The organism is Bradyrhizobium sp. 186, from assembly GCF_023101685.1.
Taxonomy (GTDB): Bacteria; Pseudomonadota; Alphaproteobacteria; order Rhizobiales; family Xanthobacteraceae; genus Bradyrhizobium.
The window spans coordinates 1,316,661-2,227,359 of record NZ_CP082164.1 but is presented as its reverse complement, the minus strand read 5'-3'; the positions used below and the strand labels follow the sequence as shown (position 1 = coordinate 2,227,359).

Annotated in this window: 824 protein-coding genes, 3 tRNA genes, 1 other RNA gene, 46 pseudogenes and 1 riboswitch (1 of these 875 running past the window's edge); of the genes and pseudogenes, 358 read left to right on the top strand and 516 right to left on the bottom strand. The window is 62.9% G+C overall.

The annotated features are described in order from the left end of the window. Window positions 1-671, bottom strand: the 5' portion of a protein-coding gene (locus tag IVB18_RS10395; RefSeq protein WP_247989076.1) for a cytochrome P450. 562 nt of this gene lie to the left of the window's left edge; only the first 671 of its 1,233 coding nucleotides appear in the window; it begins with the start codon at window positions 669-671; the stop codon falls past the left edge of the window. A 131-nt stretch (window positions 672-802) separates the two neighbouring features. Here IVB18_RS10395 and IVB18_RS10390 point away from each other — a divergent pair, with 131 nt between their 5' ends. After that, window positions 803-1,414, top strand: coding sequence for a TetR/AcrR family transcriptional regulator (locus tag IVB18_RS10390; protein WP_247989075.1), 612 nt, complete (start codon window positions 803-805; stop codon window positions 1,412-1,414). Window positions 1,415-1,452: 38 nt separating this feature from the next. On the opposite strand, the gene IVB18_RS10385 is transcribed toward IVB18_RS10390, so the two are convergent. Continuing rightward, a complete protein-coding gene (locus tag IVB18_RS10385; protein WP_247989074.1) occupies window positions 1,453-2,139 on the bottom strand; it encodes a MarR family winged helix-turn-helix transcriptional regulator in 687 nt (228 codons plus the stop codon). On the opposite strand from IVB18_RS10385, the gene IVB18_RS10380 reads away from it, so the two are divergent. Continuing rightward, window positions 2,129-2,962, top strand: a complete 834-nt coding sequence (locus tag IVB18_RS10380) for an alpha/beta hydrolase (RefSeq protein WP_247991598.1) — start codon at window positions 2,129-2,131, stop codon at window positions 2,960-2,962. The two genes, IVB18_RS10385 and IVB18_RS10380, sit on opposite strands and share 11 nt — an antisense overlap. Window positions 2,963-3,017: 55 nt before the next feature. After that, window positions 3,018-3,821 (top strand): isocitrate lyase/phosphoenolpyruvate mutase family protein, encoded by an 804-nt coding sequence (locus IVB18_RS10375; protein ID WP_247991597.1) that lies wholly within the window; start codon window positions 3,018-3,020, stop codon window positions 3,819-3,821. A gap of 28 nt (window positions 3,822-3,849) precedes the next feature. Here the strand turns inward: IVB18_RS10375 and IVB18_RS10370 are convergent, their stop codons facing one another. The 3 genes from IVB18_RS10370 to IVB18_RS10360 all read right to left on the bottom strand — a co-directional run bounded on the left by IVB18_RS10370 (window position 3,850) and on the right by IVB18_RS10360 (window position 10,372). Further along, entirely contained in the window at window positions 3,850-6,432 is a 2,583-nt protein-coding gene (locus tag IVB18_RS10370; protein WP_247989073.1) for an EAL domain-containing protein, read from the bottom strand. Window positions 6,433-6,590: 158 nt separating this feature from the next. Next, window positions 6,591-7,892, bottom strand: a complete 1,302-nt coding sequence (locus IVB18_RS10365; protein ID WP_247989072.1) for an MFS transporter — start codon at window positions 7,890-7,892, stop codon at window positions 6,591-6,593. Window positions 7,893-7,981: 89 nt separating this feature from the next. Beyond that, on the bottom strand, window positions 7,982-10,372 hold the full coding sequence (locus tag IVB18_RS10360; RefSeq protein ID WP_247989071.1) for an EAL domain-containing protein: 2,391 nt from the start codon (window positions 10,370-10,372) through the stop codon (window positions 7,982-7,984). Window positions 10,373-10,688: 316 nt separating this feature from the next. Between IVB18_RS10360 and IVB18_RS10355 the strand changes: the two genes are divergently transcribed. After that, complete coding sequence (locus tag IVB18_RS10355) at window positions 10,689-11,855, top strand: ABC transporter substrate-binding protein (protein WP_247989070.1); 1,167 nt, start codon at window positions 10,689-10,691, stop codon at window positions 11,853-11,855. 183 nt (window positions 11,856-12,038) lie between these two features. Here the strand turns inward: IVB18_RS10355 and IVB18_RS10350 are convergent, their stop codons facing one another. The 4 genes from IVB18_RS10350 to IVB18_RS10335 form a co-directional block, all read right to left on the bottom strand. Then, a complete protein-coding gene (locus tag IVB18_RS10350; RefSeq protein ID WP_346732620.1) occupies window positions 12,039-13,016 on the bottom strand; it encodes a hydroxyacid dehydrogenase in 978 nt (325 codons plus the stop codon). A 12-nt stretch (window positions 13,017-13,028) separates the two neighbouring features. Further along, window positions 13,029-14,882 carry a TRAP transporter large permease subunit gene (locus IVB18_RS10345; RefSeq protein ID WP_247989069.1) on the bottom strand — a complete coding sequence of 618 codons (1,854 nt, stop codon included), beginning with the start codon at window positions 14,880-14,882 and terminating at the stop codon, window positions 13,029-13,031. A gap of 37 nt (window positions 14,883-14,919) precedes the next feature. After that, complete coding sequence (locus IVB18_RS10340; RefSeq protein ID WP_247989068.1) at window positions 14,920-15,951, bottom strand: TRAP transporter substrate-binding protein; 1,032 nt, start codon at window positions 15,949-15,951, stop codon at window positions 14,920-14,922. A gap of 365 nt (window positions 15,952-16,316) precedes the next feature. Further along, a complete protein-coding gene (locus IVB18_RS10335; RefSeq protein ID WP_247989067.1) occupies window positions 16,317-16,760 on the bottom strand; it encodes a DoxX family protein in 444 nt (147 codons plus the stop codon). Window positions 16,761-16,857: 97 nt separating this feature from the next. Here IVB18_RS10335 and IVB18_RS10330 point away from each other — a divergent pair, with 97 nt between their 5' ends. From IVB18_RS10330 to IVB18_RS10320, 3 genes are all read left to right on the top strand, one after another. Next, window positions 16,858-17,778 (top strand): LysR family transcriptional regulator, encoded by a 921-nt coding sequence (locus IVB18_RS10330; protein WP_247989066.1) that lies wholly within the window; start codon window positions 16,858-16,860, stop codon window positions 17,776-17,778. Between the two features lie 147 nt (window positions 17,779-17,925). Continuing rightward, window positions 17,926-19,422, top strand: coding sequence for a caspase family protein (locus IVB18_RS10325; RefSeq protein ID WP_247989065.1), 1,497 nt, complete (start codon window positions 17,926-17,928; stop codon window positions 19,420-19,422). Window positions 19,423-19,570: 148 nt separating this feature from the next. Continuing rightward, a complete protein-coding gene (locus IVB18_RS10320) occupies window positions 19,571-21,244 on the top strand; it encodes a SulP family inorganic anion transporter (RefSeq protein ID WP_247989064.1) in 1,674 nt (557 codons plus the stop codon). 183 nt (window positions 21,245-21,427) lie between these two features. Here IVB18_RS10320 and IVB18_RS10315 read toward each other — a convergent pair whose 3' ends face one another. The 3 genes from IVB18_RS10315 to IVB18_RS10305 form a co-directional block, all read right to left on the bottom strand. Further along, window positions 21,428-21,790 carry a hypothetical protein gene (locus IVB18_RS10315; protein WP_247989063.1) on the bottom strand — a complete coding sequence of 121 codons (363 nt, stop codon included), beginning with the start codon at window positions 21,788-21,790 and terminating at the stop codon, window positions 21,428-21,430. A gap of 124 nt (window positions 21,791-21,914) precedes the next feature. After that, a complete protein-coding gene (locus IVB18_RS10310) occupies window positions 21,915-23,243 on the bottom strand; it encodes a Spy/CpxP family protein refolding chaperone (RefSeq protein WP_247989062.1) in 1,329 nt (442 codons plus the stop codon). Between the two features lie 103 nt (window positions 23,244-23,346). Next, window positions 23,347-24,771: an FAD-linked oxidase C-terminal domain-containing protein gene (locus tag IVB18_RS10305; protein WP_247989061.1), complete on the bottom strand. Its 1,425-nt coding sequence runs from the start codon at window positions 24,769-24,771 to the stop codon at window positions 23,347-23,349. Window positions 24,772-24,857: 86 nt separating this feature from the next. On the opposite strand from IVB18_RS10305, the gene IVB18_RS10300 reads away from it, so the two are divergent. Next, window positions 24,858-25,349 carry a thioesterase family protein gene (locus tag IVB18_RS10300; protein ID WP_247989060.1) on the top strand — a complete coding sequence of 164 codons (492 nt, stop codon included), beginning with the start codon at window positions 24,858-24,860 and terminating at the stop codon, window positions 25,347-25,349. A 3-nt stretch (window positions 25,350-25,352) separates the two neighbouring features. On the opposite strand, the gene IVB18_RS10295 is transcribed toward IVB18_RS10300, so the two are convergent. Beyond that, the gene (locus IVB18_RS10295) at window positions 25,353-25,526 is read right to left on the bottom strand and encodes a DUF1328 domain-containing protein (protein WP_247989059.1); all 174 of its coding nucleotides are present in this window, start codon (window positions 25,524-25,526) and stop codon (window positions 25,353-25,355) included. A gap of 244 nt (window positions 25,527-25,770) precedes the next feature. Here IVB18_RS10295 and IVB18_RS10290 point away from each other — a divergent pair, with 244 nt between their 5' ends. From IVB18_RS10290 to IVB18_RS10245, 10 genes are all read left to right on the top strand, one after another. Then, window positions 25,771-28,395, top strand: coding sequence for a UvrD-helicase domain-containing protein (locus tag IVB18_RS10290; protein ID WP_247989058.1), 2,625 nt, complete (start codon window positions 25,771-25,773; stop codon window positions 28,393-28,395). A 131-nt stretch (window positions 28,396-28,526) separates the two neighbouring features. After that, window positions 28,527-28,637, top strand: coding sequence for a type II toxin-antitoxin system HicA family toxin (locus tag IVB18_RS10285; protein WP_346732619.1), 111 nt, complete (start codon window positions 28,527-28,529; stop codon window positions 28,635-28,637). A gap of 33 nt (window positions 28,638-28,670) precedes the next feature. Beyond that, window positions 28,671-28,961 carry a type II toxin-antitoxin system HicB family antitoxin gene (locus tag IVB18_RS10280; protein ID WP_247989057.1) on the top strand — a complete coding sequence of 97 codons (291 nt, stop codon included), beginning with the start codon at window positions 28,671-28,673 and terminating at the stop codon, window positions 28,959-28,961. A gap of 88 nt (window positions 28,962-29,049) precedes the next feature. Continuing rightward, complete coding sequence (locus tag IVB18_RS10275; protein WP_247989056.1) at window positions 29,050-29,466, top strand: hypothetical protein; 417 nt, start codon at window positions 29,050-29,052, stop codon at window positions 29,464-29,466. After that, on the top strand, window positions 29,466-30,137 hold the full coding sequence (locus IVB18_RS10270; protein WP_247989055.1) for an OmpA family protein: 672 nt from the start codon (window positions 29,466-29,468) through the stop codon (window positions 30,135-30,137). The genes IVB18_RS10275 and IVB18_RS10270 overlap by 1 nt, the downstream gene beginning before the upstream one ends. Window positions 30,138-30,309: 172 nt before the next feature. Further along, window positions 30,310-30,828 (top strand): Mpo1-like protein, encoded by a 519-nt coding sequence (locus IVB18_RS10265; RefSeq protein WP_247989054.1) that lies wholly within the window; start codon window positions 30,310-30,312, stop codon window positions 30,826-30,828. Between the two features lie 29 nt (window positions 30,829-30,857). Beyond that, window positions 30,858-31,889 carry an NAD-dependent epimerase/dehydratase family protein gene (locus tag IVB18_RS10260; protein WP_247989053.1) on the top strand — a complete coding sequence of 344 codons (1,032 nt, stop codon included), beginning with the start codon at window positions 30,858-30,860 and terminating at the stop codon, window positions 31,887-31,889. 30 nt (window positions 31,890-31,919) lie between these two features. Continuing rightward, entirely contained in the window at window positions 31,920-32,546 is a 627-nt protein-coding gene (locus IVB18_RS10255; protein WP_247989052.1) for an isoprenylcysteine carboxylmethyltransferase family protein, read from the top strand. 247 nt (window positions 32,547-32,793) lie between these two features. Next, entirely contained in the window at window positions 32,794-33,003 is a 210-nt protein-coding gene (locus tag IVB18_RS10250; RefSeq protein WP_247989051.1) for a hypothetical protein, read from the top strand. A gap of 261 nt (window positions 33,004-33,264) precedes the next feature. Then, window positions 33,265-34,566: a sorbosone dehydrogenase family protein gene (locus IVB18_RS10245; protein ID WP_247989050.1), complete on the top strand. Its 1,302-nt coding sequence runs from the start codon at window positions 33,265-33,267 to the stop codon at window positions 34,564-34,566. A 4-nt stretch (window positions 34,567-34,570) separates the two neighbouring features. On the opposite strand, the pseudogene IVB18_RS10240 reads toward IVB18_RS10245, so the two are convergent. Beyond that, a pseudogene (locus IVB18_RS10240) lies at window positions 34,571-35,399 on the bottom strand (aspartate dehydrogenase). Between the two features lie 38 nt (window positions 35,400-35,437). After that, window positions 35,438-36,355, bottom strand: a complete 918-nt coding sequence (locus IVB18_RS10235; RefSeq protein WP_247989049.1) for a LysR family transcriptional regulator — start codon at window positions 36,353-36,355, stop codon at window positions 35,438-35,440. A 79-nt stretch (window positions 36,356-36,434) separates the two neighbouring features. Between IVB18_RS10235 and IVB18_RS10230 the strand changes: the two are divergent. Then, a pseudogene (locus IVB18_RS10230) lies at window positions 36,435-36,569 on the top strand (tartrate dehydrogenase); the annotation flags it as partial. Window positions 36,570-36,734: 165 nt separating this feature from the next. Here the strand turns inward: IVB18_RS10230 and IVB18_RS10225 are convergent. The 3 genes from IVB18_RS10225 to IVB18_RS10215 all read right to left on the bottom strand — a co-directional run bounded on the left by IVB18_RS10225 (window position 36,735) and on the right by IVB18_RS10215 (window position 39,078). Next, window positions 36,735-37,658, bottom strand: a complete 924-nt coding sequence (locus tag IVB18_RS10225) for a LysM peptidoglycan-binding domain-containing protein (protein WP_247989048.1) — start codon at window positions 37,656-37,658, stop codon at window positions 36,735-36,737. 143 nt (window positions 37,659-37,801) lie between these two features. Then, the gene (locus tag IVB18_RS10220) at window positions 37,802-38,152 is read right to left on the bottom strand and encodes a hypothetical protein (protein ID WP_247989047.1); all 351 of its coding nucleotides are present in this window, start codon (window positions 38,150-38,152) and stop codon (window positions 37,802-37,804) included. Between the two features lie 74 nt (window positions 38,153-38,226). Continuing rightward, window positions 38,227-39,078 carry a DUF3313 domain-containing protein gene (locus IVB18_RS10215; protein WP_247991594.1) on the bottom strand — a complete coding sequence of 284 codons (852 nt, stop codon included), beginning with the start codon at window positions 39,076-39,078 and terminating at the stop codon, window positions 38,227-38,229. Window positions 39,079-39,266: 188 nt separating this feature from the next. Here IVB18_RS10215 and IVB18_RS10210 point away from each other — a divergent pair, with 188 nt between their 5' ends. Next, window positions 39,267-39,929, top strand: coding sequence for a TetR/AcrR family transcriptional regulator (locus tag IVB18_RS10210; RefSeq protein WP_247989046.1), 663 nt, complete (start codon window positions 39,267-39,269; stop codon window positions 39,927-39,929). Here the strand turns inward: IVB18_RS10210 and IVB18_RS10205 are convergent. Beyond that, window positions 39,916-40,548, bottom strand: a complete 633-nt coding sequence (locus IVB18_RS10205; RefSeq protein ID WP_247989045.1) for an ABATE domain-containing protein — start codon at window positions 40,546-40,548, stop codon at window positions 39,916-39,918. The two genes, IVB18_RS10210 and IVB18_RS10205, sit on opposite strands and share 14 nt — an antisense overlap. Before the next feature lie 131 nt (window positions 40,549-40,679). Between IVB18_RS10205 and IVB18_RS10200 the strand changes: the two genes are divergently transcribed. The 4 genes and pseudogenes from IVB18_RS10200 to IVB18_RS10185 all read left to right on the top strand — a co-directional run bounded on the left by IVB18_RS10200 (window position 40,680) and on the right by IVB18_RS10185 (window position 43,373). Next, on the top strand, window positions 40,680-41,375 hold the full coding sequence (locus IVB18_RS10200) for an alpha/beta hydrolase (RefSeq protein ID WP_247989044.1): 696 nt from the start codon (window positions 40,680-40,682) through the stop codon (window positions 41,373-41,375). A 91-nt stretch (window positions 41,376-41,466) separates the two neighbouring features. After that, entirely contained in the window at window positions 41,467-42,318 is an 852-nt protein-coding gene (locus IVB18_RS10195; protein WP_247989043.1) for an alpha/beta hydrolase, read from the top strand. Window positions 42,319-42,352: 34 nt separating this feature from the next. Next, window positions 42,353-42,508: pseudogene (locus IVB18_RS10190) on the top strand (SDR family NAD(P)-dependent oxidoreductase); the annotation flags it as partial. Between the two features lie 136 nt (window positions 42,509-42,644). Continuing rightward, the gene (locus tag IVB18_RS10185) at window positions 42,645-43,373 is read left to right on the top strand and encodes a TMEM175 family protein (protein ID WP_247989041.1); all 729 of its coding nucleotides are present in this window, start codon (window positions 42,645-42,647) and stop codon (window positions 43,371-43,373) included. Between the two features lie 88 nt (window positions 43,374-43,461). On the opposite strand, the gene IVB18_RS10180 is transcribed toward IVB18_RS10185, so the two are convergent. Continuing rightward, complete coding sequence (locus IVB18_RS10180; protein ID WP_247989040.1) at window positions 43,462-44,178, bottom strand: hypothetical protein; 717 nt, start codon at window positions 44,176-44,178, stop codon at window positions 43,462-43,464. Window positions 44,179-44,453: 275 nt separating this feature from the next. Between IVB18_RS10180 and IVB18_RS10175 the strand changes: the two genes are divergently transcribed. Next, window positions 44,454-45,377: an ABC transporter ATP-binding protein gene (locus IVB18_RS10175; RefSeq protein WP_247989039.1), complete on the top strand. Its 924-nt coding sequence runs from the start codon at window positions 44,454-44,456 to the stop codon at window positions 45,375-45,377. Further along, window positions 45,374-46,135, top strand: a complete 762-nt coding sequence (locus IVB18_RS10170; RefSeq protein ID WP_247989038.1) for an ABC transporter permease — start codon at window positions 45,374-45,376, stop codon at window positions 46,133-46,135. Before IVB18_RS10175 ends, IVB18_RS10170 begins: the two co-directional genes overlap by 4 nt. Window positions 46,136-46,186: 51 nt before the next feature. Here the strand turns inward: IVB18_RS10170 and IVB18_RS10165 are convergent, their stop codons facing one another. Next, complete coding sequence (locus tag IVB18_RS10165) at window positions 46,187-46,510, bottom strand: hypothetical protein (RefSeq protein WP_247989037.1); 324 nt, start codon at window positions 46,508-46,510, stop codon at window positions 46,187-46,189. Between the two features lie 330 nt (window positions 46,511-46,840). On the opposite strand from IVB18_RS10165, the gene IVB18_RS10160 reads away from it, so the two are divergent. The 3 genes from IVB18_RS10160 to IVB18_RS10150 all read left to right on the top strand — a co-directional run bounded on the left by IVB18_RS10160 (window position 46,841) and on the right by IVB18_RS10150 (window position 49,889). After that, window positions 46,841-47,614 carry a L,D-transpeptidase gene (locus tag IVB18_RS10160; protein ID WP_247989036.1) on the top strand — a complete coding sequence of 258 codons (774 nt, stop codon included), beginning with the start codon at window positions 46,841-46,843 and terminating at the stop codon, window positions 47,612-47,614. A gap of 293 nt (window positions 47,615-47,907) precedes the next feature. Beyond that, entirely contained in the window at window positions 47,908-48,162 is a 255-nt protein-coding gene (locus IVB18_RS10155; RefSeq protein ID WP_247989035.1) for an acyl carrier protein, read from the top strand. Window positions 48,163-48,188: 26 nt separating this feature from the next. Continuing rightward, window positions 48,189-49,889 carry a fatty acyl-AMP ligase gene (locus IVB18_RS10150; RefSeq protein WP_247989034.1) on the top strand — a complete coding sequence of 567 codons (1,701 nt, stop codon included), beginning with the start codon at window positions 48,189-48,191 and terminating at the stop codon, window positions 49,887-49,889. Between the two features lie 26 nt (window positions 49,890-49,915). Here IVB18_RS10150 and IVB18_RS10145 read toward each other — a convergent pair whose 3' ends face one another. Genes IVB18_RS10145 through IVB18_RS10135 form a run of 3 tightly spaced genes read right to left on the bottom strand, consistent with a single transcriptional unit; the run spans window position 49,916 to window position 53,292 of the window. After that, the gene (locus IVB18_RS10145) at window positions 49,916-50,872 is read right to left on the bottom strand and encodes a hypothetical protein (RefSeq protein ID WP_247989033.1); all 957 of its coding nucleotides are present in this window, start codon (window positions 50,870-50,872) and stop codon (window positions 49,916-49,918) included. Between the two features lie 31 nt (window positions 50,873-50,903). Next, on the bottom strand, window positions 50,904-52,286 hold the full coding sequence (locus IVB18_RS10140; protein ID WP_247989032.1) for an MBOAT family O-acyltransferase: 1,383 nt from the start codon (window positions 52,284-52,286) through the stop codon (window positions 50,904-50,906). A gap of 46 nt (window positions 52,287-52,332) precedes the next feature. Continuing rightward, a complete protein-coding gene (locus IVB18_RS10135; protein ID WP_247989031.1) occupies window positions 52,333-53,292 on the bottom strand; it encodes a fatty acid desaturase in 960 nt (319 codons plus the stop codon). Between the two features lie 161 nt (window positions 53,293-53,453). Here IVB18_RS10135 and IVB18_RS10130 point away from each other — a divergent pair. After that, a pseudogene (locus IVB18_RS10130) lies at window positions 53,454-54,448 on the top strand (glycerophosphodiester phosphodiesterase). A gap of 138 nt (window positions 54,449-54,586) precedes the next feature. On the opposite strand, the gene IVB18_RS10125 reads toward IVB18_RS10130, so the two are convergent. Next, window positions 54,587-56,866, bottom strand: a complete 2,280-nt coding sequence (locus IVB18_RS10125) for a fused MFS/spermidine synthase (protein ID WP_247989030.1) — start codon at window positions 56,864-56,866, stop codon at window positions 54,587-54,589. A gap of 217 nt (window positions 56,867-57,083) precedes the next feature. Here IVB18_RS10125 and IVB18_RS10120 point away from each other — a divergent pair, with 217 nt between their 5' ends. Continuing rightward, complete coding sequence (locus IVB18_RS10120) at window positions 57,084-58,694, top strand: NAD(P)/FAD-dependent oxidoreductase (protein WP_247989029.1); 1,611 nt, start codon at window positions 57,084-57,086, stop codon at window positions 58,692-58,694. A 295-nt stretch (window positions 58,695-58,989) separates the two neighbouring features. Here the strand turns inward: IVB18_RS10120 and IVB18_RS10115 are convergent, their stop codons facing one another. After that, window positions 58,990-59,154 carry a Flp family type IVb pilin gene (locus tag IVB18_RS10115; protein ID WP_177195765.1) on the bottom strand — a complete coding sequence of 55 codons (165 nt, stop codon included), beginning with the start codon at window positions 59,152-59,154 and terminating at the stop codon, window positions 58,990-58,992. 154 nt (window positions 59,155-59,308) lie between these two features. On the opposite strand from IVB18_RS10115, the gene IVB18_RS10110 reads away from it, so the two are divergent. Beyond that, window positions 59,309-60,196: a 50S ribosomal protein L11 methyltransferase gene (locus IVB18_RS10110; RefSeq protein WP_247989028.1), complete on the top strand. Its 888-nt coding sequence runs from the start codon at window positions 59,309-59,311 to the stop codon at window positions 60,194-60,196. Between the two features lie 61 nt (window positions 60,197-60,257). On the opposite strand, the gene IVB18_RS10105 is transcribed toward IVB18_RS10110, so the two are convergent. Beyond that, complete coding sequence (locus IVB18_RS10105; protein WP_247989027.1) at window positions 60,258-60,431, bottom strand: hypothetical protein; 174 nt, start codon at window positions 60,429-60,431, stop codon at window positions 60,258-60,260. A 187-nt stretch (window positions 60,432-60,618) separates the two neighbouring features. Here IVB18_RS10105 and IVB18_RS10100 point away from each other — a divergent pair, with 187 nt between their 5' ends. Both IVB18_RS10100 and IVB18_RS10095 read left to right on the top strand, forming a co-directional pair. Then, a complete protein-coding gene (locus tag IVB18_RS10100; RefSeq protein ID WP_247989026.1) occupies window positions 60,619-62,445 on the top strand; it encodes an aminopeptidase P family protein in 1,827 nt (608 codons plus the stop codon). 231 nt (window positions 62,446-62,676) lie between these two features. Beyond that, window positions 62,677-63,957 (top strand): multidrug effflux MFS transporter, encoded by a 1,281-nt coding sequence (locus tag IVB18_RS10095; RefSeq protein ID WP_247989025.1) that lies wholly within the window; start codon window positions 62,677-62,679, stop codon window positions 63,955-63,957. Window positions 63,958-64,051: 94 nt separating this feature from the next. On the opposite strand, the gene ligA is transcribed toward IVB18_RS10095, so the two are convergent. The 11 genes from ligA to murG form a co-directional block, all read right to left on the bottom strand. Then, window positions 64,052-66,205 (bottom strand): NAD-dependent DNA ligase LigA, encoded by a 2,154-nt coding sequence (gene ligA / locus IVB18_RS10090; RefSeq protein WP_247989024.1) that lies wholly within the window; start codon window positions 66,203-66,205, stop codon window positions 64,052-64,054. A gap of 178 nt (window positions 66,206-66,383) precedes the next feature. Then, window positions 66,384-68,072 carry a DNA repair protein RecN gene (gene recN, locus IVB18_RS10085; RefSeq protein ID WP_247989023.1) on the bottom strand — a complete coding sequence of 563 codons (1,689 nt, stop codon included), beginning with the start codon at window positions 68,070-68,072 and terminating at the stop codon, window positions 66,384-66,386. Between the two features lie 13 nt (window positions 68,073-68,085). Beyond that, entirely contained in the window at window positions 68,086-68,988 is a 903-nt protein-coding gene (locus tag IVB18_RS10080) for an outer membrane protein assembly factor BamD (RefSeq protein WP_247989022.1), read from the bottom strand. A 240-nt stretch (window positions 68,989-69,228) separates the two neighbouring features. Next, the gene (lpxC, locus tag IVB18_RS10075) at window positions 69,229-70,191 is read right to left on the bottom strand and encodes a UDP-3-O-acyl-N-acetylglucosamine deacetylase (protein ID WP_247989021.1); all 963 of its coding nucleotides are present in this window, start codon (window positions 70,189-70,191) and stop codon (window positions 69,229-69,231) included. A gap of 361 nt (window positions 70,192-70,552) precedes the next feature. Next, complete coding sequence (ftsZ, locus tag IVB18_RS10070) at window positions 70,553-72,349, bottom strand: cell division protein FtsZ (RefSeq protein WP_247989020.1); 1,797 nt, start codon at window positions 72,347-72,349, stop codon at window positions 70,553-70,555. Window positions 72,350-72,436: 87 nt separating this feature from the next. Next, the gene (gene ftsA / locus IVB18_RS10065; protein WP_247989019.1) at window positions 72,437-73,759 is read right to left on the bottom strand and encodes a cell division protein FtsA; all 1,323 of its coding nucleotides are present in this window, start codon (window positions 73,757-73,759) and stop codon (window positions 72,437-72,439) included. Next, entirely contained in the window at window positions 73,756-74,814 is a 1,059-nt protein-coding gene (locus IVB18_RS10060; RefSeq protein WP_247989018.1) for a cell division protein FtsQ/DivIB, read from the bottom strand. Before IVB18_RS10060 ends, ftsA begins: the two co-directional genes overlap by 4 nt. Before the next feature lie 349 nt (window positions 74,815-75,163). Beyond that, window positions 75,164-76,150, bottom strand: a complete 987-nt coding sequence (locus IVB18_RS10055; RefSeq protein WP_247989017.1) for a D-alanine--D-alanine ligase — start codon at window positions 76,148-76,150, stop codon at window positions 75,164-75,166. A 68-nt stretch (window positions 76,151-76,218) separates the two neighbouring features. Next, the gene (gene murB / locus IVB18_RS10050) at window positions 76,219-77,139 is read right to left on the bottom strand and encodes a UDP-N-acetylmuramate dehydrogenase (protein ID WP_247989016.1); all 921 of its coding nucleotides are present in this window, start codon (window positions 77,137-77,139) and stop codon (window positions 76,219-76,221) included. Window positions 77,140-77,386: 247 nt separating this feature from the next. Beyond that, the gene (gene murC / locus IVB18_RS10045; protein ID WP_247989015.1) at window positions 77,387-78,790 is read right to left on the bottom strand and encodes a UDP-N-acetylmuramate--L-alanine ligase; all 1,404 of its coding nucleotides are present in this window, start codon (window positions 78,788-78,790) and stop codon (window positions 77,387-77,389) included. Between the two features lie 123 nt (window positions 78,791-78,913). After that, the gene (gene murG / locus IVB18_RS10040; protein ID WP_247989014.1) at window positions 78,914-80,014 is read right to left on the bottom strand and encodes an undecaprenyldiphospho-muramoylpentapeptide beta-N-acetylglucosaminyltransferase; all 1,101 of its coding nucleotides are present in this window, start codon (window positions 80,012-80,014) and stop codon (window positions 78,914-78,916) included. Window positions 80,015-80,137: 123 nt separating this feature from the next. Between murG and IVB18_RS10035 the strand changes: the two genes are divergently transcribed. Beyond that, entirely contained in the window at window positions 80,138-81,319 is a 1,182-nt protein-coding gene (locus tag IVB18_RS10035; protein WP_247983422.1) for an IS110 family transposase, read from the top strand. A gap of 579 nt (window positions 81,320-81,898) precedes the next feature. Here IVB18_RS10035 and ftsW read toward each other — a convergent pair. The 8 genes from ftsW to rsmH form a co-directional block, all read right to left on the bottom strand. Continuing rightward, window positions 81,899-83,050 carry a putative lipid II flippase FtsW gene (ftsW, locus tag IVB18_RS10030; RefSeq protein WP_247989013.1) on the bottom strand — a complete coding sequence of 384 codons (1,152 nt, stop codon included), beginning with the start codon at window positions 83,048-83,050 and terminating at the stop codon, window positions 81,899-81,901. A 243-nt stretch (window positions 83,051-83,293) separates the two neighbouring features. Next, the gene (gene murD / locus IVB18_RS10025) at window positions 83,294-84,694 is read right to left on the bottom strand and encodes a UDP-N-acetylmuramoyl-L-alanine--D-glutamate ligase (RefSeq protein WP_247989012.1); all 1,401 of its coding nucleotides are present in this window, start codon (window positions 84,692-84,694) and stop codon (window positions 83,294-83,296) included. A 112-nt stretch (window positions 84,695-84,806) separates the two neighbouring features. Further along, entirely contained in the window at window positions 84,807-85,910 is a 1,104-nt protein-coding gene (mraY, locus tag IVB18_RS10020; RefSeq protein ID WP_247989011.1) for a phospho-N-acetylmuramoyl-pentapeptide-transferase, read from the bottom strand. Window positions 85,911-86,075: 165 nt separating this feature from the next. After that, window positions 86,076-87,455 carry a UDP-N-acetylmuramoyl-tripeptide--D-alanyl-D-alanine ligase gene (murF, locus tag IVB18_RS10015; RefSeq protein WP_247989010.1) on the bottom strand — a complete coding sequence of 460 codons (1,380 nt, stop codon included), beginning with the start codon at window positions 87,453-87,455 and terminating at the stop codon, window positions 86,076-86,078. Then, on the bottom strand, window positions 87,452-88,909 hold the full coding sequence (locus IVB18_RS10010) for a UDP-N-acetylmuramoyl-L-alanyl-D-glutamate--2,6-diaminopimelate ligase (protein WP_247989009.1): 1,458 nt from the start codon (window positions 88,907-88,909) through the stop codon (window positions 87,452-87,454). The genes murF and IVB18_RS10010 overlap by 4 nt, the downstream gene beginning before the upstream one ends. 49 nt (window positions 88,910-88,958) lie before the next feature. Further along, window positions 88,959-90,701, bottom strand: a complete 1,743-nt coding sequence (locus tag IVB18_RS10005) for a penicillin-binding protein 2 (RefSeq protein WP_247989008.1) — start codon at window positions 90,699-90,701, stop codon at window positions 88,959-88,961. Then, the gene (locus tag IVB18_RS10000) at window positions 90,698-91,090 is read right to left on the bottom strand and encodes a hypothetical protein (protein WP_247989007.1); all 393 of its coding nucleotides are present in this window, start codon (window positions 91,088-91,090) and stop codon (window positions 90,698-90,700) included. The genes IVB18_RS10005 and IVB18_RS10000 overlap by 4 nt, the downstream gene beginning before the upstream one ends. 3 nt (window positions 91,091-91,093) lie before the next feature. Further along, window positions 91,094-92,083, bottom strand: a complete 990-nt coding sequence (rsmH, locus tag IVB18_RS09995; RefSeq protein ID WP_247989006.1) for a 16S rRNA (cytosine(1402)-N(4))-methyltransferase RsmH — start codon at window positions 92,081-92,083, stop codon at window positions 91,094-91,096. Window positions 92,084-92,533: 450 nt separating this feature from the next. On the opposite strand from rsmH, the gene IVB18_RS09990 reads away from it, so the two are divergent. Then, entirely contained in the window at window positions 92,534-93,397 is an 864-nt protein-coding gene (locus IVB18_RS09990) for an N-acetylmuramoyl-L-alanine amidase (protein WP_247989005.1), read from the top strand. A gap of 376 nt (window positions 93,398-93,773) precedes the next feature. Here the strand turns inward: IVB18_RS09990 and IVB18_RS09985 are convergent, their stop codons facing one another. Further along, window positions 93,774-95,006 carry an RNA polymerase sigma factor gene (locus IVB18_RS09985; protein ID WP_247991593.1) on the bottom strand — a complete coding sequence of 411 codons (1,233 nt, stop codon included), beginning with the start codon at window positions 95,004-95,006 and terminating at the stop codon, window positions 93,774-93,776. Continuing rightward, complete coding sequence (locus tag IVB18_RS09980; RefSeq protein ID WP_247430051.1) at window positions 95,006-95,356, bottom strand: YciI family protein; 351 nt, start codon at window positions 95,354-95,356, stop codon at window positions 95,006-95,008. The genes IVB18_RS09985 and IVB18_RS09980 overlap by 1 nt, the downstream gene beginning before the upstream one ends. Window positions 95,357-95,504: 148 nt before the next feature. Between IVB18_RS09980 and rnpB the strand changes: the two genes are divergently transcribed. Continuing rightward, an RNA gene (gene rnpB, locus IVB18_RS09975) (RNase P RNA component class A) lies at window positions 95,505-95,937 on the top strand. 105 nt (window positions 95,938-96,042) lie between these two features. On the opposite strand, the gene IVB18_RS09970 is transcribed toward rnpB, so the two are convergent. Continuing rightward, window positions 96,043-96,756: an alpha/beta hydrolase gene (locus IVB18_RS09970; RefSeq protein ID WP_247989004.1), complete on the bottom strand. Its 714-nt coding sequence runs from the start codon at window positions 96,754-96,756 to the stop codon at window positions 96,043-96,045. A 72-nt stretch (window positions 96,757-96,828) separates the two neighbouring features. Further along, on the bottom strand, window positions 96,829-97,293 hold the full coding sequence (locus IVB18_RS09965; RefSeq protein WP_256476718.1) for a DUF983 domain-containing protein: 465 nt from the start codon (window positions 97,291-97,293) through the stop codon (window positions 96,829-96,831). A 49-nt stretch (window positions 97,294-97,342) separates the two neighbouring features. Between IVB18_RS09965 and IVB18_RS09960 the strand changes: the two genes are divergently transcribed. Further along, window positions 97,343-98,713 (top strand): PLP-dependent aminotransferase family protein, encoded by a 1,371-nt coding sequence (locus IVB18_RS09960; protein ID WP_247989002.1) that lies wholly within the window; start codon window positions 97,343-97,345, stop codon window positions 98,711-98,713. Between the two features lie 8 nt (window positions 98,714-98,721). Here the strand turns inward: IVB18_RS09960 and IVB18_RS09955 are convergent, their stop codons facing one another. Beyond that, window positions 98,722-98,988: a hypothetical protein gene (locus IVB18_RS09955; RefSeq protein ID WP_247989001.1), complete on the bottom strand. Its 267-nt coding sequence runs from the start codon at window positions 98,986-98,988 to the stop codon at window positions 98,722-98,724. 231 nt (window positions 98,989-99,219) lie between these two features. Between IVB18_RS09955 and IVB18_RS09950 the strand changes: the two genes are divergently transcribed. Beyond that, on the top strand, window positions 99,220-99,963 hold the full coding sequence (locus IVB18_RS09950) for a sulfite exporter TauE/SafE family protein (protein ID WP_247989000.1): 744 nt from the start codon (window positions 99,220-99,222) through the stop codon (window positions 99,961-99,963). On the opposite strand, the pseudogene IVB18_RS09945 reads toward IVB18_RS09950, so the two are convergent. The 5 genes and pseudogenes from IVB18_RS09945 to IVB18_RS09925 all read right to left on the bottom strand — a co-directional run bounded on the left by IVB18_RS09945 (window position 99,960) and on the right by IVB18_RS09925 (window position 107,849). Next, window positions 99,960-101,226, bottom strand: a pseudogene (locus IVB18_RS09945) (O-antigen ligase family protein). The gene IVB18_RS09950 and the pseudogene IVB18_RS09945 sit on opposite strands and share 4 nt — an antisense overlap. A gap of 72 nt (window positions 101,227-101,298) precedes the next feature. Continuing rightward, window positions 101,299-102,705 carry an MATE family efflux transporter gene (locus IVB18_RS09940; RefSeq protein WP_247988999.1) on the bottom strand — a complete coding sequence of 469 codons (1,407 nt, stop codon included), beginning with the start codon at window positions 102,703-102,705 and terminating at the stop codon, window positions 101,299-101,301. Between the two features lie 73 nt (window positions 102,706-102,778). Then, window positions 102,779-104,578 (bottom strand): annotated as a pseudogene (locus tag IVB18_RS09935) (ABC transporter ATP-binding protein). Window positions 104,579-104,904: 326 nt separating this feature from the next. Further along, on the bottom strand, window positions 104,905-106,488 hold the full coding sequence (locus IVB18_RS09930) for a DHA2 family efflux MFS transporter permease subunit (protein WP_247988998.1): 1,584 nt from the start codon (window positions 106,486-106,488) through the stop codon (window positions 104,905-104,907). A gap of 29 nt (window positions 106,489-106,517) precedes the next feature. Then, complete coding sequence (locus IVB18_RS09925; RefSeq protein WP_247988997.1) at window positions 106,518-107,849, bottom strand: HlyD family secretion protein; 1,332 nt, start codon at window positions 107,847-107,849, stop codon at window positions 106,518-106,520. 193 nt (window positions 107,850-108,042) lie between these two features. On the opposite strand from IVB18_RS09925, the gene IVB18_RS09920 reads away from it, so the two are divergent. Both IVB18_RS09920 and IVB18_RS09915 read left to right on the top strand, forming a co-directional pair. Further along, window positions 108,043-108,678 (top strand): TetR/AcrR family transcriptional regulator, encoded by a 636-nt coding sequence (locus IVB18_RS09920; RefSeq protein ID WP_247988996.1) that lies wholly within the window; start codon window positions 108,043-108,045, stop codon window positions 108,676-108,678. Between the two features lie 53 nt (window positions 108,679-108,731). Continuing rightward, window positions 108,732-109,073: a DUF6665 family protein gene (locus tag IVB18_RS09915; RefSeq protein WP_247988995.1), complete on the top strand. Its 342-nt coding sequence runs from the start codon at window positions 108,732-108,734 to the stop codon at window positions 109,071-109,073. Between the two features lie 18 nt (window positions 109,074-109,091). Here IVB18_RS09915 and IVB18_RS09910 read toward each other — a convergent pair whose 3' ends face one another. Together IVB18_RS09910 and IVB18_RS09905 are read right to left on the bottom strand one after the other, a co-directional pair. Then, complete coding sequence (locus IVB18_RS09910; protein ID WP_247988994.1) at window positions 109,092-109,679, bottom strand: histidine phosphatase family protein; 588 nt, start codon at window positions 109,677-109,679, stop codon at window positions 109,092-109,094. A gap of 111 nt (window positions 109,680-109,790) precedes the next feature. Continuing rightward, window positions 109,791-110,969 carry an extensin family protein gene (locus IVB18_RS09905; RefSeq protein ID WP_247988993.1) on the bottom strand — a complete coding sequence of 393 codons (1,179 nt, stop codon included), beginning with the start codon at window positions 110,967-110,969 and terminating at the stop codon, window positions 109,791-109,793. A gap of 483 nt (window positions 110,970-111,452) precedes the next feature. Here IVB18_RS09905 and IVB18_RS09900 point away from each other — a divergent pair, with 483 nt between their 5' ends. Together IVB18_RS09900 and IVB18_RS09895 are read left to right on the top strand one after the other, a co-directional pair. Further along, window positions 111,453-112,217: a DUF2147 domain-containing protein gene (locus tag IVB18_RS09900; protein ID WP_247988992.1), complete on the top strand. Its 765-nt coding sequence runs from the start codon at window positions 111,453-111,455 to the stop codon at window positions 112,215-112,217. A 194-nt stretch (window positions 112,218-112,411) separates the two neighbouring features. After that, the gene (locus IVB18_RS09895) at window positions 112,412-113,776 is read left to right on the top strand and encodes a FecR domain-containing protein (RefSeq protein WP_247991592.1); all 1,365 of its coding nucleotides are present in this window, start codon (window positions 112,412-112,414) and stop codon (window positions 113,774-113,776) included. Between the two features lie 196 nt (window positions 113,777-113,972). Here the strand turns inward: IVB18_RS09895 and IVB18_RS09890 are convergent, their stop codons facing one another. Then, complete coding sequence (locus IVB18_RS09890; protein WP_247988991.1) at window positions 113,973-114,539, bottom strand: NUDIX hydrolase; 567 nt, start codon at window positions 114,537-114,539, stop codon at window positions 113,973-113,975. Window positions 114,540-114,606: 67 nt separating this feature from the next. Beyond that, entirely contained in the window at window positions 114,607-115,470 is an 864-nt protein-coding gene (gene asd / locus IVB18_RS09885; protein WP_247988990.1) for an archaetidylserine decarboxylase, read from the bottom strand. 35 nt (window positions 115,471-115,505) lie between these two features. On the opposite strand from asd, the gene IVB18_RS09880 reads away from it, so the two are divergent. Continuing rightward, on the top strand, window positions 115,506-117,170 hold the full coding sequence (locus tag IVB18_RS09880) for an aminotransferase class III-fold pyridoxal phosphate-dependent enzyme (protein WP_247988989.1): 1,665 nt from the start codon (window positions 115,506-115,508) through the stop codon (window positions 117,168-117,170). A gap of 278 nt (window positions 117,171-117,448) precedes the next feature. Here the strand turns inward: IVB18_RS09880 and IVB18_RS09875 are convergent, their stop codons facing one another. The 3 genes from IVB18_RS09875 to IVB18_RS09865 all read right to left on the bottom strand — a co-directional run bounded on the left by IVB18_RS09875 (window position 117,449) and on the right by IVB18_RS09865 (window position 120,011). Continuing rightward, the gene (locus IVB18_RS09875; protein ID WP_247988988.1) at window positions 117,449-118,108 is read right to left on the bottom strand and encodes a hypothetical protein; all 660 of its coding nucleotides are present in this window, start codon (window positions 118,106-118,108) and stop codon (window positions 117,449-117,451) included. A 125-nt stretch (window positions 118,109-118,233) separates the two neighbouring features. Then, the gene (locus tag IVB18_RS09870) at window positions 118,234-118,923 is read right to left on the bottom strand and encodes a methyltransferase domain-containing protein (protein WP_247988987.1); all 690 of its coding nucleotides are present in this window, start codon (window positions 118,921-118,923) and stop codon (window positions 118,234-118,236) included. Between the two features lie 35 nt (window positions 118,924-118,958). After that, the gene (locus tag IVB18_RS09865) at window positions 118,959-120,011 is read right to left on the bottom strand and encodes a glycosyltransferase family 1 protein (RefSeq protein ID WP_247988986.1); all 1,053 of its coding nucleotides are present in this window, start codon (window positions 120,009-120,011) and stop codon (window positions 118,959-118,961) included. Between the two features lie 275 nt (window positions 120,012-120,286). Here IVB18_RS09865 and IVB18_RS09860 point away from each other — a divergent pair, with 275 nt between their 5' ends. After that, window positions 120,287-120,994: a L,D-transpeptidase gene (locus IVB18_RS09860; protein ID WP_247988985.1), complete on the top strand. Its 708-nt coding sequence runs from the start codon at window positions 120,287-120,289 to the stop codon at window positions 120,992-120,994. A gap of 107 nt (window positions 120,995-121,101) precedes the next feature. Beyond that, a complete protein-coding gene (locus tag IVB18_RS09855; RefSeq protein ID WP_247988984.1) occupies window positions 121,102-121,527 on the top strand; it encodes a c-type cytochrome in 426 nt (141 codons plus the stop codon). Between the two features lie 53 nt (window positions 121,528-121,580). On the opposite strand, the gene IVB18_RS09850 is transcribed toward IVB18_RS09855, so the two are convergent. Both IVB18_RS09850 and IVB18_RS09845 read right to left on the bottom strand, forming a co-directional pair. Then, entirely contained in the window at window positions 121,581-121,871 is a 291-nt protein-coding gene (locus tag IVB18_RS09850; protein ID WP_247988983.1) for a hypothetical protein, read from the bottom strand. Beyond that, on the bottom strand, window positions 121,868-122,662 hold the full coding sequence (locus IVB18_RS09845) for a DUF899 domain-containing protein (RefSeq protein ID WP_247988982.1): 795 nt from the start codon (window positions 122,660-122,662) through the stop codon (window positions 121,868-121,870). Before IVB18_RS09845 ends, IVB18_RS09850 begins: the two co-directional genes overlap by 4 nt. Before the next feature lie 144 nt (window positions 122,663-122,806). Between IVB18_RS09845 and IVB18_RS09840 the strand changes: the two genes are divergently transcribed. The 8 genes from IVB18_RS09840 (at window position 122,807) to IVB18_RS09805 (ending at window position 132,509) form a co-directional block, all read left to right on the top strand. Further along, complete coding sequence (locus IVB18_RS09840; RefSeq protein WP_247988981.1) at window positions 122,807-124,027, top strand: helix-turn-helix domain-containing protein; 1,221 nt, start codon at window positions 122,807-122,809, stop codon at window positions 124,025-124,027. A gap of 29 nt (window positions 124,028-124,056) precedes the next feature. After that, complete coding sequence (locus IVB18_RS09835) at window positions 124,057-124,704, top strand: glutamine cyclotransferase (protein ID WP_247988980.1); 648 nt, start codon at window positions 124,057-124,059, stop codon at window positions 124,702-124,704. 131 nt (window positions 124,705-124,835) lie between these two features. Further along, window positions 124,836-126,404 (top strand): DUF4403 family protein, encoded by a 1,569-nt coding sequence (locus IVB18_RS09830; protein ID WP_247988979.1) that lies wholly within the window; start codon window positions 124,836-124,838, stop codon window positions 126,402-126,404. 135 nt (window positions 126,405-126,539) lie between these two features. Beyond that, complete coding sequence (locus IVB18_RS09825) at window positions 126,540-127,679, top strand: ABC transporter ATP-binding protein (protein WP_247988978.1); 1,140 nt, start codon at window positions 126,540-126,542, stop codon at window positions 127,677-127,679. 84 nt (window positions 127,680-127,763) lie between these two features. After that, window positions 127,764-128,822 (top strand): ABC transporter substrate-binding protein, encoded by a 1,059-nt coding sequence (locus tag IVB18_RS09820; protein WP_247988977.1) that lies wholly within the window; start codon window positions 127,764-127,766, stop codon window positions 128,820-128,822. A gap of 109 nt (window positions 128,823-128,931) precedes the next feature. Beyond that, the gene (locus IVB18_RS09815; protein WP_247988976.1) at window positions 128,932-130,194 is read left to right on the top strand and encodes an ABC transporter permease; all 1,263 of its coding nucleotides are present in this window, start codon (window positions 128,932-128,934) and stop codon (window positions 130,192-130,194) included. Beyond that, window positions 130,191-131,021 (top strand): ABC transporter permease, encoded by an 831-nt coding sequence (locus IVB18_RS09810; RefSeq protein WP_247988975.1) that lies wholly within the window; start codon window positions 130,191-130,193, stop codon window positions 131,019-131,021. The genes IVB18_RS09815 and IVB18_RS09810 overlap by 4 nt, the downstream gene beginning before the upstream one ends. A gap of 276 nt (window positions 131,022-131,297) precedes the next feature. Continuing rightward, window positions 131,298-132,509: an ABC transporter substrate-binding protein gene (locus tag IVB18_RS09805; RefSeq protein WP_247988974.1), complete on the top strand. Its 1,212-nt coding sequence runs from the start codon at window positions 131,298-131,300 to the stop codon at window positions 132,507-132,509. A gap of 210 nt (window positions 132,510-132,719) precedes the next feature. Here the strand turns inward: IVB18_RS09805 and IVB18_RS09800 are convergent, their stop codons facing one another. Next, window positions 132,720-133,244 carry a PRC-barrel domain-containing protein gene (locus IVB18_RS09800; RefSeq protein ID WP_247988973.1) on the bottom strand — a complete coding sequence of 175 codons (525 nt, stop codon included), beginning with the start codon at window positions 133,242-133,244 and terminating at the stop codon, window positions 132,720-132,722. Between the two features lie 225 nt (window positions 133,245-133,469). Further along, the gene (locus IVB18_RS09795; RefSeq protein WP_247988972.1) at window positions 133,470-134,042 is read right to left on the bottom strand and encodes a hypothetical protein; all 573 of its coding nucleotides are present in this window, start codon (window positions 134,040-134,042) and stop codon (window positions 133,470-133,472) included. A 180-nt stretch (window positions 134,043-134,222) separates the two neighbouring features. Here IVB18_RS09795 and IVB18_RS09790 point away from each other — a divergent pair, with 180 nt between their 5' ends. Then, window positions 134,223-134,978: a response regulator gene (locus IVB18_RS09790; protein ID WP_247988971.1), complete on the top strand. Its 756-nt coding sequence runs from the start codon at window positions 134,223-134,225 to the stop codon at window positions 134,976-134,978. 1 nt (window position 134,979) lies between these two features. Further along, a complete protein-coding gene (locus IVB18_RS09785) occupies window positions 134,980-136,305 on the top strand; it encodes an ATP-binding protein (protein WP_247988970.1) in 1,326 nt (441 codons plus the stop codon). 61 nt (window positions 136,306-136,366) lie between these two features. On the opposite strand, the gene IVB18_RS09780 is transcribed toward IVB18_RS09785, so the two are convergent. Then, window positions 136,367-136,582 carry a hypothetical protein gene (locus tag IVB18_RS09780; RefSeq protein WP_247988969.1) on the bottom strand — a complete coding sequence of 72 codons (216 nt, stop codon included), beginning with the start codon at window positions 136,580-136,582 and terminating at the stop codon, window positions 136,367-136,369. Between the two features lie 237 nt (window positions 136,583-136,819). On the opposite strand from IVB18_RS09780, the gene IVB18_RS09775 reads away from it, so the two are divergent. The 6 genes from IVB18_RS09775 (at window position 136,820) to thiC (ending at window position 142,400) form a co-directional block, all read left to right on the top strand. Further along, window positions 136,820-137,365 (top strand): transglycosylase SLT domain-containing protein, encoded by a 546-nt coding sequence (locus IVB18_RS09775; RefSeq protein WP_247988968.1) that lies wholly within the window; start codon window positions 136,820-136,822, stop codon window positions 137,363-137,365. 131 nt (window positions 137,366-137,496) lie between these two features. Further along, a riboswitch (TPP riboswitch) is annotated at window positions 137,497-137,625 on the top strand. Then, entirely contained in the window at window positions 137,613-138,623 is a 1,011-nt protein-coding gene (locus tag IVB18_RS09770; protein ID WP_247988967.1) for an FAD-dependent oxidoreductase, read from the top strand. It overlaps the preceding riboswitch by 13 nt. After that, window positions 138,614-138,811 carry a sulfur carrier protein ThiS gene (gene thiS / locus IVB18_RS09765; RefSeq protein WP_247988966.1) on the top strand — a complete coding sequence of 66 codons (198 nt, stop codon included), beginning with the start codon at window positions 138,614-138,616 and terminating at the stop codon, window positions 138,809-138,811. The genes IVB18_RS09770 and thiS overlap by 10 nt, the downstream gene beginning before the upstream one ends. 171 nt (window positions 138,812-138,982) lie before the next feature. Next, complete coding sequence (locus tag IVB18_RS09760; RefSeq protein ID WP_247988965.1) at window positions 138,983-139,765, top strand: thiazole synthase; 783 nt, start codon at window positions 138,983-138,985, stop codon at window positions 139,763-139,765. Then, window positions 139,752-140,360, top strand: a complete 609-nt coding sequence (locus IVB18_RS09755; RefSeq protein WP_247988964.1) for a thiamine phosphate synthase — start codon at window positions 139,752-139,754, stop codon at window positions 140,358-140,360. The genes IVB18_RS09760 and IVB18_RS09755 overlap by 14 nt, the downstream gene beginning before the upstream one ends. Before the next feature lie 141 nt (window positions 140,361-140,501). Continuing rightward, window positions 140,502-142,400, top strand: a complete 1,899-nt coding sequence (gene thiC, locus IVB18_RS09750) for a phosphomethylpyrimidine synthase ThiC (protein WP_247988963.1) — start codon at window positions 140,502-140,504, stop codon at window positions 142,398-142,400. A gap of 54 nt (window positions 142,401-142,454) precedes the next feature. Here the strand turns inward: thiC and IVB18_RS09745 are convergent, their stop codons facing one another. Next, on the bottom strand, window positions 142,455-142,679 hold the full coding sequence (locus IVB18_RS09745; protein WP_247988962.1) for a DUF6429 family protein: 225 nt from the start codon (window positions 142,677-142,679) through the stop codon (window positions 142,455-142,457). A 185-nt stretch (window positions 142,680-142,864) separates the two neighbouring features. Here IVB18_RS09745 and IVB18_RS09740 point away from each other — a divergent pair, with 185 nt between their 5' ends. Continuing rightward, window positions 142,865-143,407 (top strand): mismatch-specific DNA-glycosylase, encoded by a 543-nt coding sequence (locus tag IVB18_RS09740; RefSeq protein ID WP_247988961.1) that lies wholly within the window; start codon window positions 142,865-142,867, stop codon window positions 143,405-143,407. A gap of 150 nt (window positions 143,408-143,557) precedes the next feature. Here the strand turns inward: IVB18_RS09740 and IVB18_RS09735 are convergent, their stop codons facing one another. The 3 genes from IVB18_RS09735 to IVB18_RS09725 all read right to left on the bottom strand — a co-directional run bounded on the left by IVB18_RS09735 (window position 143,558) and on the right by IVB18_RS09725 (window position 146,647). Next, window positions 143,558-144,286: an SDR family oxidoreductase gene (locus IVB18_RS09735; RefSeq protein ID WP_247988960.1), complete on the bottom strand. Its 729-nt coding sequence runs from the start codon at window positions 144,284-144,286 to the stop codon at window positions 143,558-143,560. Between the two features lie 96 nt (window positions 144,287-144,382). After that, a complete protein-coding gene (locus IVB18_RS09730; RefSeq protein ID WP_247988959.1) occupies window positions 144,383-144,820 on the bottom strand; it encodes a VOC family protein in 438 nt (145 codons plus the stop codon). A gap of 246 nt (window positions 144,821-145,066) precedes the next feature. Further along, on the bottom strand, window positions 145,067-146,647 hold the full coding sequence (locus IVB18_RS09725; RefSeq protein WP_247988958.1) for an outer membrane beta-barrel protein: 1,581 nt from the start codon (window positions 146,645-146,647) through the stop codon (window positions 145,067-145,069). A gap of 186 nt (window positions 146,648-146,833) precedes the next feature. Between IVB18_RS09725 and IVB18_RS09720 the strand changes: the two genes are divergently transcribed. Continuing rightward, on the top strand, window positions 146,834-147,226 hold the full coding sequence (locus IVB18_RS09720) for a hypothetical protein (RefSeq protein WP_247988957.1): 393 nt from the start codon (window positions 146,834-146,836) through the stop codon (window positions 147,224-147,226). An 11-nt stretch (window positions 147,227-147,237) separates the two neighbouring features. Continuing rightward, entirely contained in the window at window positions 147,238-147,933 is a 696-nt protein-coding gene (locus IVB18_RS09715; RefSeq protein ID WP_247988956.1) for a glutathione S-transferase family protein, read from the top strand. Between the two features lie 102 nt (window positions 147,934-148,035). On the opposite strand, the gene IVB18_RS09710 is transcribed toward IVB18_RS09715, so the two are convergent. Continuing rightward, entirely contained in the window at window positions 148,036-148,470 is a 435-nt protein-coding gene (locus IVB18_RS09710) for a hypothetical protein (protein WP_247988955.1), read from the bottom strand. A gap of 438 nt (window positions 148,471-148,908) precedes the next feature. Here IVB18_RS09710 and IVB18_RS09705 point away from each other — a divergent pair, with 438 nt between their 5' ends. The 3 genes from IVB18_RS09705 to IVB18_RS09695 all read left to right on the top strand — a co-directional run bounded on the left by IVB18_RS09705 (window position 148,909) and on the right by IVB18_RS09695 (window position 150,534). Continuing rightward, a complete protein-coding gene (locus IVB18_RS09705; RefSeq protein ID WP_247988954.1) occupies window positions 148,909-149,295 on the top strand; it encodes a RidA family protein in 387 nt (128 codons plus the stop codon). Window positions 149,296-149,409: 114 nt separating this feature from the next. Further along, window positions 149,410-149,670 carry a hypothetical protein gene (locus IVB18_RS09700; RefSeq protein WP_247988953.1) on the top strand — a complete coding sequence of 87 codons (261 nt, stop codon included), beginning with the start codon at window positions 149,410-149,412 and terminating at the stop codon, window positions 149,668-149,670. Between the two features lie 225 nt (window positions 149,671-149,895). Further along, complete coding sequence (locus IVB18_RS09695; RefSeq protein ID WP_247988952.1) at window positions 149,896-150,534, top strand: hypothetical protein; 639 nt, start codon at window positions 149,896-149,898, stop codon at window positions 150,532-150,534. A 65-nt stretch (window positions 150,535-150,599) separates the two neighbouring features. Here the strand turns inward: IVB18_RS09695 and IVB18_RS09690 are convergent, their stop codons facing one another. Next, window positions 150,600-151,142, bottom strand: a complete 543-nt coding sequence (locus IVB18_RS09690; RefSeq protein WP_247988951.1) for a transposase — start codon at window positions 151,140-151,142, stop codon at window positions 150,600-150,602. A 61-nt stretch (window positions 151,143-151,203) separates the two neighbouring features. Next, window positions 151,204-151,689 carry a J domain-containing protein gene (locus IVB18_RS09685; RefSeq protein ID WP_247988950.1) on the bottom strand — a complete coding sequence of 162 codons (486 nt, stop codon included), beginning with the start codon at window positions 151,687-151,689 and terminating at the stop codon, window positions 151,204-151,206. A gap of 111 nt (window positions 151,690-151,800) precedes the next feature. Here IVB18_RS09685 and IVB18_RS09680 point away from each other — a divergent pair, with 111 nt between their 5' ends. Beyond that, window positions 151,801-152,568, top strand: coding sequence for an SDR family oxidoreductase (locus IVB18_RS09680; RefSeq protein ID WP_247988949.1), 768 nt, complete (start codon window positions 151,801-151,803; stop codon window positions 152,566-152,568). 247 nt (window positions 152,569-152,815) lie between these two features. Further along, the gene (locus IVB18_RS09675; protein ID WP_247988948.1) at window positions 152,816-153,064 is read left to right on the top strand and encodes a helix-turn-helix domain-containing protein; all 249 of its coding nucleotides are present in this window, start codon (window positions 152,816-152,818) and stop codon (window positions 153,062-153,064) included. A gap of 85 nt (window positions 153,065-153,149) precedes the next feature. On the opposite strand, the gene IVB18_RS09670 is transcribed toward IVB18_RS09675, so the two are convergent. Both IVB18_RS09670 and IVB18_RS09665 read right to left on the bottom strand, forming a co-directional pair. Continuing rightward, entirely contained in the window at window positions 153,150-153,371 is a 222-nt protein-coding gene (locus tag IVB18_RS09670; RefSeq protein WP_247988947.1) for a hypothetical protein, read from the bottom strand. 97 nt (window positions 153,372-153,468) lie between these two features. Beyond that, window positions 153,469-153,735, bottom strand: a complete 267-nt coding sequence (locus IVB18_RS09665; protein ID WP_247988946.1) for a DUF2277 domain-containing protein — start codon at window positions 153,733-153,735, stop codon at window positions 153,469-153,471. A gap of 124 nt (window positions 153,736-153,859) precedes the next feature. On the opposite strand from IVB18_RS09665, the gene IVB18_RS09660 reads away from it, so the two are divergent. The 3 genes and pseudogenes from IVB18_RS09660 (at window position 153,860) to IVB18_RS09650 (ending at window position 156,146) form a co-directional block, all read left to right on the top strand. Further along, window positions 153,860-154,936 (top strand): alpha/beta fold hydrolase, encoded by a 1,077-nt coding sequence (locus IVB18_RS09660; RefSeq protein WP_247988945.1) that lies wholly within the window; start codon window positions 153,860-153,862, stop codon window positions 154,934-154,936. A 172-nt stretch (window positions 154,937-155,108) separates the two neighbouring features. Then, the gene (locus tag IVB18_RS09655) at window positions 155,109-155,462 is read left to right on the top strand and encodes a hypothetical protein (RefSeq protein WP_247988944.1); all 354 of its coding nucleotides are present in this window, start codon (window positions 155,109-155,111) and stop codon (window positions 155,460-155,462) included. An 82-nt stretch (window positions 155,463-155,544) separates the two neighbouring features. Continuing rightward, window positions 155,545-156,146: pseudogene (locus IVB18_RS09650) on the top strand (pyridoxamine 5'-phosphate oxidase family protein). A 130-nt stretch (window positions 156,147-156,276) separates the two neighbouring features. Here IVB18_RS09650 and bfr read toward each other — a convergent pair. From bfr to IVB18_RS09635, 3 genes are all read right to left on the bottom strand, one after another. Beyond that, window positions 156,277-156,765, bottom strand: coding sequence for a bacterioferritin (gene bfr, locus IVB18_RS09645; RefSeq protein WP_247988943.1), 489 nt, complete (start codon window positions 156,763-156,765; stop codon window positions 156,277-156,279). Between the two features lie 134 nt (window positions 156,766-156,899). Then, window positions 156,900-157,169: a (2Fe-2S)-binding protein gene (locus IVB18_RS09640; RefSeq protein ID WP_247988942.1), complete on the bottom strand. Its 270-nt coding sequence runs from the start codon at window positions 157,167-157,169 to the stop codon at window positions 156,900-156,902. A gap of 168 nt (window positions 157,170-157,337) precedes the next feature. Beyond that, window positions 157,338-157,625: a hypothetical protein gene (locus IVB18_RS09635; protein WP_247988941.1), complete on the bottom strand. Its 288-nt coding sequence runs from the start codon at window positions 157,623-157,625 to the stop codon at window positions 157,338-157,340. Between the two features lie 145 nt (window positions 157,626-157,770). On the opposite strand from IVB18_RS09635, the gene IVB18_RS09630 reads away from it, so the two are divergent. Together IVB18_RS09630 and IVB18_RS09625 are read left to right on the top strand one after the other, a co-directional pair. Continuing rightward, entirely contained in the window at window positions 157,771-158,127 is a 357-nt protein-coding gene (locus tag IVB18_RS09630) for a hypothetical protein (protein WP_247988940.1), read from the top strand. Between the two features lie 211 nt (window positions 158,128-158,338). After that, window positions 158,339-158,623, top strand: coding sequence for a hypothetical protein (locus IVB18_RS09625; protein WP_247988939.1), 285 nt, complete (start codon window positions 158,339-158,341; stop codon window positions 158,621-158,623). Between the two features lie 78 nt (window positions 158,624-158,701). Here IVB18_RS09625 and IVB18_RS09620 read toward each other — a convergent pair whose 3' ends face one another. Next, window positions 158,702-159,886 carry a lytic murein transglycosylase gene (locus IVB18_RS09620; RefSeq protein ID WP_247991591.1) on the bottom strand — a complete coding sequence of 395 codons (1,185 nt, stop codon included), beginning with the start codon at window positions 159,884-159,886 and terminating at the stop codon, window positions 158,702-158,704. Window positions 159,887-159,990: 104 nt separating this feature from the next. On the opposite strand from IVB18_RS09620, the gene IVB18_RS09615 reads away from it, so the two are divergent. Continuing rightward, a complete protein-coding gene (locus IVB18_RS09615) occupies window positions 159,991-160,290 on the top strand; it encodes a BrnT family toxin (protein ID WP_247988938.1) in 300 nt (99 codons plus the stop codon). After that, window positions 160,277-160,534, top strand: a complete 258-nt coding sequence (locus IVB18_RS09610) for a BrnA antitoxin family protein (protein WP_247988937.1) — start codon at window positions 160,277-160,279, stop codon at window positions 160,532-160,534. The genes IVB18_RS09615 and IVB18_RS09610 overlap by 14 nt, the downstream gene beginning before the upstream one ends. Before the next feature lie 270 nt (window positions 160,535-160,804). Here IVB18_RS09610 and ettA read toward each other — a convergent pair whose 3' ends face one another. Then, window positions 160,805-162,454 carry an energy-dependent translational throttle protein EttA gene (gene ettA, locus IVB18_RS09605; protein ID WP_247988936.1) on the bottom strand — a complete coding sequence of 550 codons (1,650 nt, stop codon included), beginning with the start codon at window positions 162,452-162,454 and terminating at the stop codon, window positions 160,805-160,807. 234 nt (window positions 162,455-162,688) lie between these two features. Here ettA and IVB18_RS09600 point away from each other — a divergent pair, with 234 nt between their 5' ends. Together IVB18_RS09600 and IVB18_RS09595 are read left to right on the top strand one after the other, a co-directional pair. Continuing rightward, entirely contained in the window at window positions 162,689-162,904 is a 216-nt protein-coding gene (locus tag IVB18_RS09600; RefSeq protein WP_247988935.1) for a hypothetical protein, read from the top strand. Between the two features lie 129 nt (window positions 162,905-163,033). Then, entirely contained in the window at window positions 163,034-163,996 is a 963-nt protein-coding gene (locus IVB18_RS09595) for a D-2-hydroxyacid dehydrogenase family protein (RefSeq protein ID WP_247988934.1), read from the top strand. Window positions 163,997-164,000: 4 nt separating this feature from the next. Here the strand turns inward: IVB18_RS09595 and IVB18_RS09590 are convergent, their stop codons facing one another. Together IVB18_RS09590 and IVB18_RS09585 are read right to left on the bottom strand one after the other, a co-directional pair. Next, the gene (locus tag IVB18_RS09590; protein ID WP_247988933.1) at window positions 164,001-164,969 is read right to left on the bottom strand and encodes an NAD-dependent epimerase/dehydratase family protein; all 969 of its coding nucleotides are present in this window, start codon (window positions 164,967-164,969) and stop codon (window positions 164,001-164,003) included. A 161-nt stretch (window positions 164,970-165,130) separates the two neighbouring features. After that, entirely contained in the window at window positions 165,131-166,342 is a 1,212-nt protein-coding gene (locus IVB18_RS09585) for a L,D-transpeptidase (RefSeq protein WP_247988932.1), read from the bottom strand. 367 nt (window positions 166,343-166,709) lie between these two features. Here IVB18_RS09585 and IVB18_RS09580 point away from each other — a divergent pair, with 367 nt between their 5' ends. Further along, a complete protein-coding gene (locus tag IVB18_RS09580; RefSeq protein ID WP_247991590.1) occupies window positions 166,710-167,453 on the top strand; it encodes a hypothetical protein in 744 nt (247 codons plus the stop codon). Between the two features lies 1 nt (window position 167,454). Here the strand turns inward: IVB18_RS09580 and sseA are convergent, their stop codons facing one another. From sseA to IVB18_RS09565, 3 genes are all read right to left on the bottom strand, one after another. Further along, complete coding sequence (gene sseA / locus IVB18_RS09575) at window positions 167,455-168,315, bottom strand: 3-mercaptopyruvate sulfurtransferase (RefSeq protein ID WP_247988931.1); 861 nt, start codon at window positions 168,313-168,315, stop codon at window positions 167,455-167,457. Window positions 168,316-168,459: 144 nt separating this feature from the next. Continuing rightward, the gene (locus IVB18_RS09570) at window positions 168,460-168,870 is read right to left on the bottom strand and encodes a rhodanese-like domain-containing protein (protein WP_247988930.1); all 411 of its coding nucleotides are present in this window, start codon (window positions 168,868-168,870) and stop codon (window positions 168,460-168,462) included. A gap of 63 nt (window positions 168,871-168,933) precedes the next feature. Further along, complete coding sequence (locus IVB18_RS09565) at window positions 168,934-170,109, bottom strand: VWA domain-containing protein (RefSeq protein ID WP_247988929.1); 1,176 nt, start codon at window positions 170,107-170,109, stop codon at window positions 168,934-168,936. A 123-nt stretch (window positions 170,110-170,232) separates the two neighbouring features. Here IVB18_RS09565 and IVB18_RS09560 point away from each other — a divergent pair, with 123 nt between their 5' ends. From IVB18_RS09560 to IVB18_RS09545, 4 genes are all read left to right on the top strand, one after another. Beyond that, window positions 170,233-170,478 (top strand): GlsB/YeaQ/YmgE family stress response membrane protein, encoded by a 246-nt coding sequence (locus IVB18_RS09560; protein WP_148743518.1) that lies wholly within the window; start codon window positions 170,233-170,235, stop codon window positions 170,476-170,478. 95 nt (window positions 170,479-170,573) lie between these two features. Continuing rightward, a complete protein-coding gene (locus IVB18_RS09555; RefSeq protein WP_247988928.1) occupies window positions 170,574-171,416 on the top strand; it encodes a MoxR family ATPase in 843 nt (280 codons plus the stop codon). Between the two features lie 197 nt (window positions 171,417-171,613). Beyond that, entirely contained in the window at window positions 171,614-171,901 is a 288-nt protein-coding gene (locus IVB18_RS09550; protein WP_247988927.1) for a hypothetical protein, read from the top strand. 113 nt (window positions 171,902-172,014) lie between these two features. After that, window positions 172,015-173,196 (top strand): IS110 family transposase, encoded by a 1,182-nt coding sequence (locus IVB18_RS09545; RefSeq protein ID WP_247983422.1) that lies wholly within the window; start codon window positions 172,015-172,017, stop codon window positions 173,194-173,196. Between the two features lie 607 nt (window positions 173,197-173,803). Here the strand turns inward: IVB18_RS09545 and IVB18_RS09540 are convergent. Next, window positions 173,804-174,976: an MFS transporter gene (locus IVB18_RS09540; protein WP_247988926.1), complete on the bottom strand. Its 1,173-nt coding sequence runs from the start codon at window positions 174,974-174,976 to the stop codon at window positions 173,804-173,806. 59 nt (window positions 174,977-175,035) lie between these two features. On the opposite strand from IVB18_RS09540, the gene IVB18_RS09535 reads away from it, so the two are divergent. After that, window positions 175,036-175,833, top strand: a complete 798-nt coding sequence (locus IVB18_RS09535; protein ID WP_247988925.1) for a helix-turn-helix transcriptional regulator — start codon at window positions 175,036-175,038, stop codon at window positions 175,831-175,833. A 330-nt stretch (window positions 175,834-176,163) separates the two neighbouring features. Then, window positions 176,164-177,516 carry a malonyl-CoA decarboxylase gene (locus IVB18_RS09530; RefSeq protein WP_247988924.1) on the top strand — a complete coding sequence of 451 codons (1,353 nt, stop codon included), beginning with the start codon at window positions 176,164-176,166 and terminating at the stop codon, window positions 177,514-177,516. Between the two features lie 597 nt (window positions 177,517-178,113). Here IVB18_RS09530 and IVB18_RS09525 read toward each other — a convergent pair. From IVB18_RS09525 to IVB18_RS09500, 6 genes are all read right to left on the bottom strand, one after another. Further along, window positions 178,114-179,295: an IS110 family transposase gene (locus IVB18_RS09525; RefSeq protein WP_247983422.1), complete on the bottom strand. Its 1,182-nt coding sequence runs from the start codon at window positions 179,293-179,295 to the stop codon at window positions 178,114-178,116. Between the two features lie 118 nt (window positions 179,296-179,413). Beyond that, the gene (gene tarD / locus IVB18_RS09520) at window positions 179,414-180,583 is read right to left on the bottom strand and encodes a mandelate racemase/muconate lactonizing enzyme family protein (RefSeq protein WP_247988923.1); all 1,170 of its coding nucleotides are present in this window, start codon (window positions 180,581-180,583) and stop codon (window positions 179,414-179,416) included. A gap of 139 nt (window positions 180,584-180,722) precedes the next feature. After that, a complete protein-coding gene (locus tag IVB18_RS09515; protein ID WP_247988922.1) occupies window positions 180,723-180,986 on the bottom strand; it encodes a DUF3297 family protein in 264 nt (87 codons plus the stop codon). After that, window positions 180,983-181,459: a glutathione peroxidase gene (locus IVB18_RS09510; RefSeq protein ID WP_247988921.1), complete on the bottom strand. Its 477-nt coding sequence runs from the start codon at window positions 181,457-181,459 to the stop codon at window positions 180,983-180,985. The genes IVB18_RS09515 and IVB18_RS09510 overlap by 4 nt, the downstream gene beginning before the upstream one ends. Window positions 181,460-181,461: 2 nt before the next feature. Continuing rightward, window positions 181,462-182,862, bottom strand: coding sequence for an amidase family protein (locus IVB18_RS09505; protein WP_247988920.1), 1,401 nt, complete (start codon window positions 182,860-182,862; stop codon window positions 181,462-181,464). Between the two features lie 202 nt (window positions 182,863-183,064). Continuing rightward, window positions 183,065-183,322, bottom strand: coding sequence for a hypothetical protein (locus IVB18_RS09500; protein ID WP_247988919.1), 258 nt, complete (start codon window positions 183,320-183,322; stop codon window positions 183,065-183,067). Window positions 183,323-183,571: 249 nt separating this feature from the next. Between IVB18_RS09500 and pqqA the strand changes: the two genes are divergently transcribed. The 10 genes from pqqA to IVB18_RS09450 all read left to right on the top strand — a co-directional run bounded on the left by pqqA (window position 183,572) and on the right by IVB18_RS09450 (window position 193,596). Then, on the top strand, window positions 183,572-183,652 hold the full coding sequence (gene pqqA, locus IVB18_RS09495) for a pyrroloquinoline quinone precursor peptide PqqA (protein ID WP_007595659.1): 81 nt from the start codon (window positions 183,572-183,574) through the stop codon (window positions 183,650-183,652). 146 nt (window positions 183,653-183,798) lie between these two features. Next, the gene (gene pqqB, locus IVB18_RS09490; RefSeq protein ID WP_247988918.1) at window positions 183,799-184,728 is read left to right on the top strand and encodes a pyrroloquinoline quinone biosynthesis protein PqqB; all 930 of its coding nucleotides are present in this window, start codon (window positions 183,799-183,801) and stop codon (window positions 184,726-184,728) included. Next, window positions 184,725-185,504: a pyrroloquinoline-quinone synthase PqqC gene (gene pqqC, locus IVB18_RS09485; protein ID WP_247988917.1), complete on the top strand. Its 780-nt coding sequence runs from the start codon at window positions 184,725-184,727 to the stop codon at window positions 185,502-185,504. The genes pqqB and pqqC overlap by 4 nt, the downstream gene beginning before the upstream one ends. Before the next feature lie 10 nt (window positions 185,505-185,514). After that, complete coding sequence (pqqD, locus tag IVB18_RS09480) at window positions 185,515-185,826, top strand: pyrroloquinoline quinone biosynthesis peptide chaperone PqqD (RefSeq protein WP_247988916.1); 312 nt, start codon at window positions 185,515-185,517, stop codon at window positions 185,824-185,826. Further along, window positions 185,823-187,022: a pyrroloquinoline quinone biosynthesis protein PqqE gene (gene pqqE / locus IVB18_RS09475; protein ID WP_247988915.1), complete on the top strand. Its 1,200-nt coding sequence runs from the start codon at window positions 185,823-185,825 to the stop codon at window positions 187,020-187,022. Before pqqD ends, pqqE begins: the two co-directional genes overlap by 4 nt. Continuing rightward, window positions 187,012-187,998 carry a prolyl aminopeptidase gene (pip, locus tag IVB18_RS09470; protein ID WP_247988914.1) on the top strand — a complete coding sequence of 329 codons (987 nt, stop codon included), beginning with the start codon at window positions 187,012-187,014 and terminating at the stop codon, window positions 187,996-187,998. Before pqqE ends, pip begins: the two co-directional genes overlap by 11 nt. A gap of 13 nt (window positions 187,999-188,011) precedes the next feature. Further along, a complete protein-coding gene (locus IVB18_RS09465) occupies window positions 188,012-188,689 on the top strand; it encodes a DUF4286 family protein (RefSeq protein ID WP_247988913.1) in 678 nt (225 codons plus the stop codon). Between the two features lie 238 nt (window positions 188,690-188,927). Further along, window positions 188,928-190,727, top strand: a complete 1,800-nt coding sequence (locus IVB18_RS09460; RefSeq protein WP_247988912.1) for an FAD-dependent oxidoreductase — start codon at window positions 188,928-188,930, stop codon at window positions 190,725-190,727. Beyond that, on the top strand, window positions 190,697-192,544 hold the full coding sequence (locus tag IVB18_RS09455) for a 2-oxoacid:acceptor oxidoreductase subunit alpha (protein ID WP_247988911.1): 1,848 nt from the start codon (window positions 190,697-190,699) through the stop codon (window positions 192,542-192,544). Before IVB18_RS09460 ends, IVB18_RS09455 begins: the two co-directional genes overlap by 31 nt. Further along, window positions 192,541-193,596 carry a 2-oxoacid:ferredoxin oxidoreductase subunit beta gene (locus IVB18_RS09450; protein WP_247988910.1) on the top strand — a complete coding sequence of 352 codons (1,056 nt, stop codon included), beginning with the start codon at window positions 192,541-192,543 and terminating at the stop codon, window positions 193,594-193,596. The genes IVB18_RS09455 and IVB18_RS09450 overlap by 4 nt, the downstream gene beginning before the upstream one ends. On the opposite strand, the gene IVB18_RS09445 is transcribed toward IVB18_RS09450, so the two are convergent. Further along, window positions 193,597-194,046 carry a DUF4399 domain-containing protein gene (locus tag IVB18_RS09445; RefSeq protein ID WP_247988909.1) on the bottom strand — a complete coding sequence of 150 codons (450 nt, stop codon included), beginning with the start codon at window positions 194,044-194,046 and terminating at the stop codon, window positions 193,597-193,599. It abuts the gene before it with no gap. Window positions 194,047-194,063: 17 nt separating this feature from the next. After that, entirely contained in the window at window positions 194,064-195,593 is a 1,530-nt protein-coding gene (locus tag IVB18_RS09440) for an SUMF1/EgtB/PvdO family nonheme iron enzyme (RefSeq protein ID WP_247988908.1), read from the bottom strand. Window positions 195,594-195,898: 305 nt separating this feature from the next. Here IVB18_RS09440 and IVB18_RS09435 point away from each other — a divergent pair, with 305 nt between their 5' ends. From IVB18_RS09435 to IVB18_RS09410, 6 genes and pseudogenes are all read left to right on the top strand, one after another. Next, on the top strand, window positions 195,899-196,519 hold the full coding sequence (locus IVB18_RS09435; protein ID WP_247988907.1) for a hypothetical protein: 621 nt from the start codon (window positions 195,899-195,901) through the stop codon (window positions 196,517-196,519). 40 nt (window positions 196,520-196,559) lie between these two features. Beyond that, window positions 196,560-197,034 (top strand): annotated as a pseudogene (locus IVB18_RS09430) (DsrE family protein). Between the two features lie 71 nt (window positions 197,035-197,105). Continuing rightward, window positions 197,106-197,429, top strand: coding sequence for a metalloregulator ArsR/SmtB family transcription factor (locus tag IVB18_RS09425; RefSeq protein WP_247988906.1), 324 nt, complete (start codon window positions 197,106-197,108; stop codon window positions 197,427-197,429). Further along, window positions 197,426-197,857 (top strand): SRPBCC domain-containing protein, encoded by a 432-nt coding sequence (locus IVB18_RS09420; protein WP_247988905.1) that lies wholly within the window; start codon window positions 197,426-197,428, stop codon window positions 197,855-197,857. Before IVB18_RS09425 ends, IVB18_RS09420 begins: the two co-directional genes overlap by 4 nt. A gap of 40 nt (window positions 197,858-197,897) precedes the next feature. Then, the gene (locus tag IVB18_RS09415) at window positions 197,898-198,122 is read left to right on the top strand and encodes a hypothetical protein (protein ID WP_247988904.1); all 225 of its coding nucleotides are present in this window, start codon (window positions 197,898-197,900) and stop codon (window positions 198,120-198,122) included. Further along, the gene (locus IVB18_RS09410; RefSeq protein WP_247988903.1) at window positions 198,119-198,556 is read left to right on the top strand and encodes a DUF1801 domain-containing protein; all 438 of its coding nucleotides are present in this window, start codon (window positions 198,119-198,121) and stop codon (window positions 198,554-198,556) included. The genes IVB18_RS09415 and IVB18_RS09410 overlap by 4 nt, the downstream gene beginning before the upstream one ends. 9 nt (window positions 198,557-198,565) lie before the next feature. On the opposite strand, the gene IVB18_RS09405 is transcribed toward IVB18_RS09410, so the two are convergent. The 4 genes from IVB18_RS09405 to IVB18_RS09390 form a co-directional block, all read right to left on the bottom strand. Further along, on the bottom strand, window positions 198,566-200,101 hold the full coding sequence (locus tag IVB18_RS09405; protein WP_247988902.1) for a SpoVR family protein: 1,536 nt from the start codon (window positions 200,099-200,101) through the stop codon (window positions 198,566-198,568). Beyond that, on the bottom strand, window positions 200,098-201,372 hold the full coding sequence (locus IVB18_RS09400) for a YeaH/YhbH family protein (protein ID WP_247991589.1): 1,275 nt from the start codon (window positions 201,370-201,372) through the stop codon (window positions 200,098-200,100). Before IVB18_RS09400 ends, IVB18_RS09405 begins: the two co-directional genes overlap by 4 nt. A gap of 19 nt (window positions 201,373-201,391) precedes the next feature. Continuing rightward, on the bottom strand, window positions 201,392-203,335 hold the full coding sequence (locus IVB18_RS09395) for a PrkA family serine protein kinase (protein ID WP_247988901.1): 1,944 nt from the start codon (window positions 203,333-203,335) through the stop codon (window positions 201,392-201,394). Window positions 203,336-203,640: 305 nt separating this feature from the next. Beyond that, window positions 203,641-204,270: an STM3941 family protein gene (locus IVB18_RS09390; protein ID WP_247988900.1), complete on the bottom strand. Its 630-nt coding sequence runs from the start codon at window positions 204,268-204,270 to the stop codon at window positions 203,641-203,643. A 315-nt stretch (window positions 204,271-204,585) separates the two neighbouring features. Here IVB18_RS09390 and IVB18_RS09385 point away from each other — a divergent pair, with 315 nt between their 5' ends. From IVB18_RS09385 to IVB18_RS09360, 6 genes are read left to right on the top strand one after another with little or no spacing between them, the layout of a single operon-like run. Beyond that, window positions 204,586-207,435, top strand: a complete 2,850-nt coding sequence (locus IVB18_RS09385) for a bifunctional transaldolase/phosoglucose isomerase (RefSeq protein ID WP_247988899.1) — start codon at window positions 204,586-204,588, stop codon at window positions 207,433-207,435. A 13-nt stretch (window positions 207,436-207,448) separates the two neighbouring features. Next, entirely contained in the window at window positions 207,449-208,447 is a 999-nt protein-coding gene (gene gnd, locus IVB18_RS09380; RefSeq protein ID WP_247988898.1) for a phosphogluconate dehydrogenase (NAD(+)-dependent, decarboxylating), read from the top strand. Between the two features lie 41 nt (window positions 208,448-208,488). Beyond that, entirely contained in the window at window positions 208,489-210,000 is a 1,512-nt protein-coding gene (gene zwf, locus IVB18_RS09375; protein WP_247988897.1) for a glucose-6-phosphate dehydrogenase, read from the top strand. Further along, the gene (gene pgl, locus IVB18_RS09370) at window positions 210,000-210,749 is read left to right on the top strand and encodes a 6-phosphogluconolactonase (RefSeq protein WP_247991588.1); all 750 of its coding nucleotides are present in this window, start codon (window positions 210,000-210,002) and stop codon (window positions 210,747-210,749) included. Before zwf ends, pgl begins: the two co-directional genes overlap by 1 nt. Beyond that, window positions 210,736-211,308: a gluconokinase gene (locus tag IVB18_RS09365; RefSeq protein ID WP_247988896.1), complete on the top strand. Its 573-nt coding sequence runs from the start codon at window positions 210,736-210,738 to the stop codon at window positions 211,306-211,308. Before pgl ends, IVB18_RS09365 begins: the two co-directional genes overlap by 14 nt. Further along, window positions 211,305-212,120, top strand: a complete 816-nt coding sequence (locus IVB18_RS09360) for an HAD family hydrolase (RefSeq protein ID WP_247988895.1) — start codon at window positions 211,305-211,307, stop codon at window positions 212,118-212,120. The genes IVB18_RS09365 and IVB18_RS09360 overlap by 4 nt, the downstream gene beginning before the upstream one ends. 114 nt (window positions 212,121-212,234) lie before the next feature. Here IVB18_RS09360 and IVB18_RS09355 read toward each other — a convergent pair whose 3' ends face one another. Both IVB18_RS09355 and malQ read right to left on the bottom strand, forming a co-directional pair. Continuing rightward, window positions 212,235-214,037, bottom strand: coding sequence for a glycoside hydrolase family 15 protein (locus IVB18_RS09355; RefSeq protein WP_247988894.1), 1,803 nt, complete (start codon window positions 214,035-214,037; stop codon window positions 212,235-212,237). 30 nt (window positions 214,038-214,067) lie between these two features. After that, complete coding sequence (gene malQ / locus IVB18_RS09350) at window positions 214,068-216,029, bottom strand: 4-alpha-glucanotransferase (protein ID WP_247988893.1); 1,962 nt, start codon at window positions 216,027-216,029, stop codon at window positions 214,068-214,070. Between the two features lie 205 nt (window positions 216,030-216,234). On the opposite strand from malQ, the gene IVB18_RS09345 reads away from it, so the two are divergent. From IVB18_RS09345 to treY, 6 genes are read left to right on the top strand one after another with little or no spacing between them, the layout of a single operon-like run. Next, window positions 216,235-218,181, top strand: coding sequence for a maltotransferase domain-containing protein (locus IVB18_RS09345; protein ID WP_247988892.1), 1,947 nt, complete (start codon window positions 216,235-216,237; stop codon window positions 218,179-218,181). A gap of 11 nt (window positions 218,182-218,192) precedes the next feature. After that, window positions 218,193-221,483: a maltose alpha-D-glucosyltransferase gene (treS, locus tag IVB18_RS09340; protein WP_247988891.1), complete on the top strand. Its 3,291-nt coding sequence runs from the start codon at window positions 218,193-218,195 to the stop codon at window positions 221,481-221,483. After that, window positions 221,476-223,614 (top strand): 1,4-alpha-glucan branching protein GlgB, encoded by a 2,139-nt coding sequence (gene glgB, locus IVB18_RS09335; RefSeq protein WP_247988890.1) that lies wholly within the window; start codon window positions 221,476-221,478, stop codon window positions 223,612-223,614. The genes treS and glgB overlap by 8 nt, the downstream gene beginning before the upstream one ends. Window positions 223,615-223,617: 3 nt before the next feature. Then, a complete protein-coding gene (gene glgX, locus IVB18_RS09330) occupies window positions 223,618-225,696 on the top strand; it encodes a glycogen debranching protein GlgX (RefSeq protein WP_247988889.1) in 2,079 nt (692 codons plus the stop codon). Beyond that, window positions 225,693-227,447: a malto-oligosyltrehalose trehalohydrolase gene (gene treZ / locus IVB18_RS09325; protein WP_247988888.1), complete on the top strand. Its 1,755-nt coding sequence runs from the start codon at window positions 225,693-225,695 to the stop codon at window positions 227,445-227,447. Before glgX ends, treZ begins: the two co-directional genes overlap by 4 nt. A 1-nt stretch (window position 227,448) precedes the next feature. Further along, window positions 227,449-230,232, top strand: coding sequence for a malto-oligosyltrehalose synthase (treY, locus tag IVB18_RS09320; protein ID WP_247988887.1), 2,784 nt, complete (start codon window positions 227,449-227,451; stop codon window positions 230,230-230,232). 3 nt (window positions 230,233-230,235) lie between these two features. Here the strand turns inward: treY and IVB18_RS09315 are convergent, their stop codons facing one another. Beyond that, the gene (locus IVB18_RS09315; RefSeq protein ID WP_247988886.1) at window positions 230,236-230,553 is read right to left on the bottom strand and encodes a polyhydroxyalkanoic acid system family protein; all 318 of its coding nucleotides are present in this window, start codon (window positions 230,551-230,553) and stop codon (window positions 230,236-230,238) included. A 181-nt stretch (window positions 230,554-230,734) separates the two neighbouring features. On the opposite strand from IVB18_RS09315, the gene IVB18_RS09310 reads away from it, so the two are divergent. Next, window positions 230,735-230,899 (top strand): DUF3309 family protein, encoded by a 165-nt coding sequence (locus IVB18_RS09310; RefSeq protein ID WP_082905547.1) that lies wholly within the window; start codon window positions 230,735-230,737, stop codon window positions 230,897-230,899. 191 nt (window positions 230,900-231,090) lie between these two features. Here the strand turns inward: IVB18_RS09310 and IVB18_RS09305 are convergent, their stop codons facing one another. Then, a complete protein-coding gene (locus tag IVB18_RS09305; protein ID WP_247983724.1) occupies window positions 231,091-232,815 on the bottom strand; it encodes an IS1634 family transposase in 1,725 nt (574 codons plus the stop codon). 185 nt (window positions 232,816-233,000) lie between these two features. Next, window positions 233,001-235,673 (bottom strand): DNA ligase D, encoded by a 2,673-nt coding sequence (gene ligD / locus IVB18_RS09300; protein ID WP_247988885.1) that lies wholly within the window; start codon window positions 235,671-235,673, stop codon window positions 233,001-233,003. Between the two features lie 119 nt (window positions 235,674-235,792). Here ligD (IVB18_RS09300) and IVB18_RS09295 point away from each other — a divergent pair, with 119 nt between their 5' ends. Further along, window positions 235,793-236,677 (top strand): Ku protein, encoded by an 885-nt coding sequence (locus tag IVB18_RS09295; RefSeq protein WP_247988884.1) that lies wholly within the window; start codon window positions 235,793-235,795, stop codon window positions 236,675-236,677. A 182-nt stretch (window positions 236,678-236,859) separates the two neighbouring features. Here the strand turns inward: IVB18_RS09295 and IVB18_RS09290 are convergent, their stop codons facing one another. From IVB18_RS09290 to IVB18_RS09265, 6 genes are all read right to left on the bottom strand, one after another. Beyond that, the gene (locus IVB18_RS09290; protein ID WP_247988883.1) at window positions 236,860-237,549 is read right to left on the bottom strand and encodes a response regulator transcription factor; all 690 of its coding nucleotides are present in this window, start codon (window positions 237,547-237,549) and stop codon (window positions 236,860-236,862) included. Beyond that, window positions 237,546-240,269, bottom strand: coding sequence for a sensor histidine kinase KdpD (locus tag IVB18_RS09285; protein ID WP_247991587.1), 2,724 nt, complete (start codon window positions 240,267-240,269; stop codon window positions 237,546-237,548). The genes IVB18_RS09290 and IVB18_RS09285 overlap by 4 nt, the downstream gene beginning before the upstream one ends. Before the next feature lie 40 nt (window positions 240,270-240,309). Next, window positions 240,310-240,915 carry a K(+)-transporting ATPase subunit C gene (locus IVB18_RS09280; protein WP_247988882.1) on the bottom strand — a complete coding sequence of 202 codons (606 nt, stop codon included), beginning with the start codon at window positions 240,913-240,915 and terminating at the stop codon, window positions 240,310-240,312. Window positions 240,916-241,026: 111 nt separating this feature from the next. Beyond that, complete coding sequence (gene kdpB, locus IVB18_RS09275; protein WP_247988881.1) at window positions 241,027-243,141, bottom strand: potassium-transporting ATPase subunit KdpB; 2,115 nt, start codon at window positions 243,139-243,141, stop codon at window positions 241,027-241,029. Between the two features lie 19 nt (window positions 243,142-243,160). Continuing rightward, window positions 243,161-244,864 (bottom strand): potassium-transporting ATPase subunit KdpA, encoded by a 1,704-nt coding sequence (gene kdpA / locus IVB18_RS09270; protein WP_247988880.1) that lies wholly within the window; start codon window positions 244,862-244,864, stop codon window positions 243,161-243,163. 112 nt (window positions 244,865-244,976) lie between these two features. Further along, entirely contained in the window at window positions 244,977-245,066 is a 90-nt protein-coding gene (locus tag IVB18_RS09265) for a K(+)-transporting ATPase subunit F (protein ID WP_247988879.1), read from the bottom strand. Window positions 245,067-245,689: 623 nt separating this feature from the next. On the opposite strand from IVB18_RS09265, the gene IVB18_RS09260 reads away from it, so the two are divergent. The 5 genes from IVB18_RS09260 to IVB18_RS09240 all read left to right on the top strand — a co-directional run bounded on the left by IVB18_RS09260 (window position 245,690) and on the right by IVB18_RS09240 (window position 249,368). Continuing rightward, window positions 245,690-246,157 carry a hypothetical protein gene (locus tag IVB18_RS09260; RefSeq protein ID WP_247988878.1) on the top strand — a complete coding sequence of 156 codons (468 nt, stop codon included), beginning with the start codon at window positions 245,690-245,692 and terminating at the stop codon, window positions 246,155-246,157. A 242-nt stretch (window positions 246,158-246,399) separates the two neighbouring features. Further along, complete coding sequence (locus IVB18_RS09255) at window positions 246,400-246,591, top strand: hypothetical protein (RefSeq protein ID WP_247988877.1); 192 nt, start codon at window positions 246,400-246,402, stop codon at window positions 246,589-246,591. Between the two features lie 18 nt (window positions 246,592-246,609). Next, window positions 246,610-246,984: a hypothetical protein gene (locus tag IVB18_RS09250; protein WP_247988876.1), complete on the top strand. Its 375-nt coding sequence runs from the start codon at window positions 246,610-246,612 to the stop codon at window positions 246,982-246,984. A gap of 128 nt (window positions 246,985-247,112) precedes the next feature. Then, complete coding sequence (upp, locus tag IVB18_RS09245; RefSeq protein ID WP_247988875.1) at window positions 247,113-247,748, top strand: uracil phosphoribosyltransferase; 636 nt, start codon at window positions 247,113-247,115, stop codon at window positions 247,746-247,748. A gap of 33 nt (window positions 247,749-247,781) precedes the next feature. Beyond that, the gene (locus tag IVB18_RS09240; protein ID WP_247988874.1) at window positions 247,782-249,368 is read left to right on the top strand and encodes an AMP-binding protein; all 1,587 of its coding nucleotides are present in this window, start codon (window positions 247,782-247,784) and stop codon (window positions 249,366-249,368) included. 6 nt (window positions 249,369-249,374) lie between these two features. Here the strand turns inward: IVB18_RS09240 and IVB18_RS09235 are convergent, their stop codons facing one another. The 9 genes from IVB18_RS09235 to fliD all read right to left on the bottom strand — a co-directional run bounded on the left by IVB18_RS09235 (window position 249,375) and on the right by fliD (window position 257,589). After that, window positions 249,375-250,286, bottom strand: a complete 912-nt coding sequence (locus IVB18_RS09235; RefSeq protein ID WP_247988873.1) for a flagellin — start codon at window positions 250,284-250,286, stop codon at window positions 249,375-249,377. A gap of 15 nt (window positions 250,287-250,301) precedes the next feature. After that, window positions 250,302-252,077: a flagellar hook-associated protein FlgK gene (flgK, locus tag IVB18_RS09230; RefSeq protein ID WP_247988872.1), complete on the bottom strand. Its 1,776-nt coding sequence runs from the start codon at window positions 252,075-252,077 to the stop codon at window positions 250,302-250,304. 18 nt (window positions 252,078-252,095) lie between these two features. Next, window positions 252,096-252,557, bottom strand: a complete 462-nt coding sequence (locus tag IVB18_RS09225; protein ID WP_247988871.1) for a flagellar protein FlgN — start codon at window positions 252,555-252,557, stop codon at window positions 252,096-252,098. A 9-nt stretch (window positions 252,558-252,566) separates the two neighbouring features. After that, complete coding sequence (locus IVB18_RS09220) at window positions 252,567-252,827, bottom strand: hypothetical protein (RefSeq protein WP_247988870.1); 261 nt, start codon at window positions 252,825-252,827, stop codon at window positions 252,567-252,569. Between the two features lie 3 nt (window positions 252,828-252,830). Further along, window positions 252,831-254,096, bottom strand: coding sequence for a flagellar hook protein FlgE (gene flgE, locus IVB18_RS09215; RefSeq protein ID WP_247988869.1), 1,266 nt, complete (start codon window positions 254,094-254,096; stop codon window positions 252,831-252,833). Between the two features lie 31 nt (window positions 254,097-254,127). Next, window positions 254,128-254,793, bottom strand: coding sequence for a FlgD immunoglobulin-like domain containing protein (locus IVB18_RS09210; protein ID WP_247988868.1), 666 nt, complete (start codon window positions 254,791-254,793; stop codon window positions 254,128-254,130). 291 nt (window positions 254,794-255,084) lie between these two features. Beyond that, entirely contained in the window at window positions 255,085-255,357 is a 273-nt protein-coding gene (locus tag IVB18_RS09205; RefSeq protein ID WP_247988867.1) for a hypothetical protein, read from the bottom strand. Between the two features lie 169 nt (window positions 255,358-255,526). Continuing rightward, window positions 255,527-255,955 (bottom strand): flagellar export chaperone FliS, encoded by a 429-nt coding sequence (locus tag IVB18_RS09200; protein ID WP_247988866.1) that lies wholly within the window; start codon window positions 255,953-255,955, stop codon window positions 255,527-255,529. Then, complete coding sequence (gene fliD / locus IVB18_RS09195) at window positions 255,955-257,589, bottom strand: flagellar filament capping protein FliD (RefSeq protein ID WP_247988865.1); 1,635 nt, start codon at window positions 257,587-257,589, stop codon at window positions 255,955-255,957. The genes IVB18_RS09200 and fliD overlap by 1 nt, the downstream gene beginning before the upstream one ends. Between fliD and IVB18_RS51565 the strand changes: the two genes are divergently transcribed. Further along, window positions 257,582-257,716 (top strand): hypothetical protein, encoded by a 135-nt coding sequence (locus IVB18_RS51565; protein WP_256476716.1) that lies wholly within the window; start codon window positions 257,582-257,584, stop codon window positions 257,714-257,716. The genes fliD and IVB18_RS51565 overlap by 8 nt on opposite strands. A 32-nt stretch (window positions 257,717-257,748) precedes the next feature. Here IVB18_RS51565 and IVB18_RS09190 read toward each other — a convergent pair whose 3' ends face one another. The 3 genes from IVB18_RS09190 to IVB18_RS09180 all read right to left on the bottom strand — a co-directional run bounded on the left by IVB18_RS09190 (window position 257,749) and on the right by IVB18_RS09180 (window position 259,862). Beyond that, window positions 257,749-258,573 carry a flagellin gene (locus tag IVB18_RS09190; RefSeq protein WP_247988864.1) on the bottom strand — a complete coding sequence of 275 codons (825 nt, stop codon included), beginning with the start codon at window positions 258,571-258,573 and terminating at the stop codon, window positions 257,749-257,751. A 137-nt stretch (window positions 258,574-258,710) separates the two neighbouring features. Then, window positions 258,711-259,409 carry an RNA polymerase sigma factor gene (locus tag IVB18_RS09185; RefSeq protein WP_247988863.1) on the bottom strand — a complete coding sequence of 233 codons (699 nt, stop codon included), beginning with the start codon at window positions 259,407-259,409 and terminating at the stop codon, window positions 258,711-258,713. Between the two features lie 111 nt (window positions 259,410-259,520). After that, window positions 259,521-259,862, bottom strand: a complete 342-nt coding sequence (locus tag IVB18_RS09180) for a hypothetical protein (RefSeq protein WP_247988862.1) — start codon at window positions 259,860-259,862, stop codon at window positions 259,521-259,523. Window positions 259,863-260,088: 226 nt separating this feature from the next. Here IVB18_RS09180 and IVB18_RS09175 point away from each other — a divergent pair, with 226 nt between their 5' ends. The 3 genes from IVB18_RS09175 to IVB18_RS09165 all read left to right on the top strand — a co-directional run bounded on the left by IVB18_RS09175 (window position 260,089) and on the right by IVB18_RS09165 (window position 264,268). Beyond that, entirely contained in the window at window positions 260,089-262,338 is a 2,250-nt protein-coding gene (locus IVB18_RS09175) for a hypothetical protein (RefSeq protein WP_247988861.1), read from the top strand. Between the two features lie 61 nt (window positions 262,339-262,399). After that, the gene (locus IVB18_RS09170) at window positions 262,400-263,719 is read left to right on the top strand and encodes a hypothetical protein (protein ID WP_247988860.1); all 1,320 of its coding nucleotides are present in this window, start codon (window positions 262,400-262,402) and stop codon (window positions 263,717-263,719) included. 12 nt (window positions 263,720-263,731) lie between these two features. Beyond that, window positions 263,732-264,268, top strand: coding sequence for a hypothetical protein (locus IVB18_RS09165; protein WP_247988859.1), 537 nt, complete (start codon window positions 263,732-263,734; stop codon window positions 264,266-264,268). Window positions 264,269-264,274: 6 nt separating this feature from the next. Here the strand turns inward: IVB18_RS09165 and IVB18_RS09160 are convergent. The 6 genes and pseudogenes from IVB18_RS09160 to dctP form a co-directional block, all read right to left on the bottom strand. Further along, a pseudogene (locus IVB18_RS09160) lies at window positions 264,275-265,523 on the bottom strand (acetyl-CoA hydrolase/transferase C-terminal domain-containing protein). Between the two features lie 7 nt (window positions 265,524-265,530). After that, window positions 265,531-267,084, bottom strand: a complete 1,554-nt coding sequence (locus IVB18_RS09155) for an AMP-binding protein (protein ID WP_247988858.1) — start codon at window positions 267,082-267,084, stop codon at window positions 265,531-265,533. A gap of 31 nt (window positions 267,085-267,115) precedes the next feature. Next, the gene (locus IVB18_RS09150) at window positions 267,116-268,282 is read right to left on the bottom strand and encodes an acyl-CoA dehydrogenase family protein (RefSeq protein WP_247988857.1); all 1,167 of its coding nucleotides are present in this window, start codon (window positions 268,280-268,282) and stop codon (window positions 267,116-267,118) included. Window positions 268,283-268,322: 40 nt separating this feature from the next. Beyond that, window positions 268,323-269,612, bottom strand: a complete 1,290-nt coding sequence (locus IVB18_RS09145) for a TRAP transporter large permease (RefSeq protein ID WP_247988856.1) — start codon at window positions 269,610-269,612, stop codon at window positions 268,323-268,325. 12 nt (window positions 269,613-269,624) lie between these two features. After that, the gene (locus IVB18_RS09140; RefSeq protein WP_247988855.1) at window positions 269,625-270,179 is read right to left on the bottom strand and encodes a TRAP transporter small permease; all 555 of its coding nucleotides are present in this window, start codon (window positions 270,177-270,179) and stop codon (window positions 269,625-269,627) included. 29 nt (window positions 270,180-270,208) lie between these two features. After that, window positions 270,209-271,237 (bottom strand): TRAP transporter substrate-binding protein DctP, encoded by a 1,029-nt coding sequence (dctP, locus tag IVB18_RS09135; protein WP_247988854.1) that lies wholly within the window; start codon window positions 271,235-271,237, stop codon window positions 270,209-270,211. A gap of 230 nt (window positions 271,238-271,467) precedes the next feature. Between dctP and IVB18_RS09130 the strand changes: the two genes are divergently transcribed. The 4 genes and pseudogenes from IVB18_RS09130 (at window position 271,468) to IVB18_RS09115 (ending at window position 274,796) form a co-directional block, all read left to right on the top strand. Continuing rightward, complete coding sequence (locus tag IVB18_RS09130) at window positions 271,468-272,670, top strand: CoA transferase (RefSeq protein WP_247988853.1); 1,203 nt, start codon at window positions 271,468-271,470, stop codon at window positions 272,668-272,670. 29 nt (window positions 272,671-272,699) lie between these two features. Beyond that, window positions 272,700-273,167 (top strand): annotated as a pseudogene (locus tag IVB18_RS09125) (MaoC family dehydratase); the annotation flags it as partial. Further along, the gene (locus tag IVB18_RS09120; RefSeq protein WP_247988851.1) at window positions 273,167-274,018 is read left to right on the top strand and encodes a CoA ester lyase; all 852 of its coding nucleotides are present in this window, start codon (window positions 273,167-273,169) and stop codon (window positions 274,016-274,018) included. The pseudogene IVB18_RS09125 and the gene IVB18_RS09120, both read left to right, overlap by 1 nt. 34 nt (window positions 274,019-274,052) lie before the next feature. Continuing rightward, the gene (locus IVB18_RS09115; RefSeq protein WP_247988850.1) at window positions 274,053-274,796 is read left to right on the top strand and encodes an IclR family transcriptional regulator; all 744 of its coding nucleotides are present in this window, start codon (window positions 274,053-274,055) and stop codon (window positions 274,794-274,796) included. Window positions 274,797-274,806: 10 nt separating this feature from the next. Here the strand turns inward: IVB18_RS09115 and IVB18_RS09110 are convergent, their stop codons facing one another. From IVB18_RS09110 to IVB18_RS09060, 11 genes are all read right to left on the bottom strand, one after another. Beyond that, window positions 274,807-275,229, bottom strand: a complete 423-nt coding sequence (locus IVB18_RS09110; protein ID WP_247988849.1) for a hypothetical protein — start codon at window positions 275,227-275,229, stop codon at window positions 274,807-274,809. A gap of 154 nt (window positions 275,230-275,383) precedes the next feature. Continuing rightward, window positions 275,384-276,202 carry a transporter substrate-binding domain-containing protein gene (locus tag IVB18_RS09105; RefSeq protein ID WP_247988848.1) on the bottom strand — a complete coding sequence of 273 codons (819 nt, stop codon included), beginning with the start codon at window positions 276,200-276,202 and terminating at the stop codon, window positions 275,384-275,386. Between the two features lie 174 nt (window positions 276,203-276,376). Beyond that, window positions 276,377-277,168: a fumarylacetoacetate hydrolase family protein gene (locus IVB18_RS09100; RefSeq protein WP_247988847.1), complete on the bottom strand. Its 792-nt coding sequence runs from the start codon at window positions 277,166-277,168 to the stop codon at window positions 276,377-276,379. A gap of 59 nt (window positions 277,169-277,227) precedes the next feature. Continuing rightward, a complete protein-coding gene (locus IVB18_RS09095; protein WP_247988846.1) occupies window positions 277,228-279,387 on the bottom strand; it encodes a carboxypeptidase-like regulatory domain-containing protein in 2,160 nt (719 codons plus the stop codon). A 64-nt stretch (window positions 279,388-279,451) separates the two neighbouring features. Further along, the gene (locus IVB18_RS09090) at window positions 279,452-280,270 is read right to left on the bottom strand and encodes an alpha/beta hydrolase (RefSeq protein WP_247988845.1); all 819 of its coding nucleotides are present in this window, start codon (window positions 280,268-280,270) and stop codon (window positions 279,452-279,454) included. Continuing rightward, window positions 280,270-281,058: an SDR family NAD(P)-dependent oxidoreductase gene (locus IVB18_RS09085; RefSeq protein WP_247988844.1), complete on the bottom strand. Its 789-nt coding sequence runs from the start codon at window positions 281,056-281,058 to the stop codon at window positions 280,270-280,272. Before IVB18_RS09085 ends, IVB18_RS09090 begins: the two co-directional genes overlap by 1 nt. Window positions 281,059-281,074: 16 nt before the next feature. Beyond that, complete coding sequence (locus tag IVB18_RS09080) at window positions 281,075-282,046, bottom strand: tripartite tricarboxylate transporter substrate binding protein (protein WP_247988843.1); 972 nt, start codon at window positions 282,044-282,046, stop codon at window positions 281,075-281,077. Window positions 282,047-282,086: 40 nt separating this feature from the next. Beyond that, window positions 282,087-283,523 (bottom strand): MmgE/PrpD family protein, encoded by a 1,437-nt coding sequence (locus tag IVB18_RS09075; protein ID WP_247988842.1) that lies wholly within the window; start codon window positions 283,521-283,523, stop codon window positions 282,087-282,089. A 17-nt stretch (window positions 283,524-283,540) separates the two neighbouring features. Then, window positions 283,541-284,995, bottom strand: coding sequence for an MmgE/PrpD family protein (locus tag IVB18_RS09070; protein WP_247988841.1), 1,455 nt, complete (start codon window positions 284,993-284,995; stop codon window positions 283,541-283,543). After that, window positions 284,985-286,019, bottom strand: a complete 1,035-nt coding sequence (locus IVB18_RS09065) for a 4-hydroxythreonine-4-phosphate dehydrogenase PdxA (RefSeq protein WP_247991586.1) — start codon at window positions 286,017-286,019, stop codon at window positions 284,985-284,987. Before IVB18_RS09065 ends, IVB18_RS09070 begins: the two co-directional genes overlap by 11 nt. 18 nt (window positions 286,020-286,037) lie before the next feature. Next, window positions 286,038-287,372, bottom strand: a complete 1,335-nt coding sequence (locus IVB18_RS09060; RefSeq protein ID WP_247988840.1) for a cation:dicarboxylase symporter family transporter — start codon at window positions 287,370-287,372, stop codon at window positions 286,038-286,040. 114 nt (window positions 287,373-287,486) lie between these two features. On the opposite strand from IVB18_RS09060, the gene IVB18_RS09055 reads away from it, so the two are divergent. Together IVB18_RS09055 and IVB18_RS09050 are read left to right on the top strand one after the other, a co-directional pair. Next, the gene (locus IVB18_RS09055) at window positions 287,487-288,452 is read left to right on the top strand and encodes a LysR family transcriptional regulator (protein ID WP_247988839.1); all 966 of its coding nucleotides are present in this window, start codon (window positions 287,487-287,489) and stop codon (window positions 288,450-288,452) included. Between the two features lie 67 nt (window positions 288,453-288,519). Beyond that, complete coding sequence (locus tag IVB18_RS09050) at window positions 288,520-289,419, top strand: LysR substrate-binding domain-containing protein (RefSeq protein ID WP_247988838.1); 900 nt, start codon at window positions 288,520-288,522, stop codon at window positions 289,417-289,419. Window positions 289,420-289,630: 211 nt separating this feature from the next. Here the strand turns inward: IVB18_RS09050 and IVB18_RS09045 are convergent, their stop codons facing one another. Further along, entirely contained in the window at window positions 289,631-289,978 is a 348-nt protein-coding gene (locus IVB18_RS09045) for a hypothetical protein (RefSeq protein WP_247988837.1), read from the bottom strand. A gap of 110 nt (window positions 289,979-290,088) precedes the next feature. Between IVB18_RS09045 and IVB18_RS09040 the strand changes: the two genes are divergently transcribed. Together IVB18_RS09040 and IVB18_RS09035 are read left to right on the top strand one after the other, a co-directional pair. Next, window positions 290,089-290,715: a hypothetical protein gene (locus IVB18_RS09040; protein ID WP_247988836.1), complete on the top strand. Its 627-nt coding sequence runs from the start codon at window positions 290,089-290,091 to the stop codon at window positions 290,713-290,715. A 289-nt stretch (window positions 290,716-291,004) separates the two neighbouring features. Next, window positions 291,005-291,553 carry a phage exclusion protein Lit family protein gene (locus IVB18_RS09035; protein ID WP_247988835.1) on the top strand — a complete coding sequence of 183 codons (549 nt, stop codon included), beginning with the start codon at window positions 291,005-291,007 and terminating at the stop codon, window positions 291,551-291,553. A gap of 95 nt (window positions 291,554-291,648) precedes the next feature. On the opposite strand, the gene IVB18_RS09030 is transcribed toward IVB18_RS09035, so the two are convergent. The 8 genes from IVB18_RS09030 to IVB18_RS08995 all read right to left on the bottom strand — a co-directional run bounded on the left by IVB18_RS09030 (window position 291,649) and on the right by IVB18_RS08995 (window position 301,195). Then, on the bottom strand, window positions 291,649-293,139 hold the full coding sequence (locus IVB18_RS09030; RefSeq protein WP_247988834.1) for an amidase: 1,491 nt from the start codon (window positions 293,137-293,139) through the stop codon (window positions 291,649-291,651). A gap of 16 nt (window positions 293,140-293,155) precedes the next feature. Then, a complete protein-coding gene (locus IVB18_RS09025; protein WP_247988833.1) occupies window positions 293,156-293,953 on the bottom strand; it encodes a xanthine dehydrogenase family protein subunit M in 798 nt (265 codons plus the stop codon). A 12-nt stretch (window positions 293,954-293,965) separates the two neighbouring features. Beyond that, the gene (locus IVB18_RS09020) at window positions 293,966-296,353 is read right to left on the bottom strand and encodes a xanthine dehydrogenase family protein molybdopterin-binding subunit (RefSeq protein ID WP_247988832.1); all 2,388 of its coding nucleotides are present in this window, start codon (window positions 296,351-296,353) and stop codon (window positions 293,966-293,968) included. A gap of 2 nt (window positions 296,354-296,355) precedes the next feature. Further along, window positions 296,356-296,847: a (2Fe-2S)-binding protein gene (locus IVB18_RS09015; protein WP_247988831.1), complete on the bottom strand. Its 492-nt coding sequence runs from the start codon at window positions 296,845-296,847 to the stop codon at window positions 296,356-296,358. A 21-nt stretch (window positions 296,848-296,868) separates the two neighbouring features. After that, window positions 296,869-297,975 carry an ABC transporter ATP-binding protein gene (locus IVB18_RS09010; RefSeq protein WP_247988830.1) on the bottom strand — a complete coding sequence of 369 codons (1,107 nt, stop codon included), beginning with the start codon at window positions 297,973-297,975 and terminating at the stop codon, window positions 296,869-296,871. A 13-nt stretch (window positions 297,976-297,988) separates the two neighbouring features. Then, a complete protein-coding gene (locus IVB18_RS09005; RefSeq protein ID WP_247988829.1) occupies window positions 297,989-298,858 on the bottom strand; it encodes an ABC transporter permease in 870 nt (289 codons plus the stop codon). Window positions 298,859-298,873: 15 nt separating this feature from the next. After that, entirely contained in the window at window positions 298,874-299,764 is an 891-nt protein-coding gene (locus IVB18_RS09000) for an ABC transporter permease (protein ID WP_247991585.1), read from the bottom strand. An 81-nt stretch (window positions 299,765-299,845) separates the two neighbouring features. Next, entirely contained in the window at window positions 299,846-301,195 is a 1,350-nt protein-coding gene (locus IVB18_RS08995) for an extracellular solute-binding protein (protein ID WP_247988828.1), read from the bottom strand. 246 nt (window positions 301,196-301,441) lie between these two features. Between IVB18_RS08995 and IVB18_RS08990 the strand changes: the two genes are divergently transcribed. Beyond that, entirely contained in the window at window positions 301,442-302,932 is a 1,491-nt protein-coding gene (locus IVB18_RS08990) for a hypothetical protein (RefSeq protein ID WP_247988827.1), read from the top strand. Between the two features lie 4 nt (window positions 302,933-302,936). Here IVB18_RS08990 and IVB18_RS08985 read toward each other — a convergent pair whose 3' ends face one another. After that, complete coding sequence (locus tag IVB18_RS08985; protein ID WP_247988826.1) at window positions 302,937-304,238, bottom strand: MFS transporter; 1,302 nt, start codon at window positions 304,236-304,238, stop codon at window positions 302,937-302,939. Window positions 304,239-304,632: 394 nt separating this feature from the next. Between IVB18_RS08985 and IVB18_RS08980 the strand changes: the two genes are divergently transcribed. The 3 genes from IVB18_RS08980 to IVB18_RS08970 are packed head-to-tail and all read left to right on the top strand — an operon-like array spanning window position 304,633 to window position 308,406. Further along, the gene (locus IVB18_RS08980) at window positions 304,633-305,847 is read left to right on the top strand and encodes an ABC transporter substrate-binding protein (protein ID WP_247988825.1); all 1,215 of its coding nucleotides are present in this window, start codon (window positions 304,633-304,635) and stop codon (window positions 305,845-305,847) included. 7 nt (window positions 305,848-305,854) lie between these two features. Beyond that, window positions 305,855-307,588, top strand: coding sequence for an FAD-dependent oxidoreductase (locus tag IVB18_RS08975; RefSeq protein ID WP_247988824.1), 1,734 nt, complete (start codon window positions 305,855-305,857; stop codon window positions 307,586-307,588). 23 nt (window positions 307,589-307,611) lie between these two features. Next, the gene (locus IVB18_RS08970) at window positions 307,612-308,406 is read left to right on the top strand and encodes an IclR family transcriptional regulator (protein WP_247988823.1); all 795 of its coding nucleotides are present in this window, start codon (window positions 307,612-307,614) and stop codon (window positions 308,404-308,406) included. Window positions 308,407-308,612: 206 nt separating this feature from the next. On the opposite strand, the pseudogene IVB18_RS08965 reads toward IVB18_RS08970, so the two are convergent. The 10 genes and pseudogenes from IVB18_RS08965 to IVB18_RS08920 form a co-directional block, all read right to left on the bottom strand. Next, window positions 308,613-309,391 (bottom strand): annotated as a pseudogene (locus IVB18_RS08965) (SDR family oxidoreductase). Window positions 309,392-309,447: 56 nt separating this feature from the next. After that, window positions 309,448-310,038 carry a thiamine pyrophosphate-dependent enzyme gene (locus IVB18_RS08960; protein ID WP_247988822.1) on the bottom strand — a complete coding sequence of 197 codons (591 nt, stop codon included), beginning with the start codon at window positions 310,036-310,038 and terminating at the stop codon, window positions 309,448-309,450. A gap of 5 nt (window positions 310,039-310,043) precedes the next feature. Continuing rightward, window positions 310,044-310,586, bottom strand: coding sequence for a thiamine pyrophosphate-binding protein (locus IVB18_RS08955; RefSeq protein ID WP_247988821.1), 543 nt, complete (start codon window positions 310,584-310,586; stop codon window positions 310,044-310,046). A gap of 305 nt (window positions 310,587-310,891) precedes the next feature. Then, a complete protein-coding gene (locus IVB18_RS08950) occupies window positions 310,892-311,584 on the bottom strand; it encodes a GntR family transcriptional regulator (RefSeq protein ID WP_247988820.1) in 693 nt (230 codons plus the stop codon). Window positions 311,585-311,703: 119 nt separating this feature from the next. Beyond that, window positions 311,704-312,447 carry an aspartate/glutamate racemase family protein gene (locus IVB18_RS08945; RefSeq protein ID WP_247988819.1) on the bottom strand — a complete coding sequence of 248 codons (744 nt, stop codon included), beginning with the start codon at window positions 312,445-312,447 and terminating at the stop codon, window positions 311,704-311,706. 9 nt (window positions 312,448-312,456) lie between these two features. Beyond that, window positions 312,457-313,722, bottom strand: a complete 1,266-nt coding sequence (locus IVB18_RS08940; RefSeq protein WP_247988818.1) for an FAD-binding oxidoreductase — start codon at window positions 313,720-313,722, stop codon at window positions 312,457-312,459. A gap of 3 nt (window positions 313,723-313,725) precedes the next feature. Beyond that, window positions 313,726-315,387, bottom strand: a complete 1,662-nt coding sequence (locus tag IVB18_RS08935; protein ID WP_247988817.1) for a thiamine pyrophosphate-binding protein — start codon at window positions 315,385-315,387, stop codon at window positions 313,726-313,728. Further along, window positions 315,384-316,610: a pyridoxal phosphate-dependent aminotransferase gene (locus tag IVB18_RS08930; protein WP_247988816.1), complete on the bottom strand. Its 1,227-nt coding sequence runs from the start codon at window positions 316,608-316,610 to the stop codon at window positions 315,384-315,386. Before IVB18_RS08930 ends, IVB18_RS08935 begins: the two co-directional genes overlap by 4 nt. A gap of 10 nt (window positions 316,611-316,620) precedes the next feature. Further along, window positions 316,621-316,974, bottom strand: coding sequence for a RidA family protein (locus tag IVB18_RS08925; protein ID WP_247988815.1), 354 nt, complete (start codon window positions 316,972-316,974; stop codon window positions 316,621-316,623). 31 nt (window positions 316,975-317,005) lie between these two features. After that, window positions 317,006-317,923 (bottom strand): NAD(P)-dependent oxidoreductase, encoded by a 918-nt coding sequence (locus IVB18_RS08920; RefSeq protein WP_247988814.1) that lies wholly within the window; start codon window positions 317,921-317,923, stop codon window positions 317,006-317,008. A 237-nt stretch (window positions 317,924-318,160) separates the two neighbouring features. On the opposite strand from IVB18_RS08920, the gene IVB18_RS08915 reads away from it, so the two are divergent. From IVB18_RS08915 to IVB18_RS08905, 3 genes are read left to right on the top strand one after another with little or no spacing between them, the layout of a single operon-like run. Then, window positions 318,161-319,000, top strand: coding sequence for a transporter substrate-binding domain-containing protein (locus tag IVB18_RS08915; RefSeq protein WP_247988813.1), 840 nt, complete (start codon window positions 318,161-318,163; stop codon window positions 318,998-319,000). Window positions 319,001-319,010: 10 nt separating this feature from the next. Then, complete coding sequence (locus IVB18_RS08910; RefSeq protein ID WP_247988812.1) at window positions 319,011-319,673, top strand: amino acid ABC transporter permease; 663 nt, start codon at window positions 319,011-319,013, stop codon at window positions 319,671-319,673. Then, window positions 319,670-320,440, top strand: a complete 771-nt coding sequence (locus IVB18_RS08905; protein WP_247988811.1) for an amino acid ABC transporter ATP-binding protein — start codon at window positions 319,670-319,672, stop codon at window positions 320,438-320,440. The genes IVB18_RS08910 and IVB18_RS08905 overlap by 4 nt, the downstream gene beginning before the upstream one ends. A gap of 141 nt (window positions 320,441-320,581) precedes the next feature. Here IVB18_RS08905 and IVB18_RS08900 read toward each other — a convergent pair whose 3' ends face one another. The 3 genes from IVB18_RS08900 to IVB18_RS08890 are packed head-to-tail and all read right to left on the bottom strand — an operon-like array spanning window position 320,582 to window position 325,121. Further along, window positions 320,582-322,261: a carboxylesterase family protein gene (locus IVB18_RS08900; RefSeq protein WP_247988810.1), complete on the bottom strand. Its 1,680-nt coding sequence runs from the start codon at window positions 322,259-322,261 to the stop codon at window positions 320,582-320,584. Next, the gene (locus tag IVB18_RS08895) at window positions 322,258-323,757 is read right to left on the bottom strand and encodes a carboxylesterase family protein (protein ID WP_247988809.1); all 1,500 of its coding nucleotides are present in this window, start codon (window positions 323,755-323,757) and stop codon (window positions 322,258-322,260) included. Before IVB18_RS08895 ends, IVB18_RS08900 begins: the two co-directional genes overlap by 4 nt. Window positions 323,758-323,780: 23 nt before the next feature. Further along, window positions 323,781-325,121: an MFS transporter gene (locus tag IVB18_RS08890; protein ID WP_247988808.1), complete on the bottom strand. Its 1,341-nt coding sequence runs from the start codon at window positions 325,119-325,121 to the stop codon at window positions 323,781-323,783. A 217-nt stretch (window positions 325,122-325,338) separates the two neighbouring features. Here IVB18_RS08890 and IVB18_RS08885 point away from each other — a divergent pair, with 217 nt between their 5' ends. Beyond that, entirely contained in the window at window positions 325,339-325,986 is a 648-nt protein-coding gene (locus tag IVB18_RS08885; protein ID WP_247988807.1) for a TetR family transcriptional regulator, read from the top strand. Between the two features lie 643 nt (window positions 325,987-326,629). Here IVB18_RS08885 and IVB18_RS08880 read toward each other — a convergent pair. Next, a complete protein-coding gene (locus tag IVB18_RS08880) occupies window positions 326,630-327,694 on the bottom strand; it encodes an IS110 family transposase (RefSeq protein WP_247988806.1) in 1,065 nt (354 codons plus the stop codon). 670 nt (window positions 327,695-328,364) lie between these two features. On the opposite strand from IVB18_RS08880, the gene IVB18_RS08875 reads away from it, so the two are divergent. Then, window positions 328,365-329,060 (top strand): hypothetical protein, encoded by a 696-nt coding sequence (locus IVB18_RS08875; protein ID WP_247988805.1) that lies wholly within the window; start codon window positions 328,365-328,367, stop codon window positions 329,058-329,060. A 421-nt stretch (window positions 329,061-329,481) separates the two neighbouring features. Here IVB18_RS08875 and IVB18_RS08870 read toward each other — a convergent pair whose 3' ends face one another. From IVB18_RS08870 to IVB18_RS08845, 6 genes are read right to left on the bottom strand one after another with little or no spacing between them, the layout of a single operon-like run. Then, a complete protein-coding gene (locus tag IVB18_RS08870; protein ID WP_247988804.1) occupies window positions 329,482-330,267 on the bottom strand; it encodes an ABC transporter permease in 786 nt (261 codons plus the stop codon). Continuing rightward, window positions 330,264-331,121, bottom strand: a complete 858-nt coding sequence (locus tag IVB18_RS08865; RefSeq protein ID WP_247988803.1) for an ABC transporter permease — start codon at window positions 331,119-331,121, stop codon at window positions 330,264-330,266. The genes IVB18_RS08870 and IVB18_RS08865 overlap by 4 nt, the downstream gene beginning before the upstream one ends. A 28-nt stretch (window positions 331,122-331,149) precedes the next feature. After that, window positions 331,150-332,208 carry an ABC transporter substrate-binding protein gene (locus IVB18_RS08860; RefSeq protein WP_247988802.1) on the bottom strand — a complete coding sequence of 353 codons (1,059 nt, stop codon included), beginning with the start codon at window positions 332,206-332,208 and terminating at the stop codon, window positions 331,150-331,152. 29 nt (window positions 332,209-332,237) lie between these two features. Continuing rightward, window positions 332,238-333,545: an FAD-binding oxidoreductase gene (locus IVB18_RS08855; RefSeq protein WP_247988801.1), complete on the bottom strand. Its 1,308-nt coding sequence runs from the start codon at window positions 333,543-333,545 to the stop codon at window positions 332,238-332,240. A 15-nt stretch (window positions 333,546-333,560) separates the two neighbouring features. Further along, window positions 333,561-334,277: an HAD family hydrolase gene (locus IVB18_RS08850; protein ID WP_247988800.1), complete on the bottom strand. Its 717-nt coding sequence runs from the start codon at window positions 334,275-334,277 to the stop codon at window positions 333,561-333,563. Window positions 334,278-334,314: 37 nt separating this feature from the next. Continuing rightward, entirely contained in the window at window positions 334,315-335,397 is a 1,083-nt protein-coding gene (locus tag IVB18_RS08845; protein WP_247988799.1) for an ABC transporter ATP-binding protein, read from the bottom strand. 210 nt (window positions 335,398-335,607) lie between these two features. Between IVB18_RS08845 and IVB18_RS08840 the strand changes: the two genes are divergently transcribed. Next, window positions 335,608-336,546 carry a LysR family transcriptional regulator gene (locus IVB18_RS08840; protein ID WP_247988798.1) on the top strand — a complete coding sequence of 313 codons (939 nt, stop codon included), beginning with the start codon at window positions 335,608-335,610 and terminating at the stop codon, window positions 336,544-336,546. A 20-nt stretch (window positions 336,547-336,566) separates the two neighbouring features. Here the strand turns inward: IVB18_RS08840 and IVB18_RS08835 are convergent, their stop codons facing one another. From IVB18_RS08835 to IVB18_RS08805, 7 genes are all read right to left on the bottom strand, one after another. Then, window positions 336,567-337,718, bottom strand: coding sequence for an alpha-hydroxy acid oxidase (locus IVB18_RS08835; RefSeq protein WP_247988797.1), 1,152 nt, complete (start codon window positions 337,716-337,718; stop codon window positions 336,567-336,569). 115 nt (window positions 337,719-337,833) lie between these two features. Next, window positions 337,834-339,024 carry a mannonate dehydratase gene (uxuA, locus tag IVB18_RS08830; RefSeq protein WP_247988796.1) on the bottom strand — a complete coding sequence of 397 codons (1,191 nt, stop codon included), beginning with the start codon at window positions 339,022-339,024 and terminating at the stop codon, window positions 337,834-337,836. A 16-nt stretch (window positions 339,025-339,040) separates the two neighbouring features. Continuing rightward, the gene (locus IVB18_RS08825) at window positions 339,041-340,090 is read right to left on the bottom strand and encodes an L-idonate 5-dehydrogenase (RefSeq protein ID WP_247988795.1); all 1,050 of its coding nucleotides are present in this window, start codon (window positions 340,088-340,090) and stop codon (window positions 339,041-339,043) included. Next, on the bottom strand, window positions 340,087-341,493 hold the full coding sequence (locus IVB18_RS08820; RefSeq protein ID WP_247988794.1) for a TRAP transporter large permease: 1,407 nt from the start codon (window positions 341,491-341,493) through the stop codon (window positions 340,087-340,089). The genes IVB18_RS08825 and IVB18_RS08820 overlap by 4 nt, the downstream gene beginning before the upstream one ends. A gap of 4 nt (window positions 341,494-341,497) precedes the next feature. Continuing rightward, window positions 341,498-342,076: a TRAP transporter small permease gene (locus IVB18_RS08815; protein WP_247988793.1), complete on the bottom strand. Its 579-nt coding sequence runs from the start codon at window positions 342,074-342,076 to the stop codon at window positions 341,498-341,500. A 118-nt stretch (window positions 342,077-342,194) separates the two neighbouring features. After that, on the bottom strand, window positions 342,195-343,172 hold the full coding sequence (locus IVB18_RS08810; protein ID WP_247988792.1) for a sialic acid TRAP transporter substrate-binding protein SiaP: 978 nt from the start codon (window positions 343,170-343,172) through the stop codon (window positions 342,195-342,197). 73 nt (window positions 343,173-343,245) lie between these two features. Next, a complete protein-coding gene (locus tag IVB18_RS08805) occupies window positions 343,246-344,061 on the bottom strand; it encodes a FadR/GntR family transcriptional regulator (protein WP_247988791.1) in 816 nt (271 codons plus the stop codon). Between the two features lie 141 nt (window positions 344,062-344,202). Between IVB18_RS08805 and IVB18_RS08800 the strand changes: the two genes are divergently transcribed. Both IVB18_RS08800 and IVB18_RS08795 read left to right on the top strand, forming a co-directional pair. Then, a complete protein-coding gene (locus tag IVB18_RS08800) occupies window positions 344,203-345,672 on the top strand; it encodes a mannitol dehydrogenase family protein (RefSeq protein WP_247988790.1) in 1,470 nt (489 codons plus the stop codon). Window positions 345,673-345,761: 89 nt separating this feature from the next. Continuing rightward, complete coding sequence (locus tag IVB18_RS08795; protein ID WP_247988789.1) at window positions 345,762-346,169, top strand: nuclear transport factor 2 family protein; 408 nt, start codon at window positions 345,762-345,764, stop codon at window positions 346,167-346,169. A gap of 65 nt (window positions 346,170-346,234) precedes the next feature. On the opposite strand, the gene IVB18_RS08790 is transcribed toward IVB18_RS08795, so the two are convergent. Next, window positions 346,235-346,960: an HAD family hydrolase gene (locus tag IVB18_RS08790; RefSeq protein ID WP_247988788.1), complete on the bottom strand. Its 726-nt coding sequence runs from the start codon at window positions 346,958-346,960 to the stop codon at window positions 346,235-346,237. Window positions 346,961-347,117: 157 nt separating this feature from the next. On the opposite strand from IVB18_RS08790, the gene IVB18_RS08785 reads away from it, so the two are divergent. Both IVB18_RS08785 and IVB18_RS08780 read left to right on the top strand, forming a co-directional pair. Beyond that, entirely contained in the window at window positions 347,118-347,966 is an 849-nt protein-coding gene (locus IVB18_RS08785) for an SDR family oxidoreductase (protein ID WP_247988787.1), read from the top strand. Window positions 347,967-348,102: 136 nt separating this feature from the next. Continuing rightward, window positions 348,103-349,368 (top strand): serine hydrolase domain-containing protein, encoded by a 1,266-nt coding sequence (locus IVB18_RS08780; RefSeq protein ID WP_247988786.1) that lies wholly within the window; start codon window positions 348,103-348,105, stop codon window positions 349,366-349,368. 60 nt (window positions 349,369-349,428) lie between these two features. On the opposite strand, the pseudogene IVB18_RS08775 reads toward IVB18_RS08780, so the two are convergent. After that, window positions 349,429-349,947: pseudogene (locus IVB18_RS08775) on the bottom strand (dienelactone hydrolase family protein); the annotation flags it as partial. A gap of 76 nt (window positions 349,948-350,023) precedes the next feature. Then, window positions 350,024-351,250 (bottom strand): annotated as a pseudogene (locus IVB18_RS08770) (MFS transporter). Between the two features lie 546 nt (window positions 351,251-351,796). On the opposite strand from IVB18_RS08770, the gene IVB18_RS08765 reads away from it, so the two are divergent. Then, a complete protein-coding gene (locus IVB18_RS08765) occupies window positions 351,797-352,372 on the top strand; it encodes a MarR family transcriptional regulator (protein ID WP_247988785.1) in 576 nt (191 codons plus the stop codon). Window positions 352,373-352,388: 16 nt separating this feature from the next. Here the strand turns inward: IVB18_RS08765 and IVB18_RS08760 are convergent, their stop codons facing one another. Continuing rightward, entirely contained in the window at window positions 352,389-353,333 is a 945-nt protein-coding gene (locus IVB18_RS08760; protein ID WP_247988784.1) for a hypothetical protein, read from the bottom strand. 818 nt (window positions 353,334-354,151) lie between these two features. On the opposite strand from IVB18_RS08760, the gene IVB18_RS08755 reads away from it, so the two are divergent. Further along, window positions 354,152-354,922 carry a response regulator transcription factor gene (locus IVB18_RS08755; RefSeq protein ID WP_346732618.1) on the top strand — a complete coding sequence of 257 codons (771 nt, stop codon included), beginning with the start codon at window positions 354,152-354,154 and terminating at the stop codon, window positions 354,920-354,922. A gap of 119 nt (window positions 354,923-355,041) precedes the next feature. On the opposite strand, the gene IVB18_RS08750 is transcribed toward IVB18_RS08755, so the two are convergent. The 38 genes and pseudogenes from IVB18_RS08750 to motA form a co-directional block, all read right to left on the bottom strand. Continuing rightward, window positions 355,042-355,500 carry a hypothetical protein gene (locus tag IVB18_RS08750; protein WP_247988782.1) on the bottom strand — a complete coding sequence of 153 codons (459 nt, stop codon included), beginning with the start codon at window positions 355,498-355,500 and terminating at the stop codon, window positions 355,042-355,044. Then, complete coding sequence (locus IVB18_RS08745) at window positions 355,497-356,006, bottom strand: flagellar biosynthesis protein FlgN (RefSeq protein ID WP_247988781.1); 510 nt, start codon at window positions 356,004-356,006, stop codon at window positions 355,497-355,499. The genes IVB18_RS08750 and IVB18_RS08745 overlap by 4 nt, the downstream gene beginning before the upstream one ends. A 43-nt stretch (window positions 356,007-356,049) precedes the next feature. After that, window positions 356,050-356,532 (bottom strand): rod-binding protein, encoded by a 483-nt coding sequence (locus IVB18_RS08740; protein ID WP_247988780.1) that lies wholly within the window; start codon window positions 356,530-356,532, stop codon window positions 356,050-356,052. Continuing rightward, window positions 356,529-356,948: a hypothetical protein gene (locus IVB18_RS08735; protein WP_247988779.1), complete on the bottom strand. Its 420-nt coding sequence runs from the start codon at window positions 356,946-356,948 to the stop codon at window positions 356,529-356,531. The genes IVB18_RS08740 and IVB18_RS08735 overlap by 4 nt, the downstream gene beginning before the upstream one ends. A gap of 6 nt (window positions 356,949-356,954) precedes the next feature. Then, window positions 356,955-357,707 carry a flagellar biosynthesis protein FliR gene (gene fliR, locus IVB18_RS08730; RefSeq protein ID WP_247988778.1) on the bottom strand — a complete coding sequence of 251 codons (753 nt, stop codon included), beginning with the start codon at window positions 357,705-357,707 and terminating at the stop codon, window positions 356,955-356,957. After that, on the bottom strand, window positions 357,704-359,785 hold the full coding sequence (gene flhA / locus IVB18_RS08725; RefSeq protein WP_247988777.1) for a flagellar biosynthesis protein FlhA: 2,082 nt from the start codon (window positions 359,783-359,785) through the stop codon (window positions 357,704-357,706). Before flhA ends, fliR begins: the two co-directional genes overlap by 4 nt. Window positions 359,786-359,863: 78 nt before the next feature. Further along, entirely contained in the window at window positions 359,864-360,130 is a 267-nt protein-coding gene (fliQ, locus tag IVB18_RS08720) for a flagellar biosynthesis protein FliQ (protein ID WP_247988776.1), read from the bottom strand. A 2-nt stretch (window positions 360,131-360,132) separates the two neighbouring features. Beyond that, on the bottom strand, window positions 360,133-360,546 hold the full coding sequence (gene flgD / locus IVB18_RS08715; protein WP_247988775.1) for a flagellar hook assembly protein FlgD: 414 nt from the start codon (window positions 360,544-360,546) through the stop codon (window positions 360,133-360,135). Between the two features lie 14 nt (window positions 360,547-360,560). Continuing rightward, the gene (gene flbT / locus IVB18_RS08710) at window positions 360,561-360,971 is read right to left on the bottom strand and encodes a flagellar biosynthesis repressor FlbT (RefSeq protein WP_247988774.1); all 411 of its coding nucleotides are present in this window, start codon (window positions 360,969-360,971) and stop codon (window positions 360,561-360,563) included. Then, complete coding sequence (gene flaF / locus IVB18_RS08705) at window positions 360,971-361,315, bottom strand: flagellar biosynthesis regulator FlaF (RefSeq protein ID WP_247988773.1); 345 nt, start codon at window positions 361,313-361,315, stop codon at window positions 360,971-360,973. Before flaF ends, flbT begins: the two co-directional genes overlap by 1 nt. A gap of 55 nt (window positions 361,316-361,370) precedes the next feature. Next, window positions 361,371-362,414: a flagellar hook-associated family protein gene (locus IVB18_RS08700; RefSeq protein ID WP_247988772.1), complete on the bottom strand. Its 1,044-nt coding sequence runs from the start codon at window positions 362,412-362,414 to the stop codon at window positions 361,371-361,373. Between the two features lie 3 nt (window positions 362,415-362,417). Next, entirely contained in the window at window positions 362,418-363,893 is a 1,476-nt protein-coding gene (flgK, locus tag IVB18_RS08695; RefSeq protein WP_247988771.1) for a flagellar hook-associated protein FlgK, read from the bottom strand. 34 nt (window positions 363,894-363,927) lie between these two features. Continuing rightward, window positions 363,928-365,175: a flagellar hook protein FlgE gene (locus tag IVB18_RS08690; protein ID WP_247988770.1), complete on the bottom strand. Its 1,248-nt coding sequence runs from the start codon at window positions 365,173-365,175 to the stop codon at window positions 363,928-363,930. 108 nt (window positions 365,176-365,283) lie between these two features. Next, entirely contained in the window at window positions 365,284-365,865 is a 582-nt protein-coding gene (locus IVB18_RS08685) for a transglycosylase SLT domain-containing protein (RefSeq protein WP_247988769.1), read from the bottom strand. Next, the gene (locus IVB18_RS08680; protein ID WP_247988768.1) at window positions 365,816-367,150 is read right to left on the bottom strand and encodes a flagellar hook-length control protein FliK; all 1,335 of its coding nucleotides are present in this window, start codon (window positions 367,148-367,150) and stop codon (window positions 365,816-365,818) included. The genes IVB18_RS08685 and IVB18_RS08680 overlap by 50 nt, the downstream gene beginning before the upstream one ends. After that, window positions 367,147-368,343 carry a chemotaxis protein gene (locus tag IVB18_RS08675; protein ID WP_247988767.1) on the bottom strand — a complete coding sequence of 399 codons (1,197 nt, stop codon included), beginning with the start codon at window positions 368,341-368,343 and terminating at the stop codon, window positions 367,147-367,149. The genes IVB18_RS08680 and IVB18_RS08675 overlap by 4 nt, the downstream gene beginning before the upstream one ends. Then, window positions 368,340-369,668: a MotB family protein gene (locus IVB18_RS08670; RefSeq protein ID WP_247988766.1), complete on the bottom strand. Its 1,329-nt coding sequence runs from the start codon at window positions 369,666-369,668 to the stop codon at window positions 368,340-368,342. The genes IVB18_RS08675 and IVB18_RS08670 overlap by 4 nt, the downstream gene beginning before the upstream one ends. Window positions 369,669-369,674: 6 nt before the next feature. Next, a complete protein-coding gene (locus IVB18_RS08665) occupies window positions 369,675-370,355 on the bottom strand; it encodes a hypothetical protein (protein WP_247988765.1) in 681 nt (226 codons plus the stop codon). Continuing rightward, complete coding sequence (fliF, locus tag IVB18_RS08660; RefSeq protein ID WP_247988764.1) at window positions 370,352-371,977, bottom strand: flagellar basal-body MS-ring/collar protein FliF; 1,626 nt, start codon at window positions 371,975-371,977, stop codon at window positions 370,352-370,354. Before fliF (IVB18_RS08660) ends, IVB18_RS08665 begins: the two co-directional genes overlap by 4 nt. Before the next feature lie 292 nt (window positions 371,978-372,269). Then, window positions 372,270-373,178, bottom strand: a complete 909-nt coding sequence (locus tag IVB18_RS08655) for a flagellin (protein ID WP_247988763.1) — start codon at window positions 373,176-373,178, stop codon at window positions 372,270-372,272. A 297-nt stretch (window positions 373,179-373,475) separates the two neighbouring features. Then, window positions 373,476-374,384: a flagellin gene (locus IVB18_RS08650; RefSeq protein ID WP_247988762.1), complete on the bottom strand. Its 909-nt coding sequence runs from the start codon at window positions 374,382-374,384 to the stop codon at window positions 373,476-373,478. 275 nt (window positions 374,385-374,659) lie between these two features. After that, window positions 374,660-375,565, bottom strand: coding sequence for a flagellin (locus tag IVB18_RS08645; RefSeq protein WP_247988761.1), 906 nt, complete (start codon window positions 375,563-375,565; stop codon window positions 374,660-374,662). Window positions 375,566-375,808: 243 nt separating this feature from the next. After that, window positions 375,809-376,549, bottom strand: a complete 741-nt coding sequence (gene fliP / locus IVB18_RS08640; protein ID WP_247988760.1) for a flagellar type III secretion system pore protein FliP — start codon at window positions 376,547-376,549, stop codon at window positions 375,809-375,811. Next, window positions 376,546-376,989, bottom strand: a complete 444-nt coding sequence (locus tag IVB18_RS08635) for a flagellar basal body-associated FliL family protein (RefSeq protein WP_247988759.1) — start codon at window positions 376,987-376,989, stop codon at window positions 376,546-376,548. The genes fliP and IVB18_RS08635 overlap by 4 nt, the downstream gene beginning before the upstream one ends. A 39-nt stretch (window positions 376,990-377,028) precedes the next feature. After that, a complete protein-coding gene (gene flgH, locus IVB18_RS08630) occupies window positions 377,029-377,724 on the bottom strand; it encodes a flagellar basal body L-ring protein FlgH (RefSeq protein WP_247988758.1) in 696 nt (231 codons plus the stop codon). Continuing rightward, window positions 377,725-378,504 (bottom strand): MotE family protein, encoded by a 780-nt coding sequence (locus tag IVB18_RS08625; protein ID WP_247988757.1) that lies wholly within the window; start codon window positions 378,502-378,504, stop codon window positions 377,725-377,727. It lies immediately after the preceding gene. Window positions 378,505-378,571: 67 nt separating this feature from the next. Then, window positions 378,572-379,702: a flagellar basal body P-ring protein FlgI gene (gene flgI, locus IVB18_RS08620; RefSeq protein WP_247988756.1), complete on the bottom strand. Its 1,131-nt coding sequence runs from the start codon at window positions 379,700-379,702 to the stop codon at window positions 378,572-378,574. Beyond that, the gene (gene flgA / locus IVB18_RS08615) at window positions 379,699-380,175 is read right to left on the bottom strand and encodes a flagellar basal body P-ring formation chaperone FlgA (protein WP_247988755.1); all 477 of its coding nucleotides are present in this window, start codon (window positions 380,173-380,175) and stop codon (window positions 379,699-379,701) included. The genes flgI and flgA overlap by 4 nt, the downstream gene beginning before the upstream one ends. Before the next feature lie 13 nt (window positions 380,176-380,188). Then, window positions 380,189-380,977 carry a flagellar basal-body rod protein FlgG gene (gene flgG, locus IVB18_RS08610; protein ID WP_247988754.1) on the bottom strand — a complete coding sequence of 263 codons (789 nt, stop codon included), beginning with the start codon at window positions 380,975-380,977 and terminating at the stop codon, window positions 380,189-380,191. Between the two features lie 17 nt (window positions 380,978-380,994). Then, window positions 380,995-381,324, bottom strand: a complete 330-nt coding sequence (locus IVB18_RS08605) for a flagellar hook-basal body complex protein FliE (protein ID WP_247988753.1) — start codon at window positions 381,322-381,324, stop codon at window positions 380,995-380,997. A gap of 2 nt (window positions 381,325-381,326) precedes the next feature. Then, on the bottom strand, window positions 381,327-381,743 hold the full coding sequence (gene flgC / locus IVB18_RS08600; RefSeq protein WP_247988752.1) for a flagellar basal body rod protein FlgC: 417 nt from the start codon (window positions 381,741-381,743) through the stop codon (window positions 381,327-381,329). 11 nt (window positions 381,744-381,754) lie between these two features. Further along, window positions 381,755-382,156 carry a flagellar basal body rod protein FlgB gene (gene flgB / locus IVB18_RS08595; protein WP_247988751.1) on the bottom strand — a complete coding sequence of 134 codons (402 nt, stop codon included), beginning with the start codon at window positions 382,154-382,156 and terminating at the stop codon, window positions 381,755-381,757. A 64-nt stretch (window positions 382,157-382,220) separates the two neighbouring features. Further along, window positions 382,221-383,306 (bottom strand): flagellar biosynthesis protein FlhB, encoded by a 1,086-nt coding sequence (gene flhB, locus IVB18_RS08590; RefSeq protein WP_247988750.1) that lies wholly within the window; start codon window positions 383,304-383,306, stop codon window positions 382,221-382,223. A 13-nt stretch (window positions 383,307-383,319) separates the two neighbouring features. Then, window positions 383,320-384,359 (bottom strand): annotated as a pseudogene (locus IVB18_RS08585) (flagellar motor switch protein FliG). Between the two features lie 2 nt (window positions 384,360-384,361). Then, window positions 384,362-384,736 (bottom strand): flagellar motor switch protein FliN, encoded by a 375-nt coding sequence (fliN, locus tag IVB18_RS08580; RefSeq protein ID WP_247988749.1) that lies wholly within the window; start codon window positions 384,734-384,736, stop codon window positions 384,362-384,364. A 114-nt stretch (window positions 384,737-384,850) separates the two neighbouring features. Then, entirely contained in the window at window positions 384,851-385,165 is a 315-nt protein-coding gene (locus tag IVB18_RS08575; protein ID WP_247988748.1) for a hypothetical protein, read from the bottom strand. Beyond that, window positions 385,146-386,087, bottom strand: a complete 942-nt coding sequence (locus IVB18_RS08570; RefSeq protein ID WP_247988747.1) for a FliM/FliN family flagellar motor switch protein — start codon at window positions 386,085-386,087, stop codon at window positions 385,146-385,148. The genes IVB18_RS08575 and IVB18_RS08570 overlap by 20 nt, the downstream gene beginning before the upstream one ends. Next, window positions 386,084-386,980, bottom strand: coding sequence for a flagellar motor stator protein MotA (gene motA, locus IVB18_RS08565; protein ID WP_247988746.1), 897 nt, complete (start codon window positions 386,978-386,980; stop codon window positions 386,084-386,086). The genes IVB18_RS08570 and motA overlap by 4 nt, the downstream gene beginning before the upstream one ends. A gap of 142 nt (window positions 386,981-387,122) precedes the next feature. Between motA and IVB18_RS08560 the strand changes: the two genes are divergently transcribed. The 7 genes from IVB18_RS08560 (at window position 387,123) to IVB18_RS08530 (ending at window position 395,749) form a co-directional block, all read left to right on the top strand. Beyond that, window positions 387,123-387,911: a DUF1217 domain-containing protein gene (locus IVB18_RS08560; RefSeq protein ID WP_247988745.1), complete on the top strand. Its 789-nt coding sequence runs from the start codon at window positions 387,123-387,125 to the stop codon at window positions 387,909-387,911. Window positions 387,912-387,914: 3 nt separating this feature from the next. Next, window positions 387,915-388,643 carry a flagellar basal-body rod protein FlgF gene (flgF, locus tag IVB18_RS08555; protein ID WP_247988744.1) on the top strand — a complete coding sequence of 243 codons (729 nt, stop codon included), beginning with the start codon at window positions 387,915-387,917 and terminating at the stop codon, window positions 388,641-388,643. A 36-nt stretch (window positions 388,644-388,679) separates the two neighbouring features. Beyond that, window positions 388,680-390,005 (top strand): flagellar protein export ATPase FliI, encoded by a 1,326-nt coding sequence (gene fliI, locus IVB18_RS08550; protein ID WP_247988743.1) that lies wholly within the window; start codon window positions 388,680-388,682, stop codon window positions 390,003-390,005. 821 nt (window positions 390,006-390,826) lie between these two features. After that, window positions 390,827-391,462, top strand: a complete 636-nt coding sequence (locus tag IVB18_RS08545) for a MarR family transcriptional regulator (RefSeq protein WP_247988742.1) — start codon at window positions 390,827-390,829, stop codon at window positions 391,460-391,462. A 226-nt stretch (window positions 391,463-391,688) separates the two neighbouring features. Beyond that, window positions 391,689-392,753, top strand: a complete 1,065-nt coding sequence (locus IVB18_RS08540; protein ID WP_247988741.1) for a 2-dehydropantoate 2-reductase — start codon at window positions 391,689-391,691, stop codon at window positions 392,751-392,753. Between the two features lie 562 nt (window positions 392,754-393,315). Then, window positions 393,316-394,134, top strand: coding sequence for a YkgJ family cysteine cluster protein (locus IVB18_RS08535; protein ID WP_247988740.1), 819 nt, complete (start codon window positions 393,316-393,318; stop codon window positions 394,132-394,134). Between the two features lie 103 nt (window positions 394,135-394,237). Continuing rightward, window positions 394,238-395,749, top strand: a complete 1,512-nt coding sequence (locus tag IVB18_RS08530; RefSeq protein WP_247988739.1) for an ATP-binding protein — start codon at window positions 394,238-394,240, stop codon at window positions 395,747-395,749. A 7-nt stretch (window positions 395,750-395,756) separates the two neighbouring features. Here the strand turns inward: IVB18_RS08530 and IVB18_RS08525 are convergent, their stop codons facing one another. The 11 genes from IVB18_RS08525 to IVB18_RS08475 form a co-directional block, all read right to left on the bottom strand. Continuing rightward, window positions 395,757-398,069, bottom strand: a complete 2,313-nt coding sequence (locus IVB18_RS08525) for a TonB-dependent receptor (RefSeq protein WP_247988738.1) — start codon at window positions 398,067-398,069, stop codon at window positions 395,757-395,759. Beyond that, the gene (locus IVB18_RS08520; RefSeq protein ID WP_247988737.1) at window positions 398,050-399,117 is read right to left on the bottom strand and encodes a HoxN/HupN/NixA family nickel/cobalt transporter; all 1,068 of its coding nucleotides are present in this window, start codon (window positions 399,115-399,117) and stop codon (window positions 398,050-398,052) included. The genes IVB18_RS08525 and IVB18_RS08520 overlap by 20 nt, the downstream gene beginning before the upstream one ends. A gap of 105 nt (window positions 399,118-399,222) precedes the next feature. Beyond that, complete coding sequence (locus tag IVB18_RS08515; RefSeq protein WP_247991584.1) at window positions 399,223-399,963, bottom strand: ABC transporter ATP-binding protein; 741 nt, start codon at window positions 399,961-399,963, stop codon at window positions 399,223-399,225. A gap of 5 nt (window positions 399,964-399,968) precedes the next feature. Next, the gene (locus IVB18_RS08510; RefSeq protein ID WP_247988736.1) at window positions 399,969-400,823 is read right to left on the bottom strand and encodes an ABC transporter ATP-binding protein; all 855 of its coding nucleotides are present in this window, start codon (window positions 400,821-400,823) and stop codon (window positions 399,969-399,971) included. Further along, window positions 400,823-402,646, bottom strand: coding sequence for an ABC transporter permease (locus IVB18_RS08505; protein WP_247988735.1), 1,824 nt, complete (start codon window positions 402,644-402,646; stop codon window positions 400,823-400,825). Before IVB18_RS08505 ends, IVB18_RS08510 begins: the two co-directional genes overlap by 1 nt. Before the next feature lie 55 nt (window positions 402,647-402,701). Continuing rightward, window positions 402,702-403,859 (bottom strand): ABC transporter substrate-binding protein, encoded by a 1,158-nt coding sequence (locus tag IVB18_RS08500; RefSeq protein WP_247988734.1) that lies wholly within the window; start codon window positions 403,857-403,859, stop codon window positions 402,702-402,704. Window positions 403,860-403,920: 61 nt separating this feature from the next. Then, complete coding sequence (locus IVB18_RS08495) at window positions 403,921-404,505, bottom strand: alkylhydroperoxidase domain protein (protein WP_247988733.1); 585 nt, start codon at window positions 404,503-404,505, stop codon at window positions 403,921-403,923. Window positions 404,506-404,519: 14 nt separating this feature from the next. Beyond that, a complete protein-coding gene (locus IVB18_RS08490; protein WP_247988732.1) occupies window positions 404,520-405,146 on the bottom strand; it encodes a CMD domain protein in 627 nt (208 codons plus the stop codon). 37 nt (window positions 405,147-405,183) lie between these two features. Further along, window positions 405,184-406,221 carry a putative FMN-dependent luciferase-like monooxygenase gene (locus IVB18_RS08485; RefSeq protein WP_247988731.1) on the bottom strand — a complete coding sequence of 346 codons (1,038 nt, stop codon included), beginning with the start codon at window positions 406,219-406,221 and terminating at the stop codon, window positions 405,184-405,186. Between the two features lie 135 nt (window positions 406,222-406,356). Further along, the gene (locus IVB18_RS08480; RefSeq protein WP_247988730.1) at window positions 406,357-407,139 is read right to left on the bottom strand and encodes a MetQ/NlpA family ABC transporter substrate-binding protein; all 783 of its coding nucleotides are present in this window, start codon (window positions 407,137-407,139) and stop codon (window positions 406,357-406,359) included. Between the two features lie 204 nt (window positions 407,140-407,343). Continuing rightward, window positions 407,344-408,789 (bottom strand): MATE family efflux transporter, encoded by a 1,446-nt coding sequence (locus tag IVB18_RS08475; RefSeq protein ID WP_247988729.1) that lies wholly within the window; start codon window positions 408,787-408,789, stop codon window positions 407,344-407,346. Window positions 408,790-408,935: 146 nt separating this feature from the next. Between IVB18_RS08475 and IVB18_RS08470 the strand changes: the two genes are divergently transcribed. Beyond that, a complete protein-coding gene (locus tag IVB18_RS08470; protein ID WP_247988728.1) occupies window positions 408,936-409,514 on the top strand; it encodes a TetR/AcrR family transcriptional regulator in 579 nt (192 codons plus the stop codon). A 21-nt stretch (window positions 409,515-409,535) separates the two neighbouring features. Here the strand turns inward: IVB18_RS08470 and IVB18_RS08465 are convergent, their stop codons facing one another. Both IVB18_RS08465 and IVB18_RS08460 read right to left on the bottom strand, forming a co-directional pair. Next, window positions 409,536-409,733, bottom strand: a complete 198-nt coding sequence (locus IVB18_RS08465) for a hypothetical protein (RefSeq protein ID WP_247988727.1) — start codon at window positions 409,731-409,733, stop codon at window positions 409,536-409,538. 161 nt (window positions 409,734-409,894) lie between these two features. Continuing rightward, window positions 409,895-410,089 carry a hypothetical protein gene (locus tag IVB18_RS08460; protein WP_247988726.1) on the bottom strand — a complete coding sequence of 65 codons (195 nt, stop codon included), beginning with the start codon at window positions 410,087-410,089 and terminating at the stop codon, window positions 409,895-409,897. Window positions 410,090-411,104: 1,015 nt separating this feature from the next. On the opposite strand from IVB18_RS08460, the gene IVB18_RS08455 reads away from it, so the two are divergent. Beyond that, window positions 411,105-412,892: a peptide ABC transporter substrate-binding protein gene (locus IVB18_RS08455; RefSeq protein ID WP_247988725.1), complete on the top strand. Its 1,788-nt coding sequence runs from the start codon at window positions 411,105-411,107 to the stop codon at window positions 412,890-412,892. A gap of 688 nt (window positions 412,893-413,580) precedes the next feature. Here the strand turns inward: IVB18_RS08455 and IVB18_RS08450 are convergent. Next, complete coding sequence (locus IVB18_RS08450) at window positions 413,581-414,168, bottom strand: hypothetical protein (RefSeq protein ID WP_247988724.1); 588 nt, start codon at window positions 414,166-414,168, stop codon at window positions 413,581-413,583. Between the two features lie 310 nt (window positions 414,169-414,478). Continuing rightward, window positions 414,479-415,450: an abortive infection family protein gene (locus IVB18_RS08445; protein ID WP_247988723.1), complete on the bottom strand. Its 972-nt coding sequence runs from the start codon at window positions 415,448-415,450 to the stop codon at window positions 414,479-414,481. Here IVB18_RS08445 and IVB18_RS08440 point away from each other — a divergent pair, their 5' ends adjacent. Further along, window positions 415,451-415,594, top strand: coding sequence for a hypothetical protein (locus tag IVB18_RS08440; protein WP_247988722.1), 144 nt, complete (start codon window positions 415,451-415,453; stop codon window positions 415,592-415,594). Window positions 415,595-416,267: 673 nt separating this feature from the next. Here the strand turns inward: IVB18_RS08440 and IVB18_RS08435 are convergent. The 4 genes from IVB18_RS08435 to IVB18_RS08420 form a co-directional block, all read right to left on the bottom strand. Next, window positions 416,268-416,429 (bottom strand): DUF2934 domain-containing protein, encoded by a 162-nt coding sequence (locus IVB18_RS08435; RefSeq protein ID WP_247988721.1) that lies wholly within the window; start codon window positions 416,427-416,429, stop codon window positions 416,268-416,270. Window positions 416,430-416,659: 230 nt separating this feature from the next. Further along, complete coding sequence (locus IVB18_RS08430; protein WP_247988720.1) at window positions 416,660-417,139, bottom strand: acyl-CoA dehydrogenase family protein; 480 nt, start codon at window positions 417,137-417,139, stop codon at window positions 416,660-416,662. A 15-nt stretch (window positions 417,140-417,154) separates the two neighbouring features. Beyond that, window positions 417,155-417,892, bottom strand: coding sequence for an SDR family oxidoreductase (locus IVB18_RS08425; protein ID WP_247988719.1), 738 nt, complete (start codon window positions 417,890-417,892; stop codon window positions 417,155-417,157). A gap of 19 nt (window positions 417,893-417,911) precedes the next feature. Next, window positions 417,912-419,519 carry an AMP-binding protein gene (locus IVB18_RS08420; RefSeq protein ID WP_247988718.1) on the bottom strand — a complete coding sequence of 536 codons (1,608 nt, stop codon included), beginning with the start codon at window positions 419,517-419,519 and terminating at the stop codon, window positions 417,912-417,914. Between the two features lie 237 nt (window positions 419,520-419,756). Here IVB18_RS08420 and IVB18_RS08415 point away from each other — a divergent pair. Together IVB18_RS08415 and IVB18_RS08410 are read left to right on the top strand one after the other, a co-directional pair. Then, window positions 419,757-420,501: pseudogene (locus tag IVB18_RS08415) on the top strand (SDR family NAD(P)-dependent oxidoreductase). A 1-nt stretch (window position 420,502) separates the two neighbouring features. Beyond that, on the top strand, window positions 420,503-421,180 hold the full coding sequence (locus tag IVB18_RS08410) for a glutathione S-transferase family protein (RefSeq protein ID WP_247988717.1): 678 nt from the start codon (window positions 420,503-420,505) through the stop codon (window positions 421,178-421,180). Between the two features lie 36 nt (window positions 421,181-421,216). On the opposite strand, the gene IVB18_RS08405 is transcribed toward IVB18_RS08410, so the two are convergent. Both IVB18_RS08405 and IVB18_RS08400 read right to left on the bottom strand, forming a co-directional pair. Further along, the gene (locus tag IVB18_RS08405) at window positions 421,217-422,416 is read right to left on the bottom strand and encodes a CoA transferase (RefSeq protein WP_247988716.1); all 1,200 of its coding nucleotides are present in this window, start codon (window positions 422,414-422,416) and stop codon (window positions 421,217-421,219) included. Between the two features lie 94 nt (window positions 422,417-422,510). Continuing rightward, window positions 422,511-423,143, bottom strand: a complete 633-nt coding sequence (locus IVB18_RS08400; protein ID WP_247988715.1) for a 2-hydroxychromene-2-carboxylate isomerase — start codon at window positions 423,141-423,143, stop codon at window positions 422,511-422,513. Window positions 423,144-423,382: 239 nt separating this feature from the next. Between IVB18_RS08400 and IVB18_RS08395 the strand changes: the two genes are divergently transcribed. Continuing rightward, window positions 423,383-423,898 (top strand): helix-turn-helix domain-containing protein, encoded by a 516-nt coding sequence (locus tag IVB18_RS08395; protein WP_247988714.1) that lies wholly within the window; start codon window positions 423,383-423,385, stop codon window positions 423,896-423,898. 120 nt (window positions 423,899-424,018) lie between these two features. Here IVB18_RS08395 and IVB18_RS08390 read toward each other — a convergent pair whose 3' ends face one another. Beyond that, on the bottom strand, window positions 424,019-424,180 hold the full coding sequence (locus tag IVB18_RS08390; protein WP_247991976.1) for a hypothetical protein: 162 nt from the start codon (window positions 424,178-424,180) through the stop codon (window positions 424,019-424,021). Between IVB18_RS08390 and IVB18_RS51895 the strand changes: the two genes are divergently transcribed. Both IVB18_RS51895 and IVB18_RS08380 read left to right on the top strand, forming a co-directional pair. Continuing rightward, window positions 424,155-424,613: a LysR family transcriptional regulator substrate-binding protein gene (locus tag IVB18_RS51895; protein WP_346732617.1), complete on the top strand. Its 459-nt coding sequence runs from the start codon at window positions 424,155-424,157 to the stop codon at window positions 424,611-424,613. The two genes, IVB18_RS08390 and IVB18_RS51895, sit on opposite strands and share 26 nt — an antisense overlap. 170 nt (window positions 424,614-424,783) lie before the next feature. After that, window positions 424,784-425,625, top strand: a protein-coding gene (locus IVB18_RS08380; RefSeq protein ID WP_247801096.1) for an IS5 family transposase whose coding sequence is annotated in 2 segments (ribosomal slippage) — window positions 424,784-425,156 and window positions 425,156-425,625 — 843 coding nt in all. Because the reading frame shifts where the segments join, the coding sequence is not laid out codon by codon here. 500 nt (window positions 425,626-426,125) lie between these two features. Here IVB18_RS08380 and IVB18_RS08375 read toward each other — a convergent pair. Next, on the bottom strand, window positions 426,126-427,052 hold the full coding sequence (locus IVB18_RS08375) for an IclR family transcriptional regulator (RefSeq protein WP_247988713.1): 927 nt from the start codon (window positions 427,050-427,052) through the stop codon (window positions 426,126-426,128). 60 nt (window positions 427,053-427,112) lie between these two features. On the opposite strand from IVB18_RS08375, the gene IVB18_RS08370 reads away from it, so the two are divergent. The 5 genes from IVB18_RS08370 to IVB18_RS08350 are packed head-to-tail and all read left to right on the top strand — an operon-like array spanning window position 427,113 to window position 435,074. Then, the gene (locus IVB18_RS08370) at window positions 427,113-428,459 is read left to right on the top strand and encodes an MFS transporter (RefSeq protein ID WP_247988712.1); all 1,347 of its coding nucleotides are present in this window, start codon (window positions 427,113-427,115) and stop codon (window positions 428,457-428,459) included. An 18-nt stretch (window positions 428,460-428,477) separates the two neighbouring features. Then, window positions 428,478-429,809 carry an FAD-binding oxidoreductase gene (locus tag IVB18_RS08365; protein ID WP_247988711.1) on the top strand — a complete coding sequence of 444 codons (1,332 nt, stop codon included), beginning with the start codon at window positions 428,478-428,480 and terminating at the stop codon, window positions 429,807-429,809. A 55-nt stretch (window positions 429,810-429,864) separates the two neighbouring features. Beyond that, window positions 429,865-431,916, top strand: coding sequence for a hydantoinase/oxoprolinase family protein (locus IVB18_RS08360; protein WP_247988710.1), 2,052 nt, complete (start codon window positions 429,865-429,867; stop codon window positions 431,914-431,916). 11 nt (window positions 431,917-431,927) lie between these two features. Then, a complete protein-coding gene (locus tag IVB18_RS08355) occupies window positions 431,928-433,943 on the top strand; it encodes a hydantoinase B/oxoprolinase family protein (protein ID WP_247988709.1) in 2,016 nt (671 codons plus the stop codon). Between the two features lie 42 nt (window positions 433,944-433,985). Further along, the gene (locus tag IVB18_RS08350; protein ID WP_247988708.1) at window positions 433,986-435,074 is read left to right on the top strand and encodes a zinc-binding dehydrogenase; all 1,089 of its coding nucleotides are present in this window, start codon (window positions 433,986-433,988) and stop codon (window positions 435,072-435,074) included. Between the two features lie 79 nt (window positions 435,075-435,153). On the opposite strand, the gene IVB18_RS08345 is transcribed toward IVB18_RS08350, so the two are convergent. After that, window positions 435,154-436,056: a GNAT family N-acetyltransferase gene (locus tag IVB18_RS08345; protein WP_247988707.1), complete on the bottom strand. Its 903-nt coding sequence runs from the start codon at window positions 436,054-436,056 to the stop codon at window positions 435,154-435,156. Window positions 436,057-436,290: 234 nt separating this feature from the next. Here IVB18_RS08345 and IVB18_RS08340 point away from each other — a divergent pair, with 234 nt between their 5' ends. From IVB18_RS08340 to IVB18_RS08330, 3 genes are all read left to right on the top strand, one after another. After that, window positions 436,291-437,214 carry a glyoxylate/hydroxypyruvate reductase A gene (locus IVB18_RS08340; protein WP_247988706.1) on the top strand — a complete coding sequence of 308 codons (924 nt, stop codon included), beginning with the start codon at window positions 436,291-436,293 and terminating at the stop codon, window positions 437,212-437,214. A gap of 12 nt (window positions 437,215-437,226) precedes the next feature. Next, a complete protein-coding gene (locus IVB18_RS08335; RefSeq protein WP_247988705.1) occupies window positions 437,227-437,577 on the top strand; it encodes a cupin domain-containing protein in 351 nt (116 codons plus the stop codon). Between the two features lie 83 nt (window positions 437,578-437,660). Next, window positions 437,661-439,118, top strand: a complete 1,458-nt coding sequence (locus IVB18_RS08330; protein WP_247988704.1) for an NAD-dependent succinate-semialdehyde dehydrogenase — start codon at window positions 437,661-437,663, stop codon at window positions 439,116-439,118. Window positions 439,119-439,235: 117 nt separating this feature from the next. Here IVB18_RS08330 and IVB18_RS08325 read toward each other — a convergent pair whose 3' ends face one another. Next, the gene (locus IVB18_RS08325; protein WP_247988703.1) at window positions 439,236-440,510 is read right to left on the bottom strand and encodes an FAD-binding oxidoreductase; all 1,275 of its coding nucleotides are present in this window, start codon (window positions 440,508-440,510) and stop codon (window positions 439,236-439,238) included. A 16-nt stretch (window positions 440,511-440,526) separates the two neighbouring features. Continuing rightward, on the bottom strand, window positions 440,527-441,195 hold the full coding sequence (locus tag IVB18_RS08320; protein ID WP_247988702.1) for a haloacid dehalogenase type II: 669 nt from the start codon (window positions 441,193-441,195) through the stop codon (window positions 440,527-440,529). A gap of 175 nt (window positions 441,196-441,370) precedes the next feature. Here IVB18_RS08320 and IVB18_RS08315 point away from each other — a divergent pair, with 175 nt between their 5' ends. The 6 genes and pseudogenes from IVB18_RS08315 (at window position 441,371) to IVB18_RS08285 (ending at window position 449,019) form a co-directional block, all read left to right on the top strand. Then, on the top strand, window positions 441,371-442,213 hold the full coding sequence (locus IVB18_RS08315; RefSeq protein ID WP_247988701.1) for a GNAT family N-acetyltransferase: 843 nt from the start codon (window positions 441,371-441,373) through the stop codon (window positions 442,211-442,213). A gap of 12 nt (window positions 442,214-442,225) precedes the next feature. Continuing rightward, window positions 442,226-443,598 (top strand): annotated as a pseudogene (locus IVB18_RS51460) (aminotransferase class III-fold pyridoxal phosphate-dependent enzyme). A 271-nt stretch (window positions 443,599-443,869) separates the two neighbouring features. Then, a complete protein-coding gene (locus IVB18_RS08300; protein ID WP_247988699.1) occupies window positions 443,870-445,477 on the top strand; it encodes an ABC transporter substrate-binding protein in 1,608 nt (535 codons plus the stop codon). A gap of 85 nt (window positions 445,478-445,562) precedes the next feature. Next, complete coding sequence (locus IVB18_RS08295; protein ID WP_247988698.1) at window positions 445,563-446,513, top strand: ABC transporter permease; 951 nt, start codon at window positions 445,563-445,565, stop codon at window positions 446,511-446,513. Further along, complete coding sequence (locus IVB18_RS08290) at window positions 446,510-447,364, top strand: ABC transporter permease (protein ID WP_247988697.1); 855 nt, start codon at window positions 446,510-446,512, stop codon at window positions 447,362-447,364. The genes IVB18_RS08295 and IVB18_RS08290 overlap by 4 nt, the downstream gene beginning before the upstream one ends. After that, window positions 447,361-449,019 carry an ABC transporter ATP-binding protein gene (locus IVB18_RS08285; RefSeq protein WP_247988696.1) on the top strand — a complete coding sequence of 553 codons (1,659 nt, stop codon included), beginning with the start codon at window positions 447,361-447,363 and terminating at the stop codon, window positions 449,017-449,019. Before IVB18_RS08290 ends, IVB18_RS08285 begins: the two co-directional genes overlap by 4 nt. A gap of 22 nt (window positions 449,020-449,041) precedes the next feature. Here IVB18_RS08285 and IVB18_RS08280 read toward each other — a convergent pair whose 3' ends face one another. After that, window positions 449,042-449,518 (bottom strand): Lrp/AsnC family transcriptional regulator, encoded by a 477-nt coding sequence (locus IVB18_RS08280; protein WP_247988695.1) that lies wholly within the window; start codon window positions 449,516-449,518, stop codon window positions 449,042-449,044. A 235-nt stretch (window positions 449,519-449,753) separates the two neighbouring features. Here IVB18_RS08280 and IVB18_RS08275 point away from each other — a divergent pair, with 235 nt between their 5' ends. Beyond that, window positions 449,754-451,079 carry an FAD-binding oxidoreductase gene (locus IVB18_RS08275; protein WP_247988694.1) on the top strand — a complete coding sequence of 442 codons (1,326 nt, stop codon included), beginning with the start codon at window positions 449,754-449,756 and terminating at the stop codon, window positions 451,077-451,079. Window positions 451,080-451,201: 122 nt separating this feature from the next. Here IVB18_RS08275 and IVB18_RS08270 read toward each other — a convergent pair. After that, window positions 451,202-451,372: pseudogene (locus IVB18_RS08270) on the bottom strand (oligopeptide/dipeptide ABC transporter ATP-binding protein); the annotation flags it as partial. Between IVB18_RS08270 and IVB18_RS08265 the strand changes: the two are divergent. The 4 genes and pseudogenes from IVB18_RS08265 to IVB18_RS08250 all read left to right on the top strand — a co-directional run. Then, window positions 451,373-451,747: pseudogene (locus tag IVB18_RS08265) on the top strand (efflux RND transporter permease subunit); the annotation flags it as partial. Next, complete coding sequence (locus tag IVB18_RS08260; RefSeq protein WP_247988693.1) at window positions 451,744-453,015, top strand: efflux RND transporter periplasmic adaptor subunit; 1,272 nt, start codon at window positions 451,744-451,746, stop codon at window positions 453,013-453,015. The pseudogene IVB18_RS08265 and the gene IVB18_RS08260, both read left to right, overlap by 4 nt. Before the next feature lie 169 nt (window positions 453,016-453,184). Continuing rightward, window positions 453,185-453,625 carry a hypothetical protein gene (locus IVB18_RS08255; RefSeq protein ID WP_247988692.1) on the top strand — a complete coding sequence of 147 codons (441 nt, stop codon included), beginning with the start codon at window positions 453,185-453,187 and terminating at the stop codon, window positions 453,623-453,625. Between the two features lie 204 nt (window positions 453,626-453,829). Then, window positions 453,830-454,150: pseudogene (locus tag IVB18_RS08250) on the top strand (transcription elongation factor GreA); the annotation flags it as partial. Between the two features lie 297 nt (window positions 454,151-454,447). Here the strand turns inward: IVB18_RS08250 and prs are convergent. From prs to IVB18_RS08205, 9 genes and pseudogenes are all read right to left on the bottom strand, one after another. Further along, window positions 454,448-455,401 carry a ribose-phosphate diphosphokinase gene (gene prs, locus IVB18_RS08245; RefSeq protein ID WP_247988691.1) on the bottom strand — a complete coding sequence of 318 codons (954 nt, stop codon included), beginning with the start codon at window positions 455,399-455,401 and terminating at the stop codon, window positions 454,448-454,450. Window positions 455,402-455,518: 117 nt separating this feature from the next. After that, window positions 455,519-455,995, bottom strand: coding sequence for a PDZ domain-containing protein (locus IVB18_RS08240; protein WP_256477097.1), 477 nt, complete (start codon window positions 455,993-455,995; stop codon window positions 455,519-455,521). Between the two features lie 15 nt (window positions 455,996-456,010). Then, window positions 456,011-456,499: pseudogene (locus tag IVB18_RS08235) on the bottom strand (trypsin-like peptidase domain-containing protein); the annotation flags it as partial. 367 nt (window positions 456,500-456,866) lie between these two features. Then, on the bottom strand, window positions 456,867-457,457 hold the full coding sequence (locus tag IVB18_RS08230) for an NADH-quinone oxidoreductase subunit B (protein ID WP_247988690.1): 591 nt from the start codon (window positions 457,455-457,457) through the stop codon (window positions 456,867-456,869). 43 nt (window positions 457,458-457,500) lie between these two features. Continuing rightward, on the bottom strand, window positions 457,501-457,665 hold the full coding sequence (locus IVB18_RS08225; RefSeq protein ID WP_247988689.1) for a peptide ABC transporter permease: 165 nt from the start codon (window positions 457,663-457,665) through the stop codon (window positions 457,501-457,503). Window positions 457,666-457,836: 171 nt separating this feature from the next. After that, window positions 457,837-458,457 carry a hypothetical protein gene (locus IVB18_RS08220; RefSeq protein WP_247988688.1) on the bottom strand — a complete coding sequence of 207 codons (621 nt, stop codon included), beginning with the start codon at window positions 458,455-458,457 and terminating at the stop codon, window positions 457,837-457,839. Continuing rightward, on the bottom strand, window positions 458,424-458,723 hold the full coding sequence (locus tag IVB18_RS08215; RefSeq protein ID WP_247988687.1) for a hypothetical protein: 300 nt from the start codon (window positions 458,721-458,723) through the stop codon (window positions 458,424-458,426). Before IVB18_RS08215 ends, IVB18_RS08220 begins: the two co-directional genes overlap by 34 nt. A gap of 4 nt (window positions 458,724-458,727) precedes the next feature. Next, the gene (locus IVB18_RS08210; protein WP_247991582.1) at window positions 458,728-460,719 is read right to left on the bottom strand and encodes a protein-L-isoaspartate(D-aspartate) O-methyltransferase; all 1,992 of its coding nucleotides are present in this window, start codon (window positions 460,717-460,719) and stop codon (window positions 458,728-458,730) included. Between the two features lie 98 nt (window positions 460,720-460,817). Beyond that, window positions 460,818-460,889: pseudogene (locus IVB18_RS08205) on the bottom strand (DUF2267 domain-containing protein); the annotation flags it as partial. A gap of 819 nt (window positions 460,890-461,708) precedes the next feature. On the opposite strand from IVB18_RS08205, the gene IVB18_RS08200 reads away from it, so the two are divergent. Continuing rightward, a complete protein-coding gene (locus IVB18_RS08200; protein ID WP_247988686.1) occupies window positions 461,709-462,215 on the top strand; it encodes an Hsp20/alpha crystallin family protein in 507 nt (168 codons plus the stop codon). A 117-nt stretch (window positions 462,216-462,332) separates the two neighbouring features. On the opposite strand, the gene IVB18_RS51890 is transcribed toward IVB18_RS08200, so the two are convergent. Next, window positions 462,333-462,500 (bottom strand): hypothetical protein, encoded by a 168-nt coding sequence (locus tag IVB18_RS51890; protein WP_346732616.1) that lies wholly within the window; start codon window positions 462,498-462,500, stop codon window positions 462,333-462,335. A gap of 644 nt (window positions 462,501-463,144) precedes the next feature. On the opposite strand from IVB18_RS51890, the gene IVB18_RS08190 reads away from it, so the two are divergent. After that, window positions 463,145-464,842, top strand: coding sequence for a site-specific integrase (locus IVB18_RS08190; protein ID WP_247988685.1), 1,698 nt, complete (start codon window positions 463,145-463,147; stop codon window positions 464,840-464,842). Between the two features lie 812 nt (window positions 464,843-465,654). Here IVB18_RS08190 and IVB18_RS08185 read toward each other — a convergent pair. The 7 genes from IVB18_RS08185 to IVB18_RS08155 all read right to left on the bottom strand — a co-directional run bounded on the left by IVB18_RS08185 (window position 465,655) and on the right by IVB18_RS08155 (window position 474,057). Beyond that, window positions 465,655-466,695 (bottom strand): alpha/beta hydrolase, encoded by a 1,041-nt coding sequence (locus tag IVB18_RS08185; RefSeq protein ID WP_247988684.1) that lies wholly within the window; start codon window positions 466,693-466,695, stop codon window positions 465,655-465,657. Between the two features lie 107 nt (window positions 466,696-466,802). Further along, window positions 466,803-468,434, bottom strand: coding sequence for an ABC transporter ATP-binding protein (locus tag IVB18_RS08180; protein ID WP_247988683.1), 1,632 nt, complete (start codon window positions 468,432-468,434; stop codon window positions 466,803-466,805). Between the two features lie 37 nt (window positions 468,435-468,471). Then, window positions 468,472-469,410, bottom strand: a complete 939-nt coding sequence (locus IVB18_RS08175) for an ABC transporter permease (protein ID WP_247988682.1) — start codon at window positions 469,408-469,410, stop codon at window positions 468,472-468,474. Window positions 469,411-469,420: 10 nt separating this feature from the next. Next, a complete protein-coding gene (locus tag IVB18_RS08170; RefSeq protein ID WP_247988681.1) occupies window positions 469,421-470,362 on the bottom strand; it encodes an ABC transporter permease in 942 nt (313 codons plus the stop codon). Between the two features lie 6 nt (window positions 470,363-470,368). Next, a complete protein-coding gene (locus IVB18_RS08165; protein ID WP_247988680.1) occupies window positions 470,369-471,952 on the bottom strand; it encodes an ABC transporter substrate-binding protein in 1,584 nt (527 codons plus the stop codon). A 48-nt stretch (window positions 471,953-472,000) separates the two neighbouring features. Further along, window positions 472,001-472,471, bottom strand: a complete 471-nt coding sequence (locus tag IVB18_RS08160; protein ID WP_247988679.1) for a RidA family protein — start codon at window positions 472,469-472,471, stop codon at window positions 472,001-472,003. A gap of 65 nt (window positions 472,472-472,536) precedes the next feature. Beyond that, the gene (locus IVB18_RS08155; RefSeq protein ID WP_247988678.1) at window positions 472,537-474,057 is read right to left on the bottom strand and encodes a M81 family metallopeptidase; all 1,521 of its coding nucleotides are present in this window, start codon (window positions 474,055-474,057) and stop codon (window positions 472,537-472,539) included. A 238-nt stretch (window positions 474,058-474,295) separates the two neighbouring features. Between IVB18_RS08155 and IVB18_RS08150 the strand changes: the two genes are divergently transcribed. Next, window positions 474,296-475,222: a LysR family transcriptional regulator gene (locus tag IVB18_RS08150; protein ID WP_247988677.1), complete on the top strand. Its 927-nt coding sequence runs from the start codon at window positions 474,296-474,298 to the stop codon at window positions 475,220-475,222. Between the two features lie 58 nt (window positions 475,223-475,280). Here IVB18_RS08150 and IVB18_RS08145 read toward each other — a convergent pair whose 3' ends face one another. The 3 genes from IVB18_RS08145 to megL form a co-directional block, all read right to left on the bottom strand. Further along, window positions 475,281-475,658, bottom strand: a complete 378-nt coding sequence (locus tag IVB18_RS08145) for a hypothetical protein (protein WP_247988676.1) — start codon at window positions 475,656-475,658, stop codon at window positions 475,281-475,283. Window positions 475,659-475,963: 305 nt separating this feature from the next. Continuing rightward, entirely contained in the window at window positions 475,964-476,197 is a 234-nt protein-coding gene (locus tag IVB18_RS08140) for a hypothetical protein (protein ID WP_247988675.1), read from the bottom strand. Between the two features lie 836 nt (window positions 476,198-477,033). Next, a complete protein-coding gene (gene megL, locus IVB18_RS08135; RefSeq protein ID WP_247988674.1) occupies window positions 477,034-478,233 on the bottom strand; it encodes a methionine gamma-lyase in 1,200 nt (399 codons plus the stop codon). Window positions 478,234-478,350: 117 nt separating this feature from the next. Here megL and IVB18_RS08130 point away from each other — a divergent pair, with 117 nt between their 5' ends. Then, complete coding sequence (locus IVB18_RS08130; protein ID WP_247988673.1) at window positions 478,351-478,845, top strand: Lrp/AsnC family transcriptional regulator; 495 nt, start codon at window positions 478,351-478,353, stop codon at window positions 478,843-478,845. Window positions 478,846-478,995: 150 nt separating this feature from the next. On the opposite strand, the gene IVB18_RS08125 is transcribed toward IVB18_RS08130, so the two are convergent. The 11 genes from IVB18_RS08125 to IVB18_RS08075 all read right to left on the bottom strand — a co-directional run bounded on the left by IVB18_RS08125 (window position 478,996) and on the right by IVB18_RS08075 (window position 491,923). Continuing rightward, complete coding sequence (locus IVB18_RS08125; protein WP_247988672.1) at window positions 478,996-479,982, bottom strand: MDR family oxidoreductase; 987 nt, start codon at window positions 479,980-479,982, stop codon at window positions 478,996-478,998. A 219-nt stretch (window positions 479,983-480,201) separates the two neighbouring features. Continuing rightward, window positions 480,202-480,468: a hypothetical protein gene (locus tag IVB18_RS08120; RefSeq protein WP_247988671.1), complete on the bottom strand. Its 267-nt coding sequence runs from the start codon at window positions 480,466-480,468 to the stop codon at window positions 480,202-480,204. Between the two features lie 259 nt (window positions 480,469-480,727). Beyond that, window positions 480,728-481,522 (bottom strand): xanthine dehydrogenase family protein subunit M, encoded by a 795-nt coding sequence (locus IVB18_RS08115; protein WP_247988670.1) that lies wholly within the window; start codon window positions 481,520-481,522, stop codon window positions 480,728-480,730. Between the two features lie 11 nt (window positions 481,523-481,533). Next, window positions 481,534-483,882, bottom strand: a complete 2,349-nt coding sequence (locus IVB18_RS08110) for a xanthine dehydrogenase family protein molybdopterin-binding subunit (RefSeq protein WP_247988669.1) — start codon at window positions 483,880-483,882, stop codon at window positions 481,534-481,536. An 86-nt stretch (window positions 483,883-483,968) separates the two neighbouring features. Further along, a complete protein-coding gene (locus IVB18_RS08105) occupies window positions 483,969-484,454 on the bottom strand; it encodes a (2Fe-2S)-binding protein (RefSeq protein ID WP_247988668.1) in 486 nt (161 codons plus the stop codon). Between the two features lie 414 nt (window positions 484,455-484,868). Further along, on the bottom strand, window positions 484,869-485,711 hold the full coding sequence (locus tag IVB18_RS08100; RefSeq protein ID WP_247988667.1) for an oxidoreductase: 843 nt from the start codon (window positions 485,709-485,711) through the stop codon (window positions 484,869-484,871). A 277-nt stretch (window positions 485,712-485,988) separates the two neighbouring features. Then, window positions 485,989-486,411, bottom strand: a complete 423-nt coding sequence (locus IVB18_RS08095) for a VOC family protein (protein ID WP_247988666.1) — start codon at window positions 486,409-486,411, stop codon at window positions 485,989-485,991. Window positions 486,412-486,517: 106 nt separating this feature from the next. Further along, window positions 486,518-487,729, bottom strand: a complete 1,212-nt coding sequence (locus IVB18_RS08090) for a transporter substrate-binding domain-containing protein (protein ID WP_247988665.1) — start codon at window positions 487,727-487,729, stop codon at window positions 486,518-486,520. Window positions 487,730-487,858: 129 nt separating this feature from the next. Next, window positions 487,859-489,559 carry a PQQ-dependent dehydrogenase, methanol/ethanol family gene (locus tag IVB18_RS08085; RefSeq protein ID WP_247988664.1) on the bottom strand — a complete coding sequence of 567 codons (1,701 nt, stop codon included), beginning with the start codon at window positions 489,557-489,559 and terminating at the stop codon, window positions 487,859-487,861. A gap of 340 nt (window positions 489,560-489,899) precedes the next feature. Next, entirely contained in the window at window positions 489,900-490,799 is a 900-nt protein-coding gene (locus IVB18_RS08080) for an N-acyl homoserine lactonase family protein (RefSeq protein WP_247988663.1), read from the bottom strand. A gap of 29 nt (window positions 490,800-490,828) precedes the next feature. After that, window positions 490,829-491,923 carry a mandelate racemase/muconate lactonizing enzyme family protein gene (locus tag IVB18_RS08075; RefSeq protein WP_247988662.1) on the bottom strand — a complete coding sequence of 365 codons (1,095 nt, stop codon included), beginning with the start codon at window positions 491,921-491,923 and terminating at the stop codon, window positions 490,829-490,831. Window positions 491,924-492,423: 500 nt separating this feature from the next. On the opposite strand from IVB18_RS08075, the gene yghU reads away from it, so the two are divergent. Next, on the top strand, window positions 492,424-493,299 hold the full coding sequence (yghU, locus tag IVB18_RS08070) for a glutathione-dependent disulfide-bond oxidoreductase (RefSeq protein WP_247988661.1): 876 nt from the start codon (window positions 492,424-492,426) through the stop codon (window positions 493,297-493,299). Between the two features lie 425 nt (window positions 493,300-493,724). Here yghU and IVB18_RS08065 read toward each other — a convergent pair whose 3' ends face one another. Next, window positions 493,725-494,399, bottom strand: a complete 675-nt coding sequence (locus IVB18_RS08065) for a glutathione S-transferase family protein (protein ID WP_247988660.1) — start codon at window positions 494,397-494,399, stop codon at window positions 493,725-493,727. 450 nt (window positions 494,400-494,849) lie between these two features. On the opposite strand from IVB18_RS08065, the gene IVB18_RS08060 reads away from it, so the two are divergent. Beyond that, window positions 494,850-496,175, top strand: a complete 1,326-nt coding sequence (locus IVB18_RS08060) for an adenylate/guanylate cyclase domain-containing protein (RefSeq protein WP_247988659.1) — start codon at window positions 494,850-494,852, stop codon at window positions 496,173-496,175. Between the two features lie 19 nt (window positions 496,176-496,194). On the opposite strand, the gene IVB18_RS08055 is transcribed toward IVB18_RS08060, so the two are convergent. Then, the gene (locus IVB18_RS08055) at window positions 496,195-497,271 is read right to left on the bottom strand and encodes a mandelate racemase/muconate lactonizing enzyme family protein (RefSeq protein ID WP_247988658.1); all 1,077 of its coding nucleotides are present in this window, start codon (window positions 497,269-497,271) and stop codon (window positions 496,195-496,197) included. Window positions 497,272-498,065: 794 nt separating this feature from the next. On the opposite strand from IVB18_RS08055, the gene IVB18_RS08050 reads away from it, so the two are divergent. After that, window positions 498,066-498,716 carry a DsbA family oxidoreductase gene (locus IVB18_RS08050; RefSeq protein ID WP_247988657.1) on the top strand — a complete coding sequence of 217 codons (651 nt, stop codon included), beginning with the start codon at window positions 498,066-498,068 and terminating at the stop codon, window positions 498,714-498,716. A gap of 65 nt (window positions 498,717-498,781) precedes the next feature. Here IVB18_RS08050 and IVB18_RS08045 read toward each other — a convergent pair whose 3' ends face one another. The 4 genes from IVB18_RS08045 to IVB18_RS08030 all read right to left on the bottom strand — a co-directional run bounded on the left by IVB18_RS08045 (window position 498,782) and on the right by IVB18_RS08030 (window position 503,565). After that, on the bottom strand, window positions 498,782-499,237 hold the full coding sequence (locus tag IVB18_RS08045; protein WP_247988656.1) for a carbon monoxide dehydrogenase subunit G: 456 nt from the start codon (window positions 499,235-499,237) through the stop codon (window positions 498,782-498,784). A 344-nt stretch (window positions 499,238-499,581) separates the two neighbouring features. Next, window positions 499,582-500,526, bottom strand: coding sequence for a 2-dehydropantoate 2-reductase (locus IVB18_RS08040; RefSeq protein WP_247988655.1), 945 nt, complete (start codon window positions 500,524-500,526; stop codon window positions 499,582-499,584). 104 nt (window positions 500,527-500,630) lie between these two features. Further along, complete coding sequence (locus tag IVB18_RS08035; RefSeq protein WP_247988654.1) at window positions 500,631-501,053, bottom strand: VOC family protein; 423 nt, start codon at window positions 501,051-501,053, stop codon at window positions 500,631-500,633. 310 nt (window positions 501,054-501,363) lie between these two features. Next, complete coding sequence (locus IVB18_RS08030) at window positions 501,364-503,565, bottom strand: molybdopterin-dependent oxidoreductase (RefSeq protein ID WP_247988653.1); 2,202 nt, start codon at window positions 503,563-503,565, stop codon at window positions 501,364-501,366. Between the two features lie 270 nt (window positions 503,566-503,835). Between IVB18_RS08030 and moaA the strand changes: the two genes are divergently transcribed. The 5 genes from moaA (at window position 503,836) to IVB18_RS08005 (ending at window position 508,855) form a co-directional block, all read left to right on the top strand. After that, a complete protein-coding gene (moaA, locus tag IVB18_RS08025) occupies window positions 503,836-504,825 on the top strand; it encodes a GTP 3',8-cyclase MoaA (protein WP_247988652.1) in 990 nt (329 codons plus the stop codon). 129 nt (window positions 504,826-504,954) lie between these two features. Then, window positions 504,955-505,173, top strand: coding sequence for a 4Fe-4S binding protein (locus IVB18_RS08020; protein ID WP_247988651.1), 219 nt, complete (start codon window positions 504,955-504,957; stop codon window positions 505,171-505,173). A 19-nt stretch (window positions 505,174-505,192) separates the two neighbouring features. After that, complete coding sequence (locus tag IVB18_RS08015) at window positions 505,193-506,572, top strand: FAD-dependent oxidoreductase (RefSeq protein ID WP_247988650.1); 1,380 nt, start codon at window positions 505,193-505,195, stop codon at window positions 506,570-506,572. A gap of 146 nt (window positions 506,573-506,718) precedes the next feature. Continuing rightward, window positions 506,719-508,185, top strand: coding sequence for a PLP-dependent aminotransferase family protein (locus tag IVB18_RS08010; RefSeq protein ID WP_247988649.1), 1,467 nt, complete (start codon window positions 506,719-506,721; stop codon window positions 508,183-508,185). Between the two features lie 241 nt (window positions 508,186-508,426). Beyond that, window positions 508,427-508,855: a nuclear transport factor 2 family protein gene (locus IVB18_RS08005; RefSeq protein ID WP_247988648.1), complete on the top strand. Its 429-nt coding sequence runs from the start codon at window positions 508,427-508,429 to the stop codon at window positions 508,853-508,855. A 166-nt stretch (window positions 508,856-509,021) separates the two neighbouring features. Here IVB18_RS08005 and IVB18_RS08000 read toward each other — a convergent pair whose 3' ends face one another. From IVB18_RS08000 to IVB18_RS07960, 9 genes are all read right to left on the bottom strand, one after another. Beyond that, window positions 509,022-510,656 carry a GMC family oxidoreductase N-terminal domain-containing protein gene (locus IVB18_RS08000; protein ID WP_247988647.1) on the bottom strand — a complete coding sequence of 545 codons (1,635 nt, stop codon included), beginning with the start codon at window positions 510,654-510,656 and terminating at the stop codon, window positions 509,022-509,024. A gap of 77 nt (window positions 510,657-510,733) precedes the next feature. Then, entirely contained in the window at window positions 510,734-511,618 is an 885-nt protein-coding gene (locus tag IVB18_RS07995; RefSeq protein ID WP_247988646.1) for an enoyl-CoA hydratase, read from the bottom strand. After that, window positions 511,615-512,880, bottom strand: a complete 1,266-nt coding sequence (locus tag IVB18_RS07990) for a CoA transferase (protein WP_247988645.1) — start codon at window positions 512,878-512,880, stop codon at window positions 511,615-511,617. Before IVB18_RS07990 ends, IVB18_RS07995 begins: the two co-directional genes overlap by 4 nt. A 293-nt stretch (window positions 512,881-513,173) precedes the next feature. After that, window positions 513,174-513,884: an SDR family oxidoreductase gene (locus IVB18_RS07985; RefSeq protein WP_247988644.1), complete on the bottom strand. Its 711-nt coding sequence runs from the start codon at window positions 513,882-513,884 to the stop codon at window positions 513,174-513,176. Window positions 513,885-514,142: 258 nt separating this feature from the next. Then, a complete protein-coding gene (locus tag IVB18_RS07980; RefSeq protein WP_247988643.1) occupies window positions 514,143-514,685 on the bottom strand; it encodes a hypothetical protein in 543 nt (180 codons plus the stop codon). 8 nt (window positions 514,686-514,693) lie between these two features. After that, window positions 514,694-516,145 (bottom strand): thioredoxin family protein, encoded by a 1,452-nt coding sequence (locus tag IVB18_RS07975; protein WP_247988642.1) that lies wholly within the window; start codon window positions 516,143-516,145, stop codon window positions 514,694-514,696. A gap of 89 nt (window positions 516,146-516,234) precedes the next feature. Further along, window positions 516,235-517,593 carry a C4-dicarboxylate transporter DctA gene (gene dctA, locus IVB18_RS07970; protein WP_247988641.1) on the bottom strand — a complete coding sequence of 453 codons (1,359 nt, stop codon included), beginning with the start codon at window positions 517,591-517,593 and terminating at the stop codon, window positions 516,235-516,237. 65 nt (window positions 517,594-517,658) lie between these two features. Beyond that, window positions 517,659-518,651 (bottom strand): thioredoxin-disulfide reductase, encoded by a 993-nt coding sequence (gene trxB / locus IVB18_RS07965; RefSeq protein ID WP_247988640.1) that lies wholly within the window; start codon window positions 518,649-518,651, stop codon window positions 517,659-517,661. Window positions 518,652-518,761: 110 nt separating this feature from the next. After that, a complete protein-coding gene (locus IVB18_RS07960; RefSeq protein ID WP_247988639.1) occupies window positions 518,762-519,571 on the bottom strand; it encodes a GntR family transcriptional regulator in 810 nt (269 codons plus the stop codon). Between IVB18_RS07960 and IVB18_RS07955 the strand changes: the two genes are divergently transcribed. Beyond that, a protein-coding gene (locus tag IVB18_RS07955; protein WP_247986008.1) for an IS3 family transposase occupies window positions 519,570-520,702 on the top strand; the annotation gives its coding sequence in 2 pieces (ribosomal slippage) (window positions 519,570-519,825 and window positions 519,825-520,702; 1,134 coding nt in all). The two genes, IVB18_RS07960 and IVB18_RS07955, sit on opposite strands and share 2 nt — an antisense overlap. Window positions 520,703-520,807: 105 nt before the next feature. Here the strand turns inward: IVB18_RS07955 and IVB18_RS07950 are convergent. The 6 genes from IVB18_RS07950 to IVB18_RS07925 form a co-directional block, all read right to left on the bottom strand. Further along, window positions 520,808-521,545, bottom strand: coding sequence for an SDR family oxidoreductase (locus IVB18_RS07950; protein WP_247988638.1), 738 nt, complete (start codon window positions 521,543-521,545; stop codon window positions 520,808-520,810). A gap of 255 nt (window positions 521,546-521,800) precedes the next feature. Then, on the bottom strand, window positions 521,801-523,324 hold the full coding sequence (locus IVB18_RS07945; protein WP_247988637.1) for an altronate dehydratase family protein: 1,524 nt from the start codon (window positions 523,322-523,324) through the stop codon (window positions 521,801-521,803). 44 nt (window positions 523,325-523,368) lie between these two features. Beyond that, on the bottom strand, window positions 523,369-524,391 hold the full coding sequence (locus IVB18_RS07940; protein WP_247988636.1) for an ABC transporter permease: 1,023 nt from the start codon (window positions 524,389-524,391) through the stop codon (window positions 523,369-523,371). Continuing rightward, the gene (locus IVB18_RS07935; RefSeq protein WP_247988635.1) at window positions 524,388-525,884 is read right to left on the bottom strand and encodes a sugar ABC transporter ATP-binding protein; all 1,497 of its coding nucleotides are present in this window, start codon (window positions 525,882-525,884) and stop codon (window positions 524,388-524,390) included. Before IVB18_RS07935 ends, IVB18_RS07940 begins: the two co-directional genes overlap by 4 nt. A 78-nt stretch (window positions 525,885-525,962) precedes the next feature. Then, entirely contained in the window at window positions 525,963-527,033 is a 1,071-nt protein-coding gene (locus IVB18_RS07930; RefSeq protein ID WP_247988634.1) for an ABC transporter substrate-binding protein, read from the bottom strand. A gap of 318 nt (window positions 527,034-527,351) precedes the next feature. Beyond that, window positions 527,352-528,482, bottom strand: a complete 1,131-nt coding sequence (locus IVB18_RS07925; protein ID WP_247984173.1) for an IS630 family transposase — start codon at window positions 528,480-528,482, stop codon at window positions 527,352-527,354. A gap of 38 nt (window positions 528,483-528,520) precedes the next feature. Between IVB18_RS07925 and IVB18_RS07920 the strand changes: the two genes are divergently transcribed. Both IVB18_RS07920 and IVB18_RS07915 read left to right on the top strand, forming a co-directional pair. Beyond that, on the top strand, window positions 528,521-528,802 hold the full coding sequence (locus tag IVB18_RS07920) for a helix-turn-helix domain-containing protein (protein ID WP_247983521.1): 282 nt from the start codon (window positions 528,521-528,523) through the stop codon (window positions 528,800-528,802). Window positions 528,803-528,917: 115 nt separating this feature from the next. Then, window positions 528,918-530,225, top strand: a complete 1,308-nt coding sequence (locus IVB18_RS07915; protein ID WP_247988633.1) for a sorbosone dehydrogenase family protein — start codon at window positions 528,918-528,920, stop codon at window positions 530,223-530,225. 74 nt (window positions 530,226-530,299) lie between these two features. Here IVB18_RS07915 and IVB18_RS07910 read toward each other — a convergent pair whose 3' ends face one another. The 8 genes from IVB18_RS07910 to IVB18_RS07875 form a co-directional block, all read right to left on the bottom strand. Continuing rightward, the gene (locus tag IVB18_RS07910) at window positions 530,300-531,280 is read right to left on the bottom strand and encodes a GAF domain-containing protein (RefSeq protein WP_247988632.1); all 981 of its coding nucleotides are present in this window, start codon (window positions 531,278-531,280) and stop codon (window positions 530,300-530,302) included. An 85-nt stretch (window positions 531,281-531,365) separates the two neighbouring features. After that, on the bottom strand, window positions 531,366-532,919 hold the full coding sequence (locus tag IVB18_RS07905; protein ID WP_247988631.1) for an AMP-binding protein: 1,554 nt from the start codon (window positions 532,917-532,919) through the stop codon (window positions 531,366-531,368). 57 nt (window positions 532,920-532,976) lie between these two features. Further along, a complete protein-coding gene (locus IVB18_RS07900; RefSeq protein ID WP_247988630.1) occupies window positions 532,977-534,104 on the bottom strand; it encodes an acyl-CoA dehydrogenase family protein in 1,128 nt (375 codons plus the stop codon). Between the two features lie 353 nt (window positions 534,105-534,457). After that, window positions 534,458-535,342, bottom strand: coding sequence for a LysR family transcriptional regulator (locus tag IVB18_RS07895; protein WP_247988629.1), 885 nt, complete (start codon window positions 535,340-535,342; stop codon window positions 534,458-534,460). A gap of 224 nt (window positions 535,343-535,566) precedes the next feature. Further along, window positions 535,567-536,355, bottom strand: coding sequence for a molybdopterin-binding protein (locus tag IVB18_RS07890; protein ID WP_247988628.1), 789 nt, complete (start codon window positions 536,353-536,355; stop codon window positions 535,567-535,569). Continuing rightward, window positions 536,345-537,190, bottom strand: coding sequence for a cytochrome b/b6 domain-containing protein (locus tag IVB18_RS07885; protein ID WP_247988627.1), 846 nt, complete (start codon window positions 537,188-537,190; stop codon window positions 536,345-536,347). The genes IVB18_RS07890 and IVB18_RS07885 overlap by 11 nt, the downstream gene beginning before the upstream one ends. Window positions 537,191-537,315: 125 nt before the next feature. Continuing rightward, a complete protein-coding gene (locus IVB18_RS07880; RefSeq protein WP_085403813.1) occupies window positions 537,316-538,083 on the bottom strand; it encodes an alpha/beta hydrolase in 768 nt (255 codons plus the stop codon). Window positions 538,084-538,203: 120 nt separating this feature from the next. Next, window positions 538,204-538,512 carry an antibiotic biosynthesis monooxygenase gene (locus tag IVB18_RS07875; RefSeq protein WP_247988626.1) on the bottom strand — a complete coding sequence of 103 codons (309 nt, stop codon included), beginning with the start codon at window positions 538,510-538,512 and terminating at the stop codon, window positions 538,204-538,206. Window positions 538,513-538,732: 220 nt separating this feature from the next. Here IVB18_RS07875 and IVB18_RS07870 point away from each other — a divergent pair, with 220 nt between their 5' ends. Then, window positions 538,733-539,695, top strand: a complete 963-nt coding sequence (locus tag IVB18_RS07870) for a helix-turn-helix domain-containing protein (RefSeq protein ID WP_247988625.1) — start codon at window positions 538,733-538,735, stop codon at window positions 539,693-539,695. A 105-nt stretch (window positions 539,696-539,800) separates the two neighbouring features. Here IVB18_RS07870 and IVB18_RS07865 read toward each other — a convergent pair whose 3' ends face one another. The 3 genes from IVB18_RS07865 to IVB18_RS07855 form a co-directional block, all read right to left on the bottom strand. Next, on the bottom strand, window positions 539,801-540,586 hold the full coding sequence (locus tag IVB18_RS07865; protein ID WP_247988624.1) for a HAMP domain-containing sensor histidine kinase: 786 nt from the start codon (window positions 540,584-540,586) through the stop codon (window positions 539,801-539,803). A 214-nt stretch (window positions 540,587-540,800) separates the two neighbouring features. Then, the gene (locus IVB18_RS07860) at window positions 540,801-541,184 is read right to left on the bottom strand and encodes a nuclear transport factor 2 family protein (protein ID WP_247988623.1); all 384 of its coding nucleotides are present in this window, start codon (window positions 541,182-541,184) and stop codon (window positions 540,801-540,803) included. Between the two features lie 231 nt (window positions 541,185-541,415). Further along, window positions 541,416-544,253 (bottom strand): winged helix-turn-helix domain-containing protein, encoded by a 2,838-nt coding sequence (locus tag IVB18_RS07855; protein WP_247988622.1) that lies wholly within the window; start codon window positions 544,251-544,253, stop codon window positions 541,416-541,418. Between the two features lie 528 nt (window positions 544,254-544,781). Here IVB18_RS07855 and IVB18_RS07850 point away from each other — a divergent pair. Both IVB18_RS07850 and IVB18_RS07845 read left to right on the top strand, forming a co-directional pair. Continuing rightward, window positions 544,782-546,281 (top strand): CoA-acylating methylmalonate-semialdehyde dehydrogenase, encoded by a 1,500-nt coding sequence (locus IVB18_RS07850; RefSeq protein WP_247988608.1) that lies wholly within the window; start codon window positions 544,782-544,784, stop codon window positions 546,279-546,281. A gap of 146 nt (window positions 546,282-546,427) precedes the next feature. Next, a complete protein-coding gene (locus tag IVB18_RS07845) occupies window positions 546,428-546,817 on the top strand; it encodes a tautomerase family protein (protein WP_247988621.1) in 390 nt (129 codons plus the stop codon). 290 nt (window positions 546,818-547,107) lie between these two features. Here the strand turns inward: IVB18_RS07845 and IVB18_RS07840 are convergent, their stop codons facing one another. Both IVB18_RS07840 and IVB18_RS07835 read right to left on the bottom strand, forming a co-directional pair. After that, window positions 547,108-547,536 carry an ester cyclase gene (locus tag IVB18_RS07840; protein WP_247988620.1) on the bottom strand — a complete coding sequence of 143 codons (429 nt, stop codon included), beginning with the start codon at window positions 547,534-547,536 and terminating at the stop codon, window positions 547,108-547,110. A 274-nt stretch (window positions 547,537-547,810) separates the two neighbouring features. Beyond that, the gene (locus tag IVB18_RS07835; protein WP_247988619.1) at window positions 547,811-548,941 is read right to left on the bottom strand and encodes an IS630 family transposase; all 1,131 of its coding nucleotides are present in this window, start codon (window positions 548,939-548,941) and stop codon (window positions 547,811-547,813) included. Between the two features lie 38 nt (window positions 548,942-548,979). On the opposite strand from IVB18_RS07835, the gene IVB18_RS07830 reads away from it, so the two are divergent. Continuing rightward, window positions 548,980-549,261, top strand: a complete 282-nt coding sequence (locus IVB18_RS07830; protein ID WP_247988618.1) for a helix-turn-helix domain-containing protein — start codon at window positions 548,980-548,982, stop codon at window positions 549,259-549,261. 91 nt (window positions 549,262-549,352) lie between these two features. Here IVB18_RS07830 and IVB18_RS07825 read toward each other — a convergent pair whose 3' ends face one another. The 7 genes from IVB18_RS07825 to IVB18_RS07795 all read right to left on the bottom strand — a co-directional run bounded on the left by IVB18_RS07825 (window position 549,353) and on the right by IVB18_RS07795 (window position 556,400). Then, window positions 549,353-550,462, bottom strand: a complete 1,110-nt coding sequence (locus IVB18_RS07825) for an enolase C-terminal domain-like protein (protein WP_247988617.1) — start codon at window positions 550,460-550,462, stop codon at window positions 549,353-549,355. Between the two features lie 152 nt (window positions 550,463-550,614). Next, on the bottom strand, window positions 550,615-550,800 hold the full coding sequence (locus IVB18_RS07820) for a tautomerase family protein (RefSeq protein WP_092117106.1): 186 nt from the start codon (window positions 550,798-550,800) through the stop codon (window positions 550,615-550,617). Between the two features lie 15 nt (window positions 550,801-550,815). After that, entirely contained in the window at window positions 550,816-551,046 is a 231-nt protein-coding gene (locus IVB18_RS07815; protein ID WP_044999827.1) for a tautomerase family protein, read from the bottom strand. Between the two features lie 28 nt (window positions 551,047-551,074). Further along, window positions 551,075-552,499, bottom strand: coding sequence for an MmgE/PrpD family protein (locus IVB18_RS07810; protein ID WP_247988616.1), 1,425 nt, complete (start codon window positions 552,497-552,499; stop codon window positions 551,075-551,077). 518 nt (window positions 552,500-553,017) lie between these two features. After that, a complete protein-coding gene (locus IVB18_RS07805) occupies window positions 553,018-553,908 on the bottom strand; it encodes a LysR family transcriptional regulator (RefSeq protein ID WP_247988615.1) in 891 nt (296 codons plus the stop codon). A gap of 359 nt (window positions 553,909-554,267) precedes the next feature. Next, window positions 554,268-555,245, bottom strand: a complete 978-nt coding sequence (locus IVB18_RS07800) for a nitronate monooxygenase (protein WP_247988614.1) — start codon at window positions 555,243-555,245, stop codon at window positions 554,268-554,270. Between the two features lie 183 nt (window positions 555,246-555,428). After that, on the bottom strand, window positions 555,429-556,400 hold the full coding sequence (locus IVB18_RS07795; protein ID WP_247988613.1) for a LysR family transcriptional regulator: 972 nt from the start codon (window positions 556,398-556,400) through the stop codon (window positions 555,429-555,431). Window positions 556,401-556,940: 540 nt separating this feature from the next. Between IVB18_RS07795 and IVB18_RS07790 the strand changes: the two genes are divergently transcribed. From IVB18_RS07790 to IVB18_RS07780, 3 genes and pseudogenes are all read left to right on the top strand, one after another. Further along, window positions 556,941-558,119 carry an acetyl-CoA C-acetyltransferase gene (locus tag IVB18_RS07790; RefSeq protein WP_247988612.1) on the top strand — a complete coding sequence of 393 codons (1,179 nt, stop codon included), beginning with the start codon at window positions 556,941-556,943 and terminating at the stop codon, window positions 558,117-558,119. An 84-nt stretch (window positions 558,120-558,203) separates the two neighbouring features. Then, window positions 558,204-558,542, top strand: a pseudogene (locus IVB18_RS07785) (SDR family oxidoreductase); the annotation flags it as partial. 84 nt (window positions 558,543-558,626) lie between these two features. Beyond that, a pseudogene (locus tag IVB18_RS07780) lies at window positions 558,627-559,349 on the top strand (NAD(P)(+) transhydrogenase (Re/Si-specific) subunit alpha); the annotation flags it as partial. 36 nt (window positions 559,350-559,385) lie between these two features. On the opposite strand, the gene IVB18_RS07775 reads toward IVB18_RS07780, so the two are convergent. After that, on the bottom strand, window positions 559,386-560,669 hold the full coding sequence (locus tag IVB18_RS07775; RefSeq protein WP_247988611.1) for an IS256 family transposase: 1,284 nt from the start codon (window positions 560,667-560,669) through the stop codon (window positions 559,386-559,388). A 98-nt stretch (window positions 560,670-560,767) separates the two neighbouring features. On the opposite strand from IVB18_RS07775, the pseudogene IVB18_RS07770 reads away from it, so the two are divergent. The 4 genes and pseudogenes from IVB18_RS07770 to IVB18_RS07755 form a co-directional block, all read left to right on the top strand. Continuing rightward, a pseudogene (locus IVB18_RS07770) lies at window positions 560,768-561,181 on the top strand (NAD(P)(+) transhydrogenase (Re/Si-specific) subunit alpha); the annotation flags it as partial. Window positions 561,182-561,191: 10 nt separating this feature from the next. Continuing rightward, window positions 561,192-561,509, top strand: coding sequence for a proton-translocating transhydrogenase family protein (locus IVB18_RS07765; protein WP_007596278.1), 318 nt, complete (start codon window positions 561,192-561,194; stop codon window positions 561,507-561,509). 42 nt (window positions 561,510-561,551) lie between these two features. Continuing rightward, window positions 561,552-562,949, top strand: coding sequence for an NAD(P)(+) transhydrogenase (Re/Si-specific) subunit beta (locus tag IVB18_RS07760; RefSeq protein ID WP_247988610.1), 1,398 nt, complete (start codon window positions 561,552-561,554; stop codon window positions 562,947-562,949). A 170-nt stretch (window positions 562,950-563,119) separates the two neighbouring features. After that, window positions 563,120-563,773, top strand: a complete 654-nt coding sequence (locus IVB18_RS07755; RefSeq protein WP_247988609.1) for a response regulator transcription factor — start codon at window positions 563,120-563,122, stop codon at window positions 563,771-563,773. 502 nt (window positions 563,774-564,275) lie between these two features. Here the strand turns inward: IVB18_RS07755 and IVB18_RS07750 are convergent. The 3 genes from IVB18_RS07750 to IVB18_RS07740 form a co-directional block, all read right to left on the bottom strand. After that, window positions 564,276-565,775 carry a CoA-acylating methylmalonate-semialdehyde dehydrogenase gene (locus tag IVB18_RS07750; protein ID WP_247988608.1) on the bottom strand — a complete coding sequence of 500 codons (1,500 nt, stop codon included), beginning with the start codon at window positions 565,773-565,775 and terminating at the stop codon, window positions 564,276-564,278. A 303-nt stretch (window positions 565,776-566,078) separates the two neighbouring features. Then, the gene (gene actP, locus IVB18_RS07745; RefSeq protein ID WP_247988607.1) at window positions 566,079-567,710 is read right to left on the bottom strand and encodes a cation acetate symporter; all 1,632 of its coding nucleotides are present in this window, start codon (window positions 567,708-567,710) and stop codon (window positions 566,079-566,081) included. 3 nt (window positions 567,711-567,713) lie between these two features. After that, window positions 567,714-567,968, bottom strand: coding sequence for a hypothetical protein (locus tag IVB18_RS07740; RefSeq protein WP_247988606.1), 255 nt, complete (start codon window positions 567,966-567,968; stop codon window positions 567,714-567,716). 499 nt (window positions 567,969-568,467) lie between these two features. On the opposite strand from IVB18_RS07740, the gene IVB18_RS07735 reads away from it, so the two are divergent. Continuing rightward, a complete protein-coding gene (locus tag IVB18_RS07735) occupies window positions 568,468-569,067 on the top strand; it encodes a glutathione S-transferase family protein (protein ID WP_247988605.1) in 600 nt (199 codons plus the stop codon). A 591-nt stretch (window positions 569,068-569,658) separates the two neighbouring features. Here the strand turns inward: IVB18_RS07735 and IVB18_RS07730 are convergent. The 3 genes from IVB18_RS07730 to IVB18_RS07720 form a co-directional block, all read right to left on the bottom strand. After that, window positions 569,659-570,123 (bottom strand): RidA family protein, encoded by a 465-nt coding sequence (locus IVB18_RS07730; protein ID WP_247988604.1) that lies wholly within the window; start codon window positions 570,121-570,123, stop codon window positions 569,659-569,661. Then, complete coding sequence (locus IVB18_RS07725; RefSeq protein ID WP_148776631.1) at window positions 570,117-570,836, bottom strand: SDR family oxidoreductase; 720 nt, start codon at window positions 570,834-570,836, stop codon at window positions 570,117-570,119. Before IVB18_RS07725 ends, IVB18_RS07730 begins: the two co-directional genes overlap by 7 nt. A gap of 65 nt (window positions 570,837-570,901) precedes the next feature. Further along, complete coding sequence (locus IVB18_RS07720) at window positions 570,902-571,336, bottom strand: organic hydroperoxide resistance protein (RefSeq protein WP_247988603.1); 435 nt, start codon at window positions 571,334-571,336, stop codon at window positions 570,902-570,904. A gap of 119 nt (window positions 571,337-571,455) precedes the next feature. Between IVB18_RS07720 and IVB18_RS07715 the strand changes: the two genes are divergently transcribed. Then, on the top strand, window positions 571,456-572,355 hold the full coding sequence (locus IVB18_RS07715; RefSeq protein ID WP_148776633.1) for a LysR family transcriptional regulator: 900 nt from the start codon (window positions 571,456-571,458) through the stop codon (window positions 572,353-572,355). Window positions 572,356-572,577: 222 nt separating this feature from the next. Here the strand turns inward: IVB18_RS07715 and IVB18_RS07710 are convergent, their stop codons facing one another. Together IVB18_RS07710 and IVB18_RS07705 are read right to left on the bottom strand one after the other, a co-directional pair. Beyond that, window positions 572,578-573,594 carry a D-cysteine desulfhydrase family protein gene (locus IVB18_RS07710; RefSeq protein ID WP_247991581.1) on the bottom strand — a complete coding sequence of 339 codons (1,017 nt, stop codon included), beginning with the start codon at window positions 573,592-573,594 and terminating at the stop codon, window positions 572,578-572,580. 111 nt (window positions 573,595-573,705) lie between these two features. Further along, on the bottom strand, window positions 573,706-574,269 hold the full coding sequence (locus IVB18_RS07705; protein ID WP_187437328.1) for a TetR/AcrR family transcriptional regulator: 564 nt from the start codon (window positions 574,267-574,269) through the stop codon (window positions 573,706-573,708). A gap of 129 nt (window positions 574,270-574,398) precedes the next feature. Here IVB18_RS07705 and IVB18_RS07700 point away from each other — a divergent pair, with 129 nt between their 5' ends. Beyond that, the gene (locus IVB18_RS07700; RefSeq protein WP_247988602.1) at window positions 574,399-575,343 is read left to right on the top strand and encodes a pyridoxamine 5'-phosphate oxidase family protein; all 945 of its coding nucleotides are present in this window, start codon (window positions 574,399-574,401) and stop codon (window positions 575,341-575,343) included. A 138-nt stretch (window positions 575,344-575,481) separates the two neighbouring features. Then, the gene (locus tag IVB18_RS07695) at window positions 575,482-576,426 is read left to right on the top strand and encodes an MBL fold metallo-hydrolase (protein ID WP_247988601.1); all 945 of its coding nucleotides are present in this window, start codon (window positions 575,482-575,484) and stop codon (window positions 576,424-576,426) included. A gap of 257 nt (window positions 576,427-576,683) precedes the next feature. Here the strand turns inward: IVB18_RS07695 and IVB18_RS07690 are convergent, their stop codons facing one another. The 5 genes and pseudogenes from IVB18_RS07690 to IVB18_RS07670 form a co-directional block, all read right to left on the bottom strand. Further along, window positions 576,684-577,157: a nuclear transport factor 2 family protein gene (locus IVB18_RS07690; protein WP_247988600.1), complete on the bottom strand. Its 474-nt coding sequence runs from the start codon at window positions 577,155-577,157 to the stop codon at window positions 576,684-576,686. A gap of 218 nt (window positions 577,158-577,375) precedes the next feature. Continuing rightward, window positions 577,376-578,155: an MOSC domain-containing protein gene (locus tag IVB18_RS07685; RefSeq protein ID WP_247988599.1), complete on the bottom strand. Its 780-nt coding sequence runs from the start codon at window positions 578,153-578,155 to the stop codon at window positions 577,376-577,378. 25 nt (window positions 578,156-578,180) lie between these two features. Then, a complete protein-coding gene (locus tag IVB18_RS07680; protein ID WP_247988598.1) occupies window positions 578,181-578,975 on the bottom strand; it encodes a haloacid dehalogenase type II in 795 nt (264 codons plus the stop codon). A gap of 388 nt (window positions 578,976-579,363) precedes the next feature. Continuing rightward, a pseudogene (locus IVB18_RS07675) lies at window positions 579,364-580,564 on the bottom strand (adenylate/guanylate cyclase domain-containing protein). A gap of 132 nt (window positions 580,565-580,696) precedes the next feature. Next, window positions 580,697-581,692 carry an alpha/beta hydrolase gene (locus IVB18_RS07670; protein WP_247988597.1) on the bottom strand — a complete coding sequence of 332 codons (996 nt, stop codon included), beginning with the start codon at window positions 581,690-581,692 and terminating at the stop codon, window positions 580,697-580,699. A 217-nt stretch (window positions 581,693-581,909) separates the two neighbouring features. Between IVB18_RS07670 and IVB18_RS07665 the strand changes: the two genes are divergently transcribed. From IVB18_RS07665 to IVB18_RS07650, 4 genes are all read left to right on the top strand, one after another. Then, window positions 581,910-582,497 (top strand): TetR/AcrR family transcriptional regulator, encoded by a 588-nt coding sequence (locus IVB18_RS07665; protein ID WP_256476714.1) that lies wholly within the window; start codon window positions 581,910-581,912, stop codon window positions 582,495-582,497. A 540-nt stretch (window positions 582,498-583,037) separates the two neighbouring features. Continuing rightward, entirely contained in the window at window positions 583,038-583,691 is a 654-nt protein-coding gene (locus tag IVB18_RS07660; protein ID WP_247988595.1) for a ParA family protein, read from the top strand. Next, window positions 583,681-584,028 (top strand): hypothetical protein, encoded by a 348-nt coding sequence (locus IVB18_RS07655; RefSeq protein ID WP_247988594.1) that lies wholly within the window; start codon window positions 583,681-583,683, stop codon window positions 584,026-584,028. Before IVB18_RS07660 ends, IVB18_RS07655 begins: the two co-directional genes overlap by 11 nt. A 142-nt stretch (window positions 584,029-584,170) precedes the next feature. Continuing rightward, window positions 584,171-585,169, top strand: a complete 999-nt coding sequence (locus IVB18_RS07650) for a hypothetical protein (protein ID WP_247988593.1) — start codon at window positions 584,171-584,173, stop codon at window positions 585,167-585,169. A gap of 54 nt (window positions 585,170-585,223) precedes the next feature. Here IVB18_RS07650 and IVB18_RS07645 read toward each other — a convergent pair whose 3' ends face one another. Beyond that, the gene (locus IVB18_RS07645) at window positions 585,224-587,275 is read right to left on the bottom strand and encodes an AAA family ATPase (protein WP_247988592.1); all 2,052 of its coding nucleotides are present in this window, start codon (window positions 587,273-587,275) and stop codon (window positions 585,224-585,226) included. Here IVB18_RS07645 and IVB18_RS07640 point away from each other — a divergent pair. Next, the gene (locus tag IVB18_RS07640) at window positions 587,247-587,921 is read left to right on the top strand and encodes a glutathione S-transferase family protein (RefSeq protein WP_247988591.1); all 675 of its coding nucleotides are present in this window, start codon (window positions 587,247-587,249) and stop codon (window positions 587,919-587,921) included. The two genes, IVB18_RS07645 and IVB18_RS07640, sit on opposite strands and share 29 nt — an antisense overlap. 216 nt (window positions 587,922-588,137) lie before the next feature. Here the strand turns inward: IVB18_RS07640 and IVB18_RS07635 are convergent, their stop codons facing one another. Then, window positions 588,138-589,391: an efflux RND transporter periplasmic adaptor subunit gene (locus tag IVB18_RS07635; RefSeq protein ID WP_247988590.1), complete on the bottom strand. Its 1,254-nt coding sequence runs from the start codon at window positions 589,389-589,391 to the stop codon at window positions 588,138-588,140. A 37-nt stretch (window positions 589,392-589,428) separates the two neighbouring features. Continuing rightward, window positions 589,429-592,596 carry an efflux RND transporter permease subunit gene (locus IVB18_RS07630; protein ID WP_247988589.1) on the bottom strand — a complete coding sequence of 1,056 codons (3,168 nt, stop codon included), beginning with the start codon at window positions 592,594-592,596 and terminating at the stop codon, window positions 589,429-589,431. Here IVB18_RS07630 and IVB18_RS07625 point away from each other — a divergent pair. Beyond that, complete coding sequence (locus tag IVB18_RS07625; protein ID WP_247988588.1) at window positions 592,589-592,810, top strand: hypothetical protein; 222 nt, start codon at window positions 592,589-592,591, stop codon at window positions 592,808-592,810. The genes IVB18_RS07630 and IVB18_RS07625 overlap by 8 nt on opposite strands. Before the next feature lie 379 nt (window positions 592,811-593,189). Here IVB18_RS07625 and IVB18_RS07620 read toward each other — a convergent pair whose 3' ends face one another. Continuing rightward, window positions 593,190-593,771, bottom strand: a complete 582-nt coding sequence (locus tag IVB18_RS07620; protein ID WP_247991580.1) for a c-type cytochrome — start codon at window positions 593,769-593,771, stop codon at window positions 593,190-593,192. A gap of 393 nt (window positions 593,772-594,164) precedes the next feature. Here IVB18_RS07620 and IVB18_RS07615 point away from each other — a divergent pair, with 393 nt between their 5' ends. The 16 genes and pseudogenes from IVB18_RS07615 to IVB18_RS07540 all read left to right on the top strand — a co-directional run. Continuing rightward, window positions 594,165-594,971 (top strand): sulfurtransferase/chromate resistance protein, encoded by an 807-nt coding sequence (locus tag IVB18_RS07615; RefSeq protein ID WP_247991579.1) that lies wholly within the window; start codon window positions 594,165-594,167, stop codon window positions 594,969-594,971. 297 nt (window positions 594,972-595,268) lie between these two features. Then, window positions 595,269-595,824: pseudogene (locus IVB18_RS07610) on the top strand (Fe-Mn family superoxide dismutase). A 77-nt stretch (window positions 595,825-595,901) separates the two neighbouring features. After that, entirely contained in the window at window positions 595,902-596,282 is a 381-nt protein-coding gene (locus IVB18_RS07605; protein WP_247988587.1) for a hypothetical protein, read from the top strand. 52 nt (window positions 596,283-596,334) lie between these two features. Further along, a complete protein-coding gene (locus IVB18_RS07600; protein ID WP_247988586.1) occupies window positions 596,335-597,279 on the top strand; it encodes a DUF1259 domain-containing protein in 945 nt (314 codons plus the stop codon). Between the two features lie 247 nt (window positions 597,280-597,526). After that, entirely contained in the window at window positions 597,527-597,898 is a 372-nt protein-coding gene (locus IVB18_RS07595; protein ID WP_247988585.1) for a hypothetical protein, read from the top strand. A gap of 13 nt (window positions 597,899-597,911) precedes the next feature. Beyond that, complete coding sequence (locus IVB18_RS07590) at window positions 597,912-599,195, top strand: cytochrome b N-terminal domain-containing protein (protein WP_247988584.1); 1,284 nt, start codon at window positions 597,912-597,914, stop codon at window positions 599,193-599,195. Next, complete coding sequence (gene chrA / locus IVB18_RS07585; RefSeq protein ID WP_346732615.1) at window positions 599,182-600,372, top strand: chromate efflux transporter; 1,191 nt, start codon at window positions 599,182-599,184, stop codon at window positions 600,370-600,372. The genes IVB18_RS07590 and chrA overlap by 14 nt, the downstream gene beginning before the upstream one ends. Before the next feature lie 52 nt (window positions 600,373-600,424). Continuing rightward, the gene (locus tag IVB18_RS07580; protein WP_247988582.1) at window positions 600,425-600,964 is read left to right on the top strand and encodes a PepSY domain-containing protein; all 540 of its coding nucleotides are present in this window, start codon (window positions 600,425-600,427) and stop codon (window positions 600,962-600,964) included. Window positions 600,965-601,022: 58 nt separating this feature from the next. After that, on the top strand, window positions 601,023-602,045 hold the full coding sequence (locus IVB18_RS07575; RefSeq protein WP_247988581.1) for a hypothetical protein: 1,023 nt from the start codon (window positions 601,023-601,025) through the stop codon (window positions 602,043-602,045). A gap of 312 nt (window positions 602,046-602,357) precedes the next feature. Further along, window positions 602,358-603,773: an IS4 family transposase gene (locus tag IVB18_RS07570; protein ID WP_247983252.1), complete on the top strand. Its 1,416-nt coding sequence runs from the start codon at window positions 602,358-602,360 to the stop codon at window positions 603,771-603,773. Then, the gene (locus IVB18_RS07565) at window positions 603,751-604,404 is read left to right on the top strand and encodes a hypothetical protein (RefSeq protein WP_247988580.1); all 654 of its coding nucleotides are present in this window, start codon (window positions 603,751-603,753) and stop codon (window positions 604,402-604,404) included. The genes IVB18_RS07570 and IVB18_RS07565 overlap by 23 nt, the downstream gene beginning before the upstream one ends. A gap of 267 nt (window positions 604,405-604,671) precedes the next feature. Further along, complete coding sequence (locus tag IVB18_RS07560) at window positions 604,672-604,962, top strand: hypothetical protein (RefSeq protein WP_247988579.1); 291 nt, start codon at window positions 604,672-604,674, stop codon at window positions 604,960-604,962. Window positions 604,963-605,258: 296 nt separating this feature from the next. Further along, entirely contained in the window at window positions 605,259-606,299 is a 1,041-nt protein-coding gene (locus tag IVB18_RS07555) for a Cj0069 family protein (RefSeq protein WP_247988578.1), read from the top strand. Window positions 606,300-606,303: 4 nt separating this feature from the next. Beyond that, entirely contained in the window at window positions 606,304-606,900 is a 597-nt protein-coding gene (locus IVB18_RS07550) for an ABC transporter ATP-binding protein (protein WP_247988577.1), read from the top strand. Continuing rightward, a complete protein-coding gene (fetB, locus tag IVB18_RS07545; protein ID WP_247988576.1) occupies window positions 606,897-607,703 on the top strand; it encodes an iron export ABC transporter permease subunit FetB in 807 nt (268 codons plus the stop codon). Before IVB18_RS07550 ends, fetB begins: the two co-directional genes overlap by 4 nt. After that, window positions 607,703-607,836 (top strand): annotated as a pseudogene (locus IVB18_RS07540) (nickel/cobalt efflux protein RcnA); the annotation flags it as partial. The gene fetB and the pseudogene IVB18_RS07540, both read left to right, overlap by 1 nt. Before the next feature lie 378 nt (window positions 607,837-608,214). Here IVB18_RS07540 and IVB18_RS07535 read toward each other — a convergent pair. Together IVB18_RS07535 and IVB18_RS07530 are read right to left on the bottom strand one after the other, a co-directional pair. Further along, window positions 608,215-608,463 (bottom strand): hypothetical protein, encoded by a 249-nt coding sequence (locus IVB18_RS07535; RefSeq protein ID WP_247988575.1) that lies wholly within the window; start codon window positions 608,461-608,463, stop codon window positions 608,215-608,217. A 934-nt stretch (window positions 608,464-609,397) separates the two neighbouring features. Next, complete coding sequence (locus IVB18_RS07530) at window positions 609,398-609,781, bottom strand: hypothetical protein (protein WP_247988574.1); 384 nt, start codon at window positions 609,779-609,781, stop codon at window positions 609,398-609,400. Here IVB18_RS07530 and IVB18_RS07525 point away from each other — a divergent pair. The 7 genes from IVB18_RS07525 (at window position 609,781) to IVB18_RS07495 (ending at window position 615,753) form a co-directional block, all read left to right on the top strand. Next, window positions 609,781-610,230 carry a hypothetical protein gene (locus IVB18_RS07525; protein ID WP_247988573.1) on the top strand — a complete coding sequence of 150 codons (450 nt, stop codon included), beginning with the start codon at window positions 609,781-609,783 and terminating at the stop codon, window positions 610,228-610,230. The genes IVB18_RS07530 and IVB18_RS07525 overlap by 1 nt on opposite strands. Then, entirely contained in the window at window positions 610,230-610,811 is a 582-nt protein-coding gene (locus IVB18_RS07520; RefSeq protein WP_247988572.1) for a hypothetical protein, read from the top strand. Before IVB18_RS07525 ends, IVB18_RS07520 begins: the two co-directional genes overlap by 1 nt. A gap of 141 nt (window positions 610,812-610,952) precedes the next feature. Beyond that, window positions 610,953-611,393: a hypothetical protein gene (locus IVB18_RS07515; protein ID WP_247988571.1), complete on the top strand. Its 441-nt coding sequence runs from the start codon at window positions 610,953-610,955 to the stop codon at window positions 611,391-611,393. 5 nt (window positions 611,394-611,398) lie between these two features. Then, a complete protein-coding gene (locus IVB18_RS07510; protein WP_247988570.1) occupies window positions 611,399-611,971 on the top strand; it encodes a hypothetical protein in 573 nt (190 codons plus the stop codon). Then, window positions 611,968-612,759, top strand: a complete 792-nt coding sequence (locus tag IVB18_RS07505; protein WP_247988569.1) for a metallophosphoesterase — start codon at window positions 611,968-611,970, stop codon at window positions 612,757-612,759. The genes IVB18_RS07510 and IVB18_RS07505 overlap by 4 nt, the downstream gene beginning before the upstream one ends. Next, a complete protein-coding gene (locus IVB18_RS07500) occupies window positions 612,756-614,318 on the top strand; it encodes an ATPase (protein ID WP_247988568.1) in 1,563 nt (520 codons plus the stop codon). The genes IVB18_RS07505 and IVB18_RS07500 overlap by 4 nt, the downstream gene beginning before the upstream one ends. A gap of 160 nt (window positions 614,319-614,478) precedes the next feature. Beyond that, window positions 614,479-615,753 carry a DUF2130 domain-containing protein gene (locus IVB18_RS07495; protein WP_247988567.1) on the top strand — a complete coding sequence of 425 codons (1,275 nt, stop codon included), beginning with the start codon at window positions 614,479-614,481 and terminating at the stop codon, window positions 615,751-615,753. A 129-nt stretch (window positions 615,754-615,882) separates the two neighbouring features. Here the strand turns inward: IVB18_RS07495 and IVB18_RS07490 are convergent, their stop codons facing one another. Then, window positions 615,883-619,212, bottom strand: a complete 3,330-nt coding sequence (locus IVB18_RS07490) for a TM0106 family RecB-like putative nuclease (RefSeq protein WP_247988566.1) — start codon at window positions 619,210-619,212, stop codon at window positions 615,883-615,885. A 53-nt stretch (window positions 619,213-619,265) separates the two neighbouring features. Next, window positions 619,266-620,288 (bottom strand): WYL domain-containing protein, encoded by a 1,023-nt coding sequence (locus tag IVB18_RS07485; protein ID WP_247988565.1) that lies wholly within the window; start codon window positions 620,286-620,288, stop codon window positions 619,266-619,268. Between the two features lie 101 nt (window positions 620,289-620,389). Here IVB18_RS07485 and IVB18_RS07480 point away from each other — a divergent pair, with 101 nt between their 5' ends. The 3 genes from IVB18_RS07480 to IVB18_RS07470 are packed head-to-tail and all read left to right on the top strand — an operon-like array spanning window position 620,390 to window position 622,868. Beyond that, window positions 620,390-621,148 carry an E2/UBC family protein gene (locus IVB18_RS07480; RefSeq protein ID WP_247988564.1) on the top strand — a complete coding sequence of 253 codons (759 nt, stop codon included), beginning with the start codon at window positions 620,390-620,392 and terminating at the stop codon, window positions 621,146-621,148. Continuing rightward, window positions 621,145-622,536, top strand: coding sequence for a ThiF family adenylyltransferase (locus tag IVB18_RS07475; RefSeq protein ID WP_247988563.1), 1,392 nt, complete (start codon window positions 621,145-621,147; stop codon window positions 622,534-622,536). The genes IVB18_RS07480 and IVB18_RS07475 overlap by 4 nt, the downstream gene beginning before the upstream one ends. Continuing rightward, a complete protein-coding gene (locus tag IVB18_RS07470; protein ID WP_247988562.1) occupies window positions 622,533-622,868 on the top strand; it encodes a DUF6527 family protein in 336 nt (111 codons plus the stop codon). Before IVB18_RS07475 ends, IVB18_RS07470 begins: the two co-directional genes overlap by 4 nt. 29 nt (window positions 622,869-622,897) lie before the next feature. On the opposite strand, the gene IVB18_RS07465 is transcribed toward IVB18_RS07470, so the two are convergent. The 6 genes and pseudogenes from IVB18_RS07465 to mnmA form a co-directional block, all read right to left on the bottom strand. After that, window positions 622,898-629,110 (bottom strand): DUF3320 domain-containing protein, encoded by a 6,213-nt coding sequence (locus IVB18_RS07465; RefSeq protein WP_247988561.1) that lies wholly within the window; start codon window positions 629,108-629,110, stop codon window positions 622,898-622,900. Window positions 629,111-629,906: 796 nt separating this feature from the next. Then, window positions 629,907-631,526: a hypothetical protein gene (locus tag IVB18_RS07460; protein ID WP_247988560.1), complete on the bottom strand. Its 1,620-nt coding sequence runs from the start codon at window positions 631,524-631,526 to the stop codon at window positions 629,907-629,909. Window positions 631,527-632,102: 576 nt separating this feature from the next. Then, a tRNA-Met gene (locus tag IVB18_RS07455) sits at window positions 632,103-632,179 on the bottom strand. A 289-nt stretch (window positions 632,180-632,468) separates the two neighbouring features. Next, a pseudogene (locus IVB18_RS07450) lies at window positions 632,469-632,821 on the bottom strand (hypothetical protein). A 44-nt stretch (window positions 632,822-632,865) separates the two neighbouring features. After that, window positions 632,866-633,504: a class I SAM-dependent methyltransferase gene (locus tag IVB18_RS07445; protein WP_247988559.1), complete on the bottom strand. Its 639-nt coding sequence runs from the start codon at window positions 633,502-633,504 to the stop codon at window positions 632,866-632,868. Between the two features lie 248 nt (window positions 633,505-633,752). Beyond that, window positions 633,753-634,934, bottom strand: coding sequence for a tRNA 2-thiouridine(34) synthase MnmA (gene mnmA, locus IVB18_RS07440; RefSeq protein ID WP_247988558.1), 1,182 nt, complete (start codon window positions 634,932-634,934; stop codon window positions 633,753-633,755). Between the two features lie 340 nt (window positions 634,935-635,274). On the opposite strand from mnmA, the gene IVB18_RS07435 reads away from it, so the two are divergent. The 9 genes from IVB18_RS07435 to IVB18_RS07395 all read left to right on the top strand — a co-directional run bounded on the left by IVB18_RS07435 (window position 635,275) and on the right by IVB18_RS07395 (window position 644,904). Beyond that, on the top strand, window positions 635,275-636,888 hold the full coding sequence (locus IVB18_RS07435) for a flagellar hook-length control protein FliK (RefSeq protein ID WP_247988557.1): 1,614 nt from the start codon (window positions 635,275-635,277) through the stop codon (window positions 636,886-636,888). Window positions 636,889-636,900: 12 nt separating this feature from the next. Beyond that, window positions 636,901-637,611, top strand: coding sequence for a flagellar hook capping FlgD N-terminal domain-containing protein (locus tag IVB18_RS07430; RefSeq protein ID WP_247988556.1), 711 nt, complete (start codon window positions 636,901-636,903; stop codon window positions 637,609-637,611). Between the two features lie 228 nt (window positions 637,612-637,839). Next, window positions 637,840-638,115 carry a DUF1153 domain-containing protein gene (locus tag IVB18_RS07425; RefSeq protein ID WP_002714638.1) on the top strand — a complete coding sequence of 92 codons (276 nt, stop codon included), beginning with the start codon at window positions 637,840-637,842 and terminating at the stop codon, window positions 638,113-638,115. Between the two features lie 182 nt (window positions 638,116-638,297). Further along, window positions 638,298-639,911: a flagellar basal-body MS-ring/collar protein FliF gene (gene fliF / locus IVB18_RS07420; protein WP_247988555.1), complete on the top strand. Its 1,614-nt coding sequence runs from the start codon at window positions 638,298-638,300 to the stop codon at window positions 639,909-639,911. A gap of 18 nt (window positions 639,912-639,929) precedes the next feature. Further along, on the top strand, window positions 639,930-641,021 hold the full coding sequence (fliG, locus tag IVB18_RS07415) for a flagellar motor switch protein FliG (RefSeq protein WP_247988554.1): 1,092 nt from the start codon (window positions 639,930-639,932) through the stop codon (window positions 641,019-641,021). After that, window positions 641,021-641,641 carry a FliH/SctL family protein gene (locus tag IVB18_RS07410; protein WP_247988553.1) on the top strand — a complete coding sequence of 207 codons (621 nt, stop codon included), beginning with the start codon at window positions 641,021-641,023 and terminating at the stop codon, window positions 641,639-641,641. Before fliG ends, IVB18_RS07410 begins: the two co-directional genes overlap by 1 nt. Window positions 641,642-641,644: 3 nt before the next feature. Beyond that, a complete protein-coding gene (gene fliN / locus IVB18_RS07405) occupies window positions 641,645-641,995 on the top strand; it encodes a flagellar motor switch protein FliN (RefSeq protein ID WP_247988552.1) in 351 nt (116 codons plus the stop codon). Window positions 641,996-642,043: 48 nt separating this feature from the next. Then, window positions 642,044-643,429, top strand: coding sequence for a sigma-54 dependent transcriptional regulator (locus IVB18_RS07400; protein ID WP_247988551.1), 1,386 nt, complete (start codon window positions 642,044-642,046; stop codon window positions 643,427-643,429). A 326-nt stretch (window positions 643,430-643,755) separates the two neighbouring features. Beyond that, window positions 643,756-644,904 carry a M20 family metallopeptidase gene (locus IVB18_RS07395; protein ID WP_247988550.1) on the top strand — a complete coding sequence of 383 codons (1,149 nt, stop codon included), beginning with the start codon at window positions 643,756-643,758 and terminating at the stop codon, window positions 644,902-644,904. 13 nt (window positions 644,905-644,917) lie between these two features. On the opposite strand, the gene IVB18_RS07390 is transcribed toward IVB18_RS07395, so the two are convergent. From IVB18_RS07390 to IVB18_RS07345, 10 genes are all read right to left on the bottom strand, one after another. Then, entirely contained in the window at window positions 644,918-645,073 is a 156-nt protein-coding gene (locus tag IVB18_RS07390; protein ID WP_247988549.1) for a hypothetical protein, read from the bottom strand. Window positions 645,074-645,175: 102 nt separating this feature from the next. Next, window positions 645,176-645,757 carry a flavin reductase family protein gene (locus IVB18_RS07385; RefSeq protein ID WP_247988548.1) on the bottom strand — a complete coding sequence of 194 codons (582 nt, stop codon included), beginning with the start codon at window positions 645,755-645,757 and terminating at the stop codon, window positions 645,176-645,178. Window positions 645,758-645,790: 33 nt separating this feature from the next. Next, window positions 645,791-646,627, bottom strand: coding sequence for an ATP-binding cassette domain-containing protein (locus IVB18_RS07380; RefSeq protein WP_247988547.1), 837 nt, complete (start codon window positions 646,625-646,627; stop codon window positions 645,791-645,793). 7 nt (window positions 646,628-646,634) lie between these two features. Further along, window positions 646,635-647,441: an aliphatic sulfonate ABC transporter permease SsuC gene (gene ssuC, locus IVB18_RS07375; RefSeq protein WP_247988546.1), complete on the bottom strand. Its 807-nt coding sequence runs from the start codon at window positions 647,439-647,441 to the stop codon at window positions 646,635-646,637. Then, window positions 647,438-648,604, bottom strand: a complete 1,167-nt coding sequence (gene ssuD / locus IVB18_RS07370) for an FMNH2-dependent alkanesulfonate monooxygenase (RefSeq protein ID WP_247988545.1) — start codon at window positions 648,602-648,604, stop codon at window positions 647,438-647,440. The genes ssuC and ssuD overlap by 4 nt, the downstream gene beginning before the upstream one ends. An 8-nt stretch (window positions 648,605-648,612) precedes the next feature. After that, the gene (locus IVB18_RS07365) at window positions 648,613-649,566 is read right to left on the bottom strand and encodes a sulfonate ABC transporter substrate-binding protein (RefSeq protein WP_247988544.1); all 954 of its coding nucleotides are present in this window, start codon (window positions 649,564-649,566) and stop codon (window positions 648,613-648,615) included. A gap of 38 nt (window positions 649,567-649,604) precedes the next feature. After that, window positions 649,605-650,555: a sulfonate ABC transporter substrate-binding protein gene (locus IVB18_RS07360; protein ID WP_247988543.1), complete on the bottom strand. Its 951-nt coding sequence runs from the start codon at window positions 650,553-650,555 to the stop codon at window positions 649,605-649,607. A 370-nt stretch (window positions 650,556-650,925) separates the two neighbouring features. Beyond that, window positions 650,926-652,092, bottom strand: a complete 1,167-nt coding sequence (locus IVB18_RS07355) for a cytochrome P450 (protein WP_247988542.1) — start codon at window positions 652,090-652,092, stop codon at window positions 650,926-650,928. A gap of 85 nt (window positions 652,093-652,177) precedes the next feature. Continuing rightward, the gene (locus IVB18_RS07350) at window positions 652,178-652,966 is read right to left on the bottom strand and encodes a helix-turn-helix transcriptional regulator (RefSeq protein ID WP_247988541.1); all 789 of its coding nucleotides are present in this window, start codon (window positions 652,964-652,966) and stop codon (window positions 652,178-652,180) included. Window positions 652,967-653,083: 117 nt separating this feature from the next. Continuing rightward, complete coding sequence (locus IVB18_RS07345) at window positions 653,084-653,443, bottom strand: DUF2200 domain-containing protein (protein ID WP_247988540.1); 360 nt, start codon at window positions 653,441-653,443, stop codon at window positions 653,084-653,086. A 384-nt stretch (window positions 653,444-653,827) separates the two neighbouring features. On the opposite strand from IVB18_RS07345, the pseudogene IVB18_RS07340 reads away from it, so the two are divergent. Then, window positions 653,828-655,618, top strand: a pseudogene (locus IVB18_RS07340) (adenylate/guanylate cyclase domain-containing protein). 297 nt (window positions 655,619-655,915) lie between these two features. Here IVB18_RS07340 and IVB18_RS07335 read toward each other — a convergent pair. Then, window positions 655,916-657,121 carry an LLM class flavin-dependent oxidoreductase gene (locus IVB18_RS07335; protein ID WP_247988539.1) on the bottom strand — a complete coding sequence of 402 codons (1,206 nt, stop codon included), beginning with the start codon at window positions 657,119-657,121 and terminating at the stop codon, window positions 655,916-655,918. A gap of 244 nt (window positions 657,122-657,365) precedes the next feature. Between IVB18_RS07335 and napE the strand changes: the two genes are divergently transcribed. The 6 genes from napE to IVB18_RS07305 all read left to right on the top strand — a co-directional run bounded on the left by napE (window position 657,366) and on the right by IVB18_RS07305 (window position 662,751). Further along, window positions 657,366-657,548 (top strand): periplasmic nitrate reductase, NapE protein, encoded by a 183-nt coding sequence (napE, locus tag IVB18_RS07330; RefSeq protein ID WP_247988538.1) that lies wholly within the window; start codon window positions 657,366-657,368, stop codon window positions 657,546-657,548. A gap of 26 nt (window positions 657,549-657,574) precedes the next feature. Continuing rightward, on the top strand, window positions 657,575-657,889 hold the full coding sequence (locus tag IVB18_RS07325; RefSeq protein WP_247988537.1) for a chaperone NapD: 315 nt from the start codon (window positions 657,575-657,577) through the stop codon (window positions 657,887-657,889). A gap of 17 nt (window positions 657,890-657,906) precedes the next feature. Further along, window positions 657,907-660,420, top strand: a complete 2,514-nt coding sequence (napA, locus tag IVB18_RS07320) for a nitrate reductase catalytic subunit NapA (RefSeq protein ID WP_247988536.1) — start codon at window positions 657,907-657,909, stop codon at window positions 660,418-660,420. Further along, complete coding sequence (locus IVB18_RS07315) at window positions 660,417-660,887, top strand: nitrate reductase cytochrome c-type subunit (protein WP_247988535.1); 471 nt, start codon at window positions 660,417-660,419, stop codon at window positions 660,885-660,887. Before napA ends, IVB18_RS07315 begins: the two co-directional genes overlap by 4 nt. Continuing rightward, entirely contained in the window at window positions 660,884-661,537 is a 654-nt protein-coding gene (locus tag IVB18_RS07310; protein WP_247988534.1) for a NapC/NirT family cytochrome c, read from the top strand. Before IVB18_RS07315 ends, IVB18_RS07310 begins: the two co-directional genes overlap by 4 nt. Window positions 661,538-661,635: 98 nt before the next feature. Beyond that, complete coding sequence (locus IVB18_RS07305) at window positions 661,636-662,751, top strand: ATP-dependent RecD-like DNA helicase (RefSeq protein WP_247988533.1); 1,116 nt, start codon at window positions 661,636-661,638, stop codon at window positions 662,749-662,751. Between the two features lie 116 nt (window positions 662,752-662,867). On the opposite strand, the gene IVB18_RS07300 is transcribed toward IVB18_RS07305, so the two are convergent. Continuing rightward, window positions 662,868-664,553 (bottom strand): caspase family protein, encoded by a 1,686-nt coding sequence (locus IVB18_RS07300; RefSeq protein ID WP_247988532.1) that lies wholly within the window; start codon window positions 664,551-664,553, stop codon window positions 662,868-662,870. Between the two features lie 250 nt (window positions 664,554-664,803). Between IVB18_RS07300 and msrA the strand changes: the two genes are divergently transcribed. The 4 genes from msrA (at window position 664,804) to IVB18_RS07280 (ending at window position 666,742) form a co-directional block, all read left to right on the top strand. Then, on the top strand, window positions 664,804-665,508 hold the full coding sequence (gene msrA, locus IVB18_RS07295) for a peptide-methionine (S)-S-oxide reductase MsrA (RefSeq protein ID WP_247988531.1): 705 nt from the start codon (window positions 664,804-664,806) through the stop codon (window positions 665,506-665,508). Between the two features lie 34 nt (window positions 665,509-665,542). After that, entirely contained in the window at window positions 665,543-665,962 is a 420-nt protein-coding gene (gene msrB / locus IVB18_RS07290; RefSeq protein WP_247988530.1) for a peptide-methionine (R)-S-oxide reductase MsrB, read from the top strand. A gap of 109 nt (window positions 665,963-666,071) precedes the next feature. Next, window positions 666,072-666,236, top strand: a complete 165-nt coding sequence (locus tag IVB18_RS07285) for a DUF3309 family protein (protein ID WP_081747975.1) — start codon at window positions 666,072-666,074, stop codon at window positions 666,234-666,236. A gap of 212 nt (window positions 666,237-666,448) precedes the next feature. Further along, entirely contained in the window at window positions 666,449-666,742 is a 294-nt protein-coding gene (locus IVB18_RS07280) for a hypothetical protein (protein ID WP_247424171.1), read from the top strand. A gap of 84 nt (window positions 666,743-666,826) precedes the next feature. Here IVB18_RS07280 and IVB18_RS07275 read toward each other — a convergent pair whose 3' ends face one another. Both IVB18_RS07275 and IVB18_RS07270 read right to left on the bottom strand, forming a co-directional pair. After that, window positions 666,827-667,369: a DUF4112 domain-containing protein gene (locus tag IVB18_RS07275; RefSeq protein WP_247991578.1), complete on the bottom strand. Its 543-nt coding sequence runs from the start codon at window positions 667,367-667,369 to the stop codon at window positions 666,827-666,829. Between the two features lie 61 nt (window positions 667,370-667,430). Further along, on the bottom strand, window positions 667,431-667,856 hold the full coding sequence (locus IVB18_RS07270; protein ID WP_247988529.1) for a DUF5413 family protein: 426 nt from the start codon (window positions 667,854-667,856) through the stop codon (window positions 667,431-667,433). A 145-nt stretch (window positions 667,857-668,001) separates the two neighbouring features. Between IVB18_RS07270 and IVB18_RS07265 the strand changes: the two genes are divergently transcribed. From IVB18_RS07265 to IVB18_RS07255, 3 genes are all read left to right on the top strand, one after another. After that, on the top strand, window positions 668,002-668,244 hold the full coding sequence (locus IVB18_RS07265) for a hypothetical protein (RefSeq protein ID WP_247988528.1): 243 nt from the start codon (window positions 668,002-668,004) through the stop codon (window positions 668,242-668,244). A 34-nt stretch (window positions 668,245-668,278) separates the two neighbouring features. Next, on the top strand, window positions 668,279-668,500 hold the full coding sequence (locus tag IVB18_RS07260) for a hypothetical protein (RefSeq protein ID WP_247988527.1): 222 nt from the start codon (window positions 668,279-668,281) through the stop codon (window positions 668,498-668,500). A gap of 256 nt (window positions 668,501-668,756) precedes the next feature. After that, entirely contained in the window at window positions 668,757-669,032 is a 276-nt protein-coding gene (locus IVB18_RS07255; protein ID WP_346732614.1) for a hypothetical protein, read from the top strand. 37 nt (window positions 669,033-669,069) lie between these two features. On the opposite strand, the gene IVB18_RS07250 is transcribed toward IVB18_RS07255, so the two are convergent. Then, a complete protein-coding gene (locus IVB18_RS07250; protein ID WP_247988525.1) occupies window positions 669,070-670,692 on the bottom strand; it encodes a hypothetical protein in 1,623 nt (540 codons plus the stop codon). 37 nt (window positions 670,693-670,729) lie between these two features. Then, window positions 670,730-672,022, bottom strand: a complete 1,293-nt coding sequence (locus tag IVB18_RS07245; RefSeq protein ID WP_247988524.1) for an adenylosuccinate synthase — start codon at window positions 672,020-672,022, stop codon at window positions 670,730-670,732. Between the two features lie 368 nt (window positions 672,023-672,390). On the opposite strand from IVB18_RS07245, the gene IVB18_RS07240 reads away from it, so the two are divergent. Beyond that, window positions 672,391-673,323, top strand: coding sequence for a DMT family transporter (locus IVB18_RS07240; RefSeq protein ID WP_247988523.1), 933 nt, complete (start codon window positions 672,391-672,393; stop codon window positions 673,321-673,323). Window positions 673,324-673,327: 4 nt separating this feature from the next. Here IVB18_RS07240 and IVB18_RS07235 read toward each other — a convergent pair whose 3' ends face one another. Beyond that, window positions 673,328-673,732, bottom strand: a complete 405-nt coding sequence (locus IVB18_RS07235) for a hypothetical protein (RefSeq protein WP_247988522.1) — start codon at window positions 673,730-673,732, stop codon at window positions 673,328-673,330. Window positions 673,733-673,798: 66 nt separating this feature from the next. Between IVB18_RS07235 and IVB18_RS07230 the strand changes: the two genes are divergently transcribed. Then, on the top strand, window positions 673,799-674,437 hold the full coding sequence (locus IVB18_RS07230) for a TetR/AcrR family transcriptional regulator (RefSeq protein ID WP_247988521.1): 639 nt from the start codon (window positions 673,799-673,801) through the stop codon (window positions 674,435-674,437). Window positions 674,438-674,624: 187 nt separating this feature from the next. Here IVB18_RS07230 and IVB18_RS07225 read toward each other — a convergent pair whose 3' ends face one another. Beyond that, entirely contained in the window at window positions 674,625-675,026 is a 402-nt protein-coding gene (locus IVB18_RS07225) for a DUF1330 domain-containing protein (protein ID WP_247988520.1), read from the bottom strand. A gap of 90 nt (window positions 675,027-675,116) precedes the next feature. On the opposite strand from IVB18_RS07225, the gene IVB18_RS07220 reads away from it, so the two are divergent. Both IVB18_RS07220 and IVB18_RS07215 read left to right on the top strand, forming a co-directional pair. Then, the gene (locus IVB18_RS07220; protein WP_247988519.1) at window positions 675,117-676,052 is read left to right on the top strand and encodes a DMT family transporter; all 936 of its coding nucleotides are present in this window, start codon (window positions 675,117-675,119) and stop codon (window positions 676,050-676,052) included. A 96-nt stretch (window positions 676,053-676,148) separates the two neighbouring features. Continuing rightward, the gene (locus tag IVB18_RS07215; protein WP_247988518.1) at window positions 676,149-677,126 is read left to right on the top strand and encodes a tripartite tricarboxylate transporter substrate binding protein; all 978 of its coding nucleotides are present in this window, start codon (window positions 676,149-676,151) and stop codon (window positions 677,124-677,126) included. 184 nt (window positions 677,127-677,310) lie between these two features. Here IVB18_RS07215 and IVB18_RS07210 read toward each other — a convergent pair whose 3' ends face one another. After that, entirely contained in the window at window positions 677,311-678,996 is a 1,686-nt protein-coding gene (locus IVB18_RS07210; protein WP_247988517.1) for a methyl-accepting chemotaxis protein, read from the bottom strand. Between the two features lie 259 nt (window positions 678,997-679,255). Here IVB18_RS07210 and IVB18_RS07205 point away from each other — a divergent pair, with 259 nt between their 5' ends. The 5 genes from IVB18_RS07205 to IVB18_RS07185 all read left to right on the top strand — a co-directional run bounded on the left by IVB18_RS07205 (window position 679,256) and on the right by IVB18_RS07185 (window position 685,087). Continuing rightward, entirely contained in the window at window positions 679,256-680,299 is a 1,044-nt protein-coding gene (locus tag IVB18_RS07205; RefSeq protein ID WP_247988516.1) for a C-terminal binding protein, read from the top strand. An 81-nt stretch (window positions 680,300-680,380) separates the two neighbouring features. Next, entirely contained in the window at window positions 680,381-681,718 is a 1,338-nt protein-coding gene (locus IVB18_RS07200) for an extracellular solute-binding protein (protein WP_247988515.1), read from the top strand. An 84-nt stretch (window positions 681,719-681,802) separates the two neighbouring features. Beyond that, window positions 681,803-682,759 (top strand): sugar ABC transporter permease, encoded by a 957-nt coding sequence (locus IVB18_RS07195; protein WP_247988514.1) that lies wholly within the window; start codon window positions 681,803-681,805, stop codon window positions 682,757-682,759. After that, a complete protein-coding gene (locus tag IVB18_RS07190; protein WP_247988513.1) occupies window positions 682,752-683,648 on the top strand; it encodes a carbohydrate ABC transporter permease in 897 nt (298 codons plus the stop codon). Before IVB18_RS07195 ends, IVB18_RS07190 begins: the two co-directional genes overlap by 8 nt. Before the next feature lie 83 nt (window positions 683,649-683,731). Further along, entirely contained in the window at window positions 683,732-685,087 is a 1,356-nt protein-coding gene (locus tag IVB18_RS07185; RefSeq protein WP_247988512.1) for an esterase-like activity of phytase family protein, read from the top strand. Between the two features lie 193 nt (window positions 685,088-685,280). Here IVB18_RS07185 and IVB18_RS07180 read toward each other — a convergent pair whose 3' ends face one another. The 6 genes from IVB18_RS07180 to IVB18_RS07155 form a co-directional block, all read right to left on the bottom strand. Then, complete coding sequence (locus tag IVB18_RS07180) at window positions 685,281-686,111, bottom strand: energy transducer TonB (protein ID WP_247988511.1); 831 nt, start codon at window positions 686,109-686,111, stop codon at window positions 685,281-685,283. Continuing rightward, on the bottom strand, window positions 686,111-686,560 hold the full coding sequence (gene exbD, locus IVB18_RS07175; protein WP_247988510.1) for a TonB system transport protein ExbD: 450 nt from the start codon (window positions 686,558-686,560) through the stop codon (window positions 686,111-686,113). The genes IVB18_RS07180 and exbD overlap by 1 nt, the downstream gene beginning before the upstream one ends. Window positions 686,561-686,563: 3 nt before the next feature. Further along, window positions 686,564-687,343 (bottom strand): tonB-system energizer ExbB, encoded by a 780-nt coding sequence (exbB, locus tag IVB18_RS07170; protein ID WP_247988509.1) that lies wholly within the window; start codon window positions 687,341-687,343, stop codon window positions 686,564-686,566. Window positions 687,344-687,370: 27 nt separating this feature from the next. Further along, window positions 687,371-687,886: a heme utilization cystosolic carrier protein HutX gene (hutX, locus tag IVB18_RS07165; RefSeq protein ID WP_247988508.1), complete on the bottom strand. Its 516-nt coding sequence runs from the start codon at window positions 687,884-687,886 to the stop codon at window positions 687,371-687,373. 30 nt (window positions 687,887-687,916) lie between these two features. Then, complete coding sequence (locus IVB18_RS07160) at window positions 687,917-688,249, bottom strand: antibiotic biosynthesis monooxygenase (protein WP_247988507.1); 333 nt, start codon at window positions 688,247-688,249, stop codon at window positions 687,917-687,919. 98 nt (window positions 688,250-688,347) lie between these two features. Continuing rightward, window positions 688,348-690,696 (bottom strand): TonB-dependent hemoglobin/transferrin/lactoferrin family receptor, encoded by a 2,349-nt coding sequence (locus IVB18_RS07155; RefSeq protein WP_247988506.1) that lies wholly within the window; start codon window positions 690,694-690,696, stop codon window positions 688,348-688,350. A gap of 252 nt (window positions 690,697-690,948) precedes the next feature. On the opposite strand from IVB18_RS07155, the gene IVB18_RS07150 reads away from it, so the two are divergent. Genes IVB18_RS07150 through IVB18_RS07135 form a run of 4 tightly spaced genes read left to right on the top strand, consistent with a single transcriptional unit; the run spans window position 690,949 to window position 694,015 of the window. Further along, window positions 690,949-691,155 carry a hemin uptake protein HemP gene (locus IVB18_RS07150; RefSeq protein WP_247988505.1) on the top strand — a complete coding sequence of 69 codons (207 nt, stop codon included), beginning with the start codon at window positions 690,949-690,951 and terminating at the stop codon, window positions 691,153-691,155. A gap of 6 nt (window positions 691,156-691,161) precedes the next feature. Beyond that, window positions 691,162-692,115 (top strand): hemin ABC transporter substrate-binding protein, encoded by a 954-nt coding sequence (locus IVB18_RS07145; RefSeq protein ID WP_247988504.1) that lies wholly within the window; start codon window positions 691,162-691,164, stop codon window positions 692,113-692,115. Then, window positions 692,112-693,209: an iron chelate uptake ABC transporter family permease subunit gene (locus IVB18_RS07140; RefSeq protein ID WP_247988503.1), complete on the top strand. Its 1,098-nt coding sequence runs from the start codon at window positions 692,112-692,114 to the stop codon at window positions 693,207-693,209. Before IVB18_RS07145 ends, IVB18_RS07140 begins: the two co-directional genes overlap by 4 nt. Next, window positions 693,206-694,015, top strand: coding sequence for a heme ABC transporter ATP-binding protein (locus IVB18_RS07135; protein WP_247988502.1), 810 nt, complete (start codon window positions 693,206-693,208; stop codon window positions 694,013-694,015). Before IVB18_RS07140 ends, IVB18_RS07135 begins: the two co-directional genes overlap by 4 nt. Window positions 694,016-694,089: 74 nt before the next feature. Here the strand turns inward: IVB18_RS07135 and IVB18_RS07130 are convergent, their stop codons facing one another. Then, window positions 694,090-695,766 carry a mucoidy inhibitor MuiA family protein gene (locus tag IVB18_RS07130; RefSeq protein WP_247988501.1) on the bottom strand — a complete coding sequence of 559 codons (1,677 nt, stop codon included), beginning with the start codon at window positions 695,764-695,766 and terminating at the stop codon, window positions 694,090-694,092. Between the two features lie 175 nt (window positions 695,767-695,941). Further along, on the bottom strand, window positions 695,942-696,562 hold the full coding sequence (locus tag IVB18_RS07125) for a response regulator (RefSeq protein ID WP_247988500.1): 621 nt from the start codon (window positions 696,560-696,562) through the stop codon (window positions 695,942-695,944). Between the two features lie 204 nt (window positions 696,563-696,766). Here IVB18_RS07125 and IVB18_RS07120 point away from each other — a divergent pair, with 204 nt between their 5' ends. Further along, window positions 696,767-697,804, top strand: a complete 1,038-nt coding sequence (locus tag IVB18_RS07120) for an AraC family transcriptional regulator (protein ID WP_247991577.1) — start codon at window positions 696,767-696,769, stop codon at window positions 697,802-697,804. A gap of 18 nt (window positions 697,805-697,822) precedes the next feature. Here IVB18_RS07120 and IVB18_RS07115 read toward each other — a convergent pair. Beyond that, window positions 697,823-699,012: pseudogene (locus IVB18_RS07115) on the bottom strand (NnrS family protein); the annotation flags it as partial. 131 nt (window positions 699,013-699,143) lie between these two features. Between IVB18_RS07115 and IVB18_RS07110 the strand changes: the two are divergent. Continuing rightward, a complete protein-coding gene (locus tag IVB18_RS07110; RefSeq protein ID WP_247988499.1) occupies window positions 699,144-699,854 on the top strand; it encodes a Crp/Fnr family transcriptional regulator in 711 nt (236 codons plus the stop codon). Between the two features lie 41 nt (window positions 699,855-699,895). On the opposite strand, the gene IVB18_RS51560 is transcribed toward IVB18_RS07110, so the two are convergent. Both IVB18_RS51560 and hemN read right to left on the bottom strand, forming a co-directional pair. Further along, a complete protein-coding gene (locus tag IVB18_RS51560) occupies window positions 699,896-700,168 on the bottom strand; it encodes a DUF1858 domain-containing protein (protein ID WP_256476713.1) in 273 nt (90 codons plus the stop codon). Window positions 700,169-700,183: 15 nt separating this feature from the next. Beyond that, window positions 700,184-701,536, bottom strand: a complete 1,353-nt coding sequence (gene hemN / locus IVB18_RS07100; RefSeq protein WP_247988497.1) for an oxygen-independent coproporphyrinogen III oxidase — start codon at window positions 701,534-701,536, stop codon at window positions 700,184-700,186. Window positions 701,537-701,671: 135 nt separating this feature from the next. On the opposite strand from hemN, the pseudogene IVB18_RS07095 reads away from it, so the two are divergent. After that, window positions 701,672-701,863: pseudogene (locus tag IVB18_RS07095) on the top strand (formylglycine-generating enzyme family protein); the annotation flags it as partial. Window positions 701,864-702,168: 305 nt separating this feature from the next. Here IVB18_RS07095 and IVB18_RS07090 read toward each other — a convergent pair. Both IVB18_RS07090 and IVB18_RS07085 read right to left on the bottom strand, forming a co-directional pair. After that, window positions 702,169-702,819 (bottom strand): CoA transferase subunit B, encoded by a 651-nt coding sequence (locus tag IVB18_RS07090; RefSeq protein ID WP_247988496.1) that lies wholly within the window; start codon window positions 702,817-702,819, stop codon window positions 702,169-702,171. A gap of 17 nt (window positions 702,820-702,836) precedes the next feature. Beyond that, entirely contained in the window at window positions 702,837-703,544 is a 708-nt protein-coding gene (locus IVB18_RS07085) for a CoA transferase subunit A (protein WP_247988495.1), read from the bottom strand. Window positions 703,545-703,825: 281 nt separating this feature from the next. Between IVB18_RS07085 and IVB18_RS07080 the strand changes: the two genes are divergently transcribed. The 4 genes from IVB18_RS07080 to IVB18_RS07065 all read left to right on the top strand — a co-directional run bounded on the left by IVB18_RS07080 (window position 703,826) and on the right by IVB18_RS07065 (window position 709,163). Then, window positions 703,826-705,754 carry an AsmA family protein gene (locus tag IVB18_RS07080; RefSeq protein WP_247991576.1) on the top strand — a complete coding sequence of 643 codons (1,929 nt, stop codon included), beginning with the start codon at window positions 703,826-703,828 and terminating at the stop codon, window positions 705,752-705,754. Between the two features lie 204 nt (window positions 705,755-705,958). Then, window positions 705,959-707,344, top strand: coding sequence for an ABC transporter substrate-binding protein (locus IVB18_RS07075; RefSeq protein WP_247988494.1), 1,386 nt, complete (start codon window positions 705,959-705,961; stop codon window positions 707,342-707,344). A gap of 98 nt (window positions 707,345-707,442) precedes the next feature. Continuing rightward, complete coding sequence (locus tag IVB18_RS07070; protein WP_247988493.1) at window positions 707,443-708,315, top strand: sugar ABC transporter permease; 873 nt, start codon at window positions 707,443-707,445, stop codon at window positions 708,313-708,315. Continuing rightward, on the top strand, window positions 708,312-709,163 hold the full coding sequence (locus tag IVB18_RS07065) for a carbohydrate ABC transporter permease (RefSeq protein WP_247988492.1): 852 nt from the start codon (window positions 708,312-708,314) through the stop codon (window positions 709,161-709,163). Before IVB18_RS07070 ends, IVB18_RS07065 begins: the two co-directional genes overlap by 4 nt. Window positions 709,164-709,210: 47 nt before the next feature. Here the strand turns inward: IVB18_RS07065 and IVB18_RS07060 are convergent, their stop codons facing one another. The 6 genes and pseudogenes from IVB18_RS07060 to IVB18_RS07035 all read right to left on the bottom strand — a co-directional run bounded on the left by IVB18_RS07060 (window position 709,211) and on the right by IVB18_RS07035 (window position 716,627). After that, window positions 709,211-709,453 (bottom strand): hypothetical protein, encoded by a 243-nt coding sequence (locus IVB18_RS07060; RefSeq protein ID WP_247988491.1) that lies wholly within the window; start codon window positions 709,451-709,453, stop codon window positions 709,211-709,213. 17 nt (window positions 709,454-709,470) lie between these two features. Beyond that, window positions 709,471-710,283 carry an ABC transporter permease subunit gene (locus IVB18_RS07055; RefSeq protein WP_247988490.1) on the bottom strand — a complete coding sequence of 271 codons (813 nt, stop codon included), beginning with the start codon at window positions 710,281-710,283 and terminating at the stop codon, window positions 709,471-709,473. A gap of 4 nt (window positions 710,284-710,287) precedes the next feature. Then, window positions 710,288-711,202 carry an ABC transporter permease gene (locus IVB18_RS07050; protein ID WP_247988489.1) on the bottom strand — a complete coding sequence of 305 codons (915 nt, stop codon included), beginning with the start codon at window positions 711,200-711,202 and terminating at the stop codon, window positions 710,288-710,290. Then, on the bottom strand, window positions 711,199-712,371 hold the full coding sequence (locus tag IVB18_RS07045) for an ABC transporter ATP-binding protein (protein ID WP_247988488.1): 1,173 nt from the start codon (window positions 712,369-712,371) through the stop codon (window positions 711,199-711,201). The genes IVB18_RS07050 and IVB18_RS07045 overlap by 4 nt, the downstream gene beginning before the upstream one ends. A gap of 52 nt (window positions 712,372-712,423) precedes the next feature. Further along, window positions 712,424-713,903, bottom strand: a pseudogene (locus IVB18_RS07040) (glycerol-3-phosphate dehydrogenase). A 39-nt stretch (window positions 713,904-713,942) separates the two neighbouring features. Next, on the bottom strand, window positions 713,943-716,627 hold the full coding sequence (locus IVB18_RS07035) for an EAL domain-containing protein (RefSeq protein ID WP_247988487.1): 2,685 nt from the start codon (window positions 716,625-716,627) through the stop codon (window positions 713,943-713,945). A 202-nt stretch (window positions 716,628-716,829) separates the two neighbouring features. On the opposite strand from IVB18_RS07035, the gene IVB18_RS07030 reads away from it, so the two are divergent. After that, window positions 716,830-717,933: an NAD(P)/FAD-dependent oxidoreductase gene (locus tag IVB18_RS07030; RefSeq protein ID WP_247988486.1), complete on the top strand. Its 1,104-nt coding sequence runs from the start codon at window positions 716,830-716,832 to the stop codon at window positions 717,931-717,933. Between the two features lie 107 nt (window positions 717,934-718,040). On the opposite strand, the gene IVB18_RS07025 is transcribed toward IVB18_RS07030, so the two are convergent. Together IVB18_RS07025 and IVB18_RS07020 are read right to left on the bottom strand one after the other, a co-directional pair. After that, window positions 718,041-718,226 carry a DUF465 domain-containing protein gene (locus tag IVB18_RS07025; RefSeq protein ID WP_247988485.1) on the bottom strand — a complete coding sequence of 62 codons (186 nt, stop codon included), beginning with the start codon at window positions 718,224-718,226 and terminating at the stop codon, window positions 718,041-718,043. Window positions 718,227-718,389: 163 nt separating this feature from the next. After that, a complete protein-coding gene (locus tag IVB18_RS07020) occupies window positions 718,390-718,647 on the bottom strand; it encodes a hypothetical protein (protein ID WP_247988484.1) in 258 nt (85 codons plus the stop codon). On the opposite strand from IVB18_RS07020, the gene IVB18_RS07015 reads away from it, so the two are divergent. The 3 genes from IVB18_RS07015 (at window position 718,555) to IVB18_RS07005 (ending at window position 719,404) form a co-directional block, all read left to right on the top strand. Beyond that, window positions 718,555-718,761, top strand: a complete 207-nt coding sequence (locus tag IVB18_RS07015; RefSeq protein ID WP_247507154.1) for a DUF465 domain-containing protein — start codon at window positions 718,555-718,557, stop codon at window positions 718,759-718,761. The genes IVB18_RS07020 and IVB18_RS07015 overlap by 93 nt on opposite strands. 150 nt (window positions 718,762-718,911) lie before the next feature. After that, on the top strand, window positions 718,912-719,130 hold the full coding sequence (locus IVB18_RS07010; protein ID WP_247988483.1) for a hypothetical protein: 219 nt from the start codon (window positions 718,912-718,914) through the stop codon (window positions 719,128-719,130). A gap of 22 nt (window positions 719,131-719,152) precedes the next feature. Then, window positions 719,153-719,404: a hypothetical protein gene (locus IVB18_RS07005; protein ID WP_247988482.1), complete on the top strand. Its 252-nt coding sequence runs from the start codon at window positions 719,153-719,155 to the stop codon at window positions 719,402-719,404. A 2-nt stretch (window positions 719,405-719,406) separates the two neighbouring features. Here the strand turns inward: IVB18_RS07005 and IVB18_RS07000 are convergent, their stop codons facing one another. Then, the gene (locus tag IVB18_RS07000; RefSeq protein ID WP_247988481.1) at window positions 719,407-720,108 is read right to left on the bottom strand and encodes a GGDEF domain-containing protein; all 702 of its coding nucleotides are present in this window, start codon (window positions 720,106-720,108) and stop codon (window positions 719,407-719,409) included. Window positions 720,109-720,250: 142 nt separating this feature from the next. Between IVB18_RS07000 and purE the strand changes: the two genes are divergently transcribed. After that, on the top strand, window positions 720,251-720,739 hold the full coding sequence (purE, locus tag IVB18_RS06995; RefSeq protein ID WP_247988480.1) for a 5-(carboxyamino)imidazole ribonucleotide mutase: 489 nt from the start codon (window positions 720,251-720,253) through the stop codon (window positions 720,737-720,739). Beyond that, a complete protein-coding gene (locus tag IVB18_RS06990) occupies window positions 720,736-721,842 on the top strand; it encodes a 5-(carboxyamino)imidazole ribonucleotide synthase (RefSeq protein WP_247988479.1) in 1,107 nt (368 codons plus the stop codon). The genes purE and IVB18_RS06990 overlap by 4 nt, the downstream gene beginning before the upstream one ends. A 36-nt stretch (window positions 721,843-721,878) precedes the next feature. Here the strand turns inward: IVB18_RS06990 and aqpZ are convergent, their stop codons facing one another. Continuing rightward, window positions 721,879-722,601: an aquaporin Z gene (aqpZ, locus tag IVB18_RS06985; protein WP_247988478.1), complete on the bottom strand. Its 723-nt coding sequence runs from the start codon at window positions 722,599-722,601 to the stop codon at window positions 721,879-721,881. Between the two features lie 261 nt (window positions 722,602-722,862). Between aqpZ and rpsU the strand changes: the two genes are divergently transcribed. Both rpsU and IVB18_RS06975 read left to right on the top strand, forming a co-directional pair. Beyond that, window positions 722,863-723,165 (top strand): 30S ribosomal protein S21, encoded by a 303-nt coding sequence (rpsU, locus tag IVB18_RS06980; RefSeq protein WP_247988477.1) that lies wholly within the window; start codon window positions 722,863-722,865, stop codon window positions 723,163-723,165. 123 nt (window positions 723,166-723,288) lie between these two features. Beyond that, a complete protein-coding gene (locus tag IVB18_RS06975; protein WP_247988476.1) occupies window positions 723,289-723,939 on the top strand; it encodes a tetratricopeptide repeat protein in 651 nt (216 codons plus the stop codon). A gap of 26 nt (window positions 723,940-723,965) precedes the next feature. On the opposite strand, the gene IVB18_RS06970 is transcribed toward IVB18_RS06975, so the two are convergent. The 11 genes and pseudogenes from IVB18_RS06970 to IVB18_RS06920 form a co-directional block, all read right to left on the bottom strand. Then, window positions 723,966-724,943, bottom strand: a complete 978-nt coding sequence (locus tag IVB18_RS06970) for a hypothetical protein (protein WP_247988475.1) — start codon at window positions 724,941-724,943, stop codon at window positions 723,966-723,968. Window positions 724,944-725,059: 116 nt separating this feature from the next. Next, entirely contained in the window at window positions 725,060-725,344 is a 285-nt protein-coding gene (locus tag IVB18_RS06965; protein WP_247988474.1) for a cupin domain-containing protein, read from the bottom strand. A gap of 8 nt (window positions 725,345-725,352) precedes the next feature. After that, window positions 725,353-726,450 (bottom strand): ionic transporter y4hA, encoded by a 1,098-nt coding sequence (locus tag IVB18_RS06960; protein ID WP_247988473.1) that lies wholly within the window; start codon window positions 726,448-726,450, stop codon window positions 725,353-725,355. A 49-nt stretch (window positions 726,451-726,499) separates the two neighbouring features. Then, window positions 726,500-727,978, bottom strand: coding sequence for a sodium:proton antiporter (locus IVB18_RS06955; RefSeq protein WP_247991575.1), 1,479 nt, complete (start codon window positions 727,976-727,978; stop codon window positions 726,500-726,502). Next, window positions 727,932-728,730, bottom strand: a pseudogene (locus tag IVB18_RS06950) (alpha/beta hydrolase). Before IVB18_RS06950 ends, IVB18_RS06955 begins: the two are co-directional and overlap by 47 nt. A 169-nt stretch (window positions 728,731-728,899) precedes the next feature. Continuing rightward, the gene (locus IVB18_RS06945) at window positions 728,900-730,297 is read right to left on the bottom strand and encodes an NAD(P)(+) transhydrogenase (Re/Si-specific) subunit beta (RefSeq protein ID WP_247988472.1); all 1,398 of its coding nucleotides are present in this window, start codon (window positions 730,295-730,297) and stop codon (window positions 728,900-728,902) included. Window positions 730,298-730,339: 42 nt separating this feature from the next. Next, window positions 730,340-730,657, bottom strand: coding sequence for a proton-translocating transhydrogenase family protein (locus IVB18_RS06940; RefSeq protein ID WP_007596278.1), 318 nt, complete (start codon window positions 730,655-730,657; stop codon window positions 730,340-730,342). Between the two features lie 10 nt (window positions 730,658-730,667). Next, entirely contained in the window at window positions 730,668-731,795 is a 1,128-nt protein-coding gene (locus IVB18_RS06935; RefSeq protein ID WP_247988471.1) for a Re/Si-specific NAD(P)(+) transhydrogenase subunit alpha, read from the bottom strand. 134 nt (window positions 731,796-731,929) lie between these two features. After that, window positions 731,930-732,082 carry an aa3-type cytochrome c oxidase subunit IV gene (locus IVB18_RS06930; RefSeq protein WP_008546229.1) on the bottom strand — a complete coding sequence of 51 codons (153 nt, stop codon included), beginning with the start codon at window positions 732,080-732,082 and terminating at the stop codon, window positions 731,930-731,932. 139 nt (window positions 732,083-732,221) lie between these two features. After that, window positions 732,222-735,212, bottom strand: coding sequence for a cell division protein (locus IVB18_RS06925; RefSeq protein WP_247988470.1), 2,991 nt, complete (start codon window positions 735,210-735,212; stop codon window positions 732,222-732,224). Window positions 735,213-735,528: 316 nt separating this feature from the next. Continuing rightward, window positions 735,529-737,391: a M3 family oligoendopeptidase gene (locus tag IVB18_RS06920; protein ID WP_247988469.1), complete on the bottom strand. Its 1,863-nt coding sequence runs from the start codon at window positions 737,389-737,391 to the stop codon at window positions 735,529-735,531. Between the two features lie 124 nt (window positions 737,392-737,515). Here IVB18_RS06920 and IVB18_RS06915 point away from each other — a divergent pair, with 124 nt between their 5' ends. The 3 genes from IVB18_RS06915 to IVB18_RS06905 all read left to right on the top strand — a co-directional run bounded on the left by IVB18_RS06915 (window position 737,516) and on the right by IVB18_RS06905 (window position 743,436). Continuing rightward, complete coding sequence (locus IVB18_RS06915; protein WP_247988468.1) at window positions 737,516-739,015, top strand: sigma-54 dependent transcriptional regulator; 1,500 nt, start codon at window positions 737,516-737,518, stop codon at window positions 739,013-739,015. Between the two features lie 346 nt (window positions 739,016-739,361). After that, a complete protein-coding gene (locus tag IVB18_RS06910; RefSeq protein ID WP_247988467.1) occupies window positions 739,362-741,551 on the top strand; it encodes a L,D-transpeptidase family protein in 2,190 nt (729 codons plus the stop codon). Window positions 741,552-741,837: 286 nt separating this feature from the next. After that, the gene (locus tag IVB18_RS06905) at window positions 741,838-743,436 is read left to right on the top strand and encodes a DUF882 domain-containing protein (RefSeq protein ID WP_247988466.1); all 1,599 of its coding nucleotides are present in this window, start codon (window positions 741,838-741,840) and stop codon (window positions 743,434-743,436) included. A 100-nt stretch (window positions 743,437-743,536) separates the two neighbouring features. Here IVB18_RS06905 and IVB18_RS06900 read toward each other — a convergent pair whose 3' ends face one another. Next, window positions 743,537-743,809: a DUF2312 domain-containing protein gene (locus IVB18_RS06900; RefSeq protein WP_247988465.1), complete on the bottom strand. Its 273-nt coding sequence runs from the start codon at window positions 743,807-743,809 to the stop codon at window positions 743,537-743,539. 210 nt (window positions 743,810-744,019) lie between these two features. Then, on the bottom strand, window positions 744,020-744,322 hold the full coding sequence (locus tag IVB18_RS06895; protein WP_247988464.1) for a DUF1244 domain-containing protein: 303 nt from the start codon (window positions 744,320-744,322) through the stop codon (window positions 744,020-744,022). 152 nt (window positions 744,323-744,474) lie between these two features. Here IVB18_RS06895 and IVB18_RS06890 point away from each other — a divergent pair, with 152 nt between their 5' ends. Both IVB18_RS06890 and pyk read left to right on the top strand, forming a co-directional pair. Next, on the top strand, window positions 744,475-745,068 hold the full coding sequence (locus IVB18_RS06890) for a DUF1036 domain-containing protein (protein WP_247988463.1): 594 nt from the start codon (window positions 744,475-744,477) through the stop codon (window positions 745,066-745,068). Beyond that, window positions 745,065-746,501 carry a pyruvate kinase gene (gene pyk / locus IVB18_RS06885; RefSeq protein WP_247988462.1) on the top strand — a complete coding sequence of 479 codons (1,437 nt, stop codon included), beginning with the start codon at window positions 745,065-745,067 and terminating at the stop codon, window positions 746,499-746,501. The genes IVB18_RS06890 and pyk overlap by 4 nt, the downstream gene beginning before the upstream one ends. A 143-nt stretch (window positions 746,502-746,644) precedes the next feature. On the opposite strand, the gene IVB18_RS06880 is transcribed toward pyk, so the two are convergent. Beyond that, window positions 746,645-747,325 (bottom strand): TetR family transcriptional regulator, encoded by a 681-nt coding sequence (locus IVB18_RS06880; protein ID WP_247988461.1) that lies wholly within the window; start codon window positions 747,323-747,325, stop codon window positions 746,645-746,647. A gap of 258 nt (window positions 747,326-747,583) precedes the next feature. Here IVB18_RS06880 and IVB18_RS06875 point away from each other — a divergent pair, with 258 nt between their 5' ends. Further along, complete coding sequence (locus tag IVB18_RS06875; RefSeq protein ID WP_247988460.1) at window positions 747,584-748,567, top strand: phosphatase PAP2 family protein; 984 nt, start codon at window positions 747,584-747,586, stop codon at window positions 748,565-748,567. 117 nt (window positions 748,568-748,684) lie between these two features. Here the strand turns inward: IVB18_RS06875 and IVB18_RS06870 are convergent, their stop codons facing one another. Further along, entirely contained in the window at window positions 748,685-748,849 is a 165-nt protein-coding gene (locus tag IVB18_RS06870) for a Flp family type IVb pilin (protein WP_128949876.1), read from the bottom strand. Window positions 748,850-749,149: 300 nt separating this feature from the next. Between IVB18_RS06870 and IVB18_RS06865 the strand changes: the two genes are divergently transcribed. Next, the gene (locus IVB18_RS06865; protein ID WP_247988459.1) at window positions 749,150-750,640 is read left to right on the top strand and encodes a hypothetical protein; all 1,491 of its coding nucleotides are present in this window, start codon (window positions 749,150-749,152) and stop codon (window positions 750,638-750,640) included. A 302-nt stretch (window positions 750,641-750,942) separates the two neighbouring features. Here the strand turns inward: IVB18_RS06865 and IVB18_RS06860 are convergent, their stop codons facing one another. The 13 genes from IVB18_RS06860 to tolQ form a co-directional block, all read right to left on the bottom strand. Continuing rightward, entirely contained in the window at window positions 750,943-751,416 is a 474-nt protein-coding gene (locus IVB18_RS06860; protein WP_247988458.1) for an SgcJ/EcaC family oxidoreductase, read from the bottom strand. 751 nt (window positions 751,417-752,167) lie between these two features. Then, window positions 752,168-753,367 carry an ABC transporter substrate-binding protein gene (locus tag IVB18_RS06855; RefSeq protein ID WP_247988457.1) on the bottom strand — a complete coding sequence of 400 codons (1,200 nt, stop codon included), beginning with the start codon at window positions 753,365-753,367 and terminating at the stop codon, window positions 752,168-752,170. A gap of 191 nt (window positions 753,368-753,558) precedes the next feature. Further along, window positions 753,559-753,975: a DUF3052 domain-containing protein gene (locus IVB18_RS06850; protein WP_247988456.1), complete on the bottom strand. Its 417-nt coding sequence runs from the start codon at window positions 753,973-753,975 to the stop codon at window positions 753,559-753,561. Window positions 753,976-753,987: 12 nt separating this feature from the next. Continuing rightward, on the bottom strand, window positions 753,988-755,910 hold the full coding sequence (ftsH, locus tag IVB18_RS06845) for an ATP-dependent zinc metalloprotease FtsH (RefSeq protein WP_247988455.1): 1,923 nt from the start codon (window positions 755,908-755,910) through the stop codon (window positions 753,988-753,990). A gap of 278 nt (window positions 755,911-756,188) precedes the next feature. Further along, window positions 756,189-757,262, bottom strand: coding sequence for a tRNA lysidine(34) synthetase TilS (gene tilS / locus IVB18_RS06840; protein ID WP_247988454.1), 1,074 nt, complete (start codon window positions 757,260-757,262; stop codon window positions 756,189-756,191). An 82-nt stretch (window positions 757,263-757,344) separates the two neighbouring features. Then, the gene (gene ybgF, locus IVB18_RS06835; RefSeq protein ID WP_247988453.1) at window positions 757,345-758,370 is read right to left on the bottom strand and encodes a tol-pal system protein YbgF; all 1,026 of its coding nucleotides are present in this window, start codon (window positions 758,368-758,370) and stop codon (window positions 757,345-757,347) included. 177 nt (window positions 758,371-758,547) lie between these two features. After that, complete coding sequence (gene pal, locus IVB18_RS06830) at window positions 758,548-759,036, bottom strand: peptidoglycan-associated lipoprotein Pal (protein ID WP_247988452.1); 489 nt, start codon at window positions 759,034-759,036, stop codon at window positions 758,548-758,550. A gap of 292 nt (window positions 759,037-759,328) precedes the next feature. Then, the gene (locus IVB18_RS06825) at window positions 759,329-760,054 is read right to left on the bottom strand and encodes a hypothetical protein (protein ID WP_247988451.1); all 726 of its coding nucleotides are present in this window, start codon (window positions 760,052-760,054) and stop codon (window positions 759,329-759,331) included. A 190-nt stretch (window positions 760,055-760,244) separates the two neighbouring features. Continuing rightward, entirely contained in the window at window positions 760,245-762,575 is a 2,331-nt protein-coding gene (locus IVB18_RS06820) for an EAL domain-containing protein (protein WP_247988450.1), read from the bottom strand. A 268-nt stretch (window positions 762,576-762,843) separates the two neighbouring features. Continuing rightward, the gene (gene tolB / locus IVB18_RS06815; RefSeq protein ID WP_247988449.1) at window positions 762,844-764,205 is read right to left on the bottom strand and encodes a Tol-Pal system beta propeller repeat protein TolB; all 1,362 of its coding nucleotides are present in this window, start codon (window positions 764,203-764,205) and stop codon (window positions 762,844-762,846) included. Window positions 764,206-764,235: 30 nt separating this feature from the next. Continuing rightward, window positions 764,236-765,195: a protein TolA gene (locus tag IVB18_RS06810; protein WP_247988448.1), complete on the bottom strand. Its 960-nt coding sequence runs from the start codon at window positions 765,193-765,195 to the stop codon at window positions 764,236-764,238. 4 nt (window positions 765,196-765,199) lie between these two features. Continuing rightward, window positions 765,200-765,652, bottom strand: coding sequence for a protein TolR (gene tolR / locus IVB18_RS06805; RefSeq protein ID WP_247988447.1), 453 nt, complete (start codon window positions 765,650-765,652; stop codon window positions 765,200-765,202). Between the two features lie 55 nt (window positions 765,653-765,707). Further along, the gene (gene tolQ, locus IVB18_RS06800; RefSeq protein ID WP_247988446.1) at window positions 765,708-766,424 is read right to left on the bottom strand and encodes a protein TolQ; all 717 of its coding nucleotides are present in this window, start codon (window positions 766,422-766,424) and stop codon (window positions 765,708-765,710) included. Window positions 766,425-766,817: 393 nt separating this feature from the next. On the opposite strand from tolQ, the gene IVB18_RS06795 reads away from it, so the two are divergent. Continuing rightward, window positions 766,818-767,336, top strand: coding sequence for a DUF2231 domain-containing protein (locus IVB18_RS06795; protein WP_247988445.1), 519 nt, complete (start codon window positions 766,818-766,820; stop codon window positions 767,334-767,336). 46 nt (window positions 767,337-767,382) lie between these two features. On the opposite strand, the gene IVB18_RS06790 is transcribed toward IVB18_RS06795, so the two are convergent. Then, window positions 767,383-768,093 (bottom strand): SDR family NAD(P)-dependent oxidoreductase, encoded by a 711-nt coding sequence (locus tag IVB18_RS06790; RefSeq protein ID WP_247988444.1) that lies wholly within the window; start codon window positions 768,091-768,093, stop codon window positions 767,383-767,385. A 43-nt stretch (window positions 768,094-768,136) separates the two neighbouring features. Beyond that, complete coding sequence (locus tag IVB18_RS06785; RefSeq protein ID WP_247988443.1) at window positions 768,137-768,898, bottom strand: DapH/DapD/GlmU-related protein; 762 nt, start codon at window positions 768,896-768,898, stop codon at window positions 768,137-768,139. A gap of 409 nt (window positions 768,899-769,307) precedes the next feature. Between IVB18_RS06785 and IVB18_RS06780 the strand changes: the two genes are divergently transcribed. Continuing rightward, window positions 769,308-770,471, top strand: coding sequence for an acyl-CoA desaturase (locus tag IVB18_RS06780; protein WP_247988442.1), 1,164 nt, complete (start codon window positions 769,308-769,310; stop codon window positions 770,469-770,471). Between the two features lie 175 nt (window positions 770,472-770,646). Here IVB18_RS06780 and IVB18_RS06775 read toward each other — a convergent pair whose 3' ends face one another. From IVB18_RS06775 to IVB18_RS06755, 5 genes are all read right to left on the bottom strand, one after another. Further along, window positions 770,647-771,132, bottom strand: coding sequence for a DUF2852 domain-containing protein (locus IVB18_RS06775; protein ID WP_247988441.1), 486 nt, complete (start codon window positions 771,130-771,132; stop codon window positions 770,647-770,649). A 120-nt stretch (window positions 771,133-771,252) separates the two neighbouring features. Continuing rightward, window positions 771,253-771,993, bottom strand: coding sequence for a TetR/AcrR family transcriptional regulator (locus tag IVB18_RS06770; protein WP_247988440.1), 741 nt, complete (start codon window positions 771,991-771,993; stop codon window positions 771,253-771,255). Window positions 771,994-772,121: 128 nt separating this feature from the next. Then, complete coding sequence (locus IVB18_RS06765; protein ID WP_247988439.1) at window positions 772,122-772,487, bottom strand: hypothetical protein; 366 nt, start codon at window positions 772,485-772,487, stop codon at window positions 772,122-772,124. Window positions 772,488-772,546: 59 nt separating this feature from the next. Further along, entirely contained in the window at window positions 772,547-772,954 is a 408-nt protein-coding gene (locus IVB18_RS06760; protein WP_247988438.1) for a YciI family protein, read from the bottom strand. 222 nt (window positions 772,955-773,176) lie between these two features. Further along, the gene (locus IVB18_RS06755) at window positions 773,177-773,542 is read right to left on the bottom strand and encodes a nuclear transport factor 2 family protein (RefSeq protein ID WP_247988437.1); all 366 of its coding nucleotides are present in this window, start codon (window positions 773,540-773,542) and stop codon (window positions 773,177-773,179) included. Window positions 773,543-773,778: 236 nt separating this feature from the next. Between IVB18_RS06755 and IVB18_RS06750 the strand changes: the two genes are divergently transcribed. From IVB18_RS06750 to IVB18_RS06730, 5 genes are all read left to right on the top strand, one after another. Beyond that, window positions 773,779-774,567, top strand: coding sequence for an SDR family oxidoreductase (locus IVB18_RS06750; protein ID WP_247988436.1), 789 nt, complete (start codon window positions 773,779-773,781; stop codon window positions 774,565-774,567). Window positions 774,568-774,596: 29 nt separating this feature from the next. After that, entirely contained in the window at window positions 774,597-775,034 is a 438-nt protein-coding gene (locus tag IVB18_RS06745; RefSeq protein WP_247988435.1) for a hypothetical protein, read from the top strand. A gap of 277 nt (window positions 775,035-775,311) precedes the next feature. Then, a complete protein-coding gene (locus tag IVB18_RS06740; RefSeq protein WP_247988434.1) occupies window positions 775,312-775,653 on the top strand; it encodes a hypothetical protein in 342 nt (113 codons plus the stop codon). A 113-nt stretch (window positions 775,654-775,766) separates the two neighbouring features. Then, window positions 775,767-775,946, top strand: coding sequence for a hypothetical protein (locus IVB18_RS06735; RefSeq protein ID WP_247988433.1), 180 nt, complete (start codon window positions 775,767-775,769; stop codon window positions 775,944-775,946). A gap of 365 nt (window positions 775,947-776,311) precedes the next feature. Beyond that, window positions 776,312-776,680: a hypothetical protein gene (locus tag IVB18_RS06730; protein WP_247988432.1), complete on the top strand. Its 369-nt coding sequence runs from the start codon at window positions 776,312-776,314 to the stop codon at window positions 776,678-776,680. A 114-nt stretch (window positions 776,681-776,794) separates the two neighbouring features. Here the strand turns inward: IVB18_RS06730 and IVB18_RS06725 are convergent, their stop codons facing one another. The 4 genes from IVB18_RS06725 to IVB18_RS06710 form a co-directional block, all read right to left on the bottom strand. After that, window positions 776,795-777,208: a VOC family protein gene (locus IVB18_RS06725; RefSeq protein WP_247988431.1), complete on the bottom strand. Its 414-nt coding sequence runs from the start codon at window positions 777,206-777,208 to the stop codon at window positions 776,795-776,797. A 38-nt stretch (window positions 777,209-777,246) separates the two neighbouring features. Next, window positions 777,247-777,783, bottom strand: coding sequence for an SRPBCC family protein (locus IVB18_RS06720; protein WP_247988430.1), 537 nt, complete (start codon window positions 777,781-777,783; stop codon window positions 777,247-777,249). Window positions 777,784-777,950: 167 nt separating this feature from the next. Then, the gene (locus IVB18_RS06715) at window positions 777,951-779,252 is read right to left on the bottom strand and encodes an RNA polymerase sigma factor (protein ID WP_247988429.1); all 1,302 of its coding nucleotides are present in this window, start codon (window positions 779,250-779,252) and stop codon (window positions 777,951-777,953) included. Beyond that, a complete protein-coding gene (locus IVB18_RS06710; protein ID WP_247988428.1) occupies window positions 779,249-779,617 on the bottom strand; it encodes a YciI family protein in 369 nt (122 codons plus the stop codon). Before IVB18_RS06710 ends, IVB18_RS06715 begins: the two co-directional genes overlap by 4 nt. Window positions 779,618-779,757: 140 nt before the next feature. Here IVB18_RS06710 and IVB18_RS06705 point away from each other — a divergent pair, with 140 nt between their 5' ends. Further along, window positions 779,758-780,723: a glyoxylate/hydroxypyruvate reductase A gene (locus tag IVB18_RS06705; protein WP_247988427.1), complete on the top strand. Its 966-nt coding sequence runs from the start codon at window positions 779,758-779,760 to the stop codon at window positions 780,721-780,723. A gap of 266 nt (window positions 780,724-780,989) precedes the next feature. Continuing rightward, window positions 780,990-782,956, top strand: a pseudogene (locus IVB18_RS06700) (methyl-accepting chemotaxis protein). Between the two features lie 183 nt (window positions 782,957-783,139). Here IVB18_RS06700 and IVB18_RS06695 read toward each other — a convergent pair. After that, the gene (locus tag IVB18_RS06695; protein WP_247988426.1) at window positions 783,140-783,793 is read right to left on the bottom strand and encodes a TetR/AcrR family transcriptional regulator; all 654 of its coding nucleotides are present in this window, start codon (window positions 783,791-783,793) and stop codon (window positions 783,140-783,142) included. Between the two features lie 115 nt (window positions 783,794-783,908). Between IVB18_RS06695 and IVB18_RS06690 the strand changes: the two genes are divergently transcribed. Beyond that, the gene (locus IVB18_RS06690) at window positions 783,909-784,553 is read left to right on the top strand and encodes a glutathione binding-like protein (protein ID WP_247988425.1); all 645 of its coding nucleotides are present in this window, start codon (window positions 783,909-783,911) and stop codon (window positions 784,551-784,553) included. 52 nt (window positions 784,554-784,605) lie between these two features. On the opposite strand, the gene IVB18_RS06685 is transcribed toward IVB18_RS06690, so the two are convergent. The 8 genes and pseudogenes from IVB18_RS06685 to IVB18_RS06650 all read right to left on the bottom strand — a co-directional run bounded on the left by IVB18_RS06685 (window position 784,606) and on the right by IVB18_RS06650 (window position 794,592). Beyond that, window positions 784,606-785,910, bottom strand: a complete 1,305-nt coding sequence (locus tag IVB18_RS06685) for a TRAP transporter large permease subunit (RefSeq protein WP_247988424.1) — start codon at window positions 785,908-785,910, stop codon at window positions 784,606-784,608. A 34-nt stretch (window positions 785,911-785,944) separates the two neighbouring features. Beyond that, window positions 785,945-786,538 (bottom strand): TRAP transporter small permease, encoded by a 594-nt coding sequence (locus tag IVB18_RS06680; protein ID WP_247988423.1) that lies wholly within the window; start codon window positions 786,536-786,538, stop codon window positions 785,945-785,947. Between the two features lie 10 nt (window positions 786,539-786,548). Continuing rightward, complete coding sequence (locus IVB18_RS06675) at window positions 786,549-787,547, bottom strand: TRAP transporter substrate-binding protein (protein ID WP_247988422.1); 999 nt, start codon at window positions 787,545-787,547, stop codon at window positions 786,549-786,551. 44 nt (window positions 787,548-787,591) lie between these two features. Beyond that, on the bottom strand, window positions 787,592-789,250 hold the full coding sequence (locus IVB18_RS06670; RefSeq protein ID WP_247988421.1) for a hydantoinase B/oxoprolinase family protein: 1,659 nt from the start codon (window positions 789,248-789,250) through the stop codon (window positions 787,592-787,594). A gap of 2 nt (window positions 789,251-789,252) precedes the next feature. After that, on the bottom strand, window positions 789,253-791,337 hold the full coding sequence (locus IVB18_RS06665) for a hydantoinase/oxoprolinase family protein (RefSeq protein WP_247988420.1): 2,085 nt from the start codon (window positions 791,335-791,337) through the stop codon (window positions 789,253-789,255). A 156-nt stretch (window positions 791,338-791,493) separates the two neighbouring features. Beyond that, entirely contained in the window at window positions 791,494-792,300 is an 807-nt protein-coding gene (locus IVB18_RS06660; protein ID WP_247988419.1) for an NAD-dependent protein deacetylase, read from the bottom strand. 52 nt (window positions 792,301-792,352) lie between these two features. Beyond that, window positions 792,353-793,189, bottom strand: coding sequence for an SDR family oxidoreductase (locus tag IVB18_RS06655; protein ID WP_247988418.1), 837 nt, complete (start codon window positions 793,187-793,189; stop codon window positions 792,353-792,355). A gap of 72 nt (window positions 793,190-793,261) precedes the next feature. Beyond that, window positions 793,262-794,592, bottom strand: a pseudogene (locus IVB18_RS06650) (solute carrier family 23 protein). 129 nt (window positions 794,593-794,721) lie between these two features. Between IVB18_RS06650 and IVB18_RS06645 the strand changes: the two are divergent. Then, window positions 794,722-796,056 carry a dicarboxylate/amino acid:cation symporter gene (locus tag IVB18_RS06645; RefSeq protein WP_247988417.1) on the top strand — a complete coding sequence of 445 codons (1,335 nt, stop codon included), beginning with the start codon at window positions 794,722-794,724 and terminating at the stop codon, window positions 796,054-796,056. Between the two features lie 38 nt (window positions 796,057-796,094). Here IVB18_RS06645 and IVB18_RS06640 read toward each other — a convergent pair whose 3' ends face one another. The 5 genes from IVB18_RS06640 to IVB18_RS06620 all read right to left on the bottom strand — a co-directional run bounded on the left by IVB18_RS06640 (window position 796,095) and on the right by IVB18_RS06620 (window position 801,792). Next, complete coding sequence (locus IVB18_RS06640) at window positions 796,095-796,835, bottom strand: SDR family oxidoreductase (protein WP_247988416.1); 741 nt, start codon at window positions 796,833-796,835, stop codon at window positions 796,095-796,097. 99 nt (window positions 796,836-796,934) lie between these two features. Beyond that, a complete protein-coding gene (locus IVB18_RS06635; RefSeq protein WP_247988415.1) occupies window positions 796,935-798,539 on the bottom strand; it encodes an ABC-F family ATP-binding cassette domain-containing protein in 1,605 nt (534 codons plus the stop codon). A 135-nt stretch (window positions 798,540-798,674) separates the two neighbouring features. After that, window positions 798,675-799,922 carry an amidohydrolase family protein gene (locus tag IVB18_RS06630; RefSeq protein WP_247988414.1) on the bottom strand — a complete coding sequence of 416 codons (1,248 nt, stop codon included), beginning with the start codon at window positions 799,920-799,922 and terminating at the stop codon, window positions 798,675-798,677. A gap of 17 nt (window positions 799,923-799,939) precedes the next feature. Beyond that, complete coding sequence (locus IVB18_RS06625) at window positions 799,940-800,437, bottom strand: GAF domain-containing protein (RefSeq protein WP_247988413.1); 498 nt, start codon at window positions 800,435-800,437, stop codon at window positions 799,940-799,942. Further along, window positions 800,434-801,792 (bottom strand): MFS transporter, encoded by a 1,359-nt coding sequence (locus tag IVB18_RS06620; RefSeq protein WP_247988412.1) that lies wholly within the window; start codon window positions 801,790-801,792, stop codon window positions 800,434-800,436. The genes IVB18_RS06625 and IVB18_RS06620 overlap by 4 nt, the downstream gene beginning before the upstream one ends. A gap of 108 nt (window positions 801,793-801,900) precedes the next feature. Here IVB18_RS06620 and IVB18_RS06615 point away from each other — a divergent pair, with 108 nt between their 5' ends. Continuing rightward, the gene (locus IVB18_RS06615; RefSeq protein WP_247988411.1) at window positions 801,901-802,827 is read left to right on the top strand and encodes a LysR family transcriptional regulator; all 927 of its coding nucleotides are present in this window, start codon (window positions 801,901-801,903) and stop codon (window positions 802,825-802,827) included. Between the two features lie 5 nt (window positions 802,828-802,832). Here IVB18_RS06615 and IVB18_RS06610 read toward each other — a convergent pair whose 3' ends face one another. From IVB18_RS06610 to IVB18_RS06570, 9 genes are read right to left on the bottom strand one after another with little or no spacing between them, the layout of a single operon-like run. Beyond that, window positions 802,833-803,180 (bottom strand): RidA family protein, encoded by a 348-nt coding sequence (locus tag IVB18_RS06610; protein ID WP_247988410.1) that lies wholly within the window; start codon window positions 803,178-803,180, stop codon window positions 802,833-802,835. Between the two features lie 15 nt (window positions 803,181-803,195). Beyond that, a complete protein-coding gene (locus tag IVB18_RS06605; RefSeq protein ID WP_247988409.1) occupies window positions 803,196-804,317 on the bottom strand; it encodes an FAD-dependent oxidoreductase in 1,122 nt (373 codons plus the stop codon). Next, entirely contained in the window at window positions 804,314-805,732 is a 1,419-nt protein-coding gene (locus tag IVB18_RS06600; RefSeq protein WP_247988408.1) for an NAD(P)/FAD-dependent oxidoreductase, read from the bottom strand. Before IVB18_RS06600 ends, IVB18_RS06605 begins: the two co-directional genes overlap by 4 nt. After that, window positions 805,729-806,025 (bottom strand): (2Fe-2S)-binding protein, encoded by a 297-nt coding sequence (locus IVB18_RS06595; RefSeq protein WP_247988407.1) that lies wholly within the window; start codon window positions 806,023-806,025, stop codon window positions 805,729-805,731. Before IVB18_RS06595 ends, IVB18_RS06600 begins: the two co-directional genes overlap by 4 nt. Window positions 806,026-806,056: 31 nt before the next feature. Next, entirely contained in the window at window positions 806,057-807,193 is a 1,137-nt protein-coding gene (locus IVB18_RS06590) for an FAD-dependent oxidoreductase (RefSeq protein ID WP_247988406.1), read from the bottom strand. Window positions 807,194-807,201: 8 nt separating this feature from the next. Continuing rightward, on the bottom strand, window positions 807,202-808,008 hold the full coding sequence (locus IVB18_RS06585; protein WP_247988405.1) for an ABC transporter permease: 807 nt from the start codon (window positions 808,006-808,008) through the stop codon (window positions 807,202-807,204). Further along, window positions 808,005-808,880: an ABC transporter permease gene (locus IVB18_RS06580; protein ID WP_247988404.1), complete on the bottom strand. Its 876-nt coding sequence runs from the start codon at window positions 808,878-808,880 to the stop codon at window positions 808,005-808,007. Before IVB18_RS06580 ends, IVB18_RS06585 begins: the two co-directional genes overlap by 4 nt. After that, window positions 808,877-809,917 (bottom strand): ABC transporter ATP-binding protein, encoded by a 1,041-nt coding sequence (locus tag IVB18_RS06575; protein WP_247988403.1) that lies wholly within the window; start codon window positions 809,915-809,917, stop codon window positions 808,877-808,879. Before IVB18_RS06575 ends, IVB18_RS06580 begins: the two co-directional genes overlap by 4 nt. Before the next feature lie 23 nt (window positions 809,918-809,940). Beyond that, window positions 809,941-810,975: an ABC transporter substrate-binding protein gene (locus IVB18_RS06570; RefSeq protein WP_247988402.1), complete on the bottom strand. Its 1,035-nt coding sequence runs from the start codon at window positions 810,973-810,975 to the stop codon at window positions 809,941-809,943. Between the two features lie 274 nt (window positions 810,976-811,249). Here IVB18_RS06570 and IVB18_RS06565 point away from each other — a divergent pair, with 274 nt between their 5' ends. Next, window positions 811,250-812,170, top strand: coding sequence for a LysR substrate-binding domain-containing protein (locus tag IVB18_RS06565; RefSeq protein WP_247988401.1), 921 nt, complete (start codon window positions 811,250-811,252; stop codon window positions 812,168-812,170). Window positions 812,171-812,294: 124 nt separating this feature from the next. Here the strand turns inward: IVB18_RS06565 and IVB18_RS06560 are convergent, their stop codons facing one another. The 9 genes from IVB18_RS06560 to IVB18_RS06520 form a co-directional block, all read right to left on the bottom strand. Continuing rightward, window positions 812,295-813,668, bottom strand: coding sequence for an amidohydrolase family protein (locus tag IVB18_RS06560; RefSeq protein ID WP_247988400.1), 1,374 nt, complete (start codon window positions 813,666-813,668; stop codon window positions 812,295-812,297). Beyond that, window positions 813,665-815,248: an ABC transporter substrate-binding protein gene (locus IVB18_RS06555; RefSeq protein WP_247988399.1), complete on the bottom strand. Its 1,584-nt coding sequence runs from the start codon at window positions 815,246-815,248 to the stop codon at window positions 813,665-813,667. The genes IVB18_RS06560 and IVB18_RS06555 overlap by 4 nt, the downstream gene beginning before the upstream one ends. Window positions 815,249-815,468: 220 nt before the next feature. After that, complete coding sequence (locus tag IVB18_RS06550) at window positions 815,469-816,125, bottom strand: aspartate/glutamate racemase family protein (protein WP_247988398.1); 657 nt, start codon at window positions 816,123-816,125, stop codon at window positions 815,469-815,471. Between the two features lie 8 nt (window positions 816,126-816,133). After that, a complete protein-coding gene (locus tag IVB18_RS06545) occupies window positions 816,134-817,018 on the bottom strand; it encodes a polysaccharide deacetylase (protein ID WP_247988397.1) in 885 nt (294 codons plus the stop codon). Continuing rightward, window positions 817,005-817,820, bottom strand: coding sequence for an ABC transporter substrate-binding protein (locus IVB18_RS06540; RefSeq protein WP_247988396.1), 816 nt, complete (start codon window positions 817,818-817,820; stop codon window positions 817,005-817,007). Before IVB18_RS06540 ends, IVB18_RS06545 begins: the two co-directional genes overlap by 14 nt. Before the next feature lie 27 nt (window positions 817,821-817,847). Further along, entirely contained in the window at window positions 817,848-818,612 is a 765-nt protein-coding gene (locus tag IVB18_RS06535) for an amino acid ABC transporter ATP-binding protein (protein ID WP_247988395.1), read from the bottom strand. Further along, window positions 818,609-819,466, bottom strand: coding sequence for an amino acid ABC transporter permease (locus IVB18_RS06530; RefSeq protein WP_247988394.1), 858 nt, complete (start codon window positions 819,464-819,466; stop codon window positions 818,609-818,611). The genes IVB18_RS06535 and IVB18_RS06530 overlap by 4 nt, the downstream gene beginning before the upstream one ends. Next, window positions 819,463-820,290: an ABC transporter substrate-binding protein gene (locus IVB18_RS06525; protein ID WP_247988393.1), complete on the bottom strand. Its 828-nt coding sequence runs from the start codon at window positions 820,288-820,290 to the stop codon at window positions 819,463-819,465. Before IVB18_RS06525 ends, IVB18_RS06530 begins: the two co-directional genes overlap by 4 nt. Before the next feature lie 43 nt (window positions 820,291-820,333). After that, window positions 820,334-821,290, bottom strand: coding sequence for an N-carbamoyl-D-amino-acid hydrolase (locus IVB18_RS06520; protein WP_256476711.1), 957 nt, complete (start codon window positions 821,288-821,290; stop codon window positions 820,334-820,336). A 151-nt stretch (window positions 821,291-821,441) separates the two neighbouring features. Between IVB18_RS06520 and IVB18_RS06515 the strand changes: the two genes are divergently transcribed. Both IVB18_RS06515 and IVB18_RS06510 read left to right on the top strand, forming a co-directional pair. Beyond that, window positions 821,442-822,359: a LysR family transcriptional regulator gene (locus IVB18_RS06515; RefSeq protein WP_247988392.1), complete on the top strand. Its 918-nt coding sequence runs from the start codon at window positions 821,442-821,444 to the stop codon at window positions 822,357-822,359. 38 nt (window positions 822,360-822,397) lie between these two features. Next, a complete protein-coding gene (locus IVB18_RS06510) occupies window positions 822,398-823,111 on the top strand; it encodes a gamma-glutamyl-gamma-aminobutyrate hydrolase family protein (protein WP_247988391.1) in 714 nt (237 codons plus the stop codon). 208 nt (window positions 823,112-823,319) lie between these two features. On the opposite strand, the gene IVB18_RS06505 is transcribed toward IVB18_RS06510, so the two are convergent. The 3 genes and pseudogenes from IVB18_RS06505 to IVB18_RS06495 form a co-directional block, all read right to left on the bottom strand. Beyond that, a complete protein-coding gene (locus IVB18_RS06505) occupies window positions 823,320-823,787 on the bottom strand; it encodes a nuclear transport factor 2 family protein (protein ID WP_247988390.1) in 468 nt (155 codons plus the stop codon). Between the two features lie 79 nt (window positions 823,788-823,866). Next, the gene (locus IVB18_RS06500) at window positions 823,867-824,346 is read right to left on the bottom strand and encodes a YbgC/FadM family acyl-CoA thioesterase (RefSeq protein WP_247988389.1); all 480 of its coding nucleotides are present in this window, start codon (window positions 824,344-824,346) and stop codon (window positions 823,867-823,869) included. 455 nt (window positions 824,347-824,801) lie between these two features. After that, window positions 824,802-825,664, bottom strand: a pseudogene (locus IVB18_RS06495) (zinc ABC transporter substrate-binding protein). Window positions 825,665-826,055: 391 nt separating this feature from the next. Between IVB18_RS06495 and IVB18_RS06490 the strand changes: the two are divergent. The 5 genes from IVB18_RS06490 (at window position 826,056) to IVB18_RS06470 (ending at window position 829,861) form a co-directional block, all read left to right on the top strand. After that, complete coding sequence (locus IVB18_RS06490) at window positions 826,056-826,466, top strand: DUF2946 family protein (protein WP_247988388.1); 411 nt, start codon at window positions 826,056-826,058, stop codon at window positions 826,464-826,466. Window positions 826,467-826,724: 258 nt separating this feature from the next. Then, window positions 826,725-827,366, top strand: a complete 642-nt coding sequence (locus IVB18_RS06485; RefSeq protein WP_247988387.1) for a DUF1007 family protein — start codon at window positions 826,725-826,727, stop codon at window positions 827,364-827,366. Further along, window positions 827,363-828,472, top strand: coding sequence for a nickel/cobalt transporter (locus IVB18_RS06480; protein WP_247988386.1), 1,110 nt, complete (start codon window positions 827,363-827,365; stop codon window positions 828,470-828,472). Before IVB18_RS06485 ends, IVB18_RS06480 begins: the two co-directional genes overlap by 4 nt. A gap of 571 nt (window positions 828,473-829,043) precedes the next feature. Then, window positions 829,044-829,421 (top strand): hypothetical protein, encoded by a 378-nt coding sequence (locus IVB18_RS06475; RefSeq protein ID WP_247988385.1) that lies wholly within the window; start codon window positions 829,044-829,046, stop codon window positions 829,419-829,421. Between the two features lie 104 nt (window positions 829,422-829,525). Further along, a complete protein-coding gene (locus IVB18_RS06470; RefSeq protein WP_247988384.1) occupies window positions 829,526-829,861 on the top strand; it encodes a hypothetical protein in 336 nt (111 codons plus the stop codon). Between the two features lie 357 nt (window positions 829,862-830,218). On the opposite strand, the gene IVB18_RS06465 is transcribed toward IVB18_RS06470, so the two are convergent. From IVB18_RS06465 to IVB18_RS06445, 5 genes are all read right to left on the bottom strand, one after another. Further along, window positions 830,219-831,166 (bottom strand): murein L,D-transpeptidase catalytic domain family protein, encoded by a 948-nt coding sequence (locus IVB18_RS06465; RefSeq protein WP_247988383.1) that lies wholly within the window; start codon window positions 831,164-831,166, stop codon window positions 830,219-830,221. Between the two features lie 192 nt (window positions 831,167-831,358). Continuing rightward, a complete protein-coding gene (locus tag IVB18_RS06460; RefSeq protein WP_247988382.1) occupies window positions 831,359-831,640 on the bottom strand; it encodes a nitrate reductase in 282 nt (93 codons plus the stop codon). A 120-nt stretch (window positions 831,641-831,760) separates the two neighbouring features. After that, window positions 831,761-832,732 carry a GTP-binding protein gene (locus IVB18_RS06455; protein ID WP_247988381.1) on the bottom strand — a complete coding sequence of 324 codons (972 nt, stop codon included), beginning with the start codon at window positions 832,730-832,732 and terminating at the stop codon, window positions 831,761-831,763. After that, window positions 832,729-833,985: a GTP-binding protein gene (locus tag IVB18_RS06450; RefSeq protein WP_247988380.1), complete on the bottom strand. Its 1,257-nt coding sequence runs from the start codon at window positions 833,983-833,985 to the stop codon at window positions 832,729-832,731. The genes IVB18_RS06455 and IVB18_RS06450 overlap by 4 nt, the downstream gene beginning before the upstream one ends. 27 nt (window positions 833,986-834,012) lie before the next feature. Beyond that, window positions 834,013-834,387 (bottom strand): Fur family transcriptional regulator, encoded by a 375-nt coding sequence (locus IVB18_RS06445; protein WP_247988379.1) that lies wholly within the window; start codon window positions 834,385-834,387, stop codon window positions 834,013-834,015. Between the two features lie 89 nt (window positions 834,388-834,476). Between IVB18_RS06445 and IVB18_RS06440 the strand changes: the two genes are divergently transcribed. The 3 genes from IVB18_RS06440 to IVB18_RS06430 all read left to right on the top strand — a co-directional run bounded on the left by IVB18_RS06440 (window position 834,477) and on the right by IVB18_RS06430 (window position 836,263). Continuing rightward, window positions 834,477-835,685: a GTP-binding protein gene (locus IVB18_RS06440; protein ID WP_247988378.1), complete on the top strand. Its 1,209-nt coding sequence runs from the start codon at window positions 834,477-834,479 to the stop codon at window positions 835,683-835,685. Next, window positions 835,682-835,966 carry a hypothetical protein gene (locus IVB18_RS06435; protein WP_247988377.1) on the top strand — a complete coding sequence of 95 codons (285 nt, stop codon included), beginning with the start codon at window positions 835,682-835,684 and terminating at the stop codon, window positions 835,964-835,966. The genes IVB18_RS06440 and IVB18_RS06435 overlap by 4 nt, the downstream gene beginning before the upstream one ends. Window positions 835,967-836,050: 84 nt before the next feature. Next, window positions 836,051-836,263 carry a hypothetical protein gene (locus tag IVB18_RS06430; RefSeq protein ID WP_247988376.1) on the top strand — a complete coding sequence of 71 codons (213 nt, stop codon included), beginning with the start codon at window positions 836,051-836,053 and terminating at the stop codon, window positions 836,261-836,263. A gap of 208 nt (window positions 836,264-836,471) precedes the next feature. On the opposite strand, the gene IVB18_RS06425 is transcribed toward IVB18_RS06430, so the two are convergent. The 8 genes from IVB18_RS06425 to IVB18_RS06390 all read right to left on the bottom strand — a co-directional run bounded on the left by IVB18_RS06425 (window position 836,472) and on the right by IVB18_RS06390 (window position 842,781). After that, entirely contained in the window at window positions 836,472-836,834 is a 363-nt protein-coding gene (locus tag IVB18_RS06425) for a hypothetical protein (RefSeq protein WP_247988375.1), read from the bottom strand. Window positions 836,835-836,867: 33 nt separating this feature from the next. Next, the gene (locus tag IVB18_RS06420) at window positions 836,868-837,089 is read right to left on the bottom strand and encodes a glutathione S-transferase N-terminal domain-containing protein (RefSeq protein ID WP_247988374.1); all 222 of its coding nucleotides are present in this window, start codon (window positions 837,087-837,089) and stop codon (window positions 836,868-836,870) included. A 101-nt stretch (window positions 837,090-837,190) separates the two neighbouring features. After that, complete coding sequence (locus tag IVB18_RS06415; protein ID WP_256476710.1) at window positions 837,191-838,885, bottom strand: MFS transporter; 1,695 nt, start codon at window positions 838,883-838,885, stop codon at window positions 837,191-837,193. 33 nt (window positions 838,886-838,918) lie between these two features. Further along, window positions 838,919-839,665 carry an SDR family oxidoreductase gene (locus tag IVB18_RS06410; protein ID WP_247988372.1) on the bottom strand — a complete coding sequence of 249 codons (747 nt, stop codon included), beginning with the start codon at window positions 839,663-839,665 and terminating at the stop codon, window positions 838,919-838,921. Window positions 839,666-839,712: 47 nt separating this feature from the next. After that, a complete protein-coding gene (locus IVB18_RS06405) occupies window positions 839,713-840,576 on the bottom strand; it encodes an alpha/beta hydrolase (protein WP_247988371.1) in 864 nt (287 codons plus the stop codon). A 14-nt stretch (window positions 840,577-840,590) separates the two neighbouring features. Next, window positions 840,591-841,028: a heme-binding protein gene (locus IVB18_RS06400; RefSeq protein WP_247988370.1), complete on the bottom strand. Its 438-nt coding sequence runs from the start codon at window positions 841,026-841,028 to the stop codon at window positions 840,591-840,593. A gap of 168 nt (window positions 841,029-841,196) precedes the next feature. Beyond that, entirely contained in the window at window positions 841,197-841,943 is a 747-nt protein-coding gene (locus tag IVB18_RS06395; RefSeq protein ID WP_247988369.1) for a glucose 1-dehydrogenase, read from the bottom strand. Between the two features lie 91 nt (window positions 841,944-842,034). Continuing rightward, window positions 842,035-842,781 (bottom strand): glucose 1-dehydrogenase, encoded by a 747-nt coding sequence (locus tag IVB18_RS06390; RefSeq protein ID WP_247988368.1) that lies wholly within the window; start codon window positions 842,779-842,781, stop codon window positions 842,035-842,037. 180 nt (window positions 842,782-842,961) lie between these two features. On the opposite strand from IVB18_RS06390, the gene IVB18_RS06385 reads away from it, so the two are divergent. Continuing rightward, complete coding sequence (locus IVB18_RS06385) at window positions 842,962-843,900, top strand: LysR family transcriptional regulator (protein WP_247988367.1); 939 nt, start codon at window positions 842,962-842,964, stop codon at window positions 843,898-843,900. A gap of 562 nt (window positions 843,901-844,462) precedes the next feature. Here IVB18_RS06385 and IVB18_RS06380 read toward each other — a convergent pair. The 11 genes from IVB18_RS06380 to IVB18_RS06330 all read right to left on the bottom strand — a co-directional run bounded on the left by IVB18_RS06380 (window position 844,463) and on the right by IVB18_RS06330 (window position 854,336). Continuing rightward, window positions 844,463-844,636 carry a hypothetical protein gene (locus IVB18_RS06380; RefSeq protein WP_247988366.1) on the bottom strand — a complete coding sequence of 58 codons (174 nt, stop codon included), beginning with the start codon at window positions 844,634-844,636 and terminating at the stop codon, window positions 844,463-844,465. A 143-nt stretch (window positions 844,637-844,779) separates the two neighbouring features. Continuing rightward, complete coding sequence (locus IVB18_RS06375) at window positions 844,780-845,442, bottom strand: DUF6338 family protein (RefSeq protein WP_247988365.1); 663 nt, start codon at window positions 845,440-845,442, stop codon at window positions 844,780-844,782. 327 nt (window positions 845,443-845,769) lie between these two features. Next, on the bottom strand, window positions 845,770-846,480 hold the full coding sequence (locus tag IVB18_RS06370) for a YkgJ family cysteine cluster protein (RefSeq protein WP_247988364.1): 711 nt from the start codon (window positions 846,478-846,480) through the stop codon (window positions 845,770-845,772). Window positions 846,481-846,532: 52 nt separating this feature from the next. Next, entirely contained in the window at window positions 846,533-846,937 is a 405-nt protein-coding gene (locus IVB18_RS06365; protein WP_247988363.1) for a hypothetical protein, read from the bottom strand. 66 nt (window positions 846,938-847,003) lie between these two features. Beyond that, on the bottom strand, window positions 847,004-848,260 hold the full coding sequence (locus tag IVB18_RS06360) for an arsenic transporter (RefSeq protein WP_247988362.1): 1,257 nt from the start codon (window positions 848,258-848,260) through the stop codon (window positions 847,004-847,006). Next, window positions 848,260-849,534: an MFS transporter gene (locus IVB18_RS06355; protein ID WP_346732613.1), complete on the bottom strand. Its 1,275-nt coding sequence runs from the start codon at window positions 849,532-849,534 to the stop codon at window positions 848,260-848,262. The genes IVB18_RS06360 and IVB18_RS06355 overlap by 1 nt, the downstream gene beginning before the upstream one ends. 55 nt (window positions 849,535-849,589) lie before the next feature. Further along, window positions 849,590-850,045, bottom strand: coding sequence for a DMT family transporter (locus tag IVB18_RS06350; protein ID WP_247988361.1), 456 nt, complete (start codon window positions 850,043-850,045; stop codon window positions 849,590-849,592). A gap of 48 nt (window positions 850,046-850,093) precedes the next feature. Further along, window positions 850,094-851,206: a metallophosphoesterase gene (locus tag IVB18_RS06345; protein WP_247988360.1), complete on the bottom strand. Its 1,113-nt coding sequence runs from the start codon at window positions 851,204-851,206 to the stop codon at window positions 850,094-850,096. A 66-nt stretch (window positions 851,207-851,272) separates the two neighbouring features. Then, on the bottom strand, window positions 851,273-851,908 hold the full coding sequence (locus IVB18_RS06340) for a hypothetical protein (RefSeq protein ID WP_247988359.1): 636 nt from the start codon (window positions 851,906-851,908) through the stop codon (window positions 851,273-851,275). 170 nt (window positions 851,909-852,078) lie between these two features. After that, window positions 852,079-853,434: a sigma-54 dependent transcriptional regulator gene (locus IVB18_RS06335; RefSeq protein ID WP_247988358.1), complete on the bottom strand. Its 1,356-nt coding sequence runs from the start codon at window positions 853,432-853,434 to the stop codon at window positions 852,079-852,081. Further along, entirely contained in the window at window positions 853,431-854,336 is a 906-nt protein-coding gene (locus IVB18_RS06330; RefSeq protein WP_247988357.1) for an ATP-binding protein, read from the bottom strand. The genes IVB18_RS06335 and IVB18_RS06330 overlap by 4 nt, the downstream gene beginning before the upstream one ends. Window positions 854,337-855,018: 682 nt before the next feature. On the opposite strand from IVB18_RS06330, the gene IVB18_RS06325 reads away from it, so the two are divergent. Then, entirely contained in the window at window positions 855,019-855,807 is a 789-nt protein-coding gene (locus tag IVB18_RS06325) for a toll/interleukin-1 receptor domain-containing protein (protein WP_247387358.1), read from the top strand. Window positions 855,808-855,875: 68 nt separating this feature from the next. Here the strand turns inward: IVB18_RS06325 and IVB18_RS06320 are convergent, their stop codons facing one another. The 4 genes from IVB18_RS06320 to IVB18_RS06305 form a co-directional block, all read right to left on the bottom strand. Next, window positions 855,876-857,822 carry a DUF3732 domain-containing protein gene (locus tag IVB18_RS06320; protein ID WP_247988356.1) on the bottom strand — a complete coding sequence of 649 codons (1,947 nt, stop codon included), beginning with the start codon at window positions 857,820-857,822 and terminating at the stop codon, window positions 855,876-855,878. Next, a complete protein-coding gene (locus IVB18_RS06315) occupies window positions 857,819-858,307 on the bottom strand; it encodes a three component ABC system middle component (protein WP_247988355.1) in 489 nt (162 codons plus the stop codon). The genes IVB18_RS06320 and IVB18_RS06315 overlap by 4 nt, the downstream gene beginning before the upstream one ends. Beyond that, the gene (locus tag IVB18_RS06310) at window positions 858,304-859,500 is read right to left on the bottom strand and encodes an ABC-three component system protein (RefSeq protein ID WP_247988354.1); all 1,197 of its coding nucleotides are present in this window, start codon (window positions 859,498-859,500) and stop codon (window positions 858,304-858,306) included. The genes IVB18_RS06315 and IVB18_RS06310 overlap by 4 nt, the downstream gene beginning before the upstream one ends. Before the next feature lie 516 nt (window positions 859,501-860,016). Further along, window positions 860,017-861,741, bottom strand: a complete 1,725-nt coding sequence (locus IVB18_RS06305; RefSeq protein ID WP_247983724.1) for an IS1634 family transposase — start codon at window positions 861,739-861,741, stop codon at window positions 860,017-860,019. A 204-nt stretch (window positions 861,742-861,945) separates the two neighbouring features. On the opposite strand from IVB18_RS06305, the pseudogene IVB18_RS51885 reads away from it, so the two are divergent. From IVB18_RS51885 to IVB18_RS06270, 7 genes and pseudogenes are all read left to right on the top strand, one after another. Continuing rightward, window positions 861,946-862,098, top strand: a pseudogene (locus tag IVB18_RS51885) (AAA family ATPase); the annotation flags it as partial. 175 nt (window positions 862,099-862,273) lie between these two features. Beyond that, window positions 862,274-863,125: a type IV toxin-antitoxin system AbiEi family antitoxin gene (locus IVB18_RS06295; RefSeq protein ID WP_247988352.1), complete on the top strand. Its 852-nt coding sequence runs from the start codon at window positions 862,274-862,276 to the stop codon at window positions 863,123-863,125. Next, window positions 863,112-864,026 carry a nucleotidyl transferase AbiEii/AbiGii toxin family protein gene (locus tag IVB18_RS06290; RefSeq protein ID WP_247988351.1) on the top strand — a complete coding sequence of 305 codons (915 nt, stop codon included), beginning with the start codon at window positions 863,112-863,114 and terminating at the stop codon, window positions 864,024-864,026. Before IVB18_RS06295 ends, IVB18_RS06290 begins: the two co-directional genes overlap by 14 nt. A gap of 346 nt (window positions 864,027-864,372) precedes the next feature. Next, window positions 864,373-864,555 carry a hypothetical protein gene (locus tag IVB18_RS06285; protein WP_247988350.1) on the top strand — a complete coding sequence of 61 codons (183 nt, stop codon included), beginning with the start codon at window positions 864,373-864,375 and terminating at the stop codon, window positions 864,553-864,555. Between the two features lie 426 nt (window positions 864,556-864,981). Next, entirely contained in the window at window positions 864,982-865,416 is a 435-nt protein-coding gene (locus IVB18_RS06280) for a hypothetical protein (protein WP_247991571.1), read from the top strand. A 1,187-nt stretch (window positions 865,417-866,603) separates the two neighbouring features. Continuing rightward, on the top strand, window positions 866,604-866,936 hold the full coding sequence (locus IVB18_RS06275; RefSeq protein WP_247988349.1) for a helix-turn-helix transcriptional regulator: 333 nt from the start codon (window positions 866,604-866,606) through the stop codon (window positions 866,934-866,936). Then, window positions 866,933-868,219, top strand: a complete 1,287-nt coding sequence (locus tag IVB18_RS06270) for a type II toxin-antitoxin system HipA family toxin (RefSeq protein ID WP_247988348.1) — start codon at window positions 866,933-866,935, stop codon at window positions 868,217-868,219. Before IVB18_RS06275 ends, IVB18_RS06270 begins: the two co-directional genes overlap by 4 nt. Window positions 868,220-868,619: 400 nt before the next feature. Here the strand turns inward: IVB18_RS06270 and IVB18_RS06265 are convergent, their stop codons facing one another. From IVB18_RS06265 to ybgC, 4 genes are all read right to left on the bottom strand, one after another. Beyond that, the gene (locus IVB18_RS06265; RefSeq protein ID WP_247988347.1) at window positions 868,620-869,114 is read right to left on the bottom strand and encodes a hypothetical protein; all 495 of its coding nucleotides are present in this window, start codon (window positions 869,112-869,114) and stop codon (window positions 868,620-868,622) included. A 57-nt stretch (window positions 869,115-869,171) separates the two neighbouring features. Next, complete coding sequence (locus IVB18_RS06260; protein ID WP_247988346.1) at window positions 869,172-869,417, bottom strand: hypothetical protein; 246 nt, start codon at window positions 869,415-869,417, stop codon at window positions 869,172-869,174. Window positions 869,418-869,592: 175 nt separating this feature from the next. Beyond that, the gene (locus tag IVB18_RS06255) at window positions 869,593-869,919 is read right to left on the bottom strand and encodes a thioesterase family protein (protein ID WP_346732661.1); all 327 of its coding nucleotides are present in this window, start codon (window positions 869,917-869,919) and stop codon (window positions 869,593-869,595) included. A 126-nt stretch (window positions 869,920-870,045) separates the two neighbouring features. Further along, window positions 870,046-870,489, bottom strand: coding sequence for a tol-pal system-associated acyl-CoA thioesterase (ybgC, locus tag IVB18_RS06250; RefSeq protein WP_247988345.1), 444 nt, complete (start codon window positions 870,487-870,489; stop codon window positions 870,046-870,048). Window positions 870,490-870,904: 415 nt separating this feature from the next. On the opposite strand from ybgC, the gene IVB18_RS06245 reads away from it, so the two are divergent. The 4 genes from IVB18_RS06245 (at window position 870,905) to IVB18_RS06230 (ending at window position 875,397) form a co-directional block, all read left to right on the top strand. Continuing rightward, the gene (locus IVB18_RS06245) at window positions 870,905-871,273 is read left to right on the top strand and encodes a hypothetical protein (protein ID WP_247988344.1); all 369 of its coding nucleotides are present in this window, start codon (window positions 870,905-870,907) and stop codon (window positions 871,271-871,273) included. Between the two features lie 861 nt (window positions 871,274-872,134). After that, complete coding sequence (locus IVB18_RS06240) at window positions 872,135-873,610, top strand: coproporphyrinogen-III oxidase family protein (RefSeq protein ID WP_247988343.1); 1,476 nt, start codon at window positions 872,135-872,137, stop codon at window positions 873,608-873,610. Further along, window positions 873,607-874,821 (top strand): hypothetical protein, encoded by a 1,215-nt coding sequence (locus tag IVB18_RS06235; protein ID WP_247988342.1) that lies wholly within the window; start codon window positions 873,607-873,609, stop codon window positions 874,819-874,821. Before IVB18_RS06240 ends, IVB18_RS06235 begins: the two co-directional genes overlap by 4 nt. 84 nt (window positions 874,822-874,905) lie before the next feature. Next, window positions 874,906-875,397: a GNAT family N-acetyltransferase gene (locus IVB18_RS06230; protein WP_247988341.1), complete on the top strand. Its 492-nt coding sequence runs from the start codon at window positions 874,906-874,908 to the stop codon at window positions 875,395-875,397. A 985-nt stretch (window positions 875,398-876,382) separates the two neighbouring features. Here the strand turns inward: IVB18_RS06230 and IVB18_RS06225 are convergent. The 3 genes from IVB18_RS06225 to IVB18_RS06215 all read right to left on the bottom strand — a co-directional run bounded on the left by IVB18_RS06225 (window position 876,383) and on the right by IVB18_RS06215 (window position 877,792). Then, window positions 876,383-876,628 (bottom strand): hypothetical protein, encoded by a 246-nt coding sequence (locus IVB18_RS06225; RefSeq protein ID WP_247988340.1) that lies wholly within the window; start codon window positions 876,626-876,628, stop codon window positions 876,383-876,385. Window positions 876,629-876,698: 70 nt separating this feature from the next. After that, the gene (locus IVB18_RS06220) at window positions 876,699-876,932 is read right to left on the bottom strand and encodes a hypothetical protein (protein WP_247988339.1); all 234 of its coding nucleotides are present in this window, start codon (window positions 876,930-876,932) and stop codon (window positions 876,699-876,701) included. 572 nt (window positions 876,933-877,504) lie between these two features. Then, complete coding sequence (locus tag IVB18_RS06215; RefSeq protein WP_247988338.1) at window positions 877,505-877,792, bottom strand: hypothetical protein; 288 nt, start codon at window positions 877,790-877,792, stop codon at window positions 877,505-877,507. Between the two features lie 773 nt (window positions 877,793-878,565). On the opposite strand from IVB18_RS06215, the gene IVB18_RS06210 reads away from it, so the two are divergent. Continuing rightward, window positions 878,566-879,407 (top strand): IS5 family transposase gene (locus tag IVB18_RS06210; protein ID WP_247801096.1). Its coding sequence is split into 2 segments (ribosomal slippage): window positions 878,566-878,938 and window positions 878,938-879,407, totalling 843 coding nucleotides; the frame shifts between segments, so codons are not numbered across the junction. A 171-nt stretch (window positions 879,408-879,578) separates the two neighbouring features. Here IVB18_RS06210 and IVB18_RS06205 read toward each other — a convergent pair. Continuing rightward, window positions 879,579-880,814 carry an IS701 family transposase gene (locus IVB18_RS06205; RefSeq protein ID WP_247983811.1) on the bottom strand — a complete coding sequence of 412 codons (1,236 nt, stop codon included), beginning with the start codon at window positions 880,812-880,814 and terminating at the stop codon, window positions 879,579-879,581. 277 nt (window positions 880,815-881,091) lie between these two features. On the opposite strand from IVB18_RS06205, the gene IVB18_RS06200 reads away from it, so the two are divergent. The 4 genes and pseudogenes from IVB18_RS06200 (at window position 881,092) to IVB18_RS06185 (ending at window position 885,928) form a co-directional block, all read left to right on the top strand. Further along, on the top strand, window positions 881,092-882,396 hold the full coding sequence (locus tag IVB18_RS06200) for an IS701 family transposase (protein WP_247984493.1): 1,305 nt from the start codon (window positions 881,092-881,094) through the stop codon (window positions 882,394-882,396). A gap of 485 nt (window positions 882,397-882,881) precedes the next feature. Continuing rightward, a complete protein-coding gene (locus IVB18_RS06195; RefSeq protein ID WP_247988337.1) occupies window positions 882,882-883,274 on the top strand; it encodes an avidin/streptavidin family protein in 393 nt (130 codons plus the stop codon). 187 nt (window positions 883,275-883,461) lie between these two features. Beyond that, window positions 883,462-883,652: pseudogene (locus tag IVB18_RS06190) on the top strand (transposase); the annotation flags it as partial. 1,784 nt (window positions 883,653-885,436) lie between these two features. Then, window positions 885,437-885,928, top strand: coding sequence for a hypothetical protein (locus IVB18_RS06185; RefSeq protein WP_247988336.1), 492 nt, complete (start codon window positions 885,437-885,439; stop codon window positions 885,926-885,928). A 753-nt stretch (window positions 885,929-886,681) separates the two neighbouring features. On the opposite strand, the gene IVB18_RS06180 is transcribed toward IVB18_RS06185, so the two are convergent. Both IVB18_RS06180 and IVB18_RS06175 read right to left on the bottom strand, forming a co-directional pair. Then, window positions 886,682-886,945: a DUF3551 domain-containing protein gene (locus tag IVB18_RS06180; RefSeq protein ID WP_247991569.1), complete on the bottom strand. Its 264-nt coding sequence runs from the start codon at window positions 886,943-886,945 to the stop codon at window positions 886,682-886,684. Between the two features lie 364 nt (window positions 886,946-887,309). Beyond that, a pseudogene (locus IVB18_RS06175) lies at window positions 887,310-887,506 on the bottom strand (hypothetical protein). Window positions 887,507-888,120: 614 nt separating this feature from the next. On the opposite strand from IVB18_RS06175, the gene IVB18_RS06170 reads away from it, so the two are divergent. Next, window positions 888,121-888,196 (top strand) — tRNA-Ile (locus IVB18_RS06170). A 143-nt stretch (window positions 888,197-888,339) separates the two neighbouring features. On the opposite strand, the pseudogene IVB18_RS06165 reads toward IVB18_RS06170, so the two are convergent. Both IVB18_RS06165 and IVB18_RS06160 read right to left on the bottom strand, forming a co-directional pair. Continuing rightward, window positions 888,340-888,765, bottom strand: a pseudogene (locus tag IVB18_RS06165) (tyrosine-type recombinase/integrase); the annotation flags it as partial. A 494-nt stretch (window positions 888,766-889,259) separates the two neighbouring features. Then, complete coding sequence (locus tag IVB18_RS06160) at window positions 889,260-889,685, bottom strand: excisionase (RefSeq protein ID WP_247988335.1); 426 nt, start codon at window positions 889,683-889,685, stop codon at window positions 889,260-889,262. A gap of 15 nt (window positions 889,686-889,700) precedes the next feature. Between IVB18_RS06160 and IVB18_RS06155 the strand changes: the two genes are divergently transcribed. Continuing rightward, window positions 889,701-890,054: a helix-turn-helix domain-containing protein gene (locus IVB18_RS06155; protein ID WP_247988334.1), complete on the top strand. Its 354-nt coding sequence runs from the start codon at window positions 889,701-889,703 to the stop codon at window positions 890,052-890,054. A 114-nt stretch (window positions 890,055-890,168) separates the two neighbouring features. Continuing rightward, window positions 890,169-890,465, top strand: coding sequence for a phasin family protein (locus IVB18_RS06150; protein ID WP_247988333.1), 297 nt, complete (start codon window positions 890,169-890,171; stop codon window positions 890,463-890,465). Here IVB18_RS06150 and IVB18_RS06145 read toward each other — a convergent pair. The 4 genes and pseudogenes from IVB18_RS06145 to ligD (IVB18_RS06130) form a co-directional block, all read right to left on the bottom strand. Then, the gene (locus IVB18_RS06145; RefSeq protein WP_247988332.1) at window positions 890,462-890,938 is read right to left on the bottom strand and encodes a DUF3833 family protein; all 477 of its coding nucleotides are present in this window, start codon (window positions 890,936-890,938) and stop codon (window positions 890,462-890,464) included. The two genes, IVB18_RS06150 and IVB18_RS06145, sit on opposite strands and share 4 nt — an antisense overlap. Before the next feature lie 71 nt (window positions 890,939-891,009). Next, window positions 891,010-891,375 (bottom strand): hypothetical protein, encoded by a 366-nt coding sequence (locus tag IVB18_RS06140; RefSeq protein WP_247988331.1) that lies wholly within the window; start codon window positions 891,373-891,375, stop codon window positions 891,010-891,012. A gap of 2 nt (window positions 891,376-891,377) precedes the next feature. Further along, window positions 891,378-891,689, bottom strand: a complete 312-nt coding sequence (locus IVB18_RS06135; RefSeq protein ID WP_247988330.1) for a hypothetical protein — start codon at window positions 891,687-891,689, stop codon at window positions 891,378-891,380. Continuing rightward, window positions 891,689-892,586: pseudogene (ligD, locus tag IVB18_RS06130) on the bottom strand (non-homologous end-joining DNA ligase). Before ligD (IVB18_RS06130) ends, IVB18_RS06135 begins: the two are co-directional and overlap by 1 nt. A 546-nt stretch (window positions 892,587-893,132) precedes the next feature. Between ligD (IVB18_RS06130) and IVB18_RS06125 the strand changes: the two are divergent. Both IVB18_RS06125 and IVB18_RS06120 read left to right on the top strand, forming a co-directional pair. Next, complete coding sequence (locus IVB18_RS06125) at window positions 893,133-893,357, top strand: helix-turn-helix transcriptional regulator (RefSeq protein ID WP_247988329.1); 225 nt, start codon at window positions 893,133-893,135, stop codon at window positions 893,355-893,357. 1 nt (window position 893,358) lies between these two features. Continuing rightward, window positions 893,359-893,766: a hypothetical protein gene (locus tag IVB18_RS06120; protein WP_247988328.1), complete on the top strand. Its 408-nt coding sequence runs from the start codon at window positions 893,359-893,361 to the stop codon at window positions 893,764-893,766. Here IVB18_RS06120 and IVB18_RS06115 read toward each other — a convergent pair. The 5 genes and pseudogenes from IVB18_RS06115 to IVB18_RS06095 form a co-directional block, all read right to left on the bottom strand. After that, the gene (locus IVB18_RS06115) at window positions 893,763-894,284 is read right to left on the bottom strand and encodes a thermonuclease family protein (protein ID WP_346732612.1); all 522 of its coding nucleotides are present in this window, start codon (window positions 894,282-894,284) and stop codon (window positions 893,763-893,765) included. The genes IVB18_RS06120 and IVB18_RS06115 overlap by 4 nt on opposite strands. Continuing rightward, complete coding sequence (locus tag IVB18_RS06110; protein ID WP_247988327.1) at window positions 894,281-894,967, bottom strand: hypothetical protein; 687 nt, start codon at window positions 894,965-894,967, stop codon at window positions 894,281-894,283. The genes IVB18_RS06115 and IVB18_RS06110 overlap by 4 nt, the downstream gene beginning before the upstream one ends. Further along, window positions 894,967-895,626 (bottom strand): annotated as a pseudogene (locus tag IVB18_RS06105) (SOS response-associated peptidase family protein). Before IVB18_RS06105 ends, IVB18_RS06110 begins: the two are co-directional and overlap by 1 nt. A gap of 9 nt (window positions 895,627-895,635) precedes the next feature. Then, window positions 895,636-896,391, bottom strand: a complete 756-nt coding sequence (locus tag IVB18_RS06100) for a hypothetical protein (RefSeq protein ID WP_247988326.1) — start codon at window positions 896,389-896,391, stop codon at window positions 895,636-895,638. Between the two features lie 221 nt (window positions 896,392-896,612). Continuing rightward, window positions 896,613-899,033: a DNA topoisomerase gene (locus IVB18_RS06095; RefSeq protein WP_247988325.1), complete on the bottom strand. Its 2,421-nt coding sequence runs from the start codon at window positions 899,031-899,033 to the stop codon at window positions 896,613-896,615. Between the two features lie 583 nt (window positions 899,034-899,616). On the opposite strand from IVB18_RS06095, the gene IVB18_RS06090 reads away from it, so the two are divergent. From IVB18_RS06090 to IVB18_RS06075, 4 genes are all read left to right on the top strand, one after another. Continuing rightward, the gene (locus tag IVB18_RS06090) at window positions 899,617-899,865 is read left to right on the top strand and encodes a hypothetical protein (RefSeq protein WP_247988324.1); all 249 of its coding nucleotides are present in this window, start codon (window positions 899,617-899,619) and stop codon (window positions 899,863-899,865) included. Continuing rightward, window positions 899,838-899,903: transfer RNA gene (locus tag IVB18_RS06085), tRNA-OTHER, on the top strand. Before IVB18_RS06090 ends, IVB18_RS06085 begins: the two co-directional genes overlap by 28 nt. A gap of 182 nt (window positions 899,904-900,085) precedes the next feature. Beyond that, window positions 900,086-900,286: a hypothetical protein gene (locus tag IVB18_RS06080; RefSeq protein ID WP_247988323.1), complete on the top strand. Its 201-nt coding sequence runs from the start codon at window positions 900,086-900,088 to the stop codon at window positions 900,284-900,286. Then, window positions 900,250-900,564, top strand: coding sequence for a hypothetical protein (locus IVB18_RS06075; RefSeq protein WP_247988322.1), 315 nt, complete (start codon window positions 900,250-900,252; stop codon window positions 900,562-900,564). The genes IVB18_RS06080 and IVB18_RS06075 overlap by 37 nt, the downstream gene beginning before the upstream one ends. A 15-nt stretch (window positions 900,565-900,579) precedes the next feature. On the opposite strand, the gene IVB18_RS06070 is transcribed toward IVB18_RS06075, so the two are convergent. Further along, entirely contained in the window at window positions 900,580-900,825 is a 246-nt protein-coding gene (locus tag IVB18_RS06070; protein WP_247988321.1) for a hypothetical protein, read from the bottom strand. Window positions 900,826-901,492: 667 nt separating this feature from the next. On the opposite strand from IVB18_RS06070, the gene IVB18_RS06065 reads away from it, so the two are divergent. Then, window positions 901,493-903,016, top strand: a complete 1,524-nt coding sequence (locus IVB18_RS06065; protein ID WP_247991567.1) for a glycosyl hydrolase family 17 protein — start codon at window positions 901,493-901,495, stop codon at window positions 903,014-903,016. A gap of 213 nt (window positions 903,017-903,229) precedes the next feature. Here IVB18_RS06065 and IVB18_RS06060 read toward each other — a convergent pair. The 3 genes and pseudogenes from IVB18_RS06060 to IVB18_RS06050 form a co-directional block, all read right to left on the bottom strand. Next, window positions 903,230-904,652 (bottom strand): annotated as a pseudogene (locus IVB18_RS06060) (IS1182 family transposase). Window positions 904,653-904,818: 166 nt separating this feature from the next. Next, window positions 904,819-905,668, bottom strand: a pseudogene (locus IVB18_RS06055) (IS5 family transposase). A 234-nt stretch (window positions 905,669-905,902) separates the two neighbouring features. Further along, window positions 905,903-907,138 (bottom strand): IS701 family transposase, encoded by a 1,236-nt coding sequence (locus IVB18_RS06050; RefSeq protein ID WP_247983558.1) that lies wholly within the window; start codon window positions 907,136-907,138, stop codon window positions 905,903-905,905. A gap of 288 nt (window positions 907,139-907,426) precedes the next feature. Here IVB18_RS06050 and IVB18_RS06045 point away from each other — a divergent pair, with 288 nt between their 5' ends. The 4 genes and pseudogenes from IVB18_RS06045 (at window position 907,427) to IVB18_RS06030 (ending at window position 910,618) form a co-directional block, all read left to right on the top strand. Continuing rightward, a complete protein-coding gene (locus tag IVB18_RS06045; RefSeq protein WP_247988320.1) occupies window positions 907,427-907,798 on the top strand; it encodes a PilZ domain-containing protein in 372 nt (123 codons plus the stop codon). 253 nt (window positions 907,799-908,051) lie between these two features. Continuing rightward, window positions 908,052-909,487: pseudogene (locus IVB18_RS06040) on the top strand (IS1182 family transposase). A 280-nt stretch (window positions 909,488-909,767) separates the two neighbouring features. Further along, window positions 909,768-909,932 (top strand): annotated as a pseudogene (locus IVB18_RS06035) (transposase); the annotation flags it as partial. Between the two features lie 419 nt (window positions 909,933-910,351). Then, window positions 910,352-910,618 (top strand): hypothetical protein, encoded by a 267-nt coding sequence (locus IVB18_RS06030; RefSeq protein WP_247988319.1) that lies wholly within the window; start codon window positions 910,352-910,354, stop codon window positions 910,616-910,618. Window positions 910,619-910,699: the final 81 nt, after the last annotated feature.

Below are 910,699 nucleotides of genomic sequence, written 5' to 3'. Positions count from 1 at the left end.
ACGAGCTGTGTGATGAGATCGTCAGCGGGATTGCGGCGGCGCAATTCGAACAATTGCTGGAAATACATCTGCGCCATCATGTTGCCGGCGTTGCCCTTCGCGATCTCCTCCGGCGAGAGCGGCACGGGGTCGAGCAGGCGCCCGCCATCGCGCGAGCTGTTGTAGAAGACTTCGCGATGGTCCTCGGGGATGCCGAGCATGTCGCAGATGATGGTCACCGGCAGGCGGAAGGCGAAATCCTCGATCAGGTCCATATGGCCGCGATCGATCACGGCGTCGATGGTCTGGTCGACGATCTCCTGGATGCGCGGCCGCATGTCCTCGACCCGGCGGGCGGTGAAGGCTTTCACGACCAGGCCGCGCAGGCGGGTGTGATCGGGCGGATCGGCCTGCAGCATCCAATGGCTCATGCTGCGAAAGACCGGCTCGTCCATGATCGCAGGGCTATAGCGGCGCTTGGAGCGCTCGACAAAATCCTTGCCGAAGCGCCTGTCGCGCAGCACGAGGCTGACATCGGCGTGGCGGCTGGCGACGAACTGGCCGAACGGCGTCACATGAATCGGATCGATCGTGCGCAGCCGCGCGTAATGCGGATAGGGATCGCGGATGAAGTCCGGCGACAGCGGGTTGAACAACGGATCGCCGTTTGCGCCTGGCACCTGCTCGTTCATGGTGACCTCAATCGGTTGCCGCATGACACGAATACGCCGGATCGCCCCTGATCCGCGTCGCGTAACCATCCCTGCAATTATCAACTCGATACATTGTTGTATCGAGTTGCATTCTGCCCTAACCTGCGCCGATGTCAAGGGTGAGAACCAGGCCGACCAGGGACAACACGCGCGACAGGCTGTTCGATGCGGCCGCCCGAATGTTCGAGGAGGACGGCATCGGCGGCGCCAGCATCGAGGCGATCGCGGCGGCGGCCGGCTTCACCCGCGGGGCGTTCTATTCCAATTTCAAGAGCAAGGACGAACTGATCATCGCCATGCTCGAGGACCACGTCGAGCAGTCGATCCGTCGCAACCTCGACATCCTCGCGCAGCACAAAAATCTCGACGATTTCATCGCGGCGCTGAAGGCGATGGATCGCACAAGGCAGGATCCACTCGGCCGCTCGCCGCTGCTGCACATGGAAATGATCCTCTTTGTCGCGCGCGCCGAGAAGCGCCGCCCGGAGCTTGCAAAACGCCTGCGCGCGCGGCGCAAGCTGGTCGCCGACATCGTCGAGGCCACGCTGAAGAGCAACGGGCAGAACGACGCGCTGAATCCGCCATGGATGGCCTCCATCGTGCTGGCGCTCGAGGACGGTTTTCGCCTGCACCGACTGATTGATCCGGAGACGACACCAGCCGACAGTTTTTTGCGCGCGATCACGGATTTGAGGCGAAGGACGGGATTGGCGTCGGGTTGAGGGGGGAGACTGCGCGCCCGCAAAGCGACCCGTTGGTGCTAGCGATCGCGTTCGCTCTTGGTTGTGGGCAACGGACAATTCGTACAGACGCTATCATCGCACATCCGACAGATCGTGAAGCGATCCATCTCGGAGGTGTCCTGCCTTGCCAGCAGCTCATGGAGCAGCGTTTCAAGCCGCTTCGTTTCAGCCGGCGACAGCACATCCAGAAGCGACGCGACGGCTGAAATCCGGGACGTCATCAGATCGTTCCGGGTTGCGACGCCCTTGGCCGTCAGGTGCAGAGCAACCTCACGGCCGTCCTGTCCCTGCCGTCGTTCGACAAGCCGATCCGAAACCAGACGGTCCACCAGCCGGACAGTTCCGGAATGCGACAGGCCAAGGATCCGCCGGAGCTTGTCGTTGGTCATGCCCTGGCCATAGCCAATGACGACGAGTGCGGCTGGCGTCTCGCCACCACGGCCAATGACCTCGCGCGCGCCCTGCTCGATACGGTCCATGACGGCGAGCGAGAGCGCCCCCAGCAAATTCGCGATTCCAGTTTCCATCCGCTGAATAATATGTGCGTAGCGCACAAAAAACAACTTGACCAAATATGTGCGCTGCGCACATATTTGAAAAAGAACGACGATGAGATGGAGAATGAAGATGAATGCCCGGAGCAACGCAGTGCCAACGCCGCATTCCAGCGGCAGCGAACCCGCCTTGAAATACGTGCAGGCCAATGGCGTGCGGTTCGCCTATCTCGAGCAGGGCAGCGGGCCGCTTGTCATGTTCATGCATGGCTTTCCCGATAACGCCTGGTCGTATCGAAAGCAGCTGCAAGTCTTCGCGGATGCGGGGTACCGTGCGGTCTCGCCGTTCTTGCGCGGCTATGCGCCGACCGAGATCCCGGCAGACGGCATTTTCGATCCCATCGCACTCGGCGAGGATCTCGAAGCGCTCATCGCCGCACTGAGCGACGACGGACAGGCACGCGTCGTCGGCATGGATTGGGGCGGCACGTCGACGTTCCAGGTGCTGTCCACGGCGCCCTCTGCGATCAAGGCCGCCGTGGTCATGAACACCGCCCACCCGATCACAATCGCGAGCCTCAGGAGCGATCCCGATTCCGTTCGATCCGTCTTCCATGTCTATTTCTTTACGATTCCTGGCGCTCACTCGGCGGTCAACATCGAGGGGCTTCCCTTCGTCGACTATCTTTGGAAGTTGTGGTCGCCGACCTTTGAGAACGACGAGCATCTCCGCTCGGTCAAGGAGACGCTCAGGTCTCCCGGCACCATGAAGGCGGCGCTGAAATACTACAATGGCTTGGTCGATGCTGGAGTTGCGGGCCGGCTGCCGATCAACGACATGCATACGCCGACGCTGACGATCTATGGCAGCAACGATCCGACAGCGAGGTATTCCGTGAAGGAGGAGCCGCTCTTCAAGGGGCCGCATAAGCGGATTGTCCTGCCCGATGTTGGGCACTTCCCGCACCTCGAGCGTGAGGCTGAAGTCACCGGCTTGATCATGGACTGGTTCAAGACGCACGCGCCTAACTGAACGCATATAGCGTGGCCACAACATCCTTTGAGTTCTCTGACCAGGAGTGCGCGCGATGGACGCCACAACACAGCAGCAATACGCCGAGACGTTTCACGGTCTTCATAGGACAGGAGATCCCCTCGTCCTGTTCAACGCCTGGGACGCCGCCACCGCCAAAGCCATTGCGAAGACGTCTCCGGCCATCGCAACCAGCAGCGGGGCGGTAGCGTCCGCACTTGGGTACGCGGACGGAGAGCATGTCCCGTTCGACATGGTGACGGGTCTGGTGTCACGGATAACGGCGGCCGTGTCGGTTCCTGTATCAGTCGATCTGGAGGCAGGATATGGCGACACTCCGCACGATGCCGCGAAGTCTGCGACCAGGATTCTGCAAGCCGGCGCCGTAGGAATCAATATCGAAGACGGATTATCCGGGGGAACGCGGCAACTCGTCAGTCCCGAACAGCATGCAGCGAAGATCAAGGCTGTGCGCGACGCTGCGCAAGAACTCGGAATTCATCTGTTCATCAATGCGAGAACCGATCCGTTTCTGCTGAAATTCGGATCGCCGGATGAATGCCTGAATGAAGCGGCAAGGCGTGCGAAGATCTATTCCGACGCCGGCGCTGATGGAATTTTCGTACCCGGCCTCACCGACCTCGCCCTCATCGAGAGGTTCGTTCAACGCACGCCTTTGCCGGTCAACATCATGGTGACGCAAGGTGTTCCCGAAATCCCGGATCTCGCCCGCGTCGGCGTTCGGCGGGTGAGCCTTGGTCCGTGGCCCATGATGGCGGCGATGCGCGTCATTGGACAGGCCGCCGCCGCAGTCGCCGCGAGCAAGCAATACGGCACGTTCCTGCAACCGAATGTCTGAACCTGGGAAGCGCCAGCCCAAAGTAGCGCTAAGCCGATCGCTTCGCCGTAACCGGACCGCCCGGCGCAACGTCGAGCCGACCCAGCATCGCCCTCGCCTGCTCGGCGCAGTGCTCGATCAGCCAGCGCTCGAACGCCATCGGCGGGAGCGCGGGCGCATAGAGGAAGCCCTGCACGACGTCGCAGCCGAGCTCGGCCAGCAGCTTGCGCTGCGCCTCGGTCTCGACGCCTTCGGCGACGACGGTCATGCCGAGACCCTGCCCCACGCGCACCACGGCGGTCGCGATCGCCAGCGCGCCGGCGTCTTTCTCGATGTCGCGCATAAAACTGCGGTCGATCTTCAACTCGCGGATCGGCAGATGGGCGAGGCGGCTGAGGCTCGAATAGCCGGTGCCGAAATCGTCCACGGAGAGCCCGACGCCGAGTGCGCGGATTGCGTTCATCGTTTCGATCGCGGCGACGCTGTCCTGCATGAACGCGCCTTCGGTGATCTCGAGCATCAGCGCATCCGGCGGCAGCTCGTGCTCGGTGAGGACGTCGGCCAGCCGCGCAGCAAGGGCGGCATTGCGGAAATTAAGCGGTGACAGATTCACCGACACACAGGGAATGTCGAGCCCGGCGCGGCGCCAGCTCGCCATCTGTCGGCAGGCCTCGCGCACCGACCACAGGCCGATCTGCTCGATCAGTCCGCATTCTTCCGCCAGCGGGATGAACTTTGCCGGCGAGACCTCGCCGAGCGCGGCATCGTGCCAGCGCGCCAGCGCCTCGACGCCGTGGATGGCGCCGTCACAGCTGCGGATCTGCGGCTGGTAGCTGAGAGTCAGAGCGCCCTCCGCGATGGCGCGGCGGAGCGCCGCGACCAGCGCCAGCCGCTGCTCGGCAAGCTCGTTCATCTCTGCGCTGAAGATTCGATGGGTCGAACGTCCCGCCTGCTTGGCCATGTACATGGCAGCGTCGGCCTGCTGCATCAGCGCGTCGATGTCGGTGGCATGATCGGGATAAAGGCTGATGCCGATGCTCGCCGACATCTGCATCTGCCTCGATCCAAGCCGCAAAGGTGCAGCCAGCGCCTCGGTGATGCCGGTCGCGACGCGCCCGGCACCCTCGGCGTTGCGATGGGGCAGCAGCACGACGAATTCGTCGCCGCCCAGTCGTCCCAGCATGTCTTCGGGCCCGATCTGCTCGCGCAGGCGGTGCGCGAGCTGGATCAGGAGCTCATCGCCGGCGGCGTGACCGAGCGTGTCGTTGACGTCCTTGAAATGGTCGACGTCGAGGAAGGCCAGCGCGACGTGGCTGCCGGTCGGACAGGCGTCGATCGCGGTCGTGATCAGGTGCCGCAGCTGCGCGCGGTTCGGCAGGCCGGTGAGGATGTCGTGATAAGCGAGCCGCGCGATCTCGGCGCGTGCCTCCTTGCGCTCGATCGCGAACGCGCCGAGATTGACGCAGGCATCGACGATCCGCCGGTGCCAGTTGCTCGGCGCGCGCGATTCCCGATAGTAGAAGGCGAAGGTGGCGATGACCCGGCCGTCCTTGGCCTTGACCGGTGTCGACCAGCACGCACGCAGGCCAATCCCGAGCGGCATCGCCTTGTAGGGCTGCCAGCGCGGATCGGTGTCGAGATCGACGGCCAGAACCGGCTCGCCGTAGAAGGCGGCCGTGCCGCACGAGCCTACGTTGGGGCCGATCGCAACGCCGTCCAATGCGCGGGAATAGTCGTCGGGCAGGCTCGGACCGCCGAGCGGGTGGATCAGGCCTGCGGCATCGACGTGAAGCAGCGAACAGACCACTTCGGGCGCGATCTCCTCGACGCGGCGGCACAGCCGGTCGGCGATCTCGGCGATCGGAACCTCGTCGGCCAGCGCGCTCATGATGAGCTGCTGGAGCGAGCGCAACTGCTTGGTCTCGGTGATATCCTCGAGCAACGCGAAGATGTGCTTGACCCGGCCCTTCTTGTCGCGGAAGGCATCGATCCGGGCGCAGACCCAGATCTCCTCGCCGTCCTTGTCGTAGGCGAGCACCTCGACTTCGCCGCGGCGGCCGCCATGCATCAGGCGCTTGATCAGCTTTGCAAGGGCCGCGCGATCGGTATGGCAACCGGCGATGAGATCGGCCGCACTGCGTCCCTCGGCTTCGTCGCTGGTGTAGCCGAACAGCGTCGTGAACGCTGAGTTGACGTAGCGGATGTTCTGCTCGGTGTCGGTGATGATCACCGCGCGGTTGGTCTGGTCGGAAACGGCGTCGAGAAGCTTGATCCGCGCACGGCGCTCGGCCTCGGCGGTGACGTCGCGGGCGAACACGATGCGATGGACCGCGCCATCGATGGTCGCGGAGGACAGCGTGACAGTCGCCCTGATGCGACTGCCGTCGCGCCGCGCGAGGCTGATCTCGTCGCGGAACTCCGCAACCGGGTCCTTCAGACATTTGAGGGTGAGAACCTTGGCATCGCGACCGAGCACGTCAGTGCGCGCGAGCTTCCAGATCCGCTCCGCGCCGGCGTTGAAATGCGTGATGCGGTGCGAGCTATCGACGATGACGATGCCATCGTCGGCGCATTCGAGCGCAGCCAGCAGAACGTCCGGAATTTCTGTCACAAGGCAATCGGTGGCGAACATCGTCTGACCCGGGAACATCGGGGAAAATGCGGCAACGAGCCCGACGCTAACGCTCCGAAGGTGATCGAGACGTTTTTGCAACCGGGTTGCGTCCGGCCAAGATGCGACATGCTTAACATTCCGCCAAAGAGGCGAAGGCAATTCAGTGCGTACGGAACCTATTCGGCGCTGGTTCCATGCTTGACCGTGTGCAGCCGCCCGGCCACGGCCCGCACCTTGCGCGGGGCGGCCTGCCAGATCGACAGCGCCGACAGACCGCTCATGACCATGGCGATGGCGAAGGCCAGCGTATAGTCGCCAGCGCGATCATAGAGAAATCCGGTCAGCCATGGTCCGGCCGCGCCGCCGGCCAATGCCGCCAGCATGATCGTTCCGAAGATGCTGCCCTGGTGCCGGCCCTGGAAAATCTCGAACACCACTGCGCCCATGATCGAGGTGAGGCCGTAACCGAGCGCGCCTTGCGTGAACACCATCACGTAGATAAGCCAGAGCGAGGGCTGGTACTTCAACGCCATCAAAGCCGCGAAGCAGATCGCAAAGCCTGCGCAGCTAATCGCCCAGACCCATTCCCGTCCGATCCGGTCGGAGACATGGCCAAGGAAAATCTGGCCGGGAATGCCGAGCAGGCTCACGATGCCGAGCGCCCACACCGCGACGCTCGGACTGAAACCGATATCGAGCAGGAACTTGGTCTGGTGCACCTGCACCGCATACCAGATGTACAGGCCGCAGAAATAGCCGAGTGCGATCCACCAGAACCGCGCGGTCGCAACCGCTCGCCTCAGCGTCCATTCGGTGCCGACCCAGACGGGATCGACGATGTTGGAGACCGGCTTTGCGGCGCCTGCGGACGGCGCCGCGTCGCCGTCCGGCTGGAGGCCGATGTCTTCGGGCCGCTTGTGCAGGAACAGGTTGATCGGTGCCAGCACGATCAGGATCATCAGGCCCATCGCGGTGCAGGCGGTGCGCCAGCCGGTTTGCTCGATCATGTGCTGCACCCAGGGCAGCAGGGTCACCGAGCCGATGCCGACGCCGGCAAAGGCGATGCCGATGGCAAAGCCGCGCTTGCGGATGAACCAGTTCGGCAGGAACAGCGACTGGCCGGAATAGCCGAGGCAGACGCTGCCGGCGCCGACCATGACGCCGATGGTGACATAGAGGTGCCACGGCGTGCTGGTCAGCGGCGCCAGCAGCAGCCCGCCTCCCATCAGCACGACACCGAGCTCCATCACCGCGCGAGGCCCGGCGCGATCCATCAGCCGGCCGATCAGCGGGCTGACCACGCCCGACACCACAAAGCCGAAGGAGAATGCGCCGGCGGTGACGCCGCGCTCCCAGCCGAATTCGGAGATGATCGGCGGAAAGAACAGTGAGAAGGCGGTGCGCGCGTTGACGCCAATGGCCATGGTGACGAAGGTCACCGCGACCACGACCCAGCCGTAGAAGAACGGAAGTCGCATTTTGTGTATTTCATCCCTGGACGATCCTTCGGACCATCTCGGGATACCCGGGTCAAGCGCTTTCCGCGCATGCCCATCGGGCGGCGAGGTCAAGCGGCGTCGAGCTGCGAAGGCTGGACAGGCGCATCGAACTCGATCCGGTCGACCGGCTGCGGGCGGCCGAACAGATAGCCCTGTGCGAAGTTGACACCGAGCGCCCTCAACCGCTCGAACTCCTCGCAGGTCTCGACACCCTCGGCTGTAACAGACATGTCGAGGCCGCGCGCCAGCGTCACGATCGAGGAGATGATCGCCGAGCTGCGCGGCTGATGGGTGAGGTTGCGGATGAACGACTTGTCGATCTTGATCTTGTCGAACGGGAACGCAATCAGATAGCTCAGCGACGAATAGCCGGTGCCGAAATCGTCGAGCGCGAGCTCGATGCCGATGCCCTTGAGCTGCTCGATGAAAGCGTGGTTCTCGGCGCCACGCTCCAGCAGGACCGATTCGGTGACCTCGATCTCGAGCCGTTGCGGCGGCAGCCCGGAATCCCCCAGCGCGGCCCGGATCACCTCGAACAGATCGGCTTCCTTGAACTGGATCGGCGACAGGTTCACGGCAACCATCAGATCGGAAGGCCAGGCCGCGGCATCCGCGCAGGCGCGCCGCAGCACGAATTCGCCGAGCGGCACGATCAGCCCGGTCTCCTCCGCAAGCGGTATGAACTGGTCCGGCGGGATCAGTCCGCGCGTCGGATGCCGCCAGCGCACCAACGCCTCGAAACCGCGCCGCTCGCCGCAGATTGCATCGACGAACGGCTGGTAGTGCACTTCGAGCTGGCAGCGCGCGATGGCGTCGCGCAGATCGCCTTCCAGCGTGTTGCGGGCCTCGAGCTCGGCCGACATCGCCTCATCGTAGATCGTGAAGCAGTTGCGGCCCGCCGATTTTGAGCGATAGAGCGCGAGGTCCGCCTTCTTCAGCAACTGCTCCTGGTCGCTGCCGTGATCCGGAGCGATCGCAATGCCGATGCTGGTGCCGATCTCCACGCGATGTCCGGGCAGAAGGAAAGGTTCGGCTACGAGCTTTGCGATCCGTCCCGCCAGCTCTGTCGAGCCGGCGCGCTGATCCTCGCAGTCTTCCTGGATGATGGCGAATTCGTCGCCGCCGAGCCGCGCCAGCACGTCGCTCGCCCGCAACGCCGATTTCAGCCGCTGCGCCACCTGGCGCAGCAGCACATCGCCGGCACCGTGACCAAGGGAGTCATTGACGTTCTTGAAGCGGTCGAGATCGAGCATCAGGATCGAGAACGTCGGACCGCGGTCCTTCAACCGGCCATTGAGCTCGTCGAGCCGGGCGAGGAAGAAGGCGCGGTTCGGCAAGCCGGTGAGGATGTCGGTCTGGGCGAGCTCGAGTACCCGGCGGTTCGCTAGCGACAGCCGCCGCGAATTGCGGCTTGCAAGCATGAGATAGGTCGCAAGTGACTGCGTAAGCAGCATGCCGACGATGAGCACCGCGACCGCGCGGTCGTAAGTCATCTCCAGCGGACCGCCGGGCGTCGGCATCGCGCGCACCTGCCAGTCGGTGTCCCCGATCTTGAGCTGGCCCGACCAGTGCAGGCCTTGCGCGACATCGCGCATCGACTGCGGGGCGGTGGCCGCCGAGGAATAATCCGGCAGCGCGTGCTCCATGCTGACGATCCGCCCGGTGAACGGCGGATAGACGTTCACGCTGACCGCCGGGCTTGCTCCAGTCGTCACACGAATGGATTGCATCAGCAGTGGCAGGTCGAAGATGCCGACGACGAAGCCCGCCAGATTGCGGCGCCGGTCGGCGACCGTGTCGCGCGAGGTGCCCTTGGCATAGACCGGCACCACAGCCATGACGTTCGGCAACTGGCCGTTCTCGCGGGGACCATAGAGCTCCGTCCGCAACGATGCGATCCCGTCGTTGTCCCGCGCTCGCCCGAGGACAGCACGGCGATCCGGAACGGTTGCGTAGTCCATGCCGTAGACGAGTGAGGTCTTCGGCTGCGTCGAATAGAAGATCGGAAAATACTCGTCGCTCTGCGGCGCGGTTGCAAAGCCTTCGCCCTGGAGCGACTTGATGCGATAGCTGGAGACGCCGTCCGCGATCGCGGCTGCCTCGTATTGGGCGCGCTCCTTGCGGTTGACCCGCGGCAGCCAGGCAACGCGCAGCATGCCCGGATGGCGCTCGAACAGGCGGGCGCTGAAGGTCTCGAATTCGCTGCGGGTGATTTCCTCGTTGGCCGATTCGAACAGGGTGCGCAGCGCAACGAGCCGACTGATATACTCGTTCATGCCGTTCTGCATGATGAGGGATTGGGTTTCGGCCGCGTTCTCGAACTCGATCCTGTTGACGCGGTCCTCCCATCGCGCCACCGCGGCGGCGCCGACCAGCGAGAACAGCAGACCGACGCCGGCTGCAACCAGTGCAGGACGATACAGCCCGAACAGCGGCGCAAGACGCCGCCGTCCGGTCATGCGTCTCCGATCCTGATCATTTTGATCGCGATCGCCCATCCTGAAACCGCAGTCCCCTCTCTGCGACAAACCGAACCTGTGGTTGAGCTGCCGGAGCTACTATCGGAACAGGACCGCGGTTAAGAACTGCACAACTTCGATACCCTGCCGCTTCGCATTGCGCGGCTTAGTTAATGAAGTGCAGGAATGACGCGAACTTTATGGAAGTAAGTTGCCGGTTTTCCCCGGAGTAGTACGGAGCCGCCGATACATCGCCGATTCATGCTGCCGAGATATCTTTAGCGGAGCTGCTCCCTGCACCCGGCAAGACTTCCTGATGTATCGATTTCGATCAGCGACATGCATCGGCCTGACCATCGCGCTCCTAGCCGCGACCATGCTCACGGCCAGAGGCGAGGAAATCGGCGTCAGCGACGATGCGATCCTGTTCGGCCAGGCCGCCGCGCTCGAGGGCCCCTCCTCCGCGCTCGGACAGCGCATGCGGCAAGGCATCGTCGCGGCGTTCACCGAGATCAACGCGAAGGGTGGCGTCCACGGCCGCAAGCTGCAACTCGTCAGCCGCGACGACGGCTACGATCCCGACCGTTCGGTGGTGCAGACGCTGCGGCTGATCGAGGACGACAAGGTGTTCGCGCTGATCGGCGCGGTCGGCACGCCGACCGCGATGGCGACCATTCCGATCACCAGTGCCAGGAACGTGCCCTTCATCGGTCCGTTCAGCGGCGCCGAATTTTTGCGCGACCTCGAACTCTCGAACGTGGTCAACATTCGCGCGAGCTATAGCGCGGAGGCCGAAGCGTGGATCAAGCACCTCACGGAGGATCGCCGGTTCACCCGCATCGGCATCTTCTACCAGGACGATTCCTTCGGCCGCGACGGTCTCGCCGGCGTGAAGCGCGCGCTTGCCAAGCGCGGCCTCGAGCTCGCCGCCGAAGGCACCTTCGAGCGCAACACCCGCGCGGTCGGCTCGGCCTGGCGGATGCTCAAGCGCACCGAGCCCGAGGCCATCGTCATGGTCGGGACCTATGGTCCCTGCGCCGAATTCATTAAGCTCGCGCATCGCAGCGGCTTCAATCCGACCTTCGTCAACGTCTCCTTCGTGGGCGCCAATGCGCTCGCCCGCGAGCTCGGTCCCGACGGCGAAGGCGTCATCGTCTCGCAGGTCGTGCCGTTTCCCTGGGATCGCTCATTGAAGCTCGTCGCCGACTACCAGGCGGCGCAGCAGGCGTACGATCCGACGCTTGCCCCCGACTTCGTGTCGCTCGAAGGCTATCTGTCCGGCCGCCTCGCGGCCGCGGCCCTGGAAAAGGCCGGACCGAATCCGACGCGGGCCGGCCTGCTCCGCGCCATCAACGATTTCGGCCGCTTCGACATCAGCGGCAGCATCGTCACCGTCGGCACGCGCGCAATCGAGACCCCACCGAAGGTGTTTTTGACGGTGATCCAGAAGGACGGGACGTTCAGGGCGGTCGACGGGCTGTAGCGCCCGTTCGGCCCGGCAACGGAATAAGCGAATGCAGGAGGCCGTCATGCCCGGGCTTGTCCCGGGCATCCACGTTCTTCGTCCCGCTGGGTAAGACGTGGATGGCCGGGACAAGCCCGGCCACGACGGCGTTGAAGCTTCAGCGCACAAAGCGTCCACGTCATCTGCGATAGCCTTGCCCTTTCAGGGCCGCCGCATCCAGCGGTCGGCATTGACCGCGCCCGGCGGGATCTCGCCTTTGACGATCGCTTCCACCTGCCGCACGGTTTCCAGCGACTGGTATTCGATCGCCTGCGGCGTCAGGCCGCCGACATGCGGCGTCGCGATGACGTTTGGCAGCTTCGCTAGTTCCGGGGTCGGCATCTGGTCGGCTGCGCGGCCGACATCCATCGCCGCACCGGCGATGCGGCCCTCCAGCAGCGCCCGCGCGAGCGCGGCCTCGTCGACGAGATTGCCGCGCGAGAGATTGATGAAGACGGCGTGCCTTTGCATGCGCGCCAGCGCCGCCTCCCCGATCAGCTTCTCGGTCTGCTCGTTGGCAACGGCGAGGCATACGACGTAGTCCGACGCCGCCATGAGTTCGTCCAGCGCGACCTGCCTGATGGCGCTGTCGCTGACGGTCGCGAAGGGATCGGACACCAGCACCTCCATGCACAGCACCTTCGCGACCTCGGCGAGATAGCGCCCGATGCTGCCGTAGCCGATGATGCCGACGCGGCTGCCGGCGAGCTGGCGGCCCATTCGTGCTTCAGGCCTGCGGCCGGCCTGGTAGTCGGCCGTCGCCCGCGACACGCCGCGTGACAGATCGACCATGAAGCCGAGCGCGAGCTCGGCCACCGCCTGCACGAAGCCGGGACCGGCGCGGGTCACGAGCACGCCGGCCGTTGATGCGGCCTCGACGTCGATATTACGGATATCGACGGCGCAGCGGACGAAGGCGCGCAAGCGCGGCAGTTGCGGAAAGATCTCGCCGCGGCCTTCCGTCATGCGATCGGCGACGATGATGTCGGCATCCTTCGCCGCGTTGACGAGGCTAGCTGCATCGAGCGGCTGATCGCCCTCGTGCAGGATCACCTCGGCGATCGCGCGCAGGCCGTTGAGGCTGCGATCGCCGTAGTAATTCCGGCGCATCTCCGGCGTGTGAGCCAACAGGACCATCACGGCAAGACTCCTTCAGTAGCCGAACGCGTGCGGCAGCGCGGTGCTGAGCGACGGCACGAACGCGATCACCAGCAGACAGAGCAGCAACAGGCCTAGATAGCCCATGATCGGCTTCACCGTCTGCTCGATCGGGACGTTGCCGATCAGGCAGGCGCCGTAGAGTCCGAGCCCGAGCGGCGGCGCGAACAGACCTATGCCCATCGCGATGACAAGCACGACGCCGAAATGCAGGGGATCGACGCCGAGCTGCACGGCGACCGGCAACAGCAGCGGCCCGAAGATGATGAGGGCAGCCGCGCCTTCCAGCACCGAGCCCATCACGATCAGAACGGCGATCGCGAGCAGGATGAACAGCCAGACGCCGCTGGTCTTGGACAATCCAAGCATGAAATCGCCGACCGCATGCGGCACCTGTTGCAAGGTCAGCGTGAAAGCGAGCGACTGCGCGGCGGCGACGATGAACAGCACGAGGCCCGCACGCGTCGCCGCCTGGACAAAGCTGTGCGCGGCCGATTTGAAGCTGAGCTCGCGGAACACCACGCTGCCGACGACGAGCGCATAGGCGACGGCGAAGGCCGAGATTTCGGTGGCCGTGGCAAAGCCGCTCTTGAAGCCGAAGAAGATCATGAAGATCAGGCCGAACGAGGCGATCGCGCCGCTCCACAGGCCCGACACCGGAATCTGCGGCTCCACCTCCTCGGCCGCGGCCGGGCGCTTGCCGAAGATGATGGAGACAACGATCAGGACCAGCGCCATCAGCGCCGACGGCAACAGCCCCGCGATGAAAAGGCCGCCGATCGACAAATTGGCGACGAAACCGAGGATGATGAGGTTGATGCAGGGCGGAATGGTTTCCGCCATCACCGCGGATGCCGCGAGCAGCGCCACTGCGCTGCCCGGATTCTGCTTCGAGCGGCGCGCCGCCGGGATCAGCACCGAGCCGACGGCGGCGACGTCGGCCATCTTCGAGCCCGAGATGCCCGAGAACAGCACCATCGAAGCCACCATCACGACATTCAGCCCACCGCGCATGCGGCCGACGGCGCGCTGCAACAGCTCGATCAGGCGCACCGACATGCCGTTGGCTTCCATGAGATAGCCGACGAGGATGAAGAACGGGATCGCGAGCAGCACGAAATTGTCGATGCCGCGCGCCATCTGCTGCGCGAAGATGACGCCGGGCAGCGCGCCCTCGACCCAGATGAAGATCAGCGCGGCCAGCGCCAGCGCAAATCCGATCGGCAAGCCGCCGAACAGCGTTGCGAAGAAGCCGATCAGCATCAGGATGCCCGCCGACGGCACCGATGACGGCGACAGATAATCCCAGGCGAGGTAGAGGCCGGTCACCACGGCGATCGCAACGAGGCCCCTGACGATGTCGGGAAGCGGCCGGGCGCAGAGCTGATCGATCGCGAACACCGTCATGAACAGCGCGCCGACGCCCATCGGATAGAAAGTCAGCTCCAGCGGCAGCCCTGATCCGGTGGTCTGCCCCGCCGTCAGCGAGCCCAGCTTGATCGCGTGACAGGCGACGTAGCCCGAGATCAGCACCACCAGCAGCGCACTGGCCGCGTCGACCAGCGCCTGCAGCCGCACCGGAGCCAGATCGCGGAAGAAGGACACGCCGACATTCTCGCCGCGCGCGAGCGCGCTCGCCGCGCCGAAGAAGGCCGACCCGACCATCAGCCCGCGCGCGACGTCGTCCGACCATTCGACCGGTGCGTTGAACAGGAAGCGCAGCAGCACGGAGGCGCACACCACCAGGAGGTCGGCGGCCAGCAGGACGGCCGCGCTCGCGTCGCTCAAGCGAAGCAGGAGGGTGATGCTTCCGTGACGGCCGCCCGAGAGGGATACGGCGCCTGTCATCGCCATCTCAGACTTGGCCATCTCAGGCTTGGCCATCTCAGGCTTGCGTCGCGCGGATGATGTCGATGATGGGCTTGGATTCCGGCCGCGCCTTCATGAAGTTTTCGGCCTGCGGCGCCACGCGCTTCTTGAACGCCTCGCGGTCGCATTCGGCCACCGTCACGCCCTTCTCGGTCAAAGCCGACAGCGCCTCCTTCTCGACCGCAAGCCCATGCGCACGCGTGTCGGCCGCGGCCTTCTTGGCGGCATCGAGAAAGCCGTCGCGGAGCTTCGGATCCATGCGGTTGTAGGTCATGTCGCTGAAGTAGATCGCGAGCGGCGAGAAATTGTGCTGCGTCAGAGCATAGAATTTTGCCGTTTCGAAGAACTTGCTGGCCAGGATCGTCGGCGGATCGTGCTCCAGCCCGTCCAGCACGCCGGCTTGCAACGCTGTGTAGATTTCGCCGAACGCCAGCGGCGTCGCGGCGGCCCCCATCAGCCGCAGGCATTCCGTGATGACGGGATTTGGCAGCGTCCGGATCTTGAGACCGGCGAGATCCTCCGGCGTCTTCACCGGCTTCTTCGCAAACACACTGCGTGAGCCGAAATTATAGGCCCAGGCGATGATCCGGATGTTGCCGCCCTTGAGCAGGGCGTCCTCAACCGGCTTGGCGGCGCCGGCGTCGAACGCCTTGGTCTGCTGCGGGAAGCTCGAGAAGAGAAAGCCGAGGTCGTAAGTGCCGACCAGCGGCACCAGATTGGCCGAGATCGACGAGCCCGACACCATGAGGTCGATGACGCCGAGCTTGACCGAATTGATGACGTCGATTTCCTGACCGAGCTGGTTGTCCGGAAAGAAGGCGACCTCGACCTGCTCGCCGAGCCCGTTCGCCTTCAGGTTCTTGACCAGATTATCGTAGTAGACGCGGCCGTTGGCATATTTGGGATCATTCGGCAGCGAGGAGGAGCATTTCAGCTTCATCGTCGCAGCTTCGGCGCGGCCGATGATGGCGGGAGACAACATCAGGCCGGCGGTCACCGCCGTCGACGACTTGATGAACGTGCGACGGCTGACGGGCACGATGGTCATGGTGCTGTCTCTCCCCAAAGTATTCTTTTTTCGCAACCGCGATCGTTGTCGCGGCGTGTCGGCTCGACTGTATGGCCAAAGCGACGGCGCAGGCAAGGATTGCGGCCGGCGCTGCAGCGAGCGGCGCGGGGTGCCGACGCGCCGGCAGAGATCGCCCCGGAATGCCTGTGTTTGCCGATGTTTTCGTGAAATGCGGTGCGATGGCCCCGCAGCCGAAAGACCCGCGGCGCGAGATGACGCGGATCGATCCAATTCAGGTATGGATCAATGCCGAACGCATATTGATTGGTTTGGTACGCAACAGAAAAGCAAGAGCCGCGGGATCACGCCCGCGGCTCCGGATTTGGACGACAATGCCGGTGGCGTCAGCGCGAATGCGCGGTGCTCAACTGCCCGCTGGCCGCCTCGACATCACGCGACGGACGCAGCGCGTAGGCGCCGTCGCCGAGCAGCGCCTGTGCCGCCAGCGCAATCGCCCAGAAGGCGGGGAATTCCCAACCGCCCTTCGGATTGGTGAAGAAGAAGCCGGCGGCGCCGTGCACCGTGAAGATGGCTCCGAGCAGGATCGGAATGCCGGCGAGCGCGGCATAGCGGGTCCAGACGCCGAGGATCAGGGCAATGCCGCTCAGCACTTCAACCGTCATGATGAGATAGGCGAGCTCGGGCGGGAAGCCGAGGCTGCCGAAGAATTTTGCCGTGCCGGCCGGGGTGAAAACGAATAGTTTCAGGCTGGCATGGGCGAGAAACAGCGCGCCCAGCGTCACGCGCAGCATCAGCGCGGCGTAGGGAGCGGTACGGGAATCGATCATAGCAGTCTCCTTGTTCAGACCGAGCTATGATCTATTCTCAATTAGATGATAATCCGCTATTCTGGAAATATACCTCATACCAATAGAGTGAGATGACTTGCTCGACCGCCTGACCAGCCTGGAAGTCTTCGCCAAGGTGGCGGCGATCGGCAGCCTGTCCGGCGCGGCCCGGGCCATGGGCCTGTCGCAGACCATGGTCACCAAGCACGTTGCGGCGCTGGAGGGGCGGCTCGGGATCAAGCTGTTCCACCGCACCACAAGGCGGCTATCCATCACCGAGGCCGGTCGCCTCTATCTTGAATCCTCCGAGCGCATCCTCGCCGACATGGAGACCGCCGACGCCGCGGTCGCGCGCGAGCGCGTCGAGCCCCGCGGGCTGCTGCGGGTCAACGTGCCCGTCGTGTTCGGCACGAGGCAGATCGCGCCGCTCATCGCGGAGTTCTCGGAACGCCATCCCGAGGTCACGATCGAGCTCGGCCTCAACGATCGCCTTGTCGACCTCGCCGACGAAGGCTGGGACCTCGCGATCCGCATCGGCAAGCTGCGCGATTCCAGCATGATGGCGCGGCGGCTCGCGCCGAACCGCATGGTCGTCTGCGCCGCGCCCTCTTACCTGGCGAAGCACGGCACGCCGCGCAGCGTGTCCGACCTCGCTGCGCATAATTGCTTCGGCTACACGCTTTCGCAGCAGGCCAGCGCGGCGGAATGGCTGTTCGGCGCGGACGGCGAGATCCGCGTCCAGGTCAGCGGCAATCTGCGCGCCAATAATGACGATGCGCTACGCGCGGCGACGCTGGCCGGCCTTGGCCTCGCGCGACAGCCGACCTTCATCATCGCCGATGACTTGCGCGCCGGCACGCTCGTCGCGCTTCCGCTGGACCAGCCGGAGATCCAGACCTCCGCGGTGCACGCGGTCTACCTGCCCGACCGTCGTCCGCCCGCCAAGGTGCGCGCCTTCATCGACTTTTTCGCCGCGCGCTTTTCGCCCGAACCGCCCTGGGACCGCGGCCTGCCGTGACGGAGCACGGCCTGGCGCGTCGGCTCCGGCAGACCCCTGCCCCATTTTGTCGCAAGCCCACGAGCGTGATCCAGTGCACAGACAGGGTCATGGCGGGCGACTAGAAAAGGTGACATCATCGCGCGCATTGCCGATGGAGGTGACACCATGCGCCGTCCAGTCTTTCGCAATTTGTTTCTTGCATCCGGCCTTCTTGCCCTCACGCAACTGATGACGCCGTCGGATGCCGCGGCCGAAGCGCGGCTTGCACTGGTGATCGGCCAATCGGCCTATCGCACGGTGCCGGAGCTGCCCAACGCCGCCAACGATGCCAAGGGCATGACGGAGCTGCTCGGCAATGCCGGCTTCAGCGTCACCACGGCATCCAATCTGGCGCAGAACGACATGCGCGCGGCGATCTCGGATTTCGCCGGCAAGGTCAGCGCCAGCGGCGCCGACACCGTCGCGCTGGTGTTCTACGCCGGTCACGGCCTCCAGATCGACGGCGAGAACTATCTGGTGCCGGTCGATCTCGATCCGAAGCGCGAGGCCGACATTCCCTTGCAGGGCGTGCGGCTGAACGACCTGCTCAACACGCTAGGCGCGCTGCCGACACGGGCGCGCATCTTCATGCTCGATGCCTGCCGCAACAATCCCTTCCCGGCGCTCAGCGGCGCCGGCCACGGGCTTGCGATCGTCGACACCAAGGCCGGCGCGCCCGGCTCCTTCATTTCCTATTCGACCTCGCCAGGCTCCGAGGCCGAGGACGGCTCCGGCGCCGACAGCCCCTACACCACCGCGGCGCTCTCGGTCACGAAGCAACCGAACATCCCGATCGAGGAAGTGTTCAAGCGCATTCGCGTCGCCGTGGCGCAATCGACCGACGGGCGGCAGATCCCATGGGAAAGCTCCTCGCTGACGACCGATTTCAAGTTCTTCGGCGACAGCACCGGTCAGCAACCTTCTGTTCCGGGCGCAGGCTCGATGGCACTTGCGAGCGCCACGCGCAGCGTCGAGGACTGGCGCAAGGACTTGCAGGGCAAGGACGCCAAGGTCGCCTACGAGCTCGTGATCACCGACGACACCGTTCCCGCGTATCAGGCCTATGTCGAGCTGTACGCGCAGGCCTCTTTCACGCCGCGCCTGCGCACGATCCTGGAGCGCCGGCGCCAGATGCTGGCCTGGGAGCGCGCCACCGCGATCAACACCCGCGCTTCCTTCGAGGCCTATCTCGCGAACTGGGACAACAGCGACCTCGCCGCGACCGCGCGCAGGCTGCTGCTCCGCGTGCAGAACCGTAACTACGCCTTGCCCGCCACGGTGGCGGCGGCCCCTGCTCCGATCGCCGTCGCGATGGCTCCGACCTGCCCGTGCTCGACGCCTTCGACCCCGGCGACGCCGATCAATCCGACGATCGCGCCGGTCATCAAGAAGCGCGTCGACGACACGCCGCCCAAGCGCAAGGTGGTCGATACGCCGCCCAGGCGCCGGCCCGCTCCTCCGTCTGACGAAGTGGTCTACGAGCGCGCGCCGCCTCCGGATCGCGGGCCGCCGCCCGGCGCCATAATGCAAGGCATCGGCATCGGTGTCGGAATTGGCTTGGGCATGGGTATGGGCGGCCGCGGCGGAGAAGGACACGGCGACTACAATCGCGGCAGATACTAAGACCGTTGCCCCGTTACGAATGTATGTCCGCAGGTTTTTCGCCTGCGGACATTTTTGTTGATGGCGCAGCGCCTGCGCCATCTGCGGTCTTTCGATCCGGAAATGCTGTAGTCTGACCGCCTGACGCAGCTCCGGGGACTCCACATCGATGCCGCACGACGTTCCCACCAAGAGCTCATGGCTGCTGTTCCGGTCACTCGCGTCCTATTCGCTGCCCGGCGATCTCTTGGCGGGGCTGACGCTGGCGGCGATTGCGATCCCCGAACAGATGGCCACCGCGCGGCTCGGCGGATTTGCGCCGCAGATCGGCTTCTTCGCCTTCATGGCGGGATCGCTCGGCTTTGCGATGCTCGGCGGCAACCGCTTCCTGTCCTGCGGCGCCGATTCCACGATCACGCCGATCTTCGCCGGCGGTCTTGCGGCGCTCGCCGTCGCCGGCTCCCCCGAATATCAGGGCCTTGCGATCGCGCTGGCGCTGATGGTCGGCGCGATGATGCTCGCCGGCGGCGCCTTTCGCCTCGGCGCCATCGCCAACCTGTTGTCGGTGCCTGTCATAGTCGGCTTCCTCGCCGGCATCTCCGTCCACATCGTCGTGTCGCAATTGCCGGGTGTGCTGGGACTGGAGTCGCCGAGCGGGCCGACGCTCGATCGCATCGGCGTGCTCGCCGGCGAGCTCGGGCGCACCAATCCCTATACGCTGTGCATCGGGTTCGGCGTGCTGGCCGTCGTCTTCATCTCCGAGAAGGTGAGTGCAAAAATTCCCGGCGCGCTGATCGGGCTCGTCGCCGCGACGCTGGCCGTGATCGGGCTCGGCCTCGAGAGCAAGGGCGTCAACGTCGTCGGCGCGGTGCCGGGCACGTTGCCGCGGCCGACCTTGCCCGACCTCGCGCCGGAGCAATGGGTGCGTCTGGTCCCGCTCGCCTTCGTGATCACCGTGGTCGTGATGGTCCAGACCGCCGCGACGACGCGATCGTTTCCGTCCGACCCCGACAAGCCCGCCGATGTCGACCGCGACTTTCTCGGCGCCGGTGCCGGCAGCGTGCTGTCCGGCCTGTTCGGTGCGTTTCCGGTCAATGCCAGTCCGCCGCGGACCGGGATCGTCGCCGAGACCGGCGGACAGTCGCAGCTCGCGGGGCTTGCGGCGGCGCTGATCGTGCTGGCCCTGCTCGCATTCGGGACGGGATTGTTGTGGCACGTTCCGGACGCCGCGCTCGGCGGCATTTTGCTGTTCGTGGCGCTGCGGATCATCCGCGTGAAGCAGATCGTCACGATCTACCGCCAATCCTTCAGCGAATTCCTGCTGATCGTCGCGACCGCCGCGCTGATCATCGTGCTGCCGATCCAGCAGGGCGCGTTCCTCGGCATCGTGCTGTCGCTGCTGCACGGCATCTGGAGCACGACGCGCGCCAAGCTCGTCGAGTTCGAGCGCGTGCCAGGCACCACGATCTGGTGGCCGGCGCATCCGCAGATCACCGGCGAGCGCATCGCCGGCGTCGCCGTGATCGGGCTCCAGGCCCCGCTGTCGTTCCTCAACGCGCCGGGCTTCCGCAGCGACGTCACCAAGGTCCTCACTACGTCCGCGCCGCAATTGCTGGTGCTGGAGGCGAGCGGCATGGTTGAGATCGACTTCACCGCCGCGCAGATCCTGCTCGAAATCTTCAAGGCGTGCAGCGAGCAGGACGTCACGGTCGCGCTGGCGCGGCTGGAATCGGTGCGCGCGCAGGACGCCTTCGAACGTTTCAGATTGTTCGATGCGCTGCCAAGGGAGCACGTCTTCCACAGCGTGGACGAAGCCGTGCGCAAGCTGGCGAAAGCGGAATAAGTCAGGTTGGCCGCGGGCTCGGTTCACCTCTCCCGCTTGCGGGAGAGGTCGACACGCTCGCAAGAGCGTGGCGGGTGAGGGCTTTATCCACTCGCGATATATCGCTGGTGGAGACACCCTCTCCCCAACCCTCCCCCGCAAGCGGGGGAGGGAGCGCACCTTCCTCGTGGCAACAATCAGCCTTTACTGCGACAGCGCCGGATGATCCCGCTGCACCGTCTCGCGGATCCAGCTGGCGTGGATTGCGCGAAACAGGATCTGCGCGGTCTTGATGTCGTTGGCCTTCATGCAGAGATCGACGATGCGACGGACCGCGTCGTCGCGCATCAGGTCGTCCGAGATCTTCATCGCGATTTCCATCGCAGAACGCGCGGCGCGTTCATAGCGTTCGCTTTCGCGCTTGTTGTTGCGCCCCGAGCCTGCCGCGCTCGCAGCTGCGGCCTCACAGATCGCGCGGATACGATCGGCTGCCTCGATGTCGCCGAGCGGCCACTCGATCGCTTCATCCCGGATGTCCGCCGGCTGCTTCCTTGCGAACCACTTCATTACCCCGCCACCTGTGGTCTTCCGGCCACCGCATTGTCGTGCTTCAAACCGCGCCCAGCATAGAGAACCGTAGTGAGATCGGCGAGGCGGTTTTTTCCGCCACAGTCCGTGGCTCGCGACACGTTCAGGACGTCCGACGTGGTCCGATCGCCTCGAACTGCGCCTTCTGCTCGTCGTTCAACGTGGCATAGAAATCCTCGAGCGCAGCGCGCACCGATTTGACGCCATCCAGCATCACGTCGAGCCGCTTGCGGATCGCGGCCATTCGCGCCGGCGGCGTCATCACGTCGTTGGGCTGGCAGGCCGCCTTGAGCGATGCGCTGACCTTGGCGCTGGTATCCTGGAGCACCTGCAGCGCAGCGCGCTGGGTGCCGTCGGGATGAAGCCTCGCCTCGATGTCGGCGCCGGGCCAATCGAGTGCAGCAGACGCTCCGCAATTCTGGACCAGCGATCCACTGGCATTGTTGGAAGCCGTCGCGCGACGCTGATCCTCGGCCAGCGCATTGAAGCGCGCCTTCTGCTCGTCGGTAAGCAAGCCATAGAATTTATCCAGTGCGGGCTGAACGAGGTCGACGGCTTTCTCCATCGCCTCGATGCGCTGCTGCATCGCCGCCAGACGACCGGGCGCCGTCGCCGCGACCTGCGCCGGACAGGACGCGCGGATCATCTCCGCCGCCTGGATCGAGGCATTGCCGAGGTCGTCGAGGCTTGCGCCTTGCGCGTCCGTCGGCAGCACCGCGGCTGCGATCTGGTCGATCGGCACACCGACGATTTCGCGGCGATCGCTGCCGCAAAGCTGATCGAGCGCAACGCCTCGCGCTTGCCGTCGTCCCTGCGGACGTTGCGGCAGATAGGCCGAGAGACGGTCATAGCCATAGGGCCCGAAGATGCCGGCATAGATGTCCGGATAGCCGTAGCCCCAGAAGCCGAGACCGTCGCCCCAGATCGTGTAGTCGTAGAGGTCGTTATAGGCGAACGGCCAGAACAGCGGTCCGACCCAGCCATAGCCGCCCCCTGCATGTTGCCACCATCCGCTGCTTGCGCCATGCCAGCCGACAAGTGCGGCCGCGGCTGCGATCTGGGCCCGCGCCGCCGGATTGCTGATCAGCCGGCCGTTGCGGAACGCGCCGGAGTGCTCGTTGAGGGCGTTGCGGAAATTCGCGGGACGGATGGCTGCATTGCGGATGTGACCGAAGTTCGGGCCACCATGTCGGGCTCCGGTTGCGAACCGCACACCGCCATGATGCCCGCCGCCACCATGCGCGTGCCCGAAACCGTGACCGCCGAAATGGCCGCCACCATGATGGCCACCGCCATGGCCCCCTCCGTGACCGCCTCCGTGACCGCCTCCATGCCCACCGCCATGTCCCCCACCTCCGCCCTTCCCCAGAGCCGTGCCAGCCAGCATGCAGGCAAGCGCCATCACGGCAATTCCAATGACCGGTCGCAACATCGCATCCTCCCGCAGAGCCGCGCCATTGAGGCATCGGAAACTGACGGGTATTGGAACCGGCCTCGCCGCCGAAAGTTCCGCGACCGCGACGCGGCAGGCCGCGCTACGCCTGCGGGACGATCTTGCCGGGGTTGAAGATATTCTGCGGATCGAGCGCCTTCTTCAGTGCGCGCATCGCGTCCAGCGCCTCGGGGCCGAGTTCCGCCTCGAGGTATTTCTGCTTGCCCTGGCCGATGCCGTGCTCGCCGGTGCAGGTGCCGTCCATCGCCTGCGCGCGTTCGACCAGGCGATGCATGAACTCCTCGCCGCGCGCCATCTCGTCGGCGTCGTTGGTATCGCAGACCAGCGAGCAGTGGAAATTGCCGTCGCCGACATGGCCGACGATCGGCGACAGCAGGTTGAGCCGCTTCAGATCCTCCTCGGTCTCGCCGACGCATTCGGCCAGGCGCGAGATCGGCACGCAGACGTCGGTCGCGACCACGCCGATGCTGTCGCCGGGCCGCAGCGCCTTCACCGACCAATAGGCGTCGTGCCGCGCCTGCCACAGTTTGGTGCGATCCTCCGGCTTGGTGGTCCAGGAGAAATCGCCGCCGCCGCACTCCTTCGCGATCTCGCCGAACGCCTTGGACTGCTCGGCGACCTCGATCTCGCTGCCGTGGAATTCCATCAGCAGCAGCGGCGTCTCCGGCAGTGTCAGCTTCGAATAGGCGTTGCAGGCCTTCACCTGCGCGGCATTGAGCAGCTCGATGCGCGCCACGGGAATGCCGGTCTGGATCGCCAGGATCACCGCCTGACACGCCCCGTGCACCGTCTCGAACGACACCGCGCCGGCCGCGATCGTCTCGGGAATGCCGCGCAGACGGATGGTTAGTTCGGAGATGATGCCGAGCGTACCTTCGGCACCGACGAAGAGATGCGTCAGGTCGTAGCCGGCGGAAGACTTCTTGGCGCGCGTGCCGGTCGTGATGATCTCGCCGTCGCCGCGCACGACCTTCAGCGCCAGCACGCTGTCGCGCATGGTGCCGTAGCGCACCGCATTGGTGCCGGAGGCGCGCGTCGAAGCCATGCCGCCGAGCGAAGCGTCCGCGCCGGGGTCGATCGGGAAGAACAGGCCCTGGTCGCGCAGATGCTCGTTCAGCGCCTTGCGGGTGACGCCGGGCTGGATCACGCAGTCGAGGTCCTCGGCATGCACCGCCAGCACCTTGTTCATGTCGCGCAGGTCGATCGAGATGCCCCCCGCGGGCGCGTTGACCTGGCCCTCCAGCGAGGTGCCGGTGCCGAAGGCGATGACGGGCACGCCGTTTTTCGCGCAGATCCGCACCACGTCCTGGATGTCGGCGGTCTCCTGCGCCATCACCACGCCGTCCGGTGGCTGGTTGGCGATCCATGTCGTGGTATGGCCGTGCTGCTGGCGGACGGCCTGCGAGGTGATGAGGCGGTTGCCGAACCGTGCGGCAAGCTGTTCCAGCGCGCTCGCGAGGGCTTTCGGCTGCGGCCGCGGCGGATTATTGGTGATGGTCGTACCCACGGACATTCCTCCCGACAGAAGGACCGTGGCAAAGGACATCTGACCGGTCAAGTCAAGCGACCGGACGCATCGCTAGGGAAGGAAACATGCCGGAGACCGCCGCTGAGCCGTTCCGCTCATCAATCATGCAGATCGAGCCGCAATGGATCGACTACAATGGCCACCTCAACATGGCCTATTACAACGTGATGTTCGATCGCGCGATCGACCAGCTTTGGCTCGAGCTTGGCGTCGGACCGACTTATATGAAAGAGCGCCACGGCTCGACCTTCACCGCCGAATGCCATGTGCGTTACTTGCGCGAGATCCATCTCGGCGATCCCGTGCAGATTTCGGTGTGGCTGCTGGAAGCCGACGACAAGCGGCTGCACACGTTCGAGGAGCTGCGTCACGCGACCGAAGGCTGGCTGTCGGCCACCTCCGAGAACATGTCCCTTCACATGGACATGAATTTGCGCAAGGTCGCACCGTTTCCGCCCGACATCCAGGATCGTATCGCTGCGGTCGTTAGAGCCCACAGCACCGTGCCGCGGCCCGAGGGCATCGGCCGAAACATCGCGATGCCCTCGAAGCGATAGGCGCTAGACCCTGGTGCGGCCACGGACCAATCCGAACACGGCCGAGACCAGGAACAGCACGACGGCGATAAAGAAGATGATCTTGGCGATTTCGACCGAAGCGCCGGCGATGCCGCCGAAGCCCAAAATACCGGCGATCAGTGCGATAACCAGAAACGTCACAACCCAGCCTAGCATGATCCGAACCTCCGTCTCGATATCTGTCCGCGATCGGCGCGGCTGACCACCGCGCCACGGTTGCAGAGACAATCTCGACCGGGAAACGATGGTTCCGACCTGAAGTGGGGCGAAATTCGCGCACCCCGCAGGAACAAATCAGCGTTCGGCGTACGTGGAAAACCCCTCGCCGCCACCCCATATAGGCGGTAATCCCTGTTATGAAGGCTCCCTTCCGTCACCCCGCGGTGCCATCGTGGGGCCAATGATTCGCATGACCGAGCCAAGCAAAATCGTCTCTCAGAATGTCCCCGACCACCAGCCTGCCGCGGGCGGCATCGCCGCGCGTGCTCGCGCCTCGGTCGGGCCGAAATATTTGTCCGGGCTCAATCCCGAGCAGCGCGAGGCGGTGGAGACGCTGGACGGTCCGGTCCTGGTGCTGGCCGGCGCCGGCACCGGCAAGACGCGCGTGCTGACCACCCGCATCGCCCACATCCTGAGCCAGGGCCGCGCCCGCCCAAGCGAGATCCTGTCGGTGACCTTCACCAACAAGGCCGCCCGCGAGATGAAGCATCGGCTCGGCCAGATGCTCGGCCACGCCGTCGAAGGCATGCCGTGGCTCGGCACCTTCCACTCCATCGGCGGCCGCATCCTGCGCAGCCATGCCGAGCTGGCGCAGCTCAAGTCCAATTTCACCGTGCTCGACGTCGACGACCAGGTCCGGCTGTTGAAGCAGCTTCTTCAGGCCGAGAACATCGACGACAAGCGCTGGCCGGCGCGCATGCTGGCCGGCCTGATCGACGGCTGGAAGAATCGCGGCCTGACGCCGTCGCAGGTGCCCTCCGGCGAAGCCGCTGTCTTCGCCAACGGCAAGGGCGGCAAGCTCTATACGAGCTACCAGGAGCGGCTGAAGATCCTGAACGCCGCCGATTTCGGCGATCTGCTGCTCGAAGACATCCGCATCTTCCGCGAGCACCCGGATATTCTCCGGCAGTACCAGCAGCGCTTCAAATACATCCTGGTCGACGAGTACCAAGACACCAACGTTGCGCAGTATCTGTGGCTGCGGCTGTTGTCGCAGGCGCCCTCTTCTATTGCCTCTCCCCGCCTGCGGGGAGAGGCCGACGTGCGCAGCACGGCGGGTGAGGGGGACTCTCCAAGCACCGCGCTCGTGGAGACAGCCCCTCACCCCGACCCTCTCAGCGCGAGCGAAGCTCGTCGCGACCCCGTGAAGGACGGGGAGAGGGAGAAGACCCACGTCAAAAACATCTGCTGCGTCGGCGACGACGACCAGTCGATCTATGGCTGGCGCGGCGCCGAGGTCGACAACATCCTGCGCTTCGACCACGATTTTCCCGGCGCCAAGGTCATTCGCCTCGAGCGCAACTACCGCTCGACCGGTCACATCCTGGCCGCTGCCTCGCATCTGATCGCGCACAATGAAGGCCGGCTCGGCAAGACGCTGCGCACCGAGGACCAGGACGGCGAGAAGGTCACGGTGACCGGCTCGTGGGATTCGGAAGAGGAAGCCCGCGGCATCGGCGAGGAGATCGAGCAGATCCAGCGCCAGGGCGACAAGCTCAACGAGATCGCGATCCTGGTGCGCGCCTCCTACCAGATGCGCGAGTTCGAAGATCGTTTCGTCACGCTCGGCCTGCCCTATCGCGTGATCGGCGGCCCGCGCTTCTATGAGCGCGCCGAAATCCGCGACGCCCTGGCCTATTTGCGCGTCATCAATTCGCCCGCCGACGACCTCGCCTTTGAGCGCATCGTCAACACCCCCAAACGCGGGCTTGGCGATGCCACCGTGCAGATGCTGCACGATCACGCCCGCAAGCGCCGCATTCCGCTGTTCGAGTCCGCACGCGCCGTGGTGGAGACCGACGAGCTGAAGCCGAAGGCGCGTGGGTCCTTACGCGCCCTCGTCGCCCAGTTCGACCGCTGGCGCGCCCAGCGCGAGGTCACCGCGCACACTGATCTGGCCCAGATCGTGCTCGACGAGAGCGGCTACACCGAGATGTGGCAGAAGGATCGTTCGGCGGATGCCGCGGGACGGCTGGAGAACCTGAAGGAGCTGGTGCGCTCGATGGAGGAGTTCGAGAATCTGCAAGGGTTCCTCGAGCACATCTCGCTGGTGATGGATCGCGACAGCGGCGCCGAGGACGATGCGGTGTCGCTGATGACGCTGCATTCGGCCAAGGGGCTCGAATTCGACAACGTTTTCCTGCCCGGCTGGGAGGAAGGCCTGTTCCCGAGCCAGCGCACGCTGGACGAACAGGGCCGTGCCGGGCTCGAGGAAGAGCGCCGGCTCGGCCACGTCGGCCTGACCCGCGCCCGCCGCCGCGCAAAAATCTATTTTGCGACCAACCGGCGCATCCATGGCACCTGGTCGACCACGATCCCGTCGCGCTTCCTCGACGAATTGCCGGCGGCCAATGTCGAGATCACGGAATCCAAGGGCGGTTCGGCCTGGGGTGGCACCGGCGGCTACGGCGCCTCGCGCTTCGACGACATGGAGGCGTTCGGGTCGAGCTATACGACGCCGGGCTGGCAGCGCGCCCAAGCCAATCGTTCACAAGCCAACCGCAACCGGGGCGGCGGCCGCAATGGCGGCGGCGGCTTGGAGGAAGAGGCCTCGTCGTTTTCGTCCTCGTCGTCCTCGCCCGATTTTGGCAGCTTCTCCTCACGGCGTCGCGGGCCGATGACGATCGAGGGCGAGCTGGTCGCCAAATCCACCGGCACGACCTCGGAATTCTCCCTCTCCGACCGCGTCTTCCACCAGAAATTCGGCTACGGCCGCGTAACCAGGATCGACGGCAACAAGCTCACGATTGCCTTCGACAAGGCGGGTGAGAAGAAGGTCGTCGACAGTTTTGTTCAGCGGGCGTGAGCACTCGCGTCTCGCTCGCTTAACGCCGCTTGTCATAATCTAGTTTTCTGGTCAGATGAATCCTGGGGGACGTCATGCTGACCGCAAGCCGTGACATCATTCGGCGCCTGGAGCGAGAGGGATAGAAGCTCGTGCGCGTGACCGGCTCACACCACGTGTTCAAAAGTCCCGTCTCGGGCGATACGCTTGTCATTCCGCACCCCAAGAAGGACGTGGGAAAGGGGCGTCCGTGCCATTTATAAAGGGCGCGGGCTGGAGGCCCGACTGAGGTCGACATGGCGCACTACATTGCCATTATCGAAGACGCTGGCCCGGACCATGCCGTTGGCGTGTGGTTTCCCGACCTGCCCGGCTGCATTTCCGGCGGCGACGACATCGACGAGGCCTTGCACAATGCGCCCGAGGCTCTCGAGCTCTATGCGGAAGATCTGACCGAGGATGGCCGCGAGCTTCCCCGGCCCAGAACGCTGACCGAACTCAAGGCCGATCCGGACGTGGCCGACGACCTCAGGAACTACATGGTCGCCCTGATCGAATTGCCGGTCCGCGCGGACGCCGCGGAGTGAGGACTGTTCGCCGCACCGGTCGGGCTGTCGACAGTTCTGGTCCGAACAGCCCTTGACCATCGCGAACTTCCCCGTATCAGATGCACCCATGGTCCGGGGCTCCATTACATTGATCGTGCTGGCATCGGTTATGCCGTCGCTTGCGGCGGCGGAGACCATGAGCTTTGGCGATTCGATCGGGATGCTGGCCAAAAGTTGCGGTGCGGAAATCGTCGCGAATTGCCGCGGCGTCAATCCGGACTCGACCCGCCTCAAGGAGTGCCTGTCCCGCAACCGCGACGTGCTCTCCCCACAGTGCCAGAGCGACTATCTCGGCGCCTTCGATGCGATCCAGAAGCGCGTCGCTGCCCGCGTCACGGTGGCGAACGCCTGCCAGCGCGAGATCGTCAAGGTCTGCAATGGCTCGACCAAAGAGACCAGCAAGGCGGTCCCCTGCCTGATCTCGACGCCCAAGGGCATCAGCAACAACTGCCTGAAGGCCGTCGACGACGCGGGATATCGATGATGCGCGCAACCGGGCTTAGCACCGCCGGACTTGGCATCGCGCTCGGCCTGGCCCTGCTCGCGGGGGCAGCCAGCGCGCAGACGGCGCCGCCGACCCGCGACGACATCGTCGGCAAGCTCAACCATTTCGAACAGGCCGCCGAGATCGACATCCCCGCGCTGAAGCAGCAGGTGATGGAGCGGGCCAAGGCCAGGATCAAGAACGATCCGGGGCCGGTGAACCGGCCGCTGATCGTGTCCGACCTCGCCAATTTGCCCACCTTCACCGCGCAGATCCAGTTCGACGCCGATACGCCGATCATCCAGCCGGCCTCCTATCAGGCCGTCGGCCGCATCGCGGATGCGCTGGTTCATGCCTCGCTGCTGCCCTACACGTTCCTGATCGTCGGCCGCGTCGAATCCAATTCGAAGACGCGGGAAGCCAATGCGATCCTGAGCCAGCGCCGTGCGGACGCGATCCGCGACGTGCTGGTGAACACGTTCAAGATATCGACCAAGCGGCTCCATCCGATCGGCCTCGGCGAGGAGCAATTTCTCGACCGCGCGCGGCCGACCTCGGCCGTCAACGGCCAGTTGCAGATCCTGACCTTTGCCAAGCTTCCGGAGGAGGAGCCTGCGCGTCCGGCTGCGGCACCTGCGCCTGCGACGAAAAAGCCCGCCAAGAAACGCTGAGCGGGCGCATCCCGGTCTCTACCGGAACCCTTTGAAGTCCTGATCGTTTTGCTACCTGTCCCGGGCGCGAGGCTAGGGCCTTGCGCGACAAAAGCGCAGGTTTGTGCACTGCCCAGTCCGGTGCTATAGCCTCTATTCGTCCTTCCCCGATCCCCTGCTGCACGAGACCAAGATGGCTGGCTCTTTTCAACGCCAACTGGCCGACTACGTCGAATATCATCGCGATCCCTGGAATTGCGCGATGCACGTGGTCGGAATCCTCCTGCTCTTCACCGGGGCGGTGCTGCCGTTGACGCTGGTGCATTTCAATGTGTTCGGGATCGAGGTGAGCCTGGCGGTGATTCTAGCCCTGCCGGTGCTGGTCTATTGGCTGATGCTGGACGCCGGGATTGGCCTCGGCATCCTCGTGGCGATGATTGTGCTGCTTTCGGTCGCAACCGCGATCGGCAATCAGGTCTCGATCGCCATGATGTGGTCGATTTTTGCCGTGCTGATTGGGTTCGGCGTCGCCGCGCAGATCATCGGCCATCGGGTATTCGAGGAGCGGCAACCTTCGATGGTCGACCATCCCACCCATTTCCTGCTTGGACCGGTGTTTGTCATGGCGAAATTATTCATTGCACTGGGCTTCCGTCGCGACCTTGCCGCGATTTTGGCGCCTCTTCCGACCAATTCCCTTTCAACCCGATAGCTTCCAGAGCGGAACAGCAAACCTTCTTCATGGCTCTCGTACTGGTTACCGGTGGCAGCGGCTTCATCGGACATCATCTCGTCGAAGCGCTCCGCGCCCGTGGGCAGCGGGTGCGTATTCTCGATGTCCGTCCACCGGCCCCGGCGAACGCGGACGTTGAATATGCCCATGGCTCGGTGCTGGACGGTGCCGCGGTCGATGCCGCGCTTGCCGGTGTCGATCAGGTCTATCACCTCGCCGGCCTGCCCGGGATGTGGGTCGCCAACAAGCAAGACTTTTACCACGTCAATTGCCGCGGCACCGAGGTCGTGCTCGCGGCCGCGATGAAGCGCGGCGTGTCGCGCTTTCTGCACTGCTCGACGGAATCGATCCTGTTCCCCTATTCGAAGCTCAACGGCGTTGCCGCCGAGGAGGCGCTCCAGCCGGCCGAGGCGATGCCCGGCGCCTATACGCGATCGAAGTCGCTCGCCGAGCATCATGCGGCGAAGGCCGCTTCTGCGGGCTTCCCGCTCGTCATCGGCACGCCGACCATGCCGATCGGTGCTGCCGACCACAATCTGACGCCGCCGACCGCGATGCTGTGGTACTTCCTTCAGAAGAAGGTGCAGCCGCACCTCAACTTCCTGGTCAATCTCGTCGACGTGCGCGACGTCGCCATGGGCCTGGTGCTGACCATGGAACGCGGCCGCATCGGCCAGCGCTACATCCTCGGCGGCGATTGCGTCAGGCTCGGCCAGATCCTGCGGATGATGTCCGCGATGAGCGGCCGCCGGCAGTTTCCAGTCGTCGTTCCCGGCAAGATCGCCGAGCTCTCCGGCATCATGCTCGAATATTTCTCCGATCGCATCACGCGCCGGCCGCCCAATGGCACCGCCGAGGGCGTGCGCATCGCGCTCGCCGCGAGCGACCTCTCGATTGGCAAGGCGCGTACCGAGCTCGGCTATTCGCCGCGTCCGATCGAGCCCGTGCTGCGCGAAACCATCACCCATCTGCTCGCCCGCGGCGGCGCGTCAGCGTCCGGCAATATCGAGCGTCACGCGCTCTCCTCGCGCGCCAGCTGAGCTGCCGCCCAACCCAAAGAACCTTTCCGCATGTCCTTTGATTTCAGCAAGCTTCTCTCTGTCGCCTGGGGTGGCTGGACCACGACCTGGCCGACGCAACTGCTCGCACTGATCTGGCTCGCCTGGCTCGCAAGCTGGGTCGGCGCCTCGTTCTGGCAGGGCCGCACCCAGAAGCAGGTGATGACGCTGGAATCCGGCCGCTATCGTATCCCGATCCTGGTGGGCGGCATCCTGTTCACGCCGTGGACGGCGGAAGTGCTCGGCGAGAAGCCGCTCTGGGTGTTCGGCAATACCGGCGTCTATATCGTTGCCCTGATCGTGCTTGCCGGCATCTCCTTCACCTGGTGGGGACGGCTGCATCTCGGAAAGTTCTGGTCCAACACCATCACCCACAAGGAAGACCACCGCGTCGTCGACACCGGCCCGTACGGCATCGTGCGTCATCCGATCTACACCGGCCTGATCGCCGGCATGCTCGCCACCGGCATCGCGGTCGGCACCGTGACGGCGATCCTCGGCGCGATCCTGATCTCGCTCGGCATGTGGCAGAAGGGGCGGATGGAAGAGGTGTTTCTGTCCAAGGAGCTCGGCGAAGACGCCTACAGCGCCTATTGCCGCCGCGTCCCGATGATCATCCCGTTCCTGTCGCCGCGCTGAGGGAAGAGCGAGCGCGGGAGTTTCCTTCACACCGCCAGCAACGGCATTGCTGCTGACTCCGTCATCCCCGCGCAATGGCGAAGCCATTGTCGCTGGAGGTGCGAGGTTTTGCGATGCGAATGCATCGCTGGCCGAGCCTCGAAGGATGACGGTGAGGGATCAGCAGGTTGGAACATTCAGCCAGGAACCGCCTTTCTGCTTACCCGTTACTCCCTCGACGCACGCACCAGCCGCAGAGCATCGAGCCATGTCGGACTCCTACGATTATTTTCGCGAGCACGCGATCGCCGCGGTGCGCAAGGCGCGGGGGCTGCCGCCCGGGCGGACGAAGCAGAAGCAGCGCACGGTCGCTCGCGTCTATCATCTGCTGTCCAAGGAAGCGGCGCTCGCGCCGAACATCCATCACCTCGATGAGTTTCGCGCGGCGCGGGGGCTGGAGCGGCAGATCGGCCGCTGATCGCCTCACACAAAAGCGGACCTCTTGCATCCGTGCCATGCAAATTCGACGTGCTGCCATCTGCGCCCCAGGCGGCCGGAAGCAGGCCGGCACCGGTTGACCTTTTTGCCGCCACCAAGTTGGATGCGCACGCAAAAAGGCACGACGACATCCCATCGTTGATCTGGAGAGGTCAACATCAGGCGAAGATTAGGTCTGAGCCCGCGCGGGGCTTGGACGATCCGGCGTTGGACAGTGCCACACGTTCAACAGGGGATTTTCATGACCTTTTCCAGCATCTTTGCGCAGTTCGTCGCATTCGTCGGCGGCATCGCGCTGCAATGGCGGAAGCTGTCGGGCACTGGGCCCGCGCCGGCCTGGGGCCAAGCGCCGGCGATCCCGGAGGCGAAGCCGCAAGGGGCGCTGCCGACCTTGAAGATGCCGACGGCCAGGGGCTGGAGCGAGGGACAGAAGCCGACAGTCGCGCCCGGGCTCAAGGTCAATGCGTTCGCGACCGGGCTCGACCATCCGCGTTGGATCGAGGTGCTGCCCAACGGCGACGTGCTGATTGCGGAAGCGACGCAGATCGCGGGAGCGCCGAGGTCCGTGTTTCACTACGCGATGCAGGCGACGATGCGGCGCGCCGCGGCGCTCGGCGTCAGCGCCAACCGCATCACGCTGTTGCGCGACAAGGACGGTGACGGCGTTGCCGAACAGCGCAGTGCCTTCATGGAAAACCTGAGCCAGCCCTTCGGCATGGCGCTGGTCGGCGACACCTTCTATGTCGGCAACACCGACGGCGTGAAGGCGTTTCCCTACGTCGCGAACGCCGATCGCATCACCGCACCGGGCAAAAGGCTCACCACCTTCAAGCCGAGCGGACACTGGACGCGGAGCCTGCTCGCAAGCCCAGACGGCAAGAAGCTCTATGCCGGCGTCGGCTCGCTCACCAATATCGCCGAGATGGGCATGGAGGTCGAGGAAGGCCGCGCCGCCGTCTACGAGCTCGATCTCGTCGCCGGCACGCACCGCATCTTCGGTGCCGGCCTGCGCAATCCCGTCGGCCTCGCCTGGGAGCCGAACACGAACGTGCTCTGGACCGTCGTCAACGAGCGCGACGGCCTCGGCGACGAGACGCCGCCCGACTATCTCACCTCGGTGCGCGACGGCGGCTTCTACGGCTGGCCCTATTGCTACTGGGGCAAGACGGTGGACGATCGCGTGCCGCAGGATCCGGCGCTCGTCGCCAAGGCGATCACACCCGACTACGCGCTCGGCGGCCACACCGCCTCGCTCGGCCTGTGCTGGATGCCATCAGGCACGCTGCCGGGTTTTCCGGACGGCATGGTGATCGGCCAGCACGGCTCGTGGAATCGGAGCACGCTCTCCGGCTACAAGGTCGTGTTCATCCCGTTCGAGAACGGCCGCCCCTCTGGTCCTGCGCGCGACATCCTGTCGGGCTTCCTGGCGCCGGACGAGAAGGAATCTTACGGCCGTCCGGTCGGCGTGGCGATCGGTCCCGACAGATCGCTGCTGATGGCCGACGACGTCGGCAACGTGATCTGGCGTGTGACAGGCGCTTAAAAGTTTACGTCCCGACGCAGAGCGTAGCGCGCTGCTTGCGCAGCAGCGCGATCACGGACAGCGCCGTGATCATCCCGGTCTTGGGATTTTCGGAGGGGATGTTCTCGATCGACATCGAAGCGCGCGGAATCAGCCTCGACCTCGATGCGGTGAACGTTGCGCGTCACGGTCGGGTCGGCCCAGATCTGCACGGAGGTGCGGTCGGGCCCGACGCCCGCGAGCGACAGCGCCACCGCGACGTTGAGATTGGCCGGAAATCCTTTTGCCGCCTCGCGCGCGGTGCCCTCGAACAGCTTGAGCGGCTCGCGCAGATTGTCGATATCGATATTGTTGTCGACTATGAACGGGGCGCCCTTCAGCCCGTCGATCGGCTTGCGCGTGACCATTTTCACCGAATGGATGGTGCCGACCGCCGCAGCGTTCACGGCATCGAGCCCGATCAGTGCGCCCGTCGGCACGATGATGCGGCCACCATTGGCGCGGGCGAGATCGATGAGATCGGAATTGTCGAGCAGCGCGCCGACGCTGACGACGATCGCGGCCTTGCCGCGCTTCACCGCGGGCTCCACGATGGAGCGCAGATGCCGGCTCGGCGCGCACTCGACCACGATGTCGGCGGCGTCGCCGAGCTGGTCGATCGGCAGCACCGACGGCGGGCGGCGCAGGCTACCGAGCAATGCCTGATGCTTTGCGGGATCACGCACCGCCACGGCGGACAGCGTCAGTCCCTCGATGCCCTGATCGATGGCGGTCGCGATCTTGGTGCCGATCGAGCCCAGTCCTGCGATGGCAACCCGCAAGTCGCTCGGCTTCGAAGCTCTCTCATCCGTCATCGCGTCACACCTTCTGTCCAGGCTGGTGTCATAGCCTCTCAGGCGTCCCGCGCATAGCTGCGCAGGCGCGCCTCGAGCACAGACAGCATCGCATCGCGGGCCGGGTCGCGTGAGCCGCGCAGCCATGCCGCAGCAAGAGGCAGCCGGCCGACGGGACCGCTCTGCTTCGGCCGGAGCGACACGAAGCGCACGCCGGTGACCGCCATCCGCGTCGTCCAGCGCGGCACGATCGCGACCCCGAGCTTCGTTGCCACCAGATTGATGATGGTCTGCTTCTCATCGGCGACCTGCACGATGCGCGGCGTCAAGCCGGCCTGCTCGAACAGCTTTATGGTGAGGTCATGGCTGTGCGGCCTGGAGCGGCGGTCCGGCACCAGCATCGCCTCCTCGGCGATCTCCGCCAGCGTGATCGAGTTGCGCGCGGCCAGCGCGTGCCGCTGCGGGAACGCCACGATCGCCGTCTCCAGCAGGAGGTGGCGGAATTCGAGCCGCTTGTCCGCGCTGTCGGGCGGACGGACGATGGCGAGATCGAGCGCGCCGGTCAGGATCTTTGGCAGCAGCCGGACGGTCTTGTCTTCAAGAAGCTGCACCGCGACTTCCGGATGCTTGGCGCGGAAATCGCGCAAGAGCGACGGCAACAGCCCGGCCGCCGCGCTGTCGATCGCACCGACCCGGAGTTTTCGAGCAGCCCCTGCGCGCGAGCGGTTGCGCAAATTGCTCTCGACCGCCTCGACACGGGCGAGGATGGCACGCGCGTCGCGAAGCAGCGTCGCGCCGTCCTCGGTGAGCGACACCGCGCGCGTCGTCCGCGCGAACAGCCGCGTTCCCAAATCCTCCTCCAGCAGCCTGATCTGACGTCCGAGCGCAGAGGGCAGCATCTGAAGATGCTGCGCTGCCCGGCCGAAATGCAACTGCTCGGCCGCCGCCACGAAGCATCGGAGCTGATACAATTCCATTCGCCGGTCCTCTCGCCTGTGAGAGGATTATATCATTTTCTTGTATAAACCAGCGCCAATTGCGTCTCTCTCACCGCCTAGGCTCGCTGCCGCCATGGCGGCCGTCGAGCGCGTCTGCGCGGCCGGCGTGCTGACGCCGGATGTCGGCGGCAAGGCGACGACGAAAGAGGTGACCGACGCCGCGATCGACGCGATCAACGGGTCGAACGTTTGAGGGTCGATAAATCTCGCGCTCTTCGTCATGGCCGGGCCTGTCCCGGCCATCCACGTTCTTTCCACGTAGAAACAAAGACGTGGATGCCCGGGACAAGCCCGGGCATGACGAGTTTGTGGAACGTCCGCCCGTTCAAGAAACGCCGCTTCCGCAGCGATAAGGTGCCTACCTCCGGCCCGGTGGCGTCGCCATGGCGGCGGCCGGCTCGGGCGGCGTCAGATGGCGCGGGACGATGATGGACTGACCCGGCGTGAGCGGTGCGTTCTCCGGCAGCGAATTGCTCTGCACGAGTGTCCACAACGGCACGCGATTGGCCGCGGCGATGCTCTCCATGGTGTCGCCCCGGCGGACCGGGAGCCGCACGCCGCTATCCCACAATTCGACCAGCGTGTCCCCCGGCACGAGGTAGCGCAGCGGCACGGCATCGGCCTGTGCCTGAATCCGCGGCAACTGCCGCACCATGTCGATGATCTGGCGATGGATATCGTCGGACTTCTCGATGTTGATGTGGCTGACCCGCGAGTTCTCTTTCAGGTCGAAGCTCGCATAATGGCCGCGATAGCCGGGCTTGGTCACGACGTCGCCGCCGCCGAGCACGCTATCGGAGAGGAAGATGTTGATGAAGCGCTCGACATTGAGCGGCACGTCGCCGGTCGCATGCGCGGGATCGATGGTGATGACGAGGCTGACCGGAATGTTCTCCTTGGCCGCCATCTCGGAGATGACGACCGAGCACAACCCGCCCATGGAATGGCCGATCAGCACGATCGGCGCCGGGGTTTCCTTGTAGCTGGAGATGGCACGATCGCCGATCCATCGGCAGATGGTGAATTCGTTGACGTCGGCGGAGAAGCCGGCCTGCGTCAATTTCTCGCTGAGCCGGTCCATGCCGGTGGAGAAGATCGGCCCCATCGCGCCGCGGAACAGGTAGATCTTCGGCGGCGGCAGAGGCTCGACCGGCGGGGGCGACGGAGCGGCGGGCGCGACCGCGGCGGCCTTCGTCTTGGCGGGCGACGCCGCGGCCATGCCGGGGCTCAAAGCGAGCAGCGCGACCGCTGCCAGCACGACTAACCGCCTTAAATCAATCATCAGTCCAGCAGTCCCACCTCGGAAGGCAGAGGCCTCCCCAAGGCGCTTAGTGACCATCGATTGGGTGGAATTTGGGGCACGGAACCCGGGCCGTGACGCCCGTCGACAGGGGCGCTCACTCTGACTGCCCCGGTATCGTGGCATTAATTGAAGGGAACCCATGGCTCGGCTTCGCAGGCCTCGGAAATCACCGAACTCTGGATTCCCTTGTAATTGTCGTCGTCGAAAAAGACCGAATAGGCGGGGCGTCGACTTGCCGACGGGCCGCTCTGCCTCAGGCAGACGAAGTACGATCCCGGCCCGTGGTTGGTGTCACGGACAGCAGATGTCTCGAGTCCTCCGGTCAGCTTGGCTTCTGCCGCTCCCTTCTTGACGCCCTCCTTCACTGCCTGGGCGCTGGGCGGTTGCGGCGGATGATAGGCTGGCGGGAGATCCGTGGTCGACGCGCACGCCGCCAGCGACAGCGTCAAGACAGCAGCCAAGGCAGCGGCCATGGCAGCCAGGGATCTGCGGCGGCCGAAGCCGGACCTTCGGTCGTCGCACCGCGGCAACCCATATCGTGAGTTCGTCATTGCGTGAGTGTCTGTTCTGAATTCACCTCAGGCGCCGGTGCCGGGACCGGATTGTCCTTGGCGCCGGAATCCGTCCAGGCAGGCGGCAGCCCGAGCCCCTGCCCCGCGAAGCCGGTCACGCCTGGAAACCGTCCGAATGCCTCGCACGCGACATATTTGGGCGCGCCGCCGAGCCGCACGGGAATGCTGTCCATGGGCGGCAGCGCAGGGACGCCGCCGAACGGAGATTCTCCGGTCGCAACCAGCTTGGCGAAGTCGGCGCCGAAATCGCTCGCGAGATCGTATGCATCGCCCTCGTTGGCGACCCGCGGAGAATTCGTGATGGAGTTGGCGCCGCGCGCCCAGACCATCGCCGCCTTCCGAAATCCGGCGAAGTCGCGCGCTTCCGCCTCGACCGACAGACTGCCGAGCCCGACCGGAAGCCTCGGCACCGGCACAGGCACGGCGGGAAGCGCAACGGTCTTGGCAATCGACAGTGCTTTCGACGCGCCGGAGGCGGTCGGGTTGGTCGGCGCCGCATGAGTGACCGTCGCCTGCACCGTGAGGTCCGCGTCGGCATCGGATGAAACGATGCGGAAGCGCTCGCTCAAGCGGAGACAAAGCTCGCGGCTGATGGCGTTGGCGACCAGACGCCGCTCCTTTTCGTTCAGCGCAACGTCGGTGCGCGCGGGAAAGACTGTCGATGCGATCCGGATTGTTTTCGCCGCCAGCACGTCCTTCCTGTTCACGCGGATCTGCGATCGCGTCACCAGCCCGTTCGCGTCCGACATCCGGTCGTAGCTCCTGAGCGAGCCGGCTCGTTCGAGCGGCGCGGTCGCGCACCCACCGCCAGCAAGCGTGACACACATCAGGGCCGCCCATTGAAAGCGCATGGTCCCGCTCGCGCTCGGACAATTTATTAGAGAGATTACTCTAGTAATCATTCTCACACCCCTTGCCGCCCGTCAACATAAATAGATGGAACTCTCTAATTTTGATTTTCTCGTGGCGGACCGTCGTGCTAATTGGGACGTCCAAGGGATAGGAGACGCGCGCATTGAGGAAAGTCGACCCCGTCAAGCATAAGCAGAAGCGCGGGGAGATCCTCGGCGCGGCGATCCGCTGCTTCACCAGGGACGGCTTCCGTGGCGCCAGCACGACGGACATCTGCGCTGAGGCCGGGATCAGTCCGGGGCACCTCTATCACTACTTTCCGAGCAAGGAGGCGATCATCGAGGCGATGATCGACCTTGGTCTCGCGCGTTCGGCGGAGCGATTCGAAAAAATTCTGGTTGCCCCGGACGTGATCGAGGCGCTGCTCGCCGATATCGAGGAAACCAGCCTGCGGTTTCGTCCCGCCCAGATCCTCAACCTGGATGGGCTCGCGGAGGCCGCCCGCAATCCGGAATTCGCCAAGATCATCGCACGCCACACCGAGGCGGTGCGGCGCATGTGGGGTGACTTCCTGCGCCAGGCGCAAAGCCAGGGGCGGATGGATCCAGGACTGGACCCGGACGCAACCGCGGACATCCTGATTGCCATCATCGACGGATCCCGCGCGATGCCGATCCGCAATCCCAAGCTGGATATCAAACAGAGCGCGGCGCATCTGAAGACGATGCTCGTCCGCTTCCTGAGCCCACCCGAAGCGCAGAGCGCTGCGATCAAGCACCGCAATCAGAGAACCACTCGTTCTCTCAAGCTGGTCAAGAAGCGATAGGACGGGTCTTGAGCCGGCTGCGATGCGCGGCCTGCTTGGCACGGTTGCCGCAGATTGCCATGCTGCACCATCGTCGCGCGCGCCTGCGGGTGTGGTCGGCGAACATCATCGTGCAGGCATGCCCCTCGCACGCCTTCACATTCGCGAAATCCTCCTCGCACACGAACCTCGCCAGCGCCTCGCCGATCGGCAGCAACAGGGACTCGGGCGACCGCCAGCGCCGCATCCTCCGCAACTCGAGGGCGCCAGCGCTGCCGTCATCACGTGGCGCGATCTGGCTGAATGCCTCGTCACTCTCCAGAAGGCTATTCAGCGGACCGAGCTCATGCAGCGCCTGCGGTCCGAGCGGCCGGCCCGCATGCTTGCGAACGAAGCCTCTGAACCACTCGCGCAAGGCGCGGGCCTGATCCGCAACCTTGTCGAGTTCGCCCGGCAATGCGCGCGCCTTCAACACGTTCAGTGTATCAGGCGGAACAAGCCTGGCCTGAGTGAGCCAGTCGATCAGGCCATCGCCATCGTCGAGCCACTCGACGGGCGTATCGACCGGGGTCGCGACGGAGTTTAGGAAATCGAGGCCGAGCGCGTCGGCAATGAACATGGCAGGCGGTCTGTGTTGCATGCGCGGCTCCCCAGCCAGACGAAACATTCCAATTCACATAACCTGTAACACGTCACTTGACAAGTTACGTCACTCATCAATAACCTGATTGAAGTCTTCAAGAGGGTTATGAAAGATCTAGGGAGACGAAGATGGCGAGCAAGGATGTGACGGTGGTGCTGGCCCATGGCGCGTGGGCGGACGGATCAAGCTGGGCGCGTGTCATCACGGCGCTCGAGGCCGCTGCCATCAGGGTGCGCGCAGCGCCGCTTCCGCTGACCTCGCTCGCCGACGATGTCGCAGCCCTCAACCGCAGCCTGGACCGCACCGAAGGTCCGGTCGTGCTGGTCGGACACGCTTACGCCGGCGCCGTGATCGCGCTGGCGCGTCCCGAACGGGTGAAGGCGCTGGTCTACGTCGCCGCGCTCGCGCCCGACGAGGGCGAGAAGGTGGCAGACGTGTTCTATCGTCTCCCGCCGCATCCGCAGGCGCCAAAGCTTGCCCCTGACGACAATGGCCTGATCTGGCTGCCCGAGGCGGCCGTCGCGACGGCTTTCGCGCAAAACGCATCTGCGGAGGATCGCGCCGTGCTCGCGGCCGTGCAGCGACCGATCTCGCTCAACTGCATCACGGCCCCCGTCGGGCGCCCGCTCTGGAAGGACATTCCGAGCTGGTTCCTGATCGCCGGACAGGATCGCATGATCGTGCCGGAGACGCAGCGCTACATGGCGGAGCGCATGAAGGCGACGGTGCGATCGCATGCCGTCGATCACACACCCATCGTCACCGCGCCCGCGGCCGTCGTCGACATCATCCGCGAGGCGATCGGCTCCATCGCCGGCAACTAAGCCCCCTGCACAGCACGCTGCGAGGTCGCCGGACCTCTCCTCGCTAGCCCTCTCAAGGCCACCCGATCAATCATCAGCAACGGAGGATGTCATGATCCCGACCAGATATCGCACGGCCGACGTTGACGGCTTCAAGGTCTTCTATCGCGAGGCCGGGCCCGCGAACGCGCCAAGACTTCTGCTGCTGCACGGCTTCCCGAGCGCAGGCCACATGTTCCGCGACCTGATCCCGCTGCTCGCCGACAAATTCCACATCGTTGCGCCTGATCTTCCCGGCTTCGGCCAGTCCGACATGCCGCCACGCGAGACGTTCAGCTACACGTTCGACAACATCGCGCGCATGATCGAGCGCTTCACCGAGGTAATCGGCTTCGACCGGTTTGCGGTCTACGTGTTCGACTATGGCGCCCCGACCGGCTTCCGGCTCGCGCTCCGCCACCCTGAGCGGATCACAGCCATCATCTCCCAGAACGGCAACGCCTATGAAGACGGCCTGAGCGAGGGCTGGGGCCCGATCAAGGCCTATTGGCAGGATCCGTCGCCGGCGAACCGGGATGCGCTACGCGCGTTCCTCACGCCCGAGACGACGCGCTGGCAATATACCCACGGCGTCCCCGATCCGACGATGGTGTCGCCGGACGGCCAGAACCTCGACAATTGCTATCTGGCGCGCCCCGGTGCCGATGAAATCCAGCTCGATCTGTTCGGCGACTACAAGAGCAATGTGGCGCTGTATCCGGCGTTCCAAAACTATTTCCGCACGCACCAGCCGCCGTTCCTCGCGGCGTGGGGCAAGAACGACCCGTTCTTCATTCCTCCCGGCGCCGAAGCGTTCAAGCGGGACAATCCCAAGGCCGTGGTTCGCTTCTTCGACACCGGACATTTCGCGCTCGAAACGCATGCAAGCGAGATCGCGCAGAGCATCCGCGACCTCCTGACCTGACGCCGTTCACCCCAAGAAGCCGAAGGAGACGACCATGGCGGCATCCGTCGCGATCGTGACCGGCGCAAGCTCGGGTATCGGCAAGGCCACCGCCTTGCGGCTTGCCCGCGACTTCGGCGCCGTCGTGCTCGCTGCGCGCAGCGGCGAGCAACTGGCCGAGGTCGGCCGCCAGGTGGAGGCGGCCGGCGCCGAGCCGCCCGCGCGCTGGATGACCGGCACGGTGCTGCGCATGGACGGCGGCGAGATCAAATCGGTCTAACGGGAGCTGGAATCGCCCGCCGGCGTTCGGCAGGGTGCGAGTCGGCGTCGATGGAGGTGGGGCGGCCATGGCACATGCGAGACGGAGCCCGGAGCGGCTGAGCGCGTTCTCGGACGGCGTGTTTGCCGTCCTGATCACCGTGCTGGTCCTGGAGCTGCGACCGCCGGAAACGCCCACCTTCGCGGGCCTCTTGGCGCTCTGGCCGACCTGGCTCAGCTACGCCGTGAGCTACGTCTTCATCGCGATCGTCTGGGCCAACCACCACCATCTGTTGCGCTACGCCGCCGAGGCAACTCCGCGCCTGATGTGGTTCAACTTCGCGCACCTGTTTTCGGTGTCGCTGCTGCCGCTGTCCACGGCCTGGATGGCCGTGAGCGAATTGGCGCCGCAGCCCGTTGCCTTCTATGCCGCGGTCTTCTTCCTCGTGAACGCCACCTACGTCGCGTTGATCTGGGAGCTGATCGAGCGCGCTCCGCACCAGGATGTGTCGCTGAGGGAGCGCAGGATCATGCGCGTCCGGTCGATCGTGACGTTGTGCATCTTCGCAGCTGCTGCTGCCGTGGCGTTGAAGTTTCCGCTGATCGGGCTCGGACTTTGTTGCTGCTGCCTGCTCGTCTATCTGAAGCCCGAGGCACCGGGAGCCAAGGACGGCTCGCCCGGCGACGACAGGGCACAGCTCTGCGACGACTTGAGCGCTGCGGATTGCGAAGAGGCGCGTGCAACGGGTTGCGTGCGCAGCCTGCTCACGCCCGCCCAATACAAGTCCTGTCTCGACGCGCAGCCGGTGCGGCGCTAGCGCCTTTGCGACACAAGTAAAACAATGCCGCCGTCGACTTGCGTGCCGACGGCGGCGTGACGAAGTCGGCCGTTGCCGGCGAAAGGCTTCAGTTCCGCGCAGGAGCCGTCGCGGCCGCCGCTCGTGCGGGCCGCGGCGCGCCGGGCTCAGCAACCGGTGCTGCCGGTGCGCGCGAGCGCATGATCGCGGCGTCGATCTCGGCGATGACGCGGCGCTGGATCGCCTCGTTCTTGTCGATCGAGATGTGGCCGACGCCGGTGCCGCGGACGTCGACATTGTCGAGCTTGCCGCGGAAGCCGTCGGCGCGCTTCACCGGCTCGCCGGGACCGTCGCCGATATAGATGTTGATGTAGCGCTCGGCGCCGGTGGCGAGCTTCGTCTTGAACACGGAGTCGAGACCGATCGCGAGTTTCACCGGCACGCCGAGACGGTTGAGCTTGGCGATCATGTCGGGCAGCGCGGTCGCGCCAGAGGAGTGCCCGACCAGCACGATGGTCTTGAGCCGGCCGGCCTTGTAGGCGATCGCCGCTTCGTCGGCGAGCGAGGACCAGGACACGAAGTTGGCGACCGTCACCGGAATGCCCTGCGCCTCGAGCCGGGCGCCGATCGTGTCGAGCCCGAGCGAGAAGATGTTGAGCACGCCGCGGAGCAGGTAGACATGCGTGGTGGCGGCTGCCTGGCTCGGCGCGGCCTTGGCGGCGGTCGGGCTCATGGCAACAGTTGACAGCAGGAGCAGGCCCATTGCCCACACACGGATGGCGGACAACTGGCTGGCGCCGGCTGCGTGACGGCCGTTCGGTCTCATCGATCTTTTCCCTGAGGACATATGCTTCGCAATTGGCCGGAATCGTAGCCATGGCCTGCTCGCAGACGCAACAAAGAGCCGCGTGAGCGACAATCTTAGCCGCAGCCAGTGACTGTTGCGCAACACTTGCCTGAAACCTGCCATCTAACGGCCTGTTTTGAGAGCATTTTTCTCCGGGGAATTGCGGCCGGGCAGGTGCATTCCTATTTCAGGGCTCCGCTGACCTGCCCTCCCGGGACGGGTTCCAGCATCCCTTCCCCAGCCCGCCGGCCATCATGTCCCCCATCATCTCCGTCGCCAATTTGTCGAAGACCTATGGGTCCGGTTTCAAGGCGCTCAAGAACGTCAATCTCGATATCAAGCGCGGCGAGATCTTCGCGCTGCTCGGCCCCAACGGCGCCGGCAAGACCACGCTGATCTCGATCATCTGCGGCATCGCCAATCCGAGCGAAGGCAAGGTCCTGGTCGGCGGCGAGAACATCCAGACCTCCTACCGCAAGGCGCGCTCGCTGATCGGCCTGGTGCCGCAGGAACTGCACACCGACGCCTTCGAGAGCGTGTGGGCGACCGTGAGCTTTTCCCGCGGCCTGTTCGGCAAGCCGAAGAACCCGGCCCATATCGAGAAGGTGCTGAAGGACCTGTCGCTGTGGGACAAGAAGGACAGCAAGATCATCACGCTGTCCGGCGGCATGAAGCGCCGCGTGATGATCGCCAAGGCGCTGTCGCACGAGCCGCAGATCCTGTTTTTGGACGAGCCGACCGCCGGCGTCGACGTCGAGTTGCGCAAGGGCATGTGGGAGGTGGTCCGCACCCTCCAGCAGTCGGGCGTCACCATCATCCTCACCACGCATTACATCGAGGAAGCCGAGGAGATGGCCGACCGCATCGGCGTCATCAACAAGGGCGAGATCGTGCTGGTCGAGGACAAGGCGACGTTGATGCAGAAGCTCGGCAAGAAGCGGCTGACGCTGCACTTGCAAGGCAAGCTCAGCGCGCTGCCCGACAGCCTCGCCCACTACGAGCTCGACCTTTGCGACAGCGGTGCGACGCTGGTCTACGACTACGACACCAAGGGCGATCGCACCGGCATCACCAGCCTGCTTAGCGACCTCCGCACCGCCGGCATCCGCTTCAACGACCTCGATACGACACAGTCGTCGCTCGAGGACATCTTCGTCGACCTCGTGAGGACGTCATGAACTACCGCGCTGTCCGCGCCATCTATCTGTTCGAAATGGCGCGCACCTGGCGCACGCTGCTGCAAAGCATCGTCTCGCCGGTGGTCTCGACCTCGCTCTATTTCGTGGTCTTCGGCGCTGCGATCGGCTCGCGCATCAGCCAGGTCGAGGGCGTGAGCTACGGCACCTTCATCGTGCCGGGCCTGATCATGCTTTCGGTGCTGACGCAGAGCATTGCGAACGCCTCGTTCGGCATCTACTTCCCGAAATTCGTCGGCACGATCTATGAGATCCTATCGGCGCCGATCTCCTATTTCGAGATCGTGCTCGGCTATGTCGGCGCGGCCGCGACCAAGTCGATCATCCTCGGCCTGATCATCCTCGCGACCGCCGGATTGTTCGTGCCGCTGCACATCCATCATCCGATCTGGATGCTGGTCTTCCTGGTGCTGACGGCGGTGACCTTCAGCCTGTTCGGCTTCATCATCGGCATCTGGGCCGACGGTTTCGAGAAGCTCCAGATGATCCCGATGCTGGTGGTGACGCCCCTGACCTTCCTCGGCGGCAGCTTCTATTCCGTCGACATGCTGCCGTCGGCCTGGCGCACCGTGGCGCTGCTCAATCCGGTCGTCTATCTGATTTCGGGCTTCCGCTGGAGCTTCTACGAAATCGCCGATGTCAGCGTATCCGTCAGCTTCGGCATGACGCTGGCGTTCCTTGTGATCTGCCTGGTGGTGATCTGGTGGATCTTCCGCACGGGTTACCGGCTGAAGAACTAAGTGTCATTCCGGGGCGCGACGAAGCACGAGCCCGGAATGACGGTGGTGAATTTAGCGATAGCAGTGGAAGCGGTTGTAGCCGTCATAGTAACCGCGGCAGCGGCGGTGACCACGATGGGGAATCCCGAGCACGCCCTCGACCGCACCCACGGCCCCGCCAACACCGGCGCCGACGACGCCTCCAACTGCACCGCCGACCGGGCCGCCGATCCGGTTGCCTTCATAAGAGCCCTCCTGGGCACCGCGCACGATGCCCTGGGCATGGCCGGGCTGCGGTAGCGACAGCAGCGCGAGGAGGATGGCAGCGGCTGCGATAAGCAGGCGGACAGGTAAACCGGCCGGCAATTGCGCGGCGGCGATACGAGCTTTGTTCATCTTCGATCCCAAGGTAAACGGCGGCGAAAGCCGCGTGTCGGGGCAGGCCATGTTCAACGCTTGGCGCGGCCAAATGGTTGCGCCTTTGTGACGAATTGTCGGCGTCGAGAACGCGCTGGTCGCTCGCGAAAATGTCAGCACCGCCGCAGGCGGCGCGGCACAAAGCGGCCTTGCTTACGCCCGGCACCACGTTAACGATGGGCGGGCGGGCCGCTGGAACGAAAGCCGGATTGCAGGCATAGTGCACGCCGGGGGACGGAGAGCCGCGGCGCTTGCGTGAACAGGCCGGAGGCCAGGATTCAAATGCGTTTTCCTCAAATGCGTTTCCAGATGAGATCCTTTTTCATTGCTTTCACCTCATTGATGCTTTTGAGCGCGGGCACCGCGCAGGCCAAGGTCGAGATCACCATCGACAAGGACAATCAGCAGATGACCGTCGCCGTCGACGGCGTCGCGCGCTATCACTGGCCGGTGTCGACCGGCATCCCCTCGCGCGAGACGCCGAACGGCGCGTTCCGCACCTTCCGCATGGAAGAGGATCACTACTCCAAGGAATTCGACGACGCGCCGATGCCGCACGCGATCTTCTTCACCAAGATCGGGCACGCCATCCACGGCACGGATTCGGTCGGCCGGCTCGGCTCGCCCGCCTCGCATGGCTGCGTGCGGCTGTCGCGCCAAAATGCCACGACACTCTACGCGCTGGTGCAGCAGCAGGGCGTGCTCAACACCACGGTGACGCTGACCGGCTCGTCCCAGGTGGCCCTCGCACGCAATCCGCGCGGCCGCACCAACAATGCCGTTGCCCGCGCTCCGCAGCCGGCCGAAGAGCAGTACAGCGCTGCCGGCGACCCCGTGAATCTGACGCCACCGGCGCAGCCCGCCCGCCGCTACATGCCGCAGGACGACAGCTACATCTATCCGGCCGACGGCAGCGACACCGGCGCGCGCTATCCGGCGCCGCGCACGAACAACCGCGTCTACGGCGCGCAGGTCTACCAGACGCAGCCGACTTACGACCAGGGCTATGGCCAGCAGGGCTATTACTATCAGCAGCAACAGCCCCGGCAGTATTATCAGCCGCGCGGCTATTACCAGAACTGACGCGACTTGAGCGCGGAGCTGCCGCTCCAAAATCTTCCAGCTTTTACGTGCCAGGAGCCCGCGCCTGGCGTTCGGTTTCGGTCACCGCATTCGTTTGCGCGACGAGCGAATCGAACGCCGCCGCCACGCTGGCCGCTGTCGACCTCGGGAAATCGCGGCAACTGTGCATGAATTGAGCAGCAAACCGACGAAGGGAAGCAACAGTCCCCAACCTTCAACGCTGTGGCGTTCTGGCCAAATTGACAACCGTAGGGTCGCCCGTATTGTCGTTCCGATTGTTTCTGGGAAATGACATGACACGCGAGCAGATTTCGGATTTCTGCGTTACCGCCCTGGCAAATATCCTGCGAATCTCGAGGGACCGGGTCGACACCGCCACGAAATTCAACCGTCTCGGGCTCGATTCGGCGATGCTGGTCTACCTCATGATGGAACTCGAGGAGAAGCTCGACCTCGAACTATCGACGGACGACTTCTACGACCATCCTACCGTCGAGGCGCTGTCGCGATTTCTCGCCGACAAGCGCGCCATCCCCTCCGCTGCCTGAGGGCGGCTGAAGCCGGCGCAACCAAAATGGAAACCTTCCGCTCGCTCGTGGCACTCCTGGCCCGGCGTGCGGCGGACCAGAGCGAGGATCGCGCCTACGTCTTCGTCTCCGATCGCGGGACGGAGGAAGCAGCCCTCACCTTCCGCCAGTTGCACGACGCCGCGCGCGCGCTCGCCACGCGCCTGACCGCGGCCGCCCGGCCCGGTGACCGCGCGGTCCTGGTATTCCCGCCCGGCATCGAGTTCATGGTCGCGTTCTTCGGCTGCCTGATGGCCGGCGTCATTGCCGTACCGATGATGATGCCGCGGCGAAACAGCGCCCGCGATGCCAGCGCCGCGATCCTCGCCAATTGCGCACCGGCGGTGGCGCTGACCACCTCCGCGCTGGCTTTGCGCGGCGATTTGCAGGCGCGCTTTGAGCAGGAGAACATCCGCTGGATCGAAGTCGACCTCACCGCGGCCGACGGTGAGACAATCGAACTTCCCGAGCCGGCATCGGGCGACATCGCCTTCCTGCAATACACCTCCGGCTCCACATCCGAACCCAAGGGCGTGATGGTGAGCCATGCCAATTTGCTCGCCAATCTCAAGATGATCCGGCTCGCGCTCGGCAACACCAGGCAATCGACCTACGTCAATTGGGTGCCGCTCTATCACGACATGGGGCTGATCCTGAACGCGCTGCAAGCACTCTATGTGGGTGCGACCTGCGTGCTGATGGCACCGAACGCGTTCATGCAGCGGCCGCTCGGCTGGCTGCGCGCGATCTCGCATTATCGCGCGGAAGTGGCGTGCAGCCCGAATTTCGGCTTCGACCTCTGCGTCAGCCGCTATCGCGCCGATCAGATGGACGGCGTCGATCTGTCCTCGCTCAAAATCGCGCTCAACGGCGCGGAGCCGGTGCGTGCCGACACCATCGCGCAGTTCATCGAGACATTTGCGCCGCACGGTTTCAATCCACGCGCGATGTATCCGGCTTATGGCATGGCGGAAGCGACGCTGCTGATTTCCGGCGGAGGGCGCGGCGGCGGTTACGTCACGCGCAGCGTCAGCCGCGCGGGGCTTCAGGCTCATACAGCCGAAGCGGCCCCCGACGCCGACGATACGCAGATCGCGGTCGGCTGCGGCCGCGCGCTTGCCGGCGAGCGAATTGCGATCGTCGAGCCGGAGAATTGCGCGCGGCTACCCACCGACCGCGTGGGCGAGATCTGGGTCGGCGGCGCAAATGTCGCTCGTGCCTATTGGCGCAATGAGGAGGCAACGCGCGAGGGGCTGAACGTCGAGATCGCCGGCGAGGATGGCCCGTGGCTGCGCACCGGCGATCTCGGCTTCCTTGACGAAAACGGCGAGCTGTTCGTCACCGGGCGGATCAAGGACCTCATCATCATCCGCGGCATCAACCATTATCCGCAGGACATCGAGTGCACGGTGCAGTCGCTCGACGAAGGCTTGCGCGAAAACTGCGGCGCGGCGTTCTCGGTGCCTGATGAGAGCGGCGAAGAGACGCTCGTGATCGTCCAGGAGGTCGAGCGCACCGCGAGGAGCACGATCGACACCGCGGAGATCAAGGGGCAGATCCGCGAGGCCGTAGCCGACAGCCACGAGCTCTCCGCACGCCACATCGCGCTGATCCGTCCAGGCAGCCTGCCAAAGACCACGAGCGGCAAGATTCAGCGCAAGCTGGCGCGCAGGCTCTGGCTCGACGGCAGTTTCCAAGAGATAGCTTGAGCCGGATAGCTTGAGCCGGACGCGGCTCAGAAATCGATCCGCGCCTTCGCTCCGTCGCGCAGACTCGCGATAATCCCCTGCTCGATCAGGCCCGCGAGTCTCGAGCGGTAGTGGATGAAATCGGCGAAATTGTCGCGATCGCGGGTCAGCGCGTTGTCGACGCGATAGTTGACAAAGTTGCTGCGCGGCCGTCCGGCCACGACCGCCTTCAGCGCAGCATCGCAGGCGCTGCGCTCCAGCGCCGTTTCCGTGCCGGGTTTTGGCACCGTGGCTGCAAAGGTCGGCGGCACGATGATGACGACCGGCACATCGGCCGGCAACTTCCTGACGATATCCGTCAGCGCGACGATCTCGGGAAATGCCGCCCGCATCTCGGTGGACGTTGTCGGCACGGGATCCCTGGGCCAGCCGACCTCTTTGAATTGGCCGGGCGGCCAGATGTCCTCATAGCTGACGAAGCCGTCCGGATTCATCCGCTGCCGGCGGCCAAGCCCGATGCTCAGCCGCTGAAAGGCCTGCTCGATCGCCTGCCAGGAGATCAGCCGCACCGCGTAGGTGACGACGCTCTCGTCATAGAGCCAATAGGAAAATGGGACGCCGCCCTCCTCCTTCGGCCGCGCATGCACGCACCAGCCCGGATCGGCCGCGATCACCAGCGCGCCCACTTGCTTGTGATTCCGCAGGAAGAAGTCGAGCACCGCGAGCTGTTCACGCGGAATTGCGCCGGTCATGTAAAGCTGCACGAAGTGCAGGCCCGTCGCCTGCGACAGCGCGGTCGGCTCGATCATCTGCGCGGTCGAGTTGCCGACGATGGCGGCGTTGAAATTCAGGTCTCTCGCGCGGCTCGCGGCCGTGATCTGCGTGAGGCGATTATCGACGCCGTCGATGCCGAGCAGTCCGAGCTTGCCGCTGTCATAGGGATCGACCAGCACCATCAGCGCGAGCACCAGCATTGCAGCGCCGATCAGCGTGCCCAGGCACACCAGCAGGCTCCGGCCCCAACCGGGATCAGTATCAGAACTTGAAATAGACGAACTCATGGAGATCCCGACCACCCATATGGAGCAGCAATGCGAACAGTCCGACGCCGAGCACACCCGCGAGCACTGGATTCGGGCGGCGGGTGAATACGGCGACGATGTCCTGGCTCGCCGGCAACAGGAAGGCGAACAGCGGCGCCGCGATCAGCGGCCACAGATGTTGTCCGCGATCGAGCGGCAGCGGCGAAACGAGCCCGGAAAAGACGTACCAAGCCGCCTCGACCGATCCGGCGCGGAAGATCACGCCGGTTGCGAGCACGAACAGCACGGTGAGTGCCCAGCCGAGCCAGGACGGGAAATCCGGGCCGTAGCGGCGCCACAGCGCGCAGGCTACCAATGCGAGGCCGTGCAGCATGCCCCACAGCACAAAGGCCCAGCTTGCACCGTGCCACAGGCCGCACAGCGCCATCGTGATCATCATCGCACCGAAGAACTGGACCGGCAGCCAGCGCCGCGGCAGCAGGCGCAAATTGACCAGCGGGTAGAACACGTAGTCGCGCAGGAACAGCATCAAAGTGATGTGCCAACGCTGCCAGAAATCCTGGATATTGGTCGAGCGCAGCGGCGCATTGAAATTATAGGGCAGTTGCACGCCGAACAGCAGGCCGAGGCCGATCGCGATGTCGGAATAGCCGGAGAAATCGAACAGGATCTGGAAGGAGAAGCAGAAGGCGAGCCACGCGTCTCCACGCGCGAGCGGTCCACTCGCCGCCTGCGCATAGATGGGATCGAGCAGATGCGCGATGCTGTCGGCGATCACGACCTTCTCGAACAGGCCGAGCGCGATGAAGCAAGTCGCGATGCAGAACTGGCGCTGCCAGCCCGGCACATAGACCTGTCGGCCGAACTGTTGCATCACCTCCGACCAGCGCGCCAAGGGCCCCGCGATCGCCTGCGGGAAGAAGGCGATGTAGAGCGCGTAGCGGTCGAGCGCATAGAGCGGCGCCTTGCCGCGCTTCAGATCGACCAGATACATGACGTGATGGAAGGTGAAGAAAGAGATGCCGAGCGGCAGCCCGATGTCGAGCGTCGGCAGCTTCGTGCCGAACACAAGCCCGAGATTGGCGAGCCCGAAGTTGGCGTATTTGAACAGCGCCAGCACGGCGAGATCGAGCACGATTACCAGCGTGATCACACCGGACCATTTCATGCGGCCATAGACGACCGAGGCGAGCCAGTTGATCGCGATCGAAGCGACCAGGAGCGGGATGAAGGACGGGCTGCCCCAGGCGTAGAAGGCAAGCGACAGCGCGACCTGTACGCCGATGCGCAAGCCCGGATAGGGATCGGCGAGGCGGTAGATCAGCAGCGCCGCCGGCAGGAAAACCAGGAGAAAGGGGTAATCGTTGAACAGCATCGGATCAAAGCCGCGTCATCACCGGCCTTGCGCCGGTCGATAACGCTCAGCCCGTTTCCAGGTCGGACATGGCATCGCCCGGCTGCCGCAGCATGCGCCGGGCGATCTTCTCTTCGCTGGGCACCTTGACGTCCCAGGCCAGTCCGAGCGCCTCCAGCGTGCGGATGAAGATGAAGCCGGGATCGAACTCGAACCAGCGCAGCCCGAAGGCCGCGGAATATGGGAAGGCGTGGTGGTTGTTGTGCCAGCCCTCGCCCCAGGCGAGCCAGGCCATCACGCCGAGATTGCGGCTGTTGTCGTCGCGGGTCACGAAAGGCTGCGCGCCAAATGTGTGCATGATGGAGTTGATGGCGGACATGGTCTGCTCGACCACGAACATGCGGACGATGCCGCCCCAGAGCAAGCCGCTCAGCGCGCCCCACAGGCTCATGGTGGCAAGGCCTCCGATCGCGGCCGGCAACAACAGGCCGAGCGCGACCCAGCTGTAGTAGTAGCTGTTGACCGCGACCAAAGTCCGGCTCGCCATCAGATCGCGCACGTAGTGTGCGACATTGGGATAATCATGCTCGATCATCCAGGTCAGGTGCGCATGCAGGAAACCGCGCAGACGGCCGAGCAGGCCGTCGCCATGCAGCCGCGGCGAATGCAGATCGCCGTCGTGATCGGACAGTTCGTGGTGGCGCCGGTGCATCGCCGCCCAGGACAGCATCGGACCGCGTCCGGCCATCGATCCCATGATGATCAGGATCGCGCTCATCGCAGTGGACGTCGCAAATGCGCGGTGAGTGAACAGGCGGTGATAGCCGACGGTGAGGCCGAGGCCGGTGATCAGCCAGAAGCCGAACAACAGGCCGAGTTCCGTCACACCGATCGGGCGGTAGAACAACAGGCCTAGTGCCATCAATGTGCCGGCGAAGGGCAGCACGTCAAAGATGATGAAATGCCGCCGTTGCATCCGGTGAAAATGCCGGCTGCGGATGATGCGGTGATCGCGTTTCTGTTGCACGGTCGGATTCCAGGGCGGCGGCTATGAGTACATAACCGCCGCGCGAGCGCAACCCAAGCCGCCGCCCAAGGTTTCAACAGCCGCGAAAGCCTGTAGAATGGGTCGGACGTGCCAAAATGCGTTCAAAATGCCGCCCTTTTTCGCTTGCCCTCCGAGCCGCCATGCCATCACGTGCTGCGACAATTTTGACTGTGATCTCGGTTCTCATTGCCGGACGAGCGATGGCTATTGATTCGACTTTCGATCTCGAGGCGCATCGCGGCGGGCGGGCGCTGTTGCCAGAGAACACGCTGCCGGCGTTCGCGAATGCGCTGTCAATGGGCGTTGACACGCTGGAGCTCGACGTCGGCGTGACCGCCGATGGCGAGGTCGTCGTGTCGCATGAGCGCGGGCTCAATCCCGATCTCGCACGGGATGCGACCGGCGCCTACGTCGCTCCGCCCGGCACACCCTTCGTGAAATTGCCGTTCGCCGAGGTCAGGACATACGATGTCGGCCAGATCCGGCCGGACAGCGCCTATACAAAACAATTCCCTGATCAGCGCGCCGTGCCGGGGACACGCATTCCCACCTTGCGCGAGGTGTTCGCACTGGTGCGCAAGTCCGGCAACAGCCGCATGCGTTTCAACATCGAGACCAAGATCGATCCGAACCACCCGGATGAGACCCTCGACCCGCAGACCTTCGTCACGAAGCTGCTCGGGGTGATCGAGGCCGAGGGAGTTTCCGGCCGCGTCATGATCCAGTCGTTCGACTGGCGGACCCTGCTGCTCGTGCAGCAGCAGGCACCGAAGATTCCGACCGTGTACCTGACGCTCCAGCGCGGTTCGGCGCCGACCGTCGTGCTCGACAAGGCCAGCAACTGGACCGCGGGCTTCAGCCCCGCCGATCACGGCGGCTCGCTGCCGCAGACGATCAAGGCCGCGGGCGGCGCGATCTGGTCGCCCTATTTCGGCGATGTGACCGCTGCGCTCGTCTCGGAGGCCCATGCGCTCGGACTGCGCGTCGTGGTGTGGACGGTCACAAGCCCGAGGACATGGCGCGCATGATCGAGACCGGCGTCGACGGCATCATCTCCGACCTCCCGGACCTGTTGCGGCAGGTCGCCGGCGAGAAGGGGATTGCGTTGCCCGCGGGGACGCCGGTCGAGCCGTAGAGGCCATCCACGGGCGCTTTCCCGTAGCCTGGATGGAGCGAAGCGCAATCCGGGACCGGCGTCGCCCAGCGCGCAAGTGATCCCGGATTACGCTGCGCTCCATCCGGGCTACGAACTTGAGTCCTACGAACTTGAGTCCTACTCCCCGTCCTTCAGACGCCGGTAGAGCGCGCCGAGGATGTTGGAATAGTCGTCGGTCCAGACCCGCACCGTGTCGTCGGCTTCGGTCTCCTCCCACTGCTTGGAGGACGCGAGCTTGCCGACGTCGGCCGCGTCACGCGCGGAGATGACGACGTCGGTGGAGAAGATGTAATCGGCGTCGCGGCCCGAATCCTCGTTGTAGACCCAGCTCTTGAGATCGTTGGCATCCGCAATGCCGACCACCACGGGCTCGAGATCGAGATGCCGGTTGGAGACGTGCATCACGACGGCGCCGTGCGGGGCGAGCTTGTCCTTGTAGATCTTCATCGCCTCTTCGGTCGCCAGATGGATCGGGATCGCATCCGACGAATAGGCGTCGACGATGATGAGATCGTAGGCGCCGTCCGGTTCCTTCGCAAAGGTGAGACGCGCGTCGCCGATCACCGGCTTCAGGTCGGGCGCGCAACTCGAGATGTAACGGAAATTCTTGGGATCGCGCGCGGCGTCGACCATGGACTGGTCGATCTCGAAGAACTTCCAGCTCTCGCCGGGCTCGGCGGCGCAGGCGAGCGTGCCCGATCCGACGCCGATCGCGGCGACTTTCAGCGGCGCACCCTTGCGCTCGCGGATCGCGGTGACGGCCTGACCGATGCCGCCGTCCTTGTGGTAGTAGGTGATCGGCTCCGGCCGGCCGAGGACCGGCGTGCCGTCATTGTTGCGGAAGCGCTCGGCACCGTGAATCGTGGTGCCGTGCATCAGCACATGGAAATAGCCACCGGGTGTCACCACGATCTTGTGCACGCCGAAGAAGCTGCGCACGGTCATGACGCGGCCCTCGTCCGCCGGATAGATCCGGATCAACGCCAGCGCGAGCGCGACGGTGGCAAAGATCTTCCAGCGGCCGGCATTGAGCGCGAGCGCCAGAAGCGCTGCAAGCACGCCGACGGCGCCGGCGACCCAGACGCGGTGATCCTCGAACCAGGTCGAGAGACTGCCCGTGGTGTATGACGGCACGACCAGCGCCACCGCCAGCGCGGCGAGCACCAGCCAATACCATTTGACGAGACCAGCGAAGCGCTCGTTCACCGAGGGCCGGCACAGCGCGGCGAGCGCGACCAGTATCGGATATTCGGCGATCCAGGAGAAGGTGAACGGCGCAACAAGTCCTGCGAACAGGCCGCCGACCATGCCGCCGAACGACAGCGCGACATAGAAGCCGGTGAGATATTTTGCGGGCGGCCGCGTCCGCGCCAGTTCGCCATGGCAGGCCATGGCGATGACGAAGAAGCACAATTGATGACCGCCGAGCGTCAGCAGCAAATTCTGCTCGCCGCCGAAGGCGAGCAGGAAGATGACGCCCGCGATCGCGACCGGCTGGAGCATCAGCATCCATTTGTGCGGCAACAGCGGCCGCGACTGGAACACCACCACCCAGGTCAACAAATACAGCGACAGCGGCAACACCCACAGAAGCGGTGCCGCCGCCACGTCGGTGGAGATGTGCGCGGTCACGGCGATGAGAAGGCCCGAGGGAACCGCGGCGAGGAAGATCCAGCGCAGCCGTGTCACCAGGCCGGGCGCCGGCGCATTCGGATCATCTGCCTGGGTGATGACAGAGGCTTGCGCCGGTGAGCGCAGCAGCAGCGCGCCGCAGGCGGCGATCAGGAGGATCAAGACGCCGTAGCCGCCGGTCCAGAACCGGTTCTGCGTGTGTAGCGTGAACATCGGCTCCAGCAGGAACGGGTAGGACAAAAGCGCAAGGAAACTGCCGATGTTGGAGGAGGCATAGAGGAAGTAGGGATCGTGCCCGGCCGGATGGCCGGTGCGGACGAACCAGGCTTGCAGCAGCGGATTGTTGGCAGCCAGCGCGAAGAACGGCAGGCCAATCGAGACCACGAACAGGCCGAGCAGCCAGAACGCATAGCCCGAAGCGGGCGGCTCGCCATACGCCCCGGCGATGCCGAGCGGCAGCGTGGCGAAGGCGGCGATCAGCAGCACCAGATGCACCACGACGGGAACGACTCGATTTTTGATCTGCATCAGCAGATGCGCATAGGCATAGCCCGCGAGCAGCAGCGACTGGAAGAACACCATCGCCACCGACCACACCGCCGGCGAGCCGCCGAGCCGCGGCAGCACCATTTTCGTGAACAGCGGCTGCACAGAGAACAGCAGCAGCGCGCTGACGAAAATCGCAGCCGTATAGACCGTCAGCAGCAGCCGGTTGCGTGACGTGGACGGCTGCTCCGTGGCGGCGGGTTGCACGATCGAATCCATGGAAGCTCCGGCTTAACCCCGGCGGGCGCCGGGCGCGCGCAATGGAGCACAAGGCGCCTGAACGGGCAATAAATGCTGTCGTGATGTTGTGGCGAGGAATGCCTGATATACAGGTGTCATTCCGGGGCGCCTCGAAGAGGCGAACCCGGAATCTCGAGATTCCGGGTCTGGTCCTTCGGACCATCCCGGAATGAACGTGGAACAGCTTGAACCTTTCATGACCGAAACCGACGTCGTCATCATTGGCGCTGGCCACAATGGCCTCACCTGCGCGGCCTATCTCGCGATGGCGGGTCTGCGCGTGCACGTCGTCGAGCGCCGCAAGGTGGTCGGCGGGGCCGCGGTGACGGAAGAGTTTCATCCGGGTTTCCGCAATTCGGTCGCGGCCTACACTGTCAGCCTGCTCAATCCGCAGGTGATCCGTGACTTGAAGCTCGCCGAGCAGGGCCTACGAATCGTCGAGCGGCGCGCGCAGAATTTCCTGCCCGCGCCGGACGGCAGCTATCTCCTCACCGGAGAGGGTCGGACGAAGACCTCCGTCGCGCGGCTGAGCACGCATGACGCGGATGCGCTCGACGGGTTTTCGCGCGAGCTGGAAGACATCGCGGACGTGCTGCGGCGATTCGTGCTGCGCGCGCCGCCGAACCTCGTCGCCGGTTTTGGCACGGCTGCGATCCGCGAGGCCGTGAACGCGTTGCAGACGGCCAACGTCCTGCGCGGACTGACGCTGGAGCAGAGCCGCAGTCTGCTCGATCTCTTCACCCGCTCGGCCGGCGAGATGCTGGACGAGCGCTTCGAGCACGATCTCGTCAAGGCGCTGTTCGGCTTCGACGCCATCGTCGGCAATTATGCCAGCCCCTACGCGGCCGGCTCGGCCTATGTGATGCTGCATCACGCCTTCGGCGAGGTGAACGGCAAGAAGGGCGTCTGGGGCCACGCCATCGGCGGCATGGGCGCGATCACGCAGGCCATGGCGCGCGCCGCGCGAGATCGGGGGGTTGTGATCGACACGGATGCGGGGGTGCGCGAGGTGATCGTTGAGCGCGACCGCGCCGTCGGCGTGGTGCTGGAGAACGGCGAGACGATCCGCGCGAAATATGTCGCGTCCAACGTCAATCCAAAGCTGCTCTATACGCGGCTGATCGCGGCCGACGCCCTGCCCGCGGAGTTCCTCGCCCGCATCCGCCACTGGAAGAACGCCTCCGGCACGTTTCGCATGAACGTGGCGCTGGACCGCCTGCCCTCCTTCACCGCGCTGCCCGGCGACGGCGATCATCTCACCTCCGGCATCATTTTGGCTCCGAGCCTCGGCTACATGGACCGCGCCTATCTCGATGCGCGCGCGGAAGGATGGAGCCGCGAGCCGGTCGTCGAGATGCTGATCCCCTCGACGCTCGACGACACGCTCGCGCCTACGGGCAAGCACGTCGCCAGCCTGTTCTGCCAGCACGTCGCGCCCGAATTGCCGGACGGCAAGTCCTGGGACGACCATCGCGAGGAGGTCGCCGATCTCATGATCGCGACGGTGGATAGCTACGCGCCGGGCTTTGCTGCAAGCGTGCTCGGCCGCCAGATCCTCTCCCCGCTCGATCTCGAACGGCAGTTCGGCCTGCTCGGTGGCGACATCTTTCACGGCGCGCTGACGCTGAACCAGCTGTTCTCGGCGCGGCCGATGCTGGGCCATGCCGATTATCGCGGTCCGCTCAGGGGTCTCTACCATTGCGGCTCCGGCGCCCACCCCGGCGGCGGCGTCACCGGCGCCCCCGGCCACAACGCGGCGCAAACGATTTTGCGGGATCACCGGGCGCTGTTCGGAAGCCGTGGATAGGCCTGTGGATGAACTGTGGACAGGCTGTCGAGAAGCCTGTGGCAGAGTGGTGGATACCTGCCCAAGGCCAATCCGGCCATGCTGGGGAAAGGTGGTGGAAAACCCTGGGACTACCGAGGGGATAGGCCGGTGGACAATGCCCGGCAAAACGGGTGGACAGCTTGTGGACATGGCTGAGAGCCAAGCCGCGCCCCCCAAAACGACTCCGCCCGCCAAGGGGCAATTCCCCCCAGCGGGCGCTGGTCGAAACAGTCTATGAAGAGAATGGGCCCTGCTGGGAAAACAGAGGCGGAAATTACTTCAAGGAGCTGCTAATCGAACCGAACTTGTCGTTCATGGTGCTGCCCAGGCTGTTCACCACGGTGATGATCGCCAGCGCGATACCCGCTGCGATCAGGCCGTATTCGATCGCGGTTGCACCGGACTCATCGGACCAGAACTTCAAAACCATGCGCTTCAAGACTCGCCTCCGTTTCCATTTAAAGATGTGTTGGCTGGTTCCAACATCCGTGAATGTACGGAGCACAACCTGCGGTCAAGTTAATCCGGAGGTTGCAAGTTATGCGGAAAATTGAGAACAAAAGTTCCAAAAATTGAATGTAGCGGAACCCCGGATGCAATCTTCACCCACCCATCGCGCCAGCTTTTCGATCGGCAATGAGGCCGCCGCCAAGCGCATCGTCGATGTGCTCGGCGAGGTCTTTTTCGAAGGCGATGCAGCGGTCGTCGCCTTCGAACGGCCGGACGGGGAATGGGGTGTCGCGCTCCATTTCGCCGAGGCGCCGGATCAGGCGTTGCTGCGCGAACTCGTTGCAACTTCGGCAGGAAACGGCATCGCGGCAACGCTTGCCTTCGACACGATCGAGGCCAAGGACTGGGTCAAGGCGAGCCTGGAAGACCTCGTCCCGGTGCCCGCCGGTCGCTTCGTCGTGCACGGCAGCCACGACCGCGATCGCGTGGCGCCGAACAAGCTCGCCATCGAGATCGAGGCGGCGCTCGCCTTCGGCACCGGCCACCACGGCACCACGCGCGGCTGTTTACTGCTGCTTGACCATGTCCTGAAGAGTTCTCGTCCCAGGAACCTGCTTGATCTCGGCACCGGCACCGGCGTGCTGGGAATCGCAGCGGCCAAAGCGCTGCATCGTGCGGTGCTGGCCTCCGACATCGACCCGCCCTCGGTGCGGGTGGCGGCCGAAAACGCGGCGCTTAACGAAGTTGGTAACCATGTGCGGGTGATCCGCGCCACCGGCTTCGCCGCGCCGGATTTTTCGCGGGCAGGCCCGTTCGACCTGGTGCTGGCCAACATCCTTGCCAATCCGTTACGGCAATTGGCGGGTCCCATAACGCGGCACTTGGCACCGGGCGGGCGCGTCATCCTCTCCGGCCTGTTGACGCATCAGGCGCCCGCCGTGATCGCCGCCTACCGCGCCCGCGGCCTAGTGCCGGTACGGCACCTGCGGATCGAGGGGTGGAGCAGTTTGTTGCTGAAGCGGATGGGTTGAGCTGCCGTGGCTCTCGCAGGGTTGGTTAGCTAACCCACCCCACGAAGTCGTCGATGTGGTGCTACTTCACCGGCTTCTCGTCACGGCGGACCGATGCGCGCAACGCACGCCTGGCGCGGCGCTCGGCGAAGCGATCGATCATCTGGCTGATGAGGCCGCGCGGCTTCTTCGGTGTGGTTGCAGCCGGGGCGCGGCGGACCGGCGGCGAAATCTTCTCAAACGTGAACGCAGGCATCGTGTATCCCCTCGCCGTTGAGTAGAAACACTTGCTCGAATTTCCCTGTTATCCGGATGAAGCTCAGAGGCTGCATCCGTTTACTCCACCCGACTCAAGCGGAAACTTTTCAAGCACAGTCCATGCCAGATGCGATGCAAATGCGTCTACATTGCGGACTGATCGCCATGATCCTAAAGTGATCCACATGTTCGAAGCACACTTCCAGACATTCGAGGAGCCCGAGGCCGGCGTCGCATTGACGGCGCGGCTTGCCGCACTTCGTGAAGAACTCGCCCGCCGCAAGCTGACCGGCTTCGTGATTCCACGCGCCGATCAGCAGCAGAATGAATATGTTCCGCCGTCGGAAGAGCGTCTCGCCTGGCTCACCGGCTTCACAGGTTCGGCGGGACTTGCGGTGGTTCTGACCCACGAGGCCGCGGTGTTCGTCGACGGCCGCTACACGCTTCAGGCCGCCAAGCAGGTCGACGCGAAAGCCTGGGCGGTGGAATCGCTGATTGATCCGCCGCCGGAGAGCTGGCTGTCCGCGCAGCTGAAGGCCGGCGACCGCCTGGGATTTGATCCGTGGCTGCACACTTTTGCGGCAGCCGAGCGTTTGTCCGCCGCCTGCACCAAGGCCGGCGCGGAGCTCGTCGCGGTCGACAGCAATCCGATCGACGCCGTCTGGCAGGACCGGCCGCCGCCGCCGATCGCGCCGGTTGCCGTACACGGCCTGCAATATGCCGGGATCGCGGAGGCCGAGAAGGTGACGCAGATCCAGGGCGAGATCGCCAGGCTCGGCGCGGACGCGCTGGTGCTCTCCGATAGTCACGCCGTGGCCTGGACCTTCAACATCCGCGGCGCCGACGTCGCGCACACGCCGCTGCCCTTGTCCTACGCGCTGGTGCCGAAGGACGGCCGGCCGACCGTGTTCATCGACCACCGCAAACTCTCCAACCTGACCCGCGATCATCTCGAGCAGTCAGCTGACGTGCGCGAGCCCGATGCGATGGCGCCGACGCTGATGGCGCTGGCCAAGAGCGGCGCCGCGATTGCGCTCGACAATGCCACCGCGGCCGACGCGCTCAGCCGGCTGATCGCGGGCGCTGGCGGCAAGGCGGTGCGCGGCAGCGATCCGATTGCGCTGCTGAAGGCCGTCAAGAATACGACGGAGATCGCGGGCACGAAGACGGCGCACCGGCGCGACGCCGTGGCGCTGGCGCGCTTCCTCGCCTTCATCGATCGCGAGGCACCAAGCGGCAAACTCACCGAGATCGACGCCGTCGAGACGCTGGAGACGTTCCGCCGCGACACCGGCGCGTTGAAGGACGTATCGTTCCCGACCATCTCCGGCACCGGACCGAACGGCGCCATCGTGCACTATCGCGTCACCCGCAAGAGCAACCGGCGGATCGCGCGCGGCGACCTGCTGCTGATCGATTCCGGCGCGCAATATGAAGACGGCACCACCGACGTCACCCGCACCATCGCGGTCGGCGAGCCGACCGACGAGATGCGCGACCGCTTCACCCGAGTCTTGCGCGGCCATATCGCGATCGCGCGCGCGGTGTTCCCGGACGGCACCACCGGCGCGCAGCTCGACACGCTGGCGCGGCAATATCTCTGGGCCGCCGGCGTCGATTTCGAGCACGGCACCGGCCATGGCGTCGGCAGCTATCTCTCGGTGCATGAGGGACCGGCGCGAATTTCAAAACTCGGCACCACGCCGTTGAAGCGCGGCATGATCCTGTCCAATGAGCCCGGTTACTACAAGACCGACGGCTTTGGCATCCGCATTGAGAACCTCGAGCTGGTGGTCGAAGCCGATATCAAGGGCGCCGAGAAACCGATGAACGCGTTCGAGACGCTGACGCTGGCGCCGATCGACCGCCGACTGATCGACGTGGCGATGCTGGGCAAGGACGAGCTCGACTGGCTCAATGCGTACCATGCGCGCGTCCGCGCCGAGGTGCGGCCGGCGCTGGACGAAGCGACGAAGGCCTGGCTGGACCAGGCGACGGCGGAGCTGACATAGCGCTGCGCATGGCGCTACGCGATTTGTGCAACGCTCTCAATCATCGCCGTCATATCCCCGCGAAGGGGGCATCCAGTCCAGAGACGTCGAGATTCCTAGCAACCGCCGCGGCGTACTGGATCACCCGCTTTCGCGGGTGATGACACCGAGGTTGCGGCGCGAGCATCGCGCATAGCCGCATGCCGAAACATCCGTATTCGCGGCAATCGCGAACCGGCTAGTGTCTTTTCCATGCATGGCATGATCAGCGGGCCGCCGGAAACGGCGGCGAACAGGAACCTCGCGACCTCGCGCGTGGTGCTGCTGTTGCTGGTCGTCATGACCGGGATCGCGCCGATCTCGCTTTATATGCTGGTTCCGGCGCTCCCCGTGCTGGCGACGAATTTCGGCAGCGACATCTCGATCGCGCAGATGACGGTGTCGCTCTACATGGTCGGCATCGCGCTGTCGCAGCTCATCATGGGGCCGCTGTCGGACAAGTTCGGACGCCGCCCGGTGCTGCTCGCGGGGCTGGCGCTGATGGTCGTGGCAAGCCTCGCCTGTATCTTCGCGCAAAACCTGCCGCAATTGATCGCCGCGCGCTTCTTCCAGGCGCTGGGCGGCGCGGCCGGCATGGTGGTGAGCCGCGCCATCATCCGCGACATCTACGACCGCGAGCGCGTCGCCTCCATGATCAGCCTCGTCATCGCGGCCCTGATGATCGGACAGATGCTCTCGCCGCTCACCGGCGGCCTGATCGAGACCGCATTCGGCTGGCGCGCGATCTTCTATGCCATCACGATCGGCGCGCTCGCGGTCGCCGTCGGCATCGCGCTCGCTCTCCCGGAAACACGCCGCAGCCGTGCGGCCGGCAGCGGCTTTCGCGGCGACGTCGGCATGCTGATCAGGAACCGCGCCTTCATCGGCTATGTGATGTGCCAGGTGCTGGCTTCGCAGATCATCTTCACCTTTGCCGGCGGCGGGCCCTACATCGTGGTGACGCAGATGGGCCGCAGCAGCGCCGAGTACGGCGCATGGTTCGCGACGACAGGCTTTGCGTATCTGGTCGGCAATCTCCTCTGCGTGCGCTTCGCACCGCGTCACTCGCTGGAAAACCTGATCTGGTTCGGGCTCGGCCTGCAACTCTGCGGCAGCCTTTTGAACCTGCTCTGGAGTTTCACAGGCTGGAATGAGGCGCCCGCCTGGCTGTTCGGCACGCAGATGATCGTGATGGCCGGCAATGCCTTCGTGATGGCGAACTCGGCCGCCGGCGCGATCAGCATCCGCCCGGAGGCCGCCGGCACCGCATCCGGCGCGATGGGCTTCCTGCAACAGGGCATCGGCGCGCTGATGTCGCAATTCGGCGCCTATCTCGGCGGTCACTCCGCCACGACGCTGCCGCTCACCGCCGCAGTCCTCGCGATCTCGCTGCTCTGCGCCTGCACGATGATCTTCGTCGTGCCCCGCCGCGAGGTCGTGGTGAGCGAGACGCTGATCGAGCAGGCGGAGGAGGAGGAGGGCGGGATGATGTGACCCCTGTCATTCCGGGGCGCACGAAGTGCGAACCCTGGAATCTCGAGATTCCGGGTTCGATGCTTCGCATCGCCCCGGAATGACAGCGGCGACTTCACTCCCCGATCAGCTTCAGCCACTCGTCTTCGGTCAGCACCTTGACGCCGTGCTTGTTGGCCTCGGCAAGCTTCGAGCCGGCGCCGGGACCTGCCACGACGAGATCGGTCTTCTTCGACACCGAGCCCGACACTTTTGCGCCGAGCCGCTCCGCAGTCGCCTTGGCCTCGTCGCGCGTCATTTTCTCCAGCGAGCCCGTGAATACCACCGTCTTACCGGCGACGGCCGAATTGCTCTTCGGCTTCTCGGCGTCGACGATCTCGACCTCTTTGGTCAGCCGCTCGACGATGCCGCAATTGTGGCTCTCGCCGAAATAATCCGCGATGCTCTTGATCACGGTGTCGCCGATCTGGTCGAGCGCATCCATGTCGGCCATCGCCTCCTCGTCGCCCTTGGCAACCTTGAGGCTGGCGTCGTGGAAAGCATCCCAGGAGCCATAGCCGCGCGCCAGCGCCAGGCCCGTGGTCTCGCCGACATGGCGCATGCCGAGCGCGTAGATGAATCGCTCCAGAGCGATCTTCCGCCGGCTTTCGATGGCGCCGAACAGATTGCGCACCGAGGTCGCGCCGTAGCCCTCAATCTCTTCGAGCTTGAGCTTTGCGTTGCGCTTTTCCAGCGTGAAGATGTCGGCGGGCTCCTTCACAAAACCTTCGTCGAAGAAATACTGGAGCTGCTTCTCGCCGAGACCGTCGATGTCGAAGGCACGCCGCGACACGAACAGCTTGAGGTGCTCGATCTTCTGATAGGGACAGGCGAACTCGCCGGTACAGCGGGCGCGCGACCCCTCTTCGCCGGCCGCCGTCTCCTCGCGCGTGACGTCGGTGTGCAGCGGGCACGGGCACTTCTTCGGGAAGTGAAACTCCTTCGCGTTCTTCGGCCGCTTGTCGATGACGACATCGACGACCTGCGGGATCACGTCGCCGGCGCGCTGGATCACGACGGTGTCGCCGATCCGGATGTCGCGGCCCTCACGCAAGGTCTCGCCCTTGTTGCCGATGCCCTTGATGTAGTCCTCGTTGTGCAGCGTGACGTTCTGCACGATCACGCCGCCGACGCCGACCGGCTCGAGCTTGCCGACCGGCGTGAACGAGCCGGTGCGCCCGACCTGGATCTCGATGTCGCGCAGCACGGTCATGGCGCGTTCGGCCGGGAACTTGTGCGCGATGGCCCAGCGCGGTGTGCGTGAGACGAAACCGAGCCGCTCCTGCCAATCGAGGCGGTCGATCTTGTAGACGACACCATCGATATCGTAGTCGAGCTCGGCGCGCTGTTCCTCGATCGCGTGGTGGAAGACGAGCAGCTCCTCGACCGAATGGCACAGTTTCGTCAGCGGATTGGTCTTGAATCCGCAGCGCTCGAACCAGCGGATCATGCCGCTCTGCGTGCTTTCGGGCATCGCGCTCATCTCGCCCCAGGCATAGGCGAAGAAGCCGAGCGGGCGCGACGCGGTGATGGTCGGATCCTTCTGCCGGAGCGAGCCGGCGGCCGAGTTGCGCGGATTGGCGAAGATGGTGTCGCTGGCCGCCTTCTGCCGCTCGTTGAGCGCCAGGAAGGCTTTCTTGGTCATGTAGACCTCGCCGCGCACCTCGCAGATGTCGGGGACGTTGCGGCCTTTCAGCTTCTGCGGCACGTCCTCGAGCGTGCGAATGTTCGCGGTAACGTCCTCGCCCACCGCGCCGTCGCCACGCGTCGCCGCGGTGACGAGCTCGCCGCCCTCGTAGCGCAGCGACATCGAGAGGCCATCGATCTTCGGCTCGGCGGAGAAGTCGACCTGATCGTCCGCGAGCTTCAGAAAGCGCATGATGCGGCCGACGAAATCGCGCAAATCTTCCTCGGCAAACGCGTTGTCGAGTGACAGCATGGGAACGGCATGCCGCACCTTCCTGAACCGCCCCGACGGCGCTGCGCCGACCTTTTGCGACGGTGACTCCGCGCTGACGAATTCGGGAAAGCGCTTCTCAATTGCATCGAAGCGCTGGCGCAGCGCGTCGTATTCGGCGTCGGTGACCGAGGGCGCGTCATCCTGATAGTAGCGCTCGTTGTGCCCCTCGATCTCCAGCGCGAGCCGCATGTGCTCGACCTTGGCCTGCGCCTTGGTGAGGTCGGAAACGTCGGGAAGTGCCCTTGCTTTGGATTTTGCTGCTCTTGCCATGGTGGTTGAATACGACGGAGCGGTAGGACGGTAAAGACGGGTGGAAGTTTCGTGCCCCGGACGCAGCGCAGCACTTCCCTGGCGATGTGATGCATCGTCCAGTTCAGGGGTGCGCTGCAAAGCCGGGGTCCAGGGGGCGACATTCTGGGTCCCGGCTCTTCGGCCGGGACAAAGAGCCTTAAGCCGTCGCTGCCCGCAGCAGCCGGTCCGCCGCCGCCCTCGCTTCCGCCGTGATCTCGGCGCCTGCGAGCATCCGCGCGATCTCCTCGCGGCGGTGGTCGGCGGCCAGCGCATTGACGCGGGTGGCGACGCGTTTGCCCTTGTCGAGGGCATCCTTGGAGATCAGCAGGTGCTGATCGGCGCGGGCGGCGACCTGCGGGGCGTGGGTCACGGCCATCACCTGCACCTTGCCGGCAAGGCGCGCCAGCCGCGCACCGATGGCATCCGCGACCGCGCCGCCGACGCCGGTGTCGATCTCGTCGAACACCAGGGTGGGTGCCGATCCGCGGTCTGACAGCACGACCTTCAGCGCCAGCAGGAAACGCGACAGCTCGCCGCCGGAGGCGACCTTCATCAGCGGGCCCGGCTTGGTGCCCGGATTGGTCTGCACCCAGAACTCGACGCGGTCGAAGCCTTGCGGTCCGGGCGCGGTCTCGTCGGTTTCGACCTGAGTCATGAATTTTGCGCGTTCGAGCTTGAGCGGTGCGAGCTCGGCATTGACAGTCTTATTGAGCTTCTCGGCTGACTTCTGCCGCGCCATCGACAGTTTCCTGGCGGCCGCCGCATAGCGGGCGTCGGCCTCGATCGCAGCCTGCTCCAGCTTCTTCAACCGCGAGGCGCCGGCATCGATCAGCACCACATCGGCGGCGTATTTGGCGGCGAGCGCGGCGAGCCCGTCGACCGGCGTCGAATATTTGCGCGAGGCGGCGCGCAGCGCAAACAGCCGCTCCTCGATGCGTTCGAGCTCGCCGGGATCGAAATCGGTCGCGGCCAAGGCCGCCTGGAGATGCTGGTCGGCCTCTTCCAGCGCGTTGATCGCGATGTCGATCGCCTTCACCGCGGGCTCGACCAGCGCCGGCGAATTGACGCCGCGGCGCTCCAGCCGGCGCACCGCGGCCGACAGGGTCGCGACCGGCGAATGGTGGCCGCCGACGGCTTCCTGCGCCTCGCGCAGGTCGGAGGCGATCTTCTCGCCCTGCATCATGGTGGTGCGGCGGGAGGCGAGCGTGGTCTCCTCGCCGTCCTTGGGCGCGAGCTGCTTCAGCTCGTCGGAGGCATGGCGCAGGTAATCGGCCTCGCGCGCGGCACGCTCCATGCCGGTGCGATGCTCCTCCAGCGCGGTGTTCGCGGTGCGGCGCGCGTCCCAGAGCGCCTCCACGGCCGCGACGTCCTTTTCGAGGCCGGCGAAGGCGTCGAGCAGGCGGCGGTGGGTGGCGGCATCGACCAGCGCGCGTTCGTCATGTTGGCCATGGATCTCGACCAGCGCCGTGCCGACCGCCTTCAGCGTCTGCACGCTGATCGACTGGTCATTGATGAAGGCGCGGGTGCGGCCATCGGCGAGCTGCACCCGGCGCAGGATCATCTCGCAAGAATCCGCAATACTCGTATCCTCCAGGCCGTTCTCGGCCAGGATCTTCGTCGCGGGGTGATTCTTCGGGACATCGAACACGGCGGTGACCTGCCCCTGCTCCGCGCCATGGCGCACGAGGCCCGCGTCGCCGCGGCCGCCGAGCGCCAGCGCAAAGGCATCGAGCAGGATGGATTTCCCCGCACCGGTCTCGCCGGTCAAAACCGCGAGCCCGGTTGCGAATTCGATATCGAGCCGTTCGATCAGGATGATGTCACGGATCGACAGACGCGCCAGCATGGAACCAAATTTCCTAGCCGAGGCCCATCTTCTTGAAGGTCCTGCTGATCCAGGACCCCTGATTCTCGCTCGGTTCGAGACCGCCGGATTTTACAAGATTATAGGCGTCCTTGTACCAGCGGCTGTCAGGAAAATTGTGCCCGAGCACGGCGGCCGCGGTCTGCGCCTCGCCGACGATGCCGATCGCCAGATAGGCCTCGGTGAGGCGGAACAGCGCCTCCTCGACGTGGCGGGTGGTCTGATACTGCGTGACCACAGCCTTGAAGCGGTTGATCGCGGCCGTGTAGTCGCGCTTCTGCATGTAGTAGCGGCCGACATTCATTTCCTTGCCGGCAAGCTGGTCGCGCGCGCCCTCGATCTTGGCCTTGGCCGAGATCGCATATTCCGAGTTCGGATATTTACGCACCACCTCTTCCAGCGCGGCGATCGCCTTCTCGGTCCGGGCCTGGTCGCGGCTGGTGTCCGGAATCTGGTCGTAATGCGAGGCGGCAATCAGATATTGGGCGTAGGCCGCGTCCGGGCTGCCGGGATGCAGCGTGACGTAGCGGGTGGCGGCGCCGATGCAGCCGTCAAAGTCGCCGCCCTGATAGGACGCATAGGCCGACATCAGCAGCGATTTGCGCGCCCAGTCGGAATAGGGATGCTGGCGGTCGACCTCTTCGAACTTCTTGGTCGCCGCCTTCATGTCCTTCTTCTCGTTCATGAGGTACAGGCCCTCATTGTAGATCTTGTCGGCGGGCTCCTCGAGGAAGGTGTCGTCCTTGGCGGTGAACTTGTCCCAGAGCGCGCCGGTGCCGCAGCCAGCCAGCGGCAGCGCAAGCAAGAAGAAGGTGGCAGCCCGGAGCAGCCCACGGGCTCCGATCGCAGCCTTTGGCGAAACCGAAAGATATCCGCGCGTCATACGCTGTGCCGACATGAATTTAAGACCTGACGCCCTGTGATGCGGTGCCCGCCAGCCCATGAATCCCGTCATGGGCGCGAAATGTGACCGTGGTGCCTGCCATGCGACCACGCCAATGTAACCGAAAAACGATCGTTAACCGGATAGGCAGGCATTCCGCCCGGATTAAGGCGAACGTGCCGCAATGCTAGCCGATCATGGTTACCAGGAGTTTCCCGGGACAACGGCGGTCAAACGCCTGCGACAACAGATCCGTCAGGACACGTCCGGCCCGTAGGCCGCGGCGATCCAGCCGCCGACGATGCCGCTGCCGACCTCGACGACGGGACGCGTGGTGCGGCGGGCCACCTCGCCCTCGACCACCCGCCAGGCGGTACGGTCGGCGAGCAGCGCGGTCAGGACGGCGTGGTTGAGCTTGTGGCCGCCACGAACCGAGCGATAGGCACCGAGCAGCGGCAGGCCGGCCAGCGCGAGATCGCCAATGACGTCCAGAACCTTGTGGCGGGCGCATTCGTCAGCGTAGCGCAGGCCCTCGGTGTTGAGCAGCCGCTCGTCGTCGAACACGACGGTGTTGTCGAATGAGGCGCCGAGCGCATAGCCCGCGCTCCAGAGCCGGGCGACATCGCTCATCAGACCGAAGGTCCGGGCACGGCCGACTTCACGGCGGAAGCGTTCCGGGCTCAGGTCAAAGGTGTAGCTCTGCTGGCCGATCACGGGATTGGTGAAGTCGATCTCGACCTCGGCGCGGAACCCGCTGGCATAGGGGCGGATCTCGCCAAAGGAGGCACCGACCTTGACCGAGACCGGCTTCAAAACCTGGATGAAGCGGCGCTGCGCCGATTGAGTGACGATGCCGGCCTGGTCGATCGCCGCAATGAAGGCCGCGGCGCTGCCATCCATGATCGGCACTTCAGGGCCATCGATTTCAATGACGGCGTTGTCGACACCCATGCCCCGCAGTGCAGCAAGCACATGCTCGGCAGTGGAGACCAGCGGGCCGTCGCGATCACCAAGGACGGTCGCAAACTCGGTCGCGATCACCTGCTCGGCCGTCGCCTGAAATTCGCGGTCACTTCCCTCAAGGCCGGTGCGGACAAAAATAAAACCTGCATCGATAGGCGCAGGTCCAAGGGTGAGAGTGACGGGAAGACCGGAATGAACGCCGACGCCGGCCACGGTGGCTTGCGCACGAAGCGTTGTTTGCCGGCTAAATTTCATCAGGAACCGCCCCACTACGACTGCTGCGACTTATACTGGACTGAACTGATCGACCGAGATCGACCGTTCGAATCTCCGTATCCCCAAGTCACGGCAAACCATAGTCACAGCCTCAAACAGCGCCAACTCACGCTTTTTTACCGATTGTTACCCCAACTCTGCCGTATTCGCGCCAAGGCTTAACCAAATTGCGCCGAGTTTTGGGGCTGCCACCGGCAGCTTTACTGAACCATCGAATACATAATTAATGATTTAAAATCAGTTGCTTGAGCGTGCAATCCGGACATTCACGGGACCAAAGGAAAGGTCCCGGCAAGCTTCCCGCCGGGACCTTTTTTCGTCTGCCTTATTGTAACAATCCTCAGGTCGCCTGCCGCCGCAGGAAGGCCGGGATATCAAGATGGTCGTCTCCCTGTGGCGCCGAGGCAACAGGCGCGGGACGGCCGTGCATATCCAAGCCCTGCGGCGCGGGCCGACGCGCATACTCCGATACCGGCTCGCTGGCTGCGATCTGCTGCGCGACGCTCCGCTGCGGCTTGCGCTCCGGCAGCGCTGGCATCGCCGGCCCAGCAGTCCGGGCCGCGATCGGCGGCTCGCTCTCCTCGTCGCGACGGCCGAGGCCGACATTGGCGAGGCGCTGGAGCAGCGACAGGCGGGTCTTTTGCGGGGTCTCGTCCTCCACCTCGCCACGGGCCTGACGAATCTCGGCCTGGGCCGGCATCGGCAGTTCGTCGAGGCGCGGCATCCGCGGCGCACGCACGGGCGGCCGCTCGGCCTGCGGCGGGATGAAGTTTTCCGGCGTCATCGGCTCATGCATCGCGAGCGGGGCCTGCTCAGGCTCCGGGAACAGCGTCGGCTTCTGCGCGATCGGGCGCACGGTGACGTCGCCATAGGTCTGCATCGGCGCGGGCGCCTGCGGGACTTCCGCAACGGCGGCGGCAATGGCGGCGAGCGCCGCACGCTCGACATTGGGACGCGGAGCCATAGGAGCGGCAGCGAACGAGCCCGGTGTGGCCGCCGGATTCTGCCCTTCCAGCTTCTGGGCGCGCTCGGCCATACGCTGATTGTCGGCGCGGAGCCGTGCAGTCAGGTCGGCGAGACGGCTCTCGGCGACCGCGGCCGGAGCCTGCTGAGCCTGGGGTGCCGGGTTCGCAACCGGAGAGCTGGTGGCCTGGCTGTTGCGGGCGATCGCCGCCTGCTCGATGCCGGTGGCGACGACCGAGACGCGGATCAGGCCGTCAAGCGCTTCGTCGAAGGTCGCGCCGACGATGATGTTGGCGTCCTGGTCGACTTCCTCGCGGATGCGGGTCGCGGCTTCGTCGACCTCGAACAGGGTGAGATCCTTGCCGCCGGTGATCGAGATCAGGAGGCCCTTGGCACCCTTCATCGATGAGTCGTCGATCAACGGGTTGGCGATCGCGGCTTCAGCGGCGGTCAGCGCGCGCTTGTCGCCGGAGGCCTCGCCCGTGCCCATCATCGCCTTGCCCATCTCGCGCATGACGGCGCGAACGTCGGCGAAGTCGAGGTTGATCAGGCCTTCCTTGACCATCAGGTCGGTGATGCAGGCAACTCCGGAGTAGAGCACCTGGTCGGCCATCGCGAAGGCGTCGGCGAAGGTGGTCTTTTCGTTGGCGACCCGGAACAGGTTCTGGTTCGGGATGATCAGGAGCGTATCGACCACCTTGTGAAGCTCGTTGATGCCGGCTTCAGCGGTGCGCATGCGGCGGCCGCCCTCGAAGTGGAATGGCTTGGTGACCACGCCCACGGTGAGGATGCCCATCTCGCGCGCGATCTTGGCGATCACGGGAGCAGCACCGGTTCCGGTGCCGCCGCCCATGCCGGCGGTGACGAACACCATGTTGGCGCCGGAGAGATGGTCGCGGAGCTCGTCCATCACCTCTTCGGCCGCGGCCGCGCCGACGACCGGCTGCGAGCCTGCGCCCAGCCCTTGCGTCGCCGCCGTGCCCATCTGCACGATGCGCTGCGCCTTCGACATCGTCAGCGCCTGCGCGTCGGTGTTGGCGACCACGAAGTCGACGCCCTGAAGGCCGGCCGTGATCATGTTGTTGACGGCGTTGCCGCCGGCGCCGCCCACGCCGAACACGGTGATCCGCGGCTTCAGTTCGTGAATATCAGGAACATTGATATTGATGGTCATGTTTGCCTCTCGATCACGCGCGCGTGGGTTCGCCCCGGCCGACGGCCGCGGGAGTTGGTGAAAGTCGGGAATTGCGGAAAAGAGTCATCAGAAGCCCTCGCGTAGCCATCGTCCGACCTTTCCGAAATAACCGCCGGTCCCTGTCTTGGCCTGCTGCCGCGTATGCCGCGGTTCGACATGTTCTTGGTGAACATATTGCGGGTAGACCAGGAGCCCTGCGGGGACCGCGAACGCGGCGTTCTTCGCCTCGTTGGGCAGCCGGCCAAAACCGAGCGGACGTCCGACCCGCACGGGCCGGCCGAGAATCTGTGTTCCGAGTTCGACGAGGCCAGTGAGCTGCGAGGCGCCGCCACTGAGCACGACGCGCCCATTGGGCTCTGCCGCGAAGGGCGAATCCTTCAGCCGGTCCCGGACCATTTCGAAGATTTCCTCGGCACGGTGCTTGACGATGTTGGCGATGGTGGCGCGGGAGACGATCTGCGGCAGATCCTGCTCGTCACCGGCTGTCGGTACAGACATCAGCTCACGCGAGTCCGATCCGCCGGTGAGGACGGTCCCGTATAACGTCTTGATTCGCTCGGCATCGGCAATGGTCGCGGAGAGTCCGCGCGCGAGATCCATCGTGATGTGTTGCCCGCCGACCGCAAAGCCGGCCGCATGCACGAAGCGGCCGCCGGCATAGACCGCGATCGTGGTGGTGCCCGCACCCATCTCGACGACGGCGGCGCCGAGATCCGCCTCGTCGTCGGTCAGCACCGACAGGCCGGCCACATAGGGGCTTGCCGCCATGGCTTCGACGTTGAGGTGGCAGCGTTCCACCGCCAGCATCAGGTTCCGCGCCACCGTGGCGTCGCAGGTGACGACGTTCATGTCGACGCCGAACTGGTGCGCGACCATGCCGCGGGGATCGCGGATGCCCTTGACGCCGTCGAGCGTGTAGCCGACCGGCAGCGCGTGCAGCACGGTGCGGCCCTCGCCGGTGGCGTGGCGCATGCCGGTGGAGGTGACGCGGCTGACGTCAGCGGGCGTCACCGCCCCGCCGCGGATATCGGCCGCAGCTTCGACCAATTGGCCGGAGAGCCTGCCCCCGGAGACCGACAGCAACACGGAGTCAACGCGAACCTTGGCCATTTTCTCCGCAAGCCCGACGGCCTGACGCACCGCCTGCTCGCATTCGGCGAGATCGACCACTGCGCCGGCCTTCATGCCGCGCGACTGGATCTGGCTGTAACCGATCAGCTCCACCGCGTGGGTACGGTCGCGCAGGGCTTCGCTCGGCGCCGACGGCCTCAGCCGCGCGATCATGCAGGCGATCTTGCTGGTGCCGATGTCGAGGCAGGCGACGAGGCCGCCGCGCTTGTGCGGCATCGGGCGCGTCTTCGGGGTCTGGGTGCGGTCGAGGCCGGTCATGCGGAGTCTCCGGCCTTCTTCTTGGACTTCTTGTCCTTGAACTGGTCCTCGCGCGCCTTCGCGGCGTCGTCGGACAGCTGCACCACGAGGCGATCGGGCAAGCGCATGTCGACGGCGAGGATGTCGCGGGAGAACAGCTTGTCGTCCTTGTCGAGCCTGGAAAGCGTCGCAAGGGCATTGCCGACGTCCTGCTCGGGCAGGCGGATGTCGAGACCGTCCTTCAGTCTCAGGTTCCAGCGCCGCTCACCGACATAAATCGCGGCTTTCGTCACCGAATTCACCTGCGGATAGCGTGCGAGCAGCGCGAGGAAGTCGCGGGCCTGCGTGTCGGCGCCCTTGCCGACCACGAGCGGCAGCGACAGGAACCGGCGCGAGACATAGGGTTCGAGCAGGGCACCGTCGTCGGCGATGACGGAGAGCCGGCCGGCCTGCTGCCACAGCGCGAAGGCCTTGCGCTCGGTGATCTCGATCATAAGCTGGCCCGGATAGAGCTTCAGCACGGTCGCATCCGCAATCCAGGGATTGGCCTTGAGCTTGTCGCGGACGCCGTCGGCATCGAGGAACAGGAGCGAGGAGCGGCCGCTGACGCCGCCGATCGCGAGGATCTCGTCCTGGCTCAACTGCTTGCGGCCGTTGATGACGACGGAGGTGATGCGGAAGCCGGCGGAATTGGCCAGCGCATTACGGGCGTCGCTGACGGCGGTGATGAAATCCTGGAGATGGCCGCCCTTGACGATGCCGAAGCCGCAGCTTCCAACCAGGAGCAGCACGGTCATGCTGATCCCGACCCGGCGCGGCAGATAGCGCTCGACCAGCGCGACCGCGCGCGGCGGCGACTCGCGCTCGATGACCGCTTTGGCCCTGGCCCGAGCCTTGTCCTTGGCCTTGGCCCGAGCCTTGTCCTGGATCTTGTCCTTGGCGACAGCGCGCGTCTCATTGCGCTGCTGCACCCACTCGCGCAGAAGCACGACCGCTCCAACAGCGGCCGCCTTCAGATCAGCTTGGGGCCTCAGCGATCTGAAAAACGACCGGGTGAGGCTTCCTGCACCATCCATTGCACGAGCTCGTCAACAGTTTGCCCGCAACATCGCGCGGGTCCTGGCGAACATGACGTCTCGGACTTGCCGGGCCGGGTGCTGGTCTTCAGCAGAAGAAGCCTTTCCCCATCAAAGCGTTCGCTGGAGGTGAGATCACCCGCAACAGCTCACGCGCCGGCAGCCAAAGCGCCATATGCGCCGCCAGCGTTAACCTTCGGCCTTCCTGGTAAACAAAAGGTAAAGTTCGTTAACGCGGAAAGCTTTTTGCCCCGCGCTGTGAGGCATTTATGCCGCGATATCCGGCATTTTACCGGTTTTGGTAGCCAAACCGGGCGATTTCGCCGGTTTGGCCGTTAACCAGTCCTAATTATTTCCGCACCCGCCGTTCGGCGAGCTCGATCAGGCCGCGCAGGAAGTCAACGAACGCGATGCCTTCGGCCTTCAACGACTTGGGGTAGAGCGAAGACTTCGTCAGCCCGGGCAGCGTGTTGGTTTCGAGATAAACCAGGCCCTTGTCCGAGACGATAAAGTCCGACCGGGAATAACCGGTGCAGGACATCGCGCGATGCGCCAGCATCGCCTGCTGCTTCAGCGCGGCGGTGATCTCCGCCGTGAAGCGGCCCGGGCAGATCTCCTGGGTCGACTTCAAGAGATATTTTGCGGCGTAGTCGAAATTGCCCTCGCCCGGAATGATCTCGATCGGCGGTAGCGCGATGATCGAGCCGTCCGGCCGCTCCAGCACGCCGCAGGTTGCTTCGACGCCGGCAATGTAGGGCTCGATGACGTACTCCTCGTGCTTCGCCGCATTTCGGACTGCAACCAGATCCTGCTTCGCATTGACGAAGATCAGGCCATAGCTCGACCCGTCCCTCGCCGGCTTTGCGATCAGCCGGCCGTATTCGGCAAAGGCTTCGTCGATGTTTTCCAGCGCAATGTTTGCCGGCGGCGTCACGCCGCCGAGCGCGGCGAACCGCTTGGCCGCGACCTTGTCGAAGGCGAGATGCGAGGAAGCAGAGCCCGATCCGGTGAAGGCCACGCCGCGCGCCTCGCACGTCACCTGCAACTCGCCGTTCTCGGCGCGCCCGCCGTGCAGGCCGAGCACAAGCACGCGGTCCTCGGCCTTGGCCTGGTCAAGCGCCTGCTCCAATGGAACGCCGCGCGTGCCCGGCTCGAACTCGTCCTCGAAGGGACGGGCATGTTCGAGCAACTGCTTTGACTGGACCACGTGCACCTTGTCCTGGATGTCCCAGAACCAGAGATCGGCCTCGGGCAGCGCCTGATGCAGCGCCTGGGCTGAAGCGACCGAAACCAGACGCTCCCGGTTGGAGCCGCCAAAGAGGAGGGTAATGCGCATTCGCTTTTGTCCGTCACCTTGCTTTTGTCATTCCGGGGCGCGCTGAAAGCGCGAACCCGGAATGACTGTTAGCCGGAAACCCCGATCCGCTTGATTTCCCAGTGTAGCTCAATTCCGGAATTTGCCTTCACCCGTTCGCGCACGGTTTCGCCCAGCGTCTCGATGTCGTGCGCGGTGGCTTCGCCCGTGTTGATCAGGAAATTGCAGTGCATCTCGGACACCTGCGCGCCGCCGACGCGCAGACCGCGGCAGCCGGCGGCGTCGACCAGCTTCCAGGCGGAATGGCCCGGCGGATTCTTGAAGGTCGAGCCGCCGGTCTTTTCGCGGATCGGCTGCGCGGTCTCGCGATGGGTCTGCACTTCCACCATGCGCGCGCGGATGGCTTCACCATCCCCGATCTCGCCGCGAAAGCGCGCCGAGGTGAAGATGATGGAAGGATCGACGCCGCTATTGCGGTAGACAAATTTCATGTCGGCGTTGGAGAAGACGTGCTTTGTGCCATCGCGCCCGACGCCGGTCGCCTCGACCAGCACGTCCTTGGTCTCGCCGCCATTGGCGCCTGCATTCATGCGCAGCGCGCCGCCGATCGTGCCGGGAATGCCGAAGTAGAATTCCAGCCCGCCGATATTGCCGCTCGCGGCAACCTCCGCCACGCGCTTGTCGAGCACGGCCGCGCCTGCCGCGACGACGTCGCCGCTCGCCCTCGCCTCGCCAAAGCCGCGCGGCCCAAGCCGGATCACCACCCCCGCAAGGCCGCCGTCGCGCACGATGAGGTTGGAGCCGACGCCGACGACGTAGACGGGAATGCCGCTCGCGAGATGCGCGAGGAAGTAGGCGAGATCGTCCTCGTCCGCCGGCGTAAACAACACCTGCGCCGGACCGCCGACGCGAAACCAGGTGAGCTCGGCGAGCGACTGGTTGGCGAGCAGCCGGCCGCGCAGGTCAGGCATTGCGGCTTTGAGGTCGGGCGTGATGTCGGGGAAGGTCATGCGTGAGCGCTCACTTCGCGTGAGGGAAGCACGCTATCTCCGTTCCCTCCCCCCTTGCGGGGGAGGGTCAGGGAGGGGGGTAGCCACGAACTCTGACCTCGCCCGGGGCTACCCCTCTCCCATAGCCGAAGCTTCGCTTCGGCGTTCCTTAAGAGGACGGCCGCCGTAGGCGGCCTATGCCTCCCCCGCAAGGGGGGAGGGAGCGCAGTTTGCCTCGTGGCGGGCAATGAACTCATCATCCCCGCCCTCACCCCAGCGTCTTCAATTCGCCGGGCAGCGCATAGGCCCATTGCGTGATGTTGCCGGCGCCGAGGCACACGACGAGATCGCCTGACGTGGCATGCCCCTTGACGATGCGAGCCAGATCGGTCGCCGCCGGCAGCGGGATCACCTCGCGGTGCCCATGCGCACGCAGGCCCGTGACGAAATGATCGCGATCGATGCCTTCGATCGGCGTCTCGCCCGCGGCATAGACGTCGGCGACGATCACCGCATCAGCATCGTTGAAGCAGGTGCAAAATTCCTCGAACAGGGATTGCAGGCGGGTGTAACGATGTGGCTGCACCACGGCGACGATCTTGCCGTCGGTAGATTCCCGCGCTGCCTTCAGCACCGCCGCGATCTCGACGGGATGATGGCCGTAATCGTCGATCACGGTGACGCCGTTCCACTCGCCGGTCTTGGTGAAGCGGCGCTTCACGCCGCCGAAGCCGGCGATGGCCTTGCGAATCGCTTCGTCCGTCACGCCGAGCTCCCGCGCCACCGCGATCGCGGCCGTTGCGTTGGAGGCGTTGTGGCGTCCGGGCATCGGCAGCATGAGGTCCGCGACCTCCTGCGTCGCACCGGTGTTGCGATTGCGGAATGCGACCTTGAACTTCGATCCGCCGCCCGTCGGGGTCAGATCGAGCAGCCGGACGTCGGCCTGCGGATTCTCGCCATAGGTGATGATGCGGCGATCCTCGATCTGGCCAACCAGGCTCTGCACCGTCGGATGATCGATGCACATCACGGCAAAGCCGTAGAACGGCAGGTTCTCGACGAAGAGGCGGAAGGCGTCCTGCACCGCCTCGAAGGTCTTGAAGTGATCGAGATGCTCGGGATCGACATTGGTGACGATCGCGACCTCGGTCGGCAGCTTGAGGAATGTGCCGTCGCTCTCGTCGGCTTCCACCACCATCCAGTCGCCGGCGCCGAGACGCGCGTTGGAGCCGTAGGCGTTGATGATGCCGCCGTTGATCACAGTAGGATCGAGGCCGCCGGCGTCGAGCAGCGTTGCCACCATCGTCGTCGTCGTGGTCTTGCCATGGGTGCCGGCGATGGCGACGCAGCTCTTCAGCCGCATCAGCTCGGCCAGCATCTCGGCGCGGCGCACCACGGGAATGCGCTGCGCGCGCGCCGCCATCAGTTCCGGATTGTCGCGCTTGATCGCCGAGGACACCACGACGACCTCGGCACCGTCGACATTCTCCGCCTTGTGGCCGACCGAAACCTTCGCGCCCTTCTTGCGCAGACGGTCGAGATTGTAGTTGTCGGAGGCGTCCGAGCCCTGCACGGCATAGCCGAGATTGACCAACACCTCGGCGATGCCGCTCATGCCGATCCCGCCGATCCCGACGAAGTGGATGGGTCCGATCTCGCGCGGCAGTCTCATGCTCTGTTCCCTGACCTCGCCGCCCGCAAAGGCGGCATCTGGCGAAGGTCACGGCCAAATCAGCCGCAGGCCCCTCGTACTGGATGCCCCGCTTTAGAAGGCGATGACAAGGGCTTTTTCGCGTCAGATTCCGGCGACTTTGACCACCAGATCGGCCAAACGTTCGGCCGCATCGAGCCGGCCGGCGCCGCGGGCGGCCCCGGCCATGACGGCGAGGCGCGCGGGCTCGGCGGCGAAGGCGGATATCTCGGCGGCCAGCCGGTCCGAGCTGAACTCGGTCTGCGGGATGCGGATCGCGCCCTCGACCTTGGCCAGCACGCCGGCATTGGCGAACTGGTCCTGGTCGATCGAGCCCGGCAGCGGCACCAGGATCGAGGGACGGCCGATCGCGGCGAGCTCGGCGACGGTACCGGCGCCGGAGCGCGACACCACCAGATGGCTGGAGGCGAGCCGTGCCGGCAGGTCGCTGAAGAACGGCGCGAGCTCGGCATTGATCTTCAGCTTGTCGTAGACCGCGCGCACGCGCGCCATGTCCTCGTCGCGCACCTGCTGGGTGAGGATGAGCCGGCCCCACAGCGCGGGCTCGAGCCGCTCGATCGCGCCCGGCACGATGTCGGCCATGATGCGAGCACCCTGGCTGCCGCCAACGACGAGCAGACGGAGCGGTCCGTTCGCTTCAGGTGCGGCATATTTCACCCCGGCAGCCGCGAGGATCGCTGGCCGCATCGGCGTGCCGACCGTCGTGGTCTTTCCAGAGAGCGCCGGATCGCGGTCGAGCACGCCGGGTAACGACGTCGCAATCGCGCGCACGCGGCTCGCCAGAAAGCGGTTGGCCCGGCCGAGCACGGCGTTGGCATCGTGAATGATGCCGGGCACGCCGGCGAATTTCGCTGCGATCAGCGGCGGCAGCGTCGGATAGCCGCCGAAGCCGACCACGGCGACCGGCTTCAACCGCTTGATCAGACTGTAGGCGGACAGCGTGCCGGCGGCGAGCGTGAGGCCGGCATAGGCGAGCTGAAGCGGATTGCGGCCGCGCGCGGTCTCGCTGCTGACGACGTCGATCATGTCCTTGTTGAACAGCCCGCTATAGCGCAGCGCGCGCTCGTCGGTAACGAGGCGAACGCGAAAGCCGCGCCGGATCAGTTCGACACCGAGCGCCTCGGCCGGAAACAGATGACCGCCGGTGCCGCCCGCGGCGAGAAGAATCAGGGGAGACGTGTCCATGGCGGGGAGTTTTACAGGGACTTTTCCGTCATTGCGAGCGGAGCGAAGATTCCATGGGGAGTGGATAGCGACCAGGTCTGAGGCCAGACTGAGGTTGCTGAACCCCTCAACCTGGAGACGACGATGTTGCTCGATCATCCTTCCGACGGACCGACCGCTATCCGGACGCAGTTTGGCGCAATTTTTGTGTCTTTGGAACTGAGCCGTTCGACGTGGGTGATTACGTCACTTTCGCCTGGTACGGGCGAGAAGATGTCCAGGCACAGCGTCACGGCCGGCGATACGGCTGAGCTGATGAAGCTGTTTGCGGAACTCAGGCGCAAGGCGGAGGCCAGGACCCGCGAGAGCTATCCGATCATCACGATCCAGGAAGCTGGGCTGGACGGGTTCTGGCTGCACCGTGTTCTGCAACAGAACGGCATTGAGAGCCACGTGGTCGATCCCGCCTCGATTGCGACGTCGCGACGGCGGCGGCGGGCCAAGACTGACAGGCTCGATGGCGAGGCGCTGTTGCGGGCGCTTCTGGCCTACAAGCGCGGCGAGCCGCGGGTCTGTGCGATGGTGGTTGCGCCCTCGCCTGAAGAGGAGGACCGGCGCAGGCTGTGTCGCGAACGAGCGACGCTGATCGCCGAGCGCATCACGCATGTGAACCGGATCAAGGGTCTTCTGTTCGCGCAGGGGATATCCGACTACGTGCCGCTGCGGCGCAATCGGCGGGCGCGGCTTGAGGCCTTGCGCACGGGCGACGGGCGGGAGCTGCCTTCGCATTTGAAGGCGCAGATCGGCCGCGAGCTCGATCGGGTCGAACTGCTTCTGGAACAGATCAAGGCGGTCGAGGCCGCGCGAGATGCTCTGCTGGCCGCAGCCCGGAAGCCTGCAGACAAGAACGCTGCAGACAAGGTCGCGCCGGATCCGGTGGCGATGCTGCTGGCCTTGAAAGGGCTCGGCGCCAACTTTGCGGCCGTGCTCTGGTCGGAGGCGTTCTACCGGCAGTTCTCCAACCGCCGCCAGGTCGCCGCCTATGCGGGGCTTGCGGCGACGCCGTGGCAAAGCGGAGGCATCCGGCACGAGCAGGGCGTGTCGAAGGCCGGCAATCCCAGGCTGCGGACCACAATGATCCAGCTCGCCTGGCTGTGGATACGTCACCAGCCGCAGTCGGCCCTGACGCGCTGGTTCAAGGAGCGAAGCCCGCAAGGCCGCAAGCGCGCGATCGTGGCGCTGGCGCGCAAGCTTCTCGTGACCTTGTGGAAGTATGTCACCGCGGGCGAGACCATCGAGGGGGCCGTGATGAAGCCCGCCGCCTGATCCGGACCGCACCAAGCGGCGTGCTTCGCCGCCCGCGCGCAACGAAAGAACCATAACCCATCTGCCGAGGCCCGATCAGTCTCGGAAGATCCGGGTGGACGAACCGATGGATTGCATGGCTTCAAACGCCGCAACGAAGAATGGCCTCGTCCTCTCGAGCCTGCCCGCCGCAAGCGGAATCGTGGTGCAGTCGCCTTGTGCGACGACCGAATGTGAGTTTGATCTGGCAAGCAACCCAGATCGTCGAACCGGCTCGACCCTTGGATCGCAAATGCGAGGATGGCAGATGCCCTGACAGAACCGCCAACGCGAGGAGCTCCTATCGGCCCAACGCACCAAGCATGATGGCGTGCTCGCTCAACTCAAGGCCAAGCCGCTTCGCGGCGGCCCTAACAGGCCGGCCTTGACTTGATCTGCGCGCGCCATCCTGCAGAACCCGCGGTCGGGACGAAGAGGTGGCTGCAGTCGAACAAAAAGGTGACTGCTCATCCTTGACACACACATTCCCCATGTGAGCAATCCAGACTGTCACCGCGGAGGGATTCTGGATTGCTTCGCTTCACTCGCAATGACGAAGAACTACGCGTAGCTGCGCATCGCCTCAGCGCGACCGATCGACTCCACCTCGGTGCGCGGGCGCAGCCGCGTCAGGGCCAGCATCATGCCGACGCCATAGGCCAGCGACACGATCGAGGAGCCGCCATAGGAGATGAACGGCAGAGTCATGCCCTTGGCCGGGATGAGCTGGAGGTTGACCGACATGTTGATCGCGGCCTGCACGCCGAACAGGATCGCAAGGCCGGAGGCCGCGAAGCGCGAGAACATGTCCTCATTGGAATAGGCGCGCGACAGCGTCCGGATGACCACGAAGGCGAACAGCGCCAGCATGGCGAGGCACAGGATGATGCCGAACTCTTCGGCTGCGACCGCGAACACGAAGTCGGTGTGGCTGTCCGGCAGGCTGCGCTTGGCGATGCCCTCGCCCGGTCCGAGCCCGAACCAGCCGCCGTTGTAGAAGGCTTCCATCGCGGTATCGACCTGGAAGGTGTCGCCGGAGGCCGGGTTCATGAAGCGCTTGATGCGCCCTGCGACGTGGGGAACAAAAAGATAGGCGCTGAACAGGCCGGCCGCAGCGGCGCCCGCAAGGCCGAACACCCAGATCATGCGCATGCCCGCGATGAAGAACAGCGAGCCCCACACCATCAGGATCAGCATGGTCTGGCCGAAATCGGGCTCCATCACGAGCAGCGAGACCAGCATCAACAGCAGCACCAGCGCCATCGAGGTCGCCGGCATTTCCGGACGTTTTGTCGACTCCGCGAACAGCCAGGCCGCGATGACGACGAAAGAAGGTTTGGCCACTTCGGAGGCCTGGATATTGACGCCGAGCAGCGTGATCCAGCGCCGCGAGCCCTTCACCTCCGGGCCGATCGCGAGCGTCAGCACGATCAGGATGATGCTGGCCGCAAAGATGATCAGCGCCGAGCGGCGGATCGCCCGCGGCGACAGGAAGGAGACGCCGACCAGCACCATGAACGACGGCGCCAGGAACATCACGTGGCGGCTGAAGAAATGGAAGGGATCGAGCCCGATGCGGGTCGCAACCGGCGGGCTCGCCGCCAGCGACAGGATGACGCCAGTCAGCATCAGTACCAGGATCGCGCCGAGCAGCGGCTTGTCGACGGTCCACCACCACTCGGAAAAGGGGGTGCGTTCTTCACGGGAGAGCATGGGCGGCCGCTTTCGGACGGAGGTCGGCCCATTGGTCGCCGAGGTTGGTTTACGGGGGGTTAAGGAATTGGGAATGTTTGGAGATGAAACGGGGAGCGCCACCTCAAATGCTCGTCATGCCCCGCGAAAGCGGGGGCATCCAGTATTCCAGAGGCGTCGAGGTTCATAACCACAGCCGCGGCGTACTGGATCGCCCGATCAAGCCGGGCGATGACAGCGGCGTAAGAGGCGGCTGCGCACCCTCTACACCACCGGCTTCACACCCGGTAGCGCCTGCACCAATTCGCGGAACTTGGCGCCGCGGATCTCGAAGTTGCGGTACTGATCGAAGGAGGCGCAGGCGGGCGACAGCAGCACGACGGCGTCGGTGAGGCCCGAGGCTTCCGCATCGCGCGCGGCGTGCGTGACGGCGACGTCGAGCGTCTGGCTGATCTCGTGCACTAGCTGCGTGCCGAGCGTGCCGGAAAACTCCGGCGCGGCCTCGCCGATCAGATAGGCCTTTCGGATGCGCGGGAAGAAACCGGTGAGGCCAGTGATACCGCCCGCCTTCGGCTTGCCGCCGGCGATCCAGAAGATTTCCGAAAAGGACGACAGCGCATGCGCGGTGGCGTCAGCGTTGGTGCCCTTGGAATCGTTGACGAACAGCACGTTGCCGCGACGGCCGACCTGCTCCATGCGGTGCGCAAGGCCCGGAAAGCTGCGCAGGCCGTTCTGCAACACCTCCCGGCTGATGCCCATCGCGAGCGCGGCGGCGGCGGCGCAGGCCGCGTTCTGTGCGTTGTGCAGACCGCGCAGCGAGCCGATGCCGCCGAGAACAGCGACCTCGCTGCGGGCGCCGCCTGAGCTGCGCACGATCGCTCCGTGCTCGACTGAGATGCCGCTCGCCAGCGGATTCTTCACCGAGATGCGCACAACGTTCTTGCCGGCGCGGTCGAGCCGGTCGGCGATATCGCGGCAAAAGCCGTCGTCGACGCCAACGATCGAGGTGCCGCGCGGCTGCACGCCCGCGACGAGGCGTTCTTTCACGGCGGCGTAATGCGCGATCGTGCCGTGACGGTCGATATGATCCTCGCTGACATTGAGAAGGATGCCGACGGAGGGGTCGAGCGAGGGCGTGAGGTCGATCTGGTAGGACGACATCTCGATCACATGGACGCGGCCCATGCGCGGCGGCTCCAGCGACAGGATCGCGGTGCCGATGTTGCCGCCCATCTGGGTGTCGTAGCCGGCGACTTTGGTCAGATGCGCGATCAGCGCCGTCGTGGTCGACTTTCCATTGGTGCCAGTGATCGCGACGAACGGCGCGTCGGGCGAGTGCCGCCGCCGCTCGCGGCAGAACAGCTCGATGTCGCCGATCACCTCGACGCCGGCCTCGCGCGCCTTCAGCGCGCTCCAATGCGGCACCGGATGGGTCAGCGGCACGCCGGGCGCGAGCACCAGTGCGGCGAAATTCGCCCAGGAGACATTGCGCAAATCGGCGGTAATGAAACCGGCTTGCGTGGCCTTGGCGACGTTCTCGGCACTGTCGTCGCCGGCGATCACCTCGGCGCCCCCGGCCTTCAAGGCGTGGCAGGACGCAAGCCCCGAACCGCCGAGGCCGAACACCGCGACGGTCTTGCCGGCGAAGGACGTGACGGGAATCACGATTTGAACCCTGTCATTCCGCGGCTCGCGCAGCGAGAACCCGGAATATCGAGATTCCGGGTTCTCGCTGCGCGAGCCGCGGAATGACAGCAATCATCGGCCACCACCGCAATCACCGCAGCTTCAGCGTCGACAGGCCGGCAAGCGCCAGCATCACCGAGATGATCCAGAACCGGATCACGATCTGCGGCTCGGTCCAGCCGAGCTGCTCGAAATGGTGATGGATCGGCGCCATCCTGAAAATGCGCTTGCCGGTGAGCTTGAACGAGACGACCTGAACGATGACGGAGACCGCCTCGAGCACGAACAGGCCGCCGATTACCGCGAGCACGATCTCATGCTTCACCGCGACCGCGATCGCGCCGAGCATGCCGCCGAGCGCGAGCGAGCCGGTGTCGCCCATGAAGATCGAGGCCGGCGGCGCGTTGAACCAGAGGAACCCGAGGCCGGCGCCGAGCAGCGCGCCGCAGAGCACTGCCAGTTCGCCGGTGCCGGCGACGTATTTAATCTGGAGATAGTCGGCGAACACCGCGTTGCCGGCGAGGTAGGCGATCATCGCAAAACTCGCCGTTGCGATCATCACCGGCACGATGGCAAGGCCATCGAGACCGTCGGTGAGGTTCACCGCATTGCCGGCGCCGACGATGACGAAGGCGCCGAAGACGACGAAGAACCAGCCGAAATGCAGCACCGTATCCTTGAGGAAGGGAATCGAAAGCGCGGTTGACGAGGGATCGCGGTTCAGCCGCACCAGCGCATAGCAGGCCGCCAGCGCGATAGCCGCCTCGATCAGCAGGCGAAGCTTGCCGCCGAACCCGGTCGTGGTCTGCTTGGTCACCTTGAGGTAGTCGTCATAGAAGCCGACGAAGCCGAAGCCGAGCGTCACCGCGAGCACGATCCAGACGTAGGGGTTGAGCGGATTGGCCCACAGCACCGTGCCGACCGTAAGGCCGGACAGGATCATCAGCCCGCCCATGGTGGGCGTGCCCTTCTTGCTGAGATGCGATTGCGGGCCATCGGCCCGGATCGGCTGGCCCTTGCCCTGCCGGATGCGTAAGTGATCGATGATCCAGGGCCCGAACAGGAACACGAACAGCGCGCCAGTGACGACGGCGCCGCCGGTGCGGAAGGTGATGTAACGGAAGACGTTGAGGAAGGTGCGAACCGCACCAAAGCCCGGAAATGTATTGGAGAGCTCGATCAGCCAGTAAAACATTCAGACGGTCCTATGGCGCCTTTGCACACGGCCGAGGCCCTAGCCTCGGCCGGGCGTGCCTCACGCGCATTCGCGGGTCTTCATCAAGTGGTCGGGCGACCTCTAAGAAACCGGACAGCTTCGCGCCGCAATGGTTGGGATCGGGAACAGCGCTTTCCAAGCAGTTTACGCCTTTGCCTGCAAGGCGGCCACTAGGGCCGGCACAAACTTGTTGACCCAGAACATCTTCTTGCTGCCCTTGACAACCACGACGTCGCCTGCCTTCAGCAGGCTTGCGACGTCATTCGGCCTAAGCGTGGCGGGGTCGTCGTGCCAGCCGAGGCCCTTGCCGGCCGGCAGCACATCGTAGAGATGGCGCATCAGCGGCCCGACGCAATAGACGCCGTCGATCCCCGCAAGCTGCTCGGCGAGGCCGGTGTGATAGACCGGCGCGTCGCCGCCCAGTTCCAGCATGTCGCCGAGCACCGCAATGCGACGGCCGCCGCTCATGTGACGCGCCTGGAGGCTTTGCAGTGCAGCAGCCACGCTGGCCGGATTGCCGTTGAAACTGTCGTCGATCACGGTGACGCCGCCGACCACCTGCTCGACGCCGCGGCCGGTCATGATGCCGACCCGGTCGAGCTTGATCGCAAGCGTCGCGGGATCGAGCTTCGCGGCGAGGATCGAAGCGAGCGCGGCAAGCGCATTCTGAACGCGGTGCGGCGCACCCGGGGTCAGACTGAACGCGAGCTCCTTCTTGCCGATCCCAGCGACGACCTGCCAGCTCTCGCCGTGCGGGGCGTGCGTGATCTCGTGCACCTCGGCATTTTCGCCGAAGCGCACGACCTTGCCCTTCCAGTCGGGCGCGGCGATCCCGGCCGGCAGCACCAGCACGCCACCCGAGGGCAGGCCGAGCGCGATCGACACCTTCTCGCGCCGGATCGCCTCGAGCGAACCGAGCTTCTCCAGATGCACCGGCTGGACGTTGACGACGAGCGCAACCGTCGGCCGCGTCAATTCACTGAGCCGCGCGATCTCGCCGGTCTGGTTCATGCCCATCTCGACGACCCAGAGGCTGGCGTCGGGCCGCGCATTGCACAGCGTCAGCGGCACGCCCCAGAAATTGTTGAAGCTCGACGGGCTCGCATAGGCGTTCGGATAGGCTGCGAGAAACTCCTTGGTGCTGGTTTTGCCCGCGCTGCCGGTGAGGCCGATCACCGGACCGTTGAAGCGCGCGCGTGCAGCACGTGCGAGGCCCCAGAGACCGTCGATCAGCGTGTCCTTCACGACGATCTGCGGAATGCGGATGCCGGCGATCTCGTGCGGCACGATCATCGCAACCGCACCGGAGGCTTCTGCCTTGTCCGCGAACTCCCAGCCGTCACGCACGCTGGCGAAGGCCGAGATGAAGCCGCCGCTCGGCGTGCCGCTGAGCGCGACGAACAGGCAGCCCGGCTTCACCAGACGGCTGTCCTGGGTGACGAAGTCGATTACCGTGTCCGGAAATGATCCGGCCACGCCCAGCGCGCGCGCCACTTCGGCAACTGTCCATAGTGGCGCGCTCATGCAACCCTCGACGCTAATGCGGCGGCAACCGCCTCATGATCACTGAAGGGCAGCACCTGGTCGCCGACGATCTGCCCGGTCTCGTGTCCCTTGCCGGCGATGAGCAACGCATCGCCCTCTTCCAGTTCCTCGATCGCAGCGCGGATCGCCGCAGCGCGGTCGCCGATTTCGCGGGCGCCCTTGGCGGTCGCAAGGATCGCCGCGCGAATGGCCTCGGGCTTCTCGCTGCGCGGATTGTCGTCGGTGATGATGACGCCGTCGGCGTTCTCCGCCGCGATCTCGCCCATGATCGGACGCTTGCCGGCATCGCGATCGCCGCCGGCGCCGAACACGACGATCAACCTGCGTTTCGCGTAAGGCCGCAAAGCCTGCAACGCCTTCGCCAGCGCATCGGGCTTGTGCGCGTAGTCGACAAAGATCGGCGCGCCGTTGCGCTCGCCGACGCGTTCGAGCCGGCCCTTGGCGCCTTCGAGATGCTCGAGGCTGGCAAACACATTTGCTGCATCGCTGCCGGTGCCGATCGCAAGCCCGGCGGCCACGAGCGCGTTCTCGATCTGGAATTCGCCGACCAGCGGCAGCCGGATCACAAACCGCTTGCCACGATGTTCGAGCGCGAGCTTCTGCGAAAACCCGTCAACCTCGGCATCGGCGAGGCGAATGCCCTCACCGGCACCGTCGCCATCGTGGCCGACCGCCATCACGCGCAGGCCATGCGACTTTGCGGCGTCGATCGCTTCCGCCGAGCAATCATGATCGGCCGAGATCACCGCCGCACCATCCGGTGGAACCAGTTCGCGGAACAGCCTGAGCTTGGCCGCGAGGTATTGCGCGACGGTCGGATGATAGTCCATGTGATCGCGCGACAAATTGGTGAAGCCGCCGGCCGAGACGCGCACGCCGTCGAGGCGATATTGATCGAGCCCATGCGAAGACGCCTCGAAGGCGAGATGCGTGACGCCGTCGTTTGCGATCTCATCCAATTGCCGATGCAGCGCGATCGGATCTGGCGTCGTCAGCGAGCCGTAGACGGTACGCTTGGGCGAGACGAGGCCGATGGTACCGATGCTGGCGGAGACATATCCCAGCCGTTCCCAGATCTGCCGCGTGAATGCGGCGACCGAGGTCTTCCCGCTGGTACCGGTCACCGCCGCGATGGTCGCGGGCTGCGCTGGAAAAAACCTTGCCGCGGCCAGCGCCAGTGCGCGGCGCGGATTGGCGACAGTGATGAACGGCACCTTGCAGCCGGCCGGCGCATGGTCGCCAACGACCGCTACCGCGCCCGCTGCAATCGCGGCATCGATGAAGCGCGCGCCGTCGGTCTTGCTGCCCGCGAGTGCGAAGAAAAGGTCGCCGTGCCTGACCGCGCGGCTGTCGAGCGCGAGCCCTCCGACCACGACGTCGAGCGCGCCCGGATCGAGCGTGGCGTCATCGCTAAAGAGTTCGCGAAGTCTCATGATCTTCCAGTCTGGCTGGCGCAGTGCTCGCGCCGCTGAAGTATACGCCTTACTGGGTTGCCCTGGATGCTGCAAGAATAAGGCGGTCGGACGGCGGCAAATCGAAGCGAGGCTCGACCCCCAAAAGCGGCGCGATCCGCTCGATCACCTTGCCGCCCGTGGGCACTGCGTTCCAGCCCGAGGTGATGAAACCTTTTGTTTCGGGCAGCGCCTGCGGTTCGTCCAGCATGATCAGAATCTGATACTTTGGATCGTCCGAGGGCATGATCGCGGTGAAGGAATTGAGCACCCGCTTCTTGGCATAGCGGCCATTGATGACCTTCTCGGACGTACCGGTCTTGCCCCCGACATAGTAGCCCTTGACGTCGGCGGTCTTGGCGGTACCGATTTCGGCATTGAGCCGCATCAGGTACCGCATCTTGTCACTGGTCTCCTGCTTGATCACGCGCTTGGCCATCGCCGTGGCTTCCGATTCGCTGCGCTTCATGAATGTCGGCGGGATCAGGTAGCCGCCGTTCACCAGGGCGTTGATGCCCATCACCGCCTGGAGAGGCGCCACGGACAGGCCCTGACCGAACGCGATGGTGACCGTGTTCAGCTCACCCCAGCGGCGTGGCACCAGCGGAGCCGCGCTCTCCGGCAACTCGGTGCGCAGCCGCGTCAACTGACCCATTTTGGCGAGGAACGTCTTGTGCGCCTCGACGCCCTGGCTGAGCGCGATCCGCGCGGCGCCGATATTGGACGAGTAGGTGAAGACTTCCTTGGTGTTGATGAAACGACCGAGCTGGTGACTGTCATGGATGGTAAACTTGCCATAGTGCAGGTTTCCCCGTGCATCCCACGACGAGTTCAGGTTGATCTTGCCGGAATCAAGCGCCATCGCCAGCGTGAACGCCTTGAAGGTCGAGCCCATTTCGTAGACGCCGGTGGTCAGACGATTAATGCGATCGGGGTCGTGGGCTTCCTTGGGATTGTTGGGATCGAAATCCGGCAGAGAAACCAGCGCGACGATTTCGCCGGTCTTGACGTTGGAGATGATGCCCGAGGCGGCCTTGGCGTGGAATTTTTCCTTGGCCTTGAGCAATTCGTCGCGCAGCGCGTGCTCGACGCGCAGATCGACCGACAGCTCGATCGGCTTCTGCAGCCGGTCGGTGGCGAAGCCGGCGCGGTGAAGATCGGCGAGCCCGTTATTGTCGAGCCACTTCTCCATGCCGGCGATGCCCTGGTTGTCGATGTTGACGAGACCGATGAGGTGGGCGACCTCGTTGCCGGTCGGATAGACACGCTTGTTCTCGCGCAGGAAGCCGATGCCGGGAATGCCGAGCTTGTGGATGTCCTGCTGCTGCTTCGGCGTGATCTCGCGCTTCAGCCAGACAAAACCCTTTCGCGCCGACAGGCGCTCGCGCACCTCGGCCTCGTCGAGGTCGGGCACGGTAGCGGTGAGCAACTCGATTGCCTCGTCCTTGTCGATGATGCGGCGCGGCTCACCGAACAGGCTCGCCGCCTTGACGTCGGTTGCGAGGATCGCGCCGTTGCGGTCGACGATGTCGGGCCGCGCGGTCGCGACCACTTCCTGCGCCGCGGCGCGCCGCGCGCTGTGGGCGTCGGCGCCGATCGCGAACATCACCAGCCGGCTGCCGATCAGGATGTAGACCCCGGCGAAGGCGAGGATCGCCAGCCCGACGCGCGCCCGCGCCTTCGCGGCGCGGTCGACGTTGCGCCCGTAGAGCAGGCTGCGGATCAGCCGCTGCCGCCACGGTTCAACAGGTTTGGCCGGAGCAGCACCGCTCATTGCTTGTCCTCGGGCTGAGGCACCGAGCCCGTCACCGTATCCGGATCGCTCGCGGCTTCGATGGTGTTGATCATGGACCCGATCGGATCCGGCTCGCCCGGCCTGAACAGGCGCGGCGGACGCTCCGGCAGGTTCTTGAGCGAATCATATTGCGTCGCGTTGACCGGCTTCAGCGGAAGATGCCGCTCGGACAGTCCCTGCAGGCGCAGGGGCGCATCGAGCTTGGCCCATTCGGACCGCAGCGCCGCAATCGCGTCGCGCTGCTCGCGGATCTCGGCATGCAGCCGCAGAACCTTCTCGGTGCGCGCCGTGGAGTCCATCTTGATCCGGTAGACATAGGCCGCCGCGAAGATCAGCGCGCCGATGACGAGGAGGTGGATGAAGCGCATGCGCTAGCCGCCTCTCATGACGTCGGAGAGTTTCGGCCATGACGACACCTCGCTGTCGTCATGCGCGGGCGCATCGGTGCGCTCGGCGGCGCGGAGCTTGGCGGAACGGGCGCGCGGGTTCTTCGCAACTTCGTCCTCACCGGCGATCACCGGCCGCCGCGTCAGGAGCTGGAAGCTCGGCGCAACCTGCGCCACTTCCGGCAGATGGCGCGAGCCGCCGCCGGTCCTGGAACGTTCGACGAGAAAATTCTTGACGATGCGGTCTTCCAGCGAATGGAACGAGACGACCACGAGCCGTCCGCCGGGCCTCAGCACGCGCTCCGCTGCGGCGAGCGCGGTCTGAAGTTCCTCGAGCTCTTCGTTGACGAAGATGCGCAGGGCCTGGAACGTCCGCGTCGCGGGGTGAATATCCCCGGGCTTTGAGCGGACCACCCTGGCGACGAGATCGGCGAGCGAGCGCGTCGTCGTGAACGGCGTCTCTTGTCGGTCCGCCACAATGGCGCGGGCGACGCGGCGCGAATGCCGCTCCTCGCCGAAGAGATAGATGATGTCGGCGAGGTCGGCTTCCGAGGCGCGCGCGACCACGTCGGCCGCCGTCGGCCCCACCTGCCCCATCCGCATGTCGAGCGGACCGTCGAGGCGGAAGGAGAAGCCGCGGCCGGCCTGATCGAGTTGCATCGAGGACACGCCGACATCCAACACGACGCCGTCGACGGCGTCGACACCCTGCGCCGCACAGACCTCGGCGAGATTTGAAAAGCGGTCCTCGACCAGCGTCAGCCGGCCGGCGGACTGTTCGACCAGTTCAGAACCGCCCGCGATCGCCGTGCGGTCGCGGTCGATCGCAATCAGGCGGGTTCCCGGCACGTCGAGGATGGCACGGCTGTAGCCGCCGGCGCCGAAGGTGGCGTCGACATAAAGGCCGCCCTCGCGCGGCGCGAGATGGGCGATCGCCTCGCGGCCAAGAACGGGGATGTGCGGAACCGAACTCATGCGCCACGCCTGCCGAACGCCCAAGTGAACGTCCAGATGAAATCGGGGGCGAACAAGCCCATAATGCCTCGAATGATTCCGCGTCGCGGCGGTTCCACGACCCAACCCCTGTGCAGCACGGTTGCCGAGCCCGATCGTCCCAGGCCGCAAACCCAGTGTTCCCAGAGGAATTTGTCGGGCAGCCATGGGATTTCGAGCCAAAAACGCTTTGGCCGCCTCCGGACGCGGGTCGGCTCTTCATCTCTCAGTAACGGCCCTTAGCGTTAAGAAAGCGTTGATCGCCTCCTTACAAGTCGAAAAGGTCGCCGGCCGGTGATGCTTCATCCACACATACGGCGCAAAATGCATCGGTTAACCGCCCCACGCGATTGCGCGGGCGGGAGGGTAAAGGAATAGTAAAGTGAGAGCCATAACATCCCATAGTTCCACTCGTCCGATTTGAGCTGCCTCATGTCGCCCGGTTCGCCCGCGTCACCTGGACCCGACTCGAAGCGTCAGCGCGTTCTCCCGGTTCCCAAGACCGCGGCGAGCGGGCGGACGTTCGATCCGGATTCATCGATCGTCTCCGACATCATCCCCTCGCCGAACTACGGTGACCGCAACAAGGGACGGCTCCCGGACATGATCGTGCTGCACTACACCGGCATGCCCGACGTCGAGGGCGCGCTGGCGCGGCTCTGCTCGGCCGGCACCGAGGTGTCGGCGCACTACGTCGTGCTGGAGGATGGCCGGATCGTGCAATGCGTGCCTGAGGCCAGGCGCGCCTGGCACGCCGGCGTCTCGTCCTGGGCCGGCGAGGACGACATCAATTCCTGCTCGATCGGCATCGAGATCGTCAATCGCGGCCATGACTGGGGCTATCCCGAGTATCCGCTGCGCCAGATCGCCGCCGTGATTGCGCTGTGCCGCGGCATCATGCTTCGCCGCAAGGTGCCGGCGCACCGGGTCCTCGGCCATTCCGACGTGTCACCTGCGCGCAAGAAGGATCCTGGCGAGAAATTTCCGTGGCATTCGCTGGCCAATTCCGGCGTCGGCCATTGGGTGACGCCGGCGCCGGTCGTGCGCGGCGAGAGCCTGATGCTCGGCACCATCCGCGACGAGGTGCTGAGCCTCCAGCAGGCGCTCGCCAGATACGGCTATGGCGTGCCGCTGACCGGCAAATACGACGCCGCGACCATGGAAGTCGTCACCGCCTTCCAGCGCCACTTCCGCCCGGCGCGCCTCGATGGCGTCGCGGATCATTCGACGCTGTCGACATTGCAGGCGCTGCTGGCGAGCTTGCCGGCGGAGGGGACGGCGGTGGCGTCGAAGTGACGGTACTGACCGCTTGCTCCGTCATGCCCGGGCTTGTCCCACGGCTGTCCGGTTCAGGCAAAACGGTTGCAACGAGACGCATCGACTCGTAATGAGCGCAAAATTCATTGATGCGACTCACGATTTTTGCGCTCTCGTTTTAGCCGAGCGACCCGCAGCGGAGTATGCTGAGGTCCGCAATGAAGAAAATTTGCGGTGTTCTCGCGAACAACAAGTATTCGCAGCTATGCCCCGACGCCATTAATTGACTCTAGCGACTCGCTTTTTGACGCCGAAGCCTGAACCGGACAGCCGTGGGCTTGTCCCGGGCATCCACGTGCTTCTTCAATTGTGGTGATGCGTGGATGGCCGGAACAAGCCCGGCCATGACGACCTATCAACCCATCTCTGCCAGTCGCCGCGCATAGAGCCTTCGCAGCGGCTCCAACTGTGTCGCCTCCGTCGCCTGGCGATACGCCGCGCGCGCCTCCTCCTTGCGCTCCAGCCGCCGCAACAGATCGGCGCGCACCGCGGGCAACATCTCATAGCCATCAAGCCCGCCGCGCGCGGCGATTGCGTCGACGAGATCGAGTGCGCGTGCCGGCCCGTCGACCATCGACACTGCCGCCGCGTGGTTGAGCTCGATCACCGGCGACGGACTGATGCGCAGCAAGACCTCATAGAGGCCGGCGATCTGCGGCCAGTCGGTCTCGTCGTAACTCGGCGCGCGGGCATGCAGCGCGGCAATCGCGGCCTGTACCGCATAGGGCTGCGGCCGACCCGGTGCGCGCAGGGCGTCGTCCACCAGCCGCAGGCCCTGCTCGATCTGCGCGCGATCCCACAGCGTGCGGTCCTGCTCTTCCAGCAGCACGATGTCGCCGGCTGCGGTCTCGCGCCCGGCGCGCCGCGCGTCATGCAGCAGCATCAGGGCGAGCAGGCCTTTGATCCCGGCGCGATCGGGCATCAGCCGATCGAGCAAACGGCCGAGCCGGATGGCTTCGACCGCAAGATCGGGCCGCATCAGGTCTGCGCCTGAGGTCGCGACATAGCCTTCGGTGAAGACGAGATAGATCACGGCGAGCACACCGTCGAGCCGCGGCGCCAGCGCGTCGCGCTCCGGCATCTCGTAGGGAATGCCGGCGAGCCTGATCTTCTGCTTGGCGCGGACGAGCCGCTGCGACATCGCCTCTTCGCTGACGAGGAAGGCGCGGGCGACCTGCGCGGTGGAGAGGCCGCAGACGGTGCGCAGCGTCAGAGCGACCTGGACCTCGGCCGCAAACGCCGGATGACAGCAGGTGAAGATCAGCCGCAGCATGTCGTCGTCGAGCATTGCCGGCGGCTCGTCGGGCGCGTGCGCATTGAGCTCGAGCTCATGCACGAGCGCTCGCTGCTTGCCGCGAAAAGCGGCCTGCCGCCGGATGCGGTCGATCGCTTTGTTGCGGCCGACGTTGACGAGCCAGGCGCGCGGATTGTCGGGCACCTCGCTCGCCGACCAACGCTCCAGTGCGACCGCAAAGGCGTCCTGAAGCGCATCCTCGGCGAGATCGAAATCGCCGACGAGGCGGATCAGTGTGGCCAGCGCCCGCCCCGCCTCGTCGCGAAAGATCTTGTCGATGTCGGTCGACGAAATCACTTGTAGATCATGACCGGCCTGACTTCGATCGACCCCTCTTTGGCTTCGGGAATCCGCGCAGCCAGTGCAATGGCGGTGTCGAGATCCTTGGCCTCGACCAGATAGTAGCCGCCGAGTTGCTCGCGGGTCTCCGCGAACGGACCATCGGTTGTCATGATCTTGCCCTCGCGCACGCGCACTGTAGTCGCCGTCGTGGTCGGCTGCAGGCCGTCGCCGGCCTTGAAATTGCCGCTCTGGACGATGGACTGGGTATAAGCACCGTACTCCGCCGACACCTTCTGGCGGTCCTCGGGAGTCATATTGATCAGTTTCGCTTCGTTCCGGTAGATCAGCAGCAGATACTGCATCGGTCACTCCTGTTGTTCGGCTGGATCGCCGACATGCAGTCGAACGGGGCACACACCAAACGACATCTTCAGGATAAATTATTTGATGATCGCGTGCGCGGCGATCTCCGCTTGACGGAACCGTCACAAATGCCCCATGCGTAAGCCGTCAGTCGGCCGGACGGCCGCTCCGGCAGGGGCCGAAAGGACGCCGGGGAGGAAAGTCCGGGCTCCCTTGACATACGGTGCCGGATAACGTCCGGCGAGGGTGACCTTAGGGAAAGTGCCACAGAGAACGAACCGCCCGCCGTCGCCCCTTCGGGGGCTTTGGCGAGGTAAGGGTGAAAAGGTGCGGTAAGAGCGCACCGCGGCTCCGGCAACGGAGCCGGCATGGTAAACCCCACCGGGAGCAAAACCGAATAGGGACGGCTTAAGCGGGCTGTTCGCGCAAGCGATAACGCCGCGGGGCGATGTCAGGCCCGCCGTCCGGGTAGGTTGCTCGAGGCCATGTGCAAACATGGTCCCAGAGGAATGGCCGTCACGTATCGTTCGCGCAAGCGGACGGTGCCTTACAGAACCCGGCTTACAGGCCGGCTGATATCTTGCAACGAGGGGTTCGATGTTAGCGCATCGGGCCCCTCACCATTTTTTGAGCTCGTCATTCCGGGGCTCGCGACTTCGTCGCGCCCCGGAATGACGAGCGCGGATCAGGCCACGATCTCGGTCAACACGCCCATCAACGCCTCCGGTGCCGTGACATTCGGCGCATGACTCGCATCGAGCTCGAAATAGCGCCAGCCCTCCTCGCTTTTCGTGCGCTTCGCGAACTGCCCGAACACGTCGCCCGGCGGAATGCGCGTGCAATAGATGTAGCTGCGCGGCACTGCTGCCTCGCCATGCTCAAGCTTCAGCTTCGTCTCGAAGCACTTGATCGGCATGTTGATACGGCGTGCATTGAGCCAGTCGAGATCGGCCTGCGGCGTGTCCGGCGGCGGCGGGTTCGGCGGAATGCGGTAGCCGTCGCCGGATGCGGCCGCCTTGCGCATCGGCTCGCGCCCTGCCTCATTGAGATCGAACAGCGACTGTCCGTCACGCGGCACGAAGGCGTCAAGATAGATCAGTTGCGCCAAGCGGTCGCGGGCACGATCGGCGACGCCGGTCGCGACCATGCCGCCATAGCTGTGGCCGAGCAGCACGATGTCGCGGAGATCCTCGAACCTGATGACGTTGAGGATGTCCTGGATATGCGTCTCCAGGTCGACCGCGGGATTTGCAAGGTGCGAACGCTCGCCAAGCCCTGTGTAGGTCGGCGCAATCAGGCGGTGGCCGGCCTGCGCCATCAGCAGATGCATCTTCTTCCAGGCCCATCCGCCGGACCAGGCGCCGTGACAGAGCAGGAAAGTTTTGGGCGAGGCGGCCATCGGCGTTTCCATCGTTCTTGTTTGTACGATGGAGTGTAGCCGCCGAGCGCGTGATGTAAACGTGACAGCCCCTCAGGCCGCGCGCGTGTCCGCCTTGACGAGGACCGGTGCAAGCTGACCGGCCTCGCGCCGCAGTTTGCCCGCCTCAAAACCGTGCATGCCGATCTGCCATTGCAGCCCGACGATGGCGCCCTTGGTCGGCTGTAGCAGCGCCAGCGAGGCAAACAGCGTCAGCGGCAGCCACACCGCCAGTTGCAGCCAGACCGGCGGCGCATAGGCGGTTTCGACCGCAAGGATCGCCGGCACCACGAGATGCCCGACCACGACCATCACGAGATAGGCCGGAAAGTCATCGGCGCGCTGGTGAAACAGCTCCTCGCCGCAATGGTCGCAGGTGTCGGCCACTTTCAGGAATCGGCCGAACACATGCCCTTCGCCGCAGTTCGGACACTTGCCGCGAAAACCGCGCCACATCGCCTTTGCCAGAGAGACTGCACCGGTCGCCATGACCACACCTCTTCCTTTTCGATGATCCATACAATAATATCCTGCATCCATACATTCAAAGGATACGGACTGTATTTGCATGGATTGGACCCCTACAATCTCGGAGCTGAGCGGGCCCCGATACCAGCGCATCGTCGATGCCATGGAGGCCGATATCGCAGCCGGCAGGCTGGTGCGCGGCCAACAATTGCCGACGCAGCGTGCGCTCGCAAAAGCGCTCGGCATCGACCTTACCACGGTGACCCGCGCCTACACCGAGGCGCGGCGCCGCGGAATTCTGGAGGCCCGGGTCGGACAGGGCTCGTTCGTGTCGGAGACGAGCGCCCGGCGCGCGGTCGACCTGCCGCATCCCATCGCGATCGACCTCTCGATGAACGTGCCGCCGCATCCGCTCGAAGCGCAGCTCGACGAGCGCATCATCGCGGGGCTCGAGGCCATCCGCGCGCAATCGGGCCTGACCGCGCACCTCAACTACCAGCCGCCCGGCGGCAGCGCGCATGAGCGGGAGGTTGCGGCAAGGTGGATGCGCGCCCGCGTTCCGCACGCACATGCCGACCGGCTCGTGATCTTTCCGGGCGCGCAGACAATTCTGTTCAATCTGCTCGCCAGTCTCGCGCGACCAGGCGACGTGGTGCTGACGGAGGCGCTCACCTTCCCCGGCATCAAGGCCGCCGCCGGGCGGCTCGGCGTCAAGCTCGCCGGCGTCGCCATGGACGACGGCGGTATCCTTCCCGATGCGCTGGGGAAAGCCTGCCGCGCGCACAAGCCGAAGGCCGTCTATCTCATTCCGACGCTGCACAATCCGACCACCGCGACGCTGTCCGCAGAACGGCGCAGTGCGATCGCAAAGATCATCCACGATGCCGGCACAACACTGATCGAGGACGACGCCTACGGGCTGCTCGATCGATCCGCGTCGCCGATCGCCAACCTCATTCCGGAGCGGACGTATCTGGCGACCACGCTGTCAAAATGCATCGCGCCGGCACTGCGCGTGGCCTATCTGGTGACGCCCGACAGCGGCGCGCAGCAGGAGATGCGGAGCTATTTGCAAGCCACCGTGCAGATGCCGGCGCCGCTGATGGTCGCGCTGGTGACGCATTGGCTCGAGAGCGGCATCGCCGACCGCATCATTACAGCTATCCGCAACGAAGCCGTCGGCCGCCAGCAACTCGCGCAGCGCGCGCTGAAGGGTTTTCAGTTCCTGGCCAAGCCGGCCGCTCATCATCTGTGGCTGCGTCTGCCTGAAGGTCGACCCGACGTCGCGACCGATCTGTTGCGCAACGGGCTCGCGGTCGTGGCCGGCGACGCCTTCGCGGTCGATGGGATACCGCCGCATGCGGCGCGCGTCTCGCTCGGCGCGGCGCGCAACAGACCTGAATTGACCGAGGCGCTACGCATCCTCGTCGGCGCGCTGCACAAGCCCGCCGACACCAGGCAGATCGTCTAGCTAAAAACTTATTGACGCTGACGGCGATGGCGGGAGCGGACGACGGGCGCAGCAGGCGAGGGATAGGCCTGCGACGCGTAGGCATCGCTCGGTGATCCCTGCTGACCGGCGGCCGCGCGTGCGGCCGGCGTGAGCTGCCCGCCGTTCAACACATCCCGGTCAGGATGCGCGGCCTGATAAGCGGCGGGCTCCGAAAACTGCGCCTGCGCCAATGTCGGCATCAGCACCGCGGCAGATAACAGCGCCGCCGCAGCGGCAATCTTCGTGCGAGTCATGGTCATTCTCCATCATTCATTCGGGACTGGCCAATCGGAGCGCACACAGCATCGACCGGGTCCCCCAGATTGCAGTACGGCCATCATGTAGGCGCGTCTTCCGGGAACGCCCGCCCCCGCGGGGATCACGCTTGCGTGCGGATTTGAAATTGCCCGCCCCAGCCGCATCTGTGCTAAGCGCCGAACGGCGATCACCGCTTCGGGATCGCCGGTAACCACAGGAATTTATTGGTGGAAGCGTCCAATTACGCGCTGCTGCTGTTCGGCGCGCTGGCCGGCGGCTTCGTCTCGGGGTTGGCCGGATTCGGCACCGCGCTGATGGCGCTCGGCATCTGGCTCTACGTGCTGCCGCCCTCGCTCGCGGTGCCCTTGGTGCTGATCTGCTCGGTGGTCGCGCAGACCTCGACGCTGCCGTCGATGTGGAAGAGCTTCGACCTCTCGCTGGTGTGGCCGTTCCTGATCGGCGGGCTTGCCGGCGTGCCGTTGGGAATCATGATGGTGGCCTCCGCCGATCCCAAAGTGTTCAAGCTGAGCGTCGGCGTGCTGATCCTGATCTTTTCGACTGCCCTCTACCTGAACAAGCGACCGCTCGCCATTACGTTCGGCGGCCGCATCGCCGACAGCGCGATCGGCTTCGCCGGCGGCATTCTCGGCGGCCTGGCCGGATTGTCGGGGCCGCTGCCGATCCTGTGGGCCAACGTCCGGGGCTGGAACAAGCACGAACGGCGCGGCATCTTCCAGCTCTTCAATTTTACGGTGCTCGCCAGCGCGCTAGTGCTACAGACGGCCTCAGGCCTCGTCGCGTTCAAGGTGGTCTGGCTCGCGCTGGTCGCGTTTCCCGGCACGCTTGCCGGGGCATGGGCCGGTGCGCGCGTCTATCACGCGCTGAGCGACAAGCATTTCGGCGACGTCGTGCTCGGCCTCTTGGCACTGTCTGGCGCCGTCCTCGTCTGGAACAGCATCGGTACACACTAAGGCTTCGGTTTCTTCGCGAGCGCCATGCCGCCGGCAACGCCGACGCCGAGCACGTAGATCCAGCCCGTAGCGAAATCGAACAGGTGCGAGTTGACGCGAGGACAGCATGTTCTGCACCACGACCAGGAGCCCGATCCAGCAGGACAGTCCCTCGCCGCGGCGGAACAGCAACAGATGCGCAAACCATAGCGCATAGAGGATGAGGACACCGGCTGCGCCCCACTGCACGGCAACGCTGAGGGTCTGATTATGGGGATCGCTCACGACCTGCGCACGCATTCCGACCTCATCTGCCGCGGCGCGTTCGAACAGGCCGCGGGTTGCACCGGTGCCGTGACCGAATAACGGCGCGACGGCCACGAAGCCAACGGACTTGCGCCAAAACTCCAGCCGCGATCCCATGCCGCTAACCTCGTTCTCAACGGCAGTGAGCTCATAGTCGCCGTTGAACTTCGCCACCGTCGCGCGCAGATGCGGCGAGACGTTCCACAACAGCACGGCCAATAGCCCCATCGCACCGGCGGCGAGCAGGGCCGTGCGCCAGCGCAGATGCAGCAGCGCGAACGCCACGAGCAGGATCGGCAGCGTCACCAGCGCCGTGCGCGAGACCACGACGAACATCATGTTGGCAAGGAAGCCGACCGCCAATACCGCGAGCAGCGCCGCGACGCGAACGCGGCCTTCGCGGAGCAACCTCGCGATCGGATAGACCAGCGCGATCGCGCAGAGCGCGAACTCCTGGCTCTGGTCGATATAGTTGCGCACCGCGATCCCGCTCTCGACCTTGTAGGGCCCGCGCGACAGATAGAGCTTTAGCGAGAGGCCGGGGTCGATCGCGACCGCGAAGGAGTACAGCATCAATAGCGTACAGGACACCAGGAACGCGGAAAACACCCAGTTGCCGTAGGGCCAGCGCTCGAACTGGTAGATCAGGAGCGGGATCACCAACAGCTTCGCCGAGGGCCCGATCGCATGCAGCCGCTCGGCCCAGGGCGCATCCGACCAGAGTGTGCCGGCAAGTGCGAGGACGAACAGCGCGATCGGCAGCAGGCAGATCGGGCGGAGCAGCGAGCGCGGAAATTCGCGGAGATCGACGAACGCGAAAGCGATCAGCCAGGGCACGAGCGCAAAAGTCAGCCCCGTCGTCGTCCACGGCAGGAGCAGCGCGATCAGCGCGACGAAGCGGGCCGGCGTGCGATAGCGCGCCGCCCAGATCGCGGAGAGCCAGAAATTGAGCCGCTGCTCGTTCAACACCCCGGTCATTCAGCCCCTTGCAGATCCGCTACCCCCACGGCGCCGCAAATTAGCCGGAGCCGTGGGGAGAGAACAAGATCGCTACGCCGGCGCGCGTGCGGGTGGCGCCACGGGCTCAGGCCCGGCCTGCTCCGCAGCCTCCGCCTGCCGGGGCAACACCAGACGCTTCCCGAATTCGCGGCGTAACAACCACAGGCTCAACGCGGCCTGTAGCGTGGTCGCGGCGATCGACAGGTACCAGACGTGCTCCATCCGGAAGCCCGGCCGCGTCGACAGCCAGATCGCCGGCAGCGAATAGGTGAACACGCGCGTTGCCGAACTCCACAGTACCGGCTTGGTATTGCCGAGGCCCTGGAACATGCTCGAGCAGGTGAAGATCAGGCCCTGTGCCACCATGTTGAGCGAAATGATCCGCAGGAACAGGAAAGCGATCGCCATCGTTTCCCGGTCGTTCGAGAATCCGGCAAGCAGGACCTCCGGCTTCAACTGCGCGAGGCACATGAAGCCGATCATCACGACACTGGTGATCAGCGCCGCCTTGACGAAGGTTTCCCGCACGCGCTCGCCATTTTCGGCGCCCATGTTCTGGCCGGCGATCGGCCCGGCGGCGAGCGCAACTGCAAGCGCCGGCATCTGGATCAGGCCCAAGACGCGCTGTCCGATCCCGAACCCCGCCTGCGCCGCCGCGCCGAAATCGCGCAGCACGAAATAGACCACCGCCATGAAGATGAACATCATCGCGAACTCGCCGCCGGCAGGCAGACCGACATTGAGGATGCGCTTCAGATGATGCGCCTGCGGACGCCACTGCGCCGGATTGAAGGCGACATAGCGCTCCAGCTTGCGGAAATACGCCAGCAGCATCAGCACGCCGATGAAGACGGCGATCGAGCTCGCAAGGCCCGCTCCGGCGACACCGAGCGCGTGTCCGGTACCCCAACCCAAGATCAGCACCGGCGCCAGCGCGATGTTGATGACGACGGCAAGCGCCTGCACCAGCATGGCGGGACGCACGATGCCGGTGGCGCGCAACGCAGATCCCATCACCTGGGTAGCGAATTGCAGCGCGAGAGCGGGCATGAACCACAACAGATAAGTGGTCCCCGCCTCGATCGTGGCTTGATCCGCGGCAATCGAACGCATGTAGACGCGCGACAGCGCGACACCTGCAACCAGGGTCAACAGGCCGAACAGCACTGACAGCACGATCGCCTGGTTGAAGATCAGGTTGGCATCTAGCCGATCCTTGCGTCCCACGGCATGCGCGATCAGCGCCACCGTGCCGACGCCGAGCACCTGCATCAGCGCGTTGACGAGAAAGCCCGCGTTGCCGGCCGCGGCGACGCCCGCAACGGCTGCGTCGCCCAATCCCGAAACGAAGTACAGATCGACCAGCTGGCAGACCATGATCGTGACCATGCCGACCATGATCGGCGGCGCCATGTGCAGGATGTGGCTAGCGATTGAGCCGTGTGTCAGGTCTTTCATGTCAATTCATCCTTAACGGCATTCCCTGGCGGCGCGGTTTCCGGACCTTCGTCCGTCAACCACGCGCCATTCCTCATTCCGCTGCTGCGATGTGCCCAAGCTCCACCACCTGGCGCTCGAACAGGCCGCGATAGATGCCGCCGGGCTTGGCCGCGAGCACGGCATGGGTGCCCTGCTCGACGATCTCACCGCGGTCGAACACCAGGATCCGATCCATGCTCCGCACCGTCGACAGCCGGTGCGCGATCACGATCGAGGTCCGGCCCTTCATCAGCCGCTCCATCGCCTGCTGGATCAGCGCCTCCGATTCCGAGTCGAGGCTCGAAGTCGCCTCGTCCAAAATCAGCACCGGCGCATCCGCCAGGAACGCGCGCGCCAGCGCCACGCGCTGCCGCTCGCCGCCCGACAGTTTCACGCCGCGCTCGCCGACGAGCGTGCCGTAGCCCTTGGGCAGGCGCAGGATGAAATCGTGCGCATTCGCAAGCCGCGCCGCCTGCTCGATCGCCTCCAGGCCGGCGCCCGGCCGGCCATAGGCGATGTTCTCGGCGAGCGAGCGGTGGAACAGGATCGGATCCTGCTGCACGATCGCGATCTGGCTGCGCAGCGATTGCTACGTGGCCTTGGCGATGTCCTGCCCGTCGATCAGGACGCGACCATCGGTGACGTCATAGAGCCGCTGCACCAGCTTGACGAAGGTGGTCTTGCCGGAGCCGGAGCGGCCGACGAGACCGACCCGTTCGCCGGCGCGGATCGACACCGACAGTCCGTCGTACAGCGGCGCGCGATGGCCGCCATAATGGAACGTGACGTCGTCGAACACGATCTCGCCGCCCTCGATCGCGATCGGCCGCGCATCAGCGGCATCTACAATCCCGATCGGCTCGTCATGGATTGCCACCAGCTCCTCCATATCGTTGACCGAGCGCTGGAGGTTGTTGATGTGCATGCCGACGTCGCGCAGATAAGCGTGGATGACGTAGTAGCTCGTCAGAACGTACGTGACGTCGCCCGGCGAGGCGTGTCCCGACATCCACAGCAGCACCGAGCCGCCGATCACGGACGCGCGCAGGCATAGCAGCAGCGAGAGCTGCGACATGGCGGTGTAGTTGTAGCGCAGCCAGGTCCGCCGCACGCGCACGCGCCAGCGGCTGATGACGCGGGCGAGCCGCGCATCCTCGCGCGCTTCGGCGCCGAACGATTTCACTACCGCGTTGCAGCTCAGCGCATCCGCCAGCGTTCCGCCGACCTTGGTGTCCCAGGCGTTGGAGATTCGCGCGGCCGGCGCGATGTAGCGCGTCGAGAACAGCACCGTCATCGTGACATAGGCCAGCGCACCGAGCGCGATCACAACGCCGAGCGAGGCCCAGTGCACCCCGAGCAGGATCATCGATCCGATCAGCACGAACAGCGAAGGCGCCAGCGCCAGCAGGATAGTGTCGTTCAACAGGTCGAGCGCCCACATGCCACGCGTGATCTTGCGCACCGTGGAGCCGGCGAAGGAGTTGGCGTGCCAGTCGGTCGAGAAGCGCTGCACGCGCATGAAGGCGCCCTCGGCGACCTCGGACATGATCTTCAGCGTGAACGGCACGATCACCTGGAGGCCGGCCAGCCGCAGCACCATCGAGGCTGCGCCCAGCGCCACGATGCCGCCCAACGCCACCAGCGCGGCGTGGCGCGCGTCGGGATCGGATGGACCTTGCGTCAACGCGTCGACCAGATGGCCCGAAAACACCGGCATGAACAGGTCGGCGATGGTGGCACCCAACAGGCCAACAGCGATGACAAGCGTACGCCCCGGCTGCTTCAGCCAGTGCCGGAACACGAAGGGCAGCACCACGCGTATCGCCGCGGGCTTTTTTGACAGAGCGGTCATGGCATCATCCGGCCGCTTCTGGTGCGGGCCGGCTCCATTGATGGACGCAGGCCGGCAACCAGAGCCGGAACGGCGTCACTTCAGTTTGATTTTGACTTGGGGAGCGGAGCGATCGGGACTTGGAGCCCAATCGAAGCTGGCGGAATTGGCCTCTAAAAGGCCGAGCACATACCGAGCCAGAACATCGAGCGCGGGCATGCGATCTGCGAATGCGACGAAATCATGCAAATCCCTCCCCGGTTCGATTCAATGAGGTGCGCTTTATAGATGTGTCGTTTGCAATTTGCAATACAGCTCGCGCGAGATCACGCGCGAGTGTTGCAAATTTAATGCGCGTCGCCGCCGCCGGTCAGCGAGGCCGGCTTGTTCAGGAGCGTGACCAGCAGGCTGAGGCCGAGATAGAACAGCGTCAGCACGAAGAAGGCGTCGCCAAAGCTCATCACCACGGCCTGCCGGTGCACGAGCTGGGAGAGCTGCTTCATCGCCATCAGCGTGGCGTCGCCAAGCCCCTGAAACTTCTGCATGAACATGTTCAGGGTTTCGGTCGCGGTCGCATTGCCCCAGGTCACGCGCTCCTGGAGGCGCGTGATGTGGAGGTCGGTGCGGTCGTTGAGCACGGTGTTGATGACGGCGAGCCCGACCGCGCCGCCGAGATTGCGCATCAGGTTGAACAGGCCCGAGGCATTCTTCACCCGGTCCGGGGCCAATGTGCCGAGCGCGATGTTGTTGGTCGGCACCATCGCGAACATCATGCCGACGCCGCGCAGGATCTGCGGTATCAACAGCTCGTAGAAATCATAGTCGCGCGTGATCCAGGTCATCTGGTAGGAGCCGATCGCGAACACGATCAGCCCGAACGCGATCATGTAGCGCATGTCGAATTTCAGCATCAGCCGGCCGACTAGCGGCGCAACCAGGAACATGGTGATGCCGGAGACGAACATGGTCTCGCCGATCATCAGCGCGCTGTAGCCGCGCACTTCGGCGAGGTAGCGCGGATAGATGTAGGTCAGGCCATAGAGCCCGATGCCGATGCAGAATTGCAGCACGCAGCCCACCGCGAAATTGCGGTTGTCAAACGCGCGGAGATCGACGATCGGCTCGGCGGCCGTCAGCACGCGCCAGAAGAAGGCGACCGCCGACACCGCGCAGACCGCGGCGCAGATCGCGACGGAGGTGTCCTGGAGCCATTCACATTGCGGGCCTTCCTCCAGCACATATTCGAGCGCGCCGAGGAAGCCGGCCATGAAGATCAGGCCCCACCAGTCGAAGCGGTCCAGCAATTCGAAATGCGGCTCGTCGAAATCGACCAACGCCAGCACGCCGATGGTGATGCCGATGCCGGGCACGACGTTGATGAAGAACAGCCAGTTCCACGACATCAGATCGGTGATGTAGCCACCGACCGTCGGCCCGATGGTCGGCGCCAGGGTCGCGACGAGGCCGATGATCGGACCGACGATGTGGAATTTCGAGCGCGGGAAGACGGTGTAGGCCGAGGCGAACACCGTCGGGATCATGCCGGCGCCGAGAAAGCCCTGGAGCGCGCGCCAGAGGATCATCTCCTCGATGGTGGTGGCAAAGCCGCAGAGCAGGCTCGATAAGGTGAAGCCGGCGGCCGAGATCGCGAACAGGAGACGGGTGCCGAAAGCGCGCGACAAAAATCCCGACAGCGGGATCGCGATCACTTCGGCGATCAGATAGGCGGTCTGGACCCAGGAGACTTCGCTCGAGCTCGCCGACAGGCCGGCCTGGATTTCGCTCAAGGAGGCCGAGACGATCTGGATGTCCAGGATCGACATGAACATCCCGAACACCATGATGATGAAGGCGATCAGCCGCTTCGGCGCGATGCGCTCCGAAGCGGGGTTGCCCATCATGGCAGGTGAAGCAGTCGTGGCGGTCGCCATGGTCTGGCCTCGCAGCGCTTGAAGCGCGCCTACTGCGGATGGACCGCGGTGGGATCGTCGAGATCGATCTCGCTGTCGGCGTCGGCGGCGCCCTTGTTGGTGTCGACGCTCGCATAGACCGACATGCCGGCGCGGAGCAGGTTCTGCCTGGCGACCGACTTCGGCACGCGGATGCGGACCGGCACGCGCTGCACGATCTTGGTGAAGTTGCCGGTGGCGTTGTCCGGCGGCAGCAGCGTGAACACCGAGCCCGCGCCCGCCGCGATGCTGTCGACGACGCCCGTGAACTTGCGCATGCCGTAGGCATCGACCTTGATCGTCACCGGCTGGCCGGGGCGGATGCGCTTGAGCTGGGTTTCCTTGAAATTGGCGTCGATATAGACGTTGTCGAGCGGCACGACGTTGCCGAGCCGCTGGCCGACCGCGACGAAGTCGCCGGCACTGACCAGGCGGTTCGAGAATGTGCCGTCAACCGGCGCGCGCACCGCGGTGAAGCCGAGATCACGCTCCGCCTTGGCGAGCGTGGTCTTAAGCTCGGCGAGCTGCGCCTGCGCTTCGGCCTGCTGCGCCTTGGCGACGTCGACATTGCTGACGGCGACGTCATAAGCGGCTTGCGCGGCCTTGACCGCGGCGGCGCCCTGGTCGCGCCCGGCCTCCGAGGTTTCGAAGGTGGCGCGCGAGGCAAAGCCCTTGCTGTTCAGCGCCTGCTGGCGCTCATAATCGAGATCGGCGCGCTTCAAACCCGCTTCAGCGGACACGGACTGCGCCTTGGCCTGTGCGACCTGGCTGTCGAGCGCCGCGACTTGGCGCCCGATGCGATCGATGGTGGCCTGCTGGGTCGCAATCCGGGTCGCAGCGGCATCGACTGCGATCTTGTAGTCGCCGTCGTCGATGCGCAGGACGATATCGCCGGCGCGCACCAAGGTGTTGTCGCCGGCGAGGATCGAGGAGATGTGGCCGGCGACGCGCGCCCCCAGCATGGTGTTGTTGGCGCGGACGTAGGCGTCGTCGGTGGAGACGTAGAAGCGGCCGACCAGCGTGTAGTAGCCGGCATAGCTCGCGGCCGCGAGCGCCAGCACGAGGCCGACGCCCATCAGGACGAATTTGCGCTTGCCGGACTTGGGGGCGCCCGCGGTGGCGGGAGCGCCCGGCGCAGGCGCGGCAGGAGCCGGCTTGTCGGTCACGGGCTTCTCCGGCGCCTCGCTGGTGCGGCGCTTGGTCTCTTCAGCCACATGGGAGCGCAGCTGCTCGGCGAGCGCGGCGGATTTTTCAGTCGCAACTTCACCGCCGGCCTGCTCAGGCGTCGTTTCCGCCGCTTCCTGGCGAAGCACGCGCGCAGCCTGGTCTCTCGATGTGGCCATAAAGGCCTCCCCAACAAAAAAGCGCGATCCGGACGGGCCGTCGCCCGGCCTGTTCCTCTCGCCGTCCCAAATATCATTGACCGAACGGTTCGGTCAATATAGATTTATTCCGAGCGCACCGTACTGGCCCGAATCCTTTCATTGGGTTTCATGGTCCAAAACCCGAACCAAAACCTTTCGAGACCCTAAACCAATGGTTGCAGCCGACCGCGAACATCTGAACGTCGTCTCTGAAGAGGACAGCTCCAAGCGCCGCCAGATCCTGGATGGCGCCCGCAAGGTGTTCATGGATTTCGGCTTCGACGGCGCCAGCATGGGCGAGATCGCGCGCGCGGCCACCGTTTCCAAGGGCACGCTCTACGTCTACTTCGCCGACAAATGCGCGCTGTTCGAAGCCATCCTCGAGCAGGAAGCGCTCCAGTACGGCCAGGTCGTGTTCAATTTCGATCCCGCGCGCGATGCCGAGACCACGCTGAAGGATTTCGGGCAGGCCTACATCCACCTGCTCTGCCGGCCCGGCGGCGGATCGGCGATCCGCACCGTGATGGCGATCGCCGAGCGCATGCCCGACGTCGGCCGCCGCTATTACCTGCGCGTGCTGGACAAGACCATCAACCGGCTCTCCGAATATCTCAAAGCCCATGTCGCTTCCGGCGATCTCAAGATCGACGACTGCGATCTTGCCGCCTCGCAGTTCATGGAACTGTGCAAGGCCTCACTCTTCCTCCCCTTCGTCTTCCAGGCCGCACCCGCGCCGTCGGAGGAACGCAAGGCTGAAGTCATCGACAGCGCGACCCGGATGTTTCTGGCGGCGTATCGGGCGAAGTAGCAGCAGCGGGCCATGCGTTGCGCAGGCCGATCCCGCGACACTATATTGACGCCATGTCCCGTGATCTTCGCCCGCCGGTCGATATCCTCCATTATGAGATCGTTCGGGAACAGGCCTCAGCGCTTGGACGGATGGGCCGCACACTCGAACAGACGCTTGCGCGTTTGCGCGAGTTCGACGCCACACACGCGCTCTCGGGGACGCCGGCCTCAATGCAACCGGCCAGGAGCAAGCTGGTGATGGAAGCCGGCCAGGCGCTCTGGATGTTCGTGGTGCAACGTGAGGCGACCGGCTTGCGCGACAGCCGCCATATCATGCGAACCTACAACGTCCCAGGCGAGGTGCAGCGGTGCATGGGGCTAGTTCTCGCACCGTCGAAGCCGACCTCGACATGACTTTCTAACACCGTAGGGCTACGCCCCGACCTCTTCCATCTTGCGCCACCCATACAGGACATTTCGTCCGTCCCGGGCGAACGCAAAGCAATTGCCGCCGCCAGCCGGCTGATCGTGGATGCGATCGATGGAATGGCCGGCATAGTGGCAGAACAGCAGCGTGCCGACGGCGCCGTGGCCGACGAAGAGGACATCGCCGGGACAATTGCGGGCCAGCACAGCCTCGGCTTCGCGCACGATGCGCGCCTGCGCATCCACCGCGCGCTCCCAGCCGCGGACGCTGAGATCAGGTCGCGCGAAGAACTGATCGGCGACCGCCTCGAACTCGGCCGGCTTCAGGAAGCCAGTCGCCGAGCGGTCGTTCTCGTGCATGGCCTCGCGGATCTCGATCATGATGCCGAGCCTTGTGGCAATTATCTCGGCGGTCTCGATCGCCTTGCGCTCGCCGCTGGAAATGATCTGCGTGGTGTTGGCGAGCCAGCCCGCATGCGCCAGTGCTTCAGTACGCGCGCGTCCGATAGGGCTGAGGCCCCATTGCGGCACGGGCACATCAGGATCGATTTGCACTTGCGGGTGGGTGAGATAGCGGACGATATCGGCGGGCATTTGGTTCACATGGTCGTACATCGTAGCCGCATGGAGCGAAGCGGAATGCGGGAACACCTCTCGCCGGATTGCGCTGCGCTCCATCCGGGCTTGTAGGGAAGCTGCGTCCGCCTAATCGTCCGCGTACTCGTCTTCTTCGTGCTTGCGTGTCGTGGTCTTGCGGCCGAGCGAGCCGGTGACATACGGATCGCGCGTGTTCGCATAAGGACTGCGCCGCTGCGCCCGCCCGGCGACTTCTTCGCCGGAGACTGCAGCCGGTTGGCAGATCAGGCGGCGGCTGGCGCGGCGCATCAAATCGACGTGGATGTGATCGTAGTGATAGACGTTGGAGCCCGGCGCCAGCACGGTGGTGAAATGCGCGCACGCGCCCGACTGCACGTCGCGCAGAAAGCCCTGCTCTTCCGGCATGCCGCGCCAGCCATCTTTCACCGTGACGCCGCGGCCGTCGGCAAGCACGAAGGCCGCGATGTCGAGCGCGTTGCCGAAGGCGTGCTCGGAGATGTGGGCATGCGAATTGCCGTTCATGCCGCGGCAGGAATAGGCGGAGATCTGCTTGATCTCGACGACGCGGGCGCCGAACCAGCGCATCGCCGATGGCTGCACGGTGTCGGCGAACCAGCGGTCGAGCTCGGACACGATCGGACAGGCCAGCGTCGCGACCGGTTTCACCGCGACCGGGCCGACGGCGGTGACCGGATTGCCCTGTGCCGGACCGAGTCGCGGCAGCGGTTGCTGTGCGGGGGCCTGCGAATACGGGGCCGGACCGGGCGGCCGAGCCGGATAGCTCGGCGCATTCATGTAGCGCGCCGCGCCAGCGGCATCGATCCCCTCGGGCGGCAGGTCGATCTCGTCCTCCTGCGGCGCCACGCCGGGCGCGCTGAGCGAAACCGGGCCGGATGACGCGCCGTAGCCGGACGGCTGGCGCACGGCGCTCTCCGGATAGTTTTGACGTTGCGGATAGCCGGATCGCGGCTGCGTTACCGGCCAGCGCGGCTGGTTGCCGACGCTTCCTGGCGGGCGCAATTCCTCGTCCGCAAAGCCGTAGCTGCTGGAGCCTTCGCCGATGGCGGCGACCTTCAGCGGGAACTCGGCGCCGCACATGCCGGGGCCGGAGATCGGCTCGATCCGGACGATCTCCGCGCTCTCCTTCACCGCGCCGGACTTCAGGCATGCCGCTTCGGCCTCGGCCCGCCACGGTTCACGTTCGGCCTGGAAAAAGCCGCGTCCGCAACCCGCAAGCGAAACAAGGACGATGGAGCCGACGAGATACAAACGAACTCCGCGCGTCATGCACGCAGGTTCGGTGAATTTACTTAAAGACTCTTCAACGTATTGATTTCAGCTTTTTTTAACCATGTTGGCCCGCAGGCGCGACCACGCTTCGGATGAAAGACAGCAAGGCTGACTTTTTTGGCAGGGAGACGTTCTGTTAGCTATCGTTGGGCGCGAAAGGACGCGAACAGAGGGAGCGACCTCATGACGTTCGTCGGAAGACTGAGCGTTATCACCGCGTATCTCGCTATGGCCTTTGTCGGCGCCATCGTGCTCGGCATGATCTAGCAGCGTCCATCGAAGGGCCCGCCTTCCCTTCTCCCCTTGTGACCATGTTGCGCAGACGGGCGGCGGCTGAATTTGCGCTGCCTCACCCGAGGAGCGCGAAGCCGTTGTGACGTCCATCACAGAAGGCAGGACGAGCGAGGCATAGGGTCGAACCACGCTTAGTCCAACGCCGACTTCAGTTCATATCGGCACCACGCAATCTGGGAGGTTGTCATGAACAAGCTCTATGTCGCCACCACCGCGCTCTTCCTAGCTTCGACCGCCGTCGCGCATGCCGGCAACTCGATCTCGTTCCAGATCGAGGGCCAGCACATCCGCATCGAGACGCCGCGCAACTGCGCTTCGCTCGACTGCGTGACCATCGTCGCGCCGGGCCTGTCGGACAAGCCGATCAAGCTGAACAACATCAACCTCAACGGCCTTGGCTCCAAGGACGATGACGACACCACGCCGGCAACGACCACGACCGCTCAGCCCGCGCCGGCTCCGGTACAGCCGCAGCCCGTGCAGCAGGCACCCGTCCAGGCGACCGCACCGGCCGTCGCCGCGCCCGCCACAACCGTTGCCGCCGCGCCTTCCGTCGGCTTCGATACGCCGGCGCAGCCTGCGCCCATTGCAGCTCCCGCTGCTGCGCCTGCGCCAGTCGCAATTGCGCCCGCTCCAGCCCCGGTTGCCACCACGCCCGCCCCGGCTACGAACACCCCGCTCGGCGTGTGGGCGACCGAAGAGAACAAGGGCAACGTTCGCGTCGAGCAGTGCGGCGCCAATCTCTGCGGCTATGCCGAGAAGTCCAACGAGCGCATCCTGATCAACATGAAGCCCGAGGGCTCGAAGTGGAGCGGCCGCATCCACGATCCCGACTCCGGCCGCAACTACGACTCCACCATCGCGATGAAGGGCCCGAACGCGATGCGCGTGCAGGGCTGCGCCTTCGGCGGCATGTTCTGCGGCGGCCAGACCTGGAAGCGCGTGAGCTGACGCCGAGGGCGTCACCCACCGCGGTCGCAAAGCGTTCTTGTTCTTATGATGGCGCCACGTCCCTCATGCAGGGACGTGGCATTTGAACGTTCACCGCCCCCGTGCGATAGGCGTTCATCCGCCATTCAGCCATTCCCGGCTGATATCGGGCGATCTCGCCTCGCGCTTCTCACCGGGACATCCTCGTGACTTTTATCGTGGCCTGGCGCCGCTTCGTGTTCGCGCTTCCGCTGCTGGCGTTGCCGCTGGCCGGCGCGAGCGTGGCATCTGCATCCGATACAATCGAGCTTGCGCAGGCGCAGCCGCAAGTCCAGCCGCAAGCCCAGCCGGCACCCGCGCCCTCCTCGACGCCGGCAGCCTCGCCGACACCGGCGGCGGACGCGCAGCCCGCCACCGTCGAACCGATCGGCAACGTCGCGGCCGTGACGGGCATCGCGACCGTGATCCGCGACAAGAATTCATATCCGCTCAAGATCCGCGACGACATCTATCTCAACGACGTCGTGCGGACCTCGTCGAATTCCTCGCTCGGCATCACCTTCAACGATGCGACCACGTTCAACCTCTCGGCCAGCGCCACGATCACCGTCGACAATTACGTCTATGAGGACGGCGGCAAGCAGAATTCGGCGATCGTCGACATCGGCAAGGGCACGGTCGCCTTCGTCGCCGCGGCGGTGGCGAAAACCGGCGACATGAAGATCACGACGCCGACGGCGACGCTCGGCATCCGCGGCACCACCGGTGTCATCGACGTGCCCGTGGGCGCGGCCGCGAACAGCGCGAACAACGTCAACATCAAGCTCTATCCCGATGCCGACGGCCGCGTCGGGCACATCGACGTCGCCGACCGCAGCAACGGCACGCGGCTCGGCGCGCTGACGCAAGGTGCGGGCGGCTTTGCGATCCGGCCGGGCGCGGGCGGCGCCGGCGGCATGCGCTTTGCCGCGGTGCCGATCACGATCGCGCCGCAGCAGATCGCGCGCGACCGCGGCTTCGTCAGCCAGGTGCATCTGGCGCAGACCGCGGGCCGCCAGATCGTTACCGAGCAGCGCGACTTCCGCCGTGCCAATCCGGGGGCAAGCAGCCGCATTCCACGTCCGCTCCAGCCGCAGCAACAACAATTGCGGCCGACGCCGGGACAACAGCCGCAGCGGCCGAACGGCCAACCCGGTCAGAACCGTCCGGGCCAGCAGCAGCCGGGCACGCCGAACCGTCAAGGCGCGCAGCCGCCGCAACGGCAAGGACAAGGCGGCGCCGTGCAGCCGGGTACGCCGCGCGCGGGTCAGGGTCAGCAACAAGGTGCGGGACGGCCGGCAGGCGCGCCGCGCACCGGACAGACTCCGCAGCAGCCGAGCGGCGTGGTCCCGCCGCAACCCGGCACGATGCCGCGCACGGGATTGCAGCCGGGCCCATCGGGAACGGCGCCCGCGGCCCAGCCGCAGCCAGGCGCGGCGCAGCGCCAGCCCGGATTGCAGCAGCGCCTGCCGGGCGCGCAACGGCCTGCCCCACAGCGAAAACCGGCGCCGGCGCCAAAGGAGAAGAAAGAGCGGCGGTGACTTTTTTCCTTCTCCCCTTGTGGGAGAAGGTGGCGCGAAGCGCCGGATGAGGGGTTCTATCCGCGAAAACTCATCGACAGCTTCACGCGCGGAGAGAGACCCCTCACCCGGCTTTGCTTCGCAAAGCCCCCCTCTCCCACAAGGGGCCCACAAGGGGCGAGGGTGCACCGTCAACGCGGGGCGAGGTGAAGAGAGCTCACGCCTCGCCGCGAAGCCATGCTCTCACCTTCTGCAACAGACCGTGGGGCAGCTCGTCGATGGAGGCGGCTTCGGCTGGTGTCAACGTCTGCATGGCGGCGTCGACGTCGTCGGTTGCGAGTGGCGGTGTGATTTCGGCTTCGGCCGGCGTGAGGCCTGCGGCGGCGAGCGCGATCGGGCCGATCTGCACCAGGAAGGCGCGCTCATATTCGCGCGACAGGCGTGCGATCGCATCCTCCAGCGTCAGCCAGTCGACCGCCTTGATGTCGTTCATGAGCTTGCGGACCGGCCCGCCCTCGGCTTCCATGCGCCAGAAATGCACGACCTTGGAGCGCCCGCCGGACTGGTAGACGAGCGTGCCCAAAAATTCGTGGATGGCGACGTCGTGGCCGGTCTCCTCCAGTACCTCGCGATGCGCGGCCGCCTTTGGCGTCTCGCCGTCGTCGAGCTTGCCCTTGGGCAAGACCCATTCGTTGCGCTTGCGCTGGCGCACGACCGCGATCAGCGGCGTCGCACCACGCCGCAGCACAATACCACCCGCCGCCATCACCGGCGCCCGCGCCATCGAAAAGTCTCGCCGTGTCAGATCGTCCCCGCGGACGATATAGGCGGCCGAGACGGCGGATTGAAGGCTAGTTTTCTCTCAGCAGCGCTTGACCCGCGCGGATGCGCGTGCCTTCGGCGATGCCGTCGCAGAATGAAAAATCGCCGGGCGCGAGGATTATGATGGTCGAGCCGTGCTCGAACCAGCCGAGCTCCTCGCCCTTCGTCACGTTGACGTCGCAGGCGAAATTGACCGGCCCCTTTGTCTGCGCGTTCAGCACCATGTCGAGGAAGTGCAGGCGGATGCTGGCGACCAGGATCGCGGCGACCGGCACCAGTGTCACGGCCTCGCCGGTCGCAAGGTGCGTACGGATCACCGCGCGCTCGTTCTTGCAGAACAGGCGCTCGACCCGCTTCAGCGCGATCGGGTTGACGTTCCAGACGTCGCCGTGGATCAGCGTGACGCGCTCGATATGCGCGTCTGAGGGCGCGTGGAAACGATGATACATGCTCGACGTCAGCCGCAGCGTGACGAAGGAACCGTTGCGGTGCTGGTCGACCAGCGCGGAGTCGCCGAGCAGATCGAGCAGCGAATAGGGCGCGCCCTTGACCTGGAACAGCTCGGTGTCGGCGATCCGCCCATGGGCACCGACGATGCCGTCGGAGGGACTGGCGACGACCGCGGGATCGGAATCGAACGGCCGCAGGCCCGGCTTGAGCTCCCGGGTGAAGCAATCGTGCAAGCTCTTGAAATGTGACTTGCGCGCCTCCGACAGATCGAGGTCGGAGAACAGCTTCCACAGCGCGATCGAGCCGTCACGGACCAGCGGGTTCTCGATCTTGGAGAACCAGCCCATAAAGCGGGTCAGCGCGGCGCGGGGGATGCGGTTGGTCAACAGGAAGTTGAGGTCTTCCTGCTGGGTGAAAGAGGCAATGAGGGCTTTGACTGTCATGAATCTGTCAGCTGGTCCGGTTAGCGCTTGTTGTCATGGAAACGACACTCCCGATTCTCTCTTTGTCCGTGGCCGCCGCAGCCAGCGCTGCCGCCGTCTTCCCGAAGCTGAAAGCGCGGATCGAGCTGTCCCGCGCCAAGCACCGGTCGCTCTCCGGGCACTCCAAGATGTCGCGCCGGGTGGCGCGGCTGGTCCCGTTCTACGAGTTCGACATCAACGACTATTTTGCCTGCGACGGCGCACCGGCGAACGTCGCCACGCAACGCCACGACGGCTTCTTCCGTCTCGCCGCCCTCTACGCCGAGCGCTACCCCAAGGGCCGCGCGATGACGAAGGAAGCGGCGGAGAAGATCTCCGACCTGCACTTCACCGAGACCTACCGCGTGCCGTTCCAGTTCTCGCGTCTCGTCCGCGAGCACCTGGGCACCTCGACCTTCATGGAGTCGTCGAGCGGCGTCACCGTCAAGGACGTCGACGGCAACGTCTCCTACGACCTCACGGGCTCCTACGGCGTCAACATCTTCGGCAACGACTTCTACAAGGAGTGCATCGAGGGATCCGAAAAGCGGGCCCACGCGCTCGGCCCCGTGCTCGGACCCTACCATTCCGTCATCCTCGAGAACGTGACTCGCCTCTGCCAGATCTCGGGCCTTGACGAAGTCTCCTTCCACATGTCCGGCACCGAGGCCGTCATGCAGGCGGTGCGGCTCGCGCGCTACCACACCAAGCGTACGCATCTCGTCCGGTTTGCCGGCGCCTATCACGGCTGGTGGGGCGACGTGCAGCCCGGCGTCGGCAACCCGATCACCGCGCACGAGACCTACACCCTCGCCGAAATGTCCGAGAAGACGCTGCACGTGCTGCGCACCCGTCGCGACATCGCCTGCGTGCTGGTCAACCCGCTCCAGGCGCTGCATCCCAATTCCAACGCGCCCGGCGATTCCGCGCTGGTCGATTCCTCCCGCGGCGGCAACTTCGACCGCGCGGCCTATACCGACTGGCTGAAGAAGCTGCGCCAGGTCTGCACCGAGCGCGGCATCGTGCTGATCTTCGACGAGGTGTTCGTCGGCTTTCGGCTGGCTGCCGGCGGCGCCCAGGAATATTTTGGCGTGCGCGCCGACATGGTGACCTACGGCAAGAGCCTCGCCGGCGGCCTGCCGGTCGGCGTGGTCTGCGGCAAGAAGGAGCTGATGCGCCGCTTCCGCGACGACCGCCCCGCCGACGTCTGCTTCGCCCGCGGCACCTTCAACTCGCATCCCTACGTCATGACGGCGATGGACGAGTTCTTGAGCAGGCTCGCCAGCCCGAACTTCCGCGCCGTCTATGACCACCTGGACGAGACCTGGAACGGCCGCGCGCAAAAGCTCAACCAGATGCTGACCGATGCCGGCCTGCCGGTGCAGGTCGCCAATCTGTCGTCGATCTGGACGGTGAAATACACCGAGCCATCCCGCTACAACTGGATGCTGCAATACTATTTGCGCGCCGAAGGCCTGTCGCTGAGCTGGGTCGGCACCGGACGGCTGATCTTCAGTCTGAACTACACCGACGCCGACTTCGCCGAGGTCGCCGACCGCTTCGTCCGCGCCGCGGAGAAGATGAAAGCCGACGGCTTCTGGTGGCACGATGCCGCGCTCACCAACAAGGGCATCAAGCGGCAAATCCTGAAAGAGATGCTGGCCAAGCGCTTCGGGCGCTGAGGCTTTACCACACTCACGCTGCGCCGCGAGCACCGCCCTCTCCTCCCCCTCTCCCCGCCCTTCGCGGGGAGAGGGTTGGGGTGAGGGGCCGCTTCCGCAACCGCGGTGACGGCTGGACTCGAGGAGACTCCCCCTCACCCGGATCGCATCTCCGATGCGATCCGACCTCTCCCCGCATGCGGGGAGAGGCGAAGAGGCCCCCAAGACGTGGATGCCCGGGACCAGCCCGGGCATAACGCAACCATCAGACATCGGAGTGCTTGGTCGAAGCGGCGCGCTCAGGCGTGCTGCTCTTCGAAATTGGGCTCGGAGATCAAGCCCAGCGTGTGCTCGGGGTTGAGATGCAGGCCGGGGTCCATCAGCTCGCCGCGCAGCAGCGCCAGCGGCGCGTTGCGGTAGAGCATCAGATCGTGGAAGGGGTCGGTCAGGATCTTGGACATCCAGACGAGGCCGGTCTCGACGTCGCGAATGAAGAACAGATGCACGGTGCGGAACAGAAGACCGCCGATCCCGACCGCCAGCCAGATCTTGGCAACCTGCCGCAGGAAATCGGTCGCACCCGCCCAGGGCTGGAACAGGCCGAACAGCGTCGGATCGAGGAACAGCACCAGCGGCGACAGCGCCCAGATCGACATCAGCACCACCTTGCGCTGAAGATTGTAGCCGACCTTGATCTCTTCCTTGTGCTCGTGCGTCGCCTGGTTGATGTGGTCGTAGCCGTGCGGCTCGAAGAAGAAGTGACCGGCCTGGCGCGAGGTCATCGAGACCAGCCAGCCGACCAGCGCGGAGATCATGGGATCGACGAACAGCCAGACATAGGCGAACAGGAAGCTCAGCGCGCTGACGAAGTGCAGGCTCTGATTGATGCGGCTGTGGTGATAGTAGCGATGGTCGTCCCAGCGCTGGATCCGCAGCTGCTCGAGATAATTCTTGATCATGCTCTCCCCCAAAATGCTTTCGGGTACGGGATTTACAGGGATTCGATGTACGCCGTGTGACATCATCATTTTGTCATATGACAGTGTGCAGCGACGCGATGACGCACGCTCACGCGAATGGCGACTCACGCCGCCTTGGCGACGTCGACCTTGCGGAAGCGCACCAGCGAGAAATGGCCGAGCGGCGGAATCAGGCGGCGCTCGGCGAGCTCGATGCCGTTGGCACCGGCCAGCCATTTCGCATAGCGCGACCAGGCGAACTCGGCGGTGCGGAAGCCGAGCGGACGCACCACCGGCTGGAGCTTCTGCTCGATGAAACGGCGCATGCCGGCATCGGCGCTGACGCGGGTGAGAATGATCAGCTCGCCGCCGGGACGCAGCACGCGGGCGAATTCGTCGAGCGCGACTTCCGGATTCGGCACCGCAGTGACGACATATTGCGCCATCACGACGTCGAACGAGTTGTCGGGGAATTCGAGCTTCTCGGCGTCCATCACCGCGAGCCCCTCGACGTTCTTCAGCTTGCCGTCGGTGACGCGCTGGCGCGCCTTGTCCAGCATCGCTTCCGAAATGTCAGTGCCGAAGATGCGCAGATGCGGCGCGTACATCGGCAGCGAAATGCCGGTGCCGACACCGACCTCGAGCACGCGACCGCCGATCTTGTTGGTGGCCGCGATCGCCGCCTGCCGGCCCTTGGCGAACACGCCTCCGAACACGAGGTCGTAAACCGGCGCCCAGCGGTCATAGGCCTGCTCGACCGTGCCACGGTCGAGGTCAAGCTGCTGGGTGCCGTCAAGGTTCATGATCTTAGCCATCGGTGAGGTTCTCGCTGTGGTTCAAAACGTTCGGATCAACCGCGCACCGGCCGCCGCGCCATGACCGGCGAAGCGCGCAGCGAACGGCTGGGCTGAAGTGACGTAAGATTGCCGACGAACTGGCGTGCGCTGTTCTCCCAGGAACGCTCGAGCGCGAAGTTGCGGCAGGTCTCGCGCGACATCGTGAGCGCGCGCAGACAGGCCGTACGCAAATCGTGGTCGATCGCGCCGATCGGATGATCGGCAATGACGTCCTTTGGTCCGGTCACCGGAAACGCCGCAACCGGCGTGCCGCAGGCGAGCGCTTCGAGCTGCACCACGCCGAACGTATCGGTCAGGCTCGGGAACACGAAGACGTCGGCGGCAGCGAGATGGGCGGTGAGATCCGCGCCCTTCTTCTCGCCGAGGAAGACGGCGTCCGGATACATCTTTTCGAGCTGCGTCTTCTGCGGGCCGTCGCCGACGACGACCTTGGTGCCGGGCAGGTCGAGTGAGAGGAATGCTTCGAGATTCTTCTCCACCGCCACGCGCCCCATCGTCATGAAGATCGGCCGCGGCAGATCGAGCGTTGCCGGAGAGTCAGGATGGAACAGCTCGGTGTTGACGCCGCGCGTCCAGAAGCCGAGCCGCTTGAAGCCGCGCTCGGAGAGCTCCTGCCGCAGCGACGGCGTCGCCACCATGGTCATGGCGGCGGCATCGTGGAAATGGCGCAGCACGGCATAGCCGACGCTCTCAGGGATACCGGTCCGCACCGAGACGTATTCCGGAAAGCGCGTGGTGTAGGAGGTCGTGAAGGCCAGGCGGTTGCGGCGGCAATAGGCCCGCGCGGCCCAACCGATCGGCCCTTCGGTCGCGATGTGCAGGGCTTCCGGCGCCGCCTTCTCGATCCGCCGCGCGATCTCCTTAGCCCTTGGCAGCGCGATGCGCAGGCCCGGATAGGTCGGCAGCGGCCATGACGGAAAGCCGTCCGGCGTCAGGAAGTCGATCTCGACGTCGAGGGCCTTGGCGGCGCCCGCGAGCGAGGTCAGCGTCCGGACCACACCGTTAACCTGCGGATGCCAGGCGTCAGTCGCGATTAATACCCGCATGGGGAAATCCCGAGAGTTTGATGATTCTCGGCTTTCGACCATCAACCATGGATATTTCAGGCGTGTGACGTCACATAAATGTCCGCGGGCTGTTTTGTTCGTTAACGCGCTGGCGAGGCCACGAAACTGTCATGAAACAATCCTTGACGCGACGAAACCGTTTTCGGTTTTCCGCGCAAACGTCCCGAAACTTTTTGCCGTTAGTGATCTACGCAACGGAGCACCGGTAGCGGTGCCGCGGTGATCAAAAACACCGAGCAAACAGGGGCGATCAAATGTTCAATCTGGGCACGTTCAAGCCGTGTTCGCGCGCCGTCGCGTTCACTGCAGTGGCTGTTACCGCGATCGCATTCGTAGGCCCGGCCAACGCCGCGCCCGTGCAGCTTTTCCCCTTCTTCCAGCCGCTGCCGCCGATGGCTGCGCCGCAGCCGATCCAGCCCTACCAGGCGACGCCTTACCAGGCCGCGCCGTCCGAGGATCAGGACGCGGTCGAGATGCCGGCCCGCTTCCGCCGCCAGACCGTCTCCTACGCGACGCGCGAGGCGCCGGGCACCATCATCATCGATACGCCCAACACCTATCTCTATTACGTGCTCGGAGGCGGCCAGGCCGTTCGCTATGGCATCGGCGTCGGCCGTGACGGCTTCACCTGGTCCGGCGTGCAGTCGGTGACCAAGAAGGCCGAGTGGCCGGACTGGACCCCGCCGCCGGAAATGATCGCCCGCCAGCCCTATTTGCCGCGCCACATGGCCGGCGGCCCCGGCAACCCGCTCGGCGCCCGCGCCATGTATCTCGGCGGCACCATCTACCGCATCCACGGCACCAACGCCCCCGACACGATCGGCAAGCACGTCTCCTCCGGTTGCATCCGCCTGACCAATGAGGACGTCTCCGACCTCTACTCCCGCGTCAACGTCGGCACCAAGGTCATCGTGATGCCGATGACGGAGCGGCGCGCGGATCTCGGCAGCGCTACGCGGTAAGCGACAGGACATCGTAACGCAGACGGCCCCGGAACCCTCCGGGGCCGTTTTCGTTTGCATGATGCTCTCCAAGCCACCTTGCTCTGAGAAGCATGAGCGCGATCCTTATGGAGACGCAGATGCAAGCGGACCGGAAAGCGTCGCGAAGCAAATGGCTCGCCAGCGCAGGAGCATTGTTGTGGTTTATCTCTGCGCCCTCTTCTCTCGCGCAGCAGCCGGCGAGCGACGACGCGGCTCAACAAGCCTTCAATAATTCATGCCGCACCTGCCACTCCGTGAGGGAGGGCGACAATCGTCTGGGTCCCAACCTCAGCAAGATTGTCGGACGGAAGGCAGGCTCGCTGCCGAACTACAACTATTCTCCCGCAATGAAAGATGCGGACTTCGTCTGGGACCAGGACAAGCTCACGCGCTTCATGGTCAAGCCGGACGAGGTCGTATCAGGCAACAAGATGCAGCCCTATGGCGGCGTCTCGCCGGACGAAGCGGCCAAAGTGATTGCCTATCTGCAATCGGCGTCGGGTTCGCAGTAGCGGTCCCGCCGACAGCGGGGCCGCTTTCGTTCGTGCCGGTGGCCGTCCTGCGCTTACCGGCGGGCGGCGTCCCGCCGCTCCGAGATCAGCCTCAGCCACGCCGAAGCATGAAACGCGCTCATCAGCAGATACATCGGCACCATCCCGCCGACGAGCGCCTCGTGGCCGGAGGAGCAGAGCATGTCCGCCGGACCGCCGCCGAGGGCGGCGGTCAGCACGGCCATGACCGCGAAGGTCGGCGTAGCCGCAAGACCCAGCCATCTGGCGAGGTGAGATGCGGCCACGACCTCTCCGCCATCACGGCCGGCGTCGGCGGCCACGCTGGCGGAATGGGTCTCGGTCACTGCGCGCCTGCCTCGCGGAGCGCCTTCTCTCCGGCGTCCGACACCTCGACCCATTTCTTGTCGGGTGCCGAGCCTTCGGCGTAGCTGTCGTTCCAGTTCCACCATTTGTAGGTCGGGCTCTGCGGATAGCCTTCCGGTGAATCCTCCCAGGGCTCCTGGCGGCCGAGCGGTGTGATGTCGAGATAGTTCCAGGTGCCGCCCATCTGCTCGTCGCCACGGCTCTTGATCAAATAGGTGCGGAAGATGCGGTCGCCGTCGCGATAGAACACGTTCGTCCCGTGCCATTCGCCCACACCGAAATCGGCATCGAAGCTGTCGGTGATGGTGACCCACGGGATCGTCCAGCCCATCCGCTGCTTCAGCCGCGCGATATCCGCCTGGGGCGCGCGCGAGGCGAAGACGAGCGTGGTGTCACGGGCGTTCAGATGGGAGACATGGGCAACCTGGTCAGCCACCATGGAGCAGCCCCGGCACGCATGGTCGGGCCAGCCGAACACGCCTGGCTCGAAGAAGGCCCGGTAGAGGATGAGCTGCGGCCGACCCTGGAACAGATCGAGCAGACTGGCCTTGCCCGAAGGCGCCTCGAATGCGTAGGTTTTGTCCACTTCCATCCACGGCATGCGCCGGCGTTCAGCGGCGAGAGCGTCGCGGGCGCGGGTATGCGCCTTTTCCTTCACGAGCAGTTGCTGACGGGCTGCCTCCCAGTCTTGCGGCGACACCACTGGCGGTGTTTGCATGGCGGGCTGTCCGTTGTTCCGTTCGTCCTGGGCTGATTTAGTGGCTGTCGTCATGGCTCTCCAAACCTCTTGCTTGGGCGATCGTCCTGCGCCGCACCGGCACAGATCCGCTCGCGTCTCACCGCACATCGTCGGTCGTGAGTCAGTTCTCGCACCGGACGATCGCGCGGTGGGAGTAACAAGTGTGGCGGGATTTTCATGGAGTCGCTGATCACGGCCGCGGCACGCGCGCTCGAAGCGGGCGATCCGCTCGGCGCCTTGAACCGCGTCGCGTTGCGCAACGATGCACCCTCGCTCGCGCTGCGCGGCATCGCGATGGCACAGCTCGGCGATCTCGCTCGGGCAAAGACATTGCTGCGAAGCGCCGCCCGCGCCTTCGGTCCGAGAGAGGCAGTGGCGCGCGCCAGGTGCGTGGTGGCCGAGGCCGAGATCGCGCTCGTCTCCCGCGACCTGAATTGGCCGGTCAAGACACTCGCGGCCGCGCGGGCGACGCTCGAAAACCACGGCGATCTCGCCAATGCCGCCCATGCGGGCCACATCGAGGCGCGCCGCCTTCTCCTCGTCGGACGCATCGACGAGGCAGAGCGCACGCTCGCCGAGGTCAGCACCGCATCGCTCCCGCCTGCGTCTCAGGTGGCCCGCGAACTGGTGGTCGCGGGCATCGCGATACGGCGGCTCAGGACGGAAGCCGCGCGCGCGGCGCTCGACCGCGCGGCCAAGGCAGCGCGGCTGGCCGGGATCCCGGCACTGACGGCCGAAGTCTACAGCACGAACCTCATCCTCGACACGCCCGCGGCGCGCCTGATCGCGCGCGGCAGCGAACATCCGTTGTTGCTCGGGGAGGTCGAAAGACTGGCAACCTCGACAGCGCTCGTCGTGGACACCTTCCATCATGTTGTGCGCAGGCAAGGCACTGTCGTGTCGTTCGGAACACGGCCAGTGCTGTTCGCGCTCGCCCGTCTTCTGGCGCAGGCATGGCCCGCGGATGTCTCGCGAGAGGCGTTGATTGCTGGTGCGTTTCAAGCGAAGCACGTCGATGAGTCGCACCGCGCGCGATTGCGCGTCGAGATCGGGCGGCTCCGCACCAAGCTCAAACCGCTGGCCGATGTCAGCGCGACGAAGCAGGGTTTTGTGCTGGCGCCGCGGAAGACGCGCGACGTCATCGTGCTGGCGCGGCCAGTCGAGGAGAAGCACGCCAATGTGCTCGCCTTCCTCTCCGATGGCGAGCCGTGGTCGAGCTCGGCGCTCGCGCTCGCGCTTGACATGAGCCCGCGCACGGTGCAGCGGGCCCTCGAAGAGCTCGCGCGGTCGAACAAGGTGCAGTCCTTCGGACACGGACGGGCGCGCCGCTGGTTGACGCCGCCTGTCCCGGGTTTCCCGACAGGGTTGTTACTCCCCGGACCGCTCCTGAAGACGTAGGATGGAATGACCTCACAGGGATCAAGCACATGAAGCGTTCAGCGGCCGAGATTGTCAGGGAGTATGGGCCTTTTGCGGGCGTCGAGAGCGTGCATGGCGTCACCTATGACGGCACGCATGTCTGGTTCGCATCCGGCGACAAGCTGAATGCGGTCGATCCGGCAAACGGCAAGATCGCACGCTCCATCAATGTCGCCGCCCATGCGGGAACGGCGTTCGACGGCCGGCATCTTTTCCAGATCGCCGAGGATCGCATCCAGAAGATCGACGCCGCGACCGGCCAGGTGCTCACCACCATTCCGGCGCCCGGCGGCGGAGGCGATTCCGGACTTGCCTGGGCCGAAGGCTCGCTTTGGGTCGGAGAATATCGGGCGCGCAAGATCCATCAGGTCGATCCCCAGACGGGGAAGGTTCTTCGCACCATCGAAAGCAAGCGCTTCGTCACCGGCGTCACCTGGGTGGACGGCGAGCTCTGGCATGGCACCTGGGAAGGCGACGAAAGCGACGTGCGGCGGATTGATCCCGAAACCGGGAAGGTGCTGGAGCAACTCGACCTGCCCGCCGGGACGATGGTCTCGGGATTGGAGTCCGATGGCGGCGATCGCTTCTTCTGCGGTGGCGGAAGTCGCGGAAACGTGAGAACGGTCCGCCGTCCCAGGCGCGCCGCCCCGCGATGACGGTCTGAATACGCGGCAACGGCGCGGCTACAGCCGTTAACCCGTTCGCCCCAATTCCACCCCATCGGTGCGCTCTAGCGCCCCCGTCTGCCGCCCTGTAGAATCCGCTCCGGGGCCCGTTTGGGGGGATGATGCGTCTGACGTTGAACTTGAAGACTATTTTGATCGCCGTCGCGGTGATCGCGGCGTCGTTTTTCATCAGCTTGAAGGCGATGGACTGGCTGTCGCCGCGCGGGACGATAACCGCCCCACCGGTTGCGCAACTGCCGCCGCTGCCGCCGGTCGCGAAGAGCTCGATCGTGGTGGCGCCGGTGTCGATCGCACTGTCGGCGATCCGCGAGCAGGCCGAGAAGGCCGCGCCGCGCAATTTCGCCGGGAAGGCCGACAACCCGATCTCGCAGATCCTCCAAAACGCCGACATCGGCTGGTCCGCCATGCGCGGGCCGATGTCGGCTGTCGGCGACAAGGACGTGCTGACGCTGTCGACGCCGCTCACCGGCAAGCTGAATGTGACGGGGTCACTGTCGTCGAAGGCCACCGGCGCGCTCGGCGAGGCTCTGGGCAACGTGCTCGGCGGCAATGCCGCGAAACAGATCGGCGCGGTCAACATCAAGAACCTGAATGCCAGCGCCGAGATCAAGGGCAACGTGGTCGTCACCTCGCGTCCGAAGCTCGCGGCGAACTGGCACCTCGAGCCCAATCTTGGCGCCCAGGTCAATCTCGGCGACACCAACCTCTCGGTTGCCGGCGCCAAGGTCAACGTCCCGGCGCAGGTCAAGCCGCTGATCGACAAGACCGTCGGCGAACAGCTCAACGCCGCCTCCGAACGCATCCGCAACGATCCGTCGCTACGGGAGAATGCAAAGGTGCAATGGGCCAAGGCGTGCCGCTCGATCCCGCTGCAAGGCGCGGGCGCCTCGGCCTCGCTGCCGCCGCTCTGGCTCGAGATGAAGCCGGTGCGGGCGATCGCCGCGCAGCCGCGCGTCGACGCGCAGGCCGTGACGCTGCTGATGGGCCTGGAGGCTGAGACGCGCGTCACGACCACGCAAACCAATCCGGACTGCCCGTTTCCCGACAAGATATCGATCGTGCCGCCGACCGGCACCGGCGTGAACATCGGCGTGCCGATCGACGTGCCCTTCACCGAGATCAACAAGCTCATCGCGGCGCAGATGGTCGGCCACACCTATCCCGAGGATGGCTCCGGCCCGGTCGACGTCGCCGTGAAGAGCGTCAACGTGATCCCGTCGGGTGGCCGGCTGCTGATCTCGCTTCTGGTGCGCGCCAAGGAGAAGAAGAGCTGGCTTGGCCTCGGCGCCGAGGCGACCGTGCACATCTGGGGCCGGCCGATGCTCGACCAGGCGCAGCAGACGCTGCGGCTCGCCGACATCCAGCTCGCGGTGGAATCCGAGGCGGCGTTCGGCCTGCTAGGGGCCGCGGCGCGCGCGGTGGTGCCGCAGATGCAGCAGGCGCTGGTGCAGAAGGCGACGCTCGACCTGAAGCCGATCGCGACCAATGCGCGCGAGAAGATCGCGGCCGCGATCGCCGACTTCCAGAAGAGCGAGGACGGCCTCAAGGTCGAGGCCAACATCCAGCGCCTGACGCTCGCCGACATCGCCTTCGATTCGAAGACGCTGCGCATCGTCGCGGAAGCCGGCGGCACCCTGAACGTGTCTGTGACGAAGCTGCAGGGAATGTAGCGCGCCTTCACTCACCGGGCTCGCGCGCGTCTTCGTCGCCTGCGCCGCTGGCATTCTCGTCGGAGGATGCTAAGCTGTTCTTCGCAACCTCGGACGAGGTGCTGACAGCACTGTAGCGGGCAACGCGAGGACGACATGGAAGCCGGCATGGTCACGCCCGCACCGGCGCTGGTGCGCTTTTCCGGCATTCAGAAGACCTACGATGGCGAGCACCTCGTGGTGAAGAACCTCGATCTCGAAATCAGGAAGGGCGAGTTCATCACCCTGCTTGGCCCGTCGGGCTCGGGCAAGACGACCACGCTGATGATGCTGGCTGGCTTCGAGGTTCCGACCCATGGCGAAATCTACCTCGCTGACCGGCCCATCAAGAACGTGCCGCCGCATAAGCGCGACATCGGCATGGTGTTCCAAAACTATGCCTTGTTTCCGCACCTAACGATCGCGGAGAATATCGCCTTCCCGCTATCCGTTCGCAAGACGAACAAGGCGGAAGCGCAGGAGCGCGTAAGGGCGGCGTTGCGCATGATCAAGATGGAAACCCTGGCACACCGGCGGCCCGGGCAGCTGTCCGGCGGTCAGCAGCAGCGCGTGGCGCTGGCCCGCGCGCTGGTTTTCAATCCGCAACTCGTACTGATGGACGAGCCCCTGGGCGCCCTGGACAAGCGCCTGCGGGAGCAGATGCAACTGGAGATCAAGCAACTGCACGAGACGATGGGCATCACGGTCGTCTACGTCACCCACGATCAGGGTGAAGCGCTCACCATGTCGGACCGCATTGTCGTGTTCAACGACGGCATCGTGCAGCAGGTCGACAGACCCGATGCGCTGTATGAGCATCCGGTGAACAGCTTCGTCGCCCACTTCATCGGCGAGAACAACGTGCTGGCCGGCACCGTCGAGACCGTCGAAAAGGAATATTGCCGCGTCGCGCTGGCTGGCGGCGGTGCCGTGACCGCACGGGCGGTCAATGTATCAGGCGCCGGCGCATCGACCTCCCTCTCGGTGCGGCCGGAGCGGATCGCCATTATCCCGGATGGCACCTCCGGCGAGGGACCTAACCGCCTGCCGGCCAGGGTGCAGAACACCATCTATCTCGGCGACCACGCGCTGGCCCTGCTCGATGTCGCCGGCAACCGGGAGTTCATGGTCAAGCTTCAGCCGGGGGCGCATGACAGCCTGAGACATGACAGCCTAAGACATGGCAGCCTAAGACCTGGCGAAAGCGTATTCATCACGTTCCGCCCAGAGGACTGCCTGGCCCTCGATCCCGTCTGATCCAATCCTGCAGCACGTCTCCAACGCAAGCGGACCGGCAATGATCGACCTCAACGCCACTCACATGAAGAAGGAACAAAGACCATGCTGAAGCGCAAGACTGGCAAGATTGCTCTGGGTTTCGCCGCGGCGTTCAGCGCCAGCGCTGCGCTGGCCACGGTCGCGCAGGCGCGTGACCTCACCGTCGTGTCGTGGGGCGGCGCGTATCAGGATGCCCAGAAGAAGGTCTATTTCGAGCCGTTTAAGAAGGCAGCTGGTGCTCCGATGAACGACGAGTCCTGGGACGGCGGCGTCGGCGTGTTGCGCGCCAAGGTGCAGGGTGGTGCCGCCACCTGGGACGTCGTCCAGGTCGAGAGCGACGAACTGGCGGTCGGCTGCGAGGAAGGCCTGTTCGAGAAGATGGATTATTCCAGGATCGGCGGCGAGGCCGCGTACATGCCGCCGTCAGTCAATCCCTGCGGCGTCGGTGCCATCGTCTACGATTTTGTTCTCGGCTACGACAAGGACAGGCTGAAGGACGCGCCTACGGGCTGGGCCGACTTCTTCGACACCAGAAAGATTCCGGGCAAGCGCGCCTTGCGTCAGGGCCCGAAGACCACGCTGGAGATCGCCCTGATGGCCGACGGCGTCGCACCGAAGGATGTCTACAAGGTGCTGGCGACCGACGAAGGCGTCGAGCGCGCGTTCAAGAAGCTCGACACCATCAAGAGCGACATCGTCTGGTGGAAGGCCGGCGCCCAGCCGCCGCAATTGCTCGCCTCCGGCGAGGTGGCGATGACCTCGGTCTACAATGGCCGCATCGACACCGCGAACAAGAACGAGAAGAAGAATTTTGGCATGGTGTGGGACGGAGCGCTCTTCACCCTCGACAGTTGGGTCATCCTGAAGGGTAGCCCAAACAAGGACGCGGCCTACAAGTTCCTGGACTTCGCAGGCAAAGCGGAGAACCAGTCCAAGCTGTCGGAGAACATCGCCTATGGCACTTCGAACAAGGACGCAGCCGCCCGGCTGCAGCCCGCCATTTTGAAGGACCTGCCGACAGCGCCGGACAACATCAAGAACGCGGTCGAGATCAACGTTGCCTTCTGGCTCGAGAACATCGACCGCCTGACCGAGCGCTTCAACAAATGGGCAGCGAAATAGCGCGCGACCGAACCGGCATACGGCGCAGGCAGGGGGTCGATACCCCTTCGCCTGGGCCGCACCCCTTGCCTGAAATGGCGGGGGATTTCCGGCCAAAGAGGCTCAAGCCATGACAGCCGCGTTCCTGACCGGCGCCGATACCCGGACCGAGGTGCCGCTCAAGCGCCGCCTGAAGCAGGCGGAGCGAGCGCGCCAGATCAAGGCGTTGGCACTGGTGCTGCCTCTTCTGCTGTTTCTGCTCTTCACCTTCGCAGGCCCGATCGCCGGCATGCTGTGGCGCTCGGTCGATGACAGGGAGGTGCGTCAGGCTCTGCCTCAAACCGTCGTTGCTCTCGCCAGCTGGGACGGCAAGGACCTGCCGGACGAAAAGGCCTACGCGGCGCTGGCAAGCGACATCCTGGCAGCGCGCACCTCCGGCACCATCGCCATCGCGGCGAAGCGGCTCAACTACGCGCTGAACGGCTTCCGCACGATCCTGACCAGCACTGCGCGCAATCTGAAGGCGATGCCGGAGCCCGGCACGGCCAAGGAGGCGCTGGGCAAGATCAACCTGGCCTGGCGCGAACGCACCACCTGGACGACGATCAAGGACGCCAGTGGCCCAATGACCGGCTTCTACCTTCTGGCGGCGCTCGACCTGACGCGGAACGTGGACGGCGCCATCGTCGCAGCCCCGCCGGATCAGGCCATCTACCGCAACGTTTTCGCCCGCACCTTCATCATCAGCCTCAGCGTCACGGCACTCTGCCTGATCCTTGGCTTTCCGGTCGCTTACCTGCTGGCGACGCTGCCGCCGGGCCGATCGAATCTGCTGATGATCTTCGTCCTGCTGCCGTTCTGGACTTCGCTTCTGGTCCGCACATGCGCCTGGATCGTGTTGTTGCAGAGCAAAGGCGTCGTGAACGACAGCCTGCACTGGCTTGGCATCATCGACGAGCCGTTGCGCCTGATCTACAACCGCTTCGGTGTCTGCGTGGCCATGACCCACGTTCTCTTGCCGTTCATGATCCTGCCGCTGTACAGCAGCATGAAGGCGATCTCGCCCGCTTACATGCGTGCCGCCGCCTCGCTCGGTGCGCCACCGGTCACCGCCTTCCTGCGGATCTACCTGCCCCAGACCCTGCCCGGCATCGGCGCGGGAAGCCTGCTCGTCTTCATCCTGGCGCTCGGGTACTACATCACGCCGGCACTTGTCGGGGGCGCCGCCGACCAGATGATCAGCTATTTCATCGCGCTCTACACAACCGAGACGGCCAACTGGGGCCTTGCTTCGGCGTTGGGTGCGGTGCTGCTGCTGGCCACTCTTCTGCTCGCTCTCGTCTACGGAAAGCTGGTGCATGGCCAGCAGGTCACGGGAGGAATGAAGAATTGAGCGATAGTCCCTCCCTCCGCACGCCCAGCCAGCGCATCGCGTGGACCGCGACCATCGTTATCTCCGCGCTGGTATTCATCTTCCTGATCGCGCCAATCCTTGCGATCATGCCGCTGTCCTTCAGCTCAGGTTCGTACTTGACCTATCCGCTGCCGGGCCTCTCCTTGCGCTGGTACGACGACTTCATCAATTCGCCGCGGTGGATGACGTCTCTGAAGAACAGCATGATCATCGGCGTCGCCTCGACCCTGCTGTCCATGGTTCTTGGCACGCTGGCCGCGCTGGGGCTGGCGCAGTGGAAGAGCCGGTTCAAACCGCTCGTGCTGGCTTTCGTGCTGTCCCCGGTCGTCGTGCCCGGTGTCATTACCGCGGTCGGTCTGTATTTCTTCTTCGCGCCGATCGGACTGACCGGCAGCTATCTCGGCTTGATCCTGGCCCACACCGCGCTGGCGACGCCCTTTGTGGTGATCACGGTCGGCGCGACGCTGCAAAGCTTCGACACCAACCTGGCACGCGCCGCTGCCTCACTCGGCGCCTCGCCGCTCTACGCGTTCCGCCGCGTGATCCTGCCGCTGATCCTGCCCGGCCTGGCATCGGGCGCGCTGTTCGCCTTCGCGACCAGCTTCGATGAGGTGGTGATCGTGCTGTTCATGGCAGGTCCCGAGCAGCGCACGCTGCCACGCGAGATGTTCAGCGGCATCCGCGAGAACATCAGCCCGACCATCACGGCAGCGGCGGTGATTCTGACGACGGTATCGGTCATCCTGCTCGCCACTCTGGAAGGCTTGCGCCGACGCAACGAACGGCTCAAGGGCAGCAGCGCCTGACCGACGGTGGCGCGAAGCGCCGGATGAGGGGTTCTCTCGGTGTACACGCTGCGAGACGATTACGCGCGGAGAGAACCCCCTCACCCGTCTCGCCGCTACGCGCCGAGCCACCCTCTCCCACAAGGGGGCCCACAAGGGGCGAGGGTTAGGAACACCGCTCGTCCCTTCCCATTTTGCATTCTGCTATGGCGCGGATCGCTTAGCTGTCTGCGCCGATTGTCGCTAAAACGGCTCTCGTCAATTAAGCCCAATAACAAACGCAAAGGGAGAACAACCATGCCCAAACTCATCGCCGCCGTCGCGGCCGGCCTCGCCCTCGCCGCAACCTGCGGCACGGCGCAGGCGCAGATTTCCGACGACGTGGTCAAGATCGGTGTGCTCACGGACATGTCGAGCCTCTATGCGGACGCGACCGGCAAGGGCTCGCTTGCCGCCGTCGAGATGGCCGTCGCCGATTACGGCGCCAAGGTCGCCGGCAAGCCCGTGCAAGTGGTCGCCGCTGACCACCAGAATAAGCCCGACGTCGGCGTCAATATCGCCCGGAACTGGTATGACAACGACAAGGTCGACGCGATCTTCGACGTGCCCACCTCCTCGGTGGCGCTGCCGATCTCGGCGCTGACGCGCGAGAAGAACAAGATCCACATCAATTCCGGCGGCGGCTCGTCCGACATCACCGGCGCGCAATGCTCGCCCAACACCGTGCACTGGACCTACGACACCTATTCGCTGTCGAACGTCGCCGGCAAGGCAATGGTGAAGCGCGGCGAGGACACCTGGTTCTTCGTCACTGCCGACTACGCCTTCGGCATGGCGCTTCAGCGCGACGCCGCCAACGTCGTCAAGGAAAGCGGCGGCAAGGTGCTCGGCGACGTCCGCCATCCCCTCAACTCGTCGGACTTCTCCTCCTTCCTGCTCCAGGCCCAGGCCTCCAAGGCCAAGGTGGTCGCGCTGGCCAATGCCGGCGGCGACACCACCAATGCCTTGAAGCAGGCGGCCGAGTTTGGTCTGACGCAGGGCGGCCAGAAGATGATCGCGCTGTTGCAGGAGATCACCGATACGCATTCGCTGGGCATCGAGGCGACGCAGGGCCTGATCGTCACCGACGCGTTCTACTGGGACATGAACGAGGAGACGCGCGCTTTCTCGAAGCGCTTCAACGAGAAGGTCGGCCACATGCCGACCATGATCCAGGCCGGCCTCTATTCAGCGACCATGCACTATCTGAAGGCGATCGAAGACATCAAGACCGACGAAGCGCCGAAGGTGATGGAAAAGATGCGCGCCACGCCGGTCAACGACTTCTTCGCCAAGAATGGCAAGATCCGCATCGATGGCCGCATGATCCACGACATGTATCTGTTCGAGGTGAAGAAGCCCGAGGAGTCCAAGGGCGAGTGGGACCTCTACAAGCTGATCGCCACCGTCCCCGGCGACGACGCCTTCCGCCCGCTCGACAAGGGCGGTTGCCCGCTGGTGACGCACTAACTAACTAAAGCATGATCCGGAAAAGTGCGAAGCGGTTTTCCGAAAAGATCATGCTCAAACAACAACCTAAAGCGCGATGATGATTCATCCTCATCTCATCGCGCTTTAAGGTCTCTCCCTCTCCGCGCAAGCGGGGCGAGGTGAAAAACACATGACAGCGCGCCCGGTGAAAACCAGGCGCGCTTCGTTTAGATGGTCACGCGAGCCGCATTACTCCGAGTACTTGAACTCGGGCATCTTCTTCAGCTCGTCCTTGCTCGCGCTGAACACGGCGTGGTCCGGATACCACTTCGACGAGGATGACGCGGTCGTCGCAGTCTTGTCGATACCGGTCGCGGCACCCGTCGTCGTGGTCGTGGCGGGCCGGCCGGGCGGGTTGGTCGCGCCGGTGTCGGTATAGGCGATGGCCTCATTGGCGAACTTCAGCTTCTCATAGGGCACGGCTACCAGATGCTCGCCCATGCCGAGGAAGCCGCCGACGCCGATCACGGCGATCTTGACGTTGCCGTTCTTGTCCATCAAGAGCTCGTTGATCGAGCCGATGTTCTCGTTGGCTTCGTTATAGACCTTCAGGCCCGGCATCTTCGACGCACGCCACTCGCCCGAGGCGGTCGTCGTCGTGGCGGTGGCCGCAGTCGGGGCCTTGTCGGTGGTGGCGGTCGGCGATTGCGCAAACGCAACCGTTGCAAGCAGCGCGGTGCCGGCAAGGCCGGCCACGATTGATTTCGTCAACATGTCGTCCTCTCCTTCAGCAGAAAACTCGTGCGGAGAAAACAGCGCTGATCACTCGCAGTTCCATGCGTGCTGGAATTTCGTTGCGCGATGGGGGGAGCACTTCACCGGCGATTGTTCCTAAGTCACTCAGGAACATTTTGCAGCGCACAGTTCCCCGCCGGCGACGATGCGCTCTGGGAAGACGCATCATCGCGGCGAGGAACGCGCCGACCCGCGTCGCTCAGGTCAGCTCTTGTAGTCGATCAGAAGCGCGGAGAAGCCCAAGCTGGCCGACGAGCTCGCCGCACTGCCGTTAGCGCCGTAGGACGAATTCGACGACTGCGACTGCTGGAGCGCCTGGAGGAACTGCTGGAGGATCTCAGCGGTGGTGGAATCGCTCGACGTGCTGCTCGTCGAGTCCGTGGAGGACGACGAATCCGAAGAACTGTCATCCGGCGGCGGACCGGGTGGGGGCCCACCGGCGCCACCTGTGCCGCCGGGACCGTTGGCGAAGGCGGACTGAAACACGCCCTTGAGCTCGTCGGCCTGGTCCGAGGTCAGCGTTCCGTTCGAGACCTCATTGGAGATGAGGTCGTCGATCTTCGACTTCATGTCGTCCTTCGAGGGGCGCGTACCGCTCGACTGGTCGCTCGATCGGCTCTGCTGGAGCTCCGTGTCGATGTCGGTCAGCGCCGTCGAGAGCGCGGACTGGTCCGACGACGAGATCGTGCCGGCGGAGACTTCCGATTGCAATTCCTGCTGCAGCCGCTGCAACGGCGACTGGTAGTTGCCGGCGGAGGCCGCCGAAATCGAGGTCATGATGGCTCCGTGGGTTTTGCGGGGTTTCTTGCGCGACCACGCCACGGTATGGTTAACCGTCTTAACGAGACCTTGCCGCTCCACTGCCCGGCTATTGCGGGGTGTTGCGAGAGGCCATCCAGAAACAATCTGAAACAAAAATCTTCGCCATTTGGCCCGAATCTTGGACAAACAAAGCTCATGGCCATTTCCAATCCCAACATCCTGGTTGTCGAGGACGACCGCGAAACGCGGACGTTGATCGCAAAATACCTGCGCAACAACGCCTGCAACGTCACCGCCGTGAGCGACGGCCGCGAGATGTCGCGCGCCATGGCCGATCATCGCGTCGACCTCATCATCCTCGACGTCATGCTGCCCGGCGAAGACGGCCTCAGCCTGTGCCGCAAGGTGCGCTCGGAGACTCAGACGCCGATCATCATGCTGACCGCGCGCGGCGAGGACGTCGACCGCATCGTCGGCCTCGAGATGGGCGCGGACGACTATTTGTCGAAACCGTTCAACCCGCGCGAGCTGCTCGCGCGCATCAACGCAGTGCTGCGCCGGCAGGCGTCCGCACAGGCCGCAAGCTCGATCGAGGGTGCCAGCACGCTCGCCTTCGAGGGCTGGCGCATCGACCTGCGCCTGCGCGAGCTGCGCAATCCGGAAGGCGCGCGCGTCGCGGTGACCAGCGCCGAGTTCGATCTGCTCAGGACGTTCTGCGAACGCCCCGGCCGCGTGCTGTCGCGCGACAGCCTGCTCGACCTCACGCAGGGGCGCAACACCGGCTCGTTCGAGCGCTCCATCGACGTGCTGGTCAGCCGTATCCGGCGCAAGATCGAGCCCAATCCGCAGGATCCGACCATCATCAAGACGGTGCGATCCGGCGGCTATTTGTTTACGCCCAGAACTGAAGCAATGAGGACGGAAGCAGTCGCGGCAGCCTTGGGCAGCTGACATGCGGCTTTTCGGATTTTTCCATCTCAGGAGCATCAGCGGCCAGATCGCTGCGCTCGTCGTGGTTTCAATCGTCGCGCTTCATCTCATCATCACGGCGGGTTTTCTGATTACGCGGCCGGACCGCGCGGCGGCGCCGCCCGACAGCGAGCATGAACTGGCTAATGCCGCGCTGCTGCTGTCCGCGGCCGGCGTGAGCGAGCGGCCGCGCCTTCTCGCCGACATCGCGCGCGCCTTTCCGGATCTGGGGGTCGAAGAGATCGCGCCCGGCTCCTTGACGGCCGTCGGCGACATCGAGGGCCCGCACCTGCGCGGAATGCGCCGCCATCTCGGCGAGGGCTACAAGGTCGTCACGCTGGCGCCGAACGGCGGCTCGTCCCGGATCGGCATCCAACTGCCCGACGGCACGACGATCGCTGGCCATGTTGAACGGGGGCGGCCGGGCTGGTTCTGGGGCAATCCCTGGATATCGACGCTGCTATCCGCCGTGATCAGCGTGACGCTGCTCGGCGTATGGGCCGCGCATGCGCTCGCCGCGCCGCTGTCGTCGTTTGCAAAGGCGGCCGAAAGCTTCAGCCTCGACGGCACCGCAGATCCGCTGCCCGAGCGCGGCCCGGAAGAGATCCGCTCGGTCGCGCGCGCGCTCAACCGCATGCATGAGCGGATCGCGCGGCTGATGTCGGATCGCACCAGGATGCTCGCTGCGATCAGCCACGATCTGCGCACCCCGATCACGCGGCTTCGCTTACGCGCCGAGTTCATCGAGGACGAAGGCAATCGCAAGCGCATGCTGATCGATCTCGACCAGATGCGCTCGATGCTGGAATCCGTGCTGTCGCTGCTGCGCAACGACCGCAAGGTCGAGGCGGTGACGCTGGTCGACATCGCGAGCACGCTGCAACTGATCGCCGACCAGTTCGGCGACATGGGCCATGTCGTGCACTATGAGGGACCGATATCGGCGACCGCGGCGGCGCGTCCCGACGATCTGCATCGCGGCATCACCAACCTCGTCGAGAATGCCGTGCGCTTCGGCGCCGAGGTGACGATCCGCCTCGACGTCGCCGGCACCAAGCTGATTATCGACGTCGAGGACGACGGTCCCGGCATTTCCGACGCGCGCAAGCAGGAGATGCTGGAGCCGTTCGTGCGCGGCGACGACGCGCGCACCATGGACGACTCCACCGGCTTCGGGCTCGGCCTGTCGATCGCGCATGCGATCGCGCTCGCCCATGGCGGCGAGCTGTCGCTGCACGACCGCGAGCCGCACGGGCTAATCGTGCGGATGCAGTTACCGGTGTGGCAACAGCCGCGGCTCGCGGCGTAAGGCATGATCCGGAAAAGTGTGCAGCGGTTTTCCGAAGAGATCATGCCCTAAAGAGAACGGCTCAGGCCGCGAGCGGCGGGTGCTCGACCGCTGCAGAATCGAAGATCGCCACGGCCTCGAAGCGATAGTTGCAGACGCGGCATGTCCAGAGATAGGAAATGCGCCCCTCGCCCGGCTCGATCCAGTCGGGCTGCGGGATCGGCGTGCCGCATTGGGCACAGGGGTTCTGTCTGGGGATATCGCCGATATGTGCCTTGGCCATGTCTGCTCTTGTCATGGCACCTCTCCCGATTTGCAGCGTTTTCATACTCGCTTTCGCGTCTGCGCGCGAATAGACAGGCTCGTTGTCGCGAGTTGCGGTTTTTCCACCTAAGGACCCCCTTGCGCCAGCATTGAGTCGTAACAGCGGCTCGGCGCCGCAAAATCGTGATCGGCGGCGTTTGGTCACATCATCGCCGCGTTCCGGAGGCCTAACAGCCCGGACGCAGGTCACTCGGGGACCCAGGGACATTCGATGAAAACTTTACGTGTTGCCGCGCTCGTTGCGGCCGGGCTGATATTGCCGCCGGCTGCATTCGCGGGCGAAGCCGACTACGCCGAAGTGGTCGCCGCGCACGCGCGCGCCAACGGCGTGCCGGAGACGCTGGTGCATCGCGTCATCATGCGCGAGAGCCGCTATCAGCCGCAGCTGATCGGCCATGGCGGCACGATCGGCCTGATGCAGATCAAGCTCGCGACCGCCCGCGGGCTCGGCTACACCGGCGATGCCGCCGGCCTGCGCGATCCCGACACCAACCTCACCTATGCGGTGAAGTATCTCGCCGGCGCCTATCACGCCGCCAATGGCGACCATGCCCGAGCCATTCGTTATTATGCAGGCGGCTATTACTACGCCGCAAAGCGGCAGCGCCAGGAGACGGTGCAACAGGCCAGTGCCGACACCAGTACCCAGCCCTGGCTCGAGCCGAACGGCAATCCGCAGCCTGTGTTCGGCACCGTGCCGCACCGGAAGCTGGCCCAGCGCGTCCGCAACGCGCGGGCGCAGGTTCCCCACGATTGATCGTCGTTCCGGGGCGGTGCGAAGCATCGAACCCGGAAGTTCGAGATTCCGGGTTCGGTCCCTATGGACCGCCCCGGAATGACTGCTCTGTGGCTAACGCGTTGACACACAGCCCCACTGGCCTACATTAGAGCCGTTCCGAGGGGTGCTCCGAGGAGGAGCTGAGATACCGCTAAATGGGTCAGAAGGCCCGGGACCGCGGTGACCCTTTGAACCTGATCCGGGTCATGCCGGCGAAGGGACAGGGATGTTGCAGACGACCAAGCGACCGGATTCCTCGATATCCATCATCGGCGCAGGCATCGCAGGAGCCTGGCAGGCGCTGCTGTTCGCGCAGGCCGGCCACGCCGTGACCCTGCACGAGCGCGGTGACGCAGGGATGACCGATGCCACCAGCCATTGGGCCGGCGGCATGCTGGCGCCCCGGTGCGAGGCGGAAGTTTCCGAACCCATCATCAGCCGGCTCGGCCTGCGCTCGCTCGACATTTGGCGGCGCGAATTGCCAGACACCCCGTTCAACGGCTCGCTCGTCGTCGCCCATCCGCGCGAGCGCAACGACTTTGAGCGTTTTGCGGGGATGACCGAGGGCCACCGCCGGCTCGATGCCGCCGGCCTCGCGCAGCTCGAACCGTCGCTGGAGGGCCGCTTCCGCGACGCGCTGTTTTTCCCGACCGAGGGCCATGTCGAGCCGCGCCGCGTGCTGCCGAAACTGCACGAGCGCATCCGCGCCGCCGGCGGCACCATCAGGTTTGGAAGCGATGTAGCCGTCGCCGACCTCGACGGCATCGTGATCGACTGCCGCGGCCTCGGCGCGCGCGACGAGCAGCCGGATCTGCGCGGCGTCAAGGGCGAGATGATCCTGATCGAGACCAGCGAGGTGCAGCTTGCCCGCCCGGTGCGGCTGATCCATCCGCGCTGGCCGCTCTACGTGATCCCGCGCGAGCAAAACCTGTTCATGCTGGGCGCGACCTCGATCGAGGCCGAGGACACCGGCGTCAGCGTGCGCTCCGCGTTGGAGCTGTTGGGCGCGGCCTATGCCGTGCATCCGGCCTTCGGCGAGGCCCGCATCGTCGAATTCGGCTCGGGCCTTCGCCCCGCCTACCCCGACAATCTGCCGCGCATCGGCGTTCGCGGCGACAGGATCGCCGTCAACGGGCTCTACCGCCACGGCTTCCTGATCGCGCCGGCGCTGGCCGAGCTGACGCTGCAATATGTCGAGCGCGGCCAGATCGACAACGAGGTGATGCAATGCGCGTGATCGTTAATGGCGAGCAACGCGAGGTGAGTTCGGCGCGCGTGGACGCGCTGCTCAGCGAGCTCGACTACGAGGGCACGCATTTCGCGATCGCGCTGAACTACGACGTGGTGCCGAAGAGCCGCTGGGCCGAAACCGCGCTGAAGGCCGGCGACGAAATCGAGATCATCACACCGCGGCAGGGAGGGTGAGATGATGATGGCACATTCTCTCTCGTCGTCGTCCCGGCGAAGGCCGGGACCCATAACCACAGGCCGTCGTTGTGGCGAAAGGTCTCTGCCAGAGCGCCTCAAGAGAAATCACGCGGTATGGGTCCCGGCCTTCGCCGGGACGACGGCTGAATCTGAGGAGACACCTTCGACATGGTGACCTTCTACGGCAAATCCTTCCCCTCCCGCCTGCTGATCGGCAGCGCGCTGTATCCCTCGCCCGCGATCATGCAGACGGCGATCCGCGCCTCCGGCTCGAACATCGTCACGGTGTCGCTGCGCCGCGAAGCCGCCGGCGGCAAGACTGGCGACGCGTTCTGGAATCTGATCCGCGCGCTCGACGTCACGGTGCTGCCGAACACCGCCGGCTGCCGCAGCGTGCGCGAGGCGGTGACGACCGCAAAGCTCGCGCGCGAATTGTTCGGCACCAGCTGGATCAAGCTCGAAGTCATCGCCGACAACGACACGCTCCAGCCCGACGTCGTCGGCCTCGTCGAAGCCGCCGCCATCCTGATCAAGGACGGCTTTGAGGTGTTCCCCTATTGCACCGAGGATCTCTCGGTCGCGAACCGCCTGGTCGACGCCGGCTGCAAGGTGGTGATGCCGTGGGCCGCGCCGATCGGCAGCGCCAAGGGCATCACCAACCGCGATGCGCTGAAACTTTTGCGCGAGCGGCTGCCGGACATCACGCTGGTGGTGGACGCCGGCATCGGCGCGCCCTCGCATGCGGCTGAGGCGCTCGAGCTCGGCTATGACGCCGTGCTGCTCAACACGGCCATCGCAAAAGCCGCCGATCCCGTCGCCATGGCCAACGCCTTCCGCCTCGGCGTCGAGGCCGGTCGCACCGCTTACGAAGCCGGACTGATGAACGCCCGCGACTTCGCTTCCCCCTCCACCCCTGTCGTTGGGACCCCGTTCTGGCATGCCGTATCCTGATCCGTTCTACCCCGTCGTCGACAGCCTCGCCTGGGTCGAGCGCCTGACCAAGCTCGGCGTCGGCACCATCCAGCTGCGCGCCAAAGACCTCGACGACTCGCAGTCGCTCCAGATGGTCACCGATGCGCTGGCGATCACGCACGGCACGCAGACGAAGCTCGTCGTCAACGACTACTGGCGCGCGGCAATTGTCGCGGGTGCAAAATACCTGCATCTCGGCCAGGAGGACCTTGCGGACGCGGACCTCAAATCCATCCGCGAGGCCGGCCTGTCGCTCGGGATCTCCACCCATGACGAGGACGAGCTCGCGACCGCGCTGGCGGCAAAGCCCGACTACGTCGCGCTCGGGCCGATCTTCTTCACCACACTGAAGTCGATGCGCTTTGCGCCGCAGGGCATTCCAAAAATCACGGAGTGGAAGAAGCTCTTAGGCCACATCCCGCTGGTCGCGATCGGCGGTATCAAGTTCGAGCACGCCGCGGAGATTTTTGCCGCCGGCGCGGATTCCATCGCCGTCGTCAGCGACGTCACGCAAAATGCCGACCCGGATGCGCGAGTGCGGCAATGGCTCGGCGTGTCCGCGGAGGCGGCGTGATGTGCGCTTTCTCCACTCGTCATTGCGAGCGCAGCGAAGACAGTCTGGATTGCTTTGTCGCAAGCGCTCCTCGCAATGACGGAGCAAAACTTCACCGGCGTCGTTCCGGCGCTCGCGCCCAGGAATTAAAAGGAGGATCCCATGAACATCCGCTCCAACCCCGACAAGACCGTTCCCGCCGTCACCACCGGCCCGCTGCCGTCGTCGCGAAAAATCTTCGCATCACCCGATGCCGCGCCTGACCTGCGCGTGCCGTTGCGCGAGATCATCCTGTCCGAAGGCGCGGGCGAGCCGAACCTGCCGGTCTACGACACCTCCGGTCCCTACACCGATCCGAGCGTGACCATCGACGTCAACGCCGGTCTCGCCCGCAACCGCAAGGCCTGGGTGCTGGAACGCGGCGGCGTCGAGGAATATGAGGGCCGGCAGATCAAGCCGGAGGACAATGGCAGCGTCTCCACCGACAAGGCCGCGCGGGCGTTCAGCGCCTATCATCAGCCGCTACGCGGTCTCGACGGCCACAAGATCACCCAGCTCGAATTCGCCCGCGCCGGCATCATCACCAAGGAGATGATCTACGTCGCCGCACGCGAAAATCTCGGCCGCAAGCAGCAGCTCGATCGCGCTGAAGCAGCGCTTGCCGACGGCGAAAGCTTTGGCGCCGAAGTCCCCGCCTTCATCACGCCGGAGTTCGTCCGCTCCGAGATCGCCCGCGGCCGCGCCATCATTCCCTGCAACATCAACCACTCCGAACTCGAGCCGATGATCATCGGCCGCAACTTCCTCACTAAGATCAACGCCAATATCGGCAACTCGGCGGTGACCTCGTCGGTCGAGGAAGAGGTCGAGAAAATGGTGTGGGCGATCCGCTGGGGCGCCGACACCGTGATGGACCTCTCGACCGGCCGCAACATTCACACCACCCGCGAATGGATTTTGCGCAACGCGCCAGTGCCGATCGGTACCGTGCCGATCTACCAGGCGCTGGAGAAGTGCGACGGCGATCCGGTCAAGCTGACCTGGGAGCTCTACAAGGACACGCTGATCGAGCAGTGCGAACAGGGCGTCGACTACTTTACGATCCACGCCGGCGTGCGCCTGTCCTACATCCACCTCACCGCCAACCGCGTCACCGGCATCGTCTCGCGCGGCGGCTCGATCATGGCGAAGTGGTGCCTGGCGCATCACAAGGAGAGCTTCCTCTATACGCACTTCGACGAGATCTGCGATCTCATGCGCAAGTATGACGTCTCGTTCTCGCTCGGCGACGGCCTGCGTCCGGGCTCGATCGCCGACGCCAACGATCGCGCGCAATTTGCCGAATTGGAAACGCTCGGCGAATTGACAAAAATCGCCTGGGACAAGGGCTGCCAGGTCATGATCGAAGGCCCCGGCCACGTGCCGATGCACAAGATCAAGATCAACATGGACAAGCAGCTCAAGGAGTGCGGCGAGGCGCCGTTCTACACGCTCGGGCCCCTGACCACCGACATCGCGCCGGGCTATGACCACATCACCTCAGGCATCGGTGCGGCCATGATCGGCTGGTTCGGCTGCGCCATGCTCTGCTACGTCACGCCGAAGGAGCATCTCGGGCTACCCGACCGCAACGACGTCAAGGTCGGCGTCATCACCTACAAGATCGCCGCCCACGCCAGCGACCTCGCCAAGGGTCACCCCGCCGCGCAGCTGCGCGACGACGCGCTGTCCCGTGCGAGGTTCGACTTCCGCTGGAGCGACCAGTTCAACCTCGGCCTCGATCCCGACACCGCGAAAAACTTCCACGACGAAACCCTGCCGAAGGAAGCCCACAAGGTCGCGCATTTCTGCTCGATGTGCGGCCCAAAATTCTGCTCGATGAAGATCACGCAGGACGTGCGGGATTACGCGGCCACGCTGAACGATCCGAACTCGGTGGGCATGTCGATGCAAGGCACTGTCGAGGACGGCATGAAGCAGATGAGCGAGAAGTTCAAGGAGATGGGGAGCAGCGTGTATCTGGATGCGGAGAAGGTGAAGGAAAGCAATCGGGTGCTGTGAGAACTTGGCGTTCGGTAGCTCATTCCAAGCAAGGCCGGGTTCGCGCCCGGCCTTTTATTCCTCGAACAACTCCTTGAACAGTGTCTTCGCGCGTTCAAGTCCCTCAGGCGTGAACACCACCGACTTTACCTTGCCAACGGGATCGTGAATCATGCCCTTGTCATGCAGGCGGCCCAGCACATCCCAATCGAATCCCTTCCATGCCCGATATTGATCGTGCAGGGTCAGATAGAGTAGGGCCAGCGCTGCGTCGTCGACCTTGTCCTTGTTGATGGCCATCCTGACCTCCGACAGAGCGGTTGACGCCATCCTATTCGGCAATACTCAATCCGCAATGGTCTTCCAACGCGCTCATTGGTCTTACGGGGAAGCGCAGCCTGGATGAGCGAAGCGACGTCCGGGACTGACAGTTGACCCGCATGTCGCTGACGCTCATGCGGGCTACAACGCTCAGGATGATTGATTTGCCCGAAACGTCCCTCCACCGCCTCCCCGACCAGTTCCGCCCCAACCTCCGCCTCATCTTCGTCGGCACCGCCGCCAGCACGCGCTCGGCCGCCGTCGGGCACTACTACGCCCATCCCGGCAACCGCTTCTGGCGCGCGATCCATGAGGCAGGCATCACGCCGCGGCGCTACCAGCCGAGCGAGTTCGCCGCGCTGCTTGAGCTCGGGATCGGCTTCACCGATCTCTCCAAGTCGGGCGCCGGGATGGATCACCAGATCCCCGCGCATTCGATCGACGTGCCGGGCTTCAAGGCCAAGATCGAAACGTATCGCCCGAGGGCGATTGCGTTCACGAGCAAGAAGGCGGCGAGCCTGTTCTACGGCAGGCTGTCCAGTGTAATTTCGCTCGGCCGGCAGCAATCAGACGGGAGCTTGCCGGACATATTCGTGCTCCCCTCGCCGTCCGGCGCCGCGTCCGGTCACTGGACATTTGAGCCGTGGCGCGAGCTTGCGGCATGGATCACTGTGCAGGACGCTCAACGCGTACAGACCTCATCCTGAGGAGACCGCGAAGCGGTCGTCTCGAAGGATGACCGCGGGCGAGATACGGGCCTTCATGGTTCTCCGAGCGATGCAAAGCATCGTCCGGAGACGGCGCTTGCGCGCCTCCTTGCCATGAGGAGTTGGCACCGTCAGCACGCGTGGAGCGCCCTAAAGATCGAAATTGGTCGGCAGCATCACCACGTCACGTATTGTCATGCCACGTGGCCGCGTCAACATGAACATCACCACGTCGGCCACTTCGCTGGCCTCCAGCAGGCTTCCCGACTCCCGGGCTTCCCTGAGCTTCTCGGGTGGCCAGTCCGCGAGCAGTGCGCTGACCACCGGGCCGGGCGAGATCGAGCCGACGCGGATGCCGTGCTTGAAGACCTGGCGCCGCACCGTCTGGACAAAGCAGTTGATCGCCCATTTGGACGACGCATAGACCGGTTCCCACGGCGTCGGAAAATGGGCCGCCAGGGAACTCGTGACGATGATGTCGCCGGTCCGGCGCTCGATCATGTGAGGCAGCACGTCGTGCACATTTTTCATCACGACGTTGACATTCAGGTTCAGCATCCGGTCGATAGCCATAGTGTCGGCATCGACCAAATCGCCGCCGACATACGTCCCCGCATTCGCATGCAGGATGTCGAGCTGGCCTGCCTTCTCCAAAACGCGCGGCAGCAGCGTTGCGCAGTCTTTCGGGTCCAGCAGGTCGACGAGCAGCGGGATCACTGCGTCGCCATGCTTGTTGCAGAGCGCCTTCAGCGCGGCCTCGTCACGGTCGACCATCACCACGCGCGCGCCCGCGGCCAGCATCGCCTCGGTACTCGCCAATCCGATGCCCGACGCGGCCCCGGTCACGGCCGCAACCTTGCCATCCAATTCTCTCGCCATAGGATCCCCATCTTGCCGAGGTCACCAGGATCCGGAGTATAGCGATCCCGGGCGAGGTTGTCGGGGACAAACGAGCGCCGCCGTTCTCCCCGCCCCTCACCCCGCATACGCCTTGTCCAGATCCGCAATCACGAGCTTCCCCATCTGCATCATGGCCTGCATGACGCGATTGGCCTTGGTGCGGTCGGGGTCGCCGAGATAGCGGCTAAGCGCGGCGGGGATCACCTGCCAGGACAGGCCGAACTTGTCCTTGAGCCAGCCGCATCTGGATTCCGCGCCGCCGTCGGCGGTGAGCCTGGTCCAGAAATAGTCCACCTCCTCCTGGGTCTCGACACTGATGAAGAACGACACCGCCTCGTTGAAGCGGTATTGCGGCCCGCCGTTGAGCGCATTGAAGCGCTGCCCTTCGAGCTCGAACACCGCCATGAAGTCGCTGACGGTCTCGATTTTGGCGTTGGGAAACACCGATTTGTAGAAGGCGACGGCCTCGGCAACGTTGTTGTCGAACCAGAGGAACGGCGTGATGGAGGTCATGGGCCGGTATCCTTGGACTTGGAAACGAGACGCGCAGGCGTGGCGGTCGCTCGAAGGACGAACGGGAGGCCGGCGATCCGACAGAGGCGTATCATTTTTGTCCGGTTCCGGCCCGCCAGATTGGGCCACCCGGGGCCGCCGGGCACCACAGTAGCGTAGCCCGGATGAGCGCAGCGATATCCGGGGCCACGGTTCCCGCATGTCGCTGCGCTCTTGCGGGCTACAAGACTTCCTTCGCCGCCCCCTTCACTCAAACCGATAGGTCACCCCGAACGTCGCCAGATGCGTCCGCATCGTCACGTCGTAGGTGTTGACGGTCGGATTGCGCCCGGCGTCGGTGGCGGATCGCGCGACGGTGAAGGACGAACTGCCGTAGTCGGCATAACGGTATTCGGCACGCGCCAGCCAGTGGCCGAAGAGCGCAGTTTCGATGCCGCCGCCGGCCGTCCACCCTGCTTTTGTGGTCGACCCCGTGATGATTGCCGGCGCCAACCCGAAAAGGCCGCAGACGACGCTGACGCAGGTCGAGGTCAGCTGGAAATTCTGCCAGGCCACGCCGCCGGTCGCGTAGAGCAGCGTCTGCGGTGTCACGAGATAGCCGAGCCGGCCCCGCAGGCTGGCGTCCCATTTGCTGCGGATCGCCGTGCTCTCGCCGGGCGACTGGGAATCGGCGAGCGATATGTTGGTGAAGCCGCTGCGCGTGGTGGTGCGGTCGGCAAAACCAAAATCGCCCTCGACGCCTGCGGTCCATTGCGGGGCGAACTGCCAGAGATAGCCGACATAGGGGTTGGCGCGGAACGCGGTGTTGTCGAACGGGCGAGAGTTGGCGCGCCCGGTGAGATCGGTGGCAAAGCCGGCGCGCGTTTCCGTCGTCGCGGTGAGATCGGTTTGCGCGGCGCGGGCGCCGAGGCCGAAGCCGGCATAGGCGCCGGTCCAGGACGGCAGGATTGCGGCCTGCGCGGATAGCGGATGCGAACGGCCGATGACGGGTTCGCCGAACTTGTAGGCGAGGCCGACGCTCGCAGTATGCGTTCTGAGCTTGGCATCGAAATTGTCGATCGTGAGCGCCGTGCCTGCGGTCGCGGTGCGCGTGATGGTGAACGGCGCGGTGCCGAAATCGGCATAGCGGTATTCGGCACGCAGCAGCCAGTTGCCCCACAGCGCGGTCTCGATGCCGCCGCCGAGCGTCCAGCCTGTTTTGGTGACGGAGTTCGACACCACGGCAGGCGCCACACCGTTGCCGGTGCAGATGCCGCTGACGCAGACCGAGGTGATGTCATAGTGCTGCCAGGCCAGGCCGCCGGTGGCATAGACCAGCGTCGCCGGCGTCAGGAGATAGCCCATGCGGCCGCGCACGCTTGCGTCCCAGCCGGCTTTGACCGAGAGGCTGTCAATCACGAAAGTGGACGAGCCGAACCGGGGCGAGGAGCGGAACCCGGGGAGTACGGTGGTCTGGTCGCCGAATCCGACGTCGCCTTCGACACCGACGACCCAGTGTGGTGCCACCTGCCAGTTGAAGCCGGCATAGGGACTGGCGCGAAAACCGGTGCCGTTGAACGGCTGGTTGACGACGCTCTGGCTCAGGTCACGGGGAACGCCGTCGAACAGCACCGACGTTGTGGTGAGATCGGCTCGCGTCGATCGAAAGCCGAGGCCAAGCCCGGCGTAGAAGCCGGTCCACGACGACGCCACGAGCGGCGCCGCCTTGGTGAACGGTTTTGGCGCAATATCCGCGGCCAGCGCCGGTCCGGCGAGCGCCATTCCGGCCAGAAGCGCCGCGCCACCCCACAAGGACGGCATCTTTCGGCGGGTCAATGAACGTTGCATGTCGGACCTTGGTGATGAGATATTCAGCCCGAATCCCATACTTCGAACAGACGACGCCCATCGTCCTCCGATCGAACGACATCGCGCACAATTGGCCGGACTGTTGCAAGCGCGTCACTGCGGCGATACGACTCCAGATGGAACAGCCGGGGCGACCGGCTCGCGTCACTCCAGGAAGCCGCCGCAATGAGCGATGATCTCTCCGGTGTTTGGGACGGCACCTACATTCAACCGGGCACGGGAATGGTCACATTCACCGCGACACTCGTCGAGGCCGGTGGCGCGCTCGGCGGGAGCGTGAGCGAGCCTTGCACCAACCCGCATTGCCCGCTGAGCACCCACCACGCTTCGATCGCGGGGCACCGCTCCGGCAGCGCGGTCTCGTTCGTCAAGCGTTACGAGCCGCCCGGCTACGGCTTCGACACGGTCCATTACGAAGGCGTGGTGAATGCGGAGGCGACCGAGATCGACGGGCGCTGGCGGCTGCCGGGCAACTCGGGATCGTTTCTGATGATCCGCTCCGCAAAGCGTGCGCAAGCACTCATCACCGAACAACGAGCCAAGATGCCGGCTCGCTAAAGGGAGCGACGATGCTGACCCTCTATTCCTACCCGGAATTGTTCGGTGTCGCAGACAACAACGGATATGGCCTGAAAGTCTACGCCTTCCTCAGGTTCGCGGGCGTTTCGTTCATGCACAAGCACCTGTTCGATGCCTCCGCTGCGCCGCGCGGGCAGCTTCCTTATATTATGGATGACGGCGAGACCATCGGCGACAGCGAGACGATCATCGCGCACGCAATCGCAAAATACCGCCTGACTATCGACGCGGGGCTGTCGGCGGCCGAGCGCCGGACCAATCACCTCGTCACGCGCATGCTCGACGATCTCTACTGGGTGATGTCGTATTCGCGCTGGAAGGACGAGCGCTATTATCCGGCGTTTCGCGATGCCTTCATGGCACAGCACAAGCAGATCGACGCGGCAGGGCTGGACAAGGCAAAAGCCTACAACGCGCAGCGCTATCATTTCCAGGGCATCGGTCGCTACACGCCCGAACAGGCCTACGCGCGGGGACTCGCCGACCTCCAGGTTCTGGCCGAGATCGTGCCTGCGGAGGGTTTTGTGCATGGTGAGGGGCCGACCAGCATCGACGCCGGCGTCTACGGCTTCATCGCCAACATCTATTTCCTGCCGATCCCGACGCCGATCAAGGCGTTCGTCGATACGCACGAAAATCTCGTCACGCATTGCGAGACGATTCATGCGGCGGTCGGTGGAGCGTGACGGGAGCGTAGCCCGGATGGGCGAAGCGACATCCGGGGCCGAGAGTTGCCCCCGCATGTCGCAAACGCTCATGCGGGCTACGAATTGAGATTCGAGGCGCCCCTACCGCATCGTGATCGCCAACCCGCTCAGATCGGCGTTCGCCATCAACCCGACCTGCGTACCCGTCAATTCCAGCACCGCGCCCTTCTGATTGGTGAGCACGATGGCGCGGGCGCCGCGGCCGATCGCGAGGCCGGCACCGGCGGCGCCGTAGACGCCGGCGACATCGGAGGGACGGTTGATGTTGGAGACGCGGCCGCGCAGCACGGTCTTGGAGCCGCCGAACACGAGGCCGTAGTCGAGCCCGCCGGTGGAGAGCGAATAGGAGCGGCCGCGGAAGTTGAGCACGCCGCTCCCGCCCGAGCCGCCGATGAACCAGCCCGCCTTGTAGATCGTCAGCACCACGGTGCCGCCGTCGGCCTGCGCCGCGGTCGAGAGGCCGGCGAGAGCGGCAATGGCGACCAGCGCGGCGCGCAAGGTGGAAGCGATCTTCATGGGGCGTCTCCGGGGGCTATTTTTTCAAGGGTGGAATCGAATCAGACGAAGTGAATTTATCCGATCGATCGCGGCGGCAAAATGATGAAGCGGACGTGAGACGTGAGGTGCAGCGGCGCGTTCAACTGTCATCGCCCGGCTTGACCGGGCGATCCAGTATTCCAGACATCAACGATTGAACCGAGGCGCCGCGGCGTACTGGATGCCCCGGTCAAGCCGGGGCATGACGCCGGTGGTGCCGCAAACCACGCCACGCCTACGATGCAATTGTGCTGGTGTTTTGCCCGACGAGTCAAATGTATTCGCGGCGTTGCTGGAGGCGAAAAAGGCTAGCGATTTCTACTTTGCATGGGGTTGTTTTCGCGTTTTTTGTTGGAGCGGGTCCCGCATGTCGCTACGTTGATGCGAGCGACGCCACCGTCCCATCCGAGGTGACCCATGCCGATCCAGCATTTTGCGCCCCCGCCGCACGTGAAGGCGCCGCCGCTGTCCTTTGCCGCGCGCGTCGGCGACCTCCTGTTCATCTCCGGCATTCCCGGCTTCGATGCCGGCGGCGCGCTGCCTGATGGCTTCGACGCGCAGTTCGCCAATGTCGTCGTCAACATCAAGCGCGTACTCGACGAAGCCGGCGCCACCACGCGCGATCTCGTCAAGGTCAACGTGCTCTTGACCCGCACCTCCGACGTTGCCGCGATGAACGCGCTCTATGCCGGCGCGTTCGGCCCGCCGCCCTACCCCGCGCGCACCACCTGCGTGGTGCAGGCGCTGCCCGACCCGAAGATGCTGATCGAGATCGAGGCGGTGGCATCGCTGGCGAAGGGATGATCCGCGGGACAGGCTGCCGGCTGACATATCCGTGATCGGCCGGCGCCCCGGCTTGCCAGCCGCGCAGTTTTGCCGCACCAGTTTCCGGTCACGTTCCCCATCAGGAGATATTTCATGCGTCGCGTTCTCGCCCTCTGTGCCGTTGCCGGCATCGCCACCTCCGTGTTTGCCGTGCCGGCGTCGGCGGCGGTCGGCTATTACGTGATCCGCTGGGACAACACCGGCATCTGCCAGGTCTGGAACGAGGACCTCAAGTACAAGCCGTTCCAGTGGGGAGCTTCGACCTACAAGATCGTCAGCAAGCCGCTCCCGACCTTCACCGCGGCTTCGGATCTCCAGATCAAGCTGCGCGCGGAGCGCCGCTGCACGCTCTGAGCTGGTTCACAGCAGAACGGATTTGAAGGCGGGTTGCGCAGGCAGCCCGCCTTCGCTTTTTCGGGGGCCCGCGGCGGCGCGGCCCTTATTTTTCAGCGAAATTCCAGTATTTTCGCTTGCCCATTTTGAACCTGTCGCAACTTGCGCCCTACTCACATCTTGTCCGGGGCGCACCCCCAAGCGTCCCACCCACCCCTCCCACTGCACCTGGCAGGATTTCGATCGATGCGCGCGTCGACGACGAAGGCAACCCTGCTGGCCGCATCGTTCGCGCTCGCCTGCGTGGCGCAGGCGCAGGCCCCGCAATCGTTCCGCGTGATCTCGCCGATCTTCGGCCAGCTCGTCTCCTTCTCGATGCCGTCGAATTTCGTCGTGGTGTTCGAGAACACCAAGGGCGGCCACTACATCCGCGAAGCCGTGCTGAAGGGCGAGACGCCCGAACGCTGGACCCAGATGATCACGGTGACCGGCGAGAAGGGCCTGACTTCAAATCCCGATGCATCGCCGGAGAAGCTCGCAGGCTCGATCGCGGGCGGCTTCAAGTCGGCCTGCCCCGACAGTTTTGCGGCGAAGCCGCTCGGCGCCACGACCTTCGGCCGCTTCGAAGGCTTCGTCGCCGTCATCGGCTGCGGCAGGGTCGACAGCGGACCGACCCGGCACAGCGAGACCGCGCTCTTGATCACGCTGAAGGGCGCGACCGACTACTACACCATCCAATGGGCCGAACGCGGCGCGGAAAGCGACGAGCCGCAGGTCAACGACGAGCGCTGGCAGACGCGCCTGCGCGAGCTGCGCCCGATCGATCTCTGCCCGATCGTGTCGGGCGAAGCCGCGCCCTATCCGAGCTGCGTGAATAAGAGCTGAGGCCCACCTCTTGAAGTTCCTTGTAGCCCGGATGAGCGAAGCGACATCCGGGTCTTCGTCCCGAATCAAGTCCCCTCCGCAGGCTCCCCGAACGCACCCGCACCTTCGCCGGCATCACCGGCCCAATCTTCAGGAAGCAACCCTGCCCGCACATGGCGGTGAAAGGACGAATGGGGCCAGTCAGCCACGCGGCGAACGTAGCCGTGTTTGACCGGGTTGAAGTGAACATAGTCGACATGGCGCGCGAAGTCATCTTCGTCGCGGATCGTATGCTCCCAGTAGCGACGCTGCCATAGCGCCAGTTCCCCATTGGCGTGACGCGCAATATCAGCACCGACATGGAGTAGCGCGCTGCTGAAATGCCCCTTGATCCTGCGCCAGCGTCCTGCGACGTCGGAGTCATCGACCGGAAGTTTCATGATGGCATGCAGATGATCCCGAAGGATTACGACTGCTTCAATCTCGAACGGACGCTCCTTTCGAGCCGTCCGAAAGGCGGCGCGTAGCGCATCAATGTTCTCGACCAGTAGACTTGACCGGCGATCCGAAAGTGTCACGGTGAAGAAATAAGTGCCGCCGGGAAGAAAATTTCTGCGGTACAGAACCATGGGCTAGACCTGTCCCGGATATCGCTTCGCTCATCCGGGCTACAGGATAGCATATGTGCTCTCACGCGTCCTTGTGGGCGCCGGGATGAATGAGGATGTCGCGCGCGGCGGCGAGGTCGATGAAGGCTTGCGCGCTGCCGCCCTGGTCGGGATGCTTGCCCTTGGCGGCACGGCGATAAGCCTGATTGATGTCGTCGCAGGTGAGCTGCACCGCCAGTGGCAGGCCAAGCATCCTGCGCGCGCGATCCTCGCCGGAAAGCTTCTTCGGCATGGCGTTGCGGCGGCCGAAGCGCGGCGCGGTCAGGTCGTGGATGACCTCGAGGATCACACAGATGCGGCGCTGCGCCGCCAGCGTGACGCTGCGATCGTCATTGTCGACGGCCTGGCGCAGCACGGGAAGCGCCTGGCCGGCCGCCTGCCGCAGCGTGGCATCGGTGCTCATCCGCACGATCTCGGCCACGACCCGGCCAGCCTCGGCCCAGTCGGCGGACTCCGCCGACCGCAGGCGCTCGAGCGCCAGTTTCCAGGATTCAAGCCGTTCCATCATGCGCGCAACGTTTAGCAATCAAGATCAGTATGCCAAGGCCGCCGTTTCCGACCCCTTAATTTCGAGTTAGCCTTTCATGAAACTTCGAAACGAATCCGGGAGGAAAATGTCATGGCGTTGCTCGCAAACCACATCGCTGTCGTCACGGGCGCCGGTTCCGGCATCGGCCGGGCGATCGCGGCAGGCTACGCACGCGAGGGCGCGCAGATCGTGCTGCTCGACGTCAATGCCGACACGGTGGCGGAAGCCGCCCTGGAGATCCGCAAGGCCGGCGGTAAGGCCGAGAGCTTCGCGCTCGACGTGACCAAGCGTGACGATTGTTTCGCGCTGGCCAAGCAGGTCGCCGACAAGGTCGGACAGGTCTCGATCCTCGTCAACAATGCCGGCATCACCCGCCGCAACGCCTTCACCGCGGATACGGAGACGGTGGCAAAGGACTGGAACGACATCATCTCGCTCAATCTCAACGGCGTCTTCAACATGACGCAGGCGTTCCTGGCTCCCTTGCGCGCGAGCAAGGGCCGCATCGTCAATATCGGCTCGATCCAGTCCTTCGTGCATCTGCGCACGCCAAGCTCGGCCGCGTACACGACCTCGAAGCACGGCGTGCTCGGCTTCACCAAGGCGCTCGCGGTCGAACTCGGCAAGGAGGGCGTGCGCGTCAATGCGATCGGGCCCGGCTTCATCGAGACCAACATCAACGCCAATGTGCGCGCCACCAATCCGGCGCTGGTGCAGGCCTTCGTCGACCACACCCCGCTCGCGCGCACCGGCAAGCCCGACGATATCGTAGGCCCCGCGATCTTCCTCGCGTCGGATCTGTCGTCCTACGTCACGGGAACGATCGTGATGGTGGACGGCGGCTATCGCACGGTGTGACCGAAGCGCGATGCTCTCTCCACATGCGCGATGACAGTGAATTTGTGGAGCGAGATCGGGCCGCAACACTATGCAAACCGTGCCAATCGCGACGACTTCGCGGCAATCCCAAGGTCAATTCGCGCATTCGCCGGCGGTTAACCTTTCATTAACCAAACCCGCTCACCGTAGATCTACGGCTTGGGGGTCGTCTGTTCTCGATCCGCTTCCAACGATGGAAGCGGGCGTTGATCGGGGAGTTATGTTGATGACCACTGTTCATGTCGCGGCGCCCGAAGAGGGCGCACAATTCCTTGCTCCCAGCCAGATCGTTCCGCTTCTGATCGGCGCGACCGTCGACGAGATCGAGCGCGAGCTGGTGCTCCAGACGCTGCTTCGCTGCGACGGCAACCGCACGCGCGCGGCGCGCGTGCTCGGTCTGTCGGTGCGAACGCTGCGCAACAAGATCAGGCTCTACGCCGCTTCCGGCATCGACGTGCCCGCATATCAGGACTAGCGCGTCCCGCCGATTGATGTTGATCAAGCCCGGCGCGATGCGCCGGCGGAACTAGCGGCGCGCGCGTGCGGGACATGCGTCTGTTTCAGGAAGCGCTTGAGGAGTCATCCTTGCGCGGCACCATACCCATGCGCTCGAACTGCCAGCGCATGGCGCGATACCAGAGATAGCCGACCACCGTGCCGCACAAGGCCAGGATGACGACGTTGGCGCTGCTGAACGAGCCGCTCCACCACATCATCCATGCCGTCCACAGCATCGTGAAGACGAGGGCACCTGCTTTCAGCGGAAGAAGGGGGCGGCTCATGGTCGTGCTCCCGGGTTGTCAAAACCCCGGCGAACACCATCGCGCGTTAACGCCGCTCTGACCGTGAGCCAGATCACGGAGCTTACGCGAGCGCTGACTAACCGAAGCGCAGCCGCGAGCGCTCCTTCGCCTTTTCCGCCTCGGTTTCGCGGTCGCGCGCCGGCGCGTGAGTGTGCAGCGAGGTTAGCAGCCGGCGCGCGGCCTCAGACACCTCGGCGACCGCGCGGTCGAAGGCCGCCTCGTTGGCCTGCGACGGCCTGTTGAAGCCGGACAGCTTGCGCACGAACTGGAGCGCGCTGGCATGAATCTCGTCCTCCGTCGCCGCCGGCTCGAAGTTGAACAGCGTCTTGATGTTACGGCACATGCAGTCTCTCCCGATGTTTCCCTCAAAGACGATCGGCGGAGCCGAAATCCTACATCGTTCCGGACGGTTCTGCTAAAGTTCCCGCTATGCGGCCGCAGATTACGAGTCGCTTGGGGAGAGGAACATGAAGACTTGTTGCGCGGTGCTGTCGGCGGTTCTGCTGTCCATCTCATTGCCGGCCATCTCGATATCAGCGACGGCTGCCGATTATCCGGCGCCCAAGCAGGGCGACTGGATCGCCAGGGATTTCAAATTCCACACCGGTGAGGTCATGCCGGAGCTGCGGCTGCACTACACCACCGTAGGCGAGCCGAGCGGCCAGCCCGTGCTGGTGCTGCACGGATCTGGCGGCTCAGCCACGAGCATGCTGGCCGCCAGCTTTGGCGGCGAGCTGTTCGGAGCCGGCCAGCCGCTCGATGCGTCCAAATACTACATCATCATTCCCGATGGCGTCGGCCACGGCAAATCGTCAAAACCCTCCGACGGGATGAAGACGAGCTTTCCCAAATACGACTACGACGACATGGTCGAGGCGCAATACCGGCTGGTGACGGAAGGCCTCGGCGTCAAGCATTTGCGGCTCGTCATCGGCAATTCCATGGGCGGCATGCACACCTGGCTGTGGGGGGAGAAATATCCGAAGGCGATGGACGCTCTGATCCCGATGGCCTCGCAGCCGACCGAGATGGCATCGCGCAACTGGATGCTGCGCCGGATCATGCTCGACACCATCCGCAACGATCCCGACTACAACGGCGGCAACTATACGAGCCAGCCGCGCACGATGAAGTACGCCATCACCGCCTACGGCATCGCGAGCATCGGCGGAACACTCGCCTACCAGTCGCAGGCACCGACGGCCGCCAAGGCCGACAAGATCGTCGACGAGCGGCTCGCGACACCCGTCACGGCGGATGCCAACGACTTCATCTATCAGTGGGAGGCCTCGCACGACTACAATGCCGCTGATAGCCTGGAGCGGATCGAGGCGTCGCTGCTGCTGATGAATTCCGCCGACGACGAGCGCAACCCGCCCGAGACCGGCATCACGGAAGCTGCGATGAAGCGCGTCAAGAACGGACGCCTTTACCTGATCCAGGCGAGCACCGAGACGCGCGGCCACGGCACCACTGGAAACGCAAAATTCTACAGCGAGCAGATCCGGCAATTGCTGCAAACCGCGCCGCAGCGAACGATGTAGGACGACGGACTCCACGTTCTCATATCGCAATGCATCATATGTGGCGCCTCCACGCCGCATATTATTTGAGCATGCAATGCGCTGACAGCTCGGGCTTAATCGCATCAGCGATACGAATCGACGCGCGGGACAATCGCGCGCCAATGGCACGACACGCGATGAGGAGGATCGCATGCACAGGCTCGCACTGTGCGTTTGGCTGGCCGCGACGACGGCGCTGACGAGCGCCGCGTTCGCGTTCGACAACGGCCAATACGACAACGTTCCGCCCGACATCCGCGCCTGGTTCAAGAGCGTGATGGCGCCGAACGGCGTGCCCTGCTGCGACATCTCCGACGGCCATCGCACCGAGTATGACGTACGCAACGGCGCCTATTGGGTGCCGATCGAGGGACAGTGGATGGCGGTGCCCGACCGCGCCATCATCCGCGATCGCGGCAATCCCGTCGGCCAGGCCGTGGTGTGGTACGTCCATCACCGCGGCGCCATCATCATCAGCTGCTTCGTACCGGCGGACGCGGTGTAGCAGACGGCGGCAGACCCGATTTCGTTGGCTGGAGACGGGCAGATCAGATAGTTTGACGCGAAGCTGATGTGGAGGCACGCCGTTGACCGACCTTTGCGCCGAAGACCTCGCCACCATCTATGCAAAGCCGAGCCCGCGCGTATCGCGAAGGCGCGTCCCGCGATCGATGCGCATGCGAAGAGATTCATCGAGATGTCGCCGTTCTGCGTGCTCGCGACCTCGGGCACCGATGGCAGCGTCGACGCATCGCCGCGCGGCGGCAGTACGGGCTTCGTTCATGTCGCCGACCCCAACCGCCTGCTGATGCCCGACCGCTCCGGCAACAACCGGATCGACAGTTTTCGGAACGTCGTCGAAGGCTCGGGCTTCGTGCATCTGCTATTCTTCGTGCCCGGCATCGACGAGACGTTGCGCGTGGGCGGACGCGCCACGCTGTCGGCCGATCCGGATCTGCTCGCCTCCATGGTGGAATTCGGCAAGCCGCCGCGCGCGGTGTTGAGCGTCGCCGTCAGCGAAGTCTATTTCCACTGCGGCAAGGCGCTGATGCGCTCGAAGCTGTGGTCGCCGGACAAGGTGCCGCGCTCGGTGATGCCGAGCATCACCGAGGTCATCCACCAGCAGACCAGCCTGGGCGAGCCCGACGGCCAGGACGTGGTGGAAGCGCGCTATAGGACGCAGCTGTAGGCGGGCTTCGTGCCGCAAACAGACCGGCGCCCGGGCTTGGTCCCGGGCATCCACGTCTTCGTTGGGGGCAGCACGTGGACAGCCGTGGGACAAGCCCGGCCATGACGAATGGAGAGAGCGCAGCCAGGGCTTAATGCCCCTCGCCCTCGAGCCCACCGACGTGCTTCTGGGTGTAGAGCTCGAGGCCGATGCGGCCGATCAAATCGAGCTGGGTTTCGAGGAAGTCGATGTGGTGCTCCTCGTCGCTCATCAGCTTCTCGAACAAGTCGCGCGTGACATAGTCCTTGACGCTGTGGCAGTAGGTCGCCGCTTCCTGGTAGAGCGCGCGCGCGCTCATCTCGGCGGCGAGATCGCACTCGATGATCTCCTTGACGTTCTGGCCGATGCGCAGGGGATCGAGCACCTGCATGTTCGGAAAACCGTCGAAGAACAGGATGCGCTCGGTGAGCTTGTCGGCGTGCTCCATCTCCTCGATGGACTCCTTGCGCCAGACCTTGGCCATGTCCCGGAGGCCCCAATTGTCGAGGAAGCGATAGTGCAGCCAGTACTGGTTGATTGCAGTCAGCTCGTGACGCAGTGACTTGTTGAGATAGTCGATGACTTTTGCGTCGCCCTGCATGGTTCACTCCAGCTCTTGCAGTCCAATCCGGCCGGAGACCGAATTTAGAACGCTTCTAAAACAGTTTGCGGACGAGGGCAACGGCCTACGGGGACGCCGCCGGGGATAAGCTCAGCCGACGGTACGGAGGAATTTCAGCAGGCCGCGAGGGCGAATTCAGCGGGCTCGGCCGTTTCGTCGTTCGCCGCCACCTGGCCGTGCGGGCAACCGGAACAGCAGGACCTGGCGCAGGGGCCAAGCGCTTCGTCGATGATGGTCTTGATCGTGCGCGCGCAGCGACCGCATTCGGCGCTACAGCCGAGGCATCCATAGACCTGCTTGGCATGGCGCATGGCGTCGTCGGACTCGGCGACGGCGGCGCGGATGTCGTCATCGCTCAGCACGTTACAGGAACAGACGATCATGGAAAGCGGCGGGCCCTTTGGTGATGCGCCAGTATCGATATTTAAGGGCCCGGCCGGATGCAAAAGGAAAAACCGATATTTGAAGCTATTCCAAACTGGCCCGGAACCAGCCTAGAACGGCTCTAAAATGCAGCGTTGCGTTGGATCAAGTGGCCGCGCCAAAGACTACTAGTCGCCGCCACCGCCCCCACCACCGTCGCCGCCTCCGCAATCCCCACCTCCGCCGCTATCGCCGCCGGAGCAGCTTCCGCTGTCGATCGAGCTGCTCGAGCTATCGCTCGAAAACCAGCTTCCCAGCGAAAAGCCATCACTCGTCGCCGAATAGCTGTCGCTATCCCCGCCCGCGCCGGCGCGCGAGCGCCGCTGGCCGCGGTTCTGGACATGGGTGATCCAGCCATAACCAATCGCGAAGACGATCCCAGCCGCAATCAGGGTGTTCATCAGCGTACTGCCCATCATCGCCTCCGTGGCGGAGCTACTTCCCATATCAATTGGTTCAATTGGTCGCCCCCGGCAAAGGTGCCGTTCATTGATCATTCAAACGAAGTATGGAACCTTAGCCGCAGGAGTTCCGTGTTCTCGTGTGTGAAAGGTCGAGCCTATGAAGAAATCGCTCCTGACAGCCGCTGCCGCCGTCGTGCTGGCCCTCTCGGCCGCGGGGCCCGCCCACGCGCAGCGCGGCGTCGCTGCGGGCGTGGCCGCCGGTATTATCGGCGGCGCCATTGTCGGCGGCGCACTGGCTTCTCCGTATAATTACGGACCCGGCTACGCCTATGGTCCGGGCTACTCCTATGGTCCGGGTTACTCCTATGGCCCCGGCTACTATCCGCCCCGCTACTACGCGCCGGGCCCCGGCTACGTCGCCGACGATGACTACGGCAGCAGCTGCGTCTGGCAGAAGCAACGCTTCTGGGACGGCTACGCCTGGCGCGTCCGTCGCGTCAGAGTCTGTGGCTAAGACGCCGTAGACCGGTTCACTACGGAAGCGCTGTTCATCTCGGGGCCCGAAAAAGACCGCTTTTTCTCGTCACAGCTCCGTGTGCGTTTACCGTGGATTGACCATTTGCGCGCTTCCTAGCTGCAAGGCCAATTCCATCAGAGTGTGCGTGAACCTTTGAACCCCGGGCGCTCCTAACAAGGTGCGTCCATCTCTCAGGAGAGCCAAGAGCATGAAGAAGACTTTAATTGCCGCCCTCACGGTTGCGACGGTCGCCGGTTCGCTGGTCACCGCCACACCGTCGGCCCAGGCCCATGACGGCGTCGGCGTCGGCATCGCGGCTGGCCTGATCGGCGGCGCGATCGTCGGCGGCGCCATCGCGTCGAGCCGTCCCGCCTATGGCGGCCCGGTTTATGTGGCCGAGCCCGGCCCGCCGCCCCCGCCCTGCTACTGGCAGCGTCAGCGTTACTGGGACGGCTACGGCTGGGTCGTTCGCCCGGTTCGCGTCTGCTACTGATCCGATTGCACGGCGCATATGCGCCGCGATCGAAGCCCGGCCGAGAGCCTCTCGGCCGGGCTTTTTCTTTGGCGCGCGCTATCGCGCGGCCTGGATCGAACGCAGCACCTCTTCGCTCGGCCAGCAATCGACCTTCAGGCCGGCCGACTTCTGATAGGCGCCGAGCGCGGCGCGGGTTTGCATGCCGGCCTTGCCGTCGAGCTTGTCCTTGTAGAGCCCGATGCGCGTGAGCCCACGCTGCATGGTCTCGACATCCTTCGTTCGCAATTGCTTCGAGGTCGACCACGGCGTGGCGAACGGCAGCGGACTCATCATGCGGTCGCCGAGATGACCCACGAACAGCACGTAGAGGTCGGAGAAATTGTATTCCTTGATGACGAAGTAGTTCTTGGTGGTCAGGAACGACGGGCCGTAGATGCCTTCCGGCTGCAACAGTGAGGCAGGCTGCGCCTGTTCGGCGGCGCTCAGGCGTTGCCCGCGCACCGGCACGAAGCCCTCGCGCAACCATTGGCCGATCGGCTTCGTCACTTCCGGAACGCCGGTCGTGCAATCGACCTTCGCCGGCGCCTGCACCTCATAGGCCCAGCGCACGCCGCTCTGCCAGCCTTTGTTGACGAGCTGCTGCGCGGCTGACGCCAGCGCGTCCGGCACCGAGTGCCAGATATCGATGCGGCCGTCACCGTCGAAATCGACGCCGTGCTTGTAGTACTCCGACGGCAAAAATTGCGTGAGCCCGGTGGCGCCGGCCCAGGACGAGCGCATGTCCTTGCGGGTCACCACGCCCTCACCCAGGATCTTCAGCGCGAGGATGAACTCGTTGCGATACGTGTCCTTGCGGCGGCCGACATAGGCCTGCGTCGCCAGCACGCGCACCAGATCATAAGGCAGCGTGTAGCGGCCGTAGTCGGTTTCGCGGCCCCAGATCGCGAGCATCACGGTCGCGGGCACCCCCGAGCTCTTCTCGATTTGGGTCAGCGCAGGGCGATATTTTTGCAGCAGCCGCTGTCCCTCGCCGGCAAGGCGCGCGATCGACGTCTCCTTGACGTAGTCGGCGGGCACCTGCACGAACTCGGCCTGCGACGGCGCACCGGTCGCGGGCCGTCCCGGCAAGATCAGATCGGGCAGCTTGTAATCGGGCTCGAGTCCGCGCGTCTGTTCGTCAAACGTCGCGCGCGACACGCCGGCGGCTTGCGCCTCCGGCCAAAGCGTGGCGATGAACTGCGTGAAGGCGGCGTCGGCGGCGCGGGCGGGAAAAGGCAGCATCACGGCCGCCGCGAGCAAGAACCAGCCTAGCGCGCTTTCCCAACGTCCGAACAAGGAGCGATATTGCATCGACATCTCACTCTGTATATATTGAATATATACATATGATCGACCTTGACCAGATCGCAGGTTTTGACTGGGACGACGGCAACAGCCGCAAGAGCGCGGATAAGCATGACGTCAGTCAAGCTGAAGCGGAAGGGGTCTTCTTCAACGATCCGCTGATCGTTGTCGAGGATTCAAAGCATAGTGCAACAGAGACGCGTTTCAATGCGTTGGGAAAAACAGCGCAAAACCGTCCGCTGCATATCACTTTCACTCTCCGACAGGATGGAACCTTGATCCGGATAATATCGGCGCGAGACATGCACCGAAAGGAGAAGAAGGCTTATGATCAAGCTTAAATCAATTCCCGCCTTCAAGACCGAAGCCGAGGAACGCAAGTTCTGGGAAACGCATGACTCCGCCGATTACGTCGATTGGAGCAAGGCAGAACGCGTGCGCTTTCCAAATCTCAAGCCTTCGACGACAGCGATTTCAATTCGACTGCCGCTGGGTCTGCTTGAGCAGATCAAAGTGGCCGCCAACAAGCGCGACGTCCCGTATCAGTCGCTGATCAAGATGTGGTTGGCGGAGAAGGTGAAGTAACCGAACCTTACAGCCAATCGCGGGTATACGCTGACCTCGGCTTCCGTGCTCGCTGGATCAAACCGACCAAAGACTATTTCGGCAACCACATCTTCGTCGCGGACGGTCGCAACGCTCGTCGATCTGCCCGCGGAGGCGCGCTGATCTCGGAACAGCGCTCCCGTCAATTCGAAGGGCTTCGGCTACACGAGGCAAAGCAATTCATTCATCACGCGACGCCCCGCGCCCACGCTTTCCTCGACAGGTTTGGCAACCTGCGAGGCCGGCTGATCACCGCGTCAGCTTCTTGTACTTCACGCGATGCGGGATGATGCTGTCCTGGCCGAGACGGCGCATCTTGTCCTTCTCGTAGTCCTGGAAGTTGCCCTCGAACCATTCGACATGGCTGTCACCCTCGAAAGCGAGGATGTGGGTGGCGATGCGGTCGAGGAACCAGCGATCATGGCTGATGATGACGGCGCAGCCGGCGAAATCCTCCAGCGCCTCTTCGAGCGCGCGCAGCGTGTCGACGTCGAGGTCGTTGGTCGGCTCGTCGAGCAGCAAGACGTTGGCGCCGGACTTCAGCATCTTGGCGAGATGCACGCGGTTGCGCTCACCGCCTGACAGCGCGCCGACTTTCTTCTGCTGGTCGGCACCCTTGAAGTTGAACGCCGAGCAGTAGCCGCGCGAATTGACTTCCTTCTTGCCGAGCAGGATCAATTCGTTGCCGCCTGAGATCTCCTCCCACACGTTCTTGTTGCCCTCGAGCGCGTCGCGCGACTGGTCGACATAGCCGAGATGCACGGTCTCGCCGACCGTGATGGTGCCCTTGTCCGGCGCGTCCTGCTTGGTGATCATCTTGAATAGCGTGGTCTTGCCGGCGCCGTTGGCGCCGATCACGCCGACGATGCCGCCGGGCGGCAGCTTGAAGGTGAGATCGTCGATCAGGAGGCGCTCGCCAAAGCCTTTGCTGAGGCCTTCGAAGTCGACGACATTGGCGCCGAGCCGCTCGGCGACGGGAATGACGATCTGCGCGGTCTGGGTCTGCTTGTCGCTCGCCTGCTTGAGCAGATCCTCGTAGCGCTGATAGCGCGCCTTGGACTTGGCCTGCCGCGCCTTCGGCGACGAGGCGACCCACTCCTGCTCGCGAGACAGCGTCTTCAGGTGCGCAGCGTCCTCGCGGCCTTCCTGCTCGAGCCGCTTCTGCTTCTGCACGAGCCAGGACGAGTAATTGCCCTCGTAGGGAATCCCCTTGCCGCGGTCGAGCTCGAGAATCCAGCTCGTGACGTTGTCGAGGAAGTAGCGATCATGGGTGACGATCAGGATCGCGCCCGGATAATTGCGCAAATGGCCTTCGAGCCACGACACCGACTCGGCATCGAGATGGTTGGTCGGTTCGTCCAGCAGCAACAGTTCGGGCTGGTCGAGCAGCAGCTTGCACAGCGCGACGCGGCGGCGCTCACCGCCGGAGAGTTTCGTCACGTCGGCATCGTCGGGCGGACAGCGCAGCGCGTCCATGGCCTGGTCGACCTTGCTGTCGAGATCCCAGAGGCCCTGGGCCTCGATCTCGTCCTGCAGCTTGGTCATCTCGTCGGCGGTCTCCTCGGAGTAATTCATCGCCAGCTCATTGTAGCGATCGAGGATGGCCTTCTGCTTGGCGACGCCCAGCATGACGTTCTCGCGCACGGACAGCTTGGCATCGAGATGCGGCTCCTGTTCGAGATAGCCGACGCGGGCGCCCTGGGCGACCCATGCCTCGCCGTTGTACTCCTTGTCGAGGCCGGCCATGATCTTGAGCAGCGTCGACTTGCCCGAGCCGTTGACGCCGAGCACGCCGATTTTGGCGTCCGGGTAGAAGCTCAGATGGATGTTGTCGAGCACCTTCCGGGTCGGGTAGCTCTTGGTCAGGCCCTGCATGAAATAGATGAACTGGCGCGCCATCGGTCCCGAAAACCTTCGATTTGAGGAAATTTGCTTGCCGCCGATGTAGCGATCCCGCCCCCAAAGGGCAATGTTTTCCCTCCGTTCACCACGGATGAATACGGAACGGACACCATCCCGCCGCCGATCCGGACAATTGAAACCATCTTTTAATAAATCAGGCCAAAGCTCGCCTCAGCGCTGAAAAAAGCGCCACCCGCGCAGAACGGGCGGGGAGAACAGCGAGGCCGTATCATGGCTATGATCGAGACCACTTCCATCGCCGTTCCGGCACAAGCCGCCAGCGCTTCCGGACTCGTCACGGAGATCACGGGCTTCTGGAAGCGCTGCTTCGCCACCGCGTTCAACCCCTATCGCCCGGAACTCCACTACATGCGCGGGCCCGGCCCCGCCTGGCGCGCCAAGCACGGCATGGATGCGCCGTTCCGCCTGAAGGCCCGCGACCTCTGAGCCCTTCTCCCCTATCGGATCTTTGAAGGCGCGAGCGGCTTGCGCGCGGCTCTGATTGCGCGCAACCATGGCCCGGTTCCGACGATGGCGCCCCGCCTGCGCCGCCACCACTCGCCATGGATGAAGCTGATGACGCGGCTGCGCTGTGCAATTCTCGACGACTATTTCAACCTCGCCCTCGACGTCGCCGACTGGCAAAAACTCGCCGACCGCATCGACGTCACCATGTTCAGCCATCCCTTTGCATCGGAGCGGGCTGCGGCCGACGCGCTCGGTGATTTCGAGATCATCTGCGCGATGCGCGAACGCACCGCATTCCCGAAGAGCCTGTTCGAGGCGCTGCCGAAGCTGAAGCTGCTGCTGACGTCCGGCATGCGCAATGCGTCGATCAACATGGAGGCCGCGAAGGCGCGCAACGTAGCCATCGGCGGCACGCAATATTCCCGCGATCCCACCGCCCCGCTCGCCATGGGCCTGATCCTTGAACTGACCCGCGGCATCGGGCGCGAGAATGCGCGCATGCATGCCGGCGAGCCCTGGCAGACCTTTGCGGGAATCGAGATCGAGGGTCGCACGCTCGGCATCATCGGACTCGGCAAGCTCGGCAGCAAGATGGCGGGCATAGCGAAAGCGTTCGGCATGAACGTGATCGCCTGGAGTCCGAACCTGACGCCCGAGAAGTGCAAGGAGGCTGGTGTCGGCTACGCCAGCAAGGAAGAGCTGTTCGCCAAGGCAGACATCATCACCATCCACGTGGTGCTGAGCGAACGCTCGCGGGGGCTGGTCGGCCGCGACGATCTCGCGCGGATGAAGCCCACGGCCTTCCTCGTCAACACCGCGCGCGGGCCGATCGTCGATGAGGCCGCGCTGCTCGAAGTGCTGCAGCAGAAGAAGATTGCGGGCGCCGGCATCGACGTGTTCTCGGTCGAACCACTGCCTGTCGATCATCCCTTCCGCAAGCTCGACAACATCGTGCTGACGCCGCATCTCGGCTACGCGACCGAGGACGGATTGCGCATCCATTACGGCCAGATGGTCGAGGCGATCGACGCCTGGACCAAGGGCAGCGAGCTGCCGCGTAAGCTGGCCTGATGCCTCAGGCCGCCGAGCGGTGGCTGGTGGGCTGCCTTGCCGCATCGGCAAAGCCGTCGCGCCAGGAGGCATGCGCCGGCAGCCAGCCGAGTTCGCGCTTTGCCTTGTCGTTGGATGCCCCGCGCACCTCTGTCATCATCGCAACCATATGCTCGCCCGCAAGCAGGCGCCCGAGCCAAGCGGGAATGTGACGCGGCGGCTTGGCACCAAGCAGTTCGGCCAGCGCGGGCAACCAATCCTTCACCTGCGCCGGATGATCGTCGACGATGTTGTAGATGCTGCCAGCGCGTCCGTGTTCAACCGCGGCAAGCGTGGCAGAGGCGGCATCTTCGGTGTGAATGAACGACCACATGCCGCCGCCATCGCCGATCACTGGCACACGCCGGTGGCGCAGCTGGTCGATCATCGCCGGCGAGAGCGTGCCGGTGCCAGGTCCATAGAAGAATCCATAGCGCAGCACGATGCCCTCTGGCGTCGTTGATGCGGTGACGCTTCGCTCCAGATACTGGATTGCCTCGAGCGTGCGTCGCAGCTCTTGCGGCGGATGCGGGTCGAGTTCATCGGTCTCGGTCTTCACCGTTCCCCCGGCGCGACTGAAGGTCCAGCCGCAGAAGCTTTGCGCGATGAAGCGCTTGGCGCCGGCCTCGCGTGCGGCAGTGAGCAGAATGTCGGTTCCGCGCGTGCGGAGCTCGTTGGTTCGCGCGAAAGCCCGATCGAAATGACGGAGGTCCGTGGCGCCCGCGAGATCTGTCATCTGGTGGATGACCGCATCGGGCTTTGCCGCAATCACCGCAGCGCGCATGCTGTCGGCATCGAGGCCGTCGGCGACGACCGGCTCCGCACCCAATCGACGCACAAAGTCTGTTTTTGCGGCACTCCGTGTCGTGCCAATCACGGAATGACCCGCGGCGACCAGCGCCGGAACAAGATATTGACCGACCGCGCCGGTCGCGCCCGCAACAAAGACGCGCATCCTGTGCTCCTCAATTCGTTGCAATCATCTTGGACGTAATCGAGGTGCGGAGCCGTTCAAGTAAGGCATGCGCAAGTAAGACATGCGCGCATGCGTCAAATGACTACGGCGCGTGACCGAAGTTCACGCGCCGCAATCAGATCAATTCCTGCAAGGCCGGTTCAGCGCACGGTGACCGGCGCGGGCAGCGGCGGCACCACCGTCGGCTGGGTGCCCCCGACCGGACCGGCCTGGGCGGCCATCGGAGCCGGACCAGCGGCGCCGGGGATGGGCGCTGCGGATGCGGTTGCGGTTCCCGGCGACGGACCACCCGGCATCACCACCACGCGGGTGCCGACCTTGACCCGATCAAAGAGGTCAGAGACGTCATCGTTCAGCATGCCGATGCAGCCGGAGGAGACGAACTTGCCGATCGTCGAGGGCTGATTGGTGCCGTGGATGCGGTAGACGGTCGAGCCGAGATACATCGCGCGAGCGCCGAGCGGATTGCCGGGGCCACCGGCCATGAAGCGCGGCAGATAGGGCTGGCGCTCGATCATTTCCGTCGGCGGATGCCAATCCGGCCACTCGGCCTTCCGCGTGATCTTCTGCACGCCGGTCCAGGTGAAGCCGTCGCGGCCGACGCGAACGCCGTAGCGGATCGCACGGCCATTGCCGAGGACGTAATAGAGGTAGGTGTTCGGGGTATCGACGATGAGCGTTCCGGCCGGCTCCTTGGTAGCCAGCGAGACTTCCTGACGGCGCAGGTTCTGTGGCAACTGCGCCGGAGCGGCGTCGGGCTGCTCCTCGGGCGGCAGCGAGGCGATCGACATCGGCCGGCCATCGGCACCGAGGGCGGGCTGCTGCGAGACGGCTCCGGTCGCGGCCGGGCCACCGACCGCCTCCGGGGGACGCAGGCCGTCGCCGGCGGGCGCCTGGGCCGGACGGTCGGCATAGATCACCGCCGGCGGGCCGGCGGGACGGCCATAGCGAGGATCGTCGGGCGACACCACCGGGCCCTGCGGCGGAGCGGCCGAGTAGACCGGGGCGCCAGCAGGACGGCCATAACGGGGATCGTCCGGCGACATCACCGGGCCCTGCGGCGGGGCAGCGGAATAGACTGGCGCGCCAGCCGGACGGCCGTAGCGCGGATCATTCGGCGACATCATCGGGCCGCCCGGACCGGGCGGCGGCAGCGCCGCGGAAGCCGGCGGCATGCCGTCGTCGTCATCTTCCAGCGCGTCGAAGTTCGGCGTGCGGTCGCCGGGGCGATATTCGGCCGGGGCGCCATAGCCCGGCGCCTGCTGCACCGGATAGCTCTGGGCGTGTACGAGCGAGGTTCCCGCCGCAGCGACTGTTGCGGCAGCGCATATCGTCAGAAAATGTTTGATCATCATCGCTCTTGTATAAGTCCCCGGGCCCAACCGGACCGTTAACGGCACATGACCGAAGATAGCGGCACATTCAAGACATCACAGGCTGATTTGCGCCCGATTTGCCAATTTGTGATCCCCTGAGGCACCGTTGCTCCGTTGCATCACGGGGCGGAAATCGCATCACGCCGTAGATTGCCGGAGTCGTCGGCCCCGAATTTTACAGAACGGCGCGAAAGCGTTGCGATATGGTCGAATCAGCCTGATTCGCCACCGCTTTGAGCTCCGATCCCGCGTGGCGAACGCGGCAGTCAGTACCGTCACCGCGTTCAGATGGCTCAAGGGCCCGGGCGACCACACTGCCGGGGCGGAAATTCGTAACCCGTCGATGCTTCCCGGCTTTCGCTTCCTGCTTGCCGCGATCCTGCTGTCAACCTCCATCCTGGTGTTCGGTCTCGGCGCCGCCGCGCTGCTGCGGGCGACCCATGAGCAGTATGTCAGCACCCCCTCCTGGCGGAACGGTCCGCAGGAGCAGGTGTTCGCGCAGGCGTCCGAACCGGCGCAGCCGGTGCTCGCGGCACTGCGCGCCGAACCGGAGGCGGCGGAGCCCGCGCCGTCGCTGCGGGATCAGGTTCCGACCATCGCGCTGCCGGCAAGCGAGCCTGAGGAGATGGCCGTGACGAGCGAGACGCGTGCACAGGCCGAGCCGCAGGTCACTGAGGCCGCGCCGCCGGCCGAACCAGCAAACACGGAGACCACCGCGTCAGCTTCCACCGACACGCTCACCACGGCCGACACCACGGCATCCGTTCCCGCGGACAAGGCTGCCGCCGTCGGCGAACCGCCGTCGGCTGCGACCGGCGCTGCCCTGGCATCGTCGGCGCTCGAGATCGCGAACGCGAGGGTCGCCGCGCTGAACGATCCCGCGACGATGGCCTGGAAGGATCCGCCCGCGAAGGCCAAGGCCGCCAGCATTGCGCCAGAGAAGGCCGACAAGCCGCGCGCGCACCGCGCGAAGAAGCGGCACCGGATCGTGCGGCGCCCGCCGCCTCCTGTTCAACAGACCTACGATCCGTTCGCGCCGCAGCAGCCGGCGCTCGCGGCGACAGCAACCGCGCGCGCTCGGCAGTAGGCTACGCCGGCCCCGTCGCGACCGGCGGGCCGCCGGCCTGGCCCCATTCCGACCAGGAGCCGTCATAGAGCGCGGTGTCGGTGATGCCGAGGCGATAGAGCGCGAGCGTCAGCACGCCGGCCGAGACGCCGGAGCCGCAGCTCGTCACGATCGGCGCATCGAGCTTGACGCCGGCCCCGGTGAAGGCGGCCCGCAGATCGTCGAGCGGCTTCATCGTCCCTGTCGCGGCATCGAACAGCAGATTGTAGGGCACGTTGCAGGCGCCGGGGATGTGGCCGGAACGGATGCCCGGCCGCGGCTCGGGCGCACGGCCCTCGAAGCGATCGCCGGCGCGCGCGTCGATCACCTGCTCGGCGCGGCTTTCGACATTCGCGATCATCTGTTCGATGTTGCGCACGCGCTTGGCATCGTAGTTCGCCTTGAATGTCGCCGGCTTCGCATTCACCTCGCCGCTGTCGACGGGACGGCCCTCACTGCGCCACTTCTTCAGGCCGCCATTGAGGATACGGACATCGCTGTGGCCATAGGACAGGAACATCCACCACGCGCGCGGAGCGGCGACCCAGCCGCCGGCATCGTAGATCACGACGGTGTCGGCATTGGAGATGCCGAGATGGCCGGCGTCGCGGCCAAACTGCTCGGCGCTCGGAAACATGTGAGGCAGCGGGTTGGAATGATCCGACACTACGTCGACGTCGAAGAACACGGCGCCCGGCAGATGCGCGGCGAGATAGTCGTCCTTCGGCAGCGGCAGCACGCCAGGCAGCTTGAAGCTGGCGTCGAGCACCTTCACGTTGGCGTCGTTGAAGTGGGCGGCGAGCCATTCGGTGGAGACGAGGGGATCGGTGGGGGTGGTAGTCATTCAAGCAACTCCTTGTCGTCATTCCGGGGCGCGCGCAGCGCGAGCCCGGAATCCATTCATCCACCAACTCCGCCGCACAATGGATTCCGGGTTCGCGACTTCGTCGCGTCCCGGAATGACAGCGGTGGAAGCTAAGCGCAATCCTTACTTTTTCTTCGGCTCCCACTGCTCGACCGGGCCGCCGGCATCGCGCCAGGCGGCGTAGCCGCCGGCGATGTGGGCAACGGGCTTGAGGCCCATGTCCTGCGCGGTCTTGGCGGCGAGCGCGGAGCGCAAGCCCCCGGCGCAGTGGAATACGAACTTCTTGTCCTCCTGGAACACCGGCTTCGCATACGGGCTCTGCGGATCAATCCAGAATTCGAGCATGCCGCGGGTGCAGGCGAACGCACCGGGGATGCGGCCGTCGCGCTCGATCTCGCGGGGGTCGCGGATGTCGACGATAACGACGTCGCCGTTCTTTGAGATTTCGATGGCGTCCTTGGCGGTGAGCGTCTCGATCTCGGCATTGGCCTCGTCGATCAGCGCCTTGATGCCGCGGGTGATGGTCTGGGGCATGGTTCTTCCCTTCTCTTTCGTCATTCCGGGGCACGCGAAGCGCGAGCCCGGAATGACGAGGAGCTAGTGCGTCAATTCCTTCATCGCGCCCTCAAGCCCCTCGATGGTGATCGGGAACATGCGGTTGGCGAAGATGCGGCGGATGATGGTAGTGGATTCCGAATAGTCCCAGTGTTTCTGAGCGACCGGGTTGAGCCACACCGAATGCGGATAGGTGCGGATGATGCGATCGAGCCAGACCGAGCCCGGCTCCTCGTTGACATGCTCGACCGAGCCACCGGGCACCATGATCTCGTAAGGGCTCATCGAGGCATCGCCGACGAACACGATCTTGTAGTCGTGCGGGTATTTGTGCAGCACGTCCCAGGTCGGCGTGCGGTCGGTGAAGCGCCGCTTGTTCTGCTTCCACACGCCTTCATAGAGGCAGTTGTGGAAGTAGAAATACTCCATGTGCTTGAACTCGCTCTTCGCCGCCGAGAACAATTCCTCGACCTGCTCGATATGCGCGTCCATCGAGCCGCCGATGTCGAAGAACACCAGGAGCTTCACCGCGTTGCGCCGCTCGGGGCGCATGTGGACGTCGAGATAGCCGTGATTGGCGGTCTCGCGGATGGTGGTGTCGAGATCGAGCTCGTCCGGCGCGCCGGTGCGTGCGAACTTGCGCAGGCGGCGCAGCGCCACCTTGATGTTGCGGATGCCGAGCTCGACATTGCCGTCGAGATCCTTGAACTCGCGCTTGTCCCACACCTTCACGGCGCGGTTGTTGCGGTTCTTCTCCTGGCCGATGCGGACGCCTTCGGGATTGTAGCCATGGGCGCCGAACGGCGAGGTGCCGGCCGTGCCGATCCATTTGCTGCCGCCCTGGTGCCGGCCCTTCTGCTCCTCAAGCCGCTTCTTCAGCGTCTCCATGAGCTTGTCCCAGCCCATGGCCTCGATCTGCTTCTTCTCTTCCTCGGTGAGGTATTTCTCGGCGAGCTTCTTCAGCCACTCCTCGGGGATCTCGGCCCCCTCCATCGCGTCGAGCAGGCTTTCCAGCCCCTTGAACACGGTGCCGAACACGCGGTCGAACTTGTCGAGGTTGCGCTCGTCCTTCACCAGCGAGGTGCGCGATAGGTAGTAGAAATTCTCGACGGTGTAGTCCGCGAGGTCGGCGTCCAGCGCCTCCATCAGCGTGAGGTATTCGCGCAGCGTCACGGGGACCTGCGCATCGCGCAGAGAGGTGAAGAATTGCAGGAACATGGGTGACAGATTGCCCGTCGGATGGCCCGCGTCAAGGGGCGCCAGCGACGGCGGAGCCCTGGACCGGGAGGGTTTTTGCTCTAGAATTGCCGGACTTGTGACTTTCTTTTGGGGGCGTTTTCGATGGGAATTATCGCGGCACTGATCATCGGCGCGATCGCTGGGTGGCTCGCGGGCAAGATTGTCCACGGGGCGGGATTTGGACTGATCGGCAATATCGTGGTCGGCATCATCGGCGCGCTCGTCGCAGGCTGGGTGCTGCCTCAGCTCGGCGTCAGCCTCGGCGGCGGCATGATCCGCGACATCCTCAGCGCCACCATCGGCGCGGTGATTGTGCTCGTCATCCTTTCGCTGATAAAACGAGCCTGAAAGCCTGACCGAACCCAGGAACGGCCGCCTCGCGCGGCCGTTCCCATGTCGCGACCGGGGCAGCGCCTCGTGCCGACGACCAACAAGGACGTGCGATGAAATTTACCGGCACCAAGGACTATGTTGCGACCGACGATCTCAAGGTCGCGGTCAACGCCTCGATCGTGCTGGAGCGCCCGCTGCTCATCAAGGGTGAGCCCGGCACCGGCAAGACGGTGCTGGCCGAGGAAGTGGCGAAGGCGCTGAACGCGCCGCTTCTGACCTGGCACATCAAGTCCACCACCAAGGCGCAGCAGGGCCTCTACGAATATGACGCGGTGTCGCGCCTGCGTGACAGCCAGCTCGGCGACGCGCGGGTGTCCGACATCAAGAACTACATCAAGCGCGGCAAGCTGTGGGACGCCTTCACCGCCGAGCAGCGCCCGGTGCTCTTGATCGACGAGATCGACAAGGCCGACATCGAGTTTCCCAACGACCTTCTGCTCGAGCTCGACCGCATGGAATTCCATGTCTACGAGACCGGCGAGACGATCAAGGCGCAGCAGCGCCCGATCATGATGATCACCTCCAACAACGAGAAGGAGCTGCCGGACGCGTTCCTGCGCCGCTGCTTCTTCCACTACATCAAATTCCCCGACGCTGACACCATGGGGCGCATCGTCGACGTCCACTTCCCCAACATCAAGAAGCGCCTGGTCGAAGAAGCGCTGCGCATCTTCTTCGAGGTGCGCGAGGTGCCCGGCTTGAAGAAGAAGCCGTCGACCTCCGAGCTGCTCGATTGGCTGAAGCTGCTGCTCAACGAAGAGATGACCCCGGAACAGCTCCGCGAGCGCGACCCGCGAAAACTGATCCCGCCGCTGCACGGCGCGCTGCTCAAGAACGAGCAGGACGTGCATCTGTTCGAGCGGCTGGCGTTTTTGAGCCGGCGGGAAGTGTAGGCGGCGGCCTTTGCGTCGGCGCACTGCTGCCGCCCCAACCTCCGCCGTCATTTCCCGCGAAAGCGGGGAATCCAGTACGCCGCGGCCTCTCGGCTGAATCACAACCGCCTCTAGAATACTGGATCGCCCGCCCCAGTGCGCAAGTGCGCAAATGCAAGTCCTCGCGCCTGCGCAAGGGAGCACCGTGGCTCAAGACGATGCTTGTTCAATGTGCCTGGGCCGCCAAGCGCACCAAGAACAGCTACTATCGAGCTCAATTCTACCGATTACAGGCCAGACGCGGGCCACAAAAAGCCATCTGCGCCGTCGCCGCCTCGCTCCTCACCGCCATCTACCACATCCTCAAGGACGGCACCGAGCATCGTGACCTCGGCGCCGCCCACTTCGATCGCCGGCCCAACGAGGTCAAAGCGAACCGACTGGTCGCTGGCCTCAAAAAGCTCGGCTTCTCCGTCCAACTCCAGCCAACGCCAGAGGCCGCCTGACGCCAGTTCTCCAGCAGTTTCTTCCTAGCGCAGCGAAGATTCCATGGGGAGTGGATAGCGACCAGGTCTGAGGCCAGACTGAGGTTGCTGACCCCCTCAACCTGGAGACGACGATGTTGCTCGATCATCCTTCCGACGGACCGACCGCTATCCGCACGCAGTTTGGCGCAATTTTTGTGTCTTTGGAACTGAGCCGTTCGACGTGGGTGATTACGTCACTTTCGCCTGGTACGGGCGAGAAGATGTCCAGGCACAGCGTCACGGCCGGCGATACGGCTGAGCTGATGAAGCTGTTTGCGGAACTCAGGCGCAAGGCGGAGGCCAGGACCCGCGAGAGCTATCCGATCATCACGATCCAGGAAGCTGGGCTGGACGGGTTCTGGCTGCACCGTGTTCTGCAACAGAACGGCATTGAGAGCCACGTGGTCGATCCCGCCTCGATTGCGACGTCGCGACGGCGGCGGCGGGCCAAGACTGACAGGCTCGATGGCGAGGCGCTGTTGCGGGCGCTTCTGGCCTACAAGCGCGGCGAGCCGCGGGTCTGTGCGATGGTGGTTGCGCCCTCGCCTGAAGAGGAGGACCGGCGCAGGCTGTGTCGCGAACGAGCGACGCTGATCGCCGAGCGCATCACGCATGTGAACCGGATCAAGGGTCTTCTGTTCGCGCAGGGGATATCCGACTACGTGCCGCTGCGGCGCAATCGGCGGGCGCGGCTTGAGGCCTTGCGCACGGGCGACGGGCGGGAGCTGCCTTCGCATTTGAAGGCGCAGATCGGCCGCGAGCTCGATCGGGTCGAACTGCTTCTGGAACAGATCAAGGCGGTCGAGGCCGCGCGAGATGCTCTGCTGGCCGCAGCCCGGAAGCCTGCAGACAAGAACGCTGCAGACAAGGTCGCGCCGGATCCGGTGGCGATGCTGCTGGCCTTGAAAGGGCTCGGCGCCAACTTTGCGGCCGTGCTCTGGTCGGAGGCGTTCTACCGGCAGTTCTCCAACCGCCGCCAGGTCGCCGCCTATGCGGGGCTTGCGGCGACGCCGTGGCAAAGCGGAGGCATCCGGCACGAGCAGGGCGTGTCGAAGGCCGGCAATCCCAGGCTGCGGACCACAATGATCCAGCTCGCCTGGCTGTGGATACGTCACCAGCCGCAGTCGGCCCTGACGCGCTGGTTCAAGGAGCGAAGCCCGCAAGGCCGCAAGCGCGCGATCGTGGCGCTGGCGCGCAAGCTTCTCGTGACCTTGTGGAAGTATGTCACCGCGGGCGAGACCATCGAGGGGGCCGTGATGAAGCCCGCCGCCTGATCCGGACCGCACCAAGCGGCGTGCTTCGCCGCCCGCGCGCAACGAAAGAACCATAACCCATCTGCCGAGGCCCGATCAGTCTCGGAAGATCCGGGTGGACGAACCGATGGATTGCATGGCTTCAAACGCCGCAACGAAGAATGGCCTCGTCCTCTCGAGCCTGCCCGCCGCAAGCGGAATCGTGGTGCAGTCGCCTTGTGCGACGACCGAATGTGAGTTTGATCTGGCAAGCAACCCAGATCGTCGAACCGGCTCGACCCTTGGATCGCAAATGCGAGGATGGCAGATGCCCTGACAGAACCGCCAACGCGAGGAGCTCCTATCGGCCCAACGCACCAAGCATGATGGCGTGCTCGCTCAACTCAAGGCCAAGCCGCTTCGCGGCGGCCCTAACAGGCCGGCCTTGACTTGATCTGCGCGCGCCATCCTGCAGAACCCGCGGTCGGGACGAAGAGGTGGCTGCAGTCGAACAAAAAGGTGACTGCTCATCCTTGACATACACATTCCCCATGTGAGCAATCCAGACTGCCGCCGCGGAAAGATTCTGGATTGCTGCGCTGCCCGCAATGACGATGTGGGGCGAGCCGACTACCTCACGACAAACCGGTCAGGCCGGCTGTGGCGTCCTGATCTCGCGCGGCAGGATGATCGCGGCTGCGATCGCGAGCAGGCAGAGCGCGGCGAAGGCGTGCAGCATGGTGACGAAGCCGCCCTGCTCGTAGAGCCAGGCGACCAGGCCAACCGAAGCACCGGCTGCGGTGAAGCCGACGAAGTAGCGCACCGCATAGGCGCGCGAGCGCCATTCTTCGGTGGTGTATTTGCCGACCATGGCATCGTTGACCGTGACCTGTCCGAACGCGCCCATGACGATGCCGATCGAGACCAGGATCAACGGCAGATTGGACAGGCTCGCCGCAAGATACAGGAACGGCGCCAGCATGAAGGACAGCGGCAGCGCCACCACCTTGAGCGAATAGTGGTCGAGCAGCCGGCCGATCGTATACTGCGTCATCGCACCGAACACGTAGACGCAGGCGGCGATCACGCCGAGCAGCGCCGGGCTTTTGGTGAGATCGGCAAGCCGCTCCGCGAACAGTTTTGGCAGCGCGACGGTGACCGCGTTGAAGGTCGTGGAGATCGCGATCACCACGATCAGCAAGGCCAGGATCACGCGCCACATATCCTGCTTCGCCACGCGTGCCTGCGCCGCCGCCTGCTTCGAGCCCTTGCGATCCTCATGCACGATCATCATCGCAAAAGCGATGCCGATCAGGATCGTGACGATTCCGGGAACGATGAAGGCAAAGCGCCAGCCGAAATATTGGCCGATCACGCCGGTGACCAGCGCCGAGGAGGCAACGCCGAGATTGCCCCAGACGCCGTTCAGCCCCATCTCGCGGCCGAGCTTGTCGGCATAGGACACGATCATCGCAGTGCCGACGGGGTGGTAGATCGAGGCGAAGATGCCGATCGCAAACAACGCGGCGCCGAGCTGCGGCGGCGTCTGCACGAAGCCGACCGAGATCATGGCTGCGCCAATGCCGATGAAGAAGATCAGCATCATGTGGCGGCGGCTCCAGCGGTCGCCAAGCCAGCCAGTAAGCAGCGATCCTGCGCCGAAGGCGATAAAACCCGGCGTCGCGTAAGGCAGCAGCTCCGAATAAGCCATGCCGAGCGCCGGCCCCATGATGATCACGGCGGCGGCAAAGATCAGCATCGCATAATGGTCGATGAAATGGCCTGTGTTGACGAAGCCGATCACCCGGCTGGGGCTGTTCATCCGAATCCTCTCCTGTTCCAAAATCGGTTATATGTCGGAGCAATGATGGGATGCTGCCAATGAGTGTCGTCGAAACGCCAATCCGGAAGGTTCAGGGAAACCACCGCTCGACCGCGGGCGTACACCTGGTCGCGCGCGACTACCCCAAAGGCTTGCGGCTCGACCCGCACATGCATCGCGAGGCGCAGCTGGTCTATGCCGCCAAGGGCACCATGCAGGTGACGACGCCCAAGGGCCGCTGGCTGGTGCCGCCGGACCGCGCGGTCTGGGTTCCGGCCGGGCTCGAGCACGCCATCGACGTGCTCGCCGATATCGAGATGCGCACGCTGTATTTCGACCTACCCTGGCTGAAAAGCGGGCAGCGCTATCAAGGCCTGACCAAGGAGTTCGTGGTGAGGGTGTCGCCGCTGCTGCACCAGGCGATCCTCGCGCTATTTGATCCCAGCAATACGCAAGAGCGTACCGAGCTCCTGGTGCGCCTGGTGATGCTGGAATTGCACCAGGCCGAGGATTCCGCGACCTTCGTGCCGCTGCCGCGCGAGCCGCGCTGCCGCCGCGCCGCGATGATCGTGCTCGACGATCCCACCGGGCTGCACGACATCGACACGCTGGCGCGCGAGGTCGGAACCTCCGCACGCACGCTGTCGCGGCTATTCTCCACGCAGACACAATTGAGCTTCAAAAGCTGGTGCCAGCGCGCCCGCATCGCGGCGGCGATGGAAAGGCTGTCGACCGAAGCCAATGTCTCGGTCAAGCAGCTCGCCGCCCAGCTCGGCTATGCCAGCGTGCCCGCTTTCTCGGCCGCCTTCCGCCAGGTCACGGGCCGGACGCCGACGGCGTTTGCGGGGAAGAGCTGAGGCAGCCTCTGTCATCCCGATGGCAAGCGCATATCCGCATGCAGGAGGTCGTCATGCCCGGGCTCGTCCCGGGCATCCACGTTCTTTCGCGCCTGCGGCAAGGCGTGGATGGCCGGGACAAGCCCGGCCATGACGATGTGGAGGCTTCAGCGCCCAAGCGCTAAGCGTCATATGCGTTTGCCCCGGCGGCCCGTTTTCGCAGGGCATGACAGCCTTCTTAGGACGCATGGCACAGCTAAGATGCAGAATCCTCCGCTTGATTGTGATCGGCTTCCGCCTAAATCCCGTGTAAGCTTCCCGCACCGCACACACCGGACTCGAAAAACCCAGATGGCCAATGCCTTCTTCTCCGACCTGCTCGCCACCATCTCCGAGCGCGGCCGCACACTGCTTCGCCGCGGCGATGGCTCGGACACCAAACAGGACGCCGACGGCCTGATCGAGCTCTGCGGCGCGCTGCTGTCGGGCCGGGGCGAAGCCTCCGGCACCGCGATGGCGCGCGAAGTGCTCGATCTCTACCAGGACCTGGATGCGGCGGGACGCCGCGCCTTCTTCGAAGCACTGGTGCGCGATTTCGGCCCGGACCGGGAGCGACTGTCGAAGGCGATCGAAAAATGGCGCGCCAAGCCCGGTGACGAGGATGCCAGTTCGCTGCATTTCGCCTCCGAGCCGCGGCGGCAGGAACTGATCCGCCGCCTCAACCGCGCCCCCGGCGGGACCGGCGACCTCGTGAAGATGCGCGCCGATTTGCTCGGCATGATGAACGGGCACACCGATCTCGCCGCGCTCGACCGCGACGTGTCGCATCTGCTTTCTTCGTGGTTCAACAGGGGATTTCTCGTGCTGCGCAGGATCGACTGGTCGACCCCGGCCAACATCCTCGAAAAGATCATCCGTTACGAGGCCGTGCACGAGATCAGCGACTGGGACGATTTGCGCCGCCGCCTCGATCCGGTCGACCGCCGCTGCTATGCCTTCTTCCATCCGGCGATGGTGGACGAGCCCCTGATCTTCGTCGAGGTGGCGCTGACCGAGACCATTCCCGGCGCGATCGCGCCGCTGCTCGCGGTCGACCGCCAGCACCTGCCGATCGAGCGGGCGCGCACCGCCGTGTTCTATTCGATCTCCAACACCCAGCGCGGGTTGGGCGGCATCTCGTTCGGCAGCTTCCTGATCAAGCAGGTGGTCGAGGAGCTGCGCCGCGAAACGCCGAAGCTCGACACTTTCGTGACGTTGTCGCCGGTGCCCGGGTTCATGCAGTGGGTGAAGCAGGACAAGGACCTGCCGCTGTCGGACGAGGATCGCGAGATGCTGAAACATCTCGACGAGCCGAAATGGTTCGAGACTGCGGAGACAACCGCGCAACTGCGCGCCGTGTTGGAGCCGCTCGCCGCCCACTATTTCCTGAAGGCGCGCACGCCAAAGGGACGGCTGATCGACTCCGTTGCGCGCTTCCATCTCGGCAACGGTGCGCGGCTCGAACGCATCAACTGGCTCGGCGATCTCTCGCAGAAGGGCGTGCGCGAGTCGGCCGGCGTCATGGTCAACTACCTCTATCGCCTCGACGACATCGAGAAGAATCACGAAGCCTATGCCAATGACGGCGAGGTCGTCGCCTCGAGCGCGGTGAAGAAGCTGCTGAAGGGCGAAGGGCGACGGTTGCTGGATATGAGGCTGTCGTAAGGGACAGCCGGCTCGCCGCCATATCGTCATTGCGAGCGAAGCGAAGCAATCCAGTCTGCCCCGCGGAAAGATTCTGGATTGCTCACATGGGGAATGTGTGTGTCAAGGATGAGCAGTCACCTTTTTGTTCGACTGCAGCCACCTCTTCGTCCCGACCGCGGGTTCTGCAGGATGGCGCGCGCAGATCAAGTCAAGGCCGGCCTGTTAGGGCCGCCGCGAAGCGGCTTGGCCTTGAGTTGAGCGAGCACGCCATCATGCTTGGTGCGTTGGGCCGATAGGAGCTCCTCGCGTTGGCGGTTCTGTCAGGGCATCTGCCATCCTCGCATTTGCGATCCAAGGGTCGAGCCGGTTCGACGATCTGGGTTGCTTGCCAGATCAAACTCACATTCGGTCGTCGCACAAGGCGACTGCACCACGATTCCGCTTGCGGCGGGCAGGCTCGAGAGGACGAGGCCATTCTTCGTTGCGGCGTTTGAAGCCATGCAATCCATCGGTTCGTCCACCCGGATCTTCCGAGACTGATCGGGCCTCGGCAGATGGGTTATGGTTCTTTCGTTGCGCGCGGGCGGCGAAGCACGCCGCTTGGTGCGGTCCGGATCAGGCGGCGGGCTTCATCACGGCCCCCTCGATGGTCTCGCCCGCGGTGACATACTTCCACAAGGTCACGAGAAGCTTGCGCGCCAGCGCCACGATCGCGCGCTTGCGGCCTTGCGGGCTTCGCTCCTTGAACCAGCGCGTCAGGGCCGACTGCGGCTGGTGACGTATCCACAGCCAGGCGAGCTGGATCATTGTGGTCCGCAGCCTGGGATTGCCGGCCTTCGACACGCCCTGCTCGTGCCGGATGCCTCCGCTTTGCCACGGCGTCGCCGCAAGCCCCGCATAGGCGGCGACCTGGCGGCGGTTGGAGAACTGCCGGTAGAACGCCTCCGACCAGAGCACGGCCGCAAAGTTGGCGCCGAGCCCTTTCAAGGCCAGCAGCATCGCCACCGGATCCGGCGCGACCTTGTCTGCAGCGTTCTTGTCTGCAGGCTTCCGGGCTGCGGCCAGCAGAGCATCTCGCGCGGCCTCGACCGCCTTGATCTGTTCCAGAAGCAGTTCGACCCGATCGAGCTCGCGGCCGATCTGCGCCTTCAAATGCGAAGGCAGCTCCCGCCCGTCGCCCGTGCGCAAGGCCTCAAGCCGCGCCCGCCGATTGCGCCGCAGCGGCACGTAGTCGGATATCCCCTGCGCGAACAGAAGACCCTTGATCCGGTTCACATGCGTGATGCGCTCGGCGATCAGCGTCGCTCGTTCGCGACACAGCCTGCGCCGGTCCTCCTCTTCAGGCGAGGGCGCAACCACCATCGCACAGACCCGCGGCTCGCCGCGCTTGTAGGCCAGAAGCGCCCGCAACAGCGCCTCGCCATCGAGCCTGTCAGTCTTGGCCCGCCGCCGCCGTCGCGACGTCGCAATCGAGGCGGGATCGACCACGTGGCTCTCAATGCCGTTCTGTTGCAGAACACGGTGCAGCCAGAACCCGTCCAGCCCAGCTTCCTGGATCGTGATGATCGGATAGCTCTCGCGGGTCCTGGCCTCCGCCTTGCGCCTGAGTTCCGCAAACAGCTTCATCAGCTCAGCCGTATCGCCGGCCGTGACGCTGTGCCTGGACATCTTCTCGCCCGTACCAGGCGAAAGTGACGTAATCACCCACGTCGAACGGCTCAGTTCCAAAGACACAAAAATTGCGCCAAACTGCGTCCGGATAGCGGTCGGTCCGTCGGAAGGATGATCGAGCAACATCGTCGTCTCCAGGTTGAGGGGTTCAGCAACCTCAGTCTGGCCTCAGACCTGGTCGCTATCCACTCCCCATGGAATCTTCGCTGCGCTCGCAATGACGGAGAATGTTGCCGCAGCCGGGCTACTCCGCCAGCGCCTTCATCTCTGTATAGAGATCCGACTTGCCCTCAAAGCCGATGCCCGGCAGGTCCGGCATAGTGATGTGGCCGTTCTCGACGCGGACGCCGTCGGGGAAGCCGCCATAGGGCTGGAACAGGTCGGGATAGCTCTCATTGCCGCCGAGGCCGAGGCCGGCCGCGATGTTGAGCGACATCTGGTGGCCGCCATGCGGGATGCAGCGGCTCGGCGACCAGCCGCAGGTCTTCAGCACTTCCAGCGTGCGCTGATATTCGCACAGGCCGTAGGACAGCGCGCAGTCGAATTGCAGCCAGTCGCGATCCGATCGCATGCCGCCATAGCGGATCAAATTGCGGGCGTCCTGGTGGCTGAACAGATTTTCGCCGGTCGCCATCGGGCCCGGATAGAATTCGGCGAGTGCGGCCTGGAGCGCGTAGTCGAGGGGATCGCCGACCTCCTCGTACCAGAACAAGGGATAGTCCCGCAGCATTTTTGCGTATGCGATCCCGGTCTCGAGATCGAAGCGGCCGTTGGCGTCGACGGCGAGTTGCGCGTCCTTGCCGATCTCCTTCAGCACCGCCTCGATGCGGGTACGGTCGTCCTCGAGCGATGCGCCGCCGATCTTCATCTTTACGACGTTGTAGCCGCGATCGAGATAGCCGCGCATCTCGCCGCGCAGCATCGAGAGATCCTTGCCGGGATAGTAGTAGCCGCCGGCGGCGTAGACGAAGACACGCGGATTTGCCGTGAGGCCGTGCCGCTCGGCGAGCAGGCGAAACAGCGGCTTGCCCGCAATCTTTGCCACCGCATCCCACACCGCCATGTCGATGGTGCCGACCGCGACCGAGCGCTCGCCATGGCCGCCCGGCTTCTCATTGGTCATCATCGCGGCCCAGACCTTGTCGGGCTCGAGGTTGTCGGCGGCCGCGTTCAGCAGCGACTTCGGATCGGCTTCGAGAATGCGCGACGCAAAACGCTCGCGGATCAGGCCGCCCTGCCCGTAGCGGCCGTTGGAGTTGAAGCCGTAGCCGACGACGCGCTTGCCGTCGCGCACGACATCCGTGACGACGGCGACAAGGCTCGTCGTCATCTTGGTGAAGTCGATATAGGCGTTGCGGATCGGCGAGGAGATCGGTTTTGTGATTTCGCGAACGTCGACGATGCGGACGGACATGGGTGTGGCTTTCTCGCGGGCTCTCTCCTTTCGTCATGGCCGGGCTTGACCCGGCCATCCACGTCTTGGCCGCCTCGAAGAACGTGGATGCCCGGGACAAGCCCGGGCATGACGGCGCACCTTACGGCACGCTCGGGCTCTACGACTCCTTCTTGTCCCTGAAATACGGCTCGACCGGCCCGTGCACCTTGATGGTCAGCGGATTGCCGTGACGATCCTTGGCGTTGCCTGCGGTGACGCGGACCCAGCCTTCACTGATGCAGTATTCTTCGACATTGGTTTTCTCGACGCCCTTGAAGCGGATGCCGACGTCGCGCGCCAGGATGTCCGCGTTGTAGTAGGGGCTGTTCGGATCGACCGACAGACGGTCCGGAAATTCGTCGCTCATGATTGTCTCGCTCATAACAGGGTCTCGATTTGCTGCCGCAATCCTTCGGGCCGCGCGGTCGGCGCGTAGCGCGCGATCACCTTGCCAGTGCGATCCACCAGGAACTTCGTGAAATTCCATTTGATGGAGGCGCCGAGCAAGCCGGGTTGCTGGCGTTTCAGGTACTCGTACAAAGGATGCGCATTGCTGCCGTTGACGTCGACCTTCTCGAACAGCGGAAAGGTGACATCGTAATTGGTCGAGCAGAACGCCTGGATCTCGCTCGCCTGCCCCGGCTCCTGCGCGCCGAACTGGTTGCAGGGAAAGCCGAGCACCGAGAAGCCCCGCGGGGACAGGTCGCGATGCAGATCCTCGAGCCCGCGATATTGCGGCGTGAAGCCGCATTTGCTCGCGGTGTTGACGATCAGCATCACCTGGCCCTCGAAGCGCCGCATCGGCACCTCATCGCCGGCGAGCGAGTTGGCCTTGAATTCGTAGATGGCCGACATCTCTAACCCACGGGGTCGATCGGCGACGGCGGCACGCCGCCCGCCTCGATCGCCTCGCCTGCGAGCAGGCAGAGGTCCTCGCGATAACGTCCGGAGACGATGTGCACGCCGACTGGGGCCTTGCCGATGAGGCCAGTCGAGACCACGAGGCCCGGAAGACCCATGAAGGGAATCGCGATCTGCGGCAGCTGCGCCTCCCAGACCCGCTTGAAGGACTCGTCGTCCTTGCAGTCGAGATGATCCGGGAACGGCAATTCGCCGGACACCGGCGTCAGCACCACCGCGTATTGCTCGAAGAACAGCATCCATTCGCGGGTCAGCGTGGCACGGCGGGTCAGCGCCTTGGCATAGTTCGCCTGGTCGAACGGCGTGACCTTGGCGCGCTTGCCGCGCAAGCACGCCAGCGCGCCGGGATCGCCCTCGCGCTCGGCCGCCTCTAGCTGCGCCTCGTAGCCGTCGCCGAGCCAGAGCTTTGTCTGCCACTCAACCGCTTCGCGCATCGGCGGCGTGTTTTCGATGATCTCGACGGTCCAGCCGGCGCGCTCCAGCCGCTTGCCGGCATCGCTGACCGCCGCCTTCACCTCCGGTGTGGTCGCGAGCCCATCCGGATTGAGGCAGAGCGCGGCGCGCTTCGGCCGGGCCGGACCTTCCAGTGGCACCGGCACCCACCAGGGATCGCGCGCGTCGTGCGCCGACATCGCCGCGAGCGAAATCCGCAAATCATTGACGGTACGCGCCAGCGGTCCCGACACCGCCATGATCTGCGGCCCGATCGGGCGCTCCGGCAGCGCCGGGTTGAAGGCGGGAATCCGGCCCAGGGTCGGGCGCAGGCCGTGCACGCCGCAGGCGTAGGCGGGGTAGCGAATCGAGCCCGCGATGTCGGTGCCATGCGCAATGTGGCCGATGCCGGCCGCCACCGCCGAGCCGGCCCCGCCCGACGAGCCGCCCGGCGTCAGCGAGGCATCGCGGGGGTTCTTGGTGTCGCCATGGACCAGGTTGGTGGTGAACCAGCGATAGGAGAAGGCCGGGCAATTGGTGCGGCCGAGCAGGATGGCGCCCGATTTGCGGAAATTGGCGACCACCGGATTGTCCTCGCGCGCAATCAGGTCGCGCTGGAGCTTGAGACCGTTGGTGGTGGCAAAGCCTTGCTGATCGACATTGGCCTTGATGGTGACGGGGACACCGGCCAGTACGCCGGGGTCCTCCCCACGGGCAATGGCGACATCGACGGCATCAGCCTGATTGAGCACGTCCTCGGGCCGGTGATCGATCACGGCATTGAGCTTGGGATTGACGGCGTCGAGCCGGGCGAGGCCAGCCTTGGCGGCCTCCCTGGCGGACACCTTCTTGGCTTTGACGAGGATGGCGAGGTCGGCAGCCGACAGGCGCCAGAGGTCTTGCATGGCTTGCTCCGTGTGACCGGGTCTTTTAGCGCCGGGAACGGGGCAAAGCCATGCGGATTTCGCAGGGGCGAAGGCGACGGGGGACCCGGATTGCCACGATCTTCGTCATTGCGAAGCGAAGCAATCCAGAATCCCTCCGCGAAGGCAGTCTGGATTGCATCGTCGCAAGGGCTCCTCGCAATGACAGTGGAGAGAGTAAGCCCTAATGCCGGGTCGCCGATTGATCCGGGATATCCAGGAGCGCCTCGGTAAAGGGAAATTCCAGCACGATCTCGCCATCGACGTCGGTGACCTCGATCACCGCCTCGAGCAGTGCCGGCTGCGTCCCCTCGGATTTCAGCACCTCCAGGATCATCTGGCGGGCGACCTCCCAGGCACGATCGGGGTTCCGCAGGTCCTCGCCGTCGGGATCCACGATCAATTCGTTGCCGATACGGGTGTTGAAGAAGTATTTGGGCATTACCGAGATCCAATTGGGTCGCCTGTACCGGATAGAAAGCTGCACTGCACTCACAACTGCTTTATCAGGACAGAGTTCGCGACCGAATGCGCTCAGCGCAAGACTGCCTCGCTAAAAGCCGTGTTCCAACCACTATTTTTCGCGGCGCAACATGGCATTCTCGCCAAGATTTAACTGGCGAACTTTTCCGCTGGCGGTAGTTTACCTTATGGGCGGATACGTCCGAATTCTGGAAAATGGAGAGCCAAAATGGCCTGGAAAGCCCCGAAGATCGTCGAAGTGCCGTGCGGCATGGAAATCAACATGTATGTGAGCGCCACCCGCAAGTAAGCGGCTTGCGAATTTGCGTTCAGTGCGGGTGGATCTTTCGGTCGAATTCTTTGGGTCGAGTTCTTTCGGTCACAATGCGTTTCCGGAAGACAGAATTTGTGTCGGCCTGAGATCCACCACGCGACCTACCCTCCAGGAGACGGATCATGCTTCGCGTCGTCGTCCTGGGCGCCGCAGCCGGCGGCGGAGTGCCGCAATGGAATTGCGGCTGCGAGGGCTGCCGGGCGGCCCGTGCAAACGGCCGTGAGCTTCAACGGACCCAGGCCTCGGTCGCCTTCAGCGGCGACGGCGAGTCTTGGTTCCTGATCAACGCCTCGCCCGATCTCCGGCAGCAATTGAATGCCGCGCCGCAGCTGCATCCCAAGGAAGGCGCGTTGCGCCACACGCCAATCGCCGGCGTGATCCTGACCAATAGCGAAGTGGATGCGGTGGCGGGGCTGCTCTCGATGCGCGAAGGCTCGCCGTTCACGATCTACGCGCATGAGAAGGTGCTGGCGATCCTGAAGGCCAACAGCATCTTCAACGTGCTGAACGAGAAGAACGTGCGGCGGCAGCCGATCGATATCAGCGAGCCGTTCGAGCCGCGACTGCCCGATGGTGCACGCTCGGAGATCGAGGTGCTGCCCTTTGCGGTTCCCGGCAAGTCGGCGTGGTATCTGGAAGGCAAGGCGCATCCCGGCGGAGACACCGGCGATGGCGATACGCTGGGCCTGAAGATCACCGACAAGTCGACCGGCAAGTGCTTCTATTTCATCGCCGCCTGCGCCGAGGTGACCGATGCGCTCAAGGCCGAGATCGACGGCGCTGCGCTGGTGTTCTTCGACGGCACGGTGTGGCGCGACGACGAGATGATCAAGGCCGGGCTCGGCCACAAGACCGGCACGAGCATGGGACATGTCGCGATGTCCGGCGACCACGGCGCGATCGCGCGGCTCGCCGATCTCAGTATCGACAGGAAGATATTTCTGCATATCAATAACTCGAACCCGGCGTTGCTGCCTGGCTCGCCCGAACGCAAGGCCACTGAGCAGGCGGGCTGGCAGATACCCGCCGACGGAACGGAGATCGTGCTGTGAATGCCGCGTCACTGACAGGAATGACCGCGCTCTCGGTCGGCAAGGACATCCGGCTCAACTCGGCCGATGAGCTCGAGGCGACGCTGCGCCACATCGGTGCGACGCGCTACCACAGCCTGCATCCGTTCCATAAGCTGCTGCACGGCGGCAAACTGAACAAGGGCCAGGTGCAGGCCTGGGCGCTGAACCGCTACTATTACCAGAGCACAATCCCGATCAAGGACGCGGTGGTGATCTCGCGGTTCCGCGACCGCGCCACGCGGCTGGAATGGCGCCACCGCATCGAGGACCATGACGGCGATGTCGGCAGCGAAGGCGGCATCGAGCGCTGGCTCAAGCTGACCGAGGGCCTCGGCCTCGACACCGCCTATGTGGAATCGACCGAAGGCATTTTGCCAGCGACGCGCTTCGCGGTGGAGGCCTATGTGCATTACTGCCGCGAAAAAAGCCCGCTGGAGGCGATCGCCTCCTCGCTCACCGAATTGTTCGCGCCGAACCTGCACGAGGAGCGCATCTCCGGCATGCTGGAGCACTACGACTTCGTCAACCCTGACATCATGAGCTACTTCAAGCGGCGCCTGGCGCAAGCACCGCGCGATGCCGGTTTTGCACTCGACTACGTCAAGTCGCATGCCAGGACGCCGGAGGAGCGCGCGGCCGTCTGCAATGCGCTGATCTTCAAGACCAACGTGCTCTGGGTGCAGCTCGACGCGCTCTATCACGCCTATGTCGAGGGCCACATTCCGCCGGGCGCTTTCGTGCCCAAGGCCAGCTAGGAGCAGACCGATGGCCGGGTCGCGTCATATCAGCGTCAGCGAGACAAGCCGGCCGGTGCTGCCGCGGCATGCCAAGCTGAAATACGACGAGACGCGAAAGGTCTGGGTGATCCTGGCGCCAGAGCGGGTGCTGGCGCCGGACGAGATCGCGGTCGAGGTCTTGCAGCTCTGCAACAGCGAGCGCAGCGTCGGTGCCATCGCCGAACAACTGGCCGCGAAATACGCCGCCCCGCGCGAGGCGATCCTGGCCGACGTCATCGTCATGCTTCAGGATCTCGCCGACAAGGGGTTTCTCACGGAAGCCCGGGAGAAGACACCATGAGCGATTTGCTCGGCAATCCGACCATCCCGCCTGATGCCAGTGACAGCCTTGCGGTGCTGGAGAAGCAGCGCTCGACGGCGGAGACCTTTGGCATTCCGCTCGCCGTGCTGCTCGAGATCACCCATCGCTGCCCGCTGCAATGCCCCTACTGCTCCAACCCGGTCGAGCTCGACCGCTCCGGCAAGGAGCTGACGACCGAGGAATGGAAGAAGGTCTTGAGCGAGCTCGCCGAGATCGGCGTGCTCCAGGTCCACTTCTCCGGCGGCGAGCCGACCGCGCGCAAGGATCTCGTCGAGCTGGTCAAGCATGCCAGCGACGTCGGCCTCTACACCAATTTGATCACCTCGGCCGTGCTGCTGACACGCGACAAGCTCGGAGCGCTCGCGGATGCCGGGCTCTGCCACGTGCAGATCAGTTTTCAGGGTACCGAAGAAGGTCTCTCCGACCGCGTCGCCGGCTACAAGGGCGCGCATCACAAGAAGCTCGAAGTCGCGAAGTGGACGCGCGAGCTCGACCTACCGCTCACCGTCAACGCGGTCATGCATCGCCAGAACCTGCACCAGCTCCCCGACATCATCCAGATGTCGATCGATCTCGACGCCGACCGGCTCGAGGTCGCCAATGTGCAATATTACGGCTGGGCGCTGAAGAACCGCGCCGCGCTGATACCGACCGTGGCGCAGCTCGACGAGACCACGCGGATCGTCGAAGAGGCCCGCGAGCAGCTCAAGGGTACGCTCGCGATCGACTATGTCGTCCCGGATTACTATGCGCTACGGCCGAAGAAATGCATGGGCGGCTGGGGCCGGCAGTTCTTCAACATCTCGCCGGCCGGCAAGGTGCTGCCCTGCCATGCCGCGGAGAGCATCACCGGGCTCGATTTCGAATCGGTGCGCTCCAATCACTCGATCGCCTGGATCTGGCAGAACTCGGACGCCTTCAACCGCTATCGCGGCACCGGCTGGATGAAGGAGCCGTGCAAGAGCTGCGAATTCCGCGAGATCGATTTCGGCGGCTGCCGCTGTCAGGCCTTTGCGCTGACCGGCGATGCCGCCAACACCGATCCGGCCTGTGCGCTGTCACCGCTGCATGAGACCATCTTCAAGCAGGCCGAGCGCGAGGCCGAGGGCGAGACCAACCGCTTCCTCTACCGCAACTTCGCCGGAGGCACGTTGGAATCCGAGAATGATGCCTGACGCCGACGCGGCCAATTCAGTCAAGCGCGCCGATCCCTTCGCGCCGCTGACCTCCGAGATGCTCGACGTCGGCGACGGCCACGAGCTCTATGTCGAAAGCGTCGGCCGTGCCGATGGCATCCCCGCCGCCTATCTGCATGGCGGGCCCGGCAGCGGCTGCCAGCCCGACCATCGCCGGCTTTTTGATCCTGACCGTTTCCATGCCGTGCTGTTCGACCAGCGCGGTTGCGGCCGCAGCCGGCCCAAGGGATCGCGCGAGCACAATACGACAGCGCATCTGATCGCGGACATGGAGAAGATCCGCGAAAAATTCGGCTTCGAACGCTGGATCGTGGTCGGCGGCTCCTGGGGCGCGACGCTGGCGCTGGCTTATGCCGAGGCGCATCCCGAGCGGGTCTCCGGCATCGCGCTGCGCGCGACCTTCTTGGGCACGCGGGCCGAGGTCGAAACAGCGTTCACCTCGCGCCTGGCGCAGTTCTATCCGGCGCTTCACGCTGATTTTCTGAGCGTGCTGCCGCCTGAGGAGCGAGACCGGCCGATTGAATCCTATTGGCGCCGCATCCTCGATACCGATCCCGCCGTGCATGGACCGGCGTCGCGGGCGTGGCACGACACCGAGCGTGCGCTCTCCGAGCACAAGCCGGCGCGGACACGGCTGGACCTGGCCTCGCTGAACGTGTGGCGCACATTGCCCGCGACCCCGTTCATGGAAGCGCATTATTTCGTCAACGACAGCTTCATGACCGAAAGCCAGTTGTTGCGGAACGCCGGTCGGCTTGCCGGCATTCCCGGCATCATCATCCAGGGCCGCTATGATCTGTTGTGCCCGCCTGAGACATCTCAGGCGCTCGCGAAAGTCTGGCCGGGTTCCGAGATTCGCATCGTGGAAGAAGCCGGACATTCGCTCTATGATGCCGGCGTGAGGGACGCAGTCATGAAGTCGATCGCGGACCTCGCTTCGAAGACGGCGCGATAAGAGGACAAGAAAAATGCCGCTCGCCGGGAAAGGCATGTTGCTGACGTCGATGAATATCGACGCAGCCGATGAAGCCGATTTCAACCGCTGGTACGATCGCGAGCATCTGGAAGAGCGCGTCGCGATCGAGGGGTTTCTGGAGGCGCGGCGCTATGTCGCGCACGCCGCCAATCCCAAATATCTCAGCCTCTATTCGACCGCGACGCTCGACGTGCTCGACAGCCTCGCCTACCGGGCGCGGCTCGCGAGCCCAACCGACTGGTCGCGGCAGACCATGGCGCATTTCAAGAACATGCTCCGCGTGGTCGCGCGCATCACCATCAGCAACGGCGCCGGACGAGGGGCTGCGCTCGGCGTGGTGCGGCTGCGCCCGACACCCGACAATGCGGGAGCATGGCGTGATGCACTGCAAGAAAAGCTGGCGCCGGAGAAGCTTGACGGCATCATCTCCATGCATCTCCTGGAGAGCGAACCGGAGCTCTCGGGCGCAACGGCGGACATTCCGGCGGTGCGCAACGAAGGCGCCCGCGACTGGTTCGTGCTGATCGACGGCACCCATGTCGGCAAGGTCTCGGCTGTCATCGCCGAGCGCTTCACCGGCCCTGCGGCGTCGCCCTTCCCGCTTCCGGTCTCGGTCGGCACCTATTCGCTGATGTGGGATCTCGCGAAGAGCGATGTCGCGCGCAGCTAAATGCAGTCAGACGCATCGCAACATGCTGCACCGCCGCATACCGCGCGCGGGGATTAATGCTGTGCGCGCGCAGCTCCCATGAAAGCCTTTGATTGCGAAAATTTGCCGTTGTACTTCGGAACGGTTCTAATAAGCTAACCTAATGACGTCATTCAGAAACCAGATCGACGCGCGTTAAGCGTTCGCCAAGCTCAAGAAAAGGCCGCCGGGTCTTTGGGCCTGCGCGGACAGGGTAGGAATGAAACCGACCGATATCGCGGCCCCCGACTACTTTCACAAAGTGGTCGATTGCCAATGGGCCTGTCCTGCGCACACCCCGGTTCCCGAATACATCCGACTGATCGCCCAAGGCCGCTACAGCGACGCCTACATGATCAATTGGAAATCGAACGTGTTTCCCGGAATCCTGGGGCGCACGTGCGATCGTCCATGCGAGCCGGCGTGCCGGCGCGGACGAGTGGAAGAAACTCCGGTTGCGATCTGCCGCCTGAAGCGCGTCGCGGCCGACTTCAAGGACGACATCAAGCAGCGCCTGCCGCGGCCCTCGCCGAAGAACGGCAAGCGCGTTGCGCTGGTCGGCGGCGGCCCCGCCTCGTTGACGGTGGCGCGCGATCTGGTGCCGCTCGGCTATCACTGTACCGTGTTCGACGCCGATCCAGAAGCCGGCGGCATGATGCGGACGCAAATCCCGAAATTCCGCCTGCCGAATTCGGTGATCGACGAGGAGACCGGCTACATCCTCAACCTCGGCGTCGACTTCAAGGGCGGCCATCGCATCGAGAGCATGAATTCGCTGCTCGCGGAGAAGTATGACGCCATCTTCGTCGGCTCCGGCGCGCCGCGCGGCCGCGAGCTCGACATTCCTGGACGCAAGGAGGCCGCCGCCAACGTTCACATCGGCATCGATTGGCTGTCCTCCGTCTCGTTCGGCCACACCGACAAGATCGGCAAGCGCGTGATCGTGCTCGGCGGCGGCAACACCGCGATGGATTGCTGCCGCACGGCGCGCAGGCTCGGCGGTGAAGACGTCAAGGTGATCGTGCGTTCCGGCTTCGAGGAGATGAAGGCATCGCCCTGGGAGAAGGAAGACGCGATCCACGAGGACATTCCGATCCTCAACTTCCTCGTCCCCGTCGCCTTCATCCACGACAACGGCAAGCTCACTGGCATCACCTTCCAGAAGGTAAAAGCCGAATACGAGGCCAAGGGCCGCCGCAACCTGGTGCCCTCGGGCGAACCCGACCAGACCATCGAATGCGACGACGTGCTGGTCGCGGTCGGCCAGGAAAACGCCTTCCCCTGGATCGAGCAGGACTGCGGCATCGAGTTCGACAAGTGGAATATGCCGAAGGTCGATCCGAAGACGTTCGTCTCGACCAATCCAAAGGTGTTTTTCGGCGGCGACGCCGCCTTCGGCCCGAAGAACATCATCTGGGCGGTGGCGCAAGGCCATGACGCCGCGCTGTCCATCCACCGGCTGCTCTCCGGCGAGGATATCAGCGAACGGCCGCTGCCGGACGTGCAAATCTCCTCGCAGAAGATGGGCATCCACGAATGGAGCTATGACAACGACATCTCCGCCGACAAGCGCTTCAAGGTGCCGCATCGCGACAAGGTGATCGCGCTAAAGGACATCCGCACCGAGGTCGAGCTCGGCTACGACGTCAAGCTCGCGCTCGGCGAAGCCCATCGCTGCCTGAACTGCGACGTACAGACCGTGTTCTCGACCTCGCTCTGCATCGAGTGCGATGCCTGCGTCGACATCTGTCCGATGGACTGCATCACCTTCACTGACAATGGCGAAGAGAGCGACCTGCGGCACCGCCTGAAGGCACCCTCGCCCCATCCCGACCAGGATCTCTACGTCTCCAGCGATCTCAAGACCGGGCGCGTGATGGTGAAGGACGAGGACGTTTGCCTGCATTGCGGGCTGTGCGCCGAGCGTTGTCCCACTGGAGCCTGGGACATGCAGAAGTATTTAATCGAGATGACTCACGCAGGTTCAGCATGTCCGACAAAAAGCCGATCAGCAGCGTAAACGACTTCGTCGTCCGTTTCGCCAACGTCAACGGCTCGGGCTCGGCCAGCGCCAACGAGATGCTCGCGCGCGCGATCCTGCGTCATGGCGTTCCGGTTAGCCCACGCAACATCTTCCCCTCGAACATCCAGGGTCTGCCGACTTGGTACGAGGTGCGGGTGACGGAAGACGGCCATCTCGGCGCCCGCGGCGGCGTCGACATGATGGTGGCGATGAACCCGCAGACCTGGGACAAGGACATCGCCGGCATCGAGCCCGGCGGCTATCTGTTCTACGATTCCACCAAGCCAATGCCGTCGACCAAATTCCGCGACGACATCACCGTGATCGGCGTTCCCCTCACCGCGATCACCAACTCGACCTATACCGATCCGCGCCAGCGCCAACTGTTCAAGAACATCATCTATTTAGGCAGCCTCTCGGCGCTGCTCGACATGGATCCGAAGCTGATCGAGCAGTTGATCGGCGAGCAGTACAAGGGCAAGGAAAAGCTGCTCTCCTCCAATGTTCACGCGCTGCATCTCGGGCGCGACTGGGCGCTGCAAAACCTGAAATGCCCGACCGGGCTGCGCGTCAAGAAGTCCGACAAGGTCGGCGACCGCATCTTCATCGAGGGCAACAGCGCGGCGGCGCTGGGCGCCGTCTATGGCGGTGCGACGGTGTGCGCCTGGTATCCGATCACGCCGTCCTCGTCGGTCGCGGAAGCCTTCACCAGCCACTGCAACAAGTACCGACACGATCCCGCGACCGGAAAGGCGAAATACGCGATCGTGCAGGGCGAGGACGAGCTCGCCTCGATCGGCATCGTGATCGGCGCCTCCTGGAACGGCGCCCGCGCCTTCACCGCGACCTCCGGTCCCGGCATCTCGCTGATGACGGAGTTCATCGGCCTGTCGTATTTTGCCGAGATTCCGGCCGTGATCATGAACATCCAGCGCGCCGGCCCCTCTACGGGCATGCCGACCCGCACCCAGCAATGCGACATCATCGCCTGCGCTTATGCATCGCATGGCGACACCAAGCATGTGCTGCTGTTTCCCGAGGATCCCGCGGAAGCCTTCGAGTTCGCGGCGGCCGCCTTCGATCTCGCCGAGCGGCTCCAGACCACGATCTTCCTGATGCTCGACCTCGACATCGGCATGAATCACCGGCTCTGCCGTCCCCTGAAGTGGGACGACGCAAAGCAGTACGACCGCGGCAAGGTGATGACGGCGGAGATGCTGGAGGAAGGCCGCGACTTCGGGCGCTATCTTGATGTCGACGGCGACGGCATCCCCTACCGCACCTATCCCGGCGTGCATCCGACCAAGGGCTCGTACTTCACCCGCGGCACATCGCGCGACCGCTATGCGCGCTATTCCGAAGAAGGCTCGGTTTATGCGGACAACATGCAACGTCTCATGCGCAAGTTCGAGACCGCGCAGGATCTGGTGCCGCGGCCGCTCCAGGCCAATGCGGAACGGCCGACCAAATATGGCGTGATCTATTTCGGCTCGACCACGCCCGCGATGGACGAGGCGATCGGACTTTTGGAGACACGGGGCCATCAGCTCGACCGCCTGCGCATCCGCGCTTTCCCGTTCCACTCGAGCGTGGCGAGCTTCCTCGCCGAGCACGACTTCGTCTACGTGGTCGAGCAGAACCGCGACAGCCAGCTCCGTCAACTCATCGTCAACGAGAACGGCATCGACCCGGTGCGCCTCGTACCGATCGTGCATTACGACGGTTCGCCGATTACCGCCCGCTTCATCGCAAAAGCCATTGGCGACCACCAGGATCACCTCAAGGTGACCCCGCTCCGCAAGGCCGTATCATGACCTACATTGCAAAGCCGAAATTCCATCATCCGGGACTGAAGAAGAACGACCTCGGCTATACGCATCGCGACTACGAGGGCAAGATCTCGACGCTGTGCGCCGGCTGCGGCCACGATTCGATCACGGCCTCGATCATCGAAGCCTGCTATGAGCTCTCGATCGAACCGCACCGGGTGGCGAAGATCTCCGGCATCGGCTGCTCGTCGAAGACGCCGGACTATTTCCTCGGCAATTCGCACGGCTTCAACTCCGTTCACGGCCGCATGCCGTCGGTGCTCACCGGCGCCAATCTCGCCAACCGCGACCTGATCTATCTCGGCGTCTCCGGCGACGGCGATTCCGCTTCGATCGGCTTCGGCCAGTTCGCGCATTCGATCCGGCGCGGCGTCAACATGACCTATATCGTCGAGAACAACGGCGTCTACGGCCTGACCAAGGGCCAGTTCTCGGCGACCGCCGACCGCGGCTCGAAGTCGAAAAAGGGCGTCACCAACACCGACAACGCGATCGATCTCGTCGCGATCGCGCTGCAGTTAGGCGCGACCTTCGTCGCGCGTTCGTTCTCTGGAGACAAGAGCCAGCTTGTGCCACTGATCGCGGCCGCGATCGGTCACAAGGGTGCGTCCTTCATCGACGTCATCAGCCCTTGCATCGCCTTCAACAATCACGCCGGCTCGACCAAGAGCTTCGACTATGTTCGCGAGCACAATGACGCGGTGAACCGGCTCGACGTGCTGGTCGGCCGCGATCCGATCGCCGTCGATTATGCGCCGGGCACGGTGCAAATGGTCGAACAGCACGACGGCAGCAAGATCGCGCTGCGCAAGATCGACGCGGACTACGATCCGCATGACCGTCTCGGCGCCATGACCTTTCTGCAGAAGCACGCCGCCAAGGGGCAGATCGTCACCGGCCTGCTCTATGTCGACCCTGACGCCGAAGACCTGCACGAGCATCTCAACACGGTCGAGACGCCGCTGAACACACTGGAAGCCGACACGCTGTGCCCGGGCTCGGCGGTGCTGGACAAGATCAACGCCAGTCTGCGCTGATCATTTGCCGCGTTGAGGTGGCGGCTGCCTGACGCGCAAGTTGATCTTCTCCGACACGACAGGCGGCTCGAACGGATAATGCTTGGCATCGCCCAGCACCAGTTGAAGGGTGTGGGTCCCGGGCGGAAGCTCCAGAAACGTTTCGGTCTGCCCTGCCCCGAAATGCAGATGCGACTTGTCTTGCGGGATCGGCTCCTTCGGATCTATGGGGTCGTTGACGTCGACCAACAGATGATGATGACCGGCGTTGTGGTACTCGTCGCCGGCATGCGTCACGCCCATGTTGCGCAAGCCGAACCGGACCCAGAATCCGCCGCGCAACTTCTGCCCGTCATACGGGGTGATGAAGTAAACCTTTGCGTCCTTGGGAGCCGTCTTGCCCTGCGGATGGGCGACGCCTGGGAGCAATGCGAGCGCCACCGACAAGGCGGCGCAGCGAAGGATTTGCATCAAATCTACTCCAGCACTTAAGGACTTAGCGCGACACGGAATCCATGCGTCGGATAACGAACATTGGTGTCGTAGCCATCGCGGTTGGACGGCCGCACATATCTCAAGTCGTTCTTCCAGGAGCCAGAGCGCAGGACATGAGCGCCGCAGTCCCCGCTGCTCCATGCCGAGCCGTCAACGGGTGCGCCCTGATAGGTCTTGTGCCAACAGTCGTCGACCCACTGATCGACGCCGCCGCCCATGTCGTAAAGCCCGAATGGATTGGGCTTGAAGCTGCCGACTTTCGCCGGCTGCTCGGCCACGGCGTCGCCGCAGTCCTTGCACCCGGCCATGCCCGGCTGGATCTTGTCTCCCCACCAATATTTGGTCTGCGTTCCGCCGCGCGCCGCATATTCCCATTCGGCTTCGCTCGGAAGCCGGTAAGGCTTCTTGGTCGCCTTCGCGAGATAGCCGGCATATTGCTGAGCGTCGGTCCAGCTTACATTGGTGACCGGCGCATCGTCCTTGCCGGTGGCGGTGAAGCCGCACGCCTTTGCGGCTGCGCATTCGTTCCATTCCTGCACGGTCACCGGATATTTGCCGATCGAGAACGGCTTGATCGTGACCTGGTGGACAGGTCGTTCGGTCGGATCATCATTGCTTCCCATCGCGAAGCTGCCGCCGCGAATGGCGATCAATTCGGGTTCTCGGACCGGCGTCGCCGATTGGCCAGGCGGCGGGGCGGACGGCGAGGGTGACGAGGCCACCGAGGGAGACGGTTGCGGCGTCTGTGTCGCCGCTTCGCGCGGCGGAGGCTGCGGGATCGGTGACACGCTGGGAGAAGGGGTCGGCGTGACCGCCTGCTCGCTCATCCTGCCGGGCGTCTGGGCCAGCAGGTACCAGAGTACGCCGGCGGCAATGACCAGCAGCGTGATGCCCAACAGGAAGATAAGGGTATTCTCACGCCGGCCTCGCGTCCTGCCGACCGCATCGGCGTCCGGCAGCACGCGATAGATGCGCACGGGATCCGTGATGTTCTTGACCTTCCGGTCGCCGAGCGACTCGTAACCGCACACCACCTTGTGCTTGATCTGCTCGTAGATGGCGCCCGAGATGTAGACCTGACCAGGCTCGGCGATGCCCTCGATGCGCGTGGCGATGTTGACGCCGTCGCCGTAGACATCGTCCGGCTCCACGATGACATCACCGAGATTGACGCCAATCCGGTATTCGATCCTGGTATCCTTCGGAAGCGAGGCGTTGCGGCCGATGAGGTTCTGTTGAATGACGATGCTGCATCGCACGGCCTCGACGGGGCTATCGAAAATGGCAATGAAACCATCGCCCGTCGTCTTCACCAGGCTGCCATGGTGCTCGACGATACTGGGCTCGATGAGATCGCGCTCGATCCGCTTGACGCGAACATGCGTTCCCTCCTCGTCGTGCTGCATCAAGCGACTATAGGAAGCGATGTCACCGACAATGATCGCTGCGAGACGACGAGGCATTGCGCCGTGCGGGGGCTGCTCGTCGTGATTTCCGGATCTGAAGTTGCGAATTTCGCCCATTGCGGGGCACTCCACAAACTTGCAAAGGCAACCCCAGCTTACGACTGCCAAGGGCGGTCGTCTGTGAAGGCTATCACATCGATGAAACGGGGCAATGTCGAAGGAATCGCAGGCATCGAGTTCCGGAAGGCGAATGCGTCACATCGATTGAACCTTCCTGACGCCACCGATGACTAATGCCCTGCACGGAACTAATCAGCTCGCTCCGCCCTGCGATGATCATGTCAGGGACTTGCGAACGTTGAACGCGTTGCACCTGGGCCGCGTCTACAGCCTACAGCTCAGCTGTTGCGCGCGAGGCCATCATGAAGCTTTCTCTCTTTGCTGCCCTTGCCGTTGCCGCACTCGTCGGCGCTGCCCACGCCGAGGAGGCCGACGACATCCGTGAGGCCGGCAAGGCCGAGGCCGAGACCTTCAACGCGCGGATGTATGCAGGCCCGCCCGGCAACAAGGCCTATGCCTGCTTCGTCCGCCGCTATGATGCCGAGCATCTGGCGCGGCATCCGAAGCAGAAGGTCGCCTCCATGAAGCTGCTGGTCTCGGCGGAATACGACAAGGAGGACAAGCAGCTTCACAACACCTTCCGCCTCGGCTTCAAATACCGCCACCGCTCCGGCGATTTCGATTCCAGCGGCTCCTGTAACCACGCGGTATTCGCCAAAGACGGCAACGACGTCCGCCTCGGCTGCGGCGTCGATCGCGAGGGCGGCGGCATCGGGGTGGCGCTCTCGAAGGAGAACAATTCGGCGATCGTGCGGCTCGCGCGGGTCAAGGTCTGGCAGAACAACAAGCCGGATGACGACGCCGAGGAGTCGCTGTTGGCCGGCGCCGACGACAATATCTTCCGGCTCGACCGGGCCGGCAATGCCGAGTGCGCTTCGCTCGTGATCGACCGCAAGGAACTCGCGGCACTCCGCCGCAAGTGATATGTGTCCGGCAAAATCAGGCCAGTCGAGAGGGATCGCCATGAACCGCCGGAACATCTTGTGGGGCGCAGTCTCGGCTTTGGCCGCGACGCTTGGCGCCTTCCGCGCGAAGGCCGCGACGGAAGCCAGCGCGGGCAACAAGCTCAAGGTGGTCTATCATCTCAGCGACGCCGAGAAGGTCAATTTCGTGCTCGGCAAGATCCAGAACCACATCGACGGCGTCGGCGGTCCCGACCATGTGACGATCGCGCTGGTCATCCGCGGACCGGCTGAAGGCGTTTCATCGGGCGCAGGCCAATCCCGATGTCAGCAAGCGGGTCGGCGATTTCTCCAAGGACGGCGTCGAGCTCGCCGCCTGCGGCAATACGATGAAGGCGCAGGACGTCACGCTGACGGACCTGTTGCCGGGCTTCGTCAGCGCGGAAAAGGGCGGCGTGGTCCGTCTGGCCGAGCTTCAATCGCAGGGCTATCTCTATTTGCGACAATCGCAGGGCTATCTCTATCTGCGACCTTAGACGTCGCACTTGACTTATCCATAACTCCACGGTTATGAATTAATCCATAACTGAATGGTTATGGAATTTGCATGTCCGCCACTCACGATCTGCTGTTCAGGACGCTGGCCGATCCGACCCGGCGGGCGATCTTCGAGCGGTTGTGCCGCGAGGGCGAGCAGACGGTCGGGGCACTGACGGCGCGGTCCGGCGTTTCCCAGCCGGCGGTCTCAAAACATCTCGGCGCGCTGAAGCAGGCCGGGCTGGTGCGCGACCGTCATGAGGGGCGCCAAACCCACTACAGCGCGCAGCCCGGTGCGCTGAATCCGCTGGTCGACTGGACCAGCCAGATGGCCGGGTTCTGGCAGAACCGGCTCGACGCCCTCGACGATCTCCTGAAGAGGATGGACCAATGACCGAAGCTGCGACCGAGACGCGTTCCGTGACCATGGAGCGCGAATTTGCCTTTCCGCCGGAACGGATCTGGCGCGCGCTGACGCAGCCGCATCTGATCGAGGAATGGCTGATGAAGAACGACTTCAAGCCCGTCGTCGGCCACCACTTCAATCTTCGCGGCGAGTGGGGCGGCGTGCTGGACTGCGAGGTGCTCGCCGTCGAGCCGCAGCGATCGCTCGCCTATACCTGGAATTTCTCGCATGAGGACGCGGCCTTTGATCTCCGAAGCGTGGTGACTTTCACGCTGACGCCGACGGGCGCAGGCACTCATCTGCGCGTCGAGCAAGCGGGCTTCCGCCCCAGCCAAAAGCAGGCCTATGGCGGCGCACACGCCGGCTGGAAGCAGTTTTTTGCAAAGCTGGAACAGTTGCTGGCGCGGGCGGACTAGCGCGGCCGCCGACATCCATTCATCTTCAGAGGAGGTCCCATTGAGCTCAAATATGTGGATTCGACAGATCCATCGCTGGCTGTCCATCGCCTTCACGCTCGCCGTCATCGCCAACATCGTCGCGATGACGCAGCAGCTCCAGGCCGTGTGGATCGGCCTGCTGGCACTCGTCCCGCTGATCCCGCTGCTCGCGACCGGGCTGTATATGTTCGCGTTGCCCTATGTCGGCCGACGCGGCGGCGCTTCAAGCGAGGCGAGATCATGAAGAAGGCTGTGACGGCGAAGACGAGCAGCGCGAAGGACGGACCCTCAGCCTCCAAGCTGATCGACGGCAGGATCAAGGAGCTCGGCGATTGGCGCGGCGAGATGCTTGGGCGGATTCGCGGCCTGATCAAGGAGGCCGATCCCGATGTCGTCGAGGAATGGAAGTGGCGCGGTGTTCCGGTGTGGGAGCACGACGGCATCATCTGCACCGGCGAAACCTACAAGGCCGTCGTGAAGATGACCTTTGCCAAGGGCGCGGCGCTGGAGGATCCCGCAGGCCTCTTCAATTCGAGCCTCGACGGAAATGTGCGGCGCGCGATCGATTTCCATGAGGGCGCGAAAATCAACGAGAAAGCGTTGAAGGCGCTCATTCGCGCGGCCGCGGCTTTGAACACGTCCAAGGCCGAGAAGAAGCCTGCCAAAAATTCGGCGTAGCCGGCGGCGTCAGGCCGCCACCGGCAGCGGCCGCGGGCTCACGACATATTCGCGCAGGACCTTGTCGTTGGCATCGACCTCGATCAGTGCGACGTCATAGGTCCAGAGATCGGCGAGATGCTGGAGCACCCGCTTGGCATCAGTCTCGTTGAGCTGCGAGCCCTTGATGACGTGATGGTGCACGATCAGCCGGCGGTCGCCGGACAGATCGACATCGACCACCTCGATATTGGCGTCGATGAAGCCGACATCGTGCTGCCGCGCCAGCTCGCGGCGCACGCGGCGGAAGCCGCGCTCGTCGTGAATGGCATCGACCCGGATGCCGGCCCGCTCCTCGGGATCGTCGTGCAAATGGAACATGCGGAAGTGCCGCATCAGCTTCGGGCTCAGGAACTGGGCGATGAAGCTCTCGTCGCGATAGTTGGCCCAGACGTCGCGCAGCACGCCCATCACGTCGTTCTTCCCGGCGATGTCTGGGAACCATTCGCGGTCTTCATCTTCCGGCCGGGTGACGATGCGCTCGATGTCCTGCATCACGGCGAAGCCGAGCGCATAGGGATTGAAGCCGGAGAAGCGCGGATCGTCGAATTCGGGCTGAAACACCACGTTGGTGTGCGATTGCAGGAATTCGAGGAAATTGCCGTCGGTGAGGCGGCCCTGCTGGTGCAGCTTCGTCATGATGCGATAGTGGACGTAGGTCGCCGTCCCCTCGTTCATCACCTTGGTCTGGCTCTGCGGATAGAAATACTGCGCGATGTGGCGGACGATGCGCAAGAGCTCGCGCTGCCAGGGCGCCAGCCGAGGCGCACTCTTCTCCAGGAAGTAGAGCAGGTTCTCCTGCGGCAGGCCGAGCAGCTTGCGGCGGCGCTCGACGCTGAGCGCGGAACGGCTCTTGCTCTTCCCCGCCGGCACGGTACGCCAGAGATCGTTGAAGACCTCCTCCTCGTGCTGCCGGCGGCGCCCTGCCCGCTTTTCCTCGGCGCGCAGGTCGAGCTTCTTCTTGCCGGGATAGCGGTCGATGCCGTGCGACATCAGCGCGTGGGCAGCATCCAAGGTACGCTCGACCTCGACGCGGCCGTAGCGCTCCTCGCAACTCATCACATATTTCTTGGCAAAGTCGAGATAGTCCAGAATACCGTTGGCGTCGGTCCACTGCTTGAACAAATAGTTGTTCTTGAAGAAGTGGTTGTGACCGAAGGCGGCGTGCGCGATCACCAGCGTCTGCATCGTCGCGGTGTTCTCCTCCATCAGGTAGGAGATGCAGGGCGAGGAGTTGATCACGATCTCATAGGCAAGGCCCATCAGGCCCTTGCGGTAGGAAGCTTCGTGAAACGCAAATTGCTTGCCGAACGACCAGTGTTTGTAGAACAGGGGCATGCCGACGGACGAATAGGCATCCAGCATCTGCTCGGCGGTGATGACCTCGATCTGGTTCGGATAGACGTCGAGCCCGAGGTCGTTCGTCGCCACCTCCTCGCAGGCATCGGTAATGCGCTGCAAGGTGTGGAAATCCCAATCCGCGCCTTCGAACAAGCGTTCCGTCATGGAGCGGCCTTCTCCTGAGTTTCGCGGCGCTGGAACAGGTCGTGGAACACCGGAAATATCTCGCTGCGCTCGCTGACCTTGCGCATCGAGAGTGGTGCGCCGCCGCTACGCAGGCGCTCGTAAAGGGTCCAGAGCGAGGAGTCGGAGAGATCGAAGGCGCTGCCGCCGGACTCGCCGACCTCGAGATAGGCAAAGAACTGGCAGACCGGAAGAATCTTGTCGGTCAGCAGCATGCCGGTGAGCTCGCCGTCGGAATAGGAGTTGTCGCCGTCGGAGGCCTGGGCGGCGTAGATGTTCCAGTCCGACGGATTGAAGCGCTCGCGCACGATCTCGTGCATGGCCTGGAGCGCGCTGGAGACCAGCGTGCCGCCCGAGGCCGGACCGTAGAAGAAGGTCTGCTCATCCACCTCCTCGGCGCGGTCGGTGTGGCGGATGAAGACGATGTCGACATACTTGTAGCGCCGCTTCAGGAACACGTAGAGCAGCATGTAGAAGCGCTTGGCGAGATCCTTCATGTGCTCGGACATCGAGCCGGAGACGTCCATGAGGCAGAACATCACGGCCTGGGCGACGGGCTTGGGCACCGTCTCGAAGCGGCGATAGCGGATGTCCAGGGGATCGATGAACGGAATCCGCTTCGTCTTCGCCTTCAGCTTTTCGAGCTGAGCGACAAGCTCCGTACGCTCGTCCTCATCCGTGCATGCGGCGATCGCGGCTTCCAGCTCTTCGATCTCTTCCTTGCGGGGGCGCTTGAGCGCGATGCGGCGCGCAAGCGCGAGCCGAACAGTCCGACTCACCGAAATGTTGGCGGGCGAACCGGACGTGGTATAGCCGGCGCGCTGGATACCCTCGCTCTCGGTGTGCGCGATCTTGCGCTTGGCAAGATCCGGAAGCTCGAGATCGTCGAGGAAGAGATCGACGAATTCGTCGCGGCTCAGCACGAAGCGGAAGGCGTCCTCGCTGTCGCCTTCACCGGGACCGGAATCCTTGGCGCTGCCTTGGCCGGATCGAGGGAGATAGTCGCCCTCGATGAACTTCTTGTTGCCGGGCAGCACCATGTCGCGCGTGCCGCCTTCACGGCGAAAGCGCGGCTCGCGCATGCCGTCGAGCGGGATCGTGACCTCACCACCCTCCAGGACGTCCTTGATGTCGCGTTCCTGCGAGGTCTTCTTGACGGCGCCCTGCACCAGGGACTTGGCCCGACGCAAGAACCGCTGCCGGTTCTCAAGACTCTTGCCGCCTGGATTCAGGCGCCTGTCAATAATGTGAATGGCCACTTTCCCATCCGCCTCAACCGGCTTGCTTCACGCGCATGTACCACTCGACGAGTCGGCGAACCTGACGCTCGGTGTAGCCGCGCTCCACCATGCGTGCGACAAACTCGCCGTGCTTCTTCTCCGTCTCGCCGTCCTTCTTCGACCCGAACGAGATGACCGGAAGCAGGTCCTCGACCTGGGAGAATATCCGCTTTTCGATCACATCGCGAATCTTCTCGTAGGAGGTCCAGGTCGGATTCTTGCCGGCGTTCTGCGCCCGCGACCGTAACGAGAATTTGACCACCTCATTGCGGAAGTCCTTCGGGTTGGCGATGCCAGCCGGCTTCTCGATCTTGGTCAGCTCCTGGTTCAAGAGTTCCCGATCGAGCAGCTGTCCGGTGTCGGGGTCCTTGAAGTCCTGGTCCTCGATCCAGGCATCGGCGTAATCGACGTAGCGGTCGAACAGGTTCTGGCCGTAATCCGAGTAGGATTCGAGATAAGCCTTCTGGATCTCGTTTCCGATGAACTCGGCATAACGCGGCGCGAGGTCCGCCTTGATGAATTCGAGGTAGCGCTTCTCGACTTCCTCGGGGAGCTGCTCGCGCTTGATTGACTGCTCCAGCGCGTACATCAGATGTACGGCGTCGGCGGCAACCTCCTGCGGATCATGGTTGAAGGTCGCAGCCAGGACCTTGAAGGCGAAGCGGGTGGAAACGCCGTCCATGCCTTCGTCGACGCCGGCGGCATCGCGGTATTCCTGAACGCTGCGGGCCTTCGGATCGGATTCCTTCAGGCTCTCGCCGTCGTAAACCCGCATCTTGGCGAACACCGTGGAATTCTCGTGCCTGCGCAGGCGCGACATGACCGAGAACCGCGCCAGCGTCTCCAGCGTCGCTGGGGCGCAGGGCGCAGAGGCGAGCTCAGAGCCCTGGATCAGCTTCTCGTAGATCTTCTGCTCCTCGGTGAACCGCAGGACATACGGCACCTTGATCACGCAGATGCGGTCGATGAAGGCCTCGTTGTTCTTGTTGGCCTTGAAGCTCGACCACTCCGCCTCGTTGGAGTGCGCAAGGATGATGCCGGTGAAGGGAATGGCGCCGATATTCTCGGTGCCGATATAGTTGCCTTCCTGCGTCGCGGTCAGCAGCGGATGCAGCATCTTGATCGGCGCCTTGAACATCTCGACGAACTCGAGCACGCCCTGGTTGGCGCGGTTGAGGCCCCCAGAATAGCTGTAGGCGTCGGGGTCGTTCTGCGCGTAAGTCTCGAGCTTGCGGATGTCGACCTTGCCGACCAGCGAGGAGATGTCCTGATTGTTCTCGTCGCCGGGCTCGGTCTTGGCGATCCCGATCTGGCGCAGCCGCGACGGCTGAATCTTGGCGACGCGGAATTGCGAGATGTCACCGCCGAAGGCCTCCAGCCGCTTGTAGCACCACGGGCTCATCAGGCCGGTGAGACGCCGGCGCGGAATGCCGTACTTCTCTTCCAGCATCGGCCCGAGATGATCGGGATCGAACAGGCTGAGCGGGCTTTCGAACACCGGACTCAATTCGTCGCCGGCCTTGAGCACATAGATCGGATTCACTTCCATCAGCGACTTTAGCCGCTCGGCAAGCGAGGATTTGCCGCCGCCGACCGGGCCGAGCAGATAGAGAATCTGTTTGCGCTCTTCGAGACCTTGTGCGGCATGGCGGAAGAAACCGACGATGCGCTCGATGGTTTCTTCCATGCCGTAGAAGCCGGCAAAGGCTGGATAGGTGCGGATCGTGCGGTTCAAAAAAATACGGCCAAGGCGTGGGTCCTTGGCCGTGTCGATCGTCTGGGGCTCACCGATGGCCGCTAGCAATCGTTCGGCTGCATTCGCGTATTTCATGGGATCGCTTCGACACGATTCCAGATATTCCGCCATCGACATGTCGTGCTGGCTTCTCGCCTCGAACGACCGAGCGAAAGCGTTGAACAGAGAATCGTTGTACATGATCCCTCTCCGCGTGAGTTCCGCCACACGACTGAACTGAAACGAAAGCAGCGACCGGACTGTTCCTTAGCGCCCGTCTCGAATCAGCGTGAGCACATGACGAATATTCGACACCCGAGGGCCTTCACCACGCAACGCACAACGTAGGCATCGGGTGAGTTACGAACAGGCACCTGCCTGTTATTTATGCGAATCTACACCTGTATTCTCTAATTTCCAGCAAATGTCGCCTCACCGCAACATCCGGGCATTACCGGGGATAGGGTCATCCGGCACCGCAGCATAGCCGCCGACCGGCGGCAGCTTTATGACATTCGTGCGGCCAAGCTTTGCGGGCCTTGATCGCGCTCCCGCCGCAATGCGGTGCGTGAATCGCTGGCGGCATGACAGTCGCGGCAGGCGCGCAGCAAGGTGTCGAAATCCGTCGTCAATCCCTCGGGCCGGATGACGACGCGATCGGCATGCGCCGTGCGCGACATGGCGCGGATGCAGGAGAGCTGACGCTGCAAGGCCGGCGTCGGCGTCAGCACGATCACCTTGTGTCCGCGGCATTCTTCAGCCGAAACGTCCGCAATCGACTCCCACAGCAGAAATTCATTGCCGATGCGGAGATCGCGGATGCCGTAGGGGGTGACGATCACCACCGGACCCCGTTCGGACGGCAGCGTCCAGATCAGCCGGCAGGTGACCAGACCGAACACCGCGACGCCGGCGTAGCCGACCGCCGTGTCATAGTCGCCGATGCCGTCCCACCAATCGAAGGCTAGGCCTGCACTGAGCAGCGTCATCGCAAACCCCGCCGCGACCAGCAGCCGCAGGCGCGTCGCGCATTGACCGATTTCGAGATCGTGGGATGCATCGATGCACACGGCCGCCGCTGCCGATTGCTGACCGTCAGCGACGGCGAGTGCGAGGCCCTCAGAATCTGCGTGCATGCTTTCCCCCAGCATGGCCGTTCATGACCGAGCCGGCACCCCGCGTCCGGCGGACGGATCCGCAGACGACACTCTGTGCCAACGACAGGCGCTGACGTTACGCAACGCGACTTCAGCCGAACCATCCCGGCCGATGACCTCTACGCAACACCGCTACTGCCGTCCTGGATCGCCATGATCGCGACGGAGTTACACTGAGAGTATGACGCTTATACCCTTGATTGGTTCCCTCCCGGGAGCATGTAAGCTAGAGGATAGCGCGTCAGGACCGGCGCGGAAACCCCTCGCCCGCAGGCTTGGAGATAAATAAACATCATGAATCCCGTCAAAGAACTGGAAAAGCACGGACAAGCCGTCTGGCTGGACTTCCTGGCCCGTGGCTTCATCGCCAAGGGCGATTTGAAGCGGTTGATCGAGACTGACGGTGTCAAGGGCGTCACCTCCAATCCCTCGATCTTCGAAAAGGCGATCGGCAGCTCGGACGAATACGACGCCTCGATCGGCAAGGCGCTGAAGCGCGGCGATCGGACCGTCGCCGACCTGTTCGAGGCCGTAGCTGTCGAGGACATCCAGAACGCCGCCGATGTGCTGCGTCCGGTCTATGACAGCCTCAAGGGCCGGGATGGCTATGTCAGCCTGGAAGTCTCGCCTTACCTCGCGCTGGACACCGCGGGCACGGTCGCCGAGGCGCGGCGACTCTGGAAGGACGTCGACCGCAAGAACTTGATGGTGAAGGTGCCGGCGACGCCCGAGGGCCTGCCTGCGATCGAGCAGCTCATCGGCGAAGGCATCAGCATCAACATCACGCTGCTATTCTCGAAGGCGGTCTATCTCGAGGTCGCCGAGGCTTACCTCGCGGGTCTGGAGACATACGTCGCGGGTGGCGGCGACCCCTCGCATGTCGCGAGCGTGGCGAGCTTCTTCGTCAGCCGCATCGACTCGATGGTCGACAAGCAGCTCGACGAGAAGATTGCCCGCGCCAACGACCCCAGCGAAAAGGAGCGGCTTGCCGCGCTGAAGGGCAAGATCGCGATCGCCAACGCCAAAGTCGCCTATCAGGACTACAAGCGCCTGTTCTCAGGCCCGCGCTGGGAGAAGCTCGCTGCCAAGGGCGCCAAGCCGCAGCGCATGCTGTGGGCCTCGACCGGCACCAAGAACAAGGACTACAGCGACGTCCTCTATGTCGAGGAGCTGATCGGGCCCGACACCATCAACACCATGCCGCCGGCAACGCTGGACGCGTTCCGCGACCACGGCAAGCCGCGCGACAGCCTCGAAGAGAAGGTCGACGACGCCCGTCGCGTGCTGGAGGAGCTGGAGCGCTCGGGCATCTCGCTCGATGCCATCACCGAAGAGCTCGTCAAGGACGGCGTCAAGCAATTCGCGGATGCCGCCGACAAGCTCTATGGCGCGGTCGCCCACAAACGCTCAACCGTGCTCGGGTCCGCGATCGATCGCCAGCTTCTATCGCTCGGCGACGGGCTTGGCAAGGCGGTGGCGAAGAGCACCGACGAGTGGCGGGCGTCTGCAAAGATCCGCAGGCTGTGGCAGCGGGACAAATCGGTCTGGACCGGTACGGATGAGGACAAATGGCTCGGCTGGCTCGACAGCGCCGCAAAAGCCGACGTTGCCGACTACGAGGACTATGCCAACCGCGTGAAGGGCCAGAAATTCTCCGACGCGGTCGTGCTCGGCATGGGCGGGTCGAGCCTCGGGCCGGAGGTGCTGGCCGAGACGTTCGCGCGGAAGTCCGGCTTCCCGAAACTGCATGTGCTGGATTCCACCGATCCGGCGCAGGTGCGGGCGATGGAAGCCAGGATAGACATCGCCAACACCGTGTTCATCGTCTCCAGCAAGTCCGGCGGCACCACCGAGCCGAACGCGATGAAGGATTATTTTCATGAGCGCGTCGCGCAAGCCGTCGGGCCGTCGGTCAAGACCGGCCATCGCTTCATCGCGGTGACCGATCCCGGCTCGTCGCTGGAGAAGGCCGCCAAGAGGCTGGACTACGCCCGCATCTTCCACGGCGAGCCCTCGATCGGTGGTCGCTATTCGGTGCTCTCGCCCTTCGGGCTCGTGCCGGCGGCAACCGCAGGCATCGACGTCAAAACCCTGATCAAGCATGCGCTCTCGATGGCCCGCTCCTGCGGACCCGACGTGCCGCCGCATGAAAACCCGGGCGTGCAGCTCGGGCTCGCCATGGGGCTTGCCGGGCTCGAAGGCCGCGACAAGGTGACGATCCTGTCGTCGAAGAAAATCGCCGATTTCGGCGCCTGGGCCGAACAGCTCATCGCGGAATCGACCGGCAAGGAAGGCAAGGGCCTGATCCCTATTGCGGGCGAGCCGCTCGGCGAACCCTCGCTTTACAGCAACGACCGCTTCTTCATCGACATCCGCACCGAGGGCGAGGCGGACGCCGCACATGACTCGAAGCTTGCAGCGATCGAAGCGGCCGGTCATCCGGTCGTACGCATCGTCATGAAGTCGATCGACCATCTCGGCCAGGAGTTCTTCCGCTTCGAGATGGCGACCGCGGTGGCCGGCAGCATCCTCGGCATCAACCCGTTCGACCAGCCGGACGTGGAGGAGGCCAAGATCAAGACCCGTGAACTCACTGCCGCCTTCGAGAAGACCGGCGCGTTGCCGGCCGAACAGCCCGTCGTCAGCACCGCGGACGCCGATCTCTACACCGACGAGGCCAATGCCGCGGCGTTGCGCGCCGCCGGTGCCAACGGCGACCTCACGTCGTGGCTGAAGGCGCATCTCGCCCGCTCCAACCACGGCGACTATGTCGCTTTGCTCGGCTACATCGCGCGCGACAAGGCGGCTATCGACGCACTCCAGGCGATGCGGCTCGAAGTGCGCGAGAAGCGTCGCGTCGCGACCTGTGCCGAGTTCGGGCCGCGCTTCCTGCATTCCACAGGACAGGCCTACAAGGGCGGACCCGACAGCGGCGTGTTCCTCCAGATCACCGCTGATGATGCCAAGGATCTGCCGGTGCCGGGCCAGAAGGCCAGCTTCGGAATCATCAAGGCAGCACAGGCGCGCGGCGATTTCGACGTGCTCACCGAACGCGGCCGTCGTGCGCTCCGCGTCCACCTGAAGGGCGGGCTCAAGAAAGGTCTCGCGGCGCTCAACGCCGCACTCACGGACGCGCTGAACTAAGGGAATCTCTCAAATGCAACTCGGCATGATCGGCCTCGGCCGGATGGGCGGCAACATCGTTCGCCGGCTGATGCGTCACGGCCATTCGACCGTGGTCTATGACAAGGACACCAAGGCCGTCGCCGGCCTTGCCGGAGACGGCGCGCATGGCTCGGCGACGCTGGAAGAGTTCGTCGCCAAGCTGGAGCGGCCGCGTACCGCCTGGGTGATGCTGCCGGCCGGCCGCATCACCGAAGCGACCATCGACACGCTTGCGAATGTGATGCAGGCCGACGACGTCATCATCGACGGCGGCAATACGTTCTGGCAGGACGACGTTCGCCGCGGCAAGGCGCTGAAAGAGCGCGGCATCCATTATGTCGACGTCGGCACCTCCGGCGGAATCTGGGGGCTGGACCGCGGCTATTGCATGATGATCGGCGGCGAGAAGGTGGTGGTCGACCGGCTCGATCCGATCTTCGCAGCGCTCGCGCCCGGCGCCGGCGAGATTCCACGTACGCCGGGACGTGACGGCCGCGATCCCCGCATCGAGCAGGGTTACATCCATGCCGGCCCGGTCGGCGCCGGCCACTTCGTCAAGATGATCCACAACGGCATCGAATACGGCCTGATGCAGGCCTATGCAGAAGGTTTTGATATTCTCAAGAACGCCAACATCGAAGCTCTGCCGGCGGATCATCGCTACGATTTCGACCTCGCCGATATCGCAGAGGTGTGGCGACGCGGCAGCGTGATCCCGTCCTGGCTGCTTGATCTGACTTCGACGGCGCTGGCCGACAGCCCGGCGCTGTCGGAATATTCCGGCTTCGTGGAGGATTCCGGCGAGGGACGCTGGACCGTGAACGCGGCGATCGACGAGGCGGTGCCGGCCGAAGTCCTGACCGCGGCGCTCTACGCACGTTTCCGTTCCCGCCAGGAACACACCTTCGCCGAAAAAATTCTCTCCGCAATGCGTGCGGGCTTCGGCGGCCACAAGGAGCCGAAGCAGCCGGACGCGGCGAAGTCCAAGTAAGAAGACCAAGTCACAAGCAACAAAGCGAAGGCCGACAGTTCGTGACAAAAGACCCGCAGCCAAAGCGCAAGCCGGAAAATTGCGCCTTCGTTATCTTTGGTGTCACCGGAGACCTTACCCATCGGCTGGTGATGCCGTCTCTCTACAATCTGGCAGCCGAGAACCTGCTGCCGGACAAATTCTGCGTCGTCGGCGTAGCCCGCAAGGGTCAGTCGGATGATGAGCTGCGCGACAGCCTGATGAAGGGCCTGCGCGAGTTCGCCACGAGGCCGGTGGACGATGTCGTCGCACAACAACTCCTGCAATGCGTGACATTCGTCGAGGCCGACCCGAAGGACCCGCCGTCATTCGACCGCCTGCGCGAACATCTCGATACGCTCGAGTGCTCGCAGGGCACCGGCGGCAACCGGCTGTTCTATCTGGCGACGCCGCCTGCCGCATTCGCACCGACCGCGCGCGAGCTCGGCCGCACCGGCCTGACAAAGGAGAACGGCGCCTGGCGGCGGCTGGTGATCGAGAAGCCGTTCGGCACCGACCTCGCCTCGGCACGTGCGCTCAATGCCGAGCTGCTGAAGATCATGGACGAGCACCAGATCTACCGGATCGATCATTACCTCGGCAAGGAGACGGTGCAGAACATTTTGGTGCTGCGCTTTGCCAACGGCATGTTCGAGCCGATCTGGAATCGCAATCATATCGACCACATCCAGATCACGGTGGAGGAGAAGCTCGACGTCGGCCATCGCGGCGGCTTCTACGACGCCACCGGCGCGCTGCGCGACATGGTGCCGAACCACCTGTTCCAGTTGATGTCGCTGGTCGCGATGGAGCCGCCATCCCGTTTCGACGCCCATTCCGTGCGTTCTGAGAAGGCCGAGGTTCTCACCGCGATCCAGCGGCCGAGCGAAGAGGAAGCGCTGAAGAGTTCGGTCCGCGCGCAATATCTCGCCGGCCGCATCGGCGACGACGAGATTCCGGACTATCGCAAGACCGAGGACGTCAAGGCGGGCAGCTCCACCGAGACCTACGTCGCACTGAAGCTGATGATCGACAATTGGCGCTGGGCCGGCGTGCCGTTCTATTTGCGTACCGGCAAGGCACTGGGCCACAAGCGCACGGAAGTCGCGATCAAGTTCAAGCAGGCGCCGCTATCGATGTTCAGCGGCACGGCGGTCGACCGTCTGTCGCAGAACTTCCTCACCATTGGCATTGCGCCGACCGAGACCATCGAGCTTCAGTTCAACGCCAAGATTCCGGGACCGAGCGTCACCATCGACGGCGTCGAGATGAAGTTCCGCTATGGCGACTACTTCAAGGCCGACCCCAGCACAGGCTACGAGACGCTGATCTACGACTGCATGATCGGCGACAACATCCTGTTCCAGCGCGCCGACGGCATCGAGGCCGGATGGCAGGCGGTGCAGCCGTTCCTGGACGCCTGGAGCAAGGCGGGCGTCAACGGCATCGAGACCTATCCCGCCGGCAGCGACGGCCCCGCCTGCGCCGATGAGTTGCTCCGGCGCGATGGGCGAAGCTGGCGGAAATTTTCGTGATGGAAGCCGCCGACAAGCCGAAGCTGATCGTTGTGGCCGACGCCGAGGCCTTGGCGCAGACCGCGGCCGAACGGGTGATGGCGCGGATCGCGGCCAATCCCGGACGTATTGCGATCTGCCTCACCGGCGGCTCCAGCCCGAAGCAGCTTTATCAGCTGCTCGGCAGCGATGCCTATGGCGATAAAATCCCTTGGGAGCGCGTGCACTGGTTCATTGGCGACGAGCGATTTGTGCCCGAGAGCGATCCCCTCAACAACATGGCGATTGCGCGCGCGACCTTTCTCGATCGTAGTGCGCCGTCCGGCCATATCAACCCGATCCCGACCGCGGCTGAAAATCCCGATCGCAGCGCCGAAGCCTATGCGCGCGCCTTGCAATCCTTCTACGGCGGCGACCGGCTAGACCCGGCGCGGCCGCTGTTCGACATGGTTTTGATGGGCGTGGGACCGGACGGCCATACCGCCTCGCTCTTCCCCGGCTACCCCGCGGTCGAGGAGACCGACCGCTGGGTCGTCGGCGTGCCCAAGGCCAATGTCGCGCCCTTCGTGCCGCGCGTCACGCTCACCCTGCCCGCGCTGGCGTCTTGCCGCGAGATGCTGTTCGAGATTGCCGGGCACGACAAGCAGGCGATCTTGACGCGCCTGCTCAATGGCGAGAACCTGCCGGCCATACGCGCGCGCTCGAATGGTGAGACCGTCTGGCTGGTCGACCGGGCCGCGCTTCCGGAGGGAATTCGTGGCGGGCTTTGAAGCACCTTGTGCGTTGATCGTGATGGGCGTGTCTGGCTCCGGCAAGAGCACGATTGCGGAAGCGCTCGGCGATCGGCTCGGCTGGCGCTTCGAGGACGGCGACAGCTTTCACCCCGCGAGCAATCTCGCCAAGATGCGCGCGGGTCATCCGCTCACCGACGAGGACCGCTGGCCCTGGCTCAACGCCATCGCCGACGAGATCGCCCGGGTCTGCATGAAAGGCGAGCACATCATCATCGCCTGCTCGGCGCTGAAGCACACCTATCGCGACGTGCTCTTGCGTGGACGCGACGACGTCCGCTTCGTCTTCCTGAAGGGCAGCAAGGAGCTGATCGCCGACCGGCTCGCCAAGCGCAAAGGCCATTTCATGCCGCCCGAGCTCCTGACAAGCCAGTTCAAAACGCTGGAGCTCCCGGAGGCGAGCGAGCACGTGATCAGCGTCTCGATCGACGAAACCGTCGAGGCGATCGTGGACGGCGTCGTGCGGCAGTTGAAATCAGGCGGCGACAATCCCAAGGCAATGAAACCTAAGGTCATGAAACCCAAGGTCCTGCCATGACGCAAATCTCACTCGTGGTCTCCGACGTCGACGGCACGCTGCTGACCAAGGACAAGACGCTGACCGAAAGCGCCAGGGCGGCGGTACAGCGGCTGCACCAGGCCGGCATCGGTTTCACCATTACCTCCAGCCGCCCCGCGATCGGCATGCGCTTCCTGGTCGAGCCGCTCGCGATCTGGCTGCCGGTCGGGCCGTTCAACGGCTCCTCGATCGTCGATCCCGAGATGAACCCGGTCGAGCAACATCTGATCCCTGCAAGCGCCGCGGAACGATGCCTGCAAATTCTCCGGGAATTCGGCGCCGACATCTGGCTTTTCACCTACGACAAATGGCTGATCGACAACCCCAGCGGCAAATACGTCGCCCACGAGCAGCACACAATTCGGTCCGAGCCGACCGTCGTGACCGACTTTACACCCTACCTCGCGAGCGCCTGCAAGATCGTCGGCGCGAGCGCCGATGCAGCTCGGCTGGAGCGTTGCGAAAAGGTGATGCAGGAGGCGCTCGGCACGCAGGCAACCGCGGTCCGCTCGCAGACCTATTATCTCGACATCACACCGCCCGGCTTCAACAAGGGCACCTTCGTCGAGGCGATGGCAAAGCGCCTCGGGATTGCGACCGACGCGGTCGTCACCATCGGCGACATGCAGAACGACCTCGCGATGTTCCGTGTCAGCGGCGTCTCGATCGCCATGGGCAATGCCACCGACAGCGTCAAGGACCAGGCGACCCACGTCACCGCAACCAATGAGCAGGACGGTTTTGCCGAGGCGATGGAGATGATCTTGAAGTGGAACGGGTCGGCTAGCTAGCTAGTCTAGGGCATGATCCGGAAAAGTGCGAAGCGGTTTTCCGAAAAGATCATGTTCAAACAACAACCTAAAGCGCGATGATGATTCATCCTCATCTCATCGCGCTTTAGGGCGCTACTGCGACCGCTGCATCGCTGGCTTCTCGCTGCTTCGTCTCGCCGCCGACAGATTATGCGCGGTGTTGATCAGCGCGATGTGCGTCAGCGCCTGCGGGAAATTTCCGGTCTGGCGGCGCGCGACGGAGTCATATTCTTCGGCCAATAGCCCGACATCGTTCGCGAGCCCGGCGACGCGATCGAACAGCGCCTGCGCCTTGTCGAGGTCGCCCGACAGCACATAGGCGTCGGCCAGCCACAAGCTACAGGCCAGGAACGCGCCCTCGATCGGCTGCTGCTCCCCGGACACCTCACGCGGATCGTGCCGCAGCACGAAGCCGTCCCGCATCATGTGTTTTTCGACGGCCGCGATGGTGCCGTAGATGCGCGGATCCGACGCCGGCAGGAAGCCAACCTCCGGCAGCAGCAGCACGCTGGCATCGAGCAATTTCGAACCATAGGACTCGACGAACGCATTCTCCTTCGCGTCGAACCCCCTGTTGCAGACGTCGCGATGAATAGCTTCGCGCAGGGCGCGCCAGTGCAGCAGTGGTGCCTTGAAGCCAAAGGTCTCGGCGCTTTTGATGCCGCGATCGAAGGCGACCCAGGTCATCACCTTGGAGAAGACGTAGTGCTTCGGCTGTCCGCGCCGCTCCCAGATGCCGTGATCGGGCTGGTCCCAGACCTCGGCGAGATGATTGAGCACGGCGCATTCCAGCGCCCAGGTCTCGTCATCGAGCTTGAGCTTGGCCATCCGCGACTGGTGGAAGGCGTCGATCAGTTCGCCATAGACGTCGAGCTGAAGCTGCGCGTGCGCGGCATTGCCAATGCGAACCGGCTGCGCGCCCTCATAGCCGTCGAGCCAACTCGCCTCCCATTCTAACAGCCGCCGATGGCCCCAGATGCCGTACATGATCCGCATGTTCGACGGCGAACCGGCAGCCGCGCGCAGCAGCCAATTGTGCCAGGCCAAGGCTTCCTCGGTGTAGCCCGAATTCATCAGCGCCAGCAGCGTAAAGGTGGCATCGCGCAGCCAGCAGAAGCGGTAGTCCCAGTTCCGCATCCCGCCGAGCTTTTCCGGCAGTGACGTGGTCGGCGCCGCGACGATGCCGCCGGTCGGACCGAAGGTCAGCGCCTTCAGCGTGATCAGCGAGCGCACGATGAGATCGTGATAGTCGCCGTCGTGGGCGCAGTGGCTGTACCACTCGTTCCAGAATTTTTCGGTCTCCTGGAACGCGATCTCGGGATCGATCGGCTCGGGCGGATCGATATGCGAGGGGCCGTAGGTCAGCACGAACGGCACAGTCTCGCCGGCCTTCACCTCGAATTCGGCGACCGTCGTCAGGTCCTCGCCGCGGGTCTCGACCGGCGTGCGCAGCACTGTCATGTCCTGGCCGCCGATCGCCAACAGCGAGCCGTCCTTGCAACGGCGCACCCAGGGAATGTCCACACCAAAGCCGAAGCGGATCACCAGCTCCATCCGCATCTTCACCGTGCCGCTGACGCCGCGCACCAGCCGCACGATGTCTGACGCCTTGCCGCGCGGCGGCATGAAGTCGATCAGCGCGACGGTGCCGCTCTTCGTCTCAAGACGCGTTTCGAGGATGAGTGTGTTGCCGAGATAACGGCGCGACGTTGCGGTGACGTCTTCGGTCGGCGCAATCAGCCAGCGGCCATTCCTGCGCGTGCCGAGGATCGCGGCAAAGCAGGCATCGGAATCGAACGCGGGCCAGCATAGCCAGTCGATCGAGCCGTTGCGCCCGACCAGCGCCGCGGTCTCGCAGTCGCCGATCAGCGCATAGTCCTCGATCTTCTGAGACAATGTTTTGCGAGCCTGACAAATCTCCGGCTATTAACTCCCGCCGGTCAAGGAACGTTCCCGTGTCGCGGCTTTCAAAGCCGCGAGATCGATCTTGGCGGCGATCTTGTCGAGCGCGACCGGCAGGCGCTGGCGCCAATTCGGATGCTCGTCGATCGTCCCTGGGATGTTGGGCTGGTCGATCACGCCGAGCAGATCCTCCAGCGAGACCGCCAAGAGCCGCGATGGCGTACGCGACAGAAAAGCAAGCACCGAGTAGAGATCGTTGGCTTTAATGCCGTTGGCGCGCAGGATCTCGTCGAGCATGCCGAGCGCATCCCAGCGCGCCTGATCGTTCTCGCCGGGATCGAGCCCGAGCGAAAGCTTCATCCTCAGGTCGCTGAAGGAGCGCCAGCCGGCGTAGGTCGACAGATCGTGCGTGTTCAGCGTGACCAGCGCGTTGGGGCGGTAATGATCACTGCTGCGAAAATGGCCGGCATCGTCCCGCTCGAACATCATGACGAGGTAGGACCAGATGCCAAAATCCTGCATGGTCTCGCGAAAACCTTCCGGCACGGTGCCGAGGTCCTCGCCGATCACGATGCATTTATGGGCCGCGCTCTCGCGCGCCACCGCTCCAAGCAGCGCCTCGAACGGCATCTGCACATACGCGCCGTTATCGGGCTTGAAGCCGCGCGGCACCAGATAGAGCCGCTTCAGCCCCAGCACGTGATCGAGCCGGATGGCGCCGGCGTGGCGCATCGCGGCGGCGAGCATGTCTGCAAACGGCACGAAGGACTGGGCTTCCAGGCCGCCGGAATTGAAGCCGGCAAGACCCCAGTCCTGACCGACGGTGTTGAGCACGTCGGGCGGCGCACCGACGGCGAGGTGGCGGGAAATCGCCACCTGCTCGTTCCAGGCATCGAAGCCGTTCGATTGCACGCCAACGGCAACGTCGAGATAAAGCCCGACCCGCATGCCGAGCTGGCCGGCAAGCTCCTTGGCGGCATGCAATTGCGTATCGGCGGTCCACTGCACGAATTCGACGAACTCGACCTCGCGCTTGTCACGACCATTGCGCAGCTCGGCGAGTTTTGTCTCGTCCGGTTGTTGCCATTCGGGCGGCCATTCCCACCACGGCCCGGTGAAGCGATGCCGCAGCACTTCGAAGCAGGCAAAGCGGGACAACAGCGGCGCGCGGGCGGCGCGGAATGCGTCAAACGCCTGACGGCGTGCGTCGCTTGCCGTTGTCACGAAGCTGTCAAAGGCGGCACGCAGGCCGAGCCATTTCAACGCCGCCATGTCGGCATAGGGCACACGATCGCCTTCGCGCAATCGCGCGGCAGTCGCTGCGGCGTCGGGGACGAGATCAGCGGAGAATTCCGGGATCGCCTCGACGTCGATATAGAGCGGGTTGAGAAACAGCCGGCTGTTCGGCGAATAGGGGCTGCAATCGCTGGGGTGATTGTCGAACAGGACATGCAGCGGGTTGAGCCCGACGCCGTCGGCGCCGAGCTGTCTTGCGAGCCGGACGAGATCGGCAAGGTCGGTGAAATCACCGATGCCCCAATTGCGATCAGAGCGGATGCTGTAGAGCTGGACGGCGAGCAGCCAGCCGCGGTCGAAATCGCCGCCGAAGGCCCGCTCGGGCGCCACGATCATCGGCACGTCTTCCGACACCCCTCCGGCATCGGTCAGTGTCAACCGGTGGTAACCGAGCGGCAGGCCGGCGGGCCAGGCGATCACCGGCTCGCGCGTCTCGCCTTGCGCGATCACATCGCCGTTGCCGGTGATTTTCCATTTGAGCGGCGACGCGCCGGCGGCAGCCAATTCCGTGCGCGCATTCCCCAAGGCGCGAACCACGACCGGCCCGCTGACATAGCGGTAGACCCGCTTCTCCGGCAGGGCGTCGAGGATGGATTTGAGGGCTGCGGGATCGGTGACCCGCAGCTTTCCGAGGGCATCAACGAATTCGGACTGAACGCCCTTGATCCGGGCTTGAGCTAAAAGATCCATTCGGCACGCAGTTTGCAGGCCATTCTTTGGCCGGGGGCATTGATTTTAGCGAGGCAACGGAAGACGTTAGTCAGGGTGAACTCGCGAACCGCACCTGTCGTTCCGAGGGGGAACTAATGACACAGAAGCGGCTTTCTATATAGGTACCAAGCGTAGGTTCCCGACAAGGGAAACGGGCCCCTGCTTTCTTGTCAATGGCATCACCGTGAACAAGACAATTCAAACTGTCGAGAGTGCCGCCGCCGGCAGCGCTTTCCTGATCGAAGACGTCTATCCCTCGATCGATGGCGGCCGCTTCGGCGTGAAGCGGATCGCGGGCGAGCGCGTCGAGGTCTGGGCCGATATCTATCGCGACGGCGACGCCGTGATCAGCGCCGCGCTGGTCTGGCGCGGCGAGCAGGATCGGGAGTGGCGGAGCGAGCCGATGATCCATCACGGCAACGACCGATGGTCCGGCTCGTTCATCCCGCTCGAACCCGGGCAGTATGTCTATGCGATCGAAGCCTGGACCGATGAATTCGCCACCTGGCGTCACAGCCTCGCACAAAAGCAGCTCTCCGGCGTGGATATTACACTCGATGCGATCGAAGGCGCCGGCCTCCTGACCAAGGCGCATGGCGCGCGGCAGGACGCCGCAGCGGTCATCGTCAAACAATGCGAGGACTATCTTCAAACCGGCGAAGTGATGCCCCTGCTCGCGGCCGAGCTCGGCGAAGCCATGGCCGAGAGCCAGTCGCGGCCCGACCTGACTCGCTCGCCCCTTTTCCCGCTGTTCGTCGACCGCGCCAAGGCGCGCTTCGGCGCCTGGTATCAGATGATGCCGCGCAGCCAAAGCCAGGTGCCGGGCCAGCACGGCACGCTGAGGGATTGCATCGCGCGCCTGCCCGACATCGCCGCGATGGGCTTTGACGTGCTCTACCTCACGCCGATCCATCCCATCGGCCATACTCACCGCAAAGGCCGCGACAACTCGCCGGTAGCGACCGAAGGCGACCCCGGCTCTCCCTATGCGATCGGCGCCGCCGAGGGTGGCCACGATGCACTGCATCCCGAGCTCGGCACGATCGAGGATTTCCGCGCGCTGGTTGCGACCTGCCTCGAATACGGCCTCGAGCTGGCGCTCGACTTCGCCGTGCAATGCTCTCCGGATCATCCCTGGCTGATGCAGCATCCGGAATGGTTCAAGTGGCGGCCGGACCGCTCGGTGCGGTCGGCGGACGGGCCCTATTCGGATATCGTCATCCCCGATTTCGCGTCCGTCGACAGGATCGGGCTGTGGAACGCCTTCCGCGACGCCATGCTGTTCTGGATCGATCATGGCGTGACCATCTTCGCCATCGACAACCACGACACCGCGCCGTTCCAGTTCTGGGAATGGCTGATCCGCGACATCCGCCGCCGGCATCCCGAGGTGATCCTGTTCTCCAAGACGTACGCCCGGCCGAAATTGATGAAGGGACTCGCCAAGCTCGGTTTTGCGCAATCCTTCAGCTATTTCCCGTGGCGCACGGAGAAATGGGAGCTGGAGCAATATCTCGGCGAGCTCACCCGCTATCCCGAGCGAGACTTCTATCGCCCGAACCTGTTTGCCAACACGCCCGACCTGCTGCCCTATCATCTCCAGAGCGGCGAAGCCTGGGCATTCAAGTCGCGCGCAGCGCTGGCAGCCGCGTTGTCGGGCAATTACGGCATCTACAGCGGCTTCGAGCTGCTCGAGCACGAGGCCATCCCCGGCCGCGAAGAGTATCGCGAATCCGAGAAATATCAGATCGGGCAGCGCGACTGGGACAAACCGGGCAATATCAAAACCTACATCGCCCAGCTAAATCGCATCCGCAGCGAGAACGCGGCGCTCCAGCAGACCGCAAATCTGCGCTTCCTCGGCATCGAGGACGGTGAGACGATCGCGTTCGCCAAGGAGGCGGCCGATCCTGCCAATACCGTCGTCGCGGCCATCGCGCTTTCCGGCCATGCACGCGAAGTCTGGCTGCCACTCGGTGACGTCACCCTCGATGTCGGCAACGAGCGCCGCCACGTCACCGCACTCGAAAATCTCCTCACCGGCGAACAGTCCCGCATCGAATGGGGCGGAATCAGGTTGCGTATCGATCCCGACCGCGATCCGGCGCTCTTGTTCCGCTGCCTGGCGTGAGGACGCACGCCATGAATGTTTTGTCTTCCGTCGACACCAAGAAGGCCGAGGCTGCCGATATCGTGGACGAGCTCTGGTACAAGGACGCCATCATCTACCAGCTTCACGTCAAGGCCTTTGCCGACAGCAACAATGACGGCATCGGCGATTTCGCCGGCCTGACCGAGAAGCTTTCGTATCTCCAGGACCTCGGCGTCACCGCGCTGTGGCTGCTGCCGTTCTATCCCTCGCCCGGCCGCGACGATGGTTACGACATCGCCGACTACGGCTCGATCAATTCCGATTTCGGGACGATGAAGGATTTCAAGCGCTTCATCCAGGAAGCGCAGCGCCGCGGGCTGCGCGTGATCACCGAGCTCGTCGTCAACCACACCTCCGACCAGCACAATTGGTTCAAGCGCGCGCGACGCAGCCCGGCAGGCTCGAGCGCTCGCGACTGGTACGTCTGGAGCGACACCGACCAGAAATACCAGGGCACGCGGATCATCTTTACGGACACCGAGAAATCCAACTGGACCTGGGACCCCGAGGCCGGCGCTTTCTACTGGCACCGCTTCTTCTCGCACCAGCCCGACCTCAATTTCGATAATCCGCGCGTCGTCAGCGCGCTCATCCAGGTGATGAAGCGCTGGCTCGATGCCGGGGTCGACGGCTTCCGGCTCGATGCAATTCCCTATCTCTGCGAGCGCGAGGGCACCTCGAACGAGAACCTCCCCGAGACGCACGCGATCATCAAGCGCCTGCGCCAGGAACTGGACGCCTATTCGAAGGGCAAGCTGCTGCTGGCCGAGGCCAATCAATGGCCGGAGGACGTGCAGGAGTATTTCGGCCGTGGCGACGAGTGCCACATGGCCTATCACTTTCCGCTGATGCCGCGCATTTACATGGCGATCGCGCAGGAGGACCGCTTCCCAATCACCGACATCCTGCGCCAGACGCCGGACATTCCCGCGAACTGCCAATGGGCGCTGTTCCTGCGCAATCATGACGAGTTGACGCTGGAGATGGTCACCGACGTCGAGCGCGACTATCTCTGGACCACCTACGCCAACGATCCTCGCGCGCGCATCAATGTCGGCATCCGCCGGCGTCTCGCGCCGCTGATGGACAATGACCGTCGCAAGATCGAGCTGATGAACTCACTGCTGCTGTCGTTCCCGGGCACGCCGATCGTCTATTACGGCGACGAGATCGGCATGGGCGACAACATCTATCTCGGCGACCGCAACGGCGTGCGCACGCCGATGCAGTGGAGCCCGGATCGCAACGGCGGTTTCTCCCGTGCCGATCCGGCCCGCCTCTACGCGCCGCCGATCATGGATCCGGTCTACGGCTACGAATCGGTCAACGTCGAGGCGCAGTCGCGCAGCCTGTCCTCGCAGCTCAGCGCCACCAAGCGGCTGATCTCGGTGCGCAAGTCGACGCTCGCCTTCGGCCGCGGCACCATGACTTTCATCCGCCCGACCAACCGCGCCGTCCTCGCCTATGTCCGGCAATATCGCGACGAGGTGATCCTCTGCGTCACCAATCTCTCGCGCGCAGCACAGGCGACCGAGCTGGACCTGTCGCCATGGAAGGACCGCATCCCGCAGGAAATGCTCGGCCGCGCCCGCTTCCCGGCGATCGGCGAATTGCCATACATGATCACGCTCGGGCCTTACGGCTTCTACTGGTTCCAGCTCCTGGAGCGCGACAAATCCGAGCCGGTGACGCCAAGCGCGGTGCCGGAATTCGAGACGCTGGTGGTGCCGGTCAATTCGACCTGGGTGTCGCTGGCGCGCGAGCGCGGCGTGTTCGAACGCGACGTGCTGCCGGGATTTTTGTCGCGGACGCGGTGGTATCCCGAACATAATCCCCGGCAGATCCGGCCCACCCTGACCTCGGCAATCCCGTTCTGCGACATCGGCGACAACCGGCCCTGGATCGCGTTCTTCGAGGCGACGCAACAGGACGTCGCGACGCGCTACGTGCTGCCCATGCAGATCGAGTGGGTGCGCTTCGATCGCGAACGCTTCAATCCGAAAGCGCTCGCCGCCGTGCGCCAGGGCGCGCGCGAAGGCACGCTGCTCGATGTCGCGACAAACCAGATCTTCATCGGCCTGTTCCTGCGCAACCTGTCGCAGAACCTGGTCGTGGAGGAGAACAATCTGCGGCTCGAGTTCAAGCCGACCGGCCTGTTCTCGGAATACACCGTCAAGGAGCCCGAGCGCATCCGCGCGATCGAGCAGTCGAACAGCACGGCCCTGGTCGACAACCAATACGTCGCCAAGATCTATCGCCAGCTCGAGAGCGGCATCAATCCCGAGATCGAGATCGGCCGCTATCTCACCGAGGTCGCCCGCTTTGCCAACACGCCGGCCCTGCTCGGCAGCGCCGAATTGGTCGAAGGTGACGAGCGCAGTACGGTCGGCGTCCTGCACGCTTATGTCGAGAACCAGGGCGACGGCTGGGCAGTGACCGCAGCCTATCTCGACCGTCATATCGACGAGCAGCGGCTCCTGGCGTCGAGCGAGGCGCCCCGCGAGAACCAGGACCAGGCACCCTATCTGCACCATCTGGCGCAAACCGGCCGGCGGCTCGCCGAGTTGCACGTCGCGCTCGCCGCCGCAAAGCCCGACGATCTCGCCCCCGAGCCAATCAGCGCGGCACACGTCAAGCGCTGGACTTCGGACCTCAAGACGCGCGCCGAGCGGGTTTTCGAGCGGCTGATCGAGAGCCGCGATGGCCTGCGGGAAGCCGACCGGCCGCTGGTCGATCAGCTCGAAGCGGCGCGCGCGCGCCTGTCCGACCGGCTGAATGCGCTATTGTCATCCGACATCGGCGGGTTGAACATCCGTCATCATGGCGATTTCCGCCTCGGACAAACTCTTATCGTGAAGGACGATATCTTCATCATCGACTTTGACGGCGATCCGCATCTGGCGCTGGCGGACAAGCGGCGCAAGTCGCCGGCCGCCCGCGATGTCGCCGGTCTGATCCGCTCGATCGATCTGTCGGTAGCTGCGGCTCTCAACCGTGCGTTTTCGGGGGCTTCCGACGAGCAGGAGCGGCTCGCGGCTGCGCTCGGCGAATGGCGCGAGCGCGCCGCCTCGACGTTCCTGTCTGCGTACCGTGAGGCCATGACCGATCGGCGGCTGTGGCCGGAAGACCCGCATTCTGCGGAAGGCCTGTTAAGGTTTTTCCTGCTTGATCAGGCGTTCGACGAAGTAGAATACGAGCTGTCCCACCGGCCGGAGGGGCTCAACGCGCCGCTGACCGGGCTGCTTCGCATTCTGTCCAACGAGAGCGAAGCACATGCCTAAACTGCCTGCCGAGGCCTACGCGATCATCGAGGGCCGCCACTCCGACCCCTTCCACTATCTCGGCCTGCATCCCGAAGGTGGGAAGAGCGTGGTGCGCGCTTTCCTTCCCGAGGCTTCCAATGTCGAGGCGATCGGCGAGCATGGCGAGGTGGCAAAGCTCGATCGTGTCCACGATTCGGGCCTGTTCATCGGCGCCCTGCCCAACGGCTCCAAGCATTATCAGCTGCGTGCGAAGTTCGGCAACGATGTCGTCGAGTTCGAAGACGCCTACCGCTTTCCGCCGATCCTGACCGACTTCGACCTTTATCTGCTCGGCGAAGGCACCCATCAGCGCCTCTATGACAAGCTCGGCGCCCACCCGATGACGCTCGAGGGTATCGACGGCATCGGCTTCGTGGTGCTGGCGCCGAACGCACGGCGCGTCGCCGTGGTCGGCGATTTCAATTTCTGGAATGCGCGGCGCCATCCCATGCGGGTGCGTGGCGCCGGCTATTGGGAGTTGTTCATCCCGCACGCCAAGGCCGGCGATCACTACAAGTTCGACATCGTTGGACCGCACGGCCACCAACTGCCGCTGAAATCCGATCCGATGGCGTTTGCAAGCGAGGTGCGGCCAAAGACGGCCTCCATCGTCTTCGACGAGGCGCATCTGCCGCGGCCGCGCCCGGCGCTCGACGGCATCAACGCATTGTCGGCGCCGATGTCGATCTACGAGATCCATCTCGGTTCGTGGCGGCGCAAGGGCGACAATGAATGGCTCACCTATCGCGAGTTGGCCGAGCAGTTGCCGGCCTATGCCCGCGACATGGGCTTCACCCATCTCGAATTCCTGCCCGTGAGCGAGCACCCCTTCGACGGCTCGTGGGGTTATCAGCCGACCGGCCTCTATGCGCCGACCAGCCGCTTCGGCACGCCGGAGGATTTCGCGGCGCTGGTCGATGCCTGCCATCGCGAAGGCGTCGGCGTGCTGCTCGATTGGGTGCCCGGTCACTTCCCCGACGATCCGCACGGGCTCGGCCAGTTCGACGGCACCTCGGTCTATGAGCACGCCAACCCGCTCCAGGGCCGCCACCTCGACTGGGGCACGCTGATCTACAATTACGGCCGCACCGAAGTGACGAACTTCTTGGTGTCGAACGCGCTGTTCTGGCTCGAGCGCTACGCAATCGACGGTCTGCGCGTCGATGCGGTCGCCTCGATGCTCTACCTCGACTACAGCCGTCCGCCGGGCGCATGGATTCCGAACCAGTATGGCGGGCGGGAAAACATCGAGGCGATCGCGTTCCTCCGCCGCTTCAACACCGAGCTATTCGCGCGCTTCCCGCAGGCGACTACAGCGGCAGAAGAGTCCACCGCCTGGCCGCAGGTTTCGCGGCCGGTCGAATATGGCGGGCTCGGCTTCGGCTACAAGTGGAACATGGGCTGGATGCATGACACGCTGAACTACATCAGCAAGGATCCGATCCACCGCAAGCACCACCACGGCGATATCCTGTTCGGCCTGCACTATGCGTTCTCGGAGAACTTCATCCTGCCGCTATCGCATGACGAGGTCGTGCATGGCAAACGCTCGATCCTGGGCCGGATGCCCGGCGACGAGTGGCAGCGGTTTGCGAATCTCCGCGCCTATTACAGCTTCATGTTCGGCCATCCCGGCAAGAAGCTGCTGTTCATGGGCGCGGAACTCGCGCAAAGCCGCGAATGGAATCACGACCAGTCGCTCGACTGGCACCTGCTCGAATACAAGAGCCATTCCGGCATCCAGGCGCTGATCCGCGACCTCAACCGCCTCTATCGCGCGGTGCCAGCGCTGCACCAGATGGATTGCGACCAGGCCGGCTTCGAATGGTTGATCACGGACGACGCCAACCGCAACGTATTCGCCTGGCTGCGCAAGGGAATTGACGAGCACGCGCGGTGTTTCGTGATCGTCAACTTCTCACCCAACGTCTATCGCAACTATCGCGTTCGCGTGCCCTTTGCCGGCAAGTGGAAGGAAGTGCTCAACTCCGACTCCGCACATTATGGCGGCAGCAATGTCGGTAACATCGGCGAGGTTCAGGCCGTCGGCGGCGAACTCCGCCTCACCATTCCGCCGTTGGCCGCGATTTTCCTCGTTCCGGAAAGCTGACCCATGCGCCTGACTGCTGGATCGCCCGCACGCCTCGGCGCAAGCTGGGACGGACGCGGCACCAATTTCGCATTGTTCTCCGCCAATGCCGAGAGGGTCGAGCTGTGCCTGTTCGACAGTCAGGGCCGCCGCGAGCTTGAGCGCATCGAATTGCCCGAACGTACCGAGGACGTCTGGCACGCTTATCTCAACGACGTCTCCCCGGGCCAGCTCTACGGCTACCGCGTGCACGGCCCCTACGAGCCCGAGCACGGCCACCGCTTCAACGCCAACAAGCTGCTGCTCGACCCCTACGCCAAGCGGCTCTCCGGTCGGCTGGTCTGGAGCGACGCGCATTTCGCCTATCGCACAGGCAGCCCGCGCGAGGACCTGTCGTTCGACCGGCGGGACAATGCGCGCGGCATGCCCAAGGCGGTCGTCGTCGACGAGACCTTCAACTGGGGACGCCGCGAGATCCGCCCCCACATCGCCTGGGAGGACACCATCATCTACGAGGCCCACGTCAAGGGCCTGACGCAGAAGCGCGACGACGTGCCGCCGAACCTGCGCGGCACCTATGGCGGCCTGTCGTCGCCCGCGATGATCGAGCATTTGAAGAAGCTCGGCGTTACGACGGTCGAGCTGCTGCCGATCCACAGCTTCGTTGACGATCGCATCCTGGTGGAGAAGAAGCTCGCCAATTACTGGGGCTACAACACGCTCTCCTTTTTCGCGCCCGAGGCGCGCTATGCCCAGGACAACGCGCTCGACTCCTTCCGCACCACGGTCGCGCGCCTGCATGATGCCGGCATCGAGGTGATGCTCGACGTCGTCTACAATCACACCGCGGAAGGTAATCACCTCGGCCCGACATTGTGCTACCGCGGCATCGACAACGCCTCTTATTACTGGCTGAACCGCGAGAACCCGCGCTATTACGACGACTTCACCGGCTGCGGCTCGTCGGTGAATCTCGCCCATCCGCGCGTGCTTCAGATGGTGATGGATTCGCTGCGCTATTGGGTCGAGGTCTGCCACGTCGACGGTTTCCGCTTCGACCTTGCCACCACCCTTGCGCGCGGACCGAACGGCTATGATCGCAGCATCTCGTTCCTGACTGCGATCCGGCAGGATCCGGTGCTGGCGACCGTCAAGCTCGTCGCCGAGCCCTGGGACCTCGGACTTGGCGGATATCAGGTCGGCGCATTCCCCTCGCAATGGTCGGAGTGGAACGACCGCTATCGCAGCGCCATGCGGCGCTACTGGAGCGGCGAAGGCAGCCTGATCGGCGACATCTCGAGCCGCATGACCGCGTCCTCCGACCTGTTCAACCATGACGGACGGCGGCCGCGCGCCAGCATCAACCACATCACCGTGCACGACGGTTTTACGCTGGCCGACCTCTTCAGCTACAACGAGAAGCACAATGAGGCCAACGGCGAGGACAATCGCGACGGCTCCAGCGACAACCACAGCAACAATTGCGGTGTCGAGGGCCCGACCGACGATCCGAAAATTCTCGGCCTGCGCCGGCAGCTTCGCAAGAACGTGCTGGCCTGCCTGATGCTGGCGCAGGGCGTTCCCCTGATCCTCGCCGGCGACGAGGTCGGCAACTCGCAGTCCGGCAACAACAACGCCTATTGCCAGGACAACGAGGTCGGCTGGGTCGGCTGGGACCGTCTCGGCAAGGACGGCGACGACATGATCGATTACGTCGCTCATCTCGCCGACATCCGCCGGCGCTTCTCGCAGCTCCGCAGCCATCGCTGGCTCGACGGCCGTCCTGCGGATGGCGTCGCCTACGGCGTGCTATGGCTGACACCGGCCGGTGACGAGATGACGGAGAACGACTGGAAATTCCCGGAGGGAAGGTTCCTCTCCTATGTGATGGGGCCGATGGAACCGGGTGGGGCCGCGATCTTTATAATTCTGAACGCCGCCCCCGAAGAGATCGCATTCAAATTGCCCAAGATGACCGGATACAAGAGCTGGCAGCAGATCCTGAACACGACCGAAGCCAAGCTGAACACGATTGACTTCCAGCCCGGGACCGACAGCAAGGCGCCGCCGCGCTCCGTGCTCGCTTTTGCGGGCGCGCTATGAGGCCATCCTTCGGCGCCAGGCCGACGAAGGATGGGGTGTCTTTCCGACTGTGGGCGCCGGCCGCGAAACGCGTCGATCTCCTGCTCGAGCGACGTCATACCATGCGGCGCCGCGACGACGGCTGGTATGTGGCCGAGATTGTCGGCCTGACCGCCGGCAGCCGGTACAAGTTCAGGATCGACGACGAGATCGACGTGCCAGATCCGGCCTCCACCTTCCAGCCCGAGGATGTCTCCGGCTCGAGCGAGGTGATCGATCACGCAAGCTTCGCATGGCGCGCGACCGATTGGCGTGGTCGTCCCTGGGAAGAGACGGTGCTGATCGAGACCCATGTCGGCACGTTCACTGCGGAGGGCACGTACCGCGCCATGATCGACAAGCTCGATCATCTCGTTGCGACCGGCATCACCGCGCTGGAATTGATGCCGCTTGCCGATTTCGCGGGCCGGCGCGGCTGGGGCTATGACGGCGTGCTGTGGTATGCGCCCGACAGCGTCTATGGCCGGCCGGAAGATCTCAAGACGTTGATCGACGAGGCGCATCTGCGCGGGCTGATGGTCTTTCTCGACGTGGTCTACAATCATTTCGGCCCCGAAGGAAATTACCTCGGCCGCTACGCGCCGGCCTTCTTCACCGACGCACACACACCCTGGGGCAGCGCGATCGATTATCGACTGCCGCAGGTGCGCGCGTTTGCAGTCGAGAACGCGCTGTCCTGGCTCACCGACTACCGCTTCGACGGCCTGCGGCTGGACGCCGCCAACCACATCTTGGCCTTCCCCGGCGAGCAGTCGATGCTGCAAGAGCTCAGCGTCGCCGCCGGCGAACTTGCAAAGGCGACGGGCCGGCACATCCATCTCGTGCTGGAGAACGGCGACAACCGCGCAAGCCTGCTCGATGCCGCACAGGATCCTCCGAACGGCAAATATCGCGGGCAGTGGAACGACGACTATCACCACGTCTGGCACGTGATGCTGACCGGCGAACTCGGCGGCTACTACGCCGACTACCAGACGCCGCGCATGGATCTTGCGCGCGCACTCGCCTCGGGCTTCGTCTATCAGGGCGAGATCTCGGAATTCTGGGGCAAGAAGCCGCGCGGCGAGCCGAGTGGTGGGTTGCCGCCGGCGACCTTCGTCAATTTCCTGCAAAACCACGACCAGATCGGCAACCGGCCGTTGGGCGACCGGCTCGAGAGCCTTGCATCGTCCAAGCAGATCGAGGCGGCGCTCGCCGTGACGTTGCTCGCGCCGATGGTGCCCATGCTGTTTCAGGGCGAGGAATGGGGCTCGACGGCGCCCTTCCCGTTCTTCTGCGATTTCCAGGGCGGCCTCGCGGATGCCGTGCGCAGGGGCCGCCGGCAGGAATATGCCTGGGCCTACGAGAAATATGGCGACGAGGTACCCGACCCGCTCGATCCCGAGACGCTGCAATCGGCCGTGCTGGATTGGGCGAACCACACGCCGGAGCATGGTACGCGGCTCGCTCTGGTGCGGGACCTGCTGTCGCTCCGTCGCAAGCAGATCATGCCGCGGCTGAAGGGCGCGACTTTCGGCAACGCCGAGGCAGCCGACAGCGGCTTGCTCACCGCGCATTGGCGCATGGGGGATGGCGCGACGCTGCGCCTGATCGCCAATCTGTCGGACCAGGAGGTCACGCATTCCAGCAACAACGCAGGCCCGCCGATCTGGGGCGGCGCGGCCGGCGACCGGCTTCCGCCGTGGTCGGTGGTCTGGCGTCTCGGAGGTTAGCATGCCTCCTGCCATCCCTCTCGCGACCTATCGGCTTCAGCTCACCGCGGATTTCGGCTTCGACAACGCTGTCGCGGTGGTGCCCTACCTGAAGGCGCTGGGGATCACGCATCTCTACACCTCGCCGGTGATGAAGGCCCGCAAGGGCTCGACGCACGGCTACGACACCGTCGATCACAGCCAGTTCAATCCCGAGCTCGGCGGCGAGGCCGGCTTCGCGCGGCTGAGCGAGGCACTGATCAAGCACGGCCTCGGCCTCATCATCGATTTCGTACCGAACCATGTTGGCGTGCACTTTGCCGACAATCCGTGGTGGCTGGACGTACTGGAATGGGGACAGGCCTCCCCGCACGCGGTCTCCTTCGATATCGACTGGGATCTGCTGCCCTACCGCGCCCGCGGCGGCGTGCTGCTGCCGATCCTCGGCTCGTCCTACGGCGAGGCGCTCGAGCGCGGCGAGATCGAGCTGCGCTACGATCCCGGCGAAGGCAGCTTATCGGCGTGGTATTTCGAGCATCGACTGCCGATCGCGCCGGAGCGCTATGGCGAGGTGCTGCGGGTGATCGTGAAGGAGGCGGACGCGACCGAGACGGAGGCCGGCAAGCGCCTGCTCGGGCTCGCTGCGCGTTATACAGGACTGCGGCGCCCCAATCGCAAGGAAGCCCCCGCCTTCAAGACGGAGCTCAAGGAGATCGAGGGCGGTGCCGACATCATCGCGCGCGGCATCAGTGCCTATCGCGCGGCAAAGGACCGCCCGGCGCAGACCCTCGCACTGCATCATCTGCTGGAGCGACAGCACTACAAGCTCGGCCATTGGCGGCTTGCATCCAGCGACATCAATTATCGCCGCTTCTTTGACGTCAACGGGCTCGCAGGCTTGCGGGTCGAGGATCCCGGCACGTTCGCCGCCACACATCGGCTGGTCAAGCAACTGGTCGTCGATGGCAAGCTGCAAGGCATCCGCCTCGATCACATCGATGGCCTGCGCGACCCCGCGCAATATTGCCAGCGGCTGCGCCGGCTGGTGCGCGACGCGCAAGGCACGACAAAGCCGTTCTATACGGCCATCGAGAAGATCCTGGGCGAGCACGAGCGCCTGCCGCACTTTGCCGGCGTTCAGGGGACCACAGGATATGAGTGGATGAACGTCATTACCCATGTGCTGGTCGATCCCAAGGGACTGGAAGCGCTGGACGAAACCTGGCGGCAGATCAGCAACCGGCCGCCACGGCTTGCGCCTTACGTCAAGGACGCCAAGCGGCGCGTGCTGGAGACGCTGCTCACCAGCGAATTCACGGTGCTGACGCGCCTGCTCGCGCGCATCGCCACCGGCCACTACTCGACCCGCGACTTCTCGGCCGACAGCCTGCGGCAGGCGCTCGAGCTCTACGTGCTGCATTTCCCGGTCTATCGCACCTATCTCACAACCAGCGCACCAACGGCGCACGACCGCAAGCTGATCGACGAGACAATCGAACGCGCCCGTTCAGAATGGTTCGCCGCGGACGAAGGTATCTTCGACTTCCTGCGCGATGCGCTGACCATGGACCTGCTCAGGCCCGGCCGTCCGCCGCACAGCGCCCCGCGCGTGCGCCGCTTCGCGCTGAAGGTGCAGCAGTTCACCGGGCCGATGATGGCGAAGTCGCTGGAGGACACCGCCTTCTATCAATTCCACCGGTTGCTCGCCCTGAACGAGGTCGGCGGCGATCCCGCCAGCAGCGGCCTTACGCTTCCTGCCTTCCACCAGGCCATGCAGGCCCGCGCCAGGGAGTGGCCGCACGGCATGACCGCGACCGCGACGCACGATACCAAGCGCGGCGAGGACGCCCGCGCGCGGATCGCCGCGCTCAGCGAGATCACGGGCGAGTGGACCAGCGCGGTGGCGCGCTGGAAGGTGTTGAACGCACCGCACCTGGCGCTGCGCGGCAATTTGCGCGCGCCATCGGCGACGTTCGAATACATGCTCTACCAGACCCTGCTCGGCGCATGGCCGCTTGAGGGGCCGGATGCCGATTTCGTCGGGCGCATCCAGGCTTACGCGCTCAAGGCCGCGCGCGAAGGCAAGGAAGAGACCAGTTGGCTCAATCCGCACGAGGCCTACGAGACCGGCATACAGGGCTTCGTCGAAAAGATCCTCGATCCTGCGCAGGCGGGCGAATTCCTGGAGTCGCTGCAAACCCTGGCCCGCCGTGTCGCGCTGCTCGGCGCCTTGAATTCGCTGAGCCAGCTCACGCTCAAGGCGACGCTGCCGGGCGTCCCGGACGTCTACCAGGGCACCGAATCCTGGGATCTGTCGCTGGTTGACCCCGACAACCGCCGGCCGGTGGACTTTGCCGCCCGCCACGCAGCGCTGGCATCACTGGACACTCCGGACTGGCGCGGCCTGATCAAGACCTGGCCGGATGGCCAGCTCAAGCTGGCCTGGACGCGGCATCTCCTCAAGCTGCGCAACGAACTCGCCGACGTCTTCACGCAGGGCGACTACCAGCCGCTCCGAGTGAGCGGTGCCCACGCCGACCACGTCATCGCCTTCGCTCGCCGCCGCGGCCGGACGGCGGCCATCGTCATGGTGGGGCGCCAGTTTGCGCCATTCACGCAAGCGGGGCGGGAATGGCCAGTGCTTGAGGAATTTGACGCAACCGTCGATATCACGGGCTATGCCACACCTGACCTCATGGCTAACGAATTGCCGCTCTCGCAGGCCTTCCGCGACTTTCCTGCCGCCGTCATCGAAGCACGCGCGGCGAGCGCCCTGAGGCCGGTCGGGCGACGCGAGCGTGTCTGAGGTCTATTTCCCCCCATCCTTCGTCAATAGCAATTGTCCTCGCTTGCGGATGGTGGACTGCGCCATTTCGGCGAAGCGCTGCAACAGCCACGGTAGCACCACCTCGACCCGCACGTTGTCCTCGGCGACGTCGACCTGACCGGTCGCGACCTGGCCGAGCGCACGGATACGAAAATTCATGGTGTCGCCGCTCCAGCGCTCCTCCTCGACCTGCATCACCGGAATGCTGGCTGCGGCGCGGCCGAGCCCGGTCTTGAGCCGGCGTGCCGCCTCCTCGCGGCCGAGACGATGCGGAATTGAAACGACGAGCGGTGCTGACATGGCCGTGCCCTGTGCTGGCTGAATCCTACCTGGTTATGTCGGCCGCAAAGGCAAAGGTTCCATGCGTATCGCGCCTACCAGCGTGTTTCATGAGGGGAACTTTCAAACCTGCGGCAAGTTGCTCTCGCGCAACGGGACAAGTGCAAACGACCCTTTTGACAAAGGGCTGGAGGAGATTCGCATGTCTATCGGTACAATCATTCTGATCATCCTGGTCATCGCCCTGCTCGGCGGCTTCAGCGGCGTCGGCGGCGGCCCATTCTATGGCACCGGCTATTACGGCGGCGGCGGCCTTGGGCTCGTCATCATCATCCTGCTGATATTGCTTCTGCTGGGACGGATCTAGCCGCTGACTTCATAGGGTGGGCAAAGGCGCGTTGCGCCGTGCCACCTCTTTGCCACAACGCAAGAAAAAAGATGGTGGGCACGCTCCGCTTTGCCCACCCTACAAACTAGCCCGAACTTCCCCTTGAGTAGCGACGTAAGCATTTGAGCTGGCGTGTAATTCCAGCGGGCGTGACGGCGCGTCTGCCTACATTATGGGGCGATAGGAATGCCGAGCCGATTGAAGACGTCTTGTTGTAGTGGGGTTGGACTTGTGAGCATAGCGGCCGGGGCGTCCTGACCGATGCGAACGATGTTGCGTGTGAGCGTGGCGAGATCCTGCAACAGCGTTCGAAAGCTGTGCACGGGCCGGCCATCGTGGGTGTGCTTGCGATTAGCCTTGGTTCTGGCCGCGGCCGAGACTCTGGCCTTGGCGACGGGCGAGACGCGCGCGGCGTCGGCGGCCTCGCGGTCGTGATCGTCGAACAGGATCGGGGCCAGCGCGCGGCGCATGTGCCAGACGATGTAATAAGCGAGCATGCAGAGGAAGACGTGGGCGCGCACGCGGCCAGCGAGGCGATGGTGGATCGGGCGCACCTCCAGTTCGACGGTCTTGATGGTGCGGAAGGCGCGTTCGACCTGGGCCAGGCTCTTGTAGGCACGCACCGTGGCGGCGGTGTCGAGGTTCTCGGCCGGCACGTTGGTCCGTAGCACATAGAAGCCGTCGAGCGACGCTTCGTTGGCGATGGCATCCTCGATCCGACTGAAGTCGAACGAAGTGTCGGTGATGGCGAGGTGGAAGTGCTTGGCCATCTTACGCTTGCCCAGCACGGCGCCGACCTTCAGACCGATCTCATCCTCGCCGCGCAAGGGGTTGCGCTGACGCTGCACGGCGGCCTTGACGCGGGCGAGATCCTTCTCGGTCGCCGCCAGCAACTCGCCGCGCTTGCGCCGACGCTCGTCGGCCAGATCCGGGTTGCGGCACACGATCAGGCGCTCGCCGGGGAAGTCGGGGGACGTGATCTCGGCCATATCGCGATCGTCGAACAGCGACAATTGCAGCGGGCCGCCGTCCTCGGCGAGCTTGCGGATCGCCGGCGCCCGCAGAGCGGTGATCCAATCGAGCCCGGCCGGCATCAGATCGGCTTCGATACGGGCGCTGGTGATCATGCCGCGATCGCCGACCAGTACCACACGCGACAGCTTGAAGCGGGCCTTCAGTTTGTCGACTTGCGCGGCCAGCGTGCTCGGGTCGGCGGTGTTACCTTCGAACACCTCCACCGCCACCGGGCAGCCGTCGGCGGCGCACAGCAAGCCGAACACGATCTGCAGCTTGTCGGAACGACCGTCGCGGCTGTAACCATGCCGCGCCAATTCGCAATGTCGCCCCTCCAGATAGCTGGAGGTGAGATCGTAGAGCACCAGCGAGCCGTCATGCAGATGGCGCTTGGCGAGCGTCGCCTCGATCCCCGGTTGGGCCGTGCCGAGCAGGTCGAGCGCTTCGTAAAGCTCGTCCTCGTCGACGGCGCTGAGATCGAGCAGTTCGCCCAGCGAATGCGCCGCCGTCGCCTCGCTGAGCTGGCGCGCCGTGGCCAGCTTGGCGGCCGGTTCGATCACCCGTGCCACGATCAAGGCCAAAGCCAGCCTGGCCAACCGTCTGGGCTTGTCCGGGACAAGGCGATGCAGTCCGAGCTGGCGCGCCATGCCGAGCACCGCGGCCACGTGGCCGTGCGGCAGCGAGCGCTCGATCCGCAGTTGCTCGGCCGGCGAGACCAGCTCCTCGCCTTTCAGGACGCGGCGCAGCGCATCGATCTTCTCATCCGGCCAATGCGACAGGTTGGCCAGCGTGCGCGACTTGATCTTGTCGCCCTCGCGATAGCTCTCGCGCAACAGGATCGCGGGCGGTGAGTTGCGGTTGGGAATGCGGGCGACGAACATGCCGGAATCGAATCACGGAAACCTGCCATTCGCAAGCCAAAAATCATCATTTACATGCCTACAAAATCAGCCCGATCCAAACTTCTCAAATCCTCTCAACGCTCTAACAAAAATCCCGAGGGGAAGTTCGGACTAGCCACGCGCACGATCTCGTAGGGTCGGCCAGCCGCAAGGCGTAACCCACCCTACTTCATCTTACCCGCGAGCTTCTTCATCGCTGCCCTGATCGAGACTGCCGCATCCCCATATCCCTCCCACGCCTTCGAGCGCGCCAGCAGTCCCGGCACGGTGCGCAGCGTATATCGCTTCGGATCGAGATCGCTCTTCACCTGCGCCCAGGTCACGGGCATCGACACCGTCGCACCATCGCGCGCACGTGGTGACAGCGGTGCCACCGCCGTCGACATCCGATCATTGCGCAAATAGTCGAGGAAGATCTTTCCCTTGCGCAGCTTCTTGGACATATTGAGCAGATAGCGCTCGGGATCGTCATCGGCCATCCACTGGCAGACGCCTTGCGCGAAAGCCTTGGCCTCCTTCCAGCTCACCTTGTCGCGCGCGCCGTAGAGCAGCGGCACCACCACATGCAGGCCCTTACCGCCGGTGGTCTTGCAAAAGCTCTCCATGCCGACATCGGCAAGCCGCTGCCGCATCTCCTTGGTCGCCTCGACGACGTCGGCAAAATCGACGTCCGGTGCCGGATCGAGATCGAACACCAGCCGGCCCGGCGTGTCATAGGCGCCCGGCGCACAATTCCAGGGATGCAACTCGACGCCGCCGATCTGCGCAACGGCCGCAAGTCCCTCGACGCGATCGATCTGCAAATACGGCTTGCGATCGCCTGAGACCTTGGCGAGTTCGAGCAGGTTCGAGGTGCCCTGCATGGCATGGCGCTGGAAGAACTTTTCGCCGCTGATGCCGTCAGGCGCACGCACGATCGAGCAAGGGCGTCCCTTCAGATGCTCGATCATCCAGCCACCGACCGCCTCGAAATAGCGCGCGAGATCGAGTTTTGTCACACCCTCGCCGTCGCCGCCGTCCGGCCACAGCTCCTTGTCCGGTTTGGAGAGCACGACGCCCATCACCTCGGCGGCGTCGCTTGCCTTTGACTGGGTGGCAGGCCTGGCCCTGGTCCGAGACTTGGTGGAGGGTTGGGCCAACTTTGTATCGACGGGCATTTCCGCCTCGACCTCCTCGGCCGGCTTGTCCTGCCGCAATCCCTTGAATGCAGCCTGGCGGATATTGCCGTCGGCGGTGAAGCCGGCAAATTCGATCTCCGCGACCAGCTCCGGCTTCAGCCAGTGTACGTCGCGCGCCTTCCTCGGCGCGTTCTTGCCGGCGAACGGGCTTTCCTTCGCCTCCGCCGCCTTCAGCAGGGGCATGATGCGCTTGACCTTGTCGGCGCCGAAGCCCGTGCCGACCATTCCGACAAAGACGAGGTGATCGCCGCGGTGCACACCGGCCATCAGCGAGCGGAATTTGCCGTTGGTGGTCTTCCAGCCGCCGATCACGACCTCATGGCCGGCGCGGCATTTTGCCTTGGTCCAGCTTTCGGTGCGGCCGGAGCGATAGGGTGCATCGAGCTTCTTCGACACCACGCCCTCGAGCTCGAGCTCGCAGGCGGATTGCAGCACGGCGTCTCCGCCGCTCTCGAAATGCTCGACATAGCGGATCTGGCTCGATTTCCGCTTGCGCGCTTCCAGCAATTCCTTGAGCCGCAGCTTGCGCTCGTCGAGCGGCAGGCGGCGGCAGTCGAGGCCTTCCGCGAACAGGAGATCGAAAGCAAAGAAGATGAGATCTTCGGTCTTGCCGTCCGACAGCGCGGCCTGGAGCGAGGAGAAATTCGGCGCGCCGTTGTGATCGAGCGCGACGATCTCGCCGTCGATCATCACATCCGGCAGCGCGCCCGCGTCCTTCACGATCGAAGCGAACTTGTCGGTCCAGTCGAGACCCTTGCGGGTCTTGAGCGTCGCCTTGCCGTCTTCGGCGCGGAGCTGTACGCGATAGCCGTCGAACTTGATCTCGTGGCACCAGCCTTCGCCGGCCGGCGGGCGCTCGACCGACGTGCAGAGCTGCGGCGCCACGAAGTCCGGCATCTCCGCGACTTTTTTGGCCGTCGTCGCGGTCGCTGCCTTGTTTGCTTTCTTGCCGCTCTTCAGCGCGGCGCGTGGCGCCGGCTTGACGGTACGCCCTTTTGGTTCCTCGGCGCGATTGGACTGCCAGACCGCATCGGCCTTGGCCTTGGCACCTTTCGCCAGCATGAAGGGCTTCGGCGCGCGGCCCTTGCCCTCGGCGATCTGCTCCATCGCGCGTCCCGAGGCGACCGATTTGTCCTCACCGAGAATATCGTTGTCCCCGCCCTCCCGGACATAGTCGTCGCGGTGCTTGATCAGGAGCCAGTTGGTACGCTTGCCGCCGGTGCGGTCGCTGCGCATGCGCACCAGCACCCAGCTCCCGTGCAGCTTGTCGCCGTGCAGGGTGAACTTCAGGTCGCCCTTCTTGAAGCCCCGTTCAGGATCCTCCGCCTCCCAGTAGCCGCGGTCCCACAGCATGACCGTGCCGCCGCCATACTGACCTTCGGGAATCGTGCCTTCGAAATCGCCGTAGTCGAGCGGGTGGTCCTCGACCTCGACCGCCAGCCGCTTGTCGTGTGGATCGAGCGAGGGCCCCTTCGTTACCGCCCAGGACTTGAAGACGCCGTCGAACTCCAGCCGCAGGTCGTAATGCAGCCGCGTCGCGTCGTGCTTCTGGATCACGAAACGGCGCTGCTTCGACGGTGTCACCGCCGTCTTGCCCGACGGCTCCGGTGTGATCTCGAAATCCCGCTTCTTGCGATAGGTGGAGAGGTTTCTCAGCACGGCCGATCCTGCATTGTTGCACGCGTATCCAAGCCTATCATGACCAAAGTCCCACCCGGAACCAAAACCCCCAACATGGGTTGGGGTTCCGAAACGCCTTGAAAACGCTGGAGATTGGAATGGCCCCCCGCGCCTATTGGAAAGGGAGTTTGAAGCTGTCGCTCGTCGCCTGCCCGGTCGTGCTCTATCCCGCCGCGACCACCGCCGAGAAGACGCGCTTTCACCTGATCAACCGCGAAACTGGCAACCGCCTGAAGCAGCAGATGATCGATTCCGAGACCGGCGACGTCGTCGAAAGCGATCAGAAGGGACGCGGCTACGAACTGCGCAAGGGCAAATATGTCGAGATCGAGCCGGAGGAGCTCGAAGCGGTCCAGATCGAGAGCAACCACACCATCGACATCGAGAGTTTTGTGCCGAGCGAGGAAATCGACCAGCGCTACCTCAACCACCCCTACTACATTGCGCCCGACGGCAAGGCCGCGATCGATGCCTTTGCCGTGATCCGTGACGCCATGAAGGATCAGGACCGGGTCGCACTTGCCAAGATCGTGCTCACCAACCGCGAGCATGTCATGGCGATCGAGCCGCTTGGCAAGGGTCTGCTCGGCACCACGCTGCGCTACCCCTACGAGCTGCGCGACGAGGACCAGTTCTTCGACGACATCAAGAGCCCGAAGGTCACCAAGGACATGATCGATCTCGCTGGCCACATCTTGCACACCAAGGCCGCGCATTTCGACCCCGGCAAATTCAAGGATGAGTATGAGAACGCGCTGAAGGCGCTGGTGAAGCGCAAGGCGAGCGGCAAGAAGATCGAGCTGCCCGAGCGCGAGGAGCGGCCGAGCAATGTCGTCAACCTGATGGACGCGCTGAAGCAGAGCCTGAAGGGTCGCGGTGGCGGGAAAACACAGGCGAAGTCGCACGCGCGCCGGACGACGGGACGGCGTCGAAGTACGAAGAAGACGCAACGTTCGACAGCGAGGCATCGCAAGGCGGGCTGACGTACTCCGTCCTTGCAGCGAAAGGCTGGTGCCACAATCTCAGTCGTCATGCCCGGGCTTGACCTGGGCATCCGCGTCTCGCCCCGCGCGCTGACGCACGTGGATGGCCGGGTCAAGCCTGGTCAAGCCCGGCCATGACGAGTGTGCCCCAAGCAACCGCACCGCTTCGTGGACGCCGCGAGCTAATCCCCCGCCTTCAGCCGGTACCCGATCCCCGTCTCGGTCAGCACATATTGCGGCCGTTCCGGATCGGCTTCGATCTTCTGGCGAAGCTGGCGGACATAGACGCGCAGATATTGCGCGTCGGTCAGTTCGTCCCAGAGCTCCTTGAGCAGGAAGCGATGAGTGAGCACCTTGCCGGCGTGCTGCACCAGCACGCGCAAGAGATCATACTCCTTCGGCGAGAGTTTTATCTCGCGCTCGCCGACCTTGACGATCCGGCGCACCAGATCGACGGAGAGATCGCCGGTGCGAAACACCGGACGCTCGCCCTGAATCTGGAGCTGATGCCGTAGCGCGGCGCGCAAGCGCGCCAGGAGTTCGTCCATGCCGAACGGCTTTGTCAGGTAATCGTCGGCGCCGAGATCGAGCGCCTGCACCTTGCCGGCCTCATCGCCCCGGCTCGACAGCACCACGATCGGCACGGCTTCATTGCGGGCGCGGATGGTGCGCAACAGCTCGTGGCCCTGGATATCGGGCAGGCCGAGGTCGAGGATGATCAGCGCGGGCTCTTCAGTGAGCTTCTCCAGCGCGGTCTTGCCGTTCGGCGCTTCCAGGATCTCGTAACCCTGCGTCGTCAGGCCCATCCGCAGCAGCTTGCGGATCGGCGGCTCGTCGTCGATGACCAAAACCTTGATCGGAGCAGCACTCATGCGGCGGTATCCAATGCCTGGGTCTGTGCCGGAACGGGCAGACGGATGGTCAGAACCGCGCCGGTCCGGTCGCTGCGGTTGGCGGCCGCGATCGTGCCCCGCATCGCCTCGACGAAGCCGCGGGAGATGGCGAGCCCGAGCCCGGTGCTGGGACGGACATGGTCCCCCTTCTGCGCGCGATAGAACTTGTCGAACACGCTCTCGAGCTCGTCGGGCGGAATGCCGTCGCCTTCGTCGGCGACCTGGAGCACCACATGATCCCGGTCACGCTGGCTCTTGATCGAGATCGTGGTGTCAGGCAGGGAATATTTGGCGGCATTGTCGAGCAGGTTGAACAGCACTTGCTCGAACAGCACGGCGTCGAGCTGGAGCATCGGCAGATCGGCGGCCAGCACCAGCTCCACCTTGTGCGCGATCAGGATCTTGCTCGCACGCCGGAGTGCGCTGCCGACGATCTCGCCGAGATCGTGCAGCGCCGTATTCGGCACAACGGCGCCGGATTCGAGCTTGGTCATGTCGAGCAAATTGGCGATGAAGCGGTTGAGCCGCTCCGACTCGTCGATCACGGTCGCGAGCAGGTCCCGCTTCTCGGTATCCGACAGCGCGCCGGCAAGATCGCGCATGGTCGAGGCTGCGCCGAGCACGGAGGCGAGCGGCGTCTTCAGGTCGTGCGAGATCGAGGTCAACAGCGCCGAGCGCAGCCGCTCGGATTCGACCGTGCGCTTGACGCGGTCCATGTCCTCGACCAGCAGCACGCGCTCGATCGCGAGCGCGCCCTGGTCGACCAGCGCGTCGAGCAGCCGGCGCTGGTCCGGTGTCAGCAGCGGGCCGGTGCGATCGTTGTCGATGCCGATGACGCCGATCGGCCCACGCCCGGTGCGCATCGGCAGGAACAGGCGTTTTGCACCCGGCAGCGTGTCCGAGCCGCGGCCTGCCGGCCGATCGTTGCTCCAGGCCCAGTTGGCAGCGGCAAGGTCGGCCTGGTCGAGCTGGTCCTCGGGTGGATAGCCGGATTTCACCACAAGCAACCCATCCTCAGGCAACAGCAGCACCACGCGAACCTTCAGCATCAGCGCGGTTTGGTAGGCGGTTGTCCACAGCACGTCGTCGAGCGTGCCGGTGCCCGCGAGCTTGCGGCTGAACGCATAGAGCTGCTCGGTGGTCCTGATGCGGCCGATCGCGGTGTCGGCCTGGGTCCGCACCCGCCCCGCTACATTCGACACCACGAACGCAATCAGCATGAAGAAGAAGAATGCCGCGACGTTGGTTGGATCGGTGATGGTGAAAGTGTAGACCGGCGGCAGGAAGAAGAAGTTATACGCCAGCGACGCCGCGATGCTCGCAAGCAGCGACGGCCACAACCCATAGCGGACAGCCACGGCAACCACCGCGGTCAGGAACATCAGGTCGACGTTCTCGATGCCGAAATACGGCTTGATGCCCATCGCTGCGGCAAGGCCGAGCGCGGTGATCCCGAGCGCCTTCAGATAAGGAAGCGGATCGAACGGCTCGGACCGTGCCGCGGTCTGCACCGCGGTCTTCGGCGCCGGCTCGCCGGGCAGCTCGTCGCCGGGAATGACGTGAACGCTGATATTGCCGGACCGGCGCACGAGATCGTGCACGACGGAGCCGCGCGTCATCTCGAACCAGCGCGAGCGCGTCGACTTTCCGATCACGATCTGGGTGACGTTGTTGCCTTGCGCGAAATTGACGACGTCGTCGGCGATGCGGCGGCCGACGGCGGGAATGGTCAGCGCCTCGCCACCCAGCGACTCCGCGAGCCGCAGCGTATCCGCCAGCCGGTCACGCTCCTCATCGGAGAGCTGGAGCGAACGCCGTGTCTCGATCGAGATCGCAGTGAACGGCGCATGCAGCCGGTCGGCAAGGCGCTTGGTATAACGCACGAGCCCCGCCGCGCGCGGATCTTCGCTGACGCAGACAAGGATGCGTTCCCCCGCCGCCCACGGACCGGCGATGGCGTTCGCCTGCATGTGGGTCAGAAGCTGCTCGTCGACCCGCTCGGCCGTGCGCCGCAGCGCGAGCTCGCGCAGCGCGGTCAGATTGCCCGGCGAGAAATAGTGCTCCAGCGCCCGCTCGGCCTGCTTGGGAACGTAGACCTTGCCCTCTTTGAGCCGCTGGATCAGGTCGTCGGGCGTGAGGTCGATCAGCTCGATTGCATCGGCGCGGTCGAATATGGAATCCGGCACGGTCTCGCGCACCCGCACATGGGTGATCTGCGCGACGACGTCGTTCAGGCTCTCGATGTGCTGGATGTTGACGGCGGTATAGACGTCGATGCCGCGGGAGAGCAATTCCTCGACGTCGAGATAGCGTTTGGGATGGCGGCTGCCGGCCGCGTTGGTATGGGCGAGTTCGTCGACCAGCGCGATTCTTGGCCGCCGCGCGATCACGGCGTCGAGGTCCATCTCCTCGATCACCTGGCCGCGGTAGTCCAGCTTCTTGCGCGGGACCATTTCGAGCTCACGCACCAGCGCCTCGGTCTCGGCGCGGCCATGGGTCTCGACGAAGCCGACCACGACGTCGATGCCGGCCTTGCGTTTGGCATGGGCGCTTTGCAGCATCTCGTAAGTCTTGCCGACTCCAGGAGCGGCACCGACGAAGATCTTGAGCTTGCCGCTCGCGCTCTCCTCCCGACGCGCTGCTTCCAGCAGCGCCTCGGGCGACGGACGTTGTTCAGGATCGCGGCGCTCTCGGACCATCAAGCCAATATAATCATCCGCACGCCACGAGCCTAGACCGCTATTTCGCGGCAACGCGATCGAGCGCGAGGTTTAGCGCAAGGACGTTAACCCGCGGTTCGCCGATCAGGCCGAGCAGACGGCTCTGGGTGCTGGAGGACACGAGTTGCCTGACCTGATCGTCCGGCAGATTCCGCGCCTTCGCCACCCGCGGCACCTGCAATTCCGCCGCTTCCGGCGAGATGTCCGGGTCGAGGCCGCTGGCCGAGGTCGTGACCAGGTCGACCGGTACGGCGGCATTCGGATTCTCGGCTTTCAGCTTGTCCAGATCTTCCTTCAGCCGGTCGGCCAACGCCTTGCTGGTCGGGCCGAGGTTGGAGCCGCCCGAATTGGTCGCGTTGTAGGGCGCCGGCACCGTCTTGGTCGAATCATTGGGGTCCGGCGCAAGCGTCGCCGAGGGGCGGCCGTGGAAATATTTGTCCGCCTTGAACTCCTGACCGATCAGGGCGGAGCCGACCACCTTGCCGTCGCGCTCGATCAGGCTGCCGTGCGCCTGCGCGGGGAAGATCGCGCCGGCAATGCCGGTCATCGCGAGCGGATAGGCGAGGCCCGTAATGGCGGTGAGCACCAGCAGCAGGACAATGGCGGGGCGGATTTCTCTGAGCATGTTACGTCTCCTTATTCTTTCGTCATTGCGAGGAGCGAAGCGACGAAGCAATCCAGGTTCTCAGCCGCGGAGGCATTTCGGGATTGCTTCGCTCCGCTGGCAATGACGGGGTTATGCAAGGTGCAAGGCGACGACGACGAGGTCGATCGCCTTGATGCCGATGAAGGGAATGACAATGCCCCCCAGGCCGTAGATCAGCAGGTTGCGCTGGAGCAGCGCACCGGCGCCGACCGCGCGATAGGCAACGCCCTTCAGCGCGAGCGGGATCAGCGCGACGATGATCAGCGCGTTGAAGATGATCGCCGACAGGATGGCGCTCTGCGGGCTCGACAGGTTCATGACGTTGAGCACGTTGAGCTGCGGGTAGAACGCCAAAAACATCGCCGGGATGATCGCAAAATATTTTGCGACGTCGTTGGCGATCGAAAACGTCGTCAGCGCACCGCGCGTCATCAGGAGCTGCTTGCCGATCTCGACAACCTCGATCAGCTTGGTCGGGTTGGAATCGAGGTCGACCATGTTACCGGCCTCGCGGGCGGCCTGGGTGCCGGTGTTCATGGCCACGCCGACGTCGGCCTGGGCGAGAGCCGGTGCGTCGTTGGTGCCGTCGCCGCACATCGCCACCAGCTTGCCCTTGGCCTGCTCGTCGCGGATCAGCTTGAGCTTGTCCTCAGGAGTCGCCTGCGCCAGGAAGTCGTCGACACCGGCCTCCGCCGCGATCGCGGCGGCCGTCATCGGGTTGTCACCGGTAATCATGATGGTGCGGATGCCCATGCGGCGCAGCTCGGCGAAGCGCTCGCGAATCCCGCCTTTCACGATATCCTTGAGCTGCACCACGCCGAGCAGGCGGCCGTCCTTGGCGACCGCGAGCGGCGTTCCGCCTGACTTGGCGATCTCATCAGAAATGGCGCCGATCTCGCGCGCCACATCCGAACTGGCGGATGGCTGAACGGCACGCGCCGCGTTGCCCGATGCGAGTGCCAGCGGCGCACCGCCGTTGACATAGTTGAGGATCGCATCGACCGCGCCCTTGCGCACCGACGAACCGCCGGCATCGACACCGCTCATGCGGGTCTGCGCCGTGAACGGAATGAAGGTCGCGCCAAGCTCGGCCATGTCGCGGCCGCGAATGCCGTATTTCTCCTTCGCCAGCACGACGATGGAGCGGCCTTCCGGCGTCTCGTCGGCGAGCGAGGCGAGCTGGGCTGCATCGGCGAGCTCCTGCTCGGTGACACCGCGCACCGGACGGAAGGCCGTCGCCTGGCGGTTGCCGAGCGTGATGGTGCCGGTCTTGTCGAGCAGTAGCGTGTCGACGTCGCCGGCGGCTTCAACGGCGCGGCCCGACATCGCCAGCACATTGAAGCGCACCAGTCGGTCCATACCGGCGATGCCGATCGCCGAAAGCAGCGCGCCGATGGTGGTCGGGATCAGGGTCACGAACAGCGCGACCAGCACGATCACCGAAATCGACCCGCCGGCATAAGCAGCGTAGCTCGGGATCGTCGCGGTGGCGAATACGAAGATAATGGTGAGGCCGGCGAGCAGGATGTTGAGCGCGATCTCGTTTGGCGTCTTCTGCCGCTCGGCGCCTTCGACCAGCCTGATCATGCGGTCGATGAAGGTCGAGCCTTGGGCTGCGGTGATGCGGACGCGGATCCAATCTGAGAGCACCTGCGTGCCGCCGGTGACCGCTGACCGGTCGCCGCCGGATTCGCGGATCACGGGGGCGGACTCGCCGGTGATGGCGGCCTCGTTGACGGAGGCGACACCTTCGATCACCTCGCCGTCCGAGGGAATCGTGTCGCCCGCCTCGACCAGCACGCGATCGCCGACCTTCAGGCCCGTGCCGGGCACGAGCTTGTAGTTCTGCCCCGTCCCGGTCAAAAGCTTGGCTTGGCTCTCGGTGCGGGTCTTGCGCAGCGATTCCGCCTGCGCCTTGCCACGGCCTTCGGCGACCGCTTCAGCCAGATTGGCGAACAGCACGGTAAACCACAGCCAGAGGATGATCTGGAAGGTGAAGCCGAGATTCTCGCCGCCGGTGACGAGGTCGCGCAGGAAGATCACGGTGGTGAGCGCGGCCACGATCTCGACCACGAACATCACGGGGTTCTTGATCATCAGCCGCGGATCGAGCTTGGTGAATGACGCGCGGATCGCGGGCACGACGATCCTGGGGTCGAGCATCGCCGAGACCGAAGCGCGTTTTTGCAGTTTCATGGTTTCCATGGAGGTCGCTCCAAAACAATCAGAAGACGTTGCCGGCGTTCATCGCGAGATGCTCGACGATCGGGCCGAGCGCGAGTGCCGGGAAGAAGGTCAGGCCGCCGATGATCAGGATCACGCCGACGACGAGGCCGACGAACAGTCCGCCCGTGGTCGGAAACGTGCCAGCCGACGGCGGGATGGATTTCTTGGCGGCCAGCGAGCCCGCGATCGCCATCGCCGGAATGATCATGAAGAAGCGGCCGACGAACATCGCGACACCGCCGGTGATGTTGTAGAAGGGCGTATTGCCGGTCAGACCAGCAAAGGCCGAGCCATTGTTGCCGGTCTGCGAGGTGTAGGCATAGAGCACTTCGGAGAAGCCGTGCGGGCCGGCATTGGCCATCGAGGCGACTGCCGAGGGCAGCACCACGGCGACCGCCGTCCAGCCCAGGATCATCAGCGGCAGGATGAGAATGGCGAGCATCGCCATCTTGACCTCGCGCGCCTCGATCTTCTTGCCGACATATTCCGGCGTGCGGCCGACCATCAGGCCTGCGACGAAGATCGCGAGGATGACGAACAGCAGGATGCCATACATGCCGGCGCCGACGCCGCCGACAACGATCTCGCCGAGCTCGATATTGATCAGCGGGATCATGCCGCCGAGCGCGGTGAAGCTGTCATGCATGGCGTTGACCGCGCCGCAGGAGGCGGCCGTGGTGATCACGGCGAACAGCGAGGAGGCGACGATGCCGAAGCGGACTTCCTTGCCTTCCATATTGCCGCCGGTCAGGCCCAGCGCGCTGAGCGTGTTGGTGCCGTTGGCTTCCGCCCAGTAGGTGACGGCGACGCCGGCGATGAACAGCACGCCCATCACGGCGAGGATGGCCCAGCCCTGGCGCTGGTTGCCGACCATGCGCCCGAACACATTGGTCAGCGCCGCGCCCAGCACGAAGATCGACAGCATCTGCACGAAGTTCGACAGTGCGGTCGGGTTCTCGAAGGGATGCGCGGCATTGGCGTTGAAGAAGCCGCCGCCATTGGTGCCGAGCATCTTGATCGCAACCTGCGAGGCGACCGGGCCGACCGCGATCGTCTGCTTGGCGCCTTCGAGCGTGGCCGCTTCAACGTAATCCCCAAGCGTCTGCGGCATGCCCTGCCAGACCAGGAAGAGCGTGTAGACGACGCAGACCGGCAGGAGGACGTAGAGCGTGCAGCGAGTGGCATCGACCCAGAAATTTCCGACCGTGCGCATCGAGGCGCGCGAGAAGCTGCGGATCAAGGCCACCGCGAGCACGATGCCGGTCGCCGCCGACAGGAAATTCTGGTGCGTCAAACCAAGCATCTGCACGAGATAAGATATCGTGCTCTCGCCGCCGTAGTTCTGCCAGTTGGTGTTGGTGATGAAGGAGATTGCGGTGTTGAAGGAGAGATCCTCGGCGACCGCACCCTGCCCGGCCGGATTGAAGGGCAGAACGGCCTGCAATCGCATCACGCCGTAGATGATGAGGAAGCCGCCGATATGAAACAACAGCATGGCGACCGTGTAGGTCAGCCAGTGCTGCTCGCGCTTCTCGTCGACGCCCGAAATCCAGTAGATGCCGGCCTCGATCGGACGCAGCACCGGCGACAGGAACGTCCGCTCGCCGTTGAACACGCGCGTCATGTACCAGCCGAGCGGCTTGGTCAGCGCGACGATAGTGACGCAAAACAGAATGATCTGGAGCCAGCCGATCACAGTCATGGAATTAACCCTTCAGGCTTGGTGCCCGACGCATGAGCGGCAAGAGCACCACGAGCAGGTACGGGACGAGTACGGCATCCGCCAGCAGCAGTTTGAGAAGAGGCAGCATGGATCAGAACCGCTCGGGCCGCAGCAGCGCGTAGGTGAGGTAGATCAGGAGACCGAGCGACACGGCGCCGGCGAGCGAATAATCGAAGGTCATGGTCAGCTCCATCAAAGCCGTTCGCAGGCGTAGGTGTAACCTATCGCGAGGGCGAAGAAGCCGAAGCCCAGCGCCAGCATCAGAATGTCCATCATGGCGATACTCCTCGTTACGAGACGATATCCGGCGCAACCTGTCTCTGGATCCCGGCGGACCGCTTGCTTCGCACGAACGCGACGCGTGTCTGCGCCCGGCCGGGACTTTCACCGTGCTGAAGTGCCACCGCGCAGATAGATTTTCGAGATGAGGCCTATGGCGAAGTTATAGGAATCTCATAAAGGCCAAGACTTGGCTTGTCGCGCAGGCACCAAGGCGGGAGCTTGGCTGGCGACACAAGCTCCCCTGTCGTCCCGGCGAAGGCCGGGACCCATAATCACAAGTTTTGGTTTGGCGAAGACTCGTGGTGACCAGCTTCGCGCCACAACTTCTCCCTGGGAGTATGGATCCCGGCCTTCGCCGGGACGACACCTCCCTTGAATAGCCCAACCGGTTGCGGGAGCCTGATCACGGCACTTATGAAATCCCTATATTTCGCGCCCCGCCCTCATCTCGTTTTCAAATGCCCTTCCAGCCATCTTGGGGAGGCCGGCCGACTGACCGACGCCAATTCCGGGAGGCCTGACATGACCGCCGCTCTCCGACGCTACGATCCACCCTCGCTCAGCGAGCGCCTGCGTGCTGCACACGCAATGACGCGGCCGCTGATGCTCGAAATCATCGACAAGGCCTGTCGGCGCATCCCTTCACTCGGACAAAGCGAGCGCACCGCGCGCGTCGTGCGCCTGATCGACGCTGAGGCCTGGGCCGATGCGGCGCTGGCGCTGATGGAGCTCGAGCTGCCGCTGTGGCAGGTCCGACGCATCGCCTATGACGAAGGCGAGTGGCATTGCGCCCTGTCGCGCGAACGCGAGCTGCCGGACTGGCTCGACGCCGCGGTCGAAGCGCGCCACGCGGATCTTTCGCTCGCCCTGCTGTCGGCCTTCATCGAAGTCCAGGCGGTCGCTGCGGAGATGTCGCGACCGAGCGTTCCTTCTGTTCGCGCGGCGCCGGATCCGCTTTACGAACCTGTCGTCTGCGATAATTTCGGCTAGAGCGGCCTGACGGGTTCGAGCCTTGCTGCAATCTCCGGATATACCGCACATGCTGAGTCCTGCGCGCGTGATGACACGCTTCGCCGTCCGCCTCGCTCTGCGCCTATCCGCCTGCATAATCGCTTCATTCCGCTCATCGCCTCTCCAGGGAGAGCCCGGCGGCGCTCAAATATGCCCTGAGCATGCTCGGCTTGATGCGGCCGGACACGAGCCACGGCCGCTGCTGATGAAGGAATCCAAAAATGTCGATGCTGACACATGGCTTTGGGCACCGTTTTGGCTGGACTGAACGGCAGCCACGGATATCGAAGGCGCGCAAGGCCCAACTCAAGCGCGTCGCGCTTCGCGCGCTGGCTTTGCTCTCGATGGGCAGCGTGCTGGCCGCGCTCATCGCGCTGAAGACCGTGATCTATCTCTGGCACCTTGCCGCCTGACCGGCATGGCGGACCATCATGACCCTGCAGATGTGTGAGGAGGCCGCCATGGCCGCAATCGCTCTTCAAGCGGCCCTTCGCCCGCCTGACGCCCAGCAGGCGCAGGCGGTGCCGCTCAAGCCGCTCGATCCCGACGTCGTCAGCGCCTCCATTCCCGCTTTCTTCATCGGCCGCAACAAGGCCGGCCTCTGGGTCGCGCGCGAGACGAACGGCCGCGTCGGCGGTCTCTTCCTGTTCAAGAGCTCGGCGATCGCTTTCGCCAACCGGCAGAGCAAGCCGGCAAGGTGCGCGCTGGTGTTTCCTGCCGAAGCCTTCGAGCTCGACATCGAGAACCGGGGCAACCTGCTGATCGCGCTGACGGTGCGATGCGTACGGCGATCGAACGGGAGTTGAGCATGGCTGCCTACGAGGCGAGCAATCGGGCGCGCTCGGCGGTCGCAACGCCTGCTTGAGGCCGCGTATCCCGCGGAAAAGGCCGGGCCGATCTGGCGTAGTTTCGCGGAACCGTGTAGAGCGGTTTCATGAGCACCAGCAAGGTCAACATCGTCGCCCACCCCCTGGTCCAGCACAAGCTCTCCCTGATGCGGGAGAAGGACCGCTCGACCAAGAGCTTTCGCGAGATCCTGAACGAGATCGGGATGCTGCTCTGCTACGAGGTGACGCGCGACCTGCCGCTGGAGCTGGTCGAGATCGAGACACCGATCGCGCCGATGCGGGCACCGAAGATCGCCGGCAAGAAGCTCACGCTGGCGCCGATCCTGCGCGCGGGCGTCGGCTTCCTCGACGGCATGCTGGCGCTGATGCCCTCAGCGCGTATCGCCCATATCGGGCTCTATCGCGACCCTGAGACGTTGCAGGCCGTGGAATATTACTTCAAGGCGCCGCAGGACCTGTCCGACCGCACCGTGATCCTGATGGACCCGATGCTGGCGACCGGCAACTCGGCCTGCGCCGGCGCGTCCCTGCTCAAGGACCGCGGCGCCCGCGATATCCGCTTCGTGTGCCTGCTGGCCGCGCCGGAAGGCATTGCGCGATTCCAGAAGGAGCATGCCGACGTGCCGGTCTGGACCGCCGCAATCGACGAGCGGCTGAACGACCACGGCTACATCGTGCCGGGCCTGGGCGATGCCGGCGATCGGATGTTCGGCACCAAGTAGACAGTCCTGCGCGATCGGGTTACTCCGGCTGCCATGCACGCTACCGATTTCTCACTGCAATCCCTGATCCGGACCGAGGCCGCCACCGACCCCGCCTTCGTGTTCGACGGCACGCCCGTCTCGTGCGCGGAATTCTCGTGGAAGGTCGAGCAAACCGCCGCCTGGCTTGCTGCGCAAGACATCGGCAAAGGCGACGTGGTCGCGGTCTGGCTGGTCAACCGGGTCGAATGGATCGCGCTGCTGTTTGCCGCGGCCCGGCTCGGTGCCATCGTTGCCGCCGTCAATACCCGCTACCGCAGCGCCGAGGTCGCGCACCTGCTCAAGGTGTCCGGCGCCAAACTCATGGTGGTCGAGGCCGCGTTCCGCTCGATCGACTTCGCCGCCATTCTCGCAGATGTCGCCAAGGCCGAGGTGCCCACGCTGCAAAAGCTCGCGGTGGTCGGCGCGGACACGATCCCCGCGCATTGGCCCTCCGTGCGCTTCGACGCCTTCGACAAGCCCTGCCCGCCCGCGTCCCCCGCCGACAGCGACGTCGACCTGCCGGTTCTGCTCTACACCACGTCAGGCACGACCAAGGGCCCAAAGCTCGTGGCGCATTCGCAGCGGACGCTTGCCACGCACGCCGCCTCCGTCGCCAAGGCGCTCGCGCTCTCGCCGCAGTGTCATTCGCTGCTGGCCATGCTGCCGTTCTGCGGCACTTTCGGCATGACTAGCTCGCTTGCCTTCCTGGCTGCCGGTGTGACGGTCCATGTCCTGGACGCCTTCGAGGCGGCACCAGCGTTGAAAATTCTTGGCCAGCACAAGATCACGCACGCATTCGGCTCCGACGAGATGTTCCGCCGTATCCTGGCGCTGACCGACTTGCCACAGCCGTTCCCGCAGGCGGAAGCGTTCGGCTTCGCTGCGTTCCAGCCGGGCTGGCGCGAGCTTGCCGCGAAGGCCGAGGCACGCGGCATGCCGCTGTTCGGCCTTTACGGCTCGAGCGAGGTGCAAGCGCTGTTCTCGATCGGTCGCGCCAGCGACGCCTTCGCCGACCGCATCGAGGGTGGCGGCTGGCCGATGTCACCCGACGCGATGGTCCGCGTGCGTGACACCGAGACAGGTGAGCTTGCCGTGACTGGCGTGTCCGGCGAGATCGAGATCAGCGCACCGTCGCGTTTCCTTGGCTATCTCAATAATCTAGAGGCGACGCGCGATGCGATCACCGCGGATGGTTTCTTCCGTACCGGCGACATCGGCCGCCTGCGCGGCGACGGCTCGTTCGTCTACGAGACCCGCGCGGGCGACGCCATGCGGCTCGGCGGCTTTCTTGTCGCACCCGGCGAGATCGAGGACGAGCTCAAGTCCTGCGCCGGCGTTGCCGATTCCCAGGTCGTCGCCGTCGATCTGAACGGCCAGGCCCGCTGCGTCGCCTTCGTGATCCCGGCCCAAGAACTGCACCAAGGGCCGCCGCAGCAGGAGGCGCTGACCGCGCGCTTGCGCGAGCGGCTGGCCGGCTACAAGGTTCCGGCACGGATCTATGTCGTCGAGGCCTTCCCCGTCACCGACAGCGCCAATGGCGTAAAAATCCAGCGCGCCAGGCTTCGCGCCATGGCGATGGAGCGGATTGCCGCCGAATAGGCCGCCCTATTTCAGATAGTTCGCGAGGTTCAGGCTCAGGATCTTGCCGAGCGCCGAATAGGACGCGGTGAGCTGCGCCTCGTAGGTCGAGAGCTGCGCCGTGATGGCGGCGACGTCGACGCCGGTGAGATCGTTCGACAGTGTCTCGGCATAGCTCTTGTAGTCGGTCTGACGGGCGCTCGCCGTCTCGATCGACGACGCCGAGTTGGAGAGCTTTGCCTGCACCGCCGCGGTATCGTCGAGCGCCGTGCTGGCGAGATCGAGCGCGCTGGAGATATCGGAAGACGATAGCGAAGTGCTATTGGCCACGAACTTCAGGACGCGCATCACCTCCTCGAACGCCGAATTGTCGGCGGTGACGCCATAGGACACGGTCTCGTCGGCAGCGACGCGCACCGAGGCGATCTCGTCGTCGCCATTATAGTAGCTGGTGTCTGCCGTCGTGGTGGAGCCGGTGCCGGACGAAAAGTTCGTGAGATCGACCGGCGCCGTGTCCGTCTTGCCGCCGGCAAAGACATACTGGCCGTCATATTGCGTGTTCATGAGCGAGCCCATCTCCTCCAGCAACTGCTGGGCCGAGCCGATCACCGAGTTCGTCTCGGTCGAGCTCCCGGTCGAGGCGGCGCTGAGCTGGGAACGGAGCTGGGTGAGGATGTCGGTCATCGAGCCGACGGCCGAATACATCACCTGGACCTTGCTGTCAGCGAGCGTGGCGGCATCGATATAGGATTGCGCGCGCGTCACCGAGACCTGAAGATTGACGACATGCTGCGAGTCCGAACCATAGCCGCCGAAATCAGTCGAGATCATGCCCGACGATTCCTGGACCTGCTTGTTGGCCATGACCGACTCCACGCGCATCGCGTCGGCGATCATCTTGTTCGACTGGGCGAATGTGGCCACACGCATCGCGACCATGGGCCTGCTCCCGCTTTATGTCGACTGCACGGCGCTCAGTAGCGCCGAATACATGCTGTTGATGGCCTGGATCAGCGCGGAAGCCGCCGAATATTTGTTCTGGAGCGTGCTGAGCTTCGCCGATTCCTCGTCGAGGTTGACGCCCGACTGCGACGACAGCGAGCTCGCATAGGTCGACTGCGCAATCTCCTTCGCCGTGTAATTGGTGGATGCTTGCGACGACTTGCTCGCGACATCGGACACGATGGCCGAGGCATAGTCGGCGAAGGAGCCCGTGGTGGCGGCGAGCCCGCCGCTGGCGGAAAATGTCCGGGAGTCCGTCAGAGCATCGTAGAAGGCATTGACGACGGTAGCAGACCCCGACGACAACACTGTGCTGCCGACCGTCAGACTTGACGAGGAGTCCAGCGTCGCGAGCTGAAGCTCGTTCGTTCCGGACAGGACCTTGCTGTTGACCGCGATATCCGACGCACTCGTTCCCGTCACCAGATCGTTGAGGCCGAAATACTCGGAAAATCCCTCGCCGGAGCTTCCGACCGAGCTCGTCATCTTGTTGATGGCGACGCCGTTGCCTGAGCCGGTCGTCGTAATCGAGAGATGGCCGTCCGAATCGACCGAGGCCGACAGTCCGGAGATGCCGTTGATCGCGGTGACGAGATCGCCGACCGTGGAATAGGACGACAGATCGAGATCGCCGTAGGAGACCAGATTTCCGCTCTGGTCGGTGACGGCGATGCGCACTGTGCCGGTGGCGGACAGCGCAGTGCTGCTGGTGACAGGGGTCGTGCCGGTCAGGCTCGTTGGGGCCGGCACCGAGGAAGCGCTGTTCGAAATGCTGTTCATCGCGGAAGCGAGCTGCTGCGCGAGCTGGTCGAGCTGGGACTGCGCCGCCGGCAGGGTCTTGTCGCGGAGCGTAATCAGCGCGCCGATGTCGCCGCCGGTGATCTGCGAGGTGATGTCGACGCCATTCACCGTGATCGCGGTGAAGCCGCTCGACGAGGAACCAGCGGTGTAAGTCGTCGATGACGTCACATTCGGCGCGGCAGTATAGCTGATCGTATGCGCGCTGCTGTCGACCAGCGCCTGGCCGGATGTGGTGTAGATCTGGAGATCGCCGTTCGACGCCGTGAAATAGCTGATGTTCATCTTGGAAGCGACGTCCTGGAGCGCAGTGTTGCGCTGGTCTTCCAGGTCCGCGGTCGACTGGCCGGTCGCTGCCGTCTGCTTGATCGCGGCGTTGAGGTCCGCGATCTGCTGCAAGTCCGTGTTGACGTCGTCGATCGAGGACGCGATGTCCTGGTCGGCGTCGGCGCGAAGCTTCTGGATGCCGCTCGACGTCTCCCGCAACTGGCTGGCGACGTCGTCGAGCGCGCTGACGACGTTGGATTGCAGCGACGCGCTGCTCGGCGTGCTCGCCAGCGACAACAGCGCCGATTCCAGCGAGGCAATGCTGTTGGCGAGCGAGGTTCCGGTCGAGCTGTCGTCGGTGCTGCTGGTCGAGCCGTAGAGCTTTTCGAGCGAGGTCAGGTACGTGTTGGTCGTGTCGGCCGATCCGAGATCGGAGGTCGCGCTGATCAGCGACTTCAACAGCAGCTTATCGACCGTCGAGGTGATCCCCGTCACCGTGACGCCGGTGCCGACGCCGTTGGTGACGCTGCTCGACTGGTTCGCGGTCTTCTCGGTATAGCCCGTCGTGTCGGCGTTCGAGATGTTCGACGACGTCACGCTGATCTGTACCGACGTGGCCGACAGCCCGCTGAAGGCGATCGATCGTGCAATATCGAGTGACACGGCGGGCTCCTCGCGGCGTCAGGCGCTGCGGCTGGTGCCGCTGGAGACGGCGCGCGCGGCGACGCGGCCGGAGGCGCCATAGGGCGAGACCGCCGCGATCTGCTCGCGGATCGCCTGCATGACGGCCTCGATCCGGCGATTGCTGGCCTCGATCGCCGCGCGCAGGCGCACCAAATTCTCGTCCATCGCCGCGCGCAGCTTCAGGATCCGCTCCATGAGCTGCTCGCGCAAGAGCCGGTCGGGCACGCTCAGGCTGGTCGTTCCGGCCGCGCACTCGGCAACGGTCCGTTCGAAGATCTCCGCCAGCCGGTTCTTCTCATCGACGTGCTTCAGGCGCGAGGCCGGCAGGCCCTTGGCGAGCTCCGCATTCTCCTCCGCGACCAGCGCGGTCAGCGTATCGATCAGTGCGATCAGCGACTTGATCCGCGCGTCGCCATTTGCGGCGTTTGTCCTCGTGGCTTGGGCTACAGTCATGGTCATCGCCTTCTTCTAGTTATGCCGGTTGCCGCGGCCGGCCTGCGAGTTGCGCAAATACGCACCGATCGCGGTCGTCCTGACGGTTGCCTGCCTCATCTGGCCCTCGACCTCCGCGCATTCCTTCAACAGGCCGCGGCGCGTCGTCTCGACGTCGTCGATAAGCGCGAGCAATTGCCTGCGGTCGCCACCCTCGACGGTCGCGGCCCGCGCCACCAGCCGACGTAGTCTGCGCAGCAGCGCCTCTCCGGCAGCTTTGCCTTCCTCACCGCGCATCGCTCACCTCATGGCCGAGATCAGGGTGTCGTACATCTTGTTGACGGTCGAGATGACCTGGGACGCCGCGGAATAGGCCTGCTGCGCCGAGATCATGCTCGAGAACTGGCTGCTGGTGTCGGTGGTCGAAGATTCCAGCTCGCTGCCGTAGATCGTGCCCGCGCCGTTCTCGCCGGACGCCTGCAACGCCGCGTTGCCCGACGTCACGGTCGCGGAATAGAGTCCGTCGCTGGAGGCGGAGAGCCCGGTTGGATCGGCAAAGGTCGCCACCGCGATCTTGTAGATCGCGATGGTCTGGCCGTTGGAATAGGTGGCGTCGACCACGCCGTTCTTGCCGATCGAGATGCTGGACAGCTTGCCGTAGGACAAGCCGTCCGAATCGATGCTGGTGACGTTGACCGACGGCGTCGTCTCGCCGGAGGCGTATTGCGTCAGACCGTCGGTCTTGCCGGCGGTGCCGAGAGCCATGGTGATGGTGCTGTCGGCCGCGCCGTCGGTCCAGCCTGTGATCGAGACGGTCGCCGGGTCTGGACTGGTGCTGGCAAGCGAGCCGTCGCTGTTGAAGGTGATGTCGATCGTACCTGAAGCGGTGCCCGTCGCGGTCGTGGTGTCCGAGGCCGAGGTCGGATTGACGAAGCTCGCGCTCCAAGCGTTGGAGCCGGTCTTGGTCCAGGTGACCTGCATCGAGTTGGCCGCGCCAAGCGAATCGTACACCGTCATCGAGCTCGTATAGGTGTCGCCGGTCGCGGCATCCGACGGCAGGTTCGCCGCAATCGTGGTCTTGGTGGTGGCGCTGCCGCTGGTCGATGCCACCTGGGTGTTGATGGCCTCGAGGTTGCTCGCCGATTCGTTGCCGACGACATTGCCGTCCGCATCGGTGCGCCAACCCTCCAGGTAACTGCCGTTATTCTCGAGATAGCCGGCGTTGTCGGTTGAGAAGGCGCCGTTGCGGCTGTAGGCGACGGTGCCGCCCGACGTGGCACTGGTCACAACGAAGAAGCCCGAGCCCTGGATCGCGACGTCGGTGGCGTTCGAGGTCGCGGCCAACAGGCCCTGCTGTGTGATGTTGGCCCGGCCCGAGACGGTGACGCCGCCCGAGGCATAGGAGGTCGTGTTGCTCGATGCTGTCACGAGCGCGTCGAACATCCCGGTGGTCGTCTTGTAGCCGGTCGTATCCGAATTGGCGATGTTGTCGCTGATCATCGACAGGGACTGGCTCTGCGCGCTGAGCGCCGAGATTGCCGAAGACAATGCACCGGTGAGACTCATGATGAAACTCCAGGGAAATCAGGACGGAAAATCAGGACGTGACGCCGATGATGTTGGCGGCGCTGACGGAAACGCCGTTGACGGTGAGCGACGGTGTGGAGGTCGAGGTGTCGATGCCGGTCACCGTGCCGGTGACGGTCGTGTAGTTGAGGACCGAATTGCCGGTGGAATCCGTCGCGGTCACCGAGATCGTGTACTGGCCGCCGTCGCTGAGCTGGTTGCCGCTGGAGTCCTTGCCGTCCCAAGTGAAGCTGTTCGATCCGGCATTGCCGGTCCCGGTGCCGGTCCATACCGTTGAGCCCGAGGAGTCCTTGACGCTGATCGAGACGTTGGAGGCGGCCGAGGACAGCGTGTAGCCAAACGTCGCCGAGCCGTTGCTCAACGTCGAAGTGTCGGTCTTCGCCTCGACGGTGTGGCCGATATAGTTGACCGAGTTGAGCGTCACGAGGCTCGAGAACGAACCCGCAAGCGAAGAGAGATTGGAGTTGATCGACTGCTGCGAGCTGAAATTGGCGTAGGAGGTGAGCTGATTGATGAGGTCGGTGGTCGAGGTCGCGTTCAACGGATCCTGGTTCTGGAGCTCGCTGACGAGCAGGCTCAGGAAGTCGCTGGATGTCAGCGTCGAACTGGACGACGTGCTCGAAGACGACGTCGTCGTGGTGGCGGTCGACGCAGAACTCGTTGCGGAAACGGTCATCAGAAGCTCCGGCTTTCTTGTGCGGCCGGCGATCAGATGTCGGCCGGCCGCGCTTGAAATCTGTGTGCTGATGAAACGCGTGGGCGCGCGGATTCAGGCGGGGATTCACCAGCGGAAAAGTGGCTTTGGGCGCGGCAAATTCTGCCGCGTATGCGCGCCGAATTCGGAGCGGCATCAGTGGATGCGCAAGCCGGCCGACTTCTGAGTTATGAAAAAGCGCAGTCCACCGCTCGCGTCCTACGCGATCAAATCGATGCGATAAGGATAGATAAGGATAATTGAGCGAGACGCTCAGCTCTCCGCCGTCTCGCCTTCCGTGCGCGGCTCGGCGGTGTCGCTCTTCATTTTCGCCGCCGCGGCGACGATGCGGTCGGCGAGGCCCGCGGGCGCTCGAACCGGCGGGGCTGCGAGTGCGCAGCGAAGGACGCACGTCTCTTCCAGCAGAGCTTGCGCAGCGGACGAACGCGCCAGCAGCTCTTCGGCAGGCAAGCGCCGGTCGTCGGGCCAGAGAGAGAGATCCTCGCCCAGCCGATCGATCAGTTCTTCAAACTCGGTGACGTCCATCGCCCGCCGGTCCCGCCTCGTCAGGCCCGTCATAAAGCATTGCAGGCGTGGCGAAAACCGGATTTCAGCGGGCTCAGGCGCCAAAATCACCCCGAGCACTACGGAAAGCGCCGGAAATGGCAGGCCGGACGATCGGCGGAACTCTCCAGTTTCCGGGAGCCGGAGCTTTTCAGCCCCTGCGGGCCGAATCAGCCGGCACGGCCTTGCCGCCCCGCACTGTCGCGTCGACCTGCTCCCAGGCCTCCCGCAGCTCGGTCAAGGCGGCGATGATGCGCCGGAAACCTTCGCGGGCGTGCGGCCGGCCGTAAGCCGTGAGGCTCGCCAGGATCAGGGCGTTGTAGGTCTGGAACAGCCGCTCGGCCACGGCCCCACCTTTGGTGAAGTCGAGATTGTGGCTGAGCCCGCGCAGGATCGCAGTCGCCTTCATCAGGTGCTCGTGCCCCTCCTCGAAGCGGCGTGCCTCCTGCGCGCCCAGCGACTTCTGGAGGAAGGTGATCGCGCCGCCGAGCAGCATCGACACTGCCTTGAGCGGCGGCACGGTGGTCGCCGTTCCCCGATAGGCCTGGTTGGCCATGTACGCCATCGGATTATGCATCATCAATCACTCGAGCTGGAGTTGAGCAGGGCCTTGAGATAGTCGAGCGTGTTGTTGGCGCTCTCGATCGCAGCCTGGTATTGCGCGTATTGTGTCTGGAGCTGCGCCTTATAGGCGGATGCGGCGCTCTCAATGTCGTCGACCTTCTGCTGAAGGTCGTTGTCGCGGTCTTGCAGACTGGTGATCAGCGTCTGCAACGCGCCCGAGTTCGACGAATAATTCTTGGCAATCTGGTAGAGCTGGGTGGCGATGCCGGAGGTCGAAGTCACCGTGATCGACTGCGACGTCGTTCCCGAATAGGTGAAGGCCATGCCGGCATAGGCCGTTCCGGCATTGCCGATGATCGTGGTGCCGCTCACCGTAAACATTGAGGAGTCGCCGCCGACCGAGGCGGAGGAGAGATTGCCGTCGGAATCCACCGCGAGGTCGAGCGTAAAGGATTGCGGCGACGTTCCGGTGTTGACGACGCTGAGCTGGCTCGACGAGGTCTTGGTCTGCGCAGAGAGGAGCGTCGTGACCCCGCTCAGATTCGTGATAAGGATCTCGGACAGCGTCGAGGTATCGAGTTCGAGCTCGTTGTTCTCGTTGAAGGACAGGCCGAGGTCGGTCATGGTGAGACCGCCCACGGTGCTGTTGAGAGCGTTCTGGAGCGCATCCATGATGTCACGCATGGTTCCGTCGCCGAACAGCACCGCGCTCGATGAAGCCGCACCGTCCGAGCCGGTGGCCTGCTGGTCCATCACCGCATCGCGAAAGGCGTTGTAGTTGGTCACGAACGTCTCGACCGCCGTTTCGATCTGGCTGGTATCGGGTTCGATGCTGATGTTCACCGTCGCTCCATCAGGCGTCGCCTGAAGCAGGTTGAACGTCACGCCCGTCAGCACGTCCGTGATATCGTTGGTGTCCCGGGTCATCGAAATGCCGTCGAGCGAAAATTCGGCGGCTTGCGACGTTTGCAGAACGTCGCTGAAGGCGCCGGAGCTGTCGGTCACGCCGAGCTTGTTCAGGATGTCGTCGCCGGACGTGCTCGAATAGGTGATGTCGGCCGCATCTTCGGTCCCCGTCAGCACCATCTCGTAGGACCCGCTCGACACCTGGACGATCGAGGCCTGGATATTGGTGGTCGAGGTCTGGGCGTTGATGGTGTCGACGACGTCCTGGAGCGACATCGTGCTGTCGATCGTGACGTCGGCCGTGCTGCCGCCCTCGAGGCCAATGGAGAACGTACCGGAGTAGCCGAGCTCGTCGGTCTGGCTCGACTGCGAGGTGCCGACCACCTTCTGCGCGGTCGCGACCTGGCTGATCGCCAGCGTGTGGTCGCCGGTCGCAGCCCCATTGCCGACCGACATGGACAGCGCGGACGACGCGCTCACGTCGCCGGTCGAGCTGATGGTCGCCGCGCGGGTGGCGAAGACGTTGGTCGCCAGCGAGTTGATGACGGAGGTTGCGAGCGAGGAAAGCCCGCTCGACAGCGTCGAGAGGTCGGTCTGGAGTGTCTCGTAAGCGGAGATCTTGGCTTCGTTGTTGGTGATCGTGGTCGAAATCGTGGTCGCCTGGGTGAGCTTGGCGTCCACCGCCGCCGTGATCAGCGCGTCCCAGTCGATGCTGGTCGATGTGGTGGTACCGGTCGTGGTCACCGTAGAGCCGCTCGATGCGGTCGAGCTGGCGGTCGACGTGCTGCTGGTGCTCGAACTGACGCTTGTCACTTTGCTGCCCGATCCATCGCGAGGAGGACCGGGCCGGCGTCACGCCGGCCCGGTATGACGATCGTTAGGCGGTCGCCTAGACCTTGCGCCTTAGCCGAGGAGCTTGAGCAGGTACTGCGGCATCTGGTTCGCCGCGGATTCGGCCGACACCGCGGCCTGGGTCTTGACCTCGGCCGAAGACAGCTTGGCCTGTTCGGCTGCGATATCCACGTCCTTGATCGCCGAATTCGCCGACTGCAGGTTCTGCGTCTGGGTCGAGATCGAGTCGGACGAGAAGTTGAACCGCGACTCCTGCGCACCGATGCTGGCACGGGCGGCCGAGACCGTGTCGATCGCGGTGTCGAGCGCGGTCAGCGCCGAGGTCGCATCCGACAGCGAGCTGACGTCGAGCGAGGACACGCCGAGCGACGACGCCGTCAGGCTCGACAGCGTGATCGTGATGGTGTCCGAGCCGGAGGAGCCGACCAGGACCGAGACGCCGGAGGAGAACACGCTGGAACCGTCGAGCAGGCTCTGGCTGGAGTAGCGCGTTCCGCTCGCGATCGAATCGATTTCGCTCGTGAGCTGCGTGAATTCCGAGTTGATGTAGGCGCGGCTGGAGTCGGTGGTGGTGCCCGAGGCGGACTCGGAGGCCAGCGACTTCATGCGCGCCAGGATGTCGGAGATGTTCGATGCACCGCCATCGGCGGTCTGGAGGATCGCGGTCGCCTGCGAGGCGTTGGTCGCGGCCTGCTGCAGCGTGGTGACGTCCGACGAGATGCGCGTGGAGATCGCAAGGCCGGCGGCGTCGTCGGAGGCCGAAGTGATGCGCGAGCCGCTCGACAGTTTTGCGAGTGAGCTGCTCTCCTGCGCAGAGTTGATGTTGAGGTAGCGGACCGCGGAGTTCGCCGCGGTGTTGGTGGAAATTGCGGGCATTGGAAGCTCCTGTGCTGATGGGCAGGACGTGCCGCATCGTTGTAGACTGACGACGCGGGCGCAGCCCCGTCCGTTCGCTCAAACGGAGGAGCGCAAGGAGATCAGGCGCAAAAATTTTCGCGGTCTGGATTTTATGATTAGCAGTCGGTAAACGCGGTGCGAATGTCGCGCTCGTGCTTGCGCAGGAGCTGGCGGAGCTGCTGGCGGCCGCGCTTGAGCAACGACTCCACCGCGGCCACGGTCGTGTCCATCACCTGGGCGATCTCGCCGTTACTCATGTTCTCATGGTAGGACAGGATCACCGCGATGCGCTGCTGCTCGGGCAGGCGCTGCATCGCGAGTTCCAGCATGCTGTTGAGTTCGTTGCGCTCGATGATTTCAACGGCGTCCGGCTGGCCGTCGGCGACTTCCGGCACCGTTTCGACGTTCTCGGTGCGCGGCTTGCGGCGCAAGTCGATGCAGCGGTTGGAAATGACGCGGTAGAGCCAGGTCGAGAATTTTGCGCGGCCGTGCTGCCAGCGACCGCGATGGCTCCAGATCTTGAGCATGGTGTCCTGCACCACGTCCTCTGCGTCCGCCGCATTGCCGACGATGCGCAGCGCGATCGCGTAGGCGCGATCGATATGCCTCTCGACCAGCATGCGGAACGCGACCTCATCGCCGGCCGCGAGCCTGTCCAGGAGTTCGCTGTCCTCGTCGAAGACGATATCGACGGCGACCGGCGGACTGTCCGGCGCGAGCGGCACCGACGGCATCACGGGCACGATCGCCTCAGTCGGCACCGTCGTCGTGATCTCGGCCTCGGCGGGAGCCCAGACATCAAGCGCGTAACTCATCCCGCAACCTCCAACCCGCAATGCCGGCGGCGCACATGCCACACGGCTTCCAGGCGTTGAACGCGGCACGAAAACAATCCAGGCGGAGAATTTTTGTTGTTTTTCAAGATGTTAGCCGGAATCTTTTGCCGAGCATCGGGCAATAATTGCCGACCGCGCGAACTCTTCGCGCTTCACACCTGCAATCATCGACACCGTCTCGCGCCATGGCGGATCATTCATCCTGAACAGATGCACTCTGGAGAAAACGCTGAAGTTACGCGGCACTAGGTGATCAAACGCGACACGCGCGCGGCGCATGAAGAAGCGATTGTTTCCGAGTGTGAATGAACGCGAGACGCCTTCCGCACTCGGCAATTTTTTCCGAATCACCTTTTTCGAACCTAGCGGATTTTTTGAATCTGTCAGTCGCGACGAATGAAATTTTGAATCGCGCGTGATCTTTTTTCGCAATTGTGACGCCTGACTCTGCACCTGCGCACGTTAATTGCTCTGGTGGGTGGGGAATTACAGCATGACGATCGCAACGGCCGGCGTAGAACGCCGAGCGCAAATTGTTTCTGCTTGGTCGTTCGATGTTTTCGATACATTTCTGCTTCGCGCCTGCACGACGCCAGATGGTGTATTTGAAAGGACTTACGAGCTTTCGGGTATTTCAAGAACTTGTCCGAATGTTTCAGTGAGTTTCATTCAGCATCGAATCCAGGCCGAAGCACGCGCACGCAGAACCGCGAAGGAGAAGCACGGCGCGAGCGAAGTCCACATCGCAGAGATCTATTCCTATTTTCCGTTCAGGCTGTTCGGCCTCACACGCCTTGATCTGAACGATCTGGTCGAATCGGAATTCGCAGCCGAGCTCGAGCTTTGTCGCGCCAACCCAGACATGCTTCGGCAATATCTGGACATGAAGCGCGCCGGCCATCGCGTCGGATTCATCTCCGACACCTATTGGGATTCCGATCGGCTGGCACGGTTGCTGCGAGGCTGCCGCCCCGGCCTGACATGGGACTTCCTCTACGCGTCCTGTGACCATGGCAGCAGCAAGAGCGAGACGCTGTTCGCCAAATATCTGTCCGAGGAAGGCATCGATGCGGCCGCCTCCTTCCACGTCGGCGATAACGACAAGGCCGACATCAAGGGCGCCCGGCGCCACGGCATTCGGCCGCGCTACTATCCGCAGGCCACGGCGCAACTGGCGTCGAAGTTTCAACGTGAAAGCGCGTTGTTCGAGCTGTTGTGCACGGGCGCACCGTCGCGGCTCGATCACGGCGCACGCACATTGCGGCGCATGGTGACCGCGCGCGAGGCCGAAAAGTCTCCTGCGTTTCACCTGGGGCTGACAGTTCTTGGCCCTGTGATGGCGGCATTCGATGCCTTCGTTGCCAGACGTTGCGAGGAGGTCTCAGGCTCTGGCCGAAAGGTCGCCCTTGGCTTCCTCGGCCGCGACGGCTTTCTGTCGTACCGTATCTGGCGGGAACTGCACGGCATGACGTCGGCCTATCTCGAGGTCAATCGCCGCGTAAGCCTGATCGCCTCAGCGGATACGATGCAGCCGCTGGTCGACCTCCTCAGCAAAGTCTTCAAGATCGACGCGCCGACCTTCCGCGACATCGTGAAAATCATGCCGCCGAAGGTCGCAGCCTTCTTCGCGAGCTTCCCTAAGGGGATCGCCCCCGGCGAGAAGCTCGCCGAGGCACTTCCCGAACTGATGGACGCCGGCGAAATCGTCGAGCTGGCGGCGTCCCTGCGCTCGCGACTGCTCGCCTATCTGCACCACATGATTCCCGGCTTTGACGACTGCACCGACCTCGTGCTCGCCGATCTCGGCTATTCCGGCAGCGTACAGAAGGCGCTGCGCCGCGTCTTCGACATGGAAGGCCTCAATATCCGCCTCCACGGCGCTTATCTGCTCTCGCTCGACGACGCCTTCGACGATCTTGCCGAGGAAGACAGCGACGCGGGCTTCATTTCCGACCTCGTGGTCACGCCTCATGTCAAACGCATGCTGATCCGCAACATTGCGCTGCTGGAACAGGTCTGCTGCTCGGCCGACGGCTCGGTGCGCGACTATGACGGCGACCAGGTGTTGCGCGAGATCAATCCGCGCCCGGCAAGCCAGATCGCGCTCGCCGCAGAGATCCAGGCCGGTGCCGTGGCCTTTGCAGCGAGCGCCGGGGATGTCGCGCTCGACTTTTGTCTAAACCCCTATGCCGCGCCCGACGTCGCCGCGCGCTGGTGCACGGCGACGCTGGTGCGGCTGCTGCTTCTGCCTGATGACGACGAACTGGCGCTGCTCGGCGAATTGAAGCACGACGTCAATCTTGGCACGCATGCGCTGGCGCCGATGATCGACGCCGACTTCGTCCGCAATCAGATCACCGCCCGCGGCCTTTCCGCCGCCTGCACGTCAGCCGCGCCGCCGATGTGGCTCGCGGGCAGCTTTGCGCGCCTGTCGCCGTCCCATGCCTATCTCTATACGCTGTTCGGCGCCAACCGCCTGCCGGCGGACGTCTTTGAAGAGAGCGCCTGCGACACGGTCCAGATCGGATTGTTCCGCGCGAATGGAGAAGCGACACTGGAGACGGCAACCGTCCACCGCACCGGCCTCGGCGAGTTGCGCGTGCGCATTCCGGTCTCGCGCGCCATGGGCATCGCCATGATCGTGCTGCCCCTGCCGAAGTTCGCGCCGGAAGGTCTGCTTCATGGCGTGACGATCCAGTCCGCAGACGGTGTTCGCGACGCCGCCGAGAGCCAGGACGTCGTCCGCATTGCCGCCGACCGCCTGGTCTATGCCGGCGTGCAGCGGAACGGCGAGCATTATCGCACTGAGAGCGAGGACGGCTGCCTGCTGATCCCGGCCGCCGCGACGACGCAGAACATCGCGATCTATTCCGTGGCGATCACGCCGCTCAGTTCCAGCCCCAAATAGTGCGCCTGATCGCGCCGCCCGGCCCGTTGAAGTCCAAGGGCTGGCACGAGGGGGCACGGAATTGACGGACGAGACGCACGCGAACCTTGATCGGCTGCTGCAATCCGGCGGCATCCGGCTCGGCCGGGCCCAGCTTGACCGCCTGAGTTGGCTGGCCAGCCAGTACGGCGCACCGACGCTGGACGACATCACCGAGGGACGGCGCAGCGGCGTCATCATCCTCACGGAGCCGCCGAGCGGCGCGGCGGCCGAGCTGTTCTACCGCTCGCTCACTCCCGGCAGCGCCGTCGTCATTCCCTTCAGTGAAAATCCTGGCTTCGACTTCCTCAAGTCCAAGCTGACCGAGTTCGGCACGGTTGGCCCCTGCGGCGCAGACGGCCCGCACGAGATGTGGTGGGGGAGCATCGGCTGGTCGAAATTTCTCACCGCCGCTGATGCGTCCACCATCCGCCCGCGGATCGTCTCCTGCTATCCGCGCGGCAGCGACGACAGCGCGGCCCTGGTATTAAGGCAATCGCTCGAACGCTTGCGGCTCGATTGCCATATCGAGCCGATCGAGACCCAGTTGGACGACCGCATCCTCTGCTTCGAGAAGGCGGAGTTCATGGTGCGGATGTGGAACAAATATCGCGAGCCGCTGCTGTTCGTCGAGACCGACGCCACATTGCGCGAGCCGCCTTTGCTGCCGTCCTTCCTCGGCTGCGACGTCGCGCTCCACAAATGGAACCGCTGGGAGATGTCAGCGCGCACGCTCTATCTCGGCCGCTCCGTGCGCGCGGAACGGCTGCTTCGCGCATGGCAGCAGCTTGCCGCGTCCTATCCCGCGATCTGGGAAGGCTATCTGCTCGACCAGGCCTGGAGCCTGACCACGTCGCAGGTGCCGCTCGACACGGTATGGCTGCCGCGGTCCTATCATGCGCTGAAGGGCGACCTCGGCGCGACCCGCGCGACGATCCTCCATGACCGGCAGACGACGACGATGGAGCTCGGACCTGATCCAGCCTTTGCGAACCTTGTGCGCGTGGCGCGCCGCGCCGGCCGCGCCGGCGCCCGTGACGCCTTCATGGTGATGACGTCGAAGGCCGAAGCCGGCAACGGCATCTCCGTAATCCTGCGCGACATCTCGGCTAGCGACGCAGGCGCGGTGGCTGCCACCGTGGAGGCCGTGACCGGCGCCTACGCAACCGACTGCGGCGGATATGGCCGCCTGGAGCTGTCGCTCTGCGCCTGGCAGGAGGACGTCGGCGCCGCGCGCGACGCCGCTGCCCTTGCGCGCTATCGCATCCTGGAGATCGCGCCGGGACAGCGCATCGCCAACGATTTCTTCGCCGCCCACGCATCCAGCGATTCGGTCATGACTGCACGCCATCTCTTCCCCTGACGGACATCACAGATGCTCAAGACCATCATCCTGCTCACTGACACCGTGCAACAGCAACAACCGCTGGCCAATCTGCTCAGAGAACATCATCGCGAGCTCGCCTTCTGCTCGGCGCTACGGGCATCGGACCTTAGCGCTATCGAACCGGAGGTACTGAGCGAGGCGCGGCTGGTGTCCTTTGCCAACGACGTCGCCGTCTCCGAAAAATTCCTGTTCCGACTCGGCTACGGTGCCTACAAGTTCTATGCGGCGCCGGTGCAATATCCGGGCTTGCCGCCCGCGCCGGACGAGAGCGATGACGATCCGCGTTGCTACTCCGTAATCGCGCAATCGATGACGATCTGGCCCGATTTCAAAAAAGTGGTCGGCCTCGAAACCGTGACGATCCCGGACGGCACGCTCGCCGCCGAGCGCGAGCGGTTGGTGTTCTCCCGCCTCGCCCATCTGTTCTGGCGGATGTCAGACATGCTCGCGGGCGAGGTCACGGATCTTCCCGGGATCATCGAGTCCGGCGAGACCCAGCGGCCGACGCTCGCGATGATGAACTAAGGGCGGCTAGCGCGCGGCGCGAAGCTGCGCGGAGAGCGCGTCGCGGTGTTCGGGCGCCGCGATCGCGATCATGCGGCGCGCCCGCTCGGCAAGCCCACAGCCGCGCAGCTCCGCGACCCCCCATTCGGTCACGATGGCATCGACGTCGGCGCGCGGCGTGGTCACGGTTTCGACGTTTGCGACAATCCGACTCGTCCCGTCAGACGCCGTCGCCGGCAGCGCGATGATGGCCCTGCCCCCCAGGAGACCCATTGGCGCCGCGCACGAAATCGAGCTGGCCACCAATCGCCCCGATTGCAATGCCATTCAGCGTCTCCGAATTCACGCTGCCATCGAGCCCGACCTGAAGCGCCGAATTGATCGCGACCAGCCGGTTGATCCGCGCCAGCACGTTCTGGCCGTGTGTATAAGACGTCGGACGCACCGCAACTGCCCTGTTCTGATGCACGAAGCGATAGAGCCGCTGGGTGCCGATCACCTGATTGGTGACGGTGATCCCGGCATCGATCCCCTTCTCCGCGTTCGTCACCGCGCCCCGCTCGATCAGATCGACGAAGGCGTCGTTGATCAGGCCGGAATGGATGCCGAGATTGCGCGCATGCGAGAGCGAGGACAGGACCGCATCCGGAATCCGTCCCACGCCGAACTGGAGCGTGCTGCCGTCGGCAATCAGGCCGGCTGCATGTGGCGCGATGCGCCGCGAGACGTCGTCGAGCGGCGTCGGCGGCAGTTCGACGGGCGGACGGCGGGCAGCCACGCGCACATGGATCGGCACGTCCTCCGGCCATTCCGCGCCAAACGTCCAGGGCGCATCCGGATTGATCTCGGCGACGACGAGGCGCGCGCCGCGCGCAGCGTCGATGACGTAGTCGTTGGAAAGGCTCGCGCTGAGCCGGCCGTCCCCGGACTCTGCAAGTTGCACCAGCACCACGTCGGCACGGTGGCGATGCGAGGCAAAGTCGGCACAGAAGGCGCTGTAATTGCTCTGGATCACATCCAGTCGCCCCGCCTTGGCGAGCCGCCGCGCATTGCCGATCACGCCATAGCTCAGGAATGAGACATTGGGCGCGCACGCCGCCGAGAACGTGTCCGAAAACAACGCGCCGACCATCATGCGGAAAGACGGCAGATGCTGCGCCTGCGCGACCAGCGCTTCAGTCAGCGTGACCGGCTCCGCCGTCGCCTGCCCGCACACGACGAGATCGCCTTCCCGGATCAGGCCGGTAAAGTCGATCGGCGACGTGTCCGTAGCCATCTCCGCGTCAGTCCATTGGCACTAGGCGCGCGGAGGACTCGCTCAGGAGCGTGCGCAGCTCCGTCTTGACGATCTTGCCATAGCTGTTCTTCGGCAGCTCGCCCGTGACGTAATAATGCTTCGGCCGCTTGAACCGCGCGATCCAGGCGTTGCACATCTGGTCCAGCTCGTCGCGCCTCACGCTCTTGCCCGCCGCGGGAACGACGACGGCCACGACCTCCTCGCCCCATTCCGGATGCGGCCGGCCGATCACGGAAACCTCGGCGACGGCCTCGTGCCGCAACAGCACCTCCTCGACCTCGCGCGGATAGATGTTGGTGCCGCCGGAGATGATGACGTCCTTGGAGCGGTCCTTCAGGGTGAGGAAGCCGTCGGCATCGAAGGCGCCCATGTCGCCGGTGTAGAGCCAGCCGTCGCGCAGAGTATTCGCGGTCGCCTCCGGATTCTGCCAATAGCCGAACATCACGGTGTCGCCGCGCACGATGATCTCGCCGATCTCACCTGGCGCGATGTCTCGCCCTGCCTCGTCCACCGTGCGGACCTGCACCACGCCCTGTGCGATGCCGACCGAAGCCAGCCGCTCCTCGTGGCGCGGATGGCCGGCGTCGACATGCATGGTCTTGGGCAGATAGGTGATGGTCATCGGCGTCTCGCCTTGACCATAGATCTGCACAAGCTTCGGCCCGAACACCGCGAGCGCCGCCTTGCAATCGGCGACATACATGGGACCGCCGCCATAGATGATGGTCTTCAGCCCCGGCGCGGTCGTGCCCGCCGCCTCTGCCGCAACAGTGAGGCGCCGCACCATCGTTGGCGCGGCGAAGAAGGAGATGCCGTCGCGTTTCGTCGTCAGCTCCAGAATCTCGTCCGGCTCGAAGCGGCCGCTCTCGGGAATGATCTGCGCGCCCATACCGAGCACATGCGGCACCATATAGAGGCCGGAGCCGTGCGACATCGGCGCGGCATGCAGCAGCACCTCGCCCGGCGCGATCGGATTGATCTCGGCGAGATAATTCAGCGCCATCGCGAGCAAGTTGCGATGGCTGAGCACCGCGCCCTTGGGCCGGCCGGTGGTGCCGCTGGTGTAGAAGATCCAGGCGGGGTCGGTGATCGCGACATCGGCGATGGCGATGCCCTCGCTCTTCCCTAACCCGCGATACTCGGCCGATCCGACCTCGACGATGCGTGGCTTGGCCGTGCCGAGCGCCAGGGCTTCCGAAGCAACACCCGCCATGTCCTCGGTCACAAAGACGACCGCGGCGCCCGAATTGTCGAGAATGAACGCGACCTCGCGCGGATGCAGTTTTGAATTGATGGGGACGGCGACCAGCCCGGCATGCCAGCAGGCGTAGAGACAGGCGACGTAGTCGGGCACGTTCTTCATCAGCAAGGCAACGCGGTCGCCCTTGGCGAGACCAAGGCGCTGCCGCAACGATGCGGCCAGCGACGCTACCGTTGTGGCAAGACCGCCGTAATCGGAAACCGGCGTCAGTCCCTTGAACAGCGCCGGCGCAGATGCATTCGCCTTGGCGGCACGCAGGAGATGGTGAGCGAGGTTCATGTCGATCCTGCCGTAAAGTCCGGGCTTCAGCCTAGTACGACTTCGCCAGCCCCAGCACCTTTTCCGCGATGAAGCTGAGCGCGAGTTGCGGGCTGACCGGCGCGATGCGCGGGATCAAGACTTCGCGCAGGTAACGCTCGACGTGGAACTCCTTGGCGTAGCCGAAGCCGCCATGGGTCATCACGGCCTGCTCGCAGGCGTGGTATCCGGCTTCTCCCGCCAAATATTTTGCGGCATTTGCGCCAGCGCCGCAGGGCAGGCCCTTGTCATATTGCCAGGCCGCCGACATCACCATCAGCCAGGCCGCCTCGAGCTCGACCCAGTTGATCGCAAGCGGATGCTGGATACCCTGGTTCTTGCCGATTGGACGGTTGAACACGACGCGCGTCTTGGCGTATTCGGTGGCGCGCGACAGCGCCAGTTTTCCGAGGCCGACCGCTTCCGCGGCGATCAGGATACGCTCGGGGTTCATGCCTTCGAGGATGTATTGGAAGCCGCGGCCTTCTTCGCCGATGCGGTCCTCCATCGGGATCTCGAAATCCTCGAAGAACAGCTCGTTGGAATCGACCATCTTGCGGCCCATCTTCTCGATCTCGTGGACCTTGATCTTCTTGCGGTCGAAGTCGGTGTAGAACAGGCTGAGGCCATGCGTCGGCGAGCGCACCTCCTCCAGCGGCGTGGTGCGCGCCAGCAGCAGGATCTTGTGCGCGACCTGCGCGGTCGAGATCCAGACCTTCTGGCCGTTGACGATGTAGCGGTCGTTCTTGGCGACCGCACGCGTCTTGAGCTGCGTGGTGTTGAGGCCGGTGTTGGGCTCGGTGACGGCGAAGCACGCCTTCTCGCGGCCCTCGACCATCGGCGGCAGCATGCGCTTGCGCTGCTCCTCGGTGCCGAACACAACGACGGGATTGAGACCGAACACGTTGATGTGCACGGCGGACGCACCGGACATGCCGGCGCCGGATTCCGCAATGGTGCGCATCATGATCGCCGCTTCGGTAATGCCGAGACCGGACCCGCCGTAGGCCTCCGGCACGCAGATGCCGAGCCAGCCGGCATCGGCCAGCGCCTTGTGGAAGTCGTGCGGGAAGCCACCGTCGTGGTCCTTCTTCAGCCAATAGGCGTCGTCAAAGCCTTCGCAGATCTTTGCGATGGCGTCGCGAATGGCTTCCTGCTGATCGGTGAGCGCGAAATCCATGTTCTTGATCTCCTTATTGGGAGCCGCGAGGGCCCCGAGCTTAGCGCCCCATCTGCGAGGGCAGCCAGAGAATGATGCTCGGAAACGCCACCAGGATCGCAATGACAATCAGGTGCGCGATGAAATGCGGGAAGGTGCCGTGGAATACTTCCGCCACCGGCCGCTTGGCGTAGCGGGCCACGATAAAGCAGTTGAGCCCGACCGGCGGCGTGATCATGCCAACCTCGGCGGTGACGATCTTGATGACGCCGAACCAGATCGGATCGAAGCCGAGAGTCTTGATCAGCGGCAGTACGATCGGCACCGTGAGCACCAGGATCGCGATCTGGTCCATGAAGGAACCGAGCACGATGTAGCCGCACAGGATGAGGGTGATGATGACCCAGCGCGAGGCCGGCAACGAACCGATCCAGGCGACAAGGTCCTGCGTGACGTGGGTGAGCGTGAAGAAGTAGCCGAAGATCGACGCGCCGACCAAAATCATGATGATCATGCAGGTGCCCTGGCAGGCACGCAGCAGTGTCCTGTAGAGCGATGACGGGGTGATCTTGCCCTTGACGATCGCGAGCAGGAACGCGCCGAACGCACCGAAGGCGGAGGCCTCCGTCGGCGTCGCAACGCCGAGGTAGATGGTGCCGGTGACGATCGAGAACAGCACCACCATCGGCGAGACCTGCCAGAGCAGCGCAAACTTCTCCCGCCAGGGCACCGACTTCGCAGCCGGTGCCCGCGAGGGATCCTGCCAGACCAGGAAATAGATCGTGGCCATGATGGTGATGGTCACCAGGATCGCGGGGATGATGCCGCTGATCAGGAGCTTGCCGATATTCACCTCGGCCAGCAGGCCGAAGATGACGAGAGCGACGCTGGTCGGCAGCAGCATCGAGAGCGTGCCGGAGATCGCGACCACGCCAGCCGCCATCTTGGGCTCGTAGCCCTGGCGGATCATCGCCGGCAGGCTGGTCGAGGACAGCGTCGCGGCCGAGGCGGTCGAGGTGCCGCAGATCGCGCCGAAGCCGGCGCCGGCAAGCGCGGTGGCCATGCCGAGCCCGCCGGGAATACGGCCGACCCAGGCGGATGCCGTCTTGAACAGATCGTCCGCGACGCCCGACAGCAGCACGAGGTCCGCCATCAGCAGGAACATCGGAATGGTGATCAGCTCATAGGACGAGACGGTCGAGAGCGGCGCGGTCTGGAGGATGCCGAACAGTGTGCCCCAGCCGCCGACCATGACGAGGCCAACCGAGCCTGAAAAGGCCATGGCGAAGCCGACGGGCGTGCCAAGCGCGAGCAGGCCGAACAGCAGGGCGAGAACGATGAAAGGTGTCATGGATGCCTGCCGTTACTCAAAGCTTCGCGCTTCGCCGACGCCGGTCACCGGCGGCAGCGGATAGAGGTCGCGCCCGCTCACAAGGCTCAGCACATTGCCGATGAGCTGGAGCAGCAGCCGCAGCACCAGAACGCCGCAGCCGAGCGGCACCAGCGCCGCCGAGATCCAGGTCGGCCAGGGAATGGCACCGGCCAGCACGTCATGTTGCTCGTAATTTTCCATCGCACGCTCGAGGCCGACCTTGCAGATCAGGACGAACACGAACAAGCCGGCCAGCGCGGTGATGATCTCCGACAGCCGCCGTCCCGCCGGCGAGAAGCGCGACAACAGGATGTCGACACCGACATGGGCGTGCTCGCGCAGGGCATCCGAAACCGTGAAGAAGAACACGCCGGCAAGGAGATAGAGCCCGATCAGGTCGTAGGTGAAAGAAAACGGACGGTTCAGCGCGTAGCGCATGAACACGTCGGTCACGACAAGCACCATGATCACGAACAGGAACACCACCGCGATCACCGTCAGCGCACGCTCCAGCGCGCCAAGCACGTCTCCTGCCCGCTTGATCACTTCTCGCGCCTCCCTTTTTCGATGTCGGATTACTTGGTACCGCCGGCGGCGAGCAGGCCCTCGAACTCCTTCAGCGCGGCGGACGCCTGCTTGCCGCGGCTGTCGAGACCGGCCGCCCATTCCTGGCCGACGCCCTTCAGCTTGTCCTTCATCTCGGCGCGCGTGGCCTCAGGCAGCGGGTCGAAGCTGACGCCCTCGTCCTGGAGATGCTTCTTGGTCGTCTCGGTTTCCTTGTCGACCTGGGCGCAGGCCGTTGGCTCCATCGCCTCGGAGGCCTCGTTCATCGCCTTCTTCACGTCCTCGGGCAGCTTGTCCCAAACCGACTGGTTGATCGAGTAGGCGACGATGAAGCTGCCGAAGCTGACGCCTTCGGTCGCGTGCTTGACCAACTTTTCGAGCCCATAGGCGACGACGCTCTCCATCGGGAACAGCAACCCGTCCATCGTGCCACGCGACAGCGACTCATAGGCATCGGGCGCAGCCATGCGCACCGGCACGGCGCTCAGCGCGCGCAGCGTCAGATCCTGCGCGCCGCCGGTGGTGCGCAGCTTTAGGCCACCCATGTCCTTGGTCGTCTCGACCTTTTGCTTGGCGGTCCACACCTGATAGGGCGGCAGCACCACGGCTATCAGCAGCTTGATCTTGTTCGGCGCATATTCCTGCTTGGCCAGAAGGCCCTCGCGCGCGGTCTTCCAATAGGCCAGCGTGCCCTGGCAGCTGGTCTGGAACGCACCCGGCAATTGTGCGACTTCCGACAACGGCATCTTGTCGGAAACATAGGACGGTCCGATGTAGCCGATGTCGACCACACCGGACTGGGTCAGCCGCAGCATGTCCGCGGCTTTGCCGATTTGTTGGTTCGGATAATAGGTGAAGGTCACCGCGCCGTTGGTGCGCTTGGTGACGTCATCCATCCAGGGCTTGAGCATCAGGCGGACGAGATAGTGGCCGGCGGGGAAGGAGTCGGCGACCTTCAGTTCCAGCGCCTGCGCCGACATCGTCGAGACCGGTAGCGAGAGTGCGAGCGCCGCGGCAGCCCAGACCAGGTTCGTCTTCATCTCGTTCTCCTTGGCGCGTCCCCATGCCGACGGCCGCAGCCTGTCGCTGCCTACCGTCCGGCCCTCACTCCAATTCTTGCTTGAGACAAAAATACATATATGTGAATTTATCTGTCAAGTATATGAACAGTGCATGGAGCTATGCGCCGTGACCTGGGCTCGCCGAATTGACACCGGCACGTTTTATGAATTCTAACTCCACGTATATGAATGCACCCAATGAGGGCCCTATGGGACCGCTCGCCGGCTTCACCATTCTCGACCTGACCTCCGTGCTGATGGGCCCCTACGGCACCCAGGTGCTGGCGGACATGGGCGCTGAAATCATCAAGGTCGAAAGCCCCGAGGGCGACATCGTTCGTCAGATCGGTCCCGGCCGAACGCCCGGCATGGGCGGGATGTTTCTCAACGCCAACCGCGGCAAGCGCAGCATCGTCCTCGACCTCAAGAAGCCGGAAGGACGCGACACGCTGTTGCGGCTGGCCAAGCGCGCCAACGCACTCGTCTATAATGTGCGCCCGCAGGCGATGGCCCGGTTCGGCCTCCATTACGAGACGCTGGCCGCGATTAATCCAGCCCTCGTCTATGTCGGTGCGTTCGGCTACGGCCAGTCCGGCCCCTATGCCGCAAAGCCTGCTTACGACGATCTGATCCAGGGCGCCGCCACCATCCCCACGCTGCTCGCAGCCGCCGGCGACGGAACGCCGCGCTACGTTCCCGTCACGATCGCCGACCGCATTGTCGGCCTGATGATGGTCAACGCCATCATGGGCGGGCTGATGCACCAGCAGCGCACAGGCGTCGGCCAGCGCATCGACGTGCCGATGTTTGAATCGATGACGGAGTTCGTGCTGGTCGACCATCTAGGCGGGCTCACCTATGACCCACCGCTCGACCACGGCGGCTATGCCCGCCTGCTCTCGCGCTATCGAAAACCCTACAAGACCAGCGACGGCTATCTCTGCGTCCTCATCTACAACGACAAGCACTGGCGCAGCTTCTTCGAGGCGATCGGACGGCCGGAATTCCTGCAGCAGCCGCGCTTTGCCAACCACGCTGCGCGCACCAGGCATATCGACGAGATTTACGAGGAGATCGGCCACATCTTCCTGACGCGCACGAGCGCGGAGTGGCGCGAGCTGCTGGAGCGCGCCGACATTCCGGTGATGCCGATGCATACGCTGGAGACCATTCTGGACGATCCGCATCTCAACGCGGTCGGGTTCTTCAAGACGGTGGATCACCCCGTGGAAGGCCGCATCCGCCAGATGCGCGTGCCGTCGACCTGGAGCGTGACCCAGCCCGAGCCGGCCGATCCCGCGCCAACGCTCGGCCAGCACGGCCGCGACATTTTGCATGAGGCCGGCTTTTCGGCGGACGAGATCGAAGAGCTCGCGCAACAAAAAGCAGTTCATTTGGCGCCGCCGCCTTAACGGCAGCGCTAGCCAAATCGCAACAACACAGGGAGGAAACCGCGATGGCCGGGCTTTATTTCGAGGACTTTTCCGTGGGCCGGGAGTTCAGGCATCCGCTGACCCGCACCGTCACGGAGATGGACAACACCATGTTCAGCTTGCTGACGCTCAATCCGCAGCCGCTGCATATCGACGCGCACTTCTCGGCCCAGACCGAGTTCGGCCAGCGCATTTTCAACAGCCTTTACACCCTCGGTATCATGATCGGCATGACGGTCTATGATACGACCATGGGCACCACCGTCGCCAATCTCGGCATGACCGACGTCACCTTTCCGAAACCGGTCTTCCATGGCGACACGCTGCGGGCGACGACCAAGGTGCTTTCTGTGCGGGAATCCAAATCGCGCCCCAAGGCGGGCATCGTCGAGTTCGAGCATCACGCCTACAACCAGAACGATGAGATCGTCGGCAAATGCCGCCGCATGGCGATGATGCACAAGAGGCCGGTCTGATGCGCTCGATGCTGTTCGTGCCAGGCGATTCCCCGCGCAAATTCGAAAAGGCGAGCGAAGGCAACGCCGACGCGCTGATCATCGATCTCGAGGACTCCGTTGTCACCGATAAGAAGGCGGAGGCCCGCACGCTGACGCTCGCGATGCTGAAGGGCCGACGCGGTCCGCACCAGCTCTATGTGCGCGTCAATGCGCTCGACACCGGCATGACGCTCGCCGATCTGGCCGCAGTGATGCCCGGCGCGCCCGACGGCATCGTGCTACCGAAATCGCGCGGCGGCGACGACGTGCGGCAGGTCGCGACCTGGCTCGAAGCCTTCGAGGCGGCAGCAGGAATCACGGTCGGTGCGACGCGCATCGTCTGCGTCGCCACCGAAACCGCAGGCTCGATCTTCGGCCTCGGCACCTACAAGGACTCTTCCCCTCGCCTCGCCGGCCTGATGTGGGGCGCGGAAGACCTCTCGGCGTCGCTTGGCGCGACCGAAAAGGCGTCGGGCGGTGTGTTCCACAGCCCCTATCGCCTCGCGCGCGATCTCTGCCTGATGGCGGCCGCCGCAGCCGAGGTCGCGCCGATCGACACCGTCTATACCGACATCGACAATCTGGTGGGGCTCGAACAGGAAACGCGCGCGGCGCGACGTGATGGATTCTCCGCGAAGGCGCTGATCCATCCCAAGCACGTCGACGTCGTCAACGCCGCGTTCGAACCGACCGAGGCCGAGCGCACATGGGCGGAAAAAGTCATCGCGGCGTTCGCAAGTAATCCGAACTCCGGCACGCTACGCCTCGACGGCATGATGATCGACAAGCCGCATCTTCGCGCCGCGAAGAAAATCCTCGGCCAGCCGTAGAAGGACAACGCGTCGCGACAGACGGGACCAAAGAATGATCGTTCGCCAAGCCGCAAACGTCCTGGAGATCATGGAATTCTTCGCGCAAACGAGGAAGCCGGCGACGCTTGCGGAGATCGCCGATCATTTCGGCTGGCCGCGTTCGTCGACCTTCAACCTGCTCGCGACGCTGTCGGAGAAGGGCTACCTCTATGAGCCTCGCCCGCGCGCCGGCTTCTATCCGACGCCGCGCTGGCTCGCGATGGCGCGGATGATCTCGGAGGTCGAGCCGCTACCGCCGTGGACGCATACGCTGGTCGCCGATCTCTCCACCGAGACCGGCGAGACCGCCTCGATCGTGGCGCCGGCCGGCGTGATGGCCGTTTTCATCGACGTCGTCGAGTCCCAGGCCGCGATCCGCTATTTCGCCACCATCGGCCACCGTGTGCCGATCCATGCCACGGCAAGTGGCCGCGCGCTGCTGCTGCAATATTCGCCGGAAGAACGCGATTCCGTTTATCGCAAGATCGAGTTCAAGCAGTACGGCCCGTCGACGCCGATCAGCATCGAGGCGGTGGAAGCGGAGCTGCGCAATTCGATTCAGCGCGGCTATTGCCAGAGCTTCGGCGACTACAGCCGCGACCTTGCGGGGGCCGCGATCCCGCTGCCGATCGGCGACCGCCGGCTCTCAGTCGTCGTCGCCGGACCCGAATTCCGTATCGGGCCGAAGGTCAACGAAGTGGCCGCGCTGATCGCGCGGACGGTCGATCGGCTACGGCCGAAGACCACCGCGGCTTAGAGCCGTAGCCTCATTCGAATCCCTGAACGGGCGGCGTCGAAGTCTCCGCCGGCGCAGCAGGCGCAGCTTGAACAGGCTGCGCCGCAGGCGCGGCCTGAACCGGCGGATTCGGATTGCTGGCGGCTCTCATCTGACCGTTGGCATCCATCGCCTCGCGTGTGCGCGGCGGAGCGTTGGTCGCAGTTGCGCGGTACGCCTCGCGACGAGGCGGCTGCCGGTGTCTTGCCGACCGCGAACCTCTCACGCCCCAAGACCGAGCGATCGAAGGTCCGGCGGTGTAGCCGACCACTGCGCCCGCGACCGCGCCGATCGGCCCCAGCACGACGGCGCCGGACACGGCGCCCAATGCCGCAGCGCCAGCGCGCTCCTGCGCAACGGCGCTTGCAGGCACACTAGCCAGCATCACGATGGCAGTGATCAGAGCTTTCTTCATCGGAGCGCCTCCCTCACGGGAGATCACTCTTACTCAAATATGGCCGCACGAGGTTTGTTCGTTGCCCAACACGGGGCAATGGCCGATGGAACTCCGGCAATTCAAAGACCTCCGCCGCCAATCGCGGTTCCAGCGGAGACAGATCAGCTCCCCTCTACGGCGCGACCTTGTCGCTGGTGAATCCGTTGCTGTCGAGCGCGCGCCGTACCGTGCCGTCCGCCTTGGCCTCATCGAGGAAATGAGCGGCCCAAGCCTTCGCCACGGCCTTGCCCTTGGGAACAACCACGACCACGCCGGTCGACTGGATCACCTCGTCCAGCACCTTGGTTCCGGGCAGCTTTCGCGAAAGGTCTCCCAAAGCCCCCATGCCCATCGCGAGCGCATCAAGCTGGCCGTTGCCGATCAATTCGGCCGCCTCTTCCGGCTTCACGAACTTTGTCAGCTTCGCCTGCCTCAGCGACTTCTCGACCGTGCGTGACGTCGATGTCCCCTCGATGCAGCCGACCCGTAGTCCGGCGCGATCGACATCCGCAACGGAGCGGATGTCCGAGCCCGCGCGCACGAGATAGCCACTCATATATGCGACGTAGGCGGGCCCCTGGTCGACAAACTGCTCGCGCTTGACGTCTGCCGGCATGAAGGAGATATCCCAGAGGTCCTTGCCGCCGGCTGCGGCGATCTCGTCAGAGCTCTGGTATTCGACGAGTTGCAGCGGCACGTGCAGCTTGTTCGCGGCGGCCTTGGCAAGCTCTACGGTGACCCCGCGCGGCTTTCCCGTCGCCGGATCGCGCGTGGTCCAGAAGGCCGAGGCGGCGGGGCCGACGGCCACCGCCACGCGCAACGGCCCCGTTGGCGCGATGTCGCTCGGCCCCTCGGCTTTCACGGCGAGAGCACCAATCATGACGAGAACCAAACCCAACGTGGCGATCAAGCCGTGCCGCAGCACCTCCAGGATTAGACGACCCGCCGACAAGCTGGCGGTGCGCTCCCTCGCCCCGTTCTTATGGGGAGAGGGTTGAGGTGAGTGGCTGCATCCGCAACCTCGGTGAGAACTGGACTCGCGGAGACTCCCCCTCACCCGGATCGCATCCTCGATGCAATCCGGCCTCTCCCCGCAAGCGGGGAGAGGCGAAGAGGGCTGCCGCCGTTACACGATCTTGATCGACATATCCGGCAAGCCCTCAAGCTTGCAGAGCAGCACGTCACCCTTCACGACCGGTCCGACATTTTCCGGCGTGCCGGAATAGATGATGTCGCCGGCCTTCAGCTCGAAGGCCTCCGACAGTTTTGCGATCTGCTCGGCCACGCTCCAGATCATCTTGCTGAGATCCGAATTCTGCTTGACGGTCCCGTTGATCGCCAGAGAAATGGCGCCCTTGTCGAAATGACCGGTCTTGCTTGCCGGGTGGATCGGGCCGATCACCGCGGCGTGGTCAAAACTCTTGCCGATCTCCCATGGCTTCTTCTCTGCGGCCATGCCGTTCTGGAGATCGCGCCGCGTCATGTCGAGGCCGAGCGCGTAGCCGTAAACATGGTCCAGCGCCTTCTCGGCCGGGATGTTGCTGCCGCCGGATTTCAGCGCGGCGACCAGCTCGACCTCGTGATGATAGTTCTTGGTCAGCGACGGATAGGGATGATCGGCGACCTCGCCGACTGCGACGTTCTGGATCGCATCGGTCGGCTTCTGGAAGAAGAACGGCGGCTCGCGGTTCGGATCCGAGCCGCGCTCGATCGCGTGCGCGGCGTAGTTGCGCCCGATGCAGTAGATGCGGCGTACCTGGAACACGCTTGTCTCGCCGACGATCGGGATCGAAACCATCGGCACCGCGAAGATCGGCTTCGGCCCGGCCTGCGCCGCGGCCGGTGCCGTGTCGGCGAGGCCCGCCGCGGTCATTGCCGCTGCGGCAGTGAGCACGTCACGTCGAGAGGTCTTTGTCATGGTCCTATTCCCTGGCTTGGCCGCCCCTTTGGAGCGGTGCTATTCTTAAGACGAAACACTCAATGCGCCAATGGATCCGGCCGCATCTGCACCTTGTAGACCTTGGGCGAGGCCTCCTTGCCACCCTCCCCGTGGAAGCTCGCACGTGTTCCCGTCGTGCTCCACAGCCCGCGACCTTTCCAGCCCGTATTGGGATCGTCGATACGGCCGTCGACGTTCTTGGTGAAGAAGCCGAGCGGATACGGATTGCGCAGATTCACCAACTGGCCATTGACCAGCGCGAGCAGCGACTCGCTACCGTTGGCGCTCGCGATCGGCACGTTGGCGCCGAGTCCGAACGTGTTGTAGCGGTCCACCCAGACGTAATAGGCGTGGTTGGCGCTGCCGCTGGCATCGAGCCCCCTGAACTGCGGTCCAGGCATGCGCCAGGTCTTCCATCCTTCCGGACACTGCTTGCCGTCCGCCGTCGCCGGCCCGTTCAGCGGCCCCTTGCAGAGCTTGCGGTCGAAGCTCGCGAGATGTCCGCTGGACAAGACCGTCCACACTACGCCATCAAGCCCAATGTCGAGACCGCGCGGACCAAACGTGCCCTCTGGCGGCTGATACACTTCGGACAGCGCGGTGTTTGCGGGATCCGGCCCGGGCATCACGCGAACGATGTAGCCGGGCTGGTCGATGCGCGAGAAGCCACGATCCATCGCCTGGCCCCAGATCGTGTCGTCGACCGGGCTCGGCATGATGCCGTAGAAGGATGCCGCGATGCGCTTATCCTTGGTCGGATCGACGGGGTCCTTGTGCTCGACATAGGCGTCGCGCTTGCCGTTGCCGTTGGTGTCGATGATCAATGGCGTCCAGCCCTGCGATTTCACGTCGTCGTGGGTCTCGCGGTACTGCTTCGTGTTGAGCCAGCCGACCAGGCCGCCGCCGAGCCCGGGACCGCCGGAGCTGGTCCACAGTGTCTGGTTGGCATCATCGTCGAAATAGAGGTGATGGGTCGTGAAGCAGGTGTTGATCAGGTCCCACTTACCTGTCGCGGGATCGAAGCGCGACAATTGGCGCAACGAGGTGGCCTGCGGCGCCATCTTTGCCGACGGCAGCTCCGAGCCCTGCTTGCAATAGTCCGGATTGGCGGGCGGGCGCAGGCGCGCGGTGAACCAGACCCTGCCCAACTCGTCCATCATGACGTTGTGAATGCTGGTGTGACCATCCCAGATCGGCTCGTCACCCCAATAGGCCGACGGGCCCCGCGGCGCGTCGGTCGACGACGGCGTATTCGGATCGAGATAAGGATGCTTGATGGTGCCCGCGATGTTCTTCACTGGGTCGAGGGTCGGCACGAGATCGGAGCTCTCCTCCGACGATCCGTAGATCAGGCCGTTGGCGTTGAGGCGCGGATTGCGCTTGTCGGTCGAGATCGCATCGTGCTGATAACGCGTCGGTGCCGCCCAGTCCCACATCGTGTAAACGACATTGCGCTCGATGCCCTTGGGCCGCTCGGGCTTGTCGAAAGGCAGTTCGCCCGCCGCGATGCGATCGGTCCATTTCGAGAAGAGGTCGTAGACCTTCTCCGGGCCCATGCTGGCCAGCACCGTCGCCATGTATTCCTGAGCCTGGCCGGCCTGGGTGCGGATCGCCCAGGCGGTGTGGGAATCATAGCCGTCGGTGAACACCTTCGGGATCTCGCGAATTCCGCGCGTCCCGAGCGCGTGGCAGGACTGGCACATGTTCTTGACCGTATCGACCCACTGGGCCTGCGACTTCATGGTCTCGGGCATCTTGTTGCCCTTGTCGCCAGTGCCCGGAAATTCCTCGGGCTTGGGGATGTCGAGCATGGAGTACCAATACATGCCCGGATAGTTCTGCGCGTCTTCTTTGAGCGAGGCGGCGGCGGCCTTGAAGTCCAGCGCCTTGCCGGGACGGGCATCCTGTTGTGCCGTGTCCTGCAGGCCATAGCCGCGTACCCAGACCTTGTAGTTGGCGGCGGGAAGATCCGGGATGACGAACCGGCCCTGATCGTCGGTCACCACCACCTTCGCGTATTTGGTCGGCAGGTCCTTCGTCTCGGCGATCACCCAGACCCCGGCCTCGGCTCCCTTGTCGCTGATCACCTGTCCGCCGATGTCGCTCGCGGATATCTCGACGTTCGCCGCCATCGTTGCGCCGGCATGCAACAGCGCCGTCGCGCCGAGACAGCCGGCCAGTATTTGCTTCAAGCTCATCGTTCCTCCCATTTGTTTTTGTTTTCGTCCGAGCCTCTTTGTGGGCCTTATTCGGACTCGTCTCTCATGTTTTGAGCCGATCGAAGAACGTCCGGACCAACCTCGCGCAGACGTCGGGGTCCGTTGCGGCGACGTGATAGGAATCCCCGGGCAGCACTTCGAGCGTCGAGCCCGGAATCGTCTCTTGCCACGCCTTCACCGAATCGACGCTGCCGAGCCCCGAGCCGGTCGTGGTGATGACGAGCGTCGGCCGCTTGATCCGCGGCAATTCGGGTATGACGTCGACCGTCGGCACCATCTTCAGGAAGGCCTCGAGCGTCGAGGCCTGCGTCTTCGACATCAGCCTGATCCACCAGTCGAGCACCGCCAGCGGCAGCGACGAGCCGAGCCGGCCGGTCGTGGTCTCGCGCACCCAGGCCTCGACGCCCTGCTCGCGAATCTGCTTGCGCCAGGTCGGTGCCCGCTCGGAGAACGAGGTGAGCGAAGCCGGCGCACCGACCGCGGCAAGCGCGATCACGCGATCCGGATAGTTTGCCGCCAGATGCATCGCCAGCGTCCCGCCGATCTTGCCGCCGACCAGGAAGACGCGGTCGAGCTTCAACGCGTCCAGCAGCCGGATGACGTCGTCGCCCAGGCCGGCGAAGCGATAGACGTAATCGCCCTGCATTGGCGTCGAATCGCCATAGCCGCGCAAATCAGGGCGTACCACGAGATGATGCGTAGCGAAATACGGCACCCAGCGCCGGAACGCTTCGCCGCTTTCGGCGAGCCCGTGCAGCATCACGACCGGCGGCTTGATGTCCCATGGCAACAGATAGTCGTCGATGCGAACCGCAAGCTCGCAATCGTCGCTGACACCGATCTTCCGCAGTTCGCTAGCCATTAGATACACCTCGTCCCACCGCCATCGACATTGATGCAGGTTCCAGTAATGAAAGACGCGCGGTCTGAACAGAGGAAGGCAACAAGGCCGGACACTTCGTGCGGCTGCCCGACACGCCCGAGCGGCACCGAGGCGATCGCCGCGGCGTTTGCCGTCCCGCGGTCCTGGCCCGCAATGGTCGCGCCCTGCGAGACCAGGCTGTCCCAACGGTCGGTCTGCACCGGCCCGGGATTGACGCCAGTGACGAGCACATTGTCGGGCGCGCACTCCTCCGCAAGCGCCAAGGTGAAGTTGAGCAGCGCCGCGTTGACCGCGCCGCCAGCCATATACGCCGCGCGCGGCTGATGGCCGCTGCGGCCGATGATGTTGATGACGCGGCCCCAGCGGCGATCGCGCATCGCCGGCAAGACGCTGCGCGCGCAGCGCACATAGCCGAGCAGCTTCAGTTCAATCGATTTGGCCCAGGTCGCATCGGGCGTCTCGGTGATCCGGCCCATGGGCGACGCCCCGGCATTGTTGACGAGGATATCGATGCGACCGAAGGTCTCGCGCGCGGCGTTCATTGCCCGTTCGATATCGTCGGGCTTGGTCATGTCGCCGGCGCAGGCGATCACGCGCCGGCCGGTCTCGCGCGACATCTCCTGCGCGGCTGCCGCAAGCCGTTCGGCGTCGCGCGCGACGATCACGACATGCGCCTGCTCGCGCGCGAGTTCGGCGGCAATCGCCCGTCCGATGCCGATGCTGCCGCCGGTGACGACGGCAACCTTGCCGCCCAGATTCAAATCCATGACGCTGTCTTCCTGCCTAGTCTACCGTGGCGCCCGAGGCCTGAATGATCTTGCCCCACTTCGTCGTCTCCTCGGCAAGGAACTGGCCGAAAGCCTCGCCGAATACGGTGCCGGGCTCGGCGCCAAGCTCGGCGAGCCTCTTCTTGACGTCAGGCATCTTCAGGATGACCTCGAGCTCGCTGCGCAGCTTCGCAAGCGCAGGCGCGGGTGTCTTGCCCGGCGCCACCAGCCCGAACCAGGACGAGGCCTCGAAACCGGGAACGGTCTCGGCGACCGTTGGCACATCCGGCAAGGCGTCTGCGCGCTTCGCACCGGCGACCGCGATCGCATTGATCGCCTTGCCTTGAACCTGGGGCAGCACCGCGGGAATGTTGTCGAACATGAAAGGGATCTGCCCGGCAAGCAGGTCGTTCATCGCCGGCGCCGCGCCGCGATAAGGAACATGGACGATATCGATGCCGGCCGTGCTCTTGAGCAGCTCGCCCGCAAGGTGGTTGGTCGAACCGATGCCGGACGAGCCGAAATTCAGCGAGCCGGGTTTGGCTTTGGCCAGTGCGATCAGCTCGCCCACGTTCTTCGCGGGCACCGACGGATTCACGACCAGGATGATCGGCACCGACGCGATCAGCGCCACCGGCGCGAACGCCCTGGCCGGATCGAACGGCAGCGTCTTGTAGAGGGAGCCGTTGATGGTCAGCGGCGGCGGCGCGGTCAGCAGCAGCGTGTAGCCGTCAGCTTCCGCGCTCGCGACCGTCTCGGCGCCGATATTGCCGCCGGCGCCGCCGCGATTTTCCACGATGAAGGTCTGCCCGCACCGTTCGGCCAGCTTCTGCGCGACGATGCGGGTGATGATGTCGTTGGAGCCCCCGGCCGGGAACGGCACGATGATCTTGACCGGACGGGAGGGATAGTCCTGCGCTACCGCGGCGCCGCAGAACAGAACAGCCGCGCAGGCGGCAAGAAAGGAGCGGCGCAATATCCCGCGCATGGGCATTTCCTCGATGTTTGTCTTGTTATTGGTTGATTCATCACGCGGTCAGCAATGGCCCTAACTTTCCGACGTCGTCAAGCCGTTCGAGATTGCGGACTTGCTCGATCAGCTTCTCGGCCCTGTCGCGGCCCAGCACCGGCGCAATCAGGTCCCGCGTCTTCGCCGCCACCGCTTCCGTGCTCAGCGGGTTTTCCTTGGTGCCCGGCGGATACTTCGTGAAGTGCTCCACCTTCTTGCCATCGGTCAATGTCACCTCGACGACAGCGCCACGCGGCGCAGCCGGATCCATCAGCGCCCTGTCGCCGGCCAGCGTCACCTTGACGCGCTGTTCGAGTATCTTGGGATCGTGCATCAGCGCGACATCGTGGCTGTCGTTGAACGAAACGGCCCCCTTGACCAGCGCGACCGCGACAAGGTGCTGGCAGTTGACGTCGGGCATCGCGCTCTCGCCCACGATCCCCATCGCGTCGGTCGGAAGCTTGACCAGGATGCTGCGCACGTTGTCGGGGGTCAGGCCATGCTGCTTGCGCAGCGTCAGGGTCGCATCCAGCGGCGACTGGATGGGATAGCCGACCGAAAAGGTCTTGATCGCCGTCTCCGTGACGTAGAAGCGGCTGCCGAGATCCTTCACCATCTCCTCGGGCTTCGGATCGGACGACAGCGCGATGAAGAGATTATGCGTGCCGTCGAGCACATCGTCGACGCCGGTCAGGCCGTTCTTCACCATGTCGACGGCCATCACGCCGTTGCGGGCGCCCATGCCGGCGAAATCGAACGCCTTCTCGATATGGTCCTTGTCCTTGACCCAGCTCCAGAGGCCGGACACCTGCTGCGCCGAATAGGAGATCGCATAACGCATCCCGGTCTCGTCGAGCTGCGCCAGCGAGGCGGCGGCGCCGAGCGCACCGAATGTCGACGACGTTCCCTCGGCGCTCCGATGCGAGCCGCGCACGAGATCTGGGCCCAGCGCCATCAGCAGGCGACAGGTCAAATCGTAGCCGAGCGCGACGGCGCGAATGACGTCCTGGCCGCTGCGATGCTCCCGTTCGCCGAGGGCGAGCGCGGCCGGTACGACCGCGGACCCCGGATGCGCCTTGGTGACGGGCTCGAAATCATCGGTCTCGTCGGCATGGGCGCACATGGCATTGGCCAGCGCCGCGTTGACCGCCGTGGTCCGGAAATCGGAGCCGACCACGGAGGCCTGCGCGTCGCCGCCGAGCGTGCGAACATATTTCAGCGCCATCTCGCCCGGCCGCATGCGCGAGCCAGACACCATCGCTCCGAGCGTATCGAGAATGCGATGCTTGCATTCGAGCAGGACCTGCGCCGGCAGCTCCTGGTCGCGCGCGGCGACCATGTAGCGGGCGAGCCGCTCCGTCACGCCCGGGCCCGCCGCCAGGGCCGCGCGGCCACCGGTCGCGGCCAGGGCGGCGATCGAGCCGGCGGATTGCAGGAAATGGCGGCGTGACGGCATGCTGCTCTCCCTGGCGGTCAGGCCGCGACCGACATCTTGGCGATGTCGGCAGCGTTCGGCAGGTTCTCGACATTCCAGCAGGCGTCCATCACATGCCGGATCGTCGCAGCGGGAATGATGCCTTCGGCAAGATCGGAGAACTTGGTCTCGAGCTGCTTGTCGGTCATCGGCACCTCGACGCTGCCGATGGCGTGTTCGATGTAACGATTGAGCTTGCGCCCGTCCTTGAGCACGATCGTGAGATCGACCTGCTCCGGCTTGATGCCGGCAGTGATGACCGGATTCACCTTGCCGCGCAGCGCGACGATGGTCGGATCGGTCACGGCGCGATCGCTGAACTGCTTCTCGCCGCCGGCGCCCTCGACGATCGCAGCCGCGACCGCGTGGTAGATGCTGAATTTGCCTTCGAGCCCTTGGCTCGGCGTCTTCTTGCCGGTCAGCTCCAGCACCAGCGGATGGACCTTGAGGTCGACGCGCTCGATCTGGTCCGCGGTCACCTTGTTCTCGTTGCGGAGCTGGATCGCGGCATCGATCGCCGGATGCATGACGATGCCGCAGGCGAACGGCTTGTAGGTGTTCAGCGCTGCCTCATAGCGTTTGCCGAGGTCGCCGAGGATCTCGTTGTAGTCCTGCTTGGTGCTGATCGTGTTGGCCCAGCCGCGCTTGGCCTCGATCATCGAGTCGGACGAGGTGAAGTTCTTCGAGGCGAGGATGGCCGCGAAGATGCCGCTGGAGGCAGCGCGGCCCGGATTGAAGCTCTTGTTCATCGAGCCGAAGGATTCGCGCAGGCCCACCGGCTGCGACGCGGCAAGACCAAGCGCCCAGATCATCTGCTGCTCGTTGAGCTTCAACAGCTTGCCGACGGCGGCGGCAGAGCCGAACACGCCGGCCGTGCCGGTGATGTGCCAGCCGACATCGTAGTGGTTTGGGTAGACGGAGTTGCCGATTCTGCACTCGGTTTCGACGCCGAGCACCAGCGCGTTCAGGAACTCTTTGCCGGAGACCGGCTGCAGTTCCGACAGCGCGAGAATGGCCGAGGCCACGGGGCCCGCGGGATGAATGATCGTCTTCAGATGGGTGTCGTCATAGTCGAAGATGTGGCTCGACACGCCGTTGATGAAGGCCGCGTTCATGATGTCGAATCGCTCGCGGCGCCCGAACAGAGACGCCTGGTGCGGGCCCGAGAATGGGCCGAGGGCCGCGACCGCGATGTCGACCGTCTGATGATGCGATCCGCCGATCGCGACGCCGACCCAGTTCAGAAGCGTGCGGACGCCCTCCTTGCGGACATTGGCCGGCAGGTCGTCGTAGCCCGCGGTCACCAGATAATGTGCGAGCGCGCGCGTGACGTCCTTGGGCGGCGCGGCTGCAGGCGCCGCGGCCGGGACTTGCGCGAAGGCGCCATTAGTGCCGACGGCGGCGAGCGGCAGCGCGGCCGCCGCCTGGAGCAGGGTTCTGCGATCAGTGTGCATAGGATGCCTCCTTGACCTTCATAGATACCAATTGCGCCGCGAGGCGAACCGCGCTCTCGAGCGCCCCGGTCTTCGCCAGGCCTTGGCCAACAATATCGAACGCCGTGCCGTGTGACGGTGTCGTAAAGACGGTCTCGAGCCCGGCGGTGACGGTGACGCCGCGGTTGAAACCGCGCAGCTTGGTCGCGATCTGGCCCTGGTCGTGATACATCGCCACCACGCTGTCGAACTCGCCGGCGAACGCCCGCACATAAACGGTGTCGGCAGGATACGGCCCGGTGCAGGCAATCCCGGTCTTTGCGGCGGCTTCCACGGTCGGCCGGATCATCTCGATCTCGTCGCGGCCGAACAGGCCACCCTCGCCCGCATGCGGGTTGAGCGCGGCCACCGCGATGCGCGGCTTGGCGACGCCGGTTCTGCGCATCATGCGGTCGACCAGCTCGATCGAGTCGGTGATGCTGGCCGGATTGATGCCGTCCAGCGCTTCGCGCAGCGATTGATGCCCGGTGACGCGCGACATCCATTGCCCGTCGAGCACGTTCATCTCGGAGAAATAGGTCTTGTGACCGAGCAGGCTCGCGAACATCCTGTGCTCGTCGGGAAACTTCCAGCCGCCGTCGAACATCGCGCGCTTGTTCAGCGGCGCAAAGGTGATCGCGTCGACCTCGCCGGCCTTGGCGAAATCGATCGCGCGCGACAGCGTCTCGCCGGTCAGCCGGCCGGATTCGGCGCTGGCCTTGCCGATTGGACATTTCGCGGGATCGGTGTTGCCGAGATCGACGAGCTGCACCGCACTGCTGCTCCAGGATGCCGCATTGGGCGAGGAGATCCGCTCGACCTTCAACTTCACGCCGGCATGCGCCATGCCCATCTCGAGCACGCGGGCATCGCCGATCACGACGAGACGTGCGGCGTCAGCGAGCCGGTCGTCGGACAGGATGCGCGCGATCTGTTCGGGGCCGACGCCGGTGCAATCGCCCGGCGTCAGCGCGACGATGGGCAGTTCATTGGTGTTGATAGCCATATTAAAAACCATGGATCCTTACTTCACTCGCTGGATTTGAGCGGCGGACTGAGCCCAGTCCTCCCGGTTGAATTCTCCATCCCACTTCGCGACCACGATCGAGGCGACCGCATTGCCGATGGTGTTGGTGATGGCGCGCGCCAGCGACATGAAGCGATCGATGCCGAGCAGCAGCGCCAAGCCCTCCGCCGGCAACCCCGCGGCAATCACGGTCGCGGCGAGCGCGGCGAATGCGCCGCCGGTGACGCCGGCCGCGCCCTTGCTGGTGAACAACATCACGACGAACAGGCTCAATTGCTGCGCGGCCGAAAGTTCGATGCCGTAGACCTGGGCGACGAACATGGTGCTGAGCGGCAGCGTCAGCGCGACGCCGTCGAGATTGAAGGAATAGCCGGAGGGAATGACCAGGCCCGCGACCGCGCGCCCGACGCCCGCCTTCGGCAGCTTCTCCATCATGCCGGGGATCGCGGTCTCCGACGACGAGGTGCCAAGCACGACCAGCAGCTCGTTCCGCAACAGCCGCAGCAAATCCATCAGGCGAATGCCGACCAAACGGCAGATCGTGCCGAGAATGACGAAGATGAAGAACGCCATGATTGCCCAGGCAGTGCCGACCAGCAGCGCCAGCGCATAGAGCGTGGCGGCACCAAACTTGGCGACCGTGAAAGCCATGGCGCCGAAGGCGCCGATCGGCGCCAGCGCCACGACGACATGGACGACGCTGAACACCAACTCGGTCACCCGCTCCATCCCGGTCCGCAATGGTGCTGCTTTTTCGCCAAGCAGCAGGAGACCAATGCCGCAGAGCAGCGCAAGCACGAGCACCTGGAGCACGTCACCGCTCGCGAACGCGCCGACAAAACTTTCCGGGATCATGTGCTGGATATAGGCCGACAGCGATCCGACATGCGCTTGCGAATAGCGGGCGACGGTCTCGGCCTGCTGCGCGGTGGCATGCGCCACGCCCGCCCCGGGCTGAACCCAGCGCACGACGACGAAGCTGATCAACAGGCAGACGGTCGTCACGACCTCGAAATAGACGAAGGCCTTCAGCCCGATGCGGCCGACCGCCTTCATGTCACCGACCTGCGCGATGCCGGTGACGACGACCAGGAAGATCAGCGGCGCGATCGTCATCTTGATTAGCGAAATGAAGGCGTCGGCGAGCGGCTTGAAATCGACGGCGACGGTCGGAAACAGGGCGCCGAAGAGCACGCCGAGCGCGGCGCCGGCAACCACCAGGACATACTGCTCGCGCCAGAGCGGTTTGCGGCGCCCTTCGGAAACCGGCCTCGATATGGGCTCAGATAGCGGCGTTGCGGCGACCTGCAATTTGCTTTCCTCCCACGACATCGTCGCGCCATGCGTGGTGGCGCTTTGTTCTTGTCTTTCAATGCCGTTTACATTGGACCAGCGGTCTTTCAGGCGCTAATGCCGTATCGGTATGATTTAAGGACAAAACGTCATATGGACCTGATTTGGCTGGAGGATTTCCTTGCCATCGCTGAGGAGGGCGGGTTCTCGCGCGCCTCCGAGCGACGGCACGTGACCCAGCCGGCGCTGAGCCGCCGCATCAGGTCGCTCGAGGAATGGCTGGGAACGGCGCTGTTCGAGCGCTCGACACACACCATCACGCTGACGCCGGCCGGCGAGAGTTTTCGTTCCGTGGCCGAAGACGTGCTGCGACGGGTCCTGGTCGGGCGGGAGGAAGCGCTCGAAATGGCGCGGCTGAAAGCCGAGACCATCACCTTCGCGGCCACGCATGCGCTGTCACAAACTTTCTTTCCGGAATGGATCCGGAGCTCGGACAGCGCACGCGCCAACTCGGCCGTGCAGCTGGTCGCCTCCAATTTCGCCGGCTGCGAAAAGCTGCTCTTGGATGCGCAGGCGCATTTCCTTCTGGCGCATCATCATCCGTCACTGGTGAGCCGGCTCGACATGGACCGCTTCCAGCGCATCGAGCTCTCGACCGACGTGCTGATCCCGATCAGCGCGCCGCTCACCAAGGCCGCACGTGGCGGACGCCGCAGCAAGGCAAAGCCGCGCTACGCACTGCCAGGCGCGGCCGGAGCGCCGCTGCCTTATCTCGCCTACCATCCCGGCTCCGGCGTAGGGCGAATCGTCACGTCGTTCCTGGCGACGAAGGAGCCGGCGGCCTGGCTCGTTCCGAGCTTCTCCGCGCCGGTCATGCTGCTGATCGACATGGCGCGCGAGGGACGCGGCATCACATGGGCGCCGCTCAGCCTCGTCCGTGCCGACCTCGAAAGCGGCCGGCTCCTGCGCGCGGGCGCCGAGGATTGGGATATCGCGATCAGTATTTCCTTGTTCCGCGTGCGCGCTCGCATGACGCGGGCGGCCGAGAATTTCTGGAATACGGTGCGCAAGGGCCGCACCGGCGGAAAATCCGCCTCCACAGCATCTCGGGCGAGATAACGGACGACGGGGCCACGCGGCCCCCTAGCATGGAACTTGCATAAATTCTGGGCGATATGGACGCCGCATGAACCTCATCAGTCTCGACATCCGCATGCTCCGGTCGCTGATCTCGGTGGTCGAGACCGGCAGCATCACCGAGACCGCGCGACGGTTGGGCCGCACCCAGCCTGCCATCACCCTGCAATTGCAGCGGCTGGAGGAGCTCACCGGCAAGCAATTGTTCGAGCACGCCGGCCGCCGGCTGATGCTGACCGAGGACGGCACCACCGTTCTCACCTACGCCAAATCCATCCTGCGGTTGCATGACGAGCTGATTTCGCAACTGGCGTCGCAGGAGATCGAGGGCCAGGTCGTGCTCGGCACGCCGGATCTCTATGCAGCGTTCATGCTGCCGTCGATCCTCAGCGTGTTCCGCAAGTCGTTTCCCCGCGTCCAGGTCGAGCTCAACTGTGCTCTGTCGACGCCGCTCGTCGGCCTCGTCAAGCGCGGCGACGTCGACATCGCGCTCGTTACCCGCATGAACGATTTTACGGGCGGTCAGGTGGTGCGGCGCGAGCAGCTGGTCTGGATGACCGGCGAACAATCCGCTGCCCATCAGGAACGCCCGATCCCGCTGGCGCTGCTGCCGCCCGGCAATATCTATCGCGACTACGCGATCGATACGCTGGAGCGCGCGAACTTGCGCTGGCGCATCGCCTGCGTCAGCGAAAGCGTCGGAGGACTTCAGGCAGCAGCCTTCGCCGGCATGGCGGTCACCGTGCTCGGCCGCAGCGCGCTGGTGCCGGCGATGCGCGAGATCGGCCCGAATGAGGGCCTGCCGCCGCTGCCGAAGATCGAGCTCCTGCTCTACAAATCGAGCGGCGCCACCTCCAAAGCGGCGACCGCGCTGCACGATTATCTCGCGCACTATCTGCGCCTCGACGAAGAGCTCAGCGGCAGGGATCTGCCGATCGAGCTGTCGTGACCCGCAGCGAGACCACGTCGAATTGCGGCCTCTCGACCGCTTCCTGCAACAGCCCATGAAACCGCGCAGCCGATGTTGCCTGGCCCATTTTGCATCGGGTTTCAGTTCGCGATCTTTCTTAGCTAGCGTCGCAGCCTCGTGATCGCACCGCCAGCCGCATCACCCGTTCGGGTGATGACGCTAATAATTTACTGGCTCTACATGACGGCAATCATCGCCAGCCCGACGGCGGGGTGAAAGGCACACCAGCGCTCGTGAACGTCGCCATGATATCGGCCTTTCGGTTCTCCAATCGCGCCTGTTGTATCGGCGCCAACTGGTTCCAGGTCGTAGCCAATGTGGTCGCTTCTCCGATCCATTGATGAGAAGGGTACGAGCCTGGCGGCGGCAGGTTGAGAACGATTCCGTCGAGCTGGCGCTGGAACTGATTTATTTGCTTCATCGCCGTCCAGGCGAATGCAAAGAAGATTACAACCCGGATCATGATTCCGATCACAACTAGAATGATCAGAAAGGGCCAGAAATACAGAAACAAGCTCAAAAACGGGTCATTCGGCACGTCAGCCTCCCCGCGGCAGAAACATCCTAAACGTTAATTTGTACAAGACATCTATCATAGAGCGACCATAACATCTATAAACAATGAGTTGATCGTCAAGGCGGCCACCCATGAGCGACGCAACGCCGTTTGTATCTTTGGCTCGCGCGATCGAGCGCCTCGCAATCGTCGGCGCCGGGGTTCTCTGCGTCTGGTTCGGTTATGAGTTGTTTCAAACCGTCCCGTTGGGCGATTCAAACATCGATGTGAAATGGGGCAGCTATATCGTTACCGTGACCAAGGTCGGCCCCGGCATTGTATTTGCCGGCTTTGGCATCTTTTTGCTGTGGCGATGTCTCGGCGCCGTCGTAACTATCGACGAGTCGCAGAAGGGACCGATTAAGAATCGCTTAGTTCGCTTCGGTCTCCCTACCGAGAGCGCTTCTGGAGATTTAATACGGCTCAAGAACGACATCGCCGTACTCAATGCGATTGCGGCCGCTTCCCCACGCGATCTCGACCATTCCGATGTCGAACGAGCAACGCACCAGGCTCGCGTCGCCTTGATGGCGCGCAACTGGAATCCCGCTTGGGGTGATACGGCCGCATTCATGAGGATCGTAGAAGGACACATACCGTCAGACGGCCCCGTCAGTGAAATCTACAACGCGCGGCTAAACACGGAACTCGCGTCAGAGATGAGTCGGCTCAATGACGGACAGACACGTGACAGGCCTCTACAGCCTAGAGCAACTTGAAGACAGCCGCGGCCAATACGAACCATGGCTGAGGTATGTTTTCGAGACCAATCTACTCGCTGCAATGACGCCGACCCGAAGGGCGGCCCTGGGAAGAGTCGGGCTCGAGGTTCCCGTCAATCTATCTGCGGAGTATGGGGCCGACCCCGGCTTTCCCTTGCACGTCGGCGCTGACCCAAACAGACGCGCGGTGATACTGCCTCTGCGGACAATCAGGTGGCTCGACGAATACGCGGGTATCTGGGCTTGGTTACATCGAACCCTCGAAGCAAAGGCCCTGATCCTTTGCATGCTGTTTGCCGCCATGGCAGCTGCCCCCTCATCTTCGACACCGCCTGGGCCATTTGAAGCGTTCGGCGTTGATGCTTCGATCTACCAGGACGAGTCCGTCAAAGACGTCTCCAGCAAGTGCCTCAACGGCGCATTGTGCTTCCTGCTCTTGCATGAACTCGGACATCTTGCTCTCAACCACACGATCGCCCTCACCAACATTGCCTCGCAGGAGCAGGAGCGCGCAGCGGATGGATATGCGCTCGACGCGATGGCCGAACTCCATATCCTTGCCTTGGGAGTACCTTTCCTGTTTTTCGCAACTGCGGCGATGGAACAGGGGCAGATGACTCATCCTACGAGCGGTAGCAGGATTGTGGCGATTGGGCAGCGTCTCGAGAGCGAGGCTCTGAGATATGTCGATCGGAACGATGCCAACGCCTTACCGCCGACAAGCTGCGTTGGTACGGTCGCGAACTACGCCTCTTGGCAGCGCCGAAGTTGCTCGATCCTGCGGAGCGGAACGAATTTCTTCGCCTGGCAACAGGTTCGAGCTTTGCAGACCTGAAAAATCTGATTTGAGGCTGATGTCAGGTGCCTGAAATCGTCTGATCGTTCGCTGGCCGGGTCCGTGGCCAACTGACGCAACGTCCGCCTTGTCCGTCACACCCTCGCCCGCGCCCGCCCCTCCTCCCGCAGCGCCAGCGACGGCCAGAATTTTGCCCAGGGCTGCCCCTGCTCGAACGCTGCGGCAATCCGGAAGATGGTTGGCTCGTCGAGCCAGGGCGCGATGATCTGTAAACCGATCGGCAAGCCGTCGCGATCAAAACCGCAGGGCAGCGTGGCGGCCGGAAGGCCGGCGAGGTTGATCGGCCAGGTGAAGGGCGACCAGCCGAGATGCGGATCGATCTTGCTGCCGTCGATGCGGTCGACGCCGAGTTGGCCTGCCTCGAACGCGGTCACCGCGACCGTCGGCGTCACCAGCGCATCGACGCGCTCGAACAGTTTCAGGAAAGCGTTGCGGGCCTGGCCGCGGCGGTAGCCAGCCTCGATATAGTCGGTGCCGCTGTAATGGCGTCCGGCATTGATGACATCGCGATAGTCGGCCTCCGAGTCCGCGAGATCGGCCATCGTCTTGCCTGCAACGGCCGCCGCCTGCTCGGTGAAGGCGATCGGCTTCAGCGTGTGCTCGAGAATGCCGGGATCGAGACCGGGATCATCGATGCTGACCTGCGCGCCGCAGGATTCCAAAATGGCGAGCGCCTTGGCAAAGGCCGCACGCACGTCGGGGCTGACGGCGGCGTAGCCGAGATCGGCGCTGGCACCGATGCGAATGCCGTTCAACGGAGCGGGATTTGTATCGAAGCGGCGCGGCGACACCGGCAGGCTCGCGGGATCGCGCAAATCGTAGCCCGCGATGATCTCCAGCGCGAGCGCGGCATCCGCGACCGTGCGCGCGATCGGCCCGGTGTGGGCGAGCGAGGCCCAGGACGGCGGCGAGAAGCCGGGCGAGCGCGGCACCAGGCCGAAGGTCGGCTTGAGGCCGAACACGCCGCAGAACGACGAGGGCACGCGGATCGAGCCGACGCCGTCGGTACCGATCGCGATCGGGCCGCAGCCGGCGGCAACGCCCGCCGCCGCGCCGCCGCTCGACCCGCCACTGGTGCGACCGGGATTCCAGGGGTTTCGCGTGGTACCCGTGACGGGGCTGTCCGCCGTCAGCTTGTAGCCGGACTCGCAGGTCGTGGTCTTGCAGGTGATGATCGCGCCGGACGCCTTCAGCGCCGACACCACGGCGGCATCGACCTCGGGCACGAATGCCTTGTTCAGCGGAGAGCCGCCATAGGCCGGCACGCCCGCGACGAAGACGAGATCCTTGATCGTGACCGGCACGCCGGCGAGCGGCCCCATGGCTTCGCCTGCGCGCATTTCCTTGGTGAGACGGTCGGCATCCGCTCTCGCCTGCTCGTACATCGGCGTCACCACTGCGTTGCAGGCTGCGTCTGTCTTCTCAAGCGCGGCGATCGTGTCGTCGACGACATCGCACGGGGTGAACGCCCTGCGCCGATAACCGGCCATGATCTCGGTTGCAGAGAGCGCGCCAAGGCCAGTCGGCGCCGGCGGGAAGGCCGTTCGGCCGGAACCATCAGTCATCATAAACCCTAAAGAGCTAGCTGAGCGACGCGTCGACCGCACGCTTGGCCATCACCGTGACGAGATGCGCACGGTAGTCGGCTTCGGCGTGGATGTCGGAGGTGAGGCCGTCGGTATCGATCTTGATCGCCGCGATCGCGGACGGATCGAAATTTTGCGACAGCGCTTCTTCCATCGGCGGCACCCGGAATACACCGGAGCCCGCTCCAGTCACGGCCACGCGGACGCCATCGGCGAATTTCGCGACGAACACGCCGACCAGCGCGTAGCGTGACGCCGGCGCCTTGAATTTCGCGTAGCCCGCCTTGAGCGGCACGGGAAAGCGGATCGCAGTGATGATCTCGCCCGGTTCAAGTGCGGTCTCGAACAGGCCGCGGAAGAATTTGTCGGCCACAATCTCGCGCGTGCTGGTTACGATGGATGCACCGAGACCGAGCACGCCCGCGGGATAATCCGCGGCCGGATCGTTGTTCGCGACCGAGCCGCCGATGGTGCCGCGGCTGCGCACAGCGGGATCACCGATCATCGAGGCCAGCGCGGCGAGCCCGGGAATCCTTGCCTGCACCAGCTTCGAGGCGGCCACCACCGCATGCGCCGTCATCGCGCCGATGGTAATCGTTGCGCCGTCGTCGGCAATGCCCTTCAAGTTTCCGAGACTGGAGAGATCGATCAGCGCTACCGGACTCGCAAGCCGCTGCTTCAGCGTCGGGATCAACGTCATGCCGCCGGCGACGAGCTTGCTGTCCTCGATCGAGGTCAGTAGCTTCGCCGCGTCGGGAATTTCGCTCGGCTGGTGATAGGCAAACGGTTTCATTGTTATCCCTCCCTATTCCGCGGCGACTGGCAGCGACGCGTTCTGAAGCAGGCGCCAGATCCGGTTCGGTGTCGCCGGCATGTCGACATGGGTGACGCCGAGATGCGAGAGCGCATCAACCACCGCATTGATGACGGCGGCCGGCGAGCCGATGGTGCCGACCTCGCCGCAGCCCTTCACGCCCATCGGCGTGTGCGTGCACAGCGTCGAATGCGTCTCGACCTTCATCATCGGCATGTGATCCGCGCGCGGCATGCAGTAGTCCATCAGCGAGCCCGACAGCAGTTGGCCCGAGCCCTCGTCGTAGACCGCGTTCTCGAACAGCGCCTGGCCGACACCCTGCACGATGCCGCCGTGCAACTGGCCCTCGACGATCATGGGGTTGATGACCGTACCGACGTCGTCCACCGCCGTGTAGTTGACCAGCGTCACCGTGCCCGTTTCCGGATCGACCTCGACCTCGGCGATGTGGCAGCCGCCGGGATAGGTGAAATTGACGGGATCGTAATAGGCCTGCTCCTCCAGCCCCGGCTCCAGCACTTCGAGCGGATAGTCATGCGGCACGTAGGCGGCGCCCGCGATCTCCTCAAACGTCTTCATGCGGTCGGTGCCCGCGACCGAGAACTTGCCGGCCTCGAACTGGATATCCACTTCGGCGGCTTCGAGCAGATGCGCCGCGATCTTCTTACCCTTCGCGACCACCTTGTCCGTCGCCTTCGACAGCGCCGCACCGCCGACTACCAGGGAGCGCGAGCCATAGGTACCCATGCCGAACTGCACGCGGTCGGTATCGCCGAATACGATGTCGACGTTCTCAAATGACACGCCGAGCTTTTCCGAGACGATTTGCGCAAACGTCGTCTCATGGCCCTGGCCATGATTGTGAGTTCCGATCATGACCGTCACCTGGCCGGTCGGATGTACGCGCACCGTAGCGCTTTCATAGAGACCACCGCGGGCGCCGAGCCGGCCCGCGAAGCGCGACGGCGCAAGACCGCAGGCCTCGACATAGGTCGAGTAGCCGAGCCCGCGGAATTTGCCTCTGCGCGCCGACTCCGCCTTGCGCACGCCGAAATTCTTGACGTTTGCGGCCACCAGCGCGCCGTCGAGGCAGCCCATCGGATCGCCGGAATCGTACTGCACCAGCACCGGTGTCTGATACGGGTAGTCCTCCTTCGGGATCATGTTGCGGCGGCGGATCTCGACGCGATCGATCCCCATTTCACTGGCTGCGACATCGACGATGCGCTCCAGCACGAAGGTCGCCTCGGGCCGGCCCGCGCCACGATAGGCATCGACAGGAACGGTGTTGGTGAAGACCACCTTCACATTGCAGTAGATCGCGGGCGTGGTGTAGACGCCGCCGAGCAGCGGACCGTAGAGGTTGGTCGGGATGTTCGGGCCGAAGGTCGAGAGGTAACCGCCCATATTGGCGAGCGTCTTGACGCGGAAGGCCAGAAACTTTCCGTTCTCGTCGAGCGCGAGCTCGGCCTCGGTGACGTGATCGCGGCCGTGCCGATCGGACACGTAACCTTCCGAGCGGCTCGCCACCCATTTGATCGGCCGCATCACCCGCTTGGCGGCCCAGGTGATCACGGCCTCCTCGCCGTAATGGAACTGCTTCACGCCAAAACCGCCGCCGACATCGGGCGCGACCACGCGCAGCTTGTGCTGCGGGATATTCAGCACCAGCGCGCCCATCAGGAAGCGCACGACGTGCGGGAACTGGCTGGTGGTCCACAGCGTGAAGCGATCGGTTCCGGGCTCATATTCCGCGATAGCCGCGCGCGGCTCCATCGGATTGCCGATCAGCCGGTTGTTGACGAGACTGAGCTTCGCGACATGCGCGGCTTTACGGAATGCGGTCTCCACCGCGGCCTTGTCGCCGAGCTCCCAGTCGCAGCAGATGTTGTTCGGCACGTCGTCGAACAATTGCGGCGCGCCGGGCCGGACGGCCTCGAGCACGCCGACCACCGAGGGCAGCACCTCGTAATCGATCGTCAACAGCTCAGCCGCCGCATTCGCTTGCTCCGGCGTCTCCGCGATGACGAAGGCCACCATGTCGCCGACGAAGCGCACCTTGTCCTGCGCCAGCATCGGGAACGGCGGCTCCTTCATCGGCACGCCCTTGGCGTCCGTGATGCCCCAGCCGCAGGGTAGCGAACCGAGTCCATCGTCGGCGACGTCATCCCCGGTCAGGACAGCGATGACACCGGTTGCTGCGAGTGCCGCGCTCTTGTCGATGCCGCGCAGTTTCGCATGTCCATGAGGTGAGCGCACGAACACGCCGGCCGTCATGCCGGGACGCTTGATGTCGGAGACGTAATTGCCGCGTCCGGTGAGAAAGCGCTGGTCTTCCTTCCGTTTCGGTGACGCGCCGATCCCGATCACATTGCCCATGGTCACTCTCCCTTGACGGCGTTCATGGCGGCGGCGCCGGCCATGACCGAGACGACGATGTTCTGGTAGCCGGTGCAGCGGCAGATGTTGCCTTCGAGGCCGTGACGGACATCGGCTTCCGTCAAATCCGGCTGCTCGGTTGCAAGCGCGACCGCGGTCATCAGCATGCCGGGCGTGCAGAAGCCGCATTGCAGGCCGTGATGTTCGCGAAAGGCCTCCTGCATCGGATGCAGCCGGTTCGAGCCCGGCGCGCCCTGAAGTCCCTCGATGGTGAGCAGCGTCGCACCGTCGAGCGCTGGTGCCAGCAACGTGCAGCTCTTCACGGGGAGACCGTTGAGATGCACGACGCAGGCGCCGCACTGGCTGGTGTCGCAGCCGATATGGGTACCGGTGAGATTGAGCTGCTCGCGCAGCAGCTCGGCGACGAGCGTCGCCGGCTCGACATCGACAGTGGTGGGCCGTCCGTTGAGTGTGAAGGATATCTGCACGATCATACTCCCTGTGCGCGACGGGTCTTAGGCGAGTGGAAGGGCGCTGCCGGTGGCCCAGGTGGCCATCACGACATCGCCGACGGTGAAGGGATCCGCAAAGAAGGTCTTTTCGGGCACGTAGGCGACGAACGCGTCGTCCGGCACGGTGTCGAGCATGACCTTGACGAAATAGCCCTGGTATTCGATCGCCAGCACCCGGCTCGGCAGCGACGTGGTGCAGCCGGGCGGCAGCTGCCTCCCCGGCCGGACCAGCGCGACGTCGTCGCGACGTACCGCGATATCGACCTTGTCGCCTACGCTGATTGAGGATCGCGCCTGAAGCGGCACCTCGATGCCCGAGGGTGCGGCCTGCGCGAGCGTAAAGCTCGCACCGTTCACCTTCTCGACCCGCCCCGACAGCACGTTCTGGCCGCCCATGAACTCGGCAACGTAGCGATCATGCGGATGGGCGTAGACGTCGCGCGCGGCGCCCGCCTGCTTGATCCTACCCTGCTCCATCACCACCACGAGATCGGCGAGCGCGATCGCCTCGAGCTGGGTGTGGGTCACGTGGATGAAGGTGATGCCGAGCTCCTGCTGCATCCGCCGCAACTCCTGTCGCATTTGCACCCGCAGCTGCTCGTCGAGTGCCGACAGCGGCTCGTCGAGCAAAAGCACCCTTGGCTCGGTGATCGCCGCGCGCGCCAGCGCGACGCGCTGCTGCTGGCCGCCGGAGAGCTGCGCCGGCAGGCGGTCGGCGAATTGGGTCAGCCGCACCTTCTCGATCATGGCGTCAGCGGCGCGCAACCGGTCGGCCTTCGACATGCCGCGCACACGCAGCGCGAAGGCAATGTTGTCGCGCACCGTGAGATGCGGGAACAGCGCATAGGACTGGAACATCATCGCGGTGCGCCGCTGCACCGGCGCGAGCCCCACCACGTTCTGGTCGCCGATCACGATCTCGCCCGCGGTCGGGTCCTCGTGGCCCGCGATCATGCGCAGGATCGTGGTCTTGCCGCAGCCGGAGGGGCCGATGAAGCAGCAATAGGCGCCGTCCGCGATCCTGAGGTTGACGCCGTCGACCACGTTGGTCACGCCGTCAAAGCTCTTGCAGACGCCCGCCAGTTCGATATCGCCGCGCTCTCTGTTCATTCCAAGAAAACCTCTAGCCTTTCGCGCTGTTGCCGCGCTTCTTCTGGATCAGCACGATGCTGCCGAGGCTCGCGCCGATGACGACGAAGGAGACGATGGTGGTCACCGTGCCGAGCGCGTAGAGCGAGGGCGAGGTGACGTTCAGCGTCATGCTCCAGATCTCCAGCGGCAGCGTGTTGAGCGAGCCTGCGGTCTGGAGGCTGCGGGCGAATTCGTCATAGGACAGCGTGAAGCCGAACAACGCGACCGCGACCAGGCCGGGCGCCAGCACCGGGATCATGACCAGCCGGATCGACTGCCAGCGGGTGGCGCCGAGATCGTAGGCCGCCTCCTCCCAGACGTGGTCGAAGCGCGACATCACCGCGAACATCACCAGCACGCCGAACGGCAGCGTCCACGAAAGCTGCGCGCCGAGCGCCGAAGTGTACCAGCTTGCATTCAGCCCGAGCGCCTGGAACAGCAGCCCCGTGCCGAGGCCGAGCACGAGACCCGGCGCAACCAGGCTGCCGATCATCATGTAGAACACGACGGTGTCGCCGCGAAAGCGCTTGCGAAAGCCGAGCCCAGCGAGGAACGAGACCACCACCGTGATGACGGTGACGATGACCGCGAGCTTGATCGAGCGGTCGAACGAGCCCTTGACGTCGCCGGTCCGCACCTGGGTGAAGAGGTCGACGAACCAGTGCAGCGAGTGGCCCTTCATCGGAAAGACGAGGCCGCCGCGGATGTCCTGAAACGACAGGACGTAGATGCAGAACATCGGGCCGTAGAGTGCGAGCACATAGAGTGTGAACAGCGTCGCCAGCACATAGAACGTCCAGGGCCGACCACCCTTGCTCGGCGCGATCGCTTTGGCCGTCGCGGGGGCAACGGTCCCGGACATGTCAGGCGACCGCGCTCATCGCGTGATCTCCTGCCGGATGTCGACGGTGCGCAGGATCAGCGAGACGACAGCGACCAAGACCAGAGTCAGCAGGACCGCGCTTGCCGCGGCGGTCGGATATTGCAGCACGCCGACGTCTTCATAGAACGCGCTGACAACCGAAGCCGAGCCGCCGCCGGACATGACTTTCACCACGAAGAAATCACCCATCACGATCGAGACCACGAAGATGGTGCCGAGCGCGATGCCGCTCTTGGACATCGGCACCACGATCAGCCGCATGATGTCGAAACGGCTGGCGCCGGCGTCGATCGCGGCCTCGATCAGCTTCTTGTCGATCCGCGCCATGGAATTGAAGATCGGCACGATCATGAAGATGGTGAGCTGGTGGACATAGGCGATGACCACCGCGAGATCGGAGAACAGCAGCACTTCCAGCGGCTGGCGGATCACACCCAGCGCGAGCAGCGCCTGGTTGATCAGGCCTTCCTTGCCCAGCAGCGGGATCCACGAAATCATCCGGATGATGTTGGAGGTCCAGAACGGCACCGTGCAGAGCAGGAACAGCCCGATCGCCAGGAGCTGGCTGCGGACGTGGAACACCAGGAAGTAGGCGACGAAGAAGCCGATGATCAGCGTGAAGATCCAGGTCAGCACCGTGAACTTGATGGTCGCGAGATAAAGCTTCAGCGTCAGCGCCGAATGCAGCACCTCGACATAGCTTGCCAGCGTGAACCCTGGCGTCAGCCCGCCAAAGCCGTCGGTGGCAAAGAAGCTCGCGGCCAGCACGACCAGGATCGGCGCCACGAAGAACGGCACCAGCACCAGCACCAGCGGCGACACATAGAGCCAGCCGGCGAGATTCGCGCGTGACGGAGTTTGAGCGGGACTTGGACTTGGCTGCATATCGGCGAACGCCTCGAAGTCGGTCTTCTTGCACCGGCGCGTCACCGCGCCGGCTCGTCGCTACGTCAGGGAAAGCAGGTTTCAGGCCACCTTGAAGTCGTTCCAGCGCTTGTTCATGTAGGCCGCCTCGTCCATCAGCGTGTTCCAGCACGAGATGTTCTTGACGCGATCGAGGAACGAGCCGCCGTCGCGCTTGGTGCCGGTCTTCTCCATCGGCACGCCATAGGGATCGTTGACAACCTCCGGCGCCGGCTGGCCCTCGTACCAGAACGCCCATTCCGCCGGCGTCAGAAACTTCTTCGCGGTCGACGGCACCGGGCTGTAGTAGCCGTAACGCGCGACGAAGCCGCCCTGCCAACCCGAGAGGTACCAGTTGAGATATTCGTAGGCGGCGTCGAGCTTCTTGCCGGAGAGATGCTTCATCAGGCCCATGCCGTTGCACCAGCCGCGATAGCCTTCCTTGCCGTTCTTGATGTTGACCGGCGCGTAGACGCAGGGGATTTCTTTCACGCGCACCGCGGCAACCGCCGGCGACCACATCGACTGGATGACAACCTCGCCCGCCGCCATCAGCTGCACCGACTGGTCGAAGGTGGTCCAGGTCGCGCGGAACTGGCCCTGCTTCTTCAGCTCGATCAGCTTGTTGCAGGTGAAGTCGATCTCCTCCTTGGTCATGTTGCCCTTGTTGCCGTACTTGATCAGGCCGGCGCTCTCGAAGCAGAGCGCCGCATCCATGATGCCGATCGCGGGCACGTCGAGGATCGCGGCCTTGCCCTTGAATTTCGGATCGATCAGGTCCTTCCATTCGGTCACTTCGTGGCCGACGAGATCGGGGCGGTAGCCGATCGAGTCGGCGTTGTAGACCTGCGGCAGGAAGGTCGCCCATTCCGTGACGCCGTCGTGCAGGTCGGTCGCATCGGGCTTAGATATATACATTGCCTCGTAGGGCGAGATGCCCTGGCGGGGGATCTTGTGGCCGTCGATCTCGCCCTTGGTGAAGATCGGCAGGATGTTGTCGAACTCCTTGACCTTCTTGACCTCGATACCCTGGATCACGCCGCGCTTGGCGGCGAGCTTGGCCTGCCAGCCCTCGAGATCGGCGATATCGACCGTATTTGGCTGGCTTATGAAGCGGTTGATGGCGGCCGAGGTGTCGAGGTTCTGCATCGTCACCTTGAAGCCGAGATCCTTGGCCGCCTGGTCGCCGATCGCCTTCACCACCGAATAGGAGACGCCGACATGGCGCAGCTCGATGTCCTTGATCTCCTGCGCCCAGATGGTCGGGAATCCGCGGATCGCGTCCGACCCTGCGGCCGCGCCCGCAACTGCGGCTGCGCCCTTCAACAGCGTACGCCGGCTCAGCTTTTTCCCAGACTCGTCGCTCGTCCCCGCCGGATTGGCAGTGGATTTCCCCTTGTCCCTGTCAAGCATGGCAACCCTCGCTGGTTACAATGAACGCTCGCACCGGTCGTCATTGACCGGCTGCGGATGTGATCAATTGCGCGTGAGGCTATTGGCGGGATTTTGCGAAGTAAAATTGGAAGTAAAAATCGGCCGTATAAACGCGGCTAATGGTTCGCTCCGCTGCATTTGCTTTTGGCAGCGCGCATAAGAAGGCGTCAGGCCGTGCATACAAGGCGATGGCTTCGATCGTGCGGGCTCGTTCGCGCAGCAGGCGTGACGACAATCGCGCTGCTCGCTGCCGCAAGGTTGTGCGCGGCGCACGCCGGCGATGTGTCCATCGCGCCCACGGAACTGAAGGCGATCGGCACGGTCGATGCGCGCTTTCAATCCTACAACATCGAGATGGTGGAGGTGACCGGCGGGCGGTTCTGGAAGCCCTATCCAAAAACGACACGCGCGTTCGATCAGCGGGATCGTTACAGCACGAGGCCGCCGGTCGATCTTGCCAATGCGCGCCTGCGCAGGCTCGCGGCGGCGTTGTCGCCGGCCTATCTGCGCGTGAGCGGCACCTGGGCCAATGCGACGTTCCTTGCCGACACGGACCGTGCGCCGGACACGCCACCGCCGGGATTCGATTCCGTGCTCAGCCGTCAACAGTGGCGTGGCGTCATCGATTTTGCGCGCGCAGTCGATGCGAAAATCGTCACCTCCTTCGCGATCAGTCCCGGCAGCCGCGGTACCGATGGCGTCTGGAAGACGGATCAGGCGCAACGCCTGATCGATACAACGCGTTCGCTGGGCGGCCACATCGCTGCCGCCGAGTTCATGAACGAGCCGACGCTTGCTGCCACGAACGGCGCGCCGCTCCGATATGATGCGGCCACTTATGGCCGGGACTTCAAGATCTTTCGCGAATGGATACAGCGCGCCGCGCCGGAGACGCTGGTCGTCGGTCCGGGCTCGGTCGGCGATGTGCCGTCGCCATCTGGATCTGGCATCACTACGCGCGATCTGCTTGCAGCATCAGGCCCCGGTGTCGATCGCTTCTCCTATCATCACTACAACACGATCTCGCCGCGCTGCGGCGGCCGCGATGACCCGGCGCTGGCGCTCTCCGGGCAATGGCTTGCCCGCACCGATGCGACGCTCGCGACCTATCGGGCCTTGCGCGACGCATTCGAGCCGGACAAGCCGATCTGGCTGACGGAGACGGCGGACGCCGCCTGCGGCGGCAACCGCTGGGATGCAACTTTTCTCGACACGTTCCGCTATCTCGACCAGCTCGGACGCCTGGCAAGAGCCGGCGTCCAGGTCGTGATGCACAACACGTTCGCCGCCAGCGACTATGGCCTGCTTGACGAAGGGACATTCCGTCCGCGGCCGAATTATTGGGCTGCGCTGCTCTGGCACCGGCTGATGGGCACGATCGTGCTCGACGCGGGCGCACCCGCCGTGCCCGGTCTCCATCTCTATGCGCATTGCCATCCGGACAGGCAGGGCGCGGTGTCCGTGCTCGCGATCAACGCGTCCCGGCGCGAGTCAGGCGTGCTGACGCTGTCACGTCCCGCCGAGCGATACACGCTGCATGCGGCGCGGCTGCAAGACGCCATCGTGCAGCTGAACGGAGAGATGCTCGCGCTGACGGCGGATGACAAACTGCCCCGGCTTGACGCGCGCGCAACAGTTGCGGGAGCGATCCGGCTTGCGCCGGCGACCATCACCTTCCTGGTGGTTCCGGACGCCGCAAACCCCGCCTGCCGGTGACCGCTTACGACCTGAGCGTGTCGCGCGCCGTCTCCGGCGCCATCAGCGTTGCGATGATCGTGATGATCGAGAGCGCGATGATGTAGAGCGACACCGCCCATGAGGCGCCGGCCCATGCGAGCAGCGCGGTAGCGATCAACGGCGAGAAGCCACCGCTGAGCGCGGCCGCGACGTTGGCGCCCAACGAGGCACCGCTGTAGCGCACCTGGGTGCGGAACAGTTCCGGCATGAACGCCGCCTTCGGCCCGAACAGCAGCGCATGCGTCAGCGTCATCGTGACGACGAGGGCCAGCGTGATCAGCGCCGGCTCCCTGGTGTCGAGGAACCAGAATAGCGGAAACGCCAGCGCCACCGAGAATACGCTGCCGGCGAGATACAGCGCCTTGCGGCCAAAGATGTCGGACAGCCAGCCGGCGAGCGGCAGCGTCGCGAACTCGATGATTGCGGCGCAGACGACCGCATCCAGGATCACCTGGCGCGGCAGTCCGAGCTTTGTGGTGGCATAGACCACGGTGAAGACGGTGAGGAGATAGGCGAGCCCCACCTCTGAAACCGTGATTCCGACCGCGAGCAGGAAGCTGCGCCAGTCGCGGCGCAGCACCTCCATCACCGGCTGCGCCAGCACCTCCTTGCGCTCCACGACCTCCTTGAAGTGCGGCGTCTCAGCGAGCTTCAACCGGACGATGAAGCCGACACCGACGAGCAAAATGCTGATCAGGAACGGCACGCGCCAGCCCCAGCTCAGGAAATCGGCCTCCGGCAGTTTCGTCATCAGGCCAAAGATGCCGGTGGACGCGGCGACGCCGACGGGAAAGCCGATCTGCACCAGGCTGCCGTAGAAGCCGCGCCGGTTGCCGGCATGCTCGACCACCATCACGACTGCGCCGCTCCATTCGCCGCCGAGCCCGATGCCCTGGATGAAGCGCAGGATGACGAGGAAGATCGGCGCCCAGACGCCGATCTGGCTGTAGGTCGGCAGGCAGCCAATCAGGAAGGTGCCGAGCCCCATCGCGATCATGGTCGCGACCAGCATCCTCTTGCGTCCGAGCCGGTCGCCATAATTCCCGATGATCGCGCCGCCGATCGGCCGCGCGACGAAGCCGACCGCATAGGTCGAGAACGCCGCCAGCGTGCCGACGAACGGATCGAAGCTCGGAAAGAACAGCTTGTTGAGCACAAGTGCAGCGGCCGTGCCGTAGATCAGAAAATCGTACCACTCGATCGCGGTGCCGAGCGCGCTCGCCCACACCACATGCGCCGTCGTCGATCTCTCCGTCGCGGTGGAGACCCCCGTTGCTGCCGTCATGCCATGCCCCAGAATTTCCGGATGGCATCATGGCCAATCGCGATGACGGTTGCAACCAGCCCGGGTGTTGGCTTTTGCCGCGCGATTTGTGCGCGACTGCTTCAACACCCGTCATTGCGAGGAGCCCTTGCGACGAAGCAATCCAGACTGTCTCCGCGGAACGATTCTGGATTGCTTCACGGAGCCTGTCATCGGGCGCGCTTCGCGCGGACCCGGTGGCTCGCAATGACGAGTCTGTTGAACCGGCTGTGCCCTACCCCACCGCCGGCCTGGACGACGGCGGAGGACCCGATCTGAACCCAACTTCGCCATTGACAAACTTATTCGCTAATATCTAATTTATCGTCAGAACAAACGGCCGCGCCAAGCGGCCCGTAAAAGAGAGGGAACGACGATGAGAGGGCTTTTGGCCTGCACCATGCTCGCGGCCATGACTTCAGCAGCGATGACGTCCATGGCCACCGCGCAAGTCTCCGACGACGCGGTGCGGATCGGCGTGCTGACGGATCTGTCGAGCTGGGGCCGCGACAACAGCGGGCCGGGGTCAGTCGAGGCCGCCAAGATGGCGGTCGAGGAATTCGGACCCACCGTGCTCGGCAAGCCGATCGAGATCATCAGCGCGGACCACCAGATGAAGACCGATGTCGGCGTGCAGATCGTGCGCGGCTGGTTCGACAACGGCAAGGTCGACGCCGTCGTCGATATCCCCAATTCCGGCATCGCGATCGCCGTCCACAACATGGTGCGCGAGCGCAACAAGATCGCGCTGCTCTCCGGCCCCGGCGCGAGCTCGCTGACCGACGAGCTGTGCAGCCCGAACACCGTGCACTTCACCTACGATACCTACGCGCTATCCAAGGTGACGGCATCGGCCGTGATCAAGGAAGGCGGAAAGTCCTGGTACTTCATCACGGCGGACTATGCCTTCGGCCAGCAGCTCGAGAAGGACGCCACCCGCTTTATCAACGAGATGGGCGGCAAGGTTCTGGGCGGCGTGAAGCATCCGACCAATACAGCGGACTTCTCCTCCTTTGCGCTCCAGGCGCAGAGTTCGAAGGCCGACGTGGTGGCGTTCGCCAATGCCGGCCAGGACACCGACAACGCGATCAAGCAGTCCGGCGAGTTCGGCTTGGTGCAGGGCGGCCAGAAGCTCGTCGGTCTCCTGATGTTCGACACCGACGTCCATGCAATCGGCCTCAAGGCCGCGCAGGGCACCTACATGACGACGGCGTCATACTGGAACATGGACGAGGCGACCCGCGCCTGGTCGAAGAAGTTCTACGAGCGCACCAAGGTGATGCCGACCATGATCCAGACCGGCGTCTACGGCTCGGTGCTGCATTACCTGAAAGGCATCAAAGCCGCCGGCACCGACGATCCGGCCAAGGTGATGGCCAAGATGCGCGAGCTCCCGATCGAGGATATGTTCGTTCATGGCGGCAAGTTGCAGGAGGATGGCCGCGTCATCCGCGACATGTATCTGGCCAAGGTGAAGTCGCCGGAGCAGTCCAAGGAGCCCTGGGACTATCTGGAGATCATCAAGACGGTGAAGGGCGAGGACGCCTTCCGCCCGCTCTCCGAGTCCAAATGTCCGCTGCTGAAGAAGTGAGGTCGGCATGACTGGCAACGAGCACAACGCAGGCGAAACCTACGAGTGCGATGTGCTCGTGGCCGGATCCGGCGCATCCGGCATGTCGGCCGCAATCACCGCGCGTTTCCGCGGGCTCGACGTGCTGATCGTCGAGAAGGAGCCGCGCTTCGGCGGCACCACCGCCCGTTCCGGCGGCTGGCTCTGGATCCCCGGCACCTCGCTGGCCCGTGCCTATGGCATCGAGGAGACGCCGGAGCAGGCACGCACCTATCTGCGACACGAAGCCGGCAACAATTTCGATGCCGCGCGCGTCGATGCGTTCCTGAGCGCCGGCCCCGAAGCGGTCGATTTCTTCACCTCCAAGACCGCGCTCCGCTTCGACATGCCGCTGGTGTTTCCGGACTATCACGCGGAAGCGCCCGGCGGCGCGCAAGGCGGCCGCTCGATGGTGACGCGCCCGTTCGACGGCCGTGAGCTCGGCGACCTCATCAAGACGCTCGGCATGCCCCTTCCGGAGCTCACCGTATTCGGCATGATGCTCGGTTCGGGCAAGGAGATCATCCATTTCATGCGCGTGACGAAGTCGCTGACCTCGGCGGTCTACGTCGCAAAACGCCTGTCGCGTCACCTCATGGACGTGCTGCGCTACGGCCGCGGCATGACCTTGACCAACGGCAATGCGCTTGCCGGGCGGCTGGCGAAGTCCGCGCTCGATCTCAAGATTCCGATGTGGCTGTCCTCGCCGGTGCGCGAACTGACCGTCGAGAACGGCGCGGTGACCGGCGCGATCGTCACCCGCGAGGGCCGCGATGTGCGTATCCGCGCCCGACACGGCGTGGTGCTCGCCTGCGGCGGTTTCCCGCACGACGTGGAACGGCGCAAGAGGATGTTTCCGCACGCGCCGACCGGCAACGAGCATTATTCGCCGGGGCCGACCGGCAACACCGGCGACGGCTTGCGCCTCGCGGAAAGCGCCGGCGGGTATGTCGAGAACCGGCTGCCGAACGCGGCGGCCTGGGTGCCGGTGTCGCTCACGACGCGCAAGGACGGTTCGCGCGGCGTGATGCCGCATTTCATCGACCGCGCCAAGCCGGGCGTGATCGCGGTGATGCGCGACGGCAAGCGCTTTGCCAATGAAGGCAATTCCTACCACGACTTCGTCCAGGCCATGGTCAAGGCGGCCAAGCCCGGTGAGGAGATCGCGGCGTACCTGGTCTGCGATCACAAGACGCTTCGGAAGTACGGCCTCGGCTGCGTTCCACCCTTCCCGATGCCGCTCGGCCATCACTTACGCACCGGCTATCTCATGCGCGGCGATACGCTGGAGGCGCTCGCGGCCAAGGCCGGCATCGATGGAAAGGCGTTCACCAGGACCGTGGCGCAGTTCAATGCCACCGCGCCGCAGGGGCACGACGCCGCCTTCGGCAAGGGATCGAAAGCCTATAACCGCTATCAGGGCGATGCGATGCACGGCCCGAACCCCTGCGTCGCACCGCTGGAAAATGGCCCGTTCTACGCCATCAAGATGGTGATCGGCGATCTCGGTACCTATGCCGGCATCGTCACCGACGAGAATGCGCGCGCGATCGACGCCGAGGGGCGGGTGATTCCGGGCCTCTATGCCGCCGGCAACGACATGGCGAGCATCATGGGCGGAAACTATCCCGGCGCCGGTATCACGCTTGGGCCGGCGCTGACCTTCGGCTACATTGCCGGCCGACATCTTGCCGACAGCGCCGCCAAGCGCGATGCGGCGTAAATGCATCACGCGCTAGGAGGCGCATGAAGAGAGAAAGCCGCGGCATCCAGTCGATCGAGGTCGGCGGAGAATTGCTCCGCGCGCTCGCAAGAAGCGGCGAGCCGATGATGCTGCGCGATCTCGCGCGCGAGGCCGGCATGACGCCGGCCAAGGCGCATCCCTATCTCGCCAGCTTCTCGCGCATCGGGCTGATCGAGCAGGATGAAATCACCGGCCACTATGAGATCGGCGCGCTGGCGCTGGAGCTGGGCCTGATCAGCCTGCGCCGCCTCTCCGGCGTGCGCATCGCAAGACCCAAGATCGCGACGCTCGCGGCCCGGATTGGACATGCGGTCTCGCTGGCGGTCTGGGGCACGCACGGTCCGACCGTGGTGCAACTGGAAGAGCCGGGCCAGCCCGTTCACATCGTGATGCGCGTCGGCTCGGTGATGGCGCTGCTGGAGACCGCGACGGGCCGGGCGTTTGCGGCATTCCTGCCCCAGAAGACGATCAGCGCCGCGCTCGAAAGCGGCCTCGACCGTCATGGTGTGGGTTACAATCCGAAGCGGGCGGTGAAGGGCGTGAAGGTCGGCGACATGCTCGCCGAGGTGCGCAAGCACGGACTTGCGCGCGCACTCGGCGATCCCCTGCCCGGCGTCAACGCGTTTTCCGCGCCCGTGTTCGACCATGCCGGTCATGTCGCGCTGGTCATCACGGCGATGGGACCGGAAGGCACGTTCGACGCCCGCTGGGACAGCCCCATCGCAAATGCGCTGCACGATTGCGCCGTCGGAATCTCGAAGCGGCTGGGTCACGGGATGACGATCGCGGCGGAGTAACGTTTACGCTGCCTCACGCGGCCACCGCTGTCATGCCCCGCGAAGGCGGGGCATCCAGTACGCCGTAGCGTCTCGGCTCCATCGCAGGTGTCACGGCGTACTGGATCGCCCGGTCAAGCCGGGCGATGACGAGAGAATGTGGAGCGCGTGTGCCACGACATCGTCATTGCGAGCGCAGCGACGCAATCCAGAACTCTCTCCGTCCCCTACTTCTCCTTCACCGGCACCGTATAGTTCAGGATCAACCGCCCTCCATCCGGATAGATCGTCTGCCCGGTAATATACGACGCATCGTCGCTGGCGAGGAACGCGACGACGGAGGCAACTCGCTCGGCTCGCCGCCGCGGCCGATCGGCGTGCGTGACATCACGCCGCGCCGCGCCTCCTCGGAATTGAAGATCGCGGACGCCACCATGTCGGTCAAAATCGTCCCCGGCCCCACCGCGACGACGCGGATGTTGTGCGGGGCGAGCGCGACGGCCGCAACGCTCGTGAGCTGCTTCATGCCACCCTTGGAGATGGCGTAGGTCGCGAGCGTCGGGATCGCCAGCAGCGCATTGACCGAGGACATGTTGATGATGACCCCACCGCCGCCCTGTGCAATCATCTGCTTGGCCGCCGCCTGTACCCCGAAGAACGCGCCCTTCAGGTTGATGGCGATGACGTCATCGAAATCCTGCTCGGAAATGTCCAGGATGTCCTGGTTGCGGGCGATGCCGGCATTGTTGACCATGATGTCGAGCCGGCCGAACTCCTTGGCAGCGGTCGCGACGAGCTGGTCGACGTCCGCACGCTTGGCGACATTGCCGGGAACGGCGCGCAAGGCATCCGGCCGCCCGAGTTCGGCGGCCGTCGCGGCAAGGCCGTCGGCATCGACATCCGAGATGACGACCTTGACGCCGTCGTCGAGGAATCGTTTTGCACAGGCCTTGCCGATGCCGCGCGCCGCGCCGGTGATGGCGGCGACCTTGCCGGATAATTTCATGGGTCTCACTCCAGAATAGCTGCTTCGGGCAGGCTGTTGCCGGGTGAGAGCCCGGCTCACGCCGCCGCGAAGCCGAGATGAGCACGGAACCGGTTCTTGATAAAGACGGCATCGCGCGACGGCAGCGAGCGCGGCGGATTTTCCGCCGCCACCTTGATCACGAACAGGCGCGGTCCCTCGGACTGTTCGCCGATTTGTCTCGCGACACGTTCAACCTCCTCGATCGTCCGCGCGGTTCCGACCGCGGCAAAGCCGCAAGCCGCGGCGATCGCCGTGAGATCGACACCGCGCCCGGTGTGGCTCGCCTGCATCCCGGTCTCGCCAAAATGCTGGTTGTCGATCACGACGATGTCGAGATTGCGCGGGCGTGCGACGCCGATGGTGGCGAGACCGCCCAGCCCCATCAATTGTTCGCCGTCCCCGGTCAGGGCGAGGACACGCTTGGACGGCTGGGCCTGCGCCAGCCCGAGTCCGATCAGCGCGGCACCGCCCATCGCGCCCCAGAGATAGAAATTGCCGTCGTGGTCGCCGACCGAATGCAGGTCGTAGGTGGGAGAACCGAGGCCGGAGACGACCAGCGTCTCCTTGCGATCCTTCAGGAGGGCCGCGACGGCGGCACGGCGATCGAGTTGAGACGGTGCAGACATCGACATCACCACTTTTTCTTTCCGATCAGGCGCTGGCCGATCAGCACTGCGACCTGCTGGTCGGCTTCGTAGGCGAGCGCAGCCGCCGATTCGACGGTCTCGACCAGATCTTCCGGCGTCTCCGCGCGCATCACTTTCAGGCCGATCGCTTCCAGCGACGGCTGCGTCGCCCGGCTCATCGGCACCTGCCAGGGATTGAACTCGGCCCATTCGCCGCGCATCGTCACCAGCATCAGCAGCGGAAAGCGTCCGATCGCCGACAGCGACAGCATATTAATGCAATTGCCGACCCCGCTCGACTGCATCAGCAGCACGCTGCGCTGGCCGCCGAGCCAGGCGCCCGCGGCGATCGCAACGCCCTCCTCTTCCGTCGTCAGCACGTTGGTGGTGACGTCGCGGTCGGCCGAGAACAGGCGGATCAGCTGGCTATGGCCGGCATCCGGCACGTAGGACAACTGCCGCACGTCGGCGGCTTTCAGGATGCGATAGAGCTCGGACGGCCAGTCGTCGCCGGCACGCGTTTCGAGATTCGGTTGAGGGCTATGCACCGCGGGTCTCCTTGACTTCGGGCGGCACGCTAGCGGCGTTCGCGCGCGAAAGCTCTGACCGTCTGGCACGACCAGATATCGAGGGATTGTATAGCTGCCCCTTCGCATGAGTTCAGTAAGATCACAATGCGCATCGCTGCGCCCTCTCCCCTTGTGGGAGAGGGCATCACCGCAGGTCGACACGAACTCACTAGGGTGAGGGGTCTGTCTCCGCACACTCAAGCGCATCTGTACGCGCGGAAAGAGACCCCTCATCCGGCGCTTCGCGCCACCTTCTCCCACAAGGGGAGAAGGAAGAAAGTGCCTCAATTCGCCGCCGACCTCGCCGTCGCCGGCATGTAGATCTGCGCGTAACCTTCCTTGATCGCGGAGGTGATGCGATCGAGGCGGCGGTCGATGTGTTTTTCCAGCACCGAAACGCAAGCGGCCTCGTCGCGCGCCTTCAACCCTTCCACAACGGCGCGGTGCTCGGCCTGGGTGTTGGAGCGGTTGATGCTGTCCATGTCGATCCAGCGCACGAAGCGGATGCGCGCGTTGACGTTGCGCAGTACGCGCAGCATCTCGGCATTGTTCGACATCGCCATCAACCGCTCGTGAAAGGTCTCATCCAACTCGACCAGCTCGACCGAGGAGCGCTCGCCGGGGTCGGGCCCGGTGGCTTCGAGGAACTTCAACAGCGCGTCGATGTCCTCGTCCTTGGCGCGCTTGATGGCGAGGCGGATCGAGGCGACCTCGATCGATTTGCGCAGCTCGTAGAGATCGAAGATCTCGTGCGCGTCGAGCTCGCGGCAGAAAAAACCCTTGCCCGGCGTGAAACGCAGAAAACCTTCGGTGTTGAGACGATTGAGCGCTTCGCGCAGTGGGGTGCGGCTGACGCCGAGGCGCTTTGCCAGCTCGCCCTCGTTGAGCCGTTCGCCCGGCTTGAACTCGTAGCTCACGGCCATTGCCTTGAGCTGTTCATAGACGCGATCGACGATGCTATCGGAAGTCAGTTCCACGTTGCTCTTCATAAGCTGCATTCATGCCCGAACACAGCTCAATATACCGAGTCTGTGTGAACAATGGTAATGCAAACGACGTCTGAGCGGAGCTTGTTCAGAGTTTTGCGACGCCAGAATCAGGCAAAGGCGCGCGGACGCAGTCCAGCATGAAACCAGGTGATCATGGAATAGATGTCGTAAACCGGCAATCCGACCTCGGCCTGCAACGCTGCCGCATAAGGCGGCATGTTGGTGCATTCGAGCACGATGGCGCTGACATCGGGATGCTCCGCGACGAGCTGCTTGCCCGCCTCGACCACGTCGCGCTCGGCTTGCGCGATGTCCATGTCGTCCTTCTCGGCCTTGATCAGGACGCGAAAGAACTCCTTGCCGTTCTCGGTGCCGACCAGCGGCGTGTCGAGTGGCACACCGGCGCCTTCGAGATGGGCCGGCGTCAAGGTCGAGCCGGAGACCGTGACGAGACCGACGCGCTTGCCCGGCGGCAAGGTCGCCTGCACCCACGGCACCTGCATCAGCGACGACGTCGCAACGGGAACGCCGACGGCAGCTGCGATCTCCTTCTGGAACAGCGAGAGGAAGCCGCAATTGGTGGTGATGGCCTCGGCGCCGAGCCGCACCAGGTCCTTCGCCGCATCGATGAAATCAGGCAGCAGGCCCGCGGCGCCCTTCAGCACGACTTTCTCCGGCGAGGCACCGCTCACTACGCGATAGAGCACGGGGAACGGCCAGGTCGTGCCGTTGCCCATGTCGCCGGGAATGCGGGGGAAGCGCGCTTCCAGCATCAGGATGCCGAGCGGCGCGCCATAGATGGCCTTGCCGCCACGGGCGATGCGGGAAGATGAGTTGGCTGGATAAGTCATGCTGCGATCTCAGAGGAAACGGTTGGGTGCGAAGGGAGCAAGCGAAATCTCCGGCGCCTTGCCGCTCAGGAGCTGAGCGACCAGACGGCCGGTGCGGGCCGAGCCGACCAGGCCGATGTGGCCGTGGCCGAAGGCATAGACGATATCGCGCGAGGCCCGCGCATAGCCAATGCAGGGGCGGCCGTCCGGCATGCTCGGGCGATGGCCGAACCAGGTCTTGATACGCGCCGCCGGAATATCCTTCGGCAGTTTCGGGAACATGCTGAAGAGGTTGTTGCGCAAGATCTCGGCGCGCTTCCAGTTCGGCTCGGCCTCGAGACCGGCGATCTCGACCGTACCGGCTGCGCGCAGGCCCTTGTCGGTCCAGTTCACCACCAATTTGGCATCCGACGCCATCATCGAGTTGCGCGGACCCGATTCCGGATTCTCGATCATGACGTGATAGCCGCGCTCGGTCTCCAGCGGCAGCGGATCGCCGACCGATGCGGTCAGCCGTCTCGAATGCGCACCGGCCGCGACCACCGCGGCATCGCAGGCGATCTCGCCAGTTTCAGTGAGAACAGCGACGAGCTTGTTGCCGTTGAGCTTGAGGCCCGTCGCCTTGGCGCGGACGAGCTTCGCGCCGCTCGCAAGCGCATGATTGGCAAGGGCCGCGACATAAGCGCCGGGATCGCGGCAGCGTCCGGCTTCCTCCACCACAATGCCAAAAGTGTAGCGCGGATGCAGATCGGGCTCGCGCTGACGCATTTCGTCGGCGTTGAGTTCGAGCCATTCGACGCCGACACGCTTGCGGAGGCGCCAGCCGAGATCGTCGTCAAAATTGCCGCGTGACGGGAAGACGTGCATCACGCCGTTGCGCTCGATCAGCTCGGGGACGCCGGCCTCCTCCGCGAGCTTCCTGTGCAGGAGCGGCGCGTCCTTCAAAAGGTCGCGCAGCGCGAAGGCCGTCTTTTCGACCCGCGCCTCGGTCCAGCCCGAGAGCAGGTACTTGATCAGCCAGGGCAGTGCCTTCGGCAGATAAGACCAGCGGATCGCGAGCGGCCCGAGCGGGTCCATCAGATAGCCCGGCACCTTTCTCCAGATGCCCGGCTCCGCCGGCGGAACCACCGAATGCGACGACAGCCAGCCGGCATTGCCATAGCTCGCCGCTTGTTCGCCGCCGGGCTCGCCCGGATCGATCAGCGTGACGCGATGGCCTTCGCGCAGCGCCTCGATGGCGCTGATGACGCCGACTGCGCCGGCACCGATGATGGCGATGTGGCGGCCGGTCGGCATCAGCTAAGCCTTCACCGCGGGCACGAAGTCCTTGCTGACCGAGATCGCGCGCGGATCGATGATGCAATGCAGGATCGACGGCTTGCCCGAGGCCAGCGCACGCTCGAACGCTGGCGCGAACTCTTCGGTGCGCTCGACGCGCTCGCCATGGCCGCCGAACGCCTTCGCATACATCGCAAAGTCGGGGTTCTTGAGCTGAGTGCCGACGACGCGGCCGGGATAGTCGCGCTCCTGGTGCATGCGGATGGTGCCGTATTGCGAATTGTCGACGACGATGACGACGAGCGGCGCATCGTACTGCATGGCGGTCGCAAATTCCTGCCCGTTCATCAGGAAGCAGCCGTCGCCGGCAAAGGCGACGACGGTACGATCCGGATATTGCCGCTTGGCCAGCACTGCCGCCGGCACGCCATAGCCCATCGAACCCGAGGTCGGCGCGAGCTGGGCGGCAAAGCTGTGGAAGCGGTGATGGCGATGGATCCAGCCGGCATAGTTGCCGGCGCCGTTGCAGACGATCGCATCCTTCGGCAGGCGGTCGCGCAGCCAGGTCATGACCTGCCCGTACTGGAACGTGCCCGGCAGCTCGCGCGCGGTCCCGGTCCAGGCAAGATAGTCGGCGTGCGCTTTGGCCGCCTCGCCCTTCCAGGCGACGGCCGCGGCCGGCTTCAGCGTCTCGACGGCTGCGGCGAACGCGGCCGGCGTGGCCTGGATCGCGAGCGCCGGCTGATAGACGCGGCCGAGCTCCTCGGAGCCCGGATGAACGTGGATCAGCTTCTGCTGCGGCGTCGGAATATCGAGCAACGTGTAGGACGATGACGGCATTTCCGACATGCGGCCGCCGATGAGAAGAATGACATCGGCGCCATCGATGCGCGCCTTCAGGCCCGGGCTCGGCCCGATGCCGAGATCGCCGGCATAATGCGAATGGTCGGCGTCGATCAGCGACGTCCGGCGGAACGAGGTCGCGACCGGCAGGTCGAACCGCTCGGCAAAGCGCGCGATGCTCTTGGTTGCTTCATCCGACCAGCGCGAGCCGCCGAGAATGACGAGTGGCGCCTTGGCGCTCGCGAGCATCGCGCCGACGCGCTCGATGTCGGCGGGCGCGGGCCAGCTTACCGCCGGCTCGATCCGCATCGCATCGGCCACCGCTGCGGTTTCGGTCAGCATGTTTTCCGGCAGCGAGATCACGACAGGACCCGGACGGCCCTGCATCGCGACACGGAAGGCGCGCGCGACCAGCTCCGGAATGCGGTCGGGACGATCGATCTCGACCACCCATTTCGCCATGGTGCCGAACACCGCCTTGTAGTCGAGCTCCTGGAACGCCTCGCGCTCGCGCATGCCGGTGTCGACCTGGCCGACGAACAGGATCAGCGGCGTCGAATCCTGCATCGCGATGTGGACGCCGTGGCTGGCATTGGTCGCGCCCGGGCCGCGGGTGACGAAGCAGATTCCGGGCCGGCCGGTGAGCTTGCCATAGGCCTCCGCCATCATCGCCGCGCCGCCTTCGGCGCGACAGATCATGACGTCGATCGGGCTGTCATGCAGCGCATCGAGCGCGGCGAGATAGCTCTCGCCCGGCACGCAGGTGACGCGCTCGACGCCTTGCGCGACCAGCTGGTCGATCAGGATCTGGCCCCCGGTGCGGGTGTTGCGAATGGTCATGATAGCTCCCTGCAGGCTTTGGCGATGCGCTCGACGGCCTCGCGCAAGTTTTGTTCGGAGGTGGCGTAGGACAGGCGGAAATAAGGTGCAAGGCCGAAACAGCTGCCCGGCACCACGGCCACGTCATGCCTCTCCAGAAGGTAGCGGCAGAACGCACTGTCGCTGTCGATCGTGGTACCGTCCGGCGTGCGGCGGCCGATCAGGCCGGCACAGCTTGCATAGGTGTAGAACGCGCCTTCCGGCCGGCGGCAGGTGACGCCATCGATGGCGTTGAGCGCATCGACCACGATATCCCGGCGGCGCTGGAACGCGGCGCGGCGCTCGATCAAAATGTCCTGCGGACCGGTCAGGGCCGCGATCGCGGCGGCCTGGCTCACCGAGCACGGATTGGTCGTGCTCTGGCTCTGCACCACGGCCATTGCGGCGATCAGCTCGCGCGGGCCGCCGCCATAGCCGACGCGCCAGCCGGTCATGGCGTAGGCCTTGGAGACGCCGTTGACGGTCAGCGTGCGCGACTTCAGGCTCGGCTCGAGCGCCGCCGCCGTCACGAACGACATGCGGTCATAGATGAGGTGCTCGTAGATGTCGTCGGCGATTAACCAGACATGCGGATGGCGCTTGAGCACGTCCAGGATCGGGCGACGCTGCGCCGCCGAATAGGCCGCGCCGGTCGGATTCGACGGCGAGTTGAGCAACAGCCAACGCGTGCGCGGCGTGATCGCGCGCTCGAGATCGTCCGCGTCGAGACGAAAGCCGTTGTCCTCGCGGCAGAGCACGTCGACGGGCGTGCCGTCGGCGATGCGCACCATGTCGGCATAGCTGGTCCAATAGGGCGCGGCGAGGATCACCTCGTCGCCGGGGCTCAACGTCGCCATGAAGGCGTTGTGGATCACCTGCTTGGCGCCGGCGCCGGCAGTGATCTCGTCGGCGGCATAGACGAGGTCGTTCTCGCGGTGGAATTTTTCGGCAATGGCCGCCTTCAGCTCCGGCGAGCCGTCGAGAATGGTGTATTTGGTCTGGCCGGCGCGGATGGCACGCTCGGCGGCATCCTTGGCATGATCCGGCGTGTCGAAATCAGGCTCGCCGGCACCCAGCACGATCACCGGCCGGCCCTCGCGCTTCAGCCGTTGCGCGACCGCGCCGATCTTCAAAATCTCGGAGACGCCGATGGCACGGATGCGCTGCGCGGGACGGAAGCCTGATACGGGAGCCTGGACAGTCACGGGCCCGCCTCTAGCTGCGCGCGGCGATGGCGATCACTTCGATGCGGTAGGCGGGATCGGCGAGTTCGACCTTGCCGCAGGCGCGCGTTGGCGCATTCCCCGGCACGACCCAGGAATCATAGACCGCGTTCATGGCGTCGAAATCGTCCATGGTCTTGAGCCAGACCTGCACGCTGAGCAGGCGCGACTTGTCGGTGCCGGCGCGCGCCAGCATGTCGTCGACCTTGGCCAGCGCCTCGCGGGTCTGCTGGGTGATGTCGGCGGTCTTGGTGTCCGCGACTTGTCCGGCAAGGAAGACGAGATCGCCGAACACGGAGGCGCGGCTGCGGCGGGCGTTCTGGTCGATGCGGGTGATGTCCGACATGGGGATGTCCTTGATTTCTTAGCGGCAAGTCTTAGCGGTCTGCGGCGATGATCCGGCGGCAATGATCGAGCGCGGCGCCGATGAGGTTGTCGCTCGCCTCCGGCGTGCGGAACGCCGAATGTGCCGACAGTGTCACGTTCGGCAGTTTTGTGAGTGGATGCCCAGCCGGCAGCGGTTCGACTGTAAAGACGTCGAGGCCGGCATGGGCGATGTGGCCTGAGCGCAGCGCATCCATCATCGCATCTTCATCGACGACGGCGCCGCGCGCGGTGTTGATCAGGATGCTGCCGGGACGCATCTGCGCGATGCGCTCGCGCGACAGAAAATTCTTGGTCTCGTCGTTGAGCAAGAGATGCAGCGAGACGACGTGGCTGTCCGCAAGCAGCTTTTCCAGCGAAACGAACTCGACGCCGGGATGGGTCTTCGGCGTCCTGTTCCAGGCGATCACCTTCATGCCGCAGCCCGCCGCCATGCGCGCGGCTTCCGCGGCGATACCGCCAAAGCCGATCAGGCCGAGCGTCTTGCCGGTGAGCTGCAGCGCGTCGCGGCGCAGCCAATTGCCCTCGCGCATGCCGCGATCCATTTCGCCAAAACTCTTGGCGGAGGCCCACATCAGCGCGATCGCGCATTCGGCCACCGCCGTGTCGCCGTAGCCCTTGATGGTGTGCACGGAGATGCCGCGTTCGGCGAGCTCCTCCGGATTCATGTAGCTGCGCGCGCCGGTGCCGAGGAAGACGACGTGCTTCAGCTTGGGGCACTTGGCGGCGATCGCGGTCGGCACGGCGGTGTGGTCGACGATCATGATCTCGACGCCGTCGAGCAGGCCGGGCAGGTCGTCGGGCTTGATCGACGGGTTGCGGTTGATGCCGACCGGCAGGTCCTGGGAGCGCAGCAGCTTGTCGGTCACCGCTGCCAGGGTATCGTTCGCATCGACGAATAGAGCGCGCACAGGCCTCTCCTTCAGATCACAATAGAATTGCGTTCAGTTTTGTATTCAGACTTGAATGCGGTTTTCAACCCCGGCCTCCGGGGAATTTTGCGTAATCCTGCCAAGATATTGGTCTCTTCTCTGCCTTGCCGCACAAAGGGTCAGCAAGTCGAAATACCGTATTGCATTTTATCCTGAATACAGAAATAGTCCAGGGGCCGGCGACGATCCGACCCAAATTCGAGGAGGCAAGAAGCCATGAATCGCAGGGACGCACTCACCACTGTCGCGCTGGCGGGCGCGGCGATTGCCGCCGCGAGCAGCTCGGCCAAGGCCGATACCGCACCGACCTCCACACTCGACCGCATCAAGAAGAACGGCGTGCTGCGGGTCGCGGTCATCGTTGGCCAGGAGCCTTACTTCCATAAGGACCTCGCGACCGGTACGTGGTCGGGCGCCTGCATCGACATGGCCAACGACATCGCGAGCAAGCTTGGCGCCAAGGTCGAGACGCTGGAATCGACCTGGGGCAACCAGATCCTCGACCTCCAGGCCGACAAGGTCGACCTCGCCTTCGCCGTCAACCCGACGCCGGAGCGCGCGCTCGTCATCGACTTCTCGACGCCGATCTTGGTGCACTCCTTCACCGTCATCACCAAGAAGGGCTTTGCCAAGCCGCAGACCTGGGCCGAACTCAACAAGCCCGAGGTCAAGATCGCCGTCGACATCGGCTCGACGCATGAGACGATCGCGCGCCGTTACTGCCCGAAGGCGACGATCCTCGGTTTCAAGAACCGCGACGAGGCGATCCTCGCGGTCGCGACCGGACGTGCGGACTGCAACGTCTCGTTGGCGGTGCTCTCGGTCTCGACCCTGAAGAAGAATCCGAACCTCGGCGATCTCACGATCCCGCGGCCGCTGCTCACGCTGCCGACCAACATGGGCATCCGCGCCGACAGCGATCGCCGCTACAAGGATTTCCTCAGCGCCTGGGCTGATTACAACCGCGCGATGGGCCAGACCCGCGAATGGATGCTCAAGGGCTTTGAAGCCATCGGCCTCACCGCCGACGACCTCCCGGGCGAAGTGCAGTTCTGACGGCAGAGCGATGTATGTCTGGGAGTTCGCGGCGCTCAAGCCGTATTGGGGCCTGATCGGACAAGGGCTCCTGGTCACATTGTTCTACACGGTGACCACGGTGGTCGCGGGCCTCGTGATCGGATTGATCGTCGGCATCCTGCGCACGGCCGCGCCGCGCTGGGTGACGGTGCCGCTGCGACTCTATATCGAGGTGTTCCGCTGCACGCCGCTCCTGGTGCAGCTGGTCTGGATGTATTACGCCCTGCCCGTCCTGATCGGCGTCGACATGTCGCCGGCAATGGCCTGCTTCATCGCGCTGTCGCTCTATGCCGGCTCGTTCTATGCGGAGATCTTTCGCGGCGGCATCGAGGCGGTTGATGTCGGCCAGTGGGAAGCCGGACGCGCCATCGGCATGCGCCGCGGCAAGATTTTTCGCCGCATCGTGCTGCCGCAGGCAACGCAGGTGATGATCCCCTCCTTCATCAACCAGACCATCATGCAGCTGAAAAACACCTCGCTGGTGTCGGTGGTCGCGGTCGGCGACCTGCTCTACCAGGGCTCGGTGATCACGGCGACGAGCTATAAGCCGCTCGAGGTCTACACCACGATCGCCGTGCTCTATTTCGTCGTGCTGTTCCCGCTGATCCTGGTCGCCGACCAAGTCGAGTGGCGCATGGGAGCGCATCGATGAGTGCGAACGGCGCGACGCTGGTCGCCAGCAACATCCACAAGGCGTTCGGCGACCACGAGGTGCTCAAGGGCGTCTCGCTCTCGGTCCAGCGCGGTGAGGTCGTGACCCTGATCGGCGCCTCCGGCTCCGGCAAGTCGACCTTCCTGCGCTGCCTGAACCTCTTGGAAATGCCGCAGCAGGGCGAGCTTGCGATCGGCACGCACGCCTTCGCCTTTGGCAAAGGTGTCCGCACCGCCGGCGATGCGCAGCTCGCGCTGCTCCGCCGCAACGTCGGCATGGTGTTCCAGCACTTCAACCTGTTCCCGCACATGTCGGTGCTCTCCAACATCACCGAGGGCCCGGTGCAGGTGAAGGGCATGGCGCGGGCGGAAGCCGACGCGCTCGGCCGCGATCTGCTTGCCAAGGTCGGTCTCGCCGAAAAGGCCGACAGCTTTCCGAGCCGTCTGTCAGGCGGCCAGAAGCAGCGCGTCGCGATCGCACGTGCGCTGGCGATGAAGCCCGACGTCATGCTGTTCGACGAGCCGACCTCCGCACTCGACCCCGAACTTGTCGGCGAGGTCCTCTCCGTCATCCGCAACCTTGCCGCCGAAGGCATGACCATGGTGCTGGTCACCCACGAGATGGCGTTCGCCAGTGACGTCTCGACTAGAGTCGGATTCATGAATGACGGCATCATGGCCGAAATCGGCACGCCCGAGGAGACCATCCGGCAGCCGCGCAGCGAGCGGCTGAAGGCGTTCCTCAGCCGGTTTCACGAGACGCATTAGAACGGGTGCTCATCATACGAGATCGTCATGCCAGGGCTTGTCCCGGGCATCCACGTTCTCTGTGCGGCGAGGCAAGACGTGGATGGCCGGGACAGGCCCGGCCATGACGCTGAGGAAGCTTCAGCGCCCAAGCCGTTTCGCTCAGTCCCGCGAGACTCGCGGCGTCGACGGCGTGACGTTCGCCGGCGAGTGGAAATCCAGCCGCGCACGGTTCTCCACGCGCACACCGGATTCATCACCGAACTCGACATATTTCTGCGCGTCCTGCTTCCATTGCGGCCACGGCGTTGCCGGCGTGCCGGGATCGCCGGTTCGCGCGAAGGCGACCAGCGTATCCATCATGCGTTCGGACAGCGCGCGATCGAACTCGGTCCAGACGCGCGTGGTGCGGAACTTGTTGAAGGCGTCCTGGGTCCCGAACCAGTAAGGCACGTCAGAGGTGTGATAGGCGCGGATCTTTTGCGGGCTGTCGAAGAATTCGACACCGGGCGCGAAGGGGTGCACCCGGGAGAACATGTACATGTAGAACGGCGCCTTGCCGGTCTTCGTTTGCGCGACGGCCCAGTTGCGCGTGCCCACCTCGACCAGCCCCTCGCGCGCGGCGAGCAGGCCCATCGCCTTCGCGTCGTCGTCGGTCTTGGCAGGATAGAGCGCGAGGAAGCGGTCGGCCTGATCACCATAGAGCTTTCGCGCAGCGGCAACATAGGCTCCGAGAGTGGCCGCGGTACGGAGATCGTTGGAGCTCTCGTCGCGCGTGAAACCCGCGACCGTCGCGACATCGTTCTGTTTGCCGGCCGCAAAGATGTTCGGCACCGTGTCAGGCAGCACATAGCCGTCAATATCGAGCGGCACGCCGATGGTGCCGGCACAGCCGAGCTGGCAGTCCTTCTGGATCGCCAGGATCTTGTCGGCTTGGATCAGCCGCATCTCGGCGAGCGAGGATGCGGCGAGCGCCGACTGCACCTCGAGGCCGATCTTCTCGGCGTCCGGCAGCGCCGGGAATTTGAAGCGGTTGTCGAACATGCTCAGGCTCATCGCAAAACCGCGATTGAACAGACCCTTCGCCAGCGGGCTCGCCTCTAACGCCGACACCGACATGGCGCCGGCCGATTGCCCGGTGATGGTGACGTTGTCGGGGTCGCCGCCGAATTGCGCGATGTTGCGCTTGACCCATTGCAGAGCCGCGATCTGGTCCATCAGGCCGTAATTGCCGGAGGCATGATGCGGCGATTCCGCCGTCAGCTCGGGATGGGCGAGATTGCCCAAAATTCCGACGCGGTAGTTGAAGCTGACGAAGATCGTGCCTTTCTTCGCAACGGCTTCGCCGTCATACATCGCCATGCCGCTGGAGCCGAGCGTGAAGCCGCCGCCATAGATCCAGACCACCACCGGCAGCTTCGTGCCCGCCTTCGCGTCAGGGTTCGCCCAGATGTTCAGATAGAGGCAATTCTCGCTCGTCGCCTCCTCACCGAAATAGTGATTGAGATTGTGCCGGCGTAGCACCTGGATGCATTCCGGTGCCAGCCGGTCGGCGTGATAGACGCCCTTCCACGCCTCGACCTTCTGCGGCTCGTGCCAGCGTAGCTCGCCAAGCGGTGGCGCCACATAAGGGATGCCGAAATAAGCTTTCACGCCCGACGGCAGCACCTTGCCGGAGACGGCGCCGGTATCGATGTTGACGGGATCTCCGGGAACGGGCGTCGCGACGATCTGCGCCGGCGCAGGCGAAGCAGCCAGCATCATGAACGTGCCAAGGAGCGAGATAATCGAAAAGGCGGAGCGCCGCCGAGCGCGCCCGGCATTCTTGTTCGATAGGCTCATCCGGCCTCCCTCATTTTCTTTTTGTCGTTGGTGCTCAAGCCGAGTTCCGCCCACACGCGGAAGCGCGCGCCTTCGTTGAGAGGAACAATATGAAACGGCTGACTGAGAATTGCGAGCGGCTCCTTGCCGGGCTCAAACCGCGGCCAGGCGTCCGCAAGGTCGGGGATGCCAGTCGTGACGAAGCGCAGCACGCCTGCTTGCAGCCGCGCCGCCACATCGATGTCGGCCGGCGTCATCGGGCCGCCCTTGCGCCTGAGGATCGGGCGATCGATGAAGTCAGGCAGATGCGCCCAAAGGCAGGCGTTGTCGGCGCCATGGGTCGGCCCTTGCGACAGGAACGGCTCCAGCGCCGGGCGATGGTCGAACCGGCTCAGCCACACCGCGCCGCCGGCGGCTACGTGATGCCGCGCGAGATCGGCCATCGGGCGATGCCAGAACGCATCCGACAGCAGCGCCTCGTACGGATCCTCGTCGGTGCGCGCCGTCGCGCGGTAGTAGGCCAGCAGGCGCTCCCATCCGGCATCGCCGAATGCGGCGCGCACGTTCCGCTCGGTGACGCGGATCATCGCGGCCGGCGGGGTGCTCTTCAAAAACATCGCCATCTCGTCGCGGCAGGACCCAAGCCAGAGCAGAATGTCGCGCAAGGTCCCTTCGGCAAAGACATCGCGCGGCTCGCACGGGATCACGGTGCCATCGAGCACCGGGCCGAACACGGTGCCTGAGGCAGTCTCGTCCGCGAGCCTGCGGCCGACGCGCTCCATTGCTGCAAAGAGCTGCGGGAGTGGTACGGCCGCGATCATGCCCGGGTCGCGCGCAAGTTCGAGCTCGTCGAGCACACGGCGCGCGACGTCGTCGGCGTGGTCCGCGCTCATGATCTCCCGTCCGGGCGCACTGAGCGCGAGGGCGCGGATGAATTTGCCTCTGGCCTGCGGCAGGGTTGCCAGCGCAATCACCATGGACGCGCCTGCCGACTGGCCCGACAGCGTGATCGCATCCGGATCGCCGCCGAACTTTGCGATGTTGGCGCGAACCCAGTCGAGCGCGGCAAGGGTATCCGAGATCGCGAGATTGTTGGCCTCGTCCAACCCGTGACGATGCAGTTGCAGGAAGCCGAGCGGCCCAAGCCGGTAGTTGATGGTGACGATCACGGCCGGGCCGTGCGCGGCGAGGAAGCCGCCGTCATAATCGGCGCCGCCGCCGGTCACGAACGCGCCGCCATGGACGAAGAATAACACCGGCAGCGGGCGATCTGCCGCGGCCGGTGTCCAGATGTTCAGGCTGAGGCAGGATGCCTCGTCGGCATGATCGAGATGGCCGGGCTGCGGCGCGTAAGCGCCGTAATCCGTGCATTGGCGCGGCTCCGTCCATCCGGGCGGCGGCGTTGCCTTGGCAAAGCGCGGCGCGATCGCGAACGGCACGCCCTTGAAGGCGCGTACGCCGGCCTGCTCGGCGCCGACGATGGGCCCGCTCGTGGTCGGAACTGCGTTGGTCAGCATGCGATCGTTGCCTCGTGTTTCGCTCAAGCGCGCCGCTTGCCGAGATCGGCAATGTCGACGGTGTGGGTTTCGCGCGCGGTCGCCGCGGCCGCCGCCGAGATCACGCAACAGCAGGCGACGAAGGTCGCCACGGGGATCCAGCCGTTCGGCCCTTCGCCGACCAGGCTCGCGCTCACCAGCGGCGTGAAGCCGGCGGCGAGGAAGCCGAGCTGGGTGCCGATCGCGGTGCCGGAGTAGCGCACCCGCGCCTCGAACATTTCGGCATAGAACGACGGCCAGATCGCGTTGGGCGCGGCGTAGACGATGCCGGACAGGATCATCGCGGCGGCGAAGATCGCGATCGTGTTGCCCGACGTCACCAGCATGAAATAGGGGAACAGCAGCACGGCGCAGCTGAGCACGCCGCCGATGAACACCGGCTTGCGGCCGATCTTATCGGCAAGCAGCGCCCACAGCGGCTGGGTGACCAGCGCGGTGACATTGCCGAGCACGCCGGCCCACAGCATGGTCGGACGCGCGACACCGAACCTGGACGTGGCATAGCCGAGCGCGAACACGGCGGTCATTGTGCTCACCGTCGCAATCAACGCGCAGGCGATCACGCGCAGCACGTCCGACCAATAGTCGCGCAGCAGCGCGACGACAGGGAAGCGCGCCACCTGGGCCTTGTCCTTGATGTCAGCGAAGACCGGCGTTTCCGGCATGGTCCTCCGCACCAGATAGGCGACGACCAGCACGACGAACGAGAGCAAGAATGGAATGCGCCAGCCCCAGCTCAGCAATTGATCTTCGGGCATGCTGGAGACGGGGATGAAGACCAGCGTCGCCAGGATCGCGCCGGCCTGCGTGCCGCTCAAAGTCCAACTCGTGAAGAAGGCGCGGTTGCTATTGGCGGAATGCTCCAGCGTCAGCGAGTTCGCCCCGCTCTGCTCGCCGGCCGCCGATAGGCCCTGCAACAGTCGGAGCAGCGTCAGGATCACCGGCGCTGCGTTTCCGATCGCCCTGGCATCCGGCAACAGGCCGATCGCGAGCGTCGAGCCGCCCATCAGCACGAGCGTGAACAGCAGCACGGTCTTGCGCCCGATGCGGTCGCCGAAATGGTCCAGGATGACGGCGCCGACGGGCCGCGCGATATAGCCGATGCCGAAGCTCAACAGCGCGAGCAGCGTTCCGGTCGACGGATCGACATTGGCGAAGAACACTTTTGGAAAGATCAGTGCAGCCGCGGTGCCGTAGATGAAGAAGTCGTAGTATTCGAGCATGCTGCCGACGAAGCTGACGAGCGCCGCGCGCTTCGGCAGCTTGCTCGGCGTGGCTTCCGCGGCGGACGGTGCGTGCAGCGATGCGGTTGACGTCAAGGTCATGAATTTTCCTCCCCGAATGCAGTGTCGGCTACGGCTCGCGTCGGGCGGGTTGTCCCGCCTCGCGCGAGTTTTTTGATTTTGTTTGCCGCAACCTTGGTTCGGAGCGATAATGTACGAACTAGTACGTTTATGCAAGATCGCACTGAAGGGCGCCGGGAAGCGCGAAATTTGCCTTCACCTTCAAGGTGATCCATAGAAATCGGCGGGAGAAACAGTGATGCTCGAGCGCATGCCACCCCCATCGAAGCGCACCAACGACCCCGAGCGCACCAAGCGCGACATCCTCGAAGTGGCGATGCAGGAATTCGCCTCGGAGGGCTATTCGGGCGCCCGCGTCGATGCGATCGCTGCGCGGACTCGCACCTCGAAGCGGATGATCTACTACTATTTCGGCGGCAAGGAGCAGCTCTACCTCGCGGTACTGGCGGAGGCCTATCGCAGCATCCGCGCGCTGGAGGATCAGCTCGACATTGCAAGCTGCGACGCGCGCGAGGGGCTGCGCCGGCTGATCGAGGCGACCTTCGACCACGACGAACGCAATCCGAACTTCATCCGCCTTGTCAGCATCGAGAACATCCACCATGGCAAGCACCTGAAGCAGAATCCGCAACTGCGCCAGCTCAACGCCAGCGTGATCGCGACGCTCGACGGCATCCTCGATCGCGGCCGCAAGGAAGGCGTGTTCCGCGACGATGTCGATGCCATCGACCTGCATCTGGCCATCAGCTCCTACTGCTTCTTCCGCGTCGCCAATCGTCATACTTTCGGTGCGCTGTTCGACCGCGACCTCAGCGAGCCCAGCGTGCTGGCAAGGAGCCGGACGCAGATCGTGGAGATGATTTTGGCGTGGCTGGCGGCGGCGTGAGGCGGCGGCCGAGGATGGAATCGATCGCCACACCCTCGATGTCATCCTGGCAAAAGCCAGGACCCCGTATCTCATGATTCGAGGCCCCGGTTTGGGAGCTTGAATCACGCCTATCTCGATGTTCGCAACGGCGAATCGCAGGTTCGAGATGGGCCGGATAGCGGACATGCTGCAGATATGTCAAAGCGACGCGATTGACCCGAATGTATGGTCCGGCCGCGCGTTGCAAGAGGTTTCGTCAACCTGGCAGATGCGGTCTTGCATCAATGTATCCGGCCTCTGATTGGAGCGTGTTGTGCTCCGGGCCATCATGGATATCAGCGCGCATTCGAGCTAATTAGCGGACAGGCCTCGAAGGGGCCATTCGGGTCACCAGTGTTCGCATGCGCCGGGAAGACCGATTCTCCATCGTCGTCTCATCCTCTCGCAGACCTCGGCGGGTAAGGGATGTTGGTTACGTCATCGATAGCTCCTCACTTCGCACTGTTCCTTTGTTCGTGCCTGGCGGTCGTTCCTTCGTCCCGGCCTGCGCGCGCAGACGCGCCGCGCGCAAGGGCCGTCAAGGCCGGCCGTCGTGCTGTCCTGACGGCTTGCTCGACCGCTGCCAGGCTGCGCCTTGACGGCCCCGAGCACGGCGCGAGGATCAAGCAGGTCGGGACGCCACCTCATCTGTCTTGACGCACTCGAAGGCGCGCCCCTTGTTGAGAACCGCCCAGGCGATGCGGGCGAGCTTGTTGGCGAGCGCAATCGCCAGCACGTTGTGGTGCAATCGTTTCTTGGCGGCTTCGATCCAAGATTTGAGGCCATAGCGCTCCCAACACTTGACCTTGACCAGCACAACCCACGCGGCTTGCACGAACAGAACGCGCAGGTAGCGATTGCCGCGCCTTGATATCTTGCCGAGGATCGTGCGGTCGCCTGTCGATATCTGCTTCGGCACCAGTCCAAGCCAGGCGCCGAAGTCGCGGCCTTTCGAGAACACGTCTCCAGTGCCGATCGCGGCTACCATCGCGCTCGAGATGATCGGGCCGATGCCCGGGACCGTCATCAGTCGCTCGCAGCCTTTGTCTTGACGAGCCAATGCTTCGATCTCGCTGGAGAGGTCCTCAATGCGCGCGTCCAGTCGGCGCCAGTCTCCTGCCAGGTCCTCGATGATGCGCAACATGCGAGGCGCGAGGACATCGGTGCGCGTCGCGAGAATACCCGGCAACTCGGACCGCAGCGAACGCAGGCCTTGCCGCACGGCGATGCCCCGCTCCAGCAGGAACGCACGGATCTGATTGATGACGCCGGTACGCTGACCGACCAATCGCTCGCGCACGCGGTGCAGCGCCTGCAGGTCGAGCTGGTCGGCGGTCTTGGTCGCGACGAACTTCATGGTCGGGCGTTGGACAGCCTCGGCGATGGCTTCCGCATCACGGAAGTCATTCTTCTGTCCCTTCGAATAGGGGCGCACGTATTTCGCGGGCATCAGTCGGGCGTCGTGGCCGAGCATTTGGAGCTTGCGACTGAGATGATGCGCGCCGACGCAGGCCTCCATACCGATTAAGCACGCTGGCAGGTTGGCGAGCCGTGCTTCTACCTGGCCGCGTGACCACTTCTGCCGCAGCACGATTGCGCCGCGCTGATCGTGGCCCACGATGTGGAACGAGTTCTTGCCGATATCGATGCCTATCACGGCGATCGCTGAGCTGAGTTTCTGAGACATGGCGTGCTCCTGTCTTGGGCGCCCCTTGCCAGCTTGTCGTGCTGGCAGGGCCGGAGCACGGCCGGACCATCCCATTATCGGACCAACGACGAGATGCGTGCCAGGCAGTGGAAGAGCAAAGTAGATCGCCAGATCACGGAGCGACTCTGGACTTGCTCTCGCTAAAGATTGAAGTATTGGAAAAGGGTAGCGGCAATCGCTCCGAGAACGGCGAAGGCAGTCATACCCATAAGCCCAATGCGCGACTGATGTTTCGCAAGGATCATTGCTTCAGGTTCGTTGTACCCGAGCCGCTGCATCCAAACAAGCCGCGCCCTTCTCTGGACCCCTCCCATTCCATTCGAACGAATGAACCAGTATGTCGAACCTCTTCTCCAAACCAATACTCGCCTTTTTGCCGCTTTTATATTTAGGTAGAAGTCCGCGAAATAGATAACGGCTGTCAAGATCACGATGACCAAACCTGCCAAATTACGCAACATAGGAAAAGGTCCTTCGACGCGCACATGGCAACAGCCACGGGCCGTCTCCGTTGCGCAACCTTTTGCATATCAGGTCAGGCACGAAATGTCGCCTACTGGTCTTGGCAGACTAGTGGCGAGCTTCAGCCGAGGTCCGCGTGTGACCCGATCCGTGATAGCACAGAGAACTTCTCACTACTCGGAAACGCATGATCGCGCGCCCGCACATTTTGTTTATTGATGGCCTTCCGGGTTCCGGTAAGAGCATGGCCGCGAAGGCAGTCGGCGGCCACATCCACAATAGCCGAGTGTTCGCCGAGATCACTCCGAACCATCCTCTGCTGGTAGGCACGCCCGACCCTGTAGGTGCAGGGTTCGCAGACATTCACGAGACACATTCGGCTGACTCGTTTGCGGCTGCCGCGCTCAGGAAGCTGGAATCCTTCTTGGAGACTGCTGGGGGTGATGTGCTGCACGTCTTTGAAAGCCATCCCATACAGAGCACCGTTCGGGTCCTATTTCAGTTGGACGCGCCGCGAATGACAATTTTGCATTTTTGGTCAGATTTGCAGGAGCGGCTGGGATACGTGCAAGCTCGGCTGATTTACTTCCGGGAGAACAACCCTCTAGAAGCCATAAGTGAAATCGCTCGAAAGCGAGACCCAACTTGGAAGAGCTACCTGATCGAATTGACCCAGCGATCGCCATGGATGCAGTCGCGAGCTCTTTCCGGTCTTGAAGGCGTGGATCAGATGCTTGTCGAGTATGCGAACTTAGTCGATCAACTGGTAGATTTGTGGCGATACCCAATCTTGAAGCTCTCCGCTCGGCCAGAGAGCTACGAACAGCGGACGGATGCGCTCACCAAGTGGGTAGCGGCATCGGTTACCTCAAGTCGCCCGTAGTGCCCGCTGTCCCGGAAGCTGTGACCGGCCCGCGCGGGGATCATGTAGGGAAGTGTGCAGGTTTTCGAACCTGAGGCGATGTCCGGTTTGAGTCTGCAATTCGCCGGTTAGCGGACATGGGTCGAGCCGCGCTCACGAACCTCGATTTATGAATACACGCTCTAATCCCGAAGGACCAATCGTCGCGAAACCACTCCCTGGGGTAATGGGTCCTGGCTTCGCCAGGACGATAATGGAGGATGTCGCACACATCTGCCTCAACATCGTCATTGCGGACGCAGCATCGAGTCCGCGCGATGGTGCATTTGTCTGCCTGTTTTGCCCGACGAGTCAACGGTTTCATCGCCGCGCGAAGCATCCTGCCAGCAGCAGCCGTTCTACTGTGCATGGGGTTGTTTTCGACTTTTTTGTTGGCGCGCCCTCACCCGCTCTTCTTCTGCCGCGTGCTCGCCAGCAATACCAGCATGAACGAAGCCGCCGTCATCAGCGTCGAGATCGCGGCAATGGTCGGGTCGATCTCGTCGCGGAGCGCGGTGAACATGCGTTTGGTCAGCGGCTGGTACTGGCCGCCGGAGATGAACAGCGCGACGATGGTCTCGTCCATCGCCGAGATGAAGGCGAAGATGCCGCCCGCGACCACGCTGGACTTGATCTGCGGCAGCGTCACCGCGAAGAAGCTGCGCAGCCGGTCCATGCCGAGGCTGCGTGCGACCATCTCCTGCGCCGGATCGAAACTCTGCAGGCCCGCCAGCACGGAGATGACGACGTAAGGCAGTCCCAGCATCACATTGGCGAGCACGAGGCCCGGCAGGGTCGCAACCAGGCCGACCCTGGCATAGACGAAGAAGATGCCGACCGCGGTGATGATGATCGGCACCACCAGCGGCAGCAGCAGCATCATGTGGACGAGCCGCATGATGCGCAGCTTCGACTGGCTGATGGCGTAGGCGGCGGAGACCCCGAGCGGCGTCGCGATCACGACGGTCAGAAGCGCGACCATCAGCGTCACCCGCGTCGCCTGCATCCAGGCCGAATTGGAAAAATACTGCTGATACCAGCGCAGCGACAGCGACGGCGGCGGGAAGGTCAGGAAGCGCGCGCTGGAGAACGAGATCGGTACGATGATCAACACGGGCAGGATCAGATAGACCAGCACCAGCGCGCTGATCACATAGAGGGCAATCCGGGCGGGCGAAAGGCGCGTCATTTCTGCCCCAACATACGATCGAGCGAAATGAAGCGGCTGACGGCGACGAAGATCAGGAGCACGCTCACGAGAAGCACCACCGCGACCGCGCTCGCCGCGCCGAACTGGTTGTAGAGCTCGACATTGCGGCTCACCAGCATCGACACCATCACGGTGCGGCCGCCGCCGAGCAGTTCCGGCGTGATGTAGAAGCCGAGACAAAGCACGAAGACCATGGTGCAGCCCGCCAGCACGCCCGGCAGCGACAGCGGCAGGAAGACGCGGACGAAAGTGAGCGACGGGCTGGCACCGAGGCTGGCGCCGGCCTGCATCAGATCGGCCGGGATCTTCTGCATGGTAGCGTAGAGCGGCAGCACCATGAACGGCAGAAGAATATGCACGGTCGCAACCACCGTGCCGAAGGTGTTGTGGACCAGCGCGAGCGGCTCGCCGATCATGTCGAGATAACGCAGGAGCTGGTTGATCACGCCGGTGCGCTGAAGCAGCGCCAGCCAGGCGTAGGCGCGGACCAGCACGCTGGTCCAGAACGGCAACACGACCAGCGCGAGGATGACGATGCTCCACCCTTTCGGCACGGCGTTGGCGAGGTAGGCCACGGGATAGCCGAGCAGCAGCGCAAGCACGGTCACCGCAAGGCTGATCTCGAAGGTCAGCGCAAAGCTGCGCCAATAGATATCTTCGGTGAAGATGCGGCGATAATTCTCCAGCGTGAAGCCGTCATGGTAGATCGACTGCCAGGCGAGCCAGCCGACCGGCAGCACGATCAGGAGCAGGATCACGAGCAGCGCCGGCGACACCAGCGCCAGCATCAGGCCATGCTCGCGGCGCTGATGCTTTTGCGATGAATCCGGCATGGATGTCGTCAACGCTGCCTCGCTTCGCTTACTTCTGCATGAACGACGCCCAGCGCTTTTCGGCCGCCTCGCCGGCCGGCGAGGACCACCACGCGTAGGACATCAGCGCCTGCTTGGCCGCATTGGCCGGCTCGCTCGGCAATTGCGCGGCGCGCTCGGGCTTGATCACGCCGGTCTCGAACGCCTTCGGGTTGCCCGGGCCATAATCGATGTTGAGCGGCAGATTGGCCTGGTGCACGGGATTGACGGCTTCGTTCAAGAATTTCACAGCCGTCTCGAGATTTGGCGCGCCCTTGAGGATGCAGAGCGAGGTGCTCTGCAAGATGCCCTGGTTGTAGGTGAAGGAGACCTTTGCGCCTTCCTTCGCGACCGCGCTGACGCGGCCGTTCCAGGCCATTTCCATGTCGACCTCGCCATCGTTGAGAAGCTGCGCCGACTGCGCGCCGGAGGTCCACCACACCGTGATATGCGGCTTGATCTCTTCCAGCTTCTTGAAGGCGCGGTCGACGTCGAGCGGATAGAGTTTTTCCGGCGCGACGCCGTCGGCCATCAGCGCCGCTTCGAGCGTGGCGATCGGATGGTTGCGCAGCGCGCGGCGACCGGGGAATTTCTTCACGTCCCAGAAGTCGACCCAGCTGTTCGGCGCGTCCTTCGGGAACGTCTTCTGGCTGTAGGCCAGGACGCTGGAGTAGAACTCGTACGAGACCGAATAGGGACTGCGATAGGCCTCCGGCATTGCCGCGGCATTCGGCATCTTCGAGAAGTCGAGTTTTTCGATCAGCCCCTGCTCGCCGCCGCGCAGGCAGTAGCCGGTCGGGGTATCGACGACGTCCCAGATCGGCTTGCCGCTGCCGACCTGGGTCTTGATCGCCGGCCAGGCATCGGGAATGGAATCCTGGTTGATGGTGATGCCGAGCTTCTTCGCGGAAGGATCGAGGATCGCGACCGTCTGCGCCTGCTGATAGGCACCGCCCTGCGAGACAAAGGTGATCTGCTCGGCAGCGGCGGCGATGCCGGTCGTTGCGAACAATCCGAGCGATCCGCCCAATAAAGCATAGCCAAATCCAAAATGCCGTTTCGTCGTCATCCTCGCCTCCTCTGTCGCCAAACTAGATCTCACTGACCGATCGCGTCGAGAAACTGATACCAGCCGGCGACCATGCGCACGGCAGGCTCGCGCAACGGATAGAACGGAATGGGTTTCAGGCGCCGCGCATCGAGCAGCCCGACCTCCGGCGTCTCACCGCGCACGAAGGCGGCGAGATAGCGGCCCATCAGGCTCGACATCGCCACGCCGGCGCCGTTGTAGCCCATCGAGAACAGCGCGCGATCGTCGAGCCGGCCGATATGCGGCACCGAGTCCAGCGTCATGCCGACCAGGCCCGACCATTTGTACGCGAGCGGGACGTCGGCGAGATCGGGGAAGATGCCGATCATCGCCTTGCGCAGAGCATCGAAAGCGGATTCGGAATCCTGCTTGCCGAAGGCGCCGCGGCCGCCAAAGATCACGCGGTTATCGACCATGCGAAACCAGCGCATCATGCGCTTGGTTTCGGTGTAGGTGCGCCCCGTCGGCATCAAGCGCCCGGCCAGATTGCGCGGCAGCTTATCGGTGGCGATGATGGCGCTGCGGAACGGAATCAGCGTGCGCTGCATGTGCGCGGTGGCGCCGGTCAGGTCGGAATAGCTGTTGGTGGCGATGATCGCCTGCTTCGCGCGCACCGCACCGTGCGGCGTTTCGGCGACGATGCCGTGCTGTGCCCGTCGAAGCTTCAGCACCGGCGATTCCTGGAAAATGGCGACGCCGCGGCGCGCCACGCCATCGGCGAGGCCGCGCAGATAGTTCAGCGGATGAATGCCGCCGGAGCCGGGATTGAGAACGCCGCCGGCGAAGATGTCGGACCCGGTCTCGTCGCGCACTTCGCGCTTGTCGAGGATGCGGACCTCCGCATCCCCCATCTCGCGCTTCATCCAGCCGGCTTCGTCGATCGCAGCCTTCAGCGTCGTCTCGTTGTGTGCGGCCTTGACCTGACCGGCGCGCGTCAACGCCGCGCTGGTGATGCCGAACTCGGAGACGAGCTCTTCGACAATGTCAGTGGATTCATGCGCGATCTCGTACATGCGCTGCGCCATGGCGCGGCCGTGCACGGCGTCGATCTCGCGGAACGACAGGCGAAACTTCGCGGTGATCACGCCGCCATTGCGGCCGCTCGCGCCCCAGCCGGGGCGGTTGGCCTCGAGCACGATCGGCGCGAGACCGCTCTTGGCGATGTGGTGCGCCGCCGATAGCCCGGTATAGCCCGCACCGATGATCACCACATCCGCCTGTTGCTCGCCCGACAGGACAGGAAAGTCGCGCGCCGGCTCGGCCGTGGCTGCCCACAGCGAGTTGGCCGATGGCAATGCGCTCCAGTCCCGTGTCATGCCGCCGCTCATGCGTTACGCTGCCGGTCCGATCGCCGCGTCGGCGAGCGCCTTCAAGGTCGGGAAATGGAAGTCCGGCTTGGTCAGCGTCTCCACGGCGGGCGTGCCGCCGAACCCGGCCATGCCCTGGCGGCGCTCGATCCAGCACACCTTGTAGCCGAGCTTTCGCGCGATCCCGATGTCGTGGTGCTGGCTCTGCGCGACGTGAAGGATATCGGACTGCTTGTAGCCGAAAGCGGACTGCCGGCCCTTGTTGTAGGCGAAGAATTCCGGATTGGGTTTTGCAACGCCGGTGTCATCGGCGCACACCGTGTCGTCGAAGGGATTGCCCAGCGCATGCGCATAGCAGGACAGCGCGACGCGGTCGGCATTGGTCATCGCCACCAGGCGAAATTTCGTGCGCAGGCGCTTGAGCGCTTCGACGGAATCCGAAAACGGCCCCCAGCGCAGCACGGCAAGCTGGAAAACGTCGCAGGAGGCGTCATCGGCCGCAAGCCCGAGCTCCTTGGCGAGATAGCGGTAGACGTGGAACATCACCTCGCTCGAGCGCTCGTGGTGCTTGTCGCGTCCGCGCTTGTAGGATTCGAAGATCTTGTCGTCGCTGAGCTCGGCCGGCGACTTGCCCGAGATCCTGCGCACCGCGGAGAGCACGCCGGTCTCGAAATCGATCAAGGTGCCGACGACGTCGAAGGTGAGGACCTTGAAATTGCTGAACGAGGCTGCTGACGACATTTTGGTTTCTTCTCTCGGTTTTGGAAAAGGCTGGATGCTAGTCGCTCGCCCTGGGGACGACGATGGTGTCCTCGGGGTGAAGGGTGACGGTGAGGCTGCCGCCGAGCGGCGGAATGCGCTGGTAGGCCTGGTGGTAGCTCGGCTGGCGCAGGCTGAGCGCGGTGCCGTCGGGCAGTGCGAGGAAAATGCGCAGGCTCTCGCCCTGGTAGACGATGTCGGTGACGGTGCCGGTCAAGCGGTTGCAGGCAGCGTCAGTCGCGCCGTCGTCGATCAGGAGCTTTTCGCTATGCACGGCGAGCATCAGCGCATCGCCGTCGGGAATCGCGCGGGCGCTGCGCAGCAGGGCGTTGCCGAGCGCGACGCTGGAGGCATCGATGCGGCGCACAGGCAGCAGCGTGGCCTCGCCGATAAAACTCGCGACGAAGGAATCCGCGGGATGGTCGTGCAGGCGTTCAGGCTGGTCGATCTGGATCAGACGGCCGTCCTTCATCACGGCGACGCGGTCGCTCATGGTCAACGCCTCGCGCTGATCATGGGTGACGTAGATGATGGTGGCGCCGATGCGTCTGTGCAGCGTGCGCAGCTCGATCTGCATGGATTCCCGCAGCTGCTTGTCGAGCGCGGAAAGCGGCTCGTCCATCAGGATCAGGCGCGGCTCGAAGATCATCGCGCGCGCCAGCGCCACGCGCTGGCGCTGGCCGCCTGACAGTTGCGCGATGCCGCGCTCTTCATAACCGGCAAGGCCCACCATCGCGAGCGCCGCGCGCACCTTGTCCGGCCAGATCGCCTTCGGCAGGCGGCGTGCGCGCAGCGGAAAGGCGACGTTCTCGCCGACGCTCATGTGCGGAAACAGCGCGTAGTTCTGGAAGACGACGCCGAGGTCGCGCTTGTGCGGCGGCATGTAGGTGACGTCACGGCCGCCGAAATGGATCGAGCCTGACGATGGCAGGATGAAGCCGCCCAAGATGCCGAGCAGCGTGGTCTTGCCCGAACCGGACGGGCCGAGCAGCGAGACGAACTCGCCGGCGCCGACATTGAGGGACACGTCATCGAGGGCGCGAACCGCGCCGTAAGCCTTGCTCGCGGACCTGATCTCGACGCTTTCCGCTCGTTTGCCCAACGATCGACCCCGTCATGTCCTGCAACAGCGCGCCTCACTGCACGCCATAAGCCTGCTTTATAGACAGAGTTCCGGAGCACTCATGATTGCAGCGTGCACCGCACCCAATCGTCTCTCCCGAGCCTTATCTATAGGCTGTCATGCCAATGACACCAGACTTGGCAGAACTCGGCAATTGCCAAATTGTTACCGGCCTCATAACATGGCGTTATGCCTGAACTGCGCCGCATGCTGCCTTCCAGTAACGCCCTGTTCGTCTTCGACGCAGCGGCGCGCAACGGCAGCTTCACGGCCGCTGCTGCCGAACTGAACGTCACCCAGCCCGCGGTGAGCCGCATGCTCGGCCAGTTCGAGGAGCATCTCGGCGTACGCCTGTTCGACCGCACAGCGGGCCGCGCGGTGCTGACCGAGGAAGGCGAGCTCCTGTATCGCCGGGTGCTCGAGGGCTTTCGCAGCATCGAGACCGGGCTGGTCGAGATCGAGCGCCGCCGCAAAGGCACCGAGACGGTGACGCTGTCGGTCTCCTCCGCCTTCACCACGCATTGGCTGATGCCGCGCATCGACAAGCTCCAGCGACAGTTTCCGCAGGTCGATTTGCGCTTCCAGCTCATCTCCGGCGCACTGCGCGGGCCGGTGGAGAATGTCGATCTCGGCATGCGCTTCCGCGACCGCGAAGAGCCATCGTCCGGCGGCACGCTGGTGATGAAGGAGGTCATGCTGCCGGTGTGCAGCCCTGCCTATCTCGGCGAGACCGGGCCGGCGGAAGGCAACACCATCATTCGTCTTGCCGACACGCCCGGCGACTGGGCGGCGGACTATTCATCATTTCTCACGAAACGCCGCGGTGCGGCCAAGGCGCTGAGCTTCACCGATTATGCCGTCGTGGTGCAGGCCGCCCTGCTCGGCCAGGGCATCGCGCTCGGCTGGCTGACGGTGACCTCGCACTGGCTATTGACCGGCGCACTGGTGCCGGCTTCCGACGCGCTCACCACGACGCTGCGCATCTGCGAATTCCTCCCGCCGCGCAACCGGCCGATGCGCCCGATCGCCGCCGAGATTCGCGACTGGATCATCGCGCAGATGCAAAGCGAGCTCGCGGCGATCGACCGGCTCTATCCGAAGCTCGGCGCGATGGCCGCCTGCTATTGATGCCGGCCGATCACGGCGCGCTACCCGGGCCGGAAGCGCAGATTGGCGCGCGATAGCTGGCTGATCGACGTGCACCCCATCAGCTTCATGTCGCGCTCGAGCTCGGCCCGCAGCAGGCCGAGGGCTCGTTCGACGCCGGGCCGTCCGGCGGCGGCGAGCGGATAGAGATAGTATCGTCCAAGCCCGACCGCCTTGGCCCCGAGCGACAGCGCTTTCAGGATATGGGTTCCGCGCTGGATGCCACCGTCCATCATCACGTCGATGCGGTCGCCCACGGCATCCACGATTTCGGCGAGTTGATCGAAAGCCGAGCGGGAGCCGTCGAGCTGGCGGCCGCCATGGTTGGACAGGACGATCCCGGCACAGCCGATCTCGACCGCGCGGCGCGCGTCTTCCACCGACATGATCCCCTTCAGGCAGAACGGCCCGTTCCAGGTCCGCACCATCTCCGCGACATCGTCCCAATTCATCGCGGGATCCAGCATTTCCGTGAAATAGCGGCCGATCGACATGGCGCCGCCGCTCATGTCGACATGCTCCTCCAGTTGCGGGAGCCCGAATTTCTCGTGGCTGAGATACTGGATGCCCCACATCGGCTTGATCGCGAACTGCAGCATGCCCGCAAGCGTCAGGCGGAAGGGAATGCTGAAGCCGGTGCGCAGATCGCGCTCGCGATTTCCTCCGGTGATGCTGTCGACCGTCAGCATCATCACCTCGACGCCCGCCTCCTTGGCGCGCTGCATCATGGCGCGGTTGAGACCGCGATCCCTGTGGAAATAGAATTGATAGACCTGCGGCGTGTCGTGGGCCTTGCGCAATTCCTCCAGGCCAACCGTGCCCAGCGAGGAGACGCCGAACATGGTGCCGTAGCGCGCAGCGGCAGCGGCGACGGCCCGCTCGCCGTCATGATGAAACAGGCGCTGCAAGGCGGTCGGCGAGCAGTAGAACGGCAGCGCGAGCTTCTGGCCCATGATGGTGACCGAGAGATCGACCTGTTGCACGCCGCGCAGCACGTTGGGCAGCAGGTCGCAATGCGAGAAGCTCGCGCTGTTGCGGCGATGGGTCGTCTCATCGTCGGCCGCGCCATCGATATAGTCGAAGATCGGGCCGGGCAGCCGGCGGCGCGCCAGCCGCCGGAAGTCGTGGAAGTTATGACACTGTGCCAGGCGCATTTCTCATCTCCGCTCACGGCATGCTCTGCACGTGGATCATCTTGCCTATCACGCCGCCGGAGCTGTTGGCGGCCGCCATCGCAGCGATTTCTCGCCTGATGGAGCCGCAGGTCTCCTATTGATGCTCGATCGCGCGGATGGCGCCGCGGAGCTCCGCGAGGCCACGCAGGCGGCCGATCGCGGTGTAGCCGGGATTGGTGCGCTTGGTGGCGGCGAGATCGTCCAGCATGCGATGGCCGTGATCAGGACGGAAGACGATCTGCTTGTCCGGCGAACGCCGCGCGTTCTCCTTCAGCAGCGCCTTCAGCACCGCGATCATGTCGACGTCGCCATCGAGATGGTCGGACTCATAGAACGACAGGCCGTCCGGCTCGCGCTTGGTGGCGCGCAGATGCGCAAACGCGATGCGCGGGCCGAAGCGTTCGGCCATCTCAGGCAGATTGTTGGCGGCGCGGGCGCCGAGCGAACCCGTGCACAGGCAGATGCCGTTGGCCTTTGACGGCACGGCGTCGAACAGCGCCTGATAGTCGACGGCGGTCGAGGCGACGCGCGGCAGCCCGAACAGCGGTCGCGGCGGATCGTCGGGATGAAGCGTCAGCGAGACGCCGAGTTGCTCGGCCACCGGCGCGACGCGGCTCAAAAACTCGGCGAGATGCCGGCGCAGGATCTCCGGCGTGATGTCGCGATACTGCTCGAGCCGGTCGCGGAACTGCGGGATGGTCATAGGCTCGGTGGTCGAGCCGGGCAGCGCGCTGGCGATGACCATGACGAGGTAATCGATGTCGGCCTGGCTCATCTTGTCGAAGAGCGCTTTCGCTCGCGCCTGTGCCTCCGGAGAATACTCCTGGAGTGCCGCGGGGCGCTTCAGAATGTGCAGCTCGAAAGCAGCAAAGCGGTCCTGGTCGAAGCGCATGGCGCGGGCACCGTTCGGCAGCTCCCATTCGAGATCGGTGCGGCACCAGTCGACCACCGGCATGAAATTGTAGCAGATGATCTTGATGCCGGCGGCCGCGACCGCTTCAAGGCTCGCGATCCACGCCTCGATCGAGCGGGTCGCCTTGCCGCCGAGACGCTTGACGTCGTCGGGGATCGGAATCGATTCCACCACCGACCAGGTCAGGGGCGAGCGGCCGGGCTGGCCCTGTTCGATGAAGTTCTTGCGCTCCTCGACCGCCTTGCGCGTCCAGGCCTCGCCGATCGGCACCTGATGCAGCGCCGAGACGATGTCCGTCGCACCGGCCTGCCTGACGTCGTCCAGCGACACGGGATCGTCGGGCCCGTACCAGCGCCATCCCTGCAACATCATGCGCGTTCTCCCCGGATCAGTTCGCGGTCAGCACGACTTTGACACTCTGCGAGCGATCGAGCGCCAACCGCAGCGCGTCCGGCGCGGTCGACAGGGGCCGCTCGGCGGTGACCAGCGACAGCACGTCGACGCTGCCGGCCGCGATCAGTTCCACCGCCGTCATGAACTCGAGCCCGAAGCGGAACGAGCCGCGCAGGTCGATCTCCTTGGCCATCACCGCATTCGCCGGCACCGGAATCTGTCCGCCCGGCAAATTGCCGATCTGCACCACCGTGCCGCCGCGCCTGACGATGCCGATTGCGCTGGCAAGGCCCGCGGCCGTGCCCGAGACCTCGAAGGCCACGTCGTAGGGACGCGCGGCGGCTTGCGCCTTCAGGCCCTCTTCCCCGCCCCCGACATTCTCGACATGATCGGCGCCGAGCCGGCTCGCGAACGCGAGCGGCGCCGGCGCGATGTCGGCCACCGTGATGTCGGCGATGCCGGCGCGACGCGCGGCGAGCATGGTCAACAGCCCGATCGGACCGGCGCCGAAGATGATCCCGCGCTTGCCCTCGATGTTGCCGGCGCGTGCGACCGCATGCAGGCAGACCGCGAGCGGCTCGGCGAGCGCCGCGGCCTGATAGGACACATGGTCAGGGATCTTCACGCACTGCGCCGGGATCGCATCAAAATAGTTGGCAAAGCCGCCCTGCATGTGCGGCGTCTTCGAGGCCGAGCCCATGAAATAGATATTTTCGCAGAGGTTCGGCCGGCCCTCGCGGCAGGCGACGCAATGGCCGCACCAGCGCGACGGATTGACGGCGACGCGGTCGCCGACCTTCAGGTTCGACGCGGAACCAGAGATTTCGACCACCTCGCCGGAAATCTCGTGGCCGAGCACCAGCGGCGACTTCACCACGAAATCGCCGGTCCGGGCGTGGCGGAAATAGTGCATGTCCGAGCCGCAGATACCGCCGGCGCCGAAGCGGATGCGCACCATGCCGGATGCGAGCTTGTCGAGCGGATGCTCGATCATGCGCAGATCTTCGGGGCCGAACAGGGTTGCGGCGAGAGCTGAGGAGGTCATTTGGAAAGTCCCATGTATTTTGGCAGCCAGAGGGTCAGTTCGGGGATGTAGGTGATCGCGATCAGCGCGAGCATCAGCGGCACCAGCCACGGCAGGATCGCGACCGTCGTACGCTCGACCGAGAGTTTTGCCACGCGGGCCAGAACGAACAGCACCATGCCGAGCGGCGGGTGCAATAAGCCAATCATCAGGTTCAGCGTCATGATCAGGCCGAAGTGGATCGGATCGATGCCGAGCTTGAGCACGATCGGCAGCAGGATCGGCACCAGAATAGTGATCGCGGCCGTCGTGTCGATGAAGCAGCCGACGAACAGGATCAGGATGTTCGCGAGCGCCAGGAACACCCATTTGTTGTGGGTGATGCTGAGCATCCAGTCCGAAAGCATCTGCGCGGCCTGCGACACCGTGAGGAGCCACGCGAAGATCGAGGCGGCGGTGACGATGAACAGCACCGAGGCCGTGGTCTCGATGGTGTCGAAGGTCGCCTTGGCCACCGTCTTCAGCGTCATGGTGCGATAGCGCACCAGGCCGAGGAACAGCGACCAGATCACCGCGGCAACCGCGGCCTCCGTCGGCGTGAACCAGCCGAGCGTCATGCCGCCGATCAGGATCACCGGCGCCATCAGCGCCATCACCGCGGAGAAGTCGAAGTACCAGTCGATCGCGAGCAGCGCACCGAGGCCGATCACAACAGCCATGTTGGTCGAGAGGCCGGAGAGCGTCATCAACCAGATCGCCATCGGGAAAGAGAACACGATGACGATCTCGACCCCCGCCGAGCCAAGTTGCGGCCAGGAGAACGGCGTATCGCTACCCCATTTGTTCTTGTGCGCGAAGTAGGTGACCGTGGCCATCATGAACAGCGTCAGGACGACACCGGGAATGACGCCGCCCAGGAACAGCGCGCCGATCGAGACGTTCGCCATCATGCCGTAGATCACGAAGGGCAGCGATGGCGGAATGATCGGGCCGAGCGTCGCGGAGGCCGCGGTGACGCCGACCGAGAACTCGGTCGAGTAGCCGTGGTCCTTCATCGCCTTGATCTCGATGGTGCCGAGGCCAGCGGCATCCGCGATCGCGGTGCCGGACATGCCGGAGAAGATCACCGATCCGATGATGTTGACGTGGCCGAGGCCGCCACGCATCCAGCCGACCAGCGCGACGGCGAATTTGTAGATGCGCCCGGTGACGCCGGCGATGTTCATGAGGTTGCCCGCCAGGATGAAGAACGGCACGGCGAGCAGCGGGAAGCTCTCGACGCCGGCGATCATGCGCTGCGCCAGCGTGACGTCGGGCGTCACGCCGCTGACCAGGATGTAGAGCAGCGACGACGCGGCCATCGCAATCGCCACGGGAACGCCGAGCAGCATCAGGATGAGAAAACCTCCAAGCAACAGCAGCATGAAATTATCCTTCCGATCCGTCGTAGGCACCGGGACGTTCGAGGATCGAGTAGCCCTGCCGCCAGTTCTGCAACGCCACCTGCACGGAACGCGCGAACATCAGCACGAAGCCGAGCAGCACGGCGTAATAGACGTAGTTCTTGGGAAAATTGATCGTGGTCATCGACTCGTCGCCGATGATCTGGATGTAGATCCAGACCAGTCGGACAGCGTAGGCGAAGAAAGCGATCCGGATCAGATCGATCACGGTCGACAACGCGCGCGCCACGAGATGAGGCAGATAGCGGTAGATGAGATCGACCTGGATGTGCCGCGACAGCCGCACGCACATCGACGCGCCGATAAAGACCACGCCGATCAGGCAGTAGGTCGCGATCTCCTCGGTCCAGGCGTAGCTGTCGTTGAGGACGTAACGGGTGAAGAACTGGAGGAAGACGGCGAGCGCCATCACCCAGAAGATCGCCAGCGCCAGCCAGTCCTCGAAAGCGTAGATGCCGAGATCGACCTTCGGCGTCGCCTCCTCCTCGAAGGTATGGGCGATCTCGTCCGCGGTGATCTGCCGGTGCATTTCGGCGGTCGACATGTGGTTGCTCCTTTAAGGCCAGAACTCACGTCGTTCCGGGATGGTGCGTAAGCACCAGACCCGGAACCTCGAGATTCCGGGTTCGGTTCTTCGAGCCGCCCCGGAATGACCGTATCGGTCACTTCACGTCCTGGATCCGTTCCCAGTCGGCCTTGCGATAGCCGAAGGTCTCGAACGGGACGTTCTTCAGCACGGTGTCGCGGAACTCGTTCTTGTCGACCTCGGTCACGGTCAGGCCCTTCTCCTTGAAGAAGGCGACCAGCTTGGCTTCGTTCTGCTTGATCTCATCGGTCGCCTTGGCGGCGGCTTCCTGCGCCACGTCCGTGAAAATCTTCTTGTCTTCGTCGCTCAGCTTCTTCCAGAGCGCGCCCGCCACGACCGTGTTGAGGTGATCGACGATGTGGCCGGTCAGCACGATGTGCTTCTGCACCTCGTAGAACTTCTTGGCTTCGATCGTGGTCAGCGGGTTTTCCTGCGCCTCGACGGTGCCGTTCTGGAGCGCGAGGTAGACTTCCGCGAATGCGATCGGCGCGGTGTTGGCGCCGCAAGCGCGCGGCATCGCCAGATAAGCCGGAACGTCGGGCACCCGCATCTTCAGGCCCTTCAGGTCGGCGCAGCTCTTGATCGGCTTGTTCGACGAGGTCTGGCGCACGCCGTAGTAGGTCACCGCGACGATGTGGTGGCCGCTCTTGTCCTCATAGCCCTTGGCGAGCTCCTTGAAGATGTCGCTCTTGGTGTAGGCGAGCAGATGATCGGCGTTGCGGAACGTATAGGGATAATAGGTCACGCCGATCGGCGGAAAGCTCTTTGCAGCAAAACTCGAGCCGGAGATGATGATGTCGACCGAGCCGAGCGAGAGGCCCTGGTTGATATCGGCTTCCTTGCCGAGCTGCGACGCCGGATAGACGTCGATCGCATAGCGCCCATTGGTGCGCTTGCCGATTTCCTGCGCAGCCCAGACCGATGCGCTGTGGAACGGCTCCGAGGTTTCGTAGACATGAGCCCATTTGAGCTTGGTCTGCGCCACGCTGGAGTTGGTTACAGCGCACATTGCAGCGGCCGAGACCGCCAGCACCATCGTCATCTTTTTCAACATTGATTTTTCCTCCATCATTCAAGTCTGCTTCTTGTTCGCCCGACCACCAAAAGGGGGTGTGGACCGCCCAATGTCATCGCCGCCGCGCAGTACCGCTTTTGGCCTGCTTCTTCGGCGTTCGTTTTGCTCTTGCCGGCTTTTCCGGAGATCGCGCCACTCGACTGCGCCCGGATGGCGATCCGGCCGCAATCTCGGCGCCAAAATTCTGCGCAAAGCGCTCCTGCGAGCGCGCCAGATGATCGCGCATCGCGTCACGGGCCGCCTCGGGGTCGCGCGCCACAATGGCATCGCGCACGGCGTGGTGCTCATCGAGCGCAGTGCGCCAGGTGCCCGGGTTCTCGAAATAATGCGCAAGCTGCGCGAAATAGGGATTGAGGCGCTGGTCGAACAGCTCGCCGACCACGCGCACCAGCACGGCATTGCCGAGGCTTCCGGCGATCGCGACGTGGAAGGCGCGGTCATGGATCATCGAGGCTTCGCCGGGGTGCTCGACATTTTCCATCGCGACGAGGGAAGCGTCGATGCGCGCGATGTCGTCCTTTGTCGCCACGCGCGCGGCCTGCTCGGCAATGGCGCTTTCGAGGAATTCGCGGGCACGCAGCAGCTCGAACGGACCTTCGATGACAGCCGCCACCGGCACGGGCGCAGCAGGACCCGCGGGCTCGATCACATAGATGCCTGACCCGACGCGGATGCGGACGCGGCCTTCGACTTCGAGCGCGATCAGGGCTTCGCGCACTGTCGGCCGCGAGACCTTGAGCTGCTCGGCGAGCTCGCGCTCGGTCGGCAAGCGGCTGCCGACCGCGTACTCGCCACTGTCGATCAGGCTTCGCAATTGATCGGCGACCTGGCGATAGAGCCGTCTCGCCTCCACAACTTCCAGCGGCACGCTGGCCTCCCCGCAAGGGCCGCGCCGGGTTGAAATCCCGGCGGACCGCCAATTTTGGAAAATTGGTCTTACCAATTGACCCAAGCATTGACCGAGCATAGGCACCATGTCAAGCAGCGGCAAAGCAAGGGAGAGACGACCATGCGGCTTGGCCGCGCCAATCTCGATCGGCTGCCATCGGCCATCCGCCGCCCGGCCTATGACCGTTCGCGCGTCACGCCCGGCATCGTGCATCTCGGCCTGGGTGCCTTTCATCGCGCCCATCAAGCGGTCGTCATCGACGATTGCCTTGCCACCGGCGCGACCGCCTGGGGCATCGTCGGCGCCAGCTTGCGCAGTCCGGATACGCGCGACGCGCTCGCCCCGCAGGACCATCTCTACACCGTCGCCGTGCGCGCGGCGGAAGGCACCGAGCACCGCGTGATCGGCGCGCTGCTCGACAGCGTCGTCGCGCGTGAGAACCCGGCGCGGCTGATCGACAGGATGGCGGATCCCGCCATCCGCATCGTCTCGCTCACCGTCACCGAGAAAGGCTATTGCCACACGCCGCAGACCGGCGATCTCGACGAGCGGCATCCAGACGTCGTGCACGATTTGAACAATTTTGACGCGCCGCGCTCGGCGCCCGGCTTCATCGTTGCCGCCCTTGCGCGTCGGCGGGCGCAAGGGCTCGCGCCCTTCACCGTGCTGTGCTGCGACAACCTCGCCGCCAACGGCCACACCGTGCAGCGGATCGTGACGCAATTCGCGGCGCTGCGATCGAAGGACCTCGGCAAGTGGATCGCGGATACGGCCGCCTTCCCCTGTACCATGGTCGACCGTATCGTGCCGGAGACGACCGATGCCGACCGGGATGCGGTTGCCGCCGTACTCGGCCTGCGCGACGCATGGCCGGTGATGACCGAGCCGTTCACGCAATGGGTGGTCGAGGACCGTTTTTGCGCGGGCCGGCCCGATCTCGCCGCCGCGGGCGTCGAGCTCGTCGCCGACGTCAAGCCGTTCGAGCTGATGAAGCTGCGACTGCTCAACGCCAGTCATTCCGCGCTCGCCTATCTCGGCTATCTCGCCGGCTACGAGACCATCGCCGACACCATGACTGATCCGCATTTCGCGCGTCTTGCCGCGCAAGTGATGGAAGAAGCCGCGGTGACGCTGACGATGCCGGCCGGTACTGATCTGGCCGCTTACCGCGCCTCGCTGCTCAAGCGCTTCGCCAATCCCGCGCTGCATCACCGCACCTGGCAGATCGCGATGGACGGCTCGCAAAAGCTTCCGCAGCGTCTGCTCGGCGCGATGCAGGACCGCCTGCGCAAGAACCAGCCGATCGCGACCCATGCGCTCGCGGTGGCCGGCTGGATGCGCTACGTCACCGCAATCGACGAACAGGGCCGCGCGATCGACGTGCGCGATCCGCTCGCCGGAGAGCTCGCGGCGCTAGCGCGCGAGGCAGGTCCTGTCGCCGAACGACTTGCGCCCGCACTGCTCGGGGTCGGAAAAGTGTTCGGGCCGTTGGGGGCCGAGCCGCGGCTGCGCGAGGCCGTGACCGCGGCGCTCGGCCGTCTCTATGCGGAAGGTGCGCGGCGGGCGGTGGAGACGCACGTCTCCACGTGACAGCAATCCCAAACGTCGATGCTGCACTGCGGTCAAAATCGACGGAAGTCGCGCTTGATTTTTCTCCGTCCATGGCTCACCCGAGAGCTATGACGAAGGATAACGGAGTCATCGCCGCCAACGCGGCCTTTTACGCCGCCTTTTCAACGGGCGACTTTGCCGGCATGGAACGGATGTGGGCGGAGGACGACTCCATTTCCTGCATCCATCCCGGCTGGCCGGCCATTGTCGGGCGGGCCACCGTGATCGGAAGCTGGCGCGACATCCTGCAGAATCCTGAGCGGCCGCAGATCGTTTGCGCCGAGCCGCAGGCAATCATCGACGGCGACAGCGCGCGGGTGCTCTGCATCGAGATCGTTGACGGCACCGCGCTTGCTGCCGCCAACCATTTCAGGCGCGTCGGCGACGGCTGGCGCCTGGTTCACCACCAGTCGAGCCCAATCGCCCAGATTGTCGAGCAGATTGATGAGGTTGGCCCGAGCCGGCGGGTCCACTGAACGGCGAGACACGCCGACGTGATCTACTGTGCATGGGGTTGTTTTCGCGTTTTTTTATCGACGCCTCACCCGAGGCGTCCCAGCCTCGACAGATCGTTCAGCACGAACCGCGCATCGGCGAAATCATCGTCCCGGAAGAACATGCTGCGGGTGATCAGGACGGGAATGTTGGCACGCGAGGCCGCGATCAGGCCGTTGGCGGAATCCTCGATAGCGACGCAATCGGAAGCTTCCAGCTTCAGCCTCACCAGGATTTCGAGATAGACGTCCGGCGCAGGCTTCTTGTGGCGGACATCGTCGCCGGCCACGATCACATCGAAGTCCGTGGTCCAGCGATCGCCGAGCGCCCGCGACAGCAGCGCATCGATATTGCCGCGCGAGGTGGTCGTGGCGATCGCGAGCCGCTGGCCACGCGACTTCGCCGCAGCCAGCAGGTTCGCCACGCCCGGCCGCAGCGGGCAGCAGCCGGTCTCGACCAGTTCGGCATAATATGCGGTCTTGATGCGGTGAAGTTCTGCGATGTGCGCGTCCGACAACGGCGGAGCGCTCCGCTGCCTCGCATGGTAGGCGCGGATCCGTTCCTTGCCGCCCGTCACCCGCAGCAGATCCTTATAGACGGCGCGGTCCCAATGCCAGGCGAGACCGTGACGGGCGAAGGCTTCGTTGAAGGCTTGCCGGTGCAGTTCCTCGGTCTCGGCCAGGGTGCCGTCGACATCGAAGATCAGTGCGCTGGCGCGCCGGATCAGCTCCGCGGCGTCGCATAGCGCTGCGGCAGGTGCTTCTGCGTGCATGATCGACGCCTCCCTCCCGACGCCCGAGTGACAAGCGAGCATCGCCCGCACTGGCAGGCGTGTAAAATTGCAATATCTTTTGCTGGACCCAAAAATCTCTTATGAGCAGAGACGCGCGCAGCAGCGCGAACGGAACTCCGACCAGCACGGCAAACGTATGCGGCTCTTCATCCTTGGCTTCGGCTATAGCGCCCGGCATTTCGTCCGCGAATTCGGCGGCACGTTCTCGCACATCGCCGGCACGGTGCGCGATCCCGCGAAGCGGCAAGACCTGGCCGGCATCGAAGCGCATCCGTTTTCCGGGAGCGGTCCGGATCGCGGGACGGTCGAGCGGGTTCGCGACGCCGATGTCCTTCTCGTGTCGATCCCGCCCGGCAGCGCGGGCGATCCCGCGATCATGGCCTTCGCGGAGGTGTTGGCAGGTCGCCACCGCAAGGTCATCTATCTCTCCACCATCGGCGTGTATGGCGATCACGGCGGCGCGTGGGTCGACGAGAGCACGCCGCCGCAGGCCACCCTCGACCGCACCCGAATGCGGCTCGCAGCGGAGCAAGCCTGGACGGAGACGACGCGTGGCGAGGTCGCGATCCTGCGGCTTGCGGGCATCTACGGCCCCGGCCGCAACGCGCTGGCGACGCTGCGCGTAGGCTCGGCCCGGCGCATCATCAAGCCGGGACAGGTGTTCAACCGCATTCATGTCGATGACATCGCGGGCGCGATCATGGCCGCGGTTCGGCATCGGGGCGGCGGCACCTGGAACGTCTGCGACGACGAGCCCGCGCCACCCCAGGACGTGATCGCCTATGCGGCAAAGCTGATGGGCATCGCCCCGCCGACCGAAGAAACCTTCGAGACGGCCGAGATGTCGGCAATGGCCCGCAGCTTCTACGCCGGCAATGCCCGCGTCTCCAATGCGCGAGCGAAGCGCGACCTCGGCGTCGTCTTCGCCTACCCGACTTATCGGCACGGCCTGGATGCGCTGTGGGACGCGGGCGAAGGACGATAAGGCAAGACAGTTCCGCCGCGTCCTGACGCGCCCCTGATCCGCGCTGCTCGCGCTTGACTTCGATCTGGCGCAGACGTGATCTAGGCGTTCAGCGGGCCATAGATCGCAATACGAGCCCGCGCCTTGGGAGAACACAATGAAGAAGACGATCGCCATGATCGCGGCGGCGGCTGCCGTCATCATGTTCGGCGCAGCCAGCGCCGCGCCGCTGCCCGAATCCAATCCCGACGACACCGGCTTCTCGAAGCAGGGCCTCACGCGCCTCGACGATTTCTTGCGCGAGATCGCGGCCAAGCGCGTGCCCGGCGCGGTGGTCGCGGTGGCGCGGGACGGCAAGCTCGTCCATTACAAGGCCTACGGCATGCTCGATCCGGACAAAGGCACACCGATGCCTGTCGACGCGATATTCGCACTAGCGTCGATGACCAAGCCGATGGCGGCGGTCGCAGGCCTGACGCTGATGGAGCAAGGTCGGCTGCCACTCCAGGCAAAGCTTTCCGATTACTATCCGGGCTTTGCCGACATGAAGGTCGGCGTTCCCCAAGAAGACGGTTCGCTCAAGCTCGAACCGCAGGCTTCGCCGATCTTTATCCACGATCTCTACCGGCATACGTCCGGACTGATGTATGGCGGCCGCCCGGACAGCTCGAGCCTGGTGGCGCGGCAGTATCCCGACGGCGTCGCGCCGTCGGTCGAAGGCGACACGCAGGCTTTCATCGAACGCATCACCAAACTGCCGTTGGCGCATCAACCCTCGACCGAGTTCGAATACGGCTTCTCGATCGACGTGCTCGGCGCTGTCGTCGAGAAGGTGAGCGAGCAGCGGCTCGGCGACTATCTCGCCGGCAATGTCTGGCAGCCGCTCGGCATGAAGGACGCAACGTTTCATCCGACGGACGCGCAACGCGCTCGCCTCGCCCGCCCGTTTGCCAACGACCCGCTGACCGGCAAGCCGCAAGCGATCAAGCTCCTGGATACGCCGACCAAGTTCGATTGCGGCGGCGCCTGCTCGTTCGCGACGGTCGGCGACTACATCCGCTTCGGGCAGATGCTGCTCAACGGCGGCGAGCTCGACGGCCAGCGCATCCTCGGGCCGAAGACGGTGCATCACATGACGACCAATCACCTCGGCCCCGAGATCAAGAACAATGTGGCGAACATCGAGCCGCATCGCGCCGGTTTCGGCTTTGGCCTTGCGGTCGCGGTCCGGACCAGCGAGGGCCTGTCGTCGGTCCCCGGCCATCCCGGCGAGTTCACCTGGAATGGGGCGTTCGGGACGCAGTTCTTCTGCGATCCGAACGAGCGTCTGGTCGTGGTGGTAGGAACGGCGGCGCCGGGCGAACTGCGGAAGTACTATCGCGAGCAGGTCCAGGACATCGTCTATGGCGCGATGGTGAAGTGAGATCGTCGCTTGGATAGAGAGAGAGGACGGCCGATTGGGCCGCCCTCATGAGATCCGGCGTCAGCTCAAGACGCCGTATTTCGTGAACCAGGCCAGCGCCTGCTTCCAGGCATCTTCCGCCGCGTCCTTGCGGTAGCTGCCGCGGTAGTCCGCAAGGAAGCCGTGCGGCGCTTCCGGATAGATCTTGAATTCCGCCGTCTTCTTGTTCTTCTCGAGCGCCGCCTTGAGCTGATCGACCTGCGCGACAGGAATGCCGGTATCGGCGCCGCCATAGAGGCCTAATACCGGCGCCTTCATCTCAGGCGCGAGCTGAACCGGGCTCTTCGGCCAAAGCGGATTTGGCGCATCAACCGGCGGGCCATAGAAAGCGACGCCTGCCTTGAGGGTGCCGCTGTGCGCGGCATATTCCCAGACATTGCGCCCGCCGCGGCAGAAGCCGATGATGCCGAGTTTCGTGGTGTCGCTGCCTTGCGATCCCGCCCACGCCACCGTCGCATCGAGATCGGACAGCAGCTCGGCGTCCGGCTTGGCATTGACGACCGGCAGCAGGTCCTTGATCTCGGTGACTTTGGTCAGGTCGACTGATCCTTAGGACGACGCATTCGTCAACAGTTGCCGGTGAAACGCAAATCACTAGCCTGCGAGCACGCCGCTTTCACGCTTTCCCTTGGCGCTGTTTCACGGGCGCAGTCTCGGGCATCAGGCTCATCGCGCCAAGCCCGACGATCGCCGCAAGCAGCAGATACCAGGCCGGCGCCAGCGGATTGCCGGTGACATGCAGCAGCCAGGTGACCACGAGCTGAGCAGTGCCGCCGAAGCTTGCGATCGCGACCGCATAGACGGTGGCGAACACACCGCCGCGGATGTTCTGGGGTAGCGCCTCGGTGAAGGTCGCATAGAACGCGGTGAACGGCAGCGACCCAATGATCGACAGCACGCCGAATCCGACGAGCAGCGACAGCGCGCCGGGCGCGTGGACGATCCACTGGAAGATCGGATAGGTCAGCAGAAGCGTTGCGAGCTGCGGCCAGATCATGACCGGCTTGCGGCCGAGGCGATCGGCGAACCAACCGCCAAACAGCGCGCCCGCGATCTGAAGACCGTTGCTGACGAGCGACACCGCAAAGGCCAGTGTCGGCGTCACATGAAGCGTGTTCTGCGCGTAGGTCGTCATGTATTGCGTGACGTAGGTCGAGATCGTGCCACTGGCCAGGATCATCAGTGCCAGCGCGATGATTCCGACGTGACGACGGGCCCGCGAAAGATGACTGCTGTGTTCAGTGGCGCTGGCACCGGCTTCGGCCTGTGGGATCGTTTCCGGCAGCGTCCGGCGCATCGAAAATCCGAACGGCAGGCAGACGGCCCCGATCAGGAACGCCACTCGCCAGCCATAGGACTCCAGCATCTCCGGTGCCATCGTCTCGCTCAGGATGACGCCGACCAGGGCGCCGGCGGTCGCGGCGATCTCCTGGCTCGCCGGCTGCCATGCGACCATCAGGGCCCGATGCTCGGGCGGGGCAATCTCGACGAGATAGGCAGTGGTCGGCCCGACCTCGCCGCCGAGGGCAAAACCCTGCACCATGCGAGCCGCGATCACGTTAATCGGCGCCGCAATGCCGATCGAATGATAAGACGGCGTCAGACAGATGGTCAGGATCGCAGCGCCCATCAAGGCGAAGCTCAACAGCATGGCGGGCCGCCGGCCGATCCGGTCGGAATAGATGCCGAGCACGATCCCGCCAATCGGTCGAGTGACGAAGCCGGCGCCGAAGGTCGCCAGCTACAGCATCAGGCTGCCGTACTCACTTTGGGTCGGGAAAAAGGTATGGCCGATCTGGATGGCGAAGAAGCTGTAGGTGATGAAGTCGTAGAATTCGAGCATGTTGCCGACGGTGGCGGCCAATGCTGCGCGTTTGACGCTGAACGGCTTTGCTTTCTCGCTGACAGACAACACTCTGACATTCCCTGGATTTCGATCGTGTGCCTGATTTAACCGCGTGGGTGCGCTGCATCGCAACATCCATTAACCGAAAGAGGTGGTTCTCCCACCCTCGCTCGACACTGTCACGAGTTGCAGACGCTCCGCCGGTTCGCGCAATTCGAAACGTCCACCGCAACAAATGGGCACCATAGTGCCGGCAGCGACACATCATGTTGCTCGGGCATCGCGCGTCACCCGGATTTCGCGCGCGAGCCTTAGTCATTTGACTGAAATTTTCAGAAGAGTTTAGCCGTACAATTTACGCGAACTTTCTTTGTGACGCTCTAGTTCCACGTCCGAAAGTTCCGTCTCCAGGATGGAGAGGCGTCCTCCTGCGCGGTAAGTCGTCCCGCTCAAAGAGAGATCGCTCGGGAGTTTCATTATCGCCCGCCAGATTGCGCTACCAAAAGCTCAATTGAATAAAGCTTTATCCGACCTGGAAGAGAAATGAATTTGGCTCGCGAATCGTTTGAATTGTTGGAACAGGTCGCGCGAATCCTGTGGTTCGAAGGCACCAAGCATGGGTTGCGCGATCGCGAGTGGATGGCGCTGCGCTTCCTCTCCCGTGCCAACCGGTTTTCCAGGACGCCATCGGCTCTGGCGAGCTACGTCGGCACCACGCGCGGCACTGCCTCGTTCATCATCGGCGAACTCGAACGGCTGGGATATCTGGAACGAAAGCGCTCCGCCAAGGACAAGCGATCGGTGATGCTGAGCGTCACGCAGCAGGGCAAGAAGTTCCTGGTGCGCGACCCCGTCAACGTCCTCGTCGACGCCATCGCCGTCCTCGACGACGACGGCAAGATCCGCTTCCGCGACACGCTGCGGCACGTGCTGGATCAATCGGACGCGGCCGAGCAGCGGCACCATACCGACGTTTGCAAGCGGTGCATCTTCCTCCGGGAGGACCGCCCCACCACTGACAGCAAGACGACGGCCGAGTTCACCTGCCGGCTGTTTCGCGCGCCGATCGCGGAGGCGGAGGTCGAGCTGCTATGCACCAGCTTCGAGCATCACCGCTAATAGAAGGGTTCGCGGACTACGGCGTCGCCTTGCGGGGCGAATAGACTACGCCGCCGCTGGTCTCGACGACGAGGCGGCCGTTCTCGTTCCTGATCTCCTCGATGCGGCCAAGGCCGGGCACCTGTTGTCCCAGCACGGCCTCGATGACGCCGTTCGGACTTTGCAGGATCGCAATCCCCTCATAGGCCTGACGGACCGACCAGCCCTTGACCGCTTTGCGCGGTGCCGACGTGCGCTCGGATGGAGACACCGATCCCGTGACCTCGGGCGCTGCGACCGTGGCCATCATCGGCATCGCCTGCGACGACGGCTGAGGCTGCGAGGCGGCAGGCGCCGGAGCCTGCGCCTGAGCGAGCCTGTCGAGCTTCACCGTCGAGGACGAACTCACCCGCTCGATACGATCCAGATTCTCGGCGAACCGGCCGAAGCGGTCGTTGGTCGCTTTGCTCGAAAGATCGACCGCGGTGCGCAGGCCGTCCAGGTTCTCGGACACGCCCGACACCTGCTTGCGCAGCTGCACGACCGTCTCGCGCAGGTTCCTGATCTCCGTATTGGCCGCGACGTTGGTCTGGCTCGGCTGCGTGGTGAGATAGGCGATCACGCCGGTGCAGGCACAGACCACGAGAATCGCGGCGACCGGCAATGTCGCGAGCGGCGCGACCCATGTCGGGCGGGGCGGCGGCGGCTTGGACACGATGACGGCGTGGCGAACGACGGTCGGCGTGGGCTTCGGTATCGCCATCTTGTCGAGGCGCGCCTTGGCGCGAATGCGCTTGAGCCCCTCGAGCGCTTCTTTGGCAAGAACATCGTCACTCGCCGACGCCGACGCAGGTCTCGCGCTTGCAGCGGGCTTGGCCGTACGCGCCGCACTGTCCTTTGCGTCGCGCGCCTCCGGAGCCCGCTTGGCCGCCGCAGACACATCGGCAGTCTCGTTGGGACGAGTTTTGCCATCGGACAACATATGAAAATGCTCCGTTCGGTTCGATCTATCGAACGATGAAGCTATTTGCCGAAGCTTGCCCGAAACGTGCGCATCGAAAAATTCTCGTCGCGCATGATGCGACGTCGAATGAGTCCATCGCGCCATGCACGAGGCGAGAGTGCGACTCGAAAGACACACACTCGCCAAGATTTCGCCAAGCTGGAGTCGCCTCGCCATACATGAGTCGAATTGTCGCACGCGGGAGCGCGGTTGTGAGAATCGATCAGGGGTTGAAAACCCCACAATATGCATGACCCGCAGCACTACCCAAAATAGCTGTAATTATACGGGTCTGAGGAACCTTATAACCGTTACGGTGCAAAACTAGTTTTAATACCAAATCAACTAATGCGCTTGGATATATCAAGAAACAACTCGAAACAAACCAACAGCATCAAACGCGTGTAGCAACCGCTTTGTTCCGCACGCTTGATCGGAAATCGGCAATTGTTACGGTCCTACTCAAGTGATTCTCGCCAGTTGGCGAGGGGATCGACAAAGTTCAGTTGCGAACGGCCGCGATGAGCAACTTGGCGCAACTGTTCTAGGTCGCTGTCTCAATCCGCTCCGCGAGGTGATCCGTAAGACACCCGCCGGGCCTCACGTCGTAGCGTTCAGTATCGAGTCGAAGTAGCAGGCCTGCACACGCAGGCACTGAATGCGTAGGGCTGCCCGCGAATATCGAAACCATAATAACGGTTCGCGGGAAGGAATGTCGTCAAACAGCATGGCTGCCGAACCGGCGCATCACAACAACCGGCCGGCCGCCGCAAGTGCGAAACAGGGGCGAAAGACTGATGTATATAATCGTTGATGATCGCGAGAGCGTCACAAACAGCTACGTTGGAGGGCTCGTTCGCGAAGGTGTATCGTCGATCGGCTTCTCCTCCGGAGAATTCTGGGACTGGCTGCAATCTGCGAATGAATCGGATCTGGCAGCGGTCGACGCCTTCCTTCTGGGGGATTGCGGTGCCCGCGGAAGCCTGCCGCGGGCGATGCGCAAGCGATCCGCGGCTCCCATCATCGCCATGAGCGGCCAGAAGATGCTCAAGAACACGCTCGAGCTCTTCGAATCGGGCGTGGACGACGTGGTTCACGTGCCAATCCATCTTCGCGAAATCCTGGCCCGAACGGCCGCGATCGCGCGACGCAGGGTTGGCGACCTGCCAAGGCCCTGCGAAACCAGAATCCAGGTCTTCTTCAACGGACGCGACCCCGAGATCGGCGGCCGCGCCATCACCCTGCCCCGCCGCGAACTGCGCATTCTCGAATACATGGTCGGCAACCACGGAAAGTGGATCACCAAGACGCAGATCTTCAACGCGGTCTACGGCATCTTCGAGGCGGCCTTCGACGAGAGCGTGATCGAGAGTCATGTGAGTAAGCTGCGCAAGAAGCTGCGTGACCGCCTCGGCTTCGACGCGATCGTGGCACGGCGCTATGTCGGGTACCGCCTCGAGATCCCGGCCGGCGAGACCCTCGACGTGCCGATGCAGGATCTCAACGAGGTCGCCATCCTCCTGAACAGGGCACATGCCGCCCCGGCGGCGTATCCGGCAGGAAACTGACGCGGTACGACATCGACACCAAACGACGCCGGCCTCTGCGGAGATATCTCCGCAGAGGCCGGTGCATTTTCAGCGGCGGAGAAACGGCAGGGCGGCCGGCGGGCGCGAACGCCGTTGCGCTACCGCTTCTGCTGGAATTCGTCCTTCGAGACGTAGTTGAAGTCCTCGACCAGGACGTCCTGGACGACGTCGGCCTGCATCCGCTCGTTGACGCGCTGCTTGATGGCGGTGGTGAGGACCGAGAGGTCGTAGCGGGCGAGCTTCCTGAAATCGAGGCGCTCGTCCGCATAGATCCTGCGGAAGGCTTCGTCCACGACGAACGGCTCGGGCGGAACGTTGAGCTGGTGCATGGTCCGCGCCTCCACGGTGTAGACGAAGCGCGCGACGATGTAACCCTGCACGTTGCCGTTCTCGACCATCGGAACGCTCAGCGCCCGCGTCTTCTGGTATTGCAGCCCGTCGAGATATTCGTCCTTTGCCGGCAGCAGGCTGCCGTTCTCCTTCCAGTAGGCCACGCCATAGCTCGTGCCCGCAGTGAGGATGCATACCCAGAGGCCAGCCAGCACCAGTCTGATCATTTTCCGTCCTGCACTGCGCGACCGCTATAAGTGCCGTCCGACTCGGCTTCCCTGACCGCCCTGACGATGATCGTCGCGACTTCGCGCACGGCGTCGTAGTGCATTTCGAGGATGGAGCGGTTTCGCTCGAGCTTCTGGCGCAGGCGCTGGATCTCTTCGGTGATCTCCGCTTCGCCGCCGAGATGCATCCGCGCCCGCATCAGGCGGACGAACTCCAGCATGCTCCGGCTCTTCCGCGCGCTGAAGTCGTCGAAATCGATCTTCTTCCCGGTCGCGAGCGCTACCGTCTCCTCCTCGACGATGCTCTCGAGCCGACGGATCGCCGCCAGCAGGCCGCGCACCTCATCCGACCTCGCCACATCGGTGCAGTCGGCCGCGACCTCGCTGCCGACATTTGGCAGGTGCACGGGCAACAGTGCATCGCCCGGCGCGGCTTCCGTCATCGCCCCGGTGTCTACTACCGGCTGCTCCATCACCGGGGCCACCGCGCCTTCTTGTACCTGCATAAGAAATTCATCCCTCAACTTGCGTCGCCCATTCCCGGATCCATCATCCAGCCTTGCCCGAAACGTCCAGAACTGCCGGATGCGCCGCGGCGAGCTGCTTGGCAATACCGATCCCCTTGCCCTTCGCAAGCTGGGTACCGAGTTGCTCCGCCAGCATCGACTTCCAGACGCTGCCCGCAGTCCCCTTGCCGAACACCTCCTCCGACTCCTTCGGCAGCATCGTCTCGACGAAGGTCTGGAGAATGAAGGCCTCGAACTTGCGGTACACCTCTCCCGAGGCCGGCGCCTTGATCACCTGCACCGGCGCCGCATTCGGCGTGGCCGATTGCGCGTCCGTCGTCTTCGCTATCGACGGATCGCCGGCCGCAGCCGTTGCGGCCTTGTTGATCTCGGCATCCATCGTGGCGGCGAAATCGGCATCGGACGACTTCGTCGCGTCGAGCTTTGCCGTGGCTGCGCGCTGCGTCACGGGGTCGGCGGCCTCAAGGACGTCGAGAACGAGGTCGGGTGTCGCTGTCACGATCATGTCTTGTTCCGGCTGGCTGGCCGTGGCGTCCAGTCGCGCACGGCGGGGCTTATTCCCATCATCTCCTCGAGCGAGCGCTTCTCCGCGTCGCGACGCTTGTCCGCCAGAGCCGCTTTCGCGACCTGCTCGAGCTGTTTCACGCGACGGCTCTCCGAACGGACCTGGTCGAGCTGCCGCGAAGTCTGCGCCTGGACGGCGCGTGCGCCAACGCTCGTCTTGGTGAGGCGCCGCGCGATCGATTCGCTTGATGAGCCCGCCGGCAGCTCCCCTTCGTTCAGAGCCCCGACCAGCCAGGCCTGCTCGTCCTGCAAGCTTCTCTCCTGCTGACGCAACTGCGCGAGCTGCCATTCGGACAACCGTAGCTGAAGCTTCACGAGCGAAACCATCCGACCGAGCTTGTCCGCGCGCGACGTCATAATTGATCACTCCGCCAGCCACGCCGACACGCCGAGCATGAACTGCGTCAGCAATTCGTCGCTCGTGAGGTAGAGCAGCAGGAAGCCGCCGAACATGACGAAAGGCACTGAGACAAAATAGACGGGAATCGCCGGCGTCAGCTTATTGATGAGGCCGACCGCCAGGTTGACGATGACGGAGTAGACGATGAATGGGCTGGTGATCCGCAGCGTCAGCACGAACGCCTCCGACAGGCGGCTGACGAGCTGGTCGAGCGCCATGGAGCCGGCGAGCCTGCTGCCGGGATGCCAGACGTCGTAGGAATTCATCAGTCCGCGCAGGACCTGCCAGTGCTGGTCGGTCATGAAGAACAGCGTGGTGACGGCGGCCATGATCAGCGGCACCAAAGCCGGTGCCGGATCGGTGTCGCCGACCGGGGTGCCCGGAATGTTGCTGAGCCCGATCGCGCCTGCCATGAGCGTTGCCATGGTCTGAAGCGCGAGAAAGAACACGCGCCCGCCGAGACCGATGACGCTGCCGACCAGAAGCTCGGAGCAGATCAGCAGCGCGAGCGTCAGCGGCGCCGCATTGTCCGTGAGTGGTTTCAGGACGGCGATCAGGATCGGCGTGAGCGCAAACGTCGTCACGAGCGCGACGAACAGGCGAACCTGGGCCGGTACGTTGACGCTGGAATAGCCGGGCACGAGCATCAGGCAGGCGCCGATGCGGCAGAACACGATGAATGTCACGACCACACTGTCGGCGAGGCCACTGATCACGATACGGCTCCGAGCGGCCTGATCTCGGCGCTGCGCGCGACCTCGACATGCGACAGGATCGGCAGGGTCGGGAACACCCGTTCCAGGATCATGCGAACGTAGGGGCGCGCTTCGGGAGTCACCGCCAGCACCACGTTGGTGCCGCTCTCGGTGAATTTCCGGATCGCGGCGCTGGCTTCAGTCGCGAACTGCTCGATCAGCCGCGGGTCGGCGTCGAACTCGACGACGTCGCCCTTGGCGTCGCGCTTCAGGCTCTGATGGAACGCCAGATCCCACCGATTGCCGAGACGGACGACGTTGAGCACGCCATTGTCGGAGAGATCGCCGCAGATCTGCTGGGCGAGACGCATGCGCACGTGCTCGGCGACCTGCTCGGACCGCCGCACATGAGGCGCGATCTCGGCGATCGCCTCGAGGATCAAATGGAGGTTCCGGATCGACACGCGCTCGGCCAGGAGGATCTTCAGGATCGCGAGCAGGCCGGAATAGGAGATCTGCGACGGACAGATGTCGTCGACCAGGCGCTTGTATTCGGAATCGAGCCGGTCGAGCAGGCCACGCATGTCCTTGTAGGACAGCAGCTGGGCAAGGTTCGCCCGGACCACCTCGCTAAGATGCGTGAGCAGCACCGACAAATTGTCGACGGGCTTGCAGCCCTGCCGCTTGACCTCGTCGGTGAAAGCTTCCGTCACCCAGAGCGCCTTCATGCCAAAGGCAGGTTCGATCACCTCTTCGCCGGGCACGTCGGGGTTACCATCCTTGTCCACAAGCACCATCACCTCGCCGAGCCGCAGCTCGCCCTGGGCTACGCGCGTATCATGGATCCGGATCTGGTAGCTCTTGGGATCGATCGACAGATTGTCGGTGAGCTTGATCTCGGGAATCACGAAGCCGTATTGCTTGGCGAATTTCTTGCGTATCTTGCTGACGCGGTGCGCAAGCTCGTTGCGCGATCCCAGCAAATGGACCGAAAGGTGGCTTCCGAGCGACAGCTCGATCTCAGCGGTCTTGAGCGATTCCTTGACAGACTCCTTGGCCTCGGTCTGCGCCCGCTCGTCAGCCTTGAGCGCCGCTTCTTTCCGCTCCCGCGCCGCCTGCCGCTTCGGCAGCGAGTAGCCGACGAAAGCCATGACACCGCCCAGCAGCACGAACGGCGTCATCGGCAGCCCCGGCATCAAGGCGAGCACGAACATCATCAGCGCCGCGGCCGACACCGCGCGCGGATAGCCGCCGAGCTGCCGCAGCACGGCCTGCTCCGCCGAACCCCTGGTGCCGCCCTTCGAGACAAGGAGGCCCGCCGACAGCGACACGATCAGCGCCGGCATCTGCGTTACCAGACCGTCGCCGACGGAGAGTTTGGTGTAAACGTCGGCGGCGCGTGCAAGGCTGAGGCCGTGATGGGTGACGCCGATCACGATGCCGCCGAAGATGTTGATCGCGGTGATGATCAGTCCGGCGATGGCGTCGCCGCGGACGAACTTCGAGGCACCGTCCATGGCGCCGAAGAACGCGCTCTCCTCTTCGAGTTCGCGGCGCCGGCGCTGGGCTTCCTTGTCGTCGATCAGGCCCGCAGACAGGTCCGCGTCGATCGCCATCTGCTTGCCGGGGATCGCATCCAGGGTGAAGCGGGCGCCGACTTCGGCGATACGCGTTGCACCCTTGGTGATCACGACGAAGTTCACCGTGACAAGAATCGCGAAGATTATCAGGCCGATGACGAAGTCGCCGCCCATGACGAACTTCGAGAAGCCTGCAACGACGTGACCCGCGGCTTGTTCGCCCTCCCCGCCCCGTGACAGGATAAGGCGTGTCGTCGCGACGTTGAGCGCCAGCCGCAGGATCGTCGCGATCAGCAGCACGGTCGGGAAAGCGGAGAAATCGAGCGGCCGCTGGATCCACAGCGCGACCATCAGGATCAGCGCGGACAACGCAATCGAGAAGGCGAGGCCGAGATCGATCAGGATCGGCGGAATCGGCAGGAACAGGATCGTGAGCATAGCCACGATACCGCCGGCGAAAAAGGCGTCGGCCCCCAGTCGTCGCGGGGTCGGCAGGCTAGCAGCTAACGTATCGGCCATGGGTCACCGGCAGCAGGGTCCGCCCCGCAATCTGCCGCGCAAAGCTTACGCGAGGGTGGTGGCCGGCGGCTCCGCGGATCAGAAGCCGTGCTCGATCCGCGAATAGACCATCTCGGTGAAGGTGGAGAGATGCGCGCCGATGAAGGAACCGGAGACGGCGACGACCAGGAGAATGACGATGATCTTCGGAACGAAGGTCAGCGTCATCTCCTGGACCTGGGTCAGGGCCTGAATCAGCGCGATGATGGTGCCGACCAGCATCGCCGCGCCGACCGCAGGCCCGGAGGCGACGATGATCGTCCAGATCGCCGCCTGAACGATGTCGAGGGCGTCCCGCTCGTTCATGGCTAGCTGATCGTGAGCCCGGGCCCGACCGCGACTTTCGTACCGTCCTCGAGGGTCGCGATGGAGCCATCGCTGTTGATGGAAATCGAAGCGACCTTGCCGCTGAAGGTCGCTCCGGTCGAGTCGGTGAAGCTGACGGTCTTTCCGATCAGCCCGTCCGCCTGGGACAGCGCCTGGGAGGACAGCAGCGAATCCAGCTTCGTATTGGTCTGCATTGCCTGCTCGACCGACGAGAGCTGCGCAAATTGGCTCATATATTGCGAGGTATCCATTGGATTAGTCGGATCCTGGTTCTTCATCTCGGCGATGAGAAGCTGAAGAAAGGTGTTGTAGTCGACGCCGCTGCTCGACGTGGTCGTGGTGGAACTGGTCGAAGTGGTCTTGCTCGTGGTGTCGGTCGCGCTGGTGACGTTCATGTGCCTCTCCGCTGTCAGGCAGCCTCGAATGGGGACTCGGTGATGGCGCCGGCCAGGATCGCCTGCTCCAAGGGGAACAACGCCCGGATTCGCTTAAGCGCCTCGAAATAGCGGGTCGAACCGATCAGCTCGTCGATCGCGGCAAGGCCGTCCAGCATCTCGCGGTTCTCGCACAGCGCGAGAAGAGCCGCGTGATGCGGCCCATAGAGCGCCATTGGATCCCGGACGTCCGTTGGATTCATCAGCATGAGCTGGACGATGAAATAGAGCTGCCGCATCGCCGTGGTGGCGTCGGACGCCTGCATGACCTGCCCTTCGAGCAGGAACATCACGTCGTTGACGAGCTCGACGGAGACCTTGCGGTCCACGCGAAGGACCGCGCCGTTGATGTAGATCAGTTCGCCCGCCCGCAAGGATATCTTCATCAAAGAGCGTCTCGGATCAGGCGGTTGATTTCGATGAGCTGCATGACGTCGTTCGACCCTTCCTCGCGCAGACGATCGGCTTCCTTGACCACCCACAGACCGATCGAGATGATGTCCGCACGCAGCTTGTCGGGAAGCCCGTTCCCCGGATGGGAGAGATCCTCGATGAAGATCGTCCACAGCCGACGGACATAGAGCAGGCTCTCGACGAGATCCTCGAAGCTGAAGCGCCCCTTCTGGATCCGCTCCAGCCGGTCGATGCCGAGGCTGAGCGCCTGCCGCTCGCGCCCGCGCGCCTCCTGGCCGCTGTCTTCGACGACCGCTTCATAGGCTTCAAAAGTCATCAGGACCACTCTGCGCAGGAAACCGAATAACAAGCCAAGTATTGCGAGCCACGGCTCAGAGATAGTTGACGAGGCTGATCTTCTGGAGCCGCGAGGTGAGCGCGAGCGCCGTCTGGATCTGGGTCTGCAAGGTGTTGACGCGCACCGACGCTTCCGCCGGATCGACGTGCTCGATACCGACGATCTGATTGTTCAGAATATCCTGCTGCGTCTTGAGCTTGCTGGTTGCGGAGGTGATCCGCTGCTGGACCGTGCCGACGTCTCCGCCGAGCGTAGCGAGGTCGGTGATGGCGTTACCGACGAGGCCAATGGCCTTGTCCACGACGACCTGGAACGTCGCTTGGTTCAGGTTGGTATTCCCGAGATCGGCCATCATGGTGTAGGCCTCGGCGAGCTTGCGGAAGCCGGTCTGGTTGGCGCTAACGGACGTATCGGCAATTTCGGTCGTGGAGATACGGCTTTGCATGACCTGGTCGGTGGCCGATGACCAATTGGTGTTCCAGGCGGGGCTCGCGAACTCGGCATCGAAGGTGGTGTCGAGGAAGGTCTGCATCTGGGCCGGGGTGATGCTGCTCACGCTGGCCGAGGATTGCGAGAAGCCGAAAGTCGAAAGGAAATCGGAGTCGACCTGGTTCTTGCTGGCCGAGCCCGCGGTGTAAGCCGTGATGGGCGTGTTCTGCGTATTGATGCCCGAGAACAGATACGAGCCGTTATAGGAGACGTTCAGCGCGCCGATCAGATCCTGGAGGTTGGAGGACGCAGGCGGCAGAATGATCCGCCCGCCGCCGTCGGTACTGCGGGCCGCGATCAGGTCCTTGAGGAAGTCCGTTGCGGTCGAGCCGAGCTGGGTGATCCGGTCCTGGGTCACGTTCAGGCGTCCCGAGACGAGCCCGTTGGTATCGACGAGCTGATCGGCGAAGCTCAGGTCCGCCCGCAGGGTGAGGTCGCTTCCCGTCGTGGCACCAAGCTCAAGGCCAACATCGGCGAAGCGGCCGGTGGTCGCCTCCTTCGAGGCCTTGCTCAGCAGAGCCTGGTTGTTCGTGATCGAGGACCTCAACGACGAAGACAGCATCAAGGTCGAGATGTTAGCGCTCATCATGACTTAATTCCCCACGGCAGCCAGCAGGCTCTGCAACATTTCGTCGACGGTCGAAATGATCTTCGACGACGCCGAATAGGTGCGCTCGACCTGGAGCATCAACGACATCTCGTCGTCCATGTTGACGCCGCTGACGTTCGACAGCGCCGCGGTGCTGCGGTCGAGCAGCGTTTTCTGGTAGGTGACGCTGGAGTCCGCGGTCTTACGCTGGTTTTCGATCCAGCTGGTCGACGACGACGCGAAGTCGATCAAGCTACCGCTCGGCTTGCCTTGCGTGGTTGCATCGAACGGCTGCGACGCATCCATGCCGCCGATGAGCTGCTGCAGCCGGGCCGAGTAGCCGCCGTTGCCGGCGGTGTTGTATTGGTAAGCGGCGTTGCCGCTGATCGCGCCATCGCGCAACAGATTGGGGTTGCCGCCCTGCGCCGGATCGACCGAAGCGGCAACACTGATCAAGCCAGCCAGACCGACCGAGACGGTGGCGCTCGCGAGCATCGCCGGCGCACCCGGATAGGTAAAAAGGCCGGGCACGTCGGGCAGCGCGGCACCGGACTGATCGCTTTCCTTGAAGGCGTCGATCAGACCACGCGCGACCTCGTCGAGCTGGCTCTGGTAAGTGACTGTGGCATTGTCGCGCAATTGGGCGAGGCCCGCGAGCTTGCCCGTCTTGAGCGGCATCACGGAATTGGCGCCGGTGACCGGGACGCCGTCGATATAGACCGCATTGCCCGTGGTGCCGGGCGTATAGGCGTTGGTCGGCGCAAAACTCACGGTTCGTGCCGTCTTATCGAACAGCACGACGCCGCTGTCGGTGTAGAGGGCCGCGTCGCCGTTGGGGCGGATCGACATCGAGACGCCGACCTCCTGCGACAGCTGCGAGACGATGCTGTCGCGCTGATCGAGGTAGTCGGTGATGTCGTCGCCGGAGATCGTACCCTTCACGATCGCGGTGTTCACGGTCTGGAACTGGGAGAGCAACTGATTGATGTTCTGAACCGACGTTTTCATGTCGGCATCCGCGCCCTCACGGACCGACTGCACGGTCTGGGTCGCCTGGTTGAGCGCGGTCGCCATGTCCTTGGCGGACGTGACCGCCGCCTGCGCCAGCGTGGTGTTGTCCGGGGCGTTGGCATATTGCTGGAGCGCCTGCTTCAGCGCATTGAGCTGCGCCGTCGGCGACTGGTCGAGCTCCGGATCGTCCACCGTGGCAGATGCGATCTTCTGGAGACCGTCATAGATCGCACCCTGCTTGGCCGACGCCGAAGTCGCGGCGAGCACGTTGTCGTATAAGCCGCTGCTGGCGGCGCGCTGGATCGCCGCGACATAGACGCCGGCGCCGGGAAGGTTGTCCAGCACGGCGATCTTGCGCGAATAGCCGGCTGCGCTGGCACCGGCGATGTTGCGCGAGATAGTCGACGACTGGACGCCCGAGGTCCTGAGCGAGGAGCGGGCGGAGTCGAGAGCGGCGGTAAGGGACATGACGTGCTCTTGCCCGGAATATGCGCGGGAGGATTCAGCGCTTCAGGTTGACGACGACGTCGAGCAGATCGGCGCCGGTCTGGAACGATTTCGAGTTCGCGGTGAAGCCGCGCTGCGCCTCGATCATGGAGGTCAGCTCGTCCGCGAGATCGACGTTGGAGTCTTCCAGCGCGCCGGACTGGATAGTGCCGAGACCGCTCTTGCCGGCGACATCAACCTGAACGGTTCCCGATTCCAGGTTTGTTGAATAGACGTTGCCGACTTCGGGCGTCAGATGATCCGGGCTCGGGACGGTGGCGAGCGCGATCTGGAAGCTCGGCAGCTGGGTGCCGTTCTTGAGGACCGCGGTGACCACGCCCTTGCTGTCGATGTTCACCTTCTCCACCGCGGACGGGGCGTTGCCGTCGACGGTCGCCTTGAAGTCGAAGCTGGAGGCGACCTGGGTCATCGCCGAGAGGTCGATCGTAAGAGGGAAGCTCGTCGTACCGCTCGGAACGGTCAGCGACATCGTCTTTGTACTCGCCGCAGCGAGCGCACCCTTGCCGGCGGCGGTGACATCGAAAGTGAAGGTCGTCGCAGGACCTGGCGTCGTAATCATGGCGCCCGTCGGATCGTAGACCTCGATATCCCAGGTATCGGCCGCGGTCTTGGCCGCATAGACGTCGAGAGTTATGGGGTTGCCGATATTATCGTAGGTCACCATCGAGGTCTTCGACGTGTAGTTGCCCGGTCCGGCGGGCGTGGCCGGAGCAGCGACGATCGCGGCACTCGGATCCAGATTGGCGGCCACGGTGGCCTTGGTCGACGCCGACGCCTGGAGCGCCATCTGGTTGACGTTGATGACCTGCAGGTTGCCGAAACCGTTGGCGGAAGTGTTGGGCACGGCACCGTTCTGGATGTTGTAGCCCATCAGCTGGAAGCCGGCCATGTTGACGAGGTTGCCCGTGCTGTCGGGCACGAAGGCGCCGGCGCGCGTCAGGAAGTTGCTGCCGTTCGCATCCTGCACGACGAAGAAGCCGTTGCCCTGGACCGCGAGGTCCGTCGTCGAGGTCGTGAACTGGAGATTGCCGGGATCGGTGATGGCGTAGCGAACCGTGGTCTCGACCGCACCGGAGTCGTAATTGCCGGAGCCGCTCTTCAGGATCAATGAAGAGAACTCGGTGGAAGCCCGCTTGTAGCCGGTCGTGTTGACGTTGGCGATGTTGTCCGAGACCGTCGACAGCTTGTTGGACTGCGCGTTCATTCCGGAAACGCCGGTGCGCATAACACCATACAGGCTCATGAATTGGGCTCCTTCGGTAGGTTGCAGTTACAATGATGGTTCTTGCTTGCGCGGGGCTGATGATGGGGAACGATGCACAACTTCATGTCGTCACTTCGCGTGGTCTCTTTAAGTCGTCTTGGGCTGACAGAACGATCGCGCCTTGTCGGTCCACGCACCGAAGCCGCTCGAGACGAGATGAGCGACGATGTGACAGACGTAGCGCTTCTGCGCCGGCTGGTTGTTGGGGCCCGCATTGTAGCGGGCCACCGCCATGGTCCAGCTTCCCTCGCGCTGCTTCAGTTCTTTCAGAAAGCGCGCGGCGTAGTCGACATTCTTGGCGGGATCGAACATCGCCCGCACCGAAGCGAACTTGTCGCCGTGATAGTAGTGGTTGACCTGCATGCAGCCGAGGTCGACCAGCTTGACACCCTTCTGCCGCATCGCCTCGAAGTTCGCGATCGCATCATTCATGTCCTTGGCGAACACGGTCTGCCCTTCGGCGCCCAGCGCGTAAGGGTAGAGCGCACCGCGACGCCCGGTCTCGGTGAGGCCGACGGCATAGAGAATACCGAGCGGAATCCCGTGCTGCTGGGCCGCACGTGCCATCTCGCGCTCGCAGGGGCGCGCAGCGTCGGCGGCCGCCTCCGCGGCGCCCGTGTTACAGATAAACAAGGCCGCGACGAACATGCGGCGCCACGTCCTGATCATGGCTCGTCTCCTGGTTGGGCTGGCGCTCCCGGCGGGCTTGCCTGTCTCCGCTTTCCGATTGACCGGACGACGTGCTCGTGCCGTCGAACGTGCCTTGCGACTGCGGCGATTGCTGTTGCTGACCCGAAGGTTGCGGCTGCGACTGGCCCGAGCCAGCCCGGAATCCATCCAGTGAGCCGTGCTGCACCGGCGCGACGTCGGCGACATAGCCCGCCGACTGCATGAGCTCGCGGATCGAGTCGCGCTGCTGGTCCAGCATCTGGCTCGTGTCCTTGCGTTCGGCGGCAAGTTGGACGGACACCTCGGTGCCGACGAGACGAAGGCGCACGGTCACATTGCCTAGCGCCGGCGGCTCCAGATTGATCGTGAGAATCTTCAGCGGCTCGGGCGCTGTGCCTGAGGGCGCAGCGAGATCGGACGCGGTGGATGCCGCCGGCGCAGACGAGCCCTTCAGCTCCGACACGACAGCGTTCGCGACCTGTTGGGTCGCGCTGAACTGCGGCACGGGCGGCAGATGCGTCTCCTGCTGAACCACCGTGACCTTGGTTGCTTCGGGCAATGCGTCCCGCACCGACGCCTTTGCAGCGCGTTCCACATTCGCAGTGACGGCTTCGAACCCGGGCGCTTTCGGCGAAGCATCGCCGCCTTGCTGTGACGCAGCCTGCGCGGCCGCCGCTTGCGGAGCCGCGACCTGCGGATGCAAGCCGGACGGAGTGGCTGCGGACGGAGCGACATCGGCTGTCGCCGCTTTCGCCGTGCCCGTCGCCTGAACCTCTCGCTTCGCCGAGGAGGATCGCTCGTCTCGCGCGGACGTGTCTTTCTTGTCGACCGCCGGCGGTTGCATCTGTGGCTTCACGGCCGGCACGGCGGCGATTTCCTGCCCGACGATCGTCGGAATGCTCGCTCGGCTCTGGACTTCCACCTTCGCGACCTGGTCGATCGGACCCTGCTTTTCCGACGATTCGTCAGCCGACTTGTCGGAAGACTCGTCAGCGGATTCGGCCGCCTCGGTGGGTTCCTGCACCGTCTCGTCCTTCGACTTGCCCTTCTCGGTCGAGTGCGCCAAGCGCGTGCGCAGCGTTCCGGCCTTCACGGTCGTGTCGCTGCCCTGATCGTTCAGCGCCCGCTTCGCAAGGTTCGAGACGGTGTGGAGCAGATCGTTGAACGACGAATCCCCCGGCGATTTCCCTCCGACGTTCTTGCCCGAGCGCGACGTCCCGCGCACATTGAGGCTTTCGGCGAGACCTGAGAAGAGCTGTCCGGAGGTTCCGTTGAGCTTTGTCATGGTCGGCGGTCCTTAGTGAGGAGTTCCAGTTCGCCGAGCTGCTTCCGGGCGCGCGCAAGCGTCTCGGTCGACGATACGAGATCGAGACGCGCCGGCGTTGGTGGAGGCTTGTCGGCTACGGCGCTAGCGGACACGCCTGCGATCGGCTTGCGGGCATCGAGCGCGAGCTGGACCGTTGCATTCAGAAGCGGGACGTCGCGCTCCGGCAGCTTTGACCGGTCGAGCGCCTTCAGCTCGGCAAGGCCGCCGTCATACTCGTCGGCGAGCGCCCGCGAGGCGCCGCGGAATAAATGCGCACGCTCGCGGTCCGCCGTGGCATCGGCGCTGAGCGCCAGCGCACGCTCGCCTGCCAGCCGGGTCACGGCCAGCCGTCCGCGGACCATCGCGGCGCGCGCAATCACGAGATAGAGCTTGAGGCGGCTCCCGCGATCGATCTGCTCCAGCAGGGCGCCGATCCGCGCAAAGCGACGTTCGTCGAGAGCCAGGCTCGATTGCGTCAGGCCCGAGGAGAAGCGCTGCCAGAAATCGCCGGCATAGATGGAGTTACGGTAGTGGCGGATATAGGCCAGCGTCAGGAACTCGAACTTGTCGAAGTCCTCCGCCTGCCCGACCAGCAGGATTTCGCGCCGCAGCGCCGCCTCCTCCACCAGCGTGCCCGGCAGCAACAGCCGCGCGTCGTCCAGACGTTCGATCGCGAGCGATGCCTCGGAGCGTGCGAACAACGCCCCCTGAACCAGCGCGACCTGTCCGCCCAAGCCCGAGGGGATCGTGCGCGGCTTGATGTCCTTGAGCAGTTCGCGCGCCTCGTCCTGACGGCCCTCGACATAGGCGAGCGCGCCATTGAGCAGCCGCTCGTCGACGTTCAGTTTGTCGCGCGGCAGCTTCCGGACGATCTGCGGCGCGCCGCCGCTGAGCAGGTAGATGACCACGGCCTGGCCGTTCTGCGGATTGCTCCACGCGCCCGGATCGGCGGCGAGAAATTTTTCGCCGATCTGCCGGATCAGCGCGATGTGGCTGCCATGCGCCGCGGTGTCGCCATTGGCAATTCCGTCCTGCACCGCCTGCAACGAACGGACGAGCTCATAGGGCTCGCTCGATGTTGATACCGAAGCCGGTGCCGGCTCGGCAATTGCGCGGGCCACCGTAAGCGGCAGCACGATCAACAGCACGGCGAAGAGCAGCGGCCTGATCAAGCGCGCTTCTCCCGGATCAGAATCTCGATCCGGCGGTTCTGCGCGGCCGCGGGATCATTCGGCAGCTTCGGCCGCCGGTCGGCGTAACCTTCGACATGCTCGATCCGCTGCGCATCGACGCCGGAGCGGACCAGCATGTAGTAGGCCATCTGCGCGCGCGCGGTCGAGAGCCGCCAGTTGTCGTAGGTCTCCGAGCGGTATGGCCGATTGTCGGTGTGACCGCGGACGATGATCGGGCCCTGGCGCTTGCTCAGCAGCGGTCCGATCTTGTCGATCACGCGGATGAGCTCGGGACGCGGCTCGGCTGAGCCGACCGCGAACATGCCGAAGCTCGCGTCGTCGGTCAGGCTGATCAGAAGGCCTTCCTCGACCTGACGGACCTCGGCGACCGGTCCCGCACCGGCCTTGATGTCCGACAGCGCGTCGGCGATCGCGGCCTGAAGCTGCTTGACGGTCGGCTGCTGCGTTTGCGCGGCATCGTGCGGTTCGGAGTCCTTCGCGGTATCGACCGGACGTGACTGTACCGCGGCGTTGGCTTGCGCACTTGCCTGCGCGTTCGCCTGAGCGCTGCCCTCGCGCGAAGCCGGCGACGGCGCCGGGCCTGGCGGCAGCAGAGGCGAAAGGGTTGCGGACGATGCCTCGGCAGTCGGAGCCACGCTGCCGCCCGCATCATCCAACTTGGTGCGGCGCGCCGGCTGCGGCTCACCCTGATTGGTGCCCGCCGGATTGTCGCGCGCGGAGGCATTCCGCTTGGGTTCATTCTCGACGATGCGATCAGCATCCTTGGAAGTTTCCGGAGCAAGCTTCCAGTAACCCGGGTCGAACGGATCGCGATAGGCGTCGCCGCCCTTGAGACCGTCTTCTTCCGCGGACGTCAACGCGCCGGCACGCCGCTGGCCCGAGGCCTGGTTCGCGCTATTCGCGATCTCGGCGAGCGTCGCGTAGGGATCACGGAACAGGACTTTCTCTTCGTAGAACGGTGGCTTCTCGGCCGTCGGCGAGTCGCCGCGGCGCTCCTCGCTCGTTCCGGCCGGCTGACGCTTGCCGTCCTGGCCTTCGAATGACGACGGCTCTTTCTTGTTCAAGTCCTTGAGGCCCTTGGGAGCGGGTGCGTTCTCTGCGAGCCGGATCGGATTGAAATAGCTCGCGACCACCTGCTTCTGGTCCTGGTTGAGCGCATTGATCAGCCACATGACCAGGAAGAACGCCATCATCGCGGTCATGAAGTCCGCATAGGCGATTTTCCAGACGCCACCGTGATGCGGCGCGTCGTCGAAGGCGCTCCGCCGGCGGATGATGACGAGCTCTGGCTTGACCTCATTCATGGCGGACTACCGGCGCGCGTCCTTCAGGCGTTCGGTCCAGGTCGAGATCTGCGTCTCGATCACCGTCTGATCGGCGAGAACGCGAACCTCGACGGCATCGGCGGCCTGGTATTCGATCCCGGTGCGGCTGGCCGCATTGAGCTGCGCCTTGACCAGGTCGAGCAGGTCGCTCGGCCCCGTGATCCGGAATACCGGCACCGACGAACTGGAGGTCAGCGCGGCAATCTGCTCGACCAGAGACCCGATCGCCTTGTCGCGCACAGCATCGGCGAGGAATGGCAGCAAAATCCGCGCAACGGAGCTCGCGATGTTGGTTTCGATCTCGCGGCAGGCCGTCTCGAAGCCGCTGACGATCGCGACTGCCTGCTGGTCGGACCATTTGGCCCGCTCCTCGCCGAGCCGGATCGCGCTGCGGACGCGCTCCTCGGCGAGCTTGGCCTCGCCTTCCGCGAACCCGGCGGCATAACCACGCCGATGGGCATCGTCGAGAAGATTGGCCGGCGGGGTCTCCGCCTTCGGCGCCGGGGACTGAGGCTGCGGTTGGGTCTGAAGCTGAGGCTGAGGCTCGCGCCGGATATCCTTCGGCCTTGTCACCGGATCCTGGGCCTTGGGCGGCGGAAGCGGCGGCGACTTGACCCGGCCGTTTGCGTCGAACTGCGTCAGGAGTTTTCCGATTGCCGCGTTCATGCCGCCTCCTCGCGTCGCATCCAGTCTTTAAGGATCGCTGCCGCCTGCATCTGATCGAGGCGGACGATCTGCTCCAGCCGCTTCTGCGGAGTTCGCTGCATCTTGCCTTCGAGGTCTTCGACCAGATTGAGCTCGGCTTCTTCGCCTTCCGGCAGCGCAAGCGCAGCAGCGGCCTCGAGCTGGGCAGCCTCCGCCGCCTCGGTCTGCTCCTGCTGCGCGCGGTGAGTCAGGATGCCGTTGACCGCGGGGCGAAGTCCGAACCACACCAGCATCGAAGCAACGGCCAGGATTGTCACCGCGTTGATGACGCTGCCCAACTGCTTGTTGATCATCTCGACGAAACTGATCGGCGGCACCGGCGCCAGCTCGCGCGAACCTTCGATGAAGTCGACGGCTGTCACCTGGATCTGGTCGCCGCGCTGCTTGTCCAGTCCACCGGCCGTCGCCGCGAGCTGGCTGATCTCGGCGAGCTTGCTGTCGACGATGGCCTGGTTGCTCTTGTCGCCGAGATCGGCGACGAGCCGCGCGCGGTTGACCAGGACGGCGATGAAGAGTTTTTTCACCGAATAGCCGTCGCTCACCGTCGTCGTGGTCTTGGAGGAGACCTCGAAGTTGGTGACGTCCTCACGGCGCTGCTTGTCTTCGCTGGAGTTCTTGGTGCCGCCAGCATTCACCTGCTGGTCCGGAAGATTCTGCTGCACCGTGGTCGGCGTCGAACGATCCGCATTCTGCGAGGTCTCCTTCTCGCGGACGTTCCGGACCGAGCGCTCGGCGCGGCTCTCCGGATCGTAGACGGTCTCGTTGATCTGTCGCTTGTCGGTGGAGAGCTGGGGCGCGACGCTGACCTCGAAATTGTCCAGGCCCAGATAAGGCGTCAGCGCCTTGCGGATGTTCTCCTGCACCATCCCGCCGACCGTCTTCTGGAGGCTCGCCATCTTGGTCGGCGCAGCGCTGGCCTCGTCCTCTTCGGCCAGCAGCATCGAGCCGTCGGCGTCCAGCACCGTCACCTTTTCGCGCGTCATGCCGGGAATCGCCGCCGCCACGAGATGACGGATCGATTGCGCCGTGCGCGCCTCGATCGCACCGTCGGTGCGCAGCACGACGGAAGCCGACGGCGGCTGCTGCGTGGCGCGGAAGGAGCCGCGCACCGGCATCACGATGTGCACCCGCGCGGCCTTGACGCCCTTCATCAACTGTACGGTACGCGCGATCTCGCCCTCGAGCGCGCGAAGCTTGGTGACCTCTTGCATGAACGAGGTCAGGCCGAGTGAGCCGATCTTGTCGAACAGCTCGTAGCCGGAATTGGCACTGGTCGGCAGCCCCTTCTCGGCCAACAGCATCCGCGCCTGCATGGTCTGGCTCGGTCGCACCGAAACGGTATCGCCGGCCGCGTTGACGTCGAAGGTGATGTTCTGCTCGCGCAGCGCGGCGCCGATGCGCGTCACGTCTTCACGGGAGAGGCCGGTATAGAGAGACTCGAATTCGGGCCGGCTCAGATAATAGGCGCCGCCGACGACGGTGACGAGGACGGCGAAACCGATCAACCCCAAGGCCATCAGACGTCGCGGCCCAAGCTCCAGTATATTGTTGAGCAGTTGCTGTAGCTGCGCGCGACTGAGCATATGACCTCGTACCAATGCGAACGTAGAGGACACTCCGCTGCGAACCTTGTCTGAAGGTTGCGCGAGGACGCGAGTGTGTCAGTTCGCAGGCGAGGCGTTGCAATTTTACAAGAATCTTGGGCGACGCGTTCAGTTCAGCGGCAACGGGGCATGGCCGCGCGATCGGCTGCGGCGTGTCGCATGAAGTCCGGCGTCGGGAGGTCGAATACGGGCACGTCATGTGCCATCAAAACCGCCGTTCACGGCGGGACCGTGCTCCCATAGGGAGCACGGTCGTTTCAAAAGCCGGAGCTTACTTGAACAGCGACAGGATGCTCTGGCTGTTCTGGTTGGCGATCGAGAGCGCCTGAACGCCGAGCTGCTGCTGGGTCTGGAGCGCCTGAAGGCGGGTCGATTCCGCATTCATGTCGGCGTCGACGAGCTGGCCGACACCGCGATCCACCGAGTCCATCAGGGTCTTGACGAAGTCCGTGTTGGTCGAGATGCGGTTCTTGACGGCGCCGAGATCGGCAGCGGCTGAGGCCACCGAGTTGATCGAAGCCGTGACCTGCGCGATGTAGCCATCGAGCGTGGTCTGGTCAGCAGCCGAGTCGGTCAGCGCAGAGATGTTGATCGTGTCGACCGACGCACCGCCGCTGACGGTGTCCAGAATGCCGCTCTGGGTGCTGGTATAGAGCGAATAGTTGGCGATCGTCAGTTGGATGGACCCGATGGTGGGCGTGCCGCCGACACGAGAGAACGACGACACCAGGTTGAAGGTCGCCGGCGTGGTGGCGGTCGCGCTCAGCCAGTTCACTCCGTTGAAGGTCGCCGCATTGGCGGTGCCCTTCATCTGCTGCTGGATCTGGGTGATGTCCGCCTGGATCTTGGTCCGGTCGATACCGGCAGTCTTGGCTTCGACCAGCAGCGCCTGGAGCTTGGTCAGGCCGCCGGTTGTGTCGCCCACAACCGCGGTCAGAGCGGTATATTCGGTGTCGACGGTCGCAGCCGACAGACCGAGCGAGTCGGAGACGGCGGAGAGCGCGGCGTTGTCGGCGCGCATCGACGTCGCGATCGACCAGTAGGCGGCGTTGTCGGATGCGGTCGAGACGCGCTGGCCGGTCGAGATCCGGTTCTGCGTGGTGGAGAGTTGGGTGCTGACGCTCCGGAGGGTCTGCAGCGCGGTCATTGCTGCGGAGTTGGTAAGCAGACTAGAACTCATTTTTTGACGTCCCTTTGAAACGGATTGAATTTTTGGGGACATACCGGGCTTGCACCGGTACGGCAGGGCGGCATCATGCCTTTGGGCTGCGGAAAAGTGCGCTCAACCTGACGTAACGGCGACGATAGCTCGCGAAGTTTGTGCGAGGCTTGTGGCTCCGTGACCGGACCGCGACAGGGTGAGCCAGATCGAGGTGCAAAGTCGACGTGCCAAGGTCATGGCGCGCGACCAACGCACGCCAAAATGAAAAGGGCCGCGCTTCGCGAGAAGCGCGGCCCTCCCCGGATGGTTTAAGGCTTACCGGAACAGCGACAGGATGCTCTGGCTGTTCTGGTTGGCGATCGAGAGCGCCTGAACGCCGAGCTGCTGCTGGGTCTGGAGCGCCTGAAGGCGGGTCGATTCCGCATTCATGTCGGCGTCGACGAGCTGGCCGACACCGCGGTCCACCGAGTCCATCAGGGTCTTGACGAAGTCCGTGTTGGTCGAGATGCGGTTCTTGACGGCGCCGAGATCGGCAGCGGCTGAGGCCACCGAGTTGATCGAAGCCGTGACCTGCGCGATGTAGCCATCGAGCGTGGTCTGGTCAGCAGCCGAGTCGGTCAGCGCAGAGATGTTGATCGTGTCGACCGACGCACCGCCGCTGACGGTGTCCAGAATGCCGCTCTGGGTGCTGGTATAGAGCGAATAGTTGGCGATCGTCAGTTGGATGGACCCGATGGTGGGCGTGCCGCCGACACGAGAGAACGACGACACCAGGTTGAAGGTCGCCGGCGTGGTGGCGGTCGCGCTCAGCCAGTTCACTCCGTTGAAGGTCGCCGCATTGGCGGTGCCCTTCATCTGCTGCTGGATCTGGGTGATGTCCGCCTGGATCTTGGTCCGGTCGATACCGGCAGTCTTGGCTTCGACCAGCAGCGCCTGGAGCTTGGTCAGGCCGCCGGTTGTGTCGCCCACAACCGCGGTCAGAGCGGTATATTCGGTGTCGACGGTCGCAGCCGACAGACCGAGCGAGTCGGAGACGGCGGAGAGCGCGGCGTTGTCGGCGCGCATCGAGGTCGCGATCGACCAGTAGGCGGCGTTGTCGGATGCGGTCGAGACGCGCTGGCCGGTCGAGATCCGGTTTTCGGTCGTCTGGAGGCTGGAGCTGACGTTCCGGAGGGTCTGCAGCGCGGTCATTGCTGCGGAGTTGGTGAGGAGACTAGAACCCATTTTGATGTCCCTTTGAAGATTGAATTGGATTTGGGGACATACCGGACTTGCACCGGTACGACAGGGCGGCGTCATGCCTTTGGGCCGCGGAAAAGCAGGTGAAGGGCCCAACCTGTCGTAGCGGGGAGGTTAGCGACCGAAGCTTGTGCGAGGCTTGTGGCTCTGTGCCCCGGCTGCAACAGGGCAACCGAAATTACGGCGTGCGCGCGGCGTCACGCCAAAATAAAAGGGCCGCGCTTCGCAAGAAGCGCGGCCCTCCCCGGATTGTTTGAAGCTTAGCGGAACAGCGACAGGATGCTCTGGCTGCTGTTGTTGGCGATCGAGAGCGCCTGAACGCCGAGCTGCTGCTGGACCTGGAGAGCCGCCAGGCGGGTGGACTCCTGGTTCATGTCGGCGTCAACGAGCTGGCCGATACCGCGATCCACCGAGTCCATCAGGGTCTTGACGAAGTCCGTGTTGGTCGAGATGCGGTTCTTGACGGCGCCGAGGTTAGCGGCGGCCGAAGCCACCGAGTTGATCGCACCGGTGACCTGCGCGATGTAGCCATCGAGCGTGGTCTGGTCAGCAGCCGAGTCGGTCAGCGCAGAGATGTTGATCGTGTCGACTGACGCACCGCCGCTCACGGTGTCCAGGATGCCGCTCGCGCTCGCCGTGTAGAGCGAGTAGTTGGCCGTGGTCAGGGTGATCGAGCCGGTGGTCGGCACGGCGCCGACACGAGAGTACGACGACACCAGGTTGACGGTCGCCGGCGTGGCGGCCGTCGCGCTCAGCCAGTTCACCCCGTTGAAGGTTGCCGCATTGGCGGTACCCTTCATCTGCTGCTGGATCTGGGTGACGTCCGCCTGAATCTTGGTGCGGTCGATACCGGCAGTCTTGGCTTCGACCAGCAGCGACTGGAGCTTGGTCAGGCCGCCGGTGCTGTCGCCAACAACCGAGGTCAGAGCGGTATATTCGGTGTCGACGGTCGCAGCCGACAGACCGAGCGAGTCGGAGACGGCGGAGAGCGCGGCGTTGTCGGCGCGCATCGAGGTCGCAATCGACCAGTAGGCGGCGTTGTCCGAAGCAGTCGAGACGCGCTGGCCGGTGGAGATCCGGGTCTGCGTCGTGGAGAGTTGCGAGCTGACAGACCGCAGGGTCTGCAGCGCGGTCATGGCGGTCGAGTTCGTGAGAAGGCTTGACATTGCGAATGTCCCTTTATGTACGCGTTACATTTTCACTGGGGACATACCGGGCTTTCACCGGTACGGAGGGGCGGCATCATGCCTTTGGACTGATGTGGGTGGGGTCCAACCCGCCGTGACGCATTGCTAGCACGCCGAATCTTGCGGCCGGATTAAGATCGGCTTGAATTTCGTAGCAATATCATATGGTTAATATTACTTTTCGCTAACCATAACCGACCAGTCGGCCGACGAGCGCGGCTCTTACGAGAACGAGCGCACCAGTCCGGAGGCCAGCAGATTCCAGCCGTCGATCAGCACGAAGAACAGCATCTTGAACGGGAGTGCGATGATCGTCGGCGGCATCATCATCATGCCCATCGACATGGTCAGCGTCGCCACGATCATGTCGATGACGAGGAACGGCAGGATGATGAGGAATCCGATCTCGAACGAACGCCTGAGCTCGGAAATCATGAAAGCGGGAATGATGACGCGCATGTCGACGCGCTTGTCGTCGAACTTCTTGCGGAAGCTCTCGGCGGCCAGCGCTTCGAAAGTCTGCAGGTCCTTGTCGCGGACATGGGCCAGCATGAACTCGCGGAACGGATCGGTGATCTTCAGATAGGCCTCCTCCTCCGAGATCTCGTTCTTCATCAGCGGCTGGACGCCGGTCTCCCAGGCGCGGTCGAAGGTCGGCGCCATCACGTAGAAGGTCATGAACAGCGCGAGGCTGATCAGCACCAGGTTGGCCGGCGTGGTCTGGAGGCCGAGACCGGCGCGCAGGAACGACAGCGCGACGGCAAATCGCGTGAAGCTCGTCACCATGATGAGCAGCCCGGGCGCCACCGACAGCACCGTGATCAGCGCCATCAGCTGGATGATCCGGCCGCTGGTCGAGCCGTTGCCCGGCGGCAACAGCGAGTTGAGGTCCGGAATCTGGGCGAGCGCCACCTCGGGCAGGACGACCAGAATCAACGCGAGCAGCAGGACTCTCACTCTCACTGAATCACCAATGTCTCAATGATCAATTCGCGTACCTTGCCCGAAGATCGGATATTGGCCCGTTCGGCGAGGTCGTCGCGCAGATGCTGAAGCCCGCGCGATCCCTCGAACTGCCCAACGGAGGCCGATCGCAGATAGACGACGATGTCCTCGCTGATGTGGGCGGCCAGAATGCCGGCATCCTCGTCGCTCATGCTGTCGGTCACCATGGAGGCTTCGACGCGGGCCCAGTTGTTGGCCGGTGCGGCGAGATTGGTCACGATCGGGGATAGCTTCCTGAGCCGCGCACTCCCGGCGTAGCTCGAGGCAATGGGCGGCGACGTCGGGCTCTTCTTCGCGTCGGCGACGCGCTCGGCGGTTGCAAGCAAATGCAGGCCGGCAACCGCGCCCGCACCGATCGCCACCAGCGTCAGGATCACGATAGCGGCGATCAGGCGCATGACGTCCCCTGCCCGCGCGACGCGGCCTTTCCTTGAGCCTCAAAACGGCGCAACAGCGTCATAGATCCGATGTCCCCATCCAGGCTGCTGCACATCAGACAGATTTCCGCGACCGCCGTAGGCGACACGCGCCTCGGCGATCTTCTCGTAGGAGATCGTGTTGGTTCGCGAAATATCGCGCGGGCGCACGATGCCGCCGACATTGAGCACGCGCATCTCCGTGTTGACCTTGAATTCCTGCGAGCCACTGATCATCATATTGCCGTTCGGCAACACGTCGGTGACGATCGCGGCGATCGACAGCTTGATGTCCTCGGTACGATCGATCTGGCCGTTGCCCTTGATCTGGGTGTTGGTGCTGAGATTGGCGCTGGTCTGGCCCTTATCTTGCCATCCAGCGACATCCATCAGCCAGTCGAGCCCGAACTTGATCTGCGAATCGCGCGAGCGGTCAGTCTTGTTGTCGAGCTTCGCCTTGTCCTGCATCGAGATGATGATCGTGACCACGTCGCCGGTGCGCCGGGCGCGCGGGTCGCGGTAGAGGTCGGTGCCGTCGTCCCAGGTCGAGCGATAGCTGACTGGCGTGCGCATGCGGGGCGTCACCGGGATCGGATCGGCCTGCGCCCTCAGGCCGCTGCCAACGGGTGACAATTTCGGACCGGTCAGGAGCTCGGCCGGATCATGCGAGCAACCGGCCAGGAACACGAGCGACAGGATGAGGAGCGGCTTCTTCATCTACCTGGTCTTTCCGTCATCCACACGACGCATTCCGCCGAGCAGGTCGGCGAGGTGCGCTGCGCGCGCCGTCTCCATCTCGTTGAAGATTGCGCTCGAGCTTCTCGGGCTGAGCTTCGCGAGCACCGCGGCGGCGGTCTCGTCCGCCATGCCCGCGATCTGGATGGCCGCGGCGTCCGGCTTCATGCGTGAATAGATCTCGACGACGCTCGCTTCGGCCTTCTTCAGGAAGTCGTCGCGCAGCGCCATCCACTTCTCGTACTCGGCCCGCTTGGCCTCGACCTCGGCAATGCGCTCACGGAGCTGGTTCTCGGCCTTCTCCAGCTCCTTCAACTGCCAGGCCAAACGGGCGTCGACAGCGGAGTCGGTCACGTTGCTGCAGAACAAGGCGACTTCGTTGTCCGCAGGCACAGCGGCTTGGGGCGGTGCCGGCTTCGGCGGCGCCGTGACGCTCCCGGGCTTGGCCGGACGCACCGGGGCGGGGGCGGGTGCCGGTGCCGGTGCCGGCGGAGGTGTTTCGGTGGCCGGCACTGCGCCGGTGATCGCGGGTCCGCCGTCTTCAGCCGCCCAGGCCGTCGCCCGCATCGCCGCGTTGTCGCTCGGGAACGAAGTGACATTGCGGGGCTTCTGAGGTCCCGGCGCCCGCGCGCGCGCGAAGGAGAGCAGGTTGAGCGGCTTCGACGGCGTCGCCTCATCCAGCGCCAGCACGGGCGAGGCGCTCGCGAGCGCAGACACCGCGACCAGGAGGAGGAGTTTGGCTTTGTGATCCAGCTTCAGCATCGGGCCGCGTGCGATTCTCGGTCAAGACCTGAGCATTGAGCGACCAAGCTTGCACGACGCTTGTGCATCATTGCACGATGACATCGGCCTGGAGCGCGCCGGCCGTCTTGATCGCCTGGAGGATGGCGATGATGCCGGACGGCTTCAAGCCGATCTGGTTCAGCCCGCGCACCAGGCGCTGGAGATCGACGCCACTAAGGATCGCCACCTGCGATCCGGCCTCGTTGGCCTCGACGATGGTCTGGGGAACGACCACCGTCTGTCCTTGCGAGAACGGCGCCGGCTGCGACACCACGGGTAGCTCGGTGACACGAACCGTCAGATTGCCGTGCGTCACCGCGACGGTCGATATGCGCACGTCACGCCCAATCACCACCGTTCCGGTGCGCTCGTTGATCACCACCCGCGCCGGCGTATCCGGCTCGACTGTCAGTTCGCCGATTTCGGCGAGGAAGCGGACGGGACCGATATGACGCGGCTTGGACAGCACGATAGTGCGGAAGTCGCGCTCGAAGGCGATTTGCGCCCGATAACGCCCGCCGGCGTAACGATTGATGGCATCGAGGATGCGCGTCGCGGTGACGAAATCGGGATTCTTGAGCTCCAGCACCAGGAATTCCATTTCATGGAGACTTCCCTGCACCTCGCGCTCGACCAGCGCGCCGTTCGGAATCCGGCCCGCGGTCGGCGTGCCCTGACTGACGTTCTGGGCCTGACCTCCCACGCTGTAACCGGCAACGGTGACGGCGCCCTGCGCCACCGCATAGACCGCGCCGTCCGCCGCGCGCAGCGACGTCATCACCAGCGTGCCGCCGAGCAGCGAGGTCGCATCGCCGAGCGACGACACGGTCACGTCCATCCGTTCGCCCGGCCCGATCGAGGGCTGCAGGTCCGCAGTCACCATCACGGCAGCGACGTTGCGGGTGCGCAAGGTCGTCGGGCGCGGGGGGTTGTTGGTGCTCGTGGTCTCGTTCCTGACGTTGATGCCCATGTTCTCGAGCATCGATTGCAGGGACTGCTCCGTGAACGGAGCGTTGCGAAGCGTGTCGCCGGTACCGTTCAAGCCGATGACGAGGCCGTATCCAACGATCTGGTTTTCGCGCAATCCCTTGATGTCCGCGATGTCCTTGATGCGGACGGCGGCCTGGGCACTGGCGGCGAAGACGATGAGGACGAGCGCAAGCAGGAATCTGGTCATGACCCGTCCACGACCTTGACGGTGCCGTCCGGCTGGACGACGCCCCTGATGATCACGCCGGTGTCGGTGTTTCGTATCGGGATGAGCGCGCCGGGGGCGCCCGACTGCATCGCCGAGCCGTAGGTCACGATCGACAGACCGCTGTCTTCGACCACGACCTTGACCATGGCGCCGCGGGCAACGGTCCAGGGATCCTCCACCGAATTGGTCGGAATCGGCTGGCCGGGCAACAGCGTGCGCCGTGCCATGCGTCCGACCAGAACCTGACGTCCTTCGATGAACATGGCGACACCGAGCACGTTCGGCGCAAAGGCGCGCTCGGTGATCATGTCGTCCCTGATCAGTTCGCCAGCGCGGATCGACACGGCCGGCACGGGAAGCCGCCGCTCCTCGGCCGCGGCCATCCGCGCGGAGACGAGAACCAGCAGCGCGGCGGCCAACCCACGCGCGATCAGGCCCACCCTGTTCAACATCGATACACCGGAACTAGCGAAGGCCCTTCGATACCGTCGACGCCATCTCATCCGACGCCTGGATGACCTTGGCATTCATCTCATAGGCGCGCTGCGCCGAAATCAGCTCGGTGATTTCCTTGACCGGATCGACGTTCGAAGCCTCGAGATATTGCTGGTTGATCTTGCCATAACCTGCATCGCCCGGCAGCCCGACGACGGGCGTGCCGGAAGCCGTGGTCTCTCGGTAGAGATTGCTGCCGAGCGGCTCGAGGCCCGCTTCGTTGGCGAAGTTGGCGAGGTTGAGCTGGCCGATCTGCCGCGGGTTCACTTCCGTATCCAGCTTGGCAAACACCTGTCCGGTCTGGTTGACCGTGACCTGGACCGTTCCTTGCGGCACCGTGATTGAGGGATCCAGCAGGTAGCCGTCGGTCGTGACGAGTTGACTGTTGGCATTGGTGTTGAATGAACCCGCGCGGGTATATTGCACCTCGTTGTTCGGGCCCAACACCTGAAACCAGCCGCGGCCGTTGATCGCCATGTCGTAGGGGTTGCCGGTCTGCGTGAGCGCGCCCTGGATGTGCAGCTTGCGGATGGCCGCAGACTTGACACCGAGGCCGAGATTGGCGCCTTCCGGGATCGGCGACGAACCCGAGACGTTCGAGACACCCTGCATGCGGTCCATCTGGTAGAACAGATCGGTGAACTCCGCGCGTGCTCGCTTGTACGACGTCGAGTTGATGTTGGCGATGTTGTTCGCAATGACTTCGATGTTGGTCTGCTGGGCATTCATGCCCGTGGCCGCAATGGCAAGCGATTTCACAGCGTGGCTCCTTCAGATCAAATCGACATACGAACGACTTCTTGGTAGGCCTGCACGACCTTGTCGCGAACCGCGACTGCCGTCTGCAAGGCCTGCTCGGCCGACATCAGCGCTTCGACGACGCGCCGCGTCGATTCCTTGCCCTGCATCGCCGAGATCGACGCTGCTTCGCCCGCCTTCAGCGTACCGATAGTGTCCGTCGTCACCTGCTTCATCACCGAATCGAAGCCGACGCCGTCACCCGACTGGATTACGCTCGTCGCCGCGGGTGCCACGGCCTGTGTCTCGGTCGCGCGCATCGCCGCCTGGCCTGCGGAAACCGACGTGGATGAAATCGCCTCTAGCATTATCAGCTCCTCAGGAGATCGATGGTCATACCCAGCATCGACCTCACCTGTTTCACGACCTGGAGATTGGCTTCATAGGACCGATTGACTTCCCGCATGTCGGCCATCTCGATCATCATGTTGACGTTGGGCATCTTGACGTAGCCGGCCTTGTCGGCAGCGGGATGCCCAGGATCGTACTCCACGCGGTACGGCGTGGTATCGACCCCGACTTCCTTGACCTTCGCAAGCTGCGCGCCCGAGGCACGATCCATTGCGGCATCGAAGGTGATCGTCTTGCGCTGGTACGGATCGGCGCCGGCCGTGCGGCCCGTCGAACTCGCGTTCGCAAGATTCTCCGAGACGACGCGCATCCGGGTCGACTGCGCTTCGAGCCCGGAGCTCGCAACCGTCAATGAGGCTTGTAGAGCGTCCAGCATGTCAATTCACCTCAGGCTTTCGCGCCGGCCAGGACCATGCGGTGAAACGACCGCACGATCGCCGAGTTCATCGAGTAGTCGCGACTGACGTCGCTGCCCTTGATCATCTCCTGCTCGAGGCTAACGGAGTTGCCGGAGTGAACGACCTCCCAGCTATCCTTCTTCGCGGTCGCTCGCGTGTCGGTCTCGGCTGCGGAAAGCTGCAGATGAGAGGGCGAGGTCGTCGCAAGCCGGACCGGCATTCCGTCGAGCACCTTGTTGAACGGCTCGACGTCGCGCGCCTTGAAGCCCGGCGTATTGGCGTTGGCGACGTTGGTGGCGATGGTCGACTGACGAAGCTCGAGCCAGCGAGCCTGCGACGATGCGAGTTCGAAGAGATAAAGCGGTCCCACGACAGTCCCATTCTGGTCCATTCGGGAGAACCTTAGGACTACAAGCTTTCCCCAGGCTGATGCACGGGCCGCCGTCCTCGGAAATCTACTGGACCTTCTCGGGCCGCGGCGATTGCTTCGACTGGAGGAAGTAGATGATCTCGGCGACGGGCCGGAAGAATTCGGCCGGAATCACCTGATCGACCTGAACCGCTTCGTAGAGCGCGCGCGCCAGCGCCTTGTTCTCGATCACCGGGATTCTGTTCTGTTCGGCGACCTCGCGAATCTTCAGCGCGATCGCATCCATGCCTTTTGCCACAACGAGCGGCGCCGGGTTTTCGTCGCGATCGTATCGCAGCGCGATCGCAAAATGCGTCGGGTTCGCGATCACCAGCGTCGCGCGCGATGCGGAAGCGATCATCCGCTGGCGCGAGCGATCGCGCGCGAGCGAGCGCAGGCGTGCCTTGATCAGCGGATCGCCCTCGGCCTGCTTGTGTTCGTCCTTGATCTCCTGCCGCGTCATGCGCAGCTCGCGCCGCCAATGGAAGCGTGCCCAGGCGAGATCGATCGCGACCAGAACGATGGTTGCGATGCAGATCGCCGAGACGATCCGCATCGCAATGTTGAGAATCATCTCCGGCAGCGCCACCGGATCGGTGTACATCGCCTCGAATGCCCTCGCCTCGGAAGTGCGCAGCACGAAAGCGACGACGACGGTCACCGAGACGAGCTTAAAGAGCGACTTGGCGAACTCCACGAGTCCCTGCGTTCCGAAGATCCGGCTCCAGCCCTGCATTGGCGAGATTCGTGAGAGGTCCGGCAGGATGCGTTCCAGCACCGGACGCGGCGCGTTTTGCAGCAGCGACGCTGCGAGCCCGAACACTGCCATGATGACGACCAATGGCACCAGGAATCGCAGCGCCTCGAGCCCCACCACACTGAGGAGGTTCTGCGCGTCCGCCCCCGTGCTGAGGGGGAAGCCGTCGGGGTCGTCGAGAAAGCTCTTCAGGGTCGGCGTCAACTGCTGCACCCCCTGGCCGATCAGGAACGCCTGGATCACCATCAGCGCCGCCATCGACGCGAAGACGGAGGCCTCCCGAGAAACCGGAATCTTGCCCTGTTCGAGCGCATCGCGGACTTTCTTCTCGGTCGGCTCTTCTGTTTTGCTCTCCTGGTCGGATGATTCTGCCATGCCCGTTTAGCGGTCAGCGGAAGACCAGCTCATCCTCCTGCTCGGGATTGAGCTCGATCTCGCCCTTCTCCGCGAGATCGAGTGCGAGATCGGTGATCACGCGCCGTGCGTCCAGCACGTCGCGCTGGTTCGACGGCTCGCCGATGGCGAGCTCGTGCTCGACGACGCGACGGACGCGCGAGGCGACCGAGGACAGGATCAGCTCGCGGAAGTGCTTGTCGGTGCCCTTCAGCGCGACGACGATGCGGTCGGTCGGCACCTGGTCGAAGATCATGGTGCGCGCCTTCGGGGTCAGGTTGACGACGTCGTCGAAGGTGAACAGCAGCTCCTTCAGCACTTCGGCCGACTTCGGCCGCTTCTCCGACAGGCTCTTGAGAATGTCCTCGATGTGGCCACGCTCCATCTTGTTGATGATGTCGGCCACGCGGGCGTAAGTGTCCGCGCCGAGATTGCGGGCGAAGTTCAGCGTCAGGTCCTCGTGCAGCGTCTTCTCCATGATGCGCATGGCGTCGTCGACGATCGGCTTGAGGCTGAGCACGCGCCGCATCAGCTCGTTGCGCAGGCTCGAGGGAAGCTGGCTCATGACCTTGGCGGCGCAGGCCGGCTTGACCTTGGACAGGATGAGCGCCGCGGTCTGCGGATGCTCCTTGGAGAGATAGCTCGCGAGCGAGTTTTCCGACACCGACGAGACGCGGTCCCAGACCGACCGGCTCGAATTGCCGAGCAGGTCCGACATGATCGCCGAGACCTGGTCGGCCGGAAGCACGTCGCCCAGTACTGCCTCCAGGCCGCCGAGAGTGCCGAGGATGTTGGCGCCCATCGAGAATTGCTGGGCAAACTCCTCGACGATCGCCTCGAGCTCCTGCGCCGGATCGGCCGCAGCTCCGCCGCGGCCTTGGTGACGATGCGGATTTCTTGCGGCTCGAACTGCTGGAGCACGCTCGCGGCCGCCTGCCGGCCCATGGCCAGCAGGAGCGCCGCGACCTTTTCCGTTCCGTCCAGCGTGGCAATGCCTCGCTGTTTGATGGGAGCGATGCCGACCTGTGCCGCCATGGTCAGGTATCACCCTGCCCCAGCGGCCCGACAATCTCTGTCAGGGAGACGCCGAAACGGGAATTGTCCTCTTCGACGACGACGACCTCGCCGCGGGCAACGACGCGGCCGTTGACCACGACGTCGACGGGCTCACCGACCCGGTGATCGAGCGGAACCACGGCGCCGCGGCCGAGCTTCATCAGGTTCGCCACCGGGATGGTCGCCGAGCCCAGCACCACCTGCATGGTGACGGGGATGCGCAGGATCGCATCGACATTGGCGAACTTGCCGGTCTCCTCCGCCGTACGAGCGGCGATCTCCGCCAACCGCTCAAGCGGAGACGTATCGGTCTCTCCCGATGCAGATGCAGACTCATAGTCGAAAGATTGCGCCATTTGGTATCGCCTCTTGGTATTTCCACTTCCGGAGCGCCGCCCCGGGATCATTCCCCTGCCTGCGGGCCGCCGTCAGATGACCTTTTGATCGTAAATGTTCCGCAAGCCCCAAATTCAATGCGTGTTCGCGTCGGCGCCGCTGGTGGTCGTCGCAGGGGCGAGCCCGCGCCGCGCGTCCAGCGCCGCGATCGCGTCGTGAGCCTGGTCGATCTTCGCGCTCAACACGTTTGCGAGCCGCCCGAGATTTGCCGTCGAATCGTGCGCCGCGGTGATGACGGTGTCGAAGGCGCCTGCGGTCTCGTGGACGATGGTTGAGAATTCGCCCTGGTAGCTGCGCAGCCGCGCCAGCTCGCGGTGCATCCTTGTCACCCGCATGCTGGTGAAGGCGAGCGCGATCAGCAGCACGGCATCAACGAGATAGGATATCATCGACGAACTCCCGCTTCTGATCGACGGGATCAGCCACCTGCATGGCGTAATAGCCATCAAGCTGGCCGATCTGACACCAGAACAGCACCTGGTTGTTGCTCTCGAGCCGGGCCAGCGTGCGCGGGGTGGCTTCGAGCTCGAGGACCTGTCCGACCTGGAACTTCACGACGTCGCCGAGCGACACCATCTTTTCGTCGAGCACCGCGCTCAACGTAACCTCGGTCCTGTGGACCTCGCTCTCCATCTGCTCGCGCCAGCGCGGATCAGCCGCACGACCGTCGCTGACGACGACGTGCGCGAGCTTCTGCCGCAACGGATTGAGCGCGGAGTGCGGGATGATGAGGAACATCTGGCCGCCGCGGTAGAGCGCCTGCAGCATGATGTTGGCGCAGATCGACATGTTGCCGCTCCGCCCGATCGCCAGCGACGCCATGGCGGTCTCGACCCGCTCCACGCGGAAGGTGACGTTGGAGGTTCCGGCGAAGGCGGATTGCAGCGCCTTGGCGAAACGCTCGAACAGCGCCTGGACCAGGCGGATTTCGATGTTGGAGAAGGAGCGCTCGACGTCCATCGGCGGCTCGGCGCCGTCCGAGCCGAACATCGCTTCGACCATCGTGAAGACGAAATCGCGGTCGAGCACCATCAGGACCCTGGAGTCCCACTGCTCGGCATAGAGCACGGCCGCGACCGCATTGGCCTCGTAGTCCTTGATGATATCGCCGACGCGCCCGTTGGTGATGCCGTTGACAGAGAAGTAGCAGGGCGTGCCCGCGATCGGCTGGAGGCTGTCGATGCACGATGCAGCCATGCGATCGAAGATCACATTGAGCATCGGCATGCGTTCGATCGATATGCCGGCCGCGTCCAGCAGGTAGTTCGGCAGCCGCTTCTGCTGATCGGCGTCGAGGTCTTCCATCATCATGCGCGTGCAGCCTTGGGTTCGGCTTCGGTCACGACGACTTTCGGACCGGCGATCGTTTCGTTTTCGACGACGTCGATCGACGGCCGCTCGGTGCTTGCGATCATCTTGCGGCCGTGCTCGACGGCAATTTGCGGCATGGCACCGTTCATGAACGCGAGCAGCGTCTGCTTGACGATGATGTAGGGCCGGCAGCGCTTCTCGCGCGTCATCTTTACCTTCATCGCGAACGGCGAAATGATGCCGTAGGACAGGAAGATTCCGGCAAAGGTGCCGACCAGGGCGGCGCCGATGAAGCCGCCCAGGAGCTTCGGCGACTGGTCGAGCGCGCCCATGGCCTTGATGACGCCGAGCACCGCGGCGACGATGCCGAGCGCCGGCAACGCCTCCGACACCACCACGAGCGCATGGTAGGGCGACAGCTTGCTCTTGACGATGGTATGGATTTCCTCGTCCATCAGCGCCTCGATCTCGTGCGTGCGCGCATTCCCCATGATGATGAGGCGGACATAGTCGCAGATGAACTGGAGCAGCGATGCATCCCCGAGAACGCTCGGGAACGCCTTGAAGATCTCGGAAGACGAGGGGTCGTCGATATGCGCTTCCACCTCGTTGCGGCCCTTGCCCCGCAGCTCGCGCATCAGGGCATGCAGCGCGCCGAGCAGATCGAGATAATAGCGCTCACCGGGCACCGCGCCGGTGACGGCCTGCACGCACGCAAGCCCGGTATCCACGACCACCTTCCACGGATTGGCCATGATGAAGGTGCCGGCCGCGGTGCCCATGATGATCACGAACTCCCACGGCTGCATCAGCACGCCCAGATGCCCGCCCATGGCGGCAAATCCACCGAGCAGTGCCGCTACCGTGATGACGATCCCCACGAAACTGCCCAACGCGCCGCTCCATCACCGATCCCATCGGGAATATCTAGTTGGCGACGCTTGCGCGAAGCTGGCTTCGGCGTCGCCAGCCCCGCGCAAGCAATTCACGGCAGCTTGGGACGATGTCGCAACAGCGGCCAGAGGGGCGCGTGTCATGCTATCCACGATCGCGGACTACACCAGACTGACCAAGGACTTGGGCAAGTCGCTGACGCAGGTCGCGAAGCAGCCGGATGTCAGCCGCGAGACCGATTATTTCCTTAGCCATATCGGCAATGTGAAGACGATCGACGATTTCCTGAAGGACTATCGCCTCTACTCCTATGCCATGAAGGCCTACGGCCTCAGCGACATGACCTATGCCAAGGCGTTCATGCGCAAGGTGCTGACCGAGGGTATCGCGACCAAGGACACCTTCGCCAACAAGCTCAGCGACGTCCGTTACCGGGAATTCGCCACCGCCTTCAATTTCGCCGCCCTCGGCGCCACTGCGACCCAGACCACCCAGGCAACGACCGGCACTGCGACCCAATATGTCACGCAGACGATGGAGCAGAAGGCCGGCGACCAGAACGAGGGGCTGCGGCTGGCGCTCTACTTCACCCGCAAGGCCTCCACGATCACGAACGCCTACCAGATCCTCGCGGACAAGGCCTTCACGCAGGTGGTTCAGACCGCGCTCGGCCTGTCGTCGACCATCAGTTCGGCCGACATCGACGCCCAGGCGACGATGTTGAACAAGATGCTCAAGCTCACCGATTTCCAGGACCCGACCAAGGTCACCAAATTCGTGCAGCGCTTTGCGGCCATGTGGGATGCGACCCAGGCCCAGAGCGACAACTCGACCAACCCCGCCCTGGTCCTGATCGCCGGCACGTCGACGTCGGCCAGCATGGATACCGACATGCTCTCGAAGCTTCAGTCCATCCGGTTCAATAGGTAAGTCATGCAATCGGCCCTCTATGTGGGATTGTCGGCGCAGGTCGCCCTCGAAAAGCGCCTCCAGACGATCGCCAACAACGTCGCCAACGTCAACACGGCAGCATTCCGCACCGACGTGGTGAAATTCGAGACCGTGCTGTCCAAGGCAGGCGCGAACCCGGTCGCGTTCTCCTCGCCCGGCGACAACATCATTTCGCGCGAAACCGGCAATATCACCGAGAGCGGCAACCCACTCGACGTCGCCGTGGTCGGACAAGGCTGGCTCGCCTTCGCCGGTCCGAACGGCACGGTCTATACGCGTGACGGCCGGCTCCAGATCGCCCCCAACGGCGATCTTCAGACCGTGACCGGTTTCCCCATCATCGATTCCGGCGGCGCGCAGATCACGCTGGATCCGAACGGTGGACCGGTCTCGATCTCGCGCAGCGGCGCGATCACCCAGGACAACAACGAGATCGGCACCATCGGCCTGTTCAACATTCCCACCGATGCCAACCTCGACCGCTACGGCAATTCCGGCGTCACGCCCGATCGGTCCGCGACCGCCATCTCCGATTTCACCCGGGACGGCTTCAAGCAAGGCTATGTCGAGGGCTCCGGCGCCAATCCGATGATGGAATTGACGAAGCTGATGTCGGCCTCGCGCGCCTTCGACGGCACGAATTCGCTGGTCGAGGGCACCGAGAGCACGCTCCAGAACGCAATCCGGACGCTGGGCGATCCCGGCAGGTAGACTGCGCCTCGTGCGCAATGAGGGTGGACGGTTTCCTTGAACGCTCTTCGGCAACTGGAGTGGGCGCTGCTGGAGCTTCAACAGAGCACCCCACTCGCTAGCGTCAGCGGCGCGATCTCCGAGATCGCGCCGACGCATTTCCGCGTCTCCGGCCTGTCGCGCTTCGTCAGGCTCGGCGAGCTCATCGGCGTCAATTCGGGTGGCAAACCCCAGATCGGCGAGGTGGTGCGGATCGACAGCGAGGGCATCATCGCCAAGCCGTTCGACCGCCAGTTCGCGGGCGGCCTCGGCTCGGTAGCTTACCGGATGCCGCCGCTGTCCTTCGCACCCGATCCGAGCTGGAAGGGACGTGTCATCAACGCGCTCGGCGCGCCGCTGGACGGACAGGGCCCCCTCACCCCGGGATCGCGGGCCGTCTCAGCGGAGGCGGATGCGCCTTCGGCCATGAAGCGCGCCCGGGTCCACAAGCCGCTGCACACCGGCGTGCGCGTCATCGATCTGTTCGCGCCGATCTGCGCCGGGCAACGCGTCGGCATCTTTGCCGGCTCCGGCGTCGGCAAGTCGACGCTGCTCGCGATGCTCGCCCGCAGCCAGGGTTTTGACACGGTCGTCCTGGCCCTGGTCGGCGAACGCGGCCGCGAGGTGCGCGAATTCATCGAGGACGTGCTCGGCGCCAACCGCAACCGCGCCGTCACCATCGTATCGACCGGAGATGAAAGCCCGATGATGCGGCGGCTGGCGCCGAAGACCGCGATGGCGGTCGCCGAATATTTTCGCGACCGGGGCGAATCGGTTCTCCTTGTGGTCGATTCGATCACCCGTTTCGCTCACGCCTCCCGCGAGGTCGCCCTCGCCGCCGGCGAGCCTGCGGTCGCGCGCGGCTATGCGCCGACGGTCTTCACCGACCTGCCGCGCCTTCTCGAGCGGGCAGGGCCCGGCGAAGAGGGATCCGGAACGATTACCGGCATTTTCTCCGTGCTGGTCGACGGCGACGATCACAACGAGCCGATCGCCGATACCATCCGCAGCACGCTCGATGGGCACATCGTGCTCAGCCGGCACATTGCCGACCAGGCGCGTTATCCGGCCGTGGACGTTTTGGCCTCGGTCTCCCGCCTCGCCCATAACGTCTGGGACCCCGAAGAGCGCGAATTGGTGAGCAAGTTGCGTACCATGATGGCCAAATACGAGGACACGCGCGACCTTCGCCTGATGGGCGGATATCAATCGGGACGCGATTCGGGCCTCGACCAGGCGGTCGACATGGTTCCGAGGATCTACAGCGCAATGCGGCAAGACGCATCAGCTCCACCGAGTGCCGATCCGTTTCGCGAGCTGAGGGACATGCTCAAGGGCGACTAGCAGGGGTGAGTCGGCGCGCGGCTCGCGCCGGGCCATCACTTTGTTCCGTCATTTTAGCAGTCGGGCCCGCGCATGTGGCGCTGTCACCGATTTCCGTCATGCGCATATCAACCGTTCGGACGGGAATCGGGCCGCCGTGGTGAAAGCGACCGGACGGATGATTCGCGACCGCAGGCATAACAACCGCCGCGTGCAATTCCTGCGAGTTCTCCCGGCGATTCTCTCATGGCACACAGAAGTTGTGGATGACGTTTCGATGCGCACCATCGTCATGCACAAGGTTCGATCAACTTGCATCAACGACAGACATGCGTGCAATCAAACCGTCGCATAGTTGCGTGCATGTTGCTCGCCGGGTGCGTATTGCGTTCACCATCATGTGTCCCGAAGAGCGAGATTGACTTGAACGTTACATTCGTCTGCAACGACATCAGGTCTCCGAGAGCGTCTCTACTTGATTTTGTTGAGAAGCTCATTCATCGTTTCGATGGAGTATAAGAAACGTCTGATTGTGACTTGGAACTCAGGGGCTTCCGTTGAACAACTCCGATTCATCGTCCGGTCGTGGCGGCAATTCGGGCTTCCGTTCGACCATGTCGCGATTGGCATACCATCAGCGACGCGATCTCCCGTGCCGGATTCCACGGCGCCCGTCAGTCCAAGCCGGCTGCCTTGCAGTCCGTGCCTTCGAGCAAGAGCCGGGCACGACGTACTCATCGTACGCCTCCAACTGTCTGGCGTCTCTTGAAGGATTTGCGAACCAGGACGGACAGCGGCTTCGGGGCGAAGCAGACGTGATTCTCGGGGCGAGGTAGGAATTCATGCCGTTGGCACGCGAGGCTGTCGAGCTGCTGGTTCAGGCGGCCAGAGCCTGGTATTTCGAAGGCAATCAGCACGGACTGCGCGATCGGGAATGGATGGCACTTCGCTTTCTCGGCCGCGCCAACAGGTTTTCGCGCACGCCGTCCGCGCTCGCCGGCTTCATCGGCGCCACCAGGGCGACTGCATCCCAGATCGTGAAGACGCTGGAAAGCAAATCCTTCCTGGTGCGAAAGCCGTCGCACGAGGACAAGCGTTCGGTCGTGCTCAACGTCACCGCGCAGGGCGAGAAATGCCTGAGCCAGCATGATCCGATCAGTCACGTCGTGAATGCGGTCGCGGCGCTCGGCACCGAGGAATGCGTCAGGCTGCGCGACTCGCTGCGGGAGATCCTCAATCATCTCGATGCAGCCCATCAGCGGCTCGATGCCAGCATCTGCCGGGACTGCATGTTTCTCGCCGAACGCAGCCCCGGCGCGGGCAAGGGACGTGCAACCGCCGAATTCATGTGCCGGCTGTATCGCGCCCCCGTCTCGCTCGAGGAGACCGAGCTGCTCTGCACGAGTTTTGAGCGCACCCGCGACCGCCCGAAGATCGAGGAGCACCTCGACCGCGCCCGCGTCGTCAACCAGCGGTGATGGCACGCGCAATTTCCGGGTGAATGGCGCGTTTTGAGGTGGCGGCTCGACAGCGCTCGCAGGTGTTTCATTCATCGGGCCGCCGAGAACGAAGCGAGAATATTGACGCCGCCTTGTATGCATTATCCCAGTTGCCATTATGGGATACTTCGCTTTACATGCCCCTAATCGCCTTCGGATGACGGCCGGGGCCCAAAAATCGCACGATTTGTCATAGGGAAGAAGCATGGCGCGCAACGTTTTGATCCTCGGAGCTTCTTACGGCTCACTGCTGGGCACGAAGCTCCTGATGGCGGGGCACAACGTCACGCTGGTTTGCCGCTCCAAGACCGCAGAGCTGATCAATCGCGACGGTACCGAGGTGCGCATCAAGCTGCGCGACGAAGCGGTGCACCGGGCGATCTTTTCGCGCGACCTGCCCGGCAAGCTCGACGCGGTGACGCCGGCGGACGTCGATCTCTCCCGCTACGACATGGTCGGCCTTGCGATGCAGGAGCCGCAATACACCAACCACACGGTCCGCGTTCTCATGATCAAGATCGCCGCGGCGAAGCTGCCGTGTCTGTCGATCATGAACATGCCGCCGCTGCCCTATCTCAAGCGGATTCCGTCGCTTGCGGGCATGGATCTCGAGGAGGCCTACACCAATGCGCAGGTGTGGGAGCGGTTCGAGCCGGGACTGGTGACGCTGTGCTCGCCCGACCCGCAGGCGTTCCGTCCGCCGGAAGAGGCGGCCAACGTGCTTCATGTCGGCCTGCCGACGAACTTCAAGGCGTCGGCGTTCGCCGACGACAAGCACAACAAGGTGCTGCGCGAGCTCGAAGCCGACATCGACGCCGTGACGCTCGATGGCCACGACGTGCCGGTGAAGCTGAAGGTGTTCGACTCGCTATTTGTGCCGCTGGCGAAATGGTCGATGCTGCTGACCGGCAACTACCGCTGCATCACGCCGCACGAGCCACGGTCGATCCGCGACGCCGTTCACGGCGATATCGCGCGATCGCAGACGATCTACGACCATGTCGACGCCATCGCCCGGCGCCTCGGCGCCGATCCGCAGGACCAGGTGCCCTTCGCAAAATACGCCAAGGCGGCCGAAAGCCTGCTTAAGCCGTCATCAGCCGCGCGCGCGGTCGCGAGCGGCGCGCCCTTCATCGAACGCGTCGACCTTCTGGTGAAGCTGATCTCGCATCAGCTCGGCACGCCCAATGCGGAGATCGACCGCACGGTCGAGACCGTCGATCTGAAGCTGAACGAGAAGATCGTGCAGGGTGGCTCCGGCGCGCAGTAGGAGCGCGCCGCGGCGTCTTTTGCGATCGACCGTCGATGCGGCGATCGGCGCTCCAGAATGATCGAAGCCAGATCAGGCCGATCACGGCGACGCGCGTGACCGCCCCATTCGCATATTAAGTCTCATCACGCGAGCAGCACCGCGCGCAGTTCCCGGTGTGACGTCGAGTCCCCAATCACGCAAACGTGTCGCCTCTGCGTTCGCGCGCGCACGCGCCGCAGCTATCACGACTGTGTGAGAGAAAGACTGTTGTTCGTCGTGTCTTGACGCGACGCGCCGCGAAAACGAGCTGTTTCCCGCGTGAATTGCCCCGAGACGGACGTAGTCCAGGCTTGCCGCGCGTGCGGACAACGCTTTGCTCTTCGTACGTGATCCTTCATTTACGCAAACACTGCATGCACGTGTGTCGGGCTCGGCTTCTTGTCTCGCCGGCGCGCTCACGCAAGATGCGTTTTCCGAAGATACTCGGCCAGCGAGCTTGGGATGCCGGTCTCCGGCAATGGGTTTCCAAGGCGGCGCTCGATAGCCAGCAAAAAATAACAGAAGACCAAGAACAACAAAAATGGATCAGGCGATGTTGAGCGTCGTCCGCGCGGTGGAGGCAGGCGCGACGACGATGAAGGGCGTTATCGACGCCACCGGACTGTCCCGTCTCAAGATCGAGCGCGCCTTGAATGCGCTGGAGAAGCAGAAGCTGCTGGTTCGCGATGGCCAGGGTTTTCGGGCGACCGGTCTGCCGAAGGCGCCGCGACCTACCCGGGAATGCGGGTCGTGCAACGCCTGCTGCGATATCCTCGAGGTGGCCAGCGTCGATAAGCCGGTACACCAGCTCTGCAAGCATTGGCAGGCCGGCACGGGATGCACCATCTACGAGCGCCGCCCCCAGATGTGCCGGTCATTCGTCTGCGCCTGGCTGCAAGGCCATCTCGACGACGACTGGTTCCCCGCAAAATCGGGCATCGTGGTGCATTTCAGCCAGGACGCCGTGAACGTGACGGTCGATGACGATTGTCCCGATCGCTGGCGCGAGGAGCCGTATTTCAGCAAGCTTTGCGAATGGTCGCTGAACGGGATCAGGCGAATCGGAAACCGCGGTTACGCGACCCTTGTCGTGTCCGGCGTCGACCGGTTTCTCCTGCTCGGACGAACCATCGTTCCCGATCCGACGCTGTTCGGAACGGCGTTCCTGCCGCTCACCGCCGACACCTTCCGATTCTGGAGGGCGAAGTCGCAGGACCACTTGCATCGGCTGCACGAGCGCATCGCCGAGATCGAGCGGATCAGGCAGGAATTCGGGTCCTGCACTATCCCGGATGACGACGACGACGATCCCTACCCGCCCTATCGACCTGCCCTTCTTCACCTGTCGAATCACACCTGAACTCCGCCGTGGGCAACGGGGCATGATTCGCCCTGTGCCGCTCGACGCGCTGCGATCGGGTTGATAAGCCCCTCTCCGCGCAGGATGGGGTTTGAGTCGGGACATGACGGTTGCGATCGAGATGGGGCAGACCACGGCCGGCGCCGCGGCGGCCATGGACCTCGAGGAACTGCTGGCGACCCGCCTCCTGGTGCAGGGCAATTCGGGCTCCGGCAAATCGCATCTGCTGCGGCGACTGCTGGAACAGAGTGCGCCGTGGGTGCAGCAGGCTATCATCGATCCCGAGGGCGACTTCGTTACGCTGGCCGATCGCTTCGGTCACCTCGTGATCGAGGCCGAGGATCATACCGAGCGCGGCCTTCAGGTCGCGGGTGAGCGCGCGCGGCTGCATCGCGTCTCGACCGTGCTCAATCTCGAAGGGCTCGATGCCGAGAACCAGATGCGGCGCGCGGCGGCCTTCCTCGGTGGTCTCTTCGACGTGGACCGCGACCACTGGTATCCGATGCTGGTGGTGGTGGACGAAGCGCAGCTGTTTGCGCCGGCGGTCGCGGGCGAGGTTTCGGACGAGGCGCGCAAGCTCTCCCTCGGCGCCATGACCAATCTGATGTGTCGCGGCCGCAAGCGCGGGCTCGCTGGAATCATCGCGACCCAACGCCTGGCGAAGCTCGCCAAGAACGTCGCAGCGGAAGCCTCCAATTTCCTGATGGGCCGGACCTTCCTCGACATCGACATGGCGCGCGCCGCCGATCTCCTCGGCATGGAGCGGCGGCAGGCGGAGACATTTCGTGATCTCGAGCGCGGACAGTTCATGGCGCTGGGCCCCGCGTTGTCGCGCCGTCCGCTGCGCCTGCATATCGGCGCGACGGATACGCAGCCGCGCAACTCCACGCCCCGGCTCATGCCGATGCCGGAAGCAACACTGGAAGACGCGCGTGCCGTGATCCTGGCCGCGCCGCCGCCCGATGCCAGTCGGCCGCAGCGGCGGCCGGCGCCGGATCTGCTCGAACAGCTCCGGGCCGCGAAGGCGGCCGCGCCGGAAACGCGTCCTGAAACGATCGAGCTGCCGGTCAGCGCGGAAGAATTGACGGAACGGCGCGAGCGCGTCGACCGGACCTTGCGCGCCGTGCTCGCCGAACCCGATGCCGGCTTCCGCGCCATCGGCGTGCTCTATCAGGAGTTCGTGGTCCGCTGCCGCATCGAAGGCCTCGGCTCGGCGGTGCCCGATCTCAACGAATTCCGCCGCATGCTGACGCGCGCACGCGCCGGGCTTGGCACTGAGCTCACCGAGGACGACGCCTGGCAGGACGTGTCGCTCCGCGCCTCGATCCTGCCCGACGACATGCAGGGCGTGTTCATGATGATCGCGCGCGCTGCGAAGGAAGGCTGGCCATGTCCCGGCGATGCAGCGATCGCGCGCGCTTATGGCTCGCATTCGCTGCGCCGCGCGCAACGCTTGCTGAGCTACATGGAGGAGCAGGGCTTGATCGTCTGCCAGCTCGACGGTGCCGGGCGCAGGTTCGTGACGCTGGTCGAGCTGGCCTGGGCGACCGCGCCCGGCGATCCCAATGCCGATGACCTGCCCGTGGAGCAGGCTCAGAGCGCCGCCTCTGCTTGATTCCGGTTCAGAAGGTCCCGGCCATGGTCGCGCGGAATGTCAGCGGCTCGACCGGGTGCAGCACGTAATCCATCACGCCGTTCTGGCAGACCGCGGCCGGCGCGGTGCCTGATGTGCAGAGATTGTAGAGCGTGTCGGTCCTGAGCAGCGAGCCGTAGGCGTAGCTGATCTGGTTTGCCCTGGTATTGAACAGATTGAGCACGTCGAGCTGGATGCGCCAGCCGTTGTCGATGCGATAGCCCAGGCGCCCGTTGAAGACGCTGGTCGGCGACGAGCGGAACGCATTGTCTTCCGTCAGCGGGCTGGATGCGAGATAGCGCCAGCGCAAGCCGCCAAACCAGCCGGTCTTCTCGCCGAGCGTGACGCCGGCCGAGGCCACCATCGGCGGTGCGTTCGGAATGTAGTTGCCGGGCGCGGTGCCGATCTGCGCCTCCGGATAGCCGGCAAGCGAGGCATGGACCTCCGCCTGATCGCTATCATAGCCGCGAAAGCGCGCATGCGTCATCGCAAGATTGCCGTCGATATCGATCCAGGATTTCGGGCGATAATGGTTGGTCCATTCGAAGCCGTAGCGGCGGCTGGCGCGGGTCGCTTCGGTATCGCCGGCATCGCCAGAGAACAGGATCTCGGAATCCTGGTCGAGAATGAAGACGCTGAACGAGGTGTCAAGACCGGGAATGGTCCTGCTGCGGATGCCGACCTCGGCGCCCCTGGTGCGGACCAAGAGTGGCGACGGCGAGAGCTTTGTGGTGGGATCGCTCGGATCTTCCGTCGTTGTCGCGCCGCGCGCGTCGTTGGAGTGCATGCCGTAGCCGGCACCGAGGAAGAATTCGGTCCGGTTGAACGGACCGAGCACCATCCTGAATTTGGGGCTGCCGAGCGTGGCATCGGCGCGGCCCGAGTTGTTGGAGTTAAATAGCGAGGTCACGTCGGTGGCATAATAGTCACCGCGCCAGCCCATTGTGGTCCTGAACCAGTCTGTCCAGCGCACCGTGTTTTCCGCATAGAGGCCGACGCTGCCCTCGCCGACCTTGTCGCTGCGGATGTTGGCGAGGAAGCCGCGCTGGAACGTGTTGGTCAGCGCCAGATCGATCGCGTCGTAGCGCGATTGCAGGCCGAAGGTGGTCTGCATCGGACGGCCCGCAAACGAGCCTTCGAGCGTACGCGAAATATTGGCGCCGGCCATCAGGCGGTCGTCATGCTGGTGAAACTGGTCGCCGAGCACGGAATCGCCCAGGAAATAGGTGAAATTGTTGTAGAGGTCGAGCTGGCTCTTGACGACATAGGCGTTCGCCTTCCAGGAGCCGAGATCGTCGCTCTGCGCCACGCCGCCTGATAGCGCGAAGCGATTGGTGTTGCCGCCGTCGCTTCTATCCTCCGAGCCGAAACGGTCGAGCAGGCCGCTCGTGATCGCGCGCTGCGGCACCTGGTCGGTCGAATTCCATGTGTTGACGTAGGCCATGCCGGTGACGGACAGGCCATCCGTCGCGGTGCCCTGGCTGTAGCGCACCAGGCCGTTGAGCTTGCGCACATTGTCCGGATTGTCCCAGGGACCGTTGTAGGTGCCGATCTCGCCGGCGACGAGCAGCGCGCCGTCACCGAGTTTCGCCGAATCCATGCCGAGCAGCCGGCGATAGCCGAAACTGCCGGCGGTCACCTGCGCGAGGCCCTTTTCGGTGCGGTCGATCAGGCCGATGTGCACACTGCCGACCGAAGCGAAATCACCCTCGTCGGCGAAATACGGACCCTTGCGGACGTCCATCGCAGCGATGGTTTCCGGGATCAGCCAGTTGAGATCGGCATAACCCTGGCCGTGCGCGTGGGTGCGCATGTTGACGGGGACGTCGTCGACATAGATCGCGAGATCGGTGCCGTGGTCGAGGTTATAGCCGCGCAAAAAATACTGATTGGCTTTGCCCTCGCCGGAATGCTGGGTCACGATCAGGCCCGGCACGGCTTCGAGCGCCTCGCCCGGCCGCGTCGCCGGGCGTGCATTGAGCTCCTCGCCGGAGACGGTGATCTCGCTCGCCATGCTTGGCGGGCCCTTTGCGCCGGAGGCGACGCTGCGGTCATCCGACGCTTGCGCTGCTGCCGGATAAACAACGATGCGATCGTTAGCCGCGACTGGCTTGCTGGTCCGCGGCGCAGGCGGCTTGTTGCGACGCGGCGTCTCGCCGCCGGTTATCCGGATCGGCGGCAGTTCGCGCGAGGCACCATTGCTCTGCGCGAAAGCTTTGTCTTCATCCGTGACCAGGACGAAGGCCGACAGTGCCGTCAGCGCGCCGCACCGACGGCCAAGCTCATGCCACCTCGGTCGCATCGACACCCCGGAGCACGTCCGGCGCTCGCCGCCGGTCGTCCGCAAACATGCGGCGGTAGAGCACGACCGAGACGAGCCACGCGATTGCGAACAGCGCGATCACGGCGAAACCGAAATTCGCCAGCGACCCGTTGAGGCCGTCGACCAGCGCCCACACGCCGCCGGACAGGCCGAGCCGGTCTCCGATCAGGCCGAGCGCCTCGATGCCACCGATGAATAGCGCGACCGCGACGGAGGCGCCGGTGATGGTCAGGTTGTACCAGAGCTTGCGCAGGGGATCGACGAAGGCCCAGCGATAGGCGCTGACCATCAGCGCTGAATCGGCGGTATCGACCAGCGCCATGCCGGTCGCGAACAATGCGGGGAATACCAATACATCGGCGAGCGAAGCGCCGTGCGAGGCCTCAGTGGCGGAGATGCCGAGCAGACCGATTTCGGTCGCGGTATCGAAGCCGAGCCCGAACAACAGTCCAAGCGGATACATGTGCCAGGGCTTTGTCACCAGGCGGAACATTGGACCGAGCAGTCGCGCCAGGAATCCGCGATCGGCAAGCAGTGCATCAAGCCCTTCGGCATCATGAACGCCCTGCTCGCGCGCCGCGCGAAACGTCCGCCACAGACCGGCGAAGATAGCGAGGTTGAGGATTGCGATCACCAGAAGGAAGATCGCCGACACCGACGTGCCGATCAGCCCGCCGATATCCCTGAGCAGGCTGTCGCCGCCAAAGCTGACCACGCCGAGCGCAAGCAGCATGGTCGCGACCACGACGACGGTCGAATGGCCGAGCGCGAAGTAGAGACCGACGCTTTTCGGCGCGTCGCCCGCATGCATCAGCTTGCGCACGACGTTGTCGATGGCGGCGATGTGGTCGGCATCGACGGCATGGCGCAGCCCGAACACCCAGGCGAGCAGCGCGGTCGCCATCACCGCGGGCCGGTCGGCGAACAGGGCGAAAGCCCAGGCCCATGCGGCGGCGTTGGCGGCGAGGAGCCAGCCGAACAGCAGCACCGTTCCGGGCCCAACCGCCCGCAAAGACAATCTCGTCACGCGCCCGTTCCCGTCGACCAACCCCTAGTATGATCTTTTCATAGAATGATCACACTGACCAGCGCAATCCCGGGCGGCCGGGTCAGGTTTCGTGCATGGGCCGTATTACGCGGCCTCGGCGCCGCCGAGATAGGCGTCGCGCACGCGCAGATCGTCCTTCAGCGCACGCGCGGAGCCGGAGAGCACGATCTTTCCGGTCTGGAGCACATAGGCTTCATGCGCGATCTCGAGCGCGAGGCTGGCATTCTGCTCGACCATGAAGACCGACACGCCCTCCTGATTGATCGTCCTGATCAGCTCCAGCACGCGATCGACATAGAGCGGCGACAGGCCCATGGTCGGCTCGTCCATCACGATCATCCGCGGCCGGCTCATCAGCGCGCGCGCCATGGCGACCATCTGCTGCTCGCCGCCGGACAAGGAGCCGGCGCGCTGCGACAGCCGCTGCCCGAGTTTTGGGAACAGCGCTAGCATCCGGTCGAGGTCCTGCGCCACCTCGGTGCGATTGTTGCGCACGAAAGCGCCCATCAGAATGTTTTCCCGGACGCTCATGTCCGCGAACAGCCGCCGCGCCTCCGGCACCGAGGCGATGCCGCGGCGGACGATCTGCGGCGTCGAGAGCCCAAGCAGCGAGGCGCCGTCGAATGTCACCTCGCCCGAGCCGGGCTTCACCAGGCCAAGGATGATCTTCATCGTCGTCGATTTGCCGCTGGCGTTGCCGCCGAGCAGGCAGACGATGTGCCCGCGCGCGACGCTGATCGACAGGTCGAAATGCACCTGGGCCTGGCCATAGAAGGTATTGACGCCCGATAACGCGAGCAGTGGATCGGATGCGTTCGCCGTCATGCCGCTCATGCCGCGCTCTCCTGCTGATCCGCCGTCCCCGACAGGCCGTGGCCGAGATAGGCCTCGATGACCTTGGGATCGCTGCGGATCTCTTCGCCGGCGCCTTCCGCGATCTTCTTGCCCTCGTCCATGACGATGACGCGGTCGGAGAGGCGCATCACCATTTCGAGCTTGTGCTCGATCAAGAGGATGGTCAGCCCTTCGCCTTTCAGCTCGGCAACGAGCGCCTGCATCTCCGCGGTCTCGGTCGGGTTCATGCCAGCGGTCGGCTCATCCAGCAACAGCAGGCGCGGCTTCAGCGCCAGCGCACGCGCGATCTCGACGCGGCGGCGATTGGCGTAGGAGAGGCTATAGGCCGGCTGGTCCATCCGCGGCAGCAGTCGCTCGCCGAAGCGCGCAAGGATGATCTTCATCTCCTCCCGCAGTCGCTCTTCTTCAGCCTTGACGCTGGCGGGGCGCAGCAGCGCCAGCCCCAATTCCAGCAACGGGCCGATCAATGGCACCGCCGGCTTCACCGCACGCAGCCGCGTGTGCGCGCCGATCAGGACGTTGTCCATGACGCTGAGATTGCCGAAGACTCGGCCGAGCTGGAAGGTGCGCGCCATGCCTTCGGCTGCCAGCGTTTCCGGCGAAAGCCCGGTGATATCGCGCCCTTCGAAACGGACTTCGCCGGCATCGGGCCGATCGAGCCCGGTCACGAGATTGAACAGGGTCGTCTTGCCGGCACCGTTCGGGCCGATGATGCTGACCAGCTCGCCCTTGGCAAGGTCGAGATCGATGGCGTTGACCGCAGTCAGGCCACCGAAGCGGCGCGTCAGCCCGCGCAGGGACAAGAGCGATGCAGCATGCGGGTCCGTCATCAGATCGTCCCCAACAGGCCCTGCGGCCTGAACCGCACCAGCAACAGCAGAACGATGCCATAGATCAGGATCCGGTACTCGGCCGCGATCCGGAACAATTCAGGCAGACCGACCAGCGCGACCGATCCGACGACGGCGCCGACGACATTGCCGAGACCGCCGAGGATCACGACGGTCAGCGCCAGGATGGACTGCTGCGTGTTGAAGGTCTCGTGGTTGATGTAGGAATAGAGATGCGCCGCGATGCCGCCGCTGACACCGGCCGCGAACCCGCCGAAGATGAAGGCCAGCGACTTGTAGCGATTGAGACTGAGGCCGTAGGCGCGCGCGGCGATGTCGTCATCGCGGATGGCGCGAAAACTGCGGCCGAGATGCGAGCCGAGCAATCGTGCCTGGAGCAGCGCCAGCACCACCATCACGGCGAAGCTGAACCAGTAGATCGACGTTGGGCTGATCAGCTCATAGCCGAACAGCGACAAGGGCGGGATGCCGGAAACGCCGATGGGGCCGCGGGTCACGCTCTCCCAGTTCAGGATCACCAGCGACACGATCTCGCCGATCGCAAGTGTTGCGATCGACACGTAATGCCCGCGCAGGCGAAACGACGGCGAGATCAACGCCGTGCCGAGCGCCGCGCTCATCAGGCCACCGCCGATGATGGCGAGGCCGACAGGGACGGAGAACGTCAGCGACAGCAGCGCGGATGTATAGGCGCCAATCGCGAGCAGCGCGGCGTGTCCGAGCGAGACCTGACCGATCGTTCCCGCAACCAGCGTAAGGCTGAGCGCAAGCATGCCGAGCAGCCAGGCGTTGATCAGCGTCTGGAGCACGTAGAAGGAGGCCGGAAGCAGCGGCAGGATCGCGAAGCCGCCGAGCGCGATCAGCAACGCCCAACGGGGAATACGGACCGGGCGACTCGGCGCAATGAAGGTGCCCGTGAGCGGTTCGGGCGGCGCCTGCCGCGCGCTCGCAAACAGGCCGTTCGGACGAAGCACGAGAACCACGACCAGCAGCAGGAACGCAAAAAGATTGCGATAGCTGGTGCCGAACACGGCGACGCCGTAGCTCTCAACCAATCCCAGCAGCAAGCTGCCGATCACGGCGCCGGGCACATTGCCGGCGCCGCCGACCACCTCGGCAACGACGCCCTTGAGCGTCGCCTGAAGGCTCATCGCGGTGTCGATCTGGTTGTAGTACATGCCGACCAGCAAGCCGGAGACGCCGCCGAGCGCGGCGGCAATGCCGAACACGGCCTGGTTGACGCGGTTGACGTCGACGCCCATCTGCATCGCGGCATCGCGGTCCTGCGCGGTGGCGCGCACGGCCCAACCGAGCTTACTGTAGCGCAGGAACACGAACAGCAGCAGCGCGCTGGTGAGGCCGACGCCGGCGATCAGGAGATCGAGCGGGCCGATCGTTCCGCCACCGACCTGGAAGCGGACGTCGGGCAATTGGCTCGGCAGCGCGCGCGGATTGGGCGAGAAGGTCAGCATCACGAGCTGGTCGAGCACGAAGCTGATGCCGATCGTCGCCAGCAGCGGCGCGATGCGCACCGAGTTCTGGAGCGGACGCAGGCCGAACCGCTCGATGATCAATCCGACCAGCGCGGCGGCCACCGCGACCACGATGATGGTGAGGGGCAGCGGCGTATGCAATTGCACCACCGCGACCCAGCCGATATAGGCGCCGACGAGATAGATCGAGCCCTGGGCAAAATTGATCAGCCGACTGACGCCGAAGATCAGCGCGAGCCCGACTGCTACGAGGGCGTACACGTTACCGACGATCAGCCCGTTGATCGTGTAATCGAGCCAGGAAGACAAGCGACGTTCCTAGTGAAGAGAAAAAGAGGCCGGAGTGACCACTCCGGCCATCATGTCAGGTCGGCTTGCCGTCCCATAGCGCGAATTGGCCCTTGCGCACGACCAGCTCGGCGTTCATGGCACCTCTGACGCGGCGGCTCTCGACGTCAAACGCCGCGGACCCGAAGATGACGCTCGAGACATCGCGCACCTTGGTGAAAGCATCGCGAATGGCGCGCCGGTCGGTGCCGCCGATCTTCACGATGGCGGCAGCCATGTTCATCGCGTCATAGGCATAGGCGTTGAAGGCATCGGGCTCCAGCCCGTTGTACTTCTTCTTGAAGCCTGTGATGAATTTCTGCACCTCGGGCCGCGGATCCTCCGGGAAATAGCGGGTGCCGAGATGGACATCCTCGACCGCTTCGCCGCCGAGCTCGATGAATTTCGGCGAATAAACCGAGCTTGCGGCGCAGATCATCTGCTTCAGCCCGACCTGGCGCGCCTGACGGGCGATCAGCGCCCCATCGGAATAATAGGAGATCAGGATCAGCCCATCCGGATTGGCGTCACGGACGCGCACCAGCGTCGAGCGGAAATCCCGCTCCTCCGCGATATAGCCTTCGGTGACCGCAACCTCGGCGCCGTATTCCTTGGCCGCCTTGACGAAATAGTCGCGGCTGGTGCGGCCCCAATCCGTATTGAGGTGCAACACCGCAAGCTTCTTGAGGCCGAGACGGCGCACGGCATATTGCGCCAGCAGCGGCTGCTCATCGGCCTGGCTGACGGACGTGCTCCACATGAAGTCGCCGCCCTTGGTGAAATCGGGATGCGAATTGGTGAAGCCGAACTGTACCAGTCCTCCCCGCTGATAGATCGGAGACGCGGCCATCGATGCCGTGCTGGAAAAATCGCCGAGTTCCATGACGATCCGGGGATCGGAGACGAATTTCTGGGCAATCGCCACCGACTGGCGCGGATCGCTCTGGCTGTCCTCGAAGCTGTAGGCAAGCTTGCGCCCGTTGACGCCCCCCGCCGCCTGAATTTCGTCGAGGGCGAGATCAAAGCCCTGTTTCCATTGCGTGCCATATTGTGCGTTCGGCCCGGTCAGGGGGCCGCTGACACCGAGCAGGATCGGCTCGGACGATTGCGCCAAGGCACCGCGTGACATGGCTGCTCCCGCCATCATGGCGGCGAGAGATCCCTTGACCAGGGTACGACGGTCGATGTTGCTCATGCACGGCTCCATCCGCTCAGATGTCGAAAATAGATGGCAATTTCCATGCCAGTGAAGGTGCCTATTTCGTCGGCTCGCCGAGCGACAGCATCAATCTGTTCGCCCAGTTGAAGAACGACGAGCTGTTGACGACGTCGACGATCTCCGCATCGTCCAGACCGGCGCGGCGCAGCTCCTCGATGTTGTCAGGGCCGAACGCGACCGGCGTCGCCGCCAGCGCCACCGACGCCTTGACGACAGCGTTCCAGCGCTCGCCGAGATCGACACCGACGCCTTCGTCGAGCAGCCGCTGCACGTCGTCGCGGCGCCTGGAATAGGTGCTGGCAAATCGCGCATGCACCGACGCGCAATAGATGCAGCCATTGTAGCGCGAGGTCGCCGCCGCCGCGAGTTCACGCTCGGCGCGTGGCAGGCCGTCGGCGATGTTGTAGAAGATGTCCTTGTCGGTCTTGGTCCGGGCTTCCAGCACCTCGGGATCGCGCACCAGCAGACGGAAATATTCAGACTTGGCGCGGGAGCGATCGACGAGGCCGGCGAAATGCCGCTCGGTCAACTCAGCCTCGGGCAACGGATCAATCCACGATACCCAGCCGAGCTCGTCCTGGGTGAAAACAACCGGCGGATTGACGGTGCTTGCAGCGCTCATGATGCAATCTCCTCCTACGCGTTCGCCGCGGCGCTTGCCGGACGCCCGAGCGAGGCGCCGAGCACGCGGAGGCCGGCGACGACGCGAACCTGAAACGACAGGAACGCGACGAGCTGGGACAAAGTGACGATGCCGGTGTTCGACCAGCCGGCGCCCAGCAGCGCCTTCATGTCGGCGGATGCGGCATCGCGCGGCCGGAACACCAGCAGGTGCGCATGTTCGAGCGCTGCGACGAGCCGGGCGCCGAGCACCGGCTTGCGATCCGCGCTCACGCGATAGATCAAACCGGTCTTGTTCTCGACCGATAGCGGGCCGACCGGAAAGGCGCCATACGGGCCCGACGTCTTGCCCCGCTCGATCTCGGCCTCGATCGCACCGACGAGAGCCGACCCATCCGCGTTTGCCGAAAGCTTCGCCCGGTAGAAGGCGGACACGGGGGAAACGCCATGCAGGCCGGCCACGAAGCCCGCAACCGCCGCGCGTTCCGCAAGCGAGACCTCGCTGACGTCGATCGGCTCGAACAGAACGAGATAGCTCTTCTGCGCATTGTCGCGCGCCTGGAGCCGACGCGCGCGGATGGCGTCCAGAGCCGATCCCGGTTCGATCCCGGCGAGCGTGTCGATGATATCCTTGGTGCTCATCATTCAGCCTCGTGCAACGTGATCGTGTTCATTCTAACTAGCCCGCCAAGGCGACATCGGGTGCCGCGGTCCTGGTCCAGCCCAGCGCCGGCGCAACCTTGTCCGCGACCAGCTCGATCGAGCGGAGGATATAGGGATGCGGAGCATCCACCGAATGCGCCTGGAAGACCAGATCGGTCACCCGCTCCAGCGTGGCGTCAGCGCGCAGCGAGGCGATGACGTCGTCGGCCGCGCCGACATGCGTGTCGAACGCCGCGATCATCTCCTCCAGCATCTTGCCCGGCGCGGCGTGACCGCCCTTGAGGAACTGCGGGAGCGCACGCCGCAGTCCGATATCGGCAAGGCGCATCGCCTCGCGGCGATCGTCGGCAACGAAGACGCTACGCGATGCCATGATGCGGGGCTCGCAGCCCGGCGGCAGCGCCGCGAGATAAGCATCGATCACCGGGTTCTGGATTTCAGCCAGCGTGGCGCGCGGCGCCTCCTTGGTCCGGGGCTGGGTCCGCGACAGCAGCAAGCCGTCGCCGGCCTTGCCGGCACGCGCGCCGCCTGCCACCGAAAATGTCGCCTGCCAGATCCGGTCGCACAATTGCGGCCGCTGCGGATAGAGCGTATCGCCGCCGTCGAGCGGCTTGCCTGCCAGCGCGGTCCGGACGACGTCCAGATTGCGCGCAAAGATCTCGTTGCGCTGGGTGCTGTCGAGGCCGAAGGCGGCAAAGGCCGACGGGTTGCCGCCGGTGCCGACACCGAGCTCGAACCGGCCGTCGCAGAGAAGATCGAGCACCGCGGCATCCTCCGCCACCCGCACCGCGCTCTCCAGCGGCAGCGTGACGATGCCGGTGCCGAGACGGATGCGCGAGGTCTGCGCCGCGACATAGCCGAGAAAGGCAAAGGGCGAAGGCAGTCCGCCCTCGCGCTCGTGAAAATGATGCTGTGCGATCCACGCGGAATCGAGGCCCGCCTTTTCCGCGCGCACGATCTGCTCGGCGGCGAAGCGGTATCGCTCGGCCGCGGGCACAGCATCGAGCAGGCGCGTGAAGAATCCCAGTCTTTTCAGGTTTGCAAAGCGTTTCATACGACCCCTGTCGGGCGACCATTGCCATGGCCCCGATGATGTCGGTTGCCGCAGCCCGAGACAAGCGGGCATTGCGCAAGGCTGCCACGTCGCCTGTATTTCGCTCCTCCGCTGGAGCTTGACTGGGCAGCCTGCCTACCAGCTCGGCAGCACCGCGCCCTTGAACTTGGTCAGGATGAACTCCTTGACCTCCGGCGCGTGATAGGCGTCCACGAGGACCTTGACCCACGGCTTGTCCTTGTCGGCCGCCCGAACGGCGATCAGGTTGACATAGGGTCCCTTCGGGTCCTCGCGCAGGATCGGATCCTTGACGGGATCGAGGCCCGCCTGGGTTGCATAATTGGTGTTGATCGCGGCCGCGTCGACATCGTCGAGCGCGCGAGGTGCCTGTGCTGCGTCGACTTCGATGAATTTCAGCTTCTTGGCATTTTCGGTGATGTCCAGCACCGTCGGCTTGAAGCCGACGCCATCCTTCAGCTTGATCGCGCCCTTGTCGCGCAGGAGCAGCAGCACACGTCCGCCGTTGGTCGGATCGTTGGGGATCGAGACCTTGCCGCCGTCGGGGATATCGGCCCAGTTCTTGTGCTTCTTCGAATAGACGCCGATGGGGAAATTCACGGTCAGGCCGACGGCTTCGATCTTGTAGCCGCGGTCGGCCTTCTGGTTGTCGAGATAGGGCTGGTTCTGGAACGAATTGGCCTGGATGTCGCCGGCATCGAGCGCGGCGTTCGGCACGACGTAGTCGGAGAACTCGATCAATTGGATGTCGAGGCCCTGCTTCGCCGCGATCGGCTTCACGGCCTCGAAGATCTGCGCATGCGGACCCGGCGTCACGCCGATCTTGATGGTCTCGGCTGTAGCTGCGGCCGACCACGCGGCGAGCACGGTCGAGAGGATCAGGGCGGCACGAAACGACATCTTTGGTCTCCATGGAACCGGCAATAGCTGGTGTCGTCTTCCTCCGTGCGGGACACGAAATCAATGAAATGAAAAATCAAATTTGCCCGCGCTAGGAGATGCAGCTTCCACTCGCAGGGCGAATAGGGAAATGGAACGCTTGCGGGGGACGTGTGGGTGACCTGACGGCGCTGGACCACATCCGAGCCGCGAGCGAGCGCGCTATCATTCGGCGCGCCAGGTCGAAGGCGACAGCATGATCAGGACGCAGATCGCGGCGTAGGCGGCGAGCGACACGGTGACCATGGTGGCGAGCCCCGCCATGCCCGCGCCAAAGCTCGCGACTGCAATCCAACCGCCGCCGGCCGCGATCAGGATCCGCGCAATCGACGAAGCCAGCGGTCCCATGGCGCGGCCGGTGCCCTGGGCGGCGAAGGAGGTGACGAAGCCGAAGCCGAGCGCGGCATAGGCGGGAGCGACGATGCGCAGGTAAGTCATGCCTTCGTTCACCACCTCGGGATCGTGGCTGAACAGGTTCAGCCAGGCCGTCGGAAAGATCGCCACCAACAGGCCGATCGTGCCGGTCAGGATCATGCCGACGACGCCGCTGATCCACCCGATCCTGCGCGCCCGGGCGGTCTGGCCGGCGCCCATGTTGACGCCGACCATGGTCAGGGTCGCCGTGCTGATGCCGAACAGCAGCGGGATCATGATGTAGTCGAGCCGCGAGGCGATGCCGTAACCGGCAAGCGCCGAGGTGCCGAACAGGCCGACCGCGGCGGTGACGAGGATGACGGTGAGGTTGGTCAGCACCGCGTTGAACGCGGTCGGAATGCCGACCTTCAACATGTCGGCGAATATTTTTGCGCGCAACGACACGATGCGCAGCGTCAGGCCGGACCCACCGGAGGACATGTAGTGCAGCAGGAACAGCATCGCCGCGCCATAATAGAGCCCGAAGGCGATCCCGGCGCCGCCGATGCCGAGCCGCGGGACCGGTCCGAAGCCGAAGATCAGCAGCGGCGAGACCGGGATCGTCACGATCGCGCCGACCAGCGTCACCAGCGCGGGCACCTTGACGTTGCCGGAGCCGCGCAGCGCCGCCGCCTGGAGATTGACGATCCACACCGGAATGGCGCCGGCGAAGAGGTAGTTGGAATAAAGGGTGGCCGCAGCGAGCGCATCGCCCCGGCCGCCGAGGGTGCGATAGAGCCATGGCCCGCCGAGGATCACACCGAGCGTGAACACGCCACCGGCGAGGATGGCGAGCACCACGGCATGAAACAGCGCGGCCTCGGCGTCATCGCGGCGACCGGCCCCGACCGCGCGCGCCACGGAGGACGCAACGCCGCTGCCGAGCCCGCCATTCGACATCATCGTCATCAGCATGAAGATCGGGAATACCAGCGCGGCGCCGGCGAGCGCATCGGTGCCGAGATAGCCGACATAATAGGCCTCCGCGATGTTGACCGCGGTCTGCGCCACCAGCACGGTCACCGTCGGCGCCGCGAGCTTGAGCAGCGTCGGCAGGATCGGCGCGGTGAGCAACGCATCGCGCCTTTGCTCGCTCGCGCTTTGGGTGGACGGCGCCGTCCGGCGAAGCGGCGCCGCGGTGCGGGCCACGGCGTGGGTGGCAGACAGAGCCGGCGCGGCGGCATCCTCGACTGACATCGGTACGGTCCTGTGGTTCCTGACGGCCGCGGCCCATCGACCGCCCCATTTGAATTATGAATATAATGTATTATTATGATCGTAATGCAATAGGCCAGCCCTCACAATTTTGCGGCTTGGGGGCGGCCGGTTCGCAAGAGGCAGCCATGGCGCGCTACGACAAGGGACACCGGGACACGACGCGGCGGCACATTCTCGAAATCGCCTCGGCGCAGTTCCGCGAGAGCGGCATTGCCGCGGTGGGTCTCGCCGGCATCATGTCGGAGGCGGGCCTGACCAACGGCGCTTTTTACACGCATTTCGAGTCGAAGGAGGACCTGGTGCGCGCGGTGCTGCTCGATGCGCTGGAGCGGCGCGAGCAGCGGCACAAGGACAATCTCGACAACAGCGTCGCGCTCGAGACCACGATCCGCGACTACCTCTCTCCGCGCCACCGCGACCGCGCCGGGACCGGCTGCCCGACCGCGGCGCTGGTTTCCGAGATCGCGCGGCATCCGAAGGCCACGCGCGATGCCTTTACCGGAAAGATGTCCGACATCATCGCGTTGATGGCGGCACAGATCCCGGAAGGTTCGCGCGAGCAGCGGCGGCGCAAGGCGATGACGGTCTATGCGACCATGGTCGGCGCGCTGCAATTGTCGCGCGCCGTCAGCGACAGGCAATTGTCGGAGGAGATTCTAGAGAACGCGGTCGAGGCCGCTCTCGCGCTCGTCGGCGGGCGGTGACGGGACGCCGCGAGACCAACATCATTCGCGCGCGCAGCACTCCACCAGCAGGTGCCAGATACGTTCCGCTTCGCCGCGCGTGTGGTTGTTCAGCACGTTCTCTGCGCTCGACTGCGCGCACGCCGCCACGGGAGTGGTCTCGCGCGGCATGATCCAGCGCTGCGAGATCGGGTCGTACCATTTTCCGATGTTCATCTCGGTCGTGCCAATCAACGTCATGCCAATCAACTCACATGATCGAGCGCAGTTGGAAGCGCGGGCCGGTCCGCTCTGTCCGGTTGAAGTGTCCCGCACCATGCCAACCATGTATTCGCACGAACGTTCCGTCATCGGGGCATTCGCGGAGGAAGGTGCAGGCGGAGCGGTTCCCGCGCATGCGTTCAGGCCGGCTTTGCCGGATGCAGCGTGCGCGGGTGACGCCCGTGCAGCAGCCGCGCGAGCCCTTCGCGCTCGCTACTGCGCTCCTTCATGGCGGTCTCGAACAGCGCCTCCTGGATGTCGCGGGGCATGTCGCCCCACACGTCCATGGCCGCCTTCCCGAGCAGCCTGGCGAAGTGGTCGTCTGCGTCGCTCATCAAAGTTCTCCTGATCCAAGACACCGGACGGGAACAGCCGTCGCGTTGTGGCGTTCCACTGCCATCATTGTGAAAAGAGGAGTCACGGCAATGAATCTTCGGCCGGAGCAACACAACGAAACTTGAGCTGGCCGCATCGACCGGGTTAGCTTTGCGCGCGGCCTTTGAACTTCCCCAAGTTCGTTTAGCTCGCACTGGATCGTCGCCTGAGCCTGCTTTCGGGCGGCGGTCCAGTTACCGCTTCGTCAGGCGACAACACGCAGCATCGCGTTCTCGCGGCTGATTTCGCCCGAGCTTTGCTTGATCGTGTCACCCTCTTGAACCAAGAGGGCGCAGGGAAGGCCGGGTGCCGGCTGGCACCCACTCATCCGCTGTGCGAAAGCACGCGCAGTAAAACTGCACAGCGGTCAACAGGTGTAGCCGAAACACTCGACCTTCCCTGCGCAGTGGGTTGACGGCTTATGCCGCGCTCTCCCGGGAGCCGAATTCCTTCTGGCCTCCCTCGCCCCGCGAATTGACGATGCGGTTGACCCGGTTGGGCGCTCCACACCTCCGCTAGAGCTTGACCGTAGCAACGACGGCCAGGACCACACGGTTTTGCCGTACGCGAGCCCGCCTATCGCCACAGGGTTCTCCGGCGTTGTCGAATTTGCCGGAAAAATGTTGGCGAGACGAACCGTCAGCGCCGCTCGTCCGCACGTGGTTTCGGGCTCACAGGGACTACCCGCCCTGCCCGCACCTCTCGTGCCGACGCTGCCGCGTCCACCGCAACCCGGCTCGCATATCGTGACGACGTACGATCGCCCCTCCTGGTGAGCCGGGATAGGAGACACATACGCCATTTCCGAATTTCGGTAAAGCGGAATATTTTTGTGGGGAGGGGGTTGACGGGAGTCGGGTGTTTTGCCCGACGGCTTCAGACCTGCGACATCATCTTGACTCCACGATGCCAAACGTCCTGAGTTACAGTGCATGTACGGCCGGTGACGATTTTTTTAACAGGTGGGGTCATCTGATGAACGAAAACGAAATCCGCAAGTTCATCGCGGAAGTGAAGCAAGGCACGTTATCGCGACGCTCGTTCATCCAGACAATGGCTGCGATCGGGATCGCAGCGCCGGTCGCGAGCCAGATCCTGAGCTGGAACGACGTGGCGATGGCGGATGCCACGCTGCCCTACAAGCCGACCAAGGCCGGCGGCGGCGGCCCGCTCAAGATCCTGATCTGGCAGGCCCCAACGCTGCTCAATCCGCATTTCGCGATCGGCACCAAGGACCAAGTTGCCTCGCGGATCTTCTTCGAGCCGCTGGCCGGCTGGGACAAGGAGGGCAATCTCATCCCCTGCCTCGCCGCCGAGGTTCCGACCAAGGCGAACGGCGGCCTCGCGGCGGACGGCACCAGCGTGACCTGGAAGCTGAAGCAGGGCGTGAGGTGGCATGATGGCAAGCCCTTCACCGCCGACGACGTCGTCTTTACGTGGCAATACGCCGCGGATCTCGCGACCGCCGCATACACCACAGGGTCCTACAAGGACATCATTGTCGAGAAGATCGACGAGCACACCGTCAAGGTGATCTTCAAGGCCCCGACCCCGTTCTGGGCCGACCCCTTCGTCGGCTCGGTCGGCCAGATCCTGCCAAAACATCATTTCGGCGACTATGCCGGCGCAAAGTCGCGCGAAGCGCCGGGCAATCTGAAGCCGATCGGCACCGGTCCCTACAGGTTTGTCGAGTTCAAGCCGGGCGACATGATCAGAGCCGAACGCAACCCCGACTATCACGTCAGGAACCAGCCGCATTTCGACACGCTCGAGGTCAAGGGTGGCGGCGACGCGGTCTCCGCGGCGCGCGCCGTGCTGCAGACCGGCGAATACGACTATGCCTGGAACCTGCTGGTGGAGGATGAGGTCCTCAAGCGCATGGAGGCCAGCGGGAAAGGCAAGGTGGAATTCACGCCCTCCGGCGGCGTCGAGTTCATGATCCTCAACACGACGGACCCGTGGAGCGAGGTCGACGGCGAGCGGTCCAGCACCAAGACCAAACACCCGTCGCTGTCGGATCCGGCCGTGCGCCGGGCGATCAACTGCCTGATCGATCGCGAGGCGATCCAGAAATTCATCTACGGCCGCGGCGGCATCGCCACGGCGAGTTTCGTCAACCAGCCCTCGCAGTTCAAATCGAGCAAGCTCAAATACGAGTTCGACGTCGACAAGGCGAACAGGATCCTCGACGAGGCCGGCTGGAAGAAGGGCGAGGACGGCATCCGCGAGAAGGACGGCAAGAAGCTCAAATACGTCTTCCAGACCTCGATCAACGCCCCGCGCCAGAAGACGCAGGCGATCATCAAGCAGGCCTGCCAGCGCGCGGGTATCGACATCGAGCTCAAATCGGTCACCCCCTCGGTGTTCTTCTCGTCGGACGTCGGCAACCCCGATACCTACTCGAAGCTCTATTGCGACATGGAGATGTACAACACGACGCAGCCGCAGCCCGATCCGGAGCGTTTCCTGAACCAGTGCGTCTCCTGGGAGATCTCCAACAAGGAGAACAAATGGCTGGGCCGCAACGTCTCGCGCTGGTCCGATCCCGAGGCCGACAAGGCCTACAAGGCCGCGCAGCAGGAGCTCGATCCGGCCAAGCGCGCCGCGCTGCTGATCAAGGTCAACGAGATCTTCTGCGAGGCCAATGTGCTGGTGCCGCTGCTCTCGCGCAACATCGTCGGCGCCAACGTCAATAGCCTGATGGCCGACATTTCGGGGTGGGACGTCACGACGTGGAATCTGGGGAGTTGGTATAGGAGTTGAGGGGGACAGTACGTAGGTGGGTAGAGCGAGAAGCAAAACCCATCGGGGTTTGTTCAACGATGAAGCATGATGGGTTTCGCAAGTGCTCTACCCATCCTATGGAATGGTGGCGCTTCGGCCTACGACGGTTTCTGCACCGCCACGCGCTGTCAACGTGATGCGGGACGATTACGACTGGGAGGGACAGCAAGATGGCGTTGATGTTAAACTTCCATTGGGAAGAGGCTATTGGTGCAATGACCTTGAGCAATCCAACGAACCCGCGCCCAGCGAGTGAATTTAGGGACGCGCCAGCCAAGCAAACTGCTCGTCAATCTGCGTTCTACAGAAATCTGGTCCGGCTTGCCGAGCAGACTCGGAGAAGAACACTTCCGATCACATTCCTGACCCAAGATGGATCAGCGAAGCCGAATGGACTATGGGTGCATCAAAATTGCTGAACATGCGGGTTTCATCGAGCGGATTGAGAACGCCCCCAGCGGCGTGGTCGAAGCGATCACTTTGACATGGAATCCATCTATCTGATTCCAGGCGCAACCTTGGTCGCAATGACATGATTGATGCAGCCCGTCGGATGGGTGGAGCGGAGCGAAACCCGTCAGCACCTTTTCCGATGGTGAAGCATGAAGGGTTTCGGAGGTGCTCTACCCATCCTACATGCGGCCACCGCAACTGAAACATTCGCCCCCTAGAAAAGCGACCAGAGGTGCTCTAGCGCAGAACTTAGGTGGGATTTCACGACGTCCTTGATGGCCAGGAGCGCGCCTTCGATAGTTTGTCCTTTAACAGTGTTCGCAAATCGAAAGCTCGCTTTCTTCAAGGCCGTAACGAGTTTTCGCACCGACCCTGCGCTAATGGAGTCCGACCTCAGCTTCTCCAAGCCACCCTTCAAATCGAGTACCACCGAGTCTCGCTCTTGGGGATGCGTCACCGCATAGCCGTTGTCCTGCTCAATAGCATGTGTGGCCGCTTCCAATTGCTCGACGGCATTGGCGACTTCCGGATCATTCTGCCTGATAGTAATCGGAGCCCACTCATCGAGTGGCGCTCCTAAGAAATCCTGCTCTGTTATCTTTAGCTTGCGCGCCATGCTGTTGACCTTGAGCAACGCGCTCGACAGCCATAGTCTCTCCTCGCCGGACGCCCGAGCCTTGAAGAACGGACTGTCCGCGGAGTTCTGAAGCATCTCCGACAACAGCCCATAGCCCTCGCCTCTCTGCCAAAGCGTAGGTCCGAACGGATCATGAGTGATCCTGATGGCGTCGTGCTTCAACATTAGCCGCAGAGCCTCAGCCCGCAGCGCCTCGTTTTCAACGTAGCAGTATTCCTCCTGATCTTCACTGGTATAAGTGAAGTCCTTCAGAAGTCCCCTCTGAATAATAGTTCTGCGGATATTCGAAGTGGATAAAGAACGCGAGCATGTAGTACTCGGGCGCCAGGTTCAGAAAGGTCGCCTTATCCATTTCCATGTCGTCTAGATCTCCTTGTCATCCCAACCGGTATCCCGAAGCTCGCAGGATGAGTGGATCGAAGTGACCCATCAGAGTTTTGTTGGACCATGAAGCATAATGGGTTTCGTTCGTGCTCTACCCATCCGAAGTATTCCATCCTTCTTTTTGCTCGCTCGGCTGCCTCGTTGCGGTCGTTCGGTTACTTGCGTCTGCCTGCCGTGCCTCCCACGTCGCGACGAGAAACGTCGCCATCGCTCCAGCGAGATTGACCGCCAACTCCGCGTGACGAGCTTGGGGACGTGCTCGCTTCGGGCCCGGACTGTGCGCATCGCTCAATTTGTTGCGCAGAGCACCCAAAGACTCGACAACGGACTGACAGCTTCCCAGAATCTGCTTGAACACTGGCTCGGTGTGATCGTCCGGCGCAAGCTTCAGGACTTTCGCCAATTTGCGGTAAAGTACCGGCAAGTCGTCCTTTTCCTGCCAAGTCTCACCCGCGCGATCAAGAATCCATTTGCAAACGTCCTCAAGGAGCGTACGCGCCAGCGTTATCGCGCCTGCCGGTTCCGACGTGCGCCGCTCCATTGCCATGGTCCAGCGTGCGTGGACCTGAGTTGGATCGAAAGCAGCCAGTGTCGAAGAAATGCTCTCGTCGGATGGCGAACCGGTCGGAGTTGAACGGACGGCGAAGAATGGGCTTCCTGAAATTTTCCCTGCCAGAGCGAGTGTATATCCGTCGTGGCGCAACAGGGCGTCTATCTTGTCGGCTAGCTCGGTCTGTTCCGGCACGGACCGGGTTTCCGGCGAAGTAACTGCTGCGAGCAGCTTGAACAACTGCGAACGGGAGCAGTTCAGCAAGCCGAGCGCTTCCAGTACGTCTCGGTTAGAAAGGACATCGTTCCGGATGGTGTGCCGATGGAGATAGTCTTCGAGCGTGGGCTCGACACTTGGATGTGGCGCCGGTAGCGATGCGGTGGGCCAGAGGCTCCGGATGAGATCCAAGTCATCGATCTCGCGCGCGAGCGGGAGCCTATCGAACAAGGCGATGAGACGCCGCCGAGTTAGTTGCGTCACCGGCGGCCCCTTGAGGTCATTGATCTTGGCCAAATGCTCGCCGAGTTCGAAATGTCGTCCCTCGACCGTCAGGCGACACGCGATTGTGACGAGCTAATCGGCGGAAACGGCTGCGAGGCGCCTCTGCGCATACTTATTCTTGCTCGCGAAGGCTTCCTGTTCGTCACCGTCATCTAATCCAAGACGGCGACACAAGCCCGGGACGTCATAGGCTTTGGCATCGGAAATCGCCGACGCGAGTAGACGCCGAAGCTCGGTCAGCATGGCCTGTGGAATTGATGGAGACATCGTTAGCGGCGATCGTTCCTCATCTGGAGCCGAACATGCACCAGCTTATCGACGTCGGGTCCGCGTGCCCCTCCGGCCTGATTGGTACGGGCGGCCGTCCCGTCAGCGCGCGCAGACTGTCGACCAACAAAGTACAACGTAAGCGACTGTCAATCAAAGCGCTTGTTGGTGGCGGGTGGTCGATACCTTCATTTCCCGAGACGATTTGCCCGAGTTTCTGGTTTCAGTCGCTTGAGATCTTTCGCAAGATCGAACGGAGGCCAGGGAGGATTGTTGGTAGCGGGAGAGAGACTCGCCCCCCGCCCCCAGGATTATGACTCCCGTGCTCTAACCAGCTAAGCTACCCGCCTACAGGGCTCGCGGGGGCGCAAATGGCCGATTTAATGCCAAGTTGCGTCCGCATCGATCACGACAGCTCTGATCTCGGGGTCTTCGGTGGTGTTGCAGGTGCAAGGCATCCCCTCACCGCACCGGCAGCCGCTTAATTTTTCACTCCAGGCCCGGAGCGGATGGTTTTCACAGACCCACCCCAGACCGTAGCAGAATGGGCACTTCTTGGCGGTCACAGCGTATCCGGCGTCCGCATGGGGTTCGACTTGTCCTCATTGCGCAGCTCCTGCTCGGCCGCGTGCCAAAACTCTTCCTCACGGCCTTCCGGCTTGCCAGCTCGCTCCCACAGTCGGTGCGCGCGTTCTCTGATGTCCTGCTCGCTCGGCTCAGGCATGGCATCTCCTGCGATGAAGCACGGCCCCACCCTGGGGGTATGGGGGCTTGGAGGCGGGGCCGTGCAGACCAGCAATCGGCGACGACGCTGGCCCGGGGATTCAAGCTTTGATCGTGCGCGAAGGTTCCTAGTGCGCGTGAGCCGGGGCCACTCGCCGCCGCCCGTGCCGGACCTCGATCCGTCGACGGTGATGATCGGTCGCACGGTGACGCCGGGGGATTTCATGTCGATCAGCAGGAAGGAGATGCCGGCCTGAGCCTTGGCCGATCGCCGTCCCGCACTGCTTTGGTGCGGACCGACGCGATGTCGGAGCCGGATCCCGGCTCTGAATAACCCTGGCACCACCAATCCTTACCGGAGAGAATCCGCGGCAGAAACTTCTGTTTCTGCGCTTCGTTGCCGAAGGTGTAGATCACCGGGCCGACCATGGTCGCGCTGAACGCGAGGGACGGCAGCGTCCCGGCGCGTGACGTCTCCTGCTCGAAGATGAAGCGCTGCGTGATCGACCAGCCCGGGCCGCCATGCTCCTTGGGCCAGAGCGGCGCAACCCATCCCTTCTGATGGAGGATACGGTGCCACAGCAGCATCTGCTGCTTGGACAGGTCGGTTTCCGGATTGGGCACGCGCATTTCCGCCGGATGGTTCTCAGCGATGAAGGCGCGCACTTCGTCACGAAATGCAGCCTCCTCGCCGGATAGATTGAGCTCCATCACCGACGGCTCCCACTACCACTTCTCGCCGAACGGACGAATCTCCAGTTCAAAAGTCCAGGCGCTCTTAGGCTGCTGATAAAGCAGCCAATAGGATTCTGCGACCGACGATGGCGGCATCAAGAGATCGGGATCATCCAGCGCATCGGGACCGAGCGCCTCGATCCGCCGCTGACGAACCCATTCCGTATCGACGCCGGAATCGATGATGAGATGCGCCACGTGGATGTTCTTTGGACCCAATTCGCGCGCAGTCGCCTGTGCGACGGCCCGCAGGCCGAACTTGGCGCTGGCAAACGCCGCATATCCCGTCCCACCGCGAAGGCTCGCTGTCGCACCGGTGAAGAAGATATTTCCCTTGCCGCGGGGGAGCATCAGGCGAGCTGCCTCGCGGCCAGCAAGAAAGCCGGAATAGCACGCCATTTCCCAAACCTTGCGGAACACACGTTCGGTCGTATCCAGAATTGGAAAGTTGACGTTGGCCCCGATGTTGAAGATGCAGACCTCCAGCGGAGCATGTTTGTCCGCGTCACCAAGGAAGGAGATGATCTCCTCTTCCTTGCGCGCATCGAGCGAGCGTCCGTGAATTTCGCCTCCGGCTTGCTCGATTTCCTTGATCAAAGGCTCGAGCTTGGCGCCATTGCGACGCCCGGCAAAAACCGTGAAGCCCTCCGAGGCGAACTTCTTGGCGATCTCGCCGCCGATGTAGTCTCCGGCGCCGATCACGGCCACGGTTGCGTTTCTCTTCTGCAAGGGTGCTCTCCCGGTCAGGTTAGACATGTTGTCCGTGAAATTCGGACGTCTGCGCCGCAGGGGTTTCGCTACCCTCGCTACGCAAGGACTCCGCGAGCTTGTGCTTGAGTATCTTGCCGGTTGAGGTGGCCGGCAAAGCATCGAGGATGACGATTTCGGACGGACGCTTGTATGAGGTCAACTGAAATCGGATGAAGCTCATCAAATCGTCCGGCGTCATGCGGGACCCCGGCAGCAGTTGCACAAAGGCGACGATCTCCTCGTTGCCACCTGCCGCACGACCGACCACCGCAGATTGCACGACGTCTTCGTGTGAGCTGAGGACCGCTTCGACCTCCGCGGGATAGACGTTGAAGCCCGAATGGATGATCATTTCCTTGGTGCGGCCGACAATGTACAGGCAATCGCCGTCGAAGCGTGCTAGATCGCCGGTGTTGAACCAGCCCTCGCTGCCGATCACCTTCGCGGTAAGCTCCCGGGCGCGATAGTAACCCAGCATCACGTTGCGCCCGCGAACATGCAGCTCGCCGACTTCACCTCTTGCCGTGGGAAATCCGTCGAGTGTTCGCAACCGCGCCTCTACGCCCGGCAGCAGCGTGCCAACCGCCTCATCCGAGCGTGGCGCATCGAAGCGCACGCCTGATATTCCAGGCGAGCATTCGGTGATGCCGTAGCCGTTAAGGAGCGGAAGGCCGAACTCTTTTTCCACACGCGACTTCAGATTCAAATCGAGGGGCGCGCCGGCGACGGCGATCAAGCGTAACGAGCCTCGGGCGAGCTGCTCCACACCTGATACGCTCTTGTACTCCAGCAGCCGTTGATAGGTGGCAGGCACGCCGTTGAGGATGGTGACGTCCTCCTCCGCGATCGCCTTGGCGGTCGCGGCAGGATCGTATTTGCTGACCATCCGCACCGCACCGCCGACCATCAATGTCATGATCAGGAGCGAGATGCCGACGATATGGGAGATCGGCAATACGAGATAGATTTTGTCGTCTTCATTCATTTTGCGGAAATACGCAGTGGTCTTCGCGCTGATCAGCAGATTGTCATGCGAGAGCATCACGCCCTTCGGGGTCCCCGTCGTTCCCGAGGTGTAGATCAGCACCGCGACTTGCTTTGCCGGATCGGCCTCCACCGCCTCGACGGTTGCGCTTTCGTTGAGCGGACCAACACCAGTCGCCAGCAGTGGACCTATTCGCCGGTGCTCGGCGCCATAGCGCGACGCGTGAGCCGCGGCCTCCTTCGAAATACTTGACGTGAAGAACATCCGTCGTGCGCCGCTATGGTCACGGATCTGGTCCAGTTCGCGTGCGGACAATCGCGGGTTTGCGACGATCGCCCAGGCATCGAGCCGGCTCGTCGCCAGCAGCAAGGCGGCGAGCGCAATACAGTTTTCGCTGACAATGATCATCCGGTCGCCTGGCCTGATCCCCAGCGACGAAAGCACCGTGGCGATCTCGCTAACGCGTTGCTCCAGATCGCGGTAGCTCCAGGATGTCCCGTCTTCGACCAGCGCAATCCGGTCGGGGGCATCGGCAGCCTGTCTTGTCGTTACTTCATGGATGCGACCCGGTAAGCCGACAGCAATCTCGTCGAGATTGATCGCCTCCGAAAGCTCCGCCACGACTTACCTCCCGACCAAACCATGCCTGCTCTTGCAACGCGGCACATTCGCCGCTTACGTATCGTTCTTTTTTAGAACTCGTCAATCATTAATTCATCGTCGTGGCTTCCCGAGATCCAAAGGGGCACCATAGCTGCCCTATAGTCATCCTCGCCATTGGTGAAAACCGCCGTTTACAATGCACCGGCCGGCCGCTACGATTAAAGTATCAAAATAGAACTTAATGGGAGAAACGAAATGGCGGCGAGCCGCGGTGTGGCGATACTTGTGGGTGCTGGCGATGCCATTGGGGCGGCGGTCGCGCGGCGTTTTGCCAAGGGCGGCTATACGGTTTGCATCTGCAGGCGTGATGCATCCAAATCGCAGGGGCTTGTGTCCGAGCTGAGGGCTGCGGGGCATAACATTCACGCGTTCAGCATCGATGCCCGCCAGGAAGCAGAGGTCCAAGGCATATTCGCGTGGATCGAGAAAGAGCTCGGGCCCATCGAGGTCTGCCTCTACAATGCCGGTTCGAACGTCAACAAGCCTCTGCTGGACACCACGGAGAAGCTGTTCTTCAAGGCCTGGGAACTGGGCCTGCTATGGCGGCTTCCTGGTCGGACGAGAGGCTGCGCGCGTCATGCTTCCGCGCGGACATGGCACTATCTTCTTTACGGGTGCGACGGCCAGTGTGCGCGGCGGCAAGGGGTTTGCGGCATTTTCATCCGCGAAGTTCGGGCTTCGTGCAGTGGCCCAAGCGATGGCGCGCGAGCTGGGGCCGAAGAATATTCATGTCGTGCATCTTTTAATCGATGCAGGCGTGGATAGCGAAGCCATTCATCAGCGCATGAAAGCAGCGAAAGGGATCGAGGCAAGCGAAATTCCCGCGGATAGCCTGACCAAGACGTCTTCCATTGCTGACGCCTATTGGTTCACCCATCAGCAAAGCAGGGATGGCTGGACCCACGAGCTCGATCTCCGCCCGTCCGTGGAGAAGTGGTGACATGAGCGCGACACCAAACCTGACCTTGTGGGGCGTTGGGACAAGCCGCACCATTCGTCCGCATTGGGCCATGCACGAGCTAGGCTTGGTCTACGAGACAAAGCCCATCGGGCCGAGAACGGGCGAGACCAAGACCGCTGAATACACCAAGCTCAATCCGCGCCAGAAGATTCCGCTGCTTCAGGACGGCGACTTCAGCATCGGCGAGAGCGCCGCAATCGTTGCCTACCTGTCGCGAATGTATTCCACGACGGAACGCTCGCTGATTCCGGAGGCCACCCGCGGGTATGCCGCGTGGCTGGAGTGGTGCTTCTTTATCGTCGCGGAGCTGGATTCAACCAGCCTTTACGTGATGCGCCGCCATCGGGCCGATGGGCTCGGCCCGATCTACGGTATTGCGCCCGAGGTTGTTACCCAGGCTGGCGCGTATTTCCGCCAGCAGTTGCACCATGTCGAAGTCGCGCTCGCAGACGGCCGGCAATTCCTGATGGGCAACCGGTTTACCAGCGCTGACATCCTGCTCACGACTTGCCTTGAGTGGGCCATCGCCTATGGCGTCGGCATTTGCGACAACGCGCAGCCCTATCTCGAACGCATCAAGAAACGGGATGCCTATCAGCGAGCGATCGCAGCGAATGTCCCGATGGCACCGATCACGCCGCTGCCGGCGAAAGTCTAGAAACCGCCCACCACTCGCGCGAGGAAGGCTTCGGGACTATACCACCACACGTACGCTGCGCTCGGCGACCATCTTATCGATGGCAACGTCGTCGTAGCCCAGCTCGCGCAACACGTCGCGCGAGTGTTCGCCGACCCGGGGAGCAGGCCCGCCAATCGCGGCCTCATTGACCTCAAAGCGGGCCGCCGGCTTCGGCTGCCGCACCCGCCCGACTTTCGGCTGATCGAACTCCGCGATGATTTGGCGCGCGATCACCTGCTCATTGTGGATGATCTCGCCCCGCCGCAAGATCGGTGCGCAAGGGACGTCAGCGGCGTCCAGGCGCTCCAGCCATTCGGCAGTGGTGCGCTGGCCGATATACTCCGCCATCTTGTTGATGCGGGCCGTGGCGTTGACTGAACGCGCCGATGGCGTCGCAAACCGAGGATCCTTGGCAAGCTCGGGATCGCCGGAGGCGCGGCAAAACCCCTGCCATTCGGAATCCGAAATGGTACCGGCCGTGATGTAGCCGTCGCTGGTCTTGAACACGAGATCGGGCCGATCGTTGGGATCGGCAGCGGTGGCCTCAGCTCCCACCACCGTGTACTGCATCATGCCTTCCGGCCACAAATACGAGAGCATCGCATCCAGCATCGCAACCTGAATATGATCGCCCTGCCCGGTCTTCTCGCGAGCGTAGAGCGCCGCCGCCACCGCCTGTGCGGTGAACACCGCCGTGGTCTTGTCGCATACGATTGTGCGGATCATTTGCGGACGGTTCGTGACCGGCTGCGACTGGATATCGGCGAAGCCGGACAGGCCCTGAATGATCGGATCGTAGACGCGCTTCTTCACGTACGGGCCGGTATCGCCGACGCCGCTGATCGAGACGTAGATCAGGCGTGGATACCGCAGGCGCAACTCCTCGACGCCGAGCCCGAGGCGCTCCATGGTCCCGGGGCGGAAGTTCTGCACCAGCACATCAGCCTGCGCGACCAGCTTCGCGAGCACCTCGCGGCCGGCCGTGCTCTTGATGTCGATCGACAGCGAACGCTTGCCGCGATTGGAGGAGATGAACAGCGCCGAGAACTCGCCATCCTTGTCGATGGTGGCACGGCTGCGGCGGGTAATATCGCCGCCGATCGGCTCGATCTTCAGGACGTCGGCGCCCTGATCCGCCAGAAACATGGTCGCGAACGGGCCCGACACCACGCCTGTCAAATCGAGGACGCGAACACCGCTAAGTGGGCCAGGCATGGACATTCTCCCTGAGTTTACTTTACTGCGGGGCCGACTGAGTTTTCGTCATGCAGGCCCGGGACTTCGGCCCGACAGGCCTCAGTTCACAACCTTAGGCCGTTTTCGAAACCGGCTGGCTGGTCTGTTCGACGATCGACTCCTCGACGTCACGGAGCTGGTCCTTGCCGAAGAACATTTCCTTTCCAACGAAGAAAGTCGGCGAGCCGAATGCACCGCGGTTGACCGCCTCGGTGGTCCGATCGATCAACCCCTTCTTGACGTCATCCTGCTGCGCACGCGCAATCAGCCGGTCGATATCGACGCCTGAGGAGATGAATGCGTTCCGGAAGGTTTCGAGGTCATCCATCTTCTTCGGCTCTTCCCACATGTGGTGATAGGCGGCGCGGAAATAGGGTTCGAACATGCCTTCGAACTGGGCCGCAACGGCGCCGCGCATCAGCATCAGGGTGTTGACCGGAAAGAACGGATTGGAGCTGAACTTCGTTGCGTTATGGCGCCGAATGAAGCGCTGGGTCTCCAGCGCCTGGTATTCCGGCTTGTTCTTGATGCCGCGAAGCGAGTCGAACGGCGACATGTTGCCCGTCGCCTTGAAGATGCCGCCGAGCAGAACCGGGACATAGTCGAATTTCACGCCAGTGCGCCGTTCGATTCCCGGAAGGACCAGCTCTGCCAGGTAAGCGTTCGGGCTGCCGAAATCGAACAGGAATTCAACTTTCAGGGACATATCAGCTCCTCCCGTAGAGCGAGATGAATGGTCGCGCCTGATGGTCCTCACGCTGGCCCATGGCTACTAATCGTCCTTACAGTTCTTAAAGTGAACTGTCAAAGCCCACTGAATTACACCTAGTTTGAACTGATAACCGGGTATTGTTTGAAATTGAGTACCTATCTAGAATGGTAGAACTAGACTGCGGTTCCCTGGATGATTCGAGCGGAACAGCGCCGGACGACCGGAGAGCAGGAATGAAATGGGATGAACTCGAGGAAGAACCATGTTCGATGGCTCGAACCATTGGCGTGATCGGCGACCGTTGGACGCTTCTGATCCTCCGCGAATGCTTCCTGCGCACGCGCCGCTTCGAGGGCTTTCAGTCAGCACTTGGAATCACGCGCCACTTGCTCGCAGAACGGCTGAAAAAGCTGGTTCGGCAGGGAGTGCTGCGCCGCATTCCATATCAGGAATCGCCCAAACGCCACGAGTACATCCTGACGCAAAAGGGCCTCGATCTCTATCCGATCATGATGGCGCTCGTCCATTGGGGCGACATCCACATGGTCGACGAACGCGGACGCCCCCTACTGCATGAGCACCGCAAGTGCGGCAAGATGTTCGATCCCGTGATGGTGTGTTCGGAATGCGGCGAACCGCTTTCGGCCAAGGAAGTTCATGTCCATCCGGGTCCCGGCGCTCGCCCGGCATTAGAGAAAGCTTCTCTCGATAAAAAGCCGAAGCCAAAGACTCGGAAGCAAGCGGCCTGACGGCCCGCCGTGAAAGCCGCGTTTCATAGCCTGACACGATTGAAGCGCGTCATTGCCGCCACGCACTACGGACGGAGACTCGATCACGGATGGGTCCCGGCACCGGTGGGCGGTCCAAAATTAACCCTGACTAAGCAGCGTCTTGTCGTTCCCCTGCTCGCTGATCGCATCGGCCGGCGGGAAGATGCTGTCGTATATCGCGCGCGCTTCTCGAATTAAGCGAGCCCGCTCAAGCTCGGACTTCGGAATAAATTGAATGACTTCATCGATCGGCTTTTGCACCTCCATATCCGCCGGCAATCTGCGAGCGACTCTGACTGAATTCAAGAATCGGCATCCTCGTATCGAACTCGCAACGGTCGATCGGTCGCGAACGCAGCTCGCGACGGCACTGCGAGATGGCACGGCGGACGTTCTCATCGTGACAGGGAACATTCCGCTGCCGGACAATAACGTTCGCCCACTCTGGAGTGCGCGAAAACGGGAGTTGTTCAATCGCCGGATCGTCTATTTGCCCTATGTCGAGAGGGCCGCATTGAACGGTATGTGCGAAGAACTAAATGATCCGCGCCTCATAGAAGCCTACGCTCGCAATTACAACGAGGAGCGGCAGCGCTTGGCAGCGAGTTCGACATCCACGCGCGTAAAGCTTGAGGCGAAGCGGTCCCGGATCGAGAGCGAACGCCAGCGCAACATCGACCTAGCTAGAGCATGATCCGGAACTGTGCGAAGCGGTTTTCCGAAAAGATCGTGCTCAAACAACAACCTAAAGCGCGATGATGATTCATCCTCATCTCATCGTGTTTTAGTGTCTGTCCGGGAACATCTTGAATCATCGGAATCATTTGTGATTCAAGGGTGGCGGTCCGATTCGAAGGGGCGCCCATGTGGACGAAGGAGAACCGCGGTCGTTACGACCGAAGCCGGCTACGCTATCCAAGCGATTTGACTGATGAGGAATGGGCGTTGGTGGAGCCGCTGATTGCGCCAGCCAAGCGAGGCGGCAACAAGCGCACGGTCGATGTGCGCGAGGTGATCAATGGCCTGATGTATGTGCTGAGCACCGGTTGCCAATGGCGAGCGATCCCGAAGGACCTGCCGCCACGCAGCACGGTGCACGACTATTTTGACTTGTGGGCTTGGAACGGCACGCTCGATCGCATCCATCACGCGCTCTATGTACAATGTCGAGAATTGGCTAACCGAGAACCCAGCCCGAGCGCCGCCATCATCGACAGTCAAAGCGTCAAGAGCGCGGAAAAAGGGGGGCGTGGATCGACCCGCATGGCTACGATGCGGGCAAGAAGATCAAGGGCAAGAAGCGCCACATCCTAGTCGATACTCAAGGCTTGCTGCTCCACGCCCTCGTGCATTCGGCGGACATCCAGGATCGTGACGGTGGGGTGCTGGTGATGGCCACGCTGTTTGGCCTGCATCCATTCCTGCTGAAGCTCTATGCTGACGGCGGCTATCAGGGGCCGATCTTTCAGTCCGCCGTTCGCAAAATCCTCCGGCAAATCGACGTCGAGATCGTCAAGCGCTCCGATACAGCAAAGAGTTTTGCGATCTTGCCCAAGCGATGGATCGTCGAACGCACCATCGCCTGGCTCAACCGCTGCCGCCGTTTGGCCAAGGATTGGGAGTGCCTCAACCGAAAGGCATTGGCGTTCTTGCGCCTCGCCTCAATCCGCCTCATGCTGCGAAAGCTCTGCCAAAAAACAGCATGATCCCGGACAGACTCTTAGTCGTCAAGCAGATCATTGGAGACGATGATGCTCGTGAGCGCATCGCGGAACTCAAAGCCCAGCGGCTTCAAGTTGAAGCCGAGCTCGCAGCCCTCGAGGAGGCTCCGCCCGTCATCACGCTGGTGTTTCCCCAAGCAATCCGTAGTGGGAGATACATGGTAGCGGGAGACCGCTACCGCTTTTCCCCACACGACGCAAATCTGCGATATTTCCTCCGATCGTCCGCCTAAGCGGTGGGTTCAAATCGGGGACCTGCAACCATCTCAAACTACTGTTCCATGCAGCGGCTTGACGAGTGCGTCGAGTTGACCGACGCGGTCGGCGATCTTGTTTTTCCGATCCGATTGCGAGCTTGAATAGCATACCTTGTATGGGCATCCGCCCCTGGGTCGCTAAAGGGCGCGATGTTCGCTTTGGGCTAGAAGCCGCCCTCCCACAACTGGCCGGCAACTCTGCGGGGCGTTAGGTATAAGCTGGCCATGTCATCCGATACTGATCTTGCGCGCCGCCGCGTTGACCAAGCCGCCCCAGATCTTTTCGTGATCATTGACATAGCGGGAGGCGGGCATGGAGATGCAAAGACCGCCGACCGGGCGACCTTGCGAATTGAGAATGGCGGCACCGATGGCACAGACGGCAGGACGATAGCAGCAAAGGTTCAGCGAGTAGCCGCGCTCACGCACGCGATCGAGCTCCGCGCGCAACGCCGCAGGTTCGGTAATCGTGTTGTCGGTATAACGCGTCAGGTCGCGCTGGATGATCGCCTCGATCTCGTCGGGCGACAGGTGCGCCATCACGGCCGTGCCGATGGCCGTCGCATGAATGGGCGATCGATCACCGATAGGACTGAAGGTCCTGACATTCTGGGTGCAGTCCTCGCGGTCGATCAGGACCATCGCGTCGAGCCCGTCCAGAATCGACAAATGCACGGTTTCGTTGACCTGGTCGCGTAGTTCCTGCATCGGCTTGCGCGCCACGACATAGAGCTGCCCGCCCTGCAGTTCCGGCACCTGAAGGCGGAGCACCCGATGGCCTATCTGCCAGCGAGTTGCCTCCCCGCCGACCGGGCGCAGCCAGCCGGTCGTGGCGAATGTCTGCAGAATGCGCTGCGTGGTGGTTTTGGGCAGGTCGAGGCGGCGCGCAAGTTCGCTCACGCCGACCGGCTGCATCTCCGCGACGGCTTCCAGAACTTCCAGGCTCTTCAAGAGACTCTTCATCACCCTGACCGCGATTTCAGTGCAGCCGTCCGCCCTCCGGCGTGCCTGCGCAACGGCCGCGAGGTCGGCCCATAGCATGAAGCGCGCTTTCCCTAACAGCGCTTGCCACGCCACTGCTTCCTTGCTAGCTTCAATAAATGGAACGACGTTCCGCATTGTGGCACGATTGTTGAGCCGGGGCAACAGAAACATGCGGCGCTTGTTCTCGACGGTCCGCGCGAGCGGACGGGTCCAACAACAGGAGTACTGGCTTTGACCCGAGACGGAGCGACTGCCCCCGGCCCAATCACCCGCCGCCTCCAGCTGAAGGCGATCTCCGGCGCCGTGGCCGGAAATCTCATCGACTTTCTGGATTTCGCGATCTTCGGCCTGCTGGCGAAGATCATCTCCACGACGTTCTTCCCTCCCGGCGACCCGACCGTGGCGTTGCTGCAAACGATGATGATCTACGCGTCGAGCTTCCTGATCCGGCCGCTCGGCGGGATCGTTCTCGGCCGCGTCGGCGATCGTCTGGGGCGCCGCTCGGCCCTTTTCATCTCGGTGAGCGGCATGTGCCTGGTCACTGCAATCACCGCTTTTCTCCCGAGCTACGCCGTCGCCGGCAGCTTTGCCACGGCATCTCTCGTCTTCTGCCGGCTCGCGCAGGGCTTCTTCGCCGGTGGCGAGTACACGGCCGCGACCGCCTATATCGTCGAGCAAGGAAGCAGCAGGCATCGGGCGCTCCGGGCCTCTTTCTCCCCGGCGGCCGCCTATGCCGGCACCGCGATCGCGGTCGGCATCTTCACGCTCGTTTCGGCCGTCATCGGTGCGGAGAGCATGGCAAGCTGGGGCTGGCGCCTGATGTTCGGGCTTGGCGTGCCGCTCGGGCTTCTGGGCCTCTGGATCCGCTACCAGATCGATGAATCGCCGGAGTTTCTGGCAATCGAAGAAGAACGCCGTCGTCTCCGTACGGAAGCACCACCCCTCTCGGCCGTGGTCCGCAGCCAGTGGCGCCGCATGCTGTTCTTCATCAGCATCCTCATGAGCCACACGCTGTCGAACTATCTCGTGCTCGGCTTCCTTGCGACCTATCTCATCAACTTCGTGAAGATCGGCGAGACGCACGCATCCCTGGCGATTTTCATTGCCCAACTGGTGCTGATGGCGACCACCATCCTCTACGGCTGGGTCAACGACACCGTGGGACGGCGGCCGACCCTGCTCGCCGGCTGCATCCTCGTGATCCCCGCGATGTTCCTCTCCTTCTATGGCGCAAGCTTCACCACGCCGGCGAGCGCGATCGCCGCCGCCGTGATCCCCGTGCTGGTCTACCCGCTGATCACCAGCGGCATGACGATCGGACTCGTCGACATGTTCCCGCGGGAGATGCGCGTGACCGCGAGCGGGATCGCCTACAACACCGGCACCGCACTGTTCGGCGGGACCGCGCCTCTGGTTGCGGCATTCCTCATCGAGCGGACGGGAACACCCTACGCAGTTCCCTGCTATGTCGCGATCATCGCGACCATCTCCTTCGTCAGCGTCTTCCTCTACTACAACGAGCGACGCTCCGCGCCCTATGTCGTCCCGGCGGCGGCCGTTGCCGATCCCGTATCGTAGCGCCGGGACGATGCAACGATGACGGTTCAGTCCTCTATCTTCGCTCCGGATTTCTCCGAGACGCCTTATTGGTGGAACGGCTGGCGTCCGAACGACGCCGGCGCCGGCAGCTTGCCGCACGAGACCGATGTCGCAATCATCGGTGCCGGCTATGCCGGCATATCCTGTGCCCTCGAACTCGCCGCGCACGGGACCGAGGTGGTCGTGCTGGAGGCCGAGCTTCCCGGCATTGGCGCCAGCACGCTGAGCGGCGGCCAGGTCACCGGCGGCGTGAATGTCGGCAAAAGCATGTCCAAACGCATCAGTGCGGCGGCCGCGGCCGCCGGCAAGGCCGCGACCGAGGATAGACTGCGCGAGGCTGCGGCCGGCTACCGCTTCCTCGATACATTGATCGCGCGGCACGGCATTGATTGCGACTATCGCCGCAGCGGTCGCATCGCCGCCGCCTGGACCGCCGCACAGGTCCGGAACTGGGAGGGCCGAGTCGCGAAGCTCAACGCCCATACCGACAGCGACGTGCGGATGCTGGATCGCAACGCGCTGCGCACGGAGCTCGCGAGCGACGTCTATGTCGGCGGCGCGCTCATCAACGGCGCGGGACATCTGCACCCTGCGAAATTCTTCGGCGGACTGCTGATGGCCGCCCTCGGCGCGGGAGCGAAGCTCAGCTGCCATACCCGCGTGACATCGATCGAGCGCGCGGGCGCCGGCTGCCGGATCGTGACTAGCCGCGGTGAGATCCGCGCAAGACGCGTCGTCATCGCAACCAACGGCTATACCAGCACGGCGACACCCTGGCTCAGGCGGCGCCTCGTTCCCGTCACCTCGCATCAGATCGCGACCGAAATTCTGCCCGAGCCGCTGCGGACGTCTCTCATCCCTGCGGGCCGCGGCGTCGCCGAGGCAAACCGGGTCACCGCTTATTATCGCTACTCGCCCGACGGACAGCGTTTCCTGTTCGGCGGTCGCGCTCGCTTCTATCCGCTCGACCGCAAGGCGAGCGCAAAGATACTGTTTGCACAGATGACCGAACGCTTTCCGCAGTTGCGCGACGTGAAGGTGAGCCATAGCTGGGGCGGCAAGGTTGCCGTGACCCTGGATGCCCTGCCCCATCTCGGGCGCGACCCCCAAGGCTGCTACTACGCCGCCGGCTGCAACGGCAGCGGCGTCACGACAATGACCTGGCTCGGCCATCGGCTGGCGCGCCATCTGCTGGGCGAGCACGATCTCGTGTCAGACGCCTTCGGCACGCCGTTGCCGTCCCACCCGCTCTATCGCGGCCAGACGTGGTTCATGCCGATCCTCGGCAGTTATTTCCAGCTGCGCGACCACATGGAGAAGCGCCGCTGAAGCCTTGCCCGCCCGCGGGCATGGTTCGACAAGACTTAAAGGAGATAGCTGGACTATGGGTTTGAGAATAGGCGTCGATATCGGCGGCTCCTTCACCGACTTCGCGGTCCTCGATGAGAGCAACGGCACCGTGCGCAGCCTCAAGGTGTTCTCGCGTCCGGACGCGCCGGGCCGCGAGGTCGCCGATGGCATGCGCATGCTCGGCGAGCGCTACGGCATCGACCCAGCCGAGGTCGTGCATTTCACCCACGGCACCACGGTCGGCGTCAACGCGGTGGTGCAGCGCAAGGGCATCCGCCTCGGGCTGATCACCAACCGCTATTTCGAGGACGTCCTGGTGCTGGCGCGCCTGAAGACCCCCGATATGTATCATCTGATGTCGGCACGGCCGGAGCCGCTGGTGCCGCGCTATCGCACTTTCGGCATCGACGGACGGCTGGACGCCGAGGGCAAGGAGCTCGAGCCCGTCGACACTGCGAGCGTGCGTGAAGCCGTGGCGGGGCTGAAGCGGACCGGCTGCGAGGGCGTCGTGATCTCGCTGCTGCACGCCTATCGGAATCCGGAGCACGAGCGACAGGTGCGGGCGATCATCGCCGAGGCTGCGCCTGAGCTCTTCGTCTCCTGCGCAAGCGAGGTGTGGCCAATCATCCGCGAATATGAACGCACCAACACAGCGGTGATCGGCGGCTACGTGCAGCCGGTGGTCTCGAACTACCTGACCTCGCTCCAAGCGGCCTTGCATAGCTCCGGTGTCACCGCGGATCTCAAGGTCACCAAGTCGAACGGCGGCGTGATGAGTGCCGAACGCGGCAAGACGGATTGTGTCCAGATCGTTCTTTCCGGCACCGCATCCGGCGTGATCGGCGCCGCCTGGGTCGCGCAGCTTTGCGACCAGAAGAACGTCATGAGCCTCGATATCGGCGGAACGACCGCGGATGTCGCGTTGATCGTCGGAGGTGAGCCGCAATACGCGACAGGCGAATATATCGGCGACCATCAGATCCACATCCCATCCGTCTCCGTCACCTCGATCGGTGACGGCGGCGGATCGATCGCGCGCGTGGATCCGTTCGGCGTGCTCAAAGTTGGCCCCGAGAGCGCAGGTTCGAGTCCGGGCCCCGTTTGCTACGGACGCGGAGGACGCGAGCCCACCATCACCGATGCGTTCGCCGCCATCGGCGTGCTCGGTCAGACGGCGCTGGGCTATGATTCAGTCAGGCTCGATGTCGCCGCCGCACGCGAGGCGATCGCTCCCCTCGCCGCGCGGCTTGGCGAGTCGGTCGAAGCCGTTGCCGAGGCGATCATCAATGTCTCGATCTCGGGCATGTATTCGGGGATCAGCCGGCTGATCTCGCGTTTCGGGATCGATCCGCGGGAATTCGTACTGATGGCTTTCGGCGGCGCAGGTCCGATGCTCGCCTGTCATCTCGCGCGCGCACTCAACATGGAACGAATTACCGTACCTTTGACGCCCGGCGTGCTGAGCGCGCTCGGCGGTCTGATTGCAGATACGCGCAACGATTTCGTCGCGGTCGCCTGGTGCACGCTCGGAGACGACGACTGGGAATCGCTCGAGCGCACGCGTCTGGCCCTGGAGCAGGAAGCGATCGGCTGGGTGCGCGCCGAGGTCGGCGCTAGAGCGGTGCCGGAACTGACTTACACCGCTGAGATGCGCTACCAGGGCCAGTCCTTCGAGATCGAGACCTCGTTCGATGCGGAGGCCATGCGCACGCGGGACATCGCGGCACTGCGTGACGCCTTCCACCGGGCCCATGAGCGCCTCTATCGCTACCACGACGAGGATGCCGTCATCCAGGTGGTGGCGCTGCGCGTCGTGGCCAAGGTTCGCACGCCGCGCCCGGTGCTCACGCCGATCCCGGATGCGACCGCGCCGGCAAAGCCCGCCGCCACCGTGCCGTGCTGGATGGACGGCGCGATGCGGCAGATGCCGCTCTATCGGCGAGAGGCGCTGCGAGCCGGCGACCGCTTCGCGGGGCCCGTGATCATCGCGCAGGACGATACCACCACCTGCGTGCTCCCCGATTTCGAAGTGAACGTCGACCGCTGGGGCAATCTTCACATCATCAATCTCGCCGCTACGGCCTAAAGGATCAGGTTATGGCACTCAGTGGTTCCGCACTTCAGATCTTCGCCAATTACTGCATGGCCGCCGCGGAGAGCATGGCCTACACTCTGATCCGCACCGCGCACTCGACCTTCGTGAAGGAGACCGAGGATTTCTCCTGCGCTCTGATCACGCCTGAAGGGCTCGCCTTCGCCTCGCCGAAGACGCTTGGAGCGACGTGGTATATCGGCCTCGATTACGGTCCGGTGCTGGCGCTGATCGGCGAGTATCGTCCCGGCGACATCTGCATGACCAACGACGCCTATAGCGGCAGCGTGGCGACGCATACGCCTGATATCCTGATGTGGAAGCCGATCTTCTATCGCGGCGAGATCGTCTGCTATGTCGGCGGCCATATCCACAACACCGACATGGGTGGTGCGGTCCCGGCGTCGTTGTCGCGCAGGCTGACCGAGATCCAGCAGGAAGGCATCCGCTTTCCGCCCTGCAAGATCGTCGATCAGGGCGTGCTCGACGAAGGCCTGCTCGACATCATGGCGATGAACGTGCGCGCGCCGTCGCAGAATCGCGGCGATCTACTGGCGCAGATCGCCATGCTGGTGAACGGCGAGAAGCGCGTGCTGGAGATCATCGAGCGCTTCGGCATCGACGATTTCAAGGCCGGCATGTACCAGGTGATGGACTATGCCGAGAAGCAGGCCGAGGCGGTTCTGAAGGGAATCCCCGACGGCGAATATTTCTTTGCGGAATATGCCGACGAGGACAGCGAGGACGGCAAGCCGATGCGCGTCGCACTGACGCTGACGATCGACAACGGCCGGGCCGTCATGGACTATACGGGCAGCGACCCGCAGCTCGCCTCCTCCCTGAACATGCCGACCGGCGGCATGCCGCGCCACGCGCTCGCGCTGGTTGGATTCCATTATGTCCTGTACACGCTGAACAGCGACATTCTGCTCAATTCCGGGCTCGATCGCGTGGTTCGCTGCATCCTGCCGGAGGGGACTGTCGTCAATGCGACGGCGCCGGCGGCCGTCGGCATGCGCAGCCTGACCTGCAAAATCACGCACATGCTGACTTTCGGCGTGTTCTCGCGCGCCATTCCCAAGCGCCTGCCCGCCTGTTCGGCCGGCGGGATGGCGATCGTCACGGTGAAGACGATGGACCAGGCCGGGCGCAGCGTCATGGCTTCGCTCGGACCGGTCGGCGGCGGTGCTGGCGGCATGGCGGATGGTGACGGCAGCGATGGCTCGGGCGCCAACAATGCCTTCCTGCGCAACACGCCGGTCGAGATCAACGAGCTGGAAGTGCCGATCCGTGTGCGGCGCTATTGCCTTGCGGCCGACTCCGGCGGTGCCGGAACCTATCGCGGCGGGCTCGGCCTCACGATGGAGTTCGAGGTGTTCACGCCGGGCACCACCGTCACGGCGCGCAATCGCGACCGCACGTATTTCGCGTCGTGGGGTGTCCTGGGTGGCGGCGCAGGCGCCAATGCGATCTTCACACGAAATCCCGACCGGCCGGACGCAGAGGCGCTCGGCAATACCGACGTGGTGCCTTGCAGGCCCGGCGACCGGATCCGCCTGGTCGGCGCGGGGGCTGGAGGATTTGGCGATCCTCTCCTGCGCGAGCCGCGCCGCGTACTGATCGACGTTCTCTCGGGCTACGTCACGGTCGAGGCCTCGCGCCGGCTGTACGGCGTCGTCATCGACGGCAACCGCGTCGATGAGGACGGGACGCGCAAGCTGCGCCAGGAGATGCAGAAGGCGCGCCCGGAACGGCAGAAGGACGTGTTCGATTTCGGCAGCTATCGCACCGCCTTCGAGGCGCGCTGGACTGAGGCCCGCTATCGCGAACTCACCGGCATCCTGGCACGTCTGCCGGTCGCGTGGCGGTTCTTCGTCAAGCACCAGCTGTTCGACGCGCTCGACGCCCGCCTCAAAGCGGGCCGGCACGAAGAAGATGCCGGGCTGGTGCGAGAACTCTTCGAGGAATTGGCGGCGCGCTACCCCACGCTACGAACGTCGGAGCGGCAGACCGCGGGCTAGTTACAAGTCGCACCGCAACCCGTCGATCAAGAGGACCACAGAGTGACGCAGGCCATCGTCGGCTATCCCGGCAGCAGGGCGCCGGTTCTGACCAATATCGTCGCTCCCGCACCGGTGGGACATCAGGCGATGGTCGAGGTGATCGCAAGCGGTATCTGCCACAGCCAGCTGAACCAGCTGGACCAGCTCGCGCGCACACCGGACGGCGCGCCCGGCCGCCTGCTCGGCCACGAGGCCCTGGGCATCGTGACCGAAACCGGTCCGCGTGTGAGCGCGGTCAAGCGTGGTGATACCGTCATCATGTCCTGGCTGCCACGGCGGGATTTTCTGGGCTCGCGGCGGGTCGAGCCGGTGACGCTGACGGTTGACGGCCGGACCGTGACGACGCCGGATATCTTCACCTGGGCGGAGCGGACGGTCGCGGACGAGGCTTATCTCTACCCAACCTCTTCCAGTCACCCGGCCCTCTCGGTGCTCGGCTGCGCCGTCGTGACAGGCGCGGGCGCCGTCATGAACAGCGCGCGGATCAAGCCCGACGACACGGTTGCGGTCATCGGCTCAGGTGGCGTCGGCGGAGCGGCCATTGTCGCTGCGCGCGCCCTGGGAGCGAGCGAGATCTTCGCGATCGACCTGAACGAAGAGAAGCTCGGCCTCGCCCACCAGCTCGGAGCCACGCGGCTCATCAACACGGCGCGGACGGGCCTCGTCGAGACGATGGCCCAATGGGCCGACGGCAAAGGGGTGAGCGGCGTCGATCACGTGATCGATTGCGTCGCCGCGCCTTCGACTTTCTCGGATGCGCTCGCCATCGTGCGCAAGGGCCGAGCGGGGTTCGGCCCGGGCGGCACTGTCGTCGTGGTCGGCGTCGCGCACCGGCCAGCAGAGCTTGATCTAAGGTTCATCCAACTGCACGGAATCGCGATCAAGGGATGTTTCGGTGGCGATACGCAGGGCGATCGCGACGTCGCGACCTACGTCGACTGGTTCGACGATGCCGCTATTGGCCTCCGCGCGCTCGTGACGCATAGCTACGCGCTTCGCGATGCCATGCGCGCGGTCGATGAGCTGCGGGATGGCAAGATCACCGGACGGGCCATCTTCGCGATCGCCCCCAATTGCGCGGTCATTTAGGAATGCCGCGGATGCCGCGCTCATTTGAATCCAAACGAGGACGTCGTCGCGGGAAGACCGCTCGCGGCGCGATATGCCCTCACCCAAGGGCCTGGCTTGCCAGCGCGTAGGTAACGGGCATGTCTCCAGAACGCTCATTGGGATCGCGGAAGTGTCCTCCCAACGACATCGTCGTAACGGTGTCGAAGACGGCCAGGCCCGACCGAGCGACGAAGGAGGAGAATTCCCCGTCAGCAAGGTGCGTATCAAGCCTCAGAAACTCTCCATCATGGGCAGTCACATGCGGCGCCACCACTGCGATCGCGTCTCTGTCGTTCGAAGCCACCACAGGACCGATGACATGCCCTCGCCCAAACGGACGGCAGAGCGCAAAGGCCTCGAGGCGGCCACGCCGGTAGAGGCCAAAGCCAACGGATTGCTGCACGAGAGCTGCGAGCAGCTCGACGCGACATGCACCAAATCCCTGCGCATCAAGTTCAGCGACAGCCGCAAGATCGGCTTGATCCAGACGATGCAGTTCGGCTCCTTCGGGAGGGCGCGGCATCTCATCGGGCCGCCGCGCCTCGGCTTGACGCTGGAAGACCGTTCTCTCAAGGCGGAAGCCGAGCGACAGATAGAGCTTACGCGCTGCGCGCGTGGCATTGAGGCGCAGATTGCGTCCCTTGCATTCGGACAGAACGCGCTTCATCAGCCACTGCGCGGTGCCAAGGGCCTGAAGACGCGGAGAGGTGATGACCATGGCAACGGTGGCGAAGTCCGAGCCATGGGGGAACCACATGGCCGATCCAAGGACCCGTCCGATTTCGTCGTGAGCCACGATGCCGTGGCCAACCTCACGCAGAAACTGCCAGTCCTCGGCGCGATGCGGCCAGCCGACGCCAATTGACAGCGCATGGAGCCAGTCAAGCTCGACCGTATCGATATCGGCCGCACGTGCCTCAAAAGTATCGACCGTAAACGAACTGGAGATGCGCCTATCCATGGCTCCCTCTCGATGAGCCCAATATCGATCGAATGATCTCACTCCGGGCGCACTCCAGCGGCCCGGGCGAAACCAGCATAAACCATACGCCGCCGCAGAATGCATTTCAAAATGACCGTGGCGCGAAACAATCCACCAAATCGCAATCGCATTCGGCATGGAAACGAACCCTCGTCCGGTTATGCTCCTTCCATCCGGCGAGTTCGCCATCTTCGGCGCCTGCAAAATCGACTAATGGCTTTTCTGTTCAATTCCGACGCCGAGCGCGGAGCCGTTTTTCGCAGCGCCTTCGTTCGCGAGCTCCCCGACCTCCCCTTCGCAATCGATTCCGCCACGATCGATCCCGACCAGGTTCGCTACGTGATTAGCTGGACGGTGCCCCATGGGCTCGAATGCTATCGCAATCTCGAGCTCCTGTTTTCAGTTGGGGCCGGCGTCGATCAATTTCCGCTAACATCGATACCATCCGAGGTGAAGGTGGTACGGATGGTGGAAGATGGCATCATCCGGATGATGCAGGAATATGTCACACTCGCGGTGCTGGCGCTCCACCGCAACCTCCCTACCTATCTCGATTTGCAGCGGCAACGCCAGTGGCGGCCTCTGCTGCAGAAGCAGGCTACCGACCAGCGGGTTGGGCTGCTCGGACTTGGCGTGCTCGGCCGCGCCGTGCTGGAGAGTCTGAAGCCCTTCGGCTTTCCTTTGAGTGGCTGGAGCCGATCAGCCAAGACGATAGAAGGAGTTGCAACATATTGCGGCCAAGCCGGCCTCAGCCAAATGCTCAGCGAGATCGACATCCTCGTCTGCCTGCTTCCTCTCACGGGGGACACCCGCGGGATTCTGGATCGCGGTGTGTTTGCGCGGCTGCCGAAAGGCGCGGCGCTGATTCATGCGGGACGCGGCGCGCAGCTCGATCACCTCGCGCTCCTGGCCGCTCTGGACGACGGTCACCTCGCCGGCGCCGTCATCGATGTCACTGAACCGGAGCCGCTGCCCTCCGATCATGCCTTCTGGACTCATCCGAAGGTGCTGCTCACCCCGCATGTGGCAAGCGCAACTCAGGCGGAGACCGCCGCACGTGCGGTGATCGACAACATCAAGCGATACGAGGCGGGCCTGGATCTGATCGGGCTCATTGATCGCACACGTGGCTACTGAGAGGAGTTCAAATTGCTGCTGAAACTGATCGATTCCAATCCGACCTTCGCTCCAAAGGAGTCCGGCCCAACCCCAGAGCGGCTCATTGCCGGCGCTCCCCACTACAAGACCTGGGCGCAAGACGTGGCCAAGGGTGAGCTCGTGCATACCGGCGTATGGGAAGCGACACCGGGCGAAACGCGCTCCATCAAGGGAGAGACGTTCGAGTTCTGTCACATCCTCGCCGGCGTGATCGAGATCACGCCGGACGGCGGAGATCCCATGACCTTCACGGCCGGCGACAGCTTCGTCATGAAGCCCGGATTTACGGGCGTGTGGAAGACCATCGAGACCGTCCGCAAGATCTACGTCACGGTGGCGTGAGGCTGGGCTCCGATTCCGGTCAGCTGCCCACCGCAGATCCCCGCAGCAGCGCCTTTCGGCTGATCCTAGGAGAAGGATGAGACATGCGGAAACTCAGCGACAAAAACCTCTTCCGCCAGCAGGGTTTGATCGGCGGCCATTGGGTCGGGGCGCTCTCGGGCAAGACGATCGACGTGATCGAGCCGGCGACGCAGACTGCTCTTGGTACCGTACCAGACATGGGGCGAGATGAGACGCGCGCCGCTATTGCCGCTGCCGCCGAGGCGTACCCGGCCTGGCGCGCCAAGACGAACGCCGAGCGCGCCGCGCTTCTGGAAGCCTGGCACGGCCTTATGATCGCTCATCTCGACGACCTGGCGCGCATCCTGACGCTCGAACAGGGCAAGCCGTTGGAAGAGTCCAGAGGCGAGATCCGCTACGGCGCCTCCTTCGTCAAATGGTTCGCGGAGGAGGCCCGGCGGATCGGCGGCACGACAATCCCGTCACCGACGCCCGATCGGCGCATCGTCGTCCTCAAGGAGCCGGTTGGCGTATGCGCTGTCATCACGCCCTGGAATTTCCCGAACGCGATGATCACGCGCAAGGTGGCTCCGGCGCTCGCGGCGGGATGCACCGTCGTGATCAAGCCATCGGACTTAACGCCCTATTCGGCGCTGGCCCTCGCCGGGCTGGCCGAGCGCGCCGGAATTCCCGCAGGCGTCATCAACATTGTCACCGGCCTGCCGACCGAGATCGGCGCCGAGATCATGGCCAACGAGACGGTGCGCAAGATCTCGTTTACCGGCTCGACCCGCGTCGGCTCACTGCTGATGCGCGGTGCCGCGGACAGCATCAAGCGCGTGAGCCTCGAGCTCGGCGGAAATGCACCCTTCATCGTCTTTGACGATGCCGATCTCGAACTCGCGGTCGAGGGCGCAATCATGTCGAAGTTCCGCAATGGCGGGCAGACCTGCGTTTGCGCCAATCGGATCCTTGTGCAGGCTGGCGTTTACGATGCCTTCGCAGACAAGCTCGTCGCCCGCGTCAAGACCATGAAGGTGGGATCTGGCCTCGAGCAGGGCGTGACGATCGGGCCGATGATCAACGAGGCGGCGATCAGCAAGATCAACCGGCATGTCGCCGATGCGCTGTCCAAGGGCGCTCGTATCGCCGGCCAACCCGTGACGTTACCCAAGGGCCCGCAATTTACCGCGCCGATCGTCCTCACCGAGGCGACCACCGACATGGTGCTGGCGCATGAAGAGACATTTGGTCCCGTCGCGCCTCTCTTCCGTTTCGAGACCGACGAGGAGGCGATTGCCATCGCAAACGCTACACCCTTCGGCCTTGCCGCCTATTTCTATACCCGAGACCTGAAGCGATCCTGGCGCGTTGCGGAAGCGCTGGAAGCAGGCATGGTCGGCCTCAACACCGGCATGGTGTCGACGGAGGTAGCCCCGTTCGGCGGTGTCAAGCAATCCGGCCTGGGGCGCGAGGGCGCGCAGGTCGGGATCGAGGAATACCTCGAGATGAAAACCTTCCACATCGGCGGATTGGGCTAAGCGGCCACGGAGCGGAGAAGGCGCACGTCCGCGCCCTCTCCGGTATCCGGGCAAACGCTCAAGACAGATCGGCCCTCGATGTTCTGCAAGCGCGGGCGCGCATTTGTCCCCGCCAGGCTACTGAATGCGATCAAGCATCTTGTAGTACATTCCCACCAGCGGCAGGAACCAAGGCTTGCCGAAATGACCGGGCACCGCGGGCCAGTCGAGGCCCTTCATCGGATTCCGGTCTTCGCGTCCAAGCATCGCATCGGCGATCGTCATGCCGAGATGGGTCGACAGCTGCGCGCCATGGCCGGAATAGCCCATCGCATACCATAGCCCGTCCTGATAGCCGGCGCGTGGAAAGCGATCGCTGGTCATGTCGACGAGCCCGCCCCAGCAATAGTCGATCGGTATGCTGGCAAGTTGCGGGAAAATTCGCGCGAGACCGTCAACGAGCACTGCGCCGCTCTTTGCGTCCGAACGCTGATCTGATGTCGCCGAGAAGCGTGCACGTCCGCCAAAGATCAGGCGATTGTCGGGTGCCAGCCGAAAATAATTACCAACGTTCATCGAAGTGACGCAAGTGCGGTTGCCCGGCATGGTCTTCGCGATTTCGGCCACGTCCAGCGGACGGGTCGCGATGATGAAGCTGCCGACGGCGATAATGCGCCGACGGAAATAGCCGAAATTCGGCATGGTGTAGGCGCCCGTCGCCAGCACGACCTGCTCCGCGGTGACGCTGCCGCGGGACGTCGTCAGGCGGTGGCGCGATCCTTCCCGCGCCTGCGCGGTGACCGGCGCGTTCTCGAAGATGGTCGCGCCGCGACGCTTGGCCGCCTCGGCCAGTCCGACGCCATAGCGCCCCATATGCATCATCGCGCTCTTCTTCGAGAGCATCGCGCCAAAGAAGGGCGAGCCGATTTCCGCGCCGAGATCCCGGGCGGACAGCAATGCTGTGTCCGGATCAACCTCGCGATGGACCGCTTCGAAATTCCGCGCGATGGCATCGAAATGCTTCGGCTTGGAGGCGAGCTTCAGCTTGCCGGCGCGGCGGAAATCACACGCGATGCGCTCCTCCGCAATCAACGCCTCGAGCGTGTCGATCGAGGTGTCGAGCGCGCGGTAAAGCGCGACGGCGCGCTCCTTGCCTAATTCCGCCTTGGCGGCGAGATAGCTGTGGGCCAGACCATTGTTGAGATGCCCGCCGTTCCGGCCCGATGCGCCGCCGATTACCCGGTCCGCCTCGAGCACAACGACCTTCGTTCCCGCCCTGGCGAGCTGGCGCGCAGCTCCAAGGCCCGTGAAGCCGCCACCGATGACCGCAACGTCATAGTGCCCGTCGACGGGACCTTCGGCGCCGCCGGAGAAGCGTGGTGCGGTATCGTGCCAGTAGGAGACATATTTCACCGCGGATCCCGCCGACTCAGAGTCCGAACACACCCGGCAGGTCGCCGATATCCTTGATTTCGACATAGCCATAATAGGGGTTGGCGGGCTCGTGCCCCCGATTGACCCACACCTTGTTCTTGATGCCGAGGTCGTGAGCCGTCATCAGGTCATAGCGGAAGGACGAGGAGCAGTGCACCACGTCTTCAGGCCCGCAGCCCAGCGTATCGAACATGAACTCGAAGCCCTTCATGCGAGGCTTGTAGGATTGGGCCTGTTCGGCCGTGAGCGCGGCGTGAAAGGGCGCCCCGAGCTTGGCTACGTTGGACGGCAGTTGCGCATTCATGGCGTTGGAGAGGATGACGAGCGGAATCTCCTTGGCGACCTTGGCAAGGCCGGCAGGAACGTCGGGATGCGGCCCCCAGCTCGGCACGCGTTCATAGACCATCTGCGCATGCTCGGGCTTGAAGGCGACGTCATTGCGCTTGCATGCACGCTCCAGCGCGTTATGGATCACGACGGCATAGGGTTTCCAGTCGCCGAGAATTTCGTCGAGCCGATACGCCGCGAAATCCCGCACGAGCGCAGCCATCTGCGGTGCTGGAAGATGCGCGCGATAGAGATCCTGCGCCGCTTCCGCCATCTGGAAATTCGTCAGCGTGCCGTAGCAGTCGAAAGTCACGTATTTCGGACGAAACTGGCTCATCATTCCTGTCCTGGTGCGCTCGCACGATGTCAGGACCGCAACAATAGAGCGCCAGCGCGGCATAAGATGCGGCTTTTCCGCCCGCTGCGGTGGAAGATATCGTTCGCGCGGCGGCCTTCAGACGATTTGCACATCGCCAAAATACGAGATTGGTGCCGGACAGGAAAACCAGTCGATGATCTCGAGCACAATATCGCTCAGCACCTTCCGCTCCGAACATCTCGAAGGTGCGTTGCGCCTTTCGCGTCAAGCCGGCTGGCCGCACCGCCTCGAGGACTGGCAAATGGCACTCGATCTGAGCGCGGGATTCGTCGCAATGGAGGCGAATGCTTCAACCGTGCTCGGGACCGTTCTGATGACGCCCTACAAGAGGGATGTCGCAACTATCAACATGGTCATCGTCGATGAAGCCGCCCGCGGGCGCGGATTGGGTCGTCAGCTCATGAAGGCAGTCATCGCGCTGGCGGGCTCGCGCGCGCTCAAGCTCGTTGCAACCGGCGAGGGCATGCCACTCTATCAAAAGCTCGGCTTTTGCCGGGCCGGAACGATCGTCCAGCATCAAGGACAGGTCCTGCATATCGCCCCGCCCACCAAAGTCCGGCCGGCCGAGTCGCGTGATATCTTCGGGATCCTCGAGCTCGACAGAAGCGCGTACGGCGCAGACCGGAGAGATCTGCTTCGTGCGCTTGCGAAGGTCGGCCAACTCGCTGTGCTCTGTTATGGCCAGGGGCTTACTGGATTTGCGGCGCTACGAGGATTCGGCAGAGGCGAGGTGATCGGTCCCGTCGTGGCCGCGAACGCGGACGATGGGAAGGCTCTGCTCGCCTATTTCATGGCTGGGCGGGAAGGACGCTTCGTTCGCGTGGATACTGCCGAGGCCTCTCAATTGGGCGCCTGGCTCACAGACAAAGGACTCGTCCGGGTGGACGAGGGCATTGCCATGCAGCGCCCTGTCGTTGCGCGATCCACCTGCGCGCCATTTACCACTTTCGCCCTCGCCAACCAGGCTTTCGGATAAGCGGAGACTTTGATGCTCAGCAATTCGCTCATCGAGCTCGATCGGGCACATCTCGTCCACCCGGCCGCATCCTATCGGGGTCACGAGAGCGCCGGCGTCACGGTACTGAAGTCGGCCAAGGGAGCGACGGTGACGGATGCTTCCGGACATCAACTCGTCGACGGCTTTGCCGGGCTCTGTTGCGTCAATGCCGGCTATGGGCACGAGAGCATCGTTGCAGCTGCTGCCACGCAGATGCAGGAGCTTCCCTATGCAACAGGCTACTTCAGCCTCGGCTCGGAATCGGCGATCCGGCTTGCGGCAGAGCTGGCGCAGCGAGCTCCTGAACCACGTCTACTTCACGCTCGGTGGCTCGGATGCAGTCGACAGCACCGTGCGCTTCATCCGTTACTACTGGACACGCCAGGTGCGAGCCGCAGCGCGAGCATTTCATCTCGGTCGAACAGGGGTATCACGGATTGTCGACCGTTGGCGCCGGGCTGACAGCCCTGCCCGCCTTCCACGCCGGGTTCGGCGTGCCGCTCAGCTGGCAGCACACGATCCCCTCGCACTATGTCTATCGCAATCCGGCCGGAGAGGACGGGGATGCCATCATCGCAGCCTCGCTGGCAGCGCTCGATGCGAAAATCGAGGAGATCGGCGGCCCGCAACGCGTCGCCGCATTCTATGCCGAGCCGATCCAGGGGTCAGGCGGCGTGCTGGTGCCGCCCAAGGGCTAGATGAAAGCGATGCGCGCGCGGTGCCAGGCGCACGGCATCCTCTTCGTGGCAGACGAGGTCATTACCGGGTTCGGCAGGACCGGGCCGCTCTTCGCGTGCAGCGAGGACGACATCGTTCCGGATCTCATGACCGTCGCCAAGGGATTGACCTCTGGATACGTACCAATGGGCGCGGTCTTTTTGTCGGATCATGTCTACGACACGATCGCCGATGCCGCGGGCTCAAGCGCCGTTGGCCATGGTTACACCTACTCCGCGCATCCGGTCAGTGCCGCGGTGGCTCTGGAAGTGCTGTGTCTCTACGAAAACGGCTTGCTTGCAAATGGCGCGAAGGCGGGTGCACGGCTGATGGCCGGCCTGCGATCGCTCAAGGATCACCCCCTCGTCGGGGACGTGCGCGGCCGTGGCATGCTGGCCGCCATCGAACTTGTTACCGACAAAGAACGCAAGACACCGCTTCCCGCCACGGCCGAACCAGCAAAGCGCATCTTCGAGCGCGCCTGGAAGTACGGCCTTGTCATCCGCGCTTTCCCGACCGGCGTGTTGGGCTATGCCCCGCCGCTCTGCTGCTCCGAGTCCGATATCGAAGCGATCATCGAGCGCACCGCCAGAACGCTCGACGATACGCTGGCCGATGCCGAAGTTCGCGCCGCGCTGCAATATTAATAGGCATGCACAATGAGTCGGCTGCAAGCAGGTTCGAAATACTAGAAACCGAGGCATCTTCGCAATTTTGTGCCGCGGCCCACGGTTTTTTCGACCGAAGCCGCGGGACTATCCTGCGAGACTTCGATCGCGGGAAAGAATGCAGTCCTGAGTGGAGACGCGGCATGGTCGTTTTGACGGGACCACGCCGGCGTCCACCACAATTGCGCGACAGAACAATCTGCCGCTCACCGCAACATGAGCCGTAGCCTTCCAGCGACGAGGGATTAACATGAGCGACACGACGACGAACTGGTCTTGTTCAGACGATGCCATGGTCGAGAGCGCTATTCGTCGCGGAGCTTCGCGCCGCGACCTTCTGAAGTTGATGCTCGCCAATGGTGTGGCTTTGGCTGCCGCCAACGCGGTCTTCGGCCGCGCGTCGGAAGCGGTGGCGGCGACGCCGGTGAAGGGCGGCGCCATGAAAGCGGCGGCCTGGTCCTCCTCGACCGCCGACACGCTCGACCCGGCCAAAGCCTCGCTCTCGACCGACTATGTGCGTTGCTGCTCCTTATACAACCGCCTGACATTTCTCGACCAGGCAGGTGTGCCCCAGATGGAGCTCGCCGAGTCGATCGAAAGTGGCGATGCCAAGACCTGGACGATCAAGCTGAAAAAGGGCGTCACCTTCCACAACGGCAAGGACCTCAGCGCCGACGATGTCATCTTTTCGCTGAAGCGCCATCTGGACAAGGCGACCGGATCGAAGGTCGCGGCGATCGCATCCCAGATGACCGACTTCAAGGCCGTGGACAAGAACACCGTCGAGGTCACGCTGGCGAGCCCCAACGCTGATCTGCCGACGATCCTGTCGATGCATCACTTCATGATCGTGGCCGACGGAACGACCGATTTCTCCTCGGGCAACGGGACCGGCGCCTTCAAGTGCAAGCAGTTCACCCCCGGCGAGCGCTCGGTCGGCGTGCGGAATCCGAACTATTTCAAAGGCGGCCCGAACGTCGATTCATTCGAGTTCTTCGCCATCCCCGATGAAAACGCCCGGATCAATGCTCTGCTGTCCGGCGATATTCATCTCGCTGCCTCGATCAACCCGCGATCGGTGCGCCTCCTCGAAGGCCAGAATGGCTTCGCACTGTCCACGACCACGTCGGGCACCTACACCGACCTGAATATACGCATGGATATGGCACCCGGTAACAACCGGGATTTCGGGGAGGGCATGAAATACGTGGTTAACCGCGAGCAGATCGTCAAATCGGCCCTGCGCGGCTTCGGTGTCGTCGGCAATGACCAACCCGTATCGCCCGCTAACGTCTACCACAACGCGGCCCTCAAGCCCAAATCGTTCGATCCCGACAAAGCCAAATTCCATTTCCAGAAGGCCGGCGTACTCGGTCAGACCATTGAGGTTATCACCTCCGAGGCGCCTGGTTCGGCGATCGACATGGCCATGATCATCCAGGCCACGGCTGCGCAGATCGGAATGAAGCTCGATATGAAGCGCGTGCCCTCCGACGGCTACTGGAGCAACTACTGGCTGAAGGCGCCGATCCATTTCGGCAATATTAACCCGCGTCCGACGCCCGACATCCTGTTCTCCCTGCTCTACAAGTCGGATGCGCCATGGAACGAGAGCCGTTTCAACTCGGAAAAATTTGACAAGATGCTGCTTGAAGCCCGCGGCTTGCTCGATCAGGCCAAGCGTCGCGAGATGTACAATGAGATGCAGGTCCTGGTATCGGAACAAGCCGGCACCATCATTCCGGCCTACATCTCCAACATCGATGCCATCACTGCTAAGCTGAAGGGACTGGAGCCCAACCCGCTCGGCGGCATGATGGGCTACGCTTTCGCTGAGTACGTCTGGCTTACCGCCTGATCGGCGTCGGCGAGGTCACGGCTCCGGATCCGGCCATGGGAACCGGGGCTGAAGAAAATGACCGGCGTGGTGCGGGAGCGCGAATGTGAGAAGACAAGTTTCGTCGCTTGTGGTGAGGCGGCTTCTCATCGCCTTGATCACGCTCGTGATAGTTTCCTTCGCCGTCTTCTTTGCGACCGCGCTCCTTCCCGGCGATACAGCTACGATCCTGCTCGGGCAGTCCGCGACGCCGGAAGCCGTCGAGGGCCTGCGCAAGGCGATGCATCTCAACGATCCCGCGATCATGCGATTCCTGAGATGGATGGCCGGCCTCTTTCAGGGCGATTTCGGCACGTCCTATGCGAACAATGTCCCGATCGCCACTCTGATACGCGGACGGTTTGTCAATACGATGAAGCTCGCTGGATTGACCGCCTCGATTGCCGTGCCGCTCGCGCTGACGCTTGGTATCACCTCTGCGATGTGGCGCGGCACGCTGTACGATCGCATCGTGACCATCGGGACCATCGGCATCATCTCGGTGCCGGAGTTCATGATCGCGACGCTCGCGGTGCTGCTCTTCGCAGTCTATCTCAAATGGCTACCAGCCCTGTCCCTCACCAACGAGATCAAGTCGTTCTATGACCTGGTGCGGATCTACGCCATGCCGGTCATGACGCTCACATTCGGCGTTTCGGCGCAGATGATCCGCATGACCCGCGCCGCCGTGGTCGAGACATTGAACACGCCCTATGTCGAGATGGCTCTGCTCAAGGGCGCCTCGCGCCCCCGGCTCGTGCTGAGACATGCACTGCCCAACGCGCTCGGCCCCATCGTCAATGCGGTCGCGCTTTCGCTGTCCTATCTGCTCGGCGGTGTGATCATCGTGGAGACCATCTTCAACTATCCCGGTGTCGCAAAGCTGATGGTCGACGCTGTTTCGACCCGCGACCTGCCGCTGATCCAGACATGCGCGATGATCTTCTGCCTGGGTTATCTGACACTGATCACGGCTGCCGACATTATTGCCGTCCTGTCCAATCCGAGGCTCCGATGACGTATCCGGCTTCGCCAGGACGGCTTGGCATGCGGCTGGGCTATCGCTTCAATCTCGTAGGCCTGTCTGCGCTGGGCATCATCCTTCTCTGGGCCGGCGTCGCTCTTTTCGCTCCGCACATTATCCCGCATTCCGTCGGCGAGATCGTCGACGCCGATTATTTCGGACCTGTAAGCTGGGATCTGTGGTTCGGTTCCGACTATCTTGGCCGGGATATCTTTTCGCGCATTCTGATGGGCGCGCGCTACACGCTGGGCATCTCGCTCGCCGCCGTCTCCATCGCCTGCTTCAGCGGCGTCGCGCTCGGCATGACTGCGGCGGTTGCCGGAGGGTGGCTCGACACCGTGCTGAGCCGGTTTCTCGATGCGCTCAACTCGATTCCCAGCAAGCTGTTCGGCCTCGTCGTGGTCGCCGCGGTCGGTTCGTCGATCCCAGCGCTGATTGCGACGCTGTCGGTGATCTACACTCCGGGCGCCTATCGCTTCGCCCGCGCGCTCGCTCTCAATGTCAACACGATGGACTTTATGGTGGTCGCCCGCATTCGGGGCGAACGCCTGCCCTATCTCATCGCCTCAGAGATCCTTCCCAATATTCGTGGTCCCGTGCTTGCCGATCTCGGCCTGCGCTTCGTCTTCATCGTGCTGCTGCTCTCCGGCCTGTCGTTTCTCGGGCTCGGCGTGCAACCGCCCTACGCCGACTGGGGAGCGCTGGTTCGCGAGAACATTGCCGGCCTGCCCTTTGGCGCACCGGCAGTGATCTTCCCTTCACTCGCCATCGCGAGTCTCACCATCAGCGTCAATCTTCTGATCGACAACCTGCCGAGCAAGATCCGCGACCGGAGCGCCGAATGACCGGAAACTTCGTCGAGATCCGCAATCTCAGGGTTGAGGCAACGACCGACGCGGGCAGGCGGGTCGAGATCATCAAGGGTGTCAGCCTCGACATCGCCGAAGGCGATATCGTCGCCCTTATCGGCGAAAGCGGCTCGGGCAAGACGACCATTGCCATGACGCTCATGGGCTACGCCCGGCAAGGCTGCGCAATCACCGGAGGCGAGGTGCGGGTGGCGGGTGTTGACATGGTGAGGCTTTCGGAGGCGGAACGCGCCGCTATTCGCGGGACGAGCGTCGCCTACGTGCCACAGAGCGCTGCCGCCGCCTTCAACCCCGCACTCACCATCATGGATCAAGTTGTCGAGGTGGCGCGGATCCACAGGCTCATGTCGCCTGCCGAGGCGCAAGGAAAAGCGCTTTCACTGTTCAAGGCGCTGTCATTGCCGGACCCGGAAACGATCGGCAACCGCTATCCGCACCAGGTCTCGGGCGGTCAGTTGCAGCGCCTTGCCGCCGCAATGGCTCTGATCGGCCAGCCGAAGGTCGTCATCTTCGACGAGCCCACCACGGCACTCGATGTCACGACCCAGGTTGAGGTGCTGCGGGCCTTCAAAGCTGTCACAGCGCAGCACAATATCGCCGGGGTCTACGTCTCGCACGATCTGGCGGTGGTCGCCCAGATCGCCGACAGGATCGTCGTGCTCAGGGACGGCGCGGTCCAGGAAACGGGGACGACCCAAAACATCCTCGATAAGGCCCAGCATCCCTATACAAGAGAACTGCTGGCCGCGTTCAGGCCGAAGGCGCAACAACGGGGACCTGACGAAGGCACGACGAAACGCCCCTTGCTTCAAATCGACAATCTGTCAGTCGGCTATGGCCCTCGCTCGCGCGATGGACAACCGCTGATCAATGCCGTCCAGGCGGTCAGCCTCAGGCTGGATCGGGGGCGAAATCTCGGCATCATCGGCGAGTCCGGCTGCGGCAAGTCAACGCTTGCCCGGGCGATCGCCGGGATCCTGCCCGCTCATGCCGGCGACATCATCTTCAACGGCCGCGAATTGGGGAAGACCGGCCGCAACCGTACCCGCAACGAACTCCGCCAGATTCAAATCGTGTTCCAGCATGCCGACACCGCACTCAACCCGGCGAAGTCGGTGGAGGACATCCTGAGGCGTCCCCTCACCTTCTACCACGGCATGCGGGGCAAGGCGCGCGATGCGCGCGTCGGCGAACTTCTCGACCTGGTCCGTCTCCCCAAGTCCGTGCGCCATCGATTGCCGGGAGAACTTTCGGGCGGCCAGAAACAGCGGGTGAATTTTGCTCGAGCGCTTGCTGCCGAACCGACGCTCATCTTGTGCGACGAAATCACGTCAGCTCTCGACACGGTCGTGGCAGCTGCGGTGGTCGAGTTGCTGAAGGAGTTGCAGCGCGAGCTCGGCATTTCCTATGTTTTCATCAGCCATGACCTGTCCGTCGTCGAGGCGATCTGCGACGAGGTCGTCGTGATGTACCGCGGTCAGAAGGTCGAGCAGATCACGTCGACCGAATTGGCGGCACCGCAGCACCCTTATACGCGGCTTCTGTTCTCTTCGGTGCCCAAACTCGATCCGGGCTGGCTCGATAATCTGGAACAGAATCCCGAAGAGGTGCGGGCGTATTGCCATCCTTAGGAGCGGTTGGCGTGGCCGGCAATCAAGCTTGAAAGAGGCTGGTCAGCGGCATCTGCGAGCGCACGATGGGCGACTTGAGGACGACGAAGCTGAAATACTTGTCGATACCGATATCCATGTCCGTCAGGCGCTCCATGATCGTCTGATATTCGCCGATACTGGCGGTGACGAACTTCAGCATGTAGTCGTAACCTCCCGAGACGAGATGGCATTCGATCAGCTGGTCGACCTTGTCGACCGCCGCCAGGAAACGAGCAAAATCGATTTGCCTATGGTTCTTCAACGTAACTTCTGTGAATACGGTCAACGTCTGTCCCAGCTTGCGCACGTTGATCTGGGCCGCGTAGCCCTCGATGTAGCCCTCGGTCTGCAATCTCTTCACACGCATGAGACATGGACTGGGTGACAGATTGACCAGCTCGGCGAGCTCGACATTGGTGATGCGGCCGTTCTTCTGGAGCTCGTGGAGGATCTTGATGTCGATCCGATCCAGCTTCATTGAAGTCTCTCCGTTGAGCGCGCGCCAGAAGGCACAGCAGAAAATTTGGCACAATGAGCCGAAAGCTCACTTGTCCTGCATCCATAGCCCATCACTAACGTCATGTCGTTCGGGCAGAACGCAGTCTTGTGACACGGGGAGGATACAGCATAAAATGCTGGGCTGTCATCCAATCCAGCGCCGCACGCGCCGATGGGCGACTTACGCTGCGACGAGCGAAATCTAGGAAGCCAGGATGCCCGCGCCACTCAGCCATATCGAGACCTCGCCGGATCTTCCCTCCAGCGCCGATGTGGTGGTCATCGGAGGCGGCATCATCGGGGTATTCGCGGCCTACTATCTCACCCTGCGGGGCCTCAGCGTCGCTCTCGTGGAGAAGGGGCGGATCGGAGCCGAGCAGTCCAGCCGAAACTGGGGCTGGTGCCGCCAGCAAAACCGCGATGCCCGAGAGTTGCCGATGGCGACCAAGAGCCTCGACTTGTGGGAGAGCTTTGGCGCTGAAAGTGGCGAGAGCACAGGTTTCTCTCGCTGCGGCCTTCTGTACCTCAGCAACGACGAGGCCGAACTCGCGGGCTGGGCACGCTGGCGCGACTTCGCTCGAACAGTCGGCGTAACCACGCACATGCTCGATACGACCGCGGCAACGCAGCGAGGCGCGGCGACGGGGGGCGCCTGGAAGGGTGGGGTCTTCTCGCCAACCGACGGCATCGCCGATCCTGCCAATGCTGCGCCGGCGGTAGCGCGGACCATCCTCAGGCGTGGAAGCACAGTACACCAAATGTGCGCGGCCCGCGGATTGGAGACCGAAGGCGGCCGCGTGAGCGCAGTCGTGACGGAGCGCGGCGCAATTCGCACGCATGTCGTCGTATTGGCGGGCGGCGCGTGGTCCTCGTCTTTCTGCCACCAGGTCGGCATCCGCCTTCCGCTCGCCTCGATCCGCTCGTCCATTCTGTCCGTCTCGGGAGGCGCAAAAGGGCTGCCGGACGCACTCCACACCTCCACCGTTTCGGTTACGAAACGCGGTGATGGCGGTTATACGCTCGCCATTAGTGGCCGAGGCCGCATCGATCCAACGGCGCAGCAGCTCCGCTTTGCTCCGCAATTCCTGCCGATGTTCTTGCGCCGGTGGCGCAATTTGTTCCCCGGCGGCCTTGAAGGCGTCAGATCCGGACACGAAACGCTCCAGCGTTGGCGCGTGGGCGAGCCAACACCAATGGAGCGCGTTCGCATTCTGGATCCCGCGCCGGATCAGAGCACGATCGAACTCACACATCGGCGCGGCCTCGAATTGTTGCCGGCGCTGAAGGACACCAAGATCACCGCCGCATGGGGCGGCTACATCGACTCGACACCCGATGGCGTGCCGGTCATCGGCGAGGCGTCCGCCCTGCCCGGACTGATATTGGCCGCGGGCTTCAGCGGCCATGGCTTTGGTATCGGCCCCGGATCGGGGCACCTCATCGCGGACCTGGTGACGGGCGCGGCGCCGATCGTCGATCCAAAACCCTACCGGCCAGGGCGCTTCGCCGAATTTGGCGTCGGACAGGTCTCGGATTTCTAAGGATTGGACGCTGCTGCTCGACGGTGCAAGGACGGCGATCGAATGGGTCCGCACCTATTGCCATCCGCGACTGCTGTGTCGGCGCGCACGACTGCGGTTCGCCGCACAGAACATTGCGCATCTCACGCACCCTGGGCCACCACGTCGTCGCGAAGACAGGCAACGCGTCGGCCGGGCGCAATTTCCCTCAACACAGGCACACTCTCGGCACAGCCAGCAACGGCATGCGGGCAGCGCGTGCGGAACACGCAACCTGACGGCGGTGAAGCGGGGCTCGGTAACTCCCCCGACAGAGCGTGCCCTCGCTCATGGGCGCGATCATGGCAATGGGCGTCGCCTCGGCGAACTCGATCCTCTTGGTCGCGTTTGCCCGCGACCGGCGCCAGGCGGGCGTGGAGGCCACGCAAGCGGCTCTCGAGGCGGGCAAGGCCCGGCTGCGGCCCGTCTTGACGACAGCCGCCGCCATGGTGGTCGGCATGATACCGATGGCCCTCGCGGGCGCCGGCGAAGAGCAGAACGCGGTGCTGGCACGCGCTGTGATCGGCGGGGTCTTGGTGGGCACCGCCACCACGCTACTCATCGTGCCCTACCTGTACTCGGTCGTGGATCGGTATGGGCGCGTTGCGGTGTCCGAGTCCCGCGGCGGCACCAAGGAGACGCCAACATGAGCGACGAAGGGCACATGCCGAACACACCCAATGCTACTGCGCCCGATCATGATCGCACGAACCGCCGGCGGCGCCGCATCGCCTGGAGCACCGCCCTCGCCGCTCTCGCGATCGTCGCCTGCCTCGCCGGCTATGGCGGCTGGCGCCACGCGCAGAACAAGACGACGGCGGAGGAAACCCTACAGCGCGAGCAGACCATGGTGCCCACGGTCCGCACCAGGTCGGTGAACGCGAATACCGAACCGAGGCAGCTCGATCTGACGGGCACGATGGATGCATTCGAAAGCGCCACGCTGTTTGCGCGAGCGACGGGATATATCAGCAAGCGCAACGTTGACATCGGCAGCCGCGTGCATGCCGGCGATCTCCTGACCACGATCGCCGCGCCGGACCTCGATCAGCAGCTGGCCCAGGCGCGTGCCCAGCAGATGCAGCTCGAAGCCGCGCTGGTCCAGGCGCGCGCAAGTGAGGAACTCGCGCATGCGACGAACGAACGCACCGGGCGCCTCGTTGCGCAGGGCTGGCAATCGCAGCAACAGGGCGACAACGATCGCCTCGCCCTCGCCTCGCAATCAGCGGGGGTACGAGTGGCAGCCGCCAATCTCGAGGCGCAGAAGGCGCAGGTCTCGCGGCTCGAGCAACTGACAAGCTTCGAGCGCGTGACCGCTCCTTTCGACGGCGTCATCACGGCCCGCCAGATCGACACCGGCGGCCTCGTCACAGCGGATACCGCAAATGGCACCCCCTTGTTCTCCATTGCGCGGATCAACACGCTGCGCGTGCAAGCCTACGTGCCCCAGGACGCGGCGCTGGCGATCAAGGATGGATCGCAGGCCGATGTCACCGTCCCGGAAATTCCAGGGCGGACATTTCACGGCACCGTCGCGCGCAATGCCAACGCGCTACAGGCCGGAACGCGCACGCTGCTGACGGAAGTCGATATCGACAATCCCGACGGAACCCTCCATCCCGGCCTCTACTGCACGGTCCGGTTCAGCTTGCCGCGCACGCAAGCCGTCAAGATCGTTCCGGCTGAAGCCGTGATCTTCGATGAGCGTGGATTGAGCGTAGCGGTGTTTGCCGACGGCAAGGCACATTTGCGGCACATCGAGCTTGCCGCCGACAATGGAGCCCAAGTCGAAATCAAGCAGGGCCTCAATGCCGGCGAACGCGTCATCCTCAACCCACCGGTGGCGCTTGCCGACGGCATGCGGGTTAAAGCAACCGACGCGGATGCCGGAGAGGATCGGAAGGTTGCTACCCAGTGAGGTGCGGTGTTTCCCAAAGATTGCATCTATCTCATCGCGCTTTAACCGGCGTGCCAACAGCGGATCTTCGTGGAGCGGCTCGTAGTGGAATTCCGGGGCGTTCCTGCGCCGATTGTGAAACTATTCCACGCGGGGGACGTTCATTTATCTCTCCGAGGAGAATTGCTCGATGTGCGATTATAGCCTTCACGCTGTCAGGTCGCGGGCGGCCAACTTAGGCGACCGGCTGATTTCTACCAGTTTCCCCGGAACCGAAACCCGCGGCTTCGCGGCGGTGGGCGAGCCGGGAGTAGCAGTCTGCCTTCTCCCGGGCACCGAACTCGTTTTCGACCGCGAGATCGAGACGGCCCACGCCTTCGCCCGCCTGCTGCCGAGCTTCCGGTTTGGTATGCAGGGCGAGCGACTTGCCCGGTTTCGACGAATCGATGCCCGCCAATCGCACGTGCACCATGACGCGCTGGAGCTTGCCAACGGCAGGATGGTTCTCGTGACAAGGCTCAGCGAGGGTCAGTGCGCGACCGTCCTGCAGCTGCCGGCGAGTTCGGGGTTCGGCAAGTCCGACGCACGCAGGCGTTCGCCCGAAGCCACTGAAGCGCTGGCGGGGGAATGACCGAGGAGCCGCCCGGCGTCAACGATACTGGTTCCGAGCTGAGATAGCCCTGTAAACACAGAGCAACGTGTTCCTGCTGTAGTTGGGGAAGGCGGGCGCTGATCCGCGGCTATCCCCTCGTAGCGCCAAGGGGAATTCCAACCAAGGAGCGTAGCAGGGGGCGTGCACATGCACATTCTTCACCGGACCCAGGCACAGGCCCCAATGAGTGACGATATCGAAACACCGGTTCGGAAGCTGCCCACGACAGCCGAGGGTTACGCCAGTCTGCAAGCCGAACTGAGGCGCCGCGTTCGGCTCGAGCGCCCGCGTATCGGCGAACGCATCAAGGATGCGCTCGCGGATGATCCCAACCTGCCCGAGAATACGGAATACCAAGCCGCCAAATCCGAGCAGGAAAGTAACGAGGCCAGCATTGCGGAGCTTCAGGACAAGCTTGCCCGCGCCGAGATAATCGACATATGGAAGCTCTCGGGCGACACCGTCAAATTCGGCGCCACGGTGACTGTCGTCGACGAGGACACCGTGACTTCGTCATATACAGTTCGCGAACGATATCAGCTTGTGTATATTCTTGCCCTTCTGCTGGCAGTTCCAGTCGATAGGCGCGCTCGGGATCTCCGCTCGCTCCAACCAGCATGAATTCCGCCCCTGGATAGTCGAGCATCCTCACATCTTCGCGTTCGAACCGGCGGTCGCGAAATTCCTCTTGTAGCTTCTTGGGATATTTGGGTTTGTCCTGCTCACTCAGGCCCGCGCCGGGTGGCGCGCCAGCCTCAGGATTCTTGATCGACAATGCAAAGCCCGCTTCCGGCAAGACGGTCAGACGGCGGCAATTTTGCGAATCCCGTCAGCAATCGGCTGGCTCGCCGACAGGATCGTGACTTTCTCCGCAACCAGGCGCGCGTCGAGACGGAAGGGCGGTATCGTATCCGAGACAATGATCTGATCCACCAGACTACTCGCAACCAGTTCTTCGCCGCCGCGAAGAAACAGGCCATGTGTGGCGGCCGCAATTACATAGGCCGCCCCGCCCTCGCGGCAGGCCTTCACCGCGCGCAGCATGGTGGAGCCGGTTGCTATCATATCGTCAAAGGCAATCACCGTTCGGTCGCGGACGCCGTCCGGAACCTCCTCGGTACTGACGACGCGATCTATTCGCCTTTTGCCCAGCGCATCCAGTTCGACGTCCTCATTCATGGTTGTGCTAAGCGCATCGCGGAAGCTTTCGGCGCGTTTTACGCCACCGATATCGGGCGAAATGATCTCGATATCCTGATCAGCGAGAGCCTTGCCAAAATGCGTGGCGAAGAGTTGAGCGCATTCGACGTTCACCGCCGGAATCCGAAATGCATTTTCGAAGGCAGCCGGATCGTGCACATCCAGCGCCGCGACCGCATTCACGCCGGCGGCTTCGAGGAGTTGTGCAACATACCGTAGCGAAAGCGGCTCGCCCGATTTGGTGCGCCGATCCTGCCGCGCATAGCAAAGATAAGGCGCGATCAGGACCACGCGCGCGGCGCCCGCATCCTTCAAGGCGCCCGCGAAAAGCAGCACATCGCATAGCTTGTCATGTACGCTGCGGGACGGTCCGTCATACAACGACTGGATCACGAACACCTCCCGCCCGCGCGTGTCGGCCAGCGGCCTGAGCTTGCACTCACCATCATCGAAGCGCGTTTCTTCATGTTCTGCCAGGCCGGCACCCAGGCAGGCTGCGATCGTGCCTGCTTGGGCGCGCGTGGCTTCTGGGGAAAAGATCAGCGGCTTGTTCATGAGAGACCTGCCCTGGCGAGGAGAAGCTCCTGATGGAACGCGACGTGACATCGCCGCGTTGCCGATAAAAGCGGATAACGATCTATGGCACGATCCGATCCTTCGGTAAGGGAACATTCACTGATCGGGGTTCGGCACATTGCTGCTTGATCTGCTGACCGATATGGAAGCGCGGGACCGCACTAACGTCTTCGATATCGGTCTGCTCGCGGATTGCTTGCGCATGACAACCGATTGGCTCGGCCGCCGCGACTTGGCGAATCGCTGGTTCGAAAGAACGTCAACTTCTAATTCTCCTCGGTCAACCGAGGGGAATCGCAATAAATCGCGTTGACTTGCCGGGGGCATATCGCTGACCCTTCTTATCAACTCGCGATCATCGCCGGCTGGCTGCCCGGCGACAGACGTTATGATGTCGCCCGGCTCGATACCGGCTTTCGCCGCCGGGCTGTCCGGCTGGATCTCGGCGACCAGGACGCCGTGCACCGGTTTGTTAAGACCGAGACCCTCCGCGATTTCGGGGCTCGCGGACTGAACCTCAACGCCGATCCAGCCGCGGGAGACGGTGCCCTTGTCTTTGAGCCTGGCCGCGATCGTCTTGACGGTTTCCGCTGGAATGGCGAAGCCGACGCCGACCGAGCCGCCTGTCGGCGAAACTATGGCACTGTTGATGCCAATCACTTGCCCGCTGGCATTGAAGGTCGGACCGCCGGAATTGCCCTGATTGACCGGCGCATCGATCTGGATGAGGTCGTTGTAAGGACCAAGGAATTCGCGGGCACGGGCCGAGACGATTCCCGCCGTCACCGTGCCGCCAAGTCCAAACGGGTTGCCCACGGCCACAACCCACTCGCCAATCCGAGGCGCCTTGTCGGCGACCTAGGCAGCGGGGAACCCCGTGCCGCCCTCGATCTTGAGGAGCGCAAGATCGGTCTTCGGGTCGGCGCCAACTAGCTTCGCAGCGTAGACCGTTCCATCGTCCGCGGTGACTTCAATATTTTCGCCGCGCTCCACCAGATGATTGGTTGTCATGGCATATCCGTCGGAGGAGATGAAGAAGCCGGACCCCTGCGTGGTGACGGTATGGGGCCGCGGCATGCCGCGACCGCCCTTCGGCAACTCAGAACGATTCGGCAGCGCGCCGCGGCTGGAGGGCCGCTCCTCTCCGTCGGCATCTTGCTTAACCTTCGCGCGCACGCCCACGACGGTCGGTTTGACGCGGTCCACAAGATCTTCAAAGCCCACCGGCAGGGCGGCAGTATGAAAGCCAACCGCCGGATTGTACCAGGAGTACAATTCGTTCCACGTTGAGACGCGCGATCCGGCCAGCCAGGCAGCTGTGCCGATAACGGTAATTCCGATCGCAAAAGATGGAAGCAGCGAGAATAGCCCGGCGCATTTTGCCAGTAGTACGGTTTTCGGTCATGAGGCGTCTCCACCGACCCCGCGGCCGTCCCGAAGCTTGTCAGCGCTCGATCGTGCCCGTTCGCAGTATCTTCTTTTGCAGGAGCATAACTCCGTACAGCAGCGCCTCGGCGGTGGGTGGACAGCCCGGGACATAGATGTCGACCGGAACGATCCGATCGCAACCGCGCACCACCGAATACGAGTAGTGGTAATAGCCGCCGCCATTGGCGCACGATCCCATCGAGATCACATAGCGCGGCTCCGGCATCTGATCGTACACCTTGCGCAATGCTGGCGCCATTTTGTTGCACAATGTGCCGGCAACAATCATCACGTCGGACTGGCGCGGCGAGGCACGCGGGGCAAAGCCGAAGCGTTCGGCGTCGTAGCGTGGCATCGCCATCTGCATCATTTCGATCGCGCAGCAGGCGAGACCGAAGGTCATCCACATCAGCGAGCCGCTACGTGCCCAGGTAATCAGGTTGTCTGCGGACGTGACCAGAAAACCCCGGTCCGACAGTTCGTGGTTCACTTCACGAAAGAAATGATCGTCCGCGCCTTGCGGGCCGGCATAGCGATGGACGGTCCCGACCGGCGCGGTCGTCATGGCTGAATGCCCACTTTGCATTATGAGTTGACTGTTGCCCATGCAAATCTCCTGCTGGCCCAGCACTGGCGACGCACCGCCTGGTTCAATGAGCAAATCGGGCGAAGGCGAGAAGCAGGGCCAACACTGCGGCTCCCGCCAACCCTGCGATAAAGATCGCGCGGCGCAGGGGAGTGCGGAGAATGATCTCGCCGCCCCTGGCCTTCTCGGCCGGATAGGGCGCCGTCTGGCGTTCGGCCCTTTCTGTCATCGCTGGATCGGCTCGGTTTCCATGCATCCGATTGGTTCTCGACAAATGCACGCCGCTCTCGCGCTCTGTGAGGCCAAATCAAAGCAAGGCGAAACGTTCCTGGCCGGCCGGCTCAAATGTCGCGGGCCGGCAACCTGTTCCTCTTGATGCCGCGCGAGACTGCGCGGGTGCTTAGATGAACGCCCCTGGATAATGGGACGTGCATGCCATAACCCAAGTGATTGCCTCGCGATCATATTCATCGCCTGATCGCCAGCCTTCAAAGAATGTGTTAAGGTGCTCGACGCGCTCAGGCCAAACATGCGTCGCTTGCAGACCCAAGGAAACGCCGAAATTGGTGAATGCGAACTTTGTGTCGCGCAGCGACGGCGCCCGACTGAAATAGCCCGGAGGATCAATCCACATCGTGTCGAGCGACCGCAGTGCGCGTTGCGCTTGCGCGGTGGCCCATGACTCTTCAGGAAAGAAGTGAGCGAGCCACAGCATCATACCGAGCCCCAGGTCCTGGTCGATTTCGAGCCCGCGATAGGTCTGCTCGATCATGACGCTCATTTCCGCGATCTCGGACCTGAGTACATCGCTGTCGAGCAGCCGGTAACTGATATAGCCGTCATATGCATCCATGGCGCCCAGGCCATAGCCGGGATAGGGACCGCTCAAATCTTCTTTCATTTTCCAGACCACACCGCGGCCGGGGATGACGAATGCCCGATGGATGTCGCGCGCCAACACAATGCCGCGTTCGCGGTATTCAGGCTTCACATCGCCCAGCCGTGCCAGCGCAAAAGCCACATCGCGAGGTAGTGAAAGTACTGTCCGTCGCGGTCGGCGGCCTCGCCGATGCGCAGCCCGCGCGGACGGCCGAGTACACGCTCCACATCGCTCACCAGCCGTTCGGCTTCGTCCAGCCAGCGGCGCTCGCCCAGTTCGCGGTAAAGCGAGACGTACAGCACCACTCCAAAGGCATCAGTCCAGAGATAACGCAGGCCGTTCGGCCAGATCCGCTCGGCCCGCATCCAATCGAGCTTTTCCAGCACATAGCCGATGTCCCGCAGCATCGGGCTACACGCCGAATGGATAAGTGTCGGGCACGCCGGCCTTGGCGTGCTCCGGTCCTAGCGGCGTAACCGCCGAGGTTTCATCGAACCAGACGAAGGCGTCGAATTGCTGCGGTAGCGAGGCATTGGCGTAGTGGCTCATTAGTTCGGTATCGGGCCTGTAGATGACGCCGATGAACCGCTCCAGCCGCGGCTCCAGAAGACGGCGCCGGACTGCCTGATCGCGGCCAAGATCGAGCAGGCAGCGTGGAACATTGGCATCGTGGCAGGCGCGCTCGTAGCTGTCGCGATGCGACGGTCGCACGCGCTTGATTTCCATATCGCCGCCCCAGTCGGAAGCCGCTGCCACGGTGCCCGTGTGCGTGCCGAAGCCGATCAGTGCAGCCTCCCCGCCAAATCGCTCTCGGCAGAGTTGGCCGATGTTTAGCTCATCGCGGACGGCGCCCATTTCGGTGTGACGGGCATCGCCGATGTGAGAATTATGTGCCCAGACCACGGCCCTGGATTGTGGCCCGTGCGCGTCTAGCAGATGTCCAAGCGTCTCGAACATGTGCGTGTCGCGCAAGTTCCAGGATTCCGCGCCACCATAGTACATGATCCGATAGTAGCGCTCGGCGGAAGCGATCAGACGTGCGTTCTGCGCGGCATCCAGAAAGTCTTCACCGTTCTCGGTAATGTATTCGATCCGCCGTTGCAGCAGCTCCCGACATTGATCGATCACCGCCTTTTCGCACTTGCGGTAGCCTGCTGTGAGCACCGCTCGGCCGTAAGTGGAGGGTTCTTTCTGCCAGGGCGTGAGGCAGGCATAGCGCTCACGCGCCACGGCGGCAGCTTTAGGATCGACTTTGTCGAGATATTCGAGGATGGCGGCGATCGAGCCGCTCATGTTGTAGAGGTCGAGACCAAAAAAGCCGGCGCGCTGCTCCGGCTTGAGATTGTCATTGTGCTCCCTCATCCAACCGAGGAACGCATCCACATCGGTGTTGCGCCACATCCAGGTCGGAAAGCGCTGAAATGGCGGTTCCTCTCCAAGACGTGCTGGCCGATGGCGTACATAGCGGTCGGCTGCGGCCGCATCGGGCCAATCCGCCTCGACGGCAACGATCGTGAAACCATGCTCCTCGACCAGACGCATGGTGATGGCCGCCCGCGCGCGATAGAACTCGGATGTTCCGTGGCTCGCCTCCCCCAGCAAAATGACGCGGCGATCGGCGAAGCGATCGAAAAATTGTCCGAAAGCGCGGTCGTCGAGCTTGGGCAGCGGTTCGGCCAGGCCGGTGATCATTTCAGACAAAGTTTGTCCACGTGATTGGCCCTGCACGCCGCTCGTGGCCGCGCTTCGACCATCCTCCGCCCAGCCCTGTTCGCCGATCAATGGCACGAACGCGACGGCGCCAAGATTCTCTTCTTCGAATTCAGACCCGCTCTTCCGGGTGAGCTTTATCAGAGTCTGATAGCGCTCTTCCTCGCCTACCGGAATCACCAGACGGCCACCGATTGCGAGTTGCTCCTTCAGCGCCGAAGGCACCTCGGGTCCGCCGGCGGCGACCACGATCGCATCGAACGGCGCGGCCTCTGGCCAACCCCGCGTGCCATCGCCGACGCGCAGTTCGACATTGTCATAACCGAGCTTCTTCAACCGTTGCTGGGCGGATTTGCCTAACGAAGGGTGGCGCTCGATGGCGCAGACCCGGTTGGCAATCTGACTGAGGACAGCTGCCGCGTAGCCGGAGCCAGCGCCTACTTCGAGAACGCTGTCGCCGGGCTTTACCTCGGCCGCCTCGATCATCAGCGCAACGATGTAAGGTTGCGAGATGGTCTGACCTTCGCAGATCGGCAGTGGGCAGTCTTCGTAGGCGAATTCTTCGAAACCGGGTTCGACGAAAACCTCGCGTGGCACACGCCGCAGCGCCTCCAAGACGTGAGTATCCCGCACCCCGCGTCTGGCAATCTGAATATCAACCATCCGGTCCCGGGCGCGCGCGAGATCAAGCATTGGCTTTACCTCGTCATCCGGCATGGGTGTGCTCTCCACCCGGACGAAATTCCGCGCAGAGCATCGCCGGCGCCCTTGCGGTCGCGGCTGAGTGCAGCGACAATTTCGTCGAGCCAAATATTGGTCGTCTGCAGTGTCTTGTCGAAGACATCAAGGCCAGTTGCGCTCATCGCAGCCTCGATCTTTGGCGTCAGCCCGGTCAAACTCCGTCATGACGGAACGCGTCCTTCAAAACATCGTTCCAGAGCCTCGATCTATTGGCGGATCCCGGTGCGACGCGGAAACGACTTGTCCAAAAAACTGGTGGGAACCGGAACTACCACGCCGGCTATAGGGTTCGTTTGAAGGTCGCAACAAGAGTGAGCAAGCTCTCGATTGCCGGCTTGGCGATAGTCGGCTCGTTCGGCCTCGGCGCCACCAGCGCGTCCGCACAGGCCGACTATGTGGATCCTTATGTCCAGCCGTCGTAGCCCCTGGCAGCGCTTACGTCGCGCCAACACCGATCGTGCGCGAGCGCACCGTCGTGGTGGGCCGTCCTGCGTACACGCGGGCTCCAGCATATTCGTATCGTGCGCCGATAGCGCCGTACGGCTATGCAAGATACCACCCGGGATACAATTACGCGGGATATGACTACGCAACGGATGTGATCGCCTCCGATTGGTGAACCGGATCCGCGGCTGCATACAGCATGGCCTTGCCGAGGCGGGGCCATTTTATTACTGGGCAGTTTCTTTGCTCGCTGCCGCAGATACATGAGCGCCCATTCTCCTGAAAAAGAGTCTGAAGATTCGTTGCCGAATTTCAGCGGTACGGCGCGATCAGATTGCTAGCATCTTATTAGTTCGGCCAAGAGCAGGCGGGTTCCGAGCCAAGCCAAAAATGTGGCAGAGGCTTGAAGCGCTAAATCGCGACGCTACTTTTTGGATCAGCAGATCAACTTCCGCGTTGGTACGCGGAGGAAGTGGCCTGGTTAAGGGAGGATCATCATGGCTATCAAGGATCTCGTTCCATGGAATAATAGGAGTCGCGAGGTTGGTCTCCCGCGCGGTACGGACGTGCATCCACTCTATACCTTGCATCGTGAAATCAATCACATGTTCGACGATGCGTTTCGCGGGTTCGATCTAGCGCCCTTCGGACTAACCTCCTGGTCAGCGGATGGGCCGGGCTGGCCTCAGATCGACATTGACGAAACGGACAAAGAGCTGCGTATCACTGCTGAACTGCCTGGTCTCGAGGAGAAGGACGTCAGTCTGCAAATCGCAAACGGCGTTCTCTCGATCTCCGGTGAGAAGAAATCGGAATCGGTAGACAAGGATCGGCGTTTCAGCGGACGGTACTACGGCCGCTTCGAGCGGCGCATTCCGCTACAGGACGTCAATGAGGATGAAGTCTCAGCCGCGTTCAAGAATGGCGTACTGACAATTACGGCGTCAAAATCCGCGGAAGCGAAGCGCAACGTTCGCCGCATCGCCATAAATCGCAGCGGCTGACGTATTCGTTCGTCCGCGAAAGTCTCGCCGAGTTTGCACCTGGGTGCTCGGCGCGACGATGTGAATCTGCATTGGCTGCGGGTGACGAGCCATTGGGCTGGCGCCTGACTTTATTCCTCAAGAAGCCGGGATGCCGGGCGACGAAAGCGTGTAACTCGCCCGATACGCGATCGAGATCGTTGGCCCCTCCTCGACTGCGCGTCGGTAGAGCTTGTCGAGCGCGGCAATGGCGCGGTTCCAGGACGCGGCCGAGATGCGGTTGGCGGCTTCGTCATGGCGGCGCACGATGATAGGCGTCGACGTCCTCGCGCGTGGCCTGCCACGCCGTCTTGGCGCGCGCCTCGTCGAGGAAGCGCACTCAGACGAGCAGATCGTAAGCATAGCTGGCAGGCTATGTGGGAGCGCACGCCGTTGAGCGGCAGGTCGGAGAAGAAGCGGTCAAGATGTGGATCGTAGGGCGCGCCGTCGCGCACGATGCTCGGGGCTTGGGCTTGCCGGCTCCAGCCCTTCGATGCTCGCGCCCCGTCGTCAACGATGCGCGGTGCTCCAAGCCTGGGACGCGCGAGGTCATCTTTCCCTGTGTTACGTCTCGATTGCTGTAGATTCAGGGAAAACGGCAGCAAGGCCGTTGGTAGCGGGAGAGGGACTCGCTACCAGGTCCAAAACGCAAGCGAAATCTTGAGCTTTTCCAGCAGGTTGGCCGGAATGTGGTAGCGGATTTGAGGGTGTTACATCCCACCCGGATGTCTCACCTGCCCGCGCCCCGGAAAGGCTCATTCGTGGCTCGTCCCTCCTACCTCGCCCGGCGCGGCGATGGTCGCTATTTCCTCCAGATTCGGTTGGGGAAACAGGCCGCTCAGCTCTTTGGGCTTCCCCTCCTCCGTGTCAGCCTTAGGACCGGTAACTTCAATGAGGCGAGGCGCCGGCTGGTGGACAATCTCGGATGGGTACAGGAGCTGATCGAGGCTCCCGACCTGGAAGCGTTGGGAGCCATCCTCGACGCCCGGCTGCACGCCTATGTCGAACGCGGCGCGTCGGCGGACGAGCGGCTCCTGGCCGAGCGCTGCGCCTTCGAGCACGAAGTCAGGCGCTATCTCAGCCGCGCGCAGGAGCGCGGCTATGCCTACCCACAGCGTTTCCCCCGTATGCCGGCCACCTGGGTCGACTTCGTCAACCAGAACAAGGCGGCCGAAAGCGGGATCGCTCGCCTGAACGTTCGGCGCGCCTATGAAAGCGGCCGGCAGGCGGCGGCCGAAGTGGTCAAGGAGGGCTGGACGGCGCCCGGCCCCCCGGCGACTGCGCAACCGTTCGATCCCATCGCCATGATCGATCGCCTCGTGCAGGACGCCGTCGCTCAAAGGCTTCAGCTGCTTCCAGCATCGAACGTCGGCTCGATCTCGCCCGCCCCCGAGCCTGCGGCGTCTACCCGCACCGAGGAGGCCGCCGGAACCAAGTCCTGCCGGATGTCCGACGTCCTCGCGGAGTTTCTCAAGCCGCTGGATCGCAAGCGCAAGCACACCGCCAAGGGCCGTGGTGAAGCAGCGCCGGTCATCCAATTCGCCGTCGATCTTCTAGCCGATCCCCGGATGGACGAGTTGACCGAAGCCAAGTGGAAGCAACTCGACGAGGCGCTGCCGGACATCCCCAACCGCGACAACATCCCGCGAAAATTCTCCGAGACGCTGTTCCAGCGCTACAAATACGCGGAAGCGACCAACTGGTCGAAGCTCGAGCGCGTGACCACCACGACCATCAAAAGCAGGTACTGGGCGGGGCTCTATAAGTTCGTCGACTTCGCCATCGCGGAAAAGCATTACCGCGGACCTCGTCCCAAGTTCGTGTGCATCGACCCCGAAAACCTGGCCCCGCTGCCGCGCGACGCCTTCGACGATGACGAATTGCTGATGCTGTTGAAGTTGCCGCTCTTCACCGGCTGCAAGAACCGCGTGCACGTCTGGCAGCCGGGCGGATATTTCGTGCAATCGCACATCTACTGGGGCTTCTTGATCTGCATCTTGACGGGCATGAGGCCCGGCGAGGTCGGCCAGCTCAAATGCGCCGACATCCGCACCGATGGCGAGTTCTATTATTTCGACCTACGGCCGTTCGATGCCCGCAACGGACGCGTCGCAGTCAAGGATCTGCGCAATCTGAAGACGAACGCCGCCGGCCGTGTGATTCCGATCCATCCCCTTCTCATCGAGTTGGGACTGCTCGATCGGATGCAGGACTTGATGGACGGGCAGGAGGAGCGGCTCTTCCCGGAATGGGACGTCTATAAGCGGAAGGATGGCACGATCCGATGGTCGCAGCCACTCAGCAAGGCGTGGCAGTACGTGAAGACGAAGCTGAAACTCGATCGCGCCGACCTTACGCTGTATTCCACGCGGCATCTTATGGCGGACTGGCTGGACAATGAAGCGATCGCACAACGCACGCGCGACCGCATTCTCGGACACGCCAGTGACGTCCGCGGCCGCTATGGCCGCAAGGGCATCCTCGATCCGCGAATCGCGGCGAAGATCGAGGCGCTTGAACCGCCGGCGATCAAGCAAATGAGGGAAATCTTGCTCGCGGCAAAGAACCGCGCGGATGCAGGCGAGCTCACCGTGCTGAAGCCGTACTGAACTTCAAAATTCGCGGCATCGCTCTGCGATTCGAAACCCTGCCGCTCAGATTCGTAGTCTGGGCACGGTCATTGAAATCATTGGGATCTGTTACCGTAAGAACCACTTACCTCTGCAATTCCTCCGGCGATCCAGCTTGAGCGACAATACCCGCGCTACCATGGCGCCGGCCCGCTTTGACCCGCCTGATACCAGCTATCGAGAACGCCACTAATTGACCTACGGTTTCGCAAACCTTTTTCAGCTCAACGATTTCACTAGCTTAGGTTCGTCATGTTGCAAATGTGTTGCATCGACCGGCCCCTCGCGTGGAGTTGCCTAGTTTAAATTCGCCACAGTACGCCCCGCGCGTCTCCCTCACCGCTTGAGACCCGGACGAATGTGAGACGTGCTTCCACTTTGAGCAACGTCACAACGTTGGCAATTTGGGTCGGCCAAGTGCTCCACCGCAGTTTTTCCTATCGTTTGAGAATGCCCCCGTTTCTGGCGGACTTCGGTGCTGTACAAAATCGATGGTGGAGAGAGTCAGTCAATAGATAAAGCGTTTCGATTTTCCCAGATCAAACCCATCGTTTGAGCCACGGCCAAAAGTCCTTTCGGCCATTGGACGGACGACCATCAATAACAATGCGATTAAGCGACTGGCGAATTGCAACCACCGTGGCGCCGAACGGTGAGCCGGTTCGAATATTGGAAGTCAATTCCCTCCTCTGCGAAGGAGTTTCAAAGGCTTTATGCCCGCTGTCCGTATGATCGACCTGCGACCGGCATGAAAGTCGGTCGCAGGTCGGCTATTTTGCTTACCTATCCCATTACTTAAGATTGTCAGCGTCAATGACCGCTTGAGAGAATGCCAGCGGCGCCTCTTGCGGAAGATTGTGACCGATTCCGCCGGTCAGCGTCCTGTGTTGATATTTACCGCTGAACTTTTTCGCGTAGACGCTTGGTTCGGGATGAGGAGCACCGTTTGCGTCACCTTCCAAAGTGATGCTCGGAACGTTTATATTCGGGAAGCTCGCGAGCTTCTTCTCGATGTCATCGTATTTTGCTTCACCTTCGGCAAGTCCCAGGCGCCAGCGATAATTGTGAACAGAGACTGCAACGTGGTCGGGATTGGCAAAGGCAGTCGCAGAACGCCCGAAGGTCGCGTCGTCAAACGCCCACTTTGGTGAAGCTTGTTCCCAGACCAACCGAGCGAACTCTTTAGTGTACTTCTGATATCCAAGCAGGCCCCGTTCGGTCGCGAAGTAATATTGATACCACCAGAGCAATTCGGCCTTGGGCGGCAGCGGCGCCTTGTTGAGCGCCTGACTGCCGATCAGATAACCGGAGACCGCCACTAAGGCCTCGCAGCGCTCGGGCCAAAGCGCTGCGACGATGGCCGCCGAGCGTGCACCCCAATCACAGCCGCCGACAACGGCACTCTTGATCTTGAGCGCATCCATCAACGCGATCACGTCAGCGGCAACCGCCCCTTGCTGCCCGTTGCGCATCGTTGAATCCGAAAGGAATTTGGTGGAGCCATACCCACGCACATAGGGAACGATGACGCGGTAGCCGGCCTTGGCGAGCTGCGGCGCGACGTCGACGTAGCAATGGATGTCATATGGCCAGCCATGCAGCAGCACGACCGGTTTGCCGCCCGCCGGACCAACATCGGCATAGCCAATGTTCAGATCACCCGCGTCGATCTGCTTTATTGTACCGAACGACGTGTGGGTGCCGCGGATCGTGTCCGGCGTGGACTGGCTGGCGGCTTGCGCACTTGCAGCGCTGATCCGGGCGAATGGCAGCGTGGCGGCAATGCCCGCCCCGGCAACCAGCAAACGTCGCTTGGGGTCTATGTCTTCCATATCGTCTCTCCAGTTAACGGGAATTCCCGATTCTATCGTGAGGTGCGCTTGTATCTTGGCTGTGTCCGCATGAGCCGCGCTCGTAAGCTCATGTGGCAATCGGCGGTTTAGGCGACGACCTCGACATTCTCCGACGGCAGATCACCGCCGAAATCAAAGCCTTGGCCGGGCGCGGCCTCAAGTAGTCGGCGGGTATAATCTTCTTTCGGACTGCCAAAGACCTCGAGGGTCGTCCCCTGCTCCACCACCTGTCCGTTTCTCATCACAACGATCCGGTCGCACAACTGACTGGCGACACGCAGATCGTGCGTGATGAACAGAATGCCGACGCCAGTCTGGGACTGAATGTCTTCCAGGAGTTGAAGAATCTGCGCCTGAACGGAAACGTCGAGCGCGGACACCGGCTCGTCGGCGATAATCAGGCGCGGCTGGCAGGCAAGCGCGCGCGCGATAGCGATACGTTGCCGTTGCCCGCCCGAGAACTCGTTTGGATAGCGACGAAGCGCGTCCGGCTGCAGACGGACCAGCTTCATCAATTCTTCCGCACGCTGCCAGGCGATGTCCGCCGACACACCGAAGTTCAGCGGCCCCTCCACGATCGATGCGCCCACCGTCTGACGCGGATTGAGCGAACGGTAGGGATCCTGGAAGATCACTTGCACGTCGTGCCGGACCGGCACCAGCTGGCGGGCCTTAAGATAGGTGACATTGCGCGAGTTGACGACGATCGTTCCGCCTGACGGCTCAGCCAGGCGAGCGACACAGCGGGCAAATGTCGATTTGCCCGAGCCGGATTCGCCGACGATGCCGACCGTCTCGCCGGCCGCCACCGACAGGGACACCCGCTTGACCGCTGCAACCGTCGTCTTGCGCGCAGGCCACTGGCCTCGAACGAAGCTTTTGGAGACGTCCGTTGCGGACAACAGCGTAGCGGCATCAGCGCGTGCCGGACGTGTCTTGGGATTCAGTGGAGGGACAGCCGCCATCAGCGATCGCGTATAGGGATGCTGAGGTCGCTTCAGCACGTCTTCCTTGCGCCCGGCCTCGACCATTTGTCCCAGGCGCAACACCACCACGCGATCGGCGATATCGGCGACCACACCGAAATCGTGGGTGATGAACAGGACCGCCGTGCCGTTCTCGACCTGCAGCTCGCGGATCAGTTTGAGGACTTCGGCCTGGGTTGTCACATCAAGCGCAGTCGTCGGCTCGTCGCAGATCAATAGCACGGGCTTCAGTACCAATGCGATCGCGATGACGATCCGCTGCCGCTGTCCGCCCGAGAGTTGATGCGGATAGGACCGATAGAGCCGCTCGGGGTCTGGGAGATTGACGCGTGCCATCATCTGAAGGATTGTCTGAAAGCGTGCGTCGGCACGCATCCGGACGTGCTGGCGCAGCATCTCGTCGATCTGCTCGCCGCAGGTCAGCACCGGATTGAGCGCGGTCATCGGTTCCTGAAACACCATGGCCATGGATGGCCCGCGAAAGCCCCGCAGCGCATTCTCGCCCAATCCGACCAGTTCACGGCCTTCGAGCTTGATCGATCCGACCGATGGACGCAGCCCGGTTGGCAACAGCCCCATGATCGCGCTCGCGATCATCGATTTTCCGGAGCCGGACTCTCCAAGCAGACAGACCGTCTCGCCTCTATCGACCTGAAAGGACGCATTCTCGACCGCGTATGGGCGATCCGCCCTCGGCGGCAACGGAATCGTCAGTTCGTTGACCGCAAGCACGGGTTCGTTGCGTGGCATGATTGGCGTCGTCGTCATGTCACTCTCCACGCTTGTTGAACTTGGGATCCAGCGTATCTCTCAAGCCATCGCCCAGCATGTTGACTGCGAGAACGGTGAGCGCGAGGAAGATTCCCGGAAACAGCACGTTGTGTGGGAATTGATTGAACTGGGAGCGTCCTTCCGCCATGATGTTTCCCCAGCTCGGCAGATCCGCTGGCAAACCGATGCCGAGGAAGGACAGAATGGCCTCCACCAGAATCGACGATGCGCAGACATAGGTTGCCTGAATGATCAGCGGCGCAAAGGAATTTGGAAGCACGTGCCGGAGCTGGATCTTCCAGGTGGGAGTTGCCAGCGCGATAGCGGCCTCGACATAAGGCTCTTCGCGGATACTCAAGACCAGCGAGCGAACCAGCCGTGCGACACGGGGCACCTCCGGCAGGGCGATCGCAACGACCACGCTGGTCAGCGTCCCGCCGAACAGTGCGATCAGGGTGACGGCAAGCAGAATCCCCGGAATGGCCATGACGCCGTCCATGATCCGCATGACAATACCATCAAGCCACTTGAAGTAGCCGGCCATCAATCCGAGCGCCACGCCGAGCGTGACCGCGAATACCGCAACCGAAAGGCCCACGACGATCGACACGCGACCGCCATAGAGCGTCCGGCTCCAGATGTCGCGCCCGAGGCTGTCCGTTCCCATCAAAAACCAATGCGGGATGACATTGCCGTCAAGCGTCGTAAAATCAGCGTGTGTGCCCGGGAGCGCATTGCTGATCGATGGATCGATCGCGGTCGGGTCCAGCGTGCCGAGCCAGGGCGCAAAAAACGCCACCAGCACCAGAACGAGGAGCACCAGGCCCGATATCCGCAGCGACCAATTGCTGAACAGTCGCGCAAAGATCGACCGGCGACGCAATGCGCTGGCCGTGGGCGATGCCGCAGCGAGCGTTTCAATGGTTGCCTCAGTCACGCGAGCCTCCTTATTGGCGGATGCGAGGGTCCAGCAACAGATAGCTGAGATCGACCAGCAGATTGATCCCGACATAGATCGCCGCGAACAGCAGCGTGATGCCCTGGATCAGCGGAAAATCCCGCGACAGCACCGCATCGACCGTCAACGATCCCAATCCTGGAATGGCAAACACAGATTCCGTGATCACGACGCCACCGATCAACAGCGCAATACCGATGCCGATGACCGTCACGATCGGAATGGCCGCATTGCGCAAAGCGTGATGAATGAGGACGCGCAATTCAGAGATACCCTTGGCGCGAGCGGTTCGGATGAAGTCCTCGGTCAGTGCTTCGGCGACAGAGGCGCGGGTGACCCTCGCGATCAGGGCCAGGTAGACGATCGACAGGGTCGTTGCCGGCAGGATCAAATTGCGCAACCAGGGCAGCACGCCGTCGGCGATCCGGTTATAGCCCTGCACGGGCAGCAGTTGCAGGCGGAGCGCAAATATCCAGATCAGGACATAACCTGTCACGAACACGGGCACGGAGAAGCCGAGCGCCGAGAACGTCATCAAACCACGATCGAGCCAGCCACCGTGCCGCCATGCCGCCAGGACTCCGAGCGGGACGGCGAGCAGGATTGTGACGATGATCGTGAGCGTGGACAGCGCAATGGTCGGTTCGATGCGCTGCCCGATCAGCTTGGACACTGGCTGCTTCATGAAGAACGATTGGCCGAGGTCGCCGTGCAGCACGCCGAGCAGCCAGCGTCCGAATTGCAGCAGCAGCGGGTCCTTCAATCCGAGCTGCGCCCGCACCGCCTCAAGTGCCGCAGCGCTGGCATCATTGCCCACGATCGCAGCCGCCGGATCCCCTGGCGCAAGTCGCGTCATGAGGAAGATGATGACCGCCACGACCAACAAGACCGGAATCGTGGCGATCAGCCGCCTGACAAGGAATATGGCCATCGGAGATCAACCCTTCTGGATGCCCCAATACACACACACCGGTGAGCTGACGGTGCCGGTGATCACGTCCTTGCGCGCTGCCGTGATGGTCTTGTACTCGCCAATCGGCGCGACGATTGCCGCATCGTAGTTCCGCTCCTGGATCTGATCGGCCAGCGACTTGCGCTGCTCATTGGTTGTCGCCAACAAGAACTCGTCCTTGAGTGCCTCGAGCTTTGCGTCGGTTGGCCAGCCGAACCAGCCGTTTTCGCCGTTGCCGGTGAGCGGTGCGTAGAACAGCGGGTTGATGTTGTCCGGGATGTTCCAGCCGGTGATGAAGGCACCCCACCCGCCCTGAGCAGGAGGCGTCTTCAGGGCGCGCCGCGCGACCAGTGTCGGCCAATCCATCGACTGCATATCGACGTTGAAGCCGGCCTGCTTCAACAATGCCGCCATTACGGGCGGGAATTTGTTGAGGATCGCGAAACTCGCCGGATACATCAACACGACCGGCTCGTTGTTGTAGCCTGCCTCCTTGAGAAGTGCGCGGGCGCGGGCAAATTGCGGCTTGCCCGTGTAGTAGGAGGTCTTTTCGGAATGGTAGACTGTGCCCGTCGGATAAAGCGACGCATTGGTGTTGTACAGATCGGGGTGAACCATCTGCGCCTTCATCAGCGCATCCTGGCTGATCGCCATATAGGCCGCCTGCGCGATCTTCGGGTTGTTGAATGGCGGGTACAGATGGTTGAGATGGAGTGCGAAGGATCCCTTCGGCACGAGATCCACAAACGTGATCTTCGGGTTATTCCTCAGCGCCACATATTGATCGGCCGGCACCCATTCGATCAGGTCGACTTCACCGTTGATGATGGCATTGGTCTGGGTTTGGCCGTCGGTCAGAATGATCCATTCCATGCGGTCGACATTGACCACCTTGCCGCCCGCTGTTCCCGACGTCGGCTCGTTCCGGGGCACGTAATCCGTGTTCTTGACATAGACGACCCGTTCGCCCGGCCGATATTCGTCCGTCTTGAAGACGAAAGGTCCGGAACCGATCTGGCTGGTGATCTGTTGATCCGGGGAAGTTCCTGCGACCCGCTTGGGCATGATGAAGGGAGGCACCGACGCCGGCTTCGACAGCGCTTCCAGGACCAGTCCAAAACGCTGCTTGAGCGTGAGGATGAATGTGTCGTCGCTCTTGGCATCCAGCGAGGCGGTTGCCGCCAGCAATCTTTGGCCGAGATTGTCGCGCGCCCCCCAGCGCTTGAGCGACTGGATGACGTCCGCCGACGTCACCGGCGCGCCATCGTGGAACTTGAGGCCCTTGCGGAGCGTGAAGATCCATACCTTGCCATCGTCGCTCTGGCTGTATTCGGAGACCATCTGAGGCTTGACCTGGCCCTGGCCGTCTACACCGAACAGCGTGTCGTAAATGGCATAGCCGTGATTGCGCGTGATGATCGCAGTCGTCCAGATCGGATCGAGAATCTTCAGATCTGACTGCGGCACGACGCGCAGGACCTTCGGTCCCGCGGCAACGCTTTTCCGCGGCGCTGCAGCTGCAAGTATGAGGCCGCCAGTCATCGCCAGGAATGAACGCCTATCAGTCATTTGTCCCCTCCTATTGCTTTGTTCGAATGTTTGAATGTCGAGTGCGGCCTAGGCGGCCCCTGGCTGGGCAAGTTCGGCGATCAGCTCGATCTCGACACAGGCGCGCAGCGGAAGCTGGACGACACCGAATGCGCTTCGCGCATGCGGTCCCTTGTCTGGAAACACCTCGCCGAACAGCTCGCTCGCGCCGTTGGCAACGAGATGCTGCTCGAAGAAATTCGGCACCGAGGCAACCATGACGGTCAGCTTGGCAATGCGCGCGATGGAGTCGAGATTGCCGGTCGCATGCTGAAGCGTCGCAAGCAAGTCGATCGCAGTGGCGCGCGCCGCAGACCGGCCCTCCTCCAGCGCGATGTCATCGCCGAGCCGGCCGGTCCAGACCGCACCATTGCGCCTGGCGAGGTGACCGGACAAATGCAGAGTTTGGCCCGTACGCAGATAGGGCGCGTAGGACGCCGCTGGCGTTATGATCGGCGGCAGCACGATGTCCATGGCCTGAAGACGTTGATAGATGCTCATCTTGACCTTCTCCATCGTCCGCTTCCCTGGCTCGCACCAGGAGGGCTGGCGGGGTGATCGAGGCTCTACGCCGAGAGTTTGGCAGGTGCTGCGTGGGTTGCGGCCTTGAACACGGGACCGTTCGGACCGAGCCGAATGCCGTCACGCAGATGCTTCCACGGCAGCGCGGTCGGATCGGCCAGGAACGGTCCGGGCGAGGCCACCACGATGATCTCCTCGGAGATGGCCGCGAAGTCGGCACGGAAATGCACCGAGCTCTTGTTGACCAGGATGCTCATCTTTTCCGGATCGATACCGACGGTCCGATACATGTTGCGATCGAGCAACTGGGCTTTCGCCGAGGTCACGACGATGCGGATGTCGTCGATTTTCAGACAGGCGGTCGGGCCAAGATTGGCCTGCTTGCCATTCATCATCGGCCCGCCATAGATGAGCTTGCCGTCTGACAGCGTTTCGACCCGGAAGCGGGCGGTCAACGGGCTGTCGCCCAGGACCTCGGCGCATCCGCCGAGATCGATAGAGATCTCGGCGCCGACACCGGCAGCATGGGCGGCGGCAGCGGCCTTGGCATCGCAGATTAGGCCAATCGCCGCATCCTTGGCACCGTGCCGGATCAGCGCCTTCAACAGGCCCGTTGTGTTGGAATTACCACCGACGCCCGGATTGTCCTGCGTATCGGCAAGGATGACCGGACGCTTCGCGGTCCGTGCGATCGCCATGGCGCGCACCACGGCATTGTCGGCATCTTCAAACTCGATGCTCCATGCTTGCTCGGCATCGACGATGTGCTGGTAGATCCGTCCCACGGCACGTTCGACCGCATCGCGGTCGCTGCCATAACCCCAGACGGTGGCGCCGCATTCGGGAAAGTCGGCCGCGGAAAAGCCCGGTGCGAATGACAGCGAGGTCACAGCACCCTCTTGCTGTTCCAGCAGGTCGTAAACGCCGCGCGCCGGCTGCAGCATGGTCGACATCGCGTTGACGGGGATCAGGAAGGGGATGCGCCTGGCCGCGCGGTGAAGCGGCGCGCGCGACGACACCAGATGAAGCAGCAGCTCGGCGGCGCGCCGTCCGGTGTCGGCCATGTCAACGTGCGGATAGGTGCGGTAGGCAACGACCGCGTCGGCCAACTCAAGCATCTGATCGGTGACGTTGGCGTGCGAGTCGAGAGACACAGAGATCTTGATCTCCCGCCCGACGATCGCGCGAACCCGCGCCAACAACTCGCCCTCCCCGTCATCGAGATGCTCGGTCACCTGCGCACCGTGCAGGTCGAGATAAATCGCATCGTAATTCTTGCGCTTGACCGCCTCGAGAATTTCGCCCGCGATCCGCTCGTAGGCGTCCTCAGTGGTGTGAGCTGACGCGCCGGCGCCTGCCCAGATCACCGGCAACACCTCGTGCCCATGCGCCTGGACATGCTTGATGAAGCCGCCGATCGGAATGTTCACGTCCAGCAGGCTCAGGACATCCTCGCCCCTCACGAGGCTCGGAAAGTCCTCGCCCCGGACGAAGCTCTCGTAGGTGGCCTTGGACGGCGCGAACGTGTTGGTTTCATGTTGAAAGCCGGCGACTAGAATCTTCAACGGAGCTTCCTCTTCCTTGTTGACCGCGCGCGGGCTCACCGCCTGCCGTACGGAGGCTGTGGGCGGCTCGCGCTGGTCTGGCTCGCAATTTCGATGGACGGCCGGCCTTCCGACCTACGCTGTTGTTGCCGATTGAAATCCGCACCGGCTGGACGTGTGGGAGAATAGGCTTGACCTGCGTTCGAGCAACAGCAATCTTTGTTCTGGTTCGTTGCCCAAATAGCAACAGAGGCCGATCATGCGAGAACCGAGTCAAAGCCGCCTGCGCTATTTCGAGGCCGTCTGCCGGCACGGCACGATCCGTGGTGCCGCCGACCAATTGAACACGGCGCCCTCAGTCATCACCCGCCAGATCGTGCTGCTCGAGAAAGAGCTCGGGCTAAAACTGTTCGAGCGGCAGGCGCGCGGCATGAAGCTGAATGATGCGGCGGCCCATGTCCTGGAGTATTGGCGCAGCTGTCAGGCCCATTGCCAGCAGTTGACGGAGCGGCTGGAGGCCATCGACAGACTGGACGAGGGCTATGTCAGGATCGTGTTGAGCGAAGGCTATGTCGATCATCTGATCGAGCACATCGTGGGCCCGTTCTGTGCGCAGCACCCGAAGTTGTCGATTGCGATCGACCCGCTACCCGTCCTGGACATCATGAATCAGGTCGGAGAGGACGCCGCCCATATTGGACTGGCGTATAATCCGCAGGCCGATCCCCGCATCCAGTTCATCGCAAGCGTGCCTGCGCCAGCCCGCCTGCTGGTCCGCGTCGACCATCCGCTCACGCGGCACCGCCGTCCGATCACCGTGAACCAGTTGGCGGAATTCCCGTTTGCATCGATGCCGCGAGGTTATGGCGTCAGCCAATTGATCGATGCGCTAGAATATTCCGAGCACGTCAAGCTTCGGCCGACCTTCATCAGCAGCTCAGTGGTAGCCCTGCGGCGCTATGTCAGGGCGACGCAAGGCGTCGCGATCCTCGGCTCCGGCGTCGCCGCCGCCCCCGAAGTCGCGCGCGGTGAGGTCGTCATGCTGGATATTGACCACACCATTTGTGCCAAGGCCAAGCTACGGCTGATTACACGCCGTGCCCGGCCATTGTCGCCCGCGGCGGCGGGGCTATTGAGCAATATGCGAAACCGGCTTGCCTCGTTTGGCATTACGCAGGGCAAGTAGCCGGCTTTGATGCCGCCTCCGTCGACACCTGCCACGATAGGCACCCGTCAAAGCCCGGTCAGCCGGTTTCGCGCTTGATCGCCGAGACGCGAGCGATCTCCGAAATGCTAAACGTGCCCCCCGGAAGGAGCGAGACGATCACGTCGGCTCCCGCCTCACTCAAGACCTGGATCCTGACCTGCTCGGCATCGGTCAGGTAAGCATTCTCGTGGGCACTGACGACCATATCGAGACTATGGCCGAAAAGCGAAAGATAGCCCGACAGGACCTCGATCTTGATCCGAGCCCGGTCAGTGGCGACCAACAACCATTCCGAGCGTTCGCAGGTCCTCAGATTGACGACGGTCGGTCCATGCTGGGCAAACCGAGCAACAAGCGCCACCTTCATTGAAAAACTGTTCGACGCCCGGCTATCGATCTGCGGAATGGTCGACATGGCTTAACAAGCCCGCGCCTGTCGGGTCATCGCCCCAATTGACAAGATCATCGTCATGACGTGCAGGATCCCGCCTCGCCGGTGATGCTAACGAGTGTCTGCATCATGGTCTTTGTTCGAGCCATCGGTGCCAAGGTTCGTTTCCGAAAAAAAGCGCGGTATCGTTTACAGAACGAGACCGCAGTCCGCACCCGCCCTCGGGAGAGAAATTGAAGCGGGCGTCGTCTTGATGATCCAGCTGCTTGTCTCACAGTGCAGAATAAGCCTTTCCCCGCCCCGCTCCGTCTCGCCACCGCATGTCGCGACTACTTGAACGTGGCGCGCCGTCGTACGCCGACACGACGAAGTGGAATATCGAGGAAATATGCCCTCGTGCGAATGGCAGCTTCGGTTCGATTGAGCCGCTCAACCATTGTCAGGAAGGATGCGCTGCAGACGGCCAGCTCCTTTAATTGATCGTCGTCTGCGACGGCCCATGGCCATGACGCTGCTCTTGGCGTCTCGCAAGTCTCGCATTTGCTCTGGCGCGTGTTGGTCATGTTCTACTCCGCCGGGAGAACTCGTTTGCGTGCTGTGCGGGCCAAGTCCGACGAGGCGTGTCTTCAAGGATCGCCTCCTGCTGGGCGGCTTGAGATAGGACAACGACCGCCAGCAGGCGACTCGGTCTGATCAAACAGGCTTTTTGACTGAATGAGGCTTGCTTGGCGGCGTCAAACTGCGGCGAAACCCAGCTCCGCAGTAGATGGCAGCGGACAAAGAATAGGCCTACCATCCGTTCGAGCAATAGCAGTCTTTGTTCGACTTCGTTGCTCAAGTGTCAACACACCTGAGCGCCCGGCGGCTAGAGGGCGCCGCTGCGCAGGGGCGCTTGGTTCGGCGATCGCGACGCCAAGGCCACCCGGAACTGATTGAGCCCACCGCCATGTACAAGCCACCAACATCCCATTCGGCCTTGCCTTGGAGACAACCGACGAATCCTCTAGTCAAAGTCGCTAACCGTCCGAAACGTTGGTCTTCGTCGAGTGACCAAAGATCACTTTGCGGGACCGTTCGCTCAGGCCTTGAGCCTGCCGACTTGACGCTATACAGCACACGTCACCTTATGGCTGATTGGCTTGACAGCGACGGCATCGCGCAGCAGACACGCGATCGTATCCTCGGGCATGCCAGCGCGTGGGCGTTATGGACGCAAGGGCATTCTCGATCCCCAAAATCGATGCTCACGGCAAAGAATCTCGCGGACGGAGGCGCCTTGAGGGCTCTCAAGACGTATTGAGCATTCGCATTTTTTCTAAATGGTGATCCGCCGCCATCGGCCAGCGGCATGGCGTTCGCCAATGGGTTTGAAGGTGAGTTTGACTCGGATGGGCGGCCTTCAGCGAGCCAGGTGATCCAGCGCGTCGATCAAATCGCCTTTGATGTCGTCGTAGTCTTCGAGACCCACAGACAGACGGATCAGGCCGTCCGCAAACCCGTGCTTGGTTCTCTCCTCCGTGGAATAGGTTGCGTGGGTCATGGAGGCTGGATGCTGCACCAGCGTCTCGGCATCGCCGAGACTTACGGCACGGGTGGCGACTTGCACAGCGTCCATGAAGCTGCGTCCAGCGGCGAGGCCGCCCTTCAGCTCCATGGCGATCATGCCGCCGAACGAGCTCATCTGTCGGCTCGCCAGCATCTTCTGGGGATGGCTATCGAGACCAGGAAAATAGACCCGATCCACGGACGGATGGGCCTCGAGGTCGTGAGCGAGCTTCAGGGCCGTTTCGCAATGACGGTCCATGCGCAAGGTCAACGTCTTCAGTCCGCGCAGGATCAGGAACGCGTCGAATGCCGAGATGCAAGCGCCGTTCATCTCCTTGATTCCCACGAACCGGAACTGATCGATACGCTCCTTGCGTGCAACAACGGCCCCGGCAAGCAGATCGCCATGCCCGCCGAGATACTTCGTCGCCGAATGCATAACGATGTCCGCCCCAAGCGTGATCGGCTTTTGTAGGTAAGGCGTGCAGTAAGTGTTGTCGACGACGAGCAAGACACCCGCGCGGCGGCAGATTTGAGCGATCGCGGCGATGTCGATCACGCGCATGTTGGGATTGGACGGCGTCTCGGTAATCACCATCCGGGTTTTCGTCGTGAGCCCGGCTTTGAGGTTTTCTGGGTCGGTGAGGTCGGCAAACCTCGTAACGATACCAAAGCGCTCGATCTGGTGATGCAACAGCCCGAAGGTGCAGCCGTAGAGCGTCTTGTCCGCAACGATCTCGTCACCGGCCTTGAGCAGCGTCCAGATCACCGCCGTCAGAGCGCCCATTCCGGATGACGTGGCGAGTTCGGCTTCACCCTCCTCGAGATTCGCGAGGCGGCTCTCCAGAATACTAACCGTCGGGTTGCCGACACGGCTGTAGACGTATCCTTGGGCCGCCCCTGCGAACCGATCGCTGCCGGTCGCCGATCGATCGAATGCGTAGGTCGAGGTCAAGAAAACCGGTGGATTGAGCGCGCCGTGATAGTCAAGCGGATCGTAACCATCGTGGATGGCGCGGGTAGCAAAGCCACGGTTGCGGCGGTTCACTTGCATGGATTCACTCAGAAAGATCAGTGATTTAGAGATTTATGCCACAAAGCGGCGTACATTGGTGCTAAACTCGCTATTCTTTGATCACTGATTGGCACAATTGTAATCGCGGGGCGAAGAGTGAGTGATCCTGCCAAAATCACGCTGGATGCGATCGACTTGAAGATTCTAGAGGAGCTGCAAGCGGACGCGAGACTGCCCACCATCACGTTGGCTGACCGTGTCGGCTTGTCACCGTCTCCTTGTTCAAGGCGAGTTAAGCTGCTTGAAGAGAACGGCGCGATCGAGGGCTACCGCACAATTCTCAACCGGGCCGCGGTCGATCTCGGCCTCACCGTTTTCGCAGGCATCAAGGTCGAGCGTCATTCGCACGAGAGTGCCAATGCCTTTGTCGACGCGGTTGTCGCGATGCCAGATGTGGTCTCCTGCCATCTCGTATCGGGCGATGTTGATTTCCTGATCGAGGTGGTCGTGCCTGACATGGCGACCTACGAGAGCACGATACTACGCCGCCTTCTGTCGCTGCCTTCCGTGCGCGACATTCGATCAAGCTTTGCGATGCGCACCTACAAGGCCGCAGGAGCATTGCCAGTGAAGGGACGCCATATTCGGTAGTGAACCGGGAGGCAGCTATCCCGGATCGCAATCTGCCTGCCCTGAAACAGGCCGGGAGCTATCTGAATAGTGAAACAGGCGCCTCCTAGCTGCGCCGTTCGGGCCGATATGCCTGTTTCGCCGAACGCTCGCGGACGAATATTCAAAGTCTCAGACAACTCTTACCACGGTTCGACCACGAACCCGCCCCTCGAGGATTTCGGCGCCCCTATCGAACACTTGATCAAGCCCAATCTCGTGAGTGATTTCGGATAACTTCCTGGAATCCAGGTCACTGACCAGACTGCTCCACGCGACCTTTCGCAGCTCAATTGGGCACATCACAGAATCGATACCCAACAGACATACACCCCGCAAAATAAATGGCGCCACCGAGGTCGGCAGATCCATGCCGCCCGCGAGGCCGCAAGCAGCGACTGCACCCCGGTACTTCGTCATCGACACGAGATTGGCCAACGTGGTTGAGCCGACGCTGTCGATCCCGCCTGCCCAGCGTTCTCTGGCCATCGGCTTGACTGGCCCGGTGAGCTCATTGCGATCGATCACCTCGGATGCACCGAGGTGTTGCAGATAGTCGGCCTCCGACATCCGTCCGGTCGATGCGATCACCTGATAGCCACGCTTTGACAACACCGAGATGGCCACCGAGCCGACACCGCCCGCGGCGCCGGTCACTACAATCGGACCGCTCGCCGGGGTGATGCCATGCTGTTCCAACGCAAGTACCGCCAGCATAGCCGTATAGCCGGCAGTGCCGATCGCCATCGCGTCGCGCGTGGACATACCGTCCGGAACACGCACCAGCCAATCGCCCTTGACGCGAGCTTTCTCAGCATAGGCACCCAGATGGGTCTCACCGAGCCCCCAGCCGTTACAGATCACCTTGTCGCCGGCTCTCCAATGCGGATGCAACGACTGCTCGACCGTGCCCGCAAGATCGATGCCCGGAATCATTGGAAAGCGCCGTACGACCGGCGACTTGCCGGTGAGGGCAAGACCGTCCTTGTAATTCAGCGCCGACCATTCCACCCGTACTGTGACGTCGCCATCCATCAGGTCGGATTCGTCGAACTGGGTGAGCGTCGCGGCGGTGCCCTTGTCCGCCTTGTCAATCCTGATCGCCTTGAACGTCGCCAATGCAAATCTCCACGCGTGAGCGCCTAGGCTTCTTCACCGAGTTGCAAAGGTGATAACCGCTGGCACGCTTTGTCGTTAACGATTTCTCCAGATAGCAGCTATCCGCATAGCAGCTATCGGCCTGAGCGATCCCATTCCAACGTCCCGGCAAGTTTGGCGAGGAGTCGCCATTCCGTGGCCTGGAGGTCACCTCCACCGCCGACGTGTGGATCGTTCTGCTTAAGGTCCAAAAGCTCCATCCACGATCGGCACCTTCTCCATAAGCGACCTAAGTCGCACGAGGGCTTCGCCTGCTCGCATACCATCGTTGGCGATCCTGTTGAGCGAACGTCGGACTTCTTCGAGATTTTGCGGTTCGGCGCTCAACCATTCAGACCCCGCCTGGGCATTAAGGACATTCGCCGTGATCGCATTGACGACCGCGCCATAGGTACGCACCAGTTCCGCCGCGGCCTCTAACGGATATTCCCCGTTCGCGGCCGTCATAGCTCCTTCCGTCCGCTGGATAGGCGTCACACTCAGCGCCGCTGGCATATCGATTGGTCCATTCTCTTACTCCTTCTAATCCTTCGTACTGTCAGAATGGTGGTCAAACCTTTAGCAACTCGGACAAAAGACCGCAGAGATGTTGGAGCAATGTCAATCATTCCGTCTAGAGCATCGTCGCCACCTTGACATCATCGATGGCAAGCGCGGGTGCATTGGTGCGGTATGCTAGTTCGTCCATTACCCGACATCATGCTGTTCAAACTGCCAGCGCTCGCTGCGCCATCACCTTGATCAAGTGGGCGCGATAGTCCGAGGAGCCATGAAGATCGTTCAGCAAGCCGTCGTCTGAGATCGCGATATCGTCAAGTGCGGCCGCCGACCAGTCCGCCTGCAAGGCCGACTCTACGGCCGGTACTCGCATGACGCCGCTTTGCGACGCCCCCGTCACGGCAACACGAACCTCGCCCGATTTAATCTTAGCCACGAACACACCGGCCAATGCAAAGCGCGAAGCCGGATGAGGAAATTTGGCATAACCGGCCTTCGCCGGGACTGGGAAAGACACAGCGGTGATGATCTCGCCCTCCTCCAGCGCTGTGGTGAACAAGCCCTCGAAAAAATCATCTGCCGCAATTGAGCGCTTGTTGGTCTTGATGGTTGCGCCTATTGCCAGAACCGCGGCCGGATAATCCGCGGCGGGATCGTTGTTGGCGAGCGAGCCGCCGATGGTGCCACGATGGCGCACAGCCGGATCGCCGATCAGCGAGGCGAGGTACGCCAGCGCAGGAATCGCCATTTGCACAGTCTTGCTGGTGGCCACATCGCAGTGAGTCGTCGCTGCCTTGATCGTTACCGCGTCACCTGACGCTTCGATGCCGATGAGTTCCTTGATCTTTCCGAGATCGATAATGTCGGAGGGCGATGCTAGACGCTGCTTCATGACGGGAATCAGCGTATGGCCGCCAGCAAGGTATTTCGATTCCGAGCCTTTAGTGAACATCGTCGCGGCTTCGTCAACGCTGGAGGCGCGGTGATAAGTTGTCTCGTACATGGCAATGCTCCCTACTGCGCTTTGCCGTGAATGGCGTGCCAGACTCGATTGGGCGTCGCCGGCATTTCGAGCTTGTTGTTGTCGATCGCATCCGTGATCGCGTTGATCACGGCGGCAGATGCGCCGATCGCGCCGGCCTCGCCGCAGCCTTTGACACCGAGCGGATTGCCGGGACACAGCGTGGTGGTGTGGCTCAACTGGAACGACGGCAAGTCGTCGGCGCGCGGCATGGCGTAGTCCATAAATGACGCCGTCACCGGCTGCCCGTTGGTATCATAGACGGCGTGCTCGAGCAGCGCTTGGCCGATACCTTGCGCAAGCCCACCATGGACCTGGCCCTCAACGATCATCGGGTTGATCAACCGCCCGAAATCATCGGCCGCGACAAAATTGACAAACGAAGTCTTTCCAGTGCCGGCATCGACCTCGAGCTCGCAGATATAGGTGCCCGCCGGGAAGGTAAAGTTGGTCGGGTCGTAGAAGGCGGTTTCTTTCAGACCAGGCTCCATGCCGTCAGGCAGGTTGTGCGCAGTATAAGCGGCGAGCGCCACCATCGGCAGCGCGATCGACTTGTCAGTGCCGGCAACCTTGAACTCGCCGTTCTCGATCACGATGTCGCCCTCGGAAGCCTCCAGCGCGTGGGCTGCGATCTTCTTAGCCTTGGCCTCGACCTTCTCCATCGCCTTGATAATGGCCGCCCCACCGACCGCGAGTGAGCGCGAACCGTAAGTGCCCATACCGAACTGCACCTTGTCGGTGTCGCCGTGGATGATCTGTACCTGGCTGATCGGGACGCCCAAGCGCTCCGAAATCAACTGCGCGAACGTCGTCTCATGGCCCTGACCGTGGCTGTGCGATCCTGTGAGGATCTCGATGGTCCCGACCGGATTGACGCGGACTTCCGCCGATTCCCACAAGCCGACGCCAGCGCCCAGGCTACCTACTGCCTTTGACGGCGCAATGCCGCAGGCCTCGATGTAGCAGGAGACGCCGATGCCGAGCAGCTTGCCTTCCGACTTGGCTTTGGCTTTGCGGCCCGCGAAGCCAGCGTAATCGATCGCCTTCATCGCGGCATCGAGCGAAGCGCCGAAATCGCCGATGTCATAGGCCATGATTACAGGCGTCTGATACGGAAACGTCGTGATGAAGTTCTTGCGGCGCAGTTCAGTCGGATCGACCTTCAACTGACGCGCCGCGGTTTCCATCATGCGCTCCAGCAGATAGCTCGCCTCGGGCCTCCCCGCACCTCTGTAGGCATCGACCGGCGTGGTGTTGGTGTAGACACCCATCACCTCGGCATAGATGGCCGGGATCATGTATTGGCCGGACAACAGCGTCGCGTAGAGATAAGTCGGCACCGCTGACGAGAACAGCGACATGTAGGCGCCGAAATTGGCGTGGGTCTTGACCCGAAGCCCCAGGATCATGTTGTCCTTGTCGAACGCCATCTCCGCCTTCGAGATATGGTCGCGGCCATGGTGATCGGTGAGAAAGGCTTCGGTCCGATCACTGGTCCACTTCACCGGGCGGCCCGTCTTCCTCGACGCCCACAGCGCAACCATCTCTTCCGGATAGATGTAGATCTTGGAGCCGAACCCCCCGCCGACGTCAGGCGCAATAACCCGCAGCTTGTGCTCAGGCGCGATGTTGTAGAAGGCCGACAGAACGAGACGGGCGACATGCGGATTTTGCGAAGTCGTGTAGAGCGTGTAGTGTTCTTCGGCCGTGTCGTAGTCGGCGATCGCCGAGCGCGGCTCCATCGGGTTCGGCGCAAGGCGATTGTTGGTGAGGTCCATTTCCACCACGTTCGCGGCCTTGGCAAACGCGCCTTTTACTGCTGCCTCATCGCCGATATGCCAGTCGTAGACCACATTACCCGGCGCCTCCGGATGCAACTGCGGCGCGCCCTGCTTAATGGCGGCGCGGATATCAGGCACGGCCTCAAGTTCTTCATAATCGACGACGACGGCCTCCGCGGCGTCCTTGGCCTGATTCTTGGTTTCGGCGATCACAACAGCGACCGCCTGCCCCACGAAGCGCACGGTCTCCGGTGCCATCGCCGGCCACGCCCCCATCTTCATCGGCGAGCCGTCTTTCGACGTGATGGCCCAGCCGCAAATCAAATTGCCGACCTTATCATCGACGATCTGCTGGCCGGTGAGCACCGCGACCACGCCGGGCATCTTCATCGCTTCGGATGAATCGATGCCCTTGACCCTGGCATGCGCGTGTGGACTACGGATGAAATGCGCGTGTGTCAGGCCCACCAACTTGATGTCGTCAACGTAGCGGCCCTTGCCGGTAATAAAACGGCGGTCTTCCTTACGTTTGACGCTTGCGCCAATGCCCTCAACGCCCATGTCCTGTCCTCCCGACCGGAGTTATTGTTTCTGCGGTTTCCATCGAAATGGAGTGGTCATCAATTCAAGCCGATGGTCTGCGACGCCTATTCTGCCGCCTGCGAGACCTTCATGCGGCCGGCCGCGTCCAGCACCGATTTGACGATATTGTGGTATCCGGTGCAGCGGCAGATATTGCCTTCGAGCTCGTGCCGGACGGTCGCTTCGTCCAGTTTGCCGCTATAGCGGTTCACGATGTCGATTGACGACATGATCATGCCCGGGGTGCAGTAGCCGCACTGCAGGCCGTGGTTGTCGCGGAACGCAGCCTGCATCGGGTGCAGCTCGTCGCCGTTGGCAATGCCTTCAATGGTGATGACGTCGCAGCCTGCAGCCTGCCCCGCCAGCATGGTGCAGGATTTTACCGCTCGCCCGTCGACATGGACGACGCAGGCGCCGCACTGGCTGGTATCACAGCCGACATGGGTGCCGGTCAGATTGAAGTTTTCGCGCAGAACGTGGACAAGGAGGGTTCTATCCTCAACATCTACAGATACAGCCTTCCCGTTGATCGTCAAATCGACTGTAGACACGCCTAGACCTCCCGCCTTTTTCGCCTCCGAGCGTCTCTTGTGAGGTGGCACACGGAGGTCCGCACATTGGTTTGCGGATACAAACTGTCAGTATCGCTGCGTCACTATCGTAACGCGAATACGCGAGGAGCGAGATCGACCACGACACCTCGCACATGCAGTCTGGGGCTACGCATCATCCAAAACCTTGCGAGCGTCGGTCCGGCTCCACACCGCAACAGCCGCAGCTGTTCGTTAGTTTTACTCGAACGCATAGGGCGGCCATAGCTCCGGTCGATATGAAATCAGTGGTACCAGACTGCTCAATACGGCGATGCACCACTTCAACCACTCGTTGGAAGCATTCTCCAACCGTGAGACCGGAAGGCCGGCCGACAAATCGCGAGGCTTGTTGAGCATGTCACCTTCGGCATCCTATGCATATTCAGTCGATCGCGTCATCGATTCCCAAGCATCGATCTCTTGCTGAAGCGATACCAGTTTTTGGCGAACCAGCTTCAGGGCATCGGTACCAAGGAGAAGATGCACCGGCGGGTCCTCGGCTTCCACGACCCTCAGCAGCGCTCGGGCGGCCCGGACTGGATCGCCAGATTGTTTTCCACTCTTTCCCGCGCGGGCTTGCCGGACAGGATCAAAGAGCGAGTCGTAGTCGGCTATGCTCCGCGGACTTCGAACCATCGACCGCCCTGCCCAGTCGGTTCGGAAGGAGCCCGGCGCGATCGCCGTTACCCGGATGCCGAGGTGACGAACTTCCTTCGCCAGCACCTCCGAGATGCCCTCGAGAGCGAACTTGCTGCCCGCATAATAGGCGATACCCGCCAAACCCACGTATCCGGCCATCGAGGTGATGTTGACGATATGTCCGCGACCCCTCTCGCGCATGTATGGGAGCACAGCCTTCATCATCGCAACTGCGCCGAATACGTTTACGTCGAACTGACGCTTAATTTCTTCCAGCGGAGACTCTTCGAGAATACCTTCGTGCCCATATCCGGCATTGTTCACGAGAACATCGATCGGAGCAACTTCGCTTTCAACCTTCGCAACCGCAGAACCGATTGCCGCGAAGTCGGTGACGTCCAGTAGCAAGGCCCGGGCTCGCGACGGATGCATTGCCTCGAAGGCCAACCTGGCCTCCTGGCTCCGCACCGTCCCTACGACCGAGTGTCCGGATGAAAGCGCCTCAGTTGCAAATGCTCTCCCCAACCCGGAGCCAGCGCCGGTAATCAGGATGTTGCGCCTAGCATGCGTCGTCATAAACTTCTCCGTGGTCGCGCGCGGTGCGGATTGCCGGCTGCGGGTATGTAATGTTGCGAGCGAGAACCCTCGCGTTCGCTGAGATCCTCACCGTGACCGCCAACGCCCATTCGGACCATCGACCTCGCGATCTCCTACGCGACACCGAGAAGCGCCCAGTGACAGCACGAAATGGCCATCAGGTTCACTTTCAGAAGGGGCCGGTACTGATCGTCTTTGCAGCGATATGCCAGCCGTAGAAGGCCCGTTGCGTTGCCCGGTTCGATAGGAATCTCGGTTATCCAGCGGCAGGGGACACGCAGGCGAACTCGATCCGGGTACCGCCCGGCTCTCGCACCATAAAGTGCACCTTCGGGCCCTTGCCAGATCGTTCCGGCGCAAACTCAACCACGATGCCCGGCCAGGCCGCGACACGCGCGTGCAAAGCGTCAAGCACGCTGCGGTCCACAACCTTCAGAGCGAGATGATGCAAGCCGATGTTGCGACGGCGGTCGAACGGGACGCATTTCTCGGGATCCTCGACTTGCCAGAGCGTTACGATTCCAATTCCGTCCGACACGAACGACGCTGGATAATTCTGGTTTTCGCCAACAACTCTCCAGCCAAGGCAATCACAAAAGAAGCCACGCGCAAGCGCTAGATCCTTCACGGCAAGTCCGACGTGATCGACGCCGGCCGTCAACGGGACATTATCCTGCATAGTTCATCTCCTGGCACTCGCGCGCGTTGGTGTAAGCATTTCTCATTCAAACGGTGGCCGAACACACCGGTCGATCGAATTAGGTCCGAAGTTCTGGTGGGCCCCTTCAATTCGCGGAACCGGCCGAGGCCTGCACGGTGGTCAGGTAGGCGTATATGTTGTTGAAATCCTCGTCGGTAAAGACGTCTTTCCAGGCCGGCATGCCTTTCGAAGGACGCCCGTCGTGGACGGCTGTCCAGAACGTCGAGCGCGCATTCTCGCCGTAACGAAGCTGCAATCTTCGGAGATCGATCCGACGCTCACCCTGCACTGCGTCGGTCCCGTGGCAATGGGCGCACGTTGAATTGAAGATTTCCCTGCCTGCCTCGGTACTGGCGGAGTCACCTGCATGCGGTTTCGAGTCCTTCGATGTAACCGAAGGGGAGTGCGCAGCAGAAGGAACCTCCGTCGCGGCTGTCGAGGGGGCGAGGAGACTCGGCGAATTTTCGGATACCAAGAGCTTGGTCGACGTGTCGCCTGGCAAACCATACTTTGTGGCCAGATCACCAATTGTCCGATCGAGGCCCGGCAAGACCGCATCGACTTGATCGCGGAGTTCTACCGAGGTTTTTGCAAATCCGATCGCGGCGTCCCAAGATAAACCCTTCCCTTCGACGGTGCGGATCTTGTAGCGATTTTGGTATTGCGTCTTGTTAAGCCAGCCCGCAGTTGGCCCCCAGACAAAGGCGACCTCGGCCACACCGATATCCAGCGCCTTCATGCCTTCGTCCGGGCTCATTACGGTGACTTTTTCGATATCATCCCGAAGAGCGAGCAGGTTTTGTGGTGTCGTTTGGTACTGGACCGCCACCCGCTTCCCCCTCAGATCTTCAATGCTGCCGACGACTTGCTCTTTCGCGGTGACGAGGGCGTAGGCCTGCTCCGAAATCTTTCGAGAGAAGATAACCGCTGGCCCCATAAAGTCGTCGGAGAGCGGCAAGCCCATCATTGCGTCGCATTGCTTTCCCAGCAAGGTGACGCGCACGCTGCGCTTGCCAAAATAGGTCTTGTACCAATTGTAAGTCACAGGACGGCCCAGCGCCTTTCCGATCGCCTGACCGACCTCGAGGTAGAACCCTGGCTCGGAAGCATCATCGCTGGAGTACGGTAGATTAGTCGGATCCGCGCACAAACGTAGCGGCTTGACGTCGCCCGCATCGACGCTGGAGCTCGCACCAACCGGCGCAAGAATAGCTATCAACGCAATAGGACTCGCTCGCAAGAGTACGTAGAATTTTCCGCATGAGACCTTGAAGTTGCCCGTGACGTTCACTGACATCCACGGTTCCCCTTTGTTGTGCACGATGTACGGAACGGAAGCTCTGTTCTGCAGGCTCGCTCGACGATCCGGATCCTTTTCGTCCGTCACTAGGGTTCTGGTGCGACGGACGATGCCCGATTTGGTTGGCTATTGAACGGAAAACACGAAGAGCGAGCCACCTTCAGGTGCAGCTGCCGTCATCTTCTTTCCGATCTCTCCCAGGAACGCGGGAATGGAAGCCGTGCGACCAACGACGACGGCGACATATTGCTTGCCATCGACAGCGTAGGTCACGGGGCCGGCTCCGATGCCGGAACCAAGGTTCTTCTTCCAAAGGATTTTGCCGTTGGCGGCATCGATTGCGTGGAAGTCACCGTGCAGGTTGCCGTAGAAGACCAGATTTCCACCGGTGGTCAACGTGCCGCCGTTGAACGGTAGGTCCTGCTTGATTGACCAAACCTTCTTATTATTGACCGGGTCCCACGCAATCAACTCGCCAAGGAAACCTCCCGGACCTTCCTTGGCTGGGAAATCGGCGCCCAGATAGAACAGGCCGCGCTGATACGAGACATCGGTGTTTGAAAAGTCCATGCAGAAATTGTTGGACGGAATATAGACCAGCCCGGTCTGCGGATTGAATGACATCGGCTGCCAGTTCTTGCCGCCGATCACGTTCGGACAGATGTCCTTGACTGGATGGCCAGGTCCCGGACGTTTGTCGGGATTCTCGACAGCGCGCAGCGTTGCGACGTCCCACTTTTCCGCCCAATTGGCGAAGACGAACTTCTCGGCCGACAGAAGCTTGCCGGTTTCTCGATTGGCGACGAAGAAGAAGCCGTTGCGGTCAGCTTTCATCAAAGCGGGAACGGTGCTGCCGCCGATGCTCAGGTCGGCCAGAACATTCTCATTAACGCCGTCGTAGTCCCACGCGTCGGCCGGGGTACTCTGAATATGCCACTTGATCTTGCCGGTATTCGGATCGAGCGCAAGCGTCGAGGACGTGTATAAGTTTGTCAATTTTCCGAAATTTCCGTCGCCGGTAGATCGGACGCTAGTATTCCACGGGCCTGCGTTGCTGGTACCCCAATAGACGGTATCGGTCTTGGCGTCGTACGAGCCCACCAACCACGGAACTCCGCCGCCCCTCAATCCTGTGTCACCTTTCCAGGTTTCGCTCGCGGGCTCTCCCGGCGCCGGGACAGTGAATGTCTTCCAGACCTGCTTACCGGTATTCAAATCGAACGCCTGTAGCGCACCGCGAACACCATATTCGCCGCCTCCGAAGCCAGTAATCACCTTGTCGCGCACGACCAGCGGAGGAGAAGTGATGACTGACCCTTGCTTGTAGTCGACGACCTCAGCGGTCCAGAGTTCCCTACCTGTTTCTGCGTTGAGCGCCGTCAACTTGCCGTCGAGCCGGCCAACGAAAATCTTTCCATCTGCAAAGGTAACGCCACGGTTGTCCACGTCGCAGCAGGCGTACTGTAACACATCGTCTGGAATCTCCGGCTCATAGGTCCACTTGCGTGCGCCAGTCGCGGCGTCGAGCGCGTAAACATACTTCGGACCCCATGAGGTCGAGACATACAGCGTGTTTCCGATCACAATCGGCGACGACTCGTTCGACCGCAGCGAACCGAGCGAAAACGAATAGGCCAGGGACAGCTTGCTGGCGTTGTCCGAATTGATCTGACTGAGAGGACTGAAGCGCGTATTGCCGTAGTCATGGCCGGCGATCGCCCACTGATCGGTATTGGCGACGGCCTTGACGACCGATTCGTTGGCACCGGCAACGGACGCTGCGCCGATCGCGATCGAAATAGCCGCAATGAACTTTCTGCCCGTCATTCGTTTCCTCCTGGACATTGTTATCACCGGGTCGGCAAGTGGCGACGCGCATACCGGCGCGGCCGCAGATTCAGGACGCTAGTGTACGACGATTGCTGCGAGTTCGAAGATCTCCCGTTAGAAAGACACTGTCCCGTCAAGCGAGACAGCGGCAGGACCGGCCGACCAATCGCAGCCCGAATACCTGAACGAGCGGTCCGTACACAGCCGCGATATGTTTGCACGCTGCCGACCACGTTGTGCGTGTCAACGTTACTTGGACGCGGAACGACGCTTTGACATTTCGATTAACGATCGCGGAACTGTCTGCGAGTTTGAAGAGCTGGCGGTTCACAACAAGTCAGTCATAAAATGCCGGCAGCAACTTAAGGCCGTCGGTTTGTTTCTTGTCGTGATTGATGAACATTGTGGCATTGTAGGTCTTGATGATCTGCCTAATCTTGTCCATCGATTCGACGGATGCCTGTTTATCGGTGTTGAGCGAAGGAACCCTGCTCTTGGCGAAATTCTCTTCGAGATGAACGACATCGCCCGACAGTATGATGAAGCCGGAATTTCTGAGGTGGACGAGCAGCGACTGGCTACCGGGTGTATGTCCCGGCGTGGATATGAGCGTAACGCTCCCGTCATCGAATACGTCGAGATCCCCGTCAATCAGTCGCATACCCCTGGGATTTCCAAGCAGGCGGCGCGCCAGCGCCATCAGCTGATTCACGTTTTCGTTTGGCCCATTGCTTCCATGGATCCACTCATACTCCGCGCGCTGCATTAGGATCCTGGCATCGGGAAACAGGCCGACGTTACCGATGTGGTCCCCGTGGGTGTGGGAAATGGCGACGTAAGCGACGTCGGATGGCTTGAGACCGATCTCCGCAAGCTGACCCGTTAGAGTCTTGTCCAAGCGATAAACGATCAGCTTGGGCAGTGTCGACCAACCGTTCGGATCATTAACCGTCGCCTCCGGCACTCCAGTATCCCAGAGCAACCACTGGTTTCCGCGCTTAACCAGCCAGCAGGTCGATGAAAACTCGATGCTGTGCCCCTGGTTTTCGCCCGGGGTCCAAACCGATTGATCGTTGGCAAGCGAGTGCCCGCAATCCAGCCTGTAGAGCTTCTCTACGAAGCCAGCGCTACTCGCGTCCGGCAACTCCCGCGAAGAAACGTTCTTGGTACCCACAGAGACAGATAGCACCAGGAGCAACAACACGCCTGCGTAAACAAGGTATCGCTTGAGAAACATGTTTCTATCCGTCGATCGCTGAAAAGAACTCAACTTCGGACTCGGAAGCTCCGAACTACGTCGGCATCAGGGTCGAATCCCAGACCAGGCCCTTGGGGAACAGCAATCGTTCCGTTCCTCGGCCGCATTGCATCGCCATATAGCTGTGCCTCGAGGTCGAAGTACCGCCACTCCACCAGCGAGTCCTTCGAGCCTAGTGCGGCGCTCGCATGTACGCTCGCGAGCAACCCGGGGCCATCATAGAACGAGTGGACCATCACCTCGGTCGCGCTTGCCGCGGCAAGCGAGAACACTTTCTGAAGTTCCGAGATGCCTCCCATCTTGGCCGGGCTGGGCTGGACGAAGTCGACGGCGCCAGCCGAAAGCATCTGTTGGAACTCCACCAACGTTGAAACATTTTCTCCTGCCGCAGTGGGTATTCCCCCTTCACGACGCAATCGAGCCAAACCGCCAAAGTTCTCTGGAGGCCAAATGGGTTCTTCCAGCCAGCGCAGATTAAACGGTCGCAGCTTGGCGCTCATATCGAGCGCCTGGCGCACGGTCCATGGGCAGTTGACGTCCAGCGTGATCTCCACGTTGTCGCCGGCGGCATTTCGCGCCTCACGGACTGCATCCACAGTGATTTCATGGAGCTTCAGATGGGAGAAGCCATCGGCCAGAGCTCGATTGACGTTCTCGACAAGAAGCTGCGGATCAGTGTAGCGAACGAGACTTGCATAGCAAGTCAACTCGGACACTGCTGCACCACCCAATAGTCGGTGTACAGGTTGGCCGGTTACCTTTCCCAGGATATCCCATAACGCAGTATCGATCGCAGAAATCCCGAACATAATGGCGCCGCTTCGCCCGAATATGTGAAGGCGCTTCTGAACGTCGAGCATCAACGATCCGATGTTCAACGCGCTGAGGCCGATACACAAGGGAGTGATAACCTGTTCTATCGCAGCTTTGACGGCGGGAATTGCGGTGAAGCCGAACGCCTCGCCCCAACCGATAATGCCGCCCTCGGTCGTTACCTTGACCAACAACGAGTCGGCGCTACCGGCATTCTTTCTTCCCCACGCCGATTCGGCTGACTCACTGCCTCCTGCGAACGGGATACTGACCGCGATGACCTCGATCATTGCAATCTTCACATCTCGGTCCGCAGTTTCCCGGTCAAGTGGCACTGGAGCTCTCCATTGACCTCGTCTCGTATGCGGCAGGCGCGCCGGCCTCGCGTGGTGCGAGGACATCGGCAATGGCCCGGTTAAGGGGCGTCGCTACTTGGTAAGGGCACAACGTCGATCCGAAAAACGAATAATTCAGATTGCACCTATCTCGGCCGCAGATTGTGAACAGACCGGCGAGGTGTGCCCATAGGTCAAAATTGCCCGCGAAATCGCATCCCGCCGTGTCAGCAGGCTGAAACGGACTGATCCAACTGGGTCAGTCGACAGTAGGACGGATCCGTTGCTTCCAAAGATCCAACCTCGATCTCACACTCGATCGCTCAACGAAACAGTGTGCACCGGACAACGGGCATTCACGGTCGTACGGAGGAGACATAGGCTGAAGTGACCGATGCGAGTTCTCTCGTACTGGCGATTAGACTTGCGGTGAGGAACGACCTGGAGCTTTTAGAATGACTTCCTCGTTTGAATATGCGCCGCCGAAAGTTTGGAGTTGGGACAAGCCGAATGGCGGACGGTTCGCGAATATCAACCGACCGGTCGCAGGCCCGACGCACGACAAGGATCTCCCACTCGGCCGCCACCCCATCCAACTCTATTCCCAAGGGACGCCAAACGGCGTGAAGGTGGCTGTAATGCTTGAGGAGCTGCTGGCGCTCGGCAACAGCGGCGCAGAATACGACGCCTGGCTCATCAGAATCGACCGCGGCGACCAATTTGGGAGCGGCTTCGTTGCGCTGAACCCCAACTCCAAGATCCCGGCCATGGTCGACCAAAGCGGACCATCGCCGATCCGGGTCTTCGACTCCGGAGCGATCTTGATATACTTGGCCGAGAAATTCGACACCTTCCTGCCGACCGAACCCGGTGCACGAGCCGAATGCATGTCATGGCTGTTCTGGCAGGCAGGAAGCGCGCCATACGTGGGCGGAGGCTTCGGCCACTTTTACGCGTACGCGCCGACCAAGATCGAATATGCCATAGATCGATTCTCCATGGAGACAAAACGCCAACTCGACGTGCTCGACCGCCGGCTCGAAACGAACGAATTTGTCGCTGGCAACGACTACACAATCGCCGATATCGCCGCTTGGCCCTGGTACGCTGGCCTGATGAGGGGTTGGCTTTACGGAGCGGCTGAGTTCCTTCAAGCACAGGAGTACAAGAATATTGCGCGCTGGGTAGACGCGATCGCCGAGCGGCCGGCCGTTCAACGTGGGCGAATGGTCAACCGCGTCACTGGCGACGCGTCAAGTCAACTGCATGAGCGGCACGACGCCAGCGATTTTGAGACGAAAACGCAAGACAAGCTAACGACCGGAAGGTAGCCACTTGCAGCGGGCACGCGCCGGCAGCGCCATTCCGTAACTCTTGAAGGCACATCCAGTGGCACCGCGCTGTAGCAAGTCAAGCGTAGTCGCAGGTCGATTTTAGCCGCTTGAGCGCGAACGACGATCAATCATCTTCGCCGCACGGCGGGCTACACGCCGGACGCGCTTTGCGATATGCCCCAGGATTACTCGCGTTCACAAGGAAGCATCGAAATCGCCCAGCAGCGATTGATGATAGGAATCGTCATAGATCTTGTACACATCAACGCGCCGTGCATCTGATCAAGACCAGCCTCGCCAGCGTCGACCAGATCGCCGCTGAAGGCGGCTATGCTGAAGCCGTGACTCTGCGCGCGATGCGCTGAAGGCTCGGTTGCGGCGCCCGCGAAATCCGCCGCGACCTCTGAGGTCGGCTCGCCACCTCAGCTCACGCCCCTACCCGCCGCCGCCGCAAATAACAGATCCCAGCCGAACCGTGGTGCTGTCGCCTGGTAGCTCGGCATTACCTGAACCTGCTCCCACCATCTGGTGAAACCCTCCACCGCGAAGACTTCGTTAGCATCCGGGGTCAGTGAAACGAGGCAACAGATCGGAGCGACGTAGAAATCAGCGATTGAGGGACGCTCGCCCGCGATAAAGGCACTACCGCCACGAATCTTCATAAGCTCCTGCAGCACACGACGGCTGCTAACGATCGCATGCTTTCTCGCTTCTTCATCCGGCTCGCCAATCAAGTCAGGAAACAAGTGATATCCGGAGGCAGCAATCAGCGCGCCGTAGCCATAGGAATCAATGATGCCCATCGCCATGCGCATTCGCGCTCGGTCCTTTGAACTATCCGGCGTGAACGACGGGCCCGGCAGCACCTCGTCCAGATATGGCGCAATAGCGCCAGTTTCGATGATCCGGAAGCCATCGTGGTCCAGCACCGGCACTTTACCGAACGGATGGCGCGCCATGTGCTCGGACTGGCGCGGTTCGCCCTTGAGCACATTCACTGGCACCTGTTCGTATTGCGCGCCCTTCTCTGCGAGCAGCATCCGGACTGTCCGGACATACGTACTGCCGTCGAAACCATAGAGGACGATCCCAGTCATTCTATTCCCTTTAGCTTGGACATCGCTCCAGCTTTCTGCATTTGGGCGTGTCGCCAATTCGTCAGTTAAGATGACGCGCAAGCCGTCCCTCTGACGGTCTCAGCAACGGAACAACCTCAGTGGTTTTGTGCGCACTCGTCCCACCGCATTGCTTATCCGCGTCGTAGGTTTGCGCTCGAGCGAATTCACGCTAGGCATCGACCGGTATCGCTATCAAACGCTTTTCCGAGATAGCCTTATCTCTCATTCAGATTACTCGGCATTCTCAAGGTCGCGCGAACGGTTTGGTCCAATAGCGCTTTCGGACACCGTGTTACACCGCATTTCTACTTCGCGCCGATACTCGACGTCCTCACAACGACGCGAATGACCCGAACAAACCTCGCGCAGCAATTTTGGCGGTGTTATCATGCAGCCGACAGAGCTACGACCACTGGGGATGGCCATCAAATGAGCTATTCAGAACTACCGTTGACACGGTACGCGATGAGCGGCGACATAAGTGTCGCTTATCAAACCATGGGGGATGGCCCCATCAATATCATCGCCATCCCGGGCGCCATTTCGCACGTCGAGTTCTTGCACGAGATGTCCGGGTATACGGCGTTCCTGCAACGTCTTTCAAAATTCGCGCGCGTCATCACCTTTGATAAGCGCGGCCAGGGACTGTCGGACAGGATTTCAGGCGCTCCTACGCTCGAAGAGCGCATGGACGACGTGCGAGCTGTTCTGGACTCCGTTGGCGCACAGCGTGCGGCCCTGCTCGGATTTTCCGAGGGTTGTGCAATGAGCGCAATGTTCGCTGCGTCCTACCCCGAGCGCGTTTCGCACCTCGCTTTGTTCGGAGCGTTTGTCCGCTACCGGGATCTTTTTACGGACGCTGATCCAGAGGTGATCGCTCAGGAGCAGATGAAGAATTGGGGGACCGGTGCCCTGATGAAAGGTGTGATATCCAGCAGGGCGTCCGACCCTGACGCTGTTGCGAAGTTTGCCAAGTTCGAGCGCCTGTCGGCGAGCCCCGGCGCAATGAAGGCTACTCAATTGTTAAACTTCCAGATCGACGTCGGTCATATCCTTCCGGCTGTGCGGGTCCCGACACTCGTGCTGCACCGGACAGCCGACGCACTGGTCCCCGTCCGCTTGGGGCGCGACTTCGCTGCGCGAATTCCCGGCGCCAAATATGTCGAGTATCCCGGCGGGGATCATGCATTCTGGTCAGGCGACGTAGAGGCGTTGCTCGGTGATATTGAAGAGTTCATCACCGGGCATCGCGAGACTGTATCGGCGGATCTGGAGCGCATCCTGGCGACCGTGCTGTTCACCGACATCGTCGATTCAACTCGTCGCGCTGCCGAAATGGGCGACCAGAATTGGCGTCGATTGCTGGACAGTCACGATCAGCTGGCACGCCAGATGGTCGAAAGACACCGTGGCAACCTGATCAAGAGCACCGGTGACGGCATTCTCGCAACCTTCGACGGACCAGGTCGTGCCGTACGTTGCGCGCTGGCATTCTCGGCCGCAGCCAAGCAGATTGGCCTGCCCCTGCGTTCGGGTCTGCATACGGGAGAAATCGAGGTCAGGGGCCGCGATATCGGTGGCATCGCAGTTCACGCGGCGGCCCGTGTCATGGCAAATTCGGGGCCCGAGGAGGTCCTCGTATCTCGCGTCGTCTCGGATCTCGTAGCGGGGGCCGCACTGAAATTCGACGAGCGGGGAGCATATGAGCTCAAAGGCCTCCCCGGTCGATGGGATTTGTTTGCAGCCAGCGCGTGAAAGATGAGCGCCGGGAGCATCAGTCCGCCAATACGGACGGGTCGATGGCGAAGCCCCAACCCGGCCCGTTAGGCACGATGCTTGCGCCCCTTTCGTCCCTCAACAGGGGCTCCTGGTAGAGCGCGTCAAACCAATTGATATATTCATGATAGCTTGCGTTGGGCACGCACGCCATGAGCGCAAGGCTCATTTGCGGAAAGACATGGGACGACACAGGGATATCGAATGCCTCGCAAATGGCCGCGGCTTTTAGGAACTCGGTCGGCCCGCCCATCCTTTGCAGATCAGGCATCAGAATATCAGCAGCCTTGAGCTGCAGCAGTTCAAAAATGCCTTGGTGGTTATACGTGTACTCACCGGTTGCAGCTGGGATATCGATAGCGGCGGCAACCTTGGCTTCTGAAAGCGGATTGCTGCCCATGACGGGTTCTTCGTACCAACCGATATCGAACTCCTCGATACGGCGCGCAAGCTTGATCGACGCCTCAGGCGACGCAATCAGTTGCGCTGCATCAACCAGCAGTACGACATCGGGACCCAACATCTCTCGAACCGCCCTGACACGCTCCACGTCTTTGTCGGGATCCGGCAATCCAACGTGCATCTTGATTGCACGAAAGCCTCGCCTCACAAGGCCCTCTGCTTCCTTGTGAAGTTCGTCGATCGTTGCCGATAGCCACAATGAGTTCACGTAGCTGGGCACGGTGGTTCGACAGGCGCCAAGAATATGAGAAATGTTGACACCAAATTGCTTGCCTCGCACGTCCCAAAGCGCCTCCTCTACGGCAGAAATCGCCAGAGCCGAGATCCCTTGTCGCCCAAAGGCGCGAACATCATTGAACGCGTTGAGAACAAAGCTGCCGCTCTGGCCGAGCTCGAGACCAACGACAAGATGCTCGAGGCTTACGATCATCTCCCGCAGCACCTTTAGTCGGCGCCCGTTCGTCACATAACACATCCCTTCCCCGACGAGACCCTCGTCCGTCTCCAGAAATACGCACACACAGTCGATCGACCGCACGTCGTACCTGCCTGTCGAAAAGGGCTTTGCGACAGGCAAGTGGGCGACGTGGGTACGCAGGCGCGAGATCTTCATAGACTTCCTCTGGATGCTGGGTGCTGTCGCGGAAGCGGTTGAAATATCTGTGTCGGCGATCTCTGGCGAAATTCAGGGTAGCGCGCCACGTGGCGTGGCATTCACATGTTCCACGGGAGATCAACCGAACCAGAACCATATGCATACCAAAATTGGTGATAGTCGTGCCCGACAAACCAAATCGCCCGCAAAGATTACAACCGTATTACCACCACCGAGATCGCAAACTCCCGCAGCGCTGGCAGTCGCGTGCTTTCCCGCTTCTTCGAGTGTTTCGCTCGTCAGCCAATGAGACCATGTCAATCTACGCGGCGCCTGGATCTCCGTTCGGCAGCGAGCCCCATTATCTCGCTTTTTGGCAAGATCATGGGCGACGATACAAGAGGCCATCATACCCAGGCATTAACCAACCGCAATCTCCTTGCCGACTGCTCGCTTACGGACGGGGAGGACGCAGCAGCAGTGCCATGCACTACCTATTATCGACGTGATCGACAAGCGATCCTGGAGAACTGCTTGTTCTTTGATCGAACCGCGTTTGCCGTCCCCAGAATGAAAGGTCATGTCCCTCAGCGTAATTTAGTACGTCTGGCTTTGGGTGGCTGTTGCTTCCGGCCGGTGTCCGAACCCGCTTATGTGTCCGGCCGAACGCACATGAGTGTAACGATCTACGGAAGAGTGTGTTTCTGCCAGCAGCGGTTCATCCGATGGTTAAGTCACCCTATTTAGCTAATGAGCTCGGGGGTGCGTGGCATCCCCGAAACGTAACCAAGCGAATAGCGAGCGACCTTTCCATGACTAAGACGGTCAAGATCGACTTCATATCTGATGTGTCATGCCCCTGGTGCGTAATTGGGCTAGGAAACCTGGATGTTGCCCTGAAGCGATTTGATGGGCAATTGACGGCTGACATCCATTTCCAGCCATTCGAACTCAATCCAGCGATCCCGCCGGAGGGTGAGAGCCGTTTCGACAACGTGGCACGCAAATACAACGTCGGGCGCGAGCAGGCGATCGCGAACCGTGAGCGCCAGCGTGCCCTCGCCGCGCAAGTGGGCTTCGACATGGTGACTACCGACGAAAGCCGCTTCTACAACACATTTGACGCGCACCGCCTGCTGCACTGGGCTCGAATCGAGGGGCGGCAAGAAGAGCTGAAGCGCGCACTGCTCGCCGCCTACCATACCAACATGCAAAATCCCGGTGACCACAGCGTGCTCGTCGCCGCTGCTGAATCTGTTGGCCTTGAAGGCGCGGCTGCGCGCGATGTGCTCACCTCAGGGCGCTACACTGACGAGGTGCGCGACACCGAAGAGAAATGGCATCGAGCAGGGATAAGCAGCGTTCCCGCCGTGGTGGTCAACGATCGCTACCTAATCACAGGAGCCCAACCGCCGGAGGCGTTCGAGAAGGCCATCCGCAAGGCCGTGTCCGAAGTCGTCTGACCGGCGCGGCCCTTACGATCGCCGCAGGCCCACCAGGAGCGACGGCGCGCAGATACGCTAAAGAGTTAGCGGGGTGGACCTTTGACTACATCTGCGAAGCGCGAAAAGAACTCGTCGGCGATCTTCTTCGCCGACCCGCTGATCAAGCGCTGACCTAACTGCGCCAGCTTCCCACCTATTTGCGCCTCTACGCCATAGGATAGCAACGTACCTTCCTCGTTCGCCACTAACGCGACCGTGGCTACGCCCTTAGCGAATCCTGCGATGCCCCCCTCACCTTCGCCCGAAATCCGGTAGCTGCTCGGGGGAACGAGATCGCTCAGAGTGACTCGCCCCTTGAATCTCGCCGAGACTGGGCCGACCTTCATCTTTGCAATCGCACTAAACTGATTGTCCGCCGACCTCACGAGTTCTTCGCAGCCCGGAATGCACACCTTCAGAACATCCGGATCATTCAGTTTCTCCCACACAGTTTCCCGGTTCGCGGCAAGTTGGACCTCTCCGGCCATCGTCATAGGCATAAGACGTAACCTCCAATGAAGCGGCCGTCGGACCCCTCTGGCAACATGCGAGCGAGCCAACCGCCGCGCAGACCCAACGGCGTGCCATCCAAGTAGATCTGCATGTGATAGCCGGCGTTAGGTTCAAAACATTGCTCAACTGATGTCGGTAGTGATAGACGCCCTCATTGAACTTCATCAGCCGTGTTCGCGAAGGTCAAACGAATAAACACGATCATCTTATCGCCGAAAGCGATTGGTCTTTTGTCGCTTCACAGATCTATTCATGCGATGCGATGTTCTGGCGCGTACCAGCTGACTCGCAGTGCAGTTCACGTGCGCTATTGTAGCGTGATAGCTCGCGATCAGGGCAGACGGCCTGCCGCGCGTCTCTGCTCGAGAGCTTTGATGTGCGTATAGGCAAGCATCAATGTGCGATGCTCAATGTTAGCGTCAATCGCCTTGTTGAGCATGAAGCCCAGGATGTGGTCGACCTCTGTCGACCCACCGCGTTCGACGTCGCGCAGCATCGACGTCGCGTATTGCGACTCCCGCTGCGAGAACGTCTCTTCCCACAGTTTCATAAAGCTATCGCTAGGCGCGTGGCCGCCGGCGGCTGCCACCGCGGCACCGCACCGAAGCTGCTCGAGGAAAAGCTCACGGCCATAGGGAGTGCGGACAATCTCGCCGACATTCGCGCGCATCAGGCAGGTCATCGCAGCAGCCGTCGAGAGGTGGACGATTTTCTCCCACATCCGTTGCACGATGTCGGTTACCGCAAAGGCCTCGACGCCCTTCGCGGCAGCGAATAGAGCCGCCAACGTTGTCACGCGTTCCGTCATCTGGCCGGATTGCTCGCCAAAAGTGAGCGTCCGCCAATCGTTGAATTGGCGGATCGCGCCGCTCGGCGTGAGGGTCGCTTGAATCTTGGCAGTCCCCCCGAGCACGCGGCGCTGACCGAATCTTTGGTTCAGGAGGTCGATATGGGCAATACCATTCAGGAATGGCAAGACGTAGCCGCTCGGTGCCACGGCCGGCGCGATCGTCGCTATGGCCGCATCGAGGTCGTATGCCTTGCAGGTCAGAATCACTCCGTCGAAAATCGGTGCCACTTCGGACGCGACCACGGTCTTCACCGCCAACTGCGCATCCCCGAATGGGCTCTCGAGCCGTAGCCCTTGCTCGGAGAGGATTTTGCGCCGTCCTTCCCGGACGAGAAACGTGACATCGGCACCGCTTTCGGCAAGACGGCCGCCAAAGTAGCCGCCAATACCCCCGGCACCAAGAACCAAAATCTTAGGACTACTCACGAAGGTCTTCCTTTTGACACGCCGGGCTCGGCACGACGGAACGGGGCAGCACTAGAGAGGCACTTGACCGATCGGCGGGGCGGCGTTCACCAACCGGAGCTCGGCTAACCGGTAGCGGGAGACACGCAGGCAAACTCAATCCGGATGCCGCCTGGCTCTCGTATCATAAAGTGGAATTTCGGACCCTTGCCCGACCTTTCCGGCGCGAACTCAATCTCATTACCAGGCCATGCCGCGACACGCTCGTGCAATGCGTCAAGTGCCTTGTGATCCACAACCCTCAACGCAAGGTGATGCAGACCGACATTACGGTGGCGCTCGAACGGCACGCACGTCCCCGGATCCTCGACTTGCCACAACGTTACAATGGCATTTCCGTCCGATACGAAGGCTGCTGGATAGCTTGGATTCTCTCCAACGACCCGCCAACCAAGGCAATCGCAAAAGAACTTCCGCGTCAGTGCAAGATCCTTTACGGTAAGGCCTACGTGATCGACACCGATCGTTAGCGGCACATTCTCCTGCATTGCAGCTCTCCAGACGCTCACACGAACCTGCGGCGCGAGCAGCCACGCATACGCAGATCTAGGCCTTCAGGCTAGTGCGAGTCGTCACTGACTTGAAGAGCCGTTACTGGAAAGACACTGTTGCTTCTAACGGAACATTGGCTGGTTGGTCGATCTCAAGCCAAGCGGTCGGAGATCGGACAATTTTGCGAGCTTTGGGCAATCGATATTTCCTCTAACGCCGTGTTAGGTGCGGCGTCATGCTGATCATTCCCGCCAGCAGGCCCACAACTATCAAGCTGCGGACCCACAAGCGCATGTTGTCGGACGGCTAGGCTCTCACCAACGCGACCGGCTCAGGCTCGTACATGCTCCGTGCGGCATTCCTGGCCACGATCCGCTCCACCTGAACGAGATTGTCCGAGAATGTAGGACAGTTGCCCATCCCACCGAACCGAGCTGCGGATACGCTATTGACGGTACCTTCTTCGTTATGCGTCCGCCAATAGCCGACAGTAGCGACAACCAGTCCGGCCTGAACATCATCGGTGATATGGGCGACGCCGTGGAAGCCGCCCGTCCTGTTGTACACCTTCACCTTGTCGCCGTGCTCGATCATACGCTCAGCGGCGTCCTGCGGACTAAGGAGAACGAACTGATCCCCCTGCAGTCTCCGCTTCTTGGGTTCATTGGCGTAGTTGGTATTGAGAAATGCGTGGCTTTTCGGGGCTATGATGCTCAGAGGATAAAGCTTGGCAAGCTCGGGTTCGTCAGCCGCACTCTCATAGGGCCTAGTATAGCCGGGAAGCGGTTCGATCGGCTCGCCGCTTTGCATTTCGTTGTAAAGTTGACGAAACGGCGGTGCTACGAAATTTGTGGCGCCGGTGAGCAGGATCTCACATTTGCCCGACGGCGTCTTGAAATTTCCCTCAGCGTGAGGTGTTCGCGTATCCGCCGGACCCAAGTTCAACTTGGCAAAGCCTTGCTTCCGCAGAAGATCCATATCGACACCCGCCACCTGCGGCGCGGTCCAGTCGATCGTGCTTTCGGCCAACTCGAGATCCGATTTCAGGAACTCGGGGTCGGTCAATCCCATCGTCTTCGCAAGCCTGCGGAAGATTTCTGCATTCGAGCAGGCCTCACCGGGCGGCTCAATGGCCTTCTGATTGAGCGTGAGGTAGTAGTGTCCCCAGGAGAACATCATGTCATCGTGTTCGGCGGCCATCGTCGCCGGCAAGATGATATCTGCGTAAGCGGCAGTGTCGCTTATGAAATGATCCGCGACAACAGTGAATAGGTCATCACGCTGAAGCCCTCGGACGATCTTGTCGACATCCATCGCCTGGGTCACAGGATTTGTATTGTAGACCATGATCGAGTTGATCGGCGGATCAAGCTTGGTCTCGCCAAGCAGCGCTTCGCCTAGCTTGAGCAGATTCACCACCCGCGTGCCGGGCTTGATCCAATCAGGGCGACAAATCGCTCCGAAGTTTACGGGGAATTCCCACAGCGGTGCTTGGTAGATGCCGCCGGCGACATCCTTCCAGGCACCGGTCAAGGCGGGAATCGCGATGACAGCGCGGATGGCCTGAGTACCGCCTGCGGTACGCTCTAGCGCCACACCGATGCGGATCGAGGCGTTGCGCGACTTTGCGTATTCCCGCGTCAATCTTCGTATGTCATCGGCACGGATGCCTGTGATCTTCTCGGCCCACTCGGGCGTGCAGGTTGCCGCATGTTCCTTGAGCTCCGGATAGCCCAAAACGTACTTGTCGACATAATCGCGATCGACCAGGTCTTCAGCGATCAACGTCTGGATCATTGCCATGGCTAGAGCGCCGTCGGTGCCGGGCTTCGGCGCGATATGCCAATCGGCCTGCTTGGCAGTACGCGACCGGTACGGATCGATAACAACGACTTTCGCACCCTTTTGACGCGCCTCGGTGACGAAGGGCCAATGATGCAGGTTGGTGCTGACGGAATTGCAGCCCCAGATAATGATGTATTTCGAATAGGCGAAGCTTTCCGGATCCAGCGCATTCGTGGGTCCGACCGTGAGGAGCCAAGCGGTGGAAGAACCCGATGCGCAATAGGTTTTCTCGCAAACGGTAGCCCCGAGTCTGTTGAAGAAGGCATCACCGACCGTCAGGCCCTGCACGAGGCCTTCATTGCCGAGATAGCTGACTGGCAGGATGGCCTCTGCACCATTGCTTGAAATGATCTTCGTCCAGCGATCTTTAATTTCCGCGAGTGCCTGTTCCCAGCTGATCCGCACAAAGGCCCGGCTGCCCTTCGGCCCATTGCGCTTCAGGGGATACAGCACACGATCAGCATTGTAGTGGCGATCCGCGTAATCGTTGAGCTTGACGCACAAGCCGCCGCGCGTGATCGGGTGTTTGGGATTACCGCGGACATTGACCAGTTTGTTGCCTTCCACCGTATAAAGCATTGCGCAGGTGTCAGGACAATCGTGGGGGCAACCGCCAAAGAAATCTTTCGTGCTCGCCTTTTTTGTTTGGATGCTGGCAGACATCGGCATATTCCTTCTACCGTCCGGTTAAGGGAAATCTGCGCCTGGGACTTACGGTCACCAAGAGCGGCCTTTCGCAGTTAAATCCAACGACTCAATCGAATTGAGTACCGGTTGCCCCGAATCTCTTGGTGCCGGCTTGCCTTTGCCGTCCGTCCGGACTCAGACCTTTCATTTGCACCGGTACTTCACCAACCCGGATCCAGGGACCGATCATTGGTGAATCCTTGGTCGTGCGCATTGCGTGTCGAAATAAAATCGCGGCAGCATCATATGAGATCGCAAGCCCCACTCCTGGTAGACACATTCGGGCGCCGAATTGAATATTTGCGGCTTTCGGTTACCGACCGATGCGATCTGCGCTGTACCTACTGCATTCCAAGCGGATTCCGCGGATTTCAGGAACCAGCCTCCTGGTTACGGTTCGATGAGATCGAGCGCCTGATATCGATTATGGCTCCTCGTGGACTGAAGCGTATCCGCCTCACGGGTGGAGAGCCACTCGTTCGGCGGGACTTGCCAAACCTTGCGGCAAGACTTGCGGCAATACCGGGCATCGAAGACCTATCTTTGAGCACCAACGCGACCCGCTTGCAGGTGCTCGCCGCCCCTCTACGAGAGGCTGGGGTGCAGCGCATCAATGTCAGCTTGGATTCTCTTCGTGCCGAGCGCATCGCGGCAATCTGCGGCCGCGATGTCCTTGCCACGATATTGGCCGGCCTCAAGGCCGCAAAACAAGCGGGCTTCGCGCCAATCAAGATCAATATGGTCGTGATGCGCGGTGTGAACGACGATGAAATCGACGAGATGGTCGATTTCTGCATCGAGCAGGAATTTGTTCTTCGTCTGATCGAAGCGATGCCGATGGGCACAACAGGCCGGAACGCCCAATACCTCGACCTCCAACCTGTCCGGCGACGCCTGCAGCAAGAGCGCGGTCTCATTGCAGCCGACGTGCCCGGCGGTGGACCGGCTCGGTACATGAAAACGCCAGATGCACGAATGAGCATCGGCTTTATCACCCCGCTGTCTGAACATTTCTGCGCCACCTGCAATCGCGTGCGGCTGGCAGCCGACGGGACAATGTATCTCTGTCTCGGTCAGCGTGAGCAGCTGGCTTTCGGCCCACTCTTGCGTCGCGGCGCCACCGACGACGAGATAGTGGGAGCACTTTGCTCGGCCATGAGCCTAAAGCCGGAGCGTCACGAGTTCAATGAAAAGCCTGAGAAGATCTCACGAATCATGGCCGCGACGGGCGGCTGATGCGAGAAAACAACGTTCGAGTGAGGAACGACCATGCCCCACGTGGTTACTGGAAACTGCAGCGACTGTAGATTCACGGATTGCGTTCTTGTCTGCCCGGTAGCGTGCTTTCACGGGGACGATCAGCGCATGTATATCGATCCCATCGCATGCGTCGATTGCGCCGCATGCGTTCCGGCCTGCCCCGTGCACGCGATCAGTGAAAGCGGGGATCTCTCGCAAGACCAGCAGATGTGGATTCAAGTCAACGCCGACAAATCGAGCAGCACGCCGGTGATCCGGAGCAAGCAGACGCCATTAACAGGTGCCGAGGCGCGGCGCGCCGCCCTAGGCTACGGCCCCAGCTAGACAGAATGAGCCAGGCGCCGTGAACGCAATCGGAACGACAAACAACCCCTTACGTGTGGCAATCATTGGCAGCGGGCCTAGCGGTTTCTACGCAGCTGAAGCTTTGCTGCAATCCGAACGCACGACAGTAGTTGATGTTATCGAACGGCTCCCGGTGCCCTATGGCTTAGTTCGTTATGGCGTCGCACCCGATCATCCGCGCTTGAAAGACGTGGCCAACACCTACGCCGAGATCGCTCGGGATCCCCGTTTCTCATTTATCGGCAACGTCGAGTTTGGCAAAGACTTCACCATGCGGGAGCTGACGGACTGCTACCACGCGGTGATCTTTGCCACGGGAGCAGCGACCGATCGGAAGCTTGGCATTCCCGGCGAGGATATTCAGGGAAGTCACGCCGCGACTTCCTTTGTCGGGTGGTACAACGGACATCCCGATTATCGCGACCTCAAATTCGATTTGTCGGGCGACTCCGCCATCATCATCGGTCAAGGCAACGTCGCAATTGACGTCTGCCGCATTTTGGCCAAATCGCCTGATGAGCTGCGAAAGACGGATATTGCGGCGCACGCACTGGATGCTCTGGCCGAAAGTCGCATTCGTGAGATCCATCTCATTGGTCGCAGAGGTCCGGTTCAGTCACGGTTCACCAGCAAAGAGCTGCGCGAACTCGGCCAACTGTCTGAATGCGATCCGTTTGTAGATCCTAATGACCTGCTCTTGAACGACGTCTGCAAGTCCGAATTGGCCGATGTGCGCGAGCCGGCTCGTGCGCGGAATTTCGAAGCATTCAAGAGCTTCGCTTCCCGGCGGCGGGAGAAGCCCAAATGTTGCCGGATCCACTTCTTTTTGAGCCCAAAAGAAGCACGTGGAGAGCATAAGCTCGAAGAACTCATTCTCGAGCGAACCAGGCTCGTTGGCGCTGCCGGCCGTCAGGAGGCCGTCGGGACGGGACAGACGCTGTCCATAAAAGCCGGGCTCATGATCCGGAGTGTCGGTTATAGCGGCCGCGCCCTGGAAGGAATTCCTTTCGACAACGCGCGCGGAACGATTCCTAACAAAGATGGCCGTTTGGAAATGACATCACCCAACGAATTGCCTGTCTACGTCGTAGGGTGGATCAAACGTGGACCAACCGGGATCATCGGCACCAACCGAGCGGACAGCATGGCGACCGTCGCGACGCTTCTTGCAGATTTGCCAACCTTTGAGTCTCGGCAGAAGCCAGGCCGTGAGGCGTTTGCTTGCCTCTTGGCGCAGCGGGCGACGCGGTCGATATCTTTTCAAGATTGGGAAATGATCGATCAGGCAGAGAAGGCCCGCGGTACGCCCCTGGGCAAGCCGCGAGAGAAGTTCACGAGAATTCCCGAAATGCTTGCGGCAAGCACCGGCCGGCCGTAGGCTTCCCGTGGGACCAGAGGGTCGCCTCCCGGAAGTGCCGCGGCCCCCAAGTTGCCCACGAGCTTTGATCCAACGAGCAGGTGACAGACGCAGTCGCGGACCGGCATCTTCGCCAAGTACCGACTGTCGAACGATTGGAGCAGCCGATGCAATTAGCACTTGAAATTGACCTATCCGCCGCGTCGCTGCAGAATCAAGTTTTCAAGCAAATCCACGGCTTGATCGTGTCTGGCCGCTTGAAACCTGGCGCACGCCTTCCCGGTACCCGTGCCCTCAGTGAGCAGCTCGGGGTCTCTCGCAATACAATCATACTCGCCTATGAAACGTTGACATCCGAAGGCTATCTGGAGTCGCGGGAGGGCGCTGGAACATACGTGTCGACGACTTTTCCCGACAACTCTCTGTCGGTTGCAAGCGGCTCGAACCACGATGCCACCTACCATAAGCCGGTTTACTTGTTCGTTCCGGTTGCTGACGACAAAAAGCGATCCGTGCCCCCCAGTGAAATCGTTTGCGACTTTGCACTCGAGAGCACTGATCCGGCCTGCTTTCCGCGCAGCGTATGGCGTCGCCTAACGAATTGGCGCATGCAATCGTCAAAATTCAACTTGACGTATTCCGGTACGCCCAAGGGACTTCGGGATTTGCGTGAAACGCTTGCCGCGTATCTTGGCGCTTCGCGCGGCATTTCATGCAACCCGGATCAGATCGTCATCGTTACCGGCGTTCAGCAAGCGTTGAATGTCGCCGCCCACCTGTTCGTCCGCGCGGGTACGACAGTAGCAATGGAGGCACCAGGCTGCCGGACAACAGCAGACCTTTTTCGGGCCTATGGCGCACATATTGCGCCTGTTCCTGTCGATCAAAGCGGGATCGTTGTAAGACACTTGCCGCAGTCCCGGAACGGCGTCGCCTTTGTCACTTCAGCGCGTCAGTATCCGATGGGCGTCATGCTGTCGGCTTCCCGACGCGACATTCTGCTGAGCTGGGCCGATCAAACGGACTCTCACATTGTCGAAGTCGATTTCGACACCGAGATCAGATATCAGGGCTCACCGCCGCCACCTCTGAAGAGTCTCGATACCCACGGGCGCGTCGTCTATGTTGGCTCGTTTGCAGCTTCTATCGGCCCAGGGCTGAGAGTGGGCTACATGGTCCTACCGCCACATCTGGTTAATCCAGCCGTTCACGCCGCTTCATTGCTTGATCACGGCTTTCCGTGCACCGGCGTTCCTTGGCTTGAGCAGGCGGTGCTGAACGATTTTATCGAAACCGGTGCCTTTGAAAAGCATCTGAGAAAAATCCGCAAAACATATATGGCGCGGCGCGACTGCTTGATCTTGGCGCTTCAAAAGCATATCGGATCCGTCCAGATAAATCCGGTACATTGCGGCACGCACTTGGTATGGGAGTTGCCGCCGGATTTGCCGAGTGCCGTCGAATTGCAGACGCTCATGCTGAAGCAGCAGATCGGCGTTTACACGTTGCGCGACCAGAATATCGGCGACGCGGATTACCTTGAGAATTGCGACAGATATCTTCTGCTGGGGTTTGCGGCACTTTCGGAGCCGGCCATCGAAGAGGGAATTTCGAGGCTCGCCAAGGTGCTTTAACGCTCTCTGGGAAGGGCCATGATCTCTAGCTCCTCCGCCAGACGCGCTTGCGCGGACTGAGCGCGCGTTGTCGTCCGCTGCGCTGAGAGAGCGCCAACCTGCTCAACATTCGCCGTGAACCGGTACCATCGGCTTTGCCCGCACCGGCGCTGTGAGGAGCACTCGTGTCCCACTAGTTTGTGGTTGGAAATTGCGGGCGAGCTCCTACTGCGACGGCGCCGGCAGTTAGGGGCGCCGGCGGGTGTTTTCCACTACGGCCATGGCGCTGCTGCTAGATATCACAAGGGAGCAAAGGATGAGTGGCACAGCTACGAATTTGAGCGACTATGAAGCCATCACGAAGGTCGTTCAACACTATCTGGACGGCGCCAAGTCGGGCAAGGGAAGCGATATGAAACCCGCCTTTCACAAGGATGCTACGATCTTCGGGTACGTCGGATCCGACTTGTTTGCAGGCCCTATTCAGGGATTGTTCGACTGGAACGACAAGAACGGTGCCGCCACCGGAATCCAATCTCGCATTTCGGAAATCGACATCGTCGGCACGATCGCGAACGTGCGCCTGGAGATCGACAACTGGAAGGGATCGCGCTTCACCGACATGTTCACGCTGCTGAAGACAGATGGGAAGTGGCAAATCATGAACAAGGTCTTCCACCTTCACAGCTGATTTATGACCTGCCCAAGAGGCCTCCACGAGATCGACAGGGTGTCGATCTCGTGGGCTACGGCTCTTGGCAGGGTTCATTTGAAGCTCCTCTCCGCGAAATATGACCTTTTCCGAAGAGCACCTGGATCCGCCTTCCGCCGGGTTCTAAGGGACCGTCAGCGCCGATCTAGGCATCCCACAGAACAAAGTTTGCGCCTTTGTCGGCAATCATGATTGTCGGCGTATTCGTGTTGCCCGAAGTTATCGTCGGCATCACCGACGCATCGATAACGCGCAACCCATCCAGACCAATCACGCGCAGGTGCCGATCCACAACCGCGAGCGGATCGTGCTCCAAGCCCATCTTCGCTGTGCCAACCGGATGAAAGATGGTCGTTCCGATATCGCCGGCGGCCTTGGCAAGAGCGCTCTCGCTGTCATCAACCGACAAGCCTGGGATAAACTCCTCAGGGCGGAAACGGCGGAGCGCCGCTTGCTTCATCAGACGGCGTGTAACGCGAATGGCGTCGGCCGCCACGCGGCGATCGTCGTCGGTCGAAAGATAGTTCGGCGCGATAATGGGCTTCGCCGAAGGATCCACCGAGCGCAGCCGGATGGTACCGCGGGACGTCGGCCGGAGATTGCAGGCCGCGACCGTGATCGCAGGAAAGCGGTGCAACGGCTCGCCAAACTTATTGAGCGAGAGAGGCTGAACGTGAAACTCGATGTTTGGACGATCGAAGTGGGACGATGAGGTTGTAAAGATCCCAAGCTGGGACGGCGCCATCGTAAGAGGACCGCGCCGAAACAGTGCATATTCGAGTCCCATCAGTGCTCGTCCAATCGGCGAGTGATAGGTCTCGTTGAGTGTCTTGGCGCCGTGTACCCGGTAGATCGCTCTTTGCTGTAGGTGGTCTTGCAGATTACGGCCAACACCAGACCTGTCGGCGACGGTGGCAATGCCAAGTTCGCCGAGCCATTCAGCCGGTCCGACGCCGGATAGTTGAAGGATCTGGGGCGAACCGACCGAGCCGGCACATAGGATCACCTCGGCTTTCGCACGAACATCGGTCGTCCGCCCATGCTGCTGGAATCGGACACCCACAGCACGCTTGCCGTCGAACAGCACCTTCTCGACCAAAACGCCTGTTTCGAGGCGCAGATTGGTACGATGAAGTACTGGCTTGAGGAAGCCGCGCGCCGATGACCAGCGAAAGCCTCGCTTCTGATTGACGTGGAAGTAGCCGACACCGGTATTATCTCCGGTGTTGAAATCGGTCGTCGCTGGGATGCCCATCTCGACTGCCGCTTTCGCCACGCTATCGAGGATATCCCACTTCACACCTGGCCGTTCCACGCGCCACTCGCCGCCGACGCCATGATGCTCAGATTCACCCAGGAAATGGTCATCGAGGCGCTTGAACACCGGACGGACATCGTCCCACCCCCAGCCGGTGAGACCGAGTTGGCGCCAGTGATCATAGTCCGACGCCTGTCCGCGCATGGCAATCATGGCATTGATCGCGGACGAGCCGCCAATCACCTTGCCGCGCGGATATTTAAGGGAACGGCCGTTCAGCCCCGCTTCGGTTTCGGTCTCGAACATCCAATCCGAACGCGGATTGCCGATCGCGAACAGATAGCCAACCGGAATGTGAAACCAGATCCAGTTGTCCTTGCCGCCGGCTTCCAGGACAAGAACCCGTTTCCTTTTATCGGTCGACAATCGGTTGGCGACAACGCACCCGGCAGACCCAGCTCCCACGACAATGTAGTCGTAGTCGCCATCCAGTTCAGTGCTGGAAACCACCGTCTTCTCCATTGTTGGGGGTCGTGGTGCGCCCCACGCAGGGCTTGCGCGTCCGGATCACAGACCGCACCACCCGGAACAGCGAGCGGTCAGCGGTGGCGAAAGACCGGCGCCCGCTTGTTGACGAAGGCGTTCATGCCTTCCTTCTGCCCTTCGGTCGCAAACGCTGCCTGAAACAGAAGACGTTCATGCCGCAGCCCTTCCGAAAGCGGTCCTTCGAACGCACGATTAACGGCTTCCTTGGCCATCTTGACGGCCGGCGCGTTGTAGCCGGCGATGGTATGCGCGGCTTCCAGCGCAACCTGTAGAAGATCGCTGCTTGGGACGACTCGCGCAACGAGACCGACAGCCTTCGCCTCGGCGGCTCCAATGGTACGGCCGGTCAGAACGAGATCCATGGCAAGCGATTTGCCGACCGCACGGGTTAGCCGCTGTGACCCTCCAATACCGGGCAAGATACCGAGCTTGATCTCCGGTTGGCCGAATTGAGCGTCTTCCGATGCAATAATGAAATCGCAGAGCAGCGCCAGCTCACAGCCGCCACCAAGCGCAAACCCGCCGACCGCCGCTATGATCGGCTTGGAAATGGATTTGACGTCATCCCAGGGTCCGAGAAAATCATTCATGTAGAAATCGGTGAAGGGCTTCTCGGCCATTTCTGCGATATCTGCCCCGGCCGCAAAGGCGCGCGCACTGCCAGTGATCACGACCGCTCCGACCCGATCGTCGGCGTCGAAGGCCTTCAATGCCGCCAACGTCTCAATCGCCAATTGACCATTCAAGGCATTCAAACTCTTTGGCCGGTTCAAGGTAATGAGACCTACACGATCGCGGCGCTCCACGATAATCGTCTGCGGCGAGCTCTTCTCGGGCGTTACGGCAGGCTGTTCCGAGGAGGATGGGTCGTCCTTACGGATGGGCGCGACAGTATTGCTCATGGCCTGTTTCCTAAGTTTGGGAGATGCCCGTGTCATTCGGCCGCTCGCGGCAGCGAGCCGACTGCATCGACATCGTCAGGGTTGACGTCTCCGGCCACTGCGGTCGCATAAGCGCCGTGTGTCGCCATGAGCTCGTTCAGAATTGCTTCGCGGTGCTGATTAAGGCCCGGCGAACGGGCGGGCGTTTCGACATCGTTTTCGGCGTATCCGCTTAGACGGATCGGGTTGCCGGCAGTACGGATGTGACGGACGCCCTCACCTCTCACCTTCACGATCATGTTCCGCGCCTTGAGTTGCGGGTGATCAAACAGCTTGTCAATCGTGTTGATCGGTGAACAAGGAACGCCGGCCTCATTGAGTTTTGCGACCCAGTGCTCAACAGGCTCGCGCGTGGTGATCGCCTCGATGGTCGCAATCATAGCGGGGCGATTGCTGCACCGCAGATCATTGCTCATGAAACGAGGATCCAGTGCCAATGCAGGCGATCCAAGCGCGTCTGCCATGAGCATGAAAAGCGTGTCGTTGCCGGCGGCTATGATGACGCGCCCGTCCTTCGCGGCGAAGCTTTCGAACGGAGCCAATGAAGGGTGACTGTCGCCGGTACGGCCAGGTATCTTACCTTCCACGTCATAGCGTGCGAGAGCCGTCTCCATCAGAGCCGCCTGGCAGTCAAGCATGCCGATATCCACACGCGTTCCCTGTGCGTTTTGTACGCGCTTGTAAAGAGCGGAAAGGATGCCGACTGTCGCGAAAAGAGCGGCGCCGAGGTCACCAAAGCTGGTCCCGACACGCGACGGCGGGCCGTCCGGCCATCCCGTCAAGCTCATCACTCCGCCCATGGCTTGCACGACCATGTCGTAACCGGGCAGATCACTGAAGGGCCCCGTATGGCCAAATCCCGAAATCGACGCATAGACGATGTGCGGGTGAGTTTTGGCGAGCCGTTCGGCGCCATAACCAAGCCGGTCCATGACGCCGGGACGAAAGTTCTCGACGACCACATCGGCCTTGTCCAGCAGCCGCTCAAGCAACTCTCTGTCGCGCGGCGACTTGATATCGAGAACAATGCTCTCCTTGCCCCGATTGAAGCACATGAAGTAGGCCGACTCGCCGTCGACGAATGGGCCGAACGCGCGCGTATCGTCGCCGGTGCCGAACTTCTCGATCTTGATAACGCGCGCACCGAGATCGGCCAGGACCATCGTGCAATACGGTCCGGCCAAGACCCGCGAGAAATCAAGAACCGTAATGCCCTCGAGAGGCCCCTTCTTCGAAGCCTGAATAGGTGTTCGCTGCATAGTACCTCCTCCCAAGACGCTGCCGGCGTGCTCTCGCCGCGAACAAACACTGGGAATTTCGCTCCGTTAGAGTTCGCGTCGGCTCGTTTCCGCCTTTACCGGCCCGGGGTCGCCAACGCCGAGCTGATGGCATCCCAGCTCATAGCGGCGAACCGCGATTATCAAATCGGGACGCTTGCCCGGTGAAGTACCGGTCCGGTTGAAAGGTCTGAGTCCGCCAATACCCCGGGAACCCAAACCGCGGTCCAGAAGAGCGAACCGGAGAACTGGCACCGGCCGCCGCTCCATAGAGGTCAGCGACCGGCGCTCTGGCCGCCGTCGACGTGTAAAATCTCGCCGGTGACGAAGGGAGCGTTTTCGAGAAAGAGGATCGCGTCGACGACGTCCTGAATTTCTCCCATCCGCCCGACAGGATGTTGCTTTGCAAGAAATTCATGCTTTTCGGGAGCATGCATTGGCGTCTTCATGACACCAGGAGCAACGGCGTTAACCCGGACTCCCTTTTTTGCATACTCGATCGCGAGCGACTTCGTGGCTGCGTTCAGCCCACCCTTGGTTAGCGAGGCTAGGACCGAGGGAACATTGCTGTTGGCGTGATCTACGAGGCTGGTCGTAATCTGCACGATATGGCCGGAGCCTTGCTTCAACATTTCGGCCGCGACGCGTTTGGTGATCCGGAAGAAGCCTCCAAGATTGATCGCAACGACCGAAGCATAATCTTCCTCGGTATAATTGATCAGCGGCTTGGCGATGAATATCCCCGCATTGTTGATGAGGGTGTCGATACGTCCGAAACGTGCCAAGCCTTCCTCGACGATGCGATCAGCCGTCTTGGGGTCCGCGACGTCGCCCGCGATCGTCAAGATGTCCGGATCCGTGCTGGGCTTGATGGAGCGTGAGTTGGCAATCACGCGGTAATTGCGATCGCTGTACGCCTTCACGAGTCCGGCGCCGAAGCCTTGCGATGCACCGGTGATGACAACTACTTTCTGCTCAGTTCCCATGCTTGCCTCACCTCATCAGCGTGCGACGTCAGTATCACCCGCCAGACGGTCCACGTCTGATCCCACAAACCTAGTGCGGGTTGGGCACGCGCCGAATGGCCGTCATCCGGCAGGTTCTGTTCCAGAAACTGGAACAATGGGCTGTCACACTAGAAACCACCGAGGCCGCCATTTTTCGTTCAAAGAGCAGGTGGTCGCCCGCCGAACTCAGCCAGGAGCCGAGTTCGGAAAATGCAGTCTTTCAATGCACGCGCCCCCTTAGGCCGTTTCGCGCATTTTCGTCTTGGACTGATCTCGCGCGATCATCTGCAGAATCTCATCTACCGCGGCTTCGGCCCACCGATGGAGTTCTGCCGTGGTTCTATTCTGAAGAGGATGCGCCACGTACACCGCGGCACCATCCAGACCGATCGATGCTTTCTGGGACTCGAACGCCTGCCGAAATTCAGTCGTCAGGACACTAACCCCGGCAAGGCCTTTCTTATCGAGATCATTCAAATCATGCGTTGAGCATGACGTGCACGATCCGCAATCCGACAGCGCAATGATGACCGCATCACAGTTTTCGGCAATGTCCTTGATCATTTCACGAGGAGCGACCCGGGTATTCGTGGGCTTCTTGTATCGGAGGGTCTTGATGCCGCGTTCGGCGCAAAGCTGCTCGAGACGGTCGATGAACTCGTCGCCACGCATCTTCCCGATATCCATGAGCGCAATTGTCTTACCGTTGATGGTCTCGAGCGGCGCTACACGATCCCGCAACGCCGAGGCCGATTCGGCCGTGGGGTCGCGGAAACTCACTCCGTATCTCATATGGTAATCTCCCTGGTGACTGGCTTTGATTCATTCCGGAAACGGCCACCGGTCCAACCGGCGCAGATCGCTGAGAACAAGCCCGCCTGTCCACCAGCCTGAACGATCAGGAGGCCTTCAGGCCAGAACTTGTTGACCATTTCGTCGACCCGCTTTCGGTCGATGCCTTCGCCGACACCATGTGCGCCTTGGATCACATCCTTTCCGGGACGTACCATTGCCCTGTGGAGCTCCTCGGTGATACGTCCGCGGTCCCATCCGGCTTCGCGGAAGATCGCATAGTGCTCGGGCACCAGAACCAGCATGGCGTTTGTGAATTCGCACAGCTTGGGATGTCCGACCGCGAGCAAGGACATGGCCAGCGATTTCGTGAGTTCTTCGGGAGTTCGTGATCGCTGGTCTAGGAACCCTTGAATTCCGTCACCTTGGAAAAGCGTAACCGCATTCTTGTCACGTCCGATCCCACGCGCGACCGAGAGCGGCATCCATGTTGGATCGGACTCATCCTCCGTGAAGCAGAATGTATATTTGCCAGGACCTCCCAGCACGGCACGGTCGAGCTCTCCCGGACGGCCGCCCCCGACGTTGCGAATGATCAATTGAAGCGCCCGGCCGATGGTTGCGTTGGCGCGGTTACCCTGGCCAAGACAATTGATGCCAGAGTTCATGCCGATCTCGCGAGCAATCGGTCCATTTACAACGACAATGGGGCCGGAGAAGCACGTCGTGCACAACAGACCGTGCATCGTGAAGAGCGGATCCAACGCTGCCTCGAGTGCGGTCAGAACGACCGGCATATATTCGGGCCGGCAGCCGGCCATTACCGCGTTGATCGCGACCTTCTCGACGGTGATGGGTGAGAGATTGGGGGGAACGTCGCCGATGATCTCGTCGGGCTTGCGTGTCGTCCCTTCAAGCATGCGCAAAATGCGAACGTCGGTCGGTGGAACTACCGGCAGCCCGTCGCTGAAACCTCGATCGAAGCAAGCTTCGATATCGTCATCCCACTCGCCGAGCCGGATCTGCCGCGACTTGTAGTCAAGCTTACCGTACTTCGCGCGCAAGGCGTCGTGAACGCCCGGCTCCCGTGATTTCGAGCCGCACCCGGGCCGCATGTCGGGCAAGCCCTCTCCAAGAGCTTTGAGACCCGTAATCGTCTCCCAATCGTGACGATTCCAACCGTAGGTTCGCGCGATCTCCTTACCATCTCTTATGCGGACGAGCGTCGGAACGGCTTCGATATCGAACGAGAAAGACGATTCGAGCGACGTATCGTCAATTGCTGCGACGCACGACGGAAAGGTCGGATCGTCCTGCGTATAGATGACGGTCGGTAGGTTGTCGGCAATCTGCCCAAATACCGGTTCGACCATTTGGCAGGTCTCGCATTCGCGTTTGGCGAAGATCAAAACACCATCCTGCTGTCGCTCGCTGATATCCACGGTCATGGTCTCCCTACTCTTAGATCGGGGGTGTGTCCGCTCGCGATTGCCGCAAGATCACCGCCCTTGGTCAATTGCAAAGTCGACGCTATTTTTTAGTCCGGCTGCGGCGATATCATCGACGCTGCCGGGACCACCTCTTGGTCGGCAGAAGTCACAAAGGGTTTGAGGTTAAACTTCACCCCCGCACCAAACCGCTGCGCATAAGCAGAATCGGCCTGCGCCGGATCGAATTCTGCGCTCATTTTTGAAACGACGACGGTCGCGACGCCATTTCCGATGATGTTCGTCACGGATCTGGCTTCCGACATGAAGCGATCGATACCAATCAGCAACGCGAGTCCCTCCACGGGCAACACATGCGTGGCAGAGAGTGTCGCTGCGAGAACCACAAACCCCGATCCCGCGACCGAGCCGGAGCCCTTGGAGGTGATGAGAAGCAACAACAGAAGTCCGATCTGTTGCAATACGGTCATTTCGATCCCATAAGCCTGCGCAATAAAAAGAGCAGCCATCGAAAGGTAGATCGCAGTGCCATCGGCATTGAACGAGTAACCGATCGGAAGGACGAGTCCGACGCTCGATCGTGAACATCCCAACTGTGAAAGCTTGTCCATCAGCCGCGGCAGCACGCTTTCTGAGGAGCAGGTCCCGAGGACGATGAGGGCCTCGTCGGCCATGTAGCGCAGAAAGCGAACGAAGCTGAAGCCATTCAATCGGGCAACCGCGCCGAGCACGACGAACATGAAGATGATGCAGGTCGCGTAGACGGCAACCAGCATATGGCCCAGAACAAGGATTGATCCGAGGCCGTAGCGGCCTACGGTAAACGCCATGGCGCCGAATGCGCCGATTGGCGCGAGCCGCATGATCATCCCGACGATCTTGAACAGAATATCGTTCGCGGACTGGGCCACCAAAACAAAGGGCCTCGCTCGATCACCGACTAGAACGGCCGCACAGCCGAACAATACTCCGAAGAAGACGATTTGGAGCAGATCGCCCTTCGCAAAAGCCGCCACCGCGTTGTCAGGAACGATGCCAGACAGGAAGTCGAAAAAATAAGACCCAACGGGAGCCGCTTTATATTTGGATATGTCGACGGCCTGGCTGCCGACGGCGGCCTTGTCGAAGCCGGCGCCCGGCTTCAGGACGTTCATAACGATCATGCCGACGACCAGAGCAATCGTCGAGACTACCTCAAAGTAGATCAGCGCTTGCCCGCCCACGCGCCCCAACCGACGCAAGTCACGCACTTCCGCAACGCCGATAACGATCGTGAGAAACGCGATTGGCGGAATGACCATCTTGATTAGCTTGATGAAGATGTCGCTCAACATCTGCATCGAGACTCCGACAGCGGGCCAAAGCACACCCAGTGCTGCGCCCAACAAGAGTGCCAGCAAGACCTGCACGGTGAGATTCTTCGAGAGACTTCGGAGCAATGTCGTCATCTGAGCTTTCTCTTGGGGGGCTTGCACGGAATGCCGGATTAACGATGAAGGAAAGCGTCTCCTGGCTAGGCCGCCGGCCGGGAGATTCCAACGGGCGGTCGGTTCGCGGCGGGTGACGCGCGATCGGCTAGATATTTTTCTGCTTCGAGCGCCGCCATGCAGCCCATGCCAGCTGTGACGACAGCCTGCTTGTAACGGTCGTCGCTCACATCACCCGCCGACCAGACGTTCTTGCGCGACGTCGCCGTCGACCACGGAGCAACCTTGATGTAGCCGTCATCAGTCATGTCCAACTGGCCTCGAAAGAGCGCCGTCGCGGGGTCATGACCGATGGCCACGAACGCGCCGTCGACCGCGATCACAGATTCAGTTCCCGTTGTTCTGTCGCGCAGCTGGAGTCCGGTCAGGCGGGGCGATGGCTGATCTTTTCCGAGGAAAGCGACGATCTCGGTATTCCACATCACATTGATCTTCGAGTGGGCGAAGAGACGACCCTGCATGATCGGCTCGGCGCGGAGGCTGTCGCGCCGATGAACCAGCGTTACCTTGGAAGCGTGGTTGGTCAGATAGAGAGCCTCTTCGACGGCCATGTTGCCGCCTCCTATGACGACGACCTCTTTGTCGCGATAGAAGAATCCATCGCAAACAGCGCAAGCCGAGATGCCGTAGCCCGAATAGTCGGCTTCGCCGGGACGACCGAGCCATTTTGCCTGGGCGCCCGTCGCGATGATCAGAGTGTCCGCCAGATAAACATCGCCGGAGTCGCCTTGGGCGACGATTGGATCCCGCGAAAGGTCGACCGAAGTGATGGTGTCGTAGATGATGCCCGTGCCCACATGCTCGGCCTGCTGCCGCATTTGATCCATGAGCTCCGGCCCTTGGACTGCCTCGGCAAACCCGGGAAAATTCTCAACACCCGTTGTCGTGGTGAGCTGGCCGCCTGGCTGTATCCCTGTGACCAGCACGGGCTTGAGATTTGCCCGAGCCGCGTAAATCGCGGCCGTATAGCCGGCAGGCCCCGCACCGATGATCAGGACCTTCGTTTCGAATCTGGTCACGCGAATACCTCACCAAACTGGAATTCCAGTTTATGGCAAATACGATATTCGGCGTCAACTGGTATTCCAGATTTAGCCAACGCCTCGATTGCGAGGGCCTCGGTTTGCCATCACTTCAGCGGACGGACGATGCGCATGGCAAGTTGCTGGACGATCTTCAAGTGCGAGGTGAGCTCTTCATTCGCCTCAGCGATGCGGCCCGTTACCGTCAAATCGACTATCCGCCGATGCTGCTCCACCGCTCTGCGCATCCGCTCAAGGTCGGGAGGTAACCGATGGCGAATGGCATCGAGCTTATGCGTGATGATTTGATATGCTTGGGCCAGGAGAGGGTTTTCCGCTGCGTGCACAAACGCCTGGTGGAACGCCGAGTCCATTCGCTCGGCCTCTTCGACGTCCTTCGCCTCAACTGCTAACGCGCCACCAGCAATCTGTTTCGAAACTGCACTGGCGAGCCGCTCGGGATGATCCGTAAGAATGCGAAGGGCGCCTAGCTCAAGAATCGTGCGCATCTCACACAAGGCGTGCACGGACTCCTCGTCCAAGACCATAACGAACGTCCCACTCTGGGGGCGGATCACCACCAGTCCTTCCCGCGCGAGACTGGCAAGAGCTTCTCGCACCGGAGTTCGGCTAATCCCTAGAGACGACGCGAGCACGCGATCGGATAGCTTCTCGCCGAATCCGAATGTCCCACGGATGATACCTTCGCGGATCGTCTTCTCCGCTTGAGCGCTCAGATCTACAGTTTGGTCCATAAATCTGGCATACCAGATTATCAGATCGAGAGCAATGAACGGGCGCGTCGTTTGCTGGAGCGGCTTGGCCTCGAATAGAGCCGGCTCCGCAAATTTGAACAGGTCGATAAGTGGAATTTCTGCCTGACAACGGCGATAATCGCCGCGAGCAGGAGAGACCATGAGCAAACGACCGCGCCGGAACCACACACCGGCTTTCAAGGCGAAGGTGGCGCTTGCCGCCGTCAAGGGCGACCGGACGATAGCCCAACTGGCCGAACACTTTGATGTCCACCCCAATCAGATTACGGCCTGGAAGGCCCAGTTGGAGGGCGGTGCTTCCGGAGTTTTCGGATCGGGGAACACGGCGCCGTCCGCGCCTGCGATCGACGTGAAGTCGCTGCACGCCAAGATCGGGGAGCTGACGCTGGAGAACGATTTTTTAGAAGGCGCGCTCACCAAGGCGGGATTGCTGAGCGCAAAGCGATGATCGACCGTAAGCACGATCTGTCGATCACCAAGCAAGCAGAGATTTTGAAGGTCAGCCGCGGCAGCGTCTACTATCTGCCGCGGCCGGTTTCTTCTGCCGACCTCGAGATCATGCGGCAGCTCGATCGGCTGCACCTGGAGTATCCCTTCGCCGGTTCGCGTATGTTGCGAGGCCTGTTGGCTTTGCAAGGGTGCAAGATCGGCCGCCGGCATGTGAAGACGCTCATGCGGCGGATGGGGATAGAAGCGCTCTATCGCCGTCCGCGCACCACGAAGCCCGAACCCGGCCACAAGATCTATCCGTATCTGCTGCGCGGCATCGAGATCACGCGGCCGAACCAGGTCTGGGCGATGGACATCACCTACATTCCAATGGCGCAGGGCTTCGTCTATCTCACCGTGGTGCTGGACTGGGCGACACGTCGTGTCCTGTCGTGGCGGCTGTCGATCACGATGGAGGCGGCCTTCTGCGTCGAGACGCTGGAGGATGCTCTCGCGCGTCACGGCAGGCCGGACATCTTCAACACCGACCAAGGCTCGCAGTTCACTGGTGCGGCCTTCACCGGCGTTCTCGCCGACAACGGCATCGCCATCAGCATGGATGGCAAAGGAGCCTGGCGCGACAACGTGTTCGTTGAGAGACTGTGGAAAAGCGTCAAATACGAGGAGGTCTATCTGCGAGCCTACGAAACCGTCAGTGAGGCGCGACATTCGATTGGCCGGTATCTCGACTTTTACAACGGACAACGACCACATTCGAGCCTTGACGACCGCACCCCGGATCAAGCCTACTTCGATCTTCCTCCGCTCCGCGCGGCGGCCTAACCCCGGCAGAAGCTCCACCTATCGACGCGGAGATTCTGTTCAGACAACCGGGGCCAGCTCTAATTTCACAACGAGGTCATCCAAACCCTCGGGCCGCCTAAGACGCTAGGTGGGTTGCGCCGTCGGCCGAATGAGGATTTCGTTGACGTCCACGTTGGTCGGCTGTCCGATGGCATAAGCCATTGCTGAAGCAATCGCTTCTGCGGGAATGGCCATCTTTCGATAATCGTCAATTTGCTGTTTGACGTCCGGGTCGGATATCGTCGATGACAATTCAGACTCGACCGCGCCGGGTGAAATCACTGTAACCCTGACTTTATTACCCACTTCCTGCCGTAAGCCTTCGGAAATGGCGCGCACGGCAAATTTAGTCCCGGCGTAAACTGCCCCATTCGGACTGACCCGGTGGCCGGCCACGGACGAGATATTGATGAAATGACCAGACCCCTGTTTGCGAAATATCGGCAACGCTGCGGCGATCCCATAGAGCACACCCTTGATGTTGACATCGATCATCCGTTCCCATTCATCGACCTTCAATTGATCGAGAGGAGATAATGGCATCAAGCCGGCATTTCCGATCAAAACGTCAAGACGTCCGAAGCGATCCCCGGCCTTCTTCACGAGCCGTTCAAGGTCCTTACGCTTGCTGACATCGATTGTAAGGAAGTCTGCGTCTCCGCCCTCGCGTCGAATATGGGCGACAATAGCTTCGAGCCGGTCTGTCCGCCGCGCACCGAGGACGACTTTGGCTCCTGCTGTGGCTAACAGCCTTGCGGCGGCCTCGCCAATTCCGCTGGACGCGCCCGTAATCGCGACAACTTTTCCCTTGAGGTCAAACATTCGGTATTTCCTTGGTACTCAGCGTGCGATCGTCTCCGACTGACGGTCGCCTCGCTTTGCTCGAATCGGATTTCGGATGGCCGGCGTCATGACGTTCTACGGTGACGCCAGAACGCAACCGGCCAAACAAATCAACGCCCATAGCGCCGTTTCCGGCCGGCCCCTCGCCGGGTACTTCCGGCCATCGTGCTGCCGCTAACCCTCGTCGTCCCCAACTACCGCTCGATGTCAAAGCGTTACCCGCATGAGATCGCGTTACATCTGTGCACCGATCATCCACGGAACGAATTCCTCGTCGCCGACGCCAATCGATTCGCTCCTGCTCTGCTCGCCTGATGCTACACGGACGATCGTCTCGAATATCTCCTGACCTTTCTCTTCAACTGTGGCGTTCCCATCCATGATCGAACCGCAGTTGATGTCCATATCGTCGCGCATTCGGTCATACATCGGCGTGTTCGTCGCGATCTTAATGGACGGCGCAGGCTTTCCGCCGAAACAGGATCCTCGTCCCGTGGTGAAGGCGATAATGTTGGCGCCGCTGGCAATTTGCCCAGTCGTGCCCATCGGATCATATCCGGGCGCGTCCATGAAGACCAAGCCAGCCGTAGTCGCGGGCTCAGCATAGCGATATACTTCCATCAGCGGTGTCGTACCGCTCTTCGCGACGGCTCCAAGCGATTTTTCGAGGATCGTCGTCAGACCGCCAGCCTTATTGCCGGGCGTTGGGTTGTTGTCGATGCTGCCGCGTTCCCGCTCAGCATAGGCCTCCCACCAATGGATCCGCTCGACGATCTTCTCGCCCACCGACCGACTGATAGCCCGCCGCGTCAAAAGATGCTCCGCACCATAGATCTCTGGTGTTTCAGTCAGGATTGCGGTCCCACCATGTGCGACCAGCTTGTCCACGGCAACGCCGAGTGCTGGGTTCGCGGTGATGCCGGAATAGCCGTCGGATCCGCCGCACTGCAGGGCGACCTTCAGGTGCGATAGTGGAAGGGGCTCGCGCTTAACCGCATTGGCACCAGGCAGCATTGCGCAGACTGCGGCAATCGCTGCATCGATCGTTTTCTGAGTACCACCGAGTTCTTGCATCACCAGAGGAACGAGGCTAACGCCCGGCTCGACTCCCTCCGATGCGAAGAGCGGCTTGAGCTGGTTTGCCTCGCATCCAAGTCCAACCAGCACAACGCCGGCGAAGTTCGGGTGGGTCATGAAACCGGCCAGCGTGCGGCGTAATTGCTGCAGGCCTTCACCATGGTGGTCGATGCAGCAGCCGAAGCCGTGCGTAAGGGGCACGATGCCATCGATGTTGGGATAGTCGCGCAAGATCGACGAGCTGTTGAAATGCTGGACAACTTTCTTGGCTACCGTTGCCGAGCAGTTCACCGTACTGATGACGGCGATGTAGTTCCGAGTAGCAACTCGGCCGTCCGCGCGCCTAATGCCCATAAAAGTCAATGCTTCGGAAGATGGCGCTACCGCGACGGCCCCCTGCCCATAGGCATAGTCTCGTTCGAAGCTGGCCATCGCGAGATTTTGGACGTGAACGTGCTGACCCGGCGCAATGTCAGCAGTCGCAAAGCCAATAATCTGGCCATAGCGGCGTACGTGCTCGCCTCTCGCGATCGCAGTCAAAGCGACCTTGTGAGCCGCAGGTATCTCCTCGGCTGCCATGGTGTTGGTATCGTCGAGAGGCGTGCCTGCGGCGATTCTTGCCCGCGCGATCGCGATATTGTCGTCGGGATGAAGTCTTAGAACTTGATGCGGTTGGGCCATCGGCGCCTCCTCTCACAGCGCCATGCGCGCGGGATTGACGGGTGTCACTTGATTATTCCGATCTTCTTGCGATCGATCGTGATGAAGACCGCACAGATCAGCACGATGCCCTTGATGATGCTCTGCAAATAGGGGTCGACGCCCGTCATGTTCATGCCGTTCGACAACAGGGTGATGATCAGTACCCCGAGCATGGTGTTCACAATGCTGCCGAGGCCACCGGTCAGCGGCGTACCGCCGACGACGACGGCGGCGATAACGTCAAGTTCGAGCCCCGCTCCAAGCTGGGCGGAAGCAGCCATTGTACGCGCGCCCTGGAGCAGGCCGGCAATACCGCACAGCGCACCGAGCAGGACATACATGTAAATCTTGACGCGCGTGACCGCGATCCCCGTGAGGATCGAGACGCGCTCGCCGCCACCGATAGCGCGAACTTCACGGCCGAAAACTGTATAGTTGATGATAACCCAGGCCACGAGCGCCAGGGCGAGACCGACGATCACCGCATGCGAAATGCCCATGGAATAGCCGGAATAGCTTGCCATGAACCCGTCATCTTCGATCGAGACTGGCGCGCCACGGGTAAAAAGCAGTACGAATCCGCGATAGACGACCATCGTACCCATCGTCGCGATAAACGATGGAACCTTCCCTAGCGCCAGCAGCAAGCCGTTGACCGTCCCACACGCGGCACCGATCATGACGGCTGGAACGATGGCCCAGACACCAAGCTTGCCTGCGGTCACCGCTGCGACCAGCGCCGCAATCCCGACGATCGACCCGACCGAAATATCGATCGACCCAGCCATGATGATGAAGGTCATGCCAAGCGAGGCGACAAGCAGAACGGTGCCCTGTTCGAGCACCGTCATCAGATTGTCGAACGAAAGAAATCGGGAAGAAAACGCCGAGAACACTGCGATCAGCACGACGAGAAACAGGAACGGAAACGAGCGCCGCAGCAGGTCGACCAGCACGATGCTTCTGGCGGCGCGGGCGGGTGCATCGTCTGAAGTGCTTGCGCCAATCGCTTCGCCGATCTTGATTGGTTCGACATCGTGCTTCACGTCATATACCTCACCACTTCGTGCTCTTCGACATTAGCCATCGAGCGGAATTCGTAAGCGATCACACCCTGCCGCAGAACGATGAGACGGTCCGCCATGCCGATCAGTTCCGGCATGTCTTCCGACGACAAAATGATCGAGAGGCCGTCCGCTGCCTTCTGGCGGATGAGCCGATAAATATCGACGCGGGCGCCCACATCGACACCGCGCGTAGGGTTGTTCAATAGGAGCAGTTGCGGACCGATCGCCAAGCATTTGCCTAACAACACCTTCTGCATATTTCCGCCTGACAGCGAGCGGCACTGGGCGTCAGGACTTTCCGCGCGGATTCCGATCCGCCGGATCAACGCTTCAGACAATGAACGCGCGCGTACCTTGTCGAAGAGCGGCCCGCGAGCCGGCGGGCGCGCCATGACCAAATTGTCAAGGACGCTGAATTCGGTAATCAGGCCCTCATTGCCGCGATCTCCCGGCATATGCGCGATGCGCTGCTGCCATCCCGCTCTCTGATTCCTGGGCCGGTAGTCTTGTCCCTCCAACTGCATGGCGCCGCCGCTCAAGGGCTCGTCACCGGCGATGCCTGCGAGCAATGCTTCAGCTCCGGCGCCCTTCAAGCCGGCAAGCCCGAGTATTTCCCCGCGCCGGACCTCGGCGCTAACGCTCTTAAGTTCGCGGCCGACCGCCATGTCACGAACGCGAAGAGTGACTGGAGCGTATGGTACGTCGTCCAATTGCCGAGCTGGACGGGGGGGATAGGTGCCTTGCGAAAAGTCCCGCCCGACCATCAGGCGATGAATTTCGTTGGGCGTCATTTCCGCCGCCTTGAACGAGCCGACGAATTGTCCGTCCTTGAGAATAGTGAGATCGTCGGCGGCGGCTAGAACTTCCTGGAGGTGATGCGAGACGAAACCTATCGTCAGGCCCTGAGATTTGAGCTTACGGAGCACATTGAGCACGGCGTCCACCTCGCGATGATCGAGATAGGCCGTCGATTCGTCGAGCAGGAGAGTCTTTGGGGACGAAGAAATGGCGCGGGCGATCTCAACGCATTTCAGTTCACCGAGATTGAGCCGGTCGATGTTGGTCGACACAGATATCTTGACGCCAATGCTATCGAGAACTGCCTGGGCGGCATCTGCCATCTGCTTCCGCTTCATGAAGCCGAAGCGGCGCGCGTAGCCGCGCAGATTGCCTATGAAGATGTTTTCGGCGATGCCCAGTGCGCGGTTGATCGTGATCTCTTGATGGACGAGCGCGACGCCGCGCGTCGTCGCCTCGGCGAGAGACTGGGGAGCGTAGGGCGCCCCGTCGAGCCTCATCGTCCCACTATCGGGGGATATGGCTCCGGCAAGCATGCGCAGCGTTGTCGACTTGCCGGCACCATTTTCGCCGACAACCGCATGAACCGCTCCCGTATGCAGCGTCAAAGACACATCGCGCGCAGCGTGAGTGCGCCCGTAGTGTTTGTTGAGATGCTCGGCAACAAGCGTCATGACGCAACCCGCAATAAGGCGTAAGCACGATATGCCCAGCCTTTACAGCGGACATATCGACCCAGAATGATCAGGACGTCAGTTGGAATACTTCAACTCGAGGGCAACGGGGGGCGCATCCTTATTGAGGAACTTGGAGTGCGCCTTGAAGTCGTACGCCGGCTGACCACCCGGATAGTCCTTCACGTACTGGTCAACCTGGTTCTGAGCCATCGGCAGCAGCTTGAGCTTTACGGTCGCATCCGCCGCGGGCAGCTTAACGCCATTGAGGTAGTCGTACATGATGACCAGACCGATGCCGCCCTGGACCCAATGACCGCCAATGGAGAACAGCTGTTCGCCGGCCTTGACCCTGTCGACATTCTCCGGATTGAGATCCATGGCGGACACCATGACATCCTTGCCCGGAACCTTGCCTTTGCTCTTGAGTGCGGCGATCACGCCCATCGCCTCGGCGTCGTTGCCGCACCAGACGCCCGTGATGTCTGGGTTGCCCTGATACAGCGATTCAAACGCCGTCTGGGACGCGTCGCGAACGAAATTGCCGTCAACCTCGCCGGCAACCTTGATATTCCCTTCCTCGCCAATCGCCCTGGCCAGCCCCTTGCGTCGATCGATAGCGACCGAAGTACCCGCTGTGCCGTTGACGACGCCAATGACCTTCTTGCCATCAGCTCCTGGCTTGATCGCAGCGAACAGGGCCTTGCCCATACGATAGCCCGCGTCTTCGTCGCTCGGACCGACAAAGGCCAGATAGTTCGGGTACTTTTCTGACTGTGGCGCGAAATCGGGATACGAGTCTGTCAGGATGACCGGAATCTTCTTGCGCTGTGCAGCTAGAATGGTTTTGGCGCCTGTCGACCAGTAACCAACTGAAATGATGCCGTTGACATTCCTTGCAACCAGGTCCTCGATCGACTTGATCATCTGGTCCGGCTTGTTGTCGGCGTTTAGCACGATCAGCTTGACGCCCAGCTCTTCGGCTCCCTTTGTCAGAAAGGCAATGTCCCTGTTCCAAAACTGCGCGTCGAGCGTCGGAACGACCACGCCAATTGTCTTGTCATTGGCCGCCATTGCAACCGTCGACAGCGTCAAAGCCGCCGTCACGGCAACGGCAGCGGTTTGCAGGCCGCTCAACAAACGTAACATGTTTACTCCCTCATCCATGAAGTGTTCTTAACGAGCGGACCATGCGGTCGGTGATTTCGATTGTCATCCAGGGCAATCATCCACGACCGTCGGAATGGCTCATCCATGAGCCAATTCCGTTCCCCGCCGCGGAATGAGTTTGAGCTATCTGTGCTTTCGCCGAGATATCTGTGAGATTGATCGCTTCGCAGGACTGATGATGCGTCCTGTTCTTGCGCATTCGCATTGGAAGTTTGCGCGCAGACGCGATGACGGTCGAGTGCGGTAATCGTCGACTGGCAACAGCGGCTCACATCTCGGCAGCCAACTAGTGGCTCATCACAGTGATTTTGACTCTTTGGCGGTGGCTGGATAGGCGCGGCCGAGTTTGGCGCGGGCCTTGTCGGTTGTGAACATCCATTTGATGCGGGCTCGGGTTTTATTCCGCCGCTTTTGCCATGCTGCGATCTCGTTTCGGAGCCTTTTGGGGTCGTCGATGCGGCGGCCGAGGCACTGGCGCTGGAGCACGCTGATCTCGCACTCGACCATATTGAGCCAACTGGCGTGTTTCGGGGTGAAGTGGAATTCGAGGCGGCGCAGGATGCGACGGGCCTCAGCAGGCGCAAATGCTTGATACAACGCGCCGGCGGTATGGATCGACAGATTGTCCTGCACGAGGCGGATGCAGTCGGCGTCGGGATAATGGACGTCGACGAGTTCGCGCATGCAGTAGGCGTAGTCCACGGCGGCGCGGTGCTCGGTGACCTTGACGTTGCGCCAGCCACGATGCGGGTCGAAGGTAACGAAGAGATTGACGGTGCCGTTGCGGCGGTACTCGTAATCGTAACGCTCGCGCTGTCCCGGCTCGGCTGGAATCGGCTGACGGACCTCGCCGATGAGCTGGACGGGGGTCTCGTCGAAGCAGACCAGCGGCCGGACGGGATCCGGCGCCTCGGCGTAGAGGTCGAGCACGTCCTCCATGCGGGCGACGTATTCGCCGTCGACATAGGGGATGCACCACATGTCCCTGCGCCATGGCTTGAGGTCGTTCTCGGCCAGCCGGCGACGCACGGTCTCGCCCGACAGGCTGTCATGATCGGTGAGCTTGACCATCGTGTCCGCCAGCAGCGTCAGCGTCCAACGTTTGCGGCCGGCGGGCGGCTTGGCGCACGCCGTCGCCACCAGCAGGGCCTCCTCCTTGCCGGTCAATTTGCGCTCTGCGCCCGGACGCGGTTCCTCGCTCAAGGCCCGCTCCAGATTGCCTTCCACGAAGCGGCGCTTGGTCCGGCCGATGCTGGACAGGCTGACCCGGACAGACCGGGCAATCTCCGCGTCGCAACTGCCGGCATCGGCCGCCAGCAAAATCTGCGCCCGCTTGAGCTTGCGGGCAGCATGCTTCCCGCCGCCCAGCATCGCCGTCAGTTCGTCCCGCTCGATTTGGCTCAATTCGACCCGATAACGTACATTCATGCTTCGCCTCCTTGTCGGAGGCCGGGACGAATCCAGCGATGAGTCAAAAATCAGGCACGCACTTCACGGAGAAGCAGGGACACTACCTGGCCTTTATCTACACCTACGCGCACATGTTCGGACGCCCACCCGCCGAAACCGACATGCAGCGCCATTTCCGCGTCAGCCCGCCTTCGGTCCACCAGATGATCGTCACCCTCGAACGAAACGGTTTCATTCGCCGTCAACCTGGCGTCCCCAGAAGCATCGAAATCCTCGTGCCGCCGGAAAGCTTGCCGATCCTCGAATGGCTCGGTATCAAAACGTCAAAATCACTGTGATGAACCACTAGGTCAGATTTGGTACATCTCGTGGAAGATTCTTGATCCGTTGCGTTGACGCTGCGTGATCGACTGTCTAACGGCGCGGGCAGTGTGTGCGGACGAGGGGAACGTCATGAGCTTTTCGGGGATTTTTGCACGATTGGTTGCGACAATCGGCGGCGTCGCGCTGCTCTGGCGCCGGCTTCGGGGCTCCGCGCATGAGCCGGCCTGGGGCAGCGCCCCCGTCGTCCCAGCGGCGAAGCCGCAGGGCAGTATCCCGACGCTGAAGATGCCGACGGCACGGGGGTGGGCCGACGGGCAGAAGCCCACAGCGGCGCCAGGGCTTGCAGTCAATGCATTTGCGAGAGATTTGAAGCATCCGCGCTGGATCCTTGCGCTCCCCAGTGGCGACGTCCTCGTGGCCGAGGCAACGCAGATCGCTGGCCCCGTTAGCAGTGTGTTTGACTATGCAATGCAAGCGACGATGCGACGCGCCGCGGCCCTCGGAGTCAGCGCGGACCGCATCACGCTATTGCGTGACCAGGACGGCGACGGTGTCGCCGAATGGCGCCACACTTTTATGGAGAAGCTGAACCAACCGTTCGGCATGGCGCAACTCGGTGACACCTTCTACGTCGGCAACACTGATGGTGTGATGGCCTTCCCGTACGTGAGGGGCGCGGACCGCATCTCGGCGCCAGGGCGGAGACTCACCACATTCAAGCCTGGCGGACATTGGACCCGGAGCCTATTGCCGAGCCCCGATGGCAAGAAGCTCTTTGCCGGCGTCGGCTCACTCGGCAATATCGACGAGAACGGCATGGACGCAGAGAAAGGCCGGGCCGCAATCTACGAACTCGATCTTGAAAGCGGAAAAAGCCGGATATTCGCCAGCGGTTTGCGCAACCCGGTTGGCATGGCTTGGGAGCCACAGACCGGCGCGCTCTGGACCGTCGTCAATGAGCGCGATGGTCTTGGCGACGAAACGCCTCCTGACTATTTGACTTCGGTGCGCGACGGAGGGTTCTACGGTTGGCCTTACTCGTACTGGGGACGGATAGTCGACGATCGCGTCCCGCAGGACCCGTCCGCAGCTGAAACAGCAATCACACCGGATTACGCGCTCGGCGGGCACACCGCGTCGCTCGGGCTCTGCTGGCTGCCGGCCGGTACCCTTCCGGGATTTCCCGACGGCATGGTCATCGGCCAGCATGGATCCTGGAACCGCAGCACACTTAGCGGCTACAAGGTCGTCTTCATCCCATTCCGAAATGGACGCCCGGTCGGACCGCCGCGCGATATTTTGTCCGGCTTCCTTGCATCGGACGAGCGGGTCTCCTACGGACGGCCTGTTGGCGTTGCGCTCGGACCTGACGGCTCGCTGCTGGTGGCGGACGATGTGGGCGATGTGATCTGGCGCGTCACGGGCGTGCGCGACTGATCGCCTGCGTCGTAGCGACCTCTGAGAAGGCGCACTCTTGCCTTTCCAGCAGGGAGGCGTGCGCCAAGCACTTGCTAATCCGAACCGAGTTCTTCTCGCCTACGGAGATTAAGCTTCTTCAGCTTACGTTTCATAGTCGCCCGACTGATTTCGAGAGCCTTGGCCGACGCAGACACGTTGCCGCTTGTGCGGGCAAGCGCCCGACGGATGGTCCCTCGTTCCGCGCGAGCCATGGTGTCCTCGGAATAAGTTGCCAGCTGTTGAATATCCATGGCGGGAATTCCGCTACGCAAACCGGCATCGGTGATGCCAAGCAGCGAACGTGCCGCACGCGTTGCTCCAAGCACGATGTCATCATCGTCGACTGCCATAAGTCCCACGCACGCGCGCGTACGATCGTGAATGTAAATGATCCTCGCGTCGTCGAAGGAGGCGAGGAAGTTGGCTCTCTCAATTTGCGATGCAGCTTCTCGCGCCGTGAATGCGAGCAAGCCCATCACCTCTTCCGAGACGGCTTTCCCGTAGTAAGTAACATCAAGGGCTCCGGCCAGTTCTCCCTGATGATCGAAGATGGGGGCAACACTACAGCTTAGGTCCGTGTTACGGGCAAGAAAATGATCCGCCCCGTGGATTGACACATCTCGTTTTTCGGTAAGACAGGTGCCGATGCCATTCGTCCCTTCGCTTCGCTCGCTCCAATCGACTCCCGGCCAGAGCCCGAAGCGACCAAGATGCTCGACATCCGCGTCTCTGCCGCTCCTGTGCACGGCCACGCCATCGACGCCTGCAATAAGGGCACAGCAACTCATTCTAGCGAGCGCTGCCTGCAATCTCTCGAGTGTTGCTCCAGCCGCAAAGAGCAGCGGTTCGAGACGTTGGGTCGCCTCTCTTAGCTCGATAGCCGACAGCATCCGCCGCGGCAGTTTTGCACTCGGATCCAGCCCATAACCAACAATACAGCGCCGCCACGACGCTACGACCTGCGAGCGTGCCGCACCATTCGACTTAACCGCTGTTCTGACGTGCCGCGCATGCACATCGATATCGTAAGCCATCTATCTCCTCTTTTCATAGCGGCTTGAAATCGAATGACCGATGTCGCCAACCGACTCGGATGACCGAGATAGCTTCATTCGAGGTCTACTGCTTGGCCTGACGAATCGAGGCAGCCAATCTGCTTTTCAGAATCTTTCCCGTAGCCGTTGCCGGTAGGCTCTCGAGCCTAATGATCTGCGACGGCCGCTTATAGGACGTCAAAAGTGGATTTAGATACTCCGCCAAGTCGTCGACGGTCGTTCTCGCGTCCGATTGCAGCTGCACGAACGCTACGACTTCCTCATTGCCCGGAACCGGCTTTCCCACAACCGCGGACTGAATGACCGCTGGGTGGGAGTTTAGAACCGCTTCTACTTCGGCGGGGTATACATTGAAGCCCGACCGAATGATCATTTCCTTCACCCGCCCTACGATATACAGGCAATCATCGTCGATACGGCCGAGGTCACCCGTCTTGAACCATCCCCCACCGTCGATAGCCGCGGCGGTCAGCTCGGGTGCGTGATAATAACCCAGCATGACGTTCGGCCCGCGGACGTGCAGCTCGCCGACCTCGCCCTCAGCTGCAATCGAGCCATCCGATCTGACAATACGCCCTTCCACGCCCACAACGAACGAGCCCACGGTCTGATCACTTTTCGGCTTATCGGGACGAACGCTTGAGATCGTCGGCGAGCACTCCGTTATCCCGTAGCAGTTCAAAAGTGGCACTCGGTATCTCTCTTCGATACGCGATTTCAGTGTGAGATCCAACGGCGCGCCGGCCACCATCAAGTGCTTGAGGACGTCGCAATCATGGCGCGCAGCGCCGAAGGCATCTTCGTATTCCAGCAATCTCTGATACGTTGCGGGAACTCCGCCGAGTATTGATACCTCCCCACTCGATATTGCTTTTGAAACAAGCGCCGGCTCGAATCTTCGGACCAAGCGGCCGGTTGCGCCCATCATCATCGACATCAGTAGAAACGTGAATCCGGCAATGTGAGAGATTGGAAGAACAATATAGAGCTGGTGGCCGCTCCCTCGGGCCTCATACAAAGCGTTTGTTCGCGCGCTAAAGAGAAGGTTCTGATGCGTGAGCATAACTCCTTTTGGAGTTCCTGTGGTGCCCGATGTGTAAACGAGAATGGCAACTTGCTTGTGCCCGTCCTCCTCGACGCGCTCCGGACGCGCGGCTACGTTGATTTCGGACGCAGCGATCTCGGCAAAATCGACGATACCAGCGGATTTTGCGTTGTAGGACACCGCGTGCGTTGCAGCCTCAGGAGATACTCCGGAGGCGAACAGAACCAAGCGCGCGCCGCTGTGCTCTCGGATTTGCTCCAGCTCCCGTTGCGAAAGCCGCGGGTTGACAATTATTGCCCATGCATCGAGCCGGCTCATGGCGAGTAAAAGGACGGCGGCCGCGACACAGTTCTCGCTGACAATCATCACGCGATCGCCGGCGCGTACCCCCAGTTCGCCCAATCGCGTAGCCGTATCCATCGAGGATCGCCTTAGCTCCTCAAATGTCAATGCGTTCGCATGGTCGATGACGGCGGGTTGCTTCGGCGAAATGGCCGCCTGGTTATCTACCGCCAGGTGAAGGCGACGCGGCAACTCCGCGATGATGTCATCGATACTAAGCGAACGAGCCACGCACTATCTCCCCACGACTGGCCCTTGCGCTATTCGGCGCGGCCGCTCCATTGAAACCTACGAAGCTTGATTTACGCGCGACCGAAGAGACCTTGCGATGACAACATTCTGTATCTCTGTTGTTCCATCCAGATACTGGGCAGCTTTAGCCCCAGCGAGATGGCGCGAGATAGGTGTCTCGGCCAAGAGCCCACGCGCACCACTGAGCTGCATGCATTGAGCGACCGCGCTCAACGCTACTTTTGTAGAGAATTTCTTGGCGTGCGCAGCATCAATCGTCGCCCGCTCCCCTCGATCAAGCTTCGATGCAGCAGCCTTGAAGAGCAGCTCCGAGGCCGAAAGATCTGTGGCGATGTCGGCCAACATCCATTGCACCCCTTGAAAGTCGATCGTTCTTGAACCAAACGCTGAACGCTCGGCCGTTGCCTCTATTGCGAATGCGAGGCTTGCTTCCATCATTCCGCAACACATGGCGCTAACCAGCGTACGCGCGACATCAATCCCGCTCATCGCCCGCTTGAACCCCTCACCGGGACGAGCAAAAAGCGCTTCATGCGGCACGAAGCAGTCGGCGAGTTCGACGCCGGCAAGACCCATGGAATGGCACCCGACGAGGTCATACGGAGCCGTGATGGAGAGGCCTGGACATTCCCGCTCGATGAGAAAGGCGGCAATGCCTGCCGGCCCCGTTCCAGAGTCGGTCTGGGCGTATACGAGAAAGAGATCCGCGGACGTGGCATTGGTAATCCATGCCTTGGATCCGCTTATACGCCAGCCCCCTTTGTCAGGCGTCGCTGTCGTCCTCACGGCGGCCGCATCAGAGCCTGCTGAGGGTTCGGTTATGCATACGGACAGTATCAGCTCTCCGGATTGTACAGGGCGAAGGTATTGAGCGATCTGAGCCGGCGTCCCGTGCTCCGATATCGATCCGGCGACCGCGCTGTGCACCGCCAAGCTGAACGCGAACGCGAAGTCCGCGGAGGCTAGGATTCGCAGGACGGCTCCTGTGGACGAATAGTCGAGACCCAGGCCGCCATACTCAGCGCCGATTCTAATTGATCCAATTCCCGCATTGATCGCTTCACGGATTTCGGCCGTCGCCATCGCGCGCGACTTCTCCCAAACAGGGGCTCTCGGCAATATCCTCGTCCGAGCGAACTCCTCCGCGATCGTTGTTATGTTCATCAATCTTCCATAGGAAGCTGCGGGCAGTCACGTCCGCTGGTCGGGTTGGCGCTTGAGGTTCTGAACAGCATTCAGCGCAATACGTAGGCGGGCTGTGGATGCTGGGTGTGGACTTTTCCGGTGCGTTCGAACTCCCTTCGGGGTTGCTATTGGATCCTGCCATCTTGAGGGCAGCCTTCGCCTTCCCGCAAAATTTGCGATCAGGCCTGTTCAAAGCTAGGCAGTCACCGGCGTCGCCATCAAGCGCATTTTTAAGATAGACCTATCTCTATTAGAGATAGGTGGAGGGCCGACATCGTTCTCCATGCCGTCCATTTGCTTGACCGCGGAACGACGTGGAAAAGGCAAACCGTTTAACCCGTGAATTCCCGGCGGGCCGAGCGCACCCTCGCCACGATGTGCGCGTGGACCGCCGACACTCTGCGCGTATGGTGCGTGTCGGGATGCGAAATCAGCCAATAGTTTCGCACAAAGCGAACCTCGGGTAACAATCGCTTGAGCTCTGGAAACCGTCGCGCAGCGTAGTCGTGTAGTATGCCCACGCCGTGACCGCCCCTCACCGCCTCCATCTGCGCCACAACGCTCCCGCATTCGTAGTGCTTGGTCATGACTTTTCCAAGCGAAGACGCGTAGTCGAGCGCTCGGCTGTAGACAAAATCCTCGACATGCGTCACGAAAAGATGGCCGGCGAGATCGGCCTGCTTTCGGATTGGTCCTAAGCGCTTCAGATAGCTCTCTGCACCGTAAACACTAAGCGTGTAGTCCGTAAGCTTTTTGACAATCAGTCGCCCTTGCTTCGGACGGTCCAAGGTGATCGCAATGTCGGCCTCCCGCCTCGACAGCGAGAATGTCCGCGGTAGCGGAACAAGTTGAACGAGCAGGTCGGGGTGCTGCGCGGCAAGCGCACCGAGGTGGCTGGCTAGAAAGTAGTTCCCCAATCCATCGGGAGCGCCGACGCGGACCGTGCCAGAGATGGCGTCCGATGATCGGCCAAGTTGGGTGCCGACCTGAAGGAATTCGGATTCGGCACGCTCCGCCGCGGCGACGAGGGCCTCGCCTGCGCTTGTCAGGACACAGCCCGTTGTACGCCGTTCGACCAGCCGGGTTTTCAGTTCCTGCTCAAGCGCGGTGAGTTGCCGTGCAACGGTCGCGTGGTTTACACCCAGGCGCCGAGCGGCACCGAGAATTTGACCCGTGCGGGCGACCTCTAGGAATATGCGGATGCGGTCCCAATCCATCGAGTTCAATTCCCGCAAGCACACTACAAACTTTTCTCAATGATGTGCAGATCTCAACATTCCATATCGAATCTATGGAAGCAAGCAGACGCCTGCGTCGCCAAAGCCAAAGATGATAGTCGGGAGTTTGTGGTATTGGTCACTGCGACGTCAGTGCTTACCTCGCGGCCTTACCCGCGGAAGGAGGCTTGGATACCGGCGGCTTATGATGAATAAGGAGTCGTTCAGATCCCGGCATACCACTCATAGCCACGATCTTCCCAATAGCCGCCTTGGCCGCCATGCAGGCCAGAGAGGCTTTGCACTAGTTCGATACGCATGATGTATTTGGCCATCTTGTAGCCGAGCTGCCGCTCCACGCGCAATCGCAGCGGCGCACCATGGCGGACGGTCAGCGGTGTGCCGTTCATGTCATAAGCGAGGATCGTCTGCGGATGCGCAGCATCGATCAGATCGATACTCTCATAGTAGCGGATGTTCTCGGGATCAGCAGATTCGCCGCCATCGTCCAGGGTATCGGCGCAATGGAATATGGCAAACCGTGCCTCTGGTCTCACGCCAGCGCGCAACAGGATTTCCGAGAGCGGCACGCCGGACCATTTAGCTATGCAGCTCCAGCCTTCGACACAATCATGCCGGGTGATCTGGGTCCGTGTGGGCAGGGAGCGCAACTGTTCAAGCGACAGCGACAGTTCGTGCTCAACGAGGCCGCGAACCTTCAGGCGCCAATCGACGAAATGATTGCCGACGAGCTTGAGGTAGTCCTCGTCCTGCGGATCGATTGAACCATTGGGGCGAAACGCCGGCGAGATGTCGGCCTCACTATATTCGGGCGCGAGCCGATGAGCCCCGATGAGGAGGCGCTGCATTTTGTAAGTGAGACTGCTTGCGGCATTGAGGACAGAACGGACGCGCGGTGCGACGGCGACGCGGTCACAGCCCGACAAAGCGAGGCCACTAGTTGCCGCAAATGCCCAGAGCAAATCGCGACGCCGTGGATGTTCAAGCGACATCTGGCGTCCTCGGATTGCCGAGATCGTACCAGCCGGTGATCATTGAGCGCAGATTGTTCCAGACACCCGAGGCCAGCACCATCACGAGATGTACAATAACGAAAAACGTGAGGCTCGATGCGACGAAGAAGTGGATCAGCCGCGCCGATTGGCGCCCGCCGAACAGCGTGAGCAGCTGCGGCACGGCGCTGTCGATCCCGGGCGACATCGTAAGGCCCGTGAGGATCATCAACGGGAACAGGACGAAGACGACCAAGAGATAGGTCATCTGCTGCAGCACATTGTATCGCCTCGCCGCTGCACCGCGTGGGAAGCGCAGGCGCAGATGCTCAAGGACCTCCCATCCGACATGGCTGAGCTCGCGAAGGCTGGGAAGAAGATCCCGGTCGAAATGTCGCCTAACGCAGCCCCAGGTAAAATAGACGAGACCATTCAGCACCAGCAGCCAGGCAAAGAAAAAATGCCAACGCCGGCCAGTCGCCAGATCCTGGTTGCTCGGGATCGTGATCCAGCTGGGAAAGGCACGCTGCGAGATTTGACCGTCCTCGTTCGAGATACCGAATATGCCCGACGTGTCGAAGGAATGGCCGGCGAACATCGTCTCCCCGACGAGGCCGTTCTCGGATAGGCGCGCACGGATCGACATGGCCGGACGGTCAAAGTCCGATTGATCGCCGACATAGAGCGCGGGATGGGCATTAAAGATCTGCAGTCCGCTCATCAGGAGCAGCACGAAGCAGACGGCGTTGATCCAATGCGTCGCACGCACCAGCGCGGCATGGCGGAAGTACCAGTGCTCGGCGACAGGCCGATCGGGGCTGGGAACTGCGGCCATATAATGCTCCGGCGCTTCGGACGCGCTACCTGCCAAGCGCACATACTTCACGTGTCGGTGGACCGCAAAGTATGCGCACTTTGAGCGGAATGAGGCGATCAGCGGCGTGATCGTCAGCTCTTCATCTACTTCGCGGCGTCCTCGATCACGCGGGCGATCGCGGCGGGCTGAGAGACGAAAACAGCGTGGCTTGCGGGCACTTCCGTGACCTTGGCGCCCGAACGCTTGTACATCCAGCGCTGAAGCTCAGGGCTGATCACGTGATCCTCAGTGGTCAGAATGGCGTAGCTGGGCTTGCTGTGCCATGCTGCGACCGAGAGCGGCGCACCCATGGCCTTCTGAGCGAGCTGCTGCTCCGAGTCGGCCATGAACTGAGCTTGCTCCGCCGGGACGTCCTGGGCATAGGTTTCTCGGAACTTCGCCGCCGGGATGAAGAAATACTTGTTGTCCGGCGTAGCCTTGTTGACGGAGACCCGCATGGCATCGTTCGGCGCAGCGAACTTCGACATCAGCGCACCGCTGGCCTCTCCCTTATCGGGCTGCAAGGCGGCCACATAGACGAGCGCGCTGACCTTGGGGTCGGCACCGGCTTCCGTGATCACGGAGCCGCCATAGCTGTGACCGACCAAAACGACGGGACCGGTTTGCTGATCGATGACGCGCTTGGTTGCATCGACGTCCTCAGCGAGGCCGGTGAGCGGCTCCTGCACGATCGTCACATGGAAGCCATCCTTGGTCAGAATGTCGTAGACGGCGCGCCAGCCTGAGCCGTCCGCCAGTGCGCCATGGACGATGACGACGTCCTTCGCAGCCGGCTTCGTCTCGGCGTGGGCGACCGCACCAGTCATGGCAAGCACGAGGGCGATCGCGGAGGTCTTTCGTAGTAAGGACATGGGAGTCTCCTGGTATGCTTCAGTTTGCCCGCTTCGCAGGACCATCTCGGTGCCGGGCGTTGTCCGGTGATGGCTAATCAGGGTTGATAGAGGCCGAGTCCGGTTTGGCAGACGCGAAGATCAGGCTGGCTGATTCTTGACGGCCAGAACGTCGACAGGTTCGACTGACGGCGGCTTTGCCAGCATTTCCTCGACCCGCGACATCAGAGCCTTGGCCATGTTGCCGGCGAGATGTGCCTGGCGATCTTCTTCGCTGGTAAAGGCGTCGAACACGCCGAACGTCGTCGGCGAGAGCTGCAGGGCAAACCAGACCGGCGTGCCCGCCTCCCGATTTGTCAGATCAAGGCCGCTGATGAGAAAATCCTTCACGGCCCGTTCCTTGCCTGGCTTGGCTTCCAGCCGGACGAATAATCCACACTTGAGCGTCATTGTTCATCTCCATCTGTTGACCGTCCAACACCCCAAAGTAGATGCATCTCTATGAGATAAGCGGCGCGGCGCGTATTGGCAGGATTGCCAATTTTGATACTGATCAAGCCAACCATTCTCCAGATTTAGCCAATTTACGGGGGCATCCCGGATTACAAGTTCGAACAGGATCCGCAGTCTAAGTGTTGGCAAAACGCCTAATTCTGATATCGTTTTTGCCATGCGCATCCATGTCCTTGCTCTGAACGACGTGCTCGACACGGGTCTCGCCGCGGTGCTCGACGCCTTTGCCTTCGCCAACGCGCTTGCGGAAATGCACGGCATTTCCTCGGTACGCTTCAAGACGAAAGTGGTCGGTTTGCGTGAGACCGTCACAACAGCCCAGGGCCTGAATGTTCCGGTCACCTCGGCAGTGCGCGCGCAGAAGCCCGATGCGGTGGTGATGCCAGCCATCAATCGGATCATGCCGAAACCGCTGGTGCAGATGCTGGCCAGTGGCGAGGTGCGCGAGGCCAGTGTGGTGTTGCGTAAATGGTCGGAGCGCGGTGCGCTGGCTGCGGCCGCTTGCGTTGGCACCTTCGTGCTGGCGGAAGCGGCTTTGCTCGACGGCGAAGAAGCAACCACCACTTGGTGGCTTGCACCTCTTTTCCGGCAGCGATATCCGCATGTGCGGCTCGACGAGTCGCAAATCATTGTTCAGTCCAACATGGTTGTCACCGCTGGCGCAGCACTCGGCCATTTGGATCTGGCGTTGACCCTGATCCGACGCGCCGACCCTGCGCTGGCCGACCTTACGGGCAAGTATTTGATGGCCGACGTCCGCAACTCGCAGGCCGCCTACGCGATACCTGGGCACGTAGTCCACGGCGATCCACTGGTGCAGAAGTTCGAACGATGGGCACGACAGCGGCTGGCCGAGGGATTCTCGCTGGATCAGGCTGCCGCGGAGCTCGCCACCAGCAAGCGTACTCTGGCGCGTCGGATGCATGGCGTGCTGGGCAAATCTCCGCTCGAATACCTCCAGGATTTGCGAATCGAGCGGGCCGTTCACCTGCTTACAACCGGCCATGCCAGCGTCGATCAGATTGCAGCCGAGGTCGGGTACGCCGAAGGCGTGACGCTGCGCGCGCTGCTGCGCCGAAGGCTCGGCCGCGGTGTGCGCGAAATCCGCCGCAGCCTCTGAGCCCGCATTGCCCGGCGTGGCTCGTGCTCGGCAGTCGCCACGCCGCTTAATCGTGTTCTGACGATCTGCTCGACGTTCGTTGAGCGACGCGATGATTTCGCTCATTTAATCCGCCCGCGTCGCGAAAATGGAGAAACGCGACCCCCGGGAGGCAACGGAGCTGACATCGATGCGATGCCCGAGCACTTCAATCGCGCGGCGCACAATGAACAACCCGACGCCAAGTCCGTCACACCGCGCGGAATCAAGTCGGGTAAACGCGTCGAAAATCTTTGAAAGTTGCTCGCCCGCGATACCGACGCCAGTGTCACAGACGTCGATACGTACGTTTTGGCCTGAACGGCGGCTACCGATGAGAATCCGCCCATTGGGCTCGGTGTATTTTATGGCATTGCTGATGAGATTTCGAAGAACGCCGCTAAGCAATACTGCATTGCTCAGGACGGACGCAGCCGTGGGGCACACGCGAATCTCGATCCGCTTCTGCAACGCGGCTTCAGCGTTTTCATGGCACGCGTGCTGGAACAACGGTCCGAGTGCGACGGGTAAGAGCCCCGCCTCCATTGCATGCTCATTAATCCGGACTGCACCTAGCAGTTCATCGAGCAGCCCATTGAGGCAATTGATCGCATACTGCCCTCTTTGCAATAGGCGTTGTTCGGACTTGGTCCTGACGCCAAGGCCGAGAAGTTCGTGCGAACCCTGGATGATTTGCAACGGTTGTCGAAGATCATGGCCGGCCATGGCTAGGAGCACGGCTTGAAAATCGGTGGTCCTAGCGGGCTCAACGCGACCTGACAATTCAAGGGTCCTCGGCTGCCCGGTCGGCTGCACGATGCCGATCTGCCCTGCGTCCAAAGCAACAGCAAACCGCTCATCTGTGTCAGTCATGTTATCCTCACTTCCAGCTCGGGGCTTCGGATGACTCGGCTACAGAACGCAGGGTTGCGCAGCATCCACGCGGAAGCGAGTTGAGTGTTGTAAGAAAATGTAAAATGAGCTCCTTCGCGTGGAAGGCCTCCTTCAAACACTCGGCTGGTGATGGAGGTCGCGACAGTCGTCATCACAACCGGCCAATCGGGGGTTCAATCGTTGGAGCGGCTTTTTAAATATCGAATTGATTGCGAAGAATAATGAGTTGAACGATCTGATCGCCGTGAGATGAAAAATAGAACGAAAGCACAAGCGGATCAGGCAATCCGCGCTTGTCGTAGTTGCCGTCGACGTTGGCTCTTACGATGAAGTGGCCGTAATGCTCCACGACCTTGACGACTTGCATCGTCAGTCTCTCGCCGATGATGTCGCGGTCCGCCCATTCCCGGATAGCCAGCTTCCCCCAGTATTCGTGAAGCTGATCGTTGACAAGCGCATCCTCCGCGAAGAGCGCCAGTAACCCCTCAGCATCGTAGGCGTTGACGGCCCGAACACAGGCCGCCACGAGCAATGGCAGCTCTGGCTGTGGAAGTTGTGGAACGCTGGAAGCGGACATGGCGGGCTCTTGAAGTCATGGCAGGTGATTAGTCCTGTTTGCGGGAACCATGGCTGACGGGCCGCGATCTGGCGCGTTGTATCTTGTAAGGAAATGAAAAACAGCCTCCCGGCGCAGGGGGCGCGCGTTGCATACGCGATTCCACTGAAGACCGTGAGCCGCTTTTCAGCGCTAGATCCAGGCAGGAGCCGTGTTTGTCGGCCCGATGGCTAAACGGCTAAGGGAAACGACTCACTGCACCAGATCGCCGATGAGACATCGTGCGGCCCGAAGATCCGCCGTCTCGAACCCTTCCGTGAACCGGTCATAGACCGGGACGAGTGTGTCACGGGCTTGGTCGTATTGTCCGCTCTCCGACAGCAAACGAGCTAGATCCATCGCCGATCGTAGCTCCCAGCCCAGGGCAGATTGCTCGCGCGCTACGGCAATCGACTGCATCAAGCAGTCGACGCCCGACGCCAGATCTCGCCTTGGCATGGTGGCGAGAATCTGTCCCTTAATACGAAGCAACTCCGGCATATCGAATGTCGCCCCACAATGGGCCGCACGCGCAAGCGCACCGTTGATGGTGAGCAAGGCCTCGTCGAATTGTCCGGCCTTACGCAGACCATCTGCCAGCGCGCCGGTAAAGACTGTCACGAGAATCTTGTGCTGTTCGGCATGCAGCGTTTCCAGCGCGTCCCGCAGCAAATGGAGGCCCGCCCCTGCCTCGCCTCGAATGACGGCAAGCTCGCCTTTTAGCGCCATGCCGACGGCACGGTATGGTGCCAGCAAGTAGCGCCCCGCATAGGCGATCAACCGCTCGATGTAGCCCCCCGCTCGCTCGAAGTTACCGCTCCATAAGAAAACCGGCGCCGCGTAAATCAGGGCGATACAAACAGAGACCGGTTGATCCTGACGCTCCGCTTCGTCAATGGCCTGCCGGGCCACTTGAACCGCCCGCTCTGGAAAACCGCGCAGCCATAGGGCACGGGCAAGTGCGACAAGCGCGCGGACACGATGATCGTAGCCGAAGAAGCTGGCATTGCTCTGTCCCAGCTCGACAGATCTGGCCATCCCAGATTCGCAATGATGTTGCGCTGCCGCCTGATTTCCCACCAGATGATACGATACCCCCAACATCCAGTCTGTGATGACGAGGCCGGCGAGGTCCTTGGCTGCATCGGCGATCGAGACTCCACGCTCCGCGACAGCCAAAGCGCCCCGAAAATCGGCAATCCGTGTAAGGAATATGTTCAATCCGGCAAGAAGTTGCAGCTGATGATCCCTGTCTACCAAAGTCTCGGCAAGCGAAAGCCCGCGCTCGATAGCTGTTCGAACTTCGCTGCCGTTTCCTTTGGTGAACATTGACGACAACGCCAAAAACTCCTGGAGGATCATCTCCGTCTTGGTGCTGCGCTCGGTATCGCCGAGAGCGGCTAAGGCTCGCTCGCACCATTTCCGGCACTCGTCGAGCAGCGATAGACTTACGAACAGCGGTGCCGCCCAGGTTGCGAGTTCGGCTCCGATGGCGATGTCGCCGTGGTCGGAGAACGCCCACTCGAGTGCCGCCCGAACATTCCCGACATGCTGTGCAAATCCAGATAGATCTTGCCCGCGGACGGCCGATTTCACGACCTCACGATTTTCAAGATATTTGGAGTAGTAGACCGCATGCCGTCTCGCGACCCCATCAGCCTCACCACGCTCATCAAGCTTGCCCGCGGCGAAGGCCTGTGTGGTATCGAGCAGGCGATAGTACGTTCTGTCGTCAATGACGGTGGTCGATACAAGCGACTTCGTCACCAGGCTTGCGACGGACACCGTGACATCAGGGTCATTTGATGCCGTGCCCGCGACCGAGAGAGCTTCCCTGAGCGTGAATACCCCGATGAAGACCGACAATCGGCATAAAACGAGCCTGTCGCGCTCAGGCAGAAGATTGTAGCTCCAGTCGAGCATCGCATTTAAGGTCTGATGCCGCGGCATTGCTGTACGTCGACCAAGCCAGAGCAGTTTGAATCGGTTGTCGAACAACTCGGCGGTTCCGCGAATCCCGTAGAAGCCAACCTGGCTGGCCGCTAGTTCGATAGCGAGCGCAATTCCGTCGAGCTTCCGGCACATCCCGGCGACGATCGGAGCGTCGGAGTCGCTCAACTCCGATCGATAGCCGCTCGCAGCTGCGCGCTCCATGAATAGCTGAACGGTCGGAAATAAAAGCGCCTCGACAGCTGTCAGGCCGGCCTCAGTGAGAGGGCTGTCGAGCGGATACAGTAAATGAACGTGCTCGCCTTCGACCCGTAGTGCCTCTCGGCTGGTTGTCAAAATGTGGACCTGTGGCCCGGCGCTGACAACCGGTTCGGCAAGCGCCGCAGCTGCTTCGATCACGTGTTCGCAACTATCCAGCAGGAGGAGAGCTCTCCGATCGCCAAGAAAGGCCAGCAGACTTAGGAGTGGATCCTGAGCCTGGATCATTAATCCGAGCGCCGAGGCAACCGCCGTCGGCACAAGACTGGGATCGGTCAACGCTCCCAGATCGACGAAGAAAACGGCTCCGTCGAAATCGTCGATCAGCGCGTGAGCGATCGAGACCGCGACTGTCGTCTTGCCCATGCCTCCAGGCCCAACGATGCTGACGAGGCGTCGCGTCAACAGTTGAGCCGATAGCGCACGGACGGTGTCGTCGCGTCCAACCATCCGAGCCAACTGCGCCGGCAGCTGGCGAAGCCGGTCGCTGACGACTTTCCGCACCTGCGGTGCGGGCCGTTGTGTCGCTAATCGCGTTACCGGAGCAACGAAACAATAGCCCCGTCCGGAAACATTCGTGATAAAGCGGGCGCCATCGCGCCCCTCTCCGAGCGCTTTGCGAAGGCCCGCGACATGGACGCGCAGATTGGCTTCGTCCACAGTCACGTTCGGCCAGGCTCGAGACATCAGCTCCTTATGCGTAACGACCTCTCCGGCCCGCTCCACCAGCATGATTAGGATATCGAGGGCGCGACTGCCGAGCTCGAGCGGCTCGTCTGCTTTCTCAAGCAGCCTTTCGGCCGCAAACAAACGAAATGGTCCAAAGGAAACGACGTCCGTCATGCTCTCGTGAGATACCGTTGTCACCCGTCGGCACGTGTCTGCGCGCGGTCTGCCCGATTCGGAAGGGCGGACCAGACGTGCATGCGGCACGAGCACTCGCGCTTGGTCGTTTTGCCCATCTCGTAAGTTAAGGTTTCATGCACCGCGTCACGTGGTGCTCTGCCAGCGCGACGCGAGACGAAGTCGATCGAACCCAATGCCCATTGCGCGCTTGGCGCAGGCAACGTCTCAAATTGGGTCAAAACGATCCGCAACGCCGTCAGCCTATCTTGGCGACCGCCAATTAACAGCGGGATTAGTCCATTTGGACCGCCCGATAAATCCTCACCGTGCGGCAAACAGTGTTCCTCAATGCGAAACAATGAATGGGCCTCGCTGGCGTTCAGCGCGCCTTTTGTCACGATCCACGCAAATGTAACTCCGATCAGACGACTTTATTTTTCGCACAACCAATCCGCAGTAGTGCTCGTTGATGTGCAGACTTGAACGTTTCATATGCCGCTTGTGGAAAGAGCAAGGAGGTTCATCGTGGTTCGGCAAGTTCAGCATTATATCAATGGCCAGCGCGTATCTGGCCGCAACGAGCGGTCATCGTTCGTCTTCAACCCTGCGACCGGTGAGCAAGCGGCATCGGTGCCGATCGCGAACGCCGCGGATGTGGCGGATGCCGTCGCTGCAGCCGTGAAGGCCGCGCCGGGGTGGGCGGCGACGACGCCCTTGCGACGAGCGAGGATCCTCAACCGTTTCCTCAGAATCCTCGAGGAACGGACGAGCCAGCTCGCGGACGTTATCGTCGCCGAGCATGGAAAGGTCCACTCCGACGCGGTCGGCGAAATTCAGCGTGGTATGGAAGTTGTCGAGTTCGCGACGGCCGCCCCGCAGCTGTTGAAGGGCGAGATCACCGAGAACGTCGGAACGCGCGTCGATAGCTACTCGATGCGCCAGCCTCTCGGCGTGGTCGCCGGCATTACCCCGTTCAATTTCCCCGCCATGGTGCCGATGTGGATGTTTCCCGTGGCTCTTGCCTGCGGCAACACCTTCATCCTGAAGCCCTCCGAGCGCGATCCGTCGGCGTCCGTGATCGTGGCAGAATGGCTCAAGGAAGCGGGTCTGCCCGACGGCGTATTCGGGGTGGTCCATGGCGACAAGGAGACCGTCGACGCGCTGCTGCATCATCCCGACATCTCGGCGATCAGCTTCGTGGGATCCACGCCGATCGCAAAGTACATCTACGAGACCTCCGCCAGCACTGGAAAGCGCTGCCAGGCGCTGGGCGGTGCCAAGAACCACATGATCATCATGCCGGACGCGGACATGGACCAGGCGGTCGATGCCCTGATGGGCGCCGCCTTCGGCTCGGCCGGTGAGCGTTGCATGGCGATCTCCGTCGCAGTGCCGGTCGGCGAGACAACTGCGAACCGGCTGATCTCGGCGCTGGAGCCGAAGATCCACAGCCTCAAGATCGGACCTGGCACGGATCCTGAAGCGGAAATGGGGCCGCTGGTCACGAAGCAGCACTTGGACAAGGTCAGGGGCTATATCGACGCCGGCGTCGCAGAGGGTGCCAAGCTGCTCGTCGACGGGCGCGGCTTCAACATGCAGGGCTACGAAGACGGCTACTTCATCGGCGGGTCGTTGTTCGATCATGTCACTCCGAACATGAAGATCTACAAGGAAGAGATCTTTGGCCCCGTGCTGTCCGTCGCCCGTGCGGCCGACTACGACACTGCCGCGCGCATGATCAACGAGCACGAGTTCGGCAACGGCACCTCGATCTTCACGCGTGACGGCGACGCGGCTCGGGAGTTCGCGCACAAGATCAAGATCGGCATGGTCGGCATCAACGTGCCGATCCCGGTACCGATGGCATTCCATTCCTTCGGAGGCTGGAAGGCGTCGATCTTCGGCGACCACCACATGCATGGCCCGGAAGGCGTCCGCTTCTATACCCGGATGAAGACGATCACGAGCCGCTGGCCAACCGGCATTCGCGCCGGCGCCGAGTTCGTGATGCCCACCATGTCATGATCGCAACGGCCGGCCCGCTGCTTGCCCAGCAGCGGGCCGACCAGAAAAACGGCGGCGAAGGCCCGTCGGTTTCAATACTCGATCTACAGCCGCGATCGCGCTCTCGAAGACGAAGCGACAACCCATAGCGACACGGAGAATGGATAATGCCCCTTTTGTGCTTCGATCTTGTTGAGGGACGTTCGGAACGGCAGCTCAGAAAGATACTAGACGTGACCCATGAGGTGTTGGTCGACACATTCAACGTACCTCATCGCGACCGCTATCAAATCGTGAGGGAGCACCCGCCTTCTAGAATGATCATCGAGGACACGGGCCTTGGTATCAAGCGCACACCCAACATGCTTGTCCTTCAAGTCACGACTCGCCCTCGCAGCCGCGTGATGAAGCAAACATTCTACAGTTCGTTGGTGGAACGGCTTGCCGATCAATGCGGCATTTCGCCGAGCGACGTTGTCGTGACGTTCGTAACGAACACCGATGGGGATTGGTCATTTGGGCTGGGACGTGCCCAGTTTCTCACGGGTGAGCTCTAACCTGTCGAAGCCCAACGGTTGGACCTAAAGGAACTCGGGATCAATTTTTGGCTTGCCAGCGGCCGGATGACGCCGCTCGGGGCACCTGTCTGCCGATCATCAAAAAAATACGCCGTCGAGCACGAAATCGAGTGTCCCGACGGCGCTGAAAATCTGGGTCCTTGAAGTCCCCAGCGGTGTTGGATTTAGAATCACAATCCCGCCGGCTGAAATGGCCCGTTTTAGCCGGGCGTCACCCGAGGAGATGCGACTCTCGCAAACACTGAGGTGAAGGCTTGAACAGTTGCCGGTCAGGCCTTCAACTGCGCCAGGACTCCGGCGATATCGCCCATGCCCCAATGCTCGACAATCAGGCCGCCTTGAACCCTGAAGATATCGCAGGAGGTGAATCGGAGCGCGCGACCGGTTGGCGCAACTCCCGAAAGCGGGCCGTTATGGGTGCCGCTATAGACGAAGCTTGCGGCAGCACGATCGCCCGACGCGACCGTCGACTCGATCTCCACCTTGAGGTCCGGTATTCCGGCCAGCCGCGCAGTAAAAACTGCCACCGTCCCCTGCTTCGGCGACTTGCCCTGCGGCGGCGGCGGTGCGGCCGCGCTGAGCTGGTGGTTGACGTAATTATCAGAGAACAGCGCCGCGAACGCCGCGAGGTCGTGCGCGCTCAAAGTCGCTGCAAACTTTTCAATCAACGGTGCGGCTGCGCTCTTCTTGTCCGCCATGGCCGGCGCGACAAGTGCCGGCAAGGCAAGTGCCGATCCCGCCAACGTAACCGTCTTCAAGAGATTCCTTCGATCCATAACGTTTCCTCGATCTGATCATCGCATTTCCCGCCGTCGAATGTAGGACCGGAACGCGCGGCAAACTGGCACTTATATCTCTTGGTGGCCAAACCACGTTTTGTTGTAGCCGACGAGTCTTTCAGAGAGCCGATATCAGCCGAAACGATCGCTCGAACCTCGCTGCTCAGAGCGCTCCTGACGATCTAGTGGTTCATCACAGTGATTTTGACTCTTTGGCGGTGGCTGAATAGGCGCGGGCGAGTTTGGCGCGGGCTTTATCGGTTGTGAACATCCATTTGATGCGGGCTCGGGTTTTATTCCGCCGCTTTTGCCATGCTGCGATCTCGTTTCGGAGCCTTTTGGGGTCGTCGATGCGGCGGCCGAGGCACTGGCGCTGGAGCACGCTGATCTCGCACTCGACCATATTGAGCCAACTGGCGTGTTTCGGGGTGAAGTGGAATTCGAGGCGGCGCAGGATGCGACGGGCCTCGGCAGGCGCAAATGCTTGATACAACGCGCCGGCGGTATGGATCGACAGATTGTCCTGCACGAGGCGGATGCAGTCGGCGTCGGGATAATGGACGTCGACGAGTTCGCGCATGCAGTAGGCGTAGTCCACGGCGGCGCGGTGCTCGGTGACCTTGACGTTGCGCCAGCCACGATGCGGGTCGAAGGTGACGAAGAGATTGACGGTGCCGTTGCGGCGGTACTCGTAATCGTAGCGCTCGCGCTGTCCCGGCTCGGCTGGAATCGGCTGACGGACCTCGCCGATGAGCTGGACGGGGGTCTCGTCGAAGCAGACCAGCGGCCGGACGGGATCCGGCGCCTCGGCGTAGAGGTCGAGCACGTCCTCCATGCGGGCGACGTATTCGCCGTCGACATAGGGGATGCACCACATGTCCCTGCGCCACGGCTTGAGGTCGTTCTCGGCCAGCCGGCGACGCACGGTCTCGCCCGACAGGCTGTCATGATCGGTGAGCTTGACCATCATGTCGGCCAGCAGCGTCAGCGTCCAACGTTTGCGGCCGGCAGGCGGCTTGGCGCATGCCGTCGCCACCAGCAGGGCCTCCTCCTTGCCGGTCAGTTTGCGCCCTGCGCCCGGACGCGGTTCCTCGCTCAAGGCCCGCTCCAGATTGCCTTCCACGAAGCGGCGCTTGGTCCGGCCGATGCTGGACAGGCTGACCCGGACAGACCGGGCAATCTCCGCGTCGCAACTGCCGGCATCGGCCGCCAGCAAAATCTGCGCCCGCTTGAGCTTGCGGGCAGCATGCTTCCCGCCGCCCAGCATCGCCGTCAGTTCGTCCCGCTCGATTTGGCTCAATTCGACCCGATAACGTACATTCATGCTTCGCCTCCTTGTCGGAGGCCGGGACGAATCCAGCGATGAGTCAAAAATCAGGCAGGCACTTCACGGAGAAGCAGGGACACTACCTGGCCTTTATCTACACCTACGCGCACATGTTCGGACGCCCGCCCGCCGAAACCGACATGCAGCGCCATTTCCGCGTTAGCCCGCCTTCGGTCCACCAGATGATCGTCACCCTCGAGCGAAACGGTTTCATTCGTCGTCAACCTGGCATCCCCAGAAGCATCGAAATCCTCGTGCCGCCGGAAAGCTTGCCGATCCTCGAATGGCTCGGAATCAAAACGTTAAAATCACTGTGATGAACCACTAGTATCCGTCCGACCGGATACAGCTCCGCAACAACTCGCGCGTTTCGAGAGCCATGGCGTTAGGGGTTTTCTTTGTCCGGACTCAGATTGCAGCAAGGCGCTTTAGCTTGGCCTCGTCCCATGAGATCCCGCTGCCGGCACTCTCCGGCGTGAGAACCATTCCGTCGCGGATTTTCAATGGTTCTTCGACGATCGCATCTGCCCAATCAACATACTCAAGCCAATGGGCGGTGGGCGTGGCGCAAAGAAGATGCGTGCTCACTTCCGGCATCAGATGCGACGACATTTCGATACCCTGGGCTGCAGCGATGCCAGCCGCATGCAGCCAGCCGGTTACACCGCCTATCCGCGCGACGTCGACCATGACGTAGTCGCTCGCGCCAGTCGTGACGGCACGTAACAGGGCATCCGGGCCGTTGAGGTTTTCGCCGATCTGGACCGGAACCTTCAGTTCACGCGCCAGTGCGGCGCTCGCCACATAGTCATCGTGAGCTATCGGCTCTTCGAGCCAGTAGATCCCCTCTTTTTCCAGCTCTCGTCCACGAAGAACTGCTTCCGCGGGTGTCAGGGCCTGATTGTAGTCCACCATGATCGCAATATCTGCGCCGGAAACGCTCTTGCGGACAGCCCGCAACGCGGCCAGGTCCTCAAAAAGCGTGGGGTATCCGAGCCGGACCTTAACTGCTCCTAAACCGCTCTCCAGAAGCGCCCTCACCTCTTGGGCAAGGCTATCCGGCTCCATCAGCCCAAGCCCACGGCTGTCGTACGCGCGTAGCGATTTAGGCCCTGACCCGAGTAGAGTGGACAGCGGAGCACGATGCATCTGCGCAGTCGCGTCCCACATGGCCATATCGAGCAGTGAAAGAGCCATCCGCACGGCGCCGGTCACCCCGAGTAGTGCAAACTGGCGCGCGAGGGTCTGCGATGCCTCAAAGGGCGTGGCGTTCTTGCCCTTGAGGAGTTCGACCGCCTCGTACAGATGTGAGGATATGGCAGTCGCCCCCGAGGGCCGGTAGCAAAACGTGTAGGCCTTGCCCGTTACGCCATCTTCGTTCAGCAAATCGACAAGCAACAGCGGCACTGCCCTCACAACAGCCGCGCTCGTTCCCAGCGTAAATTTCAGCGGGACCATCACTCCGCGGGTCGTTACCGAGCGAATTCGTTGTCCTGCGGTACTCACGCCGTTCGTCATTTTGATCTTTCACTACGTTTCGGTAAATCGGATCGACAAGCGAAGCGCCCTCACCACTCGGCAACCCGCACCTATCTTGCCCGGGCGGCTGCGCCTAGCCTGGGCTTTTCTGTGCTGGCGAAGCCGCTCGAAACCGCTTCCTGCCAGCTAAGCTATTCCTCGCCGTGAATCCTTCCGGAAATGCTCATGTTGTCGGCGGGATGCTCAAAAAGGAGAACGTTGATGATCTTCGGATCCGAGCCGATCGATTCGTGGGTAACCTTGACGATGTCACGGATCAACTGCGTCTTACGGGTCTTGGTGAGACCCGCTGCGATATGACACTCAATGTAGGGCATAGTTGCCTCCCTTTCCTATTTCAGGCGAGCAATGAGCTCTTTGTCGTTGGCATTGCCTTCGACAAATTCGGGCAGGTGTTGCCCATGCTCGACGAAGTTAATGCCTCGTCCCTCTCTGATGACAAAGAAGATGTTGTTGGCCGGTTCACCGGTCGCTTCGCTGACGACACGCAGCAGGCCGGCCGAAAGCGCTCGCTTTTGCTCATCCGAGCGGCCGTACCGCATGTCGCAAGAAATCATTGACATCGGGATACTCCTTGGTTGACACGAATGACTATTGAATTCCGGGGTGAAGCGCAGGGTGGACCGCCTCGGGGTTCACTTTCCCAAGGATATCCATCAAATCAGAGATCGGTCGCTCGTCGATCTTCTCGACCGCCTTGATGATACTGTTACGTAGTGCTTCATCCGCGAATGGCTCGCTCAGCCAGTTGAACTTCTCGACCGTGCGTTCCCATGACATTGGGTTGCCGAGCCCACCTTCGTACCCAAGCTGCTCGCGATCGAAGGTACGACCGTCTTTGGCCTTGATAGCTATCCTGGTGTTCAGCTCGTGCGGGTATCTGGCGGTGAAGGCATCGTCGGGAGCTATCGTTACCTTGCTCAACAGGGCTTGTGCGTCATCAGCCTGGACACGCGCCTGCTCGAGCTGCGCAGGCCCGACCTCATCGTCCAAAAGCGCCGCCGCAATCAGGTACTTCAAGTTGTAATCCGCTTGCTCCTTGGTCTGCGGTCTGTCTTTTGAGCCAAATGCGCCGCCGCCCGCGATGTCGAAACCTGACTGGAAGATGTCGCAACGGACGGTCTCGATATCGCCGGCCGCCAACTTATTGTCGCGCTTCAACTTGAGCACGGCCTCGAGAACTGGCTGACCGTGAATGAGCGAACAGAATTTCTTCATGATCGTAAGCTTGATGATCTCGAGCGAGTCGTCCGACCAATCAACGTCGATCTTTTGATCAAACATCCGCAGCAAGCCGTTCGGTCCCTCAAACAGCCCAGATGGACCGGTGAAGCCACGCTTAGCGAGCGATGCGGAATAGACTGCGCGCATCCCGGTCATTCCGGGAGAAAAGCCCTTCCACTGCGATACCGGCTCGACATGAACGCAAGTGAGGGAAATGTTATCAACAGTCGCGATCGAGATCGCATGCGCGATCTGCTCAGCGTTCAGCCCAAACAGCTTTCCTGCTCCAGCGGCAGCGGATATTGCGAGCTGAATTGCATGATTGAACCCCTTCGCCATGACAGGGACAACGGCGGTAAACCGGCATTGGATTTCGTAGGCTACCGCAAGGGCGAGCATGAAGTCTTCGCCGGATGCCTTGGCGTGCTCGGCAGCAGCCAGGATTGCGCCGAAATTGTCGCTTGGATGACAGAGCCCGCCCGGCGACATGTAGCTGTCAAGGAGGTCGACATATCGCACCAACCCAGAGTTATACAGGGCGGCCTGGTCCGGAGCGGTCCTACCGCCGCCGATCAGGGTGCACGACCCGCCGGACCGGTACTCCGCAAACTGTTCCCGCAGCGCCGCGAACGGCGCTCCCGGAAGCGCGGAGATCGCGCATCCTAGGCTATCCAGAATATTTCGCTTGTAGAGCTTGCGCGCGTCAGGCTTGAGAGATGCCGAAACAGCCCGGTCGGCAAAACCGGCGATCTCGCTTACTGTGGATACGGAAGTCGCATTCTTCATCAGCATGTAAACGTCCTTGGCCGCGTCCCATACGATTGAACTGGTTTAATTTGGAAAGAGCGTGCCTTTCTCATTTGCGATCAGCAAACGAATAGATTCGAGAAGGCAATCTGCACCGCAGATTACTCGACCAAGTGCAGAGCTCGTCGGATAACGGGGGCCGGCATCACGCGATGGAATTGCGCAGGGTGGTACCGCCTAGGAGACGACGCCATCAATTCCAGCGATCGAGCGATCTATTATCGTTGCTGCTCAGGCACGAACGCATCAGATCTGCGTACCCAGACAATCGGCGACGACCGAGGTCGCGTCGCTCACATCCGCCACGATGAAACGCCATCTTGCCGACTAGATGCGACGCGCGGTTTCCGAGCCTTAGGCAGGCTTCGAAGTTTAAGAGACAATCGCCCCTGCTTCGTCAACGCACGGCTGACCGCCGTCTCGGGCCCCGGCAGAAATGACCAGAATGGAAAGCGCCTGGACGACTGCCATTTTCAGAACTTGACGCTCTCGCAACGACCGGACTACTCCGCGGCCGCCGCATGCAACTCGGGGCCCGGCCGTACAATCTGAAGAAAGGCAGAGAGTGCACTGGAGACGTAGGCGTCTGTGCGCCGAATGAACACGGTCTGCACTTCAGAAAACTCGGACTCCAATTCATGCACTGCGACTTGGCCGTCCCGCCATGCCGCAACAACCACTCCCTTGGGCAGCAGTGTGATTCCAACGCCCGCCGCCACGCAGCCGAGGATGGCATCGATCGAACCAAATTCCAAAGGCTGCGCCACAAGTATTCCCACCTTGTTCAGCAGATTTTCAAGCCTTATCCGATAGGAGCAACCGACACGGAAGACAATTGTTTTCAGTTCGTTGATCGAGGAAAGCTCTTCGATGCTTCGAATTGAGCGAGGCGTTACCAAGACGAGTTCTTCCCGAAACAGGCACTCCTGTTGCAGATCTGGATGATCCACCGGCCCCGCGACAAACGCGCCCTCCAGTCTGCACTCGACAACGTCTTCGATGAGGCTGCAGGTCGTCCCGGTCGTCACCACTGGACGAACCTTTGGGTAAGCTTTCGTGAAGCTCGCAAGCACAGACGGAAGCCGAATCGCCGCGGTCGTTTCAAGGGTGCCGAGTTCAAGGACGCCACCCGGGGTGCCATCATCCCTTGCGGCGGCCTTGGCGTCGCTGAGGAGCTTGGTTATTCGTGCCGAAAAGGGGAGCATGCGGCGCCCGGCCGGCGTGACCTTCACGCCGCGTGCATGTCGCTGGAATAGCTGAATACCGAGCTCAAGCTCCAGCGCTCTTACGCGCGCAGTGACATTGGATTGGACAGTGTTCAGCTCAGCCGCAGCTCGGTTCATACTGCCGTGCCGAGCAACTGCCTCAAAGACTCTTAGATCGGTTGCGTCCATAACAAGCCCTATCTTCTGAAGCGAACGGTTCGGCATCAACCCGCTTGGTCGAGTGATTATCTTGATCCAAGCTACCCGTTTTACAAGGCCGAATCCGAACGGCTTATGCCTGTTTTCGAACACAAGGACCGATTGCGACGAGCTATCACTAAAAGTAATACCGATATCTCAAACGCAGATATCGACACGATGACCACCGCTGCCGTCGAAGCGCTCTTCTAAGGATTCGTCGTCCATCAGATTGGGAGCGGTTGGGCGCAGATCGCAACGTTGCTGGCCCCGCAACAAACGAGTGCACCGCGAAGGGATCCTAACGGCTTCGCTGTGTCGGAGGGGGCGCGTCAGCCCATCCCGTTCGGTCACTCCAACGAAGCGCGGTCATACTTGGCGAGCCTCACTTTGGCCTCGGCAACGACACGGCGCACGACGTCACCTGCCGCGGGCAAGTCATGAATCATGCCGATTGACTCCCCGACCGTCACATTCGCCACGTCGAAGTCGCCGACGCGCGACGCCGCCTCCACCTTTTCCAGCTCGTCGGCCTGTAGAGCCCTTAGCTTCTCTTCGTGGCCATGCCACTTTTCGATGAACTCATTCTTCAGTAGCCGCCCAGTGTATCCTTCCGGCCAAGCTCTCTGCCTTACAATATCGTACACGCTGGTTCGTATCGTCTCATCGCCCGAAGCTGCCACCACCTTGGCTTTGGCACTTGGATGGATAAGAGCCTCCTTTGTTGCCCAAAAGCGGCTGCCCATGAGAGCGCCTTCGGCGCCTAGCATCAGAGCCGCAGCAAGACCTCGCCCGTCGGCGATCCCGCCCGCGGCAACAACGACCACGTTAGGTGCGTATTTGCTCAGAGCGTCTACCACCGTCGGGACGAACGGCAGTGTCGATCGGGCTGTTTGGCCGTGGCCGCCCGCTTCCGTGCCTTGCGCTACGACGACATCGGCTCCGACATCGGCGGCTCGTCGTGCTTGGTCGACCGTATGGACTTGGCAAATGAGGGGCACCCGGGCTTGTTTGATGCGCTTTGCAAATGGTGCCGGATCAGCAAAGGACAACATGATCGCGCGCGGATGACGCTCTATTGCAAAGTCGAGCAATTCCGGCTGTTTTGCGACCGACCAAGTGATGAAACCGCATCCCACATCGTTGCGCGTGATTTTCGCTGACTCTGTCTCGAACCAGGCGCGGTCGCCATATCCGCCGCCAAGTAAGCCGAGCCCGCCGGCGGCCGCAACCGCGGTGGACAGGTCTGCGCCCGCGGCAGGCGTCATCGGCGCAAGGATGATTGGGTGTTCAATATTAAACAGCTTCGTCAACCGCGTCCTGATCATCGTCCTACCCTTTCCACTGTTAGGCCACTAAGCTCCGGCGCTCTCTGCCATGTGGCTTCTTGTCCACCGCGATGCCCCGTAAGAGTGACAAGCACTTCCTCTACGAACGTTCGGCATTTGATTAACCGCCCGACATTCCAACGGTCGCTCGACTATTTCGTAGACACCCAACGCCGCCAATACTCACTGGTCGGAAAACACTCTTTCGCGGCACGTACGAATGTCGGCTTTTTGAACCACGGCATCGGTCGAGAGGCGGGAGAATTGCGCTTTGAGACGAGGCACCGCAAAATCGACGAAAGCCCGCACTTTGGGAACGGCAAGCCGTCCCTGTGGGGAAATCAGATGCAGAGGGATCGCGGAAGCGTCGTCATGCCTGAGAAGGACTTGTAGCCCGTTTTGCGAGAGTTGCTCCGCAATGTGATAGGAGAAGAGCCGGGTGATCCCTCGCCCCTCGACGGCCGGGGCAATAGCGCCACGAACACTATTCACCACGAATCGTGGCGTGAAATGAACCGATCGCGGTATCGACGATCCTTTCGCCGGTGGAAAGGTCCACGAATCAATTCCGAAGTGAGTCATTGCGATGATCTTGTGCTTTGCAAGATCAGCGACCTCTTCGATTTTCGGATGCGCCGACAAATAGCGGGGCGATGCCGCTACGACGCGCCTGACCGCTCCCAACCGGATCGCGACGAGCGTGGAATCTGTCAAGTTGCCAATTCGCAAGGCGATATCCATGCCTTCATCGATAAGTTTCACCGGTCGATCCAGCAAAAACAGCCTGACAGAGACGGTTGGATAGGCGTCCATGAACTCGTCCAATACCGGGCGCAAGATATCTTCGCCCGCCGCGACTGGAGCTGTTATGGTCAACGTGCCACTCGGGGTCGATCGTTCACTTGCCGCGACGAGATCAGCCTCCTCAAGATCTGCAATGACGCGGCGACACACAAGCGCATAACGTTCCCCCGCGTCGCTTAGCTTGAATGACCTCGTCGTGCGGTGAAGAAGGGTAACACCTACATGCGCCTCAAGAGAGGCAAGCGCCCGGCTTATCGCAGCAGGTGATCGCCCCAGCTTGCGTCCCGCTTTCCTTAAGCCTCCCTCATCGAGGGCGACGACGAAGATCTTCATGGCGTCGATACGGTCCACTTACCCACCACTTGACACTTGATGTCAGTCAACGCCTCGATGTGCGAACAGCATATGCGCAGCCCGACAAGTCCCGGCAGATCGCGAACTGTTTCCTACACTAGATTGTGCGTCGCCGATTGTACGACGATGTTGATTGAGGCTAGGCAGCCGCTGGCGTCACCATCAAACGCTTTTTCGAGATAGCCTTATCTTTTTTGGAGATTGGCAGACGGCGTGCCTAGGATTCCCTGGCGCTACCGATGACTTCGCATGGCCCCGTCAATGCTATTCATCGCCGCTGGTCGATCGACCCTAGATCTTCGCCGCCAACCTTATCGGTGCGACAGATACCGCGTTCGGTTCAAATCGCTTCGCTTGGACACACCAAGTTCATAGGCTCACTTTGGAAGCTACCCTTGGGTGTCAACGTCGGAAGTTCTAGGAGCGCAAGATTCTATCCGATAGAGCCCGCGCCCGGGCGTTGCGGAAAAGAGAAATCGACCTAGAGCTACGCAAGCGAGTCGCCCTACATAATCGCATTCAACGGAGGAAACCTCGATGTCCAACGATGTCGTCATCGTCAGCGCCGCCCGCACCCCGGTCGGAAGCTTCAACGGAGCCTTCGCGACCCTTCCCGCCCACGATCTCGGTGCCGTCGCCATCAAGGCCGCGCTGGAGCGCGGTGGCATCGAGCCCGGCCGGGTCTCGGAGGTCATCATGGGCCAGATCCTGACCGCGGCGCAGGGCCAGAATCCAGCCCGTCAGGCGTCGATCAACGCCGGCATTCCGGTGGAGAGCCCGGCTTGGGGCGTCAACCAACTCTGCGGCTCAGGCCTGCGCACCGTCGCGCTCGGCTACCAGGCGCTGCTCAACGGCGATTCCTCGATCGTCGTCGCCGGCGGCCAGGAATCCATGAGCACGGCCCCGCACGCGCAATATCTGCGCAGCGGCGTCAAAATGGGCGGCCTCGAATTGATCGATACCATGATCAGGGACGGCCTGTGGGATGCATTCAACGGCTACCACATGGGCAACACTGCCGAGAACGTTGCGAAGCAATACCAGATCACCCGGTCGCAGCAGGATGAGTTCGCCGTCGCCTCGCAGAACAAGGCCGAGGCCGCGCAGAAGGCCGGCAAGTTCAAGGACGAAATCGTCCCGGTCACCCTCAAGTCGCGCAAGGGCGACATCGTGGTCGATACCGACGAGTATCCTCGCCATGGCACGACCGTTGACGCAATGGGCAAGCTCCGCCCGGCCTTCGAGAAGGACGGCACCGTGACCGCCGGCAACGCCTCCGGCATCAACGACGGCGCCGCCGCCGTGGTGCTGATGACCGCCAAGGAAGCCGCTAGGCAGGGCAAGCAGCCGCTCGCGCGCATCGTGTCGTGGGGCCAGGCCGGCGTCGATCCGAAGATCATGGGTACCGGCCCGATCCCGGCGTCGCGCACCGCACTGAAGAAGGCCGGCTGGAACGTCGGCGATCTCGACCTGATCGAGGCAAACGAGGCGTTCGCGGCGCAGGCCTGCGCCGTCAACAAGGATCTCGGCTGGGATCCGGCCAAGGTCAACGTCAACGGCGGCGCGATCGCAATCGGTCATCCGATCGGCGCTTCCGGCGCGCGCGTGCTGGTCACCCTGCTGCATGAAATGCGGAAGCGTAATTCCAAGAAGGGCCTCGCCACGCTGTGCATCGGCGGCGGCATGGGCATCGCCATGTGCCTTGCACGCGACTGAACCTGGTCAGCGGGAGGACGCGAGATGATACGTGTAGCATTGGTAACGGGCGGAACACGCCGCATCGGAGTTGCGATCAGCAAGATCTCGATCTCCTCGATCAACGGCCGGAAGGGACAATTCAGCCGGGTCAACTATTCGGCGGCCAGGGCGGACGACATCGGCTTCACCAACGCGCTCGCGCCAGAGAATGCCAAGGGCGGCATCAAGGTCAACGTGATCTGTCCGGGCTATGTCAACACCGAAATGGTGCAGGTGGTGCCGAAGGGCGTGCTGGAAAAGGCCGTGATCCCGCAGATCCCGGTCAACCGCCTCGGCGAGCCCGAAGAGATCGCGCGCGGGGTCGTGTTCCTTGCCTCCGACGATGCCGGGTTCATCACCGGCTCGACGCTGACTATCAATGGCGGCCGGTATCCGATTTGAGCGTGCGGTCGCTCGCGTACGACGCGTAATGTTCGAATTTGAATGCTTGCGCCCCGATACACCATTTGAATCGACGGGTTGAATATGAAGATTGCCGTTGCCAAGGAAATCGATCCGTCGGAGCCGCGCGTTGCCGCTTCGCCTGATACGGTGAAGAAGTTCAAGGCGCTCGGCGCCGAGATAGCCATCGAGCCCGGCGCCGGCCTCAAATCGGGCCTGCCGGATTCCGAGTTCACCGCGGTCGGCGCCACGGTCAGCGCGGACGCGCTGAAGGACGCTGACATCATCATCAAGGTGAAGCGCCCCGAGGCGTCCGAGCTCGCGCAGTACAAGCGCGGTGCGCTCGTTATCGCGATCATGGACCCCTACGGCAACGAAGCCGCGCTGAAGACGATCGCCGATGCCGGCGTCGCCGCCTTTGCGATGGAACTGATGCCGCGTATCACGCGCGCGCAGGTGATGGACGTGCTGTCGTCGCAGGCGAACCTCGCCGGCTACCGCGCCGTGATCGAGGGCGCCGAAGCTTTTGGCCGTGCCTTCCCGATGATGATGACCGCCGCCGGCACCATTCCGGCCGCAAAGGTGTTCGTGATGGGCGTCGGCGTTGCCGGCCTCCAGGCGATCGCGACCGCGCGGCGCCTGGGCGCCATCGTTACTGCCACCGACGTGCGGCCCGCCACGAAGGAGCAGGTGGAATCGCTCGGTGCCAAATTCCTCGCCGTCGAGGACGAGGCGTTCAAGAACGCGCAGACCGCCGGCGGCTACGCCAAGGAAATGTCGAAGGAGTACCAGGCCAAGCAGGCCGCGGAGCTATCGCCAATTTTTGGTGACGGCCGGAGCCGGTCAGGCGGCGGCGGTTGCGGGCTGACGGTCGGTCGGCTTGGCGATGACCTCGATCCCGTTGTTGAATGTCACACCGAGAACGAGTTTTGGCAACTGGTTGTGGCCATCGAGACGACGCCAATTTTTCTGGGCGCCCTCGACCAGTTTGAAGACCATCGCGAGCGCGGTCTTGTTGGATAGACAGCCCTTCGATCGGATCGTGCGATGACGCACGGTGGCGAAGGTGCTTTCGATGGGGTTGGTCGTGCGCAGGTGTTTCCAATGCTCTGCCGGGAAGTCGTAGAAAGCCAGCAGCGTGTCTCGATCCTTGCGCAGGCAATCGGCGGCCTTCTCGTATTTCAGCGCGTAGCTCTCGATGAAGGCGTCGAACGCCAGCTCGGCTGTGGCCTTGGTTTCGGCCATCCATATCTCCTGCAACGCGCGTTTGGCTTTCGGCTGCTGGCTCTTCGGCAGCTTGGCAAGTACGTTGGCGGTCTTGTGCACCCAGCAGCGCTGCTCGCGCGTTTTCGGCCAGACCTCACCGGCCGCCTTCCAGAACCCGAGTGCGCCATCGGCGATGACGAGCTGCGGGGGCACGTCGAGCCCGCGCCGCTTCAGGTCGAGCAGCAGATCGCGCCAGTCGTGCGCGCTCTCACGGGCGCCATCGGTGAAGCCGACCAGTTCCTTGCGGCCCTCCGGCGTCGCGCCGATCAGCACGAGGATGCACTGCTTTTCGTCTTCGAGGCGGGCTTCGAGATGGATGCCATCAGCCCAGATGTAGACGTAGCGCTTGGCCGACAGATCGCGCTTCTGCCACGCGCCGTGCTCGTCGAGCCAGCCGTCCTTCAGTCGGCCGATGGCGGATGCCGACAACCCGGCAGCATCCTTGCCAAGCAGCGCCGCCAGCGCTTCGGAGAAGTCGCCAGTCGAAATACCCTTCAGATATAGGATCGGCAACAGCGTTTCGATCGACTTCGAGCGGCGCATGTAGGGCGACAGGATCGACGGCGAGAACCGGATGCGGCCAGGATCGGCAGCGGCCGCCTCACGATCGCGTACACGTGGCTGGCGGACGGCGACCGGACCGATGCCGGTCATCACCTCGCGCTCCGGCAGGTGACCGTGGCGGACGACGCGCTGGTGGCCGTCCCGGGTCTTCAAATCGGCATGCTGGCCGAGAAAGTCCGCGACCTCAGCCTCGACCGCTTTGGCGAGAAGGGCACGTGCCCCGTTGCGCAAGACTTCTGTGAGTTGATCGTCGAAGATTCCTGGCTGAATCAGTTGGATGACGTTATCGTTGGACACGGCATATCGCTCCTTCGGTGGAGAAGTGGAGGCGTCAAGCACCCCCACGATATGCCGCCTTCCCGATTCCCGCCGTCACCAACTTTCGGCGACAGCTCCAGGCCGCGCTCACCGCCGAGCACATCAAGAAGCAGGACATCGTCATCACCACTGCGCTCATTCCGGGCCGGCCGGCGCCGAAGCTCGTCTCGGCTGACATGGTCAAGTCGATGAAGCCGGGTTCGGTGCTGGTCGATCTCGCCGTCGAGCGCGGCGGCAATGTCGAGGGTACAAGGCCGGGCGAGGTCGCCGAGGTCGATGGCATCAAGATCGTCGGCTACACCAACTTGGCCGGCCGCGTCGCGGCGTCCGCTTCCAGTCTCTACGCGCGCAATTTGTTCAATTTCATTGAGACCATGGTCGACAAGGGTAGCAAGGCGCTGGCCGTGAACTGGGACGACGAACTTGTCAAGGCCACCGCGCTGACCAGGGACGGCGCCGTCATCCACCCGAACTTCCAGCCGAAAGCTTAGGAGAGCCGCCATGGAGCATATCGCACAGGTCGTCGACCCCTTCGTCTTCCGGCTGTCGATTTTCGTTCTCGCCGTCTTCGTCGGCTATTTCGTGGTGTGGTCGGTGACCCCGGCGCTGCATACGCCGCTGATGAGCGTGACCAACGCGATCTCCTCGGTGATCGTGGTCGGCGCGCTGCTCGCGGTCGGCGTCGGCATGATCTCCAGCGGAAGCGGCTGGGCACGCGGCTTCGGCTTCATCGCGCTGATCTTTGCCTGCGTGAATATCTTCGGCGGCTTCCTTGTCACCCAGCGCATGCTGGCGATGTACAAGAAGAAGGTGAAGTGAGCGGCGTGCACCTCGGGGTGACGAAGACAAAGGGGACCTGAGATGAACGCCAATCTGGCTGCAGTTCTGTATCTCGTGGCGGGTGTGCTGTTCATCCTGTCACTGCGCGGGCTATCCAGCCCCGCCTCATCCCGGCAGGGCAATTTCTTCGGCATGATCGGTATGGCGATCGCCGTCGCCACCACACTGGCAAGCCATCCGCCGGCGGACGGTCTCGCGTGGATCCTCGTGATCCTCGGCATCGCCATCGGCGGCAGCGTCGGTGCCGTCATTGCGCGCCGGGTGCCGATGACCTCGATGCCGGAGTTGGTCGCGGCCTTCCACTCGCTGGTCGGTATGGCCGCGGTGCTGGTCGCCGCCGGCGCGTTCTACGCGCCCGAGGCCTTCGACATCGGTACGCCCGGCAACATCCATCCGCAGAGCCTGGTCGAGATGTCGCTCGGCGTCGCCATCGGCGCTCTGACCTTCACCGGCTCGGTGATCGCGTTCCTGAAATTGTCCGCGCGGATGAGCGGCGCGCCGATCATCCTGCCGTTCCGCCACATCATCAACATCGCGCTCGCCGTGGCGCTGGTGTTCTTCATCGTTGGGCTGGTGATGTCGGGTAGCGCGCTCGACTTCTGGCTGATCGTCATCATCGCGCTGGCACTCGGCGTGCTCATGATCGTCCCGATCGGCGGTGCCGACATGCCGGTCGTGATCTCGATGCTGAACTCCTACTCCGGCTGGGCCGCCGCCGGCATCGGCTTCACGCTCGGCAACTCGGCGCTGATCATCACCGGCGCGCTGGTTGGCTCCTCGGGCGCGATCCTGTCCTACATCATGTGCCACGCGATGAACCGGTCCTTCATCTCGGTCATCCTCGGCGGCTTCGGCGGTGAGACCGCGGCGGCCGGCGGCGGTACGGGCGAGCAGAAGCCCGCCAAGCTCGGCTCGGCCGACGATGCCGCCTTCATCATGAAGAACGCGCAGAAGGTCATCATCGTGCCCGGCTATGGCATGGCGGTGGCGCAGGCCCAGCATGCCCTGCGCGAAATGGGCGACATCCTGAAGAAGGAAGGCGTCGAGGTGAAGTACGCCATTCACCCGGTCGCAGGCCGCATGCCCGGCCACATGAACGTGCTGCTGGCCGAGGCCAACGTTCCCTATGACGAAGTGTTCGAGCTCGAGGACATCAACTCCGAGTTCGCGCAGGCCGACATTGCCTTCGTGATCGGCGCCAACGACGTCACCAACCCGGCGGCCGAAGAGGACAAGACCTCGCCGATCTACGGCATGCCTGTGCTCCAGGTCTGGAAGGCCGGCACCGTGATGTTCATCAAGCGCTCGCTCGCCTCCGGCTATGCCGGCATCGACAATCCGCTGTTCTATCGCGACAACACCATGATGCTGCTCGGCGACGCCAAGAAGGTCACCGAGAACATCGTCAAGGCGATGTAGAGGCGGCCGGCTCTGGACACGACCAAGCCATCTTGGAGACTGCGGATGGGTGTCGGCAACACGGCCCAATCCGGCTGCCTGCGATCCGCAAACAGCCCTACCGAACCTGCCGCCAGCGATGGTGAATAAGCCGGGCAGTCTCGTCCTGCTGATCGAAGCTGAGCCCAAAGATGCGTAGCCTCTTGCGGTCGGGCTTCACCGTCCATGGCTTTTCAGTCGTCGAGGCGGAGAACGCGGCCGATGGCCTAAAGACCGCAACGTTCAATCCGCCTGACCTCGTGATTCTCGATCTCAGTTTGCCGGACCTACACGGCGGCGAGGCGCTCGAGCGGCTGCGCTCCTGGTCCAACGTTCCGGTCATCGTTCTCTCCGCCGAATCCAACGAGGACGAGATGGTTCGCCTGCTGCGGTCGGGCGCCGACGACTATGTAGCGAAGCCATTCGGCATGGCCGGGCTTCTTGCCCGCGGCCAAGCCGTGTTGCGTCGACAATTCAAGCGCGCGATCGAGAGCCCGGTGGTCGTGGTTAGGCCGCTCGCCGTCGATCTTGCCGGCCGGACGGTGTTGCTCGCCAACACCAGGATCAAGCTGACGCGCAAGGAGTATCACTTGTTGCATATCCTGGCGAAACATGTCGGGCTCGTGGTCACCCACGATCAGTTGCTGAGGGAGATTTGGACCGGTAACCAGCGGGATAACATCCAGTACCTCCGAATATTGGTGCGCAAGCTCCGCCAGAAGATCGAGCCGGACCCCAATCATCCGCGTCTGCTGATCACCGAATCGGGGATCGGCTATCGGCTCGAAAAAGGTTCTAGAAACTAGCTCGACCGATTGACGAGCCCACAGTCCCCGAACCGGCTCGCCCGGAACACATTCCGAATAGCCGCAAATGCCGCCAACAAGCAGTCGACCCATTGGCAATATCAGTCCTGTCCGTAGACGAGTAAGATGGCCTCAAGTTGCGAGCACATGGTGTGATGACCGACGAAATTGCCGGCGTGCCAGCACCACCAATGAGGGCTAAATTCTAGAAAAGGACATTTATAGTCGCCCACAAGGCCAGCGGAGTAGCCGGCTTCATAGATTTCATGGAAAGAGAACCATGTGTGCATGTGAGCGGACAGTTCTCACCACCTTCCCAAAGCGCCGAACGCAGTGTGTTTGGCTGCTCGCTCAGTGAACTCTGATGATGCCGTAAGCCGGCGTACTTCGCGCAAGGCGATGGAGTAGCTGCATTCCTGGTCACGGCCGCCACGTTTTCACAATCGGCGGTTTCTTCAGGAGCCGGCCCGCTGCCGGGTAAGCAGCGGGCCGGCCGTTGCGATCATGACATGGTGGGCATCACGAACTCGGCGCCGGCGCGAATGCCGGTTGGCCAGCGGCTCGTGATCGTCTTCATCCGGGTATAGAAGCGGACGCCTTCCGGGCCATGCATGTGGTGGTCGCCGAAGATCGACGCCTTCCAGCCTCCGAAGGAATGGAATGCCATCGGTACCGGGATCGGCACGTTGATGCCGACCATGCCGATCTTGATCTTGTGCGCGAACTCCCGAGCCGCGTCGCCGTCACGCGTGAAGATCGAGGTGCCGTTGCCGAACTCGTGCTCGTTGATCATGCGCGCGGCAGTGTCGTAGTCGGCCGCACGGGCGACGGACAGCACGGGGCCAAAGATCTCTTCCTTGTAGATCTTCATGTTCGGAGTGACATGATCGAACAACGACCCGCCGATGAAGTAGCCGTCTTCGTAGCCCTGCATGTTGAAGCCGCGCCCGTCGACGAGCAGCTTGGCACCCTCTGCGACGCCGGCGTCGATATAGCCCCTGACCTTGTCCAAGTGCTGCTTCGTGACCAGCGGCCCCATTTCCGCTTCAGGATCCGTGCCAGGTCCGATCTTGAGGCTGTGGATCTTCGGCTCCAGCGCCGAGATCAGCCGGTTCGCAGTTGTCTCGCCGACCGGCACTGCGACGGAGATCGCCATGCAACGCTCACCGGCCGAGCCGAAGGCGGCGCCCATCAGGGCATCGACCGCCTGGTCCATGTCCGCGTCCGGCATGATGATCATGTGGTTCTTGGCACCGCCCAGCGCCTGGCAGCGCTTTCCAGTGCTGGCGGAGGTCTCGTAGATGTACTTTGCGATCGGCGTGGATCCCACGAAGCTGATCGCCGAGATGTCGGGATGATGCAGCAGCGCGTCGACGGTCTCCTTGTCGCCATGGACCACCCCGAATACGCCGTCGGGCAGACCCGCTTCCTTGAGCCATTCTGCCACGATCACGGACGCCGACGGATCGCGCTCGGAGGGCTTCAGGATGAAGGTGTTGCCGCAGGCAAGAGCCACGGGAAACATCCACATCGGCACCATGGCGGGGAAATTGAACGGGGTAATGCCGGCGACCACGCCGAGAGGCTGGCGCATCGAGTAGCTATCGACGCGCGTTCCGACGTTCTCGGTGATCTCGCCCTTCAACAGCTGCGGGGCGGCCGTCGCGAACTCGACAACTTCCATACCACGCTGAATTTCGCCGACCGCGTCGGAGTGGACCTTTCCATGCTCGGCGACGATAACGTCCGCGAGCTGGCTCGTCCGTTCCTCGAGGATTCTGAGGAAACGGTTGAGGATCCTCGCTCGTCGCAAGGGCGTCGTCGCCGCCCACCCCGGCGCGGCCTTCACGGCTGCAGCGACGGCATCCGCCACATCCGCGGCGTTCGCGATCGGCACCGATGCCGCTTGCTCACCGGTCGCAGGGTTGAAGACGAACGATGACCGCTCGTTGCGGCCAGATACGCGCTGGCCATTGATATAATGCTGAACTTGCCGAACCACGATGAACCTCCTTGGTACCCGAATGACCGATGCGAAGAGTTGGCAACCGACCTCGAACACTGGTTGCAAAACGTAAAGCTACGTCGGTCGCGCCGTTCCCGTCCAAGGTATCGGCAAACAACAGCCGCAGAGCCTCGGCGAACGCCGCACTCGTCCTTGCGCCGCGTTCCGTCAGTCAGCCTACGAGCGCCATGTTCGCTCGTACTTTCCCCGCGACCTTATGTTTGCTTCTCGCCGTGAATGCGCCCCGAAATGCTCATGTTGTCGGGCGTCGACTTGTGCGGATCGGGCTCGCGCATCGATCTACTCCACGTATCGCGCAACGGATGGCCCCGTTAGGCGCCAATCCCCCTCAGGTTCTGCCTTGGTGATCGATACCAGCCAGCAGACAAGCAGCGTCAGTGGCAAGGTGACGAGCGCCGGGGAGTCGTACGGAAAGATCGCGGGACCAAGACCCAGCACCTTTGACCAGATCGTCGGGCCCATAGCCGTTAGAACAACCGATGAGATTAGCCCGAAGTTGCCACCGATGACTGCACCACGAGTCGTCAGGCCGTCCCAGTAGATTGCCAGGATCAGCAAAGGGAAGTTGGCGCTGGCTGCGATCGCCGTCGCAAGCGCAAGGAGGTAAGCCACATTCTGGCCCTCGCATGCCAGTCCGAGCAATATGCCGAGCACTCCCAATGCCACCGCGGAGACCCGCGACACTTGGAGCCGCGTGCGCTCAGTGAGTTGCCGTCCGGACAAACCGACGACGAGGTCGTTGGCAGCTGACGAAGCGCCCGCTATGAGCAGTCCGGAGACGACTGCCAGGATCGTCGCGAACGCAACCGCAGAGATGAATCCCGCTAGGATGCTTCCGCCAACGGCCCTCGCCAGATGGATGGGAGCCAGATTGTTTCCGCCAAAGAGTGCGCCATTGGGGCTGGCGTAGGTGGCATCGCCACGGAGGAGCGCGATACTGCCATATCCGATAAAAAACAGCATCACAAAGAACAGGCCGATCAGGCAGGTCGCGTAGAACACCGACAGACGCGCTGCGCGCTCGTCGCTGACCGTGAAGAAGCGCATCAAGATATGCGGCAGCCCGGCCGTACCGAACAGGACGCCGACACCCAGCGACAGAGTCGCAACTCCATCCTGGGCGAAACCACGAACGTCCATAATCCCGTGGCCGATCGGATGATTGCTCACCGCCGTCTTGAAGAGGTTCGACATGTCAAATCCGAACCTAACCAGGACCAGCGCCGCGATCATGGAACTTCCGCCAATCATCAGGACGGCCTTGATGATCTGTACCCATGTGGCGGCGCGCATGCCGCCGAGGGTCGAAAACACAATCATGAGCGCGCCGACCATGATGATCGCCGGCGAATAACCGATTCCGAACAGCAAGGAGATAAGTTCGCCGGCGCCGACCATTTGCGCGACGAGGTAGAAGCTCACGATTACGAGGGTAGACGAACCCGCCAGAATGCGAACCGGCCGCTCTCTCAATTTATGAGTCAGCACGTCTGCGAAGGAATACTTCCCAAGGCGACGCAGCGGCTCCGCAACGAGAAACAGCACAATGGGCCAACTGGCCAAATAGCTTGCGGCGAGGAACATTCCGTCCAGGCCGGAAGCATAGATTGCACCTGACAGACCGAGAAAGGCGCCGGCCGACATGTAATCGCCCGCAATGGCCAATCCATTCTGTCCTGACGAGATTGAGCTTCCTGCCGTAAGATATTCCGATGAACTGGTTGCGCGGCGCGCCGTCCAGAAGCTGATGAGCAGCGTAAGCACTGCGAAGACTACGAAGAACAAGATGGTCGAACCGTCAGCCTGGCGAGCTTGAGACTCCGACTGCGCCGAGTACGCCGATCCGCCAACACCGATGGTATATGCAATCGCGAGCAGGAGGCGGCTCATGCCATTCCGTGACATACGCATCACTCAATCTCCGTGCCGCATGAACACGAACAGCCCGGTCAGGATAACGCTGACAGCCATGCAACTGGCCAACGCGATCATCGCTGGACTAAAGGTAGTTGAGGCAATGGCGGCAGGCTCCGGGTGCCGTGCGCTGTAGATCACGAAGGCCATCATCCCCAAATATGAGAGGATCATCGCGAGCATCAACCGGACGCGGAGCGTATCTGGCCTGTTGGCAGCAACGCATAATGCACGCACTTCGGCGATTCTGTGCATATTTCCCACCCTGCAGTGAATTGTGTGCGTCGCATATTTTGCGATCGTGTCGGTTCAACGCTAGGCAACCGCTGGCGCCACCATCAAACGCATTTTCGAGATAGCCGTATCTTCTGTTGAGATTGGCGGACGGCCGATCTTGCATTCGCAGGCTCTATCGATCGCCCCGCACGGCTCCGCCAGAGCGATTCAGCACCACCGATCGACCGGTCGCGGAGCTCTGGCCCCCGTCCTATCGGCGCGACAGATACCACGTTCAGTTCAAATCGCTTCGCCTGAACATATCAAGTTCATAGGCTAGTTTTGGAAGCCGAACTGGAGGACATCTGGCGACGGCAAGTGGTGGATGCGCTCACGAACGACCCAAATGACGATCGACGTTTCCATTGAGAAGATGCTCCGTACTTGACCATGCGATGGCGGCCGCCTCCAACCGGCGATTCCGACGCAACCATGGCATCGACGGCATCAACTCATAGGTTCTTCTCGGGAGATTCTCATGAAGCTCTATTGGTCGCCGAACTCGCCCTACGCGCGAAAAGTCGTGGTAGTTGCCAAGGAGCTGCGGATCGACGATCGTGTCAAACTCATTGAGACATCTGCGGTGCCGACCAAAGAGAACTCTGAGCTTTCGGCACTCAATCCGTTGACCCGCATACCGACGCTTCAATTGAATACCGGCGAGACTCTCTTCGATAGCAGCCTGATTTGTGAGTACCTGGACGAGTTCGCAGACGGTGGATTGCTGCCGGCGCCTGGGCCAGCTCGCCGGCAAGTGCTCAAGCTCGAACTGTTTGGCCTGGACATCATGGACCGGGCTGTCGTCTGCCGCCAAGAAACCCTACGGCCTGAAGGCCACCGCTGGAGCGGATGGGTCGACGCTCAGTTTGATCGGACCGGCAAGATCCTCGACGTCCTTGACGCCAACGCGCCGGCACTCGATCCCGATCTCGGCACCATAACAGTCGGTTGCGCACTTGAATATCTTGACTTTCGCTTCGGCGACCGCCCCTGGCGATCGCAACGACCGCACCTGACAGCCTGGCACGAGCAATTAGCTTTGCGGCCGAGCATCGCAAGCACAAGGCATCCTCAGTGATCAGAGTTCCGAGAACAGCGGCTTGCTCGTTAGCCGTCGTACAATTGTGCAGGCTTGCCAAACTCAATCCGCCGCCCCTCGGCGGAGCCGGTCGCTTTTGACTGGCAAAGGAGATCACCACCCTTCTGGTGCGTTCTCCCAGACTCGCCGGGATCTTCTTGAAGGTCCCGGCGCTTTTTATGTCATTATGTCCGCGGCAGAGATTTGAGCAGCGATTACTGTCGCTCTCACTCGATTGATGGCGTTCCCATCTCGGTAGACCCTCGAAACCACGAAGCCGCCCTGCACCACAGCGATGAGCGTCATCGCAAGCTCGCTGGCGTCGAGACGTTTCACGAGCTCGCCGTTGGTTTGCGCCTCACGGAGGCTGTGTGCGAGGATCTCCTGGAGTTTGAGGAAGTAGCCCGGCCCGCGCGAATGGATGGCGAAGCACCCTAGGCTCCGCAAATAGCTTGGTACGGTCAAAAGCTCAAACCATACCACCAGGTGGCGGAGAAACCCTCTCGTCGCGTGAAGGTCTCACTTCTACCAATCGACTTCAGCGCGATAGTTGAGACCGACATCAGCATTCCGCTGAGGTCGGTCCGCAACTTACGACTTCGTCTCCATGATGACCTCTAATTCGACCGGCGTGTCCATCGGCAACCTTGCAACGCCTATCACAAGCCGAGCTGACATCTTGTTCGGGCAAAACACCTTGTTGAACAGTTCAGAGGCACCGTCCGCCACGCTTGGCTGATCAACAAGATCGCCCGAGGTCGCAATATAGACGCCAAGCCTGACAACGCGTGCGACCTTGTCAAGCGATCCTAGACTCTCTCTGGCAACAGCCAAGGCATTGAGAGCTGCGAGCTCCGCCGCCTCCCGGCCTGCCGCGCCGTCCAGCTCCTTGCCGATACGTCCAACAAATTTCGGCTTCTGGTTTTCGACGGGTAGCATGCCGGTGAGGAACAGCAGATTGCCGGTCTGCACTGCCGCGACGTACGCGCCGAAAGGCTTGGGTGCCTGCGGGAGTTGGATACCCAACTCCCGCAGGCTGACTTCCGCGCTTACCATCTTCCGGAATGCGCGCCGCCATCAACGTGCAGCGATTCCCCGGTAACATTCTGCGCTTCGGTCAGATAGACGATCGCATCGACGATATCCTTGACGCTAGAGACCGTGCCCAACGGGGCAAGAGTCTTCAGAAACTCGTGCGGGTCGTCCTTGTGCAGGGGGGTGTCCACCATGCCGGGCGCGACCGTGTTAAAGCGGATGCCCTGCTTCGCATATTCGACTGCCAGGTTGCGGGTCATGGCCTCCAGGCCGCCTTTGGTGATCATCGGCACCGAAACGGTTAGGCCTGCAATCGGGTTTTCGACCAGCGACGAGGTGACGCCGACGACACTGCCGCCCGACTTCTGGGCCAGCATCTGCTTCACGGCATGTTGCGTGATGTAAAGATAACCTTCCAGGTTGGTTGACGACAGCTTCTTCAGATCTTCACCCGTATAATCGGTAAATGCCTTGGGAAAGAAGATGCCGGCATTGTTGACCAGCGCGTCGATCGAACCGAACTTGCTGATTGCGGTCTGAGCAACCTTCGCGGCCACCGATGCATCACCGATATCGCCGTCAACCAGCGCGAGCTTGGCGGACGTCGGCAGTTCCTTTGACTTGCTCACGCTGCGAGATGTCGCGACGACGTTGTAGCCCTTGTCGAGGAAAGCCTTCACGACGCCGGCACCGATGCCCTGGGAAGCACCTGTTACGATAACTGTCTTGCTCATGATATTCTCCGTTGTTTTGGGTTGATCGTCGGAAGGTCAGTCGCTTGAACCTTCCGCTCGAAACTTCATTGCGCTGCGACGATGTCTACGCGCACGTCGAGGCTGTTCCGCGTCGCATTCGAGTAGGGGCAGATCTGATGAGCCTTCTGCACCAGCGTCTCGGCATCAGCTTTTGCCAGCCCGGGCAGAAGAACCGCGAGGCCGACCTCAAGGCCGAAACCGCCCTCGGCGCGCGGACCAATTCCCACAGTTGCTTTGACGGTGGTATCGGCCGGCACCTTCGGGCCACCTTGTGTCGCGACGAACTGCATCGAGCTCAGAAAGCAGGCGGCATAACCCGCAGCAAACAACTGCTCCGGATTGGTGCCCGGGGCACCGTCGCCACCGAGCTCCTTGGGCCGGGTCAGGCTGACCTTCAGGTTTCCGTCGGGCGTCGTGGCATGACCGACACGGCCTCCCGTCGCTGTGGCATTGGTTCTGTATAGAACATTGGTTGGCATGGCTTTCTCCTCTTCATGGGCTTGTTGTTCGCTGTTGGGAGGAGAATGGGCGCTGCCGGCCTGATTGATTAGGCGGAAATATCTGGAATTACATTTCCATTTATGGGAAAATCGCCGAAATGGCCGATTTGAATGACATTGCTGTATTCGTGAAGGTCGCGCAGCTCGGGAGCTTTAGCCGCGCTTCGCACGCTCTTGGCATGCCGGTTTCCACCGTGAGCCGGAAGGTATCTGCACTCGAGTCGGAACTGGGTGTCACGCTGCTGCAAAGGACGACGCGAAAGCTCGCGCTTACTTCGCAAGGGCAGGATTATTTCCACCAATGCAGTGAGCCGCTGAACCTCTTATTCGACGCTGAGCGGGTTTTGACACAAACCCAGAGGAAGCCGGAGGGGGCACTCAAGATCTCCGTGCCCGTAGTTTTAGGGCAAGATCCATTTCTTGAGTTTATCTCCGATTTCCTGAAACTTTATCCGAGGATCAAGGTCGACCTTTTCATCACCAATCTGTTCCTGGATCTGATCGCGGAAAATGTCGATGTCGGCATTCGCTTTGGTGAACTGAAAGACTCGAGCTTGATTGCCAAGAAGCTTGGTAGCCAGGTTCGCTATGTCGTTGCCTCTCCTGAATATTTGAAGGATCGCAAGCCTCCAACCAAGCCCGCCGACCTCGGGCTACATCAGTGTGTCCTGCTCAACGGCAAGAACAACGAAGCGGAGTGGGAATTGCTGAATGGACGCAAACGGGCGGAAATCCGGGTCGCCGGCCCTATTTCGAGTCGAGACTTCCAATCGGTCAGCACGTTTGTCTATCGAGGGCACGGCATCGGTCTTTTGCCCTCGACCTATTGCAACGACAAGATCGAAAAAGGCGAACTTGTGAGGTTGCTGCCCGACTGGGCTTCGAGGCAACTCGAAGTGCACGCCGTCTATCCCACAAGGAATTTCTTGCCTTCAAGGCTACACGTATTCCTTGAAGCGTTGAGGGCCTGGAAGAGCCCCTTGTGGACCTTACCTTAGACGAAACGAGCTACATACCGACGTTGCCGCGAGGGCAACCGAACTTTGCCGGTCAAAGGGTTCGGGCTCCATAGCAATGGCCAAGACATCCAAACTCTCGATCTCCTGCATCGCTAGACCGGCGCCCTCCTGGAATAAGATCGCACCGACGTCTTCATGGCAACGACGTATCGTCCCCCGGCCTCGGTTGTGATTTCCTATCTTGATCTTAGACGGTATTTTTTACTCGCCAGGCCGAAATTCCTTTCGATAGGCGAATAGCGCCGGAGTTCCGCCAGACATGATGAACAGCACATTTTGTCCAGGCGTGAGGGCTCCATTAGCAATGTCGTCCAGCAAGCCCGCGAAGGCCTTTCCCGAATAGACCGGGTCAAGGAGAAGGCCCTCCTGGCGAGCCATGAGCCGAACCGCCTTTTTCATGGCCTCTGTCGGAATGCCGTAACCCTCGCCAAGCTGTGCGCCGCTAATATTGACTTCGTCAAGGGAAACACCGGGAGATTCAAGCAGCTCCAACGTCGCGTTGATTTTTTCAAGTGTCCCGCGGCGAGCGTCCTCAACTCTTGCCAGCACCGCAAACGACTTGACTTTGGCTGCACCTGCGCCGAGGGCGGCGAAGCCCGCCGACAGGCCAGCATGCATCCCGCCGCTGCCATTTGGCACGATGATGTGCTGAAAATGGATGTCCTGCGCAGCCGATTGTGCCGCAATTTCACTCGCGCATGCTGCGTAGCCAAGACACCCTACTGAGGACGACCCCCCGGTCGGAGCTACGTAGACCTTCCGGCCGCTCGCCCGGAGAATTTCTGCGCGCTCCTCGGCGACGGCCAGCGTGCTCACGTTACCGGCAACATCGTGAATTGTCGCGCCGAACAAATCATCGAGAATGATGTTACCATTCTCCGTATAGTCTTCGTCGTCGCGCGCTACCACGCGCCCGAGAACCAATTCACAACGCAGCCCGTAGCGAGCGGCAGCAGCAGCCGTCAGCCGCGCGTGGTTGGACTGTCGTCCGCCAACGGTGATGATGGTATCCGCGCCTTGTGCAATAGCATCGCCCAACAGGAATTCGAGCTTCCGCAACTTGTTGCCGCCTCCACCAAGGCCCATCACATCATCCCGCTTCACAAAGAGACCAATTCCGTTCAACTGCTCCCCTAGCGCAGCTTCAATTCGTCGAAGCCTTTGGATCGGAGTCGCTAGATCAAGTAGAGCGACGCGAGGCATACGCCGAAGATGCAAGTCGAGTGTCTCGGTCATGGAGGCGCCTACCTAGGGTAAAGTGATGGGAAAGGGAGAAACCGTTCAATATCACCCGGCGTCTATTTCAACCCGAAGACCGCCACCTCCTGCTCAACGGCGAGGGAGCGGTTTGAGCAAGGACTTGGCCATCTCAGTGGCCTGATTGATGGCGTTTCGATCGCGGTAAACCCTCGAAACGACGAAGCCGCCCTGCACGACAGTTATGAGCATCAGCGCAAGCTCGTTGGCATCGAGTCGTTTCGCGATTTCTCCGTTGGCTTGAGCTTCACGAAGAGCTGCCGCAAGAAGCTGCTGCAGTTCGCGGAAATAACGTTCGACCGGTTTCCTCAACGAAGCCTCGGCGATGGACGACTCGCAAGCAAATCTACCCATCCTGCAACCTTTTAGCCCGTCGCGAGCAACGTCGAGAAAGCGGAAGACGCGATCCAACCCAGAACCATCCGTTCCGACGGTCTCGCGCGCGAACTCACACATTTCATCGGACACCTCACCCAGAGCCACCGACGCGAGGTCCAGCTTTCCCTTGAAGTGGTGATAGAGACTGCCTTGCCCTGCACCACTTTCTTCCAGCAAGTCGCGCGGACTTACGCCCTCGTAGCCGCGCTCCCACATCAATTTCTTGGCCGCCTTAACAAGCTCGCCCTTCGCCTTCATGACATCCTCATGATCGCGTCGAATCAACCGAACGTGATTGTATTGTGTAACTACTAGTACGTAAAGACAACTGGCGATAATGGGGATCAGCCATGTTTTCTCAAGGCGCGCGGCCATGATGGAATTATTATGATGAAGGCCACGTCTCCCTTTCACGCCGGCGAGCAAACGATCCAAAGCCTGGCCGGCGTACGTGATCGCATGGAACTCAGAGGGCGCGCAGTCATCCGAGACTACATGCCGGAGCAGCATCGAGCGTTCTTCGCTGCGCTACCGTTTATGGTCGTGGGAATGGCGGACCAGAACGGACACCCCTGGGCCACCACTTTGTCCGGCCCTCCAGGGTTCATGAATTCTTCGGACGCGAATCTGCTCACCATCAAGTCATGGCCCGATCCGGGTGACCCCTTGCATTCGTGTATTCGAGATGGTGCTCCGGTCGGGGGCCTCGGAATCGAGCTTTCGACGCGTCGCCGAAACCGGGTCAACGGCCGCATCGAAAATTGCGTTATCGGCGAAGGTTTCTCGATCAGGGTTCAACAGAGCTTTGGAAATTGCCCGAAATACATTCAGGCACGTAGCGAACGGTCGCGGATCTGCTCCAGGCTCGCGCCCGAAACCCGAACGGCTTCCCATCTGGGCGATGACGAGGTTAGCTTCATTACCGAGGCCGACACTTTCTTTATCGCATCTCGGTCGCCGCAGCTCGACCCGCAAGAATCCTCGCAAGGTCTCGACGTCTCCCACCGCGGCGGGCGTCCCGGCTTCGTGCGGGTGATATCGCCAAACGAACTTAGCTTCCCGGATTATAGCGGCAACTTGCTATTCAATACGCTTGGCAATCTGGAAACGGACGCGCGCGCCGGGCTTCTATTCATCGACTTCCAGAGCGGCCGGATGCTGCACATCATCGGTAGAGCTAGGATCTGCTGGGACGTTTCGGAGACGATGCGGTCCGCTGGGATTGAGAGGCTCATCTTTCTCGACATCCAATGCGTCTTGAACCGCGAGCATGCATTTCCGCATTTGTTCGACTTTGTCAGCTACTCGCCGCATCTGGGGACGGAGGGTTAGGATGCCAAAATTCCCCAATAGAAAGTTTGCGATCGCTTGACACGAGATGCCGGCTTCGGCCGGCGGACCGCGAATGGCCGTCCTCGCAGAAAAAGTAAGGAGACAGCGATGCTAAATCTAACCCGCCGGAACGCTCTGTTGACGGCAGCAGTTGCAGGAGCAGCGTTCGGCCTGCCCAAACCGGTCTCGTTCATCGAGGCTGCGCTCGCCCAAAAGGGACCGGAATCCGGCAAGGGCTTTCGCCCGTTCAAGTTCGGTAAGGTCGAGGGGTTCATCTTAAACGATGGCGTTTGGGAGAAACCTCACGATCCGTCATTTATCAAGGATGTGTCCGTTGACGAAACCAAAGCCGCGCTGGCGGCCGCTGGAATCGCGAATGAAGTCGTGCCGATTCCATTTAATGTCACCTTGGTCAAGCTCGGCAACGAAACGGTTCTGTTCGATGCCGGCACGGGCGGTCAGTTTCAGCCCACAGCCGGAGCGATGATCGCCAATATGGCGGCAGCCGGTATCAAGCCGGAACAGATCACGAAGGTGATCGTTTCGCATTTCCATCCGGACCACGTTTTCGGGCTTATGAGCAAAGCTCCAGATAACACGCCGACATTCCCGAATGCCGTGGTTTACGTACCAAGCAACGAGTATAAGTTCTGGATGGATGAAAGCATCTTCACCAAGCTTCCTGAGAAGCAGCATGGCCTGCCCAAAAGACTTCAGGCGATGTTCCCACTCCTGAAGGACAAGTTGAAGCAATACGAGTGGGATACGGAAGTTATTCCGGCCATCCGCTCGATCGCGGCACCAGGCCACACGCCGGGCCACACCGCATTCCATGTCGCATCAGGTAGCGAGCAGCTGATGGTGCTGAGTGACACGACGAACATGCCCGCCCTGTTCGCGAAGCACCCGAATTGGCACGGCGCAATCGATGCTAACCCAGTTCTTGCGGAAGCGACGCGGCGCAAGCTGTTCGATCGTGTCGTAGCCGATAATGCGCTCGTTACCGGCTACCATTTCCCGTTCCCGGCCGTTGGTAAGATTGTGACGGACGGCGCGGGTTATACTTTCGTGCCCGTTGCATAGCCAAGCACGACGTGGACGGAGGCGGCCATCGATTCTCAATCGGTGGTCGTTTCGGCGCAGCAACTTTTGGATTCTCGAGACGAGCTTGCTCGGATACCAGAAATCGTAAGTCGCCCATACTGCAGTTCCACGAAGGAGGAGCATATCGACTTTCGGAGCTTCTTGCCGCAAGAAGCGACATTCGCCGGCGTTGCTCCGCAGGCCACCTCAAACGGGGCAAACTAGCTGCGCACACATGCACGCCCTATGCGTGAGCCTCAAAGCCCGAGTTCTGAGAGCCCTGGATGGTCCGCGGGACGCGGTCGTGAACGATCCCAATGGAATTTGCGCTCAGATTCCCTGATCGGAAGATCGTTGATGCAAGCAAAGCGCTTTTCCATCAATCCATTGGCGGCGAACTCCCAGTTTTCATTCCCGTACGAACGAAACCAGCTTTCGCTATCGTCATGCCATTCGTAGGCAAACCGCACAGCGATCCGATTCTCCGTGAATGCCCAGAGTTCCTTAATCAGGCGGTAATCGAGCTCCTTCGTCCATTTGCGCCTAAGGAACGCGACTATCTCCGAGCGACCTCGGATAAACTCTGATCGATTTCGCCAGTAACTCTCCGGAGTATAGACGAGCGCGACCCGTTCAGGATCGCAGGAATTCCAACCGTCTTCGGCGCCTCGCACCTTTTGCATGGCGCTTTCACGAGTAAAAGGTGGAAATGGGGGACGGGTCTCAGTCACGACGAATTCCTCGTTTTAGGTTTAGATTGAACAAGACGACGCAAGCTTGCTCGAGAAACTTGCGAGGGGCCCTACTCACTGCGCGGCTATGATCGCTATGCCTGTTCGGGTTATTTCACCAATGGCTCGTGGACGGCTGGCGCACCGCCCAGCCCCAAAATCGACGATACCCCTCCTGCGACGCGCACGAGGCTGGATCACCGTGTCGTGCTGGTTGCTTAGCCGGCCGCAGTGACCGTGTCGCCGATGCGCAACACTCCTCCTTTGATCACGGTAAGATAAATGCCGAGATGAATGTGACCGAAAAAGCGCATTAGCTCGCGCGGGACATTGATGTCCCGGATTGCGCTGTCGGGATTGACCTCAGTGGCTGGACAACGGCGGGTCAGCCGCATGCCCCGACACCGAACGGCACCCAGCATTAGCTCGTGGTTGAGCCACTCGTTTTCCACCCACGGATCGAGTCCCTCGACGAGAACATTCGCCCGGAACCTGCGCGGATCGAGCCGTTCGCCGATGCGCGCTTCGAGGTCCCTAACCGAAGCCAGGTTAAGCACCGATATAGCGTGCATGAGCTCGGACGAGTGCACCCCGACGTCGGTGAAGCAATGATTGGCCGCAGTGACGAGTCGCGGCTTCGATGATTTTTGATCTTCGGGAAGAAATCGTGCGAGGAACGCTGCGATCGCGGCGCGACCCTCGGCGCAGTGGACATTTGCCAACAATCTTTCCGTGCCGTCGATCGCCGACAACAACCCGGTGCTACCGTCGTAAGATGTGTTCAACCGCGCCAAAGCTTCCTGGCGTGCCAGCACCATGAACTCGAATTTGCTTAGCGGCTGAGGATTTCTTTCGTCAAACACGGTCGCGGGCAGCGCCAACGCAAATGCCCTGTCGCCTGACACATCTCGACCAGCTTGCAATGTCGCCGAGTTGAGGGGCTCATATGAGAGCCGCTTGATCGGGTATCTAGACAATCCTGAAACCTGAGCTGGCATGACGTCCACTTCGTCGCAGGGGGAGCTATGCAGTGACGTATCTTGCCAATTCGGTGAGCGTCGTCCCGATGGCATCAGGCCTCACACCCAACTCCTCAATGGGCGCGTTCACGTGATTGACCCAGAAGGTATTGAGGCCGAACGATTTGGCACCTGCTGCGTCCCACCCCCCGAACGCCGCAAACACGATATTTTCGCGCGGCAAATTGAACACAACCTCGGCCATCTGATAGGCGCGCGGGTCCGGCTTGTAAGCCTTCACGCGATCGGTGCTCAAAATGTGCTCGAATAGATCGAGGATGCCGGCGCTCTGGCTCATTTCTGTCAGCATCTTGGGGGTCAGATTCGAGACGTAAGCGAGTCGGATCCCTGCTTGCCGCATCGATTTAAGCGCCTCGACCGCCTCCGGCCAAGGTTTCACGCGAAGGAAGGCATCCATGAATTTGTCGCGCGCATCCGGCTTGAGCTCGATCTTCGCAGCCTTGAACGCGAACACCAACGCATCGTCCAGGATATGCCAAAAATCCACATAAGTCTGGTTGAGAGTCCTGAGCCAGCAATATTCGAAGATTCGCGTGCGCCAGGCACTGGCCAACTGAGTACCTTTGCCGGGGAGGATTTCATCAATTACCGCGTCAACCGAGAGCGGGTTGAATATCGTGAACGCATCGAACCCGATCGCCTTGATCTTTCCCATCGCCGTCTGCGCAGATGCATCCGTGCCAAACACCTGCGCAGCTCCCCCTACTACAGCGGTCGCGCCGGTCATTCGCAACAAGTCACGGCGGGTCGTTGTTTTGGGCTCAATCTGACGGATCATCCGAGTTTCCATGATTGCTTAGTCTTTGGTGGCCAGTGCGGGGCACAACGATAGTAGGTCGGCGCACCTGTCCGTTGTGCCTCGCTTGTCGTTCATGGTGTTGAACGCGGGTACGCGCGCGCAGTCAGCTCAAGATAAAGGGATTGCTTGGGCATCTCCTAAGCCTCGTTAAATCGTACATACTAGTTGGTACAATGCAAGTAAGAACTTTGTGTGGCGCGCTCGACGGCGAGAACTATTTGGAAGCCATGTCCGACAGCCGCTTTGTGAGTGGCGCAGGATCTTACGCGGTCCGAAGCGGTCTCTCGCCCGCCGATCGGCATCAGCGGGCTCCCCAGGCCGATTAAATCCGCTCGGGGAGCTCCGGCGTTGACCAATGGACCAGCATTCAGCCGTGATACGCAAACAGCTCGATTGGATCACTGAAGCCGCGCACCGGATATTCGCCGACGCGTTCGAGGTCGAAATCGCTGTTGACGAAGTCCGCGAACGCACGGGACAGCAGCACCGTTCGCCCCAGTTGTTTGGTGAGGGTTTCGAGACGCGAAGCCATGTTGACCGCCGGACCGATCACCGTGAAGTCGAGCCGGGCCTGTGACCCGATATTGCCGTACATGACGTCGCCGACATGGATGCCGATGCCATAATTGAGCGGCTCACGGCCGGTCTCGCCGTTCTTTTCGTTCAAGGCAATCATGGCCTGGCGGGCCTCAGCCACGGCATGCAGCAGATTTGCACAGGCCGACGGGTTGCTGAGCGGAAAGATGGCGAGCAGACCGTCTCCCATAAATTTTAGTATTTCCCCGCCATGCCGTGCAATCGGTTCCGACATCGCGTCGAAATAGCCGTTCAGAATGTCAATCACGTCATCGCTGCGGCCAGTTGTCAGAGATCCGGGTGAAATCGCGAAGATCACAGATCATGATGGCGGCGCGTACCGTCGTTCCGCTTCCGCGCCTGGTGGCGCCAGCCAGAACGAGTTCGCTGGCGTGCGACCCGACATAGGTTTCGAGCAGCGTTCGCGCCAGCCGGTTCTTCATACGGATTTCGCTGACCAACGCCAGAACAGGCAACAGCCTTAACAGGCCGGCGATATGCGCGTCGTCGAAACCTCCGGGCTGGTCGGTTGCAAAGGTCACAATATGCCGCTTGCCCAATGTATGGTACAGCGGCCACGCCACATAGTCAGTGAGGCCTTTCGCCCGCATCCTATCATAGAAGACGTGCTTGCGACTCAACGCGGGGGTGCGCTCCAGATTCTCGCGTACCTCGGCGGACCCGTCATGGAGTTCGTTTGCGGGACTGTCGATGTAGTCGGAGCGCTCCCTGACATCGTAGTCGACTCTCCTAAGCTCGGCTTCGCGCATCCCGTCGGCCCACATGATCCGGGAGCCGAGCCACTGCGGATGGACAATCATGAGATGAAGCGTCGCCCGTTTGACCGGAACGCCCGCTCGCTGGAGCCGAAGGCACAGCTCAGCGAAAATATTGTCGAGGAAACGCTCGTCGCGCGTGTCGTTCGTCAGCCAGTGCAGAACATCGCTATCCGAATGCGCGGTGACGTGATCGATGTTTGGCGACGCGTTCATATCTCGCTCCTGAGCCGTGACCTAGATCCGCCTAGAGGGGCCAGAAGTCACGAAAGTCCCCCTGCTTGTGACGGGGCTGCGGCGCCGGTTGGACCCAGCCGCGCGGCGCCGCACGACGTAACGCGAGCTAACTCACGAACGGCGCGGCAGGAAGTCGACGACAAGTCTTGTCGTCGCGGCCGGTTGTTCTTCCGTGATCCAATGCCCGCAATCCGGGATCGTCGCAACTTCGACATTATCGGCGACACCCCGGATCACCTCACCGATCATAGGAGCGAATGTAGCTTCGCCACCCAGGGCCAGGACCGGCATCTGAAGCTTACCTTTCGCAAGGAACGCCTTGTTATCGATCGCATCCTGGCTGAACGACAGGAACTGGGCAAAGCCCGCTCGCATTGCGCCGGGTTGCGCATAGAGCGCGGCGTAGTGCTGGCGCTTCGCCTCATCAAACCGCTCCGGGTGCCGGGAAAGTTCGTTCCAGAAGCGGTCGAGATAGATACGCTCGCGGCCGGCGACCAGACGCTCCATGTCCTTACCACCGAAGCCAAAGTGCCACATGGCCGGCTCCTGGAGGATTTTCTCCCAGGGGCCGATGCCGGGCAGCGGCGCATCGATCGCCACCCATCGGGTCACGCGCTCCGGGTGGGTGGCGGCAATTGCGTAGCCGACCATAATGCCGATGTCGTGCGTCACCAATTCGAACGTACGCACACCCAGGACATCCAGGACGCCCACCACGTCCACCGCCAGATTCTTCTTCTCATAGCCGCCATCGGGCTTCGACGAGAGGCCAGACCCACGCAAGTCGGGTATGATAATCGTGTGATCCTTGATGAGGGCACTCGTCAGGTGACCCCACATGTCGCCCGAGGTGCCGAAGCCGTGCACAAGGACCACCGCCGGGCCTTGACCGCCGACCCGCACATGGATGGATGTACCGTTGGTTTCGATCGTTCGCGTCTGCATCACAGCCGGGAAGGAATAAATCCCATCTACTTGGACATGCTCGCTCATCTGTTCGCTCCTGGTTTGGGCGCGTGCCGCACCCGTTAGTGTGAACTGGGTCACCGCGCCCAGGCCGATAGCGGTCGCGCTCAGAAACTCGCGGCGATTGAGGTGCTTGATCATGCGAATTCCTCCTGTGCAGATCGCGGTCGATGTGTGCGTGCAAAGAGCCGTGCCGAAGCCGGGATAAAGTCTCCGACTATCGGTGGGCGAAGCCGGGCACCGCATCGGCTCAATGTATTTTATAACGACCGTAATAAAACATGCAATAGATTTTTCTAACGAATGTGATAAAACACGGCAGCAAGCTATTGCTCTCACCAGTGGCAGACAAATCTAGATGGCCAGGCCTAGGGAATTCGATGAAGACACGGTGCTAGAAGCCGCAACACAACGTTTCTGGAATAATGGCTATGAGGCGACATCGATGCGCGATCTCTCCGATCGCACCGGCATGACCACGCCGAGCCTCTACAATGCGTTCGGTGACAAGAAGGCCATCTACCACCTCGTGCTCGATCGGTACGTCCGTCGGGCACTCGAGTCCTGCTCTGCGATTTTCGGGAGCGATGAACCACCCTTACGCGCGTTGGAGCGGTACTTCGATGCTCTCATAGAGGAGACGCAAGCCGATGCCCTGCAGAAGGGATGCTTCGTCGTCAATACCGCGCTCGAGGTCGCCCCGCATGACGCTGACTTCCGCGATCTGGTTACGACCGTCTTCGCCCAAATTGAGAAGTACATGCGCGATTGCATTGTCCGCGGCCAGTCAGACGGGACAATTCGAACCAAGCTGCCGGCAACCGACCTGGCCCGCCTCTTCCTAGGCGCAATGCTAGGCATCCGCGTGCTGGCGCGGACCAGCTCGGAACGCGAGCTCCTGACCGGTGTCGTCCGCCCGCTGTTCGCACTGCTAAGGACAAAGTGAAAGGTTGAACGACGCGCGCCGACCCGCGGTGGCAGACGATTTCGCCATTAAGGCCTACGATGCATTCACGGACAAGTTCGAGCGTATGGATGTATTGCTCGCTATGGACCCCTTGGCTCGGCTGACTACGGCCGCGATGGTCGGTCGTGCAACGCATACGATGCAGTGATGCAGTGATGCAGTGATGCAGTGATGCAGTGATGCAGTGATGCAGTGATGCAGTGATGCAGTGATGCAGTGATGCAGTGATGCAGTGATGCAGTGATGCAGTGATGCAGTGATGCAGTGATGCAGTGATGCAGTGATGCAGTGATGCAGTGATGCAGTGATGCAGTGATGCAGTGATGCAGTGTCGGCCCCTGTCCAGTCCTATGTCAGGCGCAGTGGCGGTTTCGACGGATTTAGCTGTGGACAAGCTTGTCCGATTTTTACCGGTTCTTTTTCCAAACGCAGAATCTCGCCTGAGTCCATCAGGGACTGTCCACAAATTTTGCTCTCGATTGCGCAATTTGATCCGCGAGCGCCCAGCTGGAATGCTCGATGACCGAAAGTGGGCGCGGGCAAATGAAAGTTTTGGCGACAGTTCAACAGAAGGGTGGGACAGGGAAAACTACCACGTCCCTGAATATTGCCGTGGCGACAGCGCTCCGCGGCTATCGCGTCGCCTTGCTGGACACGGACCCGCAGGGATCGCTGCAGTTGTGGAGGAGCCTGAGAAGAAAGCGGTGGCCGTGTGTGGTAGATCTGCGTGCTGACGAGCTTTCCGGGTGGCTCGCACGCAATCGTCACCAGTTCGATCTTGTTATCGTTGACACGCCGGCGCACGACGGCCGGACGATCGCTGGCGCGGTCAAAGCGGCCGATCTTGCTCTCATCGTTACCCAGCCCACCATGCTGGCGACGTCGGTCGCAATGCGTCTCAGGAACCTGTTTCGTGATCACGGCATCGCTTTTGCAATCCTTCTGTCCCAAACGCCGCCGACCCTGAGCTCCCGCCTCATCCAATGGATCGATAACCACCGCATGTTGGGCACCGTTGTGCAGGGACAACTTGCCTACCGCTTCGCGTATCAGGACGCCATCGCCGTCGGCATGGGGGTTCTCGAATATGAGCCGGAAGGCCGCGCAGCCGCCGAGGTTCAGATCGTCACCGAGTGGATTTTGCGCCGACTGGAGGTACTCAATGAGCCGTAATCCCAAGGAAGCTCTCAACGCAGGCTCGCGGCATCTTCGCGATGCCCTCACCTATTCGCAGTCCAATCGATCTCAGGGCCCGGCCGGGGAAACCCTGCGGACGACCGTCTCTATGAGGCCGGACCTTCATGGCGCGCTACGCATATTGGCGGCCACCCAGGGATGCCGGCTGAACGACCTCATGCTCGTTGCGATGGAGGACCTGCTGGTGCGACAGGGCGTCCTTCCGGGTGCTGTCAGCCGCCCTGTCCTGCGACACCGGCTCGAAAGGGCGGAACAGTCAGGGCCGAACGAGCATCCGGACGCCTCCCTCCTGCCCGACCGGACGTTGGAGTAGAGGGCCGGGCAGCAATCATCGGACCGTAAAGCCGGCGAACGACATCTAGTGAACCGACTAGATGTCGCCGAATACCGGGTTCGCTGCTTTCTTCCCTCTTGCAGCCTCCTCGGCCATGGTGAGCGGGAGGAGAATGCTAACCATGGGATTTCAGTTCTTTCGACTGAACGTATATGCCCGCCGCGGCGCCCACAAGTGGCGTTCCAAAAAGCGAAATCCTTCGCTTTTCGATATCCGCGACGAGATGGTGCGGGCACCGCATGCCTGCAGTCACGTGGCGGAGCCGAGGGTGCCGAAAATTGTGTTCGGCTGTGACCCGCAGGAGGCATTCGCGTTGGCTTCGACGCAGGCCGATGCAGCCGTTGATCAGCGTGGCCACAAGGTGCGGTGCGACACCCCGGTCGTCGCGGTCGGCGTCGCGAGCTGGCCCGACACGGTCGCCGATATTGAGGCCGATCCACAGAAGGCGGCGGCGTACGAACACTGGCGCACCTTGACCATCGGCTGGCTGGCCGACACGTGGGGCGACGCGCTCCAGTGCGTGGTCGAGCATCTGGATGAACCGCACCCGCATGTTCACTGGGTGATCACCCCGGACCTCCCGAAGAACGGACAGCTCCAGATTCAGAGCGTGCACCCGGGCTACGAGGCAACGGCGGCGTCGAAGGCGCGCGGCGAGACCAAGCACGAGCAGAAGCGAGCCTACAAGGCCGCCATGAAGGCCCTGCAGGACGACTATTACGAGAACGTCGCCTCCCACTGCGGCCTCACCAGGCTGGGGCCGCGCCGGCAGCGCCTGACCCGCGAGGAGTGGACCGAACAGCAGCGCCAGGCCAAGTCGCTGGCGAAAGCCCGCGCTAGCCTCATGATCGATCTCGAGAAGGCGAAGGCCCAGGCGAAGCAGGTCATCGACGATCGGATCGCGAAGACCCAGGCGGTGGCGCAGGCGCGCGTGAACGACGTCACGATGCAGATGCATCAGCGCATTGAGGCGTTGCAGCAAAAGGCCCGGCAGTTGCTCTCGGAGCAGCAGAAGCTGACGACCAAGCTGGAAAGCGAACTTGCTCTCAAGGAGGAAGCACTTCAGTCCGCTCTGGCTCTTCTGGAAGAGCACGGGATCGGGCAGCCGTCACCTTCGTAAAATGAACCCTTCGGCTCGCGTAATCACCATTCTCCAGGCAATGCAGCGCCGCCGTCACGGCCCCTCCTGCCGGCCGGGGTCGTCGACGAGGCGCAGGACAACGCCGCGCTCCGGCGTCGCCGGCTTCGGCGACTCCTTCGAACGAGCGGCCTCGAGCATCGCGGCGATCTCGGCGCCGACGATGCTGCTCCGCTCGAACAGCTGGCGCGCCACCCCGATCAGCGTCGATCGGTTAGCCTCGAGCAAGTCATGACAGGCGCTATCTGCCTCGGCGAGCTCGATTCCCACTGCGGCGCGGATGTCGACGTAGCGGAGAAACTCCTCGGCGCGGCGCAGGTCCCCGAGATGCGTCAAGGGCGAAGGCCCCGACAAACCGAGCCCGCCCAGCATCGCGCAGCTGAGCCTGGTAGCCTCCGCGAGATCCTCCCGAGCGCCGTCGGACGCCTCGCCGAGCAGGACTTCCTCCGCGGCGCGGCCGGCCAGCAGGACCTCGATTCGGAAGCGATAGGCGGTCGCCGTGCCCTCGAACGCGAGCTTCGCCGTGCGCATCGACATCCCGAGCCGCTGGTCCGTGCGCGTAATGTTGGCGACGACGCCGTCGGCGCCGAAGCGCAGCACGTCAACCAGGGCGTGACCCGCTTCATGGACTGCCGTCCGCCAGCGCAGCTCGTCGGAGCGGTCATCGTCGCCGAAGACGGCATGACGAAGGTCGTCGAGCCGGAGCTCGCGGTTCTCGCGCCGTGCCACACGGCGCGCGTCCTTGACCGCGCGCTCCGCATCGGCGCCTGTCATGCCGGCCGCCGACGCCACGACGGCAGAGATGTCGGCGCCGACGAGATCGCCCTTCAAGCGCACCCGGAAGATCTTCTCGAGCTCGGCGGGATCGGGCAGACCGATGCGAACCACGTTCTCGAAGCGGCCGGCGCGCAGCAATGCCGGCTCGCAGGCTTCGACCTCGTTGGTGCAGCCGATCAGGAATACGCCTTCCCGCCGGCGCACGCCGTCGACCTCCTCGAGAAGGGCGTTGACGCAGTTCCTGACGTAGTCCGAGTGCGAATGCTTGACGCCACGGCGGTCGACGAAGCTGTCGCACTCCTCGAGCAGAATCACACAAGGCGCACACGCGCGGGCGGAGGCGAAGTCGCGGCGCATGGCCGCCAGGAAATCACCCAAGTGGCCCTCTGCCTGCCACGAATAATACGAGCAGACGATCAGCGGGATGCCGGATTTCGAGTCCTCGCCCAACGCGCTCCGCGCAAAGGCCTCGGCGAACAATGTCTTGCCGACGCCGGGCGGCCCCGCGAGCATCACAGCGCTTGAGACCGAATCGTCCCAGGTGGTGGCCTCACCCCGTCGCCAGGCGGCGAGCCCCGTGATCGCGTCGTCGGCCCAGGCGCGCGCCTCGGCCATGCCGTGGATCTCGGATAGGAGCAGACCGCGCGATGGCCGTTCTGCACTCTTCAGGGTGGCGAGACGGTGCAGTTCGTCGACGCACGCCTCCGGCGTCCGGTCGAAGCGGATGGCGGCAGCGAGGTCTCCGACGCCGAGAGCGCGCACCGTCTCGGCCGGAAGGTCCACCGCCGTCTTGACGCCGGTCACGGCGCGGATCGTGCGCGCGACCGTCGCGAGATCGAGCGTCGGCACTTCGATCCGGTGCCGCGCCGCGTCGTTCACCACCTTCGGCAGGCAGGTGCGGCCGTCGGGCGAGAACGCGACGAACGGCAGCGCGTAGCCGCACATGTCGACGGCGACACGTTCGAGACGCTCCTTCGCGGCGTCCTTGAGCGGCTCCTTCAGCATGATGTAGGCGCCGTCGAGCGCACAGCGACGGCCGGGAGCGGTCCTGACCAGATCGATCAACCGCGACGCGTCGTCGAAGAACATCCCGCGCCACTCGCCCTTCAGCGCATCGAGCAGCGCGCCGTCGGCGACGTCGACAACGACGGGAGCGCCCCCCGACAGCAGGTCCTGCGCCGCGGCCGGCGAAGCGTCAAAGGCGCGCGCGAGCATCAACGCCGCGGCGATCCGCGGCGCGCTCGGGGGGCATCCTTCGCGGCTCGCGCTCTCCTCGAAGCCGGTGTTTCCGATCAGCACCTTCGTCAACATCGTCCGGCTCGTCCTGACGCACAAGAAGGTCGCATTCGATTTTCACGATCTCGAACCGGAGATGGGGAGCCCAGCCCATCTGTCGTTGCATCCGTTCAACCGCGTGCCGATCCTGGATCACGCGGGTTTCCGCATCTACGAAACTTCGGCGATCGCCCTTTATGTCGACGAAGCCTTCGGTCCTGCACTTCAGCCAAGGGACATGCGCGAACGCGCCAGGATGCATCAATGGATCAGTGCCGTGAGCAGCTATTACTATCCCTATATGTCCTATCATCTGAGCCATGAGCGGCTGATCTATCCCGCGCTCGGAATTGCTTCAGACGAGAAGGTGGTCGCTCACGCCTTGCCGCGCATCGCGATCGCACTGGACGTGATGGAGTGCGAACTGTGCACGGACGCGGTTTACCTACTTGGCGACCAACTGACGCTGGCTGATTTCTTTGTTCTCCCCACCCTGACCAGTTTGAGCATGACGCCGGAAGGCCATGAGATGCTCAAGACCCGGCCGCGGATCACGGCGTGGCGTGCGCGAATGGAGGCGCAGCCCGCCGTCACCAAAGTTTGGGCAATGGTCGCTCCGCACATCGGCGAGCCCGTCGAGCACGCGCGCAAATGGGTTGAGACCCATCGGCCCCAATATTGAGTGCCGGCAGTTAACCCGCCGGGCTAAGTGGATCATTGCTATTCGAGTTTGGTGATCGTCCTAACGCCACCAATTTCTGTTGCAGTGAAGACCACCTTGTCACCGGGCTGCAGGGCGTTGGGCACGAAGGCCGTCTTCTGCCTTCAAATCCTCGGCTCCGCCGCGACTGTTCGCGCCAACCGTCACGCTTTGCGTCTCAGTTTCCGTGCCGTGATGCTAGGAGTTCTCGCGGACCATCTGCGGCTGAACCGCCGTTCTCAGAAGCGGCGCGCCGTTGGTGCTTGCCACCACCGGTGTCTCCTCCGATAGGCCCGCGGTCACCTCGATGCGACCGTTATCGGTGAGACCAGTCTTTATGGCGAGGCGTGTGATCCGATTGTCGGCGATGGTGTACACGAAGGTGCCGTCGCCATCTGAACTTACGGCCGCGGTGGGTACCGTAAGCGCATCGGGGCGCCGGTTCATTTCCAGTGAGACCTGTGCATACGTGCCCGGATAAAGCCGTTCATTGGGGTTAGGTAGGTCGATCTCGGTACGCATATTGCGGGTCTCGGGATCGAGACGCAGCGAGAAGCGGGTTACCTTGCCGATCAACGCCTGACCGTCGAAGCCAGCGGGCTTGACGATGGCCGGATCGCCGACGTGAAGGTGAGGTACGTCGTTCTCCGGAACGTCGCAAAACACCCGGATCGTGTCTATCCGCTGCACCGTGAAAAGTGACCCTGCGGACGGCGTGGTCCGCGTGGCCGTCGCGGCCTGGACCAAATCGCCCCGGTTCACCTGTCGCCGCGCCACCACGCCGTCGAAAGGCGCCACGATCTGCGTATAGGCGAGCAGCGTCTTGATCTTCTCCACAGTCGCAGCGGCGACGTCGACCTGATTCGCGGCGAGGTCGCGGTTTGCCTCTGCAACGCCGAGATCGGCCTTGGCGATATCAGCATTGGCGTGCACCTGATCGAGCGTCCGGTCGCTGATGAACTGCCGTCCTTCACCCAACTGCTCCCGGTCTTTCGCCAGAGCGTTCTGAAGCGCTACGTCCGCCTTGTTGTGGTCCAGTTGGCGGCGCGCGCTCTCCAGCGAACTTTTCTTGGATTCGAGCTGTGCCTGAGCTTCGGCGAGTTCCTGCTTCATTTCGGGAACGTCGATTACGGCGAGCACTTGACCCCCTTTCACGTGATCCCCGATGTCGACGCGAACATCCGACAGGTATCCGGAGACTTTGGCGAACAGGTCCGCCTCCTCGAAGGCTTCCAGGGTGGCGTTGGTTTGGAGACGTTGGGCCACCGTGGCGCGGCGCGGACGCACAACTTCGACCCGCGGTAGGTTATCCGGCTTCCACGGACTCACGCGCGACGGCGATGGCGATGGCGATGGCGATGCTGCCAAATCCCAATCCGCAACGATGCCTGCCGCGCCGACGCCGACGACAACCACCAAGACCTTGATAACCGTTCGACTCGTGAAATTCATGGTGTTCCGCCTTTAAATTCCGTTCTGGCTGTTCCGCTTATTCCGCCGCCCGAGCATGGTGCTCAGTGAATCCGTCGCCACGATCCGACACCAACCCGAGCCGCGGCTCCGGCTCGAAATAGCGGCTATCCGGGTCGTCAGGATCGAGCGACGCGCAAACCGGGGCATGCCGCGACTGGAGCATAGCCAAGATCGCCGGCAGTATAATGAGCGTGGTGCACGTCGCGCCGACGAGACCGCCGATCACCGCCCGCCCCAGCGGCGCGCTTTGCTCTCCGCCTTCGCCTAGGCCGAGCGCCATTGGCATCATCCCGGCCAGCATCGCGAAACTTGTCATCAATATCGGACGCAGACGGCTTCGTGCGCCTTCGATTGCAGCCTCCCATGGTTCGTGGCCCGCGATGCGGCTGCGCTCGGCGAAAGTCACAAGCAGGATGGCGTTTGCCACGGCCACACCGATCGCCATGATCGCGCCCATGAAGGATTGAATGTTGAGCGTGGTCCGGGTGAGCCACAGCATAAGCACGACCCCGGCGATGACGGCGGGAACCGTCGACCCCACCGCCAGGGAAAGCCGGAACGACTGGAAATTTGCGGTCAGCAGCAGAAGGATGACTCCCACCGCCATCAAGAGCCCCAGGCGCAGACCCCCGAACATCTCCGCCATCGGCTCGACTTGCCCGCGCACTGTTACATTCACCCGATCGGGCGGCTTTCCCGTATCTTTGATAGCCTGCTGCACGCGGGCGGCCGCGCGTCCGAGATCCTCGCCCGAGATGTTTGCGCTCAGCGTCAGCATGCGCTGCATGTTGTAGCGGTCATATTCGCCGAGCGCTGTGCCGTCGGTAACGCCGGCCACATTGCGGAGGTCGATCTGTCCGCCCGACCGGCGAGCGATGGGGAGATTCTTCACCTCCTCCAGGGAATTCATCTGGTGCTCGGGGATCTCGACTTGCACCTGATAACCAATACCGCTCTTGGGATCGGGCCAATAATTCGCGGAGGTGTAGCGACTGGATGACGTGCCCGCGACGACCGATTTCGCCACGTCATTCGCCGTAACACCGAGTACGCCCGCCCGCTCGCGGTCTACCGCGACCTTTACTGTCGGGTAATTAAGTTCCTGCTCGAATCCCAGGTCACGTAGCGTCGGCAGCTGTGCCAATTTCGCTCGCAGCTTGTCGGCATATTGGCGGCTATCGGCGAGGTTCGGCCCACTCACTGCTACTTCGATGGGGGTCGGCGCGCCGAAGCTCATCACCCGGCTGACGATGTCGCTCGGCTCGAATGAGAAGCGTACACCCGGCAATTCCTGGGGCAATTTCTGACGCAGCCGCTCCTTCAAACCCTCGATGCCGATCTTGGTGCCGCGCTTGAGCTGTACCTGCAGCACCGCTTCCTCGGAGCCGGAACCCCACAGATAAATTGTGTTGATGGGGTAATTGGGCGGCTGCGTGCCGACAAAACCGAGGCTGATGTCGACATTATCCGGCCCGACCTCGCGCTTGATCACGTCGAGTGTCTGCAAAGCAATCTGCTCGGTGCGCTCGATGCGCGTTCCCGCGGGGGCCCTAAGATGCAACTGCAGCTGACCGGTATCCACGATCGGAAAAATCTCGGTGCCGAGCGAGCTTCCGACCAAGAAAATGACTGCGCCGGTTATGACGAGATAGGAAAGCACGACGATACGCCGTCGTTTCATGACGGCGCGCGCGAACCGATCGTACCTGGCTCGCAGCCGATCGAAGAACGTCTCTTGCGGCTCGTGGTGCATATTCGGATTGCGCAGCATCCAGACCGATAATACCGGCACAAAGGTACTGGAAAGCAGATAAGACCCCACCATCGAGAAGCCGACCGCCAAGGCTAACGGCACGAACAGGTTGTGCGCCGCGCCGGTCATGAAGAAGGCGGGAATGAACACCGCCAGAATGCAGAGCATCGCCACGAACCGGGGTAGCGTCGTCTCGGCCGTTGCCTCGCTCGCGGCGCGGGCAAGGCTGCGGCCCTCGGCAAGACGGGTGTGGATGTTCTCGATGGTAACTGTCGCCTCGTCGACCAGGATGCCGACGGCCAACGCCAGCCCGCCCAAGGTCATGATGTTGATGGTCTGACCCGATACCCAGAGCGCTGTCACCGACGCGAGAATCGCGAGCGGAATGTTCAAGACCACGACGAGCGAACTGCGCCAATCCCGCAGAAACAGCAGCACCATGAGGCCTGTGAGCACCGCGCCGAGAGCGCCTTCGACGAACAGGCCCTGGATGGCGCGCGTCACGTAGGGTGACTGGTCGAACTGGTAACCGACCTCTACGTCATCAGGCAGTACGGATTGGAAGCGTGGCAGGTTGGCCTTGACCGCCTGGACGACCGCGAGTGTCGAGGCATCCGCCCGTTTGGTCACAGGGATGTAGACCGTGCGGCGTCCATCCACCAGCGCGTAGCCGGTCTGGATGTCGGCGCCGTCTTCGACCGATCCAACGTCGCGTATGAAGATCGTCTGCGTTCCCTGCGAGCGGATGGGAATGTTGTTCAGACCGTTGAAATCCCCGACTACGGAATTGACCGGCACCATCGGCATGAGGTTGCCGATGCGGACGTTACCCGATGGGCTGACCGTGTTACCGGCACTCAGCGCCTGCACCACCTCGTCCGGCGACATGTTGTAGGAACGCAGCTTCTCCGGATCCAGGCGAACGAGGATGGTGCGCTGGCTCGAACCAAACGGCGGCGGGGCCGACACGCCTGGCAAGGTCGCGAACAACGGGCGCACTTTGAAGAGCGCCGCATCCTGGAGCTCGGCGACTGTTTTCGTCTTGCTGGAGAAGACGAGGTCGCCGACCGGGACGCTGCCGCCGTCGAACCGCATCACGAACGGCGGCACGGTTCCCGTGGGCATGAAAGCGCGGGCGCGGTCGACGTAACCGACCGTCTCGGCCGTAGCCTGCGCCATGTTCGTGCCGGGATAGAATTGGAGCTTGATCAGCCCGACGCCCTGAATCGATTTGCTTTCCACATGTTCGATGCCGGTGATGTAGAGGAAGTGGTACTCATAATAATTGACGATGAACCCTTCCATCTGCGCCGGGTCCATGCCGCCGTAAGGCTGCGCCACATACAGCACGGGCACCCCGATATCAGGGAAGATGTCCCGAGACATGCGATCGACCGTCAGAAAACCCACCAGCGCGACGGCTATGACCATCGTCAAAAGCGAGATCGGACGTCGCAATGCAAACGACACCAAGCTCATCGTGACGCCTCAGCCGATTTCACCGCGCGGAGCGCGCCTCGACGGCACCAACGGAAACGAGCGGGACATTTCGGAGAAATACGGCTCATTTTCTGTCCAAAAGCTCACCCCTCAAGGTTCAACGACCTCGAGCGGCGAGCAGAACTTGGACGGCGAGCCGTCTTAGAATGCCGGGAGTCTGCGGGCCCCGACGGTAGATGACTATCCAAGATGGCAATCAAATGCGGTCGTCTCAAGTAAACTTACTTTCACGATCCTGAAATCCAATTTGTGGTGCAGACAAATCGTGGACCTGTGTCTTGTAGAATGACGCGGCCGAGCGCCGAAAACGCAGTCATGCAACGAGTTGAGGAGATATTCCTCGCGCTGGCCGCCACTGCGTTTCTGTAGACGTAGCGGCGTCGCATGACAGGTCCGCGTTCCGCTGTGCGCTTGCACCTCCGTCCATGGCGTCAAGCCAAACCGCAGAGATTGTGATGGAAAGGCGCGGCGACAGTCTTTTGAGTGGCCGGTTTAGGTGCGGAATGACCTGCTCAAGATGAAGGCTAGAGATGCGCCAGATAGTGCGCGAGCGCGGTGATTTCCTCTTCGCTCAGGGGATAGGCGACATCCGCCATCGCCGCCACGCCACCACCGACTCGCAAACTTGACTTGTAGTCATGCAGCGCCTTGACCAGGTATTCCTCGCGCTGGCCGGCGAGACGCGCAACCGCTTTCGTTCCAGCAAATGTATCGCCGTGGCATGACGCACAGCGCCGTCCTGCGGCAGCCTCCGCACCTTTCCTGGACAAGTCGGGATTGTCATCGGGTGCGTATGCTTTCGGCGGCGTCAGCGAGGCAAAATAGGCGCCGAGATTGCGAACGTCCTCATTGTTGAGTTGCTCGGCCATCGGCTGCATGACCTCGTTCTTCCGGGAGCCGCTGCGGAAGAAAACCAGTTGCCACTGCAGGTATTGATCGGGCTGCCCCGCCAGCGACGGAGTGTTCTCAGTTTCGGACATCCCGGCTTCACCGTGGCAGGGCGTGCATTGCGCCGCCTTCTCCTTGATGGATTCGTCAGCAGCTCTGGTGGGGCCGGCCACCACGGCTAACATAGCGGCGGCCGTTGCCAGGGAGCAAAGGCGCATCTCTACGACAATTCCATAAACCGTTTTCATGCCTGCCTCCAGTTCAGCCGCGCCCTTGCGTGAGTTTGTTGCCTCGGCAATAGAGTCCCGAGCAAGCAGCCGCTCTAAGTCGCCTCGGGCCGTGAAGGTTCCGAACCGCTCACAACAAGTTTCCCACGAAGCTAGTAATTCCCGCACGAATTTGTGATGCTCCCGTTCGAACGCCTATGAGTATGCGAGTTTGTTGCTGAAAATAGTCACGAGCGCCCCGAGCCCAACAATCCGTCGTCGGTGGTTGTTGCTCTTGCTTTTGCCTCGTGGCCAAATTATTAGATGCGAAGGGGAAATGCAGTCTCCCCTTGAGACCACGGTCCAAGCGCTGCGCAGCACTCGACTTGTCGAGGAGATTTGCGCATGGACGACCGTAAAAATTCCATTTCACCAGAAATCCTGTACGCACGGCTCGGCTCCGAAGCGGCGCCGATTATTGTCGACGTGCGCCGCGACGCTGACTTTGCCGGCGCCGGAACGCTCGTGGCCGATGCGTTTCATCGCTCGCCGGACAACGTCGAAGAATGGCGAACTGATCTACCGAGCGGGCGCCAAATCGTCACCTACTGCATTCACGGACGTGAAGTCAGCCAGGGCGTGGCCGCTGCATTGGGCCTCATGGGCATGGAGGCGAATTTCCTGGAAGGCGGCATTGCCGACTGGACCGAGCAGGGATTGCCGACCCGCCGTAACATCGGCCCTACCCCGAGCAAGTGGGTCACGCGAGAACACCCGAAGATCGACCGCATTGCCTGCCCTTGGCTGATCCGCCGCTTCATCGATCCGAATGCAGAGTTCATCTACGTCCCGAAGGATCAGGTCGTTGCGGTTGCCCAACAAACGGGTGGAATCCCCTACGACATCGACGGCGTGGAATTCACGCATGAGGGCGAGCGCTGCTCGTTCGATACCATCCTGCGCATCTACGAGATCAATGATCCGGCGCTCGATCATCTGGCAACCATCGTTCGGGGTGCCGACATCTCGCGGCACGATCTGAGCCCTCAATGCGGCGGCCTGTTCGCGATCTCGCTCGGCCTCTCCGCGAACTTCCCGGATGACCACGAAATGCTGAAGCACGGCATGGTCATCTACGACGCGCTCTACACCTGGTGCCGCTCTCTGCAAGCCGAGACGCACAACTGGCCGGCGCGCGCCGCGGGAGCCTGACGGTGCTACCGAAAAGCGACCTTATGAGGAGGCAAGCACGCTTCCTTGGCGTGCTGTTCGCGATCGCGTCTGCGACCTGCGACGTCGCACCCTTGCCATGAGTCCACAACGAACCAGTCATCCGCCCCCGCGCACCTTTCGGGGAGACGTCAACCCAAGGAGATTCCCATGACCATCAAAACCGAACGCCGAAGCTTCATTCAGGGAGCGGGACTCGTTGCTGCCGCCGCATCAACAGCAACGCTGGCGGCGAGCCCTGCATTCGCCCAAACTAACCAACCGAACGGAGCCAGAACGATGCCATATCAAGCAAAACCCCTGTCACTCGACCCGAAGTCCATCAAGGGCATCTCGGAGAAGGTTCTCGTAAGCCATTATGAGAATAACTACGTTGGCGCCGTAAAGCGCCTCAACGCGATCGGCACGCAGCTGGCCGAGCTCGATTTCACCAAGGCGCCGAATTTCATAGTCAACGGCCTGAAGCGCGAAGAGTTGATCGCCGCGAACTCGATGATCCTGCACGAGATATATTTCGACGGACTCGGTGGTGGTGCCGGCGCAAGCGGCGCGCTGGCGCGCGGAATTTGCCGCGATGGGCAAGGCAGAGGGCGGCGGCTCCGGCTGGGTGATCCTGTCCTACTCGCCGCGCGACAAACGCCTGGTCAATCAATGGGCGGCGGACCACACCACGACGCTTGCCGGCGGCCGGCCAGTGCTGGTGCTCGACATGTACGAGCACGCCTATCACATGGACTACGGTGCGGCGGCCGCGCGCTATGTCGACATCTATATGGAAGCAATCCGCTGGGACAACGCTGCGAAGCTGTACGATCAGTACAGCCGCGAAGGCTAATGGCCGCGTGCGAGATACCTTGCGCAGAGATGCACAATTGGCTGGCGATGCGGGCACGCTTACGACGGAGCTCGGTCATGAGCTGCCGAACGGCACAAATCCTTGCGCTGACAATTCTGTTGCCTGCGACGGTTTGTGGATGGACTGCGCACGCGGAGGAAACGTTCAAACTGCTTGGTGAAACGGAAATCCGCGCAAGGGTGATCGGCAAGAATATTACCGATGGTTCCCACTGGGTCATCTATCTGCGGCCCGACGGCGTTCTCATAAGCGGCGAGCAGGGCCAGAAGTGGACCGGGTCCTGGAAAATCCAGAACAACAAGCTCTGCATGTCGAATCCAAACCTGGAGGCGCTCGATTGCAATGAAGTCTGGATGTCCGGAGCCAATATCAGGATGCGAGCGAACAAGGATCAAGAGACTTTCGACGCCATCGTCGAGAAGCACAGAGTGAAATGACGTCGTGTTGAAAACAATGGCGCTCGCTAAACCAACCAAGGAGGACCGAACCATGCGCAAGTTGCTTGGCATTATCGTTTCAGTTATCGCAGCTTCCGTCAGCACCGGAGCTTACCCGCAGAAATTCGACTGGCAGGTTCTTGCCGAACCTTTTGTCACGTCCGCGCATGCTGCAAACATCGACTGGCAGAAGGTCGACGACGTCTTTGGCAGAAAGCCCGTCGTCTCGGATGATGTGCACCGTTACGGCTTTCCGCGCTCCGACCTTTCGGTGACTCTCGATGGCGTCACAATCAAGCCGGCGCTGGCACTCGGTGGCTGGGTTGCATTCAAACCCATGCATGGCGAAGCCATGGTGATGGGAGACCTCGTGCTGCTCGAAAGCGAGGTCAATCCCGTCATGCTGAAGATGATCGAGGGTGGCCTCGACATCACGGCGGTACATAATCATTTGTTGCGAGCCAGCCCTGCTACATTTTACATGCATGTCGGCGGTCATGGTGACCCCGTCAAGATGGCCACGACCATTCGTGACGCCTTGGTGGTCAGCAAGACGCCGATGACCGCGCCCGCAGCAGCTTCGCCGCCGCCAGCGATCGATCTCGATACCACACAACTCGACAAGCTGATCGGTGTCAAAGGCCAGGCTAATGGCGGTGTTTACCAGTTCAATGTGCCGCGCACCGATCCCATCAAGGAAAATGACATGGTGATGGCGCCGGTCGGCCCCATGGGCGTGGCGATTGCCATCAATTTTCAACCGACCGGCGGCGGCAAAGCCGCAATCACCGGCGATTTTGTGCTCACCAATGACGAGGTCAATCCGGTGATCCGCGCCCTGCGATCGAATGGCATCGACGTCACCGCAGTGCACAGCCACATGCTGGGCGAGCAGCCGCGGCTGTTCTTCCTGCATTTCTGGGCTGTTGACGATGCATTAAAGCTTGCCAAGGGACTCCGTGCGGCACTCGACAAGACCGCGAGCATGAAGACTTAGGCGCCTTCATTCAAACAACCTTAGGAAACCTCACCATGAGAACCTGTGCGATAGCGTTGCTGATGCTCGTCGGCCTTGCGCCAACAATGCGGTGCAGGCTCAAACGAGCTGCAAAGTATGCAGCGAACAGCAGCGGCGTGCATGAAGAACTACGCCGGCCCCGCATGCAAGACCGAATACAAGATCTGCATGAAGGCCTGCGGGAAAAAATCGTGAAGCGCGGACCTCCTCACGATTGGACGCCGCGATGGTGAAGTTGACTACGCTCGCGATCGCAACACTGGTCTCGGCCGCGCTTGAAAGCAGCGCGGTCGCCGCCGAAAGCGCGCAGAAGCTGTCCGGCATGCAAATTCGGGCCAAATTCATCGGGATGCAGCTCACTGATGAAGTGCATTTCCGTGACGTCTACGACCGTGACGGCACATTGCGAAGTTATTCAGACGGCAAGATGAAAGCTGGCAAGTGGACCATCGAGAGGAACGAGATCTGTGTTTACTTCGAAGAACCAGACGATGGCTGTTACGAAGTCTGGCTCTCGGGCGACCGCATCGAGATGAAACCTTCCGGGTTGGGCTTGTCTATCGAAGGAATTCTACAACTACCGACCGACCGCAATTGATCAGGACCTGTAAATGACAACGCAAGGCATCGATGATCACCCCGGAAGCACTTCAGAGTTTTCGAATCCAGTCGTTCGCTGGATCGATTGTCGGCTGCCGATCTTCACTTTTCTGCGCCATGAACTGCACGATTATCCGGCGCCAAGGAATTTGAACTATCTTTGGAATTTCGGATCGCTGGCGGGCATCGTGCTGCTGATCATGATCGCGACCGGCATCGCACTGGCGATGAACTACACGCCGACGGTTAACGGTGCTTTCAATTCCGTTGAGCACATCATGCGTGACGTGAATTATGGCTGGCTGATCCGATATCTGCATACCACCGGCGCATCGATGTTCTTCGCTGCGGTGTACATCCACATATTTCGCGGGCTTTATTACGGGTCTTACAAGGCGCCGCGCGAGCTGCTCTGGATAATGGGCGTCGCGATCTTGCTCTTGATGATGGCGACCGCATTCTTCGGGTACACATTACCCTGGGGCCAGATGAGTTTTTGGGGCGCCACCGTCATTACCAATCTTTTCTCCGCCATCCCGCTCGTCGGTGACGGCATCGTCACCTGGCTGCTGGGCGGGTTTGGGGTCGGCAATGCCACCCTCAATCGGTTTTACGCCCTGCACTACCTGCTGCCGTTCGTAATCGTCGCGGTTGTGCTCCTGCACCTCGTCGCGCTGCACCGGTTCGGCTCCAACAACCCGGACGGCATCGAGGCCAAGAATCCGGAGGACACGCTTGCCTTCCATCCCTATTACACAGTCAAAGACCTGCTAGGACTCGCGGTCTTCCTGCTGGTGTTCGGCTGGTTCGTTTTCTATGAGCCGGGCGCTTTGCTTAATCCCGACAATTCGATCCCCGCCAATCCCGGCGTGACCCCGCCGGAAATCGTGCCCGAATGGTACCTACTGCCGTATTACGCGATCCTGAAATCAGTTCCGAACAAGCTTCTTGGCGTAGCTGCGATGGCCGGATCCATTCTGGTGCTGTTCGTGGTGCCATGGCTCGATCCCAGCCCGGTTCGCTCGGCCCGCTTCAGACCGGTCTTCCGCGTGTTTTTCTGGATCCTGGTGGTTGACTGCGTTCTTCTCGTTTTCGCGGGCGGTAACCCTCCGCAAGGAATGTGGTTGGTCCTCAGCCGACTCGGTGCCGCCTACTATTTCCTGCATTTCCTGGTGGTGCTGCCGCTCGTTGGCAGATTTGAGCGGCCACGACCACTGCCGGTCAGCATTAAACAGCCAGTTCTAGCAACTGCCGGCGGCAGCATTGCTGTTCGAGATATCAATGGCGGGGCATGACATGACGACATCGACCATAATTCCACACGGGCACATCGGCGAGTTGGTACGCTACTTCCTGCGGCTTGGGTTTCTCGGTTTCGGCGGTCCCGTCGCGCTGGTCGGCCAAATGGAGCGCGAGCTGGTCGATGAAAAGAAATGGCTCACGAAGGACCAAATGCGTGAGGCGATCGCGATTTGCCAGTCGCTCCCCGGCCCGCTCGCGATCCAGGTCGGCATCTACGTCGCCTATCTGCGCTGCGGTTTCTGGGGCGCCTGGGCCGGTGGCTGGGCTTTCATCCTTCCGAACTTCGTCATCGTGGCTGCGCTGGGTGCCCTCTATGTCTATTTGGGCGACCTCCAGCCGGTAACCGCCATTTTTTATGGCGTCAGCCCGGCTGTGATCGCACTAATCCTGCATTCCTGCTACCGGCTTGCCAAGCTCGGCATGGAAGACTGGCTGCAATGGTCGATCGCAGCGGTTTGCCTTGTGGTCACCGTCATTCTGCAGGCCGAGGTGGCACTGCTGTTCATCGGCGCGGGCATTGTCGGCATTCTGTATTACGGCAGCCTGTTCAAGCGAACGCCGCCTGCACTCTCGGTAACGGTGGCGCCAGTTCTGGCACAGCTCGCACCGACTTCTTCGGGCTCGATTCTGGGGAAACTTTTGCTGTTCTTCCTCAAGGCCGGCTCGCTCACCTTTGGTAGCGGCCTCGTGATCGTCCCGTTCCTCGAACAAGGACTTGTGCAGCAATTCGGCTGGCTGGATCAGCGGCAGTTTCTGATCGCAGTGGCGATCGGGATGATCAGTCCCGGGCCGGTCGTGATCACCGCAACCTTTGTCGGTTACCTCGTCGCCGGATTTTGGGGTTCAGTGGTCTCCACCGTCGGGATTTTCCTGCCGTCATTTCTCCTCGTACTGATCGCGGCCCCCCTGCTCGCGCGTCATCGCGGCAACCCAAACGTTCAGGGGTTCGTCAAGGGAGCCTACGCGGCGGCGATCGGAACCATCCTGGGCGCCTGCATCCTGCTGGGACGCATTGCGATCGGCGACTGGCTCACGGCTCTGATCGGGGTGGCCTCGCTCGCCATCCTGTTTCGCTGGAAAGTCAGTAACCCGCTGCTCATCGCCGCGACGGGTGCCCTCGGCTTGATTGCGTTCCCGCTGCTGCAGCCAACCTGGGTGATGGTCCACTAGCTGACGTAGAGCGAACTTCTGGGGGCGACACTACCCACCGATGGAGATCAAGATGACCCGAAGAAAAATGATGCTAATGACGGCCGGCGCATCGGTTCTCGGAGTCGCCGCCTTGATAGGATTCGCCAACCATAGCGCAATCCTGGCGGACGATGATGACGAAGGCCAGGAGGCGCTGATCAAGCTACTGGATCCAGCGAAGATCAATCTGCAACAAGGGCTCGCCGCCAGCGAACAAGGCGGTCAGCCCATTTCAGCCAAATTCGAGGTCGAGGACGGCAAACTCCAGCTCTCGGTCTATAGCGCAAAAGACGGCAAGTTCTTCGAGGCCCTGGTGAACCACGTGACTGGTCAGATTCTGCGGATCGAACCGATTACGGAGGGAGACGACCTCAAGGCGGCGAATTCGCAGAGCGCCACAATGGCGAAGGCAAACAGGTCGTTGAAGGAGGCGGTCGACAAGGCCACGGCGCCAGCCGCAAAAGCCCGTGCAATAAGCGTGATGCCCAGTCTGAAAGACGGACATCCCGTGGCATCAATCGTTCTCCTTGATGGTGAACAGTTCAAGACGGTTGAGCAGCCTTTGGACTAGCAACGCTCCACCCGATAGCGCATCTCTAGGTGTGGTATCGTTCGTCTCGGGGGATGATATGGCCACGCTTCATCCACTACAGAAAATGGTACCGGAGTTGGCCGGCGTCCTGGTTGCGCTGGCCAACATCTTTGGTTTGCCACCACCAGCCCTGTGTGCTGACGCAAGTCCACTCCAGCTCGAGACCAAGCTTCCATTGGGCGACGTGCATGGCCGCATCGACCACATGGCGATCGACTTGAAGCGGAAACGTCTCTTCATCGCCGAACTGGGCAACGACAGCGTTGCAATTGTCGATCTCGCGAGTCGCAACGTGATCAGCCGGATTTCTGGTTTGAAGGAACCTCAGGGCGTCGGCTACGAACCTTCGAGCGACACTCTCTATGTGGCCAATGCCGGAGACGGCTCTGTGCGGCTATTTGATGGAAATAGCTACAAGCCCATCGGACAAATTGAGCTTGGAGACGACGCAGACAATATCCGCATCGATGCGGCGACCAATCGTGTGTTCATCGGATACGGCAGCGGAGCGTTGGCCGAGATCGATCCCGCGACCCGAAGCAAGATCGGTGATGTCCCGCTGAAGGCGCACCCCGAATCCTTCCAGATCGATCCGGACACCGGCCACATCTTCGTTAACGTGCCCGATGCGCACGGTATCGCCGTGGTGGATCGCGTCTCGCACAAGCAAATCGGAGAATGGTCGATACGCAATCGCGGGGCGAATTTCCCCATGGCGCTGGATCGGGCCCGCCACAGCGTTCTTGTGATCTTTCGGGCTCCCGCGGAGCTTGGCGTTTTCTCCGCGGCGGACGGCAAGCTCACTTCTTCTATGGAGACCTGCGGCGATGCCGACGACGTGTTCGTAGATGCGAAACGCGACCGCGTTTACATCAGCTGCGGCGCCGGGTTCCTAGACGTTTTGGAGCCGGACGGCACCGGATATCGCCGAATTGCCCGCATGCCGACGATTTCGGGCGCGCGCACATCGCTGTTTGTGCCCGAATTGGATCGTCTGCTGGTCGCTGCCCGCGCAGGCCCAGAAGCGCCGGCGGTTTGGGTGTTTCGGCCAGTTCCTTAGTTTGATCGCCGCGAGACGAGCATATGTCCGCATTCCGAGAATCCTCAAAACACCGACCATCCAGCTGGATCGCTGCGGGATCAGCCGTCGTTGTCAGCGTTACCACATGGTCAACCCCCGCCCTAGCCTATCGCCCGTTTGACGGGACCGACGCTGCTGTGGCCGCTCCCGGCGAATTGGAAGTTGAACTCCAGCCCGCCGGCTTTCAATTACCCACATTTAGCCGAGTGGGCTGAGGGAGCGCATAAACTGTTGCATCGCAGGAATCGACCGTGATTCCTTGTCTGGCACCGATTCGCGGGGGTGGTGCCAATGGACGGAGAAGCAGGCGCATGGTTTGATCGTGAGCTCGCGGGCTGCAGCCTTGCCGACGAGCGCCTGAACAAGCGGCTCCGCAAACTGGTGGCGCAGATCGGGAGCGCCATGGGAGAAAGCATTCCGCTGGTTTGCCAGGATTGGGCCAACACAAAGGCTGCCTATCGTTTTTTCTCCAACGACCGGGTCAGTGAGGCGGACATTCTGGCAGGCCACTTTCAATCGACGCGTGAGCGCACGATTGCCACAGGCGGTGCTGTTCTGGTGCTCCATGATACAACCGAGTTCAGCTATCGAAGGGAGGACTCAGACGCGATCGGGATCACCAAGAGCATAAACAGCGGCCGGGACAAGGCCGGCCGCCTGAGATCGCACACGGTTTGCGGCATCCTGATGCACTCGAGCCTGGCGGTAACGACCGAGGGGCTGCCGCTTGGACTGACGGCCGTCAAATTCTGGACCCGAAAGAAATTCAAGGGGACTGCCGCGCTTAAAAAGAAGATCAACCCGACGCGCGTTCCCATCGAGAAGAAGGAGAGCGTCCGATGGCTGGATAATGTCCGGCAATCCACAGAGCTGCTGCGCGATCCGGGACGATGCATCCATATCGGTGATCGCGAGAGCGACATCTATGAGCTGTTCTGCGCGGCTCGCGAAGCTGGAACGCATTTCGTGATCAGGACTTGCGTTAATCGCTTGGCTGGGGATGGGGATCACACGATCGCCGACGAAATGGACGAGGTCGCCGTCAAAGGACTGCATCGCATCGACGTCAGAAACAACAACGGCGATCCCGATGAAGCCGTCCTTGAGATCAGATATCGCAAGATTCGCGTCCTGCCGCCAATTGGGAAGCAGAAGCGCTATCCTGCGCTGATCTTGACGGTGATCCATGCCGAAGAGCGCGTAACGCCGAAGAACAGAAAGAAGATCGAGTGGAAGCTGATTACAGATCTGCCTGTGGGCTCACGCGCCGACGCAATCGAGAAACTCGAATGGTATGCCTTAAGATGGAAAATCGAAGTCTTCCACAAGATCCTCAAATCGGGCTGCAAAGCTGAGGAATCGAAGCTCCGGACCGCCCAGCGTCTGACCAACCTGATCTCTGTCTTTTGCATCCTCAGTTGGCGGGTCTTCTGGATGACGATGCTCAATCGCGCAGCTCCAGGGGCGCTACCGACTCTTGCGTTGACCGCAACTGAAATCGCCCTGCTCGATCGACTCGTGAATGACAAACCGCAAGCTCGACGGAAAACCCTCTCACATTACCTGGCCAAGATCGCCAGGCTCGGCGGCTATCTCGCCCGCGCCCACGATCCTCCGCCCGGCAACACGGTCATGTGGCGCGGGCTATCGCGCCTGACCGACATCGCGCTGGGGGCCATAGTCGGTGCAGAAATTGTGGGTAATTGAAAGGCCCGCCGGACGTTTACGCGAGGAAGGGACAACGACCCTCATCGCGCCGGCAACGGTCCTTAATTTCGGGTTGAGTGAGGGCTGGGAGGCCGTGTTCGAAGGCCAGGGCCAGACATCGCTCTCGCCCTCAGGCCCAACCAGCCTGACGGCGGCGGGAGCATTCCTCAAACATGTCATCCAGCCCGGCAGCCTGCAGGACAAGAGCGGCCCGAGCGTTGCGACCGAATTTGGCGTTCTGCTTCCGGACAGCACCGGCAATTCGGGCGTCGGCGCTAGTCTCGCCGGCATCGTATCACAGCGATGGGATTGGGGAACGATCCACTTGAACGGTGAGGTCGCACTGACCCGCGAACATCACGGTGATGTGTTTATCGGAGCCATTATCGAAGGACCATCGAAATGGGATGTCCGACCGGTCGCGGAGGTTTTTTACGAGAATGAATTTGGTCAGTCGGAAACGATATCGGGATTGATTGGTCTCATTTGGCGTGTCCGTGACAATCTGAGTTTTGACGTCGGGCTCCGTCATGCCCTCACGAATGGCCATCCGGTGAATGAAATACGCGCCGGCCTAACGTTCGGCTTCCCGTTGCGGATGTTCGGCGAAGGATCGCACCAAACGAGATGACTAAGAGCCTAATCTAGGAGCCTAATGAAGTCTTACAAATGAGTGTACCAGGTAATCGTGGAGGTAACGTGCGGAAGAATGCCCTCTGGCGGTCGATCGCGGAGGAAATCTACTTTCTGCCAGCCTTTACCGGCCACGGCGGGCCAGTCGCCTTGCTCGTGCACGGGGCGTAGCCGCGGCGCGGGCGAAAACGTGCTCGCGTTACGAACAATGCGCGTTCCGGCGAGTTGATTGCTGCAGAGTTCTGATGAGGAAGGGAGACGCTCCATGAAAAGTTCTCCATTGCTTGCTGCTTTTTCCGCTTTCGTGGTGGTTTTCGCATTCGGCGGAGCCGGCGCCCAAGCGCAGTCGACGCGTGTCCAGGAGGCACAGCCGCCTCAGCAGTCGGAGCAATCGCGCGAGCAGGATCGCAGCCGCGCAGAAGACGTCAAGATCGGACGCGACTGGAAAGCCCAAGGCGGCGAGAACGACCACAGCGGTCAGGCAGCACCCGACGACAGCCGTCAGACGGTCGGCCGAGACTGGCGCGCCCGTCCAGAGAACCGGGATCGCCAGTAGCTATCGAGGCGCTGTTAGCGGCGCCGAGCGCGGCGTTACCTTTGAAGTACAGAGCGAGAAGCTGAAGGAGGCCGCGCGACCCTCCTTCGGGGCTTCCTCTCGATGTGCATCGGCAATCTCTCTCCTTTGTCCCGGTTCGTCAGCCTGGTCATGGTTCACAATCCGACGGCGCTGGCGATTAACGCCGGCTTGAAACGTCAGAACCATCTCCGTAAAATGTTTCCAAGGGGATGGGCAGACTCCCCGTGAGACTTCGGTCCAAGCTCTGCGCAGCACGCACCAAGTGGAGCTCGCGCATGGATAACGAACGTCGGTCCCCTTCCATACACTCCGTGGCCATTCTCTCGCGAGGCGACGCTGCCGCGCGACGGAATGCAACGCCGCAGAACAGCCGCTTCGTGCAGGTTTTCGAAGCGCTCGCCGCCCTCGGCATCAAGGCAAGCCCCGCGATCTATGATGAAAGCTTTGCCGAGGAGATCCGCGAACAATTGCTCGCGGTCGACGGTGTGCTCGTCTGGGTCAATCCAATTCAAGACGGCCGAAGTCGCGCCGGTCTGGACGCCATGCTGCGCGACGTCGCGGCGCGGGGCGTGTGGGTCAGCACTCATCCGGACGTCATCCTCAAGATGGGCACCAAGGAGGTACTCTATCGCACCCGCTCGATGGGCTGGGGAAGCGATACGGCGCTGTATCAGACCGCCGAGGCGATGCGCGCCGAGCTGCCGGCACGGTTGGCCTCCGGTCCGCGCGTGATCAAGCGCAATCGCGGCAACGGTGGCCAAGGCGTCTGGAAAGTCGAGAGGCTGCCGAATTCCGCCATGACCATGATAAGGGTGCTGGACGCGACCAAGGACGCGTCCGAGGACCTGACCCTGGATGCTTTCCTCCATCGCTGCGTGGAGTATTTCGAGGACGGCGGCGTCGTCGATCAGCCCTACCAGCCTCGCCTAAGCGAAGGCGTCGTGCGCTGCTATATGGCGGGCGATCGCTGCGCCGGCTTCGGTCATCACAAAGTCAAGGTCCTGGTCGACTCGCCCGCCGCACGTTCCGAGGCCGGACCACGGCTGTACACATCCAACGCAGACCCGCGCTTCCAGCGGCTGCGTCGGTTGATGGAAGAGGAGTGGACGCCACAGCTCATGTCGTTGTTGGATATTCCGCGACATGATTTGCCTATGATCTGGGACGCCGACTTCATGCTCGGTCCGGTCCTGGCCGATGGAGCCGACAGCTACGTACTTGGCGAAATCAATGTCAGCTCGGTGCATCCTTACCCGGCCGAGGCGCCGGCAGAGATCGCCACGCGGGTTTTCGATCGGCTGCAGGGCAAGCCTTGACACCATGCTGACGGTGAACGGGCTCAAGCGCCTGCACATTTCCGTGTCATTCGACTTGCAGGACGGCGAATGCGTCGCCCTGCAAGGGCCCTCTGGGGTCGGGAAGACCCAGCTGCTGCGCTCCATCGCGGATCTCGATCCCAACCAGGGAACGGTAAAGCTGGATGGAACGCTCAGGGAGGCGATGCCCGCCCCCGCCTGGCGAAAGCGAGTGACCTACCTCGCCGCCGAGCCTGGCTGGTGGTCCGACATCGTGCAGGAGCACTTCACGGGCTGGGATGATGCCTTACCACTGGTCACACGGTTGGGGCTGCCGCCCAACTGCGGAGCTTGGTCGATTCAAAGACTTTCGACCGGCGAGAGACAACGTTTGGGGCTTGCACGGGCACTCATGTTGCAATCGCGGGTGCTTCTGCTGGACGAGCCAACCTCGGCGCTTGACTCCGCATCCGCTGCTGCCGCGGAGTCCTTGATCGCTGAACGGGTTTCGAATGGAACGAGCGTCGTTTGGAGTACTCACGATACCGCCCAGGCGCGCCGCGTCGGATCGAGGATCCTTGTGATGAGCGCTGATGGTGGCATCAAGGAAAATCGGCCGTGACTTACATCCAACTGGCATACGGTGATTTGATCCTGCCCGCGCTTCTTGTTGTCATGGACGGTGCTCTCTCGCTTGTTCTCCGCCTAAAGCTTGAAAGACAGCTGGCCATCGCGACTGTGCGGATGGTGCTTCAACTGGTGCTCGTTGGATACGTACTGACGTTCCTGTTTGCCGCGGTGTCGCCGCTCTGGACCGCGCTCGCGGCCTTCATCATGGTTCTCTTCGCCTCACGGGAGATCGTCGCGCGACAGAAGCGGCGCCTAGCAGGCATTTGGAGCTACGGCTTGGGCGCGGGATGCACGCTACTCGCCGCCGGCATCGTTACGATGTTTGCGCTCCTGACGGAGCTACGTCCGGATCCCTGGTATCACCCACGGTATGCGCTGCCTTTGTTGGGCATGATCCTGGGCAACACCATGACGGGTATAAGCCTGGGCTTGGACGTGCTGACAAACGGCTTGGTGCGTGAAAAGGCGGCCGTAGAAGCTTGCCTTGCGCTTGGCGGCACCCGGTACCAGGCTCTGCTGCCGGTGCTGAGGGACGCAATGCGGAGCGGGCTGATGCCAACGATCAATGCGATGGCTGCGATCGGTCTTGTCTCCCTTCCGGGGATGATGACCGGTCAAATCCTTGCAGGCGTCGAGCCGATAGACGCGGTTAAATACCAGCTTTTGATCATGTTCTTGATCGCCGGCGGGACAGGATTGGGAACGCTGGCCGCAGTGATGGGAGGAGCTCGCCTACTAACCGATCATCGACATCGATTACGCCTCGATCGAATCCCCGCTGAAAAGTCCACTTGATAGTTTCGGTCGGCCGCGGTTTGGCTGCGCTCGGCCTGCGGCACGTTCGTGCGGTTCCAGCCGCGTTGCCCATCGCACGCCCTACGTGTCGGCGGCCCTGATCGTCCTCGTCGGGCTCTACACGGGAGGATGGGCCTGCAGGAAATCTTTTCGTGATCTCGCGGGTAACATCACGGAACAATGCGCAGCAGCTGCTGTCGCGCCATGCATTGCGTTGCTGTCGGTTCTAGTGGTCGGGCACGATGGAGAAGCAGTGTGGCGGAGAGAGTGTCAGTCAACCCTCATTGAAAGACAAAGCATTTTCGACCTTACTAGATCAAAACCCACTGGCGACAACACCTGCGTTATTCAGCTCGGGGACGGAAGAAATCGGCACCGGTCCAGATAACCTCTTTGTCTCAAGTACATGAAATTTGTCGAATTGTTATGCGCCGTCTTTAGCGGCGGCCAATCGAGGGCCTAGGCGTTCGGCCGGCCCTCGATGTGGGGGCCCTTGGGACTATTCCCCGCTCTAGCAGTCCTGACCGGCCGCCACCTTCTGCTCGGACGGCGCGGGCTCGGCCGCACCGGCCGTCGCCTTCTTTGATTGTTCGGTGGGCGCAGGACGGGTCTGCTCGACGGTGCCTGCCGTCCTGTCCGGTGGCTGCTCGGACGGTGCGGGCTTTGCCGCCGTTGATTGCTCGGCAGCGGTCGGCTGGCTCTGCATCTGGCGCTGCGCGTCTTCCGACGACGTTGCGCTACGCTCTGTGGCTTTGCTCATCGAAGACGTCGGCGGATGCTGCTTGGAATCAGCTGCTGTAGAACCAGTGGTTTGTCCGGTATAGCCCGGAACATTCCCTGATCCTGCATCGCGGCTCGCCGTGTTGCAGGGACCGGCATACGCGGAGGTGGCGCTGAAGGCCAGCACCGCGCCAAAGATCATAAGTCTGTTAGCGATCATAGCCCTTCTCCTTAGTTGGACTCCGGACCATTGAACAAAAGTATGGGGCCTTCTGTTCCGGTCGTGGGGTTAAAACCGCACCGAGCGTCAACGCACTTCCGGTGGTTCACCAGCCAGGAAGGCCTCCCAAGCGACAATTGGGCAAGTACAAACAGTTTGGTTATTACCGCCGCTTCGTCTTCGACGTTCCGGTAAACGATTTGAGCTGGTGTAGGTCGTTCGAGGCCTCCGCGAGCAGCCAGTCACGAAAGGTCGCGATCTTAGGCAGCGACGAAGTCGCCTTCGGGGCAAACGATTCAATAAGTCTTCGACACCGGCGAGGACTCCGGGAAAGGCGAACCAGCCGACCGAAGTCCTTACCTTGCGAATCCAGCTTTGCCGGAACTTCTTGCAAGGCCTAAGTTAAGACCAAGGGGAAACACAGACTCCCCGCCAGACGGCTACACCGTCCAAGTGCAACGCTCGATTTTCGAGGAGATTGCACGTGGACGGAGTTCTCATTCGAACTATCAGACGGATGACCCGCTCTCGGCGACGTAGCGACGCGAGGTCTAAGTATCGATTTCCGCCTCAGTTGATCGAGAGCTTCCTGGCCGCTTTCAGCGCTGATTACTTGGTAGCCGAGATCCTTCAGCATGCCGGCAATTCCTCGAGCACGCTGGCATCATCATCCACAACCAGCACCGTGCGGCTCATCGCTGATCATCCTTTCGAACGGGATAAACGCGGCCTTTTTGGCGGTTCCGGCTCGCTGCTACTTCCGGAAACGGACGCCTTCGCCAGAATTCTGGGATGCCGCGAAGAATTCAATGCCGTACTTGTCTTCCAGCACTCGTTGCATCGCTTCAAGAATCTTTCGGCGGCGAGGATCCATCTTTTCGCTCTCGTCCGTCTCGATAACGCTGACCGCCTGCCGGGTCACGCCCGCCTCCAAAGCTAACGTCGCTTGGTCGACACCCGCCAACGCGCGCCCCGCACGAATGAGACGAGGCGAAGGCCAAATATCTTGGATGGGTGAGACTTTATTAACCATATCATAGCTTTGCAGGAATTTTTCCAGCGAACCGTTGACTCTTGGACCTAGATCGCTGACATTATTCCAGCGAACGCAGAAACGATCGAAGCCCAGAGGACCCAATGACGTTTCCCGATGCTACCGGTCAGCCCTGTGATTGTCTGATCGACTGCCCACGCTTCCTCACCGCGTACGCCATTCCCGCGTTCTCTCCCAACCCTTCTGCGGCCGCTCGCCGCGACTCGGACGATTACGGACGCTACATCAGCAGCGTCGCCTGGCAAACCAGTCCGGCTCGCCTGGCCGAGCTCCGTGCTGCCGGCCACCGCTGCCGGCTGTGCTTCGCCTCTGGCACGGAGACGCGGCTCGAGGTCCATCATCGCACCTACCGCAATTTCCGCTGCGAGCTTGCCGAGGATCTCACCACGCTCTGCCACGATTGCCACCTGCACGTGACCTGCATGGAGCGCGCGCGCAAGTACGCCCGTTCCCCCGTGTTGCCGCCGAACTACGTGCCGGTGGCGTCGCCGCCTCCGCTTTTCGACTACCGCCTGGCTTTGGAGATCGCCTGATGAGCATTGAGCACATTTCCCTGTGTCTGGTCGGTGTCGGCCCGATGCTTATGCGCAACTCCCGTCTCGGTGACCCGCTCGACCACTACGCGAAGGCGTTGGACGCGGTGACGTCGAAGCGCCTGAAGACCGAGGCTGATCACCTGCGGATTGCAGAGCTGGAATTCCACGGTTCGTTGTACCTGCATCACGGAGCGCCCTGCCTGCCGCAGAATATGATCAAGAGCGTCTGCGTAGATGGTGCGAAGAAGTCCAACATGGGCGAGACGACCAAGGCTGCTTTCCGCGCCGATGGCGCCGCTCTGCTGCAGTTCGATGGTCCCAAGACCGCCGCTGAGCTCTGGGCCGAAGAGCGCTTCCGGCACCGTGCCGTGGTCCGGATCCGAAGCCGGGGCACGCTCACTGTCAGGACCCGCCCGATCTTCGACGGCTGGAGCGCCGTCGTGCACGGCACTTATCTGCCCTCGCTGCTCGACCGCAACGACATCGTCGGATTCTATCGCATGGCCGGTTTGTTTGGCCTCGGCGACTTTACCCCCGAATACGGGCGCTTCCAGGTGGAGGAAGTTTCGCTCGAATAGCTCCCCGTGCCGGTGCGTGGCCCGGCGAGGCATGGCATGGCCCGCCGTGGATCTTCGGAGACTGATCCACGAGCAATGACGACGACGACAACACCGACCCGCCGCGCAGGCCTCGCCTAGCGTGAACGATGGAGGCTACCTTTGCGCGAGATTGACAATGATGACTGCGGACGCGGTGACGAAGCCATGGGCGAGTCGTGGCCCAGCGTCCTTCGCTACTGGCGGACCATTTCGGCCGAGACGTTCGACGACGCGACGAAGACCGAGGTCATCACGTTTGTTCGGGCTACCACGTCGACGATCCCGGAGTGGCAGCGTGCCACTTCGGGCGACGCTGAAGCCGCCATCGGCTTGGTCATGAACTGCAAAGCGCCGGCCTCGATCGGGATCAAGGTCGACTTCCCAATGACGGTGCTGTTGTCGTGTGCGTTTGATGATCCCGGGGCGGCTCTCATGATGTCCGACAAGCTCGGCCAGATGCCGCTTGAGGCACGCCTGCGCACCAAGCTGGCGACGTCCTGGCAAGTCGCCAGCTTGCTGTTGTCTTTGCGCCGACCCGCTGATCCGGGCGAACGAGAGTAAGTTGCATGCGTAAGAACGAGGCGGATACCAAAACCTCAGCGTTGCCTGTCTGTGGAGCGCAGGCTTCCAGGCTGGCAGCTTACGACCCGATGACGGCGGCCTCCGAGAGTGAGCGCCCTTGGCCATTCAAGGCAGAGGATACCTCGCCGCTCGCCTGGTGGCGTCGGTTGCCGTCGAACGCGCTCGGCGGCGCTGAGCGCCTCCTCCTGCTGACGACGCTCGAACAGATCGATGTGCTCCACGGCGGTGACGATTTCGCGGCCGCGTTGAATGGAGATCCGGCCGCTGCCATCGGCGCCACCCTCTCGATGATGCCGATCAAGGAGATCACGCTGAGGGCCGACATCGCCATGACGGCGCTGCTAAACTGCGCGATTGACGGTAATGCGGCGGCGGCGCTGGTGTTGGCGCAGGTCTTGGGCTTGACCGACCTTGACCACCCCTACGCCACCGAACTCGCCGAATCGTGGCTCGCCTACGGCCGGCGCTATTCGGACAGCCCGGACAAGTTCGGCGAGGCCGAGACGGTGCTGCTGGCTGCTTTCCGGGAACGCCCCCGCGACGGAGACGACGCTTGAAGTTGCAGATCTTTTCGGATCTCCATGTTGACGTCGGCCCCGTGAAGAAGATTACGATCGCGGATGACGTCGATGTCGTCATCGTCGCCGGCGACACCTGCGAGGGCGTGCTCCGCGCCTTCGAGTGCCTGCGCGAGATCGTGCCGCTGCACATTCCCATCGTGATGACGATGGGCAATCACGAATTTTACCGGCGCTTCGTTCCGGATGAACTGGTGTTGGCTCGCTCCCATGGTCCCACCTTCAATATCCATGTGCTGGAGAACGACACCATCACGCTGCGTGGCGCAGGCGCGTCCAGCAGCGTCCGCTTCCTGGGGGCAACGCTCTGGACTGACTACCGGATTTTTGGTGAGGCCAACCAAGCTGCCACAATGAATGCCTGCGCAAAGGGCATGAACGACCACCGCCTGATCGGCTGGCAGAAGAAGCCGTGGCTGAGATTCAGGCCGCAGGAAGCGGCGCTGCTGCATCACCGGTCCAAGACGTATTTGGAAGGCGTTCTGCCGACGCCGTTCGAAGGTACCGCCACCGTCATTATCTCTCACACCGCAGTGCATTGGAACTCCATTCATCCGAAGTACCGGAGCGATCCCGTGACGGGTTCGTTCCTTAGCGACCAGTCCGCGCTGATCGAGCGCTACCAGCCGACGCTGTGGGTGCATGGCCACGTTCACAACTCGTCCGACTATGTCGTCGGCAAGACGAGGGTCCTGTGTAACCCGCACGGGTACGGGACCGAGAACCCTGACTTTGACGCCGCCTTGGTGGTGGAGCTCGAAGCATGAGCGCGGCCGACGACGCCGATGACTTCGATCTACCCGCAGTCGAGCGGGACGACATCGCCACGGGCGCGGCGGCCGATTCGACTGACGGTAATGAGCGCCTTAATGGCCTGCCTCGGCTTCTGCGCTACGCCATGCTGGTCAACGACAATGCCAGTCACGTCGAACAGCGGTTGATGGCCGAGATCGACCAGCTCTGCCCGAATTTGCCGCTCAACGCGGCTTGGGCGACGGCGCTCAAAGTGGACGCCGGTCTGGCGCTTGCCGCCGAACTCGACCATCGCGCCGTCACCGACGATGATCCGAAATTGCGCGGCCTTGCCGACAGCGTCCGGTTGCTGAGCCTTCCGGTGCCGCGGGGCGGCGCGTTCTTGGATGATCATCAGCGTGTGGCAAAGGCTCTGCTGCTCGCCTTCAGGGGCATCGTTCACAAAAGCGACGAACAGCTCCGCTGCGACGTTGAGGCATTCGTATTCGGCTGGGCGGCGCTGCCGGCCTGCGGCCACATGATCATACGACACAAGTCGGCTGTGGCGAACGCGTTGTTCATCGGCTCGCGCATGGCGGAGCATCGCATCGCGGCCGCGCAGGAAGCCGCGAGGCGGGAACAAGAGGAAGAGGAGCAGGCTCGCGAGGAGGCGAAGGAAAAAGCCGAGATCCTGCATCAGGTAGCATTTTCGACCGAAGTGGTGCCTGAACATCACCTCGTGGTCGCTCGTTTGAGCGACGAGGCGATGAAGAACGTCAAGCTCAAAGAGATCCTCGGACCGCTCAAGGGCGTCATCAACGTGCCGTTGCCGCTGGTCGCAGTACCGCCGCTGCATCAGGTCCGCAGCACGCTCCTGTCCGAATTTCCCTATGCATCAGATGTGATCGATTTTGCGCTCACCGACCTCGTCGGTCGTACCACGGTGAAGCTCCGTCCGCTAATTTTGGTCGGCGGTTTTGGCGGGGGCAAATCTCGGTTTGCTCGTCGGCTCGGACAAGTCCTCGGCCTGAACGTCTGGTGCGAGGACTCCTCGCGTGCCGACGGCGCGGTCTTCGGTGGTACTGACCGCCGATGGTATTCGGCCGAGCCGTGTCATCCGTTTCTCGCGATTGCACAGGCCAAACATGCCAGCGTTTTGATCCAGCTTGAGGAGTTGGAGAAGGCCGCGGTACGGAATGACTATGGACGGCTATGGGATTGCCTCCTCGGTTTCCTTGAGCCCGAAACCAGTGCGCGCTACCCCGACCCGGCGCTTCAGACGAATCTCGATCTATCGCAGGTCTCCTACGTGGCGACGGCCAACAGCCTCGACCCTTTGCCTGGCGCACTCCGCGACCGCTTTCGCGTGATTCAGTTTCCGAAGCCGAGCGCGGGCGATCTCGGTGCGCTGCTGCCGGCCGTGATTGCGGACCTGGCCAGGGAACGTGGTCTCGACGAAAGCTGGGTGCCGCCGCTTGACGGCGCCGAACACGCCGCGGTGGCGCGCAATTGGCGCGGTGGCTCAGTGCGCCGGCTTCGCCGGATCGTCGAAGCCATCCTGCGCGACCGCGACCTCCGCGCCACGAGGAACTGACATGACGCACGATCCCGCCGAGACGCCGAAACCGACGGCACCGTACAGGGCGTCGCCACTGCCGCGGCCGGCCCGATTGCCGGGGATAACGTCGCGATCCAGCACGGTCGGCGCGGGCAATGCGGATACAATCACACACCATCACCACAGGACCGATACCGTGAGCGACCCACAGATCATCTGCACGAAATGCGGCACCGAGATCAAGCTGACCGAATCGTTGGCGGCGCCGATCGTCGCCGCGTCCCGCAAGCAGTTCGAGGCGCAGCTCGCGGCCAAGGAAGCCGACTTTGGCCGTCGCGAAGCCCACCTCCGTCAAACGCAGGAAGACCTCGCCAAGGCTCGGGAAACTCTGGACGAACAGGTGGCGATCAAGATGCGCGCCGAACGCGCGGCCATCGCCGAAGCCGAGGCAAAGAAAGCCCGTCTGGCGCTGGCCGATGATCTTGGTCAGCGCGACCGGCAGCTTGCGGACCTGCAGCAGATGCTCGCCGCGAACACTACGAAGCTCGCAGAAGCCCAGCAGGCCCAGACCGATATGTTGCGCAAGCAGCGGGAGCTCGAGGACGCCAAGCGCGAGGTCGAACTGACCGTAGAGAAAAAGGTGCAGGAGAATCTCGCCGCCGTCCGGGACAAGGCCAGGATCGAGGCCGAGGATGCATTCAAGTCCAAGGTCGGCGAAAAGGAGGCCCAGCTCGCCGGCATGCAGCGCCAGATCGAGGAACTGCGCCGCAAGGCGGAGCAGGGCTCGCAGCAGTTGCAGGGCGAAGCGCTCGAAATCGAACTCGAATCCCTGCTCCGCAGCCGCTTCCCCCGTGACCTGATCGAGCCGGTGGCGAAGGGTGAGTTCGGCGGCGACGTGGTGCACGGGGTGCTGGCCGCCAATGGACAGCGCTGTGGCACGATTCTCTGGGAATCGAAGCGAACGAAGGCCTGGAATCACGCCTGGCTGGGCAAACTGCGCGATGACCAGCGGGCCGCGAAGGCGGAGGTCGCGCTGATCGTCTCGAGCGCACTGCCCAGGGGCGTCGAGAGTTTCGATCTGGTTGACAACATCTGGGTAGCGGAGCCGCGCTTCGCTATTCCGCTCGCCGTCGCGCTCCGCCAGTCCCTGATCGACGTCGCCGCCAGCCGAAAGGCGCAAGAAGGTCAGCAGACGAAGACTGAGGTGATGTATGCTTACCTCACCGGCCCCCGCTTCCGACATCGCATCCAGGCCGTGGTGGAGAAGTTCACCGACATGAAGGCCGACCTCAATCGTGAGCGCAACACCATGACGCGGTTGTGGGCCAAACGCGAGGAGCAGCTCAACAGTGTGCTCGATTCCACTGCGGGGCTTTACGGAGACCTCCAGGGCATCGCCGGCAGCGCCATGCAGGAGATCGGGAGCCTGGATGTGCCGATGATCGAGGCGACGGGCGAGGCGGCCGAGTAGCGCTTAGGACAAATTCGCCCATCGGATGTTATGGAACATGCGGATAACTGATAAACGCTGTGCGGCCCCGCCTGTCGAAAGAACTCTTGGAGTGGCTTAACAAGTTTCACGTGCTTGGTAAGCTGCAACTTAACACTTTGGATTCGCTTGAAGCGCGATCGCTTCGGCATGCGCGAACAAGTTGAGGCGGCGAAGGTCCTCGATCTTGGTCCAGGCCCCCTCCAAAAGCTCGGCGCCATGAACGACAATCGCCAGACACTCGGCGCGGCTCACGGCGACGTTGAAACGATTTGGGTTAAACAGGAATTCCGTTCCGCGCGGAGCCTCGGTGCCCCTTGAAGTTGTCATGGAAACGATAACGATAGCCGCCTCTTGCCCCTGAAACTTGTCGACGGTGCCGATCTGCGCGCCTTCAGGCAGAAGCTGCTTGAGAAGATTCACTTGCAGGTTATACGGCGCAACGATCAGAATATCCTTCAGCGTTATTGGCATCTCTTTGCCATCGCGAACCACGCTATGAGTACAGGCGTTCGTGACGAGTTCCACGATGGCTTCTGCCTCGGCACGGCTCGATTGCGTGCAGCCATCGTGCGCGACAGGAACGAAGGACAATCCCGCCGACCGGAGCGCGGGATGCGCATCTTGCTTGAGTACGAGATAACGTTCTGCCGTTGAGAAATGCGCTTCCAGACGTCCGTCATAGATCGCTTCGGAAATAAAAGTGCATAACGCAGGATGCAGCCTGTGCGTTTCGTTCAAAAGGATACCGCGATCCTCAGCTACCGTCGCCTTGCCTTCAAGAAGATATTCGAGGGAGGACAGTCCGGTTTCGCCGGGATGCACGCCCTGCACGGGCTGCGGCAACTGCATCTGATCCCCGATAAGAACGATATTGGCGGCGGCACCTGCCATGGCAACAAGATTACCGAGTGACACCTGTCCCGCTTCATCGACAAATAGGTAATCATAAGTTCCGCGTTGATCTTCCGTGCAAAAGTGAAACGCGGTCCCGCCAACGAGGCGGTGTTCGGATGCGGCCTGTTTTGAGTCTGTGATCGTCGTGATGTTGAGACCTTTGAACTCTGTCTCAGGCTTATCCTTATTGCCCTTCTTGACACCGCTAAAACGGAAGCTCGCCTTTGCTGCAAGTTTCTCCACCTCGCCCAGCAACTTGTTGATCGCTTTATGGGAGTTCGATGAAACACCCACGCGCTTTCCGTCGCGTAACAAAGCAATAATGGCGTGCGCGGCGTTATATGTCTTACCCGTACCCGGCGGGCCCTGAATGAAGAGATAGCTATGATCGAGATCCAGCACGGCGCGGATCACGGCGTCAGTCAGCGGCTCATCGGGGTTCCGTACCGGGGCAGCCACGCGACCCCTCAGGCGGGGCGGACGGCGCATGAGTAGGTCGACCAGCGCCTGGTCTTCGCGCCTGGGGCCGCGAACAACGCGATCGGCAAATGCGATAACTGCGTTGGGAAGACCTTGCAGGTTTATCGGTGCGGGAACCAGGCTGAACCGTTCCGGCATGGCACCGGATTTCACGCCACGGCGTAGCACAACAGTGCCATCCTCGGCCGAAAGCTTCACGATGCTCCCGGCGTAACCTAAGGTCTCGGCAATACTGGGCGTATCACCGACTTTCAGTTTCGTATCCTGCGGTGGAAAGACATAAGTCGTATCCTTCGACTGCTTCACCTGAACCGCAGGAGCATTAGCATCGAGCCGCAGACCGCCAAGGCTTTCGGCGTCATCGATCAATTCATCTTCGGACCAGGCCTGCCGCTCAAAAACCGCCCACCATCCCGGCTTTTGCGATCGCTGGTGAAACCACAACAACTCTGCCACCAGTTCACGCAAGCGCGCATCTCCGTGCGGCGATGCGCGGACACTTGCGGCGAGCGCTTGTTTGCGTGCTTCTAGCTGGGCGCGTTCGACCGATCGTTCGCGCTTCTCCTCGCGGGTGTCATCAACAATTTCGAGATTGATACCGGCAGGCCGCAAGCCTTCCAGCCAGTCCCGCAAATGCGCGGTCGATACGCAGTCATCCTTGTTGTAATCCGCGATGGAATCGAGAATTGCGTTGTCTCCGCTAAGACACCAGCGCTCGTATTCCACGATACTGCTGGACGCGGTTTTCACCTCGCCTGTTCGCGCGTGCCAATAGATTGCTTCAAGGTCTTTGAGTGAATAGGCCTCCGTTGAAGCACGAAGTGATTGAACCACTACGCGATAGAGATCAACGAAGCGGCGCTCGCGCAGGAACTGATCGAGCTCCGCCTCCATCGTCGCATAGCGCATGGCAAGATTTTTGAGGTGCGCGGGCTCATAGGCAGCATAGTGATAAATGTGCGCCGCGGGATGCCGCGCGATCTGCTCGACAAAGAACCGTATCGTGGTTTCAAACGCGACTTTTTCTTCGGCTGGATTATGAGCCCAGATAGGTTTGAAAGTCGGTTCTTTCGCTCCGCTGAAGCGCGCAAAGATACCGAAGAGATATTCGAGACCTGGGCCCGAAAGCGGATCACCCTCCATGTCGAAGAAGAGATCGCCATCATCTGGCGCGGGGAGCATCGCAAATCCACGGCCCCGCGAGGCCGGTAACAACTCGAACGCGTGCTGGCCAGTTTTCGCGGCGTTGAGCTGAAGGCGAGCCTGGGCGGACAGTTTTGCGACCGTATCAGCGCCCATGCCGTCGATCTTGGTAGCCGGCGGGAGTGCAGCAAGCTGGGAAAGCGTCTGGATGCCGGTAGCCGCCAGTTTCACCACCTGTGCGCCGCTGAGACCCGCGACAAAAAAAGGGCTATCGGCCTTCCGCCATTCGTCTTCGCAACGGGCCTTAAAATCGCATTGCGAACATGCGGCGCAAGGCTGGGGTTTCGTGACCCGCGCCTTATCGGCGACGAAACGCTCGAAACCGCGCTTAAGGCGACTAAGAATGTATCGGGTACGCCGGAGGTCAAAGCGTTCTGGTTCATTTATTGCGACGTGGATCGCGCCACTCTGTACGGGAATGCCAAACAAGATTTCGAGCAATTCGGCATAGATCCCGAGTTGCAGCAGATGTTCGCCCTTGGCCTTGCGCGAGAGCTTGGCATCTTCAGGTTCAAACCGCGGTGCCTCTGGCGTGCCCGTCTGCAAAATGAAGTCTGGGTAACCGAGCCAAGGCTCCTCAGACAGCGCTCCCTGATAGATGAGCCTCGCCCCACGTTCGATTGCCTCTCGTGTGAGTTGCACGCGATCGGCCAGACTTCCCTCAGCTTTGATGTGTTCAGCGGAACCATGCAGCTTTTCGAGCTGGGCAAGTACCGTTGCTTCGTGCTCGAAACCTTTGTCGCGAATAAGCACGAGCGTCGCATCGACTTCACCCTCCGGCTTGACATCGTCGAGCCAAAGGGCCGCCTGGTGCGGACAACCGAGAAAATCGTTAAGGCGGGATGCTGAAAGTGGTTTCATGGGTTTGGCATGTAAAGGCATGATGCGACAGAATTGGACGTAACAACTAAAAATCAGGAGGCTCTTTTAGAATCGAGGTTATAGCCAAAGCGTAGCGGCTCCTCGTGGTGCGCCAGTGCCACCCGTAATTCGGTGGTCAATTGCTGGCGTAAGGAGATCGGTTCGACAATTTCGATCTTGTTGCCCCACGAAAAGAGATGCCAGGCCAGTTCGAGCATGCCGCTGGCGCGAAACCGTACGATGACACCGCCTTCAGGATGATTCTGGACCGTTTGGCTGGAGTGGAAACGATAGTTCTTGAAGTCATCCATGCCGCTCGGCAGGACGTGCAGCACGATATCTTCCTGCTGCCCTTCGAAATAGGCAAAGGCAGTGTTGGCAAATTTCACGAGGTCAAAATCGGTCGGCGGAGATGCTGCTGCATCGAGGCACTCAATGTTTTCGATCCGGTCGAGACGCCAGTTCTTCGGCTTCGTGGCCCCGGCATCCGCGCCGATCAGATAGTTCATGCGGCCAAAAATGATGCCAAACGGAATAACGTCGCGTGATGCGCCCGGTCTTGAGCCGCCGTGATAGGTAAACCGCAGCATCTTCATTCCGAGCAGTGCTTTTCGAAGGACCATTAAGACAACCGGGTCTTCCGCTGGCTTCGGTCCTGCCTGAACGGCGATGAGTTCGGCTAGCAAAAGAGCTTCCACGTCGGTTTCGGTCGCGCGCCGCCGCCCATGTCGCATCGCAGCACGTATTTTTGTACCCAGTTGGGCCATGGATCCAGCGCGGGCTGTAGCACCCGCCTCGCGCAGTTCTGCCACGGCCATGCCGAGATCACTCAGTTCTTCCGTCGTCGGGTCCTGAAAGAAGCCGTCAAGCCCTTTGGGAATGTGGAAGCGCTTCGTCGGGTGATCGGAGATTTCCTCCATCTGCGGGAACACATCGCGGATGGTGTCACGCATCCGCTCGACCGTGCGACGACTGCAACCCGTCATCTGACACATCTCAGCCAGCGTCAGGCCCTCGGCGCTGCTTGCCAGGGCGCGGGCGAGTTCGAGAATTTTCTTCGTTTTGTCCAAGCGCATGCCGGGCACGTCCGAATCTGACGTAGCACCGTAGCAAAGTCTATCCTGCCGGTCACCCCAAGTTGAAACGACCGGAGAACTAACGCCATACGGAGGCACAGATGAACTCGGAAATTGACAAAACGCCGCAGGACGGCGGACGCAGTGAGAAGGCTCGTGGCGATCACAATCATGATGGTCATGGCCATCATCACGGTGACCACCACCACCACGATGATCACCATCAAGACGGACCGTGGAAGCTCAATGTCCAGGGGGTGGTCATTGAATCGCTTCACCCGGAAATCGTTGTGCGGCACGCCATCAAGCAGGCAGGCTTCAATCCCGACACGCCGTGGATCATCATTCTGAAGATCGCGGGTGAGCCGAAGAAGGAAGTTGACCTCAACTACACGATTGATCTGCGCCACAACGGCATCGAAAAGCTACGGCTGACGCCCCGGCAGATCAACAACGGTGAAATGGCGGCGGCACGCCGCGTCCAATTCGCTATGTTGCCGCAAGATGAGCGGCATCTCGATGATCTCGGACTGCGCTGGGAAACATTGGTCGATGTGGGCCGCCGCTGTCTTATTCTTCGCAAATACCCGGTCCCGCCGGGCTATCGTGTATCCGCGACAGATATCGCGATCGAGGTGCCGGTCAGTTACCCCGGCGCCCAACTCGACATGTTCTATTGTTACCCCCCGCTGGCGCTCCTATCGGGCGCAGTGATTGAGCAGACTCAGCACATGGAAACGGTGACGGGCTTGCTCTTTCAACGCTGGTCTCGTCACCGGCCGTGGGATGCCTCCCGGGATACCCTCGCGACGCACCTCGCGCTCGTTGACGAATCTCTGCGCCGTGAGGTCGAGCGATGAAACGGCAGGTAACGCTTGTTCTTCCGCAAAAGATCTCTGATCAATTGCGTGAGCATCTTTTCCCGGGCGACGGCCTTGAGGCCGCCGCTCTGCTCCTTTGTACGCTGGTTGGCAAGCGCCGGAGCAAACTGCTTGGTCGCGAGATCATCGCGGTGCCGTATCAGCACTGCACACGAAGGTCGGATTCAATCACGTGGCCGGGCGAATATGTGGAAGCGGCCATAGACCGGGCGGCACCGCGAGGCGATATCGCGATCGCGGTGCATTCTCACCCTAGCGGGTTCTACGCTTTTTCCGACATCGACGACAAAAGTGATCTCGCGCTGATGAGCGCCCTTCAACAGGGCACTAATCAAGTAGCCGGTTCTGCGATTATGATACCGGACGGAGCGATGCGCGCCCGTATCTACGAGAATGGCCGAACCGCTAGAAACGTCGATCTGACGATGGTCGTCGGCACCGACATTTCCTCATGGTGGAACGAAGGTGCGACGGCTGCTGGCCCCATAGTGCCAGCAATGGCCTTTACCAGCGGGATGCGCGCCTGGCTCGGGAAGCTGAGCGTTTGTGTGATCGGCGTGTCGGGAACAGGCTCGATCGTGGCCGAACAGTTGGCGCGTCTCGGCGTCGGTGAAATTATACTCATCGATTTTGACAAACTGGAGGAGCGCAATCTCAACCGAATCCTGAATTCGACTCTTCTGGATATCGGCTCGCTCAAAGTCGAGACGTTCGCGAACGCGATCCGTCGGTACCGGCCCGATTGCGAGGTTATTCCTATTTTGGATTCGGTTGCCACGGCGGACGCGATTTTGGCGGCATGCGAAGCCGATACGCTTTTCTCCTGTGTCGATACTGCCGAGGGACGCCATATTGCGGATCGGATGAGCGCCTATTTTGCGTTGCCGCTGTTCGATGTCGGCGTGGCGATACCGACCCGGGAGACGTCGACCGGCGAACGCCGGATCGAAGAGGTCTATGGGCGCGTGGATTATGTCTTTCCAGGCGGATCAAGCCTGATGGATCGAGGTGTCTACGATGCCGCGCTGCTGGAGAGTGAGTATCTCGCACGGGTCGCGCCTGATGCTCATGCCCAGAAGATTAAGGATGGCTATTTGCGCGGCATGGCCGAAGAGGCGCCAGGGGTAATTACCCTAAACATGCGGGCGGCGTCGGCCTGCGTGATCGAATTCATCGCACGGCTCTTCCCATTCCGGGATTTTGCAAATGAGGCGCGGGCGCGTTCGATATTCATGCTGGCGGAAGGGGACGAAGATACGTTCGCGGAAAGTCAGTTTGTTGCCGACAACCGGTTTCCAGTGGCGGCGGGCGAAACAGACCCGCTGCTTGGGCTGCCAGCGCTTGCTCAACGGCGGAGGGTGGCATGAAGCAGAAGCCATTATGGTGGCGCCGGCTTGCCGCGGCTCTGACGCCGCGACGGTCCATGGTGGTCGTCGAGGGGGACATGCTGCCCAAGAGGCTGCCGCTCTGGAATCTCGTGGTCGCTCGGGAAGACGACGAGGACTGGTCTGTAGGCTTACGGTGCCCGTGCGGTTGCGGTCAGCGGCTGGAGATGCTCCTGCTCAAGGGTGTGAAGCCGAGGTGGGATATTTCGGTCAATCAACATGGGCACGTATCTTTGCATCCATCGGTCTGGGTGGGCGAAGGATGCAAATCGCATTTCTGGGTTCGTGCAGGGAAAGTTGTTTGGTGCGAATAGCGGATGCCCTTGCATGAGCCTAATGTAGATTAGGTCTGGGTGACCTCGTTGGTAAGCACTTGTCTTGCGAGGTTGATGGCAGACCGAAAACTGACGCGGGTCGGCTCCCGAAGCCGGCCTAGTTGGAAATGGCTTGCCATCCTGTACAGGATGTCGTCATCCGCAAGGCGGACGCGAATATACGGCAAGGCCAGACTTGCGAGTTCGGCAACGGGTGTGTCGGTGTGAGACCTGATTTCCGATTGGCCCTTCCGATAGGGGACCAGGATAGTTTCGGGTGAATTTTCTCCCCAGATTACCGTGCGGCCGTCATCCTCAGTCTTTCGATATCGCCTTCCGACGACCTTCGAAACCGCTCTCTGGATCCGGTCGCCGGACCGTTGAAATCCGTGGGCACGGGCGATGCGCGCAACCAGCACGTCTTCATAGATTGGAGCCTCGTGCTTTAGCGCAAGAGCGACCATGCTGTTCAAGACAGCCTCGTACTCCCGGTCATAAAACCGCGCCGGATCGAGCCTCACCCCCAGCAATGAAAAGTTCGTCGCAACATATTCGTCATCGTTCGGCGTACCGGCAGGAGGCGTTGCGGGTTGTCCACTAGGGTTCGATGACAAGTTGCGTTGCTTCGCATCCGGAATGCCGTCGAACAAGTCCGGAGCGCCTCGTCGATCCGCCAGCGCCGCAACGTTTTCCTCGTCGTTCAACTTGGCGACAATGTCGCAGATACGGTCAATGTAACGGGTCTTCTCAATGGGATTGGTCCCCTGCCGAAGATACCCCGGAACCTTGTCAAACCAGTCGTCCGGTTCGACAAACCTCTGCCGCACGAAGGTCTCGATCATCGCATCGCGCAAGATGGACCGATGCGGCTCCCAGTCGGCCATTTCATTGCCAACCACCTCGTCGCGAAACTGGCGCAGCGCCTCGAAGCATTTGGCTTCAGTGAGCGATGATTTTTCTTGCAATCCCCCATTTGTCTCCGGCTGTACCGGCTGCTCCTCGCCACCCGCTTCCGCAGCATCTGTCTCGGGTGCACCAACATCGGCCGACCCGCCCACGGATTCTACCGGCTCTGCTTCGTCGACGGGCTGCGTCGCCTCCGTCACGATGGCGTACTCGGACCGTGCGACCGCCGGCTTACGCCGCAACAACTCCAGCTTCTCAAGGAGACGGGTTGTCTGAAGCGAAGGATTGTCGAACCAGTCGGTCGACCAAACGCGGACGATGTCCCAGCCCTTGTCGTTCAGGACCTCCTCTCTCAGGCGGTCCCGATCACGGGCGCTCTTGCTGCTATGGTAGGTCGCGCCATCGCACTCAACTCCGGCAAGGTAGCGTTCGGGGTGGTCCGGATGGCGGACCCCCAAGTCTATCTTGTACCCGGAAACCCCGACCTGATAGTCGATGACGTAGCCCCGCGCCCGCAGCCTCTCCGCGACCTCGATCTCAAAGTCGCTGTCGGCATCCGCGCCCGGTCCCGAAAGTACGGACACACGGCCGCGCGTTTCCGCGTACTCCAGATACTTCCGCAAAACATGGACGCCTTCGGAGCTATCCGGCGTCGGCACGACGTCGGCCGATCCAAAAGAGCAAAAAAGTCCGATACGTGACCGCGCCCGCGAAAACAAGACGTTCAATCGACGATGCCCCTGCTTCCGGTTGATCGGTCCGAAACGCTGCTTGAGCACGTTGGTACCGACCTCCGGACCGTACGTCATCGAGATGAAGATGAAATCGCGCTCGTCACCCTGTACGTTCTCGAGGTTCTTCACGAACAGTTCCTCGCCCTTGTTCAACACCTTCTCACGGTATTGGTCCACCAGCACGTCGTCGTCGATCAGGCGGTTCAATTCCTGCTGAATCAATTCCATTTGCTGAATGTTGAGCGCCACGATACCGAGCGACGGTATCTCGTCCTCATCAAGGGCAGCGTGGTGCCGCATGAAAGTGATAGCTTCCTCCGCGACGCGGCTCGCTTCCGTCGGATTGCATCTCGCCTGGAACGTTCCCTGCACCCGCACGAGGTCGATGGAAAACGAGGCCGGCTTCGACGCCGGGAAAGTGATCAGTTCCCGGCGGTAGAATTGCTCGTTGGAAAAACGGATCAGGCTCTCGCAGCGGCTCCTGTAGTGCCACCGGAGCGGACGGCGTTGACCGAAGGTCTTCTGGCAGCTTTCGAGAATGGATTCATCGTCGAGGTCCTCGAAGTCATCGTCATCGCCCGTCCCTGCGTCTCCGGAGCGCGCGAAAAAGTCCGTGGGCGGCAACTGCTTCTGGTCGCCGACCACCACTATCTGCTTGGACCGAAGCATGGCGCCGAGCGCGTCCTCGGGCCGCATCTGCGACGCTTCGTCGATCACGAGAATGTCGAAGCTCAGGGACCCAGCCTTCATGAATTTCGCAAGCGACAGCGGTGACATCATGAAGCACGGCTTGAGCGCCTGTATGGACTTCCCGGCCTGGGCCAGCAGTGTCCGCACGGGGACGAACCGCTTTTGCTTGGCGATCTCGTGTTCGAGAAGCGCCATCTCCGTCCAGGTCTTTTTCTTCCCGAAGTCCGAGCCCGGGAAAGGCTTTTTGGTGAGGAGATTTGCCTTGATGCGCAGCCGGTCGTCCTTGATCTTGGACCGGTCCTTTTCAGCGAACTGCTTCCTGCGAACCTCAAGGGAAGAGCCCGTGTTGTCCTGAAGGGCGCTTGCCGCCTTTTTGGCAAACTCGGCGCCACGCCGCGCGAGCACGGCCTCAAGCAATTGAGGGAGATGCAGCGGCGCAATCCGCTCGCGGTCGGCACGCTCGAGAAACTCACCAAGTCCGAGAGACTCCAAAGTCCGCCGCTCACGGTACAGGGCGAGCAACTCGCGCAATTCCTCTTTTCGCTCAAGAAGTGCCGCCACCTGCTCCGAAACGATGCCGGGCTCCGACCCGGCATGGGCCGCCGTTCCGAACTGCGAGCTCAACATCTCCACCTGGCTGTCATAGATGGCGAGCGGGCCTGCCGCCCGGTTTGCAATGGATTTCAGCCGGGCGAATTCGTCCGCCGCCGTCGGCGAACTCAGCCGCCGGAGCAGATTTTCCGGCATTCCGATCGACTTGACGGCTCGAAGCCAATCAAGTGCGGCGAGCGCTTTCGCTTCGCCGTCGGGGAGGCCCGCGAAATGCTCGGCGGCGACCTTGAGCGGACAAGCGTCCAGGACCGACCGGACCCTGCCGCGCTCGAGTTCGAGCTTCGAGATTTCGACTAGTTCCCTTATCGGAATCTCAAACGCGGCCAGGGCGTCGACTCCATCCACGGCGACGACCCGGCGCATCAAGGCGATCTGATTATCCAACCTGTTCATCGTGAGGTCGACCGATCGGTCGTCGAGAGGGGCTGTCCGCGCCGCGATGATTTTGCGCAGATTGGTCGCCGACGCTTCCAAACCATGAAGGCGCCGGACAGCCTCCTGCGGGATCTGAAGCAGGCGCAGCGTCAAGTCGCGCCCGACGCTGTCCGTAAGATATCGCCGCACCTTGATGCCGAAATCGATGACATCGAACTTGGTATCCAGACCGAGCCAGCTAGTGCTCAAAACCCGCTCTGCGCCTTCATCCTCTTCAAACGTGTCGATGGCATCGACGTGATCGGCCAGCGCCGCCAAATCATCGGCGGGTTTTTCCGAATCCGCCAGACCAAGACGGGCGACGAGTTCGTTGACCGGCTTTGCGGCCCCGCTTATCGCAGCGAACGCACGGCCCAGATTACCCTTTTTCAGCAGTACGGATGCGTTCCTCAGCGATCCAGGAGCGGGCCATGCCTCTCGTCCATACGCGGACAAATACTGCCGCCACTCGCGCTCCTTTGCGGCCAGGGAGACCCAGCGCTCCCGTAGCGGTCCGAACGCGGCCACGTCGACCGATTGATTTATGTAGAGCGCGGACCGGTGCTCCTGGGGAATCCTGGTCGACGCTATGATAGCTTTCGCAACCGCATCGAGCAATGTCGCAGAGCACTTCCCATCGAGCTTGAACAGCTCAAGGACCGGAGAAAACTCAGCGATCGCATTCTTGAGCAGCAGGTCCTTTTCGACGGTTTCGTTGGCAATCCTGAGCAGATCCGCCGGAGTGTTCTCAAAATAGATTTCCGACAACGGCATCTTGCCAAGTTCGACGGCCGACCGAAACACTCCGATACTCTGTGTTCCGATCGACGGACAAGCCGCGAGCGCCCGCGCGACCTCGTCGAGCTTTCGTTGCGAGTTCAGGGCCCGGATGAGCTCATCCGGATCGAGATGCGCGAGCTCCCCTACCAATTCGGGAACGGGCCCGTCTTGCAGCGCCTCACCAGCTTTGACGGTTGCCCTCAGGTCGGCAATAGAGCCTATTTCAAAGTCGGAGTTGTCCACGATGCAGGACGAGAGCGTGCGCGCCGACCCGTCGATTTTAACCAGGCACGCAAGCAAATCATCGATCTGCGCGCTCTGGACATTACCCAATCCGGCCTTGCTCCAAAGGGACTCCGCCGGATGCCCAAACGAACCCAGGAACGTTTCGCTGGCGCCGGCAAATCGACCCAAATCGGCCTCGACTTGCGAAAGGTTGGCAGCGCTGTTGAGCAGTTCCGGCGGCAACCCGACCCCAGACAAGGATTCAACGGCACCAGAATTCAAAGTCGATCCCCGCAGCGCCTGCCAAATCAGGTCGAACGGGGTCCGGCCGCTCGCCTGGACAGCGTGCAAGGCGTCGAGATACCGGGCAATCTCAACCCTATTTTCGTGCTGAGAACGTCCGGGTGACGCCGGCACTGCGATCGGTCGGACTTTCAACCGCTCTTCGATGCTTTCGAGTACCGCCTTGGGCGAAGACTTGTCCGAGTGAAGCTCGAGGCAGAATTCACCGATCCCGGCCTTTCCAAGCCTGCGCTTCACCACCTCGAGCGCAGCCTGCTTTTCCGCCACAAAGAGGATCGTCTTGTTCGCTGCCAGGCCGTTCGCGATGATGTTCGCGATCGTCTGCGATTTCCCTGTCCCTGGCGGACCATGGATCACAAGGTTATGGCCCTTCATGGCGTCGATGAGAGCGCTATGCTGCGACGCATCGGCGTCTTGAATCAAAAACGGAGCGATGGCCTCGATTTGCGGGTCGTCTATCGGATAGTCCGCCGGATCGCCCGGAAGCAGAGCACCATCTCCAGTGCCCTTGGTGCCGTCGCTGCCCCGCAAGATCGACCCAACAAGGGGGTGATCAATGGGATCCACCGTCCAGTTGTCCGGGCTCAAATCCGCGTAGACTGCAAACCTGCCGAATGCGAAATGGCCGAGGACCATCCATCGGCGAATCTGCCAACGTCCGAGCCCCGTGATGGCTTCCCTGACCCCGTCGAAGTATCCCTCGATCGAGCCGACTTTCTCGTCGTCGCCATTTTCAAATACGGGAAGTTTGCGGTGAAACGCTGCGTTGGTCTCGAGAAGCTTTTGGAGGCTGAGGTTTGATTCAGCCGAGCCTTCGCTCGCCGACAACGAGTAGGTGTTTTTACCGTACTGCTTTTTGACATCAACCGTCACCGGAAGAAGCAACAGTGGGGCGAAGGCCTTCTTATCGGACGCGTCCGACTCGTACCATTCGAGGAAACCGAACGACAGAAAGAGGGTCGAAATGCCCATTTCCTGTTCCGCCAGTTTCGCGTCCGCGACGATCTTACCCATCATCCGGTCAAGCTCGTCCGGAAACCTGAGCGTCTGCAGGGCTCCATCGCTATGCGAAGCCTTGGTCTTCACGGGGCTGAGTTCGAAATTCGGATCGATGCCGGCCTGGCGGGCGAGATCCGCCCGGTTGATATCAGCCTTCTTGGGGCGAGGAGGAAGCCCGAATTCGCTCCTAATATGGTCGCGAAGTTCGCGTTCGAGCTTTGCCAACGCCAATTCGTCGTCGCGTCCGGCGCTCTCGAGCGCCTCCAACTTCGTCAGGTACTCAAGATGCGAGACCTTCGCATGCTCAAGAGCGCCTATGAACTCTTCAGTTTTTTCTTCCGGTGGTACGTCCTCCGGCTCATCCAGCGGCGCTATCCGAAGCGTTGCGTCGTCGCCGGCCAACTTCTTGTAGATCTCGTCCATGACCTCGTCGACGATCTGCAGGTGCCTTTTGGACCTGCTGCCGAGGTTATAATTCAGCATCCGGTTCTTCTTGGAGAGATCAAGCAGCTTCAGGCGGAGGCGTCCGTATACCCCGGTCAGTCGGCTCTGCTCGCCGAAATCGTCAGCGATGGTCACCGGATTTCCCATGGTGCGCAGCTAACAAATCCAAGCTCCTCCCCATTGAGCGCAACTTATACCGCCTTACTCATCGCTCTTGCTCGCTTCCTCTTATGCAACCAATCCCGGACCGCCTTTTCTACGGCGTGGGACATCTTGATGTCGTCCTCAACCGCCGCGACCTTGACTGACTTTATGACTTCCTGGTCCATGATAATCAGAACCTGTCTTTTCCCCACTGGCGCACGAGCACGGGCCTTAGCGGGTCTCTTTTTCGGCTGGGATGACATCTGAGGTCCAAGTTGGCAGGGCTAATCAGGTTGGCACGAGGAACGCGCACCCGCAATAGTGGTGCCGTCATTATAGTACACTACGTAGACGCTGAGGGCACATGTGGCCGACGCCAGCGCAAGTCGTGATCGCGTGGCTCTCCTATCGCGTGGTTAGTCAGGGTCGCACTTGGTGCGACTGCTGATAGTACGCGCGGCTAGTTGGCAGTACTTCGTGCCGTCGCCAGACTGCCCGGCTCGGGCGGCAGTCATGATCGAACCAATCTCCGCTAATAGTCTCCGCGAAACGGGAGTTTTTCGGGAAACGGCCGGAGACTTTCCGCCATTTCGCCCCGGATATTGGAAGACCCGGAGCGTAGAGACCAAGTCGAAGGCGCGAAAAGCCGGGATTTCCGGGCCTGTCAGGCGCAGGTTGTCAACTTCGGCGGAACGCAGGACTGGTTGGCTGGGGCGGCAGGTATCGAACCGCCAAATTGCTGACTGTGGGCCAGCGATCCTTGATCGCTCAAGGCCAGCCAAATCAACTAGCCACCATGCCGCTTAGGCCGCCCCACCTGTCGCGGCCTTGACGCCATCGCCTCAAAATCCAGCCCCTCGAACATCGACCAGTCGATCTCCTTGGGCAGCTCGAAATTCGCCAGTTCCTGGCACTGCTTGCGGCGCAATTCGGCCCGCGTGCCGTAACCGGCATGAGGGTCGCTGGCCCGATGGCCCATCTGAAGGCGGGTCGTTTGGGTGTCGACGTCTTCCTCGATCAGCATGTCCTTGCCGCCATGCCGCAGCGACTGACCGACCTCGATGTTCATTCCGGCGGCGCCGCCGCGCCTGAGGAGCTTGTTGATCCGGTCGGAAGCGGTGTCCGAGGGATCCTTGCAGGTCTGCAGCAATCGAAAGAGAAAGTTGTCGCCCTGCTCGGTAGCCCAGTCCACGAAGCCCCACTTGCGGAACGCGCTGTGCAGCACGAAGAACCGGAGGCTTTCATCGGTCTTGTAGGGAACGCGGCGGTAGATCCCGACCTTCTTGTCGAAGACGATCCCGTTGACGCGGATGATATCTACGCCGTGCTTGGTCCCGAAATCGCTGCCGCGGATCCAGGGCACGAGGCCGACCCGGCGCGTCGACAGCAGGCACAGCGGTCCAAGCATGGCGTCGTCGAGATAACCTGAATCCACCCCGAGCCGGAACACGCGGTTCAGAGTTTCATAGTCGATGCTCTCTCGCTTCACCGAAGGCTTGGCGTAGTCGGGCCATCGCACGCGAAAGCCCTGGAATGGGTCACGCAACCGATGCAGCCCCGTTGCGGTGTGGATCATTGCGCGCACGATCTGCACGTAACCGTCCTGCATCGTCTTGAGCGCAATCGATTCGTAGCAATGCTCCGCCTTGTTCTTGGCGATCGCAGCCTTAATGCCCATCGCCAGCAATTCTTCCGTCTGATCTCCCTTTTGGGAGAATTGCAGCGGCAGATATTGCAGTTCATTGACATAGTTCTGCAGGTCGATCGGCATGTACTGATCGAGCGGCCGATCTCCGACCAAGGTTTTGAACACGCTGGTGCGCCAGCGAGCGGTGCTGATCGCGCCCGCGGAAGCGCCGCCATTTTCGCGGATCGCGAGGTATTCGTCCTCGATCTGGCTGAACAGCGGCGACGGCCCGGCATTGGCCTCACGCTGTTCGGGAAGCGCAGCCGGTGGATCGCGGCGGACCGGCACGACGGGACGATCCACCCTGTCCGAAGCGGGCTGGTGGATCGCGGTGGCCTGCTGCAGCAAAGCAAGCTGTCGATCGGCGACCTCGGCGAGCTTCCCGATGGCATCCGTCAGAGGTGCGGCGAGCGGCGGAAGCCCCTCGCCGGCGCGCCAGCGATCCCAGATGTCGTTGCGCAGCAGGTCGGCACGTCCCGTCACGGTTGGGTGGCCCGCATCGCCCTTCTTGACCTCCTGCTCGACCAGGACGGCCTCCTGGATGGCGGCGAGGTCCCGCATCGCAGCGGGCGAGAACACCGGCGGCGGGGCCGGGTTTTCGAACCTGGCCGCGGCTTCCTGGAGAAAGGTCATCATATTGGCGAGGAATTCCTCCGGGCTGTCGCCCTTGGGAAAGCCGACGTCGCTGTGCGGAAACTCACTGTACGCTAGACCTTCCAAGTGCCTCCTCCATTCACCGAACCCGGCTTGCGCCAGCGTGCCAAGCCAGGCAGCGCGGCGTTGGGCCTCCCTCTTGGGCAGCACGCCGAGCCGTACCCGAATAGGAGCGCATGGGCCGCAGCCGGGAGCAAGCTCGCGGGGTGGTCGGATCTGGAAGAAATACGTGGAAAGCCGATGAACAAGATAGGACGGCGCGTTCCGCCGGCGGCCGGTCTGGCGCTTGTTCGCGGCCGTGCCGCTGTGGACTACCTTATGGACTACATCGAGGGATACACGCTTCGGCACTTGCACACTCACGCAAGCCGGAAACGCAGTTTTTCAAGGGTTTCTCGCTGGGAGAAAGTGGCGGATAGGATTCAAAAACTGGCGGAGAGGGAGGGATTCGCCCCCCCCCGCAGCCTTACGCTTTTCAAAAACCATCGCCACTCGTGCTGCTTGCTACAACGGGCTGTTTGGCTGCAGGAGAGCGTGACTGCGCGCATTGATCACCGATACTTTCGCCTGTATCAATGAGATATCCCTCGTGGCGAAACATCGATCGGCCAAGTCTGGGAAATCAAAGGGTTACGCTGGAATTGGTAGCGGGAGAGGGACTCGAACCCCCGACCCCAGGATTATGATTCCCGTGCTCTAACCAGCTGAGCTACCCCGCCACAGGGCTCGCGGGGGCCGAAACGGCCGATCTCGCGAACGCGCGGCATATAAGGAAGGGGGCGGCGGGCTGTCAAGCAATCCGCCTTCGCTGAAACTTCCGCCTACGCCAAGGCTCCCGCCTTCGCTAAAGCTTCGGCGGGCAAGTCGGCGTGACAAATTTGGCCATTTGGGCACTGAATCCGTGATGGCCGGGCTTGTTCCGGCCATCCACGCCTTCATTTGTTGCCCCAAGAACGTGGATGCCCGGGACAAGCCCGGGCATGACGAGATTGGGATGCGGAACGGCCCTTATTTCGGCCTTACCGTCGGGTCGCCGCCGGGGCTGCCGGGGGCGGGATGACGGGGTGTTGCCGCCGGTGTCGGGCGCGGGGCGTGCATCTCGGGATCGACGCCGGAGGGCGGGCAGATAACGCCGTCGGATTTGGCCAGTCTGTCGCCGAGCGGTTCCGGGACTGGCCGGTGGTGGTGCCGTCGGCCGGACGGTTTGGCCGGTCCGCGGGCGTGCAGCCGGTCGAATGCTGCGGCGACGGCGGCGCGGTCTGCTGCGGCGGGGTGGCCGGGGCGGGCGGGGCCTGCGCGACCGCGGCGCCGGAGGCCGCGATCAGGAGGCTTGTGAAGATGAGTTTCGATGTTGTGCGCATGAAGCGGAAACGCGCAGGCTATGCCGCGTGTTCCGGCCCCACGATCACGATTTCCGGTAACGGATCAGCGAAAAATGTCCCATCGGCGACATGGCGCGCCGCTCCGCGAGCGTGATCCCGCCGTGCCTGGCGGCCCAGTCGACCAGGCGCTGCCATGGGAATTCCGGGCGCCAGCCGAGGCGGCGGGCGACCGGCGCGAAGGCGAGCTCGAACAGCTTTCGCGGTCCACTCTCCGCGCCGATGTGGTTGACAAGGATCAGCTCGCCGCCGGGCTTGAGCACGCGCACGAACTCGTCGAGCGTGCCTTCGGGATCGGGCACGGCGGTGATGACATATTGCGCCACCACCGCGTCGAAGAAGCCGTCGTGGAAGGCGAGGTTCTTCGCATCCATCACCGAGAGCACTTCGACATTGGACAGCCGCAGCGCGCGCACGCGCGCCTGCGCCTTGCGCAGCATCGGCTCGGAGATGTCGACGCCGCAGATCTTTGTCGTGCGCGAATAGTCCGACAGCGACAGCCCGGTGCCGACGCCGACGTCGAGGATGCGGCCGCCGATCCGGTCGGCCTCCGCGATGGTCGACTGCCGCCCGGCGTCGAACACTTTGCCGAACACGAGATCGTAGACCGGCGCCCAGCGGCCATAGGCCTTCTCGACCCCGGCCCGCGAGATGTCTGCTGCCATGCCCCCTGCCCTGCCTCGGAAATTTTTAGAGTGTGATGAATGTTGGTGGATTCAAATGTCGCCGCGCACTCGGTGCACCTCCCCCGCTTGCGGGGGAGGTCGACGCGCTCGCAAGAGCGCGGCGGGTGAAGGCTTTCTCCTCTCGCGAGATATCGCGTGTGGAAAGACCCCCTCCCCAACCCTCCCCCGCAAGCGGGAGAGGGGGCGCACCTGCCTCGCGGTAGGAGCTGAGACTGATCTCATCAGCTTTAGCCGCGCACGGCTTCGGCGAGCGGCCGCACGGCGCTGCTCGCGATCTTGGCCGCCGCGCTCTGGATGAAGCCGCCGCCGAGCACGCGCGCCTGGCCCGAGGGCGCGTCATAAAATACGCAAGCCTGGCCCGGCGAAACGCCCTCTTCGCCGGCGACGAGCTCGACCTCGTAGTGACCGTTGCCGCCGCGCAGCCACGCCGGCTGGGGGCTGCGGGTCGAGCGCACGCGCACGAACATTTCGAGGCCGTTGCCGATGGCGCGGTCGATGTCGCCATCGCCGAGCCAGTTGACGTCGCGCAGCACGATGCGGTGCATCTTCAGCGCATCCCGCGGGCCGACGACGACGCGGCGGTTGGCGGCGTCCAGCCGCACCACGAACAGCGGCGCGCTGGCCGCAATGCCGAGGCCGCGGCGCTGGCCGACGGTGAAATTGGCGATGCCGTGGTGCTGGCCGAGCAGACGGCCGTCGAGATCGACGATGTCGCCGGGATCCATCGCGTTCGGCCGCAGGCGGGTAATGATGTCAGTGTATCGGCCCGTCGGCACGAAGCAGATATCCTGGCTGTCGTGCTTGTCGGCGACCGCCAGCCCAAATCGGCGGGCGAGCTCGCGGGTCTCGGCCTTGGTCATGTCGCCGAGCGGGAAGCGCAGATAGTCGAGCTGCTCGCGCGTGGTCGCGAACAGGAAGTAGCTCTGGTCGCGCTCGCTATCGGCCGCGCACACCAGCGCGCGGGAGCCGTCGGCGAGGCGCCGCGAGGCGACATAGTGGCCGGTGGCGAGCGCGGCGGCGCCGAGCTCACGCGCGGTCTTCAGGAGGTCGCGGAACTTGACCGAGCGGTTGCACTCGATGCACGGCACCGGCGTCTCGCCGAGCGCGTAAGAGTCGGCGAAATTGTCGATGACGGACTCGCGAAAGCGGTCCTCGTAGTCGAGCACGTAATGGGGAATGCCGAGTTTTGCGGCGACGTCGCGGGCGTCGTGGATGTCCTGGCCGGCGCAGCAGGCGCCCTTGCGATGGGTCGCCGCGCCATGGTCGTAGAGCTGGAGCGTGATGCCGACGACGTCATAGCCTTCCGCCTTCAACAGCGCAGCCGTCGTCGAGGAATCGACGCCGCCCGACATGGCGACAACGACCCTGGTGTCCTGCGGACGGCCTTCGATATCCAGACTGTTGAGCATGGTTTTGCGGTTTTGACGGCGGCGTTGGCGGTCCGCGATATGCTTTTGGCCGGGGCACAATGAGTCCCGGGGAACTCTGGTTCCTCCGGGGCTGGCTGGCCCGGTCAAAAGCGGCTGAGAGCACTCCTTTAATATAGGCGGCATTCCGGTGAAGCAATCGCGCGGGGGGCCGGCTTAGGGCAATTCTTGCCGAGGAGGCAGAAATGGCGGGGTCGCGGAGAGCCTCGGGTCGCTGACCAAGACGCATCAACATATTGATTTTACTTGATAAAATTGCTTCGCGCGAGGCTGGCCCGCTCCTTGCTCCCTCTTGTCCGAAGATGTTTTCAAGGGGTCGCCTGTGGTTGGTGTGACGTCAGATGTAACTTCCAGCGCGCAAGTCTCCAGCGCGCAGCAAAAGCTTGCCCGGTCGCAGGCCTCGAAAGACACCTCCGCGAACGATTCCTTCGGCTCGCTGGTCGACAGCAATACGCAGGCGATCAGCAACAACGCGGCATCGCAGGCGCAGGACACCGCGCCGCGCCGCACCGATTCCGCCTCGTCGTCCTCGCCGGACAAAAGCCCGCGCGATACGTCCTCGACCGCCCCCTCCTCGCAGAGCAAGGCGAGCGACGACACCGATCCACCGGCAACGGCCGATAGCGACACCACGACCGATCCGGCCAAGGCACCCAGCAAGACCAAGGACAAGTCCGAGGCCTCCGGCACCAAATCGACTGAGAAGTCCGAGGAGTCGAAAAGTGACAAGGCCGACGGCACCGACGGTCTCGCTGCCGCCGTGGATGCCGCAGCCGCCGCGCAGACCGACCCGACCCAGGCTGCCGCGCCCGATCCGAACGCGATCGTGGTCGCCGCGCCTGTCGTACCGGTCGATCCGAATGCGGCCGCGAACCAGGCCGCCAACACGGCTTCTTCGCCGCTGACGATCGCCGCCGCCGGCCTCGCCGCCAGCGCCTCGACCGCGGCGCAGATCGCAGGCGCCAAGACCGATACAGCCACGCCCGGCGACAAGAGCGCCAAGACGGCCGGCGCTAAAGTCGACGCGGACACCTCGGCGACGCTGGCGGATACCGCGACTGGCACGCTAGAGGCCACCGCGACCGATGCGAAGGCCAATGGCGGGCTGATCGCCGCTGTCGACCAGGGCACGCCGAAGACGTCGTTCAAGGCCGTCGCCACGGCGCAGGCCGACGTCGCCAATATCGGCCAGGACGCGGGCAAGCCGAACGCGGACGCCACGACGCAGAATCCGGCGATCGCGACGACCGCCGCCACGCATCCGCAAGCGGCAAAGCCGCAGGCCGACGCCGGCGCGGCGGACGCGAAGGCCGGCGCCTCCGACCACACCGCCGATGCAACGCCAAGCGCGCCGACCACGCACGCTCATGCAGGCACGCAGGCCGCTGTCACCGCAACAGACACCAGCGCGCAGGCGGCCTCCGCCGTGCAGGCGCCGCTGACCAATACGACCTCGGCTGCGACCGCATCGACCGCGACACTCACGGCCACCGCTGCAACCGCGACCGCCGTGCCGCTCAACGGCGTGCCGATCGAGATCGCCGCGGCGGCGCGGGCCGGCAAGACCCGGTTCGACATCAGCCTCGATCCGGCCGAGCTCGGGCGCATCGACGTGCGCATCAATGTCGACCGCAACGGCCAGGTCACCTCGCATCTCACCGTCGAGAAGCCGGAAACGCTGTCGATGCTGAAGCAAGACGCGCCGCAATTGCAGCGTGCGCTCGACGATGCCGGTCTCAAGACCGGCAGCAACGGGCTTTCGTTCAGCCTGCGCGACCAGAATTCGTCGGGCCAGAACTCCGGCCAAGGCAACGACAATAACGGCAATGCCCGAAGGCTGATCATCAGCGACGAAGACGCCGTTCCCGCCGTGCCCGCTGGGCGCGGCTACGGCCGTATGCTCGGATCGAGCAGCGGCGTCGACATCAGAGTTTGAGGAGTATCCGACATGACAACCACAACAGGCGCTGCACCTTCGGTTGTTTCAGGCACGACCCAGCTTCCGTCGTCGTCCTCGTCGAGCTCGAGCTTGGGCTCGACCACCGGCGCGACGCTCGCCGGCAACTTCCAGACCTTTTTGACGCTGCTGACGACGCAGCTTCAGAACCAGAACCCGCTCGATCCGCTCGACACCAACCAGTTCACCCAGCAGCTGGTGCAGTTCGCCGGCGTCGAGCAGCAGCTCAAGACCAACGACTCGCTCGCGACCCTTGTCAGCCTGCAACAGACCACGCAGGCGACCCAGGCGCTCGGCTTCGTCGGCAAGACCGCCGTGGTCGACGGCTCGACCGCGACGATGAAGAGCTCGTCCGCGACCTGGCACCTCAACGTGCCCACCAGCTCGACGGTTGACATCTCGGTGACCAACAGCACCGGCCAGACCGTGTTCACCGGCAAATATACCGCCGGCGCCGGCAGCGACATTCCCTTCACCTGGAACGGCCAGGGCAATGACGGCACGCAATGGCCCGACGGCAAATACACGATCTCGGCGACAGGCAAGGATGCCTCGGGCAACTCGGTCGGCATCGCGGCGCAGGTGCAGGGCACGGTGTCGTCGGTCGACCTGACCCAGTCGCCGCCGCTTTTGACCATCGACGGCCAGACCTACACGGTCAGCCAGGTGAAGAGCATCGTCAGCAGCAGCACCAGCAACTGAGGCGCGCGCCTCGCCTGATAAGCTGTGTTTGCACGCTCTATTCGTTAGTAAAGTATTTACGAAGACCCCCTCGACCGGCCTGGACGCACCCGTCCCGCCGGCCGAGACGGCCGCGTTCCACCAAGTTTCAACGAGAATTGTATTGAAGCCTTAGGCTTAGCGGATTTTTAAGCCGCCACGCGTAGGGTTACTCAGTGAGTTCAGTGGTTGAGAGTTTGTGAGTACGCCATGACAGAACCCCATCGCCCGAGGGTAAAATACGTCATCGGGCCGGACGGTAGTCCGTTGACGATCGCGGATCTGCCTGCACCCGGCACGAAACGCTGGGTCATCCGCCGCAAGGCCGAAGTCGTCGCCGCCGTTCGCGGCGGACTCCTGTCCCTCGAGGAGGCCTGCAGCCGTTACACCCTGACGGTCGACGAATTCCTCTCTTGGCAGTTTTCCATCGACCAGCACGGTCTTGCGGGGCTTCGCACCACCCGCATTCAGCAATATCGCCAGTAAGCGATCCGGAAATCTGCGGCTTTTGACGAAAATCGGCCCCGCCCCGCGAGGCCGATTTTTTTCATGACGCCACTTTTGTCCCAGCCCTTAACCTTTGTTAACCATATCGAAACCATCACCTAGGCAATAATTGCCCAGTCGGCCTTTCCAGGGAAAGCAGCCGAATCTTCTGGGGCGGTTGCTTGCAAGGTCTTACGGACTTTCTGAAAGGTATCGGCGCCGCCCGGTTCGGGGCGATGATCGCGGTCACCGCCGCGCTCGTCGGCTTTTTCGCGTTCGTCATCATGCGGGTCACCACGCCGCAGATGACGACGCTGTTCACCGACCTCAGCGTCGAGGATTCCTCCGGCATCATCAAGGACCTGGAGCGCCAGGGCATCCAGTTCGAGCTGCGCAACGAGGGCACCATCATCATGGTGCCCAAGGACAAGGTGACCCGGCTGCGGATGAAGCTCGCCGAGGGCGGCCTGCCCAAGGGCGGCGGGGTCGGCTACGAGGTGTTCGACAAGTCGGATGCGCTCGGCACCACCAGCTTCGTCCAGAACATCAACCATCTGCGCGCCCTGGAAGGCGAGCTCGCCCGCACCATCCGCGCCATCGACCGCATTCAGGCCGCCCGCGTCCATCTCGTGCTGCCCGAGCGCCCGCTGTTCTCGCGCGAGGCGCCGGAGCCGTCGGCCTCGATCGTGGTCCGGGTCCGCGGCTCGCTGGAAGCGCAGCAGATTCGTGCCATCCGCCACCTCATTGCCTCCGCCGTCAACGGCCTGAAGCCGCAGCGGGTCTCGATCGTCGACGAGGCCGGCCAGTTGCTCGCCGACGGCGCCGCGACCGATCCGGAGCAGGCGGTCGGCGACGAGCGCCGCACCGCCTTCGAGAAGCGGATGCGCAAGCAGGTCGAGGATATCGTGTCCTCGGTGGTCGGGACGGGGCGCGCCCGCGTCCAGCTCTCCGCCGATTTCGACTTCAACAAGGTCACCCAGACCTCGGACAAGTTCGATCCCGAGGGCCGCGTGCTGCGCTCGAGCCAGACCCGCGAAGAGCAGAGCATGACCGCCGACAACAACGGCCAGGTCACCGTCAACAACGAGCTGCCGGGCAACCAGCAGAACAGCGGCGTCGCGGCAAAGGACCAGAGCAAGAAGTCCGAAGAGACCAACAATTACGAGATCTCCCGCACCACCAAGACCGAGGTGACCGAGGCCGGCCGGGTCAACCGCATCTCGGTCGCCGTGCTGGTCGACGGCATCTACTCCAAGAACGAGAAGGGCGACCTGGCTTATCAGGACCGCACCAAGGAGCAGCTCGACCGCATCGCCACCCTGGTGCGCTCGGCGATCGGCTTCGACCAGAAGCGCGGCGACCAGGTCGAGGTCGTCAATCTCCGCTTTGCGGACGCGCCCTCCACCACCCCGATCAGCGAGCCGAGCGGCTTCCTCGGCATGCTCCAGTTCACCAAGGACGACGTCATGTACTTCGTCGAGCTCGGCGTCATGATGCTGCTCGGCCTGGTCGTGCTGTTCCTGGTGGTCCGGCCGCTGGTCAAGCGCATCCTCGCTTCCGACGATGTCGCCGCCGCCATCTCCGGTGTCCTTAGCGGCCCCGCGGCGGGCGACGATGCCGCGCCGGCCCCCAGCCAGGCTCTCCTGCCGGGCGCCGCCGCAAGCGCAATCGACGTCGCTACCATCCAGGGCCAGGTCCACGCCCAGTCCGTTCATCGCGTCGGCGAGCTCGCCGAGCGCAACCCCAATGAAACCGTCGCCATCATCCGCCAATGGCTGACCGAACCCGTGAAATGATTCGAGACGAGAGCTGACATGGCCGCCTCCCTGCAAAATGCCAACTCGAACGACATCACCAGCGTGATCTCCACGCTCGGTCAGCGTGCCGGCAGCCGCGCGGGCGCCACGGCCGGAGCAGTGGCGGGGCCGAAGCGCGCCGCGATCCTGATGCTGGCGCTCGGCGAGCAATATGGCGGCAAGATCTGGTCGCTGCTCGACGACGAAGAGGTGCGCCAGCTCTCGCTGGAAATGTCGACGCTCGGCACCGTCGAGGTCGACACGGTGGAGGACATGCTGCTCGAATTCGTCTCGCGCATGTCGGCCTCCGGCGCGCTGATGGGCAATTTCGACGCCACCGAACGGCTGCTCCAGCAATACCTGGCGCCCGAGCGCGTCCACGGCATCATGGACGAGATCCGCGGTCCTGCCGGCCGCAACATGTGGGAGAAGCTCTCCAACGTGCAGGAAGAGGTGCTCGCCAACTACCTCAAGAACGAATATCCGCAGACCATCGCGGTGGTGCTGTCGAAGCTGAAGTCGGAGCACGCCGCGCGCGTGCTCGGCATCCTCCCCGAGGAGCTCGCGCTCGACGTCGTCAACCGGATGCTGAAGATGGAGGCGGTGCAGAAGGAGGTGATCGAGAGCGTGGAGAAGACGCTGCGCACCGAATTCATGTCCAACCTGTCGCAAACCCGCCGCCGCGACGCCCACGAGGTGATGGCGGAAATCTTCAACAATTTCGACCGCCAGACCGAAACCCGCTTCATCACCTCGCTGGAAGAGGACAACCGCGAAGCGGCCGAGCGCATCAAGGCGCTGATGTTCACCTTCGACGACCTCGTGAAGCTGGATTCCGGCTCGGCCCAGACCCTGATGCGCAACGTCGACAAGGACAAGCTCGGCGTGGCGCTGAAGAGCGCCAACGAGGACGTCCGCAACTTCTTCTTCGGCAACATGTCCTCGCGCGCGGCCAAGATGCTCCAGGACGACATGGCGGCGATGGGACCGGTCCGCCTGCGCGACGTCGACGAGGCGCAGGCTCTGCTGGTCAATCTCGCCAAGGACCTCGCCGCCAAGGGCGAGATCATGCTGACCAAGAACCGCGCCGACGACGAGCTGGTGTATTGATGGGCGCACCCGCGAAATTCCTGTTCGATACCGACTTCGCCGCGCCGGACCGAACGCGCGAGAAGGCCGCGACCGCGGCCGAAATCGTCCAGAAGGTCGCGGAAGCCGAGGCACGCGCCTATCAGGACGGCTTTGCGGCCGGCCAGCGCGAGGCCAAAGCCGAGAGCGACCGCCGTGTCGCGCTCGCCATTGAGGAGATCAATATCGCGGTCCAGGGCATCGCCTCCGGGATCGGCAATATCGAGGCCAAGATGGAGACCGAGGCGGTCGACGTCGCCGTCGCGGTGGCGCGCAAGCTGTGCGCCGACCTGGTCGCCGCCGAGCCGCTCGGCGAGATCGTTGCGCTGGTCAAGGACTGCTTCTCGCATCTGGTCGCGACGCCGCACCTCGTCGTCCGTATCAACGACGCGCTCTACGACAGCGCGCGCGAGAAGATCGAGCGGCTGGCCAAGCAGAGCGGCTTCGAAGGCCGGCTGGTGATTCTGGCCGAACCCGACATTGCCACCGGCGACTGCCGGATCGAGTGGGCCGATGGCGGCGTTGTGCTGGAGCGCGGCGCCATCGCGGCCAAGGTCGATGAACTCGTCGGACGCTACATCGCGTCCCGCAGGGGGAACTAAGCCATGAGCGACACTGACGGACAGGTCCCGCTGCCCGACCTCAACGGCCCGATACCGCCGACCGGCACCGACGTCGGCTACAACGAGGACGAATATGCGTCGCGCGTCGCCGCCGACCTCGAAGCCGTCTTCGACGTGCCGGTGCAGGTCTCGGCCGTACTCGGCCGCTCCAAGATGGACGTCGGCGAGCTGTTGAAGCTCGGACCCGGCACCGTGCTCGAGCTTGACCGGCGCGTCGGCGAGGCCATCGACATCTACGTCAACAACAAGCTGGTCGCCCGCGGCGAGGTGGTGCTGGTCGAGGACAAGCTCGGTGTGACCATGACCGAAATCATCAGGACCGAACGCGGTTAGCGCAGGGAATGGCGCGCGGCAGCGCGAACAGACGGACAGGAGACTGACATGCGGCTTCTCATCGTTGGCACACTGAAGGGCCAGCTCACCACTGCCACCAAGATCGCGATGGAGAACGGCGCCACCGTGACCCATGCGGAGGATCACGAGCAGGCGATGCGGGTGCTACGCGGCGGCAAGGGCGCCGACCTCCTGCTGGTCGACGTCGCCCTCGACATCCGCGACCTCGTGATGCGGCTCGAAGCCGAGCACATCCACGCGCCGATCGTCGCCTGCGGCATCACCAACGACGCCCGCGCCGCGGTCGCCGCGATCCATGCCGGCGCCAAGGAATACATCCCGCTGCCGCCGGACCCGGAGCTGATCGCCGCGGTGCTCGCCGCGGTCGCCAACGATTCCCGCGAGCTGATCTATCGCGACGAGGCGATGGCGAAAGTCATCAAGCTCGCGCAGCAGATCGCGGGCTCCGACGCCTCGGTGATGATCACCGGTGAATCCGGCACCGGCAAGGAAGTGCTGGCCCGCTACGTCCATACCCGCTCGGCGCGCGCCAAGCGTCCGTTCATCTCTATCAACTGCGCTGCGATCCCCGAGCATCTGCTGGAGTCCGAGCTGTTCGGCCATGAGAAGGGCGCCTTCACCGGCGCCATCGCCCGCCGCATTGGCAAGTTCGAGGAGGCGACCGGCGGCACGCTGCTGCTCGACGAAATCTCGGAGATGGACGTTCGCCTGCAATCGAAGCTGTTGCGCGCGATCCAGGAGCGCGTGATCGACCGCGTCGGCGGCACCAAGCCGGTGCCGGTCGACATCCGCATCATCGCGACCTCGAACCGCAACCTGCTGGAAGCCGTGCGCGAAGGCACGTTCCGCGAGGACCTGCTGTTCCGCCTCAACGTCGTCAACCTGAAGATCCCGCCGCTGCGCGAGCGTCCGGCCGACATTTTGGAGCTGGCCCAGCACTTCGCGAAGAAATACGCCGACGCCAACGGCGTGCCGCTGCGCCCGGTCTCGGCGGAGGCCCGTCGCGTGCTCTCCACCAATCGCTGGCAGGGCAACGTCCGCGAGCTCGAAAACACCATGCACCGCGCGGTGCTGATGGCGCTGGGCGACGAGATCGGACCCGACGCGATCCTCACGCCGGACGGCGACCGCCTCGACCTCGCCAAGACGGCACCGGCGGTGGCGCATGCCACGATGGCCGCCGAGCAGGTGACGCGGGCCCTGGTCGGCCGCACCGTGGCCGACGTCGAACGCGACCTGATCCTGGAGACACTGAAGCACTGCCTCGGCAACCGGACCCATGCGGCCAACATCCTCGGCATCTCGATCCGCACGCTGCGCAACAAGCTCAACGAATATTCCGACGGCGGCATCCCGATCACACCCGCCGGCATGCCTGGTGAGTACCCGCGCATGCCGATGGTGGGGGCGTAGGCGGGCGCTGCACGGACGCTGGAGGACGTGAATGCCCGGGCTGGTCCCGGGCATTTTGTTGTGAAGCGCAGATTGTCGCCACACTCCCGGTGTCGTCCTGGCGAAAGCCAGGACCCATTACTCCCGGGAGGAGTTTGGCGAAGGTTAGTCGTTCGGTACTCCGACTACCCATAATCGATAGATTCCGCGGTATGGGTCCTGGCTTTCGCCAGGACGACGCTGGGGGGCATGGTGCTTCCAACCTTGGCATGGCCGCACCGCGTTCTCCGACTAGGTCGTGCGCTTGCGAAGCCCTATAAGCGCGCTGAGAACCACGCGAGGTGACAATGTCTGAGGCTCAAATCACGGATTGGCTGGCGGCGCAGCGGCAGGCGATGATCGATCTGTTGCGCGATGTCGTGAACATCGATTCCGGATCCTATGACAAGGAAGGCGTCGATGCGGTCGGTGCACGGTTCGAGCGGCATTTTTCCGAGCACGGGATTCCTTTTCGGCGCGAAAGCCACGACAGCTTTGGCGACGCGATCCATGCCGAGGTCGCAAAACCCGGCAGCAACGAGAAGCCGGTGCTGTTGATGGGGCATCGCGACACCGTGTTCGGCAAGGGCGAGGCCGGACGGCGCCCGTTCACGATTCGAGACAAGCGCGCCTACGGGCCCGGCGTCGCCGACATGAAGTCCGGCCTTGTCATGAACGTGTTCGTGGCGACCGCCTTCCACAAATTCGGCGGCAGCCCGCACCCGATCAAAGTGCTGATCACCTCGGACGAGGAGATCGGCTCGCCCTCGTCGCGCCCCGTGATCGAGCGCGAAGGACGCGCCGCGCGCGCGGTGTTTAATTCCGAGCCGGGCCGCCCGACCGGCAACGTCGTCACCGGCCGCAAGGGCGGCATCTTCATGCATCTCGCCATCACCGGCAAAGCCGCGCATTCCGGCGCCAACTTCGCCGCCGGCGTCAGCGCGATCGGCGAACTCGCCCACAAGATCGTCCAGATCCACGCGCTGACCGATCTCGCCAAAGGCATCACGCTCAATGTCGGTCTGGTCGCGGGCGGCCAGTCCGTCAACACCACGGCACCGTATGCCGAAGGCCAGATCGACCTGCGCTACATCGATCCGGCGGATCGCGCGACGGTGATGGCTGCGATCGAGAAGATCATCGCGACATCTTACGTGCCGGGCACGAGTGCAACGCTGACGATCAAGGGCGAGTTCGTGCCGGTCGTGCAGAGCGAGGCTTCGAAGGCGCTGTTCGAAAATTATCAGGCGTCCGCAAAGCAGGCCGGCCTCACCACGCTCGAGGGCGAGTTCTCCGGCGGCTGTGCCGATTCCGGCTTCACTGCCGCGGTCGGCACGCCGACCATCTGCGGCCTCGGCCCGGTGGGCGGGCTCGCGCATACGCCGGAGGAATATCTCGAGCTCGACAGCATCGTGCCGCGCGCGCAGGCGCTGGCGCTGGCGATTTTGCGGGGGTGACGGCCGCAAGCCGTCACGAATAGTTCGGCGCGTCCGGCTTGCGGAAGATGCGAATGGGATCGCCGGGCACGATCGGCTGCCCGCGGAACATCGCATAGGCGTAGAGCGCGAGATAGGCAATCGCGAGCGCGCCGACGACGTAGAAGGCCCAGGTCGCGACGCGTTTCATCGTTCCGCTCCGTTGCCTTCCCGGTCCGGGAGGCTCAGGCAGGGCTTCTAGAGCGATGTCGGGGAAAAGGCCAGCCTGCGCGCCGATGGCCGGCAGCGGCGATCAAATGCGGCGTCGGCCGCCCGCGGGAATGCTGACGTCCGTGAGCTTTGCCGCATCTTCGTTCTGGTCGACCGCCACGTATTGACCGTGCCAATAGGCCAGCGCGGCAGTCCGGGTCGAATTCCTGATGTCCCTGACACGGCCGATGACAATGCCGTGCGAATGCCGCTCGACGATCTCCTCGACCTCGCAATCGACAGCCGACAATGCACCGACCAACAGCGGAACGCCCGAGACCCCCGTCACCCACTGGGCACCGGCAAAGCGATCCGCGCCCTTGAGCCCGCCCTTGCCGGCAAAGCGTTCGGCGACATCGAGCTGGTCCGCGTTGAGGATGTTCACGCCGAAGGCGCCGTGGCGCCTGATCAGCGGGAAGGAGGAGGCGTCGCGGTTGATGCTGACCAGCAGCGTCGGCGGATCGACCGAAAGCGAGGTGACCGACGTCACCGTCATGCCGGTGATGTCCTTGCCCCGTCCGGCAGTGATGACACTGACGCCACCGGTCAGGTGGCGCATGGCGCCGCGGAAATCGGCAGACGAGACGAGGGTATCGGTCATGATATTGCGGGGGACGACGTTCATGGCATGCTCCCCGAAAGCGGGGTTCCCTTACATTTAGGTACGATCGTCTGCCGACAAAAGGTGGCTCAGGATCGAGCCTTCGAGGCTCGCTAGCTCGGCGGAGCCGCGCTCGCGCGGCCGGGCTGCGTTAACCGTAACGTCGTGGGCAATGCGGCCTTCGTCGATCACCAGCACCCGGTCCGCCAGCGCGACCGCCTCGGAGACGTCGTGGGTCACCAGGATCGCGGTAAAGCCCTGGTCGCGCCAGACGCGCTCCAGAAGCCGCTGCATCGAGATGCGCGTCAGCGCATCCAGCGCGCCGAGCGGCTCGTCGAACGCGAGCACGCGCGGACGGGAGACAAGCGCGCGGGCGAGCGCGACGCGCTGCTTCTGTCCGCCCGACAGCACCGAAGGCCACTGGTCGCGCTTGTCGGTGAGCCCGACCTCGGTCAGCGCCTTCTCCGCGCGGGCGTGCGCATCGGCCGAGGTGCGATCGCGGCCGAGGCCGACCTCGACGTTGGAGAGCACTCGGGCCCATGGCAACAGCCGCGGCTCCTGGAACATCACGCGGATGTCCTCGGGCTTGACCGCGTCGCCGAAGCTGACGCTGCCGGCGTCGATCTTCTCCAGTCCGGCGATCAGACGCAGCAGCGTGCTCTTGCCGCAGCCGCTTTTTCCGACGATGGCGACGAACTGGCCGGCGGGGATGTGCAGGTCGATGCCGCGCAGCACCTCGTTGTCGCCGTAGGATTTGCGCAAGCCGCGGATGCTGAGCGGCGGAGCGCTGGTCTGCACCGGCCGCTCCTCGCGCACCACGCGGGCCGTCGGTGCGAAATTGGCGCGGCTGGCACGCTCGGTTTCGGGAAGGGACGTACGGAGGGCTGTCTGCATGTCACTCTCAACGTTTCTGGAAGGCCGGGTGCCAGGAAAGCGTCAGGCGTTCCAGCACGCGGGAGGCGCTGTCGGCGAGCTTGCCGAGCAGGGCGTAGATCAGGATCGAAAGCACGACGACGTCGATCAGCATGAACTCGCGCGCCTGCATCGCCATGTAGCCGAGACCGGAGGATGCCGCGATGGTCTCGGCGACGATCAGGGTCAGCCACATGATGCCGAGCGCAAAACGGATGCCGACGAAGATCGATGGCAGCGCGCCGGGGAAGATCACGCGGCGAAACAGTTCGCCGTCGCTCATGCCGTAGATGCGGCCCATCTCGATGAGCTGGGGATCGACGGTGCGGATGCCGTGCAGCGTGTTGAGGTAGATCGGGAAGAACACGCCGAGTGCCACAAGAAACAGCTTTGCGCTCTCGTCGATGCCGAACCACAGAATGACCAGCGGGATCAGCGCCAGATGCGGCACGTTGCGCACCATCTGGAGCGTGGTGTCGGTGAGCTTTGCCGAGAGCTGCGACAGGCCGTTCGCAAGCCCGAACGCGAAGCCGATGCTGCCGCCGATCAGAAAGCCGATCGAGGCGCGCCAGAAAGAGACCCAGATGTTGCGGACGAGCTCGCCGGAGAGCAGCAGTTTCCAGCCGGCAAGCGCGACGTCGCTCGGCGCCGGCAGTACCCGCGTCGGCACGAAACCGGTGACGCTGGCCACCTGCCAGATTGCGATGATGGCGAGCGGCACGATCCACTGGACCAGACCGTCGACGCGCGGCAGGCGGAAGCTGCGCGGAAGCGGAATGCTGTCGATGAGGCTCATGACTGCGAAACCTGCTGCCGCGGACGGAAATCGCTGCCGACGGTTTCGCCGAAGGGGCCACCGTTGAAATGAAGCTTTGTCACGTTGCCCGGCAGCTCGAGCGAGAGCAGCGGGAAAACCAGCTCGGCAAAACGGTAGGCTTCCTCGAGATGCGGGTAACCCGACATGATGAAGGTATCGATGCCGATATCCTGATACTCCTTGATGCGCGCCGCGACGGTCTGGGCGTCGCCGACCAGCGCCGTGCCGGCGCCGCCGCGCACGAGACCGACGCCGGCCCAGAGGTTCGGCGCGATCTCGAGCTTGTCGCGATTGCCGCCATGGAGCTGCGCCATGCGTTGCTGGCCGACCGAATCCATCCGCGCAAAGTTCTTCTGCGCGGTCGCGATGGTCTCGTCGCTGACATGCTTGATCAGCTCGTTGGCGGCTTGCCAGGCGGCTTCGTTGGTCTCACGGACGATGACGTGAAGCCGGATGCCGAAAGAGAGCTTTCGACCCCGCGCGGCTGCGACCTCTCTCACCTTCGCGATCTTCTCGGCGACCTGCGCCGGCGGCTCGCCCCAGGTGAGATATTTGTCGACAGCGTCGACGGCGACGTCGATGCCGGCATCTGACGAGCCGCCGAAATATAGCGGCGGACGCGGCGACTGCACGGGATGAAACAGGAGCTTGCCATCCTCGATGTGGATGTGCTTGCCCTCGACATTGACGGTCTTGCCAGCGAGCAGGTCGCTATAGACGTTGAGGAATTCGCGAGTAACCTCGTAGCGCTCGTCGTGGCTCAGGAAGATGCCATCGCCCTTGTTTTCGACGGGATCGCCGCCGGTGACGACGTTGACCAGAAGCCGGCCGCCTGTGATGCGGTCGAGCGTCGCGGTCATGCGCGCGGCAACGCTCGGCGATTGCAGGCCGGGGCGAACAGCCACGAGATAGCGCAGCCGCTCGGTGAACGGCGCGACGCTGGAGGCCACGATCCAGGAATCCTCGCAGCTCCGCCCGGTCGGCAGCAGCACGCCGTAATAGCCGAGCTGGTCGGCGGCCTGTGCGATCTGGCGCAGATAGTTGAAGTTGACCTCGCGGCCGCCGATGCCGGTGCCGAGATAGCGGCCGTCGCCGTGGGTCGGCAGGAACCAGAGGATATTGGCGTTAGCTTGCTTGCTCATGGTCTTGCTCATGATCCTGGCCTCCGCGCCACGTCGGAAATCTTGATTGCTTTCGGGATCAGGTTGAGCGCGAGGAACGCGTCCGCAACCTGCTGCTGGTCGGCGACCACGGCGTCGGTGATCGGCTTGATGCCGTAGGATTGCCGCTTCAGCGCCACCTCGACCACCGGGACCGACAGCCCAATCGCCGGCGCCAGTTGCTCGGCCACCGCATGGATGTCGCCCTTGGCCCAATCATCGACCGCGCTGAGCTCGGCGAGCACGGCGTCGACGATCTTCGGATTTGCATCGAGGAATTTCTTCGAGGAGAAATAGAACTGGTAGTTCGCGACAATGTTGGTGCCATCAGTGAGCGTGCGCGCGCCGGTGGCCGCTTCCGCCGCGGCCTGGAACGGATCCCAGATCACCCATGCATCGACCGCGCCACGCTCGAAGGCCGCGCGCGCATCAGCCGGAGCCAGGAAAACCGGCTCGATCTCGGAATATTTGACGCCCGCCTTCTCCAGCGCCTTGACCAGGAGATAGTGAACGTTCGAGCCCTTGTTCAGCGCGATCTTCTTGCCCTTGAGATCGGCGACCGTCTTCAACGGACTGTCCTTCGGCACCAGGATCGCCTCGCCCTTCGGCGCCGGCGGCTCATAGGCGACATACTGGATCGGCGCGCCGGCGGCCTGCGCGAAGATCGGCGGGGCTTCGCCGGTGTTGCCGAAATCGATGGCGCCGACATTGAGCGCTTCGAGCAGCGGCGGGCCGGACGGGAATTCCGTCCACACCACCTTGTAGCCGTCGGCCGCAAGCTTCGGCTCCAGCGTGCCCTTGCTCTTGAGCAAGACCAGCTTGCCGTATTTCTGGTAGCCGATGCGGACCACCTTGTCCTGTCCATAGGACGTGCCGACCGCGGCGGCGACGATACCGATCGACAGCACGATGGCCGCGATCAGACGCTGAATGATACGCCTCATGTTCAAACTCTTATGAATGGGAAGACTGGTCGGCACGATCAGGTCGCCGTGCTGCGCCAGACGATGTCGCGAATGACGATTGGCTTCGGGATCAGGCCGAGCTTGTAGAAGCGATCGGCGACGCCCTGCTGGGTCGCGACGATGTCGTCGGTGACTGGGCCGACCACGAAGTTCGAGCGGTTGGCGGCGATGGTCTGGATATCGAGCGGGATGCCGGTCACCGCGGCCAGCGATTTGGCGACCTCATCGCGGTGCTGTTCAGCCCATTTAGCGGTCGCGGTCGTCACATCGACGATCTGTTGCAGGATCGGCCCGTGGTTTTTGGCGAAATCGCGGTTGGCGATGTAGAAGGAGTTGGTCTTGGTGACTTCGCGCGAATTGATCAGGATGCGGCCGCTCTGCTTGGTCTCGCCGATCGCGAAATACGGATCCCAGATCGCCCAGGCCTCGATGCTGCCATTGGCAAACGCAGGGCCCGCGTCCGGCGGCGCCCGATAGACCGGGGTGATGTCGGCATAGGTCAGGCCCGCCTTCTCCAGCGTCTGCACCACGATGTTGTGCGCGCTGGAACCCTTGGTGAAGCCGACGCGCTTGCCTTTTAATTGAGCAATCGAGCGGATCGGCGAGTCCTTCGGCACCAGAATGCCCGCGCCGTTGGTGATGGGCTGGCCTGCGGCATAGACGATCGCAGCGCCCGCGGCCTGGGCGAACACCGGCGGGGAATCGCCGACCGCGCCATAATCGACGCTGCCGACATTCATCGCTTCCATCATCGGCGGGCCGGAGGAGAACTCGACCCATTTCACCTCGATGCCCTGCGGGATGAAATGTTTTTCCAAGGCGGCCTGCTGGCGCGTGATGACCAGCACGCCGTTCTTCTGGTAGCCGACACGAATTTCCTTCACGCCCGATTGCGCCCACGCCGTTCGCGGCAGGGCCGTGAGCGCGGCTGCGCCGGCAGAAAGTTTGAGAAAGTCTCGACGCTGCATTCCAAGCTCCCGGCCGCACGCGGCCGTCCAATCATTCCGTTGCAGGGATGATGGTGTGGCTTACCGGAGGTGTCGAGACGGCCGACAAAATAGCGATGCGCACACTGCCGCGCGTGCGGCGCGCATGATTAATCTTTCAACCGGAGCAGCAAATGAAGATGGAATTTTTCTGCACGCGAATGTGAAGGCCGCACGCGTTCGGTCCCGGACTCGCTGTCGAAACAAAAAACGCGAAAACAACCCCATGCACAGTAGCCGGGGTGTGCGAAAACAACGGCTTACGTATTATCCGAAGGTCATTTGACACGTCGGGCAAAACGGGGGCAAGATGGATCATGGCGGCGTTCGGGATGGACGGGCCCTTGCCGGACTAATGCAGCCATCTCACGGGCAAATTCAGCAGCCCTCGGAACGCCCAGCCGCCGATCCGCACCGGCTCGTCATCGGCGATCTCGAGCCGGCCGGCGCGCGCGAACACGGTCGGCAGCGCGACGTCGGCGATCATGGCGCGCGAGGCCCAGGCGCCGGCGCAGAAATGCGGGCCGGCGCCGAAGGCAACGCTCTTGGAGACGTCGCGCCGCACGTCGAACTGGTCGGCCCGCTCAAAATGCTTCTCGTCGCGGTTGGCGGAGCCGAACATCAGGAAAACGCGCTCATCAAGCTCGAACGAGACGTCGCGGATGCTCCAGGGTTTTGCGATGCGCCGCGGCGACATGCCGATCGGCGAAATCCAGCGGGCATATTCCTCGAAGGCCTGGAGCCACGACACCTCGCCTTTGCGCACGAGATCGAGCTGCTCGGGATGCGTCAGCAGCGCCCACACGGTGCCGGCGATGGCCTTGCGCGGCTCGTTCTGGCCGCCGGAGATTGCAAGCTTGACGTTGGCGCGCACGCTCTCCATCGGCATGCCGGCGGCAACGAGGACGCCGAGGATGCTCTGATCCGGGTGCTTCCTCATCACCGGCAGCATGTCGTCGATCGCGGCATCGATGCCTGACGTCGCGGCGTGGCAGCGCGCCTCGACAGCAGGATCGCCGCTGTAATTGGCGATGCCGTCGATCATGCCTTGCGACCACGCATCCATGTCCTGGAAGCGGATGTTGGTGAGGCCGGTGATCGACTTCAGGCATTCGCCGGAGAACGGCAGCGCGAAGTCGCGCATGAAATCGATCCGCCCCGGTTCGATCGAAGCGATGATGCGGTCGGCATGGGCCTGGAATTGCGCGGTCCAGTGCGCCTTCACCGTTTTCGGCGACACCGTCGGAAACATCGCGCGCCGCTCGGCCTGATGCGCCTCGCCGTCCTTGCGCATCATGTTGTGGCCCATCAGCCTGTTCATGAGACCTGCGGGCTGGTGCGAGGAGAACACGTCGATCTGCTTCTCGGAGATCGAGATGTCGTCGCGGCTCACCAGCAACGTCGAGCCGAGCTGCGGCACGAAGGCGATCGGCGCCTCCTTTCGCATCCTGGCAAGCATCGGATAGGGGTCGACCCAGAAAGAGGCCGGGTCGATGTCGATGCGCGGCGCGGTGCTCAAAGCCTGGTTCCCTTGCTGTCTCCTCGATTCACCAAGGCTAGCGCCGGCCGGAGCGGCCGTCTGTCCCCAGCGATTGGGACAGGCGTCAGTTCAGGCTGCGCGGGCCCGCGAGCAGCCGCAGCACGATCGCAAACAGCTCGCTCTGCGAGGAGATGCCGAGCCGCTCATAGGCGCGCTTGCGATAGGTCAGCGTCGAATGCAGGCTGATGCCGAGCGCTCGCGAGATCGCCTCGGAGCTGAAGCCGGAGAGAATGCGGCGGCAGACCTCCCGCTCGCGCGGCGTGAGATCGGCGAGCGGCGGGCGCGTGGCAAACAATGCGGCAAGTGACTGCTCGGGCGTCGTCGCCGCACTCTGCTGGAAATGGCGGGCTACGCTCGCACTGATAGCCGGTGCGATGGCCTGAAGCCGCGCGCGCTGGGCATCGCTGAACTGGCCCTGCGTGGCGATGCGATAGAAATTGACGTAGAAGCAGGTGTCCTCGACCCAGATCGCCGTCGCGCATTTGTCGACGATGCCGGAATCCACAAAGAACATCTTTCGGTAGCGCGCGCCGTACATGCGGGGCGCGAAGGCCGGCAGCACGATCGATGCGCTCTCCTCGCCTTCGAACATCGCATCGCGGTTGGGATCGGATTCGTGAAACTGCCCGGCATAGGCGGCGCCAAGATCGCCGCCGATCGGGATGTTGCCGGCATCGAGCAGACAGTGCGCCGCACCGGCACGCGTCAGCGAAAACACCATGCAATGGCCAACCCCGGCCTGCCGGCACAGTGTGGCGATCAGAACCTCTGGGAAATCGGGCCGGCCGATCGCGAGTACCGCCGGCGCGATATCGCCAGCCGCCGGATTTGCCGGCGTCCCGTGAGGGCGCATCGTTTTCTCCCTATCGCCTTTTGATGAAATTTATCAGCAATGGCCGCGCGGCGGAAGGCGGGTGTCGTCGGATATGTCGCGCAAGGTCGCCGAGCCGAGCGGATGGAAGGTGACGGCTCAGGAAGCACTTTTCCGCAAAATCTTGTCCATTGCTTTTCCCTTGGCCAGCTCATCGATCAGCTTATCCAGGTAGCGGATCTCCCGCATGGTTGGTTCTTTGATTTCCTCCACCCGAACGCCGCAAACCACGCCTGTGATCAGGGCTCGCGAAGGATTGATGTTAGGGGCCTTCGCAAAGAAGCTTTCAAAGTCCGTCTGTTTTTCCAGTTGGGCTTCCAGCTCCTTCTGACCATAGCCTGTCAACCAGGAGATGACCTGATCGACCTCTGCTTTCGTGCGTCCTTTCTTCTCTGCCTTCGCAACGTAAAGCGGATAAACGCTTGCGAAGCTCGTCGTATAGATCCGGTGTTTTGCCATGAGCACTCCAGGGCATCGCTCGTTGGGGCCGTAAAGACTTGAGACTATACCGCAAATCCTTCATCACCACGCCGGTCCGACTGGATGCCGAAGCAGCACCAATCAGGGAGCATCGGGATCACAAGCTCAGGATCGGTCGACCATGCGTCGCAACAGCCGCCTTTTCCAGCAGAACCGGTCAGAAGCCGAAGTGAAAGAGGTTCAGGCCCAGGCCGTGAACCCATAAATCTGCCGCGCGGACGGCTTGCGAGGTCCGCTATACCCCGGTAGCCGACCTATTGTTGCACAGCAGTGCAACGACGCTATGGGCACAAAAACCGACATCGGCCGAGTAGGCATCTTAGCTGGTCTGTCGTATAACTCGGACCCGCGAGGCGCAGTGCTATGGTGCAAGACCGCCCAGCCCGGATGGAGCGCCGGTTGTCAGCGATATTGGCTGCTGACGTGGTTGGCTATTCGTGGCTCATGCACCACAACGAAGAGGGGACGCATGCTAAGCTAACAGCGCTCCTCGCGAACTCTGTGGAGCCAGCGATAGCGGACCATGGCGGCCGCATCGTGAAGAACACAGGCGATGGGTTCTTGGCAGAGTTTCCGAGCGCGGTCGCGGCGGTCCGAGCTGCGGTGCAGTTCCAGACCCGCATCAAGGAGCTTACAGCCGATGAGGTCGAAGAAAGGCGCATTGCTTTCCGCGTCGGCATTAATATTAGTGACGTAATCGTTGAGCCGCATGACATCTTCGGAGATGGCGTAAACATCGCGGCGCGGCTCGAGAGCCTCGCACAACCCGGCGGCATCTGTATCTCGTCTTCTGCGCACGATTATGTCCGGGGCAAGGCTGGGGTCGAGTTCGTCGATCTGGGCGAGCAGACCCTCAAGAACATTGATCGCCCTGTGCGGTCTTATGCTGTGGTTTGGGATGATCCTAGCCCATTGACGCAGGCCCAGCGCGCGGCCCCGGGCTCGCTCTCGTCACCTCGTCTTTCCATTGTTGTGCTGCCTTTCGCCAACCTCGGTGGCGATCCGTAGCAGGACTATTTCGCGGACGGCGTGACCGAGAGCCTTACCACCGACTTGTCGCGCATATCCGGTTCATTCGTAATCGGCCGACACACCGCATTCACGTACAAGGGCAAGACCGTCGACCTCAAGAAGATCGGGCGCGAGTTGAACGTTCGCTATGTGCTTGAAGGTTCGGTCCAGCGAAGCGGCAACCGGCTTCGGGTGAACGTTCAGCTTGTCGACGCCGAAAGTGCCAATCACCTTTGGGCCGAGCGGTTCGATAAACCCATCGCCGATCTGTTCGATATGCAGGACGAAATCGTCGCCCGGCTGGCCAACGCGCTAGATGCTGAGCTCATTGCAGCCGAGGCGCGGCGAGCCGAACACTCCGTAAACCCCGACGCAATGGATCTGTATTTCCAAGGCATCGCTTTCGCGAACAGGGGGACTACCCCAGAGTACTTGACGCAGGCGCGCGGCTTTTTTGAACGGGCTTTGGCGCTAGACCCCGGCTGTATCGAGGCGCTGGTAGGCAGAGCAGGCTTGGATGAGGCAATTGTCACCGCCTTATTGACTGACGATCCAGCCCCGCACCTTGCGGTGGCTGAGGCGACCCTAAATAGGGTTCTGTCGCTGGCTCCTCAGCATGCGTTGGCGCACTTGCGATTGGGCATCGTCCTTGTTCTAACGAACCGCGCGACTCAAGGTATTGCTGAATGTGAACGGGCGCTGGTGCTGGATCGCAATTTGGCCCATGCTCAAGCTTGGATCGGTCTCGCCAAAGTGTACGTTGGTCATGCAGCAGAAACCGAAGCCTACGTGCAGGAGGCGCTTCGATTGTCTCCTCGCGATGCCCGTTCCTATATTTGGCTGATGATCGTTGGTATAGCCAAGTTTCACCTTGATGCTAACGGGGAAGCAGTGGTTTGGCTACGCTGTAGCATTGAGGCCAATCGAAATCATCCGCTCGTGTATTTTTGGCTCGCCGCCGCGTTGGCACGCATTGGAGCGGTTGACGAGGCGAAGCGCGCGGCACGGGCGGCGCTTGCCCTCAATCCGAGTTTCACCGTTCGCCGCGCGCGCACCCACCTTCCGAGCGACAATCCGATTTACCTCGCCGGACGGGAGCGCCTCTATGAGGGGCTGAGCTTGGCCGGGGTGCCGGAGGGGTGATCGCAGAGTTGGGTCATTCGCGACCGGGTCGAATCGGTAGCAAGTCTGGCGACATCCGTCGTTGCGCCGAAAGCGAAAGTAAATTCAGATCATTAGCAGCTGCGCGATAGGTCATGGCGGGTTGATGGCGCTGGATGAGACAAGTTTAGCCAAGCCAGCCGCCGACCACCCTCGCATGAAGAACTCGAGGGCCAGCTACCCATGACCACCGGCATTATCGGTGCAGGATGTAGCGCTCCGCAGGGCCCGTGGGGGACGAGCCGTGAAGACCACGGCCCAGGCAGCGGCGGATGCCCCCTACCCCGCCGCGGCCTTCGCCGGCGCGACGTTCACCGCGAGCTTGCCGTAGCGGTCGGTGAAGGCCTGGGTGTCGATTTCCTCGAGCTTGATCTCGCCGTTCATGACGCCCTGCTTCCAGGCCGCCTGTGCCGGATCGTTCTGGAATTCCGGCATCACCTCGCGGCCGAACAGCTCGAGCGATTCGCAGATGTGCTCGTGGCTGTTCTTGCCCGCCTGATTCAGGAGGATCACCTGGTCGATATGCGAGCTCTGGAACCGCTTGAGCTTCTTGCGGATCGTCTCCGGCGAGCCGATCAGGCCGCCGCGCAACGCGGCCTCCTGCGCTTCGGGATTGGCGCGCTTCCATTTGTTGTACTCGTCCCACATGTTGACCGCGCCGGGCGCGGGACGCTGGCGGTTCTGCGCGGCGCCGTAGAAGCGCAACGCGAACTGGAAGAAGGTGGCGCCGTCGGCGCGGGCGCGCGCTTCCTCATCCGTCTTCGCGCACATGAAGAACGACACCAGCGCCATGTTCGGATTGATCTCGTAGTCGGCGAGCTTGTGCAGCCGTTTGGTCATCGCGTTGTAATAGGCGTGCACCCAGGCATGCGCGGCGTCGGCGCTAACGAACTGAAACCCCAGCGCGCCAAAGCCGTGGCGGCCGGCGCGCTCGATGGTCGGCAGCTGCGAGCAGGCCATCCACAGCGGCGGATGCGGCTTCTGCACCGGCTTCGGCACGACATTGCGCAAGGGGATGTCGAAATACTTGCCATGATGCTCGCTGCCGGCGTCTTTGAACATCGGGAAGATCGCGGCTACGGCTTCCTCGAACATCTCCTTCTTGGTCTCCATGTCGCGGCCGAACGGCTCGAGCTCGGTGATGGAGGCGCTCTCGCCCATGCCGAACTCGCAGCGGCCGTTCGAGAGCAGGTCCAGCACCGCGACGCGCTCGGCGACGCGGGCGGGATGGTTGGTGGTGAGCTGGAGGATGCCGTGGCCGAGCCGGATGTTTTTCGTGCGCTGGCTTGCGGCAGCGAGGAAGGATTCCGGCGAGGGCGAGTGCGAATATTCCTCGAGGAAATGATGCTCGACGACCCAGGCGTGGTCGTAGCCGAGCTTGTCGGCGAGCTCCAGCTGCGAGAGCGCGTTCTGATAAAGCCTGAGCTCGTCGTCCGCCACCCAGGGCCGCGGCAGTTGCAGCTCGTAGAAGATGCCGAACTTCATGGACGCCTCTCCCGCATTATTCTTGTTGCGGTCATCTTAATGCGTGAGGCGGCGCTGTCTACGGAACCGCAATTCCGCCGCGCGGGAGAACGATCCCTCACCCGCATGTAGCAGTCGCTACGAGATGCGTCCAAGTCGACCAGTTGATCCAGATCAAGGTGTCCGGGGCTTGCATGATTCTAAAGTGCAGCAAGGCAACGGCGCGGATGCCGTCCCGATCCCTAAAATTTCAGAGAGACCGAATATGTCGGCCCCTGACGATACGACTTGGCGCGTGCGCCGTAAGCGCATGGAGATTTTTGCGTTCCTGTTCCTGACCGCGGTCGTGATGCCCGTCCTCGCGGTCGGAACGGTCGGCACTTACGGGCTCGGTGTCTGGATCTACCAGATGGTCGCCGGCCCTCCCGGTCCGCCGCCCCCGCATTGATCCCAAAAAAGCGAAAGACAGGCATCATGGCCCAGACCACACTCAACCGCCGCGCATTGATCACCGGCCGGGTGCTCAGCACTGAGCGCATCGTCCCGCCGCCAGGCTGCGAGATCGCCAGCATCATTGTGCAGGCGCGCTCCGAACGTCTCGCCGAAGTCGAAGCCGAGATCACCGCGCTTCCCGGCTGCGAGATCCATGGCCGCGATATCAGAGGCAAGCTCGTCGTCGTGACCGAAGCGCCGGAAGCCGGCAGCCTCGGCACCATGCTCAACACCATCCAGTCGCTGCCGCACGTCTATTCCGCAGCGCTGGTCTTTCACGCCGTCGAAACGATCTAAAGGCCGGGAGAGCCATCATGACATCGCCAAAGCTCGACCGCCGCCAGATGCTGAAGTTAGAGGCCGCCGCGATCGCGGCCGCCGCTGCGGGCATGCCGGTGCCGGCCCTCGCCGCCAATCTCGTCACTGAGCGCGACGTATCCGAGCTGAAATGGGACAAGGCGGCCTGCCGTTTCTGCGGCACCGGCTGCTCCGTGATGGTCGCGACCAAGGACAACCGCGTGGTCGCCACCCATGGCGACATCAAGGCCGAGGTCAATCGCGGCCTGAACTGCGTTAAAGGCTACTTCCTCTCCAAGATCATGTACGGCCATGATCGCCTGACGCAGCCGATGCTGCGCAAGACCGGCGGCAAGTATGACAAGAATGGCGAGTTCACGCCGGTGTCGTGGGACGAAGCCTTCGACATCATGGAGGTGAAGTGGAAGGAGGCGATCAAGAAGCGCGGGCCCAACGGCGTCGCCATGTTCGGCTCCGGCCAGTGGACGATCTGGGAGGGCTATGCCGCCTCAAAATTGTTCAAGGCCGGCTTCCGCACCAACAACATCGACCCCAATGCGCGGCACTGCATGGCCTCCGCGGTCGCCGGCATGATGCGCACCTTCGGCATCGACGAGCCGCCCGGCTGCTATGACGACATCGAGGCCACCGATGCCTTCGTGCTGTGGGGCTCCAACATGGCGGAGATGCACCCGATCCTGTGGACGCGGCTGACCGACCGCCGCCTGTCCGCGCCGCACGTCCGCGTCGCCGTGCTCTCGACCTTCGAGCACCGCTCGTTCGACCTCGCCGACATCGGCATGGTGTTCAAGCCGCAGACCGACCTCTACCTGCTCAACGCCATCGCCAACCACATCATCAGGACCGGTCGCGTCAACAAGGACTTTGTTGCAGCCCATACCGTGTTCAAGCGCGGCCAGACCGATATCGGCTATGGCTTGCGGCCCGAGCACCCGCTGCAGAAGAAGGCGACCGGCGCGGCCAAGGCCAACGACTCCACCGACATGAGTTACGACGAGTTCGTCAAGTTCGTGTCGGAGTATACGCTTGAGAAGGCGGCCGAGATGTCCGGCGTGCCGCTCAACCGGCTCGAGGCGATCGCCGAGCTCTACGCCGACCCCAAGACCAAGGTGGTCTCGTTCTGGACCATGGGCTTCAACCAGCACACCCGCGGCGTCTGGTGCAACAACCTCATCTACAACATCCATCTGTTGACCGGAAAGATCTCCTCGCCCGGCAACAGCCCGTTCTCGCTGACCGGCCAGCCCTCGGCCTGCGGCACCGCGCGCGAGGTCGGCACCTTTTCGCACCGACTGCCGGCCGACATGGTCGTCACCAACAAGGAGCATCGCGACAAGGCGGAGCATATCTGGAAGCTGCCCGAGGGCACCATCCCCGACAAGCCCGGCGCTCACGCCGTGCTGCAAAGCCGGATGCTGAAGGATGGCTTGATCAACGCCTATTGGCTGCAGGTCAACAACAACCTGCAGGCCGGCGCGAACGCCAATGAGGAGACCTATCCAGGCTTCCGCAATCCCGACAATTTCATCGTGGTCTCGGACGCCTATCCCTCGGTGACGGCGCTCGCCGCCGATCTGATCCTGCCCACCGCGATGTGGGTGGAGAAGGAAGGCGCCTACGGCAATGCCGAGCGTCGCACGCAGTTCTGGCATCAGCTCGTCTCCGCGCCGGGCGAGTCAAAATCGGATCTGTGGCAGCTCATGGAATTTTCGAAGCGCTTCGGGATCGAGGAGGTCTGGCCCGAGGAGCTGATCGCCAAGAAGCCCGAGTACCGCGGCAAGACGCTGTTCGACCTGCTCTACAGAAACGGCCATGTCGACGCGTTCCCAGTCTCCGATATCGAGCAGGGCTATCTCAACGACGAGTCCAAGGCGTACGGCTTCTATGTCCACAAGGGCCTGTTCGAGGAATATGCCTCGTTCGGCCGCGGCCATGGCCACGACCTCGCGCCGTTCGAAAGCTACCACCGCGAGCGCGGGCTGCGTTGGCCCGTCGTCAACGGCCAGGAGACGAAATGGCGTTTCCGCGAAGGCAGCGATCCCTACGTCAAGCAGGGCGCGGACGTCCAGTTCTATGGCTACCCGGACGGCAAGGCACGCATCTTCGCGCTGCCCTACGAGCCCCCGGCGGAATCGCCCGACAACGAATATCCGTTCTGGCTCTCGACCGGCCGCGTGCTGGAGCACTGGCATTCCGGCACCATGACGCGCCGCGTGCCCGAGCTTTACAAGGCTTTCCCCCAGGCCGTGTGCTTCATGCATCCCGATGACGCGCAGGAGGCAAAGATCCGGCGCGGCGACGAGGTGAAGGTGGTCTCCCGCCGCGGCTTCATCCGCGCCCGCGTGGAAACGCGGGGCCGCGACCGGCCGCCGCGCGGGCTGGTGTTCGTACCCTGGTTCGACGAATCCAAGCTGATCAACAAGGTGACGCTCGACGCCACCGATCCGATCTCGCTGCAAACCGATTTCAAGAAGTGCGCGGTGCGCATCGAGCGGGTGGGCCTGTCATGATGAAGCGATCCGCAATTGTCCTGCTCGCGTTCGCGATCGCCGCGGGCGCGAGCTCGCTGACCGCGCAGACGGTGACCTCCGGCCTGCGCGGCCCGACGCCGCTCAACGACGAGGGCCCGGCGCCGCGGATGCTGCCGAACCGCAACACCTCCGAGAGGGAGGTGCGCAACTATCCGGAGCAGCCGCCGGTGATCTCGCACATGATCGACGGTTACCAGATCGACCTCAACGGCAACAAATGCCTGTCCTGCCATGCGCGGGCGCGCATCGCGGAATCGCAGGCGCCGATGGTCTCGATCACGCATTTCATGGACCGTGACGGACAGTTCCTGGCCTCGATTTCGCCGCGACGCTTCTTCTGCACGGAGTGCCACGTGCCGCAGAACACCGCCACGCCGCCCGTCAGCAACGACTTCACCGACATCGACACGCTGCTGTCGCGCGCAAGCCCCGGTGGCCGCCGATGACGACGACCGCTGGCGAGCCCAACGAAAAGCTGAAGGCCAGGCGCGGCTTCATCGCGCGAAGCTGGGACTTTGCGCGCGAGCTCTGGCAGGTGCTGATCCGGCCGAGCTCGGTGTTTGGGCTCGGCGTGCTGGTGCTCGCGGGCTTTATGGCCGGCGTGATCTTCTGGGGCGGCTTCAACACCGCGCTCGAGATCACCAACACCGAAAAGTTCTGCACCGGCTGCCACGAGATGAAGGACAACGTCTACGCCGAGCTGAAGTCGACCATCCACTTCACCAACCGCTCCGGCGTGCGTGCGACCTGCCCGGACTGCCACGTTCCGCACAACTGGACCGATAAGATCGCGCGCAAGATGCAGGCCTCCAAGGAAGTCTGGGGCAAGCTGTTCGGCACGATCGACACCCGGGAGAAATTCCTCGACCACCGGCTCGAGCTCGCGGCGCATGAATGGGCGCGTTTCAAGGCCAATGACTCCCTGGAATGCCGCAACTGCCACAGCGCCGATTCCATGGATATCACCAAGCAGTCGCCGCGGGCCTCGGTCGCGCACCAGCGCTTCCTGTTCACGGGGGAGAAGACCTGCATCGACTGCCACAAGGGCATCGCCCACCATCTGCCCGACATGCGCGGCGTTCCCGGCTGGCAATAGGGCGGGAGTAGGATTTTGCACCGCTTGAACCGGCGGGGGGAATGGTTAGTTTTGGGGGATGGCGAATCGGTCGATTTCGCCCTTCCTCAAGACACAAAATGCCGACATTCACCCCGCATCAGGATGCCGCGCTAAAAGCCGTTGGCGATTGGCTCAAGGCAAAACCCGGCCGCAACGGCACGCCGCCGGTGTTCCGCCTGTTCGGCTTTGCCGGCACCGGCAAGACCACGCTGGCGCGGCACATCGCCGACGGCGTCGACGGCGAGGTGAAGTTCGCCGCCTTCACCGGCAAGGCCGCGCTGGTGATGCGCAACAAGGGTTGCGACGACGCCTCCACCATCCATTCCCTGATCTACCGCGCCCGCGAATCCGGCGAGGAGCAGCCGAGCTTCGAGCTCTGGGACGATGCGCCGGCGTCCAAGGCCAAGCTGATCGTGATCGACGAATGCTCGATGGTCGATGCCGAACTGGGGCGCGACCTGATGTCGTTCGACTGCCCGCTGCTGGTGCTGGGGGATCCCGCGCAGCTGCCCCCGATCCAGGGCGCCGGCTTCTTCACCAATACCGAGCCCGACGCGATGCTGAGCGAAGTGCACCGCCAGGCCCAGGACGATCCGATCGTGCGGATGTCGATGGACGTCCGCGAAGGCCGCGAGCTCGACATCGGCCGTTACGGCGAGAGCGAGGTGGTGTCGCGCAAGGAGCTCGACCCCGACCGCGTCATGGGCGCCGACCAGGTCCTGGTCGGCCGCAACAACACCCGCCGCGCCTACAACATGCGGGTGCGGCAACGCCAGAACATCGAGGACCAGTTTCCGGTCGCCGGCGACAAGCTGGTGTGCCTGCGCAACAACCGCAAGAAAGGCCTGTTCAACGGCGGCCTGTGGCGCGTGAAGTCGCGCAACACCTCGCGCTCGAAATCGCGCATCCTCAGCATGCGGCTGTCGCCGGACGAGGATCTTGGCCACAAGGTGACGAAAGTCTCCGTGCGCGCCGACTGCTTCGAGGGCGGCATCGAGCAGATCGCCTGGGAGCAGCGCAAACCCTATGACGAGTTCGACTTCGGCTATGTGCTGACCGTGCACAAGTCGCAGGGCTCGCAATGGGACGACGTTGTGCTGTTCGACGAGAGCTTTGCGTTCCAGGAGAGCCGGGCCAGGTGGCTGTACACGGGCATCACGCGGGCGGCGAAGCGGTTGAGCATTGTGGTGTGATCCACTCCGTCATTCCGGGGCGGCTCGAAGAGCCGAACCCGGAATCTCGAGATTCCGGGTTCGATGCTTCGCATCGCCCCGGAATGACGACTTGTCTTGCTGCGCAAGCCACGTCGTCACTTCCCCGCGACAAAGAAAAAATCCTCCCGCCCCGGCGGCGACCCGTACGTGAACGGCTGCTGGCCGTGCTTGGTTGCGGACCAGACGTCGTCGCGGATGATGTCGAACAGCTTTCTGATCTCGACGCGCGGCTCCTTGATGTCGCGGGCGAGCGCGGTGGCGAAGGGGCTGTTGGCGCCGCCGTCGCCGTCCATCGCAGTCTCGCCGTGCTTGGCGGCGTAGACCACCATGAAGCCTGCGCCGGGCTCTATGTTGGAAAAGCCCTTGTCGACCAGTTTGAGCGACAGCGTGCGCTGCATGGTCGGCGCGAACGGATTGTCGCGGCACGCGTCCAGGACGACGAGACGCACTTTTCGGGCCGCCCCCACAGCTGCGATCACCTGCTCCAGCGCCACCGCTTCGGTCTCGGCGTCCTTGTCGGCCGAAAGCTTGGCGTCGACCGGAACGAGATAGTTCACGCCGCCGATCTCGAAACCGTGTCCGGCATAATAGACCATCGCCCAATCCGCCTTCTCCGCTTCCTCCGCGAACGCCTGTAGTGTCTGGAAGAATTTGTCGCGGGTCAGGTCGCTGGTCGACATCACGGTCTGGAAGCCGAGATCGTGCAGCACGGTTGCCACCAGCTTCGAATCGCGCGGCGGATTCGGCAGCGCATGGACGTTCTTGTAGGCGCCGTTGCCGATCACCAGCGCGACACGGCGCCCGGTGGCGCCCCCCGTCGCTTGCGGCGTGAGCGCGGCGAGCCGCTCCTGCGCCTTGGCGCGGGCGCGCGCGACGTCGAGTTCGTCGAATGCCGTCAACGCATAGGCAGCCGAGCGATAGTCGGCGCGGGCCTGGGCGAGATCGTGCTTGCGCTCATAGATCTGGCCCCGGCCGGAATGGGCGCGCACGTTGTTCGGATTGAGCTGAAGGACGGTGTTGTAGTCCTTCAGCGCGGCATCGATGTCGCCCTTCATCATGTAGACGTCGCCGCGGTTGTTGATGGCGTACTGGTACTTCGGCAGCTTCTGGATCAATCCGTTGCAGTCGGCGAGCGCCTCGTCGAACTTGCCCATCATGCCGTAGGTCATGCAGCGATTGGCGGTGATCTGCTGTGCGTTCGGATCGATCTTCTCCGCGTCGGCGAAGTCTGCCAGCGCCCCGTCATAGTCCTTCAACAGCGTACGGACCCGGGCGCGATTGGTATAGCCAAGCAGAAACTTGGGCGCGTATTTGATCGACAGGGTGAAATCGTCGAGCGCACTTTGCAGTGCTTTCCTGCGCATCTGAATGATGCCGCGATTGTTGTAGGGGACGCCGTAGGTCGGGCGCTTCTGGAGCGCGAGGTTGTAGTCGGCCATGGCGAGGTCGTCCTGGCCCTTGCGCTCATAGGCGAGGCCGCGCAGGTTGAGCGTCCCGACGTTATCGGCATCGAGGTCGAGGGCCATGGACAAGGTCTCGATGGCGTGGACGTAGTCGCGCTTGTTGATCAGCGTGTTGCCGCGCACGGTGAGCGCGGTCGCCTTGTCCTTGCCGGTGACGCGGTCGGCATTGAGCAGGTTGTCGCAGGCCTGCGCCCTTGCCTGCATATCAGCCTGGCGGTCGCGGCAGGTGGCGAGATCGTCGCCGGGCTGGGGGTCGGCCGCGGCGATCGAGGCACAGGCGGCGAGAGCGACAAGTGTAAGGGGAACGAGGCGCAGCATGTTGTCAAATCAGCTCCAGCGACCACATCTTTAAATCGATCATCGATCACACGGGTTCATCTAGCCCCGGGACCCCGCTGCCGCCAAGCCGGGCGGCGCCACCCCGCGCTTTTCACAGCCTCGTGGTCCATCCCGGCGTAACAATCGGCCGGCTTGTCCGTATCTCAGGTGACCGAAAACGCCGCCGGCCAGGCTGTTCGCCCGGCCCCAACCGCCCTAGACTTGTCACACCTTCGAAAGAGGATCCGCCATGCGCCGACCCGCCCTGCTGACCCTGCTCGCCGCCACCACCGCCCTGACGCTGGCCTTCGCCGTGCCGTCCCGGGCCGCCGAGGATGCGGTCGTGATCCCCGCCCCCACCATGGATGCAGCGCCCGCGAACGGCATCCAGACCGCCGTGATCGCCGGCGGCTGTTTCTGGGGCGTGCAGGGCGTGTTCCAGCACACCGCAGGCGTCGTCAACGCGGTCTCCGGCTATGCCGGTGGCACCAAGGCGACCGCCGACTACCGCAGCGTCTCGTCCGGCACGACGGGCCACGCGGAATCGGTCGAGATCAAATACGATCCGAGGAAGATCTCCTACGGCAAGATCCTCCAGATCTACTTCTCGGTGGCGCACGATCCGACCCAGTTCAACCGCCAGGGCCCGGACACCGGCACGCAATATCGTTCGGCGATCTTCACCACCTCCGACGAGCAGAAGAAGGTCGCGGAGGCCTATATCGCCCAGCTCAACGGCGCCAAGGTCTTCAACAAGCCGATCGTGACCAAGGTCGGCGCGCTGGACGCGTTCTACCCGGCGGAGGCCTATCACCAGGATTATCTGACGCTGCACCCGAGCCAGCCCTATATCGCCTACAACGATATCCCGAAGGTCGAGAACCTGAAAAAACTGTTCGCGGATAACTACATCGAGAAGCCGACGCTGGTGAGCGCCAGCAAGGCCACCAACTGATCGCAAGGTCACCAACTCATCAAACGGGAGACCCATGCCCGACACCAGGACCAAAACCACAGACGACAAGGTCATCAAGAGCGAAGAGCAATGGCGGCAGGAATTATCGCCGATGCAGTACGCCGTGCTGCGGGAAAAGGCGACCGAGCGTCCCTTCTCCGGCGAATATGAGCACGACCACCGCGCCGGCACCTACACCTGCGCGGGTTGCGGCAACGTGCTGTTCGAGTCCGACGCCAAGTTCGATTCCGGCTGCGGCTGGCCGAGCTTCACGCAGCCCGCCGCCGAGAGCCATATCGACGAGGAGAGCGATGTGAGCCACGGCATGGTCCGCACCGAGGTGCTCTGCGCCAAGTGCAGCGGCCATCTCGGCCATGTCTTCCCCGACGGCCCCGGGCCGACGGGCTTGCGCTACTGCATCAATTCCGCCGCGCTGAAGCTCGAGCCGAAATAAACCTTGCACGCCGCCGGGTTCCGTCATGGAACCCGGCGGCGTGATGTGCTTTTCTTCTCAGGCGGTGCGGCCGGTCATCGCTTTATTGGCGGCCGCCAGGGAGGATGCCATGACCCTTGGGACCATCCTGATCATCCTGGTGATCATCTATCTGGTCGGCGGCCTGTCAGGCCGCGTCGGCGGCTATGGCTACGGGATGGGCCATTCCGGCATGGGGATCGGCGGCCTCGTGCTCGTGGTGCTGCTCGTGCTGCTGCTCCTCGGCAAGCTGTAAACCATTCAAACTATTGATATTATTACGATTTTCCGAGTCGCGGAGCTGCCATGCGTGGATTCATCATCTCGCATCGCAGGGGTCGCAATTTCGTCAAATCGGCCTATATTAGTGGACGAAAATGATGTGTGCGGCGGGCCCACTCGATTGTGGCCTCCGCCCGCCAAACCCCACGCGCTTAAAGCCCCAGAGAGATCACGAGGTCTTTGACCATGCGTCCACTGCGTCCGTTCAACTTCAACACCTCCGCCGAACTCTTTCCCGCCGCGATCCGCAAGAAGAAGCGCGCAGGCTTCACCTATCGCCGCTTCGGCACCGCGGCCGAAGCCGTGCAGTTCGCGATGGAGCAGTTGCCGACGGATTCGCTGAACGGCGCCTATCTCCAGGTCGAGGAAGCGCGCTTCGACCAGAACGGCATCCGCTCGCTCTACGAAAGCGAAGCCTTCCCGCTGCCCCGTCACCGCAAGCCCGAGCCGGTCGCGAACGCCGACGCCGACGCGGCGTAAGCTTTTTCGTAAGCCTTTCGATGTGCGTTGAGAGCGCGATGGCCAAAAGGCCGTCGCGCTTTTTGCGTTTTGGGAAGAGGCGCCTCAGATGCGCGGCTGCTTGTCGAGCCAGCGACGCAAGAGGCGGACGTTGCGCATGTTGGCGCGGAACATGACGTCGAAGGCGTCGCCCGCGAACGGCACCATGCCGACCACGCCGTCGACCGCGACATTGCCGAGCATGCGCGCCGTGAGATACCAGGGCGCGCCCAGCGCGCGGGCCTCGCGCACCAGCCACAGCGAGATCGCGGTCGTGATGATGTCGCCGACGACCGGGATCAGGCCGATCAGGCCGTCGATGCCGTAGCGGATATTGGTGCCGGGCAGGATGAAGGCGACGTCCAGCAACTTTGCGATCGCCTCGATCCGTGCGATCCGCTGCTCGCGCGTCAGATTGCCGAATGGGTTGCCCTGCCCAAATTCGAAGCGAAACTCGCGAAAGCCCTGCTCCAGCGTTTCGGGACGGATCTCGTGGCCTTCCTGGTCGATGATCGGCCCGCGCGCCTCGGCGCCCGAAGAGGTCGCACGCGAGCGGCTCCCCGAACGGGATCGACGCGGAGCAAGAATGTCGTCGTCGGACATGGTCATGGCCTTCAGGGAACGCGCCAGCATGGCGGAGGTTGCCGCGGCGCGCCCAAAGGTCGCGCGCTCAGGTCGGTGCTGCCGCCGGATGCGGCTCATCGACATATTTGTGCACGAACCAGGATGACACCACCGCCGGCACGAATCCGACCAGGCCGTACAGGATGAACTGCACCGCGCCCGAGTCCGGCCCGCGCGAGCTGTAGGTCAGCGAGGCCAGGATGAAGGCGAACAGGCCGATCAGCAGCATCCGCAGCACCGGGCCGATCCGCCTGATGTGGGTCAGGATGTCGTCGACTGCGCCGATCATCAGCGAGGGCAGGAAGCCGAACAGGTAGCTGTATTGCAGGGTCTTGAAGAACACCACGAATAGCTTGCCGACCTCGCCGAGACTGGTCTGCGCCCAATAGCCGGACTGGTAGGTCGTCGTCAGCAGCAGCAGGAACCCGCCCGCGAACGGGCCAACCAGCGCAAACACCAGATAGCGTTTCATCAAGTACCCTCATACTTCGCTGCTGTTATAGCAGTGCCGCGGGAACCTTGAATAGCGGGGCCACGGTCTCTGCCCGAGGGGGAACAAGCGGCAAGGCGACGAGTTCAGACAGGACCTGAACTTCACCCAGTGACAGGAGCCGCCGATGTCCCGTAAATTTCTTCTGGCGACGATCACGCTGACGGCCCTGAGCGGCCTGTCGAACGCGCCGGCTCTCGCGCAAGGTCACGGCGGTACGCCGCAGGAACAGCAGGCCTGCTCGCGCGATGCCTCGCGGCTGTGCCGCAAGGACCTCGGCAATGACGGTGCGGTGCAGAGCTGCCTGCAAGCCAACCGAGCCAAGCTGTCGAGGTCTTGCAGCAAGGTGTTCGCGAGTCACGGCATGTAAGGATCAAGCCCTTTGGAGATCTGAGATGTCAGACATGCTGCGCGACGAACACCTCACCATCCTGAGAGACATCAGCCAGTCCGTTGCCTTTGCGGACGACCGGCACGGCAAGATCGGCGAGCTGATCGCCGGCGGCTATGTCGTGAAGGACGGCGATCTGTTCGAGCTCACCGCAAAGGGCGTGACGGCGGTGGAAGAACACGCCGCCGCACTGGGAGATCCCGACGCGGAACAAGCGAGCGCATCGTCCGTCTGACGCAGCGCGCCGCTTCAACGTGACGAACGCGCAACAATCGCGAATTCCTTTGCGCCTCCCATTGCAGCCTCGTGACAATGGCGCATACTTCGCTCGGGCGGCGCAGCACTTTCGATTCGAACATCACACGAGATCGAGCGACCACAGGCGGGATTGAGTTCCCTGCGTGATGGCCGCGACATGCGGCAAACCAAGCCGCGTGCGGCGCCCCAAAAATCAAGCGGATCATATCCGCGGAACTCGGGGACGCATTTGCATGACACGCAATCAGACCATCGCCACGCTCTTCGCCTTCGTTACCACTGCCGTTGCATTCCAGACATCGCCCAGCCTCGCCTTCTCATCCGAAGCGCAGCAGATGTGCTCGGGCGATGCGATGCGGCTGTGCTCCAGCGAAATTCCCGACATCCCGCGGATCAGAGCCTGCATGGTGCGGAACAAGGCGAATGTGAGCCCCGGCTGCCGCGCCGTGATGGACCGCGAGGCGGCCGCCGCAGCAGCGGCGCGCAAGCGGGAAGCGACTGCGCAATAGAGCTTGCCTCACCTCTCCGCGAGGAGAGGTGGATGCCTCAATCGCCCCACTGCGCGAACGCGTCGTTGAACGCGCGTTCGCCGGGGGCGCCCTTTTCGATGGCGATGATGGCGCGGCGCTGGTTGGCGTAGACCAGCGGCACGTCGAACCAGGAGCGCTCCTTCAGGAGCTGGACGTTGCGGCCGCGGTCGGCGTCGACGTTGGAGAGGCCGACCAGGAAGAAGCCGTCGGTGACCTTGACCGCGAGGCCCGCGAGCGGCGTGCCGCGCGCCTGCTCGTTCGACTTCATCAGGATGCCCGGCACGTTGGAGACGCTGCCGCCGGAAAAATCCTGCGGCAGGATGAAGGTCAACTCCGCGGTGTGGCTCGCCGGCAGCGACGAATCGGTGTTGCGGCGGAACGACATCGTCATCTTGAACTTGCGGTCGGGGATCTCGATATCGGCGCGTACGGCGACGTCGGCCTTCTGGTTGCCGGACGCCTTGATCGGCTCGAGCCGCCACACCACCGAGCCGACATATTGCTTGCCCTTGGGATCGGACGGGTCCTCATCATAGAGCACGACCTTCTGCGCCACCGGCGCAACCGGCTGGTCGCCGGCCGAGGGCTGGCCGACGCGATCCGGAATCTTGGGCTTGCTCTGCGGCTGCGACGGATCCTTCGGCGCCTCCACCACCTGGGTCAGCGAGGACTTGAACAGGCCGCTCACGGTCTGGACCAGCGACTTGCCCCAGAGGATGCCGGCGCCGACCAGGATCAGCACGATGCCGACGGCGATCGCGCTCTTGAACGGGAAGATGGAGCGGGAGCGGGCGCGCTTCTTGGCTTCGCGCTCGGGCGCTACGCGCGGGCGGGGCGATGGCGCCTGCGGCGCGTAGCGCTCGGCCTCCTCCATCGACTCGTCGTAGGAATAAGGCGCGTCCCCCTCGCCGGCGCGATTCTCCAGGCTCGGCTCGAGCCGGTCGAATTCCGGCGAGGGCGAGGGCACGTTGGCATAGGTGCGGCGCGCGGCGCGGTTGGCCTGCGCGGCGGCGCCGCCAAGATCGTTGACGTCGGCAGTGATGTCGCGGAAGCCGCGCACGCCGGGGGCCTGTTGCGGTAAAGGGCCGACGTCCGGCGAGCGGCGCGCGGCGGGGCGGTCGCGTCCGGGCGGCGGAGCCGGCGGCTCAGGCATCGGCGGTGGTGCGGACGGACCCGGCTGACGCGGTGCGTCGAAACGCGGGGCACGCGGCCCACGCTGGGCGTCGCGATCGACCTGGTCGTCTACGTTGAAGGACGGGCGGTCGGCACGCGGCGTGGGCGGGGCCGGACGGGCGCGTGGCGGTGCAGTCGGCTGGGCGGAAGCGGGCTGGTTGCCCTCGGTGGCGCGGGCGCTGGCCCGGCGGAAGGCGTCGCCGCTGCCGGAGCTGCGGGCGCCCCCACCTGGGCGCGAGGCCTCGCGGGCGCGCTGGGCGGCCTCGGATTCGACCTTGCGAACGGCCTCCTCCAGCGACAGCCGTTCGCGGGTGATCTCGGATTCGGAGAGCGGCGGCTGCACGCTGCGGAGCTGCGCGATCAGCGCCGTGCGCGCCCGCTCGTAGAGCGCGCGACGGCTTTCGCCGGGAGCGTTGGGATCCAGGGCGGCAATAGCGCGGGCGATCAGCGGATAGTAATCAGCCATTTCAACTCAACTATACGCACGTCCCGGTAAGATATCGTTAAGCCTCAAACGGATTTTGCACCAGGATAGTATCCTCGCGTTCGGGGCTGGTGGAAAGCAGCGCGACAGGGCACCCCACCAATTCCTCGATCCGGCGGACATATTTGATGGCCTGGGCCGGCAGGTCGGCCCACGAACGGGCGTTTGCTGTCGGCTCCTTCCAGCCCTCGATGGTCTCGTAGATCGGCACGACCCGGGCCTGGGCGCCCTCGCCGGCCGGGAAATGATCGATCTCCTTGCCGTCGAGCTTGTAGCCGGTGCAGACCTCGATCGAATCGAAGCCGTCGAGGATGTCGAGCTTGGTCAGCGCCAACCCGTTGATGCCGCAGGTCCGGACCGCCTGGCGAACCAGCACAGCGTCGAACCAGCCGCAGCGGCGGGGACGCCCTGTATTGGTGCCGAACTCGCGGCCACGCTCGCCGATCTTGCGGCCGGTCTCATTGTCCTGCTCGGTCGGGAACGGGCCCTGGCCGACGCGGGTCGTGTAAGCCTTGCACAGGCCGAGCACATAGCCGACCGCGCCGGGGCCGAGGCCCGAGCCGGTCGCAGCCTGCGCCGCCACCGTGTTGGACGAGGTGACATAAGGATAAGTGCCGTGGTCGACGTCGAGCAGCGCGCCTTGCGCACCCTCGAACAGCATGCGCTTGCCTTCGCGCCGCTTGATGTCGAGCAGCCGCCATACCGTCTCGGCATAGGGCAGCAGCTGCGGCGCGAGCGCGGTCAATTCCTTCAGGATGTCCTTGCCGTCGAACTCCGGAAGATTGAGGCCGCGGCGCAGCGCATTGTGATGCGCCAGCAGACGGTCGATCTTGTGCGGCAGGGTGTCGAGATCGGCGAGGTCCATTAGGCGGATGGCGCGGCGGCCGACCTTGTCTTCATAGGCGGGTCCAATGCCGCGGCGGGTAGTGCCGATCGCGGTCGCCGCATTGGCGGATTCGCGATGCGCGTCGAGCTCGCGGTGCAGCGGCAGGATCAGGGTGACGTTCTCGGCAACCCGCAGATTGTCCGGAGAGATCGCGACGCCCTGCGCCCGCAGCTTGGTGACCTCGTCGAGGAAGGCCTGCGGATCGAACACCACGCCATTGCCGATCACCGACAGCTTGTGTTCGCGCAGCACGCCCGAGGGCAAGAGCGCAAGCTTGTAGATCTTGCCGTTGATCACCAGCGTGTGGCCGGCGTTATGGCCGCCCTGGAAACGGACGACGATGTCCGCCTGCTCCGACAACCAGTCGACGATCTTGCCCTTTCCTTCGTCGCCCCACTGGGCGCCGACGACGACAACATTGGCCATTCGCGGGTAATCCTTCGAAGATTTTAGGTGCGCCCAGCACAATTCCCGGCCCAAGGCCGTTCGCATGCGAGGCAGCCCAACCGGATAAAGGAAGCAGCCTCTCTAGGCAAGCAAGAACGGGGCTTTTTCGAGGCTCGGAGGGCTATCCAAGCCTTTGATATCCCCGGAAAATCCAGAAACCATCCAGCCCGGCGCGACAGCTTCGACCAAAGCGTGAGAGGCGATGTCTGCTGCTGCATGGTCGCGATGCGTCCGCCCCATTGATGCAACCTCGATTTCCGTGTCTTTGAGCGGGGCCGGGCGACCAGCCGGCCCGGACACGGCCGGGCCGGGGCCTTGGCGCATGACGCGGGGCCATAACAATCACAATGTCCGCCACCGACCAGAGCACAGGCGCCGCCACGCCCGGCCACACCTGGATCGCCAACCAGCCTTATCTGCTGCTCAGCATCACCGCGCTGTGCTGGGCCGGCAACGCCATCGTCGGGCGGCTGGCCGCCGGCCACATCCCGCCGGTCACGCTCTCCTTCCTGCGCTGGTCCTTTGCCTTCCTGTTGGTGCTGCCGTTCGCCTGGAAGCATCTGGCACAGGACTGGCCCGCGATCCGCAGCAAGCTCGGCCTGATGATCACACTCTCGATCACCGGCATCGGCGCCTTCAACACGCTGCAATACTGGGCGCTGGAGCATACGCAGGCGCTCAACACACTCCTGTTGCAGTCGGCAGCGCCCCTGATCGTGGCGCTGTGGTCGCTGGCCATCCTCGGTGTGCGCCTCACCGCAGCGCAGGCCTTCGGCGTGCTGCTGTCGATGTGCGGTGTGCTGACCATCCTGCTGCATGGCGATTTCACCACGCTGTCGAACATCGATTTCAACAAGGGCGATCTCATCTTCCTCGTCGCGCTGATCATCTTCGCGCTGTATTCGGTGCTGACGCTGAAGCGGCCGCCGATGCACGGGCTGTCGTTCCTCGCCTTCACCTTCGGCTGCGGCGCCGCCTGTCTCATTCCGGTCGAGATCTGGGAGCTGTCCGCGCGTCCGATGATGAAGCTCGACGGGCCGAACCTCCTGACCCTGTTCTATGTCGCGGTGTTCCCCTCGACGCTCGCCTATCTCTGCTTCAATCGCGGCGTGCGGCTGATCGGCGCCAACCGCGCCGCGCCGTTCTTCCACGTGGTGCCGGTGTTCGGCTCGATCATGGCGATGGCCTTCCTCGGCGAACACCCGCAGGCCTTCCACTTCATCGGCTTCGCGCTGGTGCTGTCGGGTGTGTTCGTGGCTTCGAGGAAGCAGGCGAGCTGAGCGTTCAGATGTAACGCGCTGCGCCCATGCAGAGTGCGGTGATGCCGAGCAGACCCGCAGCTACGCGCTGGGCGGTCGCGATGCGGGAACGCGTGTCCGCCGGCTGGCTCGCGCCACGGCGCAAATTCAGCAGCGCACGGGGACCGATCGCGGCCTGAACGCCGGCTGCGATCAGCGCGCAAACCGCACCCACCGCGAGCACCTGCTCGGCCGTGCCGAAACTGCCGGCGTGGACGAGATGGCCGAGATAGGCCCCGGTCAGGATCGCAATCATCGCAGCGCCGAGTTGCGGAAAGACGAGTTGTTCGCCACCGGCTCCGCCGGTGCGCGCCAACGCGAAGCTTGATCCCGCCCAGAACACGGACGACAACACATGAAGCGACAGGGCGATCACGAGGGCAGTCTGCATGGCAAGCTCCGGCTTTCCATATTAGATATACATCATGTATAGTACATGTGGAGGAATGGCAAGGCCATGCCGAAGCGCAACTATGTGAGCCCGGCGCGGGCCTCCGCGGCGGCGGAGACGCGAGGACGCATCATCGCGGCCGGCGCCAAATTGCTGCGCAAGGACGCCAGCATCGCGAACTTCTCGCTCGACGTGGTGGCGAAGGCCGCCGGCGTCACGCGACTGACCGTCTACAACCAGTTCGGATCGCGGCGCGGATTACTGGAGGCCGTGTTCGACGACATCGCGCACCAAGGCGGGCTGTTCGAACTCGCCGAGGTGATGGCGATGGCCGACCCGCGCGCCGCGCTCGACCGCGTCGTCACAATCTTCTGTACGTTCTGGGGGCACGACCCCGCGATCCGCGGACTCAATCAGGCCATCGCAACCGATCCCGAATTCGGCGAGGCGCTGCTCAAACGCAACGAACGACGGCGCGAGCTGCTGACCGGGCTCGTGCCGCGCATCGTCGGGAAGCACGCAGCAAAGCGCGCTTTGCAGGACACGGTCGACCTGATTTTCGTGCTGACGAGCTATCCGACCTTTGCAGCGCTAAGTGGGCAGCGGTCGGCGGACGACGTCTGCCGCCTGCTGCAGGCAACGTGCCGTGCCGCTGTGGATGGGCTGATGCCAGACGCGCGCGGGAGCGCGGAGCGGAAGAAGTAAGTGTTGCCGCCGCGTTTCTTTTTCATCCTTCTCCCCTTGCGGGAGAAGGTGGCGCGAAGCGCCGGGTGAGGGGTCTCTCTCCGCGCATTAAAATAAGAGTTGGACTCGCGGAGAGAGACCCCTCACCCGTCTCGCCGCTACGCGGCGAGCCACCCTCTCCCACAAGGGGAGAGGGGAAGCGCACGCGCTACGTCGTCTTGAACTTGCTGTACGCCTCGCTGGTCGCGATGATGACGTGTTCGGCGCAGGCGTTGTGGCGGTGCGGGTCGGCTTCGGTCTCGTAGGCCTCCGACGTCATCATGTCGAGGAAGGCCGCGACTGACGGATAGTAGACGAGCGCCACGAAATCCCATTCGTTGCCGTTACGCGGGCCAAGCGCGATCGCCTTGGCTTCGCCGGTCCACAGCAGCGTGCCGCCGCGCGCCCTGATCATCGGCACGGTGATCGCGCTGTAGCGCAAATAGGCGTCCCAGCCGGATCCGTCGCCGTCGCGCGAGTGCTCGTGGAAGCGCATCAGGTTCAGCATCACCACCGGCGCATGCTGGTCGAGCCGCTCCAGGCCCTCGATGTTCAACATATTGACCGCCAATGACGCCTCCTTAGATCATGCCTGCATTGTAGCATTGCGGCGGCGCGACTTGTGCCGCAACAGCAAACCGGCGCAAGGTTGCACACGCCAATGACGATCGCTTCGCCTGCGCCACCAGCCTCGAATCCGGCCAGTTGGCTCAATAACCAGCCTTATCTGCTGTTGAGCCTGAGCTCGCTGTTCTGGGCCGGCAACATCGTGCTCGCGCGCCATGTCGGCGCCCATGTGCCGCCGCTGACGGTGACCACGATCCGCTGGTTCGGCGTGTTCCTGATCCTGCTGCCGTTCTCATGGCCGCATCTGAAGCGTGACTGGCCGAACTTGCGCAAGAGCCTGCCGCTGATGCTGTTCCTGTCGCTGGTCGGCTTTGCCTTCAACAACGCGATCTCATACTGGGCCCTGCAATACACGGAGGCGCTGAACGCGCTTCTGATCCAGTCGGCCGGACCGCTGTTCGTGGCGCTGTGGTCGCTGGTGCTGTTCGGCGTGCGGCTGACAGGCGCGCAACTCGCCGGGATCGCGATCTCGCTTGCGGGCGTGCTGATCATCATCCTGCACGGCGATTTCGCGGCACTCGCGAGCATCACGCTCAACAAAGGCGACATCATGTTTGCCTCTTCGCTGGTGGCGTTCGGGATCTACTCCGCCTTCATCCCGCGCCGGCCGAAGGTTCATCAGCTTTCCTTTCTCTCCTTCACCACCTGCTGCGGCGCGATGATGCTGCTGCCCACGGCCATCTGGGAGGCCTGGAGCGGCCGCGTCATGCAATTCGATACGGTGACGCTGGCGACGCTGGGCTACATCCTGATCTTCCCCTCGACGCTTGCCTATCTCTTCTTCAACCGCGGCGTGGCGCTGATCGGCCCGAACCGCGCCGCGCCGTTCTTTCATCTCGTGCCAGTGTTCGGCTCGGCGATGGCGATCCTGCTGCTCGGCGAAAAGCTCCAGCCGTTTCACCTGATCGGCTACGCGCTGGTCCTCGCCGGCGTCGTGATCGCCTCGCGCCAGGGCTCGGCGGTGAAGTAATTCCGCGCTGCGGACGCGTGCGCTCGTCTGCCATCTTCCGGTTTCGATTTGGACCGGCTAGGTTCCCCGCCAACGAAAAAGAGGGAACGACCAAACATGCTTTCAGCGCTGATTCGAAGCCTCCGCACCGCCGGCGCAGCCGTGCTGTGTCTTGCCGCCGCGTCCGCCGCGCGGGCCGACAATTATCCCAGCCGCAACATCACGCTGGTCTTGCCCTTCGCAGCCGGTAGCGGCACCGACACCACGACACGGCTGATCTCCCACCACCTCGCGCAGGCGCTCGGCGTCGGCATCATCATCGAGAACAAGGCGGGCGCCAACGGCATGATCGCCGCGACCTATGTCGCGCGCGCCGCACCGGACGGCTACACGCTGCTGGTGACGACCAACACGACGCATTCGGCCAATCCCTATCTGCTCAAGAGTCTGACCTACGATCCCGTCAAGGACTTCACCCCGATCGCGCGCACCGGCGATTTGCCCTTCATGCTGGTCGTTCATCCCGACGTGCCGGCCAAGACCGTCGGCGAGCTCGTCGCCTATGGCAAGGCCAATCCGGGCAAGCTGAGCTACGCCTCGGGCTCGTCCTCGGCGATCGTGTCGGGGGCGACCTTTGCGCACAATGCCGGGCTCGACCTCCTGCACGTGCCTTACAAGAGCTCGCCGCCGGCGCTCAACGACGTCATGGGCGGCCGCGTCTCGATGATGTTCGTCGACATCCTGACCGGCCTGCCGCACGTCAACGGCAATGCGCTGCGGGCACTCGCCGTCACCACCAAGGACCGCTCGCCACTGGTGCCGAACCTCCCCTCGATGCAGGAGGCCGGCGTGCCGGACTTCGACATCTCGTCGTGGCAGGGCTATTTCGGTCCGGCCGGAATGCCGAAGGAGATCGTGACGCGGCTCAACGCCGAGATCAGGAAGATCGTCGAGAAGCCGGAGATCAAGGCCCAGCTCGCGACGCTCGGCATGGACGCCTTCTCCGGCACGCCGGAACAGCTCGGCACTTTCGTCAACGAGCAGCTCGTGCTGTGGGAGAAGCTGATCACGAACGCGAAGATCGAGAAGCAGTAAGCTGACAGCCCGTCACATTCTCCGTCATGGCCGGGCATAGCCGTCCGAAGGACGGCGTCGCTTCCGCTCGCCTATGTCCCGGCCATCCACGTGTATCCTCGCACGCGGTCACCAAGAACGTGGATGCCCGGGACAAGCCCGGGCATGACGATCGTGTTTGATGGCAACGCCTTGGTGCAGCGACTTAAGCCGCGCGCACCTTGGCGAGGAAGCCGTCGACCGCGCTACGCAGCGCACCGGACTGGTTGTCCAGCTCGCGGGCGTTGGAGAGCACGTCGGTCGCCGCCGTTCCCGTGGCCTCCGCGGCCGAGGCGACGCTGCCGATATGGGTGTTGATCTCGTTCGAGCCGGCCGCCACCGACTGGATGTTGCGGGCGATCTCGCGGGTCGCCTCGCCCTGCTGTTCGATGGACGAGGAAATGCCGGCGGTGATCTCGCTCATCTCGGCAATGGTCTGGGTGATGCCGCCAATCGCCGCGACCGCATCGCTGGTCGAGGTCTGCATCGCCGCGACCTGCGCGGAGATTTCCTCGGTCGCCTTTGCGGTCTGGTTGGCGAGCGCCTTGACCTCGGAGGCGACGACGGCGAAGCCGCGGCCGGATTCACCGGCACGCGCCGCCTCGATGGTGGCGTTGAGCGCGAGCAAATTGGTCTGCGCCGCGATCGAATGGATCAGCTTGACCACTTCGCCGATCTTCTCGGCGCCGGTGGAGAGCTCCTGCACCGTGGCGTTGGTGCGCTCGGCATCGTTGACCGCGCGGCTCGCCACTTCAGTCGAGCGCGTCACCTGGCGGGAGATTTCCGCAACCGAGCTCGACAGCTCCTCGGCGGCGGCTGCGACCGTCCCGACATTACCCGACGCCCTCTGCGAGGCCGCGCCGACGGTCGCCGCCCGCGAAGAGGCGTCGCTGGCGGTCGCGGTCATCGACTGCGCCGTGGTCTGCATGCCGGCTGCGGCCGAGGAGACCGAGCGCACGATGCCGTTGACGCTGCGTTCGAAGTCACTGGCGATACCTTCCATCGCGCTGCGACGTTCCGCCGCGGCGCGCTCCTTGGCCTCCGCTTCGGTGTTCTCGATACCGCGAATGCGGACCGCGTTGTCCTTGAAGATCTGGACCGTGGCAGCCATCGCGCCGACCTCGTCGCCGCGTCCGACGCCGGGAATGTCGCCCTCGAGCTTGCCGTCGGCGAGATCCTTCATGCGGGTGCCGAGCAGCGCCAGCGGGCGGCTGATGCTGCGGCCGAGCAGCCAGGCGACACTGCCGGCAACGACGACGATGCCGAGCATCGCGAGGCCGAGCAGCCAGTAGACCGGGCCCATCTTGGCGTCGATATCGTCGAGATAGGCGCCGGTGCCGAGATACATGTCGAAGCCGGGGACCGCGACTGCGTAGCCGAGCTTGCGGATCGGCTTCTCCTGGCCGGGCTTCATATATTCATAGAAGAGCAGGATGTCGCCGTTGGCCTTGACCCCGTCCATGATCTCGCGGGACAGTCTCCGCCCGTTCGTCTCCACCTCCATGCGGTTCTGGCCGACCTGCTTCGGATCGGGCGCAAGCTGCGTGATGCCGTCATAGGTGGTGCCGAAGAGATAGCCGGAGTTCTTGTCATACGTCATCGCGTTGCCGTACCGGCGGAGTTCCCCGAGCGCGGCATCCTTCGTCATCTCGCCGGCGCTGACCCGCTTCATCAAGGTGGCCGCGTAGTTGCGCGCCAGTTCGACGATCGCCTTGGTCTGATCGATGCGCGCATTCACCATCTCGCGCTTCATCAGGTAGCCGGCAAGAACCCCGGAAATGCACAGGCCAAACAAGGTCACGCCAACAAGAATGCCGAGCTTGGGGGCGATCTTCATATTGCTCAATTTCACGGGATGGCTCCGGCAACAAAGGGATACGGACGCGCGAGAGAATCGATCAAAATTAAATCAACCTTTAGTGTGGCAGCCCTTAGCAACCTGTTACGACGGCTCCGTAGAAGGGCGGAGCGGCGGCAGAAAACCGGCAATAACCATCATATCCGACAACCGCTAATTGTACGCGACCGCATGGATTTCGCGTAAAAGACGCAAAGGCCCGCCACAGGTGCGGGTCGCAACAAGAACCGACAAACCAAATCGGGAGCAGGACATGCCGAAATACAGGGTGGTGACGCCGAAGGGCGCGAGCTTCACGGTCGCGGGCAGCGACTATTCCTATGAGCGCGAGGCGCTCGATCCGATCGATGCCGAGATCATCGAGGCGTCCGCCAACGAGGCCGAGTTCATCGCCGCTGCGAAAACCGCCGACGCCATCTATGCCAAGGGCATCCCGATCACCAAGGCCATCATCGACGCGCTGGACAACTGCAAGGTGATCACGCTCGGCTCGGTCGGCGTCGACAGCGTCGACGTCAAGGCCGCCACCGCGCGCGGCATTCCCGTCACCAACATCCCCGACACGTTCATCGAGGAGGTCGCCGACCACGCCATGATGCTGCTGCTCGCAGGCTTCCGCCGCCTGGTCGAACAGGATCGCATGGCACGCAGCGGCCGCTGGGCGGAGGGCCGGCCGGCACTGTTGAAGGTTCCGCGGCTGATGGGCCAGACGCTCGGCTTCATCTCGTTCGGCCGCGTCGCGCGTGCGGTGGCGAAACGTGCCGCGCCCTTCGGCCTGCGCATGATGGCCTACGATCCCTTCATCCAGGAGACGCTGATGTACGACCACGGCGTCATCCCGGCGACGCTGAACGAGGTGCTGTCGCAATCCGACTTCGTCTCGATGCATGCCCCTGCCCGGCCCGAGGTGCATCACATGCTGACCGAGAAGCATTTTCGGCAGATGAAGAAGGGCTCGGTGTTCATCAATACGGGCCGCGGCGCCACGGTGGACGAGGAGAGCCTGATCAAGGCGCTTCAGGAGGGCTGGATCGCGCACGCGGCGCTCGACGTGCTGGAGAAGGAGCCGCCGTCGCACAACAATCCCCTGCTCGGCATGGAGAATGTCACCCTGACCGCCCATGTCGCTTCGGCCTCGGCACGGTTCGACGAAGCGCGCAAGCGCCGCGTGGGCTACGAATTGTCACTGGTGCTTCAGGGCATGTGGCCGGTAAGCTGCGTCAACCCGTCGGTGCTGCAAAGCACCGCGCTCCGCCGCTGGCAGCCCGTCAGCATGGACCGCGGTCCCAACAGCTAGGCGGCGGCGCAAAACGCGCCGGAACCAAAAGACCCTTCACCGGCGATCAACGCCGGGAAGGGAAACAACAGGGAGGAACTGATGAGGAACGACCTCACGCGTCGTGACGCCTTGGCACTTGGCCTGTCCGCCGCGACGCTCGCCGCAACCGGTGCTGCAGCGCAAACACCGTCACAGATCAAGGCCGCAGACGCGGCAGCGCCGAACCTGCCGATCGAGAAGGGCGCAACCCTGCGCATGCTGCGGCCGGTGCGCTTCGTCCAGGCCGACGAGGACGTATTCCGCGCCAATGCGGCGAGATTCACCAAGGAGACCGGGGTCGAGGTCAAGGTCGATTTCGTCGGCTGGGAAGACATCAACCAGCAGACCGCGGTGACCTCCAATTCCGGCGCCGGCCCCGACATCATCATCGGCTTCTCCGACGCGCCTCACATCTATGTCGACAAGCTGATCGAGCTGACCGACGTCGCCGACTATCTCGGCAAGCGCTATGGCGGATGGCTGGCGCTGGCGCAGAAGTACGGCAGGAAGAGCAAGAGCGACAGCTGGATCGGACTGCCGTTCGGCGCCACCTCCGGTCCGCTGATCTACCGCAAGTCGATCCTGCAATCGGTCGGCTTCGACAAGGTTCCGGAAGATCATGCCGGAGTTCTCGACCTGTGCCGCAAGCTGCACAAGGCGGGCAAGCCGGCCGGCTTCGCGCTCGGCAATGCCAAGGGCGACGGCAACGGCTTCGCCAATTGGGCGCTGTGGTCGCACAATGCGGCCCTGCTCGACGAGGAGGGCAACGTCGTCATCAACAGCAAGGAGACGATCGCCGCGCTGAACTGGGTCAAGGAACTGTACCCTACCTTCATCGCCGGCACCGCGTCATGGAACGACGTCAGCAACAACCGCGCCTACTCCTCACAGGAAATCTCGCTGACCGCCAACGGCGTCTCGTTGTACTTCTCGCTGAAGAACGATCCGGCGACCCGCGCTATCGCGGAGGACAGCGAGCATCAGCTGCTGCCGAAGGGCGTGGCGAAGATTTCACCCATGGCGGGCCTGACGCTGAACGCGATGGTCTTCAAGCACAGCCAGTATCCCAACGCCGCAAAGGCGTTCCTGCAATACATGCTGGAAAAGGACCAGTACGAGCCGTGGCTCAACGCCAACTCAGGCTACTGGGCCCAGCCGCTGGCCGCCTATGCCGAAGCCAAGGTCTGGGGCGAGGATCCCAAGGTCAAGATCTTCAGGAACACCATGAACAGCACCTACTACGACGGCTACAAGGGCCCGATCTCGTCGGCAACCGGCGCTGTCAGCTCGGATTACGTGCTGGTCCAGATGTGCGCCTCGGTTGCCACCGGTGCTGCCACGCCGGAGCAGGCGGCCGCCGAAGCCGAGCGGCGGTGCAAGCGGTATTTCCGTCGATGAGAGAACGCTAGCCGCTCTTCGTCATTCCGGGACGATGCGAAACATCGAACCCGGAATGACCGCAGCAAACGGGACAAGAGCACGATGTCCGTAACCACACTCTCCTCCGCCGCCCTGGCGCAGCGGCAGCCGTCGTGGCTGGTGCGGCTGTTCGACTACAAGCCGTTCCTGATCGTAATGTGCCTCGCGCCCGCGATCGGGCTGCTCGCGGTGTTCCTGACCTATCCGCTTGGCCTCGGTATCTGGCTCGCCTTCACCGACACCACGATCGGCCGGCGCGGCGTTTTCGTCGGGCTCGAGAACTTCCAATACCTGCTCACTGATCCGCTGTGGTGGGGCGCGGTGTTCTACAGCGTGTTCTATACCGCCGTCGCGACCTTCGGAAAGTTTGCGCTCGGCTTCTGGCTCGCGCTGTTGCTCAACAACCATTTTCCGTTCAAGAGCCTGCTCCGCGCCATCGTGCTGCTGCCCTGGATCGTGCCGACGGTGCTCTCGGCGCTGGCGTTCTGGTGGATCTACGATCCGCAATTCTCGATCATCTCCTACCTGCTGGTCGACGTGCTGCACTGGCGGACGAGCAACATCGATTTCCTCGGCTCGGCCTGGCCTGCGCGCTTCTCGCTGATCGCCGCCAACATCTGGCGCGGCATTCCCTTCGTCGCGATTTCGCTGCTCGCGGGCCTTCAGACCATCTCGCCCTCGCTCTACGAGGCCGCGATGCTCGACGGCGCCAGCGCCTGGCAGCGCTTCCGCTACATCACCTTCCCGATGATGATGCCGATCCTCGCCATCGTCATGACCTTCTCTATCATCTTCACCTTCACCGACTTCCAGCTCGTCTACGCCATCACCCGCGGCGGTCCGGTGAACTCCACGCACCTGCTGGCGACGCTTGCGTTCCAGCGCGGCATCGCCGGTGGCGAGCTCGGCGAAGGCGCCGCGATCGCGGTGTCGATGATCCCGTTCCTGGTGTTCGCGACGCTGTTCTCCTATTTCGGCCTGGCGCGCCGCAAATGGCAGCAGGGAGAGAGCAATGACTGACACCGCCGCGCAACCGGCCGCCGTCGCCAACACGCCACCGGACACCATGGCCTGGGATTCCGGGCTGCGGCGGCTGATGATGATCTACCTGCCGCTCGGCTGTTTCGTGCTGATCCTGCTGTTTCCGTTCTACTGGATGGCGATCACCTCGTTCAAGCCGAACGCGGAGCTGATGAACTTCAAGGAGCACAACCCTTTCTGGATCACCTCGCCGACGCTCGCCCATATCAAGCATCTCTTGTTCGACACCGCCTATCCGCGCTGGCTGAAGACGACGATGTTCGTCGCGATCGGCTCGACCACGCTCTCGCTGATCGCCAGCACGCTAGCTGCCTACGCCATCGAGCGGCTGCGCTTCCGCGGCAGCCCTTATGTCGGGCTGGGCATCTACCTTGCTTATCTGGTGCCGCCGTCGATCCTGTTCATCCCGCTCGCCACCGTGGTGGTGCAGTTCGGCCTGTTCGACAGCCCGCTTGCGCTGATCCTGGTCTATCCGACCTTCCTGGTGCCGTTCTGCACCTGGCTGCTGATCGGCTATTTCAAGTCGATCCCCTACGAGCTCGAGGAATGCGCGCTGGTCGACGGCGCGACGCGGCTCCAGATCCTGCGGCGGATCACGCTGCCGCTCGCGGTGCCTGGGCTGATCTCGGCCGGCATCTTTTCCTTCACGCTGTCATGGAACGAGTTCATCTACGCGCTCGCCTTCATCCAGAGCGGCGCCAACAAGACCGTGCCGGTCGCGATCCTGACCGAGCTCGTCACCGGCGACGTCTACCAATGGGGCGCGCTGATGGCCGGCTCGCTGCTCGGCTCGCTGCCGGTCGCGATTTTCTATTCGCTGTTCGTGGATTACTACGTGTCCTCCCTCACCGGCGCGGTAAAGGAGTAACCCGCGCCTGCGGCCATTGGCCCGCTTTCACAAAACTGCAACACGCGGTCCGCATAAGACGGCTCCGTTAACAGGAGACGCCCATGCGCGCGACCTTTCTTGCCTCCGTCGCAACGATCCTTCTCACCGCGAGCACGGCACTCGCCCAGAACGAAGGCGAATTCCCCGCGAAGCTCGCCGGCCACGTGGTGATGCCGGCCGCCACCTTCATCGACGCGCCGGCGGATGCGCCCGCCGATCTCAAGACCTCGGGCAAATACACCACAGGCAAGCGCGTCGACGCGCTCGGCACCGTGATGGGCAAATCCTATGAACGCCCGACCGGCGTATCGCTGCCGTTCAAGGGCCAGCCACTCCAGGGCCATTCCGGCATCAAGTCGATGGGCGACGGCACCTTCTGGGTCATCACCGACAACGGCATGGGCGCGCGCGCCAACTCGCCGGACTCGATGCTGTATCTCAACCGCTACAAGATGGATTGGGCGAGCGGCAAGATCGAGCGTCAGGAGACCGTCTTCCTGCACGATCCCGACAAGAAGGTGCCGTTCCGCATCGTCCATGAAGATACGCAGAAGCGTTACCTCACGGGCTCCGATTTCGACACCGAGGGTTTCCAGATCGTCGGCGACGTCTTCTGGATCGGCGACGAGTTCGGTCCCTACATCCTGAAGGCCGACAAGACCGGCAAGATCCTTGGGCTGTTCGAGACGGTCGCCGACGGCAAGCCGGTGCGCTCGCCCGATCACTGGGCGGTGGCGACGCCGGGCGCGCCGGGTGCGACCTACACCAACGTCAATCTCCGCCGCTCCAAGGGTTATGAAGGCTTTGCCTCCTCGAAGGACGGCAAATTCCTCTACGGCCTGCTCGAGGGCCCGCTGTGGGATGCCGACAAGAAGGACTGGGAGAAAGTCGACGGCAGGGAAGCCTCCCGCATCCTCGAATTCGACGTCGCCGCGGAAAAATTCACCGGCCGCTACTGGCAATACGTGTTCGAGCAGAACGGCAACGCCATCGGCGACTTCAACATGATCGACCCGGCGAGCGGCCTCATCATCGAGCGCGACAATGGCGAAGGCACGCCCGACAAAGCCTGCCCGCAGGGCACGCGCGGCGAAAACTGCTTCCCGGATATCGCCAAGTTCAAGCGCGTCTACAAGATCGAGCTGTCGGACGCCAATGTCGGCAAGCCCGTGCGCAAGATCGGCTATATCGACCTGTTGAAGATCAAGGACCCCGACAAGAAGGCGAAGAAGCCGCTCAATGACGGCGTCTACACCTTCCCATTCTTCACCATCGAGAACGTCGATCGCGTCGACGAGACCCACATCATCGTCGGCAACGACAACAATCTGCCATTCTCGTCCAGCCGCGATCCCAACAAGGCCGACGACGACGAGTTCATGTTGCTCGAAGTCGCCGATTTTCTGAAGGCGAAGTAAGGCATCGGTCTCTCCTCACGAGCCACAAAATCCGCCGTCGTCCCGGCGAAGGCCGGGACCCATAACCACAGGACGGAGTCGTGGCACGAGATGGTGGTGACGAATCTTCGCCAAAACTCGATCCTGTGGTTATGGGTCCCGGATCTGCGCTTACGCTTGTCCGGGACGACGGCGGAGGATGTGGAGGTCCGCTCTATCTCACCGTAAACTCCACCGGGATCGCAAAGCCCATCGATCCGTTCTTGATCTCAGCCGGGATCGGCGGAAAGGGCTGCGCCTGGCGGATCATCGACATCGCCTGGGCATCGAAGGCGGCAACGCCCGACGATCCGCCGAGACGGCTCGATGTGACCTGCCCGCTCCGGCTCAGCGTAAAGCTGAGCCTGGCAACACCGCGCTGACCGCCGCCACCGGACGGATATTGGTGGAAGCGCATCAGATGCGCGCGGACGCGTTGATTGTAGGATGCGATCACTGAAGCCACCGCGCCTGCGCTCACTGCCGATGCCATCCGTGCCTCGCGCTCGGCGCGCGGCGGCGCGCTGGTGCGCGGCGCTGGCGTCGCCTCCGACGGCTTCTTGGCCTCGCGTCGAATCACCTTCGGCTTCGCAGGCATGGGCCTTTCGATCGGCACGATCTTCGCCGGCTCGGGCTTGGCCGGTGTCGGCTCCAGCTTCTGCTCCGGCGGCGCCACGACCTCCGGCTTCTGCTGCGGCGGCGTCGGTGCGATGGTCTCCTCGACGGCCTGCTGCTGCATGGGCTCCGGCGGCGAGGCGTCGGCCTCCTGCATCGGCGGTCCCGGCGCGACGTCGTCCAGCGTCGGCTGCGGCGCCGACGTCGCCGGCGCCATATCGACCATGATCGCCGGCAGGCTGACGCCCAACTCGGGCTTTGACTTGAGCCAACTCATGGCAAGCAGCGCGGCAGCGACATGCAGTGCGACGATCACCGTCGCCGATGCGCCCCAGCGTGGGCCCTCGCGCTCGCCGAGCGGCTCGTGCAGGGCAAAAGCGTTCGCGGCCATCAACTGCGTCCGTCGAGGCCGACGAGCGCGACCTTGAGATAACCGGCATTGCGCAAGGTGTTCATCACCTCCATCAGATCGCCGTAGGAGACAGCCTTGTCGGCGCGCAGATAGATGCGCTCGTCCTTGCGGCCCTTGGTGGCAGCGTCGAGCGACGCCCGGAGCGCGTCGCGGGCGACGACATCCTCGCCCACGGCGATCGAGAGGTCCGGCTTTACGGTGACGAAGACCGGCTTGTCCGGCCGCGACGCCGGCTCGGCGGCGGTTGCCGGCAGCTCGACGCCGATATCGACGGTGGCGAGCGGCGCGGCCACCATGAAGATGATCAGCAACACCAGCATGACGTCGATGAACGGCGTGACGTTGATCTCATGGGTCACGTCGAGGTCGCCAGGGTCGCCGCGCGACCTGAGCGGCGATGACGAGCGGGCGCCGAGCTTCGCGGCCATGGCCTACTCCGCCGCCCGCGCCAGACGGAAATCGCGATGGTCGCGCTGCCGGCTGACCAGCAGCATGAGCTGCGCCGAGGCGTCGCCAAGCAACGCGCGGTAACTGGTGATGCCGCGGACCAGTTGATTGTAGATCACGACCGCCGGGATCGCGGCGACGAGGCCGAGCGCGGTGGCGAGCAGCGCCTCCGCGATGCCGGGCGCAACCACCGCAAGGCTCGTGGTGTGGCTCTCGGAGATGCCGATGAAGGAATTCATGATGCCCCAGACCGTGCCGAACAGGCCGACGAACGGCGCGGTGGCGCCGATGGTCGCGAGCACGCCGGTGCCGCGCGCGATCTGACGGGACATCGCGGCCTCGACGCGATCGAGCCGCAGCGCCACGCGCTCCTGGAGACCGTCGTCGAGGATGCCGCCGGAGAGCTCAGCTTCCCTGGCGCAGGACTGGATGAGCTGAGCCACCGCATCATGCGCGTCGCCCGCCCGCTCAGCCGCCTCGGCCAGCTTCATGTTGCCTTCGAGCGCACGCGTCCGCTTCGAGGCGAGCGCGCTCTTGCGGCGCAGCTCGATGGTCTTGGCAAGCCACACCGTCCACGTCACCAGCGAGGCGACAGCAAGCCCGATCACCACCGCCTTCACGACGATGTCGGCGCTGACGAACATGCCCCAGGGCGACAAATTACGCGGCAACAGCGCCTCGTCCGTCGCCGCGAAGGCCGACGTCGGCGCCAGCGCCTGCGCGATGGATCCGATCCCGTGCCGAAGCCTAAAATTGCTCTGCATCCTGATCTCCCGACAGACAGAAGGAAGCTACGCCGCGGGCTGCGCCGCGATGCGGTCGGCAAGCTGCCGGAACCGCGCAAGCTGGTCGGCGCGCAACGCCCGGGTCTCGTCGCGGCCGACGAAGACCTTGAACATGATGCCGCCGTCGGCATTGACGAATGCGACGAAGGCCGAATTCTTGCCCATGAAGGGACGCTCGACGAAGGCTGTGGCCGCGCAGCGCTCATGGCGAAGATGGCCGTGCAATCCCTTCGGCTGCATTAGGTTGAAATAGCCGCGGCCGATCTCGCCCGCGGGAATGGCCCCCGTGAACTCGAAGATCGCATCATCGGTGTGCACGATCAGCGTCACTTCGCCCCACTCTGCGATATCCTGCATGGCGGCGGCGAAATGCTCGCCGGCGCCAAAGCGCACCATGGACGACGGCAGCGCCTCGATCACCGCGCGCGGCGAGACCTTGCGCTCGCGCGCAACGTCCTCGATCACCGCGTCGGGATTGTCGGCCATGTGCGCCCTGAGATCGGCGAGGTCGGTGCTCAGCATGTTCGGCTCCTTTCGTGCTCCAGCGCGGCGTTAAGCGGCCGCGGCCTTGCGCTCGCTCTGGATCACCTCAAAGCCCTCGAACTTGGGATGGCCGAGATAAAGGCTGTCGCCGGTCCTGTTGTCGGCGCGGGCATGGGCGCGGCGGAATTCCTCCGAGCGCGTCCAGGCTTCGAACGCCGCCTTGTCGACCCAGCTGGTGTGCGAGGAATAGAGCGTGTGGTCCTCGGCCTCCGGGCCTTTCAACAGGTGAAACTCGACGAAGCCCGACATGCTGCCGAGATAGGATTCGCGCGTAGCCCAGACGGTCTCGAACGCGATCTCCGCGCCCTTCTTCACTTCAAACCGGTTCATGGCGATAAACATGAAAATCTCTCCTTCTCATCAAGACGAAAAACGCGCCGAAGCCGCGCTGGAGCATCAACGCGGCCCGGCGGAGATTGATGGTGTTGCGATGCCTGCGGCTACGCCCCTCCAAAGTGAATCTTCAAGCCGGCCTTGTAGACCCTGCCGGGTCCCGGGCTCGACCACAGCACGTCGTTCTGCGTGGTGCCGTCGGTAGAGCTGCCGGGAATGGCATAAGGCCGGTAGTACTGGTTCAAGAGATTGTCGATCGATGCCGAGAACACGATGTCCTTGGTCGCGTTCCAGGTCAGGTACAGATTGACCAGCTCGTATCCGGTCGCAGGCAGATAGCCGGCGGGCACGTCATTGTTGGGACCGAACGAGGCCCACTGCGCCGTCAGGATCAGAGTGCGATCGATCAGGCGGACACCGCCGGTCGTGACGACCTTGCGCGGGGTGATGGTTGCAAGCCCGATATTGGTCGCGACGTTCTTGCCCTGGATGTAGTGACCGGCGACACCGACGAACCAGAGACCGGCATCGTACATGGTCTCCGCCTCAAAGCCCTCGATCCGCGCATTGGCGATGTTCTGGTACTGGTAGTACTGGCTGAGTAAACCGAACGGCGTCGCGACCGGCGTCGAAGGGACGAGGTCGATGTAGTCGCTTACGTCGTTGCGGAAGAGGTTGATCTTGCCGCGGAACGAGTCGGACGCGGCAAAGATGCCGTCATATTTCAGGTTGAAGCCGACTTCCTTGTTCTTGCCGACTTCTGGACGAAGATTCGGGTTGGGCAGGAAGCAAAACAGGCCGCTGGTTCCATCAGGACAGGGGAAGAACGCCGGTCCGCCGCCGGTCGCATGCGCACCGGAGATCACGGTCTCGGTGATCGACGGGGCGCGATAGCCTTCGGCATAGCTGACATAGGGCTGGAAGCCGGCGACCGGCGTTACACCCAAAGTGATCTTTGGCGAGAAGCGATCGCCGCCGGTGTTCGTATTTCCGGCCTGCAAATTATAGCGGTCATAACGGATCGCGCTGACGGCCTCGAACCAGGTGCCGTAGTTCTGCTTCAACTGGAGGAAGCCGCCGGACACCGTGCGAATTCCGCTCGGCGTCGTAACGTTGGAATTGCCGCGGCTGTCGCTGGTCTTCACGTCGTCCTGGAACGCATCAACACCGTAGGTCAGCGCGTTGCGCCAGCCACCGACATTGAAGCGCGTGGTGTTATTGGCGTCGATGCCGAACGTATCCAGCACATAGCCGCGCTTGTCGCCGACGCAGCCCGAAATGTTGTTGCCAATGCCGCCGGGGCCGCAATAGGCCGCGCCCGCGGTTGAATAGTGATAGGTCTTGGTCTGGTCGTTGTCGGTGCGATTGCCGTAGAGCGACATGTGCCAGTCGAACAGATTATCGCTCGGCAGCGCGTAGTTCCAGGTGACGGTGCCGGTGTAATTCTTGGCGTCGGATGCATAGACCGACGAGCCCTGATAGAGCGCACGCTGCGCTGCCGTGGCCACCGGGCCGGTGTTGAACTGGCCGATAGTGTATTGATAGTCCTGGAAGACGGCGCCGAACTTGACCTCATGACCGATTGCGGGGCGCACCGTGAGCTTCATCAGCCCGCTTTTGACCTGATTGCCGGTGTTGCCGATCTCGGTGCCGTTGCCGTCCTTGTAGTTGCCTTGCGTGCGGTAAACCGCGCCGCCGAAAATATCGACGTCGGGCGTAGCGCGTACGCCGCCGAACACCGAGCCGAGGCCGCGACTGTTGTTCGAACCATAGGAGCCGGAGAGATCGACACCCCAGCGCTCGCCCGGACGCAGCACATCGTTGATGTCCTTGGTGCGGAACGAGACGAGGCCGCCGATCGCGCCGGAGCCATAGATGTTGGCGGTCGGGCCGCGCACGACGTCGACGCCGCCGATCAGCTCGGGATCGAGGAAGAAGGAGCCGTTGGCGTTGTGGCCGGTGCGCTGATAGTTCTGCCGCGCACCGTCGACGACCACGGCGACGCGGCCGAAATCCTGCAAGCCGCGGATGTTGATGACGGTCGCGGGATCGTCGCCGCGCTCCTGGAACGACACGCCGGGAACGGCGTAGAAGATGTCTGACAGCCGGTTCGGCTGCAGACCCTGGATCTTGTCGAGCGTCACGGAGCTGACGGGCGCGAGCGCATCGATCGCGCGCTCCGGGGTTTTGGTCGCAGCGACCGTGATGGTGTCGAGCGTCTGCACGGGCGCGGTGCCACCGGCCTGGGCACGAGCGTTCATCACCTCAGGTGTTGCCTGCTGCGCGAGTTGCGGCTTGGCCTGCTTGCGTTTGGCCTGCTTCGACCGATCCGACGACGCACGTTCGGCTTGCGGCTGAGCCGTCTGCGCAAGACCGCTCTCCGTCGCCAATGCCGCGATTGAAACCACAGACGCGCCCAAAATCAGGGCGCGCGAATACCTAGCCCCGTCAGCCATATCACCCCAGCCTGCACTTCACTTTGTTGGTTGGCTGGCGTGCGTTCACACGGCGAACGACTGGCTGGCTAATTTTCTTACGACACGGGACAAGTTGCCCGCTGTCATGATTGGTTACGTGGCCACACTCTGACGGTCAATGACGTCAGGTTGCAGATTATATCGATTGTAAGTTGCTGCCGTTGGAATGCGCATCGCGCGGCTTATACAAGCAGGCGGCATCTGAAATTTCGAAAGCGCATCACACCAACAATGTCAGCAGCGTCCGGAGACAAATTCGGCGGCGCGGCGGGGCCGGCAGAAAGCCCTTCCGCAACAACGAGAACGTTGACCATGCGCGGGAGCAGGATCGACAGCCGCGAGCTGTTCGCCGTCGAGCGCGAGATCATCATCGCGCATGGCGAAGACACCTATCGCCTGCGTCTGACCTCGCAGAACAAGCTGATCCTGACGAAGTAACCTGCAATGACATTTTGTCGCACCCTCGCACCTCTCCTGCTCACCGGCGCGATCGCGCTCACCTCCGCCGCGCACGCCGCCGGTATCACCGTGCATGACGCACGCAACCGCGACGTCGCCGTCACCGACTTCGCACGCACGGTCTCGATCGGCGGCGCCATCACCGAGATCCTCTATGCGCTGGGCCTCGAAAGCCGGCTGGTCGGCGTCGACACCACGAGCCTCTATCCGGCGGCGGCGCTGCACGACAAACCCAATGTCGGCTACATGCGGCAGATTTCAGCCGAGGGCGTGCTGGGTCTCAACCCCACGCTGATCCTCGCCATCCAGGGCACTGGTCCACGCGAAACCATGGACCTCCTGGAGACGGCGAAGGTGCCGCTGGTGCTGGTGCCTGAGACCTTCTCCGAGGAAGGCCTGGTCGAAAAGATCAGGCTGGTCGGCCACGCCATGGGCGTCGATGCACGCGCCGAGTGCTTGGCCACGGCGGTCGGCGCCGATCTCGGTCAGCTCCGCACATTGCGCACCAAGGTGACGAAGCCGGTCCGGGTGATGTTCGTGATGTCGCTCCAGAACGGCCGGGCCATGGTCGCCGGCCACAAGACCGCGGCCGAGGAGATCATCCAGCTTGCGGGCGCCGCCAACGCCGTCGACGATTACGACGGCTACAAGATCATCGGCGACGAGGCGATCGTGGCGGCCAAGCCCGACGTCGTGCTGTCGATCGAGCGCGGCAAGGATTCGCTCCAGGCCGAGGCAATCTATACCCATCCCGGCTTTGCCCTGACGCCGGTCGCGGCCAACAAGAGTTTCATCACGATGGACGGGCTCTACCTGCTCGGCTTCGGGCCGCGGACGGCGGCGGCGGCGCGTGATCTTTCGGTCAAGCTCTATCCGACGCTCGCAGCACAGGCTGGCGGGTTCGCGTCGACCGTTCCGACGGCGAATTGCCGGCAATGAGCGTGGCGATCGAGACGGAGGCGCCTGGCCCGCGGCGGCGAGCAGGCGCGGGACGACGCTCCGCCTCGCTTGTGATCGCCGCGCTGCTCATCGCACTCGCAGCCATCGCGACTGTCGCGCTCACGGTCGGTGCGGCCGGCATTCCTCTCTCCCGACTGCCTGCCGCGCTCGGCCTCGTCCGTGACAATGCCGCCGATGCCGTCACAGCCCGCGACCAACTTGTGCTGTGGTCGATCCGCATTCCCCGGATCGCGGCAGCCGCGATGGTCGGCGGCCTGCTCGCGGCTGCCGGCGCGATCATGCAGGGACTGTTCCGCAATCCGCTCGCCGATCCCGCGCTGGTCGGCGTCTCCAGCGGCGGGGCGCTCGCGGCCGCGGCTGCGATCGTCTTCACCGATTCGCGCTTCGGCGAGACTCTGCGATTCCTCCAAACCGAGCTGCTGCCGCTCGCGGCCTTTGCGGGGTCGCTGGCGACGACCGCGCTTCTCTACGGCATCAGCAGCCGTGCCGGGCGAACCTCGATCGCAATATTTCTGCTCGCCGGTGTCGCCATCACCGCCATCACCAATGCCGGCATCGGCTTGCTGGTGTTCATCGCCGACGACCGCCAGCTCCGCGACATCACCTTCTGGCTGCTGGGCTCGATGAGCGGCGCGACCTGGAGCAAGGCCGCGTTGCTCGCACCGGTTCTGGCGCTCGGGCTTGCGGCCTGCGCCTTTATCGCGCGCGGCCTCGATCTGCTGGTGCTTGGCGAAGCCGACGCCTTTCACGGCGGCGTCGATGTCGAGCGTCTGAAGCGGATCTCCATCGTCGTGGTCTCTGCCATGACCGGCGTCGCGGTGTCGATCAGCGGCGTCATCGGCTTCGTCGGCATCGTCGTGCCACATCTGTTGCGCCTCGTCATTGGGCCGGCGCATCGCCTGCTGCTGCCGGCCTCGGTGCTGCTCGGCGCGATCCTGATGGTCGGCGCCGACACGCTGGCGCGTACGATCGTGGCGCCGGCGGAAATGCCGATCGGCATTTTGACCGCAGCGGTCGGCGCGCCGGTGTTCCTGGGAATTCTGCTGCGGCAGCGTGGGCTCGCCTCGCTATGAGCGCCGTGATCCAAGCGCGGGCCTTGAGCAAGCGCGCCGGCCGCGCGACACTGCTTGATGGCGTCGGCCTGACCGTCACGGCTGGCGAGATGGTCGCCATCATCGGTCCGAACGGCGCCGGCAAATCGACGCTGCTGCGGCTGCTCTCCGGCGATCTCCGCCCGAACGAGGGCGAGGTGTGGCTGAAGCAGCGCGACATCCGCAGCTTCACGCCGCGCGAGCTCGCAGCGCGCCGCGCGATGTTGTCCCAGCACGTCAACGTCACCTTCCCCTTCACCGTCGAGGAGATCGTGCTGATGGGCGCGGGCGATCGCAGCCCGCGCGATGCGGGTGGGCTCGTGGACGCGGCGCTGCACGAGGTCGGCCTCGAGCATTTTCGCGAACGGCAATTGCCGACACTGTCCGGCGGCGAGCAGCAGCGCGCCCATTTCGCCCGCGTGCTGGTGCAGCTCGCCTGCGGCGAGGCCGAGCATGGACCGGGCCTGTTGCTGCTGGATGAGCCGACATCGAGCCTCGATCTGCGCCACCAGATCGACCTGGTCGAGGCCGCGCGGCTCCGCGCGACCGGCGGTACCGCGGTAATCGCGATCGTTCACGACCTCAATCTGGCGATCCGGTTTGCCGACCGGCTGGTGGTGCTGCGCCATGGCAAGCTCACCGCCGACGGCAGCCGCCATGAGGTCGTGACCGACAGGATGATCCGCGAGATTTTTGAGATCGACGCCGTCATCGGCCAAGCCGACGACGGCGTACCTTATCTGCTGCCGCAATCGATGCGCGCAGCCAACGCCACTCAAGCGCGATGACTATCGATCTCCGTGCAAACGCGTTCCGCGTTTGTCGCGAGGGAAAACCGCTGCACACTTTTCCGGATCATGCTTCAGCCCGCCGGCGTCATGACGATGCCCTTGTCCTTGGGCCAGCGGATGCGCCAGGCGAACTTAATCTCCTTGATCTCGCCGGGTTTTGCGTCGAACGCCCATTCCAGCACGCCGCGCTTGTCGCGCAGATTGGTGGTCGTGGGCGGCGTGGTCGAGGACAGCATCTCGACGCCAATATCCTCGTTCTCGCTGACCGGAAGCTGATCCTCGATCGCGATGCGGATCGGGAAGTCGTGACCGTTGCGAACGACGGTGCGGAACGAACGCGCGTCGGTCTTGGAGGACGCGATCACGCCGGTCGTGCCTTCGTTCTGCCTGATGACGGTGCGCTCGATCTTGATCTTGTCGTCGGCTCCGAAGCCGAGCCGGATCGCGTCGTTCCGCGCGGCGGTCGAGAATTTGCTGCGGCCGACGAACGTGCCGTCGCGGAAGATCGCGACCTTGCCGGACAGCAGATTGGTATCCTCGGCGAGCTTGAATGACGCCTCGAGGTAAGCGGTGGGATCCACGACCGGGGCGGCGCGGATGGCGAGGTCAGGCGTCACCGTCATGGAGGAGATGAGCAGGCTCTTGGCGCCCTCATTGGCGCCGAGACTGACGCGGCCGCTGATCTGATACACGGCCTGGAAATCGCCGATCTCGGCGTTGGCCTGCTGCTCGTCCGCGCGCTCACGCAGTTCGGGCTCCGCCGCTTTCGCCATCGCCGGAGATTGCGCCTGCCGCGTCATCGGCTGCGCGGGCATCGCCATGTCCGACGCCGTGCCCAATGCCAGCGGCTTCGGCAGTTGCGGATACCTCACAACCAGCGAGTTGAGCTCCGGCGCGCTGCCGCCGCGGCCGATACGAACCGTGGAAACACCGAGCGTAACGTTCGACCAATCCTCGCCGGTCGATTGCGTAACCTCGGCGCGGCGGGCCAGTTCGACCTGCGGCTTGCGGTCCTTGGCGCCGGTGTCGAGCCGGGCGTCATAGAGCGGCAGCCAGCGCGCATTGCGGACTGCGTAAGTCACTCTTAGCGTCGCCTTCGTCGCGGCCGCGGAGGCGACGTCGATGCGAACTTCGAGCTTGCTCGGCGGCTTGGCCGAACGCTCCGCTTCGAGTTGCGCGAGCTGACGATCGATCTCGCGCTGTTTTCGCGCGGAGTCACGAATCGTGGTGTCGGCGGTCGCGATCTCCTCGGCGACCGCGGCAAAGGCCGCGCGCCATTCGGTGATCGGCCGCGCCTCGCCCTTATCGCCGAGACCGGCGGGGGAGGCTTCGGCAAAGTGCTGCGCGAATTTGCGCCGCGCGGTTGCCGAGTCGATCGTGCCTTGCAGATCGGCGCGCTGGTCCCTCAGCGTTTCGATCCGCTTGTCAACCTCGGGCAGGTTGACCGGGGGTGCGGCGCGCGGCGGCCGCGCATCGATGGTGCCGATGGTGAGTTTCGCGCCCGCTTCACCCTCGACGCGGAGAGAGGACGGATCGAGCGAAAGCGGAAAATCCTTGGCGACCAGCGTGCTGTCGCCGGAGGCGAGGTCCAGCGCGATGACGCGGGTAACGGTCGCGCCATCCGGGTAAACGGTGACGGTGTCGATGGCCGATGTGGCGTCCACATCGGCGGCCCATGACGGCGACGCGAGCGCCGTGGTCACCAGAACCAGGCTCGTCGTCGCCAAGCATTTTGCGATGATGCGCATAAAAATTCCTCCCTGCCGGTACCGCCGCGCCGCCAGCCGGACGCGCGATGAAAATGCCACGCCATCGTGGTGAGACGCGGCAGGGAAGGAACTGGTTCGATTGGGGTTTCCGTGGGGCGCCGCTGCGGCGGCACCAAGGCCGCGGAACGCATCAGCGCGCCGCGGCGGATCCGCCTCAGACCTGGCTGGGCGAACCCTGGCCGAAGATGCGACGGAGCAGATCGGTCACGTTCCGGGCGCCGGCCTTCTTCAGGATGCCGGCACGATAGCCCTCCACCGTCCGTGCGCTCAGATGCATGCGTCGGGCAATCTCCTTGTTGGTCAGGCCGGCGGCGAGATGTTCGAGCACATCGCCTTCGCGCGCGGTCAGGGCTTCGCAGCCGGGCAGCCAGCGCTGCCGGTTCGAACCGGGCTGAGCGAATTCGTCGATCGCGGCATCGATCCGGCCGACAATGTCGTGGGTGCGGAACGGCTTTTCGATGAAGTCAACCGCGCCGCTCTTGATCGCGTCGACCGCCATGGCGATGTTGCCGTTTGCCGAGGTCACCAGGACCGGCGCCATACAGTTCTCCTCGCGCAGCCGCTTGAGCACATCGAGCCCGGAGCGATCGGGCGGCATCTCCAGCAGCACGCAGGCCGGCATCCTCGCCTTCGCTTCCGACAAGAGCGACGCACCGTCGGCAAAGCAGATCACGTCATAGGCGCTCTGTTGAAGTGCCGCTGAAAGTTGTTCACGGGAGGCGGCGTCAGTATCGATGACGAATACCTCACGCTTGGAAAGCATGTTCCCCGGCATAATCCCGATCCAATAATGTCTTGGTCAAATGATCCGAGACGGCCGCGGGCCCCATCGCCCTGCTGCGCCATCGTGAGCACGGCATTCACGCCAGTGCTTCGGTTTCACCTATGTATGTTCCACGCTGTTCCGGGATTTGACGGATCGAGACAGAAACTTTACATTTCGGGACATCTGCGGGAATGGCTGGCAGGAGCGGGTCGCATGACCGACCTCATTCGCAGCGCAGGCTTGAGCTATTATCCGGAGGTTGCCCGGTCGGTCGGGCTCGACCCCAAACAGATGATGCGCAAGGTCAAACTGCCCCTGACCTGCCTGGACGAGCCCGATACTCCCATTGCCGTCACAGGTTTACGTCGCCTGCTAGAATTGTCGGCAGATGCTTCCGGTGCCGAAGATTTCGGCCTGCGGCTCGCCGAGCGCGGCGGACTGACCAATTTCGGCCCGGTCGGCCTGATCGTGCGCGAACAGGCAACCGTCGGCGAGGCCATCGAAGCGTTCTCGCGCTTCATCCATGTCCATCATGAAGGCATGCGGCTCGACGTCGCGCGCGGCAAGCAGACCGTGACCGTCACGCTGCATCTGCGCGGCCGGCAGCCGAGCGCGCCGCGCCAGTCGATCGACATGGCACTCGGCAGCGTCCACCGCATCATCCAGTCGCTGTTCGGCAGTGATTGGCGGCCGCAGGAGGTCCACCTGCATTATCCGCCACCGCACGACCGCAAGCGCTACCGCGAGTTCTACGGCTGCCGCGTGATGTTCAACGCGGAGGACGATGCGATCCTGCTGTCGGCGCACGACATGGAGCGCCGGATCCCGAACGCGCATCCCCTGATTGCGAGCTATCTGCGCAAGCGGATCGAGGCGATCGAGACCCGGCCCACGAGCTGGGAGGAGAAGGTCGACGAGGTCGTGCGCATCCTGCTCGCTGGCGGCGACTGTACGGTCGAGCGCGTGGCCGAGCATCTCGCCTGCACCCGCCGCACCATCCATCGCCACCTCGCCGAAGCCGGCACCAGTTTCTCGGCGATCCTGGACGCGCGGCGCGCCGATCTCGTGACTCAATTGATCGACGATCCCGGCCGGCCACTGGCTGATATCGCCGTACAACTCGGCTTCTCCGCGCAGAGCGCGATGGCCCGCTGGTTCCGTAGCCGCTTCGGCTGCACCATCACCGAGTGGCGCAACGGCGTACGGCCGCTGGCAAAGCCCACTGGCGCCCCTTCTGCGACCGCAGCCTAGCGTGCCGGGGCAGGCCGCGCCCATCGTGGCGAGCGCGCGTCGGTGGCTGCCGGCGAGCAGCGGGCCGAACGCAATTGCGAAGCCGAGGAAGGCCGCGACCCAGCCGCAGGCGGCAATGTGCAGCAGCGCATCATTATGCGCAGGCAACACCACGGCAGCGACCCGCGCCAGCGCCGCGACGATGACCGCGAGGTAGATTCCTTGCGTCGCGGGCGAGGCCGTCAGCGCTTGTCCAGTATGGCCGAGGCTCGCACGCGTCATCACCGCGAGCGTCATGATTCCGGCCGCACCTGTCATCCAGGCGTGAACGCCGGCACTCGGCGGCAGAACGCCGAAGACGGCCAAGGCATGCAGGAGAAAGCCGAACGGCACGAAGACATAGCCGACATGGAGGATCAGGAGCAGCCGTTCGCGCGAGGTCCGATCGCCGGCCCAGCGCGAAAACCGCACCAGGTGCAGCACGCCGACAAATGCCATCGCGACACCGGTAATGACGCTCAATGGCGCTACAATCCAGCAGATCAGCGCAATCGCGCTGCATCCGATCACCGCGCCGTCAAAGCGCCCGAACGGCACCGGCAGGCGGCCGGGATTGACCTTGACCAGCCAGTTGCGGGTAAAGCTCGGAATGATGCGGCCGCCGATCAGCGCGATCAGCAGCACCACCACACTGATGCCGACGCGAATGCTGACATCCGCCGCGCCCGCGTAATGCGCCTCCAGATGAAAGGCGAAATTGCCGGCGAGCAGCACCAGCACGAGCACCACCACCGCAGATTGCGCCAGTTGCCGCCCGCGACGATCTCGCGGGTTGCGGCGGCGACGACCAGTGCCAGGAATGCGGCATCGACCGCGAGCGCAAACGCCCAGCCGATGTCGGCGGACAGTGTCACCGCGACGCGCCCGGCGAGCCAGACCACCAGCAGCGCGACCAGCGACGTGCCCTGGATCGGCAGCCGCCCGGTCCAGTTCGGGATCGCCGTGAACAGGAATCCCGTGATCACCGCCGGCAGGAAGCCGTAGAGCATTTCGTGGACGTGCCAGTCGCGCGGCGCGAACGCAGACGTCACCGACAATTCGCCATAGAACATCGGCAGCCAGGCCAGGATCGACAGCGCGGCCTGGATCGCGGCGAGCAGGAAGAAGGGCCGAAAGCTGTTCGCAAACAGTGGCCAGCCCTCAAAATTGCGGGATCGGGCACCAGCCATGGGGCACTCCTGTGAAATCAGATCGTTCCATGGAAAAATGCTGCCGTCCGGCCGGCCCGTTTTGCGCTATCGCAAACTCCCGGACGATTGAAGGTGCCATCACACTCCGAGCGCCACGCCAAGGAGGCAGAATGGCCACGGTCGACACATCGCTGGTTGCGCATTTGCCGCTGTTTGCGGGGGTCGAGCCCGAGGACATCGAGGAGATCCTGCGCGAGGCGCGCTCGGCACGTTACCCGAAGAACAGCGCCATCTTCGAGCAGGGCGCAGACGCGCAGTTCTTCCTCCTGCTGCTGCACGGCCATGTCCGCGCGGTCAAGACCACGCCGACCGGCGAGCAGATCGTGGTGCGCTATGTCGCGCCCGGCGAGACCTTCGGGCTCGCCATGGCGATCGGGCTTGCGCACTATCCGGCGACCGCGACCGCGGTCGACGACAGCGTCGTCCTGATCTGGCCGACCGCCGCCTGGCCGCGGTTGGCCGAGCGGTTTCCGGTGCTCGCCGCCAATACGTTGCAGACCGTCGGCGCGCGGCTTCAGGAGAGCCACACCCGCATCCTGGAGATGTCGACCCAGCAGGTCGAGCAGCGCGTCGCGCATGCGCTGCTGCGGCTCTGCAAGCAATCCGGCAAGAAGCTCGATCAGGGCATCGAGATCGACTTCCCGATCAGCCGCCAGGACGTCGCGCAGATGACCGGCACCACGCTGCATACCGTCAGCCGCATCCTGAGCAGCTGGGAGAGCCAAGGCCTCGTCGAGAGCGGCCGCCAGCGCATCATCCTGCGCGAGCCGCACAAGATCGTCGTGCTTGCTGAGCGGAGCGCGGACAGCGGCGCCGCATGAAGGCGTCTCCCTTTCCCCGCAAGCGGGGCGAGGTGAAGAACTCACGCCGGCACGCAGTCGCACAGCGCGGCCAGGAATTTTTTGCGGTCGATGCCATGCTCGCGGCAGGCGTCTTCCACCGTGTGGAAGGTTGCGATCGGACAGCCGACACAGGCCATCCTGAAGGCGAGAAACACGCGGATCGTGTGCGGCGCCGTCCGCATGATGTCATCGACCAGATCGTCGGATCGGAAGGCATGGACAACTCCATTCCGAAGCGACGATAGCGATACTCCCGTCAATCTCTTTGTCGAAGCGCAAGCTGCACTCGTCATTCCGGGGCGAAAAAACTACACCGCCCGGCTGTGCAAGTGCTTCTCGCTGTCGAGATGCGCATCGAACGCGGCCGCAACACTGCGCACCAGGAAGCGGGAGTCCTTGGCCACCGCGATCCGGTCGCCGTCGAGCTTGACGACGCCGTCGGAGATCAGCGACTTCAGCCGTGGTGCCGATGTCAGCATCGCCTCCGGCCTTGCGCCGTAGCGCGCGCAGATCGCACCAAGATCGGCACTCAATTCGCACATGATACGCTCGATGATTTCCGCGCGCAGCCGATCGTCGGCGGTCAGCCCGTAGCCTTTCGCTGTGGCGAGGTGCCCAGCGTCGATTCCTTGCAAATAGGCGCTGATCTGCACCTCGTTTTGGACATAGCCCTGCGGCAGATGCCCGATCGCACTCGCGCCGAAACCGAGCAGGACTTCACCTCTATCGGTGGTGTAGCCCTGAAAATTGCGCCGCAGCGTCTGACCCGCGAAGGCCAGCGCCATGGAATCGTCGGGCCGCGCGAAATGATCGAGCCCGATCTGCACATAGCCGGCCTCCTTCAGCGCGTTCGCGATCGCGCAGGCCTGATCGTGACGCGAAAGACCGTCCGGCAGAACGCTTTCGTTGATCATGCGCTGGTGTTTCTTGAAAGCCGGCACATGCGCATAGCCGAACACCGAGAAGCGGTCTGGCGCGAGCGCGAGGCCGCGCCGCACGGTGTCGAGGCACGAGACGACGGTCTGGTGCGGCAGTCCGTAGATAAGGTCGAAATTAATTCCCGCGATGCCGGCGCTCCTGAGCATATCGACGACGGAGGCCGTCTGCTCAAAACTCTGCACGCGGTTGATCGCGCGTTGCACGACGGGATCGAAGCTCTGCACCCCGAGGCTCGCGCGGTTGACGCCGGAGAGCCGCATGGCCTCGACCATGTCGGCGGTCAGTGTCCGCGGGTCGATCTCGACCGCAATCTCGGCCGAGGCCAGCACGAAGAACGCCTGCCGCATCGCCGCCATCAGTTCGGTGAAGGCCTCCGGCGCCATGATCGTCGGCGTGCCGCCGCCGAAATGGATGTGCTCGACCTTGATGCGCCGGCCGATGGTATCGGCGACGAGTTCGATCTCGCGCAGGAGCGTCCGCTGATAGGCAGCAACGAGTTCGTCGCGGCGGACGATCTGGGTGTGGCAGCCGCAGTACCAGCACATCTCGCGGCAGAACGGCACGTGCAGATAAAGCGAGGCGCTGGCGTTGGTCGGAATCCCGGCCAGCCACGCCGCATAAATACCCCCGCCGATCGCCGGCGAAAAATGCGGTGCGGTCGGATAGCTCGTGTAGCGCGGCAGACGATCCTCGCCGTAGCTCGTCGCGAGATCAGCTCTCATGTCCGCCCGCTCGCTTATTTCCGCCGCGACGGAGGTCGCGGCTTAGTGGCATTCGATTAATCCATTTTCGCGCAACCGGCCTTGCGCTCGCTCAAAGTCCGAGCGCCGGGTTCGGGCCATGCTGACGTTTAACAGACCGTGAACTGCAGCCTGCGCATTGCCGAGGGCGCGCACCCTGCCTACATCACCGACTTCATCCGCGACGCCGGCGGCTGCGCGCAAGGCGTCCCGCCCGCCAATCTCGGCTTCCGCCTGGTGCGGGAAGAGAGGTCGTGGATCGCGAATGTATCGGCGCGGCTCGGCGAGGTGTGGGCGGCGAGATCGTAGCCAGCTGTGCGTTTCTGCGCGAATTGAGAAAGCGACGGCAGCGCCCAATACTCCGTCATTGCGAGCGCAGCGAAGCAATCCAGACCGTCTCCGCGGAAAAGATTCTGGATTGCTTCGCTGCGCTCGCAATGACGATGTGGAAGCAGCCCGCCCCGCAACGTCCTCCTGGCCTTCGCCAGGACGACACCGAGGATGTGGAGGCGCCCTACTGCCTTGCAGACGCCATTACTTTTGCCCATCCTACACGTTCAAACGAAAAATGGCCGGGACGAACCCGGCCATTTCACAGTTACTCGCAACCGCCTTTACGTGTTCTTCAGCGCGACGCGGAATTCGGCTTCGGTCTTGGCCTTGACCTCGTCGAGCGAGACGCCGTCGGCGAGCTCGATCAGTGCCATGCCGCCGTCGCCGTGCTTGTCGATGGTGAAGACCGCGAGATCGGTGACGACCATGTCGACCACGCGCTCGCCGGTCAGCGGCAAATTGCACTGCTTGAGAAGCTTGGCGCCGTCCTTGGCCGAATGCTCCATCACCACGACGACGCGCTTGACGCCGGCGACGAGATCCATCGCGCCGCCCATGCCCTTGACCATCTTGCCGGGGATCATCCAGTTGGCGAGATCGCCGTTCTGGGCCACCTGCATGGCGCCGAGGATCGACAGGTCCATGTGGCCGCCGCGGATCATGCCGAAGGAATCGGCGCTTGAGAAATAGCTGGTCGACGGCAGCTCGCTCACGGTCTGCTTGCCGGCGTTGATGAGATCGGCGTCCTCTTCGCCCTCATAGGGGAACGGCCCCATGCCGAGCATGCCGTTCTCGCTCTGGAGGCTGACGTCGACGCCATCAGGGATGTAGTTCGAGACCAGCGTCGGGATGCCGATGCCGAGATTGACGTAGTAGCCGTCACGCAATTCCTTCGCGGCGCGCGCGGCCATCTGTTCACGGGTCCAGGCCATGTAAATCTCCTGATGCGTTAGGCGGCTGTGCGCGGGCGGGTGTTGCGGAATTCGATGCGCTTCTTGGCCATGCCGACCTCGACGATGCGCTTCACGAAAATGCCGGGCGTATGGATGTGGTCGGGATTGAGTTCACCGGCCGGAACCAGATGCTCGACCTCGGCCACCGTGACCTTGGCGGCGGTCGCCATCATCGGGTTAAAGTTGCGCGCGGTCTTGCGGTAGATCAGGTTGCCGGCGGTGTCGCCCTTCCAGGCGTGCACGATGGCGAGGTCGGCGAACAGGCCGCGCTCCATCAGATACTTCTCGCCGTCGAACTCCTTCACTTCCTTGCCTTCGGCGATCAGCGTGCCGACGCCGGTCTTGGTGTAGAAGGCCGGAATGCCGGCGCCGCCGGCGCGGATGCGCTCCGCCAGTGTCCCCTGTGGATTGAATTCGAGTTCCAGCTCGCCAGCGAGGAATTGCTGGGCGAACAGCTTGTTCTCGCCGACATAGGACGAGATCATCTTCTTGATCTGCCGGGTTTCCAGCAGGCGGCTGAGCCCGATGCCGTCGACGCCTGCATTGTTGGAGACCACCGTCAGGCCCTTGACGCCGGTCTCGCGGATCGCGTCCGAGAGCACCTCGGCGATGCCGCAGAGGCCGAAGCCGCCCGACATGATCATCATGCCGTCCTTGAGAACGCCCTCGAGAGCCGACTTGGCGTCGGGATAGACCTTGTTCATGCAAAAAACCCTCGAGTGACCTTCGGCTTGCAGGCGTCGCGCCTTATTGGCGGCGATTATTAGGCGAAATCGTCCGAGGCCGTCAATCATACGGGCTTCTCCGCCGCACAGCCCGGTGATAGAAGCTGCCCACGCCGTGGGCAAACCCTCCCGCGGCCTTGAAAGCGACAAGAAAACCCATCAAGTTGCGGGACTTAAAAGGACTTGGGCGTGAGACGTATAGCTCTCCGGCCCGCCCTTCTGGCTCCAACGACCAACCCGATCAGGACATGCCATTGACCATGGCTCAAGGAATGAAGCGCCTCGGGACGCCGATCGCGGCGCTGCTTGGCGTCGGGCTGATCGCTCTGATCGCGACCTCCTGGCTCATCAACCGCGACGCGTTGCGCAAGGCGGTAGAAGCCCAGATCCGGGACGTCACCGGGCTTGAGCTCAGTGTCACCGGCGCGATCGACATCTCGTTGCTGCCGGCGAGCTACATTTCCTTCCATGACGTCGGCCTGAAGGGCGGCGGCACCAGTGACCCCGCGCTGCATGTCGACGTGCTAACCGCCAATCTGCGGCTGCTGCCCCTGCTGTTGCAACGCTTCGAGATCTCCGACCTGACGCTGCTGCGGCCGCATATCCATGTCAGCCTGAAGCCGGACGGCGACAGCAACTGGACGCCCTTCATCCGGACGATTGCGCGCACCATGAAGCCCGGCGCCGAAAATCAGGTCTCGTTCTCCGAGATCAGGATTCAGGACGGCGTGCTCGACTACGAGGACGCCGCCACCCACGCCTCCGAGAAGTTCGACGACATCGACCTGTCGCTGGCCTGGCCCTCGATCTCGCGTTCCTTTGCGGCAACCGGACAGTTCGACTGGCGCGGCGAGCGCGTCGACGGCTCGATCAGTTTCGCCGATTTCGTCGCTGCCCTCTCCGGCGACCGCTCGGGATTGAAGGCGCGGATCGCCAGCGCGCCGCTCAAGCTCGCCTTCGACGGCAGCGTCGCCAACCGCACCAGCCCGATGATGGAAGGCACCCTCACCATCGACAGCCCGTCCTTGCGCAACGCGCTGCGCTGGACCGGCCAGCCGCAGCCCGGCAGCGGCGGCTTCGGCCGCTTTGCGCTGAAGGCGCGCGCCAATGTCGTGGGCGCCTCGATCGCGCTCACCAACGTCAATGTCGAGCTCGACGGCAACGCCGCCGAAGGCGTGATGACCTACGCCAACAACGGACGGCAGACGCTCCAGGCGACGCTCGCCGCCGACGCGCTCGACTTCACGCCCTACATCTCGACCTTCCGCCTGCTTGCAAGCGGCGCGCGCGACTGGAACAGGCAGCTGTTCGATCTCAACGGATTGTCGACCACCGACCTCGACATGCGCCTGTCGGCGGCGCGGCTGACTGTCGGGCCCTCGAAGCTCGGCCGCACCGCGATCGGCGCCAATTTGCGCAACGGCACGCTGGCGCTCTCGGTCGGCGAGGCGCAGGTCTATGGCGGCATCGCCAAGGGCTCGTTCGGGATCGCGCGCTCCGACACCGTCGCCGACATCAAGGCGCAATTCCAGTTCGCCGATGTCGACCTCCAGGCCTGCGCTTCCGAACTGTTCGGCATCAACAAGCTGTCGGGCCGTGGCACCATCAACGTGTCCCTCCTCGCCTCCGGCTCGAGCCCGTTCGGCCTGGTGCAGTCGCTCGACGGCACCGCCACCGTGACCGGGCATGACGGGGCGATCGCGGGCTTCAATGCCGAGCAGCTGCTGAAGCGGCTGGAGCGGCGACCGCTGTCCGGCGGCGGCAATTTCCGCAACGGCTCGACCCCTTACGACAATCTCACCATCGCGGTGAAATTCTCCGACGGGGTCGCGACCGCCGAGGACATCCGCGTCGAAGGACCGGCCGCGAAGATCACGATGACCGGCACCGCCTCGGTGCCGACGCGCGAATACGACATGAAGGGCGTGGCGAGCCTCAACAGCGCCTCGGGCTTCGAGTTACCCTTCGTGGTGCAGGGCCCCTGGGACGATCCCCTGATCTTCCCCGATCCGGAAAGCCTGATCCGCCGCTCGCCGGCCTCCGCCCCCCTGCTCGACATGCTGAAGGACCGCAAGGCGGGCGATGCCGTGCGCTCCGCGATCGAACGCATCACCGGCACCGGAAAGCGCCCCGCGCCGGACGGTTCGCCGACGGCGGAGAACGCCAAAGAGGGCGCGAAGTCGAACTGAGGGCGGCGATCGGACAGCGGCCGATCGCCGCGAATTGATCAGGGCGAATTGATGCGGTGATTGCATCGATGCATGCGTTAATCGTCTCCTCGGGCCCGATACCCCACGACCTAGGTCTGACAACATGCCGCTAGATCGTATCGCGGCCATGCGCTAGTGTTTTATTCGACCGGTTAAAACACCGGCGGCTTGAGGGAGAAAAACGTGAAATCCAAGGTTATTGGCGCAGTATCACTGGCGGTCGCTGCGGTCGGGCTGTTTGCGGCCACTGCACCCGCCTTTGCGCAGCAGAAAACGATTACGGTGTGGTGGGGCAAGGGCTTTTATCGGTCCGAAGACGACGCACTGATCGAGACGATCAAGAAGTTCGAAGCCAAGACCGGCATCAAGGTCGAATTGTCGCAGTACGCGATCCAGGACATGATTCCGAAGACGGTCGCGGCACTCGACGCCGGCACCGTGCCCGATGTCGCCTATTCCGACTCCTATGACGTGCAGGCGCAGGGCAAGTGGGCCTATGAAGGTAAGCTCGAGGATCTGTCGGATGTCATGAAGCCGATCGAGGACCGATTCGCGCCGAACACGCTCGAGGCATCGAAGCTGTATGACGACGTCGCCAAGAAGAAGGCTTATTTCGGCTTCCCGCTGAAGCAGCAGAGCATGCACGTCCAGATCTGGAACGACATGCTGGAGAAGGCCGGCTTCAAGCAGAGCGACATCCCGACCGACTGGGAAGGCTATTGGACGTTCTGGTGCGACAAGGTGCAACCGGGGATCCGCAAGGCGACCGGCCAGCGCGTCTACGCCGTAGGCCAGCCGATGGGCGTGGAATCCACCGACGCCTTCCAGTCGTTCTACACCTTCATGGACGCCTACCACGTCAAGCTGGTCGACAATGACGGCAAGCTCACGGTCGACGATCCCAAGGTTCGCGAGAACCTGATCAAGGCGATGAAGGACTACACCGACACCTATATCAAGGGTTGCACCCCACCCTCCTCCACGACCTGGAAGGATCCGGACAACAACGTCGCCTTCCACAACAAGACGATCGTGATGACCCACAACTTCACGATCTCGATCGCGGCGAAGTGGTTCGAGGACTCCCAGAACCAGGCGCTGACGCCCGAGCAGCGTGAAGCCGGCAAGAAGGCCTATGAGCAGGACATCGTCACCGCGTCCTTTCCGAAGGCGCCTGACGGTTCGACCATCCAGTACCGCTCCGACGTCAAGACCGGACTGATCTTCACTGCGGCCAAGAACAAGGCCGAGGGCAAGCAGTTCATCAGCTTCCTGCTCCAGGAAGAGAACATCCGTCCCTATATCGAGGGCGCGCTCGGTCGCTGGTTCCCGGTGACCAAAGCCAGCCAGGCGAGCCCGTTCTGGCAGGCCGACAAGCACCGCAAGGCGGTCTACGCCCAGTTCATGGGCGGCACCGCGCCGTTCGACTTCACCAAGAACTGGAAGTTCACGATCCTGAACAACGAGAACGTCTGGGCCAAGGCGATGAACCGGGTCGTCAGCGAGAAGGTCCCGGTGGACAAGGCCGTCGACGAGCTGATCGCCCGCATCAAGCAGGTCGCGGGTTGAATTCTATCTCTCCCTCTCCCCGCTGTTCGCGCGGAGAGGGAACAAACGACACCGGCCGCGTCATGCGGCCGGCAGCCCTTTCAAAGAGTCCTTAAAGCATGGCGATCACGCTCTCCGGCGATCATGCGATCCCCTCACAACCTTTGTCGTCGCGGCTGACGCCGGCGCAGGTCTGGGGCATCGCGCTGCTCGCGCCCTATCTGCTCGTCTTCCTCGCCTTCGTCGTCTATCCCGTCTGCTACGGGCTCTGGCTGGCGCGCGCTCCGGCGAACTATGTCGCGCTCTATAACGACCCGATCTTCGCGCGCGCCGCGGTCAATACGCTGATCTTCCTGGTCATCGGCATCAACATCAAGATGCTGATCGCGCTGTTCCTGTCCGGCTTTTTCGCGCAGCAGCGCACCTGGATCAAATGGCTTTCGGTGATCTTCATCCTGCCCTGGGCGGTACCGTCGATCCCGACCATCCTGTCGGTGCGCTTCATGCTCAATCCCGAATGGGGCGTGATCAACCACCTCATCTTCAGTTTCACCGGCGATGACGGCCCGAACTGGCTGAACGACCCGACCGTCGCGCTCACCATGGCGATCGGCGTGCACATCTGGAAGTCGCTGCCGTTCTGGACGCTGATCCTGATCACCGGACGCCTCGCGATTCCGCACGATTTGTTCGAGGCCGCCGAGGTCGACGGTGCAAGCTGGTGGCAGAAATTCCGCTTCATCACCTGGCCGTCGATGCAGACGCTCTACATCACCTGCACGCTGCTCTCGATGATCTGGACGCTCGGCGACTTCAACAGCGTCTATCTGCTCACCGGCGGCGGCCCGGCCGACCTCACGCATGTGCTGGCGACGCTCGGCATCCGCTATCTCCGGCTCGACCAGCTTTCGCTTGCGATGGCCTCCATCGTCTGCGCGATGCCGTTCGTCCTGCCGCTCGTGTACTTCATGATGAAACGGTTGTCGCGATGAAGCTTCCCTCCCTGCGCGAAGTCGCGACCGAAGCGCGGTTGCTGCTGATCGGCATTCCCGTGTTCATCTGGACGATGGTGCCGATCTATCACATGTTCCTGTTCGCGATCTCTCCGAAGGAGGACGCGTTTTCAGGCAAGCTGTGGCCGGACCATCCGACGCTCCACAACTTCGAAATCGTGTTCAAGCAGCAGCACTATTTCCTGCGCGACTTCTACGTGCAGTTCTGGAATTCGCTGGTGATCGCGGCGTCCGTCGGCGTGCTGACGCTGTTCATCGCCACCGCGGCGGCATTCTCGATCTCGCGGCTGCGCGTGCCCGGCGGGCGCATCGTGATGAATCTGGCGCTCTTCACCTATTTCATCCCTGCCGCGTTCCTCGCGGTGCCGATGTATCGCACCATGGGCAACTACGGCCTGCTCAACAATCACTGGGCGCTGATCCTGGCGATGGTGACGATTGCCTCGCCGTACGCGATCTGGGTGCTGAAGCAGGCTTCCGACAAGCTGCCGGTCGAGCTCGACGAGGCCGCCGTGATGGACGGCGCCACCACGCTCCAGATCTTTCGCCTCGTCTACCTGCCGCTGATGATGCCCTCGCTGGTCGCGATCGGCACCTATGCGGTGCTGCTCGCCTGGAACGAATACCTCTACGCGTTCCTGCTGCTCTCGAACGACCGCGAGATCACGCTCCCCGTCGCGCTCGGCAACTTCCTCGCTGCTGACGATTCGCCCTGGGAGCTGTTGATGACGACCGGCTTCATCTACGCGCTGCCGCCGGCCGCGATCTACTACGTCTTCCGCCGCTATATGGTGGGCGGGCTCACGGCAGGTGCGGTGAAGTCCTGATCTCGATCCCGCGCGTTCGTCACCCCACAGACCTGTCGTAGCAGCCGCTACGACAGGTCAATGTCCATCGTTTCCGCCAATCGCGGAATTTCAAGTTGCTGGGTCAAAGAGGGCCAGAGATCATTTTCCATGATCGACGAGTGCAGCCATTCCAGCGCGACGCCAAATTCTCGATTCTCGATAAACTCCGCCAGTAGTCCGCGGTCTCTGAGAGAGAGTTGAGACGACATCGAGCCGACGAGATTTGTCAGAGCCTCTTCTAGTTGACCCCATTCTTCCGCGTGATCCATCGTTGCTCTCCGATGAGCTACAGCGGCGCCGCGCTGTCGCCCTGCGAGCTCGACAGTTTCGAGGCGAGCGAGGCGATGACGATGACGACCGCGATCAGGCCGATCACCAGCGTGCAGATGGCGTTGATCTCGGGCTTCACCCCCAGCCGCACCTCGGAATAGATCCGGATCGGCAAGGTCGCCGAGCCGGGGCCGGTGGTAAAGCTCGCGATCACGAGATCGTCGAGCGACAGCGTGAAGGCCAGCATCCAGCCCGCGACGATCGCGGGCGCGATCAGCGGCAGCGTGACGGCTACGAATGCGCGGACCGGGTTGCAGCCGAGATCCATTGCCGCCTCCTCCAGCGAACGGTCGAGCGAGCCGAGGCGAGACTGCACGACCACGGCGACGAAGCACATCGTCAGCGTGGTGTGGGCGATCGTCACCGTCCAGAAGCCGCGCTCGGCGTTCAACGCCACGAACAGCAGCAGCAGCGACAATCCGGCGATGACCTCCGGCATCACCAGCGGCGCATAGAGCATGCCGGAGAACAATGTGCGGCCCCGGAACCGCTCGCCGCGCGAGAGCGCAACGGCCGCCAGCGTGCCGAGCAGCGTGGCGATGCTCGCGGATGAGACGGCGACCTTGAGGCTCATCCAGGCCGCCTCGATCATGGCGCGGTCGTTGAAGAATTCGTGATACCAGCGCAGCGACCAGCTGCCCCACACCGTCACCAGCCGCGATGCGTTGAAGGAATAGATCACGAGGATGACGATCGGCAGATAGAGGAACGCCAGCCCCAGCGCGAGCGAGGCGATGTTGAAGCGGGACAGGCGAGTGACCTTGCGCATCGTCTCAGCGCCCCTGTTCCAGTTGCCGGCGCTGGAGCCGTTCGTACAGCAAGAGCGGCGCCAGCAGCACCACAAGGAGAATGATGGCCGCAGCAGAAGCGACCGGCCAGTCCTTGTTGGTGAAGAATTCGAGCCACAAGGTCTGGCCGATCATCAGCGAATTTGAGCCGGCCAAAAGGTCGGGAATGACGAACTCGCCGACGATGGGAATGAAGCAGAGGAGCACACCGGCGCCGACGCCCGGCAGCGAGAGCGGGAAGGTGACGAGCCAGAATACCTGCCAGGGCGGCGCACCGAGATCACTGGCGGCCTCCTCCAGCGCCGGCTCCATCTTGGCAAGCGTGGCATAGAGCGGCAGGATCATGAACGGCAGATAGGAATAGACGAGGCCGATATACATCGCGCTGTCGGTGGAGAGCCACACCACCGGCTCGCTGACCAGATGCAGCGCCAGCAGGATCTGGTTGAGCAACCCGTCGTGCTGAAGGATGTTGATCCAGGCATAGATGCGGATCAGGAACGAGGTCCAGAACGGCACGATCACCAGCACCATCGCCACCGCCTGCCAACGTTTTGGCAGCCGCGCCATGCCGTAGGCGATGGGATAGCCGATCAGGAGCAGCAGCGCGGTCGCGGTGACGGCGACGGTGAGGCTGCGCAGATAGGCAAACACATAGATGTCGTCGGAGACGAGCAGCTTGAAATTGTCGATCGACAGCGCGGCGAAGGCGGCCTTGAGCGACACCCATCCCGCCGTCAGGTCGAACACCGGTTCGTAAGGCGGCTGCGCGATCGCGGTCTGCGACAGGCTGATCTTCAGCACGAAGCCGAACGGCACCAGGAAGAACAGCACCATCCAGACATAGGGTGCGATGGCGGCGAAGCGCGCGGGTCGCGCGAAGATGCGGCGCGCGCTCATGGCGGCAGCACCACGCAGTCGTCGGGCGTGAACCAGGCGACGACGTGCTGGTTCAGGCTATAGGCATCGACATCGAGGCGCGCGCTGTTGGCCACCGAAGCCTGCACCATCCCGCCCGTGTCGAGCTTCACCTTGTAGGTGGTGGAGCCGCCGAGATAGCAGATGTCCGCGACCACGCCGTCCAGCTGGTTGATCGCCGTCTCATGACCGGCCTCGCTCACCGGACCGCGGCGCGACAGCTTGACCTTCTCGGGACGGATCGCGACCGACAATTTTGTCTCGCCGACCGGCTCGCGCGGCTCGGCCACCACCAGCGTGCCCGCGTCGCGCGTTGCAATCACCAGGCGATGACCGTCGCGCAGTCTGAACTCGCCGTCGAACAAATTGACGTCGCCGACGAATTCCGCGATCCAGCGCGAGCGCGGCGCCTCATAGAGCTCGCGCGGGGTTGCGACCTGAGCGAGCTTGCCGGCGTTCATCACGCCGATCCGGCTCGCCACCGTCATCGCCTCTTCCTGGTCGTGGGTGACGATGACGAAGGTCATGCCGAGCCGGCGCTGAAGCTCCATCAGCTCGCCTTGCGTGCTCTCGCGCAGCTTCTTGTCCAGCGCTGCGAGCGGCTCGTCGAGCAGAAGGAGCTGCGGTCGACGCGCCAAGGCGCGGGCCAGCGCCACGCGCTGCCGCTGGCCGCCGGAGAGCTGGTCGGGCTTGCGCTTCTCGAGCCCATCGAGCTTCACCAGCGCGACCATCTCCGAAACGCGAGTGGCGATATCGGCGCGCGCCATGCTGGCGCGCTTCAGGCCGAAGGCGATGTTGTCACGCACCGAAAGATGCGGAAACAGCGCGTAGCTCTGGAACATCATGTTGATCGGGCGCTCGTGCGGCAGCGACTGCGCGATATCCTCGCCGCCGAGCAGGATGCGCCCCTTGTCCGGCGCCTCGAAGCCGGCGAGCATGCGCAGGAGCGTAGTCTTGCCACAGCCGCTCGGGCCCAGCAGCGCAAAAAACTCGCCCGCCCTGATGTCGAGCGAGACGCCGTCCACGGCCCGGAACGTCCCGAACGTCTTCGCCACGCCCTCGATGCGCAGCAGCGGTTGGTCGGCCACCGGATGCATCTCCACATCGGCAGTCCCGGCCGCAGCTTCCATTCTGGGCAACTCTTCAGCCATGTTCCCCGCCAACCCCGATTCCGCCGCACGCTAGCGGCCGATCGGCCTTTGCTCAACCGGTTCGAGGCGGATCGACCACATTCGCCATGAACGCAGCCAGCGCGTCACGGTTGGCCTGAGGGATGGTCAGGCCGAGCTTGGAGCGGCGCCACAGGATGTCGTCGGGGAAGCGCGCCCATTCGTGGCGCATCAGATAGCGCACCTCGGCGCCAGTCAGCTCGGAACCGAAAGTGGGGCCGAGCTCATCGCGCGTCTTAGCCTCGCCGAGCACCGCCGCTAACCGCGATCCATAGGCCGCAACCAGCCGCTGGGCCTGCGGCTCCGAGAGAAACCGCCAGCGGTCTCGGGCGAGGTCGACCTCGGTATCGAAACGATCCCAGGCAAAATCTCCGCCGGGCAGTGCAACTCCGGCGGTCCAGCGCGGCGACATCGAATAGAATGGTGTCAGTCTTGTCACCGCCCGTTCCGCGCGCAGGCGCGAGGTGGTGACGTCGCCGCCGAACATTGTGATCAGCGGCGCTCTTGCGCCGGCGGGCGTGGAACAGCGTTGTCCCATCGCCTCGTCGCGCCGGTGCCGGCGTCAGATTGACGCCGGAGATCGCCCGCACCACGTCGGTCGGCGCGACCCGCTCGCGGAAATAGCGGCTGGCCGCCTCGCAGAGATATGTGACGTCAGCGCCGGACATCGCGACGATCGCCGGATCGCCGGTGAAAGCATGCGTGATCGCACCGATCAGCGTGAAGTCGCGTTCGAACGGGCTTGCAAAGATCAGCCGCCCATCATTGTTCTGGAAGACGTAGACGTTGTCGGACTCGAACAGCCGGGGCACGATGATCTGGCTCATCTGCACGGCCGCCATCGGCGGCGCCGGCTGCCGCAGCACCGTCTCCGCGACCATCAAGGTCCAGCCGCCGCTGGCATTGGCCAGTGCGCGCGTCGTGATCACGCCGCGATGACCGCGATCGACCACCGCGAGGCGCCAGAAATCGCTCCGGTCGGCACGCACGCAACGCGCCCCGGTCCGGATCGCGGCGCCACGCTCGGCGGCGTCCAGCGCCGTGAGCACCACCAGCCTGGAATCATCGACGACGCAATCCGAATATTCGAAGGCGATCCCGAACGGACGTTTCAGGGCGTTACCGACCGGATGATGTGTAATGTCGAGAGTGGTCGAACCCGGCAGGCCGCCCCGGCTCATGAGGCTGTCGTAGACGAGCAGGCCGGCGCGCAGCAGCCATGGCGGGCGCTCGTCGGAATGCGCGGGGATCACGAAGCGCATCGGCCGGACCAGATGCGGCGCGATCCTGAGCCAGATCCGGCGCTCGGCCAGCGCCCGGCGCACCCGCCAGAAGCCGCGCCGCTCCAGCACCGACAGATCGCCATGAATCAGCCGCGGCGTCGCCGACGATGCGGCGCCGCCGAGATCGCCCTGCTCGAACAGGATGACCCGCAGGCCACGGCCGGCGGCATCGCGCGCAAGGCTGACGCCGTTCAGGCCGCCGCCGATGATCGCAAGGTCGTAATCCGCCATGAAGCCGTCGAGAGGGAGTGAAAGGAAGCGCTCCCATCACTAACCGGTCTGAAGCGCAAGCTCCATCGTCTCGGCGCGGCCGACGAGGCCGGCATATTGCCCGATCGGCAGGGGCTTGCCGAGCAGATAGCCCTGCACGCCGTCACAGCCCTCCCTGGCGAGGAAGGCAAGCTGGTCGACCGTCTCGACACCCTCGGCGACGATCGACATTTCGAGGCCATGGCCGAGATCGATCACGGCGCGCACGATCGCCGCCGATTGCGGATTGCGGCCGAGATTGGTGATGAAGGCGCGGTCGATCTTGATCTTGTCGAACGGGAAGGCCTGGAGATAGCTCAGCGAGGAGTAGCCGCTGCCGAAATCGTCCATGGAGATACGCACGCCGAGCGCCTTCAGCCGGCGCAACAGCGCCAGGCCGCGGTCGAAATCCTCGATCAGCACGCCCTCGGTGATTTCGAGCTCGAGCCGGCCGGGCGCAAGGCCGGTCTCGAGCAGGATCGAATGAACGAGACCGACCACGTCGCCGCGCATGAACTGCGCCGGCGACAAATTGACCGCGATCTGGAGCGGCTTCGGCCAGGACGCCGCCTCACGGCAGGCCTGGCGCAAAATCCATTCGCCCATCTCGACGATGAGACCGCTCTCCTCCGCGATCGGAATGAATTCGGCCGGCGAGACCTGGCCGCGAACCGGATGCTGCCAGCGCGCCAGTGCCTCGAAGCCGATGATCTCGCTCTCGGCAACGCTGTGGCGCGCGATCCCCTGCGGCTGGAAGGCGAGCGACATCTCGCCGTTCTTGATGGCCTTCGACAGGTCCTGGTGCAGCACGCGGCGGTCGCGGATCTGCTGGTCCATCTCCGGCTGGTAGAGGCTGATCGTGCCGCGCGACTTCTGCTTGGCGCGGAACAGCGCGGCACCGGCATTGGCGAGCAGCGAGGCGCCGTCGGCGCCATTGTGCGGGAAGATCGCCATGCCGGTGGTGACGCCGGCGCGGACGACGCGGCCGTCGATGTGGAATTCGTGGACCATCGCCTCGCCGAGCTGATGCGCCAGCGCGAGCCCCGCCTCCGGCTGCTTGCCGTCGATGATGAGGCCGAACTCGTCGCCGGACAGGCGTGCCACCACACCCCCGCGCGCGGCATCCTGGAGCCGCTGCGCCACTTCGATCAGAAGCTTGTCGCCCAAGGCATGGCCGAAGACGTCATTGACCTCCTTCAGCCCGTCGAGGTCGACGCAGAGGACCGCGAACTCCTCGCTGGTGCCCTCGCAGGCCTCGATCATCTGGGTCAGCGCCTGCAAGAAGGCGGCGCGGTTCGGCAGGTCGGTGAGGCCGTCGTGATAGGCCATGTGCGCCATGCGCGACTCGGTCTGCCGGCGGTCGGTGACGTCCTCGTGCGTCTTGATCAGATATTGCGGCTCGCCGGCATCGTTGAGCACGGTGGCGCGGCGGGTGAGGAACAGCCGCAGGCCATCCTTGGTGGAGATCGGATGCTCCTCGGTGATCAATCCGCGCTTCCTGATCGCAGCCTCGTCGCGTGCGACGATCAGTTTCGCCTCTTTCGCGTTGAAGATGTCGGCGGCGGTCAGGCCGGTGGCTTCCTCGCGCCTGCGGTTGAGGATCGTTTCCGCGCTGCGATTGGCGAGCAGGTAACGGCCATCCTTGACCTGCTCCACGATCAGCGCCACCGGGATGTTGTCGACCACGAGCTCGAGGAATTTCTTGGTGCTCTCCAGCTCCTGCGACAGCGAGCGCCGGTCGGTAACGTCCTCGAACACCACCAGCAGGAATTCAGGCTGGTTGCTCTCGTTGCGGACCACGATCCGGATCGAGGCGACCATACGCCTGACCGCGCCGCGCTCGACCTCGAACTGGTTGCGGAACTGACCGTCCGGCGCCTCAAGCGCCGCCCGGTCGGTCGCCTCGATGCTGGCCGCCGAGACGGGCGCGAACAGCTCACGCGCAGTCTTGCCGACGGCATAGTCCCGCGAGAAGCCCCAGAAGCGCTCATAGGCGCTGTTGGCGAAAATGTAGCGGCCGTCCTCGATGCTCTTGGCGGCGACGCAGGCCGGCACGTTGTCCAGCACCGATTCCAGAAACTGCTTGGTAGAGGCGAGCTGCCGCGACAGCTTGCGCTGGTCGCTGACGTCGAGATGGGTCGCCACTGACCCGCCGTTCGGCAGAACGAAGTATTTGACCAGGATGGCCCGCCCGTCAGGCAGTTCGGTGATCAGGCCGTTGGGGCTTGCCGCCTTCTCGTAGAAGTCGTCGTCGGAGACACCGAGCACCCCGCGTTCACGCCGCACTCGCAGGATGTCGTAGCCGGTCATGCCGGCCCAGAGATCCGACCGCGACAGGCCGTAGATATCGAGATAGCGGTCGTTGCAGAAGATGATGCGCCGCTGTCCATCGGTCATCACCACGCCCTGGTTCAGATTGTTCATGGCGGAGGTGATGAAGGCGCTGCGCCGCAATTGCGACCGCTTGGCACGGCCCAGCGCGGATTGGATCCACAGCGCGATCGCCGCCAGGAACGAGCAGACGGCGATTCCTCCGATCAAGGCTTCCCAGACCAGATTGGGATCGAGGCTGCCGAGATAGCTCGCCGGGGCAAGGTTTTCGGACAGGGAAGAGGCACGCGCAGGCGCGACCGCGCTGGCCAGGCACACGACGGCCTGCACAGCGATCGGAAGCGTGCTGCCCACGTGCCAGTTCTTCTCAGCCATCAGCCACCCGCGATTTCAATATGGGATTGTCTGGCTTCGCGGGTTTGAATCGGGTAAACGCCTGTACGCGCAACAGAAAAATGTGACGCCAAACACGGCAATTGCCCTGACATGATAAATGCTTCCTTAACGGAAAACGGCCTTGGCGCCCGCCTCCAGGCTCCGACGCCATCGACAGTTCCAACGAACATCCTGCACAACCATGGATAGGGTCGACTGCGTCGTCATCGGAGCTGGCGTGGTCGGGCTCGCGATGGCTCGAAAGCTGGCGCAGGCCGGCCGCGAGGTGATCGTGCTGGAGGAAGCCGAGGCCATCGGCACCGTCACGTCCTCACGCAACAGCGAGGTGATCCATGCCGGCATCTACTACCGCGCCGGGAGCTGGATGGCGCGCATGTGCGTCAGCGGCAAGCACGCGCTCTACCGCTACTGCGCCGAGCGCGGCATCCCCCACAAGAATTGCGGCAAGCTGATCGTCGCGACCACTCCGAAAGAAACCGAGAAGCTGCAATCGATCAAGGCGCATGCCGAGGCCAATGGCGTGCTCGACATGCAGCTGGTCTCGGGCGAAGCCGCGCGCGCGCTGGAGCCGGCGCTCGCCTGCGACGCCGCGCTGCTCTCGCCTTCGACCGGCATCATCGACAGCCACGCCTACATGCTCTCGCTGCGCGGCGAGGCCGAGGCGGCGGGCGCGGCCTTTGCGTTTCACACGCCGATGATCCGGGCCAAGGCGGCGGGCGGCGTCATCGAGATCGACGCCGGCGGCGAATCGCCAATGACGCTGCAATGCGGCCTGCTCGTCAACGCCGCCGGCCTCTCCGCGACGACCGTGGCGCGCCACATCGACGGCATGCCGCTGGACCGGATTCCGCCGGCCTATCTCGCCAAGGGAAATTACTTCAGTTGCAGCGCCAAAGCGCCGTTCTCGCACCTGATCTATCCGGTGCCCGAGCCCGGCGGGCTCGGCGTTCATCTGACGCTGGACATGGCAGGCCAGGCGCGTTTCGGCCCGGACGTCGAGTGGATCGAGGCGATCGACTACGCGGTCGATCCCTCACGGGCCGAGCGCTTCTATCCGGCGATCCGCAAATACTGGCCGACGCTGCCCGATGGAGCGTTGCTGCCGAGCTACTCGGGCATTCGTCCGAAGATCGTGCCGCCGGCCGTCGCCACGCAGGATTTCCTGATACAGGGCCCGCCCGATCACGGCGTCGAAGGCCTGGTCAATCTGTTCGGCATCGAATCGCCGGGACTGACGTCATCGCTCGCAATCGCGGATCACGTCGCCGAGTTCGCTGGACTGTAGGTCTCGCGCAACATGTATGCGCGGCGCGCACCTTACGCAGAGATGAGCGCAAAAGCCTCATCCCTGCGTGAAAGGGTATGATCAACTCTACGCTGTTACGGGGGTTACTAGTGAAGCGTCTCGTGCGAGTTGTGCCTCAATCGCTCGATCTGGTCCTTGACCATCAACTTCCGGCGCTTCAACTCAACAATTCGCAGGTCGTCTGTTGAAAGGTGCACGAGAGCTTCGTGCAATTCGTTTTCGAGAGTTTTATGCTTCCGTTCCAATTCAACCAGATGTGCCTGAATTGTCATTCGAAACCTCCTCGGTAGGGGCAACCTTGGATTCGATCCGGACGGGCAAGTGTACATCACCGATTCGTTCTGTCGATGGGGTATCCGTCGTCGCAGTGTCATTTTTGAAAATTCATATGTAACCAAGCGTGAGTAAGGAACCACGCTGGAAATATCCATGATATCAATGCGCCCGCGCGGCGCCGTAGCGATCCCCAGAAATATCTTGCGGTGAACCCGTGAGCAACGATCCGAGATCGCTTGCGATCACGCCGCGCAAGGACGATAATTTCCACAGGGCATCCACAGCCTTAATCTCAAGCCTATCGGTTTTTCGGCCACCGCAGACATGACCAATGAAGATGCGCGCGAACTCGAAACCGAGCTCGCCCGGTTGCACCAGGAACACCGAGATCTCGATGCGGCGATCGATGCACTGCATCAATCGCCTGCCCCCGACCTATTGCGGTTACAGCGGTTGAAGAAACGCAAGCTGTTGTTGCGCGACCGCATTGCATTCATCGAAGACCAGATCACGCCCGACATCATCGCCTGATCCACAGCCATGTTTCGCGGGGGCTCTCCCGCATGTGAATCCGCTTGACTCGAAAAGAACAAAATAGGAACATTTCAACCCCAGCCGCCCCAAGAAAACGTCGAGCAAAACGTCGAGCAAACGTCCACCAAACGCCCAGGAAAAACGCGCATGTCAGCACCCGTTCTCTTCGACAACAGTCACTATGAACAAGCCTGCGACCAGGCGATCGCGATGTGCGACGGCAATCTGCGCAGCACCATCAAGGCGTTGATCATGGCCAACGAATATCTGGAAGCCGAACTCGAGGAATTGCAGGCGGCAATTTCCGCCGGCTGCATTCCGGAGACCTCCCGCAGCAAGACGCGGAGCAAGAGCAGCGCCGCCTGAGTTTACCACCCGGAGCAACGCCATGTCGGATGTGACCTACTACGTTGCAATGCCCTTCCTGATCGATGCCGACGGATCGCCGGTCGCAGGTGCGGCCGAGGAATGCCAGACATCGGCGGCCGCCTTGCGGCGCGCCGAGATTCTGGCGCACGGTGCCGGCCACATCGGCGCGGTCGCTTTCAGCCGCAGCGGCGATCCCATGACCGGCGAATTCGGCGACGCCAAATTGCTGCGCAAATTCGGCAACGTGCCGGACGACCTCGGCGCGCTTTAAAGTCAGCTGCTGACGAGCCTGATGCGCGGCTCATGCCGCCGGTGCGCCTTGCGGACATACATGGCGGCGTCGGCCTCCTCCAGAGCACGAGCAGCATCGGATTGCGGACCGAGCAGCGCGACGCCGGCGGAAGCGCCCGCAGTCACGCGCTGGCCGCGGAAGACAAAGGACAACTCGTCGACCGCCTGCTCGAGGATCGCGGCCTTCGCCTTGGCATCGGTCTCGCTGAGATTCCACAACAGCAGCGCGAACTCGTCACCGCCGAGCCGGCCGACCACGTCCGAAGCGCGGATCTGCTGCGTCAGTGTCCGCGCGATCGCCTTGAGCACCTCGTCGCCGGCGGCGTGGCCGAAGGAGTCGTTGACCGGCTTCAGACGATCGACGTCGAGCACGATCAGCGCGCCGCTGGCACGATAACGTTTCATGTAGGCAATGGCGCGACGGAGCTCGCGCTCGAAGCCGCGCCGGTTCGGAATGTCGAGCAGGAAATCGGTGTCGGCGGCCGCCTCGAGTTCCGCAACCCGCCGCAGCGCCGCGCTGAGCTTGCTCCGCAGGTCGCGAATGGTCGCCTTGGCACTGTCATCGGCCGACGCCACGCGACGCGCCGGACCGGCGGAACGCTTGGGTGCGGCTTTGGATCGGCTCGCGCTGGTCTTTAGGCCCTTTTTGGCCTTCGCAGCGCTCGCCCTTTTTGGTTTCTTCATGGGCATCCTGCTCAATGAAGGCTTGCGGGGATTCACCAAGACAGGATAGTGCATTCCCTTCTCCTTGCCACCGCCTTGCGATCCGCCGGCCGGAACCGTTAATCTGGCCTATGTTTCTGTATTCCCGAGCACAATTGACGTCATGACCGCGCCGATCGCCATTATCATGGGAAGCCAGTCGGACTGGGACACGATGCGGCATGCCGCCGACACGCTTGCAGCGCTCGGCGTCGCCGCCGACACCCACATCGTCTCGGCGCACCGAACCCCGGACCGATTGTTTGCCTTCGCCAAGGGCGCCAAGGCGGCGGGTTTCAAGGTCGTCATTGCCGGTGCCGGTGGCGCTGCACATCTGCCCGGCATGGCTGCGGCGCTGACGGAACTCCCCGTCTTCGGCGTTCCCATCGAATCCAGGACGCTCAAGGGCATCGATTCGCTCTATTCGATCGTCCAGATGCCCGCCGGCATCCCGGTCGGCACGCTGGCCATTGGCAAGGCGGGCGCGATCAACGCGGCGCTGCTCGCAGCCGCCGTGCTGGCGCTGTCCGACCCGGCTCTGTCCGACCGCCTTGCCGCCTGGCGCAAGGCGCAGACCGAAGCGGTTGCCGAACGCCCGGAGGACAAGGCGTGACGGAGACCAGACGGGTGAAGCTGAAGCCCGGCGACACCATCGGAATCCTCGGCGGCGGACAACTCGGCCGGATGTTGGCGATGGCGGCGGCGCGGCTGGGCTTACGCTGCCAGGTGTTCTCGCCCGACCCGGATTCGCCGGCCTTCGACGTCGTGCTGAACGCGACCTGCGCCGAATATGCCGATGTCGAGGCACTCGAGATGTTTGCCAGCGACGTCGACGTCATCACCTACGAGTTCGAGAACGTGCCGGCGGCGGCCGCGATGGTGCTGGACGCGCGCCGCCCGGTCCTGCCCAACCGCAAGATCCTCGAGACCACCCAGGACCGGCTCGCCGAGAAGGATTTTGTGACGCGGCTCGGCGTCGGCACCGCCGCTTACGCCGACGTCACTTCCGTCGCTTCCTTGCGCGAGGCGATCGTCCGGATCGGACTTCCCGCCGTGCTGAAGACCCGCCGCTTCGGCTACGATGGCAAAGGCCAGGCCATCATCCGCAACGGCGACGACATCGCGAAGGTCTGGACCAGCCTCGGCACCAAGCAGGCGATCCTGGAAGCCTTCGTGCCGTTCGAGCGCGAGATCTCCGTGATCGCCGCGCGCTCGGCCGCGGGCCAGGTCGAATGTTTCGACGTCACCGAGAACGAGCACCGCGACCACATCCTGAAAGTGTCGCGCGCGCCCGCGCCGATTCCGGATGCACTGGCGGAGGAAGCCCGCAGCATCGCGGGTAAAATCGCAAACGCACTGGATTATGTCGGCGTGCTCGCCGTCGAGATGTTCGTGCTCGCCAATGGCACCGGACCGAAGGTGCTGGTCAACGAGATCGCGCCGCGCGTGCACAATTCCGGGCACTGGACGCTCGACGGCGCCTCCGTCTCGCAGTTCGAGCAGCACATCCGTGCCATTGCCGGCTGGCCGCTCGGCAGGCCCGTGCGCCACGGCGAGGTCGTCACCATGACCAATCTGATCGGCGACGAGATCAACGAGTACGAGAGATGGCTGACCGTGCCCGGCGCGACCGTCCACATCTATGGCAAGGGCGAGCCGCGCCCCGGCCGTAAGATGGGCCACGTCACCGAAGTCAGGCCGGCGACAGGCAAGTAACGGGACCGCGGCGACTGCCGCGATCCCGCTCTTCGATTACGCCGTCTTCGCGCCCGCGACGACGCCGGTGGGCTCCTCGCTGAGCCAGCGATAGATCACCCCGCCAAGCGCGCCGCAGATCAGTGGTGCGACCCAGAACAGCCAAAGCTGCGCCAGCGCCCAGCCGCCGACGAACAGTGCGGGGCCCGTGCTGCGCGCCGGGTTCACCGACGTATTGGTGACGGGGATACTGACGAGATGGATCATCACCAGCGCAAGCCCGATCGCGAGCGGCGCGAAGCCCGCGGGCGCGCGGCCGTGGGTCGAGCCCATGATGATGAACAGGAACATCATGGTCATCACCACCTCGGTGATGAAGCACACGATCATGCTGTATTGGCCAGGCGAATGCGCATCATAGCCGTTGGACGCAAAGCCCTTGGTGACATCGAATCCGGGGGCCCCGCTCGCGATGACATAGAGAAGCCAGGCGGCCACGATCGCGCCGGCCACCTGTGCAATCACATAGGGCAGGATCTGCCCGGCCGGAAAGCGTCCGCCTGCGGCAAGGCCGACGGTGACCGCCGGGTTGAGATGGCAGCCCGAGATATGGCCGATCGCATAGGCCATGGTGACCACGCTCAAGCCGAACGCGAGAGACACGCCGACCAGGCCGATGCCGACCTGCGGAAAGCCCGCCGCGATCACCGCGCTGCCGCAGCCCGCGAATGTGAGCCAGAACGTGCCAATAGCCTCGGCGGCATATTTTTTCATGTCCATGTAGCGTCTCCCCTGATTTCCAGATTTCCGGATCAACCTCCGGAAAACGGCCCGCCTTTTGGCACCAAATCACCCCAAATGCGACCGCAAGGCGGAATTTTCGCCCCATTTAATGGCGTAACTTGGCCCGATAAGCCGCTTCGCAGGTGGACATGTCAGGTTTTGTCTGATACATCCGCGCGCTCAAGGTTAAGGGCTTGTGCTTTGCCATCCCCTTAGACTTATCAGAATTCAAATCCGATCCACCAAAGAGGATGCCGCGTGCAGGTTCTCGTTCGCGATAATAATGTCGACCAAGCCCTCAAGGCGCTGAAGAAGAAGATGCAGCGCGAGGGTATTTTCCGCGAGATGAAGCTCCGCGGTCACTACGAAAAGCCCTCCGAGAAGAAGGCCCGCGAAAAGGCCGAAGCCGTGCGCCGCGCGCGCAAGCTGGCCCGCAAGAAGCTCCAGCGTGAAGGCTTGCTGCCGATGAAGCCGAAGCCGGTGTTCGGCGCAGGTCCCGGTGGTGATCGTGGCGCCGGTGGCCGTAGCGGCCCGGGTGCCGGTCCGCGCGGACCCCGCTGATTTTGCCGAATTTGCAAGACTGAGTTTTCGATGACGCGGGCCCTTGGCCCGCGTTATTGTTTTGCATGGTGCCTTTCTGGGACGGGGCATCACCGATGCGGCACCAGCGCGAGCGAACCGTAGATGGCCTCCCCTTTCCCCGAGCACAGCTTGGCGCGGTTACGCCATATCTGGCAGCAGCCGCTCGCGTTGGCTCTGGTGGGGATCGCACTGTCCGGTTGCTCCTTCGATCTGGGATCGCTGATGCCGGAGAAGGAAAAGCCGCAGGAAGCCCCCAGGGCGGCTGCCGCCGACAACAGCGCGATCAGCGCCGGCAATGTCACCGAAGCCCAGGGCCACACGGCAAAGGCCCAAGCCCTGGCAAAGTCAGGGGAGACGGCGGCAGCGCTCGACGAGTTCAATCGCGCGGTCGCGCTCGATCCCTACAATGCGCAGGCGCTCTATGCCCGCGCCCTGATCTACCAGAATAACAACGAGCACGATTTTGCGATCGCCGATTTCGGCGCAGCGAATGGGCTCAACCCGCAGAAGGTCGAGCCTCTGCTCGGCCGCGCCATCAGTTATCTCGCCGTCGGCAAGATCAAGGAAGCCGCCGCCGATCTCGATGAGGCCTCCGAGGCCGATCCGCACAATGCCCAGGTCTGGACGACGCGGGGGCAGGCCTATGAGCGGCTCGGCGACAAGGCCAAGGCGGCGGCGTCCTACACCAAGGCAGTGTCGCTTCGCCCGCGCGACGACGCCGCGCGCAGCGGTCTTGCCCGCGTCGGCGGCTGACAGGTCGAGCGCAAGCAGGCGCTTTCTTAATCCGGGGTGACGCTCTTCGGCAGAACGGCGTGGAACATCGACTTGACGCCGGACAACATCTCGTCGGCGACATTGGTCTTGGGCCGCGGCATCGGGCCGCCTGCGTCGGCGCGCAGGTCGAGCGGGGGCGCGATCATCGGAACGGGGATATCAGCCGGCGGCGTCAGCCGGTTGGCATCGCCGTTGCCGACCGAGGCCGTGTAGGGCGGGTTCGTCGGCGACGACGATCCGTTGCCATAGGTTTCGGTCTCGGTGGGCGTCGACACCGTGATCGGCGGCGGCAGCGGGCGCACAGCCGACGGCACGATCCGCGGGGCCGCTTCCGGTGCGCGGGCGGCCTCCTGAGCCGCAGGCTCAGGCGGTTTCTCGGCCGATTTGGGCTCGGAAGACTTGATCTCGGAAGACTTGCTGTCAGGCGACTTGCGCAAACGCTCGATCGCGGCACGCACGAGATCGTTGGGGTCGGGGGTTGCGGCCTGAGAGGCAGCAGCCGGCGCCGAATTGGCCTCGACCAATGGAGCGGCGGTCGCGGGAGCGGTGACGGTCGGTGCGGACTTGGCGACCGCCTTCTCACGCGCCGACGATCGGCCGCGCGGGGCGGCCGGCGCGGTCTCGGCCGGCGCCACGTCCGCAGCCTTGGAATCTGTAGCCTTGGAGTCTGTAGCCTTGGAGTCCGCAGCCTTGGAGTCCGCAGCTTTGGCCTCGGCGGCCGGATGATCGACGGGCTTGTCGGCAGCTGCCTTGTCCGTCACGCTCTTCTCGGAAATGCCCTTGGCCTTGACGCCGGGCGCCGGGAGGTTGGCCACGTCGGCGGGCTTGCCGTTCTTGCCGGCCTGGGCAGGCGCCACCATGGCCGCCGGCGCATCCGCCGCCGGCTTGGCATTGATGTAATGATTAACGATGTACGCCCCGATGATCGTCGCGAGCACGGAGGGGAAGACATCCATCGAGATTTTAGCGATGTATTTCAGCATTTCTCGGCCACTCCCCGCACGATCTGATGCGGGAACTTTGAGGCATAGTAAGGGATCAACTGCGACGGATCGATGGCAATCGGTAACGTAAGCCCAAGGCTTCACCTAAGGCTTCACTACGGCTTCAGCTCGATCTCAAGGAACACGATCTCCGTTGAAGTTTCGTTAAGTACGTCATGTTCCACCCCCGCCTTGCGGAAGTAGGATTTTCCGGCCGCAAGTTGCGCCTTGGAGCGCTCGCCATTGGGCGCCACGATGGTCATTTCGCCGGCGACGACGGGAACAATCACGTAATCCATCCCGTGGGTGTGATGCCCGGTCGCGCTGCCCGGGACGAGCCGCCACTCGGTCACCCGGACCTCCTCGTTGTCGACCTGAACCTCGGATTTGGCGGCAAGCATCGTCTCTCCTAGGGCACGAACACCATGAACACGTAGACGGCAAATACCACCATATGCACCAGTCCGAACAGGACATTTGTCCTGCCGGTGCCGAAGGTCAGCATGCTCAGCAAGAAGGTCAGCGACAGCAAGACGATCCCCTGGTGGTTGAGGCCAAGCTCGAGCTCCTTGTCGAGCGCGTAGGTGGCAACGCCAACGGCCGGGATCGTCAACCCGATGGTCGCCAGCGACGAGCCGAGCGCGAGGTTGATGCTCTTCTGGAGGTCGTTCTTGCGGGCCGCCGAAATCGCGGCAACGCCCTCGGGCAGCAGGATCAGGAGCGCCACCAGGAGGCCGGCAAAGGCAGGCGGCGCGCCGATCTTGGCGCCGACCGCGTCGACCACCAGCGAGAATTTCTTGGCCAGCAGCACCACAGCGAGCAGCGAGACCAGCAGCAGCACGACGCTGAGCACGAACATCCCGCCCGCGAGATGGGTCTGTCCGCCCTCGCCGTCCGCCCTTTCATGGACGAAGTAGTCCTTGTGCAAGACGGTCTGCGTGTAGAGGAACACCGCGTAGAGCGCGAGCGTGACCACGTCGACGAAGCCAAGCTGGATCGTCGAATAGACCGGGCCGGGCGTGGTAGTGGTGTAGTTGGGCATGATCAGCGTAATCGTCGCCAGCGCGAACAGCACGCTGAGATAGACGTTGGCGCCGGACAGCTGAAAACCTTGCTCGCGGTAGCGGAGGCCACCGATGAAGATGCAGAGCCCGACCAGCCCGTTGCAGACGATCATCACGACGGCAAACACAGTGTCGCGCGCGAGCGCCGGCGCGGGCTTGTCGCCGAGCATGATCGTGGTGATCAGCGCCACTTCGATGATGGTCACCGAGAGCGTCAACACCAACGTCCCGTAGGGTTCGCCGACCCGCTCCGCGATCACCTCAGCATGGTGCACGGCGGCGAACACCGTCCCGAACAGGATCACGAGCAGAATGATCGCAAAGACAAGCCCGGCCAGCGACAGGGTGAAAGTGTAGTCCGTCGCGGTGACGGCGACGAACAGGAGGACCGCCAGGGCCGGAAAGACCCAGGCCGATCGAGGCATCGGGCTATGCGCGCTCATCCACCGGTTCCATTGTGTCAGGACAGCAGTAACAGTTCGTGCCGCAGATTCAATGCCAGTGCAGGATCGGCGCGACCGGCAGGAGGGTCAGCAGCAGGAACAGCGGAATCAGCACGGCGCCGGCCCGCAGCAGGTAGCCGAAGAAGCTTGGCATCGCGATGCCGCTCTCGTTTGCGATGCTGGTTACCATGAAATTCGGCGCGTTGCCGATGTAAGTTAGAGCGCCCATGTAGACCGCGCCCATGGAGATGGATGCAAGCGTGCCCGCAAGCTCGCCCATGAGGAGATGCGGATCGCCGCCGGCGAGTTCGAAGAACAACAGATAGGTCGGCGCGTTGTCGAGAAACGCGGACATCAATCCCGTGAACCAGAAATAAGCGACTTCGCGCGGCGTCCCGTCCGGCGCCGTCACCGCCGACAGAAGCCAGGCAAACGCACCGTGCTGGCCGGCGTCGAGCATCGCGATGACCGGAATAATCGCGACAAAAATGCCGGCAAACAATTTCGCGACTTCGCGGATCGGCTCCCAGGTGAAGCCATTGGCCTGTCTGTGCTCGTCCGGCGTCAGCCACACCGACAGGGCTGCAATCACCAGCAGCACCAAATTGCGTACGATGCTCTCCAACTCCAGTTTCGTTCCGAAAACGTCGAACGCAATGCCGGGCCGCCACATCGCCGATACCAGCAGGCTCGCAACGATGGCCGCGATCAGCAACAGGTTGACGAGGCCGCGGATCCGGACCGGCTGCGCCGGTCCCGCCCCGCTGAATGGCGGCTCCTTGTGGAAACGCCAGACGTCAACCACGACGAAGATCGCGAGCAACAGCCCGGCCACGATCGCCGTTTGCAGCCAGATGTGCCGGGTGGTCCAGAAGAAATCGACACCGTGCAGGAAACCGACAAAGAGCGGGGGATCACCGAGCGGGCTTAGTGCACCGCCGACATTGGCGACCAGGATGATGAAGAAGATCACGACATGGGCATTGTGGCGCCGCGCCAGATTGGCACGGATCAAGGGACGGATCAGGATCATCGCAGCGCCGGTGGTGCCGACGATGCTCGCCATCAGCGTGCCAAGGGCTATGATGCAGGTGTTGGTCCATGGCGTGCCCTTGAGGTCGCCGCTGACCAAAATGCCCCCGGCCACGACATAGAGCGCGAACAGCAGAACGATGAAACTGAAATACTCGGCCAACATGGCGTGGACCAAGGCCGCCAGCATCGCCACGACCCCGGCCTGCCAGGCAATCGGCGCCAGCGCCAATGCCGACCAGGCCGCAGCGATCTTGCCGTAATGATGATGCCAGAACTTCGGAAGCAGCAGCGGCCCGAGCGCGATCGACAGCAAGAGGCCGGCAAACGGCAGCGCATAGGGCCAGCGCATGGCGGCACCGTCGAGCCCGGTTGCAGCGAGCGCATCCTGCGGCAGGAGCGCGAGGTTCAAGGCGATAAGCCAGACCGCGCGCCTTGTACCGGGCTGCCTATGACGCAATGAACCGCCTCGCCGTTTCGATCGCACCGAAGGAATCAAGATCGTCGTGTCCGCCACCGGGAAACCGAACGAACTGTTTCGGCTCATGCGCGAGCGCGAACAGACGCTCTCCGAAGACGATGGAAATGGCAAGATTCATTGGTGCCGTGCATCACCAGCAGCGGCACCGTGACGCGCACGATCCGCTCGTCGGAACGGAATTGATCACGCATCAGCAGGCGGACCGGAGCGAACCGGTAGAGCGAGGCGGCGACCTCGACTGTCGACGTGTATGGCGCTTCCAGGATCAATTTTCCCGCTGGATGCTCGGATGCGACTGCGACCGCCACGCCGGTCCCGAGCGAAAAGCCCCAGAGGACGATTCGTTCCGCCGCATAGCGCGCGCTCGTGAAAGCGTAAGCAGCGGCAGCATCGCGCAGCAGCCCCTGCTCGCTCGGTGCGCCGCTCGAGCCGGCATAGCCGCGATAGGACAACGCGACCAGGCCGGTGCCATCGGCCGTGATGGCCTTGAAGCGGCTGACGGGGCCGGCGAGGTGATCACCGTTGCCGGGGAAATACAGGATTAAGGATCGGCCCGGCTTGGCCGGCACGTGCCAGATGATGACCTTCTCGCCGTCGGACGTGGTCAGGACGTGCTCTTCCGCTTCGGGAAGACCAGCGGCATCCGGTGCCGTGCGACCGACCGGCGGAATCGGAAACAGCATCTCGCGCTGACGGACATACAGCACGACGAGACCGACGAAATAGACGGTCACGAGCAGGATGGCGATCCATTTCACGAATGTCATGACTGCGCTGCCGGCCCCATCCTAGGACTTGCGACGGCTCCGCAGCAATTTCATGACATCGAGCCGGATGCTCGCTGAATTTCGCGGCAGCCGCACGCCGCCGCATGGGCGGCATGAGATAGGACCTGTGCCGCTCCTTGTTGAGGCCCGGGTCCGCTTGCCTCGGCTCCTACATCGCCTTGACGATGCTCTCGGTGACCTTCTTGGCGTCGCCAAGCAGCATCATGGTGTTGTCGCGATAGAACAGCGGATTGTCGATGCCGGCATAGCCCGAGGCGAGCGAGCGCTTGATGAACATCACGGTGCCGGCCTTCCAGACCTGAAGCACCGGCATGCCGTAGATCGGCGAGGTCTTGTCCTCTTCGGCGGCCGGATTGGTGACGTCGTTGGCGCCGATCACGAAGGCGATGTCGGCCTGCGCGAATTCGGAGTTGATGTCCTCGAGCTCGAACACCTCGTCATAGGGCACGTTGGCCTCCGCCAGCAGCACGTTCATGTGGCCGGGCATGCGGCCCGCGACCGGGTGGATCGCGTACTTCACCTCGACGCCCTCCTTCTTCAGGATGTCGCCCATCTCGCGCAGCGCGTGCTGGGCCTGCGCCACCGCCATGCCGTAGCCGGGCACGATGATGACCTTGGAGGCATTCTTCATGATGAAGGCGGCATCGTCCGCCGAGCCGAGCTTGGCCGGCTTCTGCTCGCCCGTCGCGCCGCCGGCCGCGGCGGTCTCGCCGCCGAAGCCGCCGAGGATGACCGAGATGAAGGACCGGTTCATCGCGTGGCACATGATGTAGGACAGGATCGCGCCCGAGGAGCCAACCAGCGCGCCGGTGATGATCAGTGCGGAGTTACCGAGCGTGAAGCCGATGCCGGCAGCCGCCCAACCCGAATAGGAGTTGAGCATCGAGATCACGACCGGCATGTCGGCGCCGCCGATCGGGATGATCATGAGCACGCCGAGCGTCAGCGCGATGATGACGATCAGCCAGAAGTCGAGCGCGCTGCCGGACAGCACGAGGCCGACGATGAAGAACACCAGCGCCAGCGCCAGCACGATGTTGATGACGTGGCGGAACGGCAGGATGATCGGCGCGCCGCTCATGCGTGCGGACAGCTTCAGGAACGCGATCACCGAACCGGTAAACGTCAGCGCGCCGATGGCGACGCCGAGCGACATCTCGACCAGGCTCTGCGGATGGATGTTGCCGGGCGAGCCGATGTCGAAGGCCTCAGGCGCGTAGAACGCGCCGGCGGCGACCAGCACCGCGGCCATGCCGACCAGCGAGTGGAAGGCGGCGACCAGCTCCGGCATCGAGGTCATCGGCACCCGGCGCGCAATCACGGCGCCGACGCTGCCGCCGATGGCGATGCCAAGGATCACGAGGATCCAGGCGAGGCCGTCCGCCGGCGGATGGCTGGCCAGCGTGGTCGCGACCGCGATCGCCATGCCGATCATGCCGAAGAAATTGCCCTGCCGGGATGAGGCGGGGCTGGACAGCCCGCGCAGTGACAGGATGAACAGCACACCCGCCACGAGATACAGAACTGCAGCCAGATTGGCGTTCATCTCAGGTCCCCTTTGTCTTCGTCACCCCGAGGTGCACGCCGCTCACTTCACCTTCTTCTTGTACATCGCCAGCATGCGCTGGGTGACAAGGAAGCCGCCAAAGATATTTACGCAGGCAAAGATCAGCGCGATGAAGCCGAAGCCGCGCGCCCAGCCCGAGCCGCTCGATATCATGCCGACGCCGACCGCGAGCAGCGCGCCGACCACGATCACCGAGGAGATCGCGTTGGTGACGCTCATCAGCGGCGTGTGCAGCGCGGGGGTCACCGACCACACCACGAAATAGCCGACGAAGACGGCGAGAACGAAAATCGACAGCCGGAAGACGAAGGGGTCGACGACCTGTGCAATATGCTCCATGGCGGCTCTCCTAAGCTTTCGGCTGGAAATTCGGGTGAATGACGGCGCCGTCCCTGGTGAGCGCGGTCGCCTTCACGAGTTCGTCGTCCCAATTCACGGCAAGGGCCTTGCTACCCTTGTCGATCATGGTCTCGATGAAATTGAACAGGTTGCGCGCGTAGAGACTGGAAGCCGACGCCGCGACGCGGCCGGCGACATTGGTGTAGCCGACGATCTTGATGCCATCGACCTCGGCGACCTCGCCCGGCCTCGCACCCTCGACATTGCCGCCGCGCTCGACCGCGAGATCGACCAGCACCGAACCGGGCTTCATCGACTTGACCATCTCGGCCGAGACCAGCTTCGGCGCCGGCCGGCCCGGGATCAGCGCGGTCGTGATCACGATGTCCTGCTTCTTGATGTGCTCGGCGGTGAGCGCAGCCTGCTTGGCCTGGTACTCCTTGGACATTTCCTTGGCGTAGCCGCCGGCAGTCTGCGCGTTCTTGAACTCCTCGTCCTCAACCGCGAGGAACTTGGCACCAAGCGATTCCACCTGCTCCTTGGTGGCGGGCCGCACGTCAGTCGCGGTGACGACGGCGCCAAGACGGCGCGCGGTAGCGATCGCCTGCAAGCCGGCCACGCCAACGCCCATCACGAACACCTTTGCCGCCGGAATGGTGCCCGCCGCGGTCATCATCATCGGGAAGGCGCGGCCAAAAGCTTCGGCGCCCTCGATCACGGCGCGGTAGCCGGCGAGGTTGGCCTGCGACGACAGCACGTCCATCACCTGCGCGCGCGTGATGCGCGGCATCAATTCCATCGCGAAGGCCGAGATGCCGGCATCGGCCATCGCCTTCAGCGCGGCATCGTTGCCGTAGGGATCCATGATGGCGATGACGAGCGCGCCGCGCCTGTATTGCGCCAGTTCGGAGGCTTCGGGCCGCTTCACCTTGATGATGATGTCGGCATCCTTCAACGCATCCGCGCTCACGGTGGCGCCGACTGCGGTGAATTCGGAATCCGGCAGGCCCGACTTGACGCCGGCCCCCGGTTCGACGGCGATCTCGACGCCGAGCGCCTTGAACTTCTTCACCGTATCAGGCGAAACGGCGACCCTCGGCTCGGATGGATCGATTTCCTTGGCAACGGCAATCTTCATGGGGCCTCCGGCGACGCGGGAAAGCGCGCACGCGAACTTAGCGTTACTCCCGCAACGTTGGATACCGGTTTTGGAACCGGCTTGGATGCAAATATTATGGGCACCGACGGCGCTGTCGGTGCGGCCGCGATGGATCAGGTCAGGAAGATGGCCATCAGGATCACGATGAGCGCGACCGAGACCGTGCCGTACTTCACCAGCTTGATGAAGCCCTCATAGGTCTGCTCGTGCGCAACGTAGTCGTTGCCGTCGGCGGTGGTGTACGCCACTTCGCTATGGTCAGCCATGGATGTCCCCAGTCGAAAGTCGAATTCCCGGCTGGCAATACCCCAAACCGCCGGGCAGGGCAACGGCACGGAGGAGCGGTTTTCCCGCAAATCAGGTCATTTGGAATTCCGATTGGCGGGGATCCGGCTCTCTCGTCGCTCAGCCCTGATCGATCATCGTGGCCGTGACGCTCGCGGTCCGTCGCTGGAGCACCGGGAGGCCCAGCGCCTCACGTACGGCGTCGATCGCCGGCTCGCCGCCGTCGGTAAATCGGGCCGTACGCGGACGGACGCCGCACCCGACCGCCACCGGATGGTCGCCGGACAGGAAGCCGTGAATCATATGGAAGCCGAGCGCGCGGTAGACCTCGAACTGCTCTTCGGAGAAGAACTGATCACCCGTGGTCTCGTGCGGGAAGCGATCATTTCGCCGCGCGTAGTCCCGGATATAGTCGTTCTCATCGCTGGTGAGCGAAGATTTGACATAGACGAGATAGCCCTTCTCCTCTCCCCCATAATCGATGATGCCGATTGCGACGTGAACGTGGTCTTGCGGAGCGTCATCGTCCGCATCGGGAGGAGACGACGGATCGCCAGTCTTGTCGGCATTGCGCGCCATCAGCGCGCGTGTGCGTTCGCGAATCGGCGTCCAAGGCAAGTCGATCCGGACGCCGAGATCAATGCGGGCGTAGCGCTGCAACGTCATCAGGGAGCCGAAATTCATCGGCGCATCGGCTTCCGCATCCACCGCGATGATCACCTTGCAGCGGCGGCGCAACAACTCGTAGACGCCAAGATTTTCGATGTGACCACCGTCCGTCAGGTAGACACTGTCGCTATTCTCATACAGACGCCCCGAGATTTCGGACCAGAAATAAAGCGGTGTGGAGCGGCGCTGCGGCCGCACGCGCGCATCGACGTAACGCGGGTTCTTCAGCCAGTAGCCAAGCCGTACGTTGAGAAGCGCGAGCGTGGGTGTCAGCGCCTTGATCGAGTTCGAGCCCATGTTCGAGGAAGCCGCGGCTCCGGAAATCGCCATTGCCGTCGCAAGGTCGAGACTTTGCTCGTCGTCCTGCACCAAGCCGGTGGGCGCATAGCCCGTCGCCTCGCTACCGACGTTCAGGGCGGAGAACATGAAGAAGTCCGCGTTGCGGCCACGCCGGTTGGCAAAGTCCGAGCCTTGAATATTCAGCGCCGTATTGATGAGTTGATAGGGCCCGCGCAACCTCGGCGTTGCGGGCTGCCCCGGAATACGGGCCGCCTCGACCGGAGGGGCGTAGAGATCAGTCAGCTTCATGCGATCGAGCGTCCTGAAATCACGCCCCTGATCGAGGCTGGCTTCGGCCCGCGCGATGCCGCCGTCGGCCGAACGTGTCGGATCGAACAGGAAAGCCTTGCTCAGGCGATCGCGATAGAGCCGATGCAGCGAGTTCGCATTCGGCGTCAGGCAGAACGAGATGGCGAACAACAGGATGCCGGCAAACGTGTAGAGGATTACCATCGGAAGACTGAACGAATAGCTGAGTTCCGAAGCCGCGCCCTGGAACAGACTGGGAATGCGGGCCTGAACCACATGTCCCGCTTTCTGGGCCAGGAATTCAAGCCATGCGGGGGCATGCCAAGTGGGTGTCAACCGCTCGGTATCGGCCATGACCGGCGGCGCGGCCTTCGGCGTAATCTCGGCTGACAGGGTACCCTTGCTGGCATCGAACTGGATCTTGCCTGCCAAATTCCCGGACGGCGTGTTCGATTTGGCGTTGACCAGGCACTCTCGTTGGGAAGTGGCCCCCAGAGCCGACGGGCACCTCTCGAACAAGTCGTTGGCGATGCCCCAATACGACAGATACAGGTATGCGACCCAGATGATGAGCGGAAGTGCGAGGCCCGCAATCCACAGCGCTACCTTGGCGACGACCGCGAGCACCAGCGATCCCCATTGCGAAGATACGCTGTTGCCCTTCAACAGTTCAGCGAACTGCTGCCTGAATGCGGTGACGAAGACGCCGATTGGCGTAGCGACTGCCGCGAGCGACTTGATCCAGGTGATCGCAACTGCGGCAGCCGGTCCACCGATTGCGTTGCTCTCGGCAACATCAAACATCTGCTCCAGCATGAAGGGCTGAAATTCGAAGAAGGCGATTGCGGCCAGCAACACCAGAAAGGTCGCCCCCATGCTCGGCCAATGCGAGCGAAACTCTTGGCGCTTTCCCGGACTCGCGAATGACTGCTTGAGAGCCCACCCGAAAAACAGGACGACCCCGATGATGGCGATTGCCAGGGTCAGCGCAAAGTGCTGAACCTTGAGAAACCGTGCAAAGTCGCAGGCGACGCCGAGCAGCAACGCTATTCCGGCAAGGTAGGCGCACACGACGCTGGGGCCGTTGCCGCGAATGGAGCGGGAGCTCAGATAGGTGAGCCCGCTGCAGAGAAGCAGCACCAGCGCCGCGGCCGCGCCAAAGGTGCTGAAGCCGTAACGATCGATGCTGCTGAAATCATGCAATTCGCACAATTTGCGATCGTTGAGGCCGATACCAAAGACGTTCGCAACAGTCAGGCAACTGCGCAGAGGCGTCGACCAAATGGTGACGGCGGCGAGCAGCAGCACGATGGGCAGCGTCAGCCCGATATTGGCGACCAGGCCGCGCACGACAATCGCAATTCCGGTCAGAAGATCGCGTGCACCGGCGGGGATCAGATAGTTGGAATAGTTGCGGAGATGCCCGACCGAAGGCGTGTCGCTGATCTCGGCGGCGGTGGCAGTACCGGCGACCGGCCTTTCACCGAATACAAACCGCCCTGCCGCCGTCATGCTCGCGCTGAGCGAAGTGCCGATATAGCCGCCACCCGACACCGTGGAGAGATAATCGATCCGCCCAATCAGGTTGTGGTGGTTCAAGGCCTGTAGCGCACCGAGGCAAAGGGCCGACGAGCGGATGCCGCCGCCGGACAACGCGAGCCCGACGACGTCGAGCAACTGGCAACGTTCCAGGGCGTCGGAATCGAGGCGCCGTTCCGGCTCACGCCGCGTGTTGATTGCCGCGATTTCATCGCGGACGATTTGATGGTGCTTCTCGCACCAGGGGGTCTCTTCATCGACCGCTGCAGGGTTTCGAGCCTCCGGAACGGGCGCGGCGGGTCCTTGATCGCGCATGGGCATCTCCCCAGGCAAAAATCGATCGATCCACAATCAATAGTTGAAAGTTCTATCCGCGGTATATCAAAGTTAGTCTTGCCGGCCTCGCGAACGTTCAATCCCACGTAGCAAATATCAAGACCGATCGGGGTCGCTAGGGAGAGTGGAGCGGCCTGGAACTCACGGCAGCGCTGCAAAATGTTTGCAACGCCCCAGCTCGGCGCAAATTCGTCAAGGCTCGCTGCTTCCGGTTCTATCCGGCGCAGCTCTGTTGAGCAGCCGGTCTCGCGAACGTCAGGCCACAGCCGCGTTCCGAGGAACGCGCTCCGCCGCTTCAGCCCATCGCCTCGAGCTCGTCGATCATGCCGGCGATGACGCTCAAGCCGCCGTCCCAGAATTTTGGATCCTTGGCATCGAGCCCAAATGGCCGCAGCAGCTCGGAATAATGCTTGGTGCCGCCGGCGGCAAGCATGTCGAGATAGCGTTCGGCAAAGCCTTCGGCCGCGTTCTCGTAGACTGCATAGAGCGAGTTCACGAGACAATCACCGAAGGCATAGGCATAGACATAGAACGGCGAGTGGATGAAGTGCGGGATGTACATCCAGTAGTTCTCGTAGCCCGCCTTGATCTCGATCGCCGGCCCGAGGCTCTCGCCCTGTACCGAGAGCCAGATCTCGCCAAGCCGCGCCGCGGTGAGCTCGCCGTTCTTGCGCTCGGTGTGGACCGCACGTTCGAACGAATAGAACGCGATCTGCCGGACCACGGTGTTGATCATGTCCTCGACCTTGCCGGCGAGCAGCGCCTGGCGCTGCTTGGCGCTCCTGGTCTGCGCCAAGAGTCGCTTGAAGGTCAGCATCTCACCGAACACGCTCGCGGTTTCCGCAAGCGTCAGCGGCGTCGGCGCCATCAGCGCGCCGTTCTTCGCCGCCAGCACCTGATGCACGCCATGGCCGAGCTCGTGGGCGAGCGTCATCACGTCGCGCGGCTTGCCCTGGTAATTCATCAGCACGTAAGGATGCGCCGACGGTGTGGTCGGATGCGAGAAGGCGCCCGGTGCCTTGCCCGGACGCACCGGCGCATCGATCCAGCGGTCGGTGAAGAAGCGCTCGGCGATATCAGCCATATCGGGCGAGAAGCCGCGATAGGCTGATAGCACCATGTGCCGCGCCTCGGGCCAGGCGATGGTGTCGGTCGCGGCAAAGGGCAGCGGCGCGTTGCGATCCCAATAGGTGAGCCGCTTCTTCTTGAACCAGCGCGCCTTCAGCGCGTAGTAGCGATGCGACAGTTTTGGATAGGCCGCGCGCACGGAAGCGACCAACGCATCCACCACCTCGCGTTCGACGCGGTTGTTCAGATGGCGGGAATCCGCGACATCCTTGAAGCCGCGCCAGCGGTCGGAGATGTCCTTGTCCTTGGCGAGCGTATTGGTGATCAGCGCAAAAGTGCGCTCATTGGCCTTGAAGGTTTTCGCCAGGGCCGCCGCCGCGGCCTTGCGCTTGGCGCCGTCACGGTCCTGCAAGAAATTGAGCGTCGGCTCAATCGCGAGCTCCTTGGACCCGACCTTGAAGCGAAGACCCGAGATGGTCTGGTCGAACAGCCTGTTCCAGGCGGAATATCCGGTCTGCGCCTTCTCCAGGAAAAGCTGCTCGAGCTTGTCGTCGAGTTGGTACGGCTTCTCCTTGCGCAGGTCCTCGATCCAGGGGCGGTAGTGCGCCAGTTCCGGCGCCTGCATCGCGCGGGTCAAAATATCGTCATCGACACGATTGAGCTCGAGCGCGAAGAACAGAAGATGGGTGGACGCAGCCGTCAACCGCTCTGACACATCGCCGTAAAACTTTGAAATCTTGGGATCAACGCTGTCGCCGGCGTGGACGAGACCGGCGTAGGAGCCGAGGCGGCCGGCGAGATCGTCGATCGCCTCATAGCGTCGCACGGCCTTCGCGAGCCATTTTCCGCCATCTTCGTTTGCTGTTCCTGTTGCGAGCTTGCCCTTGTAGTCCGTCTCGAACGCGACGCAATCGGCATCCATCTTTTCGAGATCGCGCGCCACTTCCGGCGCGTCGATCCCGGAATAGAGATCGGCGAGGTTCCACTCCGGAAGCTTGGCGGTCTTGCTCGCAGGCTTGGCGGAGGATTTGGCTTTGGCGGTTTTTTTGGTGTTCGGCTTGCGGAGAGCGGATGTGGGACGCGAAGTCATTGTGCTGGAAACCTGTGTTCAAGAATCGCGGCGGGCGCGGTCATCAAGGTTTAAGAGTGCGTTAATCGGCTTCGGCCAGAGTGCCCCGATTCGAGACAGATAGTTGTAGCGTGCGGGGAACACCATGGCTGCCAGTATTTTGATCGCCGATGACGATGCCGTGGCGCGCCGGCTGGTCGAGAACATGGTGCAGAAATGCGGCTATGAGACGATCGTCGTGGAGTCCGGCGACGCCGCGATTGCCGCCCTCACCGCCCCCGACGGACCCGCTATCGACGCCGTCGTACTCGATCTCGTCATGCCCGGCCTCGACGGCATGGGCGTGCTGGCAAAAATCCGCGAAGCAGGTCTGACCGTGCCGGTGATCGTGCAGACCGCCCATGGCGGCATCGACAACGTGATCTCGGCGATGCGCGCCGGCGCGGCGGACTTCGTGGTCAAGCCGGTCGGCATCGAGCGGCTCCAGGTCTCTCTTCGCAACGCGCTCAACGCCTCCGCGCTCAAGGGTGAATTGCAGCGCATCCGTCACACCCGCGAGGGACGGCTGACCTTCTCCGACATCGTCACGCGCGCCGAGGCGATGGCGCCGGTAATGCGGACCGCGCAGAAGGCGGCCAACTCGTCGATTCCCGTGCTGATCGAGGGCGAGTCCGGCGTCGGCAAGGAGATGTTCGCGCGTGCCATCCATGGCAGCGGCGAGCGCAAGGCAAAGCCGTTCGTCGCGGTCAATTGCGGCGCGATCCCCGACAACCTCGTCGAGTCGATCCTGTTCGGTCACGAGAAGGGCGCCTTCACCGGCGCGACCGAGCGGCACATGGGCAAGTTCGTCGAAGCCCATGGCGGCACGCTGTTTCTGGACGAGGTCAGCGAGCTGCCGCTGGCGGCGCAGGTCAAACTGCTGCGCGCGCTCCAGGAGGGCGCGGTGGAAGCGGTCGGCGGCCGCAAGCCGGTCAAGGTCGACGTCCGCATCATCTCGGCAACCAACCGCAGGCTCCTGGAGCGGGTGAAGCAGGGCCATTTCCGCGAAGACCTGTTCTATCGCCTACACGTGCTGCCATTGACCATCCCCTCGCTGCGGGCCCGACGCGAGGACATCCCGCATCTCCTGCGTCATTTCCTGGCGCGCTTTGCCGCCGAGGAAAACCGCGCGATCGCGGGCGTCAGCGGCGAAGCCGTGGCGCACCTCGCCCAGCTCGACTGGCCCGGCAACATCCGCCAGCTCGAAAACGCGGTCTACCGCGCGGTGGTGATGAGCGAGGGGGACCAGCTCGGCCTCGACGATTTCCCGCTGCTCGCCTCGCATCCGCACCTCGTAACGGAGATTCCGACCGCGCCGCTAATGATCGACCCGATCGCGGCACCCTCTGTGGTCTCGGGTAATGAAATACCGATTGTGCCACCCCTGCCCTCGTCGGGAACCCTGGCTATGCTGACCGCGACCGGCGATGTTCGCCCGCTGGAGGACATGGAGAACGAGATCATCCGCTTCGCGATCTCGCATTATCGCGGACAGATGTCCGAGGTCGCCCGCCGCCTCAAGATCGGCCGGTCCACGCTTTACCGCAAACTCGACGAAGCCGGCGTGCCCGGACATGGCGGCAAAAGCGGCGAGGAGACGCACTGAGCCGTGCTGTGAACGGCGGTTTGCCTGGTGGCGCGATGTCGCCGTAAGCCATTCGGGTTACGGAAGAATTCGACTGCGACGTGAACCGTGACTTGGAAGTGACAGACAAAGGGAAAAGCGCGTGGCAGAAGCGCACTATCCGTTGCAAAAAGGCTTCCTTGAAGTCAGTTTGTCGTGAGTTGTCCCGGGTAACGCTGGCTGCAAAAACCGGGCCTGTATATCGTCTGCGTAAGAGTCGTTGCGTGCAGGCGTGCAACTTTCGAGAGGCCGGCGCGGTTTAGCCGAAGCTGAAGACGATAAACAAAGCTGTTCCACGAGGGACAGTTCACCCGAGGGGTGTGACACAATGCGTGACTGTTTGAACCACCGTGCAGGCTTTGACCGCGTCTTGATGACGGTCGCGGCGACCTTCCTCACGGTGTCGGCCAGCTCGGCACTGGCGCAGGATCAGGCGCGCAGCAGTGCCGCCGAGCTCGCGATCGAAGCCGCGATCCCGCGCCCCGAGCCCGCAAACGTCGCGCCCCCGACTGCCGCCGACATCAAGCTCGACACCACCGCCACGGTTCAGGACTCCGCGAAGGAGCCGGCCAAGGAAGCTGTGAAGGCCGAAGCCGCGCCAGCGCCTGACAAGGTCGAGACCAAGCCCGCGGATGTCGCCACCACGCCCGCGACTGAGGCCCCGAAGAGCGAGACGGCCAAGAGCGAGCCTGCCAAATCTGAACCGGTCAAAGCCGACACTGCAACGGCGCCGGCCGCTCCCGCGGCGCCTGCCGCCGCAGCTATCCCGGCCGCCGAGCCGGTGAAGGCCGCGAGCAACGTCCCCGCCGCCGACCAGCCGGTCGCCGACAAGCTCAAGGACATGATTGGCGCCAAGACCTCGCGCTATTTCGACCGCAAGAACGAGCGCGCCGCCATCGAGAAGTTTTATGGCTCGCGTGAGTACGCGCCGGTCTGGACGCAGGGCGGCAGCCTCACCACTGCTGCCAAGGGCGTCATCGCGCGACTGAAGGATGCCGCCTCCGAAGGCCTCAATCCCGCCGACTACCCGGTGGCGGATTTTGCCGCCGCCACGACGCCCGATGCGCTGGCCGACGCCGAGTTGAAGCTCACCGCCAGCATGTTCGACTATGCGCGCCAGGCCCAGAGCGGCCGCATGCACTGGTCTCAGGTTAGCGGCGACATCCTCTATCCCGAGCATCCGACCGATCCGAGCGACGTGCTCGCCAAGGTCACGACCGCGACTGATGCGTCCGCCGCGCTCGACAGCTACAACCCGCCGCAGAAGCTCTACAAGGACCTGAAGGCTAAGCTCGCGCAGCTCCGCGGCCAGACCGACGGTCCGGCGATCGACATCGCCGATGGTCCCGCGCTGAAGTACACCGCGGCCCGCGGCAGGAAGCAGGCTGAAATCGTCGCGGAAGATCCGCGCGTGCCGCAGCTTCGCGCCAAGCTCGGCATTGCCGAGAACGCCAACGACACCCGCTACGACGCCACGGTCGCTGAAGCCGTGCGCACGTTTCAGGACGGCGCCGAGATCAAGGCGACCGGCATCCTCGACGACAAGACGGTCAAGGCGCTGAACAGCCCGAAGCGCGACAAGCAGATCGACGTCGTGCTCGTCAACATGGAGCGCTGGCGCTGGCTGCCGCGCGACCTCGGCGTGCCCTCGCTCGGCGATGCCTATGTCATCCTCAACATTCCCGACTACACGCTGAAGGTGATGCAGCGCGGCCAACAGGTCTGGACCACCCGCGTCGTCACCGGCAAGCCGGGCACGCATGCGACCCCGCTGCTCACCGAGACGATGAAGTACATCACGGTCAATCCGACCTGGAACGTGCCGCCCTCGATCGTCTACAACGAATATCTGCCGGCGCTTCAGCAGGACCCGACCGTGCTTCAGCGCATGGGCCTCAAGCTCGAACAGAACCGCGACGGTTCGGTGCATATCTCGCAGCCGCCCGGTGAAGCGAACGCACTCGGCCGCATCCGCTTCAACTTCCCGAACAAGTTCCTGGTTTATCAGCACGACACGCCGGACAAGAACCTGTTCGCCAGGGACGAGCGCGCCTTCAGCCATGGCTGCATGCGCGTACAGAATCCGGATCAGTACGCGTCCGTTCTGCTCAACATCGCCATGCCGAACGAGAAGTACACGCCGGAGCGCGTGCGCAGCATGTACGGCAAGAGCGAGATCGACCTGAAATTCCCGACGCCGATCCCGGTCAACATCACCTACCAGACCGCGTTCGTGGACGACGGCGGCAAGCTGCAATTCCGCAAGGACGTCTATGGCCGCGACGCGACCATGATCAACATCCTGAAGAACGGCCGCGGCAAGGATCTTGAGAACGTCGTGGCTCACTCCCAGCCGAGCTATTCGCGCCCGGCGACGACGTTGCCGTCCGGCGTGGCGGTGGCCAACAATGGCGGCTCGTCCGGTCCGAACTTCTTCGAGCGGCTGTTCGGGGCGCCGACCCCACCGCCGGCTCCAGTCGGCCGCCGTCCGCAGCAGCAGCGGGTGTTCACCCGCTGAGGCCTTCTCGACCGGTCTTTTCCTGAAATTCGCTAATGAGATCAGCGACCTCGTCCCCTGGATGGGGGTCGCTTAACGTTAACCATTATCGACCCGGCCTCGGGCAGCGGGCGTTTTTTCGCCACACTCAGTCGCTTAGGTTTGTATTCTGACTTGGTTTTGGGGGCGGGAAGGTCAACGCCAAATTAACCTTCTCGCTTTAACAAAGCGTTCATCCTCTTTCGCGCGCTAGCGGGGTTGGCGGGAGAGTCCATTTTGAACGCTGGTCGACTGGGTGGGCTCTAACGTGCTGACTGGTCTCGCACGCCAATTCGCTGTGCTGTCGTTGTCCCATGCGGGAGTGAAGGCCGGATCCCGGATCGGCCTCGCATCCGTATTGCTGTTTGCTGCCGCGGGTTCGGTTCATGACGCCGCGGCGCTGAACGAGACCAAGACGCTCTCGTTCCACCACACCCATTCCGGCGAAGATCTCACCGTCACCTTCAAACGCGACGGGCGCTACGACGAAGCGGCGCTGAAGCAGCTCAACCACTTCCTGCGCGACTGGCGCACCCAGGACGAGACGGTCATGGACCGTCACCTCTTCGACATCCTCTGGGAAGTCTATCGCGACGTCGACGGCAAGCAGCCGATCCAGATCATCTCCTCCTACCGCTCCCCCGCCACCAACGCCATGCTCCGCCGCCGCTCCTCCGGTGTGGCACGCTTCAGCCAGCACATGCTGGGGCATGCGATGGACTTCCACATTCCGGGCGTGCCGCTGGAGCAGATTCGTTTCGCCGGCCTGCGCCTCCAGCGCGGCGGCGTCGGCTTCTACCCGACCTCCGGCTCGCCTTTCGTGCATCTCGACACCGGCAGCATCCGGCACTGGCCGCGCATGACGCATGACCAGCTCGCCCGCGTCTTCCCGGACGGCCGCACGGTCCATGTCCCGACCGACGGCACGCCGCTCAGGGGTTATGAGCTCGCCAAGGCCGACATCGAGCGGCGCGGTGGCGGTGATGACGCCGGCACCATCGGCAAGCCGAACTTCTTCGCCGCCCTGTTCAAGGGCAAGCCGGCCCCCGCCAGCAACGACGAGGATGACGAGGGCGCGACCGCAAAGCCCGCCGCGCCGACCGTGGTCGCAGCCGCAGCCAAGCCCGCCGATCCGGTACCGACGCCCCGCGCCAAGCCGCCAGTCGCCGCGGCGCTCCAGCTCGCTTCTGCCGACGCTCAGATCGTTGCGCCGCCTAAGCCGAAGCCCGCGCCTGTGGCTGACAAGCCGGCTGCCGGCAAGCCGGAGACCCCGGCAGACATCATCAACGCCCGCGGCTTCTGGGATATCCCGGCCACGCCGCAACAGGCGACGCCGGCTCAAATCGCCGCGCTGAAGGCGCGCCAGGCGCTCGCTGCCGCCACCGACCCGCAGCCGACCGCCAGCGTGTCCTCGTCGGCCTATCAGGCACTGGCCTACGCGCCGGCCGCAGCCTCTCCGGTCGACCGCGCCAACGTCGTCGCCGCCTCCGCGCCGATCCCGCGCTCCGCCCGTCCCGCATCCGCGACGCGCAACCTCGCGCCGGCGACCGAAATCAACACGGTGGTCGGCAAGAGCATCGACGGCATGGTCGCAACCGCGACCCGGCTCTCCGCGGCCAAGGGCGAGAGCATCTGGCTCAAGATCGTGATGCTGTCGCCGAGCGCCAGCCGCGCGATGTCGGTCACGATGATGGGCGAGCTCGACATGGCCGCGATGCGCGCCTATTTCGTCAAGCCGCGATCCGTGATCGCGATTGGCTTTGTCGACGATCCCATGCAGGGCCTGTCTTGCGACAGTTTCTCGGGCACCGCGACCGCGAAGCTCGAGACGACGTCCTTCGTGGTGCGCACGGCGGCGCTGCGCTGAGGCTGGTAGCCCTCGCCATCTCCACGAATTCAGTCTCGTAGCCCGGATTTCGCTTCCGCTCCATCCGGGCTATCGCTGCTGTGGTGTCGGCGAAACGCCCTCAGAGCATCCCCAGCGCCTGCATATAGGTCTCGAGAATCGTCTCGGCCTCGGCGCGCTCGTTCGGGTCCTCCTTGCGCATCCGCACGATCGTGCGCAGCGCCTTCACGTCGTATCCGTTGCCCTTGCTCTCGGCATAGACGTCACGGATGTCGTCGGAGATCGCCTTCTTCTCTTCCTCCAGCCGCTCGATGCGCTCGATGATGGATTTGAGCTGGTCCTTGGCAAATTTCGTTGCGGGCTCGTCGTCGCGAACGGCGGCGGAGGTGGCCATCTTGGTACTCCCAATGGAACTGGCAAAACGAGGTGACGCCGGCATCCTCACCGCGCGTGCTGCTTGACCCTTAGGGTTGGCCGCGCCCGCGTTCAAGGCAGCATCGCGCTCGTCCACAGCGCGCCCACATCTTCCTGCACTGGAGCAAAGAAAGCTGTTGTGCTGAGCGCGACTCAAGGCTCGCGCCGGCGGGGCGGAAAGCCAGGCCGCTCAATGCCCGGGATGGACCTTCTTCATCGCTCCGAGCTGCTCCGGACTGGCCGTGCCCTGGTGTTTCGATTTCCAGGTCTCGTAGGGCATGCCGTAGACGGCTTCCCGGCTCTCGTCCTTGCTCAGGGCCACACCTTGAGCGTCGGCGGCGTCCTTGAGCCAGTTGGACAGGCAGTTGCGGCAGAAGCCCGCCAGGTTCATCAGATCGATGTTCTGGACGTCCGTCCGCGTCCGCAGGTGCTCGACCAGGCGCCGGAAAGCGGCCGCCTCGAGCTCTGTTCTGGTTTTGTCGTCGATTGCCATGATCGTGACCTCAATGTCCGGACTGGATCCCTCATCTCGATAGGTAGGCCGTAGTCACAGATTTTGCCATATCGCGGCGCAAACGGGGGCCGGTTGGCAGTTCCAGCCCCTCTACGCCAAATCGTCAATGATCTGATATAGCTTCCGCGACAATGATCGCCGAATCTCCATCCCCACCCCTCCGCCTGCTTGTCCGGTTCGCCCCGGTGCTGGTGGTTGCGTTGTTCTGCCTCTGGACCAGCCCGGCTTCGGCCGATTTCCGCCTCTGCAACAACACGTCGAGCCGGGTCGGCATCGCGCTGGGCTACAAGGACGCCGATGGCTGGACCACCGAGGGCTGGTGGAACATCTCGTCCCGCTCCTGCGAGACGCTGCTCCGGGGCACGCTGGTTGCCCGCTACTATTACATCTACGCGATCGACTATGACCGCGGCGGCGAATGGTCGGGGCAGGCCTTCATGTGCTCGCGCGACAAGGAATTCACCATCCGTGGCACCGAGGATTGCCTGGCGCGCGGCTACGACCGGACCGGCTATTTCGAGGTCGATACCGGCGAGCAGCGGGCCTGGACGGTGCAGCTCACCGACGCCAACGAGCAGCCGGCACAGCAGCGCGTCCCTGGTCTGCCCGGCCCGGTTGGCCCGGGCGGCGTTCCGGGTTTGCCCACTGGCCCGCCCGGTGGTACGCCCCCCGCCGCTCCTGGCCTCCCGCCAGCTCCTCCGCCCCCGCCTGGAAATAAGCCATGAGGCGTCTTCGCCGTATCAAGATTCTCGCGACCCTGGGACCTGCCTCCTCGGATCTCGCGATGATCCGTCGCCTGTTCGAGGCCGGCGCCGACCTTTTCCGCATCAACATGAGCCACACCCCGCACGACAAGATGCGGGAGCTGGTGGCGACGATCCGCAATGTCGAGAGCAGCTACGGCCGTCCCATCGGCATCCTGGTCGACCTCCAGGGGCCGAAGCTCAGGCTGGGCGCCTTCGCCGAGGGATCGGTCCAGCTCCAGAATGGCCAGATCTTCACCCTCGATTCCGACAAGACGCCGGGCGACACCACGCGTGTCCATCTCCCTCATCCTGAGATTCTCGCCGCACTGCGGCCGGGTCATGCGCTGCTGCTCGACGACGGCAAGGTGCGGCTGATCGCGGAGGAGACCTCGAAAGAGCACGCGGTGACCCGTGTCGTGGTCGGCGGCAAGATGTCCGACCGCAAGGGCGTCAGCCTGCCCGATACGGACCTGCCGGTCTCGGCGATGACGCCGAAAGACCGCGCCGACCTCGAGGCGGCGCTGGTCACCGGCGTCGACTGGATTGCGCTGTCCTTCGTGCAGCGCGCCGACGACGTGATCGAGGCCAAGAAGATGATCCGCGGCCGCGCCGCAGTCATGGCCAAGATCGAGAAGCCGCAGGCGATCGACCGCCTCGCCGAGATCATCGAGGCCTCCGACGCGCTGATGGTGGCGCGCGGCGACCTCGGCGTCGAGCTGCCGCTGGAGCGGGTGCCGAGCCTTCAGAAGCAGATGACGCGGATGGCGCGGCGCGCCGGCAAGCCGGTCGTGATCGCGACCCAGATGCTGGAATCGATGATCCAGTCGCCGGTGCCGACCCGCGCCGAAGTCTCCGACGTCGCCACCGCCGTCTATGAAGGCGCCGACGCCATCATGCTGTCGGCGGAGTCGGCGGCCGGTAAATTCCCGGTCGAGGCGGTCTCGACCATGAACCGCATCGGCGAGGAGGTCGAGCGCGACCCGACCTATCGTTCCGTGGTCGCGGCACAGCGCCCGGCGCCCGAGAGCACCGCCGGCGACGCCATCGCGGACGCCGCGCGGCAAATCGCCGAAACGCTCGATTTGCCCGCCCTGATCTGCTGGACCAGCTCAGGCTCGACCGCAACGCGCGTGGCGCGCGAACGGCCGAAGCCGCCGATCGTGGCGATCACGCCGAACATCACCGCCGGACGCCGGCTCGCCGTGGTCTGGGGCGTGCATTGCGTGGTGGCGGAGGATGCGCGCGACCAGGACGACATGGTCAGCCGTGCCGGCCAGATCGCGTTCCGCGACGGCTTTGTCCGCGCCGGCCAGCGCGTGATCATCGTCGCCGGCGTGCCGCTCGGCATCCCCGGCACCACCAACATGGTGCGCATCGCCTCCGTCGGCCCCGAGGGCGAGGCGAATATCTGATCCCCGCGTCGTTCCGGACGCGCGCGGCAAAACAAAAAATGTCGAAAACAACCCCATGCACAGTAGCCGACGGCTGCCGGCGTGATGCCCTGTGGATTGGACGAAACGATTGACGCATCGGGCCAATCAGGCCGCGGCGCGCATCACGCCCCTACCAGGGCCTTCGCCGTCGGCAACAGCGTCTGCTGCACCACAAGGCCGCGGGCGCGGGCGTCCATGACGCCGACCGCGCGCAGCGCCAGCAGCGTCACGGTCTGCACGGCGTCGCGCATCTTGGCGGGATCATCGAGATTGTCGGGCGCGAGCGGTCCGACCAGGGCCTCGTGCAGCGCACCGAGCAGCGCGGTGGCGGCGAGCGTGGTGTCCTGCGCCGGCAAATGACCGGCGCGCACGGCGGCGTCGATCCGGGCGACGATCTCACCGGCGATCTCGCGACGGCTGGCCAGGCGCGAGGCGCTGACATCGACATCGACCGGCTCGGCCAGGATGCCCCAGGCGAGCCTGCGTTGCGACAGGGTATGGACGGCCACCGTGGTAACGGCAGCCGCCAGCGCCGAGGACGGGCCGGGCGCGGCCTCGGCCGCCCGCCGAATCGCCGCGAGCTCGTCGCGCGAGACCTCGGCAATCAGTTCGGAAATGAGCTCGGCCTTGGAGGGGAAGTAGCGGTAGACCGTGCCCGCCGCGACACTGGCTCGGACCGCGACCGGCGCGATCTGCACCGCCGCCATCCCGCCTTCCGCCGCAGCCTCCCGCGCCGCCGCCAGAATGGCGCTGCGCCGGGCCGCAAGGCGCTTAACCACTTGATGCGTCCGCCGATAAACCATGGCGTGCTTCCTGTCCCACACGCCGCCGCACGCCCCGCGGACCAACGCTTCGTCACCGATTTCGCCGCAAATCGCCCCGCAAGAACTGAACAACTATTCAGAGCGGATGACAAGAAGCAAATGCGCGAAGCAGCCCTTCAGACTGGCCGGACCGCGACATCAAAAATGCGGCGACTTGATTGGCAGCTGGGTAACCAAGATTCTTACCGCGATCTTAAAGCGCCTGCCCGACTGTGCCGCGGCCCACCTTGGTGCAGCATGGTCGATACGGACGCACGGACCGCCTGGCAGCTCTTTCACCTGAACTGGTTTCCCATCGTCGCGATGGGGAGCCTTCTCGCGCTCGGCCTCACCGTCACCGGCTTCCGACTTGAACCGATCGCCTTCGGCGTCACGCTGACGATCGCAGCGCTTTTCGTCGCCATTGCCTATTGCCACCGGATCGCCAAGGGCGATCTCGCCGATCCGAAGCTGGTGTTTTCGCTCGGCACGATCGGGCAAGTCATCTTCACCTGCGCCATCGTCGGACCGCTCAGCTATGTCGCCGGCAAAATGGGCTGGCCACTTCAGGACCAGGCGCTGCTCGCGATCGACCGCGCGCTCGGCCTCGATCCCGAACCGATCGCACGCTACGTCAACGACCATCCCTGGCTCGCGGATTGCCTTTCGCGCGGCTACGGACTGATCAAATGGCCGTTGCTCGGCATCCCCGTCGTGCTGACACTGACGGCGCGCTATGTGCGGCTGCAATTGTTCATGCTCGCGATGAGTCTCGCGCTCGCGGTCACCATCGCGATCTCGGCCCTCGTGCCGGCGATCGGCACCTACTACGGGCTGCAACTGCCGGCCGCCCACTTCCCCGAGATCAACACCGCGATCTATGCCGGGCAGTTGCGCGACATGCTCGCCTTGCGCGACGGCAGCCTGCGCGAGCTCCGACTGTTCATGCTCTCCGGCATCGTCTCGTTTCCGAGCTTCCACGCCGCATCCGCCGTGCTCTACATGTGGGCGCTGTGGCCGGTGCGCGGCATCGGCGGCATCGCGGCCGCGCTCAACCTGCTGATGATCGCGGCGACGCCGGTGATCGGCGCCCATTACATCGTCGACGTCGTCGGCGGCATCGCGGTCGCAGCGGCCGCGATCTGGGCCGCGAAATTCTGTCTCGAATGGCTCGGCCGTCCGTCGCGGACTTCGGCCGCGCCTGCTCCATCGCCGGTCTGGCAGACCAGTCTCGCAGAATAAGCACGCGAGAGGCCCGGCCTTCGCTGACCGCCGCAGCAGTCTTTCCCCGAAATTGTCGACCAAAAGAAAAGAGCCCCGTCCAGGACGGGGCTCTTTGGATTCCTGGTTCGTCCGGTCTTACTTGAGGCTGGACGAGATCGAGCCGAACTTGGTGTTCAGCGTGCTGCCGAGGTTGTTGACGACGGTGATGATCGCCAGCGCGATGCCGGCGGCGATCAGGCCGTATTCAATGGCGGTGGCGCCGGATTCGTCCTTCACGAAACGCGAAACGAGGTTCTTCATAGACTGCTCCAAAAAATGTACACGAGGCTACAACGGTCCGGTCTTTTCGGCTTCCCAGCGCCGCCCGACCATGGAACCGAACGTAGTGGCAAAGAATTGCGCCGCAGTTAATTCGACTGCGTAAACCCGGAGCGCTTTACGTGTATCCCGCGATGGTAAACCGAAATTGAAAACAATCCGTTAAATCGTCGAGACATGAGGTGAAGCCGGCTTCGGCGATTTACCCGAAGTTATGACCGCCATGGTCCAATGCCGTCCGCTCGGCCAACCCGACAAGAACAAGCAGGACGACGAGGCGGCATGTCCCTTTCCTTCGCCAACGGCATCGCAGTGCAGGGCCGCGCGCGCGCGCTGGTGCCGCTCTGCGTCGGTGCGGGCGCCTACCTCTTCTTTCTTTATGTCGGCAACACGCTGCTCCAGGATTCCGATTCATTCTGGCAGATCAAGATCGGGCAATGGATCCTCGATCACCACGCGCTTCCCACGACGGATTTCTATTCATTCACGCGGCCCGGGGCGCCCTGGATCTCGACATCATGGCTGTCGCAGGTGCTGTTCGCCCTCTCTTACACGCAGTGGGACTGGGCAGGGCCGGTGATCCTCACCGCGCTCGCGATCGCGCTGTCGGCCGCGATCTTCGTGTACCTGCTCGACGCGCAACTCGAGATTCCGCGCGCGGTGCTGTTCGCGATGCTCGCGGTCACGCTGTCGCTGCATCACATTCTGGCGCGTCCGCATGTCCTGGCGTTGCCTGCGATGATCGCGTGGGTCGGCATGCTGATGGCGGCGGCCGATCGCAAGGGCACGCCGTCCTGGTATTGGCTGCCGCTGATGTCGCTGTGGGCGAACCTGCACGGCGGCTTCGTGCTGGGACTGGCGCTGATCGGCCCCATGTCGTTCGTGGCGATCTGGGGCCTGGAGTCCGACAAGCAGGTTCGGCTACTGGTGCGCTGGTTCCTGTTCGGCGTTGCGGCGATGGCCGCGAGCTGCATCACGCCCTACGGCTGGCGCACGCTGCTCGGCGCGACCAATATCCTCAATCTCGGCGAGCTGCTCTCGGTCATCTCCGAATGGATGCCGTCGAATTTCGCCTCCTTCACAGCGTTCGAAGGCGCGCTGCTCGGCCTCATCGCGATCGGCCTCCATCGCGGGCTCACGCTCTGCCCGCCGCGCATCCTGCTGATCCTGCTCTTGACCTGGATGGCGCTGACCCATGTCAGGAGCATCGAGGCCTTTGCCTTCCTGGTGCCACTGGTGCTGGCCAAGCCGCTCGGCGAACAGTCCCCGCTGTCGCAGCCGGACCCGCAAGGCGGCGGGAGCTGGCCCGCCCGCTACGTCACCGTAACAGGCGCGCTGATGATCGTGGCAGCAAGCTGGACCTCGACCTCGATCTACATGTCGCATCACCGCTTCACCTTCACGATAGACCAGACGCCGGTCGCTGCCGTCGACCTGCTCCAGCAGCGCAAGGCGCAGCGCATCCTCAACGCCTACCAGTTCGGCGGTTATCTGATCTCGCGCGACATCCCGGTCTTCGTCGATGGCCGCGCCGAGCTCTATGGCGAAACCTTCGTGATGGACTTCTTCAAGGCCGTGGAGGTCAAGAAGCTCGACAATTTGACGCGGTTGCTCGACGAGTACAAGATCGACGCCACGCTCATGGTTGCGGACGCGCCGGCCGCCCAGGTTCTGGACCACATCAAGGGCTGGAAGCGGCTCTATGCCGACAAGATCGCGGTGATCCATGTCCGCGACGATGCGGAAGGCGCGACCGCCGCACAGTCGAAGTGAGGACGCAGCTGTAGCGCGTGTACTCATAAATGTGAGATGTCCGTTTCAAAGTCTGAAGCAGACTTGAGCAGGCACTCCGGCCATTTCGCCGTTTGACCCACACCGGAAGTTGCCCCTTCCGATGAACCTCCGCTGTCATGTCGCACAATATTGGGGTCGCAAAACATTTATTGCACTAAACCGCTCCGGGGTAGCACGATCGCAGGGATTTCCGATGCGATAGAAAAAGGCCCCACGGGCGGTGATGTTGGTATGAATACTGATGTGTTTTTCTATCGCGCCTTGGGGCATGATCCCGTCCCTCAGCGAACAATTCGATCCTGCCGCTCGTCCATAACCAACTCGCTAAGGATAAGCCAGTTTCCGGCGTCCTTTGTCAGTACGATGAGCCGGTGAATTTTCCGTGGCGGAAGTTTCTCCCCGTTGGAGCCTCGTTGGCTGACGACTTCGGTGAACCTGTGTGCGACCGCCACATCGGGACGCACAAACCGCACGGACAGTTCGGCAGGACCGCTCTGAGACCGGCTGCGGAACTCTGGTCGTGCAAACAAGTTCGATAAATACGTTCGGATATTCGAGCGGCCATGCTGACGTACACCGAACGCATTGGTCCAGTCAGCATCGTCGGCGTAAGTACTACTCGCGCCGTCGGCGTCGAAGTCGCGAAAGGCGGCAACGTTACGCTCGATCAATGAGACAATGGCATCATTCTCGTCGGCCGCAGCCGCCAGTGGAAGGCTGATCGCGAGCGTCAAAAGCAGTGTGATAGCTCGCACGTGCCGTGTCCTCCCTCGCTTGTGCCCGGCTGTTGCCACGACAGGCTCCGGTTGATCGGAGACGCTCCTCTTGGGAGACGTTAGCATGTCGGCAAGGAGAGGGAATATGGCTTAACAGAGCCATTCTCGATGTGTCGCACAATCGCCGTTTCGCGACGCCGCGAGTTGGGATCACTTCCGCCTTTGGCCCCTAGCCGACACGTTAGGGCGAGTTGACCTTCTTCGCTTCCAAGGGCGTAGCGGACATGGCAAGCGTTCGCGGGCTGATCGGATTTATGAGTACAAGCCCGAGTGTGCCACAGCGTCATGGCCGGGCTTGTCCCGGCCATCCACGCCTTGCCACGCAGCACAAAGAGCGTGGATGCCCGGGACAAGCCCACGGCTGTCCGGTTCAGGCAAAACGGTTGCAACGAGACGCACCGACTCGTAATGAGCGCAAAATTCATTGATATGACTCACGATTTTTGCGCTCTCGTTTTAGCCGAGCGACCCGCAGCGGAGTATGCTGAGGTCCGCAATGAAGAAAATTTGCGGTGTTCTCGCGAACAACAAGTATTCGCAGCTATGCCCCGACGCCATTAATTGACTCTAGCGACTCGCTTTTTGACGCCGAAGCCTGAACCGGACAGCCGTGGGACAAGCCCGGGCATGACGACCTCTTGTGAATGTATGCGATTGCCTCCCGCAAGCGGGAGAGGGAGCGCACTTACTTCGTGGCCGCGCCCGGACCAAACTCACCCCTCCTGGGTTGTCAGTTTCCCGTCTGCAGTTCGCCGAAGCGCTCCCAGCTCTTGCCGTTGAAGCGCATGAACTGCATCTGGTCGACCGGGACATGATCGGCCGTGCCGGTGTTGACCTTGATGCCGGGCAGCAGCATCGGCAATTCGAGATCGCGGATCGCAAAGGCCTGCTTGAGGATGTTCTCGGTCGACAGATCGTCGCCGCAGGCTTTCAGCACCGCCTCCAGCGCCATCGCGCTGTTGTAGGAGTTGACGTAGTTGGTGTCGTGCTGGTCGGCCTCCGGCACATATTTCGTCATGAACGCGCGCCAGCCCTTCACGCCCGGATCGTCCTTCCAGGCCGGATCGTCGGGGTCCTTCACGTAAGCCGTCGAGAGAATCCCGGTCCCCGCTTCCAGTCCCGCGGGCTCCATCACGGTCGAAACCCACACCGCGACGTTGGAGAGAAACGTCATCGGTCGCCAGCCGATCTCGAAGGATTTGCGGATCGCCTGTGCTGCGAATTTCGGCGTCGCCGCGATCACGAATATTTCCGCGCCCGAGGCCTTCAGCTTCACGATCTGGGAATCGATGGTCGGATCCTGGACCTCGTAGGTCGCATTGGTGACGACGGTATCGTATTTCTCGCCGAGCACGTCCTTCAGGCCGGCAAGATAGTCGCGGCCGTAATCGTCGTTCTGCGAGATCACGGCGAATTTCGCGTTCGGATTCTTCGCCAGCGCATAGCGCGCATAGAGCCGCGCCTCATAGCGGAACGGCGCCTGCACGCCCATCGTCGCCTGCGGATATTGCGCGACGTCGGCGAATTTCGAGGCGCCGGAGCCGATGAAGAGCTGCGGCACGTTCTTGTTCTGAAGATATTTCGCGATCGCCGTGTTGTGGGCAGTGCCGATCGAGGAGAAGATCAGCGCGACCTCGTCACTCTCGACCAGCCTGCGGGTCTGCTCGACCGATTTCGGCGGCGCATAGCTGTCGTCGAGCGAGATCAGATTGACCTTGCGGCCGTTGATGCCGCCCTTCTCGTTCAGCATCTTGAAATAGCCGACCTCGCCCTTGCCGAGCGCGCCGAAGGCCGACACCGGCCCGCTATAGGGCATGGTCTGGCCGATTTTGATCTCGGTCGCGGTGACGCCGCGTATCTCGGCGGCAAATGAAGCGGCAGGCAGTAGCAGGAACGAAACGGCGCCAAGCGCGCCCAATGCCAAACGCATCGGCTTCCCCTCCCCTTTGTTTGGTGCGGTCGAACCGCCTTTATTTGAGGGGAGCATGCCATGGCGCCCAGCGGGGCGCCAACCATTATAGCGTCGGGGCTTGTAGGGTGGGCAAAGCGCCAGCGTGCCCACCACTTCTATCGCGATTGCCGAGAGATGGTGGGCACGGCGCGTACGCGCCTTTGCCCACCCTACTTTTTCTTGACGCGGTCTTTGACGGGGATCACGAGCTTGAGGCCCGACCAGACATCGTCGACCGCGCAGACCTTGATATCGACGAGGCCATTGGCGAGCGCAGTCTCGCGCACCACGGTTTCCGTCACGTCCGTTGCGACACCCGAAGCCTTCTTCGGCCAGGACGCCCAGATCATTCCATCAGGCGCGATCGCCTTGCGGTAGCCGCGCAGCTTGGCGGCGAGGCCTTTGGCCTCGGTCGCAAAGAGGTGCACGAGGTCGAGCGGCGCCTTGGCCACGCGCATAATCCGCACACCGTCGGGCAGGTCACCGACGATGTCGTCATATGCGACAGACAGGCCATCCGCAAAAATACAAAAGCCCGGCTTGATGCCGAGCTTTTGCACTAACGGTTTGCCGGAATAGCCGGCCATGGCTTGCCGGGCTCACGCCTGCGGCTGCGGCTCCAGGCCGGGATCCGGATCGGGCCGCGGGCGCGACTTGCCGGCCGGGGGCACGGCGGAGGCGCGCGGCGTGGCCGGTTCGAGCACGGACTCGCGGTTCGGCTTCTTGCCCTTGAGGAGGTCGATGATCTCATCGCCGCTCAGCGTCTCGAACTCGAGCAGGCCCTTCGCGAGAGCTTCAAGATCGGCGCGCTTCTCGGTGAGAATGCGCGTCGCTTCGTTGTAGCCCTCTTCCACGAAACGCCGGATCTCGGTGTCGATCTTCTGAACCGTCGCCTCCGATGCGTTCTGGGTGCGCGACACCGACATGCCCAGAAAAACCTCGTCCTGGTTTTCGCCATAGGACACGGTGCCGAGCGCCTCGGAGAGGCCCCAGCGCGTCACCATCATGCGCGCCAGCCGCGTCGCTTGCTCGATGTCGGACGACGCACCGGAAGTCACCTTTTCACGGCCGAAGATCAGCTCTTCGGCGACGCGGCCGCCCATCATGATGGCCAGCCGCGAGGTCATCTGCTCGAGCGACATCGACAGCTTGTCGCGCTCGGGCAGCTGCATCACCATGCCGAGCGCACGGCCGCGCGGAATGATCGTCGCCTTGTGGATCGGATCGGTCGCGACGACATTGAGGCCGACGATGGCGTGGCCGCCCTCGTGATAGGCCGTCAGCAGTTTCTCTTCCTCGGTCATGACGAGCGACTTGCGCTCGGCGCCCATCATCACCTTGTCCTTGGCCTCCTCGAACTCGGCCTGGGTCACCATACGCTTGTTACGGCGGGCAGCGGTCAGGGCGGCCTCGTTGACGAGGTTCATCAGGTCGGCGCCGGAGAAGCCCGGCGTGCCGCGCGCGATGGTCTTGAGGTTGATATCCGGCGCCAGCGGCACCTTGCGGACGTGGACCTTGAGGATCTGCTCGCGGCCGACGACGTCCGGATTGGGCACAACGACCTGACGGTCGAAGCGGCCGGGACGCAGCAGCGCGGGATCGAGCACGTCGGGGCGGTTGGTCGCGGCGATCAGGATCACGCCCTCGTTCGCCTCGAAGCCGTCCATCTCGACCAGCAACTGGTTCAAGGTCTGCTCGCGCTCGTCATTGCCGCCGCCGAGACCGGCGCCGCGGTGACGACCGACGGCGTCGATTTCGTCGATGAAGATGATGCAGGGCGCGTTCTTCTTGGCCTGCTCGAACATGTCGCGCACGCGGCTTGCGCCGACGCCGACGAACATTTCGACGAAGTCCGAACCCGAGATGGTGAAGAACGGCACGTTGGCTTCGCCCGCGACCGCGCGCGCGATCAGCGTCTTGCCGGTGCCGGGAGGACCGACCAGCAGCACGCCGCGCGGAATACGGCCGCCGAGGCGCTGGAATTTGCCGGGGTCGCGCAGGAATTCCACGATCTCCTGGAGGTCCTGCTTGGCCTCGTCGACGCCGGCGACGTCCTCGAAGGTGACGCGGCCATGCGCTTCCGTGAGCATCTTCGCGCGTGACTTGCCGAAGCCCATCGCCTTGCCGGCGCCGCCCTGCATCTGCCGCGACAGGAAGATCCACACGCCGATCAGCGCGATGAACGGCAGCCAGGAGACCAGCAGCGAGACGAACCAGGGCACGTTATCGCCCGGCGGCTTCGCGCTGATCTGGACCTTGCTGTCATAGAGGCGCTTCACCAGCGTCGGATCGCTGGGTGCATAGGTCTGGAAGCTTGAGCCGTTGGTGAAGGTGCCGTGAATGTCCGGACCCTGGATCACAACGTCGCGCACATTCCCCCGATCGACCTCGCTCAGGAGCTGCGAGAAGGCGATGTCCTGGGACGAGGCGCGCTGACCCGGATTCTGGAAGAGCGTGAACAACGCCAACAGCAGCAAAACAATGATGACCCAGAGGGCGAAATTGCGCAGATTGGCGTTCATCGATCTTCCTTCGTGGCCGCGCGGATCGCGGCCCTGATCCTTGGGCAGTTACTTGGGTAGTTATTCAGGCAGTGCGAGGAAATCCCCAAGGAATCCTCTCGGTTAGACCCATACAATTTAGGTGCAGTCCCGGTCGCTGCCAAGGGAACGAGATGGGACTATTTATCCCATCTTAGTCCGATTCCCGCTGAAATAATGGCGCCCGAATCCGGGTTTTTCCTGCCTGGTTAAGGTGGCCTGACGACGCGGTCTCGAAACGGCCGGTGTCATGATCCACCTTATCCGCCCCTTGACCCGCCTTTGCGCCGCCGGGCCGGGGCCGCCACGACGCGGATACGCCCCCCGGCAAGGCTGATCAAGGCTCCCGCAAGCGTCTGCTTCAGGGCTGGCCGGCCATTTCTGGCTGCACGGGCGCCCACGGCAATGGCCTGATCAAGCGCGGCCAAGAGGGATTCGACCTTGCCGAGTTCCGCCGGCCCCTCATGGCCGAGAGCGTTGATGGCCCGCAGCAGGAGTCGCAATCGGACCTCCTCCGGCAGGGCGGCGAAGGCTGCGGCCTCGAAGCTTCGCACACCCGGCGCATGCGGCGCATCGCCGCGATCCCGCAGGCGAAGGAAGCGCTCGGCGCCGTCGGCCAGCACCTCGACCGACGCATTGGCACGCGCCAGCCGCGCCGCGAGCCGCACCAGATTTCTGATATCGCCGCCCTCGGTCGCGAGCTGCGGCAACAGCGCGCGCAGCCGCGGCCGGGTGAACGCGGTGTCGCGGTTGGTGGGATCATCGGCAAAGCCGACCTTCGCCCGTTTCAGGGTCGCGATGAGCTGCGATTTCGCGACATCGAGCAGCGGGCGTGCCAGCACGATGCCGTCGCGTTCAGACAGACGCGCCATTGCCGACAGCCCGGCAATTCCGCTGCCGCGCAACAGCCGCATCAACAGGGTCTCGGCCTGGTCGTCGCGGGTGTGCGCGGTCAGCACATGGCTCGCGCCAACGGCGCGCGCGGCCTGCGCGAGCAGGCGGTAGCGGGCTTCGCGGGCGGCGGCGGGCAGTCCCGTCTTCGGCTTTGCGCCACGCCAGCGCAGGGTCCGGTGCGTCAATCCAAGAGCAGCGGCCTGCCGCTTGACCTCGCGTGCCTCGCGCGTCGCTTCCGGCCGCAGGCCGTGATCGACGGTGACGACCACCAGACGAGGCCCGCGCGCAAGGCTGCGCTGCCAGCGCGCCGCAAGCCACATCAGCGCAACCGAGTCAGGCCCGCCGGAGACCGCAAGCACCAGCGCCGGCGCGCTTCGCAGATCGGCGAAGAGCCGCTTCGCCTCGCGCGCCGAGATCGGTGAGTTGTCGTCGTCTGACATGACGCGGCCCAGGCAATCGCAGGCGGATGGCCGCAATGTTTAGCGCAGCGCCATCCGCGTTGTCAGGCTCAAACGCCGCGAGTCAGCACTTCACGCGCTTCTGCTCGCGGTCGACAGCGGCTTTGACGCCGGCGGAGGCGCGCGGAAATTTGCGGCCGACCTCGCCGAAGGCAGCACATGCAGCCTCCTTCTCCTTCAGCGCGGCGAGCGACTGGCCGAGCCGCAGCAGGGCATCCGGGGCCTTGGCCGATTTTTCGTATTTGGTGGTGACGGCGAGGAAAGCTTCCGCCGAGTCGCGATATTGCTGGCGCTGGAAGTAGCTCTCGCCAAGCCAATATTGCGCGTCCCCGAGCAGCGGATCGCTCGGATATTTCTGCGCAAAGGTCTTCATGGTCTGCTCGGCGAGCGCATAATCCTTGCGCTGCATGTAGCCGATGCCGAGGTCGAATTCGTCGCGCGATGATGCCGAGGGCGGCAGCGTCGCAGGGCCGCCGCCGGCCGGCGCGGGATAGCCGGGCTGGGCCGGCGCAGGCGCAGCAGCTTGCGGATAGCGCCCGCCATTGTTGGCGAGATCGAGCGGCTCGCCGGCGCCGCGACCGCCGGGCGCCCCGGCCGGAGCTCCTGCCGGCACCGGCTGCTGCCCGCCGCCGAGCGCGCGCGGCGCGCCCGGAGCGCTCGGATTCTGGCTCGGGTCGAACGCATCGCCGCGGCGGCGAACGCCGGGCGCGCCGGGCTGAGGTGCTTCCTGAACAATCGGGGCCGGAGCTGCGATCTGCGGCTCGTAATTCTGCTGGGCGGGCTGTTGCTGCTGCTGGCGATAGACCGGCGCGGACTGGGCGGGCGGTACGGCCGCGACGTTGGGCTGGACCGGTGCCTGTCCGGGTGCGGCTTGCGCACCGCCCTCGAACTGTCGGAGGCGCTCTTCGAGCTGCCGGTTACGATATTGCAGCTCTTCGTTCTGGCCGGTGAGCTGGCGCAGCTGGTTTTCCAGCCGCTCGATCCGCATCTCGGGGTCGGCATCGTCCGACTGCGCGAGCGCGGGCGAGCAAATGGAGAGCAGCGCGGCGATCGCCACGGTGCCGGTAATTGCCTTGAATTTCGATGACATCTTGCCCTGACGACGAAAGCGAAATGGCCTGCGACGGAACATTCGACGCGCCACACATTGAAGCGGAGTACGCCAAAAATGTGACTAGCACCACGGGGTTTTTGTCACAGATCGCTGAAACGAAACCGACGCCCGAGAGGGCGCCGGCGAAGCTTCCTGGTCGTCAAACGGCGGCTCTCAGGAGCTCGCGTTCAGCACGGTGACCGCGCGGCGGTTCTGCGACCAGCAGGAGATGTCGTTGCAGACGGCGACCGGCCGTTCCTTGCCGTAGGAGATCGTGCGCATGCGGTTCGGATCGATGCCGCGCGAGGCCAGGAACGAGCGCACCGACTGGGCGCGCCGGGCGCCGAGCGCGATGTTGTATTCACGGGTGCCGCGCTCGTCGGCGTGACCTTCGACGGTGAAGCTGTAGCGCGGATAGCTCTGGAGCCATTGCGCCTGCTTCTCCAGGGTCACGATCGCCTGCGGGGTCAGATCGGTCTGGTCGCTTTCGAAGAACACGCGGTCGCCCACGTTCACGACGAAGTCCTGCTGGCTGCCGGGCGTCGCAGCGCTGGCCATCGCATCGGCCCCCAGGTTCTTGTTGGCGCAGGCGCCCATCGACAACGCGACGGCAAGCACCGCGGCCAGCTTCAATCCCTGGAGGATACGCATAGGATGTTTCATTCCGGAGCCTCCACGCTCACGTTAGTCCACTGCTGTCTGGTCTACAGGGGGTTGGTTAAGCGAACGTTCCGTCAACCTTGATGGGACGTTGCCAGAGCCGGTCAAATGCCCCCGATCGGCCAAAAGCACCCGCGATGGTTAATGGGTTGTAAATGTGGCGCGAGGGTGAAGGCAAGCCACGTTAACCGGCAGAAGCGCTGGCTTCTGCCGGAATTTTGGACCCTCGGTCGATCCGAACGAAGATGACGCCGGCCGAAAAGCCGTGCGGCGGCGCGAGAGCACCGAGGCAGAATCAGGCGTGAGAGGCGTCCGCCACGAGCACCGGCCGTTGCGGAACCTGGCGCTGGCCGCCGCGCCCAAACAGCATCCGACGTTCGAAGGCCGTCGAGCGCATGATCGGATAGCGCTCGAATACCTTCTTGCGGAAGGCCGGGAAGTCGGCCCCCATCAGGCCGAATGCCTTGGTGAGGCCGGGGACCAACCGGGGCTGTGCGATGGGCGCGTGCAGGAAGACGCGGCGATAGAATGCTTGATGTTCGGGGCGCACGATCGCAAGGCCGAGATCGGCGTTGAAATGCTCGCACGCCATGTAGGCGAGGCGCAGCGTCAGATAGGGCAATTCCGGAACCCGCTTCGCCATGTCGGGGTCGGCGACAAATCGCGTCGGATCGATCATGACCTCGCCGCGCTCGAGCCGCGGCAGCACCACCTCGGGGAAGACGTCGGCCGAGGTCGACTCGCGCCATTCCGAGGTCAGCACGCTGATGCGCACGGAGCTGCAAAGTCCGCCGTGGAGATAGACACCGAACGTCCATGCGTTCGGAAGCTCGTCATACTGGTCGGTGACGCGTGCCTCGGAGGATTCCTTGACGGCACCTTCGCGCAGATAGGCGCGATAGCGGAGGTGATAGATCTCCTCCTTGTCCTCGACCGTTTCGGCAAGATGATAATCGACGTCGGTCAGGAGTTCGGCTCCGCGTCCAACAGCCGAAATGATCGCTCTGGCTGAGGACTGCATTCCAACTCCTTACTCATCGCTCACCACGCTCACACCTGGACGACTCCCGCAGGACAACTTGCGCGCGCGTGATAATTTGTTAACACCTTCTTAACAACGATGCAAAGCAATCGAAGGGTTAGGGTTAACCCCGTAGCACTACGGTGACCACCGCAACTGCCTGAAACGACGGGAAGTTTCCGGAAATGGATCAGGCGAAGGAACGCGAGGCGGCGACCTGGAGCAGGCTCTCGCCGCGGCGTCCATGCGAGGCGTTGAGGAGCTGGCGCATCCGCACGGCGGGCACCGGGCGGCTGAACAGATAGCCTTGCGCCTCGGAGACGGTGCCGTCGGCGCTGATCAGCTCGAGCTGCTCGTTGGTCTCGATGCCCTCGACCACGACCGCCATGCCGAGGTCGGCGGACAGGCGCGCCACGCCGCGCAGCAGCGTCAGCGGCCGGTCGGTGTCGATGCCCTCGAGGAAGGAGCGGTCGATCTTCACCTTCTGCATGGGGAAATTGTGCAAATAGCTGAGGCTCGAATAGCCGGTGCCGAAGTCATCCAGCGAAATGCGCACGCCCAACGCGTGCAGCTGCGACAGGATGTCGTGGGTGAGCTGGGTGTTGCGCAACAGCGACGATTCGGTGATCTCGATCTCCAGCCGGTGGGCCGGGAGCCCCGAGACCTCGAGCGCGTAACGGATTTCGCTGAGCACGTCGCGCTGGTGGAATTGCTGCGGCGAGAAGTTGACGGCGACGCTGACGCCTTCCGGCCACTTCATGCATTCCATGCAGGCCCGGCGCAGGATCCAGCGGCCGAGATCGACGATCAGGCCCATGTCCTCGGCGACCGGAATGATGTCGACCGGCGACACCGTGCCGCGCACCGGATGATTCCAGCGCAACAGCGCCTCGCAGGTGGTGATCTTGCCGGACTTCAGGTTGACCAGCGGCTGGTAGAACAGCTCGAACTCCTCGTTGGCGAGCGCCTTGCGCAGGTCGAGCTCGAGGATGCGGCGGGCCTCGACGGTCGCCGCCATCTCGTCGCGGAAGAAGCAGAAGGTGCCGCGGCCATCGGCCTTGGCACGGTACAGCGCCATGTCGGCGTTCTTGAGCAGCGTATCGGCGCTGACGCCGCCCGGCGAGGTCAGCGAGATGCCGACGCTGGCGCCGATCTCGACCAGATGATTGTCGATGCGGTAGCGCTCGCTCAGGCGCTCGACGATGCGGCGGGCGAGCGCCGCGGCGTCCTCGGGCGAAGAGATGTTCTGCTGGAACACGACGAATTCATCGCCACCGAAGCGGGCGACGAAATCCTCCGGCCGCAGCATCTCGCGCAGCCGGTTGGCGACCGCGCACAGGAGCTGGTCGCCGCAGGGATGACCCAGTGTATCGTTGACCTGCTTGAACTGGTCGAGATCGACGAAAAGCAGAGCGGAGAGACGCTCGGCATCGTGCGAATGCGCCAGCAGCCGCTCGATCTCGTCGCGGAAGCTGACGCGGTTGGGCAGCGCGGTGAGCTCGTCAAAGCGGGCGAGATGGCTGATCCGGGCTTCCGCATTGGTGCGTTCGGTGATGTCTTCCAGCAGCAGAACGGTGCCGCCGCCGGTCATCGGCTGGAACGTCCAGGCCAGCGCGCGGCCGCGCGCCGGGTCGGGATCGGCGGTGACGATCTCGCGAATCCGCGCGTGCTCGATCTCGGCCAGGATCTGATTGCCGCTGTCCGCCGAGATCGACCCGGCGGCAACGCAGGCCGACACGATGTCCGCGGCGATGGCGCCGCGCTTAACCAAACCGTCGGGCAGCGACATCACCTGGCCGAAGCGATGGTTCATCACCGCGAGCCGCCCGTCGGCGCGAAACATGCACAGGCCGTGCGGCATGTTGTTGAGCGCGGTATCGAACTGGCTTGCCAGTGCGGATTCGCGGAAGCTCGAGGTCAGCGCCTTGACGAAGATCGCGTGCAGGCTGAGGTTGATGTTCTTCAACCCGATGAAGAAGAACACGAGCAGGATCGCAAGGCCGATGTGGTAGAATCCGCCGTGTAGCAGCAAAGCGAGCGACATCGGACCGCAGGCCAGCGCGACGTGCCACTGGATCACTTTGGGCTGCCCGTAATTGCGGGCGGCGCCACCGGCGGTGTAGCCGATGCCGATGGCGACACAGAGCATGTCGGCAACCGCATCCTCGTTGTTGTAGATGACAACGAAGGCCCACACACCGAGCACGGCCGCATAACTCAGCGCGCCGGTCCAGTAACGCGGCTCCAGATGCTTGGCCTCTTCGAATGACAGTCCCTGCTGGCGGTTTTCGTATCCGCGCATCTGAAACGCGCGCGCGGTGCCGATGGCGATCAGCAGGAACGCGATCGGCCACAGCCAGACGTCGCCGGTCTTGAGCGCAGTCATCACCGCGGCCACGGCCGCGGAGGCCGAGCCCAGGAAGATAGCCCAGAAATTCTGCACCATAGAGTTGATGAGAGCGGCGTAGAGTATCGGCTCCAGCTCGTCTCGATCGCTCTGCTTCTGGTCGGCCAGCTGCATTGGCTTGTTACGCGTCCTGTTTGCCGCGTACTGTTACTCAGACCAGATGAAGCCTTTCTGAGGGAACATCGTTAAAGTCGAGTTGTTTTTCGGCAATAACGAACCTGTTTCCGCTGAAATATCAAGCAACTAGGCAAGCCTTGCCGACCGCAAGGTGAAGGAAAGCTTGCCAACCGCGCGGAAACCGAAAAAATCGGCACGCTTTTTCGAAAACATCGCGCGTCTGGACGCGCGATTTTTTAGCCCCGTTCTTTTTAGTCCCGATCTTTTAGCCCGAAGTCGAGGACAGCAGCGGCGACCACGCCGGGTCGGAGGCGAAGCCCGGCGTCGGCACCTTCAGCTCATTGCGGCCGGAGATGTCGACGGAGAACAGCGACGGCCCGCCGGCGCCGCCGGGATCGCGGAAGAACATCAGCACGCGGCCGTTGGGCGAAAAGGTTGGGCCCTCATTGTGGTAGCCGGACGTGAGCAGCCGCTCGCCGGTGCCGTCCGGCTTGATGACGCCGATCGAGAACTGCCCGCCGCCCTGCTTGGTGAACGCGATGTAATCGCCGCGCGGCGACCACACCGGCGTCGAATAGCTGGCGTTGGTGTCGTCCTTGGAGAAGGAGATGCGCTGCGCCGATCCGCCGCCCGCGGCCATCACGTAGATCTGCGGCCTGCCGCCGCGATCGGATTCGAAGCAGATGCGGGTGCCGTCGGGCGAATAGGACGGCGAAGTGTCGATCGCCGGCGTGTCGGTGAGGCGCGTGGTCGAACGCGAGCGCAGGTCCATCGCGAACAGATTGGAATTGCCGCCCTGCTGCAGGCTCATGATGACGCGCTGGCCATCCGGCGAGAAACGTGGCGCAAAGGTCATGCCCGGGAAGTTGCCGACGATTTCGCGCTGCCCGGTCTCGATATTATAGAGATAGACTTTTGGATCGCCCTGGCCGAACTCCATGTAGGTGATCTCTTGCGAGTTCGGCGAGAAGCGCGGCGTCAGCACGAGATCCGCGCCGCGGGTCAGGTAGCGCACATTGGCACCGTCCTGGTCCATGATCGCGAGCCGCTTGACGCGGCGCTCCTTCGGTCCGGTTTCGTCCACGAACACCACGCGGCTGTCGAAATAGCCTTTTTCGCCGGTCATCCGCTCGTAGATCTGGTCGGAGATGATGTGGGCGATGCGGCGCCAGTATTCCGGCGAGGTGAAATATTGCTGGCCGGCGAGCTGCTGGCCGGAGACCACGTCCCACAGGCGGAATTCGGCCTTGAGCCGGCCATCCGGCTGCCGCGTCATGCGGCCCGTGACCAGCGCCTGCGCGTTGATGGTCTTCCAGTTCTGGAATTGCGGCGCGACATCGATATTGCTGATGCGCTCGATGAAGGCGGCCTGGTCGATCGGGGCAAAGAGGCCCGAGCGCTTCAGATTGTTGGTGATGACCTGCGTGACACCATTGCCGACGTCGCCGTCCGACGGCGAGCCTGGCAGGAAATTGGTGATCGCGATCGGAACGGGCTGAAATTCGGTGGGGTCGATGCGGAGTCGACCCTGAGCCTGGGCGAAGGCGCGTCCGCCCCCGAGCATCGCAAGCGTCGATCCGGTCAGGGTCATGAAGCGGCGGCGGTTCATCGATCGGACGTCATTCATCGCAATATTCTTTATTCTTTTGTTCGGATGTCACAACATGTCTTTCAGGCCGAAAGTCATCGGAATGGTCTTCCAGCTGTCGTATTGCTGCTTCGGCATGAACGAATAAACTTGGCACTGCACGATGGCGCGCTTGGCGCTCTCCGCCACCGCCTGGGCAATCGACCGCGACGGCCCTCTCACCGCAACAACGATGGGCTCGGACGCCAGCGATCCATCGATCTTCATGGGAATGTCGATGTCGGCTTCGTACTGATCGGCGTCCTGCCCGTTATAGGTGGGCGTGAAGCAGCGCTTGACCGCGCCCTGGAATGCGCCTCGCCAGGTCGCGACGTTGGTGACAGCGGTCCCGGTATTCGATCCGAGCGAGGCGGACGCATTCATTGTCGTCCCGGTAAGCTCGTGCCGGGTCGGATCGCGCTTGTCGAGGTCGCGCTGAATCTGCGCGGGATCGAAACTGCGCTCCCTGGGTTTCGGCTGCTGCTGCGGTTGCGTCTGCGCAACCTTGGGCTCCGGCGGCTTGGGCGGCGGCTTCTTCGTCTCCAGCTTCTTCTGGAGTTCCGCGATCGGATCTTCCTTGGCCGGATCAGGTTTCTTTTCCTGCGGCTTCGGTTCCTCTTTGGGCTTGGCCTCGGCGACCGGCTTGGGCGGTTCGGGCTTCTTCTCGACCGGCTTTTCGACGGGCTTCGGCGGCGGCTCGGGCGTCGAGTTCGTCTTGATCAGCTCTTTCTTCGTGGTGACCTTGCCGGCGGAATCCTCATCGGGCGGCGCGTCCGCGACCTTCTCGACCTTGGGCTTCGGCTTGTCCTTCTCGCCGGTCTTCTGCCCCGCGGTGATCTGCGCGAGCTGATCGGTGGAGATGATGTCGATCGGAAGTGACTCTTCCGGCGCTACGAAAGCCTTGCTGCTAAAGGTGAACAGCCCCCATCCGATCACGAGGACGTGGAGGGCAATCGACGCAACGAGTGTCTTGTCGACGTTCACCTTCACCAGCTTAGGATCCCTGATCCGCTTCCGTGACGAGCGCCAGCTTCTTGAATCCCGCACCGGACAGGAGGCCCATCACCTTGGCCACCGTGCCGTAATCCGCCTTCTTGTCGGCGCGCAGATAGATGCGTTCCTCGAGCCCGCCGCGCGCGTCCGTGATCGCCTTCAGCTTCGGCACCAGCTCGTTGATCGCGATCTCGGCGTCGTTGATGAACACCTTGCCCTTGATGTCGACAGACATCTGGATCGGCTTCTGGTCGTTGGTCTCGAGGCTCTTGGCCTGGGTCTGCGGCAGGTCGAGCGGCACGCCGACGGTGAGCAGCGGCGCCGAGACCATGAAGATAATGAGCAGCACCAGCATCACGTCGACCATCGGCGTGACGTTGATCTCGGCCATGACCGGCTTGCGCCGGCTGCGACGGCCGCCGCCTCCGGACGAACTGGCTGCGTTCATGCCCATAATCTGCTGCCCAAATGTGCCGTCACACTATACATGCCGTCATACATGCCGTCCGTCAGCCCCGCTCGTCGATCTGACGCGACAGGATGGCCGAAAATTCATCTGCGAAGCCTTCGAGCCGCTGGGCCTGCCGGTTCACCTCGGAGGTGAACTTATTGTAGAAAATAGTGGCAGGAATGGCGGCGATAAGGCCGACGGCGGTCGCAAACAGCGCCTCGGCGATGCCTGGCGCCACCACCGCCAGGGAGGTATTTTTCGACGCCGCAATCGACTGGAAGCTCGACATGATGCCCCAGACCGTGCCGAACAGGCCGACGAAGGGGCCGGCGGAGCCGACGGTCGCGAGCACCAGGAGCCGGCGTTCCAGCCGCTCGATCTCGCGCGAGATCGAGACGTTCATCACCTTGTCGATGCGCATCTGAAGTCCCGCCACCGAGCGCGCGTGGCTCTCAAACGAGCGCTTCCACTCCCGCATCGCCGCCACGAAGCAGGCCGCCATGGAATGTGTCGGCTTGGCCGAGAGCGTGCGATAGAGCTCCTCGATCGACTCGCCGGACCAGAATGCCTGCTCAAAGCGGTCCATCGATCGGCGGGTGCGGGCAAACAGGAAAATCTTGTCGATGGCGATCGCCCAGACCCAGACCGAGCAGGACAGAAGTCCAAGCATCACCGCTTTCACGATCCAGTGAGCCTGCCAGAACAGCGCGATCAACGACACGTCGGCGGAGGCGGCAATCGGAAGGGCTGACTGAGCCACGTCGGCCGGATTCATAAGCTATATCCTCTCAAGGCGATCGTTACCTAACGTCCCCCGGCCAGCAAACGCCGGTTCCCCCAACAGCCGCGCAAACCGTGCAGCCGGCAAGCCCGTTCAAAGCCTAGTCTTTCTGGGGTGCAGGGCTCGTCCAAAGCCGGCCGTCTGCATTCCCTGCCAAGATGTCAAAACTAAGGGCCTCGACCACGGCTCTGGACGCGGCCGTCCTCAATTAGCAGTGCCCGGCGATAGTTAATGCGGGGTTACCAGCGGTGAATTTGGCTGCGGGAAAGGTAGGCAGTGCAGGCAGTTGCCGCCACGGATCCTGCACCACCCGATGTCGCCGCCCCCGGAGGAACCAGCCCCAGCCTCGGCGATTGTCCGGAAAATCACTTTCGGTGAGGCTTTGCCATGAGCATCAACCCCAAGACGACCGCCGCCGTCGGCGATCACCCGCTCCACCCGATGATTATCCCGTTTCCCGTGGCGTTCCTGGTCGGCGCGCCCATCGCCGATCTGGCTTTCATTGGCACCGGCGATGGCTTCTGGGCCAGGGCCGCAATGTGGCTGATCGGCGCCGGCATCGTCATGGCGCTCGTGGCCGCCGCGGCCGGCTTTACGGACTTCTTCAGCGAGCCCCGCATTCGCCAGCTTAACGATGCCTGGTACCACATGGTCGGCAATCTCACAGCGGTCGTGCTGGCCCTGATCAACTTCTACCTTCGCTATGCGCAAGGCACCGAGGCGGCGATCAAACCGTGGGGCGTGGTGCTCTCCCTGGTCGTCGTCGGCATCCTCCTGTTCACGGGATGGAAGGGCTGGGAGATGGTCTACCGGCATCACGTTGCGGTACTGGACGCACCGGGCCAGACCAGTTCGGAACCGGTCACGCCGCAGCATGGCGGTGAGAGCCATCGGCGCGCGGCCTGAGCGAGCCGCGTCGCCGAGCGCGCTCGGCATCGGCGACGCCCCTGCCCTACCACTTCTCCCTCGACGTCCGCACGTCGAGCTCGAACGACCAGGCGCGCTCGGGCTGGCGGTAGAGGAAGGTGAAGGCATCGACGATGCCTTCGATGTCGATCAGGCTGTCCTCGCGGCTCGCCGCATCGGGAAATCGCGTCAGAATCTTGTCGCCGCCGATGGCGCCGTCGACCACGACATGGCCGACATGGATGCCGTCGGGCGCGTATTCCTTGGCCATGGCCTGCGCTAGCGTGCGCAGCCCCGCCTTCGCCGAGTTGAAGGCGCCATAGCCGGAGCGCCCGCGCAGCGAGGCGCTGGCACCGGTGAAGAGCAGCGTGCCGGCCTTCTTCGGCGCCATACGGCGCACCGCCTCGCGGCCGAACAGGAAGCCGCCGAAGCAGACCACGCGCCAGGCCTTCTCAAAATAGTCGGCCTCCATCTCGATGATTTTTCCCGGCGTGTTGTTGCCGGCGTTGTAGATGGCAAGATCGAGGTTTTCGCCGGCGGCGTCGAACAAGGCGGCGATGTCGCTCTCCTTGGTCGCGTCCGCGACGATGGGGACGGCCGCCCCGCCCGCCTTTTCGATATCACCCGCAACTGCCTGCAACGCGGACAGCGTCCGGCCCGCGACGATCACCTTGAGTCCCTCGGCCGCAAAGCGCTTGCAGAGCTGCGCCCCGAGCCCGCGGTCCGGACCGACGCCGATCACGATTGCCGTCTTCATTGCACTCTCCGAAGATTGAAAGCTGATGATTTGACTTGATGGCTCAGGCCGCGGATGCGGGTTCGGGGCAATTGGTCAATCGCGCGGGATTGCCCACGGCGGTGCAGCCGCCGGGCACGTCGGTAGTCACGACCGTGCCGGCGCCGATCTTGGCGAAATCTCCGATCCTGACGTCGCCGAGAATCGTCGCGCCGGAGCCGATGAACACGCCGCGACCAATGCGAGGCGAGCGCGTCGGCAGTTCGCCGCGGCGGCCGATACTGACGTTCTGAAGGATGGTGGCCTCATCGCCGATCACCACATTGGCACCGATCACGATGCCGGTGGCATGGTCGAGGTACACCGACGATCCGATGCTCGCCGCGGGATGAATGCTGACCTGCAAGACGTTCGACGCTTCGTTCTGAAACAGCAGCGCCGCGTCGGTATGGCCGCGGCGCCACAGCCAGTTCGAGACGCGCCAGGCTTGCAGCGCGACGTAGCCCTTGAAATGCAGCAGCGGCGGCAACAGGCCGGGGACGGCGGGATCGCGGATCGTAATAGCCCGCAAATCACGACCTGCCGCTTCGACCAGCTCCGGCTCGCCGTCAAAGGCCTCGTTGGAAAATGCCGTAACGCGCGTGCGCGCGGCGGCGCTGTCGCCAAGCCGTCGCCCGACCAGATCGGACAAGGCGGCGGCGAAATCGTCGTGGGCGAAAATGGCGGCCGCAAGGACCGCACCGAATACGGGATCAGCAGCGGCCGCGCGCTGCGCCTCGCCGCGTATCTCCTGCCAGAGGCTGTCGCTCGTCGCAGCATCCGCCATCGCCGCCTCGCTTCCGTGTCACGTGTCGAATATAGGCCGTCAACGGCCCCCGCGCACCAAGTTGCATCCGCGGCAGGCGTGACGCCGCACCGCAGCTCCCGTGAGACTACGAGCTTGCATGCCAGTGATCCGCAACCATATACTTGGTCGGGTTTCGGCAAACGACTTTTCGGCCAACGACTTGAGCTAGCTGCGTATTTAACCCGGATGGACAAGTCGACCCGGACAATCTGTGCGCCCTGTGAGCGGCGGACCAAATCCGCCACCGGCTTGACCAGGGATGTACTCGCAAAGCATCTCGTCCAAGACCCCGCGGTGGTCCGCCATCCGCGGGGTTTTCGCACACGGCACGCCTTCGGCGCTTCCGGAGCAAGTTCCACTTCCCGTCATCCAAGGTCACCCTGAAACAATGTCGCCCAACGCACCCGCCGACGACCAACACGACGACATCATGTATCCCTCCGCCCTGCCGTTCCTGCTGGTCCATCTCGGCTGCTTTGCCGCGATCTGGTCAGGCATCACGTGGCAGGCCCTCGCGATCTGTGTGTCACTGTATGTCGTGCGGATGTTTGCAATCGGGGCAGGCTACCACCGTTATTTCTCGCATCGGGCGTTTGCGACCGGCCGGGTGTTTCAGTTCATCCTGGCCTGCCTCGCGCAGAGCACCGCGCAGAAGAGCGTTTTGTGGTGGGCGGCCAAGCATCGACACCATCATCTGCATTCCGATACCGAAAACGACGTGCATTCACCGCGTCACCGCGGCTTTCTGTACAGCCATCTCGGCTGGATTTTTTTCCGGCAGCACGACGCGACCGACCTCGTGAAAGTTGACGATCTCGCGCGCTATCCGGAGCTGATGTGGCTGCATCGGCTGGAGCTCCTGCCGGCCGTTGCGCTAGCAGCGCTCTGCTTCCTGGTTGCGGGGTGGCCGGGTCTGGTCGTCGGCTTCCTGTGGAGCACGGTGCTGCTCTATCACGCGACCTTCTGCATCAATTCCCTCGCCCACGTGCATGGACGCAAGCGCTACGTGACGGGCGATGATTCCCGCAACAACTGGCTGCTGGCGTTGTTCACGCTGGGTGAGGGCTGGCACAACAATCACCACGCCTACCAAAGCAGCGTGCGACAAGGCTTTCGCTGGTGGGAAATCGACGTGACCTATTACATCCTGAAGGTCTTGTCCTGGTGCGGCGTCGTCTGGAACATGAAGACGCCGCCCGAGCTGGTGCTGCGCAACGAGCAGCCGCTCGGCGCGCGGGTCATCAATCGGGCGGCCCACGAGCTTGCCGGACGGTTCGATGCGCAGACTCTGGCGCACGCGATCTCGTCGGCGTTGCGCCGAGCCGATTTGGCCCAGTTGCAACTGCCAACGCTGCACGACATCCTCAATCGCGCCCATGAAGGCGTCGATGCGCTGACGCATCTGCATTTGCCGAAGATTCCGACCCGCGACGAGTTTCTCGCCGAGGCCAAGGCGATGTTCGCGCGAACGCGATCACTTAACGAGATCGTGGACCGCGCCTACGAACACTTCCTGACGTCGGTTCGCGCGCAACTCGCCACGGCGAGCTGACCACGGCGATCTGAACATCGCGCCTGCCAGCCGCGCTCCCCCTCAAAACCGAACCGCCCGCCTGCGGGATACGCAGGCGGGCGGCTCGGGGCCATCAGGACTTTGGGGGCATGCGCCTGAAGGCTTTGAGAGGTCTCGGTCCCCGGATCAGCCTTTTTAGATCGGCCTTGTTAGATCAGCCTTGCGGCTGGTCGGTCGGCGGCGGGGTCGGACGGGTCTTGTGCTGGGCCATGAACTGGTCGAACTCTTCCTTGTCCTTGGCGTGGCGCAGACGGTCGAGGAAGTTCCTGAACTCGATCTGCTCCTCCTCGAGCCGCTGCAGTGTCTCGCTGCGGTATTCGTCGAAGGCGCGGTTGCCACTGGTGGGCGGACCAAAGCCGAAGCCGAAGCCGCGGCGCTCCATGCGGCCGCGCATGCGATCCATCTTGTACTGCATCCGCTCCATCTTGTTCTGCCAGCGATCCTGGTGGCTCCAGCAACCCATTTTTCTGCTCCCGAGTGTGAAAAAGAGAAGGGCAAGTCCGATCGGCCACCAGATGATGAAGCCGAGGATGGTCACGGCGATCCAGCCAGGATGCCAGGGCGTATCGAGCATGTGGGGGCGCTCGTAGTGTTGTTCCGAAGGGCCGCGCCATCGATTGACATCAGCGGTGTAGGCCATTTCCCTCTCCATGACGGCATCAGCGCCGTTGTGAATGTAAATAACATTTACATAGCTAGCCCATCCGGCGATTTTGTCAAGCCGGCCGCCGGACAGGGCCGTGGAATTATTTGCGCAATTTTATTTCGGCTTGCCCCAAGGACCGCCGGGAGGCACGCCAGAACCGGAGGGGGCCTCCGTTGGGATCGGTGGCGGCTCGGCGCTTTTCGCAGGCGGACGGCGATCGGTCGGGAAGCCGAGTCCGCGCAGATAGATCAGCACCTCGGCTTCAAGCAGTTCATCCGGCGACATCGGCAGCTTTCGCCGCGCGGCATCGCCGCGGGAGAACAGCGAGGCCACACCATGCGCCATCGACCAGATGTGCAGCGCCATCATCATCGCCGGCGGCCGCGGCGTGCCGGGCGGTGCGAGCGCCGCAAGCCGTTCGGCCGCGGCGCGGATGATGTTGAAGGCGCGTTCGCTGGCGGCCTGGAGCGCGGGATTGGCATCGACCGGCACGCCCGATTCGAACATCGCGTTGTAGAAAGCGGGCTCCTCGCGGGCAAAGGCGAGATAGGCCTTGCCGACACGTTCGAACGCCGTGACGGTGTCGGGACGGCCGTCATCCCAGGCCGCGGTCAGGCGCTGTTCGAACTGCTCGAAACCCCGCTGCGCGATCGAGGACAGCAGCTCGTCACGGTCGCGAAAATGCCGGTACGGCGCCGCCGCGCTGACGCCGGCCATGCGCGCGGCATCGGCGAAGGTGAAGCCAGCCGCGCCCTTCTCGGCGATCAGCCCGAGCGCAGCCTGCAACAAGGCTTCCTTCAGATTGCCGTGGTGATAGCCGCGCTCGGCGCGGCGCGTCTCCTTGCGCCAGCTCATGTGAACGGCTTTTACATGAGCCGGGCGCGCAGGTCACTAGCGGCGACGGGTTTTGGTGACCCCGTACTTGCACGGTCATTCCGGGGCACGACGGGACCGCCCGACGCGCGGTCCGTGACAATGAGGCCTTAACGACCCGGGATGGGCAGCACCGGCATGACCTCGATGGCCTCACCGGGGAAGATCGCAAAGTGCGGATGGTCCTTGAACAGGTCTGCGGCGGCTTCCTGCGAGACGGCGCGCACCACGGTGAAGCCGGTCAGGGCGTTGCTGACCTCCGTGACGCCGTTGGCGTCGATCCTCCGGGTCTTGCCGAGCGGTCCGCCCATCTCGACGATGACGGCCTTGTGCTTTTCGACCCAGCCGTGCCAGGCCGCCATGCCCTCCTGCTCCTTCGCCTTCCGCTCGGCTTCAGGGAGCGCGTGCCAAGCCGTCATTTTCGCGCCGGTCATGCTGCCGAGATAGACGGCGAGGAACGTGTGTTCAGTGCTCATAGGTATCTCCTCAGGTTGATAGATGAGAAAAGTTCAATGCGCTGGCCGCGGGCGAAGCCCTATCTCTTCTTCAGATCGCCAAAGCCGGCAGCCGCCTCCTGCACCTCCGGCGAAAAATCCGTCATCTCCTGCACCTGGCGAATCTCGATGACTTCGTTGGCCGACGCCGGGCACTTTTTCGCCCAGGCGATCGCTTCCTCGCGAGAATCGACCTCAATCATCCAGTAACCGCCCAAAACTTCCTTGGCCTCAGCGAAGGGGCCATCGGTCACGATCGGCTCGCCGGTTGCAAACGAGACGCGCGCGCCCATCGACGGCGGGTGCAGGCCGTCGAGCGTGATCAAGATGCCGGCATCCTTCAGCGCCTCGTTGTAACGCATCATTGCGGCGACGCGCTCAGGATCGAGTTGGACGTCCGGCGGCGCGGTCTCGTAACCGAGCGGGATCATCAGCATCATGAATCGCATGTGGGGTCCCTGACTGTTTTGAACGCTCAAGTCTCTCCACTCCGTCATTCCGGGATGCGCCGTCAGGCGCAGGCCCGGAATGACAGCGCAGTGAATTACTTCCTCGCCGCCTGCGCGCGGCCGAGCTGGCCACGCTCCCCTGCAAGACGAACGCCCTTTTACGGAACCGACACCGGGTCGGAAATTATTTCAAGGTGTCATTTCGGAGGACCTGGCAGGCCGCTAGCGCGGCTGCGGCACGAACCGGCCGTCCTGGAAGGCGGCGCCGAAATAGACCTCGATGCGGCGGACCTTGCCGCCGGCGAAGGTGAAGAACTCGGTGTTGCGAAAGCTCCTGCCATCTGTCGCCAGGCAGCGATAGGTAACGAAGGCCTCGTCGCCGGCGACGAAGATGCGCTCGATGTCGTGGCGCGCGATCCAGCCGGTGTCACGCCAGCAGCGTTCGAAATAGGTCGCCTTGTCGAGGTCGTCATCGAAGGGGCTGGTGAAGCGGAAGTCGTCGGTCAGCGCATCGGCGACCCCTTGCCTGTCGTTGGCGAGATAGGCGGCGAAGAGATTTCGGATCAGGTGCTCGTGATGGTCGGGCATGGTCGCTCCTTCTTCAAATCATCTGAAGCTCCCATGGAAGACGAACCGCGCGCACGCCTGCCGACATCGCACGCCGGTTCCGTGCCGGTAGTTCCAGTCCGCCGTCCACCGCCACGTCACTTCGCTTGTTCCCTCCGGCAACGATTTGAAAGCCTTTCTTGCCGGGACCAAAGCGAAGTAAAAGGAGCCGGCGCTCGCGCGCGACCGACCTCCCGGACCCCAGGACAGATCAGCAAATGCCGCAATCCCCGCGAAAAGTCGCCCTCGTCACCGGAGCCGCGCGCGGCATCGGGCTTGCCACCGCGAAGAAATTCCTGACCGAGGGTTGGCGCGTGGCGCTGCTCGACATCGAAGGCGAATTGCTCAGTCGCGCGGTTGCCGAGATCGGCCAGGGCGAAGCAACGCTGGCGCTGACCTGCGATGTCTCAGACAGCGCCGCGGTCGGTGCCGCGATGACGACGATCGAACGCCAGTTCGGCCGGCTCGATGCGCTCGTCAACAATGCCGGCATCGCGGTGTTCGCGCCGCTGATGGAGACGGCGGACGCCGACTGGCGCCGCGTGCTCGAAGTCAACCTCACCGGTCCCTTCCTCTGCACCAAGGCGGCGGTGCCGTTGATGCGCGACGGCACCGGCGGCGCCATCGTCAACATCACCTCGATCTCGGCGGTGCGCGCCTCGACGCTACGCTCGGCCTACGGCACCAGCAAGGCCGGGCTCGCGCATCTGACCAAACAGCTCGCGGTCGAGCTCGCGTCTCTCAACATCCGCGTCAATGCGGTGGCGCCGGGGCCGGTCGACACCGCAATGGCGAAGCAGGTGCACTCGCCGGAAATCCGCGCCGATTATCACGACGCCATTCCGCTCAACCGCTACGGCCTGGAAGAGGAACTCGCGGAAGCGATCTTCTTCCTGTGCTCAGGACGCGCGAGCTACATCACCGGCCAAATTTTGGCCGTCGATGGCGGCTTCGATGCAGCGGGTATCGGCCTGCCGACGCTGCGCGGGCAGCGCCGCAACGGGTAGGGCCGGGGATCGAATTCGTGGAGCGTTCCATGCATCGCACGACGATCGTCAAAGCCTGGGTGCTCGCCGCCGTAATGTTCGCCTCCGCACCCGCTGCCGCCGAAGTCCGCATCATCCAGAGTCCGGGCGGACAGGTCGGGCCGTTCCTCGATTTGTTCGAGAAGGTGCGCGAGAGCGGTGAGCGCGTGGTGATCGACGGACCCTGCCTGTCCGCCTGCACACTGGTGCTGAGCATCGTGCCGGGCGAACGCATCTGTGTCACGAAACGTGCCACGCTCGGCTTCCATGCGGCGCGCTCGGTCGACCGGCGCGGGCGTTTTTTCGCCGAACCGGAAGCATCCGAAACAGTGCTGCAGGCCTATCCAGGCCCGGTGCGCGACTGGATCAGCCACCACGGCGGCCTCACGTCGCGGTTGCTTGTGTTGAAGGGACGCGATCTCGCCGCGATCTATCCACGCTGCCGATGACGATTCGACGGCCCGCGACAGCGTGACCGGGATCAATACGCCCGGTGTCCGACGAATAGGCAGTTCCGTGAAATTCGGCTCTCCGGACGCCGAATCCGCTCAACCGCTTCGCAACGCCTGCCCAATTTACGCGGTTTCCCGATTTCCCGACCGTCTATGATGAGTACCGTCAGACTGAAGGCCTCGACGGCCGCGGAGCGTCAGATCTCAGCGGTGGTCGCAGACGACGATGGTTCCGCTTTTTCAAGATTGGTCATTTTCAAACGGGTCGCTTGCCATGCAGCCCCTCGATTTTCGCTACCGCCTGTCGGACCAGGGACGCATCGTCCTTGGTCAACTGAGCTCCAAAGAAACCCTCGAATTCGAAGTGCTGTCGCGGCGCGACCGCGAGGGCCTGATGGACCTGTCGTCGGAGCTGCGGCTGCTCGAGCTCTACGTGAGGTATCATAATGGCTCGGGCGCTCAGGCTCCGGTCGCGCCATCACCGCCTGCGTGGCAAACGAGCGAGCCGCCGCGACGGCGAACGCCGCCGCAGACTCTGCGGCCACGCAACTACATCGTTCCCATGGTTGTCTTGGCAAGCGTCAGCTTCACGCTGATCGCGTTGCTTGCGAGCTGACGCGATGTGCGGCGTCACCAGGATTACGCTGCATCTGCGAACGACGTCACACTAACGCCAAGTTGGCTTGGCATGTCTGACGCCACACGACAGCGATGCTGCGGAGGCTTCTCATGACCATCATCAGTACCGACGGACATGCGGAGATACAGCCGCAGTCACCTCCGGCTCGGCCAGGCGGCGGCCAAACGGTCGCCGTCGCGTTTCTGCTGACGAGCGCGGTTGCAACGCTGGTCTGGCTCTACGCCCTTTCCGAGGGAGCCATGGCCGTCGCGCACTGGTTGTGGTCCTAAAGGAATCTCTGGATCAACTGCGCCAACTCCAGGCTCGCGCAGATGAGCATTCCCCAAAGTGCAAAGTTGATCTGTAGCGCCGCCGCCATCGGTCGCTCCCCTTCCAAGTCACGCCCACCCCAGTTTGTACTTATTGTGAAAGAAAATAGCGATTCGGACGCGGAGTTTACAGCCTAATCTTGCGCCAGTTGTTGTGCGATGCGGTCCACTCCATTTCACGCGGGCTCTCGCTGCTCTCGCAGAGTGAGGCGAAAGCAAAATCCATATGCCGGCCTCGGTGTTTCCTTTTAATTCCATTTAACCGACGCGATGCAATGGTTCCCACGCGGATCTTGCGTGTCGCGTTACCGCACAACAGGTCCGGCATGATGCGACGCAGCTTCGTCTTGCTCACTTTTTGCGCAGCGCTCATGGGATGCGCGGCCGCGCCGGCGCAGGAGCGCCGTCCGATCGCATGGGACGGCCTCGGCCAGGATCCGAACCGCCCCTCCGTCACGAAGCGTCGCGTGACGAATCAAGCACCCACAGCGAGGAATCAAGCACCCACAGCGAGTGATCCCAATCAGGAACGGGAAAGAGTGCTCGGCACGTTGCGCCCGTACTCCGATGCATGGTGGGTCCATGACGAGATCGAAGCGGAGAATGACAGGCAGCTCGGCACGAAGCTCATGATCTGCCGTCGCTGCCGTCCGTCGCCGCCGCCGAGCGAGGACGTGACGGGATCGGTTCGTTGAGAGAGCGCGCGGCCGATCGGCGTATGACGTGACGACCTTATGCGCGACGCCCTCGCCCGCAACAACGGAGAGAGAGCGTCGCAACTTGGAGCTATCGAGACGACAGCGCCCGTGTCACATCCCTTCCGCCGGGCAGTTCACCATCCAGGGAATGCCGAACTTGTCGACGCACATGCCAAAGCCCTTGGACCAGAAGGTCTTGCTGAAGGGCATGGTGACGGTACCGCCGTCGGCGAGCGCGTTGAACTTGCGCTCGCCCTCCGCGGGGTCCGCAACTGTAAGCGAGATCGAGAATCCTTGCGGCTTCTCAACATGCTCGGGCGGCGCGTCGGAGGCCATCAGCACGCTGCCGCCGGGCAGCGACATCCGCGCGTGCATGATCGTCTTCTCACGTCCGGGCGCGGCGGGCGCGTCCGGCGGCGCGTCGGAGGCGCGCAGCATCATCTCGATCTTGCCGCCGAGAACCTTGGCGTAATAGTTGAACGCCACTTCGCAGGTGTCCTGATAGAACAGATAGGGATTGAGCATCGTTTCTCTCCTTTTTCTTTCCTTGGGTATGAACCGCGTTACTTCTCGGTGAGCTTCTTCAGGCTGGCGAGGCCGGCCTCAAAGTCCTTGCCGATCATGCTGTCCATGTTGATGAAGACCTGCATGACCTTGGACAGGAACGGAGCCGGACCGTACATCGCCCACGTGACCAGTGTGGCATCGCCTTGCGGCACAAAGGTGAACTCGGCGGTGTTGTGGCCCTCGAACGGCCGCTCGAAATCGAGCTTGATGCGGAGCTCCGACGGCGTGTTTGCCTCGAGGATCTCCATGTGGCCGGCGCCGACATTGTTGTTGCCGTCCCATGCATAGGCGGCGCCTTTGCCCTGCGCTGCGCCCCCGAACGTGCGCTTCATGGCGGGATCGCGGCCCTCATAGGGCGACCAGCCGGTCCAGCGATGGAAATCGGCGACCACGGGATAGATGGCATCGGCCGGTGCCTTGACGGCGAGCGAGCGCTCGACACGGAAGGTGTCGGGCTTGGTGTGCGCGAAGACGAGCACGGCGGCAACGCCGGCCGCGAGCACGATGGCGATGATGGCAATGGCTTTCAGCATGAATGACTCCCTGGATACGGGCCTAGGACGAAGGGGAAAGGCTGGGACCGACAGGGTGGAACAGAAATTTTTTCACGTCATTCCGGGGCGGCTAAGAGCCGAACCCGGAATCTCGAGATTCCGGGTTCGCGTCTTCGACGCGCCCCGGAATGACTGCCGTTGGGCCGTCACTTCGCCTCCGCGCCCCGCCGGGCGCCTCCGTTGGCCCCCTTCGGTTGGCTGTCTCTGATCAGGCGATCGATGTGCATGCGGATATGCGCGGCCTCGGCCGAGGTGTTGGCGAGGGCGATGGCGCGATCGAAGGCGATGCGGGCTTCATCGTTGCGGCCGAGCTGCATCAGAAACGCGCCGCGCACGCCGTAGAAATGGAAATAGCTGGCGAGTTTTGGCGCCAGCGGCTCGATCAAGTCCAGCGCCGCCTGTGGCCCGCGCACCTTGGAGACGGCGACCGCGCGGTTGAGCGTCACCACCGGCGAGGGCTGCACCAGCTCCAGCGCGCCGTAGAGCAGGTCGATCTGGGCCCAGTCCGTTTCTGCCGGCGTCGCCGCGCGCGCATGCAGCGCGGCGATCGCAGCCTGGATCTGGTAGGGCCCGCTGCGGTGATGACGCATCGCCTTGTCGATCAGCGCCAGCCCCTCCGCGATCATGGTGCCGTTCCACAGCGAACGGTCCTGGTCATCCAGCAGGATCAGCGAGCCATCGTCGGCAAAGCGCGCGACGCTGCGCGCATGCTGCAGCAGCAGCAGTGCCGCCAGCCCCATGATCTCCGGCTCGCTCTGGAACAGCCGCAGCAGCAACCGCGCCAGCCGGATCGCCTCCTCGCACAGCGGCTTTCTGATCTCGGCAGTATCGCCGCTCGCCGAATAGCCCTCGTTGAAGATCAGGTAGATCATCGCCGCGACGCCGGCGAGCCGCTCGGAGCGCTCGACTGCGCCGGGCGCCTCAAACGGCACACCGGCCTCCGCGACCTTCGCCTTGGCGCGCGTGATGCGCTGCTCCATCGCGGCGTCCGAGACCAGGAAGGCGCGCGCGATCTGCTTCACCGTGAGACCGGAGACGATGCGCAGGGCGAGCGCGATCTGCTGCGTCGCCGGCAGCTGCGGATGGCAGCAGATGAACATCAGCCGCAGGATGTCGTCGCGATAGTGCGAGCCATCGAGCCGCTCGGCGAGCGCGCCCTCGGCGTCGTCGAGATCGGAGATCGCCTGGTCGTCCTCCGGCAGCGGCGCCTGCTTGCGGGTGCGCCGCACCTCGTCGATCGCGACGTTGCGGCCGACCATGATCAGCCAGGCCGCGGGGTCGCGTGGCGGCCCGTTCTGCGGCCAGGTCTTCAGCGCGCGAAGGCAGGCGTTCTGGAACGCCTCCTCGGCGGTATCAAGATCGCGGAAGTAGCGGAGCAGCGCGCCGACCGCCTGGGGTCGCGCCGAGGTCAGCGCGGTCTCGATCCAGGCGGTATCGGCTTCGCTCACGTCAGATTCCCTCCCGGCCTGAACACGCCGACCGGACGCACCTCATAGGCGCCGCCGGGATTGGCCGATCCGAGATCGCGCGCGACGTCGAGCGCATCATCGAGATTCTTGCAGTCGACGATGTAGAAGCCGAGCAGCTGCTCCTTGGTTTCCGCATAGGGGCCGTCAAGCACCAGCGGCGGATCCTCCTTGCGCAGCGTCGCCGCCGCAGTGGTCGGCAACAGCCGCGCCACCGGCCCGAGTCGGCCCTCTTTGGTGAGCTTGTCCTGCACCACGGCGAGCTTCTTCATCACGGCCTCGTCCTGGTCCTTGCTCCAGGAGCCGACGAAGTCTTCATCGTGGTAGCAAAGGATGGCGTAAAGCATGGGCGACACTTTCCTCGTCTTGATCTGAAGACGAACCAATATGCCCCGCTCCGACAGAGCTGCGGAAAAAATTTGCAGGAAAAGTCCGCCCGTTCATGCCAAGGAGGGCCTTTAGAAGCGGAACCCGACGAGGCACCTGAATGACCAAAGGCACACTGGCCGTCCTGATCAACAGCACGCAGCAGAACTGGCTGCCGGAGCGCTGGAAGGCCCGGTTCGATGCGGTCTGTGGCGGCCGCCGCGTGGTGCTGCTGCCCGATGCCGGGCTCGATCCAGCCGAGGTGCACTATGCAGCGGTGTGGAAGCCGGTGCCGGGCGACCTCCGCTCCTTTCCCAATCTGCGAGCAATCTTCAATCTTGGCGCGGGCGTCGATGCGCTGATGGCAGACCACAGCCTGCCCGATGTGCCCCTGGTCCGCGTCGCCGTACCGGATCTGACCAACCGGATGACCGAATATGTCGTGCTGCACGTGCTGATGCACCACCGCCAGGAGCTTTACTTGCGGCAGTCGCAGCACGAGAAGCGCTGGGAGCCGAAGTACCAGTGGCCGGCGAGCGCCGTCACCGTCGGCATGATGGGATTTGGCACGCTCGGCGCTGATGCGGCCGACGTGCTGCGGCGGCTCGGCTTCCGTGTCGCCGGCTGGAGCCGCGGCGCGCGCACCATCGAGGGCGTCGAATGCTTCCATGGCAGTGCGCAGATCGATGCGTTCCTGCGCGCGACCGACATCCTCGTCAGCCTCCTCCCGCTGACGCCGGACACGCACGGCATCCTCAACCGCGACGTCTTTTCAAAGCTCAATCGCACGAGCCCGCTTGGCGCGCCCGTCCTGATCAATGCCGGCCGCGGCGGCTTGCAGAACGAGGACGATATTCTGGCCTGTCTCGACGACGGTACGCTGGGTGCCGCCTCGCTCGACGTCTTCGTGCAGGAGCCGCAGCCGGCGAACAGCCGGTTCTGGACCCATCCGAAGGTGGTGCTGACGCCGCACAACGCGGCCGACACCGACGCGGACGCGATCTCGGCCTATGTCGCCGAGCAGATCGCGCGGTTCGAGGCCGGCGGCACGCTGGAGAACGTGGTGGATCGGGCACGGGGGTATTAGGGGCCCCACAGGCGCCGCACATTCGGTGTCGTCCCGGCGAAGGCCGGGACCCATACCACGAGGTCTATCGATCGCGGGCGGTTCTAATCCCGAACGACCAATCTCCGCCAAACTTCTCCCTGTGGTTGGGTCCCGGCCTTCGCCGGGACGACACCATTGGTTTGGTCAATAGCTACGCACCACAACCTCCCCTCCCCGCCCGTTCACGGTCTCTTAGCGAGAAATTGATAGTCGTTCTTAACCAACGCTCAAAGAACGAGTCGGACATGCGGGCGACGCTCGGCCTCAGGATGCGGATCACGGTCGCGCTGGCGATCACGGCGGCGGCGACGGCGCTGTTTGCCGTGCTCGGGGCAATGTGGATCATCTCAGGGATCATCGACCGCGCCGACCAGCGAGAACTGCGCAGCCATTACGACGCGCTCCAGTCGCGGATCGCCGAGAATCGCACCGCGCCGCCGCGATGGGCGCGGTCGTGGCCGCGATGCCGGCGACGCAGGAGGCCATGGCCAAACAGGACCGCGACGCGCTGGTGCGCCTGTTCGGCCCGGTGTTTACCGCCATCAAATCCGATTACGGCGTCGACCAGTTCCAGTTCCACGTGCCGCCGGCGACGTCGTATCTGCGCGTGCACCAGCCCGCGAAATTCGGCGACGACCTGTCGGGCTTCCGCAAGACCGTCGTCGTCGCCAACCAGGAGCGCAAGGTCGTGGTCGGCCTTGAGGGCGGCGTGGCCGGGCTCGGCATCCGCGGCGTGGTGCCGATCGCGCAAGCCGGCAAGCATCTCGGTAGCGTCGAGTTCGGCCTGACCTTCGGTCAGCCGTTCCTCGACGACTTCAAGAGCAACCGTCATGTCGATATTGCCTTCCATCTCGCCGGCGGCGGCAGCTTCAAGCTGTTCGGCGGGACGTTGAAGGGCAAGAGCTTCTTCGATGCGACCGATTACGGCCGCGCTGCGCAGGGCGACTTCACGGTACGCCAGGCCAGGCTCGATAACATGCCGGTCGCCGCGCTGCTCGGACCGATCAAGGACTTTTCCGGCAAACCGCTCGGCGCGGTCGAGCTGGTGATGGACAATGCCGATTACGAGGCTTCCGCCGACCGCGCCTGGCTGCTGGCGGTCGGCATTGCCGCGCTCGGCCTCGTGCTGGCCGCGATCGTCGGCTATCTCATCGCGCGGAGCATTTCGCGCCCGATCCTCTCCCTCACCTCCGTGATGCGCGAGCTCGCGGACGGCCGGCTGGATGTCGCCATTCCCGGCGGCCGCGCGAAGGACGAAGTGGGCGAGATGGTGAAGGCGGTTGCGGTGTTCCGCGACAACGCCGTCAGCTTCAACAAGCTCCAGGCCGAGCAGGCCGACGCCAAGGCGCAGTCCGAGCAGGAGAAGCGGCGCGCCTTCGCCGCACTTGCCGACAATTTCGAGGCCAGCATCCGCGACGTCGTCACCACGGTGTCTTCGGCCGTGGTCGAGATGGAGCAGACGGCACGCTCGATGTCGGCCATCGTCGAGCAATCGCGCCACCAGACGCGTGCGGTGTCATCGGCCTCGGCGCTGGCCTCGGAGAACGTGCAGACGGTCGCGGCCGCGGCCGAAGAGCTGTCGTCATCGATGACCGAGATCAGCCGGCGGCTCGCGCATGCGACCGAGGTGGTAGGCCGGGCCGCGAGCGACGGGCGCCAATCCAACGCGCGCGTGCAGAGCCTGGCCGAGGCGGCGCAGAAGATCGGCGACGTCGTCTCCTTCATCAACGGCATCGCGGGCCAGACCAACCTGCTGGCGCTGAATGCGACGATTGAGGCGGCGCGTGCGGGCGAAGCCGGCCGCGGCTTTGCGGTGGTCGCCTCCGAGGTCAAGGCGCTGGCGACCCAGACCGCCAAGGCCACGGAGGAGATCGGCGCGCAGGTCACTGCCGTACAGGGCGAGACCAGTGGCGCCGTGGAAGGCATCCAGTCGATCTGCGCGACGATCCAGCAGGTCGACGAAATCTCTGCCGCGATCGCTGCCGCCGTCGGCCAGCAGGGCACGGCGACCCAGGAGATCGCGCAGAACGTCCAGCAGGCGGCAGCCCGCACCGGCGAGGTGTCGCAAAACATCGCCGGCGTCACCGACGGCATCGCCGCGACTGGAACGGCGGCGGAGGAAGTGCTGGGCTCGGCGGTCGAGCTGTCCAAGCAGTCGCAACGGCTGCGCGATGAGGTGGACCGCTTTCTCGCGCATATCCGCGCGGCGTAGTAGCGAAGGCGAGCGCTGATACTTGGTGTCGTCCTGGCGAAAGCCAGGACCCATTACCCCAGGGAGAAGTTGCAGCGCGAAGCTGTCACCCTGAATCTTCGCCAAACAGCATCTTGCGGTAATGGGTCCTGGCTTTCGCCAGGACGACTTCGGAGATTTAGCGCGCCTGTCCGGGGCGACGGCTCAAGTTTTGGCGCCAGCTCCCACCATCACATCGATCGCGCCCTTCACGATCGCTTCCAGTTCCTTGCGCGACACGCGGGCTCGGGAGCGGATGGCGATTGAGTGCACCGTTGCCGATGCGAGTTGCGCCAGCACGGCGGGATCGGCCGTCTCGGGTAACTCGCCCTTTTCCTTCGCTCGCCGGAAGCAATTGGCAAAGGCCTTGTCGAGCTCTGACAAGCCGTCCAGCACCATGGCGCGGATGTCGGGATCGCTGACGGCTTCGGATGCCGCGGTGACCACCGTGAAGCAGCCGCGTGGACCGGTTTCGCCGGAAAGATAGATGTTCAGCGCTGAGGCGAAGATGCGCTCCAGCCGCTGGCGCAGCGGCATCTCCTCACGGAAGATCGCGACCATCGACGCCCGCGCGTCCTCGCGGTAGCGCTGGTAGCTCTTGATATAGAGCTCGCGCTTGTCACCGAAGGCGCCATAGAGGCTCGGCCGGTTCATGCCGGTGGCTTCGCTGAGATCATCGAGCGAGGTCGCCGCAAACCCCTGGGTGCGGAACAGATCGAGCGCCTTGCCGAGCGCAACGTCGGGCTCGTAGGCGCGCGGACGTCCGCGGCGTTTGGGCTGCCCGGGCACGGCAGGTGGAGCCTTCGATTTTTGTACCATTTCGCAAGATAATCCTTGACCGTCGATATAATATGCAAGACAGTACAAAAATCAATCTGGCCAGGTTGCGCGACTCCCGAAGAAACACTCAAGGAATTGCCCAAGGAGGCTAAAGATGGATCTTTATTTCTCGCCGCTCGCCTGTTCGATGGCGACCCGCGTCGCGCTGTATGAGGCCGGCGCCGAGGCGAACTATCTCGAAGTCGATCCGCCGACCAAGACAGTGCTGAACGACGGCTCCGACTTCCGCGCCGTGAACCCGATCGGCCTGGTGCCGACGCTGCGCACCGACGAGGGCGTGGTGCTGACCGAGAACGCGGCGATCCTGCAATACATCGCCGACCTCTTCCCGCAGTCCGGCATCGGCACGCGACCCGGCATCGATCGCACACGCCTGCATCAATGGCTCTGCTTCATCGGGACCGAGCTGCACAAGGGCCTGTTCGTGCCCGTGCTCGACCGCAAGGCGCCGCAGGACGCAAAAGCCTACGTGCTGGAGAAGAACCTGTCGCGGCTGGACTATCTCGACAACTACCTGAAGGGCCGCGACTTCCTGCTCGATCATTTCAGCGTCGCCGATGCCTACCTGGTCACGGTCATCAACTGGACCATGGCGACGCCGCCGATCGAGCTCGCGAAATGGCCGAACCTGAAAGCCTACTACGAACGCCTGCGCGCGCGGCCCTCGGTCGCGAAGGCGATCGCGGAGGAGTTCGAGCTTTACAAGGCCGAGCAGGCCCGGAAGAAGGCGGCGGCGTAAAGCCCGATCGATTGAGACGCCGTCCCGGCTCCACGGCCGGGACGGCGCAGCTTTATCCGTACAGCACCCTTGGCAGGATCGTGACGATGCCGGGCCAGAGCGTCAGCAGCAGCACGAAGCCGACCATGATGAGCAAGTATGGCATCGTGACGCGCGCGATGTAGCCGAGGCCGTCATCGGTCAGGCCCTGGATGACGAACAGATTGAACCCGACCGGCGGCGTGATCTGCGCCATCTCGACCGCGAGCACCAGGAAGATGCCGAACCAGATTTCGTCGAAGCCCGCCCCCTTCACGATCGGCAGCACGATCGGCAAGGTCATCACGATCATCGAGAAGCCGTCGAGGAAGCAGCCGAGGATGAGATAGAAGATGATCAGCACGACGATCAGCATGAAGGGCGACAACCCCAGGCCCTTGACGAAGGCGGCGACCGCCTGCGGGATGCCGAGGAAGGCCGCCGCGTTGCCGAGGATCGAGGCGCCGAGCACGATCAGCGCGATCATCGAGCAGGTGACGACGGAGCCGATCAGCACGTCGCGTATCACCTGCTGCGACATCGAGCCTTGCGCCCAGGCGACCAGCGCCGCGCCGAGCACGCCGACGGCAGCGGCTTCCGAGGGAGTCGCGAGCCCGCCATACATCGAGCCGAGCACGCAGGCGATCAGGAACAGCGCCGGTGCGAGGTCCTTCAGCGCGGCGAAGCGCTCGCGCCACGGCACCTGCGATAGTTTTGCTTCGCTCTCCGGCACCAGCGTGCCGTTGAGGGTCGTGTGCAGCATGACCCAGCCCATGAAGGTGGCGGCCAGCAGCAGGCCCGGCAGGACGCCGGCCGTGAAAAGCTTCAAGATAGAGACGTCGCCGAGCACGCCGTAGATGATCATGATGTTGGACGGCGGAATCAGAAAGCCGAGCGTGCCGGCGCCGGCGAGCGAGCCGATCGCGATGTCACGCGAATAGCCGCGGCGCACGAGCTCGTTGAGCGACATGCGGCCGATCACCTGCGTGGTCGCGGCCGAGGAGCCCGAGATCGCCGCGAAGATGGTGCAGCCGATCACGTTCACATGCAGAAGGCGGCCCGGCAGCAGTCCGGCCCATGGCGCGAGCCCCTGAAACAGCGAGCGCGACAGACGCGTGCGGAACAGCAGCTCGCCCATGAGGATGAACAACGGCAGCGCCAGCAGCTCCTGCGTGGTCAGGATGTTCCAGGCGTATTGCGGCAAGAGCTTGTCGAGCGGGATCGAGCGGAACGTCGCGAGCAGCAGCGTCGCGGTGAGCGCAAGCGTCAGGCCGATCCACAAGCCTCCCGCCAGCAGCGCAAAGAGAATCACGAACAAGGCGACGACTTCGATGGTCATGGAATCCGGTATCCGGTCACAGGCGCGAGCGCGATCATTCGACGGGAGAGGCCTTCATGCGATGATCCTCCAGCGGCAGGCCGAGCACCGCCTGGATCGCGCGCGCGAGGAACTGAAGCGTGAGCAGCAGCATTCCGAAAGTGACGACGGCCTGCGGAAACCACAGCGGGGTGTCGCTCGAGGTCGACACCTGGCCGCGGGCGAACGCGCCCCAGGCGAATTTTGCCATGGCCGATGTCAGGAAGGCCATGAAGGTGAAGCCTGCGGCCGCCGAGAGGATTTCCATCGTACGCTGCACCAGCGGCGGCACGTTCTTCAGCAGCAGCACGACGCGGATGTGGCCGCCGACGCGCAGCGTCATCGCCGCGCCGAAGGTGAAAGACGCCGCCATCAGGTAGGAGGAATATTCCCAGGCGATCGAGATCGTCGGCGGAAAGAACGGAAGGAAGTTGGAGAGGAAGCGGGTCGCGACCTCGCACAGCATCAACAGCGTCAGCGTCAACAGACAGCCGCCGCCGATCCAGCCGTCGAGCCGGCCGAGACGATCGATGCCGTCGAGCAGAAGCCGCAGCGGCGCCGGCGCCGCCGCATTGAGGCTTTGGGGAGCTGCGGGCAGGACAGTCGTCACCGCGAAATCCTCAGCGCTTCATTTCGGCGAGATAGGCCCGCACCGGCTTGTCCGCCGCCGGCACCCGCTTGAGGAAGGCATCGAGCTGCGGCGCGGTCTTGGCTCGGATGTCCGTCATCATCGCAGCCGTGACCGGCACTACCTCCATGCCGCCCTCCTTAAGGCGGTTGAGGCTGTCGACGTCGGCCTTGAGCGAGTTCGCCCAGAAAGCCGGCTCCATCTTCGCGGCAATGGCTGCGACCTGTTGCTGCTGGTCGCTGCTCAGCGCCTTCCAGGAATCGAGATTGACGGTGAGCATCTGCGACGACCAGACATGGTTGGTCGGGTAGACGTATTTCAGGAATTCCCAGAACTTGCCGTCGACGCCCGACACCGCGGAGGTGGAGACGCCCGACACTGCTCCCGAGGCCAGCGCGGGAATCGTTTCACCCCAGGGGATCATGATCGGCGCCATGCCAACGGCGGACAGCATGTCGACGGCACCCTTGTCGGGCACGCGGATCTTGATGTTCTTCAACCCGTCGACGTCGGCGATCTTGACCTTGAGGTGCAGATACTGCGTCGGCCACGGCACGATGTAGAGGATCTTCTGGTTGTTGCGCGCGGCAACCTTCTCGTATTCGGGCCGCACATGTTTGTGCAGCACCTTCAATTCGTCCATCGAGCTGCACAGGAACGGGATGCTCTCGACGCCCATGAAAGGCTCGTCGCCAACCTGCTGGATGTTGAGGACGTCGGCGAGCGGCACCAGGCCGTCGCGCACGGCGCGCAGGTGCTCGGGTCCCTTGAAGCCGAGCTGGCCGCCGGCCTTCACGGTGATGCTGACCGCGCCCTCGGTCTGCTTCTTGACCTCTTCCGCGAAAGCAAACGCGTTCTGGGTGTGGAAATTGCCGTCGGGCCAGACCGTCGACATGTCCCAGCTTACGGTTGCCGCCCGCGCGCGGGTGGAGATCTGGGTGGCGGCGAGCAGCGTGGCTGCGCCCGCGGTGAAGGTCCGTCGCGTGATCATTCGCCTCTCCGTTTCACTGACATCGGCACGCGGTTGCCGGCTCGTCACCGCGCGTACCCGTAAACCGCAACTGCATTCTCTGAGGACACCAGGCCGCTTTCGACGTCGTCATTGACGGCCGTCTGCGCGCGCTGCCGGGGATCGCCGATGCCGGCGCCGCCGGGCGTCAGCACCACCAGCCGGTCGTCCGGCGGCACCTGCTGAAAGCCCTTGCCGCGCAGCTTCTTTCCGGACTTCAGGCCGACATAGCCGGCCTCGCCGTCACGGCCGCCGTCGCGCCCGCGCGGCGGATGATCGATGCGGTCGAATGCCGCGAGAATATCGAACGGCGCATCGACGCCGCTGCCGACCTCGATGATCTGGCCAAGTCCGCCGCGGGTGCGCCCTGCCCCGCCGGAATCCGGCCGCAGCTCCTTGCGCCAGAAGATCAAAGGCGTCTGCGTCTCCGCGATCTCCACCGGCGTGCCGCGGACGCCGCTGGGATAGGCGGTGGCCGACAACCCGTCCTTCGCAAAGCGCGCGCCGGTGCCGCCATTGCTGGTCACCGCCATCGAGAATCCGTAATTGCCGCCGGCGCCGCTGCGGGTCTGTCCGCGCACGTTGAGATTCCACAGGCAGGAGGTGCCTTCCGCCGGCACGTCCTCGGGAATGATCTGGCGCAGGCAGCCGAATACGACGTCGGGCAGCATCTGGCCGACGATGTGGCGCGAAGCCACCGGCGCGGGCTTCGGCGCATTGAGGATCGCGCCAGGGGGAGCCGACACCGTCAGCGGCGAGAGCGAGCCGGCATTGTTCGGGATCTGCGAGGCGACGACGCAGCCGAGGCCGAACACGGTGTAGGCCGTGGTGTAGGACAAGGGCACGTTGATGCCGAACTTCGAGGCGGCCGAAGTGCCGTCGAAGTCGACGTGAATACCCGCATCGGAAATGGTCAGCGTCGCGGCCAGCGTGACCGGCGCATCATAGCCGTCGACGACCATGCTGTTGCGCCAGCTTCCCTTCGGCAGCTTGGCGATCTCGGCCAGCACGGCCTCGCGCGAGCGGTCGCAGATGTAGTCGCCGAGCTCATCGAGCGTGTCGATGCCGAACTCGGTCATCATCTCGACCAGGCGCTCGCAGCCGACATCGTTGCAGCCGGCGAGCGAATAGGTGTCGCCCTCGGTGTCGATCGGCAGGCGCGTGTTGGTGCGGATCATCGCCATCAGCGTCTCGTTGACGACGCCCTGGTCGATCAGCTTCAGCATGGGGATGTAGAGCCCCTCCATGAACACGTCGGTGGCGTCGGGCCCGAAGCCGATGCCGCCGATGTCCATGAGATGACTGGTGCAGGAGAACAGCGCGACCGGCTTGCCGTCCTTGAAGCAGGGCGTGGTGACGACGAAATCGTTGAGATGACCGGTGCCCATCCAGGGATCGTTGGTGATGTAGGCGTCGCCCTCCTTCATCGTCTCGATCGGAAACTGCGCGATGAAGTGCTTGACCGATTCGGCCATCGAGTTGACGTGGCCGGGCGTGCCCGTCACCGCCTGCGCCAGCATCCGCCCCTTGAGGTCGAACACGCCGGCCGAGAGGTCGCCGCATTCACGCACGATCGGGCTGAAGGCCGTGCGCAAAAGCACCTGCGCCTGCTCCTCGACCACGGCGATCAGCCGGTGCCACATGATCTGGAGGTCGATCAGGCTCGCGCCGCTTGGCTTGCTCATGGTTAGGCCGCCTTCCGTTCCATGACGATGCTGCCGGCACCGTCGATATGGGCGTCAAAACTGGTCGAGACAAAAGTTGATGTCTCGTCCTCGGCGATCACGGCGGGGCCCGCAATCGTCGCGCCCGGCGCCATGTCCTCGCGGCGATAGAGCGGGATCTCGATCACCTCCCCTGCCCGGCCGTCGAAGAATTTGCGGCTACCGGACGCCTTGCCGGCGGGCTTGCGCGTAACGCCAGCGACGACCGGCGGATTGCGCGCCTCAGTGGTGGCGAGCACCGACCAGCTCAAGACCTCGATCGCAGCACCCGGGATCGGCCGCTCGAACATCGCCGCATAATCCGCCTCGAACTGTTGGCGCAGGCCGGCGAGATCGGTCGTCGCCAACGGCCGGTTCGGCAGCGCGATCGAGATCTCATGGCCCTGGCCGACATAGCGCATGAAAGCGGCGCGCCGTTCGCGCACCGGCGCGCCGGCGGCACCGGGCTCGACCAGCGCGCGGGCTTCGGTCGCCATCTCCTGCAAGAGGTCGGAGACCGCCTCGGTGTCGAAATCATCGAGCCGGACGTGACGGCTGCGCACCAGCTCATAGGCGATGGGAGCGGCAAGGAATCCGACCGCGGAGCCGACACCGGCATTCGACGGCACAATCACGCGAGAGACGCCGATCTTCTCGGCAACACGCGCCGCATGCAGCGGCGCGGCGCCACCAAAGGCGATCAGCGTATGTTGGCCGACCACCGCGCCACGCTCGACCGCATGCACGCGCGCCGCGCTCGCCATGTTCTCGCAGACGACCTCGTGCACGGCGTAAGCCGCGGTTTCCGCCGATAGACCCAGCGGCTCGCCGACGGCACGCAGCAGCGCCTGTTTCGAAAGCTCCGGGCTGAGCTTGATCGTACCGCCTGCGAAGTCGTCGGGATCGATCATGCCAAGCGCGACGTCCGCATCCGTCACGGCTGGGCGCAGGCCGCCGCGGCCGTAGCAGGCGGGGCCCGGCTCCGACGAGGCGCTTTCGGGGCCGACGGTGACGCGCTTCATGGCGTCGACATGCGCGATGGAGCCGCCGCCGGCGCCGATCTCGACCATCTCGATCACGGGAATGCGCACCGGCAGGCCGGAGCCTTTCAGGAAACGCGCGGCACGATCGACCTCGAACACGCGCGAGGTCTCGGGCTGGTACTTCTCGATCAGGCAGATTTTTGCGGTGGTGCCACCCATGTCGAAGGACAGCACCTTGCTCTCGCCGAGACGCGCGGCGATCTGCGCAGCGAAAATGGCACCGCCGGCAGGCCCGGATTCGACCAGGCGCACCGGAAATCGCCGCGCCGTCTCGATCGAGGTGACGCCGCCGCCCGAGGTCACGAGATAGATCGCGCCGCGAAACTGCTCGACCTGCAATGCGTCCGCCATGCGCGCGAGATAGCCAGCGATCAAGGGCTGCACATAGGCATTGGCGACCGCGGTCGAGGTGCGCTCATATTCGCGAATTTCCGGGCACACGGAAGAGGACGCCGTCACGGAGACACCGGGCATCTCCTCCTCGAGGATTGCAGCCGCGCGCCGCTCATGCTCAGGATTGGCGTAGGAATGCAGGAAGGCGATCGCGACGCTTTCGACGTTCAGCGCGCGCAACTTCGGCGCGAGCGCGCGCACCGCGGCTTCGTCGAGCGGGAGGCGGACGGCACCATGCGCGTCGATGCGCTCGGGAACGGTGAAGCGCAAGTTCCGCGGCGCCAGCGGCCTCGGCTTGTCGATCGCGAGGTCGTATTGGTCGTAACGGCTCTCGGTGCCGATATCGAGCACGTCTCGAAAGCCTTCGGTCGCGACCAGCGCCGTCTTCGCGCCGCGCCGCTCGATGATGGCGTTGGTCGCGAGCGTGGTGCCGTGAATGAAGACATCGATGTCGCTGATGTGTGCGCGCGCATCGGCCAGAATGAGACGCATCCCGTCCAGCACCGCTTCTTCGGGGCGCGCGGGCGTCGTCAGCAGCTTGCGCGTCTTGCGATTCTGCCCCATGTCCAGCACGATATCCGTGAACGTGCCACCGATATCGACGGCAAGCCGCACCTCGGCTCCCTCAAGCATTCCAAAATTCTCCGTGCTGATCGTCAAGACTGGGGACAAAAGCGCAGCAATTTCCATGCCAGCGACGGCGCTTGCAACGCTGCGTCCGGCTATTCTGCTTGGCACCTATGCAATAGGCAAGCTGCAATAGGCAAGCCGTGTTCGCCTCGCGCGCATTCAGAGCAGGAATGCAAGCGCCGCTTCGCAGCGCTGCTCGATCTTGAGCGTGAGCAGATCGTCCGCACGGGTGCGCCCGAGATTGACCGCGGCGATCGGAATTTTCCGGCGCGCGGCCGTCTGCACGAAGCGGAAGCCGGAATAGACCATCAGCGAGGAGCCGACGACCAGCATGGCGTCGGCCTGCTCCAGATGATCCTGCGCGGTCGAGACGACGTCGCGGGGCACGTTCTCGCCGAAGAACACGACGTCGGGCTTGAGAATGCCGCCGCAGGACTCGCAGGCCGGCACCTCGAACGAGGAGAAATCCGCCTCCTCCAGATCAGCGTCGCCGTCGGGCGCATCCGCGGCATCGAGCGCCAGCCATCCCGCATTAGCGCGGCCAAGCACATCCTGGAATTCATTGCGCGGGGTCTTCCCGCCGCATCCCATGCAACGGACCAGATCGAGCCGGCCATGCAGATCGATCACCTGCCGGTGGCCGGCGGATTGATGCAGCCGGTCGACGTTCTGGGTCAGGAGCATGCCACACCGCCCGTCCGCCTCGAGACGGGCGAGCGCGTGATGTGCGTCGTTCGGGCGGGCCTGGCCGAACCGCCGCCATCCGATCAGGCTGCGTGCCCAATAGCGTTGGCGCGTGCGCTCCTCCGTCATGAAAGCTTGGAAGTTGACCGGCTGGGTTCGTTTCCAGTTGCCTTGGCTGTCGCGATAGTCGGGGATGCCCGAATTCGTGCTACAGCCGGCCCCGGTCAGCACGAACAGACGCTCGTGCCGGTCAACGAAATCTTCGAGCGGGGGTTTTGCCATGGCGCAGATGTAGTCTGCGCCGACCGCTTTTGCCAGATGGCCAGGAAGCCCACTAACTCGCCCAGTTCTCGCGAAATTCCGGAAACAACGTCAGGCCTCCACAGGCGTAGATGGTCTGCCCGGTGATGTAGCTCGCATCATCCGAGGCGAGGAAGGCGAACACGGCGGCGATCTCCTCCGGTGTTCCGACGCGTCCGAGCGGGATGTGGCTGGTGACGCCGCCGCGCTTTTCGGGATCGCCGGTCCATGCCGCGTTGATCGGCGTATCGATCGCGCCCGGCCCGACCGCGTTGACGCGAATGCCACGGCCTGCGAATTCGAGCGCTAAGGTGCGCGTCAGATTGGCCATGCCGCCCTTGCTGATCGAATAGGCGAGATAGCCCGGCTTCGGAATGATCTGGTGGACGCTGGAGCAGTTGATGATGTTGCCGCCTCCGCCGCGCGCGACGAAATGCGCGAGCGCCTTCTGCGCGCAGAGCACGGCGCCATTGAGATTGACGTCGATGATGCGGCGATAGGTTTCGACGTCGAGCTCCTCACTCGGCGATTCCCGCTGGAAGCCGGCATTGTTGACGAGACAGTCGAGTCGCTTCCAGCGCGCCAGGATCGTCTCGAACATCGCGGCGATTTCCTGCTCGTTGCCGACGTCGGCCTTGACGATGAAATGATCGAGCCTGCCGTGGCCACGGTCGCTCGATGCCGTCCGTGCGAGCGCGAGCGTCTCCTCGGCTTTCTCGGGATGACCGAAATAGTTGATGGCAACCGTCGCGCCTTCCTGGGCAAGCCGAATGGCCACGGCGCGGCCGATGCCCTGGGAGGCGCCGGTCACCAGCACACATTGGCCGACAAGGCGCGAGGGAAACTGGGTTGAGCGATCGGTTTGCGGCATGGGTTCTCTCCGGAATGCCTCATCATCGACGGAAGGCGTGTTTTGTTCCATCCCTCAGCGCATCCCTGGGATTCACTCCGCGCGGCGCGCGAGTGAAGTCAGGATCTGGTACAGGATGATGGCGCCAAAGGTTGCGGTGCCGATCCCACCGATGGTGAACGCACCGAACTTGAGCGTGAGGTCGCCGGCGCCTGCAGTCAACGCCACTGCGACGGTGATCAGGTTGGCAGGATTTGCGAAGTCGACCTTGTTCTCGACCCAGATCCGGCCCGCCATCGCGGCGATCAGTCCGAACAGCACGATAGAGAGGCCGCCGATCACAGGACCCGGGATCGACAGGATCAGCGCGCCGAATTTCGGCGAGAAGCCGAGCAGGATCGAACCGTGGCCGCAAAGGCAAACAGCAGCGTTGAATAGACCTTCGTCGCCGCCATCACGCCGATGTTCTCGGCATAGGTCGTAACACCTGTGCCGCCGCCGCAGGCCGACACGATCGTTGCCAGGCTGTCGCCCAACAGCGCACGGCCAAGGAAGCCGTCGAGGCTTCGTCCCGTCATCGCGCCGATGGCCTTGATGTGGCCGAGGTTCTCGGCGACGAGGATGATCGCGACCGGCGCGATCAGAACAATTGCATCGGCCTGGAAGCTCGGCGTGGTGAAATTCGGCAGGCCGATCCACGACGCGGCCGAGAGCTGCGCTAAGTCGATCGGCTTGCCCAAGCCAAAGCCGTTCGCGAGCAGCCAGTACAGCAAATATCCGCCGATCGCACCGAGGATGATCGGCAGACGACGCCAAAGGCCCGGGGCCGCCACGGCGACCACGCCGATGATCAGCACGGTCAGCAGCCCGATCCAGGTATCGAACGAGCTGCCGCTCACCGATTTGACGGCGACGGGCGCGAGATTGAGGCCGATGGCTGCGACCACGGCGCCGGTGACGACCGGCGGCATCAATCGCTCGACCCAACTGAGGCCCGACCACATCACGATTAGCGCGATCACGCCGTACAGCACGTCGGCCCCGATGATCCCGCCGAGCGCGACCGACAGGTTCGGGTTCGATCCGTGCCCGGCATAGCCGGTGGCGGCGATGACGACGGCGATGAAGGCGAAGCTCGAGCCGAGATAGCTCGGCACGCGTCCCGCGACGGCCACGAAGAAGATCAGCGTGCCGACGCCGGAGAACAACAACGCAACATTGGGATCGAAGCCCATCAGCAGCGGCGCGATGATGGTTCCGCCCGACATCGCAACGCCGTGCTGGAAGCCGGCGACAATCGTCTGTCCCAGCGGCAGCCGCTCCTCGGGCATGATCACGCCGGAGGTCTTCAGTTTCCAATCTGGAAAATAGCGTTTTGGAGAATCGCGTTGCGCTTGCTCTTCAGAGCCCGATGCAGTCGACATGTTCCCCCCGAGTTGCGGTGCAGCGATCGATGTTCGTGCAAACCGACAAAAATGTGATTGTCGCTTCTGCGGCGGCCATCACATGATGATGTAAATCATGCAAGATCAATGCGTTCCGGGGCATACCATATGACACAGATTGCGATCCAGCCAGCCGTCCATCGCCGGCATCAGCCCTGGTACAAGATCCTCTATATCCAGGTCCTGATCGCGATCGCACTCGGAGTGCTCATCGGCTATTCCTATCCCGATCTTGGCAAGGCGCTAAAGCCGCTCGGCGATGGTTTCATCGCACTGATCAAGATGATGATCGCACCGGTGATCTTCTGCACCGTGGTGCACGGCATCTCCTCGATGGGCGACCTCAAGCGGGTCGGGCGGGTCGGACTGAAGTCGCTGATCTATTTCGAGACGGTCTCGACGGTGGCGCTCGCCGTCGGCCTGCTCGTCGGCGAGGTGCTCCAGCCTGGGCACGGCTTCAACATCGATCCGTCCACGATCGATCCGAAGTCGGTCGCGACCTACGTCACCAAGGCGAAGGAAGAGGGCCTCGTCGCCCACCTGATGGCGATCATCCCCGACAGCTATTTCGGCGCGGTCGCGCGCGGCGACCTGCTCCAGGTGCTCCTGATCTCGATCCTGTCGGGCTTCGCCATCGCCTTCCTCGGCAAGGCCGGCGAGCCGATCGCGGACGCGGTCGACAAGGCCGCAAAGATGTTCTTCGGCATCATCCGCATCATCGTGCGCGTCGCCCCGATCGGCGCCTTCGGCGCGATGGCGTTCACCGTCGGCGCCTACGGCCTTGGCTCGCTGCTCAACCTCGCCGCGCTGATCGGCACGTTTTATTTGACCAGCATGCTGTTCGTGCTGATCGTGCTGGGTTCAATCGCGCGGCTCTCGGGCTTCTCGATCCTGCGTTTCATCGCCTACATCAAGGACGAACTGCTGATCGTGCTCGGCACCTCCTCGTCCGAGACGGTGCTGCCGCAGATGATCCAGAAGATGGAGCATCTCGGCGCCTCGCGCTCGGTGGTCGGCCTCGTCATCCCGACCGGCTACAGCTTCAACCTCGACGGCACCAACATCTACATGACGCTGGCCACTCTGTTCCTGGCGCAGGCGACCAACACGCATCTGACCATCTGGCAGGAGCTCGGTGTTCTCGGCATCGCCATGATCACCTCGAAGGGCGCTTCGGGCGTGACCGGCGCCGGTTTCATCACGCTCGCCGCCACGCTCTCGATCGTCCCTGATATTCCGATCCAGTCGATCGCGATCCTGGTCGGCATCGACAAGTTCATGAGCGAATGCCGCGCGCTGACCAATTTGATCGGCAACGGTGTTGCCTGCGTCGTCATCAGCATCTCCGAGGGCGAGCTCGACAGGGACGCGCTGCACCAGACCATGGCCCATCCGCTGGAGATGGGCGAGGCGCTTGAACCGGGCGGCAGTGCGTCAACGTAGGACGCGCAAATCAGCCACAACCTCCATCGGCCGGGGGATCAGATGATCCCGCCATTGGCGCGCAGCACCTGGCCGTTGATCCAGCCGCCGTCGGGGCCGACGAGGAACGAGACCGTCCCAGCGACATCCGAAGGCTGGCCAAGCCGCTCCAGCGGCGCGAGCTTGCTGAGGTGATCGATCACCTCCTTCGTCTTGCCATCGAGGAAGAGCTTTGTTGCGGTCGGTCCCGGTGCGACGGCGTTCACGGTGATGTTGCGCCCGCGCAGCTCCTTGGCCAGCACATGCGTCAAGGCTTCGGCCGCCGCCTTGGTCGCGGCATAGATGCCATAGGTCGGAGACAGAAGGCCGACCTGGCTCGACGATAGATTGACGATGCGACCGCCATTGCGCAGCCGGCGCGCGGCCTCGCGCAACGTATTGAAGGTGCCCTTCAGATTGATGGCGATCTGGCTGTCGAAGACGGTTTCGTCGGCATCGGCGATCGCCGCGAGCCGCATGATGCCCGCATTGTTGACCAGCACGTCGACGCCGCCGAACGCGGCCTCCGCCGTATCGAACATGCGTTCCACCGCACCCGCGTCGCTGACGTCGGCCTGCGCGGCGATCGCGCGGCCATTGGCCTGCTTGATCTTGCTGGCCAGCGCTTCCGCCTCCGCAGCACTGCCCACATAATTGATGACGACCGCAAAGCCGTCACCGGCGAGCCGATCGGCGATCACGGCGCCGATGCCGCGCGAGCCACCGGTGACAACAGCGACTTTTCCGTTTGCGTTGGACATTGCCTTCTCCGTGGTTCCGCGCCGCGTTGGCGGGCTGACACGGATGGATTTGCTCCTTCCAGGGCGAAAGATCATCTGCCCCCGACCGGCATCATAGTTCTATCCGGCCGAACAATCTGCTTGGTCGGCGAGATCGAGCCGGCGCGTAATCCCTATTGCCCGCAAGAACGCCTCATCATGACTGACGACGAGCAGCGCGCCGTCATAGGCCCGCAGTCCTGCTTCGACGGCTTCGATGGACTCGATATCCAGATGATTGGTCGGCTCATCCAGGATCAGCAGAGATGGCGGCGTCGACCCGCCCAACACGCAGGCGAGACCTGCGCGAAACAATTGACCGCCGCTCAGGCTCCCGACAATCTGCAGGGCCGCATCGGCGCGAAACATGAAGCGAGCCAGGGCGGCGTGGCACTCATTCGCACCCGCCCCTGGATTGAGGCGCCCAAAATTGTCCAGGATGGAGACCGCGGGATCGAGCAGGCTGACCTTCTGGTCGAACAGCTCGAAACCGGGCTTGACCCGCACGGTGCCCGCAACAGGATGCATCTCTCCGGCAATGAGCTTCAGCAGCGTGGTCTTGCCCGAGCCGTTCGGCCCGACAATTGCTACGCGCTCCGGCCCGATGATCGAGAGCGATAGATCGCGCAAGACCGGCCGCTCCGGCCGATAGCCCGCGCGGACCTGATCGAACCAAACCATCTCCCGTCCCGCAGGCAGATGCGTCGAGGGCAGTTTAACGGATAGCGGCTGAAGAATCTCGATGCGCCGACGCGCAGTATCGACCGCGTCAAGCGCGTTGACGCGCCGCCTCTCGGCGATCTGCGCATTCTTTCCGCCGCTATCCTCGCTGCGATCCCTGCGCGCACCGGCCAGAATGCGCGGCATGTCGCCCTTGGCGCGTTTCTTCTTTCCGCCGCTGTCCTTGCGCGCTTTCCTTTCGGCTGCTTCCTGCGCACTGCTGCCGATCTCGAGCAGACGCTTCTCGGCATGGGCGAGATCGTGCCTGATAGCATCGAGTTCGACGGACTTCTGTTCGCGGTACCTGCTCCAGTTGCCGCCATATCGCGAGGCTCCAAGCGACGTCAGCTCGACGATGGCGTCCATCGTCTCGAGCAGATCCCGGTCATGGCTGACGACGATCGCGCCGCCGCGCCAGGCGGCGAGCAGCTCAATCACGGCTCTGCGTCCATCCCGATCGAGATTGTTGGTGGGCTCGTCCAGGAGCAGGAAGTTCGGCTCTGCGAAGACCAGCGCGGCGAGACGAACTCTTGTGACCTGGCCGCCCGACAAGCAGGACAGCTCCGTGTCGGGAGCGAGTTCGAACCCGACACGCGCAAGGGCGGACGCAAGCCGCGTTTCGAGAGTCCAGTCGACGTCGGCGACTTCGTCGGCCGAGGCATCGCCGCGCTCGGCCCGGCGAAATAGCGCCAGGGCGCGTCGTGCACCGAACAGGTCGATCACCGTCGCGGCCGCAGGGAGCTGGGCGTCCTGGCGCAACAGCCCAACCGTTCCGTTGACGAGAACGCGTCCTGACTGAGGAACGTGCTCTCTCGTGATCGACGCGAGCAGGATGGATTTTCCAACGCCATTGCGACCGACGAGGCCGGTTCGCTCGGCGCTGAATGTCAGGTCGATGTCGGAAAGGAGAGAACAGCCGTCAGGCGTGGACAGCGACAGGCGGGACAGGACGATTGAAGCAGGCATGGAATTCCCCGTGAGCAAGGCAGGTCGGCTTTGCGGTCGGGGTCGTATCCATGGCTGCGAATGTCCTGATTGAGAGCCGGCAATTAGTCCTGCCGAAGCACGAGATCAAGCGGCATCTGACGCGGCGCGACGCAACTACGCGGCCAGCCTGTCGAACTGGAACTTGCCCGCTTTCATCACCAGCGGAATGCGCTCGCCCTGACCGAGCAGGCACGTAACGTCACGCAGCGGGTTGCCTTCGACCACCAGCAGGTCCGCAAAAGCTTCGGGCACGATTCGGCCGAGCTTGCCCTCCATGCCGAGTACCTCGGCACCGATCACGGTCGAGCTGGCGATGGTCTCGCGCGCTCCGAGAATTTCGGCGCGGATGCGGAATTCGTTGCTCTGGAGGCGCTGGGACGGTCCAAGCAGATCGCTGCCAAAACCCATCTTCACCCCGGCCTTGCGATAGATCTCGAGCGAGCGCAGGCCGGCGTCGCGCACGTCAGCGATCTTGGCCACGCTTTCGGGCGGCAGGCCGTACTGGGCGCCCTCGTTGGCCAGAGCTTCATAGGTAACAAGCGTCGGCACCACATAGGCGCCCTGCTCGGCCATGAGGCGCGCGGTCGGCTCGTCGACGAGGTTGCCGTGCTCGATGGTGCGAACGCCGCAGCGGACCGCACGCGCGATCGCCGCGGCGGTGTAGGCATGGGCAAGCACATAGGTCTGGCGGCCCTGCGCCTCCTCGACGATGGCGCGGATCTCGTCCTCGGAGTAGCCGAAGGCGCCGACCGGATCGGTCGGCGATGCGACGCCGCCGGAGGCCATGATCTTGATCTGGTCGGCGCCCATCTGGAGCTCCTCGCGCGCCGCCTTGCGCACGCCGTCGACACCGTCGGCGACGCGCGCCAGCGCGCCGACGCGCACGCAGCAGGGACAGGGCGCGTCGCTGGCGAGGTAATCCGAGCGCGACCGCATGTCGCCGTGCCCACCGGTCTGGCTGAGCGCGCGGCCGGAGACGAACAGCCGCGGACCATCAGTCAGGCCGGTCTCGATCGCCTGCTTCAGCGCATGGCCGGCGCCGCCGGCGTCGCGGACGGTCGTAAAACCTCGCCGCAGCATGCCGCGCAACAGCAGCGTCGAGCGCAGCGTCACCAGCACGTTTGGCATGCGCACCTGCTGCGCCAGATTGAGCTCGACGGCAATCGCGTGCACATGCAGGTCGATCAGGCCGGGCATCAGCGTCTTGCCCTTCAGATCGATGGTCCTGCCCGCCGACGCCTGCAACGGCCGGTCCGAGACCTCCTTGATCAGATTGTCCTCGACCAGCACGTGATAGCCCTCCAGCAAGTCCGGCTGAAGCGGATCAAGCAGATTGGCGTTCTCAAAGAGCACACTGGACATGGCGGCTTCCTGTCTGGTCAGGACGATGTGAGCAGCGCGGGCAAGGCGAGCTGGGCGAACGGGAGACACGCGGCGACGTCGTCCTCGCCATACCAGCGCGCCTCATGAAGCAGGTTGAGCGAGCCGCGCGTGCGCCCGCACCAGCGCACGGGCATGTTGAGCACGCTCTCGCAGCCGAGCGAGGCGATCAGCTCGTGGTCGGAAAACACCGTGCGCAGATCGTCCTTTGTTCGGCCGATATAGGCTTCGCCGCGGTCGAGAACGGCCTCGGTCCACGGGCCCGGCGCCAAGCGCTTGCGTCCACCCGCGGGATAGGGTCCGGGAAGATTGGAATAGAGGCGCGCCGCTTCGCCGCTGTCGCCGTCATAGGTCAGGATCGTGAACAGCTTGTGCCCGATCACCGACTTCAAGGCTTCGTCGAGCGCCGCGAACAGCGCATCCGGCTGATCCGGCCCGCCCTGCGCGGCCGCGACGGCGCAGAGCCAGGGATCGGCGCGGTGTTTCGTCCGAATCATGCGACTTCACCGGCCGCAATCTCTTCCAGCGAACGGCCGCGCGTCGGCACCCCCATCAGCACCACGGTGAGCGCGCCTAACAGCAACACGCTGGTGGTAAGGCCGAACACGCCGGCGAAGCCGAAATTGGGATAGAGGTAGCCGACCAGGATCGGCGACACGATCGCACCGATGCGGCCGATCGCGGAGGCAAGCCCGGCGCCGGTGGTTCTCACCGCCGTCGGAAACACCTCGGCCGTGTAGGCATAGACGCCCGCATAGGTGCCGTTCATGAAGAAGGACAGCAAGATTCCCGCTAGCATGATCTGCTGGTCGCCCTGCGCGAAGGCGAGCCCGAGCGCACTGACGCCGCCGAGCACCATGTAGGTCGCGATCGTCGCCTGCCGGCCGATGCGCTCGTTGAACCAGGCGGCGCTGAAATAGCCGGGGATCTGCGCGCAGTAGATCGCGATCGAGTAGGCGAAGCTCTTGGTGATGCTCATGCCGTTCTGGACCAGAAGGCCGGGGATCCAGACGAAGAACGAATAATAGCTGAAGGTGATCGCAAGCCACATGATCCAGGTCATGATGGTGATGCGCGCCTGCCGGCCTGCCAAGAGAGCTGCGAAATTGGCGAGCAGCGTTCCGGCAGTCCCGGCGGGTGCTGTGGCTTCGACGACCGGCTGCGGCAGGACATGGCCCTCGCGCGCAAAGCCCGCCTCGATGCCGTCCAGGGTGGCTTCGGCTTCCTTCCCGCGTCCCCGGCTCTCGAGCCAACGCGGCGATTCCGGCAAGGCCCTGCGCCACCACAGGAGCATGACGACCGGCATGGCCGTGATGACCAGCACGATGCGCCAGCCGTTCTCATAGGCGGGAACGATGAAGTAGCCGAGCAAGGCGGCGGCGACGAAGCCGAAGGAGAAGAAGCCGGCCAGCGCGCCGGTAAAGCTGCCGCGGTAACGCCGTGCAACGAATTCCGCCAGATAGGGCGCGATGATCGCGCTCTCCGCGCCGGTCCCCATGCCGGCAACAACACGCGCGGCGAAGAAGGACGGCCATGTATCAACCGCCGCGCTGACGATGGATGCGGCGCAATAGAGCGCCAGTGCCGACATCATCACCGCGCGGCGGCCAATCAGGTCGCCCAGGGTGCCGGCAAGCAAGGCGCCGAACAGGAAGCCGATATAGGTGCTGCTGCCGAGCACGCCGATCTGAACGCTCGACAAATTCCAGGCCGTGCGCAGCACCGGCAGGATGAAGGCCAGCACCGCCGCGTCCATCGCGTCGAACGTGTAGCCGAGCCCACCCATCAGCAGCAGATGCGTGTGGAAGCGTGCAAACGGAAGGCGCTCGATGCGCGCCGATATCATCGACATGAAAAGTCCCCCTCGATCTGACGGCCCGGCACGCCGCGTGAGGAACCATAGACAAAGTGACATTATCGTCATAATTTATAATCATGATCTAATATATCACTATGGTGAATGTCCGCCGTGTCGTTCCGCGCGCTCGACCTCAACCTCCTGAAAGTCTTCGAGGCGCTGATGACCGAGGGCAGCGTCACCCGCGCCGCCAACGCGCTGACGATGACGCAGCCCGCCGTCAGCAACGCGCTCGCGCGGCTAAGGGACGCGCTCGGGGATCCCCTGTTCGTCAGATCAGGCACCGGGATCCGACCCACCCAGCGCGCCGTGGTGCTGTGGGAGCCGATCGGCGAGGCGCTCGAAAGCGTGCGCGGCGCGCTCGACGAACAGGTCTTCGATCCCGGCCGCGCGCAGAGGGAGTTCAGCCTGTCGATGTCGGACTATGTCGCTTCGCTAGTCATGCCGAAGCTCGTGAACCACCTTGGCGAGATCGCGCCGAAGGCGCGCGTCCATACCATCCCCAACACCGTCCTCGAGATCGCCGACCAGCTCGAGGACAACCGGGTCGACTGCGTGTTGAGCGTCTATGTCAACGAGGCGCAGCAGCCGGCCGCCATTCGCTCACGCTCGCTCTGGACCGTCGACTATGCCTGCTTCATGCGACGCGACCATCCGTTCGCCGTCAGGAAGCGGCTGAGCACGCGCGCCTTCCTCAACGCCCGGCATGTCGATGTGAGCCTCGCCGGAAAAACACTGCCGTCCTACGACCTCTTCCTCGCCTCGCGCGGGCTGTCACGCAATCTGGTCGCAACCGTCAATCATTACAGCGCCGCCTACGAGATCGTGCGGCAGTCCGATCTCATCGCCGTGCTGCCGCGCGATCTGCGCTCGCAGTCCCGCCACGCGCCGTTCCTGCACGCAATGCCGCTTCCGCTTCAGGCCCCGCCGCGCATCGTCAGCCTGTTCTGGCACCAGCGCAACGACACAGTGCCCGCGCAGCGCTGGCTGCGCGAGACACTGGTCGGGATGTTCACCAGATCGGACTGACCAGGTTAGCCCTTGAGCGCGGTGACCACCACCTCGATCAGCGCGCCGCCGCCGAGATCGGCGACGCCGACGGTGGCGCGGGTCGGCAGGTTGTCGCCGAAGAATTCGGTCCAGGCCGCGTCCATCTCCTTCTTCTTGGAGAGATCGGTAACGAAGATCGACGTGCTGACGATGCGGGTCTTGTCGGTTCCCGCTTCCTTCAGATAGCCGGCGATCTTGCCGAGGATGTTGCGGGTCTGCTCGCCCATCGAGACCGAAGTGTCGTCGGCGATAGTGCCGCCGACGAAGACGAAGCCATTGGCTTCGACGGCGCGGTGCATGATGGGCGTGCGGATGCTGCGGGTGATGCTCATGATGTCCTCTTGTTGCTAGAGCGTGGAAGGATGGAAGCGGTCGATGCCGAGATCGCTAATTCGGGTCTGGGTGCCGCCATTGACGATCAGCTCCGCCATCACGGCACCGGCGCCGGGGCCGAGCTGGAAGCCGTGCAGCGAGAAGCCGAACTGGTGATAGAGGCCCTTGTGGCGGGCACTCGGCCCGAACACGGGCAGATCGTCCTTCATCTTCGCCTCGATGCCGGCCCAGGCCCGCATGATCGTCGCGTCGCGCATCACCGGAAACAGCTCGAACACGGTGCGCGCGCTGGTCGCGAGGCTTTTCCAGTCCAGCACCGTCTCGTTGCGATCCTGATAGGGCGTCGCCAGATGGCCGCCGCCGATTAGCACGGTGCCGTTCTTGAACTGCTTGAAGGAGAGCTTTCGGCCGCGCAGGATCACGACGGGATCGATGAAGTGCGGCACGCGCGAGGTGATCATCAGCATCGGCGCGACGGTTTCGACCGGCGCCGGCTCGCCGAGCGCAGCCGCGATTGCCCCTGCCCAGGCGCCGGCGGCGTTGACCAGCACCGGCGCGGCGTAGCTATCGCTGCCGGCATCGACGTGCCAGAGGCCGTCGCTGTACCGGATGTTGGCGGCGGCCACGCCCTCGTGCACGGTGGCGCCGAGCTGCTCGGCCTTGCGCCGGAACGCCGTCGTCGCCTGCGCTGGATTGGCCGCCCCGTCGCGGCGCGAGACCACGCCGCCGGGACAGGTCTCGGCCACGGCCGGCACCAGCCGCCGCAGCTCGGCCGCGTCGATCAGCTCTTCATGCGTGAATCCGAGCGCGTTCAGCTCGGCGACACGGGCGCGGCAGATCGCGAGCTCGTCCTCGTTCTCCGCGACCAGAACCTGGCCGTAGTTCTCAAAACTGCAATCGTCATCGACGAGCTCTGAAATCTTCTCCCAGATTCCCATCGAACGGATCGAGAGCGGGATTTCCGGGATGTGCCGCGCGAGCTGGCGGACGCCGCCGGCATTGACGCCGGAGGCGTGCCGGCCGGCATAATCCTTCTCGATCAACACCGGCTTCAGGCCGGCGAGGCACAGATGCAGCGCGGTGGAGCATCCGTGGATGCCGCCGCCGACGACGATCGCATCCACGTTTTTTGTCATCCGCGCACCACTGCCTTGACGTCGTCTTCCGTCTTCGGAACGGCGGCGAGCTCGGCGAGCGTGATCGGCTTCACCGGCGCGCGCAGCCGGTAATAGCCGATCTCCTGCGGGCTCTTTCCGCGCGCCTGCGCCATCAGCTCGGTGACGGTGAGGCCGCAGAGCCGGCCCTGGCACGGTCCCATGCCGGTGCGGCGATAGGCCTTGAGCTGATTGGGGCCGGTCGCGCCGATCGCGACCGCGTCGAGGACGTCCTTGGCGGTGACCTCCTCGCAGCGGCAGACGATGGTGTCGCCAGTGGGAATGCGGAACTGCGACGCAGGGCGGAACAGCGTATCGAGGAAGACCCGCCCACGCTCCGCCTTGGCGAGATCGGTGCGCAACGTTGCCATCGATGCCAGCTTCGCGGCAGCCGCAGGCGCCAATGCTTCCACCGCCGCGCGCGCCGCGATGCGGCCGCGAACCACGGCCGCCGCCGCGCCGCCGATGCCAGCGCCGTCGCCGGCGATCGCAATGCCCGCCACCGATGAATGGCCGTTTTGATCGAGCACCGGCGACCAACACAATTGCAGCTCGTCCCAGCGATGCTCGACGCCGGCCGCCATCGCCAGATTGACGTTGGGCACCACGCCCTGATGCAGCAGCAAGAGATCCGCCGGGACGGTCTCGCGCTTGCCACCGGCGACATAGCTCACGCTCGCGAGCTGGCCGTCGCCGGCCGCAGCAAGCTCGGTGACGCCGGATACGACCTGCACCTTCGCGCGCACCTCGCGCATCATCGACAGGCCCTTGGCGAAATAGGGCGAGGTCAGAAAGGCGAAGGCGTGAGGCAGCGCCGCGAAATAATTGCCGCGCTCGGTGGTGTCGAGGATGCGATCGATCCGGCCGCCGAGGCGCAGGATCTGCGCCGCGAGCAGCCAGAGCAGCGGCCCCTGCCCTGCGATCACCGTGCGGCCATCGGGCACCAGCGCCGACGACTTCAGCATGGTCTGCGCCGCACCCGCGGTCATCACCCCTGGCAATGTCCAGCCGGGAATCGGAAACGGCCGCTCCAGCGCGCCGGTTGCGAGAATGACGCGGCGCGCCTTGACGAAGGCGGATGCGCCGCCAATGGAGACGGCGATCTCGAGATTGCGATCGAGGCTCCAGACCGTGGCACGCTGGATGATCTCGACGTCGCTCGCGCGCAGCGCCTGCACGAGGTCGGCGCCCACCCAATAGTCGGCGCCGAGCTGATTGCGCTCGGTCACCGGCGTCGAGGCGATGGCGCGGAACACCTGGCCGCCCGGGCCGATGTTCTCGTCGAGCAGCAGCGTCGACAGGCCGGCCTCGGCAGATGTCGCAGCGGCGGCAAGGCCCGCGGGCCCCGCGCCGATCACGACGACGTCGTAGGCTTCGTGCTTGGGAGCCATGGTCATTTTCCGATCTCCCGCTTGCCCTTCTGGATCTCGATCTGCATGCCCTCAGCGACCGGGACGAGGCAGCCCTGGCGGTTGCCGACGCCGTCGATGGTGACGAGGCAGTCGAAGCACACGCCCATCATGCAATATGGCAGCCGCGGCGCGCCGCTCACCGCGGTCGACCGCCGCACGTCGCGGTGTGACGCCAGCAGCGCGGCGGAGACGGTGTCGCCCTGGCGCGCCGTGACGGCTGTGCCATCCACGAAGATCTCGACCTGCGGTCGCTTGTCCTGTTCGGATCGTTTGAACATGGGATGCCTCTTGGCTCCTTCTCAAGAATCTCTAGTAGCCGCTGTTGTTCGCCGCGCCCGTGCCGCCGAAGCGGCTGGCCGAGAATGCGCCGACCAGCTCCGGCTCGAGCGAACCTTGCGCAACCATGCGCGCGACCTCGAAGGCGTGGTTGGAGGCGAGCGTCACGCCGGAGTGGCAGCAGGCCACGAAGGCGCCAGGATGCGTCTGCGACTGGTCGTAGATCGGAAAACCGTCCTGCGGCATGACACGGATGCCGGCCCAGCTCCTGACCACGTTGAGCCGCGCCAGATGCGGGAACATGCGCTGCGCGCGGTCCGCCATCACCGCGCTGACCGAGTGCTTCAGCGCGCGATCGTCGAGCTCGTCCTCCTTGCTGTCGCCGATCATCACCGTGCCCTCGTCGGTCTGGCGGATCGTGGTCAGCGGATGCGGCAGGAACGGCACGGTGCGCTCGGTCACCACGATCTGGCCGCGAGTCGGGCCCATCGGTGCGTAAAGGCCGACCATCGGCGCGAGCGTCTGATTGGCATTGCCCGCTGCGAGTACCACCTTGCCGGCACGAAGCTCGCCCTGCGGCGTCGTCAGGCGGAATTCGCCGCCGCTCTTGCTGATCGCCGAGACCGGACGCTCCGGGAAATAGTCGATGCCGAACGCCTTGAAGCCGGTGTGGAACGCGCGAAACGTGCGCAGCGAGTTGACGTGACCGTCCAGCGGACAAAAACTGCCGCCCGAGACTTCAGGCCCGATCAGCGGCAGTGCCTTCTTCACCTCGGACGCCGGCAGCATCTCCATCTTGTAGTCGGCCGCGCCGGCCTGATTGTGCATGCGCTTGACCAACTCGGCGCGCTGGCCGAATTCGTCCTCGCCGAGCGTCAGATGAAAGCCGCCGTTTTGCTGAAGGGAGACATCGAGGCCGGTCTGTTGCTTCAGCTCCGCGGCAAGCCTGCTCCACGCTTGTGACGCCTGCACGGTCCAGACCGTATAGGCCGGCATGCCCAGGCCCTTGCTCTGAACCCAGACCAGCGCAAAATTGGCGCGCGAGGCGCGCTTGGCGATGTCGCCCTCGTCGAGCACGGCGACTTTCTTGCCGAGCCGGCCGAGGCCCCAGGCGATGGCGGAGCCGAGCAATCCGCCGCCGACGACGGCGACGTCGTAATCCCCTGACATGAGTTCTCCTATCGTCCCGTATCGCCCTTGCCGGCGAGCACGCGGTCGAGCCCGTAGAAGCGGTCGAGCAGAATGAGGGCGGTCATGGTGATCGCGATCACGCAGGCCGAGACCGACGTCACCAGCGGATCGATGTTGTCCTGGATGTAGAGGAACATGCGCACCGGTAGCGTTTCGGTGCCGGGTGCTGCGAGGAAGACGGTCATGGTCAGATCGTCAAAGGACTGGATGAAGGCCAGCGCCCAGCCGCTGATGACGCCGGGCAGAATCAGGGGGAGCGTGACGCGGCGGAACAGCGTCCAGCCGCCGGCGCCGAGCGAGACCGCTGCCATCTCGACCGAGAGGTCCATGCCGGTCGCGGCCGCCAGCGTCAGCCGCAGCGCGAACGGAAACACGATGATGACATGCGCGATGATCAGCGCCGCAAAGCTTCCGCCCAGTCCGGCCGAGGTGAAGAAGCGCAGGAAGGCAATGCCGAGCACGACATGCGGGATCATCAGCGGTGACAGGAACAGCGCCGCCAGCGCGTCTCGACCGCGGAAACGATAGCGCGCGATCGCCAGCGCCGCCGGCACTGCGAACAACAGCGCCACGAAGGACGACAGCGCGCCGAGCCCAAGGCTGACCCAGAAGGCGTGGATGAATTCGGGATAGTTGGCGATGGCCCTGAACCAGCGCAGCGAGAAGCCATTGGTCGGCAGCGACAGAAAGCCCTCGGGCGTGAAGGCGACGAGGCAGACCACCAGGATCGGTGCCACCATGACGATGACGAAGATGGTGTGGAAGATCAGCGCGAGCGGGCCGTTCCGTCTCATCGGAACACCTCCGCATAGCGCCGTTCGATCAGCGCGTTGCTACCGACCACGATCAGCACCAGAGCCACCAGCAAGAGCGTTGCGACCGCGGCGCCCAGCGGCCAGTTCAGCGTGTTGAGGAATTCGTCATAGGCAAGCGTTGCCGCGACCTTGAGCCGGCGGCCCCCGATAATCGCGGGTGTCGCAAACGCGCTGGCCGAGAGCGAGAAAACGATGATCGCGCCCGACAGCACGCCCGGCATGATCTGCGGCAAGATGATGCGGCGGATAGTGGTGATCGGACCCGCGCCGAGCGACATTGCCGCATTCTCGATCTGCGGATCGAGCCGCTGCAGCGCCGCCCACACCGACAGCACCATGAATGGCATCATCACATGCGCGAGCGCGACCACCATGCCGGTCTCGGTGAACATGAAGGGAATGGGCGAGCGGATCACCCCGAGCGACATCAGCAGCTTGTTGACCAGCCCGTTATTGCCGCCGAACAGCAGCGCCCAGCCCAGCGTGCGTGCCACCACGGAGATCAGCAGCGGTCCAAGAATGACCAGCAGAAAAAGACTCTTCCAGCGGCCGCTCATGCGGTTGAGGATGTAGGCTTCCGGCGCGCCGAGCACGGCGGTGAGCAGCGTCGTCAGAATCGCGATGCGAAACGTCCGCCAGAACATCTCGGCGAAATAGGGATCGGTCGCGATCTCGTGCCAGTTCTTGAGGATAAAGACCGGCTCGATGCCCTTGTATTGGCCCCAATCGTGGAACGACAGCATCACGGTCATCGCGAGCGGGATCAGCAGCACGCCGACGAACAGCATCAAAGCGGGCGCGGTCAGCGCCCACGGAGCGCGCGCGTTTCGCTCCTCCGCGACCGCGCTCATGCGGCAGCTCCGCCGCGCACGCTCATGTCCTCCGGTCGCCAGGTGAGGCGAACCGCCTCGCCTTCGGCCGGCTGCCTCTCGCCGTCGTTCTGGCGGATCACGATCGCCGGCCCGCATTCGCTCTCGCACTGGAATAGCCAGTGATTGCCCTGAAAGATGCGCGTGACGATTTTCGCACTGAGGCCCGCATCGCCAAACCCGATCCGCTCGGGGCGAATGCTGACGGTGACGGGACCGCCGAGGCCAGCCGGCGCCGGCGCGCTCCAGGAGCCGGCGATCAATCGCGCTGGCGCACTGGTCCGGTCGATCGTCGCGGCAAAGTCGTTGGTCTTGCCGAGGAACTGCGAGACGAAGGCCGAGGCCGGCCGCTCGTAGGTGTCCTGCGGCGTGCCGATCTGCTCGATGCGGCCCTGGCTCATCACCACGATGCGGTCGGACAGCGACATCGCCTCGTTCTGGTCGTGGGTGACCAGGATCGTGGTGGTGCCGATGGTGCGCTGGATCTGGCGCAGCTCGATCTGCATCTCCTCGCGCAGCTTGGCATCGAGGTTCGACAGCGGCTCGTCGAGCAGCAGCACGCTCGGCTTGATCACCAGCGCACGCGCCAAAGCGACGCGCTGCTGCTGGCCGCCGGACATGCGGCGCGGATGGCGATCCTCATAGCCGGCAAGCCCGACCATCGCGAGCGCGGCACGAACGCGCTCAGTCCGCTCTGCGCGCGGCACCTTGCGCATCTCCAGGCCGAAAGCGACGTTCTCCGCCGCGGTCATGTGCGGAAACAGCGCGTAGCTCTGGAACACGATGCCGAGCCCGCGTTTGGCCGGATGGATCGCGGTCAGGTCCTTGCCCTCCAGGCGGATCGCGCCGCGCGTAGGGTCGAGGAAACCCGCGATCATCTGCAACGTCGTGGTCTTGCCGCAGCCGGAGGGGCCGAGGAAGGAAACGAATTCCCCCTTCCCCACCGCGAGACTGAAGTCGTCGACGACGGTCTGCACCCCGAACTGCTTGCCGACCCGATCGAGCTCGAGATAGGCCATGGCACTCTCTCCGGTATGACCGATCAGCGCTCGACCTCACGGTTCCAGCGCTTGGTCCACTCCTCGCGCTTTTCGTTGATGACGGTCCAGTCCGGATTATAGAGCTTTGCCGCGCGCTCGCCGATCGGCGCCATCTTGCCGAGCTCCGGCGGTACCACGAGCGATTTCAGCACCGGGCCGTAGCCATAATCCTTCAGCATCACGAGCTGGATCTTGGGATCGAGCAGCATCTTCACGAAGGTGGAGGCGAGCGGCGAAGCATTGGGCTTGGTGATCGGACAGGCCGTCGTCAGCAGCGTGGCCGCGCCTTCCTTTGGATAGACGAAGTCAACGGGGAAGCCGGTATTGGCGAAGCTCTGCACGCGGCCCGTGCCCCACACGGCAATCACGGCCTGGCCGGACTGAAACAGCTCGGTCATCTTGCCCGGCGACGGCTCGTAGGCGAGCACGTTCGGATTGATCTGCTCCTTGAATATCTTGAAGCCGGCATCGACATTGGACTCGCCGCCGCCATTCATCTTCGATAGCATCACCAGCGCTTCGAGGCCGTAGGTGTTGTTGATCGGCGGGATGACGAGCTGCTTTGCGTATTTCGTATCCTTCAAATCGTTCCACGAGGTCGGCGGCGCCCAGCCCTTCTCCGCAAACACCTTGGTGTTGTACATCAGGCCGGTCGCGACGATGCCGATCGCGACGGCGCGATCATCCTTGAAGCGGGCGGTGTCGTAGAGATCGGCCGGCACGCTGTCGAGCTTGCCGCAGAACCCGAGCTGGATCGCCTGGTACATCGGGCCGTCGTCGACGATGGCGACGTCGATCTGCTGGTTGCCCTTCTGCGCCTGGAGTTTTGCCAGCGTGTCGGTGGAGTTGCCGGCGACGTATTCGACCTTGACGCCGTTCTCCTTCTCGAAGGTCGGGATCACCTCGTCGCGGATCGTCTTCTCGAACGAGCCGCCATAGCCGGCGACATAGAGCGTTTTCTGCTGGGCCGAGGCGGCCGAAATGGCGGCAACAAGCGCTGCGATGCTGACCGCTGTCAGAAGGCGAAAAGTCTTCATGTGGTCCGATCTCCATACCGGAATGAGGTGACGTGCCGACAAGTCTCGCTGGCCGAAGCCCTTCCGCATTTCCTTCCGCGCAAATCCCTCTCCGAACAGGGCTCCGGCCCCTGCTCGACGGGTTTTGGCGCGATCCGGAGGTTCGAACCCCTCCAATCTGCCGAAAAAGCGGGCTGTCTCCAGCTCTGATGAAAAAGATCGCAAACCCTGGCTTCCATCGTCCAATGAATAATGGCACCCTCTGCATGCCAAAATATTATGAATGGAAATTGAGATGGCGCGGATCAATTCGCGGCAGGTGGAGGCCTTCCGCGCGACGATGCTGACCGGCAGCGTGACCGAGGCGGCGGCGCTGATGACCGTGACGCAGCCGGCGGTGAGCCGGCTGCTGCGCGACCTCCAGGCGCTGCTGAAGATGGAGCTGTTCGAGCGGCGCGGCACCGGGCTGGTGCCGACTGCCGCAGCGATGGCGCTGTATACTGAAGTGGAGCGTTCCTTCGTCGGCCTCGAACGCATCACCGCGGCAGCCGAGGAAATCCGCGGTCGCCGCACCGGCTCGCTGCGGATCGCAGCACTTCCAGCGCTGTCGAACGGCTATTTGCCGCGGCTCACCGGACATTTTTTGAAGGAGCGGCCGAACCTCAACCTTGCGTTCTTCGGCGTGATCTCGCCGATCGTGGTCGATTGGGTGCTGAACAACCAATGCGACGTCGGCTTTGCCGAGGTGCCGATCGCGCATTCCGGCCTGCCGAGCCAGAAGCTGCCGGCGCCGGCGCGCGTGGCCGTGCTCCCGACAGGTCATCGCCTCGCGGAAAAGGAAGTTTTGGAGCCGCGCGACTTCGAAGGCGAGACCTTCATCTCGCTGTCGGCGGGATCATCGAGCCGGCACCTCGTCGACCAGATTTTCCACCGTCACGATGTCCGCCGTGTGCTGCGGGTCGAGACCGCGCTGTCGGAGATCATGTGCGGCATGGTGTCGTCGGGGCTTGGGGTCGCGATCTGCGATCCCTTCACCGCGCAGGAATTTTCGACCCGCGGCGTCGTCGTGCGCCGCTTTCTGCCGCGCATCGACTTCGAATTCTCCGCGGTCTTTCCCGCGCAGCGCAGCCCGTCGCCGGTGGCCCTGGATCTGGTCGAGACCATGCGCAAGGCGCTCGCAGAGTTTGACGATCAGAGCGGAATGGCGTTGGGTTGAAACACTGCAGCCACACGCTCGCGCTCTCTCCACCTTGGGACTATCGATTGCGGAGGCACCCCTCCCCAGCCCTCCCCCGCAAGCGGGAGAGGGGCGCACCTTCTTCGTGGCACCTGACGCGTCCTCAGCCGTTGAACGCGGCCTGCGCCTCCGCCAGGTCCCAGATCTTGCCGATCGCAGCCGTACCCGCCGCCGTGATCGCCGCTTCATCCGCGCCGAGATAGCGGCCCGCATCGACCAGCACGCGGCCGTCGACCACGACCTGATCGATATTGGCGCGGTTGGCGAGCGCGATCAGTGCGCGGCGCGGATCGAACAGTGGCTGAAGATGCGGATGGGTGAGGTCGATGACAGTGAGATCGGCGGTCGCGCCCGGCTCGATGCGGCCGAGGTCCGGCCGCTTGATGACGTCGGCGGCCACCGCCGTGTTCGCCTCGATCAGCTCCGGCGAATTGGCGACGTCGGCGCGTTGTGATGTGATCTTGGAGATCAGCGAAGCGGCGTTGAGTTCGCCGAGCAGGTCCATATTGTAGCCGTCGGTGCCGACCACGGTGCGGACGCCGTGCTCCGCGAACCGGCTGAAGGCCGCGGTGACGCCGGCGCGCGCGAACACGCGCGGGCAGTTCAGCACGGTCATGCCGCGCGCGGCCATCAATTTCAGATCGTCGTCGGTACTGAACATGCAATGCGCCGCCATCAGATCCGGCGCAAGCAGGCCAAGCCAGTCCAGATATTGCGCCGGTGTACGGCCGCCATAGCGCTTGCCGATGGTCTCGACCTCGGCGCCGCTCTGCGCCATATGCGTCGTGATCGGCAGGCCGAGCTCGCGCGCCCGCGCCGCACAGGCCTTCAGCAGATCGGGGCCGCAAGTGTCAGTGGCATGCGGGCTCATCGCAAGGCCGATGCGACCGTCGCCGCGATTGTTCCAGCGCTGGTAGAGCGCGTCCCATGTTGCCATGTCGGCGGTGCCGTCATCGCCGGCATAATCCACCACGCCATCCGGGCCGGCCTTGGCGTCGGAGGTGGAGAAGAGATAGGGCGCGCCGTAGAAACGGATGCCCATCTCTTCCGCGGCATCGAACATTTCCGGAATCGAATTGCGGAACGGCTCCATCACCGTGGTGGCGCCGCCCTTGAGGAGCTGGAGGATGCCGAGCCGCGCCACCGCAAGACGCTCTTCCGCCGACAGCAGATCGGCTCCGCGCTTGGTGAGCGGCAGCAGCACCGTGTAGACGATGCTCTGGTTGTTGCGGCGACCGTTACCGTCCTCGGTGTGGCTGCGCGCCACCGCCTCGCTGAAGCAGTGATTGTGCAGGTTTAGCAGACCTGGAAGAACGAAGCGGCCGGGGCGATCGTAGACCTGATCCGCGCGCGGCTTGTCGCGCGTGATCGCCACGATCTTCTTGCCTTCGACCAAGATCCAACGGTCGCGCAAGACATCCTGCGCACCGTCCTTGCGTGACAGCACATAGCTGCCGAAGATTGCGATGGTGCTCATGCGGGGCGTACGTTCCAGAAGACGGCGGTGCCGTCGAGAATGCCGGTGATGGCTTTGCGATAGGCGGTCGGCTGCTTGTACAGGCCGATCGGAATATAGGGAATCTCCTCGAACGCCACCGCCTGGATCGCACGGCAGATGCGCTGCTGCTCGGCGAGCTCGGAGGCCACGAGCCACTGGCTGCGCAAGGGCCCCATCTTCCCGCTCGCGTACCAGCCGGCGACCTTGCCTTCACCGCGAATGTTGGTGTTACCGGCCGGGTTGAGCCAGTCGATGCCTTGCCAGTTGCCGACCGCCGCGCTCCAGCCGCCTTGGCCGATCGGGTCCTTCTTGAGCTGACGCTGCAACACCACGGCGAAATCGAGGCCGGCATATTCGACGTTCATGCCGGCTTTGCGCAGGCTGTCGACGGCGATCTCGCCAAGCGGCTTCTGCGCCAGCGAGTTCGTCGGAACCAGCACCACGATCTTCTCGCCATTGTAGCCGGCGGCCTTCAGATCGGCCCTAACCTTGGCGTAGTCGCGCGGGCCGCGGAACACATCGAGACCGACCTCGCTCGCCATCGGCGTTCCCGGTGCGAAGAAGCCGATCGGCGACACCTGAAACGTCGGATCGGTGCCGGCCACGGCCGTCATGAACGAGGACTGATCGATGGCGCCCAACAGCGCGCGGCGGATCGCGGGATTGTCGAACGGCGGCTGGAGGTGATTAAGGCGCAGCATACAGGCATAGCCGCGGGGATCGAGGATGCGCGTCTCGATATCACCGGCGGCCTTGATCACCGGCAACAGATCATGCGGCGTGGTCTCCTGCCAATCCTGCTCGCCGGTCTGAAGCGCGGCCACGCCGGTGCCGGCATCGGGCGTGGTGGTCCAGACCACACGGTCGTAGTGCACGATTTTCGGTCCCGCCGTCCAATCCGGCTTGCCCTCGCTGCGCGGCTGGTAACGCTCGAAGCGGGCATAGGCGTTGCGGGCACCCTGCACGCGCTCGTCGGCAAGATAACGGAACGGGCCGCTGCCGATGACTTCGGTCAGCGGCTTGAACGGATCCTGGCTCGCCAACCGCTCGGGCATCATGAAGCAGGCGTTGATCGCGGCCTTGCCGAGCGCCTGCGGCAACAGCGGGAACGGACGCTTGAGGCGAAAGCGGATCGTGCGGTCGTCGGCGACCGAGAGCTCGTCGGTGGCCTCCATCAGCTCGCCGCCAAAGCCGTCGCGCGCCGCCCAGCGGCGGATGCTCGCAACGCAGTCGCGCGCGAGCACGCGCTCGCCGTCGTGCCAGAACAGACCATCGCGCAACGTAAGGTCCCACTGAAGGCCGTCACCAGAGATGACATGCCCCGACAGCATCTGCGGCGAGACCTGGAGCGAGGAGCTCATGCCATAGAGCGTGTCGTAGACCATGAAGCCGTGGTTTCGCGACACCTGCGCGGTCGAGTAGATCGGATCGACGAAAGCGAGGTCGATCACCGGAATGAAGCGCAACGTGGTCTGCGCTTCGGCGCGCAAGATCCCCGGGAGCGACAGCGCCGGGACGGCGGCGGCAGCTTTCAACAGGGAGCGGCGGGAGATGGGCATTACAGGTGGCTCCTAGGTGTAGTCAGGTCCAACCGCAATGGCGGTGCGCTCCCTCTCCCGCTTGCGGGGGAGGGCTGGGTTGGGGGTGTCTCCGCGGAGGGATTCCCAGTGTGGAGAGAGCCCCCACCCGGCGCTTCGCGCCGACCTCCCCGCAAGCGGGAGAGGTGCAGCGAGTGCGCGGCCAGAGTGTTTCAAAAGATCGAACTGCATCATTCGTGTTTCACGTGTTCAACAGTACCGCGCCGATCGCAGCCGCAACCGCCTGTTGCGCCGGCTCGACGACGGGCACACCGATCGCATCTGCGATCGCCGACCGGTGCGACGCCATGCCGGCGCACCCCATCACCACGACATCGGCGCGGCATTGCGTGACGAGCGCGCGGCCGGCTTCGATCAACCGGCCGCGGATGTCCGCGCCTGCCGTTTCCGCCGCGCTCGCGCCGACCGACCAGCTTCCGGCGTAGCGGCCGTCGACACCCATCAGCCGCACCATACGCTGCTGGCGGCGGATGCTCGACGGTGACAGCGCAATGATACCAAAACGTTCGCCGAGCATCAGCGCGCGAAAGATGCCGCATTCGGCGATGCCCATCACCGGACGGCCGCCGGCCGCCTCGCGCACCGCATGCAGGCCGGGATCGCTGAAGCAGGCGAGCACAAAGGCATCCGCGTCGTCGCGCGTGACGCGGTTGACCAGCGGCATGACGACGCTGTCGGCATCGCGCTGCGAGCTGATGCCGGGCGGTCCCTCGGCAAGGCCGACCACATCGATCTCCGGTCCGCCGGCGATGCGCAGCGGCGCGACGGCGTCATCGATCGCCGCCGTCACCGACGCGGAGGAGTTGGGATTGATGACGAGGATGCGACGGCGGGTCATGGCGCTGCTCAACGGTTGCCGGCCTCGTGGCGCAGGAAGTTGGCGGAGATCGCCTCGCCGGTCGTGATCCAGAGGTCCGGGCAGGATTTTGCGTAGGTCAGGAACTCGCGCAGCAGGCGCAGCCGCATTGGACGGCCGCTGCATTGCGGATGCAGCACCGTCGTCACCATCGCGCCCCAGTCTCTGGTTTCGTCGAGCTCGTCCTTCCAGATCGAAAGCACATGCTCCTTGGGGAAGATCGAGCGCGGGCTGAAGCGGGCGGAGAGCCCGTGCATCCAGTCGTCGTAGCTCGCGGTCACCGGCAGCTCGATCGTGCCGGGCTTGCCGTCGGCGAGACGATGACGATAGGGCCGCACGTCATCGCGGAACGAGGAGGTATAGACGATGCCATGACGCACCAGCGCGGCGCGCAGCTCTTCAGTGAACTCGCCATAGGGCGCGCGATAGCCGGTCGGCCTGATGCCGAGCCGGCGCTTCAGCGCCTCGAAACCGCGCTCCAGCTCCTCCTCGATCCAGGGATCGCCGGGATCGGGCAGCAGATGGTGATAGCCGTGATGGCCGATCTCATGACCGGCCTTGAGGATCGACTCGGCCATCGCCGGATGCGCATCGACCGACCATCCCGTGACGAAGAACGTCGCCTTGAGATCGAGCTGATCGAGCAGCTCCAGCAGCTTCGGTGTGCCGACGCGCGCCTCGTAGCCGCCATAGCTCATGGTGATGAGGCGCTGCGCGTGCACGGCATCCTTGCTGGTCCATGCGCTTTCCGCGTCGACGTCGAACGACAGGAACATCGCCGAGGTATAAGATTTCGGCCAGGGATATTCCGGTGCGGGATCCGCGGTGTTGGCCGGAACGAGCGGGATGCTCTGGAGTGCCTTACTGTCCAGCATTGATGGTCGCCTTCTCTATCGCGTTATCGCTCAGTTTCCATTTCGCCAGCAGCGTACGATAGGTGCCGTCGGCGATCAGCGCATCGACGGCCTCGAGCATCGCCTGCTGAAGCGCCTTTTCCTTGACCGGCAGGGCGATGCCGGTGAATTGCTGCGAGATGGGCGTGCCGACCGGTGCATACGCGCTGGGCTCAAGATCCATGATGTAAGGCAGCGTCTCGTTGCCCTGCACGGCGGCGTCGATGCGGCCCTGCTTGAGCTGGGTGCGGGCATCGGCCGAGCCGTCGGTGCCGACAAAGACGATCGGAGTGCTGCCGCAGTTCTTCTCGCTCCAGGCCGCGATCTCGGTCGGAAACTTGGTGCGGCGGCTGGCGCCGACCTTCTTGCCGCAGAGCGAGGCCAGGTCCTTGAACTCCGCCGCGCGCGACTGCTGCACAAAGAAGTTCGGACCGCTTTTGAGATAGTCGACGAAGCTCGCCGTCTCATGCCGGCTCGCGTAATCTGTAAAGCCCGAAAGGATCGCATCGACGCGGCCTGTCGAGATCGACGGCATGAACTGATCGAAACTGGTCTCCTGCCATTCGATCTTGACGCCGAGCTTGCGCCCGATCGCCTCGCCGAGATCGATGTCGAATCCGGACAGCGCGTTGGTGGCGGGATCGCGGAACTCCATCGGCGGATAGTTCGGCACCAGCGCGACCTTGATGCTGCCGCGCTTACTGATCTCCGCCGGCAGCTCGATCGCTATCGCCGAGGCACTCATGGCGCCAACGAATGCCGCCGCAACGAAAAGTCTCTTCATCAACACGCCCCCAATTCAGGTCACTGCTCAGATCACTGCCGAAAGAAATGCCTTGGTACGCTCCTCGCGCGGCGCAGCCAATACGTCGGAGGCGCGGCCCTGCTCGACGATCGCGCCCTGGTCCATGTAGACGACGCGGTCGGCGACTTCGCGCGCGAAGCCGAGCTCGTGCGTCACCACCATCATGGTCATGCCGCTTCGCGCCAGTTCCTTCATGACCGCGAGCACCTCGCCCACGAGCTCCGGATCGAGCGCGCTGGTCGGCTCGTCGAACAGCATCAGCATCGGCTTCATGGCGAGCGCCCGCGCAATCGCCACGCGCTGTTGCTGGCCGCCGGAAAGTTGCGCCGGATATGAGTCCGCCTTGGTCGCGAGCCCGACGCGACGGAGCAGTTCGAGCGCCTCCGCACGCACCTCATCCGGCTTACGTCCCTGAACCTGGGTCGGGCCTTCGGTGATATTCTCCAGCGCGGTCTTGTGCGGAAACAGATTGAAGCGCTGGAACACCATTCCGGTCTTCAACCGCTGCCGCCCGATTTCCCGCTCGGTGAGGCGATAGAGCCGCCCGCCCTGCTCGCGCACACCCAATAGCTCGCCGTCGAGCCAGATGCCGCCGCTGTCGATCGCGGTGAGCTGGTTGATGCAGCGAAGCAGTGTCGTCTTGCCCGAGCCGGACGCACCGATCAGACACATCACCTCGCCGGGCCAGACGTCGAGCGAGACGCTTTTGAGAGCCTGAAACTCTCCAAAATTCTTGGCTACAGAGCGGATCGCGACGAGGGGTTTTGTCATCGGGCGAACTGCAATGTGCCGCGCGCAAAACGGCGTTCGAGCAGCATCTGGAGCGGTGTCAGGATCGAGACCACAAGCAGGTACCAGAGCCCGGCGACGATCAGGAGCTCGATCACGCGCGAATTGGCGTAATAGATGTTCTCCGCGTTGTGCAGCACCTCCGGATATTGGATCACGCTCGCCAGCGAGGTCGCCTTCACCATGCCGATGAACTCATTGCCGAGCGGCGGGATCACGACGCGCATCGCCTGCGGCAGGATGATCCGACGCAGCGCGCGCAGCCGTCCCATGCCGATCGCCTGTGCCGCTTCATATTGTCCCATGTCGACCGACAGCATGCCGGCGCGCATCACCTCCGAGGTGTAGGCCCCCTGGTTGATGCCGAGCCCGAGCAGCGCGGCGAGGAACGGCGTCATGACGTCGACGGCGCGGGCGCTCCACAGGCCGGGAATGCCGATGGTCGGAAACACCAGCGCGAGGTTGAACCACAGCAGCAGTTGCAGGATCAGCGGTGTGCCGCGGAACAGCCAGGTGTAGCCGGCCGCCACCGTCTTCAGCACCGGATTGGGCGACAACCGCATGATCGCGACGACCACGCCAAGAAAGATACCGAGCGCCATCGCCAGCACCGCCATCACCATGGTGTTGACGATGCCTTCGAGAATGACTTTTGCGGTCAGGAAGCGGCTGACATAGGACCATTCGATCTGTCCGCCCGCGAAGGCGCGCGCGATCGCCGCCAGCACGAGGACGATCAGGGCCGCGCTGAGCCAGCGAAACCAGTGCGGCTCGCGCGCGATCCGCATCCCGGACAGATCGGGAAAACCCTCCGCGAGTGCCGGTGCCGGCCTCATTGCGGTGCCGCGTTCAGCATGGGCCGGGCGACTGCGTTCGCACCCAAGCCCCATTTGTCGAGAACGGCCTTATAGGAGCCGTCGGCGATCATGGCGGTGAGCTTTTCGGTCACGACTTCGCGCAGGGCCGCGTCGTCCTTGCGGAACATGATGCCCTGATAGCCCTTGGCAAAGGCCTCGCCGACGACGCGGTATTTGCCGGGCTCCTGCTGTTGTGCATAAGGCAGCGTCTCGCTGCCCTGCACTGCGGCGTCGATGCGGCCCTGCTTGAGCTGGTTGCGGACGTCGATCGAGTTCTCGCCCGGCACGTACTGGATCGCCGGCTTGCCGGCCGCCTCGCAGTTCTGCTTGCTCCATTTCTCGATCTCGACCGGGAAGCTGGTGCTGCGTGTGGTGCCGACCTTCTTGCCGCAGAGATCGGGTGCGGCTTTCGCCTCGCTTTCCGCCATCACGAAGAACTGCGGCCCGGTCGCCAGATAGTCGACGAAATCGGCGGTCTCGCGCCGCGAGGCGCGATCCGAGATGCCGGAGATGATGAAATCGGCGCGCCTGGTCTGGAGCGAAGGGATCAGCTCGGCGAACGGCGTCTCGCTCCAGACGATCTTGAGGCCGCCGAGCCGTTTGGCGAGTTCGTTCGCAAGATCGATGTCGAGCCCGACCAGTTCGCTGGTGGCGGGATCGCGATACTCCATCGGCGCGTAGGTCGCGTTGACCGTGAGCCGCAGCGTGCCCGCCTGCTTGATGTCCGCCGGAAGCTCGGCCGCTTGCGCGGAGGCAACGGCAGCCAGTGCTGCAAGACCGAGAGAAAGCGAGAGGCGTGTCATGTCAGCTCCTTTGCCAATCCTTTGCCAGCGCCGTGCCATTTTGTCAGTCCACGTCGAAAACGGCAGGCTCAATAACGCCGGCGCGCTCGGTGATGACCCTGTATTGCTCGGGCCGCCGATGAGCGGCGAAATTGAACATCTTGTCCTTGCCCTGGCGGCAGAGGTCGAGATCGATGTCGGCGACGATCACCTCGTCGGCCAGCGTCTCGGCTTGCGCGACGATGCGGCCGTTGGGATCGACGATGCAGGAGCCGCCGATCAGCCCGGAGCCGTCCTCCTCGCCCGCCTTCGCCACCGAGATCGCCCAGGTCGCGTTCATGTAGGCGTTGGCCTGCGTCACCAGCGTCGAGTGGAAGGTGCGCAAGCCGGCATCTTCCGTCACGCCGCCATTGGGATCGTAGGCCGCCGAATTGTAGCCGATGCAGACGAGCTCGACGCCCTGCAAGCCGAGCACGCGCCAGGATTCCGGCCAGCGGCGGTCGTTGCAGATCATCATGCCCATGATCGCATGGGCCCAGGCCGAGCCGGCGCGGAACGCGGGAAAGCCGAGATCGCCATAGTCGAAATAGCGCTTCTCGAGCTGCTGGTAACGCGCACCGGCGCGCGGCTCGACCGAGCCCGGCAGATGCACTTTGCGATAGCGGCCGAGAATCTCGCCGTCGCGATCGACCAGGATGGCGCAATTGTAGCGGCGGCCGTCCGGCGTCAGTTCGGCATAGCCGACATAGAAGCCGACGCGCAGCGCACGCGCACGATCGAACAGCTTTGCGATGGCCGGGTTCGGAATGCTGCGCTCGAAGTACTGGTCGAGCGCCTCGCCCTCCAGCAGCCAGCGGGGAAAGAAGGTGGTGAAGGCAAGCTCCGGAAACACCACGAGGCTGGCGCCGCGGCCGGCCGCTTCCTCCAACAGCGCGAGCATCCGCCCGAGCGTATGCTTGCGCGCGTCGGCTTTTTGCGTCGGCCCCATCTGGGCGGCGGCGGCGCGAAGGACACGAACCAAGATTGCCTCCAATCTATGCGCAGTGCTGCCTCAATGGGCGGATGAACCCTTTGATCCAGCGTGCAAATCCGCTGCCATTACGCGCAAGCGGGGCTGCAAAAGCAATTCGTCGTGCTATGATCTTTTGGCCCAGAGTATAATCGGCAGTGATATGAACCTGCGCCAGCTCGAGATCCTGCGTGCCGTCATTCGCCATCGCACCACGGTTGCGGCGGCGGACGAACTGGCGCTGTCGCAGCCCGCGGTCAGCAACGCGCTGAAGACGATGGAGGCGCAGGCGGGCTTTGCGCTGTTCGAGCGCGTCAACAACCGGCTGTTTCCGACCGTGGAAGCGATGGCGCTCTACAAGGAGAGCGAAGCGATCTTTGCACTGCACGCAAAACTCGAGAACCGCGTGCGCGATCTGCGCGAGAACCGCTCAGGCCATCTTGCGATCGTGGCAACGCCGCCGCTCGCCTACAGCATCATCCCCTCGGCGCTGTCGAGCTTCCTGCGCCGCCGCCCGGAGACGCGCGTGTTCTTCGACGTGCGGCGCTATGAGGGCATCATCGAAGGCGTGCTCAACCGTGTCGCCGAGCTCGGCTTCGCGCTGGGGCTGACGCACCATCCCGGCATCGCGCATGAAGTGGTGCACACCGGCGAGATGGTCTGCGTGCTGCCGCCGCAGCATCCGCTCGCCGACAGACCCGTGATCTCGGCCTCGGACCTTTCCGGCCTGCCCTTCATCGGCCTCGAGCGCGGCACGCGGCTCGGCGAAGCCGTGCGCGACAGTTTTGCCCGCGCCGGCGCACCGTTCCAGCCAACCGTCGAGGTGCGCTATTGCAACACGGCCTGCGTGCTCGCCGCCGCCGGCGTGGGCGCCGCGGTCGTCGATCCGTTCTCGCCGCGCCAGAACGGCGGCCACGGCCTTGTCGTCCGGCCCTTCACGCCGACGACGCACGCGGTCGCCTACATATTGTGGTCGGAAGCCGAGCCGCTGTCGCGCTTGGCAAAGGCATTTCTCACCGAGGTGCGCAAGGAAAGCGCGCTGCTGGAGAGCACGGTGCCGCATGGAGCAGGGCCTGACTGAACTTGCACCGACATGCGAAAACACTTACGTGACGAGACATGGCACGCATCACCATCATCGAGACCGGACGGGTCCCCAAAACTTATCGCGAGCGCCACGGCTCATTCCCGGACATGTTCGAACGCATGATCCGCACCGAGGATTCCTCGGCCGCTTTCGAGATCGTCAGCATTCCGAATGGCGATGCACTTCCCGATCCGCGCAAGCTGGAGGCCGTCCTGATCACCGGTGCAGCCGCCGGCGTCTATGACGGGCTCGACTGGATCGGGCCGCTCGAGGATTTCGTGCGCACGGCTTACGTGAACAAGACACCGATGGTCGGCATCTGCTTCGGCCATCAACTGATCGCGCAAGCGCTCGGCGGCACCGTGCGCCAATCGGAGAAGGGCTGGGGCGTCGGACGGCACGTCTACCGCGTGTTGCCGGACAACGGCGTCGTGGACGGCGAGCAGCTTGCCATCGCCTGCTCGCATCAGGACCAGGTGATCGAGGCGCCGAACGACGCGCTCACCATCCTTTCATCCGACTTCACGCCGCATGCCGGCTTGCTCTACGCCAACGGCACGACGCTGTCGGTGCAGCCGCATCCCGAATTCGACCTGGATTTTGCGCACGTGTGCTGCGAGCTGCGCGACGGGAAGGCGCCGGATGCTGTCGTTGCGACCGCAAGGGCGTCGCTGGCAGAGCCGCTCGACAGCGCGAAGCTCGGCGGCGCGATCACGCGGTTTCTGGGGCGGCGCGCGGCCCCTTAATTCACGATGCTCGCCGCGCGGACCTCTTCCCTTCTCTCCCCTTGTGGGCCCCTTGTGGGAGAAGGTGGCGCGAAGCGCCGGATGAGGGGTTGCATCCGCGGAATTCAGACGCACGAGAGTCGCACACGCGGAGAGAGACTCGCCGCTACGCGGCGAGCCACCCTCCCCACAAGGGGCGAGGGAAAAGCAGCGCCACCTGCGAGACGTTTTAGAACGGGCTCTCCCCCAGCCCCGCCACATCCTGTGGCCTCGGCCCCGGCGCCGGCCAGTGAAACCGGCGGTCCTTGTCCGCGATCGCGATGTCGTTGATCGACGCCTCTCGCCGCTTCATCAATCCGTGCTCGTCGAACTCCCACTGCTCGTTACCGTAGGAGCGGTACCACTGGCCGCCGGCGTCGTGCCATTCGTACTGGAAGCGCACCGCGATGCGGTTGCCGTCGAAGCCCCAGAGATCCTTGATCAGGCGGTAGTCGTGCTCCTTCTCCCATTTGCGGGTGAGGAACGCGACGATGGCTTCGCGCCCCTGGAAGACTTCCGAGCGGTTGCGCCAGCGGCTGTCCTCGGTATAGGCGAGCGCGACGCGCGCCGGGTCGCGCGAATTCCAGGCGTCCTCGGCCATGCGGGCCTTTTGCGCGGCAGTCTCTCGGGTAAAGGGCGGAAGCGGCGGGCGCGACATGATGGCCTCATCGGTTGACTGGGAGCGCAAATCTATCGCCGCGCACGACGAAGTCGATAGGCCACCACCTATCGACCGATCACGAAATCACATCGGCCTTCATAAGCGTGCGGATCGACTTCGGGATCGGTTGGGCGCGGCCGTCGCTGATGAAGGCGACGCGCACCTCGGCCTTGACCAGCACGTCATCGCCGCGCCGCACCTCCTGCGCCAGCATGATGGAGGCACCCTTCACCGCGACCGGCCAGGTCACGACGTCGAGCACGTCATCCATCCGCGCGGGCTTGAGGAAATCCAGATGCATCGAGCGCACCACGAAGGCGAAGCCGGCGTCTTCCGTCGCAGGCTGCTCGAACAGCGCCTGCTGCTCGGCGCCCATCAGCCGCAGATGATTGGTGCGCCCGCGCTCCATGAATCGCAGATAATTGGCGTGATAGACGATGCCGGAGAACACTGGTTTGACGATGTCGCAACAGACGCCTAGCGGGTTGCTTTCATTGGGTCGCTGGACGGCTAAGGCGTAATGATGAGCAGATTGATCTATGCCCTTCCATAGCAACGCGCAGCCTTTGGGATGCGCTGCATTTTTCCGCCTGAGATAAACGCCACGCCTACGCGCCGCGACTAGAGATCATGTGCACTCCTACAGCAACGCGATTCCTTGGCTGGCGGCGTAGGGTGACCGCTGCCCTCCGAAGGCAAAGGTCACACGTTCGAATCGTGTCGGGTGGGCCAGCTTTTCTCTGTTTTACAACGCGATAAGCGTGCCTCGACCGAAACTCCAGTTCTGTCTCATTCGAGCGAGTAAGCAATCTGAAGAAAATCGTCGTCGAGTGCATACAGCTCAGCAACTGACGATGTCGGTCAGCAGCTCGAACAACAATGCTTCCATAAATCGTAGGATTGGCGCTCACAGGCCGCCGCGATGGCTCGGGCGACAGCGCCCGCCATTTCGATGCCAGTCGCACTGCCGATGATCGCCGTCGTGGAGTTCAAGGCAGAGGGACAAGCCGGCTAGTTCGTAAGAGCACCCGCAATAATGCTGATATTGTGCCTGACCATCGCGATGTAGGTAGGAGCCTCGCCCTTCTCATTGGTCAGACTATCCGAATACAGCGTTCCGCCGATCGCCGCGCCGGTCTCGGACGCAATTTGGCGCACTATTCTGGGATCGCTGACGTTTTCCAGAAAGACCGCCGGAAGCCTCTCTTCCCTGATCTGCGCGATGATCGTTGCGATGTCCCGCGCGCTCGGCTCGGTTTCGGTCGAAACGCCCTCTGGTGCTATGAATGTGATGTCGTAGGCTGCGGCGAAATAGCCAAAGGCGTCATGCGTTGAAATCACTTTTCGGCGGTCAGGTGGAATCCGCGCTACTGTCTCGCGAACGTCGTGATCGAGTGCTTCGAGCTTGGTTAGATAAGCCGCAGCATTGGCTCTGTAGGTCGTGGCGTTGGCGGGATCGGCGGCTACCATGGCATCGCGGATATTGCCGACATAGATTTCGGCATTTGGCACGGATTGCCAGGCGTGCGGATCCGCCGCCCCTGCCCCATGATCACGGCTGAGTATTTCCCGGGCGGCAATGTTGCGCGGCACGATGCCGTGGGTCGCGACGACGGTGGTCGCATAGCTGCCGGATGATTCGACGAGCCGTGGTAGCCAGCCTTCGAGCCCAAGACCATCACAAGTCTGGCATTCCTGATCGCCTCCGCATCAGCCGGCGTCGGTGAGTAGACGTGGACGTCACCGTTAGGATCAACCAGCGCCGTAACGTTGACCTGGTTCCCGCCGACATTCCTGGCGAAGTCGGCGAGGATCGAGAAGGTCGCGACCACCTCTAGTTTCGCCGCTTTTTCCTGCGCTGAAGCGGACGGGATCGCTGAAGTCGTCGCAAGGCCAAGCAAGAACAGCAGCCGAAACCATCGAAAGCAGATCCTCCGCGGGAGTTCGGAGATGCCGTTGGGCGAAAGAGGGACCAAATCGAAATGAATCGGGCCTGCGCTTGCGAGATAGCGAAACACTTGTCGTCTTGCCCAAATCGTTGCGGTCGTCTTGGAAACCGTGCACGTTATGTTATAACGTTGCGAGCCCAACAAAAGTCAAGTTGATGTGTCGGGCTGCTTCGGTCGAGCGCTGGCGGACAATCGGGATTCGCGACGCTGGAGCAAAGCACGGCTAAAACGAATGCCTTTCCATTGTTTTGGACAGGCATATAGCGAGGTTCGCGCCGTCGGCGTGGCTCAAGGGGTCTAACGAGGGGTGCGCAGCTTGCTGCCGACCTACTTAACGTTGTGGCGTATCTTCGCGCGGCGATGCGGTGCCTGTCTTGCGCTGCTTGCCTTGACGCTGCAACTCGGGATGTCATTTGGGCATATCCATACCCGAGGCTTCACCGGCCAGGGCATCTACCACTCGACAGCAGATGCTGCCCAAGCATGGCACGGTCCCATGAAGCGGCAATCTGCGGCAGGCCTTCCGGCGAAGCTGGCGAGCGATGACGAGGACTGTCCGATCTGCTTCTCGGGCTTTCAGCTCGCGACTTCCTTCATCCCCGATGTGGCGCAGGCATCGCCATCAGTTGACTTCAAGCATGCTGGACACCCCTTCGGACTTACCTTCGATGGCGTCCTGAAAACTCACCGCGCGCCATTTCAATCGCGCGCACCACCGCTCGGCTGACAGCCAATTTGGCGGGCGCTGCATGCACCTCTGGCCGCACTAAGCTTGGGGGGCGGCATTTCCTGCGGAACGAGAGCCGGTGGCCGCGCTGCGCCGCATTGATCCGCATGAGGTTCGGGGCGGAAGCAATGCAGTCGGCTCACGACTCGAGATGCTGCAGCGCCGGACCTTTACCCACAATCGACGCGGAATGCTGCAACAGCTGGGTCGCCGCTCCTCGCGCGCGGCGTGCACATCGAACCTCCAGTCGGTGGACCAATGATAAAACACGCATGTTACTGCACCTGCGCAGTGCTCCTGCTCCTTCTATCCTTCGATCGCGCGGAGGCGCATCCCCATGTCTGGGTCACCTTCCACAGCGAGATTCTTTACGCAGCCGACGGCAGCATGACAGGCGTCCGCCACGCCTGGACTTTCGATGACATGTTTTCCGCCTACGCGCTTCAAGGCATCTCCCATGGGAAGAAGGGGCAATACACGCGGGAAGAACTGGCCTCGCTCGCCCAACTCAACGTGGAATCGCTGAAGGAGTATGGCTATTTCACCTTTGCGCGCGCAGACGGCAAGAAGCTGAAATTTTTGGACCCCGTCGACTACTGGCTCGAATACAAGAACGCCACCCTCACTCTGCATTTCACCCTGCCATTGAAGGCGGCGGCCTCAGCAAAGGCCATGCAGATCGAGGTCTACGATCCCACCATCTTCGTGGATTTTGAATTTGCCAAGGACAAGCCGGTCTCCTTGAGCGGCGCCCCGCAATGCCTGCTGACCTATGATTTGCCGCATCAGCCGACGCCGGCAGAACAGTTGCGGCTCGGTCAGCTCGATAGTGACCCGCTCGACATCTCGAGCACCTATGGAGAAATCTTTGCCAACAAAATCCTGGTGAAATGCCCATGACCAGATTGCGCGGCATTATCTTGATCACGCTGCTGGCGGTCCTCGTCTTCTCTGCGTTTGATATCGTATCGGCGCTGGCCGCCCCATTCGGAGCCCCTCTTCCTGCTGGTGCCATGTCGGCAGTGGGCTTCACGAGCTGGATCTTTGCACAGCAAGCGGCCTTCTATCGTTCGCTGTCGGGCTTCATCCGGGCGAGCAAGGAGGATGGTGCCGCGATGTGGGGCCTCTTCGGCATCTCGTTTCTCTACGGCGTCTTTCATGCCGTGGGCCCTGGGCATGGCAAGGCCGTAATCTCCTCCTACCTCGTTGCCAACGAAGAGACCTGGCGCCGCGGCGTTGTCATGTCATTCGCCTCCGCGGGCATCCAATCTATCGTTGCCATTGTCGTAGTGGCGATCGCCGCGGTTCTTCTCGGCGCGACGGCGAAGACGATCGGGCTGACCGTTCATCTCGTCGAGATCGTCAGCTATGCTCTGGTCATCCTGATCGGCCTGAGACTTTTCTACGTCAAAGGCCGCGGCTTTCTCCTCGCCTGCCGCGAACTGATGTGGACCCCGGCGCCCGTCCTCGCCGTCACGTCAGGGCACAGCGGCAAGACCCTTCGGCTTCCCACTCCGCGCCTTGCGATGGCCATGCGTGGCGGGCAATGCATGGTCGATGGATGCGCCGGTCATGAGCGCGGCTTTCACTGTCACGACGACCATCATGAGTCGGCCTGGGGCCACGCCCACGGGCCAGAGCCCGCTGAACTCGCCGGCGCGGGCGGCTGGCGCCGAGGCCTCTCGGCGGTGGTCGCGGTTGGATTGCGGCCTTGTTCAGGCGCGATCATCGTCCTCATCTTCGCGCTGGCCCAGGACCTGTTCTGGACCGGCGTCGGCGCCACCTTGATCATGGGCCTTGGCACGGCGGTGACGGTTGCAGCGATCGCCATGCTCGCAATGAGCGCGCGACGGATCGCAGGCCGCATCGCCAAGACCCGGGCCGGATTCGGCATGCTCACGATGAGAGCCATCGAGGTCGGCGCCGCGGCGCTCATCGTCGCGTTCGGCACACTGTTATTGGCAGGTTACATGGCGAGCGAACAACTCTGGATGTTCACGGGATAGAGCTGAGGGCGGTCGGTTGCCGGTCATCATGTCTGGCCCGCTATCGGCACAGGACATTGGTAGCGTCGCCCCCAAATCCGCCATGACGTGGGTGGTCATGAGCCCGAGCACCCTTGGAGATCGCTGGCGGTAAGGCGGACGACACAGGGCACAAGGCAATGAAGCAAATCGATCTGAGTCCATTCATTGAACACATCTACAACTAGGTTGGAATGCATGGGCGACATCGTTCGACTTATTCCAAAATCTGAGCTTGAGCGGATTCGTTTAATTCGAGAGGCTCGCGCGATATACGACAGCATATTCCCGCCAACTGATGTTGTTGGCGAGCAGCCGGATGGTCGCGTCAGCCAAGGGACACAGCCGGCCGAAAGGGCTTGCTTCCTCTAGAAGAAACGGTCGGATGACAGAAACGACCTCGTCCGGAAATTCCGCATGGAGGGACGTCTGCCCTTGGGAAATCACTCGACTTGAATGTTCGCCGGAGTTGCCGTGGCGCTGGCGGTCGTTGGCATTCCTGTTAGTCTCCGCGTTACGATGCTGAACCTTCCTCCCTGGAAGAGGTGCTGGCATGCGGACTGTTCACATGCGACATTCAGCAATCGCTGTCGGCTTCGCCTTGCTTTCATTTTGCAATCAACCAATCGCACTCGCTCGGGGCAGTCAGATTGTCCGCGACGATCCTTTGAATTCGGAGCGAATCGAACATCTGCCGCCAGAGGTTCGGAATGCGGTCATCCGCATGTGTGAAGATCATCCACCGCGTGCCGGTCACTATTTTGCAACCTACTTCGAAAATTCGCGCTTGATCCGGCTACACTTCGAGCTTCTGCAATGTGACGGGCGCACAACATTTTGCAGGAGCGATGGTTGCCTCCGGCAGGAATTTGGTCAGACCGGAGGCCACTATCGGCTCTTGAAAAGCTACTACGGCCACAGCACCAACTGACCCATGCCGAAGTGTCATTTCGGCCCATCGGCGAGCAATTCAAGCCAGGGCCGGGCCGTTCGATCACCGCAGTGCACGCCCTCTCAGGCAAACTGCACGGGCCCGTGATCATCACAATGATCACCATGAGGATGATGCAGCCGGCCGTCTACGAGATAGTCGACATGGTCGCCGTGCGGCACCGCTTCGTGTCCGCAGTTTGGACCGTGCGTGTGCGAGCAATGGATGTCGGGCGTGCACTTCACGGTATTTGTGGCATCGACCGCGATGGCGTGCTCATCCACGTGATCCTCGTGCATATGATGGAGATGGCCATCGTGCAGATAGTCGACGTGATCGTCGTGGCGAATCGCAGTATGTCCGCAGTTCGGGCCATGCTTGTGAGAGTGGTTGGCGTGGTGTTTCTCGGTACATGCCGCCATTGGTCATACTCCTTCTGACTGGTTGGCTTCCTCTCGATAGCCTATCCACTGGAAATAATTGCGAGGATCAGCACCCCAAGGGCACACAAGTCAAATTGAAATGCGTAATGTTATAGCGTTGCGGAACTCACGAACTGTTTGCACGCCCTGGGACGACGGTAGACTCGTCGCGGCGCGCCAGCTTTTCTTTTGTTTTACAGTGCGATAATGTTCGCACGGGCTGGAAACCTACTCAGCCCCATTTGATCAATAGAGCAAACAGGCAAAAATTTCGTCGCAGAGCGCGCTCGAGCGAAGCTGCGCCCGACGCGTCGGGCGCTTGCACTAAGTCATAGGCTGTGCTTGCGAGCGAATCGAAGGAACAAGAAAATGAGTTCACGGCCTGCAAACCGGGGGCGACCGTGGGGGCATTTCGGGATGGTCCTTCTTATGGTCTTGAGCAAGAATCGGCTCAAGGAACTCTTTTGGCCAGAATTTCGGAGAGCCGATTTGCTTCAAGCAGAATGCGTTCCAATACAGCCCAGCGCGTGACAGCGACTGGCGAGTTGAAATGGCTTGCTCGACGGCTTCGATATCGTGCGATTCAGGATAAATGTAAACCGTCGTCGGATCGTCCTTCAATGGGGGGATAATTTGCCGGGCGTCAGAGGGCGACCAACTGGTGCAGCCATCGCTGCGGCCACCGGAGTAGTCCACCAGATTTCCAAACGGAACGTAACCGTTCTCGTTCGCGTACGGACTACGCAGATCCTTTCGAAGACATACGCCCTTTAGCGAGACGGCCGCATGTCCCCCGATGGCGCGCTGCCTGGCGTTGGCGGTCTCGCCTTCGCCATCAAACTGAACGAACGAACGTATCAGAACCTCGTCCTGTTTCGTGGAGGTGCGGTAATAACCTTTGAAAGAAGTTTTCGTCTCACCTGTCACATAGGCACCTCCGGCCGTAAGATACGAATCCATCGCATTGCCAAAATTCTTGGCGCACTCTCTTCCGTTCACGAAATTCGCGATACTCTTCAAATTGCGACCACTGCCGTGACCAGCGGAAATCGCACGAAAAGACTGATCGGCTTCGCAAATAACGTAAAACCGGTTCCCCAATCTGCCGTCGCTTAAATTGTTGGGGCGCGTCGCGTCCATGGCAAAATAGCAGGGACCTTTAACGACGCCTTCTTTCACCTTTCGCAGATAAAGGGCGCGTGCCCTCTGCAGGACCACTTGCGCGATCTGCCCCTCGCCTTCGCCAATATGGCTCCGCAACCAAGCCGGAATGCCCGGCGATTGCTCGGCTGCAAAGGATCCAGACGCCAGCCACGCGGCCATTGTGACACCGAAACTGATCCTCTTGAGAATTCGCAATCCTGGCCGCAACGGATCACCTCCACAGTCGGCGCGCTGATCTCATTAATCGGCACGCTGCCACGGTCAAAGCCGCGACGGGCATTGTCAGCATTATGAGAAGATGTCGTTTGTGCATGCGATTGGCCTGATCACACCGAATATTTAGGGAAAACCTCAGGGAGGCAGCGCAGATAACGCCGCAGTCAGCTCGGCCATTTCAACTTCAGGAATTGCCTTGTGAATTCTCGCGATACGGGGACTCTGCCCCGCGCTCAATATCGCAATAATCGTTTCGGTATCGGGGCAACTAGGTTCCCGACAGTTGAGTTCGGTTACCGAGACAGTTACGTCTTCGGAAAGCTCGAGACAGCTTCGTGTTTCGGCTTTGATGCGATCCATCGCCTCGCGATATCCAGGTTTCGGCCTGCGGGCGAGCGGGTTGAAAAATCCGGTCATTGCAGCCCTTCAACATTGAGGCAAACAAGTTCCGGTTTGTGGTACCGAAACCGAACAAACGTTCTGCGGAGGGCGAGATCGCTCACCGCGGCACTCGCTTTGCGGGCATGGCCATCGCGCTCAAGCCCTGCACGCTTCAAATCCCTCACGCAGGACATCCTTCGGCAGATTGCGGCCGATGAATACCAACCGGCTTTGACGTTGTTCGGTGTCCTTCCAAGGCCGCTGGTGCCCACCCTCCATCAGCATATGCACCGCCTGAATGACAAACCGGTCGTCGTCGCCGCGCATGGCCAGAACACCCTTGGTGCGCAGAATATCGGGTCCCAGGCGCTGGATCACATCGGAAATCCAGTCCAGAAATTTCTCCGCAATGAGGGGGCGATCGCTCACCAATGACAGGCTACTGACATCGTCGTCATGATCGTGATCATGGAAATGATCGAGGAAATCAGGCTCCACTTCAAGAATGCGGTCAAGATTGAAGGCGCCCCGATCCAGCACCTCCGCCAGTTTCACCCCGCACCGTTCGGCGTGATGAAGCTTTGCGTACGGGTTAATCCTGCGGATCGCCGTTTCGACCGCGAGAATCTGAGCGGGCAGGACGAGATCGCATTTGTTGATGACAATGACATCGGCGAACGCGATTTGCTCCTTGATCTCGTGGGCGCGGTCGATTTCGCCGAGGAAGTGACTGGCATCGACTACCGTTACGATCGCGTCGAGCTTGGTCTTGCGGCGCACATCCTCATCCACAAAGAAGGTTTGAGCGACCGGCGCAGGGTCGGCAAGCCCGGTCGTCTCCACGATGATGCCGTCAAACTTGCCTTTACGCCGCATCAGCCCTGCAAGAATACGGATGAGGTCACCACGAACGGTGCAACAGATGCAGCCATTGTTCATCTCAAAGGTCTCTTCATCGGCATTGATGATGAGATCATTGTCGATGCCGACCTCGCCGAACTCGTTGACGATGACCGCATAACGCTTGCCATGCTGCTCGGTCAGAATGCGATTCAAGAGCGTGGTTTTGCCGGCTCCCAGATAGCCGGTCAACAGGGTGACGGGGGTTTGCGCGACGATGCTGTTCATTGTGGTGACTCCGTGGGTAGATGAGTGTGATATTTGAATGGAGAATCCGGAACAGGCCCGAGCTGCGCGGTCGCGGCGGAGCGCAGCGCGATGGACAGCGCAACGGTGACGCCGATGCCTATTCCGGCTAGTCCGGCGATCGTCAGGGCCAGGCGCGCCTTTGCACCGAAGGACGTCCCAGTGATAACCGTGAACAGCGACTTGACCACCGAGGCGTCGAGGTTGTGGGTGATGGCGACGATGCGGCTGCGGCGATCGGCCGAGGGCCATCCGGGCAGCCTGTGTTGAAATACCGCGTGCTGGACCGCGTGGATCACGAGCGGTCGCTCGGAATCCTCTTCCAGATGGACAATGCCCTTGAGGCGCAATAACCGCGGCCCGGTCACGGTGTCCAGCAAATCCAGAAAGGACATTAGTCTGTCGGCCGATACTGGCTTGTCGTGAAAAAGAGCCACGCTGCGAATGCCGGCGTTGGTGTGGCGTGTGCCGGCTCGCTTGTCGGCCGCGGATTGCGCGTTGAGACTCTCCTCTTGGGCGAGCGCACTCTCAACAGCGAGCCAGCCTTCAACATCCTCGCTCCGTTTGGCTACCGCGAAATCCCGCGGCTGAAACAACGCAGGGAGGTCAAACTCCGGCGCTCGCCGGTCAACTATCGCGGCGGGTGGATTGATCTCGTGGAGCTGATCGACCAGATGGGCTACACCGGACGGTCCGTTCACGCCATTTGTGAGGTCTGTCTTGGTCAGGACGATTCGATCCGCGAACGCGATCTGCTTCAGGCATTCAAAATGCCCGTCCATCGTCTGTTGTGCAGTCGTGACATCGACCACGCAAACAAACCCTGCAAGATGGAATCGTCGCGCCACCACATGGTCGCGCAGCCCTGCCGCCGCGGCTCCGCCTGGTATCAACTGATTGACGATGGGGGCCGGATCGGCGAGACCGGTGGTCTCAACGATCACACGGGCAAAACTGCGATTCAGTTCTCTCTGGCTCGCTTCATGCAAATCGAACAGCGAAGATCTGATATCGCTTCCGGCCGTGCAGCACATGCACCCGGTCGTCGTCACCATCATCTCGCGCTCGCCGACACGAACAAGATCGTGATCGATAGAGATGTCCCCGAATTCATTGATCACCACAGCGGTGTCGCCGAATTCCGGATGAGCAAGAAGGTCGTTGAGAAGCGTCGATTTACCGGCTCCAAGGAAGCCTGAGAGGATTGTGACCGGGATTGAGGGCGGAACTGTCATCTAGTGCGCCGCCTGCGAGCATGCCGCTCATTGCCCCCTCAGCTCAACGACCGTCTCATCGGGTCTGAACCCATGCGCGATCGCCTGCGCTCTCAATCGAGCGACCAACTCGGCTTCGTCGAGTTCATCGACGCTGCCGCAATCCCGGCAGATTACAAAGACAGTCGTGCCATGCTGGTGGGATTCAATCGCGCATGTCACGTAGGCGTTGATCGATTCCAGCCGGTGTACCAGGCCATCTTCCAGCAACCGGTTCAGCGCGCGGTACACGGTTGGCGGAGAAGAGATGCCGAATGGCCTGAGCACATCCAGAATTTCATAGGCCGTCATCGGCTTAGCCGCTTGCCGGAGCGCGCGGAGCACCCGTTCGTGGTTGGCTGCAAGTAACGGTGAGGCTTTCATCGCATTGACCTGTGAGAACGCTTGTCTTGTGTAATGTTATAACATAACATCAGCAATTCAAGAGAAAACATCCCTGCGGCGGAGCGTTCATGCCTGACACCCGACTTCCAGTGACCGTGCTTTCCGGCTTCCTTGGCGCTGGAAAGACCACCCTTCTCAACAGAATGCTCTCGAACGGCCAAGGTCAGCGCCTCGCCGTCATCGTCAATGACATGAGCGAGGTCAATATCGATGCCGAGCTCGTGCGTCAGGATGGCGGGCTGACACGCACCGACGAGACGCTGGTCGAGATGACCAATGGCTGCATCTGCTGCACCCTGCGCGAAGATCTTCTCGTCGAAGTTCGCAAGCTGGCGGAAAGCGGACGTTTCGACGCGCTGGTAATCGAGTCGACGGGGGTCGGCGAGCCGCTTCCCGTGGCAGCTACCTTCGAATTCCGCGACGAAAACGATGTGAGCCTCTCGGATATTGCACGGCTGGACACCATGGTCACCGTGGTCGACGCCGCCAATCTGCTGGCAAACTATTCAAGCCGTGACTTTCTGCGGGATCGTGGCGAAGTCGCCGGTCCCGAAGACGAACGCGCCTTGGTCGACCTGCTGGTTGAACAGATCGAGTTCGCCGATGTCATCGTGCTGAACAAGGTTTCCGACGCATCGGACGATCATCGTCGGACCGCACGCGCGATCATCCGCTCGCTCAATGCGGATGCCCGCATCATTGAGGCTGATTACAGCGATATCCCGGTTGGGGAGGTGCTGGGCACAGGTTTGTTCGACTTCGAGAAGGCACATCGCAACCCGCTCTGGTTCAAGGAACTCAACGGCTTCAAGGATCATGTGCCCGAGACGGAGGAATACGGCGTCCGCTCCTTCGTCTATCGCGCCCGGCGGCCGTTTCATCCCGCAAAGCTTCAGGCCTTCTGCAACGAATCCTGGCCGGGCGTGATCCGGGCGAAAGGCTTCTTTTGGCTGGCGACCCGTCCCAACTTCGTCGGCGAAGTCGCCCAGGCCGGCGCGATGATCAAAACCTCGAAACGGGGTCTCTGGTGGTCCGCCGTTCCAGAAGTTCGCTGGCCGGACGACGATGGTTGGAGAGCGAGCATGAAGCCGTATCTCGACCCGGTCTGGGGCGACCGCCGGCAGGAAATCGTCTTTATCGGCATCGACCCGATGGACGAGGCCCTTATCACTCGCCGGCTCAATGATTGCCTCGAGGGCAAAGCGGATCAATTTACGCCGGAGGCCTGGCGCGGGCTGCCCGATCCATTTCCGTCCTGGACAAAGGACGCCGCATGACGAACCGGCCGATCGACTGCTTGCGGGAAGAGATCCTGCGCGCGCCCGACGAGACGGACCCGCCAGGGGTGCCGCCCCGCTTTGACGAAGCACGCGATCACCTCCGCCTGGCAGTCGAACGCATCGAACGGGCCGGCATTCCTGCTGAAACGTTGCATGCCGTCCTGATGAGCGAAACATTGCCGCGCTTAATCGACGAACACGGCCCTCTCTGGGTAGCCGCTATGCTTGCGCAGTTTTCGTCCGCGCTTGTTCGTGACGCGGGATGCAAGCGTCAATAGAAATCAGCATCGAAGCCCAATGTGGGCGTCCTCTCGGTCTGCGTCTGTCCATTGAACGCATTTACAAACTAGGTTGATACGCCCATGGGCAATATCGTTCGACTTGTTCCAAAATCTGAGCTTGAGCGGATCCGTTTAGTTCGAGAGGCCCGCGCGATATACGACAGCATATTCCCGCCGACTGATGTTGTCGGCGAGCGACCGGAAGGTCGCGTCAGCCAAGGGACACAACCGGGCGAAAAGGGCCTGCTTCCTCGAGAAAAAAGAAGCGACCTCGTCCGGAAATTCCTCATGTAGGGAGAGTTTGCCCCGGAGGCAATCGCTCGATTCGAATATTGGACACAGTTGCCAGGGCCTCGATTTCGGCGCGCGCGCGAGCAGCCAGGCCGCATTTTGAGCCCGCCCCGGCAAGCGGCGATTTACAATTGCAGATCAATGGTCCGAAAATTGTAACCCGCCACGACCTGGTGTGATTGATCGGAAGCTCTGACGTCGCGGCTGAGATCTAAAATCCGCAGTCTGCATACTGTTTTCTGATGAGTCGAAAATGCGAGCCCACAGCGACGAAGTCAACGTCTAGGCATTGATTTCCTCGACGATATTCGCCCAAACCATCGCATCGAAGATATTCGAGATTTACTTCTGCAAGACGGCTATCGAGATCGGCGTAGAAGTCTTTCACCCGAAGCCGGCTGCGCTCGGCTAGCGCCGGAATTTGATCATAATCGTGGGGTCCAGCAATCGCGCGGCCTTTGAGCCGTTCCGCGGCGTTGCGAACTCCTTCCATGACGGCCGCAAAACCCTCGAGTTCGGCGCGCCGTTCCCACATGGCAACCAGCGCCTTTTCTTTCGGCGTCGATCCCAGCAAAGACTGCGCCGGATAGACCTCTTCGAGATAGCGCTAGATTGCCGGAACCTCACCGATCGCAGTGCCGTCTGCCAAAACGAGGGTGGGTACGACGCGTCGCGGATTGATCGCGCTGAAGGCATCGGAGCGTTGCTGGCCCGTGGCAAGATCAACCGGTGCGAGAGGGATAGCGATGCCTTTCTCAGCCAGGAATATCCGAACCCGCCGAGCGTTTGGCGACGCGGCGGAATGGTAGAGTTTCAGGTCATTCGACATCAGGGAGCCTCATCTTCTTTTGCTGCCGGTACGATGGTCGGTGGCAGAAGCCAGCCAGACTGCGAATCCTGTCGTCCGATCTCGTGACTCAGCTGTTTGCGTCATGCGGGAAAGCGGTCGCCGAACATGGGCAATCCGCTCTTCGATTCGGCTTTTGTCGCTTCGTCCTGAAGTACATCCCAATGCTCGGCCAGCACGCCGTTCTCGATCCTCACCACGTCGGCGGCCACCCATGCCGCGGGTTGTCCGTGACCCGAAAAGCGCCCGTGGACGATGACATAGTCGCCCTCCGCCAAAATCAGGCCGTGCTCGTAGCGCAGACTGTCGGGAAGGCTGCGGACAAGCCCGAACAGCCCTTCGCGACCGGGTTCGATGTGGGCGCTGTGCTGGATGTACCGGTCGGACCAGAAGCGGGATGCCGCATCGTAGTCACGCTTATTGAACAGCGTGTCGAATGCTTCGAGCACGAGTGCCTTGTTTTGCTCCGGTGTGGTCCTGATCATGTGTTGTCCTTCGCTTTTCGACGGAATAGCAATCTGGATCGATCCGGCGTGGGTCATCGCGACCAAAGCGACTGTGATCACGCTGAACAGGGAGATCACGCCCGCGCCGAGGTTGACGGCGAAACTGAGCCCGTGCGCGGTCGCCACCGCACCGAGAAGCAGCGAGACGGCACCCAGCGATACATAAGCCAGCAAATAGATTGCCGAGAGCACGCCGCCGCGGTGCTCGGCCGGCGCCGCGCTGTTGATCGTCTGCAGGCCGCCGAAAAACAGCAGACTATATCCGGCGCCGGAGATCGCCGTAGCGGCAAGGAAGACTGGCAAATGATGATGAGCGACTGCCGCTGCCAGCAGCACCATGCCTAGTGCGGATGCGGCGGCGCCACCGGTCATCGCGGCCCGAGGTTGCAGGCTCCTCGCGCCAATCCCGACCACGGCCGAGGCGATTGCGAATAGGGAAAGAGCCGCGCCGTTCGCGAGCGCGTTGGGCGATCCAACGAGATCGCGGGCCACCTGACTTCCGAGCGACAGGATCAGTACGCCGTGCGTGTAGGCAGTAGTTACCGCCGCCGCCGCGACAGCGAAAACGTTGCGCAAACGTTTCGGTATGAAGGGGGTTTTGGGACGCCAGCGGCCCTGGGCTTCGCTGCCGGTATGGCGCGGCAGAAACCATGCCGCGGCAAACAGCGCGGCCAGGACCGCGGACAGCACCCAAAAATTCAGCCGCGTGGGCAGCGGAGCATATTGAATGAGGGCACCGCCGAGCAGCAGGGCCGCGGCAAAACCGACGGCTTGGGCGGCAGTTGTGATCGTGGCCGCGCGCTTTGCCGCTCCCTGGCCGCTGAATTCCACCATCGCGGCGGTCGACGCGCCCGCGGTGAGGCCGACGCCGACGCCCATGAAGGCGCGCCCCGCAAACAGCCAGAGCACATCGGGCGCCAGCGCCAAGAGCAGAGTGCCAAAGAGCGAAGCGCCGACACCCCACAGGATTGCGGCGCGACGGCCGACATAATCGGACACATCGCCGAAGCCGACCAGAACGGCGGCTACGACAATAGGATAGATGGCGAAGACCCCGGTCGTAACCGTGTGGGTGAGATGCCACTCCTCGGCAAACAGCGGATAGGTCATCGCCGGCGCAGCGCTGGTCCACAAGGTGTGCGCGACCACGCCGGCCGCAACCCAGAAGCTTGCGCGTTGCCCGAGCTCGTACGGTGCGGAGTTCCGCTGGGTACAGCAGCCGGGCCGGTGAGGCCCGCAAGCGGCTGGAGACAGAAGGGGACCCTTGATCATCGCTTTACTCCCGGCGCTCCCGGTGTGCCAACTTCAGAGCTTCGAGCCGCCATCGACGCGGATGGTATCGCCCGTGATCCATCTGGCATCTTCGGATGCCAGGAAGGCGATAACCCCGCCGATGTCGTCGGGCTGCGCGAGGCGCTTCAGCGCCTGAATGCCCAGCGCGAAGTCGCGGCCCGCGCCCGTCCTGGTGAAGTTCAACATGTCCGTCTCGACGACACCGGGCGCGACGGCATTGACGCGGATACCACGTGCGCCAAGCATCGAGGCGAAATGCTTCACCAGGGTGTCGACGGCACCCCTGGTTGCCGCATACGCGGGTTCCGTTCCAACAACGGCGCGCGCCGCGAGCGATGAGAGGAAAACGATGCTACTTCCCTTGCACATGATCGGAAGCAGCTGCTGCACAAGAAAGAACGGTGCCCGGACGTTGACTGCGAACAGCCTGTCGAAATCCTCGACCGTCGTTTCCTCGATGGTCGCCGCTTTCAAGACCCCTGCATTGGCGACAAGGATGTCGAGGCGATCTCCGACAATACTCCGGACCTGCCTCGCAAGCTTGCCGGCGCCGTCCGCGGCGGCAAGGTCCGTCGCTATGGCATCCGCTCGGCCGCCGGCTTCGGCGATCTCTGCGACAACATCGTCGGCTTCCTTCGCGCCGCGGCCGTAATGCACAAGAACCTGGGCGCCGGCGGCGGCAAGCGCGATTGCGCTGGCGCGTCCTATGCCGCGCGAACCGCCGGTAACGAGAGCGGTTTTGCCGGTCAGAGTAGCCATGATCATCGTCCTGTTTGTTGCTGCCGATTAGGTGACCGCTTTGGAATTCACTCGCCCCGATGCTCGTGCTCCGACAGGAACATCGAGACATGACGGATGAAGAGTTCGGGATACTGGTACTGCGAGCCGTGATTGGCGTCGGGATAGAGGATGAGTTCGGCGTTCGGCAGGTGCTGCTGCAGGATGAACGAGTTCACGGAGTAGATGATCACGTCATTGCCGCCGTTCACGACCAGCGTCGGCTGCCGGATCGACTTCAGGTAGTCGTACGACCCTTTGAACCGAATTCCCCATTTGCCTAGCGCCTCGAGTTGTGCGGGTGCCACCTTTTCATTGACCTCGGGGTCTCGGTTTTCTTTGCGCAGGCGGAACCGCTTGAGGAAACCGCGGCCAGCCGCCTGGCTTGCTTGCGACCTGGTGAAATGGACGGCGAGCCAGAGGTGGTCAGGGTCCTCGTAGCTTGCGCCGAAAATTTGCTGCGCTTCGGGCGTCAGATTGGCCATACCCTCGCCGCCGCGTGGTCCGGTCCCGACAAGGATCAACTTGCGAACGAGGCCAGGCGCCTGGCCGGCGATCTCCTGAGCGACGAAGCCACCGATGGAGAAACCCAACACGTCGACCTTCGCAAGACCCAGCGCTCCGATGAAGGCAATGGCGTTGGCGGCCATACCCTCGATCGAAGTTGGCACTTGCCCTGAACTGCTGGAGACGCCGGCATTATTGAACAGAACGACTTCGCGGTCCTTGGCGAAACCGTCGGTCACGGCTGGATCCCAATGGTCCATCGTCCCGGTGAAGTGCTGGTTGAAGACGAGTGGCACGCCGCCGGCCTTGCCGAATCGGCGATAAGCTAAGCGGATGCCGTTCGCCTCGACGAACTGCGTCGGCGCGGTCTGGTGGGTGTGAACCATCTGGTCGGGCCTTTTCACTCAGTGGGTACCGTATCCGGTAGCAGCGCCAGGGCCGCTCTCGCGCAATCGATGTCGTTCTGCACCATGGGCGCTCCGCTCACCCCGATCGCCCCGACAACCTCGCCGTTCACCTTGATGGGAAACCCGCCACCCCACGCCGCTACACGCGCAAGCGTGGGGATGCCGGCCAAAAGCGACGGGTCGCCCTGGATAAAGTTGAAAAAGTCCTGAGTGGAGACGCCGAATAGAGCGGTGTACGCCTTCTTCTGCGCAATCTCGATGGTAGGCATCGAGGCCCCATCCATCCGGCTAAAGGCCTTGAGATTGCCGCCGTCATCGAGGATCGCCACGTTCTCGCTAACGCCAAGTTCTCTGGCTTTTGCCACTGCTGCATCCACCATTTTCTGTGCCAGCTCAGAAGAGATGCTGTGTTTCTTCACCACGTTAGCCATTGGGCTCACTCCTCACTTGATATGCACTGCATATGCACTGCGCGTTGATCGGGTGTAGGTCGCAATGAATCGACTCTCTTGCGTGTCCCTGGTGGTTGTCGGTGGTCATGATCGGGCTCCGAAGATCTGAAGATGCAAATCCCGGCAGCATCAGCTTGCCGCGAGCGATCACGAGGCGGTTTTGCCGCCGTTGATCCTGATGATCTGGCCGGTGACGAAGGACGCTTTGTCTGAAGCTAGGAACACAATAGCGTCGGCGATCTCTTGCGGCTTCGCACCGCGCTTAAGCGGTATGGCAGCATAGAACGCTGCTTTTTTGTCGGGCGTCCCGGTCAGACGATCGAGCATCGCGGTCTCGGTCGGACCAGGCGCGACTGCATTGACGCGCACGCCCGAAGGGGCGGCTTCGAGAGCGGCGGATTTCGTGAGACCTTCCACCGCGTGCTTGCTTGCGGTGTAGAGTGCGAGATTCGCCGCACCGCGCTCGCCCATGGTCGAAGAAATATTGATGATGCTGCCTGAGCCTTGCGGCTGCATGACCCGCAGTTCGTGCTTCAAACTCAGTAGCGTGCCGAGCACATTGGTGTCGAACATCCCTGCATAGCTCTCGGACGTCTGCTCGGCCAGCGGGCCAGGTTTTCCTTCGGTGCCGGCATTGTTGACCGCGACATCCAGGCGGCCGAAGCGCGCGACAGTCTGTTCGACAAGGTTGCGCACGTCGTCTTCGTGGCGCACGTCCGCCAGAATGAAAGCGGCTTCAGCGCCGAGGCTACGAAGCTCGGCTTCGAGTGCCTTGCCCTCGGCCTCGCGGCGGCCGGACGCAACGACCGTTGCACCTTCTTTGGCAAAGGCAAACGCTGTGGCACGACCGATGCCGGTCAGAGCGCCGGTAATGAGGATAACAGGAGCACCCATAACGGTTGTCCTCTGAATCGTGTTGTTGACCTGAAACGTATTCGAGACCGTGGCTTTCGGGCGCGGAGCAAGCTTCAGCGCCCGGACATGGTCAGTTGGCGCTGTGTCCGCCGTCGACGTTGAGGACGTGGCCGGTGATGAACCTGCCTTCGTCCGAACCGAGGAACACGATGCCGTCGGCGACCTCCTCGGAGAGGACGAGCCGACCGAGCGGAACCTGGGTCACCAGGGCGGCCTTGTTCTCCGCCGTGCCAGTAAAGCGGGTCAGCATGCCGGTGTCCGTGGGGCCAGGCCCGACGGCGTTCACGCGAATCCCCGATTTGGCGAGTTCGAGCGCCACCGACTTGGTAATGCCTTCGACGGCATGCTTGGCGCCGACGTAGATCGAGGCATAGGGCGCGCCCCTGTGCCCATAGGTCGAGGAGATATTGATGATGCTGCCGCTCCCCTGGGCCTGCATGGCGCGCACTTCGTGCTTCATGCTCAGGACCACGCCGAGAACGTTGGTCTCGAACGTCGCGGCAAAGCTTTCCGCGGTCTGGTCCGTGATCGGGCCGACCGCACCCTCGGTGGCGGCATTGTTCACCGCGACATCGAGACGGCCAAACCGCGCGACGGTCTTGTCGACCATAGCGCGGACGTCATCCTCCTTGCGGACGTCGGCGTTGATGAACTCGGCCTCGGAACCGAAAGCGCGCAGCTCCTTGACGAGCGCCTGGCCGGCCTCGTCACGCCGGCCGGCAACGACCACCTTCGCACCCTTCTTGGCGAAGGCGACGGCGGCGGCGCGACCGATGCCGGTCAAGGCGCCCGTGATCAACACGACTGGGTTACTCATTTGTGATCCTCGCAATTTGCCGCCCTACCGGCAGAGCATGGAACCGAGTACCGTGACCGCGGCTTTTAAAGACCGAGACCAGTCTCAGGTGCTTTCGTTGTTAGCTATGTAGGCTCCTCTGGCACCCCCGAAAAAGACTTTGTAAGCTGGTGGGCATGCCTTGGAGATATGGAGAGCGCTATGGAGCTACGGCACCTTCGCTATTTCATCGCGGTAGCCGAAGAGGGCAGCCTGACGCTCGCGGCCGAAAAACGGCTGCACACCGCGCAGCCTTCGCTGAGCCGGCAAATCCGCGATCTCGAATACGAGGTTGGCGTCCAGTTGATGAGCCGCAGCGTGCACGGCATCGAATTGACCGCCGCCGGTCGCGCCTTTCTCGACCATGCCCGGCTGGCGCTCACCCAGGCAGAGGCAGCCAAGGAAGCAGCGCGGCGGGCGGCTCAACCCGCCAAGCCGACCTTCGCTCTAGGGTTTCTCACGGGGAAAGAAATAGATTGGTTGCCTGAAGCGCTGCGCATCCTTCACGATGAACTGCCCAATATAGAGGTCACGGTCTCAAGCCAGAATTCCCCGGACCTCGCTGACGCCTTGATGCGGGGCAGGCTCGACGCCGCGTTCATGCGGCCGGAACAGCGGGCGGACGAGCTGGTTTACAGGCGTGTGATTACGGAGCCGTTCGTCGTCATATTCCCCAGCGACCACCGCCTTGCCGTGCGTGACTCCGTTGAGCTGCGAGAGATCGTGGGCGAAACATTCATCATACCATCGAAGACGGCCCCAACCTCGCGCGTTGTGATCGAGGACTACCTGAAGCGATCCGGCCTGGATATCGTTCCGGATCACGAGGTGGACAACATTACCCATGCGGTGTCTATGATCGCGTCTACCGGCGCCGTAGCACTGCTGCCCGCGTACCCAAGTAATCTTCTTCCTTGGTCCGTGACCAGCCGTCCGCTGGTGGGTGAAGCGCCAACGGTTGATCTGGTCCTCGGTTACAACAAGGCAAACACCTCGCCTATTCTCAAACTTCTGCTCTCCAGAATTGATGATTTGACCGCCCAAATATCCAGCAAGGCGCGCCGGATGACCGGACCGGGATCGGCCGCACCGAAGCGATGACGCGCGTGCAGACTGTGGCCGTGGACTGCCACGGCGGGCTTTTGATCCCAGACCACGATCGTCCACTTTGCGCGCCAACAGCGGCCGTTCCATAATCGCTCATTCAGCGAATGAGCCTGCCAAGTGACCAAGCTCCGCCAATGCAGCGTGCTTCGATCAATCGGTTGTCGAACGACATCGCGCTCCCGAACCGGAGCTGCATCGTATAATGTCGTAGAAAACCCTGGTTTGACGATGTCGCAACAGAAGCCTAACGGGTTGGTTTCATTGGGTCGCTGGACGGCTAAGGCGTGAATGAGGAGCAGATTTATCTATACGGTTCCATGGCAAGTCGCAGCGCGTTCGGGATGCGCTGCGCTTTTCCGTCTGAGATACCATTGGGAAGACGCTGAGCCAGCCAGAAGACGTACCGTCTCTGCTCAGGTCGTCGAGAGCGCGCAAAAAGCTGGGCGTGTGTACGAGCGACGAGGACAGTCGAAGGCGGGCCAAGCAGCTTACCAGCATCCGGCAGCTGCTTGGCTACTTAGCGTCTTCGGGTGGATTGTCACTCGCAGCGACAGCCCTACCCCTTCGCAGGCTTGGGCGGTGGCGGTGTTGGAGCTTGAGCCTTCACCATTGGTGCCGGCGCGGGCGGCCGCTGCTTAACCTGCGAGGTTTTGATTTCGTACGAGTCTTGGCGGCTCATGATTTTGCCGTCCATCGCGTAGCCGTCGTTTGTCCTGTGCTTATTGGTCATTGCGGCGTCCTCCCGACGGCGGCGTATTTGGAACTGGCGGCGTCCTCGGCGCCGGGATTGGCGCTGGCGCAGGTGGACGCGTCTGAATTTGAGACGTGCCCGGGTTGTGGCCGCCCTTCACGACGTAGCCTTCGGTAAGGGGTCTAACCGGGGGACGTGGCGGGTTCGTCATTTGCTTGTCCTGGCCTGTATGGGAACTCTATATCGATATTATCCATCTTCCGTGCAAGGTACACGCGCGGCGTTTCGAACAAAACCGCTCCCTCGAAATCGTAGACGATCACGTCGCGGAGCCGCAGTTCTCGCTGCTTTTCGGTTTCAGAGAACGCCTCAACCCACCCGGCATAGGTTATCTTTTTTTCGAAGTCCCGAACATGGACATACTCGACCTCGGCCCTCCCGGAATTGAAAGTGAAGTCCCAGACGTCCTCGTCGCCATATCGCTTCGTGGCGCCTATCCACTGAATCAATCGCGTCAGCAATTTGTAGTTCGTGATGTAGAGCCACAGAACTCCGCAGACGATCGAAACCATTGACGCGTAGAAGATGAGTTTGACGCCTTGCCCATCCAAGAACTCGACATCCTTTTCGAATTTAAAGACCTGAAAGTTCAAGCCCTTAAAGTAGAAGCTGGCGAGCCAGTAGATACAGAAGGTGGTCAGGTAAGCAGCCAGACCGAACACGAATGTTCGCCGTAGGATATCCCATTGCTCCTTAGCCCTACTCGTGCCGTACGAGGCGTCCAGCCTTTCCCAGATGATGCCCGGAATGAAAATGATCACGAGCTGAAAAAAGAAAATGTCCATTCTGGACAGCCTTGTTTATAGGAACGTCGCTTCTTACTACCGCAAATTGAGCCTCAAGACGCGAAGCTTCGCAACAGCGTTCGCATCTTTATGGCCCGTTGGAAGCCGCCGCTTGTTCGAACCCCTGGCTAGGGTCGAGTAGCCAAGCAGAACGATAATCCTGGTGCACAAAAATCCCACTCGATACCCACTTTCACGTTTGGCCACTGCCGATCCCGCAATCGGGGTGATCGAGCATAATATTCTGCCGCAAGCAATCGAATCTCCGCTTTGCGCCCAACAGCGGTCGTTCGAAACCAGTTACCTTCGGCTGATCGCAATAATCGTTTAGTTTCGCCACGCGGCATCCAGAGAATAAAGCCACTCCTCGATGGCACGGATATGCCGAGCCACGGCTTCATCGATACCGAGACCGGAACCGTCGCTGTTAGAGAAGCTGACGCCATTAGTCGCGTCGATATCCACGCACATTGACGCCAGCGTCCCCGCCGGTAGTTCGTCGATAGCCGCACGCCGGTCCGACCGTCGGTCCAGTTCTTCTGGATCGAGCTTTTCCAGCACGTCGAGCATTTTTTGATACAACTTGCCGTATCGTTCGCTCATCTCGAAGAAAGGCGCGAGTTGCTGGTGATCGAGATAGTCCTGCACGGTTCCCGAAATGCCGTAGACGCCTTCGGTCTTCGGATGCGGCGTCAGGTGGCCGAACGATTCCTCGCCATCCGGTGAAACCCATCGCGCCAGCGGATAGATACGGCAGACCAGCGGTCGATCCGAATGAACGCTGCAGCCGCGCTCTCCCAGAAATCCGCAATCACCGTTTACCTTGGATCGCAGAACTGTGCCGCCAGCCTCCGTGTGATCTTCTATGAACTGCGTCGTCGATATGCAGAGATACCTCGCAAGACGCAGTATCTCGTAGGGGCTGACGCGGATTGCCTTGTTGCGGCAGCAACGATTGCAGGCGTGACAGGCGTAGGAGAACGGACTGTCACGCTCCATGTCGAATTTCACGTGGGAGACCAGATCGCCGTAGGTCATGATATCGCCTCCTGAGGTGATGGCGGGAATGGCGGGCCCGCACAAGATCTGATTATTGTTTGACCGGGGCAGCCCGGATCTTGTCGACGATCTCCTTGGTCAGGTCGGCGCAGGCCCGCATCGGCTCGCCTTCCGCGCATTTGACGTCAACGGTCGTCGTACCTTCGCCGTCGATGTCGACCCTGATACGCCCGGCCTTTCCTTCGCGGCGGCTTTCCTTGCCTTCGCCCTTGCCCTCTGCCTTGCCTTCTCCTTTTCCCTCGGCCTTTCCTTCACCCTTGGCGTCGACTTTTGCTTCGCCCTTGCCTTCCATTTTCCCTTCGCCCTTTCCCTGCGCGTAGGCGTTGGATCGCATGCCAAGCGCGACGCCGAGCGCAGCGACGCCCACGGCAAGGGTCAAGGTGGCGCGGCGAGACACGCCGGTAACATCAGGATTTGAGTTGTCGTCGTTGTTCATGATGGTCTCCTCTGTTGATCGCCCCAGAATGGGCGCGAACGGATTGGTGGCGGGTGGCGCGGGCGCTCATGACGAGACCGCAGAGAGGGCAAGCAGCGCCAGCAGCAGCGCGGGCGGCATGACGACGAGACCGAGCTTGAGGAATTGCCAGGCCGCGACAAGCTCTCCTTCGCGGCGCAGCGCGATCAGCCACAATATGGTGGCAAGCGAGCCGGTGACGGAGAGGTTTGGCCCGAGATCGACCCCGATCAGGATTGCGGCGGTGACATGCGCCGGCACCTGCGCGGCTTGGCTCGTGGTCGCGGCCATCAGTCCCATCGGGAGGTTGTTGACCAGGTTCGACGCGACGGCGACCGCGACTCCGGCCATCCACGATGTGATTTGGGGAGATGCCGTCGCGGCCTCTCTCAGCGTTTCGGCCAGCAACGGCAGCACGCCGGTCCGATTCAGTCCTTCGACCAGGATGAACAATCCCGCGACCAGGGGAAGCACCGACCACGACACGTCTTTGAGAACCGGGATGGGCGACTTTCGGCCCGTGAGCAGCACGCTGATCGTTACAGCGGCGCCGGAGACGAACGTCGGCAGTCCGAGATCGCGGCCAAGCGCGGAAGCACCGAGCAGCACGACGGCGGTCAAGGCGATGCCCGCGGCCGAGAGCTTGCCGCCAAGCGTCAGCGGCGGCATCTGTTCGACGACGGCGACGGTCGCATCGAGGCTGCGGTACTGCGTCAGCCGCAAGGCGATATAGGTCGCGGCGATCGCGCACGCCGACGGCAACACGAAATAGTGCAGCCACACCGATAGTGGGGGCATCTGCGTGCCGAACACCTCTAGATTGGCCGGGTTGGAAATCGGCAACACGAAGCTCGCTGCGTTGGCGATGAACGCGCAGATGAACAGGTACGGCAACGGCTTGACATTTGCCGCGCGCGTCGCCGCATAGACCGCAGGCGTCAGCACGACCGCCGTGGCGTCGTTGGACAGCAAGACCGTTACCGCGGTGCCGACGACGTAGACGATCAGGAAGAGCCGCTTCGCTGAGCCCTTCGCCCATTGCACCGCCTGAGCCGCCAACCAATCGAACAGGCCTTCCTTGCGCGCCACCTCGGCCAGCAGCATCATGCCGATCAGGAACAAGTAGACGTCCGTGCCCTTGGCTGCGGCCGCCAGCGCATCCGGCCATGGCAGCAGGTTGAGCAGCACCAGCAGCGCTGCTCCCGCAACCGCCCAGATGAATTCCGGTAGATTCCACGGCCGCGCAATGACGCCGAAGGTCGCCAGTCCCGCGATGCTCCAGGTTGCAGCGTTGAGTCTGACCATCACTGCACTCCGACGGAAAGCGCGCAAGCCGCCACGCGCTCTGACGAACGATGCGGCCGTGCGCAGGCAGGCCGCAGCAGCGATGCGAAGCCCAGCCACAACGCGATCGATCCCAGCGCGAAGCTACCGAGGATAAGAAACATCTCGCCGTAGCCAACTTCCTGGGCGATCCATCCGCCGATCGCGGGACTGAGCGAAGCGCCCAGGCCCTGCACGGTCATGACAGCACCGTGCCCCACGTTGACGCGCCCGGAGCCATTCAGGATGCGCGCGACAAGGCCGGGGACGGCCACGCTCTGGAGGCCGGCCCCGATCCCGTCGAGGAACTGCACCGGATAGACACCCCACTTGTTGATCAGATGGGCGGCGATGACGCCACGAATCGGCAGCGCGATGAATGACACCAGCAAGACCAGCCAGTAGCCCTCCTTTTCGGCGAGCCGCATCGCGATCAGAGATGCGAGGATCATCGTGCCCTGGGCAACGACGATGGTGATCGCGACGAATCCGGCGGGGTCGCCTTGCTTGTTGGCGACGACCGCCAGCCCGTAAAGCGGCAGCATCGCGCCGTTGCCGAGATGGAAAAACGCCAGCGCGGCCGCCAGAATCAGCAGCGGCCTGCACTCGAGCAGCACGGTGATGCCGCCGACCTTACCGCCATCACCGCTGCTGTTATCGAGACCGCGCGCCTCATCGTCGTCGATCGACGCACCAGGGATCATCAGCATGGAAGCGATCGAGAGCACGCCGAACAATGCGGCCAGCCAGAACACAGCGGTGAATCCGAACTGCCATCCAAGCAGACCCGAAAGCCCTGCTCCCACCATATTGCCGGCATGATTGAGCGCCTGGTTGTGTCCGTTCTGCCGGTTGAAGCCGGCCTGACGCACCATGCCGAGCGTGATTCCCGACACGGCCGGCCCTATCGCCGCCCCGGCGATGGCGGTCGCAACCTGCGACACCGTCACCAACCAGAAGTTCTGCGACAACAGAATGAGGCCGGACGCGATCACCGTGCAGATGCCGGGGATGACGACATAGAGCGTCTTGTGCCGAGTCGCATCGACCAGAGCGCCCGCGGGCGTGGTCATCAACATCCCCGCCACGCCGCCAACGGTCATCACGGTTCCGATCAGGCCGCTCTGCCAGCCATGCGCCAGCAAGAAGACGCCAAGGAACGGGCCGATGCCCGCCTGCATGTCGGCCATGAAGAAGTTCAGCGACAGCAACGGCCAGATGGCTTTCGCTTCTGGTTTGTTCGGCGCTTGTGTCACGTTGCACTCCGCTCAGTGGTCAGGTCAGCAGGCCGATTGCCGGCGGATCGATTCCCTAGAATTTCGAGATCAAGGTGATGCCGGCGACCATGAGCGCGGCACCGGCGACACGGCCCGCGTTGAGCTCGTGGACCGGCATGCCGAACATTCCGAACCGGTCGATCGCAAGCGACATCAGGATGTTCGCGGTGATGGTCAGCCCAGCGAATGCGCCGGCGCCGACTGTGCCCACGAACAACAATCCGGCGATCACGGCGAAAGCGCCGATAACGCCGCCGAGCGGCGCCCACCACGGCATGGCTGCCAGACCCTCCGCCGTCGGCAGCGGGTGAGGAAGGCACATGATCAGACACGTCAGCAGCGCGACGATCGGCAAGAACGAGACAAGGCTCGCAAGCCAGGGATTTTCCAGCGATACCCGCAGCGTGTGGTTCATCGGCGGACCCCAGGCCTGCAACGCACCGGCGGTTAGGATGATGGGGTAGAGCCAGCCCGCACTGATGTTTTGCATCTTGCAATTCCTTCGCTCAAAATCGGCGCTGATGGATGATCGGAGCGCTCACCATTTCCTGCCGTTCCGGTTGGGACCGAGCTGGGTCCCGAGCAGATGCCGCTCCGGCCATGCGCCGATGCTGCCGTCGTCGCTGCCGGAAGGTTTGCGCGCTGCCGCCACGTACGGCGCCACGTCGATGGTGTCGGTATCCTGATTGCGTTGCTGATCGATCACCCGCACGCTCAGCCGGAACGGTCCTTGCGGAGCCTTGAACTCGGCGCTGAACAGGCCGCCATCGCCGCCGTACATCGGTTGCCACGCCTGATCGTCGGTTCTGAATTCGGCTTGCGCAATCGGGACGGCGCCCCAGGTCGAGGCTCTGACCTCGCGGCAGACGTCTCCCTCTGCCGAGTGCGAGGCAATCGCGAGCCGTCGGTCCGCCGGCGACGTAATCATCACGAACGGCCATGACGATTGGAGCGGCTTGAAGCGCCAGCTCACCGCGCCGCGGTCGATCGCCGCGAATGCAAAGCCGACGTCGCCTTCCTCGATTTGCCCCGTCGAGCGCGTGGCGACATAGATGGTCCGTCCGTCGTTGCTGATCTCGTTGTAATGCGTGTGACCCATGCTGACCAACGCGACCGGGCTATCATCGAGCATCGCCGCCAGCTCGGCGGCCTCCTCGCCGAGGTCGGCGGGATAGGCGTGCATGAACACAGCCGCCGCTTTGCCGTCCCGCTGCGCGGCTTCGAGCTGGCCGCGCAGCCAAACCAGGCGCGCTGCGCCGAGCCGAAAATCGGGACCACCGTTGCCGCGCGACACCACGTCGAGAAAAACGCAGCTGCAACCCGATATCTCGACGACATAAGGAAGCTTGCGGACATGAAGGCCGGCATAGAAATCGTCGAGCGATCTCGGCTTGAAGTCGTGATCGCCCGGAATCGCGTACCATGGCAGGATCAGGCGCGACAATTCATCGTGGACGATGCGGAATTGCTCGGCCGTACCGTCGTCGGCGTTGTCACCGGGCAGGTAGACGAAATCGATCCTTCCCGGGGTATTCTCGTTCACCTCGTCGACGATGTGGCGCAAATCGGCGTGGTTCTGCAAACCCGGATCGGTGATGTGCAGGTCTCCGATCTGAAGGAAACGCAGAGGCTTTTCGGCTTTGTCCAACATTGTTTTCAGTCTCGTTTGCAAGCGCCGTAAGGCGGCGGCGATCGCGTCGCCTTACGGCAACCATCATCAAGCGTGGGCATGTTTGGGTCCGTGCTTCTTGCCGTCGTGCTTTGGTTCCTTGTGATCCGGGCCATGCTTCGGTTTCTTCGGGCCGACGGCCTTCATCGTGTCGGCCGAGGCGCCGATCTCGCGGGCTTCGACAACCGTTCCGAACGAGGTCGTCGCGCCTTCGCCGGCCGCCGAAATCCTCGCGCCTTTGGCCAACAGATCGGAAAATCGCCCGGCCTCATGCGGCGGCAGCCTGATGATGCGTCCGTCCTCGAGGACGGCCCCGCGGGTCTCGCCCTTCGGTCCGTGAATCGGTCGCTTGACGATCCCTTGCGCGCTCATCGGGCCGTGCTTGGCTGTCTCGAAGGCTTCGCCGTCGGCGCGCGCTTCCGGACCTTCGTCGAGAATGCGACCCTTCGGGGTATCGATCGCGACGGCGGCGATCATCTGGACGCCTCGGGGCCGAACTCCCCGCACCTTGACCTGGCTGCCGGGACGGACGTCGCGCAGCAGCCGTGCCGACAGATGCGGCGGTACATGCACCTCTTCGCCGTCGATCAGCAAAAACCCGTCGGCCTCGCCATGCTTGTTGACGAGAAACTGGTCCACGGTGCCGGTGATTTCGGGCAGCTGGTCGGGATCGATCCAATGCATTGCGAAGCTCCTTGCGTTCGACTGTCAGAGTGTCCTGACGATCTTTTCGCAAGGCGCGTGCCAAGAGCTAAGCAACTGATTTATAATCAGTTATCGAAATTTACGGAGATCAAATCCGTCGTCTTTCACGACGCTCGCCGTCACAAAACCGGACGATGCTGCGAGCCAGATCAATCCGGGTTCTTGCGTTTGCCCAGCCCGTATTTTTCAGCCTTGGCGTGCAGGAGTTGTCGGTGGATACCGAGACGCCGCGCCGCCTCGGCGCGGTTGCCTTTCGATTCCGCGAGCGCGTCGGCAATCAACCGGCGCTCAAGCCGCTCCAGCGCGGACGGAAGGTTGCCGTCGTCGCCGTCCTCTTCGGCATTGGGCGCGGGCGAGGTCACCAGGAAGCCGAGATCGGACGCCGCAACGATGTCGCTGCGGCACATCACGGCGACGCGTTCCATCGCGTTCCTGAGTTCGCGCACATTGCCCGGCCAAGTATGAGCGGCAAGCCGCTGAGCGGCCTCGTCTGACAATTGCTTTGTCGGCGATGACGCCATCGCCAGAAAATGTTCGGCGAGCGGCAGGATGTCTGCGGTCCGTTCGCGCAGCGGCTGCAATTCGATCGGCACCACGTTGAGACGATAGAACAGATCCTCCCGGAAGCGGCCCTGCTTCACCCACTGCTCCAGATCGCGATGGGTTGCCGCGACGATCCGCACATCCACCTTCTGCGGTTTGCCGCCGACCGGCGTGACCACGCGCTCCTGCAGCGCGCGCAGGATCTTGGCCTGCATCGCCAGATCCATGTCGCCGATCTCGTCGAGAAAAAGCGTGCCGCTGTCGGCCTCGCGGAAGGCGCCCTTGCGCTCGAGGATGGCGCCGGTGAAGGCACCCTTGACGTGTCCAAAGAGTTCGCTCTCCAGCAAATCCGGTGGAATCGCCGCGCAATTGAGCGCCATGAACGGACCGCTACTGCGCGCGCCGACGCGATGGATGGTCCGTGCAACGACTTCCTTACCGGTGCCGGTTTCCCCGGTGATGAGCACTGTGGCGTCGCTGTCGGCGACCAGGCCGATGGTTTTCTGCACCTCGCGCATGCCGGGGCTTGAACCGATCAGCGTTTCCGGAAAGCCATCCGCGTCGGGCAAGTCCCGGGGCGGTGATTTCGGAGCACGCGATCTGATCATTCGCTGCAGCAACGACGCCAGATCTTCCCGTCCAATGGGTTTGGTCAGATGATCGAAGGCGCCGAGCCGCATCGCTTCGATGGTGTTTGCTGCCGTTGCGTAGGCGGTGATGATGGCAACGGGGACGCTGGTTCCATCCGCGGCTGCATGCAGCCGGGTCAGGACCTCCAGTCCGTCCATGTCCGGCATCCGCAGGTCGAGCAATACGGCATCGGGCTTGTTTGTTGCCGCAGCGGCCAGCGCTTCGCGTCCGGAAGCCGCAACGAGAGCTTCATATCCGAGATCGCGAACGGCCTCGGAAAGTCCGTCACGCAGGTTCTTCTCATCGTCAACGATCAGCACGGTGGCATTCATTGATGCGGTCCGATTGGAATGTTCAGGGTGAACGTCGTACCGTCGTTGCGGTGTTGCACGTGCGCGCTCCCGCCGTGGGCTTCCGCTACCTCCCGGACGATCGCCAGACCCAGTCCCGTTCCGTCCGGACGGCCGGTTGCGAAGGGTTCGAACAAATGCGCCCGGATAGCTTCCGGCACGCCGTCGCCGGCATCCGAGACAGACAGTCGCAGCCGGCCGGCCTCGATCGAAGCCCTCAGCATGATCGGCGTTCCATCGCGCGAATTCTGGATGGCGTTGAGGATCAGATTGTCGAGCGCGCCACCGACCGCCGCCGTATCGAATTCGACCGCGGCAAAGCTGTCCGGAACGTCCACCGAAATTCGCCGTCGCCCCGCCTGTTCGCAAAACAGGGAGGCATGGGCAGCAAGAAACTCCCGAACGTCAGTGACCGGTTGACGCTTGATTTCGGAACGCTGCACCGACCGAAGCAGGTTTTTCAACAACTCATCCATTCGCCCGACCTGCTCGACCACCACCTGCAGGGCGTCCACCGATCTGGTTCGATCTGTCCCGTTGGCAAGGGCGTTCTCGGCCTTTAACCGCATCGCGGCGATCGGGTTCCGGATTTCATGCGCAACGCCGGCGGCGACGCGCCCAAGTGCCGCCAGGCGCTCGCTTTCCGCAATACGCTGCTGCAAACTCTCCGTCCGGCGGCGGGATTCCAGCGCCTTGGCCCCCGCGCCGTTGATGGCTTTCACAATGCGGTCGAGGTCGCGCTGCCCGGTTAATTGTAGCACCGGCAAATCTTCTGCGCCGGTCGCCAGCGCCGATTCCACGGTCCGCAGCCGCTGCGACCAGCGCCAGAGAACCCGCGCCAACAATGCGGCCGACCCCAGAAGGACGATCAGCAGAAACGCCAAGCCGGTGGTTGCCAGAAGAAAGGGCCGGCTGTGGGAGGTCGGTCTTCTGACCGCTGCCCTCATAGCTCGGAAACGCATAGGCGAGCGAACCTTTGGAAGCTTTCCAGATGCCGCCCTCCACCCCTGCAAACGGTTCGAGTGCCCGCGTGACGGAAGACAGGTAGTCCCGTTGAGCCGTCACGTTGCTTCCGCTGGATGGTGGCACGCGGATCTCGCGAAGAACCGCATCGCAGGCCCGCCCTAGACCGACCGCGGCTCGTTCGGTTCGTTGGCTCGTCGTCTCCTTGTAAAGCGCGATAAGCATCGCGCCTACGACCAAGGCGGCAACGAGGAACAGTCCCCAGCAGATGGCGAACCAGGCAACGATCGAGCGTGGCAGAGGTGAGCTCCAAGGAAGAGAAAGCTTCTTATTAGCACCCGGCGGGATTGAGGGGAAAGTTCCCCCCCCAAGTCCTTTGGGATGGCCGGCTTTCCTGAGCTACTCAAACCAGGCAGGACGCAACCAGATTCCGAGGGGAGGCTCTAACGGCGGCGAAAGGAATCCGCGATATTCGCGGTGTCGCGACGATTGATGTGCGGCCTGAAACCGGCTTCCGCCAAGACCCTTTTGCCTAGCGGCGTGCACCTCGAAACACGGTACCATCTGCAGCACATTTTTGATTCGAGATCAGCGGTTTAGGCAATGGCAGACGTCTTCATCAGCTACTCCAAGGCGGAACGCAAACTGACCGAAGATTTGGCAAAGATTTTGGTAGGCGCCGGCCTCACCGTCTGGTGGGACACGGAGTTGCTGCCGATCCAGCGGTTCCGGGCGGAAATTGACGCGCAGCTCAACAATTGCTCCGCCGCGGTGATCATTTGGTCGGCCACATCCGCGAATTCCGATTGGGTACTTTCTGAAGCTGATCACGCCATACGGCAGGGCAAGCTTGTTAACGCGCATCACTCCGACATCCTGCCCGAACACCTGCCCAAGCCCTTCGGCCAGATTCATGCTGTGCCGCTGACCGACACTGACCGCATCCTCAGGGCAATCAAGCTCATCACCACCGGCAAGCCACCCAAGGCGACCGCAGTGTCCGCTGGCGAGACGAGAGCGATCGAATTCATTACAGACGCTGTCCAAGATGCGCTCAAATACGCTCCACAACTACGCGATTTGGCCGATCGCGCGGGGTGGGAAGACGACGAAACATATCCCAATGATCTGCTGAAGCTGGCCGAGAAGGTAATGACGCCGCTCCGGCTGTTCCGCGAACGATTGCCGTATACAGATATCACCAGCTATCGCGGCAGGCGGCTTGTCGAGCATCTGGATGAGGCGACGACGTATGCGCACAGGCAGATATCAAAGGAGATCGGGTGGCTGCGGTCGCACGGCAACAGCGAGAGCGTCGTCATGGGCGCACGCGGAGATCTCTCGGTTGCGGCCGAGCGGTTGCTGGAAAAGGTGGAGCTGCCACCCAGATAAGCGTCAATCTCGAGCCATTACTCAAAGGGCGTCGTAATCTGCGATATGACACATCGCTTGCCTTGGCATCAGATAAGGGGAATGTCAGGCCAATTGTCGGGCACCAGAGCCGGTGGTTTTGTCCATGGATCCTCCACCAAGGCGACCTGAAACCAATCTTCTCTTAGATTGGCGTGTTCTGTGACAATGAGTTGAAAGCCCGGAGCATCCTGCGTGGTAAAACGCTCCAGCGTCTCGAACAGCCGCCGAACTGCCTCAAGATCCGCATCCTTTTGGCTTTCCGTTTGCTCAATAGATCCACCGGCGGCTGCATAGGAAGTCTCAGAAGGAAAGTAGACTTGGGTTGGCTGGTCGATCAGCATGAACCGGGGAATGGGATGGCCGTATGTCGCAGCAAACCGATGAAGCGCCAGCAACGCAGCGAGATGGTACGCTAAATGGTTTTCACCACCTCCGGTTCGATTCATGTAAACTGGGCGACCCGGTCGGTCGATGACAACCGTCAGATTGTGGAGATCGAGACGAGCAGGATACTCGCCGAACTCGCCGCCCAGGGCGCGAATATAGCCCGACATGTGCAGCGCGATGTTGCTGAGTGTAGAAGTGAGGCGTGTCTCGGAATCATCAGCACTCAGCCTTTCTTCCAGGTCCGCAACCCGCGCTTTGAGTCGCCGCTCTTCCGCCTGAAGTCTCAGAAGCTCGGTATTGGGCACCAGGTTCTCCAGGAACAGACTGATGCGTCCCACGACTCGTGATGCCGCGTTGTTTCTGTTGGCCAATTGCGTTGCCATTTCGCTCGTGGCAATGGCCGAGGAAAGCTCGACTTCCTTGCCCCGGATTTGGTCTCCAATGTCAGCCAATGCCTTCTGCTGATCGGTCAAATATGCGGCCAACGCCGGCCGCTCGCCTGTAACCGCCGTCAACTCATTATCAAGGGATTCCAACTCGGCCAGGAGAGCTTTCGCAATCGATCCGTCCATCCCAATGTTAGCCTGCGCGAAAGGCCACTGCCATTCACCCGTGGCTTTATCGAAGGGCAGCGCCTTTATTGAGCTCAGACGTTCACGCTGCTCGTTGACCTCGTGCTGAAAACCTGCCGCGCGCTTGTTGAATTGTTCAGCACCATCGATACGGCGTTGAATTTCGCGACGCCGTTCCCTGAGATCGAGCAATTCGTTCTCGATGCTCGATACCCGCGATCCGTCGTCTTCCGGCACAGATGTTGGTTTCCAATCCAGTGCCCGACGAAGAAGAACGGTTGGCGGCACGTCGCTGTCACCAAGGGGAATTTCTACTGCGCGGGCCTCTGAAAGAAGGCCGATGGCCCGTTCTTCGGAGTTGTCGATCCCCTCTCGCGCCTGTTGGAGTAGCTTCGCATTGAGACGAAGTTCACGTTGCGCGTAGCGGAGTTGAGATTCGAGCGTGAACTTGTCCTTCCCGGATATGCCTAGAAGGATAGGCAATGTATCCTTGATCGCCTGAGGCTGTTGCGGCTCGTTCTGGCGATAGAACAACTGGTCTTTGTTCGTGACGATCCCTTGCTTCTGGAACAGATAATAGAAGGCGTGCTTCACATTCGCATCGAAGCTCACTCGACTGCTGTCGATCGGAACGTCGGTCGTATTCTCCGGAATTCCAAGCAATTGTGTGAGCAGCGCAACGACGCCATCATCGCTGTCGTTCACGGCTAGCTCCGAGAAATCCGGCGCCTCGACCTTTGCTCCGCGTCGTACCATGGCCATGCTCAGGCTCAGAGCGCCCGGAGCAGGCGCAGGCTTCGCCACAAGCACTTCTTCGCCATCGAAGCGGTAGATCACCGCAAACCAAAACACGCGGTCGCGGATGACTCCCTCCGGAACGTTGAAGGTTGAACGACCCATGCAGTATTCGATGATATCGGACAATGCTGATTTTCCCGTCGAGGATCGACCGGTAATGACATTCAACCCATCGTGGAAAATCACGTCGCGGCGTCGACCATCATTGCTGTAAACGTGAATTGATTTGATCTTCATGGTCGAACGCCCAACGTCGTGTAGATGGTGCCTCTGTCTGCAATGCGCGCGAACTCCTTCCCCATGAACGCTGCCACGCGCTGGCAGGCCTTTGATTCATCGCTGCCATTGATGGTTTTGCGCACTCCAGCGGAATTCGGAACCAGTCGCCCATCCGGACTCACCATTACCGCATCGCAGTGCATCAGCAGCCCAAGCCCTTCGAGGGTAAATGGCAGTACATCCGTACAGCGCTTCCCGAAACCCACCAGCAACTCTGGATGGTCCGCTGCCACCTTCAGGAAGTAACTTCGGTTTGCGCGTTGCAAAGTCTCCCTTGAGCTTTGCTGCAGGCACAGCGGTAAAACCAGGAGGGAGAGCGAAAATGGCATTCCCTTGTCGTCCTCGGCGTGGAACCCCGCTAACGCTCGGAAGAGAACAAGGCCACAGAAGGCTGGGTTGAAGAGGTTTCGTATCTCTATCGGACGATCGATCCACTGCTTCATGCTGCAGTCTCAAGGATCTTGGCCAAACGTTGCAGGAAGTGAGGATGCCAATGAACCCTAGGACGTGGGCTGTCGTTGGCGAGAATGTGGAATGTGCCTCGAACGACGTACGGCTCGGCAACACGTTCGCGGATTCTCAGCTGGCCGGTCGACTGCTCTGCCCACTTGTAGAGTTCTCTGCCAACCTGGATACATGCCTCCTCCGCGCTTTCGTCGGTAATGTTTTCGCAGACGAGCTCCCGGTACCGGGCCCACTCATCCACCAGCTTGTCCTGGTACTTCTCGATCTCGTCCGAGACCAGGAGGTTAGCGCGAGCCCAACTGGAGCGCTGCTCGAACGCGCGGTAATAGTCGATGATGGCGAACCGGATTCGCTCAGCCGACAACTTCAAGGCCCGCAGCTGTTCCACGAAGCGGCGCGGATCGTTGTGGGCGTCGACACCGCTTGCGGGGAAGCTATCGCCGAATGTGATCGGTAGATTGTCGACCTTGTATTCGTCGGCGAGGACGGCCAGCTTATCCGTCACCTCCTGAACCTTGATCGGCTCTGTACGTTTGCCGGTCAGAAATTCTATAATCTGATTTAGCCACCATCCTTCAAGCCGCTCGAAGAGGTTCTGTCGTGACTGGCGCCTCACGGTGATCAGGCGCTGGTTGATGAGTTCCGGAATCTCGTCGATGCGCGGTGTGTCGGGGAAGATCGTGATGCGAGCATAGAAGTCGATAGCCTCCTCGGCGCTTAGATCCGCGAGATCAGCCTTCACCTTGGCGATCTCTTTCGACTGACTGGCTGCCAATGCGTGAGACGCATCCTTAGCCCTCGCTTCGCCATCGGCATCTGTGTCGGCGAACTGCTCCAGGAAGGAGCCTGTCGAAATAACTGCGGTAGTAAAGAGCAGGAAGTATGCGCTGGATCCAGCTCTGCCCGTGGCCTTATAATGAGCCAACCAGATACGCACGGACTTCCAGAAATCGGTCGAAAGATCCGAGAGACGGTCGCCCTGCGCTTTGTGCTTGAGGGAAGCCAGCGATATCCGGCCGTCCGCTTCCACGAACTCGACGTCGTCGTTTCGCTCGATGTAGACGACGCGGTCTTCAGGAAGTGCCAAAATTCTCAACAGAGCAAATCTGGGTTGGAAAATGTAGCCAAGCCCTTGCTCTGCAGCCGAGAACGGCGAGCCGGTCTCAGACATGCAATATGTGATGCATTAAAAAATACAGGATGCTTATCCCCCTCCCCCGAGCGCAATAAAGTGCCGATATTCATATCACATTTGTGTCCACCACAATAATTCGATACCGCTCTTTTGGCCGCGCTTCCCTTGTCAGGGACTTGAGAGCCGTGCCTCAGTGTATCGATTCCGAAGCCCATTTCGTTCCTCGGGGACAGCCGGGATGCCATTCGCGACTTCCCCGACGGTGTTCGATACCAAGTGGCGTCGAGCTTCGTGCAGTGCAAAACGGCTTGGACCCGGATCACAACGGTCGGCTGGCCGCCGGACGAGAAGCGAAGGTGGCAGACCATACTTGGCGCTTCAGGCCGCTATCATGCGACGGATCCCCAATGTTCAGTTTCTAATGGAAATCCACCGCTCGCCCTTGCGGCAAACGCCCTCCCGGGCTTCTAGACCGAACTTCCCCTTGAGTAGCGACGTAAGCATTTGAGCTGGCGTGTAATTCCAGCGGGCGTGACGGCGCGTCTGCCTACATTATGGGGCGATAGGAATGCCGAGCCGATTGAAGACGTCTTGTTGTAGTGGGGTTGGACTTGTGAGCATAGCGGCCGGGGCGTCCTGACCGATGCGAACGATGTTGCGTGTGAGCGTGGCGAGATCCTGCAACAGCGTTCGAAAGCTGTGCACGGGCCGGCCATCGTGGGTGTGCTTGCGATTAGCCTTGGTTCTGGCCGCGGCCGAGACTCTGGCCTTGGCGACGGGCGAGACGCGCGCGGCGTCGGCGGCCTCGCGGTCGTGATCGTCGAACAGGATCGGGGCCAGCGCGCGGCGCATGTGCCAGACGATGTAATAAGCGAGCATGCAGAGGAAGACGTGGGCGCGCACGCGGCCAGCGAGGCGATGGTGGATCGGGCGCACCTCCAGTTCGACGGTCTTGATGGTGCGGAAGGCGCGTTCGACCTGGGCCAGGCTCTTGTAGGCACGCACCGTGGCGGCGGTGTCGAGGTTCTCGGCCGGCACGTTGGTCCGTAGCACATAGAAGCCGTCGAGCGACGCTTCGTTGGCGATGGCATCCTCGATCCGACTGAAGTCGAACGAAGTGTCGGTGATGGCGAGGTGGAAGTGCTTGGCCATCTTACGCTTGCCCAGCACGGCGCCGACCTTCAGACCGATCTCATCCTCGCCGCGCAAGGGGTTGCGCTGACGCTGCACGGCGGCCTTGACGCGGGCGAGATCCTTCTCGGTCGCCGCCAGCAACTCGCCGCGCTTGCGCCGACGCTCGTCGGCCAGATCCGGGTTGCGGCACACGATCAGGCGCTCGCCGGGGAAGTCGGGGGACGTGATCTCGGCCATATCGCGATCGTCGAACAGCGACAATTGCAGCGGGCCGCCGTCCTCGGCGAGCTTGCGGATCGCCGGCGCCCGCAGAGCGGTGATCCAATCGAGCCCGGCCGGCATCAGATCGGCTTCGATACGGGCGCTGGTGATCATGCCGCGATCGCCGACCAGTACCACACGCGACAGCTTGAAGCGGGCCTTCAGTTTGTCGACTTGCGCGGCCAGCGTGCTCGGGTCGGCGGTGTTACCTTCGAACACCTCCACCGCCACCGGGCAGCCGTCGGCGGCGCACAGCAAGCCGAACACGATCTGCAGCTTGTCGGAACGACCGTCGCGGCTGTAACCATGCCGCGCCAATTCGCAATGTCGCCCCTCCAGATAGCTGGAGGTGAGATCGTAGAGCACCAGCGAGCCGTCATGCAGATGGCGCTTGGCGAGCGTCGCCTCGATCCCCGGTTGGGCCGTGCCGAGCAGGTCGAGCGCTTCGTAAAGCTCGTCCTCGTCGACGGCGCTGAGATCGAGCAGTTCGCCCAGCGAATGCGCCGCCGTCGCCTCGCTGAGCTGGCGCGCCGTGGCCAGCTTGGCGGCCGGTTCGATCACCCGTGCCACGATCAAGGCCAAAGCCAGCCTGGCCAACCGTCTGGGCTTGTCCGGGACAAGGCGATGCAGTCCGAGCTGGCGCGCCATGCCGAGCACCGCGGCCACGTGGCCGTGCGGCAGCGAGCGCTCGATCCGCAGTTGCTCGGCCGGCGAGACCAGCTCCTCGCCTTTCAGGACGCGGCGCAGCGCATCGATCTTCTCATCCGGCCAATGCGACAGGTTGGCCAGCGTGCGCGACTTGATCTTGTCGCCCTCGCGATAGCTCTCGCGCAACAGGATCGCGGGCGGTGAGTTGCGGTTGGGAATGCGGGCGACGAACATGCCGGAATCGAATCACGGAAACCTGCCATTCGCAAGCCAAAAATCATCATTTACATGCCTACAAAATCAGCCCGATCCAAACTTCTCAAATCCTCTCAACGCTCTAACAAAAATCCCGAGGGGAAGTTCGGTCTAGATCGCCGTCTCATAGACTTCCAATCAGCCGATACCGATAGTTCCGATCGATCGGGATTCGGAGTTGGCATGTTCGAGCGGTTCGTAGAGCGTTGGGCGGAAGAAGCGCTTTCGGATATCCCTGTGGTCATGATTGTGGGACCGCGCCGGGCCGGCAAGAGCACGCTGGTCCGCAAGATGGGAGAAGCCGGCCAAACCTGCATTACACCCGACGATCAGACGTCCTCGAGGCCGCAGAGTCCCGCGTATCACCCATGGCTGCGCATTAGAGATAGAAATGTGATTGGCGTGCCTGGCAAGCCAGGTTTTGATTATGAGTTTTCTGCATAGTCAGGCTTAGCAAATATGCAAATCTATAAACTTGCTCTTGGTTTGAAATACTGTTATATCGCTAAGTATGACTAAGCCTTCCGGCGGAAAGCTAAACTGCCTCGAACATACCCTGCCGGAAGGCCTATTGGTCGATGCTGGGTGGATGACGAAGCATGGCTATTCGACAGGCCTGCGCAGCCAGTATGTCTCGGCTGGCTGGCTGGTTCAGCCGACGCGTGGAACTTTCAAGCGCCCGCTTGGCACTCTGACATGGCAGAAGGCGGTCATATCGCTTCAGACGCTGCTTGAGTGCCCCCTGATCGTCGGAGGGCGAACAGCGCTCGAACTGCAAGGCTTTTCGCACTACCTCAGAGCGAGTGGACCGACCGTTGTTTATCTTTACGGTCCGGATGCTCCGCCCGGATGGCTCTTCAAGCTTCCGCTCAAAGAGCACTTCACATTCCGCAAGAGCACAACGCTCTTCAAAGCCGATCTCGTGACGAAGGGGCTCAAGAACTTCGCCTGGAATGTCCAGAACAATACCGGCGCAGCTGCCGATGAGTTTCAGGCAGGACCATTCAAGCAGATATGGGGCGAGAGCGAATGGCCGCTCACCATCTCATCGCCCGAACGGGCGTTGCTCGAACTGCTCGACGAGCTGCCGCATAGCGAGAGCTTCCACCAGGTCGACATGCTTGTTGAGGGCTTGCGCAACCTCAGTCCCCGCAAGCTGCAAAAGCTGCTGGACAGTTGCAGAAGCGTGAAAGTCAAAAGGCTGTTCTTCTGGTTTGCCGACCGGCACAACCATTCATGGCTGAAGCAAATAGACCGTGACAAGGTCGATTTGGGGAAAGGAAAGCGCATGCTGGTGAAAGGCGGAAGGCTCGATCCGAAATATTTGATCACCGTGCCGGAGGATCTCAGTGCCCCTATCTGAACGCTATCGGCATCAGGTTGCGCTGCTGATCGAGACCTTGCCATTCGTTGCGGCGGAAAAGGATTTTGCTCTCAAAGGCGGGACTGCGATCAATCTATTCGTGCGCGATATGCCGCGTTTGTCAGTCGATATCGACTTGACCTACCTGCCTGTCGCCGGCCGGCCGGAATCGCTGGCCGCGATCGATGCGGGCATGAAAAGAATGGCTGTCGCCATTGGCAAGGGAATTCCGGGCGTCAAGGTGAATGAGGTCGTGAACCGCGCGGAAGGCATCGTTACCAAGCTGACACTTCAGAGGGCCGACGCCCAGATCAAGATCGAAGTCACTCCCGTCCTTCGCGGCTGCGTCTTCGATCCCGAGATGAGATCCGTGCTTCCGAACGTCGAGGAGAGCTTTGGTTTTGCGGAGACACAAGTCGTCTCGTTTTCCGACCTCTACGCGGGAAAAATCGTCGCCGCCCTTGACCGCCAACATCCTCGCGATCTTTTTGACATCCGCGATCTTCTGGCGAATGAGGGCATCAGCGACGACCTGAGGCGCGCTTTCATCGTCTATCTCATCAGCCATGACCGGCCCATTTCTGAAGTTGTGGTGCCGCGGCGAAAGGATATCCGCCAGGAGTTCGAGCACGGCTTCGAGGGTATGACTTCAGATCCGGTCTCGCTGGATGAGCTATTGAAGGCCCGCGAGGACTTGATCGCCGAGGTAGCTGGAAAGATGCCGAAGGAGCATCGGGAATTTCTGATCGGATTCAAGCGCGGGAAGCCAGATTGGGCTCTGTTGGGCGTCGATGGAGCGGCAGAGCTTCCCGCAGTCCGATGGAAGCAGATCAATCTTGATAAGCTGCGTGCCGCAGATCGCGAAAAGCTTGTGGCTCAGTTGATCGCAGTTCTTAAGTGAGGAACATGACACAACAAGATTCGCATGTTCTTGAGTTCTACCGCGCGTTTTTTTGACCTTACGTGATCTTTAGCTGTCGTTCGATATGCCCGCTCTCCGCCAGATCGGTGCGTCGCTACGAGGGGGGCGATCTTTTCCCGTCAAAGAATTTCGAGACGACAAAAGGGAGGACGGCCGGCCCGTTGCCTTCGACTTTTGAAGCAGGCTCGGCGACCGCGACGATCCCATTACGCGGCCCAATTCACACCCTCCACGCTTGCTGTCTAGGCTTGGTCCTGCCGTTATCGGTTCGGACCCAAGACTTCCTACGAAACGTCTGGCTAAGACCTGCCTCGGCAGAACCTTCATGCTACGCGACCTGCGTCAGCGTGGCCTTGTGCCCGCAAGCACCGAACGGTTCCTAGAGGCCTTGCGCGTTATGAATGAAGCGTCGCATGGCATGGACGTCGATGTGGAAGCAGCCGAGCGGGCCGTCGAAGTCGGCGCGGCGTTCCTCGTTGAACTTAAGGAGCTCGGCGGGCCTGGCTAAGACAATGGACGAACACGCAATCGAGCGCCACAAGCGCGAATTCATCGAGCCGGCCGCCATGCTGTACGCCATTCCGAAAGTCTCCGGCACCACGCCAAGGCCATGGTCGCATATGGTCGGTTGACTGGCGCATATACCCGAGACGACGTGCGATCTGCGCGGCGCTCCGTCCTGCGGCCCAGAGTTTTTTGAGCAGTGCTACGTCTTCCGCATCCCAACCCATAGGAGATGCTATATACCGACTGCCAACTACAGGCTAGTCGACACCCGGATTGCTAGGAGCATACCGGCGCGGCAGTCATGGGGCTGCAGCGAGCCGCTAATCTCGTCGGCGGGACACCTGACGTCAACCGAGATACCTAAGCGAACTGTCCAACGATAGCCATGAACGCCGACGAGTTTGGTGGGCGAACCAATCGGACCACCATGTCCTCTAGCTCCAACACCAGTATCGCCAAGAAAGCTCGCACGAAAGCCGAGGCGGATTTTGCCACCTGGCTTATGATGGCAAAGCTCGGTGGTTTCGATGACCTTCCGTCAAACGCACAGAGCTTCCTGACTAGCTATCGAACCCGACTCGAGACGATGAGCGAGGCCGAGTCCGCGGCCTTGGCCGTTCGCGAGGTCTACAGCGCTTATTACAGCGAGCTGGGAGGTGTGGGCGCGGCGCCGGAACCAAAGGCTCGCACACCAACGACAGAGAGCAAAGTCGGGCGGTTCCAGAGAGGGCCTAAACCTCAGCCCGGTCTATCGGCTGCGCGCCATTCGACGATGCCAATGATCCGAAAATCCCTCCCGGCACTGCTGATTTTCGTGAGCATGGTAGCTCTGATTGTCGCATATAAATTTCTGACGCAGTAACACCGCCCGCGGATTGTGTGCGGTGACGAAGTGCTGCTGGAAGCCCGCGCACCATAGACACTAGGGACAACTGCACGGGTGTCGATGGTACGTGATCCGGATGGCAACTGGATTTGGCTTTCTCAGCGGGCCTCGATCACCGGGTCGTTGGAATTTTCGATCGATTATGCGCTGACTCGCAAGTGAACTTGGACGCGGTCATTGCGGGACACAAGAACGGCAGGTCAGTCTGCCTGAGCGACGAACTTCGGCCGGCTTCGCCTTTAAGATCGTGGATGGCTTCCGCTCGCTGATTTCTTACGGAGTTTCGACCCGGGAAGGGATCCCTCTTGAACGATTATTCACGGCGCTGAATACCGTTCGTATAATACACCCCGGCGATATCGGAGAACTTGCCGGCCTCTTGCGGCACCGTGCTGCTGAAGACGCGCCACCGTCTCAATGCTGGTCGCGGCAAGCCGCTGCCCGCGAACTTGTGCCGCGCGGCCTCGTAAATGACTTGGCATGTTGCATCTTTCGGAGCGGCGCTGGGATGACCTGTCTTTATCGATCTCAGCCATGCTTTTATATGAAGACTGTCCCTTCCATTTAGTGTCCAAATGTAGGTCCTATTTCTGCGACATAAAGCGAGCTTGCACGAGAGTAGTAGCCTACAAGGCCATCTCTCGAATCCCGCTCTCAATAGACATGATCGGCCCTGACGAAAAAGAGGGCAGCGGCGACCCAACTGTGCAACAGGACGCTGCACACCCTGCCAATCACAAGGAGGTTCTGTGTCGAACCTGCCGTACTTGACCCGACAGGCGTTCCCGCCAGGTCACTTCGGGTCGAAGTCTGACATTCCTATCGACACCACGAGAAGATCTCGGTTCGGGGTATTATCGGATTGGCGAGGGCATCGCCCCCAGCAAAATTGTGCCGCCCGCATTCCCAACCGCAACTCACCGCCCGCGATCCTGTTGCGCGAGAGCTATCGCGAGGGCGACAAGATCGCTGCCGGCGACAAGCGCCTTTCAACCGAAATTCGACTGGTCGTGTGGATGTTCCACACACAGGCTCTGTGGGAGTGGCTTAGGCGCCGCTGAGGGCTGGCCGTCCATCGTCCTTGCCAGAAGGGTGACAGGCAGAATTAAGGTGTTATATATGATCCTGTAGTATCGATACTGGTTCATGTATGAGACCTTAAGATGAAATCGGCCATTACAGACACCCTTCCGCCCAAGGTCCGACGCTCGCTGGTCAAGCTGGGCGCTGACATCGCCACGGCGCGCAAAAAGCGCAACCTGACCACGGTGATGATGGCTGAGCGGCTGGGCGTCGCGAAGAGCACCTATCTCCGCGTCGAGAAAGGAGATCCTACGGTTTCCATGGGAGTCTACGCCATGGCGCTGTTCGTTTTGGGCTTCGGCGACGCGCTCGGCGAAATTGTTGATCCGCGTCGCGACGACCAAGGCCTCCTGCTCGACGCGGAGCGCTTGCCGAAGCGGGTGCGGGTGAAGAAATCGGCGACCGCACTATGAAACGCACGATCCAGCTTCAGATCGGCGACGACGCCCGGCCTCTCGGCGCCATCCACTACAACCAGCAAGGAGCACGCGAGAGCGCTGCGTTCGAATACGATCCGGCCTGGCTCGCGGCGCCGGATCGGTTCGCAATCGATCCGGCATTACCGCTGGTCACGGGCGCGCAGTTTCATCGCAAGGCGAAGGACGGCTCGATCTTCCATCTGGCCATCGCCGACACCGAACCGGACGGATGGGGCCGGCGCGTGATCCAGCGCGATTATGCCAAGCGTCGCCAGGAAGCTCGCCGCACTGGTGCGGAGATGGACGTACAGCCACTGAACGCTCTTGATTACTTGCTCTCTGTCGATGATGTCAGCCGGGTTGGCGCCCTTCGTCTCCGAGATGAAGATGGCGTATTCCAGCGCGCGATCGAGGAGGGACGGCGCACCGCGCCCCCATTGGTTGAGTTAGCGCATCTGTTGGCCGCCAGCAGAGCCGTCGAGACAAACACCGAGACGGCGGCTGATCTCGCTTATTTGCGCGGCCGCGGAACATCGCTTGGTGGGCTGCGTCCAAAATGCACCGTTGTCGATGATGATGGCCGGCTGTCCATCGGGAAATTTCCGAGCGTCACCGACGAGCGAGCGGTGACGAAAGGCGAGGTGCTCGCGCTTCGTCTTGCAGCGGCCGCGGGCATTAACGCAGCCCAGGCACAGCTGATCGACAGCGATGGTGCATCTGTCGCGCTCATCCGCCGATTTGATCGGCCGGATGGGGGCGGCCGATTGATGTATGTCTCAGCCGCGACCATGTTGGGCGCCGAGCCCAGCGATCCGGGCGAACACGCCTATACCGAAATCGTCGACGCGCTTCGCCAGCATGGTTCGCAACCGCAGGCGGATATTGAAGAACTTTGGCGGCGGATCGCCTTTTCGATCCTGATCACCAATGTGGACGACCACTTGATGAATCATGGATTTCTCCATGTCGATCGGGGTCAGTGGCGTCTGGCGCCGGCCTTCGACATCAATCCCTTTCCGGAACGTGTCCGGGAGTTGAAGACCTGGATTTCGGAGGATGCCGGACCGGAGGCCAGTATCGACGCATTGATGTCGGTCATCGCGTATTTCCGCATCGTCAACGCGCGCGCGAAAGAAATCTTAGGCCAAGTCGAGGCCGCTGTTGCGCGCTGGCGTGAGGAAGGTCGCGCGCTTGGCTTGACGGAAAACGAGCTTGAGCAATTCGTGGACGCTTTCGAACACGGCGAGCGTGCGGCGGCGCGAAAGTTATCAGCCTAGTTCGCACCGCCAATCGGTCAGACCCGCGCGCGATGACATATCATCCTGGCCTCAGTCCAATCACGAAGAGGCGGTGTTATTTTCATCCTCGACCTTCGTGACCGTAAGAGCAATACCGTTGTGTGCGCCACAGCCGCGGCAACGCCAATGGGGTCCGGATCTGATCTCGCGTGGCCAAAGAGACATCTTCTCCGGACATTGAGGTGTCGAACATGGAGCATCTGTCATCTTCGGCGTCCAAAGAACACGGTCGTCTGACTCTGATGTGATCGTATACTCGGCTTTGCATTCGAAGCACTGCGCATCGACCTTCTCCTGACCGGAAGGGATCCGCTTTCTGATCGGCTTTTTACAATCCTCGTTCATGCATTGATCAAGCGTGGCAGTAACCCCCAACGTGCTATTCCACACTTGAGAGCTCAGAACTCTCTCGACGAGACAAATGACGACCCCACAACGCTCCCGTAGCTTCGCCGGAACCGGATTGGACCTGCTCCAGCGAGGGCATGTGCAGGTAAGACCCAATGGCGTCATAGTGGGCTTTGAGGTCCGCGAGTGTGAAAACAACGTCGGTGCCAAGCAGCTTCATGTTTTCGCGCGGCGCGGGCTTGCCGTATTCCTCTTCCAGCCCAAAGGCGATGGTGGATGTCATGCCTATGGAGGGATCGATCTCGAGCAGCACGGCCATCACCTTGCGTGGCTGCCAAGTCTTGTATTCCTCAGGCGGAATGTCGTCCTTGAAAGCTAATGCGCGATCATAGGTCAGTGCTTCCATGGCATCGCGCAGTTCTAGCGCAGCGTAACGAAGCCGATGCGGATCATCGGCTCCAAGCTCGGTCTTCGCGCGCGCCAGAGACTCGCGTGCCGCATATCGAAAATTCGGAGCATTAGCCACGGCGACCGCTTCACTGTCACATTGAAGATTCGATAACGTTTAATACCACGCCAAGAGCTACAGTCCTATTTCCGGCCAATGCTGGAACGGCGTGAGCCTCCTATGAACGTCACAAGCCGGTTTAGTCTGGCTGCAAAAGCGACAGACCTCCGGTTCACTTTCAAGAAGAACCTTTTGCCCGCGCGCGGCAATCGTGCGGTTAACAATGATGTCGTAGCCGTCCAGGTAGAATTGAATATTGCTCGCGATGGCTGATACGTCGTTGGCGAGTATTCCCGGAATTTCGGTTTCGATAGTGGTCATGTAACGACCATCGGCGGGCACGTGCGTGGACATGAATGTACTGTGCGGGAAATCTGCCAAAGCGGGACATACGCTATCGCAACACGGCAAGGTCATCGCTTTGGGCCGCTGGCGCGCGGCGGAGGCTTGACTTGATGATCCCTTTTGGCCCCTTGGTGGGCATTACCCCGGCGGCTTATTCGTGGCCGGTCATCGCGGCCCGGAGCGCCTTGGGAATGCGCTGTGCCTTGCCGGCGGCAACAAAGGCGACCCGCACGCGAGCCTCGACCAAGAGATCATCGCCGCGCTTGCATTGCTGTAACAGCGTGATCGATGCGCCTCTAACCTCTTGAGGGGCGGTGATAATATCCAGCACATCGTCCATGAATGCGGGTTTCAGGAAATCGATTTGCATCGATCGGACCACAAAGGCGAACCCGGCCCCATCGGCACTGGCTTCTGCGAACAAAGCCCGCTGATCGGTCCCGAGCAACCGCAAGAAATTGGTCCTGCCGCGTTCCATAAACCGCAGGTAATTGGCGTGATACACCGCTTGGCTAAACACTGGTTTGACTATGTCGCAACAGAAGCTTAATGACTTGATTTCATTGGGGCGCTGGAAGGCAAAAGCTTGAACGAGGCGGCAGATTTATCTAAGCCCTTCCATAGCGAGCCGCAGCGACTTCGGGATGCGCTGCGCCTTTCCGGCTGAAATAAACGCCACGCGTACACGCGCCGTGACTAGGAGATCGTCTCCGCGCCTGCATTCCTGCAGCAAGGCAATCGACGCTCCCCTCACCTCTTGCGGGACTGTGACGACGTCAAGCAGGTCATCCAAGACCGCCGGTTTTAGAAAATCGATCGTCATGGAGCGGACAACGAAGGCAAAGCCGGGCGCATCGTTCTTGGCTTCTTTGAGTAGCGCTTGCTGAGTGGTTCCGAGCAGGCGCAAGTAGTTCGTTCTACCGCGTTCCATGAAGCGCAAAAAATTTGCGTGATAAACAATCTGACCGGAGTCAGTATCTTCGAAATAGACGCGGACCTGCATATGATGGCCGCCGTCGCGAATTTCGCCATCGAGAGAAGCTCTCACAGTGCGGTTCCCTTACTGCCCTTCTGGGACGAATTGTCTTGCACAGAGGCGCGCTCCACAGCAAGTGCCAATGGGCTTGGTGCGTGCAGGTGGAGGCTCCCGGCGCACGGCCGGTTGGAGACCGGTTGCTGTTGCGAGAAGCCGGAACCCCTATCCAGATTTCGGGCAAGTCCCGCACGCGCGGATGGTTTGCAGAGCTCTTATCGCTGCTCAGCAATCGCCGAGGACCGAGATCGCCCCACCGGCAAGCGCCTTGATCTCCGCGTACATCTGCGCTTCGCAGGCCAAAGTTGGGATTGCCCGGCAGTGCGGATTTTCAGCAAGCAATCCTATTCCGCGGAATCCTACCATTCATAGCAGTTGTTAAACTCCGGCCGGTGAGCCATCGCGGCTGGATATTCCAGGTGAGATGGTCATGGAGATCGATGAAACCGGGCAGAATGATCCACGGCACCTTGACCGGAGAGTCGGCCGCGCCGACGCGCTGCGGCGAGCCTCGTCGCTCGGAACGACGCGCACCGCGCATGGCAAGTCCGCGCCGAGCGCCGCCAATAGATCGAAGTCGCTCCGTGGCCACCCCACCGCAAGAAAGCGACGAGTTCATTTGCATATCGATCACGTGCCGGGACGCTGCATCCATCAGACGAGCGATTCGGTCGTAAGGTCGCCGTTGGAGCGGATGTTCGAGTTCGGCATGAGAGGCCGCCATCGTCATTCAACATTCCGCGTTGTCGTGTTCAGCCGTGTCCGGCTGAAGACGTTAATGTCCGGGACCAGACACTGAGGAGCGAGTATTCCGTCGGTGGACGCGAAGCACATCGTGTTGCCCTCTTCAAGCGAGGCGGCTCGCAAATCTCTTTGGTGGCACGTGGATTGCTAGGACACCGTAAAGGATCCGCACGACCATGACGGTCTCGCATTCGCCGGCCCAGGAGTTCAAATGAAACTTGCTCGATTGATCCAAATCGCCCTGGACGCTGCGCTATTGAGTGCGGTCCTGCCTAAAGCTTTGCCGCGTCCCTCGCGGGTGCCGCTGTGGTTCTTCGCGTTGGATAACTCTCAAGACCACCAGAAGCGACTAGCATTCAGCGCGCTTACTCCCGAGCAAATCCAAACCAGTGTGACACGTTTGGGCGGCTCTGTGGCGAATGCATGCAGCGGTATGCGAATGTCGGCGTCGGACCGGGAGGAAACCAAATCAAGCTTGGTCTCGAGCAATGGCCGCCTCCTTTCGAAGAGGGGAGCGGACAGAAGTTGTTTAATGGCACGCTGGAGGAGATCGAGCTCGGCGCCCGACTCGGTGCTGGTCACACTCGGAGGTGGAGCACCATTTTCTCGAGCAGTATTCGCACTCCTCGGCGCCTGAAGTCTTCCTCGGTTCCGTTTCGCAACGCCAAGGACATTCGGCCTCGGCCACGGCATCTGTCTTCCTCGCCGAACCATAATCATCCCGCGTGTCCCCGAGCGGATGGCGACACTCGTTCTGGTCTACGGTGGTTGCCTCGAGTGGGAGCCGACAAATCCGCGCCTTTGATCGAAATGCACGACTTCGGTATCGAGCCCGAGCTGAAGAGCGCGATGTGACACGAGGAACGAAGCTGCCATCGCGCCTTGCCTTCACACGAAAGCTAGAGGAGTTTAAAAAATGCGCGCGCCGACCTATTCCGAGGCCTTGGAATTCGCGATCGACCGCTCGTACGACATTAACCTTGACATGTTGAGGTCACGGAATTTGCACCTTGACACGCACAACGATTATCTTGTCGGCACATATCCGCCTCTCAAGGCAATGGGAGACCTGAATGCCGAAAAGTTGTTGCTTCAGGTTACGTCGTCAATTGATCTCTATTTTCACATCCCCTTCTGTGATCAGTATTGTACCTTTTGCCACTTCGCCAAGGAAATCAATCCATCTTCCGGGCGAGTGGAGCGCTATCTGGCGGCTTTAGATAAAGAGATGAGTTGGTCGGACGCGGCGCTGGCCGGCAGAGCTGTTGAGACTGCTTTTTTTGGAGGCGGCACTCCCTCGTTCTTGACCAACCGTCAACTCGAAACGCTATTTGGTATGATTAGCCGGCGCTTTGATTTGTCTAAGTCGGAGGTGAGTTTCGAATTGCATCCCTCTCTTGCAAAGCAAGTGGACGCTGCAGATCGCATCTCCACACTGCTTAGAGCCGGCGTAAACCGCTTCGTATTGGGCGTTCAGAGTCTAGATCCGAGCATTTTACGCATATTGAACCGCGGGCACCACGTGGACGAGGTAGTACAACTCGTAAAGTTACTGAATGAGATGGGCGTTGAGAATCTGTCGCTTGACCTCATGTATGGGTTGCCGCAGCAAACGCTCCGGAGCTGGTACGACTCACTTATCGGCTTACTGGATATGGGAATAGAGAAGTTCAATGTATTCCCATTGATGTTTAAATCTACAGACCCCGTAGCCCGCCATTTGGCTCGGGGACGATATCAATTTGCCGGGGCTAAGGAGCGCATTATCATGCATTTTATGGCCGAGCACATCCTCACGAAACTCGGCTATCGCCATGGGCCGATTTTCTATTGGAGTAAGCAGTCGCAGCCACACTCGGTTCAACAGAGCCGCAAATACGATTCCTGGAACGACAATAATCTGGTCCCGTTTGGGGTTGCCGGATTTGGTTACATGAGCCAGTGCCAGTTCTATAACGAGGCAGATTTAGATCGCTACCTGTATAGGGTTGAGGCGGGCGAGAAGCCTGTGTGGAAGGGTGTTGTCCTGTCGCAAGATGATCTCATGCGCAGAACGGTAATGTTTGCCCTGCGAAGCAGTGGGGTGTTGCTCTCCCGCTTCGAGCGGGAGTTTGGGGTGTCCATCGAGAAATGCTTTGGCCGCGAGCTTGAACTCTTGAAGGAGGCAGGTCTCATCTGCATTTCAAACGATGGCCTGCTTTCGTTAACTGCCGCCGGCACTATCAATTCGGGCGCCGTATCGCTGCTATTTTTCTCGAACAATATACTCGAGCGGGTCGCGTACAACGACAGTAGGATAATAGACAAACGAACTGATCTGCTCGAAAAACACGATTACTCACCGGCCGCACGATACGGGTCAAGTGCCGAAATGCAAGTTGCGTTTCGATGAAGTCGCGGGCGCGCTCATTTATGGTCGCTCCTTTTTCCGTTTCCACCCCGCAAGGGTCGCCCTGCCAGGCGGAGGACATATTTTCGCATCTGACCGATAGCATTGATCGCCGGCAGCGAGAACGCCCGCTTGGGCTGGTCAGCAATTTTGTCGCCGATCAACTGCCGCACTGCATTGCGGAGATCAAATGCAGTGAACGACCAGATGAAGCGGTTAAGGCTCTTGGGCGTAGCATCAACGCGATGATTGCGGAGACGGACTATGAAGCGCAGCTGCTAAGTCTGCCGCAGTCGGACTTCGAGATCGCTAAGACAGACATCCAATATCTCGTAAATTGTGCTTATCAGATGTCTGCGTTTGCCGGCCTTCATCCCGTGGACGCCGAGCTGACGGTGGGAGAGGTACTGAGCCGCCTTGCGCGCTCAAGTTGTCAACGGCAGCCTGGCATTGAGGTCCTCTCCTATGAAGATATGATCCTTACGAATCCGTTGCAGAACGATCCACGCGTATACTGCCTCGGCGCGGCCGGGGTCGAGGAGCGAGATTTTTGCTTGGGCCATCAGATCATCGAGAGCGAATTGCAGTCAGCAATGGACGCTCTGCTTAAGTTGCGTGATGTGGCCGACGTGGATGCGGGGCAATGTCTTGCGCTATGCCTGGAGCGCCTTGAGTCAGCAAACAATGTTCTGACGCGCTTTTATGAACATATGTCGCCGGACTTATTTGGCCAATTTCGTGTGTTTTACGGAAAGAATCCTTACAAGAATACGCTTGGTCCAAGCGGCCGCTTCTCGGCCCGTATCGTGGCGGTCTCGGTGCTACTGGTCGGTGAAGAACTCTTCCACCAGAAACCGCAATTTTATAGGGATCTGTATCGGCTGTCCGAATATTATCCGCAGAGATGCATTCACGAGGTATTCCGCTGGCTGTCGTCAGGCAAAGGGAGTGCACCGCTCAAGCCAGGTTGGCTAAAGGGGAAAGCGGAGTTTCCCAGGGTTGCGACCATTTCGCCAGTCGTGGAGCATCACGGCGGCGAAATCGGAACGCTGCGCACGTCCTGTGTTTGTGCACTGGATCGGTTTACCCGGATGCACCGTAGTACGGCCTTAAAATATACGGTTGAGCCGGGTCGTCCAGTTGTCGGAGTTGAGGTATCGGAAAGTGTTGAGGCTGTCCTTTCTCAGCGGCTGTTGACAGAGGCGCGCCGGTAAGCCGACGGTGGTCTCTGCGCGGCTAAAAACAGACAACGATGCCAGAGGCGCAGGCGTCCGCCACCGGTCGAGAGGTAATAGTCGATGTCTCAAGACGAACTGATCGTTCGTCGGTTCGCGTCCGGGGATAGCGATGATGTATGGCATCTGCACAGAAGCGCATCGCAGGATGTTGGTGTGTGTGGCCCGGAAGGGGCTTGGGAGGATGATTTACGCAATATCGGGGAAGTATACATCGCCTCGGGCGGAGACTTCGTAGTTGCGCATATTGGTCCCCGATTCGCTGCCATGGGTGGGCTGAAACCTTTTGATGATGATGTCGCAGAACTAAAACGTATGCGGGTCGACCCCGTCTTTCAGCGACGAGGGTTTGGAAGGAGGGTGCTTCGTGAATTGGAGTCGCGAGCTGTTGCTCTCGGTTTCAAGTGGATAATGCTCGACACAACAACGATCCAAGTAGGGGCCCAAAGACTTTATGAGAGCGCTGGCTATGTTCGCCGCGGGGAAGGGATGTTGCACGGATATGCAGTGATCTTTTACGAGAAGCGGCTCATTCGCCAGGATGACCCCGCATGAGCAAATGAGGTTGTGAGTAGTCCAGTGAAGCTCTACGGACGCGCAACGAGCACAGATTCAGTCACTTGCCCCTGACTAGCCCGAACGCCCAAACTCGCTCCTTGGGAATGATGTCGAATGCGCTCACACATCTGCGAGGACTTTCTCGTTGGGTCCCGCGAGATCTGCGATCGGAATGAATCGTGTCACTGTAGCTGACAAGGACGTGAAGGTTTTGCGACCGATAGACCTCGAACGCACGCACAAACTCACGCCTGGCCGAACCAGCGTTGAATTCAAAACGAGAGCTGATACGGTGCGCCAGCGGCGGATAGGCGAAGACGCTCTGGAGCGTCGTGTGCTCGCGACGTGAGCGGATGGCGCGAAGCGTCGAAAGTCAGCGGAAGTCGGGGCCGCGTGTTCAGACGGACGATCGCCACCTGCATAGCGTGGGACAGACTTAAAGCGTAGAGCGAGTGGCCCCGGCCATGCGCGCGGCAAAACTCTCCAGCCAGGGCAGCGTCGCGGTCTTCGAGACGATATAGCGCATCAGGTCTCCCGCCTTGTCCGAACCGCATCGTCGACCTCGAATACCTCAACTGCACGCAGCAACAAACGCAACAGATTTCATGGATATGCGCCATCACGACAGCCGACCGCTCCGACCGAGAATCGTCCCACTCCAATCATGAGACGCGCTGCATCCGCCTCTGTGATAGGCCTATCGTTCTTCGCTCACCAAACCAGCGTCCGCTCCAGCTTCAGCTCACTGGCAAGCTGCGCAACACTCCAGCCGAAGTTCTGCGATAACTCGCGCAAGCCCCTAGCTATGTCCCGATCTTGCCAGCCGGCATACAAATCCACCTCGATTCAACCGCAACATTCTGTTGCGTATGGAATCCAAAAGTCCGCACTTGGCGCGATGCTGGGCGGTGGATGCACGGGCGCGCCCAATCGCCCCCTACGTCGGGTCAGCTTATGGTCGTCGCCCTTCCAGATCGTGATGTTACTCGGGCGTATCGACCGGTTGCGTGCCGTAGCGCTTGCAGGCTCGCAACGAAGGACCCAACTCGCACCCTCCTGGATCACGACCGAGTACCAAACCTGCATCGAGCAGTTGCGGATCGGGTCTCACCAGCTTCGTGGTGCTCACGCCCGCATTCGGATCAACTGCCATTCCGTGGTCTGGTTCAAGCAGCTCTCGCAGGCGCTCGATGCGAGCGAACCGGAATGGATGGACCGGTTTGATCATCGGGCCAGGCCCCTCGGGTCGAATGCGAACAATCGGATGATGAAAATAACGAGCGGGCGACGGGTGACGTTCATGAGTCGACCTGTCGGTTCTCCGCCGAATGCCAGTTCGCGCCGTGGAGGCGGATCATCTCCCGACGGGACCGCTCGATGAAGATGCGCTCAACGCAAAAGCCGGCGGTCACTGAAGCCGCCAGCGCAAGGCCGCAGACCAAATAGTCATTCATGAAATTCAAAAACATGTTGCAGCCGGCAACTCCTACAAAAGTAAGTGCCATGACCGTATTGCGAAATGCCTTAACCATGTTGCCCCCCAGTCAGTCGGCGAGGGACTTTTACCATCGCAACCATGGCGATTAGCAGCGTTTGACCCTTGTGATGCGCCGTCTTTCTGCTCGATCAGCTTGGGTCCGGCCGCGCTGTCGACGGCCGTGGGTTCCCCATTGCCCGGCGCAGCTCATCGATCGAGCCCGGCGTCGGCGCGATCCACACCATCTGGGCGTGTCGCTCGATGACCGCCTCTATCACTTCCAGCCTGGCCTATTCCGGGTGGCGACAGCACAAGCGAGAACCGGCGTTCCACGCTGGCACAAAGGCTTACCAAGTTTCGGATTGCTCTTCCCACTTATGGGGATCGATCAGAAACGCCGTCTGCGCTTGCGTGGCGGAGCCCGTTCGGCACCGTTGGCCATGCGAAACGCCTGAAGCTGGCGCTCTGCCTCAGGCTACTTGTGCCGTCCCAGAAAGTGACCTCCCACCCATTGGTCGATGTATCTCCGCAAATTTGGAGGCGCTTGATCCTTCACCAGCGCGAGCACCAATGCCCAATCGCTCTGACGAAAGCGCGTCAATTGTTCGAGCAGAATGCCGGTCGCCTTCAACTCGCGCAACTCGGTGGCCGATTGCTCAACCAGATCCGATCCAAGAACGTGAGTGTGACTGAAAGATGTGACTTGAGTTCGGCATTTTGACTGCCAATGTACGCGGTGACGGCGCGATAATTGGCCAAATCGTTCGATGTGTCGAGCCGCAGCACTGTGGACAGGATTTCGGCATCGACGGCGACATGGCTGTGACGGCGCCAAGCGAGCTTCACCGCGACGTCGGCAAGCCGCTCAGCCTCAACGAGTCGTTGCTCATAAGCGAAAGCGATAGCTGCCTGCAACCATACACTCGTGATCTTGGTCTCAAGGGCCGCGCCAGCCATCTAACAAAAATTTGCTCGCCCTCGACGAGTGCTCGATCTAGCTCAACCGCAGCCGACATACGCCTACGATTTCTCGTCGATGAGCGCGGGACAACGCAATTCCCAAGCGCGGGCCACAAAGGTGATCCTGGCGCAGACGACCAGAGTCGGCGCTGTGGCCGGATTCAGCAGCATGGCCGGACCGGATCATCAAGACAACCGCAATCCATATACTTGTGTATCGCAGTTCGATCAGCCGCGCTTCGGTGAAGGGCTGTAGTGCTTTCTGATCACATAGCCGCCGGCAAAGGGTTCATTGGACGCTGTCAGGAAGCCCTGTCGCTCGAAGGCAGTCGCAGCGAGGGCGGCTGTTGCTTGTTGACGCGACGTGCCTCGCAAGCCGCTGACTCCACAGCGGCGCCTTCATTCAGCCATCCATTGAGCGGGCTTTCACGCTGCTTCTTCGAAGATGGCTAAGAAACAACCGACTGGCACCTCCCGGGTCTACGGCTTCCTGCCTGAATTGGGGATTGCAAGGATCGCGGTGATACACGATCGATACGTCGCCGACTTGAATCGAGATCCGGAGGGCTGCTATTTGGTTCGTTCCAGGAAGCCGTGATTTCCGAGTCTCTGTTCGGCGAACACGGATCTATCAGGAGCGCCCGGACCTAAGTGTCTGTCCGGGAACATCTTGAATCATCGGAATCATTTGTGATTCAAGGGTGGCGGTCCGATTCGAAGGGGCGCCCATGTGGACGAAGGAGAACCGCGGTCGTTACGACCGAAGCCGGCTACGCTATCCAAGCGATTTGACTGATGAGGAATGGGCGTTGGTGGAGCCGCTGATTGCGCCAGCCAAGCGAGGCGGCAACAAGCGCACGGTCGATGTGCGCGAGGTGATCAATGGCCTGATGTATGTGCTGAGCACCGGTTGCCAATGGCGAGCGATCCCGAAGGACCTGCCGCCACGCAGCACGGTGCACGACTATTTTGACTTGTGGGCTTGGAACGGCACGCTCGATCGCATCCATCACGCGCTCTATGTACAATGTCGAGAATTGGCTAACCGAGAACCCAGCCCGAGCGCCGCCATCATCGACAGTCAAAGCGTCAAGAGCGCGGAAAAAGGGGGGCGTGGATCGACCCGCATGGCTACGATGCGGGCAAGAAGATCAAGGGCAAGAAGCGCCACATCCTAGTCGATACTCAAGGCTTGCTGCTCCACGCCCTCGTGCATTCGGCGGACATCCAGGATCGTGACGGTGGGGTGCTGGTGATGGCCACGCTGTTTGGCCTGCATCCATTCCTGCTGAAGCTCTATGCTGACGGCGGCTATCAGGGGCCGATCTTTCAGTCCGCCGTTCGCAAAATCCTCCGGCAAATCGACGTCGAGATCGTCAAGCGCTCCGATACAGCAAAGAGTTTTGCGATCTTGCCCAAGCGATGGATCGTCGAACGCACCATCGCCTGGCTCAACCGCTGCCGCCGTTTGGCCAAGGATTGGGAGTGCCTCAACCGAAAGGCATTGGCGTTCTTGCGCCTCGCCTCAATCCGCCTCATGCTGCGAAAGCTCTGCCAAAAAACAGCATGATCCCGGACAGACTCTAACATTACAGTTGCCGTTTTGCTTTGAGATGCGCGCGCTGAGCGGCAGCCTGGTGAGCTCTGCGCCAGAATGACCATGCGATGACATGCGCGGGTTGGATCCGCTTTCGAGCAAGCCTGATGGCGATGCGGCGGATTTCCTGGATTGACCAACGGATCAGCGGCGGCGTGGGTGTGCTTTGGCTTTTGCCGGGGGGCGGCGTTTGGTTTTTTTGGGCGGTGGCGGATTGGCGCGATGGCGGATCGCCGCCATCATGGCGAAGGCGAGCATCACCAGGGACACGTGGCGATGCCAGCCATGCCAGGACCTGCTCTCGTTGTGATCGAGCCCGAACTCGTTTTTCGCGGTTTCAAAGCTGTCCTCGATCGCCCATCGATGGCCTTCGACCGCGACCAGCGTTTCAATTGATGTTCCCGCTGGGCACCAGGTGGTGAAGAAGGCGAGATCGCCATCGGCGATATGGCGACGGATCAGCAGACCGCGCGTCCATAAACCATCATTTGCGCTGTTGAACTGCTCGACCTCGAGATCGGCCAGTTCGAGATAACACCAGTCATGCAGCCTCGGTCCTTTGGTTCCGGCTCCCGCCGACAAGCGCTTCCAGTCGGACGGGCGCCGCGTCCGGGCGATGTCTTCGGCCTTGCCGGCGACCGGCTGTCGCTTGCCCCAGGATCGGAAGACATGAGAGCTGCTGACCCCGAGCACATAGCCTTTGCCTGCCCGCCGTAGCTGCTGTTCGATATCGCCAACACCGTAGACCGTGTCACCGGCAACCCACTTGAATGGTACAGACGCGGCTATCGCACGTGCGATCATTCTCGTCGCAAGCTTTGGTTTGGTCGCAAAGCCGACATCGGCAGGCACGTATGCGGCTTCCAGACGATCTGGATCGTCGGTCCATTCCTTCGGAAGATACAACGCGCGATCGATGAACGCATGACCATGACGCGAAACGTAGGTAGCGAAGACGCCGATCTGGCAGTTCGTGATCTTCCCTGCCGAACCAGTGTATTGCCGCGCCACTCCGCACGAGGCCTTACCCTGCTTGAGAAAGCCGGTCTCGTCGATCACCAGCACCGCATCGTCATCCGCCAAGTGCTCGATGACATAGTCCCGGACGATGTCGCGCAGGGCATCAGCGTCCCAATCCCCGCGACCCAGGATCGCCTGCTGCCGCCATGGGCCGGGATCGCCAGCCGCCTCCGCGCGCATCCAACCGGTCTTGCGCTGCTCATCTCCGAGCAGACCTTCCAGGAACAGGCCTGCATTCGTCGCCACACGCTCTTGCGTGAACAACGGACGTATCCGCTGCTTGACCTCTCGAAGCGACGCCGCCCACAACGCAAGCGTCTCCTCAACCGACGCGGCCCGCGTCCACGACATTCGAATCATGGTTGCCCATGGATTCAGAAGCCCGCAAACAAAGCAACTGTAATGCTAAGGTCTTCTTCCCCAAGGATTGATCGAATACCACGTATCGTATCACCAGGCGCTATCTGAGATCATTGGCCCACGAAAGTCGTGCGGGCGGGGCCTGCTTCTTGATCTGCACGCGTTTTTCGGACCATTAAAGACGATGATGCTAGTTCTACTGAGTCAGAAAGTCGCAGTACCAGGGATTCAGGAATCAGGTAGTGGGCGGGATTCAGGCCAGCGGTAGGGGCTGAGGATGGATCGCCGAAGGTTTAAGAGCAGTGAATCGCGATTTGCCGCCTATGTCGAGGGGCTTGCGAGCGTGATCGGGCACAAAGACCGAGAGCAGCCGCTTCGCGATTATTGCACCGGGCTGATGCTGCGAGGCGAGCGCAAGAGCGTCGAACCGATCGCAGCGGTCACGGCACCGGCGCGGGTGGCCGCCCAGCATCAATCGCTTCTGCATTTTGTCGGCGAGGGACGTTGGTCCGACGAACGCGTCTTGGCCAAGGTGCGCGAGAAGGTCTTGCCCGAGATCGAGCGTCACGGCCCGATCGAAGCGTGGATTATCGACGATACTGGACTGCCGAAGAAGGGGCGGCAGTCGGTCGGTGTTGCGCGGCAATATTGCGGTCAACTTGGTAAGGAGGACAACTGCCAGGTCGCGGTGTCGCTGTCGATTGCCAACGAACATGCGAGCCTGCCGGTGGCGTACCGGCTGTATCTGCCGCAGGAATGGGCGGAGGATAGCGATCGTCTGCGCAAGGTGGGGGTTCCTGAAGATATTGGCTTCAAGACCAAGCATGAGATCGCGCTGGAGCAACTGCACTGGGCCTGCGCGGCTGGTCTGCCGCGTGGCGCGGCGCTGCTGGATGCCGGCTATGGCAATAACAGCAATCTGCGCGCCGACATCACGGCCCTGGGGCTGGCTTACGTCGCGGGCATTCTGTCGAATACGACGGTGTGGGCAGACGGGACGGGACCGCTGCCGCCGAAGACTTGGTCGGGCCGCGGACGGCCACCAAAGCGCCTGCAGCGCGACGCCAAGCATTGGCCGGTCTCAGTCAAAGACCTTGCACTCGGCCTGCCCAAGCGCGCCTGGCGCACCATCGAATGGCGAGAAGGTTCGGCGGAAACCATGTCTTCGCGCTTTGCGCGGGTGCGGGTGCGTGCCGCGCGGCGTGACGAAAGGCGCCACGAGCCGTGCCCGCAAGAATGGCTCTTGATCGAGTGGCCCAAGGACGAGACCGAGCCGACCAAATACTTTTTGTCGACGCTTCCCGCCGATATCGCCTTTCACCGTCTGGTCTACTTCGCCAAGCTGCGTTGGCGCATTGAGCGCGACTATCAGGAGCTCAAGCAAGAAGTCGGCCTCGGGCATTTTGAAGGTCGGGGATGGCGTGGCTTCCATCATCACGCAACGCTCTGCATCGCAGCTTACGGATTCCTGATCTCCGAAAGGGAGACGATTCCCCCCTCAGGACCTCGTCACGCCCCGATCTTCCCGCAACTTGCCCTTCCCGCAGGTTACCGACCCAGAGGTACTGCCGTTGCGGCCTGAACGTCACATCCCGAACTCAATCGCGACCATGCGCATCCGTTTGGCCAACGCGATCGCCAGAACCTTGCCGCGATGCCCGTGTTGCGGCCAAAGCAAAATGCGACCACGCCCGAAATTTGTGACGCAGTAGAACTAGCAACACGGGATGGACGTCCTGGCGCGGATTGCCCGATCCGATACAGCTCGTGGACAATGACCTCTACTCTCCGCATCTCCTCCGACGACCATAGTCATGGCGTTGCTGCCTCACATCAAAATAACCGAGCATCGGCTCGGCGCGCAGCCGCCCAGGCGAACCGATTCGAGGATGAAAAGCGCCGAGGGCTCGACAGGGTCCGGCTACGCCGCGATCCAGCGCGATTTCGGGTATATGCGCCGCATTCCTTTGCCGAAAGCGAGATAAGAGCAGCGAATATGACCTCAAGTTGTATCACGCTAGATGATCCACGTTGCGACCTTTAAGTGACCTTTTTTGGGGCTTCAATATGAAGAGACTTCTGGGACTCTTGCTGCTCGCCCATTCCTTCTTTCTTTCCGCCGAGGCCATTGCGCAGGGGCTTCCTGCTCCCTCATACTGGAAGAATGAACGAGGTTCAGAACTTTTTGTTTGGTCCGCCAATAGCGGGGCAATACAAGGGACTTTCACAAACCATGCTCAAGGGTTTGCGTGCCAGGGCATTCCTTATCCTGCATCGGGAGCCGTTAGCCCAACTGGCTTGTATTTTGTTGTTACCTTTGCCCAGTGCAATTCCTTCACCCGGTGGGTTGGAAAACTCAACGGGTCTCAAATGCCGACCTCATGGACGCTGTTCTACGTTGACAAGAACGGCAAGCCCGGCAAGTTGAAGGGTGCCGATACCTTCACGCGCGTATGGTAGTTTTCAATCTTCTTGCTCTGTCGCTACCTTAGATTGGGAACTCACTCTCGCGAGGTTTGGCTGTGTCTCTTCGGGAAATGTAGGCTCGCCTTCGTGGAGCACTGGGCTGTCCAGGAGACCTTCGCCTCCTCGGCTTCACCCACTACTGCGGGCGGACCCGAGATGGCCGGTTCATCGTGAAGCACAAGACGGAGAGGAAATGAGGCGGACCGAGGTGCTCGGTATCTTCCCCCAATGAGGATGCCATCGTCCGCCTCATCGGAGCGATCCTGCTCGAACAGAACGATGGGCGGTCCAGCGTGCCCGATACATGACGCGGGAAACCATCGAGCGTTGAGCGATGCTCCAACCGTCAGCCTTCCGGCACTCGCCAGCTGACCGGCCCGGCTCTTGCCGGGGAACGCGGTGCTACACCACGCCGGGGGACACACATCCATCTTGCAGAGGGAGCCTTGATCAGCTTCGAGATCAAGACTGGCAGCTCAGCCAAGGTATCCGCAGAAAATCTGCGTACAGGATGATTTGCGCTATCAGCTACATGACGCGTCAACAGTGAGCCTATTAACGTAACCTGCGCCACGACGACGGATGATCCAGATCGGCATGAAGTCGCGCTCAAAGCGGCTCGTGACGCTGAGCTCCACGCGTGTGCGGATCAACCTATTCTACGTCCTCGTTGGACAGTTCAAGCCGCGCCCCGCGAGTCGCGACTTTCTGCGCGCACAGTTGTCGATTAGATGAGCCTGAGAACCCGGAGTGACGCTCGAATCTGCGTTTAAGAGCAGATTTTTGACCGATTTCATCACCGTGATCGTGTGAGGTTGATTTGTACCCTTGGCAGCTTAAGCACCGGACCTCCCTGCAAAGAAGGTTGGTACGGGAGCGAGTGGGCGGGATTTCAGCTCATTGACCTGAGATTCGACGCTTCGGGCAGGCGAACATTTATTCCCGCTTGTTGAGCTCTGCTCGCCCGGAATAGTTTGAGGATGGAGCTCCTGAGATTTGATGGCGCCGAAGTTGCCTGGATTAATAAGAAGGCTCAGAAAGAGCCCTGCCGCGAGTCAGGATGTACTCAGACGTGGGAAATCATATCCATCAATGTATGTCTGGACGACCTTCGCTGTTTCCAGGCGAATGCGCTCGGTATTGCTGGAGCGCAAATGATGATCTTGATGGCGCTCACAGACTTGGACAGCGATGACGGTGTTCCGGTCAACGTGGTTGCAAAGTTGATGAAGGTTGACTCATCCTTTATCACGATACACTCGAAGCGGCTTGAGGAAAAACGGTTTGTGCGCCGCAAGCCCTGCACGAAGGGATGCCCGAGTTGTACACCTGTCGCTAACAGATAACGCTCGCAAACGTCTTGCGAGCATCGCGGCACAGCAGGAAGAACTCGAACACTTTGTCTTGATTATCTTGGTATTAAGGAATTCGCCAAATTGGCTAGCTGCCTTAGCGGAGTCAGGCATCGGCTGGAAAAAGCTCGCCTGCACGCCGCATTAAAGACGCAGGAACCATCCCCAAGAGAGCAGCAAGCGCGGGAAGATTAGCGTGTTAATAATTCAGAATGAACAACCTACGTCGCTCCGGCGATCACAACAAGCCGAAGCCAAATCCTGAGATCGCGACTTGGATCTACTTTCGCATCTCGTGGAACAGCTCGAGCGGCAGGCCGTCGTCGAGTTTGCGCGCTCGGCCGATCGGTTTCCGCATCTTTTTCCGTGGGACGATGAGAAGCAGTGGCTCTGCAGCATTTGGCTAATGGTCCATCTCAGAGTTCTAAAAACGTCATCCTCGAGCAGCTTCTCACCACGTGCCTTGGCGTCGTCCTCGACGGCGCAGATTAGATTGATCGTCAGAATGATCTCGCCCTCGAATGTGAGGACAACCGGCCGAAATGTTTCATTGACAGGACTTACCACCTGTTCGCCGTTGCTTCATATCCTTTTCTGTTCGGAGCCTTTCGTTTTGCAGCGACAGCGAGGTGCGATCGAGCTGCTGCGAGCACCATCGTCGATGCCGCACAGCAGAGACGCAGCGATTCGTAACCCGCCGGTCTCTGCAGACAATCAGGCTGCATTGAGAGCCGTGGCAGTACGTGAACAAGCGTGCTAGATCGCGCATCCCCTATCTCACTACGTTTTTCTTGAGATTTTTTCATGACACCTATTCAAGCGATCAAAGATTGGTACGTGTCCCTGGACGACGAACTTCAATCGGACATCGCATACATGTTCGTATCTCTGACCCTCGGTGATCGCCAGTTTGCCCCTGCTGCCGCTGTTCGAAGACTGCTGCAATGGTTTGACGTGCGCAGTGCAGGGACGGAACATGAGGATGCCTTAGCTGCCGTCATGTTTCGCGCCTCATTCGAATACATATTTGCCGGCCGCTTCACGGGCGCCGGGTGGATTTTTCCGGAGCAAATGTTCAAAGACCTGATCCGCGAGGCTGCTGAAGGTAAAGAGGCAAGCAAGATTGCAACGAGCGCATTCCAGTTGCTGCGGAACCTTCCGGACCGGAAAACGAAATGGAAAGAGGCAGGTAAGAACTGGAATGCCCTAGTCAACTCGGCGCTCAACGATGATGCGCTGAGGCAGTGGACACAAGATCAGTTCTTGGCGAGCGACTTCGGGCCGACGCAAGACTGAAAAAGCCCCTGCCCCATCACCTCCGCACAATCCTCGGGATGAAGCACTTGCCAGCCGGGTCCCGGGAAGTCGCAAGAGGACCAAACTTTTCGAAAGATCATGCCAATCAGCATCCCGATAGTCTGAGACCGGCCAGCGCGATCACTAGAACGGCAACTTCCAAAGAGAGTAGAGAATGCACTGAGAGCGCCCCAAAAGAGCATCGCGGCGATGACGAAATAGGTGATCTAACCAATGGCTGACCTCCCACAGAAATATGGGGCGATGCAGCATCACAACCACAACGATTAGCGGCCATTGCGGGCGCTCAGGCGCCGCATATCTGCTCAGAACTGGCGCCTAACGGCCGAGTGCACCCACACTCTGGTAGGCAATCAAAGCAGTGGGGCCGCCCTGCCTCAGCATCACACAGGACGGCGCCTTGCCAGTCTGCTTGCAGCCGCCGGCCCAAATCGACAGCCACAGCCGGCCCACCGATGTTAAGCCGAATCGCCTGATATTTTCCGGCGTCTTGGGGGCTGTCTTGATGAATCTCCGTTCAGCCACCACTGTTCGAACAGATCTCGTGGTCCTCAGTTGTTTGTGGGAGGATAAGCGCAGGGCTTTGGGATACGCCGCGGGACCCAGCCTCCCTCCAGAAAAGCGGAATTCAGCGCAGAACCAGGTGAGGTCGGACGAGGGCAACAAGAGCCTCGAAGGGCAGATCTTGAGTCCGAAGCCGCCGCTTGGCTCATCTAGCAATTCTGATTCACATCAGCGCTGTTGTCTTCCTTGTCTCTCAAAAGCGTAGATCGGATTGATACCGCAATAGGTGTAGGTACCGGATGCGGTAGCCATGCACTGGCTATAGGTTGAGAACTGGCAATTGCCCGGATATCCCCAACTACGTCCCTGCAGGCAATAAACGTCTTGGCGAACCGATGGGGTGTACGAATGAACCGGCGAAGCAGCGGTCGAGCGCGATCCAAAGCCGACGAGGATGGGTGCTAACACTCCGGTAAGGAGAAGGTAGCGCATGAGATCTCTTGCCTCCGTTAAGCTCGCTGAAGATAGAGCATCCGAATTGCGCCGTTTGATCTTAATCAATGGAAGATAGCCGGTCCAGTCCGTCAGGACCTCAGAAAGAGGCTTCAGTATGAATGGTGCGAGCGCGACCAAACTTGAGCGGGACGCTGGATGCAACAGGCGCAGCAATAAGAGGTCGGAATGGTACGGCACCTGGCCGCGGTCCTGCTATTCCCGGAAAATCGGCCGAGCCTTAGAGCAGACTTCCTGCGGCTTTCCACGGCGGAACGCATGTTTTAAGCGCGACTGGGCACAGCCGCGCGGCGGAACACTCGTGTAGTAGGTCGTCCTGGGAAGCCCGCGTGGTGCCGAGGACCTATCGCGGGATGGTCGCAGCTTTGGAAAGCGCTTGCCGACCGATCTCTTTGAGTCGCTCGGGCCTCGTCTCGCCTCTGCTGGCAGCTTCCAGAATTTTCGAGGCGACATCAACGCGAGCGCCTGTCTCGTAGCGGAAAGGCTTACGCAGACCTCATCGAGGACCGACCGTAGAAGCGCAGTTGTAGCGGCGTTCATTTGGAGATCCCACAGTCTCAAGCAGGCGAGCCAGTATAGGTTTGGGGTAACTCCACAGCGATCGATCCGAACTCCGGGGACCTGGCCAGCCGTCGCCTATTGGGTTCGGTGAAGCCAACCAATCCTCAAGCTCGGGTGGCCAATGTGAGAGCAACCAAAGTAGAGATCAGCGATAATGGAGGACGAAGCTAACAAATACGCTACAGCCAGATGTCTGTTTGAAGCTGTGGCATCCTTTACTTAAATTGAAGAGAACGCGATGGCGATGCGCCTGACACTGCGGCCAGCGCGACAACCGCTGTCGATCCCCGCCCCACCGCAATCGCGGCGATCGGGCTGGGTGCAGTCGGTATAGATTGATATTCGTGTGTAAGCGTCATTGCCATCGTGTGGCGGCGACTGCCTGCGCGCCCGCTGGACCGACGCGAGAAGCTCACCTGGTTAGTCGGCCTGTTCTGTTCAGCGAGAATGAGCTAAGGCATGACTCAATCGGCACTTCTCGGGAGGGAGGAGGACAGGAGGGAGGCTCTTTCAATGGGATTGCCAGAATGTCAGCCCCCCTGTAAACGAGCCCCCGCGCCGGTCCGAGCGTCGTTCCGCGGTCGCCAGCAGCGGGGCCCGTAGCTCAATGGTTAGAGCCGGCCGCTCATAACGGTCTGGTTGCAGGTTCGAGTCCTGCCGGGCCCACCAGTATTTTCAAGGGCTTGCGCGGCTCTATCTCGCTTCGCTCTTTCCTCAACCAATGGGATAACCAAAGGAACGTTCTTCCTCGGTGCCGCGTGTGTACCGATTGCGTTCGCTGCCCGGTGCAAATGGTCGGGATGGTGATGGCCATAGACTTCCCGGAGAGTCTTTTCACTCATTCCAAGGTATCCGGCGGCTTCCCACAGGGGCACTCCGCGTTGCATCAGCCAAGTCGCTGCAGTGTGCCGCAGCGTGTGCGGCGTGACGTTCCCAGCCGAAAGGTCAATCTTGGCAAGGCGGACGGCGGATGCAAATCCCGTTTTCACGGAAGCGACGGGTCGCCCGTTCCATTCGACGAAATGCAGCTTCGATATTCCAAGCCGCGACCACCGTCGCATGTGAGTCAGAAGACGCTTCGGAAGAGGTACAGGTGTCTGTCGCTTGGTGGTCGCGCGCTTTCCAATGGCAAGCCGGTAGAAGATGCCGGATTCCAAATCAACGAAGGACTTTCCCGGCTCGCGGGACGGTGATGCGCTGGCGATCGCTCCCGCGCGAGTGCCTGTATAAAGCCCCATGAGAATGAACCGCGCAACGTGTCGCAGTGGTCGCTTATCGGTTTCGACCTTCGTGCCCTTGAGCTTTCCAACATGGACGGTTTGGGTTTCGCGATAGCGCCAACACGCCCATACCAGTGCTGCCGCCTCCGAACGTGTCAACCACCGTTCGCGACGAAGTCCCTTCTCCGGCAAAACCACGCGAACTCGGCCGCGATGATAACCTTCCTTTTCATGGTGATTGATCGCAGCCCTCAAGTCTTCAAGATCGCGGCGCGCGCCGCCGTCGCTGCCGCGCCAAGTTGCGTAACCTCGACAAGACTCGCCATTTACATCCGCGAGTACCTTTCCGCCCCACCAATTCGCAAGACGAGATATTCGCTCATCTAACTTGGATTTGTTGGCTTGGCGCACGCGAGTGTCGTCGTAATAGACGTTCAGCACATCCGCGACATCGATGTTCTCGATCAGCCGTTCGCGACGAACAGGGCTATGCTTCTTGATGATATACTGCGCTAGGCACTCTTGTGCCTTTGAATCTTCGCCAGCAACGCATCCCGTGGCAACATGCTTGCTGCCGTCGATGATGATCCATGTTGCACGGCCGATGATTTTTCCAGCTTTACGGCGTTCGCTCCGCCAATAGAGGTAAGGTCCTCGGCTGCGACGCGGCATAGATTCCCCATTTCTTGGATGCTACGGAGAGTGGTGAAATCCCTGTTTGCTATTCGCATGACGACAAGGTGCCCACGCGCCGCTTCCCGCCGTAAACCGCTGACCGTCATCCCGCCCCTTGGAAACGCTACCTTGCACGCTTCCTTCAGGGGCAGAAGATGGTCAGGACCGATATTGTCGTTCGCCGGAACGGGAATAATCATGAAGCTTGACATTGATGATGATTCCGTCTTTTTATCGGATTTCCAACTTTTGTCAATACTCAAGCTTGGGCACTACCAATGAAAGATTACTCTCTGTTGGCGGCACAGGTTCGAGCGGCTAGGGCCATCCTCGGCTGGTCGCAGGGATATCTTGCTGAAGGTGCCAATGTGAACAAATCCACGATCATTGACCTTGAAGCAAACCGGCGTGTCCCACACGAAATCACCTTAATGGTTGTGCTGGATCAGCTTACGGCCGCCGGGATTGATTTCACGGAAGACGGGGTGAAGGTTCGCGCGTGGCCGCTGAAGCCTTATGTTCCGGTCGGCATTCGGCAGAAGGAAACGCCTACGCCCCCTGCACCAGCTACTCGCACGAAGGCTAAATCCATTAAGAATGTGGTAAGTTCGCGCACAGGCAACAAGCTCTAGGGCGCTCTACCAGGCTGACCAGTTCTGCGCGCTCGCAACCCTCCGCGACCCTGAGTTTTGACGTGAAATACAGCAAGCGGCGGCAAAACTACAATTCGAGAGACTGGCGCTGAAATGAAAGACCAGATGTTGGAAGTCCCGGCTGACGTTCGTGAACTGGTCGAAAAAACAATCGACCAAACCGAGAGAGCGTTCGGGTACTTTTTTGAAGCGGCCAAGGTGCCACTTCCGCCACCGGGCGATCTTGCGCTTGATCTCGCTCAGCGGAACATGGCAACCGCGTTCGAATTCGCGCGCAAGCTCGCGCGCGCCAAGAATTTGCAGGAAGTGATTGAGCTTCAAGCGGAATTATTGCGTATCCAAATCGGGCACGCGAGCGAGTTCATGCGTGAGCTAGCGCCGAAGCGTTAAAGCTTCCGATAAGTAACGTGTGCCGTTGCGAACGGAATGCCAGCACGACCGGCACTGCCGCGAACGATGCAAGCGCGCTCATCGATTGCATAGAACCAATCGTCGAAGTTCAGCTTGAAGGATTTACCGTTAGCTTGCGGTGTGTCGCGCGTGTACTTCCAGTGGAACGCGCAACCGGCTTGCTCGCCTATCGCTTCGCCTTCAAGTCGGTTTTCCAATCCGGTATATTTGCCTGCATCGCCCTTTCGTATCGTCCAATGCAGCGTGTCCGAATGCCCGTCATCGAAGGTGTAAGCCTCGGTGAATAGAACCGTTTCCGTGTCTGAGTCGAATTCACCATGGCCCGAAATTGTCGCACGCTTTAAAAGTCCGCCGACCAAATTTTCCAAGACTGCCCAACCCTCAAGCCGTCCGACGAAGAACTGCTCGGGAAGAAGGAGTGGCTTTGTGCTTCTGAAATCATCGATCGCCATGGGTGACTCCGACGTGCTGACTGCCACAAAACGATTCCGCTCCCGGCTAAGTTCCTAGATGTCTCTCCCGTTCATCCGGTGTACTCAGCCTCAACCAACCCGAACCGCTGCCGCCCTTCGATCCGTCTAAGCGCCGCCAACACATCATCGTTGGTCAACGCATCCATCAACTTGTCTACCGTCATCCCGGCACTTCGCGGCATGTTCGGCACTAGGTAGTCACTCAGGATCGAACGCGCTTCCAAGAACGCGCTTACGAGTGTCTGAATGTCCGATCGCTTGGGCACGATTGACGGCTCACTCTCTTCCTCAAGCGGGTACTCAACTGCCATTCCTTCGGGATCGTTTTCGCGCAGCCACTCGATTGCAGAATCGTAAGATGCGAACACCTTCACACAATCGAATGGAACGCTGACATATAACCATACGCTGGTCATCGCTATCTCTCCGGTTCAATCGGGTAGGCCCACGCCACTCCTCCAGGATCATTTGCGGCAAGCCATTCGTTTGCGGCGTCTTCGGACGCGAAGACCTTCACCCAATCGACATCACCGATATGTTTGTGACCGTCTTCGTAAATCCAGACCGTCTCCGGCACCTCTTGCGCCGCCTCGTTGACCTTCTCACGGTCAAGCTGGTCGGTCGCTGGAAGCCTCATTACGGCGTGATACAGTTCGGCCGTGATCGACAATCGATCATCTGGCGACTTCTCACGCCATTGGTGCCACTTGTCGAATGCGTCACTTGCCATCAAAGATCCTCCCGCAATTCCTTAAAGAACGGGTGCCGCAATTTCCCTTCGGCGCTCTTGGCCCTGTACTCGACTTCGGCCAGCAATTCCGGCTCAACCCAAATCCCACGATGCGCGACGCGCCTTGTGTAAGGTTGTGTCTTGCGGATCAGCGGCTTCAGTCTCTTCTGTAGTTCTTTGGCATCGGCTGGCGAAAAGCCGTGATCGACCTTTCCCGCATAGACGAACTCACCGCCCTTGCGTCGGCCGATGTACATGCCATCCCATTTCGTCCCGTCTAGCGCGAATCCGGCGATGGGCAATGTCTCACGCTGCGCACAAGTGACCTTCGTCCAATTTCCAGTTCGGCCGCTGACATATCGACCATCGCGCACCTTGGACACGACGCCTTCCAAGCCGGTCTTGCACGCGTGCTTGAACATTTCCTGGTCATCGATCTCGAAGCTTTCGCTGAACTGAATGTCCGCACCACTGATGATCTTGCGCAATTGCGCCTTCCGATCGAAGAGCGGGAGGACGACCGTTCAGGTAAAAAAGATCGAAGGCGACCAACACGATCTTCATTGATCGCCCCTTCAGTTCATTTTGCAGTACGGAAAAGTCAGTCGTACCGTTTGCAGACGGCACAACGACTTCACCATCAATGATGGCCGACCCTGCTTTGATTTCGAAGGCATCGCTCGCGATCTTGCGAAAGCGGTGTGTCCAATCATGGCCGCGTCGGGTGAAGACCTTGATTTCCGCGTTGGCAATGTGGACCTGCACACGGTATCCATCCCACTTCACTTCATGAACCCATCTATCCCCGCGCGGCACCCGCTCCATTTTTGTGGCCAAGGCGGGTTCGATGAGGCCCGGAAAAGGGGCTTTTACGCCGATTGGTGGACTCTTACGCATACCGCCGCGACGTAACCGAACGCGCGGATTCAAGCGCAAGCGGGCCGAATCGTTCCACTTTCAGCCGCCCCGCTCATGAAATTGGTCACCAACTGTACGCGAGATTTCCCGGTCCAATTCTGCGCGCGTCGAAAACTCCTCTAGGCTGCGCCGGGCGGAAGATTTGGCGTTTGATAGCGTGGATATCGGGCGCGTCTGCCCCATCCTGAATCCAGCGGCCTTGATCGTTCGGACCGGCAACGACGGCGCTGAAGGGCGCTCTGCCGTCTCTTGCGCCGCTCGCCGTCTTGCACTTCGCAGATCAGGTAAGACAAAAAGGACGATCGCGATCAATGGCGATACCAGGAACGATGCTATCGCCCAGCGCGCGAAACTTCGGCCTCTCATATAGGCGAGTATGCCGACGCCCGCGTCAAGCAAGAGGAGAAGCGTGCCGATTTGGATCAGAAGTTCAGCTTTAGTAACGTGGTGCATAACGTCTCGCCCCCTTGCTTTGTTCAGTATATCGAGGTGTAATATACTGAACAAGCTGCATGATTTTCCGCCATGGACCTGCGGGAAATCTTTGCGCTCAATCTGCGTCGCCTACGGCGCGCAAAAGGATTGTCGCAGGATGATCTCGCCGCCGATGCCGAGATCAGCCGCAGTTATCTCAGTCAACTCGAACGCGGCTCTTTTCATGTTAGCATCAAGATTATCGGCAAGCTTGCGGACGTGTTGGATGCTGAACCTGAGGAATTTCTAAAACGATCAAGGGGCGCACGAAAGTAAGATGATCCAGCTGGCATTCCGTTCGGCGATGACTTTCGCCTTTTCAGTTTTCGGTCGCACCGTAATTGCTCTTGGTGCTTTAGTTGTCCTGCTATTCGCTACGACGGTTCTGATCGATCTCAAGATGTTAATAAGCGCTACCTTGGCGGCAGTATTGTCTGTCGTTTCGCTGGTGGTCTTTGCCTTCCAGTACCGACGCCAACTGATTGCGAAGCGCCGTCGCGCCAAACTGCGGGAAGAGGCGGCTACACGCCGTGCGGCAGCGGCCGAAGCCCGGAGCGAGCGCATGGAGCGGGCCAAGGCCGCCGTCACAGAGACCGTGAGAGGAATGACGGCTGGCGCGGCAGATACCGCTAAGACCAGCTTTGCAGGCGCTCGCGAGCGAGTTCAGGGCTGGCGGAGAACCTAAAGCGTCTCATCCGAACAATTGGCAAGACTCCCGCCCGCTTTCACGCATGCCCGATACTGCCACGGCTTGGCAAAGCTACCAGCCCATATGCCCTGTTCGGTCTGTTCGGCTTGTCGTTGTTCGTTCGCGTATTTGCCTTTCGAATAACGAGGCCAGTCAAGCGCGTGGCCGTGAACCACAAGCCACTCCGCGAGATCAACACCATCGACGGAACAAGCGGCAACCGTGCGGCGATATCGATCGGTATCGATCCGCACACAGGCCACCGGACGGGAAGCGACGAACTTGTCCAATTCATTCGCCGCCTTTGCACCGCAGCGATACTGTAAGCTATCGTCACCACGGCAAAGCTGATCGCTTTCGGGGGCGTCGATGCCCCAAAGCCGAATGCGGGTGCCATGGATTTCGAGCGTGTCGCCGTCGATGATGCTGGCGCGGCCAACAATATCGCCAGCACCTGCCGCAGTCGAAAGGCACAGTAGGAAGACACCCAAGGTTGCTTGAATTCGGATGGTCAAGCCCCAGCCGTTTGAAGCTTCTCGATCATTGAACTTGAAGCGCCGACGGTCCGCAGTACGCGGCAGACAAGATCAAGATGATCATCGAAGGTGAAGGTTTTAGGGCTGACGGGTTCGCGATCAAAAACGTTCCAAACGACGCCTTTCGCATCGTGCAATATACTGTAGCGCATGAACGGCTTCTGATATTCAGTCGAGCCTGACGTAAGGGCTTCGGAGCTTTGCGTTCTGCCGTCCAGATGCTTCTGCTCGGTTTCGTAGAATGCCGTTGCAACTGAATGTTTTAGCAGCCAAGCTAACGCTCCGGCATAACCATCTAAGCGGCGGTTAGTTATCGCGCGTTCTAGCTGATTGACCGGAAACGTGTGTTCAATATGTACGTTCTTGCCAGCGCCTTTTGCGCCGCACCTGCTTTCAACGGCAATGAATGCCGCTGTTCTAAATAGTGCGCCAGCGCACAAGCCTCCCTTTGGGACGGTGCCCTTTGCCATGAAGCCGAGCTTGTCATGGAATTGACGAAGCGATGATGCCAACGTCTTGTGCGGGACCGCTTCACCTCTGCTAGCGGCCAAAACTCGACTGACTTGCAGCCATTCAGAAGCGATCCAATCGGGGCGCTTTGACACGCGCGAGCGCCAGTGTTGGAGTAGCTGTTCTCGCTCTTTCTCTACGGCTTTCAACATTATTCCACTAAATCCTCCTTGTCGGCGCCACGCCTCACGATCATCAGCCCATCATCCGCCAACGGCCGCTGCAATGCCTTAGCCTCATCCCAAGGCGCACGCATCCAAACGTCGCGCTCTTCGTCGGTGATCAGGATCACGGGCATCGCTTTAGGGTGTATCGGTTCAACGACGGCATTGGGAGTCGTAGTCAGAAATCCATACACATCGTGCGGGCCAGGCACCGGCTTTGACTTGGTGCCACGATCACCCTTGTAGACGGTCCAGATGCCAGCGAATGCCGTCAGCGGCCTGTCCTCATTCAGCGCGAACCACACCACGTCTTTCTTCTTGGTATCAGGATTCGGTTCGGGTGCGTATTCGGCAAAGCTGTTGAACGGCACAAGGCACCGGTTCTCCGGCTTGAGCCATCCGCGCCAGTGTGGCGACGAGGTATTGCGTATGTTGGTAACAGGTGGGCCGCCGGTTCGTGGTGGTGGCGGCATTCCCTATCGCATCAGGGTTAGCTCGGTGCCGTTCTCAGTGTTTCGGATCAGTGGCGCTGGATAGTCGGGAAACACGCCGGGCATTGGCGCAAGATTGCCGACGTAGCGATTGACGACGCGGAAGAGCGCGGCGATAGCGGCTTGGTTCGTGGTGATGCTGTAGAGGTTGCACATCAAAACCGCTCAGAAATCAGCAACGACTAGATGAACCGCTGCCAGCGCTCCAAAAGCCGTGCCGCGATTGCAGGTTTGCGTCAGGCGGACAGCGCGACCGGGGTGGATGAGATTTCGATAGTTTTGTGCAAGCCGTACTTGTTTGACGGTATCCGGCTTGATCAAACCTCGAAGCTCGGCGGCTGTTATGTAATCCTCCAGAAACCAGTCTTCTGGTGTTGACTGCTTTTTGATGTTCTGCCGCATCCCTGGAATAGGCGAAGCGATGCCAACGTCTTGAATTTTCCAGAGAAGTAGCGCTTCCATCGCGGCCCCGCTGAGTACCGTCGCGGCCTTGAAGTCATTGCGATGCAATGCATTGGTCGCACTATCTAGGTCTAGACGAATACTGTCCGCGAGCTGCCTGTCTGAAATAAACGCAAGCGTAACGGCCTGCGCCGAAGGATTCTGGTCCGGGCATTTTGATAGCGCTTCTCGGACGAGGTAGATTGGGCTCTTCCCGTCGTGGCTTCGTGGAGGGGTGTCCGTGCCATGGTGATTCCATCGATCAATGGCGGCTTGCATTGCCTCAAGACCGAAGACGTAGCTGGTATAGTCATCGCCACTGATGGTCAGCAACTCGATAGGAAGATCGTCGGCAAGGTCAATGATCGCGCCAAGGACGGCGGAATCGGCGGAATAAACCTGTATATTGGGCGTAGATTTTGCGGTTGGGTAAAATTGATCGATGAATGATAGGATCTGAGACGGCACAACCTTGGTCACGATATTCCCCGTTGTCATGTGTCGCTAACGTTAACGCTCCCCAGGCCACCACGTTGACGGCGGATGGCTTGCCGAAATCTTTGTCGGTCGCAGCGCTACCAGCGCCGTTCGTTTATCGTGGGATGACGAGCAACGAATAATAGATAGCCTTGTTATTGAATCGCGCAAGGTTGCAGCTCCGCCACATGGACATGCTCGGACTGCAGTCTTCGTCCCGCCACCTAAAGCAGCCACCCCCGCTCGCCAAATACAGAAAGATCAACTCCAGGCGGGGCATACCATCCCCCTGAGCCATAACGGGCTCCGAGCTTCAGAGCGACCTCCTTGTTGCCATAAGGAATCCGCAGCGGCGTCCTGCTTGAATTTGCTGGCACGGGAGCGGTTGAAGCGGCATCGGCGTTAACGTTTCGCTTTCGGGACATCTTCGGCGGTGCAACTTGGGGTGCAGCCGACCCTACCGGCCTGTTGGAGGTTTTGCGACTACCAATGCGGCGTTTCTTGTCTCGATTCTTATCAATCCACGCGGACATCGCGACCGAGTTGGTCGTTGAATCTTCGGGAATGACAAGACCTTTCCGCTGCGCCAGCTTCTTGGCGTACAACAACTGTGCTGGGCTTACCGGCTTGGGGACGAGCTTTTCGCCGTCGAACTTTTTAGGCGCGTGTTCGCTAAGGAATTTGCGACAGATCGATATCGATGTTTTATAGCCGGGCGGTGGTTTGATGCCTTTTTGTCGGATGAGGCTGTCAGCAAAGCGTTTCATCGCAGGCGTCGGTGGATACGTTCCTGTGCCATTGCCCCCTGCGCTGCCAAGCAAAGAAGGTCCCGCCGCAGTACCATCCTCCTTCAGCTTGCTGATAATGCGCTCGGCGACATCGCATACGGCGTCAATCGCGCCGACCATCTCCTGTTTGCCAACAACGACATCATCGAGCAAGCATTCAAGTTGTGCCGTCACGCCCGGATCGACTAGCGCCGGATCGGCTTGTTTGAGAACCCCGAACAACGACAAGCCGGTCTCGGTCGGCACAATATTCTTTCCCTGGGCAATCAGGAAACCCTGCTTCTTCAGCCCGCCGATGATCTCGGCTCGGGTCGCAGGCGTGCCGATACCCTTGGCTTCCTTCAAGCGATCCCGAAGAACCTCGTCATCAACAAAACGCCAGGCATTCTGCATAGCCTCGATCAGAGTGCCTTCGTTGTAACGGGACGGCGGCCGGGTCTCCTTGTTTTCAATTTTTGGATCTTGCAGTTGCGCGATCTCGCCGTTGCGCAGCGGCGGCAGCAATTGCGCCTCATCACCCTTTTCGTCGGCGGGTTGCCACTCCGGGAATGCTGCTCGCCAGCCGAGATCGATGGGTTGGCGACCGGCTGCGCGGAATTCAAAACCGTGCACATCGAGCGCCGCGGTTGTCTGCCGATAACGGAAGTCCGGCATCAGCGCGGCCATATATGCCCGCGCGATGACGTCAAAGAGTTTCTTCTCGTCAGACGACAGACGAGGCCAGACCTCCGGCAGTTTGTCGATGGCGTTGACATTGGGAATGACGGCATGGTGGCTCGCACCCTCCAGCCCCTTGTCGTAAAAGGTGCCGCTCGCACCTCTGCGGATGACCGGCGGCTCGGGTACAGGGATCGCGCTGAACGATTGGCCCACCCGCAGTCCGGCAATGATTCGCGGCACGTCAGATACCAAGCTCTGCGGCAGGTAGCGTACCTCTGCGCGAGGATAGGTGACAATCTTCTTGCCTTGGCCGTCATACAGCTCCTGCGCCACTTCGAGCGTTTTGCTGGCTGACCAGCCGAAGCTCGAGCCACAGAGTTTCTGCAACGACGGCAAATCATGCAGCTTAGGTGGCGCTTGCCGCTTGTCTTCGACGCGCACGCTGAGCGCGCCCTCGAAACCTTCAGCCGCTTTGACTACGTCCTGGGCGATCTCGCGCTTAGCAATTCGGTCCTGCGGCGCGTGCCGCATCTGGAATTGCCCGCCCGCCACTTTCGCGGTGGCGACAATTTCAAAATAAGCAAGCGGCACGAAGTTTCGAATTTCCAACTCGCGCTTGCAAACAATTGCCAACGTCGGCGTTTTTACGCGGCCGACGCCGATCACTCTCCGCACGCCCTGTCCCAGGATGACGGTCGCAGTGCGGGTCAGTGACAGGTTATAAATTTGATCAGCCTGTCGGCGCGCAACGGCGGCAGCGTATAGGCGGGAGTATTCGGCATTCGGCTTTGCCCTACCGAATGCGTCACGGATGGTCTGCGAATCCTGCGCGGTGAACAGCACCCGCATTACCTGACCGCGATACTCGTAATGTTCAAGAATTTCCTGACCGATCAACTGACCCTCGCGGTCGCAATCGGTTGCAAGCCAAACTCGCTTGGCAGTGCGTAAAGCCTCGCGAATGACCTTGAGCTTAGCGGCCTTGTTACCGCCCTCTGCCGGGCGTGTACCGTAAAGACCAACAGGCCGTAAAAGTATCGGCGACCATCGCTTCCAGGCTGGAACGACGTCCTCCGGTTCCAGGAGATCGAACAAATGACCCTCGGCTGGAAGAACATCACCGTAGCGCGAACCAATTGCGGCGCGGACGTCTTTGGCCTGGCTGGTTTTCTCCGTGATGACGATCTGATCTGCCATGACGGGCCAGTTGGGAGGATGTATTTAAACGGCGTGCCGCTTTGAGAACATATCATGAACAAAATGGATGTGCAAGTTATCCTGAATTCGAATCCTGATAGGACCTCGCTTGGAAGCTGATTGCGGCCGTGTTGGCGGATGTAGCTTTCCCTTCGGTTCGGGACAATTGACGAATGCTCGCTGCGGCCGGATCATGCGGTATGGAAACCTCGCTGAGGATCCCCCGTGACCGCCCTCGGCAACGTCCCCTGCGATGGCTGCCGCGCCTGCTGTCTCCACGACATGATCCCACTGATGCCAGAACGCGGCGATCTGATCTGGACCTATGAGCACGAAGTTATAGCGACGACTGCCGGACCAACGGCGGTCCTACAGTGCGCCAAAACCGGCGAGTGTATCTTGTCGGTTGAGACGGGCGCACCATACACGACCGAGCCCCGCCGATTTGTCGGGCATTCGATTGCAGAGAAATGTTTCTCAGCAAGACTCGCGACGAGCGCCATGCGCTGACCAAATCCGGCATGGTCTCGAATGAGGTTTTCTACGCCGGGCGCAAGCGGCTCAAAACGCTGGACCTGCCGCGATGATAGACGGCAGCAACGAAGTTGGGGCATTTCCCAACAACACGGGCCCACCGACGGCGATCACCGAGTGGAGGCCGTTGGCTCACATCACCAAGGCAGAACAGGCGAGCCGTTATGAGCGTAGTGATCTCATAGAGATGCCCAACAAAATCGGCCATTTCTGCTGTAAAAACGGTGGCGTTCTCGCGCCTCCGAATACGAGGCTCCTGTGGGATAACTGGGGCGCGTGGGAAGCAAATGACTTTTAATCACGGGGTCCTGGGTTCGAGCCCCAGCGCGCTCACCAAGCAAAATCATAGACTTAGCTACATCATCAAATAGCTGGCTTCAGAATTTATAGCCAGTATGTAGCCAGAAAATAAAACAGCCAGCAAGTGGCCCGAACTGAATTTAGGAACCGGTGTGCCGGGGTCGGCATAATTAAGAATCGAGAATTCAAACACCGCGGTCAGGACCCGAGGTCGTATCATGCAGCAGCGTCGCCGTTTCAAACAAACCGTGTCACTGGAAGAACGACTTTCCGAAGAAGCGAAACGCCTCCGCGAACAAGCCAAAGTCCTCCCCCACGGTCCTCAACGAGAGGACCTCCTCCGCAAAGCCAGACAGGCCGAAACCGGCTCGCACCTGAGCGAATGGTTGACCTCGCCGGGTTTAAAGCCGCCGAACTGAGACGGCTACTTCATCCTCTTGGACTGGCTTCGTTTGCTGCCGGATTGGCTGTCATGGGAGAGTCCTTCGGCAAGTCCTTTACTGTCGTTGAGGTGACGGGCGAGGACGGTGAAACGCAGATTTGGATTGCAGTAGCCAAGCCCAGCCAAGCGCTGACACTAGTCCTCGCCGCCGTTCCTGAAGGGTGGACTGCGGAAGTGTTGGATGTCGCACTGACGCCCAAGCAGCAGCGCCTTTTCGAGGAGCTTAACCTCGCGCCCGGCGATCAAGTTGGATAGGTGAGGCTATCGCGCCTAGGTCGACTGCCGCCGCTCGCTCTCAGCCCTGTTCGCTGCCTTGAGCCGGTCTCCAATATAGGCGGAGATTTCGCCGATCTCGGCCTGCAAGTCGGACTCCGAAATACCCTGCCCCTTGGCGGCCTCGACAAGACGCCGGCTGAGCTCCGCCACATCCTGCGACGCGCCGGCAGTCCGATACTGCTCGACAGCGTGGATGCTGTTTTCGGTCCAGAAGTCGATAAACTCGCGAGCCTTGCTCACCGTATTTCCCTAACGCAGCCCCAGAAGCAGCGTTAACGCCAGTCGGCAAATAGAGCAAGAAAAGAGCCCCACCCTTGCGGATGAGGCGCCTGTTTCAGGATTGCTGCTGACGGATGCCCAGCAGGATGATCTCCTCTTCCGAAGTTCGCTTCGCCCATGCGGCACGCGCGTGTTCTAGCCGCAGCGAACCGTCCGGATGATGGAGTGCAGCCCATTTGCCGGCCTCGCTCACGAGCCCCAACGCTGCACTTGATGTCTGCTATGCTCCCGACAGCGGCGGGGAAGCGGACGGAGCCTGACTTCGCTTGTGGGCCAACAGGCGACGTTCGTTAGCCGGCACGGCGACCGTCAGAGAAAGGCCACTCTGCTGCCGGTCCCCGAAGGCCATCTCGGGAGATGGCGAAGATTATTTCTACCTGCCCTGCGGTAGCCTTAAGGCCTTCGTTGGATGTTGACTCGCCTCTTGCGGCACGGACGATCTGGCAGCAGCTTTCACAGGTCAAGTAGGTACCGGTGGACGATGATTTCTGTTGTTGTCGGGTCACGACAGCATGCCGGTTGACCGACGATCTCTACGTTGGAGGGTCGAACTATTTCGCTTCGTACGCCTCTGGCGCTTCTCATCATATCCCTAGGTGCGATCGCCGCGGTGTGGTGGTGGCTGGCCATGCCGATCAACTTGGCGCGCGCACCGATCGATCCGAATGCCAAACTGCAATGCATATCCTACGCGCCCTTCCGCAACAACCAAACGTCAGAGTCGCCGACACCAGTGCCGCGGGACCAGATCGCGGAAGATCTCGCCCAGCTTGCCAAAATAACCGACTGTATCCGTACCTATGCGACTGATCTTGGTCTCGATCAGATCCCCGAACTTGCATCCAAGGCGGGGCTGAAAGTCATTCAGGGAATTTGGCTCGATAGGGACCGACAGAAGAACGCGGCACAGATATCCACGGGCATACGCCTCGCCCAGCATTATCCGGAAACCATCACCGCACTCGTGGTCGGCAATGAGGTTCTGTTGCATCGGAAGATGACGCCTTCCGACCTTGCTGCCTTGATCCGCTCGGTCAAGGCACAAGTGCCGGTCCCCGTCACCTATTCCGACGTCTGGGAGTACTGGCTGCGCTATCGGGAACTCGATGACGCCGTCGATTTCGTCACCGTTCATATCCTGCCATATTGGGAAAACGTCCCGGTCCCGGCGAAATCTGCCGCTGCTCACGTCGACGCCGTCCGAAAGCAGGTGGCGTCGGCGTTTCCGGGCAAGGAAATCCTGATTGGAGAAACTGGTTGGCCGAGCGAAGGGCGGATGCGCGATTCGGCGCTACCGTCGCGCACCAATCAGGCGCGGGTGATCTCGGAGGTCCTCGATGTTGCCCGGCGCGAGAATTTCCGCGTCAACCTGTTCGAGGCGTATGATGAATTGTGGAAGCATGAGTTCGAGGGCACTGTCGGCGGATCGTGGGGCTTATTCGATTCCGCGCAGCGCACGCTGAAATATCCGCCCGGCATCCCCGTCAGCAATTATCCGCTCTGGAAACTGCAAATGAGCAGCGGAATGGCGCTGGCGATCCTGGTGTTCGGCGCTGCATGGCTGACCTCGCGCCGGAAGCCCTCGCAGCCCCGGCTCGTCTCATGGTTTGCGGTCGGAATATCGGCAACCACCGCCGGAGTCCTGTTTGGGGTGGCCGCTCAAAAGATGTTCTATGAAAGCTACGACGCGGGCAGCTGGCTTCTGTGGGGCGCACTTCTGGTGGCGGCAACTGCCTCGCCGCTGTTCGGCGCCAACGCCCTGATGTCCGGGCGCGCACCGCCCACATTTCTGGAATTGCTGGGTCCGAAGGACTACCGGACCCCATCGGGGCTGGCGATCATGCACGGATTGATCTTGATCGTAACCATCGTGATCGGCACGGAGACCGCGCTGGGCTTTATGTTTGACCCGCGCGAAAAGGATTTTCCTTTTGCGGCCCTCACTATGGCGGCGGTCCCTTTTGCGGCTATGACGCAGCTCAATCGCCCCAAGAAAGGAATCCGCCCCATGGCGGAAGCGATATTTGCCGGCGTATTCTTGGTGGCAGCCATCTATGCGGCGCTTAGCGAAGGGCCGGACAATTGGCAGTCGCTGTGGACTTGTGCTGCCTATATACTGCTTGCGGTTACGCTGTGGCGGGCGCGCGCTTGAGAAAACCTGGCCAGCCGACTTCCGTTTTGGGTCTTGGTTGCGTGATAACGCGCTGACGCAGCCCGCGACCGTCCACGATCCGGTTAATGTAGTCCGACACGGCCGATCTGAGCAATTTTTTCGGGTTGGACGATCCGGGACCGTCTCTGAGTCATCGTGAGGAATGCTGGGCAGGGTCTGGCGCGAGATCGGCGCGCAATTGGGTCTCCACGCTCACGCTTTGATCGCTGCCAGCAACGCCCTTGTACCGATGATATTCATGACGCGCGTCAGATTGTAGGCGAGCACGCTGAGCGCCATCTCGCTCGCGACCTTCGGCAGCGTCTTCATCAGGAAGTGCGTCGCGCCCATCCGCATCTTGAGCGTGCCGAAGGGATGCTCAACCGTCTCGCGCCGGCGGCGCATGGCCTGGGGGTCCTGATCCAGCCGCTGCTGCACGGTTTCGAGAACGTGCTCATGCTCCCATCGCGTGATGCGGCGTTCTTTGCCTGTGGTGCACTGATCCTTGATTGCGCAGGTCTTGCAGGCGTTCGTCCAGTAGCGGCGCATCTTCTGCCCGTGTTCCTCGTTGGCATAGTAGAATTTGAGCTTCTCGCCGGCGGGGCAGCGATAGACATCCTCCTCCGGCATATAGACGAAGTCCTGCTTGCCGAAGCGGCCTTCCGACTTCGCGCCCGATGTCATCGGTTTGGGCAACGTCACGCAGATGCCTGCCTGCTCGCAGGCCAGGATGTCCTCGCCACTGAAGTAGCCGCGGTCGGCGACGGCCTCGAGTTTATCGGCTTGCAGAACGGCCTTGGCTTCCCGCGCCACGTTCGCCAGTTGTGAGCGATCCGAGCCGGTATTCGTCACTTCGTGCGTTACGATCAGATGGTTCACAGTGTCGACCGCGACCTGCACATTGTAGCCGACGACGCCCGAGCCACGCCCACTCGTTGCCATCGAGCGGCTGTCGGGATCAGTGAGCGAGATTTGGCTGTCGGGCGAGGCCAACATTTGCTTCTCGTAGGCTGCGAGCTTGCCCATTTCCTCTTTCAGCTTGTCGAGCTTCTCCTTGAGCCGCGTCGTCTTGAGCACGAGCACGTCGGACGGTTCCTGCCGATCCGCCGTATCGAGCTGGGAGAGATATCGCGCCACACTCTCCTCGAGCTGCGCACGCTGGCGATCGATCTTCCCTCGTGTAAAATTGCGATCTCGATTATTGACCGCTTTGAACTTGCTGCCGTCGATCGCAACGCTCGCCCTCGCCAGCAGACCCATATGGCGACAGAGATTGACGAAGCTCGCGCACACCCTGCGGATCGCTGGGCCATTGTCCTTGCGGAAATCGGCAATCACCTTGTCATCGGGAACGAGCCGTCCGAGTAGCCATATGACTTCCAGGTTCCGGCCGGCCTCGCGCTCAAGCCGGCGGCTCGACTGCACCCGGTTGAGATAGCCGTACAACCGAGGGGTGGTAGGCAGGCCGGCCTGTCGCTGCAGGCTCGACGCCTTCGAAGCCGAGATCGGCGAGATCGAGCCCGTCGACAAAGGAATCCACCACACGAACGGAATTGCTCTCCTCGACCCACTCATCGAGGCATTCCGGCAACAGCGTCGATTGTCCGCGATCGGCACCCTCAACGAAGCGCTTCATGAATTGCCCCCCGGCAAATCGCCAAGCGAATCATAGCAGACAGCTCGTTTTCACGCAGCCAGGGTCATTCGCGTCGGTCCGCCCTGAGTCGAAGGCTTCCGGTCTCTCCCCGACTCCGGACATGTCAGTGCGATGCGCGCAACTGATGCTAAGAGTCTGTCCGGGATCATGCTGTTTTTTGGCAGAGCTTTCGCAGCATGAGGCGGATTGAGGCGAGGCGCAAGAACGCCAATGCCTTTCGGTTGAGGCACTCCCAATCCTTGGCCAAACGGCGGCAGCGGTTGAGCCAGGCGATGGTGCGTTCGACGATCCATCGCTTGGGCAAGATCGCAAAACTCTTTGCTGTATCGGAGCGCTTGACGATCTCGACGTCGATTTGCCGGAGGATTTTGCGAACGGCGGACTGAAAGATCGGCCCCTGATAGCCGCCGTCAGCATAGAGCTTCAGCAGGAATGGATGCAGGCCAAACAGCGTGGCCATCACCAGCACCCCACCGTCACGATCCTGGATGTCCGCCGAATGCACGAGGGCGTGGAGCAGCAAGCCTTGAGTATCGACTAGGATGCTAGGATGTGGCGCTTCTTGCCCTTGATCTTCTTGCCCGCATCGTAGCCATGCGGGTCGATCCACGCCCCCCTTTTTCCGCGCTCTTGACGCTTTGACTGTCGATGATGGCGGCGCTCGGGCTGGGTTCTCGGTTGGCCAATTCTCGACATTGTACATAGAGCGCGTGATGGATGCGATCGAGCGTGCCGTTCCAAGCCCACAAGTCAAAATAGTCGTGCACCGTGCTGCGTGGCGGCAGGTCCTTCGGGATCGCTCGCCATTGGCAACCGGTGCTCAGCACATACATCAGGCCATTGATCACCTCGCGCACATCGACCGTGCGCTTGTTGCCGCCTCGCTTGGCTGGCGCAATCAGCGGCTCCACCAACGCCCATTCCTCATCAGTCAAATCGCTTGGATAGCGTAGCCGGCTTCGGTCGTAACGACCGCGGTTCTCCTTCGTCCACATGGGCGCCCCTTCGAATCGGACCGCCACCCTTGAATCATAAATGATTCCGATGATTCAAGATGTTCCCGGACAGACACTAACATTACAGTTGCCGTTTTGCTTTGAGATGCGCGCGCTGAGCGGCAGCCTGGTGAGCTCTGCGCCAGAATGACCATGCGATGACATGCGCGGGTTGGATCCGCTTTCGAGCAAGCCTGATGGCGATGCGGCGGATTTCCTGGATTGACCAACGGATCAGCGGCGGCGTGGGTGTGCTTTGGCTTTTGCCGGGGGGCGGCGTTTGGTTTTTTTGGGCGGTGGCGGATTGGCGCGATGGCGGATCGCCGCCATCATGGCGAAGGCGAGCATCACCAGGGACACGTGGCGATGCCAGCCATGCCAGGACCTGCTCTCGTTGTGATCGAGCCCGAACTCGTTTTTCGCGGTTTCAAAGCTGTCCTCGATCGCCCATCGATGGCCTTCGACCGCGACCAGCGTTTCAATTGATGTTCCCGCTGGGCACCAGGTGGTGAAGAAGGCGAGATCGCCATCGGCGATATGGCGACGGATCAGCAGACCGCGCGTCCATAAACCATCATTTGCGCTGTTGAACTGCTCGACCTCGAGATCGGCCAGTTCGAGATAACACCAGTCATGCAGCCTCGGTCCTTTGGTTCCGGCTCCCGCCGACAAGCGCTTCCAGTCGGACGGGCGCCGCGTCCGGGCGATGTCTTCGGCCTTGCCGGCGACCGGCTGTCGCTTGCCCCAGGATCGGAAGACATGAGAGCTGCTGACCCCGAGCACATAGCCTTTGCCTGCCCGCCGTAGCTGCTGTTCGATATCGCCAACACCGTAGACCGTGTCACCGGCAACCCACTTGAATGGTACAGACGCGGCTATCGCACGTGCGATCATTCTCGTCGCAAGCTTTGGTTTGGTCGCAAAGCCGACATCGGCAGGCACATATGCGGCTTCCAGACGATCTGGATCGTCAGTCCATTCCTTCGGAAGATACAACGCGCGATCGATGAACGCATGACCATGACGCGAAACGTAGGTAGCGAAGACGCCGATCTGGCAGTTCGTAATCTTCCCTGCCGAACCAGTGTATTGCCGTGCCACTCCGCATGAGGCCTTACCCTGCTTGAGAAAGCCGGTCTCGTCGATCACCAGCACCGCATCGTCATCCGCCAAATGCTCGATGACATAGTCGCGGACGATATCGCGCAGGGCATCAGCGTCCCAATCTCCACGACCCAGAATTGCCTGCTGACGCCATGGGCCAGGATCGCCAGCCGCCTCCGCGCGCATCCAGCCGGTCTTGCGCTGCTCATCTCCGAGCAGACCTTCCAGGAACAAGCCTGCATTCGTCGCCACACGCTCTTGCGTGAACAACGGACGTATCCGTTGCTTGATCTCTCGAAGCGACGCCGCCCACAACGCAAGCGTCTCCTCAACCGACGCGGCCCGCGTCCACGACATTCGAATCATGGTTGCCCATGGATTCAGAAGCCCGCAAACAAAGCAACTGTAATGCTAAGGGCCAACAGCTGCCAAAAGTGCTTCTCAATTCATCCGCCTGGGCAGCCTCGATCTGCGCGTTTTCGTGTATCGCGCGAATTTTTTGAACCGTCCGTTCTTCGCTTTAATGGAAGAATTAGAGTCAACTCTAATTAGACAGCAGAACTGCTTGTCTGGCGGAGTGCGCGAACTATCTTGTTTGACGAGGTTCGGCGGGACCGGCAACTGAAGCAAAGAAGCTTGTGCGGAGTTCTCGCCATGATTGAAAGGTCAATGGAACGTCGCGCTCTGCCGCGCGAGATCGTTAATGTGCCGGCCTTGCTTTCCTTCGATGGAATTATGGGGGTGCATCCGTGTGTGGTGCGCGACATCAATGCCTTTGGCGCTTGCCTTTCCGCGCCCTATTATATATTCGCCAGCGAGTTTGATCTGTTGTTCAGCGGGCTTCACAAGACGCTTGCCTGTCGAGTGGTATGGAGGCGGGCAACCATTTCGGGCGTGGTGTTCGTTGTGCGCCGCCGCGCACCAAAGCCGGTGAGTGCAAGCATCATTCAGCTTAATCTGCCCAATGCACTCCCGCCGGTGCGGCCCGTTGGCGACGTGTGCGTCCTCCCTTTTGATGTGCATTGACCTAATGGTCTGGCATCGAATGGGTAAGCGGCTCGTGACAACCGCGATGACGAGCTGTCGCGGGCGGGATTGGGCTGCAGGCAGGTTTGACGCGCTATCCAACAGATGCACAAGAAATTAGTGCAGATAGCGAGAACACCAGCATGGCGACGCCACTCACACAGGATGTCCGCTAAGGGCCCAGGCCGTGTGAAAATGCTCCATTTGCCATGATTCGCGCGATAAGATTCCCGGCGACTTTGCGGGGCATCTGATGAAGCGCTTTGTTGAAGGTTGGATCGCGGGCAGAGCACGCTGTTTCCGGCATTGCTCGACGACTATGTAACCGAGGATAACCCGGTGCGTGCGGTCGACGTGTTCGTCGACGGTCTCGATCTCGATAAGCTCGGGTTCGTTGGCGTCCAGCCACTCGAGACGGGGCGACCCGGCTACCATCCCGGCATGATGCTCAAGCTCTACATCTATGGCTACCTCAATCGCGTGCCGTCGAGCCGACGCCTGGAACGGGAATGCCAGCGCAATATCGAGATGATCTGGCTAACCGGGCAGTTGGCGCCGGACTTCAAGACCATCGCGGATTTCCGCAAGGATAATGGCAAGGCCATTCGTGAGGTCTGCCGCGAGTTCGTCGCGCTGTGCCGCAAGCTTGACCTGCTTGTTGCAGCGAGCGTCGCCATCGATGGGTCGAAGTTCAAGGCCGTCAATGCGCGGGACAAGAACTTCACCGAGGCGAAGATGAAGCGACGGCTGGAGCGGATCGACGAGAGCATCGCCCGGTATCTCTCGCAGCTCGAGACCGCCGATCGGCATGGCGATGCAGTGCCAGAGACGAAAGTTGCGAGGTTGAAGGGCAAGATCGAGAAGCTCAAGGAGGAGATCGTCCGGCTCAACGCGATCAATGCGGAGATGATGAAGAGCGAGGACAAGCAGATCTCGCTGACCGATCCTGACGCGCGCTCGATGGCGACGAGTGGCAAGGACACCGGGATCGTTGGCTATAACGTGCAGATCGCAGTTGATACGCAGCATCATCTCATCGTGGCTCACGAGGTGACCAACGTGGGCACCGATCGCCACCAACTCGCCAACATGGCTAGGCAGGCTCGCGACGAGATGGCTGTCGAGACACTAGAAGTCGTGGCAGACCGCGGCTATTACGATGGAGAGGAGATCAGGGCCTGCGAGGAAGCCGACATCACGGTGACGTTGCCGAAGCCGATGACTTCGGGCGCCAAAGCTGCTGGCCGCTTCGGCAAACAGGACTTCGTCTATGTCGCCGCCGACGATGTTTATCGCTGTCCCGCCGGCGAGCGGCTAACCTATCACTATACGAACGTAGAGGACGGAAAGACACTGCGCCGCTATTGGATGAGCACCTGCAAAACCTGCGCGCTCAAAGCTCAGTGCACGACAGCCCCCGAGCGCCGCATCTCACGCTGGGAGCACGAGGCCGTTCTGGAGAAAGTTCAGGATCGGCTCGATCACAACCCCAATGCAATGGGTGTCCGCCGTCAGACAGCGGAGCATCCGTTCGGCACGATGAAGTGTTGGATGGGAGCAACGCACTTTCTCACGAAAAAGCTACCAAAGGTGGCCACCGAGATGGCGCTCAACGTGCTCGCCTACAACATGAAGCGCGTGATGATGATCGTGGGCGTAGGTGGATTGCTGGAGGCGATGCAGGCGTGAGGCCGGCCGCTGCGCGACCAAATCAGCGCCTACACGGAGCTCCTGGTTGCCAGGGAGATGACCGGAGGTCGATTCCACCGAATTAGAAGCACGACGGCCGCGAAATGCGCCGCGGCGCCCCAAGTTGCGCGATTTTCACACGGCCTGGGTCATCAACGACAAAACTCGAGGTGAGCATAATAGGTCCGCTTTTGGTTGCATAGCGACCGGCCGTCCCTGGCGGCCATCTTGAGCCGGACCGTCTTCCCATGCTTCAAGCCCCTATCGAGGGGGACGAATCATGCGCTACGAACTCACCGGTGAAGAGTGGGCTGCAATCAAGCCGATGCTACCGAACAAGCCGCGCGGCGTCCCGCGGGTGAATGATCGTCGTGTTCTCAATGGCATCTTCTGGGTCTTGCGATCTGGAGCGCCATGGCGCGATCTGCCGGACAACTTCGGTCCGTACCCGCAAGCCCCAGTGGCTGGCCCGCCGCCCGACTCGCTCCTATCCTCTCGCCATGACTAAGGCAGAGAACAGAGCGGCCGCGAAAGCTTGGCACGAGGAGCGCGAGCGGCAGCGCCGAGATGCAGCTCGGTCAGAGGCGGTGCAGGCGGACCTAGTGGAGCTCGACCGCCTTCGCAGTTACCTCATTAAGCACAGGCCGGCGGCTACGTGCGCCCGCTGATTGACGCGATCGACGACTATGTCGAGCAGATCACCGGAGACCGGACGGCCCTGCACGCCGGGTCTTCGAGCATCGGATGATCTTCATAGTGCATTACGGTTGTCCGTGACGGCTTGAGCGCGATATTAGTAGAAATGCCGATTGCCCTCCCCCGACGGTTGTGCCTATCAAAGCGCCAAGGGTAATGGAGGGGGAAATGCGTCACCTGATCGTTGTGGGGATCTGCCTTCTATTGGCCGGCTGCGGCCTTGCCGCGCGCCAAGAGCGCGAGCAGCAGCAGGCTGCCGCCGCCGCGGCCATGCAGCAGGGCTTTGAGAGCTGCAAGGTGCAGTTTCCTGAGGGCACCAAAAACATGGTCGAGAAAAATAAGTGCAACGCCACGGCCGCGCTGGCGATCAGGCCTTTCACAACCTATCCCGACCTTTTTCGACAAGTATTAGGCGACCCGAGCCGTCATTGCTGAACGAGTGCAGGCCGGGAAAATGACGGTTGCCGAAGCTAATCAAGAGGCGACGCAAACTCAGTCAGACATCGCAGCAGAAGA

What these genes read in the sequence shown, in the direction of transcription:
- IVB18_RS08085 (WP_247988664.1), bottom strand. Translation starts at nt 489,559, where the DNA reads ATGACGGGCAGAAAGTTCATTGCGGCTATTTCGATCGCGATCGGCGCA.
- IVB18_RS08315 (WP_247988701.1), top strand. Translation starts at nt 441,371, where the DNA reads ATGATCTCGAGCACAATATCGCTCAGCACCTTCCGCTCCGAACATCTC.
- IVB18_RS08960 (WP_247988822.1), bottom strand. Translation starts at nt 310,038, where the DNA reads ATGTCTGCACCGTCTCAACTCGATCGCCGTGCCGCCGTCGCGGCCCTC.
- kdpB (WP_247988881.1), bottom strand. Translation starts at nt 243,141, where the DNA reads ATGGAAACCATGAAACTGCAAAAACGCGCTTCGGTCTCGGCGATGCTC.
- IVB18_RS09615 (WP_247988938.1), top strand. Translation starts at nt 159,991, where the DNA reads ATGATCGACCTTGACCAGATCGCAGGTTTTGACTGGGACGACGGCAAC.
- chrA (WP_346732615.1), top strand. Translation starts at nt 599,182, where the DNA reads ATGGCGGGGCATGACATGACGACATCGACCATAATTCCACACGGGCAC.
- IVB18_RS08210 (WP_247991582.1), bottom strand. Translation starts at nt 460,719, where the DNA reads ATGCTTGATCTCGCGCGCGCCCGGGACCGGATGGTTGATATTCAGATT.
- IVB18_RS09845 (WP_247988982.1), bottom strand. Translation starts at nt 122,662, where the DNA reads ATGACGACAGCCACTAAATCAGCCCAGGACGAACGGAACAACGGACAG.
- IVB18_RS08055 (WP_247988658.1), bottom strand. Translation starts at nt 497,271, where the DNA reads ATGAAGATCTCGCGCCTGCGTACCCACGTCGCCCACTTGCCTGTCGCA.
- IVB18_RS10340 (WP_247989068.1), bottom strand. Translation starts at nt 15,951, where the DNA reads ATGACCATCGTGCCCGTCAGCCGTCGCACGTTCATCAAGTCGTCGACG.
- IVB18_RS07885 (WP_247988627.1), bottom strand. Translation starts at nt 537,190, where the DNA reads ATGGCCGCAGTTCCCAGCCCCGATCGGCCTGTCGCCGAGCACTGGTAC.
- IVB18_RS10055 (WP_247989017.1), bottom strand. Translation starts at nt 76,150, where the DNA reads ATGCGCATTACCCTCCTCTTTGGCGGCTCCAACCGGGAGCGTCTGGTT.
- IVB18_RS08095 (WP_247988666.1), bottom strand. Translation starts at nt 486,411, where the DNA reads ATGCAGGATAATGTCCCGTTGACGGCCGGCGTCGATCACGTCGGACTT.
- ybgF (WP_247988453.1), bottom strand. Translation starts at nt 758,370, where the DNA reads ATGTCATCGAAATTCAAGGCAATTACCGGCACCGTGGCGATCGCCGCG.
- IVB18_RS10325 (WP_247989065.1), top strand. Translation starts at nt 17,926, where the DNA reads ATGCGCCGTCCAGTCTTTCGCAATTTGTTTCTTGCATCCGGCCTTCTT.
- IVB18_RS07875 (WP_247988626.1), bottom strand. Translation starts at nt 538,512, where the DNA reads ATGACGCTCAAGTGTGGATTATTCGTCCGGCTGGAAGCCAAGCCAGGC.
- IVB18_RS06185 (WP_247988336.1), top strand. Translation starts at nt 885,437, where the DNA reads ATGACACCTATTCAAGCGATCAAAGATTGGTACGTGTCCCTGGACGAC.
- IVB18_RS08060 (WP_247988659.1), top strand. Translation starts at nt 494,850, where the DNA reads ATGAGCTATTCAGAACTACCGTTGACACGGTACGCGATGAGCGGCGAC.
- IVB18_RS09280 (WP_247988882.1), bottom strand. Translation starts at nt 240,915, where the DNA reads ATGCTCAGAGAAATCCGCCCCGCCATTGTCCTGCTGCTGGTGCTCACC.
- pip (WP_247988914.1), top strand. Translation starts at nt 187,012, where the DNA reads ATGATGCCTGACGCCGACGCGGCCAATTCAGTCAAGCGCGCCGATCCC.
- IVB18_RS07570 (WP_247983252.1), top strand. Translation starts at nt 602,358, where the DNA reads ATGGACGGAGAAGCAGGCGCATGGTTTGATCGTGAGCTCGCGGGCTGC.
- IVB18_RS07240 (WP_247988523.1), top strand. Translation starts at nt 672,391, where the DNA reads ATGTCCGCCACCGACCAGAGCACAGGCGCCGCCACGCCCGGCCACACC.
- IVB18_RS07300 (WP_247988532.1), bottom strand. Translation starts at nt 664,553, where the DNA reads ATGCTGCGCCTCGTTCCCCTTACACTTGTCGCTCTCGCCGCCTGTGCC.
- IVB18_RS08575 (WP_247988748.1), bottom strand. Translation starts at nt 385,165, where the DNA reads ATGATATCCTATCTCGTTGATGCCGTGCTGCTGATCGCGCTCGCCTTC.
- IVB18_RS06625 (WP_247988413.1), bottom strand. Translation starts at nt 800,437, where the DNA reads ATGATTCGGACGAAACACCGCGCCGATCCCTGGCTCTGCGCCGTCGCG.
- IVB18_RS07480 (WP_247988564.1), top strand. Translation starts at nt 620,390, where the DNA reads ATGAACTCGGAAATTGACAAAACGCCGCAGGACGGCGGACGCAGTGAG.
- IVB18_RS06975 (WP_247988476.1), top strand. Translation starts at nt 723,289, where the DNA reads ATGGCCTCCCCTTTCCCCGAGCACAGCTTGGCGCGGTTACGCCATATC.
- IVB18_RS07975 (WP_247988642.1), bottom strand. Translation starts at nt 516,145, where the DNA reads ATGACCGTGGATATCAGCGAGCGACAGCAGGATGGTGTTTTGATCTTC.
- IVB18_RS08110 (WP_247988669.1), bottom strand. Translation starts at nt 483,882, where the DNA reads ATGGGCGTTGAGGGCATTGGCGCAAGCGTCAAACGTAAGGAAGACCGC.
- IVB18_RS08940 (WP_247988818.1), bottom strand. Translation starts at nt 313,722, where the DNA reads ATGCCGACCGGCCGCCACATCGCCATCATCGGTGCCGGCGCAGTCGGC.
- flgC (WP_247988752.1), bottom strand. Translation starts at nt 381,743, where the DNA reads ATGCTGGACGCTCTACAAGCCTCATTGACGGTTGCGAGCTCCGGGCTC.
- ftsH (WP_247988455.1), bottom strand. Translation starts at nt 755,910, where the DNA reads ATGAACGCCAATCTGCGCAATTTCGCCCTCTGGGTCATCATTGTTTTG.
- IVB18_RS06795 (WP_247988445.1), top strand. Translation starts at nt 766,818, where the DNA reads ATGAGCATCAACCCCAAGACGACCGCCGCCGTCGGCGATCACCCGCTC.
- IVB18_RS06505 (WP_247988390.1), bottom strand. Translation starts at nt 823,787, where the DNA reads ATGTCGCGCCCGCCGCTTCCGCCCTTTACCCGAGAGACTGCCGCGCAA.
- IVB18_RS09580 (WP_247991590.1), top strand. Translation starts at nt 166,710, where the DNA reads ATGCTTCCCGGCTTTCGCTTCCTGCTTGCCGCGATCCTGCTGTCAACC.
- IVB18_RS09910 (WP_247988994.1), bottom strand. Translation starts at nt 109,679, where the DNA reads ATGCCCGCCGATATCGTCCGCTATCTCACCCACCCGCAAGTGCAAATC.
- IVB18_RS06850 (WP_247988456.1), bottom strand. Translation starts at nt 753,975, where the DNA reads ATGGCCGGCTATTCCGGCAAACCGTTAGTGCAAAAGCTCGGCATCAAG.
- IVB18_RS09010 (WP_247988830.1), bottom strand. Translation starts at nt 297,975, where the DNA reads ATGAACAGAGAGCGCGGCGATATCGAACTGGCGGGCGTCTGCAAGAGC.
- IVB18_RS07010 (WP_247988483.1), top strand. Translation starts at nt 718,912, where the DNA reads ATGTCAGCACCCGTTCTCTTCGACAACAGTCACTATGAACAAGCCTGC.
- IVB18_RS09030 (WP_247988834.1), bottom strand. Translation starts at nt 293,139, where the DNA reads ATGACTGATGGTTCCGGCCGAACGGCCTTCCCGCCGGCGCCGACTGGC.
- IVB18_RS09250 (WP_247988876.1), top strand. Translation starts at nt 246,610, where the DNA reads ATGACCCTGCAGATGTGTGAGGAGGCCGCCATGGCCGCAATCGCTCTT.
- IVB18_RS09815 (WP_247988976.1), top strand. Translation starts at nt 128,932, where the DNA reads ATGACAGCCGCGTTCCTGACCGGCGCCGATACCCGGACCGAGGTGCCG.
- IVB18_RS06365 (WP_247988363.1), bottom strand. Translation starts at nt 846,937, where the DNA reads ATGAACAACGACGACAACTCAAATCCTGATGTTACCGGCGTGTCTCGC.
- IVB18_RS08785 (WP_247988787.1), top strand. Translation starts at nt 347,118, where the DNA reads ATGCGGCTCTTCATCCTTGGCTTCGGCTATAGCGCCCGGCATTTCGTC.
- IVB18_RS07085 (WP_247988495.1), bottom strand. Translation starts at nt 703,544, where the DNA reads ATGAACAAGGTCTATCCCGACGCCAAGTCGGCTCTCGAGGGCGTTCTC.
- IVB18_RS08320 (WP_247988702.1), bottom strand. Translation starts at nt 441,195, where the DNA reads ATGAGCCAGTTTCGTCCGAAATACGTGACTTTCGACTGCTACGGCACG.
- IVB18_RS09565 (WP_247988929.1), bottom strand. Translation starts at nt 170,109, where the DNA reads ATGTTCCTGCAATTCTTCACCTCTCTGCGCGATGCGCAGGTCCCCGTG.
- IVB18_RS09860 (WP_247988985.1), top strand. Translation starts at nt 120,287, where the DNA reads ATGTTCAATCTGGGCACGTTCAAGCCGTGTTCGCGCGCCGTCGCGTTC.
- pqqA (WP_007595659.1), top strand. Translation starts at nt 183,572, where the DNA reads ATGGCCTGGAAAGCCCCGAAGATCGTCGAAGTGCCGTGCGGCATGGAA.
- IVB18_RS08825 (WP_247988795.1), bottom strand. Translation starts at nt 340,090, where the DNA reads ATGACCTCCTCAGCTCTCGCCGCAACCCTGTTCGGCCCCGAAGATCTG.
- IVB18_RS10170 (WP_247989038.1), top strand. Translation starts at nt 45,374, where the DNA reads ATGAACTACCGCGCTGTCCGCGCCATCTATCTGTTCGAAATGGCGCGC.
- IVB18_RS06530 (WP_247988394.1), bottom strand. Translation starts at nt 819,466, where the DNA reads ATGAGGCCGGCACCGGCACTCGCGGAGGGTTTTCCCGATCTGTCCGGG.
- flbT (WP_247988774.1), bottom strand. Translation starts at nt 360,971, where the DNA reads ATGAAGATATCCTTGCGGGCGGGCGAACTGATCTACATCAACGGCGCG.
- IVB18_RS08545 (WP_247988742.1), top strand. Translation starts at nt 390,827, where the DNA reads ATGCCGTTGGCACGCGAGGCTGTCGAGCTGCTGGTTCAGGCGGCCAGA.
- IVB18_RS07000 (WP_247988481.1), bottom strand. Translation starts at nt 720,108, where the DNA reads ATGAAGAAACCAAAAAGGGCGAGCGCTGCGAAGGCCAAAAAGGGCCTA.
- IVB18_RS10245 (WP_247989050.1), top strand. Translation starts at nt 33,265, where the DNA reads ATGACCTTTTCCAGCATCTTTGCGCAGTTCGTCGCATTCGTCGGCGGC.
- IVB18_RS07485 (WP_247988565.1), bottom strand. Translation starts at nt 620,288, where the DNA reads ATGCGCTTGGACAAAACGAAGAAAATTCTCGAACTCGCCCGCGCCCTG.
- IVB18_RS09785 (WP_247988970.1), top strand. Translation starts at nt 134,980, where the DNA reads ATGCGGCTTTTCGGATTTTTCCATCTCAGGAGCATCAGCGGCCAGATC.
- IVB18_RS09530 (WP_247988924.1), top strand. Translation starts at nt 176,164, where the DNA reads ATGGCCAATGCCTTCTTCTCCGACCTGCTCGCCACCATCTCCGAGCGC.
- IVB18_RS09285 (WP_247991587.1), bottom strand. Translation starts at nt 240,269, where the DNA reads ATGGTCCGAGAGCGCCGCGATCCTGAACAACGTCCGTCGCCCGAGGCG.
- IVB18_RS07060 (WP_247988491.1), bottom strand. Translation starts at nt 709,453, where the DNA reads ATGGATCACGCGGAAGAATGGGGTCAACTAGAAGAGGCTCTGACAAAT.
- IVB18_RS07235 (WP_247988522.1), bottom strand. Translation starts at nt 673,732, where the DNA reads ATGCAGACTGCCCTCGTGATCGCCCTGTCGCTTCATGTGTTGTCGTCC.
- IVB18_RS09865 (WP_247988986.1), bottom strand. Translation starts at nt 120,011, where the DNA reads ATGCGGGTATTAATCGCGACTGACGCCTGGCATCCGCAGGTTAACGGT.
- IVB18_RS07030 (WP_247988486.1), top strand. Translation starts at nt 716,830, where the DNA reads ATGGATAGGGTCGACTGCGTCGTCATCGGAGCTGGCGTGGTCGGGCTC.
- mraY (WP_247989011.1), bottom strand. Translation starts at nt 85,910, where the DNA reads ATGTTTTACTGGCTGATCGAGCTCTCCAATACATTTCCGGGCTTTGGT.
- IVB18_RS09535 (WP_247988925.1), top strand. Translation starts at nt 175,036, where the DNA reads ATGAGTGTCGTCGAAACGCCAATCCGGAAGGTTCAGGGAAACCACCGC.
- IVB18_RS07920 (WP_247983521.1), top strand. Translation starts at nt 528,521, where the DNA reads ATGAGTCAAAAATCAGGCACGCACTTCACGGAGAAGCAGGGACACTAC.
- dctP (WP_247988854.1), bottom strand. Translation starts at nt 271,237, where the DNA reads ATGAAGACGAACCTGGTCTGGGCTGCCGCGGCGCTCGCACTCTCGCTA.
- IVB18_RS09260 (WP_247988878.1), top strand. Translation starts at nt 245,690, where the DNA reads ATGACCGCCGCTCTCCGACGCTACGATCCACCCTCGCTCAGCGAGCGC.
- IVB18_RS10300 (WP_247989060.1), top strand. Translation starts at nt 24,858, where the DNA reads ATGCCGGAGACCGCCGCTGAGCCGTTCCGCTCATCAATCATGCAGATC.
- IVB18_RS08635 (WP_247988759.1), bottom strand. Translation starts at nt 376,989, where the DNA reads ATGCGCCTGATCGCCGCTATCGTGATCCTGACGCTGGTGGCGATCGGT.
- IVB18_RS07620 (WP_247991580.1), bottom strand. Translation starts at nt 593,771, where the DNA reads ATGCGCCTTTGCTCCCTGGCAACGGCCGCCGCTATGTTAGCCGTGGTG.
- IVB18_RS10165 (WP_247989037.1), bottom strand. Translation starts at nt 46,510, where the DNA reads ATGAACAAAGCTCGTATCGCCGCCGCGCAATTGCCGGCCGGTTTACCT.
- IVB18_RS08605 (WP_247988753.1), bottom strand. Translation starts at nt 381,324, where the DNA reads ATGCTAGAGGCGATTTCATCCACGTCGGTTTCCGCAGGCCAGGCGGCG.
- IVB18_RS08115 (WP_247988670.1), bottom strand. Translation starts at nt 481,522, where the DNA reads ATGTACGAGACAACTTATCACCGCGCCTCCAGCGTTGACGAAGCCGCG.
- IVB18_RS10160 (WP_247989036.1), top strand. Translation starts at nt 46,841, where the DNA reads ATGAGATCCTTTTTCATTGCTTTCACCTCATTGATGCTTTTGAGCGCG.
- IVB18_RS09235 (WP_247988873.1), bottom strand. Translation starts at nt 250,286, where the DNA reads ATGGTCGCGATGCGTGTGGCCACATTCGCCCAGTCGAACAAGATGATC.
- IVB18_RS07150 (WP_247988505.1), top strand. Translation starts at nt 690,949, where the DNA reads ATGTCAGCAGCGTCCGGAGACAAATTCGGCGGCGCGGCGGGGCCGGCA.
- IVB18_RS09130 (WP_247988853.1), top strand. Translation starts at nt 271,468, where the DNA reads ATGGGACCGCTCGCCGGCTTCACCATTCTCGACCTGACCTCCGTGCTG.
- IVB18_RS10370 (WP_247989073.1), bottom strand. Translation starts at nt 6,432, where the DNA reads ATGTTCGCCACCGATTGCCTTGTGACAGAAATTCCGGACGTTCTGCTG.
- IVB18_RS08330 (WP_247988704.1), top strand. Translation starts at nt 437,661, where the DNA reads ATGCGGAAACTCAGCGACAAAAACCTCTTCCGCCAGCAGGGTTTGATC.
- IVB18_RS09420 (WP_247988905.1), top strand. Translation starts at nt 197,426, where the DNA reads ATGACCGAAGCTGCGACCGAGACGCGTTCCGTGACCATGGAGCGCGAA.
- IVB18_RS07135 (WP_247988502.1), top strand. Translation starts at nt 693,206, where the DNA reads ATGAGCGCCGTGATCCAAGCGCGGGCCTTGAGCAAGCGCGCCGGCCGC.
- IVB18_RS08790 (WP_247988788.1), bottom strand. Translation starts at nt 346,960, where the DNA reads ATGCACGCAGAAGCACCTGCCGCAGCGCTATGCGACGCCGCGGAGCTG.
- dctA (WP_247988641.1), bottom strand. Translation starts at nt 517,593, where the DNA reads ATGACGACATTGCTCCGAAGTCTCTCGAAGAATCTCACCGTGCAGGTC.
- IVB18_RS06475 (WP_247988385.1), top strand. Translation starts at nt 829,044, where the DNA reads ATGCGGACTGTTCACATGCGACATTCAGCAATCGCTGTCGGCTTCGCC.
- IVB18_RS10185 (WP_247989041.1), top strand. Translation starts at nt 42,645, where the DNA reads ATGGCACATGCGAGACGGAGCCCGGAGCGGCTGAGCGCGTTCTCGGAC.
- IVB18_RS06455 (WP_247988381.1), bottom strand. Translation starts at nt 832,732, where the DNA reads ATGAACAGCATCGTCGCGCAAACCCCCGTCACCCTGTTGACCGGCTAT.
- IVB18_RS06390 (WP_247988368.1), bottom strand. Translation starts at nt 842,781, where the DNA reads ATGAGTAACCCAGTCGTGTTGATCACGGGCGCCTTGACCGGCATCGGT.
- IVB18_RS06690 (WP_247988425.1), top strand. Translation starts at nt 783,909, where the DNA reads ATGGATCTTTATTTCTCGCCGCTCGCCTGTTCGATGGCGACCCGCGTC.
- IVB18_RS06705 (WP_247988427.1), top strand. Translation starts at nt 779,758, where the DNA reads ATGACCAAAGGCACACTGGCCGTCCTGATCAACAGCACGCAGCAGAAC.
- napA (WP_247988536.1), top strand. Translation starts at nt 657,907, where the DNA reads ATGACATCGCCAAAGCTCGACCGCCGCCAGATGCTGAAGTTAGAGGCC.
- IVB18_RS09020 (WP_247988832.1), bottom strand. Translation starts at nt 296,353, where the DNA reads ATGGGCAATGTGATCGGGATCGGCGCGTCACCGAAACGGAAGGAAGAC.
- IVB18_RS07080 (WP_247991576.1), top strand. Translation starts at nt 703,826, where the DNA reads ATGGCTCAAGGAATGAAGCGCCTCGGGACGCCGATCGCGGCGCTGCTT.
- IVB18_RS08215 (WP_247988687.1), bottom strand. Translation starts at nt 458,723, where the DNA reads ATGCTGCGGGACATCGGCTATGTGCTGGAAAAGCTCGATTGGATGCGG.
- IVB18_RS09510 (WP_247988921.1), bottom strand. Translation starts at nt 181,459, where the DNA reads ATGTCGGCCATCTACGAATTCAAGGCCAACTCGCTCGCCGGCGATGAG.
- IVB18_RS08915 (WP_247988813.1), top strand. Translation starts at nt 318,161, where the DNA reads ATGAATCGCAGGGACGCACTCACCACTGTCGCGCTGGCGGGCGCGGCG.
- IVB18_RS09680 (WP_247988949.1), top strand. Translation starts at nt 151,801, where the DNA reads ATGGCGTTGCTCGCAAACCACATCGCTGTCGTCACGGGCGCCGGTTCC.
- IVB18_RS07680 (WP_247988598.1), bottom strand. Translation starts at nt 578,975, where the DNA reads ATGATCCGTCAGATTGAGCCCAAAACAACGACCCGCCGTGACTTGTTG.
- IVB18_RS10180 (WP_247989040.1), bottom strand. Translation starts at nt 44,178, where the DNA reads ATGAGACCGAACGGCCGTCACGCAGCCGGCGCCAGCCAGTTGTCCGCC.
- IVB18_RS07250 (WP_247988525.1), bottom strand. Translation starts at nt 670,692, where the DNA reads ATGGCTGATTACTATCCGCTGATCGCCCGCGCTATTGCCGCCCTGGAT.
- IVB18_RS08475 (WP_247988729.1), bottom strand. Translation starts at nt 408,789, where the DNA reads ATGTCAGTCGAGGATGCCGCCGCGCCGGCTCTGTCTGCCACCCACGCC.
- IVB18_RS06270 (WP_247988348.1), top strand. Translation starts at nt 866,933, where the DNA reads ATGAAACGCACGATCCAGCTTCAGATCGGCGACGACGCCCGGCCTCTC.
- IVB18_RS10335 (WP_247989067.1), bottom strand. Translation starts at nt 16,760, where the DNA reads ATGATCGATTCCCGTACCGCTCCCTACGCCGCGCTGATGCTGCGCGTG.
- IVB18_RS08985 (WP_247988826.1), bottom strand. Translation starts at nt 304,238, where the DNA reads ATGACGGCAGCAACGGGGGTCTCCACCGCGACGGAGAGATCGACGACG.
- IVB18_RS06535 (WP_247988395.1), bottom strand. Translation starts at nt 818,612, where the DNA reads ATGACAAAACCCCTCGTCGCGATCCGCTCTGTAGCCAAGAATTTTGGA.
- IVB18_RS06890 (WP_247988463.1), top strand. Translation starts at nt 744,475, where the DNA reads ATGATCGCCGAATCTCCATCCCCACCCCTCCGCCTGCTTGTCCGGTTC.
- IVB18_RS06645 (WP_247988417.1), top strand. Translation starts at nt 794,722, where the DNA reads ATGACACAGATTGCGATCCAGCCAGCCGTCCATCGCCGGCATCAGCCC.
- IVB18_RS09610 (WP_247988937.1), top strand. Translation starts at nt 160,277, where the DNA reads ATGATCAAGCTTAAATCAATTCCCGCCTTCAAGACCGAAGCCGAGGAA.
- IVB18_RS09640 (WP_247988942.1), bottom strand. Translation starts at nt 157,169, where the DNA reads ATGATCGTCTGTTCCTGTAACGTGCTGAGCGATGACGACATCCGCGCC.
- IVB18_RS07365 (WP_247988544.1), bottom strand. Translation starts at nt 649,566, where the DNA reads ATGAGGCGTATCATTCAGCGTCTGATCGCGGCCATCGTGCTGTCGATC.
- treS (WP_247988891.1), top strand. Translation starts at nt 218,193, where the DNA reads ATGAATGTTTTGTCTTCCGTCGACACCAAGAAGGCCGAGGCTGCCGAT.
- IVB18_RS06465 (WP_247988383.1), bottom strand. Translation starts at nt 831,166, where the DNA reads ATGGCCGCGTGGCTGGCGTCTGGATCCTTTGCAGCCGAGCAATCGCCG.
- IVB18_RS09120 (WP_247988851.1), top strand. Translation starts at nt 273,167, where the DNA reads ATGCGCTCGATGCTGTTCGTGCCAGGCGATTCCCCGCGCAAATTCGAA.
- IVB18_RS06760 (WP_247988438.1), bottom strand. Translation starts at nt 772,954, where the DNA reads ATGCGATTCATGATGCTGATGATCCCGCTCGGTTACGAGACCGCGCCG.
- IVB18_RS06225 (WP_247988340.1), bottom strand. Translation starts at nt 876,628, where the DNA reads ATGATCAAACCGGTCCATCCATTCCGGTTCGCTCGCATCGAGCGCCTG.
- IVB18_RS09390 (WP_247988900.1), bottom strand. Translation starts at nt 204,270, where the DNA reads ATGCACGCAGATTCTGAGGGCCTCGCACTCGCCGTCGCTGACGGTCAG.
- IVB18_RS07055 (WP_247988490.1), bottom strand. Translation starts at nt 710,283, where the DNA reads ATGCGCAAGGTCACTCGCCTGTCCCGCTTCAACATCGCCTCGCTCGCG.
- actP (WP_247988607.1), bottom strand. Translation starts at nt 567,710, where the DNA reads ATGCGTATGTCACGGAATGGCATGAGCCGCCTCCTGCTCGCGATTGCA.
- IVB18_RS07555 (WP_247988578.1), top strand. Translation starts at nt 605,259, where the DNA reads ATGGATAACGAACGTCGGTCCCCTTCCATACACTCCGTGGCCATTCTC.
- IVB18_RS09780 (WP_247988969.1), bottom strand. Translation starts at nt 136,582, where the DNA reads ATGACAAGAGCAGACATGGCCAAGGCACATATCGGCGATATCCCCAGA.
- IVB18_RS09825 (WP_247988978.1), top strand. Translation starts at nt 126,540, where the DNA reads ATGGAAGCCGGCATGGTCACGCCCGCACCGGCGCTGGTGCGCTTTTCC.
- IVB18_RS07840 (WP_247988620.1), bottom strand. Translation starts at nt 547,536, where the DNA reads ATGGCGGACAAGAAGAGCGCAGCCGCACCGTTGATTGAAAAGTTTGCA.
- IVB18_RS06940 (WP_007596278.1), bottom strand. Translation starts at nt 730,657, where the DNA reads ATGGAGCATATTGCACAGGTCGTCGACCCCTTCGTCTTCCGGCTGTCG.
- IVB18_RS10250 (WP_247989051.1), top strand. Translation starts at nt 32,794, where the DNA reads ATGTCGGACTCCTACGATTATTTTCGCGAGCACGCGATCGCCGCGGTG.
- IVB18_RS06620 (WP_247988412.1), bottom strand. Translation starts at nt 801,792, where the DNA reads ATGTCGATGATATCGGCGCGCATCGAGCGCCTTCCGTTTGCACGCTTC.
- IVB18_RS06945 (WP_247988472.1), bottom strand. Translation starts at nt 730,297, where the DNA reads ATGAACGCCAATCTGGCTGCAGTTCTGTATCTCGTGGCGGGTGTGCTG.
- IVB18_RS08755 (WP_346732618.1), top strand. Translation starts at nt 354,152, where the DNA reads ATGTATATAATCGTTGATGATCGCGAGAGCGTCACAAACAGCTACGTT.
- IVB18_RS08840 (WP_247988798.1), top strand. Translation starts at nt 335,608, where the DNA reads ATGCCTGAACTGCGCCGCATGCTGCCTTCCAGTAACGCCCTGTTCGTC.
- IVB18_RS06095 (WP_247988325.1), bottom strand. Translation starts at nt 899,033, where the DNA reads ATGGCAGATCAGATCGTCATCACGGAGAAAACCAGCCAGGCCAAAGAC.
- IVB18_RS07685 (WP_247988599.1), bottom strand. Translation starts at nt 578,155, where the DNA reads ATGCCAGCTCAGGTTTCAGGATTGTCTAGATACCCGATCAAGCGGCTC.
- IVB18_RS10195 (WP_247989043.1), top strand. Translation starts at nt 41,467, where the DNA reads ATGATCCCGACCAGATATCGCACGGCCGACGTTGACGGCTTCAAGGTC.
- IVB18_RS08260 (WP_247988693.1), top strand. Translation starts at nt 451,744, where the DNA reads ATGAGCGACGAAGGGCACATGCCGAACACACCCAATGCTACTGCGCCC.
- IVB18_RS07720 (WP_247988603.1), bottom strand. Translation starts at nt 571,336, where the DNA reads ATGCCAACCAATGTTCTATACAGAACCAATGCCACAGCGACGGGAGGC.
- ligA (WP_247989024.1), bottom strand. Translation starts at nt 66,205, where the DNA reads ATGGCAAGAGCAGCAAAATCCAAAGCAAGGGCACTTCCCGACGTTTCC.
- IVB18_RS07230 (WP_247988521.1), top strand. Translation starts at nt 673,799, where the DNA reads ATGCCGAAGCGCAACTATGTGAGCCCGGCGCGGGCCTCCGCGGCGGCG.
- flaF (WP_247988773.1), bottom strand. Translation starts at nt 361,315, where the DNA reads ATGACTTTTGAAGCCTATGAAGCGGTCGTCGAAGACAGCGGCCAGGAG.
- IVB18_RS07360 (WP_247988543.1), bottom strand. Translation starts at nt 650,555, where the DNA reads ATGCAGCGTCGAGACTTTCTCAAACTTTCTGCCGGCGCAGCCGCGCTC.
- IVB18_RS09295 (WP_247988884.1), top strand. Translation starts at nt 235,793, where the DNA reads ATGGCCCCCCGCGCCTATTGGAAAGGGAGTTTGAAGCTGTCGCTCGTC.
- IVB18_RS07050 (WP_247988489.1), bottom strand. Translation starts at nt 711,202, where the DNA reads ATGAGCGCGCGCCGCATCTTCGCGCGACCCGCGCGCTTCGCCGCCATC.
- IVB18_RS07335 (WP_247988539.1), bottom strand. Translation starts at nt 657,121, where the DNA reads ATGAAGTTCGGCATCTTCTACGAGCTGCAACTGCCGCGGCCCTGGGTG.
- IVB18_RS09685 (WP_247988950.1), bottom strand. Translation starts at nt 151,689, where the DNA reads ATGATGGAACGGCTTGAATCCTGGAAACTGGCGCTCGAGCGCCTGCGG.
- flgD (WP_247988775.1), bottom strand. Translation starts at nt 360,546, where the DNA reads ATGAACGTCACCAGCGCGACCGACACCACGAGCAAGACCACTTCGACC.
- IVB18_RS09200 (WP_247988866.1), bottom strand. Translation starts at nt 255,955, where the DNA reads ATGATGCATAATCCGATGGCGTACATGGCCAACCAGGCCTATCGGGGA.
- IVB18_RS08855 (WP_247988801.1), bottom strand. Translation starts at nt 333,545, where the DNA reads ATGACACGGGACTGGAGCGCATTGCCATCGGCCAACTCGCTGTGGGCA.
- IVB18_RS06435 (WP_247988377.1), top strand. Translation starts at nt 835,682, where the DNA reads ATGACGAACCGGCCGATCGACTGCTTGCGGGAAGAGATCCTGCGCGCG.
- IVB18_RS09080 (WP_247988843.1), bottom strand. Translation starts at nt 282,046, where the DNA reads ATGCGCGGGATATTGCGCCGCTCCTTTCTTGCCGCCTGCGCGGCTGTT.
- IVB18_RS09705 (WP_247988954.1), top strand. Translation starts at nt 148,909, where the DNA reads ATGCCGATCCAGCATTTTGCGCCCCCGCCGCACGTGAAGGCGCCGCCG.
- IVB18_RS10375 (WP_247991597.1), top strand. Translation starts at nt 3,018, where the DNA reads ATGGACGCCACAACACAGCAGCAATACGCCGAGACGTTTCACGGTCTT.
- IVB18_RS09305 (WP_247983724.1), bottom strand. Translation starts at nt 232,815, where the DNA reads ATGTTCGTCGCCCGCATTCCCAACCGCAACTCACCGCCCGCGATCCTG.
- IVB18_RS09795 (WP_247988972.1), bottom strand. Translation starts at nt 134,042, where the DNA reads ATGACCTCGATTTCGGCGGCCTCCGCCGGCAACTACCAGTCGCCGTTG.
- IVB18_RS06590 (WP_247988406.1), bottom strand. Translation starts at nt 807,193, where the DNA reads ATGTCAGGGGATTACGACGTCGCCGTCGTCGGCGGCGGATTGCTCGGC.
- IVB18_RS09455 (WP_247988911.1), top strand. Translation starts at nt 190,697, where the DNA reads ATGTCCGACAAAAAGCCGATCAGCAGCGTAAACGACTTCGTCGTCCGT.
- IVB18_RS08745 (WP_247988781.1), bottom strand. Translation starts at nt 356,006, where the DNA reads ATGCAGGTACAAGAAGGCGCGGTGGCCCCGGTGATGGAGCAGCCGGTA.
- tarD (WP_247988923.1), bottom strand. Translation starts at nt 180,583, where the DNA reads ATGTCCGTCCGCATCGTCGACGTTCGCGAAATCACAAAACCGATCTCC.
- IVB18_RS08645 (WP_247988761.1), bottom strand. Translation starts at nt 375,565, where the DNA reads ATGTCAAGCCTTCTCACGAACTCGACCGCCATGACCGCGCTGCAGACC.
- IVB18_RS07865 (WP_247988624.1), bottom strand. Translation starts at nt 540,586, where the DNA reads ATGACTGACACAGATGAGCGGTTTGCTGTTGCTTTGGACGCAGGGCAG.
- IVB18_RS07020 (WP_247988484.1), bottom strand. Translation starts at nt 718,647, where the DNA reads ATGCAGTGCATCGATCGCCGCATCGAGATCTCGGTGTTCCTGGTGCAA.
- IVB18_RS09690 (WP_247988951.1), bottom strand. Translation starts at nt 151,142, where the DNA reads ATGGTTCTGTACCGCAGAAATTTTCTTCCCGGCGGCACTTATTTCTTC.
- IVB18_RS06765 (WP_247988439.1), bottom strand. Translation starts at nt 772,487, where the DNA reads ATGAGCACTGAACACACGTTCCTCGCCGTCTATCTCGGCAGCATGACC.
- IVB18_RS08535 (WP_247988740.1), top strand. Translation starts at nt 393,316, where the DNA reads ATGGATCAGGCGATGTTGAGCGTCGTCCGCGCGGTGGAGGCAGGCGCG.
- IVB18_RS08000 (WP_247988647.1), bottom strand. Translation starts at nt 510,656, where the DNA reads ATGGAGAAGACGGTGGTTTCCAGCACTGAACTGGATGGCGACTACGAC.
- IVB18_RS08530 (WP_247988739.1), top strand. Translation starts at nt 394,238, where the DNA reads ATGACGGTTGCGATCGAGATGGGGCAGACCACGGCCGGCGCCGCGGCG.
- IVB18_RS08360 (WP_247988710.1), top strand. Translation starts at nt 429,865, where the DNA reads ATGGGTTTGAGAATAGGCGTCGATATCGGCGGCTCCTTCACCGACTTC.
- IVB18_RS06275 (WP_247988349.1), top strand. Translation starts at nt 866,604, where the DNA reads ATGAAATCGGCCATTACAGACACCCTTCCGCCCAAGGTCCGACGCTCG.
- IVB18_RS10315 (WP_247989063.1), bottom strand. Translation starts at nt 21,790, where the DNA reads ATGAAGTGGTTCGCAAGGAAGCAGCCGGCGGACATCCGGGATGAAGCG.
- IVB18_RS09830 (WP_247988979.1), top strand. Translation starts at nt 124,836, where the DNA reads ATGCGTCTGACGTTGAACTTGAAGACTATTTTGATCGCCGTCGCGGTG.
- IVB18_RS07700 (WP_247988602.1), top strand. Translation starts at nt 574,399, where the DNA reads ATGATGAAGGCCACGTCTCCCTTTCACGCCGGCGAGCAAACGATCCAA.
- tolB (WP_247988449.1), bottom strand. Translation starts at nt 764,205, where the DNA reads ATGAATGACGTCCGATCGATGAACCGCCGCCGCTTCATGACCCTGACC.
- IVB18_RS06280 (WP_247991571.1), top strand. Translation starts at nt 864,982, where the DNA reads ATGTCCTCTAGCTCCAACACCAGTATCGCCAAGAAAGCTCGCACGAAA.
- IVB18_RS06195 (WP_247988337.1), top strand. Translation starts at nt 882,882, where the DNA reads ATGAAGAGACTTCTGGGACTCTTGCTGCTCGCCCATTCCTTCTTTCTT.
- IVB18_RS07705 (WP_187437328.1), bottom strand. Translation starts at nt 574,269, where the DNA reads ATGAAGGCGAAGGGCGAGCTTGTTAAGGCGGCCAAGAAATTGATGTGG.
- IVB18_RS06375 (WP_247988365.1), bottom strand. Translation starts at nt 845,442, where the DNA reads ATGGACATTTTCTTTTTTCAGCTCGTGATCATTTTCATTCCGGGCATC.
- IVB18_RS10150 (WP_247989034.1), top strand. Translation starts at nt 48,189, where the DNA reads ATGGAAACCTTCCGCTCGCTCGTGGCACTCCTGGCCCGGCGTGCGGCG.
- IVB18_RS06480 (WP_247988386.1), top strand. Translation starts at nt 827,363, where the DNA reads ATGACCAGATTGCGCGGCATTATCTTGATCACGCTGCTGGCGGTCCTC.
- IVB18_RS07950 (WP_247988638.1), bottom strand. Translation starts at nt 521,545, where the DNA reads ATGTTTGACCTCAAGGGAAAAGTTGTCGCGATTACGGGCGCGTCCAGC.
- IVB18_RS07090 (WP_247988496.1), bottom strand. Translation starts at nt 702,819, where the DNA reads ATGGCCTGGACCCGTGAACAGATGGCCGCGCGCGCCGCGAAGGAATTG.
- IVB18_RS09545 (WP_247983422.1), top strand. Translation starts at nt 172,015, where the DNA reads ATGTTGCTCGATCATCCTTCCGACGGACCGACCGCTATCCGCACGCAG.
- IVB18_RS08100 (WP_247988667.1), bottom strand. Translation starts at nt 485,711, where the DNA reads ATGACGACGCATGCTAGGCGCAACATCCTGATTACCGGCGCTGGCTCC.
- IVB18_RS08905 (WP_247988811.1), top strand. Translation starts at nt 319,670, where the DNA reads ATGAGTGCGAACGGCGCGACGCTGGTCGCCAGCAACATCCACAAGGCG.
- asd (WP_247988990.1), bottom strand. Translation starts at nt 115,470, where the DNA reads ATGACAGTCAAAGCCCTCATTGCCTCTTTCACCCAGCAGGAAGACCTC.
- IVB18_RS07915 (WP_247988633.1), top strand. Translation starts at nt 528,918, where the DNA reads ATGAGCTTTTCGGGGATTTTTGCACGATTGGTTGCGACAATCGGCGGC.
- IVB18_RS09440 (WP_247988908.1), bottom strand. Translation starts at nt 195,593, where the DNA reads ATGGGCGAAATTCGCAACTTCAGATCCGGAAATCACGACGAGCAGCCC.
- purE (WP_247988480.1), top strand. Translation starts at nt 720,251, where the DNA reads ATGACCGCGCCGATCGCCATTATCATGGGAAGCCAGTCGGACTGGGAC.
- IVB18_RS08185 (WP_247988684.1), bottom strand. Translation starts at nt 466,695, where the DNA reads ATGGAAGACATAGACCCCAAGCGACGTTTGCTGGTTGCCGGGGCGGGC.
- IVB18_RS07500 (WP_247988568.1), top strand. Translation starts at nt 612,756, where the DNA reads ATGAGCGCGGCCGACGACGCCGATGACTTCGATCTACCCGCAGTCGAG.
- IVB18_RS06485 (WP_247988387.1), top strand. Translation starts at nt 826,725, where the DNA reads ATGATAAAACACGCATGTTACTGCACCTGCGCAGTGCTCCTGCTCCTT.
- flgI (WP_247988756.1), bottom strand. Translation starts at nt 379,702, where the DNA reads ATGACCAGATTCCTGCTTGCGCTCGTCCTCATCGTCTTCGCCGCCAGT.
- IVB18_RS06240 (WP_247988343.1), top strand. Translation starts at nt 872,135, where the DNA reads ATGCGCGCGCCGACCTATTCCGAGGCCTTGGAATTCGCGATCGACCGC.
- IVB18_RS08430 (WP_247988720.1), bottom strand. Translation starts at nt 417,139, where the DNA reads ATGGAGCTCAATCTATCCGGCGAGGAGGCTGCATTTCGTGACGAAGTG.
- IVB18_RS09055 (WP_247988839.1), top strand. Translation starts at nt 287,487, where the DNA reads ATGGACCTGATTTGGCTGGAGGATTTCCTTGCCATCGCTGAGGAGGGC.
- upp (WP_247988875.1), top strand. Translation starts at nt 247,113, where the DNA reads ATGAGCACCAGCAAGGTCAACATCGTCGCCCACCCCCTGGTCCAGCAC.
- IVB18_RS06510 (WP_247988391.1), top strand. Translation starts at nt 822,398, where the DNA reads ATGGCACGCATCACCATCATCGAGACCGGACGGGTCCCCAAAACTTAT.
- IVB18_RS08665 (WP_247988765.1), bottom strand. Translation starts at nt 370,355, where the DNA reads ATGAACGCGGCAATCGGAAAACTCCTGACGCAGTTCGACGCAAACGGC.
- IVB18_RS08925 (WP_247988815.1), bottom strand. Translation starts at nt 316,974, where the DNA reads ATGTCGGACATCACCCGCATCGACCAGAACGCCCGCCGCAGCCGCGCC.
- IVB18_RS07615 (WP_247991579.1), top strand. Translation starts at nt 594,165, where the DNA reads ATGGACGACCGTAAAAATTCCATTTCACCAGAAATCCTGTACGCACGG.
- IVB18_RS10080 (WP_247989022.1), bottom strand. Translation starts at nt 68,988, where the DNA reads ATGTCGGCACAGCGTATGACGCGCGGATATCTTTCGGTTTCGCCAAAG.
- IVB18_RS08945 (WP_247988819.1), bottom strand. Translation starts at nt 312,447, where the DNA reads ATGACTTATCCAGCCAACTCATCTTCCCGCATCGCCCGTGGCGGCAAG.
- IVB18_RS08170 (WP_247988681.1), bottom strand. Translation starts at nt 470,362, where the DNA reads ATGGCCATATTCCTTGTCAGGCGGCTGATCGCCACGATTCCGGTCTTG.
- bfr (WP_247988943.1), bottom strand. Translation starts at nt 156,765, where the DNA reads ATGCAGGGCGACGCAAAAGTCATCGACTATCTCAACAAGTCACTGCGT.
- IVB18_RS06910 (WP_247988467.1), top strand. Translation starts at nt 739,362, where the DNA reads ATGCGTGACTGTTTGAACCACCGTGCAGGCTTTGACCGCGTCTTGATG.
- flgH (WP_247988758.1), bottom strand. Translation starts at nt 377,724, where the DNA reads ATGAAGAAGCCGCTCCTCATCCTGTCGCTCGTGTTCCTGGCCGGTTGC.
- IVB18_RS07305 (WP_247988533.1), top strand. Translation starts at nt 661,636, where the DNA reads ATGCCGACATTCACCCCGCATCAGGATGCCGCGCTAAAAGCCGTTGGC.
- IVB18_RS09805 (WP_247988974.1), top strand. Translation starts at nt 131,298, where the DNA reads ATGCCCAAACTCATCGCCGCCGTCGCGGCCGGCCTCGCCCTCGCCGCA.
- pal (WP_247988452.1), bottom strand. Translation starts at nt 759,036, where the DNA reads ATGAAACATCCTATGCGTATCCTCCAGGGATTGAAGCTGGCCGCGGTG.
- IVB18_RS09360 (WP_247988895.1), top strand. Translation starts at nt 211,305, where the DNA reads ATGACGCAAATCTCACTCGTGGTCTCCGACGTCGACGGCACGCTGCTG.
- IVB18_RS06710 (WP_247988428.1), bottom strand. Translation starts at nt 779,617, where the DNA reads ATGCTTTACGCCATCCTTTGCTACCACGATGAAGACTTCGTCGGCTCC.
- IVB18_RS08625 (WP_247988757.1), bottom strand. Translation starts at nt 378,504, where the DNA reads ATGCTGAAGCTGGATCACAAAGCCAAACTCCTCCTCCTGGTCGCGGTG.
- IVB18_RS09880 (WP_247988989.1), top strand. Translation starts at nt 115,506, where the DNA reads ATGGAAACGACACTCCCGATTCTCTCTTTGTCCGTGGCCGCCGCAGCC.
- IVB18_RS06370 (WP_247988364.1), bottom strand. Translation starts at nt 846,480, where the DNA reads ATGACCTACGGCGATCTGGTCTCCCACGTGAAATTCGACATGGAGCGT.
- IVB18_RS06545 (WP_247988397.1), bottom strand. Translation starts at nt 817,018, where the DNA reads ATGCTGGACAGTAAGGCACTCCAGAGCATCCCGCTCGTTCCGGCCAAC.
- IVB18_RS06345 (WP_247988360.1), bottom strand. Translation starts at nt 851,206, where the DNA reads ATGTTGGACAAAGCCGAAAAGCCTCTGCGTTTCCTTCAGATCGGAGAC.
- uxuA (WP_247988796.1), bottom strand. Translation starts at nt 339,024, where the DNA reads ATGATGTTGCAGGGATGGCGCTGGTACGGGCCCGACGATCCCGTGTCG.
- IVB18_RS09145 (WP_247988856.1), bottom strand. Translation starts at nt 269,612, where the DNA reads ATGACACCTTTCATCGTTCTCGCCCTGCTGTTCGGCCTGCTCGCGCTT.
- tolR (WP_247988447.1), bottom strand. Translation starts at nt 765,652, where the DNA reads ATGGGCATGAACGCAGCCAGTTCGTCCGGAGGCGGCGGCCGTCGCAGC.
- IVB18_RS06615 (WP_247988411.1), top strand. Translation starts at nt 801,901, where the DNA reads ATGTCCGCCGTGTCGTTCCGCGCGCTCGACCTCAACCTCCTGAAAGTC.
- IVB18_RS09715 (WP_247988956.1), top strand. Translation starts at nt 147,238, where the DNA reads ATGCTGACCCTCTATTCCTACCCGGAATTGTTCGGTGTCGCAGACAAC.
- IVB18_RS07655 (WP_247988594.1), top strand. Translation starts at nt 583,681, where the DNA reads ATGAGCCGTAATCCCAAGGAAGCTCTCAACGCAGGCTCGCGGCATCTT.
- IVB18_RS06410 (WP_247988372.1), bottom strand. Translation starts at nt 839,665, where the DNA reads ATGGCTACTCTGACCGGCAAAACCGCTCTCGTTACCGGCGGTTCGCGC.
- IVB18_RS08470 (WP_247988728.1), top strand. Translation starts at nt 408,936, where the DNA reads ATGGCGCGCTACGACAAGGGACACCGGGACACGACGCGGCGGCACATT.
- IVB18_RS09000 (WP_247991585.1), bottom strand. Translation starts at nt 299,764, where the DNA reads ATGCAGCCAAGTCCAAGTCCCGCTCAAACTCCGTCACGCGCGAATCTC.
- IVB18_RS08525 (WP_247988738.1), bottom strand. Translation starts at nt 398,069, where the DNA reads ATGCGACCGAGGTGGCATGAGCTTGGCCGTCGGTGCGGCGCGCTGACG.
- IVB18_RS08815 (WP_247988793.1), bottom strand. Translation starts at nt 342,076, where the DNA reads ATGTCGACCGCCGAAATGCACCGGCAGATCACCGCGGACGAGATCGCC.
- IVB18_RS08765 (WP_247988785.1), top strand. Translation starts at nt 351,797, where the DNA reads ATGAATTTGGCTCGCGAATCGTTTGAATTGTTGGAACAGGTCGCGCGA.
- IVB18_RS06880 (WP_247988461.1), bottom strand. Translation starts at nt 747,325, where the DNA reads ATGGTTTATCGGCGGACGCATCAAGTGGTTAAGCGCCTTGCGGCCCGG.
- IVB18_RS07145 (WP_247988504.1), top strand. Translation starts at nt 691,162, where the DNA reads ATGACATTTTGTCGCACCCTCGCACCTCTCCTGCTCACCGGCGCGATC.
- IVB18_RS08975 (WP_247988824.1), top strand. Translation starts at nt 305,855, where the DNA reads ATGACTGGCAACGAGCACAACGCAGGCGAAACCTACGAGTGCGATGTG.
- IVB18_RS08275 (WP_247988694.1), top strand. Translation starts at nt 449,754, where the DNA reads ATGCCCGCGCCACTCAGCCATATCGAGACCTCGCCGGATCTTCCCTCC.
- IVB18_RS06675 (WP_247988422.1), bottom strand. Translation starts at nt 787,547, where the DNA reads ATGATCACGCGACGGACCTTCACCGCGGGCGCAGCCACGCTGCTCGCC.
- IVB18_RS10155 (WP_247989035.1), top strand. Translation starts at nt 47,908, where the DNA reads ATGACACGCGAGCAGATTTCGGATTTCTGCGTTACCGCCCTGGCAAAT.
- IVB18_RS10225 (WP_247989048.1), bottom strand. Translation starts at nt 37,658, where the DNA reads ATGATTGATTTAAGGCGGTTAGTCGTGCTGGCAGCGGTCGCGCTGCTC.
- IVB18_RS07820 (WP_092117106.1), bottom strand. Translation starts at nt 550,800, where the DNA reads ATGCCCTACATTGAGTGTCATATCGCAGCGGGTCTCACCAAGACCCGT.
- glgX (WP_247988889.1), top strand. Translation starts at nt 223,618, where the DNA reads ATGCGCCTGACTGCTGGATCGCCCGCACGCCTCGGCGCAAGCTGGGAC.
- IVB18_RS09035 (WP_247988835.1), top strand. Translation starts at nt 291,005, where the DNA reads ATGCTGTTTGCCGCCATGGCAGCTGCCCCCTCATCTTCGACACCGCCT.
- IVB18_RS06570 (WP_247988402.1), bottom strand. Translation starts at nt 810,975, where the DNA reads ATGAAGACTTTTCGCCTTCTGACAGCGGTCAGCATCGCAGCGCTTGTT.
- IVB18_RS08680 (WP_247988768.1), bottom strand. Translation starts at nt 367,150, where the DNA reads ATGACAAAGCTCAACGGAACCTCCGGACAGCTCTTCTCAGGTCTCGCC.
- exbD (WP_247988510.1), bottom strand. Translation starts at nt 686,560, where the DNA reads ATGGCCGCGAAGCTCGGCGCCCGCTCGTCATCGCCGCTCAGGTCGCGC.
- IVB18_RS09775 (WP_247988968.1), top strand. Translation starts at nt 136,820, where the DNA reads ATGAAAACTTTACGTGTTGCCGCGCTCGTTGCGGCCGGGCTGATATTG.
- IVB18_RS09225 (WP_247988871.1), bottom strand. Translation starts at nt 252,557, where the DNA reads ATGACCATGACTGTAGCCCAAGCCACGAGGACAAACGCCGCAAATGGC.
- IVB18_RS08485 (WP_247988731.1), bottom strand. Translation starts at nt 406,221, where the DNA reads ATGAAACGCTTTGCAAACCTGAAAAGACTGGGATTCTTCACGCGCCTG.
- IVB18_RS07345 (WP_247988540.1), bottom strand. Translation starts at nt 653,443, where the DNA reads ATGGCAAAACACCGGATCTATACGACGAGCTTCGCAAGCGTTTATCCG.
- IVB18_RS06600 (WP_247988408.1), bottom strand. Translation starts at nt 805,732, where the DNA reads ATGACCATGGCTCCCAAGCACGAAGCCTACGACGTCGTCGTGATCGGC.
- IVB18_RS07825 (WP_247988617.1), bottom strand. Translation starts at nt 550,462, where the DNA reads ATGACGAACGGCGTGAGTACCGCAGGACAACGAATTCGCTCGGTAACG.
- IVB18_RS06235 (WP_247988342.1), top strand. Translation starts at nt 873,607, where the DNA reads ATGAAGTCGCGGGCGCGCTCATTTATGGTCGCTCCTTTTTCCGTTTCC.
- IVB18_RS10140 (WP_247989032.1), bottom strand. Translation starts at nt 52,286, where the DNA reads ATGCTGTTCAACGATTACCCCTTTCTCCTGGTTTTCCTGCCGGCGGCG.
- IVB18_RS09925 (WP_247988997.1), bottom strand. Translation starts at nt 107,849, where the DNA reads ATGGCCACATCGAGAGACCAGGCTGCGCGCGTGCTTCGCCAGGAAGCG.
- IVB18_RS09385 (WP_247988899.1), top strand. Translation starts at nt 204,586, where the DNA reads ATGAATCCCGTCAAAGAACTGGAAAAGCACGGACAAGCCGTCTGGCTG.
- IVB18_RS08880 (WP_247988806.1), bottom strand. Translation starts at nt 327,694, where the DNA reads ATGTCTCAGAAACTCAGCTCAGCGATCGCCGTGATAGGCATCGATATC.
- IVB18_RS07995 (WP_247988646.1), bottom strand. Translation starts at nt 511,618, where the DNA reads ATGACACGGGCATCTCCCAAACTTAGGAAACAGGCCATGAGCAATACT.
- IVB18_RS09735 (WP_247988960.1), bottom strand. Translation starts at nt 144,286, where the DNA reads ATGGCGAGAGAATTGGATGGCAAGGTTGCGGCCGTGACCGGGGCCGCG.
- IVB18_RS10005 (WP_247989008.1), bottom strand. Translation starts at nt 90,701, where the DNA reads ATGAGCGGTGCTGCTCCGGCCAAACCTGTTGAACCGTGGCGGCAGCGG.
- IVB18_RS10125 (WP_247989030.1), bottom strand. Translation starts at nt 56,866, where the DNA reads ATGGATTCGATCGTGCAACCCGCCGCCACGGAGCAGCCGTCCACGTCA.
- IVB18_RS07425 (WP_002714638.1), top strand. Translation starts at nt 637,840, where the DNA reads ATGACAGAACCCCATCGCCCGAGGGTAAAATACGTCATCGGGCCGGAC.
- IVB18_RS09670 (WP_247988947.1), bottom strand. Translation starts at nt 153,371, where the DNA reads ATGAGCCGCCCCCTTCTTCCGCTGAAAGCAGGTGCCCTCGTCTTCACG.
- IVB18_RS07765 (WP_007596278.1), top strand. Translation starts at nt 561,192, where the DNA reads ATGGAGCATATCGCACAGGTCGTCGACCCCTTCGTCTTCCGGCTGTCG.
- rsmH (WP_247989006.1), bottom strand. Translation starts at nt 92,083, where the DNA reads ATGAGTTCGGTTCCGCACATCCCCGTTCTTGGCCGCGAGGCGATCGCC.
- IVB18_RS06305 (WP_247983724.1), bottom strand. Translation starts at nt 861,741, where the DNA reads ATGTTCGTCGCCCGCATTCCCAACCGCAACTCACCGCCCGCGATCCTG.
- IVB18_RS07735 (WP_247988605.1), top strand. Translation starts at nt 568,468, where the DNA reads ATGAAGCTCTATTGGTCGCCGAACTCGCCCTACGCGCGAAAAGTCGTG.
- IVB18_RS07065 (WP_247988492.1), top strand. Translation starts at nt 708,312, where the DNA reads ATGAAGCTTCCCTCCCTGCGCGAAGTCGCGACCGAAGCGCGGTTGCTG.
- IVB18_RS08935 (WP_247988817.1), bottom strand. Translation starts at nt 315,387, where the DNA reads ATGACCATTCGCAACACCCGCACCGGGGGCCAGATCCTGATCGACCAG.
- IVB18_RS09425 (WP_247988906.1), top strand. Translation starts at nt 197,106, where the DNA reads ATGTCCGCCACTCACGATCTGCTGTTCAGGACGCTGGCCGATCCGACC.
- IVB18_RS09095 (WP_247988846.1), bottom strand. Translation starts at nt 279,387, where the DNA reads ATGAGCTTGAAGCAAATACTGGCCGGCTGTCTCGGCGCGACGGCGCTG.
- IVB18_RS08780 (WP_247988786.1), top strand. Translation starts at nt 348,103, where the DNA reads ATGAAGAAGACGATCGCCATGATCGCGGCGGCGGCTGCCGTCATCATG.
- thiC (WP_247988963.1), top strand. Translation starts at nt 140,502, where the DNA reads ATGAACATCCGCTCCAACCCCGACAAGACCGTTCCCGCCGTCACCACC.
- IVB18_RS07470 (WP_247988562.1), top strand. Translation starts at nt 622,533, where the DNA reads ATGAAGCAGAAGCCATTATGGTGGCGCCGGCTTGCCGCGGCTCTGACG.
- IVB18_RS07715 (WP_148776633.1), top strand. Translation starts at nt 571,456, where the DNA reads ATGGCCGATTTGAATGACATTGCTGTATTCGTGAAGGTCGCGCAGCTC.
- IVB18_RS07005 (WP_247988482.1), top strand. Translation starts at nt 719,153, where the DNA reads ATGTCGGATGTGACCTACTACGTTGCAATGCCCTTCCTGATCGATGCC.
- mnmA (WP_247988558.1), bottom strand. Translation starts at nt 634,934, where the DNA reads ATGCTCAACAGTCTGGATATCGAAGGCCGTCCGCAGGACACCAGGGTC.
- IVB18_RS09980 (WP_247430051.1), bottom strand. Translation starts at nt 95,356, where the DNA reads ATGCAGTATCTGCTGCTGATCTACCGGAACGAAGCGAAACTGATCAAT.
- IVB18_RS06670 (WP_247988421.1), bottom strand. Translation starts at nt 789,250, where the DNA reads ATGAGCAAGCCAAGCGGCGCGAGCCTGATCGACCTCCAGATCATGTGG.
- flgE (WP_247988869.1), bottom strand. Translation starts at nt 254,096, where the DNA reads ATGAGTCTCACCGGTGCATTGTCTTCGGCAATCTCGGCGCTCAGCGCG.
- IVB18_RS06640 (WP_247988416.1), bottom strand. Translation starts at nt 796,835, where the DNA reads ATGTCCAACGCAAACGGAAAAGTCGCTGTTGTCACCGGTGGCTCGCGC.
- IVB18_RS07845 (WP_247988621.1), top strand. Translation starts at nt 546,428, where the DNA reads ATGCCCCTTTTGTGCTTCGATCTTGTTGAGGGACGTTCGGAACGGCAG.
- IVB18_RS09435 (WP_247988907.1), top strand. Translation starts at nt 195,899, where the DNA reads ATGAAGCTTTCTCTCTTTGCTGCCCTTGCCGTTGCCGCACTCGTCGGC.
- IVB18_RS06255 (WP_346732661.1), bottom strand. Translation starts at nt 869,919, where the DNA reads ATGGAACGCGGCAGGACCAATTTCTTGCGGTTGCTCGGGACCGATCAG.
- IVB18_RS08860 (WP_247988802.1), bottom strand. Translation starts at nt 332,208, where the DNA reads ATGACGACGAAACGGCATTTTGGATTTGGCTATGCTTTATTGGGCGGA.
- IVB18_RS07730 (WP_247988604.1), bottom strand. Translation starts at nt 570,123, where the DNA reads ATGGTAAGCGCGGAAGTCAGCCTGCGGGAGTTGGGTATCCAACTCCCG.
- IVB18_RS09050 (WP_247988838.1), top strand. Translation starts at nt 288,520, where the DNA reads ATGAACCTCATCAGTCTCGACATCCGCATGCTCCGGTCGCTGATCTCG.
- IVB18_RS09570 (WP_247988930.1), bottom strand. Translation starts at nt 168,870, where the DNA reads ATGCCCCAGACCATCACCCGCGGCATCAAGGCGCTGATCGACGAGGCC.
- IVB18_RS09625 (WP_247988939.1), top strand. Translation starts at nt 158,339, where the DNA reads ATGAAGAAGACTTTAATTGCCGCCCTCACGGTTGCGACGGTCGCCGGT.
- IVB18_RS07810 (WP_247988616.1), bottom strand. Translation starts at nt 552,499, where the DNA reads ATGCTGATGAAGAATGCGACTTCCGTATCCACAGTAAGCGAGATCGCC.
- IVB18_RS07725 (WP_148776631.1), bottom strand. Translation starts at nt 570,836, where the DNA reads ATGAGCAAGACAGTTATCGTAACAGGTGCTTCCCAGGGCATCGGTGCC.
- IVB18_RS07315 (WP_247988535.1), top strand. Translation starts at nt 660,417, where the DNA reads ATGATGAAGCGATCCGCAATTGTCCTGCTCGCGTTCGCGATCGCCGCG.
- IVB18_RS10320 (WP_247989064.1), top strand. Translation starts at nt 19,571, where the DNA reads ATGCCGCACGACGTTCCCACCAAGAGCTCATGGCTGCTGTTCCGGTCA.
- fliN (WP_247988552.1), top strand. Translation starts at nt 641,645, where the DNA reads ATGAGCGACACTGACGGACAGGTCCCGCTGCCCGACCTCAACGGCCCG.
- IVB18_RS08690 (WP_247988770.1), bottom strand. Translation starts at nt 365,175, where the DNA reads ATGAGCCTGTATGGTGTTATGCGCACCGGCGTTTCCGGAATGAACGCG.
- IVB18_RS06820 (WP_247988450.1), bottom strand. Translation starts at nt 762,575, where the DNA reads ATGCAGCTGGCCGACCAGAAGCAGAGCGATCGAGACGAGCTGGAGCCG.
- gnd (WP_247988898.1), top strand. Translation starts at nt 207,449, where the DNA reads ATGCAACTCGGCATGATCGGCCTCGGCCGGATGGGCGGCAACATCGTT.
- IVB18_RS09655 (WP_247988944.1), top strand. Translation starts at nt 155,109, where the DNA reads ATGCACAGGCTCGCACTGTGCGTTTGGCTGGCCGCGACGACGGCGCTG.
- IVB18_RS08490 (WP_247988732.1), bottom strand. Translation starts at nt 405,146, where the DNA reads ATGAGCACCAAGGATATCATCGACACGCTCGCCGGGATCGAACCGGGA.
- IVB18_RS07255 (WP_346732614.1), top strand. Translation starts at nt 668,757, where the DNA reads ATGACACGCAATCAGACCATCGCCACGCTCTTCGCCTTCGTTACCACT.
- IVB18_RS06120 (WP_247988328.1), top strand. Translation starts at nt 893,359, where the DNA reads ATGATCCAGCTGGCATTCCGTTCGGCGATGACTTTCGCCTTTTCAGTT.
- IVB18_RS07190 (WP_247988513.1), top strand. Translation starts at nt 682,752, where the DNA reads ATGACTGACACCGCCGCGCAACCGGCCGCCGTCGCCAACACGCCACCG.
- IVB18_RS08740 (WP_247988780.1), bottom strand. Translation starts at nt 356,532, where the DNA reads ATGATCGTGACAGCGACACCCGACCTCGTTCTCGACGTCCTTGAGGCC.
- IVB18_RS09090 (WP_247988845.1), bottom strand. Translation starts at nt 280,270, where the DNA reads ATGGCTAGCGAACTGCGGAAGATCGGTGTCAGCGACGATTGCGAGCTT.
- IVB18_RS07445 (WP_247988559.1), bottom strand. Translation starts at nt 633,504, where the DNA reads ATGGCAGCAGACATCTCGCGGGCCGGGGTCGAGAAGGCCTATGGCCGC.
- IVB18_RS10035 (WP_247983422.1), top strand. Translation starts at nt 80,138, where the DNA reads ATGTTGCTCGATCATCCTTCCGACGGACCGACCGCTATCCGGACGCAG.
- IVB18_RS06665 (WP_247988420.1), bottom strand. Translation starts at nt 791,337, where the DNA reads ATGCTTGAGGGAGCCGAGGTGCGGCTTGCCGTCGATATCGGTGGCACG.
- IVB18_RS09075 (WP_247988842.1), bottom strand. Translation starts at nt 283,523, where the DNA reads ATGCCGTCACGCCGCCATTTCCTGCAATCCGCCGGCTCGATCGCCGCC.
- IVB18_RS06285 (WP_247988350.1), top strand. Translation starts at nt 864,373, where the DNA reads ATGCTACGCGACCTGCGTCAGCGTGGCCTTGTGCCCGCAAGCACCGAA.
- IVB18_RS06260 (WP_247988346.1), bottom strand. Translation starts at nt 869,417, where the DNA reads ATGACCACTATCGAAACCGAAATTCCGGGAATACTCGCCAACGACGTA.
- pgl (WP_247991588.1), top strand. Translation starts at nt 210,000, where the DNA reads ATGGAAGCCGCCGACAAGCCGAAGCTGATCGTTGTGGCCGACGCCGAG.
- IVB18_RS06790 (WP_247988444.1), bottom strand. Translation starts at nt 768,093, where the DNA reads ATGAAGACGGCAATCGTGATCGGCGTCGGTCCGGACCGCGGGCTCGGG.
- IVB18_RS09700 (WP_247988953.1), top strand. Translation starts at nt 149,410, where the DNA reads ATGCGTCGCGTTCTCGCCCTCTGTGCCGTTGCCGGCATCGCCACCTCC.
- IVB18_RS10310 (WP_247989062.1), bottom strand. Translation starts at nt 23,243, where the DNA reads ATGTTGCGACCGGTCATTGGAATTGCCGTGATGGCGCTTGCCTGCATG.
- IVB18_RS09725 (WP_247988958.1), bottom strand. Translation starts at nt 146,647, where the DNA reads ATGCAACGTTCATTGACCCGCCGAAAGATGCCGTCCTTGTGGGGTGGC.
- IVB18_RS08375 (WP_247988713.1), bottom strand. Translation starts at nt 427,052, where the DNA reads ATGTTTCTGTTGCCCCGGCTCAACAATCGTGCCACAATGCGGAACGTC.
- IVB18_RS06325 (WP_247387358.1), top strand. Translation starts at nt 855,019, where the DNA reads ATGGCAGACGTCTTCATCAGCTACTCCAAGGCGGAACGCAAACTGACC.
- IVB18_RS08410 (WP_247988717.1), top strand. Translation starts at nt 420,503, where the DNA reads ATGAGCGCGACACCAAACCTGACCTTGTGGGGCGTTGGGACAAGCCGC.
- IVB18_RS09595 (WP_247988934.1), top strand. Translation starts at nt 163,034, where the DNA reads ATGACGCGGCTGCGCTGTGCAATTCTCGACGACTATTTCAACCTCGCC.
- IVB18_RS08050 (WP_247988657.1), top strand. Translation starts at nt 498,066, where the DNA reads ATGACTAAGACGGTCAAGATCGACTTCATATCTGATGTGTCATGCCCC.
- IVB18_RS09315 (WP_247988886.1), bottom strand. Translation starts at nt 230,553, where the DNA reads ATGTCAGCACCGCTCGTCGTTTCAATTCCGCATCGTCTCGGCCGCGAG.
- IVB18_RS07045 (WP_247988488.1), bottom strand. Translation starts at nt 712,371, where the DNA reads ATGGCTGAAGAGTTGCCCAGAATGGAAGCTGCGGCCGGGACTGCCGAT.
- IVB18_RS06030 (WP_247988319.1), top strand. Translation starts at nt 910,352, where the DNA reads ATGCGTCACCTGATCGTTGTGGGGATCTGCCTTCTATTGGCCGGCTGC.
- IVB18_RS07740 (WP_247988606.1), bottom strand. Translation starts at nt 567,968, where the DNA reads ATGCACAGAATCGCCGAAGTGCGTGCATTATGCGTTGCTGCCAACAGG.
- IVB18_RS06960 (WP_247988473.1), bottom strand. Translation starts at nt 726,450, where the DNA reads ATGAGCGCGCATAGCCCGATGCCTCGATCGGCCTGGGTCTTTCCGGCC.
- IVB18_RS07510 (WP_247988570.1), top strand. Translation starts at nt 611,399, where the DNA reads ATGCGTAAGAACGAGGCGGATACCAAAACCTCAGCGTTGCCTGTCTGT.
- IVB18_RS06045 (WP_247988320.1), top strand. Translation starts at nt 907,427, where the DNA reads ATGATTGAAAGGTCAATGGAACGTCGCGCTCTGCCGCGCGAGATCGTT.
- IVB18_RS08065 (WP_247988660.1), bottom strand. Translation starts at nt 494,399, where the DNA reads ATGACTGGGATCGTCCTCTATGGTTTCGACGGCAGTACGTATGTCCGG.
- IVB18_RS09240 (WP_247988874.1), top strand. Translation starts at nt 247,782, where the DNA reads ATGCACGCTACCGATTTCTCACTGCAATCCCTGATCCGGACCGAGGCC.
- tolQ (WP_247988446.1), bottom strand. Translation starts at nt 766,424, where the DNA reads ATGAATCCGGCCGACGTGGCTCAGTCAGCCCTTCCGATTGCCGCCTCC.
- IVB18_RS10060 (WP_247989018.1), bottom strand. Translation starts at nt 74,814, where the DNA reads ATGGATGGTGCAGGAAGCCTCACCCGGTCGTTTTTCAGATCGCTGAGG.
- IVB18_RS07520 (WP_247988572.1), top strand. Translation starts at nt 610,230, where the DNA reads ATGAGCATTGAGCACATTTCCCTGTGTCTGGTCGGTGTCGGCCCGATG.
- IVB18_RS08020 (WP_247988651.1), top strand. Translation starts at nt 504,955, where the DNA reads ATGTATATCGATCCCATCGCATGCGTCGATTGCGCCGCATGCGTTCCG.
- IVB18_RS09265 (WP_247988879.1), bottom strand. Translation starts at nt 245,066, where the DNA reads ATGACCTTCGATTATTCGCTCGCCGGCGCCGTGTCGCTCGGTCTCCTG.
- IVB18_RS06320 (WP_247988356.1), bottom strand. Translation starts at nt 857,822, where the DNA reads ATGAAGATCAAATCAATTCACGTTTACAGCAATGATGGTCGACGCCGC.
- IVB18_RS08455 (WP_247988725.1), top strand. Translation starts at nt 411,105, where the DNA reads ATGAACGAAAACGAAATCCGCAAGTTCATCGCGGAAGTGAAGCAAGGC.
- IVB18_RS09730 (WP_247988959.1), bottom strand. Translation starts at nt 144,820, where the DNA reads ATGACCTCCATCACGCCGTTCCTCTGGTTCGACAACAACGTTGCCGAG.
- IVB18_RS07925 (WP_247984173.1), bottom strand. Translation starts at nt 528,482, where the DNA reads ATGAATGTACGTTATCGGGTCGAATTGAGCCAAATCGAGCGGGACGAA.
- IVB18_RS09800 (WP_247988973.1), bottom strand. Translation starts at nt 133,244, where the DNA reads ATGTTGACGAAATCAATCGTGGCCGGCCTTGCCGGCACCGCGCTGCTT.
- IVB18_RS10280 (WP_247989057.1), top strand. Translation starts at nt 28,671, where the DNA reads ATGGCGCACTACATTGCCATTATCGAAGACGCTGGCCCGGACCATGCC.
- IVB18_RS07635 (WP_247988590.1), bottom strand. Translation starts at nt 589,391, where the DNA reads ATGAATTTCACGAGTCGAACGGTTATCAAGGTCTTGGTGGTTGTCGTC.
- IVB18_RS09515 (WP_247988922.1), bottom strand. Translation starts at nt 180,986, where the DNA reads ATGAGCGAGACAATCATGAGCGACGAATTTCCGGACCGTCTGTCGGTC.
- megL (WP_247988674.1), bottom strand. Translation starts at nt 478,233, where the DNA reads ATGCAAGTGAACCGCCGCAACCGTGGCTTTGCTACCCGCGCCATCCAC.
- IVB18_RS07575 (WP_247988581.1), top strand. Translation starts at nt 601,023, where the DNA reads ATGGCCACGCTTCATCCACTACAGAAAATGGTACCGGAGTTGGCCGGC.
- IVB18_RS07550 (WP_247988577.1), top strand. Translation starts at nt 606,304, where the DNA reads ATGCTGACGGTGAACGGGCTCAAGCGCCTGCACATTTCCGTGTCATTC.
- IVB18_RS09770 (WP_247988967.1), top strand. Translation starts at nt 137,613, where the DNA reads ATGTTGCAGACGACCAAGCGACCGGATTCCTCGATATCCATCATCGGC.
- IVB18_RS08460 (WP_247988726.1), bottom strand. Translation starts at nt 410,089, where the DNA reads ATGAGCGACGCAGACGACCACTTCGCCAGGCTGCTCGGGAAGGCGGCC.
- IVB18_RS07945 (WP_247988637.1), bottom strand. Translation starts at nt 523,324, where the DNA reads ATGGCCCAACCGCATCAAGTTCTAAGACTTCATCCCGACGACAATATC.
- IVB18_RS07930 (WP_247988634.1), bottom strand. Translation starts at nt 527,033, where the DNA reads ATGTTACGTTTGTTGAGCGGCCTGCAAACCGCTGCCGTTGCCGTGACG.
- napE (WP_247988538.1), top strand. Translation starts at nt 657,366, where the DNA reads ATGTCGGCCCCTGACGATACGACTTGGCGCGTGCGCCGTAAGCGCATG.
- IVB18_RS06660 (WP_247988419.1), bottom strand. Translation starts at nt 792,300, where the DNA reads ATGGCAAAACCCCCGCTCGAAGATTTCGTTGACCGGCACGAGCGTCTG.
- aqpZ (WP_247988478.1), bottom strand. Translation starts at nt 722,601, where the DNA reads ATGGACATGAAAAAATATGCCGCCGAGGCTATTGGCACGTTCTGGCTC.
- IVB18_RS09915 (WP_247988995.1), top strand. Translation starts at nt 108,732, where the DNA reads ATGTCCCGTGATCTTCGCCCGCCGGTCGATATCCTCCATTATGAGATC.
- IVB18_RS09695 (WP_247988952.1), top strand. Translation starts at nt 149,896, where the DNA reads ATGCGCGCGTCGACGACGAAGGCAACCCTGCTGGCCGCATCGTTCGCG.
- IVB18_RS07630 (WP_247988589.1), bottom strand. Translation starts at nt 592,596, where the DNA reads ATGGTCATAGCCGTCGCGCTGGTGGGTTTTCTGACGGTCGATCGCATG.
- IVB18_RS06080 (WP_247988323.1), top strand. Translation starts at nt 900,086, where the DNA reads ATGCAGCAGCGTCGCCGTTTCAAACAAACCGTGTCACTGGAAGAACGA.
- IVB18_RS08510 (WP_247988736.1), bottom strand. Translation starts at nt 400,823, where the DNA reads ATGACGGACCCGCATGCTGCATCGCTCTTGTCCCTGCGCGGGCTGACG.
- IVB18_RS07525 (WP_247988573.1), top strand. Translation starts at nt 609,781, where the DNA reads ATGACGTTTCCCGATGCTACCGGTCAGCCCTGTGATTGTCTGATCGAC.
- IVB18_RS08440 (WP_247988722.1), top strand. Translation starts at nt 415,451, where the DNA reads ATGCTCGCCGAGTTCGAAATGTCGTCCCTCGACCGTCAGGCGACACGC.
- flgA (WP_247988755.1), bottom strand. Translation starts at nt 380,175, where the DNA reads ATGTTGAACAGGGTGGGCCTGATCGCGCGTGGGTTGGCCGCCGCGCTG.
- IVB18_RS09395 (WP_247988901.1), bottom strand. Translation starts at nt 203,335, where the DNA reads ATGTACAACGATTCTCTGTTCAACGCTTTCGCTCGGTCGTTCGAGGCG.
- IVB18_RS07110 (WP_247988499.1), top strand. Translation starts at nt 699,144, where the DNA reads ATGGCCACGGTCGACACATCGCTGGTTGCGCATTTGCCGCTGTTTGCG.
- IVB18_RS08255 (WP_247988692.1), top strand. Translation starts at nt 453,185, where the DNA reads ATGTGCGATTATAGCCTTCACGCTGTCAGGTCGCGGGCGGCCAACTTA.
- IVB18_RS07755 (WP_247988609.1), top strand. Translation starts at nt 563,120, where the DNA reads ATGCGTAGCCTCTTGCGGTCGGGCTTCACCGTCCATGGCTTTTCAGTC.
- pqqB (WP_247988918.1), top strand. Translation starts at nt 183,799, where the DNA reads ATGCTTCGCGTCGTCGTCCTGGGCGCCGCAGCCGGCGGCGGAGTGCCG.
- lpxC (WP_247989021.1), bottom strand. Translation starts at nt 70,191, where the DNA reads ATGAAATTTAGCCGGCAAACAACGCTTCGTGCGCAAGCCACCGTGGCC.
- fliG (WP_247988554.1), top strand. Translation starts at nt 639,930, where the DNA reads ATGGCCGCCTCCCTGCAAAATGCCAACTCGAACGACATCACCAGCGTG.
- IVB18_RS09940 (WP_247988999.1), bottom strand. Translation starts at nt 102,705, where the DNA reads ATGAAAGACCTGACACACGGCTCAATCGCTAGCCACATCCTGCACATG.
- IVB18_RS06075 (WP_247988322.1), top strand. Translation starts at nt 900,250, where the DNA reads ATGGTTGACCTCGCCGGGTTTAAAGCCGCCGAACTGAGACGGCTACTT.
- IVB18_RS10120 (WP_247989029.1), top strand. Translation starts at nt 57,084, where the DNA reads ATGACCGAAACCGACGTCGTCATCATTGGCGCTGGCCACAATGGCCTC.
- flgK (WP_247988771.1), bottom strand. Translation starts at nt 363,893, where the DNA reads ATGTCCCTTACCGCCGCTCTCGACTCCGCCCGCTCCTCGCTCAGGACC.
- IVB18_RS07580 (WP_247988582.1), top strand. Translation starts at nt 600,425, where the DNA reads ATGACCCGAAGAAAAATGATGCTAATGACGGCCGGCGCATCGGTTCTC.
- IVB18_RS08290 (WP_247988697.1), top strand. Translation starts at nt 446,510, where the DNA reads ATGACGTATCCGGCTTCGCCAGGACGGCTTGGCATGCGGCTGGGCTAT.
- IVB18_RS07590 (WP_247988584.1), top strand. Translation starts at nt 597,912, where the DNA reads ATGACAACGCAAGGCATCGATGATCACCCCGGAAGCACTTCAGAGTTT.
- IVB18_RS06900 (WP_247988465.1), bottom strand. Translation starts at nt 743,809, where the DNA reads ATGGCCACCTCCGCCGCCGTTCGCGACGACGAGCCCGCAACGAAATTT.
- IVB18_RS06515 (WP_247988392.1), top strand. Translation starts at nt 821,442, where the DNA reads ATGAACCTGCGCCAGCTCGAGATCCTGCGTGCCGTCATTCGCCATCGC.
- IVB18_RS08760 (WP_247988784.1), bottom strand. Translation starts at nt 353,333, where the DNA reads ATGTTGTCCGATGGCAAAACTCGTCCCAACGAGACTGCCGATGTGTCT.
- IVB18_RS07910 (WP_247988632.1), bottom strand. Translation starts at nt 531,280, where the DNA reads ATGGCTTACGATATCGATGTGCATGCGCGGCACGTCAGAACAGCGGTT.
- IVB18_RS08010 (WP_247988649.1), top strand. Translation starts at nt 506,719, where the DNA reads ATGCAATTAGCACTTGAAATTGACCTATCCGCCGCGTCGCTGCAGAAT.
- IVB18_RS10275 (WP_247989056.1), top strand. Translation starts at nt 29,050, where the DNA reads ATGGTCCGGGGCTCCATTACATTGATCGTGCTGGCATCGGTTATGCCG.
- flhA (WP_247988777.1), bottom strand. Translation starts at nt 359,785, where the DNA reads ATGGCCGATACGTTAGCTGCTAGCCTGCCGACCCCGCGACGACTGGGG.
- IVB18_RS06200 (WP_247984493.1), top strand. Translation starts at nt 881,092, where the DNA reads ATGGATCGCCGAAGGTTTAAGAGCAGTGAATCGCGATTTGCCGCCTAT.
- IVB18_RS09185 (WP_247988863.1), bottom strand. Translation starts at nt 259,409, where the DNA reads ATGAGTTACGCGCTTGATGTCTGGGCTCCCGCCGAGGCCGAGATCACG.
- IVB18_RS06605 (WP_247988409.1), bottom strand. Translation starts at nt 804,317, where the DNA reads ATGACAAAAAACGTGGATGCGATCGTCGTCGGCGGCGGCATCCACGGA.
- IVB18_RS10215 (WP_247991594.1), bottom strand. Translation starts at nt 39,078, where the DNA reads ATGTGTGTCACGCTTGCTGGCGGTGGGTGCGCGACCGCGCCGCTCGAA.
- exbB (WP_247988509.1), bottom strand. Translation starts at nt 687,343, where the DNA reads ATGCAGAGCAATTTTAGGCTTCGGCACGGGATCGGATCCATCGCGCAG.
- glgB (WP_247988890.1), top strand. Translation starts at nt 221,476, where the DNA reads ATGCCTAAACTGCCTGCCGAGGCCTACGCGATCATCGAGGGCCGCCAC.
- IVB18_RS09110 (WP_247988849.1), bottom strand. Translation starts at nt 275,229, where the DNA reads ATGAAGAAAGCTCTGATCACTGCCATCGTGATGCTGGCTAGTGTGCCT.
- IVB18_RS08395 (WP_247988714.1), top strand. Translation starts at nt 423,383, where the DNA reads ATGAAATGGGATGAACTCGAGGAAGAACCATGTTCGATGGCTCGAACC.
- IVB18_RS09620 (WP_247991591.1), bottom strand. Translation starts at nt 159,886, where the DNA reads ATGCTGCCTTTTCCCGCCCGCGCCGCCGACGCCGCCTTCACGCAGTTC.
- IVB18_RS07195 (WP_247988514.1), top strand. Translation starts at nt 681,803, where the DNA reads ATGTCCGTAACCACACTCTCCTCCGCCGCCCTGGCGCAGCGGCAGCCG.
- IVB18_RS09965 (WP_256476718.1), bottom strand. Translation starts at nt 97,293, where the DNA reads ATGGATCATCGAAAAGGAAGAGGTGTGGTCATGGCGACCGGTGCAGTC.
- recN (WP_247989023.1), bottom strand. Translation starts at nt 68,072, where the DNA reads ATGCTGGCGCGTCTGTCGATCCGTGACATCATCCTGATCGAACGGCTC.
- IVB18_RS09290 (WP_247988883.1), bottom strand. Translation starts at nt 237,549, where the DNA reads ATGAGTGCTGCTCCGATCAAGGTTTTGGTCATCGACGACGAGCCGCCG.
- IVB18_RS10220 (WP_247989047.1), bottom strand. Translation starts at nt 38,152, where the DNA reads ATGGCCGCTGCCTTGGCTGCTGTCTTGACGCTGTCGCTGGCGGCGTGC.
- IVB18_RS07660 (WP_247988595.1), top strand. Translation starts at nt 583,038, where the DNA reads ATGACCGAAAGTGGGCGCGGGCAAATGAAAGTTTTGGCGACAGTTCAA.
- IVB18_RS08750 (WP_247988782.1), bottom strand. Translation starts at nt 355,500, where the DNA reads ATGATCAGACTGGTGCTGGCTGGCCTCTGGGTATGCATCCTCACTGCG.
- IVB18_RS08670 (WP_247988766.1), bottom strand. Translation starts at nt 369,668, where the DNA reads ATGAATGAGGTCAAGCCAGAGCTCGTCATCATCCGCCGGCGGAGCGCC.
- IVB18_RS06610 (WP_247988410.1), bottom strand. Translation starts at nt 803,180, where the DNA reads ATGAGCATCACCCGCAGCATCCGCACGCCCATCATGCACCGCGCCGTC.
- IVB18_RS06755 (WP_247988437.1), bottom strand. Translation starts at nt 773,542, where the DNA reads ATGCCCGACCATCACGAGCACCTGATCCGAAATCTCTTCGCCGCCTAT.
- yghU (WP_247988661.1), top strand. Translation starts at nt 492,424, where the DNA reads ATGACTTCCTCGTTTGAATATGCGCCGCCGAAAGTTTGGAGTTGGGAC.
- IVB18_RS07125 (WP_247988500.1), bottom strand. Translation starts at nt 696,562, where the DNA reads ATGCCGGGGAACATGCTTTCCAAGCGTGAGGTATTCGTCATCGATACT.
- IVB18_RS06595 (WP_247988407.1), bottom strand. Translation starts at nt 806,025, where the DNA reads ATGTTCAAACGATCCGAACAGGACAAGCGACCGCAGGTCGAGATCTTC.
- IVB18_RS06540 (WP_247988396.1), bottom strand. Translation starts at nt 817,820, where the DNA reads ATGAAGAGACTTTTCGTTGCGGCGGCATTCGTTGGCGCCATGAGTGCC.
- IVB18_RS06750 (WP_247988436.1), top strand. Translation starts at nt 773,779, where the DNA reads ATGCCGCAATCCCCGCGAAAAGTCGCCCTCGTCACCGGAGCCGCGCGC.
- IVB18_RS07805 (WP_247988615.1), bottom strand. Translation starts at nt 553,908, where the DNA reads ATGGACGCAACCGATCTAAGAGTCTTTGAGGCAGTTGCTCGGCACGGC.
- IVB18_RS06925 (WP_247988470.1), bottom strand. Translation starts at nt 735,212, where the DNA reads ATGCGCGATCAAGGACCCGCCGCGCCCGTTCCGGAGGCTCGAAACCCT.
- IVB18_RS06855 (WP_247988457.1), bottom strand. Translation starts at nt 753,367, where the DNA reads ATGCGTTTGGCATTGGGCGCGCTTGGCGCCGTTTCGTTCCTGCTACTG.
- IVB18_RS08655 (WP_247988763.1), bottom strand. Translation starts at nt 373,178, where the DNA reads ATGAGTTCTAGTCTGCTTACCAACTCCGCAGCAATGACCGCGCTGCAG.
- IVB18_RS06560 (WP_247988400.1), bottom strand. Translation starts at nt 813,668, where the DNA reads ATGAGCACCATCGCAATCTTCGGCAGCTATGTGCTGTCACGCAAGGAC.
- IVB18_RS09310 (WP_082905547.1), top strand. Translation starts at nt 230,735, where the DNA reads ATGTCTATCGGTACAATCATTCTGATCATCCTGGTCATCGCCCTGCTC.
- IVB18_RS08355 (WP_247988709.1), top strand. Translation starts at nt 431,928, where the DNA reads ATGGCACTCAGTGGTTCCGCACTTCAGATCTTCGCCAATTACTGCATG.
- IVB18_RS07380 (WP_247988547.1), bottom strand. Translation starts at nt 646,627, where the DNA reads ATGCAGACAGCCCTCCGTACGTCCCTTCCCGAAACCGAGCGTGCCAGC.
- IVB18_RS09070 (WP_247988841.1), bottom strand. Translation starts at nt 284,995, where the DNA reads ATGCACACTGATCGCAGAACCCTGCTCCAGGCGGCGGCCGCGCTGCCG.
- IVB18_RS09990 (WP_247989005.1), top strand. Translation starts at nt 92,534, where the DNA reads ATGTCGCCCGGTTCGCCCGCGTCACCTGGACCCGACTCGAAGCGTCAG.
- IVB18_RS09065 (WP_247991586.1), bottom strand. Translation starts at nt 286,019, where the DNA reads ATGGCTATCAACACCAATGAACTGCCCATCGTCGCGCTGACGCCGGGC.
- IVB18_RS10000 (WP_247989007.1), bottom strand. Translation starts at nt 91,090, where the DNA reads ATGCGCTTCATCCACCTCCTCGTCATCGGCGCGCTGATCTTCGCGGCG.
- IVB18_RS08140 (WP_247988675.1), bottom strand. Translation starts at nt 476,197, where the DNA reads ATGACCAACACGCGCCAGAGCAAATGCGAGACTTGCGAGACGCCAAGA.
- murC (WP_247989015.1), bottom strand. Translation starts at nt 78,790, where the DNA reads ATGAGACTGCCGCGCGAGATCGGACCCATCCACTTCGTCGGGATCGGC.
- IVB18_RS06310 (WP_247988354.1), bottom strand. Translation starts at nt 859,500, where the DNA reads ATGTCTGAGACCGGCTCGCCGTTCTCGGCTGCAGAGCAAGGGCTTGGC.
- IVB18_RS06730 (WP_247988432.1), top strand. Translation starts at nt 776,312, where the DNA reads ATGATGCGACGCAGCTTCGTCTTGCTCACTTTTTGCGCAGCGCTCATG.
- IVB18_RS08120 (WP_247988671.1), bottom strand. Translation starts at nt 480,468, where the DNA reads ATGACGGCCGCGAACGGGGAATATCCGTTAGAGGCCGCGGCGGAACTG.
- IVB18_RS06110 (WP_247988327.1), bottom strand. Translation starts at nt 894,967, where the DNA reads ATGTTGAAAGCCGTAGAGAAAGAGCGAGAACAGCTACTCCAACACTGG.
- IVB18_RS06145 (WP_247988332.1), bottom strand. Translation starts at nt 890,938, where the DNA reads ATGGCGATCGATGATTTCAGAAGCACAAAGCCACTCCTTCTTCCCGAG.
- IVB18_RS07475 (WP_247988563.1), top strand. Translation starts at nt 621,145, where the DNA reads ATGAAACGGCAGGTAACGCTTGTTCTTCCGCAAAAGATCTCTGATCAA.
- IVB18_RS08150 (WP_247988677.1), top strand. Translation starts at nt 474,296, where the DNA reads ATGCGAGAACCGAGTCAAAGCCGCCTGCGCTATTTCGAGGCCGTCTGC.
- IVB18_RS06230 (WP_247988341.1), top strand. Translation starts at nt 874,906, where the DNA reads ATGTCTCAAGACGAACTGATCGTTCGTCGGTTCGCGTCCGGGGATAGC.
- IVB18_RS06405 (WP_247988371.1), bottom strand. Translation starts at nt 840,576, where the DNA reads ATGGTTCACACCCACCAGACCGCGCCGACGCAGTTCGTCGAGGCGAAC.
- IVB18_RS09500 (WP_247988919.1), bottom strand. Translation starts at nt 183,322, where the DNA reads ATGCCCAAATACTTCTTCAACACCCGTATCGGCAACGAATTGATCGTG.
- IVB18_RS07430 (WP_247988556.1), top strand. Translation starts at nt 636,901, where the DNA reads ATGACAACCACAACAGGCGCTGCACCTTCGGTTGTTTCAGGCACGACC.
- IVB18_RS07595 (WP_247988585.1), top strand. Translation starts at nt 597,527, where the DNA reads ATGGTGAAGTTGACTACGCTCGCGATCGCAACACTGGTCTCGGCCGCG.
- IVB18_RS06825 (WP_247988451.1), bottom strand. Translation starts at nt 760,054, where the DNA reads ATGCAGTCCTCAGCCAGAGCGATCATTTCGGCTGTTGGACGCGGAGCC.
- IVB18_RS08280 (WP_247988695.1), bottom strand. Translation starts at nt 449,518, where the DNA reads ATGAAGCTGGATCGGATCGACATCAAGATCCTCCACGAGCTCCAGAAG.
- IVB18_RS09505 (WP_247988920.1), bottom strand. Translation starts at nt 182,862, where the DNA reads ATGCAAGACCTCTGGCGCCTGTCGGCTGCCGACCTCGCCATCCTCGTC.
- IVB18_RS08080 (WP_247988663.1), bottom strand. Translation starts at nt 490,799, where the DNA reads ATGTTTCTCAAGCGATACCTTGTTTACGCAGGCGTGTTGTTGCTCCTG.
- IVB18_RS06395 (WP_247988369.1), bottom strand. Translation starts at nt 841,943, where the DNA reads ATGGGTGCTCCTGTTATCCTCATTACCGGCGCTCTGACCGGCATCGGT.
- msrA (WP_247988531.1), top strand. Translation starts at nt 664,804, where the DNA reads ATGCGCCGACCCGCCCTGCTGACCCTGCTCGCCGCCACCACCGCCCTG.
- IVB18_RS08200 (WP_247988686.1), top strand. Translation starts at nt 461,709, where the DNA reads ATGGCTATCAAGGATCTCGTTCCATGGAATAATAGGAGTCGCGAGGTT.
- IVB18_RS07900 (WP_247988630.1), bottom strand. Translation starts at nt 534,104, where the DNA reads ATGAACATAACAACGATCGCGGAGGAGTTCGCTCGGACGAGGATATTG.
- IVB18_RS08450 (WP_247988724.1), bottom strand. Translation starts at nt 414,168, where the DNA reads ATGTTGAAGCACGACGCCATCAGGATCACTCATGATCCGTTCGGACCT.
- IVB18_RS10365 (WP_247989072.1), bottom strand. Translation starts at nt 7,892, where the DNA reads ATGCGACTTCCGTTCTTCTACGGCTGGGTCGTGGTCGCGGTGACCTTC.
- IVB18_RS08875 (WP_247988805.1), top strand. Translation starts at nt 328,365, where the DNA reads ATGATCGCGCGCCCGCACATTTTGTTTATTGATGGCCTTCCGGGTTCC.
- thiS (WP_247988966.1), top strand. Translation starts at nt 138,614, where the DNA reads ATGCGCGTGATCGTTAATGGCGAGCAACGCGAGGTGAGTTCGGCGCGC.
- IVB18_RS10175 (WP_247989039.1), top strand. Translation starts at nt 44,454, where the DNA reads ATGTCCCCCATCATCTCCGTCGCCAATTTGTCGAAGACCTATGGGTCC.
- IVB18_RS09155 (WP_247988858.1), bottom strand. Translation starts at nt 267,084, where the DNA reads ATGAACCTCGCTCACCATCTCCTGCGTGCCGCCAAGGCGAATGCATCT.
- ftsW (WP_247989013.1), bottom strand. Translation starts at nt 83,050, where the DNA reads ATGCTCTCCCGTGAAGAACGCACCCCCTTTTCCGAGTGGTGGTGGACC.
- IVB18_RS08970 (WP_247988823.1), top strand. Translation starts at nt 307,612, where the DNA reads ATGAAGAGAGAAAGCCGCGGCATCCAGTCGATCGAGGTCGGCGGAGAA.
- IVB18_RS06965 (WP_247988474.1), bottom strand. Translation starts at nt 725,344, where the DNA reads ATGCTTGCCGCCAAATCCGAGGTTCAGGTCGACAACGAGGAGGTCCGG.
- IVB18_RS06360 (WP_247988362.1), bottom strand. Translation starts at nt 848,260, where the DNA reads ATGGTCAGACTCAACGCTGCAACCTGGAGCATCGCGGGACTGGCGACC.
- IVB18_RS08090 (WP_247988665.1), bottom strand. Translation starts at nt 487,729, where the DNA reads ATGTCAGTGAACGTCACGGGCAACTTCAAGGTCTCATGCGGAAAATTC.
- IVB18_RS06245 (WP_247988344.1), top strand. Translation starts at nt 870,905, where the DNA reads ATGGAGATCGATGAAACCGGGCAGAATGATCCACGGCACCTTGACCGG.
- IVB18_RS09930 (WP_247988998.1), bottom strand. Translation starts at nt 106,488, where the DNA reads ATGGCGACCGCCACGACTGCTTCACCTGCCATGATGGGCAACCCCGCT.
- IVB18_RS06770 (WP_247988440.1), bottom strand. Translation starts at nt 771,993, where the DNA reads ATGAGCTGGCGCAAGGAGACGCGCCGCGCCGAGCGCGGCTATCACCAC.
- IVB18_RS09460 (WP_247988912.1), top strand. Translation starts at nt 188,928, where the DNA reads ATGAAACCGACCGATATCGCGGCCCCCGACTACTTTCACAAAGTGGTC.
- IVB18_RS08735 (WP_247988779.1), bottom strand. Translation starts at nt 356,948, where the DNA reads ATGACGTCGCGCGCGGACAAGCTCGGTCGGATGGTTTCGCTCGTGAAG.
- IVB18_RS07215 (WP_247988518.1), top strand. Translation starts at nt 676,149, where the DNA reads ATGCTTTCAGCGCTGATTCGAAGCCTCCGCACCGCCGGCGCAGCCGTG.
- IVB18_RS07205 (WP_247988516.1), top strand. Translation starts at nt 679,256, where the DNA reads ATGCCGAAATACAGGGTGGTGACGCCGAAGGGCGCGAGCTTCACGGTC.
- IVB18_RS10295 (WP_247989059.1), bottom strand. Translation starts at nt 25,526, where the DNA reads ATGCTAGGCTGGGTTGTGACGTTTCTGGTTATCGCACTGATCGCCGGT.
- IVB18_RS07265 (WP_247988528.1), top strand. Translation starts at nt 668,002, where the DNA reads ATGTCCCGTAAATTTCTTCTGGCGACGATCACGCTGACGGCCCTGAGC.
- IVB18_RS06585 (WP_247988405.1), bottom strand. Translation starts at nt 808,008, where the DNA reads ATGAGACGGAACGGCCCGCTCGCGCTGATCTTCCACACCATCTTCGTC.
- ftsA (WP_247989019.1), bottom strand. Translation starts at nt 73,759, where the DNA reads ATGACCGGCCTCGACCGCACCCAGACCCCGAAGACGCGCCCGATGCCG.
- IVB18_RS06220 (WP_247988339.1), bottom strand. Translation starts at nt 876,932, where the DNA reads ATGGTTAAGGCATTTCGCAATACGGTCATGGCACTTACTTTTGTAGGA.
- IVB18_RS09015 (WP_247988831.1), bottom strand. Translation starts at nt 296,847, where the DNA reads ATGATCGTGCAGATATCCTTCACACTCAACGGACGGCCCACCACTGTC.
- IVB18_RS06785 (WP_247988443.1), bottom strand. Translation starts at nt 768,898, where the DNA reads ATGGCGGATGCTGCGACGAGCGACAGCCTCTGGCAGGAGATACGCGGC.
- IVB18_RS06050 (WP_247983558.1), bottom strand. Translation starts at nt 907,138, where the DNA reads ATGATTCGAATGTCGTGGACGCGGGCCGCGTCGGTTGAGGAGACGCTT.
- IVB18_RS07670 (WP_247988597.1), bottom strand. Translation starts at nt 581,692, where the DNA reads ATGATCAAGCACCTCAATCGCCGCGAGTTTCTGAGCGCGACCGCTATC.
- IVB18_RS09060 (WP_247988840.1), bottom strand. Translation starts at nt 287,372, where the DNA reads ATGTCGTGGGAGGAAAGCAAATTGCAGGTCGCCGCAACGCCGCTATCT.
- IVB18_RS06575 (WP_247988403.1), bottom strand. Translation starts at nt 809,917, where the DNA reads ATGGCCTATCTCGAGCTCGATCGGGTCGGCAAGCAGTTCGGGGTGCAG.
- IVB18_RS09720 (WP_247988957.1), top strand. Translation starts at nt 146,834, where the DNA reads ATGAGCGATGATCTCTCCGGTGTTTGGGACGGCACCTACATTCAACCG.
- IVB18_RS07140 (WP_247988503.1), top strand. Translation starts at nt 692,112, where the DNA reads ATGAGCGTGGCGATCGAGACGGAGGCGCCTGGCCCGCGGCGGCGAGCA.
- IVB18_RS07880 (WP_085403813.1), bottom strand. Translation starts at nt 538,083, where the DNA reads ATGTCCTTACTACGAAAGACCTCCGCGATCGCCCTCGTGCTTGCCATG.
- IVB18_RS06655 (WP_247988418.1), bottom strand. Translation starts at nt 793,189, where the DNA reads ATGCCGCAAACCGATCGCTCAACCCAGTTTCCCTCGCGCCTTGTCGGC.
- IVB18_RS10355 (WP_247989070.1), top strand. Translation starts at nt 10,689, where the DNA reads ATGTATCGATTTCGATCAGCGACATGCATCGGCCTGACCATCGCGCTC.
- IVB18_RS08870 (WP_247988804.1), bottom strand. Translation starts at nt 330,267, where the DNA reads ATGACGCGCCTTTCGCCCGCCCGGATTGCCCTCTATGTGATCAGCGCG.
- IVB18_RS07600 (WP_247988586.1), top strand. Translation starts at nt 596,335, where the DNA reads ATGCGCAAGTTGCTTGGCATTATCGTTTCAGTTATCGCAGCTTCCGTC.
- IVB18_RS07760 (WP_247988610.1), top strand. Translation starts at nt 561,552, where the DNA reads ATGAACGCCAATCTGGCTGCAGTTCTGTATCTCGTGGCGGGTGTGCTG.
- IVB18_RS08165 (WP_247988680.1), bottom strand. Translation starts at nt 471,952, where the DNA reads ATGACTGATAGGCGTTCATTCCTGGCGATGACTGGCGGCCTCATACTT.
- IVB18_RS09920 (WP_247988996.1), top strand. Translation starts at nt 108,043, where the DNA reads ATGGTTGCAGCCGACCGCGAACATCTGAACGTCGTCTCTGAAGAGGAC.
- IVB18_RS10105 (WP_247989027.1), bottom strand. Translation starts at nt 60,431, where the DNA reads ATGCCTGCGTTCACGTTTGAGAAGATTTCGCCGCCGGTCCGCCGCGCC.
- IVB18_RS08285 (WP_247988696.1), top strand. Translation starts at nt 447,361, where the DNA reads ATGACCGGAAACTTCGTCGAGATCCGCAATCTCAGGGTTGAGGCAACG.
- IVB18_RS09875 (WP_247988988.1), bottom strand. Translation starts at nt 118,108, where the DNA reads ATGATCAAGAATTATCTCGAGCAGCTGCGGATCCAGCGCTGGGACGAC.
- IVB18_RS08980 (WP_247988825.1), top strand. Translation starts at nt 304,633, where the DNA reads ATGAGAGGGCTTTTGGCCTGCACCATGCTCGCGGCCATGACTTCAGCA.
- IVB18_RS06460 (WP_247988382.1), bottom strand. Translation starts at nt 831,640, where the DNA reads ATGACCGGATTTTTCAACCCGCTCGCCCGCAGGCCGAAACCTGGATAT.
- ettA (WP_247988936.1), bottom strand. Translation starts at nt 162,454, where the DNA reads ATGGCGCGCCAGTTCATCTATTTCATGCAGGGCCTGACCAAGAGCTAC.
- IVB18_RS09025 (WP_247988833.1), bottom strand. Translation starts at nt 293,953, where the DNA reads ATGAAACCGTTTGCCTATCACCAGCCGAGCGAAATTCCCGACGCGGCG.
- IVB18_RS07280 (WP_247424171.1), top strand. Translation starts at nt 666,449, where the DNA reads ATGCGTCCACTGCGTCCGTTCAACTTCAACACCTCCGCCGAACTCTTT.
- IVB18_RS08895 (WP_247988809.1), bottom strand. Translation starts at nt 323,757, where the DNA reads ATGCTGACCAACGCAGTTCCGACCACGAGCGGGCCCATCGTCGGCGCC.
- IVB18_RS07870 (WP_247988625.1), top strand. Translation starts at nt 538,733, where the DNA reads ATGCGCATCCATGTCCTTGCTCTGAACGACGTGCTCGACACGGGTCTC.
- IVB18_RS06340 (WP_247988359.1), bottom strand. Translation starts at nt 851,908, where the DNA reads ATGCATTGGATCGATCCCGACCAGCTGCCCGAAATCACCGGCACCGTG.
- IVB18_RS09150 (WP_247988857.1), bottom strand. Translation starts at nt 268,282, where the DNA reads ATGGATTTCGCGCTCACCGATCAGCAGGAAGCCATTCGCGACGCCATC.
- IVB18_RS08570 (WP_247988747.1), bottom strand. Translation starts at nt 386,087, where the DNA reads ATGATGATGGAAGACCTCGACGCCGATCAGCAGAAGCGGCTGCCGAAC.
- IVB18_RS09835 (WP_247988980.1), top strand. Translation starts at nt 124,057, where the DNA reads ATGAAGCGTTCAGCGGCCGAGATTGTCAGGGAGTATGGGCCTTTTGCG.
- IVB18_RS06420 (WP_247988374.1), bottom strand. Translation starts at nt 837,089, where the DNA reads ATGTCGAATGACCTGAAACTCTACCATTCCGCCGCGTCGCCAAACGCT.
- IVB18_RS07260 (WP_247988527.1), top strand. Translation starts at nt 668,279, where the DNA reads ATGCTGCGCGACGAACACCTCACCATCCTGAGAGACATCAGCCAGTCC.
- IVB18_RS06380 (WP_247988366.1), bottom strand. Translation starts at nt 844,636, where the DNA reads ATGACCAATAAGCACAGGACAAACGACGGCTACGCGATGGACGGCAAA.
- IVB18_RS06445 (WP_247988379.1), bottom strand. Translation starts at nt 834,387, where the DNA reads ATGAAAGCCTCACCGTTACTTGCAGCCAACCACGAACGGGTGCTCCGC.
- IVB18_RS06140 (WP_247988331.1), bottom strand. Translation starts at nt 891,375, where the DNA reads ATGACCAGCGTATGGTTATATGTCAGCGTTCCATTCGATTGTGTGAAG.
- IVB18_RS07130 (WP_247988501.1), bottom strand. Translation starts at nt 695,766, where the DNA reads ATGCGCATCATCGCAAAATGCTTGGCGACGACGAGCCTGGTTCTGGTG.
- sseA (WP_247988931.1), bottom strand. Translation starts at nt 168,315, where the DNA reads ATGACTACCACCCCCACCGATCCCCTCGTCTCCACCGAATGGCTCGCC.
- IVB18_RS09165 (WP_247988859.1), top strand. Translation starts at nt 263,732, where the DNA reads ATGCTCAAGACCATCATCCTGCTCACTGACACCGTGCAACAGCAACAA.
- IVB18_RS06935 (WP_247988471.1), bottom strand. Translation starts at nt 731,795, where the DNA reads ATGAAGATTGCCGTTGCCAAGGAAATCGATCCATCCGAGCCGAGGGTC.
- IVB18_RS06385 (WP_247988367.1), top strand. Translation starts at nt 842,962, where the DNA reads ATGGAGCTACGGCACCTTCGCTATTTCATCGCGGTAGCCGAAGAGGGC.
- IVB18_RS07035 (WP_247988487.1), bottom strand. Translation starts at nt 716,627, where the DNA reads ATGGCTGAGAAGAACTGGCACGTGGGCAGCACGCTTCCGATCGCTGTG.
- IVB18_RS09115 (WP_247988850.1), top strand. Translation starts at nt 274,053, where the DNA reads ATGATCGTTCGCCAAGCCGCAAACGTCCTGGAGATCATGGAATTCTTC.
- IVB18_RS07180 (WP_247988511.1), bottom strand. Translation starts at nt 686,111, where the DNA reads ATGGCCGCGAACGCTTTTGCCCTGCACGAGCCGCTCGGCGAGCGCGAG.
- IVB18_RS09205 (WP_247988867.1), bottom strand. Translation starts at nt 255,357, where the DNA reads ATGGACGTCACCGAGTTTGAAGAACTGATCGATCGGCTGGGCGAGGAT.
- IVB18_RS07560 (WP_247988579.1), top strand. Translation starts at nt 604,672, where the DNA reads ATGAAAAGTTCTCCATTGCTTGCTGCTTTTTCCGCTTTCGTGGTGGTT.
- IVB18_RS09630 (WP_247988940.1), top strand. Translation starts at nt 157,771, where the DNA reads ATGAAGAAATCGCTCCTGACAGCCGCTGCCGCCGTCGTGCTGGCCCTC.
- IVB18_RS06205 (WP_247983811.1), bottom strand. Translation starts at nt 880,814, where the DNA reads ATGATTCGAATGTCGTGGACGCGGGCCGCGTCGGTTGAGGAGACGCTT.
- IVB18_RS09210 (WP_247988868.1), bottom strand. Translation starts at nt 254,793, where the DNA reads ATGACCGTTTCCGCAACGAGTTCTGCGTCGACCGCCACCACGACGACG.
- IVB18_RS07830 (WP_247988618.1), top strand. Translation starts at nt 548,980, where the DNA reads ATGAGTCAAAAATCAGGCAGGCACTTCACGGAGAAGCAGGGACACTAC.
- IVB18_RS08145 (WP_247988676.1), bottom strand. Translation starts at nt 475,658, where the DNA reads ATGTCGACCATTCCGCAGATCGATAGCCGGGCGTCGAACAGTTTTTCA.
- IVB18_RS09790 (WP_247988971.1), top strand. Translation starts at nt 134,223, where the DNA reads ATGGCCATTTCCAATCCCAACATCCTGGTTGTCGAGGACGACCGCGAA.
- IVB18_RS08910 (WP_247988812.1), top strand. Translation starts at nt 319,011, where the DNA reads ATGTATGTCTGGGAGTTCGCGGCGCTCAAGCCGTATTGGGGCCTGATC.
- IVB18_RS08795 (WP_247988789.1), top strand. Translation starts at nt 345,762, where the DNA reads ATGACGAAGGATAACGGAGTCATCGCCGCCAACGCGGCCTTTTACGCC.
- IVB18_RS10260 (WP_247989053.1), top strand. Translation starts at nt 30,858, where the DNA reads ATGGCTCTCGTACTGGTTACCGGTGGCAGCGGCTTCATCGGACATCAT.
- IVB18_RS07400 (WP_247988551.1), top strand. Translation starts at nt 642,044, where the DNA reads ATGCGGCTTCTCATCGTTGGCACACTGAAGGGCCAGCTCACCACTGCC.
- IVB18_RS06550 (WP_247988398.1), bottom strand. Translation starts at nt 816,125, where the DNA reads ATGACCCGCCGTCGCATCCTCGTCATCAATCCCAACTCCTCCGCGTCG.
- IVB18_RS06685 (WP_247988424.1), bottom strand. Translation starts at nt 785,910, where the DNA reads ATGACCATCGAAGTCGTCGCCTTGTTCGTGATTCTCTTTGCGCTGCTG.
- IVB18_RS06775 (WP_247988441.1), bottom strand. Translation starts at nt 771,132, where the DNA reads ATGGCCTACACCGCTGATGTCAATCGATGGCGCGGCCCTTCGGAACAA.
- IVB18_RS07395 (WP_247988550.1), top strand. Translation starts at nt 643,756, where the DNA reads ATGTCTGAGGCTCAAATCACGGATTGGCTGGCGGCGCAGCGGCAGGCG.
- moaA (WP_247988652.1), top strand. Translation starts at nt 503,836, where the DNA reads ATGAGATCGCAAGCCCCACTCCTGGTAGACACATTCGGGCGCCGAATT.
- IVB18_RS10010 (WP_247989009.1), bottom strand. Translation starts at nt 88,909, where the DNA reads ATGAGACTTCGCGAACTCTTTAGCGATGACGCCACGCTCGATCCGGGC.
- IVB18_RS07800 (WP_247988614.1), bottom strand. Translation starts at nt 555,245, where the DNA reads ATGATCAGGACGCGGTTGACGAAGCTGTTTAATATTGAACACCCAATC.
- treY (WP_247988887.1), top strand. Translation starts at nt 227,449, where the DNA reads ATGCCTCCTGCCATCCCTCTCGCGACCTATCGGCTTCAGCTCACCGCG.
- flgB (WP_247988751.1), bottom strand. Translation starts at nt 382,156, where the DNA reads ATGGACCAGAATGGGACTGTCGTGGGACCGCTTTATCTCTTCGAACTC.
- tilS (WP_247988454.1), bottom strand. Translation starts at nt 757,262, where the DNA reads ATGTCAGACGACGACAACTCACCGATCTCGGCGCGCGAGGCGAAGCGG.
- murF (WP_247989010.1), bottom strand. Translation starts at nt 87,455, where the DNA reads ATGAGCGCGCCACTATGGACAGTTGCCGAAGTGGCGCGCGCGCTGGGC.
- IVB18_RS09600 (WP_247988935.1), top strand. Translation starts at nt 162,689, where the DNA reads ATGGCTATGATCGAGACCACTTCCATCGCCGTTCCGGCACAAGCCGCC.
- IVB18_RS09560 (WP_148743518.1), top strand. Translation starts at nt 170,233, where the DNA reads ATGGGAATTATCGCGGCACTGATCATCGGCGCGATCGCTGGGTGGCTC.
- IVB18_RS08865 (WP_247988803.1), bottom strand. Translation starts at nt 331,121, where the DNA reads ATGCCGGATTCATCGCAAAAGCATCAGCGCCGCGAGCATGGCCTGATG.
- IVB18_RS06400 (WP_247988370.1), bottom strand. Translation starts at nt 841,028, where the DNA reads ATGGCTAACGTGGTGAAGAAACACAGCATCTCTTCTGAGCTGGCACAG.
- IVB18_RS06415 (WP_256476710.1), bottom strand. Translation starts at nt 838,885, where the DNA reads ATGATCAAGGGTCCCCTTCTGTCTCCAGCCGCTTGCGGGCCTCACCGG.
- flgF (WP_247988744.1), top strand. Translation starts at nt 387,915, where the DNA reads ATGCAATCGGCCCTCTATGTGGGATTGTCGGCGCAGGTCGCCCTCGAA.
- IVB18_RS06745 (WP_247988435.1), top strand. Translation starts at nt 774,597, where the DNA reads ATGCATCGCACGACGATCGTCAAAGCCTGGGTGCTCGCCGCCGTAATG.
- IVB18_RS08365 (WP_247988711.1), top strand. Translation starts at nt 428,478, where the DNA reads ATGACGGTTCAGTCCTCTATCTTCGCTCCGGATTTCTCCGAGACGCCT.
- IVB18_RS07605 (WP_247988587.1), top strand. Translation starts at nt 595,902, where the DNA reads ATGAGCTGCCGAACGGCACAAATCCTTGCGCTGACAATTCTGTTGCCT.
- IVB18_RS09220 (WP_247988870.1), bottom strand. Translation starts at nt 252,827, where the DNA reads ATGCGCGGTGAGGAAGGCAAAGCTGCCGGAGAGGCGCTGCTGCGCAGA.
- IVB18_RS06735 (WP_247988433.1), top strand. Translation starts at nt 775,767, where the DNA reads ATGACCATCATCAGTACCGACGGACATGCGGAGATACAGCCGCAGTCA.
- IVB18_RS06555 (WP_247988399.1), bottom strand. Translation starts at nt 815,248, where the DNA reads ATGCCCATCTCCCGCCGCTCCCTGTTGAAAGCTGCCGCCGCCGTCCCG.
- IVB18_RS10390 (WP_247989075.1), top strand. Translation starts at nt 803, where the DNA reads ATGTCAAGGGTGAGAACCAGGCCGACCAGGGACAACACGCGCGACAGG.
- IVB18_RS08465 (WP_247988727.1), bottom strand. Translation starts at nt 409,733, where the DNA reads ATGACGTTGATTGGCACGACCGAGATGAACATCGGAAAATGGTACGAC.
- prs (WP_247988691.1), bottom strand. Translation starts at nt 455,401, where the DNA reads ATGAACAAGCCGCTGATCTTTTCCCCAGAAGCCACGCGCGCCCAAGCA.
- IVB18_RS09410 (WP_247988903.1), top strand. Translation starts at nt 198,119, where the DNA reads ATGAAGAAGGCTGTGACGGCGAAGACGAGCAGCGCGAAGGACGGACCC.
- IVB18_RS07410 (WP_247988553.1), top strand. Translation starts at nt 641,021, where the DNA reads ATGGGCGCACCCGCGAAATTCCTGTTCGATACCGACTTCGCCGCGCCG.
- IVB18_RS10265 (WP_247989054.1), top strand. Translation starts at nt 30,310, where the DNA reads ATGGCTGGCTCTTTTCAACGCCAACTGGCCGACTACGTCGAATATCAT.
- IVB18_RS07815 (WP_044999827.1), bottom strand. Translation starts at nt 551,046, where the DNA reads ATGTCAATGATTTCTTGCGACATGCGGTACGGCCGCTCGGATGAGCAA.
- IVB18_RS08890 (WP_247988808.1), bottom strand. Translation starts at nt 325,121, where the DNA reads ATGACCTTGACGTCAACCGCATCGCTGCACGCACCGTCCGCCGCGGAA.
- IVB18_RS06780 (WP_247988442.1), top strand. Translation starts at nt 769,308, where the DNA reads ATGTCGCCCAACGCACCCGCCGACGACCAACACGACGACATCATGTAT.
- IVB18_RS07645 (WP_247988592.1), bottom strand. Translation starts at nt 587,275, where the DNA reads ATGTTGACGAAGGTGCTGATCGGAAACACCGGCTTCGAGGAGAGCGCG.
- IVB18_RS08885 (WP_247988807.1), top strand. Translation starts at nt 325,339, where the DNA reads ATGCTCGAGCGCATGCCACCCCCATCGAAGCGCACCAACGACCCCGAG.
- IVB18_RS07860 (WP_247988623.1), bottom strand. Translation starts at nt 541,184, where the DNA reads ATGTCCGCTTCCAGCGTTCCACAACTTCCACAGCCAGAGCTGCCATTG.
- IVB18_RS06920 (WP_247988469.1), bottom strand. Translation starts at nt 737,391, where the DNA reads ATGACTTCGCGTCCCACATCCGCTCTCCGCAAGCCGAACACCAAAAAA.
- IVB18_RS06970 (WP_247988475.1), bottom strand. Translation starts at nt 724,943, where the DNA reads ATGCTGAAATACATCGCTAAAATCTCGATGGATGTCTTCCCCTCCGTG.
- murG (WP_247989014.1), bottom strand. Translation starts at nt 80,014, where the DNA reads ATGGACACGTCTCCCCTGATTCTTCTCGCCGCGGGCGGCACCGGCGGT.
- IVB18_RS09710 (WP_247988955.1), bottom strand. Translation starts at nt 148,470, where the DNA reads ATGAAGATCGCTTCCACCTTGCGCGCCGCGCTGGTCGCCATTGCCGCT.
- IVB18_RS09675 (WP_247988948.1), top strand. Translation starts at nt 152,816, where the DNA reads ATGACCACTGTTCATGTCGCGGCGCCCGAAGAGGGCGCACAATTCCTT.
- IVB18_RS07665 (WP_256476714.1), top strand. Translation starts at nt 581,910, where the DNA reads ATGGCCAGGCCTAGGGAATTCGATGAAGACACGGTGCTAGAAGCCGCA.
- IVB18_RS08540 (WP_247988741.1), top strand. Translation starts at nt 391,689, where the DNA reads ATGGCGCGCAACGTTTTGATCCTCGGAGCTTCTTACGGCTCACTGCTG.
- IVB18_RS08560 (WP_247988745.1), top strand. Translation starts at nt 387,123, where the DNA reads ATGCTATCCACGATCGCGGACTACACCAGACTGACCAAGGACTTGGGC.
- IVB18_RS06565 (WP_247988401.1), top strand. Translation starts at nt 811,250, where the DNA reads ATGGCGCGGATCAATTCGCGGCAGGTGGAGGCCTTCCGCGCGACGATG.
- IVB18_RS07220 (WP_247988519.1), top strand. Translation starts at nt 675,117, where the DNA reads ATGACGATCGCTTCGCCTGCGCCACCAGCCTCGAATCCGGCCAGTTGG.
- IVB18_RS10290 (WP_247989058.1), top strand. Translation starts at nt 25,771, where the DNA reads ATGATTCGCATGACCGAGCCAAGCAAAATCGTCTCTCAGAATGTCCCC.
- IVB18_RS08035 (WP_247988654.1), bottom strand. Translation starts at nt 501,053, where the DNA reads ATGCAGGAGAATGTGCCGCTAACGATCGGTGTCGATCACGTAGGCCTT.
- IVB18_RS07120 (WP_247991577.1), top strand. Translation starts at nt 696,767, where the DNA reads ATGACCGACCTCATTCGCAGCGCAGGCTTGAGCTATTATCCGGAGGTT.
- IVB18_RS08225 (WP_247988689.1), bottom strand. Translation starts at nt 457,665, where the DNA reads ATGACAGAAAGGGCCGAACGCCAGACGGCGCCCTATCCGGCCGAGAAG.
- IVB18_RS07270 (WP_247988529.1), bottom strand. Translation starts at nt 667,856, where the DNA reads ATGAAACGCTATCTGGTGTTTGCGCTGGTTGGCCCGTTCGCGGGCGGG.
- IVB18_RS06150 (WP_247988333.1), top strand. Translation starts at nt 890,169, where the DNA reads ATGAAAGACCAGATGTTGGAAGTCCCGGCTGACGTTCGTGAACTGGTC.
- IVB18_RS09100 (WP_247988847.1), bottom strand. Translation starts at nt 277,168, where the DNA reads ATGACAAAGACCTCTCGACGTGACGTGCTCACTGCCGCAGCGGCAATG.
- IVB18_RS08850 (WP_247988800.1), bottom strand. Translation starts at nt 334,277, where the DNA reads ATGTCGTCAGCAGCCTCGTTCAGCAATTTCAAGGTCCTCACCTTCGAC.
- IVB18_RS06865 (WP_247988459.1), top strand. Translation starts at nt 749,150, where the DNA reads ATGTCCCTTTCCTTCGCCAACGGCATCGCAGTGCAGGGCCGCGCGCGC.
- IVB18_RS09450 (WP_247988910.1), top strand. Translation starts at nt 192,541, where the DNA reads ATGACCTACATTGCAAAGCCGAAATTCCATCATCCGGGACTGAAGAAG.
- hemN (WP_247988497.1), bottom strand. Translation starts at nt 701,536, where the DNA reads ATGAGAGCTGATCTCGCGACGAGCTACGGCGAGGATCGTCTGCCGCGC.
- IVB18_RS08500 (WP_247988734.1), bottom strand. Translation starts at nt 403,859, where the DNA reads ATGAGCAACATCGACCGTCGTACCCTGGTCAAGGGATCTCTCGCCGCC.
- IVB18_RS09590 (WP_247988933.1), bottom strand. Translation starts at nt 164,969, where the DNA reads ATGCGCGTCTTTGTTGCGGGCGCGACCGGCGCGGTCGGTCAATATCTT.
- IVB18_RS07025 (WP_247988485.1), bottom strand. Translation starts at nt 718,226, where the DNA reads ATGACAATTCAGGCACATCTGGTTGAATTGGAACGGAAGCATAAAACT.
- IVB18_RS09465 (WP_247988913.1), top strand. Translation starts at nt 188,012, where the DNA reads ATGCCGCTCGCCGGGAAAGGCATGTTGCTGACGTCGATGAATATCGAC.
- IVB18_RS06580 (WP_247988404.1), bottom strand. Translation starts at nt 808,880, where the DNA reads ATGAGCGCGGTCGCGGAGGAGCGAAACGCGCGCGCTCCGTGGGCGCTG.
- murB (WP_247989016.1), bottom strand. Translation starts at nt 77,139, where the DNA reads ATGACCTTCCCCGACATCACGCCCGACCTCAAAGCCGCAATGCCTGAC.
- flhB (WP_247988750.1), bottom strand. Translation starts at nt 383,306, where the DNA reads ATGGCAGAATCATCCGACCAGGAGAGCAAAACAGAAGAGCCGACCGAG.
- IVB18_RS10270 (WP_247989055.1), top strand. Translation starts at nt 29,466, where the DNA reads ATGCGCGCAACCGGGCTTAGCACCGCCGGACTTGGCATCGCGCTCGGC.
- IVB18_RS07325 (WP_247988537.1), top strand. Translation starts at nt 657,575, where the DNA reads ATGGCCCAGACCACACTCAACCGCCGCGCATTGATCACCGGCCGGGTG.
- ssuD (WP_247988545.1), bottom strand. Translation starts at nt 648,604, where the DNA reads ATGAGCAAGCAAGCTAACGCCAATATCCTCTGGTTCCTGCCGACCCAC.
- IVB18_RS09665 (WP_247988946.1), bottom strand. Translation starts at nt 153,735, where the DNA reads ATGTGCCGTAACATCAAGACGCTGTTCAACTTCGAGCCGGCGGCGACG.
- IVB18_RS09960 (WP_247989002.1), top strand. Translation starts at nt 97,343, where the DNA reads ATGGATTGGACCCCTACAATCTCGGAGCTGAGCGGGCCCCGATACCAG.
- IVB18_RS08515 (WP_247991584.1), bottom strand. Translation starts at nt 399,963, where the DNA reads ATGACGGCGAACGCATCCGATCCACTGCTCGCGTTATCGGGCGTCAAT.
- pqqD (WP_247988916.1), top strand. Translation starts at nt 185,515, where the DNA reads ATGGCCGGGTCGCGTCATATCAGCGTCAGCGAGACAAGCCGGCCGGTG.
- IVB18_RS07310 (WP_247988534.1), top strand. Translation starts at nt 660,884, where the DNA reads ATGACGACGACCGCTGGCGAGCCCAACGAAAAGCTGAAGGCCAGGCGC.
- IVB18_RS09760 (WP_247988965.1), top strand. Translation starts at nt 138,983, where the DNA reads ATGGTGACCTTCTACGGCAAATCCTTCCCCTCCCGCCTGCTGATCGGC.
- IVB18_RS08685 (WP_247988769.1), bottom strand. Translation starts at nt 365,865, where the DNA reads ATGATCAGGACGTGGCGCCGCATGTTCGTCGCGGCCTTGTTTATCTGT.
- IVB18_RS06155 (WP_247988334.1), top strand. Translation starts at nt 889,701, where the DNA reads ATGAAAGATTACTCTCTGTTGGCGGCACAGGTTCGAGCGGCTAGGGCC.
- IVB18_RS08700 (WP_247988772.1), bottom strand. Translation starts at nt 362,414, where the DNA reads ATGATGAGCGCTAACATCTCGACCTTGATGCTGTCTTCGTCGTTGAGG.
- IVB18_RS09525 (WP_247983422.1), bottom strand. Translation starts at nt 179,295, where the DNA reads ATGTTGCTCGATCATCCTTCCGACGGACCGACCGCTATCCGGACGCAG.
- IVB18_RS09820 (WP_247988977.1), top strand. Translation starts at nt 127,764, where the DNA reads ATGCTGAAGCGCAAGACTGGCAAGATTGCTCTGGGTTTCGCCGCGGCG.
- IVB18_RS07895 (WP_247988629.1), bottom strand. Translation starts at nt 535,342, where the DNA reads ATGGATTGGGACCGCATCCGCATATTCCTAGAGGTCGCCCGCACGGGT.
- IVB18_RS08030 (WP_247988653.1), bottom strand. Translation starts at nt 503,565, where the DNA reads ATGTCTGCCAGCATCCAAACAAAAAAGGCGAGCACGAAAGATTTCTTT.
- IVB18_RS06315 (WP_247988355.1), bottom strand. Translation starts at nt 858,307, where the DNA reads ATGAAGCAGTGGATCGATCGTCCGATAGAGATACGAAACCTCTTCAAC.
- IVB18_RS08810 (WP_247988792.1), bottom strand. Translation starts at nt 343,172, where the DNA reads ATGTTGAAAAAGATGACGATGGTGCTGGCGGTCTCGGCCGCTGCAATG.
- IVB18_RS51560 (WP_256476713.1), bottom strand. Translation starts at nt 700,168, where the DNA reads ATGACGAGTGCAGCTTGCGCTTCGACAAAGAGATTGACGGGAGTATCG.
- IVB18_RS08160 (WP_247988679.1), bottom strand. Translation starts at nt 472,471, where the DNA reads ATGAGCATCTATCAACGTCTTCAGGCCATGGACATCGTGCTGCCGCCG.
- kdpA (WP_247988880.1), bottom strand. Translation starts at nt 244,864, where the DNA reads ATGACTGTGATCGGCTGGCTCCAGATCATTCTGTTTTGCGTCACTATC.
- IVB18_RS06440 (WP_247988378.1), top strand. Translation starts at nt 834,477, where the DNA reads ATGCCTGACACCCGACTTCCAGTGACCGTGCTTTCCGGCTTCCTTGGC.
- IVB18_RS07960 (WP_247988639.1), bottom strand. Translation starts at nt 519,571, where the DNA reads ATGGTCTCTCCTGCTCGCGGCGATTATCGCCGTTGTCAGGCAGAAATT.
- IVB18_RS10205 (WP_247989045.1), bottom strand. Translation starts at nt 40,548, where the DNA reads ATGCAACACAGACCGCCTGCCATGTTCATTGCCGACGCGCTCGGCCTC.
- IVB18_RS08345 (WP_247988707.1), bottom strand. Translation starts at nt 436,056, where the DNA reads ATGGATAGGCGCATCTCCAGTTCGTTTACGGTCGATACTTTTGAGGCA.
- IVB18_RS07285 (WP_081747975.1), top strand. Translation starts at nt 666,072, where the DNA reads ATGACCCTTGGGACCATCCTGATCATCCTGGTGATCATCTATCTGGTC.
- IVB18_RS09970 (WP_247989004.1), bottom strand. Translation starts at nt 96,756, where the DNA reads ATGGCCGCCTCGCCCAAAACTTTCCTGCTCTGTCACGGCGCCTGGTCC.
- IVB18_RS09900 (WP_247988992.1), top strand. Translation starts at nt 111,453, where the DNA reads ATGAACAAGCTCTATGTCGCCACCACCGCGCTCTTCCTAGCTTCGACC.
- ftsZ (WP_247989020.1), bottom strand. Translation starts at nt 72,349, where the DNA reads ATGACCATCAATATCAATGTTCCTGATATTCACGAACTGAAGCCGCGG.
- IVB18_RS09255 (WP_247988877.1), top strand. Translation starts at nt 246,400, where the DNA reads ATGTCGATGCTGACACATGGCTTTGGGCACCGTTTTGGCTGGACTGAA.
- hutX (WP_247988508.1), bottom strand. Translation starts at nt 687,886, where the DNA reads ATGCTGAGCACCGACCTCGCCGATCTCAGGGCGCACATGGCCGACAAT.
- IVB18_RS09585 (WP_247988932.1), bottom strand. Translation starts at nt 166,342, where the DNA reads ATGATCAAACATTTTCTGACGATATGCGCTGCCGCAACAGTCGCTGCG.
- IVB18_RS07935 (WP_247988635.1), bottom strand. Translation starts at nt 525,884, where the DNA reads ATGACGCTTGTTGCCGAGCATCTCAACAAACACTACGGGCGCACTCAC.
- IVB18_RS10235 (WP_247989049.1), bottom strand. Translation starts at nt 36,355, where the DNA reads ATGGAATTGTATCAGCTCCGATGCTTCGTGGCGGCGGCCGAGCAGTTG.
- IVB18_RS10200 (WP_247989044.1), top strand. Translation starts at nt 40,680, where the DNA reads ATGGCGAGCAAGGATGTGACGGTGGTGCTGGCCCATGGCGCGTGGGCG.
- IVB18_RS06630 (WP_247988414.1), bottom strand. Translation starts at nt 799,922, where the DNA reads ATGTCCAGTGTGCTCTTTGAGAACGCCAATCTGCTTGATCCGCTTCAG.
- IVB18_RS07890 (WP_247988628.1), bottom strand. Translation starts at nt 536,355, where the DNA reads ATGTCGCTTGAACATCCACGGCGTCGCGATTTGCTCTGGGCATTTGCG.
- IVB18_RS06450 (WP_247988380.1), bottom strand. Translation starts at nt 833,985, where the DNA reads ATGACAGTTCCGCCCTCAATCCCGGTCACAATCCTCTCAGGCTTCCTT.
- IVB18_RS06895 (WP_247988464.1), bottom strand. Translation starts at nt 744,322, where the DNA reads ATGGCAATCGACGACAAAACCAGAACAGAGCTCGAGGCGGCCGCTTTC.
- fliN (WP_247988749.1), bottom strand. Translation starts at nt 384,736, where the DNA reads ATGGCGCAATCTTTCGACTATGAGTCTGCATCTGCATCGGGAGAGACC.
- IVB18_RS07790 (WP_247988612.1), top strand. Translation starts at nt 556,941, where the DNA reads ATGTCCAACGATGTCGTCATCGTCAGCGCCGCCCGCACCCCGGTCGGA.
- IVB18_RS09550 (WP_247988927.1), top strand. Translation starts at nt 171,614, where the DNA reads ATGCTTGTTCAATGTGCCTGGGCCGCCAAGCGCACCAAGAACAGCTAC.
- IVB18_RS07015 (WP_247507154.1), top strand. Translation starts at nt 718,555, where the DNA reads ATGACCAATGAAGATGCGCGCGAACTCGAAACCGAGCTCGCCCGGTTG.
- IVB18_RS09005 (WP_247988829.1), bottom strand. Translation starts at nt 298,858, where the DNA reads ATGTCCGGGACCGTTGCCCCCGCGACGGCCAAAGCGATCGCGCCGAGC.
- IVB18_RS07185 (WP_247988512.1), top strand. Translation starts at nt 683,732, where the DNA reads ATGCGCGCGACCTTTCTTGCCTCCGTCGCAACGATCCTTCTCACCGCG.
- IVB18_RS10095 (WP_247989025.1), top strand. Translation starts at nt 62,677, where the DNA reads ATGCATGGCATGATCAGCGGGCCGCCGGAAACGGCGGCGAACAGGAAC.
- IVB18_RS06135 (WP_247988330.1), bottom strand. Translation starts at nt 891,689, where the DNA reads ATGGCAAGTGACGCATTCGACAAGTGGCACCAATGGCGTGAGAAGTCG.
- IVB18_RS07625 (WP_247988588.1), top strand. Translation starts at nt 592,589, where the DNA reads ATGACCATCGTCAAAAGCGAGATCGGACGTCGCAATGCAAACGACACC.
- IVB18_RS06295 (WP_247988352.1), top strand. Translation starts at nt 862,274, where the DNA reads ATGACTAAGCCTTCCGGCGGAAAGCTAAACTGCCTCGAACATACCCTG.
- IVB18_RS08820 (WP_247988794.1), bottom strand. Translation starts at nt 341,493, where the DNA reads ATGCTGCTGTTGCTTGGAGGTTTTCTCATCCTGATGCTGCTCGGCGTT.
- IVB18_RS09405 (WP_247988902.1), bottom strand. Translation starts at nt 200,101, where the DNA reads ATGACGGAACGCTTGTTCGAAGGCGCGGATTGGGATTTCCACACCTTG.
- IVB18_RS07155 (WP_247988506.1), bottom strand. Translation starts at nt 690,696, where the DNA reads ATGGCTGACGGGGCTAGGTATTCGCGCGCCCTGATTTTGGGCGCGTCT.
- IVB18_RS06090 (WP_247988324.1), top strand. Translation starts at nt 899,617, where the DNA reads ATGATAGACGGCAGCAACGAAGTTGGGGCATTTCCCAACAACACGGGC.
- IVB18_RS06125 (WP_247988329.1), top strand. Translation starts at nt 893,133, where the DNA reads ATGGACCTGCGGGAAATCTTTGCGCTCAATCTGCGTCGCCTACGGCGC.
- IVB18_RS10255 (WP_247989052.1), top strand. Translation starts at nt 31,920, where the DNA reads ATGTCCTTTGATTTCAGCAAGCTTCTCTCTGTCGCCTGGGGTGGCTGG.
- ssuC (WP_247988546.1), bottom strand. Translation starts at nt 647,441, where the DNA reads ATGAGCCTCATCGACAGCATTCCGCTTCCGCGCAGCTTCCGCCTGCCG.
- IVB18_RS51895 (WP_346732617.1), top strand. Translation starts at nt 424,155, where the DNA reads ATGACTTCATCGATCGGCTTTTGCACCTCCATATCCGCCGGCAATCTG.
- IVB18_RS08045 (WP_247988656.1), bottom strand. Translation starts at nt 499,237, where the DNA reads ATGCCTATGACGATGGCCGGAGAGGTCCAACTTGCCGCGAACCGGGAA.
- IVB18_RS08835 (WP_247988797.1), bottom strand. Translation starts at nt 337,718, where the DNA reads ATGCGCCTGGCACAGTGTCATAACTTCCACGACTTCCGGCGGCTGGCG.
- IVB18_RS08075 (WP_247988662.1), bottom strand. Translation starts at nt 491,923, where the DNA reads ATGATCGAGGTCATCGCGGTCAGTATCCCGTTCGCAGGAGGCAGTGAG.
- IVB18_RS06635 (WP_247988415.1), bottom strand. Translation starts at nt 798,539, where the DNA reads ATGCCTGCTTCAATCGTCCTGTCCCGCCTGTCGCTGTCCACGCCTGAC.
- IVB18_RS08400 (WP_247988715.1), bottom strand. Translation starts at nt 423,143, where the DNA reads ATGTCCCTGAAAGTTGAATTCCTGTTCGATTTCGGCAGCCCGAACGCT.
- IVB18_RS06870 (WP_128949876.1), bottom strand. Translation starts at nt 748,849, where the DNA reads ATGAAGAACCTCGTTTCGCGTTTCGTGAAGGACGAATCCGGCGCCACC.
- IVB18_RS09085 (WP_247988844.1), bottom strand. Translation starts at nt 281,058, where the DNA reads ATGGATTTGAATCTGGGCGGCAAGGTTGCCGTCGTCACCGGCGGCAGC.
- IVB18_RS07390 (WP_247988549.1), bottom strand. Translation starts at nt 645,073, where the DNA reads ATGAAACGCGTCGCGACCTGGGCCTTCTACGTCGTCGGCGCGCTCGCG.
- IVB18_RS07350 (WP_247988541.1), bottom strand. Translation starts at nt 652,966, where the DNA reads ATGCGCCCTCACGGGACGCCGGCAAATCCGGCGGCTGGCGATATCGCG.
- IVB18_RS08340 (WP_247988706.1), top strand. Translation starts at nt 436,291, where the DNA reads ATGGCTTTTCTGTTCAATTCCGACGCCGAGCGCGGAGCCGTTTTTCGC.
- IVB18_RS09955 (WP_247989001.1), bottom strand. Translation starts at nt 98,988, where the DNA reads ATGACTCGCACGAAGATTGCCGCTGCGGCGGCGCTGTTATCTGCCGCG.
- IVB18_RS08495 (WP_247988733.1), bottom strand. Translation starts at nt 404,505, where the DNA reads ATGAGCGCTGCAAGCACCGTCAATCCGCCGGTTGTTTTCACCCAGGAC.
- IVB18_RS08800 (WP_247988790.1), top strand. Translation starts at nt 344,203, where the DNA reads ATGCGGCTTGGCCGCGCCAATCTCGATCGGCTGCCATCGGCCATCCGC.
- IVB18_RS08480 (WP_247988730.1), bottom strand. Translation starts at nt 407,139, where the DNA reads ATGTCGTTTCGTGCCGCCCTGATCCTCTCGACCGTGCTCGCCGCGTGG.
- IVB18_RS06180 (WP_247991569.1), bottom strand. Translation starts at nt 886,945, where the DNA reads ATGCGCTACCTTCTCCTTACCGGAGTGTTAGCACCCATCCTCGTCGGC.
- IVB18_RS09660 (WP_247988945.1), top strand. Translation starts at nt 153,860, where the DNA reads ATGAAGACTTGTTGCGCGGTGCTGTCGGCGGTTCTGCTGTCCATCTCA.
- IVB18_RS06930 (WP_008546229.1), bottom strand. Translation starts at nt 732,082, where the DNA reads ATGGCTGACCATAGCGAAGTGGCGTACACCACCGCCGACGGCAACGAC.
- IVB18_RS08900 (WP_247988810.1), bottom strand. Translation starts at nt 322,261, where the DNA reads ATGAGCCTATCGAACAAGAATGCCGGGCGCGCTCGGCGGCGCTCCGCC.
- IVB18_RS07070 (WP_247988493.1), top strand. Translation starts at nt 707,443, where the DNA reads ATGGCGATCACGCTCTCCGGCGATCATGCGATCCCCTCACAACCTTTG.
- IVB18_RS06350 (WP_247988361.1), bottom strand. Translation starts at nt 850,045, where the DNA reads ATGCAAAACATCAGTGCGGGCTGGCTCTACCCCATCATCCTAACCGCC.
- IVB18_RS07200 (WP_247988515.1), top strand. Translation starts at nt 680,381, where the DNA reads ATGAGGAACGACCTCACGCGTCGTGACGCCTTGGCACTTGGCCTGTCC.
- IVB18_RS09905 (WP_247988993.1), bottom strand. Translation starts at nt 110,969, where the DNA reads ATGACGCGCGGAGTTCGTTTGTATCTCGTCGGCTCCATCGTCCTTGTT.
- IVB18_RS10345 (WP_247989069.1), bottom strand. Translation starts at nt 14,882, where the DNA reads ATGACAGGCGCCGTATCCCTCTCGGGCGGCCGTCACGGAAGCATCACC.
- IVB18_RS09840 (WP_247988981.1), top strand. Translation starts at nt 122,807, where the DNA reads ATGGAGTCGCTGATCACGGCCGCGGCACGCGCGCTCGAAGCGGGCGAT.
- IVB18_RS09890 (WP_247988991.1), bottom strand. Translation starts at nt 114,539, where the DNA reads ATGGCGCGGGCGCCGGTGATGGCGGCGGGTGGTATTGTGCTGCGGCGT.
- IVB18_RS09445 (WP_247988909.1), bottom strand. Translation starts at nt 194,046, where the DNA reads ATGCAAATCCTTCGCTGCGCCGCCTTGTCGGTGGCGCTCGCATTGCTC.
- IVB18_RS07385 (WP_247988548.1), bottom strand. Translation starts at nt 645,757, where the DNA reads ATGAACGTCGTCCCCCGCAATATCATGACCGATACCCTCGTCTCGTCT.
- IVB18_RS10360 (WP_247989071.1), bottom strand. Translation starts at nt 10,372, where the DNA reads ATGACCGGACGGCGGCGTCTTGCGCCGCTGTTCGGGCTGTATCGTCCT.
- IVB18_RS06720 (WP_247988430.1), bottom strand. Translation starts at nt 777,783, where the DNA reads ATGCTGAAAGCCATTGCCATCATCGCCATCGTGCTCGCGGCCGGCGTT.
- pqqE (WP_247988915.1), top strand. Translation starts at nt 185,823, where the DNA reads ATGAGCGATTTGCTCGGCAATCCGACCATCCCGCCTGATGCCAGTGAC.
- IVB18_RS06740 (WP_247988434.1), top strand. Translation starts at nt 775,312, where the DNA reads ATGCAGCCCCTCGATTTTCGCTACCGCCTGTCGGACCAGGGACGCATC.
- IVB18_RS06430 (WP_247988376.1), top strand. Translation starts at nt 836,051, where the DNA reads ATGGGCAATATCGTTCGACTTGTTCCAAAATCTGAGCTTGAGCGGATC.
- fliF (WP_247988764.1), bottom strand. Translation starts at nt 371,977, where the DNA reads ATGCTCAGTCGCGCGCAGCTACAGCAACTGCTCAACAATATACTGGAG.
- IVB18_RS07275 (WP_247991578.1), bottom strand. Translation starts at nt 667,369, where the DNA reads ATGACCATGTCCGACGACGACATTCTTGCTCCGCGTCGATCCCGTTCG.
- IVB18_RS08230 (WP_247988690.1), bottom strand. Translation starts at nt 457,457, where the DNA reads ATGGGCAACAGTCAACTCATAATGCAAAGTGGGCATTCAGCCATGACG.
- IVB18_RS07990 (WP_247988645.1), bottom strand. Translation starts at nt 512,880, where the DNA reads ATGCAGCGAACACCTATTCAGGCTTCGAAGAAGGGGCCTCTCGAGGGC.
- IVB18_RS07855 (WP_247988622.1), bottom strand. Translation starts at nt 544,253, where the DNA reads ATGACGGACGTCGTTTCCTTTGGACCATTTCGTTTGTTTGCGGCCGAA.
- IVB18_RS06915 (WP_247988468.1), top strand. Translation starts at nt 737,516, where the DNA reads ATGGCTGCCAGTATTTTGATCGCCGATGACGATGCCGTGGCGCGCCGG.
- IVB18_RS08650 (WP_247988762.1), bottom strand. Translation starts at nt 374,384, where the DNA reads ATGGGTTCTAGTCTCCTCACCAACTCCGCAGCAATGACCGCGCTGCAG.
- IVB18_RS09190 (WP_247988864.1), bottom strand. Translation starts at nt 258,573, where the DNA reads ATGCCCGCAATTTCCACCAACACCGCGGCGAACTCCGCGGTCCGCTAC.
- IVB18_RS06525 (WP_247988393.1), bottom strand. Translation starts at nt 820,290, where the DNA reads ATGACACGCCTCTCGCTTTCTCTCGGTCTTGCAGCACTGGCTGCCGTT.
- IVB18_RS09540 (WP_247988926.1), bottom strand. Translation starts at nt 174,976, where the DNA reads ATGAACAGCCCCAGCCGGGTGATCGGCTTCGTCAACACAGGCCATTTC.
- IVB18_RS09855 (WP_247988984.1), top strand. Translation starts at nt 121,102, where the DNA reads ATGGAGACGCAGATGCAAGCGGACCGGAAAGCGTCGCGAAGCAAATGG.
- malQ (WP_247988893.1), bottom strand. Translation starts at nt 216,029, where the DNA reads ATGGATCTTTTAGCTCAAGCCCGGATCAAGGGCGTTCAGTCCGAATTC.
- IVB18_RS09870 (WP_247988987.1), bottom strand. Translation starts at nt 118,923, where the DNA reads ATGGCTAAGATCATGAACCTTGACGGCACCCAGCAGCTTGACCTCGAC.
- IVB18_RS09040 (WP_247988836.1), top strand. Translation starts at nt 290,089, where the DNA reads ATGAGCGACGCAACGCCGTTTGTATCTTTGGCTCGCGCGATCGAGCGC.
- IVB18_RS09635 (WP_247988941.1), bottom strand. Translation starts at nt 157,625, where the DNA reads ATGGGCAGTACGCTGATGAACACCCTGATTGCGGCTGGGATCGTCTTC.
- IVB18_RS08405 (WP_247988716.1), bottom strand. Translation starts at nt 422,416, where the DNA reads ATGCCTGGCCCACTTAGCGGTGTTCGCGTCCTCGATTTGACAGGCGTG.
- IVB18_RS08300 (WP_247988699.1), top strand. Translation starts at nt 443,870, where the DNA reads ATGAGCGACACGACGACGAACTGGTCTTGTTCAGACGATGCCATGGTC.
- fliQ (WP_247988776.1), bottom strand. Translation starts at nt 360,130, where the DNA reads ATGAACGAGCGGGACGCCCTCGACATCGTTCAGGCGGCGATCTGGACG.
- IVB18_RS07535 (WP_247988575.1), bottom strand. Translation starts at nt 608,463, where the DNA reads ATGAGCAAAGCCACAGAGCGTAGCGCAACGTCGTCGGAAGACGCGCAG.
- IVB18_RS07985 (WP_247988644.1), bottom strand. Translation starts at nt 513,884, where the DNA reads ATGGGAACTGAGCAGAAAGTAGTTGTCATCACCGGTGCATCGCAAGGC.
- IVB18_RS09755 (WP_247988964.1), top strand. Translation starts at nt 139,752, where the DNA reads ATGCCGTATCCTGATCCGTTCTACCCCGTCGTCGACAGCCTCGCCTGG.
- IVB18_RS06725 (WP_247988431.1), bottom strand. Translation starts at nt 777,208, where the DNA reads ATGCTCAATCCCTATCTGTTCTATCAGGACACCTGCGAAGTGGCGTTC.
- IVB18_RS07490 (WP_247988566.1), bottom strand. Translation starts at nt 619,212, where the DNA reads ATGAAACCACTTTCAGCATCCCGCCTTAACGATTTTCTCGGTTGTCCG.
- IVB18_RS07835 (WP_247988619.1), bottom strand. Translation starts at nt 548,941, where the DNA reads ATGAATGTACGTTATCGGGTCGAATTGAGCCAAATCGAGCGGGACGAA.
- treZ (WP_247988888.1), top strand. Translation starts at nt 225,693, where the DNA reads ATGAGGCCATCCTTCGGCGCCAGGCCGACGAAGGATGGGGTGTCTTTC.
- IVB18_RS10110 (WP_247989028.1), top strand. Translation starts at nt 59,309, where the DNA reads ATGCAATCTTCACCCACCCATCGCGCCAGCTTTTCGATCGGCAATGAG.
- IVB18_RS08995 (WP_247988828.1), bottom strand. Translation starts at nt 301,195, where the DNA reads ATGCTTGACAGGGACAAGGGGAAATCCACTGCCAATCCGGCGGGGACG.
- IVB18_RS06335 (WP_247988358.1), bottom strand. Translation starts at nt 853,434, where the DNA reads ATGAATGCCACCGTGCTGATCGTTGACGATGAGAAGAACCTGCGTGAC.
- IVB18_RS09745 (WP_247988962.1), bottom strand. Translation starts at nt 142,679, where the DNA reads ATGGCCATCAACAAGGACAAGGTCGACGACGCAGCGCTGGCCCTACTC.
- IVB18_RS06875 (WP_247988460.1), top strand. Translation starts at nt 747,584, where the DNA reads ATGGTCGATACGGACGCACGGACCGCCTGGCAGCTCTTTCACCTGAAC.
- IVB18_RS07160 (WP_247988507.1), bottom strand. Translation starts at nt 688,249, where the DNA reads ATGTTTATCGCCATGAACCGGTTTGAAGTGAAGAAGGGCGCGGAGATC.
- IVB18_RS09555 (WP_247988928.1), top strand. Translation starts at nt 170,574, where the DNA reads ATGAAATTTACCGGCACCAAGGACTATGTTGCGACCGACGATCTCAAG.
- pyk (WP_247988462.1), top strand. Translation starts at nt 745,065, where the DNA reads ATGAGGCGTCTTCGCCGTATCAAGATTCTCGCGACCCTGGGACCTGCC.
- IVB18_RS10100 (WP_247989026.1), top strand. Translation starts at nt 60,619, where the DNA reads ATGTTCGAAGCACACTTCCAGACATTCGAGGAGCCCGAGGCCGGCGTC.
- IVB18_RS07650 (WP_247988593.1), top strand. Translation starts at nt 584,171, where the DNA reads ATGGGATTTCAGTTCTTTCGACTGAACGTATATGCCCGCCGCGGCGCC.
- msrB (WP_247988530.1), top strand. Translation starts at nt 665,543, where the DNA reads ATGCCCGACACCAGGACCAAAACCACAGACGACAAGGTCATCAAGAGC.
- IVB18_RS07245 (WP_247988524.1), bottom strand. Translation starts at nt 672,022, where the DNA reads ATGGCCAATGTTGTCGTCGTCGGCGCCCAGTGGGGCGACGAAGGAAAG.
- IVB18_RS06065 (WP_247991567.1), top strand. Translation starts at nt 901,493, where the DNA reads ATGCCGATCAACTTGGCGCGCGCACCGATCGATCCGAATGCCAAACTG.
- IVB18_RS06695 (WP_247988426.1), bottom strand. Translation starts at nt 783,793, where the DNA reads ATGGTACAAAAATCGAAGGCTCCACCTGCCGTGCCCGGGCAGCCCAAA.
- IVB18_RS08435 (WP_247988721.1), bottom strand. Translation starts at nt 416,429, where the DNA reads ATGCCTGAGCCGAGCGAGCAGGACATCAGAGAACGCGCGCACCGACTG.